At 24.9% G+C, this 734638-nt stretch carries 951 protein-coding genes, 21 tRNA genes, 2 other RNA genes, 52 pseudogenes, 3 riboswitches and 1 other annotated feature (1 of these 1030 cut by a window edge); of the genes and pseudogenes, 360 read left to right on the forward strand and 666 right to left on the reverse strand.

What is annotated here, in order from left to right; all coding sequences use genetic code 4:
* The 3 genes from parC to parE all read right to left on the reverse strand — a co-directional run.
* Positions 1–2416: the 5' portion of a DNA topoisomerase IV subunit A gene (gene parC / locus SCITRI_RS04800; RefSeq protein ID WP_071937450.1), read on the reverse strand. 1019 nt of this gene lie to the left of the window's left edge; 2416 of the gene's 3435 nt are visible here — the first part of the coding sequence; the start codon lies at positions 2414–2416; its stop codon lies beyond the left edge, outside the window.
* 2 nt (positions 2417–2418) lie between these two features.
* The gene (locus SCITRI_RS04805; RefSeq protein ID WP_237237832.1) at positions 2419–3090 is read right to left on the reverse strand and encodes a hypothetical protein; all 672 of its coding nucleotides are present in this window, start codon (positions 3088–3090) and stop codon (positions 2419–2421) included.
* Positions 3091–3215: 125 nt separating this feature from the next.
* Entirely contained in the window at positions 3216–5153 is a 1938-nt protein-coding gene (parE, locus tag SCITRI_RS04810; RefSeq protein WP_084566885.1) for a DNA topoisomerase IV subunit B, read from the reverse strand.
* A 124-nt stretch (positions 5154–5277) separates the two neighbouring features.
* On the opposite strand from parE, the gene plsY reads away from it, so the two are divergent.
* The 12 genes from plsY to SCITRI_RS04870 all read left to right on the forward strand — a co-directional run bounded on the left by plsY (position 5278) and on the right by SCITRI_RS04870 (position 13393).
* On the forward strand, positions 5278–6081 hold the full coding sequence (plsY, locus tag SCITRI_RS04815) for a glycerol-3-phosphate 1-O-acyltransferase PlsY (RefSeq protein WP_071937452.1): 804 nt from the start codon (positions 5278–5280) through the stop codon (positions 6079–6081).
* 749 nt (positions 6082–6830) lie between these two features.
* Positions 6831–6980, forward strand: coding sequence for a hypothetical protein (locus tag SCITRI_RS10035; protein WP_155522119.1), 150 nt, complete (start codon positions 6831–6833; stop codon positions 6978–6980).
* 104 nt (positions 6981–7084) lie between these two features.
* On the forward strand, positions 7085–7234 hold the full coding sequence (locus SCITRI_RS04825; RefSeq protein WP_071937130.1) for a hypothetical protein: 150 nt from the start codon (positions 7085–7087) through the stop codon (positions 7232–7234).
* On the forward strand, positions 7234–7485 hold the full coding sequence (locus tag SCITRI_RS04830) for a hypothetical protein (RefSeq protein WP_071937454.1): 252 nt from the start codon (positions 7234–7236) through the stop codon (positions 7483–7485). The genes SCITRI_RS04825 and SCITRI_RS04830 overlap by 1 nt, the downstream gene beginning before the upstream one ends.
* A 428-nt stretch (positions 7486–7913) precedes the next feature.
* Entirely contained in the window at positions 7914–8096 is a 183-nt protein-coding gene (locus SCITRI_RS04835) for a hypothetical protein (protein WP_233485479.1), read from the forward strand.
* 343 nt (positions 8097–8439) lie between these two features.
* Entirely contained in the window at positions 8440–8799 is a 360-nt protein-coding gene (locus SCITRI_RS04840) for a hypothetical protein (RefSeq protein WP_071890535.1), read from the forward strand.
* Positions 8783–9232, forward strand: coding sequence for a DUF3627 domain-containing protein (locus SCITRI_RS04845; protein ID WP_071937455.1), 450 nt, complete (start codon positions 8783–8785; stop codon positions 9230–9232). Before SCITRI_RS04840 ends, SCITRI_RS04845 begins: the two co-directional genes overlap by 17 nt.
* A 152-nt stretch (positions 9233–9384) precedes the next feature.
* On the forward strand, positions 9385–9588 hold the full coding sequence (locus SCITRI_RS04850; RefSeq protein ID WP_071890543.1) for a DUF2649 domain-containing protein: 204 nt from the start codon (positions 9385–9387) through the stop codon (positions 9586–9588).
* The gene (locus SCITRI_RS04855; protein WP_071937347.1) at positions 9588–10601 is read left to right on the forward strand and encodes a hypothetical protein; all 1014 of its coding nucleotides are present in this window, start codon (positions 9588–9590) and stop codon (positions 10599–10601) included. Before SCITRI_RS04850 ends, SCITRI_RS04855 begins: the two co-directional genes overlap by 1 nt.
* Positions 10594–10971 (forward strand): hypothetical protein, encoded by a 378-nt coding sequence (locus SCITRI_RS04860; protein ID WP_071937327.1) that lies wholly within the window; start codon positions 10594–10596, stop codon positions 10969–10971. Before SCITRI_RS04855 ends, SCITRI_RS04860 begins: the two co-directional genes overlap by 8 nt.
* Positions 10971–11207 carry a hypothetical protein gene (locus SCITRI_RS04865; protein ID WP_015967964.1) on the forward strand — a complete coding sequence of 79 codons (237 nt, stop codon included), beginning with the start codon at positions 10971–10973 and terminating at the stop codon, positions 11205–11207. The genes SCITRI_RS04860 and SCITRI_RS04865 overlap by 1 nt, the downstream gene beginning before the upstream one ends.
* Positions 11208–11218: 11 nt before the next feature.
* Positions 11219–13393, forward strand: coding sequence for a spiroplasma phage ORF1-like family protein (locus SCITRI_RS04870; RefSeq protein WP_071937456.1), 2175 nt, complete (start codon positions 11219–11221; stop codon positions 13391–13393).
* Between the two features lie 11 nt (positions 13394–13404).
* Here the strand turns inward: SCITRI_RS04870 and SCITRI_RS10725 are convergent, their stop codons facing one another.
* Complete coding sequence (locus tag SCITRI_RS10725) at positions 13405–13863, reverse strand: lipoprotein (RefSeq protein WP_071937457.1); 459 nt, start codon at positions 13861–13863, stop codon at positions 13405–13407.
* A gap of 120 nt (positions 13864–13983) precedes the next feature.
* Here SCITRI_RS10725 and SCITRI_RS04880 point away from each other — a divergent pair.
* Positions 13984–14941 (forward strand): annotated as a pseudogene (locus SCITRI_RS04880) (IS30 family transposase).
* Between the two features lie 333 nt (positions 14942–15274).
* On the opposite strand, the gene SCITRI_RS04885 reads toward SCITRI_RS04880, so the two are convergent.
* The 5 genes and pseudogenes from SCITRI_RS04885 to SCITRI_RS12590 all read right to left on the reverse strand — a co-directional run bounded on the left by SCITRI_RS04885 (position 15275) and on the right by SCITRI_RS12590 (position 19631).
* The gene (locus tag SCITRI_RS04885; protein ID WP_071937458.1) at positions 15275–16099 is read right to left on the reverse strand and encodes a Pr6Pr family membrane protein; all 825 of its coding nucleotides are present in this window, start codon (positions 16097–16099) and stop codon (positions 15275–15277) included.
* Positions 16100–16156: 57 nt separating this feature from the next.
* Entirely contained in the window at positions 16157–16837 is a 681-nt protein-coding gene (gene mtnN, locus SCITRI_RS04890; RefSeq protein WP_071937459.1) for a 5'-methylthioadenosine/S-adenosylhomocysteine nucleosidase, read from the reverse strand.
* A 4-nt stretch (positions 16838–16841) separates the two neighbouring features.
* Positions 16842–17939: a nicotinate-nucleotide adenylyltransferase gene (locus tag SCITRI_RS04895; protein ID WP_071937460.1), complete on the reverse strand. Its 1098-nt coding sequence runs from the start codon at positions 17937–17939 to the stop codon at positions 16842–16844.
* A gap of 51 nt (positions 17940–17990) precedes the next feature.
* Entirely contained in the window at positions 17991–18704 is a 714-nt protein-coding gene (locus SCITRI_RS04900) for a hypothetical protein (RefSeq protein WP_071937461.1), read from the reverse strand.
* Positions 18705–18786: 82 nt separating this feature from the next.
* A pseudogene (locus SCITRI_RS12590) lies at positions 18787–19631 on the reverse strand (hypothetical protein).
* A 142-nt stretch (positions 19632–19773) separates the two neighbouring features.
* Positions 19774–19872: riboswitch (TPP riboswitch) on the forward strand.
* Between the two features lie 79 nt (positions 19873–19951).
* Here SCITRI_RS12590 and SCITRI_RS04905 point away from each other — a divergent pair.
* Entirely contained in the window at positions 19952–20977 is a 1026-nt protein-coding gene (locus tag SCITRI_RS04905) for an energy-coupled thiamine transporter ThiT (RefSeq protein WP_071937462.1), read from the forward strand.
* An 815-nt stretch (positions 20978–21792) separates the two neighbouring features.
* Here the strand turns inward: SCITRI_RS04905 and SCITRI_RS10730 are convergent.
* The 4 genes from SCITRI_RS10730 to SCITRI_RS10050 form a co-directional block, all read right to left on the reverse strand.
* Entirely contained in the window at positions 21793–22023 is a 231-nt protein-coding gene (locus SCITRI_RS10730) for a spiroplasma phage ORF1-like family protein (protein ID WP_408641586.1), read from the reverse strand.
* Between the two features lie 144 nt (positions 22024–22167).
* Complete coding sequence (locus SCITRI_RS10735; protein ID WP_197735351.1) at positions 22168–22707, reverse strand: spiroplasma phage ORF1-like family protein; 540 nt, start codon at positions 22705–22707, stop codon at positions 22168–22170.
* The gene (locus SCITRI_RS10740; RefSeq protein ID WP_197735352.1) at positions 22673–22822 is read right to left on the reverse strand and encodes a spiroplasma phage ORF1-like family protein; all 150 of its coding nucleotides are present in this window, start codon (positions 22820–22822) and stop codon (positions 22673–22675) included. Before SCITRI_RS10740 ends, SCITRI_RS10735 begins: the two co-directional genes overlap by 35 nt.
* 156 nt (positions 22823–22978) lie before the next feature.
* Positions 22979–23116, reverse strand: a complete 138-nt coding sequence (locus SCITRI_RS10050) for a hypothetical protein (protein WP_155522121.1) — start codon at positions 23114–23116, stop codon at positions 22979–22981.
* Positions 23117–23149: 33 nt separating this feature from the next.
* On the opposite strand from SCITRI_RS10050, the gene SCITRI_RS04915 reads away from it, so the two are divergent.
* From SCITRI_RS04915 to SCITRI_RS04925, 3 genes are read left to right on the forward strand one after another with little or no spacing between them, the layout of a single operon-like run.
* Positions 23150–23395 (forward strand): hypothetical protein, encoded by a 246-nt coding sequence (locus SCITRI_RS04915; RefSeq protein WP_408641580.1) that lies wholly within the window; start codon positions 23150–23152, stop codon positions 23393–23395.
* On the forward strand, positions 23395–23631 hold the full coding sequence (locus tag SCITRI_RS04920; RefSeq protein WP_071937463.1) for a hypothetical protein: 237 nt from the start codon (positions 23395–23397) through the stop codon (positions 23629–23631). The genes SCITRI_RS04915 and SCITRI_RS04920 overlap by 1 nt, the downstream gene beginning before the upstream one ends.
* Before the next feature lie 11 nt (positions 23632–23642).
* On the forward strand, positions 23643–23840 hold the full coding sequence (locus SCITRI_RS04925; protein ID WP_071937464.1) for a hypothetical protein: 198 nt from the start codon (positions 23643–23645) through the stop codon (positions 23838–23840).
* Between the two features lie 77 nt (positions 23841–23917).
* Here SCITRI_RS04925 and SCITRI_RS04930 read toward each other — a convergent pair.
* Positions 23918–24295, reverse strand: a pseudogene (locus SCITRI_RS04930) (PTS transporter subunit IIC); the annotation flags it as partial.
* A 308-nt stretch (positions 24296–24603) separates the two neighbouring features.
* The gene (locus tag SCITRI_RS04935) at positions 24604–24819 is read right to left on the reverse strand and encodes a YneF family protein (protein ID WP_071937465.1); all 216 of its coding nucleotides are present in this window, start codon (positions 24817–24819) and stop codon (positions 24604–24606) included.
* A gap of 544 nt (positions 24820–25363) precedes the next feature.
* Here SCITRI_RS04935 and SCITRI_RS04940 point away from each other — a divergent pair.
* The 17 genes and pseudogenes from SCITRI_RS04940 to SCITRI_RS10755 form a co-directional block, all read left to right on the forward strand.
* On the forward strand, positions 25364–25513 hold the full coding sequence (locus SCITRI_RS04940) for a hypothetical protein (protein WP_071937466.1): 150 nt from the start codon (positions 25364–25366) through the stop codon (positions 25511–25513).
* Positions 25513–25764 carry a hypothetical protein gene (locus tag SCITRI_RS04945; RefSeq protein ID WP_071937359.1) on the forward strand — a complete coding sequence of 84 codons (252 nt, stop codon included), beginning with the start codon at positions 25513–25515 and terminating at the stop codon, positions 25762–25764. Before SCITRI_RS04940 ends, SCITRI_RS04945 begins: the two co-directional genes overlap by 1 nt.
* Before the next feature lie 228 nt (positions 25765–25992).
* Positions 25993–26175: a hypothetical protein gene (locus tag SCITRI_RS04950; RefSeq protein ID WP_233485479.1), complete on the forward strand. Its 183-nt coding sequence runs from the start codon at positions 25993–25995 to the stop codon at positions 26173–26175.
* Between the two features lie 671 nt (positions 26176–26846).
* A complete protein-coding gene (locus SCITRI_RS04960; protein ID WP_084566886.1) occupies positions 26847–27287 on the forward strand; it encodes a DUF3627 domain-containing protein in 441 nt (146 codons plus the stop codon).
* Positions 27288–27439: 152 nt separating this feature from the next.
* Positions 27440–27643, forward strand: coding sequence for a DUF2649 domain-containing protein (locus SCITRI_RS04965; RefSeq protein ID WP_071937469.1), 204 nt, complete (start codon positions 27440–27442; stop codon positions 27641–27643).
* Positions 27643–27831, forward strand: coding sequence for a hypothetical protein (locus SCITRI_RS11445; RefSeq protein ID WP_157092897.1), 189 nt, complete (start codon positions 27643–27645; stop codon positions 27829–27831). Before SCITRI_RS04965 ends, SCITRI_RS11445 begins: the two co-directional genes overlap by 1 nt.
* Positions 27807–28058 carry a hypothetical protein gene (locus tag SCITRI_RS11450; protein WP_237237834.1) on the forward strand — a complete coding sequence of 84 codons (252 nt, stop codon included), beginning with the start codon at positions 27807–27809 and terminating at the stop codon, positions 28056–28058. The genes SCITRI_RS11445 and SCITRI_RS11450 overlap by 25 nt, the downstream gene beginning before the upstream one ends.
* Before the next feature lie 53 nt (positions 28059–28111).
* The gene (locus SCITRI_RS11455; RefSeq protein ID WP_237237835.1) at positions 28112–28645 is read left to right on the forward strand and encodes a hypothetical protein; all 534 of its coding nucleotides are present in this window, start codon (positions 28112–28114) and stop codon (positions 28643–28645) included.
* Positions 28646–28650: 5 nt separating this feature from the next.
* Positions 28651–29055: a hypothetical protein gene (locus tag SCITRI_RS04975; RefSeq protein ID WP_015979226.1), complete on the forward strand. Its 405-nt coding sequence runs from the start codon at positions 28651–28653 to the stop codon at positions 29053–29055.
* On the forward strand, positions 29055–29291 hold the full coding sequence (locus tag SCITRI_RS04980) for a hypothetical protein (RefSeq protein ID WP_071937470.1): 237 nt from the start codon (positions 29055–29057) through the stop codon (positions 29289–29291). Before SCITRI_RS04975 ends, SCITRI_RS04980 begins: the two co-directional genes overlap by 1 nt.
* 294 nt (positions 29292–29585) lie before the next feature.
* Positions 29586–29858, forward strand: coding sequence for a hypothetical protein (locus SCITRI_RS11460; RefSeq protein WP_157092862.1), 273 nt, complete (start codon positions 29586–29588; stop codon positions 29856–29858).
* 91 nt (positions 29859–29949) lie between these two features.
* On the forward strand, positions 29950–30126 hold the full coding sequence (locus SCITRI_RS11465) for a hypothetical protein (protein WP_157092863.1): 177 nt from the start codon (positions 29950–29952) through the stop codon (positions 30124–30126).
* The gene (locus SCITRI_RS04995; protein WP_237237836.1) at positions 30119–30481 is read left to right on the forward strand and encodes a hypothetical protein; all 363 of its coding nucleotides are present in this window, start codon (positions 30119–30121) and stop codon (positions 30479–30481) included. The genes SCITRI_RS11465 and SCITRI_RS04995 overlap by 8 nt, the downstream gene beginning before the upstream one ends.
* Positions 30481–30720 carry a hypothetical protein gene (locus SCITRI_RS05000; RefSeq protein ID WP_071937472.1) on the forward strand — a complete coding sequence of 80 codons (240 nt, stop codon included), beginning with the start codon at positions 30481–30483 and terminating at the stop codon, positions 30718–30720. Before SCITRI_RS04995 ends, SCITRI_RS05000 begins: the two co-directional genes overlap by 1 nt.
* A gap of 12 nt (positions 30721–30732) precedes the next feature.
* Positions 30733–31506: a hypothetical protein gene (locus tag SCITRI_RS10745; protein WP_071937473.1), complete on the forward strand. Its 774-nt coding sequence runs from the start codon at positions 30733–30735 to the stop codon at positions 31504–31506.
* A gap of 29 nt (positions 31507–31535) precedes the next feature.
* Positions 31536–32132 (forward strand): spiroplasma phage ORF1-like family protein, encoded by a 597-nt coding sequence (locus tag SCITRI_RS10750; RefSeq protein WP_071937474.1) that lies wholly within the window; start codon positions 31536–31538, stop codon positions 32130–32132.
* Positions 32133–32247: 115 nt separating this feature from the next.
* Positions 32248–32415: pseudogene (locus SCITRI_RS10755) on the forward strand (IS30 family transposase); the annotation flags it as partial.
* Between the two features lie 180 nt (positions 32416–32595).
* Here SCITRI_RS10755 and aspS read toward each other — a convergent pair.
* The 4 genes and pseudogenes from aspS to SCITRI_RS10760 form a co-directional block, all read right to left on the reverse strand.
* Positions 32596–34329, reverse strand: a complete 1734-nt coding sequence (gene aspS / locus SCITRI_RS05015) for an aspartate--tRNA ligase (RefSeq protein ID WP_071937475.1) — start codon at positions 34327–34329, stop codon at positions 32596–32598.
* A complete protein-coding gene (hisS, locus tag SCITRI_RS05020; RefSeq protein WP_071937476.1) occupies positions 34329–35585 on the reverse strand; it encodes a histidine--tRNA ligase in 1257 nt (418 codons plus the stop codon). The genes aspS and hisS overlap by 1 nt, the downstream gene beginning before the upstream one ends.
* Before the next feature lie 318 nt (positions 35586–35903).
* Positions 35904–36650 carry a hypothetical protein gene (locus SCITRI_RS05025; protein ID WP_071937477.1) on the reverse strand — a complete coding sequence of 249 codons (747 nt, stop codon included), beginning with the start codon at positions 36648–36650 and terminating at the stop codon, positions 35904–35906.
* Positions 36651–37096: 446 nt separating this feature from the next.
* A pseudogene (locus tag SCITRI_RS10760) lies at positions 37097–37757 on the reverse strand (IS30 family transposase); the annotation flags it as partial.
* A 329-nt stretch (positions 37758–38086) separates the two neighbouring features.
* On the opposite strand from SCITRI_RS10760, the gene SCITRI_RS05035 reads away from it, so the two are divergent.
* The 4 genes from SCITRI_RS05035 (at position 38087) to SCITRI_RS05050 (ending at position 39920) form a co-directional block, all read left to right on the forward strand.
* Positions 38087–38425, forward strand: a complete 339-nt coding sequence (locus SCITRI_RS05035; RefSeq protein WP_071937478.1) for a hypothetical protein — start codon at positions 38087–38089, stop codon at positions 38423–38425.
* 30 nt (positions 38426–38455) lie between these two features.
* Positions 38456–38848 carry a PBSX family phage terminase large subunit gene (locus tag SCITRI_RS05040; RefSeq protein WP_071937479.1) on the forward strand — a complete coding sequence of 131 codons (393 nt, stop codon included), beginning with the start codon at positions 38456–38458 and terminating at the stop codon, positions 38846–38848.
* On the forward strand, positions 38800–39480 hold the full coding sequence (locus tag SCITRI_RS05045; protein WP_071937480.1) for a hypothetical protein: 681 nt from the start codon (positions 38800–38802) through the stop codon (positions 39478–39480). The genes SCITRI_RS05040 and SCITRI_RS05045 overlap by 49 nt, the downstream gene beginning before the upstream one ends.
* A gap of 164 nt (positions 39481–39644) precedes the next feature.
* Positions 39645–39920, forward strand: a complete 276-nt coding sequence (locus SCITRI_RS05050) for a hypothetical protein (protein WP_071937481.1) — start codon at positions 39645–39647, stop codon at positions 39918–39920.
* Between the two features lie 450 nt (positions 39921–40370).
* Here the strand turns inward: SCITRI_RS05050 and SCITRI_RS05055 are convergent, their stop codons facing one another.
* Positions 40371–41456 (reverse strand): DDE-type integrase/transposase/recombinase, encoded by a 1086-nt coding sequence (locus SCITRI_RS05055; protein WP_071937482.1) that lies wholly within the window; start codon positions 41454–41456, stop codon positions 40371–40373.
* Between the two features lie 116 nt (positions 41457–41572).
* Here SCITRI_RS05055 and SCITRI_RS10555 point away from each other — a divergent pair, with 116 nt between their 5' ends.
* A complete protein-coding gene (locus SCITRI_RS10555; protein WP_071937483.1) occupies positions 41573–42040 on the forward strand; it encodes a DUF3688 family protein in 468 nt (155 codons plus the stop codon).
* A gap of 15 nt (positions 42041–42055) precedes the next feature.
* On the opposite strand, the pseudogene SCITRI_RS05065 reads toward SCITRI_RS10555, so the two are convergent.
* The 36 genes and pseudogenes from SCITRI_RS05065 to SCITRI_RS05230 all read right to left on the reverse strand — a co-directional run bounded on the left by SCITRI_RS05065 (position 42056) and on the right by SCITRI_RS05230 (position 59671).
* Positions 42056–44194: pseudogene (locus tag SCITRI_RS05065) on the reverse strand (spiroplasma phage ORF1-like family protein).
* Positions 44195–44205: 11 nt separating this feature from the next.
* The gene (locus tag SCITRI_RS05070; protein WP_071937484.1) at positions 44206–44442 is read right to left on the reverse strand and encodes a hypothetical protein; all 237 of its coding nucleotides are present in this window, start codon (positions 44440–44442) and stop codon (positions 44206–44208) included.
* The gene (locus tag SCITRI_RS05075; protein WP_071937327.1) at positions 44442–44819 is read right to left on the reverse strand and encodes a hypothetical protein; all 378 of its coding nucleotides are present in this window, start codon (positions 44817–44819) and stop codon (positions 44442–44444) included. Before SCITRI_RS05075 ends, SCITRI_RS05070 begins: the two co-directional genes overlap by 1 nt.
* Positions 44812–45826, reverse strand: a pseudogene (locus SCITRI_RS12315) (hypothetical protein). Before SCITRI_RS12315 ends, SCITRI_RS05075 begins: the two are co-directional and overlap by 8 nt.
* Positions 45826–46029 carry a DUF2649 domain-containing protein gene (locus tag SCITRI_RS05085; RefSeq protein WP_071890543.1) on the reverse strand — a complete coding sequence of 68 codons (204 nt, stop codon included), beginning with the start codon at positions 46027–46029 and terminating at the stop codon, positions 45826–45828. Before SCITRI_RS05085 ends, SCITRI_RS12315 begins: the two are co-directional and overlap by 1 nt.
* 138 nt (positions 46030–46167) lie before the next feature.
* Positions 46168–46539 (reverse strand): hypothetical protein, encoded by a 372-nt coding sequence (locus tag SCITRI_RS05090; protein ID WP_071937485.1) that lies wholly within the window; start codon positions 46537–46539, stop codon positions 46168–46170.
* A 1-nt stretch (position 46540) separates the two neighbouring features.
* Positions 46541–46977, reverse strand: a pseudogene (locus SCITRI_RS05095) (DUF3627 domain-containing protein).
* Entirely contained in the window at positions 46970–47305 is a 336-nt protein-coding gene (locus tag SCITRI_RS05100; protein WP_071937487.1) for a hypothetical protein, read from the reverse strand. Before SCITRI_RS05100 ends, SCITRI_RS05095 begins: the two are co-directional and overlap by 8 nt.
* Positions 47298–47657: a hypothetical protein gene (locus SCITRI_RS05105; RefSeq protein WP_071937488.1), complete on the reverse strand. Its 360-nt coding sequence runs from the start codon at positions 47655–47657 to the stop codon at positions 47298–47300. Before SCITRI_RS05105 ends, SCITRI_RS05100 begins: the two co-directional genes overlap by 8 nt.
* Positions 47658–48020: 363 nt before the next feature.
* Positions 48021–48212 carry a hypothetical protein gene (locus SCITRI_RS05110; RefSeq protein ID WP_071938058.1) on the reverse strand — a complete coding sequence of 64 codons (192 nt, stop codon included), beginning with the start codon at positions 48210–48212 and terminating at the stop codon, positions 48021–48023.
* A 72-nt stretch (positions 48213–48284) separates the two neighbouring features.
* A complete protein-coding gene (locus SCITRI_RS05115) occupies positions 48285–48422 on the reverse strand; it encodes a hypothetical protein (RefSeq protein WP_071937489.1) in 138 nt (45 codons plus the stop codon).
* A gap of 324 nt (positions 48423–48746) precedes the next feature.
* Complete coding sequence (locus SCITRI_RS05125; RefSeq protein WP_071937491.1) at positions 48747–49040, reverse strand: recombinase RecT; 294 nt, start codon at positions 49038–49040, stop codon at positions 48747–48749.
* A gap of 119 nt (positions 49041–49159) precedes the next feature.
* The gene (locus SCITRI_RS05130) at positions 49160–49402 is read right to left on the reverse strand and encodes a hypothetical protein (RefSeq protein ID WP_071937492.1); all 243 of its coding nucleotides are present in this window, start codon (positions 49400–49402) and stop codon (positions 49160–49162) included.
* A gap of 121 nt (positions 49403–49523) precedes the next feature.
* Positions 49524–50123: a terminase large subunit domain-containing protein gene (locus SCITRI_RS05135; protein ID WP_071937493.1), complete on the reverse strand. Its 600-nt coding sequence runs from the start codon at positions 50121–50123 to the stop codon at positions 49524–49526.
* 2 nt (positions 50124–50125) lie between these two features.
* The gene (locus SCITRI_RS05140; RefSeq protein WP_071937494.1) at positions 50126–50608 is read right to left on the reverse strand and encodes a hypothetical protein; all 483 of its coding nucleotides are present in this window, start codon (positions 50606–50608) and stop codon (positions 50126–50128) included.
* Between the two features lie 270 nt (positions 50609–50878).
* Entirely contained in the window at positions 50879–51463 is a 585-nt protein-coding gene (locus tag SCITRI_RS05145; RefSeq protein ID WP_071937495.1) for a hypothetical protein, read from the reverse strand.
* Positions 51464–51634: 171 nt separating this feature from the next.
* The gene (locus SCITRI_RS10080) at positions 51635–51793 is read right to left on the reverse strand and encodes a hypothetical protein (protein ID WP_155522124.1); all 159 of its coding nucleotides are present in this window, start codon (positions 51791–51793) and stop codon (positions 51635–51637) included.
* A gap of 130 nt (positions 51794–51923) precedes the next feature.
* Positions 51924–52301, reverse strand: a complete 378-nt coding sequence (locus SCITRI_RS05150) for an HNH endonuclease (protein ID WP_164023995.1) — start codon at positions 52299–52301, stop codon at positions 51924–51926.
* Positions 52282–52875, reverse strand: a complete 594-nt coding sequence (locus SCITRI_RS05155) for a RecT family recombinase (RefSeq protein ID WP_071937497.1) — start codon at positions 52873–52875, stop codon at positions 52282–52284. The genes SCITRI_RS05150 and SCITRI_RS05155 overlap by 20 nt, the downstream gene beginning before the upstream one ends.
* A 32-nt stretch (positions 52876–52907) precedes the next feature.
* Positions 52908–53135, reverse strand: a complete 228-nt coding sequence (locus SCITRI_RS05160) for a hypothetical protein (protein WP_071937498.1) — start codon at positions 53133–53135, stop codon at positions 52908–52910.
* Between the two features lie 119 nt (positions 53136–53254).
* Positions 53255–53497 carry a hypothetical protein gene (locus tag SCITRI_RS05165; protein WP_071937499.1) on the reverse strand — a complete coding sequence of 81 codons (243 nt, stop codon included), beginning with the start codon at positions 53495–53497 and terminating at the stop codon, positions 53255–53257.
* 248 nt (positions 53498–53745) lie between these two features.
* Positions 53746–53922, reverse strand: a complete 177-nt coding sequence (locus SCITRI_RS05170) for a single-stranded DNA-binding protein (protein ID WP_084566889.1) — start codon at positions 53920–53922, stop codon at positions 53746–53748.
* 90 nt (positions 53923–54012) lie between these two features.
* Positions 54013–54732: a PD-(D/E)XK nuclease family protein gene (locus tag SCITRI_RS05175; RefSeq protein ID WP_071937500.1), complete on the reverse strand. Its 720-nt coding sequence runs from the start codon at positions 54730–54732 to the stop codon at positions 54013–54015.
* Between the two features lie 5 nt (positions 54733–54737).
* Complete coding sequence (locus SCITRI_RS05180; protein ID WP_071937501.1) at positions 54738–55415, reverse strand: hypothetical protein; 678 nt, start codon at positions 55413–55415, stop codon at positions 54738–54740.
* A complete protein-coding gene (locus tag SCITRI_RS05185; protein WP_071937502.1) occupies positions 55415–55726 on the reverse strand; it encodes a hypothetical protein in 312 nt (103 codons plus the stop codon). Before SCITRI_RS05185 ends, SCITRI_RS05180 begins: the two co-directional genes overlap by 1 nt.
* Positions 55726–55959 carry a pentapeptide repeat-containing protein gene (locus tag SCITRI_RS05190; RefSeq protein ID WP_071937503.1) on the reverse strand — a complete coding sequence of 78 codons (234 nt, stop codon included), beginning with the start codon at positions 55957–55959 and terminating at the stop codon, positions 55726–55728. Before SCITRI_RS05190 ends, SCITRI_RS05185 begins: the two co-directional genes overlap by 1 nt.
* A 1-nt stretch (position 55960) precedes the next feature.
* On the reverse strand, positions 55961–56134 hold the full coding sequence (locus SCITRI_RS10085) for a hypothetical protein (protein ID WP_155522126.1): 174 nt from the start codon (positions 56132–56134) through the stop codon (positions 55961–55963).
* A gap of 2 nt (positions 56135–56136) precedes the next feature.
* On the reverse strand, positions 56137–56520 hold the full coding sequence (locus SCITRI_RS05195; protein WP_071937504.1) for a hypothetical protein: 384 nt from the start codon (positions 56518–56520) through the stop codon (positions 56137–56139).
* A gap of 53 nt (positions 56521–56573) precedes the next feature.
* The gene (locus tag SCITRI_RS05200) at positions 56574–56768 is read right to left on the reverse strand and encodes a hypothetical protein (RefSeq protein WP_071937505.1); all 195 of its coding nucleotides are present in this window, start codon (positions 56766–56768) and stop codon (positions 56574–56576) included.
* A 1-nt stretch (position 56769) separates the two neighbouring features.
* Positions 56770–57105 (reverse strand): hypothetical protein, encoded by a 336-nt coding sequence (locus tag SCITRI_RS05205; RefSeq protein ID WP_071937506.1) that lies wholly within the window; start codon positions 57103–57105, stop codon positions 56770–56772.
* Between the two features lies 1 nt (position 57106).
* Positions 57107–57274 (reverse strand): hypothetical protein, encoded by a 168-nt coding sequence (locus tag SCITRI_RS10090; RefSeq protein WP_155522127.1) that lies wholly within the window; start codon positions 57272–57274, stop codon positions 57107–57109.
* 135 nt (positions 57275–57409) lie between these two features.
* Positions 57410–57868: a hypothetical protein gene (locus tag SCITRI_RS05210; RefSeq protein ID WP_147077342.1), complete on the reverse strand. Its 459-nt coding sequence runs from the start codon at positions 57866–57868 to the stop codon at positions 57410–57412.
* Positions 57869–57917: 49 nt separating this feature from the next.
* Positions 57918–58151, reverse strand: coding sequence for a hypothetical protein (locus SCITRI_RS05215; protein ID WP_071937508.1), 234 nt, complete (start codon positions 58149–58151; stop codon positions 57918–57920).
* An 18-nt stretch (positions 58152–58169) separates the two neighbouring features.
* On the reverse strand, positions 58170–58631 hold the full coding sequence (locus SCITRI_RS05220) for a DNA-methyltransferase (protein WP_071937509.1): 462 nt from the start codon (positions 58629–58631) through the stop codon (positions 58170–58172).
* Between the two features lie 106 nt (positions 58632–58737).
* Positions 58738–59179 (reverse strand): annotated as a pseudogene (locus SCITRI_RS05225) (DUF3627 domain-containing protein).
* A 246-nt stretch (positions 59180–59425) separates the two neighbouring features.
* Complete coding sequence (locus tag SCITRI_RS05230; RefSeq protein ID WP_071937510.1) at positions 59426–59671, reverse strand: hypothetical protein; 246 nt, start codon at positions 59669–59671, stop codon at positions 59426–59428.
* Between the two features lie 657 nt (positions 59672–60328).
* On the opposite strand from SCITRI_RS05230, the gene SCITRI_RS05235 reads away from it, so the two are divergent.
* Positions 60329–60646, forward strand: coding sequence for a hypothetical protein (locus SCITRI_RS05235; RefSeq protein WP_071937511.1), 318 nt, complete (start codon positions 60329–60331; stop codon positions 60644–60646).
* A 372-nt stretch (positions 60647–61018) separates the two neighbouring features.
* Here SCITRI_RS05235 and SCITRI_RS05240 read toward each other — a convergent pair whose 3' ends face one another.
* The 4 genes from SCITRI_RS05240 to SCITRI_RS10100 all read right to left on the reverse strand — a co-directional run bounded on the left by SCITRI_RS05240 (position 61019) and on the right by SCITRI_RS10100 (position 62928).
* Entirely contained in the window at positions 61019–61579 is a 561-nt protein-coding gene (locus SCITRI_RS05240; protein ID WP_071937512.1) for a UPF0236 family transposase-like protein, read from the reverse strand.
* 68 nt (positions 61580–61647) lie between these two features.
* A complete protein-coding gene (locus tag SCITRI_RS05245) occupies positions 61648–62037 on the reverse strand; it encodes a hypothetical protein (RefSeq protein ID WP_071937513.1) in 390 nt (129 codons plus the stop codon).
* A gap of 120 nt (positions 62038–62157) precedes the next feature.
* Positions 62158–62307, reverse strand: a complete 150-nt coding sequence (locus SCITRI_RS10095; protein ID WP_157092866.1) for a hypothetical protein — start codon at positions 62305–62307, stop codon at positions 62158–62160.
* Positions 62308–62538: 231 nt separating this feature from the next.
* The gene (locus SCITRI_RS10100; RefSeq protein WP_164028303.1) at positions 62539–62928 is read right to left on the reverse strand and encodes a hypothetical protein; all 390 of its coding nucleotides are present in this window, start codon (positions 62926–62928) and stop codon (positions 62539–62541) included.
* 127 nt (positions 62929–63055) lie between these two features.
* Between SCITRI_RS10100 and SCITRI_RS05255 the strand changes: the two genes are divergently transcribed.
* Positions 63056–63580: a lipoprotein gene (locus SCITRI_RS05255; RefSeq protein WP_071937515.1), complete on the forward strand. Its 525-nt coding sequence runs from the start codon at positions 63056–63058 to the stop codon at positions 63578–63580.
* 36 nt (positions 63581–63616) lie between these two features.
* Here the strand turns inward: SCITRI_RS05255 and SCITRI_RS05260 are convergent, their stop codons facing one another.
* From SCITRI_RS05260 to SCITRI_RS05275, 6 genes are all read right to left on the reverse strand, one after another.
* A complete protein-coding gene (locus tag SCITRI_RS05260; RefSeq protein WP_071937516.1) occupies positions 63617–63829 on the reverse strand; it encodes a hypothetical protein in 213 nt (70 codons plus the stop codon).
* 241 nt (positions 63830–64070) lie between these two features.
* Positions 64071–64211 (reverse strand): hypothetical protein, encoded by a 141-nt coding sequence (locus SCITRI_RS10105; protein WP_155522128.1) that lies wholly within the window; start codon positions 64209–64211, stop codon positions 64071–64073.
* 713 nt (positions 64212–64924) lie between these two features.
* Complete coding sequence (locus SCITRI_RS10765; RefSeq protein ID WP_204305178.1) at positions 64925–65083, reverse strand: hypothetical protein; 159 nt, start codon at positions 65081–65083, stop codon at positions 64925–64927.
* Between the two features lie 4 nt (positions 65084–65087).
* Positions 65088–65561 carry a hypothetical protein gene (locus SCITRI_RS05265; protein ID WP_071937517.1) on the reverse strand — a complete coding sequence of 158 codons (474 nt, stop codon included), beginning with the start codon at positions 65559–65561 and terminating at the stop codon, positions 65088–65090.
* Positions 65555–66121 (reverse strand): recombinase RecT, encoded by a 567-nt coding sequence (locus SCITRI_RS05270; RefSeq protein WP_071937518.1) that lies wholly within the window; start codon positions 66119–66121, stop codon positions 65555–65557. Before SCITRI_RS05270 ends, SCITRI_RS05265 begins: the two co-directional genes overlap by 7 nt.
* Before the next feature lie 74 nt (positions 66122–66195).
* Positions 66196–67500, reverse strand: a complete 1305-nt coding sequence (locus SCITRI_RS05275) for a phosphatase PAP2 family protein (RefSeq protein WP_164024000.1) — start codon at positions 67498–67500, stop codon at positions 66196–66198.
* 135 nt (positions 67501–67635) lie between these two features.
* On the opposite strand from SCITRI_RS05275, the pseudogene SCITRI_RS12595 reads away from it, so the two are divergent.
* A pseudogene (locus SCITRI_RS12595) lies at positions 67636–68228 on the forward strand (IS30 family transposase); the annotation flags it as partial.
* Here SCITRI_RS12595 and SCITRI_RS11485 read toward each other — a convergent pair.
* The 6 genes from SCITRI_RS11485 to SCITRI_RS05310 all read right to left on the reverse strand — a co-directional run bounded on the left by SCITRI_RS11485 (position 68221) and on the right by SCITRI_RS05310 (position 70663).
* On the reverse strand, positions 68221–68493 hold the full coding sequence (locus SCITRI_RS11485; protein WP_071937521.1) for a hypothetical protein: 273 nt from the start codon (positions 68491–68493) through the stop codon (positions 68221–68223). The pseudogene SCITRI_RS12595 and the gene SCITRI_RS11485 overlap by 8 nt on opposite strands.
* Before the next feature lie 188 nt (positions 68494–68681).
* Positions 68682–68849 carry a hypothetical protein gene (locus tag SCITRI_RS11490; RefSeq protein WP_202819416.1) on the reverse strand — a complete coding sequence of 56 codons (168 nt, stop codon included), beginning with the start codon at positions 68847–68849 and terminating at the stop codon, positions 68682–68684.
* Between the two features lie 273 nt (positions 68850–69122).
* Positions 69123–69395, reverse strand: a complete 273-nt coding sequence (locus SCITRI_RS11495) for a DNA methyltransferase (protein WP_071937523.1) — start codon at positions 69393–69395, stop codon at positions 69123–69125.
* A 55-nt stretch (positions 69396–69450) separates the two neighbouring features.
* A complete protein-coding gene (locus SCITRI_RS05300; RefSeq protein WP_071937524.1) occupies positions 69451–69759 on the reverse strand; it encodes a hypothetical protein in 309 nt (102 codons plus the stop codon).
* Between the two features lie 37 nt (positions 69760–69796).
* Positions 69797–70108: a hypothetical protein gene (locus SCITRI_RS05305; RefSeq protein WP_071937525.1), complete on the reverse strand. Its 312-nt coding sequence runs from the start codon at positions 70106–70108 to the stop codon at positions 69797–69799.
* 99 nt (positions 70109–70207) lie between these two features.
* On the reverse strand, positions 70208–70663 hold the full coding sequence (locus SCITRI_RS05310) for a hypothetical protein (protein WP_071937526.1): 456 nt from the start codon (positions 70661–70663) through the stop codon (positions 70208–70210).
* A gap of 38 nt (positions 70664–70701) precedes the next feature.
* Between SCITRI_RS05310 and SCITRI_RS10115 the strand changes: the two genes are divergently transcribed.
* The 3 genes from SCITRI_RS10115 (at position 70702) to SCITRI_RS05320 (ending at position 71361) form a co-directional block, all read left to right on the forward strand.
* Positions 70702–70851, forward strand: coding sequence for a hypothetical protein (locus tag SCITRI_RS10115; protein WP_155522075.1), 150 nt, complete (start codon positions 70702–70704; stop codon positions 70849–70851).
* A 109-nt stretch (positions 70852–70960) separates the two neighbouring features.
* Positions 70961–71110 carry a hypothetical protein gene (locus SCITRI_RS05315; RefSeq protein ID WP_015979229.1) on the forward strand — a complete coding sequence of 50 codons (150 nt, stop codon included), beginning with the start codon at positions 70961–70963 and terminating at the stop codon, positions 71108–71110.
* Positions 71110–71361 (forward strand): hypothetical protein, encoded by a 252-nt coding sequence (locus SCITRI_RS05320; protein ID WP_015979230.1) that lies wholly within the window; start codon positions 71110–71112, stop codon positions 71359–71361. The genes SCITRI_RS05315 and SCITRI_RS05320 overlap by 1 nt, the downstream gene beginning before the upstream one ends.
* A gap of 472 nt (positions 71362–71833) precedes the next feature.
* On the opposite strand, the gene SCITRI_RS05325 is transcribed toward SCITRI_RS05320, so the two are convergent.
* The 25 genes and pseudogenes from SCITRI_RS05325 to SCITRI_RS05425 form a co-directional block, all read right to left on the reverse strand.
* Entirely contained in the window at positions 71834–72085 is a 252-nt protein-coding gene (locus SCITRI_RS05325; protein WP_071937131.1) for a hypothetical protein, read from the reverse strand.
* Positions 72085–72234, reverse strand: coding sequence for a hypothetical protein (locus SCITRI_RS05330; protein WP_071937130.1), 150 nt, complete (start codon positions 72232–72234; stop codon positions 72085–72087). Before SCITRI_RS05330 ends, SCITRI_RS05325 begins: the two co-directional genes overlap by 1 nt.
* Before the next feature lie 104 nt (positions 72235–72338).
* Positions 72339–73268, reverse strand: a complete 930-nt coding sequence (locus tag SCITRI_RS05335) for an HAD-IIB family hydrolase (RefSeq protein ID WP_237237841.1) — start codon at positions 73266–73268, stop codon at positions 72339–72341.
* A 43-nt stretch (positions 73269–73311) separates the two neighbouring features.
* Positions 73312–74349, reverse strand: a complete 1038-nt coding sequence (locus SCITRI_RS05340) for a GTPase (protein ID WP_237237842.1) — start codon at positions 74347–74349, stop codon at positions 73312–73314.
* A gap of 25 nt (positions 74350–74374) precedes the next feature.
* Positions 74375–74971 carry a YqeG family HAD IIIA-type phosphatase gene (locus SCITRI_RS05345; RefSeq protein ID WP_071937528.1) on the reverse strand — a complete coding sequence of 199 codons (597 nt, stop codon included), beginning with the start codon at positions 74969–74971 and terminating at the stop codon, positions 74375–74377.
* A 90-nt stretch (positions 74972–75061) separates the two neighbouring features.
* Positions 75062–77035, reverse strand: coding sequence for an MOLPALP family lipoprotein (locus SCITRI_RS05350; protein WP_071937529.1), 1974 nt, complete (start codon positions 77033–77035; stop codon positions 75062–75064).
* 1 nt (position 77036) lies between these two features.
* On the reverse strand, positions 77037–78158 hold the full coding sequence (locus SCITRI_RS05355; RefSeq protein WP_071938059.1) for an SGNH/GDSL hydrolase family protein: 1122 nt from the start codon (positions 78156–78158) through the stop codon (positions 77037–77039).
* Between the two features lie 16 nt (positions 78159–78174).
* Positions 78175–79083, reverse strand: coding sequence for a hypothetical protein (locus SCITRI_RS05360; protein WP_071937530.1), 909 nt, complete (start codon positions 79081–79083; stop codon positions 78175–78177).
* A 117-nt stretch (positions 79084–79200) separates the two neighbouring features.
* The gene (locus tag SCITRI_RS05365; protein WP_237237843.1) at positions 79201–79563 is read right to left on the reverse strand and encodes a hypothetical protein; all 363 of its coding nucleotides are present in this window, start codon (positions 79561–79563) and stop codon (positions 79201–79203) included.
* A complete protein-coding gene (locus tag SCITRI_RS11500; protein ID WP_237237844.1) occupies positions 79509–79676 on the reverse strand; it encodes a hypothetical protein in 168 nt (55 codons plus the stop codon). Before SCITRI_RS11500 ends, SCITRI_RS05365 begins: the two co-directional genes overlap by 55 nt.
* A 46-nt stretch (positions 79677–79722) precedes the next feature.
* Complete coding sequence (locus SCITRI_RS09635) at positions 79723–79923, reverse strand: DEAD/DEAH box helicase family protein (protein WP_147077358.1); 201 nt, start codon at positions 79921–79923, stop codon at positions 79723–79725.
* Positions 79922–80076 (reverse strand): annotated as a pseudogene (locus SCITRI_RS12470) (aspartate carbamoyltransferase); the annotation flags it as partial. The pseudogene SCITRI_RS12470 and the gene SCITRI_RS09635, both read right to left, overlap by 2 nt.
* A 241-nt stretch (positions 80077–80317) precedes the next feature.
* Positions 80318–80425 (reverse strand): agmatine deiminase family protein, encoded by a 108-nt coding sequence (locus SCITRI_RS12475; protein WP_147077360.1) that lies wholly within the window; start codon positions 80423–80425, stop codon positions 80318–80320.
* A 61-nt stretch (positions 80426–80486) separates the two neighbouring features.
* Positions 80487–80939 (reverse strand): annotated as a pseudogene (locus tag SCITRI_RS12070) (agmatine deiminase family protein); the annotation flags it as partial.
* On the reverse strand, positions 80920–81507 hold the full coding sequence (locus SCITRI_RS12075; RefSeq protein WP_250638239.1) for an agmatine deiminase family protein: 588 nt from the start codon (positions 81505–81507) through the stop codon (positions 80920–80922). The pseudogene SCITRI_RS12070 and the gene SCITRI_RS12075, both read right to left, overlap by 20 nt.
* A 149-nt stretch (positions 81508–81656) precedes the next feature.
* The gene (locus tag SCITRI_RS05380) at positions 81657–82040 is read right to left on the reverse strand and encodes a hypothetical protein (RefSeq protein WP_071937531.1); all 384 of its coding nucleotides are present in this window, start codon (positions 82038–82040) and stop codon (positions 81657–81659) included.
* 403 nt (positions 82041–82443) lie between these two features.
* Complete coding sequence (thrS, locus tag SCITRI_RS05385) at positions 82444–84360, reverse strand: threonine--tRNA ligase (RefSeq protein WP_071937532.1); 1917 nt, start codon at positions 84358–84360, stop codon at positions 82444–82446.
* Positions 84361–84616: 256 nt separating this feature from the next.
* Positions 84617–86053, reverse strand: coding sequence for a pyruvate kinase (gene pyk, locus SCITRI_RS05390; protein ID WP_071937533.1), 1437 nt, complete (start codon positions 86051–86053; stop codon positions 84617–84619).
* A 53-nt stretch (positions 86054–86106) separates the two neighbouring features.
* Entirely contained in the window at positions 86107–87090 is a 984-nt protein-coding gene (gene pfkA / locus SCITRI_RS05395; protein ID WP_071937534.1) for a 6-phosphofructokinase, read from the reverse strand.
* Positions 87091–87240: 150 nt separating this feature from the next.
* Positions 87241–87966 (reverse strand): spiralin lipoprotein, encoded by a 726-nt coding sequence (locus SCITRI_RS05400; protein ID WP_071937535.1) that lies wholly within the window; start codon positions 87964–87966, stop codon positions 87241–87243.
* 243 nt (positions 87967–88209) lie between these two features.
* The gene (locus tag SCITRI_RS05405) at positions 88210–88845 is read right to left on the reverse strand and encodes a hypothetical protein (RefSeq protein WP_071937536.1); all 636 of its coding nucleotides are present in this window, start codon (positions 88843–88845) and stop codon (positions 88210–88212) included.
* 31 nt (positions 88846–88876) lie between these two features.
* Entirely contained in the window at positions 88877–89767 is an 891-nt protein-coding gene (gene tsf, locus SCITRI_RS05410) for a translation elongation factor Ts (RefSeq protein WP_071937537.1), read from the reverse strand.
* A 69-nt stretch (positions 89768–89836) separates the two neighbouring features.
* On the reverse strand, positions 89837–90916 hold the full coding sequence (rpsB, locus tag SCITRI_RS05415; RefSeq protein WP_071937538.1) for a 30S ribosomal protein S2: 1080 nt from the start codon (positions 90914–90916) through the stop codon (positions 89837–89839).
* 334 nt (positions 90917–91250) lie between these two features.
* Entirely contained in the window at positions 91251–92177 is a 927-nt protein-coding gene (locus SCITRI_RS05420; protein WP_071937539.1) for a hypothetical protein, read from the reverse strand.
* 90 nt (positions 92178–92267) lie between these two features.
* Positions 92268–92609 carry a holo-ACP synthase gene (locus tag SCITRI_RS05425; RefSeq protein ID WP_071937540.1) on the reverse strand — a complete coding sequence of 114 codons (342 nt, stop codon included), beginning with the start codon at positions 92607–92609 and terminating at the stop codon, positions 92268–92270.
* 97 nt (positions 92610–92706) lie between these two features.
* On the opposite strand from SCITRI_RS05425, the gene rnhC reads away from it, so the two are divergent.
* Positions 92707–93606: a ribonuclease HIII gene (gene rnhC / locus SCITRI_RS05430; protein ID WP_071937541.1), complete on the forward strand. Its 900-nt coding sequence runs from the start codon at positions 92707–92709 to the stop codon at positions 93604–93606.
* Between the two features lie 13 nt (positions 93607–93619).
* Here rnhC and SCITRI_RS05435 read toward each other — a convergent pair whose 3' ends face one another.
* The 15 genes from SCITRI_RS05435 to SCITRI_RS05505 all read right to left on the reverse strand — a co-directional run bounded on the left by SCITRI_RS05435 (position 93620) and on the right by SCITRI_RS05505 (position 107864).
* Complete coding sequence (locus tag SCITRI_RS05435; RefSeq protein ID WP_071937542.1) at positions 93620–94840, reverse strand: Pr6Pr family membrane protein; 1221 nt, start codon at positions 94838–94840, stop codon at positions 93620–93622.
* 97 nt (positions 94841–94937) lie between these two features.
* On the reverse strand, positions 94938–95438 hold the full coding sequence (locus tag SCITRI_RS05440; protein WP_071937543.1) for a deoxycytidylate deaminase: 501 nt from the start codon (positions 95436–95438) through the stop codon (positions 94938–94940).
* Positions 95426–96808, reverse strand: a complete 1383-nt coding sequence (locus SCITRI_RS05445; RefSeq protein ID WP_071937544.1) for a rhomboid family intramembrane serine protease — start codon at positions 96806–96808, stop codon at positions 95426–95428. The genes SCITRI_RS05440 and SCITRI_RS05445 overlap by 13 nt, the downstream gene beginning before the upstream one ends.
* Before the next feature lie 6 nt (positions 96809–96814).
* Positions 96815–97735: an RluA family pseudouridine synthase gene (locus SCITRI_RS05450; RefSeq protein WP_071937545.1), complete on the reverse strand. Its 921-nt coding sequence runs from the start codon at positions 97733–97735 to the stop codon at positions 96815–96817.
* On the reverse strand, positions 97728–98315 hold the full coding sequence (gene lspA / locus SCITRI_RS05455; RefSeq protein ID WP_071937546.1) for a signal peptidase II: 588 nt from the start codon (positions 98313–98315) through the stop codon (positions 97728–97730). The genes SCITRI_RS05450 and lspA overlap by 8 nt, the downstream gene beginning before the upstream one ends.
* A 30-nt stretch (positions 98316–98345) precedes the next feature.
* Positions 98346–101072 (reverse strand): isoleucine--tRNA ligase, encoded by a 2727-nt coding sequence (gene ileS, locus SCITRI_RS05460; protein WP_071937547.1) that lies wholly within the window; start codon positions 101070–101072, stop codon positions 98346–98348.
* A 234-nt stretch (positions 101073–101306) separates the two neighbouring features.
* Positions 101307–101711 (reverse strand): hypothetical protein, encoded by a 405-nt coding sequence (locus SCITRI_RS05465; protein WP_071937548.1) that lies wholly within the window; start codon positions 101709–101711, stop codon positions 101307–101309.
* A 173-nt stretch (positions 101712–101884) separates the two neighbouring features.
* Positions 101885–102478, reverse strand: a complete 594-nt coding sequence (locus tag SCITRI_RS05470; protein ID WP_237237846.1) for a hypothetical protein — start codon at positions 102476–102478, stop codon at positions 101885–101887.
* Positions 102471–102896 (reverse strand): cell division protein SepF, encoded by a 426-nt coding sequence (locus SCITRI_RS05475; protein WP_071937549.1) that lies wholly within the window; start codon positions 102894–102896, stop codon positions 102471–102473. Before SCITRI_RS05475 ends, SCITRI_RS05470 begins: the two co-directional genes overlap by 8 nt.
* Positions 102897–102898: 2 nt before the next feature.
* Positions 102899–104137 carry a cell division protein FtsZ gene (gene ftsZ / locus SCITRI_RS05480; RefSeq protein WP_071937550.1) on the reverse strand — a complete coding sequence of 413 codons (1239 nt, stop codon included), beginning with the start codon at positions 104135–104137 and terminating at the stop codon, positions 102899–102901.
* Between the two features lie 36 nt (positions 104138–104173).
* Positions 104174–105520, reverse strand: coding sequence for a cell division protein FtsA (locus tag SCITRI_RS05485; protein ID WP_071937551.1), 1347 nt, complete (start codon positions 105518–105520; stop codon positions 104174–104176).
* 34 nt (positions 105521–105554) lie between these two features.
* On the reverse strand, positions 105555–106496 hold the full coding sequence (rsmH, locus tag SCITRI_RS05490; RefSeq protein WP_071937552.1) for a 16S rRNA (cytosine(1402)-N(4))-methyltransferase RsmH: 942 nt from the start codon (positions 106494–106496) through the stop codon (positions 105555–105557).
* Between the two features lie 3 nt (positions 106497–106499).
* Positions 106500–106931: a division/cell wall cluster transcriptional repressor MraZ gene (gene mraZ, locus SCITRI_RS05495; RefSeq protein WP_071938060.1), complete on the reverse strand. Its 432-nt coding sequence runs from the start codon at positions 106929–106931 to the stop codon at positions 106500–106502.
* Between the two features lie 238 nt (positions 106932–107169).
* Entirely contained in the window at positions 107170–107346 is a 177-nt protein-coding gene (gene rpmF, locus SCITRI_RS05500; RefSeq protein ID WP_004027582.1) for a 50S ribosomal protein L32, read from the reverse strand.
* On the reverse strand, positions 107346–107864 hold the full coding sequence (locus SCITRI_RS05505; RefSeq protein ID WP_071937553.1) for a DUF177 domain-containing protein: 519 nt from the start codon (positions 107862–107864) through the stop codon (positions 107346–107348). Before SCITRI_RS05505 ends, rpmF begins: the two co-directional genes overlap by 1 nt.
* Positions 107865–108017: 153 nt before the next feature.
* Here SCITRI_RS05505 and SCITRI_RS05510 point away from each other — a divergent pair, with 153 nt between their 5' ends.
* Positions 108018–108860 carry a MurR/RpiR family transcriptional regulator gene (locus SCITRI_RS05510; protein WP_071937554.1) on the forward strand — a complete coding sequence of 281 codons (843 nt, stop codon included), beginning with the start codon at positions 108018–108020 and terminating at the stop codon, positions 108858–108860.
* 121 nt (positions 108861–108981) lie between these two features.
* Here the strand turns inward: SCITRI_RS05510 and pheT are convergent, their stop codons facing one another.
* The 6 genes from pheT to SCITRI_RS05540 all read right to left on the reverse strand — a co-directional run bounded on the left by pheT (position 108982) and on the right by SCITRI_RS05540 (position 118291).
* Positions 108982–111378, reverse strand: a complete 2397-nt coding sequence (gene pheT / locus SCITRI_RS05515) for a phenylalanine--tRNA ligase subunit beta (protein WP_071937555.1) — start codon at positions 111376–111378, stop codon at positions 108982–108984.
* Between the two features lie 10 nt (positions 111379–111388).
* Positions 111389–112426 carry a phenylalanine--tRNA ligase subunit alpha gene (pheS, locus tag SCITRI_RS05520; protein WP_071937556.1) on the reverse strand — a complete coding sequence of 346 codons (1038 nt, stop codon included), beginning with the start codon at positions 112424–112426 and terminating at the stop codon, positions 111389–111391.
* A 303-nt stretch (positions 112427–112729) separates the two neighbouring features.
* On the reverse strand, positions 112730–115930 hold the full coding sequence (locus SCITRI_RS05525) for an ABC transporter permease (RefSeq protein WP_071937557.1): 3201 nt from the start codon (positions 115928–115930) through the stop codon (positions 112730–112732).
* 68 nt (positions 115931–115998) lie between these two features.
* On the reverse strand, positions 115999–116223 hold the full coding sequence (locus SCITRI_RS05530; RefSeq protein ID WP_084566892.1) for an NAD(P)H-hydrate dehydratase: 225 nt from the start codon (positions 116221–116223) through the stop codon (positions 115999–116001).
* 165 nt (positions 116224–116388) lie between these two features.
* Complete coding sequence (locus SCITRI_RS05535) at positions 116389–117711, reverse strand: Mbov_0401 family ICE element transposase-like protein (protein ID WP_071937558.1); 1323 nt, start codon at positions 117709–117711, stop codon at positions 116389–116391.
* A 190-nt stretch (positions 117712–117901) separates the two neighbouring features.
* Entirely contained in the window at positions 117902–118291 is a 390-nt protein-coding gene (locus SCITRI_RS05540; protein WP_071937170.1) for a hypothetical protein, read from the reverse strand.
* Between the two features lie 138 nt (positions 118292–118429).
* On the opposite strand from SCITRI_RS05540, the gene SCITRI_RS05545 reads away from it, so the two are divergent.
* The gene (locus tag SCITRI_RS05545) at positions 118430–118954 is read left to right on the forward strand and encodes a lipoprotein (protein ID WP_071937559.1); all 525 of its coding nucleotides are present in this window, start codon (positions 118430–118432) and stop codon (positions 118952–118954) included.
* A gap of 36 nt (positions 118955–118990) precedes the next feature.
* Here the strand turns inward: SCITRI_RS05545 and SCITRI_RS05550 are convergent, their stop codons facing one another.
* The 20 genes from SCITRI_RS05550 to SCITRI_RS05640 form a co-directional block, all read right to left on the reverse strand.
* On the reverse strand, positions 118991–119203 hold the full coding sequence (locus SCITRI_RS05550; RefSeq protein WP_071937172.1) for a hypothetical protein: 213 nt from the start codon (positions 119201–119203) through the stop codon (positions 118991–118993).
* Entirely contained in the window at positions 119184–119465 is a 282-nt protein-coding gene (locus SCITRI_RS05555) for a hypothetical protein (protein ID WP_071937173.1), read from the reverse strand. Before SCITRI_RS05555 ends, SCITRI_RS05550 begins: the two co-directional genes overlap by 20 nt.
* Before the next feature lie 15 nt (positions 119466–119480).
* A complete protein-coding gene (locus SCITRI_RS05560; protein ID WP_071937560.1) occupies positions 119481–121112 on the reverse strand; it encodes a hypothetical protein in 1632 nt (543 codons plus the stop codon).
* A gap of 15 nt (positions 121113–121127) precedes the next feature.
* Positions 121128–121730, reverse strand: coding sequence for a hypothetical protein (locus tag SCITRI_RS05565; protein WP_071937561.1), 603 nt, complete (start codon positions 121728–121730; stop codon positions 121128–121130).
* 926 nt (positions 121731–122656) lie between these two features.
* Positions 122657–123079, reverse strand: coding sequence for a hypothetical protein (locus SCITRI_RS05570; protein ID WP_053391404.1), 423 nt, complete (start codon positions 123077–123079; stop codon positions 122657–122659).
* A complete protein-coding gene (locus SCITRI_RS05575; RefSeq protein WP_071937562.1) occupies positions 123069–123710 on the reverse strand; it encodes a type II toxin-antitoxin system antitoxin SocA domain-containing protein in 642 nt (213 codons plus the stop codon). Before SCITRI_RS05575 ends, SCITRI_RS05570 begins: the two co-directional genes overlap by 11 nt.
* Before the next feature lie 70 nt (positions 123711–123780).
* Positions 123781–123912 carry a hypothetical protein gene (locus SCITRI_RS12175; protein ID WP_257785668.1) on the reverse strand — a complete coding sequence of 44 codons (132 nt, stop codon included), beginning with the start codon at positions 123910–123912 and terminating at the stop codon, positions 123781–123783.
* 48 nt (positions 123913–123960) lie between these two features.
* Positions 123961–124335 (reverse strand): hypothetical protein, encoded by a 375-nt coding sequence (locus tag SCITRI_RS05580; protein ID WP_071937563.1) that lies wholly within the window; start codon positions 124333–124335, stop codon positions 123961–123963.
* 16 nt (positions 124336–124351) lie between these two features.
* Positions 124352–124867, reverse strand: a complete 516-nt coding sequence (locus tag SCITRI_RS05585) for a Panacea domain-containing protein (protein WP_071937564.1) — start codon at positions 124865–124867, stop codon at positions 124352–124354.
* A gap of 423 nt (positions 124868–125290) precedes the next feature.
* Positions 125291–126742, reverse strand: coding sequence for a hypothetical protein (locus SCITRI_RS05590; protein WP_071937565.1), 1452 nt, complete (start codon positions 126740–126742; stop codon positions 125291–125293).
* Positions 126743–126759: 17 nt separating this feature from the next.
* Positions 126760–127686 (reverse strand): phage distal tail protein domain-containing protein, encoded by a 927-nt coding sequence (locus tag SCITRI_RS05595; RefSeq protein WP_071937183.1) that lies wholly within the window; start codon positions 127684–127686, stop codon positions 126760–126762.
* A gap of 9 nt (positions 127687–127695) precedes the next feature.
* On the reverse strand, positions 127696–129243 hold the full coding sequence (locus SCITRI_RS05600; protein ID WP_071937184.1) for a phage tail tape measure protein: 1548 nt from the start codon (positions 129241–129243) through the stop codon (positions 127696–127698).
* Positions 129244–129430: 187 nt separating this feature from the next.
* The gene (locus SCITRI_RS05605; RefSeq protein WP_071937185.1) at positions 129431–129763 is read right to left on the reverse strand and encodes a hypothetical protein; all 333 of its coding nucleotides are present in this window, start codon (positions 129761–129763) and stop codon (positions 129431–129433) included.
* Positions 129756–130343, reverse strand: coding sequence for a major tail protein (locus SCITRI_RS05610; RefSeq protein WP_071937186.1), 588 nt, complete (start codon positions 130341–130343; stop codon positions 129756–129758). The genes SCITRI_RS05605 and SCITRI_RS05610 overlap by 8 nt, the downstream gene beginning before the upstream one ends.
* A 15-nt stretch (positions 130344–130358) precedes the next feature.
* Complete coding sequence (locus tag SCITRI_RS05615) at positions 130359–130736, reverse strand: hypothetical protein (protein ID WP_071937187.1); 378 nt, start codon at positions 130734–130736, stop codon at positions 130359–130361.
* Between the two features lie 5 nt (positions 130737–130741).
* Positions 130742–131140 (reverse strand): HK97 gp10 family phage protein, encoded by a 399-nt coding sequence (locus SCITRI_RS05620; protein WP_071937188.1) that lies wholly within the window; start codon positions 131138–131140, stop codon positions 130742–130744.
* Positions 131141–131150: 10 nt separating this feature from the next.
* Positions 131151–131477 carry a hypothetical protein gene (locus tag SCITRI_RS05625; protein ID WP_071937189.1) on the reverse strand — a complete coding sequence of 109 codons (327 nt, stop codon included), beginning with the start codon at positions 131475–131477 and terminating at the stop codon, positions 131151–131153.
* On the reverse strand, positions 131467–131835 hold the full coding sequence (locus tag SCITRI_RS05630; protein ID WP_071937190.1) for a phage head-tail connector protein: 369 nt from the start codon (positions 131833–131835) through the stop codon (positions 131467–131469). The genes SCITRI_RS05625 and SCITRI_RS05630 overlap by 11 nt, the downstream gene beginning before the upstream one ends.
* A 23-nt stretch (positions 131836–131858) precedes the next feature.
* Complete coding sequence (locus tag SCITRI_RS05635) at positions 131859–133646, reverse strand: phage major capsid protein (RefSeq protein ID WP_164028246.1); 1788 nt, start codon at positions 133644–133646, stop codon at positions 131859–131861.
* The gene (locus SCITRI_RS05640; RefSeq protein ID WP_071937192.1) at positions 133621–134823 is read right to left on the reverse strand and encodes a phage portal protein; all 1203 of its coding nucleotides are present in this window, start codon (positions 134821–134823) and stop codon (positions 133621–133623) included. Before SCITRI_RS05640 ends, SCITRI_RS05635 begins: the two co-directional genes overlap by 26 nt.
* A 171-nt stretch (positions 134824–134994) precedes the next feature.
* On the opposite strand from SCITRI_RS05640, the gene SCITRI_RS05645 reads away from it, so the two are divergent.
* Positions 134995–135486 (forward strand): Panacea domain-containing protein, encoded by a 492-nt coding sequence (locus SCITRI_RS05645; protein ID WP_071937193.1) that lies wholly within the window; start codon positions 134995–134997, stop codon positions 135484–135486.
* Entirely contained in the window at positions 135467–135859 is a 393-nt protein-coding gene (locus SCITRI_RS05650; RefSeq protein ID WP_071937567.1) for a hypothetical protein, read from the forward strand. Before SCITRI_RS05645 ends, SCITRI_RS05650 begins: the two co-directional genes overlap by 20 nt.
* 99 nt (positions 135860–135958) lie before the next feature.
* On the opposite strand, the gene SCITRI_RS05655 is transcribed toward SCITRI_RS05650, so the two are convergent.
* From SCITRI_RS05655 to SCITRI_RS11515, 26 genes are all read right to left on the reverse strand, one after another.
* Positions 135959–137662, reverse strand: a complete 1704-nt coding sequence (locus SCITRI_RS05655; protein ID WP_071937117.1) for a terminase large subunit — start codon at positions 137660–137662, stop codon at positions 135959–135961.
* Positions 137663–137664: 2 nt separating this feature from the next.
* Entirely contained in the window at positions 137665–138168 is a 504-nt protein-coding gene (locus tag SCITRI_RS05660; protein ID WP_071937568.1) for a hypothetical protein, read from the reverse strand.
* Positions 138169–138442: 274 nt separating this feature from the next.
* On the reverse strand, positions 138443–140254 hold the full coding sequence (locus tag SCITRI_RS05665) for an AAA family ATPase (RefSeq protein WP_071937569.1): 1812 nt from the start codon (positions 140252–140254) through the stop codon (positions 138443–138445).
* A 22-nt stretch (positions 140255–140276) separates the two neighbouring features.
* A complete protein-coding gene (locus SCITRI_RS05670; protein ID WP_071937570.1) occupies positions 140277–140456 on the reverse strand; it encodes a hypothetical protein in 180 nt (59 codons plus the stop codon).
* A gap of 144 nt (positions 140457–140600) precedes the next feature.
* Positions 140601–140978: an HNH endonuclease gene (locus tag SCITRI_RS05675; protein ID WP_164023979.1), complete on the reverse strand. Its 378-nt coding sequence runs from the start codon at positions 140976–140978 to the stop codon at positions 140601–140603.
* Positions 140959–141813 carry a recombinase RecT gene (locus SCITRI_RS05680; RefSeq protein WP_071937571.1) on the reverse strand — a complete coding sequence of 285 codons (855 nt, stop codon included), beginning with the start codon at positions 141811–141813 and terminating at the stop codon, positions 140959–140961. Before SCITRI_RS05680 ends, SCITRI_RS05675 begins: the two co-directional genes overlap by 20 nt.
* Positions 141814–141932: 119 nt before the next feature.
* Positions 141933–142175, reverse strand: coding sequence for a hypothetical protein (locus SCITRI_RS05685; RefSeq protein WP_071937200.1), 243 nt, complete (start codon positions 142173–142175; stop codon positions 141933–141935).
* Complete coding sequence (locus SCITRI_RS05690; protein ID WP_053391425.1) at positions 142166–142600, reverse strand: single-stranded DNA-binding protein; 435 nt, start codon at positions 142598–142600, stop codon at positions 142166–142168. Before SCITRI_RS05690 ends, SCITRI_RS05685 begins: the two co-directional genes overlap by 10 nt.
* 90 nt (positions 142601–142690) lie before the next feature.
* Positions 142691–143410: a PD-(D/E)XK nuclease family protein gene (locus SCITRI_RS05695; RefSeq protein WP_071937572.1), complete on the reverse strand. Its 720-nt coding sequence runs from the start codon at positions 143408–143410 to the stop codon at positions 142691–142693.
* 5 nt (positions 143411–143415) lie between these two features.
* Positions 143416–144093 carry a hypothetical protein gene (locus SCITRI_RS05700; protein WP_053391427.1) on the reverse strand — a complete coding sequence of 226 codons (678 nt, stop codon included), beginning with the start codon at positions 144091–144093 and terminating at the stop codon, positions 143416–143418.
* A complete protein-coding gene (locus tag SCITRI_RS05705) occupies positions 144093–144365 on the reverse strand; it encodes a hypothetical protein (RefSeq protein WP_071891739.1) in 273 nt (90 codons plus the stop codon). Before SCITRI_RS05705 ends, SCITRI_RS05700 begins: the two co-directional genes overlap by 1 nt.
* A complete protein-coding gene (locus SCITRI_RS05710) occupies positions 144365–144571 on the reverse strand; it encodes a hypothetical protein (RefSeq protein ID WP_071891735.1) in 207 nt (68 codons plus the stop codon). The genes SCITRI_RS05705 and SCITRI_RS05710 overlap by 1 nt, the downstream gene beginning before the upstream one ends.
* Entirely contained in the window at positions 144571–144879 is a 309-nt protein-coding gene (locus SCITRI_RS05715; protein WP_071937573.1) for a pentapeptide repeat-containing protein, read from the reverse strand. The genes SCITRI_RS05710 and SCITRI_RS05715 overlap by 1 nt, the downstream gene beginning before the upstream one ends.
* Position 144880: 1 nt before the next feature.
* Positions 144881–145054, reverse strand: coding sequence for a hypothetical protein (locus SCITRI_RS10125; protein WP_157092867.1), 174 nt, complete (start codon positions 145052–145054; stop codon positions 144881–144883).
* A 2-nt stretch (positions 145055–145056) separates the two neighbouring features.
* Positions 145057–145194, reverse strand: coding sequence for a hypothetical protein (locus tag SCITRI_RS10130; protein WP_155522097.1), 138 nt, complete (start codon positions 145192–145194; stop codon positions 145057–145059).
* A 1-nt stretch (position 145195) separates the two neighbouring features.
* Positions 145196–145453, reverse strand: a complete 258-nt coding sequence (locus SCITRI_RS05720; RefSeq protein ID WP_053391429.1) for a hypothetical protein — start codon at positions 145451–145453, stop codon at positions 145196–145198.
* A gap of 1 nt (position 145454) precedes the next feature.
* Entirely contained in the window at positions 145455–145619 is a 165-nt protein-coding gene (locus SCITRI_RS10135) for a hypothetical protein (protein WP_155522072.1), read from the reverse strand.
* A 13-nt stretch (positions 145620–145632) separates the two neighbouring features.
* Positions 145633–145812 carry a hypothetical protein gene (locus SCITRI_RS05725; protein WP_071891731.1) on the reverse strand — a complete coding sequence of 60 codons (180 nt, stop codon included), beginning with the start codon at positions 145810–145812 and terminating at the stop codon, positions 145633–145635.
* Between the two features lie 135 nt (positions 145813–145947).
* Positions 145948–146406 carry a hypothetical protein gene (locus SCITRI_RS05730; RefSeq protein ID WP_157092868.1) on the reverse strand — a complete coding sequence of 153 codons (459 nt, stop codon included), beginning with the start codon at positions 146404–146406 and terminating at the stop codon, positions 145948–145950.
* 49 nt (positions 146407–146455) lie between these two features.
* A complete protein-coding gene (locus SCITRI_RS05735; protein WP_053391431.1) occupies positions 146456–146689 on the reverse strand; it encodes a hypothetical protein in 234 nt (77 codons plus the stop codon).
* An 18-nt stretch (positions 146690–146707) separates the two neighbouring features.
* Positions 146708–147451 (reverse strand): DNA-methyltransferase, encoded by a 744-nt coding sequence (locus tag SCITRI_RS05740; protein WP_147077617.1) that lies wholly within the window; start codon positions 147449–147451, stop codon positions 146708–146710.
* A gap of 153 nt (positions 147452–147604) precedes the next feature.
* Positions 147605–148045 (reverse strand): DUF3627 domain-containing protein, encoded by a 441-nt coding sequence (locus tag SCITRI_RS05745; RefSeq protein WP_053391433.1) that lies wholly within the window; start codon positions 148043–148045, stop codon positions 147605–147607.
* Positions 148023–148187, reverse strand: a complete 165-nt coding sequence (locus SCITRI_RS10560; RefSeq protein ID WP_167693716.1) for a hypothetical protein — start codon at positions 148185–148187, stop codon at positions 148023–148025. Before SCITRI_RS10560 ends, SCITRI_RS05745 begins: the two co-directional genes overlap by 23 nt.
* Before the next feature lie 303 nt (positions 148188–148490).
* Positions 148491–148736 carry a hypothetical protein gene (locus SCITRI_RS05750; RefSeq protein WP_071937151.1) on the reverse strand — a complete coding sequence of 82 codons (246 nt, stop codon included), beginning with the start codon at positions 148734–148736 and terminating at the stop codon, positions 148491–148493.
* A gap of 445 nt (positions 148737–149181) precedes the next feature.
* Positions 149182–149673 (reverse strand): NAD(P)H-hydrate dehydratase, encoded by a 492-nt coding sequence (locus tag SCITRI_RS11510; RefSeq protein ID WP_237237847.1) that lies wholly within the window; start codon positions 149671–149673, stop codon positions 149182–149184.
* Positions 149649–150038: a hypothetical protein gene (locus tag SCITRI_RS11515; RefSeq protein WP_237237848.1), complete on the reverse strand. Its 390-nt coding sequence runs from the start codon at positions 150036–150038 to the stop codon at positions 149649–149651. Before SCITRI_RS11515 ends, SCITRI_RS11510 begins: the two co-directional genes overlap by 25 nt.
* 438 nt (positions 150039–150476) lie before the next feature.
* On the opposite strand from SCITRI_RS11515, the gene SCITRI_RS05760 reads away from it, so the two are divergent.
* From SCITRI_RS05760 to SCITRI_RS05865, 28 genes are all read left to right on the forward strand, one after another.
* A complete protein-coding gene (locus tag SCITRI_RS05760; protein ID WP_071937151.1) occupies positions 150477–150722 on the forward strand; it encodes a hypothetical protein in 246 nt (81 codons plus the stop codon).
* 430 nt (positions 150723–151152) lie between these two features.
* Positions 151153–151317 carry a hypothetical protein gene (locus SCITRI_RS10565; RefSeq protein WP_167693719.1) on the forward strand — a complete coding sequence of 55 codons (165 nt, stop codon included), beginning with the start codon at positions 151153–151155 and terminating at the stop codon, positions 151315–151317.
* A complete protein-coding gene (locus SCITRI_RS05765) occupies positions 151295–151735 on the forward strand; it encodes a DUF3627 domain-containing protein (protein ID WP_071937574.1) in 441 nt (146 codons plus the stop codon). Before SCITRI_RS10565 ends, SCITRI_RS05765 begins: the two co-directional genes overlap by 23 nt.
* 152 nt (positions 151736–151887) lie before the next feature.
* On the forward strand, positions 151888–152619 hold the full coding sequence (locus SCITRI_RS05770; protein ID WP_071937575.1) for a DNA-methyltransferase: 732 nt from the start codon (positions 151888–151890) through the stop codon (positions 152617–152619).
* 35 nt (positions 152620–152654) lie between these two features.
* Positions 152655–152870, forward strand: coding sequence for a hypothetical protein (locus SCITRI_RS05775; RefSeq protein ID WP_071937576.1), 216 nt, complete (start codon positions 152655–152657; stop codon positions 152868–152870).
* A 49-nt stretch (positions 152871–152919) separates the two neighbouring features.
* Entirely contained in the window at positions 152920–153372 is a 453-nt protein-coding gene (locus SCITRI_RS05780; RefSeq protein ID WP_147077387.1) for a hypothetical protein, read from the forward strand.
* 140 nt (positions 153373–153512) lie between these two features.
* Complete coding sequence (locus SCITRI_RS10140; protein ID WP_155522072.1) at positions 153513–153677, forward strand: hypothetical protein; 165 nt, start codon at positions 153513–153515, stop codon at positions 153675–153677.
* A gap of 17 nt (positions 153678–153694) precedes the next feature.
* Positions 153695–153937, forward strand: coding sequence for a hypothetical protein (locus SCITRI_RS05785; protein WP_071937578.1), 243 nt, complete (start codon positions 153695–153697; stop codon positions 153935–153937).
* A 1-nt stretch (position 153938) separates the two neighbouring features.
* Positions 153939–154076, forward strand: a complete 138-nt coding sequence (locus SCITRI_RS10145) for a hypothetical protein (RefSeq protein ID WP_155522097.1) — start codon at positions 153939–153941, stop codon at positions 154074–154076.
* 2 nt (positions 154077–154078) lie between these two features.
* Positions 154079–154252 (forward strand): hypothetical protein, encoded by a 174-nt coding sequence (locus SCITRI_RS10150; protein WP_155522126.1) that lies wholly within the window; start codon positions 154079–154081, stop codon positions 154250–154252.
* Position 154253: 1 nt separating this feature from the next.
* Positions 154254–154562 carry a pentapeptide repeat-containing protein gene (locus tag SCITRI_RS05790; protein ID WP_071937579.1) on the forward strand — a complete coding sequence of 103 codons (309 nt, stop codon included), beginning with the start codon at positions 154254–154256 and terminating at the stop codon, positions 154560–154562.
* A complete protein-coding gene (locus SCITRI_RS05795; protein ID WP_071937580.1) occupies positions 154562–154804 on the forward strand; it encodes a hypothetical protein in 243 nt (80 codons plus the stop codon). Before SCITRI_RS05790 ends, SCITRI_RS05795 begins: the two co-directional genes overlap by 1 nt.
* 1 nt (position 154805) lies before the next feature.
* Positions 154806–155039: a hypothetical protein gene (locus SCITRI_RS05800; protein ID WP_071937581.1), complete on the forward strand. Its 234-nt coding sequence runs from the start codon at positions 154806–154808 to the stop codon at positions 155037–155039.
* A 58-nt stretch (positions 155040–155097) separates the two neighbouring features.
* Complete coding sequence (locus SCITRI_RS05805) at positions 155098–155301, forward strand: hypothetical protein (protein WP_071937582.1); 204 nt, start codon at positions 155098–155100, stop codon at positions 155299–155301.
* A 2-nt stretch (positions 155302–155303) separates the two neighbouring features.
* On the forward strand, positions 155304–155570 hold the full coding sequence (locus SCITRI_RS05810) for a hypothetical protein (RefSeq protein WP_071937583.1): 267 nt from the start codon (positions 155304–155306) through the stop codon (positions 155568–155570).
* Positions 155570–155722, forward strand: coding sequence for a hypothetical protein (locus SCITRI_RS10155; RefSeq protein ID WP_155522130.1), 153 nt, complete (start codon positions 155570–155572; stop codon positions 155720–155722). The genes SCITRI_RS05810 and SCITRI_RS10155 overlap by 1 nt, the downstream gene beginning before the upstream one ends.
* Before the next feature lie 103 nt (positions 155723–155825).
* Positions 155826–156503, forward strand: a complete 678-nt coding sequence (locus tag SCITRI_RS05815; RefSeq protein WP_071937584.1) for a hypothetical protein — start codon at positions 155826–155828, stop codon at positions 156501–156503.
* A gap of 5 nt (positions 156504–156508) precedes the next feature.
* Positions 156509–157228: a PD-(D/E)XK nuclease family protein gene (locus SCITRI_RS05820; RefSeq protein WP_071937585.1), complete on the forward strand. Its 720-nt coding sequence runs from the start codon at positions 156509–156511 to the stop codon at positions 157226–157228.
* 90 nt (positions 157229–157318) lie between these two features.
* Positions 157319–157753 carry a single-stranded DNA-binding protein gene (locus SCITRI_RS05825; protein ID WP_071937586.1) on the forward strand — a complete coding sequence of 145 codons (435 nt, stop codon included), beginning with the start codon at positions 157319–157321 and terminating at the stop codon, positions 157751–157753.
* Positions 157744–157986, forward strand: coding sequence for a hypothetical protein (locus tag SCITRI_RS05830; RefSeq protein ID WP_071937587.1), 243 nt, complete (start codon positions 157744–157746; stop codon positions 157984–157986). The genes SCITRI_RS05825 and SCITRI_RS05830 overlap by 10 nt, the downstream gene beginning before the upstream one ends.
* 119 nt (positions 157987–158105) lie before the next feature.
* Entirely contained in the window at positions 158106–158960 is an 855-nt protein-coding gene (locus SCITRI_RS05835) for a recombinase RecT (protein WP_071937588.1), read from the forward strand.
* Complete coding sequence (locus SCITRI_RS05840; RefSeq protein WP_164024015.1) at positions 158941–159318, forward strand: HNH endonuclease; 378 nt, start codon at positions 158941–158943, stop codon at positions 159316–159318. The genes SCITRI_RS05835 and SCITRI_RS05840 overlap by 20 nt, the downstream gene beginning before the upstream one ends.
* A complete protein-coding gene (locus SCITRI_RS10160; RefSeq protein ID WP_155522132.1) occupies positions 159302–159445 on the forward strand; it encodes a hypothetical protein in 144 nt (47 codons plus the stop codon). Before SCITRI_RS05840 ends, SCITRI_RS10160 begins: the two co-directional genes overlap by 17 nt.
* Positions 159446–159463: 18 nt before the next feature.
* Positions 159464–159643 carry a hypothetical protein gene (locus tag SCITRI_RS05845; protein ID WP_071937570.1) on the forward strand — a complete coding sequence of 60 codons (180 nt, stop codon included), beginning with the start codon at positions 159464–159466 and terminating at the stop codon, positions 159641–159643.
* 368 nt (positions 159644–160011) lie between these two features.
* Positions 160012–162393, forward strand: a complete 2382-nt coding sequence (locus SCITRI_RS05850) for an N-6 DNA methylase (protein ID WP_071937590.1) — start codon at positions 160012–160014, stop codon at positions 162391–162393.
* A 479-nt stretch (positions 162394–162872) separates the two neighbouring features.
* Positions 162873–163376 (forward strand): hypothetical protein, encoded by a 504-nt coding sequence (locus tag SCITRI_RS05855; protein WP_071937568.1) that lies wholly within the window; start codon positions 162873–162875, stop codon positions 163374–163376.
* A gap of 2 nt (positions 163377–163378) precedes the next feature.
* Positions 163379–163771: a terminase large subunit domain-containing protein gene (locus SCITRI_RS05860; RefSeq protein WP_071937591.1), complete on the forward strand. Its 393-nt coding sequence runs from the start codon at positions 163379–163381 to the stop codon at positions 163769–163771.
* A gap of 29 nt (positions 163772–163800) precedes the next feature.
* A complete protein-coding gene (locus SCITRI_RS05865; protein ID WP_237238201.1) occupies positions 163801–165084 on the forward strand; it encodes a terminase TerL endonuclease subunit in 1284 nt (427 codons plus the stop codon).
* A 103-nt stretch (positions 165085–165187) separates the two neighbouring features.
* Here the strand turns inward: SCITRI_RS05865 and SCITRI_RS05870 are convergent, their stop codons facing one another.
* Together SCITRI_RS05870 and SCITRI_RS05875 are read right to left on the reverse strand one after the other, a co-directional pair.
* Positions 165188–165550 (reverse strand): DUF3800 domain-containing protein, encoded by a 363-nt coding sequence (locus SCITRI_RS05870; RefSeq protein ID WP_147077398.1) that lies wholly within the window; start codon positions 165548–165550, stop codon positions 165188–165190.
* Between the two features lie 95 nt (positions 165551–165645).
* Positions 165646–165930 (reverse strand): DUF3800 domain-containing protein, encoded by a 285-nt coding sequence (locus SCITRI_RS05875; RefSeq protein ID WP_071937594.1) that lies wholly within the window; start codon positions 165928–165930, stop codon positions 165646–165648.
* Positions 165931–166227: 297 nt separating this feature from the next.
* Between SCITRI_RS05875 and SCITRI_RS05880 the strand changes: the two genes are divergently transcribed.
* From SCITRI_RS05880 to SCITRI_RS05895, 4 genes are all read left to right on the forward strand, one after another.
* Positions 166228–166410 (forward strand): hypothetical protein, encoded by a 183-nt coding sequence (locus tag SCITRI_RS05880; protein WP_071937595.1) that lies wholly within the window; start codon positions 166228–166230, stop codon positions 166408–166410.
* Positions 166411–166843: 433 nt separating this feature from the next.
* On the forward strand, positions 166844–168487 hold the full coding sequence (locus SCITRI_RS05885; protein WP_071937596.1) for a hypothetical protein: 1644 nt from the start codon (positions 166844–166846) through the stop codon (positions 168485–168487).
* A 15-nt stretch (positions 168488–168502) separates the two neighbouring features.
* Positions 168503–168760, forward strand: coding sequence for a hypothetical protein (locus SCITRI_RS05890; protein WP_071937597.1), 258 nt, complete (start codon positions 168503–168505; stop codon positions 168758–168760).
* A 5-nt stretch (positions 168761–168765) separates the two neighbouring features.
* Entirely contained in the window at positions 168766–168978 is a 213-nt protein-coding gene (locus SCITRI_RS05895; protein WP_071937172.1) for a hypothetical protein, read from the forward strand.
* A 37-nt stretch (positions 168979–169015) separates the two neighbouring features.
* Here the strand turns inward: SCITRI_RS05895 and SCITRI_RS05900 are convergent, their stop codons facing one another.
* The gene (locus tag SCITRI_RS05900) at positions 169016–169549 is read right to left on the reverse strand and encodes a lipoprotein (RefSeq protein ID WP_071937598.1); all 534 of its coding nucleotides are present in this window, start codon (positions 169547–169549) and stop codon (positions 169016–169018) included.
* Between the two features lie 310 nt (positions 169550–169859).
* On the opposite strand from SCITRI_RS05900, the gene SCITRI_RS05905 reads away from it, so the two are divergent.
* The gene (locus SCITRI_RS05905) at positions 169860–171170 is read left to right on the forward strand and encodes an Mbov_0401 family ICE element transposase-like protein (RefSeq protein WP_071937599.1); all 1311 of its coding nucleotides are present in this window, start codon (positions 169860–169862) and stop codon (positions 171168–171170) included.
* A gap of 150 nt (positions 171171–171320) precedes the next feature.
* Here SCITRI_RS05905 and SCITRI_RS05910 read toward each other — a convergent pair whose 3' ends face one another.
* From SCITRI_RS05910 to lepA, 7 genes are all read right to left on the reverse strand, one after another.
* The gene (locus SCITRI_RS05910; RefSeq protein WP_071937600.1) at positions 171321–171626 is read right to left on the reverse strand and encodes a hypothetical protein; all 306 of its coding nucleotides are present in this window, start codon (positions 171624–171626) and stop codon (positions 171321–171323) included.
* Between the two features lie 48 nt (positions 171627–171674).
* Positions 171675–172364 (reverse strand): M48 family metallopeptidase, encoded by a 690-nt coding sequence (locus SCITRI_RS05915; RefSeq protein WP_071937601.1) that lies wholly within the window; start codon positions 172362–172364, stop codon positions 171675–171677.
* 33 nt (positions 172365–172397) lie between these two features.
* Positions 172398–173723 carry an MFS transporter gene (locus SCITRI_RS05920; protein ID WP_071937602.1) on the reverse strand — a complete coding sequence of 442 codons (1326 nt, stop codon included), beginning with the start codon at positions 173721–173723 and terminating at the stop codon, positions 172398–172400.
* Positions 173724–174451: 728 nt separating this feature from the next.
* Positions 174452–175405 carry a hypothetical protein gene (locus tag SCITRI_RS05925; protein ID WP_071937603.1) on the reverse strand — a complete coding sequence of 318 codons (954 nt, stop codon included), beginning with the start codon at positions 175403–175405 and terminating at the stop codon, positions 174452–174454.
* A gap of 1 nt (position 175406) precedes the next feature.
* Complete coding sequence (locus tag SCITRI_RS05930; RefSeq protein ID WP_071937604.1) at positions 175407–175673, reverse strand: Vmc-like lipoprotein signal peptide domain-containing protein; 267 nt, start codon at positions 175671–175673, stop codon at positions 175407–175409.
* A 63-nt stretch (positions 175674–175736) separates the two neighbouring features.
* Positions 175737–176450: a hypothetical protein gene (locus tag SCITRI_RS05935; RefSeq protein ID WP_071937605.1), complete on the reverse strand. Its 714-nt coding sequence runs from the start codon at positions 176448–176450 to the stop codon at positions 175737–175739.
* Positions 176451–176511: 61 nt separating this feature from the next.
* Positions 176512–178314 (reverse strand): translation elongation factor 4, encoded by a 1803-nt coding sequence (gene lepA, locus SCITRI_RS05940; RefSeq protein ID WP_071937606.1) that lies wholly within the window; start codon positions 178312–178314, stop codon positions 176512–176514.
* A 228-nt stretch (positions 178315–178542) separates the two neighbouring features.
* On the opposite strand from lepA, the gene SCITRI_RS05945 reads away from it, so the two are divergent.
* The gene (locus SCITRI_RS05945) at positions 178543–179004 is read left to right on the forward strand and encodes a hypothetical protein (protein WP_071937607.1); all 462 of its coding nucleotides are present in this window, start codon (positions 178543–178545) and stop codon (positions 179002–179004) included.
* A gap of 111 nt (positions 179005–179115) precedes the next feature.
* On the opposite strand, the pseudogene SCITRI_RS05950 reads toward SCITRI_RS05945, so the two are convergent.
* Positions 179116–179543 (reverse strand): annotated as a pseudogene (locus tag SCITRI_RS05950) (IS30 family transposase); the annotation flags it as partial.
* A gap of 116 nt (positions 179544–179659) precedes the next feature.
* Here SCITRI_RS05950 and SCITRI_RS10165 point away from each other — a divergent pair.
* Positions 179660–179806, forward strand: a complete 147-nt coding sequence (locus SCITRI_RS10165; protein ID WP_157092870.1) for a lipoprotein — start codon at positions 179660–179662, stop codon at positions 179804–179806.
* Between the two features lie 295 nt (positions 179807–180101).
* Here SCITRI_RS10165 and SCITRI_RS12480 read toward each other — a convergent pair.
* From SCITRI_RS12480 to SCITRI_RS05985, 7 genes and pseudogenes are all read right to left on the reverse strand, one after another.
* Positions 180102–182286: pseudogene (locus SCITRI_RS12480) on the reverse strand (spiroplasma phage ORF1-like family protein).
* 30 nt (positions 182287–182316) lie between these two features.
* Positions 182317–182535, reverse strand: coding sequence for a hypothetical protein (locus tag SCITRI_RS05960; protein ID WP_071937608.1), 219 nt, complete (start codon positions 182533–182535; stop codon positions 182317–182319).
* A gap of 11 nt (positions 182536–182546) precedes the next feature.
* On the reverse strand, positions 182547–182783 hold the full coding sequence (locus tag SCITRI_RS05965; protein WP_071937609.1) for a hypothetical protein: 237 nt from the start codon (positions 182781–182783) through the stop codon (positions 182547–182549).
* Positions 182783–183178: a hypothetical protein gene (locus tag SCITRI_RS05970; RefSeq protein WP_071937610.1), complete on the reverse strand. Its 396-nt coding sequence runs from the start codon at positions 183176–183178 to the stop codon at positions 182783–182785. The genes SCITRI_RS05965 and SCITRI_RS05970 overlap by 1 nt, the downstream gene beginning before the upstream one ends.
* A pseudogene (locus SCITRI_RS12335) lies at positions 183171–184183 on the reverse strand (hypothetical protein). Before SCITRI_RS12335 ends, SCITRI_RS05970 begins: the two are co-directional and overlap by 8 nt.
* A complete protein-coding gene (locus SCITRI_RS05980; protein ID WP_071937611.1) occupies positions 184183–184386 on the reverse strand; it encodes a DUF2649 family protein in 204 nt (67 codons plus the stop codon). Before SCITRI_RS05980 ends, SCITRI_RS12335 begins: the two are co-directional and overlap by 1 nt.
* 152 nt (positions 184387–184538) lie before the next feature.
* Entirely contained in the window at positions 184539–184994 is a 456-nt protein-coding gene (locus SCITRI_RS05985; RefSeq protein ID WP_071937612.1) for a DUF3627 domain-containing protein, read from the reverse strand.
* A gap of 450 nt (positions 184995–185444) precedes the next feature.
* Between SCITRI_RS05985 and SCITRI_RS10170 the strand changes: the two genes are divergently transcribed.
* The 12 genes from SCITRI_RS10170 to SCITRI_RS06040 all read left to right on the forward strand — a co-directional run bounded on the left by SCITRI_RS10170 (position 185445) and on the right by SCITRI_RS06040 (position 191886).
* Positions 185445–185594, forward strand: coding sequence for a hypothetical protein (locus SCITRI_RS10170; protein WP_155522119.1), 150 nt, complete (start codon positions 185445–185447; stop codon positions 185592–185594).
* Positions 185595–185698: 104 nt separating this feature from the next.
* Positions 185699–185848, forward strand: coding sequence for a hypothetical protein (locus SCITRI_RS05995; RefSeq protein WP_071937614.1), 150 nt, complete (start codon positions 185699–185701; stop codon positions 185846–185848).
* Complete coding sequence (locus tag SCITRI_RS06000; protein WP_071937131.1) at positions 185848–186099, forward strand: hypothetical protein; 252 nt, start codon at positions 185848–185850, stop codon at positions 186097–186099. Before SCITRI_RS05995 ends, SCITRI_RS06000 begins: the two co-directional genes overlap by 1 nt.
* A 424-nt stretch (positions 186100–186523) precedes the next feature.
* The gene (locus tag SCITRI_RS06005; RefSeq protein ID WP_237237851.1) at positions 186524–186682 is read left to right on the forward strand and encodes a hypothetical protein; all 159 of its coding nucleotides are present in this window, start codon (positions 186524–186526) and stop codon (positions 186680–186682) included.
* A gap of 356 nt (positions 186683–187038) precedes the next feature.
* Entirely contained in the window at positions 187039–187320 is a 282-nt protein-coding gene (locus SCITRI_RS06010) for a hypothetical protein (protein WP_071937615.1), read from the forward strand.
* A gap of 37 nt (positions 187321–187357) precedes the next feature.
* On the forward strand, positions 187358–187807 hold the full coding sequence (locus SCITRI_RS06015; protein ID WP_071937616.1) for a DUF3627 domain-containing protein: 450 nt from the start codon (positions 187358–187360) through the stop codon (positions 187805–187807).
* Positions 187808–187959: 152 nt separating this feature from the next.
* Entirely contained in the window at positions 187960–188163 is a 204-nt protein-coding gene (locus SCITRI_RS06020; protein WP_071937469.1) for a DUF2649 domain-containing protein, read from the forward strand.
* Entirely contained in the window at positions 188163–188798 is a 636-nt protein-coding gene (locus SCITRI_RS11530) for a hypothetical protein (RefSeq protein ID WP_237237852.1), read from the forward strand. The genes SCITRI_RS06020 and SCITRI_RS11530 overlap by 1 nt, the downstream gene beginning before the upstream one ends.
* Positions 188755–189165 carry a hypothetical protein gene (locus SCITRI_RS11535; RefSeq protein ID WP_237237853.1) on the forward strand — a complete coding sequence of 137 codons (411 nt, stop codon included), beginning with the start codon at positions 188755–188757 and terminating at the stop codon, positions 189163–189165. The genes SCITRI_RS11530 and SCITRI_RS11535 overlap by 44 nt, the downstream gene beginning before the upstream one ends.
* Before the next feature lie 5 nt (positions 189166–189170).
* Complete coding sequence (locus tag SCITRI_RS06030; protein ID WP_071937617.1) at positions 189171–189512, forward strand: hypothetical protein; 342 nt, start codon at positions 189171–189173, stop codon at positions 189510–189512.
* A complete protein-coding gene (locus SCITRI_RS06035) occupies positions 189512–189748 on the forward strand; it encodes a hypothetical protein (protein WP_015967964.1) in 237 nt (78 codons plus the stop codon). The genes SCITRI_RS06030 and SCITRI_RS06035 overlap by 1 nt, the downstream gene beginning before the upstream one ends.
* Positions 189749–189759: 11 nt before the next feature.
* Positions 189760–191886, forward strand: a complete 2127-nt coding sequence (locus SCITRI_RS06040; protein WP_071937618.1) for a spiroplasma phage ORF1-like family protein — start codon at positions 189760–189762, stop codon at positions 191884–191886.
* A 14-nt stretch (positions 191887–191900) separates the two neighbouring features.
* On the opposite strand, the gene SCITRI_RS06045 is transcribed toward SCITRI_RS06040, so the two are convergent.
* Complete coding sequence (locus SCITRI_RS06045) at positions 191901–192302, reverse strand: lipoprotein (RefSeq protein ID WP_071937619.1); 402 nt, start codon at positions 192300–192302, stop codon at positions 191901–191903.
* A gap of 114 nt (positions 192303–192416) precedes the next feature.
* Between SCITRI_RS06045 and SCITRI_RS06050 the strand changes: the two genes are divergently transcribed.
* Complete coding sequence (locus tag SCITRI_RS06050; RefSeq protein WP_015979228.1) at positions 192417–193385, forward strand: IS30 family transposase; 969 nt, start codon at positions 192417–192419, stop codon at positions 193383–193385.
* A gap of 683 nt (positions 193386–194068) precedes the next feature.
* Here SCITRI_RS06050 and SCITRI_RS06055 read toward each other — a convergent pair.
* The 10 genes from SCITRI_RS06055 to tsaE form a co-directional block, all read right to left on the reverse strand.
* Complete coding sequence (locus tag SCITRI_RS06055; protein WP_071937620.1) at positions 194069–194320, reverse strand: hypothetical protein; 252 nt, start codon at positions 194318–194320, stop codon at positions 194069–194071.
* Positions 194320–194469, reverse strand: coding sequence for a hypothetical protein (locus tag SCITRI_RS06060; protein ID WP_071890527.1), 150 nt, complete (start codon positions 194467–194469; stop codon positions 194320–194322). The genes SCITRI_RS06055 and SCITRI_RS06060 overlap by 1 nt, the downstream gene beginning before the upstream one ends.
* Before the next feature lie 287 nt (positions 194470–194756).
* Positions 194757–195299, reverse strand: a complete 543-nt coding sequence (locus SCITRI_RS06065; RefSeq protein WP_071938061.1) for an ECF transporter S component family protein — start codon at positions 195297–195299, stop codon at positions 194757–194759.
* Between the two features lies 1 nt (position 195300).
* Entirely contained in the window at positions 195301–196260 is a 960-nt protein-coding gene (gene fmt, locus SCITRI_RS06070) for a methionyl-tRNA formyltransferase (protein ID WP_071937621.1), read from the reverse strand.
* Positions 196247–198271, reverse strand: a complete 2025-nt coding sequence (locus tag SCITRI_RS06075; protein WP_071937622.1) for a DUF2779 domain-containing protein — start codon at positions 198269–198271, stop codon at positions 196247–196249. Before SCITRI_RS06075 ends, fmt begins: the two co-directional genes overlap by 14 nt.
* Positions 198272–198334: 63 nt before the next feature.
* Positions 198335–198949 (reverse strand): hypothetical protein, encoded by a 615-nt coding sequence (locus SCITRI_RS06080; protein ID WP_071937623.1) that lies wholly within the window; start codon positions 198947–198949, stop codon positions 198335–198337.
* Positions 198950–199054: 105 nt separating this feature from the next.
* Positions 199055–199771 carry a YebC/PmpR family DNA-binding transcriptional regulator gene (locus tag SCITRI_RS06085; RefSeq protein WP_071937624.1) on the reverse strand — a complete coding sequence of 239 codons (717 nt, stop codon included), beginning with the start codon at positions 199769–199771 and terminating at the stop codon, positions 199055–199057.
* Positions 199772–199808: 37 nt separating this feature from the next.
* On the reverse strand, positions 199809–200237 hold the full coding sequence (locus SCITRI_RS06090; protein WP_071937625.1) for a GNAT family N-acetyltransferase: 429 nt from the start codon (positions 200235–200237) through the stop codon (positions 199809–199811).
* Positions 200238–200810 carry a tRNA (adenosine(37)-N6)-threonylcarbamoyltransferase complex dimerization subunit type 1 TsaB gene (gene tsaB / locus SCITRI_RS06095; protein ID WP_071937626.1) on the reverse strand — a complete coding sequence of 191 codons (573 nt, stop codon included), beginning with the start codon at positions 200808–200810 and terminating at the stop codon, positions 200238–200240.
* A 1-nt stretch (position 200811) separates the two neighbouring features.
* On the reverse strand, positions 200812–201273 hold the full coding sequence (gene tsaE / locus SCITRI_RS06100) for a tRNA (adenosine(37)-N6)-threonylcarbamoyltransferase complex ATPase subunit type 1 TsaE (protein WP_071937627.1): 462 nt from the start codon (positions 201271–201273) through the stop codon (positions 200812–200814).
* Between the two features lie 113 nt (positions 201274–201386).
* Here tsaE and SCITRI_RS06105 point away from each other — a divergent pair, with 113 nt between their 5' ends.
* A complete protein-coding gene (locus tag SCITRI_RS06105; RefSeq protein WP_071937628.1) occupies positions 201387–202373 on the forward strand; it encodes an NAD(P)/FAD-dependent oxidoreductase in 987 nt (328 codons plus the stop codon).
* A gap of 20 nt (positions 202374–202393) precedes the next feature.
* Here SCITRI_RS06105 and SCITRI_RS06110 read toward each other — a convergent pair whose 3' ends face one another.
* The 23 genes and pseudogenes from SCITRI_RS06110 to SCITRI_RS06210 form a co-directional block, all read right to left on the reverse strand.
* Complete coding sequence (locus tag SCITRI_RS06110) at positions 202394–204259, reverse strand: transporter (protein WP_071937629.1); 1866 nt, start codon at positions 204257–204259, stop codon at positions 202394–202396.
* A gap of 25 nt (positions 204260–204284) precedes the next feature.
* A complete protein-coding gene (locus SCITRI_RS06115; protein WP_071937630.1) occupies positions 204285–205223 on the reverse strand; it encodes a pseudouridine synthase in 939 nt (312 codons plus the stop codon).
* A 66-nt stretch (positions 205224–205289) separates the two neighbouring features.
* Entirely contained in the window at positions 205290–206507 is a 1218-nt protein-coding gene (locus tag SCITRI_RS06120; RefSeq protein WP_237237854.1) for a hypothetical protein, read from the reverse strand.
* A 389-nt stretch (positions 206508–206896) separates the two neighbouring features.
* A pseudogene (locus SCITRI_RS06125) lies at positions 206897–207806 on the reverse strand (Mbov_0399 family ICE element protein); the annotation flags it as partial.
* A 74-nt stretch (positions 207807–207880) separates the two neighbouring features.
* Positions 207881–208063: a hypothetical protein gene (locus SCITRI_RS11540; RefSeq protein WP_233485479.1), complete on the reverse strand. Its 183-nt coding sequence runs from the start codon at positions 208061–208063 to the stop codon at positions 207881–207883.
* 295 nt (positions 208064–208358) lie between these two features.
* Positions 208359–208610, reverse strand: a complete 252-nt coding sequence (locus SCITRI_RS06135; protein ID WP_071937632.1) for a hypothetical protein — start codon at positions 208608–208610, stop codon at positions 208359–208361.
* Positions 208610–208759 carry a hypothetical protein gene (locus SCITRI_RS06140; RefSeq protein ID WP_071937633.1) on the reverse strand — a complete coding sequence of 50 codons (150 nt, stop codon included), beginning with the start codon at positions 208757–208759 and terminating at the stop codon, positions 208610–208612. Before SCITRI_RS06140 ends, SCITRI_RS06135 begins: the two co-directional genes overlap by 1 nt.
* A 324-nt stretch (positions 208760–209083) precedes the next feature.
* Positions 209084–209212, reverse strand: coding sequence for a DNA adenine methylase (locus SCITRI_RS10175; RefSeq protein ID WP_147077456.1), 129 nt, complete (start codon positions 209210–209212; stop codon positions 209084–209086).
* A 201-nt stretch (positions 209213–209413) separates the two neighbouring features.
* Complete coding sequence (locus SCITRI_RS06155; protein WP_071937635.1) at positions 209414–209680, reverse strand: DNA adenine methylase; 267 nt, start codon at positions 209678–209680, stop codon at positions 209414–209416.
* Between the two features lie 112 nt (positions 209681–209792).
* Positions 209793–211364: a PTS transporter subunit EIIC gene (locus SCITRI_RS06160; RefSeq protein ID WP_071937636.1), complete on the reverse strand. Its 1572-nt coding sequence runs from the start codon at positions 211362–211364 to the stop codon at positions 209793–209795.
* 36 nt (positions 211365–211400) lie between these two features.
* Positions 211401–211979: a hypothetical protein gene (locus SCITRI_RS06165; protein ID WP_071937637.1), complete on the reverse strand. Its 579-nt coding sequence runs from the start codon at positions 211977–211979 to the stop codon at positions 211401–211403.
* Positions 211980–212292: 313 nt separating this feature from the next.
* Positions 212293–213018: an IS3 family transposase gene (locus tag SCITRI_RS11545; protein ID WP_237237855.1), complete on the reverse strand. Its 726-nt coding sequence runs from the start codon at positions 213016–213018 to the stop codon at positions 212293–212295.
* 126 nt (positions 213019–213144) lie between these two features.
* Positions 213145–213309, reverse strand: a complete 165-nt coding sequence (locus SCITRI_RS11550) for a hypothetical protein (RefSeq protein ID WP_237237856.1) — start codon at positions 213307–213309, stop codon at positions 213145–213147.
* A 91-nt stretch (positions 213310–213400) separates the two neighbouring features.
* Positions 213401–214357, reverse strand: a complete 957-nt coding sequence (locus tag SCITRI_RS06175) for an L-lactate dehydrogenase (protein WP_071937638.1) — start codon at positions 214355–214357, stop codon at positions 213401–213403.
* Positions 214358–214494: 137 nt separating this feature from the next.
* The gene (locus SCITRI_RS06180) at positions 214495–215514 is read right to left on the reverse strand and encodes a hypothetical protein (RefSeq protein WP_164028316.1); all 1020 of its coding nucleotides are present in this window, start codon (positions 215512–215514) and stop codon (positions 214495–214497) included.
* A 76-nt stretch (positions 215515–215590) separates the two neighbouring features.
* Positions 215591–215671 carry a hypothetical protein gene (locus SCITRI_RS12600; RefSeq protein WP_445582687.1) on the reverse strand — a complete coding sequence of 27 codons (81 nt, stop codon included), beginning with the start codon at positions 215669–215671 and terminating at the stop codon, positions 215591–215593.
* Positions 215644–216183, reverse strand: coding sequence for a DNA adenine methylase (locus SCITRI_RS06185; RefSeq protein WP_071937640.1), 540 nt, complete (start codon positions 216181–216183; stop codon positions 215644–215646). Before SCITRI_RS06185 ends, SCITRI_RS12600 begins: the two co-directional genes overlap by 28 nt.
* Before the next feature lie 759 nt (positions 216184–216942).
* Positions 216943–217191 (reverse strand): hypothetical protein, encoded by a 249-nt coding sequence (locus SCITRI_RS06190; protein ID WP_071937641.1) that lies wholly within the window; start codon positions 217189–217191, stop codon positions 216943–216945.
* Complete coding sequence (locus SCITRI_RS06195; RefSeq protein WP_004027866.1) at positions 217191–217340, reverse strand: hypothetical protein; 150 nt, start codon at positions 217338–217340, stop codon at positions 217191–217193. Before SCITRI_RS06195 ends, SCITRI_RS06190 begins: the two co-directional genes overlap by 1 nt.
* A gap of 108 nt (positions 217341–217448) precedes the next feature.
* Entirely contained in the window at positions 217449–217604 is a 156-nt protein-coding gene (locus SCITRI_RS10180; RefSeq protein ID WP_157092871.1) for a hypothetical protein, read from the reverse strand.
* Positions 217605–217644: 40 nt separating this feature from the next.
* On the reverse strand, positions 217645–218055 hold the full coding sequence (locus SCITRI_RS06200; RefSeq protein WP_071937642.1) for a hypothetical protein: 411 nt from the start codon (positions 218053–218055) through the stop codon (positions 217645–217647).
* Positions 218056–218518: 463 nt separating this feature from the next.
* A complete protein-coding gene (locus SCITRI_RS06205; RefSeq protein ID WP_071937643.1) occupies positions 218519–219850 on the reverse strand; it encodes a DEAD/DEAH box helicase in 1332 nt (443 codons plus the stop codon).
* Between the two features lie 243 nt (positions 219851–220093).
* Positions 220094–220252, reverse strand: a complete 159-nt coding sequence (locus tag SCITRI_RS06210; protein ID WP_084566895.1) for an IS3 family transposase — start codon at positions 220250–220252, stop codon at positions 220094–220096.
* A gap of 345 nt (positions 220253–220597) precedes the next feature.
* Here SCITRI_RS06210 and SCITRI_RS06215 point away from each other — a divergent pair, with 345 nt between their 5' ends.
* The 4 genes from SCITRI_RS06215 (at position 220598) to SCITRI_RS12485 (ending at position 222437) form a co-directional block, all read left to right on the forward strand.
* Positions 220598–220747: a hypothetical protein gene (locus SCITRI_RS06215; protein ID WP_071937644.1), complete on the forward strand. Its 150-nt coding sequence runs from the start codon at positions 220598–220600 to the stop codon at positions 220745–220747.
* Positions 220747–220908: a hypothetical protein gene (locus tag SCITRI_RS11555; protein ID WP_237237857.1), complete on the forward strand. Its 162-nt coding sequence runs from the start codon at positions 220747–220749 to the stop codon at positions 220906–220908. The genes SCITRI_RS06215 and SCITRI_RS11555 overlap by 1 nt, the downstream gene beginning before the upstream one ends.
* Before the next feature lie 827 nt (positions 220909–221735).
* Positions 221736–222104, forward strand: a complete 369-nt coding sequence (locus SCITRI_RS10770) for a hypothetical protein (protein WP_197735358.1) — start codon at positions 221736–221738, stop codon at positions 222102–222104.
* Positions 222105–222212: 108 nt separating this feature from the next.
* Positions 222213–222437, forward strand: coding sequence for an integrase core domain-containing protein (locus tag SCITRI_RS12485; protein ID WP_374941399.1), 225 nt, complete (start codon positions 222213–222215; stop codon positions 222435–222437).
* Positions 222438–222754: 317 nt separating this feature from the next.
* Here SCITRI_RS12485 and SCITRI_RS06230 read toward each other — a convergent pair whose 3' ends face one another.
* The 18 genes and pseudogenes from SCITRI_RS06230 to SCITRI_RS06295 form a co-directional block, all read right to left on the reverse strand.
* Positions 222755–223126, reverse strand: a complete 372-nt coding sequence (locus SCITRI_RS06230; protein WP_071937645.1) for a hypothetical protein — start codon at positions 223124–223126, stop codon at positions 222755–222757.
* A gap of 103 nt (positions 223127–223229) precedes the next feature.
* Complete coding sequence (locus SCITRI_RS06235; protein ID WP_071937646.1) at positions 223230–224252, reverse strand: hypothetical protein; 1023 nt, start codon at positions 224250–224252, stop codon at positions 223230–223232.
* A 51-nt stretch (positions 224253–224303) separates the two neighbouring features.
* Positions 224304–224438: a hypothetical protein gene (locus tag SCITRI_RS12180; RefSeq protein ID WP_257785669.1), complete on the reverse strand. Its 135-nt coding sequence runs from the start codon at positions 224436–224438 to the stop codon at positions 224304–224306.
* 53 nt (positions 224439–224491) lie between these two features.
* The gene (locus tag SCITRI_RS11560; RefSeq protein ID WP_237237858.1) at positions 224492–224800 is read right to left on the reverse strand and encodes a hypothetical protein; all 309 of its coding nucleotides are present in this window, start codon (positions 224798–224800) and stop codon (positions 224492–224494) included.
* Between the two features lie 900 nt (positions 224801–225700).
* Complete coding sequence (locus SCITRI_RS11565; RefSeq protein WP_237237859.1) at positions 225701–226213, reverse strand: hypothetical protein; 513 nt, start codon at positions 226211–226213, stop codon at positions 225701–225703.
* Between the two features lie 119 nt (positions 226214–226332).
* Positions 226333–226536, reverse strand: a complete 204-nt coding sequence (locus tag SCITRI_RS11570; RefSeq protein ID WP_237237860.1) for a hypothetical protein — start codon at positions 226534–226536, stop codon at positions 226333–226335.
* A 27-nt stretch (positions 226537–226563) separates the two neighbouring features.
* A complete protein-coding gene (locus tag SCITRI_RS11575) occupies positions 226564–226860 on the reverse strand; it encodes a hypothetical protein (protein WP_237237861.1) in 297 nt (98 codons plus the stop codon).
* A gap of 1 nt (position 226861) precedes the next feature.
* Positions 226862–226984 carry a lipoprotein gene (locus SCITRI_RS11580; RefSeq protein WP_237237862.1) on the reverse strand — a complete coding sequence of 41 codons (123 nt, stop codon included), beginning with the start codon at positions 226982–226984 and terminating at the stop codon, positions 226862–226864.
* A gap of 189 nt (positions 226985–227173) precedes the next feature.
* The gene (locus SCITRI_RS06250; RefSeq protein ID WP_147077460.1) at positions 227174–227587 is read right to left on the reverse strand and encodes an SDR family NAD(P)-dependent oxidoreductase; all 414 of its coding nucleotides are present in this window, start codon (positions 227585–227587) and stop codon (positions 227174–227176) included.
* Positions 227588–227840: 253 nt separating this feature from the next.
* Positions 227841–228107: a 30S ribosomal protein S15 gene (gene rpsO, locus SCITRI_RS06255; RefSeq protein WP_071937647.1), complete on the reverse strand. Its 267-nt coding sequence runs from the start codon at positions 228105–228107 to the stop codon at positions 227841–227843.
* Between the two features lie 96 nt (positions 228108–228203).
* Entirely contained in the window at positions 228204–229091 is an 888-nt protein-coding gene (ribF, locus tag SCITRI_RS06260; protein WP_071937648.1) for a riboflavin biosynthesis protein RibF, read from the reverse strand.
* Positions 229091–230002: a tRNA pseudouridine(55) synthase TruB gene (gene truB, locus SCITRI_RS06265; RefSeq protein WP_071937649.1), complete on the reverse strand. Its 912-nt coding sequence runs from the start codon at positions 230000–230002 to the stop codon at positions 229091–229093. Before truB ends, ribF begins: the two co-directional genes overlap by 1 nt.
* Before the next feature lie 518 nt (positions 230003–230520).
* A pseudogene (locus SCITRI_RS06270) lies at positions 230521–231773 on the reverse strand (ISNCY family transposase).
* Positions 231774–232070: 297 nt separating this feature from the next.
* Complete coding sequence (locus SCITRI_RS06275) at positions 232071–232835, reverse strand: type III pantothenate kinase (RefSeq protein WP_071937651.1); 765 nt, start codon at positions 232833–232835, stop codon at positions 232071–232073.
* A complete protein-coding gene (coaBC, locus tag SCITRI_RS06280) occupies positions 232835–234001 on the reverse strand; it encodes a bifunctional phosphopantothenoylcysteine decarboxylase/phosphopantothenate--cysteine ligase CoaBC (protein ID WP_071937652.1) in 1167 nt (388 codons plus the stop codon). Before coaBC ends, SCITRI_RS06275 begins: the two co-directional genes overlap by 1 nt.
* Before the next feature lie 69 nt (positions 234002–234070).
* Complete coding sequence (locus SCITRI_RS06285) at positions 234071–234565, reverse strand: hypothetical protein (RefSeq protein ID WP_237237863.1); 495 nt, start codon at positions 234563–234565, stop codon at positions 234071–234073.
* A gap of 125 nt (positions 234566–234690) precedes the next feature.
* A complete protein-coding gene (locus tag SCITRI_RS06290) occupies positions 234691–236034 on the reverse strand; it encodes a hypothetical protein (protein WP_071937654.1) in 1344 nt (447 codons plus the stop codon).
* A 43-nt stretch (positions 236035–236077) separates the two neighbouring features.
* Positions 236078–237685, reverse strand: a complete 1608-nt coding sequence (locus SCITRI_RS06295) for a formate--tetrahydrofolate ligase (protein ID WP_071937655.1) — start codon at positions 237683–237685, stop codon at positions 236078–236080.
* Positions 237686–237853: 168 nt separating this feature from the next.
* Here SCITRI_RS06295 and SCITRI_RS06300 point away from each other — a divergent pair, with 168 nt between their 5' ends.
* From SCITRI_RS06300 to SCITRI_RS06335, 11 genes are all read left to right on the forward strand, one after another.
* Positions 237854–238714 (forward strand): bifunctional 5,10-methylenetetrahydrofolate dehydrogenase/5,10-methenyltetrahydrofolate cyclohydrolase, encoded by an 861-nt coding sequence (locus SCITRI_RS06300; RefSeq protein ID WP_071937656.1) that lies wholly within the window; start codon positions 237854–237856, stop codon positions 238712–238714.
* A gap of 770 nt (positions 238715–239484) precedes the next feature.
* On the forward strand, positions 239485–239607 hold the full coding sequence (locus SCITRI_RS12185) for a hypothetical protein (protein WP_257785670.1): 123 nt from the start codon (positions 239485–239487) through the stop codon (positions 239605–239607).
* Between the two features lie 9 nt (positions 239608–239616).
* Complete coding sequence (locus tag SCITRI_RS12490; protein WP_374941400.1) at positions 239617–239802, forward strand: pentapeptide repeat-containing protein; 186 nt, start codon at positions 239617–239619, stop codon at positions 239800–239802.
* Positions 239802–240032: a hypothetical protein gene (locus SCITRI_RS06310; protein ID WP_071937657.1), complete on the forward strand. Its 231-nt coding sequence runs from the start codon at positions 239802–239804 to the stop codon at positions 240030–240032. Before SCITRI_RS12490 ends, SCITRI_RS06310 begins: the two co-directional genes overlap by 1 nt.
* Positions 240023–240268, forward strand: coding sequence for a hypothetical protein (locus SCITRI_RS06315; protein WP_071937658.1), 246 nt, complete (start codon positions 240023–240025; stop codon positions 240266–240268). The genes SCITRI_RS06310 and SCITRI_RS06315 overlap by 10 nt, the downstream gene beginning before the upstream one ends.
* 7 nt (positions 240269–240275) lie before the next feature.
* The gene (locus tag SCITRI_RS10570) at positions 240276–240416 is read left to right on the forward strand and encodes a hypothetical protein (RefSeq protein WP_167693721.1); all 141 of its coding nucleotides are present in this window, start codon (positions 240276–240278) and stop codon (positions 240414–240416) included.
* Positions 240404–240619, forward strand: coding sequence for a hypothetical protein (locus SCITRI_RS06320; RefSeq protein ID WP_071937659.1), 216 nt, complete (start codon positions 240404–240406; stop codon positions 240617–240619). The genes SCITRI_RS10570 and SCITRI_RS06320 overlap by 13 nt, the downstream gene beginning before the upstream one ends.
* Positions 240612–241064 carry a hypothetical protein gene (locus tag SCITRI_RS06325; RefSeq protein WP_071937660.1) on the forward strand — a complete coding sequence of 151 codons (453 nt, stop codon included), beginning with the start codon at positions 240612–240614 and terminating at the stop codon, positions 241062–241064. The genes SCITRI_RS06320 and SCITRI_RS06325 overlap by 8 nt, the downstream gene beginning before the upstream one ends.
* Before the next feature lie 386 nt (positions 241065–241450).
* Positions 241451–241597, forward strand: a complete 147-nt coding sequence (locus tag SCITRI_RS10185) for a hypothetical protein (protein WP_155522135.1) — start codon at positions 241451–241453, stop codon at positions 241595–241597.
* 328 nt (positions 241598–241925) lie between these two features.
* A complete protein-coding gene (locus tag SCITRI_RS06330; protein ID WP_071937661.1) occupies positions 241926–243080 on the forward strand; it encodes a hypothetical protein in 1155 nt (384 codons plus the stop codon).
* Positions 243081–243388: 308 nt separating this feature from the next.
* Positions 243389–243601, forward strand: coding sequence for a hypothetical protein (locus SCITRI_RS06335; protein WP_071937662.1), 213 nt, complete (start codon positions 243389–243391; stop codon positions 243599–243601).
* 71 nt (positions 243602–243672) lie between these two features.
* Here the strand turns inward: SCITRI_RS06335 and SCITRI_RS12495 are convergent, their stop codons facing one another.
* The 4 genes and pseudogenes from SCITRI_RS12495 to rbfA form a co-directional block, all read right to left on the reverse strand.
* The gene (locus SCITRI_RS12495; RefSeq protein WP_204305195.1) at positions 243673–243912 is read right to left on the reverse strand and encodes an integrase core domain-containing protein; all 240 of its coding nucleotides are present in this window, start codon (positions 243910–243912) and stop codon (positions 243673–243675) included.
* Positions 243909–244763 carry a DDE-type integrase/transposase/recombinase gene (locus SCITRI_RS06340; RefSeq protein WP_204305179.1) on the reverse strand — a complete coding sequence of 285 codons (855 nt, stop codon included), beginning with the start codon at positions 244761–244763 and terminating at the stop codon, positions 243909–243911. The genes SCITRI_RS12495 and SCITRI_RS06340 overlap by 4 nt, the downstream gene beginning before the upstream one ends.
* A gap of 241 nt (positions 244764–245004) precedes the next feature.
* Positions 245005–246369, reverse strand: a pseudogene (locus tag SCITRI_RS06345) (spiroplasma phage ORF1-like family protein); the annotation flags it as partial.
* Between the two features lie 136 nt (positions 246370–246505).
* Positions 246506–246844, reverse strand: a complete 339-nt coding sequence (gene rbfA / locus SCITRI_RS06350) for a 30S ribosome-binding factor RbfA (protein ID WP_071937663.1) — start codon at positions 246842–246844, stop codon at positions 246506–246508.
* A gap of 165 nt (positions 246845–247009) precedes the next feature.
* Here rbfA and SCITRI_RS06355 point away from each other — a divergent pair, with 165 nt between their 5' ends.
* Positions 247010–247795, forward strand: a complete 786-nt coding sequence (locus SCITRI_RS06355; RefSeq protein ID WP_071937664.1) for a hypothetical protein — start codon at positions 247010–247012, stop codon at positions 247793–247795.
* Between the two features lie 27 nt (positions 247796–247822).
* On the opposite strand, the gene SCITRI_RS06360 is transcribed toward SCITRI_RS06355, so the two are convergent.
* From SCITRI_RS06360 to SCITRI_RS11600, 7 genes are all read right to left on the reverse strand, one after another.
* On the reverse strand, positions 247823–248893 hold the full coding sequence (locus SCITRI_RS06360) for an alpha/beta hydrolase (RefSeq protein WP_071937665.1): 1071 nt from the start codon (positions 248891–248893) through the stop codon (positions 247823–247825).
* Between the two features lies 1 nt (position 248894).
* Positions 248895–249080 carry a hypothetical protein gene (locus tag SCITRI_RS11585; RefSeq protein ID WP_237237864.1) on the reverse strand — a complete coding sequence of 62 codons (186 nt, stop codon included), beginning with the start codon at positions 249078–249080 and terminating at the stop codon, positions 248895–248897.
* Positions 249081–249100: 20 nt separating this feature from the next.
* Positions 249101–249292 carry a hypothetical protein gene (locus SCITRI_RS11590; protein WP_237237865.1) on the reverse strand — a complete coding sequence of 64 codons (192 nt, stop codon included), beginning with the start codon at positions 249290–249292 and terminating at the stop codon, positions 249101–249103.
* 18 nt (positions 249293–249310) lie between these two features.
* Positions 249311–249739, reverse strand: a complete 429-nt coding sequence (locus tag SCITRI_RS06370) for a diacylglycerol kinase family protein (protein WP_004028208.1) — start codon at positions 249737–249739, stop codon at positions 249311–249313.
* A gap of 26 nt (positions 249740–249765) precedes the next feature.
* Positions 249766–250242 (reverse strand): rRNA maturation RNase YbeY, encoded by a 477-nt coding sequence (ybeY, locus tag SCITRI_RS06375; protein ID WP_071937666.1) that lies wholly within the window; start codon positions 250240–250242, stop codon positions 249766–249768.
* Positions 250243–250671: 429 nt separating this feature from the next.
* Positions 250672–251364 (reverse strand): CBS domain-containing protein, encoded by a 693-nt coding sequence (locus SCITRI_RS11595; protein WP_237237866.1) that lies wholly within the window; start codon positions 251362–251364, stop codon positions 250672–250674.
* 44 nt (positions 251365–251408) lie between these two features.
* Positions 251409–251876 (reverse strand): DUF21 domain-containing protein, encoded by a 468-nt coding sequence (locus SCITRI_RS11600; protein WP_237237867.1) that lies wholly within the window; start codon positions 251874–251876, stop codon positions 251409–251411.
* 297 nt (positions 251877–252173) lie between these two features.
* Between SCITRI_RS11600 and SCITRI_RS06390 the strand changes: the two genes are divergently transcribed.
* Positions 252174–252824, forward strand: a complete 651-nt coding sequence (locus SCITRI_RS06390; RefSeq protein WP_071937667.1) for a hypothetical protein — start codon at positions 252174–252176, stop codon at positions 252822–252824.
* Positions 252825–252857: 33 nt separating this feature from the next.
* On the opposite strand, the gene SCITRI_RS11605 is transcribed toward SCITRI_RS06390, so the two are convergent.
* From SCITRI_RS11605 to uvrC, 4 genes are all read right to left on the reverse strand, one after another.
* Positions 252858–253031 (reverse strand): hypothetical protein, encoded by a 174-nt coding sequence (locus SCITRI_RS11605; protein ID WP_237237868.1) that lies wholly within the window; start codon positions 253029–253031, stop codon positions 252858–252860.
* Between the two features lie 131 nt (positions 253032–253162).
* Positions 253163–253318: a hypothetical protein gene (locus SCITRI_RS11610; protein WP_237237869.1), complete on the reverse strand. Its 156-nt coding sequence runs from the start codon at positions 253316–253318 to the stop codon at positions 253163–253165.
* A gap of 640 nt (positions 253319–253958) precedes the next feature.
* Positions 253959–254714: a DeoR/GlpR family DNA-binding transcription regulator gene (locus SCITRI_RS06400; RefSeq protein ID WP_374941402.1), complete on the reverse strand. Its 756-nt coding sequence runs from the start codon at positions 254712–254714 to the stop codon at positions 253959–253961.
* Between the two features lie 54 nt (positions 254715–254768).
* On the reverse strand, positions 254769–256550 hold the full coding sequence (gene uvrC / locus SCITRI_RS06405; protein ID WP_071937669.1) for an excinuclease ABC subunit UvrC: 1782 nt from the start codon (positions 256548–256550) through the stop codon (positions 254769–254771).
* 436 nt (positions 256551–256986) lie between these two features.
* Between uvrC and SCITRI_RS06410 the strand changes: the two genes are divergently transcribed.
* From SCITRI_RS06410 to SCITRI_RS06455, 10 genes and pseudogenes are all read left to right on the forward strand, one after another.
* Positions 256987–257136, forward strand: coding sequence for a hypothetical protein (locus SCITRI_RS06410; RefSeq protein ID WP_071890527.1), 150 nt, complete (start codon positions 256987–256989; stop codon positions 257134–257136).
* Positions 257136–257387, forward strand: a complete 252-nt coding sequence (locus tag SCITRI_RS06415) for a hypothetical protein (protein ID WP_071937670.1) — start codon at positions 257136–257138, stop codon at positions 257385–257387. Before SCITRI_RS06410 ends, SCITRI_RS06415 begins: the two co-directional genes overlap by 1 nt.
* Before the next feature lie 423 nt (positions 257388–257810).
* Positions 257811–258050 carry a hypothetical protein gene (locus SCITRI_RS06420; protein WP_015979231.1) on the forward strand — a complete coding sequence of 80 codons (240 nt, stop codon included), beginning with the start codon at positions 257811–257813 and terminating at the stop codon, positions 258048–258050.
* A 330-nt stretch (positions 258051–258380) separates the two neighbouring features.
* On the forward strand, positions 258381–258740 hold the full coding sequence (locus SCITRI_RS06425; protein ID WP_071937671.1) for a hypothetical protein: 360 nt from the start codon (positions 258381–258383) through the stop codon (positions 258738–258740).
* On the forward strand, positions 258733–259173 hold the full coding sequence (locus SCITRI_RS06430) for a DUF3627 domain-containing protein (protein ID WP_015979233.1): 441 nt from the start codon (positions 258733–258735) through the stop codon (positions 259171–259173). Before SCITRI_RS06425 ends, SCITRI_RS06430 begins: the two co-directional genes overlap by 8 nt.
* Before the next feature lie 152 nt (positions 259174–259325).
* Positions 259326–259529, forward strand: a complete 204-nt coding sequence (locus SCITRI_RS06435) for a DUF2649 domain-containing protein (protein WP_015979235.1) — start codon at positions 259326–259328, stop codon at positions 259527–259529.
* Positions 259529–260541, forward strand: a pseudogene (locus SCITRI_RS06440) (hypothetical protein). The gene SCITRI_RS06435 and the pseudogene SCITRI_RS06440 overlap by 1 nt, the downstream one beginning before the upstream one ends.
* Positions 260534–260875: a hypothetical protein gene (locus SCITRI_RS06445; protein WP_071937672.1), complete on the forward strand. Its 342-nt coding sequence runs from the start codon at positions 260534–260536 to the stop codon at positions 260873–260875. Before SCITRI_RS06440 ends, SCITRI_RS06445 begins: the two are co-directional and overlap by 8 nt.
* Complete coding sequence (locus SCITRI_RS06450) at positions 260875–261111, forward strand: hypothetical protein (protein WP_071937673.1); 237 nt, start codon at positions 260875–260877, stop codon at positions 261109–261111. The genes SCITRI_RS06445 and SCITRI_RS06450 overlap by 1 nt, the downstream gene beginning before the upstream one ends.
* Positions 261112–261122: 11 nt before the next feature.
* Positions 261123–263327, forward strand: coding sequence for a spiroplasma phage ORF1-like family protein (locus tag SCITRI_RS06455; RefSeq protein WP_071937674.1), 2205 nt, complete (start codon positions 261123–261125; stop codon positions 263325–263327).
* Between the two features lie 26 nt (positions 263328–263353).
* Here the strand turns inward: SCITRI_RS06455 and SCITRI_RS06460 are convergent, their stop codons facing one another.
* Positions 263354–263821, reverse strand: a complete 468-nt coding sequence (locus SCITRI_RS06460; RefSeq protein WP_071937675.1) for a lipoprotein — start codon at positions 263819–263821, stop codon at positions 263354–263356.
* A 116-nt stretch (positions 263822–263937) separates the two neighbouring features.
* Between SCITRI_RS06460 and SCITRI_RS10785 the strand changes: the two genes are divergently transcribed.
* Together SCITRI_RS10785 and SCITRI_RS10790 are read left to right on the forward strand one after the other, a co-directional pair.
* Complete coding sequence (locus SCITRI_RS10785; protein WP_204305201.1) at positions 263938–264516, forward strand: hypothetical protein; 579 nt, start codon at positions 263938–263940, stop codon at positions 264514–264516.
* 5 nt (positions 264517–264521) lie between these two features.
* A complete protein-coding gene (locus SCITRI_RS10790) occupies positions 264522–265031 on the forward strand; it encodes an integrase core domain-containing protein (RefSeq protein WP_204305182.1) in 510 nt (169 codons plus the stop codon).
* 302 nt (positions 265032–265333) lie between these two features.
* Here SCITRI_RS10790 and rplT read toward each other — a convergent pair whose 3' ends face one another.
* The 3 genes from rplT to infC are packed head-to-tail and all read right to left on the reverse strand — an operon-like array spanning position 265334 to position 266486.
* Positions 265334–265693, reverse strand: coding sequence for a 50S ribosomal protein L20 (rplT, locus tag SCITRI_RS06470; protein ID WP_071937676.1), 360 nt, complete (start codon positions 265691–265693; stop codon positions 265334–265336).
* A gap of 23 nt (positions 265694–265716) precedes the next feature.
* Positions 265717–265911 (reverse strand): 50S ribosomal protein L35, encoded by a 195-nt coding sequence (rpmI, locus tag SCITRI_RS06475; protein WP_071937677.1) that lies wholly within the window; start codon positions 265909–265911, stop codon positions 265717–265719.
* 44 nt (positions 265912–265955) lie between these two features.
* Positions 265956–266486, reverse strand: a complete 531-nt coding sequence (gene infC, locus SCITRI_RS06480) for a translation initiation factor IF-3 (protein ID WP_004028189.1) — start codon at positions 266484–266486, stop codon at positions 265956–265958.
* A 317-nt stretch (positions 266487–266803) separates the two neighbouring features.
* On the opposite strand from infC, the pseudogene SCITRI_RS06490 reads away from it, so the two are divergent.
* Positions 266804–268054, forward strand: a pseudogene (locus SCITRI_RS06490) (ISNCY family transposase).
* A 321-nt stretch (positions 268055–268375) separates the two neighbouring features.
* Here the strand turns inward: SCITRI_RS06490 and SCITRI_RS06495 are convergent.
* The 63 genes from SCITRI_RS06495 to SCITRI_RS06755 all read right to left on the reverse strand — a co-directional run bounded on the left by SCITRI_RS06495 (position 268376) and on the right by SCITRI_RS06755 (position 304720).
* Entirely contained in the window at positions 268376–269707 is a 1332-nt protein-coding gene (locus SCITRI_RS06495) for a xylulokinase (protein ID WP_071937680.1), read from the reverse strand.
* A 1-nt stretch (position 269708) separates the two neighbouring features.
* On the reverse strand, positions 269709–269846 hold the full coding sequence (locus SCITRI_RS10190; protein WP_162302569.1) for a phospho-sugar glycosidase domain-containing protein: 138 nt from the start codon (positions 269844–269846) through the stop codon (positions 269709–269711).
* Entirely contained in the window at positions 269824–270012 is a 189-nt protein-coding gene (locus tag SCITRI_RS06500) for a hypothetical protein (RefSeq protein ID WP_071937681.1), read from the reverse strand. The genes SCITRI_RS10190 and SCITRI_RS06500 overlap by 23 nt, the downstream gene beginning before the upstream one ends.
* Before the next feature lie 18 nt (positions 270013–270030).
* The gene (locus SCITRI_RS06505) at positions 270031–270513 is read right to left on the reverse strand and encodes a hypothetical protein (RefSeq protein ID WP_071937682.1); all 483 of its coding nucleotides are present in this window, start codon (positions 270511–270513) and stop codon (positions 270031–270033) included.
* Positions 270503–270808 carry a hypothetical protein gene (locus tag SCITRI_RS06510; RefSeq protein WP_071937683.1) on the reverse strand — a complete coding sequence of 102 codons (306 nt, stop codon included), beginning with the start codon at positions 270806–270808 and terminating at the stop codon, positions 270503–270505. Before SCITRI_RS06510 ends, SCITRI_RS06505 begins: the two co-directional genes overlap by 11 nt.
* A 90-nt stretch (positions 270809–270898) precedes the next feature.
* Positions 270899–271189 (reverse strand): PTS lactose/cellobiose transporter subunit IIA, encoded by a 291-nt coding sequence (locus SCITRI_RS06515; protein WP_071937684.1) that lies wholly within the window; start codon positions 271187–271189, stop codon positions 270899–270901.
* Positions 271190–271587: 398 nt separating this feature from the next.
* Positions 271588–271770, reverse strand: a complete 183-nt coding sequence (locus SCITRI_RS06520; RefSeq protein WP_071937685.1) for a hypothetical protein — start codon at positions 271768–271770, stop codon at positions 271588–271590.
* Positions 271771–272109: 339 nt separating this feature from the next.
* Positions 272110–272349: a hypothetical protein gene (locus SCITRI_RS06525; protein ID WP_071937686.1), complete on the reverse strand. Its 240-nt coding sequence runs from the start codon at positions 272347–272349 to the stop codon at positions 272110–272112.
* Positions 272349–272639 carry a hypothetical protein gene (locus SCITRI_RS06530; protein ID WP_071937687.1) on the reverse strand — a complete coding sequence of 97 codons (291 nt, stop codon included), beginning with the start codon at positions 272637–272639 and terminating at the stop codon, positions 272349–272351. The genes SCITRI_RS06525 and SCITRI_RS06530 overlap by 1 nt, the downstream gene beginning before the upstream one ends.
* A gap of 2 nt (positions 272640–272641) precedes the next feature.
* The gene (locus tag SCITRI_RS06535; protein ID WP_237237871.1) at positions 272642–273412 is read right to left on the reverse strand and encodes a hypothetical protein; all 771 of its coding nucleotides are present in this window, start codon (positions 273410–273412) and stop codon (positions 272642–272644) included.
* A gap of 238 nt (positions 273413–273650) precedes the next feature.
* The gene (locus SCITRI_RS06540; RefSeq protein WP_071937688.1) at positions 273651–273848 is read right to left on the reverse strand and encodes a hypothetical protein; all 198 of its coding nucleotides are present in this window, start codon (positions 273846–273848) and stop codon (positions 273651–273653) included.
* A complete protein-coding gene (locus SCITRI_RS10575) occupies positions 273848–274012 on the reverse strand; it encodes a hypothetical protein (protein ID WP_167693722.1) in 165 nt (54 codons plus the stop codon). Before SCITRI_RS10575 ends, SCITRI_RS06540 begins: the two co-directional genes overlap by 1 nt.
* A gap of 64 nt (positions 274013–274076) precedes the next feature.
* On the reverse strand, positions 274077–274307 hold the full coding sequence (locus tag SCITRI_RS06545) for a hypothetical protein (RefSeq protein WP_237237872.1): 231 nt from the start codon (positions 274305–274307) through the stop codon (positions 274077–274079).
* 47 nt (positions 274308–274354) lie between these two features.
* Positions 274355–274528: a hypothetical protein gene (locus tag SCITRI_RS10195; RefSeq protein ID WP_155522136.1), complete on the reverse strand. Its 174-nt coding sequence runs from the start codon at positions 274526–274528 to the stop codon at positions 274355–274357.
* A 184-nt stretch (positions 274529–274712) separates the two neighbouring features.
* Positions 274713–274982, reverse strand: coding sequence for a hypothetical protein (locus tag SCITRI_RS06550; protein ID WP_071937689.1), 270 nt, complete (start codon positions 274980–274982; stop codon positions 274713–274715).
* Positions 274972–275100, reverse strand: coding sequence for a hypothetical protein (locus SCITRI_RS12190; protein ID WP_257785671.1), 129 nt, complete (start codon positions 275098–275100; stop codon positions 274972–274974). The genes SCITRI_RS06550 and SCITRI_RS12190 overlap by 11 nt, the downstream gene beginning before the upstream one ends.
* Before the next feature lie 77 nt (positions 275101–275177).
* Positions 275178–275309, reverse strand: a complete 132-nt coding sequence (locus SCITRI_RS12195) for a hypothetical protein (protein WP_257785672.1) — start codon at positions 275307–275309, stop codon at positions 275178–275180.
* A 1-nt stretch (position 275310) separates the two neighbouring features.
* Complete coding sequence (locus SCITRI_RS06555) at positions 275311–275625, reverse strand: hypothetical protein (RefSeq protein WP_071937690.1); 315 nt, start codon at positions 275623–275625, stop codon at positions 275311–275313.
* 432 nt (positions 275626–276057) lie between these two features.
* The gene (locus SCITRI_RS06560) at positions 276058–276561 is read right to left on the reverse strand and encodes a hypothetical protein (RefSeq protein ID WP_071937691.1); all 504 of its coding nucleotides are present in this window, start codon (positions 276559–276561) and stop codon (positions 276058–276060) included.
* Between the two features lie 15 nt (positions 276562–276576).
* On the reverse strand, positions 276577–276999 hold the full coding sequence (locus SCITRI_RS06565; RefSeq protein ID WP_071937692.1) for a hypothetical protein: 423 nt from the start codon (positions 276997–276999) through the stop codon (positions 276577–276579).
* Positions 277000–277138: 139 nt separating this feature from the next.
* Positions 277139–277417 (reverse strand): hypothetical protein, encoded by a 279-nt coding sequence (locus SCITRI_RS06570; protein WP_071937693.1) that lies wholly within the window; start codon positions 277415–277417, stop codon positions 277139–277141.
* A 124-nt stretch (positions 277418–277541) separates the two neighbouring features.
* Complete coding sequence (locus SCITRI_RS06575) at positions 277542–278384, reverse strand: rolling circle replication-associated protein (protein ID WP_071937694.1); 843 nt, start codon at positions 278382–278384, stop codon at positions 277542–277544.
* A 139-nt stretch (positions 278385–278523) separates the two neighbouring features.
* A complete protein-coding gene (locus SCITRI_RS06580) occupies positions 278524–279063 on the reverse strand; it encodes an HK97 family phage prohead protease (RefSeq protein WP_071937695.1) in 540 nt (179 codons plus the stop codon).
* A 247-nt stretch (positions 279064–279310) separates the two neighbouring features.
* Positions 279311–280726: a spiroplasma phage ORF1-like family protein gene (locus SCITRI_RS10205; protein WP_157092873.1), complete on the reverse strand. Its 1416-nt coding sequence runs from the start codon at positions 280724–280726 to the stop codon at positions 279311–279313.
* 13 nt (positions 280727–280739) lie between these two features.
* On the reverse strand, positions 280740–280976 hold the full coding sequence (locus tag SCITRI_RS06590; RefSeq protein ID WP_071937697.1) for a hypothetical protein: 237 nt from the start codon (positions 280974–280976) through the stop codon (positions 280740–280742).
* Between the two features lie 3 nt (positions 280977–280979).
* The gene (locus SCITRI_RS06595) at positions 280980–281339 is read right to left on the reverse strand and encodes a hypothetical protein (RefSeq protein WP_237237873.1); all 360 of its coding nucleotides are present in this window, start codon (positions 281337–281339) and stop codon (positions 280980–280982) included.
* A complete protein-coding gene (locus SCITRI_RS06600; protein WP_071937698.1) occupies positions 281332–282342 on the reverse strand; it encodes a hypothetical protein in 1011 nt (336 codons plus the stop codon). The genes SCITRI_RS06595 and SCITRI_RS06600 overlap by 8 nt, the downstream gene beginning before the upstream one ends.
* A gap of 4 nt (positions 282343–282346) precedes the next feature.
* The gene (locus tag SCITRI_RS06605) at positions 282347–282556 is read right to left on the reverse strand and encodes a DUF2649 family protein (RefSeq protein ID WP_071937699.1); all 210 of its coding nucleotides are present in this window, start codon (positions 282554–282556) and stop codon (positions 282347–282349) included.
* Positions 282556–282714, reverse strand: coding sequence for a hypothetical protein (locus tag SCITRI_RS10580; RefSeq protein ID WP_167693723.1), 159 nt, complete (start codon positions 282712–282714; stop codon positions 282556–282558). The genes SCITRI_RS06605 and SCITRI_RS10580 overlap by 1 nt, the downstream gene beginning before the upstream one ends.
* A 62-nt stretch (positions 282715–282776) precedes the next feature.
* A complete protein-coding gene (locus SCITRI_RS06610; protein WP_071937700.1) occupies positions 282777–282980 on the reverse strand; it encodes a hypothetical protein in 204 nt (67 codons plus the stop codon).
* A 132-nt stretch (positions 282981–283112) separates the two neighbouring features.
* The gene (locus tag SCITRI_RS06615; RefSeq protein ID WP_071937701.1) at positions 283113–283304 is read right to left on the reverse strand and encodes a hypothetical protein; all 192 of its coding nucleotides are present in this window, start codon (positions 283302–283304) and stop codon (positions 283113–283115) included.
* A complete protein-coding gene (locus SCITRI_RS06620; protein ID WP_071937702.1) occupies positions 283304–283531 on the reverse strand; it encodes a hypothetical protein in 228 nt (75 codons plus the stop codon). The genes SCITRI_RS06615 and SCITRI_RS06620 overlap by 1 nt, the downstream gene beginning before the upstream one ends.
* A gap of 105 nt (positions 283532–283636) precedes the next feature.
* Positions 283637–283774: a hypothetical protein gene (locus tag SCITRI_RS10585; protein ID WP_167693724.1), complete on the reverse strand. Its 138-nt coding sequence runs from the start codon at positions 283772–283774 to the stop codon at positions 283637–283639.
* Between the two features lies 1 nt (position 283775).
* Positions 283776–284126 carry a hypothetical protein gene (locus tag SCITRI_RS06625; protein ID WP_071937703.1) on the reverse strand — a complete coding sequence of 117 codons (351 nt, stop codon included), beginning with the start codon at positions 284124–284126 and terminating at the stop codon, positions 283776–283778.
* A 388-nt stretch (positions 284127–284514) separates the two neighbouring features.
* Positions 284515–285525, reverse strand: coding sequence for a rolling circle replication-associated protein (locus SCITRI_RS06630; RefSeq protein ID WP_071937704.1), 1011 nt, complete (start codon positions 285523–285525; stop codon positions 284515–284517).
* Positions 285526–285691: 166 nt separating this feature from the next.
* Complete coding sequence (locus SCITRI_RS06635; RefSeq protein ID WP_071937705.1) at positions 285692–286213, reverse strand: hypothetical protein; 522 nt, start codon at positions 286211–286213, stop codon at positions 285692–285694.
* A 206-nt stretch (positions 286214–286419) separates the two neighbouring features.
* Entirely contained in the window at positions 286420–288075 is a 1656-nt protein-coding gene (locus tag SCITRI_RS10210) for a spiroplasma phage ORF1-like family protein (protein ID WP_237237874.1), read from the reverse strand.
* A complete protein-coding gene (locus SCITRI_RS06650; protein ID WP_237237875.1) occupies positions 288075–288437 on the reverse strand; it encodes a hypothetical protein in 363 nt (120 codons plus the stop codon). Before SCITRI_RS06650 ends, SCITRI_RS10210 begins: the two co-directional genes overlap by 1 nt.
* A 56-nt stretch (positions 288438–288493) precedes the next feature.
* Positions 288494–289240 carry a hypothetical protein gene (locus tag SCITRI_RS06655; RefSeq protein WP_237237876.1) on the reverse strand — a complete coding sequence of 249 codons (747 nt, stop codon included), beginning with the start codon at positions 289238–289240 and terminating at the stop codon, positions 288494–288496.
* Between the two features lie 204 nt (positions 289241–289444).
* Complete coding sequence (locus SCITRI_RS06660) at positions 289445–289654, reverse strand: DUF2649 family protein (protein ID WP_071937706.1); 210 nt, start codon at positions 289652–289654, stop codon at positions 289445–289447.
* Positions 289654–289812 (reverse strand): hypothetical protein, encoded by a 159-nt coding sequence (locus SCITRI_RS10590; protein WP_167693723.1) that lies wholly within the window; start codon positions 289810–289812, stop codon positions 289654–289656. The genes SCITRI_RS06660 and SCITRI_RS10590 overlap by 1 nt, the downstream gene beginning before the upstream one ends.
* Positions 289813–289874: 62 nt before the next feature.
* The gene (locus tag SCITRI_RS06665; RefSeq protein WP_071937700.1) at positions 289875–290078 is read right to left on the reverse strand and encodes a hypothetical protein; all 204 of its coding nucleotides are present in this window, start codon (positions 290076–290078) and stop codon (positions 289875–289877) included.
* Positions 290079–290338: 260 nt separating this feature from the next.
* Positions 290339–290476, reverse strand: coding sequence for a hypothetical protein (locus tag SCITRI_RS10595; RefSeq protein ID WP_167693724.1), 138 nt, complete (start codon positions 290474–290476; stop codon positions 290339–290341).
* A 1-nt stretch (position 290477) separates the two neighbouring features.
* Positions 290478–290828: a hypothetical protein gene (locus tag SCITRI_RS06670; RefSeq protein ID WP_071937707.1), complete on the reverse strand. Its 351-nt coding sequence runs from the start codon at positions 290826–290828 to the stop codon at positions 290478–290480.
* 387 nt (positions 290829–291215) lie between these two features.
* Positions 291216–292226, reverse strand: a complete 1011-nt coding sequence (locus tag SCITRI_RS06675; RefSeq protein WP_071937708.1) for a rolling circle replication-associated protein — start codon at positions 292224–292226, stop codon at positions 291216–291218.
* 239 nt (positions 292227–292465) lie between these two features.
* The gene (locus SCITRI_RS06680; protein WP_071937709.1) at positions 292466–292921 is read right to left on the reverse strand and encodes a hypothetical protein; all 456 of its coding nucleotides are present in this window, start codon (positions 292919–292921) and stop codon (positions 292466–292468) included.
* A 238-nt stretch (positions 292922–293159) separates the two neighbouring features.
* Positions 293160–293510 (reverse strand): spiroplasma phage ORF1-like family protein, encoded by a 351-nt coding sequence (locus tag SCITRI_RS12500; protein ID WP_408641587.1) that lies wholly within the window; start codon positions 293508–293510, stop codon positions 293160–293162.
* A 154-nt stretch (positions 293511–293664) separates the two neighbouring features.
* On the reverse strand, positions 293665–294522 hold the full coding sequence (locus tag SCITRI_RS06690; RefSeq protein WP_071937710.1) for a rolling circle replication-associated protein: 858 nt from the start codon (positions 294520–294522) through the stop codon (positions 293665–293667).
* A gap of 296 nt (positions 294523–294818) precedes the next feature.
* On the reverse strand, positions 294819–295034 hold the full coding sequence (locus tag SCITRI_RS06695) for a hypothetical protein (RefSeq protein ID WP_071937711.1): 216 nt from the start codon (positions 295032–295034) through the stop codon (positions 294819–294821).
* Between the two features lie 688 nt (positions 295035–295722).
* Positions 295723–296091, reverse strand: coding sequence for a hypothetical protein (locus tag SCITRI_RS06700; RefSeq protein ID WP_071937712.1), 369 nt, complete (start codon positions 296089–296091; stop codon positions 295723–295725).
* 526 nt (positions 296092–296617) lie between these two features.
* Positions 296618–297670 (reverse strand): rolling circle replication-associated protein, encoded by a 1053-nt coding sequence (locus tag SCITRI_RS06705; RefSeq protein WP_071937713.1) that lies wholly within the window; start codon positions 297668–297670, stop codon positions 296618–296620.
* Between the two features lie 234 nt (positions 297671–297904).
* Positions 297905–299308 carry a spiroplasma phage ORF1-like family protein gene (locus tag SCITRI_RS10215; protein ID WP_157092874.1) on the reverse strand — a complete coding sequence of 468 codons (1404 nt, stop codon included), beginning with the start codon at positions 299306–299308 and terminating at the stop codon, positions 297905–297907.
* 13 nt (positions 299309–299321) lie between these two features.
* A complete protein-coding gene (locus SCITRI_RS06715) occupies positions 299322–299558 on the reverse strand; it encodes a hypothetical protein (protein ID WP_071937697.1) in 237 nt (78 codons plus the stop codon).
* Positions 299558–299920, reverse strand: coding sequence for a hypothetical protein (locus tag SCITRI_RS06720; RefSeq protein ID WP_237237875.1), 363 nt, complete (start codon positions 299918–299920; stop codon positions 299558–299560). The genes SCITRI_RS06715 and SCITRI_RS06720 overlap by 1 nt, the downstream gene beginning before the upstream one ends.
* Positions 299913–300923, reverse strand: coding sequence for a hypothetical protein (locus SCITRI_RS06725; protein WP_071937715.1), 1011 nt, complete (start codon positions 300921–300923; stop codon positions 299913–299915). The genes SCITRI_RS06720 and SCITRI_RS06725 overlap by 8 nt, the downstream gene beginning before the upstream one ends.
* A 4-nt stretch (positions 300924–300927) precedes the next feature.
* A complete protein-coding gene (locus SCITRI_RS06730) occupies positions 300928–301137 on the reverse strand; it encodes a DUF2649 family protein (protein WP_071937716.1) in 210 nt (69 codons plus the stop codon).
* Positions 301137–301295, reverse strand: a complete 159-nt coding sequence (locus SCITRI_RS10600; RefSeq protein WP_167693725.1) for a hypothetical protein — start codon at positions 301293–301295, stop codon at positions 301137–301139. The genes SCITRI_RS06730 and SCITRI_RS10600 overlap by 1 nt, the downstream gene beginning before the upstream one ends.
* Before the next feature lie 414 nt (positions 301296–301709).
* Positions 301710–301892 carry a hypothetical protein gene (locus SCITRI_RS06735; protein ID WP_071937717.1) on the reverse strand — a complete coding sequence of 61 codons (183 nt, stop codon included), beginning with the start codon at positions 301890–301892 and terminating at the stop codon, positions 301710–301712.
* Positions 301892–302119: a hypothetical protein gene (locus SCITRI_RS06740; RefSeq protein ID WP_071937718.1), complete on the reverse strand. Its 228-nt coding sequence runs from the start codon at positions 302117–302119 to the stop codon at positions 301892–301894. The genes SCITRI_RS06735 and SCITRI_RS06740 overlap by 1 nt, the downstream gene beginning before the upstream one ends.
* A 65-nt stretch (positions 302120–302184) precedes the next feature.
* Positions 302185–302316 carry a hypothetical protein gene (locus SCITRI_RS12200; RefSeq protein WP_257785673.1) on the reverse strand — a complete coding sequence of 44 codons (132 nt, stop codon included), beginning with the start codon at positions 302314–302316 and terminating at the stop codon, positions 302185–302187.
* 1 nt (position 302317) lies between these two features.
* Positions 302318–302632 carry a hypothetical protein gene (locus SCITRI_RS06745; RefSeq protein WP_071937719.1) on the reverse strand — a complete coding sequence of 105 codons (315 nt, stop codon included), beginning with the start codon at positions 302630–302632 and terminating at the stop codon, positions 302318–302320.
* 377 nt (positions 302633–303009) lie between these two features.
* Complete coding sequence (locus SCITRI_RS06750) at positions 303010–304017, reverse strand: rolling circle replication-associated protein (protein WP_071937720.1); 1008 nt, start codon at positions 304015–304017, stop codon at positions 303010–303012.
* A gap of 193 nt (positions 304018–304210) precedes the next feature.
* Positions 304211–304720 carry a hypothetical protein gene (locus SCITRI_RS06755; protein ID WP_071937721.1) on the reverse strand — a complete coding sequence of 170 codons (510 nt, stop codon included), beginning with the start codon at positions 304718–304720 and terminating at the stop codon, positions 304211–304213.
* Between the two features lie 231 nt (positions 304721–304951).
* Here SCITRI_RS06755 and SCITRI_RS06760 point away from each other — a divergent pair, with 231 nt between their 5' ends.
* The 12 genes and pseudogenes from SCITRI_RS06760 (at position 304952) to SCITRI_RS06805 (ending at position 311273) form a co-directional block, all read left to right on the forward strand.
* Positions 304952–305578: a PTS transporter subunit EIIC gene (locus SCITRI_RS06760; protein ID WP_071937722.1), complete on the forward strand. Its 627-nt coding sequence runs from the start codon at positions 304952–304954 to the stop codon at positions 305576–305578.
* Between the two features lie 306 nt (positions 305579–305884).
* Positions 305885–306094, forward strand: coding sequence for a DUF2649 family protein (locus SCITRI_RS06765; protein WP_071937723.1), 210 nt, complete (start codon positions 305885–305887; stop codon positions 306092–306094).
* A gap of 4 nt (positions 306095–306098) precedes the next feature.
* Entirely contained in the window at positions 306099–306842 is a 744-nt protein-coding gene (locus tag SCITRI_RS06770) for a hypothetical protein (RefSeq protein ID WP_237237877.1), read from the forward strand.
* A 91-nt stretch (positions 306843–306933) separates the two neighbouring features.
* Positions 306934–307110, forward strand: coding sequence for a hypothetical protein (locus tag SCITRI_RS11615; protein WP_237237878.1), 177 nt, complete (start codon positions 306934–306936; stop codon positions 307108–307110).
* Positions 307103–307465, forward strand: coding sequence for a hypothetical protein (locus SCITRI_RS06775; RefSeq protein ID WP_237237875.1), 363 nt, complete (start codon positions 307103–307105; stop codon positions 307463–307465). Before SCITRI_RS11615 ends, SCITRI_RS06775 begins: the two co-directional genes overlap by 8 nt.
* Positions 307465–307701: a hypothetical protein gene (locus tag SCITRI_RS06780; protein ID WP_071937724.1), complete on the forward strand. Its 237-nt coding sequence runs from the start codon at positions 307465–307467 to the stop codon at positions 307699–307701. The genes SCITRI_RS06775 and SCITRI_RS06780 overlap by 1 nt, the downstream gene beginning before the upstream one ends.
* Before the next feature lie 12 nt (positions 307702–307713).
* Positions 307714–308490 (forward strand): hypothetical protein, encoded by a 777-nt coding sequence (locus SCITRI_RS10800; protein WP_071937725.1) that lies wholly within the window; start codon positions 307714–307716, stop codon positions 308488–308490.
* Positions 308491–308519: 29 nt separating this feature from the next.
* Positions 308520–309116, forward strand: coding sequence for a spiroplasma phage ORF1-like family protein (locus tag SCITRI_RS10805; RefSeq protein WP_071937726.1), 597 nt, complete (start codon positions 308520–308522; stop codon positions 309114–309116).
* Between the two features lie 228 nt (positions 309117–309344).
* Positions 309345–309782, forward strand: a complete 438-nt coding sequence (locus SCITRI_RS10230) for a hypothetical protein (protein WP_071937727.1) — start codon at positions 309345–309347, stop codon at positions 309780–309782.
* Between the two features lie 41 nt (positions 309783–309823).
* A pseudogene (locus tag SCITRI_RS12605) lies at positions 309824–309895 on the forward strand (hypothetical protein); the annotation flags it as partial.
* 246 nt (positions 309896–310141) lie between these two features.
* On the forward strand, positions 310142–310387 hold the full coding sequence (locus tag SCITRI_RS10235) for a hypothetical protein (RefSeq protein ID WP_071937728.1): 246 nt from the start codon (positions 310142–310144) through the stop codon (positions 310385–310387).
* 517 nt (positions 310388–310904) lie between these two features.
* The gene (locus tag SCITRI_RS06805) at positions 310905–311273 is read left to right on the forward strand and encodes a hypothetical protein (RefSeq protein ID WP_071937712.1); all 369 of its coding nucleotides are present in this window, start codon (positions 310905–310907) and stop codon (positions 311271–311273) included.
* Positions 311274–311926: 653 nt separating this feature from the next.
* Here the strand turns inward: SCITRI_RS06805 and SCITRI_RS10240 are convergent.
* Complete coding sequence (locus SCITRI_RS10240; protein WP_157092876.1) at positions 311927–312103, reverse strand: hypothetical protein; 177 nt, start codon at positions 312101–312103, stop codon at positions 311927–311929.
* A gap of 230 nt (positions 312104–312333) precedes the next feature.
* Here SCITRI_RS10240 and SCITRI_RS06815 point away from each other — a divergent pair, with 230 nt between their 5' ends.
* The 39 genes from SCITRI_RS06815 to SCITRI_RS06975 all read left to right on the forward strand — a co-directional run bounded on the left by SCITRI_RS06815 (position 312334) and on the right by SCITRI_RS06975 (position 330556).
* Positions 312334–313341 (forward strand): rolling circle replication-associated protein, encoded by a 1008-nt coding sequence (locus SCITRI_RS06815; protein ID WP_071937730.1) that lies wholly within the window; start codon positions 312334–312336, stop codon positions 313339–313341.
* Between the two features lie 395 nt (positions 313342–313736).
* The gene (locus tag SCITRI_RS06820) at positions 313737–314060 is read left to right on the forward strand and encodes a hypothetical protein (protein ID WP_071937731.1); all 324 of its coding nucleotides are present in this window, start codon (positions 313737–313739) and stop codon (positions 314058–314060) included.
* A 1-nt stretch (position 314061) separates the two neighbouring features.
* The gene (locus tag SCITRI_RS06825; protein ID WP_071937732.1) at positions 314062–314559 is read left to right on the forward strand and encodes a rolling circle replication-associated protein; all 498 of its coding nucleotides are present in this window, start codon (positions 314062–314064) and stop codon (positions 314557–314559) included.
* Positions 314552–314686 carry a hypothetical protein gene (locus tag SCITRI_RS12205; protein WP_257785674.1) on the forward strand — a complete coding sequence of 45 codons (135 nt, stop codon included), beginning with the start codon at positions 314552–314554 and terminating at the stop codon, positions 314684–314686. The genes SCITRI_RS06825 and SCITRI_RS12205 overlap by 8 nt, the downstream gene beginning before the upstream one ends.
* A 65-nt stretch (positions 314687–314751) precedes the next feature.
* Positions 314752–314979: a hypothetical protein gene (locus SCITRI_RS06830; RefSeq protein WP_071937733.1), complete on the forward strand. Its 228-nt coding sequence runs from the start codon at positions 314752–314754 to the stop codon at positions 314977–314979.
* Complete coding sequence (locus SCITRI_RS06835) at positions 314979–315170, forward strand: hypothetical protein (protein ID WP_071937701.1); 192 nt, start codon at positions 314979–314981, stop codon at positions 315168–315170. Before SCITRI_RS06830 ends, SCITRI_RS06835 begins: the two co-directional genes overlap by 1 nt.
* A 132-nt stretch (positions 315171–315302) precedes the next feature.
* Complete coding sequence (locus tag SCITRI_RS06840; RefSeq protein WP_071937734.1) at positions 315303–315506, forward strand: hypothetical protein; 204 nt, start codon at positions 315303–315305, stop codon at positions 315504–315506.
* 62 nt (positions 315507–315568) lie between these two features.
* The gene (locus tag SCITRI_RS10605; protein WP_167693723.1) at positions 315569–315727 is read left to right on the forward strand and encodes a hypothetical protein; all 159 of its coding nucleotides are present in this window, start codon (positions 315569–315571) and stop codon (positions 315725–315727) included.
* Positions 315727–315936, forward strand: coding sequence for a DUF2649 family protein (locus SCITRI_RS06845; RefSeq protein ID WP_071937735.1), 210 nt, complete (start codon positions 315727–315729; stop codon positions 315934–315936). The genes SCITRI_RS10605 and SCITRI_RS06845 overlap by 1 nt, the downstream gene beginning before the upstream one ends.
* Before the next feature lie 4 nt (positions 315937–315940).
* Entirely contained in the window at positions 315941–316951 is a 1011-nt protein-coding gene (locus SCITRI_RS06850) for a hypothetical protein (protein ID WP_071937736.1), read from the forward strand.
* Positions 316944–317306, forward strand: coding sequence for a hypothetical protein (locus tag SCITRI_RS06855; RefSeq protein WP_237237875.1), 363 nt, complete (start codon positions 316944–316946; stop codon positions 317304–317306). The genes SCITRI_RS06850 and SCITRI_RS06855 overlap by 8 nt, the downstream gene beginning before the upstream one ends.
* Positions 317306–317542, forward strand: a complete 237-nt coding sequence (locus SCITRI_RS06860; protein ID WP_071937737.1) for a hypothetical protein — start codon at positions 317306–317308, stop codon at positions 317540–317542. Before SCITRI_RS06855 ends, SCITRI_RS06860 begins: the two co-directional genes overlap by 1 nt.
* A gap of 12 nt (positions 317543–317554) precedes the next feature.
* Positions 317555–318958: a spiroplasma phage ORF1-like family protein gene (locus SCITRI_RS10245; RefSeq protein WP_071937738.1), complete on the forward strand. Its 1404-nt coding sequence runs from the start codon at positions 317555–317557 to the stop codon at positions 318956–318958.
* Positions 318959–319161: 203 nt separating this feature from the next.
* Complete coding sequence (locus SCITRI_RS06870; protein ID WP_071937739.1) at positions 319162–319890, forward strand: hypothetical protein; 729 nt, start codon at positions 319162–319164, stop codon at positions 319888–319890.
* 231 nt (positions 319891–320121) lie between these two features.
* Positions 320122–320751: a rolling circle replication-associated protein gene (locus SCITRI_RS06875; RefSeq protein ID WP_071937740.1), complete on the forward strand. Its 630-nt coding sequence runs from the start codon at positions 320122–320124 to the stop codon at positions 320749–320751.
* Positions 320735–321130, forward strand: a complete 396-nt coding sequence (locus SCITRI_RS10810; RefSeq protein WP_071937741.1) for a hypothetical protein — start codon at positions 320735–320737, stop codon at positions 321128–321130. The genes SCITRI_RS06875 and SCITRI_RS10810 overlap by 17 nt, the downstream gene beginning before the upstream one ends.
* 396 nt (positions 321131–321526) lie before the next feature.
* Entirely contained in the window at positions 321527–321841 is a 315-nt protein-coding gene (locus SCITRI_RS06885; protein WP_071937742.1) for a hypothetical protein, read from the forward strand.
* 1 nt (position 321842) lies between these two features.
* Entirely contained in the window at positions 321843–321983 is a 141-nt protein-coding gene (locus tag SCITRI_RS10610) for a hypothetical protein (protein WP_167693726.1), read from the forward strand.
* Complete coding sequence (locus SCITRI_RS06890; protein WP_071937743.1) at positions 321967–322191, forward strand: hypothetical protein; 225 nt, start codon at positions 321967–321969, stop codon at positions 322189–322191. The genes SCITRI_RS10610 and SCITRI_RS06890 overlap by 17 nt, the downstream gene beginning before the upstream one ends.
* 22 nt (positions 322192–322213) lie before the next feature.
* A complete protein-coding gene (locus SCITRI_RS06895; RefSeq protein WP_237237879.1) occupies positions 322214–322384 on the forward strand; it encodes a hypothetical protein in 171 nt (56 codons plus the stop codon).
* The gene (locus SCITRI_RS06900; RefSeq protein WP_071937745.1) at positions 322384–322566 is read left to right on the forward strand and encodes a hypothetical protein; all 183 of its coding nucleotides are present in this window, start codon (positions 322384–322386) and stop codon (positions 322564–322566) included. The genes SCITRI_RS06895 and SCITRI_RS06900 overlap by 1 nt, the downstream gene beginning before the upstream one ends.
* 131 nt (positions 322567–322697) lie before the next feature.
* A complete protein-coding gene (locus SCITRI_RS06905; protein WP_071937746.1) occupies positions 322698–322901 on the forward strand; it encodes a hypothetical protein in 204 nt (67 codons plus the stop codon).
* 62 nt (positions 322902–322963) lie between these two features.
* Positions 322964–323122, forward strand: a complete 159-nt coding sequence (locus SCITRI_RS10615; RefSeq protein WP_167693727.1) for a hypothetical protein — start codon at positions 322964–322966, stop codon at positions 323120–323122.
* Positions 323122–323331 (forward strand): DUF2649 family protein, encoded by a 210-nt coding sequence (locus tag SCITRI_RS06910; protein ID WP_071937747.1) that lies wholly within the window; start codon positions 323122–323124, stop codon positions 323329–323331. Before SCITRI_RS10615 ends, SCITRI_RS06910 begins: the two co-directional genes overlap by 1 nt.
* 4 nt (positions 323332–323335) lie before the next feature.
* Positions 323336–324346, forward strand: coding sequence for a hypothetical protein (locus SCITRI_RS06915; RefSeq protein WP_071937748.1), 1011 nt, complete (start codon positions 323336–323338; stop codon positions 324344–324346).
* Positions 324339–324758, forward strand: a complete 420-nt coding sequence (locus SCITRI_RS11620) for a hypothetical protein (RefSeq protein WP_071937749.1) — start codon at positions 324339–324341, stop codon at positions 324756–324758. Before SCITRI_RS06915 ends, SCITRI_RS11620 begins: the two co-directional genes overlap by 8 nt.
* Before the next feature lie 15 nt (positions 324759–324773).
* Positions 324774–325010 carry a hypothetical protein gene (locus tag SCITRI_RS06925; RefSeq protein WP_071937750.1) on the forward strand — a complete coding sequence of 79 codons (237 nt, stop codon included), beginning with the start codon at positions 324774–324776 and terminating at the stop codon, positions 325008–325010.
* A gap of 12 nt (positions 325011–325022) precedes the next feature.
* The gene (locus tag SCITRI_RS10250; RefSeq protein ID WP_071937751.1) at positions 325023–326426 is read left to right on the forward strand and encodes a spiroplasma phage ORF1-like family protein; all 1404 of its coding nucleotides are present in this window, start codon (positions 325023–325025) and stop codon (positions 326424–326426) included.
* A gap of 231 nt (positions 326427–326657) precedes the next feature.
* A complete protein-coding gene (locus SCITRI_RS06935) occupies positions 326658–327197 on the forward strand; it encodes a hypothetical protein (protein WP_071937752.1) in 540 nt (179 codons plus the stop codon).
* Positions 327198–327430: 233 nt separating this feature from the next.
* Positions 327431–327784, forward strand: a complete 354-nt coding sequence (locus SCITRI_RS06940) for a hypothetical protein (RefSeq protein WP_071937753.1) — start codon at positions 327431–327433, stop codon at positions 327782–327784.
* A 6-nt stretch (positions 327785–327790) separates the two neighbouring features.
* Positions 327791–328414: a rolling circle replication-associated protein gene (locus SCITRI_RS06945; protein ID WP_071937754.1), complete on the forward strand. Its 624-nt coding sequence runs from the start codon at positions 327791–327793 to the stop codon at positions 328412–328414.
* A gap of 390 nt (positions 328415–328804) precedes the next feature.
* Complete coding sequence (locus SCITRI_RS06950; RefSeq protein WP_071937755.1) at positions 328805–329023, forward strand: hypothetical protein; 219 nt, start codon at positions 328805–328807, stop codon at positions 329021–329023.
* Positions 328995–329183, forward strand: a complete 189-nt coding sequence (locus SCITRI_RS06955) for a hypothetical protein (protein ID WP_071937756.1) — start codon at positions 328995–328997, stop codon at positions 329181–329183. The genes SCITRI_RS06950 and SCITRI_RS06955 overlap by 29 nt, the downstream gene beginning before the upstream one ends.
* Before the next feature lies 1 nt (position 329184).
* The gene (locus SCITRI_RS12210) at positions 329185–329316 is read left to right on the forward strand and encodes a hypothetical protein (RefSeq protein WP_257785675.1); all 132 of its coding nucleotides are present in this window, start codon (positions 329185–329187) and stop codon (positions 329314–329316) included.
* A 65-nt stretch (positions 329317–329381) separates the two neighbouring features.
* Complete coding sequence (locus tag SCITRI_RS06960; protein ID WP_071937757.1) at positions 329382–329609, forward strand: hypothetical protein; 228 nt, start codon at positions 329382–329384, stop codon at positions 329607–329609.
* Positions 329609–329791 carry a hypothetical protein gene (locus SCITRI_RS06965; protein ID WP_071937758.1) on the forward strand — a complete coding sequence of 61 codons (183 nt, stop codon included), beginning with the start codon at positions 329609–329611 and terminating at the stop codon, positions 329789–329791. Before SCITRI_RS06960 ends, SCITRI_RS06965 begins: the two co-directional genes overlap by 1 nt.
* Positions 329792–329922: 131 nt before the next feature.
* A complete protein-coding gene (locus SCITRI_RS06970) occupies positions 329923–330126 on the forward strand; it encodes a hypothetical protein (protein ID WP_071937759.1) in 204 nt (67 codons plus the stop codon).
* A gap of 62 nt (positions 330127–330188) precedes the next feature.
* Positions 330189–330347, forward strand: a complete 159-nt coding sequence (locus SCITRI_RS10620; protein WP_167693728.1) for a hypothetical protein — start codon at positions 330189–330191, stop codon at positions 330345–330347.
* The gene (locus tag SCITRI_RS06975; RefSeq protein ID WP_071937760.1) at positions 330347–330556 is read left to right on the forward strand and encodes a DUF2649 family protein; all 210 of its coding nucleotides are present in this window, start codon (positions 330347–330349) and stop codon (positions 330554–330556) included. Before SCITRI_RS10620 ends, SCITRI_RS06975 begins: the two co-directional genes overlap by 1 nt.
* Before the next feature lie 352 nt (positions 330557–330908).
* Here the strand turns inward: SCITRI_RS06975 and SCITRI_RS06985 are convergent, their stop codons facing one another.
* From SCITRI_RS06985 to SCITRI_RS06995, 3 genes are read right to left on the reverse strand one after another with little or no spacing between them, the layout of a single operon-like run.
* Complete coding sequence (locus SCITRI_RS06985; protein WP_071937761.1) at positions 330909–331127, reverse strand: hypothetical protein; 219 nt, start codon at positions 331125–331127, stop codon at positions 330909–330911.
* Between the two features lie 4 nt (positions 331128–331131).
* Complete coding sequence (locus SCITRI_RS06990) at positions 331132–332649, reverse strand: hypothetical protein (RefSeq protein WP_071937762.1); 1518 nt, start codon at positions 332647–332649, stop codon at positions 331132–331134.
* Complete coding sequence (locus SCITRI_RS06995) at positions 332649–333008, reverse strand: hypothetical protein (protein ID WP_071937763.1); 360 nt, start codon at positions 333006–333008, stop codon at positions 332649–332651. Before SCITRI_RS06995 ends, SCITRI_RS06990 begins: the two co-directional genes overlap by 1 nt.
* 227 nt (positions 333009–333235) lie before the next feature.
* Here SCITRI_RS06995 and SCITRI_RS07000 point away from each other — a divergent pair.
* Positions 333236–334227, forward strand: a pseudogene (locus SCITRI_RS07000) (IS30 family transposase).
* Between the two features lie 928 nt (positions 334228–335155).
* On the opposite strand, the gene SCITRI_RS12215 reads toward SCITRI_RS07000, so the two are convergent.
* From SCITRI_RS12215 to SCITRI_RS07010, 3 genes are all read right to left on the reverse strand, one after another.
* Positions 335156–335278 carry a hypothetical protein gene (locus SCITRI_RS12215; RefSeq protein WP_257785676.1) on the reverse strand — a complete coding sequence of 41 codons (123 nt, stop codon included), beginning with the start codon at positions 335276–335278 and terminating at the stop codon, positions 335156–335158.
* A 95-nt stretch (positions 335279–335373) separates the two neighbouring features.
* Entirely contained in the window at positions 335374–335973 is a 600-nt protein-coding gene (locus SCITRI_RS11625) for a hypothetical protein (RefSeq protein WP_237237880.1), read from the reverse strand.
* Between the two features lie 133 nt (positions 335974–336106).
* Positions 336107–337087 carry a hypothetical protein gene (locus SCITRI_RS07010; protein WP_237237881.1) on the reverse strand — a complete coding sequence of 327 codons (981 nt, stop codon included), beginning with the start codon at positions 337085–337087 and terminating at the stop codon, positions 336107–336109.
* A 167-nt stretch (positions 337088–337254) separates the two neighbouring features.
* On the opposite strand from SCITRI_RS07010, the gene SCITRI_RS07015 reads away from it, so the two are divergent.
* A complete protein-coding gene (locus tag SCITRI_RS07015) occupies positions 337255–338085 on the forward strand; it encodes a GNAT family N-acetyltransferase (RefSeq protein ID WP_071937765.1) in 831 nt (276 codons plus the stop codon).
* A gap of 66 nt (positions 338086–338151) precedes the next feature.
* On the opposite strand, the gene SCITRI_RS07020 is transcribed toward SCITRI_RS07015, so the two are convergent.
* The 9 genes and pseudogenes from SCITRI_RS07020 to SCITRI_RS10260 form a co-directional block, all read right to left on the reverse strand.
* A complete protein-coding gene (locus SCITRI_RS07020) occupies positions 338152–338805 on the reverse strand; it encodes an MBL fold metallo-hydrolase (protein ID WP_071937766.1) in 654 nt (217 codons plus the stop codon).
* A gap of 26 nt (positions 338806–338831) precedes the next feature.
* Positions 338832–339527: a hypothetical protein gene (locus SCITRI_RS07025; protein WP_071937767.1), complete on the reverse strand. Its 696-nt coding sequence runs from the start codon at positions 339525–339527 to the stop codon at positions 338832–338834.
* 165 nt (positions 339528–339692) lie between these two features.
* On the reverse strand, positions 339693–339836 hold the full coding sequence (locus SCITRI_RS11630; protein ID WP_237237882.1) for a hypothetical protein: 144 nt from the start codon (positions 339834–339836) through the stop codon (positions 339693–339695).
* A 229-nt stretch (positions 339837–340065) separates the two neighbouring features.
* On the reverse strand, positions 340066–341505 hold the full coding sequence (locus tag SCITRI_RS07035; RefSeq protein WP_071937768.1) for an APC family permease: 1440 nt from the start codon (positions 341503–341505) through the stop codon (positions 340066–340068).
* A gap of 2 nt (positions 341506–341507) precedes the next feature.
* Positions 341508–342569: an alpha/beta hydrolase gene (locus SCITRI_RS07040; protein ID WP_071937769.1), complete on the reverse strand. Its 1062-nt coding sequence runs from the start codon at positions 342567–342569 to the stop codon at positions 341508–341510.
* A 94-nt stretch (positions 342570–342663) separates the two neighbouring features.
* A complete protein-coding gene (locus SCITRI_RS10815; protein WP_202819425.1) occupies positions 342664–342936 on the reverse strand; it encodes an HAD hydrolase family protein in 273 nt (90 codons plus the stop codon).
* 3 nt (positions 342937–342939) lie between these two features.
* Complete coding sequence (locus SCITRI_RS11635; protein WP_237237883.1) at positions 342940–343173, reverse strand: hypothetical protein; 234 nt, start codon at positions 343171–343173, stop codon at positions 342940–342942.
* 54 nt (positions 343174–343227) lie between these two features.
* Positions 343228–343503 carry an HAD family hydrolase gene (locus SCITRI_RS11640; RefSeq protein ID WP_237237884.1) on the reverse strand — a complete coding sequence of 92 codons (276 nt, stop codon included), beginning with the start codon at positions 343501–343503 and terminating at the stop codon, positions 343228–343230.
* A 242-nt stretch (positions 343504–343745) separates the two neighbouring features.
* Positions 343746–343961, reverse strand: a pseudogene (locus SCITRI_RS10260) (IS30 family transposase); the annotation flags it as partial.
* Here SCITRI_RS10260 and SCITRI_RS10265 point away from each other — a divergent pair.
* The 5 genes from SCITRI_RS10265 (at position 343951) to SCITRI_RS07075 (ending at position 346076) form a co-directional block, all read left to right on the forward strand.
* The gene (locus tag SCITRI_RS10265; protein WP_164023928.1) at positions 343951–344118 is read left to right on the forward strand and encodes a hypothetical protein; all 168 of its coding nucleotides are present in this window, start codon (positions 343951–343953) and stop codon (positions 344116–344118) included. The pseudogene SCITRI_RS10260 and the gene SCITRI_RS10265 overlap by 11 nt on opposite strands.
* A gap of 103 nt (positions 344119–344221) precedes the next feature.
* Entirely contained in the window at positions 344222–344371 is a 150-nt protein-coding gene (locus SCITRI_RS07055) for a hypothetical protein (protein WP_071890527.1), read from the forward strand.
* Positions 344371–344622: a hypothetical protein gene (locus SCITRI_RS07060; protein WP_071937770.1), complete on the forward strand. Its 252-nt coding sequence runs from the start codon at positions 344371–344373 to the stop codon at positions 344620–344622. Before SCITRI_RS07055 ends, SCITRI_RS07060 begins: the two co-directional genes overlap by 1 nt.
* Before the next feature lie 204 nt (positions 344623–344826).
* Positions 344827–345009 carry a hypothetical protein gene (locus tag SCITRI_RS07065; protein ID WP_237237885.1) on the forward strand — a complete coding sequence of 61 codons (183 nt, stop codon included), beginning with the start codon at positions 344827–344829 and terminating at the stop codon, positions 345007–345009.
* A 668-nt stretch (positions 345010–345677) separates the two neighbouring features.
* The gene (locus tag SCITRI_RS07075; protein WP_084566898.1) at positions 345678–346076 is read left to right on the forward strand and encodes a DUF3627 domain-containing protein; all 399 of its coding nucleotides are present in this window, start codon (positions 345678–345680) and stop codon (positions 346074–346076) included.
* Between the two features lie 132 nt (positions 346077–346208).
* Here SCITRI_RS07075 and SCITRI_RS10625 read toward each other — a convergent pair whose 3' ends face one another.
* The 10 genes from SCITRI_RS10625 to SCITRI_RS07115 all read right to left on the reverse strand — a co-directional run bounded on the left by SCITRI_RS10625 (position 346209) and on the right by SCITRI_RS07115 (position 356161).
* On the reverse strand, positions 346209–346349 hold the full coding sequence (locus tag SCITRI_RS10625) for a hypothetical protein (RefSeq protein ID WP_167693721.1): 141 nt from the start codon (positions 346347–346349) through the stop codon (positions 346209–346211).
* 7 nt (positions 346350–346356) lie between these two features.
* Positions 346357–346602: a hypothetical protein gene (locus tag SCITRI_RS07080; RefSeq protein WP_071937773.1), complete on the reverse strand. Its 246-nt coding sequence runs from the start codon at positions 346600–346602 to the stop codon at positions 346357–346359.
* Complete coding sequence (locus tag SCITRI_RS07085; RefSeq protein WP_071937657.1) at positions 346593–346823, reverse strand: hypothetical protein; 231 nt, start codon at positions 346821–346823, stop codon at positions 346593–346595. The genes SCITRI_RS07080 and SCITRI_RS07085 overlap by 10 nt, the downstream gene beginning before the upstream one ends.
* Positions 346823–347029 carry a pentapeptide repeat-containing protein gene (locus SCITRI_RS12505; protein WP_084566913.1) on the reverse strand — a complete coding sequence of 69 codons (207 nt, stop codon included), beginning with the start codon at positions 347027–347029 and terminating at the stop codon, positions 346823–346825. The genes SCITRI_RS07085 and SCITRI_RS12505 overlap by 1 nt, the downstream gene beginning before the upstream one ends.
* 894 nt (positions 347030–347923) lie before the next feature.
* Positions 347924–348175: a hypothetical protein gene (locus SCITRI_RS07095; RefSeq protein ID WP_071937770.1), complete on the reverse strand. Its 252-nt coding sequence runs from the start codon at positions 348173–348175 to the stop codon at positions 347924–347926.
* A complete protein-coding gene (locus SCITRI_RS07100) occupies positions 348175–348324 on the reverse strand; it encodes a hypothetical protein (RefSeq protein WP_071890527.1) in 150 nt (49 codons plus the stop codon). The genes SCITRI_RS07095 and SCITRI_RS07100 overlap by 1 nt, the downstream gene beginning before the upstream one ends.
* A 103-nt stretch (positions 348325–348427) precedes the next feature.
* Positions 348428–348577 (reverse strand): hypothetical protein, encoded by a 150-nt coding sequence (locus SCITRI_RS10275; RefSeq protein WP_155522075.1) that lies wholly within the window; start codon positions 348575–348577, stop codon positions 348428–348430.
* Positions 348578–348603: 26 nt separating this feature from the next.
* A complete protein-coding gene (locus SCITRI_RS07105; RefSeq protein WP_071937774.1) occupies positions 348604–352968 on the reverse strand; it encodes an ABC transporter permease in 4365 nt (1454 codons plus the stop codon).
* A gap of 22 nt (positions 352969–352990) precedes the next feature.
* Positions 352991–355183, reverse strand: coding sequence for a hypothetical protein (locus SCITRI_RS07110; RefSeq protein ID WP_071937775.1), 2193 nt, complete (start codon positions 355181–355183; stop codon positions 352991–352993).
* A 75-nt stretch (positions 355184–355258) separates the two neighbouring features.
* Positions 355259–356161 carry a hypothetical protein gene (locus SCITRI_RS07115; RefSeq protein WP_071937776.1) on the reverse strand — a complete coding sequence of 301 codons (903 nt, stop codon included), beginning with the start codon at positions 356159–356161 and terminating at the stop codon, positions 355259–355261.
* 353 nt (positions 356162–356514) lie between these two features.
* Between SCITRI_RS07115 and SCITRI_RS11645 the strand changes: the two genes are divergently transcribed.
* On the forward strand, positions 356515–356898 hold the full coding sequence (locus SCITRI_RS11645) for a hypothetical protein (RefSeq protein ID WP_237237886.1): 384 nt from the start codon (positions 356515–356517) through the stop codon (positions 356896–356898).
* Positions 356899–357188: 290 nt separating this feature from the next.
* Positions 357189–357269, forward strand: coding sequence for an IS3 family transposase (locus tag SCITRI_RS11650; RefSeq protein ID WP_237238227.1), 81 nt, complete (start codon positions 357189–357191; stop codon positions 357267–357269).
* A 48-nt stretch (positions 357270–357317) separates the two neighbouring features.
* Here the strand turns inward: SCITRI_RS11650 and SCITRI_RS07125 are convergent, their stop codons facing one another.
* The 4 genes from SCITRI_RS07125 to SCITRI_RS07140 all read right to left on the reverse strand — a co-directional run bounded on the left by SCITRI_RS07125 (position 357318) and on the right by SCITRI_RS07140 (position 361145).
* A complete protein-coding gene (locus SCITRI_RS07125; RefSeq protein ID WP_071937777.1) occupies positions 357318–359225 on the reverse strand; it encodes an ABC transporter ATP-binding protein in 1908 nt (635 codons plus the stop codon).
* 105 nt (positions 359226–359330) lie between these two features.
* Positions 359331–360257, reverse strand: a complete 927-nt coding sequence (locus tag SCITRI_RS07130; protein ID WP_071937778.1) for a hypothetical protein — start codon at positions 360255–360257, stop codon at positions 359331–359333.
* Between the two features lie 147 nt (positions 360258–360404).
* Positions 360405–360772, reverse strand: an RNA gene (gene rnpB / locus SCITRI_RS07135) — RNase P RNA component class B.
* 46 nt (positions 360773–360818) lie between these two features.
* The gene (locus SCITRI_RS07140) at positions 360819–361145 is read right to left on the reverse strand and encodes a DivIVA domain-containing protein (protein WP_004027654.1); all 327 of its coding nucleotides are present in this window, start codon (positions 361143–361145) and stop codon (positions 360819–360821) included.
* A 68-nt stretch (positions 361146–361213) separates the two neighbouring features.
* Between SCITRI_RS07140 and SCITRI_RS11655 the strand changes: the two genes are divergently transcribed.
* Complete coding sequence (locus SCITRI_RS11655; protein ID WP_237237887.1) at positions 361214–361318, forward strand: Holliday junction resolvase RecU; 105 nt, start codon at positions 361214–361216, stop codon at positions 361316–361318.
* Positions 361319–361350: 32 nt separating this feature from the next.
* Positions 361351–361725: a Holliday junction resolvase RecU gene (locus SCITRI_RS07145; protein ID WP_237238229.1), complete on the forward strand. Its 375-nt coding sequence runs from the start codon at positions 361351–361353 to the stop codon at positions 361723–361725.
* On the opposite strand, the gene SCITRI_RS07150 is transcribed toward SCITRI_RS07145, so the two are convergent.
* Entirely contained in the window at positions 361700–362212 is a 513-nt protein-coding gene (locus SCITRI_RS07150; protein WP_237237888.1) for a DnaD family protein, read from the reverse strand. The genes SCITRI_RS07145 and SCITRI_RS07150 overlap by 26 nt on opposite strands.
* A 71-nt stretch (positions 362213–362283) precedes the next feature.
* A complete protein-coding gene (locus tag SCITRI_RS07155) occupies positions 362284–362568 on the reverse strand; it encodes an HU family DNA-binding protein (protein WP_004027657.1) in 285 nt (94 codons plus the stop codon).
* 220 nt (positions 362569–362788) lie between these two features.
* On the opposite strand from SCITRI_RS07155, the gene SCITRI_RS07160 reads away from it, so the two are divergent.
* Positions 362789–363562, forward strand: coding sequence for a Pr6Pr family membrane protein (locus SCITRI_RS07160; RefSeq protein WP_237237889.1), 774 nt, complete (start codon positions 362789–362791; stop codon positions 363560–363562).
* 464 nt (positions 363563–364026) lie between these two features.
* Here the strand turns inward: SCITRI_RS07160 and SCITRI_RS11660 are convergent, their stop codons facing one another.
* Complete coding sequence (locus SCITRI_RS11660; protein ID WP_237237890.1) at positions 364027–364251, reverse strand: hypothetical protein; 225 nt, start codon at positions 364249–364251, stop codon at positions 364027–364029.
* 313 nt (positions 364252–364564) lie between these two features.
* On the opposite strand from SCITRI_RS11660, the gene SCITRI_RS10285 reads away from it, so the two are divergent.
* The 10 genes and pseudogenes from SCITRI_RS10285 to SCITRI_RS10825 all read left to right on the forward strand — a co-directional run.
* The gene (locus SCITRI_RS10285) at positions 364565–364714 is read left to right on the forward strand and encodes a hypothetical protein (RefSeq protein WP_155522142.1); all 150 of its coding nucleotides are present in this window, start codon (positions 364565–364567) and stop codon (positions 364712–364714) included.
* A gap of 103 nt (positions 364715–364817) precedes the next feature.
* Positions 364818–364967 carry a hypothetical protein gene (locus SCITRI_RS07170; protein ID WP_071937780.1) on the forward strand — a complete coding sequence of 50 codons (150 nt, stop codon included), beginning with the start codon at positions 364818–364820 and terminating at the stop codon, positions 364965–364967.
* A complete protein-coding gene (locus tag SCITRI_RS07175) occupies positions 364967–365218 on the forward strand; it encodes a hypothetical protein (protein WP_071937632.1) in 252 nt (83 codons plus the stop codon). Before SCITRI_RS07170 ends, SCITRI_RS07175 begins: the two co-directional genes overlap by 1 nt.
* A 560-nt stretch (positions 365219–365778) precedes the next feature.
* Positions 365779–366141 carry a hypothetical protein gene (locus tag SCITRI_RS07180; protein WP_071937781.1) on the forward strand — a complete coding sequence of 121 codons (363 nt, stop codon included), beginning with the start codon at positions 365779–365781 and terminating at the stop codon, positions 366139–366141.
* A gap of 36 nt (positions 366142–366177) precedes the next feature.
* Positions 366178–366584: pseudogene (locus tag SCITRI_RS07185) on the forward strand (DUF3627 domain-containing protein).
* 152 nt (positions 366585–366736) lie between these two features.
* A complete protein-coding gene (locus SCITRI_RS07190) occupies positions 366737–366940 on the forward strand; it encodes a DUF2649 family protein (RefSeq protein ID WP_071937782.1) in 204 nt (67 codons plus the stop codon).
* 194 nt (positions 366941–367134) lie between these two features.
* Positions 367135–368149, forward strand: a pseudogene (locus SCITRI_RS07195) (hypothetical protein).
* Entirely contained in the window at positions 368142–368546 is a 405-nt protein-coding gene (locus tag SCITRI_RS07200) for a hypothetical protein (protein ID WP_071937783.1), read from the forward strand. The pseudogene SCITRI_RS07195 and the gene SCITRI_RS07200 overlap by 8 nt, the downstream one beginning before the upstream one ends.
* A complete protein-coding gene (locus tag SCITRI_RS07205; protein ID WP_071937784.1) occupies positions 368546–368782 on the forward strand; it encodes a hypothetical protein in 237 nt (78 codons plus the stop codon). Before SCITRI_RS07200 ends, SCITRI_RS07205 begins: the two co-directional genes overlap by 1 nt.
* A gap of 11 nt (positions 368783–368793) precedes the next feature.
* A pseudogene (locus SCITRI_RS10825) lies at positions 368794–369475 on the forward strand (spiroplasma phage ORF1-like family protein); the annotation flags it as partial.
* Positions 369476–369490: 15 nt separating this feature from the next.
* Here SCITRI_RS10825 and SCITRI_RS11670 read toward each other — a convergent pair.
* From SCITRI_RS11670 to SCITRI_RS07265, 11 genes are all read right to left on the reverse strand, one after another.
* Positions 369491–369841, reverse strand: a complete 351-nt coding sequence (locus tag SCITRI_RS11670; protein ID WP_237237893.1) for a Gfo/Idh/MocA family protein — start codon at positions 369839–369841, stop codon at positions 369491–369493.
* 12 nt (positions 369842–369853) lie between these two features.
* Positions 369854–370189 carry a Gfo/Idh/MocA family oxidoreductase gene (locus tag SCITRI_RS11675; RefSeq protein WP_237237894.1) on the reverse strand — a complete coding sequence of 112 codons (336 nt, stop codon included), beginning with the start codon at positions 370187–370189 and terminating at the stop codon, positions 369854–369856.
* Positions 370190–370236: 47 nt separating this feature from the next.
* Positions 370237–370566: a hypothetical protein gene (locus tag SCITRI_RS07225; RefSeq protein WP_237237895.1), complete on the reverse strand. Its 330-nt coding sequence runs from the start codon at positions 370564–370566 to the stop codon at positions 370237–370239.
* 85 nt (positions 370567–370651) lie between these two features.
* Entirely contained in the window at positions 370652–371221 is a 570-nt protein-coding gene (locus SCITRI_RS07230; protein ID WP_071937787.1) for a hypothetical protein, read from the reverse strand.
* 12 nt (positions 371222–371233) lie between these two features.
* On the reverse strand, positions 371234–371953 hold the full coding sequence (locus SCITRI_RS07235; RefSeq protein ID WP_071937788.1) for an RsmE family RNA methyltransferase: 720 nt from the start codon (positions 371951–371953) through the stop codon (positions 371234–371236).
* Positions 371953–372528 carry a dephospho-CoA kinase gene (gene coaE / locus SCITRI_RS07240; protein ID WP_071937789.1) on the reverse strand — a complete coding sequence of 192 codons (576 nt, stop codon included), beginning with the start codon at positions 372526–372528 and terminating at the stop codon, positions 371953–371955. Before coaE ends, SCITRI_RS07235 begins: the two co-directional genes overlap by 1 nt.
* 40 nt (positions 372529–372568) lie before the next feature.
* Positions 372569–373255: a GDSL-type esterase/lipase family protein gene (locus SCITRI_RS07245; RefSeq protein ID WP_071937790.1), complete on the reverse strand. Its 687-nt coding sequence runs from the start codon at positions 373253–373255 to the stop codon at positions 372569–372571.
* A 49-nt stretch (positions 373256–373304) separates the two neighbouring features.
* A complete protein-coding gene (locus SCITRI_RS07250) occupies positions 373305–373658 on the reverse strand; it encodes a hypothetical protein (RefSeq protein WP_071938065.1) in 354 nt (117 codons plus the stop codon).
* Positions 373659–373738: 80 nt separating this feature from the next.
* Positions 373739–374395, reverse strand: coding sequence for an ECF transporter S component (locus SCITRI_RS07255; RefSeq protein ID WP_071937791.1), 657 nt, complete (start codon positions 374393–374395; stop codon positions 373739–373741).
* 39 nt (positions 374396–374434) lie between these two features.
* Complete coding sequence (hpt, locus tag SCITRI_RS07260; RefSeq protein WP_071937792.1) at positions 374435–375022, reverse strand: hypoxanthine phosphoribosyltransferase; 588 nt, start codon at positions 375020–375022, stop codon at positions 374435–374437.
* A 130-nt stretch (positions 375023–375152) separates the two neighbouring features.
* Positions 375153–375815 (reverse strand): hypothetical protein, encoded by a 663-nt coding sequence (locus SCITRI_RS07265; protein WP_071937793.1) that lies wholly within the window; start codon positions 375813–375815, stop codon positions 375153–375155.
* A gap of 176 nt (positions 375816–375991) precedes the next feature.
* On the opposite strand from SCITRI_RS07265, the gene SCITRI_RS07270 reads away from it, so the two are divergent.
* The 20 genes from SCITRI_RS07270 to SCITRI_RS07345 all read left to right on the forward strand — a co-directional run bounded on the left by SCITRI_RS07270 (position 375992) and on the right by SCITRI_RS07345 (position 387177).
* A complete protein-coding gene (locus SCITRI_RS07270; protein WP_071937794.1) occupies positions 375992–376639 on the forward strand; it encodes an HK97 family phage prohead protease in 648 nt (215 codons plus the stop codon).
* Complete coding sequence (locus SCITRI_RS07275) at positions 376600–376797, forward strand: hypothetical protein (RefSeq protein WP_071937795.1); 198 nt, start codon at positions 376600–376602, stop codon at positions 376795–376797. The genes SCITRI_RS07270 and SCITRI_RS07275 overlap by 40 nt, the downstream gene beginning before the upstream one ends.
* A gap of 16 nt (positions 376798–376813) precedes the next feature.
* Positions 376814–377440 (forward strand): phage major capsid protein, encoded by a 627-nt coding sequence (locus tag SCITRI_RS07280; protein WP_257785704.1) that lies wholly within the window; start codon positions 376814–376816, stop codon positions 377438–377440.
* Positions 377441–377553: 113 nt separating this feature from the next.
* Positions 377554–377880, forward strand: a complete 327-nt coding sequence (locus SCITRI_RS07285) for a hypothetical protein (RefSeq protein WP_071937797.1) — start codon at positions 377554–377556, stop codon at positions 377878–377880.
* 10 nt (positions 377881–377890) lie between these two features.
* Positions 377891–378433 carry an HK97 gp10 family phage protein gene (locus tag SCITRI_RS07290; RefSeq protein WP_071937798.1) on the forward strand — a complete coding sequence of 181 codons (543 nt, stop codon included), beginning with the start codon at positions 377891–377893 and terminating at the stop codon, positions 378431–378433.
* 338 nt (positions 378434–378771) lie between these two features.
* Positions 378772–379245, forward strand: a complete 474-nt coding sequence (locus SCITRI_RS07295) for a major tail protein (protein WP_071937799.1) — start codon at positions 378772–378774, stop codon at positions 379243–379245.
* Between the two features lie 21 nt (positions 379246–379266).
* A complete protein-coding gene (locus SCITRI_RS10290; protein ID WP_155522143.1) occupies positions 379267–379437 on the forward strand; it encodes a hypothetical protein in 171 nt (56 codons plus the stop codon).
* Between the two features lie 744 nt (positions 379438–380181).
* On the forward strand, positions 380182–380847 hold the full coding sequence (locus SCITRI_RS07300; protein ID WP_071937800.1) for a hypothetical protein: 666 nt from the start codon (positions 380182–380184) through the stop codon (positions 380845–380847).
* A gap of 9 nt (positions 380848–380856) precedes the next feature.
* Positions 380857–381018 (forward strand): hypothetical protein, encoded by a 162-nt coding sequence (locus SCITRI_RS10295; protein ID WP_155522144.1) that lies wholly within the window; start codon positions 380857–380859, stop codon positions 381016–381018.
* A gap of 163 nt (positions 381019–381181) precedes the next feature.
* Entirely contained in the window at positions 381182–381790 is a 609-nt protein-coding gene (locus SCITRI_RS07305; RefSeq protein WP_071937801.1) for a phage tail family protein, read from the forward strand.
* A gap of 17 nt (positions 381791–381807) precedes the next feature.
* The gene (locus SCITRI_RS10300; RefSeq protein ID WP_155522145.1) at positions 381808–381984 is read left to right on the forward strand and encodes a hypothetical protein; all 177 of its coding nucleotides are present in this window, start codon (positions 381808–381810) and stop codon (positions 381982–381984) included.
* A gap of 60 nt (positions 381985–382044) precedes the next feature.
* The gene (locus SCITRI_RS07310) at positions 382045–382563 is read left to right on the forward strand and encodes a hypothetical protein (protein WP_147077588.1); all 519 of its coding nucleotides are present in this window, start codon (positions 382045–382047) and stop codon (positions 382561–382563) included.
* Positions 382526–383191: a hypothetical protein gene (locus SCITRI_RS07315; protein ID WP_071937803.1), complete on the forward strand. Its 666-nt coding sequence runs from the start codon at positions 382526–382528 to the stop codon at positions 383189–383191. Before SCITRI_RS07310 ends, SCITRI_RS07315 begins: the two co-directional genes overlap by 38 nt.
* A gap of 718 nt (positions 383192–383909) precedes the next feature.
* Positions 383910–384332 carry a hypothetical protein gene (locus tag SCITRI_RS07320; RefSeq protein ID WP_071937804.1) on the forward strand — a complete coding sequence of 141 codons (423 nt, stop codon included), beginning with the start codon at positions 383910–383912 and terminating at the stop codon, positions 384330–384332.
* Positions 384322–384540 (forward strand): hypothetical protein, encoded by a 219-nt coding sequence (locus tag SCITRI_RS07325; protein ID WP_071937805.1) that lies wholly within the window; start codon positions 384322–384324, stop codon positions 384538–384540. Before SCITRI_RS07320 ends, SCITRI_RS07325 begins: the two co-directional genes overlap by 11 nt.
* A 559-nt stretch (positions 384541–385099) precedes the next feature.
* Positions 385100–385741, forward strand: a complete 642-nt coding sequence (locus tag SCITRI_RS07330) for a hypothetical protein (protein ID WP_147077592.1) — start codon at positions 385100–385102, stop codon at positions 385739–385741.
* The gene (locus SCITRI_RS10310; protein WP_147077594.1) at positions 385629–385961 is read left to right on the forward strand and encodes a hypothetical protein; all 333 of its coding nucleotides are present in this window, start codon (positions 385629–385631) and stop codon (positions 385959–385961) included. The genes SCITRI_RS07330 and SCITRI_RS10310 overlap by 113 nt, the downstream gene beginning before the upstream one ends.
* A 14-nt stretch (positions 385962–385975) precedes the next feature.
* Positions 385976–386686, forward strand: coding sequence for a hypothetical protein (locus tag SCITRI_RS07335; RefSeq protein WP_071937807.1), 711 nt, complete (start codon positions 385976–385978; stop codon positions 386684–386686).
* Positions 386687–386702: 16 nt separating this feature from the next.
* Positions 386703–386984, forward strand: a complete 282-nt coding sequence (locus SCITRI_RS07340) for a hypothetical protein (protein ID WP_157092881.1) — start codon at positions 386703–386705, stop codon at positions 386982–386984.
* Entirely contained in the window at positions 386965–387177 is a 213-nt protein-coding gene (locus SCITRI_RS07345; protein WP_071937809.1) for a hypothetical protein, read from the forward strand. Before SCITRI_RS07340 ends, SCITRI_RS07345 begins: the two co-directional genes overlap by 20 nt.
* A gap of 38 nt (positions 387178–387215) precedes the next feature.
* Here SCITRI_RS07345 and SCITRI_RS07350 read toward each other — a convergent pair whose 3' ends face one another.
* Entirely contained in the window at positions 387216–387728 is a 513-nt protein-coding gene (locus SCITRI_RS07350; protein ID WP_071937810.1) for a lipoprotein, read from the reverse strand.
* A gap of 22 nt (positions 387729–387750) precedes the next feature.
* Complete coding sequence (locus SCITRI_RS07355; RefSeq protein ID WP_071937811.1) at positions 387751–388248, reverse strand: lipoprotein; 498 nt, start codon at positions 388246–388248, stop codon at positions 387751–387753.
* Positions 388249–388401: 153 nt separating this feature from the next.
* Here SCITRI_RS07355 and SCITRI_RS10315 point away from each other — a divergent pair, with 153 nt between their 5' ends.
* From SCITRI_RS10315 to SCITRI_RS07370, 4 genes are all read left to right on the forward strand, one after another.
* Positions 388402–388566 (forward strand): hypothetical protein, encoded by a 165-nt coding sequence (locus SCITRI_RS10315; protein WP_155522147.1) that lies wholly within the window; start codon positions 388402–388404, stop codon positions 388564–388566.
* Positions 388496–388843, forward strand: coding sequence for a hypothetical protein (locus tag SCITRI_RS07360; protein ID WP_071937812.1), 348 nt, complete (start codon positions 388496–388498; stop codon positions 388841–388843). The genes SCITRI_RS10315 and SCITRI_RS07360 overlap by 71 nt, the downstream gene beginning before the upstream one ends.
* Positions 388844–389041: 198 nt before the next feature.
* On the forward strand, positions 389042–389755 hold the full coding sequence (locus tag SCITRI_RS07365; RefSeq protein ID WP_071937813.1) for a UPF0236 family transposase-like protein: 714 nt from the start codon (positions 389042–389044) through the stop codon (positions 389753–389755).
* A gap of 52 nt (positions 389756–389807) precedes the next feature.
* Complete coding sequence (locus tag SCITRI_RS07370; RefSeq protein ID WP_071937814.1) at positions 389808–390365, forward strand: hypothetical protein; 558 nt, start codon at positions 389808–389810, stop codon at positions 390363–390365.
* A gap of 141 nt (positions 390366–390506) precedes the next feature.
* On the opposite strand, the pseudogene SCITRI_RS12510 reads toward SCITRI_RS07370, so the two are convergent.
* A pseudogene (locus SCITRI_RS12510) lies at positions 390507–391987 on the reverse strand (hypothetical protein).
* Positions 391988–392110: 123 nt separating this feature from the next.
* On the reverse strand, positions 392111–393496 hold the full coding sequence (gene eno, locus SCITRI_RS07380) for a phosphopyruvate hydratase (RefSeq protein ID WP_071937815.1): 1386 nt from the start codon (positions 393494–393496) through the stop codon (positions 392111–392113).
* Between the two features lie 183 nt (positions 393497–393679).
* Between eno and trpS the strand changes: the two genes are divergently transcribed.
* Entirely contained in the window at positions 393680–394702 is a 1023-nt protein-coding gene (gene trpS, locus SCITRI_RS07385) for a tryptophan--tRNA ligase (RefSeq protein WP_071937816.1), read from the forward strand.
* Between the two features lie 72 nt (positions 394703–394774).
* Here trpS and SCITRI_RS10830 read toward each other — a convergent pair whose 3' ends face one another.
* From SCITRI_RS10830 to SCITRI_RS07410, 5 genes are all read right to left on the reverse strand, one after another.
* Positions 394775–395533 carry an aldo/keto reductase gene (locus SCITRI_RS10830; RefSeq protein WP_197735395.1) on the reverse strand — a complete coding sequence of 253 codons (759 nt, stop codon included), beginning with the start codon at positions 395531–395533 and terminating at the stop codon, positions 394775–394777.
* Positions 395487–395903 (reverse strand): aldo/keto reductase, encoded by a 417-nt coding sequence (locus SCITRI_RS12080; RefSeq protein WP_071937818.1) that lies wholly within the window; start codon positions 395901–395903, stop codon positions 395487–395489. The genes SCITRI_RS10830 and SCITRI_RS12080 overlap by 47 nt, the downstream gene beginning before the upstream one ends.
* Before the next feature lie 157 nt (positions 395904–396060).
* On the reverse strand, positions 396061–397224 hold the full coding sequence (rmuC, locus tag SCITRI_RS07400) for a DNA recombination protein RmuC (RefSeq protein ID WP_071937819.1): 1164 nt from the start codon (positions 397222–397224) through the stop codon (positions 396061–396063).
* Between the two features lie 107 nt (positions 397225–397331).
* Complete coding sequence (locus SCITRI_RS07405) at positions 397332–398474, reverse strand: Vmc-like lipoprotein signal peptide domain-containing protein (RefSeq protein ID WP_071937820.1); 1143 nt, start codon at positions 398472–398474, stop codon at positions 397332–397334.
* 69 nt (positions 398475–398543) lie between these two features.
* Positions 398544–399275 carry a hypothetical protein gene (locus tag SCITRI_RS07410; RefSeq protein ID WP_071937821.1) on the reverse strand — a complete coding sequence of 244 codons (732 nt, stop codon included), beginning with the start codon at positions 399273–399275 and terminating at the stop codon, positions 398544–398546.
* 270 nt (positions 399276–399545) lie between these two features.
* Here SCITRI_RS07410 and SCITRI_RS07415 point away from each other — a divergent pair, with 270 nt between their 5' ends.
* A complete protein-coding gene (locus tag SCITRI_RS07415) occupies positions 399546–400676 on the forward strand; it encodes a phosphatase PAP2 family protein (RefSeq protein ID WP_071937822.1) in 1131 nt (376 codons plus the stop codon).
* 92 nt (positions 400677–400768) lie between these two features.
* Here SCITRI_RS07415 and SCITRI_RS07420 read toward each other — a convergent pair whose 3' ends face one another.
* The 7 genes from SCITRI_RS07420 to SCITRI_RS07450 all read right to left on the reverse strand — a co-directional run bounded on the left by SCITRI_RS07420 (position 400769) and on the right by SCITRI_RS07450 (position 410105).
* Positions 400769–401959, reverse strand: a complete 1191-nt coding sequence (locus tag SCITRI_RS07420; protein ID WP_071937823.1) for an acetate kinase — start codon at positions 401957–401959, stop codon at positions 400769–400771.
* Between the two features lie 18 nt (positions 401960–401977).
* Positions 401978–402955, reverse strand: coding sequence for a phosphate acetyltransferase (gene pta / locus SCITRI_RS07425; protein WP_071937824.1), 978 nt, complete (start codon positions 402953–402955; stop codon positions 401978–401980).
* 218 nt (positions 402956–403173) lie between these two features.
* Entirely contained in the window at positions 403174–403725 is a 552-nt protein-coding gene (locus tag SCITRI_RS07430) for a copper homeostasis protein CutC (RefSeq protein WP_237237898.1), read from the reverse strand.
* On the reverse strand, positions 403726–406770 hold the full coding sequence (locus SCITRI_RS07435; RefSeq protein WP_071937825.1) for a DNA polymerase III subunit alpha: 3045 nt from the start codon (positions 406768–406770) through the stop codon (positions 403726–403728).
* A gap of 67 nt (positions 406771–406837) precedes the next feature.
* Positions 406838–407191: a hypothetical protein gene (locus tag SCITRI_RS07440; RefSeq protein ID WP_071937826.1), complete on the reverse strand. Its 354-nt coding sequence runs from the start codon at positions 407189–407191 to the stop codon at positions 406838–406840.
* Positions 407175–408374 carry a tRNA uracil 4-sulfurtransferase ThiI gene (gene thiI / locus SCITRI_RS07445; RefSeq protein ID WP_071938066.1) on the reverse strand — a complete coding sequence of 400 codons (1200 nt, stop codon included), beginning with the start codon at positions 408372–408374 and terminating at the stop codon, positions 407175–407177. Before thiI ends, SCITRI_RS07440 begins: the two co-directional genes overlap by 17 nt.
* Before the next feature lie 15 nt (positions 408375–408389).
* Positions 408390–410105 (reverse strand): septation ring formation regulator EzrA, encoded by a 1716-nt coding sequence (locus tag SCITRI_RS07450; protein ID WP_071937827.1) that lies wholly within the window; start codon positions 410103–410105, stop codon positions 408390–408392.
* A 290-nt stretch (positions 410106–410395) separates the two neighbouring features.
* Here SCITRI_RS07450 and rpsD point away from each other — a divergent pair, with 290 nt between their 5' ends.
* Positions 410396–411010, forward strand: coding sequence for a 30S ribosomal protein S4 (gene rpsD, locus SCITRI_RS07455; RefSeq protein ID WP_071937828.1), 615 nt, complete (start codon positions 410396–410398; stop codon positions 411008–411010).
* Positions 411011–411057: 47 nt separating this feature from the next.
* Here rpsD and SCITRI_RS07460 read toward each other — a convergent pair whose 3' ends face one another.
* The 7 genes from SCITRI_RS07460 to SCITRI_RS07490 form a co-directional block, all read right to left on the reverse strand.
* Positions 411058–411579 (reverse strand): hypothetical protein, encoded by a 522-nt coding sequence (locus SCITRI_RS07460; RefSeq protein WP_237237899.1) that lies wholly within the window; start codon positions 411577–411579, stop codon positions 411058–411060.
* A 630-nt stretch (positions 411580–412209) separates the two neighbouring features.
* The gene (locus SCITRI_RS07465) at positions 412210–412575 is read right to left on the reverse strand and encodes a UPF0236 family transposase-like protein (RefSeq protein WP_071937829.1); all 366 of its coding nucleotides are present in this window, start codon (positions 412573–412575) and stop codon (positions 412210–412212) included.
* A 164-nt stretch (positions 412576–412739) separates the two neighbouring features.
* On the reverse strand, positions 412740–413105 hold the full coding sequence (locus SCITRI_RS07470; RefSeq protein ID WP_071937830.1) for a hypothetical protein: 366 nt from the start codon (positions 413103–413105) through the stop codon (positions 412740–412742).
* Positions 413106–413256: 151 nt separating this feature from the next.
* A complete protein-coding gene (locus SCITRI_RS07475; RefSeq protein WP_164024046.1) occupies positions 413257–413451 on the reverse strand; it encodes a hypothetical protein in 195 nt (64 codons plus the stop codon).
* A 128-nt stretch (positions 413452–413579) separates the two neighbouring features.
* Complete coding sequence (locus SCITRI_RS10320; protein WP_157092882.1) at positions 413580–413723, reverse strand: hypothetical protein; 144 nt, start codon at positions 413721–413723, stop codon at positions 413580–413582.
* Between the two features lie 152 nt (positions 413724–413875).
* On the reverse strand, positions 413876–414310 hold the full coding sequence (locus SCITRI_RS07480; protein WP_084566914.1) for a DUF3627 domain-containing protein: 435 nt from the start codon (positions 414308–414310) through the stop codon (positions 413876–413878).
* A 500-nt stretch (positions 414311–414810) separates the two neighbouring features.
* A complete protein-coding gene (locus SCITRI_RS07490) occupies positions 414811–415053 on the reverse strand; it encodes a hypothetical protein (protein WP_071937834.1) in 243 nt (80 codons plus the stop codon).
* Between the two features lie 64 nt (positions 415054–415117).
* On the opposite strand from SCITRI_RS07490, the gene SCITRI_RS11690 reads away from it, so the two are divergent.
* From SCITRI_RS11690 to SCITRI_RS11705, 4 genes are all read left to right on the forward strand, one after another.
* Positions 415118–415369: a hypothetical protein gene (locus SCITRI_RS11690; protein WP_237237900.1), complete on the forward strand. Its 252-nt coding sequence runs from the start codon at positions 415118–415120 to the stop codon at positions 415367–415369.
* Between the two features lie 68 nt (positions 415370–415437).
* Positions 415438–415722 carry a hypothetical protein gene (locus SCITRI_RS11695; RefSeq protein ID WP_237237901.1) on the forward strand — a complete coding sequence of 95 codons (285 nt, stop codon included), beginning with the start codon at positions 415438–415440 and terminating at the stop codon, positions 415720–415722.
* Between the two features lie 35 nt (positions 415723–415757).
* Positions 415758–415976: an amidohydrolase family protein gene (locus SCITRI_RS11700; protein WP_237237902.1), complete on the forward strand. Its 219-nt coding sequence runs from the start codon at positions 415758–415760 to the stop codon at positions 415974–415976.
* Between the two features lie 43 nt (positions 415977–416019).
* Complete coding sequence (locus SCITRI_RS11705; RefSeq protein WP_237237903.1) at positions 416020–416181, forward strand: sugar phosphate isomerase family; 162 nt, start codon at positions 416020–416022, stop codon at positions 416179–416181.
* A 407-nt stretch (positions 416182–416588) separates the two neighbouring features.
* On the opposite strand, the gene SCITRI_RS10325 is transcribed toward SCITRI_RS11705, so the two are convergent.
* The 15 genes from SCITRI_RS10325 to SCITRI_RS11710 all read right to left on the reverse strand — a co-directional run bounded on the left by SCITRI_RS10325 (position 416589) and on the right by SCITRI_RS11710 (position 421383).
* Positions 416589–416855 carry a hypothetical protein gene (locus tag SCITRI_RS10325; protein ID WP_237237904.1) on the reverse strand — a complete coding sequence of 89 codons (267 nt, stop codon included), beginning with the start codon at positions 416853–416855 and terminating at the stop codon, positions 416589–416591.
* Between the two features lie 134 nt (positions 416856–416989).
* Complete coding sequence (locus SCITRI_RS07510) at positions 416990–417682, reverse strand: hypothetical protein (RefSeq protein ID WP_071937836.1); 693 nt, start codon at positions 417680–417682, stop codon at positions 416990–416992.
* A gap of 95 nt (positions 417683–417777) precedes the next feature.
* Positions 417778–417853 (reverse strand) — tRNA-Phe (locus tag SCITRI_RS07515).
* Between the two features lie 5 nt (positions 417854–417858).
* Positions 417859–417934: transfer RNA gene (locus SCITRI_RS07520), tRNA-Asp, on the reverse strand.
* A gap of 2 nt (positions 417935–417936) precedes the next feature.
* Positions 417937–418011 (reverse strand) — tRNA-Met (locus tag SCITRI_RS07525).
* Between the two features lie 52 nt (positions 418012–418063).
* Positions 418064–418156: transfer RNA gene (locus SCITRI_RS07530), tRNA-Ser, on the reverse strand.
* A 35-nt stretch (positions 418157–418191) separates the two neighbouring features.
* Positions 418192–418268 (reverse strand) — tRNA-Ile (locus SCITRI_RS07535).
* A gap of 1 nt (position 418269) precedes the next feature.
* Positions 418270–418346 (reverse strand) — tRNA-Met (locus SCITRI_RS07540).
* A gap of 32 nt (positions 418347–418378) precedes the next feature.
* Positions 418379–418454, reverse strand: a tRNA-Ala gene (locus tag SCITRI_RS07545).
* A 15-nt stretch (positions 418455–418469) separates the two neighbouring features.
* A tRNA-Pro gene (locus tag SCITRI_RS07550) sits at positions 418470–418546 on the reverse strand.
* Between the two features lie 23 nt (positions 418547–418569).
* Positions 418570–418646 (reverse strand) — tRNA-Arg (locus tag SCITRI_RS07555).
* A 41-nt stretch (positions 418647–418687) separates the two neighbouring features.
* Positions 418688–418763 (reverse strand) — tRNA-Cys (locus tag SCITRI_RS07560).
* 90 nt (positions 418764–418853) lie between these two features.
* The gene (locus SCITRI_RS07565; RefSeq protein WP_071937837.1) at positions 418854–420473 is read right to left on the reverse strand and encodes a DAK2 domain-containing protein; all 1620 of its coding nucleotides are present in this window, start codon (positions 420471–420473) and stop codon (positions 418854–418856) included.
* A gap of 112 nt (positions 420474–420585) precedes the next feature.
* The gene (locus SCITRI_RS07570) at positions 420586–420924 is read right to left on the reverse strand and encodes an Asp23/Gls24 family envelope stress response protein (protein ID WP_071937838.1); all 339 of its coding nucleotides are present in this window, start codon (positions 420922–420924) and stop codon (positions 420586–420588) included.
* 321 nt (positions 420925–421245) lie between these two features.
* Positions 421246–421383 (reverse strand): hypothetical protein, encoded by a 138-nt coding sequence (locus SCITRI_RS11710; RefSeq protein ID WP_237237905.1) that lies wholly within the window; start codon positions 421381–421383, stop codon positions 421246–421248.
* 237 nt (positions 421384–421620) lie between these two features.
* On the opposite strand from SCITRI_RS11710, the gene SCITRI_RS07580 reads away from it, so the two are divergent.
* From SCITRI_RS07580 to SCITRI_RS07590, 3 genes are all read left to right on the forward strand, one after another.
* The gene (locus SCITRI_RS07580; protein WP_071937839.1) at positions 421621–422244 is read left to right on the forward strand and encodes a hypothetical protein; all 624 of its coding nucleotides are present in this window, start codon (positions 421621–421623) and stop codon (positions 422242–422244) included.
* 157 nt (positions 422245–422401) lie between these two features.
* Positions 422402–422599, forward strand: a complete 198-nt coding sequence (gene rpmB, locus SCITRI_RS07585) for a 50S ribosomal protein L28 (protein ID WP_071937840.1) — start codon at positions 422402–422404, stop codon at positions 422597–422599.
* Between the two features lie 106 nt (positions 422600–422705).
* Positions 422706–422790, forward strand: a tRNA-Leu gene (locus SCITRI_RS07590).
* A 40-nt stretch (positions 422791–422830) separates the two neighbouring features.
* Here SCITRI_RS07590 and SCITRI_RS07595 read toward each other — a convergent pair.
* The 8 genes from SCITRI_RS07595 to SCITRI_RS07630 all read right to left on the reverse strand — a co-directional run bounded on the left by SCITRI_RS07595 (position 422831) and on the right by SCITRI_RS07630 (position 430391).
* Positions 422831–423439, reverse strand: coding sequence for a thiamine diphosphokinase (locus tag SCITRI_RS07595; RefSeq protein WP_071937841.1), 609 nt, complete (start codon positions 423437–423439; stop codon positions 422831–422833).
* Entirely contained in the window at positions 423426–424106 is a 681-nt protein-coding gene (rpe, locus tag SCITRI_RS07600; RefSeq protein ID WP_071937842.1) for a ribulose-phosphate 3-epimerase, read from the reverse strand. The genes SCITRI_RS07595 and rpe overlap by 14 nt, the downstream gene beginning before the upstream one ends.
* 12 nt (positions 424107–424118) lie before the next feature.
* Complete coding sequence (rsgA, locus tag SCITRI_RS07605) at positions 424119–424988, reverse strand: ribosome small subunit-dependent GTPase A (protein WP_071937843.1); 870 nt, start codon at positions 424986–424988, stop codon at positions 424119–424121.
* 6 nt (positions 424989–424994) lie between these two features.
* The gene (locus SCITRI_RS07610) at positions 424995–426008 is read right to left on the reverse strand and encodes a protein kinase domain-containing protein (RefSeq protein WP_071937844.1); all 1014 of its coding nucleotides are present in this window, start codon (positions 426006–426008) and stop codon (positions 424995–424997) included.
* A gap of 92 nt (positions 426009–426100) precedes the next feature.
* The gene (locus SCITRI_RS07615) at positions 426101–426862 is read right to left on the reverse strand and encodes a PP2C family protein-serine/threonine phosphatase (RefSeq protein ID WP_004027751.1); all 762 of its coding nucleotides are present in this window, start codon (positions 426860–426862) and stop codon (positions 426101–426103) included.
* 2 nt (positions 426863–426864) lie between these two features.
* Positions 426865–427902, reverse strand: a complete 1038-nt coding sequence (gene rlmN / locus SCITRI_RS07620) for a 23S rRNA (adenine(2503)-C(2))-methyltransferase RlmN (protein ID WP_071937845.1) — start codon at positions 427900–427902, stop codon at positions 426865–426867.
* 112 nt (positions 427903–428014) lie between these two features.
* The gene (locus SCITRI_RS07625; RefSeq protein ID WP_071937846.1) at positions 428015–430096 is read right to left on the reverse strand and encodes a PTS transporter subunit EIIC; all 2082 of its coding nucleotides are present in this window, start codon (positions 430094–430096) and stop codon (positions 428015–428017) included.
* Between the two features lie 121 nt (positions 430097–430217).
* The gene (locus SCITRI_RS07630) at positions 430218–430391 is read right to left on the reverse strand and encodes a hypothetical protein (protein ID WP_237237907.1); all 174 of its coding nucleotides are present in this window, start codon (positions 430389–430391) and stop codon (positions 430218–430220) included.
* A gap of 311 nt (positions 430392–430702) precedes the next feature.
* On the opposite strand from SCITRI_RS07630, the gene SCITRI_RS07635 reads away from it, so the two are divergent.
* From SCITRI_RS07635 to SCITRI_RS07685, 12 genes and pseudogenes are all read left to right on the forward strand, one after another.
* Entirely contained in the window at positions 430703–431554 is an 852-nt protein-coding gene (locus SCITRI_RS07635; RefSeq protein WP_071937848.1) for a MurR/RpiR family transcriptional regulator, read from the forward strand.
* A gap of 74 nt (positions 431555–431628) precedes the next feature.
* The gene (locus SCITRI_RS07640; RefSeq protein ID WP_071937849.1) at positions 431629–431877 is read left to right on the forward strand and encodes a hypothetical protein; all 249 of its coding nucleotides are present in this window, start codon (positions 431629–431631) and stop codon (positions 431875–431877) included.
* A gap of 480 nt (positions 431878–432357) precedes the next feature.
* Positions 432358–432594, forward strand: coding sequence for a hypothetical protein (locus tag SCITRI_RS07645; protein ID WP_071892014.1), 237 nt, complete (start codon positions 432358–432360; stop codon positions 432592–432594).
* Positions 432595–433105: 511 nt separating this feature from the next.
* Entirely contained in the window at positions 433106–433390 is a 285-nt protein-coding gene (locus tag SCITRI_RS07650) for a hypothetical protein (protein WP_157092883.1), read from the forward strand.
* A gap of 545 nt (positions 433391–433935) precedes the next feature.
* Positions 433936–434181, forward strand: a complete 246-nt coding sequence (locus SCITRI_RS07655) for a hypothetical protein (RefSeq protein ID WP_071937151.1) — start codon at positions 433936–433938, stop codon at positions 434179–434181.
* 268 nt (positions 434182–434449) lie between these two features.
* Positions 434450–434614 carry a hypothetical protein gene (locus SCITRI_RS10630; RefSeq protein WP_167693716.1) on the forward strand — a complete coding sequence of 55 codons (165 nt, stop codon included), beginning with the start codon at positions 434450–434452 and terminating at the stop codon, positions 434612–434614.
* Positions 434592–435032, forward strand: a complete 441-nt coding sequence (locus SCITRI_RS07660; protein ID WP_071937851.1) for a DUF3627 domain-containing protein — start codon at positions 434592–434594, stop codon at positions 435030–435032. Before SCITRI_RS10630 ends, SCITRI_RS07660 begins: the two co-directional genes overlap by 23 nt.
* Positions 435033–435184: 152 nt before the next feature.
* The gene (locus SCITRI_RS07665) at positions 435185–435388 is read left to right on the forward strand and encodes a DUF2649 domain-containing protein (RefSeq protein WP_071890543.1); all 204 of its coding nucleotides are present in this window, start codon (positions 435185–435187) and stop codon (positions 435386–435388) included.
* Positions 435388–436401 (forward strand): annotated as a pseudogene (locus SCITRI_RS07670) (hypothetical protein). Before SCITRI_RS07665 ends, SCITRI_RS07670 begins: the two are co-directional and overlap by 1 nt.
* Positions 436394–436771, forward strand: a complete 378-nt coding sequence (locus tag SCITRI_RS07675) for a hypothetical protein (RefSeq protein ID WP_071937327.1) — start codon at positions 436394–436396, stop codon at positions 436769–436771. Before SCITRI_RS07670 ends, SCITRI_RS07675 begins: the two are co-directional and overlap by 8 nt.
* Positions 436771–437007 (forward strand): hypothetical protein, encoded by a 237-nt coding sequence (locus tag SCITRI_RS07680; protein WP_015967964.1) that lies wholly within the window; start codon positions 436771–436773, stop codon positions 437005–437007. Before SCITRI_RS07675 ends, SCITRI_RS07680 begins: the two co-directional genes overlap by 1 nt.
* Positions 436970–437851 (forward strand): spiroplasma phage ORF1-like family protein, encoded by an 882-nt coding sequence (locus SCITRI_RS07685; protein ID WP_204305185.1) that lies wholly within the window; start codon positions 436970–436972, stop codon positions 437849–437851. Before SCITRI_RS07680 ends, SCITRI_RS07685 begins: the two co-directional genes overlap by 38 nt.
* A 15-nt stretch (positions 437852–437866) precedes the next feature.
* Here the strand turns inward: SCITRI_RS07685 and SCITRI_RS07690 are convergent.
* From SCITRI_RS07690 to SCITRI_RS07770, 17 genes and pseudogenes are all read right to left on the reverse strand, one after another.
* A pseudogene (locus tag SCITRI_RS07690) lies at positions 437867–440028 on the reverse strand (spiroplasma phage ORF1-like family protein).
* Between the two features lie 11 nt (positions 440029–440039).
* The gene (locus SCITRI_RS07695) at positions 440040–440276 is read right to left on the reverse strand and encodes a hypothetical protein (protein ID WP_015967964.1); all 237 of its coding nucleotides are present in this window, start codon (positions 440274–440276) and stop codon (positions 440040–440042) included.
* Positions 440276–440653, reverse strand: a complete 378-nt coding sequence (locus tag SCITRI_RS07700) for a hypothetical protein (RefSeq protein WP_071937327.1) — start codon at positions 440651–440653, stop codon at positions 440276–440278. The genes SCITRI_RS07695 and SCITRI_RS07700 overlap by 1 nt, the downstream gene beginning before the upstream one ends.
* Positions 440646–441659, reverse strand: coding sequence for a hypothetical protein (locus SCITRI_RS07705; protein ID WP_071937852.1), 1014 nt, complete (start codon positions 441657–441659; stop codon positions 440646–440648). The genes SCITRI_RS07700 and SCITRI_RS07705 overlap by 8 nt, the downstream gene beginning before the upstream one ends.
* Positions 441659–441862 (reverse strand): DUF2649 domain-containing protein, encoded by a 204-nt coding sequence (locus SCITRI_RS07710; RefSeq protein WP_071890543.1) that lies wholly within the window; start codon positions 441860–441862, stop codon positions 441659–441661. The genes SCITRI_RS07705 and SCITRI_RS07710 overlap by 1 nt, the downstream gene beginning before the upstream one ends.
* A gap of 152 nt (positions 441863–442014) precedes the next feature.
* Positions 442015–442458 (reverse strand): DUF3627 domain-containing protein, encoded by a 444-nt coding sequence (locus tag SCITRI_RS07715; protein ID WP_071937853.1) that lies wholly within the window; start codon positions 442456–442458, stop codon positions 442015–442017.
* Positions 442442–442801 (reverse strand): hypothetical protein, encoded by a 360-nt coding sequence (locus SCITRI_RS07720; RefSeq protein ID WP_071937854.1) that lies wholly within the window; start codon positions 442799–442801, stop codon positions 442442–442444. The genes SCITRI_RS07715 and SCITRI_RS07720 overlap by 17 nt, the downstream gene beginning before the upstream one ends.
* A gap of 657 nt (positions 442802–443458) precedes the next feature.
* Complete coding sequence (locus tag SCITRI_RS07725) at positions 443459–443710, reverse strand: hypothetical protein (RefSeq protein ID WP_071937855.1); 252 nt, start codon at positions 443708–443710, stop codon at positions 443459–443461.
* Entirely contained in the window at positions 443710–443859 is a 150-nt protein-coding gene (locus tag SCITRI_RS07730) for a hypothetical protein (RefSeq protein ID WP_071937856.1), read from the reverse strand. Before SCITRI_RS07730 ends, SCITRI_RS07725 begins: the two co-directional genes overlap by 1 nt.
* 278 nt (positions 443860–444137) lie before the next feature.
* Positions 444138–445070: a 1-phosphofructokinase gene (pfkB, locus tag SCITRI_RS07735; protein WP_071937857.1), complete on the reverse strand. Its 933-nt coding sequence runs from the start codon at positions 445068–445070 to the stop codon at positions 444138–444140.
* Between the two features lie 70 nt (positions 445071–445140).
* Positions 445141–447204 (reverse strand): fructose-specific PTS transporter subunit EIIC, encoded by a 2064-nt coding sequence (locus tag SCITRI_RS07740; protein WP_071937858.1) that lies wholly within the window; start codon positions 447202–447204, stop codon positions 445141–445143.
* 23 nt (positions 447205–447227) lie between these two features.
* The gene (locus SCITRI_RS07745; RefSeq protein ID WP_071937859.1) at positions 447228–447929 is read right to left on the reverse strand and encodes a DeoR/GlpR family DNA-binding transcription regulator; all 702 of its coding nucleotides are present in this window, start codon (positions 447927–447929) and stop codon (positions 447228–447230) included.
* 76 nt (positions 447930–448005) lie between these two features.
* Positions 448006–449859: a translation initiation factor IF-2 gene (gene infB, locus SCITRI_RS07750; protein WP_071937860.1), complete on the reverse strand. Its 1854-nt coding sequence runs from the start codon at positions 449857–449859 to the stop codon at positions 448006–448008.
* A gap of 23 nt (positions 449860–449882) precedes the next feature.
* On the reverse strand, positions 449883–450188 hold the full coding sequence (locus SCITRI_RS07755; protein ID WP_071937861.1) for a L7Ae/L30e/S12e/Gadd45 family ribosomal protein: 306 nt from the start codon (positions 450186–450188) through the stop codon (positions 449883–449885).
* Between the two features lie 2 nt (positions 450189–450190).
* Positions 450191–450466, reverse strand: coding sequence for an RNase P modulator RnpM (rnpM, locus tag SCITRI_RS07760; RefSeq protein ID WP_071937862.1), 276 nt, complete (start codon positions 450464–450466; stop codon positions 450191–450193).
* A gap of 19 nt (positions 450467–450485) precedes the next feature.
* A complete protein-coding gene (gene nusA, locus SCITRI_RS07765) occupies positions 450486–451901 on the reverse strand; it encodes a transcription termination factor NusA (RefSeq protein WP_071937863.1) in 1416 nt (471 codons plus the stop codon).
* Positions 451902–451920: 19 nt separating this feature from the next.
* Positions 451921–452403 (reverse strand): LSm family protein, encoded by a 483-nt coding sequence (locus SCITRI_RS07770; protein WP_071937864.1) that lies wholly within the window; start codon positions 452401–452403, stop codon positions 451921–451923.
* Positions 452404–453908: 1505 nt separating this feature from the next.
* Here SCITRI_RS07770 and SCITRI_RS10635 point away from each other — a divergent pair.
* From SCITRI_RS10635 to SCITRI_RS07965, 44 genes are all read left to right on the forward strand, one after another.
* Entirely contained in the window at positions 453909–454073 is a 165-nt protein-coding gene (locus SCITRI_RS10635; protein WP_167693716.1) for a hypothetical protein, read from the forward strand.
* On the forward strand, positions 454051–454491 hold the full coding sequence (locus SCITRI_RS07775; RefSeq protein ID WP_053391433.1) for a DUF3627 domain-containing protein: 441 nt from the start codon (positions 454051–454053) through the stop codon (positions 454489–454491). The genes SCITRI_RS10635 and SCITRI_RS07775 overlap by 23 nt, the downstream gene beginning before the upstream one ends.
* 153 nt (positions 454492–454644) lie before the next feature.
* Positions 454645–455388 carry a DNA-methyltransferase gene (locus tag SCITRI_RS07780; protein ID WP_147077617.1) on the forward strand — a complete coding sequence of 248 codons (744 nt, stop codon included), beginning with the start codon at positions 454645–454647 and terminating at the stop codon, positions 455386–455388.
* A gap of 18 nt (positions 455389–455406) precedes the next feature.
* Complete coding sequence (locus SCITRI_RS07785; protein WP_053391431.1) at positions 455407–455640, forward strand: hypothetical protein; 234 nt, start codon at positions 455407–455409, stop codon at positions 455638–455640.
* A gap of 49 nt (positions 455641–455689) precedes the next feature.
* Entirely contained in the window at positions 455690–456148 is a 459-nt protein-coding gene (locus SCITRI_RS07790; protein ID WP_157092868.1) for a hypothetical protein, read from the forward strand.
* Positions 456149–456283: 135 nt separating this feature from the next.
* Positions 456284–456463: a hypothetical protein gene (locus SCITRI_RS07795; protein ID WP_071891731.1), complete on the forward strand. Its 180-nt coding sequence runs from the start codon at positions 456284–456286 to the stop codon at positions 456461–456463.
* Positions 456464–456476: 13 nt separating this feature from the next.
* Positions 456477–456641, forward strand: a complete 165-nt coding sequence (locus SCITRI_RS10330) for a hypothetical protein (RefSeq protein ID WP_155522072.1) — start codon at positions 456477–456479, stop codon at positions 456639–456641.
* 1 nt (position 456642) lies between these two features.
* Positions 456643–456900 (forward strand): hypothetical protein, encoded by a 258-nt coding sequence (locus SCITRI_RS07800; RefSeq protein WP_053391429.1) that lies wholly within the window; start codon positions 456643–456645, stop codon positions 456898–456900.
* A gap of 1 nt (position 456901) precedes the next feature.
* Positions 456902–457039 carry a hypothetical protein gene (locus SCITRI_RS10335; protein ID WP_157092884.1) on the forward strand — a complete coding sequence of 46 codons (138 nt, stop codon included), beginning with the start codon at positions 456902–456904 and terminating at the stop codon, positions 457037–457039.
* Between the two features lie 2 nt (positions 457040–457041).
* Positions 457042–457215, forward strand: coding sequence for a hypothetical protein (locus tag SCITRI_RS10340; protein ID WP_155522126.1), 174 nt, complete (start codon positions 457042–457044; stop codon positions 457213–457215).
* Position 457216: 1 nt separating this feature from the next.
* Positions 457217–457525 (forward strand): pentapeptide repeat-containing protein, encoded by a 309-nt coding sequence (locus SCITRI_RS07805; protein ID WP_071937573.1) that lies wholly within the window; start codon positions 457217–457219, stop codon positions 457523–457525.
* Positions 457525–457731, forward strand: a complete 207-nt coding sequence (locus SCITRI_RS07810) for a hypothetical protein (RefSeq protein WP_071891735.1) — start codon at positions 457525–457527, stop codon at positions 457729–457731. The genes SCITRI_RS07805 and SCITRI_RS07810 overlap by 1 nt, the downstream gene beginning before the upstream one ends.
* Positions 457731–458003 carry a hypothetical protein gene (locus SCITRI_RS07815; protein WP_071891739.1) on the forward strand — a complete coding sequence of 91 codons (273 nt, stop codon included), beginning with the start codon at positions 457731–457733 and terminating at the stop codon, positions 458001–458003. Before SCITRI_RS07810 ends, SCITRI_RS07815 begins: the two co-directional genes overlap by 1 nt.
* The gene (locus SCITRI_RS07820) at positions 458003–458680 is read left to right on the forward strand and encodes a hypothetical protein (RefSeq protein ID WP_053391427.1); all 678 of its coding nucleotides are present in this window, start codon (positions 458003–458005) and stop codon (positions 458678–458680) included. The genes SCITRI_RS07815 and SCITRI_RS07820 overlap by 1 nt, the downstream gene beginning before the upstream one ends.
* Before the next feature lie 5 nt (positions 458681–458685).
* Entirely contained in the window at positions 458686–459405 is a 720-nt protein-coding gene (locus SCITRI_RS07825) for a PD-(D/E)XK nuclease family protein (protein WP_053391426.1), read from the forward strand.
* Between the two features lie 90 nt (positions 459406–459495).
* Complete coding sequence (locus SCITRI_RS07830; RefSeq protein WP_053391425.1) at positions 459496–459930, forward strand: single-stranded DNA-binding protein; 435 nt, start codon at positions 459496–459498, stop codon at positions 459928–459930.
* Positions 459921–460163, forward strand: a complete 243-nt coding sequence (locus SCITRI_RS07835; protein WP_071937865.1) for a hypothetical protein — start codon at positions 459921–459923, stop codon at positions 460161–460163. The genes SCITRI_RS07830 and SCITRI_RS07835 overlap by 10 nt, the downstream gene beginning before the upstream one ends.
* 119 nt (positions 460164–460282) lie before the next feature.
* Entirely contained in the window at positions 460283–461137 is an 855-nt protein-coding gene (locus SCITRI_RS07840; RefSeq protein ID WP_071937571.1) for a recombinase RecT, read from the forward strand.
* Positions 461118–461495, forward strand: a complete 378-nt coding sequence (locus SCITRI_RS07845) for an HNH endonuclease (protein WP_164023979.1) — start codon at positions 461118–461120, stop codon at positions 461493–461495. The genes SCITRI_RS07840 and SCITRI_RS07845 overlap by 20 nt, the downstream gene beginning before the upstream one ends.
* A gap of 144 nt (positions 461496–461639) precedes the next feature.
* On the forward strand, positions 461640–461819 hold the full coding sequence (locus tag SCITRI_RS07850) for a hypothetical protein (protein ID WP_071937570.1): 180 nt from the start codon (positions 461640–461642) through the stop codon (positions 461817–461819).
* 217 nt (positions 461820–462036) lie between these two features.
* Positions 462037–463302, forward strand: coding sequence for an AAA family ATPase (locus tag SCITRI_RS07855; RefSeq protein WP_071937866.1), 1266 nt, complete (start codon positions 462037–462039; stop codon positions 463300–463302).
* Positions 463303–463926: 624 nt separating this feature from the next.
* Entirely contained in the window at positions 463927–464430 is a 504-nt protein-coding gene (locus SCITRI_RS07860) for a hypothetical protein (protein WP_071937568.1), read from the forward strand.
* A gap of 2 nt (positions 464431–464432) precedes the next feature.
* Positions 464433–466136, forward strand: a complete 1704-nt coding sequence (locus tag SCITRI_RS07865; RefSeq protein WP_071937867.1) for a terminase large subunit — start codon at positions 464433–464435, stop codon at positions 466134–466136.
* Between the two features lie 521 nt (positions 466137–466657).
* The gene (locus tag SCITRI_RS07875) at positions 466658–467860 is read left to right on the forward strand and encodes a phage portal protein (RefSeq protein WP_071937869.1); all 1203 of its coding nucleotides are present in this window, start codon (positions 466658–466660) and stop codon (positions 467858–467860) included.
* A complete protein-coding gene (locus SCITRI_RS07880) occupies positions 467835–469622 on the forward strand; it encodes a phage major capsid protein (protein ID WP_164028371.1) in 1788 nt (595 codons plus the stop codon). The genes SCITRI_RS07875 and SCITRI_RS07880 overlap by 26 nt, the downstream gene beginning before the upstream one ends.
* A gap of 23 nt (positions 469623–469645) precedes the next feature.
* Complete coding sequence (locus SCITRI_RS07885; RefSeq protein ID WP_071937190.1) at positions 469646–470014, forward strand: phage head-tail connector protein; 369 nt, start codon at positions 469646–469648, stop codon at positions 470012–470014.
* A complete protein-coding gene (locus SCITRI_RS07890; RefSeq protein WP_071937189.1) occupies positions 470004–470330 on the forward strand; it encodes a hypothetical protein in 327 nt (108 codons plus the stop codon). The genes SCITRI_RS07885 and SCITRI_RS07890 overlap by 11 nt, the downstream gene beginning before the upstream one ends.
* Positions 470331–470340: 10 nt before the next feature.
* Entirely contained in the window at positions 470341–470739 is a 399-nt protein-coding gene (locus tag SCITRI_RS07895; RefSeq protein ID WP_071937188.1) for an HK97 gp10 family phage protein, read from the forward strand.
* A gap of 5 nt (positions 470740–470744) precedes the next feature.
* Positions 470745–471122 (forward strand): hypothetical protein, encoded by a 378-nt coding sequence (locus SCITRI_RS07900; RefSeq protein ID WP_071937187.1) that lies wholly within the window; start codon positions 470745–470747, stop codon positions 471120–471122.
* 15 nt (positions 471123–471137) lie between these two features.
* Positions 471138–471725 carry a major tail protein gene (locus tag SCITRI_RS07905; protein WP_071937186.1) on the forward strand — a complete coding sequence of 196 codons (588 nt, stop codon included), beginning with the start codon at positions 471138–471140 and terminating at the stop codon, positions 471723–471725.
* Positions 471718–472050 (forward strand): hypothetical protein, encoded by a 333-nt coding sequence (locus tag SCITRI_RS07910; RefSeq protein ID WP_071937185.1) that lies wholly within the window; start codon positions 471718–471720, stop codon positions 472048–472050. The genes SCITRI_RS07905 and SCITRI_RS07910 overlap by 8 nt, the downstream gene beginning before the upstream one ends.
* A gap of 187 nt (positions 472051–472237) precedes the next feature.
* On the forward strand, positions 472238–473785 hold the full coding sequence (locus tag SCITRI_RS07915) for a phage tail tape measure protein (RefSeq protein WP_071937184.1): 1548 nt from the start codon (positions 472238–472240) through the stop codon (positions 473783–473785).
* 9 nt (positions 473786–473794) lie between these two features.
* Positions 473795–474721 carry a phage distal tail protein domain-containing protein gene (locus tag SCITRI_RS07920; RefSeq protein ID WP_071937871.1) on the forward strand — a complete coding sequence of 309 codons (927 nt, stop codon included), beginning with the start codon at positions 473795–473797 and terminating at the stop codon, positions 474719–474721.
* A 17-nt stretch (positions 474722–474738) separates the two neighbouring features.
* A complete protein-coding gene (locus tag SCITRI_RS07925) occupies positions 474739–476190 on the forward strand; it encodes a coiled-coil domain-containing protein (RefSeq protein WP_071937872.1) in 1452 nt (483 codons plus the stop codon).
* 423 nt (positions 476191–476613) lie between these two features.
* Positions 476614–477129: a Panacea domain-containing protein gene (locus tag SCITRI_RS07930; RefSeq protein ID WP_071937180.1), complete on the forward strand. Its 516-nt coding sequence runs from the start codon at positions 476614–476616 to the stop codon at positions 477127–477129.
* Positions 477130–477145: 16 nt separating this feature from the next.
* Positions 477146–477520 (forward strand): hypothetical protein, encoded by a 375-nt coding sequence (locus SCITRI_RS07935; protein ID WP_071937179.1) that lies wholly within the window; start codon positions 477146–477148, stop codon positions 477518–477520.
* 58 nt (positions 477521–477578) lie between these two features.
* Complete coding sequence (locus SCITRI_RS12220; protein WP_257785677.1) at positions 477579–477701, forward strand: hypothetical protein; 123 nt, start codon at positions 477579–477581, stop codon at positions 477699–477701.
* Positions 477702–477771: 70 nt separating this feature from the next.
* Positions 477772–478182 (forward strand): hypothetical protein, encoded by a 411-nt coding sequence (locus SCITRI_RS07940; RefSeq protein ID WP_071937873.1) that lies wholly within the window; start codon positions 477772–477774, stop codon positions 478180–478182.
* A gap of 102 nt (positions 478183–478284) precedes the next feature.
* Positions 478285–478413 (forward strand): hypothetical protein, encoded by a 129-nt coding sequence (locus tag SCITRI_RS12225; protein ID WP_257785678.1) that lies wholly within the window; start codon positions 478285–478287, stop codon positions 478411–478413.
* Positions 478403–478858: a hypothetical protein gene (locus SCITRI_RS07945; protein WP_071937874.1), complete on the forward strand. Its 456-nt coding sequence runs from the start codon at positions 478403–478405 to the stop codon at positions 478856–478858. Before SCITRI_RS12225 ends, SCITRI_RS07945 begins: the two co-directional genes overlap by 11 nt.
* A 1210-nt stretch (positions 478859–480068) precedes the next feature.
* Positions 480069–480671, forward strand: coding sequence for a hypothetical protein (locus SCITRI_RS07950; protein ID WP_071937561.1), 603 nt, complete (start codon positions 480069–480071; stop codon positions 480669–480671).
* 15 nt (positions 480672–480686) lie between these two features.
* Positions 480687–482312, forward strand: coding sequence for a hypothetical protein (locus SCITRI_RS07955; protein ID WP_071937875.1), 1626 nt, complete (start codon positions 480687–480689; stop codon positions 482310–482312).
* 15 nt (positions 482313–482327) lie between these two features.
* A complete protein-coding gene (locus SCITRI_RS07960) occupies positions 482328–482609 on the forward strand; it encodes a hypothetical protein (protein WP_071937876.1) in 282 nt (93 codons plus the stop codon).
* Complete coding sequence (locus tag SCITRI_RS07965) at positions 482590–482802, forward strand: hypothetical protein (RefSeq protein ID WP_071937877.1); 213 nt, start codon at positions 482590–482592, stop codon at positions 482800–482802. Before SCITRI_RS07960 ends, SCITRI_RS07965 begins: the two co-directional genes overlap by 20 nt.
* Before the next feature lie 37 nt (positions 482803–482839).
* On the opposite strand, the gene SCITRI_RS07970 is transcribed toward SCITRI_RS07965, so the two are convergent.
* Positions 482840–483358 (reverse strand): lipoprotein, encoded by a 519-nt coding sequence (locus SCITRI_RS07970; RefSeq protein WP_071937878.1) that lies wholly within the window; start codon positions 483356–483358, stop codon positions 482840–482842.
* Positions 483359–483496: 138 nt separating this feature from the next.
* Between SCITRI_RS07970 and SCITRI_RS07975 the strand changes: the two genes are divergently transcribed.
* Both SCITRI_RS07975 and SCITRI_RS07980 read left to right on the forward strand, forming a co-directional pair.
* A complete protein-coding gene (locus tag SCITRI_RS07975) occupies positions 483497–483886 on the forward strand; it encodes a hypothetical protein (RefSeq protein WP_071937170.1) in 390 nt (129 codons plus the stop codon).
* A gap of 190 nt (positions 483887–484076) precedes the next feature.
* Positions 484077–485399 carry an Mbov_0401 family ICE element transposase-like protein gene (locus SCITRI_RS07980; protein WP_071937879.1) on the forward strand — a complete coding sequence of 441 codons (1323 nt, stop codon included), beginning with the start codon at positions 484077–484079 and terminating at the stop codon, positions 485397–485399.
* A 324-nt stretch (positions 485400–485723) separates the two neighbouring features.
* Here SCITRI_RS07980 and SCITRI_RS07990 read toward each other — a convergent pair whose 3' ends face one another.
* The 13 genes and pseudogenes from SCITRI_RS07990 to leuS form a co-directional block, all read right to left on the reverse strand.
* Positions 485724–485918 (reverse strand): hypothetical protein, encoded by a 195-nt coding sequence (locus SCITRI_RS07990; protein ID WP_071937880.1) that lies wholly within the window; start codon positions 485916–485918, stop codon positions 485724–485726.
* The gene (locus tag SCITRI_RS07995) at positions 485912–487459 is read right to left on the reverse strand and encodes a sodium-dependent transporter (protein ID WP_071937881.1); all 1548 of its coding nucleotides are present in this window, start codon (positions 487457–487459) and stop codon (positions 485912–485914) included. The genes SCITRI_RS07990 and SCITRI_RS07995 overlap by 7 nt, the downstream gene beginning before the upstream one ends.
* A gap of 56 nt (positions 487460–487515) precedes the next feature.
* Positions 487516–489168, reverse strand: a complete 1653-nt coding sequence (locus tag SCITRI_RS08000; protein ID WP_071937882.1) for a hypothetical protein — start codon at positions 489166–489168, stop codon at positions 487516–487518.
* Positions 489169–489311: 143 nt separating this feature from the next.
* Positions 489312–489560 (reverse strand): methylated-DNA--[protein]-cysteine S-methyltransferase, encoded by a 249-nt coding sequence (locus SCITRI_RS11720; RefSeq protein WP_237237909.1) that lies wholly within the window; start codon positions 489558–489560, stop codon positions 489312–489314.
* A gap of 18 nt (positions 489561–489578) precedes the next feature.
* Positions 489579–489833, reverse strand: coding sequence for a hypothetical protein (locus tag SCITRI_RS11725; RefSeq protein WP_237237910.1), 255 nt, complete (start codon positions 489831–489833; stop codon positions 489579–489581).
* Between the two features lie 537 nt (positions 489834–490370).
* Positions 490371–490982: a hypothetical protein gene (locus SCITRI_RS11730; RefSeq protein WP_237237911.1), complete on the reverse strand. Its 612-nt coding sequence runs from the start codon at positions 490980–490982 to the stop codon at positions 490371–490373.
* Complete coding sequence (locus SCITRI_RS11735; RefSeq protein WP_237237912.1) at positions 490976–491689, reverse strand: binary toxin-like calcium binding domain-containing protein; 714 nt, start codon at positions 491687–491689, stop codon at positions 490976–490978. The genes SCITRI_RS11730 and SCITRI_RS11735 overlap by 7 nt, the downstream gene beginning before the upstream one ends.
* 5 nt (positions 491690–491694) lie before the next feature.
* Positions 491695–492084: pseudogene (locus tag SCITRI_RS12085) on the reverse strand (ADP-ribosyltransferase).
* A gap of 7 nt (positions 492085–492091) precedes the next feature.
* Positions 492092–492421, reverse strand: coding sequence for an ADP-ribosyltransferase (locus SCITRI_RS12090; RefSeq protein WP_250638261.1), 330 nt, complete (start codon positions 492419–492421; stop codon positions 492092–492094).
* Between the two features lie 122 nt (positions 492422–492543).
* Positions 492544–492909 carry a PTS transporter subunit EIIB gene (locus SCITRI_RS08020; protein WP_071937883.1) on the reverse strand — a complete coding sequence of 122 codons (366 nt, stop codon included), beginning with the start codon at positions 492907–492909 and terminating at the stop codon, positions 492544–492546.
* Between the two features lie 2 nt (positions 492910–492911).
* Positions 492912–493718, reverse strand: coding sequence for an NAD(+)/NADH kinase (locus tag SCITRI_RS08025; protein WP_071937884.1), 807 nt, complete (start codon positions 493716–493718; stop codon positions 492912–492914).
* Between the two features lie 87 nt (positions 493719–493805).
* The gene (locus SCITRI_RS10840; RefSeq protein WP_071937885.1) at positions 493806–494882 is read right to left on the reverse strand and encodes a TMEM164 family acyltransferase; all 1077 of its coding nucleotides are present in this window, start codon (positions 494880–494882) and stop codon (positions 493806–493808) included.
* A gap of 40 nt (positions 494883–494922) precedes the next feature.
* A complete protein-coding gene (leuS, locus tag SCITRI_RS08035) occupies positions 494923–497340 on the reverse strand; it encodes a leucine--tRNA ligase (protein ID WP_071937886.1) in 2418 nt (805 codons plus the stop codon).
* A 136-nt stretch (positions 497341–497476) separates the two neighbouring features.
* Here leuS and SCITRI_RS08040 point away from each other — a divergent pair, with 136 nt between their 5' ends.
* On the forward strand, positions 497477–498118 hold the full coding sequence (locus SCITRI_RS08040; protein WP_237237913.1) for a nitroreductase family protein: 642 nt from the start codon (positions 497477–497479) through the stop codon (positions 498116–498118).
* Positions 498119–498152: 34 nt separating this feature from the next.
* Positions 498153–498569 (forward strand): hypothetical protein, encoded by a 417-nt coding sequence (locus tag SCITRI_RS08045; protein ID WP_071937887.1) that lies wholly within the window; start codon positions 498153–498155, stop codon positions 498567–498569.
* Between the two features lie 413 nt (positions 498570–498982).
* On the opposite strand, the gene trxA is transcribed toward SCITRI_RS08045, so the two are convergent.
* From trxA to SCITRI_RS08065, 4 genes and pseudogenes are all read right to left on the reverse strand, one after another.
* The gene (gene trxA / locus SCITRI_RS08050) at positions 498983–499294 is read right to left on the reverse strand and encodes a thioredoxin (protein ID WP_004027799.1); all 312 of its coding nucleotides are present in this window, start codon (positions 499292–499294) and stop codon (positions 498983–498985) included.
* Positions 499295–499348: 54 nt separating this feature from the next.
* A complete protein-coding gene (locus SCITRI_RS08055; RefSeq protein ID WP_071937888.1) occupies positions 499349–500158 on the reverse strand; it encodes a Cof-type HAD-IIB family hydrolase in 810 nt (269 codons plus the stop codon).
* A gap of 380 nt (positions 500159–500538) precedes the next feature.
* Positions 500539–501512: pseudogene (locus SCITRI_RS08060) on the reverse strand (IS30 family transposase).
* A gap of 132 nt (positions 501513–501644) precedes the next feature.
* Positions 501645–501992 carry a hypothetical protein gene (locus tag SCITRI_RS08065; protein WP_071937889.1) on the reverse strand — a complete coding sequence of 116 codons (348 nt, stop codon included), beginning with the start codon at positions 501990–501992 and terminating at the stop codon, positions 501645–501647.
* Between SCITRI_RS08065 and SCITRI_RS10345 the strand changes: the two genes are divergently transcribed.
* Complete coding sequence (locus tag SCITRI_RS10345; RefSeq protein ID WP_204305186.1) at positions 501982–502107, forward strand: DUF3688 family protein; 126 nt, start codon at positions 501982–501984, stop codon at positions 502105–502107. The genes SCITRI_RS08065 and SCITRI_RS10345 overlap by 11 nt on opposite strands.
* 11 nt (positions 502108–502118) lie before the next feature.
* Here SCITRI_RS10345 and SCITRI_RS08070 read toward each other — a convergent pair.
* The 16 genes and pseudogenes from SCITRI_RS08070 to SCITRI_RS08130 all read right to left on the reverse strand — a co-directional run.
* A pseudogene (locus tag SCITRI_RS08070) lies at positions 502119–502970 on the reverse strand (spiroplasma phage ORF1-like family protein); the annotation flags it as partial.
* Positions 502971–503192: 222 nt separating this feature from the next.
* Positions 503193–503396 carry a DUF2649 family protein gene (locus tag SCITRI_RS08075; RefSeq protein ID WP_071937782.1) on the reverse strand — a complete coding sequence of 68 codons (204 nt, stop codon included), beginning with the start codon at positions 503394–503396 and terminating at the stop codon, positions 503193–503195.
* Positions 503397–503548: 152 nt separating this feature from the next.
* Positions 503549–503943: pseudogene (locus SCITRI_RS08080) on the reverse strand (DUF3627 domain-containing protein).
* Positions 503944–504003: 60 nt separating this feature from the next.
* Positions 504004–504282 carry a hypothetical protein gene (locus tag SCITRI_RS08085; protein WP_071937890.1) on the reverse strand — a complete coding sequence of 93 codons (279 nt, stop codon included), beginning with the start codon at positions 504280–504282 and terminating at the stop codon, positions 504004–504006.
* Between the two features lie 528 nt (positions 504283–504810).
* A complete protein-coding gene (locus SCITRI_RS08090; protein ID WP_071937891.1) occupies positions 504811–505062 on the reverse strand; it encodes a hypothetical protein in 252 nt (83 codons plus the stop codon).
* Complete coding sequence (locus SCITRI_RS08095; RefSeq protein ID WP_015979229.1) at positions 505062–505211, reverse strand: hypothetical protein; 150 nt, start codon at positions 505209–505211, stop codon at positions 505062–505064. Before SCITRI_RS08095 ends, SCITRI_RS08090 begins: the two co-directional genes overlap by 1 nt.
* Before the next feature lie 149 nt (positions 505212–505360).
* Positions 505361–505540, reverse strand: a complete 180-nt coding sequence (locus tag SCITRI_RS10640; RefSeq protein WP_164023930.1) for a hypothetical protein — start codon at positions 505538–505540, stop codon at positions 505361–505363.
* 192 nt (positions 505541–505732) lie between these two features.
* Positions 505733–505939 carry a hypothetical protein gene (locus SCITRI_RS11740; RefSeq protein WP_237237914.1) on the reverse strand — a complete coding sequence of 69 codons (207 nt, stop codon included), beginning with the start codon at positions 505937–505939 and terminating at the stop codon, positions 505733–505735.
* Positions 505909–506073, reverse strand: coding sequence for a hypothetical protein (locus SCITRI_RS11745; protein ID WP_237237915.1), 165 nt, complete (start codon positions 506071–506073; stop codon positions 505909–505911). Before SCITRI_RS11745 ends, SCITRI_RS11740 begins: the two co-directional genes overlap by 31 nt.
* A 63-nt stretch (positions 506074–506136) precedes the next feature.
* Entirely contained in the window at positions 506137–506997 is an 861-nt protein-coding gene (locus SCITRI_RS11750) for a hypothetical protein (protein ID WP_237237916.1), read from the reverse strand.
* Between the two features lie 199 nt (positions 506998–507196).
* A tRNA-Leu gene (locus tag SCITRI_RS08105) sits at positions 507197–507281 on the reverse strand.
* Between the two features lie 17 nt (positions 507282–507298).
* A tRNA-Lys gene (locus tag SCITRI_RS08110) sits at positions 507299–507374 on the reverse strand.
* A gap of 8 nt (positions 507375–507382) precedes the next feature.
* Positions 507383–507458: transfer RNA gene (locus tag SCITRI_RS08115), tRNA-Thr, on the reverse strand.
* A 16-nt stretch (positions 507459–507474) separates the two neighbouring features.
* Positions 507475–507550: transfer RNA gene (locus SCITRI_RS08120), tRNA-Val, on the reverse strand.
* 4 nt (positions 507551–507554) lie between these two features.
* Positions 507555–507630 (reverse strand) — tRNA-Glu (locus tag SCITRI_RS08125).
* 34 nt (positions 507631–507664) lie between these two features.
* Positions 507665–507740, reverse strand: a tRNA-Asn gene (locus SCITRI_RS08130).
* A gap of 199 nt (positions 507741–507939) precedes the next feature.
* On the opposite strand from SCITRI_RS08130, the gene pnuC reads away from it, so the two are divergent.
* The 3 genes from pnuC to SCITRI_RS08145 all read left to right on the forward strand — a co-directional run bounded on the left by pnuC (position 507940) and on the right by SCITRI_RS08145 (position 509861).
* Positions 507940–508848: a nicotinamide riboside transporter PnuC gene (gene pnuC, locus SCITRI_RS08135; protein ID WP_071937892.1), complete on the forward strand. Its 909-nt coding sequence runs from the start codon at positions 507940–507942 to the stop codon at positions 508846–508848.
* A gap of 612 nt (positions 508849–509460) precedes the next feature.
* Complete coding sequence (locus SCITRI_RS08140) at positions 509461–509610, forward strand: hypothetical protein (RefSeq protein ID WP_071890527.1); 150 nt, start codon at positions 509461–509463, stop codon at positions 509608–509610.
* Entirely contained in the window at positions 509610–509861 is a 252-nt protein-coding gene (locus SCITRI_RS08145; protein WP_071937131.1) for a hypothetical protein, read from the forward strand. Before SCITRI_RS08140 ends, SCITRI_RS08145 begins: the two co-directional genes overlap by 1 nt.
* Before the next feature lie 472 nt (positions 509862–510333).
* Here the strand turns inward: SCITRI_RS08145 and SCITRI_RS08150 are convergent, their stop codons facing one another.
* Complete coding sequence (locus tag SCITRI_RS08150; protein ID WP_071937131.1) at positions 510334–510585, reverse strand: hypothetical protein; 252 nt, start codon at positions 510583–510585, stop codon at positions 510334–510336.
* Positions 510585–510734, reverse strand: a complete 150-nt coding sequence (locus SCITRI_RS08155; RefSeq protein ID WP_071890527.1) for a hypothetical protein — start codon at positions 510732–510734, stop codon at positions 510585–510587. Before SCITRI_RS08155 ends, SCITRI_RS08150 begins: the two co-directional genes overlap by 1 nt.
* Positions 510735–511045: 311 nt before the next feature.
* On the opposite strand from SCITRI_RS08155, the gene SCITRI_RS08160 reads away from it, so the two are divergent.
* Positions 511046–512197 carry a DUF3688 family protein gene (locus tag SCITRI_RS08160; protein ID WP_157092885.1) on the forward strand — a complete coding sequence of 384 codons (1152 nt, stop codon included), beginning with the start codon at positions 511046–511048 and terminating at the stop codon, positions 512195–512197.
* Between the two features lie 28 nt (positions 512198–512225).
* Here SCITRI_RS08160 and SCITRI_RS08165 read toward each other — a convergent pair whose 3' ends face one another.
* The 6 genes from SCITRI_RS08165 to SCITRI_RS08180 all read right to left on the reverse strand — a co-directional run bounded on the left by SCITRI_RS08165 (position 512226) and on the right by SCITRI_RS08180 (position 517753).
* Positions 512226–512744, reverse strand: coding sequence for a lipoprotein (locus SCITRI_RS08165; RefSeq protein WP_071937894.1), 519 nt, complete (start codon positions 512742–512744; stop codon positions 512226–512228).
* A gap of 344 nt (positions 512745–513088) precedes the next feature.
* Entirely contained in the window at positions 513089–513268 is a 180-nt protein-coding gene (locus SCITRI_RS10350; RefSeq protein ID WP_147077647.1) for a hypothetical protein, read from the reverse strand.
* Between the two features lie 78 nt (positions 513269–513346).
* Entirely contained in the window at positions 513347–515305 is a 1959-nt protein-coding gene (locus SCITRI_RS11755; RefSeq protein ID WP_237237917.1) for a hypothetical protein, read from the reverse strand.
* Complete coding sequence (locus SCITRI_RS08170; protein WP_237237918.1) at positions 515229–515555, reverse strand: solute carrier family 23 protein; 327 nt, start codon at positions 515553–515555, stop codon at positions 515229–515231. Before SCITRI_RS08170 ends, SCITRI_RS11755 begins: the two co-directional genes overlap by 77 nt.
* A gap of 235 nt (positions 515556–515790) precedes the next feature.
* Positions 515791–516471 carry a hypothetical protein gene (locus tag SCITRI_RS08175; RefSeq protein WP_071937895.1) on the reverse strand — a complete coding sequence of 227 codons (681 nt, stop codon included), beginning with the start codon at positions 516469–516471 and terminating at the stop codon, positions 515791–515793.
* A 316-nt stretch (positions 516472–516787) separates the two neighbouring features.
* Positions 516788–517753, reverse strand: a complete 966-nt coding sequence (locus SCITRI_RS08180; protein WP_071937896.1) for an IS30 family transposase — start codon at positions 517751–517753, stop codon at positions 516788–516790.
* Positions 517754–517869: 116 nt separating this feature from the next.
* Here SCITRI_RS08180 and SCITRI_RS11760 point away from each other — a divergent pair, with 116 nt between their 5' ends.
* A complete protein-coding gene (locus tag SCITRI_RS11760; protein WP_071937897.1) occupies positions 517870–518313 on the forward strand; it encodes a lipoprotein in 444 nt (147 codons plus the stop codon).
* 11 nt (positions 518314–518324) lie between these two features.
* On the opposite strand, the pseudogene SCITRI_RS08190 reads toward SCITRI_RS11760, so the two are convergent.
* The 7 genes and pseudogenes from SCITRI_RS08190 to SCITRI_RS08210 form a co-directional block, all read right to left on the reverse strand.
* Positions 518325–519302 (reverse strand): annotated as a pseudogene (locus SCITRI_RS08190) (spiroplasma phage ORF1-like family protein); the annotation flags it as partial.
* A gap of 41 nt (positions 519303–519343) precedes the next feature.
* Positions 519344–519493, reverse strand: a complete 150-nt coding sequence (locus SCITRI_RS10360) for a hypothetical protein (protein ID WP_155522119.1) — start codon at positions 519491–519493, stop codon at positions 519344–519346.
* Positions 519494–519925: 432 nt separating this feature from the next.
* A complete protein-coding gene (locus SCITRI_RS11765; protein WP_237237919.1) occupies positions 519926–520090 on the reverse strand; it encodes a hypothetical protein in 165 nt (54 codons plus the stop codon).
* Positions 520091–520194: 104 nt separating this feature from the next.
* Positions 520195–520455: a hypothetical protein gene (locus SCITRI_RS11770; protein WP_237237920.1), complete on the reverse strand. Its 261-nt coding sequence runs from the start codon at positions 520453–520455 to the stop codon at positions 520195–520197.
* A gap of 51 nt (positions 520456–520506) precedes the next feature.
* Positions 520507–521253, reverse strand: a complete 747-nt coding sequence (gene rnc, locus SCITRI_RS08200; protein WP_071937898.1) for a ribonuclease III — start codon at positions 521251–521253, stop codon at positions 520507–520509.
* A 7-nt stretch (positions 521254–521260) separates the two neighbouring features.
* The gene (gene plsX / locus SCITRI_RS08205) at positions 521261–522265 is read right to left on the reverse strand and encodes a phosphate acyltransferase PlsX (RefSeq protein ID WP_071937899.1); all 1005 of its coding nucleotides are present in this window, start codon (positions 522263–522265) and stop codon (positions 521261–521263) included.
* Between the two features lie 78 nt (positions 522266–522343).
* Positions 522344–524452: a polyribonucleotide nucleotidyltransferase gene (locus tag SCITRI_RS08210; RefSeq protein ID WP_071937900.1), complete on the reverse strand. Its 2109-nt coding sequence runs from the start codon at positions 524450–524452 to the stop codon at positions 522344–522346.
* A gap of 106 nt (positions 524453–524558) precedes the next feature.
* Between SCITRI_RS08210 and SCITRI_RS08215 the strand changes: the two genes are divergently transcribed.
* The gene (locus SCITRI_RS08215; RefSeq protein WP_071937901.1) at positions 524559–524885 is read left to right on the forward strand and encodes a rhodanese-like domain-containing protein; all 327 of its coding nucleotides are present in this window, start codon (positions 524559–524561) and stop codon (positions 524883–524885) included.
* A 49-nt stretch (positions 524886–524934) separates the two neighbouring features.
* On the opposite strand, the gene dnaJ is transcribed toward SCITRI_RS08215, so the two are convergent.
* From dnaJ to SCITRI_RS08240, 5 genes are all read right to left on the reverse strand, one after another.
* Positions 524935–526071: a molecular chaperone DnaJ gene (gene dnaJ / locus SCITRI_RS08220; RefSeq protein ID WP_071937902.1), complete on the reverse strand. Its 1137-nt coding sequence runs from the start codon at positions 526069–526071 to the stop codon at positions 524935–524937.
* Between the two features lie 66 nt (positions 526072–526137).
* Entirely contained in the window at positions 526138–527919 is a 1782-nt protein-coding gene (dnaK, locus tag SCITRI_RS08225; RefSeq protein WP_071937903.1) for a molecular chaperone DnaK, read from the reverse strand.
* Between the two features lie 28 nt (positions 527920–527947).
* A complete protein-coding gene (locus SCITRI_RS08230; protein WP_071937904.1) occupies positions 527948–528571 on the reverse strand; it encodes a nucleotide exchange factor GrpE in 624 nt (207 codons plus the stop codon).
* Positions 528564–529610 (reverse strand): heat-inducible transcriptional repressor HrcA, encoded by a 1047-nt coding sequence (gene hrcA, locus SCITRI_RS08235; protein WP_071937905.1) that lies wholly within the window; start codon positions 529608–529610, stop codon positions 528564–528566. The genes SCITRI_RS08230 and hrcA overlap by 8 nt, the downstream gene beginning before the upstream one ends.
* A gap of 102 nt (positions 529611–529712) precedes the next feature.
* A complete protein-coding gene (locus SCITRI_RS08240; protein WP_071937906.1) occupies positions 529713–531854 on the reverse strand; it encodes an ATP-dependent Clp protease ATP-binding subunit in 2142 nt (713 codons plus the stop codon).
* Between the two features lie 190 nt (positions 531855–532044).
* On the opposite strand from SCITRI_RS08240, the gene SCITRI_RS08245 reads away from it, so the two are divergent.
* Both SCITRI_RS08245 and SCITRI_RS08250 read left to right on the forward strand, forming a co-directional pair.
* Complete coding sequence (locus SCITRI_RS08245; RefSeq protein ID WP_004027821.1) at positions 532045–532908, forward strand: Cof-type HAD-IIB family hydrolase; 864 nt, start codon at positions 532045–532047, stop codon at positions 532906–532908.
* A 266-nt stretch (positions 532909–533174) separates the two neighbouring features.
* Positions 533175–534362 carry a hypothetical protein gene (locus SCITRI_RS08250; protein WP_071937907.1) on the forward strand — a complete coding sequence of 396 codons (1188 nt, stop codon included), beginning with the start codon at positions 533175–533177 and terminating at the stop codon, positions 534360–534362.
* A 96-nt stretch (positions 534363–534458) separates the two neighbouring features.
* On the opposite strand, the gene SCITRI_RS12515 is transcribed toward SCITRI_RS08250, so the two are convergent.
* From SCITRI_RS12515 to SCITRI_RS08260, 4 genes are all read right to left on the reverse strand, one after another.
* The gene (locus SCITRI_RS12515) at positions 534459–534563 is read right to left on the reverse strand and encodes an IS3 family transposase (protein ID WP_374941070.1); all 105 of its coding nucleotides are present in this window, start codon (positions 534561–534563) and stop codon (positions 534459–534461) included.
* A 727-nt stretch (positions 534564–535290) separates the two neighbouring features.
* Entirely contained in the window at positions 535291–536106 is an 816-nt protein-coding gene (locus SCITRI_RS08255) for a hypothetical protein (RefSeq protein WP_237237921.1), read from the reverse strand.
* 9 nt (positions 536107–536115) lie between these two features.
* Positions 536116–536244 carry a hypothetical protein gene (locus SCITRI_RS12230; protein ID WP_257785679.1) on the reverse strand — a complete coding sequence of 43 codons (129 nt, stop codon included), beginning with the start codon at positions 536242–536244 and terminating at the stop codon, positions 536116–536118.
* A 416-nt stretch (positions 536245–536660) separates the two neighbouring features.
* Positions 536661–536900 carry a hypothetical protein gene (locus SCITRI_RS08260; RefSeq protein WP_237237922.1) on the reverse strand — a complete coding sequence of 80 codons (240 nt, stop codon included), beginning with the start codon at positions 536898–536900 and terminating at the stop codon, positions 536661–536663.
* 256 nt (positions 536901–537156) lie between these two features.
* Here SCITRI_RS08260 and SCITRI_RS10365 point away from each other — a divergent pair, with 256 nt between their 5' ends.
* Complete coding sequence (locus SCITRI_RS10365; protein WP_157092886.1) at positions 537157–537303, forward strand: Vmc-like lipoprotein signal peptide domain-containing protein; 147 nt, start codon at positions 537157–537159, stop codon at positions 537301–537303.
* A 207-nt stretch (positions 537304–537510) separates the two neighbouring features.
* Here SCITRI_RS10365 and SCITRI_RS08265 read toward each other — a convergent pair whose 3' ends face one another.
* The 4 genes and pseudogenes from SCITRI_RS08265 to SCITRI_RS08275 form a co-directional block, all read right to left on the reverse strand.
* Entirely contained in the window at positions 537511–538302 is a 792-nt protein-coding gene (locus tag SCITRI_RS08265) for an aldo/keto reductase family protein (protein ID WP_071937908.1), read from the reverse strand.
* A 77-nt stretch (positions 538303–538379) separates the two neighbouring features.
* Positions 538380–538676: a fructose-bisphosphatase class II gene (locus SCITRI_RS11775; RefSeq protein WP_237237923.1), complete on the reverse strand. Its 297-nt coding sequence runs from the start codon at positions 538674–538676 to the stop codon at positions 538380–538382.
* A pseudogene (locus SCITRI_RS11785) lies at positions 538651–539267 on the reverse strand (fructose-bisphosphatase class II). Before SCITRI_RS11785 ends, SCITRI_RS11775 begins: the two are co-directional and overlap by 26 nt.
* 134 nt (positions 539268–539401) lie before the next feature.
* A complete protein-coding gene (locus SCITRI_RS08275) occupies positions 539402–540562 on the reverse strand; it encodes a hypothetical protein (protein WP_071937909.1) in 1161 nt (386 codons plus the stop codon).
* Between the two features lie 616 nt (positions 540563–541178).
* On the opposite strand from SCITRI_RS08275, the gene SCITRI_RS08280 reads away from it, so the two are divergent.
* Positions 541179–542054: a hypothetical protein gene (locus tag SCITRI_RS08280; protein WP_071937910.1), complete on the forward strand. Its 876-nt coding sequence runs from the start codon at positions 541179–541181 to the stop codon at positions 542052–542054.
* A gap of 517 nt (positions 542055–542571) precedes the next feature.
* Positions 542572–542748 (forward strand): hypothetical protein, encoded by a 177-nt coding sequence (locus SCITRI_RS11790; RefSeq protein WP_237237926.1) that lies wholly within the window; start codon positions 542572–542574, stop codon positions 542746–542748.
* A gap of 98 nt (positions 542749–542846) precedes the next feature.
* Here SCITRI_RS11790 and SCITRI_RS11795 read toward each other — a convergent pair whose 3' ends face one another.
* The 6 genes from SCITRI_RS11795 to pepF all read right to left on the reverse strand — a co-directional run bounded on the left by SCITRI_RS11795 (position 542847) and on the right by pepF (position 547560).
* Complete coding sequence (locus SCITRI_RS11795; protein ID WP_237237927.1) at positions 542847–543155, reverse strand: hypothetical protein; 309 nt, start codon at positions 543153–543155, stop codon at positions 542847–542849.
* Positions 543156–543243: 88 nt separating this feature from the next.
* On the reverse strand, positions 543244–543588 hold the full coding sequence (locus SCITRI_RS11800; RefSeq protein WP_237237928.1) for a hypothetical protein: 345 nt from the start codon (positions 543586–543588) through the stop codon (positions 543244–543246).
* A gap of 276 nt (positions 543589–543864) precedes the next feature.
* A complete protein-coding gene (locus SCITRI_RS11805; RefSeq protein WP_237237929.1) occupies positions 543865–544194 on the reverse strand; it encodes a hypothetical protein in 330 nt (109 codons plus the stop codon).
* Positions 544155–544730 carry a hypothetical protein gene (locus SCITRI_RS11810; protein ID WP_237237930.1) on the reverse strand — a complete coding sequence of 192 codons (576 nt, stop codon included), beginning with the start codon at positions 544728–544730 and terminating at the stop codon, positions 544155–544157. Before SCITRI_RS11810 ends, SCITRI_RS11805 begins: the two co-directional genes overlap by 40 nt.
* Before the next feature lie 189 nt (positions 544731–544919).
* Entirely contained in the window at positions 544920–545303 is a 384-nt protein-coding gene (locus tag SCITRI_RS08295) for a hypothetical protein (RefSeq protein WP_237237931.1), read from the reverse strand.
* 460 nt (positions 545304–545763) lie between these two features.
* Complete coding sequence (gene pepF / locus SCITRI_RS08300) at positions 545764–547560, reverse strand: oligoendopeptidase F (protein WP_071937911.1); 1797 nt, start codon at positions 547558–547560, stop codon at positions 545764–545766.
* 130 nt (positions 547561–547690) lie between these two features.
* On the opposite strand from pepF, the gene SCITRI_RS08305 reads away from it, so the two are divergent.
* On the forward strand, positions 547691–549043 hold the full coding sequence (locus tag SCITRI_RS08305; protein ID WP_071937912.1) for a M17 family metallopeptidase: 1353 nt from the start codon (positions 547691–547693) through the stop codon (positions 549041–549043).
* 69 nt (positions 549044–549112) lie between these two features.
* Here SCITRI_RS08305 and mgtA read toward each other — a convergent pair whose 3' ends face one another.
* Positions 549113–551845, reverse strand: coding sequence for a magnesium-translocating P-type ATPase (gene mgtA, locus SCITRI_RS08310; RefSeq protein ID WP_071937913.1), 2733 nt, complete (start codon positions 551843–551845; stop codon positions 549113–549115).
* A 494-nt stretch (positions 551846–552339) separates the two neighbouring features.
* A complete protein-coding gene (locus SCITRI_RS08315; protein WP_237237932.1) occupies positions 552340–553866 on the reverse strand; it encodes an APC family permease in 1527 nt (508 codons plus the stop codon).
* A 464-nt stretch (positions 553867–554330) separates the two neighbouring features.
* Between SCITRI_RS08315 and SCITRI_RS08320 the strand changes: the two are divergent.
* Positions 554331–554908: pseudogene (locus SCITRI_RS08320) on the forward strand (IS30 family transposase); the annotation flags it as partial.
* 65 nt (positions 554909–554973) lie between these two features.
* Here the strand turns inward: SCITRI_RS08320 and SCITRI_RS10370 are convergent.
* From SCITRI_RS10370 to SCITRI_RS08335, 4 genes are all read right to left on the reverse strand, one after another.
* The gene (locus SCITRI_RS10370) at positions 554974–555111 is read right to left on the reverse strand and encodes a hypothetical protein (RefSeq protein WP_155522150.1); all 138 of its coding nucleotides are present in this window, start codon (positions 555109–555111) and stop codon (positions 554974–554976) included.
* Positions 555112–555246: 135 nt separating this feature from the next.
* Positions 555247–555531 carry a PTS sugar transporter subunit IIB gene (locus tag SCITRI_RS08325; RefSeq protein ID WP_071937914.1) on the reverse strand — a complete coding sequence of 95 codons (285 nt, stop codon included), beginning with the start codon at positions 555529–555531 and terminating at the stop codon, positions 555247–555249.
* A gap of 175 nt (positions 555532–555706) precedes the next feature.
* On the reverse strand, positions 555707–557341 hold the full coding sequence (locus tag SCITRI_RS08330; protein ID WP_071937915.1) for a hypothetical protein: 1635 nt from the start codon (positions 557339–557341) through the stop codon (positions 555707–555709).
* A 73-nt stretch (positions 557342–557414) separates the two neighbouring features.
* Positions 557415–558224, reverse strand: a complete 810-nt coding sequence (locus SCITRI_RS08335; protein ID WP_071937916.1) for a hypothetical protein — start codon at positions 558222–558224, stop codon at positions 557415–557417.
* Positions 558225–558407: 183 nt separating this feature from the next.
* Here SCITRI_RS08335 and SCITRI_RS08340 point away from each other — a divergent pair, with 183 nt between their 5' ends.
* The gene (locus SCITRI_RS08340) at positions 558408–558758 is read left to right on the forward strand and encodes a hypothetical protein (protein WP_071937917.1); all 351 of its coding nucleotides are present in this window, start codon (positions 558408–558410) and stop codon (positions 558756–558758) included.
* Positions 558759–559059: 301 nt separating this feature from the next.
* Positions 559060–559895: pseudogene (locus tag SCITRI_RS08345) on the forward strand (IS30 family transposase); the annotation flags it as partial.
* Between the two features lie 227 nt (positions 559896–560122).
* On the opposite strand, the pseudogene SCITRI_RS08350 reads toward SCITRI_RS08345, so the two are convergent.
* Positions 560123–560566, reverse strand: a pseudogene (locus SCITRI_RS08350) (IS30 family transposase); the annotation flags it as partial.
* Positions 560567–560608: 42 nt separating this feature from the next.
* Between SCITRI_RS08350 and SCITRI_RS08355 the strand changes: the two are divergent.
* From SCITRI_RS08355 to SCITRI_RS08380, 5 genes are all read left to right on the forward strand, one after another.
* Entirely contained in the window at positions 560609–561241 is a 633-nt protein-coding gene (locus SCITRI_RS08355; RefSeq protein ID WP_071937918.1) for a hypothetical protein, read from the forward strand.
* Between the two features lie 293 nt (positions 561242–561534).
* Positions 561535–562215 (forward strand): hypothetical protein, encoded by a 681-nt coding sequence (locus SCITRI_RS08360; protein WP_071937919.1) that lies wholly within the window; start codon positions 561535–561537, stop codon positions 562213–562215.
* Positions 562216–562520: 305 nt separating this feature from the next.
* Positions 562521–562880: a hypothetical protein gene (locus SCITRI_RS08365; RefSeq protein WP_071937920.1), complete on the forward strand. Its 360-nt coding sequence runs from the start codon at positions 562521–562523 to the stop codon at positions 562878–562880.
* 2 nt (positions 562881–562882) lie between these two features.
* Positions 562883–563242, forward strand: a complete 360-nt coding sequence (locus SCITRI_RS08370) for a hypothetical protein (RefSeq protein ID WP_071937921.1) — start codon at positions 562883–562885, stop codon at positions 563240–563242.
* 378 nt (positions 563243–563620) lie between these two features.
* Complete coding sequence (locus SCITRI_RS08380; RefSeq protein ID WP_071937923.1) at positions 563621–563893, forward strand: hypothetical protein; 273 nt, start codon at positions 563621–563623, stop codon at positions 563891–563893.
* Positions 563894–563918: 25 nt separating this feature from the next.
* Here SCITRI_RS08380 and SCITRI_RS08385 read toward each other — a convergent pair whose 3' ends face one another.
* The 12 genes from SCITRI_RS08385 to SCITRI_RS08430 all read right to left on the reverse strand — a co-directional run bounded on the left by SCITRI_RS08385 (position 563919) and on the right by SCITRI_RS08430 (position 568408).
* Positions 563919–564119: a hypothetical protein gene (locus SCITRI_RS08385; protein ID WP_071937924.1), complete on the reverse strand. Its 201-nt coding sequence runs from the start codon at positions 564117–564119 to the stop codon at positions 563919–563921.
* Between the two features lie 4 nt (positions 564120–564123).
* Positions 564124–564624, reverse strand: coding sequence for a hypothetical protein (locus tag SCITRI_RS08390; RefSeq protein ID WP_071937925.1), 501 nt, complete (start codon positions 564622–564624; stop codon positions 564124–564126).
* A 130-nt stretch (positions 564625–564754) separates the two neighbouring features.
* Positions 564755–565270 carry an ERF family protein gene (locus SCITRI_RS08395; RefSeq protein WP_071937926.1) on the reverse strand — a complete coding sequence of 172 codons (516 nt, stop codon included), beginning with the start codon at positions 565268–565270 and terminating at the stop codon, positions 564755–564757.
* Positions 565254–565907 carry a hypothetical protein gene (locus tag SCITRI_RS08400; RefSeq protein ID WP_071937927.1) on the reverse strand — a complete coding sequence of 218 codons (654 nt, stop codon included), beginning with the start codon at positions 565905–565907 and terminating at the stop codon, positions 565254–565256. The genes SCITRI_RS08395 and SCITRI_RS08400 overlap by 17 nt, the downstream gene beginning before the upstream one ends.
* A gap of 73 nt (positions 565908–565980) precedes the next feature.
* On the reverse strand, positions 565981–566322 hold the full coding sequence (locus tag SCITRI_RS08405) for a single-stranded DNA-binding protein (protein WP_071937928.1): 342 nt from the start codon (positions 566320–566322) through the stop codon (positions 565981–565983).
* Positions 566322–566693 carry a hypothetical protein gene (locus SCITRI_RS08410; protein WP_071937929.1) on the reverse strand — a complete coding sequence of 124 codons (372 nt, stop codon included), beginning with the start codon at positions 566691–566693 and terminating at the stop codon, positions 566322–566324. Before SCITRI_RS08410 ends, SCITRI_RS08405 begins: the two co-directional genes overlap by 1 nt.
* 30 nt (positions 566694–566723) lie before the next feature.
* On the reverse strand, positions 566724–566954 hold the full coding sequence (locus tag SCITRI_RS08415) for a pentapeptide repeat-containing protein (protein ID WP_071937930.1): 231 nt from the start codon (positions 566952–566954) through the stop codon (positions 566724–566726).
* A gap of 1 nt (position 566955) precedes the next feature.
* Positions 566956–567129, reverse strand: coding sequence for a hypothetical protein (locus SCITRI_RS10375; protein WP_155522152.1), 174 nt, complete (start codon positions 567127–567129; stop codon positions 566956–566958).
* Positions 567130–567131: 2 nt separating this feature from the next.
* Positions 567132–567269: a hypothetical protein gene (locus SCITRI_RS10380; RefSeq protein WP_155522153.1), complete on the reverse strand. Its 138-nt coding sequence runs from the start codon at positions 567267–567269 to the stop codon at positions 567132–567134.
* A 1-nt stretch (position 567270) separates the two neighbouring features.
* On the reverse strand, positions 567271–567468 hold the full coding sequence (locus SCITRI_RS08420; protein WP_071937931.1) for a hypothetical protein: 198 nt from the start codon (positions 567466–567468) through the stop codon (positions 567271–567273).
* Position 567469: 1 nt separating this feature from the next.
* Positions 567470–567637 carry a hypothetical protein gene (locus SCITRI_RS10385; RefSeq protein ID WP_155522154.1) on the reverse strand — a complete coding sequence of 56 codons (168 nt, stop codon included), beginning with the start codon at positions 567635–567637 and terminating at the stop codon, positions 567470–567472.
* A 486-nt stretch (positions 567638–568123) separates the two neighbouring features.
* Positions 568124–568408 carry a hypothetical protein gene (locus SCITRI_RS08430; protein ID WP_147077667.1) on the reverse strand — a complete coding sequence of 95 codons (285 nt, stop codon included), beginning with the start codon at positions 568406–568408 and terminating at the stop codon, positions 568124–568126.
* A 508-nt stretch (positions 568409–568916) separates the two neighbouring features.
* On the opposite strand from SCITRI_RS08430, the gene SCITRI_RS08435 reads away from it, so the two are divergent.
* Positions 568917–569711 (forward strand): hypothetical protein, encoded by a 795-nt coding sequence (locus tag SCITRI_RS08435; protein ID WP_237237933.1) that lies wholly within the window; start codon positions 568917–568919, stop codon positions 569709–569711.
* A 498-nt stretch (positions 569712–570209) separates the two neighbouring features.
* A complete protein-coding gene (locus SCITRI_RS08440; protein ID WP_004027896.1) occupies positions 570210–570455 on the forward strand; it encodes a hypothetical protein in 246 nt (81 codons plus the stop codon).
* 68 nt (positions 570456–570523) lie between these two features.
* Here SCITRI_RS08440 and tyrS read toward each other — a convergent pair whose 3' ends face one another.
* The 10 genes from tyrS to SCITRI_RS08480 form a co-directional block, all read right to left on the reverse strand.
* Positions 570524–571786, reverse strand: coding sequence for a tyrosine--tRNA ligase (gene tyrS, locus SCITRI_RS08445; RefSeq protein ID WP_071937934.1), 1263 nt, complete (start codon positions 571784–571786; stop codon positions 570524–570526).
* Between the two features lie 43 nt (positions 571787–571829).
* A complete protein-coding gene (locus SCITRI_RS08450) occupies positions 571830–572336 on the reverse strand; it encodes a hypothetical protein (RefSeq protein ID WP_071937935.1) in 507 nt (168 codons plus the stop codon).
* A 2-nt stretch (positions 572337–572338) separates the two neighbouring features.
* Positions 572339–572692: a hypothetical protein gene (locus SCITRI_RS08455; protein ID WP_071937936.1), complete on the reverse strand. Its 354-nt coding sequence runs from the start codon at positions 572690–572692 to the stop codon at positions 572339–572341.
* Positions 572693–572824: 132 nt separating this feature from the next.
* On the reverse strand, positions 572825–573049 hold the full coding sequence (locus tag SCITRI_RS11815; protein ID WP_237237935.1) for a hypothetical protein: 225 nt from the start codon (positions 573047–573049) through the stop codon (positions 572825–572827).
* An 86-nt stretch (positions 573050–573135) separates the two neighbouring features.
* Positions 573136–573654, reverse strand: a complete 519-nt coding sequence (locus tag SCITRI_RS11820; protein ID WP_237237936.1) for a hypothetical protein — start codon at positions 573652–573654, stop codon at positions 573136–573138.
* 90 nt (positions 573655–573744) lie between these two features.
* Positions 573745–574053 (reverse strand): hypothetical protein, encoded by a 309-nt coding sequence (locus SCITRI_RS11825; protein ID WP_237237937.1) that lies wholly within the window; start codon positions 574051–574053, stop codon positions 573745–573747.
* A gap of 194 nt (positions 574054–574247) precedes the next feature.
* Entirely contained in the window at positions 574248–575423 is a 1176-nt protein-coding gene (locus SCITRI_RS08465; RefSeq protein ID WP_071937937.1) for a hypothetical protein, read from the reverse strand.
* Between the two features lie 41 nt (positions 575424–575464).
* Positions 575465–576487, reverse strand: coding sequence for a nicotinate phosphoribosyltransferase (locus tag SCITRI_RS08470; protein WP_071937938.1), 1023 nt, complete (start codon positions 576485–576487; stop codon positions 575465–575467).
* On the reverse strand, positions 576474–577103 hold the full coding sequence (gene ytpR / locus SCITRI_RS08475; protein WP_071937939.1) for a YtpR family tRNA-binding protein: 630 nt from the start codon (positions 577101–577103) through the stop codon (positions 576474–576476). The genes SCITRI_RS08470 and ytpR overlap by 14 nt, the downstream gene beginning before the upstream one ends.
* 2 nt (positions 577104–577105) lie before the next feature.
* Positions 577106–578197: a M42 family metallopeptidase gene (locus SCITRI_RS08480; RefSeq protein ID WP_071937940.1), complete on the reverse strand. Its 1092-nt coding sequence runs from the start codon at positions 578195–578197 to the stop codon at positions 577106–577108.
* Between the two features lie 128 nt (positions 578198–578325).
* Between SCITRI_RS08480 and SCITRI_RS08485 the strand changes: the two genes are divergently transcribed.
* On the forward strand, positions 578326–579168 hold the full coding sequence (locus SCITRI_RS08485; protein WP_071937941.1) for a DegV family protein: 843 nt from the start codon (positions 578326–578328) through the stop codon (positions 579166–579168).
* A gap of 15 nt (positions 579169–579183) precedes the next feature.
* Positions 579184–580041, forward strand: a complete 858-nt coding sequence (locus SCITRI_RS08490; protein ID WP_071937942.1) for a DegV family protein — start codon at positions 579184–579186, stop codon at positions 580039–580041.
* A gap of 55 nt (positions 580042–580096) precedes the next feature.
* Here SCITRI_RS08490 and SCITRI_RS08495 read toward each other — a convergent pair.
* From SCITRI_RS08495 to SCITRI_RS08525, 7 genes and pseudogenes are all read right to left on the reverse strand, one after another.
* Positions 580097–580189 (reverse strand) — tRNA-Ser (locus SCITRI_RS08495).
* An 11-nt stretch (positions 580190–580200) separates the two neighbouring features.
* A tRNA-Trp gene (locus SCITRI_RS08500) sits at positions 580201–580275 on the reverse strand.
* An 81-nt stretch (positions 580276–580356) separates the two neighbouring features.
* A tRNA-Trp gene (locus tag SCITRI_RS08505) sits at positions 580357–580432 on the reverse strand.
* A 71-nt stretch (positions 580433–580503) separates the two neighbouring features.
* Entirely contained in the window at positions 580504–580989 is a 486-nt protein-coding gene (locus SCITRI_RS08510; protein WP_071937943.1) for a Fur family transcriptional regulator, read from the reverse strand.
* Between the two features lie 14 nt (positions 580990–581003).
* Positions 581004–581228 (reverse strand): acyl carrier protein, encoded by a 225-nt coding sequence (locus SCITRI_RS08515; RefSeq protein WP_071937944.1) that lies wholly within the window; start codon positions 581226–581228, stop codon positions 581004–581006.
* Between the two features lie 174 nt (positions 581229–581402).
* The gene (locus SCITRI_RS11830; RefSeq protein WP_237237938.1) at positions 581403–581627 is read right to left on the reverse strand and encodes a hypothetical protein; all 225 of its coding nucleotides are present in this window, start codon (positions 581625–581627) and stop codon (positions 581403–581405) included.
* Positions 581628–581884: 257 nt separating this feature from the next.
* A pseudogene (locus tag SCITRI_RS08525) lies at positions 581885–582852 on the reverse strand (IS30 family transposase).
* 117 nt (positions 582853–582969) lie between these two features.
* On the opposite strand from SCITRI_RS08525, the gene SCITRI_RS08530 reads away from it, so the two are divergent.
* The gene (locus SCITRI_RS08530) at positions 582970–583422 is read left to right on the forward strand and encodes a lipoprotein (RefSeq protein WP_071937945.1); all 453 of its coding nucleotides are present in this window, start codon (positions 582970–582972) and stop codon (positions 583420–583422) included.
* 11 nt (positions 583423–583433) lie between these two features.
* Here SCITRI_RS08530 and SCITRI_RS12520 read toward each other — a convergent pair.
* The 16 genes and pseudogenes from SCITRI_RS12520 to SCITRI_RS08610 all read right to left on the reverse strand — a co-directional run bounded on the left by SCITRI_RS12520 (position 583434) and on the right by SCITRI_RS08610 (position 596296).
* Positions 583434–585577 (reverse strand): annotated as a pseudogene (locus tag SCITRI_RS12520) (spiroplasma phage ORF1-like family protein).
* Between the two features lie 11 nt (positions 585578–585588).
* Entirely contained in the window at positions 585589–585825 is a 237-nt protein-coding gene (locus SCITRI_RS08540) for a hypothetical protein (RefSeq protein WP_071937946.1), read from the reverse strand.
* On the reverse strand, positions 585825–586202 hold the full coding sequence (locus tag SCITRI_RS08545) for a hypothetical protein (RefSeq protein WP_071937947.1): 378 nt from the start codon (positions 586200–586202) through the stop codon (positions 585825–585827). The genes SCITRI_RS08540 and SCITRI_RS08545 overlap by 1 nt, the downstream gene beginning before the upstream one ends.
* A pseudogene (locus SCITRI_RS08550) lies at positions 586195–587206 on the reverse strand (hypothetical protein). Before SCITRI_RS08550 ends, SCITRI_RS08545 begins: the two are co-directional and overlap by 8 nt.
* Complete coding sequence (locus SCITRI_RS08555) at positions 587206–587409, reverse strand: DUF2649 domain-containing protein (RefSeq protein ID WP_071937948.1); 204 nt, start codon at positions 587407–587409, stop codon at positions 587206–587208. Before SCITRI_RS08555 ends, SCITRI_RS08550 begins: the two are co-directional and overlap by 1 nt.
* A 152-nt stretch (positions 587410–587561) precedes the next feature.
* Positions 587562–588002, reverse strand: coding sequence for a DUF3627 domain-containing protein (locus SCITRI_RS08560; protein WP_084566901.1), 441 nt, complete (start codon positions 588000–588002; stop codon positions 587562–587564).
* 346 nt (positions 588003–588348) lie between these two features.
* Complete coding sequence (locus SCITRI_RS08570; RefSeq protein WP_071937951.1) at positions 588349–588588, reverse strand: hypothetical protein; 240 nt, start codon at positions 588586–588588, stop codon at positions 588349–588351.
* A 317-nt stretch (positions 588589–588905) separates the two neighbouring features.
* Positions 588906–589067, reverse strand: a complete 162-nt coding sequence (locus tag SCITRI_RS11835) for a hypothetical protein (RefSeq protein ID WP_237237940.1) — start codon at positions 589065–589067, stop codon at positions 588906–588908.
* Entirely contained in the window at positions 589067–589216 is a 150-nt protein-coding gene (locus SCITRI_RS08580; protein WP_015967969.1) for a hypothetical protein, read from the reverse strand. Before SCITRI_RS08580 ends, SCITRI_RS11835 begins: the two co-directional genes overlap by 1 nt.
* A 103-nt stretch (positions 589217–589319) precedes the next feature.
* Positions 589320–589862, reverse strand: coding sequence for a hypothetical protein (locus tag SCITRI_RS11840; RefSeq protein ID WP_237238238.1), 543 nt, complete (start codon positions 589860–589862; stop codon positions 589320–589322).
* A gap of 522 nt (positions 589863–590384) precedes the next feature.
* Complete coding sequence (locus SCITRI_RS11845; protein ID WP_237237941.1) at positions 590385–590660, reverse strand: hypothetical protein; 276 nt, start codon at positions 590658–590660, stop codon at positions 590385–590387.
* Positions 590661–590716: 56 nt separating this feature from the next.
* Positions 590717–592141 (reverse strand): proline--tRNA ligase, encoded by a 1425-nt coding sequence (gene proS / locus SCITRI_RS08590; RefSeq protein ID WP_071937952.1) that lies wholly within the window; start codon positions 592139–592141, stop codon positions 590717–590719.
* A gap of 3 nt (positions 592142–592144) precedes the next feature.
* Positions 592145–592831 (reverse strand): acetyltransferase, encoded by a 687-nt coding sequence (locus SCITRI_RS08595; RefSeq protein WP_071937953.1) that lies wholly within the window; start codon positions 592829–592831, stop codon positions 592145–592147.
* 59 nt (positions 592832–592890) lie between these two features.
* A complete protein-coding gene (gene cls / locus SCITRI_RS08600; protein ID WP_071937954.1) occupies positions 592891–594429 on the reverse strand; it encodes a cardiolipin synthase in 1539 nt (512 codons plus the stop codon).
* A 113-nt stretch (positions 594430–594542) separates the two neighbouring features.
* Positions 594543–594633 (reverse strand) — tRNA-Ser (locus tag SCITRI_RS08605).
* 70 nt (positions 594634–594703) lie between these two features.
* Positions 594704–596296, reverse strand: coding sequence for a potassium transporter TrkG (locus SCITRI_RS08610; RefSeq protein WP_071937955.1), 1593 nt, complete (start codon positions 596294–596296; stop codon positions 594704–594706).
* A gap of 101 nt (positions 596297–596397) precedes the next feature.
* Between SCITRI_RS08610 and SCITRI_RS08615 the strand changes: the two genes are divergently transcribed.
* On the forward strand, positions 596398–597099 hold the full coding sequence (locus tag SCITRI_RS08615) for a potassium channel family protein (protein WP_071937956.1): 702 nt from the start codon (positions 596398–596400) through the stop codon (positions 597097–597099).
* Between the two features lie 10 nt (positions 597100–597109).
* On the opposite strand, the gene gatB is transcribed toward SCITRI_RS08615, so the two are convergent.
* The 11 genes and pseudogenes from gatB to SCITRI_RS08665 form a co-directional block, all read right to left on the reverse strand.
* Positions 597110–598552, reverse strand: a complete 1443-nt coding sequence (gene gatB, locus SCITRI_RS08620; RefSeq protein ID WP_071937957.1) for an Asp-tRNA(Asn)/Glu-tRNA(Gln) amidotransferase subunit GatB — start codon at positions 598550–598552, stop codon at positions 597110–597112.
* The gene (locus SCITRI_RS08625) at positions 598545–600020 is read right to left on the reverse strand and encodes an amidase family protein (RefSeq protein WP_071937958.1); all 1476 of its coding nucleotides are present in this window, start codon (positions 600018–600020) and stop codon (positions 598545–598547) included. The genes gatB and SCITRI_RS08625 overlap by 8 nt, the downstream gene beginning before the upstream one ends.
* Position 600021: 1 nt before the next feature.
* On the reverse strand, positions 600022–600315 hold the full coding sequence (gene gatC / locus SCITRI_RS08630; protein ID WP_071937959.1) for an Asp-tRNA(Asn)/Glu-tRNA(Gln) amidotransferase subunit GatC: 294 nt from the start codon (positions 600313–600315) through the stop codon (positions 600022–600024).
* Position 600316: 1 nt separating this feature from the next.
* Positions 600317–602320, reverse strand: a complete 2004-nt coding sequence (gene ligA / locus SCITRI_RS08635; protein ID WP_071938068.1) for an NAD-dependent DNA ligase LigA — start codon at positions 602318–602320, stop codon at positions 600317–600319.
* A gap of 11 nt (positions 602321–602331) precedes the next feature.
* A complete protein-coding gene (locus tag SCITRI_RS08640) occupies positions 602332–603957 on the reverse strand; it encodes a hypothetical protein (protein ID WP_071937960.1) in 1626 nt (541 codons plus the stop codon).
* A 115-nt stretch (positions 603958–604072) separates the two neighbouring features.
* Complete coding sequence (locus tag SCITRI_RS08645; RefSeq protein WP_071937961.1) at positions 604073–604555, reverse strand: PTS sugar transporter subunit IIA; 483 nt, start codon at positions 604553–604555, stop codon at positions 604073–604075.
* Between the two features lie 85 nt (positions 604556–604640).
* Complete coding sequence (locus SCITRI_RS08650) at positions 604641–604931, reverse strand: hypothetical protein (protein WP_071937962.1); 291 nt, start codon at positions 604929–604931, stop codon at positions 604641–604643.
* A 56-nt stretch (positions 604932–604987) separates the two neighbouring features.
* A complete protein-coding gene (gene ptsP, locus SCITRI_RS08655; protein WP_071937963.1) occupies positions 604988–606724 on the reverse strand; it encodes a phosphoenolpyruvate--protein phosphotransferase in 1737 nt (578 codons plus the stop codon).
* A 1205-nt stretch (positions 606725–607929) separates the two neighbouring features.
* Complete coding sequence (locus tag SCITRI_RS10390; protein ID WP_155522156.1) at positions 607930–608094, reverse strand: hypothetical protein; 165 nt, start codon at positions 608092–608094, stop codon at positions 607930–607932.
* Between the two features lie 196 nt (positions 608095–608290).
* A pseudogene (locus SCITRI_RS08660) lies at positions 608291–609144 on the reverse strand (NAD(P)-dependent oxidoreductase).
* Between the two features lie 33 nt (positions 609145–609177).
* Positions 609178–610218 (reverse strand): AEC family transporter, encoded by a 1041-nt coding sequence (locus SCITRI_RS08665; protein ID WP_237237944.1) that lies wholly within the window; start codon positions 610216–610218, stop codon positions 609178–609180.
* A 498-nt stretch (positions 610219–610716) separates the two neighbouring features.
* Here SCITRI_RS08665 and SCITRI_RS11850 point away from each other — a divergent pair, with 498 nt between their 5' ends.
* Together SCITRI_RS11850 and SCITRI_RS11855 are read left to right on the forward strand one after the other, a co-directional pair.
* Entirely contained in the window at positions 610717–611232 is a 516-nt protein-coding gene (locus SCITRI_RS11850) for a hypothetical protein (RefSeq protein WP_237237945.1), read from the forward strand.
* A gap of 47 nt (positions 611233–611279) precedes the next feature.
* The gene (locus SCITRI_RS11855; RefSeq protein ID WP_237237946.1) at positions 611280–611456 is read left to right on the forward strand and encodes a hypothetical protein; all 177 of its coding nucleotides are present in this window, start codon (positions 611280–611282) and stop codon (positions 611454–611456) included.
* A gap of 21 nt (positions 611457–611477) precedes the next feature.
* On the opposite strand, the gene rplA is transcribed toward SCITRI_RS11855, so the two are convergent.
* Together rplA and rplK are read right to left on the reverse strand one after the other, a co-directional pair.
* Positions 611478–612164, reverse strand: coding sequence for a 50S ribosomal protein L1 (gene rplA / locus SCITRI_RS08675; protein WP_071937964.1), 687 nt, complete (start codon positions 612162–612164; stop codon positions 611478–611480).
* 2 nt (positions 612165–612166) lie between these two features.
* The gene (gene rplK, locus SCITRI_RS08680; protein WP_374941389.1) at positions 612167–612658 is read right to left on the reverse strand and encodes a 50S ribosomal protein L11; all 492 of its coding nucleotides are present in this window, start codon (positions 612656–612658) and stop codon (positions 612167–612169) included.
* Positions 612659–612845: 187 nt separating this feature from the next.
* On the opposite strand from rplK, the pseudogene SCITRI_RS12610 reads away from it, so the two are divergent.
* From SCITRI_RS12610 to SCITRI_RS11870, 4 genes and pseudogenes are all read left to right on the forward strand, one after another.
* Positions 612846–614109, forward strand: a pseudogene (locus SCITRI_RS12610) (ISNCY family transposase).
* 350 nt (positions 614110–614459) lie between these two features.
* Positions 614460–614831 carry a hypothetical protein gene (locus tag SCITRI_RS11860; protein WP_171283779.1) on the forward strand — a complete coding sequence of 124 codons (372 nt, stop codon included), beginning with the start codon at positions 614460–614462 and terminating at the stop codon, positions 614829–614831.
* A gap of 267 nt (positions 614832–615098) precedes the next feature.
* On the forward strand, positions 615099–615353 hold the full coding sequence (locus tag SCITRI_RS11865; protein ID WP_171283780.1) for a hypothetical protein: 255 nt from the start codon (positions 615099–615101) through the stop codon (positions 615351–615353).
* Between the two features lie 382 nt (positions 615354–615735).
* Complete coding sequence (locus SCITRI_RS11870) at positions 615736–615960, forward strand: hypothetical protein (RefSeq protein WP_237237947.1); 225 nt, start codon at positions 615736–615738, stop codon at positions 615958–615960.
* Between the two features lie 246 nt (positions 615961–616206).
* Here the strand turns inward: SCITRI_RS11870 and SCITRI_RS08705 are convergent, their stop codons facing one another.
* From SCITRI_RS08705 to SCITRI_RS11880, 3 genes are all read right to left on the reverse strand, one after another.
* The gene (locus SCITRI_RS08705; RefSeq protein WP_237237948.1) at positions 616207–616527 is read right to left on the reverse strand and encodes a hypothetical protein; all 321 of its coding nucleotides are present in this window, start codon (positions 616525–616527) and stop codon (positions 616207–616209) included.
* A 294-nt stretch (positions 616528–616821) separates the two neighbouring features.
* A complete protein-coding gene (locus tag SCITRI_RS11875) occupies positions 616822–617121 on the reverse strand; it encodes a hypothetical protein (RefSeq protein ID WP_237237949.1) in 300 nt (99 codons plus the stop codon).
* 13 nt (positions 617122–617134) lie between these two features.
* Positions 617135–617443, reverse strand: coding sequence for a hypothetical protein (locus tag SCITRI_RS11880; RefSeq protein WP_237237950.1), 309 nt, complete (start codon positions 617441–617443; stop codon positions 617135–617137).
* 301 nt (positions 617444–617744) lie between these two features.
* A riboswitch (cobalamin riboswitch) is annotated at positions 617745–617934 on the reverse strand.
* 229 nt (positions 617935–618163) lie between these two features.
* Here SCITRI_RS11880 and SCITRI_RS08715 point away from each other — a divergent pair.
* From SCITRI_RS08715 to SCITRI_RS08725, 3 genes are all read left to right on the forward strand, one after another.
* Complete coding sequence (locus SCITRI_RS08715) at positions 618164–618589, forward strand: hypothetical protein (protein ID WP_157092888.1); 426 nt, start codon at positions 618164–618166, stop codon at positions 618587–618589.
* Positions 618590–618630: 41 nt separating this feature from the next.
* Entirely contained in the window at positions 618631–619020 is a 390-nt protein-coding gene (locus SCITRI_RS08720) for a hypothetical protein (RefSeq protein ID WP_071937969.1), read from the forward strand.
* 130 nt (positions 619021–619150) lie between these two features.
* Complete coding sequence (locus SCITRI_RS08725) at positions 619151–620134, forward strand: plasmid recombination protein (protein WP_071937970.1); 984 nt, start codon at positions 619151–619153, stop codon at positions 620132–620134.
* A 256-nt stretch (positions 620135–620390) separates the two neighbouring features.
* On the opposite strand, the gene SCITRI_RS08730 is transcribed toward SCITRI_RS08725, so the two are convergent.
* A complete protein-coding gene (locus SCITRI_RS08730) occupies positions 620391–621365 on the reverse strand; it encodes an IS30 family transposase (RefSeq protein WP_071937971.1) in 975 nt (324 codons plus the stop codon).
* A 116-nt stretch (positions 621366–621481) separates the two neighbouring features.
* Here SCITRI_RS08730 and SCITRI_RS08735 point away from each other — a divergent pair, with 116 nt between their 5' ends.
* Entirely contained in the window at positions 621482–621943 is a 462-nt protein-coding gene (locus SCITRI_RS08735; RefSeq protein ID WP_071937972.1) for a lipoprotein, read from the forward strand.
* Positions 621944–621953: 10 nt separating this feature from the next.
* Here SCITRI_RS08735 and SCITRI_RS08740 read toward each other — a convergent pair whose 3' ends face one another.
* From SCITRI_RS08740 to SCITRI_RS10400, 11 genes are all read right to left on the reverse strand, one after another.
* Complete coding sequence (locus SCITRI_RS08740) at positions 621954–624128, reverse strand: spiroplasma phage ORF1-like family protein (RefSeq protein WP_071937973.1); 2175 nt, start codon at positions 624126–624128, stop codon at positions 621954–621956.
* Positions 624129–624139: 11 nt separating this feature from the next.
* Positions 624140–624376 (reverse strand): hypothetical protein, encoded by a 237-nt coding sequence (locus SCITRI_RS08745; RefSeq protein ID WP_015967964.1) that lies wholly within the window; start codon positions 624374–624376, stop codon positions 624140–624142.
* On the reverse strand, positions 624376–624753 hold the full coding sequence (locus SCITRI_RS08750) for a hypothetical protein (protein ID WP_071937327.1): 378 nt from the start codon (positions 624751–624753) through the stop codon (positions 624376–624378). The genes SCITRI_RS08745 and SCITRI_RS08750 overlap by 1 nt, the downstream gene beginning before the upstream one ends.
* Positions 624746–625759, reverse strand: coding sequence for a hypothetical protein (locus SCITRI_RS08755; protein ID WP_071937974.1), 1014 nt, complete (start codon positions 625757–625759; stop codon positions 624746–624748). Before SCITRI_RS08755 ends, SCITRI_RS08750 begins: the two co-directional genes overlap by 8 nt.
* Positions 625759–625962, reverse strand: a complete 204-nt coding sequence (locus tag SCITRI_RS08760) for a DUF2649 domain-containing protein (protein ID WP_071890543.1) — start codon at positions 625960–625962, stop codon at positions 625759–625761. The genes SCITRI_RS08755 and SCITRI_RS08760 overlap by 1 nt, the downstream gene beginning before the upstream one ends.
* Positions 625963–626114: 152 nt before the next feature.
* Complete coding sequence (locus SCITRI_RS08765) at positions 626115–626564, reverse strand: DUF3627 domain-containing protein (RefSeq protein ID WP_071937346.1); 450 nt, start codon at positions 626562–626564, stop codon at positions 626115–626117.
* Positions 626548–626907: a hypothetical protein gene (locus SCITRI_RS08770; protein ID WP_071890535.1), complete on the reverse strand. Its 360-nt coding sequence runs from the start codon at positions 626905–626907 to the stop codon at positions 626548–626550. The genes SCITRI_RS08765 and SCITRI_RS08770 overlap by 17 nt, the downstream gene beginning before the upstream one ends.
* A gap of 265 nt (positions 626908–627172) precedes the next feature.
* Positions 627173–627412: a hypothetical protein gene (locus tag SCITRI_RS08775; protein ID WP_015979231.1), complete on the reverse strand. Its 240-nt coding sequence runs from the start codon at positions 627410–627412 to the stop codon at positions 627173–627175.
* A gap of 423 nt (positions 627413–627835) precedes the next feature.
* Positions 627836–628087, reverse strand: a complete 252-nt coding sequence (locus SCITRI_RS08780) for a hypothetical protein (protein ID WP_015979230.1) — start codon at positions 628085–628087, stop codon at positions 627836–627838.
* The gene (locus SCITRI_RS08785) at positions 628087–628236 is read right to left on the reverse strand and encodes a hypothetical protein (protein WP_015979229.1); all 150 of its coding nucleotides are present in this window, start codon (positions 628234–628236) and stop codon (positions 628087–628089) included. Before SCITRI_RS08785 ends, SCITRI_RS08780 begins: the two co-directional genes overlap by 1 nt.
* A gap of 109 nt (positions 628237–628345) precedes the next feature.
* The gene (locus tag SCITRI_RS10400) at positions 628346–628495 is read right to left on the reverse strand and encodes a hypothetical protein (protein WP_155522075.1); all 150 of its coding nucleotides are present in this window, start codon (positions 628493–628495) and stop codon (positions 628346–628348) included.
* On the opposite strand from SCITRI_RS10400, the gene SCITRI_RS10405 reads away from it, so the two are divergent.
* The 5 genes from SCITRI_RS10405 to SCITRI_RS08805 all read left to right on the forward strand — a co-directional run bounded on the left by SCITRI_RS10405 (position 628482) and on the right by SCITRI_RS08805 (position 632579).
* Entirely contained in the window at positions 628482–628751 is a 270-nt protein-coding gene (locus SCITRI_RS10405; protein ID WP_157092889.1) for a hypothetical protein, read from the forward strand. The genes SCITRI_RS10400 and SCITRI_RS10405 overlap by 14 nt on opposite strands.
* Positions 628752–628755: 4 nt before the next feature.
* Complete coding sequence (locus SCITRI_RS08790; RefSeq protein WP_071937975.1) at positions 628756–630399, forward strand: VirD4-like conjugal transfer protein, CD1115 family; 1644 nt, start codon at positions 628756–628758, stop codon at positions 630397–630399.
* 14 nt (positions 630400–630413) lie between these two features.
* Positions 630414–630833 (forward strand): hypothetical protein, encoded by a 420-nt coding sequence (locus SCITRI_RS08795; RefSeq protein ID WP_071937976.1) that lies wholly within the window; start codon positions 630414–630416, stop codon positions 630831–630833.
* 363 nt (positions 630834–631196) lie between these two features.
* Positions 631197–631736 carry a UPF0236 family transposase-like protein gene (locus tag SCITRI_RS08800; protein ID WP_071937977.1) on the forward strand — a complete coding sequence of 180 codons (540 nt, stop codon included), beginning with the start codon at positions 631197–631199 and terminating at the stop codon, positions 631734–631736.
* A gap of 18 nt (positions 631737–631754) precedes the next feature.
* Complete coding sequence (locus SCITRI_RS08805; protein WP_071937978.1) at positions 631755–632579, forward strand: Mbov_0401 family ICE element transposase-like protein; 825 nt, start codon at positions 631755–631757, stop codon at positions 632577–632579.
* Positions 632580–632769: 190 nt separating this feature from the next.
* On the opposite strand, the gene SCITRI_RS08810 is transcribed toward SCITRI_RS08805, so the two are convergent.
* The 7 genes from SCITRI_RS08810 to sufC form a co-directional block, all read right to left on the reverse strand.
* Positions 632770–633030 carry a hypothetical protein gene (locus SCITRI_RS08810; protein WP_237237951.1) on the reverse strand — a complete coding sequence of 87 codons (261 nt, stop codon included), beginning with the start codon at positions 633028–633030 and terminating at the stop codon, positions 632770–632772.
* Between the two features lie 133 nt (positions 633031–633163).
* Positions 633164–633715, reverse strand: a complete 552-nt coding sequence (locus SCITRI_RS08815) for a 5-formyltetrahydrofolate cyclo-ligase (RefSeq protein ID WP_071937979.1) — start codon at positions 633713–633715, stop codon at positions 633164–633166.
* Entirely contained in the window at positions 633715–635127 is a 1413-nt protein-coding gene (gene sufB / locus SCITRI_RS08820) for a Fe-S cluster assembly protein SufB (protein ID WP_071938070.1), read from the reverse strand. The genes SCITRI_RS08815 and sufB overlap by 1 nt, the downstream gene beginning before the upstream one ends.
* Positions 635128–635150: 23 nt before the next feature.
* A complete protein-coding gene (gene sufU, locus SCITRI_RS08825) occupies positions 635151–635603 on the reverse strand; it encodes a Fe-S cluster assembly sulfur transfer protein SufU (RefSeq protein ID WP_071937980.1) in 453 nt (150 codons plus the stop codon).
* Complete coding sequence (locus SCITRI_RS08830; protein WP_071937981.1) at positions 635604–636833, reverse strand: aminotransferase class V-fold PLP-dependent enzyme; 1230 nt, start codon at positions 636831–636833, stop codon at positions 635604–635606.
* A 2-nt stretch (positions 636834–636835) separates the two neighbouring features.
* A complete protein-coding gene (locus SCITRI_RS08835; protein ID WP_071937982.1) occupies positions 636836–637666 on the reverse strand; it encodes a SufB/SufD family protein in 831 nt (276 codons plus the stop codon).
* A 2-nt stretch (positions 637667–637668) separates the two neighbouring features.
* On the reverse strand, positions 637669–638484 hold the full coding sequence (gene sufC, locus SCITRI_RS08840; RefSeq protein ID WP_071937983.1) for a Fe-S cluster assembly ATPase SufC: 816 nt from the start codon (positions 638482–638484) through the stop codon (positions 637669–637671).
* Positions 638485–638670: 186 nt separating this feature from the next.
* Here sufC and SCITRI_RS08845 point away from each other — a divergent pair, with 186 nt between their 5' ends.
* The 3 genes from SCITRI_RS08845 (at position 638671) to SCITRI_RS08855 (ending at position 643127) form a co-directional block, all read left to right on the forward strand.
* Positions 638671–640920 (forward strand): hypothetical protein, encoded by a 2250-nt coding sequence (locus SCITRI_RS08845; protein WP_071937984.1) that lies wholly within the window; start codon positions 638671–638673, stop codon positions 640918–640920.
* On the forward strand, positions 640920–642620 hold the full coding sequence (locus tag SCITRI_RS08850; RefSeq protein ID WP_071937985.1) for a lipoprotein: 1701 nt from the start codon (positions 640920–640922) through the stop codon (positions 642618–642620). Before SCITRI_RS08845 ends, SCITRI_RS08850 begins: the two co-directional genes overlap by 1 nt.
* Before the next feature lie 90 nt (positions 642621–642710).
* Positions 642711–643127, forward strand: coding sequence for an HIT family protein (locus SCITRI_RS08855; RefSeq protein WP_071937986.1), 417 nt, complete (start codon positions 642711–642713; stop codon positions 643125–643127).
* Between the two features lie 29 nt (positions 643128–643156).
* Here the strand turns inward: SCITRI_RS08855 and tpx are convergent, their stop codons facing one another.
* From tpx to SCITRI_RS08905, 10 genes are all read right to left on the reverse strand, one after another.
* Positions 643157–644263: a thiol peroxidase gene (gene tpx, locus SCITRI_RS08860; RefSeq protein ID WP_071937987.1), complete on the reverse strand. Its 1107-nt coding sequence runs from the start codon at positions 644261–644263 to the stop codon at positions 643157–643159.
* A gap of 3 nt (positions 644264–644266) precedes the next feature.
* Positions 644267–646087 (reverse strand): AAA family ATPase, encoded by a 1821-nt coding sequence (locus SCITRI_RS08865; protein ID WP_071937988.1) that lies wholly within the window; start codon positions 646085–646087, stop codon positions 644267–644269.
* 81 nt (positions 646088–646168) lie between these two features.
* Entirely contained in the window at positions 646169–647266 is a 1098-nt protein-coding gene (locus SCITRI_RS08870; protein ID WP_071937989.1) for a hypothetical protein, read from the reverse strand.
* A complete protein-coding gene (locus SCITRI_RS08875) occupies positions 647266–649635 on the reverse strand; it encodes a hypothetical protein (protein ID WP_071937990.1) in 2370 nt (789 codons plus the stop codon). Before SCITRI_RS08875 ends, SCITRI_RS08870 begins: the two co-directional genes overlap by 1 nt.
* Positions 649636–649655: 20 nt before the next feature.
* Positions 649656–653528, reverse strand: coding sequence for an AAA domain-containing protein (locus SCITRI_RS08880; protein WP_071937991.1), 3873 nt, complete (start codon positions 653526–653528; stop codon positions 649656–649658).
* Positions 653529–653640: 112 nt separating this feature from the next.
* A complete protein-coding gene (gene rpsI, locus SCITRI_RS08885; RefSeq protein WP_004027966.1) occupies positions 653641–654042 on the reverse strand; it encodes a 30S ribosomal protein S9 in 402 nt (133 codons plus the stop codon).
* 11 nt (positions 654043–654053) lie between these two features.
* On the reverse strand, positions 654054–654494 hold the full coding sequence (rplM, locus tag SCITRI_RS08890; RefSeq protein ID WP_071937992.1) for a 50S ribosomal protein L13: 441 nt from the start codon (positions 654492–654494) through the stop codon (positions 654054–654056).
* Between the two features lie 111 nt (positions 654495–654605).
* Positions 654606–655847, reverse strand: a complete 1242-nt coding sequence (glyA, locus tag SCITRI_RS08895) for a serine hydroxymethyltransferase (RefSeq protein WP_071937993.1) — start codon at positions 655845–655847, stop codon at positions 654606–654608.
* Positions 655848–655934: 87 nt separating this feature from the next.
* On the reverse strand, positions 655935–656891 hold the full coding sequence (locus SCITRI_RS08900) for a hypothetical protein (protein WP_071937994.1): 957 nt from the start codon (positions 656889–656891) through the stop codon (positions 655935–655937).
* Positions 656892–656963: 72 nt separating this feature from the next.
* Positions 656964–657626: a uracil-DNA glycosylase gene (locus SCITRI_RS08905; RefSeq protein WP_071938071.1), complete on the reverse strand. Its 663-nt coding sequence runs from the start codon at positions 657624–657626 to the stop codon at positions 656964–656966.
* A gap of 126 nt (positions 657627–657752) precedes the next feature.
* Between SCITRI_RS08905 and SCITRI_RS08910 the strand changes: the two genes are divergently transcribed.
* Entirely contained in the window at positions 657753–658364 is a 612-nt protein-coding gene (locus SCITRI_RS08910) for an IMPACT family protein (protein ID WP_237237952.1), read from the forward strand.
* Here the strand turns inward: SCITRI_RS08910 and trmB are convergent.
* The 4 genes from trmB to SCITRI_RS08930 form a co-directional block, all read right to left on the reverse strand.
* Positions 658339–658980, reverse strand: a complete 642-nt coding sequence (gene trmB, locus SCITRI_RS08915; protein WP_071937996.1) for a tRNA (guanosine(46)-N7)-methyltransferase TrmB — start codon at positions 658978–658980, stop codon at positions 658339–658341. The genes SCITRI_RS08910 and trmB overlap by 26 nt on opposite strands.
* Complete coding sequence (locus SCITRI_RS08920) at positions 658964–661000, reverse strand: EAL domain-containing protein (protein ID WP_071937997.1); 2037 nt, start codon at positions 660998–661000, stop codon at positions 658964–658966. The genes trmB and SCITRI_RS08920 overlap by 17 nt, the downstream gene beginning before the upstream one ends.
* Positions 661001–661179: 179 nt before the next feature.
* Positions 661180–661603, reverse strand: a transfer-messenger RNA (tmRNA) gene (gene ssrA, locus SCITRI_RS08925).
* A 9-nt stretch (positions 661604–661612) separates the two neighbouring features.
* Complete coding sequence (locus SCITRI_RS08930) at positions 661613–661852, reverse strand: hypothetical protein (RefSeq protein WP_237237953.1); 240 nt, start codon at positions 661850–661852, stop codon at positions 661613–661615.
* Between the two features lie 12 nt (positions 661853–661864).
* On the opposite strand from SCITRI_RS08930, the gene SCITRI_RS12235 reads away from it, so the two are divergent.
* Both SCITRI_RS12235 and SCITRI_RS08935 read left to right on the forward strand, forming a co-directional pair.
* Entirely contained in the window at positions 661865–661999 is a 135-nt protein-coding gene (locus SCITRI_RS12235) for a hypothetical protein (protein ID WP_257785705.1), read from the forward strand.
* A 32-nt stretch (positions 662000–662031) separates the two neighbouring features.
* Positions 662032–662990: pseudogene (locus SCITRI_RS08935) on the forward strand (IS30 family transposase).
* Between the two features lie 168 nt (positions 662991–663158).
* Here the strand turns inward: SCITRI_RS08935 and SCITRI_RS08940 are convergent.
* From SCITRI_RS08940 to SCITRI_RS10855, 16 genes are all read right to left on the reverse strand, one after another.
* Positions 663159–663665, reverse strand: coding sequence for a hypothetical protein (locus SCITRI_RS08940; RefSeq protein WP_237237954.1), 507 nt, complete (start codon positions 663663–663665; stop codon positions 663159–663161).
* Between the two features lie 410 nt (positions 663666–664075).
* The gene (locus SCITRI_RS08945; RefSeq protein WP_071937998.1) at positions 664076–664348 is read right to left on the reverse strand and encodes a hypothetical protein; all 273 of its coding nucleotides are present in this window, start codon (positions 664346–664348) and stop codon (positions 664076–664078) included.
* A gap of 15 nt (positions 664349–664363) precedes the next feature.
* On the reverse strand, positions 664364–664816 hold the full coding sequence (locus tag SCITRI_RS08950; RefSeq protein ID WP_071937999.1) for a UPF0236 family transposase-like protein: 453 nt from the start codon (positions 664814–664816) through the stop codon (positions 664364–664366).
* Positions 664788–666737: a hypothetical protein gene (locus SCITRI_RS08955; protein ID WP_071938000.1), complete on the reverse strand. Its 1950-nt coding sequence runs from the start codon at positions 666735–666737 to the stop codon at positions 664788–664790. Before SCITRI_RS08955 ends, SCITRI_RS08950 begins: the two co-directional genes overlap by 29 nt.
* Positions 666738–666964: 227 nt before the next feature.
* Positions 666965–667168 (reverse strand): hypothetical protein, encoded by a 204-nt coding sequence (locus tag SCITRI_RS08960; RefSeq protein WP_071938001.1) that lies wholly within the window; start codon positions 667166–667168, stop codon positions 666965–666967.
* A 117-nt stretch (positions 667169–667285) separates the two neighbouring features.
* The gene (locus tag SCITRI_RS08965; RefSeq protein WP_071938002.1) at positions 667286–668044 is read right to left on the reverse strand and encodes a hypothetical protein; all 759 of its coding nucleotides are present in this window, start codon (positions 668042–668044) and stop codon (positions 667286–667288) included.
* Between the two features lie 528 nt (positions 668045–668572).
* Complete coding sequence (locus SCITRI_RS08970) at positions 668573–668800, reverse strand: hypothetical protein (protein ID WP_071938003.1); 228 nt, start codon at positions 668798–668800, stop codon at positions 668573–668575.
* Positions 668794–669219 carry a hypothetical protein gene (locus SCITRI_RS08975; RefSeq protein ID WP_071938004.1) on the reverse strand — a complete coding sequence of 142 codons (426 nt, stop codon included), beginning with the start codon at positions 669217–669219 and terminating at the stop codon, positions 668794–668796. Before SCITRI_RS08975 ends, SCITRI_RS08970 begins: the two co-directional genes overlap by 7 nt.
* 286 nt (positions 669220–669505) lie before the next feature.
* A complete protein-coding gene (locus tag SCITRI_RS08980; protein WP_071938005.1) occupies positions 669506–669775 on the reverse strand; it encodes a hypothetical protein in 270 nt (89 codons plus the stop codon).
* A 91-nt stretch (positions 669776–669866) separates the two neighbouring features.
* Positions 669867–670130, reverse strand: a complete 264-nt coding sequence (locus SCITRI_RS08985; RefSeq protein WP_071938006.1) for a hypothetical protein — start codon at positions 670128–670130, stop codon at positions 669867–669869.
* Positions 670103–670378 carry a nuclease-related domain-containing protein gene (locus SCITRI_RS12525; RefSeq protein WP_071938007.1) on the reverse strand — a complete coding sequence of 92 codons (276 nt, stop codon included), beginning with the start codon at positions 670376–670378 and terminating at the stop codon, positions 670103–670105. Before SCITRI_RS12525 ends, SCITRI_RS08985 begins: the two co-directional genes overlap by 28 nt.
* Before the next feature lie 273 nt (positions 670379–670651).
* Positions 670652–670786 carry a hypothetical protein gene (locus SCITRI_RS12240; RefSeq protein ID WP_257785680.1) on the reverse strand — a complete coding sequence of 45 codons (135 nt, stop codon included), beginning with the start codon at positions 670784–670786 and terminating at the stop codon, positions 670652–670654.
* A 51-nt stretch (positions 670787–670837) separates the two neighbouring features.
* Positions 670838–670990: a pentapeptide repeat-containing protein gene (locus tag SCITRI_RS10410; protein WP_157092890.1), complete on the reverse strand. Its 153-nt coding sequence runs from the start codon at positions 670988–670990 to the stop codon at positions 670838–670840.
* A gap of 17 nt (positions 670991–671007) precedes the next feature.
* Complete coding sequence (locus SCITRI_RS08995) at positions 671008–671310, reverse strand: hypothetical protein (protein ID WP_071938008.1); 303 nt, start codon at positions 671308–671310, stop codon at positions 671008–671010.
* A 279-nt stretch (positions 671311–671589) separates the two neighbouring features.
* Entirely contained in the window at positions 671590–671871 is a 282-nt protein-coding gene (locus SCITRI_RS12530) for an integrase core domain-containing protein (protein WP_197735397.1), read from the reverse strand.
* Positions 671858–672268: a DDE-type integrase/transposase/recombinase gene (locus SCITRI_RS10855; RefSeq protein WP_204305187.1), complete on the reverse strand. Its 411-nt coding sequence runs from the start codon at positions 672266–672268 to the stop codon at positions 671858–671860. Before SCITRI_RS10855 ends, SCITRI_RS12530 begins: the two co-directional genes overlap by 14 nt.
* Before the next feature lie 488 nt (positions 672269–672756).
* On the opposite strand from SCITRI_RS10855, the gene SCITRI_RS10860 reads away from it, so the two are divergent.
* A complete protein-coding gene (locus SCITRI_RS10860) occupies positions 672757–673215 on the forward strand; it encodes a lipoprotein (RefSeq protein ID WP_071938009.1) in 459 nt (152 codons plus the stop codon).
* Between the two features lie 11 nt (positions 673216–673226).
* Here SCITRI_RS10860 and SCITRI_RS12535 read toward each other — a convergent pair.
* From SCITRI_RS12535 to SCITRI_RS09080, 16 genes and pseudogenes are all read right to left on the reverse strand, one after another.
* Positions 673227–675377 (reverse strand): annotated as a pseudogene (locus tag SCITRI_RS12535) (spiroplasma phage ORF1-like family protein).
* A gap of 11 nt (positions 675378–675388) precedes the next feature.
* Complete coding sequence (locus tag SCITRI_RS09015; protein ID WP_071938010.1) at positions 675389–675625, reverse strand: hypothetical protein; 237 nt, start codon at positions 675623–675625, stop codon at positions 675389–675391.
* A complete protein-coding gene (locus tag SCITRI_RS09020) occupies positions 675625–676020 on the reverse strand; it encodes a hypothetical protein (protein ID WP_071938011.1) in 396 nt (131 codons plus the stop codon). Before SCITRI_RS09020 ends, SCITRI_RS09015 begins: the two co-directional genes overlap by 1 nt.
* 2 nt (positions 676021–676022) lie before the next feature.
* Entirely contained in the window at positions 676023–676358 is a 336-nt protein-coding gene (locus SCITRI_RS11885; protein ID WP_237237955.1) for a hypothetical protein, read from the reverse strand.
* 34 nt (positions 676359–676392) lie between these two features.
* Complete coding sequence (locus tag SCITRI_RS11890) at positions 676393–677028, reverse strand: hypothetical protein (RefSeq protein ID WP_237237956.1); 636 nt, start codon at positions 677026–677028, stop codon at positions 676393–676395.
* Positions 677028–677230 (reverse strand): annotated as a pseudogene (locus SCITRI_RS09030) (DUF2649 family protein). The gene SCITRI_RS11890 and the pseudogene SCITRI_RS09030 overlap by 1 nt, the downstream one beginning before the upstream one ends.
* Positions 677231–677382: 152 nt before the next feature.
* Positions 677383–677821: pseudogene (locus tag SCITRI_RS09035) on the reverse strand (DUF3627 domain-containing protein).
* The gene (locus SCITRI_RS10645; protein WP_164024073.1) at positions 677814–677993 is read right to left on the reverse strand and encodes a hypothetical protein; all 180 of its coding nucleotides are present in this window, start codon (positions 677991–677993) and stop codon (positions 677814–677816) included. Before SCITRI_RS10645 ends, SCITRI_RS09035 begins: the two are co-directional and overlap by 8 nt.
* Positions 677994–678410: 417 nt before the next feature.
* Positions 678411–678596, reverse strand: a complete 186-nt coding sequence (locus SCITRI_RS09045) for a hypothetical protein (RefSeq protein WP_071938013.1) — start codon at positions 678594–678596, stop codon at positions 678411–678413.
* A gap of 367 nt (positions 678597–678963) precedes the next feature.
* Positions 678964–679215, reverse strand: coding sequence for a hypothetical protein (locus SCITRI_RS09050; RefSeq protein ID WP_071938014.1), 252 nt, complete (start codon positions 679213–679215; stop codon positions 678964–678966).
* Positions 679184–679381, reverse strand: coding sequence for a hypothetical protein (locus SCITRI_RS12360; RefSeq protein WP_334199019.1), 198 nt, complete (start codon positions 679379–679381; stop codon positions 679184–679186). The genes SCITRI_RS09050 and SCITRI_RS12360 overlap by 32 nt, the downstream gene beginning before the upstream one ends.
* A gap of 542 nt (positions 679382–679923) precedes the next feature.
* Positions 679924–680310 (reverse strand): hypothetical protein, encoded by a 387-nt coding sequence (locus SCITRI_RS11900; protein ID WP_237237958.1) that lies wholly within the window; start codon positions 680308–680310, stop codon positions 679924–679926.
* A 30-nt stretch (positions 680311–680340) separates the two neighbouring features.
* Positions 680341–684585: an ABC transporter permease gene (locus SCITRI_RS09065; protein WP_071938015.1), complete on the reverse strand. Its 4245-nt coding sequence runs from the start codon at positions 684583–684585 to the stop codon at positions 680341–680343.
* 30 nt (positions 684586–684615) lie between these two features.
* Positions 684616–686940, reverse strand: a complete 2325-nt coding sequence (locus SCITRI_RS09070; protein WP_071938016.1) for a hypothetical protein — start codon at positions 686938–686940, stop codon at positions 684616–684618.
* A 174-nt stretch (positions 686941–687114) separates the two neighbouring features.
* Complete coding sequence (locus tag SCITRI_RS11905; protein WP_237237959.1) at positions 687115–687393, reverse strand: hypothetical protein; 279 nt, start codon at positions 687391–687393, stop codon at positions 687115–687117.
* 416 nt (positions 687394–687809) lie between these two features.
* Positions 687810–688784, reverse strand: coding sequence for an IS30 family transposase (locus SCITRI_RS09080; protein ID WP_071936912.1), 975 nt, complete (start codon positions 688782–688784; stop codon positions 687810–687812).
* A 116-nt stretch (positions 688785–688900) separates the two neighbouring features.
* Here SCITRI_RS09080 and SCITRI_RS10865 point away from each other — a divergent pair, with 116 nt between their 5' ends.
* The gene (locus tag SCITRI_RS10865; protein WP_071936911.1) at positions 688901–689374 is read left to right on the forward strand and encodes a lipoprotein; all 474 of its coding nucleotides are present in this window, start codon (positions 688901–688903) and stop codon (positions 689372–689374) included.
* Positions 689375–689385: 11 nt separating this feature from the next.
* Here SCITRI_RS10865 and SCITRI_RS09090 read toward each other — a convergent pair whose 3' ends face one another.
* The 13 genes from SCITRI_RS09090 to rplJ form a co-directional block, all read right to left on the reverse strand.
* Complete coding sequence (locus SCITRI_RS09090) at positions 689386–691575, reverse strand: spiroplasma phage ORF1-like family protein (RefSeq protein WP_071892025.1); 2190 nt, start codon at positions 691573–691575, stop codon at positions 689386–689388.
* Positions 691576–691586: 11 nt separating this feature from the next.
* On the reverse strand, positions 691587–691823 hold the full coding sequence (locus SCITRI_RS09095) for a hypothetical protein (protein WP_015967964.1): 237 nt from the start codon (positions 691821–691823) through the stop codon (positions 691587–691589).
* Complete coding sequence (locus tag SCITRI_RS09100) at positions 691823–692227, reverse strand: hypothetical protein (protein WP_015979226.1); 405 nt, start codon at positions 692225–692227, stop codon at positions 691823–691825. Before SCITRI_RS09100 ends, SCITRI_RS09095 begins: the two co-directional genes overlap by 1 nt.
* On the reverse strand, positions 692220–693233 hold the full coding sequence (locus SCITRI_RS09105) for a hypothetical protein (protein WP_071890544.1): 1014 nt from the start codon (positions 693231–693233) through the stop codon (positions 692220–692222). Before SCITRI_RS09105 ends, SCITRI_RS09100 begins: the two co-directional genes overlap by 8 nt.
* Entirely contained in the window at positions 693233–693436 is a 204-nt protein-coding gene (locus SCITRI_RS09110) for a DUF2649 domain-containing protein (RefSeq protein WP_071890543.1), read from the reverse strand. Before SCITRI_RS09110 ends, SCITRI_RS09105 begins: the two co-directional genes overlap by 1 nt.
* 152 nt (positions 693437–693588) lie before the next feature.
* Complete coding sequence (locus SCITRI_RS09115; protein WP_084566904.1) at positions 693589–694029, reverse strand: DUF3627 domain-containing protein; 441 nt, start codon at positions 694027–694029, stop codon at positions 693589–693591.
* Positions 694022–694363 (reverse strand): hypothetical protein, encoded by a 342-nt coding sequence (locus SCITRI_RS09120; RefSeq protein ID WP_015979232.1) that lies wholly within the window; start codon positions 694361–694363, stop codon positions 694022–694024. Before SCITRI_RS09120 ends, SCITRI_RS09115 begins: the two co-directional genes overlap by 8 nt.
* Positions 694364–694659: 296 nt before the next feature.
* Positions 694660–694899 carry a hypothetical protein gene (locus SCITRI_RS09125; RefSeq protein ID WP_015979231.1) on the reverse strand — a complete coding sequence of 80 codons (240 nt, stop codon included), beginning with the start codon at positions 694897–694899 and terminating at the stop codon, positions 694660–694662.
* Positions 694900–695334: 435 nt separating this feature from the next.
* A complete protein-coding gene (locus SCITRI_RS09130; RefSeq protein WP_015979230.1) occupies positions 695335–695586 on the reverse strand; it encodes a hypothetical protein in 252 nt (83 codons plus the stop codon).
* Positions 695586–695735 (reverse strand): hypothetical protein, encoded by a 150-nt coding sequence (locus tag SCITRI_RS09135; RefSeq protein ID WP_015979229.1) that lies wholly within the window; start codon positions 695733–695735, stop codon positions 695586–695588. Before SCITRI_RS09135 ends, SCITRI_RS09130 begins: the two co-directional genes overlap by 1 nt.
* A 109-nt stretch (positions 695736–695844) precedes the next feature.
* Positions 695845–695994, reverse strand: coding sequence for a hypothetical protein (locus SCITRI_RS10425; RefSeq protein ID WP_155522075.1), 150 nt, complete (start codon positions 695992–695994; stop codon positions 695845–695847).
* 302 nt (positions 695995–696296) lie between these two features.
* The gene (gene rplL, locus SCITRI_RS09140) at positions 696297–696662 is read right to left on the reverse strand and encodes a 50S ribosomal protein L7/L12 (protein WP_071938017.1); all 366 of its coding nucleotides are present in this window, start codon (positions 696660–696662) and stop codon (positions 696297–696299) included.
* 55 nt (positions 696663–696717) lie between these two features.
* Positions 696718–697209 carry a 50S ribosomal protein L10 gene (gene rplJ, locus SCITRI_RS09145; RefSeq protein WP_071938018.1) on the reverse strand — a complete coding sequence of 164 codons (492 nt, stop codon included), beginning with the start codon at positions 697207–697209 and terminating at the stop codon, positions 696718–696720.
* Positions 697210–697281: 72 nt separating this feature from the next.
* Positions 697282–697389: a sequence feature (ribosomal protein L10 leader region), on the reverse strand.
* Positions 697390–697796: 407 nt separating this feature from the next.
* Here rplJ and SCITRI_RS12245 point away from each other — a divergent pair.
* The 3 genes from SCITRI_RS12245 (at position 697797) to SCITRI_RS09155 (ending at position 698422) form a co-directional block, all read left to right on the forward strand.
* Positions 697797–697919 (forward strand): hypothetical protein, encoded by a 123-nt coding sequence (locus SCITRI_RS12245; RefSeq protein ID WP_257785681.1) that lies wholly within the window; start codon positions 697797–697799, stop codon positions 697917–697919.
* 103 nt (positions 697920–698022) lie between these two features.
* Positions 698023–698202 carry a hypothetical protein gene (locus SCITRI_RS09150; RefSeq protein WP_147077704.1) on the forward strand — a complete coding sequence of 60 codons (180 nt, stop codon included), beginning with the start codon at positions 698023–698025 and terminating at the stop codon, positions 698200–698202.
* Entirely contained in the window at positions 698171–698422 is a 252-nt protein-coding gene (locus SCITRI_RS09155) for a hypothetical protein (protein ID WP_071938019.1), read from the forward strand. The genes SCITRI_RS09150 and SCITRI_RS09155 overlap by 32 nt, the downstream gene beginning before the upstream one ends.
* Here SCITRI_RS09155 and SCITRI_RS09160 read toward each other — a convergent pair.
* A complete protein-coding gene (locus SCITRI_RS09160) occupies positions 698409–698765 on the reverse strand; it encodes a lipoprotein (RefSeq protein WP_071938020.1) in 357 nt (118 codons plus the stop codon). The genes SCITRI_RS09155 and SCITRI_RS09160 overlap by 14 nt on opposite strands.
* A 52-nt stretch (positions 698766–698817) precedes the next feature.
* On the opposite strand from SCITRI_RS09160, the pseudogene SCITRI_RS09165 reads away from it, so the two are divergent.
* A pseudogene (locus SCITRI_RS09165) lies at positions 698818–699790 on the forward strand (IS30 family transposase).
* 634 nt (positions 699791–700424) lie between these two features.
* Here SCITRI_RS09165 and SCITRI_RS11910 read toward each other — a convergent pair.
* From SCITRI_RS11910 to rnmV, 19 genes are all read right to left on the reverse strand, one after another.
* A complete protein-coding gene (locus tag SCITRI_RS11910) occupies positions 700425–700583 on the reverse strand; it encodes a hypothetical protein (protein ID WP_237237960.1) in 159 nt (52 codons plus the stop codon).
* Positions 700552–701091 carry a two-component regulator propeller domain-containing protein gene (locus SCITRI_RS11915; RefSeq protein ID WP_237237961.1) on the reverse strand — a complete coding sequence of 180 codons (540 nt, stop codon included), beginning with the start codon at positions 701089–701091 and terminating at the stop codon, positions 700552–700554. The genes SCITRI_RS11910 and SCITRI_RS11915 overlap by 32 nt, the downstream gene beginning before the upstream one ends.
* 143 nt (positions 701092–701234) lie before the next feature.
* A complete protein-coding gene (locus tag SCITRI_RS11920; protein ID WP_237237962.1) occupies positions 701235–702077 on the reverse strand; it encodes an FtsX-like permease family protein in 843 nt (280 codons plus the stop codon).
* The gene (locus SCITRI_RS11925; RefSeq protein ID WP_237237963.1) at positions 702049–702228 is read right to left on the reverse strand and encodes a hypothetical protein; all 180 of its coding nucleotides are present in this window, start codon (positions 702226–702228) and stop codon (positions 702049–702051) included. The genes SCITRI_RS11920 and SCITRI_RS11925 overlap by 29 nt, the downstream gene beginning before the upstream one ends.
* Before the next feature lie 44 nt (positions 702229–702272).
* Entirely contained in the window at positions 702273–702476 is a 204-nt protein-coding gene (locus tag SCITRI_RS11930) for a hypothetical protein (protein WP_237237964.1), read from the reverse strand.
* Positions 702445–702756 carry a hypothetical protein gene (locus tag SCITRI_RS11935; protein WP_237237965.1) on the reverse strand — a complete coding sequence of 104 codons (312 nt, stop codon included), beginning with the start codon at positions 702754–702756 and terminating at the stop codon, positions 702445–702447. The genes SCITRI_RS11930 and SCITRI_RS11935 overlap by 32 nt, the downstream gene beginning before the upstream one ends.
* 121 nt (positions 702757–702877) lie before the next feature.
* Positions 702878–703762 carry an FtsX-like permease family protein gene (locus tag SCITRI_RS11940; RefSeq protein ID WP_237237966.1) on the reverse strand — a complete coding sequence of 295 codons (885 nt, stop codon included), beginning with the start codon at positions 703760–703762 and terminating at the stop codon, positions 702878–702880.
* Between the two features lie 239 nt (positions 703763–704001).
* Entirely contained in the window at positions 704002–704259 is a 258-nt protein-coding gene (locus SCITRI_RS11945; RefSeq protein WP_237237967.1) for a hypothetical protein, read from the reverse strand.
* Positions 704260–704520: 261 nt separating this feature from the next.
* Positions 704521–706617, reverse strand: a complete 2097-nt coding sequence (locus SCITRI_RS09180) for a cation-translocating P-type ATPase (RefSeq protein ID WP_237237968.1) — start codon at positions 706615–706617, stop codon at positions 704521–704523.
* A 17-nt stretch (positions 706618–706634) separates the two neighbouring features.
* Positions 706635–706838: a P-type ATPase gene (locus tag SCITRI_RS11950; protein WP_237237969.1), complete on the reverse strand. Its 204-nt coding sequence runs from the start codon at positions 706836–706838 to the stop codon at positions 706635–706637.
* A complete protein-coding gene (locus tag SCITRI_RS11955; RefSeq protein WP_237237970.1) occupies positions 706823–707185 on the reverse strand; it encodes a cation-transporting P-type ATPase in 363 nt (120 codons plus the stop codon). Before SCITRI_RS11955 ends, SCITRI_RS11950 begins: the two co-directional genes overlap by 16 nt.
* A gap of 205 nt (positions 707186–707390) precedes the next feature.
* On the reverse strand, positions 707391–707984 hold the full coding sequence (budA, locus tag SCITRI_RS09185) for an acetolactate decarboxylase (protein ID WP_237237971.1): 594 nt from the start codon (positions 707982–707984) through the stop codon (positions 707391–707393).
* Positions 707920–708117, reverse strand: coding sequence for an acetolactate decarboxylase (locus tag SCITRI_RS12540; protein WP_374941390.1), 198 nt, complete (start codon positions 708115–708117; stop codon positions 707920–707922). The genes budA and SCITRI_RS12540 overlap by 65 nt, the downstream gene beginning before the upstream one ends.
* Before the next feature lie 105 nt (positions 708118–708222).
* Positions 708223–709113, reverse strand: coding sequence for a class II fructose-1,6-bisphosphate aldolase (gene fba / locus SCITRI_RS09190; RefSeq protein WP_071938021.1), 891 nt, complete (start codon positions 709111–709113; stop codon positions 708223–708225).
* A 327-nt stretch (positions 709114–709440) separates the two neighbouring features.
* Positions 709441–710274, reverse strand: a complete 834-nt coding sequence (gene mutM / locus SCITRI_RS09195; protein ID WP_071938022.1) for a DNA-formamidopyrimidine glycosylase — start codon at positions 710272–710274, stop codon at positions 709441–709443.
* Positions 710275–710379: 105 nt separating this feature from the next.
* On the reverse strand, positions 710380–712989 hold the full coding sequence (gene polA / locus SCITRI_RS09200) for a DNA polymerase I (protein WP_071938023.1): 2610 nt from the start codon (positions 712987–712989) through the stop codon (positions 710380–710382).
* Positions 712990–713057: 68 nt separating this feature from the next.
* On the reverse strand, positions 713058–713804 hold the full coding sequence (locus tag SCITRI_RS09205; protein ID WP_071938024.1) for a GHMP family kinase ATP-binding protein: 747 nt from the start codon (positions 713802–713804) through the stop codon (positions 713058–713060).
* Positions 713805–713806: 2 nt separating this feature from the next.
* The gene (gene rsmA / locus SCITRI_RS09210; RefSeq protein ID WP_071938025.1) at positions 713807–714655 is read right to left on the reverse strand and encodes a 16S rRNA (adenine(1518)-N(6)/adenine(1519)-N(6))-dimethyltransferase RsmA; all 849 of its coding nucleotides are present in this window, start codon (positions 714653–714655) and stop codon (positions 713807–713809) included.
* Positions 714616–715173: a ribonuclease M5 gene (rnmV, locus tag SCITRI_RS09215; protein ID WP_071938072.1), complete on the reverse strand. Its 558-nt coding sequence runs from the start codon at positions 715171–715173 to the stop codon at positions 714616–714618. Before rnmV ends, rsmA begins: the two co-directional genes overlap by 40 nt.
* Before the next feature lie 128 nt (positions 715174–715301).
* Between rnmV and mreB (SCITRI_RS09220) the strand changes: the two genes are divergently transcribed.
* The 5 genes from mreB (SCITRI_RS09220) (at position 715302) to mreB (SCITRI_RS09240) (ending at position 720806) form a co-directional block, all read left to right on the forward strand.
* Positions 715302–716351 (forward strand): rod shape-determining protein, encoded by a 1050-nt coding sequence (gene mreB / locus SCITRI_RS09220; RefSeq protein WP_071938026.1) that lies wholly within the window; start codon positions 715302–715304, stop codon positions 716349–716351.
* Positions 716352–716610: 259 nt separating this feature from the next.
* Positions 716611–717666, forward strand: coding sequence for a rod shape-determining protein (locus tag SCITRI_RS09225; protein WP_071938027.1), 1056 nt, complete (start codon positions 716611–716613; stop codon positions 717664–717666).
* A gap of 83 nt (positions 717667–717749) precedes the next feature.
* Positions 717750–718481, forward strand: coding sequence for a hypothetical protein (locus tag SCITRI_RS09230; RefSeq protein WP_071938028.1), 732 nt, complete (start codon positions 717750–717752; stop codon positions 718479–718481).
* Positions 718482–718650: 169 nt separating this feature from the next.
* Positions 718651–719694, forward strand: a complete 1044-nt coding sequence (gene mreB / locus SCITRI_RS09235; RefSeq protein WP_071938029.1) for a rod shape-determining protein — start codon at positions 718651–718653, stop codon at positions 719692–719694.
* Positions 719695–719747: 53 nt separating this feature from the next.
* Positions 719748–720806 carry a rod shape-determining protein gene (gene mreB / locus SCITRI_RS09240; protein WP_071938030.1) on the forward strand — a complete coding sequence of 353 codons (1059 nt, stop codon included), beginning with the start codon at positions 719748–719750 and terminating at the stop codon, positions 720804–720806.
* 70 nt (positions 720807–720876) lie between these two features.
* On the opposite strand, the gene SCITRI_RS09245 is transcribed toward mreB (SCITRI_RS09240), so the two are convergent.
* From SCITRI_RS09245 to SCITRI_RS09255, 3 genes and pseudogenes are all read right to left on the reverse strand, one after another.
* On the reverse strand, positions 720877–721647 hold the full coding sequence (locus tag SCITRI_RS09245; RefSeq protein ID WP_071938031.1) for a TatD family hydrolase: 771 nt from the start codon (positions 721645–721647) through the stop codon (positions 720877–720879).
* 9 nt (positions 721648–721656) lie between these two features.
* Positions 721657–723006: a tRNA uridine-5-carboxymethylaminomethyl(34) synthesis GTPase MnmE gene (gene mnmE, locus SCITRI_RS09250; RefSeq protein WP_071938032.1), complete on the reverse strand. Its 1350-nt coding sequence runs from the start codon at positions 723004–723006 to the stop codon at positions 721657–721659.
* 407 nt (positions 723007–723413) lie between these two features.
* Positions 723414–725014: pseudogene (locus SCITRI_RS09255) on the reverse strand (Mbov_0399 family ICE element protein); the annotation flags it as partial.
* Positions 725015–725065: 51 nt separating this feature from the next.
* Between SCITRI_RS09255 and SCITRI_RS12365 the strand changes: the two are divergent.
* The 4 genes and pseudogenes from SCITRI_RS12365 to SCITRI_RS09275 form a co-directional block, all read left to right on the forward strand.
* Positions 725066–725640: pseudogene (locus tag SCITRI_RS12365) on the forward strand (hypothetical protein); the annotation flags it as partial.
* Positions 725633–726028: a hypothetical protein gene (locus SCITRI_RS09265; RefSeq protein WP_071938033.1), complete on the forward strand. Its 396-nt coding sequence runs from the start codon at positions 725633–725635 to the stop codon at positions 726026–726028. The pseudogene SCITRI_RS12365 and the gene SCITRI_RS09265, both read left to right, overlap by 8 nt.
* Entirely contained in the window at positions 726028–726264 is a 237-nt protein-coding gene (locus SCITRI_RS09270) for a hypothetical protein (protein ID WP_071938034.1), read from the forward strand. Before SCITRI_RS09265 ends, SCITRI_RS09270 begins: the two co-directional genes overlap by 1 nt.
* A gap of 11 nt (positions 726265–726275) precedes the next feature.
* Positions 726276–728424: pseudogene (locus SCITRI_RS09275) on the forward strand (spiroplasma phage ORF1-like family protein).
* Between the two features lie 26 nt (positions 728425–728450).
* On the opposite strand, the gene SCITRI_RS09280 reads toward SCITRI_RS09275, so the two are convergent.
* Positions 728451–728684, reverse strand: coding sequence for a DUF3688 family protein (locus tag SCITRI_RS09280; RefSeq protein ID WP_071938035.1), 234 nt, complete (start codon positions 728682–728684; stop codon positions 728451–728453).
* Positions 728685–728948: 264 nt separating this feature from the next.
* Here SCITRI_RS09280 and SCITRI_RS09285 point away from each other — a divergent pair.
* Positions 728949–729920: pseudogene (locus SCITRI_RS09285) on the forward strand (IS30 family transposase).
* A gap of 227 nt (positions 729921–730147) precedes the next feature.
* Here SCITRI_RS09285 and SCITRI_RS09290 read toward each other — a convergent pair.
* The 5 genes from SCITRI_RS09290 to guaB form a co-directional block, all read right to left on the reverse strand.
* The gene (locus SCITRI_RS09290; protein ID WP_237237975.1) at positions 730148–730591 is read right to left on the reverse strand and encodes a R3H domain-containing nucleic acid-binding protein; all 444 of its coding nucleotides are present in this window, start codon (positions 730589–730591) and stop codon (positions 730148–730150) included.
* A gap of 124 nt (positions 730592–730715) precedes the next feature.
* Positions 730716–731990 (reverse strand): membrane protein insertase YidC, encoded by a 1275-nt coding sequence (gene yidC, locus SCITRI_RS09295; RefSeq protein WP_071938036.1) that lies wholly within the window; start codon positions 731988–731990, stop codon positions 730716–730718.
* 15 nt (positions 731991–732005) lie between these two features.
* Positions 732006–732323 (reverse strand): ribonuclease P protein component, encoded by a 318-nt coding sequence (gene rnpA / locus SCITRI_RS09300; protein ID WP_071938073.1) that lies wholly within the window; start codon positions 732321–732323, stop codon positions 732006–732008.
* A gap of 42 nt (positions 732324–732365) precedes the next feature.
* Complete coding sequence (rpmH, locus tag SCITRI_RS09305) at positions 732366–732500, reverse strand: 50S ribosomal protein L34 (RefSeq protein ID WP_004028019.1); 135 nt, start codon at positions 732498–732500, stop codon at positions 732366–732368.
* Between the two features lie 158 nt (positions 732501–732658).
* Positions 732659–734104 (reverse strand): IMP dehydrogenase, encoded by a 1446-nt coding sequence (gene guaB / locus SCITRI_RS09310; protein WP_071938037.1) that lies wholly within the window; start codon positions 734102–734104, stop codon positions 732659–732661.
* An 86-nt stretch (positions 734105–734190) separates the two neighbouring features.
* Positions 734191–734288: riboswitch (purine riboswitch) on the reverse strand.
* Positions 734289–734638: the final 350 nt, after the last annotated feature.

Consider the following 734638-nt stretch of genomic DNA (forward strand, 5'->3'; position numbering starts at 1 on the left):
TTTTTGATGGGATTACTTTTAAATCATAATAATGTGGAATAACAATATCAACAATATTTTCAAAACCTAAGGTATGATTGGCAGTAACTAATTTATGAACAGTCATTTTATCAGTATTAAATAACTCAATTTCATCATTTTGTTTTAACATATGCAAGATATCTTTCCCTTTTGTTAAAAACGTTCAGCGAACAAGTTCATTAATATCTTTATTTAATTTATATAATCGTGTTCCTTTTACTGGTCGCGTTGATGTAGGAATTTCTGTTAAAGAAATTTTTTTCCCAGTATGAAGATTAGTAATTAATACTAAATTATCATCTTCACAATAACCCGCGTTAATAACAACATCATCACGTAGATTAATTGATTTAACCCCTGCTGTTCGTAACCCTAATGTTGGAATTTGTTTTTTATGATATTTAACAATAAAACCATTTGCTGTTGTTATGACCACATATGGATGATGACCAACTAATTGACTAGCAACAACTTCATCATCATTTTTTAAATTAATAGCTTTAAGTGCTTTACTAATCCGTGTCGCTTCAAAATCTTTAACGGCTGTTTTTTTAATCATTCCATTTTTAGTTGCTAACATAATGTATTGTTCTTTTTTATTAAAATCATTTAATAAGAAAGCACTAATAATTTTTTCTTCTCCTGGTAACTCAGAAATAGTATTAATATGTTCACCAATATCACGTAGTCGAACTGTTTTAATTTGATAAACTGGAATAATAACATAATTCCCTTTTGAAGTAATTAACAAAATTTTATCGGAAGTATTAGCTTGAAAATCAGCAATTCATAAATCCCCTGGTTTTCGTTTAAATTCTTCGTTTACTAATCGCGCTAATTGATTATTTTCTAAGGCTTTTAAATATCCATCTCTTGAAATTCAAATGTTCAAATCTTTTTCAATAATTGTTTCTGTTTTTTGAATTTCAATTGCTTCAATTTCATTTTCAATCACACTACGACGACGAGAAGCAAATTTTTTCTTAATTAATTCTAATTGATGAATAATAACACTATTTAATTTATTAATATCACGTAAAATTGCTTTTAATTCAGCAATTGTTGCAATTAATTCTTTTTCTTCTGCTTTTAATTGCAAAATATCCGTTGAAGTTAATCGATATAATCGTAATTGTACAATTGCTTCTGCTTGAATTTGGGTAAAACCAAATTTTTTTACTAAATTATGAATTGCATCACTACGATCTTTTGAATAGCGAATGACAGCAATCACTTCATCTAAAATACTAATTGTTTTGATTAATCCAGCAACAATTTCTGAGCGTTTTTGTGCTCGTGCTAATTCAAAGCCAGAACGATTAGTAATAACTTCTTGTTGATGTTCAACATAATGGGTTAAAATTTCTTTTAGCCCTAATTGTCGTGGTTGTTTGTTTGCAATAGCAACCATATTAAAATTATATGAAATTTGTAAATTAGTATTTTTTAATAAAAATTTCCGTACTGTTTCAACATTAGCTTGTTTACCTAATTCAATAACAATTCGTAACCCTTCGCGGTCTGTTTCATCACGAACTTCTTTAATATTTAATCCTGGTTCATTATATTTAATATCATCAATCTTTTTAACTAAGTCTTGTTTAACAACTTCATATGGAATCTCAGTAATTACTAAAGCATTGTTTTCAAATTTAATTTTGCTACGAACAATAATTTTTCCTTTTCCTGTTTGATATGCCTCTAAGATTCCACTTTTTCCCTGAATAATGCCTCCGGTTGGAAAATCAGGTCCTTTAACATATTTTACTAAATCTTTAACCGTACTGTCTGGTTTTTCAATAAAATGAATTGTTGCATTAATAATTTCATGTAAATTATGCGGTGGAATATTTGTGGCATATCCAGCAGCAATCCCGGTTGAACCATTAACTAATAAATTTGGAAATAAGGCTGGTAATACAACTGGTTCTTGTTCTGAATCATCAAAATTAGGAGCAAACGCAACTGTTTTTTTATCAAGATCTTGTAATAAAAATGAGGAAATTTCACTTAAACGAGTTTCAGTATAACGCATAGCTGCCGCTGGGTCTCCATCAATTGAACCATTGTTTCCATGCATATCAATTAATGGATAACGAACTTTTCAATTTTGAGATAACCTTACCATTGCATCATAAACCGATGTATCACCATGGGGATGATATTTTCCAATTACTTCCCCAACAATCCGTGCTGATTTTTTATAACTCGTATTAAAAGTTAATCGTAATTCATTCATTGCAAATAAAATACGGCGTTGTACTGGTTTTAAACCATCACGAACATCAGGCAAGGCTCGATCTTGAATAATATATTTGGCATAACGTCCAAAGCGTTCTGACATAATATCATTTAAACTATAAACTAATTCATTTTCTTTTTCGTTATTACTCATTTCTAAATTCCTCTCTGTAAATCAACTTTCATCATTTCATTTTTGATTATAAACTTTTTATAATCAATTTGATAAAATAACTTGTGCCCTAATTTTGTTAATATTCAATAATCCTTATGCTTGTCATAAGTAAACAATTGGTGGTGATGGGTTAATAATAACAATGTTCGAAAATATGCTAAGATTTGGTCATTAGATAATCAGTCAATTTCACATTGATAAAATAAGGTTCCTTCAATTAATAATAATTTATAAATTGTTAAATTTAACATATTTAATTGCTGATTAATTTTTAGTGGTAAATTTTTAGGTGTAATTAATTTTTTTTTCATATTAATTCCCATATTAATTTTTTGCCAAGCAAATAAAATTATTAATATATTATAATTATAGTAGTTTAATTCAAAAGCAATAATTTTATCTTTAAAAAAGTGAATACCATGTTTTGTTAACAAATATAAGTTACTACTTGATTCTAACTGATAAAGTGGTTCTGCTTCTTGCATAATTTTTTTTCAAAAAATTTCTTTTTCAGTAGTCTGTTGTGTTGCTAATAATAAACTTTCATACCATCAACTTAATGCTGTTTCATCTACTATTCCAAGTTCAATAGTTGTTGTAATTGTATTTTCACTATATTCAATGCCACTATTTGTTCAAACTTCTAATGTCAATGTTGTTTTTGTTTCTTTTATTTTAATAAGTCACAACTGAAAATTTTGATATTAACTAAGAGTTAGATTGATTTGATTTAGTTTATTAATTATTTTTTTGATTGCTTGTAACATTGTTGGCCTATTTAATTAATGATTGCTTGAAAATCATCTTCTAAAGTAAACTTAACATTTTCATCAATTCAATATTTTCGTTTTTTAGCATCATCTCCCATTAAGGTTACAATCCGTCTTTCAGCCATAACGGCATCATCAATTGTTACTAAAATTAATTGACGAGTTTGAGGATTCATTGTTGTTTCTCATAATTGTTCTGCATTCATTTCTCCTAACCCTTTATAACGTTGTAATTCAAATTTACCATGAAATTGACTTAATTTATTTTTTAATTCTGTTTCATCTCATGCATATTCAATATGTTTATTTTTGGTGCTAGTAATCTTAAATAAAGGTGGCAAAGCAAGATAAACACGATGATTTTCAATTAATGGTCGCATATAACGATAAAAAAATGTTAATAGTAAAGTTTGAATATGTGCTCCATCAGTATCTGCATCGGTCATAATAATTACTTTACCATAGTTGGCATCATTAATGTCAAAACCATTCCCCACTCCTGCACCAATGGCATTAATCATTACATTAATTTCTTCATTATTCATTAAATCTTGAAGTTTTGCTTTTTCAGCATTAATTACTTTCCCTCGTAATGGTAAAATTGCCTGAAAACGACGATCACGTCCTAATTTGGCACTTCCCCCAGCAGAATCTCCTTCAACTAAAAAAATCTCATTATTAAATTTATTTCGATTTTGAGCAGGGGTTAATTTTCCTGTTAATAAACGATCACTATTACCCCGTTTTTTGCTATTGCGCGCTGCTTCACGTGCTTTCCGAGCTTCTTCACGAACATTACGAGCTAATAATGCTTTTTCAATAATAGTGTAAGCATTTGTTTTATTTTCTGTTAATCAAAATCCAAATTGTTTTGATACAATCGTTTCAACTGCAACCCGAGCTTCATAAGTTCCTAATTTTCCTTTGGTTTGTCCTTCATATTGAATTAAATTTTCAGGAATTTTTACTGAAACAATAGTCGTTAGTCCTTCACGTGTATCAACTGAATCAAGATTTTTATCTTTTTCTTTTAACAATCCTTCTTTCCGAGCATAATCATTAATTACTTTTGTTAATCCTGTTCGGAATCCAACAACATGGCTACCACCTTCACTTGTTTTAACATTATTTGCAAAACTAAGTAAATTTTCATTAAATTCAGTTGAATATTGTAATGCTATTTCAACTTCGATTTGTTTTTCTACTCCTTTTAACATAATAATTGGAGTAATACTTTTTTTATCTTCATTCATATAAGTAATGAACTCTTCTAAACCATTATTAAATAAATATGATACTTTTTTATCAGTTCGTTGGTCAGTCAATGTTAACTTAACCCCGCTATTTAAAAATGCTGATTCACGAATTCGTTCTGAAATTGTTGAAAAAGAAAAATCAATTACTTTAAAAATCTTATGATCAGGTAAAAAAGTAACTGTTGTTCCCGTTTTCGTTGTTGTTCCAATTTTTGTTAATGGTTCTTTAACTTGACCACCATTTGCGAATTTAATACTTCAAACTTTGTGATCACGATAAATTGTGACATCAAAAGTGGCCGATAAAGCGTTAACAACTGAAGAACCAACACCATGTAGTCCGCCTGCTGTTTTATAACCATCACCACCAAATTTTCCACCAGCATGTAAAACTGAAAAAATTACTTCTGGGGTTGATTTTCCAGATGAATGAACTCCAGTTGGAACACCACGCCCATTATCTGCCACCATAATAGCATTATTCTTATAAATAATAATATCAATTTCATTACAATAACCAGCTAATGCCTCATCAATTGAATTATCAATAATTTCTCAAACTAAATGATGTAATCCACGAACATCAGTTGACCCAATATACATTCCTGGACGTTTTCGAACTGCATCTAGTCCTTCTAAAATCTGAATTGATGATTCATCATACTTTAATGTTTTATCTTCAATACTCATATCCTCTATCATTCCTTTTAAATATAATTTTCACTATTATTATTTTATATTATAATGCTTTTATTTACAATTATTTACTAAATTATTTCTAATTGCTATATAATAATAAAAGAGAGGTGACCGAATGACATTATATGGATATTTAGGAAAAGCTATTACAGCAATAATTGGATACTTAATTGGTTCTTTTAGTTGGTCAATTTTTATTAGTAAAAAAATTTATAAAATTGATGTGCGTGATTATCATTCTAAAAATGCCGGAGCCACAAATACTAGTCGTGTTTTAGGTAAAAAATGAGGTTTTGCCATCATGTTTTTAGATATGCTAAAAGTTACTATTACAATGTTTATTGCCTTTGGTATTAGTTGTATTAATATTAATGGTGTTAATTTTGGTTCAACTAGTTATTATATTCCAGCTTTTTTTGTTTTAATTGGTCATTCTTATCCAATTTATTATAAATTTAAAGGTGGAAAAACAGTTTCGTCTTTTTTAGGTTTATTATGAATGACTAATCCATATTATTTTTTAATTGCTACAGTTGTTTGATGAAGTACAATTTTTATTTGAAAACGAGTTTCTGTTTCTTCAATTTTAGCAGCACTATTTACAGGAGCATTATGTTGAATCCCACAATTAAGTGGCATTGATATTATCAATTTTAATGGTGATTTACTTCAAAATTCTCACCTTGTTTGAGTGAATTACTTACATTATGTTAATTATGATAATTACTGCGATAGTTTAGCTTTAATTAATATTATTATTACTTTAAGTGCTATTTTCTTAATCTTAAAACATCATCAAAATATTACTCGTTTATTAAAAGGAGCCGAAAAGCCTTATGATTTTAAAGGGAAATCTGATTTAGAAAATGGTAATCTTTCAAAACACAATAAAATAAAAAACACTAATAATTACCCATAGTTTTAAGTACTTAATAAGTTAAATGAAAAATGCTTTCATTCTAAAGAAATGAAAGCATTTTTCATTTTTAAAATTTTTGTTTATTAACAAAACTTAAGCTACCTTAAATTCAATTATCTGTAAAAAGTTATAATTACCATCATTAATATTGGTTTCACCCTTGTTTGGATTAAACATAAAACTATAAAAAAAGTTGCTATACGATAAGTAAACATTGTTTGAAATGAGTGAGTATGTCTTAGTATCATTATTTCATGAATAAAATAATTGAAAAGTTATAGATTTTTCATTTTCAATTCAATTAATTTTATTGTTAAATTTACTTATATTGTACTTGTACTCATAAGAAAACTTTGTATTTCAGTCTAATGACTTCCAATAAAAGCTAAAAAAATATTTCAAAAATGTGTTAAAGTTGTCTAATATTTGGTTCTGTTTATACTTCGTTCTAATTTTTTTAACAATTTCATCAAAGTTAACTTGATTCATATTAAAAACAAGACGATTATTTTCATTATATGTTTCTAATTGATAATAATGCCAAAAACCCATTATTGTTTTTGCAAATATGATTAAGTCATTATCAAATTTATTTTTTTTCTCTCAATATTGTTATTGGTGCTTTTAATTCAATATTGAAACTTAAAATTTTAAGTGGGAGATTCTCAATAATAAAGTTATTCAAGAAATTGAAAGATTTTAATGTTGCTTGTATATAACACTCATTATGAAGGCATCATGTAATCGAAGTGCAACAAATCAATTCTGAAAGGAGTTGATTTTTTATTGAAAAGAAACATTATTTTATTTTGCGGTCCTTAGTAACTAAGTATGGAAAAGATATTGTTATTAATACTGTAAATAAGATAGTAATTAATAATTTAAAAGAAAATGAATAAATTATCCGCGTAATTTATTAGCGGTAATTTATTCAATATTGTTTATTTTGAGCGTAGCGAACACGCGGAGCGTGACGCGATATTTTTTAGAAAGGAGATGTATTATGCCAACTTGATTAACGACAATATTTAGTGTTGTTATTATATTAAGTATTTTTACTTATATTGGTTTATCAATTTACCAAAAAATTAAACAAATTCGAGGAAAGAAAAAAGATAAAAAAGAAATTGAAAGAAAGGAGAGTAATAAATAATGTTAGGTATGTATTTAACAACAGCGTTTAATTTTTTAACAGCACCTACACCTAAAACTATGACTAAGGGTATGACTGGTATTTGAACTGGTTTATCTAGTGCATTATGAAAAGTTAAAGAAGGTATAACAAATATTTTACCTGAGATAATGGTTTTCTTAGGTGAAGCGTGAATTATATTAATTCCATTTGCTATATTTTGTATTATTAAAATTTTAAACTTTTTCCGTGTTATGGTTAAAGGATTTTAATATTTATTATAATCGATTATATATCTTAGTTAAGGCACACTAGCTTTTATGTGAATTAAATAAATAATTTTGTTGTTTATTTTTGCACTATACACTGTTTACAAATTTATTTTTTAATAAACTTTATTACTATCGTTAATATTGGGATAATAAATAAATATCCCTATTATACATATAAATTTAACTATATTTTCTATAGTTGATAACTCTATATTGTTTATTATTCATAATATTGAGTCTGTTATGAAAAATATTTTTTTAGTAGGATTTAATAAAAATAAGAATATTTCTATTAAGGGTCATACTAGTAATAGATTTGGGAAATAAATTTTTATAATATTTTTTATAAATACACCTACTTTTTTTAAAAAACTTGTAAACAGTATATAGTGTAAAAATATCAACTTAATTATATTTAAGGTATTATTATGGTTTTCTCTCTGTATAAAAATATTTATAAATTTGTTAATTTATTAAAAATTCAAATAATAAATTTAAAAGTTATTATTAAAATTATTATTAGTGAAATAATTGTTTTAATTGGTGATACCATTCATGATAATCAAAAAATAGATGGTATCACATTTGTAAAAAATGAATTTATTAAATAGAAAAATGAATTTATTATTTCTTCGATATTTTATTTCTTCTTTCTATTTAAAATAATTTATACAGAGAGAAAACCATAATAATATCAACTTAATTATAAACTTATGATTTTATATTTTAATAACTATTGTTAAAAATTAAATAGTATTTTTCAGTGTGCCAATTTTTATTATTTTTATATTTAACATTGTTTATTAACATTGTTTATTAAACATTAAATAAACAATATATTAGCATTATGTATAACATTGTTAATAATCAGTGTTTATTACAATTAAAAAACATTATATAAACATTATTTATAACATTGTTTATTAAACAAATATTTAGTTAGGAGATTATCTTATGGATATAAAATTTAAAACAACTAAGGAATGTAAAAAATTAAAGAGAGATTTTATTATTAGGAATTTTGTTTTTGGTTTTGTTTATTTTCAATTTTTCATTGTTCTTATTGAAATTATTGTAGGTCTTGTTTTGTTTTCAAATAGAGAAATAATTGTTGGTATTTTACTTTTTTCTTTATTTTTATTTTTAATATTTATTCTTTTATTTTTTATAATTCAATGTCATATATGCGAAATTAAAGAATATAAAGTTATGTTGTTAAAGAAAAGAATGTTACCGTTAGAAAATATAATTGGAGGATTAGGAAAAGGCACAATGTTAAGACCAGTAAGACGAGGAGATGATAAAATTGAGTAATTTTGTTAAGAAAAATCATAATGTAGAAAATTATTTTATTAGTAAGGAATTTATCCCTTTTACAACAGAAAAAGCAAGTTTTATTAATTTACCTAATCATAATCGTCATATTGGTTTTTGATTGAGTAATAAGTTTATTTATCCGAGTGAAAAACATTTGGAACAAATAGCAATCGGTTTGATTTATGATAATTCTTACCCTATTGTAAAATATGATGAAAATTTAAAGCGAAATATTTGAAAATATTTAACTGAAACAGAATTAATCAATTTATATAATCAATATAAACAAAATTATTTTACTAAAATGAAAAAAGCGTTATTTTCAAGTGAACCTAAAAAAGTAAAAGCAAATAATAACAATAATAATTTAACAAATTGAAGTGTTGAAAAAGAACAAGAATTAATTAATGATTTGAAAGACTTAAATTAAATGAGTTTATATGATTATTGAGTTCAATTTGTTAGTTATATTATTGGTGCAAATGCCCCTGAGTTTTTATATGTTATATCTTTTGTGTTATTTGTTGTTTTATTTTTTGGAATGTTTTTTAAACTTATTCAAAAAATATGGAGTTTTTAAAAATGCAAAATGATTGAATTAAATTAAAAGAGTTTTTTATTCATATATTTTTGTTTATCGATAAAACGAATGTTGAAAGTATTACAATGTGGAATTTAACGCAAAATGAATATTTAACCTTGATGGTTGGTGTTTGAGTTGTGATTTTGTTTTTAACTTGGTTTTTCTTGTGAATGGTTTTTAAGATAGTTGGGTATTTTAAATAATGAAAAAATTTATATTTTTCTTTAAAAACTATTGTTATATTAGTGGTTCAATGCTTTTGTTTAGTTTAATTGATTTATTACTTTGGTTAATTTCTTTGTATTGTGTTGGTTTAGTATTTTGAATATTATTTGCTTTGCAATGTGTATATTTTGTGTGATGATTGTGAAAAAATATTTTTTATCAGTTAAATTCTTTTGGGTTAGTAAATTTTGTTTGAGATAATCCGTTATCGGTAATTATTGGTAAGTTAGGAACTGGTAAAACATTACTTTTAACTTATTTATCGCAAACTATGAAATTATTGACAGATGAAATTTATAGTAATTATCCCTTAGAAGATGATAAAGTTAAAGTTTTAACATTTAAAAATTTAGATTTTACTGATAGAACAAAACCCGTTCCCCTAGATGATAGTGTTATTTTATTTGATGAAAGTTATTTATATATTGACGGAACTAGTCCTCACGATGAGAAAAAAGTTCATAGTGGTAAAATACCGTGAATTGTTTTAGCGAGACATTTTGGACATCGTGCGTTGTTTACTGCTCAGCGTGAGGGTATGATTTGAAATAATATTCGCCAGTTAGCAAGTGGAATTATTATTCCAATTTCATTGAAAAAACCCGTTGCTAAAAAAGGATTTAATTTTTTTAATCGTTTCTTTATTATGCGAATTGGGATTTTCCAAGATATAACGGATTATGAAATTTGAAAAACAAAATCAGTAGAACGAACAGTAGAAGGTAAAAGAGCAAAACATAAGTCGGATGTTGGGTTAGGAATTCGGTTTTTTAAAATAATAATTCCCCTTGAATTTGCTAATAAGTATGATAGTGAATGGTTAAAGTTTGTACGTGATTTAAAGAATGACGAAATTGTTAATGAAAAATTTTATTATTGATCGGAAATCACAAAATTAAGCGTTAAAGAACGATTGGAGTTATTTGATATTGATATTTTGAAAAAGAATTTAAAACCTAAAAAAGAGAAAGGAAATAGTAAAGATGATTAATTTATTAGTTGAAAATAATAATAGTAATTGAGACAAGATTTTTAGTTTTGTTTTTGATATATTTTTGTTTATTTTTGATGTAATTTGAAATACAAAATTACCGATGACAAATACGTCAATTGCTTATTTTTTAATCTTTTTTATGGTTATTAAGTTATCGATTTATGCAATTCACGGGACATCAACACAATATAATAATTTAGGTTCGACAGTTAATAATGGTGTTTCGCAAGTATATTCGTCAACTGTACGAAAAGGTATTAATGTTGGTAAAAATGTTTATCAAAATAGTAATAAGCAGCAAGTTAAACGAGAAATTAAGCGTCAAAATGTTAGACAACAAGCAAAATTTAAAAGAGGTGTTAAGTAATGATTAAATTAGTTTTATTGGTGGCGGCGATTGCGATATTTGGAACTGGTTTTATTACTGTTATTATTAATCAATTTACATCAGCAAAAAATATTATTATGGATTTATATAATTCTGATACTTGGTTGATTTGATTATTTGGTAGAATGGCAGTTTTGTTTAGTCATCCGTTAATGTTAACAATATCGAGTTTATATATTGTTGGGTTTATTGTTTCAAAAACATTGTATAGTTAGGAGTTGAGTTTATGAAAAAATCGTTATCTTTATTTGCCATATTTATTTTAACTTTTTTGGGTTTGGTTATTCCATTTATTACTTTAACGGCGTTTAGACCCTTAAATGAGGAGCAATATACGCTTAAACAAGAAAGTAGTACTGGTAAAGGTATTAATGAAACTGATTTTATTAATACAATGTTTTTACGCAGTAGTTTTTTTGAAAATTGATCGGAGACAAATTATTTTATTAATCGAACTTTAAAAACATCAAAAAATTTATTGTTTAATGATAAATGGTATTTAGATTTTTTACAAGATAGTTATTCCACCGGAGTTGTTTATGATAAACCAGATGAAGTATTTTTGGGTTATTATCAACAATGACATAGTTTAAAAAATAGGTATATGGTTGAAAAATTTTATGATGTTAAAAGGGAGAATTTTTTGGATGATTTAACTGATTTTATTTATGCCTTTGCTGTAAAATATAAGATGTTTAATGTATCGAAAGAAATTGTGGAAAATGTTGACCGCTATAAAGAAAATCATTATCCAAGAGTTAAGTTAAAAGTAGATAATTGAAAATTAATTGATAGAGATAATTTTGTAAAAGAAAATAATGAAAAAAATAATAAATGATATATTTTAATTGCTAAACAAATGCAAAGTGATAATTTTTCTATTATAAAATTTAATTTTTCAAATGAACTAATTTGAAAAGTTGGAGAACATAGAGGACATAGAATTAATAATCGTTGATATGTTTATATTAATTCACTATATCGTTGAGATGGCGTTGGTGAACCACAATTACCAACTATTGACAAAAACACTGGTGAAATTACTGACTGAAATAGTTATCAACAAACTCGCGTAAAAGAATTTATTGATTTATCTTTATATTCTGTTTTGCAAGAAAATATTAGAGTTCAGCAAGGTGGTAGTGCGGATTATGAAAATCCGAATAAGGTTGGTACAAAGCGGATAATTTTTGATTTTGAGACGGTTGATGAATTGGATGTTAAAAATATTAAAAAAACAATTTATCGGATGATTTTGACTGTTGATGAAGCAAATTTAATTATTTCTGGTAGTTTAGAGTTAAATAATATTAATAATGATGATTTAAGTTTTAATTTTAGTTTTATGCGAACGGGAATGGGTGAAGTTTTTAATTTTAATGGTTCAATTTATTCATCATTAAATAGTAAAGATTTAAAATATTATCAACAGTTTAGCGGTCAGTTTGATTTATCTAAGTTTTTACAGTCGTTTTTTGCAAGTGCTTTGGTGCCAGTGTTTCAAAATCGTAGTTCGTTTATTGAAAATGGATATATTGATAATTTACAGTATGATACTGTTTTAGTTAACTTTTTTGCGTTGAAATTACAAAATTTTAATAATATTTTGTTGAGTGAAAATATTAACGATAAATTACAATTTGATAAATTATTAAATAGTATGTTTAAGATTTCACAGAAATTTTATACTAATTATTTACGTACGATTTTTGATTTAGAGAATAACACTTATGTTCAAGGTTATAATAAAAAATATGGTTTATTAGTAAATAATGGTTTTAAAATTTACCCACGATATTTTTATTTTTCTGATAAATATAAGCAATTAGATATTAAATTATATTCATCATTTAAAAATCGGTTTTATACGATTAATAATTATGGTAGTGTTTTTAATTATGATTTTTCGGTTGCTAATAATTATGATATTAAGTCAAATTCCGGTTATGTTTTTGGCGGTGATTTACAAAATAAATATGGTTTGCAATATAAAAAAATTGAAGAACAAAAAATCGGTTATAATGTTTTTGAATTGCAAGCACAAAAAGAGAATGATATGTACCGATATTATGATTTTAATTTTGGAATTTATAACTGACAAGAGATTAATAATGGTGGGTTGTTCCCCGATAAACAATGATGACAAGTGCAATATGTAACGCCAGAGGGTTGATGAGATTTTGGTGCTCATATTAAAAATGCTGTGATTTGAATTGTCAATACTATTCCCGGTGTTAAACAAGTTAATGAATTAGCTAGTGGTGTTGGTAAGGTTTTTGAAACAGTATATAGTTTTTTTAGTCAAATATTTGAGGTATGAAAATTTAATCCCGCATTGTATAGTACAATAACAAATATCTTTTTATTAATTATTTTTATGAAATTTGTGCGATTAATATAAAAAAGGAACTGTTATTCAGTTCCTTTTTGTTTTTTTCAGTCAGTAATTTCACCGGTTTTTTTGTCAATAGTTGGTAATTGTGGTTCACCAACGCCATCTCAACGATATAGTGAATTAATATAAACATATCAACGATTATTAATTCTATGTCCTCTATGTTCTCCAACTTTTCAAATTAGCTCATTTGAAAAATTAAATTTTATAATAGAAAAATTATCACTTTGCATTTGTTTAGCAATTAAAATATATCATTTATTATTTTTTTCATTATTTTCTTTTACAAAATTATCTCTATCAATTAATTTTCAATTACTACCTTCTGGTGGTTTTTGTGGATTATATGATGGTTTTGGTGTCGGTTTATTTTCTTCATTATTATTTGGTTTTTTAGATTTTTCACAACTGATTAGTGTTGTTGTGCTTGTTGCGGTTAATCCAATTGCTCCTATTATGCTAAGTCATTTTTTCATACATATATATTGCTCCTTTTTATTTTTTTATATATAATTGATTTTATCACATATCAATTATATATCAATTATTCGTATTAAATATTAATTTTATAAGTTAATGAAAGGTATATAAATGTTATGTATAGTCATTTAAGTTTTATGGATAAAGTTAAATTAGAACAATTATTATTATCAAAAATTTTTTTAAAAAAGAATGGTGAGCAGAATATTTCTGCAATTGCTAAATATTTGAATAGACATCGTAGTACTATTTTACGAGAAATTAAGCGTTTTAAAACTATTGATGAATATAGTGCTTATAAGTCAGATAAAATGTATTATGAGAAAAGAAAAAAGAATAATAAAAGATTTAAGTTTACAGAAGAACAATTAAATTTTATTCATCTGAGATTTAATGTTTATCATGATTCACCATCAGAACTTATTTATCGTTATTTTTTAAAATTTAAAGTTAAATTTCCCGTTTGTGTTAAAACATTGTATAAATGAATTCGTTTAGGTTTTTATGGTTTTTTAAAACAGAATTTACGACACCATGGTAAAAAATACAAAAGAAAAGGAAAATCTGATAATCGTGGTAAATTAACTGATTTTAAGTCAATTTGAGATATTGATAATAAAGTTTCTAATGTTGGATGACTTGAAATGGATACAGTGGTTGGTAAAGACCATAAATCTGCTATTTTAGTTTTAGTAGAACAATTAAGTAAAAAATATTTTGCAATAAAATTAGAAAATTATACTGCTAGGGAAGTTGAGAAAAAGTTTAAAGATATTATTAAGATATTATTATAAAGGAATAATAACAGATAGAGGGAAAGAATTTAGTAAATGAAGAGAAATGGAAATATTTGCTGAAACACAAGTATATTTTTGTGATGCTGGTTCACCACAACAAAAACCTTTAATTGAATATATGAATAGTGAATTAAGACATTGATTTCCTAAGGGAACTGATTTTAATAAAGTTAGTCAAAAACAAATAGATTGAGTAGTTAATGTTATAAATGATAAACTCCGACCGTGTTTAAATTGAATAAGTGCAAAAGAAGTATTTTTACAGAATATTAAATAAATTTATTAATTAAAATTTAATAAATTGTTTTTTAGTGTGTTTAAATGTGTGTAAAATAAAAGAAAAATTAAAGTATTTTTAATTTTTTTAAATTTATGGTTGATTTTTGTAATTTTTATTATATTATTTAATTAATAAAGATTTGTTGCATTTCATTTTACATAATTCATATTTATAAAATATTTTAATTTTTAAAAAAAAGAGTTGCATTTGTTAAAAATGATGTTATCATCAAATTAACAAGAGAAAAAATTTTCTGCTTGAATTTACATAATACAAAAAAAGAAAGCACCCCTGTGCTTTTAACAATTTAATTGTTTGTTAAAATATTTATTAAGAATTTTTTGATTGTTGATGATGTTTGGCAACTTTTAATATACTAAAATGATATAAACCACCAAAAGCAGTAATAATCCCTGAAATTAAGACAATAGCAATTATAAATCAAACAATGCCAGGTAAACCTTGTGCTTTTGGATTTGTAATTTGTAAGAAGAAATATTGATAGGCAATCTTTAAATGCATTCCACTATATTCACATAATATTCCTTTGATAACTCCATAAACACCATATAAAATTGGATAAATAAAATATCATCCTAATTTTTGTTGATAAAATTGTTTTGTTGAAACTAGCGGTGATTGTTTAGCAAAGATAACAATATAAATAATTGTTAATATTGGTACAATAACATGCAAAATAATTTGCTCCGTTCATTGTAGTGGACCTCACATTAAATCTTTATTTTTTAAGATTCCTGGTAATAATACAAAATTGTAAATTAAACAAGTAACTGTAATATACACAGCAACTGATAATGAAAAATATGTTTTTAATGGTTTAATGATTCCTTCTTGACGATGACAAATAATTGCAATTACAAATCAAATTAGGACTAAAAAATTTGATTGCGTAGTAAAAAATGAAATTCATCATATTGTATAGCCAGCATAATTTCAATGACTAATTGCTTCTGTTTGATCATAAACAGCTCATAAATATGTCACTTGGTTATTACTATCCGTAACAATCATTTTGTCTAAATGCAGTAAATTAGTTAAATAATTAGTTAGTAACCCAAATAAAGCAACCAATGCAATAATTATTTTGAATCAAAACCGTCAATCACGACAATAATATTTGATAAATTTATACATTAAATCCCTCTTTCTATTTAATAACATTGTTTAAATTATATCTTAATTTTAAATTTTTTATTCTTTATTATTAAATAATTTTGTCAAAATTAAATCAGAAATTAAAATTCCTGCTTGTGATAAATTTTGTTTAAATTGTGTTGTTGAACTTTTTTTAGTTGCTTGTAAATAATCTGTAATAATTTTAATACTAACAATTGGAATTTGATACTTTAAGGAAACTTGAAAAAAAGCACAACCTTCCATATCCACCACATCAATTTTATTCTTAAATTTAGTATTAATATGATTAAAATATTCTAGTTTATCAATAAAAATATCACTGCTCCCTAAAAATGCTGGTTGAATGTTAGGTATTTTTGATGTAATTGTAGTTACTAATTTTTTATCACTATAATAACTAGGCAATTCACCTGGAATTTGCCCCATTGTATAACCAAATTCTTGTGCATCAGCAAAAGTATAGTAAGCTTCAGTAATCACTAAAACTGATAATGGTTTAAAACTTGACTTTAAAGTCCCAACTGTGCCAATATTATAAACTGTTTTAATTGCATAATCTTTAAGTAAGATTGTTAAAGTCATTGCAGCATTTACTAAACCAATCTTGCTAATTGCAAATAATCAATTACCTTTTTGATATAATTCAATCTGTGAGTATTTACCAATTACTGTTGGTTTTAAAGCATTTAAAATTGTTATTAACTCTTCTTTCATTGCACTAATAATTAAATTCATTACGTTATTTATCCTCTTTTCATTGTTGATAAGTTAATTGTATGTTTTTACCTAAATGTTCAAGACCTTGCTTATCTACTGCTCGTTCAAATTGGATTATTAATAATTCTTGAAACGCTTTTATTAAATCTTTTTGTGCTAATGTTCGATAATAATCAACTTTCGGATAATTTCGTTCACTACTAATTTTATCCGCAACAAAAATTAGCATTTCAAACAATGTCATTTGTGGATGGCCAACAGTATGTAATTTAACTGCTGTTAAAATATCCTCATCAGTAAATAATAAATCATATTTTAAATGACAATAAGCTGTATAAGCATGCCAAGTAGGAATTGGCTCTGATAAAAAAGTTGGTAAGTATTTTGTTAGATATGCTTTTTGTTTTTGTTTTGACCATTGTTTCGTAATATCATGATATGTTCCAGCAATTAAAGCTTTTTGCGGGTTTAATTTATGAATCAATGCTAATTCTTGGGCTTTTTGCCCAACATTTAAACAATGTTGATATCGTTCCTTATCCATATTTTGTCCCAATCGTTCTGGTAAATATAATAAATTATTATTAATATACTTAGTAATACTTGGCAATTGCAATGAAATGTTTTTTCCTTCTCGTAACATTGTTGATGATAAATGTAAATTATTATGAAATGGAATTACTATTGCTTGATATTGTTTTAAAATTGCTTGTTCAATTGGTTCATTTCGTTGAAAAACAATAAAAGTTTGCATTCTTGTTAATTCAATAATATTGTTTCATTTATTTAACGATGCTAGTTGGTCAGAACCAATCATAAAATAAAATTGATAATGTGGAAATTGGCCTTGCAATTTTAAAACAGTATCATATGTTATACTAGGTTTTGTATTTTCTAATTCAATTAAATTAATCTTAACATACGATAAACCAGCAACTGCTAAAGTAATCATTGCAACACGATCAGTGGAAGAAGATAATTTTCGTGTTTTAAAAGGATTCTGATTTGTTGGAATAATTCAGATTTCATCAATATCTGTTTTTGTTTTAACAAGATTAATCATTGTTAAATGGTCAGTATGAAATGGGTCAAAACTACCACCAAATAATGCTATCTTCATTTATTTTTCCTCCCAATCTAAAAAATACAGCACATAAAAACAAAACAAAAATTATTCATCTTTATTTTTAATTCCTAATTCAACTAAAACACCCTCCACAGTATCACGCACAACTTGTTGAAATTGTTTTACAGATAATGTAATTGTAACATTCTCTTTTTCACTTAAATTATTAGAAGTCTTTTTTGGTAAGTTTTGTTTTAAAGTATTAATTTCACTTTTATCCCCAGCAATTGTAATTTTATTTTTTTTTACTCTTTTTGACGAATTTTCTGCTAATGGTTCACCATTAGGCTCACCATTATGCGCTAATTCTAATTTATCATCATCACGATGAGAAATCTTAATTCGATCCATAATATATGCCATTCGGTCATTAAAATTCCGTTCTTTAATTCGATTTAGCATTTGTTGAAACTCATTTGGTTGAACTTGAGAACTATCACGTAATTTTTTTAATTGCTCTAAGCGTTCTAATAAATTTTCATGTTCATTAACATTATGTTCTTCTTTATATTTATTAATTTGATGACGTGAATTTTGAACAAGACTATCAATACTATTAGTATCCTCTTGAGTTGTTTTAATCTCAGAATTTTCTAAATTATTTATTATAACCCTTTTTGATTGTGACAATTTAAAGTCAATTGTTTCATCACTAAAATTAGCTCCACTAAACCCTTCAATTTCATCATCAAAAGCACTCGCTGTTTCTAAATTTACTATTTTTTGTTCAGTTTTTTTTCGTCTTCATCATTTAAACATATCTTTGCCTCTAATTCCATATACATTATTATATAATAAATTATTAAAATTTCTGTCAATATCTAGCTAAAATTTCGTAAATTTATTTAATTGATAATTGTTTCATAGTATATCTTTCAGTTCATGGATGATTTGATTTGGGTTTATGAGCTTTAGATTTTGGTAATGTTTTTTCTGTATTTTTAACTGTTGAAATATATTCTAATAGATTATAAATTTTGTTTTCATACTTAAGATACAATGTTTTAGTAAAGGTGTCTTTTTCTTCGTTTTTACTATTATTTTTTTTGATAAGTAAAAATTGTTCGCTTATATGTATAAAATGTCATAGGAATACCATAGTTTTTTAAAATTTGATATAAAACATTAATAAAAATTTAAGGTTTCTTGATAATCAAAATATAATCCAACAACTGTATTTGTTGCATCATCAATAACACCATGTAAAAATATTTTAGGATGATTTATTCCTAGTCATAAATGTTCACTAGCATCAGGTTATAATAATTCCCCAAAATATTTGCGGCGTTCTCTTAAAGTATGTGATTTATCTTTTTTTCTTAATTTCTGTTTTCTAGGAGATTTTATTTAATTTAGAGACATTAAGTTGTACAAAAGTGAATAAGAAATTTTTATTTTTTCATTTTCAATTAATTTTTCTTTAAAATGTATAAAATTAAAATCAATATATTTAGTTTTGTAAAGATTAAGAATATTTTCACAAATTTCTGGTTTTGTTTTGTTATATGCTGTTATACCACGTGAATGATGGCAAAGGAGGTCATATTTTGTGTATCATAAATTTTCATTAATTGTTCAATTCTACGAATAGACAAATCTAAAATTTTAGCAGCACGTTTTTTTTGTTATTTCATTTTAATAACTTTTCTAATAGTTTTATATTTATGTTTTTCTGTCATTGTTAATTTTCTTTCCATAGTTATCAGCAAATTAATAATATAAATAATTGCGAAATTTTTGCTAGATAACTATTACGAAATTATTACAAGATAAGGACATAAATTATTAAAATTTCTTGCAGTTTTTTGCAACAATGTTAAAATAATATTGTAATTGACAGAGGTAACTTACAAAACATAAGTTTGAGAAATACTCTTAGAACCTGATCTAGTTAACACTAGCGTAGGGAGTTCAAATTCGTTATTTATTTAATTTAATAAATTTAATTTGATGCTCACTTTCACAGAAGTTAATTACAAAATTATTTGTGTAAGGAAATTTTTTATATGGCCACAACCGCAATTTTTAAGTTTAAGTTAAACCAACAAAAAATTATTTTATGATATAATAAAGTAACTATTTTTATCATCATTAGTTTATATCTTGGTATTATAATAAATCTTAGTATTTTACCATTATCAACATTAAGTAAATTATTCCATTTAAATAATGACCAAAATTTTAAAAATATATGATTTTTTTGTTTAGCGGTTTGTGGATTTGGTTTAATATTTAGTATCATATCCGCAATAAGTGTTTGATTAACAAATTATGAAGAATATATTAATTATAAGTTTCAGTTTATTATTTTAAATATTATTAGTTTAAATTTTCTTAATTTAATTAGTAATCTTATTATTTATAGTTATGAAACAAAAGTTAGTGATTTATTATTTACTAATGTTATAAAACGAAAACGATTTTTAATTAATTTAGGAATTTGAAAATGAAAAACATTTGATATTGTTATTATTGGAATGTTTGCAGCAGTAACCTTAGCATTAGCATATTTAGAAACCCTGCTGCCAATTTTACCCCATGGGGGTGGGATTGCTCTAAAATATATTCCTCTTACAATAATTGCTTTTTTTCATTCCGCTTTAGCTGGTTTTTTTGTTGGAAGCATTAGTGCCTTAATGTCCCTGTTATTTATTCCCTCTGGTTTTATTGTTTCACCTTGATCATATTTGTTGGATTATTTTATTCCAATGATTATTCCAATGATTGCTGGCTTTATGCGGTTTAAAGTTAACAATGATAAAAAAAATATTACATATGTTAATTATATTATTATTTGTTTTAGCATCATTGGTTTAATTGCTTTATCACAAATATTAGGTGGTGTTATCATTTGAACCACATTATTTCCTGCTTCTGTTTGACCAGGGTATTCTAATTGATTATATGCAATTGTTTATAATTTTATTCATAGTTTTCTTTTTACCTATCCAATCATGCAAATTGTAATACCCCTTGCCTTGCGCGGTTTAGCTCCAGTGTTTTGACAACGTTATTTAAAATATGATAATTAAGGTTGCATAAAAAAGTAGGGTATAAAAATATAAAGAAATTAAATAAGAATAATTAAACCATTTACAAAAATGGTTTTTTTTATTTGAAAAAACCTAAAATAACTAATTGATTCAAAACAAGGATAGTATCTTTATATATTTATAATTTTTAAAATAATAAAAAGTTGTTTCCTTTCTGAAAAAAAACAATATTAAATTAAGAAATTAATAAATAATTTATCTACTAACTTAGTAAAGGTGTTGTCCTTGTTTTGTTTCACTTAGTTATATTAATAAATCAATCGTTAAATGTTAGATTGGAAAAACTAAAAATGGAAAAAATTAATATTATGATTAAATGCAGTAAATGCGGAATACCAAAGCGAGTTCATAAAGTTAAAAATCGCGAAAAAACAGAATGATTTGAAGATATTTATTATAGTCAATATTAAATTTGATTTATAAAAATGAAAAATATTAAACAACAAAAAATATGTGATGTTATTAATTGTTATAAATTTAATTGTTATAAATTAATTGTTATAAATTATCATCATTTATCACCGAAGAATTTGAAACAAATAAAATTTTATAAACTTGTGAAAATCACAAAGATTTATTAAATCAAATTAAATATACAAACAAAGAAAAAATTTGATTTTATAATAATTTGGAAAATTCAAGGATAGTTGCTGATTGAAAAACTGGGTATTTAAAAATCTTTTTTAGTAAAATTAAATAATTCTAATATAACAAGATGAATAACTCATCTATGGCATACTAGTTATGTTATTTGATTTATTAATTTTAATTTTATATTTCTTTTATTAAACTTGTTAATTACTATTTAATGATGAATAAATTGAACCATTAAAATTAAAAACTTCACCGATTCCCGTTCGGATAAAACTAAAATTAAAACTTAAATCATCATTATTAATATTATTTAATTCCAAACTACCAAAAATAATTAAATTTGCCTCATCAACAGTTAAAATCATCCGATAAATTGATTTTTTAATATTTTTAACACCCAATTCATCAACCGTCTCAAAATCAAAAATTATCCGCTTTGTACCAACCTTATTCGAATTTTCATAATCCGCACTACCACCTTACTGAACTCTAATATTTTCCTGCAAAACAGAATATAAAGATAAATCAATAAATTCTTTTATGCGAGTTTGTTGATAACTATTTCAATCAGTAATTTAACCAGTACTTTCATTAAATTCTATTTTTTTAGGTTTATTTGTATTATCTCAACGATAAATTGATTTTATAGAAGAAAGTCAAGCGCCTGTCATTCTAGGAGCAGACTCATCATATTTAAAAAACATTGATTGTCATATTCAATGTGAACTATTTCCTCTTTTTCAAATAATAAAATATCATTTATCATTATATTTTTCAAATTCTTTTTGTATATTATTTAAAGAACTATCAATTAATTTTCAATTATCTTGGTTTAACTTAACTCTTGGATAATGATTTTCTTTATAACGATCAATATTCTCCACAATTTTTTTCGATACATCAAACATCTTATATTTTACAGCAAAGGCATAAATAAAATCAGTTAAATCATTCAAAAAATTCTCTTTTTTAACATCATAAAATTTTTCAACCATATACCGTTTTTTTAAACTATGTCATTGTTGATAATAACCCAAAAATACTTCATCTGGTTTATCATAAACAACTCAGGTGGAATAACTATCTTGTAAAAAAATCCAAATACCATTTATCATTAAACGATAATTTTTTTGATGTTTTTAAAGTTGGATTAATAAAATAATTTGTTTCCGACCAATTTTCAAAAAAAACTACTGCGTAAAAACATCGTATTAATAAAATCAGTTTCATTAATACCTTTATCAGTACTTATTCTCTTGTTTAAGCATATAATGCTCCTCATTTAAAGGTCTAAACGCCGTTAAAGTAATAAATGGAATAACCAAACCTAAAAAAATAAAATAAATATGGCAAATAAAGATAACGATTTTTTCATAAACTCAACCCCTAACTATACAATGTTTTTGAAACAATAAACCCAGCAATATATAAACTCGATATTGTTAACATTAACGGATGACTAAACAAAAATGCCATTCTGCCAAATAATCAAATCAACCAAGTATCAGAATTATATAAATCCATAAATACATCGATTGCTTATTTTTTAGTCTTTTTATGGTTATTAAGTTATCTATTTATGTAATTCATGGCACATCAACACAATATAATATTTTAGGTTCAACAGTTAATAATGGTGTTTCGCAAGTATATTCGTCAACTGTACGAAAAGGTATTAATGTTGGTAAAAATGTTTATCAAAATAGTAATAAGCAGCAAGTTAAAAAAGAACTTAAACGACAAAATATTAGATATCAAGCAAAAAATATTAGAAGTATTAAATTTAAAGAAGATAAAAAATAATGATTAAATTAGCTTTATTGGTTGCGGCAATCGCGATATTTGGAACTGGTTTTATTACTGTTCTTATTAATCAATTTACATCGGCAAAAAATATTATTATGCATTTATATAATTCTGATACTTGGTTGATTTGATTATTTGGCAGAATGGCAGTTTTGTTTAGTCATCCGTTAATGTTAACAATATCGAGTTTATATATTGTTGGGTTTATTGTTTCAAAAACATTGTATAGTTAGGAGTTGAGTTTATGAAAATTAAAATTTTAAAGTTTTTAAAAGAAAAATGATGAGAAATATTAGTATATATTTTAGTTGTTGGTTTTGGTTTTTCTTTATTTATTGGATCAATTTACGATAAATGAGTTTGGTATTTTATTCTGATATATGTTAGTTGCAAATTTGTATTTTTGATTTGAGTTAGTTTGATGTATTTTATTTATAATTAATTTTAAAAAGAAGAAAGGTGGTAAAGAATAATGCGTAAGCCATTATCTTTATTTTTAATATTTATTTTAACTTTTTAAATATATTTATAAGATGTAATGCATGCTAATACAATATTTAATAACATCGCACAAATCATAATTAATGCTCCAGCTAAGACAATTTTTGGTAAACTATTTAAAAATAATCCTGAAATAACATCATTACTAGCAATAATGCCATTAATTCCAAATAATAAATTAAAAGCATTTCCTAATTTACCAACAACACCAACTAAAATCCCAGCTCCCCCACTAATAATTAAAAACCCAATGGTTGTTTTAATCGTTGCGGAAATTGTTTCGGTAAATTTCTTGCGTTGTAATAAACAACCAACAAGGGCAAATAAACCAATCAAGATTGCTGGTGTGCCAATAAATTCTTTAAAAAAATTTAGAACATAATGCCCAGTTGTTAAAGATAAAAAAATCAACATTTTTATCCCTCCTTACTAATTATTATCTTTGTAGTATTAAGATAACGAAGGCTCTTCTAACACCTTAAATCAACATAACATATGTAACATATGTCTATTCTGATTTTATTTTTTTCTTTCTTCTTTGCAATTTGTTTTCTTTCTTTTGATAATAACGGGTGGAATTGTAAATTTTTTGCAAATTTATGCAAAAGTATTCGTAATGGTAATAATTTGATAAAACAAAAACACATGTTAGATTATTAATCTAACATGTGTTTCATTATTGGCAAAAGATATTAAATACAGCCTTATTTTGCACGTTTCATTGAATTCATAACCTTTTTAATATCTGCTTCTGATGGTTTACGTCCCATTTGCATATACATTGCCCGAATTTGTTTTTCAGTAATTGGGGGATTATCACGTAATTGTTTTTGCACATTTTTTTTGGTAATTAAAAATCCTAAAACCCCACCAATAACTAAACAACCAATCCCAATAATAAGTCCTGCTCATCAAGGCATTCTTGTTGTCCTCCTTTTTTCAATATGTAATAAGTAATTATTAGCATAATTCCTATAGTATTTTAACATATTTTTTAAAATAAGTCTTATTTTCGTGGTTTTTAAAAATCTGCTTTTCTTCTATTACATTTAGTATCGATAGCAATGATATTATCATTTAAATTTGTTCCATCTTGTGGGCATCGTGTACGATGAAGCGGCAAAAAAACAACTCTTGTTAAAGGGTTGTTTGTAGAAACCACACACATTTTGTATTTTTGGTTTTTACAGTTTTGAACTAAAAATTTTTATAATATTTTTAATTAAGGAGTTGAAATTATGCAAACAAAGCAATATTTTATTTTGCAGCCGCTAGTGAAAAAGTATGGTAAAGATAATGTTATTAATACTGTTAATAAGATTGCAAAAGATATTGAAATTAAAAAGTAAAAGAATAAATTATTCCGTGTAATTTATTAGCGGATAATTTATTCAATAGTGTTTTTAATGGAGCAAAGCGAGTTTGCAAATTTCAATTTTTTAGTTTTTAGAAAGGAGATGTAATATGCCAACTTGATTAACGAAAATATTTAGTGTTGTTATTATATTAGGGATTTTTGCTTGAATTGGTTTATCAATTTATCAAAAAATTAAACAAATTCGAGGAAAGAAAAAAGAAAAAAAAGAAATTGAAAGAAAGGAGAGTAATAAATAATGTTAGGTATGTATTTAACAACAGCGTTTAATTTTTTAACAGCACCTACACCTAAAACTATGACTGAGGGTATGACTGGTATTTGAACGGGTTTGACTAGTACATTATGAAAAGTTAAAGAAGGTATAACAAATATTTTACCTGAGATAATGGTTTTTTTAGGTGAAGCGTGAATTATATTAATTCCATTTGCTATATTTTGTATTATTAAAATCTTAAACTTTTTCCGTGTTATGGTTAAAGGATTTTAGTATTTATATTTATTATTTATCATGTATTTTAACTGTGGCACACTAGTTTTTATATGTGATTTGATTAAATAATTTTTTTGTTTATTTTTGCACTATACACTGTCTACAAATTTATTTTTAAATAAATTTAATTATTTTGGTTATTATTGATAATGTTAACAAGATGAAAAAACTTGTAGGCAGTATATAGTGTAAAAATATCAATTTAATTATATTTAAGGTATTATTATGGTTTTCTCTCTGTATAAAAATATTTATAAATTTGTTAATTTATTAAAAATTCAAATAATAAATTTAAAAGTTATTATTAAAATTATTATTAGTGAAATAATTGTTTTAATTGGTGATACCATTCATGATAATCAAAAAATAGATGGTATCACATTTGTAAAAAATGAATTTATTAAATAGAAAAATGAATTTATTATTTCTTCGATATTTTATTTCTCCTTTCTATTTAAAATAATTTATACAGAGAGAAAACCATAATAATATCAACTTAATTATAAATTTATGATTTTATATTTTAATAACTATTGTTAAAAATTAAATAGTATTTTTCAGTGTGCCAATTTTTATTATTTTATATATTTAACAATGTTTATTAACAGTGTTTATTAAACATTAAATAAACAATATATTAGCATTATTTATAACATTGTTAATAATCAGTGTTTATTGCAATAAATAAACATTATATAAACATTATTTATAACATTTTTTATTAAACAAATATTTAGTTAGGAGACTATATTATGGATATGAAATTTAAAACAACTAAGGAATATAAAAAAATAAAGAGAGATTTTATTAAAGATATTTTTTTATTAAGTTTAATTGTTTTTTTGGTATATTGTTAGTTTTTGTTTTTTTAAGTTCTTTTATTTATTTTTCAATATTGAGTTGAAATGATAAAGATTTTCCACACTTTGTATTTGCAATTATTATGTCTGTATATGCTTTTATAGGTATTATTTTTGTGATTATTATGTATATAAAATATATTTTTGAAATTAAGGTAGAATTTGATGTTGAAAAAGAAAAATTAAATCAATATTGACAAATTGAAGGAGTTGATAAAATTGAGTAATTTTGTTAAGAAAAATCAGAATGTAGAAAATTATTTTATTAGTAAGGAATTTATCCCTTTTACAACAGATAAAGCAAGTTTTATTAATTTACCCAATCATAATCGTCATATTGGTTTTTGATTGAGTAATAAGTTTATTTATCCGAGTGAAAAACATTCGGAACAAGTAGCAATCGGTTTGATTTATGATAATTCTTACCCTATTGTAAAATATGATGAAAATTTAAAACGCCATATTTGAAAGTATTTAACTGGAACAGAATTAATCAATTTATATAATCAATATAAACAAAATTATTTTACTAAAATGAAAAAAGCGTTATTTTTAAGTGAGCCTAAAAAAGTAAAAGCAAGTAATAACAATAATAATTTAACAAATTGAAGTGTTGAAAAAGAACAAGAATTAATTAATGATTTGAAAGACTTAAATTAAATGATTTTATATGATTATTGAGTTCAATTTGTTAGTTATATTATTGGTGCAAATGCCCCTGAGTTTTTATATTTTATATCGTTTGTGTTATTTATTGTTTTGTTTTTTGGAATGTTTTTTAAACTTATTCAAAAAATGTGGAGTTTTTAAAAATGCAAAATGATTGAATTAAATTAAAAGAGTTTTTCATTCATGTCTTTTTGTTTATAGATAAAACGAATGTTGAAAGTATTACAATGTGGAATTTAACGCAAAATGAATATTTAACTTTAATGGTTGGTGTTTGAATTGTGATTTTGTTTTTAACTTGGTTTTTCTTGTGAATGGTTTTTAAAATAGTTGGGTATTTTAAATAATGAAAAAATTTATATTTTTCTTTAAAAACTATTGTTATATTAGTGGTTCAATGCTTTTGTTTAGTTTAATTGATTTATTACTTTGGATAATTTCTTTGTATTGTGTTGGTTTAGTATTTTGAATATTATTTGCTTTGCAATGTGTATATTTTGTGTGATGATTGTGAAAAATATTTTTTATCAGTTAAACGCTTTTCGGTTAGTAAATTTTGTTTGAGATAATCCGTTATCAGTTATTATTGGGAAGTTAGGGGCCGGTAAAGCATTACTTTTAACTTATTTATCGCAAACTATGAAATTATTAACAGATGAAATTTATAGTAATTATCCGTTAGAAGATGATAAAGTTAAAGTTTTAACATTTAAAAATTTAGATTTTACCGATAGAACAAAACCGGTTCCCCCCAGATGATAGTGTTATTTTATTTGATGAAAGTTATTTATATATTGACGGAACTAGTCCTCACGATGAGAAAAAAAGTTCATAGTGGTAAAATACCGTGAATTGTTTTAGCGAGACATTTTGGTAATCGTGCGTTGTTTACTGCTCAGCGTGAGGGTATGATTTGAAATAATATTCGCCAGTTAGCAAGTGGGATTATTATTCCAATTTCATTGAAAAAACCCGTTGCTAAAAAAGGATTTAATTTTTTTAATCGTTTCTTTATTATGCGAATTGGGATTTTCCAAGATATAACGGATTATGAAATTTGAAAAACAAAATCAGTAGAACGAACAGCAGAAGGTAAAAGAGCAAAACATAAGTCAGATGTTGGGTTAGGAATTCGGTTTTTTAAAATAATAATTCCCCTTGAATTCGCTAATAAGTATGATAGTCAATGGTTAAAGTTTGTGCGTGATTTAAAGAATGACGAAATTGTTAATAAAAAAGAATATTATTGGTCAGAAATTACAAAGTTAAGTGTTAAAGAACGATTAAAATTGTTTGATATTGATATTTTGAAAAAGAATTTAAAACCTAAAAAAAGAGAAAGGAAATAGTAAAGATGATTAATTTATTAGTTGAAAATAATAATAGTAATTGAGACAAGATTTTTAGTTTTGTTTTTGATATATTTTTGTTTATTTTTGATGTAATTTGAAATACAAAGTTACCGATGACAAATACGTCAATTGCTTATTTTTTAATCTTTTTTATGGTTATTAAGTTATCGATTTATGCAATTCACGGGACATCAACACAATATAATAATTTAGGTTCAACAGTTAATAATGGTGTTTCACAAGTATATTCGTCAACTGTACGCGGTGTTTCTGATACTAAACAAGGTATGCAAAAACATATTAAAGAGCGTAAACAATTTAAAATTAATCGTAATAAAAAACAATTATCAAGTTTAGCAAAACAAGCAAAAACAAGAGAACAAGGATATAGGAGAGTGCATAAGTAATGATTAAATTAGTTTTATTGGTGGCGGCGATTGCGATATTTGGAACTGGTTTTATTACTGTTATTATTAATCAATTTACATCAGCAAAAAATATTATTATGGATTTATATAATTTTGATACTTGGTTGATTTGATTATTTGGCAGAATGGCAATTTTATTTAGTCATCCGTTAATGTTAACAATATCAAGTTTATATATTATTGGGTTTATTGTTTCAAAAACATTGTATAGTTAGGAGTTAAGTTTATGAAAAAATCGTTATCTTTATTTGCCATATTTATTTTAATTTTTTTAGGTTGGTTATTCCATTTATTACTTTAACGGCGTTTAGACCCTTAAATGAGGAGCATTATATGCTTAAACAAGAGTTTATTATTTATCGCAAATTGCTAAATTTGATAATGTTTATTCTAATTATTTTATTGATGATGAAAAAATTGGAGTTTTAGGTTTAAATCATTTAGATTTTAAAAATAAAAATTATAAGATACCACCAAACGATAGTTTAATTTTATTTGATGAAATATTTTTGTATATGAATGGTGCGAAACCCGAAGAAAACAATAAAAAGTTTAGTGGTTTAATTCCATATTTTTTGTTATGTCGTCAGTTTGATAATAATATTATTTTTGCCGGACAACGAATTAATCAGAATTGAGTGGAATATAGAGCAATTACTAATATGATTATTGTTCCTATGCAATGTATTCCACCTAGTATATTTTTTCCTTATTTTAAAATGAAGATAGGTTTTTTTTGATGATTTAGATGATTATTTAGTATGAAAAACTGAAACGGTTAAACGAACAGCAAACGGAAAAAGAGTTCGTAAAAAATCTAATAAAGATATTGGTATTAATTTTGTTAAGATAACAATTCCTTTATCTATTGCAATGCAATATGATAATAAATATTTAAAATTTGTGCGTGATTTAAAAAATGATAAAGTACCAAGTTATACTAAACAAAATTGACCTAGTATTGTTAAAAAAGATATTACGCTTAATGAATTACGAGAGATGGGGGTGGAACATTTATTAAAGAATTTGGGAGAGTTAGAAAATGATTAATTTACTTGCTAATGATGTATGAAATGGTGCCATTAATGTTGTAGTTGATATTTTTATGAAAATAATGGATTGAATGTGAGCATTAAAATTGCCGGGTACAAATATTCCTTTATTTGTAATTTGAGTAATTGGTGGTGTTATAAATGTTATCTTTTTGTTAGTTAATAGTTCTCGTGGTTTAAGTTCAGTTTCTCGTGCAAGTTTAGAAGCAAGTTCTAATATTGCCAAAGGTGTTAAGGGTACTGTTTCATTTTCATATAAATCTGGTAAAAAAGTTGGTAATTATGTTGGTACTCGTTCAGCAAATAAAAAGGCAAGAATGTCAGCAAAAATAAATAAGGAGAATGATAAATAATGTTAAAATTAATATTTTTCTTTGTTATTGGTTTAACCGTTGGTTTTGGTTTTATTGCTAATATTGTTGTGGCAACAGATTTAGGTTTTTCAACTGTTAAGCATTATTGGGAGTCTGCTAATGATTTTTATAAATTAGTAGCACAGTTATTTATTATTGCAACACACCCTATTTTCCAGTTATATATGGCGTTTGCAATTATTATTATGGGTATTAAAAAAATTATTTTTATTGTTTAGGGGGTTAAAACAATGCGAAAACGATTATTAGATATATTTATTATTTTTTATTTAATATTTGGTTGAATATTTCTTTTTTGTAGTGTTACAGCTGTAAATTATATTAGTAATGTTTGTAAATTAGAAACAAGAAATAATGATAATTTTAGTGATTTGACTTATGCAAAAGCAAATGAATATGATTTTCAGTCTACTTTAATGTTGCGACAAGACTATTTTATGCAAGGTTTAGACCCTAGTAATTATGCATTTAGTTTTGGTGTTGAAACTTCTTTTATTCCAAATGTAAGTGCTGATAAAAATGATAGTAATTATTGATTTAATATAATTAAAAATACTGCTTGAAGTTATTTATTAAGTTGAAACCCAAAAGATATTTCTAAGGGTTTTTTGGGTAAATTAATTATTAATTATGAAACCCCAAATAAATTGTTAGATATTTTTATTTATAAAAACAATATAAAATATGAATTTACTTTTAATTGAGAAATTATACAATATTTATTTATGCCAATTATTGCCAATCAAAGTTATAAACATTTTGATATGAATTATTTAGTTTTAAATTTTAATTATAAAGAATTGATTAATATGGATATTCTTAAAAAATCTAACAGTAATTATTTTGTTAATGATGTTAAACAAAATTTTTATTCGTTGGATAATTTATTTCAAGTTTTAGATTATTTTTATTCTAATGTTTTAAGAGTTATATTTGATATTTCGAATTTTAGAGAATGTATTTATTTTACATCTAATGGTAATTTAGGTTTTGTTTTTTTGTAAAAAATGGTTTTTTATTATATCCAAAATCAATGGTTTTTAATATTTTAAGATTTCCTGATACAAATATTTATTATTTAAAACCACAAGTGCAATTGTATAATGCTTATACGATAAATAGTACTAATGATTATTTTTCTTATTATTCAAATTGAGATTATAAGACTGATATTTTACCTTCTAATAATGATAAATATACTCAATCAATAAAATTATTAGATATGAAAGATAGGTCAAAATATCAAGGTTTTAATTTAATTAGATTTAATACAACCAGATTAACAGAAGATAAGTCTATTTCAATTAATGGTTTTAATTTTAGTCTTTATAATGCTACTGATTGAAGTGGTGAACTTAATGATGGAAAAATTTGACAATTACCTTATAAAAAAGGTGCTTGATACCGTTTAGATATTCATATTGAAAATGCGGCAATTTGGATTGTAAATAATTTGCCTGGTATGAAAGAAATTTATAAATTTGTTAATGGGATAGTACATGTGTTTAGTAATGTTTCTGAATTGTTTAATAATATTGGTAATTTGTTTGCTTTTGATATTACATTTAAAATTATGTTAAGTTCTATTTTAATTTTAGCAATGGTTAACGGACTTTTACGCTATTTTTAATAGTAAAAATAATGTTGTTGGTAAAAAAAGTAAGGTGGTGTGGTGGTTTATCCACGCACCACCTTACTTAAAGGGGTAAAAGTCGCGGAGCGACTTAGGGGCGAAGCCCCTTTCCTTGATTGAATATATGAATAGTGAATTAAGAAATTGATTTCCTAAAGGCACAGATTTTAATAAAGTTAGTCAAAAATAAATAGATTGAGTAGTTAATGTAATAAATGATAAACTCCGACCGTGTTTAAATTGAATAAGTGCAAAAGAAATGTTTTTACAGAATATTTAAAGAAATTTATTAATTAAAATTTAATAAATGCTTTTTTAGTATGATTAAATATGGTTAAATTAGATATTAATAAAATATTTTATTTTTTTTAAAAAAGAGTTGCATTTGTTAAAAATGATGTTATTATCAAATTAACAAGAGAAAAAGTTTGCTGCTTGAATTTACAGGATTCCTATTTTATTATTTTAACTTAATCCCTAATTCATCCAACTGTTTGCCGTCAACTGGACTTGGTGAAGCTGTCATTGGATCAATTCCTGTTGCATTCTTAGGAAATGCAATCACATCACGAATTGATTCACTATTCGTTAAAATCATCGCTAACCGATCAAGACCAAAAGCAATTCCGCCATGGGGTGGAACACCATAATTAAAAGCATTTAAAAATCAACCAAATTTATTCGCAATTTCTTGGTTTGATAATTGTAACGATTTAAACATTCGTGTTTGAACCTCGTTTTGATGAATACGAATGCTCCCGCCCCCAATTTCATAACCATTTAAAACTAAGTCATAAGCATCAGCCCGAGCAGTTGCCATGTTCTGTTCAAAATTATCAATAAATTCACTAGTTGGTGCAGTAAACGGATGATGAGCTGCTTCATAACGATTATTCTCATCTGATCATTCATATAATGGTCAATTAACAATTCATAAGAAGTGATATTCATTCAATGGGATTAAATCAAACATTTTAGCTAATGCTACACGTACTGCTCCTAAAGCTTGACAAGTAATTGCTTTTTGATCACTAACAAAAAAGAATGTTCCTGCCTGTTTATTACATACTTGTAATAATTTTGTTTTTTCATTATCACTAAGTGCTTTAGCAAGTGGTCCTTCTCAATTATTCTTTTCTTGTTTAACTCACGCCAACCCTTTGGCTTTGTTTTGTTGGGCAATCCGAGTTAATTCTTCAACTTGTTTTTTACTTACTAATTGTGGAATAAAAATCCCTTTTAAACTTAACTCTTTTTTTAACGCTGTTGCAAAGATACTAAATTCAGTTTTAGCAAAAATATCTTTTGCATCAAATAACTGTAAATCATAACGCGTATCAGGTTTATCGGTTCCATATTTTTCAATTGCTTCATCATAATCCATCCAAAGAAATGGCGTTTTAATTTTAACCTTCATCACATCTTGCATAATTGTGTGAAATAGTGTTTCAACAAAATCCATAATATCATCCCGAGTAACAAAACTCATTTCTAAATCTAATTGTGTAAATTCTGGTTGACGATCACTACGTAAGTCTTCATCACGAAAACACTTTGCAATTTGAAAATATTTATCAAATCCGGCTAACATTAATAACTGTTTAAATAATTGTGGGGATTGTGGTAAAGCATAAAAATGATGAGGATTTAAACGCGATGGAACTAAAAAATCACGGGCACCTTCTGGCGTTGATTTGTTTAAAATTGGTGTTTCAATATCAATAAATTGATGAACTTGACAAAATTGGCGAATTGTTTGTACTAATTGATTTCGTAACATAATTTTTTGTTGCATTATCGGACGACGTAAATCTAAATAACGATATTTCATCCGAACATCTTCTAAGGCATCCGTTATATCATTAATAATTAATGGTGGCGTTTGGGCTTTTGATAAAATTGTGATTTGTTCAGCGGCAATTTCAATTTCCCCGGTTGGTAATTCTAAATTCTTATTTTTTCGTTCAATTACAACACCTTCAACACTAATTACAAATTCATTCCGAATTGTATTAATCATCGCATATTGGGGATGATCTGGTTGCACGACAATTTGGATAATTCCTGTTCGATCTCGTAAATCTAAGAAAATAATCCCCCCTAATCGACGATTCTTTGCTACTCAACCACTTAAAACAACTTTTGACTTAACATTTTTTAATGTTAATTCCCCACAAGGATGTGTTCTCTTCATTATTTCTTCTCCTTACTTAAAAATGAAATAATCTTTTCAAACTTAACTTCTTGTTCTTTTCCCGTTTGTTGGTTTTTAATTTTCAAAACATTTTTTTTCAATTCTTTATCACCAATAATAATAGCATTTTTCGCTTTTAATCGTTCTAATGATTTAAATTGGGCTTTAACACTCCGTGTTAAATAATCACAATCAGCACGAAAACCACTTGCTCGTAGTAATAACAACAACGAAGCAGCAAAATGGCGAGCATGATCGGATAAACAAATTAAATAAGCATCAAGATAAGGCTCATCAGCTAGTACAATATCATTCGTAGCTAAAGTTAATAACAATCGTTCTAACCCTAAGGCAAATCCTACCGCTGGATAATCTAAACTTGGTTCAAACGTATGAACTAATTGATCATAACAGCCTCCCCCTAATAAGGTTAATTCTCGGTTTTGATCCTCAATCACAATTTCAAAAACAATGCCAGTGTAATAATCTAATCCACGTACTAATTGGGCATCTAAGCTAAAAGGAATTCCTAATTTAGTTAACAACTTTTGAATTGCCACAAATTCTTCATTTTCTGTTGGGATTAAATAATCATAAATTTTTGGAGCATTACCAAATTTATCATGATCAATTTTACAATCTAATACTCGTAATGGATTCTTTTGTAACCGAATTTTACAATCAGCACATAATGTTTGGTCTTGGAAGAAAGCTGTTAACACGCCAAGATACTTTGTGCGTGCTTCACCAACCATTAAATAATTTAGTTTTAATGTTAAGTTTGTTAATCCAAGAGTTTTTAATAAATTATACCCAAGTAAAATTACTTCAACATCTAATAAATAATTCTTAGCTCCGACCACTTCAACCCCAAACTGATTAAACTGACGTAAACGACCATGTTGAGGTCGTTCATAACGAAACATATTCCCAAGGTAAAACAACTTTAACGGTAATTCATATTTCCCATATAGTTTATCTTCAATAATGCTGCGAATAACAGGTGCTGTTCCTTCTGGGCGTAAAACAAATGCTCGTTCTTTTTTATCTAATAATTCAAACATTTCTTTGCTAACAATATCGGTTTCTGCTCCTACTGAACGGACAAATAAATCTTTTGCTTCAAAAATTGGCGTTCTAATTTCATGATAGTTATATTGCATAGCAAGACTACGCAACATTAATTCTAGGGCACTTAATTCACTTGCTTTTTCATAATAAAGATCTTCAGTTCCTCGTGGTTTTTGAATATTCATAACTAACTTCCCTTCTAAATAAAAAACTAAAAGATTGCTTAGGAACGAAAAATCGAGGTGCCATCCTATTTCATTATCTTTTAGTTAATGAGCTTACTTATCAAAATTTATTAAATTTTATCTTCATGTTGTCATCACGCTTTAAAATTACAATAGTTTCCACCATCCACTATTTCTCTGTTAAATTATTGTCAACAATAATCTCTTTCAATTAAAATTATACCTATTTTTCAAGAAAAGTAAAATAAATTACCAAATTAAATTAAATAATACAAAAAGGGTTAAGGAGGAACTTAATCCTTTTTACCATTTAAAGTATTAAACATCTTCTTTATAATATTTATTTCATGCTGCAATATCATCATTTTCATTCTTATTAACTGGTTCTAATGTTGGTCGTTTTTCTAATTCAATTTCATCTTCAACATTATTATTTTTTTTCCGCGAATCAATGATAAATTCTTTATCCGGTGGTGTTCGATTTTGTAACGCTTGAATTTGCATTCTAATTCGTGACATCGTTAATTTTTTATCTTTAAATTCAATCATTCATTGAATTGGTAATATTAATGGATCAAGTTTTTCCGCATTACGAATAATCATTAATAGCATATTAATAAATTTGCCAAATCCTTCTTCACCTTTTCAATGTTCCGTTTCTAATGGATCATACATTAATTGATTTTTAACTAAATCATAATTTGAAGCATGTGCTTCAGTAATTTTTTCTGATCATTCTGTTTCAGAAATTAAATAAAAATTAGTTGATAAACTACAATTAAATAAATGTTGTTGATTTTTAAATAATGAGAAATTAAACTTATCAACAATAATGGCACTAATACTAATTGTTAAGCCAGTTAAATCAGTTACTTCTTTCATTCACTGAAAGATTGCTTGAACATAACGAAGAATAAATTTTAATTTTCCTGACGAATAAAGAATTGTTTTTCAACTTTCATAATCAAACTGATATTCTGCATCATGTCGTACTTCACGAATATTTTCATCAGGTTCTAATGCTAAAAAGTCTTCAACTGATAAAATAATCATATCTTTTTTCATATGGTTTTTTTCTCCTAGATGGCCTATCTCATTGACACATTTTCTATTTAATTATATCACAAAACTAGGGAGAAAACTAGTTTATCACCAGCTCAGTTTTGCTCCGAAGGGATGAAATAATCCTTATGAAAATCAATTTAAAACTTCCCTTATCTCAGTTTTATATTGTTTTAAATAAATCTATTAAATATATATGTTAGTATTAAATATGTTAGTATTAAAGTATTAGAGTTTAACTAAATAGAAAGAGAAAAAAATGAAAAATAAAACATACAAATATATTAGATTAAATATTTTAGATGATATTAATGATTTTCTTAATCAAGTTCAACCCGAAAATTTTCGTATTGTAACAATTGATTCAACCCGAAAGGTTTGAGGTATTTTTCAAAAAGGATATGCTGTTTTTTATTGAAGTGAGCAAAACCCAATTCCAAGAATCTAACAAAAATATTTTTAATCGTTTTAACAACTTCTTCGGCTGTTTGTTCTCTTAATTTTTCAGCAATAGTAAATTTAGTTAATTCTTCTGTAAAAGTAAGAACAGCAGATTTATGGTCAGCTCCAACAATACAATCCATTTGAAATCAACCAAATTCATATCTATCATGTTTTGCTTCTTCAATAGTTCTGTAATTTGATAATTTACCTCGATTATCAGTACTATTTTTTGTTTTTCGCTTCTTTCACTTAAAATAAAGATATTTTTTATCCATATTAAATAATCCTAAATAAATATATTTATAAAGTGTTTTAAAACACATTGGAAATTTTTCGCCAAATTCAATCTCATACATTTTACAAATTGTTTCAGGTGTACTATGTAAAGTATTAAAATTTTTGTTTAATCACTTAATCTGTTTAACTGTTAAAGTAATATGTTTTTTAGAATTTTTTCTATTTTTAAGATATTGTTTTTGTAATTTTAAAGGATCATATTCTTTAAATTTTTTAAGTTCACGTCGAATTGTTTCCTTATCTCTTCCCATAAACCGTGCTATCTTTGAGTAATTAATTTTACCATTTTTGTTTATTATATAATTCTGATCTAGATAATTCCTTTAATATAATTTTTTCATTAATACTTAAATGTTTAAATTTTCTCATATCCAAAAGCTCTCTTTCCGAAAATAGTTTTAGCATAAAAAATAAAATTTTAGAAATTTATTGACATTTTTATATAAAGTGTTATATTTAAATTATATTTATAAAAGTTTAATGGATTTTCCAAAGCTCTAAAAACTTGTTTATAAATTACAAAATTAAGACTTGAAGAGGTCTTTTTTTTAATTGTAAAATAAACATAATAAAAATAATATTAAGTTCTTTAATACATTTTGCTACGTTTTTAGTTCTTGATAATTTTGTTTATTACTCTTTTATTTAACCATATTGTTTAAATAATAGCAATTTTAATATGCAAAAAGGAGTAAAAAATGGTAACTTTTAAGACTATTTCGGGTAAAACTAAGGAGTTTTTACGAAAAAAAGCGGACAAATTGAGTAATAAAAGAGCATATTTATACTATTTAAAACTACCATTTGATAATTGACAAGATGAAGTCGATACAAAAACCGCTTATTTTATTAAAGATACAATAAATCAATTAGAAATAGAATTGGAATTGGCTTTATTAAATGACAAATATGACGGGGGGGAGAAAATATATGTTGAGAAATATGTTAAAGATACAAATATAAATAATGCTAATATTGTTATTAATTTTGATAATGTTGATTTACCTAAAATAAATGAGGTGATTAAAGATGCTTAAACATTTTTTACATTTAGATGAAATTCCAAGATGATTTTTGATGAATATAATGAAATAGGAAGTCGTTATAGTGCTAAAACTTTTATGATAAAAGATAATGTAGTTGGCAAATGCTGTGCTATATCATTATTGGTGGGTAAGCCAATATTTATTATTGCTGTTATGAAAATGAATAAAGATATTAGAAATGGAGTATTTAAAAATATTCAAAATACTCTTAATGATATGAATATTAATTATAAAGTTAATTTATCTGAGAATTCTTTTACATTAGATAATGGTACTTATATTATTTGTAAAGGTTTACATTCACAAACAAAAAGAGAAAAATTAAAAGCTTTTGCTGATTTAAATAAATATGAATTTGCTATTGAATGAAGAGAAGAAGCAGACCAATTAACAAAAGATGATATGAGTGAATAAAATATGCTATTCGTGGTGCTAAAAGAAAATTTATTATTAATTCATCTAATCCTGAATCATTACACCGTTATATTATTAAATATTGTAATGAAATAATGTTATTTAATGAACAAATATTATTATCTAAATATCCTGATCAAATAGGTAAATTTAAAATTAATTATTATGAAAAGAATAAAAAACTTACTAAAACAGTAATAATACATTATTCTAGTTGAAGCCCTATTAAATCAGGACAAATTAATAAAAGAGTATATCAACCACGAGATTTATTATTTTCAGATGAATTAAGTGGTATGCCTGATACTTTATTAACTAATTCTAATCCTGCTAATGTTTTATATAATTTACAAGGATTAAAACCATCTAATCAAACTACTTATGGAGAATGAACTAATATTTTTAATGCATTAGCAGATCCATTAGCAAAGAAAAATGCTGAAGGTGTATTAGGAAGTGATTTAATTGCTACTAGAGCAACAAATCCTAATAAAACACCTTTTTGAGATAGTGGATTACAATTTAAACCTAAAGGTGCTTATGATACGAAACAAATTCGTAAATTTATTTATCAAGACCCAGAATATAAAAAGCCCCTTTTGGTGTTGCATCATTTGATTATTCACAATTAAAATTTTCATCATTTCATGATGTATTAAATGCTAATCGTTATACACATTCATCAATTTCATTATTACCTTGAGATGTTAATGAATTTACTAAATTTAGTCTTAATAATTTACCTATTGTTGGTAAAATAATTTCATTTTTTGATTTAGGTTTACCAGTTAAATTAATGAGTCAAAAAAATACGCAATTAATACCAAAAATAGCACAATTAAATGCTTTTATTGATTATTTAAGTTATGAAATTATTCAAAATAGTTTATGAAAAGAAAATAGTGCTGGAATTGGTAATATTCCTTATGATATGTTTCGTAATGAAACAGAAGATCAAGTTGGTGGTTTAATTGGAAGTAATTCATTAACATTTGGTTGTATGCTTAAATTAACAGATAAAATTAAAACACATTTAAAACACATTATTATTCTGCAACTGGTCAAGATTTAGGTACAAAAGTTTATTCTACTATTGATTTAGGGCAAAATAGAATTAATGTTAATGGTGGTAATGATGAAATTGTAATATTATCACAAGATTTTCAAGCATTAGATAAAGATACACCATTAACTAATTTAGATAATAAATTAGATTTTAATCCGACAGCAGATGGGACATTAGAAAGTTATGTTATTTTGTAGTATACCACACACATTTTAAAGATTACAAGAAAATAACAAAAATAATAAAAATATTTATTTATAATAAAAAAATATCATAAAATAAATAAATAAAAAATATAAAATTAAACACACTAAAAAATAATTTATTAAATTTTAATTAATAAATACATATTTTATTATTTTAATAACATATTTTATGAGTTAATTTACATATTATTAATTAATTAAAATATAATAAACTTATTTAGTTTAAACACAAAAACTTAATAATTTAAAATTATTTAATTAAACTTAAACTATTCAAAAAATTAAATGGTGTCTGAAAATTTAAAGACTTATGTACTCTTTCAAAATTATAAAAATAATAATCATTTAATTTATTCTGTAAACTAACTGCATTTAATATTTTTTCTTCAAATACAAATAATTTAGTATAATTTTGATGAAATCTTTCAATCTTACCGTTTGACTGTGGAGAGCGAACTGGTGTTGTTTGATGCAAAATATCTTTATCTGTTAAAAATTGAGTAAAATTAGTCTTTTTAACACTAATTTTTTGATTATTCCGATAATTATTAATAAATTCAGAACCGTTATCAGTTCTAATCCGTGTTATTATAATACCAAATATATTTTTAAAATCACTAATTGCTTTTTTAACAGCAGCAATAGCATTATCAGTACTTAATTTATCATAAACATATCCTAATGCTAATCTTGTTTTTTCATCAATAAAATCATAAACATAATACTTTTTATCAACTGGAAATTTACTTGGTACAAAATATTTAGCGTCCATCTGTAACAAACCCATTTCTTTAACTTCATATCTTGGATGTTGTTTTTTAATTTCTTTAATTTTATTTTTTATTTTTAATCATCTTTCATCTTTTTTAAGTCAACGAAAAAATGTTTTTAAATTTTTTGGTGCTTTATTTTTTAATTCTTCTCCATGAATTCCTTTTTTTAAATTATAAAACAAAGATAAAACACCACCAGCATGTTTATTACAATATTCAAAATATAAATCACAAATAATTTTGCGAATATCATCACTATATTGATAATTAATATTATTAGGAATTGTTGACTTTAATAATAATTCAGCAAAATCATTATTTTTATATGCAATTAAAATTTTATTCGCTCAATAATAAAAAGTTGAAAACTTATTTTTAAAATATTTTTTAATTAAATCTTTCAACAAAAAATTACCATTATAATAATCATTACACAAATTAATATATGAAAATATTTTTTGTTTTATTCTTTTATAATATTTATTTTTATAATTTTTACTTAAAAAATTCTTTAATTTTGCTTGTAAATCAAACAAATTAAAATTATTAATAATATATTTCATTAATTTACACCTACCATCAAAAATATATAAAATTAATATTTAATACGAATAATTGATATATAATTGATATGTGATAAAATCAATTATATATAAAAAAATAAAAAGGAGCAATCTATATGAAAAAATGACTTAGCATAATAATAGTAACAATCGGATTAACCGCAACAAGCACAACAACATTAATCAGTTGTAAAAAAGAAAATAATAATAAAAACGGTGGAGGAGATAATAAACCAGAACCATCATATAATCCACAACAACCTAATACACAACAACCGCCCAAAGATAGTAATTGAAAATTAATTACTGATTACAATTCTTTTGAAAATAATGTTGATAATAAATATTATTTTGTTGAGTGAAAAAATACAAGTAATGAATGAAAAATTGGTAAGTTTAAACACGATACATCTGGTGTAAAGAAAATAGGAGAGGTAATTTATGTTCATAGTATAAAATATTATGCTAAAAATAATAACCTTAAAGGTCTTTATCTTTGAGATGGTGTGGGTGAGCCGCAAATTCCAACTATTAATCCTAATACTGGTGAAATTACTGACTGAAAAGAACAAAAAAGGAACTAAATAACAGTTCCTTTTTTATATTAATCGCACAAATTTCATAAAAATAATTAATAAAAAGATATTTGTTATTGTACTATACAATGCGGGATTAAATTTTCATACTTCAAATATTTGACTAAAAAAACTATATACTGTTTCAAAAACCTTACCAACACCACTCGCTAACTCATTAACTTGTTTAACACCAGGAATAGTATTGACAATTCAAATCACCGCACTTCTAATATGAGCACCAAAATCTCATCAACCCTCTGGCGTTACATATTGCACTTGTCATCATTGTTTATCGGGAAACAACCCAACATTATTAATCTCTTGTCAGTTATAAATTCCAAAATTAAAATCATAATATCGGTACATATCATTCTCTTTTTGTTCTTGCAATTCAAAAACATTATAACCGATTTTTTGTTCTTCAATTTTTTTATATTGCAAACCATATTTATTTTGTAAATCACCGCCAAAAACATAACCCGAATTTGACTTAATATTATAATTATTAGCAACCGAAAAATCATAATTAAAAACACTACCATAATTATTAATCGTATAAAAACTGTTTATATTTATCTGAAAAATAAAAATATCGTGGGTAAATTTTAAAACCATTATTTACTAATAAACCATATTTTTTATTATAACCTTGAACATAAGTATTATTCTCTAAATCAAAAATCGTACGTAAATAATTAGTATAAAATTTCTGTGAAATCTTAAACATACTATTTAATAATTTATCAAATTGTAATTTATCGTTAATATTTTCACTCAACAAAATATTATTAAAATTTTGTAATTTCAAAGCAAAAAAGTTAACTAAAACAGTATCATACTGTAAATTATTAATATATCCATTTTCAATAAACGAACTACGATTTTGAAACACTGGCACCAAAGCACTTGCAAAAAACGACTGTAAAAACTTAGATAAATCAAACTGACCGCTAAACTGTTGATAATATTTTAAATCTTTACTATTTAATGATGCATAAATTGAACCATTAAAATTAAAAACCTCACCCATTCCCATTCGCATAAAACTAAAATTAAAACTTAAATCATCATTATTAATATTATTTAACTCTAAACTACCAGAAATAATTAAATTTGCTTCATCAACAGTTAAAATCATCCGATAAATTGCTTTTTTAATATTTTTAACATCCAATTCATCAACCGTCTCAAAATCAAAAATTATCCGCTTTGTTCCAACCTTATTCGGATTTTCATAATCAGCACTTCCGCCTTGCTGAACCCTAGTATTTTCTAGCAAAACAGAATATAAAGATAAACTAATAAATTCTTTTACGCGAGTTTGTTGATAACTATTTCAATCAGTAATTTCACCAGTGTTTTTATCAATAGTAGGTATTTGTGGCTCACCATTACCATCTCAACGATAAAGACCTTTAAGGTTATTATTTTTAGCATAATATTTTATACTATGAACATAAATTACCTCTCCTATTTTCTTTACACCAGATGTATCGTGTTTAAACTTACCAATTTTTCATTCATTACTTGTATTTTTTCACTCAACAAAATAATATTTATTATCAACATTATTTTCAAAAGAATTGTAATCAGTAATTAATTTTCAATTATCTTGGTTTAACTTAACTCTTGGATAATGATTTTCTTTATAACGGTCAACATTTTCCACAATTTCTTTCGATACATCAAACATCTTATATTTTACAGCAAAAGAATAAATAAAATCAGTTAAATCATCCAAAAAATTCTCCTTTTTAACATCATAAAATTTTTCAACCATATACTGATTTTTTAAACTATGTCATTGTTGATAATAATTTAAAAATGTTTCACTAGGTTTATCATAAACAACTCCCGTAGAATAACTATCTTGTAAAAAATCCAAATACCATTTATCATTAAATGATAATTTTTTTGATGTTTTTAAAGTTGGATTAATAAAATAATTTGTCTCCGACCAATTTTCAAAAAAACTACTGCGTAAAAACATTGTATTAATAAAATCAGTTTCATTAATACCTTTACCAGTAATAATTCTTCTTGTTTAAGCGTATAATGCTCCTCATTTAAGGGTCTAAACGCCGTTAAAGTAATAAATGGAATAACCAAACCCAAAAAACTTAAAATAAATATGGCAAATAAAGATAACGATTTTTTCATAAACTTAACTCCTAACTATACAATGTTTTTGAAACAATAAACCCAACAATATATAAACTTGATATCGTTAACATTAACGGATGACTAAACAAAACTGCCATTCTACCAAATAATCAAATCAACCAATTATCAGAATTATATAAATCCATAATAATATTTTTTGCCGATGTAAATTGATTAATAATAACAGTAATAAAACCAGTTCCAAATATCGCAATCGCCGCCACCAATAAAACTAATTTAATCATTACTTAACACCTCTTTTAAATTTTGCTTGTTGTCTAACATTTTGACGCTTAATTTCTCGTTTAACTTGCTGCTTATTACTATTTTGATAAACATTTTTACCAACATTAATACCTTTTCGTACAGTTGACGAATATACTTGCGAAACACCATTATTAACTGTCGAACCTAAATTATTATATTGTGTTGATGTCCCGTGAATTGCATAAATCGATAACTTAATAACCATAAAAAAGATTAAAAAATAAGCAATTGACGTATTTGTCATCGGTAATTTTGTATTTCAAATTACATCAAAAATAAACAAAAATATATCAAAAACAAAACTAAAAATCTTGTCTCAATTACTATTATTATTTTCAACTAATAAATTAATCATCTTTACTATTTCCTTTCTCTTTTTTAGGTTTTAAATTCTTTTTCAAAATATCAATATCAAATAACTCCAATCGTTCTTTAACGCTTAATTTTGTGATTTCCGATCAATAATAAAATTTTTCATTAACAATTTCATCATTCTTTAAATCACGTACAAACTTTAACCATTCACTATCATACTTATTAGCAAATTCAAGGGGAATTATTATTTTAAAAAACCGAATTCCTAACTCAACATCCGACTTATGTTTTGCTCTTTTACCTTCTACTGTTCGTTCTACTGATTTTGTTTTTCAAATTTCATAATCCGTTATATCTTGGAAAATCCCAATTCGCATAATAAAGAAACGATTAAAAAAAATTAAATCCTTTTTTAGCAACGGGTTTTTTCAATGAAATTGGAATAATAATTCCACTTGCTAACTGGCGAATATTATTTCAAATCATACCCTCACGCTGAGCAGTAAACAACGCACGATGTCCAAAATGTCTCGCTAAAACAATTCACGGTATTTTACCACTATGAACTTTTTTTTCATCGTGAGGACTAGTTCCGTCAATATATAAATAACTTTCATCAAATAAAATAACACTATCATCTAGGGGAACGGGTTTTGTTCTATCAGTAAAATCTAAATTTTTAAATGTTAAAACTTTAACCTTATCATCTTCTAACGGATAATTACTATAAATTTCATCTGTCAATAATTTCATAGTTTGCGACAAATAAGTTAAAAGTAATGTTTTACCAGTTCCTAACTTACCAATAATTACCGATAACGGATTATCTCAAACAAAATTTACTAACCCAAAAGAATTTAACTGATAAAAAATATTTTTTCACAATCATCACACAAAATAAACACACTGCAAAGCAAATAATATTCAAAATACTAAACCAACACAATACAAAGAAATTAACCAAAGTAATAAATCAATTAAACTAAACAAAAGCATTGAACCACTAATATAACAATAGTTTTTAAAGAAAAATATAAATTTTTTCATTATTTAAAATACCCAACTATCTTAAAAACCATTCACAAGAAAAACCAAGTTAAAAACAAAATCACAACTCAAACACCAACCATCAAGGTTAAATATTCATTTTGCGTTAAATTCCACATTGTAATACTTTCAACATTCGTTTTATCGATAAACAAAAATATATGAATAAAAAACTCTTTTAATTTAATTCAATCATTTTGCATTTTTAAAAACTCCATATTTTTTGAATAAGTTTAAAAAACATTCCAAAAAATAAAACAACAAATAACACAAAGGATATAACATATAAAAACTCAGGGGCATTTGCACCAATAATATAACTAACAAATTGAACTCAATAATTATATAAACTCATAATAAAAACCTCCATATTTATCATATTCATATGCATTTTTATAATCAAAACGAAACATACTAAGTTTAACGGGTTTTTTATAAAATTGTTCATCTAAAATTTCACAAAATTCGTAAGACAAGGATTTTTTAAATTTTTTATAACATTTCTTACACAAAAATTTAACTTTATATTCGCCACCAAACTTTCTAAAATAAACTTGTGCCTTTATAAATTGATTAGAACAACCAAATAATTTAAAATAATTTTCATTTGAATTATAAATAATATAACCATTATCACATAATTTATAACCTTTATTTTTTTCGTACTTTATTCTATTTTCTCTTTGTTCTTCTTTTGTTGATTTAACTTCCATTTTATAATTCCTCACAGTCTTTAATTAATTGTTCTTTTTTTCAACACTTAAATTTGTGAAATTATTATTGTTATTATTTGCTTTTACTTTTTTAGGTTCACTTGAAAATAACGCTTTTTTCATTTTAGTAAAATAATTTTGTTTATATTGATTATATAAATTGATTAATTCTGTTCCAGTTAAATATTTTCAAATATTTCGCTTTAAATTTTCATCATATTTTACAATAGGGTAAGAATTATCATAAATCAAACCGATTGCTACTTGTTCCAAATGTTTTTCACTCGGATAAATAAACTTATTACTCAATCAAAAACCAATATGACGATTATGATTAGGTAAATTAATAAAACTTGCTTTTTCTGTTGTAAAAGGGATAAATTCCTTACTAATAAAATAATTTTCTACATTATGATTTTTCTTAACAAAATTACTCAATTTTATCAACTTCTTTCTTTAATTGTTTTTTAAATCCTTTATTTAAATCTATATGTTCCAAAATAGTTGGTACAATTGCCAAAATTACAGAAACAAACCATAAAACTAATGCCAAAATAAAAATTTCTTTATTGTTATTATTTATATTTAAAATAAAAACATAAACTAACACAACTGAACTTATAAAAAGAAAAATATATAAAAATCAAGCAACAAAATTAACTAAAATATATCATTTTTTTAATTTTTTATATTCCTTAATTGTTTTAAATTCCTTACTAATAAAATAATTTTCTACATTCTGATTTTTCTTAACAAAATTACTCAATTTTATCAACTCCTCGTCTTACTGGTCTTAACATTGTGCCTTTTCCTAATCCTCCAATTATATTTTCTAACGGTAACATTCTTTTCTTTAACAACATAACTTTATATTCTTTAATTTCGCATATATGACATTGAATTATAAAAAATAAAAGAATAAATATTAAAAATAAAAATAAAGAAAAAAGTAAAATACCAACAATTATTTCTCTATTTGAAAACAAAACAAGACCTACAATAATTTCAATAAGAACAATGAAAAATTGAAAATAAACAAAACCAAAAACAAAATTCCTAATAATAAAATCTCTCTTTAATTTTTTACATTCCTTAGTTGTTTTAAATTTCATATCCATAAGATAATCTCCTAACTAAATATTTGTTTAATAAACAATGTTATAAATAATGTTTATATAATGTTTTTTAATTGTAATAAACACTGATTATTAACAATGTTATACATAATGCTAATATATTGTTTATTTAATGTTTAATAAAAACTGTTAATAAGCATTGTTAAATATAAAAATAATAAAAATTGGCACACTGAAAATAACTATTAAGAACTTTAATAGTAAATATAATAAGTTCATTTTTCTATTTAATAAATTCATTTTTTACAAATGTGATAGCATCTATTTTTTGATTATCATGAATGGTATCACCAATTAAAACAATTATTTCACTAAAAATTCCTAGTGTGCCTTAGATAATAAATATTAAAATCCTTTAACCATAACACGGAAAAAGTTTAAGATTTTAATAATACAAAATATAGCAAATGGAATTAATATAATTCACGCTTCACCTAAAAAAACCATTATCTCAAGTAAAATATTTGTTATACCTTCTTTAACTTTTCATAATGCACTAGTCAAACCCGTTCAAATACCAGTCATACCCTCAGACATAGTTTTAGGTGTAGGTGCTGTTAAAAAATTAAACGCTGTTGTTAAATACAATACCTAACATTATTTATTACTCTACTTTCTTTCAATTTCTTTTTTATCTTTTTTCTTTCCTCGAATTTGTTTAATTTTTTGGTAAATTAATAAACCAAAATAAAGAAAAATTGCTAATACAATAACAACACTAAATATTGTCGTTAATCAAGTTGGCATAATACATCTCCTTTCTAAAAACTAAAAAATTGAAATTTGCAAACTCGCTCCGCTCGTTGTCGCTTCGCTCCATTAAAAACACTACTGAATAAATTATCCGCTAATAAATTACGCGGAATAATTTATTCTTTTACTTTTTAATTTCAATATCTTTTGCAATCTTATTAACAGTATTAATAACATTATCTTTACCATACTTTTTCACTAGGGACCGCAAAATAAAATATTGCTTTGTTTGCATAATTTCAACTCCTCAATTAAAAATATTAAAAAAATTTACTTTCCAAAACTGTAAAAACCAAAAATACAAAATGTATGTGGTTTCTACAGAATATAACCCTTATAACCAATTTGCAACTGTCCTTTTCAATTATATGGAACAATATAGGCATATCCTAAGTTAGGATCTAACGGTAAATCTAATAACATTGCTTTTACACAAGCAGATAAAACACTCATTAAATTTATTTTTTCTTTATCAAATAAACTGGGATTATTATTATAAATTGTTAAGATATTTTTACGAAATAAATTAATTTCTTTCTGATTTGTTAATTTTTCATTAATTCAATTATTAACTTTTGAATTATTTAATATTAATTCAATTTTATTATTCATTTTATTTTTTCTCCTTTTTTATTTTTCACAAATAACACGAATAGCAATTATATTTATGTAATTTTGTAAAAAAGCATAATTTTATATTTTTACATTTTAAAAAATGATTACGATATTTATTACATTTTTTCATTATATTTTTTTCTTTCTAAAATTAGATCTAACTTATCATCTTTACAAATAACTAAATTATTTTCCCCATAATTTTTTTTAAAATATTCTCATTCCCAAGTTGAATTAATATTGACATCTTCAACATCAATACCAGTTATATATTCACCAAAATAAGTTTTACATGGTCGTTTACCTTTTTCAGAACGATAACATAAAATATATTTATTATTTTTCATATTTAATCTCATAAAATCGCATCATCATTATTTTCAAATGATTTATTTGCTTCTATTTCTTCTAAACGAATATTTCTTGTTGCTGATTGGGTCTGATTTATTTTTGTGGGTGTTATGGGAGGTGTACTATTTTTTAAATTATTATTAGTTTGTAAAAATTGACAACTAATAGTGGTTGAAAAAAAGAATTATTATGTATAAACTCTATTTTATCTCGCTTAACTTTTAAAATTTTATTTAAGTTAGGATTAATAAAAATCATTCGTCGCATTTCTTCATAAACTCTTTTTGCTTGATCTCGTTTGGTTGCAATAGAATAAAGTTCGGCATTTGCTTCATTATCTAAAATTAAACTTTTTAAAGCGATTGCAGAAGCAAGGGCGGTTTTTCCATTTCCTCTTCCAACAATTAAGAGTGCTTCTTTAAATCTTCTTAAATTTGTTTTTTTATCATAAAAACCATATAATGCTTCTAAAAATGCTTTTTGCCATAATTCTAATTTAAAATTTTGTTTATTATATTCTCCAGTTGTATGAAAGCAAGATTTTTCAATAAAGCTAATTGTTTTATTTGCTTCTTTGTGATTAAAATAATAATCTTTATTTGATTTTAATTCTTTTACTAATGTGGAAACAATTTTTTTAATTTTTATTCCAACTTTATTTTTATTTGAGTTTTTATTTATTCATTCATAATATAGTTCTAAATTTGTTTTTTCATTATTTGCTTGCATTCTTATTTTTCCTCTGAATTATCATATAAATTATTAAAATTAAAAGTATCGGAATTATCTTTTTGATTAGCTATTTTTATTCATTGTTCTATTATTTCATATCCAGCTTTATAATCTTTATATGCTTGTCCATAAGAAATTAAAGCGGGGTGTCTTACTTCTTTTGGTTTTCCGCGATTATTATCGGTTTCAGAAAATAATTTACCGTCATTAATTAAGGTTTGGATTTCATTATTAATGTTATTTAAAGTTAATTTAAGGGTACAAAATTCTTCTAAAAAATCAAGTTTAATAATATCTAAAATAACATTTTTTTCTTTTAAAAATCGTTTATATTTATTTATTAATTTTTCTTTATCTTTTTGTCAATTTAAAAGGTTTTTTTGTTGGTTTAAGTTATTGTTTTCTTTTGTTAAAATGCTTTCATTTTTTGTTAAATTTTGGTTATTTTTTGCTTGTTTTTTGCTATTTTTTAACTCATTCATTTATAAAAACTCCTTTATTTACGGGGTTTTTTATTATTTTTAGTATAAAAGTGTGGTTTTTTTTAAAATTAAAAAAAGTGTACACGGAACCCCACCATCACGGAACCCTATAAGTCCTTATTTTAAAGGACTTATAGGGGGGTATATAAGTAAAATAAAATTAATATTTATATAACTAATTACACCGTGATGATACCGTCATTAAAAATATTTGTCAAATAAAAAACAACAAAATTAATTGTTGTTTGATTAAATTAATTTTTTATAAAATTAAATATTTTTTACAAAATTTATTGTTTCTTCCGGATTTATAAATAATTTAATTTTATTATTATTATTTGTAAAACCTTCCATTCTAAATAGCATATTTAAATAAAAATTATTATTTTTTTTAACAAAACATAAATTATAAATAATTTCTACTTCATAATTTCGGTTTGGTTTATATTTATAAAATTTTAAATTAGAATTATTTTCGTTTTTATCTAAAAGAGAAATATAATTATAATATTCATTAGGTTTTAACGCCTTAACTATATATGTATCTTGGTTTAATTCTTTATCAAAAACAGATAAAGACATATTAAAATTTTTAAAATAAAAACCGTTAAAATTTTCTTTTAATTCTTTCAAAGAATTAATATTTAATTTTTCTGTAAGGTTTAATTCACAGTTAAATAATATTTCATCTTCTAAAATTTGTTGTTTAATAAAAAATTCTTTTTTATTAAAATTAATATTAATATTTTCACAAGTATAAATATTATTTGAGGAACTTGGCATCATTGCCATTAATGGTGTTACTCCAGCAGTTAATAATGTAAATGAACTTAATAATCCTATTTTTTTTTTCATATATATCATTCCTTTCTTTTATAAAAATAGAAATAATAGGCTTATTTTCCTTATTATTCCCATAAATTTAAAAAGAATTGATATGATATCAAAATTTGATACAATAATTTACAAAAAAACAAGGAATTTAAGCATTTTGTGTTTCTAAGATATAAAATTATATTTCTATTTTTATAAATTAATCTTATCATACTTATTTTTTATACATTTAAAATGTCCATTATAAAGTAATTGATTTTCATTTTCATTAATTTTTAATAATCCTGCTTGAGTAAAAATAATTGGTATTTCTTTATTATAATATCCTATTATTATTTTATAACTATTCATTTTTTTCACTTCCTTTGTTAATTTTTCTTTTCTGTTTTAAACATTTTTATAAAAATCTTTTTTAATACATCAATAACAATGCTATTGCCAGCTTGTTTATAAAGTTGTGTTTCTGAAACAATTTTATTTTTTATTCTTCTTTATCGATTATTTTTACTTTGCCAGTTTTTTCGTCAATTATGACATTATCGCGATATCCTTTTTCGGTTTTGTGTTCTTTATTGTGGCATTTCATGCATAATAGTTCTAAATTTTTTCATGCAAAAAGTTTATCAATGTTTCAATTAATAAAATCTTGATCGGTAATATATTCTTTGTGGTGAACAATAACACCATTAACTATATATCTCTTTTGATAACATCGTTCACATATTCCCATTTTGCTATTAAAATAATCGTTTCTTATTTTTACTCATTTTTTATTGCGATAAAATTTATGTCTAATTGGACGATTTTTATCATAATCTTTTCAATTATTTTTCATTTTCTTAATCAGAAAACATTTCATTAACAGCTTTAGCAATTTCTTCATCATCATTTATTTCATTACTGCTAAATTCTTGTTCTAAATTTAGATTTAGTTCATCTTTTTTGTTATTTAATTCAATAACATTCTTATCTTCTTTATTTTTTATGTTAGGATTATCACTAAACTCTTTGCTGTTATTAATAATTATTGCTTGATCATGTTGATAGGCTTCTTGCATTTCAACTGACATAATACCTCATTTTCTTAAAAGTTGGGTTAATACTGTTTTAAGTGCCATTCCCTCATAACTTCCAGCCGTAAATTTTCCGTAAGTTTGATAATTCTTAGAATATGTTTTAAAATTATTTTCGCATTTTTCTTTACTTCAATATAAAGTTTTTTTATAACCATTTAGTAGTTTAAAAAACGCAACATATCCGATTGTTTCTTTTTTTGTTCGTTCATTTTCGTTGGTTATTCATTTAAAATTGTATTCTTGTTCTAATTCGTCAAAATTTAATAATTCACCTTGTTTTACTTCTATTGCGTTTATTGTTAAATATTTTCCTGTTCGGATTGCTAACTGAATATAACCCTTATAACCAATTTGCAACTGTCCTTTTCCATTATATGGAACAATATAGGCTATCCTAAGTTAGGATCTAACGGTAAATCTAATAACATTGCTTTTACACAAGCAGATAAAACACTCATTAAATTTATTTTTTCTTTATCAAATAAACTGGGATTATTATTATAAATTGTTAAGATATTTTTACGAAATAAATTAATTTCTTTCTGATTTGTTAATTTTTCATTAATTCAATTATTAACTTTTGAATTATTTAATATTAATTCAATTTTATTATTCATTTTATTTTTTCTCCTTTTTTATTTTTCACAAATAACACGAATAGCAATTATATTTATGTAATTTTGTAAAAAAGCATAATTTTATATTTTTACATTTTAAAAAATGATTACGATATTTATTACATTTTTTCATTATATTTTTTTCTTTCTAAAATTAGATCTAACTTATCATCTTTACAAATAACTAAATTATTTTCCCCATAATTTTTTTTAAAATATTCTCATTCCCAAGTTGAATTAATATTGACATCTTCAACATCAATACCAGTTATATATTCACCAAAATAAATTTTACATGGTCGTTTACCTTTTTCAGAACGATAACATAAAATATATTTATTAGTTTCCATATTTAATCTCATAAAATCGCATCATCATTATTTTCAAATGATTTATTTGCTTCTATTTCTTCTAAACGAATATTTCTTGTTGCTGATTGGGTCTGATTTATTTTTGTGGGTGTTATGGGAGGTGTACTATTTTTTAAATTATTATTAGTTTGTAAAAATTGACAACTATAAACTCTTACCGTTCACTGTATTTTATTTTCTTTGTCTTTAAAAGACTGTAAAATACCTGTAATTGCAATTTGACTACCTTTTTGACAATATTACTGTAATACACTTGCTTGTTTATTTCAAACTTGAGAAGGAATAAAATCAGTTTCTTTTTGGGTTGAATGTGGTCTTGTTACTGTTAATTGAAACATGGCATATTCTTTACCATTTTGTGTTCTTTTAATTTCAATATCTTTTGTTGTTCTACCAATGGCAATAAATTGATTCATACTAATATTCCTTTCTAGTGTTTTGGTTTTTTATTTTCTTTGTTGCATTTAAAACAATAACCTCAATATTTTAATTTGGGACAATATTTTTTAATTTTCATAGTTTCTTTTCTCGTTATTAGAATTATTTTTTAAAAATGTATGCATTATTTCTTGTCATTCTAACTTTAATTGATTGGTAATATTGAAACGATTTATATTAACACCATTTTCGTTAATTATTCAAATTTCACCAATATTACTAGTAAAAATATTATTTTTTTCAAGTAAATAATTATATGCTGTAATTTGTATTTTTGCTTTATTAATTTTTTCAGCATTAAAGTATTTTCAAGTTTTAAAATCAACAACAATAGCTTTGTTATTTTCATAATAAATTAAATCGGGAGTGCCACACACTTTTCCGTCTGATAAGGGTATTTCAAACATAATAATTGATTTAATAAAATCGTTTTTTATTCTATTAAAAAAATTATAGAATAACTCAATTATTTTTAAACTTTCTTTTATTGTTGATATTTTTTTACTATTTTTAATAATTGTTTTATAATCTTTTCTATTTTCTGTTTGGAAAATTGCATCATATAAAATCCGTGAAATAAACTCATGAATAATTTTTCCTCTTTCTGTTGCATTTTTAAAAAGTTCATTATTTTTCATTAATTTATCATATTGAATTTCAGTATTATTAAAATAACTAATAATAGCGGTAATGCTGGGGAAAATAATATTATCTATAAAATAAGAGTGGTTATCTTTTTCAAAATTTACATTATATTTTAATTTAATATTATTACTAATAAATTGCATTATCTTTAAAAATGATGTTTCTTTTCATATAATATTTCTAAACCATTAATATTTGGAATTTCATTATTATTTTCTTTAATTGCTTTTTTAATCGCTTCTTCATCAATAGTTTTAATAATAAATTTTTCTGGCACTTTTTCAATATCAATAATATTTATTTTTAAATCTCATCTTGTTTTTAAACCTTTAACTTTTATGTCTTCTTTATTCAAAATTTCAGAAATTAAATTATTTTCTTTATTATTATTTAATTCTTTTAATTGATTTTCAGCCGCATTCATTCAATTAATTTGTTTAGTCAATATTTCAATTTGAATAACATCTGTTTCTAATTTTTCAAAAGATTTAGTAATGTATCTATACAAACTATCAATTATTTTAAGTTCTGATCAATTATTAACAATTGGAGTTATTATTTTTTTAATTGTAGATTTTAATAATATTTTTAATTCAGTACCATAATCTGCATCACTTTTGTTATTAACTTGAAAATTGTTAATATTTTTAATTAAATTATTCAAATTTTTTAAATCATTATCAATATTTTTTAAAAATAATAAATTATTTGCCACACATTTTTTTAATGTTGAGATAATAAATTCATCTTTATTTTTAAAATCATCTAAATCTTTATTTGTTTTAATAATTTGATTTATTTGATTTTCGCTTTTTATTACATCCATTATTTTTCCTCCTTACTAGGTAATTTGTAATATTTAGAATTATCTTTTAATTGTCAAGTTCAATAATCTTTATGTTCATTGTTATGGCAAATTTCATCTGCTTGTCAACTTGTTTCACAATCTTCATCATAATCAACATTTCCCCATCGACATTGAAAATAAAAATCTTCTTTAAATAATTGTTGTTGTTTTAATTCATCAAGTTCTTTACCTAAATTTTGATTAAAATAATGTGCCATTTCTAATTGTTCTTTAAGTGCTTCATTTTCTTCTTTAACTTTGTTAAATTTAATTGATTCTGTTATATTCATTATTCATCCGCCTCAATAACAGTTAATTGTTCTAATTGTTCTTTTGTGATTTTAATATCTTTTAAATCGGCCCAACGTAAATCAGCTTCTTTTAAAACAGCACCTCGTAAAACAGCACAACGTAAATTAACACATCGTAAATCTAATTTTTCACTTTCTAAATATTTACTGATTTTATTTTGTTCAACACTAACTCCTGTTAAATCTTTTATCATTTCGTGTAATGTTTTCATTTTATAATTCCTCCTTATTTTTAATATTTTTAATTCCTTGATAACTATTAAAGTAATATTTATGATTTCTAATTTTAAATTTATTAATTGTTTCTAATGGTTTATTTTCGATATCATAATCTGAGAAATCAAAATAACCAGCACAATAATTACAATGTGAAATAAACTTACTCATTATTAAATTTCCTCCCCACATGTATGACAATTCAAATAAGAAAAATTATTTTTGAGATATTTTACATAATCACATATCATTTCAAATTCACCCTCTATATTGATAAGTATTGACCATTGTTTTGATTTAGAATATTTACATTCTTGACAATGATCACAATCACATTCAATTCTTTGTTCTAAATCACAATAATCATTAATTCTAAATTTATCTTTATATTTTGTATTAAATTCTTCTTTTGTCATATTAAAAATTTCCTCCAAATTCTTTTCTGCAATTAAAGTATCAATATAGTCATAAGCACTTTCTTCTGAATGACATTCTTCTAATGCTTCATTAAATAAATCTTCTTCTGTGTAAACTTTGCCATCTTCATCTTTTCACATATTATTTATGCTCTTTACAAATTTCATTTATTCTTTTTCGTAATTCACATTTTTTACATTTTTGATAAATTCTTAAATAGTTGATTTCACAATGGATTATTTACAACTTCATCTATTGCTTTTTTAATATCTTCGTCACTTTTTTCTCAAATAGTATCAATGTCAGTTTGACTGGTTTTAAATTTTGCTTCTTCTAATTTTTTATCTAAATAATTATCAATATCTTTTTTTGCAACATATTTTTTCATATTATTTATTTTCCTTTAATATAAGTTCTAATAATTTAATAGTTTTTTTATTATTTTCAATAATTTCAGTATATGGTTTACACCTATTTAATTCTTTTTTAAGATATCCGTTAATATTTTCAGTGTTTTTTTCCACATTTTTTATTCGCTCCTTTATTGATACATAGTCGTCGCTACTTAATATTTGTAACAAGAAATTACCATCATTATCAATAATATTAATAACAGCATCTTTATCTTGTTCCTGGAATGAAATTTTATAGCAGTATTCATCATCTAATTTATTAATAATTTCTTTTTGAAATTCTGTTAATTGTAAATTTTTAATTTCTTTCATATTATTTATCTCCTTGTCATTTAATATTTTCATTTTCTAAATCAATAATGGTTGTTTGAGAACAACTTTTATTGTTAGCAGTATATTTTGCTTCTTCTAATGTATAAAATAATTCAGTATCTATTCCAGTAAATGAACTATTTGTTATTAATAAATATCTTTTTTCCATAATTTAATTACTCCTAATTTTTTTTAGTATTTAATGCTCAATGTTCATCAGTAATTTCATCTTTTGAAACTAGATAACTTCTAAGCATTAATTCATTTATTTTGTTGATAGTTTTTTTATTTAACTTTTTCATCTTTACCTCCTTAAATTTCCTTGGTTAATTTTTTTTATTATTTTGATACTTAATAAATAAAAAGTTGGTAAGCATATTGTGTTTACAATTAAAACTCCGATTATTATTTGTTCTATATTTAAAATTTCGAGATTTAATCAAAAAAGTATAAAATCAATTGGAAAATAAATTATTAAATTTATTAATAATAGTAGGATAATTTTTCAGAAATTATGACATTTTATTAAATAAATAATCCTTAATAAAATTGCTAATAAACCAGTTCCTAAATTTCAACATAATGATCCTAGCGTAAAACCCCATAATGATAAATCAACTAATAAATGACCAACAAAACCAATAAATAAACATCAATATCAATTTAAAATAAAAGTACTAATAAAAACTGGGATTAAAAATAATGGAATTGATGTTCTTAAAATAATTTGTATTCGCATTACTTGGGATAATACAACCATCATCGCAATTAAAACTGCTATATAATTTATGTTTTTAATTAATAAAAAATAATTATTGTTTTTGCATTTTTTTATATTTAGCATAACTTAGGCCTAATTTTTTAGCTTGTCTTTTATCTTTTTGTTTTTGTTTATATTCTTCATCAATTAAATTAATGTTGTTTAATAATTCTGTTTTTTGTACGTCAGACAAACCACAATTAGATAATGCAATTAAATAAAGTTTTTGTTTTTCTTGTTCTAATTCTATTTTTTCTAACTTAGCCAAAATTGAAGCAATATTCATTTTTTTATTTCCTTTCTCTTAAAATTCAAATTTAAACTGAATATTTTTTAATCTTTTTTTAATTATTTTGTAATATTCATTATTTATTTCACAACCCAATCACTTTCGATTTAACTGTTCACAAGCATAAGCTGTTGTACCACTTCCTAAAAAACAATCTAAAATTAAATCATTTTCTTTGCTATATTTACTAATTAATCGATTAAATATATATAATGGTTTTTCTGTTGGGTGTCTCGTTAATTTTTTTCCGATTGAATAATTAAAAATTGTTTTTTTACTTTCATAATCATTTTTATAATTCGGAATTCGATGTTTTTTAGAATAAATTATCATACAATATTCTTTATCTTGATAAATATGATTATTAGTTGGCATTGGATTTGTTTTGTTTCAAAGAATAAAATCATAAAGCATATCTTTTTTACGAACTCAATCTAAATAATCAATAATTTGTTGTCTATTCATTCAAATTAACATAAATTTAGTTTTTGAAATTCGATAAAACTCATCTAAATAAGTATTTATCTATTTAATATATAATCTTAAAACTTTGTATATTATTTAAAACTTTTTTGGGAATATTTTAATTTAAACTTTTTAAGTCTTTAATTAATTGTTCTTCTTTTTCAATACTTCAATTTGTTAAATTATTATTGTTATTATTTGCTTTTACTTTTTTAGGTTCACTTGAAAATAATGCTTCTTTCATATTAGTAAAGTAATTTTGTTTATATTGATTATATAAATTAATTAATTCCGTTCCAGTTAAATATTTTCAAATATTTCGCTTTAAATTTTCATCATATTTTACAATAGGGTAAGAATTATCATAAATCAAACCGATTGCTACTTGTTCCAAATGTTTTTCACTCGGATAAATAAACTTATTACTCAATCAAAAACCAATATGACGATTATGATTAGGTAAATTAATAAAACTTGCTTTTTCTGTTGCAAAAGGTATAAATTCCTTACTAAATAAAACAATTATCTATATTCTTATTTTTCTTAACAAAATTACTCAATTTTATCAAAATCTCATAACTAAATATTTGTTTAATAAACATTGTTATATTTAATGTTTATCTATTGTTTATTTAATGTTTAATAAACATTGTTATTAACATTATTAAAAATATAAAATAGTAAAAATTGGCACACTGAAAAATACTATTAACAAGTTTAATAAAAGAAATATAAAATTAAAATTAATAAATCTAATAGCATAACTAGTGTGCCATAGATGAGTTATTCATCTTGTTATATTAGAATTATTTAATTTTACTAAAAAAGATTTTTAAATACCCAGTTTTTCAATCAAACTCTATCCTTGAATTTTCCAAATTATTATAAAGTCAAATTTTTTCTTTGTTTATATACTTAATTTGATTTAATAAAACTTTGTGATTTTGACAAGTTCATAAAATTTTATTTGTTTCAAATTCTTCGGTGATAAATGATGATAATTTATAACAATTAATAACATCACATATTTTTTGTTGTTTAATAATTTTCATTTTTATAAATCAAATTTAATATTGACTATAATAAATATCTTCAAATCATTCTGTTTTTCCACGATGTTTAACTTTATGAACTCGCTTTGGTATTCCGCATTTACTGCATTTAATCATAATATTGATTTTTTCCATTTTTAGTTTCTCCAATCTAATATTTAACGATTGATTTATTAATATAACTAAGTGAAACAAAACAAGGACAACACCTTTACTAAGTTAGTATGTGTGTTATTTACTAATTTCTTAATTTAATACGGTTTTTTTCAGAAAGGAAACAACTTTTTATTATTTTAAAAATTATAAATATATAAAGATGCTGTCCTTGTTTTGAATCAATTAGTTATTTTGGGTTTTTTCAAATAAAAAAACAACCCTTTAATAAAAGTTGTTTTGGCGAATTTCATTTTACAATATACAATATAATAAATAATTAAGAAAAATAGTATGTAAGAAAAGGGAAAATTTAAATTTTCCCTTTTCTTACATTAAATTGTTAAAAATAAGCATATTTTTTATTATTAACTTAAAAATATTGCTAATTCAAAATAATTATGATAAAGTAAATATTGTAAATGATTTTAAAAATATCAATACTATTTTTAAAATAAATGACTTTAATTAATCTAATTAAATAATAGGAAAGAAAATTTTGATATGGGTTTTACATTAGAAATGAAAGAAAGTTTGAAAAAAACTTATAAATCAATTAAAAAAGGAATTAATTCATTTTTAAAAAAACTTGGTTTTAATAAAAAAGATGCAGCTGAATTTACAGATAAATTGCTTAAAGATGGCGGAAAAGAAATAGCAAAACGCCAAGCAATGACAAAAAAACAAGCCCAAATTCATAACCAAGTTAAAGCACAATCTCCAGAAGTTAATCAAGAAGTTTTCAGAAACTTTATGGATGTTATGAATGAATTACATGAAAAAACACAAGAAAAAACTGAAGAACAATCATACGATAGATAATTTAAAAAATTATCCATTGTTTACTATAAAGTTGCCTTAATAATCTAGATTATATCTAGATTTTTTTTAATTTGTATTGTAAAGATTCAAGTAGGTAATACCAACCTTGTTAATATGATATTATATCTTTTATTTTAAAATACAATATTTTTTCAAAAAAAATTATTTTTTTAAATATAAGTTAATGGCTGTATAAATTATTTAAGGGTATTTAATATATTTTAAGAAATTATGGAATAAATAATTTACATAATTAATTTAAAAATACCATGTTTAATTTTATTGTCAACAAATTTTTATATTTTTTTAAATTTAATCACAACAAAAAAATGCATTGCATTTTTATTAAAATTATTTAACTTAAAAATAAAATTAATAAAGATGTAAGTTTTGTTGTTCAGTTTTATTAAAATTATTATATAAAATACTATTATTTTCTGGTGGTTGCTCTGATTTTTTAAAATCCTTAATATTTTTTCTTAATTTTATCATACTAGTATTCAATTTATTTTTAACATTTTTTTCGCTATAAATTCCTTTTTTAGAAAATATACCCTTAGCACAATGTGAAATATCACTCTCCATATGACACCCAATATTATTTCATAATGTTTGATTTTTAATACCCTCTTCGTTATTTTTAATTAGGTTAATTGTTTTAATAAAATATTCTTTTTTTGAATCGGAAATAAATGGCTTGCTCTCTTTTAAACACTGTAATAATTCCTCATATTTTCCGTTATAAAAATAATAAATAGCATTATCAAATATTTCTTTAATTTCTGCGGTTTTGCTTTGAAAAGGAAATAAATTTTCAAACCTACTTTTAAGATGAAATTTATCTATTGTATAATGAACTTTGTTATTAGGAAAACGATTTGCAATAACTTTTTTAACCCCTTTAATTCAATTTGCTCCATCACCTAAAATCATAATTTCGGTATCATCTTGAATATTATAATTACTTATTATCAAAAGTATTAATTTAACAACAAAACGGGTTAATTTTGTTTTTTTAAAATATAAATTGGAATATTATCTATTTCGTAAACACCTAACTTATTTGCAATTACATGTCTTTTTTCGGTTGATTTTTCTTGATCATATCCAGTGTGAACGGTAGAAATTAAGGTATGTTTTTTAATCTTTTTTCCTTCATATCACACTTTCATTTTTAAGTATGTTCCATCCACTTGAATATATAAAGTATGCGGAACATTTATTTTGATATTGGTATTATTAATATAATATTTGTCGTTTGTTGTTGCGTTTTTTATAGTATTTGAAATTGTCATTAAACTAATTTTTGCTTGTTCTAAGGCATCTAAAATATCGCGGTATTTTTTATCATCACTTAAAAACAATAAAATTCTTTTTTTGACGTCATTCACCAGTCTTTGTCATTTTTTAATTCCTAAAACTTCATCTAAAATAAAAATATATTCTTCTTTCCCTGTTATTGGATTAATTTTATAATATCGTCGTCTGCAAAATGTTATTTTACCTTATTATTAATATCCATTTAAAGTAATTAATGTTTTTGTTCTTATTTCTTTTACTCGATAATGTTTAAATTTATCATATTTTTGAAAATTTTGAAAAATAAGATCATCTCACTTTTCTAACCTATATGAAATTTCTCCAACAACATATCTATTCAAATCTTCATATGTTTTATTAAAAAAGTTGTCACCATTAATAATTTTAAAGTTGTTTCCTTTCCTGATTTAAAAATAAATCATCACACACATTAAAATAAACACCTAAAAAAGCAAGTTATTTTTAACTTGTTTTTCCAATATTTAATTTTTTTAATATTATTTAATACAATTTTGATACTTTTTTGATAACAAAAATATTATATCTTAATTTAAAATAAAAAAACAAGATTTTTAATCTTGCTTATAATAATTTTCGTTAAAATAAATTTTTAAATAATATTTAAAATCAGAATCATCATCACTAAAATAAAAAAGACATTCTTTACAATTATAATAATTTTTATAACAAATGTAGCAACATGGGCTATTACATACAATACATTCATATCCTTTTTTTGCTTTTCTATAACACAACCCTCTTGCACCAGTAAATTGACATTTTTCATCGTTAACATGTTTATTATATTTTTCTCAAAATATTTCTTTAAAAAATTCATTTTCTTTTTTTATTTGTTCTTCACTTTTTGGTTTATATTCAAAAAAAGATTTTATTTCTGCTACAATTTTTTCAAATTCAGTTTCAAATTCAGTTTTAGATTCTTTTTCCACTTTTTCCTCCACTTGTTCTTTTTTTCTTTTAATAACATATTATCAAAAAAAATAAATTTTTATCATTATTCTTTGTATATATTTATATTCATTATATAATTTTTATATAAATAAAATATCAAGAAAGGACTGGTTTTTTATGAAAAAATGATTAAGTTTTTTAGGAGCAATTACATTACTAGGTACAAGCACAACAAGTTTAGTTGCTTGTAATAATATACCACAATATAACGAAGATGAATTACAACAACTAAAAAAAGAAAACCAAATATACACAAATTGCCAAGAAATAAAAGAAAACTTAGAATGAATTTGCCCTCAAGAAAAACCATTTAATCAAGTTGATAATAAATGATATTATGTAATATGGCGAGAAGATAATTCTGTTAATTGAAAAATTGATAAATTTAAAAATAATAGATTAGAATATATTAAAATTAATAAAATTAATGATTATGAAATAGGAGTTTCTAACAATAGAGAAGAAAACCGAGTATTATTCATTTTTAAAGAAAATAAAGAAATTGTAAGATGAAATTGATGAAATTATAATAATAAAACTTTCTTTAAATCAGTTTATCGTTGAAATTTATATTTCCCACCTTCATCAATCCCTAATTTAATTATCGATGATAATGGTAATGTAAAAGTTAATAGTGAATAAAAAAGCAATTTTTACTAAATTGCTTTTTTAATTTATTTAATTTTCTTTTTCATCATCTTTTTTAATTATTTTGTTGATATTATTTTCTTTATTTTCATCTAACAAAATACATTCATTATTAATTTTTTCTTTTAATTTTAGCATTAGTTTATTAATTTCAGTGAATAAAATTGGCAATCCCAATGTTAAACCGTGAACTATTCAATATGCTAATCGTAGAAAAAATAACTTAGTCTTTTTCTTTTTCATTTTTATTACCATCCTTATTTTTTTGTCTGATATTTATTTTGTTGTTATTAGCCAATTTATTATTTATAATTGTAATAACATCTAATTTCGTATTAATATTATTAATTTCAATTTTAAAGTCTTTTATTTTTCCTTTAAAAATAATTTTTTAACTTCAATTTTTAAATTATTACTATATATTTCAATTCAATCTTTTAATTTTTCTAACATTATTCATCCCCCTCAATAACAGTTAATTGGTCTAATTGTTCTTTTGTAATTTAGCACCTTGTAAATTAGCATCTATTAAATCTAATGCTTCATATTCTAAATAATCACTTATTTTATCTTGTTCAACAGTAACTCCTGTTAAATCTTTAATTAAATCTTGTAATGTTTTCATTTTATAATTTCCTTTCTGTAAAAAAACATAATATTCCTTTATTGGTTAATATTTTGATATTTAGTAGATAATTTATTTTATTATTTACTTACTTCGCCGCCCGCTTCACTTCGGGGGTGAGCGGGGGCGGATAGGATATTTTGATAGAGTTTACCGCCACCACCACGGAAATAAACAAAAAAAACAATTTACCCAGTTATTAATTACGCTTTATCCATCCCTACACAACTTTATATAAAGAAAATAACCTTTTGGAGCTCCTCCCTCTTGTTTTTTAGTGTCCGATATTGTTTTTTTCGGTTTAACAGCACTCTTTTTATGAAACAAGCAAAAACACACGCTCTGACATTTCGCAAGTGATTAATCTTGCCGAGAATTAAAGAAATAAATAGAATAGTAAATCCAATCACTTTCACACCTTCTTTAAGGCTTCGTGCCATAGATGAGTTATCCATCTTTAAGCATCAAAATATTAAGTTTTAGTATTGCATTATTCATCAGATAGTACCTTTTATTTAAAAATGATATTATTAGCTGTTAAACCGAAAAAATATAATAAATCATAGAAAGGAAATTATAAAAATTAACTAATTAATGGAGAAAATAGGTTAATTTTTAATTTTAAAGGTACTATCTGATGAATAATGCAATTAAAAAAATCGCTCTGATAAGCGATTACTTTAATTTGTATTTAATTACTTTATTTATATTTTTTATAAAACCTCAACTTTTTTCTTACTACCTAATTTTTTAACAATATCAGGGTAAAGGTAAGGTGGATCAGTTAATATTAAGTCAATACTTTTATCAGGTATTTTTTTTAATATTTCTAAACTATCACCTAAATATAATTCACCTAAATTAGTTTTCATAATATTACCTCTCATAATTAGCAATAATAATGGCATCGCGGAGATGATTACTTATTTTTTCATTATTATAAAATCAACCTTTACCATATTGATAAGTTAAATCAGGATCTTTATCATATTTTCATAAACAACTATTATTATATTTACTTAAATTTTCCATATTTTTAACAACTGATTTAGTATATTTTGGTGATACTCAATTAATAATTTCATAACGGTCTTTGTCAATTGCACCTAATAACTTTAATAAGTCATCTCTATCTTTTGAACCATTATTATTTGTATATAAACAATTTTCTATATAAAGAAAACAATCTTCTTCAATAAGATCAAAATCAATTATAAAATCAAGTATATAGTTTGCGTGATTTAATCAAAATTTATCTGTATAAAGAATTTGTTTTTTTAAAATATTATCTTCATACACAACAATACCAGTAGTACCAGTACCTGATGGGTCAATACCTATTTTTATCAAGTTGCTCATTCCTCATCATTATTAACTGCTGGTACTACATTTGAGATATCTTCTTCTTTAACGACATTATCGTTAGTGTTTGCTATTTCTGGATAAGATGGGGTATTTATATTATTTAATAATGGTTCATCGCTCATTTGCCCTTTATTTTTGGCGACATCAATATCTTTAAATGAAATATATTCAAAATTACCATCTTCTTTAATTTCTTTTTCATCTAAATCAATATCATATATATCAGTCCCAATTTCTAATGCTAATTTACGATATAATTTTGCTTCAACCATTTCTTTTGGTCATTTATTTCAAGGTGAATATTCACTATTACCACTAGGACTACTATTTCTTAAACGATCAATATCTGCTTTTCTTAATAAAATACCTTGATAATTTCCATTTTTATCTTTTGCAAAAGCATAAGCACCAATAATTTCATTATAATCACTAGTATTTGCATTAAAATTAATTTCATGTATTTTAGGACATGAATTTAAACTATCTCATTCAAATTTTTCACCTTGTAAAGTTGTTTTTCAAATAAAAAAGCAACCCTTTAACAAGAATTGCTTTTTTTCCTACTTCATCCTTTATTCTACAATTTTTAAACAATATCATAACAACATAGATAGCATTCTTATTTTTTGTAAATAATATTATCACGATGTCAATATTTATATTTTTTAGATTTATCAATTTTAGCAGTTCTAACTTTCGCTACAATTCATAAAACTCCATCAATATTAATAAGCAAAGTTGTTTTTTTACCATTATTTAATTCAAACATATGATATTTTTTGTTTTGTTTGTTTCAAATTATTGATAAAACTTTATAAATGACATGATCAGTTGCATAAGCGACTCCTTTAAAGAATGTTAATAAAACTATTAAAGTAAACATTAAATCTGTTAAATAATGTGTTCTTGAAAGAATTTGCATAAATCCCATCATTGCAATATTTGCGATAAAAAATCCAAATATTAATCATTTTCAATAAGTAATCTTTTGTTTACGTTTTTCATTCATGAAATATAACAAAAAACCATAGACAGGCATTGATGATGAATTCATATGACCAGATGGAAAAGCCTTATCACTTCAATGATGCGTTCCTTCGCCCGCTTTACCTAATAAGAAATCTCAATATTCAGCTTTAAAACCTTGAATTTGTCATCAATCTAAATATTCGGCATTAACAATATTAGTTGGTTTATTTGACCAATTATCTGGTAAATGGTCAATAACATATTGATAATCAACATGAACTCAATATGGTCGCCCAAAGAAAGTTTTTAAAAGCGGATCAAAAATAATCCCAAAAAACGCAAATACTACAAATATTTTTAACGCATCAATTCAATAATTATTAGTTAATAAATCATCTCTTTTTGAAAATTTAACTCTTAAAAACCAAGCAATCACACCCATTAAGATAACTTCAATACTAAGTTGAATTGTCATTGCGGCAATTGTACTTGTTCCATCAAGTCCAAATCAATAATCTCTTCCTTTACCACCAAAAGCGGGAAATGTTGATTGCTGATAAATCATTCTACTAATAATTAAGGTAAATAAAATTATAAATAAAGCATAAACGGTAATAATGATAATTTTTAAAAATTTAAATTTCGATTTATATTTAATATTTAAACTTTCTAATAAAATCCCAACTCCTGCAAACATAAATGGAACTGTCATCGTATAAGCTAGTTTATCTCAAAATAAACTTAACCAACTGACAATGCCATTATCATTTAAATCAGCAATCACTTTTGCGATTTGTTGATCTCAAATACTTCCTACGATAAAAAGTGTTATAACAACAGTTAAGGCAATAATTTTCAATATTTTAAAAACAAATTTATCCTTACTATTTTTATTAATAAATGCAGAACTGTCGACATAGAACTTTTGATTTGTATTTCTCTTAAAATTTAGCATATTCATAGAACCATTATATCATATAAAAAAAGCAGCACCTTATCTTTTCCAATTATTTGCCTAATTTTTAATCTTAAGTCGATAATTTACTAAATGGAATTCCACAAAAATGATTCATTTACAATTTACAGTTAAAATAAACGTAATTTATACTTTCATGGTCGAAAAAATAAAAGTAAGCAAACTATTGATAATCGAGGTAAATTAACTAATTTTCGAACTATTGCAGAATCTAAACATAATAAAAATGATTTGGTTGATTTGAAATGGATAGAATAGTAGGCAAAGATTTGAAATCTGTTTGTTTGGTTTTAACTGAGCAATTAACTAAATTTGAAATTGTAAGAAAATTAAATGACAAAACACCAAACGAAGTAATTAGAGTTATTAAGAATATTTTTCAAACTAGTATTTTAAAGAAAATAGTTAAAGGTATTATAATTGATCAAGGTAAAGAGTTTTCAAAATGAAAACAAATTGAAGCTTATATTGGTACTAAAGTTTATTTTTGTGATAAAGGTAAACCTACTCAAAAAACCTATTGTTGAAAGAATTAATCGTGATTTAAGACATTGATTTCCTAAGGGGATTAATTAGATATTTATTCACAACAACACTATGATGAAATAGTTAATATAATAAATGAAAGACCACGACCATGTTTAGGGTGATATTCATCTAAAAATTTATTTATAAAGATAATACAAAATAATAAATTAGTTATATAACGTTACTTTTTTTAAATACATAAATTTTGTCTACTCTTGTTACTTTACCAGATCTAACACCTAATGAGTTAGTAGCTTTTAATTTTTGCTTTATACTATCTTCATAAATTTTAATTAATTCTAAATCAGTTAAATAGCTAAATTCATTTCATATATTTTCAAATGAATATTCAATTTTATCTGTTTTTTTAACATCACCAATTACTAATACAATTGTAGATTCTTTATCACATATTTCTGATATGTTACTTAAATATTGCAACATAAAACTCTTATATTCATTAATACCATGACGATCATCTAATTTAATATTTTTATTTTCTTATTTAGTATTAAAACCAAGCATTCACATTTTTAATCAATTTTGCTGAGTATAATTAATTATATTTAAATATAGAGGAGATGTAAAAACTAATTTTATTTGAGTATTATTATAAAATTTAGATTTTTTCATTATGTATTTAGTCTATCACAAATTTTATCAAAAACATTATCTTCAGGTTTTATTAAATTATGTTTTAAAGCATAATTTTTTACATAATTTGCAGACATTGATGTATGATTACTCATACTTAAAGAAAGATAAATACTTTTCCCTGTTTTTCTCATTGGACCATGCATAATTCCTAATGAAATAGCTAAAATAAAATTATCTTCATCTGATAAGTTTACAAAATTTTCACCATATGTTTTTTTATAAATAACATTTGTTTTAAATTTATATCACTATAGTAAATCCTTAAATCCTGATTAATTTTATCTAAATTAATCTCTTTTTCTTTTGTTTGTAAATATTTTAATTCTCATTCATTAATTCTTTTAATTATTTGATTTTCATTAAAACTTTTTTGCCTTAGCACGGCTAAGCACATATGCAAAAGGATTTAATTCTACTTAATATGCTTGTTTATTCATAATTCTTGCTTGTAATAATGTAGTGCCTCTACCAGAAAATGTATCTAAAACTATATCATTATCATTAGGAGCATATTCATTAATAAAATATTCAGCTAGTGCTGAAAAAAACATAGCTACATAAAAACAAATACGGTGCATTCAGTCACCCCAAAGTCGGCTATGTTTTTTTCAAGTTTCATTATCTAATAAATTAATAATAGTATTATTTTTTATATTTTTTAATTTAACAGAATTATTTTTTTCCTTCATTTTGCATCACCAGAGTTTTTTATTATAGCTTTTATTTTTAATATTACAAAATTTTTTATTCTATAGATGTTTCATCTAAAAGTCATATCCTAATAATTTTTATTAACAAATCAAATTGAGTATTTAAAGATTCTCAAGCTAGTTCTGAATTTTTTTTATTATTTAAATAAAAATATGCATGGATTATAGTATTAGGAATATTATTGTTTTTTCCTTTTATCATATTATCTATATACCCTATTTGAGTTTTAAGTTTTTTATATTTTAATTCTGATTCATTTATTTTACAATCAAGATATAATGTATCTAAAATCTCTGTAGAAGATATTTTATGTTTTGAAATCATTTTTTTTAAAAATTTCATATATAATCTGTTTTAAAATTCTTAAAAATTTCTAACATTATTTCTTTTTCTTCTTTTCTAATAAGATTAAATTTATCATCTGGAAAAGGATATGGAACATTTCATTTTTTTCTGTATCTGATAATTTGTCCCAAATATTAATTAGTTTTAATCTAAAATTAGGAGATTTGACTATAGAATATACACTTAAAAGTTCTAAAGATGATCTTATAATAACAGAAGAAACTAAAAATGGATAATTTTCAGATTTTACTTTTAAAATATCAAATAAAGATGTTATATTATTTTTTCACATTTCTAATAATCCATTTTTAATACCATCTGTTTTATTTTGTTTTGTTGAAACCAATTTTTTATGCGTTTGTTTTAAATTTATTATATTTTTCTCGTATTTAATAAATTCATTTTGAATATCTGTTCTTTTTTCAATTGGTGTTTGTTTTGCTAATTATATTTCTTGTCTTATTGTATGAGTACTGTTATTACTTGAATCTAAATTTTCTAAAATAAATTCATATAAAATATATAAAGCTTTCTCTTCATTTCAACCACGAATTGAATAATTTCCATTTTTAAGATTTGTTATAAGAAATAAATATAATTTTTCTTTAGAAATTTTTTGAATTGTAACCATTCATTTTTCAACACTAACAGATATTCCAAATAATTTAGATAAAGTACGTAGCTCATCATCATATTCAACTTTTATTGTTGAACGTGCTAATTCTAAAGCTGAAATATTATCACTATTTTCGTTTATATTAATTTGACTATTTTTATCAAGCTGATTATATGTGTATACTACATCTGTAACTCATAATGAATTACTTAAATCAGTTTCTAAAGATTCCTTTGATTTATTAAACCTATAACTTAAATTTGTTTTAATTTCTGATATTTCCATTTTTTTATTATCTTTATAAATTGCATCCTGTAATCGAAGTGCAACAAATCAATTCTGAAAGGAGTTGATTTTTTATTGAAAAGAAACATTATTTTATTTTGCGGTCCTTAGTAATTAAGTATGGAAAAGATATTGTTATTAATACTGTAAATAAGATAGTAATTAATAATGTAAAAGAAAATGAATAAATTATCCGCGTAATTTATTAGCGGTAATTTATTCAATATAGTTTATTTTGAGCGTAGCGAACACGCGGAGCGTGACGCGATATTTAAAAATTTTGAAAGGAGATATATTATGCCAACTTGATTAACGACAATATTTAGTGTTGTTATTGTATTAGCAATTTTTCTTTATTTTGGTTTATTAATTTACCAAAAAATTCGTCAAATTCGAGGAAAGAAAAAAGATAAAAAAGAAATTGAAAGAAAGGAGAGTAATAAATAATGTTAGGTATGTATTTAACAACAGCGTTTAATTTTTTAACAGCATCTACACCTAAAACTATGTCTGAGGGTATGACTGGTATTTGAACTGGTTTATCTAGTGCATTATGAAAAGTTAAAGAAGGTATAACAAATATTTTACCTGAGATAATGGTTTTCTTAGGTGAAGCGTGAATTATATTAATTCCATTTGCTATATTTTGTATTATTAAAATCTTAAACTTTTTCCGTGTTATGGTTAAAGGATTTTAATATTTATTATAATCGATCATATATCTTAGTTAAGGCACACTAGCTTTTATGTGAATTAAATAAATAATTTTATTGTTTATTTTTACACTATACACTGTTTACAAATTTATTTTTTAATAAACTTTATTACTATCGTTAATATTGGGATAATAAAAATCTCTATTATACATATAAATTTAACTATATTTTCTATAGTTGATAAATCTATATTGTTTATTATTCATAATATTGAGTCTGTTATGAAAAATATTTTTTTAGTAGGATTTAATAAAAATAAGAATATTTCTATTAAGGGTCATACTAGTAATAGATTTGGGAAATAAATTTTTATAATATTTTTTATAAATATACCTACTTTTTTTTAAAATTTGTGAACAGTGTATAGTGTAAAAATAAACAATAAAATTATTTATTTAATTCACATAAAAGCTAGTGTGCCTTAACTAAGATATATAATCGATTATAATAAATATTAAAATCCTTTAACCATAACACGGAAAAAGTTTAAAATTTTAATAATACAAAATATAGCAAATGGAATTAATATAATTCACGCTTCACCTAAGAAAACCATTATCTCAGGTAAAATATTTGTTATACCTTCTTTAACTTTTCATAATGCACTAGATAAACCAGTTCAAATACCAGTCATACCCTCAGACATAGTTTTAGGTGTAGGTGCTGTTAAAAAATTAAACGCTGTTGTTAAATACATACCTAACATTATTTATTACTCTCCTTTCTTTCAATTTCTTTTTTATCTTTTTTCTTTCCTCGAATTTGTTTAATTTTTTGGTAAATTGATAAACCAATATAAGTAAAAATACTTAATATAATAACAACACTAAATATTGTCGTTAATCAAGTTGGCATAATACATCTCCTTTCTAAAAAATATCGCGTCACGCTCCGCGTGTTCGCTACGCTCAAAATAAACAATATTGAATAAATTACCGCTAATAAATTACGCGGATAATTTATTCATTTTCTTTTAAATTATTAATTACTATCTTATTTACAGTATTAATAACAATATCTTTTCCATACTTAGTTACTAAGGACCGCAAAATAAAATAATGTTTCTTTTCAATAAAAAATCAACTCCTTTCAGAATTGATTTGTTGCACTTCGATTACATGATGCCATTCTAAGACACTATTCCCCATCGCAACAGTATAACCAACAATTTTAGCAAGTTCCAGGTCATTATAATTATCACCATAAAAAATAAACTGTTGTGGATCATACTCTTTTAAAACACATAATTTTTTAAAAGCATTACCCTTATTAATATTTAATGCTTGGATATCAAATAAATCTTTTTGAGAGAAAACACCATCAACCTCATTTTTAAATGGCTGATAAATAGCTTGCACTTGTTCTAATTCAGCGGATGAATTAAAAGGAAACAAAATTTTTAAAACTTCAATTTCATTATTTTTTAATAATGATACATAATCAGTTTCAGTATCAATTGGAATGAGATAATTATCATTATCTAATTGCGCATTATATTTTAACATAAAAGCAATCCGACTTGATCCAGGATGACCATAAACCATGTTAGCAGTATAAACAATATGATCAACATTTCCTTCAATAGCATTTGTTAACACCGCAAGAGCTAATGCTTGTGGTAAAGGTTGCTGATATAATATTTCATTTGTTAAACTATCACGAATTAAAGCACCATTGCATGAAATGATTGGTGTTTTAATTTTTAACTTTGCAAAATATTCTTTTGCCATTAAGTCTAATCGCCCTGAAGCTAAAAACAAGTGATAATTACTAGCCAATTGATATGTTTGTAATGCTTCATATGTTTCTGGATTAATTAAATAACCTTTCCCCGCAATTGTGCCATCTAAATCAGTAATTATATAAGGATATTTTTTAACAAGATTCATAATAATCTATTTCCTTTCTACTTATCTACTGTTAATTATAAAACTAAATAAACTGTTTTCGTAGTGTAATTTTAATGTTTTGATGAGTTCCAACCATTATTTTTTGACCACTTTGGCCTTTAAAACTAATTCATCCTAACCCAGCAATAAATAACGAATAATTACCTGGTTCATTAATTTCAATCACTCGCTCAGTTCATTCTTGATAATTTTTTAATTTAACGGCAGCGGTTGATAAATGATGGGTAAAATAATAATCCTTATTGCTTAATTTAGTCCGGTGTAATTTCAAATTGTTATTTTTATAAAAATGAAAACTTGTTTTTAAACCTGTAAGATATGAAAAACTCGCTAATCCTTCATAAAAAATTGTTTGTTCTAAATTTAATTGAAATGTCATTGGTTTTAGTAATTGTTTAGTAATCATATTTTTATTATTTTCGGCAAGATACGAAAGCAAACTATGCTTATTCATAATTCCAGGCGTATCATAAACTTTATGTCTAGTTCCCAAATTAACAACAATTTTGCCTAATGTTGTTGCAAGATTATTTGAAACAGTAATTTTTTGTTGTTGGTTAGTTAACTTAATTAAACTATTTAATAATGTACTTTTCCCAGTATTCGAACTACCAACAAAAACAATATCATTAGTTTGTCGTTTAATATATCGCCATAATTCATCTAACCCATAATTCTTTAATCCACTAACTAAAATAATATCTTCTAGTTTCGAAAAAAGCACTGAGGTTCTAAAAAGTTCAGTAATATAAGTAATAATTTTATGAGGATTAATTAATTTATTTACTAAATCAATTTTATTAATAATCAAAGTTACTTTATTATTTTGTAATAGTTGTTCTAATGCCAACTCTCTTGTTCCATCCAAATCATAAACATCTAAAACATAAAAATAATGTCAATTCAAGTGATAATCTTGGCGTAACTTGGCAAGAAAATCAATTGCTGGGACATTATAAGTAACTAATTCATTATAATGTGTTAATCGAAAACAACGATAACAATAATCTTGCGTTAATGTTTCAACATACCCAAGGTCGTTTGGTGTTGTGTCTTGCAAAACAACCCCACAACCAGAACATTTTTTATAAGATATCATAGTCTAATCCATATTCTCCTTCATCAAAGAAACCCTTATGTAAAATATTTTTTTGAGCTAACCGTTTATAAAGTAAATTTTCTAATAAACGCATTAAACGATTTGATTCATTAACACCTGTTACTGGTACAACCAAAATGCTTTCCATATGTGCCCGATTAGCAAATAAAACATCGGTAATTAATTGATCACCAACCATAATCATTTCATGCGGATTAGCATTAAATTGCCGTGAAATAAAGCGAAAATATTTTAATAATGGTTTTTTAGCATTTCAATAATAATGTTCAATTCCTGCTTTTTGCGCAAACCGTTCAACTCGTTTTCGAGCATTATTTGATACTAACACAAAAATCATTCCTAATTCTTTTACCTTTTGAATTAAATTTAAATTATCCGCATTCGGAATACCACGATAAAATGGGGTTAAAGTATTATCTAAATCACAAATAAAAACTTTAATTCCATGTTTTTTTAATGATTCAAGATTAATTTTATTAACATTTTTAACATAAATTGATGGTTTAAAATAATTTAATAATAAATTACGATTCTTTTTTTTTCCAAAAATATTTTTTGCCATCCTTTAAAACCCTCATTTCTTGCTATTATTATATCAATTTTCAATAAAAAAGGTTATTCTTTTCTATAAATCATAACCTTTTTAACATCTTTAATTCATTATAATTTCACTAATAAAATATTTATTATTGTGGAATGCAACCGTAATTGTAATAATTTTATCATTAATTTGATATTCAAAAACATTATCGTTTGGTTGTGCTAGAACAGTAACATTTATTTTAGCAACAGTTTTTTGCATTTCTTGCAAAATGACATTTTGGCTTTTATCAAAATCAGCAAGATATTTAGTTAAAGTTGTAAAAACACCATTAATCCCTTTTATGTTTTCTAAAATATTATTTAAATAAAATAAGGGACTGTTTTCAATAATTGACTGATCTTTAAATCCTAATGTTTCCAAAAAAGTATCTGAATTTAATAAAGCATCACGTAAAAGTCATGAGTGATTAGCAGTTGACCTTAAAAAACGGTCAAACAAATGATAAACATCTTTTGCAGCAATAAATGCTGGTTGTGTTATGGCAGCTGTTACCTCTTTTAGAACTTCAACAATACTTTTATTTTTAATAAAATTAGTTAGTTCATTATTTGGTAATCAATTTTGTAATGGTTCTGTAAAAAGCATTTTTAAATTTTTAATTTTTGCAAGGGATGAATTTGGTAATAACATTGTAAAAATATCACCTAAAATATCACCCTGATATAATTCTAAAAATAAATCGTTAACAGCGTTCGGATTAGTAACAATTTTTGCGACAATTGGTTTTAAATTTGATGGTAAGTTCTTTTCAACTAATGAATTTGTTAAAAAACAAACCATATCATTTAATGATTCACCAGAAGCCATTGTATTAATCAAATCTCAGACTAAATTTCCGGTATAACCTTTTGTCACAATTAAATCAAGTGGTTGATAAATATTAATGATAACTTTACCAAAAGCTGATAACCCAGCTGGTGTTAAATCTTCTCTTGCTAAAAAGGCAATATTTTCTCAAAGCGTTGAACTAATTTGATGATGTTCAGAACTTTGCAATAAAATGGCAATTAAATTTTGTAAGCCATTTCCTGTTGGTTCTCCTAATCATTGTGATAAATTACGCATAATTTGTTGTAAATCTATTTTTGAATTAACCTGATAAGAAGCAGTACGAACTTTGACAATATCATTTCATGTTGCAATTTCACTTGCATTAAATTGTTGCAAATAATTTAAAACAATGCGACTAAATCGAATTATTTCACTAATTGCGGTTAAATTATTAATTAGATTAAATTTAAAATCAATTTTCTGATTCATTATTTTAACAATTGTTGTTCCAAATGTTTTTAAGGCAGTTGTATAGTTTACTGCTGTTGCTTCTAAATTTGCTTTATTTTTATAGTCAAACCGTTCTGGTTGCCCTGTTAATTCATTTACAGCATTAACAAGACCAATCATTCCCGATGTTAATGATTCTTGATAAGTCATCCCTTGATAAATTGAATCATCAAAAGCATCGCGAAAAGAACTTAACGTTTCTTGATCAAGAAGATCACTTGCAAATTTTAAAATCGTTGGTGATAAGAAATTATTTAATAAATGACCATTTGCAATTAATATTAATAAACCAGGCAGTCCTTCTTTTGCAAGGATAGTAAAAATTTGTGAACCTAATTGAGCCACATTTGAAATCATTTTGTTTGCTGCTGCTGGTTTAAAATTATTCGTTAAGTTTAAGTTTGTTTTTAAATCACTTTTTAAATAAGAATTACCATAATATCGATTAAATAATTCAGCATAACGATTATACTCTTGTAAGTCTTCCCGCTGATCTGGTTGGCTTGGTAAATCTTTTAAATACATTGGTTGAGCAAACTGGGACATTAAATAATTAAAATCATATTTATGGTCATTACTAATGTAAGCCATTTTTGCAACTTTACTATTTAATGCTGCTAAACTTGCTTGATAATGTTGTAATTTTGGAAGATTAGTTTCAGGATTAACACACCCAATAGTTGGTACAACTGAAGTTGTTACTAATGTTAGACTTCCTAAAAACGCTAATAATCTTTTCATTTTAAGTTCACTCCTTTATAGTTTGATAATAATGTTCCATTACTAACTGATGAACCTCTCTTGTTGGATGAACAATATCAAAAAAGAAATAATCATCAATGTTAGCATTTGCTGGCAGGGCCGGATTACGTTGTGCATTTAACATTTTTTCTTCAATAATTTTTATAAAATCTAAATTTAAATTATTAAAATTAACTGTTATATTTCCCTTTGGATGGCGTGCTTTAAATTCAGTCATTAGCACAGATAAATTATCATATAATCCTCAGTTACGAATAGCATTCTTGTAATATGTATTTGCTAATTCAATCATTTTTGCTACTCGCGCATGAAACTCTGTTGAAATATTATTTGCTCGTTTTTTTAAAGTATCATCTGTATTTTGGTTATTATAACGTGGGATTGCACTAACATTTGGTGCATCAGAAAATAATATTTTTCGAATCCCATTATTTAATAAGGTAAATAATGCGATTTTAATGCGTTCAACACTTTGGTGCATCAGTGCTAACTCTGTTTGTGGATCTGTTGTATCAATAATTTGAAACAAATCATTACCGCCAATTTCAAATAAAACTAAGTCTGTTGAACGTAATTTATGCTGACTAACTAATGCTTGGGCTTGTTTTTCAATTGTAACACGGTTTAATAACATCCCGGATGTTCCCACCACATCAACAGCGGTTGCCCCCCCAATTGCATAATTACGGCCAAAATCACCAGCATAATCATTTGGAATTCCTGGGCGAATTTTGTCAAAACCAAGCTTAGCATTTAATAATACAGCAGCTGTGTTTCCATTTGACAAACTGCCATTTTGATAATTTTCTAAATTGTTTGGATCATTAGTGCCAATTTTAATATCTAATTTAAAACTATTTTTGACTAGTTTTTCAATCCCATGCGAATCACTTAAACTATCCCCTAAAATATAATAATTTGTAAATTGTAAATTACTTTTTGCATCATCAATTGCTTTTGATGTATCAATATCTTTCCCAATTAATAATAACGAATCAACAGGGTTAAGATGTGCTCCTTGGGCAATGGTAAAACTCGCAACCATAACAGTACTCCCAGTTGCTACATTTAAAACAGCAAGTAAAGTAAAAAATCTTTTCATAATTTTTTCTCCTTTGTTAATTCTTTTTTCTAATAATGATAATAATAAGCGGTCCAATGCTAATTAATAAAAATGGTCACATTAAAATAAAAACAGTTCCTGCTCTTGTGGTGTTTAATGCACTAACAAAATTTGGGTGATATAAATCATCCACAGTAATTGGAGCAATAATATCTTGTAGTGTTAAAGCCGGATTAACAAAAATACTTTCGCCAGCCATCGCTGTCATTCCATAAGCAAGGTTTTTTAATTGCATATTTAAAAATCAAACTTTATTATTAACAAGATATGTTCCAATTGATTTGTTTACAACTAATCCATTGATGTCAGGTCCAACACTATCAATCATTTGATTATAATCTTCTTGATTATTAATTGTTTGCTGAATTAATGCATGTTCTTTTAAACCTGAACTAAACATTTGGTTAATTCCACCACTTCTAAACATTCATTCCATTCCAGTATGAACATAACCATACGAATGAAATTTAGTCGCAACACTTTTATCAAATTCGATTAAATCAAGCCCAATATCATATAAATCAATATTTTCTCGCTTTGCAATTGTTGCCCCCCAACGATTATAAAATCATGTCGCAGCAAACTGTAAATATTTCTGTTTTATTGCTTCGTTTTCTTCTGGTTTTTCGTAAAAATTTAAGGCTGATAAAATATCAGCTTCATACGATGATTTTAAAACAGTATTAGCAAGTGTTTCATAAATTTTAATCTTACCATTTATTACAAACTTTCCATGCGGAAATGCTCGTTGAATTTGGGTTTTTAAACTATTAATAAATTTTAAAGATTCTAAGCCCATCCCAGGAACAGTTAAGCCAATTCCTAGAATTAAAAAAATACTAAGAACTCCGCTTAAAATTCCTAGTCAAATAAACTTCATTTTCTTTGAAAGGTTGTTTAACATTATATTTTTTCCTTCTAATTGATAAATTATTTCAAAACTATTAAATCATTTCCATTGAACCTAGTTAATTATATTATAACGAAATAATTGTCAAAAAAGGAAAAAACTTTAAAATTTCTATTTTGTTAATTTAATTTCTTTATTAAAATAATTCATAGCAACACCAACTAAAGCACATGATACAGCATCAAAACAAACGGAAGTTATTGTTGCTCATCATGAGGTATACTCATTAAAGAAAGTTGGAAACAATGTTACAAAACTAATAATTCCAAAAATTAAACCAATAATCCCAAAGATAAAACTTAAAAAATCACAATAAAATGAATAACGTTCACATTTTAAAACCTCAGGTTTATCATTTCGTGTTTCATTTTTTGTTCTATTTTTTGTTCTATTTTTTGTTCTATTATATAATTTTAATCCTAAGCTGTTAAGGCAAAAGATTGGTCATCACGAATATTCGCATAAACACTTCAAAATGGTTCTAAGGCTAAAACACTTAGGATTCCAAAAGTAACTCCTAAGAAGCCAAAACTAAAACTTAAAATATCTGCTCATATAATTGAATTTTTTAGCCGATATAACATCATAATCCTCACATATTTTATGTCTAATTTGTTAACACTAAGATTGATTTTACGCTTTTTTAAAAAAAGCAACATTATTAAACATATGGGTCAAATAAATTATGTGGTAAGATAATTGTTCACCCGAACTTGTTTTATTACTACCACCTTGCCCTGAATCTGATAAGGAAAGTGAAGATGTAATAACAGTTTTATCTCCAATCATTTTGCTAATTGATTCTGCATCTTCATCGTACATTATACAATTCATTAAAATTTAATGTTTTACAACCTAATTTATGTGCTGCAACATCAAACAAATAATGTGTTCTTGTTGATGGTTCGAAAAAAAGATTTGCCACAATTTTTGTTTGTTGATAGTTTACTTTTTTTCATTATTTTTAAATTGTAATGGTGTCGTCAATATTCCATGAACATCATATTCACTTTAATTTTCTAAATTAAATAAACTTTTATTTTTCATTAAAAATAACCTCACTTTCCTGATTTCTAATAAACATAAAAAAACTTACTTAATTAATAAGATAATTTCCAATTAATTAAGTAAGTTTTAACATTTGCATTTATTATCACCTTAATAACGTATAGTACCATAATTATTATATTTGTAAAGATAAAAACAAACAAATATTAGAATTTTAAGATTAAAATTCTGATTGTGTCATTGAATTAATGCCCCCACCACCAATAATTATTTCGCATGCATAAATAGGAATTACTTTCCGCTTTGGAAAACATTTTCGTAATACCATACCCACCACCAATAATTATTTCGCATGCATAAATAGGAATTACTTTCCGCTTTGGAAAACATTTTCGTAATACCATAATTGCTTTTTGATCATACACTGGGTCACCAAAAATTGGAGAAATTAACGCTTTATTGACAAAATGAAAATTAAGATAACTAGCGGAAGGGCGGAAACCTGGCATTCGGTGTTTAAAACATAAACTAGATTCATGATCAATTGCTTCTCGTTGTGTTAAAAATAATGGAATTGGTCGATAAATTTTAGTAATTTTTAGTTTTCGTCCTTTGGCATCAGTTGTTGATTCTAACAATGACAAAGCTTCTACACTTCGTTCATACTGTAGATCATCTTTATTGTCTGTTCATGCTAATAATACATGTCCTGGCTCAACAATTTGAAGTAAATTGTTAATATGACCACACGCTTCATCATTATATAGTCCGCGCGGAATTCAAATAATTTTTTTAACATTTAAATATTGCTTTAAATATTGTTTAATTTCAAGTTTTGTTAAAGTCGGATATTGGGTTAGGGTTTAATAAACATTCTTCTGTTGTATATAATGTTCCTTCTCCATCAACATTAATACTCCCACTTTCTAACACCAATGGACAAACATAATAATCAAGACCACTAGTATTGGCCATTGTAATAGCCACTTTATTGTCCACATTATAGTCTCATTTAAAATTTTTTGCTTTTAACATTAAACTATTTTGCATTCCTCAGCCATTGAATTCAAAACTAACCGCACGGTGTTCTCCCTTTTCATTTAATAAATAAAGTGCTCCTATATCACGCGCCCAACTATCATAATAATGTGTTTTTATTAAGTTAATATTACTATTTGCTAGCATTTTTTTAACTCGTAAGTAATTCTGTTCATTAACAATCATTTGGACTGGTTCATAATTACTAATAATTTTAGCAACTAATGCAAAAATTTTTTGCGCAGGAAAAGCGTCTTTCTGTTGTTTGTCCTTCATATGCGGTCATATCATTCAAGTTTGGATATGATTGCTTGTTTCTCCTGGTAAATAAAACCCCTCTTCTTGCGGAGTTGTTGTTAATAATTTACTCATTTATAGTTCCTCCGTTCTAAATAGCACCAACTATTTTATTAATAAAGAAAAATATAATAAAAATATTATTTGTTATTTAAAACAAATAATATATAAATGATTATTATTAAAAATCATTTTTAAGCAGAAATTTTCAATATAGATATTTTTTAATACGTTTGATTTAAAATATTAATTGCAAAAGAAACTGGCGAAGATGGCACAATTTGGCTAATACTTGCAATACAACGGATAATCATTTTTCCCTGAGGTTTTAATTTACAAAGAACCTTAATTTTGTTTGTTAGAGCAAAATTTAATTTTAAACAAGTATTAAAAACTTCTGTTGCCACAGTTGGATTAACAATTTTAAGTTTAAATGAATCTCATTCTTTTTCTAAATGGCTTTGATGATAATTAAATCGTAATTTATCAACTTGGATTTCATTTTGATATAAAATAATATCTGTCATTTCTGATTGTTTAATATAATTTGAACCTAAATCAGAAAAACATAATTGTAAATAATCAATTTCAAAAAGATTAACTGCCATTTCTTTACCAATTTTTCTCGTATTATTCTAACCTTACCATAAATACAATAAACTAGAAAATATCTTGTGTTAAAAATAAAGTTAAAGCTGTGATGTCAAAGAGAGGGTAATTGTTTTTCTTAAAATTAATTAATACGACAAAATACTTGTTTTTGTTAATTGTAAATTTATAACAATTTTAGTTGTTGATGCAGACAACAACTAAAGTAACAATCCTTTTCAGTTAAACAATTTAACATTATAATTCTCGTTTTGCTTTATAATATTTATTATAAAAACTAAATATAAATATTAGCAAATATTTATCCATTAAAAAGTTTTTTCCACTCTTAGTTTATCATAATTTTGGGGTGCGAAAAAAATAAAAAAATGAAATAAAATTTTCCTGAAAAAAATATTTTTTTTAAATTTTATTAATAATCTGCTCATTAATTAAAATAATAAATTTATCAAAAGTAGTAGTAATTTGATCTTCTTGCCCGTAAATTCGATAAGTAATCATTTTTTTATCGCGTTCTTGATCACCAATAACGATTTGATATGGAATTTTAGCAACTTGTGCTTCTCGAATTTTATAACTTAAACGTTCATCACGATCATCAATTGTTGTACGTAATTTTAACTTTTTAAATTGTTGGTGTAATTCATTAACATATTCCAAATGATGCTCATTATTAACTGGAATTATGACAATTTGTTTTGGAGCTAATCAAAATGGTAAAACTCCTTTTGTTTGTTCTAATAAAATTGCTATAAAACGCTCATAAGTCCCAATTAAACCACGATGTAACATTACTGGCATTGCTTTTGCCCCTGTTTCATCAATATAACTTAAATTAAATTTTTTTGGTAATAAAAAATCAAATTGTAAGGTTGAAACAGTAATTTCATGGTTTAATGCTGCCTTAATTTGAATATCCAACTTTGGTCCATAAAATGCTGCTTCTCCAATCATTGGCACATATGGAATTTTTAAATCATCTAATGCTTCTTGCAACATTTGTTCAGCATGATTTCACATTTGATTATCATCATAATATTTTTCCTTATTTGCTGGATCACGTAATGACAATGAGTAATAATCAACAGTAATTTTTAAATCTGTTAAAACTTCATTAATTAATTTAAAACAACGTTTAAACTCTTCTTTCAACTGGTCATGACGTAAAAAGATGTGCGAATCAGTTAATTGCATCATTCGTACTCGTTCTAGACCTGTTAAACTTCCTGATGTCTCATATCGATGTAAAATAGCATGCTCAGCAATTCGTAATGGTAACTCACGATAACTACGTTGTTTATAATTATAAACAGCAATATGATGAGGGCAAGCCATTGGACGTAAAACACTAATTTCATTATTTTGTGCCATTGGGGCAAACATATTTTCTTGGTAATGATCCCAGTGACCAGAAATTTTATACATTTCACTAGTTCCAATAACTGGTGTATCAACCTCAGTAAAATCATATTCTCATTCTTTTTCTCGGATATATTCTTGGAGCACTTTTTTTAATGCCATACCATTTGGTAACCAAATCGGTAAACCGGGTCCAACTAATTTATCAAAAGTAAAAATTTCTAAATCCTTCCCAATTTTACGATGATCACGCTCTCTTCGTTCTTCATATGCGAATAATACTTGTTCAAATAATTCACGTGAAAAATGTGAACTTCCAGTTAATCGTTGCAACATTTTATTTTTAGCATCATCTTGTCAATATGCTCCTGCTAAGCTTCAAAGTTTGAGGACTTTAATATGTTTCAAACTTGTAACTGGATAAGTATTTGGCAAATACAATTCATTCCCAAGTAAATATCCACCTTGTTCTGCCCCTGTTTCTGCACAAAAAGTTAATAAATAGGGATTGTTATTATATCATTTTTTTGCATCGGCTAGTGCCCCTAAAACAGGCTTAATAACAAGATTATTATTAATTAACTTTGTTACTTCCTGGTCTAAAGCACTAAGATCAGTTTCTTTTAAATGTGGTTCCACATCAAAGTCAACTAAAAAGGTATCATCTTGTGCGGCAATTTTAGCAATTTTAGCAGTTGGATATAAATTAGTAATTGCCTTTGCTGTTATTAATGCTGTTGTATAATGCAAAATTGCTAAAGCTAGCGGTGATTTATCAGTAATAATTTCTAATGTTCCATCAGTTGTTACTAAATAGTCTAAACCACGAACTTGACCAGCAAAAACTCCACCAAAGGCAGCTTTTCCTAAACTTGATGCAATACTACTTGCTATAGCATGAATTGTTTGTGGTGTATTAAATTCACGAACTTGACCATCCGGTAATGTAATTTTAATCATTTGTCATCTTCCTTTCCAAAAAGTAAAACTCACTCCCAATATTACTTAAAGCAATAATACTAGGAGCGAGTTCTTCGCGGTACCATCCTAATTAAATTAGGATTTAACCTAATTTATCTTTCACACTTAATAACGAAAAGTGCTTAAACGTAAACTAATTGCTGTTACTAGTAATCTAATCATTCTTTTATTAAGCTTCCATCACCCTTAACTTGCTGAGAAAAGAGGAATATTAGACCATGGGTAACTAGTTTAATTATTTAATTGTAATTTCTTTAATTTCTTCATTGCGAGCAAATAGAATTGTTGAACCAATTTTTGCCCCTCATTTTTTTGCCACTTCACAAATTGCTTTTTCATCTGTTTTAAATGCTTCATAATTATCAACTTTATTCATAAAAATTGAATGTCATGATCCAAAGGCAGTATATAATTCTGGTAATGGACTAACTCCTAAAATTACCACATTTGGGCGGAATTTTGAAATTGTTTTTAATAATTCCCCTGTATTTGAGACAACAACGGCATACTCATATTTTCCATCTTTACATTTATTTGCTAATTTTTTAGCAATATCAGCGCGTGGGCCTGTTGTTGAATTCATAGCGTCTTCTAATTGCTTTTCATAGTACAATTTTGAATAAAATTCATGCTCTGCTCGTTTGTTAATCATTGCCATTGTATGAACAGCAATAAACGGATAATCACCATTTGCTGATTCACCTGATAACATCGTTGCATCAGAACCTAATTCTGTTGCAAAATAAACATCAGTTACTTCTGCTCGCGTTGGTGATGGATTTTCTGTCATTGTTTCTAACATTTGTGTTGCAACAATAACAATTTTCCCTGCTTCACGACATTTACGAATAATAATTTTTTCTCAATATGGAACATCATAATAAGGAATTTCTAAACCTAAATCTCCTCGTGCAACCATAATTCCATCAGCGGCGGCAATAATTTCATCAATATTATTAATTCCAATTTGTGATTCAATTTTGGCAATAATTTGAACATGTTCAGCTTTACACTCTTTTAATAATTTGCGAATTTCTTTGATATTACCAGCTGTGTTAACAAATGATGCTGCAATATAGTCAATCCCTTGTTCAACTCCAAATTTAATATCATTAATATCTTTTTCAGCTAAAAATGGTAATGTAAAGTCAACCCCTGGTAAATTAATTCGTTTGTTTGTTTTAACAATATGATGGTTGAAAGCTTTTGTTTCAATAATGCCTGGTTTAATACCAGTAACATTTAACTGTAATTTTCCATCATCAACTAGCACCACATCACCAACTTTTAAATCTTGTGACATATCATATGAAACAGTGATTTCTGTTCCAGTTCCTTCACGGTTTTGATATTCTGTTGGTAATGAATAAATCGTAACTGTTGCTCCAGCAACAATTTCTTGTTTCCCACCTTTCATTATTCCAGCACGAATTTCTGGTCCTTTCGTATCTAATAACACTGAAATTGGTTTTCCAATTTTAGCACTAACTTCTCGTGCTCATACAATTCGTGCTCCTTGTTCAGCATGATCTCCATGTGAAAAGTTTAAGCGAATTGTTGTCATTCCTGTTTTAAACAATTCTTCAATGGCACCCGGTGAATGTGTACTTGGCCCAATTGTTGTAATAATTTTCGTTCTTTTCATTTTCTCGTTAATATTAAATTTATCCATTCTTTTGACAAACTCCTTCTAAAAATATCTTACCACCTTATTTTATCGCAAAATTATGATTTTTGATAAATATTCTGATTTAATTGATCAAATTTAGCTCAAATTTCTTTCCGTGATGAACGCGGAATACTTAATGCTTCCATAATTGGACGAGCAATAATTTGATCACCTTGATTTCCAATTGCTAAACCACCTACGCCTGCAATAATTTGTTCAACAGCAAATTGTGCCATTTGAAAAGCACGATAACGGTCCATTGCCGTTGGATTACCACCCCGTTGAGTGTGCCCTAAAACTGTTGCACGAGTAATGTAACCACTTTTACTTTCAACTAATTTTGCTAATTTATGCACATCTGGATAAATCATTTCACTAACAACAACAATGACACTTCGCTTTTGTGCTTGATGTAACATTGCAACCCGATCAGCAATTTCTGTTTCAGATAAAGCAGCTTCATTAATTGAAATAATATCTGCTCCACCAGCAATCCCAGCGTATAAAGCAATATCACCGCAAGCATGACCCATTACTTCAACAATTGAACAACGATTATGTGATTGCATTGTATCACGCAAGCGGTCAATTGCTTCAACAACAATATTAATTGCAGTATCAAACCCAATCGTATAATCTGATGAAGTGATATCATTATCAATTGTTCCCGGTAAAGCAATACAATTAATTCCCAGCTCTGTTAACCGTTGAGCACCTTGATAACTACCATCACCACCAATAACTACTAATGCCGCAATTTCTTGCTTTTTTAAAATATCAACAGCTTTTTTTTGTACTTCTGGGTCTTTAAATTCCGGTAAGCGTGCACTTCCAATCACAGTTCCCCCTAAAAGCATAATACTATCCGCAAAATTATTATCAACAACTTCTATTCAATTATTAATTAATCCTAAATAACCATCACGAATAATATATGTTTCTAGTCCTTTTGCATGTGCTGTTTTAATAACTCCCGCAATTGCAGCATTCATCCCTTGTGAATCACCACCAGATGTTAAAATTCCAATTTTTTTAAGCATGCTTTTTCTCCTTCTCTTTTGCTTGTTTTATCTTGTTTATATTAATTTTAGTTGATATTCTAAGATTGTAAAGATTTTTTTAACTAAAAAACATAAAAAACACTTTAATAAGTGTTTTTTATTTTGTTCTAAATAAGAAAAAGTTAATTCTTATCCTGCTTTTGGTGGTGCTAATGTAGCTTTTACTTTTGCATTAACTTTAAATTCACCAGAAATGTTTGGTGATTCATCTTTTGCTTTAACTGTTACTTTAACATCTTTTTGAGCTGAATAGTCTCCCGCATCACAATTATTTGTAATTTCAAAATCACTTGCTCCTGCATTTGGTGCTTTATTTTTTATAGCCTCTAAAACAGCACTTGCAAGAGTTGCATAAGTATTAACTGCATTTAACTCATCTTTTGTAACTTGTTTTGGGTCTGCTGCTTTAATTTCTACAATTTGTTGATCTATTACTACACCTGAAATATCTACTTTTATTTTTGGTAAAGTTACTTTAATGTATCCTGTTTCACCAATAACAACAGTTTTATCTTTTGCTGGAGTAATTTGAACATAAACTTCAACGTTACCTTCTTCTAAATTAATTGTTGTTAATGATGTACCTTTGTTGTCTTGATAAACATCAAATTGAAAATCAGCTGCTGTTGCTGTTTTTACAACTCCTTGCACTGCTTTTAAAACATTAGCTTCTAACGCTGTTTTAATTTCAGCGTTTGTAACTTGTTTTGGGTTTGCTGTTGCTACAGTTGCAGGTACTGCAATTGTTTTAACTATTGATAAATTATTACTTTCAGTTTTATTACATGCAACCACTGATGTTGTTCCGACAGCTGATACACCAAAAACTGCTAAAATCGATAAAAGTTTTTTCATTTCTTATATTTCCTTTCTCTATTAAGTAGTGTTTTTATTAAAAGCAAATGTAATTAAAATTACATTGAATATATAAGAGAAAAATAACATTAATAATAATTATTAATTGCTTCTAACCCTACTTTATACAATTTATATCTTTCTTTTTTTCTTTCCCTTATAGTAGCAATTGTACAATAATTTTTTAAAAAAAACAATAAATATTTCTTAAAAAAACAAAAAAAGATTTTCCAAATAAATTGCTTAATCTTTTTTTGTTTTTTCGTCTTCTTTTGGTTCAGAAACTGGTGCTTCACTGTTTTCTTGTTCACTAACTTTTAATTCTGGCTCGGCTTGACCATCAACAAATGGCATAATTTCTTGATTTAATAAATTAACATTATTAAACATAAATTGTCCCGCTTGACTTGCTAAAGAAAAACGACATTTCTTTTTACTACGGCTTCCTTCAATATAATAAATTACTAATTGATTTGTTTTATCATTGCGTTCAACACGAGTAATTTTTCGAATTAAAATTCGTTCTCCTAAAAAAGCAATTTCTTTTTCATCAATTCCAACGGCAATTAGTTGTAAAAATAAGAAAATATAAATTCCTACCCCAACTGTTAAACCAAAAGCCAATACAATCATAATAATTAACGGTGCAGTTGATGATAAATTAATAACAAATTGGAATAAAAATCCAAGAATAACAATTGGTAAATTAATTCCTAACACTGTAAATAAAATAATTAAAATTTTTTTATTAATAAAACGTGGTTTAAATTCTCGTTTTGTAAAACTAATTAAATAACCAATAATTGATAAACTAACTACAACAAATAAGAATGCTGCCATTGAGATTGCAATTATTGTTCCTTTTTCAGTATTTTCCACTTTTAGGCTTTCCTTTCTATCACAATTATTCTTACTTGAGAACTTGTGCCATTACTTCTGAAGCAAAATCAAGTTCTTCTTTTTCAATTCCTTCGCCAACTTCATAACGAATCATATCAACGACATTAACATTATTTGCTTTTATAACATCACTAATTTTTTGATCAGGATTAACAACAAAAACCTGGTCTAAAAATGATATTTCTGCTAATTGTTTATTTAAACGCCCTTCAACCATTTTTTCTAAAATATTATCTGGTTTTCCAGCATTTTTTGGATCATTTTTTGCTTCAGCAGTTAAAATTGCTTTTTCACTATTTAAAAAATCTACTGAAATGTCATCTCGTGAAATAAATTGTGGTCGCATTGCAGAAACATGCATTGCTAGTTGTTTTCCAATTGTTTCGTCAATCTTACCACTAAAAATTAAAACAGTTGCAATACGATTATTAGAATGTAAATAAACTCCTAGTGATTGATCTGTTTTTAAATGCACTGTTTTAAAACGGCGTAAAGTAATCTTTTCACCAATTGTTGCAATAGCATGAACAATAACAGTTTCTAATGGTTCACCATTAACTGACACTTTTAATACATCTTCCACAGTTTTTGGGTCATTATTAATTAAGGTTTCTCCTACGGTTGCCATTAAATCTAAAAATTGTTTATTTTTTGCAACAAAATCAGTTTCTGAATTAACTTCAAAAATAACTGTTTTATCACCTTTAGTTACTAAACCTACTAATCCTTCTGCAGCAACTCTATCAGATTTTTTAGCCGCTTTGGTAATGCCTTTTTCACGTAACCATGTAATTGCTTCTTCAATATTCCCGCCAGTATCTTCTAATGCTTTTTTGCAATCTAGCATTCCGGCTCCTGTTCTATCTCTTAATTCTTTTACTAATTGTGCAGTAACTTCCATACTAATTCTCCTTTCAAATTTAAGGTGCTTGTATTGAAACTAACCATTTAATACAATCTAATTTTTATGTTATTTTTTTACTATTTTATTATCAACAATTGTTAAATGCTTGCTTAATTCACTAACCATTTCAGCTTTTTTTGCTTTTGGTAAAGCAAATCCTTCACTAAGAATTTCTAACTCATCAACTTTTAATTTTGATAATGTTTTCTCTAAATCATTATCAACTACATTAATTGTATTGAAATTAAAACTTGGTGCTGATGTTGTTGCAACAGGTTCTGTTCCAACAGGTGCCTCTTCTTTTCCTGAATTTGGTGCTTTATGTGAATAATGTGTGTCTCTTCCACGTTCATTTCTTCCGCTCATTCTTCGATTATCGTATTGTCCACCACGTGAATTACGATTCTCATCACCATCACGGCGAGTAAATTCACTTGGTTTAAATTGAGGTTCTGGCATTTTAATCCCCATTGCATCACCATATAAATCAGCAATATGATGAGTAATAATTGCAATTGAACGTGAAGTATCATCATTTGCTGGAATAATATAGTCAATTGGGTCTGGGTCAACATTTGTATCACAAATAGCAATGACTGGAATTCGTAATTTACGTGCTTCTCGAACAGCAATATGTTCTTCTTTTGGATCAACCACAAATAATGCTTGTGGTAATTCCTTCATCCCTTTAATTCCACCTAAGAATTTTTCTAATTTATCTTTTTCTTTTTTAATTAACATTTGCTCTTTTTTTGGTAACAATTTTAATTCACCATTTTTTTCTTGGCGTTCAATATTTCATAATCGTTTAACACGTAAATGAATTGTTTTTAAGTTTGTTAATGTTCCTCCTAATCAACGTTGATTAACATAAAAAGATTCGCAACGTTCTGCTGCATCCTTAACAATTCATTTTGCTTGTTTTTTTGTTCCAACAAATAAGATTTTTCCTTTGCGGGCAGCAATATTTGCCATTAATTTTTTAACATCTTCTAATCTTCATAATGTTTGTTGTAAATCAATAATGTGAATCTTATTCTTTTCACCATAAATATATGGTTTCATTTTTGGATTTCATCGTTTTGTTTGATGTCCAAACTGAGCACCAGCTTCTCATAACATTTCTCTTGTTAATTCTTTTGCCATATTTCTATTTAATTCTCCTTTTCGTTAAAACATCCATTTATTTCTAACATTTACCACTATCTTATTAAAACAAATAGCACTAGGCAAATTAATCCATAAATGTGTATTGTATATCATTAATTTTATTGAATACAAGCAATAAAATTATAACATATTTTGTTTTAAACAAACAAATAAAAATGTTATTTATCAAAGATAAATAACATTTTTGGCTGTTCATTTGGTTTCTGTTCATTTTTTTATTATTGTGTTTTAATTAAAAATTGTTTGTTTTTCAAGGTTTTATAATTTTTAAATAAATAAAAATAAGTAAATCAAAAAATAACAAATATTTTTAATTCAACATTTTTAATGTCCAATCATTAGGATTAATTTCTTCCTTTGAAAAATTAATTAATGGCAAATTCGGATTAAGCTGCTGCAATGTTAAAATTTTAATTGAATCTAAATTTTCAAGTTGATAAATCTCATCTTTTGAACGACTTAACAACTGCTGCAAATACAATACTAAAATAAATATGGCAAATAAATCCACAATTAATGTTGCAATAGAGTAAATTTGTTGGAACAATTGACGCAATTTAATATTTTCTTCTAACATCATTGGAATTGATAATTTTGAAGTATTATTAATAATATTAAAAAGAATTAAAATAATAACAAAACGAATAACATTGCTTTTTTCATCTTGGCGAGTTAAAAGACCACATAATTGTAAACTAGCAATAAAAATAGTTATTACTAAAATGGTTAATAAAATAAATAATTCTTTATCATAGCGAAGATTCACATCATTAAAATTATTAAGAATAACGGGGCCAATAATAACAAACGGTGAAGCATAAACAATATATAACAAAAGCGAAACTAAACGCCGACTATTGAAAATCATAGCCATGGTAATGGTTAATTGTACATATGAATATCCTGTTAATAATATTCGATAATAACTTGGATCAATTGAATAGTCTGGTACTAACACTAAATTTCAAATTAATTTACTAAAGAAAAAAGTACTAATTCCACCAATAATTGAAACAAAATTTAGTAAACTACGCGAAGCACTAATTTTTTTACTTTTATAATGTAAAAAAGTTCATGATGAAAGAATTGTAAATAAAAAAAAGGCAGAAAAAATAAACATTCATAAAAAGAACTTCAAGACACCATCACTGATATATCTATTTTCAAGAATTCATTGACGAATAAAAGGGTTACTACAAAAGTCTTTAAATAATATATCATCAAATGAATAATTCATTAATGTTTTCTCCCTCTTTTTGTAAATTTCTTCACTATCATTATACTCTACTTTTGTCAAAAAAAACAAAAAAACAATTATTAAAAATTGTTAAAAAGTTGAAAAAATTGCAAAGCCAACACTATAATCTCGCTCATGGCTAAGGGAAACATGAACAAGTTCATTTTGTTTTAACGAAAGACCTTCAACATGAAGATTATTATCATCTTTTAAACAAATTGTTACTTCGTTTAAAATTACTTTAGTTTCTAAGGTTTTAATTAAAGCTTCTTTTACTGCTCATCGGCCTGCTAAAAATTGTCGTTGAGCATTTTTATTAAAAAAAGCTGCATATTGTTTTATTTCAACTGGACTTAATACTTTTTGAATGAATGCTGTCGATAGTTTAATTCGTTTATTTTGAATAATATCAATACCAACATTTTTAATCATAATTTTTTCCTCCGTTTGATAACTTATTAATATTTTAACAAAAAAGGATGAAAAACGATATAATAATTTTATAAAAGAAAACAATGAGGGCCATCATATGAATAATATCAGTTTTAAAAAAGTTGATTCCACAATTATTAAAGCGATTAGTACTGCCTATCAAACTTATGTAATTAATAATACAGATCCCAATAAAGTTAGTGTTTTTAATAAAAATGGAATTATTATTACAATTTATAAAACAAAAAGTGTTTTGTTCCAAGGCTATCAAGCTGAAAAAGAAGCACAGCGTTTTTTTCCATCCTTAACCAGTTCTTTACCAAATAAAAATGTCTCTGCTCCAGTTACATATTTTCAAAAAGATGTTATTGGTAATGACGAAGTTGGTGTTGGCGATATTTTTGGTCCGCTAGTTGTTACAGCTTCTTATCTTCCTATTGCAACTTTTAATGAATTATCAAAGTTACCAATCAAAGATAGTAAAAAGATGGCAAAACAACAAATTTTAAGTTTAGCCCCAAAAATTAAAAAAATGGTCAAAAGTATCACTATTATTATTAATAATGAACTTTATAATAAATGATATACTAAATACCAAAACGCCCATATTATTAAAACCTTAGCCCATAATCAAGCTTTAGTCCAATTATTAGCAAAATATCAGTTAACTAATAAAACAATTTTTATTGACCAATTTGTTAATGAAACAAAATATTTTGAATATTTACAACAAACTAAAATGAGTTCAATTATAAAAGATAACCTTGTTTTTATCACTAAAGGAGAAGAAAAATCATTAGCCATTGCTTGTAGCGCTATTTTAAGTCGTGCAGTTTTTCTAATTAAAATTAATGAACTTGAAACAAAATATCATTTATCATTCCCCTTAGGAGCCAGTGAAGATGTTAAAGCACTAGCCCGTAAATATAAAAAAATAATGCCAACAACTACTTATACTCAATTTTTAAAAGAGCATTTTAATTTAACAAAAAAATAATCTTCTAGAAAGATTATTTTTCATCTTCATCAAAAGAAATTATTTCATTAGGAATTATTTTTGCTTTATATTTTAATGGTTGTTGGTGTGTTGCTAAATAAGCATCTAAATCTGCTTTTGAATATTTGTGATTATTTAAACATAATGTTGCAATTATAATATCAAAGACAGGACCAAGAATTCAAATTCAATTAAAACATACTAACGCAATTGAACAAAAACCAACAACAATTCGAGCTCAATAAAAATTTTTTAATCCTAAAATGGAAAAAAGTAATGTAATAATGCTAAAAATGCTAATAATAATACTGAAAGCTAAAACAAGTTCTTTTTGATAAGGATAATTTAAGATTTTTGACCACATATCACGATAAACATAATATAGAACCGAAAAAATAATGTTAAAAATAGCAACTAAAATCGCTAGGATCATGGCAATTTTACCTTTTTGATCTAATTGGCGATGTTGTTTAATATTTATCATAATTTTAATTTGGTCAACTTTTGTAATATTATTTTCTTTAATTTGCTTGCGAAAATAAAATAAGTTATTAATTCAAATATAAAAATATTGAAATGAAGTACATAGCGTAAAAATTAATACTGATCCAACAGCTAACAAAGCAAAGCCATTTGTTGCATAAAAATTTAAGAAAAAATAAGGAAATAAAGTATTGTCTGGTTGGTGATCACTGTGCCGAATATAACCACGAATTAAAATACAAATTAAATATAGGGTTGGATATAAACAAATTAATCAATAATTTGTTTTATGATGGATTTCAAATTTGTAAAATGTATCACCAGCTGTGACAATGTAACTTAAAATCATCGCAATTGGAATAATGGTATGCAAAATAAATGTTGAAATTCATTCATAAACACTCATATTTGTTACTATATCACCTTGAACTGCTAACCCTAATCAAAATACTAGCATTGTCATTGTAATATAAACTGTTACCATTAATCGAATAATAAAATCTGGTTTTGTATTTTTAAATTTTTTTTGAAATAAATAAAAAACAAAATAAACAAAAACTAAATAATTTGTTTGCGTCGTAAAATATGAATAATAATGGCTTAAGCGCTCCCCATAAGTTGGTAACTGCCCATAAATGCCACTGTTTGTTTTTAAAGCTAAAATAAAATCACAAACTAAAAAAACAAAAATTAACATAATACCAATAATCCGATAAATTAATAATTTCCGATCCGTAAAAAAATGCTTCATCTAAAAAACCTTTCTGCCTCTAATATTTGATAAATAAAATAAGTTACTAAAGTATTTTGTTAATATTTGATAATTGATAGTTTTATTTGTAAATTAATTATTTTTCCTTTTGTCGTTCTACTATAACATTAATAATTGGTAAACAACGATAACGAACTTGTGCTTGGTCAAACATCCGTTTTGCTGCTTGATTATCATCGCTACCTTCGTATTTGTCATCATCATAAATAACTTCTTTAATTCCAGCTTGAATAATAATTTTTGTACATTCTGCACAAGGAAATAAAGTTGTATAAATCCGACAGTTTTCTAAATTTGTTCGTGCACTTAAAATGGCATTCAATTCAGCATGCGCAACATAAGGATATTTTGTTTCTAAATATTTCCCTTCTCGCGATCATGGAAAAACATCATCATTTAAGCCACGGGGTAAACCATTATAACCTGTCGCAATTATTTGTCCAATTTGATTAACAACACAACTGCCAACTTGGGTATGGGGGTCTTTGCTTCGCATTGCACAAACATGCGCAACGCTTAAGAAGAAATCATCTCATGATAAATAATCATTACGTTTTTTCTCTGCTACTGTTGTCATAAATTAGAGATTCCTTCCTTCAAGTTAGAAAAAATATCATTAAGATTAGCTTGACTTTGTAACAAAAAGATTGGTCAATTTGCTTTTGGATAAAAATAATAATTATTTAACATATCTTCAATTGCGCTCTGTTCCAATAAGCCTGCGCGGTAATAACTCAATAATGCATTAATAACAGCGCTATTAAAAGGTGGAACATAACGGATTCATAATAATGCAATTGTACTAACCACTATCATTGTTACAATAATAAAAACCGGATATAATATTGTTCAATTAACACGATGTGAACGGTTAAATTCTAAGGCATAACCAAGAGCACTACCAACAAAAAAGCCAACAAAATTAATTAAATAAAATGAATAACCTAAAAAGATTGGCATTATTAATAACCAAAGCATAATAATTAAAGTTCGTTGGTTTGCAATTAGAGCCCCTAAATCTTCTTTACCATAATTATAGCTAAATAAACTTCCTCATAAAATTGCTAATAAAATTGTTGACCCACCAAAAATTCAATTTGGTAATAGGGCTGCTAAAAAGACTCCCGCTAACGGAATTCCAGCCACTAAAATGATTGATAAGCGTCAACGCCCTAAAAGAGCTTCCACATAACGAGCAACACTAAAAATCAGAAATAAATTTAAAACTACTAACAATGGATTGCTTGAAAATAAAACATATGTTCATAATCGTCATCATTGATTATTTCAAATTAATAAATCACGTGTAACCCCACCATAAACAAGTTGGGTCGCTCCTTCGCTTAAACCTTGGGTATTAAAAATTTGAGCACCAAAAAAGATTCCAACAATTGGAATAATTAATAACAAAGCAATTAAAACTCAAGTAACACCAAGGTTATTGACACTTAATTTATCACTTAGTTGTTTTAAATTTTTTGTTAATTTACTATTAGGATCTTTAATCCCATCTAAAATTTCCTCAGTTGTCATTCCAGCCATTGAAGTATCATTTTCGTTATTTTTTTGCAACATTGTAATTTTAGGATAATAAGTACTTAAACGATCAAGATAATTATTTTTATCAACAAATAATGTTACATCGCCATTATCATCTTTATAAATTTGCGAACGATTTTCAATTAAAACAATTGATAAAATAGTAAGTTTTGCGCGTTGAAATTTCTTATTTAAAAAAGTCTTTAACGTTTGCACAACTTCATCATTAATGATGAAGTCATTAAATTCACCACTAAAATCATCAATAATTTTAATAATTTGAAATTCTTTACTATCAACTTTATATAAATAAACATTATTATTGCGTGGTTTATTTTTATAAACATTGTATTTTTCTTGTTTTAAAAAATAATCAACTAGAGATAACTTATCTTTATCAAAACTCATTGTTTTCTATCCTTTCGCGCGTAATATTGCTAATCTTTGTTCAAACTCTTGTGGTAAGGCTGCTGTAATGGTCAGAGATTCTTTAGTAACTGGATGAATAAACCTTAATTGATATGCATGCAGATATTGTCCAAAACTTTCTTTTTTATCAGCGACTGTGCCATATAACGGATCACCAACAATAGGATGATTAATGTATTTTAGATGGGCTCGAATTTGATGAGTTCGTCCGCTTTCTAATTCACACTCTATATAAGTATAATCATTAAAGCGTTCAATTACAACAATATTAGTTAATGCTTTTTTAGAATTTTTTGCTGTGACTACCATTTTCTTACGGTTATTAGGGTCACGCCCAATCGGCGCGTCAATTTTTGCCCGATTTTCAATGATTTGACCATGAACAAGAGCTAAATAGCGGCGTTGTAACTGCTTTGTTTGAATTTGTTGCTGTAGTTGATGATGAACAACATCATTTTTAGCAATAATTAAAGTTCCCGTTGTTTGGCGATCAATCCGGTGCACAATTCCAGGCCGTTGTTCACCACTAGCAGTTGACCACTGCACCCCTCGTGCTAATAAAGCATTAACTAAAGTATCATTCTGGTGCCCTGGGGCTGGATGAACAACTAAATTATTTGGTTTATCAATAACCATTAAATAACTATCTTCATACAAAATTGTTAATGGGATTGCCAAGGGTGTTAATTCACTTGCTTTAGCACTTGGAAATTCAATGATAACATGGTCTCCAATTTGACTAACATAATTTGCCCGTACAACTTGCCCATTAACTTGAACTTTCTCTTGCTTAATTAATTCTTGTATTTTAGTTCGTGAAAAAGGAGTGGTATTTGTTTTAAAATAATCAGTTAAAATTTTATCAATTCGAGCTGATGATGAAACAATTAACGTAAACTTAGCCATTTGAATTCGAATGCTCTTCACGTTTGTTTCGTGCTCGTTCACGATAAAACTGAATAATTTCAATAATAATAGCAAGAATTAAGACAATAACACCAAATGTTACTCAAGTATCAGCTAAATTAAACACACTATAAGGTGGAAATAAAATTCATGCTAGAAAATCAACAACACCACCATGATTTCACATTCGGTCAATTAAATTCCCAAAGCCACCCGTCGTAATCATAATTAAACCAACGGCGGCAATTTTATTATTAATATATAAAAAAATACTAAATGCAAACAAAGTAATGAAAACTGCACCAACAATGACAAGTGGAAAATTATCAGCGTTTGTCCCAAAAACAATTCCTTTATTAACCATAAATTTAAAATTAATAAATCCATCAAGAAATTTAACTTCGGGAGCCGCTGGGTCATGTGACAATAAATGAAAAGCTAATTGCTTCGTAATAATATCTAAAATTAATAACGAAATAAAAATTGATAGGCAAACTTGGATTTTATATTTTCAAATATAATTCCGATTTTTAAAATGGTCTTTAAAATCATATCAAAATTGTTTTGTTCGTTCTTTCATTTGCTTTTGACTCCTTTTTCGTTTTATACATTATCGCACATTTTTTGCCGATAAAACATTAAAACAACGATTACAAATTTCATTATTTTGTCCATTTAACTGATTATAAATCATTCAACAACGTTGGCATTTTAGACCATCTTTTTCTTGAACTTTTAAATAACTAGTTTCATATTCCGTTAAGTTCCGATGGTCAGTAGTAAAAATAATTTCACTAACAATAAAAATTTGATATAAATCTTTAATTGTTGCTAAACTTGCATAGAGTGGTTTTAAAGCAATCGTTACTTGACACTCTAATGATTTTTTAATTTCTTTTTGTTCACGACGACGTTCTAATTCTTTGTTAACATCATCTCGTAACTTTAACACTTGGTCTCATTTTGCAACTAACTTATCATTAATTGACATTGTTAAAACAAAATTTTCTTCTAAATGAACCGAGCTTTGTTGGTGGGGATATGTAATAAAGCGGTGGCTTTCTTCAACGGTATGCGGAATAATTGGTTTTAAAACATCAACTAAAATCCGATATAAATAATATAATGTTGTTTGTACCGCACGACGACGTGGTGATTTCATTTCCTCAATATATAAAATATCTTTTGTAAAATCCAAATAAAATTTTGATAATGTTTTTGTAACAAAATTATTAATTAAAGTATAAACATTATTAAAAATAAATTCTTCATAATTTTTATTTACTTTTTGTTGAAATTCACGAGCTAAATGTAAGACATAATAATCAACTTCCGCTAATTTTGGTTGTAAATCTGTTAGTGGATTAAAATCATTTAAATTTGCTAACAAAAACCGCAATGTATTACGAATTTTTCGATAAGCTTCAGCAATTTGTTTTAAAATTTCTGAACCAATTTTAACATCATCACGATAATCAACCGAAGCTACTCACATTCGCAAAATATCAGCCCCACACTGGTCAGTAATCGATAATGGGGAGATAACATTGCCCAATGATTTACTCATTTTTCGCCCTTTTTCATCATTAGCAAACCCATGTGATAAAACAACTTGATAAGGAGCATGTCCTGTTGCAACAACCGAAGTAATTAGCGATGAATTGAATCACCCTCGAAATTGATCAATTCCTTCCAAATAAACATTAACGGAATGGGGCAAATTATATTCTTTGGTTACTGCTAAATTACTAACTCCACTATCAAATCAAACATCCATAATATCTTGTTCTTTTTGTCAATTGCGATTTTGATAAGCTGGTGGTAACAGTTGATCAGCACTTCATTCAAATCAAATGTCCGTTGTTTTTGCTTTTGCAAATAAATTAATAACATGTTCAATTAATTCTGTTGTAAATTGTGGTTGATTGTTTTCATCATAAAAGGCAATAATTGGCACACCCCATAATCTTTGTCGAGAAATACATCAATCCTGACGATTTTCAATCATTGTTTCCATTCTTTTTGCTGCTCATTGTGGATTCCATTGTACTTGTTTAATTTCACTTAATAATTCTGGTTTAATTTTTTCAATTGAAACAAATCATTGTGCTGTTGCTCGGTAAATAACTGGTTTTTTTGTTCGTCAATCAATTGGATAACGATGCTTTGTAAACTTTAATTTTAACAAAGCACCATTTTGTTCTAATCGTTGTCCAATCATTTTATTAGCATCTTCATAATAAACACCAACTAAACTATTATCTGCTACTTCAGCGGTATATTTTCCAGCATCATCTAACGGGGCAAAGATTGGAATATTATTAGCCCGCGCAATTAAATAATCATCTTCACCAAATCCGGATGCTGTATGAACAATTCCTGTTCCAGCTTCAACAGTAACATGGTGGCCAAGCACAACAAGGCTATCACGTTCATATAAAGGATGTTTTGTAATAATGCCAACTAATTTGGCACCAACCACTTCTTCCACAATTTTAACTTTTTTTCAATTTAATAATGTTTGCAGTTGGTCTAATAAAACCTTAGCAAATAAATATTTTTCATCCTCAACAAGTACTTCAACATAAACAATATCTTTGCCGACCGCTAATAATTGATTCATTGGAATTGTTCACGGTGTTGTTGTTCAAATCAAAAATTTTGTTCCTGGGTTAATTGTCTTATTTCCTGTTGTCACCGTAAAAGTTACATAAATTGATGGTGATGTTAAATCAGCATATTCAATTTCTGCCTCTGCTAAAGCTGACTCACTTGAAGGTGATCAATAAATTGGTTTTAATTGGCGATAAACTAATTTTTTTTGGACCATTGTTTGAAATAAACGTAATTGTTCTAATTCATATGCCAAATCTAATGTCACATATTTTTTCTGAAAATCACTAAATAATCCTAGCCGACTAAATTGCGTAATTTGTTTTTCAATTTGGTCTAAAGCATATTGGCGGCAAATTTGGCGAAATGCGACTGGTAGGGTTGTTTTCCGATCAACTCCACTTTTAACAACAGCAGTTTCAATTGGCAAACCATGCGTATCTCAGCCACAAATTCACGGACTATAAAATCCTTTTTGGTTATAATAACGAACAATAAAATCTTTTAAGATTTTATTTAAGGCGTGACCAACATGTAAATCTCCGTTTGCATACGGAGGCCCATCATGTAAAATAAAGGCTTGGTTGCTAACATTATGTTGGTAGCGTACTGAAACAACATTTGTTTTAAGTCATTCTAACTGAATTTGTGGTTCTTTTTCCGCCAAGTTAGCTTTCATTTCAAATAAAGTATTGGGAGTTAATAATGTATCTTTATAATTCATTCGTGTTTTTTCCTTTCTGTCATAAAAAAAGTAAGACTATAAGAGCGCCAATGCGCGGTACCATCTTACTTTATAAATATTGCAATAATATTTACCTTTTTTTCTTAATTTTAAATTGTAAAAACAAGAGATAATTATTTGTCTTTTATGATTAGCTCACATCATCCTAATCTTGCTATAATAAAACGATCAAATAACCGTGGTTTGTTTTCCTATAAGTAAATCTTACACTATTTATTTAATTTTGTTAATAATTTCTTTTTTAATCAATTCTGTAATTCGTTCACCATCGTTAATGGAAAAGGCATAAATTCGTTTATTTCTTTCTAAAAAATCATCAATTACTTTTAACACATTTTGGGGATTATGCCGATTATGATCAATGTCATCAAGTAATACCGAAATTTCTTCTTTAAAAGCATAAGAAAAATCAACTGCTTTCATAATAATGCGTCCTGCATTATGACTTGCAACTTCAAATGCTTCGCGTGACTTTTCGATATTATAACGTGAAATATGCTCTAAATGTTGCAATTCTTGTAAACGCAACATTAATTGTCGATTATCGTATGTTAATTTTTCAATAATTTCATTTTGTTCATAAATAACTGTCCGTAAATCTTTCTCTTGTCCTGCCATATTTTCCCCTACTTTTATGCAAATTTTGCAATTGTAATTCGATAATGTTGATTTTTTGATGGTAAAATTGCATTAATTTTAAAACGACGATACCGTTTTATTGATATTATAATATCACAAGAAACTTGAAAAGTCTTATTATTTACCACGGAAAAATTAACATAAACATAATTTTAATCAACATATTTTTGTGCTTGTTGTCGTGAAACATTACAAAATATTGCACTTACTACCGCATCTAGTCGTAAACTTTTTACTGTCTTTGTAAAAATAGTAAATTGGTATTCAATAACAACCGGAGCAGGATTAATCGTTCAAATTAATAAATTCTTTTGAACAATTAATGGGGCATCAACAAACACGGGAATAATTTTCTTTAAAAGACTTAAATATAAATCATTCGCTGTGATATATAAATTGCCAATGACTCGTAATTCTAATTGTAATTGGTTTAAAATAAAACCAAGCACCTGATGATGTTGAAAAAAATGCGATGTTGGTTGTTTCGCATGTAAAATAACTGCATGATCGTGGCTAGTATTAAAGCTAACTGTTGCACGAAAACCATTTGTTAATGGTTTATGAATAACATAATTAGAAATTTTTTCTTGTGCCAAGATTGCTTGTAAAATTGCAATTTGCCGTAAATCAAGAAAATCTGTGTGAATAACTTGACCGCGGCGTGCTTGTTCACATCATCCTTTAATCTTATTAATTAATTCATAATCTTGCTGATAATGTTGCAATAATTGGGTTTTATTAAGCATCTTTTTGAATTGTAAATTGGTAGGTTTTATAATCAATTTTTTGAACATCACCATCAAAAGCATACATAGCACCACTAATAAAGTCCAATAACCGTATTCGTTCTGCCTTTGGTAATTTTTCTAAATGAACAATTAATTGTCCTTTTGCCAATAATAAATCCGCCATTTTTGGAGCATCATTATAACTATCAGCAATGAAGCTAGTTGTAAAGACACTTGTATCACTACTAGTCTCCGAAGAATTTTGAATTTCGTTTTCACGCTCAAAATTCACCTTTTGAAAGGGTGTTTCTGGAGCAAGAACAGGTTTTGCTAATAGTTGATCACTATGGACGATTGGTTCGGTTGGGCTATCATTAAAATCAATTCGTGGTTGAGCGTCGTAAATACTTCGTTGTTTTTTCTTAAAAATGCTCATTATTATCAACTACGACGAACAAATGGTGGTAAATCATCATCATCATCGTCATGTTCAACTACTTGATTATTATTAACATGCTCTCGTCACGTATTAATTCGACGGTTTGCATTTGCTGTTTCACGTTCAGAATTTTCTGATAAATTAGTGAAATAACTTGGTCGTTTACGAGCAATATCTTGATCATTGTTATCATCATTAATCTTCTCAGCGTCACGAGTTGGGCGCGGTGCTGGTGCTTCATATTCTTCCATTGAAGCACGATAAGTATTATCCGGATTAGTAAAATTTTGTTCTTCATCAAACCCAGTCGCAATTACAGTTACAATCATTTCATCATCTAAATGCTCATTAACTGCTGTTCCAAAAATAATATTAACTTCGCCGCCAATTGCTTGTTTAACAATATCAACAGCGTCATTAGCATCATTTAAGGTTAAGGTATTTCCACCAGTAACATTAATAATAGCATCACGTGCACCACGGATTGACGCTTCTAATAATGGAGAAATAATTGCTTTATTAGCAGCTTCAATTGCTTTATCTTTACCTAAACCAATACCGATCCCAAATAAAGCATTCCCTTTATTTTTCATAACAGTCTTAATATCTGCAAAGTCTAAATTAATTAAGGATGGTACTGCAATTAAATCAGTAATGGTTTGAACTCCTTGGCGTAAAATATTATCGGCTTCTTTGAACGAATCTTTTAATGGGACACCCCCAATGACTTCTAATAAGCGATCATTTGAAATAATAATTAATGAATCAACATGCTTACGTAGTTCTTCCGTCCCTTGGATGGCATAACTATTGCGCGCACGACCTTCAAATGAAAATGGCGTTGTAATAATTCCAACGGTTAAAGCGCCTTGTTCTCTAGCAAGTTTGGCAATAATAGGAGCAGCCCCAGTTCCAGTTCCACCACCCATTCCAGCGGCAACAAAAACCATATCTGCCCCTTTTAAAACATCTTTAATTTCTTCTGCTGATTCAATTGCTGCTTGGCGACCAACATCAGGATTAGCACCTGCTCCTAGCCCCTTCGATGTTTCTTTACCCAATACAATTTTATTTTTTGACTTTGAAACACTAATAATCTGGGCATCAGTATTAGCAACAATAAATTCAACCCCTTGCACGCCTGCTTCAATCATACGATTAACCGCATTATTACCAGCACCACCAATACCGATCACTTTTATTGACGCGACTTGTTCATAATTATCAAAATTGTCCATAACCTTAATTCCTCCATTTTTTATATATTATACTATTTATTTAATATTTTGGTAGTATTTTTGTTGATATTGTTGTGAACCATTTAAATGCTGTTTACTTAGCGGCATAACCCCTTGTGCTGGATTAACATTACCGCCTGGTTGGTAATGCTCACCATTTTTGTCACTTCGTGGTCCTTTTTTATCACAATTATTATTTAAGTAACGAATATAACGATGATCAACCGATTGAATATTTGTTGCACTAACTTTATTTGCTAAATGTTGATAATAAATATTTCCCAATAAGCCAGTACATCATGTTTCTTTTGCTCCTAATGTTGAAGCAATATAAACAGTAACATTTTTATCTTTATTTAACGCCAACAGATTTTCTTTAAACCCACTAATTCGTAAAATTTCACCAACAACAACCATTGGATAGTTATAGCGCCCTAAGCTATTAGCTAACTTTTCACTTAATGTTTCCATTTCTTCTGTTAAAACATGATTAACAATTCGTTTTAAATCATAATGGGTAAAGTTTAATTGTGTTTGGTGTTGATGATCATATTTGCTGTAAATAATTAAATTATCTTTACTATTATTATTTAAATTAATAATTTTGTATAAATATTTTAGTGCTTGCTTATTATCACAACTTAAGACATTACGTAACCGCGTAATTATTTTTTTAATCCCACCCGGAATAATAATTTGATCGCATAAAGTTTCACGAACAAAGACATAAGCGGTAACATTATCATAATCTCAATTAATAATTGTAATACCATTTTGCAAATCAACTGGTGATGCAATATTTCACGCAAGACTAAACCCTTCTGGAAGGATACCCATAACTTCAATTTTGGCATATTTAAGGGTAGCAAAAATACTTTGAATAATTCGTTTTTTTGTTACATAAACAATTGCCTTAATACTTACTTTGTGCGCCGCCTGCCCTATTGGTGGCGCTGATAATGCTTTTTGTTCATTCAAAATGTAACGATATGGTCTAATAAAAAAAGTAGTTTCATCATCTAATAAAGGAACTTCTTTTGCTAATGTAATTAATGAATCAATATCATTTCTTGTAATTAGACGATCATGTGTTAAATTTAGCATTTTGGTTGAAGTTTTAATTGTCATATTATTAGCTGGAATACTAATTGCCACTCGTTCAATCACAATTCCTAATTGTCGATTTGCATTTTTAATTAAATTAACTAATTCTTTAGCCACATTTTTTTCATCAATAATGATACCATTATCACAAAAATGATATTCAAGATGTCTTTTATAAAGTACTTTAATTTGTGATTCAGTATAAACACCAACCATAAAACTAAAACTATAATTTTTAATTACTAACACAGCATATACTTCTTTTAACTTATATTCCACTTCGTTCACCTACTCCTTTTAAAATTTTAGAATATTATTTCACCCGTTCTAATATTCTTAATTTAGCACTTGTACTCCGATGATTTCTTGCTTGTTCAGTTCCCGAAGGTACGATTGCTTTTTTGATAATAATCTGATAATTACTTTCAAAATGTGATATTACTGGTAATTGTTGATTTATTTCATAATTAGGATCTTTTGTTAAACTCTGAAAATATTTTTTAACAATACGATCTTCTAATGAATGAAATGAAATAACAACTAAGCGACCATGCACTGCTAATAAAGTTGTTGCTTGTAGTAATGATTCTTGTAAAACAAATAACTCTTGATTTACTTCAATCCGTAATGCTTGAAAAACTCGTTTTGCCGGATGTTTCGCTTTTTTTAAAATTTTTTGTGGCAAGCTTTTTTTAATGATTTCAACAAGATGGAAAGTAGTAACAATTTCTTGTGTATTACGAGCAATAACAATGTTTTTTGCAATTACTTTTGCAAATGGTTCTTCACCATAATCCTGAAAAAGTTTTGCTAAAGCTTCTTGTGAATAAGTATTAACAATGATTTTTGCGGTTAATTCTTGCTTTTGATTCATCCGCATGTCTAATAGACTATCATAACGATAACTAAAACCACGGTTATCATCATCTAATTGTGGCGATGATACTCCGAGGTCATATAAAATCCCATTAACTGCTTTAACTTGTCGTACTTGTAATTCAGCAGCTAAATTAACAAAATTATTTTTAATAATTTCATAATTATGATATTTACTTTCCTGCAAAATTTGTTTAGAAGCAATAATTGCTGCTTCATCTTGTTCAAAACAATATAGCTTTCCATTTGGAAGATGTTTTAAAATTTCAAGACTATGTCCAGCTCGCCCTAAGGTACAATCAACATAAATCCCATTGTTTAGAATATTTAAACCGGCAATTGCTTCTTGTAATAAGACTGTTTGATGTTTAAATTCCATACATTAAATTTTTTCCTCAAAATTTTTTGCCGCTTCTTCGATTCTTGGCGCTTGTTCAATATATACTTCTCAAACTTTTGGATCTCATAATTCTAAGTGGTCATTGTTTCCAATAATAACAACATCTTTTACAATATTTGTTTTATTTTGTAAAATGGACGAGATTTTAATTCGTCCAGCATTATCGAAAGTAGTTTCATCCGACATTGACATAATTTTTCGTGTCAAAGCCCGTCCTTCGGCTCTGGCTTGTCCAGTTGAAGCAACTTTTTCTGTTCACTTTAACCATTCAGCTTCATTACGAACATCAATACAACCATCAAAACCAAGAGAAATAAAGACTTTATCATCTTTAAACTGTTCTCTCATTTTAGAAGGAATTGTTAATCGTCCTTTATCATCTAATGTATGATTGTAAGTTCCTAATAATGCCATTTTGCCCCATTCTCCCCCACTTTCATACATATTGTATTATACTATTTCCCATATTGCAACACTTTTCCTAAAAAATTTTTTACAAAAAAATAATCCTACTAATAAGTCAATAATTAAAGGATTTTTTAAAATGTAAATTGTAAAGAGAACAAAAATAATGGTCCACAACTAAGATATATAATCAAAAAAAAAAAAAAAAAGAATCTCCTGATCCCTTCCCATAATTAGTTATTATAACCTAATCAACTCTAATAACTTCTTTATCCTTATAATATCCACATTCACGACAAACTCTATGTGGCTTAATTAATGCTCCACAATTCTTACATGCTATCAAAGTTGCTCCAACTAATTTAAAATGTGTTCGGCGTTTTCTTTTTGCCTGCTTGGATGTTTTTCGAAATGGTACCGCCATTATTTCTCCTCCTTTGTTGTTTTAACTAATTTTTCGTGTAACTGTTCTCATCGTGAATCCGCTTGAGCTGCTTGATACGCTGCAAATTCTTCTTCCGAAAAAACTTGCCAAGTTGAATCACCACTAATTATTTTATCACTATTTTTAGATAAATTAATAGGAATATTCATAATTATTTCATCTCACGCATAATTCATTATATCAAAATTTTGCTCATTTAAGTAATTAATATCACTTTTTTTAAAAAATTTAAAACTATATTTATCATTTCATTCTAAATTAACTGGAACAGAAAAATGTTCTAATGTCTGAGCATCCTCAACAACAATTTCACCAATAATTGTTGCAATAATATTAATCGCATTAAGATCTGGGTGATAATTAATAATTCCCTTAATGGTAATATCTTTGATTCCTCTAATATTAACCGAATAATCTAGTAATTCTGGACTAATATTTAATGGTATATCAACGATAACTTGTGGTTGTTTAATAAAATCTGTTTCTGTATAAATCATTTTGTTCCCTCATTATTGACTTTTTCTGTCAAATTTCAATAATCTTGCCATAATAAAACTTTTGTTAAATTATTCATTAATATAATATAATATAATATAATTATACATTTATTTTTATAAAATATAAATGTGCTGTAAAAATGAGGAGCCAAAATGAAAATTATAACATATGACAAAGAAAACCAATTAACTGATTTACAGATTCAATTAATTGAAAAATTAAATAATGACATTCAAAGTGTTCTAGAATTAACTATTAACGAATTAGCAGATAACCTTTTCATCAATACTTCAACCTTAAGTCGGTTAATTAAAAAATTGGGGTTTGAAAATTATAGTAAATTTAAAGTATGAGTTGCTGGAAAGTATAATAATATCAAAAAATTCGATATTCAAGAAAATGAGACAACTCTCCATAATATTATTGATAATATTTATAAACTAAACACTTATGCCTTAGATGAAACTTACCGAAATTTAAAAGTTAATCAATTAGAAAAAATCATTGATACAATTCATGATAGTGAACGAATTGTTATTTGGGGAATTAGTCGCCACACTTTAATTTGCGAAAATTTAAATTTACACTTAAATGTTTTAAAATATAATTCAACTTATCTTGTTAATTATTATGCCACAATTCAATTAATTGAAACTCTTAGTGAAAATGATTTATTAATTTTAATTTCAAAAAGTTTACAAGATGCTGAATATCATTTTCTAATTGATATTGCAACAAAACGAAATGTTAAAATTATTTTATTAACTATTAACAAAGAATATAAAGGACCACCTAATTTGCAAAAACTAACCTTAGAAAATACTGAAATTTTAAATTTTTATGTTGATAATCCCCATTATGTTTCGCGGTTAATGCTAATTAATATTGTTTTTGGGATGTTAATTGCAAAATATCATCCTACTCATAATGAAGAATACAAAGATTATTATACAGCCATTGATGAATGACATGAATATGTTAAAAAACTAAAATAACTAGTGAACATCTGCTTCAAAAGATGTTCTTTTTTATATGATAAATAAAATGCTGCCTAATTAAAAGGATTAAGCTTGTTTACGATAAATTATTAACTTAATCCTCAATAAATGTTCTTTTCTAACGAATTTGTAATTGTAATTTCTTCAAATTCATTTTAATTTGTTCAAATTGTTGGTTAATATCTGCTTCAGTTAACTGTTTTGTCATATCATTAAACGTAAAACTAATTGTTAAAGCAACATAGTTAGGCATTTCTTTATGATCAAAATACTGGTCAATAACTTCTATCGCAACAACATTTTTTACACCAGTTAAAATCTTTTTCTTAATTTGCTCATAGGTTACTGTGGCGGGTACCCAAATTGAGATGTCACGATTACTTGCGCTAAATTTAGAAAGCGGTGTAAAAAATGTTTGTTTTTTCTGCGGATAATTAAAAATTACCTCAAAATTAATTTCGCCAAAATAAGTTGCACTTTTTAGATTAACTTCTTTCTGATATGCAGGATGAATCAGACCAATAATTGCTAATAATTGTTTTCCTAAAAAAACATGACTAGTTTGATAAGGGTGGTAAACCTTATTTTTTGGTGCTTGTTGATATGATAATTCATTAATATCAATTTGTTCACTTTGTACATAAGCTTCCAATAAGCTTTTAATATAATAATATGAATTAGAAAGATTATCTCCTGTTATTTTATTTTGAACAATTTCTACTTGGCTTACAAAGGCCCCATGATAATAACTTTTCTCATTTGCATAAATTTTTTCAACAGTAAATAATTTAACATTTTTTTGATTTCGAGCATTATTATATCCGACACTATTTAATAAACTATTTGTTAAACTTAAGCGCATTACCGCATGTTCTTCTGATAAGGGAGATAATAATTGATATGGTTTTTGATAATTAAAAAAATTAAAATTAGTAATTTCCTCTTGTTTAACTAATGCATATGTTTTTGCCTGATAAAAACCATTATTTAAAAAGAAAGTTTCAAAATTTTTAATTGTTTTTTCAGCGGGACGTTTAGCTTTAACTAGATTTGGTAAAACTGGCGGTTTAGCAATAATGTTATTATAACCAAATAGCCGCACAATTTCTTCAATTAAATCAACTTTTTGGAAAATATCAGTACGGGTTACTGGTGGTGTCACAAACAATTGTTCGCCTTCTTCTTTAAATTGGAAAGCTAATGGTTCTAATAAAGCTTTAATTTCTAATAAGGTAAAAGAATGACCAATAAATTGATTAATCTCAAGTAAGGTAATGCTAATTGGTTCAACTGTTTTCTTATATTCTTTAATAAAATTTAAAACTGATAACTCTGCCAAAAAACCATTAATTTTTAATAAGTACAAATAACGTGATAATCCTAACCCAACAGTAGCATAACTAAGCGGTTTAATATAACGATGCAAATTAATATTACTAATGCCAACTTTTCGTTGTTGTTGACGCATTACAATATGATTTAAATGGAGTGCTAACACTGTTATTTCCGTTGTTGTAGCACTAATAGCATAAGCCGGATTAACACGAATCCCAATTAATTCAACAAATTCATTCCCCTCAACAACAACTAAATCACCTTTTTTAATATTAAAAGTTTTATTTTCATAATCATCAGTAATTTTTAAAGGGTTTTTAATTTTATTAAAATCATAAAGCAATAATGGTTGGCCTGTCTCAAGCGTTGCTTTAATTGCTAAATCGCCAAATGGATCTGCTATATTTGATTGATATTCATTAATTTTTAACCAAATTCGATCTGATAATTTTAGCGGACTTTTTTCTGGTGTTAATTTAACAACATTAACGCTAATTGCTGATTCAACTGCTGATGTTGCAATTACTACTTTTAATGGATTTTGATATTCTTTTAAATTTTCTGTTGATTCTAACTCTAACGGAAATAATTCTCGTTTAAAATAGCGAGCTAATTCACGAGCTAACTCGTAAGCACTTAAACAATCACTTCGATTTAATGTTAAATCAATCTCAAATAAATAATCAGTTAAACCAATTTTAGTTAAAATATCTTCAGCACCAATCATATCATATGAAACTTCTTTTTCATTAAAAGTTAAAATAATTTCATCTTGTTCGGCTGCTGTTAAATATTTTTCATCAATTCCTAATTCACTTAATGAACACATCATTCCTTCCGAAGCATATTCTTTAATTTCACATTTTGCAATTTTTGTTCCATTTGCTAAGACTGCTCCTGGACGAGCAACAACAACATATCCGTTTTCAGCTGGGTTACTAGCTCCACAAACAATTGGATCAACTAATTCTTGGCCTGTATCAACGAGACAAAACTTTAAATGCGTATCAGGAATTTCATTAACCACTTGAATTCGGCCACAAACAATATTGCTATTACAATCAAAATTATGCGTACGTTCTACTTCAAAACCTAAACTATTTAAAGCAGCAGCAATATCAGCATTACTAATATCAGTAAAATCAATATATTTATTTAATCATCTTCTTGTAATAATCATTTTAAACCTCCTAATCAAATTTCTTAAATTGTTCTAAAAAGCGAATGTCATTCGTATAAAAACGACGAATATCATCAATCCCATATTTTAACATCGCAATTCGTTCAATTCCAATCCCAAAAGCAAAGCCAGTTAATGTTGGATCTTGACCACATGCTTCATAAACAAGCGGATTAATCATCCCAGACCCCATAATCTCAATTCATCCAGTTTGCTTGCAAATTGAACAACCTTTACCTTGACAATTAACACAAGTAACATCAACTTCAACTGACGGTTCTGTAAATGGAAAAAAACTTGGCCGTAAACGGATTTGCGTCGCTTCACCAAACATTCTTTGGCAAAAGTATTGAATTGTTCATTTTAAATTAGCAAAAGTAATATTTGGAGCAACTAAAAATCCATCAATTTGCATAAATTGGTGTGAATGCGTAGCATCATCATCATCCCGACGATAAGTATTTCCGGTTGAAATCATCGCAATAATTTCGTTTTTACTTTTCATCTGCGAAATTGCACGGGCTGTCATATTGGTACAATGTGTTCGTAATAATGTATTTTTAGACAAATAAAATGTATCTTGCATATCACGAGCGGGATGCCCTAATGGTAAATTTAAGCGTTGAAAATTATATTCATCATCATCAACTTCAGTTCCAAACACAATATCATATCCTAATTCTTGGAATAATTGAGAAATTTCATCAATAACTTGGTTTAAAGGATGCTTTGTTGCTAACACTAAATTATATCCTGGTAACGACAAATCAATTTTTTCTTGTTCAATTGTTGCTAATAATAAAGCATTTTCTAATTCTGTCTTTTTAGTTTGACATAATACGGTTAATTCCTCTTTAATTTGATTTGCTTTTTGTCCAATTGTTAAACGTTCTTGATGCGTTAAATCTTTCATTTTTTTCAATAAATCATTCAACATTGCTTTTTTTCCCAAATATTTTAATTGAAGCGTATTAACTTCCGCTACTGTTTTTGCTGCTTTAATTTTTTTTGTTGCTTGATTAAATAATAACTCTAATTCTTTTTCCATTGCTTGGTCCTTTCTTGTTGAAGTCTAATTAAGTTAGAAAAATCCTTGTCTATATTAAAAAATATAAACAAGGAGCAATTTCTTACGGTACCATCTTTTTTTACTAATAAATAGTCTTAATTACAGTTAACGAATCATTAATATCAATAATCCGGCTGGGATTAGCAGCTCTCATTAGGTGAATTCCTTAATATCTCACCAGTTATTTGCACCATCCATAACCTCTCTGACGATAAGCGTATTAATTACTATTCCTAAATCAACGATTTAATCTGAAATTTTATAATTTTATTATAACCTATTTTACTCAGTTAATTCATTTAGTTTCTGTTTTTTTACTAAATGCATAGATAATAGTCATGCTAAAACTAAAATAATCCCAATAATAGTTCCAACTTTTAATGGTGTTTGTCAATTTAATGGCAAATTAATAACAAATCTAAACTGTTCTAAAATAATATTAACAGCAAAATGCCAAATTAGTAAGGAAATAAAATATGCAAAAAACAAGGTAAATAAAACACCAAGAACATAATTACCAATCACAATAAAGTTTACTTGCCGTGGTTTATATCCTAAGGCTCGCATTGTTAAAATAACTTGGCTAGCTTCATCAATTACTGAAGAAGTAATAACTGATAAAATAATGAAAATAATAATTCCATTTAATATTTGTAAAATCAACAATGAATCATTTAAGATCCATAAGCCTGCTGATGCTAATAATTTTTGCAAGGTAATTAATTCAACATTATTTGGACCAGTAAAAATACTAATATCACTACCATCACTAGTTATTGTTGTCATAATTTTTCCTAAATTATCGGTAATATTATGATTAAAAATGTTAATTGTTAAGTTTTGCAACGAAATTTTATAATCCTGTTTCCCCATTAGTAAATCTTTTGGATTAATCTTATCATAAATTATTTTTTCCTTCGAAATTACACCATCATAAAAATCACCTGGTACTGGTTTTCCGTTAAAATCATAAAATAAAAATCGAATAGTATTAGCATTAATAAAAACATTACTTCGTGTTGTATCATTTTTATTAATTCCTTTAACAACAATTGATAAATTATAAGTAGATCTTACATTTTTAACTGTAAATTCAAACGTGTCATTAATTTTTAAATTATTTAATTTAGCTATTTTTTCTGAAATAATTGCAGGAATTTGTGTTCTTGTTAATGGTGCCACAAACAATTGAGTCATGACGGTCTCATTAACATCTTTCATTTGGTAAAACTCTGCTCAAGTATCTGGTTCAATCCCTTTTAAATTAAGATCACTAATGACTGCTGCTTCACGATTACTTGGAGTTACAGCTAAATTAAGAACTGGCAATTCTGTTTGAGGATTGTAATACAATGTATTAAAACTAACAACTGTCTTAACATGGGTTTGGTCAATTAGATTACTTAAATTAATAATGTTTTTCCCTCAATCTGGTAAATTTTTTCCTGTAATATTTTTTATATCTTTAACAACTTGAATTAAATCAGTCAAATAAACTGATTGATAAATTGGCTGATAAAGGAGGAGTTTTCTTCATAATTCTATATCCATCGGATTTTGATGAATAGCCGTTGCTAATTCATTAAATTTTGCTAATGAAACCGCTTGTGTTTGTTCAACATCACTTGTTGGTAACACTTGAAAATGATTATTATTTATTAATTTTAATTTTTCTTCTCCTGCTGGAGTTCTATAACTTGTTGCCATTGTTAATAAACTTGGAAATTGGAATCGATGGTCAACATCTTTTTGATAAACATTACTAAACGAATAAACAATTTGACTAAAAATATCAGATGCATTAAATTGAATGATAAAGAGTAATGAAGAAATAAAGAAAATAAACATTACAATTATTCATTTTCAAAATCCTTTTAAAGTAAATGCCAATTGAATTCGAAACAAGAAACTTGTTTTACTAAAAATTTTTTTAATGCCAATTATTAAACCATAAAAATGCATTTTTCCTGCACCATTAATTAATACTAAACTTGGTTTTTTTAAATAACTCATTGTAAATAAAAATGATAAAGTAGTAAAAAAGACTGGAATAACTAAAAACAAAATTAGCATAAATCATCAAGAAACATAAATTAGTTTAAATGGAATTAATAATCCTGTTGTATATAATGTATTAACATATAACTGAATAGGAATACTGATACAATATCCTAATATAATACCAAATAGCATCGTAACAAAAAACTTTGTTGAAAAAATTCATGATAATTCAGTTGTTTGATAACCAAAAGCTTTAAAAATTCCAATTTGCCGACGAGTTTTATTCATCTCTTTTTTCATTGTATAATTAATAAAAATAAAACCTAAAAATAAAAGCACAAAACCAATGGCACTATATAAAATAATTTGAATGTTAATATTTTGTGTTTGCATTGCAATATAATTATTTTCATATGGAATTAAAGTTGCTGTTGGATTAATATATCCTTGAGCTAAATTTTCTTTTAAAGTTAAAATTGCATTTGATGAATTTAACTTAATTAAAATTTTTTGACTTGGTTTTAAAGTAATAGTTCCTAATTCACCACGGACATTTGCATCTTGAAATTGAGTGTAAAATCGCTCAGTTGTAAATAAAACACCATATTTCCGAATATCATTACTATTATTAATTTTTAAATTTGTCTGCTTAATAAAATTATCTAAATTATTTCCAATCCCAACAATTTTTAAATTAAATTTTGGGTTATTTGGAATGACTGAAAAAATATCTCCAATCTTTAACTTATTTTGCTCCGCAAATAAACTACTAACAACTGCTTCATCATTTGTTATTGGTAACCGTCCTTGATATAACTTCAATTGGTTAAAATTAACTGGTGCTGTTTGTTCTAAATTTTGTACTACTGCAGGAGTAATCTTTAAAGTATAATTTGAACTAGTTTCTTGTTTAAATGAAATCGTTTCAAAAACACCAACAGAATATTCTGGCAAAGTTTTTTGTGCTAATAACCGTGTCACCATTTCTTTTGGTTGATTTCAATTATATTTTTGAAAATAAAGATAGGCAATTGGATTAACACCATCAATGTTTTGATACATTCCTCGGTATTGAGCAACTTCAAATAACTTAGCCATAATTTGACTTGTTGAGCAAAATTGTTGTAATGATGGTAGACTATCACAAACACTTTTTGTTGTTGTTCACCAACTACTGTTTTCATTTAAAATTGCTTGAGGAACTCCGGTAACACTAATCTCTTGCTTATTTTTATCAATAAACTTATTATGCAAATAATAATCTTCCATAAAATTAGGTTTATAATCTTCAACACTAAAAAAACCATAATCTCATTGCTCAGAGGTATAAATTAAATCATTATATTTTATTTTATATTGTAATGCCCCTGATAAAATTCCGGCAATTGTTGCAATAATAATGATAATAAAAAGAATTAAGCCTCCTGCTTCAATTCAATTTTTAAAATATGCTTTTAAATAACTTTTTAAAATTTGGCGCATTCTTATTCTCCTTCTTTCATTTTAAACAATTATATCAAATTCAAAAGTTATAAAAATAACTAAAATAACTACTTTTTAAAATTAATAGAATCTTCATTTCCAATAAGTTCTGCTAAAACAAAACCAATTTGGTCAATAATGTCTGTTGGCAAAACTGGTTTTTTGTATTGTGAAATTTCATCCCCAGCTAGCCCATGTAAATATGTTCCAACGATTGCTGCTTCAAATAATTCATAACCCCGACCAACTAAACTGGCAATTAAACCAGTTAAAGTATCGACTGTATAAATTATTTAAGGGTATTTAATATATTTTAAGAAATTATGGAATAAATAATCCATCTACTTAATTTAAAGATACCATATTTAATTTTATTGTCAACAAATTTTTATATTTTTTTAAATTTAATCACAACAAAAAATGCATTTTTATTAAAATTATTTAATTTAAAAATAAAATTAATAAAGATATAAATTTTGTTGTTGAGTTTTATTAAAATTATTATATAAAATACTAATATTTTCTGGTGGTTGTTCTAATTGATTAAAAATATCAATTTTATTTGTATATTCCTGCATAATAGCGTTCATTTTGTTTTTTAAGGTTTTTTCATTATAAGTTGCTTTTTTAACAAATCTCCCTTTAATATGTGATATATCGCCTTCAACATGACAACCAATATTATTTCACAATGTCTGATTTTTAATACCCTCTTCATTATTTTTAATTAGTTTTTTTGTTTTATTAAAATAATCTAATTTAGATTCAGGAATAAATGGTTTGCTATCTTTTAAACACTGTAATAATTCCTCATATTTTCCATTATAAAAATAATCAACAGCTTTATTAAAAATTTCTTTAATTTCTGCGTTTTTGCTTTGAAAAGGAAATAACTTTTCAAATCTGCTTTTAAGATGAAATTTATCTATTGTATAATGAACTTTGTTATTAGGAAAGCGATCTGCAATATCTTTTTTAACACCTTTAATTCAATTTGCTCCATCACCTAAAATCATAATTTCAGTATCATTTTGAATATTATAATTATTTATAATTAAAAGTATTAATTTAACAACAAAAGGTCTTAATTTTGTTTTTTTAGTAATATAATTTGGAATATTATCCATTTCATAAACGCCCAACTTATTTGCAATTACTGGTCTTTTTTCAGTTGATTTTATTTGATCATAGCCAGTATGAACGGTAGACAATAGGATGTGTTTTTTTATTTTTTCATTTTGGTTCCACATTTTTATATAAGTACCATCAATTTGAATATATAAAGTATGAGGGACATTTATTTTAATATTTGTTTTATTAATATAATATTTGTCGTTTGTTGTTGCATTTTTTATAGTATTTGAAATTGACATTAAACTGATTCCTGCTTTTTCTAATGTACCAGAAATGTCGCAATATTTTTTATCTTTACTCAAAAATGACAATATTCTTTCTTTGACATCATTTCCCATTCTTTGTCATTTTTTAATTCCTAAAATTATATCTAAAATAAAAACATACTCTGTTTTTCCCGTCTTTGGATTAGTTCAACAATATCTTCTTCTTTTAAATTTTATTTTCCCCTTTAAAGTAATTAATGTTTTTGTTCTAATTTCTTTTACTCTAAAATCTTTAAAATTATCATCTTCTTGATAATTTTGAAAAATAAAATCATCTCATTTTTCTAATCTATATGCAATTTCTCTAATAGCATATTTTTCTAAATCGTTATATATTTCATTAAAAAAGTTTTTTCCATTAATAATACTATTAATATCCATTTTAAAGTTGTTTCCTTTCCTGATTTAAAAATAAATCATCACACACATTAAAATAAACACCTAAAAAAAGCAAGTTATTTTTAACTTGTTTTTCCAATATTTAATTTTTTTAATATTATTTAATACAATTTTGATACTTTTTTGATAACAAAAATATTATATCTTAATTTAAAATAAAAAAACAAGATTTTTAATCTTGCTTATAATAATTTTCGTTAAAATAAATTTTTAAATAATATTTAAAATCAGAATCATCATCACTAAAACAAAAAAGACATTCTTTACAATTATAATAATTTTTATAACAAATGTAGCAACATGGGCTATTACATACAATACATTCATATCCTTTTTTTGCTTTTCTATAACACAACCCTCTTGCACCAGTAAATTGACATTTTTCATCGTTAACATGTTTATTATATTTTTCTCAAAATATTTCTTTAAAAAATTCATTTTCTTTTTTTATTTGTTCTTCACTTTTTGGATTATATTTTAAAAAATATTCAAAAGAAGATCTTATTTCTGCTGCAATTTTTTCAAATTCAGTTTCAAATTCAATTTTAGATTCTTTTTCCACTTTTTCCTCCACTTGTTCTTTTTTTCTTTTGATAACATATTATCAAAAAAATAAATTTTTATCATTATTCTTTGTATATATTTATATTCATTATATAATTTTTATATAAATAAAATATTAAGAAAGGACTGACTTTTTATGAAAAAAAGATTAAGTTTTTTAGGAGCAATTACATTATTAGGAACAAGCACAACAAGTTTAGTTGCTTGTAATAATATACCACAATATAACGAAGATGAATTACAACAACTAAAACAAGAAAACCAAATATGTACAAATTGCAAAGAAATAAAAGAAAACTTAGAATGAATAGCACCACAAGAAAAACCATTTAATCAAGTTGATAATAAATGATATTATGTAGTTTGTCGCGGCAATGAAAATGATGTTTGAGAAATTGTTAAATTTAATAATAATGAATTTCCAAAACAAAAAATACATTATAAAGGTAAAGAAAAAATAACAATTAATTATGGAAATTTTAGTGGCTTTCAAAGATTAAAAGATTTGTATTTTATTTCTAGAGATTCATTGACAATTAAATATTGGTCTGAAGACAGTGGAAAATATTTTAAAGCAGTTTATCGTTGAAATGGCGGAGAAGAAAATTTACCTGATTTAGTTGTTAATAATGATGGTAATGTAAAAGTTAATGGCGAATAAAAAAACAATTTAGTAAAAATTGCTTTTTTAATTTATTTAATTTTCTTTTTCATCATCTTTTTTAATTATGTCATTAATATTATCTTCTTTATTTTCACCTAGCAAAATACATTCATTATTAATTTTTTCTTTTAATTTTAGCATTAGTTTATTAATTTCAGTGAATAAAATTGGCAATCCCAATGTTAAACCGTGAACTATTCAATATGCTAATCGTAGAAAAAATAACTTAGTCTTTTTCTTTTTCATTTTTATTACCATCCTTGTTTTTTTGTCTGATATTTATTTTGTTGTTATTAGCAAGTTTGTTATTTATGATTGTAATAACATCTAATTTCGTATTAATATTATTAATTTCAATTTTAATATCGTTTATTTTTTCTTTTAATTCTTTATTTTCATCTCTAATTTTTTGTTGTTTTTTACTCAAAATAGTTGCTGTTATGCCAGTTGTCCCACCAGTAAAAAGTGATATAACCAAAACAATAATTTCTAAAATAGTTTCACTCATTTTTTATTCTCCTTATTATCAAATTAATGGTTCTCAACTTCCAAATGCTCTTAAACCAATAGCGGCCGTTGTCACAATACCACGCTGTGCTTTTTCTCATGTTTTAAAATCTTTTCATACCCAAAATTTAATCATCCCACCATCATATGTTAATATTGGTGATCATTCTTCGCCACCATTTCAACGATAAACTGCTTTAAAATATTTTCCACTGTCTTCAGACCAATATTTAATTGTCAATGAATCTCTAGAAATAAAATACAAATCTTTTAATCTTTGAAAGCCACTAAAATTTCCATAATTAATTGTTATTTTTTCTTTACCTTTATAATGTATTTTTTGTTTTGGAAATTCATTATTATTAAATTTAACAATTTCTCAAACATCATTTTCATTGCCGCGACAAACAACATAATATCACTTATTATCAACGGTATTAAATGGTTTATCATCTGGTGTCACTTCTTTTAATCTGCTTTTGATATATTTAAAACTACTTTCTATTTTGTATGGCATTTCTCTAATTCTTTTGTCTAGTTGTGCTGTTTTTTGATTCATTTTTTCCATTTCTTTATTTCATTTTTTATTGTGTTCTTCTATTTTTTCTCGGGCATATTCGCAAAAATTAATAAAATTGTTGGGGTTTTTGATTGATTGATAACGAATGGGAACGCGTGCGGTATATTCTCAATTAAAGGATTTTATTTTTTCTCCTTTTAGGGGTAAATTAAAACTAAGAATAGGGAATTCATAAATTCCGTCTTTATGTCTTGTGTTTAAGTTATCTTGGGTTAATCTTCCTTTGTCTGTTCATACAAAATATTCGCTGGCACATTTATTTTGATAAATTGCTTGGTATTTAAAATCATTTACTTGATTAATGTTATCGATTATGGCGGTTGCTATTGTTTTTGAATTATCGTTTCAAGTCATGGCACTTTTAATATTTTTTCATGGTTTGTTTTCTTCTTCCTTGGTTTTTTCAAAATAGAATTTATTGTCAATTCCGCTTGGTTCAACTTCGTCAATTTTAGTGTTAATGGGGCATTGTTCTAATAATTCTGTTAATTTTTCAATTTGTTCGCTTTTGTTTTCACCTAAACTTTCAATAAATTTTTTATTAATATATTGGTAGTTTTCATCTGGGTTGTCTATATCGGGGATTGGATATACTAATGGTGCTTTTGACATATCTATTTTAATTGTTAAAAATATTGTTGTTGTTGTTTCTGCTTGGTTTTTTGCATAGGGAATTAAGTCGTTGATATCGTTTGTGGTGTTGTTTTCTACTTTAATCATTCTTCCGCAAATGCTTAAATAAAAAAATGGTATTTCTTTGTTTCCTTTTTTTGTTTTTATTTTTACTTGAATTCCGTTGTCTTCATATTTGAATTCTGCTTCTAATTTTTCTTGTTCGCCAAATCCGTAAAATAAAAAACCAGTTGAATTGTTATCACATAGTTTTAACATTTCTTCGTTATAATTATCGCTATTGCCTAATAAGTTTATAGCGTTTTTATTGCTTAATTCTTTATTAGCATAGTAGGGGATTGTTTGGTTTCTTAACAAAAAATCATAGTATATTGCTTGGTCGCGGTCTGTTAAATAATCTTCTGTATTGTCAAATGTTATAAATCTAAATGCCATTTTTTTACCTCTCTTTTATAAATATTTTTTTTCTAATTTGTTAGATGTTTTATCTCATTCACTATGTAATGCGTTATTAGCAATCATGTTTTTATTCATTGTTTCTTCAAAGTTGTTAAAATTATTGTTTAGATCGTTGTTTAGTTTTGTGTGTGGTTTTAAGTCTTCTCAATATTTTTGATTTTCTTTTATATTGTAAATTGTGTTATTTTGTAATTGATAAGTAAATAATTCAATATCATAGCTTCATTCTTCATTTTTAATATCTTCTCATGATAAATTGCCTTCATTTAATAATTCGTTTGTTAGTATTTTAATTTCGTTCTTTTTTGTTCTCAAATTAATATTAAAAATAATTTTTTTAATTGAATTTCTATTGGTTGCTTGTAATTCATATTCTGTATCTTCTTCAATTTCAATAATTCGCCCATAAATTAATATATATGTATGATTAAAAACAACTTTATTTCCAAGGTGTCTTTTTATTAATTTTTTTTCTTCGTTTAAAAAAATAATATTTTTATCTTTAACAAAAAAACTAACAAAAAAATCTTGAATAATTCCATCATCACATGCTTCTACATTACAATTAGGAAATGTTTTTAAAACTATTGCCATAATTTAACTACCTTATTATTTTCATTATTATCTAACATAAAAAATCACCAGCCTTAACAATAATAATTAACCCCATCATTTATTGTCGTCGTGATGATACCGTCATTAAAAATATTTGTCAAATAAAAAAAGACAATTTATATTGTCTTTAAAATAGTTTATGTTATAATACATACAAATTTGTATTTATTCAGTCGTAGCAAATTCCTTAAATATTATGCGAATAATCTTCTTGTCTGCTTGTTTGTGGTAGTCAATTTGCACTCGGTTATGAGTTAAATTCATTCAAGTAGTTCAACATTATTTATTTACTATAATACGACTGAATAAATACAAATTTTTTAATTTTAATAATTATAATTACTATTGTTTAATTTTCAATAAGTAATAATCATTACTTATTATCGTGATGATACCGTCATTAAAAATATTTGTCAAATATATAATAAATGAAAATTTGTGTATATAATACCATATTTTTTTATTTTTCCTTTAATTTTATAAAAACATGCTACAATTAAATAGCAAGTGATGTTGCGAGTTATTCTAGGTTCTACTTGCAAGTTTAAATAAAGAAAAGAAACCTTGTCAGTCAATAGTCTGTGCGATACTATAAATAAAAAAAGAGATATTAAAATCTCTTTTTTTAGATGAGGAAGCGACTACGCTCTTACCAATAGCGGACAAGTCCATATGGCTCATCTATAATTTTGTATTGTTTAATAACTATTATATCTAGTTTTCATTCAATAGTTAATTCAAAGGTCAAAATAAGTAAAATTCCTTTTGGTTTACGATTAAAAGCAATAGAACACCATAGGCCATAAAGACCATAGACTTTTCTTACAACTAGAAACATAACTTATTTGTGGTGATGATACCGTCATTAAAATTATTTGTCAAATAAACAAATAAAAAAGAGATAATTAAATCTCTTTTTCGATTTTTTTTAATTCTTCTTTTAAAAAGATATGATATATTTCTTGTATATGCGGAGAATTAAAACATTTTTCTAAAATTTCTTTACGATAAATATAATTTATCTTTGAACAATTTATTATTGTATATTTTTCTAATCTTCATTTTTCCATTTTTCTTATTTCAGTATCTTTTCTGTCTAATCTTGCATAACACTCTTTTTTTAATTTAGTATCTGGTGTAGGTGGAATTTTGATATAATTTTTTTCATTCTTATTAGGAATTTTCGTTGTTAATCTTATAAGATGATAGTAATATCCGTCAAAAAACAATGGAATTAAAAGTGATTTTTTGGGTTTACCATTTTTAATATCTAAAACATTATCAAAATTATCTATAAAAACAGAAACTAAATTATCATTATAATTCATAATTATTTTTACATTCTATTTTGTATAATTTTAATATTTCTTCATAATCTTCATCTGTTTTTGGAATTCCTATTTCATAACTAAAATCAAAAAAAACGCTTTTTTTACTGTTTTCAACTGCTTTTTCTCATGCTTTTTCTCATGATTTCATTATTCTATGAGAATTATCGCTTAATAAATTTGTATTTTTAAACTTTAATATTCATTCTGATGCTTCTTTTAATATTTTTTTTTCATTTTCAGAAAAATATTCTCAATTAAAATAATCTTCAAAATAAGTGGGTGATAAATTTTTAAAACTAAATAATATTTTATTTAAATCATTGTCTTTTTCTTTTTTTAATACACTATAAGTAAAGAATTGAAAAGTTCCATTTTCATTAATAAATTTTGATATTTTGTAAGGAACTGGCCCCCATTTTAGGGCTACAAAATTTAAAATAAAAAAATGACCTGAAAATTCTTTTGCAGCTTTTCATTCTAAAAAAGATAAAAATTTAAAAACATGCATTTTATAAATTTTTTTTTTATTTTGAAATGCTGAATTTAGTAGAAACAATATTGCCATTTCTATTTTGTTTGCTTCTATTGGAGATATTTTTAAATATTTTGATAGCATAGTTTCCTTCATCTTAATCACCACTTTTTATTTACTAGTAAATTATACAATAAAAAAAGAGATAATTAAATCTCTTTTTTAATTATGTATTTGCTAATGCTTTTAAACTTTTAATTAATTCTTTATGATTATAAATATCTTGTTCTCATTCATTAAATTTAGATTCCAATAATTTATAATCTTTTTTTTCATAATTTTTGACATATTTAATCAACCCCTTATCGCCATCATCATACCATATTTATTATATTTTTAAATTAAATTAATTGTTATTTTGATAATATTTATCAGGATCAAAAATTATTGCAAAGAAAATATTATTAACTAAAACACCATAAATTCTTTCCTTATCTCCAACTCTTAAATAATCATATTTTTTAATATCTTGTTCAATATCTTTATTAAAATGTGATTTTACATAATTTATTAATTCTAAAGGAATTTTTGGGGGAAGGCGTGATTTATTTGTTTCAATATTTGAATAACCACAAGATTGTCTTGAACCTTGTATTAAATTTCGTAAAGAATAATTACAAATTTTTTTAATTTCATTTAGAAAATCATTATTTATTTTTTTAGTTTTATTTATATATGCAAAATTGAAAAATATTTTTTTATCTAACTTATCTAAATTCATATTATTTAATTTTATATTAAATTAATTGTTCAAGTTGGTTTAATTTTTCTTGAAAATAATATAAAATTTTATCATTATTAATTTCTTCATTATTTTTTGTTTCTTTTCATGGACCTTCTATATGTGATAAAGAAACTAATTCAAAAGCACTATATTTACTAAAATATATAAAAACTCTTTCAATAAATTCTAATTCTTCATTGGTAAATTTTTTTTCAATTTCGTGTATTTTTATTTCGTTAAAATTTTCAAGATTATCTTTTTCTATGTATGATTTTCCATTTTTTCTTAGTAAAAAATACAATTCTTCTAAAACTGGGCCATATGTTCATGCTTTATATTTTTCTTTTATTATTTTTTTATTAAATTTAGCCATAAATAAACCTTCTATAAAATACATTAATTTTTGTATTTGCAAATTTGTCATTCCAAAAATTTCTTCATTATTAATTTCTAATTTTTTTTGAATTTTATAGTTTTCATCTAATAGTAAATATAAAAAATCTTCAATTTTAATTCCTTTGCATTTCATAATTATCTCCCCTAACTTAATTAAATTATATAATAAAAAAGAGATAATTAAACCTCTTTTTTTGTCGGGCAGCTTGCCTGCTCTCTAAGAACACACCAGCAACTTTTTTTCTAGAAGTATTTACCGACTAAACTCTGGCCAATTATTTCTTTTTTAGGTGGGGAAACAAACAATGCTCTTACCGATAGCGGACAAGTCCATACGGCCCACCTATTTTGGATATCCATATAGAGGCCTATTATTTAAAATAGGAACTTATTCTACCTTTCGTTGCCTAAGATTACCTGCATTTAGAATACAGTTAGGTCATTCGGATACCCGAAAACCGTAATTAATTAGGACTTACATATTAATTATATAAAAATATAACTAAATGCAAATACCTTTATTACGCGTTTTAAGGGGCATATTGGTTAATAAATATTAAAACTTACTTCATAATCTTACTTGGCCAAATATTAGGGTAATTGTGTTTTTATTGCTTTCTAAAATTATTCCAGATAAAATGCTGTTATATTCTTTATTGTTAAATAATAAGGTAAATTTATCTCTTAGTTGCAAATTGTTTAAATTTAAAATATTGTTATCTTTTGTGATATCAAATTTTATGAGGTGTGAGTATTCACTTAACTTAAATTCTTGATTGCTAATAGTTTTAATATTTTCTATGGTAAAGTCTTTTTCTTCTAATTCATATATTTTATTTTTAATTAAATTAGCAAGTAAATTATTTTTATTAATATCATAAGAAATTGTATTATTTTTTAATAAATTTGCTTTTTTATATTTATTGGCATTGTTTTTTTGGTAAAAATCAATTCTGTTGATACTTTTTTGGTTTAATTCTTCAATTTCTATATTTGTAATACATTTAATATTATCTTTTACTTTATAATTATTTAATTTGATATCTTCTTGTCCATCTTTGCAAACATCACAATTTAAAATAAAATTTTTTAAATCAATATTAAATTTTAAAAATATATTTGTTATTTTAAATATTTTGTTAATAAATTGATAACAATTAAATTCTTTTTCTTCATTTTCTTCAAAAAATTTAGGATTATTATTATTTTCATCATTAATTTTTTTATTAAGTTTAATAAAGGGAAGATTGTTATAAATAATTTTTATTAAAGTAAGAAAAATATATCAACTTTTATTTTTATATATGTTGTAAATTTTAAAATCAAAAATAGATTCAATATTTTTAGTAGTAAAGGTATATAAATTTTCATCTTTGTTTTTTTCAATATGAGTAATAATTCCGATATATAATTGATTTTCGTTATTCAAAATACAAACAATGTCTTCAATTTCAACATTAAGATTATAATAATTATAAGCATTAAAAGTTGATAGTTGCGGGGTATAAATATCTAAAAATATCTTATAATTTTCAACAATACAATTATCTTTATAAAATAAAGATCCTTTTTCAAAATCAACTCCTAATATAATTAATTTAGTTCTATTACCTTGATAAATATTTTTATCTTTTTTAATTTCTAATTTTAATAATTCATCTCTTGCTTTTTGTCTTGCTTTTTCTTCTGCTTCTTGTTGTGCTTTATTAATTTCAAACACAATATTAGATAATTCATCAAGATAATCAATCATTAATTTATAATCAGGCACTTGTAATAATTGTTGGGCATGTTGAGGATATAATCTTACAGCTTCATCATAAATAAGTTTTTCGTCATTAATTTCTTTTGTTAATTCTGATATTTCTTTTATTAATTCTTGGATTTGTTTTACAATTTCTACATTTAAAGTATTGTTTTTTAATTTATTAATAATTTCTTTTTTATCTTCTCTAATTGCAATTATTTCGTCATTTCAGTGGCTTTTTGTTGAACTTCCTACACCCATTTAATTTCTCCTTTTTTCTAAATTAAAATATATTCTTCAAATTTTTTAATATTAATATTTCCAACTTGTTTGTCTTTTGAAAGGTTAGAAGAATATAAAATATGATAGTTTCCTGGTGGAATTTGAATAAAATTAGTATATTTAAAATCTTGATATTGATATATGTTGTATGATTTTTCGGTTTTTAAATCAACTTTTATAATGCTTTGAGTTTTTAATCTACTATCTATTATTATTTTTTCATTTTCATTTATTTCAGCATTAATTTTAAGTTCACTTATTACTTTACCATTAATATTTTCTAATTTTAAATATGGGTCTTTTGTGGGACCATTGATTGTTATTAGAGTATCTGATGCTAAATAACTATTATTACTAATTTTAATTTTTTCATTATATTGATTGGTATATTTAATGCGATTTAACTTAAAATAATATTTGTTATTATGTTCATTGTATCTTTTTCCGCTTGTTTTATTTGGTTTAATTTCAAATAATTTATCTTCTTCTTTTTTTCAGTTAGTTAATTGTTCTAAAATAAAATCAACCTCTAAATCATTATTATTATTTAATTCTGTTTTAATGATACTTTTAATAATTACTTCACAATAATATTCCAATTTTGTTTTTTCATTTATTCAAAAACTATAAAATAATAAAAAGGGGGAAGATTTATTATCTAAATTAATATTTAATTTATTAATAAAATCATTAAATTTACCATAGGGATTTGGGCCTATAAATAATAATTTAAAATTTATTTGATTTAAAGAATGCTTACAATTATTTAAAATAAAATTATTATCGATGTTTAAATAATTATTATCAAAATTAATATTTAATCCATTAAATGATAAAATAATGATATTATCTAAATCACATAAATTAATTAAATTATCTTTACTATTACTAATTTTAAAAGTTCTAAATGGTAAATTATACATATTTTCTCCCTATACTCTATTATTTCATTGCCCTATATATTCGAGTATTTTTTCAGCTCGTTCTTTATCATTTTCTCCTTCAATAATAATTGTTGGTTTAAATTCATTTTTATTTTCAATTTTATTATAGTTATTAGTTTGGTTTTCTTGGTTAATGTTTTGTGGTGGTTTATTAAATTTATTATATAATCATACCCCGCCAGCAGCTAAGGCAGACAAACTAACTAAAACACCATAAAGAATTGGGTGCTTTGCCATTCCTAATAAAAGTGTTTTTAATGAACTAATAACATTTATTATTTTTCCAATTGTGTAAACAACAGCTCCCAAACTTGCTGATATTCCTAAAATAATAAAAATAGTTTTTTTGGTTGTATCATTAAACATATTAAAAAAATTTGTTATTCCTTTAATAATTGGTATTAAACTGACTTCTAAAAAAGAAACCAAAGACTCAAACACGGGTAATAGGGCGGATGCTAAATTCATTTTTGTAATATTAACAACATGTTTAAATTCATTTCATTTTTTGTTTAATAGTGTTGTTTTCTCAACATTTTCATTTGAAACAATGCCTAAATCTTTAATGTTGCTTGTCATTTTTTTAATTTCTTCATCTGATAAGGCAAGCATTGGAATAAGGTTTTTTCCTAACTTAGAACCAAAAACATCCATTATTAAATTATTTTTTTCAGTTTCATCACTTATTTGTTCTAATGATTTTTTTAATTCTAAAAAAATAGTTCCCGTATCTTTTAAAGAACCCTCATTATTTTTAATATTAATTCCTAATTTATTAAAAGCTTCTGTTGTTTCATTTGATATTCCATAAGAAATAGCACTAATACCTTGTCGTAATTTTTTAAAACTCTTTTCTAATTCTTCGCTAGTAATTCCAGTTCTTTTTGCAATATAACGAAATATTTGTAAGTTTTCTGCTGTGATACCGATTTCTTTTGATGTTTTTTTAAGCTCACCAGCATATTTGGCGGTATCAACAGTTATTTTTGTTAAAATTCCTTTGATTGCTAAAATGGGTATTGTAATATGTGTGCTTAATTTTTTTCCGATTTCTTGACACTTTGTTCCAAATTCTTCAAATTTTTTAAAGGGAATATTTTTTATTTCTTGGGCGGTATTTTTTAATTTTTCATTAAAGTTGTTTAAACTGCGATTAGATGCATCAATATTTATTTTTGTATATTCATATTCTTTATTTAATTTATTTTGTTTTTGTATTAATTTTTCTCTTTCGGCAGTATCGTTTGTTTTTGATAATGCTTCTTGTGTTTCTAAAATGGTTTTATTTAATTGATTATATTTTTCAATTAAAAGTTCTTTTTTTTCTGAAATATTATCAATGATATTTTTATATTCATTAAATTTTTCATTTAAAATATCAATTTCATCACCGTTTTTAAATTTTAAATTATTATCAAAATTTTTTAATTTAGATCCTGATAGTTTTATGTTATCGGCTATTTTTTTAAAATTGTTATTTAATTCTAAAACATTACTATCAAGAGTTATGCTCATTCCTTTAATTTCTTTTGCCATAATTAACTATTCCTTTAAAAAAATTTATTAATATCTTGTTGTGTTGCTAATCTTTTGTTTTGATTATTATAAATTTCTATAATTTCTATTAATGTTTTTAATTTAATATATTTGCTGTCTATAATTGAAAACCCTAAATGACTAAGTCATAGTAATAAGTTAGGAGTAAATTTATTAAATTTATAATCTACTTTTTTGTTAATTCGCCGTATTCCTGTAAATTTTTGTCATTAACACTAGCACCTACAAATTCCATTATTAAGTTATTAATTTCATTAACATTTTCGGTAATTTCTTTAAATGTAATTTTTTGACAAAATTCCTTAAAATCTTTAAATTGATTTTCATCAGCTGCTTTTGTAAAAGAAAATAATAATTTTAAAATAAATGAAAATTCATATTTGTCTTTTTCTAATTTATTTAACAATTCTCCGTATGAACCAAATAAATCCTCATAAATAATTAATGCATAAGTGCTTATATTAACTTTTAATTTTAAACTTTCTAAATATCTATTCATTTTCGTTTTTTTCTTCTTTTTCTAATTTTGGAACTTGAGAAAAGTAGTTATTATAATTATTTTCATTAGCTTTTTTTGTTGTTTTAATTTTAATAACATTATCTTCAATTCGTGGTAAGGCGTTTAATTCAAAAGTATAAGTATCTGGGTTTACATTTTCGGTTTGAGTATTATGAGTTTGGTTGGGGCGTTTTAAATTAACTCTTAAAAGCCAAATTCTTTTTTCTTCTAAATCACCCTTGATTTCAAACCCCAAAGCAATTTCACTCTTTAAACTAGTTGATTTTTCAATATAATTTCCATTTTTATCTTTTTCAATTCCTAAAATTTCTTGTTCAAAATCATCAGATGGTTTTGCTATTGTTAAACTACCACTATAGCCTTGAAAAGAATGTGAAATATAGTATGGTTTATTATCAGCATAAAAGGTATTAGTGTTTTCACTAACATTTAAACTTAAATTTACTGCTCCTAATATTTTTTGTGGGATTGCATATTCTGTTTTGTTTGTTGTTTGATTGTATTTTAATTTTGCATAATGAACATTTTCTAGTCCAAATTCAATAATGTTGTTATTCATTTGTATTTTCTCCTTTTATCTTTTTAGCAACAAAAATATTTCATAAATTACAATATATAAATTTTGTTCGTATAAATAAAACTCTTGTGCTAATTGATAATTTATTTTTTTATTTATTAATTCATTTTCTAGTTTTTCAATTTCATTAAAATTAATTTCATTTTTAAAATTAAAGCAAATTTGGAATGTTTGTCTTATAAAATTATTAATATTATCTGATGAAAAAAAGGTATTATCATTAATTCTATAAAAAGTTATATTATTTTCAATGTTATTGAAATTATCTTCATTAAAATTAAAAAATGTATATTTAATCTTTTTAGTTGGATAAAGTTTTTTTAATAATTCAATAATTAAATTAATATTTTGCTCTCTTTTATTATTAATAATCATCTTAACTAATATTTTAAAATAGTTTCTATTTTTTTAATATATTCATCAATATACTTATTATAAGCATTTCGTAAAAATGGGCGAGGATTAATTTTTTCATTATTTCAATGATTAATATATCCATATTCTAATAAGTGGATTATTTGATATTGTTTAGTGGCATAAATTACACCAATTATTTTATCTTTGGTTAATTTTATTTTAAAAACAAAATAATCTTTTAAATGTCTTCTTTTTGTTAAATGTTTATTGCTAATAGGGCAAGTAATTTTAATTTCTGCCAATATTTTTTCACCTACATTTTTAATTTCTGCTTTTATTTGTTCTTGGATATCATAAGTATATTGTTGGATTGAGTCTGCAACAAAATCAAATATATCAACTACTGAATTACTTTTTTTCATTTTTAACACCTTATCTTAAACTTAAAAATAGTTCTAAAAATCCATCTTGTCTGTCATAAGTTCTAATAATTTCATATTCTTGTCAATTATTTTGATATTTATAATCAATTAAAATAAATTTTTCATTATCATACATATATTTATCTATAAGTAATTTTATTTCTAATTTTATGCCCGCCATTCTAGCGGTGTAAAAATCATTAGCATAAATTGATTTAATATCACAAAATACTTGTTTTTTATTTTTAGTTATTTTTTTATGACTTAATGGATTTTCGTCATCTTCTTTATCAATTAGAAAAGCATAATCATTTAATAAAATTAAATTATCTTTCAATTTTATTTTTTTCTAGTTTTTTAATATCTTTTAATTTCTTTTTTAATTCTGTGAGTTCTTTTTCTAATTGATATATCGTTGTTTGCGGATAATTAGCATATTTATACATTAATTGTTGAATATTATAGTTAAGAATAGTATAAAATTTTTCTCCAATTAATTCACGCCCTAAATTTTCCTTAACATAAATAGAAATAATATTTTTTATTTGTTCATCATTTGCTTCCTCAATAATTTTAAAAGGAAGACCTGAATTTATTAAAATATTTTTTGATGATTGAATTAAAGTTTTTATTTCTTCATCAAATAAATTATGCTGAATTCGTAAACTTAATTTAACAAAATTTAATAAGTCCATATTGATCCTCCTTTATTTTTAAATTACTCAGGTTGGAAATTTACAAAAGCATTTTTTTCAACAACTTTCCCATCTAAAATGGCTGCTCCCACATAAGTATGTAAAAGTTTTTTAATTCCGATATGTTCAGAATATCTTAGAGTTAAAGGCTCTTGGAAATTTACATAATAAGTGTTTAATTTTCCAAAAGAAATGCAATTATTTTTATTTGTTTTAGAAAATGTAGGATATGTGTCTGTTAAAACAACATCATAACCTAAGATTTTATTAGTAACTCCATCTGAACTTATATTGTGGTTTCAAATAGGGCGATCATTTTTATCTTTAATATTTTGAATAGTTCAGAATGTTTCGTTATTCATTACAAATTTAGCACCATTTGAATATCCTAATTTTAATGATTTAATCATTTCAATAATAGCATCGTAATTTAATTCTTTAATTTTTACACTTTTAATGCTTGTATCTGATAATATTCCAGTTGGTTGACCTTTTCCAGTTCCAGTAGCAAGTGATTGTTCAATGCCCTCTTTAATTCTGTTTGTAATTACTCTAATTACAAAAGCTTCAAAATCTTCAATTGTCATAAATCTTGTAGTTTCTGAAAATTCAAGCGAAGTGGCAATAATGTGACCATCAAATTTAATACTATCTGATCCTGTACTTCCTTTTATTTCTTCACCCTCTGTGACAAATTTAGCTGCTGTTGAATCTTTTTCATACGCAATATCTAATTTTCCTCGGTGTTCTAAAATAGTTACTTCATTAATTAAATTAGAAGTTAATTTAATTTCATTTAAGATGTTTTTTCATATTGTAGTAGGTACAAGCGGACTCGCATCTTCATTTCCAGTTGGATTTGTTCCAACTTGTAAAAATTTTGCTTCTTGTGGTGTTAATTGTTGTCTTTGCATATTTTTTAATCATGCATTTTTATATTCTCTTGTATCTAAAATATCTTTTTGATTATAGATAGTTTTAATTTCCATTTGTTCTGTTCCCCTTAATGTTTGTAAAATTGTGCTATTTCCGTTTTCAATATTTTTAATATTTTTTTCTAAATATTCATTTCTTATTTTTTGAGTTTCTGTAATTTCTTCATTTAATTTTTTAATTGCAGTTAATAACTCTTTTTGTTCTTGTAATTCTTTATTAGATAAATTATTTTTCTTTAATTCCATATTTTCTAATTGTTCTTTTTTTTCTTCTAATTCATTATTGGAATCAATAATTTTGTCATTTAATTCTTTTAAATTTACTTTTTCCATATTTTTTTCTCCTTTGATATTTTTAATTTCTTGTATTTCACTCTGTGGATTTGCTCCTAATGGAACCAAAGAAATTTCGTCAACTTCAATTTGTTTTAAATAACGAACAACTTGCCCGTTTATTTCTGTTGGTTCTGATTTTAAAATACGATATCCTATACTTAACTGCATTGGTCTATTATCTTTTTGCATTTGTTTAGCAATTTCGTAAGTTTCTTTTCCATAATTAGTATTAGTATATATTTTAATTTTTGCCCATAATCCGTCTTTGCGGTTTTCTAAATCTGCAACACCCAAAATTTTTTCGTGATTATGAGATAAAAACACCGGCACAGTTTTACCATTTTTTAAATCATTTTCAAAACTTTTGTAGTCAGTAATGTCATTGTGATAATCAACTACATCATATTTATTTGCTATTCCGATAATTTCGTTTGTATTAAATTTATCTTCTTTTATTTCTTTTATTTTTTTTATATTAAAATCAATTTTTTTAGTAATTTCATTATTAATAATTTTATTGTTGTCCATTGTTTTCTCCATTTTTTTCATCATCTACTTTTCCATAATTTCAATTTAAAAAGGTATCTCCTCCCTCATAAGGATCTAAACCAAATAATAATTTTCTTATTTCATTTGGGTTTATTGCACCAAGTTCAACACCTTTTAAACTATTTGATAAGTTTAATATTATTAATCTACTATCTAATACAAACTCGAAATATTGCCCTAATTCTAATTCTTTTTTAGTAAAAATTTTAAAGGTAAATTCTTTTTCTAATTGTCTTAAAACTGGATGAATTACAGTAGATAAGTAACTTAAAAATTGTTCTGAATTATAAGTTCCTTTAACAATCTCAGGTGCTATATTAAAAAATTTATAAATTAAATTTTCAGAATATTCATTTTGTTCTTTACTAAATTTTGATATATTACTATCAATTTTTTTAAAATCTTGTCCATAAGATAAATACGCAACTCTTTTATTACTAAAATTGGTATTTTTAAAATTAATATCTTCAACTGGTAAAACTGGCAACATTTGGGATCTCTCTTGGTTAAACTGTGTAGGAGCACCAGTTGGCCCCAGTGGCATATTTGTGGTAATTATCCCCATTAAAGAATTTGTTTCTTTAAAATTGTTAATAATAGAGTTTGTCATTTCTTCTAATATTCTTTTACTTGGTTCAAGCGAATTATTAGGATTATCCCCTAAGAAATTTTTATTATAAAATTTCCGTAGATGAATTATTTGAGAATACGGTAATATCTCAAATGCATTATTATTTTGATAAAATCTTATAAATAATTCATCATCCTTAGACAATAATTCAATAGTGCTGTATTCGATTGGAATTAAAGAAATGATTTTATCATTAATATCTTTTTCTATTTTAATAAAAACATTCCCTTGCAAAAATAAATTAGTAATTATCTTATAATAAAAATCATAACTACTCATTAAATTGTTTGGTCTCAAATTTAATAAATAATCAAAATTAGATTTTTTTATTTTTTCATTTTGGCGATATGTATTAACTGATACTTGTGCTATATCAGTAGCAATCCGATTAATTGTGCTTTTAATTACATCAATTTGATAATTATTCTGAAAATTAGTAAAAAAGTCTTTTCATTCAAACTTAACAATATCAACTTGAGAATTTTTAGGCGTTTTATTTACATTATTATTATCTTTATTTTTTTTATATCAAAACATAATCACCAGCCTTAACAATAATAATTAACCCCATCATTTATTGTCGTCGTGATGATACCGTCATTAAAAATATTTGTCAAATAAAAAAACAATTTATAAACAAGTAATAAAGGTGTTTACAAATAATTATATTTTTATATAATTTAACTAATAAGGGAAGGGCGGATTATTATGAATTTAGAAAATTTAAAAGGACTATGTAAAGAAATTATTAAATTTTATGAAGAAGAACAAAAAAATGAAAATATATTAGAAGAAGATATTGAAAAAATTAGTAATTTAAGAATTCAAAAACTATTGTTTTTTATATATGGTTTTTATTGAAAAGAAAAAAAAGAAGAAATTATTCCAATTGTATTTGAAGCATGACAACATGGCCCTGTTATAAAAGAATTATATAATTTTATAATTAATAATTTAGATAACTCAAATATGAAAAGAAATAATGAAATAGATTTTAAATGATTTAAAGATGCTAAAACTCCTAAATATGATAAAAATTTGCTTAATAAAATATTAAAATATCTTAGTCAATTTTCTACTATTAGATTAGTAAATGCTTCTCATAAAACTGAACCTTGATTGTTTACTGAAAATTCAAATGTTATTGATAATAAAGAAATTAAGAAATGGTTTGAAAAAGATGTACCAACAATTAAATAAAACAGACGAATTATCAAATTATGACAATAAGTATATTTTATTTAATTTTAGATTTACTTTAATTGAAACAAAATTAGATACTAGCGATTATAAAAAAATATTTAATAAAATTATTAGTTATTACTCTAAAATTACAGTTAGACAATTTGATAGTTCGGTTAATGTTGAATATAATGAAAAAATAATAAAAAGGCAAAAAGAAAAAAATAATAAATTTATAGACTATATAAAAAATAACTACAATTTAGATTTAAAGCGTACTTTTGATATTTATAGAGGTGGTTGCGGAAAACGAGCAGATGGTTTATTAATAAAAAATATTTTTTATTTATTAGAAATTACAAATCATAATCAAAGAGAGGGAAAAAAATAGTATATAATATAATCATAGGTGGGCCGTATGGACTTGTCCGCTATCGGTAAGAGCATTGTTTGTTTCCCCACCTAAAAAAGAGATTTAATAATCTCTTTTTTATTTTTGAGAATATATTTTATATAATTCAATATAAATTCGGTCTTTATTATCGCGAAAGATTTTATAAGCAAATAGAAGAGCAATAAATCCATCAATCCTTTTGTTTTTTGATCTTTTAATTGGCATCATATTTTCTTTTTCTTCATCAATAAGAACATCAACATTATTAAAGTGTAATTTTAATAATGGGTTTTGATTAAAAACAAATTTATTGTCATCAAATTCTAATTTAAGGGCTTTTATAATTGGACTAATTGTTCTTACTCCAAATCTAATTAAATTATTTATAAGATAAAATCCTGCATTATCTAAATGTTGTTTTAAAAGATATGAGTTAAAAGTATCATATCCTATACCATAACAAATTAAATTATATTTTTTCATTATATTTATAATATAATTAACAATTTCACTAATGTTAATTTCTTCTCCTTTGCATAATGTTAATATTCCTTGTTCTTGGTAAAGTTTATATGGTATTTTATCTTCTGTTGTTTTTTCAATTATTCTTGCTTCTGGCATAAAAAATTGTGATAATAATATAAATTCATTTGTGTCTAAATTTGGGATTAAAAATACAACTGCACTTAGATCGTTTGTTTTTGATAAATCAATTCCAATAGTACAAATTCTATTTTTTATTAAGTATTCATTGGTATTAATAATTTTATTATTTTTAGTTTCTAAATCTAATCGACTAAAAAGGGCACTATCTAAATTGCTCTTTAAATTACAATGTTTAATTAAAAAATTTGGTTGTTGAGTTGGTGTAATTAATGCTTCTTGTCATTCGGCTTTAAAATTATCAATATATTTAGAAATACCCAAATTTGGATTAGCTTTATAAAGATTGTTAAAATTTTTTCATTCATTTCTTTCATCAAGTTCATAAATTCAAGGTAAAAATTTATTATCTTTTATTGTGTTTTCTAAAACTTTCTCAGCATAAGAATATCTTTCATCGAAAATATTTTCTCTAATAGATCCATTGGTTGTTATTAATAACATTAAATAATCTTTTCTTTTTGCGGTTGCTGTTCGCATAACATCATAAATGTCACGCTTTTCCATCATTGCTACTTCATCTAAAACAACAAAATAGGGGTTTAAACCATCTAATGTTTTTGTTTCTGATGATAGTGGTTGAAAAAAAGAATTATTATGTATGAATTCTATTTTATCTCGCTTAACTTTTAAAATTTTATTTAAGTTAGGATTAATAAAAATCATTCTTCGCATTTCTTCATAAACTCTTTTTGCTTGATCTCGTTTGGTTGCAATAGAATAAAGTTCGGCATTTGCTTCATTATCTAAAATTAAACTTTTTAAAGCGATTGCAGAAGCAAGGGCGGTTTTTCCATTTCCTCTTCCGACAATTAAGAGTGCTTCTTTAAATCTTCTTAAATTTGTTTTTTTATCATAAAAACCATATAATGCTTCTAAAAATGCTTTTTGCCATAATTCTAATTTAAAATTTTGTTTATTATATTCTCCAGTTGTATGAAAGCAAGATTTTTCAATAAAGCTAATTGTTTTATTTGCTTCTTTGTGATTAAAATAATAATCTTTATTTGATTTTAATTCTTTTACTAATGTGGAAACAATTTTTTTAATTTTTATTCCAACTTTATTTTTATTGGAGTTTTTATTTATTCATTCATAATATAGTTCTAAATTTGTTTTTTCATTATTTGCTTGCATTCTTATTTTTCCTCTGAATTATCATATAAATTATTAAAATTAAAAGTATCGGAATTATCTTTTTGATTAGCTATTTTTATTCATTGTTCTATTATTTCATATCCAGCTTTATAATCTTTATATGCTTGTCCATAAGAAATTAAAGCGGGGTGTCTTACTTCTTTTGGTTTTCCGCGATTATTATCGGTTTCAGAAAATAATTTACCGTCATTAATTAAGGTTTGGATTTCATTATTAATGTTATTTAAAGTTAATTTAAGGGTACAAAATTCTTCTAAAAAATCAAGTTTAATAATATCTAAAATAACATTTTTTTCTTTTAAAAATCGTTTATATTTATTTATTAATTTTTCTTTATCTTTTTCTCAATTTAAAAGGTTTTTTTGTTGGTTTAAGTTATTGTTTTCTTTTGTTAAAATGCTTTCATTTTTTGTCAAAAAAGGGGCATTTTTTGTTAAATTTTGGCTATTTTTTGCTTGTTTTTTGCTATTTTTTAACTCATTCATTTATAAAAACTCCTTTATTTACGGGGTTTTTTATTATTTTTAGTATAAAAGTGCGGTTTTTTTCAAAATTAAAAAAAGTGTACACGGAACCCCACCACATCGGAACCCAAAAAGTCCTTATTTTAAAGGACTTATAGGGGGGGTATATAAGTAAAATAAAATTAATATTTATATAACTAATTACACCGTGATGATACCGTCATTAAAATTATTTGTCAAATAAAAAAAACAACAAAATTAATTTTTATATTTATAAATAGTTTTTTATATATTTTTAGTAAATTATTTCTAACAACTCATTTAAAAAAAGTGGTGATAATTTATAATGTTTAGTATTGCTATAATTTTCAATATTTCTAATAATATTAATAAATTCGTCTTGATTATTTATATCTACATCTGAGAATTTAATAATATAATTAATTTCTTCTTCTTCAAAATTTTTTAATGGATGTAAAACAATATCTTCATTATTAAGATTACCATTAATTTCTTTTATATAGTTTTTAATTTTTTCTATATTAATATCTTTATTATATTTTTTAATAAATTCGTCTTCATTATATCAAAATGCTAATTTACTTTTTTTAATTATTTTTTCTATTTTTTTATATCAGTTAGAAATTAAATAAAAGGAATTAATAGGAAAAATTGAATTATCAAAATCAATATTATCATCTTTTTTTACTTCATCATATTCTTTAATTTCTGTTTGACCATTTTCTAATAATTTAGTAATAATTATATTATTTTCTTCTTTTTCTTCAGAAAGTAAAAATCCCGAGTGTGTAGCAATAACTATTAAAATATTTTTATTTTCGTTAATATATTTTATTAAATATTTTGATAATTCTTTTTGAATAGAATAATGAATATTTTTATCGGGTTCATCAAATAAAACAACTGTTGGAATTGGAATTAATTCTTTTTTGTTTTCGTCAATTAATTTTATTCCTTCTAAAATAGCTATTAAATAAAAAATTTGTTTATATCCCTGACTCTGTTCTTTTGGTGATTGTCCACCAAATAATCTAGAATTATTTTGATCTTCCACACATAACTCTAAATAATCATTTTCTAATCTTATTTTTAGTAATAAAAATAATTTATTAATTGAAAATATATTTAAAAAAATATTTTTAATTTTTTCATTAGTATTATTCTCTATTACTTTTTTAAAATTATTACGAATTTGTTTATCGCGTTCTGTTATATTACTCAAATTAATAAATTTATTAATTTGTTCCGCAAATTCTTTTCCTCCAAAGAAATCACAAAATAATTTTAAATATTTATTATCTGGATTTTTATTTTCTAAATATATTTTTGTTATTTCATTTAAAGGAAAAGAAATATCTTCTGTTGCAGAAGAAATATCAAGATCATTATTTTTATAAATATCAAAATTAAGTTTATTAAATTTATCTAAAATATAAATAAAATCTATTGCTCGATGCATTTCATCGGCCAACTTTTGTTTTGCTTTTAGACTCATTTCTTTATTTAATTTATTTAATACTTTTGGTTTAGTATCTTGATGAGTAATATTTTCTTTGAAAGAAATTAATATTTTTTCATCATTTAAATCTTTATTTACAGTTAAAAAACTTTTTGGTCAATAATTTTCATATTTTTCATAAATTTCTCTTTTAATTTTATTTATAAAAGTAGGATTACCTTCATAATCAAATTCATTGTTTTCCCATAATGTACCCTCATTATATTTTCTGGTAAAAGTTATAAATTTTTCATTTTCACTAAATTTTAAATTATTAATTTGTTCTATTTTAAAAATAAAATTATCCAATTTATCATAATTTTTAATATAAGTTATTATTTTAGGTTTATATTTTTTTTCATTTTCAATATTTAATGGGTTATATTTATCCATACCTTTTTCTGTAAAATTTGTCTTGAATTTTTCTTTTGATCCTTCTTCTCCTAATCCCCATTTTATAGAATCTAATAGAACAGTTTTACCAGAACTATTTTCTCCAAAAATAATATTTAGCTTATTTGTATATAATGTTAATTCTTGTTCTTCTGCAATGCTTTTGAATCAACTAATTTTAAAATTATATTCCATAATATTTTCTCCTTTTTAATATTTATAAATTAATCTTATCATACTTATTTTTTATACATTTAAAATGTCCATTATAAAGTAATTGATTTTCATTTTCATTAATTTTTAATAATCCTGCTTGGGTAAAAATAATTGGAATTTCTTTATTACAAACAGAACAAATTTTATTATAATATCCTATTATTATTTTATAACTATTCATTTTTTTCACTTCCTTTGTTAATTTTTCTTTTCTGTTTTAAACATTTTTATAAAAATCTTTTTTAATACATCAATCACAATGCTATTACCAGCTTGTTTATAAAGTTGTGTTTCTGAAACAATTTTGCTTGCTTTATTGAAGTCTTTATTCTTCTTTATCTATTATTTTTACTTTGCCAGTTTTTTCGTCAATTATGACATTATCGCGATATCCTTTTTCGGTTTTGTGTTCTTTATTGTGGCATTTCATACATAATAGTTCTAAATTTTTTCATGCAAAAAGTTTATCAATGTTTCAATTAATAAAATCTTGATCGGTAATATATTCTTTGTGGTGAACAATAACGCCATTAACTATATATCCTTTTTGATAACATCGTTCACATATTCCCATTTTGCTATTAAAATAATCGTTTCTTATTTTTACTCATTTTTTATTGCGATAAAATTTATGTCTAATTGGACGATTTTTATCATAATCTTTTCAATTATTTTTCATTTTCTTAATCAGAAAACATTTCATCAACAGTTTTAGCAATTTCTTCATCATCATTTATTTCATTAATGCTAAATTCTTGTTCTAAATTTAGATTTAATTCATCTTTTTTGTTATTTAATTCAATAACATTCTTATCTTCTTTATTTTTTATGTTAGGATTATCACTAAACTCTTTGCTGTTATTAATAATTATTGCTTGATCATGTTGATAGGCTTCTTGCATTTCAACTGACATAATACCTCATTTTCTTAAAAGTTGGGTTAATACTGTTTTAAGTGCCATCCCCTCATAACTTCCAGCCGTAAATTTTCCGTAAGTTTGATAATTCTTAGAATATGTTTTAAAATGATTTTCGCATTTTTCTTTACTTCAATATAAAGTTTTTTTATAACCATTTAGTAGTTTAAAAAATGCAACATATCCGATTGTTTCTTTTTTTGTTCGTTCATTTTCGTTGGTTATTCATTTAAAATTGTATTCTTGTTCTAATTCATCAAAATTTAATAATTCACCTTGTTTTACTTCTATTGCGTTTATTGTTAAATATTTTCCTGTTCGGATTGCTAACTGAATATAACCCTTATAACCAATTTGCAACTGTCCTTTTCCATTATATGGAACAATATAGGCATATCCTAAGTTAGGGTCTAACGGTAAATCTAATAACATTGCTTTTACACAAGCAGATAAAACACTCATTAAATTTATTTTTTCTTTATCAAATAAATTGGGATTATTATTATAAATTGTTAAGATATTTTTACGAAATAAATTAATTTCTTTCTGATTTGTTAATTTTTCATTAATTCAATTATTAACTTTTGAATTATTTAATATTAATTCAATTTTATTATTCATTTTATTTTTTCTCCTTTTTTATTTTTCACAAATAACACGAATAGCAATTATATTTATGTAATTTTGTAAAAAAGAATAATTTTATATTTTTACATTTTAAAAAATGATTACGATATTTATTACATTTTTTCATTATATTTTTTTCTTTCTAAAATTAGATCTAACTTATCATCTTTACAAATAACTAAGTTATTTTCCCCATAATTTTTTTTAAAATATTCTCATTCCCAAGTTGAATTAATATTGACATCTTCAACATCAATACCAGTTATATATTCACCAAAATAAGTTTTACATGGTCGTTTACCTTTTTCAGAACGATAACATAAAATATATTTATTAGTTTCCATATTTAATCTCATAAAATAGCATCATCATTATTTTCAAATGATTTATTTGATTCTATTTCTTCTAAACGAATATTTCTTGTTGCTGATTGGGTCTGATTTATTTTTGTGGGTGTTATGGGAGGTGTACTATTTTTTAAATTATTATTAGTTTGTAAAAATTGACAACTATAAACTCTTACTGTTCACTGTATTTTATTTTCTTTGTCTTTAAAAGACTGTAAAATACCTGTAATTGCAATTTGACTACCTTTTTGACAATATTGTTGTAATACACTTGCTTGTTTATTTCAAACTTGACAAGGAATAAAATCAGTTTCTTTTTGAGTTGAATGTGGTCTTGTTACTGCTAATTGAAACATGGCATATTCTTTACCACTTTGTGTTCTTTTAATTTCAATATCTTTTGTTGTTCTACCAATGGCAATAAATTGATTCATACTAATATTCCTTTCTAGTGTTTTGGTTTTTTATTTTCTTTGTTGCATTTAAAACAATAACCTCAATATTTTAATTTGGGACAATATTTTTTAATTTTCATAGTTTCTTTTCTCCTTATTAGAATTATTTTTTAAAAATGTATGCATTATTTCTTGTCACTCTAACTTTAATTGATTGGTAATATTGAAACGATTTATATTAACACCATTTTCGTTAATTATTCAAATTTCACCAATATTACTAGTAAAAATATTATTTTTTTCAAGTAAATAATTATATGCTGTAATTTGTATTTTTGCTTTATTAATTTTTTCAGCATTAAAGTATTTTCAAGTTTTAAAATCAACAACAATAGCTTTGTTATTTTCATAATAAATTAAATCGGGAGTGCCACACACTTTTCCGTCTGATAAGGGTATTTCAAACATAATAATTGATTTAATAAAATCGTTTTTTATTCTATTAAAAAAATTATAGAATAACTCAATTATTTTTAAACTTTCTTTTATTGTTGATATTTTTTTACTATTTTTAATAATTGTTTTATAATCTTTTCTATTTTCTGTTTGGAAAATTGCATCATATAAAATCCGTGAAATAAACTCATGAATAATTTTTCCTCTTTCTGTTGCTTTTTTAAAAAGTTCATTATTTTTCATTAATTTATCATATTGAATTTCAGCATTATTAAAATAACTAATAATAGCGGTAATGCTGGGGAAAATAATATTATCTATAAAATAAGAATGGTTATCTTTTTCAAAATTTACATTATATTTTAATTTAATATTATTACTAATAAATTGCATTATCTTTAAAAATGATGTTTCTTTTCATATAATATTTCTAAACCATTAATATTTGGAATTTCATTATTATTTTCTTTAATTGCTTTTTTAATCGCTTCTTCATCAATAGTTTTAATAATAAATTTTTCTGGCACTTTTTCAATATCAATAATATTTATTTTTAAATCTCATCTTGTTTTTAAACCTTTAACTTTTATGTCTTCTTTATTCAAAATTTCAGAAATTAAATTATTTTCTTTATTATTATTTAATTCTTTTAATTGATTTTCAGCCGCATTCATTCAATTAATTTGTTTAGTCAATATTTCAATTTGAATAACATCTGTTTCTAATTTTTCAAAAGATTTAGTAATGTATCTATACAAACTATCAATTATTTTAAGTTCTGATCGATTATTAACAATTGGAGTTATTATTTTTTTAATTGTAGATTTTAATAATATTTTTAATTCAGTACCATAATCTGCATCACTTTTGTTATTAACTTGAAAATTGTTAATATTTTTAATTAAATTATTCAAATTTTTTAAATCATTATCAATATTTTTTAAAAATAGTAAATTATTTGCCACACATTTTTTTAATGTTGAGATAATAAATTCATCTTTATTTTTAAAATCATCTAAATCTTTATTTGTTTTAATAATTTGATTTATTTGATTTTCGCTTTTTATTACATCCATTATTTTTCCTCCTTACTAGGTAATTTGTCATATTTAGAATTATCTTTTAAAATTAGAATATACTTTGATAATTGTTCTTCTGTTGGTTCTTCTTCATCTTCAACTATACATTGGTCTCAATGTCCGTGATAACTACAATAATATTGAGCATCAAAATCTTCTTTATATAATATTTGTTGTTTTAATTCAGCAAGTTTATTTTTAAGTGCTTCATTTTCTGCTACAAGTGCTTCATTTTCTGCTACAAGTATATCTGTTGTAGTAATTCCCATTATTCATCCTCCTCAATTTCCTTAATTATTAATAAATTATTTAGTTCACTTGTATTTGAAAAATTAAAATATAATTCTGATAATGTTAATATGTCAATAGAATTATCTTTTCAATAACATTTATATTTTTTATTTTTACATTTATTTCAATTTACACCAATAAATGTTAATCAAGCATTTTTATAATTAATTTCATTTTCTAACATTATTCATTCTCCTCAATAACAGTTAATTGGTCTAATTGTTGTTGTGTTATTTTAATATTTTTTAAATCAGCACCTCGTAAATCAACTTCTTTTAAATCAGCACCTCGTAAAACAGCACCTTTTAAATCAGTCCAACGTAAATCGGCTTCTTTTAAATCAGCCCAACGTAAAACAGCGCCTTTTAAATCAGTCCAACGTAAATTAACACATCGTAAATCTAATTTTTCACTTTCTAAATATTTACTGATTTTATTTTGTTCAACAGTTATTCCTGTTAAATCTTTAATCATATCTTCTAATGTTTTCACTTTATAATTCCTCCTTATTTTTAATATTTTTAATTCCTTGATAACTATTAAAGTAATATTTATGATTTTTAATTTTAAATTTATTAATTGTTTCTAATGGTTTATTTTCGATATCATAATCTGAGAAATCAAAATAACCAGCACAATAATTACAATGTGAAATAAACTTACTCATTATTAAATTTCCTCCAAATTCTTTTCTGCAATTAAAGTATCAATATAGTCATAAGCACTTTCTTCTGAGTGACATTCTTCTAATGCTTCATTAAATAAATCTTCTTTTGTGTAAACTTTGCCATCTTCATCTTTTCACACATTATTTATTTTCCTTTAATATAAGTTCCAAGAATTCCAGTTCCTTTTTTCTATTTTTAATGTAATTATTTATTGATACAGTATTATCTCTTTCATCTATTGTGAATAAGTGTTCCATTTTTTTATTAAAAATCTTAATTGCATTATATCCACTATATATTCCAGTTCCACGGGAAATTTTATAGCAGTATTTATCATCTAATTTATTAATAATTTCTTTTTGAAATTCTGATAATTGTACATTTCTAATTTCTTTCATATTATTTATTTCCTTTTCATTCAATATCTTTTAAATCAATAATTGCCGTTGATAAGCCATAATTATTATTTTCAATTTTTTCTCGCACTTTTGCTTCTTCTAGTGTGTAATAAGCATAAGTAGTTAAATATTCATTTTTAATAATTAATAAGTATTTTTTAGTCATAATTTAATTCCTCCTAATTCTTTTTATTTACACTTAAATTTTCTAATTGATAAGTTTGTAATCAGTGTTCTTCACATAATATAATTTGTTTTTTATAACCTAAATTTCACTCTAATTTATCATTACTTTTTTCAATATAACTATTTCCACAATAAGCATTTTTATTATTACAATTAATTCTTTGACATTTCATATAGTAATTCCTCCTAATTCTTTCTAGTATTTAATGCTCAATGTTCATCAGTAATATCTTCAAATGACACTGGATAACTTCTAAGCATTAATTCATGTATTTTGTTAATAGTTTTTTTATTTAACTTTTTCATTTTTATCTCCTTAAATTTCCTTGGTTAATTTTTTTTATTATTTTGATACTTAATAAATAAAAAAATGGTAAGCATATTGTGTTTACAATTAACACTCCAATTATTATTTGTTCTATATTTAAAACACCAAGATTTAATCAAAAAAGTATAAAATCAATTGGAAAGTAAATTATTAAATTTATGAATAAAAGTAAGATAATTTTTGAAAAATTATGACATTTTATTAAATAAATAATTCTTAATAAAATTGCAAATAAACCTGTGCCAATATTTCAACATAATGATCCTAGCGTAAAACCTCATAATGATAAATCAACTAATAAATGACCAACAAAACCAATAAATAAACATCAATATCAATTTAAAATAAAAGTACTAATAAAAACTGGAATTAAAAATAATGGAATTGATGTTCTTAAAATAATTTGTATTCGCATCACTTGTGATAATACAACCATCATCGCAATTAAAACTGCTATATAATTTATGTTTTTAATTAATAAAAAATAATTATTGTTTTTGCATTTTTTTATATTTAGCATAACTAAGGCCTAATTTTTTAGCTTGTCGTTTATCTTTTTGTTTTTGTTTATATTCTTCATCAATTAAATTAATGTTGTTTAATAATTCTGTTTTTTGTAAGTCAGACAAACCACAATTAGATAATGCAATTAAATAAAGTTTTTGTTTTTCTTGTTCTAATTCTATTTTTTCTAATTTAGCCAAAATTGAAGCAATATTCATTTTTTTATTTCCTTTCTATTAAAATTCAAATTTAAACTGAATATTTTTTAATCTTTTTTTAATTATTTTGTAATATTCATTATTTATTTCGCAGCCCATTCACTTTCGTTTTAATTGTTCACAAGCATAAGCTGTTGTACCACTACCTAGAAAACAATCTAAAATTACATCATTTTCTTTACTATATTTACTAATTAATCGATTAAATATATATAATGGTTTTTCTGTTGGGTGCCCTGTTATTTTTTTTCCGATTGAATAATTAAAAATTGTTTTTTTACTTTCATAATCATTTTTATAATTCGGAATTCGATGTTTTTTAGAATAAATCATCATACAATATTCTTTATCTTGGAAAATATGATTATTAGTTGGCATTGGATTTGTTTTGTTCCAAAGGATAAAATCATAAAGCATATCTTTTTTACAAACTCAATCTAAATAATCTATAATTTGTTGTCTATTCATTCAAATTAACATAAATTTATTTTTTGAAACTCGATAAAACTCATCTAAATAAGAATTTATATCAAATGAATTATGCAAATTATTATCATAAATAGCATTAATATATTTGTTTATGCTTTTACCGATTCTGTCGGTAGTATTGCTTTTTTCATTTATATGTTCATTTTTTCTTTTTGGTAAATTATATAAATAGGGTGGATCAGTTAATATTAAATCAACACTATCATTTTCTAAACTTTTAATAAAAGTTAATGCATCACCATTTATTAATTTTCCTAAATTTGTTTTAAACATTTTTTTCACCCTTTGCCTTTCACGTCACTTTAAAGGTAATCGCAGGCACTATACTATTGTGTTTTAAAATATGCAGTGAGCTTTCTATGTTATGTCTATTTAATATATAATCTTAAAACTTTGTATATTATTTAAAACTTTTTTGGGAATATTTTAATTTAAACTTTTTAAGTCTTTAATTAATTGTTCTTTTTTTTCAACACTTAAATTTGTGAAATTATTTTTATTTGTTTTTACTTTTTTAGGTTCACTTGAAAATAATGCTTTTTTCATATTAGTAGAGTAATTTTGTTTATATTGATTATATAAATTAATTAATTCCGTTCCAGTTAAACTCTTTCAAATATTACGCTTTAAATTTTCATCATATTTTACAATAGAATAATAATTATCATAAATCAAACCGATTGCTACTTGATTACAATTTTTTTCACTCGGATAAATAAACTTATTACTCAATCAAAAACCAATATGACGATTATGATTAGGTAAATTTATAAATGAAGCTTTATCTGTTCTAAAAACTATAAATTCTCTTCGAATAAAGCAATTTTCTACGTTAATATTCTTCTTATAACTTGGTTTCTGATACATTACTCAAATCAACTCGCTTTCGGTTACACTGCATTGAACAAACATTTAACTTAAAATACAAACTACCAACAATTTTTTTATTCAAAATAGAATGACAAATTTGACATTTACGTTTTAAAAAAAATATTCAAATTCCTAACATAATTAATCACACTCCTTTTTTTAATAAACATTGTTTATTTAATGTTTATATATTGTTTATCTATAGTTTATTTATTGTTTAATAAACATTGTTATATTTAATGTTTATCTATTGTTTATTTAATGTTTAATAAACATTGTTAATAAACATTGTAAGCATTATTAAAAATATAAAATAGTAAAAATTGGCACACTGAAAAATACTATTAACAAGTTTAATAAAAGAAATATAAAATTAAAATTAATAAATCAAATAACATAACTAGTGTGCCATAGATGAGTTATTCATCTTGTTATATTAGAATTATTTAATTTTACTAAAAAAGATTTTTAAATACCCAGTTTTTCAATCAGAATCTATCCTTGAATTTTCCAAATTATTATAAAGTCAAATTTTTTCTTTGTTTATATACTTAATTTGATTTAATAAAACTTTGTGATTTTGACAAGTTCATAAAATTTTATTTGTTTCAAATTCTTCGGTGATAAATGATGATAATTTATAACAATTAATAACATCACATATTTTTTGTTGTTTAATAATTTTCATTTTTATAAATCAAATTTAATATTGACTATAATAAATATCTTCAAATCATTCTGTTTTTTCGCGATGTTTAACTTTATGAATTCGCTTTGGCATTCCGCACTTACTGCATCTAATCATAATATTGATTTTTTCCATTTTTAGTTTCTCCAATCTAATATTTAACGATTGATTTATTAATATAACTAAGTGAAACAAAACAAGGACAACACCTTTACTAAGTAGATATATGGATTATTTAATAATTTCTTAATTTAATATGGTTTTTTTCAGAAAGGAAACAACTTTTTTATTATTTTAAAATTATAAATATTTAAAGATGCTGTCCTTGTTTTGAATCAATTAGTTATTTTAGGTTTTTTCAAATAAAAAAACCATTTTAGTAAATGGTTTAATTATTCTTATTTAATTTCTTTATATTTTTATACCCTACTTTTTTTTATACGACCTAAAGTATCACCCATTCCAGCAACTGTAATATAGGAATTACCTGCCCCATTAATATACACTCGATTACCCCATCAGTAATAATAATTGATTGATATCCTTTTAAAACAACAATAATTTTATACTTGTTCGCAAATTCTTTTGCAATATTAATTCGACTATTTAAAATTTCTGGCACACTTTTATTAATCAAGCGTGATAATTCTAAGGCATGGGGTGTTAAAATTACCCGTCCACATAGTTTTCGTAATAAAGGGGCATCTAGGACATTAATTACATCAACAACAACAACAATTGATCCTTTATAATTATCTAAAATATAATTTAAAGTATTATATGTCCGTTCTGTTTTTCCTTTTCCCATTCCATAGGCTACCACATTAACTTTGTTTGTTAATAAATCTAAAATTCGGGCTCGGTCAGAAGCATCACAGAATGTGATTTCTGGAGCGGTATTATTTGTTTTTTCTAATAATTCTGGTGATAAAGCCAAATTACTAATCCAAATCCAGCATTTAATGCCATATTAGCAAATAAGGTTCCAGCATTTAAATATTCTAAACTTGAAGCAAAAATAAGTAAATTGCCATAGATGCTTTTGTGTGAAATTAGCGAATGAGAATGTAATTGGACACTATCCGTATAAAATAAGTTGTTATCAATTAATTTTGCACAAATACTATTAATCTCTTGCTGATGAAAACCCAATTGTCATACAACAACTTTTCCTAAGCAAAGAATAATATCATAATTAATAAAAGCTGATTTGTAAGTAAAAAAAGTGACAGTTTTATTTGCTTTAATTGCAATTGTTGGAATTGTTGCACTATCATTTTCAATTCCGCTTGGAGATTGCATAAAAAAGATTGGGGTATAAAAATATAAAGAAATTAAATAAGAATAATTAAACCATTTACTAAAATGGTTTTTTTATTTAAAAAAACCTAAAATAACTAATTGATTCAAAACAAGGACAGCATCTTTAAATATTTATAATTTTAAAATAATAAAAAAGTTATTTCCTTTCTGAAAAAAACCATATTAAATTAAGAAATTATTAAATAATCCATATATCTACTTAGTAAAGGTGTTGTCCTTGTTTTGTTTCACTTAGTTATATTAATAAATCAATCGTTAAATATTAGATTGGAGAAACTAAAAATGGAAAAAATCAATATTATGATTAGATGCAGTAAGTGCGGAATGCCAAAGCGAATTCATAAAGTTAAACATCGCGGAAAAACAGAATGATTTGAAGATATTTATTATAGTCAATATTAAATTTGATTTATAAAAATGAAAATTATTAAACAACAAAAAATATGTGATGTTATTAATTGTTATAAATTATCATCATTTATCACCGAAGAATTTGAAACAAATAAAATTTTATGAACTTGTCAAAATCACAAAGTTTTATTAAATCAAATTAAGTATATAAACAAAGAAAAAATTTGACTTTATAATAATTTGGAAAATTCAAGGATAGATTCTGATTGAAAAACTGGGTATTTAAAAATCTTTTTTAGTAAAATTAAATAATTCTAATATAACAAGATGAATAACTCATCTATGGCACACTAGTTATGTTATTTGATTTATTAATTTTAATTTTATATTTCTTTTATTAAACTTGTTAATAGTATTTTTCAGTGTGCCAATTTTTACTATTTTATATTTTTAATAATGTTAATAACAATGTTTATTAAACAATAAATAAACTATAGATAAACAATATATAAACATTAAATAAACAATAGATAAACATTAAATATAACAATGTTTATTAAACAATAAATAAACTATAGATAAACAATATATAAACATTAAATAAACAATAGATAAACATTAAATATAACAATGTTTATTAAACAATAAATAAACTATAGATAAACAATATATAAACATTAAATAAACAATAGATAAACATTAAATATAACAATGTTTATTAAACAAAGGAGTGTGATTAATTATGTTAGGAATTTGAATATTTTTTATTAAACGTAAATGTCAAATTTGTCATTCTATTTTGAATAAAAAAATTGTTGGTAGTTTGTATTTTAAGTTAAATGTTTGTTCAATGCAGTGCAACCGAAAGCGAGTTGATTTGAGTAATGTATCAGAAACCAAGTTATAAGAAGAATATTAACGTAGAAAATTGCTTTATTCGAAGAGAATTTATAGTTTTTAGAACAGATAAAGCTTCATTTATAAAATTACCTAATCATAATCGTCATATTGGTTTTTGATTGAGTAATAAGTTTATTTATCCGAGTGAAAAAAATTGTAATCAAGTAGCAATCGGTTTGATTTATGATAATTATTATCCTATTGTAAAATATGATGAAAATTTAAAGCGTAATATTTGAAAGAGTTTAACTGGAACCGAATTAATTAATTTATATAATCAATATAAACAAAATTACTCTACTAAAATGAAAAAAGCGTTATTTTCAAGTGAACCTAAAAAAGTAAAAACAAATAAAAATAATTTAACAAATTTAAGTGTTGAAAAAAAAGAACAATTAATTAAAGACTTAAAAAGTTTAAATTAAAATATTCCCAAAAAAGTTTTAAATAATATACAAAGTTTTAAGATTATATATTAAATAGACATAACATATAAAGCTCACTGCATATTTTAAAACACAATAGTATAGTGCCTGCGATCACCTTTAAATTGAAGCGAAAGGCAAAGGGTGAAAAAATGTTTAAAACAAATTTAGGAAAATTAATAAATGGAGATGCTTTGGAATTTATAAAGACATTAGAAAACGATAGTGTTGATTTAATACTAACTGATCCGCCCTATTTATATAATTTATCAAAAAGAGAAAACGAACAAATAAATGAAAAAAGCAATATAACCAAAAGCATAAATAAATATATTAATGCTATTTATGATAATAATTTGCATAATTCATTTGATATAAATACTTATTTAGATGAGTTTTATCGAATTTCAAAAAATAAATTTATGTTAATTTGAATGAATAGACAACAAATTATAGATTATTTAGATTGAGTTCGTAAAAAAGATATGCTTTATGATTTTATCCTTTGAAACAAAACAAATCCAATGCCAACTAATAATCATATTTATCAAGATAAAGAATATTGTATGATAATTTATTCTAAAAAACATCGAATTCCGAATTATAAAAATGATTATGAAAGTAAAAAAACAATTTTTAATTATTCAATCGGAAAAAAATTAACGAGACACCCAACAGAAAAACCATTATATATATTTAATCGATTAATTAGTAAATATAGCAAAGAAAATGATTTAATTTTAGATTGTTTTATGGGAAGTGGTACAACCGCGTATGCTTGTGAACAGTTAAAACGAAAGTGATTGGGTTGTGAAATAAATAATGAATATTACAAAATAATTAAAAAAAGATTAAAAGATATTCAGTTTAAATTTGAATTTTAAGAGAAAGGAAAGAAAAAAAGAATATTGCTTCAATTTTGGCTAAGTTAGAAAAAATAGAATTAGAACAAGAAAAACAAAAACTTTATTTAATTGCATTATCTAATTGTGGTTTGTCTGACTTACAAAAAACAGAATTATTAAACAACATTAATTTAATTGATGAAGAATATAAACAAAAACAAAAAGATAAACGACAAGCTAAAAAATTAGGGCTTAGTTATGCTAAATATAAAAAAATGCAAAAACAATAATTATTTTTTATTAATTAAAAACATAAATTATATAGCAGTTTTAATTGCAATGATGGTTGTATTATCCCAAGTAATGCGAATACAAATTATTTTAAGAACATCAATTCCATTATTTTTAATCCCAGTTTTTATTAGTACTTTTATTTTAAATTGATATTGATGTTTATTTATTGGTTTTGTTGGTCATTTATTAGTTGATTTATCATTATGGGGTTTTACGCTAGGATCATTATGTTGAAATTTAGGAACTGGTTTATTAGCAATTTTATTAAGGATTATTTATTTAATAAAATATCATAATTTCTGAAAAATTATCCTACTATTATTAATAAATTTATTAATTTATTTTCCAATTGATTTTATACTTTTTTGATTAAATCTTGGAATTTTAAATATAGAACAAATAATAATCGGAGTTTTAATTGTAAACACAATATGCTTACCAACTTTTTATTTATTAAGTATCAAAATAATAAAAAAAATTAACCAAGGAAATTTTTAAGGAGGTAAAGATGAAAAAGCTAAATAAAAAAACTATTAACAAAATAAATGAATTAATGCTTAGAAGTTATCTAGTTTCAAAAGATGAAATTACTGATGAACATTGAGCATTAGGTAAACAAAATTAAGAGGAATTAAATTATGACTAAAAAATACTTATTAATTATTAAAAATGAATATTTAACTACTTATGCTTATTACACACTAGAAGAAGCAAAAGTGCGAGAAAAAATTGAAAATAATAATTATGGCTTATCAACGGCAATTATTGATTTAAAAGATATTGAATGAAAAGGAAATAAATAATATGAAAGAAATTAGAAATGTACAATTATCAGAATTTCAAAAAGAAATTAATTAATAAATTAGATGATAAATACTGCTATAAAATTTCCCGTGGAACTGGAATATATAGTGGATATAATGCAATTAAGATTTTTAATAAAAAAATGGAACACTTATTCACAATAGATGAAAGAGATAATACTGTATCAATAAATAATTACATTAAAAATAGAAAAAAGGAACTGGAATTCTTGGAACTTATATTAAAGGAAAATAAATAATGTGTGAAAAGATGAAGATGGCAAAGTTTACACAAAAGAAGATTTATTTAATGAAGCATTAGAAGAATGTCACTCAGAAGAAAGTGCTTATGACTATATTGATACTTTAATTGCAGAAAAGAATTTGGAGGAAATTTAATAATGAGTAAGTTTATTTCACATTGTAATTATTGTGCTGGTTATTTTGATTTCTCAGATTATGATATCGAAAATAAACCATTAGAAACAATTAATAAATTTAAAATTAGAAATCATAAATATTACTTTAATAGTTATCAAGGAATTAAAAATATTAAAAATAAGGAGGAATTATAAAGTGAAAACATTAGAAGATATGATTAAAGATTTAACAGGAATAACTGTTGAACAAAATAAAATCAGTAAATATTTAGAAAGTGAAAAATTAGATTTACGATGTGTTAATTTACGTTGGGCTGATTTAAAAGAAGCCGATTTACGTTGGGCTGATTTAAAAGAAGCCGATTTACGTTGGACTGATTTAAAAGGTGCTGTTTTACGAGGTGCTGATTTAAAAGAAGTTGATTTACGAGGTGCTGATTTAAAAAATATTAAAATAACACAACAACAATTAGACCAATTAACTGTTATTGAGGAGAATGAATAATGTTAGAAAAATTAAAAGATTGAATTGAAATATATAATAATAATTTAAAAATTGAAGTTAAAAGTATACAATCAATTATTTTTAAAGGAAAAATAAAAGACTTTAAAGGTTATGAAATTTTTAAGGATTGTAAAATTATTCATAAATCATTAAATGCTAATTTTATTTATTATTACATAAATACATCAACTTTGACTAAGCAACAATTAGACAAATTAACTATTATTGATGAGGAAAAATAGAATGGCTAATACAAGTTGTGGAATTAATTTTAGTGGTCATTATGAATATTTAAGAAAACATTATAAGAAATGCAGTTGTAATTTTAAAGAATATACAAATACAGATCAAATTATTTGTAAATATAATGAAACATCAACAGGAGAATTTGTTAATCAAACTAATTGATGTCAAATATGCAAAGGATGAGTACACCATAATCGTTATTGAGCATTAAAGAAAAAATTTCAAAGATAAATTGCATTATGTATGTGCTAGTTGCCTTATTTCATATTGCTAGTGAGGAAGATTAATAATGTTAGAAAATGAAATTAATTATAAAAATGCTTGATTAACATTTATTGGTGTAAATTGAAATAAATGTAAAAATAAAAAATATAAATGTTATTGAAAAGATAATTCTATTGACATATTAACATTATCAGAATTATATTTTAATTTTTCAAATACAAGTGAACTAAATAATTTATTAATAATTAAGGAAATTGAGGAAGATTAATAATGAATATAGCAGAATCAATTAAATTTGACAAACTAAAAGAAGAACTTGCTGAAAAAGATAAAGAAATTAAAAAACTAAAATCAAAACATTTATTTAAAGAAGATTTTTATTTACTTTGTGAAGAAGATAAATTTACATATGATTGAGAAAGTTTACAAACTGATGAAATAACAATTGAAATGCACTTAAAATATTGTGAAAGTAATAATCATAGATATTGCCTAATTAAAGATATTAATAATTTACCTAGTAAGGAGGATGAATAATGAATATAACAGAAACAATTAAATTTAACAAACTTAAAGAAGAAAATGAAGCACTTAAAGAAGAACTTGATGAATTAAAACAACAAATATTAAAGAAGATTTTGATGCTCAATATTATTGTAGTTATCACGGACATTGAGACCAATGTATAGTTGAAGATGAAGAAGAACCAACAGAAGAACAATTATCAAAGTATATTCTAATTTTAAAAGATAATTCTAAATATTACAAATTACCTAGTAAGGAGGAAAAATAATGGATGTAATAAAAAGCGAAAATCAAATAAATCAAATTATTAAAACAAATAAAGATTTAGATGATTTTAAAAATAAAGATGAATTTATTATCTCAACATTAAAAAAATGTGTGGCAAATAATTTACTATTTTTAAAAAATATTGATAATGATTTAAAAAATTTGAATAATTTAATTAAAAATATTAACAATTTTCAAGTTAATAACAAAAGTGATGCAGATTATGGTACTGAATTAAAAATATTATTAAAATCTACAATTAAAAAAATAATAACTCCAATTGTTAATAATCGATCAGAACTTAAAATAATTGATAGTTTGTATAGATACATTACTAAATCTTTTGAAAAATTAGAAACAGATGTTATTCAAATTGAAATATTGACTAAACAAATTAATTGAATGAATGCGGCTGAAAATCAATTAAAAGAATTAAATAATAATAAAGAAAATAATTTAATTTCTGAAATTTTGAATAAAGAAGACATAAAAGTTAAAGGTTTAAAAACAAGATGAAATTTAAAAATAAATATTATTGATATTGAAAAAGTGCCAGAAAAATTTATTATTAAAACTATTGATGAAGAAGCGATTAAAAAAGCAATTAAAGAAAATAATAATGAAATTCCAAACATTAATGGTTTAGAAATATTATATGAAAAGAAACATCATTTTTAAAGATAATGCAATTTATTAGTAATAATATTAAATTAAAATATAATGTAAATTTTGAAAAAGATAACCATTCTTATTTTATAGATAATATTATTTTCCCTAGCATTACCGCTATTATTAGTTATTTTAATAATACTGAAATTCAATATGATAAATTAATGAAAAATAATGAACTTTTTAAAAAAGCAACAGAAAGAGGAAAAATTATTCATGAGTTTATTTCACGAATTTTATATGATGCAATTTTCCAAACAGAAAATAGAAAAGATTATAAAACAATTATTAAAAATAGTAAAAAAATATCAACAATAAAAGAAAGTTTAAAAATAATTGAGTTATTCTATAATTTTTTTAATAGAATAAAAAACGATTTTATTAAATCAATTATTATGTTTGAAACACCTTTATCCGACGGAAAAGTGTGTGGGGCTCCTGATTTAATTTATTATGAAAATAACAAAGCTATTGTTGTTGATTTTAAAACTTGAAAATACTTTAATGCTGAAAAAATTAATAAAGCAAAAATACAAATTACAGCATATAATTATTTACTTGAAAAAAATAATATTTTTACTAGTAATATTGGTGAAATTTGAATAATTAACGAAAATGGTGTTAATATAAATCGTTTCAATATTACCAATAAATTAAAGTTAGAATGACAAGAAATAATGCATACATTTTTAAAAAATAATTCTAATAAGGAGAAAAGAAACTATGAAAATTAAAAAATATTGTCCCAAATTAAAATATTGAGATTATTGCTTTAAATGCAACAAAGAAAATAAAAAACCAAAACACTAGAAAGGAATATTAATATGAATCAATTTATTGCCATTGGTAGAACAACAAAAGATATTGAAATTAAAAGAACACAAAATGGTAAAGAATATGCCATGTTTCAATTAGCAGTAACAAGACCACATTCAACCCAAAAAGAAACTGATTTTATTCCTTGTCAAGTTTGAAATAAACAAGCAAGTGTATTACAGCAATATTGTCAAAAAGGTAGTCAAATTGCAATTACAGGTATTTTACAGTCTTTTAAAGACAAAGAAAATAAAACACAATGAGCGGTAAGAGTTTATAGTTGTCAATTTTTACAAACTAATAATAATTTAAAAAATAGTACACCTCCCATAACACCCACAAAAATAAATCAGACCCAATCAGCAACAAGAAATATTCGTTTAGAAGAAATAGAAGCAAATAAATCATTTGAAAATAATGATGATGCGATTTTATGAGATTAAATATGAAAACTAATAAATATATTTTATGTTATCGTTCTGAAAAAGGTAAACGACCATGTAAAACTTATTTTGGTGAATATATAACTGGTATTGATGTTGAAGATGTCAATATTAATTCAACTTGGGAATGAGAATATTTTAAAAAAAATTATGGCGAAAATAACTTAGTTATTTGTAAAGATGATAAGTTAGATCTAATTTTAGAAAGAAAAAAATATAATGAAAAAATGTAATAAATATCGTAATCATTTTTTAAAATGTAAAAATATAAAATTATGCTTTTTTACAAAATTACATAAATATAATTGCTATTCGTGTTATTTGTGAAAAATAAAAAAGGAGAAAAAATAAAATGAATAATAAAATTGAATTAATATTAAATAATTCAAAAGTTAATAATTGAATTAATGAAAAATTAACAAATCAGAAAGAAATTAATTTATTTCGTAAAAATATCTTAACAATTTATAATAATAATCCCAGTTTATTTGATAAAGAAAAAATAAATTTAATGAGTGTTTTATCTGCTTGTGTAAAAGCAATGTTATTAGATTTACCGTTAGATCCCAACTTAGGATATGCCTATATTGTTCCATATAATGGAAAAGGACAGTTGCAAATTGGTTATAAGGGTTATATTCAGTTAGCAATCCGAACAGGAAAATATTTAACAATAAACGCAATAGAAGTAAAACAAGGTGAATTATTAAATTTTGATGAATTAGAACAAGAATACAATTTTAAATGAATAACCAACGAAAATGAACGAACAAAAAAAGAAACAATCGGATATGTTGCGTTTTTTAAACTACTAAATGATTATAAAAAAACTTTATATTGAAGTAAAGAAAAATGCGAAAATCATTTTAAAACATATTCTAAGAATTATCAAACTTACGGAAAATTTACGGCTGGAAGTTATGAGGGAATGGCACTTAAAACAGTATTAACCCAGCTTTTAAGAAAATGAGGTATTATGTCAGTTGAAGTGCAAGAAGCCTATCAACATGATCAAGCAATAATTATTAATAACAGCAAAGAGTTTAGTGATAATCCTAACATAAAAAATAAAGAAGATAACAATGTTATTGAATTAAATAACAAAAAAGATGAATTAAATCTAAATTTAGAACAAGAATTTAGCAGTAATGAAATAAATGATGATGAAGAAATTGCTAAAACTGTTGATGAAATGTTTTCTGATTAAGAAAATGAAAAATAATTGAAAAGATTATGATAAAAATCGTCCAATTAGACATAAATTTTATCGCAATAAAAAATGAGTAAAAATAAGAAACGATTATTTTAATAGCAAAATGGGAATGTGTGAACGATGTTATCAAAAAGGATATATAGTTAATGGCGTTATTGTTCACCACAAAGAATATATTACCGATCAAGATTTTATTAATTGAAACATTGATAAACTTTTTGCTTGAAAAAATTTAGAACTATTATGTATGAAATGCCACAATAAAGAACACAAAACCGAAAAAGGATACCGCGATAATGTCATAATTGACGAAGAAACTGGCAAAGTAAAAATAATTGATAAAGAAGAATAAAGACTTTGCTAAAGCAAGCAAAGTTGTTTCAGAAACACAACTTTATAAACAAGCTGGTAATAGCATTGTGATTGATGTATTAGAAAAGATTTTTATAAAAATGTTTAAAACAGAAAAGAAAAATTAACAAAGGAAGTGAAAAAAAATGAATAGTTATAAAATAATAATAGGATATTATAATAAAATTTGTTCTGTTTGTAATAAAGAAATTCCAATTATTTTTACCCAAGCAGGATTATTAAAAATTAATGAAAATGAAAATCAATTACTTTATAATGGACATTTTAAATGTATAAAAAATAAGTATGATAAGATTAATTTATAAATATTAAAATAAGGAGAAAAATTATGGCCAATGAAAGAAAAACAAATTAAAATAATATGGTCTTTATATCCAAATATTAAAGATAAATAAAGTGGTAAAACATATTATGAATATTTTTCTAGTGAAAATATTCAAAGTTCTAATCAACTAAAACAAGAGTTATTAGATAAAGAAAAAAAATATTAGAATTAAAACTTAAATTAGCAACTTAAATTAGCTGAAATAGAAAAAAATAGATAAATTTTATATATTTTTTAATGTAATTGTATTTAATGTAATTGTAATAATGAATTATTTATTATAATGTATGGCATAAGTATGATATTATAAATTAGTAAATTTATTTTGTTAAAATAAGGAGTCAAATTATGGCAAATGAAAGAATTACAGAAAATATAGTGCGCGATAAGTTACAAAGGTTAAATTATTATAGTAATAATGATATAGTTATTGATGAACAAATTTCGAGTAATGAAAAAATTAAAGATTTGCTTAAGTTTTCTAGTAAACAAGGTATAGGTAATGGTAAGCCTGAATTTATAATTTGACATAAAACTAAAGAATTAGTAATCATTATAGAATGTAAGTCATTGTCTAAATTTCATATAAGTGAAAATTTAGATTCTCCAAAAGAATATGCTGTTGATGGCGCATTACATTATGCACGTAATTTAAAAGATAATTATAATGTTATTGCTTTAGGAGTAAGCGGTCAATCCTTAGATGATATTAAAATTTCTGCATATTCTTGATTAAAGAATGATAAAAGGTATATTCCAAGAAAGTTTAATGATTTAGTAAGTTTTGATGAATATTTATCTATTTTTGAAATTTCAAAAAAACCAATTAGTGAAAATGAACTAATTAAATATTCCAGAGAATTACACAATGCAATGAGAGACGAAGCAAAATTAAAAGAAACAGAAAAGCCTTTATTAGTATCTGCACTTTTATTAGCTTTAGATAATGATGGATTTAGAGCACAATATAAATCTATTTTAGATGGTAATATTCTTGCTCGTACTATAATAATCTTTATTGAAGAAGCTTTAAAAAATTCAAATTTAGATAATACTAAAATATCAGTATTAAAAAGAGAATTTGAAGGAGTTGTTAATAAACAAGAACTATTGAATGGCAAAATTGTTTTAACAGATTCATCATATAATAATCTATTGTTTAAATTTTTAAGTGATTTAGAAGAAAAAGTATATCCATTTATGAAAGAAATTAGAAACATTGATTTGGTAGGTAAATTTTATTCTGAATTTGTTAGATATACTGGTGGAGATGGAAAAGGACTTGGTATAGTATTAACTCCAAAACATATAACTACACTATTTGCCAAATTGGCAGATGTTAATTATAAATCAACAGTTTTAGATATTTGTGTTGGAACTGGTGGGTTTTTAATCGCTGCCTTAGAAAAAATGTTTAATGATAAATCAAAGGATTTATCTGTTGAAGAAATTAATAGTATATATTCAAAAAAATTAATAGGGTATGAATCACAAGACGATATTTTTGCGCTAGCTTGTTCTAATATGATAATTAGAGGGGATGGCAAAACAAATTTATTTTGTAAAAATTCTTTGTTAGAAAATTCAAAAGATATTAATAAAAAATTCAATACTAATGTGGGTTTAATAAATCCTCCCTATTCTCAAAAAAAAGAGGATGAAAAAGAATTAAAATTTGTGTTACATATGTTAGATTCTTTATCTAAAGGAGGCATTGGTGTAGCAATTGTGCCGGTTTCTACTATATTATCAACGAATAAAAAGGCTACTAATACATTGCTAAAACAAAAAATTTTAGAGAATCATAAATTAGAAGCTGTAATATCTATGCCAGAAGAATTATTTTATCCAACTGCCACAGTAACATGCATATTAGTATTTAGAGCATGAGAAAAAAATGATAAAACTATTTTATATTCATTAAAAGATGATGGTTTTAAAAAAGTAAAATATATTGGTCGAATGGACATGGGCAATTGAGAAAAAATTGAAAAAACATGCTTAGATGCAATAAAAAATAAGGATGTATCTAATAATTTCACAACTAAGTTGCTTGAATTAAAATATTATGATGAGTGATTGCCAGAAGCTTATATTGATAGTAATTATACTAAATTATCTAAAAAACATTTTATAAGAACAATTAAAGAATATGCTACATTTTTATTTAATTCAGAACAAATTAAAGTTGCTTCTGCAGATTCATTAATCAATGAGAAATATGAAATTAATTTTGATGATTGAAGATTTTTTAATTTAGGTGATGAAAATATTTTTTTAATTAATCGAGCAAAAGGAGTTAAAGTCAATGATTATGAAGAAGGAAATAAAATACCATTTGTTACAACTACATCTTCAAACAATGGTATTATTAAATATGTGGATGAACAAGAAATTAATGATTTAAATTGTAAGAATGTTATAACTATTGCTAATAATGGTTCTGTTGGAGAAAGTTTTTATCAAAATTCAGATTTTTTAGCAACTAGTGATGTTACAATTTTAAAAACTATTAAGTATAAAATGAATCCTTTTTTAGCTATGTTTTTATGTACTATGATAAAATGAGAAAAATTTAGATTTAATTATGGGAGAAAATGAGGAATAGATAGAATGAAACAAAGTTATATTTTCTTACCAAGTATAAAAGTAGATGATCAATATGTACCTGATTTTGAATATATGGAATTATTTATTAAGTCTTTAATTTATTCTAAACATATTATTTAATTATATAAATAATAAAAAATATTGTTATACTTATATTGTAAAACTTTATAGTGAATATTGTTTTTAATGCTAGACATCTGATAATTTTATGTGAAAGATTAAATAATCTTTTGTATTTGCTTGTTGGGTATCTTTTTTGTTTAAGAATTACAAGATATATTGAATTACTTATTTTATTTAATTTTTGTTGTTTTTTATTTTTCATATATAGAATATATTATTAAATATTTATTTTTTAAAATTAATATTTATATATTTTTATTTGACAAATATTTTTAATGACGGTATCATCACGGTGTAATTAGTTATATAAATATTAATTTTATTTTACTTATATACCCCCTATAAGTCCTTTAAAATAAGGACTTTTTGGGTTCCGATGTGGTGGGGTTCCGTGTACACTTTTTTTAATTTTGAAAAAAACCGCACTTTTATACTAAAAATAATAAAAAACCCCGTAAATAAAGGAGTTTTTATAAATGAATGAGTTAAAAAATAGCAAAAAACAAGCAAAAAATAGCCAAAATTTAACAAAAAATGCCCCTTTTTTGACAAAAAATGAAAGCATTTTAACAAAAGAAAACAATAACTTAAACCAACAAAAAAACCTTTTAAATTGAGAAAAAGATAAAGAAAAATTAATAAATAAATATAAACGATTTTTAAAAGAAAAAAATGTTATTTTAGATATTATTAAACTTGATTTTTTAGAAGAATTTTGTACCCTTAAATTAACTTTAAATAACATTAATAATGAAATCCAAACCTTAATTAATGACGGTAAATTATTTTCTGAAACCGATAATAATCGTGGAAAACCAAAAGAAGTAAGACACCCCGCTTTAATTTCTTATGGACAAGCATATAAAGATTATAAAGCTGGATATGAAATAATAGAACAATGAATAAAAATAGCTAATCAAAAAGATAATTCCGATACTTTTAATTTTAATAATTTATATGATAATTCAGAGGAAAAATAAGAATGCAAGCAAATAATGAAAAAACAAATTTAGAACTATATTATGAATGAATAAATAAAAACTCCAATAAAAATAAAGTTGGAATAAAAATTAAAAAAATTGTTTCCACATTAGTAAAAGAATTAAAATCAAATAAAGATTATTATTTTAATCACAAAGAAGCAAATAAAACAATTAGCTTTATTGAAAAATCTTGCTTTCATACAACTGGAGAATATAATAAACAAAATTTTAAATTAGAATTATGGCAAAAAGCATTTTTAGAAGCATTATATGGTTTTTATGATAAAAAAACAAATTTAAGAAGATTTAAAGAAGCACTCTTAATTGTCGGAAGAGGAAATGAAAAAACCGCCCTTGCTTCTGCAATCGCTTTAAAAAGTTTAATTTTATAGATAATGAAGCAAATGCCGAACTTTATTCTATTGCAACCAAACGAGATCAAGCAAAAAGAGTTTATGAAGAAATGCGACGAATGATTTTTATTAATCCTAACTTAAATAAAATTTTAAAAGTTAAGCGAGATAAAATAGAGTTTATACATAATAATTCTTTTTTTCAACCACTATCATCAGAAACAAAAACATTAGATGGTTTAAACCCCTATTTTGTTGTTTTAGATGAAGTAGCAATGATGGAAAAGCGTGACATTTATGATGTTATGCGAACAGCAACCGCAAAAAGAAAAGATTATTTAATGTTATTAATAACAACCAATGGATCTATTAGAGAAAATATTTTCGATGAAAGATATTCTTATGCTGAGAAAGTTTTAGAAAACACAATAAAAGATAATAAATTTTTACCTTGAATTTATGAACTTGATGAAAGAAATGAATGAAAAAATTTTAACAATCTTTATAAAGCTAATCCAAATTTGGGTATTTCTAAATATATTGATAATTTTAAAGCCGAATGACAAGAAGCATTAATTACACCAACTCAACAACCAAATTTTTTAATTAAACATTGTAATTTAAAAAGCAATTTAGATAGTGCCCTTTTTAGTCGATTAGATTTAGAAACTAAAAATAATAAAATTATTAATACCGATGAATACTTAATAAAAAATAGAATTTGTACTATTGGAATTGATTTATCAAAAACAAACGATCTAAGTGCAGTTGTATTTTTAATCCCAAATTTAGACACAAATGAATTTATATTATTATCACAATTTTTTATGCCAGAAGCAAGAATAATTGAAAAAACAACAGAAGATAAAATACCATATAAACTTTACCAAGAACAAGGAATATTAGCATTATGCAAAGGAGAAGAAATCAACATTAGTGAAATTGTTAATTATATTATAAATATAATGAAAAAATATAATTTAATTTGTTATGGTATAGGATATGATACTTTTAACTCATATCTTTTAAAACAACATTTAGATAATGCAGGATTTTATCTTATAAATAATTTAATTAGATTTGGAGTAAGAACAATTAGCCCAATTATAAAAGCCCTTAAATTAGAATTTGATGACAATAAATTTGTTTTTAATCAAAACCCATTATTAAAATTACACTTTAATAATGTTGATGTTCTTATTGATGAAGAAAAAGAAAATATGATGCCAATTAAAAGATCAAAAAACAAAAGGATTGATGGATTTATTGCTCTTCTATTTGCTTATAAAATCTTTCGCGATAATAAAGACCGAATTTATATTGAATTATATAAAATATATTCTCAAAAATAAAAAAGAGATTATTAAATCTCTTTTTTAGGTGGGGAAACAAACAATGCTCTTACCGATAGCGGACAAGTCCATACGGCCCACCTATGATTATATTATATACTATTTATCATTCATTTCAAGGGTGTTTAACTTCAAAAATATTTTCATCATCATTTTCAATTAAAAAATAAGAAAAAAAATCATTATTATTTCTTTCAAAATTTCTTCAAACAGCATTTGCTCAAAAATCCGATCCTTGTAAAATGAAATTTTTTTTAGAATCAACTATTTGTAATTCATAATTAATTTTTTTAAATTTTAAATAAGGATGCATATTGTTAAAATAATTATTTCATTCATCAAAAGTAAAATTAAAATTATCAATATCTATAATAATTTTTACATTTGATTTATTTTTTATTTTTAGTTTTTTAATTATTTCAGAAACTAAACTTGATATTAAATAAGTTTTTTGTATTTCATACATTTTTTTTCTATCTTTTTTTATTAGTCTTTTAATTTTATCCTTATTTGAATCTTGAATATTTTCTAGCATATAATTATAATTATATTCAATTTCTTTTAATTTATAATATTTTTTTTATTGGCAACTATATATGCTTTTGAGTAAGAAAAATTAATTATTATATCATAAAATGAATTTCTAGCTCCTCGATTTATTTTTTCACTAGCTTTTTTTTCGGCTATTTTACCAAATTTACTTTGTAAATTATTTTTTCATTTTGTTTCAAATTCAACAACTTTATTAAAATCATTAAAAATTAATGCACCATATACAAAATAACTTTCCTTACTAGTTAAATAAATATTGCCACTATCATCTATAAAAATATAATAATTATTCATATATTTAAATCCTTTTAAAAATTTTTATTAATGTATTTTCTTTTTTAATTTATTATTATCCCTATATATTATAAATTTAATTAAAAAATATTTTTTTGTTAAAATTATTTAATTTTACACTAGTTGATTTTATCATTGTTATATTTTAAAGACAATATAAATTGTCTTTTTTTATTTGACAAATATTTTTAATGACGGTATCATCACGACGACAATAAATGATGGGGTTAATTATTATTGTTAAGGCTGGTGATTTTTTATGTTAGATAATAATGAAAATAATAAGGTGGTTAAATTATGGCAATAGTTTTAAAAACATTTCCTAATTGTAATGTAGAAGCGTGTGATGATGGAATTATTCAAGATTTTTTTGTTAGTTTTTTTGTTAAAGATAAAAATATTATTTTTTTAAACGAAGAAAAAGAGTTAATAAAAGACACCTTGGAAATAAAGTTGTTTTTAATCATACATATATATTAATTTATGGGCGAATTATTGAAATTGAAGAAGATACAGAATATGAATTACAAGCAACCAATAGAAATTCAATTAAAAAAATTATTTTTAATATTAATTTAAGAACAAAAAAGAACGAAATTAAAATACTAACAAACGAATTATTAAATGAAAGTAATTTATCATGAGAAGATATTAAAAATGAAGAATGAAGCTATGATATTGAATTATTTACTTATCAATTACAAAATAACACAATTTACAATATAAAAGAAAATCAAAAATATTGAGAAGACTTAAAACCACACACAAAACTAAACAACGATCTAAACAATAATTTTAACAACTTTGAAGAAACAATGAATAAAAACATGATTGCTAATAACGCATTACATAGTGAATGAGATAAAACATCTAACAAATTAGAAAAAAATATTTATAAAAGAGAGGTAAAAAAATGGCATTTAGATTTATAACATTTGACAATACAGAAGATTATTTAACAGACCGCGACCAAGCAATATACTATGATTTTTTGTTAAGAAACCAAACAATCCCCTACTATGCTAATAAAGAATTAAGCAATAAAAACGCTATAAACTTATTAGGGAATAGCGATAATTATAACGAAGAAATGTTAAAACTATGTGATAACAATTCAACTGGTTTTTTATTTTACGGATTTGGCGAACAAGAAAAATTAGAAGCAGAATTCAAATATGAAGACAACGGAATTCAAGTAAAAATAAAAACAAAAAAAGGAAACAAAGAAATACCATTTTTTTATTTAAGCATTTGCGGAAGAATGATTAAAGTAGAAAACAACACCACAAACGATATCAACGACTTAATTCCCTATGCAAAAAACCAAGCAGAAACAACAACAACAACAATATTTTTAACAATTAAAATAGATATGTCAAAAGCACCATTAGTATATCCAATCCCCGATATAGACAACCCCGATGAAAAATACCAATATATTAATAAAAAATTTATTGAAAGTTTAGGTGAAAACAAAAGCGAACAAATTGAAAAATTAACAGAATTATTAGAACAATGCCCCATTAACACTAAAATTGACGAAGTTGAACCAAGCGGAATTGACAATAAATTCTATTTTGAAAAAACCAACGAAGAAGAAAACAAACCATGAAAAAATATTAAAAGTGCCATGACTTGAAACGATAATTCAAAAACAATAGCAACCGCCATAATCGATAACATTAATCAAGTAAATAATTTTAAATACCAAGCAATTTATCAAAATAAATGTGCTAGCGAATATTTTGTATGAACAGACAAAGGAAGATTAATCCAAGATAACTTAAACACAAGACATAAAGACGGAATTTATGAATTCCCTATTCTTAGTTTTAATTTACCCCTAAAAGGCGAAAAAATAAAATCCTTTAATTGAGAATATACCGCACGAGTTCCCATTCGTTATCAATCAATCAAAGACCCCAACAATTTTATTAATTTTTGTGAATATACCCAAGAAAAAAAGGAAGAATTCAATAAAAAATGAAATAAAGAAATGGAAAAAATGAATCAAAAAACAGCACAACTAGACAAAAGAATTAGAGAAATGCCCTACAAAATAGAAAGCAGTGCCAAATATGTCAAAAGCAGATTAAAAGAAATGACACCAGACGAACAACCTTTTAATCAAGTTGATAATAAATATTATTTTGTTGTGTGGCGTGGCAATGAAAATGATGTTTGAGAAATTGTTAAGTTTAAAAATGATACAAAATTAGAAGATAAAAAAGATAAAAAAATAGATTTTAAAAGTGATTATGAATTATTTTTGTATAAAGCTCCATATTTTTCGGTAGATTTAATAATTAATAAAATTAATAACCCTGTCTCTATTGTTCAATGACGAGAATATATAAAAAATAAAAATTATTTTAAAGCAGTTTATCGTTGAAATGGTGGAGAAGAATGATCACCGATATTAAAATATGATGGTGGGATGATTAAATTTTGAGTATGAAAAGATTTTAAAACATGAGATAAAGCACAGCGTGGTATTGTGACAACGGCCGCTATTGGTTTAATAGCATTTGGAAGTTGAAAACCATTAATTTGATAATAAGGAGAATAAAAAATGAGTGAAACTATTTTAGAAATTATTGTTTTGGTTATATCACTTTTTACTGGTGGGACAACTGGCATAACAGCAACTATTTTGAGTAAAAAACAACAAAAAATTAGAGATGAAAATAAAGAATTAAAAGAAAAAATAAACGATATTAAAATTGAAATTAATAATATTAATACGAAATTAGATGTTATTACAATCATAAATAACAAACTTGCTAATAACAACAAAATAAATATCAGACAAAAAAAACAAGGATGGTAATAAAAATGAAAAAGAAAAAGACTAAGTTATTTTTTCTACGATTAGCATATTGAATAGTTCACGGTTTAACATTGGGATTGCCAATTTTATTCACTGAAATTAATAAACTAATGCTAAAATTAAAAGAAAAAATTAATAATGAATGTATTTTGCTAGGTGAAAATAAAGAAGATAATATTAATGACATAATTAAAAAAGATGATGAAAAAGAAAATTAAATAAATTAAAAAAGCAATTTAGTAAAAATTGCTTTTTTTATTCACTATTAACTTTTACATTGCCATTATTATCAACAATTAAATCAGGTAATTTTTGCTCATCACCATTTCAACGATAAACTGCTTTAAAATAATTTTTATTTTTTATATATTCTCGTCATTGAACAATAGAGACAGGGTTATTAATTTTATTAATTATTAAATCTACCGAAAAATATGGAGCTTTATACAAAAATAATTCATAATCACTTTTAAAATCTATTTTTTTATCTTTTTTATCTTCTAATTTTGTATCATTTTTAAACTTAACAATTTCTCAAACATCATTTTCATTGCCACGCCACACAACAAAATAATATTTATTATCAACTTGATTAAAAGGTTTTTCTTGTGGTGCTATTCATTCTAAGTTTTCTTTTATTTCTTGGAAATTTGTGTATATTTGGTTTTCTTTTTTTAGTTGTTGTAATTCATCTTCGTTATATTGTGGTATATTATTACAAGCAACTAAACTTGTTGTGCTTGTTCCTAGTAATGTAATTGCTCCTAAAAAACTTAATCTTTTTTTCATAAAAAGTCAGTCCTTTCTTAATATTTTATTTATATAAAAATTATATAATGAATATAAATATATACAAAGAATAATGATAAAAATTTATTTTAACGAAAATTATTATAAGCAAGGTTAAAAAATCTTGTTTTTTTTATTTTAAATTAAGATATAATATTTTTGTTATAAAAAAAGTATCAAAATTGTATTAAATAATATTAAAAAAATTAAATATTTGAAAAACAAGTTAAAAATAACTTGCTTTTTTTAGGTGTTTATTTTAATGTGTGTGATGATTTATTTTTAAATCACGAAAGGAAACAACTTTAAAATGGATATTAATAATATTATTAATGGTGAAAACTTTTTTAATAAAACATATGAAGATTTGAATAGATATGCTGTTGGAGAAATTGCATATAGGTTAGAAAATATAGATGATCTTATTTTTCAAAATTATCAAAAATATGATAAATTTAAACATTATCGAGTAAAAGATAATATTAAAAGAACATTAATTACTTTAAAAGGTAAAATAACGTTTAACAGACGAAGATATTATAAAATTAACACAATAACAGGAAAAGAAGAATATATTTTTATTTTAGATGAATTTTTACTAATTAAAAAATGACAAAAAGTAGGAAATGATGTTAAAGAAAGAATTTTATTGTTTTTAAGTGATGATAAAAAATACCGCGATATTTTACATGCCTTAGAACAAGCAAAAATTAGTTTAATGTCAATTTCAAATATTATAAAAAATGCAACAACAAAAGACAAATATTATATTAATAATACCAATATCAAAATAAATGTCCCACATACTTTATATATTCAAGTGGATGGAACTTTCCTTAAAATAGAATGCGATAGAAAAAAGGTTAAAAAACACACATTATTGTCCACTGTTCATACTGGTTATGATCAAGAAAAATCAACCGAAAAAAGACATGTAATTGCAAATAAGTTAGGTGTTTACGAAATAGATAATATTCCAATTTATATTTCTAAAAAAACAAAATTAACCCGTTTTGTTGTTAAATTAATACTTTTGATAATAAGTAATTATAATATTCAAGATGATACCGAAATTATGATTTTAGGTGATGGAGCAAATTGAATTAAAGGGGTTAAAAAAGATATTGCAAATTGTTTCCCTAATAACAAAGTTCATTATACAATAGACAAATTTCATTTAGTAAAAAGATTTAAGGATTTATTACCCCACCGAAGAATAATTAAAGAAAATGAAGAAACTTTTAAACAAGTTGTTGATTATTTTTATAATGGAAAATATTATGAATTATTACAATGTTTAAAAGAAAGTAAGTCATTTATTCCTAGTTCTAAAAAGTTTTTAAGAAAAACAATTAATTTAATTAAAAATAACGAAGAGGGCATTAAAAATCAAACATTATGAAATAATATCGGTTGTCATATGGAGGGTGATGTTTCCCATTATGGTAAGGGGATATTTTCTAAAAAAGGAATTTATAGCGAAAAAACTGTTAAAAATAAATTGAATACTAGTATGCTAAAATTAAGAAATAATATTAAGGATTTTAAACCACCAGAAAATAATAGTATTTTATATAATAATTTTAATAAAACTAAACAGCAAAATTTACATCTTTATTAATTTTATTTTTAAGTTAAATAATTTTAATAAAAATGCATTTTTTGTTGTGATTAAATTTAAAAAATATAAAAATTTGTTGACAATAAAATTAAACATGGTATCTTTAAGTTAAGTAGATGGATTATTTATTCCATAATTTCTTAAAATATATTAAATACCCCAAAATAATTTATACAGTCGGGTTTTAGCATTATCAAAGGTTTTTTTATCCGTGCAAATATGAATATGAATCTTTTTTGTTCCATCATAATCATTAATTAATTTCGCTAAACAAAAGCCATCCCAACCATTATTATCAACATTAGTTAAAATTAAAAAACTATGAACTGCTAAATTCAAATGATGAAATAAGCCTTCTGCTGCTTTTGCCATTAATTTAACTGGAGGAATATCAAATTGATTAAAAATAAAATTTTCAAGATTTTTTGTGTCTTGTTGATTACTAATATAAAGCATATTTCTTAACTCCTTACTTGATTATATTAAATTAAAAAGAAAACCATTTTAAATCCCTGGTTTTTTTAAAATTTCAACTTTTTCACGATAATTTGGCATATATTTTTCAACATAATATCAAAAAAACTTAGAATGATTATGATGAACTAAATGTGATAATTCATGAATAATTACATATTCCAATACTGTTGAATCAAAATGAATTAATTTTGTATTTAAAACAATTTTTTCCGTTTGAGGATAACAAACACCTCATTTGCGAACCATTGCTTTAATTGTTAAATTTTTATAAGATAAATTCATTATTGTTGCTCATTTATTTAATAATTGCTCAAATTTATAACTAAATTTTTGCTTTAAAAAATGATGTAACTTCTTAACATTTTCATCATAACTACCAGCATCTTTTAATAAAAAATATTGTCGATTAACAATTTTAGTATGAATATTCTCATTCGTTAGTTGCAATGGATATTTTTCATTAAAAACATAAACATAACCTGTTCCATTTGGATTAATAACAATCTTTCGATAATTATCGTGAAAATCAATTACAGTAATAATTTTCTTAATATTTTTATAAATTAGAGCTTCAATTTCTCAATCATGGGCATAACTAGGGGCTGATACTTTAATTTTACCATTATTAACATTTAACACAATATTCTTTTGTTCTTTAATAATTAAATCATATTTAATTAAATTACCCTGATATGGTAGCACTTTTTCGAATGCCATGCTGTTCCTCCCCCTATAATAAATATGGATTAATTAATGATTATCATCTATTTTATCATCATTTTCATTCTCAAAATTATGGTGTAACTCTGATGATTGCAAAGAATTATTAGTTGCTGGTTTTTTTGTAATATCTTCACGGTATTTTTTGCCAGCTGTTCAAATTTTATCAATATCACCTAAAAAAACTTTACCATCATAAGAACTATCAACGCGAGCATTGGGATTAATGCGTTGTTTACCACTTGGTTTTGGCACTGAACCAATTCGTTGAGCTAATACTGTTTTATCTAATGACATATGTTGTTTTGATTTTGGAATAATAATTGAATCATATGAATTTAATTTTCCTTTTGAAGGCGAACTTTCCGTACTAAAAATAGGTGCTGAATAATCACGATGTTTAATAATATCACCTTTTTGTACAAAGTCACCTTCTTGTTCAATAAGTAGTGCTACGGGTGATTCATCAACAATTCCTTCGTTCTCTTTAATTGTAGGTAAATATTGTCCTTCTGCACCAACACGAATTGTTGGCTTTGAATTAGTAGCATTATTATCTTCTTCTACTGGTAGAAGATGTGCTGCTTCACCTTGTTCATGTAAAAGAGCATTCCGAGCCATCTTCGCTTTCAATAAGGTCATCTTCGCTTTTAAATCATTTGTTGTTGAAACTGATTTGTTGTTAATAGGATTTTTTGTTTCTTCAAGAGGAGTAAGTTCACTTTGACTTACCATTTCTTTTTGGGGTGTTAAACCACGAGCACCAATTTTACCAGTTTCAAAATTAATCGCTGTTAAATTATTTTTTTGATCTTGCGTTAATGATTTTGTTTTTCGTGTTTTACTATAATAAGTTATTGCAAATCAACTACCAAAGAAAGTTAATCCTGGACCAATAAATAACAAAATAAATCCTGAATTAATCGGTAAATTTAATTTAAAAATATTTAAACCAGCATTAAGACTTCTTGGTTGACCAGCAAGCGCAACAGCCATTGTTAATAAAACGCAAGATATTAATCCAATAATAAAAGCTCAACTTATTCCAAAGACTTTATAACTATTATTTTTTGATAAATAATTTGGAATTAAATACATTAATACTAAAAAACTAGAAATTCCAATTAAAATAGCACCAACTAATTCTGGTTTTGTAATTATATTATTATATACTGTCATATTTGAGAACTGTAAAACCAAAAGGGCAATATCTTGTAATAGCATGTATGCAGCATTATAAAGGAACATTTGACTATTAATTTTATTTGCTACCATAATTAATATCCCAAACAGTAACGCACTAAAAATTCCGCCAATTGTTAAGAAAGTTAATGACACTCCACGTAATTTCTCCATTTTTTTCACCTATCTTTTAGCCATAACAAACCATACATATTATTAAGTATATATTGTAATTATACCCTATTTCTATAAAAACCAATAATAAAATGTAAAAATTGTTTGTTATTTACCATTTTAATTAAACCAAAATTTAAAATAAAAAAGATACTAGTTTTAAATTTAAAACTAGTATTACTTCACATAATCGTAACATAACTTTGACTCAGGGTAATGCTTATTATGTTGATAATTATATTTTTTCAGCAATAATTAAATAATTCAGGTTATATATATTATTTTTATTAATTATGTTTATTAAAAATCGATTTGCTACTTAGTTTAAAGAATTAAAAAGAATGGACATATTTGTATAACAAATCATTTTACAGACCAGGTTTTTGTAAAATAGACAAGGGAATTATTTTTAATTATTATTCTGAAACAACTAAAAGTTAATATGTTTTGCTAATTGATATTTGATATTTAATACATTAAAAAATATCTATATCTTTTCGCTTAACACCCCAACCACCCTACCAGATTCAAGAAGATTGATAAATTTAAAAATAAAATGAATTAGCCGCTAATTGCTAACTAACGATTAAATGAATGTTAAACTTTATAATTCTGAATCATAATAACGTATATCCAATTACACTATATAATATATTATTTTATTTTCAACAAGATAATGCACTTTAAAAATTAAAAAATAACTTTTTTGAACTTGTAAAAAACTATGTTTATTTAAACAATAAAAAAATAGTTTTAAATAAAACTAGTTTTAGTCTAACATTTTTTCAATCATAATTACTTCATTTTATTTTTTCTTGTAATGTTGCAATAATTTGATAAAATGGCTGTTTTGTTAAAATTGATGCCATTTTATCAGAAGATGCCAAAATTTTTGAACCTGGTTTTGCGCGAAAAACAATTTCTTTTTTATCTGTATTATATGGCTTGTCAACTAAAAGCTCATCATATCAAAGGTCTTTATACTGTTCTGCAAAAAATTGTCCCAACAGTTGTTTAACAACAGCATAGCGAATGTCATTTAAATTATTTCCAGTATATGTTTCATTTAGTGTAACTTTAATTTGTTCCATATTTTTTGGTTTTTCATTGTTATAATTTAAATATTTACGGTGATCTAAAATAACATGAAATTTAAAAGTAACATTAGAATCATTAAAAATATTGGGTACACTACCACTTAAGTAAAAAGTACCATTTAATTGATCATCAATATTAATATCTAAAATCCCACCTTGCATAAAGGCTTGCATAATAGCTTGACTATAAAAAGCAGAAAAACGATTAGGATCACCACTAAATTCCATTAGAGCTGCCGCTATAATTAATGTACTTCCTGTTGGGTCTTTCTTTCAATTATTATAAATATCACTAGCTAAATAAACATTCCCTAAATTAACAACTGGATACACTTGGTCAAACGTAACAGCTTCTGAGATAATTTCTAATTCACCAGTAAAATTACCTCCTTCTTTCGCAATAATTTTATAATTATTATCTTCCACAATAACTTCAACATCATCACTTGTAAAATTTGTGCCATTTAAAACATTCATCACTGCTAAAACACGAGCAGGATCTGCTGGTTTATCAACTGCTTCTTCTGAATATGGTAATGAAATCAAAGTAATAATTTTTGTTAAATCATTTGTTGTTCAATCCAAATTAATTTTTTTTTGCTAAAAATGGTTGATTCGAAACATATGGCATTGAGCGAATTGTTGCTGTTTTCATTCCTGGATCAAGATCAACAGCAAAGTTATCTGGATTATAATTTAACTTTTGAATAGCTGCTTTGATACTAGCAACATTTGGAATGACATGATAATTGGTTTTCTTTGCAATATCAGCAACATTAGTGCAACTAACAACTGAAGTAATAGAAGCCGAAGTAAATGTTAGTGATGCTAAAATCATCATTAATTTTTTCATACTTAAAAACTCCTTTAATCACAAAAATAAATTATTCATAAATATTATTTTTAAAAATATTTATTATAAACCAAATAAGGGTGGACAATTTTCCTTTTTAAACTGAATTAATAATTTTGTTTTTCGTAATTGTGCTTTTAAAAATGTTCGACAAATTAGTGATTTAATAATCACTACAATATTCATTTGTTGGAGAAATCGAATCATTGCGGCAAATAGATCAACTGTAAAATTATTTATAAATAATTCATTATAAATTTCCGTATTAGTTCAAATAACAAAACAAGTAATTTTTTTAAGATAAAACCCATAAATAACAACTAAAGCAATTGTTAATAGCAATGATAAACCAATAATAAGATAAAAAATGTAAAATAAATTTAATAAAATTAAATATGGAATTCGTGCTAAATGTTGATTTTGAACTAAAACAATATAGCGTTGAAAATTATAAGCTAATGTTATTGTTAATAAAATTAAATTTAATAGTCATGTTAAAAGAACAAATCAATTATTTTTAAGCAATAATTTATAATGGTCAAATGATTGTTGATAAAAACGAAAATTAATTAAAATTTGCGTTAAAATTCCTACCACAAAAATAGAAACAAAGGAAATTAACACTACATAAGCTAAATTAAAAAGAACATTATCAAAAACAAAATTATTTACTGGATAAATAATTCCAATTCCTCAAAATAAAAAAACATAAAATAATAATGCTAATAAAAAGAAACTAAGAAACTTATGATAAAAATTATTATATTTTAGATTCATTGTTATCACCTTTTATTAATTATATCACTTTTTATTAATAAAAAATTGCTAACAATAGCAATTAATCATCTAACTTTAAAACAGCCATAAAAGCTTCTTGAGGTACTTCAACAGAACCAATTGCTTTCATTCGTTTTTTTCCTTCTTTTTGTTTTTCTAACAATTTCTTTTTCCGGGTAATATCGCCACCATAACATTTTGCTAATACATTTTTACGCATAGCTTTAATATCTTCTCGCGCAATAACTTTATGATTAATGGCTGCTTGAATTGGAACTTCAAAATTTTGACGGAGAATAATTTCTTTTAACTTTGCACAGAGAGCTTTACCACGACCATAAGCAAAATCACGGTGAACAATAATTGATAAAGCATCAATAATTTCATTGTTTAGTAAAATATCCATTTTAACTAATTTATTAGGACGATAACCAATAAAATCATAATCTAACGAAGCATAACCTTTACTAATTGATTTTAACCGATCAAAAAAAACAAAAACAATTTCATTTAATGGCATCTCATAAGTCAAAATTCGTCGCGTATCATCAATATACTCTAAATTAACATATGTCCCACGTTTATTTTGACATAATTCCATTAATGAACCAATATATTGTTTGGGGGTCATAATTGTTGCTTTGACAAATGGTTCTTCAATGCGATCAATTTTTTGCACAGCGGGTAATTCACTTGGATTATCAATGCTAATCATTTCCTTATTTGTTAAATAAACATGATAAATTACCGATGGTGCAGTTGCAATTAACTCTAAATTATATTCTCGTTCTAATCGTTCTTGGATTACATCCATATGTAATAATCCTAAAAAGCCACAACGAAAACCAAAACCTAATGCTTGCGATGTCTCTGGCTCATAAACAAGGGAAGCATCCGATAACTGAATTTTTTCCAAGGCTTCTTTTAAATCTTTATATTTAGCAGAATCAATTGGGTATAGGCCACAAAACACCATTGGGTTCATTTTTTTATATCCTGGCAATGGCTGTTGCGCTGGATTAGCAACAGTTGTAATCGTATCACCAACCCGAACATCACGCACCATTTTAATACTTGCTGCTAATCACCCTACTTCACCGGCTCCTAATTGGTTTTTTTTAACTTCTTTTGGGGTTTTAACTCCTAATTCGGTAACTTCATAAACAGCACCGGTATTCATTAATTTAATTTTTTCACCAACGCGAACAATTCCTTGATTAACTCGAATTGAGACCATTACGCCTCGGTATTTATCATAATATGAATCAAAAATTAATGCTTGCAACGGATTATTATCATCGCCGTCTAATGGGGCAGGAATATCCTTGACAATTGCTTCTAATACCTGTTCAATATTTAATCCTGTTTTAGCACTAATTAATGGTGCATTTGTTGTTGGGATTCCAATTAAATTTTCAATTTCTTCTTTAACGCGGTCTGGGTCAGCTGATGGTAAATCAATTTTATTAATAACGGGAATAATTGCTAAATTATTATCAATTGCTAAATAAACATTAGCTAATGTTTGAGCTTCAATTCCTTGTGCTGCATCAACAACTAAAATTGCTCCTTCACAAGCTGCTAAACTACGTGATACTTCATAAGTAAAATCAACATGTCCTGGAGTATCAATTAAATGAAAAATATACTCTTGTTGATCTTGAGCCCGATACTTTAACTGAACAGAATTTAATTTAATTGTTATTCCTCGTTCACGTTCTAAATCCATTGAATCCAATAATTGTTCTTGCATTTCTCGTTTTTCAACTGTTCCTGTTAACTCTAAAATCCGGTCTGCTAAGGTTGACTTTCCATGGTCAATATGAGCAATAATTGAAAAATTACGAATTAATTTTTTCTCCATTTAAAATTGAAACCCTTTCTATCAGCAGTTATACTTCTTATATCATTATACATAATTTTAGTAAAATAACCTGAAATAGCTGGTTTTAATAATAAATAATTACAGCCAAATTGAATTTTTAAAATAAATACGATATAATATAAAGTACAATTTAAAAAATGAAACTATGGAACAATTATTTTAAAAATTTTATTAGCATTTTTTTATATCACGGAATGGGGAATACTTGTGAATACTAACTTTACAGAATATTATAATCAGTTAATGGCTGAAGTAGCTTTAATTACGAATGTTGAAAAAATTTCTGATACAAAAAAAGATTGGTTGTATACATTATTAAAAAATTTAAAAACTTTTAACACGAAACAAATTAACTTGCAACAACATGAAGGGTTAATTTATCAAATTATGCGTGTTATTAATCAAAGTACTGAATTTATTCATAACCGCATTAGTAATGCCCTTAACGAATATCGCAAATTATATCGACAACATTTTAAAGTTAATTTAAACATGTGGCAAGAAAATTTACGAATTTTTGATTATTGTGAAAAACAACTACAGTCTAATTATGACAAAAAACTTAAAATTTTACGAGAGTCAATCATTAACTATTATTACTTAAATTATTTAAAAGATAAAATTGAAGAAACATTAAAAATTATTAGTTTGTCAGCACGAACATTATAATAAAATGAATTATGTAAAATGAAGTGCAAAAAATCTTTATTAATTAAATAATATAATAAAAATTACAAAAATCAACCATAAATTTAAAAAAATTAAAAATATTTTAATTTTTCTTTTACCACGATGTCGCAAATTCTGTTTTAAAAAACCATAAAAACCTAAACGAATTCATTTATACAATGTTTTAACATAAACCGGAAATTTAACACCAAATTTTAAAAAATAACGATAAATAAATTCTCTCGGAGCATCAGGATATTTATTAAGTCTAATTTTCATAAAATTAATCTGTTCTTCCGTAAACTTACATCTTTTATTATTTTTTTTCTTTTCTCATAATACATTTCATCTGACTTATAAGCACTATATTCTTTAATAGTTTTAAATCTCTTAATTTCTCGTAAAATAGCACTACGATGTCTATTCAAAAATTTAGCAATTACAGAAATATTATGTTCACCATTCTTTTTTAAAAACATTTTTGATAATAATAATTGTTCTAATTTAACTTTATCTATAAAACTCAAATGACTATACATAACACTTATATACCTTTCATTAACTTATAAAATTAATATTTAATACGAATAATTGATATATAATTAATATAAAATAAAATCAGTTATATATAGAAAAATAAAAAGGAGCAATATATATGAAAAAATGACTTAGTATTTTAGGAACAATCGGATTAACAACAACAAGTACAACATCATTAATTAGTTGTCAAAAACCAAATAACAATGAAAACGGGGGGGTAATAATCCACAACAACCAACAAAAGATAGTAATTGAAAATTAATTGGTAATAAAGATGAAAAAGATATTAATAAAAATAATTATTGAGATATCAGTAATAAATGATATTTTACAGAAAGCGAATTAGGATATTTTAATAAATTTTATATAATAATTTGAAAAGATGGTTCAAATTATAAGATTTCAAATTCTCAAGGATTACATGGTACATATACCAATTTAAAAGCAGTTTATCGTTGAGATGGTGCTCGTGAACCACAATTACCAACTATCGACAAAAACACCGGTAAAATTATAAATTGAAAAGAACAAAAAGAAACTGAATAACAGTTCCTTTTTTATATTAATCGCACAAATTTCATAAAAATAATTAATAAAAAGATATTTGTTATTGTACTATACAACGCTGGATTAAATTTTCATACCTCAAATATTTGACTAAAAAACTATATACTGTTTCAAAAACCTTTCCAACACCACTCGCTAACTCATTAACTTGTTTAACACCGGGAATAGTGTTAACAATTCAAATCACCGCATTTTTAATGTGAGTTTCTAAATCTCATCAACCTTTAGGAGTTATATATTGCACTTGTCATCATTGTTTATCGGGTAGCAACCCACCATTATTAATCTCTTGTCAATTATAAATCACAAAATTAAAATCATAATATCGGTACATATCATTCTCTCTTTGTGCTTGTAATTCAAAAACATTATAACCGATTTTTTGTTCTTCAATTTTTTTATATTGCAAACCATATTTATTTTGTAAATTACCGCCAAAAACATAACCCGAATTTAACTTAATATCATAATTATTAGCAACCGAAAAATCATAATTAAAAACACTACCATAATTATTAATCGTATAAAACCGATTTTTAAATGCTGAATATAATTTAATATCTAACTGTTTATATTTATATGAAAAATAAAAATATCGTGGGTAAATTTTAAAACCATTATTTACTAACAAACCATATTTTTTATTATAACCTTGAACATAAGTATTATTTTCTAAATCAAAAATCGTACGTAAATAATTTAGTATAAAATTTCTGTGAAATCATAAACATACTATTTAATAATTTATCAAATTGCAATTTATCGTTAATATTTTCACTCAACAAAATATTATTAAAATTTTGTAATTTCAAAGCAAAAAAGTTAACTAAAACAGTATCATATTGTAAATTATCAATATACCCATTTTCAATAAATGAACTACGATTTTGAAATACCGGCACCAACGCAGTTGCAAAAAACGACTGTAAAAACTTAGATAAATCAAACTGACCGCTAAATTGTTGATAATATTTTAAATCTTTACTATTTAATGATGAATAAATTAAACCATTAAAATTAAAAACTTCACCCATTCCCATTCGCATAAAACTAAAATTAAAGCTTAAATCATCATTATTAACATTATTTAACTCTAAACTACCCGAAATAATTGTATTTGCTTCATCAACAGTCAAAATCATTCGATAAATTGCTTTTTTAATATTTTCAACATCCAATTCATCAACCGTTTCAAAATCAAAAATTATCCGCTTTGTTCCAACCTTATTCGGATTTTCATAATCCCCACTACCACCTTGCTGAGCTCTAATATTTTCCTGCAAAACAGAATATAAAGATAAATCAATAAATTCTTTTACGCGAGTTTGTTGATAACTATTTCAATCAGTAATTTCACCAGTGTTTTTATCAATGGTTGGTAATTGTGGTTCACGAGCACCATCTCAACGATAAACTGCTTTTAAATTGGTATATGTACCATGTAATCCTTGAGAATTTGAAATCTTATAATTTGAACCATCTTTTCAAATTATTATATAAAATTTATTAAAATATCCTAATTCGCTTTCTGTAAAATATCATTTATTACTGATATCTCAATAATTATTTTTATTAATATCTTTTCCATATTTATTACCAATTAATTTTCAATTATCTACATTTAAATTAACTCTTGGATAATGATTTTCTTTATAACGCTCAACATTTTCCACAATTTCTTTCGATACATCAAACAACTGATATTTTACGGCAAAAGCATAAATAAAATCAATTAAATCATTCAAAAAATTCTCTTTTTTAACATCATAAAATTTTTCAACCATATAACGATTTTTTAAACTATGTCATTGTCGATAATAATTCAAAAATATTTCATTAGGTTTATCATAAACAACTCCGGTTGAATAACTATCTTGTAAAAAATCTAAATACCATTTATCATTAAACAATAAATTTTTTGATGTTTTTAAAGTTGGATTAATAAAGTAATTTGTTTCCGACCAATTTTCAAAAAAACTGCTACGTAAAAACATCGTATTAATAAAATCAGTTTCATTAATACCTTCATGAGTACTATAATTTATAAAATTTCTCTTGTTTAAGCGTATAATGCTCCTCATTTAAGGGTCTAAACGCCGTTAAAGTAATAAATGGGATAACCAAACCCAAAAAAGTTAAAATAAATATGGCAAATAAATATGATAACTTACGCATTATTCTTTACCACCTTTCTTATTTTTAAAATTAATTATAAATAAAATACATCAAACTAATTCAAATCAAAAAAAATAAAAACAAATTTGCAAATAACATATCAAATAAAATGCCAAATTCATTAATTAATCTATCTCATTTATCGTAAATTGACCCAATAAATAAAGAAAAACCAAAACCAACAACTAAAATATATACTAATATTTCTCATCATTTTTCTTTTAAAAACTTTAAAATTTTAATTTTCATAAACTTAACTCCTAACTATACAATGTTTTTGAAACAATAAACCCAACAATATATAAACTTGATATCGTTAACATTAACAGATGACTAAACAAAACTGCCATTCTACCAAATAATCAAATCAATCAAGTATCAGAATTATATAAATCCATAATAATATTTTTTGCTGATGTAAATTGATTAATAATAACAGTAATAAAACCAGTTCCAAATATGGCAATCGCCGCAAACAATAAAACTAATTTAATCATTACTTTTTATCTCCTTTAAATTTAGTACTTCTAATATTTTTTGCTTGATATCTAATACTTTGTCGTTTAAGTTCTTTTTTAACTTGCTGCTTATTACTATTTTGATAAACATTTTTACCAACATTAATACCTTTTCGTACAGTTGGCGAATATACTTGCGAAACACCATTATTAACTGTCGAACCTAAATTATTATATTGTGTTGATGTGCCGTGAATTGCATAAATAGATAACTTAATAACCATAAAAAAGACTAAAAAATAAGCAATCGATGTATTTGTCATCGGTAACTTTGTATTTCAAATTACATCAAAAATAAACAAAAATATATCAAAAACAAAACTAAAAATCTTATCTCAATTACTATTATTATTTTCAACTAATAAATTAATCATCTTTACCATTTCCTTTCTCTTTTTTAGGTTTTAAATTCTTTTTCAAAATATCAATATCAAACAATTCTAATCGTTCTTTAACACTTAACTTTGTAATTTCTGACCAATAATATTCTTTTTTATCAACAACTTCGTCATTCTTTAAATCACGCACAAACTTTAACCATTGACTATCATACTTATTAGCGAATTCAAGGGAAATAATTATTTTAAAAAACCGAATTCCTAACCCAACATCTGACTTATGTTTTGCTCTTTTACCTTCTGCTGTTCGTTCTACTGATTTTGTTTTTCAAATTTCATAATCCGTTATATCTTGGAAAATCCCAATTCGCATAATAAAGAAACGATTAAAAAAATTAAATCCTTTTTTAGCAACGGGTTTTTTCAATGAAATTGGAATAATAATCCCACTTGCTAACTGGCGAATATTGTTTCAAATCATACCCTCACGCTGAGCAGTAAACAACGCACGATTACCAAAATGTCTCGCTAAAACAATTCACGGTATTTTACCACTATGAACTTTTTTCTCATCATGAGGACTAGTTCCATCAATATACAAATAACTTTCATAAAATAAAATAACACTATCATCTGGGGGGGCGGTTTTGTTCTATCGGTAAAATCTAAATTTTTAAATGTTAAAATTTTAACTTTATCATCTTCTAACGGATAATTACTATAAATTTCATCTGTCAATAATTTCATAGTTTGCGACAAATAAGTTAAAAGTAATGTTTTACCAGTTTCTAACTTACCAATAATTACCGATAACGGATTATCTCAAACAAAATTTACTAACCGAAAAGCGTTTAACTGATAAAAAATATTTTTTCACAATCATCACACAAAATAAATACACTGCAAAACAAATAATATTCAAAATACTAAACCAACACAATACAAAGAAATTATCCAAAGTAATAAATCAATTAAACTAAACAAAAGCATTGAACCACAAATATAACAATAGTTTTTAAAGAAAAATATAAATTTTTTCATTATTTAAAATACCCAACTATTTTAAAAACCATCCACAAGAAAAACCAAGTTAAAAACAAAATCACAATTCAAACACCAACCATCAAAGTTAAATATTTATTTTGCGTTAAATTCCACATTTTAATACTTTCAACATTCGTTTTATCTATAAACAAAAATATATAAATAAAAAACTCTTTTAATTTAATTCAATCATTTTGCATTTTTAAAAACTCCACATTTTTTGAATAAGTTTAAAAAACATTCCAAAAAATAAAACAACAAATAACACAAAGGATATAACATATAAAAACTCAGGGGCATTTGCACCAATAATATAACTAACAAATTGAACTCAATAATCATATAAACTCATTTAATTTAAACTTTCTAAATCATTAATTAATTCTTGTACTTTTTCAACACTTCAATTTGTTAAATTATTATTATTATTATTATTATTTGCTTTTACTTTTTTAGGTTCACTTGAAAATAACGCTTCTTTCATTTTAGTAAAGTAATTTTGTTTATATTGATTATATAAATTGATTAATTCTGTTCCAGTTAAATATTTCCAAATATGACGTTTTAAATTTTCATCATATTTTACAATAGGATAAGAATTATCATAAATTAAACCGATTGCTACTTGTTCCGAATGTTTTTCACTCGGATAAATAAACTTATTACTCAACCAAAAACCAATATGGCGATTATGATTAGGTAAATTAATAAAACTTGCTTTATCTGTTGTAAAAGGTATAAATCCCTTACTAATAAAATAATTTTCTACATTCTGATTTTTCTTAATAAAATTACTCAATTTTATCATCTCCTAACTAAATATTTGTTTAATAAACAATGTTATAAATAATGTTTATATAATGTTTATTTATTGCAATAAACCTGATTATTAACAATGTTATAAATAATGCTAATATATTGTTTATTTAATGCTTAATAAACACTGTTAATAAAAGTTAAATATATAAAATAATAAAAATTGGCACACTGAAAAATACTATTTAATTTTTAACAATAGTTATTAAAATATAAAATCATAAATTTATAATTAAGTTGATATTATTATGGTTTTCTCTCTGTATAAATTATTTTAAATAGAAAGGAAAAATAAAATATCGAAGAAATAATAAATTCATTTTTTACAAATGTGATATCATCTATTTTTTGATTATCATGAATGGTATCACCAATTAAAACAATTATTTCACTAATAATAATTTTAATAATAACTTTTAAATTTAGGAATCATGTAATCGAAGTGCAACAAATCAATTCTGAAAGGAGTTGATTTTTTATTGAAAAGAAACATTATTTTATTTTGCGGTCCTTAGTAACTAAGTATGGAAAAGATATTGTTATTAATACTGTAAATAAGATAGTAATTAATAATTTAAAAGAAAATGAATAAATTATCCGCGTAATTTATTAGCGGTAATTTATTCAATATTGTTTATTTTGAGCGTAGCGAACACGCGGAGCGTGACGCGATATTTTTTAGAAAGGAGATGTATTATGCCAACTTGATTAACGACAATATTTAGTGTTGTTATTGTATTAGCAATTTTTCTTTATTTTGGTTTATTAATTTACGAAAAAATTAAACAAATTCGAGGAAAGAAAAAAGATAAAAAAGAAATTGAAAGAAAGGAGAGTAATAAATAATGTTAGGTATGTATTTAACAACAGCGTTTAATTTTTTAACAGCACCTACACCTAAAACTATGTCTGAGGGTATGACTGGTATTTGAACTGGTTTATCTAGTGCATTATGAAAAGTTAAAGAAGGTATAACAAATATTTTACCTGAGATAATGGTTTTCTTAGGTGAAGCGTGAATTATATTAATTCCATTTGCTATATTTTGTATTATTAAAATCTTAAACTTTTTCCGTGTTATGGTTAAAGGATTTTAATATTTATTATAATCGATCATATATCTTAGTTAAGGCACACTAGCTTTTATGTGAATTAAATAAATAATTTTATTGTTTATTTTTACACTATACACTGTTTACAAATTTATTTTTTAATAAACTTTATTACTATCGTTAATATTGGGATAATAAAAACCCCCTATTATACATATAAATTTAACTATATTTTCTATAGTTGATAAATCTATATTGTTTATTATTCATAATATTGAGTCTGTTATGAAAAATATTTTTTTAGTAGGATTTAATAAAAATAAGAATATTTCTATTAAGGGTCATACTAGTAATAGATTTGGGAAATAAATTTTTATAATATTTTTTATAAATACACCTACTTTCTTTTAAAACTTGTAAACAGTATATAGTGTAAAAATATTAATTTAATTATATTTAAGGTATTATTATGGTTTTCTCTCTGTATAAAAATATTTACAAATTTGTTAATTTATTAAAAATTTGAATAATAAATTTAAAAGAAATAATTGTTTTAATTGGTGATACCATTTATGATAATCAAAAAATAGATGGTATCACATTTGTAAAAAATGAATTTATTAAATAGAAAAATGAATTTATTATTTCTTCGATATTTTATTTCTTCTTTCTATTTAAAATAATTTATACAGAGAGAAAACCATAATAATATCAACTTAATTATAAATTTATGATTTTATATTTTAATAACTATTGTTAAAAATTAAATAGTATTTTTCAGTGTGCCAATTTTTATTATTTTTATATTTAACAATGTTTATTAACAGTGTTTATTAACATTGTTTATTAAACATTAAATAAACAATATATTAGCATTATGTATAACATTGTTAATAATCAGTTTTTATTACAATTAAAAAACATTATATAAACATTATTTATAACATTGTTTATTAAACAAATATTTAGTTAGGAGACTATATTATGGATATGAAATTTAAAACAACTAAGGAATATAAAAAAATAAAGAAAAATTTTATTAAAGATATTTTTTTATTAAGTTTTTTAATTTTTTTAATTTTAATTGTTGGTTTCTTTTTTTTAAGTTCTTTTATTTATTTTTCAATATTAAGTTGAAGTGTTAAAGATTTTCTATATTTTGTGCTTGTAATTATTATGTCTGTATGTGCTTTTATATTTATTATTTTTGCGATTATTATGTATATAAAATATATTCTTGAATGTAAGGCAGAATTTGATGTTTAAAAAGAAAAATTAAATCAATATTTAAAAACTGAAGGAGATGATAAAATTGAGTAATTTTGTTAAGAAAAATCAGAATGTAGAAAATTATTTTATTAGTAAGGAATTTATCCCTTTTGCAACAGAAAAAGCAAGTTTTATAAATTTACCTAATCATAATCGTCATATTGGTTTTTGATTGAGTAATAAGTTTATTTATCCTAGTGAAAAACATTCGGAACAAGTAGCAATCGGTTTGATTTATGATAATTCTTACCCTATTGTAAAATATGATGAAAATTTAAAGCGAAATATTTGAAAATATTTAACTGGAACAGAATTAATCAATTTATATAATCAATATAAACAAAATTATTTTACTAAAATGAAAAAAGCGTTATTTTTAAGTGAACCTAAAAAAGTAAAAGCAAATAATAACAATAATAATTTAACAAATTGAAGTGTTGAAAAAGAACAAGAATTAATTAATGATTTGAAAGACTTAAATTAAATGAGTTTATATGATTATTGAGTTCAATTTGTTAGTTATATTATTGGTGCAAATGCCCCTGAGTTTTTATATGTTATATCGTTTGTGTTATTTATTGTTTTGTTTTTTGGAATGTTTTTTAAACTTATTCAAAAAATGTGGAGTTTTTAAAAATGCAAAATGATTGAATTAAATTAAAAGAGTTTTTCATTCATGTCTTTTTGTTTATAGATAAAACGAATGTTGAAAGTATTACAATGTGGAATTTAACGCAAAATGAATATTTAACTTTAATGGTTGGTGTTTGAATTGTGATTTTGTTTTTAACTTGGTTTTTCTTGTGAATGGTTTTTAAAATAGTTGGGTATTTTAAATAATGAAAAAATTTATATTTTTCTTTAAAAACTATTGTTATATTAGTGGTTCAATGCTTTTGTTTAGTTTAATTGATTTATTACTTTGGTTAATTTCTTTGTATTGTGTTGGTTTAGTATTTTGAATATTATTTGCTTTGCAATGTGTATATTTTGTGTGATGATTGTGAAAAAATATTTTTTATCAGTTAAATGCTTTTCGGTTAGTGAATTTTGTTTGAGATAATCCCTTATCGGTAATTATTGGTAAGTTAGGAACTGGTAAAACATTACTTTTAACTTATTTGTCGCAAACTATGAAATTATTGACAGATGAAATTTATAGTAATTATCCGTTAGAAGATGATAAAGTTAAAGTTTTAACATTTAAAAATTTAGATTTTACCGATAGAACAAAACCCGTTCCCCTAGATGATAGTGTTATTTTATTTGATGAAAGTTATTTATATATTGATGGAACTAGTCCTCACGATGAAAAAAAAGTTCATAGTGGTAAAATACCGTGAATTGTTTTAGCGAGACATTTTGGACATCGTGCGTTGTTTACTGCTCAGCGTGAGGGTATGATTTGAAATAATATTCGCCAGTTAGCAAGTGGAATTATTATTCCAATTTCATTGAAAAAAACCCGTTGCTAAAAAAGGATTTAATTTTTTTAATCGTTTCTTTATTATGCGAATTGGGATTTTCCAAGATATAACGGATTATGAAATTTGAAAAACAAAATCAGTAGAACGAACAGCAGAAGGTAAAAGAGCAAAACATAAGTCGGATGCTGGGTTAGGAATTCGGTTTTTTAAAATAATTATTCCCCTTGAATTCGCTAATAAGTATGATAGTCAATGGTTAAAGTTTGTGCGTGATTTAAAGAATGATGAAATTGTTAATAAAAAAGAATATTATTGGTCGGAAATCACAAAATTAAGCGTTAAAGAACGATTGGAGTTATTTGATATTGATATTTTGAAAAAGAATTTAAAACCTAAAAAAAGAGAAAGGAAATAGTAAAGATGATTAATTTATTAGTTGAAAATAATAATAGTAATTGAGACAAGATTTTTAGTTTTGTTTTTGATATATTTTTGTTTATTTTTGATGTAATTTGAAATACAAAATTACCGATGACAAATACCTCAATTGCTTATTTTTTAATCTTTTTTATGGTTATTAAGTTATCGATTTATGCAATTCACGGCACATCAACACAATATAATAATTTAGGTTTGACAGTTAATAATGGTGTTTCGCAAGTATATTCGTCAACTGTACGAGAAGATATTAATACTGTTAAAAGAGAAATTAAGCGTCAAAATGTTAGACAACAAGCAAAAGTTAAAAGAGGTGTTAAGTAATGATTAAATTAGTTTTATTGGTGGCGGCGATTGCGATATTTGGAACTGGTTTTATTACTGTTATTATTAATCAATTTACATCAGCAAAAAATATTATTATGGATTTATATAATTCTGATACTTGGTTGATTTGATTATTTGGTAGAATGGCAGTTTTGTTTAGTCATCCGTTAATGTTAACGATATCAAGTTTATATATTGTTGGGTTTATTGTTTCAAAAACATTGTATAGTTAGGAGTTAAGTTTATGAAAAAATCGTTATCTTTATTTGCCATATTTATTTTAAGTTTTTTGGGTTTAGTTATTCCATTTATTACTTTAACGGCGTTTAGGCCCTTAAATGAGGAGCAATATACGCTTAAACAAGAAAGTAGTACTGGTAAAGGTATTAATGAAACTGATTTTATTAATACAATGTTTTTACGCAGTAGTTTTTTTGAAAATTGGTCGGAAACAAATTACTTTATTAATCCAACTTTAAAAACATCAAAAAATTTATTGTTTAATGATAAATGGTATTTAGATTTTTTACAAGATAGTTATTCAACCGGAGTTGTTTATGATAAACCTTGTGAAATATTTTTGAATTATTATCGACAATGACATAGTTTAAAAAATCGTTATATGGTTGAAAAATTTTATGATGTTAAAAAGGAGAATTTTTTGGATGATTTAACTGATTTTATTTATGCTTTTGCTGTAAAATATAAGATGTTTGATGTATCGAAAGAAATTGTGGAAAATGTTGACCGCTATAAAGAAAATCATTATCCAAGAGTTAAGTTAAAACAAGATAATTGAAAATTAATTACTAATAGATATATTCCACGAGATACTGGATGATATATTATAATTTATGAAAGTTTTAATTTATGACGAATAGAAAAAATTAATAGTTCTAAAAACTTCGGAAGTAATACTGGTTATCCAATGGATATTATATATAAATGAGAATTAAATAATGAACCTACGAATTTACAATTACCAACCATTGATAAAAACACTGGTGAAATTACTGATTGAAATAGTTATCAACAAAGTCGTGTAAAACAGTTTATTGATTTATCTTTATATTCTGTTTTGCAAGAAAATATTAGAGTTCAGCAAGGTGGTAGTGCGGATTATGAAAATCCGAATAAGGTTGGAACAAAGCGGATAATTTTTGATTTTGAGACGGTTGACGAGTTGGATGTTAAAAATATTAAAAAAGCAATTTATCGGATGATTTTGACTGTTGATGAAGCAAATTTAATTATTTCTGGTAGTTTAGAGTTAAATAATATTAATAATGATGATTTAAGTTTTAATTTTAGTTTTATGCGAACTGGAATGGGTGAGGTTTTTAATTTTAATGGTTCAATTTATTCATCATTAAATAGTAAAGACTTAAAGTATTATCAACAATTTAGCGGTCAGTTTGATTTATCTAAGTTTTTACAGTCGTTTTTTGCAAGTGCATTGGTGCCCGTGTTTCAAAATCGTAGTTCGTTTATTGAAAATGGATATATTGATAATTTACAATATGATACTGTTTTAGTTAACTTTTTTGCGTTGAAATTACAAAATTTTAATAATATTTTGTTGATTGAAAATATTAACGATAAATTACAATTTGATAAATTATTAAATAGTATGTTTAAGATTTCACAGAAATTTTATACTAATTATTTACGTACGATTTTTGATTTAGAAAATAATACTTATGTTCAAGGTTATAATAAAAAATATGGTTTGTTAGTAAATAATGGTTTTAAAATTTACCCACGATATTTTTATTTTTCTGATAAATATAAGCAATTAGATATTAAATTATATTCAGCATTTAAAAATCGGTTTTATACGATTAATAATTATGGTAGTGTTTTTAATTATGATTTTTCGGTTGCTAATAATTATAATATTAAGTCAAATTCGGGTTATGTTTTTGGCGGTGATTTACAAAATAAATATGGTTTGCAATATAAAAAAATTGAAGAACAAAAAATCGGTTATAATGTTTTTGAATTGCAAGCACAAAAAGAGAATGATATGTACCGATATTATGATTTTAATTTTGGGATTTATAATTGACAAGAAATTAATAATGGTGGGTTGTTCCCCGATAAACAATGATGACAAGTGCAATATGTAACGCCAGAGGGTTGATGAGATTTTGGTGCTCATATTAAAAATGCGGTGATTTGAATTGTCAATACTATTCCCGGTGTTAAACAAGTTAATGAATTAGCGAGTGGTGTTGGTAAGGTTTTTGAAACAGTATATAGTTTTTTTAGTCAAATATTTGAAGTATGAAAATTTAATCCAGCATTGTATAGTACAATAACAAATATTTTTTTATTAATTATTTTTATGAAATTTGTGCGATTAATATAAAAAAGGAACTGTTATTAAGTTCCTTTTTGTTCTTTTCAGTCAGTAATTTTACCAGTATTTTTGTCAATAGTTGGTAATTGTAAATTCGTAGGTTCATTATTTAATTCTCATTTATATATAATATCCATTGGATAACCAGTATTACTTCCGAAGTTTTTAGAACTATTAATTTTTTCTATTCGTCATAAATTAAAACTTTCATAAATTATAATATATCATCCAGTATCTCGTGGAATATATCTATTAGTAATTAATTTTCAATTACTATTTTCTGGTGGTTGTTGTGCGTTATATGATGGTTTTGGTTTATTATCTTCTTCGTTTTTATTATTATTTTCTTTTTTACAACTGATTAATGTTGTTGTACTTGTTGCGGTTAATCCGATTGCTCCTATTATGCTAAGTCATTTTTTCATATATATTGCTCCTTTTTATTTTTTTATATAATTGATTTTATCACATATCAATTATATATCAATTATTCGTATTAAATATTAATTTTATAAGTTAATGAAAGGTATATAAATGTTATGTATAGTCATTTAAGTTTTATGGATAAAGTTAAATTAGAACAATTATTATTATCAAAAATTTTTTTAAAAAAGAATGGTGAGCAGAATATTTCTGCAATCGCTAAATATTTGAATAGACATCGTAGTACTATTTTACGAGAAATTAAGCGTTTTAAAACTATTGATGAATATAGTGCTTATAAGTCAGATAAAATGTATTATGAGAAAAGAAAAAAGAATAATAAAAGATTTAAGTTTACAGAAGAACAATTAAATTTTATTCATCTGAGATTTAATGTTTATCATGATTCACCATCAGAACTTATTTATCGTTATTTTTTAAAATTTAAAGTTAAATTTCCCGTTTGTGTTAAAACATTGTATAAATGAATTCGTTTAGGTTTTTATGGTTTTTTAAAACAGAATTTACGACACCATGGTAAAAAATACAAAAGAAAAGGAAAATCTGATAATCGTGGTAAATTAACTGATTTTAAGTCAATTTGAGATATTGATAATAAAGTTTCTAATGTTGGATGACTTGAAATGGATACAGTGGTTGGTAAAGACCATAAATCTGCTATTTTAGTTTTAGTAGAACAATTAAGTAAAAAATATTTTGCAATAAAATTAGAAAATCATACTGCTAGGGAAGTTGAGAAAAAGTTTAAAGATATTATTATAAAAAATAATTTAATTGGAAAAATAAAAGGAATAATAACAGATAGAAGGAAAGAATTTAGTAAATGAAGAGAAATGGAAATATTTGCTGAAACACAAGTATATTTTTGTGATGCTGGTTCACCACAACAAAAACCTTTAATTGAATATATGAATAGTGAATTAAGACATTGATTTCCTAAGGGAACTGATTTTAATAAAGTTAGTCAAAAACAAATAGATTGAGTAGTTAATGTTATAAATGATAAACTCCGACCGTGTTTAAATTGAATAAGTTCAAAAGAAATGTTTTTGCAGAATATATAAACAATAAATATTTAAAAATGTATATTAAATTATAAAATATGTCATTAAAATAATAAAATATGTATTTATTAATTAAAATTAATAAATTATTTTTTAGTTTGTTTAAATATTGATAAAATAATTAATTTTTTTAAATTTATGGTTGATTTTTGTAATTTTTATTATATTATTTAATTAATAAAGATTTGTTGCACTTCATTTTACATAATTCATTATTATTTGAATTTTTAATAAATTAACAAATTTATAAATATTTTTATACAGAGAGAAAACCATAATAATACCTTAAATATAATTAAATTGATATTTTTACAATATACACTGTTTACAAGTTTTAAAAAAAGTAGGTGTATTTATAAAAAATATTATAAAAATTTTTGGTTCAAAACTGTTATTATTATGACCTTTAATAGAAATATCTTATTTCTATTAAATCCTACTAAAAAATATTTTTCATAATAGACTCAATATTATGAATAATAAACAATATAGATTTATCAACCTTAAAATTATCCCAATATTAAAGATAATAATAAAGTTTATTAAAAAATAAATTTGTAAACAGTGTATAGTGTAAAAATAAACAATAAAATTATTTAATCAAATCACATATAAAAACTATTGTGCCACAGTTAAAATACATTATTCTTTAAGTGCTTCATTTTCTTCTTTAAATATAAATACTAAAATCCTTTAACCATAACACGGAAAAAGTTTAAAATTTTAATAATACAAAATACAGCAAATGGAATTAATATAATTCACGCTTCACCTAAGAAAACCATTATCTCAGGTAAAATATTTGTTATACCTTCTTTAACTTTTCATAATGCACTAGTCAAACCCGTTCAAATACCAGTCATACCTTCAATCATAGTTTTAGGTGTAGGTGCTGTTAAAAAATTAAACGCTGTTGTTAAATACATACCTAACATTATTTATTACTCTCCTTTCTTTCAATTTCTTTTTTATCTTTTTTCTTTCCTCGAATTTGTTTAATTTTTTGGTAAATTAATAAACCAAAATAAAGAAAAATTGCTAATACAATAACAACACTAAATATTGTAGTTAATCAAGTTGGCATATTACATCTCCTCTATAAAAATATTGCGGCACGCTTCGCGTGTTCGCTACGCTCAAAATAAACTATATTGAATAAATTACCGCTAATAAATTACGCGGATAATTTATTCATTTTCTTTTACATTATTAATTACTATCTTATTTACAGTATTAATAACAATATCTTTTCCATACTTAATTACTAAGGACCGCAAAATAAAATAATGTTTCTTTTCAATAAAAAATCAACTCCTTTCAAAGTTGATTTGTTACACTTCGATTACAAAATGCAAAAAGATTAATTATGGCCTAATTACTCTTTTTATAATGTCAAAATTGTTCATCATCTCAAATTTTATTTGTACTACGCTCATTAATTCGAACAAAAACAATTGATAAACTAATTCCAATTATTGTTGCAACAGCAATTTGAATTGCATCAATACTTAATTCAACAATTGCAACATCAGGTTCAAACATAATATAACTATATAAAACATATAATAATAACATTAAGCTACTAACAAAAATAGCACCATAACGACTTAAAATCCGAGCCCCATAATAAGTAATAAAAAACATTAAAATTCTAATCAAAATTGAAATTGGAATATAAATAAAACCCCCTGTAATAAGGTCAATAATTGTTACATACAAAATACCACTAATTAATAACATTGGTCCTTTGATTAAAGTTATTAAGGCTAAAAATAAACCATCTGCTAACTGAATAATCCCTTTACCAACGCCAAAATGAATCCAAATAAATTGTGAAATATAGGCAATAGCTACTAACAAGGCTGTAATTAACCCTGTTGTTGCTAAATATTTTAATGATTTTAAACGATACATTTTAAATAAAAATATTTCCAACTATGATTTCTGACGATGCATTATGATAATAATTTTTAGCATCAGTTGCTTTTTTACCTTCGCGTTGTAAACGCGTAATTAATAAATAACCATCTTCAACTTTAACTTTAATCCCTAATTTTGAAATATCAATAATTGTTCCATTTACAAAATCAGCGTCTTTTTCAGCTAATGGTTCTAAAGTAATCGCTGCTTGATGCAATTTATAATGAATATTATTAACAGTTGTGTAAGCAATTGGTCATGCATATAAACCACGAATTTGATCAACAATTTTTTGTTTTGGTAAAAATCAATTCACTTTTTCTTCATCGCGGGTAATGTTATAAGCAAATGTTGCTTGACTATCATCTTGTGGTGTTCCCTTAATTTTGCCAGTAATAATATCTAATAAGTGCTTTTCAATCATTGTTCCTGCTAAAACCATTAAACGGTCATGCAAAGATGAAGCTGTTTCCGTTGGACTAATTGGAATTGTTGTTTGAACATACATTTCGCCCGCATCCATTTTTTTAATCATTTGCATTAGCGTAATCCCAGTTTCTTGTTCACCATAAATAATAGCTTTATGAATGGGAGCGCCACCACGTAATTTTGGTAATAACGAAGCATGAACATTAATACAATTAATCAGGGCTAATTTTAAAATTCGCTCTGGAATAAACTGCCCATAAGCACATGTCACAATAATATCTGGTTGCAAAGTGACTAACTCTGCATAAAGATCATTAATTTTTTCTGGTTGAAAAACAGGAATTTGATTTGTTAAAGCAAATTCTTTTACTGGGGAAAATTGAACAAGTTGTTGCCGTCCAATTTTTCGATCAGGTTGGGTAACAATCCCAATTATTTCAATTGTTGGACTTAACTTTTGCAAAGCCTTTAAAACAGCTGTCGCAAAGATTGGTGTTCCCATAAAAATTACTCTATATTTTTGCATCTTTTTTCCCTCCCTTAATTGGTGTCAAAGGTGCCATTAAACGAACAATGTGTTGATAAATTACGACCATTGCTAATGTATCCCGATTACAATACTTTAACATTTCTGCTCGAAATGATTTTTGTCAAATGGTGATTGGAATATTATTTTCCACGCGACGACGAAAGATTTCACTCGCCATATCACCTTTTTGCACCTTTAATGTTTGATAAGTAAATTGATTATCAAATGCTGGTTGCGTTTTTTTAATTGAAGCTGAACCATAAAATTCTTTTTTATAAATCATAAAATCCTGAAAAAAATCCATTAAATCAATTGTTTTATTTCGAATAATACTTAATTTTTTTTGTCAATTTTGATAATTTGTAATACGTTCCTCATTCCGGTTTTGATTAATTAAGATTGTTAAATAACTAATTAATTCCGCTAAAACCTTACATTCAAAACTCTTATAATAAGCAACATAAACCCCTCCACCATGACTAAATAAATCAGTAACTAAATGTTCAATTAGTGCTAAGCGTGGATCACCATCACCATCTGCTAAAAAAGCATGATGTTCCATTGTTGTTTCATCTTGATAATCAAAGTGATTATCTTTAATAATATGGACTGAATATTGAAATGGAATTTGTTGATAAGAATATGAATAATCAAAACGAGGAACCGCTGCTTTCATTGTTTCAAAATCATACATATATAATGGATACTGATAATGCTCTAAAATTTGTTTAATGATAGCAACCTTTTTGGGGTCAACAACTGGGACATTATCTTGAACAGCAAGAATTTGACGTTGTTGTTTTTCTGAAAATAAAATTGGTTTTTTTTGTCGAGTTAATTGTTTAAAGGTAAATGGTAACACAATATCTTTTAATAAATCAATGTGTTCTTGATATTTTAATAATGTCTTTTTTTCCCTTCCCCGGGTTAATTCAAAGACACTATGATGCGGTGGTAAATAACTAGTAACATGCTGACAATAACCATAACGATCACCTTTTCCATTTAAACATTGTTCCTTACTAAATAACGGAAAAATTGTTTCAACTGATTGCATAAAGTAATGTTTAATTAAAGTTAAATCATCAGTAATAATACGATTTTTCGCAACGCGTTTGGAAAACTGTCCAGTCATCATTTGCTGACAAAATTTTAATAAACTAACAGCCGGTAAGGTTTTTGTTGGCAATTTATAAAGATCTTGAAACATAAACAACTGGTCATCATCAATATCACCAACACGCTGATACTCCGAATTTAATAACATCAAAGAAATTCGACTAATTGTTAACCCTGCCCCAGTTAAAACATAATACTGATAGGCAACGTCATAACCATATTCATCCTTGACATCCTTATTAACATACATTTGTGCCTCTTTGTCATATTTCCGACCAGTTGAGGCTTTAACCTCAATTAAATGATAAGTTCCATCTGGAAGTTTTTTTAAAATATCACACTTTGTAATACAATTGTTATAAACAAAAGATGGTTCAAAATAAACATCATAGTTTGAATTTGCTAATACTTCCGTTGTTTTTGCAAAAGCAATTTTCTTACTGTAATGTTCTAAATTAAAATAATTATGATCACGCATAAAATATTCCCGCGCACGTTGACCAACTTCATTTCCATCAGCAATTGTTTCACCAGGATAAAAATCAATTTTAACATCTGCCATTGTTGTTGGGGCATCATCTGGTAAAGTTCGTACATCATTATTATCGGCGCCTTCATCTGCTGGTCAATAAGTTTCTAGCGCTAAATCATATAAATGCGGTTGAAATAAACCTTTTCCCCCTTCATTTTCATCATCAAGAAAAATGGTTTCATCAATTTTGGCACTGTTAATATTATCGTGCAAATCAAAAAAGACCGAAATTTTTTGAGCTGTCACTCATTCTTGAACTGTTTTTAAATTACTTCGCGAGGCTAATGTTCAAGCAATTTTAAAACATTTTTTAAATCGTTTAAAATCTTCTTTTTTTAAAGTGATTCCTAAATCCATTGTTGCACTTCACTTTCGTTATTTGGAATTTGCTTTATAAATACAAAGAAAATAAGATAGCACTTATTTTCTAGGGACAAATTTCTCTGGTTTTGGTTTTGGGCGTTCATCAACAGGAAGTTGTCCAGCTTTGCGCAATTTCCGTTCTTCTTCACGCTTTTTAAGCATTTCAGCACGATGTGCCTCATATTCTTTTTTTGCAGCAATTTTCGCTGCTTTCTTTTCCTCTTTTGTTAACTTAACTTTTTTTTCACTAATTTCAATGCGGTGTTTTGTTTCTTCTAAATCAATTTCTTGGTTAACAATTCAAGTTGTTTCATATTGTTTTTTACTAATTTTTTTTGAAATACCTTCAATTTCAAACGCTTTTTGTTCTAAAAAAGTATTTGTCTTTGCTTCATAAATATCAACAATAACATCAAAAATATCGCGATACTTAAATTCTTTTCCTTTTCGAGCAATAACTTTTTCATATTCTAATCTTAAATTTTTCCGATTATCAGTATCTTTAATATATAGTTTAATTTTATCTTTAACTTGTTTTTTTCGTTTTTCCCGTTCAATGCGCTGTGCTTTTCGTCCCATAATTGAAGAAACAATTGCAAAAATAATAACTGCAACTACAATTACGACTAAAATCACATTCATTGTCATACTACCACCCAAAAAATTTGACATTGTTATCTAAACTCCTTTTTTACTTTACTATTATTATGCACTATTAACGATAATTTTTCAATTGTTTCTAGTTTTCCAAACTATTTTCCTACTTTTCATTCCTGTCTAAGCAAGTAAAACATTATGATAAACATCTTGCACATCATCAATGTAATCTAACATATTTAACATTTTTTCAAATTGTTCAGCGTCATCTCCTTGCAAAGTAATGCGGTCATGGGGTAACATTGTAATTTCTGCCATTTGAAATGTGGTAATCCCTGCTTGGTCTAATGCGGTTTTAACATTATTAAATGCTGTTACTGGGGCATAAACAACAATTTGTCCATCTTCAGCAACAACATCATTAATATCACAATCTGCTAGTAATAATAATTCTAATACTGCTTCAACAGTTTTATCGGTAAAAGCAAAAACTGCTAAATGATCAAATAAATGAACTACAGCTCCGTTAACTCCTAGTTTCCCTCCCGTTTTAGTAAAACAATTACGTACTTCTGCAACGGCACGGTTAACATTATCTGTTAATGTATCAACAATAATTGTACTACCGCCTGGTCCATAACCTTCATAACGAATTGCTTGATAATTTTTATTATCATTTCCGCTTGCTTTTTTAATTGCACGTTCAATAACATCTCGTGGAACTTGTTTTGCTTTTGCTTTATCAATTGCATTCCGTAATGCTAAGTTAGCATTGGGGTCAACACTTCCTTCACGCGCTGCTAAATAAATTTCCCGAGCAACACGATTATATAATACTGCTTTTTTAGCAGCCGTTGCTGCCATTAATTGCTTACGAACTTCAAATGCTCTTCCCATCTTTTCTCTCCTTTACCACCTAGTTTTTTCTTATATATTATACCGTAAAATTAAGTATTAAGTACCCATTTTCTACATCATAATATTGGGAAATTGTTCGAATAATCTTAAACCCATGCTTTAAATATAATTGTTGAGCAGCAAGATTATGTTCATTTACTTCTAAAAAAATTTGTTGATACGAAAAATGTGTTAAAATATATTTTAGCATTTGACGACCATATCCTTGATGATGATAACGTTTTTTAACTTTTAACCGAATTAATTCAAAATCATCACCACTATGCATTAAAATAAAATAACCATAGAGATTATTTTTGACAATTAATTTATAAACAAGATAATTTGTGTTATTAATCATTTGAATTAAATTACGATATTTATAACAATGGCGCGAATAATTTTCTTGTTCTAATAAAAATAATAATAAAGCATCACTATTATTTACTGGTTTTAAAACAACCATTTAACTTCAATCCTTTTTTAAATATTGTGGTTCTAAAGCGAAAATATCTGTAACTAATTTAAAATGATCTTTTAAAACAAGATAATTTTGAACAAAATCAATTTCTTGTAAATTATAACGAAACTCATAACCTGGAAATTGCTTTGTAATTTCAATACAAGTTTCATAATCAAGAACTTGTCCGGGAATCACTTCTGTGCCATTACTAATTACCGCAAAATATCGTTTTCCGACCCGCGCATCAAGCATTGAAACAACATTATCTAATCCAGCTTGGTAAAGCAATGTGTTAATTGTATAAACATTAATCGCCGAATTAATTATCTTAATTGTTTTCACAATCGTCATTGGAATGCGAACACCAGTATAACTACCTGGACCAGTTGTTAAATAAAAATTATTAATATCTTTTAATTTTAATTGATACGCACTTAGTAATTGTTTAATCACTGGCAATGTTGCTTCAGTATGACGACGAGTATGATTTTCGTGAACTTGCCCAATGATTTTTTGCTTTTGTTCTAAAATTAAAATTAAAAAATCAGTACTAGTATCAATAAATAGATTTAACATCTTATCCCTCTTTTCCTAATGCGCTTTGTAAATGCTTATTGGTAGTTTTAATAGTAAAAATTCGTTCGTGTTCATTAATTATTTTAATCGTAATTTTAATTACCTCATACTTTGAACTTAACTGGTTGCTAATCCCTGCTGGTCATTCAATAATATTAATACTATCCGGAAAATGTTCAAAATACATTTCTCACTCTTCTTCTTGTTCTAATCCTAACAATCGATAGCAGTCCATATGGTTAACAATAATTTGTTGATTTGTCGTATATTGTTGCATAATTAAAAAAGTTGGTGAAGTAACTGGAACAGTTACCCCTAAAGCTTTTAATAAATATTTTGTAAAAGTTGTTTTTCCAGCGGCTAATGGTCCTTCTAATAATAAAAATAAATTAGGATGTAAAAACGGAGCAATTTTTTCAGCTAAAAGTTTTGTTGCTATCTCATTTTTAACAATTATTTTCATCAATATCCCACTCTCTTTTATAATTATATCTAGGAATTAATTATTGTGCTAGACTTTTAGAAAAATATGTAATAATTAAAGTGCAGAAAAATTAGAAAGGTTGTTATAAATAAATGAAAGATATTTTAATTATTGGGGCTGGTCCGGTTGGTTTATATGCCTGAAGTTGTGCTGGTATGTTAGGGTTAAGCGGTTATATAATTGAAGGAAATGATACTCCTGGTGGACAACCATGAGAGTTATATCCAGAAAAACCATTATATGATATGCCCGGGTTTGAAGAAATTAAAACTAAAACATTTATTGAAAATTTAATTAAACAAGCTGAAAAAAATACAGGAAAAATAACATATATTGGGAAAACGAACATTAGTAATGTTCTTGAAACAACGGATGGATTTACTATTACTTTAATAACTAACGAAACACTTACGGTTAAAACAATTTTAATTACGAGTGGCAATGGTGTTTTTACTCCTATTCGTTTAGAACATCTTGATCCTCATCAAGAATATGAAAACTTATGATATGCTGTTAAAAATCCAACCCTTTTAACACACAAGAAAATTGTTATTCTTGGTGGTGGTGATAGTGCTGTTGATTGGGCAAATCATTTAATTGAAGATAACATTAGCAAAGATGTTACAATTATCCATCGTCGTAGTTTGTACCGAGCTAAAGAAAGTAATGTCCAAAAATTACAGCAAAATAAAGTCACGGAATTAAAACCTTATCATGTTAAAGCAGTTGATACGATTAATAATAAAATTACCGCTTTAACATTAGTGCACGAAACAACGCATGCAACATTAACCATTCCAGCTGATCATTTTATTGTTCAATATGGTGCAAAAGTTGCACCAACAATGTTACAACAATTAACTTTAACAGCAACCCCAATGCGAAAAATAATTATTGAGCCAACTGGTCAAACAAATCATCCCCATATCTTTGCCGCTGGAAATACTGCTTATTATGCAGGAAAATATTATAATATGGTAACTGGGTTTGGAGAAGCTATTAATGCGCTTTATAATATTACAAAAATTATTCATGGTCAAAAATACCACCCTGGTTATTTAAGTGACATTAAAAAATAAGTTATTGCTAACTTATTTTTTTAACCTGTTAGTTTATAAATTTCTTTATTTGGTTCATCTTTGTCTATTTTCTTCGTATTTTTACGTAAGGTTTCTTCTCGTTCTCACATTTTTTGATATGGCATTTCTGCTTCAGTTAAGGTAATAAAATCATCTTCATATTTTTTACGACGAAGAATTCGCATTTTATCTTGGCGTTTGGTTCAAATTTTGTACACAAGTGGTAAACGTAAGAAGAGTCCACGCACTGAACTAGGAGCTCAAAAGATTGAATTAGCAAAAATAACAAACAAGGAGGCGAAGATTAAACCAAAGAAGAAATTTAATAATTTTTGTCATCCTCAAACTGGCTGTAAATCAATATTATAAATTTGACTAGCATTGTATGTTTTTGATAAAAATAAATAATTAACTAAAATAGCAATAATCATTGGCACTAACAAAATCATTCAATTTCAGAAAACACCTTTAAAGTTACTATTATAAGTTAAAAATATTCAGTTATAACATCATAAGTATAAAAACCGCAAAAAACTCATCAAACAAGTAATAATTAAAATACTATATAATGCGGCTGCTAAATTGTTAAAACCAAAACGCCAAAGTAAAGCACTGAAAAAACAAAAGACAATATTAAGACAACCAATAATAAAAGTTGGGATTGCTGTTTGTTTATAATTTGCTTTGGCATATACCAAGACATTTGCTGGCTCAGCTAAAACAATAAAAACAGAACTTAAAGCAACTAACAAGGAAAAGGTTGGTTGATAAAAGATACTTTTAAAAATTTCACGTTCTTGTGATGTTCATGGATTTAATGTTGAATCACTAGTTCGAATTTGCTCAATAATTTGTGGCGCATACAATGTTGTCACAAAATATGGTGATAAAATAAACTGGTTAACAAACAAGAAACCAGCTATCATAAAAGCGTATGTTTCAAATTTCATATAACTTTTTCAATCAACACGACCATTTTTCGCTGTTCATGCTGCAAAAAATTCACGGAAGGAATTAATTAAAATCATCATAATGCTACGAACTCCAACCGTAATTGTCATATATAATGACAAGGTTGATGATATTCGTAAGCCTAATAATAACGCCGTAATAATAACATCACCATTAATTAATAATGTTTCACCAATATTTTTAAACACAACAATGTTACTTGATTTAACTAGTTGCATATTATCGCGTTGACGAACAATGCGCATTCAAGGATAATGTAACTTAATAAATAAATAAATTAAACTTCCTTTCATCATCGAATAAAGTAAGAAAATTAAAAAAACAAAAATAGGGTCAATTGCAATTGAAATTAAGTAGAAAACAATTGAATATGAGATTAAATCACAAATCATTAAAATTAAGCGCCGTAAATGATTATTTTGATCAGCTTGCATTAAATTCTCATACGCTGCTGTTCAAAATAACGCAATTAATTTTTTTGTTCCAATAGTAAATACAATTAAAATCATTTTTCATAACGGATAATTAATTGTTTTATTATTTTGTAAAATACTAAAATTATTTTCAAATAAATAAATATAGGCACTATAACCAACAGCAATGGCAATTAATAAAATAATACCAATGTAACCTGATATTTTATATTGATGTTTTGCCGTATTAACCATTTCATTTGCTTTAATTCAATCTTTTTGTAATAGTGGTTTTACTAAAAAAATAACAGTAATGGCCCCTAAACCACCTTCCACTGTTCCTAAAAAAGCAACAATCGCAACGCTGTTCTTGACAAACCCGTTAAATTGGGAACCATAACTACGAATTAATAAATACATTAACGTAAATTGAAAACATGTACCAATTAACGAAGTAAAAGCCCCGATTAAAATACTGAAAATTCCTCTTCTTGTTGACAATTACTTCACCTCGTTCCTAGTATTTTTATTTTATAATATTTTCTGGAATTTTAATAATCTTTTCATTTAAATAACTTAAATGGTCTGGCAATTGATGAAAAATTAAGGTTGTCGCATATAAAACAATCATATACTCCTTTGTTTCTTGTTTAGCTCCATATTTAATATCATTAACAATGGGATGATGTAAATAACTTAATGAGGCACGAATCTGATGCTTACGGCCAGTTATTAGTGTCACTTCCAATCATGTTGCATTTGTTAACTGGTGCTGAACTTTAAAATGTGTTTTAACTACTTTAGCATGTGGTTGCACTGTTTTAGTAAAAACCATTTTTTGTTTATCTTCATTTTTATATAAATAACCCGTAAGGGTAAAATCAGTTTCTTTAATAATTCCTTCACACTTTGCTAAATATTTTTTTTCGATAGATTCTTTTTGGTTAATTTTAGCTAATAATAAATCTAAGGTAATTTTATTTTTAGCATATAAAACTAATCCTCGCGTTAATTTATCTAATCGATGAACATGGGAAATAACAAATGACTGTTCATCCTCGGGATGATATTCATGCTTTTGAATTAAATAATGTTGCACCATCGCATCTAATGAAGTATGAAACTTTGAGTACATTTCTACCCCATGTGGTTTATCAACAACAAGAATATTGTCATCTTCATAAACAACTTGTAATGGTAATGTTTCAACATTATTATAAGTTACTGCCTGGTTTCGTTCTGTTACAACTAAATTTTTATCAAAAATAATAATTTGATCTCCTAATTGAAGTTTATAATTTCGTTCTTTCATTACTTTGTTATTTACTTTAATTTTTTTATTGCGAAATAATTTATAAATAACTGATAACGGAGTTGTTTGAAACATCTTTTTAATAAAATTAAAAATTGTTTGATTAACATCATTTGCTTTAACTGTTAAAGTAACAACTGTTTTTGGTTCCATACTTCCCCCGTTTTCCTAGTATTAATTATATAATGAAAGTTAACCATTATCCGAAGAAAAAACATTCTAAGCTATTATTTTAGAATGTTTATCATTTTTTGTTTTCTGTTTTTCCTCAACTTTTAAGATATTTGCTTTAATTTCTACAATTTCAGCCACATCTGTAATTTGATTAAATAAATGATATAACATATAATTTTTTTCTTTTTCTTTCAAAAGATGCTTATCAAAGAAAGCCACTGTCTCATCAATTGTTTTCATTAACTCATAAGCTTGCTCACGAGTAATACTATTATTTGATAATGGTTTTTTTACCAAGGTTGGTAATTGGGTTACAAAAGCATAATCTTCCAATGCTTTTTCTTTTTCGGTATAATAGAAAATTCGAAAAGCACTCACTTTTTCACTAATTTTCTTAATAGCATTACGAACAGCAGTAACTTTTGTTGATAACATATTTTTAATAAAGACAGCAATAATAACAGTAATTGTCCCAATTGGGATAATAATTGAAACGATTAAGTCTAAATCAACACCAAATTTTGTTGCAAACATTGCTTTAATTAATGTATAACCATTTTGAATTAGTAAAACAGTAATAAAGAAACTAAAGTTAGTTGCTTTTCATCATTTATGTGGAACTAAAATTTCTGTCTGACGATTTAACACATATCAGAATAAATATGACACTAATACTAATAAAATGCCATATACTAAAGTAATTAAGGTTGTTAAAAAGTTAAAAAAACTAAAAATTACTGTTAAATTTGTTAAAAAGTTTAAATACATACGAGGATTAAAAATAACATAATCATTTGGAAAAGTTGTTGATAATCCATAACGAACTTCAAAACGATGACGTTGTGCTATTTTAATAATAATTACAATATAATAGCATAATGAAATCAAGGCAATCATCCCCGTAATAAATAAATATGAATAAGCCATATTAATATTTGTTGCACGTTGATTTCATGCTTCACTTCAATCTGTTACATTATTTTTTTCTCCAAAAAAATTAAATGATAATAATGAAAAATCAATTAATGGATATGTAATACTCATTAAATTTTTATATGTTTCTTGCACTTGTTCGGCTGATTTTTTCCCAGCTGCAATTTCTGCTAAAGTCTTTGAAACATTGTTTTCACTATTAATCCGATCACGTTCATTAATAAATAAAATTAAAAATGTAATAATTACGGCAGTATAAATAATTCAAAAAAGCATTGAAACTAAATACTGCCAACCAACTAATGCTGTCAGTTTTTTGGGTTTTATCATTAGCATCACCTATTTTCTATTTATTTTTTAAATAAAACTATATTTTTTTAATGTTACATTTTAATATTATCTTGATAATAGATGTTAATTTGTTTGTACTATAAAAATTGTAGCAAAAAAAAGAAAAAATACAAATCAATTCTACTTTAAGTTCGAATATTATTTTAGGTACCAGTTTAACAATAATTTTAGACTATTTTTAAAAATAGTTAATCATTAAACTGCTTAATTTAAAAGTATCTTATTTACATATTTATTAAAACATAATTCTTGAAAAAAGGGAATACTAAAATGAGAATATTTTAAAAATATTCTTTTTTTGTAAAATTAAGGACTTTTTAACTAGTATCTTACTGCTGTTATTTCTTTTAATGCTTTACTAATCCCAGTAGTTCATACTGTGCTTTATAAACACCATCATTATGATATGCAATAATATCATATGTGTTGTTCTTTTCTCATGATACACGATTGTCTAGTAATACAGCACTAAATTTATTGTCTAAAACATCAACTTTAGTACCATTAATTTCTAACCATTCTGTATTGTCTAACAAACTGTCAAACTCAATACTCGCAGTTGTATGATATCTTAAGGTTCCACCATAGTTTTTACTTGGGCTTGGAGGATCTAATATATCTGATGTATCAATAATAATTCCTTTTGTGGAATCATTAGGGTTTACAATTTGTCCAGGTAATAAATGCATTCGTTCACTTAAACTCTTACCTCAATAATTCTGTGATAAAGTAATATTAATTGGGGTATTAAAAGTTCAAACTTGTTGTTGACTAGTAACTGGATCATTGAACTTTATAGTTGTTGTTGCTTTTCTAGTCTCATCACTAAAAGAAAACGGTTGAATATATTCTTTTCAATCATTATACTCACTACCCAATACTTTTGAGATTGCAGAATTTAACAATGTAGTTTCATCATTTCCTTTTCCTGTTGGATCAATTATATTTCGTTTATCAATTAAGCTTCCTGAATAATCACTCACTAAGTTAATTGTATTAGATAATACACTAGCTAAATTATTTTTTATTGTATTCAAATTCTGATTAGAATTTAAAGTTATTTTAGAAACTTGTAATCTACTAGTTGTATCAGTTCATGAAGAATTTCCACCCTGATACATTCAACAATTAACTTTAAAATTAAAATATAATTTATTATACAACCAAGAAATATCTACAACAACACTATTAGAAGCTTGATTTTGAATACCTTTTTTAATCAATTAAAAAAGTATAACTGCTATCAGTTGTTACCAAATTAATTGTAATAGGACCATTGGTTTTCTCTCTGTATAAATTATTTTAAATAGAAAGAAGAAATAAAATATCGAAGAAATAATAAATTCATTTTTCTATTTAATAAATTCATTTTTTACAAATGTGATACCATCTATTTTTTGATTATCATGAATGGTATCACCAATTAAAACAATTATTTCACTAATAATAATTTTAATAATAACTTTTAAATTTATTATTTGAATTTTTAATAAATTAACAAATTTATAAATATTTTTATACAGAGAGAAAACCATAATAATACCTTAAATATAATTAAGTTGATATTTTTACACTATATACTGCCTACAAGTTTTTAAAAGAAAGTAGGTATATTTATAAAAAATATTATAAAAATTTTTGGTTCAAAACTGTTATTAATATTCTTATTTCTATTAAATCCTACTAAAAATAACCAAATGAGTAGTTAAATTTATTTAAAAATAAATTTGTAGACAGTGTATAGTGCAAAAAAAACAACAAAATTATTTATTCAATTCACATAAAAACTAGTGTGCCTTAGCTAAGATATATAATCGATTATAATAAATATTAAAATCCTTTAACCATAACACGGAAAAAGTTTAAGATTTTAATAATACAAAATATAGCAAATGGAATTAATATAATTCACGCTTCACCTAAGAAAACCATTATCTCAGGTAAAATATTTGTTATACCTTCTTTAACTTTTCATAATGCACTAGTCAAACCCGTTCAAATACCAGTCATACCCTCAGTCATAGTTTTAGGTGTAGGTGCTGTCAAAAAATTAAACGCTGTTGTTAAATACATACCTAACATTATTTATTACTCTCCTTTCTTTCAATTTCTTTTTTATCTTTTTTCTTTCCTCGAATTTGTTTAATTTTTTGATAAATTGATAAACCAATTCAAACAAAAATCCCTAATATAATAACAACACTAAATATTGTAGTTAATCAAGTTGGCATATTACATCTCCTCTCTAAAAACTAAAAAATTGAAATTTGCAAACTCGATCCGCTCATTGTCGCTTCGCTCCATTAAAAACACTATTGAATAAATTATCCGCTAATAAATTACGCGGAATAATTTATTCTTTTACTTTTTAATTTCAATATCTTTTGAAATCTTATTAACAGTATTAATAACAATATCTTTACCCTACTTTTTCACTAGCGACTGCAAAATAAAATATTGCTTTGTTTGCATAATTTCAACTCCTTAATTAAAAATATTATAAAAATTTTTAGTTCAAAACTGTAAAAACCAAAAATACAAAATGTGTGTGGTTTCTACATTTTTAGTAAATCATACGGCGGATCAAAAAAGATAAAATCACCTTTTTGGGCATATTCGCAAACTGTTTCAAAATCATCATTTATAATTTCAACATTATTATTTAAAAGTTTACTCAAATTCATTATATTATCTTTATAACATAGTTTAACTGTTTTTTATTTCAAGGAACATTATAAAATATCCATCTTTATTCACACGATATACGCCCTTAAAACAAGCTTTATTTAAGTAAATTAATCTAGCGGCTTTAACAAAAATATCTTCTTGGCTTCAATTTTTATTTCTATCTTGTTCCCTAACAAAATAATCGTATTCTTTAGGATTTAACAAATGTTTTTTTCATGTTCATTTAATAATTTTATTAATTTTTCTGGATTTGTTTGAACTGCTTTATAAGAATTAATTAATTCAGATGAAATATCATTAATCACACTTTTAATATTTTTATTATTATGAATATTAATAAATAAAGAACCCCAACCAATAAATGGTTCAAAATATCGGTTAAATTCTTTGGGCATTCTCTTCTTTATTTCATTAATTAATTGAGTTTTTCCCCCAACTCATTTTAAAAATGGTTTAATTTGCATTTTAAATTCAACCCTTCCAAGCATTTATTTCTTTAATCAAATTATATATTATATTTGAAAATATAATATATAATTTGATTAAATATATCCATATAATTAATAATTTAATATACTAATGATTCCACATATCATGATAATTTTTGTGAGTAATTCGTGGTAAAATCGTTTCTCTTCGGCCGATAAAAGGATAATCAAAATAAATAATTGCTTTCCAAAAGATTGGGGTCATAATAACAAATCAGATCAGAGTAAAGATTGGTACTCAGAAGAAATTAGTTCCTTTGGCGACCGGAATAACTCCTTTGTAAATAAAATCAACTAAACCATCGGTAAAGGATACTCAAATATGAACATCAAGCATTGACATAAATAAACCATTTAATCCAGCAAGAGGAGTATAAACACAAAAGTATAATAATGGTGAAACAAAGAAGGCAAATAAATTAATAATTACATTGTTTCCCGTTAAAATGGTAACCGCCACAATCATTGTCATTAAAATTGCTGTTGGCACACGATTTTCTTTTTTACTAGTTAAAATAATAGCTGTACTAATTGCTAACGAACCACCAAAGGTAAAAGCATAGTTTGGTGGTAATTTTAGTTGTAATAAATGACCAAAATTACTAGATAAAAATCAATCATAAACTTGGGCTGAAAAACCATTTGCTTGTGGTAAACGGTTGATTGGAAGAGAATTAATTCATCCTAAAATACTGATCTGCTGATCTCGGAAAAATGGTTGTCTTATAAAATTCCAGGCAACTTGAATCGTACTATTATCTGAAGTATCATCAAAAATATTATGCTCTCAGCCATAATGAAGAGCAATATTTCTAAATAAAGCTTCAAACTCTGTTTGGCTTAGTGTCTCAACAGTTGTTGGAATAAATAAATTAGCAACAATATCCTTAAAACCAAGTGGAATTAATAAAATATTTAATAATTCATAGACAAAAGCTGGTCCTAAGAAATTATTTGCACTTTGTTGTCACATTCAATTATAAATATGGTTTAAAACAATTGCCAACACAATCCATAAAAGTAAGAAAATAATTGCTAAAAACATATTTACTAAAACAACAATTAAAGTAACAAACGGAAAACCATTTAATAATCCGAAGGATTTTGGTAAACGCAAATCAATAGATTTATTATAAATGTATGATGAAACAATTCCAACGATTACTCCCCCTAAAATTGAAGTATTTAAAGTAACAAGACCAAAAGTTGTTCCTAAAACCATTGATAAATTATTCCCATGGTAAAAGAAAAGAATGCTAGTAACATAAGTCGTTCCTTCAGGAGTGACTTTATACTGAATTAATGCATATTGCATCACAACAAAAACTAAAAAGCCAGTAACAGCAATTGCTACGGCTTTCACATTATTAGTAATACTAATAACTGTTACTAAACAAATGATAAGTGATAAATTATCAAAAACTGTTTTTCCGATTTTAGTACAAACATCCCCAATTGTTACTATTACAAGATTATTAGCATATTCTTTTAAAATCATTCCAATTCCATAAATTAAAACAATTAATAATAATGGAATAATTATTAAAGTAATAATTTTAATAAAACGTTCATAAATATTTCTAATCTTAATTTTATTACTACGATTATTACTATAGCTTTTTCCGTTTTTCCTGATTTGATATAACCTATCAATTTTCAAAATTATTTTCCTTTCTTCAAAAACAATTTAATTTCTTTAATCTGCAAAAAATTGAATTGTTTCAGCTTCTGAACTATAAAATGGATAGGGTGCACCATATTGTTGTGAAATATTTAAATCATATTGCACATAAAACTTAATTTGACCCAATGCTTCTTTTAGCAACCCAACGACTGTTAAGCGAACAAAATCAGTTTGATTTTTAGCTATAGTTCTCTTAATAATAAACTGACCATTTTTCATTTGCAATTTAAAATCAGCAGTTTTAAAAGGGATATTTGATAAATTAAATCCATCTTGATTACCCGCAATATAAGTTTTAATCATTAATTTAGTAAACTTAAACTTTGGATATTTATTCACAAAACTATCTCAAGTATTTGCATGTTCCGAATAGTTAAAATCAATTGGCTGGTGATTATTTACAACACCGTAATCAGTTGTTCGAACAGGAAATTCCTTCTTTCCACTCATACCGCTAATGTTATACTCTACAACATTATTATTTTTTGCTAGTTCAACAAGTCGTGCTGTTGAAATAGAAGTAAATGTTGTAGCAGGTATTAATGAAGTTACTGCCATACTAGCTGATGATACTAAAAATAAATTTTTCATTCTTAAAAACTCCTTTTAATATATTTAATTAATATTGTTGATAATTGATACACGATTAATACATGTTTGATATAAAAAATAGGCAAATCCTATGTGATAATGATATCACATTTTTCTTCCAAAAAATAAAAAATATTAGAAATTTAACCAAAAAAAAGACTTAAAAAGTGAATTATAAAAAATGACTAAAGGCTTAGGTTCCTGTATTCAACAGACTTAGACCTTTTGATTGTGGTCTAAAATTATTATAAAAATAAATATACTTAGGTAAATTACTTATAATTCATTTTGTAGTTCTCTTTTTTCTTGAAATTTAATTTAAAAATTCACTTTTCATTGTACCAAATCATGATTCAGTATGTGCATTATCATATGGATTACCTCGTTTATACATTAATATTTTAATTCCTAAATAATTGCAAAGTCTTTGATAATTTTGATTTGTGTAATGAAATCCTTGATCAGATTGTAAAATTCATGTTTTAGGTTTACCAGCTTTTATTCAAGCATTAATAATATTTTTTAAAACAAAATTAGTACCTAAATTATTACTAATTTGATAGTCCAAAATTTGGTTATTATGAAAATCTTTGACAATTGATAAATAATAAGTTTTTTTATTAGTTAGCAAATATGTAATATCGGTTCCTAGTTTTTGATTAAGTTCAGTAGCCCTAAAGTTTTGACTCAATAAATTTTCATATCGAAAAGGCCCAGATGAAAGTTTATATTTGAATTTTTTAATTCTTTGAACAGATTTTAGATTCAAATATTTCATATATCTATATAACATATGAGCTTTTAAAGATAAATTATAGATTTTATTAATTATTAAAGTTAGCATTTTATAACCATAAATTTTATTAAATTTCAAAAATGATGTTTTAATTAATTTAGCTAATTTTGAATCTCACTTATTAAATTTTTGCATACCATTGTTAAATCACTTATAATATCCTGATTTAGAAATATTTAAAATATGAGTTAAATATTTAATCGTGTATTTTTTCTTCAAGGACCAAACCGCTCAAAATTTCATTTTCTTCGATTTGGTTAAATACTTTTTTATATCTTGTATCATTTCTATATATTTAATTAGTTCCTCTTTACTCATACTATTAAAATCAATAGTTTTAGGTCGCCCTAGTCTGCGAATCCCCTTTGACTAAGGACCCTTTCCAGGAGTTAAATTATCTTCATTTGTGATTTTAATTCATCTGCTTAAAGTTTCCTTTGCAATAGTAAATTTTTTTATTGTATTCATATACCCATTTTTATGATAATATTTAATAATTTTTATTTTTTCTTCTTTTGTGTATCATTTTCCCATAATAAAAGAACATCTCCTAATAAAATATTACACTCTTTTTAAGAGTTGGGGCGTTTACTTTATAGATGTTCAAAGTCCTCTTAAATATTACTTATTTTAGCGCTGCAAGAGCAACATTTAAAGCTTCATGTAATTGTGTCGCTGATTTTTCAAATTGAACTTGCTCTTCTTTTGCTAATTTTCATTCAATAATTTCTTCAATTCCATTCGCCCCAATAACGGCTGGCACACCAATGTATGTTCCCTTAACATTATATTCGCCTTCACATTTTGCACCAACTAAGAACGTTGATCTTTCATCATTTAAAATTGCTTTTGCAATTGATGATAAACATACCCCAATTCCATAAAAAGTTGCTTTCTTTAAATCAATGATTGTATAAGCCATTTTCATCATTTGTTGGTGCATATCTTCTAAATCTTTTTCTGTTAATTTTCCTTCTGCAACAAAATCAGCAATTGATTTTTGCATAATTGAAGCTTTTGATCAAGCAGAAACTGATGAATCGCCATGTTCACCCAAAACATAGGCATTAACACTAGCTGGAGCAATATTTAATTTATTACCAACTAAGCGTCTTAAACGTGCTGAATCTAAAGTTGTTCCTGAAGAAATAACTTTATTTTTTGCATAACCAGTTACTTTTTGATAAACTGATGCCAAAACATCGACCGGATTTGAAGCAATTAGAGTAACACCTTTAAAACCTGACGCTTTAATTTTTAAAGCAATATCTTGCATAATTCTTGCATTATCAGCAACCATATCTAAACGTGTTTCACCATCTCGTTGTGGTCTCCCAGCTGTAATAACAATTAAATCAGCATCTTTACATTCACTATAATCACCAGCTTTAATTGTACTAAAACGATTTTCTAAAACAGCAACAGCATCTGATAAATCAATAGCGTTCCCTTCTGCTGCTTGTCGAAAGGCATCAATTAACACATAATGTTGTGCAATCCCTCTATTCATCGCTGAATATAAAAAGCTGTTTCCAACCATTCCACATCCAACTAAAACTACTTTTCTCGTTGAATTTTCCATATTTTTTCTCCTTTTAAAAATCTCTTATTTTATTATAGCAAAAAATAAAAAAATTTTTTTTAAAAGACTCAAAATATATGGGTTTTTTACAATTTTAATTGTAAAAAATGATAAGTTTATTATCAAAATTATATTTTTTAATAAAATAGTAACAAAGTTTTGCTACTACGTAATTTTACAAGGTACGATAACCTCAAATCAAGTCTTTTTTTTATTTTTTCATAATTTCTATTAAAAATAATTAGTCCTGCTAAAATATTTAATTCAGTTAAGCTTATATTACTTTGAATTTTATTTATTTTTATGATATTTTTACCTATAGTTAAATCATTGAAACTAAATTTATGGCAATTATTTTCAAAATAATATTTTATAAAAAGTGCTAAATTATATAAAAAATCTTCTTCGTTTTTTCCTTCTCAATAGATTAAATAATTATAAAGATCATCATAAATTTCAGAAAAATCTATTAATAATTTGTTATTAAAAAAGTATTTAATATCCTTAATATCTTCAATTTCAAGATAAGAAATTATTGAAATTAAAATTATTTTATTACTTATTTGCTTAATTTTTGACAATATTTTCTTAGACTCACAATAATTTAATCCTATTAAAGGTTCTTCAAAAATACATAATATATTTTTATCATCCATTTTTGAAAAATATTCTAAAAATATTAGATATATTTTTTTTATTTTAATTTCATCAACAATCTCAATTATTTCATTTTCAATATCAAAAATATTGAAAATAATTTGCTCTAATAAATAATTAAATAAATTATCTTGATAGTAATAATCAATATTAATATCTTCTGTTTTTAATTTAGATTTAATTAAATCTAAAACTTGAAATTCTTGTAAATCTAAGTTATTTAATAGACCCCCTACTGTTTGTAAAACTTCATTATTGAAAAATTCTTTTTCTAAAATAATTTTTAACAAATTTCGAAATATTCCTTTTGTTGATGTAAAGAAATCTTTTTTAAAATCAATAAAATTTGGAAAAAAAAGTATTTTTCAATTTGTTTTATCATAAAAAATATCTTTTTCTTGATAAGTTATCTTATAATAATCATTTTCGTTTTTACCACTTATTAATAATTCATAGCAATTTTTTAATATGTTTAAAATAATTAGAATTATCAAAAACAAAAATATTTGTATTATTATTTACAAACTTAAAATTAATCTTATTTTTTATTTCAATTTTCATTTAAATTTTATAATTCTAAAATTCTTTTTGTTGTAATAATATTTTATATAAACTTGATATCGTTAACATTAACGGATGACTAAACAAAACTGCCATTCTACCAAATAATCAAATCAACTATAGTCCAAATTATAAAACTCAATAGTATTTTTAGAATCAACTAATAAGTTTCTAACATTTTCAACTCTTAATAATTTATTGATATTAAAATTTTGTTGTAATCTTTTATCAGTTCAAATTCCTCATTCCTTACCATTAAATGTTAAAGCATTCTTAATTAAAAATTCTTCACCAAAATTTAAACAAAAATTATTGAACATTTTTTCTTTTAATTCATTAATAGTTTTTGAGTTGGGATAAGCAAATTCTTTCAAATAATCTAAATTAATTAAATGAATACCATATTGTCAAAATTCAATTAAACCAGCATGTAAATCATTAAAAACTACTTTATTACATAATTCTTGATCTAAAACATTTAAACCTAGCGAAGCACCGCCACAAAATAAATCTATAAATTTATCAATTTTACCCGGTAATAATGCTTTAATTTTATCAAAATGTTTAGCTTTTCCACCAGGTCAAGATAATGGACTAATAAATTTCATAAATTATTTAGTAATTTTACTTTCTAACTGTTCTGCAATATGTTGATAAAAACTCATTTCTTTTCGAATAATATTAACGGATTCATGATGAATTTCATATTCATTCAATTAAATTAAAGTAGCTTGCATAGTTTTAATTTTCATTTTAATTACATCTAATAATTCTTGTATAATTATTGTCTCCTTACTGTAATAAACATTGTTATAAGAAATGTAACTTAATATTGTTAAATAAACATTGGTAATAACAATGTTAAAATATATAAAATCAAAAATTAAGGCACACTGAAAATAACTAATTAGTTTTAACTAATAGCTATTAAAATATAAAATTATATGTTTATAGTTAAGTTGATATTTTTACACTATATACTGCCTACAAGTTTTTAAAAGAAAGTAGGTGTATTTATAAAAAATATTATAAAAATTTTTGGTTCAAAGCTGTTATTATTATGACCTTTAATAGAAATACTCTTATTTCTATTAAATCCTACTAAAAAATATTTTTCATAATAGACTCAATATTATGAACAATAAACAATATAAATGTATCCACTATTGGAGGTATAGTCATATTTATTTCCACAACAGGATTTTTCATCTTGTTAACATTATCAATAATAACCAAAATAATTAAATTTATTTAAAAATAAATTTGTAGACAGTGTATAGTGCAAAAATAAACAACAAAATTATTTATTCAATTCACATAAAAGCTAGTGTGCCATAGCTAAAATATATGATCAGTTATATTAAATATTAAAATCCTTTAACCATAACACGGAAAAAGTTTAATATTTTAATAATTACTCAAATTCCAAATGGAATTAAAATAATTCAAGCATCACCTAAAAATGTCATTAATTGTGGTAACACAGCATAAACAGCATCTTTAACTTTCATCATTGCTTGTCCTAAACCACTTCAAATAGAATCCATTCCACCTGAAATAGTAGAAGTATCTGCAGCTAGAAAATTAACAGCTGTTGTTAAATACATACCTAACATTATTCTTTATCCTCCTTATTTTTAATTTCTTTTTTATCTTTTTTCTTTCCTTGAATTTGACGGATTTTTTGATAAATCGACAAACCAATTCAAGCAAGAATTCCTAAAATAATAACAATACTAAATATTCATGTTAACCATACTGGCATAATTTAATTCCTCCTAGAAATTTAGCTTGCGCGACACGCTTCGCGTGTTCGCTACGCTCAAAATAAACAATATTAAATAAATTACCGCTAATAAATTACGCAGATAATTTATTCATTTTCTTTTACATTATTAATTACTATCTTATTAACAGTATTAATAACATTATCTTTTCCATACTTGGTTACTAAGGACCGCAAAATAAAATAATGTTTTCTTTCCATTAAAAAATCAACTCAGAAGGGAGTTGATTTGTTGCACTTCATATTACAGTTTACATTTTTTTATTAAAAAAACAAGATTAAATTATCTTTTTTCTCAAATTGGATGAACTTCGTGAACTTTCATCATTGCTGTCTTAATAATTTTATCACTTTTAATATTCATTGGTTTTTGAAACTCTTTTTTATTGTCTGTTTTGGTAACCCCTTGGATTACTGCTTTTCAATCATTTAATGTTCCTCGCCGAGCTTTTGCATTTTTTCAATGTATTGCTAAGCAATTATTAACTTCTAATTTACCACCTTTCTCTAGTGGTATTAATGGTTCAATAACTCATCCAAATTTTGTTTCTTGATTTAATTCTCCCATTTTAATAAAAGCTCCTGCAATATCACGACGATAAAGTAAATTATTACGACCACCACCACGAGCAGTATTATCTCAAATTGCACGAATTTCTGGCTCTGATAATTTTGAAAGATATTGTTTTTTCATAAGTAATCCCCTTTTTAAATTAGTATTTTTTAACTAACAGAAGTAGTTATACACTATTTTATGTGATTTTCAATCTCTTAAGCAGCCAGAACGTTATCCTTCTTGTTAAAATTTGATATTTTATTAGTTTCAATTTTATTAAACCCAAGTTTTTTAAAAAATTTATTAATGCTTTTTTTAATTGATTTATAAGTTTTTTTAATGCTCTTTTAATTTCTGCAGTAATTTCCATTTTGTTTTTCTTTCTTATTCAATTAAGGCAATTTATTTTAAAACATAATATTTATTTTTTAAAATTATATACAGCTTTTATTCTATAACATTTATTTTAAATTAGCAATAGAATTTAAATTTATCATATTAGTGAATAATTTAAGTTATTGTTTTATATAAAACAATAATAAAAAACAACTTATAGAGAAGTTGTTTTATTATTTTTACTTTTTGCAAAAATTAAGCAAGTTTAAATTCTATTAAAAGTAAAATTAGATTTATCAAATTTTTGCTTTTTTTGCTTTCATTTTTTATTACCTTGAGTATTAAATTTCTTTTTTGCATTTTGGTTCTTTTTATTATCTAAATATGAATCCTCATATTTAAAACTATTGTTTTTTTTGTTAAAAGCTGATTTTTTATGATTAGTGCTAAAATTTTTTCTTTCTTGAGGTTTTTGTTTTAAATCATATGTTGTAATATCTAATAACTCAATCTTTTTCTTTTGATATGCACCTAAATGCTGAATTTCTCTTAAATCATTACGATTTGAAACAATTGATATCGCTACACCAGTAGCACCAGCACGTGCTGTTCTACCAATTCGATGAATATAACTTTCTCGTTCTGTTGGAATATCATAATTAATAACATAATCAATATTATCAATATCAATTCCTCGTGCTGCAACATCAGTGGCAACCATAACTCGTACTTTACCATCACGAAATAAACGCATTGCCTGTCCTCGTTCATAACGACTTTTATCACCATTAATGATGCAACAAGGAATACCATTATTTGTTAACATTTCAGCAATTTTATTAGTAAAAACTTTTGTATTTGAAAATATAATGCTTCGTTTTGGTTGCAAATGTTTATATAATGCTATTAAAACATCTTCCTTATGATAAGATATTGCGTTAACATAATGCTGGCTAATATTATTTTGTTCAATAACATTTTTTGTAACAACAATTTCAACGGGATTAGTTTGATAGTTATTAGCAATTTCTAATACTTGTTTTGGCATTGTTGCGGAAAATAATAATGTTTGATATTTATTAGGAGCATTTTGAAATACTTTATCAAGGTCAGTTTTAAATCCCATTTTTAACATTTCATCAGCTTCATCTAAAACAATTGTTTTAATTTTATCTAATCGCAATGTTTTACGATTAATATGATCAGCAATTCGCCCCGGAGTTCCCACAATAATATTGCTTTTTCGTAAAGCATAAATTTGACGTTGAATATGTGAACCACCACAAATTAAGGTTGCATTTACTCCTTCTAAATAAGTTGCAAATTTTCGAACCTGTTCAATTATTTGACTTGCTAATTCATGGGTTGGACATAAAATAATCGCTTGTGGTTGTTTTAAGTGTGTATTTAAGTTTTGCAAAATTGGCACAATAAAAGCTACGGTTTTACCAGTACCCGTATGACTTTTACCAATAATATCTTGACTATTAAGAGCAACTGGGATAGCTTTTTCTTGGATTTCAGTTAGGTTAGTATAACCCATTTTAGCAATCATTCGCTGTAATGCTGGGTATAAATTTAATGTATTAAAATTCATTTAGTCTCCTTTAAAATTTAGTATAAATAGTTTAGTTGTTTTTTTAACATTACAGCTGTTGAATTTACATATTAATATTATTTTAGATAACAGAATAAATTAAAGTTTAACAACTTACTAAGTATACCTTAAAAAAATAAGAAAATAAAGGATTTTTCTTAGAAATTAGAATGAATTCTATTAAAAATAAATAAAAAAAGCAATAAAATGAATTAGTCAAGAAAAGTAGACTAATGAAAATGACTAAAGGTTTAGGTTCCTGTATTCAACAGGACTTAGACCTTTTAATTTTGATTGTGGTCTAAAATTATTATAAAAATAAATATACTTAGGTAAAATACTTATAATTCATTTTGTAGTTCTCTTTTTTCTTGAAATTTGATTTAAAAATTCACTTTTCATTGTACCAAATCATGATTGTAGAAACCACGCACATTTTGTATTTTTGGTTTTTACAGTTTTGGAAAGTAAATTTTTTTAATATTTTTAATTAAGGAGTTGAAATTATGCAAACAAAGCAATATTTTATTTTGCAGTCGCTAATGAAAAAGTATGGTAAAGATAATGTTATTAATACTGTTAATAAGATTGCAAAAGATATTGAAATTAAAAAGTAAAAGAATAAATTATTCCGCGTAATTTATTAGCGGATAATTTATTCAATAGTGTTTTTAATGGAGCGAAGCGACAACGAGCGGAGCGAGTTTGCAAATTTCAATTTTTTAGTTTTTAGAGAGGAGATGTAATATGTCAACTTGATTAACGACAATATTTAGTGTTGTTATTATATTAGGGATTTTTGCTTGAATTGTTTTATCAATTTATCAAAAAATTAAACAAATTCGAGGAAAGAAAAAAGAAAAAAAAGAAATTGAAAGAAAGGAGAGTAATAAATAATGCTAGGTATGTATTTAACAACAGCGTTTAATTTTTTAACAGCACCTACACCTAAAACTATGACTGAGGATATGACTGGTATTTGAACGGGTTTATCTAGTGCATTATGAAAAGTTAAAGAAGGTATAACAAATATTTTACCTGAGATAATGGTTTTTTAGGTGAAGCGTGAATTATATTAATTCCATTTGCTATATTTTGTATTATTAAAATCTTAAACTTTTTCCGTGTTATGGTTAAAGGATTTTAATATTTAATATAACTGATCATATATTTTAGCTATGGCACACTAGCTTTTATGTGAATTGAATAAATAATTTTGTTGTTTATTTTTACACTATACACTGTTTACAAATTTATTTTTTAATAAACTTTATTATTATCGTTATGTTATTGACAGCAAAAAGAAATTTTTATTAGAAACTATTGAATTAATTAAAAATAATAAAGATGGTATTGAAAATCAAGAATTAGAATATAATATTGGTTGTCATGTTGAAGGTGGTGTTTCACATTATATTAAGGCTGTTAAGGGGCGTGCTGCAAAAATATATTGTAAAGAAACATTTAATAATATGTTAATTGCTTCAATGTTAAGACTTAATAGCAGAATTAATGAAGTTAAAATTAATAAAAATAAAGAAAAAATTGAATTTAATATTTTTAAATTAAATCAATCTCAAAATCAATTTTTATCTTTATAAATAAAAAACTTTTTAAAATTAGTAATAACTTTAAAAAGTACTTTTTAGTGTGTCAAAATTCATAATTTTTAAAAAAGTTGAATTTTTTATAAATTTTGTTATCATTTATTCATAAGCGAGATATAATTTGTTTCTAATTACTTAATTTTATTAAAAACCTCAAAATAATATATACTACCACAATTCCTAATAATATTAATTATCAATATAGTAATGATGTTCGTCAAAATATTTGTGATTTATATTTTGAATATTGTAATAAGCGTGCTGGTGGTGTTTTATCTTTGTTTTATAATTTAAAAAAAGGAATTCACGGAGAAGAATTAAAAAATAAAGCACCAAAAAATTTGAAAACATTTTTTCGTTGACTTAAAAAAGATGAAAGATGATTAAAAATAAAAAATAAAATTAAAGAAATTAAAAAACAACACCCAAGATATGAAGTTAAAGAAATAGGTTTATTACAGATGGATGCTAAATATTTTGTACCAAGTAAATTTCCAGTTGATAAAAAGTATTATGTTTATGATTTTATTGATGAAAAAACAAAATTAGCATTAGGATATGTTTATGATAAATTAAGTATTAATAATGCTATTGCTGCTATTAAAAAAGCAATTAGTGATTTTAAAATATATTTGGTGTTAAAATAACACGAATTAGAACTGATAACGGTTCTGAATTTATTAATAATTATCGGAATAATCAAAAAAAATACTATTAAAGAAACTAATTTTACTCAATTTTTAAAAGATAAAAATATTTTTCATCAGACAACACCGGTTCGTTCTCCACAGTCAAATGGTAAGATTGAAAGATTTAATCAAAATTATACTAAATTATTTGTATTTGAAGAAAAAATATTAAATGTAGTTAGTTTACAGAATAAATTAAATAATTATTATTATTTTTATAATTTTGAAAGAGTACATAAGTCTTTAAATTTTCAGACACTATTTAATTTTTTGAATAGTTTAATTAAATAATTGGCATGATAATTATTAAATTTTTGTATTTAAACTAATTTTTAGTTTGTTTAATTTTATATTTTTTATTTATTTTATGATATTTTTTATTATAAATAAATATTTTTATTATTTTTGTTATTTTCTTGTAATCTTTAAAGTGTCTGTGGTATAATGCATTTTAAAGATAAATTATAGATTTTATTAATTATTAAAGTTAACATTTTATAACCATAAATTTTATTAAATTTCAAAAATGATATTTTAATTAATTTAGCTAATTTTGAATCTCACTTATTAAATTTTTGCATACCGTTGTTAAATCACTTATAATATCCTTATTTAGAAATATTTAAAATATGAGTTAAATATTTAATCGTGTATTTTTTCTTCAAGGACCAAAACGCTCAAAATTTCATTTTCTTCGATTTGGTTAAATACTTTTTTATATCTTGTATCATTTCTATATATTTAATTAGTTCCTCTTTACTCATACTATTAAAATCAATAGTTTTAGGTCGCCCTAGTCTGCGAATCCCCTTTGACTGAGGACCCTTTCCAGGAATTAAATTATCTTCATTTGTGATTTTAATTCATCTGCTTAAAGTTTCCTTTGCAATAGTAAATTTTTTTATTGTATTCATATACCCATTTTTATGATAATATTTAATAATTTTTATTTTTTCTTCTTTTGTGTATCATTTTCCCATAATAAAAGAACATCTCCTAATAAAATATTACACTCTTTTTAAGAGTTTACTTTATTATAGATGTTCAAAAATTGCTTTTTTTATTTATTTTTTGATAAAACTCTTAAAATGGTCACCAATTTGTTAAAAAATGAGTTGTTGATGATGCTACACCTTTTGTTGTATTAGCAACTGAATTAGCAAAATTTTTCACTTCATCAGAATGATTATAAGCATAATAGCCAATTGCTCCAACGGCTGCTGTTCCTAGTACTATTCATGCCGATCCTGGTACAATTCCAAATAAAGCACATACTAAACCATTAGTAAATTCACCTATCACTTTTCCTAATATTCGTGGTGTTTTTTTTAACCCTTTATAAGCTAAAACTGCTCCTTTTTTAATTCCTATCTTAAGATTTTTACTTTCTTCTTTGACAAGGGCTTTAACAGCTTTTCCTGCAGTTTTCATCCCTTGAAAAGTATTTTTACCTATTTTCTCAATATTTTTACCTTGGCCTTTCATAATTGTTCTTAAATGTTTACCTTCTTCTTTCAAAAATGTTTCAGCAGTATTACCAATATTTTTTATACTCTGGAATCCACGCTTAATCACTTTTTTTACTTTATTAGTTTTTCTTGTAAAAAAGTTTTTAATCCCATTGTTTGATTTTGCTATATCTTTAATACCAGTTTCTGATATTTTTTCAACTTTACTTAGGCCTGTTTCAATATCTTTAGGAGGGATAATTTTTTTACCAAGACTTTTTTCTATTGCAACATTTTTGTTTACAACAATTTTTCTACCAATTTTTCTACCGAAATCTTTAGCATCTTTTTTAACTTCTTTATATGCTTTTTTAGTGAAATTCTTAATTTTTTTAAATATTTTAAAACCAGAATTAGATTTAACCTTAACTGGTTTATTAGTTAATGTTAACGTTGGTTGAGCTTTTGAATTTAATAACGAGTAAACATTTGATGGTGCTAATTCCTTATTTGATATATCGCCAATAATATCTCTCATAATAAATTCTTGTTCTACAGTTCGATTTGAATAATTTAAATCAGGAGTTTTCATTAATGTTCCGCTTAAACTACTGCTACTAAGTCCTAATGCCCCAAAAATAACTATTATTTTTTTCATATTGATTTATCCTTTCTTATATAAAATTATCTTGTACTAAAAATTGTTATATTAAAAAAATAGTCAGTTTTTTAAATAATCTGTTGTTGTTGAAATATAATGTTTAACATCATTAACAGCTTTATTTGAAAAAGTTTTAACATCATCTCAATGTGTATAAGTATAATATCCACCATATATTGCCAAAGCAATGGCTACCGTTACTCCTATCGTTGTAGCTGCTGTCCCTAATGAACTAGTTAGAAGACCACTTTCAACTGTTTTTCTGTAATGCCACCCTCAACTGTTTCTACAATAGTATCTTCGCTATCATCTTCACCCATTATTGCATTAAAAATTTCTTGGAAATCATCCATTAAACCGCTTGATGATTCTTTAAGTTCTTCTAACAACTTGCTTGAATTAATCAGTGAACTATCCATATTATCAAGTTCATTTTTCATATTATCAACCGTAGTTGGATTTATATTTGTACTAAATGTATTAATTGCAGGTATTACACTGCCAATAGTTCCTAACGTTCCTAAAATAATTGTTGTGACTTTCATTTGCTTTATATCCTTTCTTAAAAAATTATTTTTAAAAGTTTGAAATATTATTTAAGCCCAATAACAAAGGAAGTGATACTTTTTTGTTAGTAAATTTAATTTTATTTCATTACTAATTTATAATTTTATTTTGTAATAACTTAGTAATAAAACTAAGATGGTTTTAATACCGCAATTGCTAAAAATTTACTTACCTACTGAATTAGCAACAAAAATGATTAAGAGATAATCTAATTACACAAATGTTAAAAACTTAAATGACTTTCTTTTAATTCATGTTAAAACTATTTGTTCTAACATTTAAATTAACTTTTAATAATTTTTAAAATATCATATGTTCTTAATTAACATTTTATTAGTGCTAACTAATTATTATATTATTTTGTTTACTTAAAAATTCTTTTTCATAGTTTTGGAAAAATAGATAATATAAAAGATATTACTAACTAGTAATAATTAATAGATTTAAAAAATATTTTTTTCATAGTTTTATCTTCTTTTTTAAATATTTAAAAATAATATTTTTTTAAATCAGAAAGTAAAATTATATGTTATATTCAGAATAAGAAAATTTGAAAATACCAAATAATAAACTTCTAACTATCGTTAAACTTTTAGTTAATTACCTGATTCTTTTAACTATATTATTTAATAAACAAAATTTATAATATTATTTTGATAATTGATATACCCATCTTTTTGATAAAATTTTGGTAAAATAAATTTTTATAACAATACAACTGCTTAGTCTATTTATAACTTTTTTTAAGAAAAAAAACAAGAACATTTTTAAAAAAAACATAATGTAATAAAAACTACAATTGCAATAATTCATATTTATTACAAATAAAAAAACAATAAAGTAAACTTTATTGTTCTTAACTTATCATAATTAATATCTTATGATGGTGGGTAAACATAGTCTTCTGGTTTAAACGAAATTCGATATTTATCAATTGGCCAAGGTGTATAATAAATATTGTTTGTTGTTTGGTTAACACCAAAACGGAATTTAAGTTCATCATATCACCCATAATGTCAAGTAAATGCACGGTCTTTACCAATGTCAACATTAAATTTGTTATGTGCTGTCACTCAGAACTTCCCAATATCAGGTAAAATTTTGATTTCAGGTTGTTCCTTAAATTCTCTTAAATAATTGATTCAAATTGTTTGAAGCGATAAAGCAGAATTTTTTGCAAATTGGTTATTTAATTTTTCTAATTTTTTAATTGGTAAGAAAATAACACCTCCGGTATGAACACGAATATCTCACATAATTTGAAAATATTTATAAAATGCAGCAATAATTCGTCCAAAGTTTTCAATCTTTTTAATCATCCCTGCTCGTGTTATTCCGACATTAATATAAATTGGTTTATTGTCATTTAATGCAATACCTGATAAAGGCATTCCCGCTACTAAAATTTTTGATAAATTAACTTTAAACTGTCCTAATTGTAATTTTTCACCCGTAGAAGCAGTTAAAATATTTAATTTTTCACCATAAAATTCTAAGAAATTTTCGGGTGTTAACTTGTCTGGCGCATAACCAGTATTAACTTAAGCACATATTTTTTATCATATGGTAAAACTGGCGTCACACCGTTTGTATCTGGATTGAATTTAATAAAATTAAGATTTTTTTCACTAGCATAAGTGATATTTTCACCAAGCTCTCCCAATGTCTTGTCATCTTTTAAACCTTTTTCTAATCGCTTTTTGAACAATGGCATCTAACATACTATGATCATACCCATAATTTAAATCAAAATTATCATAAATACTTTTGAAATTTTCATGTTTATCAACTTTTCATTAAAAAATTTAATAATTGAATTTGATATTTGTTCTACTACTGCTTTTAAAATTTTTTGCATTTTATCAATATCATTAGTAATAGTATATTGAATTAAAAATGGTACAACTGTTTCTAATTTTTTAAATTTAATGCTAACATCAAATTTAAAGTTTAAACGAACTGCTTTTAAACCTTCTGGATTAATATATGCCAGTTTACCTAATTTTTCAACATCAATAAAATTTAAAATAACTTTCACACTATCTGGTTCAATATTCAATGGAAAGTTGATTATTGTTTCAAGCATTTTTACAACTAATAACAGAACTAACACTAACAACACTAAAATTTGCAACCCCTAACATTGCTAATAGTTTTTTCATAGTTTTTTAAACCTTTCCTTTTTTTAAAATAGATATATTTCAAATATTTTATATATACTTTGAATATCCTACATATTCGAAATATCTTTTATGTTATTAAAAAAGGATAATAATTATTTTAAAGTATTTCTTTTTTAGTTCGAAAGAATTTCTAATTTATGGTGTGAATTAACACATATATAAGAAATTTTAATCTTTAGTTTGAATTAAATATTTATAATTTAATGAATATTTTTGTGGAATAATACGAAATAATCGTTTTAAGAAATGGACCGCTTGAATATTTAAATTAATAATTTTTAATTCATCTGCTAGAGGAATTGTTTCAAAAAGACCTTTTTTCCCAAAACCAGCATTATTAATAAATAAAACAATATGATACTGTTTTATTTCTTCAAAGAAAGCATAACAATTTTCAGAAATAGACAAATCATATGATAAAACAATAATTGTTTGTTCAGGAAATTGTTGTTGTAATTCTTTTGCTCATTCTGTATGGCGAGATACTCCAATAATATGATAACCTTGCTTTAATAATCACTGACAATAACCATATCCAATCCCTGATGATGCTCCTGTTACTACAGCAAATTCTTTTTCCATTATATATCATTCCTTTCATTTCCTTAATTTTAATATTAAATAAAATAATATTTTTTAAAATGTAAATTAAATGCAAAATGTAAATTAAATGCAAAATGTAAATTAAATGCACAGTAACAAATTTATTAACTCAATAATAACATAAAATAGTAATTGTTATAATTATTTTTAGAATTAACTATCAAAAATAAGTTGATTTATTTTATTCCACGTCATATTAAACTTTACAAAAAAAGGTTAAAAAATTTAAACCTTATTTTCTAATTCCCAATGTTTCAATGATTGCTTTATATTCATTAAAATTAGTCTTAATTAAATATGCAAGCAAGTGTTTTCTTTGCGCTACTTTTTGCAATAAACTTCTTCTTGAAACAATATCTTTTCGATGTATTTTCAAGTGTTCTGTCAAATTATTAATATTTTCTGTTAAAATTGCAATTTGAACTTTTGTTGAACCAGTATTTTTGGCATTTTGACCAAACTTTGTAACTAATTCTGCTTTTTTTTCTTTTGAAACCATTACTATCTTCTCCCTTCATTTAGTGGCTTATTATGTTAAAACAAAGAATTTAAGAAAGGGTTATCTTAAATCAACGAAATAACAACCTTATTAATATTATGCTTTTTTAGCAAAAAAAGCAAGGGTATTAACGAAATCTTGATTTAAAAGAGTGACCAATTCTGTTAAATTATTAATTTTAATATTTTCTCGAAGGTATTTTTTAAAATAAACAATGATTTCCTGCCCATATAAATCTAAATTAACATTTAGTAAATATATTTCAACAACTTCTTTCCCTTCAAATAACCGATAAGATGTCATTGAGGGATAAAATTTTCCTTGTGCTAATGTTTCTGTTATATAGACACCATGGGGCAAAATTACTTTTTGTGGCAAATAAATATTTGCCGTTGGAAAATTAATTGTTCATCCTAATTGTTTTCCTGGTTTTACTTCACCACGTAGATTATAATCTTCATATAATAATTTATTAGCGGATGATAAATCATATTGTAATAAAAAATTGCGAATTGTTGTTGAGGAAAACAAATTATCTTGGCGAGTAATTAAATAAACATTTTCTTGACCAAAAAAAGCAATAATATCATTAAAATCTCCTTCACGATTTTTTCCAAACCGAAAATCAGATCCAATGACAATTTTTGTAACATTAAATTGTTTTTTTAAAATTGTTAAAAATTGTTTTGGCGATAAATTTATAAATGCAGTAGTAATAGGCACTTCTAAATAATAATCAAATCCTAATTTTTCAACAATTTGTTGTTTTGAATGATTATCTACTAGTTTTGTATTTACTTGTTGTAAAAAATCACTAACACTTTGCGACATAGTAAAAAATAATGTTGCAAGGTTATGCTGTTTTTTAATTTCCATTAAACGTGTAATTAATTTTAAATGACCTTGATGAAACCCATCAAATAAACCTAAACAAGCAACTTTTGCTTCCTTATAACTTGGCTTATTTCATACTAAAGTTTTCATTAATAATGATCGCCCTTCTCTCTATCATCTTGTTTTTTAGGCTCAATATGTGATCATAATCCACGTTGACAAGCATATACGTGTTTTCCAATATGTTTATAAATTGCTAAAACATTTTTATTTTTATCAATAATAAAAATAATTGGGTCAGTATGTTTAATAATAACAATGGGTTTTCCTTGTCGAATTTCTTCATCATGATGATAAAGTAATAATTGTTGGTTATTAGTAAATAAAGCATCATACATCGATATTAACTCATTAAAATTTACTGTTTCAGGGCTAATTGCTTTAGATAACAAAAAATTCCCTGATTGCGTGCGGCATAAAGCTGTAACAGTAGCAATAGTATTTAATTTTGCCGCAATATCAGTCACTAAACTTCTAATATATGTGCCCTTAGTACATAACACGCTAAATTTAATTGTATGATTATGAGCATCGTATTTTTTTAATTTAATCGCCTTAATTGTAACAGTTCTTGGTTTAATTTTTACTTCTTTATCTTGGCGAGCATATTCGTAAAGTTTTTTACCATTAACTTTAATAGCAGAATATTTGGGCGGATATTGTTCATACATAAATCCATTAAATTCATTAAAAATTTTTTTTAATACCTTCTTCTGAATCTTAAATGGAGCCGTTTTATTAAGAACATTCCCAGTAATATCACCAGTATCTGTTTCAATAAATAAGCGCATTTCAACATCATAGGCTTTATCTGCTGTTAACAAATATTCACTCATTTTAGTAGCATTATTTATTAAAACAACTAACAATCCTGTTGCTAATGGGTCTAATGTTCCTGCGTGACCAATTTTATTAATCTCTAATTTTTGTTTAATTTCTTGAATAACTTGATTACTTGTTTTTCCTGTTGGTTTATTGATTAAAAAAATACCATCATGCATAATAACCACCCCGACTTTCTGAAATATTATATCATTTTTTACTATATTAACATTGATTAAAAAAGTACCTCTATTTTTGCCGTATTTTTTACAAAATTAATTGATTATTAAGAAAATATAGTTTACAATATTTGTGTATGAAAAATAAGTATTGTTACATTTATATCTTTCTTAAATTATTCTAGCCTTTCCTTTTGTGCTAAAATTTGTATTTTGTGGCAATATTTAAATCTAAAATAGTCTTAAAGTTTGTTTTTCATACGTTTTTAAAAATTAATTGAAGTTTCTTATAGGCTGTTCATTTTTCTTCAATTAATTTTTTTTATTTTGTAAATTATAAATACAAGTGTAATAAATCTATTAATTTATGAAACCATAAAATAAAATAATGTTTTCTTGCCATTAACAAATCAACTCAGAAAGGAGTTGATTTGTTGCACTTCATATTACAATTTACATTTCTTAAAACAAAAAAATAATTTTAAAATCTGTCAATATCTAGCTAAAATTTCGTAAATTTATTTAATTGATAATTGTTTCATAGTATATCTTTCAGTTCATGGATGATTTGATTTGGGTTTATGAGCTTTAGATTTTGGTAATGTTTTTTCTGTATTTTTAACTGTTGGAATATATTCTAATAGATTATAAATTTTGTTTTCATACTTAAGATACAATGTTTTATCAAATGCATTAATTATTGTAACATTTGTTTTTGAATTAAAAACTTTTAGTTTTTTATTATCATAAGCTAAGTACTTTTTATTTGCATAACTAATTGATGATCCATTATCTGTTCTTCTTGTTGAAGTTATTGATAAAAGTAAATTAATTTTGTCACTTTCTGGTGCATCAACGAAAAAAGAATTGTTATAATCAATGGGAAGAGCAAAGTGTTTATTGAATTTAGGCAGAAATTCTTTTAAGAACTTATTTGCTTCTTCAAGAGTAGTTACTTTTGCAAGACCTAATTCATTTTTTAGACGATCTTGTGAAGTGCCTCATAACCGTTCAATTCAACCTTTTGCTTGAGGAATTGAAGTAGTTATGATTTCGACACTTAATTCATTACAGCATATGCTGAATTGAGTAAAGGTGTCTTTTTCTTCGTTTTTACTATTATTTTTTTGATAAGTAAAAAATGTTCGCTTATCTGTATAAAATGTCATAGGAATACCATAGTTTTTTAAAATTTGATATAAAACATTATAATAACCATTTAAGGTTTCTTGATAATCAAAATATAATCCAACAACTGTATTTGTTGCATCATCAATAACACCATGTAAAAATATTTTAGGATGATTTATTCCTAGTCATAAATGTTCACTAGCATCAGCTTGTAATAATTCCCCAAAATATTTGCGGCGTTCTCTTAAAGGATGTGATTTATCTTTTTTTCTTAATTTCTGTTTTCTAGGAGATTTTATTTGATTTAGAGACATTAAGTTGTACAAAACTGAATAAGAAGTTTTTATTTTTTCATTTTCAAGTAATTTTTCTTTAAAATGTATAAAATTAAAATCAATATATTTAGTTTTGTAAAGATTAAGAATATTTTCACAAATTTCTGGTTTTGTTTTGTTATATGCTGTTCTACCACGTGAATGATGGGCAAAGGAAGTCATATTTTGTGTATCATAAATTTTCATTAATTGTTCAATTCTACGAATAGACAAATCTAAAATTTTAGCAGCACGTTTTTTTGTTATTTCATTATTTAATAACTTTTCCAATAGTTTTATATTTATGTTTTTCTGTCATTGTTAATTTTCTTTCCATAGTTATCACCAAATTAATAATATAAATAATTGCGAAATTTTTGCTAGATAACTATTACGAAATTATCACAAGATAAGGGCAAAAATACTTTTAAAATTTTGCAATTTCAAAAATGTCTTAAGTAGACAAATAAGTAAATCAAAATAAGAAAATTGGACATGTTATGTAATCTTTATTTTTAATAAAATAAAGCAACGAACAAAATAAATGCATTAAATACCTAAATGGCCTTTAAAATTAATAAAATATCTCAAAAAATTAAAAAATATGACTGAAGTCCTATTTTTTATATTAATTTATTATCTTGTAAAATGGTAACTAACCCTTTAAAAAGTAAATCTTTATCATAATGGTAATTAACTAATTTTTTAATGTAAGTAGCATTACCTCCCGTTAAAATTACTTGTGGGTTTATTACTTCAGTTGCGAGTTGATTAACAAAAGCAATAATTGCTAATAAATGACCATTAACTAATCCAATATTGATTGCTTGCTTAGTATTTTTTCCTAAAATAGCATTGTCATAAGAAAAATCAAATTTTTGTAATAATTGTGCTCGTTCAAATAAGGCTTCTGCTGCTGTTTCTAAACCTGGCATAATAATTGTTCCTAAGAGGGTGTCTTGTTTTAATAATGAAATTGTTGTTGCCGTCCCCATATTAACTAAAATAACATCTTGTTTAGGGAATAAAGCTAATGTTGCATATGAACCAACAATTAAATCAGCACCAAGATTACGAGGATTAGGAATCTCTGTTTTTATTCGATCAGTGGCCAAATTTTTTTTAACTTGATAAAAAGGAATTTTTAAATCGACAGCCAACTGATAAAATAAATCATCTCACATTGGTCGAACTGAAGATAAAACTAATAATGTAAGATCTGTTAGAACTAATTTTATTGTACTTAAACCAGTTATTATTTTTTGTCGAAAATTTTTTTCAGCAACTAATTCGCGACTAGCCATTGTTAAAAAAACAATAATCTTTTTTTGAGGATTAAAAATTGCAAATTTAATTGCTGTATTACCAATATCAACTAATAATTTCATTATTGTGTTTTCTCCTTTATTAATTCACTAATTGCTGCTAAAATTTCTTTTGCAATAATAATTTTGTTTTGACTAGGAATTTGTTGATGTCCTTTTTTTGTTAATAAAATGATTTCATTTTGGTCAGCACCCATAGCATTAATTTGATTAATAATAATTAAATCTAAATTTTTTTCAATTAATTTTTGTTGCGCATAATCTAAATCAAAATCATTTTGGGCACTAAAACCAACTAAAATTTGTTGCTGTTTTAACTTACCTAATTCAGATAAAACATCAATATTAGCAAGTAATGATACAGCAAGTTGTGGATTTTTTCGTTTACTAATTTTTCCTTTCATAGGAACCGCAACTTGATAATCATTTAAAGCAGCACATGCAATAATAATATCTTGTTCTTTATATGCTTTTAACATTGCTGCTAACATTTCTTCGTTTGTAGTTGCTTTAACATGCTCATAATAAATTGGAAAATCACAATCACCAACAATTGTTGTTAATGAGCAGTTTGTTCATCTTAATACAGTATGCAATGCATCTCCCATTTTGCCACTAGAATTATTTGTGACATAACGAATATCATCTAAATATGTTTTTGTTCGACCAAAATTAAGCATAACTTTTTTATCTTTTCACAAGTTTTTTCAATCTAAAAATTGCTTTATTTCCATTAAAACATCTTCTCATTCTCAAGCACGGCCAATACCAACCATATTGCAAGCAAGCATTCCCGAACGAGGCTCATAAACTTGATTCCCATCCGCTATTAATTGTGCTAAATTACGTAAATTAGCTGGTGATAAATACATCTTACTATTCATTGCAGGAAAAATCATTTTATAACTTTGAGTAACACTATATACTAAACTTGCTAAAATATTTGTAAAACCATGAGCAATTTGAGCAATAAAGTTTTGTGTTGCTGGATAAACAACAAATAAATCAGCTTGCTCAGCAATTGTAATATGTTCTGATAAGTCTTTTTTATCATAATATTGTTTCATAAAAATTTCAGTTTTTGCTGTTGCTGGTTGATCCTTTAAAAATTTTAAAGCATCTTGTGTTAACAGTAATTCAACATCATATTCTTTTTTCAATGCTTCATATAAATGAAGTCCCTTATATGCAGCAATGCTTCCTGTAATAACTAAAATAATTTTTGCCATCTTAACACCTCACTCATCTTTATAATTATATAATTAAAAATCGATATATTTATGTTAATATATCGATTTTTAATTATTACCCTGTTGTTTTCTTTGTAAAAAAACAGCTTGCATTCTTCGTTGCGATTCGGCAATAATTCCTTCCACTAATTCTTGTCAATGTTGTTGCTCTAAATAACGGCAATAAAAGCTACGAATAATATTTAATCGTTCACCATAACGTTCTTGGGCAAAATATTTTACCTTTTTTAAGATTGAGATATAGGCATATTGTAAATCTAATGGTTTTTGATAAATTTTTCGATAAACCTGTGCATATTCTTTAATTAACTCCGTTGCCTTATATTCTAAGGCTTTTGTTCATTCAGTAATCATTCGTTTCAAAATTTCATCTTTTTGTGTTGAATTATACTTTGAACTTTTCATAACATAATACAATTTTATTTCTAATGCTAAGACAGGATTATTATGTGATATAATTTTTTCATTATTCACAATCATTGATAATTCACGAATAACATTATCATAAAATTGGCTAGAATTGTTCCCTACTAAAGTTGACACTTTTTCACCCCACATAATAAATAGTTTTTATCAAGTACCTTTCTCATAGTAATATTATACAGTATATTTATCATTTTTAATTAAAAACTTAACTAGGAAACATTCTAATACATAGTTTTTATCTTTTAATTATCATTGCCAATAATATAATCATAATTTTTTAAGTTATCAACAGAAGCCATAATAGCTTGCAACCGCATATAATAATTTGATGATGAAATAATTGGATATTTTTTATCAAAATAAACTTTAATATATGTTAACTTTTTACGATAAGTTGTTAATCATTTATGCGCAATTAAATTTAGTTCTTCCATAATTTCTCGTTGATTAACACTTATTGCATCTTTCCGCTTTGCCGGATCTAGTTTTTTAAATAAACTTGTTGCTTTTTGTTTAAAATTAATTGCATAGTCAATAAATCCAACTACTCCTAAAATTTTAACTGGTGTAACATAAATTCCTAAATCATGGTTACGACAATAATTATACTGAATTCGCGAAAAGTTAGTATTTTTAAACTCTGATTGAACATAATTTAAATCATTAAATTCTTTAATATTATAAATTTTAAAATCAACATAATAATCATATGGTGTTAAAAAACAATTATTGGTATATCAACTGTATCGTGAGATTGATTCAAAAATTTCTTCTTCAATAAATTCAAATTCACGAAAATAATATGTTTCTGTTTTTCAAAAACGTTCTAAAATATAAAAAATTAACTCTTCACCATCAATATTATTTAAAAATCAATTTTTTTGAAAATTAATATTACGGTACTTCATTAAATCTTGTTTTTCAATTCGTTTGCCTGCATCAATTTTTTGCAAATAATTATCATATCTTTTTGTAAAATATTCATAAAATCATCGCAAGGTTAAAGTATATAGAATATAATAATATGGAAAATCAGTTTTAAGAACATACTTAATTAATTTTATTAATGTTCGTAATAAGTTATTAGAAATCTTATTAGCTTTATTAAAACCTTGGACAACTTGAATAACATTATCATTTTTTTCAATTCCATTGCGCCAAAAAATATATGTTAATTCTCCTTCCGAATTTTTTTTGTAACAAAAAGGAATAATTCGCACAATAAAATTAATTTCATCGTTCACTTGATATTCTAAATAACCATCATTTTGACTATCTTTAATAATTGTTCCTTTGCTAATATTTTTTCGCATTTCATTTAAAACTACTTGGAACATTTGTTCACGTAAGCCTGTTTTATTTTTAGGATGATATTTAATAACTGCTAATTCTAGTTCTAACTTATCATATTTTGTTAATGTTTTAAAACCATATTCACCAAGTGCAGTTGTTTGATAACCTAATTTTTGAAAACTATTTTTATAAATTTTAAAAATTTCCTGCATTTTTTTTCGAATATTAGTTGCTAAATTAAGTTGTTTACTAACAATACTATTTAATTCTAAAAACTTTGCTTTTTTCTGCATTAAGTTCTCCCCTATTTTCTACTTAAAAACATTATAACAAAAATTACTTAATATTTATAATCTCATCATTAGCCACTTCAATACTAGCAGCATTAGGAATTTTATTTAAACCAGGCATCGTAATAATATCTGCTAAATAAGCAATAAAATATTCCGCTCCTGAATTAATTTTTAAGTCACGAATAATAATTTGGTCATCATAAGGATTTTTATTGCCAAAAATTGTTTGATGATTTTTAGCCATGCAAACTGGTCAATGCTTATATTTTGGATTTTGTTGATAAAAATTAATTTTTGTTTGAGCCAATGGACTAAAAACAATTTTTGTTGTTTGATAAATTTTTGTACAAATTATTTTAATTTTTTCAGTAAGCGATGTTGTTGTTGGATTAAATAATAATTGATATTGTTGTGGTTTTTCAATTTCTTTAATAATAGTTTTAACTAAAGTTGGATCATCTTTAATTCCTAAATGATAAGTATTATTAATTCCAAACGGAATTTTCTGTTCTTTTAATCATTCAGTTACCATAGCAATTTCTTCAAGAGTATCAGTTGCAAATTGATTTAAACAAACAACAAAATTTAAGTGATAATTTTGAATAATTTTAATATGATGTTGCAAATGCGTCAATCCTTTTTTTAAAGTAACAAGGTCAGCTGTTGCTAATGTTGTTTCAACAGCACCACCATGTAATTTTAATGCTCTAATCGTTGCTACTAACACTGTACAATCTGGTGTATATTCCTCGTTTAAATTAATAATATCATTAAATTTTTCAAATCCTAAGTCACTTCCGAATCCAACTTCGCTAACAACAAAATCACTTAATTTTAATGCTAAATTTGTTGCAATTAAAGAATTTGTCCCATGAGAAATATTTGCAAATGGACCACAATGTACTAATAATGGTGTTCCATGTTTTGTTTGTGCTAAATTTGGTAATAAAGCATTTTTTAACAAAGCTAATAATGAACCAGTAATTTTTAATTCGTGGAGATAAACTGGTTCATTATTAAAATTATAAGCAACTATTGCTTGATCTAAACGACGACGTAAATCACTAAAATCTTTACTTAAACCTAAAATTGCCATAATTTCACTAGCAGCAGTAATTTGGAAATGTTCTAAACGATGTAATTTATCACTAATTTTTATTTCAATATTTCGTAAAGCACGATCATTGACATCCAAACAACGTTGTCAAACAATTTGCTTAGGATCAATTTGCAGCGGATTGCCTCAATAAAGCAGGTTATCAATCATAGAACTAACCATATTATTTGCTGTTGTAATGGCATGAAAATCACCAGTATAATGTAAATTAATTTCATTTTCTGGTTCCATAATACATTCTCCGCCGCCGGTTGCTGAACCTTTTAATCCAAACACTGGTCCTAACGATGGTTCTCGTAATGCTAAAGTTGTTTGATATCCTAAATGATTTAACATATCAGCAATGCCAATTGAACAAGTTGTTTTTCCCTCTCCTGCTTTTGTTGGATTAATTGCTGTTACTAAAATAAACTTTGCTTTTTTAGGTAAATTAATAAAATTAAAAGCTTTTACTTTTGCCATATAATCACCATATTTAATTAAATCATCATCTTTTAAATTAATTTTTGTTCCAATTGTTATAATTTTTTCCATTTTCTTCTACTCCTTTTAATTAATAATGTCCTATTTTTGGGGAGTGTCAATAATTTTTAAACACGATGCTATTTTAAAAAAGCTAAGATTTTGTATTTAATTATTTAACTCTTTCAGATACAATAATTTATATACAGGTATTTTAGCATAGAAAAGAGCAAAAATTTAATGGATAAAACAAAAATAATTGATGGAAAAATGGTTAGTGAATTAATTAAAGCAAAAATAACTGAACAAATTTTAAAAATTAAAGCAAAAAAGCAACGAGTACCGGCCTTAACAATTATTCAAATTGGTAATAATAAAGCAAGTACTACTTATATTAAAAATAAAAAAATTGCTTGTGAAAAAGTTGGTGTTACTTGCAAAGTTTTAAATTATCCAGATATTATTACTGAATCAGCTTTAATAAAAATTATTAATGACTTAAATAATAATTCTAAAATCGATGCAATTCTTGTTCAACTTCCGTTGCCAAGTCATATTAATAGTGAAAAAGTTATTAACACAATAATAACCAAAAAAGATGTTGATGGCTTTACTCCAAAAATATTAGGCAATTTAATGCTTGGGCATTATAACTTATTACCAAGTACTCCAAAAGGAATCATAGCACTTTTAAAACACTATCAAATTCAATTAGCTGGACAGCATGTTGTAATTATTGGTCGTAGTAACATTGTTGGTAAACCACTTGCTAATCTTTTAATAAATGCCTCAGCAACTGTTACAGTTTGCCATTCACAAACAAAAAATTTATCTGATTTTACAAACCAAGCTGATATTTTAATTTCTGCTGTGGGAAAAGCTAAATTTGTTACAGCAGAAATGATTAAAGAAAATGTTATTGTGATTGATGTTGGAATTAATCGTGATGAAGATAATAACTTATGTGGTGACATTGATTTTCATAATGTTTTCTCAAAAGTAAAAATGATTACCCCTGTTCCTGGCGGAGTTGGACCAATGACAATTGCCGCATTATTAGAAAATATCTTATATTTTTATCAATTGAATCAAAAAATATAAAAAATGTTTCTTTTAAATTTTATATCACTAAAAACCGTTAAAAAGATTTTAAAAAAATTCATAATATTTTTGGTAGTAAGAAAAAAGCATAGGTTTTATAAAAAAAATAAATAAAGTAATTAAATACAAATTAAAGTAATCGCTTATCAGAGCGATTTTTTTAATTGCATTATTCATCAGATAGTACCTTTAAAATTGTTGAATTATTTTTTCTAATTCAACAATTCTACTAGATAAATTTGTATTATCTATAATTAATTGATTTTTTATTTTATTAGTTATTTCAATTAAAAATTAACCTATTTTCTCCATCAATTAGTTAATTTTTATAATTTCCTTTCTGTGATTTATTATATTTTTTTGGTTTAACAACTAATAATATTTTTTTTAATAAAGGTACTATCTGATGAATAATGCAATACTAAAACTTAATATTTTGATGCTTAAAGATGGATAACTCATCTATGGCACGAAGCCTTAAAGAAAGTGTGAAAGCGATTGGATTTAACCATATTTATTTCTTTAATTCTCGGCGGGGTTAGTCGCCCGCGAAATGTCAGAGCGTGTTTTTTGGCTTGTTTCATAAAAAGAGTGCTGTTAAACCGAAAAAAACGATATAGGACACTAAAAAACAAGAGGGAGGAGCTCCAAAAGGTTATTTTCTTTATATAAAGTTGTGTAGGGATGGGTGAAGCGTAATTAATAACTGGGTAAATTATTTTTTGTTTATTTCCGTAGGGTGTAAACTCTATCAAAATATTAACTAATAAATGAATATTATTTTTTTTTTACAGAAAGGAAAAAATAAAATGAAAACATTACAAGATTTAATTAAAGATTTAACAGATATTACTGTTGAAGAACAAAAAATAAATGATTATTTACAATATTAAAAATTAGATTTAGAAGATGCTGATTTACGAGATGCTAAATTACAAGGTACTGATTTATCTTTTGTTGATTTACAAGGTACTTATTTACGTTGGGCTAATTTATCTTTTGCTAATTTATGAGATGCTAAATTACAAGATGTTGAAATAACACGACAACAATTAGACCAATTAACTGTTATTGAGGAGGAATTATAATGGGAAAAAGAAAGTATTGTGAAGATTGTCAAGAAGACGGATTAAATATTCCTTATGATTGTTATTATTGGTCTTTTTCAGATGAAAGATATACACAAAAAGAAATTGATTTTATTGTTAGCGAATGTTCTGCTAGAGAATTAAGACAAAATTTTAAAGCTAAATTGCATTATGTATGGCTAGTTGCTTTATTTCATATTGCTAGTGAGGAAGAAAAACAATGAATATAACAGAATTAATAAAATTTGACAAACTAAAAGAAGAAAATGAATTACTTAAAAATGAAATTACTGAATTAAAACAACAAATATTATATAAAGAAGATTTTTATTTTCAATTATTTTGTATAAATTGTGAAAAAGTTGACGAATGTATATTATCAAATTGTTCAAAAAATACTTTAAGAAAAAATTATGTTTTATCTGATAGTTCTAAATATGACAAATTACCTAGTAAGGAGGATTAATTAAATAATGAAAAAGTTAAATAAAAAAATTATCAACAAAATAAATGAATTAATGCTTAGAAGTTATCCAGTTTCAAAAGATGATACTACAGATGAACATTGAGCATTAGGCAAACAAAATTTGGAGGAAATAATATGCGTTTTGTAATGTGTTATAAAAATAAAGATATTTGAAGACCGGAAAAAGATGATAACAATGATTTTATAAATGAAGAAATATTAAGTAATAGTAAAACAGAATTAAAATTAGCGAGGTTAAAATGTAATTTAAAAATAATTGATAAATGATATTATTTTGTTGAAAAATATAAAACAAAACAAATAGAACCAATTTTAGATAAAAATGATTAAATATATTATTGCAATTGACCCTGCTGGAATTGGACAAACTGGTATTATTATTTATAATTTTTTGAAAAAGAAAATAATTAATAATATTACTTTTAATTCTAATTATGAAGAAGAAGCAATAAATAATATGTATTTAATATTAAATGATTTTAAAAATAAAATTTGTTCTTATTTAAGTAAAGTTATTATAATAATTGAAGATTACCAACTTCATGAAGGTTTAAAAATAAAAAATCCTTTATCTACTACTAAATTTATTGGTGGTTTAAAAGTTTTATGCAAATATTTATTTAATTTAAATTATGTTTTACAATCGCCAGTTGTTAAGAAAAATTATATTTATACTGGAAATATTAAAATGACAGAGCATGAATTAGATGCTTGGAAACATTTGCAATATTTTTTAGTAAAAGGAGTTAATAAAAATGGCACAATCAAAAAGTAATTTATCTAAAAAATCAATAACTAATAAAACTAAAATAAAAAAGTTAATAAGTTAGAATTAACTGTTAAATTACATGAAAATCCTATTAAAACTAAAATTAAAGCACTTGTTGCTGGTGGTGTTGAAATTGATGCATGCTCGGCTAAATGTCAATGAGACGGATTAAATTATTCAACATTATCAATATATAACCAATCTATTTTAAATGAGTTTTTAAAATTAAAAAATACGATGAGATAAAAATTAAAGGCTCAGTATTTAATCAGTTAAATATAAAAACTAAAAGCTATTTTTTATCTTTTAGAGTAGAAAGTTTTGAAATTATACAAAAAGCAATTAGAAAAAGAGCAAATGCAAATATTAAAAAATAGGAGGAAAAAAATAAAATGGCATTAAAAAATGTAAAATATGTTCTTATCAATGAAGAAAACGAACCAATTATTAATGAAGATGGTAGTTTAGATATTAAAACTGCTGAAATTATTTTAGAAAATAATGCTGAAGTTGAAGAATTTAATGCAAGTAATTTATAAAATAGTAATCAACAAATCAATGAATTACAAACAAAAAATAATGAATTAACTTCACAAGTTGAAGAACAAACACTGCAATTAAAACAAATTTAAGTAATTGACTTTATTAATTCTTTAACTGATAATGAAGAATTTAAAAATGTTTTATTAAAATCTTATGATATTAATGATGATATTGAAATCATCAAAACACAATTGCAAAGTGTTTATGATGAATTAATTAAGGTACAAACAGTTAAGCTGGTGGAGTATCAAAAACAGAAGAAAAACAAAACAATATTTTAGATACAGACAGTGTATTTAATAAATAGAAAGAAGGTATAAAATTATGGCACAAAATCCACAAAGAATTTTTGGAGATATTGTTAATCAAGCAACAGTTAATGATAAAGAAACATTTGAACAATGATATTTACAAACTTATCAACAAAAGTTAAGTTGAGAAGCATTATTTGCTTGAAAAGATGCAAACAAATTTGGCTATCAATATAAAATAAAGAAAAATATTAAATATAAACAAGGTTTAGGAAAAGATGGTCAAGCATTTAATACAGATGATAATTTATTAAAATATTCAACCGTAGAGTTTGAGGATGCAACCGTTGTATTAGATACAATTTTAACTTTTGCTCGTAAATTAGACCCCATAGAAAGTGATTTTAACCCTAATCTTTGGGCTGCTGATATTGAACAAGCAATGGATACTGAAGTTGCTTATAAACACAATAAAATTTTAGAAATTACTAATAATGGAGACGTTACAACTATTCAAGGAACAAAAGCCTATGATACAACAGCTTTACAAATTCACGATGAAATTATGGATAAAATTTATGAAAATGGATTTACCCCATCAGAAACAGTTGTTTTAGGTTTTGCTGATTTTATTCGTGGAATTCGTAATAAATTACAATTACAACTTGGAACAAATGACCAAATTAATAGTGTAATTGAAACAAGTGGAGCAATGAAAACTGTTGAAGGAACAACATACTATATGGTTCCTAAAAAATTACCAATTATTAATGAAGATGGTTCAGAAAGAACAATTACTTTATTACCAAATGGTATTAATGCAATTGCCTTTAAATTTAGCAAAAAATATGACCCATTAATTTGACGAAAAAAAGACCATATCCCATTAAGGGTTGATGCAGCAGCCTTAGGTACTGGAATGGGTAATACTTTAATAATGGAAAGAGTTTTATATTTAGGTGGAGCAGTAGTTGAAGCAAAAGGAATTATTAAACACTCTTATTTAATACCTTTATCAACAGTTATTACAGTACCTAATTTAGGTAAAATTACAATGTCTGGTGATACCCCACCAACAACAGCAGAATTAGAAACTGCTATTAAAGTAAAAAATACTAATTATCAAACTGGGGATGCAACATTTTCTAATATCACATCTACTGGCACATTAGCAACTGGAAATCAAAATAAATATAGTGGAACAGTTTCTTTAATTTATTCAAAGTAAGTAGCGCCATAGATATCCACGATAAAATTAAAAATGTTGATAATTTAACAGATGATAAAATAATTAAAGGAATTATCGTACCACAAAAAGTAGCAAGTGAAGATTTAAGACCACTTTTAAATGATAAAGTTTTAAAAGCAGTTAAAGCGGTTGATACAAGTTTAACAACAGATGATTATGATTGATGACCGTTATATTATCAAGGTTCACCCGAAACTTATGATATTACTACAACAGATATTTATGTTGATATTTATATTGCTGGTAAAAATAAAGCAACTGGAGTATCACAAATTCAATATTATAAAGTGCAAAAAGTAAATAAAATTAGTATTAATCAATTTAATAAAGATAATATTGGAACTTTAAAAACACCTTGATATAGTGATATTCCTAATAAAGCAATTCAAAAAATTAATCCAAATTTAAAAACATCTGTAGTATACCACACACATTTTAAAGATTACAAGAAAATAACAAAAATAATAAAAATATTTATTTATAATAAAAAAATATCATAAAATAAATAAATAAAAAATTAAACAAACTAAAAATTAGTTTAAATACAAAAATTTAATAATTATCATGCCAATTATTTAATTAAACTATTCAAAAAATTAAATGGTGTCTGAAAATTTAAAGACTTATGTACTCTTTCAAAATTATAAAAATAATAATAATCATTTAATTTATTCTGTAAACTAACTGCATTTAATATTTTTTCTTCAAATACAAATAATTTAGTATAATTTTGATGAAATCTTTCAATCTTACCGTTTGACTGCGGAGAACGAACCGGTGTTGTCTGATGAAAAATATTTTTATCTGTTAAAAATTGAGTAAAATTAGTTTCTTTAACAGTATTTTTTTTTGATTATTCCGATAATTATTAATAAATTCAGAACCGTTATCAGTTCTAATCCGTGTTATTTTAACACCAAATATATTTTTAAAATCACTAATTACTTTTTTAACAGCAGCAATAGCATTATCAATACTTAATTTATCATAAACATATCCTAATGCTAATCTTGTTTTTTCATCAATAAAATCATAAACATAATACTTTTTATCAACTGGAAATTTACTTGGTACAAAATATTTAGCGCCCATCTGTAATAAACCTATTTCTTTAACTCCATATCTTGGGTGTTGTTTTTTAATTTCTTTAATTTTGTTTTTTATTTTTAATCATCTTTCATCTTTTTTAAGTCAACGAAAAAATGTTTTCAAATTTTTTGGTGCTTTATTTTTTAATTCTTCTCCATGAATTCCTTTTTTTAAATTATAAAACAAAGATAAAACAGCAACAGCATGTTTATTACAATATTCAAAATATAAATCACAAATAATTTTGCGAATACTATCACTATATTGATAATTAATATTATGTGGTAAAGTTGATTTTAATAATAATTCATCAAAATCATTATTTTTATACGCAATTAAAATTTTATTCGCTCAATAATAAAAAGTTGAAAATTTATTTTTAAAATATTTTTTAATTAAATCTTTCAATAAACATTTACCACTATTAACATAATAATCATTACATAAATTAATATATGAAAATATTTTTTGTTTTATTCTTTTATAATATTTATTTTTATAATTTTTACTTAAAAAATTCTTTAATTTTGCTTGTAAATCAAACAAATTAAAATTATTAATAATATATTTCATTAATTTACACCTACCATCAAAAATATATAAAATTAATATTTAATACGAATAATTGATATAAGATAAAGTCAATTATATATAAAAAAATAAAAAGGAGCAATATATATCAAAAAATGACTTAGCATAATAGGAGCAATCAGATTAACCGCAACAAGCACAACAACATTAATCAGTTGTAAAAAATCTGAAAAAACAAATAATAATGAAAATGATAAAAACACACCAACAAAAAAATTACAACAACCACCAGAAGGTAGTAATTAAAAATTAATTGAAAATAATAATAGAGAAAATGAGTTTTCAGTACCAAATAATAAATGATATTTTTATATTCGGATTCTTGTTTAACACCAGGAATAGTATTGACAATTCAAATCACCGCATTTTTAATGTGAGTTTCTAAATCTCATCAACCTTTAGGAGTTATATATTGCACTTGAAATCATTGTTTATCGGGGAATAAACCACCATTATTAATTTCTTGTCAGTTATAAATCCCAAAATTAAAATCATAATATCGGTACATATCATTCTCTTTTTGTGCTTGCAATTCAAAAACATTATAACCGATTTTTTGTTCTTCAATTTTTTTATATTGCAAACCATATTTATTTTGTAAATCACCACCAAAAACATAACCCGAATTTGAGTTAATATTATAATTATTAGCAACCGAAAAATCATAATTAAAAACACTACCATAATTATTAATCGTATAAAACCGATTTTTAAATGCTGAATATAATTTAATATCTAATTGCTTATATTTATCAGAAAAATAAAAATATCGTGGGTAAATTTTAAAACCATTATTTACTAACAAACCATATTTTTTATTATAACCTTGAACATAAGTATTATTTTCTAAATCAAAAATCGTACGTAAATAATTAGTATAAAATTTCTGTGAAATCTTAAACATACTATTTAATAATTTATCAAATTGCAATTTATCGTTAATATTCTCACTCAACAAAATATTATTAAAATTTTGTAATTTCAACGCAAAAAAGTTAACTAAAACAGTATCATATTGTAAATTATCAATATATCCATTTTCAATAAACGAACTACGATTTTGAAACACTGGCATCAAAGCACTTGCAAAAAACGACTGTAAAAACTTAGATAAATCAAACTGACCGCTAAACTGTTGATAATACTTTAAATCTTTACTATTTAATGATGAATAAACTGAACCCTTAAAATTAAAAACTTCACCAGTTCCCGTTCGCATAAAATTAAAATTAAAACTTAAATCATCATTATTAATATTATTTAACTCTAAACTACCAGAAATAATTAAATTTGCTTCATCAACAGTTAAAATCATCCGATAAATTGCTTTTTTAATATTTTTAACATCCAATTCATCAACCGTCTCAAAATCAAAAATTATCCGCTTTGTACCAACCTTATTCGGATTTTCATAATCCCCACTACCACCTTGCTGAACCCTAGTATTTTCTAGCAAAACAGAATATAAAGATAAATCAATAAATTCTTTTACGCGAGTTTGTTAATAACCATTTCAATCAGTAATTTCACCGGTGTTTTTATCAATTTCTGGTAATTGTGGTTCACCATCACCAGCTCAACGATAAACAGGAAAATTAATTCCATATTTTAAATGTTGTCAGTATGTATTGTGATTTTTTATAAAATTACTATCAAAATAAACTTTTTTTACTAACTAATAAACATTATTTAATGTTTATCTATTTACACCTTAATAAGTTTTCTTATTTTAAATTTTGCAAGATTGCTTCAATATTATTAGCATTATCTAATGAACGGTCAAAAATAAATTCTAAGTCCGGGCAACGATAAATTTCTAGTTTATGTGCTAATTTGCTACGAATTTTATTTTTATAATTTTGAACAATATTATGAAGTTCTGCTTCTGGTTTATTTAATAATGATGAATAATAAACTTTTGCATGACTTAAATCATTTGATAATTTAACAGCATGAATTGATAAGGTATTTAAAATTTCATCACGAATCTCTCGTTGCATAATAATTGTTAAATCACGAGCAATCAAAGATTGCATTCTTTCAACTTTAATTTTATTTGCCATTATCTCACCTTTTTCTAACTTACTAATATTATAACAAAGCATTGGATAAAAACGAATAATTTTATTAATAAACAAAATTATTTTTAAAAAAGAAATGAAAAAAGGTTAGATGTAATTAAAAAAACAATTTTTATGATAGTATGTAAAATATACCAAGGAGGTACTATGAAACGCTGAAATTATCGGATTTGATACAAAGATTATCTCTGATATTATAAAGTAATAATTGCCAGTTTAGCTTTTGGCTTTTTAACTTATGGATTTTACATGGATATTTTTAAAGAATTTTGATATGTAAAAGGAACAAAATTTACTAGTTTGCAAAATTATGATATCTTATTGAGTTTTTATTCTGTTCAAGTTAATATTATAACTATTACTTGGTTAATATTAGCAATTTTTAATCATCATCGTGAACAAAAAAGTTGGTTTTTTTCAACTAATGCTAAATTAAGTATTTTAAACTGAAATTTATTAATGTTTTTTATTTTTTGAATTGGAATTATTATTGGTTATAAAAATGGACAAGTAACAATTGCTGAATATAGTAAAGCACAAATTAGTTGTACTGTTGTTACTCATTTTATTATGCCAATTCTCTTTTTTGGTTATACTTTCTTGTCATTTGGTAATCATCGCCTTAGCTGAAAAAAAGAATTTTTGCAAAAAGATTGATGAATTAGTTTAAGTTATCCATTTTTTTATCTAATCTATGTTATTGTGCGAGCTGCTGCTTGAAACCGAGATGGAAATATTACTTGAGCATATCCTTATCCATTTTTAGACATTGATCATCCAATTATTTCAGGCTTGTCAAGAGCACAAGCAACATGTTTTATTGCTTTTATCTTTATTGTTGTTTTTACTATTTTTCATATTAGTTTACATAGCCTCAATAATGGCATGTCCCGTGTTTTTAATAAAAATCAAACTAAAAACAAAAAGAAATAAAATAGTGATAAATAAAGTTATTTATCACTATTTTCGTTTTGCGGTTGTAATAAAATTTATTATTGCTGTTACATATTCAGTTGGATTATGATATATTCCACGAACATGATCACAATCAAAAACAATACGGCGACTAATTTTTTGTTTTTCATACTTACGTTTATTTTGATAAGCCACCCGCCCCATTATATATGGTGTTGCATGATCTTTTTTATTTAAAATATATAATACTGGTAATTTTGCTAATATTTCCAAGTTTTCACCAGGATTAATTTGTTCTGGATCATAACCACGTGTTTCAATTGCGTAACGACGAATTGCATAATAATGTTCATAATAATTAACTTTTGTTTTTAAAATATAATAACGATATAAAACATTTAAATTACTAATTGTTGAATCTAAGACAGCACTATTAATTAATTTATTTTTATTAAATGCAAATTTTAAATATTCCATAATGATAAAGGTTCCCATTGACCAACCATGGAAATTAAGTTCCTTTAATTTTGGGTCAATTTTAGTTTGTAAAAAATCAACTGCTGCTGCTAAATCATATTTTTCATAATAGCCCATTGTCGTCATTTTAGTAGTTGATTCACCATGATTTCGTTGGTCAAAAACAAGAATATTATAACCTAATCGAAGATAAATTAAACCAAAAAAGATTGCCCGAAATTTATGTGAATTTAACCCATGAACAACAACAACTCATTTTTTATTGTTGTCGTTTTTTACCCATGACCGAATTGAAACGCCCTTTAACATTACATCTTCATAACCAGGAATGTCGTGCTCTTGAATATCCCATTTTTGGGCTAATTCATCGGAAGTTAAGGCCATTGTATCAAGATGCAAACGTTTGGTTAAATCTAGAATATACTTTTTACAATATGCTTCTAAATCATTATCAGTTTTTTTTCACCAATTATAATGAGTTAATAAAAACCGTTTGTCATGAAAAGCATAAAAGATTTTAATATAAAGAGCATTATTATGCATATATTCTCGCAAATGTTCATCAGGAACAATCCGATAACTATGGTCAGTAACTAAATCTTGCTCAAAACTTTCCTCATCTTTATGTTTTTTGACCATATTATTGTAAATCCTCCTTCGTAAAACCATATGGTAGTAAATCTTTAATTGTTAAAACATATGATTCACCTTTTTGATTATAAATTTCAATTGGAATGCGATGATCAACTAATTCTCATAAAAATTGCCGACATATTCCACAAGGAGAACCTGCCTGTTTACTATCCGTGTATAAGTAAAATTTCACAATATCTGTTTTACGATAACCTATAATGCATAAACCTGGGCCAAAGCTGTCCGTTCTGTACAAATTGTAGCAGCATATGCTGCATTTTCAACATTAACACCGATAACTTCTACTCCATCTTTTAATAAACAAATTGCACTAACGCGAAAATTCGAATATAGTGCATAAGCTATTTTGCTTAATAATTTTAGCTTTTTAAAATAAGTTGGCATTTCAGTAACTCCCCTTTTTTAACTAATGTGTAAATATAATTTAATAACATCGACCAACGGTGGTAACATTATTAATAATCCAATTGCAATTGCCAAAATAGAATTAATTAATGTTGCTGCGGCACAGATATCTTTAATTTTTTTTGCTTTAATATTATATTCAAATGATAATAAATCAACAAAATTTTCAACCATTGTATTAATTAACTCAAAACCAATTACAATTCCAATGGTTAATAATAAAATTGCTCATTGAACATAACCAAACTGGTTAGGAACCATTTTTTGTAACCAAATTCCTAACCCAATAACAACCAACGACACAATAAAATGAATAATTAAACTTGATTCTTCTTTAATTGCTGTATAAATTCCACGAAAAGCATTTGAAAATTTATTCCGTAATTTAAAAAATATTTTTTTCTTGACTGGTGATTCTTTTGCCATTATGTATCCCTTTCTTCTTTCTGTTTTTATTTTATTGGAATTCGGTTAATTTGTAAATCATTTAATACTTTTCGTTGTAAATTAAACATTTTCTCTTCATCAGCTGGAGTTTGATGATCATAACCTAAAATATGTAACATCCCATGGGTAAATAAAAAAGCAAATTCACGCCGAGGAGAATGATTATATTCAGCAGCTTGAGCAAGTGCTTTTTCATAACAAATAAAAATATCACCTAGACTGCGTAAACCAGTTAGCTCAAATAAATCAATCTTATTTTCTTCTTCTAAAGCAAAGGTAATAACATCAGCTACATAATCTTTGTGACGATATTTTTGATTAAGTTCTAGTTGTTCTTGTGCATCAACAATAATTAATGATAATTCTAATGGTTCAGTTATTGCTAACAAAGTTTTAATTTTTTGAAAAATTGCATTAAAATCATCTTGATATGGTTTAATATAAAAATCTGTTTCATTGTAAATCACAAAATCGTCTTTCATTACCTCACCAGACCCTTCTCTTTTTTTATTATAACAAATTAAATTATTATCTTCAGTAAATAATCTAATGTTGTTTGAGAGCCAAATTCCATTTTAGCTGATAAATATCAAACACTAATAATAAATTCTGGCTGATTTAAAATAAGATAATAATCATTCTCTCTTTTAACTTGCGTTATAATTATTTACCATTTTTTCTCCACAAAATATTTTATTTTTACTTGTTGTCCTGGTTTAATAACTCCGGGTGTCTGATGAGAAACAAAAATATAGATTAACTCATCATCATTAGTTTTAAGAATCGTCAAATAACCATCATAATTTATATATGTATTATCTTTTTTTATCTTAACATAGAATAAATTAATGTTAAGTATTTAACAAAGATAAATAAAAAATGTATTTATTTTTAAATACACTCTTTTCCTTTTAACGTTCTAAATCATGAATTGGATTATTATTAGTTAAAAATTCAATTTCAAAAATAATATTTTTGGCAGTTAATTTGCTTTTTTTCTCATCGTTTACCCGAAAAGCATAGTTTTGATAAACAAATTCTTTAATTTTATTTTCTGGTTTTGTTAAATTATATCCTGTTTCCTTGACAAATCATTGGTATAACGTTTTGCCAGTGCTTTCTGGTGGTGCTGCTAAATGCAGATATTTTTGAAATACTTTTTTAATCGAAGTACTACCATGAATTCAAAGCATATGGTGACCAATTTCTTTTACTTGACCAGTTTCATCATCTTCAAAATAAATTTCACCAACTAATTCTTCTAAAATATCTTCCATTGTAACAATTCGAAGAAAATTATTACTGTCTTCATTGGTGCTAACAACTGCTATATGGACTTGCTCTTGTTGAAATAATTCTAAGGCATCATCTAATTTTAAATAGCGGGAGAAAAAAATTGCTTCAGAAACTAAACTTTTGATATCAACTTCTTGATGATCAATAACGGCAATAAAAAAATCTTTAATGTTTAAAATTCCAATTACTTTTTCAGTTTCCGGAGCTAAGACTGGAATGCGAGTAAAACGTTCTTGTTTATAAAACCGCTGTAATTCTCGCAATGATATATTGCTATAAATTGTTTTAACTTTTTCTTTTGCTGTCATAATTGAACAAATCGTTTTTTCATCAAAAGTGATTGCTGATTCAATTAGTTCTTTTTCATTTTTTCTAAAACATCTTCGGATTCAATTGTTGAAATTAATTCTAATAATTCATTTTCTGTGGTTAAAACACCATTTTTTTGTTTATGAAGGGTTAGTAATCAAGTAAAAGTATAAAACAAAATTTTTCAAATTCATAAGATATAGGCTGAAAAAAATGAAAACTTTTCCGGAAAAGCTTTAGCAATTGTTTTTGGTAATAATTCACCAAAAATTAAAACAGTTAAACCAATAACTCCTGTCGCTACTCATGTTGCTGTTTCGGCATTAACAATTAAAGATGCAAAAAATAAAGTTCCAATTGTTGCTAAGGCCGTATTAATTAAAGTATTCGCAATTAAAATAGTTGCTAAAGTACGGTCATAATCTTTTACCAATTTATAAACTTGTTTCGTACGACGAATTGTTTTATTTGTTGCTCTTTTTTTCCGTTTGCTAACATTCTTTTTTGCCATTTGTTTTAAACGAATAAAATTAATTGAGGTAATAGCTGTTTCTGAAGCTGAAAAAAACTTGAAAAAATTAATAAAATAATCATTATTGGAAGTAACACAGCCAACGCGGTGGTCATATCCATCATCATTTACTCTCCTTTAAAAATTGTATTATTTTCTATAATTATATACTTTTCTCCCTTAATTATCTACTAAATAATAACATAAAAATATTTAGATTTAACTTTAAAAATATAAAAAATAATGTATAGTTATAAATAGACAATTATATAAAATAATTCTTGGGGAGGAATAGAAATGAAAAAACTGCTAAGTACAATGGCAGCAATGATACTCACAGCAACAATAACAACAACCACGATAGCTTGTTCAGACAAAAATATGACTTATTATATCCAATTTATGAATGGTATAAACAATAAAGAAAGCTTTATTTTTATGGTTTCAGCAAAAAATTGCATTCATTGTCAGAACACAACGGATACAACAATTCCAGATTTATATAATAAAAATGGCTATGGTAATGATAAATATGATAAGTATTTAGCAGGTGGTTTTGGTGCACAATATGCTTTGAATACATATCCTATTAGTTCTGATGAACAAGAAAAAATTAAAAACACGCGTTTAATTGTTACTGACAACATTAAAGATTATAATGGTATTTGAAAAGAAAAATGAGCAAAAAATATTGCTGATTGAATTGTAACACAAGAACGAAATGCTCATAAAATTAATGGGGAGATTGATAAAACAATTACTGCTGATTCATTAGGTTTAACTGGAACACCAACTTATGTTTATATTAAAAATGCAAATTATGTTGGGTTTGAAACTGGTGAAGTTGGAAACTTAGAAACAGGGGCCAATTTTGACTTATGAATGAATCGTTTTATTAAACATATGGTTTTAGAAGATTGAGATACTGATCATAATAAATCAGAATAAAAAAAATAATCAGACAACTTGCTGGGTATTTTTTTAATTAATCATTGTTAAAATTGCATTAAAAATAATAAATAAATGATTGTAAATAATTCGGTGGGTATACATTTTGCGCCGATCATTAATAATAATTGGTGCTTTTGTTGTTAAATTAGTCTCTATAATGGGTGAATTCTCTTTTAAAATAAATTTAATATTATTTAATGGCAAAGTTTTATCAGTATGTTTTAAAACATTAAATAAATAAGTTTGATCTGTATTAATAATAATTCAAATTACAATATTTTCATCTGTTAATCGTTCTAAAAATTTCTTAGAAATAAATTCGTGTGTTGTTACACTTACATCAAAACCAAACCCAACAATTGATGATAAAAATTAGTTAATAAATCCAAATGTATATTTTCACCAATTAAATAATTTTTTTTTGTTGTTTTTAGCATTGTTTTTAATTCTAAAATTGATGATAAATTTTCATTTAATAATTTTGTCATCATTGCACTATGGTTTGATACTAAGTCAGTAACGGTATTTTTTGATGGATTAAGACGGATAAAACTGATTAAGTTTTTTTAAATTATCTAATTCATAACGAAAAAAATATAAAATTCTTTTCAGCCTGTAAAACCTAAACTTTTACAAAACTTTGTCACCGATGAAACACTTGTATGTGATGTTTCTGCAACATCATTAATGATAAAATTCTCATTTGATACTTTAGCAAAATTTAAAATAGTTTGTGCAATAATACCATTAACAGTATCATCATTACGATTAATAATTTATTCTAACTTCTCAAGAATATTAGTTTTTAATTGCATATTACCCACCTATTTATTCCATGGTTTAATCCCTCAGATTTCAATTAGATTTTAATAAAATTTGGATAACAATGGAATGAAAAAAATTTGAGAGTTCAATGAAAATATTTTCCTAATCTACCTCATTGGTACGGTCTTTTACTACTTCCTCAATTTTTGCTAGAACAGTAAATAATTCTTCAAATTCAAACTTTTCAATTTGGTTACATATATGTTGAACATTATTTAAATCTATTTTAACCTTCTTTCAAACAAAAATTAACATCTTAAGTTGACTTTTCCTTGCAAATATAAAACTTTGTTTAATAACAAAGTTTTATATTACTTTAACATTAAAATAATATTGTTTAATAACTTCCGGTCTGTCAGTTACTAAATATGAAGCATCTTTAACGTCATAAAATTTAAAAAATCCAATTTTATCAAATTTCATACTATCAGCTAACAAAATTTTAACTTGAACCCGGGCTAAGGCTGCTAATTCAACCCGTGCTTCTTCTTCATTACTTTTGAACACACTTCCAGTTTTATCAATTGTATTTGCTGAAAAAATAACTTTTGAAAATTGAATTAATGATAAACTTTCTTCACAAAACGAACCATAAAAAGCTTGTGATTTTTCTCGTAATTTGCCTCCAAATAAGACATTATATTGAACATTAGGATTATCTTTTGCCAATTGTAAAATTCGAAATGAATTAGTGACAATTTTTATGGGTTTATCAATTAAAGTAACAAAAATTTCACAAGTTGATCCTGCTCCGACAAAAATAACATCATTTTTTTCTAACAAATTTGTTAACTTTTTTCCGATAATCATTTTTTTATCAAAATTAATACCACTTGCTCGAACATTAATGTTACATGTTTTATTATGAACTCCCAAAAAATTAATACCGCCATAAGACATAGTAATAATCCCTTCATTTTCAAGTTCTTTTAAGTCACGGCGCGCAGTTGTTGCTGAAATATTATATTTTTGAACATATTCAAGAACATGATTCATTTCGTGAAAAAGTTTTTGACACAAATATGCTAATAATAAATCTTTTCGTTGGACTCGATGGATGATTCTCTACTCCTTTCATTGTTTAATTCTGTTCTTAATTATTATACCCAAAAAAAGTTATTTACCAAAATGTTCCAAAAATTTTCTTAAATTTTCAATAAGTTTTTTACTATGCAATACTTGATATAATTCAGCATCACTTGCTTTTTTAATCGCACCAATACTTTCAAAATGGTGATTTAATAATTTAATTCGTTGTTTACCAAATCCTGGGATTGTTTCTAAAATACTTGTTGTCAAAGCTTTTGTTTGCCGACGACGAAAACTAGTAATTGCAAAATGATGAACATCATCTTGTATTCTTGTTAAAAATAAAAATAAACGACTACTTTTATCCAAATATATTTTTTCTTTTTTCAAATTAAGCAAATGATCAGTTTTATGTTGATTATTTTTAACTAACCCAATCACGGGAATTGCTAAATCTAATTTTGCTAGTTCTTTTAAACAAGCATTTACTTGTTGAATCCCACCATCCATAATAATTAAATTAGGAAGGGCTTGTTCTTCTTGAATAACTTTTTGATAACGACGCGTAACAACAGCTGCAATACGATGCGTATCATCTTGATCCGGAATTTCTAAATTATATTTACGATAATCATTTCGTGATAGTCGACCATTTTTATAAACAATAACACCACCAGTCACAAATTCATCATTAATATTAGCAATATCAATCATCTCAATTAAATATGGCAATTCGGATAAATCTAAAAGCATTTGTAATTCTTTTAAAACTTCAGCATTATTTAATTCTCGTTGAGCAGTTGTCTGATATTGTACATAAGATTCATAACTATTTTCAGTCGCCAATTTCATAATTGTTTTTTCAATTGGTGTTTTAGGATGAAAAACACGATTATCAAATAACAAATTTAATTCTGGCAATGCAATTATCTCATTAACAATTATTTTTGTTGGCAAAATATTTTTTTGATAAATATTTTGTAAGTATAAGCGATATAGTTCTTGGCAATCTTCGGCAAAATCAAGATGGTAATATTCATAATCTTTATAACTTAATTTTCCAGCACGATAAAATAAAGTTGTTAAAACTAAATGTTCAGCAGTTTGATACAAACTAATAACGTCTAAATCATCATTTTGATTTAACATTTCAACTGTTTGTGATGACAAAGTTCAATCTAAATTTCGAATTAAAAGTTTTAATTTATGTGCTTCTTCAAATTGTAAATTATCTGCTGCTTGCAACATTCGTTTTTCTAACAGTTTTTTTGTTTCAGTAAAATTACCTTTAAAAAAACTATGAACTTTTTTAATCATTTTTATGTAATAGTCCGGAGATACTGTTTTAACACAAGCACCTGAGCATTGATTAATATGATAATAAAGACAAGGTTTTCCAAGATTCCCTTTACAACGACGTAAAGGATATAATCGTTCTAAAACTTTAATAATTTCCCGCGCATGACTTCCCTCAGGGAATGGTCCATAATAACGGGCATACTTTTGGTGAATATTACGAACATATAAGTATTGGGGATCTTTTTCTTTTGTAATTACAATATAAGGATAATGTTTATCATCATTTAACAAAATATTATACTTTGGTTTATACTGTTTAATTAAGTTATGTTCTAAAATTAATGCTTCTTTTTCAGTTTTTGTAATAATTGTTTCTAAACGAACAATTTCCTGAACTAAACGAGTTGTTTTATAATTATAAACTTTGTTAAAATAAGAACTAACCCGACTTCGTAAGTTTTTTGCTTTTCCAACATATAATACTTGATGATAATTATTGTAAAATAAATAACACCCTGGTTTGGCTGGTAAAATTTCAACTTGTTCTTTTAACGATAATTTTTCTGACATTTTTTATTTTTCCCCTTATGTTTGTTAATATTTTATGATTAATTAAAAAAATTAGCAACTTATCATAAAAAATACAAAGTAATAATCTATTTAAGAAAATAAAAAACTGTAGAAACCACATACATTTTGTATTTTTGGTTTTTACAGTTTTGGAAAGTAAATTTTTTTAATATTTTTAATTGAGGAGTTGAAATTATGCAAACAAAGCAATATTTTATTTTGCGGCCCCTAGTGAAAAAGTATGGTAAAGATAATGTTATTAATACTGTTAATAAGATTGCAAAAGATATTGAAATTAAAAAGTAAAAGAATAAATTATTCCGCGTAATTTATTAGCGGATAATTTATTCAGTAGTGTTTTTAATGGAGCGAAGCGACAACGAGCGAAGCGAGTTTGCAAATTTCAATTTTTTAGTTTTTAGAAAGGAGGTGTATTATGCCAACTTGATTAACGACAATATTTAGTGTTGTTATTGTATTAGCAATTTTTCTTTATTTTGGTTTATTAATTTACCAAAAAATTAAACAAATTCGAGGAAAGAAAAAAGATAAAAAAGAAATTGAAAGAAAGGAGAGTAATAAATAATGTTAGGTATGTATTTAACAACAGCGTTTAATTTTTTAACAGCACCTACACCTAAAACTATGTCTGAGGGTATGACTGGTATTTGAACTGGTTTATCTAGTGCATTATGAAAAGTTAAAGAAAGTATAACAAATATTTTACCTGAGATAATGGTTTTCTTAGGTGAAGCGTGAATTATATTAATTCCATTTGCTATATTTTGTATTATTAAAATCTTAAACTTTTTCCGTGTTATGGTTAAAGGATTTTAATATTTATTATAATCGATCATATATCTTAGTTAAGGCACACTAGCTTTTATGTGAATTAAATAAATAATTTTATTGTTTATTTTTACACTATACACTGTTTACAAATTTATTTTTTAATAAACTTTATTACTATCGTTAATATTGGGATAATAAAAACCCCTATTATACATATAAATTTAACTATATTTTCTATAGTTGATAAATCTATATTGTTTATTATTCATAATATTGAGTCTGTTATGAAAAATATTTTTTTAGTAGGATTTAATAAAAATAAGAATATTTCTATTAAGGGTCATACTAGTAATAGATTTGGGAAATAAATTTTTATAATATTTTTTATAAATATACCTACTTTCTTTTAAAACTTGTGAACAGTGTATAGTGTAAAAATATCAATTTAATTATATTTAAGGTATTATTATGGTTTTCTCTCTGTATAAAAATATTTATAAATTTGTTAATTTATTAAAAATTTGAATAATAAATTTAAAAGTTATTATTAAAATTATTATTAGTGAAATAATTGTTTTAATTGGTAATACCATTCATGATAATCAAAAAATAGATGGTATTACATTTGTAAAAAATGAATTTATTATTTCTTCGATATTTTATTTCTTCTTTCTATTTAAAATAATTTATACAGAGAGAAAACCATAATAATATCAACTTAATTATAAACTTATTATTTTATATTTTAATAACTATTGTTAAAAATTAAATAGTATTTTTCAGTGTGCCAATTTTTATTATTTTTATATTTAATAATGTTTATTAACATTGTTTATTAACATTGTTTATTAACATTGTTTATTAACATTGTTTATTAACATTGTTTATTAACATTGTTTATTAAACATTAAATAAACAATATATTAGCATTATATATAACATTGTTAATAATCAGTGTTTATTACAATTAAAAAACATTATATAAACATTATTTATAACATTGTTTATTAAACAAATATTTAGTTAGGAGACTATATTATGGATATAAAATTTAAAACAACTAAGGAATGTAAAAAATTAAAGAGAGATTTTATTATTAGGAATTTTGTTTTTGGTTTTGTTTATTTTCAATTTTTCATTGTTCTTATTGAAATTATTGTAGGTCTTGTTTTGTTTTCAAATAGAGAAATAATTGTTGGTATTTTACTTTTTTCTTTATTTTTATTTTTAATATTTATTCTTTTATTTTTTATAATTCAATGTCATATATGCGAAATTAAAGAATATAAAGTTATGTTGTTAAAGAAAAGAATGTTACCGTTAGAAAATATAATTGGAGGATTAGGAAAAGGCACAATGTTAAGACCAGTAAGACGAGGAGTTGATAAAATTGAGTAATTTTGTTAAGAAAAATCATAATGTAGAAAATTATTTTATTAGTAAGGAATTTATCCCTTTTACAACAGAAAAAGCAAGTTTTATTAATTTACCTAATCATAATCGCCATATTGGTTTTTGACTGAGTAATAAGTTTATTTATCCGAGTGAAAAACATTCAAAACAAGTAGCTATTGGTTTGATTTATGATAATTCTTATCCTATTGTAAAGTATGATGAAAATTTAAAACGCCATATTTGAAAGTATTTAACTGGAACAGAATTAATCAATTTATATAATCAATATAAACAAAATTATTTTACTAAAATGAAAAAAGCTTTATTTTCAAGTGAACCTAAAAAAGTAAAAGCAAATAATAACAATAATAATTTAACAAATTGAAGTGTTGAAAAAGAACAAGAATTAATTAATGATTTGAAAGACTTAAATTAAATGAGTTTATATGATTATTGAGTTCAATTTGTTAGTTATATTATTGGTGCAAATGCCCCTGAGTTTTTATATGTTATATCGTTTGTGTTATTTATTGTTTTGTTTTTTGGAATGTTTTTTAAACTTATTCAAAAAATGTGGAGTTTTTAAAAATGCAAAATGATTGAATTAAATTAAAAGAGTTTTTTATTTATATATTTTTGTTTATAGATAAAACGAATGTTGAAAGTATTACAATGTGGAATTTAACGCAAAATGAATATTTAACTTTGATGGTTGGTGTTTGAATTGTGATTTTGTTTTTAACTTGGTTTTTATTATGAATGGTTTTTAAAATAGTTGGGTATTTTAAATAATGAAAAAATTTATATTTTTCTTTAAAAACTATTGTTATATTAGTGGTTCAATGCTTTTGTTTAGTTTAATTGATTTATTACTTTGGATAATTTCTTTGTATTGTGTTGGTTTAGTATTTTGAATATTATTTGTTTTGCAGTGTATTTATTTTGTGTGATGATTGTGAAAAAATATTTTTTATCAGTTAAATTCTTTTGGGTTAGTAAATTTTGTTTGAGATAATCCGTTATCGGTAATTATTGGTAAGTTAGGGACCGGTAAAACATTACTTTTAACTTATTTGTCGCAAACTATGAAATTATTAACAGATGAAATTTATAGTAATTATCCGTTAGAAGACGATAAAGTTAAAGTTTTAACATTTAAAAATTTAGATTTTACTGATAGAACAAAACCGGTTCCCCCAGATGATAGTGTTATTTTATTTGATGAAAGTTATTTGTATATTGATGGAACTAGTCCTCACGATGAAAAAAAAGTTCATAGTGGTAAAATACCGTGAATTGTTTTAGCGAGACATTTTGGACATCGTGCGTTGTTTACTGCTCAGCGTGAGGGTATGATTTGAAATAATATTCGCCAGTTAGCAAGTGGAATTATTATTCCAATTTCATTGAAAAAACCAGTTATTAAGAAAGGGTTTAATTTTTTTAATCGTTTCTTTATTATGCGAATTGGTATTTTTCAAGATATAACGGATTATGAAATTTGAAAAACAAAATCAGTAGAACGAACAGCAGAAGGTAAAAGAGTAAAACATAAGTCGGATGCTGGGTTAGGAATTCGGTTTTTTAAAATAATTATTCCCCTTGAATTCGCTAATAAGTATGATAGTCAATGGTTAAAGTTTGTGCGTGATTTAAAGAATGATGAAATTGTTAATAAAAAAGAATATTATTGGTCGGAAATCACAAAATTAAGCGTTAAAAACGATTGGAGTTATTTGATATTGATATTTTGAAAAAGAATTTAAAACCTAAAAAAGAGAAAGGAAATAGTAAAGATGATTAATTTATTAGTTGAAAATAATAATAGTAATTGAGACAAGATTTTTAGTTTTGTTTTTGATATATTTTTGTTTATTTTTGATGTAATTTGAAATACAAAATTACCGATGACAAATACATCGATTGCTTATTTTTTAGTCTTTTTTATGGTTATTAAATTATCTATTTATGCAATTCACGGTACATCAACACAATATAATAATTTAGGTTCGACAGTTAATAATGGTGTTTCGCAAGTATATTCGTTAACTGTACGAGAAGATATTAATACTGTTAAAAGAGAAATTAAGCGTCAAAATGTTAGACAACAAGCAAAAGTTAAAAGAGGTGTTAAGTAATGATTAAATTAGTTTTATTGGTGGCGGCGATTGCGATATTTGGTACTGGTTTTATTACTGTTATTGTTAATCAATTTACATCAGCAAAAAATATTATTATGGATTTATATAATTCTGATACTTGGTTGTTTTGATTATTTGGCAGAATGGCAGTTTTGTTTAGTCATCCGTTAATGTTAACGATATCAAGTTTATATATTGTTGGGTTTATTGTTTCAAAAACATTGTATAGTTAGGAGTTGAGTTTATGAAAAAATCGTTATCTTTATTTGCCATATTTATTTTAAGTTTTTTGGGTTTGGTTATTCCATTTATTACTTTAACGGCGTTTAGACCCTTAAATGAGGAGCAATATACGCTTAAACAAGAAAGTAGTACTGGTAAAGGTATAAATGAAACTGATTTTATTAATACAATGTTTTTACGCAGTAGTTTTTTTGAAAATTGGTCGGAAACAAATTATTTTATTAATCCAACTTTAAAAACATCAAAAAATTTATTGTTTAATGATAAATGGTATTTAGATTTTTTACAAGATAGTTATTCAACCGGAGTTGTTTATGATAAACCTGGTGAAATATTTTTGAATTATTATCGACAATGACATAGTTTAAAAAATAAGTATATGGTTGAAAAATTTTATGATGTTAAAAAAGAGAATTTTTTGAATGATTTAACTGATTTTATTTATGCCTTTGCTGTAAAATATAAGATGTTTAATGTATCGAAAGAAATTGTGGAAAATGTTGACCGTTATAAAGAAAATCATTATCCAAGAGTTAATTTGAAAGTAGATAATTGAAAATTAATTGATATTAATTGACAAAAAGATAAATATAAATTTGAAAATGAATTTAAAAAGTTAAATAATAAATGATACTTTTTTATTGAATCTGATACATATGGATTTAATAAATATTTAGCAAAAAATAATGGTAATAATATAAAACAAGTAAACGAATGAAATTGAATTCTTCTTTTAAATAATAGAAATTATGCTTATTTTGATGCTTCAAAAATAAAATTAATTTATCGTTGAGATGGTGATGGTGAACCACAAACACCTACTATCGACAAAAACACTGGTGAAATTACTGATTGAAATAGTTATCAACAAACTCGCGTAAAAGAATTTATTAGTTTATCTTTATATTCTGTTTTGCAAGAAAATATTAGAGTTCAGCAAGGTGGTAGTGCGGATTATGAAAATCCGAATAAGGTTGGAACAAAGCGGATAATTTTTGATTTTGAGACGGTTGACGAGTTGGATGTTAAAAATATTAAAAAAGCAATTTATCGGATGATTTTGACTGTTGATGAAGCAAATTTAATTATTTCTGGTAGTTTAGAGTTAAATAATATTAATAATGATGATTTAAGTTTTAATTTTAGTTTTATGCGAACGGGATTGGGCGAAGTTTTTAATTTTAATGGTTCAATTTATTCATCATTAAATAGTAAAGATTTAAAATATTATCAACAATTTAGCGGTCAGTTTGATTTATCTAAGTTTTTACAGTCGTTTTTTGCAAGTGCATTGGTGCCAGTGTTTCAAAATCGTAGTTCGTTTATTGAAAATGGATATATTGATAATTTACAATATGATACTGTTTTAGTTAACTTTTTTGCGTTGAAATTACAAAATTTTAATAATATTTTGTTGAGTGAGAATATTAACGATAAATTGCAATTTGATAAATTATTAAATAGTATGTTTAAGATTTCACAGAAATTTTATACTAATTATTTACGTACGATTTTTGATTTAGAGAATAATACTTATGTTCAAGGTTATAATAAAAAATATGGTTTATTAGTAAATAATGGTTTTAAAATTTACCCACGATATTTTTATTTTTCAGATAAATATAAACAGTTAGATATTAAATTATATTCAGCATTTAAAAATCGGTTTTATACGATTAATAATTATGGTAGTGTTTTTAATTATGATTTTTCGGTTGCTAATAATTATAATATTAAGTTAAATTCGGGTTATGTTTTTGGTGGTGACTTACAAAATAAATATGGTTTGCAATATAAGAAAATTGAAGAACAAAAAATCGGTTATAATGTTTTTGAATTGCAAGCACAAAAAGAGAATGATATGTACCGATATTATGATTTTAATTTTGGGATTTATAATTGACAAGAAATTAATAATGGTGGGTTGTTCCCCGATAAACAATGATGACAAGTACAATATGTAACGCCAGAGGGTTGATGAGATTTTGGTGCTCATATTAAAAATGCGGTGATTTGAATTGTTAATACTATTCCGGGAGTTAAACAAGTTAACGAATTAGCGAGCGGTGTTGGTAAGGTTTTTGAAACAGTATATAGTTTTTTTATTCAAATATTTGAAGTATGAAAATTTAATCCAGCATTGTATAGTACAATAACAAATATCTTTTTATTAATTATTTTTATGAAATTTGTGCGATTAATATAAAAAAGGAACTGTTATTCAGTTTCTTTTTATTCTTTTCAATCAGTAATTTCACCAGTGTTTTTGTCGATAGTAGGTGTTTGTGGTTCACCATCACCATCTCAACGATAAATTAATTTTATTTTTGAAGCATCAAAATAAGCATAATTTCTATTATTTAAAAGAAGAATTCAATTTCATTCGTTTACTTGTTTTATATTATTACCATTATTTTTTGCTAAATATTTATTAAATCCATATGTATCAGATTCAATAAAAAAGTATCATTTATTATTTAACTTTTTAAATTCATTTTCAAATTTATATTTATCTTTTTGTCAATTAATATCAACTAATTTTCAATTACTATATTTTGGTGGTTGTTGTGGATTATATTGTGGTTCTGGTTTATTATTTTCCTCGTTTTCATTATTATTTTCTTTTTTACAACTTATTAGTGTTGTTGTGCTTGTTGCGGTTAATCCAATTGCTCCTATTATGCTAAGTCATTTTTTCATATAGATTGCTCCTTTTTATTGTTTTATATATAATTGATTTTATCAAATATCAATTATATATCAATTATTCGTATTAAATATTAATTTTATATATTTTTGATGGTAGGTGTAAAATAATGAAATATATTATTAATAATTTTAATTTGTTTGATTTACAAGCAAAATTAAAGAATTTTTTAAGTAAAAATTATAAAAATAAATATTATAAAAGAATAAAACAAAAAATATTTTCATATATTAATTTGTGTAATGATTATTATAATGGTAATTTTTTGTTGAAAGATTTAATTAAAAAATATTTTAAAAATAAGTTTTCAACTTTTTATTATTGAGCGAATAAAATTTTAATTGCATATAAAAATAATGATTTTGCTGAATTATTATTAAAGTCAACAATTCCTAATAATATTAATTATCAATATAGTGATGATATTCGCAAAATTATTTGTGATTTATATTTTGAATATTGCAATAAACATGCTGGTGGTGTTTTATCTTTGTTTTATAATTTAAAAAAAGGAATTCATGGAGAAGAATTAAAAAATAAAGCACCAAAAAATTTAAAAACATTTTTTCGTTGACTTAAAAAAGATGAAAGATGATTAAAAATAAAAAATAAAATTAAAGAAATTAAAAAACAACATCCAAGATATGAAGTTAAAGAAATAAATAGGTTTGTTACAGATGGACGCTAAATATTTTGTACCAAGTAAATTTCCAGTTGATAAAAAGTATTATGTTTATGATTTTATTGATGAAAAAAACAAGATTAGCATTAGGATATGTTTATGATAAATTAAGTACTGATAATGCTATTGATGCTGTTAAAAAAGCAATTAGTGATTTTAAAAATATATTTGGTATTATAATAACACGGATTAGAACTGATAACGGTTCTGAATTTATTAATAATTATCGTAATAATCAAAAAATTAGTGTTAAAAAGACTAATTTTACTCAATTTTTAACAGATAAAAATATTTTGCATCAAACAACACCAGTTCGCTCTCCACAGTCAAACGGTAAGATTGAAAGGTTTCATCAAAATTATACTAAATTATTTGTATTTGAAGAAAAAATATTAAATGCAGTTAGGTTACAGAATAAATTAAATGATTATTATTATTTTTATAATTTTGAAAGAGTACATAAGTCTTTAAATTTTCAGACACCATTTAATTTTTTGAATAGTTTAAGTTTAATTAAATAATTTTAAATTATTAAGTTTTTGTGTTTAAACTAAATAAGTTTATTATATTTTAATTAATTAATAATATGTAAATTAACTCATAAAATATGTTATTAAAATAATAAAATATGTATTTATTAATTAAAATTTAATAAATTATTTTTTAGTGTGTTTAATTTTATATTTTTTATTTATTTATTTTATGATATTTTTTTATTATAAATAAATATTTTTATTATTTTTGTTATTTTCTTGTAATCTTTAAAATGTCTGTGGTATAATACAAAGAAAATAAAAAACTACTTTTTTGAAAAGTAGTTTTGTTAATTTTTTAACGCTTGTTTTGATTTTTCTACTAATACTTTAAATTCATTTGGATTATGAATTGCTAATTCTGATAATATTTTGCGATTTACTTCAATGTTAGTTTTATTTAAACCATTCATAAATTGTGAATATGACATATCATGTTCACGTACTGCAGCATTAATTCTTTGAATTCATAATGAACGAAAATCTCTTTTACGTTGTTTACGATCACGAAAGGCATATGATCATGATTTCATTACTTGCTCTTTTGCTTTTTTGTAATGCGTTGATTTTGTTCCAAAATATCCTTTTGCTTCTTTAATAATTTTTTTACGACGTTTTCTTGTTGTTGATCCGCCTTTAACTCTTGCCATTTGTTAATACTCCCTTCTTTTCTTTATCCTTGTAATAATTGTTTTAATCGACTTTGATCAGTTTGATCCATTAAACCAGCTTTACGTAAATGACGCTTTTGTTTTGTTTTTTTATTTTGGGCTAAATGTGAAGTATATGCATGCGCAATCTTTCATTTTCCTGTTCCTGTTACTTTGACTCTTTTTGCTAAAGATTTTTTTGTTTTCATTTTTGGCATAAATTTTCCTCCTTGTCCTTTCTTTTAAAAGTTAATTTAATTAATTATTTTTTTGGTACAACATACATATCTAAAAACAAGCCATTTAATTGTGGTTCTTTTTCAATCTTTGCCAAATCTTCAATATAACTAAAAAACTTATCTAATGTTTCTTTTCCATATTCAGGTCTAGCAACTTCTCGACCACGAAACTTTAAAGAAATTTTAACACGATTCCCATCAGTTAGAAATTCACGCACTTTTTTTGCTTTAAATTCTAAATCATGTTCACCAATTCCTGTTCGTAAACGCATCTCTTTATTTTCAGTTATATGTTGATTTTTCTTATTTTCTTTTTCTTTTTTCTTTTGTTCGTATTTATATTTTCCATAATCAACCAATTTTGCTACCGGTGGATTTGAAGCAGCTGATACCAACAATAAATCTAAACCTTTTTCTTCAGCAAAACGAATTGCTTCATTTCTCCCTAAAGGACCAACTTTGTTACCATCATCTAAAATAATTAAAACTTCACGTGCTCTAATATCATAATTTACTTGCTCGATATTTTTATTGTTTTTAGTGGGTTGATTCATCCAATACCTCCATTTTAATTAATTAAAAAAACGCTTAAAAGTAGCGCTTTCATTAACAAGAATTATCTTCTTAAATGATTAAAATAATCATTAAAAACTTTAATTTTATCTTGTAAAACCTATTAACCACACTAAAGGGCATAGGTGAGCATTAGCTACTTTAACATTTTTCAATATTAATTATATTATGTTTTTCAAATTTAGTCAATAATATTAATAAGAATTTGTCCTTATCTTGTGATAATTTCGTAATAGTTATCTAGCAAAAATTTCGCAATTATTTATATTATTAATTTGGTGATAACTATGGAAAGAAAATTAACAATGACAGAAAAACATAAATATAAAACTATTGGAAAAGTTATTAATAATGAAATAACAAAAAACGTGCTGTTAAAATTTTAGATTTGTCTATTCGTAGAATTGAACAATTAATGAAAATTTATGACACACAAAATATGACTTCCTTTGCCCATCATTCACGTGGTAGAACAGCATATAACAAAACAAAACCAGAAATTTGTGAAAATATTCTTAATCTTTACAAAACTAAATATATTGATTTTAATTTTATACATTTTAAAGAAAAATTACTTGAAAATGAAAAAATAAAAATTTTTTATTCAGTTTTGTACAACTTAATGTCTCTAAATTAAATAAAATCTCCTAGAAAACAGAAATTAAGAAAAAAAGATAAATCACATCCTTTAAGAGAACGCCGCAAATGTTTTGGAGAATTATTACAAGCTGATGCTAGTGAACATTTATGACTAGGAATAAATCATCCTAAAATATTTTTACATGGTGTTATTGATGATGCAACAAATACAGTTGTTGGATTATATTTTGATTATCAAGAAACCTTAAGTGGTTATTATAATGTTTTATATCAAATTTTAAAAAACTATGGTATTCCTATGACATTTTATACAGATAAGAGAAAAATTTTTACTTATCAAAAAAATAATAGTAAAAACGAAGAAAAAGACACCTTTAATCAATTCAGCAGATGCTGTAATGAATTAGGTGTCGAAATCATAACTACTTCAATTCCTCAAGCAAAAGGTCGAATTGAACGGTTATGAGGTACTTTACAAGATCGTCTAAAAAATGAATTAAGTCTTGCAAAAGTAACTACTCTTGAAGAAGCAAATAAGTTCTTAAAAGAATTTCTGCCTAAATTCAATAAACACTTTGCTCTTCCCATTGATTATAACAATTCTGCTTTCGTTGATGCACCAGAAAGTGACAAAATTAATTTACTTTTATCAATAACTTCAACAAGAAGAACAGATAATGGATCATCAATTAGTTATGCAAATAAAAAGTACTTAGCTTATGATAATAAAAAACTAAAAGTTTTTAATTCAAAAACAAATGTTACAATAATTAATGCATTTGATAAAACATTGTATCTTAAGTATGAAAACAAAATTTATAATCTATTAGAATATATTCCAACAGTTAAAAATACAGAAAAAATATTACAAAAATCTAAAGCTCATAAACCCAAATCAAATCATCCATGAACTGAAAAATATAATATGAAGCAATTATCAATTAAATAAATTTACGAAATTTTAGCTAAATATTGACATAATATTAATAAGAATTTTAATGAAGATGGTAAGAAATAGTTGGAAGTTTTAACGATAAATTTTATTTGGAATAACAACAATTATTCCTCAAACAAAGAAACTTATTTACAAATTAGTTTTTACCCATAAAAATGGTGACATTAAATATCAATCAGGGAAAAATATTAAATTAATGTTATTAAACTTGAAAAATAGTACCTACTACTTTTGATAAAGTTTTTTGCGATAACTACTTCATTCTTGATATTTTATAAATAATGCTTTATCAATCAAATTTTTAATTTGCAAATCTTAATTTTGTCATTTCTCAACATCCCTATAACTTTTAAAACGTTTTGCTGCTAAAAAACCAATAAAAGCTGCTCATTGAGCTGATAATTCAGATGTTAATAATTTGACAACCGGAAAATTTACCATTTTACTAAATAGTTCTACTATTAAAAAGTTGCTAAAGAAACCACCAGCTAAACAAATTTTTGTTCATTTTTTTTGTGCTAAATTATCAATAATACTTTTACAATTAAAAAGAATTCCTTCAACAACAATTTGAATTAATTGTTTTGGTTCAATTGCTGCTGTTGTTAAATAAAATTTTTCATGGTCATATTCTTTTCAAATTCGTTCTTTCACTAAATATGGAAAGTAAAAATCATTTGTTAGAGACTGTTCTGCAATTTGCTTTGCAAATTCAGTAAGGGCAAAATTTAATGAATAATCTTGCTGCTGTAGAAATCAATTAAAATTATTAACTTCATTTGAAGAAGTAAACCCACGCATATAAATTTCTTCATCAAATAGCATAAAATATTCATTCGTCGGAATTTTTGAAGGTATTGTAAACCAAAAATATCGACAACCAGTTGATGTTCCTAAACTAATTGTTAATATGTCTTGATCATAATAACCCGTTGCTAAATTAGCACTAATACCATCAGCTATCCCAACAACAATATCTAATTGTTCAGGCAGATTTCATCTTTTATTAATAATTCTTAAAACAGTTTGTGGTGAAACAAGCTTACTTAGTCACTTTTCAGAAACTTTTAACATTGTCAAAATTTCTTGATCTCAGTTTCTTGTTTGTAAATTAAATAATCCTGTTCCACTTGCCATTGCATAATCAATTACAAATTGCTCTGTTAATAAATAAATTAAATACTCTTTAATTGAAACAACTTTAGCAATTTTTGTTCATCATTTTTGCAGCTCAAAATTAATATAGCCTAATTTAAATGCGGGTAGAAAACCCCCTCTAAAAATTCCTGTTTTTTGATGAAAAAGATCGACCGGAATTTCTAGTTCCCCAAATGAATGAGGATCTGTCCATAAAATAATATCAGAGATTGGCTGATGGTTATGATCTAACAGTAAAAATGAGTGCATAGCACAACTAAAAGTAATATTAAGAATTAAATACTGTTGCGAAAGTCTTTGAGTTAATTGCTCCAATAATAATTGAAAATTTGTTACTAATTCATTTAAATTTTGCATTACTAGTGGCGTTGTTAGTTGAATTTGATATTGATAAAATTCAGAATCAATAATTCTGCCATTTTGATCAAATGCAATTAGTTTTAAGGTTGTTGTTCCAATATCAACTGCAATAACAATTTCTGGTTTCATATTATTTAACCTCAATTATTTTAAATGTTCGTCATGGTTTAATAAAGTCAAGGAGAATGCAATCTGATGATGGTAGTTTACCAAAATAATTTCGTCTCCCATCATTTTTAATTTGTTTACGAACAATCAATTCAACCATAACTAACATATGTATCTGGTTCAAAGTTTATAATTTTACAAGTATTATTATTCCTTAAAAAATTACTAAGCTCATTTTTTGACAAAATAGCAGTAATTTTATCGCCAGTAATAACTATATTTAAAACATTATTATTAACATCTCGGACATGCTTTAATAAGTACATTGGGGTCTCCAACTATTCTTATTTTAATTGCTCAAAAATAATCGTTTTAATTTCATAACCTTTATCTTTTACTTTTTGCTTAAATAATTTCTTTTGACGATATTTTATTTTTAATGCCGTTGGTCAACGTCAAGATTCAGTATAAACAATTTCACTATTAACATTATTAACTTTAATTAAATCAAAATTAATTTTAAATAAATTCATGTCAATAAAAGTTGCTAATTCAATTTCCTTTGTATAATGATTTTTGGTTAAAACACAATGCAAAGTTTGATTATTGAACTTTCGAATAAATACTTGCCCAGTTGAACTATCTTTTGTAATTTTAGTTTTAGCATCTTGATTTAAAAATTTATATAAAATTTCAAAAATTTCAGTTGGCATTGCTGGAATTTCAAAATGAACAGCAACAGCCATAATTCGTTTTTGTTCTTGTTGAGTATTTTGATAGACTGCCTTTTCATAATTATATACTTGTTCTAAAAGATTATTCTCCATCGCTTTTGTCATTCGTTTCTAAAACTTTACGTTTATTTTTATGAAAATCATATTCAGTTAATGAACCATCAATACTTAATAAAATAAGTGCAGTGCCTCCAAAGAATAATCCTAAGACTCCATTAATTAATATAATACCAATTAATGTCAACATTATAACTACAATTCATCGTCATAAAGAATGTTTGTGATGATTAATCATAAAATTAAATCATCCAATTAAGATAAAAACTAATCCAATTATTAACATAATTTTATTATTTTTAGTTGTTTTAAAAAACTTCCTAAATTTCATTTATCCATTCAAATTATTGTAAAACTAATTAAAGTGCCAAGAAAAGCAATCATTGCAAAAAAATACAGATATTTTTTAGTCTTAACCACCCTAACTTTCCTTTCCTGTCCGTTCATACAAACAAATTAAATGTTCAGCAAGATCAAGAATAATAATTGCTGAATTAAAATGGTCTTGGGCATGAACAACTAATACTGTCATTGGATATTGCTCACCATTAGCTTCATGTTGAATTAATTCCGCATGAAATTTATGTACTTTTGTTAACTCTTGGTGCGCTTCATTAATTAACTCTCGTGCAACAATATCTAAAATAGCGGGATGATTAACTCCGAAAATAATTGTCATAAATTCATAATATAAATCTCATACACTTTGCATTTTTCTTATTCCTTTCCTAAATGTTAATTACTAAAATCAAGATTAGAGTTTATTATTAAATATTAAATTCCGTGAATTAATTTTCTGATTGTTTGAATTCCCAAAACCACAAACATTAAAACTAACGGAGTAATTAATAACATATGTGACCCTAAAAAAGCAATAAATCAGTTAGTAAAAGCAATCGCTCAATTAGCAAGAATAGCAGCAAAATCCGCTATTTGCTTAATAACATCAGCATCGCCCCGTTAATAAATTTAAATTCATTAATAACACCTCACTTAAAATACTTTCTATTAATAATAAAACCTTCGCATACTCTAACCTTGATTTTAGTAATTAACACTAAAAACTAAAATCAATTTTTATACTTGCGAAAGTATTTGATTGATATTAACTTATTCAACAGACTTATCTGCTTTTTTAATTTTTCGTTTTCCCCATTCTTTAAATTCTACTTTTTTAGAACAATGCGGACAAATTAAATACTTATTTTTAGATCTAAATATTGTATTAACTGTTAAAAATAACAATAACATAAACATTGTAATTACTAAAATAATTGTTGCAAAAAGAGTCATTAATTATCACCACCTTTTTTTAATTTTTGCTTTCTATATTTAACATATAATTTTTGACTTGCTCCACTTAATTTAAAATGTTGTTCTTCCATAACACCAATGCCAATCTTATACCAAAGGAAAAATCATAATTTTCAAGACTTAAATTATGCATAAAAAAATCTTGTCTTATCATTAAAGTACTTTGTAAATCATATTTATTTAATTCATTGATAGTTTTTTTGCTAAAATTGTCTTTTTTTCTGAAATAGTGCCATTAAAAAGAAATATTCCCCCAAAGGAATTAATAAAACAAGAAAAAAAAACTTAATATTTTTTACGCATAACATATTTTCCTTTCTATCTAACCACAAATATAACTCTTATAATCATAAGCATAATCCCAAAGGCGATAAACAATCTAAAAATAGGGTGGGTTGCAATAATAAATAAATTAGCAACTAATTTATAAAATTCATTTGAACTATTAAACCATTGTTTTATTGTTGCCATTGCTGTCTCTGATGCTAAAAAAATATTTGCAACAAACGCAGAACCAATAATGTCTATTACAAGAAAAAATCATAATAATTTAATCATTATTTTTCACCTTTATTAGCTTTAATATGTTTAATTTGTTTGCTCTCTTTCAAACGAATAGCACCTAAACCCGTAGACATGGCAGAAGCGGTATTTTGAGACATTGTACTTAATTGTGGTGCTGAACTAACCAAACGCATAACAATTCCTAAAATACCCCCTATAATTCAAAGAATATATAAAGGGATGTCTGTTGCTGGCAATTTTAAAGTTCACATTCAATCCATAATCTTCATAAATATATCAATAACAACATTAAAAATATCATCCCAACTCGTTAATAAATTCATAATTAATTACCTACTTTTTGTAAATTTTCAACTAATCTTGTTACTCCCATTTTTTCTAAATCTTCTAAACTATCAAAATTAACATAATTTCAATAAGTCATTGATTTATCTTTAACTCTGTCATTTTTAATATCTCTAACAAATTGTAAATATTTTGTATCATAATTCATAACATCTGATAAAGATACTGTAATTTTAAAATTACGCATACCAATAGCACTAGCATTTTTTAATTTTACTTTTTTGCCATTAGCAGAACGCTTAACACTTTCAGATTTTCAAATATCATAATTATCTTTATCTTTAAAAATACCAATATTAAATTTAAACTTAGGAAAAAATCAAATAAAATATTTTAATATTCCCTTAAATTGTAAAGGCGGTGTTTTACAATCTAAAGGCAACAATAATGCGTTTGCTAACTCCCAATATTCTACTCAATGATGTTTTTCTCTTTGCCCAATAAATACAACATTAATATCATATTGACACATAAGGACCAAACTGGGAATAACACCACTATATTTTTTCATAGCACCATCTTTAACCTCATTAGCGGGAATATATAAAGTCATTTCATCTAAAACAACTAAATTACTTTCACTATAAGGTATTGGATTTTTTAAATTATTATTATCAAACATATCAAATGTCCCTAATGCTATATCATTGTTAAAAATTGGATAATTAGAATATTTAGTTTCATATTTTGAATATATTAATAAATAAGTTGCTAACGCTGTTTTCCCAGAACCTAAATCACCAATCACCATTGTTATAGGACTTTGTTTAATAGTTTTAAAAAATGCAAGTTGACTTTTTAAGTCTTTAAAAAATAAAAATATTACATATATACTAAATATATAAACAAAAACTATAAAAATAATATTTAATCAACCACTAAATATATTTTTTTTAAATATAATTAAACAATTTAAAGCAATCATAATTAATGTAAAAAAATCAATTCATTAAATATCAATTTATAATTCATTTTCTAATATTTAACATTTAAGATGCCACCTTACATATTTTAAAAATCATATAAATAACAAACCATATAGTAAAGAAAATAAACAATCATATAACTACCATACGGACATAATATTCAACAGTTTTATCAATCAAACCTAATTTATTAGCAGGAATAAAAAAAGCAAACTGATATAAACCTTGATAAACTTTATCTAAAAACTGATTTCAAGTCATTAACAACCCCCCCTAAATATCAATCTAAATATTCAAAATATAACACCAATAATAAAATTTAAAAACAAAGCAAAACAAATATAAGCCAAAGCCGGTGGCATATCTACACCAAATATAATCTGCATAAATCCAATATAAATATCAAAGACACTTTTTTCTAACATTTTATTTATTCCTTTCTTTTCAGTAATATTCAATACTTTTTAACTTTTTAGGGGTTAAAAGCTACTAATATCCGTGTATTAATTTTCGCAAAGTTTCAATCCCTAAAACAACGAACATTAATACAATCGGAATAATTAAAATAGCGTTTGCACCCAAAAAAGCTAAAAATCAAGTTGTAAAACCTCCGGCTCATTTAGCAAGCGTTCCGGCTCAATCCTCAATCGCTTTAATAATTCCTGTTGTACCTGCATCCATAAAATATATTTTCTTTTCTAAATTAATAACTAGTATCAATATTTTTAACCCCTAAAAAGTTAAAAAGTAATATAAAATATTACTAATTAAATTTTATTAATAACTTTTTGTTGTCTTATTTGTTCTTTAAGAGATTTAATAATTCCACGATTATTTTTAATTTCTTTGCGATGTTTAAACGCTACAATGCTATCAGCAATATAAAATATTAAAACCAAAAATAATGTAATAAACACCATAATATATAAAAATGTAATCATATTATTTAACCTCCTTTTGTTTTCTTTTTTCCAATTCAACTTTTAATTTTCGATTTTTTTTACTTTGTCTTAAAATTATTGATGTTTCTTTTTCTTTAATAATTTTTATAATTCCAGCAATAAAATAAGCACAAATCGGCACCATAAAAAATATTAAAATACCTACTCTGATACATATTCCAAATTAATCAGCCTCCTTTTCATTTTTTCTATTATTAACTTTATTTTTAATTCATAAAATTAATTGAACAATATAAGAACCTATTAATGTTCAAAACATTAAATATCCAACATTCATTAAAATTGCTATTAAACCGAATTTTTTTAAAAATAATTCTAATTCTTTAACATCAACACAAGCAGGTATTAATAATGCCCCAAAAATAATTCATAAAATATGAATTAAAATTTTTCATCAATTATTTTTTAAAAAATTTAATACTTTAACTTTCATTCCAATTTTCCTTTACTACTTCTCATCGCTCGTTAGTAATTTTATCTGTTGAAACCAAATATGACCTTAACATTAATTCCTCTAATTTAACAATCATTTTTTCTTTATTCTTTGTCATTATTTAACCTTAACAATTTTTTATGTTTAGGACAAATAATATCTTGTCTATTACATAAATAACAATCTGATTTTTTCTTAGTCATTATCTAACCTAGAATAATATTGATTAATTAAAACAACATTTTCATTAACACAATTTCAACAATAACGAGACCCATTTTCTCAAACAGTATTATTAATACAAACCATACATAACTGTTGTTGCATATTAACTATTGCTTTCTGTTGTTGTTGAATTATTAGAATATTTATTAATAAAATTTTGTTCGGTTTCATAAGGTAATATTTTTGATATTTTACCGTTAAAACCAATTTCTACATAGTAAAAATTACCTTCAATCATTTCGGGCAAACTATTTTGAAAATCACTATCTTTGCGAACTCATTTATCTTGGTATTCTTTACCAACTATTTTTTTACTTTCAACTAGTAAAAATGTATATACATCATAATAAACATCTTTATTTGACTTATCTTTAATAACTTGATTATACTTAATTTCACTTAAATACACTTTAAACATAACTAAAAAATTTCTTTCATTTACATATATGTAAATAAAAGTTTCACAAGGCTTAAAACTTTAAATAAAATAAATGTTAAAAAATAAAAACTAATTTAATAAAAAATTAATAAAAAATGAATGTAAATATAAATGCAAAATAAAAACATTTACCTATATTTAAAGTTTCGTGGCTGAAAACCTTTATTGGTTTGAATACTTAAATATAACTAAATGTTATAAATAATATTCTAATTTAATTTTACATAACAAAATAAATATGTCAACTATTACATATTTCATAACAAAAAATAAATTTATTTATAAATTTATAGCCTTAACTTGTTTTTTGTTTTTGTTTTAATTAATTATGTGGTATAGGTCGTGGCTGAACTATGCTACACACTAGTGCTTTCCATTTGGAAGGTACTTTTTTAATATACCTTTGTTTACCTAAATTAAGGTATTTATCAATTTTTTTCGCGTTCGATATATGTCTAAATTAGATATTTTTTTGAAAAACCGAAATATTTTTTTATCATATGGGACATATTCTTCCATTTGTCAAAAATAATCTTTATTTCAATCACTATCAATGCTAACACCCATTAAATAACCATCTTTATTATTAAACATAAAATTATGTTTTGTACCTTTTAATGAAGCGATTAATTCCATTTCGCACATCTCAATAACACCAACTTTAACAATAGGGTCGGTACAATTAGTACTAAAACTATATGCCTTTGTATTTAAGACATAAACATTTTTACTTTTTTCTTCGCTTTGTGCTTTTACAATATATTTAGCAAAATATTTACTAACAAATTCATTTGTACCAGTTTTAACTGGTAAATTTTCATTATATCCATAAGGTCAACATTTTCTAACTACTTTATTAGAGATATATTCACTAATATTATATGAAAATGTATTCTTCCTTTTTTTGATATTCATAAGCAACTAAATATTTTAAGTCTTTATATTTATTTTTTTATATTTAGAAAAATAATAATTTAATCTTCGGATAAATAATCTAAAATGATGGTTTGCTTTTTTAATATCTTGGACATTTTCAGCATAAGTTAAAGTTAAAAAACCCATATTTTTACAACCACTAAAATTATGAATTGCTTTACGAATACAATTTGCTTGTCAACGAACACGACTATTTAATAATTTAGTCTCATTTTCACCAGTATTTTTAATTCTAGTTGGATTGCCTTTACCAAATTTATTAATACACTCTAACGGTAATACAATCGTTTTAATATAAGGACCATAATATACTTTTTTAACATAATATTTTTGATTAACAAAATTACTACTATAAATATAACGTCTGTATAGAACTTCTCCAGTCAAACGATTATAAGGATTTATATTTACATTCATTTTTTATTTCCTTTCTAAAACAAAAATAAAAAAACATTTACTTATATTTAAAGTTTCGTGGCTGAAAACCTTTATTGGTTTGAATACATTAAACATTTTAATAAATGTTTTTTATTCTAAGTTATTTACTAATTAATTTTTATTTATCCTCAGTATTATTAATACCTTGAATTTTTGCTTTTGTTTGTTCTATAAAATCATCGTATGAAATTGAAGCACTTTTTTCAACTGGATTTTTATTTTTTTTATCTAATTCTTTATATTTTTGTTCCCAATATTTTTTATGATTTTCTTTTAATTGTTGTTCAAGCGGTGCATATAAGGCATCCATTTCTTTTCTAAAATCATCTGTTTTTTTTCATCCAGTAATAGTTGCAAAAGCAACTCCAAATTCTAAAATAGTTTTTAAAATAATCATTTTTTTTCCTCCTTTTTATTTCTAATTTTTATTATATTTATTTTTGATTAATTGTCAATTTTTAAACTTTTAATATTCTTAAAAACCCTTTGGGACGGTTGTGTTACTTAATGGGACGGTTGTGTTACTTAATTCAAAAATAATCTTTATTTCAATCACTATCAATACTAACACCCATTAAATAACCATCTTTATTATTAAACATAAAATTATGTTTTGTTCCTTTTAATGAAGCAATTAATTCCATTTCACACATCTCAATAATACCAACTTTAACAACCGGGTCAGTGCAATTGGCACTAAAACGATATGCTTTGGTATTTAAGTCATAAATATTTTTTGATTTTTGTTGAGTGTATGCTTTTACAATGTATTTTGCAACATATTTACTAACAAATTCATTTGTACCAGTTTTAACTGGTAAATTTTTATTTAACCCATAAAGTCAATATTTTCTTATTATTTTATTAGGAATATATTCACTAAATATGATATGAAAATGGACTGCTCCGCGTTTTTGATATTCATAAGCAACTAAATATTTTAAATTTTCATATTTATTCTTTTTATATTTAGAAAAGTGATACTTTATTTTTTTAATAAATAAATTAAATTGATGATTAGCCTGTTTTACATCTTGCATATTTTCTGCATAAGTTAAAGTCGTAAAACCTAAATTTTGATAACCATTAAAATTATGGATTGCTTTTTGAATACAATTTCTTTGCGAACGAATACGACTATTTAATAATTTAGTTTCATTTTCCCCAGTATTTTTAATCCCAGTTGGATTGCCTTTACCAAATTTATTAATACACTCTAACGGTAAAACAACTGTTTTAATATATGGACCATAATATACTTTTTTAACATAGTATTTTTGATTAATAAAATTACTATTATCAATATAAGGTCTGTATAGAACTTCTCCAGTCAAACGATTATAAGGATTTATATTTACATTCATTTTTTATTTTCCTTTCTAAAACAAAAATAAAAAAACATTTACTTATATTTAAAGTTTCGTAGAGGGAAACCTTTATTGGTTTGAATACATTAAACATTTGAATAAATGTTTTTTTATTCTAATTAAATTAGAACTTTTTTTAAATATTTTTTATTTCTTTTATTTCACTTTGAGGATTTGCGCCAAAAATAACTAACGATACTTCACTAACAATAGCATTTTTTATATAAACTGCTTCTTTTTCGTGTATTTTTTTAATTTCTAAATCATCTTCATCAATTTTTGCACCAATACTAAGTTGCATTGGGCGATTTTCTTCTTGCATTTGTTTAATAACATAAATAATATTTTTACCTTTTATTGTATTCGTATATAATCTCATTTTAACTCATAAACCATCTTCACAATTTTCTAATTTAGCAATACCTAAAAAATTATCATAATCATATTTATGTTCTAAAAAAATAGGAACAATTATTTTATTTTGTTTAAATTGATTTTCAAAACTTTTTTTATCAAAAAAACTACCTTTACTATCAACAATATTATACTTATTAGCAATACCAATTAATTCAACGACTTTATTTTCCTTAAAATTAGAATTATAACAAGATATTAAATTAGATGCACTTGTTGTTAATAGAACTGAACTTAATAAAAATGCTAAAATTTTTTTCATATTTTTTTACCATCCTTAAAATAATTAATATATTTTTAAACATATTATATTTAATCATTTTTATTTTGTCAATTTTTAAAATTACACTTTTCTTTAAAATTGTTTTCTCCCGTTATGCTACTTAATCAAGGAAAGGGGCTTCGCCCCTAAGTCGCTCCGCGACTTTTACCCCTTTAAGTAAGGTGGTGCGTGGATAAACCACCACACCACCTTACTTTTTTTTACCAACAACATTATTTTACTACTACTAAAAATAGCGTAAAAGTCCATTAACCATTGCTAAAACTAAAATAGAACTTAACATAATCTTAAATGTAATATCAAAAGCAAACAAATTACCAATATTATTAAACAATTCAGAAACATTACTAAACACATGTACTATTCCATTAACAAATTTATAAATTTCTTTCATACCAGGCAAATTATTTACAATCCAAATTGCCGCATTTTGAATATGAATATCTAAACGATATCAAGCACCTTTTTTATAAGATAATTGTCAAATTTTTCCATCATTAAGTTCACCACTTCAATCAGTAGCATTATAAAGACTAAAATTAAAACCATGAATTGAAATAGACCTATCTTCTGTTAATGTAGTTGTATTAAATCTAATTACATTAAAACCTTGATATTTTGACCTATCTGTCATATCTAATAATTTTATTGATTGAGTATATTTATCATTATTAGAAGGTAAAATATCAGTCTTATAATCTCAATTTGAATAATAAGAAAAATAATCATTAGTACTATTTATCGTATAAGCATTATACAATTGCACTCGTGGTTTTAAATAATAAATATCTGTATCAGGAAATCTTAAAATATTAAAAACCATTGATTTTGGATATAATAAAAAACCATTTTTTACAAAAAACACAAAACCTAAATTACCATTATTAGATGTAAAATTAGATGTAAAATAAATAAATTCTCTAAAATTAGAAATATCAAATATAACTCTTAAAACATTAGAATAAAAATAATCTAAAATTAGAAATAAATTATCCAACGAATAAAAATTTTGTTTAACATTATCAACAAAATAATTACTGTTAGATTTTTTAAGAATATCCATATTAATTAATTCTTTATAATTAAAATTTAAAACTAAATAATTCATATCAAAATGTTTATAACTTTGATTGGCAATAATCGGCATAAATAAATATTCTATAATTTCTCAATTAAAAGTAAATTCATATTTTATATTGTTTTTATAAATAAAAATATCTAACAATTTATTTGGCGTTTTATAATCTATTATTAATCTACCCAAAGGAACCTTTGAAATATCTTGTGAATTTCAACTTAATAAATAACTTCAAACAGTATTTTTAATTTTATTAAATCAATAATTACTATCATTTTTATCAGCACTTACATTTGGAATAAAAGGAGTTGTAACACCAAAACTAAATGCATAATTACTAGGGTCTAAACCTTGCATAAAATAATCTTGTCGCAACATTAAAGTAGACTGAAAATCATACTCATTTGCTTTTGCATAAGTTAAATCACTAAAACTATCATTATTTCTTGTTTCTAATTTACAAACATTACTAATATAATTTACAGCTGTAACACCACAAAAAAGAAATATTCAACCAAATATTAAATAAAAAATAATAAATATATCTAATAATCGTTTTCGCATTGTTTTAACCCCCTTAAACAATAAAAATAATTCTAATACCCATAATAATAATTCCAAACGCCATATATAACTGGAAAATAGGGTGTGTTGCAATAATAAATAACTGTGCTACTAATTTATAAAAATCATTAGCAGACTCCAAATAATGCTTAACAGTTGAAAAACCTAAATCTGTTGCAACAACAATATTAGCAACAAAACCAAACCCAACAGTTAAACCAATAACAAAGAAAAATATTAACTTTAACATTATTTATTCATTTCCTTTATTTGTTTTCGCTGACATTCTTGCCTTTTTGTTTGCTGAACGAGTACCAACATAATTACCAAATTTTTTACCAGACTTATAAGAAAACGAAACAACACCTTTCGCACCCTTTGCTAAACTAGAACTTGCTTCTAAACTTGCACGAGAAACTGAACTTAAACCACGAGAACTATTAACTAATAATAAAATAACATTTATAACACCACCAATTACTCAAATTACAAATAAAGGAATATTTGTACCCGGCAATTTTAATGTTCACATTCAGTCCATTATTTTCATAAAAATATCAACTATGGTATTAATAGCACCATTCCATACATCATTAGCAAATAAATTAATCATTTTCTAACTCTCCTAAATTCTTTAATAAATGTTCCATCCCCATCTCTCGTAATTCATTAATCGTAATATCTTTTTTAACAATACTAGGTCAATTTTGTTTAATATAACTTGGTACTTTATCATTTTTTAAATCACGCACAAATTTTAAATATTTACTATCGTATTGCATTGCAATAGATAAAGGAATTGTTATCTTAACAAAATTAATACCAATATCTTTATTAGATTTTTTACGAACTCTTTTCCCGTTTGCTGTTCGTTTAACTGTTTCCGTTTTTCATACTAAATAATCATCTAAATCATCAAAGAAACCTATTTTCATTTTAAAATAAGGAAAAAATATACTAGGTGGAATACATTGCATAGGAACAATAATCATATTAGCAATTTCTCTATATTCGACTCAATTTTGATTAATTCGTTGTCCGGCAAAAATAATATTATTATTAAACTGACGACATAATAAAAAATATGCTTTTAAACCACTAAATTTTTTATCATTTTCCTTAGGGTTTGTACCATTTATATATAAAAATATTTCATCAAATAAAATTAAACTATCATCTGGCGGTATTTTATATTTTTTATTTTTAAAATCTAAATGGTTTAAACCTAAAACTCCAATTTTTTCATCATTAATAAAATAATTAGAATAAACATTATCAAATTTAGCAATTTGCGATAAATAAGTCATCAATAAAGTTTTACCAGTACCCAAAGCACCGTTAATAATTGATATTGGACTACTTTTAACAATTTTAATTAATTTCCGTGTTTGAAAAAGATTACTAAAAAAAGACCAAAAAAAGATAATATCAAAAATTACATCAAAAATAAAAAGAATAATATCTATAACTGATATAGAACAAAAATATATAAATTGTAAATTAAAACAAACAATAAAAAGATAAAACAAAATATTTGCCATAAATCAATTTACAAATCAATAAGAAAACTTAATATTTTTTTGTCTTTTAAATAAATTAAAATAATTTTTAAACATATATCTACACCACCAATCTAATTGTTTTATATAAAATAAATAATGATAATCAAATTAAGAAAAAAACAACTAATCAAACACCTATCATAATTACTGAATAAGTAATATTATCAATAGAACTACCGACAAAGTTATCAATTTCAGTTTTCGGAATAAAATAAAAAATTTGTAAAAGACCTTGATATACTCGTTGCAAAAAAATATTTCAGTCCATTATTTTATCCACCTAAAAATACAACTTAAAATTAAAAATAACATCCCAAAAACAAGTATTAAAAATACAACAAATATAACAATATCTAAAATAACGGGATGATTAACTCCAAAAATAATTGTCATAAATTCATAATATAAATCTCATACACTTTGCATTTTTCTTATTCCTTTCCTAAATGTTAATTACTAAAATCAAGGTTAGAGTTTATTATTAAATATTAATATCCGTGAATTAACTTTCTGATTGTTTCAATTCCTAAAACCACAAACATTAAAACTAACGGAATAATTAATAACATATGTGACCCTAAAAAAGTAATAAATCAGTTAGTAAAAGCAATCGCTCAATTAGCAAGAATAGCAGCAAAATCCGCTATTTGCTTAATAACATCAGCGTCGCCCGCTAATAAATTTACATTCATTAATAACACCTCACTTAAAACACTTTCTATTTAATAATAAAACCTTCGCATACTCTAACCTTGATTTTAGTAATTAACATTAAAAACTAAAATCAATTTTTATACTTGCGAAGGTATTTCATTGATATTAACTTATTCAACAGACTTATCTGCTTTTTTAATTTTTCGTTTTCCTCATTCTTTAAATTCTACTTTTTTAGAACAATGCGGACAAATTAAATACTTATTTTTAAACTTAAATATTGTATTAACTGTTAAAAAAACTAATAACATTAACATTGCAATTACTAAAATAATTGTTGCAAAAACAGTCGTTACGGTCATTAATTATCACCTTTACTTTCTATATTTAACATATAATTTTTGACTTGCTCCACTAATAATTTAAAATGTTGTTCTTCCATAACACCAATATCAATAAAATTATGATTAAGATACAATTTAATTACTTTTCTTAACATAAATAATGGTATTTTATTAGGTAAACATTGATGTATAACATTAACTAAATATTCTAATCGCTGTTTATATAACTTAGTTTGCTTTTTCATTAAAAAAATCCAACATAAACAAAAAACAATATAAATCAAATAACTAATAATAAACAAGAACTTATAAAAATAATTCAATCTCAATTAATATTTATTTTTTTATTTTTATTTTTTGTCATAATCTAACCTAGAATAATAATTATTAATTAAAGCAACATTTTCATTAACACAATTTCAACAATAACGAGACCCATTCTCTCAAACAGTGTCATTAACACAAACCATACATAACTGTTGTTGCATATTAATTATTGCTTTCTGTTATTGCTGAACTACTAGAATATTTATTAATAAAATCTTGTTGTCTATTGTATGGAACAACTTTAACAACACTTACTTTGTTATATTCTTTTCCCGTTTTTCTATCAGTGACAACTGGGAATTTAAGATTAATTAAATAGTAATTACCTTTTTTCATTTCTGGTAAATCATTAGATAAATTACTATCTTTTTTAATTCAAGAGATAATATACTCCTTAGGAATTGGCATATCATCCTCATCAAGCTGCATAAATGTAAATACATCAAAAAATAAATTTTCTTTGTCATCCATTTGTCTATTAAAATCAACTTGGGCTAATAATACTTTATACATATAAAGTACTCCTTTCTTCACTTAATTAAGTAAATAAAGGTTTCATAAGGTTTAAAACTTTAAATAATTATAAATGCTAAAAATAAATTAACAATAATTAAACTTATTAAAAAATATTCTATTAAAAAATGAATGTAAATATAAATGCAAAATAAAAACATTTATCTATATTTAAAGTTTCGTTCGAAGAAACCGTTTATTTTGGTTTGAATACTTAAATATAACTAAATGTTATAAATAATATTCTAATTTAATTTTACATAACAAAATAAATATGTCAACTACATATTTCAAAGCCAAAAATAAATTTATTTATAAATTTACATCCCCAACTTGTTTTTTTTTTTTTTTTTGTTTTAATTAATTTGTGGTATAGGTTGTTCGAAGACTATACTGCACAATTAGTACTTTCCATTTGGAAGGTACTTTTTTTTATGTACCTTTTTTTACCCAAATTAAGGTATTTATCGTATTTTTTTCGTATTTTATATTTATCTAAATCAGATATTTTGTTAAAAAACCGGAATATTTTTTTATCATATGGAACATATTCTTCCATTTGTCAAAAATAATCACTATGCCAATCACTATCAATACTAATACCCAACATATGTTTTTTTTGTTTATCAGCAAACATATAAAAATGTTTTATGCCGCATAATGCCATTTTTAACTCTTCTTTTGTCATTTCAATAACACCAACTTTAATAACGGGATTAGTACAATTTGCACTAAAACGATATGCTTTGGTATTTAAGTCATAAATATTTTTTGATTTTTCTTGACTATATGCTTTTACAATATATTTAGCAACATATTTACTAACAAATTCATTTGTACCAGTTTCAACTGGTAAATTTTTATTTAGTCCATAAGATCAATATTTTCTAATTATTTTATTAGGGATATACTCACTAAATATAATATGAAAATGAACTGCTCCGCGTTTTTGATATTCATAGGCAACTAAATATTTTAAATTCTGATATTTATTATTTTTATATTTAGAAAAATGATATTTTATTTTTTTAATAAATAAATTAAATTGATAATTTGCTTTTTTAATATCTTGCATATTTTCAGCATAAGTTAAAGTTGTAAAACCCATATTTTTATAACCACTAAAATTATGGATTGCTTTTTGAATACAATTTCTTTGAGAACGAACACGACTATTTAATAGTTTAGTTTCATTCTCACCAGTATTTTTAATCCCTGTTGGATTACCTTTACCAAAATTATTAATACACTCTAACGGTAAAACAACTGTTTTAATATAAGGACCATAATATACTTTTTTAACATAATATTTTTCATTAATATAACATTCAGGGTTTATATAAGGTTTATATAAATTTTCTCCTGTTAAACGATTGTATGCATTTATATTTACATTCATTTTTTATTTTCCTTTCTAAAACAAAAAAAAAAAAAAACATTTATCTATATTTAAAGTTTCGTTCGAAGAAACCGTTTATTTTGGTTTGAATACATTAAACATTTGGATAAATGTTTTTTTATTCTAAATTAATTATATTTTTTTATTGTTTATTGTCAATTTTTAATTATTTATTTGTTTTTTTATTTAAAACTGAATCATAATTATTTATTTTAATATAATTTTCTGTAATTTCTGCTTTTAATTTTTCACAATCAGAATTTTCACAATTAGATTTCACATTAATTCCTTGTTGCAATCAAGATATTTTTTGATTATTTTCAGAAATAATTTTATTAGGAAGTCAAGTAATTGGACCATTTTTGATACTTTCTTCAAACATTTTTATAGCATCTATGTTTTGTTTTTTTAAATCTTCATTTTTTTTATTAACTCATTCTAAACAAGTTTTACATTTAAATAATTTTTCTTTTAATTTTATATTATTAATTTCTAAAACTGACTTTTTTTCTGCTGCTTCAATTAAAATTTTATTTGAATCAAAAGTAATATTATTTTCCATATTATTTTTTTTCTTTATTCAGTGTCATCATCGTATTTTATTTTTTTTAAAATTTCCATTATCATAATTATCACTATTAAATTTTATTTTATTATCAGAAAGATTTTTTTTATTAAATCAACCCATATATTTAAATCAACTCCTTTTAATTTATTCTAATTAAATAATATCATTTTTTTATTTTTTTGTCTTTCTCCTGTTGTGTTACTTAATCAAGGAAAGGGGCTTCGCCCCTAAGTCGCTCCGCGACTTTTACCCCTTTAAGTAAGGTGGTGCGTGGATAAACCACCACACCACCTTACTTTTTTACCAACAACATTATTTTACTACTACTAAAAATAGCGTAAAAGTCCATTAACCATTGCTAAAACTAAAATAGAACTTAACATAATCTTAAATGTAATATCAAAAGCAAACAAATTACCAATATTATTAAACAATTCAGAAACATTACTAAACACATGTACTATTCCATTAACAAATTTATAAATTTCTTTCATACCAGGCAAATTATTTACAATCCAAATTGCCGCATTTTGAATATGACAAGCAATATTATATCAACTACAACTTTTATAAGGTATTTTTCAAATATCACCACTATTAATTTCATTATTTCAATCAGTAGCATTATAAAGACTAAAATTAAAACCATTAATTGAAATAGACCTATCCTCTGTTAATCTAGTTGTATTAAATCTAATTACATTAAAACCTTGATATTTTGTTCTATCTGTCATATCTAATAATTTTATTGATTGAGTTCATTTATCATTATTAGAAGGTAAAATATCAGTCTTATAATCTCAATTTGAATAATAAGAAAAATAATCATTAGTACTATTTATCGTATAGGCATTATACAATTGCACTTGTGGTTTTAAATAATAAATATCTACATCAGGAAATCTTAAAATATTAAAAACCATTGATTTTGGATATAATAAAAAACCATTTTTTACAAAAAACACAAAACCTAAATTACCATTATTAGATGTAAAATAAATAAATTCTCTAAAATTAGAAATATCAAATATAACTCTTAAAACATTAGAATAAAAATAATCTAAAATTAGAAATAAATTATCCAACGAATAAAAATTTTGTTTAACATCATCAACAAAATAATTACTATTAGATTTTTTAAGAATATCCATATTAATCAATTCTTTATAATTAAAATTTAAAACTAAATAATTCATATCAAAATATTTATAACTCTGATTGGCAATAATTGGCATAAATAAATATTGTATAATTTCTCAATTAAAAGTAAATTCATATTTTATATTGTTTTTATAAATAAAAATATCTAACAATTTATTTGGAGTTTTATAATCTATTATTAATCTACCCAAAGAACCCTTAGAAATATCTGCTAAATTTCAACTTAATAAATAATTTCAAACAGTATTTTTAATTTTATTAAATCAATAATTACTATCATTTTTATCAGCACTTAAATTTGGAATAAAAGGAGTTTCAACACCAAAACTAAATGCATAATTACTAGGGTCTAAACCTTGCATAAAATAATCTTGTCGCAAAATTAAAGTAGACTGAAAATCATACTCATTTGCTTTTGCATAAGTTAAATCACTAAAACTATCATTATTTCTTGTTTCTAATTTACAAACATTACTAATATAATTTACAGCTGTAACACCACAAAAAAGAAATATTCAACCAAATATTAAATAAAAAATAATAAATATATCTAATAATCGTTTTCGCATTGTTTTAACCCCCTTAAACAATAAAAATAATTCTAATATACCCATAATAATAATTCCAAACGCCATATATAACTGGAAAATAGGGTGTGTTGCAATAATAAATAACTGTGCTACTAATTTATAAAAATCATTAGCAGACTCCAAATAATGCTTAACAGTTGAAAAACCTAAATCTGTTGCCACAACAATATTAGCAACAAAACCAAACCCAACAGTCAAACCAATAACAAAGAAAAATATTAACTTTAACATTATTTATCATTCTCCTTATTTATTTTTGCTGACATTCTTGCCTTTTTATTTGCTGAACGAGTACCAACATAATTACCAACTTTTTTACCAGATTTATATGAAAATGAAACAGTACCCTTAACACCTTTGGCAATATTAGAACTTGCTTCTAAACTTGCACGAGAAACTGAACTTAAACCACGAGAACTATTAACTAACAAAAAGATAACATTTATAACACCACCAATTACTCAAATTACAAATAAAGGAATATTTGTACCTGGTAATTTTAATGCTCACATTCAATCCATTATTTTCATAAAAATATCAACTACAACATTAATGGCATCATTTCATACATCATTAGCAAGTAAATTAATCATTTTCTAACTCTCCTAAATTCTTTAATAAATGTTCCATTCCCATCTCTCGTAATTCATTAAGTGTAATATCTTTTTTTAACAATACTAGGTCAATTTTGCTTAGTATAACTTGGTACTTTATCATTTTTTAAATCACGTACAAACTTTAAATATTTACTATCATATTGCATTGCAATAGATAAAGGAATTTTTATCTTAACAAAATTAATACCAATATCTTTATTAGATTTTTTACGAACTCTTTTTCCGTTTGATGTTCGTTTAACCGTTTCCGTTTTTCATGTTAAATAATCATCTAAATCATCAAAAAAACCTATTTTCATTTTAAAATAAGGAAAAAATATACTAGGTGGAATACATTGCATAGGAACAATAATCATATTAGCAATTTCTCTATATTCGACTCAATTTTGATTAATTCGTTGTCCGGCAAAAATAATATTATTATTAAACTGACGACATAATAAAAAATATGCTTTTAAACCACTAAATTTTTTATCATTTTCCTTAGGGTTTGTACCATTTATATATAAAAATATTTCATCAAATAAAATTAAACTATCATCTGGCGGTATTTTATATTTTTTATTTTTAAAATCTAAATGGTTTAAACCTAAAACTCCAATTTTTTCATCATTAATAAAATAATTAGAATAAACATTATCAAATTTAGCAATTTGCGATAAATAAGTCATCAATAAAGTTTTACCAGTACCCAAAGCACCGTTAATAATTGATATTGGACTACTTTTAACAATTTTAACAAGTTTCCGTGTTTGAAAAAGATCACTAAAAAAGACCAAAAGAAAATAATATCAAAAATTACTAAAAAAATAAAAAAGATAATATCTATAACTGATGTAGAACTAAAATATATAAACTGTAAATTAAAACAAACAATAAAAAAATAAAACAAAATATTTGCCATAAATAAATTTACATATCAATAAGAAAACTTAATATTTTTTTGTCTTTTAAATAAATTAAAATAATTTTTAAACATATATCTACACCACCAATCTAATTATTTTATATAAAATAAATAATGATAATCAAATTAAGAAAAAAACAACTAATCAAACACCTATCATAATTACTGAATAAGTAATATTATCAATAGAACTACCGACAAAGTTATCAATTTCAGTTTTCGGAATAAAATAAAAAATTTGTAAAAGACCTTGATATACTCGTTGCAAAAAAATATTTCAGTCCATTATTTTATCCACCTAAAAATACAACTTAAAATTAAAAATAACATCCCAAAAACAAGTATTAAAAATACAACAAATATAACAATATCTAAAATAACGGGATGATTAACTCCAAAAATAATTGTCATAAATTCATAGTATAAATCTCATACACTTTGCATTTTTCTTATTCCTTTACTAAATGTTAATTACTAAAATCAAGGTTAGAGTTTATTATTAAATATTAATATCCGTGAATTAACTTTCTGATTGTTTCAATTCCTAAAACCACAAACATTAAAACTAACGGAATAATTAATAACATATGTGACCCTAAAAAAGTAATAAATCAGTTAGTAAAAGCAATCGCTCAATTAGCAAGAATAGCAGCAAAATCCGCTATTTGCTTAATAACATCAGCGTCGCCCGCTAATAAATTTACATTCATTAATAACACCTCACTTAAAACACTTTCTATTTAATAATAAAACCTTCGCATACTCTAACCTTGATTTTAGTAATTAACATTAAAAACTAAAATCAATTTTTATACTTGCGAAGGTATTTCATTGATATTAACTTATTCAACAGACTTATCTGCTTTTTTAATTTTTCGTTTTCCCCATTCTTTAAATTCTACTTTTTTAGAACAATGCGGACAAATTAAATACTTATTTTTAAATTTAATTAATATTTATTTTTTTATTTTTATTTTTTGTCATAATCTAACCTAGAATAATAATTATTAATTAAAGCAACATTTTCATTAACACAATTTCAACAATAACGAGACCCATTCTCTCAAACAGTATCATTAACACAAACCATACATAACTGTTGTTGCATATTAATTATTGCTTTCTGTTATTGCTGAACTACTAGAATATTTATTAATAAAATCTTGTTGTCTATTGTATGGAACAACTTTAGCAACACTTACTTTGTTATATTCTTTTCCCGTTTTTCTATCAGTGACAACTGGGAATTTAAGATTAATTAAATAGTAATTACCTTTTTTCATTTCTGGTAAATCATTAGATAAATTACTATCTTTTTTAATTCAAGAGATAATATACTCCTTAGGAATTGGCATATCATCCTCATCAAGCTGCATAAATGTAAATACATCAAAAAATAAATTTTCTTTGTCATCCATTTGTCTATTAAAATCAACTTGGGCTAATAATACTTTATACATATAAAGTACTCCTTTCTTCACTTAATTAAGTAAATAAAGGTTTCATAAGGTTTAAAACTTTAAATAATTATAAATGCTAAAAATAAATTAACAATAATTAAACTTATTAAAAAATATTCTATTAAAAAATGAATGTAAATATAAATGCAAAATAAAAACATTTACTTATATTTAAAGTTTCGTGTCAGAAAACCTTTATTGGTTTGAATACTTAAATATAACTAAATGTTATATATAATATTCTAATTTAATTTTACACAACAAAATCAATATGTCAACTACATATTTAAAAGCAAAAAATAAATTTATTTATAAATTTACATCCCCAACTTGTTTTTTTTTTTTTTTTTTGTTTTAATTAATTATGTGGTATAGGTCGTGTCAGAACTATGCTACACAAGGAGTATTTTCCATTTGGAAAGTACTTTTTTTAATGTACCTTTGTTTACCTAAATTAAGGTATTTATCTAATTTTTTTCGTGTTTTATATATGCCAATATCAGTTATTTTATTAAAAAATCGAAATATTTTTTTATCATATGGGACATATTCTTCCATTTGTCAAAAATAATCACTATGCCAATCACTATCAATACTAATACCCAACATATGTTTTTTTTGTTTATCAGCAAACATATAAAAATGTTTTATGCCGCATAATGCCATTTTTAACTCTTCTTTTGTCATTTCAATAACACCAACTTTAATAACGGGATTAGTACAATTTGCACTAAAACGATATGCTTTGGTATTTAAGTCATAAATATTTTTTGATTTTTCTTGGCTATATGCTTTTACAATATATTTAGCAACATATTTACTAACAAATTCATTTGTACCAGTTTCAACTGGTAAATTTTTATTTAGTCCATAAGATCAATATTTTCTAATTATTTTATTAGGGATATACTCACTAAATATAATATGAAAATGAACTGCTCCGCGTTTTTGATATTCATAGGCAACTAAATATTTTAAATTCTGATATTTATTATTTTTATATTTAGAAAAATGATATTTTATTTTTTTAATAAATAAATTAAATTGATAATTTGCTTTTTTAATATCTTGCATATTTTCAGCATAAGTTAAAGTTGTAAAACCCATATTTTTATAACCACTAAAATTATGGATTGCTTTTTGAATACAATTTCTTTGAGAACGAACACGACTATTTAATAGTTTAGTTTCATTCTCACCAGTATTTTTAATCCCTGTTGGATTACCTTTACCAAAATTATTAATACACTCTAACGGTAAAACAACTGTTTTAATATAAGGACCATAATATACTTTTTTAACATAATATTTTTGATTAATATAACAATCAGGGTTTATATAAGGTTTATATAAATTTTCTCCTGTTAAACGATTATATGCATTTATATTTACATTCATTTTTTAAATTTTTCCTTTCTAAAACAAAAATAAAAAAACATTTACCTATATTTAAAGTTTCGTGTCAGAAAACCTTTATTGGTTTGAATACATTAAACATTTTGATAAATGTTTTTTTATTCTAATTTATATTATATTTTTTTATTTTTAGTTGTCAATTTATTTTACATAGCAATGATATCGTAATTAAAAATATTTATAAAATAAAAAATAACAAATTAATTATTGTTTAATTTAAATTATCAATATTTATCTACTCATTCTCTATGATTTCATTTAATTTTATTCTGATATTTTTTATTATTAGTATAAAAATTAATAGTGTAAATAATATCTTCTGGTGTTTTTTGTATTACTAAATTTTGTTTTTTAATACAAATATTACTATTTTCTTTTAATTTAATTTTTGCATAACCATTAACACATTTATAAATAAAATTTTTATCTTCCAAAAAGATATCTATAATTTCTAAATTTTCAATAAATAGTTCTTGAGAAAGAAATATTTTTTTTTCTTTTAATTTATTAAATATTGTTTTTTCATCAACTTTATTTATATATCCAATATCTATTGTAGTAATAATTTTTTGTAAAGTTGGTGGTTTTTTTTGATTATTTGACATCATAGCCATTAAAGGTGCTCCTCCACTTGTTGTTATAGTAGTTGCTCCGATTAAACTTAATAATTTTTTCATATATATTATTCCTTTTTTATTATTTATATGTATTTGATATACATAATTTAACTATATTTAATTATTTTTCTTTTGTCAAATTTACTTATTTTCCCATTTTTCCTGTTGTGCTAGTTAATTCAAGGAAAGGGGCTTCGCCCCTAAGTCGCTCCGCGACTTTTACCCCTTTAAGTAAGGTGGTGCGTGGATAAACCACCACACCACCTTACTTTTTTTACCAACAACATTATTTTTACTATTAAAAATAGCGTAAAAGTCCGTTAACCATTGCTAAAACTAAAATAGAACTTAACATAATTTTAAATGTAATATCAAAAGCAAACAAATTACCAATATTATTAAACAATTCAGAAACATTACTAAACACATGTACTATCCCATTAACAAATTTATAAATTTCTTTCATACCAGGCAAATTATTTACAATCCAAATTGCCTCATTTTCAATATGAATATCTAAACGGTATCAAGCACCTTTTTTATAAGGTAATTGTCAAATTTTTCCATCATTAAGTTCACCACTTCAATCAGTAGCATTATAAAGACTAAAATTAAAACCATTACTAAATGTTATAAATAATATTCTAATTTAATTTTACATAACAAAATAAATATGTCAACTATTACATATTTTCATAACAAAAAATAAATTTGTTTATAAATTTACAGCTCCAACTTGTTTTTTTTTTTTTTTTGTTTTAATTAATTTGTAGTATAGGTTCGTCCAGAACTATGCTGCAAGATTAGTGCTTTCCGTTTGGAAAGTACTTTTTTATGTACTTTTGTTTACCTAAATTAAGGTAATTATTATATTTTTTTCGTATTTTATATCTATCTAAATCAGATATTTTATGAAAAAACCGAAATATTTTTTTATCATATGGGATATATTCTTCCATTTGTCAAAAATAGTCTCTATTTCAATCACTATCAATACTAATACCTAACATATGCTTTTTTTGTTTATCAGCAAACATATAAAAATGTTTTACACCACACAACGCCATTTTTAACTCTTCTTTTGTCATTTCAATAACACCAACTTTAACAATAGGATAGGTACAATTAGCACTAAAACGATATGCTTTAGTATTTAAGTCATAAATATTTTTACTTTTTTCTTCACTTTGTGCTTTTACAATATATTTAGCAACATATTTACTAATAAATTCATTTGTACCGGTTTCAACTGGTAAATTTTTATTATATCCATAAGGTCAACATTTTCTAACTACTTTATTAGGGATATATTCACTAAAAATAATATGAAAATGAACGGCACCACGATTTTGATATTCATATGCAACAAGATATTTTAAATCTTTATATTTATTTTTCTTATATTTAGAAAAATAATAATTTAACCTTCGAATAAATAATCTAAAATGATGGTTTGCTTTTTTAATATCTTGAATATTTTCTGCATAAGTTAATGTTAAAAAACCCATATTTTTACAACCACTAAAATTGTGAATTGCTTTACGAATACAATTTGCTTGTGAACGAACACGACTATTTAATAATTTAGTTTCATTTTCCCCAGTATTTTTAATACCAGTTGAATTGCCTTTACCAAATTTATTAATACATTCTAAAGGCAAAACAACTGTTTTAATATATGGACCATAATATACTTTTTTAACATAATATTTTTGATTAATATAACATTCTGGTTTTATATATGGCTTATATAAATTTTCCCCGTTAAACGATTATATGCATTTATATTTACATTCATTTTTTATTTTCCTTTCTAAAACAAAAATAAAAAAACATTTACTTATATTTAAAGTTTCCGTCCAGAAAACCTTTATTGGTTTGAATACATTAAACATTTTAATAAATGTTTTTTTATTCTAATTTTCATTATATTTATTAATTGTTGTTAATTTTTATATTATTTAATCTTATTTTTAGTTTCTTCTGGCCCAGTGTTAAAAGTTATTTTAAAATTTATATCTAATTTTGATTTTAAATCAAAATTAATTTGTTTTATATTATTATTTTCTTTATTAACTATATTAATTTTTTCTTTTTCAAAAAAATTATCATCTATATTTTGATTAAAAGATAAAATTTTTAATAAAAAACTAAATATTTTTAATATTTCCATATTTTTTTCTCCTTTTTATTCTAAATTAATTATATTTATTTCTAATTGATTGTCAATTTACTTTAATTTTTAAAATTTTTGTTTTTCTTAAAAACTCTTTGGGACGGTTGTGTTACTTAATTCAAGTAAAAGGGCTAAAGCCCTCTGTTTGCCCTGCGGGCAACCATTCACCCAGCAAACAACACACGGGGAGGACATAAAGTCCCTCCTCCGTGGTGTTTGCTTATCTGTTTTTTTCTTTTTCTGTGTATGTATTTGTATCTGCTTTTACTTTTAGGGTTTTTTATGACTGCTTACTTTTAGTGTCTAATTTACCTCTTAAAACGCTTTATACAAACAAAAAAAGACATAGATTACTAGTCCTAATCTATGTCTTAATATTGAGATTTTTTTGATGTTTATTCTCATGAAAATTATAACACTTTATAGGACTAGTACAAAGCATAATTTAGTTTTTATGATTTCATTATATATCATATTTTTATTTTTTTAACTATTAATTAAATTAATTTATACTTATTTAATCAATAATTAAAAAAATCACATTCCATAAGATTACACTCATTTATTTATCCTACATTTTGCTTTATTAAATACCATTTGACACGCCAATATTTAACAGTCGGCAGAGAAGCAACATTTTTATATTATTCTAACCATTATTATTTTGTTTAATTTTTATGTTAAATTATATATTGTAATTGTTTACTAATTGACACATTACACTAGATAAAGATTGTAAATTATAAGTGTCTTGTAAGTGAAGCAATTTATTATATTGAATAGGAGTTATTTTTATTGTTTTAGAAACTAATTTTTTATAAAATGACTTATCAATTTCTAAGATATCGTTAATATCTCAATTATCAATTAAATATCTTACTGCTTCGGAAAAAGACCAAGTTTTAATCTTATCTCTTATTTGAATTATTTTAGAATAATGTTTTAAAGACATTGGTAAGTAAAACGATATAATGTTTTTGTCTTTAAAGTTTTCATCAATTTTAAAAATTTCTTCATATTCAGTAATATTAATCTTTTTAGTACGGTCGTTCATATTATTTATTCACCACATTTCTATTTTTGAATAATATAATAATCAGACTTATAAATAGTGTTTATTATTTTTTACAATACAAATAATTTGCTAAGACACACACATTTATATTTAAATTATTTGTCTTTAATAAAATTAATAAAATATTATCTGTTCTACTGATAAACAAACTTAAATAACAAAAAATTATAATTTAATTTACAAAATAAAAGTAAACTAAAAAAAGAGAAAATTATTTAATTATTTTGGAATGTTTAAAGTTGTTTATCAACTTAAATATTAAACCATTATCTCTTTTAATGACTTAATAACTTACTTATATACCATAACTAAATTAAAGTCAAATATTTCTAAAATTACTATAAAATAAAAGTGTAGAGTCCACATTCCATAAGAACTCTACTTTTTTATTATATCAGTTTTGTTTATTTAAGCACGCTGAAAAATTAATATTTATTAAAATATTAATGACAAAAATTACTTTTAGATGTATAATTCTAAATGTAAATATTTAATTTTAAAATTTTTATTGTATTAGTAAATTGTTGTGTAAACTAATACTTTTTTTATGCCGTTTTTTATAATTTTCAAAGAATAATTTTTGTTCCTTTCAATGTTGATATTGTTTTCGATAAAATGGGACATATTCTTCTATTTGTCAAAAATAATCGTTTTCTAAATAACTATCAATGCTAACACCCATTATATAACCTTGTTTATCAACAAACATAAATTTATTTTTTATACCTTTTAATGAAGCAATTAATTCCATTTCACACATTTCAATAATACCAACCTTTACAAGTGGGTCGGTACAATTTGCACTAAAACGATATGATTTTTTATTTAAATTATAAATATTTCTTAATTTAACTTCTGATACTTTTTTAGGTTTTTTGTAAGGAATATCAAATTCTTTGCAAAGTTCCTTTTTTTGTCTTTCAGTATTAGATAATGACTTAACAAAATATTTAGTTAAATATTTAATAACAAAAACATTTGTATTTTTTTTAACTTTAAGATTTTTATTTATTCCATAAGGTCAATATTCTCTTATTAAATTTGAACTAATAAATCTATTAAATATTATATGAAAATGTATAATTGGAATTCCTTTTCGGTCTTGATATTCATAAACAACTAAATATTTAAGATTAATAAAAGTATTTTTCTTATATTTAGAAAAATGATATTTTAACTTTTTAATAAATAAATTAAAATGATAATTTGCTTTATCTAAATCTTGCATTTTTTCGGCATAAGTCAAAGTTAAAAAACCTAATTCTTTGCAATCACTAAAATTATGAATTGCTTTACGAATACAATTACCTTGGGAACGAACACGACTATTTAATAATTTAGTTTCATTTTTACCATTATTTTTAATACCAGTCGGATTACCATTGCCAAAACTATCAACACATTCTAAGGGTAGAACAATATTTTTAACATAATTACCATAGTATACTTTTTTAACATAGTATTTTTTATTAATAAAATTACTATTATCAATATATGGTCTATATAAATTTTCTTTTGTTAAACGATTATATGCATTTATATTTATATTATTTTCCATTTTTTACCTCCTTTCGTTAAAATTTGATGATTTTTTTATAAAAACTAAATTTTAAAACCTTGATTTTATTGGGTTATTTTCGTTTTCTCCAGTTGTGTTATTTAATCTACTTAATCAAGGAAAGGGGCTTCGCCCCTAAGTCGCTCCGCGACTTTTACCCCTTTAAGTAAGGTGGTGCGTGGATAAACCACCACACCACCTTACTTTTTTACCAACAACATTATTTTACTACTACTAAAAATAGCGTAAAAGTCCATTAACCATTGCTAAAACTAAAATAGAACTTAACATAATCTTAAATGTAATATCAAAAGCAAACAAATTACCAATATTATTAAACAATTCAGAAACATTACTAAACACATGTACTATTCCATTAACAAATTTATAAATTTCTTTCATACCAGGCAAATTATTTACAATCCAAATTGCCGCATTTTCAATATGAATATCTAAACGGTATCAAGCACCTTTTTTATAAGGTAATTGTCAAATTTTTCCATCATTAAGTTCACCACTTCAATCAGTAGCATTATAAAGACTAAAATTAAAACCATTAATTGAAATAGACCTATCTTCTGTTAATCTGGTTGTATTAAATCTAATTAAATTAAAACCTTGATATTTTGACCTATCTGTCATATCTAATAATTTTATTGATTGAGTATATTTATCATTATTAGAAGGTAAAATATCAGTCTTATAATCTCAATTTGAATAATAAGAAAAATAATCATTAGTACTATTTATCGTATAAGCATTATATAATTGCACTTGTGGTTTTAAATAATAAATATCTGTATCAGGAAATCTTAAAATATTAAAAACCATTGATTTTGGATATAATAAAAAACCATTTTTTACAAAAAACACAAAACCTAAATTACCATTATTAGATGTAAAATAAATAAATTCTCTAAAATTAGAAATATCAAATATAACTCTTAAAACATTAGAATAAAAATAATCTAAAATTATAAATAAATTATCCAACGAATAAAAATTTTGTTTAACATCATCAACAAAATAATTACTATTAGATTTTTTAAGAATATCCATATTAATCAATTCTTTATAATTAAAATTTAAAACTAAATAATTCATATCAAAATATTTATAACTCTGATTGGCAATAATTGGCATAAATAAATATTGTATAATTTCTCAATTAAAAGTAAATTCATATTTTATATTGTTTTTATAAATAAAAATATCTAACAATTTATTTGGAGTTTTATAATCTATTATTAATCTACCCAAAGAACCCTTAGAAATATCTGCTAAATTTCAACTTAATAAATAATTTCAAACAGTATTTTTAATTTTATTAAATCAATAATTACTATCATTTTTATCAGCACTTAAATTTGGAATAAAAGGAGTTTCAACACCAAAACTAAATGCATAATTACTAGGGTCTAAACCTTGCATAAAATAATCTTGTCGCAACATTAAAGTAGACTGAAAATCATACTCATTTGCTTTTGCATAAGTTAAATCACTAAAACTATCATTATTTCTTGTTTCTACTTTACAAACATTACTAATATAATTTATAGTTGTAACACTACAAAAAAGAAATATTCAACCAAATATTAAATAAAAAATAATAAATATATCTAATAATCGTTTTCGCATTGTTTTAACCCCCTTAAACAATAAAAATAATTCTAATACCCATAATAATAATTCCAAACGCCATATATAATTGGAAAATAGGGTGTGTTGCAATAATAAATAACTGTGCTACTAATTTATAAAAATCATTAGCAGACTCCAAATAATGCTTAACAGTTGAAAAACCTAAATCTGTTGCCACAACAATATTAGCAACAAAACCAAACCCAACAGTCAAACCAATAACAAAGAAAAATATTAACTTTAACATTATTTATCATTCTCCTTATTTATTTTTGCTGACATTCTTGCCTTTTTATTTGCTGAACGAGTACCAACATAATTACCAACTTTTTTACCAGATTTATATGAAAATGAAACAGTACCCTTAACACCTTTGGCAATATTAGAACTTGCTTCTAAACTTGCACGAGAAACTGAACTTAAACCACGAGAACTATTAACTAACAAAAAGATAACATTTATAACACCACCAATTACTCAAATTACAAATAAAGGAATATTTGTACCTGGTAATTTTAATGCTCACATTCAATCCATTATTTTCATAAAAATATCAACTACAACATTAATGGCATCATTTCATACATCATTAGCAAGTAAATTAATCATTTTCTAACTCTCCTAAATTCTTTAATAAATGTTCCATTCCCATCTCTCGTAATTCATTAAGCGTAATATCTTTTTTAACAATACTAGGTCAATTTTGCTTAGTATAACTTGGTACTTTATCATTTTTTAAATCACGTACAAACTTTAAATATTTACTATCATATTGCATTGCAATAGATAAAGGAATTTTTATCTTAACAAAATTAATACCAATATCTTTATTAGATTTTTTACGAACTCTTTTCCCGTTTGCTGTTCGTTTAACTGTTTCCGTTTTTCATACTAAATAATCATCTAAATCATCAAAGAAACCTATTTTCATTTTAAAATAAGGAAAAAATATACTTGGTTTAATACATTGCATAGGAACAATAATCATATTAGCAATTTCTCTATATTCGACTCAATTCTGATTAATTCGTTGTCCAGCAAAAACAATGTTATTATCAAACTGACGACATAATAAAAAATATGGAATTAAACCACTAAACTTTTTATTGTTTTCTTCGGGTTTAGCACCATTCATATACAAAAATATTTCATCAAATAAAATTAAACTATCATTTGACGGTATCTTATAATTTTTATTTTTAAAATCTAAGTGGTTTAAACCTAAAACTCCAATTTTCTCATCATTAATAAAATAATTAGAATAAACATTATCAAATTTAGCAATTTGTGATAAATAAGTCATCAATAAAGTTTTACCAGTACCCAAAGCACCGTTAATAATTGATATTGGACTACTTTTAACAATTTTAATTAATTTTCGTGTTTGAAAAAGATTACTAAAAAAAGACCAAAAGAAAATAATATCAAAAATTACTAAAAAAATAAAAAGGATAATATCTATAACTGATGTAGAACTAAAATATATAAACTGTAAATTAAAACAAACAATAAAAAAATAGAACAAAATATTTGCCATAAATCAATTTACATATCAATAAGAAACCTTAATATTTTTTTGTCTTCTAAATAAATTAAAATAATTTTTAAACATATATCTACACCACCAATCTAATTGTTTTATATAAAATAAATATTGATAATCAAATTAAGAAAAATACTACTAATCAAATACCTATCATAATCACTGAATAAGTAATATTATCAATAGAACTACCAACAAAGTTATCAATTTCAGTTTTCGGAATAAAATAAAAAATCTGCAAAAGCCCTTGATATACTCGTTGAAAAAAAGTATTTCAATCCATTATTTTATCCAACTAAAAATACAACTTAAAATTAAAAATAACATCCCAAAAACAAGTATTAAAAATACAACAAATATAACAATATCTAAAATAGTGGGATGATTAACTCCGAAAATAATTGTCATAAATTCATAATATAAATCTCATACACTTTGCATTTTTCTTATTCCTTTCCTAAATGTTAATTACTAAAATCAAGATTAGAGTTTATTATTAAATATTAATATCCGTGAATTAACTTTCTGATTGTTTCAATTCCCAAAACCACAAACATTAAAACTAACGGAATAATTAATAACATATGTGACCCTAAAAAAGTAATAAATCAGTTAGTAAATGCAATCGCTCAATTAGCAAGAATAGCTAGCAAGAATAGCAGCAAAATCCGCTATTTGCTTAATAACATCAGCGTCGCCCGTTAATAAATTTAAATTCATTAATAACACCTCACTTAAAATACTTTCTATTAATTAATAATAAAACCTTCGCATACTCTAACCTTGATTTTAGTAATTAACACTAAAAACTAAAATCAATTTTTATACTTGCGAAGGTATTTTATTGATATCAACTTATTCAACAGACTTATCTGCTTTTTTAATTTTTCGTTTTCCCCATTCTTTAAATTCTACTTTTTTAGAACAATGCGGACAAATTAAATACTTATTTTTAAATTTAAATATTGTATTAACTGTTAAAAAAACCAATAACATTAACATTGCAATTACTAAAATAATTGTTGCAAAAACGGTCATTAATTATCACCTTTACTTTCTATATTTAACATATAATTTTTAACTTGTTCTACTAATAACTTAAAATGTTGTTCTTCCATAACACCAATATCAATAACATTATGATTAAGATATAACTTAATTACTTTTCTTAACATAAATAAAGGTATTTTAGTAGGTAAACATTGATGTATAACATTAACTAAATAATCTAATCGCTGTTTATATAACTTAGTTTGTTTTTTCATTTTATTTTTTATGTTTAGGACAAATAATATCTTGTCTATTACATAAATAACAATCTGATTTTTTCTTAGTCATTTTCTAACCTAGAATAATATTTATTAATTAAAACAACATTTTCATTAACACAATTTCAACAATAACGAGACCCATTTTCTCAAACAGTATCATTAATACAAACCATACATAACTTTTGTTGCATATTAACTATTGCTTTCTGTTATTGTTGAATTATTAGAATATTTATTAATAAAATCTTGTTCGGTTTCATAAGGTAATATTTTTGATATTTTACCATTAAAACCAATTTCTACATTATAGAAACTACCTTCAATCATTTCGGGTAAACTATTTTGAAAATCACTATCTTTGCGAACTCATTTATCTTGGTATTCTTTACCAACTATTTTTTTACCTTCAACTCGTAAAAATGTATATACATCATAATAATTATCTTTATTTGACTTATCTTTAATAACTTGATTGTACTTAATTTCACTTAAATAAACTTTAAACATAACTAAAAAATTCCTTTCATTTACATATATGTAAATAAAGGTTTCACAAGGTTTAAAACTTTAAATAAGATAAATGCTAAAAATAAATTAAAAAATATAATTAAAAATGAATGTAAATATAAATTCAAAATAAAAAAATTTACCTATATTTAAAGTTTCGTGGTAGGAAACCTTTATTGGTTTGAATACTTAAATATAACTAAATATTATTAAATGTTATATATAATATTCTAATTTAATTTTACACAACAAAATAAATATGTCAACTATTACATATTTCATAACAAAAAATAAATTTATTTATAAATTTATATCCTCAACTTGTTTTTTTTTTTTTTTTTGCTTTAATTAATTATGTGGTATAGGTTGTGGTAGGTCTATACTGCACGATTAGTACTTTCCATTTGGAAGGTACTTTTTTTAATGTACCTTTGTTTACCTAAATTAAGGTATTTATCAAATTTTTTTCGCGTTCGGTATATGTCTAAATTAGATATTTTTTTGAAAAACCGAAATATTTTTTTATCATATGGAACATATTCTTCCATTTGTCAAAAATAGTCTTTATTTCAATCACTATCAATGCTAACACCCATTAAATAACCATCTTTATTATTAAACATAAAATTATGTTTTGTACCTTTTAATGAAGCGATTAATTCCATTTCACACATCTCAATAACACCAACTTTAACAATAGGGTCGGTACAATTAGCACTAAAACGATATGCTTTGGTATTTAAGTCATAAATATTTTTACTTTTTTCTTCGCTTTGTGCTTTTACAATATATTTAGCAACATATTTACTAACAAATTCATTTGTACCAGTTTTAACTGGTAAATTTTTATTATATCCATAAGGTCAGCATTTTCTAACTACTTTATTAGGGATATATTCACTAAATATGATATGAAAGTGAACTGCTCCCCGCTGTTGATATTCATAAGCAACTAAATATTTTAAATTTTCATATTTATTCTTTTTATATTTAGAAAAATGATACTTTATTTTTTTAATAAATAACTTAAATTGATGATTGGCTTTTTTAACATCTTGTAAATTTTCAGCATAAGTTAAAGTTGTAAAACCTAAATTTTGACAACCACTAAAATTATGAATTGCTTTACGAATACAATTTGCTTGTGAACGAACACGACTATTTAATAATTTAGTTTCATTTTCACCAGTATTTTTAATACCAGTTGAATTGCCTTTACCAAATTTATTAATACATTCTAACGGTAATACAATCGTTTTAATATAAGGACCATAATATACTTTTTTAACATAATATTTTTGATTAACAAAATTACTACTATCAATATAAGGTCTGTATAGAACTTCTCCAGTCAAACGATTATAAGGATTTATATTTACATTCATTTTTTATTTCCTTTCTAAAACAAAAATAAAAAAACATTTACTTATATTTAAAGTTTCGTGGTAGGAGACCTTTATTGGTTTGAATACATTAAACATTTGAATAAATGTTTTTTTATTCTAAGTTAATTAATTTTTTTAATTTTTTATACTGTTAATTTAATTAAATTTTTATTTTAAAAATAAATTTAAAATACTATTGTTTAAATAAATTAATGAAATTACCAAAATCATCTATAGTAAACATAACACCATTATCACTTTTTACTAAAGGATTAGCAAAAATTTGACAAACTGTAGTCAAAAAATTACTATAAAAACCTTCATTTCCTTCTATTTTTGATATAAAACTAAGCTCATTATCACCATTAATTTCTTTTAATCTTAATTTTAAAAAATTAATCATATTAATAATTTTTGTATTAAAATCTGGCACTCTTTTATTAATTAAAAATTTATTTAAATTTTCAATTGTTGTTGAAGATAAAAAGATAATTCATTCTGCAAAAAAATGTTCTTTTGTTTCTTTATTTTCATATATAATATCTTTTAATATTTTATCTTCTCCACCAGTAAAAGAACTACTACTTTCTCCTTTAAAAAAATTTAAATTTTTATTATTTGGCATCATTGCCATTAATGGTGCTACTCCGCTTGTTGTTATTACTGTTGCTCCGATTAAACTTAATATTTTTTTTATAGACATAATACTACTCCTTTCGTTTTATTTATATGTATTTAATATACATAATTTAACTATATTTAATTATTTTTATCTTGTCAAATGTTCTTTTTTTGCTTTTCTCCAGTTGTGTTACTTAATAAAAATGGTACCATACTTTTCTAAAATTGGAAGTTAACGAAATTTATTAGGAATTAGAAATGGAATTATTGCATCGTTACCTTTGCAATTTTTGGTTCAACAATTGCAGTTGAAATGTATCGCATATGTGTTAAATATCGAATTACAATTTGTTTGCCTAAACAGGTTCCTGAAGCAGTCGGAAACTCATTCCTAGCATTAGTTCCAATTATGTTTATTGCCATTATTATTGCTATCATTGTTGTCTTTTTAATTACTTTTTTATGATGATTTGGAATTCATGGGGGGAGCTTAGTTCAATCTGTTACTCGTCCATTTCGAATTATTGCGTTAGATGAAAATCAAAATGCATTGCAAAATGGGAATTTAATTCAAAATGATTTTGTTGAACCATTTTTTCAGTGGTTTGCTCAATATGGTGGGGCTGGTTCAACAATTGGATTAGTTATTATTGGTTCAATTATTGCGAAGTCTAAACTAGTAAAAACAACGACCCGAACATCTTTAATTCCGAGTATTTTTAATATTAATGAACCAATTTTATTTGGATTACCAATTTTAGTTAATCCTTATATGTGAGTGCCATTTGTTTTTTCACCAGTTGCTGGAGCAATTGTTGGTTTTGGGGCTCAAAAAGCAATGGGAATAAATTGAGTTTTGCATCCGTTCCATGGACACTTCCGGGCCCAATTGGTGCATACTTTGCCTCAGGGGGACAAAATGACAAGCGATTATTACTAGTTTAATTGTTTTAGGAGTATCGCTTGCAATATGGCTACCATTTGTGCTTTGGTTTGATCGGGTAACTACTAAACGAGAAACTGAAATAACAAATCAGAAAGAGGTGAAAATTAATGGATAAAATAGAACAATTAGTTAATTATTCTTTTAGTCTAATAACATATGGGGTAATGCCAAATCGTTAGCATTAAAAGCATTGGCAAAAGCACAAACAAATGAATATGGTGTTATATTTGTTGTATTTTTAATACTTGTTTTTGGGGTGTTATTTTTAATTTTAAGTTGTATTTTTAGGTGGATAAAATAATGGACTGAAATATTTTTTTGCAACGAGTATATCAAGGTCTTTTACAAATTTTTTATTTTATTCCGAAAACTGAAATTGATAACTTTGTCGGTAGTTCTATTGATAATATTACTTATTCAGTAATTATGATAGGTGTTTGATTAGTTGTTTTTTTTCTAATTTGGTTATCAATATTTATTTTATATAAAACAATTAGATTGGTGGTGTAGATATATGTTTAAAAATTATTTTAAATTATTTAAAAGACAAAAAAATATTAAGTTTTCTTATTGATATGTAAATTGATTTATGGCAAATATTTTGTTTTATTTTTTTATTGTTTGTTTTAATTTACAGTTTATATATTTTAGTTCTACATCAGTTATAGATATTATCTTTTTTATTTTTTTAGTAATTTTTGATATTATTTTCTTTTGGTCTTTTTTTAGTGATCTTTTTCAAACACGGAAACTTGTTAAAATTGTTAAAAGTAGTCCAATATCAATTATTAACGGTGCTTTGGGTACTGGTAAAACTTTATTGATGACTTATTTATCGCAAATTGCTAAATTTGATAATGTTTATTCTAATTATTTTATTAATGATGAAAAAATTGGAGTTTTAGGTTTAAACCATTTAGATTTTAAAAATAAAAAATATAAAATACCGCCAGATGATAGTTTAATTTTATTTGATGAAATATTTTTATATATAAATGGTACAAACCCTAAGGAAAATGATAAAAAATTTAGTGGTTTAAAAGCATATTTTTTATTATGTCGTCAGTTTAATAATAATATTATTTTTGCCGGACAACGAATTAATCAAAATTGAGTCGAATATAGAGAAATTGCTAATATGATTATTGTTCCTATGCAATGTATTCCACCTAGTATATTTTTTCCTTATTTTAAAATGAAAATAGGTTTTTTTTGATGATTTAGATGATTATTTAATATGAAAAACGGAAACGGTTAAACGAACAGCAAACGGTAAAAGAGTTCGTAAAAAATCTAATAAAAATATTGGTATTAATTTTGTTAAGATAAAAATTCCTTTATCTATTGCAATGCAATATGATAGTAAATATTTAAAGTTTGTACGTGATTTAAAAAATGATAAAGTACCAAGTTATACTAAGCAAAATTGACCTAGTATTGTTAAAAAAGATATTACGCTTAATGAATTACGAGAGATGGGAATGGAACATTTATTAAAGAATTTAGGAGAGTTAGAAAATGATTAATTTACTTGCTAATGATGTATGAAATGATGCCATTAATGTTGTAGTTGATATTTTTATGAAAATAATGGATTGAATGTGAGCATTAAAATTACCAGGTACAAATATTCCTTTATTTGTAATTTGAGTAATTGGTGGTGTTATAAATGTTATCTTTTTGTTAGTTAATAGTTCTCGTGGTTTAAGTTCAGTTTCTCGTGCAAGTTTAGAAGCAAGTTCTAATATTGCCAAAGGTGTTAAGGGTACTGTTTCATTTTCATATAAATCTGGTAAAAAAGTTGGTAATTATGTTGGTACTCGTTCAGCAAATAAAAAGGCAAGAATGTCAGCAAAAATAAATAAGGAGAATGATAAATAATGTTAAAGTTAATATTTTTCTTTGTTATTGGTTTAACCGTTGGGTTTGGCTTTATTGCTAATATTGTTGTGGCAACAGATTTAGGTTTTTCTACTGTTAAAAATTATTTGGAGTCTGCTAATGATTTTTATAAATTAGTAGCACAGTTATTTATTATTGCGACACATCCTATTTTCCAGTTATATATGGCGTTTGGAATTATTATTATGGGTATTAGAATTATTTTTATTGTTTAGGGGGTCAAAACAATGCGAAAACGATTATTAGATATATTTATTATTTTTTATTTAATATTTGGTTGAATATTTCTTTTTTGTAGTGTTACAGCTGTAAATTTTATTAGTAATGTTTGTAAAATAGAAACAAGAAATAATGATAATTTTAGTGATTTAACTTATGCAAAAGCAAATGAGTATGATTTTCAGTCTACTTTAATGTTGCGACAAGATTATTTTATGCAAGGTTTAGACCCTAGTAATTATGCATTTAGTTTTGGTGTTGAAATTCCTTTTATTCCAAAAGTGAGTGTTGATAAAAATGATAGTAATTATTGATTTAATAAAATTAAAAATGCTGCTTGAAATTATTTATTAAGTTGAAACCCGAAAGATATTTCTAAGGGTTTTTGGGGTAAATTAATTATTAATTATGAAACCCCAAATAAATTGTTAGATATTTTTATTTATAAAAACAATATAAAATATGAATTTACTTTTAATTGAGAAATTATACAATATTTATTTATGCCAATTATTGCCAATCAGAGTTATAAACATTTTGATATGAATTATTTAGTTTTAAATTTTAATTATAAAGAATTGATTAATATGGATATTCTTAAAAAATCTAACAGTAATTATTTTGTTAATGATGTTAAACAAAATTTTTATTCGTTGGATAATTTATTTCAAGTTTTAGATTATTTTTATTCTAATGTTTTAAGAGTTATATTTGATATTTCGAATTTTAGAGAATGTATTTATTTTACATCTAATAATGGTAATTTAGGTTTTGTTTTTTTGTAAAAAATGGTTTTTTATTATATCCAAAATCAATGGTTTTTAATATTTTAAGATTTCCTGATACAGATATTTATTATTTAAAACCACAAGTGCAATTGTATAATGCTTATACGATAAATAGTACTAATGATTATTTTTCTTATTATTCAAATTGAGATTATAAGACTGATATTTTACCTTCTAATAATGATAAATATACTCAATCAATAAAATTATTAGATATGACAGATAGGTCAAAATATCAAGGTTTTAATTTAATTAGATTTAATACAACCAGATTAACAGAAGATAGGTCTATTTCAATTAATGGTTTTAATTTTAGTCTTTATAATGCTACTGATTGAAATGGTGAACTTAATGATGGAAAAATTTGACAATTACCTTATAAAAAAGGTGCTTGATACCGTTTAGATATTCATATTGAAAATGCGGCAATTTGGATTGTAAATAATTTGCCTGGTATGAAAGAAATTTATAAATTTGTTAATGGAATAGTACATGTGTTTAGTAATGTTTCTGAATTGTTTAATAATATTGGTAATTTGTTTGCTTTTGATATTACATTTAAAATTATGTTAAGTTCTATTTTAGTTTTAGCAATGGTTAACGGACTTTTACGCTATTTTTAATAGTAAAAATAATGTTGTTGGTAAAAAAAGTAAGGTGGTGTGGTGGTTTATCCACGCACCACCTTACTTAAAGGGGTAAAAGTCGCGGAGCGACTTAGGGGCGAAGCCCCTTTCCTTGATTAACTAACACAACTGTCCCAAAGCAAAAATAACTCAATAAAATCAAGGTTTTAAAATTTAGTTTTTATAAAAAAATCATCAAAAAATTTAATGAAAGGAGGTAAAAAAATGGAAAATAATATAAATACAAATGCATACAATCGTTTAACGAAAGAAAATTTATATAGACCATATATTGATAATAGTAATTTTATTAATAAAAAATACTATGTTAAAAAAGTATACTATGGTAATTATGTTAAAAATATTGTTCTACCCTTAGAATGTGTTGATAGTTTTGGTAAAGGCAATTCAACTGGTATTAAGAATACTGGTGAAAATGAAACTAAATTAGTAAATAGTCGTGTTCGTTCCCAAGGTAATTGTATCCGTAAGGCAATTCATAATTTTAGTGATTGCAAAGAATTAGGTTTTTTAACATTAACTTATGCAGAAAATATCCAAGATATTAAAAAAGCGAATCATCATTTTAGATTATTTATAAGAAATTTAAAATATCATTTTTCTAAATATAAAAAAATACTTTTAATAATCTTAAATATTTAGTTGTTTATGAATATCAAGAAAAAGGGAGAATACATTTTCATATAATATTTAATAGATTTATTAGTTCAAATTTAATAAGAGAATATTGACCTTATGGAATTAATCATAATGAAAAAGTTAAAAAAAATACAAATAATTTTGTTATTAAATATTTAACTAAATATTTTGTTAAGTCATTATCTAATAATGAAAGACAAAAAAAGGAACTTTGCAAAGAATTTGATATTCCTTACAAAAAGCCTAAAAAAGTATCAGAAGTTAAATTAAAAAATATTTATGACTTAAATACTAAAGCATATCGTTTTAGTGCTAATTGTACCGACCCTATTGTTAAAGTTGGTGTTATTGAAATGTGCGAAATGGAGTTAATCGCTTCATTAAAAGGTTCAGAAAATAAATTTATGTTTGTTGATAAACAAGGTTATATAATGGGCGTTAGCATTGATAGTGTTTTAGAAAATGATTACTTTTGACAAATAGAAGAATATATCCCATTTTACCGAAAACAATATCAACATTGAAAGAAACAAAAATTATTCTTTGAAAATTATAAAAAACGGCATAAAAAAAGTATTAGTTCAAACAACAATTTACTAATACAATAAAAATTAAATATTGACATTTAGATTATATATCTAAAAGTAATTTTTGTCATTAATATTTTAATAAATATTAATTTTTCAGCGTGTTTAAATAAACAAAACTGATATAATAAAAAAGTAGAGTTCTTAATGAGTGTGAGCTCTACACTTTTATTTTATAGTAATTTTATAAATATTTGACTTTAATTTAATTATGGTATATAAGTAAATTATTAAGTCATTAAAAGAAATAATGGTTTAATATTTAAGTTGATAAACAACTTTATACACTCATAAATAATTAAATAATTTTCTCTTTTTTTAATTTACTTTTATTTTGTAAATTAAATTATAATTTTTTGTTATTTAAGTTTGTTTATCAGTAGAACAGATAATATTTTATTAATTTTATTAAAGACAAATAATTTAAATATAAATGTGTGTGTCTTAGCAAATTATTTGTATTGTAAAAAATAATAAACACTATTTATAAGTCTGATTATTATATTATTCAAAAATAGAAATGTGGTGAATAAATAATATGAACGACCGTACTAAAAAGATTAATATTACTGAATATGAAGAAATTTTTAAAATTGATGAAAACTTTAAAGACAAAAACATTATATCGTTTTACTTACCAATGTCTTTAAAACATTATTCTAAAATAATTCAAATAAGAGATAAGATTAAAACTTGGTCTTTTTCCGAAGCAGTAAGATATTTAATTGATAATTGAGATATTAACGATATCTTAGAAATTGATAAGTCATTTTATAAAAAATTAGTTTCTAAAACAATAAAAATAACTCCTATTCAATATAATAAATTGCTTCACTTACAAGACACTTATAATTTACAATCTTTATCTAGTGTAATGTGTCAATTAGTAAACAATTACAATATATAATTTAACATAAAAATTAAACAAAATAATAATGGTTAGAATAATATAAAAATGTTGCTTCTCTGCCGACTGTTAAATATTGGCGTGTCAAATGGTATTTAATAAAGCAAAATGTAGGATAAATAAATGTGTGTAAATCTTAATGAGTGTGATTTTTTTTAATTATTGATTAAATAAATGTAAATTAATTTAATGAATAGTTGGAAAAAAGAAAATATGATATATAATAAAATCATAAAAACTAAATTATGCTTTATGGTACCAGTATAAAGTGTTATAATCTTTATGAGAAAAAACATCAAAAATAATCTCAACATTAAAACATAGATTACTGGTACTAGTCTATGTTTTTTTTGTTTGTATAAAGCGTTTTAAGAGGTAAATTAGACACTAAAAGTAAGCAGTCATAAAAAAAACCTAAAAGTAAAAGCAGATACAAATACATACACAGACAAAGAAAAAAACAGATAAGCAAACACCACGGTGCAAAAAGTTTATCTTTGCCCGTGTGTTGTTTGCTGGGTGAATGGTTGCCCGCAGGGCAAGCAGAGGGCTTTAGCCCTTTTACTTGATTAAGTAGCACAACGGGAGAAAAGGAAAAATAATACAGAGTAAATTAAAAAACTCTGTATATTAAACAGAGTTTTTAAGAAAAATTAACTAATTTTTAAAATATATCCTTTATCAGTAGCAACAAAAACCACGGTCTTTTGTAAATTACCAATATTTTCGTTAGTTGTGGTAATAGAAACTATTTTTCCATATTTTTCTTCTTCTATTTTCCCTAAATTTTTTATACTTTTTATTCCACTTGGTCGATGAACTAATTGCATAACAATTCCTCCATTTCTATGATTAATTAATCTTAATAATTTTATCATTAATGAAAACGATAAAAAATTAAATAAATTGACAATATAAAAAATAAAAATATAATTTAACTTAGAATAAAAAAACATTTATCCGAATGTTTAATGTATTCAAACCAATAAAGGTTTTCCACTACGAAACTTTAAATATAAATAAATGTTTTTTTATTTTTGTTTTAGAAAGGAAATAAAAAATGAATGTAAATATGAATCCTTATAATCGTTTAACGGGAGAGGTTTTATATAGACCTTATATTGATAGTAGTAATTTTGTTAATCAAAAATATTATGTTAAAAAATTATATTATGGACCTTATATTAAAACAGTTGTTTTACCTTTAGAATGTATTAATAAATTTGGCAAAGGAAACCCCTTAGGTATTAAGAATATTGGTGAAAATGAAACTAAACTATTAAATAGTCGTGTTCGTTCCCAAGCAAATTGTATCCGCAAAGCAATTCATAATTTTATTGGTTGTAAAAATATGGGTTTTACCACTTTAACTTATGCTGAAAATATGCAAGATATTAAAAAAGCAAATTATCATTTTAAATTATTTATTAAAAAAATAAAATATCATTTTTCTAAATACAAAAAGAATAAATATGAAAACTTAAAATATTTAGTTGCTTATGAATATCAAAAACGCGGAGCAGTCCACTTTCATATTATATTTAGCGAGTATATTTCTAATAAAATAATTAGAAAATATTGACCTTATGGACTAAATAAAAATTTACCGGTTAGAAATGGCACAAATGAATTTGTTAGCAAGTATGTTGCAAAATACGTTGTAAAAGCATATAGTCAAGAAAAGTCAAAAAATATTTATGACTTAAATATCAAAGCATATCGTTTTAGTGCAAATTGTACTGACCCCATTGTTAAAGTTGGTCTTATTGAAATGTGTGAAATGGAATTAATTGCTTCATTAAAAGGTACAAAACATAATTTTATGTTTAATAATAAAGATGGTTATTTAATGGGGGTTAGCATTGATAGTGATTGAAATAAAGATTATTTTTGGCAAATGGAAGAATATGTCCCGTATGATAAAAAAATATTTCGGTTTTTTCATAAAATATCTGATTTAAATAGATACCGAATACGGAAAAAATACGATAAATACTTTAATTTAGGTAAACAAAGGTATATAAAAAAAAGTACCTTCCAAATGGAAAGTACCAATTGTGTAGCATAGTTCCACTACGACCTATACCACAGTTTTCATTATATATATATATATATATATATGCAAGAGATTAAGTTTAATAATTTAAAAAATTATGGAATTAATATATTTTATTTTAATTATATTAATTGACATATTGATTTTGTTGTGTAAAATTAAATTAGAATATTATTTATAACATTTAGTTATATTTAAGTATTCAAACCAAAATAAAGGTTTTCCACTACGAAACTTTAAATATAAATAAATGTTTTTATTTTGCATTTATATTTACATTCATTTTGTATTAATTTTTTATTAAATTAGTTTTTATTTTTTAACATTTATTTTATTAATTTTATTTAAAGTTTTAAACCTTGTGAAACCTTTATTTACATATATGTAAATGAAAGGAATTTTTAGTTATGTTTAAAGTTTATTTAAGTGATATTAAGTACAATCAAGTTATTAAAGATAAGTCAAATAAAGAAAATTATTATGATGTATATACATTTTTACGAGTTGAAGGTAAAAAAATAGTTGGTAAAGAATACCAAGATAAATGAGTTCGCAAAGATAGTGAATTTCAAAATAGTTTGCCCGAAATGATTGAAGGTAGTTTTTATTATGTAGAAATTGGTTTTAACGGTAAAATATCAAAAATATTGCCTTATGAAGAAAATTATAACGAGCAAGATTTTATTAACAAATATTCTAGTAATTCAGTAATAACAGAAAGCAATAATTAATATGTTAAACGATAAGAAATTAAAAAATAGTTGTTATCGTTCACAAAATAAATGTATTAGTAAGGCAATTTATAATTTTAGTGAATGTAATAATTTAACACTTATTACTCTTACTTTTAAAGAAAATATTACTGATTTTAAAATAGCAAATTATCAATTTAAGTTATTTATTCAAAAAATAAAATATCATTATCAAAGTGATTTAAAATATTTAAAAGTTTATGAATATCAAAAACGCGGAGCAATACATTTCCAGATTATTTTTGATAAATATATATCAAGTAAAATTATCCGAAAATGTTGAAATTATGGAATAATTAAGAGTTTATCAATAAATAATAAATATATTGATTTTATTAAATATTTTGTTTATAGGTATATTACAAAACCATTAATTAAAGAAGAAACGCAAAAAGTTTATGATTTAAACATTAAAGCATATCAATTTAGTCGTAATTGTAAAAACCCCAAAGTAAAAGTTGGTGTTAATTATGAATAAACAACAGTTATGTATGGTTTGTGTTAATGATACTGTTTGAGAAAATGGGTCTCGTTATTGTTGAAATTGTGTTAATAAAAATGTTGTTTTAATTAATCAATGTTATTCTAGGTTAGATAATGACTAAGAAAAAATCAGATTGTTATTTATGTAATAGGCAAGATATTATTTGTCCTAAACATAAAAAATAAAATGAAAAAGCAAACTAAGTTATATAAACAAAGATTACAATATTTGGTTAATGTTATTCATCAATGTTTACCTACTAAAATACCTTTATTTATGTTAAGAAAAGTAATTAAGTTATATCTTAATCATAATGTTATTGATATTGGTGTTATGGAAGAACAACATTTTAAATTATTAGTGGAGCAAGTCAAAAATTATATGTTAAATATAGAAAGTAAAGGTGATAATTAATGACCGTAACGACTGTTTTTGCAACAATTATTTTAGTAATTGCAATGTTAATGTTATTAGTTTTTTTAACAGTTAATACAATATTTAAGTTTAAAAATAAGTATTTAATTTGTCCGCATTGTTCTAAAAAAGTAGAATTTAAAGAATGAGGAAAACGAAAAATTAAAAAAGCAGATAAGTCTGTTGAATAAGTTAATATCAATGAAATACCTTCGCAAGTATAAAAATTGATTTTAGTTTTTAATGTTAATTACTAAAATCAAGGTTAGAGTATGCGAAGGTTTTATTATTAAATAGAAAGTGTTTTAAGTGAGGTGTTATTAATGAATTTAAATTTATTAACGGGCGATGCTGATGTTATTAAGCAAATAGCGGATTTTGCTGCTATTCTTGCTAATTGAGCGATTGCTTTTACTAACTGATTTATTACTTTTTTAGGGTCACATATGTTATTAATTATTCCGTTAGTTTTAATGTTTGTGGTTTTAGGAATTGAAACAATCAGAAAGTTAATTCACGGATATTAATATTTAATAATAAACTCTAATCTTGATTTTAGTAATTAACATTTAGGAAAGGAATAAGAAAAATGCAAAGTGTATGAGATTTATATTATGAATTTATGACAATTATTTTTGGAGTTAATCATCCCGTTATTTTAGATATTGTTATATTTGTTGTATTTTTAATACTTGTTTTTGGTATGTTATTTTTAATTTTAAGTTGTATTTTTAGGTGGATAAAATAATGGACTGAAATACTTTTTTGCAAAGAGTATATCAAGGACTTTTGCAGATTTTTTATTTTATTCCAAAAACTGAAATTGATAACTTTGTTGGTAGTTCTATTGATAATATTACTTATTCAGTAATTATGATAGGTATATGATTAGTAGTTTTTTTCTTAATTTGATTATCATTATTTATTTTATATAAAACAATTAGATTGGTGGTGTAGATATATGTTTAAAAATTATTTGAATTTATTTAGAAGACAAAAAAATATTAAGTTTTCTTATTGATATGTAAGTTGATTTATGGTAAATATTTTGTTTTATCTTTTTATTGTTTGTTTTAATTTACAGTTTATATATTTTAGTTCTACATCAGTTATAGATATTATCCTTTTTATTTTTTTAGTAATTTTTGATATTATCTTTTTTTGGTCTTTTTTTAGTGATATTTTTCAAACACGGAAATTAATTAAAATTGTTAAAAGTAGTCCAATATCAATTATTAACGGTCCTTTGGGTACTGGTAAAACTTTATTGATGACTTATTTATCGCAAATTGCTAAATTTGATAATGTTTATTCTAATTATTTTATTGATGATGAAAAAATTGGAGTTTTAGGTTTAAACCATTTAAATTTTAAAAATAAAAATTATAAAATACCGCCAAATGATAGTTTAATTTTATTTGATGAAATATTTTTATATATGAATGGTGCTAAACCGGAAGAAAATAATAAAAAGTTTAGTGGTTTAATTCCATATTTTTTATTATGTCGTCAGTTTGATAATAACATTGTTTTTGCTGGACAACGAATTAATCAGAATTGGGTTGAATATAGAGAAATTGCTAATATGATTATTGTTCCTATGCAATGTATTCCACCTAGTATATTTTTTCCTTATTTTAAAATGAAAATAGGTTTTTTTGATGATTTAGATGATTATTTAGTATGAAAAACTGAAACGGTTAAACGAACAGCAAACGGAAAAAGAGTTCGTAAAAAATCTAATAAAGATATTGGTATTAATTTTGTTAAGATAAAAATTCCTTTATCTATTGCAATGCAATATGATAGTAAATATTTAAAGTTTGTACGTGATTTAAAAAATGATAAAGTACCAAGTTATACTAAGCAAAATTGACCTAGTATTGTTAAAAAAGATATTACGCTTAATGAATTACGAGAGATGGGAATGGAACATTTATTAAAGAATTTAGGAGAGTTAGAAAATGATTAATTTACTTGCTAATGATGTATGAAATGATGCCATTAATGTTGTAGTTGATATTTTTATGAAAATAATGGATTGAATGTGAGCATTAAAATTACCAGGTACAAATATTCCTTTATTTGTAATTTGAGTAATTGGTGGTGTTATAAATGTTATCTTTTTGTTAGTTAATAGTTCTCGTGGTTTAAGTTCAGTTTCTCGTGCAAGTTTAGAAGCAAGTTCTAATATTGCCAAAGGTGTTAAGGGTACTGTTTCATTTTCATATAAATCTGGTAAAAAAGTTGGTAATTATGTTGGTACTCGTTCAGCAAATAAAAAGGCAAGAATGTCAGCAAAAATAAATAAGGAGAATGATAAATAATGTTAAAGTTAATATTTTTCTTTGTTATTGGTTTGACTGTTGGGTTTGGTTTTGTTGCTAATATTGTTGTGGCAACAGATTTAGGTTTTTCAACTGTTAAGCATTATTTGGAGTCTGCTAATGATTTTTATAAATTAGTGGCACAGTTATTTATTATTGCGACACATCCTATTTTCCAGTTATATATCGCGTTTGGAATTATTATTATGGGTATTAGAATTATTTTTATTGTTTAGGGGGTTAAAACAATGCGAAAACGATTATTAGATATATTTATTATTTTTTATTTAATATTTGGTTGAATATTTCTTTTTTGTAGTGTTACAACTATAAATTATATTAGTAATGTTTGTAAAGTAGAAACAAGAAATAATGATAGTTTTAGTGATTTAACTTATGCAAAAGCAAATGAGTATGATTTTCAGTCTACTTTAATGTTGCGACAAGATTATTTTATGCAAGGTTTAGACCCTAGTAATTATGCATTTAGTTTTGGTGTTGAAACTCCTTTTATTCCAAATGTAAGTGCTGATAAAAATGATAGTAATTATTGATTTAATAAAATTAAAAATACTGTTTGAAATTATTTATTAAGTTGAAATTTAGCAGATATTTCTAAGGGTTCTTTGGGTAGATTAATAATAGATTATAAAACTCCAAATAAATTGTTAGATATTTTTATTTATAAAAACAATATAAAATATGAATTTACTTTTAATTGAGAAATTATACAATATTTATTTATGCCAATTATTGCCAATCAGAGTTATAAATATTTTGATATGAATTATTTAGTTTTAAATTTTAATTATAAAGAATTGATTAATATGGATATTCTTAAAAAATCTAATAGTAATTATTTTGTTGATGATGTTAAACAAAATTTTTATTCGTTGGATAATTTATTTATAATTTTAGATTATTTTTATTCTAATGTTTTAAGAGTTATATTTGATATTTCTAATTTTAGAGAATTTATTTATTTTACATCTAATAATGGTAATTTAGGTTTTGTGTTTTTTGTAAAAAATGGTTTTTTATTATATCCAAAATCAATGGTTTTTAATATTTTAAGATTTCCTGATACAGATATTTATTATTTAAAACCACAAGTGCAATTATATAATGCTTATACGATAAATAGTACTAATGATTATTTTTCTTATTATTCAAATTGAGATTATAAGACTGATATTTTACCTTCTAATAATGATAAATATACTCAATCAATAAAATTATTAGATATGACAGATAGGTCAAAATATCAAGGTTTTAATTTAATTAGATTTAATACAACCAGATTAACAGAAGATAGGTCTATTTCAATTAATGGTTTTAATTTTAGTCTTTATAATGCTACTGATTGAAGTGGTGAACTTAATGATGGAAAAATTTGACAATTACCTTATAAAAAAGGTGCTTGATACCGTTTAGATATTCATATTGAAAATGCGGCAATTTGGATTGTAAATAATTTGCCTGGTATGAAAGAAATTTATAAATTTGTTAATGGAATAGTACATGTGTTTAGTAATGTTTCTGAATTGTTTAATAATATTGGTAATTTGTTTGCTTTTGATATTACATTTAAGATTATGTTAAGTTCTATTTTAGTTTTAGCAATGGTTAATGGACTTTTACGCTATTTTTAGTAGTAGTAAAATAATGTTGTTGGTAAAAAAGTAAGGTGGTGTGGTGGTTTATCCACGCACCACCTTACTTAAAGGGGTAAAAGTCGCGGAGCGACTTAGGGGCGAAGCCCCTTTCCTTGATTAAGTAACACAACGGAAGAAACGAAAATTGACAATATAAAAATGATAAATATAATAAAAATATTAATAAAAAGGTGAATTATATGAAAAATAAAATATTTTTAAAAAAGAAAAAATGAATAATTTTAATTTGATTATTAAGTTTTTATACTTTATCAGTAAAATTTTGAAAAGGTGACGATAATAATGGAAATTATTGAATTTATATGATTGAAATTTTAAGATGATTTAGTGTTTGAGCGACTGTTATTGCTTTTATTTGAAGTTCATTAAATTTATTTATTTTAAATAATAAAATATATATTAATTGAATTAATAGTTATAATTTTAAAATTTATTCCTCTGTTTATAATATAATGGCCGGTATTGTTTTTTGATGTGGAATATTTACTTATGGTTGAAATGATTATATATTTGAGAGGTTAAAATATCCATTATCTTTTTCTGTTACTTTATTAGGACACTTAGTTATTCCTATTTTGTTAGCATTTTATTCAATTATTTATTCCGATTACTATGTAATAAACAAAAAATATTATAAAAAAGATTTTTTTCTAGTATTAGTAGTCCCTAGTTTATATTATTTGTGAATGTTAGTTCGTTCATTTTATTTAATAAAATATATATATAATGGAATTAATCTAAGTAAGCATTTAAATTATATCTCACCTTATTGATTTCTTTCTTGATTTATTTATGGTTGAGGTTATTGGTTTGGCGCTATATTATTTTTTATGATTATTACTTTAATTTTAACTTTTATTCTTAATATAATTAATAATTATTATATTTTAAAAAAAAATATTTTATAGGATTTTTAAAATATTTATTAATTAAATTAACTAGTATAACTGTAATAAACATCAACAATAATAAAAATTTAAAAATTAACAATAAACAAGAAATAAATATAATTAATTTAGAATAAAAAAAACATTTATCCGAATGTTTAATGTATTCAAACCAAAATAAAGGTTTTCAACCACGAAACTTTAAATATAAATAAATGTTTTTTTATTTTTGTTTTAGAAAGGAAATAAAAAATGAATGTAAATATTAATCCTTATAATCGTTTAACTGGTGAGATTTTATATCGACCATATATTGATAGTAGTAATTTTGTTAATCAAAAATATTATGTTAAAAAAGTATATTATGGTCCTTATATCAAAACAATTGTATTACCCTTAGAATGTATTAATAAATTTGGCAAAGGAAACCCCACAGGTATTAAGAATACTGGTGAAAATGAAACTAAACTATTAAATAGTCGTGTTCGTTCCCAAGCAAATTGTATTCGCAAAGCAATTCATAATTTTAGTGGTTGTAAAAATTTAGGTTTTACAACTTTAACTTATGCTGAAAATATGCAAGATATTAAAAAAGCAAATTATCAATTTAATTTATTTATTAAAAAAATAAAGTATCACTTTTCTAAATATAAAAAGAATAAATATGAAAATTTAAAATATTTAGTTGCTTATGAATATCAAAATCGCGGAGCAGTTCACTTTCATATTATATTTAGTGAATATATCCCTAATAAATTAATAAGAAAGTATTGACCTTATGGATATAATAAAAATTTACCAGTTGAAACCGGTACAAATGAATTTGTTAGTAAATATGTTGCTAAATATATTGTAAAAGCACAAAGTGAAGAAAAAAAGTAAAAATATTTATGATTTAAATACCAAAGCATATCGTTTTAGTGCAAATTGTACTGACCCTATTGTTAAAGTTGGTGTTATTGAGATGTGTGAAATGGAATTAATTGCTTCATTAAAAGGAACAAAACATAATTTTATGTTTAATAATAAAGATGGTTATTTAATGGGTGTTAGCATTGATAGTGATTGAAATAAAGATTATTTTTGACAAATGGAAGAATATGTTCCGTATGATAAAAAAATATTTCGGTTTTTTCATAAAATATCTGATTTAGATAGATACCGAATACGTAAAAAATATGATAAATATCTTAATTTAGGTAAACAAAGGTACATTAAAAAAAGTACCTTCCAATTGGAAAGTACTCCTTGTGTAGCATAGTTCAACCACGACCTATACCACAGTTTCCATTATATATATATATATATATATATGCAAGAGATTAAGTTTAATAATTTAATAAATTTAAAAAATTATGGAATTAATATTTTTTATTTTAAGTTATATTAATTGACATATTTATTTTGTTATGTAAAATTAAATTAGAATATTATATATAACATTTAGTTATATTTAAGTATTCAAACCAAAATAAAGGTTTTCAACCACGAAACTTTAAATATAAGTAAATGTTTTTATTTTGCATTTATATTTACATTCATTTTGTATTAATTTTTTATTAAATTAGTTTTTATTTTTTAACATTTATCTTATTTAAAGTTTTAAACCTTGTGAAACCTTTATTTACATATATGTAAATGAAAGGAATTTTTAGTTATGTTTAAAGTTTATTTAAGTGATATTAAGTTTAATCAAGTTATTAAAGATAAGTCAAATAAAGATAATTATTATGATGTATATACATTTTTACGAGTTGAAGGTAAAAAAATAATTGGTAAAGAATACCAAGATAAATGAGTTCGTAAAGATAGTGAATTTCAAAATAGTTTGCCCGAAATGATTGAAGGTAGTTTTTACAATGTAGAAATTGGTTTTAATGGTAAGATATCAAAAATATTACCTTATGAAACCGAACAAGATTTTATTAATAAATATTCTAATAGTTCAGCAATAACAGAAAGCAATAATTAATATGCAACAACAGTTATGTATGGTTTGTGTTAGTGATACTGTTTGAGAAAATGGGTCTCGTTATTGTTGAAACTGTGTTAATGAAAATGTTGTTTTAATTAATCAATATTATTCTAGGTTAGATAATGAAAAAACAAACTAAGTTGTATAAACAACGATTGGAATTTTTGGTTAATGTTATACATCAATGTTTATCAATAAAAATACCATTATTTTTGTTAAGAAAAGTATTAAAACAATTATTAAAAAAAGAAAATATTGATTTACAAATTCTTACAGAAAAAGAGTTTTTAATTTTAAATGAAAAATTAAGGGATAAATTTTTAAATATAAAAAGTGAGAATGATTAATTTGAGCGATAATGTATTTTCAATGATTATTATATTTTTATTAGTTATTTTATTATATGCTTATGTTATTTTTTCTGTTTTTAATAAAAAAGAAATTAAAAAGTCAAAATTAGAATTAGAAAAATTAGAACTTGAAAATCAAAAATTAAAGTTAGAAATTTTAGAATTAAAAAATAAGGAGAGTGATAATTAATGACGGTTTTTGCAACAATTATTCTTGTAATTACAATGTTTATATTATTAATATTTTTAACAGTAAGTACAGTATTTAAAATTAAAAATAAATATTTAATTTGTCCGCATTGTTCTAAAAAAGTAGAATTTAAAGAATGAGGCAAAAGAAAAATTAAAAAAGCAGATAAGTCTGTTGAATAAGTTAATATCAATAAAATACCTTGGCAAGTATAAAAATTGATTTTAGTTTTTAGTGTTAATTACTAAAATCAAGGTTAGAGATTGCCGAGGTTTTATTATTAATAGAAAGTATTTAAAGTGAGGTGTTATTAATGAATGTAAATTTATTATCGGGCGACGCTGATGTTATTAAGCAAATAGCGGATTTTTCTGTTATTCTTGCTAAATGAGCGACTGCTTTTACTGACTGATTTATTACTTTTTTAGGATCACATATGATATTAATTATTCCTTTAGTTTTAATGTTTGTGGTTTTAGGAATTGAAACAATCAGAAAGTTAATTCATGGATATTAATATTTAATAATAAACTCTAACCTTGATTTTAGTAATTAACATTTAGGAAAGGAATAAGAAAAATGCAAAGTGTATGAAATTTATATTATGAATTTATGACAATTATTTTCGGAGTTAATCATCCTGTTATTTTAGATATTGTTATATTTATTGTATTTTTAATACTTGTTTTTGGGATGTTATTTTTAATTTTAAGTTGTATTTTTAGGTGGATAAAATAATGGACTGAAATATTTTTTTGCAACGAGTATATCAAGGACTTTTGCAGATTTTTTATTTTATTCCGAAAACTGAAATTGATAACTTTGTTGGTAGTTCTATTGATAGTATTACTTATGCAGTGATTATGATAGGTGTTTGATTAGTAGTATTTTTTTTAATTTGATTATCAATATTTATTTTATATAAAACAATTAGATTGGTGGTGTAGATATATGTTTAAAATTTATTTTAATTTATTTAGAAGACAAAAAAATATTAAATTTTCTTATTGATTTGTAAATTGATTTATGGCAAATATTTTATTTTATCTTTTTATTGTTTGTTTTAATTTACAATTTATATATTTTAGTTCTACATCAGTTGTTGATATTATCCTTTTTATTTTTTTAGTAATTTTTAATATTATTTTCTTTTGGTCTTTTTTTAGTAATCTTTTTCAAACGCGGAGATTTGTAAAAATTGTTAAAAGTAGTCCAATATCAATTATTAATGGAGCGTTGGGTACTGGGAAAACTTTATTAATGACTTATTTATCGCAAATTGTTAAGTTTGACAATGTTTATTCTAATTATTTTATTAATGATGAAAAAATTGGAGTTTTAGGTTTAAACCATTTAGATTTTAAAAATAAAAATTATAAGATACCACCAAACGATAGTTTAATTTTATTTGATGAAATATTTTTATATATGAATGGCGCTAAACCTAATGAAAATAATGAAAAGTTTAGTGGTTTAATTCCATATTTTTTGTTATGTCGTCAGTTTGATAATAACATTGTTTTTGCGGGACAACGAATTAATCAAAATTGAGTGGAATATAGAGAAATTGCTAATATGATTATTGTTCCTATGCAATGTATTCCACCTAGTATATTTTTTCCTTATTTTAAAATGAAAATAGGTTTTTTTGATGATTTAGATGATTATTTAGTATGAAAAACTGAAACGGTTAAACGAACAGCAAACGGAAAAAGAGTTCGTAAAAAATCTAATAAAGATATTGGTATTAATTTTGTTAAGATAACAATTCCTTTATCTATTGCAATGCAATATGATAGTAAATATTTAAAATTTGTGCGTGATTTAAAAAATGATAAAGTACCAAGTTATATTAAACAAAATTGACCTAGTATTGTTAAAAAAGATATTACGCTTAATGAATTACGAGAGATGGGCATGGAACATTTATTAAAGAATTTGGGGGAATTAGAAAATGATTAATTTACTTACTGATAATGTATGAAATAATGCGATTAATGTTATTGTTGATATTTTTATGAAAATAATGGACTGAATGTGAGCATTAAAATTGCCTGGTACAAATATCCCATTATTTGTAATTTGAGTAATTGGTGGTGTTATAAATGTCATTATGTTATTGGTTAATAGTTCTCGTGGTTTAAGTTCAGTTTCCCAAGCAAGTTTAGAAGCAAGTTCTAGTTTAGCAAGGGGCGTTAAAGGTAGTGTGTCATCTGTTTTTCAAACTGGGCGCGGTATGCAAAAACATTTTGAAGACCGTAAACGATTTAAAAATAATCGTAATAAACAACAATTATCAAGTTTAGCTAAACAAGCAAAAACAAGAGAACAAGGTTTTAAAAGAGTACATACAACTCAAAGAATAAAAAAATAAGTTGGGGGTCTATATATGATTAAGTTAATATTTTTCTTTGTTATTGGTTTGACTGTTGGGTTTGGTTTTATTGCTAATATTGTTGTTGCCACAGATTTAGGTTTTTCAACTGTTAAGCATTATTTGGAGTCTGCTAGTGATTTTTATAAATTAGTAGCACAGTTATTTATTATTGCAACACATCCTATTTTTCAGTTATATATGGCGTTTGGAATTATTATTATGGGTATTAGAATTATTTTTATTTATTAGGGGGTTAAAACAATGCGAAAACGATTATTATATATTTTTATTGTTTTTTATTTAATGTTTGGTTGAATATTTCTTTTTTGTAGTGTTACAACTATAAATTATATTAGTAATGTTTGTAAAGTAGAAACAAGAAATAATGATAATTTTAGTGATTTAACTTATGCAAAAGCAAATGAATATGATTTTCAGTCTACTTTAATGTTGCGACAAGATTATTTTATGCAAGGTTTAGAACCAAGTAATTATGCGTTTAGTTTTGGTGTTACAACTCCTTTTATTCCAAATGTAAGTGCTGATAAAAATGATAGTAATTATTGATTTAATAAAATTAAAAATACTGTTTGAAGTTATTTATTAAGTTGAAATTCACAAGATATTTCAAAGGTTCCTTTGGGTAAATTAATTATTAATTATGAAACTCCAAATAAATTGTTAGATATTTTTATTTATAAAAACAATATAAAATATGAATTTACTTTTAATTGAGAAATTATACAATATTTATTTATTCCAATTATTGCCAATCAAAGTTATAAACATTTTGATATGAATTATTTAGTTTTAAATTTTAATTATAAAGAATTGCTTAATATCGATATTCTTAAAAAATCTAATAGTAATTATTTTGTTAATGATGTTAAACAAAATTTTTATTCGTTGGATAATTTATTTCTAATTTTAGATTATTTTTATTCTAATGTTTTAAGAGTTATATTTGATATTTCTAATTTTAGAGAATGTATTTATTTTACATCTGATAATGGTAATTTAGGTTTTGTATTTTTTGTAAAAAATGGTTTTTTATTATATCCAAAATCAATGGTTTTTAATATTTTAAGATTTCCTGATACAGATATTTATTATTTAAAACCAGGAGTGCAGTTGTATAATGCCTATACGATAAATAGTACTAATGATTATTTTTCTTATTATTCAAATTGAGATTATAAGACTGATATTTTACCTTCTAATAATAATAAATGAACTCAATCAATAAAATTATTAGATATGACAGATAGAACAAAATATCAAGGTTTTAATGTAATTAGATTTAATACAACTAGATTAACAGAGGATAGGTCTATTTCAATTAATGGTTTTAATTTTAGTCTTTATAATGCCACTGATTGAAATAATGAAATTAATAGTGGTGATATTTGAAAAATACCTTATAAAAGTTGTAGTTGATATAATATTGCTTGTCATATTCAAAATGCAGCAATTTGGATTGTAAATAATTTGCCTGGTATGAAAGAAATTTATAAATTTGTTAATGGGATAGTACATGTGTTTAGTAATGTTTCTGAATTGTTTAATAATATTGGTAATTTGTTTGCTTTTGATATTACATTTAAGATTATGTTAAGTTCTATATTAGTTTTAGCAATGGTTAACGGACTTTTACGCTATTTTTAGTAGTAGTAAAAATAACTTTGTTGGTAAAAAAGTAAGGTGGTGTTGTGGTTTATCCACGCACCACCTTACTTAAAGGGGTAAAAGTCGCGAAGCGATTTAGGGGCGGAGCCCCTTTTCCTTGATTAAGTAACACAACGGAAGAAACGAAAATTGACAATATAAAAATGATAAATATAATTAAATTATTGTATTTATTAAATACATATAAATAAAATGAAAGGAATATTATATATGAAAAAAATACTAAGTTTAATCGGAGCAACTACTATAACAACGAGTGGAGGAGCACCTTTAATGGCAATGATGCCAAATAATTCTTCTAATTCTACAATTTCTTTTGAAAGCATAAATACAAGTGGAGTAAATAAAATTTTAAAAGATGAATTAATGACTACTATTATTACTGAATTCCCTACACAAAATACTAGAAGAACTATAACTAGTTACAATTTTGAACCGTGAGTTCTTTATTTATCAGATAATTCTATGCAACAAATAAATCAAATTTATTTACATGAAGAAAATTTAAATAACAATATTATATATATAATTAATTTTATAATTTCTAAATTAGTAGAAAATAATGAAGAAACTAATGAGTTTATTTCTTTATTAAGAAGAAATAACGAACAATTTTATATATTATTTTTTCAATCACTTAACAGTTTACTTTTAAATGAATATGAATCTTTATTTATAAATAATAGAAGTGGTTTATTTTTTTTAATAGAAAATAATGGTAATATAAAGAGCGTTCATTCTCAAACATAATAAAATTTTTTTAGTTAAAGCAATAAAATTTTTTTGTTTTTTATTTTATAAATATTTTTAATATATAAAGTAAATTGACAATATTAAAATTAAAAATATAATAAAAATTAGAATAAAAAAAACATTTATTAAAATGTTTAATGTATTCAAACCAAAATAAATGGTTTCACTTCACGAAACTTTAAATATAAGTAAATGTTTTTTTATTTTTGTTTTAGAAAGGAAAACAAAAAATGAATGTAAATATAAATGCATATAATCGTTTAACAGGGGAAAATTTATATAAGCCCTATATAAACCCAGAATGTTATATTAATGAAAAATATTATGTTAAAAAAGTATATTATGGTCCTTATATTAAAACAGTTGTTTTACCGTTAAAGTGTATTAATAGTTTTGGCAAAGGTAATTCAACAGGAGTTAAAAATACGGGTGAAAATGAAACTAAATTATTAAATAGTCGTATTCGTTCTCAAAGAAATTGTATTCAAAAAGCAATTCATAACTTTAATGGTTGTCAAAATTTAGGTTTTACAACTTTAACTTATGCAGAAAATATGCAAGATATTAAAAAAGCAAATTATTAATTTAAATTGTTTATTCAAAAAATAAAGTATCATTTTTCTAAATATAAAAAGAATAAATATGAAAATTTAAAATATTTAGTTGCTTATGAGTATCAAAAACTGGGAGCAGTCCATTTTCACATTATATTTAGTGAATATATCCCTAATAAAATAATAAGAAAGTATTGACTTTATGGGTTAAATAAAAATTTACCGGTTAAAAGTGGTACAAATGAATTTGTTAGTAAATATGTTGCAAAATACATTGTAAAAGCATACAGTCAACAAAAATCAAAAAATATTTATGACTTAAATATCAAAGCATATCGTTTTAGTGCAAATTGTACCGACCCAATTGTTAAGGTTGGAGTTATTGAAATGACAAAAGAAGAGTTAAAAATGGCATTATGTGGTGTAAAACATTTTTATATGTTTGCTGATAAACAAAAAAAGCATATGTTAGGTATTAGTATTGATAGTGATTGACATAGTGATTATTTTTGACAAATGGAAGAATATGTTCCATATGATAAAAAAATATTCCGATTTTTTAATAAAATAACCGATATTGGCATATATAAAGCCCGAAAAAAAATAGATAAATACCTTAATTTAGGTAAACAAAGGTACATTAAAAAAAGTACCTTCTAAATGGAAAGTACTAGTGTGTAATATAAGCACTTCACAACTTATATCACATAATTAATTAAAACAAAAAAACAAAAAAAAGCAAGTTGAGGATATAAATTTATTTTTTGCGTTTAAATATGTAATAGTTGACATATTTATTTTGTTATGTAAAATTAAATTAGAATATTACATATAGCATTTAGTTATATTTAAGTATTCAAACCAAAATAAATGGTTTCACTTCACGAAACTTTAAATATAGGTAAATGTTTTTATTTTGCATTTATATTTATATTCATTTTTAATTATTATTTAAATTAGTTTTTATTTTTTAGCATTTATGATTATTTAAAGTTTTAAACTATATGAAACCTTTATTTACTTAATTAAGTGAAGAAAGGAGTGCTTTATATGTATAAAGTATTATTAGCTCAAATTGCTTTTAACCATCAAATGGATAGTAAAGAAAAAGATGGTGAAAAAAATGATAATAAAGGTTTATTTTTTGATATCTTTACCTTTATGCAACTTGATGAAGATGATATGCCAATTCCAGACGAATATATAATTTCGTGGGTTTGAAAAGAAAGTAAATTGGCTAATGAATTACCAGAAATGAAAAAAAGGTAATTATTATTTAATTGATATTAAATTTCCGGTTGTCACTGATAGAAAAACGGGAAGAAAATATAACAAAGTAAGTGTTGTTAAAGTTGTTCCTTATGATAGACAACAAGATTTTATTAACAAATATTCTAATAATTCAGCAATAACAGAAAGCAATAGTTAATATGCAACAACAGTTATGTATCGTTTGTATTAATGATACTGTTTGAGAAAATGGGTCTCGTTATTGTTGAAATTGTGTTAATAAAAATGTTGTTTTAATTAATCAATATTATTCTAGGTTAGATAATGACTAAGAAAAAATCAGATTGTTATTTATGTAATAGACAAGATATTATTTGTCCTAAACATAAAAAATAAAATGAAAAAGCAAACTAAGTTATATAAACAAAGATTACAATATTTGGTTAATGTTATTCATCAATGTTTACCTACTAAAATACCTTTATTTATGTTAAGAAAAGTAATTAAGTTATATCTTAATCATAATGTTATTGATATTGATGTTATGGAAGAACAACATTTTAAGTTATTAGTAGAACAAGTAAAAAATTATATGTTAAATATAGAAAGTAAAGGTGATAATTAATGACCGTTTTTGCAACAATTATTTTAGTAATTACAATGTTAATGTTATTAGTTTTTTTAACAATTAATACGATATTTAAATTTAAAAATAAGTATTTAATTTGTCCGCATTGTTCTAAAAAAGTAGAATTTAAAGAATGGGGAAAACGAAAAATTAAAAAAGCAGATAAGTCTGTTGAATAAGTTGATATCAATAAAATACCTTCGCAAGTATAAAAATTGATTTTAGTTTTTAGTGTTAATTATTAAAATCAAGGTTAGAGTATGCGAAGGTTTTATTATTAATAGAAAGTATTTTAAGTGAGGTGTTATTAATGAATTTAAATTTATTAACGGGCGACGCTGATGTTATTAAGCAAATAGCGGATTTTGCTGCTATTCTTGCTAATTGAGCGATTGCTTTTACTAACTGATTTATTGCTTTTTTAGGGTCACATATGTTATTAATTACTCCATTAGTTTTAATGTTTGTGGTTTTGGGAATTCAAACAATCAGAAAATTAATTCACGGATATTAATATTTAATAATAAACTCTAATCTTGATTTTAGTAATTAACATTTAGGAAAGGAATAAGAAAAATGCAAAGTGTATGAGATTTATATTATGAATTTATGACAATTATTTTTGGAGTTAATCATCCCGCTATTTTAGATATTGTTATATTTGTTGTATTTTTAATACTTGTTTTTGGGATGTTATTTTTAATTTTAAGTTGTATTTTTAGGTGGATAAAATAATGGACTCAAATATTTTTTTGCAACGAGTATATCAAGGTCTTTTACAAATTTTTTATTTTATTCCGAAAACTGAAATTGATAACTTTGTTGGTAGTTCTATTGATAATATTACTTATTCAGTAATTATGATAGGTGTTTGATTAGTTGTTTTTTTTCTAATTTGGTTATCAATATTTATTTTATATAAAACAATTAGATTGGTGGTGTAGATATATGTTTAAAAATTATTTTAATTTATTTAGAAGACAAAAAAATATTAAGTTTTCTTATTGATATGTAAATTGATTTATGGCAAATATTTTGTTTTATTTTTTTATTGTTTGTTTTAATTTACAATTTATATATTTTAGTTCTACATCAGTTATAGATATTATTCTTTTTATTTTTTTAGTAATTTTTGATGTTATCTTTTTTTTGGTCTTTTTTTAGTAATCTTTTTCAAACACGAAAATTAATTAAAATTGTTAAAAGTAGTCCAATATCAATTATTAACGGTGCTTTGGGTACTGGTAAAACTTTATTAATGACTTATTTATCGCAAATTGCTAAATTTGATAATGTTTATTCTAAATATTCTTTTTGATTATTTACACCATAATCATAAGTTTCTTTCATTAATTCTTGAAATATTTTAGTATGTTCTTCACAAGCAGGAACACCAATACCATTTCAATTTTTACTTACTTTTTTAAAACACTCTTTTCCATCAATTATCATTCAACAAATATTTTTATCCATTCGCATTTTTTCAACATTTCTTTTAATTTGTTTTTTTGCCATAATTTTAACCTCGCTTTCCAAACTGTTTACTTATTAAAAATGGATTATCTAATGTTTTTATAAAATATTCCATTATATCCATAACAGCATAAGTCATAGCATCGAAACCATCATCAAATAATTTATTATCTTCTAATTTATAAGTAGATTTATTTGCTGGCGGTTTTCTTCATTCCATTTTTAACATATCTTTAAATAATTCTGGTGTTAATCTTTGACTAATTTGTAAATAATTCTTATTTAGCAGGATGATTATAGCATCAATTCTATCAGTTCTATATCATATTTCTTTATTAACTGGTTTAAATCTTAATCAATTAGCATCAGGGAAAAACTTTCGTCTAATATTATTTAATGTATCAACCTCTACTAAATGACCACCACCAGTATCAACATTTATTTCTAAACCATTATATAAATCATTTCATTGTGTAGCACATATTATATAAAAATGTACTATTTCATGTAAAACTTTCATTATATCTTTTTGTACCATTTCAGCATTACTATGTTTATATTCCATTAATGGTGCCATTTTTTTATAATCTTTATCTATTCCCATTAAAATTGCATGAGTAGCATGTCCTAATGGTGATTCAGCATAACCTAAATCTAAACCTGCTCTAAAATTAACTGGTTCAAAATCATATAATTTACTAAATAAATAATTAGCAAAAATACTACCATCTAATGCACCTGGCATCCTAATTCCTCAAACCTCATATTTTTTAGGTCATTCTGCTTTTAATTCATATAATTTCATTAATTCATCATAATTTAAATTATCTTTATTAATTAAATAATTAGTATAATGATTAATTACTTTTTTATCATATGCTTTTTGACCTGTTTTAGGATCTAAGACTGGCACTATTAATTTAGATATTTGCTCACCATTACTTTCTAATTCTTTACGATTAAATGGCATTAATTTATTTAAATAATCAATATGATCCTGATAAATACTATCAGGATTAGTACTTGTAATTAATATCATTTTTTTATAATCACGAACTGCTTGCATAATTGCTTCTTTTTCTGCTTTACTAAATTCATTTGCTTCCTCTAATCAAATAATACATAAATCAGCACCATTTGCTCGTGCTGTTCCTTTACCTAATACTTGCGATGAATTACTTTTTCTTGCTCCTTGTAATTTAATAAAACTACCATTAGGAAATAATCAAGTAGGTTTATTAAACCTAGCATTATATTGATAATGACCACCTTTTCATTTTTTAGTAGGATTAAGAATTAAACCTATTTTATCTAATGCATCTTGAATATCTTGTTGCATTTCAGCAGTATCAGCACTATTTAATCTAAAACCATATATTGCTATTTTTTTATCTTTATTTGCCAACACACCACAACTTAATAATGCTATTAATTCATCAATAGAATATATTTTACCCGCTTTCCGACTACCTGCTAAATTAATTTCATCTGCAATATATTCTGTATTTTTTAATAAACTAACTACTATCTTATTAAGATAGCTATATTCATATAACATTGCCATTATATATCTCTTCCTTTATCTATATTAATCACTGGTGGAGCATAATTTATTTCAGTTTCATTTTCACTACCATAATACTGGGCATATACAGATACACCCCCCTTAGTTTTGTTTAAGAGATGTAATTTTATATCATTTTCTAATATTCGTATTTTCATTTTAAGTTCATTAAATGCTAATAAATTAGTGTCTTTTAAGGTATTATATTCATCTTCTTCTAAATTACAAAAGATTAATAAGGTTTCTTTTGTGGCAAGTTTAATATTATTTTCTTTACAATATTCATCAAATTTTGTTAATTTTTGCTTTATTTTTGTTAAATTTGCCATTATTCATCACTTTTTATCTACTTTTGCCATCTTTTTTACCTCTTTTGTCATCACCATTCTACAAAAAAATATAAAAAAGTAAAATAAAAAAAGACTTTTTCAAGTCTTCATTTTTAGTAATTTTTAAACAAGAGATTTAAGGTTGGATAATCCTACTTGTATTAAATTACATCACCATCCTAACATCTTTTAATAAAATGTCAACAAAATTTTAAATTTTATGATAAAAATATTTTCAGAAAGGTTGGTTTAATCTTATGAACAAGAAAAAATATAAACATTTTAGTCTTGATGAAAGATATAAGTTAAAAGAATATTTAATATCAGAAACATTTAAAAAGAAAAATGGTACATCTAATTATTCTAAAATAGCAAAAGTAATGAATAAAAGTCCTAATACTATTAGATTATAGGATCAAAGACTTGGTGAAGAATATAATCCTGAAAAAGCAAATAATGATTATAAAAAGAAAAGAAAAAAATCTATTAAATGTACTACAATTTCAACAAAAGTTGTAAATTATGTAAGAGAAATTTTAAGTAAAAAAATTATTCACCAAGATTAATTATTTATGAATATGAAAAAAAATATAATGAAAAGTTTCCATTTTCACATGTGACACTTTATAAATATATTGATCATAAAGTTTTTGATGATGAAAATAATGAAATTAAGAAAAAATTACCATTTAAAGGTAAAAAATATAAAACAAAAAAGAGAAAAGATGATCGTGGTCAATTAACTAATATTAGATTTATTGATGAAGCAGAACATGAAAAGGGAACTTTTGGTTGACTTCAAATGGATTGTATTGTTGGAAAAGAACATCAATCTGCTTGTTTAACTATTACCGAAGAAAAAAGTTTATATACGATTTGTTTTAAATTAAATCAACATAATTCAGAAGAGGTTAATAAAGCTCTTAAAAGTATTATTAGAAATAAACTTTATAAGATAAATATAAAAGGAATTATTAAAGATCAAGGTAAAGAATTTAGTAAATGAAAAGAAATTGAAAAAATTACTAATGCTAATGTTTATTTTTGTGATGCTGGAACTCCGACACAAAAAGCAAAAGTTGAAAGAATAAATAGAGATATTAGAGAATATTTACCTAAAGGAACTGATTTTAATACTGTTACTCAAAAAGAAATTAATAAAGTTATGAAAATTATTAATGAAAAACCGCGACCGAGTTTAGGTTGATTATCCTCCAAAGAGGTATTTTTACAAAATATTAATATTTAATTTTTTTAAATATAAATTATATATTTGTAGCAAACTTTTCTTTTTGTCGTGCTTAAATATTAACTCATATTTAAAAAAGTTATTTTTTTTTGAAAAAATATTGCATTTTAAAATAAAAGGTATAATATCATATTAACAAGGTTGGAATTACCTACTTGCATCTTTACAATACAAAAAAACTAAAAATAATTATTATAATCCTTAATATCAAAATAAAACGCATATTCAAAATTATTAAAACTTATTAATAAAATGAAATAAAGATAATTCCTATATTATTCCTTTTAAAAATATTAAAAATATTGTTATTTTAAAAAATAAAGAAAAAATTAGAATAACAAATGCAGGAAATAATTCACAAATATTTTATTATAATATTGATAATTTTATTGAAAAAATAATTAATTTTGAAAGAAATAAAAATGCAAAAGCAATATCTAAAATGCAATTTGATACAATTTGCTTATTTCATAAAGAATTATTAAGAAATAAAAATATATATAAAGAAAATCATAAACTTAATTTAAAATATTAATTTTAATAAATAAAATATATAGTAGATTGACAATTAAAAAAGAAAAAATATAATATAAATTAAGAATAAAAAAGCATTTATTCAAATGTTGAATTAGTCAAGAAAAGTAGACTAATAAAAAATGACTAAAGGTTTAGGTTCCTGTATTCAACAAAACTTAGACCTTTTAATTTTGATTGTGGTCTAAAATTTATTATAAAAATAAATATACTTAGGTAAATTACTTATAATTCATTTTGTAGTTCTCTTTTTTCTTGAAATTTAATTTAAAAATTCACTTTTCATTGTACCAAATCATGATTCAGTATGGGCATTATCATATGGATTATCTCATTTAGACATTGATATTTTAATTCCTAAATAATTGCAAAGTCTTTGATAATTTTGATTTGTCTAATGAAATCCTTGATCAGATTGTAAAATTCATGTTTTAGGTTTACCAGCTTTTATTCAAGCATTAATAATATTTTTTAAAACAAAATTAGTACCTAAATTATTACTAATTTGATAGTCCAAAATTTGGTTATTATGAAAATCTTTGACAATTGATAAATAATAAGTTTTTTATTAGTTAGCAAATATGTAATATCGGTTCCTAGTTTTTAATTAAGTTAAGTAGCCCTAAAGTTTTGACTCAATAAATTTTCATATCGAAAAGGCCCAGATGAAAGTTTATATTTGAATTTTTTAATTCTTTGAACAAATTTTAGATTCAAATATTTCATATATCTATATACCATATGGGCTTTTAAAGATAAATTATAGATTTTATTAATTATTAAAGTTAGCATTTTATAACCATAAATTTTATTAAATTTCAAAAATGATATTTTAATTAATTTAGCTAATTTTGAATCTCACTTATTAAATTTTTGCATACCATTGTTAAATCACTTATAATATCCTGATTTAGAAATATTTAAAATGTGAGTTAAATATTTAATCGTGTATTTTTTCTTCAAGGACCAAACCGCTCAAAATTTCATTTTCTTCGATTTGGTTAAATACTTTTTTATATCTTGTATCATTTCTATATATTTAATTAGTTCCTCTTTACTCATACTATTAAAATCAATAGTTTTAGGTCGGGCTGGTCTACGATTTCCCTTTGACTGAGGACCCTTTCCAGGAATTAAATTATCTTCATTTGTGATTTTAATTCATCTGCTTAAAGTTTCCTTTGCAATAGTAAATTTTTTTATTGTATTCATATGCCTATTTTTATGATAGTATTTAATAATTTTTATTTTTTCTTCTTTTGTGTATCATTTTCCAATAATAAAAGAACATCTCCTAATAAAATATTACACTCTTTTTAAGAGTTTACTTTATTATAGATGTTCATTATTTAGTTCCTTTTTGTTCTTTTCAGTCAGTAATTTCACCGGTGTTTTTGTCAATGGTAGGTATTTGTGGTTCACCAACGCCTTCTCATCTATATAATTCTATATTAGAACTTTGTTCAGTAATACCAGTACTAACAATAAGCGCCATATTAAGAACAATAATATCAATGATAATATTCAAGACTAAAACAATGATTCCAATAGCAAACCCAGTGATTGTAACCTTATTAGTTTTCATTACATATTGGATTGGAACAATTTTAACATTTTTGTTACGATAATAACGGAAATACAATAAATTATTAATGAAAATATAAAAATATTGTAACGAAACTGCAACAACACAAATTACGACTAATGCTGTGGCAACCATAAATTCACCACCAGGTTCAAAATAATTTAAGAAAAAGTATGGAAAAAGTGTTCTAGGATCTTTACCATCTAAATGACGATAAGTCCCTCGCACTAAAATAACTGTTAAATATGCTACCATATATAACATAATTAATCATAAATATTTTTTATGATGATCTTCATAATGATAATAACGATCACCAGCTGTTAAAACATAACTTGTAATCATTATAACTGGCATCACTAAATGTAAAATAACTGTTGCTACCCAGTGATAAGGACGATATTGTGCCGATTGGTCTTTTTGACCAACAATACCAAGTCAAAAAACTAACATTGTAATTGTAATGTATGTTGTAACTGCTAATTGAATAATATAATGTGGCTTTGTATTTTTAAATTTTGATTCAAACAAATATAAGAAAAAATATAGAGCAACAATATAATTAGTTTGCGTTGTAAAAAAAGAATAATAGCTAGAAATTCTTTCACCATAACCTAAATGCGCAAACTTTGGTTGAGGATAATAAATTGCCATAATTAAATCAAGCAATAAAAATAAACTTAAAATAATTAAAGCCCCCAAACGTAAATAAAAATGGACGCGAGGATTTCATCTAAACATTGCATAACTCCTTTAACATCAAATCATATAATGCATATTCTAGTCATTTTTTAAATAAAGTACAAGTAGGTATTATTATTTTACTAAATTTAAAGCTATTTTTTAAATTTTTTTGCTTCTAACACCAAAAAGTGATAAAATTATAGTTAATAAAAGGAGGATTCAAAATGTTTAATTTTAATAGTGAAAAATTAAACCAGTTGGTTGTAAATTATATTAACTATAGTGTTGACCCAAAGCATGATAATGAGCAACAAAAAAATAAACTTGATAGTAGCAATTTCTTTTATCAAATTGATACTCGTCAATTAAAGAATAGTATTAACGGTATCATTAGTTCCCATCTAGCAACATCAGAGCAATTTGCAAAAGCTGGTGAAATTATTGATGAATATTATTCAGAAAAAACACCATTTATTTGATGTACAATCACAGTTGATAATAACCAAGCAGAACGATCATTTTTTGAAAAAAATGGTTTATCATATTTACAAACTGGAATTGGGATGATGATTGATTTAAAAAAATTTACCACAAAAAGTGAATTATTAAAAAACGAAAAATTTAATCCAATAACTGATCTAACAATGGTTTGCGAAGAAAAAAAACCAAAATTAGTAACTACAGCAAATCTTAAAATTATTAGTGATGCTGATTTACCATTAAAAGATTTACCAACTTCACAACCTAATCCTACATTAGAGCAAGTTAACAATCTTTGCTATGTTGTAACCTTAACTAAAGATGAAACGCCAATTACAACTGGGATTCTCTTTTTTGAAGCAACAATTGCTGTAATTAGAATTACTGACACTGACGATAATTCGGAAAATAAACAGAAAATGTTAATTCATTTATTAAACCAAGCAAAAAAAGCAAATTATCAAACTGTTGGTATTGTGGTACCAGATAACCAAGTTGCTTGGTATCAAAAACTAGGTTTTGAACCACAAGATTTATATTTTAACACTTATGTAATGCATTACTCACAAGAATAATTCCTTCTTAATAAATAAAGGGGGGAAAGAAAAAGTAGAATAATTCTACTTTTTCTTTCCCCCCTTTTATGTATCTTCTTCTAATGTAATTACTTTTTCAGCAAGAGCGTGTGCCATTCGAAATGTTTTATTATGCCCAGGTAACACATGTCATTTTGCATCTAAATTAGTAATGCGACGTAATTCAGTAATAAAATAATTATCATTACACATAGTCCCTGTATAACCAGGACTTGTTTTATCAGGCATTAAACTAGCACCAGTTGTTACTAAATTTAGAGCTTTAATTCGTAGCATTTGGGTTCCCGCTGTATGACCGGGAATATGAAAAATTTCAATATGATAACCTATTTCTTCAACAACAGTATCACCATTTAAAGCAACAATATTTGTTAATGGATAATTAATTCCTGGACCTAAAATTTCGCCTGTTTCATCATCAACTTTATGTTGTGACAATAATCGTAAATCAATTTTTTGAATATAAATTTTTAAATCTGGATATTCTTTTAAAACATTATCAAGACCATCGTAATGGTCAATATGTCCATGTGTAATAAATAATGCTTTTAAAGTTAATTTTTTTTGTTTAATATATTCAATTGCTCTTTTTGCTGCATTTGATGCATCAATCATAATGGCCTCATTTTGATTATTAATAATTAAATAAACATTTTGGTTATCATATGTTGCATCTACAAAGTTTTTCATTTTTGCCATAATTTTTTCTCCCTTGTGAAACAATTCTATTTATCTGCTTCGGTAAACTCTTCAATAAAATAAGAATTTTTTTCAATATAATTTAATAAATCTTCAATTAAAAATAAAATGTCATTAATATTATCATGGCCAAATCCCTTAATTTTATCAATATTCATCATATATAATTTTTGAATTAATTCATGTCCATCATCTTGATGAAGAATTCGATAACCAAATCAACGAGCAATTCCCAGTGCTGCCCCAACTAAAATATGACTTAAAAAAGGATTAATATTAGAATTAGCAATATGTTCATCATGGAAAGTTTTTCGAATATAATTGGTTTTAGTTATTTCTGAAATAATTGTTAATAATAAATTAGCATAATCAGTAATAGCAATAATATTTTCCCCATAAGTTTGGATTTCATCATCAATTTTAACAAAAACATTCATAATTCCTTTATATAAAGCTTTGAAAGAAACAACATCTTTTAACGCAATATTAGGAATTAAATCTTGATAACGTTCAAAAGCAATTTTTGTTCCTCATACAGCAGTGGAATAAAAACTTTCAAAAACTTCTTGCGATGGGCGATATCATTTAAAACGTAAAATAATTTTAGGATCAGCAACCCCAGTTTCATCTGCTAAAACCTTTTGGGTTAAAGCCATTGCTGCTTTATAATTTAAAGTTGCATCCTTTTTCGCTAATATTTTAATTAAATATGTTTTCTCCATAAATTTTATATCATCCTTTTGCTTTCAATTAATATTATTATAACATTTTTCCCTAAAAAAGTCTTATTAACTAAATAAATCACAACTTAAATTCCTTTAATATTAGACTTTTTATTAATAAAGGCAAAGAAAAAACCCTTTTTAAAGGGTTTTTATTGTTTTACTTTAAAATCACAAAGAATGAATTAAATTAAATTCAGCAATTAATTTTTGTGCTAAATCATTTCATACTACACATTGCACTTCTTCACAATTATCTAAAACTCAAAATTCACATAAATCTCTTATTTGTCGTTCTTTACTAGTCACTGTTTTTAATTGTGGTTGTTTTGACGCTAATAAAAACTTTTCATCGTTAATAAATTGTTCATTTTTTTATTAAATCTGTGTTGTGGTTTATTATTATACATTCCTACTGCCTTCCTTTCTTATTCAAATGAATATCTAAAATCATAATTTAAATTTTAAAAAGAAAAAAGGAAGATTTATTATATTGTCATATGAAAAACAATATTATATCATTAAATTTTTTTAAAGATTATTTTGTAAAAGATTCTCCATTTTCTTTGTTATTAATGCCAACATTATTTTTTTGTTTTCTAGTATTAAATGTTTGAACACATCATTTTTTTGCATAATAAAGTGGATAACCACTTAGCATTCCGCTTAATACAATTAAACAATTCCATAATTCTCACATATTACCGGTATTTTTTGCATAATAATACATTGCTAAGATTGAACCAATAAAAGTAATGAAACAAGAACTTAATGCTAAAATAACTAAGATAATAAAAAGTGGTTTTCGATATAATGGCTCATGCTTTGGGTCATTAATCCGTAAATAAATTAAACTAAGCATTGTAATAAATTTTAAAACACTAACTGCTAAAATAAAATAATTTGTAACATTAAATAATGATGTTCATAAAATATAAATAACTGTTAACAGAACTAAAAATAACATTGCTAAATATGGCATATTAGTTCGTTTTGTTGTTTTTTGAAAAAAAGCAAAAAAATCTTTTTCTTCACTCATTTTAAAAATTAATCGTGAATGATACACTAAAAATGAATTTAATGAACCCACAAAAATAAAGATTGCTAAAATAGAAAACAAATAATTTAAGCCTGGTGGAACTGCCGGATTATTCATAATAGCATAATATCAAACATTATTAAATCCATTTGGTCCTATTCATGCTTGTGGTTTATTAATTGTTAATAAACCAATTGCTAAAATGATATAAAGAATTACAATCATAATTGTCGCAATAATCATTGCCCGAGGAATATTTTTACGTGGATTAATAACTTCGCCACTAACATAGGTAATTGCTTCCATTCCAGAATAAGCAAACATTGTCATAGCTGTTGCTGGTAGCAATAAAAACGAAGACAAATAAATTTGACTTAAATTTTGGTTAATTGTATCATCAGTGAAACTACCTGTATTACCATACATCATTGCAATAATTAATACTAATACAATTGGTAAGCCTTTTAGTAAGGCAAAAATAATTTGTGAATAACCACTACTTTTTTTAATTAATACTTGCATTAAAACTAAAGCAAATAAAATCAAAATCCCAAACATTTTTCCATATCATTGATTTTCTAATTTTAGTAATGTCATAACAATATTACCAAAAGCTAAGCAAGCAGTAGCAACTGCTGTTGCACTAACAAACAAAACCATAATTCATCCAAATCAAAATGAACAGGCATTTCATTTTGCTCGTTTAATTCAATAATAACTTGTTCCATTTTCAGGATAAGACGTTGCACCTTCTGATAATAAGAACATTTCTGGCAAAACTAATAAACCACCTAAAATTCAAGCAATAATAATTAAAATTGGATTAAATTGTGCTTGAAAAGCAACTTGTCCAAACGAAACTAAAATTGAAGAACCTAATGTGGCTGAAATAGCCAAAGCTAGAATTTGTCAAAATCCATATTTTTTTTGTAATTTCATTATTATTTCCTTTCTTGTTGTGCTAAAAATGTTTTAATTGCCGCTAAATAACTTTTATGACCTTTTGAAATTGCTTCAACATGTCCTAAATTTAATAACGAGACTAACTGACTTTGCCCCAATGGTTCTGATGTAATTTTTTGAAGATAAAATTCTTTGCTCATAAAGTAAGGAACAAAATCATCATTAGTACCATGAAAAATTAACATTGGTAAATTTTTTAATCGTTTTGGATGTTTTAATAAATTATAATGGCGAAGATTAAAACCAAGTTCTTGCTTAAATTTCTTTCTTAAACCAAAACTAATTAATCATCAACACCGTTGATAACGATATTCCATCACATACCGAAATTGAACTAATAAGTTACTAAACCCACAATCACTAATCGCTCATTTAACTAAAGGATTTTGGTATCCTTGATCTAGTAAATATTTGGTTAAACAAGCCGCACCCATACTATTTCCAATTAGCCCAATTGCATTGAGTGTAAAATTATTTATTAATCATGCAATAACAGCACTTAAATTTTGCACGTTTAAATAACCAATACCACTATATTTTCCAGCGCTTAAACCATGTGCAATACTATCAAAAGTTAAAACATTATAACCTTGTTGATAAAAATAATAAACTTGTCGTAAAGCTAAATACTTGTTTTCTGTTCACCCGTGTAAACCAATTACTCACTTTTGAGAATGTGGATATTGCAAATAAAGGGCACTAATGGATTCTTGTTGCTGGTTTAAAATCGTTATTGTTTGCATTTGTGCTTCTTCTATTGTATTAAAACAAAAATTTAATTGCTTTAATTCTTTTGCAATAAGATCTTGATTATATGCCTCAAAACTATTAAAATCAAAATTTTTTGAATTCATTGTCATCATACCAGTTCGTTGATAAGTTTGAGTAAAATTAAAAAAATCCCGCACATATTTTTTTGATCAAAAAATAATAATTGGAAATAATAGAACGGTTAATAATGTTCGTCATCAATTAAAACAAAATTGCCGATAACCATCAATAATAATTTTTTTACTTGGTTTTTTTGTAACTACCTTCATTTTTTCCTTTCATTAATGAAACAAGATAATTTATTTAATATATGCTTTTTAATTAAAATTTGTTATTGTATTAATAATCTTAATATTTGAGACATTACGATAAGAACATTTGTTCAATTACATTAGCAATTCCATCATGGTCATTATCATAAGTCACTAAATCAGCAATTGTTTTAACATCAGCAGGAGCATTTCCCATTGCGACACCAACGCCTGCTCATTGTAACATTGCAACATCATTATGTTCGTTACCAAACGCTAACACATTTTTTGCTGTTAATTGATACTTTTCACAAATTTTGGCAATTCTTGTTGCATTATTAACATTGCAGCTAGTAATTTCTAATGATGAACGATCCCCTCGGATTTCTTAGGAAATTTCAATCTTTCCTTGTCATTTTGTTACAAACCGATTAACATCGGGGGTATAACTGCTAATATAAATCTTATTAACATTAATATTAAAATCAGTAGAATATAAACATGCCGTTACTTCATCTTTAACTGTGGAGAAACTTGCTAAATAACCTTTTGTTATTTTATCTTCAAATCCTTTACAATGTAAAAGCATTTTATTAAATGAAGAATGATCAGCATCAAACATAATTAATGTTTCTAAATCAAGTTCAATAACATCTAAATAAATATCTCGTAATAATTAGTGATTTAAAAAATCACAAAACAAAATTTCTTTCGTGACATTATTTGTTACAACAGACCCATTTAAACTAACAATAAAATCATTGCTATCAGTTAAACCTAACTTTGCGGCAATATCCTTACATTGATATAATGGGCCACCAGTTGCAATTACTAATTTAATATCTTTGCTAGCTAATCCTTTTAAAACTTGCAAAGTACGCGGGGACATTTCTCCGTTGGAATTTAAAGCTGTTCCATCTAAATCAACAGCAATTAACTTAATATCTGACATAATCTTTTCTCTCCTATATAACATAATTCTAATAAAATTTGAATTATGTAAAATGAAGTGCAACAAATCTTTATTAGTTAAATAATATAATAAAAATTACAAAAATCAACCATAAATTTAAAAAAATTAAAAATATTTTAATTTTTCTTTTATTTTATCCATATTTAAACACACTAAAAAATAATTTATTAATTTTAATGACATATTTTATAATTTAATATACATTTTTAAATATTTATTATTTATATATTATGCAAAAACATTTCTTTAGCACTTATTCATTTTAAACACGGTCGGAGTTTTTCATTTTTTCTATTATTAACTACTCAATCAATTCGTTTTTGACTAACATTATTAAAATCAGCTCCCTTAGGAAATCAATATCTTAATTCACTATTCATATATTCAATTAAAGGTTTTTGATGAGGTTTACCAGCATCACAAAAATTGCATTTTGTAATCGAAGTGCAACAAATCAACTTTGAAAGGAGTTGATTTTTTATTGAAAAGAAACATTATTTTATTTTGCGGTCCTTAGTAATTAAGTATGGGAAAGATATTGTTATTAATACTGTAAATAAGATAGTAATTAATAATGTAAAAGAAAATGAATAAATTATCCGCGTAATTTATTAGCGGTAATTTGTTCAATATAGTTTATTTTGAGCGTAGCGAACACGCGAAGCGTGTCGCAATATTTTTAGAGAGGAGATGTAATATGCCAACTTGATTAACGACAATATTTAGTGTTGTTATTGTATTAGCAATTTTTCTTTATTTTGGTTTATTAATTTATCAAAAAATTAAACAAATTCGAGGAAAGAAAAAAGATAAAAAAGAAATTGAAAGAAAGGAGAGTAATAAATAATGTTAGGTATGTATTTAACAACAGCGTTTAATTTTTTAACAGCACCTACACCTAAAACTATGACTAAGGGTATGACTGGTATTTGAACGGGTTTGACTAGTGCATTATGAAAAGTTAAAGAAGGTATAACAAATATTTTACCTGAGATAATGGTTTTCTTAGGTGAAGCGTGAATTATATTAATTCCATTTGCTATATTTTGTATTATTAAAATCTTAAATTTTTTCCGTGTTATGGTTAAAGGATTTTAGTATTTATATTTATTATTTATCATGTATTTTAACTGTGGCACACTATAATTTTGTTGTTTATTTTTGCACTATACACTGTCTACAAATTTATTTTTAAATAAATTTAATTATTTTGGTTATTATTGATAATGTTAACAAGATGAAAAAACTTGTAGGCAGTATATAGTGTAAAAATATCAACTTAATTATATTTAAGGTATTATTATGCTTTTCTCTCTGTATAAAAATATTTATAAATTTGTTAATTTATTAAAAATTCAAATAATAAATTTAAAAGTTATTATTAAAATTATTATTAGTGAAATAATTGTTTTAATTGGTGATACCATTCATGATAATCAAAAAATAGATGGTATCACATTTGTAAAAAATGAATTTATTAAATAGAAAAATGAATTTATTATTTCTTCAATATTTTATTTCTTCTTTCTATTTAAAATAATTTATACAGAGAGAAAAACATAATAATATCAACTTAATTATAAACTTATGATTTTATATTTTAATAACTATTGTTAAAAATTAAATAGTATTTTTCAGTGTGCCAATTTTTATTATTTTTATATTTAACAATGTTTATTAACATTGTTTATTAAACATTAAATAAACAATATATTAGCATTATGTATAACATTGTTAATAATCAGTGTTTATTACAATTAAAAAACATTATATAAACATTATTTATAACATTGTTTATTAAACAAATATTTAGTTAGGAGACTATATTATGGATATGAAATTTAAAACAACTAAGGAATATAAAAAAATAAAGAGAGATTTTATTAAAGATATTTTTTATTAAGTTTAATTGTTTTTTTGGTATATTGTTGGTTTTTGTTTTTTAAGTTCTTTTATTTATTTTTCAATATTGAGTTGAAATGATAAAGATTTTTCACACTTTGTATTTGCAATTATTATGTCTGTATATGCTTTTATAATTATTATTTTTGTGATTATTATGTATATAAAATATATTTTTGAAATTAAGGTAGAATTTGATGTTGAAAAAGAAAAATTAAATCAATATTGAAAAATTGAAGAAGTTGATAAAATTGAGTAATTTTGTTAAGAAAAATCAGAATGTAGAAAATTATTTTATTAGTAAGGAATTTATCCCTTTTACAACAGATAAAGCAAGTTTTATTAATTTACCCAATCATAATCGTCATATTGGGTTTTGATTGAGTAATAAGTTTATTTATCCGAGTGAAAAACATTCGGAACAAGTAGCAATCGGTTTGATTTATGTTAATTCTTATCCTATTATAAAATATGATGAAAATTTAAAGCGAAATATTTGAAAATATTTAACTGGAACAGAATTAATCAATTTATATAATCAATATAAACAAAATTATTTTACTAAAATGAAAAAAGCGTTATTTTTAAGTGAACCTAAAAAAGTAAAAGCAAATAATAACAATAATAATTTAACAAATTGAACTCAATAATCATATAAACTCATTTAATTTAAATCTTTCAAATCATTAATTAATTCTTGTTTTTTTCAGCACTTCAATTTGTTAAATTATTATTGTTATCATCTTTTTCCGGTCTTCAAATATCTTTATTTTTATAACACATTACAAAACGCATATTATTTCCTCCAAATTTTGTTTGCCTAATGCTCAATGTTCATCTGTAGTATCATCTTTTGAAACTGGATAACTTCTAAGCATTAATTCATTTATTTTGTTGATAATTTTTTTATTTAACTTTTTCATTATTTAATTAATCCTCCTTACTAGGTAATTTGTCATATTTAGAACTATCAGATAAAACATAATTTTTTCTTAAAGTATTTTTTGAACAATTTGATAATATACATTCGTCAACTTTTTCACAATTTATACAAAATAATTGAAAATAAAAATCTTCTTTATATAATATTTGTTGTTTTAATTCAGTAATTTCATTTTTAAGTAATTCATTTTCTTCTTGTAGTTTTTCAAATTTTATTAATTCTGTTATATTCATTGTTTTTCTTCCTCACTAGCAATATGAAATAAAGCAACTAGCCATACATAATGCAATTTAGCTTTAAAATTTTGTCTTAATTCTCTAGCAGAACATTCGCTAACAATAAAATCAATTTCTTTTTGTGTATATCTTTCATCTGAAAAAGACCAATAATAACAATCATAAGGAATATTTAATCCGTCTTCTTGACAATCTTCACAATACTTTCTTTTTCCCATTATAATTCCTCCTCAATAACAGTTAATTGGTCTAATTGTTGTCGTGTTATTTCAACATCTTGTAATTTAGCCTCTTGTAATTTAGCATCTCGTAAATTAGCAAAAGATAAATTAGCCCAACGTAAATAAGTACCTTGTAAATCAACAAAAGATAAATCAGTACCTTGTAATTTAGCATCTCGTAAATCAGCATCTTCTAAATCTAATTTTTAATATTGTAAATAATCATTTATTTTTTGTTCTTCAACAGTAACTCCTGTTAAATCTTTAATTAAATCTTGTAATTTTTTCATTTTATAATTTCTCCAAATCATTAATTAATTGTTCTTCTTTTTCAACACTTCAATTTGTTAAATTATAAATATTTTTATACAGAGAGAAAACCATAATAATACCTTAAATATAATTAAATTGATATTTTTACAGTATACACTGTTTACAAGTTTTAAAAAAAGTAAGTGTATTTATAAAAAATATTATAAAAATTTTTGGTTCAAAACTGTTATTATTATGACCTTTAATAGAAATATTCTTATTTCTATTAAATCCTACTAAAAAATATTTTTCATAATAGACTCAATATTATGAATAATAAACAATATAGATTTATCAACCTTAAAATTATCCCAATATTAAAGATAATAATAAAGTTTATTAAAAAATAAATTTGTAAACAGTGTATAGTGTAAAAATAAACAATAAAATTATTTAATCAAATCACATATAAAAACTATTGTGCCACAGTTAAAATACATTATTCTTTAAGTGCTTCATTTTCTTCTTGTAGTTTGTCAAATTTAATTGATTCTGTTATATTCATTATTTTTTTCCTCAATAACAGTTAATTTGTCTAATTGTTCTTTTGTGATTTTAATATCTGTTAAATTAGCCCAACGTAAATAAGCACAAGATAAATCAGCATCTTCTAAATCTAATGGTTCATTTTCTAAATAATCATTTATTTTTTGTTATTCAACAATAATATCTGTTAAATCTTTAATTAAATCTTGTAATGTTTTCATTTTATAATTCCTCCAAATTCTTTTTAAGTATTCGTATTTTGCTATTAAGTGCTTCATTTTCTTCTTTAAATATAAATATTAAAATCCTTTAACCATAACACGGAAAAAATTTAAGATTTTAATAATACAAAATATAGCAAATGGAATTAATATAATTCACGCTTCACCTAAGAAAACCATTATCTCAGGTAAAATATTTGTTATACCTTCTTTAACTTTTCATAATGCACTAGTCAAACCCGTTCAAATACCAGTCATACCCTTAGTCATAGTTTTAGGTGTAGGTGCTGTTAAAAAATTAAACGCTGTTGTTAAATACATACCTAACATTATTTATTACTCTCCTTTCTTTCAATTTCTTTTTTATCTTTTTTCTTTCCTCGAATTTGTTTAATTTTTTGATAAATTAATAAACCAAAATAAAGAAAAATTGCTAATACAATAACAACACTAAATATTGTCGTTAATCAAGTTGGCATATTACATCTCCTCTCTAAAAATATTGCGACACGCTTCGCGTGTTCGCTACGCTCAAAATAAACTATATTGAATAAATTACCGCTAATAAATTACGCGGATAATTTATTCATTTTCTTTTACATTATTAATTACTATCTTATTTACAGTATTAATAACAATATCTTTCCCATACTTAATTACTAAGGACCGCAAAATAAAATAATGTTTCTTTTCAATAAAAAATCAACTCCTTTCAGAATTGATTTGTTGCACTTCGATTACATGATGCCTAAATAATGTTAACTTTCCATCATAACAATTTCCTGAATATTTAATTGATTAATTTTTTTCATTGAAATAAAGTATGAGATAACATATAAAATAATAATTCCTCCCAAGATAATTGGTAATGTAATTAGTCCCGTTCCAATTGGAACATAGAAATTAAAGAACATTAAAATTCTTTGAGTAATTGTTCATGCCAAACCTCAAGTGATAAAATATCCAAGTAATCAACCAACAACGGCAAAGGCAATAAAAATTCCTAAAGTTAAATTATTAATTTCTCAGCGACTATAACCTTGTACTTTCATTGTTGCAATAATTTTAATAAATTTTTTAATAAAGAGGTCAATTGCAAAATATATTGTAATAACTGAAACCATAATGATAATAACAATAAAAATTAAAGCAACTGATAAAGCAACGATAATAACCCGACTCATAATTTTGGCTTTAATCCCAACATAATCAGCTGTTAAAACAGATGAACTATAAGAAGTCGTAAAATTATTTAATGATAAATCACCATTTGTTGATGATAACGCATAACGATTAATTTGATCAGATGGTTGGAATTCTGTTGTATATTTCCCATTGTATCATTGCATTATATTTAAGTTACCATCAATGTTATTTGTTGGAAATGAACTAATTTGATTAGCATTATTGATACTAATAAAAAGGCGTGGTGTATCATAAGTTGCAACACTTTTAGCAATTTTAACTTTAACTGGTTTTTGGGTTAAAGATGGCGCAGCTTTAATAAAGTTGTTATCAACAGCAGCTTGATATCACGTTGTTGGAATTCCATCAACAAAATCACCACTATATGCTCCACCAAAATTAAAATCATATGGTTTAATAACTCAGTATTCTTTATCATCAATTTGTTCTTTTCGAATAATTTTATTTTTTCCAACTGTTGATTCTTCTAATAAAGTCCGTTGTACACCATTACTCAATGTAATTGTTTTTTTACTTCAAATTGCTTCCATAGCCGAATTCCTTGGAATCCATAATTCAACATTATTTAAATTATGATATTCACTCTTTCGATCAGCAGTAACATAATATTTCGTTTGTGAACTTGTATTATAAGTAAAATAACTTTTATCTAATGAATACAAACTTTGATAATTATTTAGATCTCATCCAGCAGAATTACCATTTAAATTATATTTTCAGTTTTGATATTTTAAATGTGTATTATTGTTAGTAAATTCTGTTCATTCATTCTGACCAGTATTGTATTGTAATGTTGTTACTTTAGGGGTTAATTCAATTTCTTGCCCAACATTAAGATTTAATTGATGTAATGCGGTAACATTAGCAATTGCGTTAATTACTTTGCTATCATTATTTGCTAAAATAGCACGCTCAGTGGATGATAATTTTAGCATTTTTGTATTTGGATTAATTCCATAAACAGGAAATTGATTATCATTATACTTCCCATCAAAACTAGTAAAAACATCATCAGTTACTGGATTATAACTCATTGTTTCAAATCCCAATGCAAAATGATTTGCTCGAACAGGATTTTTATTTCAATCTTCTTTAACTGCAGCTGGGATAATACCATTTGTTGCTTTACTAAAACATGTTCTTCATAATGAAGGATAATCTTCCTGGTCAGTAAATGGTGGATATGGAATTGCTCCAATTCCCAATGCTTTTGGTAATACGGTACATAAAATTTCTGATACTAAAGCTCGAACACTATCACCAGTCGGAGAATTTTTTACTAAGTTATTTAAATAATTAAAAATTCCCAATGATAAATTAGTTCCTGATAAAGTAACAAAATTATAAGATAACATATCTTTTAAGATGCCAGCTACAGTTGCTTCTTGTTTTACCGCTTTTAATGGTTTAATTGTTGCTCCCCCATCAATACTATAGTAATTTGCTAATGGCGTCATACCACCAATTGGATATAAATCTTGTTCAATCGGATCAGCCGTCTTAGGTACATTATCAATTCCATTTCATGCATAAGTTTTATAATAAGAAAATGGATTATTACTTATGACATTACTATATTTAACTTCACTACCATATTTAATGTTTTTATAATAATTTGTATTAAAATTTTTTGCATAGACTGGCGCTAATAATGAGACAGTCAAAGTAAATGTAACTAAGGCAAAAATTCCTAAATAAGTAAATGCTTGTTTTAATGACGTTGATAAAACAACCATACGGAAACGTCCAACAAAGGTTTTAAAATGAAAACTACGGACAGTGTGGGCTAAACTATTATCAACTTTTAACTTACGCATTGGATGAATTAAGCTTAAAACTTCTGTTTTATTAATTGAAAAATAACAAGTAATAAAAGTAATAAATGATAAGAAAATAACGAAGAATCCAATTAAGGAAAACAAAATCATTCAGTTTCAAGTAAAACTTCAATTTATTATAAAAAACATATTAAATAATTTCACTACAAATAATTGGACGGTAATTCCAGCTAATCAACCGGTTGGTACAGCAATTAAAATACTAACCATTAAAATGCTTCAATATGAGAGAGCAATTTCACGTAGATAATAACCAGCAGCTTTTAACATTCCAATTTGTGGTGACTCACGTTTAATCATTTCTTTAATAATAATATATGAAACAGCAAATAGTGTTATGGCAAAAATAATAATGAAGAATAAACCAATATAAATATAAACATTAATTGTTTTCGCTAGTAAATTATAGCGCCGTGTTAATGAACTTGTTGCTTCTTTTGACTCAAAAACACCAATTGAAAGATCATTTCCATGGGCCTTTGAACTTTTGGTTAACATTTGAGTATAAAAATCTAATTGATTGGGATTATTTGCATAATATTTTTTAAAAATTGCTAAATTTGCGGCTGGGTTATTTGTTAAACTTTTTAAAAATACTCGTGAATTATCCTTTAAACTAATTAAACCTTTATTATTATCTTCTGCTAATAAAGACATTCCATAAGACGATAGATAAATAAGAACATCCGTTTTAAAATCAGGAATAAAATCAGTTTCATAAATAGTTGGATAAATATTTAAGGTATCACCACCAGTTGCTCCAATTGTAAATGTTCGTTCACCAATTTGGATGTTATCATGCAAATTTTTATGATGTGCTTTTAGATAATTAGGGCTAACAAAAGCATAATAATTACTAATTGTTGATTCATTCAATGATGGTCCTGCCCACTCATTAACCTTATCAAAAAGATTTAATTGTTTTTCTTTTAATAAATCATGCCATCCAATTACTTTATATTTTAAATTATTAGTAATATCCCAAGTTGTAACTTCTTGTCGCATTGCAACATCAAAATTGCTAACAACTCCTAACATTGTGTAATAAGTTTGAACAAAATTAAGAAAAGAACTTCGTTCACTATAATTACCAAAAAAAGGAACTTTATTGAATAAATTACCAATAACCATTCGTGCTTCATTAATTCCAGTTTGATTTTGTTTATCAATATATTGACATAGTGATTGTGCTAAATATTGAATTCGTGTTTCCTTGTTTCCACTTGCATCAGTTACATTAAAACGAGTAGCAACCCCAAAACTACCTCGAAGTCCTTCTTGAAATAAAGTATTTTGTGAAATATTTGTTACCACTGTTTTATTGTCTTGTTTCCCCAGTGTTAAACTAATATCCGGAATATTAAATTTAGTAAAATCATTATCAACTGTTTTTAAATTTCAATCTCAGCGTTCAATTGCTTGCTGGTTGGCATCTGCTTTACCATTAATAAAATTAGCAATTTTTGCTTTAATTTCTTCAATCGTTGCATTAGTCTGTTTTTTAAAAAAACTAGTATTAATATAGTCAGTAACAATTCCTAAAAAGTTTTTATATATTTGCGTTGTATAAAATAGTTTAAAATATTGGTCAGCTAAAGCATTATAGCCCATTGCTCGTAATTTTGCTATTAATGAGTTTTGATAATTTGGAGCAGTTGTTCGTAATGTTAAATTTAATGTTAAATTAGTAATTGTACCATTAGTTAATTCAAAATTAATATCAGATGGTGATAATGCAGTAAAAACATCTGTTGCTGCTGCACCAATTGTAATTTTTGGATATGTCAATTTATTATCATTGTTTTCTACTAAAACATATTCTGTATCAAAAGCAAAACTCGGAGTAATTGTTTGCATATTTGAATTTTCAAAATCCATCGCTGAATAATGAAATGAATAATCATAATCAAAGCTACCATAGCCCATTTGTCGATTTGCTGATTGTAAACTAGTGACTGTTGTAAATAGACAAGAAGTAATAATTGAACAAATGAAAATTAAAAGGAGCAATGAAATAAATTGCCCTTTTGCTCTAATTATTCCTAAAATTCCTTGCTTCATTAACAATGTTTTTTTCATGTTTAGCCCTTATATTCTCATTTTAATCATTTTCAATTGCATCATAATAACGTTTTCATTGCCCGCTAATATCTTTTGCAAATCATTGAATATTAGAAATTACTCAATATTGATGACTATCATCACCAGGATTAATGTTCATTCAAGTTACTTTATATTTATAGTGCACTTTTTGATAATTATTTCCTAGACCATCATATTTCATAAATCAATCCAAATCCCGATTACCTAATGCATTTAAATAAGCTGCATTTAAATCTTGATAAGTCTTAATTTCTGATTTTGGAATATATCAGTTTTGATGTAAATCTAAATTAGCAACAACATCAGCATCACCTGTACCTTTATATTCAATGTCATAAGATAATTTATTTTCTTCTAATTGACCATTGCTAATATTTCAATTTGCTCCTAATAATAAATTATTTGAATATTCATATAAAGCATTATTAATTGCTAATAAATCTTTCCGTGTTTCTGAATCTGGATCAAAATATAATTTGTTTAATAATGCTCTTACTGGTTGCGTACTATCATTAAATCATGTGAATGCTAAATCCATAAATGAATCTTTTGTTGGTGTAGATGGATCATCACTACCTGTTAATAATTGTGTAATTTTTGTTTGATTTTGTTCTTGGTCAGTTGCTTCTGATCATGGTAACTTACTAACTTCTGTTAATGCATTGGCACTTTGCAAAATTCCTTTTGATAAGGCAACAGCAAAACGATTAATATCATTAACACTTAAAGTTCCTAAACCACCTTCTGATTTTGATAACATCATTTTTGACATTGACTGTAATACTACTTTAAACCCAGGAGTAACTACATTAGCAGCAAGTTTTAAAAAACTACTAATTGAATTATTTGCTTCTTCTTGGCATTCGACATCTGCTTTAGTATATAAATCATCAAGATATTCACCAAAATCAGTAAATAATTCAGCTAACGATTTTGTTGAAGCATCTTTTTTAAACAATAAGTCAACTAATCGTAAGTTTGGTGTTTTACCATTTCACATTGCATCACGATTTTTATATTGACCTTCTGGTTTATTTAAGTCCAATCCCGGTTGCATTGGTCTTACTGCCAATAAATCACTAAAGACTTGTGATTGCGCATCAAAAAAAACATCAATTTTTTGCTTAATTGCTTGTCTTTCGGTACTATCTTTCCGTAAAAGTTGCAACGCCTTTGTCACTCCAAATTTTGCAAAAGTATAATTTGCATTTTCTTTCGTTGGATCATTTGGTAATTTAGGAGAAGCAAAAATCTGATAATAAATAGCTCCTAAAATACTTCCCATAAAAGTTCCATCACTATCTCCTGATAATGCTAAAAATTTATTCAACTGATTAATATATGTTTTTGATTGTGAACGGTCTGTAAACATATCAGCCATTGAAATTAACTGTAAAATTATCGATAATTTATCTTGTTCTTCTGATTTTTGTGCTGTTTTAAATGGTCCTCCCGCCGCAAATTTTTGATTATTAATAATAAAGTTTTGATTTGTGTCAGTATCAAATTTAATATCTTTTGTCGCCATTGGACTATAATCCATATTAAAATTATAAAAATATGTTGTTCGTGGCATCTCAAATATTGCTTTATTACATGCATCAACAATGTTTTGATTAATTCTTTTATCATCACACTTAGTTGGCAAAATTTCCTTTACAATTGAATAATTTGACAATGGTCCTCCATCATATCAATAGTTTAACATATTACTATTTTTTGTTAAATTAGGAATTGATGGTAAAGGGTCTTTATCAGAATAGTCAGAAATTTTTTTCTTAGTTTGTTTTTCCGTATTATATAATTCATTATCCAATAAATTCATATAATCATAATTTGATGATAAAGTTGTTAATGGCATCCCATTGTTTTTATTTAAATATTTGCCACGATAATAATCAATATCAACAATATTACCATCTTTATCTTTATATGAATCAGGTAGGCGCATTAACATTTGTAACATTGAAGGTGTATATGTATTTAAGTTTTCATGTCGATTTGCAATTGTTGCTTTTGTAAATAAAGTTGTTTGTAAAATTTTTGATTTTAATGGGCCATTAGGTAAATTTTCAACTGATGAATCTTTATATTTATCTTCCGCTGATTTTGCTTTAGTTTTACAACTAGCAGTAAGAGCTGGTGTTGCTGCTAAAGTTGCCGCTGCTAAAATATTAAGTAACTTTCTCATTATTATTCCTTCTTTTCTTTTTAATTAATAAATAATTTTAAATCATTGAGTTAGTGAAATAAATTAATTCTTATTTTATTCTTGAAGAATCCTTCTTCAACCATTAATTTCATTTTTTAAGAATTTATTTGGTAAATTTTCTAAAGCATTTTTTTCACTAATATTAAAAAAACGAATATTATTTAACAATAATAAAAGTGCAACAATATCAGTTGAATTATCATCATTAATTTGTCATAAATTTTTCATTGTTTTTTTAACAGTTTTTATTAAAAAAAATAAATCTAATAAACATAAAACTTTAATTATTTTTAAAATAATTTTAAAAAACAATGAACGATCTAAAATTTTTAAATCGGCAGACCCATTTTCAAAATTATTAATTAAAATTAAAAAAGTTAAAATTTGGAAAGCAAAATCATGTAAAAATGTTGTTTTTAAATCAAATAAATAAATAAATGTGATAATAAAAATAATTGAAATATTTTTTATTAACCATAATACTAAAATATGATTATTATTAACATAATAAATTCAGTTTCATAATTGTTTTGTTATTAAAAATGAAAACAACAATGAAAACAAAACTGACATAACTAATTTTAAAATATAGTTTAAAAATTGTTTGTTTATTAAAATAATAATTGTAATAAAAAATTGTAAAACTAAAACAATGCTAAGATAAATACTAGTATCTGTTTTACTTGCATAAATTTGTAAAAGAATAATTTGTAAAATTAAAAGCACAATAAACTCACTAGCAACAAAAGTCGCCATAAAGAAATATCTTGTTGCTAAAGATTTTGTTTCATTCTTTCTAGTGTGAATAGCAAAAAAATATTTTACAATCTTTAAAACAAGGTAGCATAAAACAAAATTAGTAAGAAAAATTATTGCAATACGTTCCAATAACGGATTAAAGAAAAATGAAGTTGAATTTACGATCTTAAAATTTGATCATTCGTGTAATAAATTCATTTTTCTCTCCTCACAAATTTCAATATAATCCGATACTGCTTATTAATTATATTAAAGCAAAAAGATAGAAAAAACAAGATACTAACTCTTGTTTTTTTTAAAAAAAGTTGCTGTTATTTAAACAAAAAGACTATTATTATAAAAATTTAAAATATCTTGATAAATCTCTTTTTTAATTGGTTCATTCAAAATCTCATGACGAGCATTTGGATATAATTTAACTTTAACTTTTTTCCTGCCTTTTTATATAAATCAACAGTTTTCATAACCATCTTCTCATATTTTCGTAAATCCTATAATAAAGTAAACTCTTAAAAAGAGTGTAATATTTTATTAGGAGATGTTCTTTTATTATGGGAAAATGATACACAAAAGAAGAAAAAATAAAAATTATTAAATATTATCATAAAAATGGGTATATGAATACAATAAAAAAATTTACTATTGCAAAGAAAACTTTACGCAGATGAATTAAAATCACAAATGAAAATAATTTAATTACTGGAAAGGGTCCTCAGTCAAAAGGAATTCACAGACTAGGACGACCTAAAACTATTGATTTTAATAGTATGAGTAAAGAGGAACTAATTAAATATATAGAAATGATACAAGATATAAAAAAGTATTTAACCAAATCGAAGAAAATGAAATTTTGAGCGGTTTGGTCCTTGAAGAAAAAATACACGATTAAATATTTAACTCATATTTTAAATATTTCTAAATCAGGATATTTATAAGTGATTTAACAATGGTATGCAAAAATTTAATAAGTGAGATTCAAAATTAGCTAAATTAATTAAAATATCATTTTTGAAATTTAATAAAATTTATGGTTATAAAATGTTAACTTTAATAATTAATAAAATCTATAATTTATCTTTAAAAGCTCATATAGTATATAGATAGTAATCCATATGATAATGTCCATACTGAATCATGATTTGGTACAATGAAAAGTGAATTTTTAAATTAAATTTCAAGAAAAAAAAGAACTACAAAATGAATTATAAGTAATTTACCTAAGTATATTTATTTTTATAATAATTTTAGACCACAATCAAAATTAAAAGGTCTAAGTCCTGTTGAACACAGGAACCTAAACCTTTAGTCATTTTTTATTAGTCTACTTTTCTTGACTAATTCAATAAACACTTTTTTATTTGCCCTGGTTACCAGCACGATGAAGGTCACGGAATGGACCATCAATCGCAATTAACTCATCGTACTTACCATTTTGAATAATTCCTTGCCCTTTTCCTAAGACAAAAATTTGATCAACATTTTTAATTGTACTTAATCTGTGCGCAATTGAAATAGTTGTTTTACCAACCATAATTTTTTCTAATTCAGCTTGAATTTCTTTTTCCACAATATTATCTAAAGCACTTGTTGCTTCATCTAAAATTAAAACTTGTGGATTTTTTAAAATCATTCGGGCAATAACTAGCCGTTGTTTTTGACCACCTGATAGCATAAACCCTCGTTCTCCTAAAATAGTATTATAACCATCTTTTCAACCCATTACTAAATCATGTAAGTTCGCTTTTTTACAAGCTTCAACTACTTCTTCATCTGTTGCATTAAACATTCCATATTTTACATTATAAATAACATCCCCAAATAAAATTTTTGGTTCTTGCTCAACATAACCAACATGTGTTAAATAACTTGCTAAGTTTAATTTTTTTAAATTAGTGTTATTAACAACAACTTCCCCACTAGTTGGATCATAGAAACGTAATAATAATTTTGAAATTGTTGATTTACCACTTCCAGTTTCTCCAACAAAGGCATAACTTTTTCCTTTTTCAAAAGTCACTGTTGTTTTAGGAAAAATAATAACACCTGGTTTTTCAGGATATTCAAAAACAATATCTTTTAAAATAATATCTCCTTTAACTTCTTTTACCTCTGGAACATTACGATTTGGTTCAATTGTTGTATCAACACGAATTAATTGAATAATTCGTTTTGTTGAAGCTGTTGCACGTGCTAATCCTGGAACTAATCCAGTTAATGTTCAAATTGGAAATGCCAAAGTATTAACACCTGTAATAAAGGCTGGTAAAATTTTCATAATACGATTAGTATGTTCTGCGCCTTTATTACCATATAAAATGATACTTGCTAAGACAACAATCACTGTTAAACTTAATGCACATAAAATAATAATTGTTGTCATTCATGCTTGAATACGATTTAAACGACGATTAACACGGTAATATTCTTTGTGAATTTGTTCAAAACGAACACGTTCATATTCTTCTGTTCCGGTTGCTTTAATTAGGGCGATTGATGCAATTCGATCGGTCACATCTCCATTAACATCTGTAATTTTTGCACGAACATTTTCTGTTTCTGATGCTTGTGAACGAAAAGTTACTGCAACAGCAACCATAAATAATGATGTTGAGCCTAAACAAATCAATGCTAATTTTCAATCAATATTTAATAATGAAACTGCACTACCAATAAATATAATTGGGATACTGATTAAGTTAGCTGGGGTTAGCTGTGATTCATCCCCAATAACTTGTGTATCATTAATTAATTTAGTCATTGTTTCTCCAATTTTTTTATCAGAATAATAACCTATGTTTAAATTAACTAAGTTATTTAATACCGCATTACGGACATCGATTTCAATATTCCGCCCTAGCATGCCACCTACTCGTTCACGAATATTTGTTGTAATTACGGCAATTAATAAGTCCACACCAATGATAATTAATCATATATATCATCGTAATCCTGTTGTTACTGAAGTTGGATCATCACCAAATTCATATAAAATTTCACTCATTAATTGGTTAATTAAAAAAGTCATTATGACAATTGAAGTCGAACTTAATACTAACGCTCATAAAATTGTAAACGAACGTAATAAATAACGACGATAATAAATTGCAACTAACTTAAAAAAACCAATTCGAGGTGTCTTGATTCTTTTCATCATTTCTAATGGCGTTTCTTGCTTACGAGCTTGATTTTTTTTATGTAATTCATTATAATCTAAATTCTTTTCAATTTTATTAATATCAATTAATTCTTTAATTTTCCCCATAACCTCACCTCATTTCTTAAAAAATGCGAGCCTAATTATTTGCTCTCTTATCAATGTATTATATCAAAAAAAAATAAAACTTTTTTAAAATTTTAAAAAAGTTTTTTATACATATATTCCATATCGATCAACTAATTGTCTTGTCCGTTGCTCTAGTAACAAAAATAAAGTCGCATTTACAATATACTTAGCCGTAAAAATTCCAAAGAAAATTCCGATAAAAATTAAAGTATGTTGTCATGACTCAAAAATAGATGCCATACCACTATTATCGTGGTCATGATCATGCCCAGCATGCGCAACAGTAATTTGGTTAGATCAATCAATTTGATTACTTGTTATATTCCCTGTCGGAACTAACACATTCAAACTATCGTTTAGAGCATGCGCATGGTCAACACCAGGATGCGTATGACCGATATTTACTAAAATTTTTGCAACAATTAAAAATGAAATTGCTTCAATTAAAGCACATATTGGTACTATAATAACAAATGCCAAGATTTTTTTTCCTCATTTAATATTAGCAATTTTATGATGATGATCATGTGCTTTTTTAACATGATGATATTCATGAATAGTATGGTCTTCGACATTTTCTGGAACCGTAATTTTATGACAAGCATTAAATAAAATATAATAAACAAATCAAGTTACAAACACAACTAAGATATTAGAAATCATAAAGAATGCCATTTCAAGTCAAGTATGATGCCCATCAATTAAATTATGAATTCAGGATAATGCAATTCCTTCTAATAAAGCAAATCCTAATCCAACAATTGCAATTGAATAAATAATTACTAAAGTATCAAAAAATCGTAAACCAAACGTTGCCCCTCAAGGGGTCGGAACACTAAAAACCTCTAGTAAACTTAATCCAACAGCCATAGCTAAAAAAATCGCAGAAGCAGCAATTTTAAACGTAATTGATCTTTGATTATATAATTCCTTATGAAAAACTGATTTTTTAATCCGAGTTCAAATCTTATCCTTTTGTACTGTTAAAAAATCGGTAGTATTTTTTTTCATTATCTTTTTCCTTTCTTATTTATAAAAATTATAATTTATTTTTATAAAAAGTCAAGTTTAAATTATGAGTTTTTATAAAAATAAATTATAACTATCTAAACAAAAATAAAAATAGATTAATATCTATTTTTATTAGTAAAGTTACAACATCATAACCCACGTTCTGTTTTTATTTCTTAAAATAAAATACTAGTTATTTATCTATCAATTATTAAATTGATCCCCTTGTTTTTTCTGCTTCAAAACAAGAAGTTCCCTTACCAAAATTTAGGTTTCTCGCTTGTGGGGTTTACCCGTTCCATTTTTTAAATTTCTTTAAAAACTCGTTTCTGTGGCACTTTTATAGAAAAAACTCCATATTATTTAATAATAACGTAGGATTTTTTTCAGCCGTCATAAGTAACCTTATGCCTAATTTTATGAATTAAATTAGCACAAACACTACAATCATCACAGATTGTGCGAGCGTGGAGTTTCCTCTATTAACAAGAAGTTAATAGCAACTAGTTCTGTTATAACTCATATCTATTATACTATATCTTAGAGATTAATTAAATAAATCTAATCGTTATTTATTTTTCCTTCTAAGTTATGAATCCGTTTTATTAAATCCGCTTTTGAAAATCCTTCTTCTTCTAAACGAGCTTTTTGGGCTTTTGTTTCATCAAGTTGAGCTCTTAAAACATCATTTTTATCTTGCAAATCATTTAATTGTTGACGCAAATACTTAATTTCTTTATTAAAGTCATTCGTAATTCCTTCAAAAACGCGATAATCTGTCGCAACCATATCTAAGAATGTATCAACTTCATTTGGATCATAACCTTGATAATCAACTTGGAATTCCTTATTAATAATATCCGTTGCTCGTAATTTAATTGTTTTCATTTTTTACACCTCTTTTACAAGGAACAAAGTTCATTTTTTGATAATTAATTATTAAAGGAGGAAACAAAATGTATCTACCCAATAATCGTGGCATGTTTCTAGAATCTTTACTTAATTATACTATTCAAAAATATTTTGATAATAATACTAGTCTTTTTTTAAACGGCCAGTAAATATTATTCCACTTGAAAAATACCAGCATTTAATCACAAAAAGTTATTTTAAAGCAAAAACTGGGTGTGATTATTATGGACTTTATCAAGGTCATTATATTGAATTTGAAGCAAATGAAACCAATAAACAAAAATTTAATTTAAACAATATTAAGACACATCAATTACAACAATTAGCATTAGTTCATAATCATCATGGCATTAGTTTTATTATTATTATTTACTTTTATTCCTATAATCGTTATTTTATTTTATCATATCAAAAATTAACAGAATGAATAAAATTAATGCCAACAAAACAAATACCACTTTCATATTTTATTGAAAATGGCCATGAGCTTTTTTTAGTTTTTCCTAATTTCCTTGATTTTGAACCAATTCTTAATCAATTAATCAATTATATTTAGTTAATGATTTTGGTTTATTTTTAAGATAATTATCAATAAACTTCAGCAATTCTTTAAAAGTTAGTTTTGCATTTTGATGATTATTAATAATTAAGGTTAATTGAAAATCAGAAATTTTATTTTCTAAATAAGTATTTAAAGTTGCTTTTTCGTCTTCATTTAAAGGTTGATGTAAAATTTGATTCACTTGTTCAAATAAAATCTTTTTTTCAACATTTAATTCTAAGTTTTCAATTGCAATAATAATCTTATTAAAAATTGGTGATAAATCCATTTCTAAAACATCTTTTTTCATTTTAATATCAATAAAGCCAGCTTGCTTCAAATGATCTAACATCTTTTTTGCTTGGGCTTCACTAAAGTTAGAATGATTTGCAATTTCTAATGGCGTGATAAACCTTTTATCAGAAGAAGAACAGTTCATAATCAACATAATTAATACTAACTGTTCTTCTGACAAATTTATTAATTTATAATGACTTAACAAAAAAGGCCACTTATTAATACTTCCTTTGTTAAATAAACTATTTAACATAACAATTAAATCTTTCGTAATTGTTAATTATTGTTTAAATCAGTTTTTAATTGTTTACCTGCTTTAAATTTAGCTGATTTAGAAGCTGGAATTTTAATTGTTTCTCCTGTTGACGGATTTCTTCCATCTCTTGCTGCTCTTTCGGTTACAGCAAATTTCCCAAATCCTGCAATTGAGACTTCTTTTCCAGCAACTAAAGCTTTTTTAATATGATCAAAAACAAAATTTGTAATTTCTTCTGCATGTGTTTTTGATAACACATCAGTAAATTTTTCGGCAATTTGCGCTGCTAGTTCTTTTTTTGACATAATTACACCTCTTCTAATAAACCTTGTATAAATTTAGGTTTATATTATCTTACCTAATTTTTATAAAAATGTATACCTTTTTTAAACAAAAACATTACTTTCATAAAGTTTTCTGCTTTGATAAATCACTTTTAAAATAATCAATGCTACAATATTTATAGTAGTAATGCAGGATATTAAATTACTACAAAAACTAAAAAACAAGAAGAAATAATTATCAATGATTTTAAAAATAAAATTAGCTTGAAAGCAAATTTATAAACTATTTTTTGGAATTGTTGGCCTTGTTATTTTAGGATGAGCATTTATTAATGGGATTTTAAATCAAAATGATATTATAAACCATTATAATGGCGATTACACCGTATACACATTAGATTTTTTTAAAACTTTTACATGCTTATCAAATCTAGGAATCTTATTCTGATTCTTAATTAGTGGGATTCGCCATCATCAAGAAAATAAAAATAAAATTCAATCATACCCAGTTGCATTAGCAGCAGCTTGTTATATTACAATTACTTTTATTATTTACAATTGTTTATTATTGCCAACACAACCTTTACCAGGCAGTCCAATAGGATGGATTACAGCAGTTATTGACCATATAACAAATCCGATTGCATTTGTTATTTACATCTTATTTTTTATGGAAAATAAACAAGAAATTAACTTAAAACAATTTTTTAGAAAAAACTTTTGAAAATATTTACTTGTCCTATTAGGATATTGCGCATATGCAATGATTAGAGGAGAATTACGTCGTCTTTCTGGTAATCATTTTACTTGACCAGGGAATGAACCAGGAATTATTGAAAATCGATGATATCCTTATTTCTTTTTAAATATCCATACTCCTTTTTTAGGGATTCCAGGATATGTTTGATTCTTCATTGCTTTTTTTGCCATTTTAGGAATCCTAATTAGTAGTATGTATTTATATAATTATTGTAATAAATTAAAACAAAATTTTACCAAACATTTCAAGAAATAACTATTAATAAAAACTATCATAATAAAAATTATTATGATGATGAACTATAAACATAGTTTATAGTTTTTTCTTTGTATTTTATTTTGTAACATTTTTTAAATCGTTAATTGTTTTTTATTTATAATTGATTTTCAGAAACTATAATCTTAAAATAAAATGTTGCTTGAGTTTTAACTCAGCAAAAAAGATCTGGATTTGTTAAAATAACTTTAGCTGTAAATTTTGCTTTAATAGTATTATTAGAATATGTTAAATTTAAAATTAACTTTAAATTTGCTACTTCAGATTCAGCTATAATGTAACCATACTCATAATAAGTTTCTGCTATTTTAGTTTCAAATTGAGTATTATTTATTAATAAAATATTGGTTTTGCCTTTTATTAAAGGTGAATTAATATGATAATATTTAGAACTATTGTGTCCTTCAACTCAGCTTTGACGACGGTTTTTAAACTCTATAATACTAAAATATAATACTAAAATATTTATAATTTGTTTCTATTGGTAATGTTTTTGTTCAAGTAAGTATATTTTCATCATAATTTCATCAATAAAAAGCTGTTACTTTAGTAATTGGTGTTTTTAATTCAAATTCTTCTGTAATATTATTTAATTTTGCAGCAATTGTTAATGGTGCACTAGCAACGATAAAATTAATAATTCCTAAAAATCCTAAAATTTTTTTCATCTTTGGCCTTTTTCCTTTCCTTAAGATTAATTAATATATGGATTTTTCATAGTTAATTCTTGGTTATAATATATCATATTTTAAAGTATAAATTAATAAATGGTTATCTTTCTGTTTAGAACTTACCTAAAACAGACAAAAAAATCATTTGTCAAATTTTTACGAGATAATATTTTTGGTGTTCACAGCATTATTATTTAAACTACTTGTGAAATAACTTTTTATGAAAAGCAAAAATCTGCTGTGTTTTTGTTTACCATATGTTACCATAAATACAAACCTTAAATTATTCAAAATGCATTTTGTAATCGAAGTGCAACAAATCAACTTTGAAAGGAGTTGATTTTTTATTGAAAAGAAACATTATTTTATTTTGCGGTCCTTAGTAGTTAAGTATGGGAAAGATATTGTTATTAATACTGTAAATAAGATAGTAATTAATAATGTAAAAGAAAATGAATAAATTATCCGCGTAATTTATTAGCGGTAATTTATTCAATATAGTTTATTTTGAGCGTAGCAAACACGCGAAGCGTGCCGCAATATTTTTAGAGAAGAGATGTAATATGCTAACTTGATTAACGACAATATTTAGTGTTGTTATTGTATTAGCAATTTTTCTTTATTTTGGTTTATTAATTTACCAAAAAATTCGTCAAATTCGAGGAAAGAAAAAAGATAAAAAAGAAATTGAAAGAAAGGAGAGTAATAAATAATGTTAGGTATGTATTTAACAACAGCGTTTAATTTTTTGACAGCACCTACACCTAAAACTATGACTGAGGGTATGACTGGTATTTGAACGGGTTTGACTAGTGCATTATGAAAAGTTAAAGAAGGTATAACAAATATTTTACCTGAGATAATGGTTTTCTTAGGTGAAGCGTGAATTATATTAATTCCATTTGCTATATTTTGTATTATTAAAATCTTAAACTTTTTCCGTGTTATGGTTAAAGGATTTTAGTATTTATTATCTAAGGCACACTAGTTTTTATGTGAATTGAATAAATAATTTTGTTGTTTATTTTTGCACTATACACTGTCTACAAATTTATTTTTAAATAAATTTAACTACTCATTTGGTTATTTTTAGTAGGATTTAATAGAAATAAGAATATTAATAACAGTTTTGAACCAAAAATTTTTATAATATTTTTTATAAATGAATTTATTAAGTAGAAAAATGAATTTATTATTTCTTCGATATTTTATTTCTCCTTTCTATTTAAAATAATTTATACAGAGAGAAAACCATAATAATATCAACTTAATTATAAATTTATGATTTTATATTTTAATAACTATTGTTAAAAATTAAATAGTATTTTTTCAGTGTGCCAATTTTTATTATTTTATATATTTAACAATGTTTATTAACATTGTTTATTAAACATTAAATAAACAATATATTAGCATTATGTATAACATTGTTAATAATCAGTGTTTATTACAATTAAAAAACATTATATAAACATTATTTATAACATTGTTTATTAAACAAATATTTAGTTAGGAGACTATATTATGGATATGAAATTTAAAACAACTAAGGAATATAAAAAAATAAAGAGAAATTTTATTTTTTTGAATTTGTGTTTTGGTTTTTGTTATTTTTTAATTTTCATTTGTTCTGGTTTTTGCATTGATTTTATAATTTTTTCTTTAAATGTAGGAGATATTATTTATATTTTAATTTCCTTTTTCTGTTTAATAGCTTCTGTTTCCTTTTTATCATTATTGATTATAGGTCATATAATACAAGTTAAGGAATTTAGAGTTACAGTATTAAAGAAACAATTATTACCGTTAGAAATTATTAATAATGGAGTATTAGGAAAAGGCACAATGTTAAGGCCAGTAAGACGAGGAGATGATAAAATTGAGTAATTTTGTTCAGAAAATCAGAATGTAGAAAATTATTTTATTAGTAAGGAATTTATCCCTTTTACAACAGATAAAGCAAGTTTTATTAATTTACCCAATCATAATCGTCATATTGGCTTTTGATTGAGTAATAAGTTTATTTATCCGAGTGAAAAACATTCGGAACAAGTAGCAATCGGTTTGATTTATGATAATTCTTATCCTATTCTTATCCTATTATAAAATATGATGAAAATTTAAAGCGAAATATTTGAAAATATTTAACTGGAACAGAATTAATCAATTTATATAATCAATATAAACAAAATTATTTTACTAAAATGAAAAAAGCGTTATTTTTAAGTGAACCTAAAAAAGTAAAAGCAAATAATAACAATAATAATTTAACAAATTGAAGTGTTGAAAAAGAACAAGAATTAATTAATGATTTGAAAGACTTAAATTAAATGAGTTTATATGATTATTGAGTTCAATTTGTTAGTTATATTATTGGTTCAAATGCCCCTGATTTTTTATATGTTATATCGTTTGTGTTATTTATTGTTTTATTTTTTGGAATTTTTTTTAAACTTATTCAAAAAATGTGGAGTTTTTAAAAATGCAAAATGATTGAATTAAATTAAAAGAGTTTTTTATTCATATATTTTTGTTTATCGATAAAACGAATGTTGAAAGTATTACAATGTGGAATTTAACGCAAAATGAATATTTAACTTTGATGGTTGGTGTTTGAGTTGTGATTTTGTTTTTAACTTGGTTTTTCTTGTGAATGGTTTTTAAAATAGTTAGTTATTTTAAATAATTAAATTTTGTTATTTTTATGGTTTTCTCTCCCCACAAAATTTTAAAATTTTTTTTTGAATATAATATATATTTTCATTACGAATGCAGTAATTATTAATATAAATAATGTTCTAAAAAATATTTCTTTTTGATTTGTGGGGAGAGAAAACCATAATAATACTAGTTTAATTATAAATAACTATTGGAGGTAAAATGAAAAAATTTATATTTTTCTTTAAAAACTATTGTTATATTAGTGGTTCAATGCTTTTGTTTAGTTTAATTGATTTATTACTTTGGATAATTTCTTTGTATTGTGTTGGTTTAGTATTTTGAATATTATTTGCTTTGCAGTGTATTTATTTTGTGTTATGATTGTGAAAAAATATTTTTTATCAGTTAAACGCTTTTCGGTTAGTAAATTTTGTTTGAGATAATCCGTTATCAGTTATTATTGGGAAGTTAGGGACCGGTAAAACATTACTTTTAACTTATTTGTCGCAAACTATGAAATTATTGACAGATGAAATTTATAGTAATTATCCGTTAGAAGATGATAAAGTTAAAGTTTTAACATTTAAAAATTTAGATTTTACCGATAGAACAAAACCGGTTCCCCCAGATGATAGTGTTATTTTATTTGATGAAAGTTATTTGTATATTGACGGAACTAGTCCTCACGATGAGAAAAAAGTTCATAGTGGTAAAATACCGTGAATTGTTTTAGCGAGACATTTTGGACATCGTGCGTTGTTTACTGCTCAGCGTGAGGGTATGATTTGAAATAATATTCGCCAGTTATCAAGTGGGATTATTATTCCAATTTCATTGAAAAAACCCGTTGCTAAAAAAGGTTTAATTTTTTTAATCGTTTCTTTATATTATGCGAATTGGGATTTTCCAAGATATAACGGATTATGAAATTTGAAAAACAAAATCAGTAGAACGAACAGCAGAAGGTAAAAGAGCAAAACATAAGTCGGGTATTGGGTTAGGAATTCGGTTTTTTAAAATAATTATTCCCCTTGAATTCGCTAATAAGCATGATAGTCAATGGTTAAAGTTTGTGCGTGATTTAAAGAATGATGAAATTGTTAATAAAAAAGAATATTATTGGTCAGAAATTACAAAGTTAAGTGTTAAAGAACGATTGGAGTTATTTGATATTGATATTTTGAAAAAGAATTTAAAACCTAAAAAAGAGAAAGGAAATAGTAAAGATGATTAATTTATTAGTTGAAAATAATAATAGTAATTGAGACAAGATTTTTAGTTTTGTTTTTGATATATTTTTGTTTATTTTTGATGTAATTTGAAATACAAAATTACCGATGACAAATACGTCAATTGCTTATTTTTTAATCTTTTTTATGGTTATTAAGTTATCGATTTATGCAATTCACGGCACATCAACACAATATAATAATTTATTTTCAACAGTTAATAATGGTGTTTCACAAGTATATTCGTCAACTGTACGCGGTGTTTCTGATACTAAACAAGGTATGCAAAAACATATTAAAGAGCGTAAACAATTTAAAATTAATCGTAATAAAAAACAATTATCAAGTTTAGTAAAACAAGCAAAAACAAGAGAACAATGATATAGGAGAGTGCATAAGTAATGATTAAATTAGTTTTATTGGTGGCGGCGATTGCGATATTTGGTACTGGTTTTATTACTGTTATTATTAATCAATTTACATCAGCAAAAAATATTATTATGGATTTATATAATTCTGATACTTGGTTGATTTGATTATTTGGTAGTATGGCAGTTTTGTTTAGTCATCCGTTAATGTTAACGATATCAAGTTTATATATTGTTGGGTTTATTGTTTCAAAAACATTGTATAGTTAGGAGTTAAGTTTATGAAAAAATCGTTATCTTTATTTGCCATATTTATTTTAACTTTTTTGGGTTTGGTTATTCCATTTATTACTTTAACGGCGTTTAGACCCTTAAATGAGGAGCATTATACGCTTAAACAAGACAATATTACTGGTAAAGGTATTAATGAAACTGATTTTATTAATACAATGTTTTTACGCAGTAATTTTTTTTGAAAATTGGTCGGAAACAAATTATTTTATTAATCCAACTTTAAAAACATCAAAAAATTTATTGTTTAATGATAAATGGTATTTAGATTTTTTACAAGATAGTTATTCAACCGGAGTTGTTTATGATAAACCTAATGAAATATTTTTGAATTATTATCGACAATGACATAGTTTAAAAAATCGGTATATGGTTGAAAAATTTTATGATGTTAAAAAAGAGAATTTTTTGAATGATTTAACTGATTTTATTTATTCTTTTGCTGTAAAATATAAGATGTTTAATGTATCGAAAGAAATTGTGGAAAATATTGACCGCTATAAAGAAAATCATTATCCAAGAGTTAAATTGAAAGTAGATAATTGAAAATTAATTCTTAATATATCAAATGAAAATTTACAAAAAGAAATTAACATTAAAAATGATAAATGATATATAGTAATAGGAAGAAACAAAAGATCTAATAGCAATATTTCTTTTTGTAAATTTAATTCAAAATTAGATGTTTTAACTATAATTGGTAATATAACAATTGATAATTATAATTATATTACTATGTTGTAAAAGAACAACATTATTAATATCAACGCCATTCTTTAACTTATGACTCATTGCCTTAACATCTTTGACTGGTCCAAATAAAGCAACTGCTAATTCAACGGGATAAATTAACATATCATATAAAGAACCTTTCCCTAAGGTTTCATCAAAAACAGAATTATATTGGTCTAATAAGACTTCTTTCATTCGGCTTGAATACTGATTACAATGAAAACAAGCTAAAAAAGGTTTAATTTTATTCACATTTGTTTGCAAAATTTGATAAGCTGGTAAATGTAAGGGCTTGAAAGCTTCCATTAAAAAAGATTATTAATTTCTGCTATTTGTTTTAATTCAATTAATTCATGTGCAAAAAAAAGTTGCCGGTTTTTCAACTAAAACATGCTTCTGTTGTTGCAAAAAATACTTTGCTTGTTGATAATGTAAACCATTTGGTGAAGCAATATAAATAATATCGATATAATCTAAAATATCTTCAAAATTATCTACAATATGGACTAATAAATTATTTTTTGAAGCAAAAAATTTAGCTTTTTCTAAACTACGTGAATAAAGGGAAGTAATTTTAACTCCTTGTACATCACGACAAGCATCAATAAATTCACTAACAATATTGCCTGTACCAATGGTTCTAATCTTTAACATAAAAGCACCTCACTATGTACCTTTAATTTTTGTTAATTGTTGGTAAATTAGTTATTCATATCAACATTAAAAATAATTTCACTTGCTTGAAAAAAGTTACTTTTACGGCTTATAACTGAAACTATATAACGTTTTTGTTGTGCATCATATGTTCCTTCTAAGCCAAGGCTATTCGAATTAATTTGTTTAAAAGCAGGACCACCTAAAACATTAGTAGCCGCAGCGCCTAATTCATTTTGATTTTTAACGGTTAATTTTGGGGATGTTGATGATAATCATTTTTTTAAAGTTGGTCGAAGATCAACATAAGATTTTGTTTCTAAATTACCACACATTACTGAATTTTTTACTGATTTTGCATTTGGTTTCGCTTCCATTTTCACATAAACTTGATTAAAAGTAAGTTTGTCATTTAAATATTTATCCTCAGTTATTATTAATTACTCTTTTTTTAATTATAAACTAATTACTATTTTTATCATCATCAAAGAAAGGATTTCGGCTCTTTTTTGTTTGTTGCTCATTTGTTAAAACAGCATTATTTTTTTCCTGTTCTTTTGCTCATTGTTCTGAATCTTGTCAATTTTTTTTAACAATAAAAATTCGTTCTTCAACGCGAACAATTGATTCTAATACTGAACAAGCAATTGTCCCAACAAAGACCATAGGAAACCATACATATCAAAAAATACAAATTTGGGCTGGATTTAAAACCTTAGTATTAGCTAAAATTAAAAAAAATAAACTAATTGCAAAAATTAAATATTGACCGATATAAAAAAACTGCATAAAAATAATATGTTTTCTCAATAATTGAAATGGTGTCTTTTTTAACTCATGAATACGAACTAAATGATAAATAATAAAAATAATAATAGCAAAGCCAATTAAAACATAACCAATTTTGTGCCCTGTTACTGCTGCAATGTCTCATTTTTGTAATCCTAAAATTAAAAAAATTAATACTAAAGATGTATATAATATTATATTTGCAACACTAACTAGTGCTTTAATCGATACTACTTTTGTCATCTTTGCATTCTCCTATAATTCCTTTTCATACATAATCATTGCTAAAAGTGCAACTGATGCGGTTTCGGCCCGTAAAATTCGTTGTCCTAATGAAACAGGATAATAATGATATGAAGATAAAACCGCAATTTCATTTGGAGTAAATCCACCTTCAGGGCCAATTACAATTGTAATTGTTTTAAAATCTTGTTGTAAAAACTGTTTTATTGATAATGTTTCTACAACTTTTTCATAACAAACAAGATTAACATCACTTTGATATTTTTGTAAAACTTTTAAATCACTTTCAACATCATTCACCAATGGCACTTGATTACGATAAGATTGTTCCGTTGCTTCCTTACAAATTTTTGTTCAACGTTCAATCTTTTTAAAATTATTTTCACCTTTTAATTGTACCACACAACGACTAAACTGAAAGGGAATGATTTCATTAACTCCTAATTCTGTTGATTTTTGTAATAAGTAGTCTCATTTTGTATTTCGAATTAGTCCTGCAATTAATCGTACTGTAATTGGACTTTCATGATTTTGTTCTAATTTTTTAATTAATTTAAATGCGTACTTTTGTGGTGATTGTACTTCTAATGTTGTTAAATAATGTTCACCATTATAAATACAAATAATTTGGGTTTGATTTCTTAACCGTAAAACTTGTTTAATTTGTTTAACATCATCTTCAGCTAAAATAAAGTAATTCTCTTCTAATTGGTTGGCAACAAAACGATGCATTATTCATCATCTCCTAATATTTCTTCCATTATTTTATCTAATTTTTGATATAGTTCTGGCAGTGATTTGTTAGTAATTATTTTATAATCAGGTTTTATCTGTTTAAAAAAAGTTTCTTGAATTTTTAAAAGCTGTTCTGTTTGGTCTGATGGTTGTTGATCACGAGCATTAATTCGTGCAATAATGTTTTCTTTACTAGCAGTAATAAATATTTTTGCAGTAAAAGAAAGCGCTAATGTGCTTAAACCAATTGCTTCAACTAAAAAATTTTGGTTTGGGTTATTATTAATAATTGTGATAATTTGTTGATTAACTTTTGGCCATAAATAATTATTCAACTTATTATTAGCAACAGGATTAGTAAAAATAATTGTTCGTAAACAATCACGGTTAAGAACACCATCAATAATTATCCCAGGAAAAGTTTGCTCTAAAAAACACAAAACAGTTGGATCTTGCATAATTTCTTTTGCAATTTTATCTGCGTTTAAATAAGTGAAATGATATTTATTTTGTAAGTATTCACAGGAACTTGTTTTTCCTGCTCCAATATAACCATAAACACCAATTATCATTTATGTTTGATTCCTTTCTAACAATTGCTTGTTACTAAAATTAATTTAAGTTTAATAAATTTTCTGCAATAATAACATCAAAAATAGCTTGTGCAACAGCCATTGTTTCCATTGATGTATAGTGAATACCATCATATTTACTTTGATCTTCAGGGTGTGGATTTGCTGCTAATTGTAAATTAACAACAGGAATATTTAACTTTGCAAAATATTTTTGATAAGCATCTGGTAATGATGTCAACAACTCACCATCATGTAAAGTTAATACTTTTGGTGGACACACCACTAAAACTTGATAATTAACTTTTTCCTTATTATCTTTATGCAACAATTCCATTTTATTAACCAATTCCCCTAATGAATCAACAATCTTTGTTTCAATTTGATAATCTGGAATTTCTTTTAATTTTGCATAAGCATCATAACCAAAATAATCATTTGTTCCTAAAAAAATCATAAACAAATCAATTGGATGTGCTTTTTGATATAAAACTGATAAATTATCCATTCCATTATCTTGGGGAAAACCAAAATCAATTAATGGTTTAATAATTGTTCGTCCTGGCTGAGCATCAGTTTGAATTTCAATTTCTCTTGTTTGGTAATATTTTGTTAATAAATTTTCTAATTTTACTGGTCAATTATCTGCATCTGCCATTTTGCCAGTTCCCATAGGTAAGTAACCAAAAGTTAGTGAATCTCCTAAAGTTGCAATGTTCTTTTTCATCCATCTCACCCTCTCTGTTATACCACTATTTTATCTTACTTCATTATAATTAAGATTTAATTTTTAAAACTTTCTGGAAAAATAAAATGATTCATGCTAACCCAAATAAACCACGTAATGCATTAGGCAATGTTTGATAAACACGTAAGTATTGTGCTAAAGAATAAAATAAAAATAAAAATGCAATAATAAATGAACAAAAAATTCATAACAAAATAATTACAATAATATTTAGTCATTCATTATCATTATTTTGCAATTGCGTGGTAAATTCAGTTGATGAACGAAAGCGAGTAAAAAAATAAGCTAATGGTCACAATAATAAATATCAAAAATATAAAATTGGAGATAATAACAAAAATAAAATAACTTTTATAAAAATAAGGTCCGTTGATTGTTTCACTGTTTTTTCGCTTCTTTCTTTTTTAATTTTATAATTTTCTATTAAATAATGCAATTCAAATTGAATGTGCAATCAATATATTAACTATTATTATAAAGTTTTTTTAATGCATATGCAACAGGGGGGAAAATAGCAACAGCTAGCAACATTTCTGGTAAATAATTAGTTGCTAAAATAATTCAAGTAAAAGTGTGAAAAAAACGTTGTTGATCTGGGTTAGTATAAATTAAAGGACCAATAAAATACATAAAAACTAAAACAAAAATAGTATTTAAAGTAGCTGCAGTAAAAGCAATGATAATATTATAAATTTTTAAATAATGTCGTTGGTATCAAGTCAATTCTATAATTTGATTAGTATAAATTTTTGCTTCAAGTTTAACAGAAGTTTTTGTTAAAAAATAAGCTAAAATACCAACACAAAGTCCCATTAAAACACGTGGCACAACAGAAAACAATGGATTAAGAAAAATAAAACTAGTTGGACCTGGTGAAATTAGTGTTTGAATTAATGAAGATAAACCAAAAATAAGACCATAAATTAAACCCACTCAAATTAAATTTAAATTAATTGTAATATATAAAGCATACATTCCAATTAAAAAAAAAATATGCATTAAGGTTAAACTAACTGGGCCAACAGTAATATATCCTAATGATGGAACTAACGCAAACAATAAAAAAATTGCAATAATAATACTATTAATTGTAATCATTCTTGTCGTTACTTTTTTCATTTATTCCTCCAATGATAACTAAAATCATTTAATTGTGTATTACTTCTTTATATCTCATTTTCATGTTGCTAATTTTTCCTGATCAGCAATCGCAATATATGGCAAATTGCGTAAACGTTCTTGATAATCTAAACCAAAGCCAATTAAAAAAGCAGGTGGAACATCAAACCCATATCAATCAGCAACTAAATTGATTTTACGACCAGCTTTTTTATCTAATAAAGTAACAACTTTCACACTACGTGCTCCTTTCAGATATAAATAGTCTTTAATCATTTTAATTGTTTTACCACTATCAATAATATCTTCGACTAATAAAATATCTCGATTTGTTATTGGCATTGGTAAATCAAGTAAAATTTGGGGAGTATCTTTACTCTTAACACCACCAAAATAAGATGAAACAACCATATATTCAGTTTCACATTCAACACCAACTAAATGAGCAATAAATTTTGCCATAAAAGGAATACACCCTTTTAATAATCCTAAGCATAAAATTGTATTATCTTTTGCTGGATATTCATTAAGATAATAATGACTAATTTGTTGTCCTAATTCAAAACATTTTTCATCAATTTCTTCGGTAGTAATTAAAATTTCTTTTACAAGGGGATGTATCTTCATTTTTCTGCCTCACTAAATATTAATAATTTATTTTAATAATATAATTATAGTATATTGTAATATAATTAATGTTTAATTAAAAGATACTTAATTTTAAAAAATAATGCGAAAATCTAAAATTAAATATAACTTATTTTATTAACTTTGGTAAATATAATGTTAAAAATTCATGTCATAATTCCCATGCTTTTATTTTCAGAGCATCACTTGCTAAAAACCAATATACAAACCCTTCTGCAACAAAATCACCAAGATTATTAAAAGAGTCGCTACTTAAATGAAATAAATTTAAAATTTGTTCTGGGGTTAAGTCTTGTCCATTTTCAATTTTAATTGTTAAAAAAACTTTAATTTCTTTAATAACATTAACTTGACGACTAAAATTAATATCAACGGTATACCCTAATTCATGAAAAATAACATTAAAAATTTCACCAGAACTTCATCAACCATTTCGTCAAGAGTTAACGTTTACTTTATGACTACAAAGCAAAATGTTTTGTTCAAGAGCAATAGCTTGTTTAAACCCTTCTCGATATGTAAAACCAACAACTGGACCACCATTATTATTAATTCTTAATATTCTAACAAATTCTTTAACAATATCTTTTGATCAAATATTACTAATAAAATTATAAAATTTTACTAATAGTGTTTTTAATTCTGCTTGATAATCTGGGCAAAAAGTACTAATAACTTGTTGTCATCCTTGTCTTGTTTCAGCATATCAAAAATTTATTGAAATTACGGAAAAGTAGATGATGAAAAAAATGGAGAAAACAATGGACAACAATAAAATTATTAATAATAAAATTACTAAAAAAATTGATTTTAATATAAAAAAATAAAAGAAGATAAATTTAGTACAAACGAAATTATCGGAATAGCAAATAAATATGATGTAGTTGATTATCACAATGACATTACTGACTACAAAAGTTTTGAAAATGATTTAAAAATGGTAAAACTGTGCCTGTGTTTTTATCTCATAATCACGAAAAAATTTTGGGTGTTGCAGATTTAGAAAACCGAAAAGACGGATTATGGGCAAAAATTAAAATATATACTAATACTAATTATGGAAAAGAAACTTACGAAATTGCTAAACAAATGCAAAAAGATAATAGACCAATGCAGTTAAGTATAGGATATCGTATTTTAAAATCAGAACCAACAGAAATAAACGGCCAAGTTGTTCGTTATTTAAAACAAATTGAAGTTGACAAAATTTCTTTGGTTCCATTAGGAACAAATCCACAGAGTAAAATACAAGAAATTAAAAATATCAAAGGAGAAAAAAATGGAAAAAGTAAATTTAAAAGAATTAAATGACAAAATTATTGATTCCAACAATGAATTAGAAGAAAAAAAGAACAATTAGAAAATATGGAATTAAAGAAAAATAATTTAGCTAATAAAGAATTACAAGAACAAAAAGAGTTATTAACTGCAATTAAAAAATTAAATGAAGAAATTACAGAAAATCAAAAAATAAGAAATGAATATTTAGAAAAAAATATTAAAAATATTGAAAACGGAAATAGCACAATTTTACAAACATTAAGGGGGCAGAACAAATGGAAATTAAAACTATTTATAATCAAAAAGATATTTTAGATACAAGAGAATATAAAAATGCATGATTAAAAAATATGCAAAGACAACAATTAACGCCACAAGAAACAAAATTTTTACAAGTTGGAACAAATCCAATTGGAAATGAAGATGCGAGTCCGCTTGTATCTACAACAATATGAAAAAATATCTTAAATTAAATTAACTTCTAATTTAATTAATGAAGTAACTATTTTAGAACACCGAGGAAAATTAGATATTGCGTATGAAAATAATTCAACAGCTGCTAAATTTGTCACAGAGGGTGAAGAAATAAAAGGAAAAACAGGATTAGAAAGTATTAAATTTGATGGTCACATTATTGCCACTTTGCTTGAATTTTCAGAAACTACAAAATTTATGACAATTGAAGATTTTGAAGCATTTGTAATTAGAGTGATTACAAACAAAATTAAAGAGGGAATCGAGCAATCAATTGCTACCGGAACTGGAACAGGTCAACCAACTGGAATATTATCAGATACAAAGATTAAAATTGTAAAAATTAAAGAATTAAACTACGATACTATTATTGAAATGATTAAATCATTAAAATTAGGATATTCAAATGGTGCTAAATTTGTAATGAATAACGAAACATTCTGAACTATTCAAAATATTAAAGATAAAAATGATCGCCCTATTTGAAACCACAATATAAGTTCAGATGGAGTCACTAATAAAATCTTAGGTTATGATGTTATTTTAACAGACACATATCCTACATTTTCTACAACAAATAAAACTAATTGCATTTCTTTTGGAAAATTAAATACTTATTATGTAAATTTCCAAGAACCTTAATTAATGTATAAATATTCTAATTATACACAAACAACTATATATCAATTGGAAAAAGAACTCACAGAATTAAAAAAAGAAATTAAAAGATATTAAAAAACTAGAAAAAAATAAAAATGAAAGATAATTTAATTTTATTAAATGATTATGCTTTTCTAATTGATAAAGAAGATGACGAAAATCCATTAAGTCATAAAAAAATAACTAAAAATAAAAAACAATTATTTTGTGATATTAAATCAATTTATGCTAATGATTTTTACACCGCTAGAATGGCGGGAATAAAATTAGAAATAAAATTACTTATAGATAAATATATGTATGATAATGAAAAATTTATTTTAATTGATTATAAATATCAAAATAATTGACAAGAATATGAAATTATTAGAACTTATGAAAGACAAGGTGGATTTTTAGAACTATTTTTAAGTTTAACATAAGGTGTTAAAAATGAAAAAAAGTAATTCAGTAGTTGATATATTTGATTTTGTTGCAGACTCAATCCAACAATATACTTATGATATCCAAGAACAAATAAAAGAAGAAATTAAAAATGTAGGTGAAAAAATATTGGCAGAAATTAAAATTACTTGCCCTATTAGCAATAAACATTTAACAAAAAGAAGACATTTAAAAGATTATTTTGTTTTTAAAATAAAATTAACCAAAGATAAAATAATTGGTGTAATTTATGCCACCAAACAATATCAAATAATTCACTTATTAGAATATGGATATATTAATCATTGAAATAATGAAAAAATTAATCCTCGCCCATTTTTACGAAATGCTTATAATAAGTATATTGATGAATATATTAAAAAAAATAGAAACTATTTTAAAATATTAGTTAATATGATTATTAATAATAAAAGAGAGCAGAATATTAATTTAATTATTGAATTATTAAAAAATTTTATCCAAATAAAAAAATTAAATATACATTTTTTAAATTTAATGAAGATAATTTCAAAAACATTGAAAATAATATAACTTTTTATAGAATTAATGATAATACCTTTTTTCATCAGATAATATTAATAATTTTATAAGACAAACATTCCAAATTTGCTTTAATTTTAAAAATGAAATTAATTTTAATGAAATTGAAAAACTAGAAAATGAATTAATAAATAAAAAAATAAATTATCAATTGGCACAAGAGTTTTATTTATACAAACAAAATTTATATATCGTAATTTATGAAATATTTTTGTTGCTAAAAAGATAAAAGGAGAAAATACAAATGAATAACAACATTATTGAATTTGGACTATAAAATGTTCATTATGCAAAATTAAAATACAATCAAACAACAAACAAAACAGAATATGCAATCCCCACAAAAAATATTAGGAGCAGTAAATTTAAGTTTAAATGTTAGCGAAAACACTAATACCTTTTATGCTGATAATAAACCATACTATATTTCACATTCTTTTCAAGGTTATAGTGGTAGTTTAACAATAGCAAAACCATCTGATGATTTTGAACAAGAAATTTTAGGAATTGAAAAAGATAAAAATGGAAATTATATTGAAAAATCAACTAGTTTAAAGAGTGAGATTGCTTTGGGGTTTGAAATCAAAGGTGATTTAGAAGAAAAAAGAATTTGACTTTTAAGAGTTAATTTAAAACGCCCCAATCAAACTCATAACACTCAAACCGAAAATGTAAACCCAGATACTTATACTTTTGAATTAAACGCCTTACCACGAATTGAAGATAATGTTATTAAAATTAAAACAACAAAAAAGCTAATGAAAATAATTATAATAACTACTTTTCCCAAGTTCCAAAATTAGAAAAAGAAGATAACAACGAAAATGAATAGATATTTAGAAAGTTTAAAATTAAAAGTTAATATAAGCACTTATGCATTAATTATTTATGAGGATTTATTTGGTTCATACGGAGAATTGTTAAATAAATTAGAAAAAGACAAATATGAATTTTCATTTATTTTAAAATTATTATTTTTTTGTGAAAGCAGCTAATGAAAATTAATTTAAAGATTTTAAGGAATTTTGTCAAAAAATTACATTTAAAGAAATTACCGAAAATGTTAATGAAATTAATAACTTAATAATGGAATTTGTAGGTGCTAGTGTTAATGACAAAAATTTACAGGAATACGGCGAATTAACAAAAAAGTAGATTATAAATTTAATAAATTTACTCCTAACTTATTACTATTACTTAGTCACTTAGGGTTTTCAATTATAGATAGCAAATATATTAAATTAAAAACATTAATAGAAATTATAGAAATTTATAACAATCAAAATAAAAGATTAGCAACACAACAAGATATTAATAAATTTTTTTAAAGGAATAGTTAATTATGGCAAAAGAAATAAAAGGACTGAGCATAATACAATACCCATTTTAGCAATCAAAGGAATTTTAACAAAAATAACTGTTGATACCGCCAAATATGCTGGTAAGCTTAAAAAAACATCAAAAGAAATTGGTATCACAGCAGAAAACTTACAAATATTTCGTTATATTGCAAAAAGAACTGGAATTACTAGCGAGGAATTAGAAAAGAGTTTTAAAAAATTACGACAAGGTATTAGTGCTATTTCTTATGGAATCAAATGAAACAACAGAAGCTTTTAATAAATTAGGAATTAATATTAAAAATAATGAGGGATCTTTAAAAGATACAGGAACTATTTTTTAGAATTAAAAAATCATTAGAACAAATAAGTGATGAAACTGAAAAAAATAATTTAATAATGGATATTTTTGGTTCTAAGTTAGGAAAAAACCTTATTCCAATGCTTGCCTTATCAGATGAAGAAATTAAAAAAATGACAAACAACATTAAAGATTTAGGTATTGTTTCAAATGAAAATGTTGACAAAACAACACTATTAAATAAAAAATGAAATGAATTTAAACATGTTATTAATATTACAAAAATGAATTTAGCATCTGCCCTATTACCCGTGTTTGAGTCTTTGGTTTCTTTTTTAGAAGTTAGTTTAATACCAATTATTAAAGGAATAACAAATTTTTTTAATATGTTTAATGATACAACCAAAAAAACTATTTTTATTATTTTAGGAATATCAGCAAGTTTGGGGGCTGTTGTTTACACAATTGGAAAAATAATAAATGTTATTAGTTCATTAAAAACACTTTTATTAGGAATGGCAAAGCACCCAATTCTTTATGGTGTTTTAGTTAGTTTGTCTGCCTTAGCTGGTGGTGGGGTATGATTATATAATAAATTTAATAAACCACCACAAAACATTAACCAAGAAAACCAAACTAATAACTATAATAAAATTGAAAATAAAAATGAATTTAAACCAACAATTATTATTGAGGGAGAAAATGATAAAGAACGAGCTGAAAAAATACTCGAATATATAGGGCAATGAAATAATAGAGTATAGGGAGAAAATATGTATAATTTACCATTTAGAACTTTTAAAATTAGTAATAGTAAAGATAGTTTAATTAATTTATGTGATTTAGATAATATCATTATTTTATCATTTAATGGATTAAATATTAATTTTGATAATAATTATTTAAACATCGATAATAAATTTTATTTTAAATAATAGTAAGCATTCTTTAAAACAAATAAATTTTAAATTATTATTTATAGGCCCAAATCCCTATGGTAAATTTAATGATTTTATTAATAAATTAAATATTAATTTAGATAATAAATCTTCCCTCTTTTTATTATTTTATAGTTTTTGAATAAATGAAAAAACAAAATTGGAATATTATTGTGAGGTAATTATTAAAAGTATCATTAAAACAGAATTGAATAATAATAATAATAATAATTTAGAGGTTGATTTTATTTTAGAACAATTAACTAACTGAAAAAAAGAAGAAGATAAATTATTTGAAATTAAACCAAATAAAACAAGCGGAAAAAGATACAATGAACATAATAACAAATATTATTTTAAGTTAAATCGCATTAAATATACCAATCAATATAATGAAAAAATTAAAATTAGTAATAATAGTTATTTAGCATCAGATACTCTAATAACAATCAATGGCCCCACAAAAGACCCATATTTAAAATTAGAAAATATTAATGGTAAAGTAATAAGTGAACTTAAAATTAATGCTGAAATAAATGAAAATGAAAAAATAATAATAGATAGTAGATTAAAAACCCAAAGCATTATAAAAGTTGATTTAAAAACCGAAAAATCATACAACATATATCAATATCAAGATTTTAAATATACTAATTTTATTCAAATTCCACCAGGAAACTATCATATTTTATATTCTTCTAACCTTTCAAAAGACAAACAAGTTGGAAATATTAATATTAAAAAATTTGAAGAATATATTTTAATTTAGAAAAAAGGAGAAATTAAATGGGTGTAGGAAGTTCAACAAAAAGCCACTGAAATGACGAAATAATTGCAATTAGAGAAGATAAAAAAGAAATTATTAATAAATTAAAAAACAATACTTTAAATGTAGAAATTGTAAAACAAATCCAAGAATTAAAAAAAGAAATATCAGAATTAACAAAAGAAATTAATGGCTAAAAAATTAATTTTGATGAAGTTGTAAAATCATATCCTCAACATGCCCAACAATTATTACAAATGCCTGATTATAAATTAATGACTGATTATCTTGATGAATTATCTAATATTGTGCTTGAAATTAATAAAGCACAACAAGAAGCAGAAGAAAAAGCAAGGCAAAAAGCAAGAGATGAATTATTAAAATTAGAAATTAAAAAAGATAAAAATATTTATCAAGGTAATAGAACTAAATTAATTATATTTGGGGTTGATTTTGAAAAAGGATCTTTATTTTATAAAGATAATTGTATTGTTGAAAATTATAAGATATTTTTAGATATTTATACCCCGCAACTATCAACTTTTAATGCTTATAATTATTATAATCTTAATGTTGAAATTGAAGACATTGTTTGTATTTTGAATAACGAAAATCAATTATATATTGGAATTATTACTCATATTGAAAAAACAAAGATGAAAATTTATATACCTTTACTACTAAAAATATTGAATCTATTTTTGATTTTAAAATTTACAACATATATAAAAATAAAAGTTGATATATTTTTTTACTTTAATAAAAATTATTTATAACAACATTCCCTTTATTAAACTTAATAAAAAAATTAATGATGAAAATAATAATAATCCTAAATTTTTTGAAGAAAATGAAGAAAAAGAATTTAATTGTTATCAATTTATTAACAAAATATTTAAAATAACAAATATATTTTTAAAATTTAATATTGATTTAAAAAATTTTATTTTAAATTGTGACATTTGCAAAGATGGACAAGAAGATATCAAATTAAATAATTATAAAGTAAAAGATAATATTAAATGTATTACAAATATAGAAATTGAAGAATTAATCCAAAAAAGTATCAACAGAATTGATTTTTACCAAAAAAATAACTCAAACAAATATAAAAGAGCAATTTTATTAAAAAATAATGAAATCTCTTTTGATGAAAAAAACAATAATTTACAAAATAATTTAATTAAAAATAAAATTTATGAATTAGAAGAAAAAGACTTTACCTTAGAAAATATTATAACTATTAGCAATCAAGAATTTAAGCTAAGTGAATACTCACACCTCATAAAATTTGATATCACAAAAGATAACAATATTTTAAATTTAAACAATTTACAACTAAGAGATAAATTTACCCTATTATATTTAACAATAAAGAATATAACAGTATTTTATCTGGGATAATTTTAGAAAGCAATAAAAACACAATTACCCTAATATTCGGCCAAGTAAGATTATGGAAGCAAGTTTTAACACTTATTAACTAATATGCCCCTTAAAACGCATAATAAAGGTATTTACAAGAAATTATATTTTTTATAATTAATGAGGAAAAATAGAAAAAATATAGGTAAATATTAAAATGATTTACTATAAATGAGGTTTTATAAATAAAAATGGTAAAAAAATGACTAAAAAAGATTATGAATTATTGGAATCTAAATTTGATGAATGAGAACAAGATATTTATAATCATAAAGAATTAATGGAAGCTTTAAAAGAATTAGCAAATAAATAATAAAAATAATAAAAAAAGAGATATTAAATCTCTTTTTTTATTTATAGTATCGCACAGACTATTGACTGGCAAGGTTTCTTTTCTTTATTTAAACTTGCAAGTAGAACCTAGAATAACTCACAACATCACTTGCTATTTAATTATAGAATGTTTTTAGGTTTTTATTATATAATTTAATTAATAAAGAAAGTGTGATTAATATGAAAGAAACTATGTTATCAAAATATTTAAATGTATCTCCAATAGAAGCAAATAAAATAGAAATGGCAATATTATATTTATTAATTAATTGCAGAAAAAAATTTATTTTTAAAACATATATATAAATTTATTGCAGTTTTAGAAATAGAAGCAACCAAAAAATATGCAAACCATTTTTTTGAAATGGATTTTGTAGCATGAGAAATGTGCCCTGTTCCTATTAGTTTTTTTAATTATGTAGAAAAATATAAAGGAAAATTTTTACATTTTAAATATTTAACAGAAGAAAAAACAAAAATTAAATTTTATTTAGAAGATAAAAAAAATAATAGTAAAGAATTTAGTTGAGATTATTTTTCAAAAGAAGAAACAAAAATATTAAAATATATAACTACTATTTTTATTGAATATTTAGGCTTTCAAAAAACAAATGATGTTATTGAATATACTCATTATTCAAAATCTTGGCTAGATGCTTGAAAAAAGCGGTCAAAGAAAAAAACATATGATTTAGATTTTTCGTTAGATATAAACACCGATGAATTAGATGAATCAGAAAAAGATGAAATAATTAAATTATACAAGGAATTTAAATATGGTAATTAATAATAAAAATTGTTCATATGTTATTGATAATTATGATACCACGGTATTTATTAGCGGAAATCCTAAAAAATCTTATTTGTTTCCTTTATTTATTACAGAAGAAAAACAAATATTTTTTATTATAATGACAAGTATATTTCCTAAAAGTGACGAAAAAAATTATATTGAAATTTTAAATTGAAATGAATTAGAAAAAATTAAAAAATAAAACAAAAAAAACACTGATTTAATTGTAATTTTAATTCTTATATATTTGACAAATAATTTTAATGACGGTATCATCACGATAATAAATAATGATTATTACTTATTAATTAATATAAATAATATAAGTTTAATATATGGAGTTAAATTTTTTTGGATTAATTAATTCTTATGTAGAGTATTCAGAGATACCAAGTAATAAGAATTAATGTATTTTTATTGAATAATTATTATAAATTTATAAAAACTAATTTTACTCCTTTTAAAGCAAACAAAAACACATCTCCAATAAGTAAAAATTATTATATTAATTTTAAAAGACAATTTATATTGTCTTTTTTTATTTGACAAATAATTTTAATGACGGTATCATCACAGCAACAATAAATGATGGGGTTAATTATTATTGTTAAGTATTGTTAAGGCTGGTTATTTTTTTATGTTAGATAATAATGGAAATAATAAGGTGGTTAAATTATGGCAATAGTTTTAAAAACATTCCCTAATTGTAATGTGGAAGCATGTGATGATGGAATTATCCAAGATTTTTTTTGCTAGTTTTTTTGTTAAAGATAAAAATATTATTTTTTAAACGAAGAAAAAAAGTTAATAAAAGACACCTTGGAAATAAAGTTGTTTTTAATCAAACATATATATTAATTTATGGGCGAATTATTGAAATTGAAGAAGATACAAAATATGAATTACAAGCAACCAGTGGAAATTTAATTAAAAAAATTATTTTTAATATTAATTTAAGAACAAAAAAGAATGAAATTAAAATACTAACAAACAAATTATTAAATGAAAGTAATTTATCATGAGAAGATATTAAAAATGAAGAATGAAGCTATGATATTGAATTATTTACTTATCAATTACAAAATAACACAATTTACAATATAAAAGAAAATCAAAAATATTGAGAAGACTTAAAACCACACACAAAACTAAACAACGATCTAAACAATAATTTTAACAACATTGAAGAAACAATGAATAAAATAATAATTACTAATAACGCATTACATAGTGAATGAGATAAAACATCTAACAAATTAGAAAAAAATATTTATAAAAGAGAAGTAAAAAATGGCATTTATATTTATAACATTTGACAATACAGAAGATTATTTAACAGACCGCGACCAAGCAATATACTATGATTTTTTATTAAGAAACCAAACAATTCCCTACTATGCTAATAAAGAATTAAGCAATAAAAACGCTATAAACTTATTAGGTAATAGCGATAATTATAACGAAGAAATATTAAAACTATGTGATAACAATTCAACTGGTTTTTTATTTTACGGATTTGGCCAACAAGAAAACTTAGAAGCAGAATTCAAATATGAAGACAAAGGAATTCAAGCAAAAATAAAAACAAAAAAAGAAACAAAGAAATACCATTTTTTTATTTAATCATTTGCGGAAAAATGATTAAAGTAGAAAACAACACCACAAATGATATCAACGACTTAATTCCCTATACAAAAAACCAAGCAGAAACAACAACAATATTTTTAACAATTAAAATAGATATGTCAAAAGCACCATTAGTATATCCAATCCCTGATATAGACAACCCAGATGAAAACTACAAATATATTAATAAAAAATTTATTGAAAGTTTAGGAGAAAACAAAAGCGAAAAAATTGAAAAATTAACAGATTTATTAGAACAATGCCACATTAACACTAAAATTGACGAAGTTGAACCAAGCGGAATTGACAATAAATTCTATTTTGAAAAAACCAAAGAAGAAGAAAACAAACCATGAAAAAATATTAAAAGTGCTATGACTTGAAACGATAATTCAAAAACAATAGTAACAGCCATAATCGATAACATTAATCAAGTAAATGATTTTAAATACCGAGCAATTTATCAAAATAAATGTGATAGCGAATATTTTGTATGAACAGACAAAGGAAGATTAATCCAAGATAACTTAAACACAAGACATAAAGACGGAATTTATGAATTCCCTATTCTTAGTTTTAATTTACCCCTAAAAGGCGAAAAAATAAAATCCTTTAATTGAGAATATACCACACGAGTTCCCATTCGTTATCAATCAATCAAAGACCCCAACAATTTTATTAATTTTTGCGAATATGCCCGAAAAAAAAGAAGAATTCAATAAAAAATGAACCAAAGAAATGGAAAAAACTATTTTAGAAATTATTGTTTTGGTTATATCACTTTTTACTGGTGGAACAACCGGCATAACAGCAGCTATTTTGAGTAAAAAACAACAAAAAATTAGAGATGAAAATAAAGAATTAAAAGAAAAAATAAACGATATTAAAATTGAAATTAATAATATTAATACGAAGTTAGATGTTATTACAATTATAAATAATAAATTGGCTAATAACAACAAAATAAATATCAGACAAAAAAACAAGGATGGTAATAAAAATGAAAAAGAAAAAGACTAAGTTATTTTTTCTACGATTAGCATATTGAATAGTTCACGGTTTAACATTGGGATTGCCAATTTTATTCACTGAAATTAATAAACTAATGCTAAAATTAAAAGAAAAAATTAATAATGAATGTATTTTGTTAGATGAAAATAAAGAAGACAATATCAACAAAATAATTAAAAAAGATGATGAAAAAGAAAATTAAATAAATTAAAAAAAGCAATTTTTACTAAATTGCTTTTTTTATTCACCATTAACTTTTACATTACCATCATTATTAACAACTAAAACAGGTAAATTTTCTTCTCCGCCATTTCAACGATAAACTGCTTTAAAATATTTATTATTAATATTTGATATTCATTTCTTTAAAATATTATATCCAACTTGTAAGTGTCTGCCATAATCCATATTATAAAGTATACTAAGTTCACCATTTTTTATTTTTTTAATAACTTTAAACTTATTATCTTTAAAATCATTTTTAAATTTAGCAATTTCTCAAACATCATTTTCATTGCCACGACAAACAACATAATATCATTTATTATCAACTTGATTAAAAGGTTTTTCTTGTGAGCAAATTCATTCTAAGTTTTCTTTTATTTCTTGGCAATTTGTTCATATTTGGTTTTCTTTTTTTAGTTGTTGTAATTCATTTTCGTTATATTGTGGTATATTATTACAAGCAACTAGATTTTTTGTGCTTGTTCCTAGTAATGTAATTGCTCCTAAAAAACTTAATCATTTTTTCATTTTTATTATCCTTCCTTCTTTCTTAAACTTTTGGAATTGCTGCTGGTAAAACAACATCAAATTCTTTTTCGCCATGTGCTCTATTTTTTCCACTAATTATTATTGTAATTTTTTTGGATATTGTTAAATCAATTTCTCGCGGCTGAAGGTGATTAAAATAATCTTTAAAAGCAATTATAAAATCATTTTCTGTTAATGACTCATCAATTGTTTTAATTGATTCTAAAACTTTAGATTTTAAGGACAAAAATAATTCATATTCTTTTACTGCGTTTGGTTTATTAGCATTAATTATAATGGGAGGATTAATAGAATTAATAAATAAAATATTTTTATCAATCTTTCATTTTAGTTTTTGATTTTCATCTTTTAGTTTTTGATTTTCATCTTTTAGTTTTTGATTTTCATCTTTTAAGTTTGGTTCTGTATTATTAACTACTGGTTTTCCACAAGATATTAAATTTGTTGTTCCAGTTGTTATTAAACCTACTAAACTTAAAATACTTAATAATCTTTTCATAAAAATCATTTCCTTTCTTAATATTTTTTATATAAAAATTATATAATGAATGATGCAAATTTAATGATTATTTATTAAAAATAATATTTATTTTGATAATATATTAGTAGTATAAAGCAATTTTAATTTTAAGAAAGGAAGTTAATTATATATATGGCACCACAAGCAATTTTTGAACCCGAATCAGAACATTTTATGGATGAATTTAATTATACAAAAGATGATGATAATGAAGAAGACGAAAAAAGTGGTTTTTTTAAAGATATTAATTGAAACCACAACCATATTAGAACTTTTTGAAGAAATCAAAAAAATTAAACAAGATATTTGAATACAAATTCTTACTGTTTATCTTGATAAAAATGATAATGTTTCAGGTATTGAATTTAAAATAACTCCTGTGGGAAGTTTTTATCATGACTATATATTTGTTAGTTTTGATGAAAAAGGAAAAATAACTAATGATTTAAAAGAAAATATAGAAACATATAATGAACAAGACAAAGAAGATGATTTTTATTTAGATTTTAAAGTCGTTAAAAACTTTTATCAAACATTAATGAATTTACAAAATAAACAAAAAAATAATAATTAAGCAAGATTAAAAATCTTGTTTTTTTATTTTAAATTAAGATATAATACTTTTTTATCAAAAAAGTATCAAAATTGTATTAAATAATATTAAAAAAATAAATATTTGAAAAACAAGTTAAAAATAACTTGCTTTTTTTAAGTGTTTATTTTAATGTGTGTGATGATTTATTTTTAAATCAGGAAAGGAAACAACTTTAAAATGGATATTAATAATATTATTAATGGGGAAAACTTTTTTAATAAAACATATGAAGATTTGAATAGATATGTTGTTGGAGAAATTGCATATAGGTTAGAAAAGTGAGATGATCTTATTTTTCAAAATTATCAAAAATATGATAAATTTAAACATTATCGAGTAAAAGAAATAAGAACAAAAACATTAATTACTTTAAAAGGTAAAATAACATTTCGCAGACTACGATATTATAAAATTAATCCAATAACAGGGAAAGAAGAATATATTTTTATTTTAGATGAAGTTTTAGGAATTAAAAAATGACAAAGACTGGGGAATGACGTCAAAGAAAGAATTTTATTGTTATTAAGTGATGATAAAAAATACCGCGATATTTTAGATGCCTTAGAACAAACAAAAATTAGTTTAATGACAATTTCAAATACAATAAAAAACGCAACAACAAACTACAAATATTATATTGATAATACCACTATTAAAATAAAAGTTCCGCATACTTTATATATTCAAATTGATGGAACTTTTCTTAAAATAGAATACGATAGAAAAAAGGTTAAAAAACACACCTTATTATCTACTGTTCATACTGGTTATGATCAAGAAAAATCAACCGAAAAAAGACATGTAATTGCAAATAAGTTAGGTGTTTACGAAATAGATAATATTCCAATTTATATTTCTAAAAAAAACAAAATTAACCCGTTTTGTTGTTAAATTAATACTTTTGATAATAAGTAATTATAATATTCAAGATTATAGTGAAATTATGATTTTAGGTGATGGAGCAAATTGAATTAAAGGGGTTAAAAAAGATATTGCAAATCGTTTTCCTAATAACAAAGTTCATTATACAATAGACAAATTTAATTTAGTAAAAAGATTTAAGGATTTATTACCCCACCGAAGAATAATTAAAGAAAATGAAGAAACTTCTAAACAAGTTGTTGATTATTTTTATAATGGAAAATATTATGAATTATTACAATGTTTAAAAGAAAGTAAGTCATTTATTCCTATTTCTAAAAAGTTTTTAAGAGAAACAATTAACTTAATTAAAAATAACGAAGAGGGCATTAAAAATCAAACATTATGAAATAATATCGGTTGTCATATGGAGGGCGATGTTTCCCATTATGGTAAGGGGATATTTTCTAAAAAAGGAATTTATAGCGAAAAAAATGTTAAAAATAAATTGAATACTAGTATGCTAAAATTAAGAAATAATATTAAGGATTTTAAACAATCAGAAAAACCGCCAGAAAATAATATTATTTTATATAATAATTTTAATAAAAATGAACAACAAAACTTACATCTTTATTAATTTTATTTTTAAGTTAAATAATTTTAATAAAAATTAATTTTTTGTTGTGATTAAATTTAAAAAAATATAAAAATTTGTTGACAATAAAATTAAACATGGTATCTTTAAATTAAGTAGGTAGATTATTTATTCCATGATTTCTTAAAATATATTAAATACCCTTAAATAATTTATACAATCTAATTTCAAAACATTGTTATATATGTTGTCATAATATTTTATTTCTATCATTAAAGATTTTTGATTTTTAATTCAATTAATGCTGTAGTTCGAGGAATTGGATGATATATAACTGTATCAAGGTGTTGGATTTTGTAATGACCTTTGATAACGATTAAAAATACAATTTTCGAACATTCAACTATAGTTCAAATATTTGTTTGATTTACCATAATAATTTGACAGTATTGAATTAAATATATCTTGGTCTATCTTAAAAGCAAGTTTACTATTATAATCAATTGTTACTTTCGCAAATTCTTCCAATTGTTGATCAAATTGTGTTTTTAATATCGTGAAATAACTTTTTTCTTTCAAGTCTATGTAAGAGAAATTATTTTTAAATAGTAAATTTTAAATCATAAAATTTTTTGGAATAAACCATTCTATTTTGTTTAAAACATAATAACCATCTTCAACTTTAATATTTTCAAAATCAATCATTTTCTCTTTATAAAATGAAAGAAAATTTTGTCACGTTAATTGCTGTGGGTCATAACCCTCACCGACCCACTCTAAAACAGAATTATACTTATAAAAATATGAATATTTGTGCAAGGCAGAAGCATTATCTCTTATCATTGGTAAAGTGAAACTAATATGATGCTGAAACAAAATATTCCTGCCCTTTAATTCTTTGCTAATTATTGATCAAACAATATCCTTGTTTATACTAGATTGCTCAGATATAATTCGATAGTTTTTGACTTTAAAAATAGTATCAAGAAAATTAACAAAATAATTTTCAACTTTATCCTGAATATTATTTAGAACTTCAGAATCATTTGTTGTAGTTATTGAAACTTGAATGTTATCCAGCACTGATAATCCTTTAAAGCGCACTTCATAAGGAGTATTAACCTGGACTGTAATTCCTAATACTGCATGGGGAGTATCTTCTAATAGTTTTGCTATCTTATCAAAATTAATATTATGTAAATCAAATGAAATGTCATTTTCTCCTAATAATAATGGCATAATAATGGCATTGTATCAACATAATAATTTGAATATCGATCTCGTAAATGTTGATTCAAATTATTAAACTCTGCTTTAAAACCAACAAGCAACTGATTTAAAAAACCATATTCACTAATTGCTGTGCTCGTTAAAGTTAAGAAGCCATCATTTTTTGTTTTTACCTCTGCGACTAGTTCTTCAAATGATGATATTTGCTCTGGATAATCCTTAATAATATCAATCATTGTCTTTGTTTGCCATCATGGTAATAAAGTTTCCTTTGTTTCCTTTTTTATTTGATTTAAAATTTCAAGATCTTGATTGCGATCTAACTCATCGTTATCATCAAGCTCATGTTTTGCTCGCACTGTACAACTAACAACACCTAAACTACTACCAAAACCTAAAACAAAAACACTAAAAAGTGTTAATAACCGTTTCATCTAATTGCTCACCTTCCTTTTGTGTGATACTCATAATTATACTTAAAAAAGTACCCTTGTATCTTTGAGCAAATCAAGTTGCACTTGCATTTACAGTTTACATTTATAATAAAAAAAATAACCTTAAGAGGTTATTTTTTTTAAATCCGAAACATGTTTTTTTAAATTATAAAATGTTTTAATTCCATCATATTCAGCTACTTTTCCCAGTTCATCTTCAATTGCTAATAAACGGTTATATTTTGCAATTCTATCACTTCGTGACATACTTCCTGTTTTAATTTGACCAGTATTTAAAGCGACTGCTAAATCAGCAATTGTTGAATCTTCGGTTTCTCCTGAACGATGTGAAACAACTGCCGTTCAACCTGCTTTTTGTGCTAATTGAATTGTATCAATTGTTTCAGTTACTGTTCCAATTTGGTTTAATTTAATTAAAACAGAATTTGCGGCATTACGAGCAATTCCTTCTGCTGTAATTTTTGGATTTGTAACAAATAAGTCATCACCAACAATTTGAATTTTATGCCCCATTGTTTTTACTTGCAATTCAAAACCAGCTCAATCACCTTCTGCTAAACCATCTTCAATTGAAATAATTGGGTATTTATCAACTAACTTGTCTAAATATTTAATTAATTCTTCTGTTGTCATTGCATATTCTTTACCTGTAACTTTTTCAATTTTCTTAAAGTGATATTTTTTATCATCAAAATATAATTCTGATGAAGCACAATCCATTGCAATCATAACACCATCTTTGCCTGGTTTATATCCTGCTACTTCAATTGCTTCAACAATTAAATCTAATGCAACTTCGGCTGGTGTTTTTGCTTGAAATGAAGTTAAAGTTTGATCTTTATATGCTCAATTAAAATGCGGAGCAAAACCACCTTCATCACCAACAGCTGTAATATCACCTTTATCGTGTAAGATTTTCTTTAAAGTATGGAAAATTTCTGATGACCATCTTAAAGATTCTTTAAAAGTTTCAGCTCCAACTGGCATAATCATAAATTCTTGGAAATCAATTGCACTATCAGCATGCTCTCCTCCATTAATAATATTTAACATTGGAACTGGCAGTTTTTTCCCATTAACACCACCCAAATATTTATATAATGGCATTTCTAATTCAGAAGCTGCTGCTTTGGCAGCAGCCATTGACACTCCTAACATTGCATTAGCACCTAAATTCTTTTTAAAATCAGTTCCGTCTAACGCAATCATGGCATGATCAATTTCAACTTGGTTTGTTACTTCCATTCCAACAAGTTGTTCTGCAATTTTTGTATTAACATTCCCAACTGCTTTTAAAACACCTTTCCCTTGGTAACGTCCTTTATCACCATCTCTTAATTCTAATGCTTCACGACTTCCAGTTGAAGCTCCTGATGGTACCATTGCTGAACCATATCCGCCAAATTCTGTTCAAACTTCAACTTGAACAGTTGGATTTCCTCGTGAATCAATTACTTCACGAGCATTAATTTTCTCAATTCTCGACATAATTTTGTACTCTCCTTCTAAGTATATAATGTTATTATATTATTTGTTCAAAAAATAGTAAACAAAATTGGTTGAAAATTCATGAAAAAATAATACTTTTATTGTTTTTCTTTTGGAAAAACTAAAATATTTGCTATGATATTACTAAATACATTATCAAATTTGAATAAGAAAGGAAAACATATGGAACAAAAAAAAACAACAATTGTTTCAGGCATTACTGCCACAGGGCAATTAACATTAGGGAATTATATTGGAGCGATAAAAAATTTTATTGAATTACAAGAAGATAATAATTTAATTATTTTTGTGGCAAACTTACATGCAATTACAATTCCAATTAGTAAAGAAGAATTACGAAATAACATTAAAAATATGATTGCATTATATTATGCAAGTGGTTTAGACCCACAAAAAGCAATTATTTTTGTTCAATCAGATGTCTTAGAAGTTACCTTATTGGCACATATTTTATTGTGTAACACAACTATTGGGGAATTATCACGAATGACACAATTTAAAGACAAATCAAGCAAAATGAAAGCAGAAAATGGAACCGAATTTATTCCAACTGGATTATTAACTTATCCGACTTTAATGGCCGCAGATATTTTATTATATGATGCTGATTTAGTTCCAGTTGGAAAGGACCAAAAACAACACATTGAATTAACACGAAATATTGCCGAACGAATGAATAATCGTTATCAACAAAATTTATTTAAAATTCCAACCGACTTCATTCCACCAATTGGTGGCAAAATTATGGATTTACAAAATCCAACCAAAAAAATGAGTAAGTCTTCAAACGACCCCAAGTCCTTTATTAGTTTATTAGATTCACCTGAATTAATTCAAAAAAAAATCCGTAGTGCAGTAACTGATTCAGAAGGAAAAATTGCTTATAATCCTGACCAAAAACCAGGGGTGAGTAATCTTTTAACAATCTATGCTGTTTTAAAAAAAATAACAATTGAAGCAGCTGTTAAGGAATTTGTTCAACAAGATTATGGGCAATTAAAAGAACAAGTTGCCAATGCAATTATTGAAACTTTAGAGCCAATTCAAAAAAAATACCACAAATTAATGCAAGACCAAACAATTGATGAATTAATTAATTTGGGAGCAACAAAAGCACGAGCAATTGCTAATAAAAAAATAACAAAAGTTAAAAATGTTGTTGGATTAAATTATCAAAAGAAGTAGAATTTAAATAAAAATAGACACATAAAGTATAAAACTTATGTGTCTATTTTTTTGTCATATTTAATTTTGAATTTAATATTTTAATTCATTTAATTCTCAAATATAATTACCATTTTGGTCAGTTACTTTAAAATTAAATTTTCCACTTTGATTAGCTTTACTAGTATCTAACTGATCAAAATGAAAAGCAATTTTATTTTTTAAATAAAAATATAACTTATCAATATTTTCAATTGTTTTAATATTGCTAATTTTAAAATTATTTGAATCACTATAAACATTTGTTAACCATAATTTAATAATTTCTTCTGTTGTCATATTTTGTTTAAAAGTAAAAGTTGGATGATTCTGAATATAATTAATTAAGTATTCTTGCAAGTCTTTGTTAAGTTCATAACTTCAAAAAACATTAGAATTTAAATTAAAAACAAATAATGCTGTCATATCTTCATCATCTAACATAAAATCACCTAGTTCAGTATTAGCAATAATACGTTCCTTATGTGTTGATTTTGGAATAACAACAATATTTTGTTGAATTGCTCATTTTAAACAGATTTGGGCAGGATTTTTCTGGTGTTTTTCTGCAATTTTAAGAACAGTTGAATTTGTCATACATTGTCCTTGCATTAAAGTTGCTCATGATTCAATAATAATGTTGTTTTCTTGACAAAACTTAATAACATCGGTGTTATTTAAACCCGGATGAAGTTCAACTTGATTAACCATTGGTTTTATTTCACTAATTGCCATTAACTCTTGTAAATGAGAAACTTCAAAGTTGCTAAACCCAATTGCTCGAATTTTTTTTGCTCCATAAGCTGTTTCTAACGCACGGAAACATTCATTTCGATCTGCAGTTGGTCAATGAAACTAAACATAAATCTAAATAATCAGTATCTAACCGTTTTAGTATGTTATCGATTTCTTGTAATGCCGCATCATACTTATGATTAGCATTTCAAATTTTACTTGTTAAAAAGATTTCTTTTCGTGGAACACCACTATCTTTGATTGCCTTGCCAATTAATTCTTCATTTCCATAGATTTGAGCGGTATCAATATGACGATAACCATTTTGTAATGCTGTAATAATAGCTTGATAAACTTCATGCTCATCAGTCATTTTATATGTTCCTAAACCAATTAATGGGATTTCAACACCATTGAAAAGTTTTAATTTTGTTGTCAGTGCTTTCATTTTTATACTTCCTTTCCTTTTGTTGGCCTTTGTATAATTATAACTTTAATTAAAATCAATAACAAGAAAAACAAACCTAAAGTGCTTTTAATGGTTAATTCAAAATTTATTAAAAATATCTTATTTTTAAGATATTTTTCTTTCATAGTTATTTGTTTTAATCTACTGGTTGTTCTAATTGTTGTTCATTTAAAATTTTTTGATATTGAATATGAATCTTATTATGTGTGGTATTTAATTGTTCAATACTAGTGTTAAATTTTACAAAATTTTTTGTAAACTCTTGTCAACGTTCAACCCAACGCTCAAATTCGCCTTTTATTTTTAATAAATTAGTTTTAATAGCCTCAATATTTTGGTTAAAAGCAACTTCCCGCATATGTTTTTCTAAAACAAATAAAATTGCTGATAATGTTGTTGGTGAAGTAACTCATACACGTTTTTTAAATGCAAAAGTAATAATATCGTCTGGAAATTGGCCATAAATAAATGCAAATAAATCTTCGGAAGGAACAAACATAATTGCACTTGAAATTTCATTTTCAAGATTAATATATTTAGCAACTTCATTAATTCGGTCTTTTAAATCTTGTTTAAAAAGATTTAAATATTTATTTTTAATTGTTGTATCACTTACTTCTAAGTATTTGTTATAGTTTGATAATGGAAATTTTGCATCAATAGCAATATTTTCTTTTGCTCCCCCAGTTTTAACTAATGCATCAACAACAGTTCCTGTTGGCAATTTATATTGGCGCTCTCATCCTTGATGTCTTTCTCCATACATATCACTTAAAACTTTTTCTAATAAATATTCACCTAAATTACCGCGTTTCTTATTATTTAAGAAGATATCATTTAAAGTCTTAACTTTTGTTTCAACTTCTTTTAATGTTGTCGTTGATTCTTTTAAAACTTTTAAATTTGATAAAACATCAGTAAAAGACTTTGAAATAATTTCACCTTGATGGTTTAAATTATTTTTTAAATCTGTATCTTGCTTTGACAAGTTATTTTTAAAATTATTTAATCCTTCGTTTAAAATCGCTAAGTTTCGATTAAATTCAGCATCATTTTTAACTGAATTTGTTTGAAATTCACTAATTAAAGTTAATAATTCCCTTTTTTGTTCAGAAAGTTGATTTTGCAATCCTAACCCTTGTTTCTCTAATAATTCTTTTGATGCTTGAATGTCTTTCTGTAATAATGCTGAATCATTATTTACAAGTGGTTTTTTATGTGTTTTTACTAAATAAATTATTAGAAAACTAACTAAAATAACTAAGATAATTCCTAGTAAAACATATGAAATTGTTGTCATTGTATTCCCCCTAAATATTTTAATGTTCTATTTTATTCCGCAATAATTTTAATTATAGCCTGTTCAAACAAAAAAATAAACTCATTAATCTTATGAGTTTATTTTTTTTATTCAAATGTAACATCTAATTTATAAGCTGGGATTTTTGTCATTATATAAGCTAACTTATCAGAAACAGCTAGAATTTTTGACCCAGGTTTAGCTTCAACAATTGCTCCTTTGCCATCTTCATTAAAAGTTACTCAAAGTTCATTATATCAAAGTTCATTATACTGATCAGCAAATTCTTTTCCTAACAACTTAGTAACAAGATCATAACGAAGTTTGTTTTCAGTTTCTTTTGTATAAGTTTCATTTAATTTAACCAGGATTAGATTTTGCGTTGGTTTAATATTATCTTGCGTTAAAAACTTCCGTGGTGGTGTTGTATTAACTTTAAAGTTGGCAGTTAGTGTTGAACGATTAATAACATGCTCAACCTCAGTTGTAATTTTTAAAGTACCTTCCCCATTTTCTTGATTAATTGATAAGTCAATGCCACCGTTTAATGCTCCCATCATCGCTTTTAAAATTGCATCTTTATATAAACTTGCAAACCGATTACGATCTCCAACAAACTCCATAATGGCTGCTGTCATATTCATAGTTGTACCTTCAGGATTTTTCTTATAATCTGCTCAGACTGAAGCATCAATATAAATATCACCAATATTTTCCAATGGAAATGCCTGCGAAAATGTAATTGGTTCATTAATAATTTCAACTGCTGAACCAGTAAAATTACCACCTGGTTTTGGTTCAATTACTCATTGACTAATTTCTTGATCAAAGTTTACTTCAACATCTGAAAAAGTAAAATTTGTTCCATTTAAACTATTAATAGCAGTTAATACTTCATCTACGGTTAATTTTTTCCCAGAACCATTATCATATGGCAATGAAGTAACAGTAATCATTTTATTAATATCATTTGTTGTTCATTTTAAATCAACTTTTTTTGTTAAAAATGGGGGATTTGGAGCACCTGGCATAAAACGAATAGTTGCTGTTTTCATTCCTGGTGCTAAATCAACGTCTAAGTTATCAACATCATAACCTGCTTTTTTTAAATTTGCCTTAATACTACCAACAGTTGGTACTCCTGTCGTATCAATTTCACCCCCAGTTTGAGGACTACGACATGCAACTGCCGTACCAATAATTGGGGTTGATACTGAAATTGATGCTAAAATCATCATTAATTTTTTCATTATTTTCTTCTCCTTTATTTTTTTCAATAATTTTTATTACATAGTTAATATTAATTAATTTTAAAAAGATTACTTTATTAAAATTTTAGCAATAATAAATTTTCTTTCTTGTGGCGGTGTTGTTTCCTTTCTGAAAAGTATTAACCGATATGTTTTAATAATATTTGCAATAATAAATGAAATAATAATTAGTTTTTTTAATAAAAAAATAACTAAAATATTAATTCGATACCGCATAAAAAGATACGGTTCTAAAATATTTAAAAATAACGTTAAATTAAGAAGCGGATTAAAATAAATTAAATCATTAATCTTATACCAATAAATTAAATAAATTCGCAATGTAACTAAAGCAACAAAAAAGGTAATAATAAATAATCCATAAAAGAAATAAAACGAAATTAAAATTACTTGATAAAGTTGAAAATAAAATTGTGAAAAACAACTAAGTAATCCTGTTATCGCAATATTTCAATAAATAGTATATGATAATCAAAAAATATTTGTTAATCATAATAAAATTACAGTAACATTAACTTTTAAAATACTATATCATTGCAAGATAATGTGTTTATAATGCTTAAAATCACTTAAAATTTTGATTAAAACAGCTAAGAAAAATAAAAAAACTCCCGTTATTAAAACAATATAAGTTAAATTTAATGAGATACTAACAAATGCCCAATTTGTATAATGTGAAACAAAATAAGGTAAAAATAACGAGATTCCGAAATATAAAATAAACAAAATAAAATATATATTAAAAAATACTTGAAAATACTTTTTGAAATCTGTTCTCATTTTAATCACCCACATATATTTGCTTTTTATTTTGATTGTATCTCTCGCTATATTTAATTAAAAACCCTATTGTGAAGCAATAATTAAAGCAATTATAATTATCATCTTAATTATTAATAACATGTTCTGAATAATTATACCGTGAAAAGTTTTAAAATTAAAATTTTATTTTTTAACATATATAACATATAATTAAAAAGAAAATAGTCTATATTTTTTACTAACCTCTTACTTAATTAACAACGATGAAAGAAAAAATGAGGAAACTATATGCACCAAAAAAATAACATCTTTTTTATTAAAAAAAAATGAAATATTTATTTTTTTGCAATTCCGTTATTCGTAATTTCTCTTATTAGTTTAGGAGTTCTAATTGCAACAGGATGATATCAAATTGATTACCAAATTGCTGCTGAACTTGCAAAACCTTTATCAAATGAATTTGTTAAATATTGAGTACGTTTTTATGATCAATTAGGAAATACTGAAATAGTCATTGTAATTATCATTTATTTAGCAATTTTGTTAGAAACATGGTTTTTACTTAAAATAAAACAAAAAAAGCAAAAATTTGTAAAAAATTATTGGCTTACTCTAGGTTATTATTTTCTAGCCATAGGAGCATGGCTTATTGGTAATATTGTTAATTTATCTTTAATTCCAAGTCTTGACGAGGGATTTGGTCCTGGAATTGACTATATTTTATTTGATAATTATAAGTATAAGTTAACAAGTGCTATTTTAGTTTTTCTTTATCAATCAATCTTATTAGGAATTGGCCTTTATTATGTTCGCTATCGGTTAGTTAAAACCAACCGTTTGTTAACAGAACAAACATGGTTAAAAGCAACTAAAGGATTAAGTTTTTTAATTAGTACATATATTATTATTGTGATTTTAAAAGGAGCAACACATCAAATTTATTATTATAATGCTATTTTTGGTGATTTAATTAATGCTCATCCTGAATTCTTAGATGCCTATCTTAAATCAGGTTTTCATTTTGGATATAACTTAAATAATGGTTATCTTAATAATATTCCCTGAGAATGGCAATATCCTTGGTGAAAACCACCAATTGGTTTATTTAGTAATGTTAATATGCCAACATTTAAAAACCCATGAGAGTATGCTTTTCCAAGTGGTCATATTAATGCTACATATTGTACTGGTTCAATTATTCTTTTATTTTTAAAAAACAAACAAAACACTAAAATTAATTGAAAAATAAAACTTTGTTTTATTATTTGATTAATTCATGTTTTAACAATGAATTTTGCTCTTGTAATTGAACGCTTTCACTGAATTTCTGACACTGCATTTACCTTTATTTTTTCAAGTGCCATGATTTTAGTTGTTCATTTTAGTGTTAATAAAATTTTTGCAAAACTCTTAATTTAAAGATATTTTAATATGAAAAGGTTTAGGTGTTATCAAACACCTAAACCTTTTTTATCGTGAATAATTAAATTTTAAGTAGTAATAAAATTATCTTATGAATTAATTAAATGATAAGTATCTTCACAAATCATTACTTCTTCATTTGTTCGCATCGCATAAATAAGAACATCTGATTTTGATGTTGAAATTAGATTTTCTGTGTCATATGAACTTTGATTTGCTGAAGGAGATAATTCTAAGTTCAATAAAGTAACTTCATTAACGACTAATTGGCGCATTTCATCAGAATTTTCACCAATCCCAGCGGTAAAAACAATTGCATCTGGTTTTGTTTTTAAATCATTAGCATAACTAACAATATATTTTGCAATTCTTTTTGCACTCATTAGCAACGCTAATTTACTACGTTGATTATCCTTGCTACTTTTAAAAACATCACGTAAATCAGATGATACTCCCGAAATTCCTAATAAACCAGATTCTTTATTTAAAGTATTAGTTATTTCATCTAATGTTGTTCCAATTTGATTTGCAATAAATTGGTGAATTGAGGGGTCAATATCACCACTTCGCGTTCCCATAATTAATCCTTCTAATGGCGTTAAGCCCATTGAAGTATTAAAACTTTTTCCATTTTTAACTGCACAAATTGAAGCACCATTACCTAAATGACAAATAATTGCATTAAGTTCAGTTGCTGATTTTTGTAAAACTTCAGCTAATCGTTTTGTAATATAACGATAAGAAATGCCATGAAAACCATAACGGCGAACTTGATAATTACTATATCATTCATAAGGAACTGAATATAAATAATTTTCCTCAGGAATTGTTGTATGGAATGAAGTATCAAATACTGCAACATTTGGTACATCAACAATCTTACGAAAAGCTTCAATTGCCGCAATTGAAGGCGGATTATGCAGCGGAGCTAATGTTACCATTCGTTTAATTTCGGCAAATACTTCATCGTTAATAAATATTGATTGTGTAAACTTTTCACCACCATGCACAATTCGATGGCCAATTCCTTGAATATCAGCAAAATCTTGAATAATATGATGTTCTTTTAATTTAGCGATTAAAACCTTTGCTGCTGATTTATGATCTGGAAAATCTTCTTTTGTTTGAAACTTCTGACCATTAAATTTAAGGGTAAAAATTCCATCAATGTTAATTCGTTCAGCGAGTCCTTTACAAATTACTTCATAATTTTTTGCTGAATTAACTTTATATAATTGAAATTTTATCGAGCTACTACCAGCATTTATTACTAAAATCATTTTTCTTTTTTTTCCTTTCTAATCATTTGATTTATGTATACATAAATACGCTGTTACTAAAACAGTATTGTAAATATCATTAATAGTGGCACCACGTGATAAATCATTAACTGGCCGGTCTAATCCAATCAAAATTGGACCAATTGCTTCAAATCCTCCCAATCGTTGTGCAATTTTATATCCGATGTTTCCCGCATCTAAATTTGGAAAAACAAAAATATCAACAGGAGCTTTTAAAGGTGATGATGGTGCTTTTTTATTACGAATAGTATCATCTCATGCGGCATCAAATTGAAATTCACCGTCAACATAACAATTTTTTAAATTCTTTGCTCGTACAAGGTCATAAGCAGTACGAACTTTATCAACAGAAGCCCCACGTCCTGAACCTTTTGTTGAAAATGATAATAAAGCCATGTTTGGATTTTGAAAGGCAAAAACTTGACTAGCCTCATATCCTAAATAAGCAATATCTGCTAATTCCTCAGCTGTTGGATCAATATTTAAAGCACAATCAGTAAAAATATAGCGCTCAGTATTACGAACCATTAAAAAAAATGATGAAACTAATTTTACGTTTGGTTTTGTTTTAATAATTCGTAACGCTGGACCAATGATATCTTTTGTATCATAAGTAATCCCACCAACCATTCCATCAGCTAATCCTTTTTTAACTCATAAAATTGCCAAATAATTGCATTCACGAACTAACTGTTTAGCTTCTGATAATGAAACTTTTCCTTTACGTAATTCAACTAAATATTCTGCTAATTCTATTTCATTTTGTTCTTCTGCAACAAGGACTTCACTTTGTAATTCGTCAATTGTTGAAGGAACTTCTGCTCGTGTTGCAAAAACAAGAATTGGCGTAATATTTGTGCCAATTAATTGTTTAGCTACTGTTTGAATCCGTTCATAATTTCCTTCTGGAAAAATAATTTTTATTTTTTGAGAAAAGGTATTAATTTTTTCAAGTATGTTTTCTAATATGTTCATTTTTTATTCCTTTCTGCTATTAATCATTACCAAATAATTATATTGCTTAATTATATTACTTTTTTTGAATTTTTTAGAAAAAGTAATAAATTAATTATAATTAATTAAAAATTTTCCTATTTTAATTGTTGAAGTTTTGTCACATCAAGTTCAGTGTTTCATGTTCCATCATAGTGAACAGCACTGCCAAGATGAATTGCATCACAATAATGACTAACTTACTGATAATTAGTCAAATTAATGCCACTACCACCTTGGATTTGAACGCCATAATTTCGAAGGTTTTGTAAAGTTACTAAATTTTCCATAATTGGAGTTATCCCACCTTGTGTTAAAATTGTGCTAACTCCTAGCTGTGCTAATTGTTGAATAACAGTAACTTTATCTTCAATTAAATCAAAAGTCCGGTGAAAAGTAACTGCTAGTGGATATGCTAAGGTAATTAATTCTTGCATCCGTAATAAATCAATTTGGTGATTAGGTGTTAAAATGCCAACAACAATTCCTTCTGCCTTTGTTGTTTTAATATAAGCAATATCTTTTTTAAGTTGGAAATATTCATCAGCAGGACAATAAAAATCAGTGTCACGATGACGAACCATTACCCGAATGGAAACTTTAATTTGTTCAATACATTCCCTAATAACTGCATAGGGTGGTGTAAACCCTCTCTGTGATAAGTTAGTACATAATTCAATTTGGTCAATATTCCCAGCTTGTTCAATACTTTGGCATTCTTGATAGTTTCTTGCAATAACTTCAATAAACATTTATTCTTGCTCCCCACTAATAAACTTAATACGGTTAATAATCCCATTAATTTTATTATTATATGTTCCTAACTTAATATTTAATAATAATACATTATTAACTTTTAATAAATTAGCATAATCCTTATAGATACCTGCAAAAGCAGTAATACTAATTTCGCCACTTTCATCATAACAATCTAAAAATGCCATTTTATTATTGTTTTTATCAGTAATTATTTTTAATCGCTTCACTAGAATTAAAACATTTGTTGATCCTAAACTTAAACGTAAATTACTAATTAATGTTGTTTTATCTTGATATCCTGCTTTTTCACGAATATATTTTAACGGATGATTTGATAAATAAAACCCTAAAAATTCATATTCTTTTTCTAAACAAATAACTTCATCGTTTGGTTCAATTACTAATTCTGGTTTTTCAGCTAATGAAAAATCAACAACTAAATTTTCATTCTCTTCTTGAGTTTTAATTAACTCAATGTAAGTAAGAATCCGTTGATAATTATTAAACAAAGTAATCCGGTTCATCTTAAAAACATCTAATGCTCCGGAAAAACATAATGCTTCATAAGTTTTTCGATTTAAACCTTTTTTATACAGGCGAATAAACAAATCGTATAAATCCGTAAGCATTCCATTAGTTTGATACTCTTGGGCAATTTTATTAAAAAAAGCGAAACCAATTTGTTTAATAATTAATAATGGAACACAAATTTGATTATCAATAGTATGATATTGTCGATATGGAGCATTAATATTTGGTGGGACAATTGTTAAATGATTCTTTTTTGCTAAAGCAATATAATCATTTGTTTTATGTTCATCACCAATAACATGTGTTAATAAACTAGCTAAAAACTGGGAAGAATAATTTGCTTTTAAATAGGCCATTTGATAACCCAATAATGAATATGCAACCGCATGGCTCCGATTAAACCCATAGGCAGCAAATTTATAAATTAATTCTCAAATTTCTTGTGCTATTTTCTCAACATAATGGTTTTTAACTGCTTCTTCAATAAATTCAGTTTTCATTTGGCTCATAATTGATGCATCTTTTTTCCCCATTGCACGACGAAGCACATCAGCTTTAGCTAATGAAAAATTAGCAACTTTTTGAGCAATTAACATAACTTGCTCTTGATAAACAATAATGCCATAAGTTGGTGCTAAAATTTCAGCTAACCGTTCATCAATATAAGTAACTTTTGCTAATTTTTTTTTCCGTTTAATAAACAAGGGAATGTTATCTTGGGGACCAGGGCGATATAACGAAGAAGTTGCAACAATATCCTCTAATTGGTCCGGAACCATATCAACTAAAACTTTCGTCATCCCTGGTGATTCTAATTGAAAAATCCCTTTTGTATCTCCTTGAGCTAATAATTGATAAGTTTTTCGATCATTTAATGGTAAAGTGTTAACATCTAATTTTACTTTTGTTTCTTGGTAAATATTATCAATCACATCATGTAAAATTGTTAAATTTCGTAATCCTAATAAATCCATTTTTAAAATTCCCAATTCTTCTAAATAATTCATTGAATATTGCGTTTGATAAATTCCATTATAGCCTTCTTTAACTGGGATAATTGTTTGTAACCGTTGTTGCGTTAAAACAACACCAGCCGCATGGGTTCCTGTTTGGCGTGGTAAACCAATAATTTTTTTTAAATGTAAAAATACTTGGGGGTATTTTTTTTGATAAATTTCAAAAAGAGGATTTGAATTAATTGCTTCTTCATAATGATAATTATATTCTAATGGAACTGCTTTGCTCATCTTGTCTGCTTCTTCAATTGCAATATCAAAAATTCGGCAAATATCTCGAATTGCCATTTTCATTCCAATCGTTTGAAAAGTGATAATATGTGCAACATGTTCACTCCCATATTTTTCAAATAAATATTCAACAACCATTTCTCGTTTATCATCTTCAAAATCAATATCAATATCTGGTAAACTTTTTCGCTCTGGATTTAAAAAGCGTTCAAACAGTAAATTATAGGTAATTGGATCAATTGTCGTAATATCTAATAAGTAACTAACTAAACTACCGGCAGCACTGCCTCGACCAGGCCCAACAAAAATATTTTGTTGTTTTGCATAACGAACATAATCTCATACAATTAAAAAATAATCATTAAAACCCATTTTATTAATCACTGTTAATTCATAATTTAACCGCTCAAGATATGTTGTTTTAGAACTACTAATTCTTTTTTGTTTTAAAGCTGTTTGACAAATTTCTTGTAAAAACTGTTGTGCTGTTTGACCTTCTGGGGTTGGATAACGTAATAAATTATCAAAAATAGTCCCTTTGTGTAAAGGAAAAACATTAATTCCAGTAATAAATGTTTTAATATTGTCAAAATATTGTTGATAATAGGAGGGTGGTGATACTCAACCATATAAATCTTTCATTTTACTTTCTTTAAATAAAGTTTGTGTTTTAATTGTATCAACAACTTTATAAGCAATAAAATCTTCACTTGTAAAATATTGTACTTTATTATTTCAAATAATTTGTTCACTTGCAAGTAATGTTTGCAGTGACTCTAACAATGATAGATTGCCATTATTAATACCTAGATATAAATCTGTTTCAACTTTTAAAAGGCTCTTTAGCGTTTGATATAATTCAGGCTGATAATCATCTGTTGTATAATTAATAATAATCTTAACATCTGTTGTTAAAAACTTGCTAATTTCATCTAATGTTACATTTTTTTTATTTTCAGTATTAATCATTACTAAAGATGAAATTTCAACTAAATTAAAATAACCCTTTTGATTACGGGCAAATAAATTCATATTATAAGGAATATCATTAAATCAAATAATAACATTTAAGCCAATAATTGGTTTAATTTTATTTTTTTGACAAAGTTGGTGAAATTCATAAACCCCAAACATATTATTATCACAAATTGCCAATGATAATAAACCCGTTGTCATAGCATAAGTAAAATATTTATCAAAAGTAATTAAAGATGATAATAAACTATAACTTGTTCGAACATTTAAATGGGGAATTGTCATTGTTACTACCTCACTCTCCTTTCATTTTAACGAAAAAGAAAATAAAAACCACACTTGTGACCTAATTTTATAATTTAATTGCAATAATAATAATAATAATAATAATAATTAAAAGTGCTAAGATCCCAAAAACTAAATAACGTCATAAACGGGCTTTTTTCTTTGGAACCATTTCTTTTAATAATTCTTTTTCTAAATCAATTGCATTTTCATTATAAAAAGAATTTTGTTCTTTGTTCATATTTATTACTTTAATATCTTCATCTTTAACATCACGAATAATTGAAAATTCTTCATCAATTAAAATTGTTTCTTCTAATAAATTTGTTCGTGATTGTTCTGCTTTTTGTAATTCAGATTCATTAACTAATTGTTTTGTTACTTCTTTCTTTTTTTGAAAAAAACTAGTTTTCTTCTTCATAAATCACGTCCTTACCAACGACATATGTTTTTATATTTTTTTTAATTATAACATCAATAATTTCTGCTCACATTAAATTTTTTTCTTGAAATTCTGCTTGTTTTATCCGCGGTTTTGTAACCGGATTCTTTGGAACAAATAAACTACAACAATCTTCAAATGGTAAAATTGATGTCTGATAAGTATCAATTTGTTTTGCAATATCAATGATTTCATTTTTATCAAAACATAATACTGGTCGCAAAATTGGCAATGTAGAAACAGCATTGATCGTATTAATACTTTCAATTGTTTGCGAAGCAACTTGCCCCAATGATTCTCCAGTAATAATTGCCTGACATTTTAATTCTTTGGCTAATAAATTAGCGATCCGATAAAACATTCGTCGCATAATAATAATTCGATAACTAGCATCAGGAATATGCATTAATTCATGTTGTAACATTGAAAAATTAACCACATACAAGCGCTGCTGATTTTGACCAGCATAATAATTTAATTTTTGAACTAAAGTTTTAACCTTTTGTAATGCTTCTTCAGTCGTATGTGGTGGTGGTGCAAAATGTAAATATTCAACATTCATTCCCCGTTTCATTGTTAAAAAAGACGCAACTGGTGAATCAATTCCCCCCGATAGCATTACTAATCCTTGACCAGATATTCCAACTGGTAAACCACCAATTGTTTTAATTTTATTAACAAAAAGATATGTAAATGTTCGTCGTACTTCAACATCAATTTGTAAAACTGGTTGATGAACATCAACCTTAACCTTTGTTTGTTGTAATACTTTTGGTGCTAATTGTTGTTTAATTTCTGTCGATGTAAGTGGAAAAGTCTTATCATTTCGGCGTACTTCTAATTTAAAAGTTGCTGGTTGATAATAATTTACAATATTAATTGCACAATTAGCAATTTCTGATAAATCACAACTAACCTTTTTGGCTAATGATAAAGATGATGAACCAAAAACATTTTTAACAATGTTAACAATTTCTATACTAACTGTTGCATCTAATAATTCAATAAATAAACGATCAAATTCTTTTTTAAGTTGATATTGATTTTCATAGGCTACTAATTTTGTTTTAATATTATTAACTAAAACTCTTGTAAAATTATTACGGTTTTTTCCTTTTGTTGTTAATTCCCCATAACGAATTAATATTACATCAAAATTCATTTTATACTCCATTTCCTATATTTTTCCTTGTTCTTCATTAATAATTTTTAACGCTAAAAATAATGAGCCATCATAATCGCCATCGCGATAAGCAATCTGAGCATTACGTAATTGGTCATCAACATCATCATTTGTTAAAATAAATTTTTGTGCATAAACTAATGTTTCTTGTGATAATAAATCTAATAAAATATTATTTTTAATTTTCTCAAACAATTTTAAAACTTCTGTTTTTAACCGATTTAGTTTACCTGTTACTTCATCAACTTCACTAGGATTATTAACATCAAATGATATTCGTTTAATTTTTTCTAATGATTGGCGATAATCACTAATTGCTTTTTCATATTTTGTTAATAATTTTTTATATTGTAATTGATTTAAGCGAACTTCAGCTTGTAATAAAACAACTTCTAATAAATGAATTGTTTTACGAATTTCAGTTTCTGCAAAATTACGTTTTTCAATAATCTTAACAACATTTTCTAATGCTTCTTGAGTAACAACAGCATTTTCTAATAAACGCACTAATTCTTGATTAAAATTAACATAGTCACGACCATTACGATTAATTTCTAATGCTAAGCGGTTAGTATCATGCGTTAAATCCTTTGTTTTTCCCATTGCTTCACGATAAATACCTTCTTCATGCGCCGTTAATGTTGATGAACTACGCAATGCTTCAATTTGTCGAGAAATCGCATTAAAACTTCGTTCAATTTTATTAATATAATCCATCACAACTTGATAATACTTTTTAAAACATGAAATAATTGCTTTTTGGTGCTCAATACTTTGATCAAAATCACTAATTTGATTAATAATCTCAATTGTTTTATTAGTTGCTTTTTTATATTGCAAGTTATCAATATATTTAGAAATTAAAATTTTAGTTTCATCAATATTTTGAGTTAATTCATCAAAACTATACTTTAATAAATCACGGCTACTTTCATCTTTATTAAAAAGAACATATTTATCTTTTAATAAAGAAAGCTTGTTTGGAACTACTTTCGTTAATAAAATTTTAATTTGTGGAATGTTATCTAAAATCTCAACAAAAATAGTTAACGAAGTAGTAATATTTGATAAAATTTGTTCTGTTTTAACAAAATCACCCGCTGTTAAATAATCCTCAAATTCATCAAACATACTTTCAATATTTCGTTCAAAATCACTAATCTTTTTAGAATCTAAGGATACATTCATTTGTAATTTTACGGCATCTTCTAATAATGAATTAAACATTTTCTTATGTGCTAAAATATAATCTCGTTGCAATAATTCAATTCGTAATTGACTGTTAATTTCATCTAATAATCGACGAGCTTCTTCTTCCAATAAAGTTAATTCTTTTAACAACGGAATAATTTTTTGTACTGATACTTTTGGCATTTTCTTTGATGCTGTTTTATTAATTTGATATAACTTACGAAATACTTCTAAACAACTTATTAATTTTTTTTCATAAATAATTTCATACTTTGTTCGTCATATAATCAAGTCTTTTGCATAGCAATTATTATAACGAGCAATTTCAGAAATCCGAAAAATTTTATGTTTTAATGGTAATCGTTTTAAAATATCAAATTTTTTTAAAACTTTAATTTCAATTGTTTTTAAATAACGCTTTTGTCCTCAGAACACTAGTGTTATTATTAGTAGTAATAGGCAAGTAAAAAATAAAATCAATAACGTTAATTTAACTGGATTATTAATAATATTCCCCATTTTGCCTAGCCTCCAATCATTACTATATATCAATTGAATTATAGCACTTGCAAAAGATATTACATTAAAAATTAGAAAAAAATATTGAATTATCCTTGATTTTATTATAAAATGTTTCTTAGACAACACAGAGAAGCAGCAGAATTGCATAGTAATGTTCTTAGTTTTTTATTAATTAGGATTTAATATTAAAGTAACCCTAGCTGTTAGGGCGAAGCAAAAAACTTCCTTTATTAGAGCAATTCAATGAATCTTTTTGTATGTCATAATGATATATAGGAGGTTTTTTAATGGCACGTTATCGTGGGAGTATATTTAAAAAAGCAAGAAGATATGGTTTTAGTATCTTAGAAAACGACAAAGAGTTTTCAAAAGGGAAAAAAAGAACAACACCACCTGGTCAACATGGACAACGTCGTTCAAAATTATCAAACTATGGATTACAATTACATGAAAAACAAAAAGTTTGTTATATGTATGGTTTAACAGAACGTCAATTCCGTAACACTTACAGTAAATCAAAAAAAATGAAAGGAATTGCCGGAACAAACTTCTTAATTATGTTAGAATCACGTTTAGATAACATTGTGCATCGTATGGGGCTATCACAAACAAGAGCAGGAGCTCGCCAATTGGTGAATCATGCTCATATTCTTGTTAATGGAAAAAAAGTTGATATTCCATCATACAATTGTAAACCTGGCGATGTAATTAGTGTAAAAGAAAGTTCACAAAAGAATGTTAAGATTTTAGAAAGTTTAGATAGTCAAGTTAGTACATTAGAATTTGTTAAATTTGATAAAACTAAAATGACAGGAACATATGTTCGTTTCCCTCTTCGTGAAGAACTAAATAGTAATATTAATGAAGCATTAATTGTTGAATGATACAACCGTTTAGTTTAAAAAAAATCTCAAAAGAGATGTTTTTTTATTTGTTAAAGTTTTACATATTATCTTGTTACTCCTAGTTTTTTCAATCTTTTATAAATTTGTTTATTTTTATCATTGCTTCACAAATCATATTTAGTATTAAAAGATTTTAGTAAAGCATAATCAAAATTAAGGTTTACTAGTTGTTTGATGCATTTAAAATAATCATTTTTAAGTGGCAAAATAATTTCTGTCACTTTTTGTTTTCAAGACTGTTTATAAACAATTCCACTATAAATATCATTTAATTCAGGAACAATATAATTATAGATTCCACCCACCCCACAGGTTTCACCAGAATTTTGGGCTGGATTTGGATATTCAACAATTTTAATATGTAAGACTAAATGTTCTAATAAATTACAATAGACTAAATGATCAGCTTTTTGATAATCAAATGGATTTTTCTTTGCATATGCTGGAGTTGACAACATAATTGCTTTATCTTCATCAATATGATGAATATATAAGCCTTCGTTTCCCCGCGTAATTCCACTTGTTTTTTTTGATACAATCATGATCAGAAAAGTAATCTTTTGCAACTGGACCATATTTTCTTAATAAATAATTAACGCATTCAGCATATTACTGTGATAATAATTGTTCAATTTCAGTCATTGAGCATACCCGCAATCTTAAAATTAAGAGCGTGTTTTAATTATTATTCAGTTAGTAAATAGTACTTAAATTATATCAAAAAAAGTTTTTATAAAAATCACTTTTAAAAATTATATAACCTAATATGGAGGATATTAATCACCCTAAAACAAATAACAAAATTTATAATTTTATAACATAATATTATCTTTTTTTATTTAATACACATACTTAAAATATCTGGCTGTATAAATTATTTAAGGGTATTTAATATATTTTAAGAAATTATGGAATAAATAATACACATAATTAACTTAAAGATAGCATGTTTAATTTTATTGTCAAAAAATAAAATTAATAAAGACGTAATTTTTGTTGTTCAGTTTTATTAAAATTATTATATAAAATAATATTATTTTCTGGTGGTTTTTCTGATTGTTTAAAATCCTTAATATTATTTCTTAATTTTATCGTATTATTAATATAATATTTGTCGTTTGTTGTTGCGTTTTTATAGTATTTGAAATTGTAATTAAACTAATTTTTGCTTGTTCTAAGGCATCTAAAATATCGCGTTATTTTTTATCATCACTTAAAAACAATAAAATTCTTTCTTTGACATCATTCCCCAGTCTTTGTCATTTTTTAATTCCTAAAAATTTATCTAAAATAAAAATATATTTTTCTTTCCCTGTTATTGGATTAATTTTATAATATCGTCGTCTGCGAAATGTTATTTTACTTTTTAAAGTAATTAATGTTTTTGTTCTTATTTCTTTTAATCGATAATGTTTAAATTTATCATATTTTTGATAATTTTGAAAAATAAGATCATCTCACTTTTCTAACCTATATGCAATTTCTCCAACAACATATCTATTCAAATCTTCATATGTTTTATTAAAAAAGTTTTCACCATTAATAATATTATTAATATCCATTTTAAAGTTGTTTCCTTTTCTGATTTAAAAATAAATCATCACACACATTAAAATAAACACCTAAAAAAAGCAAGTTATTTTTAACTTGTTTTTCCAATATTTAATTTTTTTAATATTATTTAATACAATTTTGATACTTTTTTGATAAAAAAAAATATTATATCTTAATTTAAAATAAAAAAACAATATTTTTTAATCTTGTTTGATTTTATATATATTTTTTTAATATTATCAAATACAATTTTGGTATTTAAACCTTTAAAATTAAAACTTATTTTATTTTCTTCTTTAATTTCTTTAATGGTGTTTGATGTAGCAAAAATATTTACAATAATATTGAAAAAATATTCTTTATTGTCTTTTAATTCTTTATAAATTTTATTAATTTTATTTTTACTTAAAAAATCAAAATTAATTTCTTTTTTTAATTTATCTTCTTCTCACAATGTGTTTATAAATTTAGCAGCTATATCAACAAATTCTTCATATTCTTTTTTTGATTCTTCTTTAAGAATTAATTTTTCTAGCATTTCTAAAAGAGCTAGCCCCTTAACTGATAATATATAACTTTGTTTATAAAGCTATATTTACTAATTAATCGATTAAATATATATAATGGTTTTTCTGTTGGGTGTCCCGTTAATTTTTTTCCGATTGAATAATTAAAAATTGTTTTTTACTTTAATAATCATTTTTATAATTCGGAATTCGATGTTTTTTAGAATAAATTATCATACAATATTCTTTATCTTGATAAATATGATTATTAGTTGGCATTGGATTTGTTTTGTTTCAAAGGATAAAATCATAAAGCATATCTTTTTTACGAACTCAATCTAAATAATCAATTTGTTGTCTATTCATTCAAATTAACATAAATTTAGTTTTTGAAATTCGATAAAACTCATCTAAATAAGTATTTATATCAAATGAATTATGCAAATTATTATCATAAATAGCATTAATATATTTATTTATGCTTTTGGTTATATTGCTTTTTTCATTTATTTGTTCGTTTTCTCTTTTTGATAAATTATATAAATAGAGCGGATATCAGTTAATATTAAATCAACACTATCGTTTTCTAATGTCTTTATAAATTCCAAAGCATCTCCATTCATTAATTTTCCTAAATTTGTTTTAAACATTTTTTAACCCTTTGCCTTTCACTTCACTTTAAAGGTGATCGCAGGCACTATACTATTGTGTTTTAAAATATACAGTGAGCTTTATATGTTATATCTATTTAATATATAATCTTAAAACTTTGTATATTATTTAAAACTTTTTTGGGAATATTTTAATTTAAACTTTTTAAGTCTTTAATTAATTGTTCTTCTTTTTCAACACTTAAATTTGCTAAATTATTTTTATTTGTTTTTAATTTTTTAGGTTCACTTGAAAATAAAGTTTCTTTCATATTAGTAGAGTAATTTTGTTTATATTGATTATATAAATTAATTAATTTCGTTCCAGTTAAACGCTTTCAAATATTACGCTTTAAATTTTCATCATATTTTACAATAAAATAAGAATTATCATAAATCAAGCGGATTGCTACTTGATTAGAATTTTTTTCACTCGGATAAATAAACTTATTACTCAATCAAAACCCAATATGACAATTATGATTAGGTAAATTTATAAAACTTGCTTTTTCTGTTACAAAAGGTATAAATTCCTTACTAATAAAACAATTTTCTATATTCTTATTTTTCTTAACAAAATTACTCAATTTTATCAAAATCTTTCCTTTTTTTTACTTTCTTCTATTGTTCTTTTAAATTTTTTAATTTGTGATATATGCTTTTTAACTTCATAAAATAAAATAATAAAAATAAATGTAAAAAAAGAAATAAAATATCGTATATTACTCTTTTATTTGAAATAAAACCGAAAATAATTAAAATAAAACTAATTAAAGATAAAAAATAGACAAAAGAATATAATAAATTATTAATAATAAACTGTTTTTTATTTTGTTTTTTCATTAGTTAAAATCTCCTAACTAAATATTTGTTTAATAAACATTGTTATATTTAATGTTTATCTATTGTTTATTTAATGTTTAATAAACATTGTTATTAACATTATTAAAAATATAAAATAGTAAAAATTGGCACACTTAAAAATACTATTAACAAGTTTAATAAAAGAAATATAAAATTAAAATTAATAAATCAAATAACATAACTAGTGTGCCATAGATGAGTTATTCATCTTGTTATATTAGAATTATTTAATTTTACTAAAAAAGATTTTTAAATACCCAGTTTTTCAATCAACCTCTATCCTTGAATTTTCCAAATTATTATAAAGTCAAATTTTTTCTTTGTTTATATACTTAATTTGATTTAATAAAACTTTCTGATTTTGACAAGTTCATAAAATTTTATTTGTTTCAAATTTTTCGGTGATAAATGATGATAATTTATAACAATTAATAACATCACATATTTTTTGTTGTTTAATTTTCATTTTTATAAATCAAATTTAATATTGACTATAATAAATATTCTGTTTTTCCGCGATGTTTAACTTTATGAACTCGCTTTGGCATTATCAAAATTATATGAAAAATTATAATAATGGTCCCCAAGCGCGACAAATTGGTGCTCATTTAGAAGGACCTTTCATTTCTCATAATTTTAAAGGTGCTCATGATGAAACATTATTGCAAGCACCAAATCTTCATCTTTTAGAAAAATGAATGAAAGTTTTAAATAATAACATTCGGATTGTTACATATGCACCCGAAGAAAAGAAAATGGTACTTTTACACAGTTTTTATTAGAACATCAAATTTTACCATCAATTGGCCAATCAAATGCGACATATGATTTAGTAGCAAAACGAGTAGCAATGGGAGTACACCATGTGACGCACTTGTATAATGCTATGAGTAAATATGATCATCATCAGCCAGGAGTTGTACCGGCAGCATTAAATTTTGATGAAATTTTATGTGAACTAATTAGTGATGGGATTCATATTGATCCAAATATTATTAATTTAACTTATAAAATTAAAGGAGCAAAAGGAATTTGTTTAGTTACTGATGCAATGCTTGCAAAAGGATTGCCTGATGGTGAATATCAGTTTGGACCATTGCCAGTTGTTAAAACCTGGACAGCAAGTTGTCATTAAAGGAACAACTACAATTGCGGGGTCAGTTGCAACATATGATTATTGTGTTCGTAATTTTCATCAGTTCATTACAAGATTTGGCATTAGTTGCTAGTACTAATATTGCCAAACAATTAGGAATTTATTCAACGACTGGCTCAATTGCGGTTGGTAAATTAGCAGATTTAGTTATGTTAGATGTTGATTTAAAAGTTTTAATGACTTTATGTGAAGGTGAGATTGCTTATTCACAGCATAATTTAACACAAAAATAAAGTTTTGTTTTAATAAATTATAAAACAATAGGAGGAATAAAAAATGAAATTAATTATTGTTGAAGATAAAAATGCAATTGGAAAAGTTGTTGGACAAATCTTTGTGAATTATGTGCAACAAAATCCAAAAGTTGTTTTTGGTTTAGCAGCTGGTTCATCACCAGAAACAACTTATCAATATATTATTGAAGATTATAAAAAATAAGACAGACTGAAGTAAAGTAACGACTTTTAACTTAGATGAATACATTGGTTTAGAACCAAACCACCCACAAAGTTATCGTTATTTCATGATGAAAAATTATTTAATCACTTAAATATTGGTTGCATAAAAAAAGTAGGGTATAAAAATATAAAGAAATTAAATAAGAATAATTAAACCATTTACTAAAATGGTTTTTTTATTTGAAAAAACCTAAAATAACTAATTGATTCAAAACAAGGACAGCATCTTTATATATTTATAATTTTTAAAATAATAAAAAGTTGTTTCCTTTCTGAAAAAAACCATATTAAATTAAGAAATTAGTAAATAACACACATACTAACTTAGTAAAGGTGTTGTCCTTGTTTTGTTTCACTTAGTTATATTAATAAATCAATCGTTAAATATTATATTGGAGAAATTAAAAATGGAAAAAAATCAATATTATGATTAAATGCAGTAAATGGATATACCGTTAAAATTTTCGTTAAAGTCTCATCACTACCAGTAATCATTGCTTGACAATATTTGGTAATTCCTTCTTGCGGCACTACTTGAGCAAATTTTTGAAAACTAGCAATTGTTCCTTTTTCAATATCTTTCCCATACCCACCATGAACATGACAGTCAATAAAACCAGGCATAATAATTGCTTGTTGCAAATCATAACCCACTTGGTCAGTTTGACCAGCTGTAATTTTAGCAATTTTATCATCTTTAATTTCAATTCAACCATTTGAAATTATTTGTTCTTCACAAACTATTTTTGCATTTTTTAAAATAATTTTGTTTCTCTCATCTTTCTATCTTAAAACTTAAAATTTATTGGTAGTTTTTTAAGATCAAAGGTAACTTTCTTATGCCCCAAGCAACGGTAAAGCAATGCTAAAATTAACATATGATTATTTTCCCGAACCAAGTAAGTTTGCTTTCCAACCGTAATTTTGACCCCAATATCAATAAATTCAACATTTGAAATATCTGTTAAATTAAACTGTACTACTTTCTTGTTATTATTCTTATCTAACCCATCAATAATAAACCGCTTATTAGTAATTAATAAAACACCCTTACAAAAAAAAATGATATCTTTATGTGTTGTAAAAAGATGAATATTAACAGCATTATTTTTAAAATGACACTTTTCCTTCGGCTGTAAATCAAATGCCACTGGCAAAACTTTTAAAGGTCGTCATAATGTAAAATTAACCTCTTCAACATTATAAATAAACTCTTGTTCACGACCAGTTAAAACTAAATTTAGTTTCCGTTGATATTTATAAAATCGGTGAATAAAATCTTGAGTATAAGCAAAATTTTTTAAAATTCAACGTTTAAAAATTCAATATTTAAAATTACGGAAATTCTCAGTTCCCATCTTTTTTTGATAACGGTCTAAAACAAAGCGCGGTTTATATTTAAAATTATATTCATTTAACGTAAACTTTCACTCTTCACGTTTTAAATAAAAGGTTATATCTTTTGTTAATCTTGAAAACATTACCATCACCTTTATTAATTATATAACAAAATTAAAAAACTCTAAATTAATCATAGATTAATTTAGAGTCTAGGGTTATTTTTAACTAAATTCAATGGTGGTTCAGGACAGAATTGAACTGCCGACACTTTGAGCTTCAATCAAATGCTCTACCAACTGAGCTACTGAACCACGATTGGCGGTCTTGACGGGACTTGAACCCGCGATCTCCTCTGTGACAGAGAGGCATGATAACCACTTCACTACAAGACCATTGGTTGCGGGGGCAGGACTTGAACCTGCGACCTTTGGGTTATGAGCCCAACGAGCTACCACTGCTCCACCCCACAATTTTAATACTATCACAACTTAACTTTTAATTGCAAGTTTTTTTCTGAAAAATGGCGGAAGATGAGGGATTCGAACCCCCGCGCGGCTTTCACCGCCTGTCGGTTTTCAAGACCGATCCCTTCAACCAGACTTGGGTAATCTTCCAAAAATGCTTGTAAAGCAACTAAATAAATAATAAATGGTGGACCCTACTGGACTTGAACCAGTGACCATCCGGTTATGAGCCGGATGCTCTAACCAACTGAGCTAAGGGTCCATGGTAGCGAGAAAGAGACTTGAACTCTTGACCTCCCGGGTATGAGCCGAGCGCTCTAACCAGCTGAGCTATCCCGCCATATCAAGTTTAATTGCTTTATTAATTATTAATGGTGGACCCGAACGGGATCGAACCGTCGACCCCCTGCGTGCAAGGCAGGTGCTCTCCCAGCTGAGCTACGGGCCCAAAATAGTATAAAAATGGTCGGAAAGACAGGATTCGAACCTGCGACCCCTCGGTCCCAAACCGAGTGCTCTACCAAGCTAAGCTACTTTCCGAAAAAAAATAACATTTAAATAAATGGCGCGCCCAGAAGGATTCGAACCCTCAACCTTTTGATCCGTAGTCAAACGATCTATCCAATTGATCTATGGGCGCATAAGAAATAAAACAATATTTAAATGTTGAGTAGATTTAAATGGAGGCACTAGTCGGATTCGAACCGACGATCGGGGAGTTGCAGTCCCATGCCTTAGCCACCTTGGCTATAGTGCCATAAAATCTAAACCCCTACTATATTATCATATTCATAATTCATTTCAAGATAAATAAATAAAAAACTTAAATTCATTTTATTATTTTTATTTACTCAACAGCAATTAAAAATGGGTATAATGTTTGATCACCATCAATAAATTCATATTCAACATCAAAACTTTCATCGAGATATTTTCGAATTGCATTAATATCTCGTGTTTCTGCTTCTTCACCAGTAAAAATTGTTACAATTTCTGTTGATTTTGTAATTGCTCGGTCAAACAAGTATTTCATTGTTCGTGATAAGGTTGGAAATGAACAAATAATTTTTTTATTCATAATCCCCATATACTCCCCTTTGTTAATTTTAACACCATCAATTGAAGTTGTTTTTGCTGAAACAGTAATTGATAAACTTGTCACATTTTTAATACTTGCTTTTAATGTTGAATAAATCTTTTTCGGTGCTTCTCCTGGTTCAAATGATAAAGCTGCTACCATTCCTTCTTGAATTGATGTTGTTGGCACAATATATACATTTGACTTACGTTCAACTTTGGCTGCTTGTTGTGCTGCTAAAATTGCATTACTATTGTTTGGCAAAATAAACACATCAACCGCATCAACTGCTTCAATTGCATTTAAATAATCATCAGTTGATGGATTCATTGATGCTCCACCATTAACAGTAAATTGAATATTTAAATCAGTTTTGAAAAAATTGGCAATTCCATTTGATGGTGTAACGGCAATAATAGCCGCAGAATTTTTTAATTGCCGGTCAACTTTAATTGTCTTAACATGTTTGGCTGCTTGTAAATTCATATTTTCAATTTTAATATTCTTAAACTCACCATGTTGTTGTAAAAAAGTTACAATATAACCCGGAAGTAAAGTATGAACATGAACTTTTAAAATATCATTATCAACAACTGCAACAATTGATTTTCCACCTTGATCTTCTAATGTTTGGCGAATTTGCATTATATTAATTTTATTAATATGCTTATTATCTAACATTACAATTGCCTCAGTACAATAACCAAATTCTTCGTTTTGCAAATCCATAACAACATTATCACCAGTATTTTCAACTTGTTTTTTTCGTTGTGGCACAATTTTTCCTGTTTTTCAATATTCTGTAATGCCTTCAAATATTTTTACTAAACCAAAACCACCTGAATCAACAACACCAACTTCTTTCAAAACTGGTAGTAACTCCGGAGTATGATTCAATGACTCAGTTGCAAAATCAACAATTTTTTGGAATAACTCTGGAACAGAGATTTCTTTTTCTAATGTTGAAACATGTTCCGCAGTTTCACGGATTACAGTTAAAATTGTTCCTTCAACCGGTTTCATCACCGCTTTATAAGCAACTTCATTAGCTTGTGAAATTCCTACTTTAACTGAATCAAAATTTAATTCATCAAATTCTTTTAAACCATTGGCAAAACCACGAAAGATCTGCGATAAAATAACACCTGAATTGCCACGTGCCCCCATAATTAAGCCACGCGCAAAAACATCAGCAACCTTACTAATTGATTCCGAATTGAGTTCATTAATTTCCTTAACAGCATTAGTCATCGTTAAATTCATATTTGTTCCTGTATCTCCATCAGGAACTGGAAAAACATTTAATTTATCAATTTCTGGATAAAAATTATATAAATTATTATAACCGCTGATCAGCGAATCTTTAAAAGATTTTGCATTAAATTCCATTTCTATCACCTTTACATTTTTCATCAATTAAGTTCGCTTTTTTAGTTGTCCTAAGTGATATAATTGTAAATCTTGCATCACTCAAATATCTCATTTTAATAAAATTTCCTACCTAAATTAATAAGTCTTGAATATTTACATTCACATAAATCATAATATCATTTGAATAAATATCCAGTTTTTCTAATTCATATTTAATCCTAATTTTTATTTCTTGGGCAATATCTTTAATATTTACTCCTTCTAGCAAAATAATAAAGATTTCTATGTAAAAATTACGGCCATCTTGTCTCAATTTAATTGACTGTGAGTAATCTTTAAGTAGCATTATCACATTGTCTTCATTATTTTCAGTATCATCAACCTTTGCGAATCCAGCGACCCCAGGGACTGTAATTACTGCTGCATGAACTAAATCTGCAATTTTAGCTACATTAATTTTCTCAATCATAAAAATCACCACTAAACTAAATTAACATTATTAATTATAACGAGAAAATACAATAAAGCAATAAATTTATTATATTTTCTTAATTAAATTGTTAACTCTTTGTTGTCTTTCCCCCTTATTATTTAAAAAAATCATCAATGTTCGTTAGCATATGACTAGGACTAACAAGTTTTTCTAATGTTTTCTCTTCCGCTAATATTAATTCTTGATACTTTAAAACAAAGTCTTTTGTATTAATTTCTTTTTTTTCTGAAACATTTTTAATTTTAATACATTCATTAATATCCTCTCAAGAAAATCCATGTTGTACTCTTAAAGAAGCTATTGCATGAGCAATACTATGGTTAACGATTCTTGATTACGTTTGCCACCAATTGTATTATTAAATGATAAAGTTTGAGTAAAAAAATAATGATTATTCCCTTGTTCACTTGTTTTTCGTACTGTCATTTCAATCACAATATTTTCCTCCTAGATGTAATTCTACTATAAATTAAGGATAATTACTACCTTTTAAAGTTTAATCATTAAGCAAATTATTTACTGAATACTAGGCAAATTAAATGAGCATTAATTATATAGTAACTGCAATGTTATAAATATATTATTTTTCAATAAAATAAGTTACTATATAATTAGTGTATGACTATTTTAATTAGTAAATAACATTACTTTTCAATAAAAAGGTGTAAAGATATGAATAAAATAGAATTTTTAATTAATTTAGATAAGGTGAACAGTGATTTTAAAAAATTATTAAAAGATTTTGATAAGTTAGAAAATAAATATCTTAAAATAATAAAAAAAGATAAAAATCTAAAAGAAACAATAAATTTAGAAGAATTATCAGATATTAAAAATGTTTCAAATGAATTATATACAGAAGTAATTTTCCCCTATTTTCAACATAAAAATGAAGAAATCATTCCAAATGGCCGAGAAATTATTGAAACAGTTACGGGTACTTACCAAAATTTAAAAACTAAAGTTAATAATTTTGTCTTAAACACAGACAAAGCAATAACTGATGCACAAAAAAATACCCAATGATATTTACCTAAGTCAAAGATAAATCCAATTGCAAAACCACCACGCGCAAAATTATCTGATCAAGAATTATTAAATTTAGAATCACAGCCAGGAACAAGTGGGGTTCAAGCACAAGCCAATAAAAAAAGCCCACAATCTGTTCCTTCCAAACCACATTTAACAGAGTTACAAAAAAAGAACATTATTGCAATTAACAAACAAGTAAAAAATATGACCCAACAAGAAAATCAACAGGAACAAACAACACAAGTTGAAGAAAATTCAAGATAATGTGAAGATGAATAACACTTTTAATAATGGTTTTATCCATTTTTTAACTTAAATTTAGCAAAAAACTGATGGTTTTCATAAAAATTAGATTTATACTTGCTTTTAATTTAAAAATTAGTTATTATTTTATAGTATGCAGATATAAAGGAGTGAAATTATGGCAAGAAAATGTGAAATTACTGGTAAAAGTGCTTTATCAGGAAACAAACGTTCACACGCGTTAAATGCAACCCATCGTAAATGAAATGTTAATTTACAAAAAGTAAGAATTGTTGTTGACGGTGAAGTTAAAACATTACGTGTTGCAACAAGAACTTTAAAAACATTAAAGCGTAAAGGACAAATTGCGCAATAAATAAAGTTTAAAAAAACATTGATAAAATAATAAAAAAGGAAGCATAAATTTTAAAATTTATGCTTCCTTTTTCTCTAAAATACGATAAAATTAAAAAGGTACAAATGCCCATGTGGCGGAATTGGCAGACGCAGTAGACTCAAAATCTACCGAAGAAATTCGTATCGGTTCGAGCCCGATCATGGGTACCAAATTTTAAAGTAAAAAATAATCGGTTTAAAAAACCGATTTTTATTTACTATAAATTGCGATAACTTGACCTGCTAAAACATCAATATTTCCTACTGACGCAAGAAATTCATTGCTAACTGCATTAGGCGATAATTCTACTAATTTTAATTGTTTAGCATTATATTTTAAATTACTAATCGTCACAGTTGCTGATTGTAAACTAAATAATGAAAAATAACGATAACCTGACTTTTGATAAACTTCATTCATTCCTGGTTTTAGTAAATAAGCATAAGTATTATCATTCATAAAAATGATATTGTAACAACAAATAAAATTAAAACAACTCAACTCCATATCAAATCGATTGCCTTGGGCAATAAAAATAATTTCTTGTGGGTTTAATTTTAAAGCTTCTTGTAATGCTAATTCACCATCAATATGATCTTTAATTTGGGAAACTATTAGTAACTCTTTTGCTTTATTAGCAATCAGTTTTGCTTCTGTTGTTGTCAAACTATCTTGGTCACAGCAAAAAAGATCAAAAGTAGCAAAATTTTTAATTAAATCTAAGGCACCCCGTTCAACACCAATTTTATAATAATCTTGATACTGCTGTAAATCTAAGTTTGTTTCTGAACAAACAATTAAAACTTTATTTGTTTTCATTCGCTAATAATCCTTTCAGCCGGGTTGCTAAATCTGTATGACCAAATAAATAACTACCCGCTACTAATACATCAACCCCATATTGTTTACAAAGAGTTGCAGTCTCAGCATTAATTCCTCCGTCAACTTCAATTAATGTTTTGCCATTATTTTGATCAAGATAGTCTCGTAAGGCTTTAATCTTTGTTGCTGCAGCTGAAATAAAAGTTTGACCGCCAAAACCAGGTTCTACTGTCATTACTAAGACTAAATCAAGATGTTTTAAATAAGGGAAAATAACTTTAACTGGGGTTAATGGTTTAATTGCTAACCCAATTTTTATGTTTAATTTTATTCGTAAATTTAAAAATTCAGTTAATTGTGGTGGGGTTAATGCTTCATAATGCAAAGTAATTGCTGATGCACCTGCTTTAATAAAAGGCAGCAAATAATTTTCAACACTACTATTTTTAATTTTAACCATTAAGTGACAATCAAGATACAAATCACTATAACTAGTAATATCAGCTAAAATCTTTGGACCAAAAGTTAAATTTGGTACAAAATCACCATCCATTACATCAAAATGAATTCATTGTGCGCCAGCTTCCTTAATTGTTGCTAATTCTTCTTGTAAGATTAAATAATTTGCACTTAAAACACTTGGTGCAACAAGATATTTTTTCATCATTACCTCTTTCTATTGCTCTTGCATAATGCGAACATAATCATTATAAAAAAATTGTGGAATAATATTCGCTTGAACTAATGCTTTTATTTTGCAATGCGGTTCGTGTAAATGTAAACAAGTTCGAAACTTACATTCATTAGCATATTGATTAAAAAAATGATAAGAGCGTGCTAATTCTCCTTTTTCATAATCTCTTAAATCAAATGTTGAAAAACCTGGCGTATCAGCAACCATTCCATTTAATAACTCATATAATGCGCTAGTTGTGGTTGTATGTTTTCCTCGCCCTAATGCTTTAGAAATTTCTTGCGTCTTAATTATTTCCGCTTGTAATAATGTATTTAAAGTTGACGACTTACCACTACCAGTTTGCCCAGTTAACACTGAGATTTTATTTTGAAAAAGTTGTTCAAATTGTTGTCATATTTTTTTATCATCTTTTTTATTACTAATAAAATAAACTTCATAACCTAACTTTGGATACCAGTTAAAATATTTTTGATAAAGTTCATCTGTTTTCAATAAGTCTTTTTTAGTAAAAACAATAACTGGTTTTAAGTTTTTATATTCAATAAATGCTAAATATTTATTTAATAAATATGAATTAAAAGTCGGTTCTGCCATTGCTGTAATAATAACAACTTGATCAACATTAGCAATTCGTGGACGGTATAATTTATTTTTACGAGGTTCAATTTGATAAATAATTCCTTGCTTGTCATTTTGAATTTCAAATTGAACATAATCACCAACAACTGGTTTAATTTCTTGATGACGAAATAATCCTTTTGCTTTGCAAGCATAAATTTGGTGATCAGTATCATTTTTAACATAACAAAACTCGCTAACAATGCGAATAATCATTCCTGTTTGGTGCATATTATTCTATCCTGGTAAAAACAAGCAAAGTCAAACTAAGGCACTAATAAAACTAACTAGTAAGAAACTAAATAACCAAGCAACCTTAGTTCTTAAAAATCATGGATAAGAATAATACCGATCATAAAGTTTGCGCTGTTTGCCTTTTACTTCAAACAAATTTGATAACTTTAAAGTTTTTTCAGATTGATGCTCTGGTGCTTCAATTGCTTGTAAACTATTATTAAAATCTGCTACTGTCTGAAACCGCTCACTTGGATCTTTTGAGATTGCCTTTAAAATAATATTTTCTAAACTTTGTGGTATCAACGGATTTACTAACCGTGGTCGTAATGGTAATTCTTTAACATGTTTAACCGCAACAAATGTTGGGTTTTTCCCAACAAAAGGAGCCATACCAACTGCTAACTCATACAACATAATGCCTAAAGCATAAATATCACTACGTTTTGTTGCTGGTTTTGATTGAACAATTTCTGGTGCCATGTATTTTGATGTTCCAATGATTTTACCACATTCTAAATCTTCACTATTTTCTAAAATTGCAACACCAAAATCAGCAACCTTAATTTTACCATCATATGAAATTAAAATATTTTCTGGTTTAATATCACGATGAATAATATCATTATGATGAGCTTCGGTAATAGCTAAATTAATTTCATCAAAAAAATATAATAATTCTTTAACAGTACAAGGACCTAATGTTAGTAAGCGGTCTTTTAAAGTATAACCTTTAACTAATTCCAAAACTAGACAATGACGATCATACGCTTGAAATGAGCCATAAACTTTAACCACATTATTATGGGAAAACTGCGCAATTGAATTATATTCTTTATTAAAACGTTCCACTGCTTCTTTATTTTTTGATAATGTCAATGTCATAATTTTAATTGCAACATGTCGTTTTAATAAAATATCATATCCTTCAAAAACTTCAGCCATACCACCATCGGCAATTTTAGCTAAAATCTGATAACGATTATGTAACATAGTTCCAATTGTGATTTGTTCCATCTTCTTCACCCTTTTACCTTATTATTTTAACTTGTAAACATCATAACACAAAAAACTAAGAAGAAAAAACAACAAATAAAAATAACAGCGCTTTAATCTGTTATTTCAAAAACAATTCCAGTTAAATTATCAGTTGATAGGTTTTCTAATGCCCGATCAATTAAAATTTTAACTTTATCATTTAATTTATTTGCCGATTTTAATGTTTCAATTAAATCAATTTCATCAATATAATCATGAATTCCATCGGTGGTTAATAAATACTGGCCTTTAATATCCTCAATAACATAAGTATCAATTTTTAAATTCTTTGTTGGTCCCAAAGCACTTGTTAATACTTTTCAAAAAGTATGCATATTATATTGTTTTTTATATTGACCTTGAAATTCTAATTCTTGTTTTTCTCGATACTCTGTTGAATTTTCCATATTTTGGTCAGTAGTAATTTGATAAATTTTATCATGATGTAATTTATATAACCGTGAATCACCAATATTAATAACATATACTTTTCCGTTAGCAATTAATGCAGCAACAACTGTTGTTCCCATATCACTTGTATCAGGATAAATTTGAGCATAAGTAACCATTTCTTGTTGAATTGTTAAAATTGTTTGACGAAACCATTTATTAATTTCTTCATCGGACAAATGGTTAAAATTTGTCCGTTTAAAATGTTCCACCAAACTATCAACAGCCATTTTACTGGCAACTTCGCCATGTTGATGACCACCCATCCCATCACAAACAATGGCAATATAATTGTTAAAACTATTATTGGCAAAATCAAAGTAATCTTGATTACTACTACGATAAGCACCAATATCAGTTTTGTATCCAAACCGTATTTGCATAATTATTTTCTAATAACCCCTTCATTTTTAGCTCGTAATTGACCGCAAGCAGCATCAATATCGTGACCAAATTCACGACGAACAATACAATTAATTTTTTGTTGTTGTAAAGTTTCAAAGAATTTATTAATTTTAGTACTACGTTGATGCCCATTTTCTGCAACTGTGTTATAAGGAATTAAATTAACATATGCATTTAATCCTCGAATTAATTTTGCTAATTCTAATGCTGTTTCACGACTATCATTAACATTCTCAATTAAAATATACTCAAAAGTAACACGTCGATTAGTTAACTCAATATAATAACGAACTGCATCCATTAATTTTTCTACTGGGTAAGCTTTATTAATTGGCATTAATTGATTCCGAATCGTATTGTTTGGAGCGTGTAATGAAATCGCTAAATTAACTTGCGTCTTTAACTCTGCAAATTGTTTAATTTTTGGGACTAACCCACAAGTAGAAATTGTAATATGGCGCGCACCAATTTGATAACCTTTTGGGTCATTAATAATGTTGACAAACTTAAGCGTATTATCAAAATTATCAAATGGTTCACCAATTCCCATTACTACAATATGACTCACACGTTCATTTGTTGTTGCTAGATAACGATTAACCATCATAACTTGTTGAACAATTTCTGCCGTTGATAAATTCCGTGTTTTTTTTAATAATCCTGAGGCACAAAAAGTACATGCCATATTACAACCAACTTGTGTTGTAACACAAACAGAATTACCATAACTTTGGGGCATTAAAACTGTTTCAATTTTATAGCCATCGGCTAATTGAAACAAAAACTTTACTGTTCAATCTTTCGACTGTTGTTGAACAACAATTTTTAATGGCTCAATCGTATAATATTCTTGTAATTTATTACGATCAGTTTTAGAAATATTTGTCATTTCATCAAAAGAATATATGTTTTTGACATATATTCAATCAAAAATTTGCTCTGCTAAATATTTCTTAAAACCATGCGCAACTAAATCTAACTGTAATTCTTCTTTTGGATATCCAAAAATTGATGTCATTATTTTCCACTCCATTTTTATATATTATAATTTTATCACAAAATAGCATTTGTTAAAATAGACAAAAAAAACATTAATTAAAAAATTAATGTTTTTTCATATTTATTTAATTTTAACCTTGTTTTGAGTTTAATTTTGGTGTTTCTTTATTATTACGCATTTCAGCTAATAATTCACGCATATATGGTTTAATTACTTCTTGTTCTCCACCATAAATAATTTGGACTGATTGACCACGAATAAGCATTCCGGCGCTGCCACCTAATGCTTGAATTCCATCTTGATTGACAAGTTTACTATCAACAACTGTAATTCGTAAACGTGACGCACATGAGTCAACTGCCGTAATATTATCAGCCCCACCTAAAAAATCAATAATTTTACGGGCTTTTTCCCGTTTTGTCGCATCACCTTTTGCTGGTCCTGATGAAGTTGTTTCATTAGTACCTTTTTTTGCTTTAAAATCAGCTTTAGTATATAGTTTTGTGGCGCCATCACGACCCGGAATTTGAACTTCTCCATATTTAATTGCGAAGTAGAAAGCTGAAAAATAAATTCCAATATATGGAATTCCAACTGCAAGAATTCAATAGAAGTTTGTTCCTTTTCCACCAACAAATGGAATAATACCAAATACAATAAAGTCAATAAATCCACCCGATACGGTCATTGATGTATGTACATGTAATAATCCCATTAACATAAATGAAATTGCACACAATGGCATATGAACACCATAAAATAACCATGGTGCTACAAATAAGAAAGTAAATTCAATTGGTTCAGTAATTCCTGTTAAGAAACAAGTAAAGGCTGCTGAAAAATAAATTCCCATTACTGGTTTTCGATTTTCTTTTGGAACACTAAAGTACATTCCTGCTGCTGCTGCTGGTAAACCAAACATCATAAATGGAAACTTACCAGTTTGGAATCGTCCTAAATTTAACCCCATATGTTGAACCATTGTGAAGGTAATTTTTGGATCAGCAATAACTTTATACATAATTGTTTGATCACCAACTGCTGCTATTGTTGAAGCATTTAGTTCTGATACTCATCTAGTAATTGCTGCCTGTGCTGTTCCAACTGTAATTGTATTTAAATCAATATTAGCATCAATATAATTTAGCTCTTGTAAATCCTTAAGAAAAGCCATATAACTTAAAGAATCTTTTGAAACATTAGCGATTAAATCTGCCATACTTCCTCCCGCTTGTGTTCATCATAATGGTGAATAAAAGACATGATGCAAGCCAAATGGCACTAATGATCGTTCAAAAATCTCAAAAATTAAAGAATCTAACCCTATTGGTAATTTTCCTGAGTTATTTCCGAATCATGCTAACCCAGTACCAATTAATGGTCAAATAAACATAAAAATAAAAGCTAATGGAATTACTGCCATAAACGTAATAATTGGAACTAATTTTGTTCCACTAAAAAAAATTAACGCTGAAGGTAATTGTGTTTTATGAAAACGATTATAAGCGAAAGCTGCAATTGCTCCAACAAAAATTCCTCCAAAAACACCAGTATTTAATGAATTAATTCCTAAATTAGAAGTCAATAGTTTATTTTGAACTGCTCATGTTTGGCCAGTATAAAATAACAAATTAAATTGATCAGTTACTCGTACTGAACTAACAATTGTGACAGTAACATTCCCTTTAACTAATTCTTTATAAATATCACTGGTTCTCATTCATGCTAATAATTCATCACCCGTTAGTAAAGTTGTGTTGGCTGATGTGACACCATCAACAGTTAATCCCATAATTGGTGAAGCACCCCCTTCAATATTAACAACATATTGAATATGAGCATATGCCTCATTTAATAATGACAACTGAATTGCATTAAAAACTAAAAACCCAACTACGGAAGTTAATGCTGCTACTCCAGCATCTTCCGTATAAGCCATTGCAACAGAAATACAAAATAATACTGGTAAATTACCAAAAGCAATATCTCCCATTTTATTTAAAAAATTTCCAAAGTATCAAGCTGCTGAAGCAGGATCAACTTTTGATGAAATAGTTGCACCAACTCCTAAAAAGATTCCAGCAATTGGTAACAACGCAATTGGTAATAGAAATGCTTTACTTAATTTACTTAAAGTCCCCATTGTCCTTTGATTTGATTGTTTCCATCAAGCCTTTGACATAAAAGGTTTAAGCTTGGCTTTCTCATTCATTTTTAATTTCTCCTTTTAAATTAATAGTTACTAGTATAATTATAGAATTTAACTAACTAAAAGTTAAGTTAATTACTACAAAGTAAAAAGTTTTTTTCATTTTTTTAAAATAATGACAATTTTATAAAACCAATAGAAAAAGAGCGGAAAGACTAATAACATAACAAAAAAAAGCACTATATAACGCAATATTACGTTTAATATAATTCCATAAATCTAAATTTTTATTATTTTTAGCATAATAATCTCCGCTATTAACTAATCGTTTCTTTTGGAAAATTCAAATAATTAACAATATTGTCCCCACAAGAATTCCAAAAAATAAAATTGATAAATAGGTAATATGTTGTGGCGATAAACTTAACATAATTGTATTTTTTACTCTTTCTATTAAAATAACTTGCTTATATTTGGATTTTTATATAAATTTTCATTATTTTATAATTATATTATAGAATAATTTTATTTAAAAATATGAAAATTATGCATATTTTAATAAATTAACAAATTATTTTCTACTTTATTATTCGCATAATATGTTGTAAAATAGAATTAGTTGATATTATGAAAATAATTTTCATGGTGAAGTTGATGAAAGGAGTTTCTATGTTGTCTCTGTTAACATATGATAAAAATACTTTGACTGATACTGAAATATCAGTTATTAAACAAATTTTTCAAAATCCTTTGCTATTTACTAGTAAAACAATAACTGAATTGGCAAAAACTTATTATGTCAGTGAATCAACTATTACACGAATGGCGAAACACTTAGGATTTAAAAACATTAAAGAATTACAAATGCATATTTATGAACGATTAAATTTTCTAAACAAAAATTACGAAACTAATGAAACGATGAATTTAAAAGATATCGCTAACAATATGCGTGTCTATTATTCTTATAGTATCCATGAAACAATTGACAATATTGATTTAGAAGTCTTAGACCGACTAATTAATGATATTGTTCTTAAAAAACGAATTTTCGCCTTTGGCATTGGTGCATCATTTCTTGCTTGCCGCGTGTTACATAGTAACCTAAATATGATTGGTTATAACTGTTATACAACAGAAAATATTCATTCATTAATGGTTACTCTCTCAAATGCCGAAGCCGATGATTTAATTATTATTTTTAGTAAATCAGGAAAGACAAATGAGGTCGTTAATATCATTAATTTAGCAAATAAACTCAACATTGATGTTGCTTTAGTTACTAATAATCCTAACATTGATGAATTATATAAAATTAAACATAAAATTTTATTTGAAGTTCATACAAAAGAAAATGAGCGTTTTCCAGCATTATCTTCTAAAATTGTTCAAATTTTAATATCTGATATTATTTTTCGAAGTTTATTAAAAATTCATCCAAATTTAGAAAATAAAATCAAAGCGGCTAATGCAATTACCGAAGATTACAATCAAAGTGGTAATAAAAATAAAGACTCTTAATTAGTGAACATCTATAATAAAGTAAACTCTTAAAAAGAGTTTAATATTTTATTAGGAGATGTTCTTTTATTATTATGGGAAAATGATACACAAAAGAAGAAAAAATAAAAATTATTAAATATTATCATAAAAATGGGTATATGAATACAATAAAAAAAATTACTATTGCAAAGGAAACTTTAAGCAGATGAATTAAAATCACAAATGAAGATAATTTAATTCCTGGAAAGGGTCCTCAGTCAAAGGGAGTTCGCAGACTAGGACGACCTAAAACTATTGATTTTAATAGTATGAGTAAAGAGGAACTAATTAAATATATATAGAAATGATACAAGATATAAAAAAGTATTTAACCAAATCGAAGAAAATGAAATTTTGAGCGGTTTGGTCCTTGAAAAAAAATACACGATTAAATATTTAACTCATATTTTAAATATTTCTAAATCAGTGTATATTATAAGTGATTTAACAATGGTATGCAAAAATTTAATAAGTGAGATTCAAAATTAGCTAAATTAATTAAAATATCATTTTTGAAATTTAATAAAATTTATGGTTATAAAATTCTAACTTTGATAATTAATAAAATTGAATTATGTAAAATGAAGTGCAACAAATCTTTATTAATTAAATAATATAATAAAAATTACAAAAATCAAACATAAATTTATAAAAATTAAAAATATTTTAATTTTTATTTTATTTTTATCCATACGTATAATGTACGATGAAGCTCCAAAAAAGCAACTCTTGTTAAAGGGTTGTTTTTTTATTTGAAATAAAACAACTCCTAAAAGGAGGTAATGATAATTAAACAACAAAAAATATGTGATGTTAATGATTGTTATAAATTATCATCATTCATCAACGAAGAATTTGTATCAAATAAAGTTTTATGAACTTGTGAAAAACATAGAAATTTATTGAATAAAGTAAAAGATAAAACACAAAAGCAATTTTATCAAAAACTAGAAAATTCAAAAATTATCTTTGATTATGAAACTGGTTCTTTAAAACTTTGATTTTATAAAACAACTTAATGCAGAGTGGGACGGTTATTTTAAATAACTAAGTGCTTCCATAAGAACATGAGTATTAACTCATTCCCACAGCCGTCCGAGGCAAGTACTGAAATAGTGTATGAGAAAAAATGTAAATCGGCGTTGGTTATTATTTTTAATAACTTGCGATAGTGGTGATGTGTCCAAGGCTAACATCGAACCACAATAAAAATAGAGATGGTGACACAAACAATTAAATTTGCGATTAGCATTCGGTCCTTCATATGGGTGCAAGTAAATTTAATTTCAAAAACTGAGCGTCAAATCCCAGAGCGAAAGCACAAATGGGCACGGAAGAAGGAAGACATATATGTCTGGCGTCTAATTTAAAAATATAGTTGCAGATTTTTAATAGATGCTAAAACAAAGATAATAATGCCTCCGCTCACCCCCAGTGAAGCGGAAGGCAAAGTAAATTAAATATAACTAATTCTCGCTTTGGAACTTTCACTTGGGAGTGAGTTCCAGCGAGTTAAAGATAGGAGAAACAATGATGGAATATAAAAGTAAATATATTAATAAAACTTGAGATGAAATAACAACATCATTTGATTGAGTTAATTGCCAACCTATTGATTGTCGTATTTCACATCATAAAAAACATTATGATTTGCAATGTTTAGAATGAGCAAAAATGTACTTAAATTTATTTAAAGACAAGTGAAATCTTATTGCGTCTTATATGGAACATTACAAAATTAAAGATATTTTAGATTTAGCATCAGATGGATGAAAAATATTACAATTTGAGAAAAAAATAAAAGGAATAATTTAGGAGGTAAAGATGAAAAAGAATAGTTGTCTTAAAAAAGATATTGAGGTTATTGCTTTAAATGTGATAAACAAAATAAATATATCCTTACACACAATGAAAGATTGCATAAAAAAGATTGGGGTATAAAAATATAAAGAAATTAAATAAGAATAATTAAACCATTTACTAAAATGGTTTTTTTATTTAAAAAAACCTAAAATAACTAATTGATTCAAAACAAGGACAGCATCTTTAAATATTTATAATTTTAAAATAATAAAAAAGTTGTTTCCTTTCTGAAAAAAACCATATTAAATTAAGAAATTATTAAATAATCCATATATCTACTTAGTAAAGGTGTTGTCCTTGTTTTGTTTCACTTAGTTATATTAATAAATCAATCGTTAAATATTAGATTGGAGAAACTAAAAATGGAAAAAATCAATATTATGATTAGATGCAGTAAGTGCGGAATGCCAAAGCGAATTCATAAAGTTAAACATCGCGGAAAAACAGAATGATTTGAAGATATTTATTATAGTCAATATTAAATTTGATTTATAAAAATGAAAATTATTAAACAACAAAAAATATGTGATGTTATTAATTGTTATAAATTATCATCATTTATCACCGAAGAATTTGAAACAAATAAAATTTTATGAACTTGTCAAAATCACAAAGTTTTATTAAATCAAATTAAGTATATAAACAAAGAAAAAATTTGACTTTATAATAATTTGGAAAATTCAAGGATAGATTCTGATTGAAAAACTGGGTATTTAAAAATCTTTTTTAGTAAAATTAAATAATTCTAATATAACAAGATGAATAACTCATCTATGGCACACTAGTTATGTTATTTGATTTATTAATTTTAATTTTATATTTCTTTTATTAAACTTGTTAATAGTATTTTTCAGTGTGCCAATTTTTACTATTTTATATTTTTAATAATGTTAATAACAATGTTTATTAAACAATAAATAAACTATAGATAAACAATATATAAACATTAAATAAACAATAGATAAACATTAAATATAACAATGTTTATTAAACAAAGGAGTGTGATTAATTATGTTAGGAATTTGAATATTTTTTTTAAAACGTAAATGTCAAATTTGTCATTCTATTTTGAATAAAAAAATTGTTGGTAGTTTGTATTTTAAGTTAAATGTTTGTTCAATGCAGTGTAACCGAAAGCGAGTTGATTTGAGTAATGTATCAGAAACCAAGTTATAAGAAAAATATTAACGTAGAAAATTGCTTTATTCGAAGAGAATTTATAGTTTTTAGAACAGATAAAGCTTCATTTATAAATTTACCTAATCATAATCGTCATATTGGTTTTTGATTGAGTAATAAGTTTATTTATCCGAGTGAAAAAAATTGTAATCAAGTAGCAATCGGTTTGATTTATGATAATTATTATCCTATTGTAAAATATGATGAAAATTTAAAGCGTAATATTTGAAAGAGTTTAACTGGAACCGAATTAATTAATTTATATAATCAATATAAACAAAATTACTCTACTAAAATGAAAAAAGCGTTATTTTCAAGTGAACCTAAAAAAGTAAAAACAAATAAAAATAATTTAACAAATTTAAGTGTTGAAAAAGAACAAGAATTAATTAATGATTTGAAAGACTTAAATTAAATGAGTTTATATGATTATTGAGTTCAATTTGTTAGTTATATTATTGGTGCAAATGCCCCTGAGTTTTTATATGTTATATCTTTTGTGTTATTTGTTGTTTTATTTTTTGGAATGTTTTTTAAACTTATTCAAAAAATATGGAGTTTTTAAAAATGCAAAATGATTGAATTAAATTAAAAGAGTTTTTTATTCATATATTTTTGTTTATCGATAAAACGAATGTTGAAAGTATTACAATGTGGAATTTAACGCAAAATGAATATTTAACCTTGATGGTTGGTGTTTGAGTTGTGATTTTGTTTTTAACTTGGTTTTTCTTGTGAATGGTTTTTAAGATAGTTGGGTATTTTAAATAATGAAAAAATTTATATTTTTCTTTAAAAACTATTGTTATATTAGTGGTTCAATGCTTTTGTTTAGTTTAATTGATTTATTACTTTGGTTAATTTCTTTGTATTGTGTTGGTTTAGTATTTTGAATATTATTTGCTTTGCAATGTGTATATTTTGTGTGATGATTGTAAAAAAATATTTTTTATCAGTTAAATTCTTTTGGGTTAGTAAATTTTGTTTGAGATAATCCGTTATCGGTAATTATTGGTAAGTTAGGAACTGGTAAAACATTACTTTTAACTTATTTGTCGCAAACTATGAAATTATTGACAGATGAAATTTATAGTAATTATCCCTTAGAAGATGATAAAGTTAAAGTTTTAACATTTAAAAATTTAGATTTTACTGATAGAACAAAACCCGTTCCCCTAGATGATAGTGTTATTTTATTTGATGAAAGTTATTTATATATTGACGGAACTAGTCCTCACGATGAAAAAAAAGTTCATAGTGGTAAAATACCGTGAATTGTTTTAGCGAGACATTTTGGACATCGTGCGTTGTTTACTGCTCAGCGTGAGGGTATGATTTGAAATAATATTCGCCAGTTAGCAAGTGGAATTATTATTCCAATTTCATTGAAAAAACCCGTTGCTAAAAAAGGATTTAATTTTTTTAATCGTTTCTTTATTATGCGAATTGGGATTTTCCAAGATATAACGGATTATGAAATTTGAAAAACAAAATCAGTAGAACGAACAGCAGAAGGTAAAAGAGCAAAACATAAGTCGGATGTTGGGTTAGGAATTCGGTTTTTTAAAATAATAATTCCCCTTGAATTTGCTAATAAGTATGATAGTGAATGGTTAAAGTTTGTACGTGATTTAAAGAATGATGAAATTGTTAATGAAAAATTTTATTATTGATCGGAAATCACAAAATTAAGCGTTAAAGAACGATTGGAGTTATTTGATATTGATATTTTGAAAAAGAATTTAAAACCTAAAAAAGAGAAAGGAAATAGTAAAGATGATTAATTTATTAGTTGAAAATAATAATAGTAATTGAGACAAGATTTTTAGTTTTGTTTTTGATATATTTTTGTTTATTTTTGATGTAATTTGAAATACAAAATTACCGATGACAAATACGTCAATTGCTTATTTTTTAATCTTTTTTATGGTTATTAAGTTATCGATTTATGCAATTCACGGGACATCAACACAATATAATAATTTAGGTTCGACAGTTAATAATGGTGTTTCGCAAGTATATTCGTCAACTGTACGAAAAGGTATTAATGTTGGTAAAAATGTTTATCAAAATAGTAATAAGCAGCAAGTTAAACGAGAAATTAAGCGTCAAAATGTTAGACAACAAGCAAAATTTAAAAGAGGTGTTAAGTAATGATTAAATTAGTTTTATTGGTGGCGGCGATTGCGATATTTGGAACTGGTTTTATTACTGTTATTATTAATCAATTTACATCAGCAAAAAATATTATTATGGATTTATATAATTCTGATACTTGGTTGATTTGATTATTTGGTAGAATGGCAGTTTTGTTTAGTCATCCGTTAATGTTAACAATATCGAGTTTATATATTGTTGGGTTTATTGTTTCAAAAACATTGTATAGTTAGGAGTTGAGTTTATGAAAAAATCGTTATCTTTATTTGCCATATTTATTTTAACTTTTTTGGGTTTGGTTATTCCCCATTTATTACTTTAACGGCGTTTAGACCCTTAAATGAGGAGCAATATACGCTTAAACAAGAAAGTAGTACTGGTAAAGGTATTAATGAAACTGATTTTATTAATACAATGTTTTTACGCAGTAGTTTTTTTGAAAATTGATCGGAGACAAATTATTTTATTAATCCAACTTTAAAAACATCAAAAAATTTATTGTTTAATGATAAATGGTATTTAGATTTTTTACAAGATAGTTATTCAACCGGAGTTGTTTATGATAAACCTGGTGAAATATTTTTGAATTATTATCGACAATGACATAGTTTAAAAAATAAGTATATGGTTGAAAAATTTTATGATGTTAAAAAGGAGAATTTTTTGGATGATTTAACTGATTTTATTTATGCTTTTGCTGTAAAATATAAGATGTTTGATGTATCGAAAGAAATTGTGGAAAATGTTGACCGTTATAAAGAAAATCATTATCCAAGAGTTAAGTTAAACCAAGATAATTGAAAATTAATTGATAGTTCTTTAAATAATATACAAAAAGAATTTGAAAAATATAATGATAAATGATATTTTATTATTTGAAAAAGAGGAAATAGTTCACATTGAATATGACAATCAATGTTTTTTAAATATGATGAGTCTGCTCCTAGAATGACAGGCGCTTGACTTTCTTCTATAAAATCAATTTATCGTTGAGATAATACAAATAAACCTAAAAAAATAGAATTTAATGAAAGTACTGGTGAAATTACTGACTGAAAAGAACAAAAAAGGAACTAAATAACAGTTCCTTTTTTATATTAATCGCACAAATTTCATAAAAATAATTAATAAAAAGATATTTGTTATTGTACTATACAATGCGGGATTAAATTTTCATACTTCAAATATTTGACTAAAAAAACTATATACTGTTTCAAAAACCTTACCAACACCACTCGCTAACTCATTAACTTGTTTAACACCAGGAATAGTATTGACAATTCAAATCACCGCATTTTTAATATGAGCACCAAAATCTCATCAACCCTCTGGCGTTACATATTGCACTTGTCATCATTGTTTATCGGGAAACAACCCACCATTATTAACCTCTTGTCAGTTATAAATTCCAAAATTAAAATCATAATATCGGTACATATCATTCCCTTTTTGTGCTTGCAATTCAAAAACATTATAACCGATTTTTTGTTCTTCAATTTTTTTATATTGCAAACCATATTTATTTTGTAAATCACCGCCAAAAACATAACCCGAATTTGACTTAATATTATAATTATTAGCAACCGAAAAATCATAATTAAAAACACTACCATAATTATTAATCGTATAAAACCGATTTTTAAATGCTGAATATAATTTAATATCTAACTGTTTATATTTATCTGAAAAATAAAAATATCGTGGGTAAATTTTAAAACCATTTTTTACTAATAAACCATATTTTTTATTATAACCTTGAACATAAGTATTATTCTCTAAATCAAAAATCGTACGTAAATAATTAGTATAAAATTTCTGTGAAATCTTAAACATACTATTTAATAATTTATCAAATTGTAATTTATCGTTAATATTTTCACTCAACAAAATATTATTAAAATTTTGTAATTTCAAAGCAAAAAAGTTAACTAAAACAGTATCATACTGTAAATTATTAATATATCCATTTTCAATAAACGAACTACGATTTTGAAACACTGGCACCAAAGCACTTGCAAAAAACGACTGTAAAAACTTAGATAAATCAAACTGACCGCTAAACTGTTGATAATATTTTAAATCTTTACTATTTAATGATGCATAAATTGAACCATTAAAATTAAAAACCTCACCCATTCCCATTCGCATAAAACTAAAATTAAAACTTAAATCATCATTATTAATATTATTTAACTCTAAACTACCAGAAATAATTAAATTTGCTTCATCAACAGTTAAAATCATCCGATAAATTGCTTTTTTAATATTTTTAACATCCAATTCATCAACCGTCTCAAAATCAAAAATTATCCGCTTTGTACCAACCTTATTCGGATTTTCATAATCCGCACTACCACCTTGCTGAACCCTAGTATTTTCTAGCAAAACAGAATATAAAGATAAACTAATAAATTCTTTTACGCGAGTTTGTTGATAACTATTTCAGTCAGTAATTTCACCAGTACTTTCATTAAATTCTATTTTTTTAGGTTTATTTGTATTATCTCAACGATAAATTGATTTTATAGAAGAAAGTCAAGCGCCTGTCATTCTAGGAGCAGACTCATCATATTTAAAAAACATTGATTGTCATATTCAATGTGAACTATTTCCTCTTTTTCAAATAATAAAATATCATTTATCATTATATTTTTCAAATTCTTTTTGTATATTATTTAAAGAACTATCAATTAATTTTCAATTATCTTGGTTTAACTTAACTCTTGGATAATGATTTTCTTTATAACGGTCAACATTTTCCACAATTTCTTTCGATACATCAAACATCTTATATTTTACAGCAAAAGCATAAATAAAATCAGTTAAATCATCCAAAAAATTCTCCTTTTTAACATCATAAAATTTTTCAACCATATACTTATTTTTTAAACTATGTCATTGTCGATAATAATTCAAAAATATTTCACCAGGTTTATCATAAACAACTCCGGTTGAATAACTATCTTGTAAAAAATCTAAATACCATTTATCATTAAACAATAAATTTTTTGATGTTTTTAAAGTTGGATTAATAAAATAATTTGTCTCCGATCAATTTTCAAAAAAACTACTGCGTAAAAACATTGTATTAATAAAATCAGTTTCATTAATACCTTTACCAGTACTACTTTCTTGTTTAAGCGTATATTGCTCCTCATTTAAGGGTCTAAACGCCGTTAAAGTAATAAATGGGGAATAACCAAACCCAAAAAAGTTAAAATAAATATGGCAAATAAAGATAACGATTTTTTCATAAACTCAACTCCTAACTATACAATGTTTTTGAAACAATAAACCCAACAATATATAAACTCGATATTGTTAACATTAACGGATGACTAAACAAAACTGCCATTCTACCAAATAATCAAATCAACCAAGTATCAGAATTATATAAATCCATAATAATATTTTTTGCTGATGTAAATTGATTAATAATAACAGTAATAAAACCAGTTCCAAATATCGCAATCGCCGCCACCAATAAAACTAATTTAATCATTACTTAACACCTCTTTTAAATTTTGCTTGTTGTCTAACATTTTGACGCTTAATTTCTCGTTTAACTTGCTGCTTATTACTATTTTGATAAACATTTTTACCAACATTAATACCTTTTCGTACAGTTGACGAATATACTTGCGAAACACCATTATTAACTGTCGAACCTAAATTATTATATTGTGTTGATGTCCCGTGAATTGCATAAATCGATAACTTAATAACCATAAAAAAGATTAAAAAATAAGCAATTGACGTATTTGTCATCGGTAATTTTGTATTTCAAATTACATCAAAAATAAACAAAAATATATCAAAAACAAAACTAAAAATCTTGTCTCAATTACTATTATTATTTTCAACTAATAAATTAATCATCTTTACTATTTCCTTTCTCTTTTTTAGGTTTTAAATTCTTTTTCAAAATATCAATATCAAATAACTCCAATCGTTCTTTAACGCTTAATTTTGTGATTTCCGATCAATAATAAAATTTTTCATTAACAATTTCATCATTCTTTAAATCACGTACAAACTTTAACCATTCACTATCATACTTATTAGCAAATTCAAGGGGAATTATTATTTTAAAAAACCGAATTCCTAACCCAACATCCGACTTATGTTTTGCTCTTTTACCTTCTGCTGTTCGTTCTACTGATTTTGTTTTTCAAATTTCATAATCCGTTATATCTTGGAAAATCCCAATTCGCATAATAAAGAAACGATTAAAAAAATTAAATCCTTTTTTAGCAACGGGTTTTTTCAATGAAATTGGAATAATAATTCCACTTGCTAACTGGCGAATATTATTTCAAATCATACCCTCACGCTGAGCAGTAAACAACGCACGATGTCCAAAATGTCTCGCTAAAACAATTCACGGTATTTTACCACTATGAACTTTTTTCTCATCGTGAGGACTAGTTCCGTCAATATATAAATAACTTTCATCAAATAAAATAACACTATCATCTAGGGGAACGGGTTTTGTTCTATCAGTAAAATCTAAATTTTTAAATGTTAAAACTTTAACTTTATCATCTTCTAAGGGATAATTACTATAAATTTCATCTGTCAATAATTTCATAGTTTGCGACAAATAAGTTAAAAGTAATGTTTTACCAGTTCCTAACTTACCAATAATTACCGATAACGGATTATCTCAAACAAAATTTACTAACCCAAAAGAATTTAACTGATAAAAAATATTTTTTCACAATCATCACACAAAATATACACATTGCAAAGCAAATAATATTCAAAATACTAAACCAACACAATACAAAGAAATTAACCAAAGTAATAAATCAATTAAACTAAACAAAAGCATTGAACCACTAATATAACAATAGTTTTTAAAGAAAAATATAAATTTTTTCATTATTTAAAATACCCAACTATCTTAAAAACCATTCACAAGAAAAACCAAGTTAAAAACAAAATCACAACTCAAACACCAACCATCAAGGTTAAATATTCATTTTGCGTTAAATTCCACATTGTAATACTTTCAACATTCGTTTTATCGATAAACAAAAATATATGAATAAAAAACTCTTTTAATTTAATTCAATCATTTTGCATTTTTAAAAACTCCATATTTTTTGAATAAGTTTAAAAAACATTCCAAAAAATAAAACAACAAATAACACAAAAGATATAACATATAAAAACTCAGGGGCATTTGCACCAATAATATAACTAACAAATTGAACTCAATAATCATATAAACTCATTTAATTTAAGTCTTTCAAATCATTAATTAATTCTTGTTCTTTTTCAACACTTAAATTTGTTAAATTATTTTTATTTGTTTTTACTTTTTTAGGTTCACTTGAAAATAACGCTTTTTTCATTTTAGTAGAGTAATTTTGTTTATATTGATTATATAAATTAATTAATTCCGTTCCAGTTAAACTCTTTCAAATATTACGCTTTAAATTTTCATCATATTTTACAATAGGATAATAATTATCATAAATCAAACAGATTGCTACTTGTTCCAAATGTTTTTCACTCGGATAAATAAACTTATTACTCAATCAAAAACCAATATGACGATTATGATTAGGTAAATTAATAAAACTTGCTTTTTCTGTTGTAAAAGGGATAAATTCCTTACTAATAAAATAATTTTCTACATTATGATTTTTCTTAACAAAATTACTCAATTTTATCATCTCCTCGTCTTACTGGTCTTAACATTGTGCCTTTTCCTAATCCTCCAATTATATTTTCTAACGGTAACATTCTTTTCTTTAACAACATAACTTTATATTCTTTAATTTCGCATATATGACATTGAATTATAAAAAATAAAAGAATAAATATTAAAAATAAAAATAAAGAAAAAAGTAAAATACCAACAATTATTTCTCTATTTGAAAACAAAACAAGACCTACAATAATTTCAATAAGAACAATGAAAAATGGAAAATAAACAAAACCAAAAACAAAATTCCTAATAATAAAATCTCTCTTTAATTTTTTACATTCCTTAGTTGTTTTAAATTTTATATCCATAAGATAATCTCCTAACTAAATATTTGTTTAATAAACAATGTTATAAATAATGTTTATATAATGTTTTTTAATTGTAATAAACACTGATTATTAACAATGTTATACATAATGCTAATATATTGTTTATTTAATGTTTAATAAACACTGTTAATAAACATTGTTAAATATAAAAATAATAAAAATTGGCACACTGAAAAATACTATTTAATTTTTAACAATAGTTATTAAAATATAAAATCATAAGTTTATAATTAAGTTGATATTTTTACACTATATACTGTTTACAAGTTTTTTAAAAAAAAGTAGGTGTATTTATAAAAAATATTATAAAAATTTATTTCCCAAATCTATTACTAGTATGACCCTTAATAGAAATATTCTTATTTTTATTAAATCCTACTAAAAAAATATTTTTCATAACAGACTCAATATTATGAATAATAAACAATATAGAGTTATCAACTATAGAAAATATAGTTAAATTTATATGTATAATAGGGATATTTATTATCCCAATATTAACGATAGTAATAAAGTTTATTAAAAAATAAATTTGTAAACAGTGTATAGTGCAAAAATAAACAACAAAATTATTTATTTAATTCACATAAAAGCTAGTGTGCCTTAACTAAGATATATAATCGATTATAATAAATATTAAAATCCTTTAACCATAACACGAAAAAAGTTTAAAATTTTAATAATACAAAATATAGCAAATGGAATTAATATAATTCACGCTTCACCTAAGAAAACCATTATCTCAGGTAAAATATTTGTTATACCTTCTTTAACTTTTCATAATGCACTAGTCAAACCCGTTCAAATACCAGTCATACCCTCAGACATAGTTTTAGGTGTAGGTGCTGTTAAAAAATTAAACGCTGTTGTTAAATACATACCTAACATTATTTATTACTCTCCTTTCTTTCAATTTCTTTTTTATATTTTTTCTTTCCTCGAATTTGTTTAATTTTTTGGTAAATTGATAAACCAATATAAGTAAAAATACTTAATATAATAACAACACTAAATATTGTCGTTAATCAAGTTGGCATAATACATCTCCTTTCTAAAAAATATCGCGTCACGCTCCGCGTGTTCGCTACGCTCAAAATAAACAATATTGAATAAATTACCGCTAATAAATTACGCGGATAATTTATTCATTTTCTTTTACATTATTAATTACTATCTTATTTACAGTATTAATAACAATATCTTTTCCATACTTTAGTTACTAAGGGCCGCAAAATAAAATAATGTTTGCTTTCCAATAAAAAATCAACTCTTTTCTGAGTTGATTTGTTGCACTTCAATTACACGATGCTTTTTTTTATTTAAAAGTCCTAATTTTGATTTGTTGTTTTAAACTTTCCACTAACAATTTATCAGCAATCCCTTGACTAAATGCTGTTGCTGATCCAGCACAAATGCTAGTTAACATTGCTTCTTGATAATCATTTGTTGCTAAATAAGTTCCAACAAATCCAGCAACCATTGAATCACCAGCTCCGACCGAATTAATTAATTGCCCTGTTGCAGTATTACCAACATAAACATTTGTTGGAGTAATTAAAATGCTGCCATCTTTACCACTACTAATTAAAACATTCTGTGCCCCTTTTTCCTGTAATTTTTTTCCTAAAGTAACAATTTCTGTTTTTTGATTAAATTGGTAATTTGTTTCAAATAGTTCATTTAATTCAGCTAAATTTGGTTTAATTAAAAATGGTTTAGCTGATAAAGTTGATAATAAAACATCCTTTGTTGCATCAACAACAAATAAGATTTCGTTTTCATCACAATAGGTACTAATTGTTTGATATAAATCAGATGGACAATCACGTGGTAATGAACCAGAAATAATTAAACAATCATTTTTAGTTAATTCTGTTTTAAGAATTGTTAACAGTGCCATAACATCATCATCACTAGGAGAAAAAGCGAGGCCATTTAATTCTGTTTCTTGTTTTATTTCTAAACTTTTAATTTTTATATTAGTTCGGTTCTTGCCATTAACTTCACGAAAACAAGCAGCAACCTTTTGATTTACTAAATAATGTTCAAACATTTCTTTATTATCACGCCCCAAAAAACCTAATGCTGTAGTTGGATATCCTAAATGTTGCAACATTACTGCAACATTAATTCCTTTTCCACCAATCACCTCATACTCACTAATAGCTTTATTAGTTTCTCCTAATTGGAAATTCGGAACTTCAATAACTTGGTCAATAGCAGGATTTAATGTTAATGAATAAATCATTTTTTCTTACTTCTTCCCTTCTTATTTTAATATTATAAAAACCCAATTAGTTGGGTTTTTACTTTTTAAACTAAATTGCTACAGTAATTTTATTTTTTTTAACATCATTCATTCTTCAAAATCCAAGAATTAAGGCGCTAACAAAACTTCCAATAATTAAAGCAATAAGTGAAATTAAGACTGCTACACCAATTGAAGCACCGTGATTAGCAATACTAAACCAATTTTTACCATTATCTTGAATTTGCAATAACGGAAAGACAAAGATACCACCATGAGGTGCTGCTAATGTTACACCAAAACCACTAACAATTGCGCCAGTAATAGCACTTCCCGCCATAATTGACGGAATTGTTCGTTTTGGATCAGCAGCAGCAAATGGAATTGCCCCTTCGGTAATAAAACATGCTGCTAAGAAATAATTCGTATTTCCTTGCTCAACATCTTTTTTTGTTCAATATTTTTTAAACATTCTTGTACATAATGCTAATGCTAATGGTGGTACCATTCCAGCTAACATTGCACAAGCCATAAAGACTGTCCCCCCATTAGTTGAACGAATTCCAGCATAAGCTGTTTGTGTAGCATCAATTGTTAAGGTTCCAAAGACATAGGCAGCTTTATTAATTGGACCACCCATATCAGCCGCCATCATTAAACCAATAATAATTCCAATTAAAGCATTTAAATTATAATCGGCAATTGCTTTTAAACCTTGGCTTAAACCATAGTTTAAATATCCTAATGGAATATTTAATCCAAACATTAAAACTCCTGCTGCTAAAGCTGTTAAAACAGGAATTAAAACAATATCACGAACTCCTCGTAGTGATGGATGGAACCGAACAAATCCTTTTTGACAACCATAGACAGCAAAGGCAACAAGATAACCACCAATTAAGGCTCCAAAAAACCCTGAGTTAAAGCTTGAGATTGAATCAGGGAATAATCGCCCCCATGTATTTGCTCAGCCTGTTTTATTTTCTGCATCATATAACATCCCAGGAGCATTAGCAATTAATCCTGCTGTCATTCCTGGTAATAATCCTTGTGGTCCAACAATAGAGTAACATACATAAGCACCTAAAATAGGAACCATCATACCAAAGATTACTTTTCCTAATCCTGAAAATCATGCCGCAACATCACTAGTTACCCCAAAATCTTTTCCTGTTTTACCTGAATCTAATAAGAAACCAATTCCTAAAATAATTCCTCCAGCAACAACAAATGGTAACATTCGAGAAACCCCTCCTAAGAGGTTTTTTGTTACATCTTTAAAGTTTTTTAAACTTAATTCACCAACTTCATCGTTGGCACCTTTACCACCTTTGCCAATTGTTAAACGTTTTCCATTCAAGGCATCTTCAATAACATTTGTGCCATGGTAAATTACATCTTTTGTACTTGTTTCTAAATATGAAACACCCTTAAAACGATCCATTCCCGTAATTTTTTTATCAATTCCAAGAATAATTCCTTTTGCATTAGCAATGTCAGTTGCTGTTAATACATTTTCATTACCGCTACGCCCTTGCGTTTCAACTTTAATTGTTAAGTCCATTGCTTTTGCTGCTTCTTCCATTTTTTCTTTTGCCATATAAGTATGGGCAATTCCAGTTGGACAAGCTGTAATACCAATAACATCATAATGACCATCTGTTTTCGTTTTATCATGGTCAGTAACTGGCTCAACAAATGCTTTAAGAATATCAGCAAAAGTTTTTGCCGCACGAATTTGTGATACAACTTCACTTTTTCCTAAAAAACCAGCTAATTTCGCTAGTGCTTGTAAGTGTTGTTCTCCTCCTTGAGATGGCGTAGTAATCATAAAAATGATATCAACTGGTTTATTATCTAAACTTTGTCAATCAACTGCCTTTTCTAATGTCATAATTGCAATTGATGGTTTCGTAACACTACCACTTGAACAGTGGGGAATTGCTAAACCATCACCAACCCCAGTTGGACCTTCTGTTTCACGTTTCTCCAAATCTTTAATTAAGTTTGCTGAATCAGTAACTGTTTCATTGTTAACTAATGCTGCTGCTAATGTTGCAAAGACTTCAGTTTTATCTGTCGCAGAAGTTTTTAAAAAGGTTGTTGTTTCATTAAAATAATCAATTATTTTCATAATGATTTATCCTTTTATCCTTTCTATGAACTTGTAATAATTTCAACTTCCGAACGAGAAGCGAATTTTACTAGTGATTTAATGTTAAATTTTGATAAATCAGCAAGAATATAACTTTTTGTTGCTCGCTTAATAACTTCCGCTTTAATCATTGCTTCGTCTGGGTCGGTCGTATATAAATCCTGACCATTAATTTCATTAACTCCTAAAAAAGCACAATCAATTTGATATTTTTGTAAAGTTGTAACTGCTTCTCAACCAATTAATGCTCCTGTTTGATGCTTATATTTTCCTCCCAAAACATAAACATTATTAAAACCTGCTAAAGCTAATAGCTCTACGTGGAAGATTGAATTAGTAATAATTACTAAATCATCTGCTGGTTGTAATAATTTAATTAGTGCTAAGGTTGACGAACCAGCATCCAAATAAAGACACATTTTTGGTTTAATTTTCTTAACGGCTTGACGAGCAATTAAATATTTCTCTTCAGCATGCTGTTGGATTTTCTCATTTAGTTGCTCTTCTATTCGAACTTCATAACTCTTTTGTAATTTAACACCACCATGCACTCGTTTTAATAAACCTTGTTGCTCCATTTCCGTTAAATCACGGCGTAATGTTGTTGGTGATAATTGCAATTGCGTAATTAAGTCGTTAACTAATACCAATTGTTGATCATCTAAACAAGCTAAAATTTTTTCTCATCGTAGTTCTTTTAACATTTTCTCACCAACTGTAATTATATCTTATTTTTAACCAAAAAAACCAAAAATAACATAAAATAAACAAAAAAAACCATTACTTTGTAACGGCTTTCTCAGTATATACTTCAATAACATCTTGCTCTTTTAAATCATTATAGTTTTTAATTGTTAGGCCACATTCAGCTCCTGTTTTAGCTTCTTTAATATCATCTTTAATATGTTTCAATGATGCTAATTCACCACTATAGACAATAACCCCATCGCGTAAAACGCGAACTCGTGATTTTCGTGGAATAATACCATCAGTAACATAACAACCAGCAATCGTTCCAATATCAGAATGGCGGAAAATTTGACGTACTTCCGCTTGCCCTAACACTTCTTCAACCATTTCTGGATCTAACATTCCTTCTGCTGCTGCAACTATTTCTTCCGTTAATTTATAAATAATGGTATGCAAACGAATTGCAACTCCTTCATCTTCGGCTTTTTTTCGAACATGCGCAGTTGGACGAACATTAAAACCAACAATAAATGCTTGACTAGCTAATCCTAATGTTACATCACTTTCGGAAATTCCCCCAACAGTTGCTCGTAAAACATTAATTTTTAAGCCTGCAATATTAATTTTTAATAAACTTGCTTTTACTGCTTCAACTGTTCCTTGAGTATCAGCTTTTAAAATAATATTAATTTGCTTTAACTGTCCATCTTTAATTTGCGCTGATAGACTTTCTAATGAAAAATTTTGATTTTTATAACGTTTATTCATTGTATCAATTGTTTTTCTTTTTAAGGCAATTTCACGTGCTAATTTTTCATCCCGGAAAACCATAAAACGATCACCAGCATTTGGTACTTCATTTAAACCATGAATCATAACTGGAGTTGATGGTCCTGCTGATTTAATTTTTTTACCACTTTCATCAGACAAATCACGAACATAACCAAAAGTATAACCAACAACTAAGGCATCTTTAATATTCAATGTTCCTGATTGCACCAATAATGTTGCAACTGGTCCTAAACCACGATTTAAGTGTGATTCAAGCACTGTACCTAACGCAAAACGATTTGGATTTGCTTTTAATTCCATCAAATCAGCCATTAATAAGATTGTATCTAATAATTCATCAATTCCTTGCTTTTGTTTAGCACTTCCTTTAACATAAGGGGTTGTGCCTCCTCATTCTTCTGGAGTTAATTCTTCTTGTGATAATTGCATTAAAATATTATCTAAATTTATCCCAACTTTATCCATTTTATTAACAAAAACAATAATTGGTACTCCAGCTGCTTTGGCATGATCAATTGCTTCTTTAGTTTGCAACATTACCCCATCGTCAGCTGCAACAACTAGGACAACAATATCTGTTACCGCACTCCCTCGTGCTCGCATTTGTGTAAAAGCTTCATGTCCAGGAGTATCAACAAATGTAATCTTTTCATTATTTTTAGTTTTAATTTGATAAGCTCCAATATGTTGTGTAATTCCCCCATGTTCTGTACTTACAACATTAGTATTTCGAATGGTATCTAATAATGTTGTTTTGCCATGATCAACATGGCCCATAATTGTAACAATTGGCGGGCGCTTTTCCAACGAAGCAGGGTCATCATTAACTTCAAAACTTTCAATTAAGTTTTCATGCGTTACTGATTTTTCTCGTTTAAAATCTAACCCAAATTCTAAACATAACTCTCCCAATTGATCTTCAGTTAAAAAAGTATTTTGATTTAACATTATTCCCTTACTAAAAAAATATTTAATAATTTCACTAACGGGTTTATTAATTTTTTGTGCAAATTCAGCAATGGTTAATGTCTCATCATAAATAAAAACTCCCTCCGTAACATGTGCTTCAATCGTTTTTAATTGCGATTGAATTCGATTTCGTTGTTTTTTAGCTAATGTTTTTTTATTTTGTTTGTTATTTTGACTACTCATCTGTCCCTCCTCCTTTTTGAATTTTAAGAATTATTTAATAATGTCAGCAACCGTTGGGCAAGATGTTGGTCACTAATACCAATCATTTTAACATTATTTGTTCCTAAAGCTTGTTGGGTTAAATTGAAATCAAGGCAACTAAAATAAGGGATATTATAATAAAAACATTTTTGTTGATATTTTTTTGCTTGCGCAGGACCAACATCATTACTAGTTAATACTAAATAAACTGTTTTTTGCTGAATGGCAGTTAATAAACAAGCCCCTGTGATTAGTTTACCCCCTCGTTTGGCTAGGCCAAGATAACTATATCCTTTTTGACCTAGCATGATTAATCTCAACCTTCGCTAATTTCACAATATAACATTTCGTAAAATTGATCGGTTAATTTTGTTTTTAAAGCACGTTCTAAAGCGTGATTTTTTTTTGCTTTTTCATAAATCTCTAATGTTGGTCGTAAATAAGCACCACGACCATTGGCCTTTCCGGTTGAATCAATAATAATTTCCCCGTTTGGTGTCTTAACAATTCGTACCAGTTCTTTTTTTGGTAACATTTGTTGTGAAACAACACATTTTCGTAAGGGAACTTTTTTATGATTTGTCATCGTTATCCCTCCTAATTAATTATTTATCTTGATCATAATAATCATCATAGTCATCATAATTAATTTCATAGTCATCATCATCTTGATTTTCAAATTGTTCATTCTCAAAATAAGAAATATTATCTTCAATTTCTTGAATTTCATTTTCTAACCCGCTAGGTGTTGTTTCTGTTAAATCATCAACATGATAATTTTCTTCATCCAAAATCATTGTTTCTTCAGCCATTTGTTCTTCAATAATTTCAAATTCTTCAACTGGTAAATCTACTGCTCCATCAACAGTATTTGTTTCAACAGTTGTTTTTGGTTTAATTTTATCTTTTAATTTAACTTGTAATGTGCTAAGTTCATCAGTTGTTAAATTTCCATTTCATAAAATTTCAACTTGTTTTGTTAACGCTTCACTATAACTCATAATGTTTAATTTTCATTTTGTTAACTTTGCAACTAATTTTGCGGCACTTCCGCCTTTTCCAATTGCTAATGATAATTGTTCATCAGGAACAATAACATCAGCTTCTTTTCCTTCATCATTAGTTGTAATTGAAATTACTTTTACTGGTGATAATGAGTTAATAATAAATTGTTGACTATTATCATTATAAATACAAATATCAATTTTTTCATCTTGTAATTCAGCTGTTACTTTATTAATTCGACTTCCCTTGCTACCAACACAAGCACCAATTGGATCAATATTTTCATTTGTACTATAAACAGCAATCTTACTACGACGCCCGGGATCACGAGCAATTGCTTTTACTTCAATTACTTGTTCAAAAATTTCTGGAATTTCACGCTCTAATAAACGATATAAAAAATCATTGCTTGTTCGTGAACCAGTAATTTGTCCTGCATTTTTTGATTTAATAACATCTTCTGCCAAAAACGTAATTGGTTGCCCAACTTCAAAATGATCAGAAAAGATTAAATTTTTTCGAGGAATATAAGCAAATGTTCGTTCTACTTCAACTAATAAGTATTTTTCTTCAGCAGCAATAACAACACCCGTCATTAAATGCCCTTTTTGTATAATATATTCATCAAAGATTGAATCCTTCTCTGCTTCTTTAATTTGTTGTTTAATAATTTGCCCAACTTGGAAAATTGCTAATCGTGAAAATTCTTCTGAATTAACTGGTTCATAAACTTTATCATCAATTGTAATTTGTTCACCATATTTTTCTTTTGCTTCATTTAAACCAATTTCTAATAAATCATCTTCTACTTTTTTAACAACAGTTAATTCTTTTTCAACTTTAATTTGTCCTGTTTTTTGATCAATATCAACAAAAACTGTTGCTTCTGGATCAAAATGCTTTTCATAAGCCTTTTTAATTCCTTCTTTAATTGAATCTAAAATTAAATCACGGCTAATTTGTTTTTCACTAACAATTTCATTAATTGTTGTCAATAATTTTGTACCATCAATCATGCTATATAACATTCCTTTCCTAAAATTTAACCGCACAACGCGCAAATTTAATATTTTGATAATTTGTTTGTAAGGTTTTGCGAGCACCTTTAACAAAATAAGTAATAGTAAGATTTTGTTGCTGATCAACCATTGATAATTCACCAGTAACTTCAACTAAATTATTGACCTTTTCGTTAAATTCTAAATAAACATACCCCTTAAGATGTTGTTGTAGTTCATTTCAATTTCGTAATGGTCGCTCAGCACCTGGTGTTGAAACTTCTAACAAGTATTCTTCTGAAAATAAATCAAGGTTATCAACAAGTTGATTAATTTCTTCACTAATAACTGTTAAACGTTCCAAATCAAACACAGTTGTTTTATCTTCAATTAACACTTGTACAACATTTGTGTCAAAATCTTGGAAATAATTAATTGCAAACAATGTTAAATTTTGTTTTGTTAAATAATTTTCCAAAGTTTCTTTTAATTGTGTCTCTTGTTGTATAAAATGTTCCATCCAACACCATCCTTTCTTAATCAAACATAACTAAAATTTATAGCATTAAAGAAAGAGCACAGCTGTGCTCTTTCTTGACCTTTTTTAATTACTTTATTATTATAATACCTTAATAATAAAAATGCAAGAAAATTAAGAAGATAAATTAGGAAAGTTGGAATAAAATAAAGTGAAGTGCTACATCATATTTCAACTCTTTTTTAAAATATCTTTTCCCCAAATAAACTATTTAAATTTATTATCATAAACTTAACAGAAAGTTAGGTAGTATAAAAAAAAGTAGGGTATAAAAATATAAAGAAATTAAATAAGAATAATTAAACCATTTACTAAAATGGTTTTTTTATTTGAAAAAACCTAAAATAACTAATTGATTCAAAACAAGGACAGCATCTTTAAATATTTATAATTTTTAAAATAATAAAAAAGTTGTTTCCTTTCTGAAAAAAACCATATTAAATTAAGAAATTATTAAATAATCCATATATCTACTTAGTAAAGGTGTTGTCCTTGTTTTGTTTCACTTAGTTATATTAATAAATCAATCGTTAAATATTAGATTGGAGAAACTAAAAATGGAAAAAATCAATATTATGATTAGATGCAGTAAGTGCGGAATGCCAAAGCGAATTCATAAAGTTAAACATCGCGAAAAAACAGAATGATTTGAAGATATTTATTATAGTCAATATTAAATTTGATTTATAAAAATGAAAATTATTAAACAACAAAAAATATGTGATGTTATTAATTGTTATAAATTATAATCATTTATCACCGAAGAATTTGAAACAAATAAAATTTTATGAACTTGTCAAAATCACAAAGTTTTATTAAATCAAATTAAGTATATAAACAAAGAAAAAATTTGACTTTATAATAATTTGGAAAATTCAAGGATAGATTCTGATTGAAAAACTGGGTATTTAAAAATCTTTTTTAGTAAAATTAAATAATTCTAATATAACAAGATGAATAACTCATCTATGGCACACTAGTTATGTTATTTGATTTATTAATTTTAATTTTATATTTCTTTTATTAAACTTGTTAATAGTATTTTTCAGTGTGCCAATTTTTACTATTTTATATTTTTAATAATGCTTACAATGTTTATTAACAATGTTTATTAAACATTAAATAAACAATAGATAAACATTAAATATAACAATGTTTATTAAAAAAAAAAAAAAAACTATAGATAAACAATATATAAACATTAAATAAACAATAGATAAACATTAAATATAACAATGTTTATTAAACAATAAATAAACTATAGATAAACAATATATAAACATTAAATAAACAATAGATAAACATTAAATATAACAATGTTTATTAAACAATAAATAAACTATAGATAAACAATATATAAACATTAAATAAACAATAGATAAACATTAAATATAACAATGTTTATTAAACAATAAATAAACTATAGATAAACAATAGATAAACATTAAATATAACAATGTTTATTAAAAAAAGGAGTGTGATTAATTATGTTAGGAATTTGAATATTTTTTTTAAAACGTAAATGTCAAATTTGTCATTCTATTTTGAATAAAAAAATTGTTGGTAGTTTGTATTTTAAGTTAAATGTTTGTTCAATGCAGTGTAACCGAAAGCGAGTTGATTTGAGTAATGTATCAGAAACCAAGTTATAAGAAGAATATTAACGTAGAAAATTGCTTTATTCGAAGAGAATTTATAGTTTTTAGAACAGATAAAGCTTCATTTATAAATTTACCTAATCATAATCGTCATATTGGTTTTTGATTGAGTAATAAGTTTATTTATCCGAGTGAAAAAAATTGTAATCAAGTAGCAATCGGTTTGATTTATGATAATTATTATTCTATTGTAAAATATGATGAAAATTTAAAGCGTAATATTTGAAAGAGTTTAACTGGAACGGAATTAATTAATTTATATAATCAATATAAACAAAATTACTCTACTAATATGAAAAAAGCATTATTTTCAAGTGAACCTAAAAAAGTAAAAACAAATAAAAATAATTTCACAAATTTAAGTGTTGAAAAAAAAGAACAATTAATTAAAGACTTAAAAAGTTTAAATTAAAATATTCCCAAAAAAGTTTTAAATAATATACAAAGTTTTAAGATTATATATTAAATAGACATAACATAGAAAGCTCACTGCATATTTTAAAACACAATAGTATAGTGCCTGCGATTACCTTTAAAGTGACGTGAAAGGCAAAGGGTGAAAAAAATGTTTAAAACAAATTTAGGAAAATTAATAAATGGTGATGCATTAACTTTTATTAAAAGTTTAGAAAATGATAGTGTTGATTTAATATTAACTGATCCACCCTATTTATATAATTTACCAAAAAGAAAAAATGAACATATAAATGAAAAAAGCAATACTACCGACAGAATCGGTAAAAGCATAAACAAATATATTAATGCTATTTATGATAATAATTTGCATAATTCATTTGATATAAATTCTTATTTAGATGAGTTTTATCGAGTTTCAAAAAATAAATTTATGTTAATTTGAATGAATAGACAACAAATTATAGATTATTTAGATTGAGTTTGTAAAAAAGATATGCTTTATGATTTTATCCTTTGGAACAAAACAAATCCAATGCCAACTAATAATCATATTTTCCAAGATAAAGAATATTGTATGATGATTTATTCTAAAAAACATCGAATTCCGAATTATAAAAATGATTATGAAAGTAAAAAAACAATTTTTAATTATTCAATCGGAAAAAAAATAACAGGGCACCCAACAGAAAAACCATTATATATATTTAATCGATTAATTAGTAAATATAGTAAAGAAAATGATGTAATTTTAGATTGTTTTCTAGGTAGTGGTACAACAGCTTATGCTTGTGAACAATTAAAACGAAAGTGAATGGGCTGCGAAATAAATAATGAATATTACAAAATAATTAAAAAAAGATTAAAAAATATTCAGTTTAAATTTGAATTTTAATAGAAAGGAAATAAAAAAATGAATATTGCTTCAATTTTGGCTAAATTAGAAAAAATAGAATTAGAACAAGAAAAACAAAAACTTTATTTAATTGCATTATCTAATTGTGGTTTGTCTGACTTACAAAAAACAGAATTATTAAACAACATTAATTTAATTGATGAAGAATATAAACAAAAACAAAAAGATAAACGACAAGCTAAAAAATTAGGCCTTAGTTATGCTAAATATAAAAAAATGCAAAAACAATAATTATTTTTTATTAATTAAAAACATAAATTATATAGCAGTTTTAATTGCGATGATGGTTGTATTATCACAAGTGATGCGAATACAAATTATTTTAAGAACATCAATTCCATTATTTTTAATTCCAGTTTTTATTAGTACTTTTATTTTAAATTGATATTGATGTTTATTTATTGGTTTTGTTGGTCATTTATTAGTTGATTTATCATTATGAGGTTTTACGCTAGGATCATTATGTTGAAATATTGGCACAGGTTTATTTGCAATTTTATTAAGAATTATTTATTTAATAAAATGTCATAATTTTTCAAAAATTATCTTACTTTTATTCATAAATTTAATAATTTACTTTCCAATTGATTTTATACTTTTTTGATTAAATCTTGGTGTTTTAAATATAGAACAAATAATAATTGGAGTGTTAATTGTAAACACAATATGCTTACCATTTTTTTATTTATTAAGTATCAAAATAATAAAAAAAATTAACCAAGGAAATTTAAGGAGATAAAAATGAAAAAGTTAAATAAAAAAACTATTAACAAAATACATGAATTAATGCTTAGAAGTTATCCAGTGTCATTTGAAGATATTACTGATGAACATTGAGCATTAAATACTAGAAAGAATTAGGAGGAATTACTATATGAAATGTCAAAGAATTAATTGTAATAATAAAAATGCTTATTGTGGAAATAGTTATATTGAAAAAAGTAATGATAAATTAGAGTGAAATTTAGGTTATAAAAAACAAATTATATTATGTGAAGAACACTGATTACAAACTTATCAATTAGAAAATTTAAGTGTAAATAAAAAGAATTAGGAGGAATTAAATTATGACTAAAAAATACTTATTAATTATTAAAAATGAATATTTAACTACTTATGCTTATTACACACTAGAAGAAGCAAAAGTGCGAGAAAAAATTGAAAATAATAATTATGGCTTATCAACGGCAATTATTGATTTAAAAGATATTGAATGAAAAGGAAATAAATAATATGAAAGAAATTAGAAATGTACAATTATCAGAATTTCAAAAAGAAATTATTAATAAATTAGATGATAAATACTGCTATAAAATTTCCCGTGGAACTGGAATATATAGTGGATATAATGCAATTAAGATTTTTAATAAAAAAATGGAACACTTATTCACAATAGATGAAAGAGATAATACTGTATCAATAAATAATTACATTAAAAATAGAAAAAAGGAACTGGAATTCTTGGAACTTATATTAAAGGAAAATAAATAATGTGTGAAAAGATGAAGATGGCAAAGTTTACACAAAAGAAGATTTATTTAATGAAGCATTAGAAGAATGTCACTCAGAAGAAAGTGCTTATGACTATATTGATACTTTAATTGTAGAAAAGAATTTGGAGGAAATTTAATAATGAGTAAGTTTATTTCACATTGTAATTATTGTGCTGGTTATTTTGATTTCTCAGATTATGATATCGAAAATAAACCATTAGAAACAATTAATAAATTTAAAATTAGAAATCATAAATATTACTTTAATAGTTATCAAGGAATTAAAAATATTAAAAATAAGGAGGAATTATAAAGTGAAAACATTAGAAGATATGATTAAAGATTTAACAGGAATAACTGTTGAACAAAATAAAATCAGTAAATATTTAGAAAGTGAAAAATTAGATTTACGATGTGTTAATTTACGTTGGACTGATTTAAAAGGCGCTGTTTTACGTTGGGCTGATTTAAAAGAAGCCGATTTACGTTGGACTGATTTAAAAGGTGCTGTTTTACGAGGTGCTGATTTAAAAGAAGTTGATTTACGAGGTGCTGATTTAAAAAATATTAAAATAACACAACAACAATTAGACCAATTAACTGTTATTGAGGAGAATGAATAATGTTAGAAAATGAAATTAATTATAAAAATGCTTGATTAACATTTATTGGTGTAAATTGAAATAAATGTAAAAATAAAAAATATAAATGTTATTGAAAAGATAATTCTATTGACATATTAACATTATCAGAATTATATTTTAATTTTTCAAATACAAGTGAACTAAATAATTTATTAATAATTAAGGAAATTGAGGAGGATGAATAATGGGAATTACTACAACAGATATACTTGTAGCAGAAAATGAAGCACTTGTAGCAGAAAATGAAGCACTTAAAAATAAACTTGCTGAATTAAAACAACAAATATTATATAAAGAAGATTTTGATGCTCAATATTATTGTAGTTATCACGGACATTGAGACCAATGTATAGTTGAAGATGAAGAAGAACCAACAGAAGAACAATTATCAAAGTATATTCTAATTTTAAAAGATAATTCTAAATATGACAAATTACCTAGTAAGGAGGAAAAATAATGGATGTAATAAAAAGCGAAAATCAAATAAATCAAATTATTAAAACAAATAAAGATTTAGATGATTTTAAAAATAAAGATGAATTTATTATCTCAACATTAAAAAAATGTGTGGCAAATAATTTACTATTTTTAAAAAATATTGATAATGATTTAAAAAATTTGAATAATTTAATTAAAAATATTAACAATTTTCAAGTTAATAACAAAAGTGATGCAGATTATGGTACTGAATTAAAAATATTATTAAAATCTACAATTAAAAAAATAATAACTCCAATTGTTAATAATCGATCAGAACTTAAAATAATTGATAGTTTGTATAGATACATTACTAAATCTTTTGAAAAATTAGAAACAGATGTTATTCAAATTGAAATATTGACTAAACAAATTAATTGAATGAATGCGGCTGAAAATCAATTAAAAGAATTAAATAATAATAAAGAAAATAATTTAATTTCTGAAATTTTGAATAAAGAAGACATAAAAGTTAAAGGTTTAAAAACAAGATGAGATTTAAAAATAAATATTATTGATATTGAAAAAGTGCCAGAAAAATTTATTATTAAAACTATTGATGAAGAAGCGATTAAAAAAGCAATTAAAGAAAATAATAATGAAATTCCAAATATTAATGGTTTAGAAATATTATATGAAAAGAAACATCATTTTTAAAGATAATGCAATTTATTAGTAATAATATTAAATTAAAATATAATGTAAATTTTGAAAAAGATAACCATTCTTATTTTATAGATAATATTATTTTCCCCAGCATTACCGCTATTATTAGTTATTTTAATAATACTGAAATTCAATATGATAAATTAATGAAAAATAATGAACTTTTTAAAAAAGCAACAGAAAGAGGAAAAATTATTCATGAGTTTATTTCACGGATTTTATATGATGCAATTTTCCAAACAGAAAATAGAAAAGATTATAAAACAATTATTAAAAATAGTAAAAAAATATCAACAATAAAAGAAAGTTTAAAAATAATTGAGTTATTCTATAATTTTTTTAATAGAATAAAAAACGATTTTATTAAATCAATTATTATGTTTGAAATACCCTTATCAGACGGAAAAGTGTGTGGCACTCCCGATTTAATTTATTATGAAAATAACAAAGCTATTGTTGTTGATTTTAAAACTTGAAAATACTTTAATGCTGAAAAAATTAATAAAGCAAAAATACAAATTACAGCATATAATTATTTACTTGAAAAAAATAATATTTTTACTAGTAATATTGGTGAAATTTGAATAATTAACGAAAATGGTGTTAATATAAATCGTTTCAATATTACCAATCAATTAAAGTTAGAGTGACAAGAAATAATGCATACATTTTTAAAAAATAATTCTAATAAGGAGAAAAGAAACTATGAAAATTAAAAAATATTGTCCCAAATTAAAATATTGAGGTTATTGTTTTAAATGCAACAAAGAAAATAAAAAACCAAAACACTAGAAAGGAATATTAGTATGAATCAATTTATTGCCATTGGTAGAACAACAAAAGATATTGAAATTAAAAGAACACAAAGTGGTAAAGAATATGCCATGTTTCAATTAGCAGTAACAAGACCACATTCAACTCAAAAAGAAACTGATTTTATTCCTTGTCAAGTTTGAAATAAACAAGCAAGTGTATTACAACAATATTGTCAAAAAGGTAGTCAAATTGCAATTACAGGTATTTTACAGTCTTTTAAAGACAAAGAAAATAAAATACAGTGAACAGTAAGAGTTTATAGTTGTCAATTTTTACAAACTAATAATAATTTAAAAAATAGTACACCTCCCATAACACCCACAAAAATAAATCAGACCCAATCAGCAACAAGAAATATTCGTTTAGAAGAAATAGAATCAAATAAATCATTTGAAAATAATGATGATGCTATTTTATGAGATTAAATATGGAAACTAATAAATATATTTTATGTTATCGTTCTGAAAAAGGTAAACGACCATGTAAAACTTATTTTGGTGAATATATAACTGGTATTGATGTTGAAGATGTCAATATTAATTCAACTTGGGAATGAGAATATTTTAAAAAAAATTATGGGGAAAATAACTTAGTTATTTGTAAAGATGATAAGTTAGATCTAATTTTAGAAAGAAAAAAATATAATGAAAAAATTTAATAAATATCGTAATCATTTTTTAAAATGTAAAAATATAAAATTATTCTTTTTTACAAAATTACATAAATATAATTGCTATTCGTGTTATTTGTGAAAAATAAAAAAGGAGAAAAAATAAAATGAATAATAAAATTGAATTAATATTAAATAATTCAAAAGTTAATAATTGAATTAATGAAAAATTAACAAATCAGAAAGAAATTAATTTATTTCGTAAAAATATCTTAACAATTTATAATAATAATCCCAATTTATTTGATAAAGAAAAAATAAATTTAATGAGTGTTTTATCTGCTTGTGTAAAAGCAATGTTATTAGATTTACCGTTAGACCCTAACTTAGGATATGCCTATATTGTTCCATATAATGGAAAAGGACAGTTGCAAATTGGTTATAAGGGTTATATTCAGTTAGCAATCCGAACAGGAAAATATTTAACAATAAACGCAATAGAAGTAAAACAAGGTGAATTATTAAATTTTGATGAATTAGAACAAGAATACAATTTTAAATGAATAACCAACGAAAATGAACGAACAAAAAAAGAAACAATCGGATATGTTGCATTTTTTAAACTACTAAATGGTTATAAAAAAACTTTATATTGAAGTAAAGAAAAATGCGAAAATCATTTTAAAACATATTCTAAGAATTATCAAACTTACGGAAAATTTACGGCTGGAAGTTATGAGGGGATGGCACTTAAAACAGTATTAACCCAACTTTTAAGAAAATGAGGTATTATGTCAGTTGAAATGCAAGAAGCCTATCAACATGATCAAGCAATAATTATTAATAACAGCAAAGAGTTTAGTGATAATCCTAACATAAAAAATAAAGAAGATAAGAATGTTATTGAATTAAATAACAAAAAAGATGAATTAAATCTAAATTTAGAACAAGAATTTAGCATTAATGAAATAAATGATGATGAAGAAATTGCTAAAACTGTTGATGAAATGTTTTCTGATTAAGAAAATGAAAAATAATTGAAAAGATTATGATAAAAATCGTCCAATTAGACATAAATTTTATCGCAATAAAAAATGAGTAAAAATAAGAAACGATTATTTTAATAGCAAAATGGGAATATGTGAACGATGTTATCAAAAAGGATATATAGTTAATGGCGTTATTGTTCACCACAAAGAATATATTACCGATCAAGATTTTATTAATTGAAACATTGATAAACTTTTTGCATGAAAAAATTTAGAACTATTATGTATGAAATGCCACAATAAAGAACACAAAACCGAAAAAGGATATCGCGATAATGTCATAATTGACGAAAAAACTGGCAAAGTAAAAATAATAGATAAAGAAGAATAAAGACTTCAATAAAGCAAGCAAAATTGTTTCAGAAACACAACTTTATAAACAAGCTGGTAATAGCATTGTGATTGATGTATTAAAAAAGATTTTTATAAAAATGTTTAAAACAGAAAAGAAAAATTAACAAAGGAAGTGAAAAAAATGAATAGTTATAAAATAATAATAGGATATTATAATAAAATTTGTTCTGTTTGTAATAAAGAAATTCCAATTATTTTTACCCAAGCAGGATTATTAAAAATTAATGAAAATGAAAATCAATTACTTTATAATGGACATTTTAAATGTATAAAAAATAAGTATGATAAGATTAATTTATAAATATTAAAAAGGAGAAAATATTATGGAATATAATTTTAAAATTAGTTGATTCAAAAGCATTGCAGAATAACAAGAATTAACATTATATACAAATAAGCTAAATATTATTTTTGGAGAAAATAGTTCTGGTAAAACTGTTCTATTAGATTCTATAAAATGGGGATTAGGAGAAGAAGGATCAAAAGAAAAATTCAAGACAAATTTTACAGAAAAAGGTATGGATAAATATAACCCATTAAATATTGAAAATGAAAAAAAATATAAACCTAAAATAATAACTTATATTAAAAATTATGATAAATTGGATAATTTTATTTTTAAAATAGAACAAATTAATAATTTAAAATTTAGTGAAAATGAAAAATTTATAACTTTTACCAGAAAATATAATGAGGGTACATTATGGGAAAACAATGAATTTGATTATGAAGGTAATCCTACTTTTATAAATAAAATTAAAAGAGAAATTTATGAAAAATATGAAAATTATTGACCAAAAAGTTTTTTAACTGTAAATAAAGATTTAAATGATGAAAAAATATTAATTTCTTTCAAAGAAAATATTACTCATCAAGATACTAAACCAAAAGTATTAAATAAATTAAATAAAGAAATGAGTCTAAAAGCAAAACAAAAGTTGGCCGATGAAATGCATCGAGCAATAGATTTTATTTATATTTTAGATAAATTTAATAAACTTAATTTTGATATTTATAAAAATAATGATCTTGATATTTCTTCTGCAACAGAAGATATTTCTTTTCCTTTAAATGAAATAACAAAAATATATTTAGAAAATAAAAATCCAGATAATAAATATTTAAAATTATTTTGTGATTTCTTTGGAGGAAAAGAATTTGCGGAACAAATTAATAAATTTATTAATTTGAGTAATATAACAGAACGCGATAAACAAATTCGTAATAATTTTAAAAAAGTAATAGAGAATAATACTAATGAAAAAATTAAAAATATTTTTTTAAATATATTTTCAATTAATAAATTATTTTTATTACTAAAAATAAGATTAGAAAATGATTATTTAGAGTTATGTGTGGAAGATCAAAATAATTCTAGATTATTTGGTGGACAATCACCAAAAGAACAGAGTCAGGGATATAAACAAATTTTTTATTTAATAGCTATTTTAGAAGGAATAAAATTAATTGACGAAAACAAAAAAGAATTAATTCCAATTCCAACAGTTGTTTTATTTGATGAACCCGATAAAAATATTCATTATTCTATTCAAAAAGAATTATCAAAATATTTAATAAAATATATTAACGAAAATAAAAATATTTTAATAGTTATTGCTACACACTCGGGATTTTTACTTTCTGAAGAAAAAGAAGAAAATAATATAATTATTACTAAATTATTAGAAAATGGTCAAACAGAAATTAAAGAATATGATGAAGTAAAAAAGATGATAATATTGATTTTGATAATTCAATTTTTCCTATTAATTCCTTTTATTTAATTTCTAACTGATATAAAAAAATAGAAAAAATAATTAAAAAAAGTAAATTAGCATTTTGATATAATGAAGACGAATTTATTAAAAAATATAATAAAGATATTAATATAGAAAAAATTAAAAACTATATAAAAGAAATTAATGGTAATCTTAATAATGAAGATATTGTTTTACATCCATTAAAAAATTTTGAAGAAGAAGAAATTAATTATATTATTAAATTCTCAGATGTAGATATAAATAATCAAGACGAATTTATTAATATTATTAGAAATATTGAAAATTATAGCAATACTAAACATTATAAATTATCACCACTTTTTTTAAATGAGTTGTTAGAAATAATTTACTAAAAATATATAAAAAACTATTTATAAATATAAAAATTAATTTTGTTGTTTTTTTTATTTGACAAATAATTTTAATGACGGTATCATCACGGTGTAATTAGTTATATAAATATTAATTTTATTTTACTTATATACCCCCCCTATAAGTCCTTTAAAATAAGGACTTTTTGGGTTCCGATGTGGTGGGGTTCCGTGTACACTTTTTTTAATTTTGAAAAAAACCGCACTTTTATACTAAAAATAATAAAAAACCCCGTAAATAAAGGAGTTTTTATAAATGAATGAGTTAAAAAATAGCAAAAAACAAGCAAAAAATAGCCAAAATTTAACAAAAAATGCCCCTTTTTTGACAAAAAATGAAAGCATTTTAACAAAAGAAAACAATAACTTAAACCAACAAAAAAACCTTTTAAATTGAGAAAAAGATAAAGAAAAATTAATAAATAAATATAAACGATTTTTAAAAGAAAAAAATGTTATTTTAGATATTATTAAACTTGATTTTTTAGAAGAATTTTGTACCCTTAAATTAACTTTAAATAACATTAATAATGAAATCCAAACCTTAATTAATGACGGTAAATTATTTTCTGAAACCGATAATAATCGCGGAAAACCAAAAGAAGTAAGACACCCCGCTTTAATTTCTTATGGACAAGCATATAAAGATTATAAAGCTGGATATGAAATAATAGAACAATGAATAAAAATAGCTAATCAAAAAGATAATTCCGATACTTTTAATTTTAATAATTTATATGATAATTCAGAGGAAAAATAAGAATGCAAGCAAATAATGAAAAAACAAATTTAGAACTATATTATGAATGAATAAATAAAAACTCCAATAAAAATAAAGTTGGAATAAAAATTAAAAAAATTGTTTCCACATTAGTAAAAGAATTAAAATCAAATAAAGATTATTATTTTAATCACAAAGAAGCAAATAAAACAATTAGCTTTATTGAAAAATCTTGCTTTCATACAACTGGAGAATATAATAAACAAAATTTTAAATTAGAATTATGGCAAAAAGCATTTTTAGAAGCATTATATGGTTTTTATGATAAAAAAACAAATTTAAGAAGATTTAAAGAAGCACTCTTAATTGTCGGAAGAGGAAATGGAAAAACCGCCCTTGCTTCTGCAATCGCTTTAAAAAGTTTAATTTTAGATAATGAAGCAAATGCCGAACTTTATTCTATTGCAACCAAACGAGATCAAGCAAAAAGAGTTTATGAAGAAATGCGAAGAATGATTTTTATTAATCCTAACTTAAATAAAATTTTAAAAGTTAAGCGAGATAAAATAGAATTCATACATAATAATTCTTTTTTTCAACCACTATCATCAGAAACAAAAACATTAGATGGTTTAAATCCCTATTTTGTTGTTTTAGATGAAGTAGCAATGATGGAGAAGCGTGATATTTATGATGTTATGCGAACAGCAACCGCAAAAAGAAAAGATTATTTAATGTTATTAATAACAACGAATGGATCTATCAGAGAAAATATTTTTGATGAAAGATATTCATATGCTGAAAAAGTTTTAGAAAATACAATAAAAGATAATAAATTTTTACCTTGAATTTATGAACTTGATGAAAGAAATGAATGAAAAAATTTTAACAATCTTTATAAAGCTAATCCAAATTTAGGTATTTCTAAATATATTGATAATTTTAAAGCTGAATGACAAGAAGCATTAATTACGCCAACTCAACAACCAAATTTTTTAATTAAACATTGTAATTTAAAGAGTAATTTAGATAGCGCTCTTTTTAGTCGATTGGATTTAGAAACGAAAAATAATAAAATTATTAATACTGATGAATACTTAATAAAAAATAGGATTTGCACCATTGGAATTGATTTATCAAAAACAAACGATCTAAGTGCAGTTGTATTTTTAATCCCAAATTTAGACACAAATGAATTTATATTAATATCGCAATTTTTTATGCCAGAAGCAAGAATAATTGAAAAAACAACAGAAGATAAAATCCCATATAAACTGTACCAAGAACAAGGAATATTAACATTATGCAAAGGAGAAGAAATCAATATTAGTGAAATTGTTAATTATATTATAAATATAATGAAAAAATATAATTTAATTTGTTATGGTATAGGATATGATACTTTTAACTCTTATCTTTTAAAACAACATTTAGATAATGTGGGGTTTTATCTCATAAATAATTTAATTAGATTTGGAGTAAGAACAATTAGTCCAATTATAAAAGCACTTAAATTAGAATTTGATGACAATAAATTTGTCTTTAATCAAAACCCATTATTAAAATTACATTTTAATAATGTTGATGTTCTTATTGATGAAGAAAAAGAAAATATGATGCCAATTAAAAGATCAAAAAACAAACGAATTGACGGTTTTATTGCCCTTTTATTTGCTTATAAAATCTTTCGTGATAACAAAGACCGAATTTATATTGAATTATATAAAATATATTCTCAAAAATAAAAAAAGAGATATTAAATCTCTTTTTTTATTTATAGTATCGCACAGACTATTGACTGGCAAGGTTTCTTTTCTTTATTTAAACTTGCAAGTAGAACCTAGAATAACTCGCAACATCACTTGCTACTTAATTATAGCATTTTTTTATAAAATTAAAAAAATTAAAGGAAAAATAAAAAAATATGTTATTATATATACAAATTTGTATTTATTCAGTCGTATTATTGTAAGTAAAAATGGTGAGGATCCGATCAAAGAAGAATTTAATTAGTAATTTATTGTACTTGATAAATATAAACAAACAGCTTTTGAAGAGGATTCAACAGAATTTTAAAAATTTCCTACGACTGAATAAATACAAATTTGTATGTATTATAACATAAATTATTTTATATTTATATATTAATTTTATTATTAAAGACAATTTATATTGTCTTTTTTTATTTGACAAATATTTTTAATGACGGTATCATCACGACGACAATAAATGATGGGGTTAATTATTATTGTTAAGGCTGGTGATTATGTTTTGATATAAAAAAAATAAAGATAATAATAATGTAAATAAAACGCCTAAAAATTCTCAAGTTGATATTGTTAAGTTTGAATGAAAAGACTTTTTTACTAATTTTCAGAATAATTATCAAATTGATGTAATTAAAAGCACAATTAATCGGATTGCTACTGATATAGCACAAGTATCAGTTAATACATATCGCCAAAATGAAAAAATAAAAAAATCTAATTTTGATTATTTATTAAATTTGAGACCAAACAATTTAATGAGTAGTTATGATTTTTATTATAAGATAATTACTAATTTATTTTTGCAAGGGAATGTTTTTATTAAAATAGAAAAAGATATTAATGATAAAATTATTTCTTTAATTCCAATCGAATACAGTACTATTGAATTATTGTCTAAGGATGATGAATTATTTATAAGATTTTATCAAAATAATAATGCATTTGAGATATTACCGTATTCTCAAATAATTCATCTACGGAAATTTTATAATAAAAATTTCTTAGGGGATAATCCTAATAATTCGCTTGAACCAAGTAAAAGAATATTAGAAGAAATGACAAACTCTATTATTAACAATTTTAAAGAAACAAATTCTTTAATGGGGATAATTACCACAAATATGCCACTGGGGCCAACTGGTGCTCCTACGCAGTTTAACCAAGAGAGATCCCAAATGTTGCCAGTTTTACCAGTTGAAGATATTAATTTTAAAAATACCAATTTTAGTAATAAAAGAGTTGCGTATTTATCTTATGGACAAGATTTTAAAAAAATTGATAGTAATATATCAAAATTTAGTAAAGAACAAAATGAATATTCTGAAAATTTAATTTATAAATTTTTTAATATAGCACCTGAGATTGTTAAAGGAACTTATAATTCAGAACAATTTTTAAGTTACTTATCTACTGTAATTCATCCAGTTTTAAGACAATTAGAAAAAGAATTTACCTTTAAAATTTTTACTAAAAAAGAATTAGAATTAGGGCAATATTTCGAGTTTGTATTAGATAGTAGATTAATAATATTAAACTTATCAAATAGTTTAAAAGGTGTTGAACTTGGTGCAATAAACCCAAATGAAATAAGAAAATTATTATTTGGTTTAGATCCTTATGAGGGAGGAGATACCTTTTTAAATTGAAATTATGGAAAAGTAGATAATGAAAAAAATGGAGAAAACAATGGACAACAATAAAATTATTAATAATGAAATTACCAAAAAAATTGATTTTAATATAAAAAAAATTAAAGAAATAAAAGAAGATAAATTTAGCACAAATGAAATTATCGGAATAGCAAATAAATATGATGTAGTTGATTATCACAATGACATTACTGACTATAAAAGTTTTGAAAATGATTTAAAAAATGGTAAAACTGTGCCAGTATTTTTATCTCATAATCACGAAAAAATTTTAGGAGTTGCAGATTTAGAAAACCGCAAAGACGGATTATGAGCAAAAATTAAAATATATACTAATACTAATTACGGAAAAGAAACTTACGAAATTGCTAAACAAATGCAAAAAGATAATAGACCAATGCAGTTAAGCATAGGTTATCGTATTTTAAAATCAGAACCAACAGAAATAAATGGCCAAGTTGTTCGTTATTTAAAACAAATTGAAGTTGACGAAATTTCTTTGGTTCCATTAGGGGCAAATCCACAGAGTAAAATACAAGAAATTAAAAATATCAAAGGAGAAAAAAATATGGAAAAAGTAAATTTAAAAGAATTAAATGACAAAATTATTGATTCCAATAATGAATTAGAAGAAAAAAAAGAACAATTAGAAAATATGGAATTAAAGAAAAATAATTTATCTAATAAAGAATTGCAAGAACAAAAAGAGTTATTAACTGCAATTAAAAAATTAAATGAAGAAATTACAGAAACTCAAAAAATAAGAAATGAATATTTAGAAAAAAATATTAAAAATATTGAAAACGGAAATAGCACAATTTTACAAACATTAAGGGGAACAGAACAAATGGAAATTAAAACTATCTATAATCAAAAAGATATTTTAGATACAAGAGAATATAAAAATGCATGATTAAAAAATATGCAAAGACAACAATTAACACCACAAGAAGCAAAATTTTTACAAGTTGGAACAAATCCAACTGGAAATGAAGATGCGAGTCCGCTTGTACCTACTACAATATGAAAAAACATCTTAAATGAAATTAAATTAACTTCTAATTTAATTAATGAAGTAACTATTTTAGAACACCGAGGAAAATTAGATATTGCGTATGAAAAAGATTCAACAGCAGCTAAATTTGTCACAGAGGGTGAAGAAATAAAAGGAAGTACAGGATCAGATAGTATTAAATTTGATGGTCACATTATTGCCACTTCGCTTGAATTTTCAGAAACTACAAGATTTATGACAATTGAAGATTTTGAAGCTTTTGTAATTAGAGTAATTACAAACAGAATTAAAGAGGGCATTGAACAATCACTTGCTACTGGAACTGGAAAAGGTCAACCAACTGGAATATTATCAGATACAAGCATTAAAAGTGTAAAAATTAAAGAATTAAATTACGATGCTATTATTGAAATGATTAAATCATTAAAATTAGGATATTCAAATGGTGCTAAATTTGTAATGAATAACGAAACATTCTGAACTATTCAAAATATTAAAGATAAAAATGATCGCCCTATTTGAAACCACAATATAAGTTCAGATGGAGTTACTAATAAAATCTTAGGTTATGATGTTGTTTTAACAGACACATATCCTACATTTTCTAAAACAAATAAAAATAATTGCATTTCTTTTGGAAAATTAAACACTTATTATGTAAATTTCCAAGAGCCTTTAACTCTAAGATATTCTGAACATATCGGAATTAAAAAACTTTTACATACTTATGTGGGAGCAGCCATTTTAGATGGGAAAGTTGTTGAAAAAAATGCTTTTGTAAATTTCCAACCTGAGTAATTTAAAAATAAAGGAGGATCAATATGGACTTATTAAATTTTGTTAAATTAAGTTTACGAATTCAGCATAATTTATTTGATGAAGAAATAAAAACTTTAATTCAATCATCAAAAAATATTTTAATAAATTCAGGTCTTCCTTTTAAAATTATTGAGGAAGCAAATGATGAACAAATAAAAAATATTATTTCTATTTATGTTAAGGAAAATTTAGGGCGTGAATTAATTGGAGAAAAATTTTATACTATTCTTAACTATAATATTCAACAATTAATGTATAAATATGCTAATTATCCGCAAACAACGATATATCAATTAGAAAAAGAACTCACAGAATTAAAAAAGAAATTAAAAGATATTAAAAAACTAGAAAAAAATAAAATTGAAAGATAATTTAATTTTATTAAATGATTATGCTTTTCTAATTGATAAAGAAGATGACGAAAATCCATTAAGTCATAAAAAAATAACTAAAAATAAAAAACAAGTATTTTGTGATATTAAATCAATTTATGCTAATGATTTTTACACCGCTAGAATGGCGGGCATAAAATTAGAAATAAAATTACTTATAGATAAATATATGTATGATAATGAAAAATTTATTTTAATTGATTATAAATATCAAAATAATTGACAAGAATATGAAATTATTAGAACTTATGACAGACAAGATGGATTTTTAGAACTATTTTTAAGTTTAAGATAAGGTGTTAAAAATGAAAAAAAGTAATTCAGTAGTTGATATATTTGATTTTGTTGCAGACTCAATCCAACAATATACTTATGATATCCAAGAACAAATAAAAGCAGAAATTAAAAATGTAGGTGAAAAAATATTGGCAGAAATTAAAATTACTTGCCCTATTAGCAATAAACATTTAACAAAAAGAAGACATTTAAAAGATTATTTTGTTTTTAAAATAAAATTAACCAAAGATAAAATAATTGGTGTAATTTATGCCACTAAACAATATCAAATAATCCACTTATTAGAATATGGATATATTAATCATTGAAATAATGAAAAAATTAATCCTCGCCCATTTTTACGAAATGCTTATAATAAGTATATTGATGAATATATTAAAAAAATAGAAACTATTTTAAAATATTAGTTAAGATGATTATTAATAATAAAAGAGAGCAAAATATTAATTTAATTATTGAATTATTAAAAAAACTTTATCCAACTAAAAAGATTAAATATACATTTTTTAATTTTAATGAAGATAATTTCAATAACATTGAAAATAATATAACTTTTTATAGAATTAATGATAATACCTTTTTTTCATCAGATAATATTAATAATTTTATAAGACAAACATTCCAAATTTGCTTTAATTTTAAAAATGAAATTAATTTTAATGAAATTGAAAAACTAGAAAATGAATTAATAAATAAAAAAATAAATTATCAATTAGCACAAGAGTTTTATTTATACGAACAAAATTTATATATTGTAATTTATGAAATATTTTTGTTGCTAAAAAGATAAAAGGAGAAAATACAAATGAATAACAACATTATTGAATTTGGACTAGAAAATGTTCATTATGCAAAATTAAAATACAATCAAACAACAAACAAAACAGAATATGCAATCCCACAAAAAATATTAGGAGCAGTAAATTTAAGTTTAAATGTTAGTGAAAACACTAATACCTTTTATGCTGATAATAAACCATACTATATTTCACATTCTTTTCAAGGCTATAGTGGTAGTTTAACAATAGCAAAACCATCTGATGATTTTGAACAAGAAATTTTAGGAATTGAAAAAGATAAAAATGGAAATTATATTGAAAAATCAACTAGTTTAAAGAGTGAAATTGCTTTGGGGTTTGAAATCAAGGGTGATTTAGAAGAAAAAAGAATTTGGCTTTTAAGAGTTAATTTAAAACGCCCCAACCAAACTCATAATACTCAAACCGAAAATGTAAACCCAGATACTTATACTTTTGAATTAAACGCCTTACCACGAATTGAAGATAATGTTATTAAAATTAAAACAACAAAAAAAGCTAATGAAAATAATTATAATAACTACTTTTCTCAAGTTCCAAAATTAGAAAAAGAAGAAAAAAACGAAAATGAATAGATATTTAGAAAGTTTAAAATTAAAAGTTAATATAAGCACTTATGCATTAATTATTTATGAGGATTTATTTGGTTCATACGGAGAATTGTTAAATAAATTAGAAAAAGACAAATATGAATTTTCATTTATTTTAAAATTATTATTTTCTTTTACAAAAGCAGCTGATGAAAATCAATTTAAAGATTTTAAGGAATTTTGTCAAAAAATTACATTTAAAGAAATTACCGAAAATGTTAATGAAATTAATAACTTAATAATGGAATTTGTAGGTGCTAGTGTTAATGACAAAAATTTACAGGAATACGGCGAATTAACAAAAAAGTAGATTATAAATTTAATAAATTTACTCCTAACTTATTACTATGACTTAGTCATTTAGGGTTTTCAATTATAGACAGCAAATATATTAAATTAAAAACATTAATAGAAATTATAGAAATTTATAACAATCAAAACAAAAGATTAGCAACACAACAAGATATTAATAAATTTTTTTAAAGGAATAGTTAATTATGGCAAAAGAAATTAAAGGAATGAGCATAACTCTTGATAGTAATGTTTTAGAATTAAATAACAATTTTAAAAAAATAGCCGATAACATAAAACTATCAGGATCTAAATTAAAAAATTTTGATAATAATTTAAAATTTAAAAACGGTGATGAAATTGATATTTTAAATGAAAAATTTAATGAATATAAAAATATCATTGATAATATTTCAGAAAAAAAAGAACTTTTAATTGAAAAATATAATCAATTAAATAAAACCATTTTAGAAACACAAGAAGCATTATCAAAAACAAACGATACTGCCGAAAGAGAAAAATTAATACAAAAACAAAATAAATTAAATAAAGAATATGAATATACAAAAATAAATATTGATGCATCTAATCGCAGTTTAAACAACTTTAATGAAAAATTAAAAAATACCGCCCAAGAAATAAAAAATATTCCCTTTAAAAAATTTGAAGAATTTGGAACAAAGTGTCAAGAAATCGGAAAAAAATTAAGCACACATATTACAATACCCATTTTAGCAATCAAAGGAATTTTAACAAAAATAACTGTTGATACCGCCAAATATGCTGGTGAGCTTAAAAAAACATCAAAAGAAATCGGTATCACAGCAGAAAACTTACAAATATTTCGTTATATTGCAAAAAGAACTGGAATTACTAGCGAAGAATTAGAAAAGAGTTTTAAAAAATTACGACAAGGTATTAGTGCTATTTCTTATGGAATATCAAATGAAACAACAGAAGCTTTTAATAAATTAGGAATTAATATTAAAAATAATGAGGGTTCTTTAAAAGATACGGGAACTATTTTTTTAGAATTAAAAAAATCATTAGAACAAATAAGTGATGAAACTGAAAAAAATAATTTAATAATGGATGTTTTTGGTTCTAAGTTAGGAAAAAACCTTATTCCAATGCTTGCCTTATCAGATGAAGAAATTAAAAAAATGACAAGCAACATTAAAGATTTAGGCATTGTTTCAAATGAAAATGTTGAGAAAACAACACTATTAAACAAAAAATGAAATGAATTTAAACATGTTGTTAATATTACAAAAATGAATTTAGCATCCGCCCTATTACCCGTGTTTGAGTCTTTGGTTTCTTTTTTAGAAGTCAGTTTAATACCAATTATTAAAGGAATAACAAATTTTTTTAATATGTTTAATGATACAACCAAAAAAACTATTTTTATTATTTTAGGAATATCAGCAAGTTTGGGAGCTGTTGTTTACACAATTGGAAAAATAATAAATGTTATTAGTTCATTAAAAACACTTTTATTAGGAATGGCAAAGCACCCAATTCTTTATGGTGTTTTAGTTAGTTTGTCTGCCTTAGCTGCTGGCGGGGTATGATTATATAATAAATTTAATAAACCACCACAAAACATTAACCAAGAAAACCAAACTAATAACTATAATAAAATTGAAAATAAAAATGAATTTAAACCAACAATTATTATTGAAGGAGAAAATGATAAAGAACGAGCTGAAAAAATACTCGAATATATAGGGCAATGAAATAATAGAGTATAGGGAGAAAATATGTATAATTTACCATTTAGAACTTTTAAAATTAGTAATAGTAAAGATAATTTAATTAATTTATGTGATTTAGATAATATCATTATTTTATCATTTAATGGATTAAATATTAATTTTGATAATAATTATTTAAACATCGATAATAATTTTATTTTAAATAATTGTAAGCATTTTTTAAATCAAATAAATTTTAAATTATTATTTATAGGCCCAAATCCCTATGGTAAATTTAATGATTTTATTAATAAATTAAATATTAATTTAGATAATAAATCTTCCCCCTTTTTATTATTTTATAGTTTTTGAATAAATGAAAAAACAAAATTGGAATATTATTGTGAAGTAATTATTAAAAGTATCATTAAAACAGAATTAAATAATAATAATGATTTAGAGGTTGATTTTATTTTAGAACAATTAACTAACTGAAAAAAAGAAGAAGATAAATTATTTGAAATTAAACCAAATAAAACAAGCGGAAAAAGATACAATGAACATAATAACAAATATTATTTTAAGTTAAATCGCATTAAATATACCAATCAATATAATGAAAAAATTAAAATTAGTAATAATAGTTATTTAGCATCAGATACTCTAATAACAATCAATGGTCCCACAAAAGACCCATATTTAAAATTAGAAAATATTAATAGTAAAGTAATAAGTGAACTTAAAATTAATGCTGAAATAAATGAAAATGAAAAAATAATAATAGATAGTAGATTAAAAACTCAAAGCATTATAAAAGTTGATTTAAAAACCGAAAAATCATACAACATATATCAATATCAAGATTTTAAATATACTAATTTTATTCAAATTCCACCAGGAAACTATCATATTTTATATTCTTCTAACCTTTCAAAAGACAAACAAGTTGGAAATATTAATATTAAAAAATTTGAAGAATATATTTTAATTTAGAAAAAAGGAGAAATTAAATGGGTGTAGGAAGTTCAACAAAAAGCCACTGAAATGACGAAATAATTGCAATTAGAGAAGATAAAAAAGAAATTATTAATAAATTAAAAAACAATACTTTAAATGTAGAAATTGTAAAACAAATCCAAGAATTAATAAAAGAAATATCAGAATTAACAAAAGAAATTAATGACGAAAAAATTATTTTTGATGAAGCTGTAAGATTATATCCTCAACATGCCCAACAATTATTACAAGTGCCTGATTATAAATTAATGATTGATTATCTTGATGAATTATCTAATATTGTGTTTGAAATTAATAAAGCACAACAAGAAGCAGAAGAAAAAGCAAGACAAAAAGCAAGAGATGAATTATTAAAATTAGAAATTAAAAAAGATAAAAATATTTATCAAGGTAATAGAACTAAATTAATTATATTAGGAGTTGATTTTGAAAAAGGATCTTTATTTTATAAAGATAATTGTATTGTTGAAAATTATAAGATATTTTTAGATATTTATACCCCGCAACTATCAACTTTTAATGCTTATAATTATTATAATCTTAATGTTGAAATTGAAGACATTGTTTGTATTTTGAATAACGAAAATCAATTATATATCGGAATTATTACTCATATTGAAAAAAACAAAGATGAAAATTTATATACCTTTACTACTAAAAATATTGAATCTATTTTTGATTTTAAAATTTACAACATATATAAAAATAAAAGTTGATATATTTTTCTTACTTTAATAAAAATTATTTATAACAATCTTCCCTTTATTAAACTTAATAAAAAAATTAATGATGAAAATAATAATAATCCTAAATTTTTTGAAGAAAATGAAGAAAAAGAATTTAATTGTTATCAATTTATTAACAAAATATTTAAAATAACAAATATATTTTTAAAATTTAATATTGATTTAAAAAATTTTATTTTAAATTGTGATGTTTGCAAAGATGGACAAGAAGATATCAAATTAAATAATTATAAAGTAAAAGATAATATTAAATGTATTACAAATATAGAAATTGAAGAATTAAACCAAAAAAGTATCAACAGAATTGATTTTTACCAAAAAAACAACTCAAACAGATACACAAGAGCAAACTTATTAAAAAATAATACAATCTCTTATGATGAAAAAAACAATAATTTACAAAATAATTTAATTAAAAATAAAATTTATGAATTAGAAGAAAAAGACTTTACCTTAGAAAATATTATAACTATTAGCAATCAAGAATTTAAGTTAAGTGAATACTCACACCTCATAAAATTTGATATCACAAAAGATAACAATATTTTAAATTTAAACAATTTACAACTAAGAGATAAATTTACCCTATTATTTAACAAAAAAGAATATAACAGCATTTTATCTGGGATAATTTTAGAAAGCAATAAAAACACAATTACCCTAATATTCGGCCAAGTAAGGTTATGAAGTAAGTTTTAATATTTATTAACCAATATGCCCCTTAAAACGCGTAATAAAGGTATTTGCATTTAGTTATATTTTTATATAATTAATATGTAAGTCCTAATTAATTACGGTTTTCGGGTATCCGAATGACCTAACTGTATTCTAAATGCAGGTAATCTTAGGCAACGAAAGGTAGAATAAGTTCCTATTTTAAATAATAGGCCTCTATATGGATATCCAAAATAGGTGGGCCGTATGGACTTGTCCGCTATTGGTAAGAGCATTGTTTGTTTCCCCACCTAAAAAAGAAATAATTGGCCAGAGTTTAGTCGGTAAATACTTCTAGAAAAAAAGTTGCTGGTGTGTTCTTAGAGAGCAGGCAAGCTGCCCGACAAAAAAAGAGGTTTAATTATCTCTTTTTTATTATATAATTTAATTAAGTTAGGGGAGATAATTATGAAATGCAAAGGAATTAAAATTGAAGATTTTTTATATTTACTATTAGATGAAAACTATAAAATTCAAAAAAAATTAGAAATTAATAATGAAGAAATTTTTGGAATGACAAATTTGCAAATACAAAAATTAATGTATTTTATAGAAGGTTTATTTATGGCTAAATTTAATAAAAAAATAATAAAAGAAAAATATAAAGCATGAACATATGGCCCAGTTTTAGAAGAATTGTATTTTTTACTAAGAAAAAATGGAAAATCATACATAGAAAAAGATAATCTTGAAAATTTTAACGAAATAAAAATACACGAAATTGAAAAAAAATTTACCAATGAAGAATTAGAATTTATTGAAAGAGTTTTTATATATTTTAGTAAATATAGTGCTTTTGAATTAGTTTCTTTATCACATATAGAAGGTCCATGAAAAGAAACAAAAAATAATGAAGAAATTAATAATGATAAAATGTTATATTATTTTCAAGAAAAATTAAACCAAATTGAACAATTAATTTAATATAAAATTAAATAATATGAATTTAGATAAGTTAGATAAAAAAATATTTTTCAATTTTGCATATATAAATAAAACTAAAAAAATAAATAATGATTTTCTAAATGAAATTAAAAAAATTTGTAATTATTCTTTACGAAATTTAATACAAGGTTCAAGACAATCTTGTGGTTATTCAAATATTGAAACAAATAAATCACGCCTTCCCCCAAAAATTCCTTTAGAATTAGTAAATTATGTAAAATCACATTTTAATAAAGATATTGAACAAGATATTAAAAAATATGATTATTTAAGAGTTGGAGATAAGGAAAGAATTTATGGTGTTTTAGTTAATAATATTTTCTTTGCAATAATTTTTGATCCTGATAAATATTATCAAAATAACAATTAATTTAATTTAAAAATATAATAAATATGGTATGATGATGGCGATAAGGGGTTGATTAAATATGTCAAAAATTATGAAAAAAAAAGATTATAAATTATTGGAATCTAAATTTAATGAATGAGAACAAGATATTTATAATCATAAAGAATTAATTAAAAGTTTAAAAGCATTAGCAAATACATAATTAAAAAAGAGATTTAATTATCTCTTTTTTTATTGTATAATTTACTAGTAAATAAAAAGTGGTGATTAAGATGAAGGAAACTATGCTATCAAAATATTTAAAAATATCTCCAATAGAAGCAAACAAAATAGAAATGGCAATATTGTTTCTACTAAATTCAGCATTTCAAAATAAAAAACAAATTTATAAAATGCATGTTTTTAAATTTTTATCTTTTTTAGAATGAAAAGCTGCAAAAGAATTTTCAGGTCATTTTTTTATTTTAAATTTTGTAGCCCTAAAATGGGGGCCAGTTCCTTACAAAATATCAAAATTTATTAATGAAAATGGAACTTTTCAATTCTTTACTTATAGTGTATTAAAAAAAGAAAAAGACAATGATTTAAATAAAATATTATTTAGTTTTAAAAATTTATCACCCACTTATTTTGAAGATTATTTTAATTGAGAATATTTTTCTGAAAATGAAAAAAAATATTAAAAGAAGCATCAGAATGAATATTAAAGTTTAAAAATACAAATTTATTAAGCGATAATTCTCATAGAATAATGAAATCATGAGAAAAAGCATGAGAAAAAGCAGTTGAAAACAGTAAAAAAAGCGTTTTTTTTTGATTTTAGTTATGAAATAGGAATTCCAAAAACAGATGAAGATTATGAAAAAATATTAAAATTATACAAAATAGAATGTAAAAATAATTATGAATTATAATGATAATTTAGTTTCTGTTTTTATAGATAATTTTGATAATGTTTTAGATATTAAAAATAGTAAACCCAAAAAATCACTTTTAATTCCATTGTTTTTTGACGGATATTACTATCATCTTATAAGATTAACAACGAAAATTCCTAATAAGAATGAAAAAAATTATATCAAAATTCCACCTACACCAGATACTAAATTAAAAAAAGAGTGTTATGCAAGATTAGACAGAAAAGATACTGAAATAAGAAAAATGGAAAAATGAAGATTAGAAAAATATACAATAATAAATTGTTCAAAGACAAATTATATTTATCGTAAAGAAATTTTAGAAAAATGTTTTAATTCTCCGCATATACAAGAAATATATCATATCTTTTTAAAAGAAGAATTAAAAAAATCGAAAAAGAGATTTAATTATCTCTTTTTTATTTGTTTATTTGACAAATAATTTTAATGACGGTATCATCACCACAAATAAGTTATGTTTCTAGTTGTAAGAAAAGTCTATGGTCTTTATGGCCTATGGTGTTCTATTGCTTTTAATCGTAAACCAAAAGGAATTTTACTTATTTTGACCTTTGAATTAACTATTGAATGAAAACTAGATATAATAGTTATTAAGCAATACAAAATTATAGATGAGCCATATGGACTTGTCCGCTATTGGTAAGAGCGTAGTCGCTTCCTCATCTAAAAAAAGAGATTTTAATATCTCTTTTTTTATTTATAGTATCGCACAGACTATTGACTGGCAAGGTTTCTTTTCTTTATTTAAACTTGCAAGTAGAACCTAGAATAACTCGCAACATCACTTGCTATTTAATTGTAGCATGTTTTTATAAAATTAAAGGAAAAATAAAAAAATATGGTATTATATACACAAATTTTCATTTATTATATATTTGACAAATATTTTTAATGACGGTATCATCACGATAATAAGTAATGATTATTACTTATTGAAAATTAAACAATAGTAATTATAATTATTAAAATTAAAAAATTTGTATTTATTCAGTCGTATTATAGTAAATAAATAATGTTGAACTACTTGAATGAATTTAACTCATAACCGAGTTCAAATTGACTACCACAAACAAGCAGACAAGAAGATTATTCGCATAATATTTAAGGAATTTGCTACGACTGAATAAATACAAATTTGTATGTATTATAACATAAACTATTTTAAAGACAATATAAATTGTCTTTTTTTTATTTGACAAATATTTTTAATGACGGTATCATCACGATAATAAGTAATGATTATTACTTATTGAAAATTAAACAATAGTAATTATAATTATTAAAATTAAAAAATTTGTATTTATTCAGTCGTATTATAGTAAATAAATAACCTTGAACTTGTCTATTTTGTTGATCTTTACTCATCAAGCACAAGAGAGGAGCAGACACACAACAGTAATAAGACTGTTCACATAATATTTAAGGAATTTGCTACGACTGAATAAATACAAATTTGTATGTATTATAACATAAACTATTTTAAAGACAATATAAATTGTCTTTTTTTATTTGACAAATATTTTTAATGACGGTATCATCACGACGACAATAAATGATGGGGTTAATTATTATTGTTAAGGCTGGTGATTTTTTATGTTAGATAATAATGAAAATAATAAGGTAGTTAAATTATGGCAATAGTTTTAAAAACATTTCCTAATTGTAATGTAGAAGCATGTGATGATGGAATTATTCAAGATTTTTTTGTTAGTTTTTTTGTTAAAGATAAAAATATTATTTTTTTAAACGAAGAAAAAAAATTAATAAAAAGACACCTTGGAAATAAAGTTGTTTTTAATCATACATATATATTAATTTATGGGCGAATTATTGAAATTGAAGAAGATACAGAATATGAATTACAAGCAACCAATAGAAATTCAATTAAAAAAATTATTTTTAATATTAATTTGAGAACAAAAAAGAACGAAATTAAAATACTAACAAACGAATTATTAAATGAAGGCAATTTATCATGAGAAGATATTAAAAATGAAGAATGAAGCTATGATATTGAATTATTTACTTATCAATTACAAAATAACACAATTTACAATATAAAAGAAAATCAAAAATATTGAGAAGACTTAAAACCACACACAAAACTAAACAACGATCTAAACAATAATTTTAACAACTTTGAAGAAACAATGAATAAAAACATGATTGCTAATAACGCATTACATAGTGAATGAGATAAAACATCTAACAAATTAGAAAAAAAATATTTATAAAAGAGAGGTAAAAAAATGGCATTTAGATTTATAACATTTGACAATACAGAAGATTATTTAACAGACCGCGACCAAGCAATATACTATGATTTTTTGTTAAGAAACCAAACAATCCCCTACTATGCTAATAAAGAATTAAGCAATAAAAACGCTATAAACTTATTAGGCAATAGCGATAATTATAACGAAGAAATGTTAAAACTATGTGATAACAATTCAACTGGTTTTTTATTTTACGGATTTGGCGAACAAGAAAAATTAGAAGCAGAATTCAAATATGAAGACAACGGAATTCAAGTAAAAATAAAAACAAAAAAAGGAAACAAAGAAATACCATTTTTTTATTTAAGCATTTGCGGAAGAATGATTAAAGTAGAAAACGACACCACAAACGATATCAACGACTTAATTCCCTATGCAAAAAACCAAGCAGAAACAACAACAACAATATTTTTAACAATTAAAATAGATATGTCAAAAGCACCATTAGTATATCCAATCCCCGATATAGACAACCCAGATGAAAACTACCAATATATTAATAAAAAATTTATTGAAAGTTTAGGTGAAAACAAAAGCGAACAAATTGAAAAATTAACAGAATTATTAGAACAATGCCCCATTAACACTAAAATTGACGAAGTTGAACCAAGCGGAATTGACAATAAATTCTATTTTGAAAAAACCAAGGAAGAAGAAAACAAACCATGAAAAAATATTAAAAGTGCCATGACTTGAAACGATAATTCAAAAACAATAGCAACCGCCATAATCGATAACATTAATCAAGTAAATGATTTTAAATACCAAGCAATTTATCAAAATAAATGTGCCAGCGAATATTTTGTATGAACAGACAAAGGAAGATTAACCCAAGATAACTTAAACACAAGACATAAAGACGGAATTTATGAATTCCCTATTCTTAGTTTTAATTTACCCCTAAAAGGAGAAAAAATAAAATCCTTTAATTGAGAATATACCGCACGCGTTCCCATTCGTTATCAATCAATCAAAGACCCTAACAATTTTATTAATTTTTGCGAATATGCCCAAGAAAAAAAGGAAGAATTCAATAAAAAATGAACCAAAGAAATGGAAAAAATGGATCAAAAAATAGCACAACTAGACAAAAGAATTAGAGAAATGCCATACAAAATAGAAAGTAGCGGCAAATATGTCAAAAGTAGATTAAAAGAAGTGACACCACAAGAAAAACCATTTAATACGGTTGATAATAAATATTATTATGTAGTATGGCGTGGTGATAAAAACGAAGAATGAAAAATTACAAAATTTCAAAATAACAATAAAAATAACATAAACTATGAAATTGATATACAAAATAGGGTAAATTTTGTATCTTCATTAATGAATGTGAAAGATCTTTTTATTACTGATTCACCTTCAAGAGTAAAGTCAACAAAATATTGGAATGATGATAATGGAACTTATTTTAAAGCAGTTTATCGTTGAAATGGTGGAGAAGAATGATCACCGATATTAAAATATGATGGTGGGATGATTAAATTTTGAGTATGAAAAGATTTTAAAACATGAGATAAAGCACAGCGTGGTATTGTGACAACAGCCGCTATTGGCTTGCTATCGTTTGGAAGTTGAGAACCATTAATTTGATAATAAGGAGAATAAAAAATGAGTGAAACTATTTTAGAAATTATTGTTTTGGTTATATCACTTTTTACTGGTGGGACAACTGGCATAACAGCAACTATTTTAAATAAAAAACAACAAAAAATAAGAGATGAAAACAAAGAATTAAAAGAAAAAATAAACGATATTAAAATTGAAATTAATAATATTAATACAAAATTAGATGTTATTACAATCATAAATAACAAACTTGCTAATAACAACAAAATAAATATCAGACAAAAAAACAAGGATGGTAATAAAAATGAAAAAGAAAAAGACTAAATTATTTTTTCTACGATCAGCATATTGAATAGTTCACGGTTTAACATTGGGATTGCCAATTTTATTCACCGAAATTAATAAACTAATGCTAAAATTAAAAGAAAAAATTAATAAAGAATGTATTTTGTTAGATGAAAATAAAGAAGATAATATTAATGAAATAATTAAAAAAGATCATAAAAAAGAAAATTAAATAAATTAAAAAAAGCAATTTAATAAAAATTGCTTTTTTATTCACCATTAACTTTTACATTACCATTATTATCAATTATTAAATCAGGTAGATTTTCTTCTCCACCATTTCAACGATAAACTGCTTTAAAATAAGTTCCATTATCATCATTCCAATATTTTGTTGACTTTACTCTTGAAGGTGAATCAGTAATAAAAAGATCTTTCACATTCATTAATGAAGATACAAAATTTACCCTATTTTGTATATCAATTTCATAGTTTATGTTATTTTTATTGTTATTTTGAAATTTTGTAATTTTTCATTCTTCGTTTTTATCACCACGCCATACTACATAATAATATTTATTATCAACTGTATTAAATGGCTTTTCTTGTGGTGCTATTCATTCTAATTTTTCTTTTATTTCTTTGCAATTTGTACATATTTGGTTTTCTTGTTTTAGTTGTTGTAATTCATCTTCGTTATATTGTGGTATATTATTACAAGCAACTAGACTTGTTGTGCTTGTACCTAGTAATGTAATTGCTCCTAAAAAACTTAATCTTTTTTTCATAAAAAGTCAGTCCTTTCTTAATATTTTATTTATATAAAAATTATATAATGAATATAAATATATACAAAGAATAATGATAAAAATTTATTTTTTTGATAATATGTTATCAAAAGAAAAAAAGAACAAGTGGAGGAAAAAGTGGAAAAAGAATCTAAAATTGAATTTGAAACTGAATTTGAAAAAATTGCAGCAGAAATAAGATCTTCTTTTGAATATTTTTTAAAATATAATCCAAAAAGTGAAGAACAAATAAAAAAAGAAAATGAATTTTTTAAAGAAATATTTTGAGAAAAATATAATAAACATGTTAACGATGAAAAATGTCAATTTACTGGTGCAAGAGGGTTGTGTTATAGAAAAGCAAAAAAAGGATATGAATGTATTGTATGTAATAGCCCATGTTGCTACATTTGTTATAAAAATTATTATAATTGTAAAGAATGTCTTTTTTGTTTTAGTGATGATGATTCTGATTTTAAATATTATTTAAAAATTTATTTTAACGAAAATTATTATAAGCAAGATTAAAAATCTTGTTTTTTTATTTTAAATTAAGATATAATATTTTTGTTATCAAAAAAGTATCAAAATTGTATTAAATAATATTAAAAAAATTAAATATTTGAAAAACAAGTTAAAAATAACTTGCTTTTTTTAGGTGCTTATTTTAATGTGTGTGATGATTTATTTTTAAAACAGGAAAGGAAACAACTTTAAAATGGATATTAATAGTATTATTAATGGAAAAAACTTTTTTAATGAAATATATAACGATTTAGAAAAATATGCTATTAGAGAAATTGCATATAGATTAGAAAAATGAGATGATTTTATTTTTCAAAATTATCAAGAAGATGATAATTTTAAAGATTTTAGAGTAAAAGAAATTAGAACAAAAACATTAATTACTTTAAAGGAAAAAATAAAATTTAAAAGAAGAAGATATTGTTGAACTAATCCAAAGACGGGAAAAACAGAGTATGTTTTTATTTTAGATATAATTTTAGGAATTAAAAAATGACAAAGAATGGGAAATGATGTCAAAGAAAGAATATTGTCATTTTTGAGTAAAGATAAAAAATATTGCGACATTTCTGGTACATTAGAAAAAGCAGGAATCAGTTTAATGTCAATTTCAAATACTATAAAAAATGCAACAACAAACGACAAATATTATATTAATAAAACAAATATTAAAATAAATGTCCCTCATACTTTATATATTCAAATTGATGGTACTTATATAAAAATGTGGAACCAAAATGAAAAAATAAAAAAACACATCCTATTGTCTACCGTTCATACTGGCTATGATCAAATAAAATCAACTGAAAAAAGACCAGTAATTGCAAATAAGTTGGGCGTTTATGAAATGGATAATATTCCAAATTATATTACTAAAAAAACAAAATTAAGACCTTTTGTTGTTAAATTAATACTTTTAATTATAAATAATTATAATATTCAAAATGATACTGAAATTATGATTTTAGGTGATGGAGCAAATTGAATTAAAGGTGTTAAAAAAGATATTGCAGATCGCTTTCCTAATAACAAAGTTCATTATACAATAGATAAATTTCATCTTAAAAGCAGATTTGAAAAGTTATTTCCTTTTCAAAGCAAAAACGCAGAAATTAAAGAAATTTTTAATAAAGCTGTTGATTATTTTTATAATGGAAAATATGAGGAATTATTACAGTGTTTAAAAGATAGCAAACCATTTATTCCTGAATCTAAATTAGATTATTTTAATAAAACAAAAAAACTAATTAAAAATAATGAAGAGGGTATTAAAAATCAGACATTGTGAAATAATATTGGTTGTCATGCTGAAGGCGATATATCACATATTAAAGGAAGATTTGTTAAAAAAGCAACTTATAATGAAAAAACCTTAAAAAACAAAATGAACGCTATTATGCAGGAATATACAAATAAAATTGATATTTTTAATCAATTAGAACAACCACCAGAAAATATTAGTATTTTATATAATAATTTTAATAAAACTCAACAACAAAATTTATATCTTTATTAATTTCATTTTTAAATTAAATAATTTTAATAAAAATGCATTTTTTGTTGTGATTAAATTTAAAAAAAATATAAAAATTTATTGACAATAAAATTAAACATGGTATCTTTAAGTTAAGTAGATGGATTATTTATTCCATAATTTCTTAAATATAGTAAATACCCTATAATAATTTATACGACCGATAATTTTTCACATATAGAATTACTTCAATCAATCGCTAAAATATTTACAAAAAAATAATTTTTAACTAGTATAAAAAATTGCTCATCAACAATGGAATTAATTGAAATTATCAAACAATATGATAATTAGAACATACTAATTTTACTTTCTTTCATTAGTTTTCTGTTCTAAACTTGGTTCTAAATCTTCTTCTAACTTATTTTCTAATGCTAATTTTTGTTCAACTTCTAATGTATGCTGACTGCGTTGTCAATCTTTGTAAATAAAAAAACCAAAAGCAACTGCTAATAACGCTGCTAAACCTAATAAAACAACAATAGCGATGGTAACTAACATGGTTTCTGCCCTCCTTTTTCTCGTTTTATGCCATAATAACTATTTAAACTTGCAACTAGTAGTGGCACAAAAATACCTAGTATGAAAGCTAATACTGAGATGTATCAAACATTTTTTGTACAACTAATAATAAAATCATAAACTGAAAAGCCAACAATAAAAACTAATATAATTGGAATTAAATAATACATCATAATTTTATATAACTTATTTAATTTAATTCATGATACTTGGTTATTATAATTAATTACAATATGTATTTTTTTTGCATATCAAACAAAGAAAATAACTTGTGCTAAAGATACTAAAATTAAATCTAATCCTGCTGCTAATAATTGAAATGAATTAATTACTTGATATGTGCTCTCAAAAACTAGTGATAAACCAACAAGAATAATTGTTAAACAAATCCCACAGATTACTTTTTGATTACTAATTTCATATTGTGTTTCAATAGCACCCACAATAACTTCAACATTACCTACCGTTGTACTTAATCCGGCAATAAATAAAGCTAAAAAGAATAAAACTCCTAAGAAATTTCCAACTCCTACAACAGTATTTTGATTAATAATATGGAAAGTTTCTGGTAAAACATTAAAAACAAAAACCATTGAATCATCACCAAACTTAGTGGTAATTTGTTGTTGAAATAATAAAATATTATTTTTATCAGGAACTAAATTATTAACAATTGCCCCTGATGCACCAAAAATAAAGATTAAATTAGTAATTGATAAAAATAAAATTCCAATTACTAATAAGTAAGCTTTCGAAGCATTATCTTGCTTGTGCGGCCCTACGCCAGCAAAGCGCATCATCATTCCCATTCCTAATGATGTTGTAAAAAAGGCTAAGGAAAAAACACTACATCATGTTTGGTTTTGTTTTAATTTTTCTAAATTATTTGTTAAAAATAATGTTGCTAACCCTTGATGACTCCCTGGAACTGTTAAAGTATAAATTGCTAAAATTAAAATAATTAAAAATAATAAGGGCATAAAAAACTTATTAACTTTTTCAATTCCCTTAATTCCAAATAATAATACAAGACCAACTAACAAAACAACAAATAAGAACGCCAAAAATACAATTCATTGAAAACCACCATTGTTAGTTACGCCAAAACCGCCATGTTGTAAAATATGATGATTAAAAATATTTCCATTAACATTACTAATCAAGTTAGGACTAAATTCAATTCCAATTGAAATAATAGTATAACCAACTAAAACAGCATAATAAATTGGAATAATAATCATTAAAGTTGATTGAAATCAACCCATAAAGCGACTAAAACGAACACTTTCTTTATCAAAAATGTTAATTACACTTTTACGTCGAAGATTTCCTAAGTTAAATTCAAAAATCAATAACGGTACTCCTACAATTAGTAACGCAAAAATATATATTAAGAAAAAATAAAATCCACCATATTTATTAATATAACCAGGCAATCCCCAAATTACCCCTAATCCGATTGCTGCACCTAATGATGAAACAATAAATCCAAATTTTGTCATTTGTTTTTTACTACTCATTTTTTTCCTCCTTTATTTTAAATAAAAAATGCAATATTGTTGCATTTTTATCATTCCTATTTTTTTTGAGTTCTAATCTTGCGACTAATACCCCAAGCAATGGAAATAATAATACTTGTACAAAAAGCACCAAACATAATAATTAAAACAATTTTAATAATGTTAACTTTTTGATTATAACTTGCAATATCATCATAACCAAAAATGTTACCCCTATATTTGTCCTTAATTACTAAACTATTTAGATAACTCTGAAAATATTTTGGCGCAACATTTCGTGCTTCTTTAAGCATTCCATAGTAAACATCAACAGCATGCCCCATCTCATGATTTAAAGAACAAAAAATATTTGGTGAACTTCACCACCCAATTAGATAGTTAGAAATAGTTTTATCCAACAAAGCATCAGCAAATTCCTTTGCAGAAATAATAATATAAGCCGATCTTGCTGAAGTAATGCGTTTTGTCCCCGGCAGTAATTCAAGAAAATAACTTGTATAAGCTGTTGTTTCTCCAGGTATTTTTAGCAATGGAGCATCCGGAGAAAATAGAAACCCGGTTAAAAAATATTTAAAATTATCACCAGTTATTGCATAAGTCATATTAAATAAATTTAAAATTTGATTTTTAAGAAATTCAATAATCTTATCATTTCAATGATAATATTTTTGCATTGCTTGCACACTATCTTTTAAGAAAATGGTACTTCCCTTTTCATAGTAATAATTATTTTCATACTCTGTTATCTTTTTTAAATCTTCATCTAACTTATCAAATGATGAATAATATTTTTGTTTACTAGTATTCATAAAATTTTCAAATTTTGTCCGCGATGATTGTGATGCTCTAGTATATGAATCATTCATCATATCTCCTAATCCCTCTGTTAAATCCTGACCATTATTAATAATAGTATCTCGTAGAATATTTCCATTAAAACTAAAATTTATAGTTTTAATATCTTTCATTCCACTTGATTGCCACATAATTAAACTTGTTTTAAGAGCATTAAAAGTATAACTAAATTTTCAGAAATTACTATCTTGGGGAATTAATTGTTGTAAACCAAACTCAAAAGATGGCAAATTATATTTTAAATCAACAGCATCAATCGGTTTTTTTGTTAAATTAGTATTATAACTAATATTTGATTTTGCAACATACTGGTCAATTTTATCAAGTTGATATTGTAAAGAAGTAATACGTGAACCAAGATTTTCTTTTTGAAGTGGAGTATAAATATCAATAAAAAAATTATTTAAAATCTCTCAACTTTTATTTTTCATTTCATCTGGCATTGTCATTCATTTTGAATATGCTTCGGCAAAAAATTCTTTTCAAGTTGTCATTCCATAAATACTAGTATTAATAATCGATGCCATTAATGACATTTCAAATAATTCTTTAGTATCCATTTTCACATTCCCAATATTAGTTACAACATTATAAATTTTATTTTTATTATTAACAATATTCTTTTCCATCATTTTTACCGTTTTATTTTTATTAATATTAGAAGACTTATAAATAAAATAGCGCAATAAATAACCTGAATAAATAAAATCATCTTCGTCAGGTGATGAAACTGTCGTTGATAATATTTCTATAATATGTTTTTTTTGGTTAATAAAACTAGAAGTAGCCATAAATGTCATATTAATAGTCCCAAACACTAATAAACTACTTGCTATTGTATGAAACTTTCCCATAATTTTTTCTCCTTTTAATAATATATTAAAAATTTATTGATGATAAACAATATGTTTGTTAAAAATAAAATTAATTGTAATAAAAATTACTTTTAACAAAGCATAAACTCAAAATAATAAAAATAATTATTAACAAAACCTAATTATCAAATATTTTCTAATTGTAATAATGATGCTTTCATTTCAAATCCACCACGATAGCCACATAAAGCATTATTTTTGCCTAAAACACGATGAAACGGAACAAGAATTGTTATGGCATTATTACCAATTGCTGTTCCCACAGCTCGCATTGCTTGCGGATGTCCAATTTTTTGTGCAATATCAGCATAACAAGTTGTTGTTCCATATGGAATTTTAGCAACTTCTGCTCAAACCTTTTTCTGAAACAAAGTACCAGTGAAATCAAACTATAAAGTAAAAAATGTTCGTTTTCCCATTAAATATTCCGTTAATTGCTCCATAAAAAGGCTTGTTTTTCCTTCTTGATCAGCAATTAATAAAACATTTGGTCCCTTTTTCTTCAACCAAGATTCTAATTCATTAAGCCCTTTGTTATTAGAACCAATAAAAGTTACGCCTTGCTCAGAAACAGCAACATATAAATTTCAATTGTTAACCTTTAAATTGTTATAATATCATTTAGTTAACTTTTGTTTGGTCATATTTTAACCTCCTAGTTATTGCTGTTTTTGATTAAAATAAATTTTTTTGTGCTTTAAGGTATTTAAATTATACTATTAATTTATGAAAAACTATTTATAATTAGCAAATTTTTTTCATTTTTTATTGGTAAATAAAAAAACTGGGATTCAGCTTACATTAAATTTCAATGAAAAGTTAATTATATTAAAATAATGCTCCAGTTTTAAATTAACCGAATAAATCAAGTTCATTTATTAATGGGAAAGTTTTACTATGTTTATCTCTATATTGTAAATCTACTTTAAAGTCAGAATTAACATACTGAATATTAATTTTTAATTCATCAAGAAAATGTTCAGGAATATCACTACTATTTTCTTTAATTATTTTTTTAATATAATTTGATACTCCAACTATTCTCTTATCTTTTCTTAGAAAATTTGTAAGTGAAAAAAAGCGAAATTTTTGTTCAATAATTTAACAAATTTCTGTAAAAAATCTATTAACCATAGTGTCTTTGTCATTATTTTCTTTAAAAATAATTTTTATTCCTTGAATTAATCTAATATTAAAAATATTTTTCAAATCATATTTTTTAATTTTTTTTTTTTTTTTAGTAAAGCTAAAGTTCTTTCATCTAAAATAATATAAATATTACCTTGTAATATAAACTTAGTATTGTTATAAGTTAAAACATCATCATTGACTTTGGCATTATTAAAAGCAATTTGAAATGCTTCACCTAATGTTAATTCTGGTTGCAATTGGTCATCGTAGTTATCTTCTTTCCGAACAGAAACCCGTCTTTCTTGAATATCACCATTTTCAAAAATTAAGGTTAAACAAGCAGTACGATTATAAATATCAACCATAATATGTTCTCATTTTTGATATTCATTCACCATTGGTAACATATCAGCAGTATATGTTTTATATAACCCTGATGTTTGAATTGTTTGAATCTGTAATGGAACACCAGTTTGCAATGCTTCAACTTGTTCATAATTCAATTTAATTGGTTGTGAATTAAAATCATCAATTGTATTTCAAGCAATTGAATTTTGAACTTTATCAGGAAAAATTGCCCCTGGCAAAATAACATTTGCTGTCGTATTACTTTTTGCAATAATTGTTGCAATTGTATTTGATAATTCACCAATTCCTAACACAAAATTAAGTGTTGGACAAACTTCATAAATTGGCGCGCTGTTCCCACATTTAAATACTTAACATTTCCATTTAAATATGCCACTTCAGAAGTATTAATTCCTAGTGAATGGGTTCATGTTTGGCCTTGTTCTTCAGATGATGTATTAGAACTAGAATGCTCAGAAGATACCGTACTAGATCATTCATGTGAAATATTAGCACTAACAGAAAGACTCGGAAAAAGGGAAATTTCTGCCGAAACCGATGCCCCAACAGTTGTTGCTTCAGTATTACTACTAGAAGTTGAAACACTAATAGTATTACTTTTTTGTTGTCCAACTGATCTTCCTTCCTCATTTGTAACATTAAAATTATTGGATAAAATCATTTTATTCATCATTACCCCAATTTTAGGATAAGCAGCAACAAGTGGATGATGTGCTTCTGGTAAAACCCCTTGATCAATTTTTCCTAATACTTTTTCAGCATCAGAATAAGGATCCCCTGTTGTATGACTATTGTATGGGTCTGATTTATATTTAATAAATTTTCCTGTTTTGTGTTTTTTATCATCTCAAGGAACAATTAATCCCTTTTCAACCGTATAACCATTGATTTCTCAACAATCAGGAATGCCATCATCATCACTATCTAACGCATGATCACAATCATTATCAAGACAAGAACTTTGTTGTTTAATATTTTTAATCTCTGTGTTTTTTTCCATAATATTTACTCCTCCTTTTCAAGAAAGTTATGATAGCGAAAGGTATAACCACGATTTAGTAATAATTCATTTTGACCAGGATACTTACTAATTTCATCAACATAAATTGCTTTTGTTCCTTTTGGTAAACTAATTCTTAATAAAATTGGATAACGACCCCCTGAATATTATTTATGCGGGTCTTTTGATAAAGATGTACTTAAAAAAGTATGTTGCGTAAATTTTTTGCCAGTATAGTCTTGCCGAATTTGAACAAATAAATCACGGTTAATTTTATTATTTGCATCACGTAAATTAAGATCATGGTCTGAAAATTGATAACCACTAGCGCGACGAAAAACAACTAATTTTTCATTTGTTTTTGCTTTTTGAAATGATTTATCTAATTTTAAAATTTTATCATTAACTTTTTTTTAAATCATTTTTTGTAAATTCAAGGTCTGTTGGAACAGCTTCAATATCATGATATATTTTTCCATTTGTTTTACGTAAATATTCATTAATTGCTCCGTAATGACTTCCAGTATATTGTTCTAAATACTCCTTGGATTCCTTTTTTTCATTTTTTGTTAATTTATTTTCTCAATCATTATATAGTTGCCTTCCTCCACCCCTTGCTTCTTCATGCCTATCTTTTTTATAGTGGCGTCAATTTTTATTAAATTTTTTATTGAAAGGTTGCTTTAATCGTCCTCACGCTGGTACATAAAAAATAAACTCTTCAAATATCATCACAATTCTTCCTCCACTTTATAATTAAATTATCTCTTAAAAATAACAAAAAAAGCACTTTAGTGCTTTTAACAAATTATTTGCAGAAAAAAATAAACGACAATAAAAAAATGTAATAATTTTTACGTTGTAATAATTTTATTCATTTCATCTTTTATGGCTAAACTCACATTCCCAAATGGCAAAATAACAGTTTGTAAGACAATACCAATATCTTTTAATTTAAATTTAGTTTTTAACAAAACAAAATCAACTTCATCTAAATCTTTTACTGTTACTCGCAAGCGGGTTAAGGTTGCTTTAACCATTGTGATATTTGTTTTTGTTCCTAAAATACTAATTAAGTCATTAATAGAAAAAGAAAGCATTTGTTTTGGAACAAGAATTTTTTGAAAATTAAAAATCTTTTTACGAAAAATTATCATTAACATAAATAGCACCATTAAAATCATTGCCACAACAATGATAATAATATATTCAACTCGCATTATTAATCATCTCCTCTGTTATCATTGCAATGTGCAAATAATAACTTCATCTTCGCAATTAGACTTAAATCATTTTCCTCATCATAGCATAAGTTTAATGTTTTTTGACTAATTTTTAATTCAATATCAGAACTTAAAATTTCTGATTCATAAGTATCAATTACTAAACTTTTTCCTTTTAAGTCACCAGTTAACCTTATTATTTGGTCTTGATCTAAAATAATTGAAGCGTTAATTGTGGAAAAAGTTGAATTTGCCACCGGGGCAATTTCTTTTAATTGCCATAAGGTTGAAATATTAGCTGCAATAATTGATCCATTAATTGCTCGCATATAACCAGTTGAGCCAGTTTTCGTTGCAAAAACAAGACCACTTCCCCGGAAATGCTCCAATAAATCATTATTAACATAAATTTCAGTGCGAATTGTTTTAACATGATCAACAACTTTTGCTTCATTTAATGCATAGCGAATAAGATTACCATTATATTTAATTTCTAATAATGGCATTTTTCGAATATGAATTTTATTATTAATAATTGCGTTAATTGCTTTGGCATAGGTATTTTCATCATAGTTAGCATAAAACCCTAATGAACCAGATTTAATTATAATAAAAGAAGCTTTATCAATGATATCTTGAAATTTATTAACTGCTCTTAATAAAGTTCCATCTCCACCAATTATAAAAACATACTGTGGGTTACCAAGAACTTCTTTTAATTGATTTTCTTGTAAAAGTTTACTAATTTTATTAACTAACTGTGTTGATTCTTGATAATCATTTGCAATAATTGCATATTTAAACATTGTTATCGCCACCTTTTCTTTCATTTACTTACATTATACCTTTATTTTAAATTGAAAACTTAATTAAATAAATAATAGTTAGCAAAGCTAACTATTATTATTGCGAATTGTTAATAATTCAATATCAGTAAACTGTAATAAATTAGTTTGATTTAGATGATAATGAATTTTATTATCTGGCCAAAAAATATATTTAAAAGTAAAACTAATATAAGTTAATCCTTGTTTAGTATGAAATTTATTACATACTCCGCGAGGAACAGATTCTAATTTTTTTGTTTTTTTATCATATAAAAAACTTTGTGGTATATAAAATAATAAAATATGTGTTAATGAAACAATTACAATTCCTAATAAAAATATTGGTAATCAAGCAAATGGTCACATATATTTTGCTCCAATAAAGTTTGTATTTCAACCGCCAACATTAAAACCACCATTGTTTCATGGTTCCCCATTATTTGGCCCCACAAATAATTGGTTTGTTTTAAAAATTCAGTCTCAAATTACTGCGATAATAGAAAATAACGTTAATCATAATAACTGTCATTTAAATAATAAACCACTATAAGGTTTTCCAACTAAACCATATTTATAAACATATAAATAAGCAAAAATAATTAATGTATGAAGAATAAAGTAATTATAATAAAAGAAATTGCCTAAACTTCAGTAACCATTAACTGGCGTTATAATTGCTAAAATTGGCAAAACAATCGCTGATGGAGCAACAACTTCAAAAAATTTTCGACTAGGAAAAATTAAAATACAGCCCGATAATAACTGGTGTAAACTGCATAAATGTAATGGCGTAACTTCACTTAAACCACGAATTTGAGAAGGCCCCACCGGTCCTCAAATTCATTCTGTTTTTAAAACAATTGCTAAATAAGTTACTCAAATTGCATATGTTAAAAAATAACTTACAATTTGATACAGCCCTATTGAAATCCGAAACCATTTTCAATTAACAGTTTTTGCATAATATTTTCTACAAACAAATAATGATCCAATAATTAAAACAAAAATACTAATGCCCACCAATTGAAAGACATAATTATGACCTTTAAAAAATCACTGATTAGTTCAATCAGCACACGGTATATACGAACCAGCTGGGTCAAAAAATCCTCATGGTCCATTACTAGAACAAACAAATTTCATTACTTTTCTCCTTTGATTAAATAATTAATATTTTCTCTATCTATTTTATAACAAAATTAACAATTTTATTTTTAATAATAACTTCTTTAATAATCTCATGCTTAACTAAAAAGGCTTGAACATTACTATTAGCTTTAGCTAAAACTGATAATTCTTCTTCTGATGTATCAAGTGGTACTTCCAATTTAGCACGTAATTTACCATTAACTTGAACTGCAATTATAACCTCATTTTTTTGTAAATATTTTTCATCATATGTCGGTCATGTTGATAATGCAACCGATGATTGTTGGTTTAATTTTTCTCAAATTTCTTCTGCTAAATGAGGGGCAAATAAACTTAACATTTTAGTAAACCCTTCAAAATACGGTTGGTAAATCGGTCCTTTTGTTTTATAACAAGCATTAATAAAAACCATTAATTGTGAAATTACTGTATTAAAACTTAATTTTTCTAACATTTCTGTTCCTTTTTTAACCATACTATGATAAACAAAATCTAACTCATGATTATTATCTTGCGAAAAATTATTATTTTTAATAAGACGATAAACGCGATCTAATCATTTTCGTGCTGAATCTAGCCCATTTGGATTCCATGGCAATGATGCTTCAATTGGTCCCATAAACATTTCATATAAACGTAATGTATCAGCTCCATGTGATTTAATAATGTCATCAGGATTAATCACATTTCCTTTTGATTTACTCATTTTTGAACCATCAGTGCCTAAAATCATACCTTGATTAACTAATTTATAAAATGGTTCAGAAGTTGGAACTAATTTTTGGTCATATAAAAATTTATGTCAAAAACGTGAATATAATAAATGCAAAACAGCATGTTCTTGCCCACCAACATATAAATCAACTGGTAATCATTTTTTTAACAAAGCTTGTGCTTTTGTACTACGTAAATCTAACATTTGCTTATCTTCCATTAAAATATAGGCTAAATAATATCAACAACTACCTGCTCATTGTGGCATCGTATTAGTTTCTCGGCGTCCTTTTTTCCCTGTCCTATCAACAACAGTTAATCATTCTGTTGCATTAGCTAATGGTGATTCTCCCGTTTGTGATGGTTTAATATTTGTCATTTTTGGTAATTCCAATGGCAATTCTGTTTCATCAACTAAACTAATTGAACCATCTTCTCAATGTATAATTGGGAAAGGCTCTCCTCAATATCGTTGACGAGAAAATAACCAATCACGAAGCTTATAAATAGTTTTAACTTTTGCATTCCCAGCTGCTGTTAAAACATCAATTGCTTTTTTTGTTGCTTCGTCTGTCATTAAACCATTCAAAAAATCAGAATTAATATGTTTTCCATCTTTATTATGTAATTTATTATGATGTTCTCCTTCAATAACATAACTAATTGGTAATTGATATTTTAAAGCAAATAAATAATCCCGATCATCATGACCAGGCACAGCCATTACAGCTCCAGTAGCATAAAATGGTAATACATAATCGGCAATTCAAATTGGAATAACTTTTTGATTGATTGGATTAATAGCATAACTACCAATAAACATTCCATTTTTTTCTTTACTAATATCTTGACGATCTAAATCACTTTTTTCTTTTGTTGCTGCCAAAAATTTTGTAACAGTTGCTGCATATTCAGGTGTTGTTAATTTTAACACTAACGGATGTTCAGGCGCTAAAACAAGATACTCAACACCAAAAATTGTATCAGCACGAGTTGTAAAAACATTAATGCTTTCTGTATTATTTTGTACCGCAAACTTAATTTCAACACCAACTGATTTTCCAATTCAATTTCGTTGTAACTCTTTAACGGATTCTAATCAATCAACCTCATCTAACCCTGCTAATAATTTTTCTGCATATGCAGTAATTTTTAACACTCATTGTCGCATTGGTTTTTTTAAAACTGGAAAATGTCCACGTTCAGAAACCATTTTCCCATTAATATTCAAAACTTCTTCATTAGCTAAGACTGTCCCTAATTCAGGACATCAATTAACATCAACATCACGCATCTCAGCTAATCCATTTTGATATAACAATTCAAAAATTAATTGTGTTGTTTTAAAAAACTCTGGTGAAGAAGTATTAACTTCTTTTTCATAGTCATAACTAAACCCAAGTGCTTTTAATTGGTTACGAAAATTAGCAATGTTTTGCAAAGTAAATTCCGCTGGATTATTCCCTGTTTGTAAAGCATATTGTTCAGCTGGTAAACCAAATGCATCCCAACCAATTGGATGCAAAACGTCATAACCTTGCAATTTTCGCATACGACTAATTACATCAGTTGCGACATATCCTTTTGGATGCCCAACATGTAAACCCGCTCCTGATGGATATGGAAACATATCTAAAATATAAGCTTTTTGCTCTGAATTATTTGTTGTTTTAAAAGTTTGATGTTCTTCTCAATATTGTTGTCATTTTTGTTCAATTGCTTTATGCGAAAATTCCATCTTTATTACCCTCTCTAAATTTTTATCCTTTTAATTATAACATTGTTCCGAAATTTGTTAGTAATTTAAGCACTATTAATTAAATTTTATTAGCGTATAATAAATTTATAAATAAATTACAGAATGGGGGAAAATCATGAGCGTTCAAGAAGCAGCAAAATTTCGAAAAGCAATTAAAATCTATGATAAATCAAAAGCAGTTAGTGAAAGTGATTTAAAAACAATTTTAGCAACTGGAGCTTTAGCACCAAGTTCTAATGGCTTAGAACCAGTAAAAGTTATTATTATCAAAGACCAAAAATTAAAAGAGCAAGCAGCATTAAGCTGTTTTATGCCTGGTAATCAACAAAAAGTAAAAGATGCTCCAATTTTAGCGTTACTACTAGGAACAAATGGTGATTATTTGACATCTGAAGAATTTTTAACAAATCGCTTAGGGCGAATTTTTAGTGGTGAAACATTAAAAACAAATGTACGAGGAATGAGTAATTACTTAAAAAGTTATCCAAGTCCAGATATGTTTTCTGATGAACAAACACATCTTGTTGCTAGTTTTATGGCTTTACAAGCTGCTGATTTAAAAATTGGATCAAGTATTATGGGGGGAATTACGCCGCTGCAAGCAGCCTCACTCTTTACAGAACATAATATTGTTGATCCAAAAAAATGACATTTATCGCTAGGAATGCTATTTGGATATTATATGTTAAAGGAAAAAGCTTCCCTCGCTTACGAATTGCTGAGGATGAATTTGTTAGCATTTTTTAAACTTAATTAATAAAAATTTTACTAAAAATAAATTTAATTATCTAATGAAAACATCTCTTAAAAATTTTTGAATTATTAGTTTAATTACTAATATTATTTTTTTATTAATCCAAGTTAGCATCATGATTCCACTAATATTATGTCAAAAACAATTACAATTAAGCAATAGTGACTTATCCCAAATTTTCTTTGGTATTTTAATTGCTATTATTTTAGTAATGTTCATTACTAACTGAATTCTAGTTAAAAATCCACTGCGAAAACTAAATGTAACAAAAGAATTAGCGCCCTGACAAGCAGACCTTGGTTTTCATATTATTACAAAATATTCACATTTAAAAACTGAATATAATGGTTATGTCTGATATTTAAAGAAAAAAGGTTTTATTCTGCTTGCTACACTTGGAATTAATTTTGGTTATTCTTTAATTTGTGCTGCTGTGTTTTCTATTTTAGGATAAAATAAAAGATATTTTTTGCTATTTTATAAACTACTTTTAAATAAAAAAACACTTAAATTATATTTAAAAAATTTAATATAATTTAAGTGTTTTATTTGAAATTTTTTTTATTGTAAAATGTCTTTTTTAATTTTATAAGAAGCACTATTTAGATATGTTAGATTATAGTTATTGATTTAATAAATCTTTTATTTAAAAAAGGTCATTAATATATCTTCATTAAATTAAACATTATACATTAAAGATTAAATATTCTATTTTGAAATTTTTGTTTCTTCTTTTTGTTTTTTTGTAGCTTCTTTACGAGCTAAGATTTTCGCCACTTTTTTTATGCCATTAAACAACGGCGTTTTTTCATTGACATTGCCATTTTGTATTCACTTTCTCCTTTTTAAATTATTAGTAAAACTTTGTTAACTTAATAAATCTTGTTCAATTTCGTTAGCAGTTACAAATCCTGTTTTACGTTTTAATTCTTTTCCGTTTTGAAAGGTAATTAATGTCGGAATTGATAAAATTCCATAATTTTGAGCAAGATCTTGTAAAACATCAACATTAACTTTAATAAAATTAACATCACTACGCGTTTTTGCTAATTCATTAATTATTGGAGCAATCATTTTACATGGTCCACATCAATCAGCATAAAAATCAACGCAAGTTAATTTTTCATCACCAATTGTTTTTTCAAATTCATCAATACTTTTTATTTCATTTACAGCCATTTTAATTCTCTCCTTTACTGAATTCTCTTGCTTTTTTATCATATCATAAAAGTACTACTTTTTTAAGAAAAGCTGTTGCAAATATTTTGCTGGTCCATTTTCACGATTTGATAATGTTACTTCATTTGCCATTGTTTTTAACTCATTAATCGCATTGCCAACCGCAATTCCAACACCAGCTTGGCGAATTAATTCAAGGTCATTATAAGAATCACCAAATGAATAAGTTTGACTAATATCAATTCCAATATGATGTGATAAAAATTGCAAGGCACTGCCTTTTGAAATCCCCTTACAAGCAATCTCAAAAACACGATTATTATATTGGGTAATATCTAATTGCGGTAATAATTGTCGTAACTTTGTCATTAATTCATTAGCAGCTTTATCATCTAAGGAGTGATGGGCAATAACACTAGCATGCGTAATGTCTTCTGTAATATCAGTCACCTTGGTAATAATTTTATATTTTGTTCGCATTATTTTTGATCAATAATAAGAATTATCACCATATTCGTAAACATAAGTACTATTATTACTAAAAAAATGAACTTTATATTTTCGATAAGTAAATTCAAAAATGGTTTTAATTTCTGCTGTTGTAAAAATCATCATCCATAAAAAACTATTAGTTTTAAAAGAGTAAGCGCTAGCCCCGTTGTTTGCCAAAACATAACCATCATATTTATGAACTTTTAGTTTTCGCGCTTGGCGAATTGCATCGTTTGCTAGGCGTCCTGTTGTAACAACAAAAGGGATTCCTTTTTTTTGAATTGAATTAACTGTTTTTTTTGTTAACCGACTAAACCGATGATTATCGTTTAATAAAGTTCCATCCAAATCAGAAAAAACTGCTTTTTTCATCTAATTATGCTCCTTTCTTTTTCCTCAAAACTTGTATGATTACATTATTTAAAAATATTGATCAAACATTAATTTTATAGTTTTAATTATAGTAGAAAATGTTTAAATTTAAAAATTTTTTATAAATTATAAGCTTTAATTTTATCTAATGAATTATGTAAAATGAAGTGCAACAAATCTTTATTAATTAAATAATATAATAAAAATTACAAAAATCAACCATAAATTTAAAAAAATTAAAAATATTTTAATTTTTCTTTTATTTTATCAATATTTAAACAAACTAAAAAATAATTTATTAATTTTAATTAATAAATATGTATTTTATTATTTTAATGACATATTTTATGAGTTAATGTACATTTTTAAATATTTATTGTTTATATATTCTGCAAAAACATTTCTTTAGCACTTATTCAATTTAAACACGGTCGGAGTTTTTCATTTATTACATTATTAACTACTCAATCAATTCGTTTTTGACTAACATTATTAAAATCAGTTCCAGGAGGAAATCATTTTCTAAACTCACCATTTATATTTTCAATTAGAGGTTTTTGACGAGGTTTACCAGCGTCACAAAAATATACTTGTGTTTCAACAAATATTTCCATTTCTCGTCATTCACTAAATTCTTTACCTCTATCTGTTATTATTCCTTTTATTTTTCCAATTAAATTATTATTTATAACAATATCTTTAAACTTTTTCTCAACTTCCCTAGTAGTATGATTTTCTAATTTTATTGCAAAATATTTTTTACTTGATTGTTCTACTAAAACTAAACAACTAGATTGATGGTTTTTCCAACAACAGTATCCATTTCAAATCACCCAACATTAGAAACTTTATTTTCAATATCTAAAATTGACTTAAAATCAGTTAATTTACCACGATTATCAGATTTTCCTTTTGTTTTATATTTTTTACCACGATGTCGCAAATTCTGTTTTAAAAAACCATAAAAACCTAAACGAATTCATTTATACAGTGTTTTAACACAAACGGGAAATTTAACACCAAATTTTAAAAAATAACGATAAATAAATTCTCTCGGAGAATCACAATATTTATTAAGTCTAATTTTCATAAAATTAATCTGTTCTTCAGTAAATTTACATCTTTTTTTCTCATAATACATTTTATCTGACTTATAAGCACTATATTCATCAGTAGTTTTAAAACGCTTAATTTCTCGTAAAATAGTACTACGATGTCTATTCAAAAATTTAGCGATTGCAGAAATATTCTGTTTACCATTCTTTTTTAAAAACATTCTTGATAATAATAATAATAATAATAATAATAATTGTTCTAATTTAACTTTATCCATAAAACTCAAATGACTATACATAACATTTATATACCTTTCATTAACTTATAAAATTTTTAATATTTAATACAAATAATTGATATATAATTGATATAAGATAAAATCAATTATATATAAAACAATAAAAAGGAGCAATCTATATGAAAAAATGACTTAGCATATAGGAGCAATTGGATTAACCGCAACAAGCACAACAACATTAATCGGTTGTGAAAAATCTGAAAAAGCAAATAACAATGAAAACGGAAAAAGTAATAAACCAGAACCACAATATAATCCACAACAAGCACAAAAAGATAGTAATTGAAAATTAATTGATAAAAATAATTTTGATAATGAATTTAGTACAAAAAATAATAAATCATATTTATTTCTTAATTTATTTGATGTAGGTAAATATGGTATATATTTAGCAAAAAATAATGGTAATATATCACAAAAAAGAAATAATATTTGATATTTAGAAACATATAATCCAAAAGATTTCGTAATGTTTAACACTGCAAATATAAAATCACTTTATAGTTGAGGTGGTAATGGTGAACCACAAATACCTACCATTGATAAAAATACCGGTAAAATTACTGATTGAAAAGAACAAAAAGAAACTGAATAACAGTTCCTTTTTTATATTAATCGCACAAATTTCATAAACATAATTAATAAGAATATATTTGTTATTGTACTATACAATGATGGATTAAATTTTCATACTTCAAATATTTGACTAAAAAACTATATACTGTTTCAAAAACCTTACCAACACCACTCGCTAATTAATTAACTTGTTTAACACCGGGAATAGTATTGACAATTCAAATCACCGCATTTTTAATATGAGCACCAAAATCTCATCAACCCTCTGGCGTTACATATTGCACTTGTCATCATTGTTTATCGGGGAACAACCCACCATTATTAATTTCTTGTCAGTTATAAATCCCAAAATTAAAATCATAATAACGATACATATCGTTTTCTTTTTGTGCTTGTAATTCAAAAACATTATAACCGATTTTTTGTTCTTCAATTTTTTTATATTGCAAACCATATTTATTTTGTAAATTACCGACAAAAACATAACCCGAATTTAACTTAATATCATAATTTATTAGCAACCGAAAAATCATAATTAAAAAAACTACCATAATTATTAATCGTATAAAACCGATTTTTAAATGCTGAATATAATTTAATATCTAATTGCTTATATTTATCAGAAAAATAAAAATATTGTGGGTAAATTTTAAAACCATTATTTACTAATAAACCATATTTTTTATTATAACCTTGAGCATAAGTATTATTTTCTAAATCAAAAATCGTACGTAAATAATTAGTATAAAATTTCTGTGAAATCTTAAACATACTATTTAATAATTTATCAAATTGTAATTTATCGTTAATATTTTCACTCAACAAAATATTATTAAAATTTTGTAATTTCAACGCAAAAAAGTTAACTAAAACAGTATCATATAGTTTTTAAAAAAATATAAATTTTTTCATTTTACCTCCAATAGTTATTTATAATTAAACTAGTATTATTATGGTTTTCTCCCCCCACAAATCAAAAAGAAATATTTTTTACAACATTATTTATATTAATAATTACTGCATTCGTAATGAAAATATATATTATATTCAAAAAAATTTTAAAATTTTGTGGGGAGAGAAAACCATAATAATAGCAAAATTTAATTATTTAAAATAACTAACTATTTTAAAAACCATTCACAAGAAAAACCAAGTTAAAAACAAAATCACAACTCAAACACCAACCATCAAAGTTAAATATTCATTTTGCGTTAAATTCCACATTGTAATACTTTCAACATTCGTTTTATCTATAAACAAAAATATATGAATAAAAAACTCTTTTAATTTAATTCAATCATTTTGCATTTTTAAAAACTCCACATTTTTTGAATAAATTTAAAAAACATTCCAAAAAACAAAACAATAAATAACACAAACGACATAACATATAAAAACTCAGGGGCATTTGCACCAATAATATAACTAACAAATTGAACTCAATAATTATATAAACTCATTTAATTTAAGTCTTTCAAATCATTAATTAATTCTTGTTCTTTTTCAACACTTCAAATAACGCTTTTTTCATTTTAGTAAAATAATTTTGTTCATATTGATTATATAAATTGATTAATTCTGTTCCAGTTAAATACTTTCAAATATGGCGTTTTAAATTTTCATCATATTTTACAATAGGGTAAGAATTATCATAAATCAAACCTATTGCTACTTGTTCCGAATGTTTTTCACTCGAATAAATAAACTTATTACTCAACCAAAAACCAATATGGCGATTATGATTAGGTAAATTAATAAAACTTGCTTTATCTGTTGTAAAAGGGATAAATCCCTTACTAATAAAATAATTTTCTACATTCTGATTTTTCTTAACAAAATTACTCAATTTTATCATCTCCTCGTCTTACTGGTCTTAACATTGTGCCTTTTTTCCTAATACTCCATTATTAATAATTTATAGCGGTAATAATTGTTTCTTTAATACTGTAACTCTAAATTCCTTAACTTCTGATATATGCTCCATAATTACAAATGGTAAAAGTACAACAAAAAGAATTAAACAGCCTGAAATACCTATAATATCTCCTACATTTAAAGACCAAATTATAAAAACAATACAAAGACCAGAAATAATTAATATAGCAAAATAAATAGAAACAAAAACAAAATTCATAATAATAAATTCTTTTTTTAATTTTTTATATTCCTCAGTTGTTTTAAATTTCATATCCATAATATAGTCTCCTAATTAAATATTTATTTAATAAACAATGTTATAAATAATGTTTATATAATGTTTTTTAATTGTAATAAACACTGATTATTAACAATGTTATACATAATGCTAATATATTGTTTATTTAATGTTTAATAAACACTGTTAATAAACATTGTTAAATATAAAAATAATAAAAATTAGCACACTGAAAAATACTATTTAATTTTTAACAATAGTTATTAAAATATAAAATCATAAGTTTATAATTAAGTTGATATTTTTACACTATATACTGCCTACAAGTTTTTAAAAGAAAGTAAATATATTTATAAAAAATATTATAAAAATTTTTGGTTCAAAACTGTTATTAATATTCTTATTTCTATTAAATCCTACTAAAAATAAACAAATGAGTAGTTAAATTTATTTAAAAATAAATTTGTAGACAGTGTATAGTGCAAAAATAAACAACAAAATTATTTATTCAATTCGCATAAAAGCTAGTGTGCCATAGCTAAGATATATAATCGATTATAATAAATATTAAAATCCTTTAACCATAACACGGAAAAAGTTTAAGATTTTAATAATACAAAATATAGCAAATGGAATTAATATAATTCACGCTTCACCTAAGAAAACCATTATCTCAGGTAAAATATTTGTTATACATTCTTTAACTTTTCATAATGCACTAGTCAAACCCGTTCAAATAACAGTCATACCCCCAGTCATAGTTTTAGGTGTAGGTGCTGTTAAAAAATTAAACGCTGTTGTTAAATACATACCTAACATTATTTATTACTCTCCTTTCTTTCAATTTCTTTTTTATCTTTTTTCTTTCCTCGAATTTGACGAATTTTTTGATAAATTAATAAACCAAAATAAAGAAAAATTGCTAATACAATAACAACACTAAATATTGTCGTTAATCAAGTTGGCATATTACATCTCCTCTCTAAAAATATTGCGGCACGCTTCGCGTGTTCGCTACGCTCAAAATAAAATATATTGAATAAATTACCGCTAATAAATTACGCGGATAATTTATTCATTTTCTTTTACATTATTAATTACTATCTTATTTACAGTATTAATAAAAATATCTTTCCCATACTTTAGTTACTAAGGACCGAAAAATAAAATAATGTTTCTTTTCAATAAAAAATCAACTCCTTTCAAAGTTGATTTGTTGCACTTCGATTACACAATGCAAATTTTTTCAAACATGATAAATAGCACAAAAAGAAGAAGTATATGAAACTAAATTCATTTTTAAATACTCGCTTTCAACTCATAAACTTTTAATATATAACAATGCTTTTTGTTCTACATAAACAAAAGGAACAAACAGATAATAGTCATACTTTAAAAGCGATATATGATTTTGATTAGAATCTCAATTTTCCTTGATATTTTCTGTATTAAATTTAATATTTGCTTTAGTATTAGATATTGTTGTACCTTAACCACCTGCAGAAGAATTAATCTTATTAATTTCAATATATTTGTATCTTTCTTTAAACTCTTGTCAACCATTAGCATAGTCTGACCATTTAATTAAATTTATTGTTTTTTCCCATACTTTTGTATCATCGGTTATTGGCCCAGTTATTTTTCAATTGAAATTTATATTGTTTACTATTTTTTGGGCACTTGTTGATGCCCTCAACCATATAAATCTAAATGATAAATTTTACCAGTATTATTTAAAACATAAGCACTTCCCTTATTATCTAATTCAATTGCAATTATAGGAAAATTCAAATCATCAAACTTATCAATTTGACCATAAACATGTTGCAAATAAATACCATTGTTTGTCCCAAGATATGTATTTACTGCATGTAAACGACCACCACGATTATTTTACGTTAAAACTTTTTTAGGATTTAAATTATTAATTTCATTATTTGAACATAATTTATTAAATTTATTAATACTATCATTATTATCAGCATTTGGATCTTGCTTATTTTTATCTTCTTTGATTGTTTTTACTTCTTTATTATTTAAAGTAAAATGAACTATAACTCTACCATAATATCTACTACTATTTGGATTACTACTAATTATTGCTAAAATATGTGTAATGTCATGAATAACAACTTCATCTAAATCAATATCAGTATTTAAAAGTATTACTCTTTCAAAAATTGTTGCTAGTAAAGAATCAGGTAACTCACCTAATTCTGTATTTGGTAAAAGATTATTTAACTTTCTAGGTGGCAGTGGTGGTGCAACAGTATTTTGTTTACTTCTTTGCCTTTTTGGTAAAACTGTTGCATATATTGATTCTTCAATTTGATTTTCATTATTTTCTTCATTTGAAGTGACTGATAAAGACTCACAACTCCCCAACCTTGAATTGTCATTATAAAATACTGAATTGCTTGAATTATAAATTGTAAAATAAACATCAATAAAATTTGTTGTACTATCAACATCTTTATATCAAATTATTCTAGCTATGTTTTCCCTAAAATTAATTATTCTTAAACTATTTTCTTTAATTTTTTTATTTAATTTATATATTCGTTTTAAAATTGTTTCTGGTAAATTATCAAGTAACTCACCTAATATTCAATTTTTAAGTTCTTTATTTAATGCTTTAAAATTTCCTTGCCGTTTATTTCGCTTTAATATTTGTGCTTGTAATTTATAACTACTATTGGCTTTAACCAATGGTACACTACTTCCTATTAAACTAATACCACTTAATAAATTCACTATTTTTTTTCATATTTAGATATTTCCTTTCACTAAAATTATTATTATTTAATAAAATAGTAATTGTTAAAAAAGGTTGTAATTCTTATATGTGTTTAAATTATCATAATGGTCTAGATTGTTTTTTTCAGTATTGCACTTACATTATAATTTTGCAAATAAAAAACACTCTTAAAGTGTTAATTTGTTTTTTTAATTATGGTCCGGGTGAAGGGACTTGAACCCCCACGAGTTACCCCGCCAGATCCTAAGTCTGGTGCGTCTGCCAGTTCCGCCACACCCGGATACTCGGTTTTAAAAATGGTCTCCTGTAAAGGACTTGAACCTTTGACCCACTGGTTAAAAGCCAGTTGCTCTACCGACTGAGCTAACAGGAGACAGGCAATGGTGCTGACTAGAAGAATTGAACTCCCAACCTACTGATTACAAGTCAGTTGCTCTACCTATTGAGCTAAGCCAGCTTATTAATATAAAAAATGGTCGGGTGTAACGGACTTGAACCGCTGACCACCTGCTTGTAAGGCAGGCGCTCTCCCAACTGAGCTAACACCCGAAAATGGTGACCTGTACGGGGTTTGAACCCGTGAATGCATGCGTGAAAGGCATGTGTGTTAACCGCTTCACCAACAGGCCGTTAAAAATTGATAAAAATTGTCAAAAAAAATAATGGCGCCTAGTGCAGGACTCGAACCTGCGACCGATCGGTTAACAGCCGAGTGCTCTACCAACTGAGCTAACTAGGCATGGCATTTTTTTAGCCTTATTCATTATATACTAAAAATAAAAAAACAAGCAACTATTTTTAGGATTTTTTTATTTTTTATAAATTATATCAAAAAGATATAATTTAAAAGAATAAAAAATATTATTTTTTGTTAAGATATAATTATAGGCTTAATAAATAAATGATGAAAGAAAGAATCAAGATACTCATACAAAAAAATGAAAAATGAACAACAAAAATGATTTATTATTACAAAACCAATTAACTTCTTAGGAATCAGAACAATTGGTAAAGATATTAAAGAATTACCAAAAACTTTTAAAATTCTTTTAATTTGCATTGGAATTATTGTTACTTTTTTATCTTTTTTTGATTTTAATCATTTTATTGATTCTAGCCATAATCCTTCTTTTTTTAGTATTGTTAATATTTTAAATACTCCCAAACCTTATTTAGGGAATATTCCTAAATGAATTGATGCCACACTTTATTCATTAAGCGGTTTAGTTAGTTTTACAAGTATTTTAAATGTTGTTTTAATTAGTTTTGGTAAAATGAGCAATTATTTTTGAGGTTTAATTAGTGTCACAACATTTGGTCTCTTTTCATTTGGTTTTGGTTATACTGGTTATGCTCAATTAAATTTATTTTTTTATTTACCATTTCAATTTATTGGTTGGTATATATGACAAAAAACTTTTATTTTTGAACAAAATTCCTCATTAAACATCCGAAACTCAAAATGATGAATAATTTTGCCAATTTCTTTAGGGATTTGTGTTGTTCTTGCAATTGCTTGATATTATGAAATTCCAGCTTTTCATTATGCATTAGTAAAAGCTGATTATGCTTGTTTAAACCAACCTATTGCCCATATTTTTGACAGTACAATTAATAGCATCGCAATTATTGCTTCAATTTTAATGTTTTTACGGCTAAAAGAACAATGAATTTTATGATTAATTTCAAATATTTTACAATTTGCAATGTTTGTGGGAGTTAATAGCATTGGAACTAATTACCCGATAACAATTAATATTAACATGTTAATTCAAACAAGTTTTTTTACTGCAAATACTATCATTGGTTTTTTAATTTGAAGTGATTATTTAAACAAAATAAAATAAGGATAAGGTTCCTGATTCATTACTATTTTTTTACTTATTAATCATGGAATCCTGTAAATGCAAGCATTAATTTTTTCCTCTTGTTAATTTGATGATAACATAATTTTTAACAAATGCAACTTTTTTTTAAAAAAAATAAAATATTTTATAAAAATAACTTAATTTAAGCATATTTAATCATACTAAAAAAGCATTTATTAAATTTTAATTAATAAATTTCTTTAAATATTCTGTAAAAACATTTCTTTTGCAGCAATATTAAATGCTGAAGCAATGTCAATGGTGTAGAAACCACATACATTTTGTATTTTTGGTTTTTACAGTTTTGGAAAGTAAATTTTTTTAATATTTTTAATTGAGGAGTTGAAATTATGCAAACAAAGCAATATTTTATTTTGCGGTCTCTAGTGAAAAAGTATGGTAAAGATAATGTTATTAATACTGTTAATAAGATTGCAAAAGATATTGAAATTAAAAAGTAAAAGAATAAATTATTCCGCGTAATTTATTAGCGGATAATTTATTCAGTAGTGTTTTTAATGGAGCGAAGCGACAACGAGCGGAGCGAGTTTGCAAATTTCATTTTTTTAGTTTTTAGAAAGGAGATGTATTATGCCAACTTGATTAACGACAATATTTAGTGTTGTTATTGTATTAGCAATTTTTCTTTATTTTGGTTTATTAATTTACCAAAAAATTAAACAAATTCGAGGAAAGAAAAAAGATAAAAAAGAAATTGAAAGAAAGGAGAGTAATAAATAATGTTAGGTATGTATTTAACAACAGCGTTTAATTTTTTAACAGCACCTACACCTAAAACTATGTCTGAGGGTATGACTGGTATTTGAACTGGTTTATCTAGTGCATTATGAAAAGTTAAAGAAGGTATAACAAATATTTTACCTGAGATAATGGTTTTCTTAGGTGAAGCGTGAATTATATTAATTCCATTTGCTATATTTTGTATTATTAAAATCTTAAACTTTTTCCGTGTTATGGTTAAAGGATTTTAATATTTATTATAATCGATCATATATCTTAGTTAAGGCACACTAGCTTTTATGTGAATTAAATAAATAATTTTATTGTTTATTTTTACACTATACACTGTTTACAAATTTATTTTTTAATAAACTTTATTACTATCGTTAATATTGGGATAATAAAAACCCCTATTATACATATAAATTTAACTATATTTTCTATAGTTGATAAATCTATATTGTTTATTATTCATAATATTGAGTCTGTTATGAAAAATATTTTTTTAGTAGGATTTAATAAAAATAAGAATATTTCTATTAAGGGTCATACTAGTAATAGATTTGGGAAATAAATTTTTATAATATTTTTTATAAATATACCTACTTTCTTTTAAAGCTTGTGAACAGTGTATAGTGTAAAAATAAACAATAAAATTATTTATTTAATTCACATAAAAGCTAGTGTGCCTTAACTAAGATATATGATCGATTATAATAAATATTAAAATCCTTTAACCATAACACGGAAAAAGTTTAAGATTTTAATAATACAAAATATAGCAAATGGAATTAATATAATTCACGCTTCACCTAAGAAAACCATTATCTCAGGTAAAATATTTGTTATACCTTCTTTAACTTTTCATAATGCACTAGATAAACCAGTTCAAATACCAGTCATACCCTCAGACATAGTTTTAGGTGTAGGTGCTGTTAAAAAATTAAACGCTGTTGTTAAATACATACCTAACATTATTTATTACTCTCCTTTCTTTCAATTTCTTTTTTATCTTTTTTCTTTCCTCGAATTTGTTTAATTTTTTGGTAAATTAATAAACCAAAATAAAGAAAAATTGCTAATACAATAACAACACTAAATATTGTCGTTAATCAAGTTGGCATAATACATCTCCTTTCTAAAAACTAAAAAAATGAAATTTGCAAACTCGCTCCGCTCGTTGTCGCTTCGCTCCATTAAAAACACTACTGAATAAATTATCCGCTAATAAATTACGCGGAATAATTTATTCTTTTACTTTTTAATTTCAATATCTTTTGCAATCTTATTAACAGTATTAATAACATTATCTTTACCATACTTTTTCACTAGGGACCGCAAAATAAAATATTGCTTTGTTTGCATAATTTCAACTCCTCAATTAAAAATATTAAAAAAATTTACTTTCCAAAACTGTAAAAACCAAAAATACAAAATGTATGTGGTTTCTACAACTCTTATTAATGATAGTATTGTCAAAAGATTTAAACAAATTATCTATATGTTATCAAATTATACATATAGCAAATATGTTTTTAATAAATGTTATAATGATGATGTTAAGTTAATTTCTCCATATTATTTTGAATTAATATCAGTACCTAATAAAATTGATGAAAGTTATTGAGAATTTAAAAAATGTGTAGTTGAATTAAATTCTTTATATTTTAATTTTAGTAGTGGTCCTATCCCGCCAACCCCAGTAAATTATTGAGAAGAAGTTTATGCAGATGATGGGCCGTTTGATACCTCTGATAATAAGTATTATTTTGTAGTATGGCGTAGTAAATTAAATTCTGATTGAAGAATAATTAAATTTAAAAATGACAAAGAAAAAAGCAAAGAAGAAACAGTAGATGTTGATGATAATTACTTTCTTATTTTGCATTGATGAGATGCTCCAAAAGTTCATTATTGAGCTTTAACAGTTAGCGGATTAAGACATCATGCAGAACATATTTGAAGAGAAAATTCAGGAATAAATTATTTTAAAGCAGTTTATCGTTGAAATGTTGTTGGTGAACCAAATACACCAATTATTGACCTCCAAACAGGGCAAATTACCGATTGAAATTTAAAACAACAAAGTATTATTAAAAACAACAAAAACAATAATGTAATTTTTAAAAACAAAGATATTTCAGAAAACCATATTTATCAATTAGAAGCAAATTATTTTAATTGATTATCAATAACAAATGAATTAGAAACAAATAATATTCCTTCTCTTATTGCAGCAGAAATTAAATTATCAGATGGAGAATACGGTAAATATTTAACTAATTTAATTGTTTCTAATGACAAAATAGAAGATTATTTAAACTATTTTTCGCAATGATATAGATTACTTTATTCAAAAGCAGATTGAATAAGTATGACTAAAACATTAGTTGTAGATAATATTAAAATAACTTTTTATAAACATGAAAAATTATTTAATTTAAATCAAATTGAAATATCAGGTATATGAGGTTATGGAAAATATGATATTACAATTTTTACAGAAAAAGAACAAATTAATATTAATAATTTAGAATTATTTAATAGAAACAATGAAAAACTATCATTAATTACATTAGAAATATAAAAAAGTCATTTTAATAAATGACTTTTTATTATTTAACTTTTATATTACCATCAGTATTAATACATAAATTAGGTTCTTGTATATCTAAATTTCAACGATAAACTGATTTAAAATAATTTATTCCTGAATTTTCTCCTCAAATATGTTCTGCATGATGTCTTAATCCGCTAACTGTTAAAGCTCAATAATGAACTTTTGGAGCATCTCATCAATGCAAAATAAGAAAGTAATTATCATCAACATCTACTGTTTCTTCTTTGCTTTTTTCTTTGTCATTTTTAAATTTAATTATTCTTCAATCAGAATTTAATTTACTACGCCATACTACAAAATAATACTTATTATCAGAGGTATCAAACGGTTCTTCTTGGGGTGATATTCATTCTAAATTATCTTTGATTTGTTTATTATCTGTATTTATTTTGTTTTCTTCTTTTAGTTTTGTTAATTTTTCTTCGCTATATTGAGGTGTATTACAAGCAGCTAAACTTGTCGCACTTGTTCCAATTACAGTGATTGTTCCTAAAATACTTAATATCTTTTTCATTATTATAATTCCTTTCGTTAAATCTTTTTATATAATTGTTTTAACATACTTGTATATATACAAAGCGTTATTTAAGTTTTTGAAAGGAAATTATTTAATTTATTATATGCAGAGGGTCAATCTGGCCTCGCGGAGACTTTCTAGAATTTTGTGAAAAATAACTTAAAATTTAAAAAACTTTTGCCGCGCTTTTCAAAGTACTTGGGAAAAATTCTAAGCGTTAAGCGAAGAATTTTATAAAGGTTCCCAAATTTGTTTGAAAGAACTTCAAAACTTTTTTAAATTTTAAGTCATTTTATCACAATAATTTAAGAAAGTAAACCGCTCGGCCAAAAATATATTACCTATATTCCCATTTTAAAGCGATATTGATAAGAACAATAAAGCAAAGCATCGTATGGGTCGTGGTACATTTTACTATCGGGTATATTTGTTTTGGTATCGCTAAATCTTAATTCACTAATACATTTATCTAAAAATGGGAAATTATCTAATATGCCATATATCTTGCCTTGAACAAACATTTTTCGTATTCATGTTACACGATTAATTATTCCCGCTTCTTTATTATTAATGGAGAATAAAAAAATAGGTATAAAAACCTATTTTTTCTTTAAAGTAATATTTGTTACTGCCATAGTATTAATTTCAAAATTTGCTTCAACAGTTTCACCTAAAATTTCATAATTACCACCTTTAACAAATAATTCATATAAAACTCGCATTTTTAATTTAATACCCTCATTGTAAAATACAATTTGTGTTTTAAAATGATAACCTGAATAATCTCGGTTGGGGTGCCATGGATAATTTTTTTCTTCTAAATTATTAAAAATAGTATATCCACTTTCATTAATATTTTTTATTTTAATAATATATCTTTCCGCTAATGATTTATTTACATAATTACCATTAGGGCGATTGCCACTTGGTCTTCCTCATATTCTTATAAATCCATCATTTCCAAACTCAAATTCATCATAATTATCTTTAACTTGTTGTCAATCAGTTGATCCAAATGTTCCAAAATCAAATAATAAAATATCTTGTGAATATGTTCTATTATCAGGTGTAGCGGATCATCCACCTCATGTGCTTTTAGCATTTAGTTTACTATCTGCTTTGTTTAATATTAATTGTACTGGATAGAAATTAATACTTGGTGGTGGATCTGGTAATTTAACAGGTCATTCATGTACGATATCATCATCAATATATTGGTCTAAATAACTAAGTGAATAAAGAGTTAATCAATCTCGGACTGAATTATTATATAAACTTGTAGTTTGTAAACTAACAAAATAACTCATAATTGAATATGGGTCATATATATTAATATCATCAGAAAACATATAAATACGACAGGCAGTTTTACCTAAATTATAAAAACCAACTGCATCAATTATATAACGACCACTACCAACAATATCAGTTAATAAATTTTCACTTTCCATTGTAGGTAATGATACACTTTCTTCATTAATTAAATAAATACTATCTTCTTCATAAAATGATTGTGGTATCATAACACTACTAATTTTATAATATTTTCCATATTCTTTTTTAGTTTTTTTAGATCAACATGATGCTATTATTTTATCTGTTAATGTAAATGTTCAACTTGTATCACTTGCACTAGCACCGATTATATAATTTACCTCATCTTGAGTATTATATCTAAATGCACCTAAGGGAATATTGCCTTGATTTTTTGCTTGTGACCTAGTACTATCTTCAACAATAGGTCAATAACTTTCATCATAAAATGTATAATTTGCTTTACCAATAAATAAAGGAATTCCTGTTTTAATATTTGGATATAAATTATTAGTATTATTATCAATAGTTTTTCAATAAATCGGAATACCTAAACTTATTGCATTTAAAAATTTACCAACAATCGGAATATCTCTTTGAGTTCATGCAATACTTTCTGTTACATCTATTGGTAAACTAATAATATGATTAACCATAACACTAAATAAATTTAACATATCTTTTAATTGCCCACGATTTTTACTTGGATTAATTGTGTTATATCCTATATCAACATTATATTTAAAATAACAATTTGCTCTAACATCAAAATCTTTAATAACTTTATTACCTTTATAATTTAAAGCAACATCTTTAATTGTTAAATTATTTGGGTTAGTTGCTTGGGTTAATTTTCTATCTGTATTTAAGTATCCCTCATAATTCTTTTTAATTTCTTGGTTAGATTGACCTTGTTTTCTTTTTAATCAATTATCATATTGACCATTAATAGCAGGAATTCCATTTGTTAGTAAATAAGTAGTTAATGGTTTAGAAGGTTTTGTTAATGAATCAGCAACTGGCATTTTTAAATTATCAATAAATAATCTTCTTTGAGGATATACTTTTTCATTTCATTTCCCTAAATTTTCAATAGGGCGACCAAAAATAATTGGTGCAGTAAAACCATTATTACCTAATAATGTTAATTGAATACTTTTAATTCCATTATCACCAGTTAATAATTGTTCGTAACTTAGTCATTGAAATAAGACAGAAAAATATTCCTGAAATCATAACAGCAATTAAAGCCCCTTGGTATCCCAAACCATTATTAGCAACATTAAAAGTAAAAATAGCATTTAGTCCCATCCCAGGTTCTAATCCAACTGGCATATTCGCTGATAAACCCATAATTAAAGTGGCAATAAAAGCACCAATTGCTGTTGCAATAAAAATCCCTCCAAAAGCCATATTTTGATTTGAATTAGTTAGATGATTAATATCTGGTGCAGAAGATAGCATATTAGGTCGCACTGACAAAATATATAACATTGCTAAAAATGTTGTTAGACCACCAATAATTTCTTTTTTAAATGTTGTTTTTAGATGACCAAATCTAAAAAAGTTTCAATTTTTTTAAACATATAATTTATTTCTCCGTTTAGCTCTATTGTAAAAATAAAAAACATTAACCTTGTTTAATTAACATAAGTTAATGCAAAAATAAAGCATTAACCTATAGAGTCTTTTTATAAATGGTAAGACGTAGAAACACTAGGCCATATTACTAGTAAAAACAGATGACATTTTCAGAAAAAGCGAAAAAAGCTTTAAAACTAGTATAAGTTTTAAAAGACTTTATAAATTCTGTTGGTAAATAGTCTGTGGCTAATGCTATTAAATCTTGACGATAATTTTCTACTAAATTTGCTCAACAAAATCATCCCAAAATCAAATAAATAATACCCATAATAGATATAATTTGAACTGTAATGTCTATTGCATTAATAGCAGCATTTTCTTTTAAAAACTGTATTAAAATAACTAAAATTGTCGCTATAATAAATAAAAATATTGTAAACATCAAAAATCATGACAAAAATTTTAATCAAAAAAAGCATTTTGATTGTTTTGTTTTTTGATTATAAACATAATAAAAATGAAAAATCATATCATAAATTTTAACAATACTTTGATCTTTATCATCAGCACGGCGAATAATGACAGCATTACTTATTTTTGAAAAATTTTGTGCTTTAACAATATGCCTTTGTTCTCCAATATTAACATCTTGTAAATCATTGTCATCTAACATTTTTCGCAATAACATACGCGGTTTTAATGTTGTTTTTTTCTTTTTAAAAATTAATAAAATAAGTCTAAATACTAATCATCCTACAAGAAGCAATGCAATTACAATAATAAAAATAAAATAAACTAATCCTGTTATTTGTGTTAAATTAAACATTTTTCAATCACGTTCCTCTCCGTTATATCAATCATACCGTATTTTAAAAAAATAAAAAAAACAAAATTTCAAAATATTGTTTTTTTATATCAGTTTATTAAATTTGAATTATGTAAAATGAAATGCAAGAAATCTTTATTAATTAAATAGTATAATAAAAATTACAAAAATCAACCATAAATTTAAAAAAATTAATTATTTTATCAATATTTAAACAAACTAAAAAATAATTTATTAATTTTAATTAATAAATACATATTTTATTATTTTAATGACATATTTTATAATTTAATATACATTTTTAAATATTTATTGTTTATATATTCTGCAAAAACATTTCTTTTGAACTTATTCAATTTAAACACGGTCGGAGTTTATCATTTATAACATTAACTACTCAATCTATTTGTTTTTGACTAACTTTATTAAAATCAGTTCCCTTAGGAAATCAATGTCTTAATTCACTATTCATATATTCAATTAAAGGTTTTTGTTGTGGTGAACCAGCATCACAAAAATATACTTGTGTTTCAGCAAATATTTCCATTTCTCTTCATTTACTAAATTCTTTCCCTCTATCTGTTATTATTCCTTTTATTTTTCCAATTAAATTATTTTTTATAATAATATCTTTAAACTTTTTCTCAACTTCCCTAGCAGTATGATTTTCTAATTTTATTGCAAAATATTTTTTACTTAATTGTTCTACTAAAACTAAAATAGCAGATTTATGGTCTTTACCAACCACTGTATCCATTTCAAGTCATCCAACATTAGAAACTTTATTATCAATATCTCAAATTGACTTAAAATCAGTTAATTTACCACGATTATCAGATTTTCCTTTTCTTTTGTATTTTTTACCATGGTGTCGTAAATTCTGTTTTAAAAAACCATAAAAACCTAAACGAATTCATTTATACAATGTTTTAACACAAACGGGAAATTTAACTTTAAATTTTAAAAAATAACGATAAATAAGTTCTGATGGTGAATCATGATAAACATTAAATCTCAGATGAATAAAATTTAATTGTTCTTCTGTAAACTTAAATCTTTTATTATTCTTTTTTCTTTTCTCATAATACATTTTATCTGACTTATAAGCACTATATTCATCAATAGTTTTAAAACGCTTAATTTCTCGTAAAATAGTACTACGATGTCTATTCAAATATTTAGCAATTGCAGAAATATTCTGCTCACCATTCTTTTTTAAAAAAATTTTTGATAATAATTGTTCTAATTTAACTTTATCAATAAAACTTAAATGACTATACATAACATTTATATACCTTTCATTAACTTATAAAATTAATATTTAATACGAATAATTGATATATAATTGATATGTGATAAAATCAATTATATATAAAAAAATAAAAAGGAGCAATATATATGAAAAAATGACTTAGCATAATAGGAACAATCGGATTAACCGCAACAAGCACAACAACACTAATCAGTTGTAAAAAAGAAAATAATAATGAAAACGGTGGAGAGGATAATAAACCAGAACCACAATATAATCCACAACAACCACCAGAAGGTAGTAATTGAAAATTAATTCCATTAGACAAATTGAATAATAATCCAGATAATAAATGATATATTGGAATTGTAAAAAAGAAACAAAATGATAATTTTTCTGTTATAAAATTTAATTTTTCAAATAAATCAATTTGAGATAATAGTGGAGTGCCTTATCATATTATTAATGGTGTATGATATCTTTTTAAATCATATTATTGCTGAAATGGTAATGATGAACCAGAAACACCAACCATTGATAAAAATACCGGTGAAATTACTGACTGAAAAGAACAAAAAGGAACTGAATAACAGTTCCTTTTTTATATTAATCGCACAAATTTCATAAAAATAATTAATAAAAAAATATTTGTTATTGTACTATACAATGCTGGATTAAATTTTCATACCTCAAATATTTGACTAAAAAAACTATATACTGTTTCAAAAACCTTACCAACACCACTCGCTAATTCATTAACTTGTTTAACACCGGGAATAGTATTGACAATTCAAATCACCGCATTTTTAATATGAGCACCAAAATCTCATCAACCCTCTGGCGTTACATATTGCACTTCTCATCATTGTTTATCGGGGAACAACCCACCATTATTAATCTCTTGTCAGTTATAAATCCCAAAATTAAAATCATAATATCAGTACATATCATTCTCTTTTTGTGCTTGCAATTCAAAAACATTATAACCGATTTTTTGTTCTTCAATTTTTTTATACTTTAAACCATATTTATCTTTTAAAGCACCTTCAAAAACATAGCCCGAATTTGAGTTAATATTATAATTATTAGCAACCGAAAAATCATAATTAAAAACACTACCATAATTATTAATCGTATAAAACCGATTTTTAAATGCTGAATATAATTTAATGTCTAATTGCTTATATTTATCCGAAAAATAAAAATATCGTGGATAAATTTTAAAACCATTATTTACTAACAAACCATATTTTTTATTATAACCTTGAACATAAGTGTTATTCTCTAAATCAAAAATCGTACGTAAATAATTAGTATAAAATTTCTGTGAAATCTTAAACATACTATTTAATAATTTATCAAATTGCAATTTATCGTTAATATTCTCACTCAACAAAATATTATTAAAATTTTGCAATTTCAACGCAAAAAAGTTAACTAAAACAGTATCATATTGTAAATTATCAATATATCCATTTTCAATAAACGAACTACGATTTTGAAACACTGGCACCAAAGCACTTGCAAAAAACGACTGTAAAAACTTAGATAAATCAAACTGACCGCTAAACTGTTGATAATACTTTAAATAAATTACCGCTAATAAATTACGCGGATAATTTATTCATTTTCTTTTAAATTATTAATTACTATCTTATTTACAGTATTAATAACAATATCTTTTCCATACTTAGTTACTAAGGACCGCAAAATAAAATAATGTTTCTTTTCAATAAAAAATCAACTCCTTTCAGAATTGATTTGTTGCACTTCGATTACATGATGCCATTAATAAGTTGTGGTGCATCATTAGTTATTTTTGTTAACAAATTTGTATATTTTTCACCACGAAGTCATAAATATAGGTTATAAATAAAAGATGACGCATTTGCCGCACTATTGACATAAGCATTTGTCGCAAAACCAATAACACGATATTGAAAACCATAAATACTAAAAAGGTCATAAAGCTTGATTTTATTATGTGAAGCATAAGAACTATTAATAATAATTGGCGGGTAATCATCGGCTAGCCTTATAATTTAAAAATTCTTGATAACTTCCTTTTACCATAATTGATGTTGTTCAATAATATGGTTGCACACTTTGAATATAAAAGTTTTCTGCTTTAAAAATTATCGTAAAGGCGCATTGTTTCGTTCATTAAAGCACGGTCAGCAACTGAACCAATAATAACGGAATTTAATCACGATAATCAGCATTACTAAAAAAGTATGCACTATCAGGAACAATACTACTACTAAAGTTTAATATTACTTCACCTTTTGCCTTTAATTGTTCTATAAAATATGAATTTGAACTGTTTGAAGCAAGCCATTTTCCTGGCTGGTTACTTTCTGAATCCAATATAATTTGATAAATATCTTCGCCATTGGGTTTTAACTGAAAATAAGAACTTTCTACCTTATTAGTATCTAGTTTCCCATCATCGTTAATATAATTAATATTATTTAAACCATATGATAAATTTTGATTAATAAATTTTGATTATTTAAAACAATTTTTAAATTATGATTAAATTGAAGTGAAATATTAGTATTATACAAGTTGTTTCCAATCAATGCTAATTGATCCGTACTTAAACTACTTGACATAATCATTCCGCCAAACAAGGTAATAATAATTCCTAACATTAAAAATAGCCCTAAAACTTGTAAACTATTTCTAGTAAAAATTAATCAAAAATTCTTAAATAAATGTCTTATCCGCATCACTTTTCATCTCCATATACTTAAATTAGTTTAATCATATTACATTTTTGTTTATTTTTCGAAATGATATTTTGATTTTGTTGCTAATTTTTGTAATGCATCACGAGCTGCTAATTGCTCAGCTTCTTTATGAGTATAACCGCATCCTTCACCATACCGAATCCCCCCAATTTCTGCAACCACAGTATATAAAACTCGATTTCCTTCTAACGGTTGTGATTCTTTAATCAATTTATATTCTAATGTTCGAGCATCACCAGCCTGTAAAAATTCTTGTAATTCAGTTTTATAATCTCGAATTTTGTCAAAAAAACCAGGATTAGAAACCATTCTAATAAGAGTATTATTAATAAAAGTACGAACGACATCTTCACCTAAATCAAGATATAATGCAGCAATCATTGATTCATAAATATCAGCTAAAATACGATTTTTTTCATATCCTTTTGTTTTAATTTCTCCTTTACCTAATAATAAGAAAGGTGCTCAATTCATTCGACGAACTAATTCTGCTAATGTTCCTTCACGAACAATTTTACTACGTAAATTAGTAATTTCACCTTCATTTTTATCAGGAAAACTTAAAAATAAGTACAAGGAAATTTCTTTTGCTAAAATTGCATCGCCCAAAAATTCCATTCGTTGATAAGTATAACTTAAATTATGCTCATTTGCATAAGAATTATGGGTTAATGCTTCTAAATAATATTGTCGTTCTTTAATAAAAACATGATATTGTTTAAAAAAAGCTTTTAATTCAATAAAAAGTTGTTCCGACTGTTTATTTATAAACTGCATCGTATAATTAATCCCCCTTTAACAATTTTACTGTCATTTTTTGAACAAAGTCATTGACAACTGCCGTACGAGTTAATTCTAAAGTACTAATTCATGATTTTGCATCACTACTGCCATGAGTTTTAACAGCAATTGCTTTTAACCCTAAGACTAATGCTGCTGCATTATTTCGATAATCAAAGGTTTCACGAACTCCCCGAAAAGCTTTTCGCAAAGAAAAAGCTTTTAATTTTCGATAAAAATTCTTTGTTAATTCTTGTTTAATAACACCCATTAAATTCTTTGCCATTCCTTCCAACGTTTTTAGCGCAATATTTCCAGTAAAACCATCTGTTACAACAATGTCAACAACATCACTAGTAATATCACGTGGTTCAATATTTCCTTTAAAAAAAATTTTTTTATTATTTGCTAATAATTTATAAGCTTCTTTATGATAATCTTTTCCTTTTGATGCTTCTTCACCAATATTTAAGATTGCTATGCTTGGTTTTGGATTATGCATAATTTCTTGCGCATAAACACTAGCCATAATTGCAAAATTAACAAGATCTTGGGCATCATTTTCTAAATTAGCACCAACATCCAACATTAAAACAGACTTCCCTTTGTTAACTGTTGGAATAAAAGGCATAAAAGCTGGCCGTGAAACTCCCGAAATTTCCCCCACAATAAAATGACACGCCGCTAAAAACGTCGCTGTTGAACCACCGGATACCAAGGCATCTACTTTTTGATCACGCAGTAATTCAGTTCCACGAACCATTGAACTATTTGGCTTACGACGAACTTCCATCATACCTTCCATCATTGCAATTACTTCTGTTGTAGCAAAAATTTCATATTTTGTATTATCTAATTTTGCTGCTGCTGTGGCAGACTTCAGTTCCTTCTCATCTCCGATTAAGACAAAAGTAACATCGTCATATTTCTTCATAAAAACTTTCAAAGAGTCAATAATTGGTTTAATGCCTAAATCAGTACCCATCATATCAATTGCAATTTTACTCATAATTAAATCTCCTAACTCCTTATTTAATTATAACAAATATTTTAGTTATTTATTTAAGAACCAATATTAAAAATTAAGTTACTTTTTAGGTAATATTTCAATTAATTGTAACTTAATTTTTCCTTTCCCATCAATTTCTATCACTTTAACTTTAACAATATCATTCAATTGAACAATATCTTCTGCTTTTTCAACATGTTGTTTAGCTAATTTAGAAATATGAATTAAACCATCAAGATTTTCTTTTAAATGAACAAAGACACCAAATTTTTCAATTTTAACAACTGGTCCAATTATTTTTTCTCCAACAACAACTGGCATTGCAATTGCTTTAATTAATTGATATGCTTTTTCAATCGCCGTTGTTTCTTTATGATAAATTGTCACTTGACCATCATCCTCAATATCAATTTTAACATCATCTGATTTTTCAATAATAGCCGTAATCATCTTCCCACCTGGACCAATAACTTCACGAATCTTATCAACAGGAATCATAAATGTTTTCATTTTTGGTGCTGTTGGTGCTAAATGTGTTCGTGGTGCAGAAATAGTTGCCAAAACATTATCTAAAATTGTTAGCCGTGCTTTTTTTGCTGCTTTTAAAGCTTCTTGGAGAATTGCTTTGTTAATTCCAACAATTTTAATATCCATTTGTAAAGCACAAATTCCCGTTGCCGTTCCGGCTACTTTAAAGTCCATATCACCGAGATGATCTTCCATACCTTGAATATCAGTTAAAATAGTATAGTTATTTTTTTCTTTAATTAAACCCATTGCAATCCCAACTACTGGAGCTGTAATTGGCACCCCAGCAGCCATTAGCGCTAATGTGGCAGCACAAATTGATGCTTGTGAAGTACTACCATTTGATTCTAAAACTTCAGAAACAATGCGAATTGTATATGGAAACACTTTTTCACTAGGAATAATTTGTAATAATACTTTTTCACCTAATGCCCCATGCCCAATTTCTCGCCGTGAAGGAGGACCCATCCGCCCAGTTTCACCAACTGAAAATGCTGGAAAGTTATAATGATGCATAAAACGTTTACTTTCTTCATCGGTAATTCCATCAATAATTTGGTTTTCACCTAACGCCCCTAATGTTACAACTGATAAAACTTGCGTTTCACCCCTAGTAAACAAAGCACTCCCATGAACAACTGGTAAAATATCAATTTCACTACTTAATGGTCGAATTTGATCTAATTTTCGTCCATCTAAACGCGTTTTATCAATTAAAATTTGACGGCGCACTTCTTGGCGAATAATATTATGTAAGGCTGTTTTTAATTCTACTGTCAATTGTTTCTGTTCTTTTTCTGAAAGTGAAACTGGCATAGGATAATTTTTAATTGCTTGTTCAATTAAATGTTCAATTGTTTCATAACGTTTTGTTTTTTCTTTAATTCGAGCAGCTGTAATTAAATCTTTCGCATAATTATTATTAACATAAGTAATAATTTCAGGTCGGACCTGAAACAACTCAACTTCCATTTTAGGAACTCCAACTTTAGCAATAATTTCATGCTGAAAAGCAATTAATTGCTGAATAACATCATGGCCTGCTAAAATTGCTTGTAACATTAAATTTTCTGAAACTTCTTTTGCCCCCGCTTCAACCATATTAATTGCTTCATCAGTTCCTGCAACAATTAATTCCATTTGACCATCATTAATTTGTTCTAATGTTGGATTAATAATAATATTATTTTTTTGATCAACAGTTACTAATGCACCCGCTACTGGACCAGCAAATGGAATTTTAGAAATGCTAAGTGCTAATGATGCAGCAAATAAACTAACCATTCGTACATCATTGTCATTATCAACAGCAAGAACATTAATAACAATTTGAACTTCATTCCGAAAATTTTCTGAAAATAATGGTCGTAAAGCACGATCAATTACTCGTGCTGATAAGATCCCATATTCAGATGGTTTCCCTTCTCGTTTTAAAAATCCCCCCGGGATTTTTCCCACTGAATATAATTTTTCTTGAAAAACAACAGTTAAAGGAAAAAAATCAACTTCACTAAGTTTGTTATTAACTGTTGCTGTTACTAAAACAACCGTGTCACCATAACGGACTAAAACTGAGCCACTTGCTTGTTTTGCTAATTGACCATGTTCAACAATTAGTTCCTGATTATTTATTATTTTTTTAAATACTTGTTTTGCCATCAAAACTCTTAATCCTCTCTGTTATACTTAATCTTCTTAATTTTATCACACATTATTTTGATATTTACGATATAATATAAATATACAAAAAAATAAGGAGTGTAAGATGAATCAAAAAGCAGTCTATATGAATAATGAAATCTTTGAAACACAAAAAGATCATGCTTTATTATTAGATGTACGCACTAATGTTGAATTTAAAGCGTTACGACAAATTCCAAATTCAATCAATGTTTATATTTTTGATTTGCTCCAAGATCCACCTCGTTATTTATCAGACAAAAACCAATTAATTATTACATTATGCAATGGTGGTAATCGTAGTAGTGAAACAGCCTTAGAGCTACGACAATTAGGATATCATAATGCTTATGTTTTAACAACCGGAATTTATGGTTTTTATCGTTGAAAAGAACAAAAAACAAAAAAATAAAAAAAGTTTTAATTATGCTTAATATCATAATTAAAACTTTTTTTAATAATTATAAATCTTCATAAAAATCATCAGTAATTTTAAACGAACTATTATTTCTTAACTTTTGTAAAATTGTTTTTTCTTCTGGCGATAATTTTGTTGGAATTGTTACAATCACATTAACAATTAAGTCTCCCCGTTTGGTTGATGTTGGTGACTTGAAAAACCCATGATTTGGAATATTAAAAATACTATTTGTTTTTGTATTTGGTGGTAATTTCAAATAAACATCCTCATCAAAAGTTGGAACTTTAACTTCAGCTCCTAGTAAAGCATCTAAATAAGATACTGGTAAATTTAAATGAAGGTTATCATTAACTCGTTTAAAATATTTATTTGGTTTTACTGAAATTTCTAAATAAATATCCCCTCGTCGGCCATTATTTAAACCGTAGTTTCCTTTTTCTTGAATTCGTAATTGTTGATTTTCATAAATTGATTTTGGTAAATCAATTTCTACTGTTTCTTTACCTCGATAATTTCCTTGCCCTTTACATTTTGAACATTTATTGGTAATTACTTTTCCTCGCCCTTTACAGTCAGGACATGGTTGTTGTGATTGAATCACACCAAAAAGACTACGTTGTTCTAGGTTAACATAACCATACCCATCACAAGTTGTACAAGTATGAATATCTTTTTTAGGGTCTTTTGCCCCGGTTCCATCACACATTTCACATTTTTTATCAATATTTAAATCTAAGTTTATTTTTTTCCCAAACATTTGTTCTTTTAACGTTAATGTGACACGGGCAGCAATATTTTCCCCTTTAATTGGCTGATTACTAAAACCACGGCGTTTTTTACCACCACCAAAAAAATTTTCAAAAATATCACCAAAGCCACCAAAGCCACCAGAGAAAATATCTTCAAAATCTCCAGTACTACTAAAACCATGACTAAAGCCACCAAAGCCGTTAGGGTCAGTTCCAGCATGACCAAACTGATCATAATTACGGCGTTTATTTGGAACAGATAAAACTTCATAAGCTTCATTAATTTCCTTAAACTTTGCTTCGGCATCTTTTTCTTTTGAAACATCAGGGTGATATTTTTTTGCTAATTGTCGAAAAGCACGTTTAATTTCATCATCAGTGGCATTACGATTAACGCCCAATACTTCATAATAGTCTCGTTTTCCCATTACCATCTTCCTACTTTCTCTTTTAAAGAAAAGATAACTAAAAGAATTTTAGTCATCATTATTGTCTTATTTATCTTTTTTGTCATCATCATTCGTAACTTCTGGCTCAGATTGTTCACCTTGTTGATCATTCATGAATTTTGAAGCTTCAGCCATTGCTTGTTCTAATACTACCATTTTTGCTTCTAAACCAGCATAGTCTTCTTTTTCTAACAATTCTTTGATTTCTTTGGCCATTTCTTCAGAAGTTTTTAACTGTTCAGGATTCATTTTATCCTTATGCCCTTCTAAAGCTTGTGTAATTGTTGAAAGATATGACTCTGCCTTATTACGCAATTCAATGTTTTTTAATTTTTGTTCATCTTTATCTTTATTTTGTTCTGCTTCATCAATCATTCGTTGAATTTCTTCCTCTGTTAATCCTCCACCATTAGTAATGGTAACTGATTGTTCTTTTCTTGTTTTTAAATCTTTTGCTGTAACTGATACAATTCCGTTTGCATCAATTGAAAATTTAACTTCAATTTGGGGAACTCCTTTTGGTGCTGGATCAATGCCAGATAATTGGAAACGTCCTAATGACTTATTATCCGCTGCCATTTTGCGTTCCCCTTGTAAAACATGAATATCAACGGCTGGTTGATTATCAGCAGCGGTTGAAAACACTTGTGATTTTGATGTTGGAATTGTTGTATTACGAGGAATTAAAACAGTTGAAACTCCTCCTAATGTTTCAATTCCTAATGATAATGGTGTAACATCTAATAATAAGACGTCTTTTACATCACCAGCTAAAACTCCTCCTTGAATTGCTGCACCGATTGCAACAACTTCATCGGGGTTAATTGTGCGGTTTGGTTCTTTTCCCAATTCACGTTTAATAACTTCTTGTACCGCTGGAATTCTAGTACTTCCACCAACTAGTAAAATTTGATCTAAATCACTAGGTTTTAATTTCGCGTCAGCTAATGCTTTCCGAACTGGTTCAATTGTTTGTTGAACAAGGCTTTTTGTCATTTCATCAAATTTTGCTCTTGTTAATGTTAAGTTTAAATGTAATGGATTTCCATCACGAGCAGTAATAAATGGTGCTGCAATTTCAGTTTGTAACTGTGAAGAAAGATTTTTTTTCGCTTTTTCTGCCTCTTCTTTCAATCGTTGTATTGCCATTTTATCTGTTTTTAAATTAATACCATTATCCTTTTTAAATTCATCAACCATTCATTGAATAATAACTTCATCAAAGTCATCTCCCCCTAAATGATTATCCCCAGCAGTTGCTAAAACCTCAAATGTTCCATCTGCTAAATCTAAGATTGAAACATCAAAAGTTCCTCCTCCTAAGTCAAATACTAAAACTTTTTGTTCTTTATCAACTTTATCAATTCCATAAGCTAATGCTGCCGCAGTTGGTTCATTAATAATTCTTTCAACTTCTAATCCAGCAATTTTCCCAGCATCTTTTGTTGATTGTCGCTGTGCATCATTAAAATAGGCCGGAACAGTAATAACTGCTTTTGAAATTTTTTGTCCTAATTTTTTTTCAGCATAGTTTTTTAAATAACGTAAAATTTCAGCAGAAATTTGTTCCGGAGTATAATCTTTATTGTTAACAGTAACTTTTTCTGATGTTCCCATTTTACGTTTAATTGAACTAATTGTATTTGGGTTTGTTACTGCTTGTCGTTTTGCTGCATCTCCCACAATAATTTCTTCATTTTTAAATGAAACAACTGATGGTGTTGTTCGTTGACCTTCGGGATTTTCTAAAACTTTAAAATCTTTTCCTTCCATCACAGCAACACATGAATTTGTTGTTCCTAAATCAATACCAATAATTTTTGCCATATTATCATACCTTCCTCTCTTAAATTAGTTATTTTGCCACTTGAACTGATGCATGACGTAAAACACGATCATGAATCATATATCCTTTTTGTAAAATTTTAACAATACATCCTGATGAAACATCAGTTTTTTCAATACTTTCAATTGCCAAATGGAAATTAGAATTGAAGTGTTCTCCTACTTTTGTTTCCATTGCGGTAATACCTTCTTCTTCAAAAACCGTTTTAAACATACGATAAATCATTTCAAAACCTGTTAAAAAGTTTTTCACTTCTGGTATTACATTAGTAACTTGCAAAGCACGTTCAAAGTTATCTAATGTTGGCAATAATTTTTCTGCCATTCCTGCTGCCCGATAACGTTTAATATCAGCAACTTCTTCATGAATTCTTTTCTTTAAATTTTCACCATCAGCTAAAGCTAATAATTTTTCTTCTCGCAATCGTAAATTGTCTTTTAACAATAAATCAATTTCATGTTCTAAATCTTCAATAATCGCCAAATTATTTGCTTCAGCTGTCGGCGCTGTTGCTGTTTTTGATGATTCTGACAGTGAATCAACAGGTTGATTATTTGCTAATTCTTTCCGTAATTGTTGAATTTTTTCTTTTAATTGGTTTGGCGAAGATTTATCATTTTTTTCATTACTCATTAATCTCACCCTCTCTATCTTCTTTTTGATATGCTTCTCTAATCCGATAGGCTAATCATTCTAGAACTTCATAAAGCTTATCATATTCTAACCGCTTTGGTCCTACCAAAGCAATTCCTCCTTCTTGCATATCATCAACCTTATAAGTTGTTGTCAATAAAGCCATATCATCATTGTTAAAACCTGTTTCATTCCCAATTTGAATTGAAACAAGATTTTCGTTTGGGTTATTCTGTTGTTTTTTAAAATAATCAAACGGTGAAATTGTTTCAATTAAGCGAATAACTTGTTTAATTCGTTCTGGGTTATTATACTCCGGATTTTGGAGCATATATTGAATCCCATGTGTTGAATAACTTGGTTTAACAATACTTGTTAAGGCGTTAACAAATTGTTTTAAAATATATTCATAATGTTTTACTTGTTGTTCTAAAATTGGACGAATTACCTCAAATTTTGTTGGAATATCAGTTATTTTAGTATTTTCTAACCGTGTGTTAAATAATTCAACAGAAATTTTTAAATCATTCATTGAACTATTTTTATCAATTGTAAACATTTTATTCTCAACATGCCCATTTGTTAAAACAAAGACAACAACTGCTTGTGTTTCAGAAATTGGCAATAACTCAATTTTTTTTAATAATTTTTCTTGAAAGTTTGTACCAACAACAACTGTTGTTAAATTTGTCATTTCACTTAAAATTTGGCCTGTTTGATCAAGAATATCATTAATTGACATATTACGATTAACAAATAAGGCTTCAATCCGGTTTTTAATATCATCAATATTTTTCTCAACCATCAAATTATCAACATAATAACGATAGCCTTTTGTTGATGGAATTCTTCCTGATGAAGCATGTTCTTTTTCTAAAAAACCTTCTTTTTCTAAAATTGCACATTCATTACGAATTGTTGCAGAAGAAGAATCTATTAAGGGCGAAGCCATAATAGCTTTACTTCCAACAGGTTGTGCTGTTTTTGTGTATTCTTCTACGATTACTTTTAAAATGTTTTCTTGTCGTTGGGTTAACACTGCCAGCACCTCCATTCTACAATTTTTATAAATATTTGGCAATTAACACTAAATAGTGCTAACACTTAATATTATAAATTTATCATTTAAAGAATGCAAGTGCTAATTTAATTTTGTGCTATTCTTAATAACCATTTCGTTTTTAACAACATCAATTGTATAAGATTTACCCTCTTGAACTTCTTCTGAAATAATGGCATGAGCAATTAAAGATTCAAGATTTTGTTGAATATATCGTTTAATTGGCCGTGCTCCAAATTCACGATCATATCCTTCGTTTAAAATTTTTTCTAATACTTTTTCAGAATAACTAATACGAATGTTTTTACTATTTTCAATTCGTTGTGTTAATTCAGATAATTCTTTTTCAATAATTTCTTTAATAACATCTTTTGACAAAGCATTAAAGGTTACAACATTATCAATGCGATTTAAAAACTCTGGTTTAAATTTTCTAGCTAATTCTTTTTGAATTAATAAACCAACTCCTTCATTATTTTCATTTAATAAATATTCTGATCCAATATTAGAAGTCATAATAATAATTGTATTTTTAAAATCAACGGTTTTACCTAATGAATCAGTTAAACGACCATCTTCTAAAATTTGTAATAAAATATTCAAAATATCAGGATGTGCTTTTTCAATTTCGTCAAATAAAACAATTGAATATGGGCTTCGGCGAACAGCCTCTGTTAATTGTCCCCCCTGTTCATGACCAACATAGCCTGGCGGCGCCCCAATTAATTTACTTACTGAATGTTTTTCCATATATTCAGACATATCTAATCGTACCATTTGTTTTTCTGAATTGAAAAGAACATATGCTAAACTACGGGCAACTTCTGTTTTTCCAACTCCAGTTGGCCCTAAAAATAAGAAACTACCAATTGGTTTATTTGGATCTTTAATTCCACTTCGACTACGAATAATTGCATCGGCAACTACTTGAATTGCCTCATTTTGCCCTCGAACACGGCGACGTAAAATCTTACTTAAATTCAATAATTTTGCTTTTTCTGTTTCTACTAAACGTTCAACTGGAATACCAGTTCATTTTCCAACAATTGCTGCAATCTCATGTTCAGTTACATCTTCTTTCAAAAGGTGTGAACCTGAAGCTTGTTTTTCTTGTTCATTTAATTGTTTTTCTAGTTTTGGTAATAAAGCATATTGAATTTCACCAGCACGATTAAAATCACCACTTAATTGAGCTTGATCTAATTCTTTTTTTAACTGTTCAACTTGTGACTTTAGGTTTTTTAATTTAGTAATACTTTCTTTTTCCGAATTTCATTGAATATCTAATTTTTGTTGTTTTGTTTTTAATGGTTTTAATTCATTTTCAATATCAACTAACCGTTCATTAGATGCCTTATCAGTTTCTTTTTGTAAAGCTGCTTTTTCAATTTCTAACTGAACAATCCGACGATTCAAATTATCTAATTCTGTTGGAACTGACGCAATTTCTGTTTTAATTGTTGCTGAAGCTTCGTCAATTAAGTCAATTGCTTTATCTGGTAAAAATCGATCAGTAATATATCGTGATGATAAATTAACTGATGCAACTAAAGCATTATCATGAATTTTAACACCATGAAAGGTTTCAAATCGTTCTTTTAAACCGCGTAAAATTGAAATACTTTCATCAATGGTTGATTCACTAACAACTACTTTTTGGAAGCGACGCTCTAAGGCAGCATCTTTTTCAATATATAAACGATGTTCATCTAAAGTTGTTGCACCGATACAATGCAACTCACCACGTGCTAACATTGGTTTTAACAAGTTACTAGCATCCATACTGCCTTGTGTCTTCCCAGCTCCCACAATTAAATGTAATTCATCAATAAATAAAATAATATCACCATTTGATTCTTTAGCCTTATTTAAGACAGCTTTTAAACGTTCTTCAAATTCACCTTGAAATTTAGCACCAGCAATTAAGGCTCCCATATCTAATTCATAAATTGTTTTATTTTTCAAATTACTAGGAATATCACCTTTAACAATTCGCTGTGCTAGCCCTTCAACAATCGCTGTTTTCCCAACCCCGGGTTCACCAATTAAGACAGGATTATTTTTTGTTCTTCGTGACAAAATTCGAATTACTCGATTAATTTCATCTTCACGTCCAATAATTGGATCTAATTTTCCAGCAAGAGCTTCTTTATTAAGATTTTTGGCAAATTTTTCAAGAACTTTTGGATCTTTACCTGGTTCATATTGTTGTGTTAAATCCATACTTTTGCCTCCTTTAATTTTTAGCACTCTCTGTTATTGTTTGCTAATTTTACAATTATATATTATCATACTAATTAGCAAAGTCAATTAAATACTGCTAAATTTTTAAAAATAATATAAATATAAAAATATTAGATATAATAAGAGATACAGGGATTAGAAACATAATTATTTTTTAGAAAGGAGTCCCATGAAATTACAACACCTAAATAAAAAACGTTTAATTCTAATTGATTTAGATGGTACAACATTAATGAATGATGGAAAAACAATCCATCCAAAAACACAAGATGTTATCAAAGAAACTGTTAAAGCTGGGCATAAAGTATGTATTACAACTGGTCGTCCTCATCGAGCAAGTATTCGCTTTTATCGTGAATTAGGGCTAGACACCTTGTTAACAAACTTTGATGGTGGCCATATTCATGACCCATTGAAACGAGAGTTTAAGCGTTTAGTTTTTTCAATTTCTTATGATGTTATTATGAGTATTATCAACCATCCTGATGTTAAAAATATTGTTGCAAATGTCTTAATTGAACATTATGATAAAGCAATTTGTTGAAAAAAAGATGAAGCAATTGAAAATTACTTTCATCTTGATGATGTTGCTGATGATGAATATTTTATTGCCAATCCTTACACTGCTTGAAAAGGTCCAGCTAGTAATATGGCCTTATATTTAAACAATGCTAATGAAAAAGACCAAATTTTACGAATTTTTGAAAACTTTAAAAACTCTGTCCAAGTTAACATCGGTCATTATAGCAGCGGTCAAACTCAAACAATGATTAATATCACAAATAAACTTGTTTCAAAAGGATTTGCAGCTAATATCTTAGCACAATATTATAATGTTGATATTCGTGATGTTATCGCCTTTGGTGATGAAATGAACGATTTAGAGCTATTACAAAATGTTGGTTATGGAATCGCAATGAAAAATGGCAATGATAATTTAAAAACTAACGCTCGGGGAATTACGCACTTGACTAATGATGAAGGCGGCGTTGGTGATTATTTACAAAAATTATTAAATGGAGAAAATGTTTAAAAACATTTCTTTTTTTTTATTTTTAAAACAATTAAAAAATATTTTCGTTTTTTTAATGCTAAAATACAATTACTAAATCAAAAGCTGTTATATTAATTAAATTAAAATTGGAAGTATTGAATACTATAAAAATAATAAATATTTCCATAATAAAATTTTATAATAACACCTATATCATTTTTGTTTCTATGGAAATAATTGATTATCTTTACTTTTTTAAAAATAATTTTAATTAATATAACAAAAGAAGGGAGCAGAAAAATTATATGAAAAAATTATTAAGTGTCTTAACAATGTCAACAGCTATTTTTAATGGAATAGGTGCAATTACTGCCGTTAGGTTTAATAATGAAGTTTCGACAAACTTTATTAATAATGAAAATAAATATGCTAAATTAATAAAAATTAATAAAGAAACAGTCCAATTTATTGGTTTTTATGATAAAGGTAATAGTTTTATGGGTACTAAAAATGAACTTTATCATTTAAAATATAAGAAAACAAAAAAACAAAAAATTAATGGAATTAATGAATTAACTAAAACAATTACTTTTTATAAAAATATTACTTACATTGGAACTAAAAAAGGTGCTTATATCTTAAACAATGGTGAAACAACCGCCACTAAAATAAGTGGTCTTGATCTTGTAAGCGTTCATTTATTAGAAATTGCTGAAAATCATAATGTATATTTTGCCACAAATTATGGTCTCTATGTTTTAAAACATGGTGAAACAACCGCCACTAAAATAAATAACGTTAATGAAAATGTTTGAACAATAAAAATCATTAACAATTATGTTTATTTTGGAACTGATTTTGGTGCTTATGTATTAAAAGATGGCGCAACAAATCCAAAGCACATAAATGAAGTACGAGGAAAAATCTCATTAATAGCAACTGCAAATAATGAACTTTATCTTGCCGGCGAAAATGATATGATTTATCATTTAAAAAATAAAGAAATAAATACTATAGAATTAAATACAATTACAAAAAAGGGTATCAGAAAAATTTATTTTGATAAAATGAATGATAATATTTATATTCAACAATATTTTAATGATATTTATTTATTAATAGATAAAAACAAAATAATGAAAGATGAAATTTTTGAAAAATGATATAAATTTTTAGCACCCGATATTTTAAAAGTTAAATTAAGTTTTTATCAAGTTGAAGAAATAGTAAATAAATTTGAAAAGAAACAGAAACCAGACTTTATGGCATGATTAAATACAACTATTAAAAATATCCCCGAAGCAGATCATTCTGGTGCAGGAGGCTCAATTACAAACGATAATATTAAAATTATTCCTAATTTAATATATGAACACTATTCTGATTTTCATACAAAATATCAACAAATGAGAGAAAATGATGAATTAGTTTTATCAACAACAACTAACGGTTATTGAGGCGAAAGTGACCTATATATTATTATAAACCTTTAGTCATGAACTAAATTATTTTGTAACCTTTGTAAATAAAAATCAACTTTTGCTAAACATCTAAAATAACATCAACATAAAAAAATAGTTAGGATTGAGTTATTCTATATTCAATAATTCAATAGGACTCAATCCTTTTAATTTCCTTTGTAGTTTAATTTCATTATAAAATTTAATATATTTAGAATTATTTGATATACATATTCTTTGTTTCTAAAAAGACATTTTAATGTTTCAAAAATTTAACTTTAAAAATTCCAAATCAAAACTTTGTATAATCATTATCGGGTGAAAAAATTCTTTGTGACATTGAAATTGTTATTCCTATTTTTCCACAAGTTTATTCAATGAAATCCTTAGTCAATTTGTAGAATTTATGTTTTACGTTTTCTAGAACCTTTAAATACTTTGTACAATAATACAATTGTATAAATATTAAATAACTCATAAATTTTTTATACTTATTCTTTATGTTTAGGGATAAGATCCCATTTATTTATGAATTAAAACATATAATTAAAAAGTAAAGAAAGTTAGAATAAGGTCACGAAACACAAGACAAAAATGTAAATAGGAGGAAGCGTTTTGTTACCAATAAACTATTAGAGTTAAGAAAAAAAGAATTATATAAATATGCAAAACAATTTAAAAAATTGTTAAAGTTCTTGTCAAACATTATATTCTCTTAAAAGTAATTTTACTAGTTTTCCACTTTTGTATAAATTAATAAAATTTAGCTTAAATTCTTTGTTGCTTTGTTTTTCTATATAAAAAGAACATCTTTTTAATAAAGTTTTAACATAATTTTTTATTTTTTATGTTGACGTTATTTTAGATGTTCAACAAAAGTTGATTTTTAATTTAAACAATAATAATTTTTAAAATAAGTAATATAAAATTCATTTAAAATCTCTCAATTAAGTCCTTTTTGTTAATCTGATGTTAACATTCACTGAGCAAATCCTTCAGCAAATAATTCATCATTATCACTAGTTCGTCCATAACCAGATTGAATAAATGCTCAAGCTGCTAATTGTTGCTGAAACGGAGCATTATTGCTAATTCCAACTTGGTGCCCCAAATATTGAACTAATAAATCACCCGGATTAGTAATAAATGCACGAATGTTTAATCTATCAATACTAGATTCACAGATACATTGTCCAGTATCAGCATTAATATTATGATTAAAATAAATTCGATCAGTGGGTCAAACTAATGCATAATTTGCGATGGCATGTCCTATTTCATGAATAATTGTTGAAATATTATCTGATGTTGAATGAAAACCAATTTCATATTGTTTTTTATTTACATGTTTTTGTAATGTTCGACCACTAATAATCATACATTGGGCTAAATAATGACCATTCTTTTTCAGTTTTGTTACTGCTAAAGGCTTATTATCATTACTTTCATTACTTTTAATAATATCATTATTAAATTTAATACTATATCATAATTTTTGAAAAATTGAAAAACTATAAATATTAACCAATAAATTAGCAAAAGTAATTAAACTATTAATAAATAATTTTTGTTTATCAGCAGCAACAGCAGCAGCCATCTCTGCAAATTGATAAGAATAAAACTTATTATTTGTTACTCCATGCACAATATCAGCAATTGTTTGAAAATAGTTAAATTTTCTCTTTTTATTAAAATTATTAATTGCCATTTGGCTTGCTCGATAAGTCATATTATTTTCACAAGGATGAATAAATGCAAAATCTTCATCAGTTAACAATATCTTTTTTTAAAATTTATGATTAAAAGATTGGAATGTTCCTTCTATTAATTGGTTATTATTTGAATTAGATAAATTTATTTTTTCTTTACTATGATTACGATATAATAAGCAATCACTATGTTTTAGCATAGTCAATGTGATTATCGCCTTTTAAAACACATCAGAATAAACCTACAATAGAACATATGATTATTAAAATAGTTACTAAAATAATAATTATTGTAATATTTTGATTTTTTTCATAACCTTTCTCATTAAATAAAATTAATTTTGATAGGTATAAAAATATTTTTTCATAATTTAAAGTTAATAAAATATTACATCGCACTAGAGCATTATAACAAAATATTATTTAAATTAAAAATTAAATTCATTTAATTCTAAAGAGAAAAACATCCGCGGGGTACGGATGTTAAAATATTAATACTAACAAGATGATTATGGCTATTAGGATCTCTCTAATAACCAACTTGATAATAGCATTCCTTATTAGAAAATATTTTTTAGTTGAATAAAATTTTATTAATTATTATCATCTTCAGTTAAATCTTTTATTTTCTTTTTATCAATTTTAATTCAATTAGACGCTTGTTTTCCTGATTTAATTGTAGTCAAATTTTATAATTTGGATCTTTCGGGTTATTAGCCGCTTGTCGTAATTTTAGCTTTTGCTCAAGGGTTAAATGTCTAAAATCAAAAGTTTTTTCTTTACTTAAAGATTGGGGAGAATCAATTGATGCCTTAGCTTTTTTAGCTGTAGCTAGAATCTCAGCCATTGTTTTTTCTGCCATTTTTTACCTCCATTTTGGAACTATTTATCTATGTTTATATTATTATAACATTTTTTAAGTCTTGATTACCATTGTGAATTTTAGCATATATTTTTAAAAATATATCAAATTATTTTTATAATTATAAATTTAATTTACAAATAATTTGAAAAAACAAAAGTTACTTTTGATTTTATTATTTTTTTATAAGATATTACTAATAGTTTAATTTTTAATTAAACTATTATTTTTAGAAAGGAGGGTCCATTTTAAATCTATGAAAAGATTATTTAGTATTTTAGGTGCAATTGGAATATTTAGCACATCAGCAGGAAGTTTAACGGCTTGTAAAAAACCAGAGCAAACTCAAAATACTGTAAAAGATCAAAAAGAAGATAAAACAAATACAAATGACAAAAATTAAATCCTTCACTAAGGAAAAATGTTACAATCCTTTAAAATAACAAACTTTTTAATAAAAAACAAAAAAACACTAATAATTACAAATAATAATTTATTTAAAAATTCTTTCAATTTTTTACACGAAGAAAGAATATAATAAATTTACAACAAAAAACAATAATATAAATTATTGTTTTTTGTTAGTTTATAAAAACAATACTATTTTGTATTAAAACCTATCAAATGTTTCAGGATAAATATTATCATACATATTAAGACTCTGCAAGATTTGAATTGTTTTTTTAGTTAATCTAATCTTTTCACTCTGCTTGTTTTCTTGAATATGACGCAATAGTTCTGCTTTAACAATTGGTTGAATACTAAAGTATTGGATTCAAGCTAAAATTAATTGAGCAACAGTACAATTATATTTTTTAGCTTCTGTAGCCAAAGTTTGATTTTCCAATGTATTAGCAATCGGAGAATATGATTGCACCAAAATGTTTTTATTTTGACAATATTGCACACGATCTCATCGTTGATTAAAAGGATTAAATTCAATTTGGTTTAAATTTGGATAGGCACCCGTTTCTTCAAACAATATTTCAATCATATCCTTATCAAAATTACTTACACCAACAACATTAATTAACCCTTTTGCCTTGCATTGCAATAATTCAACATAGGCTTTAATGGTTTTATAAAAATTTAAATTTGGACGATGAATTAAAACAATATCTAAATAAGTAACATTTAATCGTTTTAAAGATTCTAGAACAGCATTAGTAGTATTCCCTGCTTCAACATCATCACATCAAATTTTTGTTTCAATAATAATATCTTCTCGTCTTTGATTATTAGAATTTAAATATTTTTTAATTGCTCGCCCAACAATTTCTTCGTTTTGATAAACCTTAGCAGTATCAATAATTTTATAACCATTTTGTAAAGCATTAATAATCGCTTCTTCTTTTTTTAAAAATAAAGTTCCAAATGCAATTTTCTCTAAGCGAAATGGCATTGCTCTAACCTCCTCTAAATTATTTACTATATTGTTTTAATAACTCTTCAACATTTTATTGGATATTTTGATATAACTTAATGATAAATATTATTATAGCCAATAAAAGAATGGACCACATATTCTTTGTCAACGATTTGTAATGGTTTTAAAACTGTTCCACCTGTTAAACTAGCGGCAAAAAACATTGCTTGTTTATCAGCAACTAAATCTTGTTCAGAAAAAATTGTGTTATAACTAATTTTTTTCTGTTCTAAACCTTGCTGTTCAATTTTCATTCGTAATGCTGTTTCTTTTTCATTTGGCCAAATTTGCTCATAACGAATTAAACGCGCAAACATTTTATAATTAGTTGCAATTGCAATTAGTTGCAATTGCTAATGCACTCATTAGAACTCCTTCTGGGGCACCCCCAATTCCATACAAAAAATCAGCCTTTTTTAAAACAACATCAATTGCTCCTAATACATCTCCTTCATTAATTAATTCAACTTTAATGCCTAATTGCCGCATTGTTTTTTTATTTTCTGATGACGGGGTTTATTTAAAATAATACATGACAAATTTTTTTTAATCTTTAATAAAGCTAATAAAATTGCTTCAATTGGTTGATTAAAATCAACTGTTACAGCTAAGTTTTGTGATAAAAACAATTTTTCCATATACATTTCTGGAATTTGTAACATTGTATTATTTTTAGCAATAGATGAAATTGAACCCGGTTCATTTTTACTAGCCGGTATTGTCCCTTCAATTGGGTCAACTGCAATATCAATTGTAATTGCTTGTTGATGTGAAAAAGTTTGCCCTTGATATAACATTGGTGCTGCATCAAGTTCACCTTCACCAATTGCAATTTTTGCCTTAACATCATTACTTGTTAATATTTTATTAATAATATCAAATGCTTTTTGGTCTAACATATTTTTATCATTTTTACTAACCAATTCATATGAAGCAATCACAGCTAACTGGACCGCACGTAAAATAAAAGACTATTTGTTTCCATTGTTCATTCCTTTGCTTGCTAATAATATTTAATCATATAATTTCCAAAATAAAAATGTAAAATAACTTACATTTTTATTTTTTATTAACCTTATTTTGTACTTTGTTTCGGAATCTTGACAAATAATTCATGAAAGGCCCGCTTTCATCCAACTTTACTAGCATGAACTAAAAACTCATTGCTAGAAATAATAAAAGTACAAAAGACAATTGGAATAACATAAACCCAATAATATCATGTTGGTTCTGAAACCTTATTTGGAACATGTGCGGCAATAAAAATATATTGGAAAATTGGTGTTCAAAAAAACATTAATAATTGGGTTGAAGTTGTATAGGTTGGCCCAGACATTACTAAACATGCATAATATAACATTCGAGAACTACCCATAATAATTCCTCCAGCAAGTATAATTAATGCATAATCATAATATTGAAAATTAGCAAAAATTTTATAACCATCTCAAAAACTTTGATGGAAAAAAACTGCAGCAACTGGTGTTCCTAATAATAACATTAATATCGCTGAAGAACTTGTTTTAATTGAAACTGTTTCATGATTTGTAAATTTAATTTTTGAAGAACTCATTAAATGTGACATTCCTAATGCTTCCATTGCGTAAAAACCAGCTGTCACTAGCGCTAAACACATTCCTCCAATAGATGACCAAGCTAATCCTTCTTCAATTGCAAAATGAATTGACATTCCTAAAATTAAACATGTAGAAATTGCTAAAGCAGTCCATGTGTATTTACTTTGACGAGCACGAAAGAAAATAGTACTTCCAACTGCCGCAAAAATAACATTTAAATTTAACAATAATCCTGGAACAGTTCCATCTGTCCCACCTTGGTGATTAATTGTTAATAAAACTGATAATTGAAAAAATACCATTGCAACTGGGCCACCTAAATAACCATATAAAACAATTAATCAAGTTTCTTTGTGACGAAGTAATTTTAAAAAATTAATAAAATTTTTTGGTTTATAAAAAATAAACATCAGAAAAGTTGCCATTATTTCTTGAACTGTCACATAAAAAGTGGCATTAATTGGCGCCGCTAAATTACCATATGGTACTTTTTCTGGAATAATATATAGCATTAATGGAACAATAGAGTACCCAACTGCAGAAATTAATCCATACATAATTCCCAAAATAATGCGGCGTTTTGTACGAATAGTATCTAATTCATTTTTTACATTTTTTTCCTTTTGTAGTAGTTGATCTGTGTTAACCTGATCTGCCATATTTATATTTCCCTAATCTATTCTTTTTTGCTATAATTTATTTTTTTTAAAAACTATTAACTATATCTTACACTAAACATAAAAAAAGTTAAACTTTTTTAACCTTTTTTATATAACTTTTTAAATTGTAAATGCAGGTGCAACAAATCTATTAATTTATAAGACCACAAAATAAAATTTATTTAGGATTGAGTCTTGTTGAATACAGAATAACTCAATTCTTTTAATATGCGTTATGGTTTAATTTCTCTACACAGATTCTTTATTTTTAAAAATACGCTTTCTCCTTACTATTTTTTTACTTGCATCAAGATTTATTTTTGCATTTTTTAAGATATCGTTCATTGTTAATGGTTCATGTCTAAAGTTGCATCTGAAATTAGTGCTATTTTATCATTGCTGTCAGTTAAATGGAACAAACTGATTCTTATTATTTGAATTTAACTCATTCCATTTCTTTTATTGGTTGAAATTCAGAATAATTCATTTATTGTATTATAAAATTAGTCTTAGTTCCAATTATTCCTTCTCATTCAACCGTGATTTGTTCAAAGGTACTAGGGGACTTTTTTTAAGTATAATTATTAGTATCACACAAAAGGAGAGTGACAATTAGATGAAATGGTTATTAACACTTTTTAGTGTTTTTGTTTTAGGTTTTGGTAGTAGTTTAGGTGTTGTTAGTTGTACAGTACGAGCAAAACATGAGCCTGATGACAACGATGAGTTAGATCACAATCAAGATCTTGAAATTTTAAATCAAATAAAAAAAGAAGCAAAGCAAACTTTATCAACATGATGGCAAACAAAAACAATGATTGACATTATTAAGGATTATCCAGAGCAAATATCATCATTTAAAGAACTAGTCACACAAGTAAAAACAAAAAATGATGGCTCATTAACTTTAACGAGCATAGCAATTAGTAAATATTGTTTTTTAAATCAGTTGCTTATTGGTTTTAAAGCAGAGTTTAATAATTTGAATAAACATTTACAAAATCGATATTCAAATTATTATGTTGATACAATGCCATTATTCTTAGGAGAAAATGACATTTCATTTAATTTATATAATATCAATTTTGATAAGATAGCAAAACTATTAGCAGATACTGCCCAAGCAGTATTAGGAATTACAGTCCAAGTTAATATTGCTTATGAAGTGCGCTTTAAAGGATTACCAACGGAGGATAACATTCAAGTTTCAATAACTACAACAAATGATTCCGAAGTTCTAAATAATATTCAAGATAAAGTTGAAAACTATTTTGTTAATTTTCTTGATACTATTTTTAAAGCTAAAAACTATCGAATTATATCGAAGCAATTTAATATTAAGACGGATATTGTTTGACCAATAATTAGCAAAGAATTAAACGACAGGAATATTTCGTTTCAACATATAATATTCAATTTCCTTTACTACGGGCAACAAATTTATCTGATATTTATTCCTTTAAATATTTGGACCTTAACTCGTCTGTTTTAGCGTGGGCCGGTGAGGGTTATGACCCACAGCAATTAACATGACAAAATTTTCTTTCATTTTATAAAAAAATTTTATTAATTTTGAAAATCTTCAAGTTGAAGATGGTGATTATATTTTAAAAAAACTAACATGGTTTATTCCACAAAATTTTATGATTGAAAATTTATTATTTAATAATAATTTATCTAAGATAAATTTAAAAGAAAAAAGTTATTTCACAATATTAAAAACGCAATTTGACTAACAATTAGAAGAATTTGCGAAAGTAACAATGGATTTTTGACATTATTATCAATTAGAAACATATAATAATGGTAATCTTGTTTTTAAGCTAAACCAAGACCTATTTAATCACCTATTGTCATATTTTAAAAATAACATTATTGATTTCATGTATATATTTGAGTTTCTTTTTAATAATTATTAAAGGTCATTACAAAAATCAACATTTTGAGACGTTTATAAAAGTTATTCTTCCATATTTTACAATGCTAATTGGATTAAAAATCAAAAATCTTTGATATTAGAAATAAAAAATATTAAAAAGATAAGTACGAATATTTGGAACTTTGGTTATCATGGTTTAGGATATGCTTTTTGAATTATTAGACCCCAATCTAATAAAGAGAATAGTGGTTATGACAATAATGGCAGATGATTTTTATCACGAAAAATAGAATTTAAACTTATTTAAGTTTTTAGGAAAAATTTAATTAAATATGTAAATTGTAAATAACACTAATCTAAGCAAATTATTATAATCAATTTTTTATCATTATTTTAAATTATTTTTTAAAGCAAATTTAAATCTTTTAATGTTCTAGTACCTAATATATCACTAATTATAACTAATATTATAAATTTTAAAATAAAATTATCTCTTACTGGTAATAATGGAGTTATGTCATCTTCAATTTCAATATCTTCATGTTGACGAAAATATTCTTGACTACAACTCATTGGTTCATATTCTTGACTTACTCTTGAAATTAGCTCTTTTATAGTTTTAAATGGTTTTTTCATATTTTTATACATTTTTTTCCAAACACTTTTATTTGCTATTTCTTTACTACTAAAATATTGATTAATTGTATCTCGCAATGAAGTTGAAACACTTTGTCTATTATGAAAGTAGTTATTAATTTCATTTTTTAATAATGCCCATTCACCCTCGGGACTCTCAAGATATTTATCAATCTCACTTATTATTAAAGGAAGGATAGACTCTTCAAATTCATTTGATTTTTTTTTCTTGTTGTGCTCCTTTCTCATCTAAATAATTATCAATTTTATTTAAAACTGAAGAAGTTCCACTTGTTGAAGGTTTTGATTCTGTAGCTAATGCCTTATTTACTGCTATTGTTAACAATTTTGGTAATTCTTCATTTAAATTGGATTGTGTCATACCACTCGTTGAAGGAGTAGTCATATCAGGATTTTCTGTTGTTTGTCTTTTTTTCCGAAATTCATCATGTATTTTTGCTATTATTTTAACTTGACTATTTTGTATCTTTCTTCCATTAATTTTTTTCATTCAACAATATCATTATTACTATCCACGATTTCATTGTAAGATTCAAAATAATCACGTCGTCAATAACAATCTTCATATCCAATATACGAAGTTACTCGAATTGATTCATTATTTTTTAATCTTAACGAACTATTATAATAATAACTAAAATTTTCTCAAATTAAATAAGCAAAAGAATTTAACTCTTTTAAATTAAGTTTATATTTAACATCATTATATGAAGGAGGAAAGACTGAAAATATGGTTGTTAATTTATTAATAAAATCATATTTATCATTAATAAAAAAGTGTATTTATTCTTTCTCAAATAATCTTGTTAATTTTAATTTTTGTTCTTGTTGACCATTCAACAACATTGTCTTTTCCAATACATTGATCATTATCATATCTATATTTTTCTTGGAGACCTGTATTCAATTCTTGCTGTAAGGTAAAGTTATCTTCATTATTTTTTAGCTCTGTTGCTTCACCAAGAATCTGATTATATTTTCAAGGGTTTTGTTGATCTCAATAATAATATGTATATCCAGAATACGAATTAATTTTTACAGATTGATGATTAAACTCTAAATTAAGAAATAAGTTATAAAAGGAAAATTTTCTCAAATTAAATAAGCAAAAGAATTTATGTCATTATCTGTAATTGAGCTTCATCATTCACTATAATCTTCTTTATGAAAACTAGCAATTCCATTTTTTAATTTAATTATAAAACCTTCTTTTAAATTTAGCATAAATAAAAGAACTATTTCCATTCAAGTATTAGTTGTTATTGTTAACTTTAATAAATCTGGTGCTAAAAATTTATAATATTTTTCAAGAACATTTTTTTGAAAAGAAGGCTGGTCTACAGTTAATAATTTAGGCATTACTTTTTGTACTAACACCGCCAATTCTTTATCTAATTCTAACTGCATAATAGCGCGTGCTGAAGAAGGCACTATTTCAAATTTTTCTATTGTTTTTTCTGGTTTTGTTAATTTTTGATCATCATATTCATTTAAACCAATAATTTGATTTATTTTTGTTTTTTCTAATTGTTTGTTATTAGTTATATGTTCATATGAGTTGTTAGCAACTGCAAGAGACATCCCATTCATTGCAATTGTTGTTGTACTTATTAAACATAATATTTTTTTCATTTATGTTTTCCTTTCATTTTTTTATTATAGATTTAATATTTTCATAGTTAATTCCTTGGTTATAATATCATAGACCAAGAAAAAACTAAACTTTAAAATACTTTTATAAAGTATCTCAAATGTTTAGTCCTTATTTTGTTTTATTAACACATTGTAATTTAATTGATAAGTTGCTTTTAAATAATATAATTAAGAAATTATAATTTTAAAGTAAAATTTTGTTTGTGTCTTAGTTCACCCCAAAAAGGTTGAATTAGCAGCAGTGGCTTTAGCTGTTAGTTTAACATTAATAGTATTATTAACATATTCAAAATCTAAAAATAATTCACCATATGCTATAGCATATGTCTCTTTATCAGCAGTTGTATATCAAATATTACCAATATTTTTTCTTTTTAACTTTGCCTTGTTTACTAAAGGTATTCCTGATACTATTTTACCCGAAGAATCAAATGAAAATAAATTTATTCAACCATTACTATTTTGTGAGTCAAAACTAGTTCCTTCTGCTCATCCTTCATAACTATTTGATAATCTTTTTATTTGAAATAATGAGTATTTATTTTTAGGCAATAATTTTTTGGTTCAAAATAATACATTTTCATTAGAATTTATTCTTGCAAAACCTTCAGCTTTAGTTACAGGTGTTTTTAATTCAATTTTTTCATAAATAATATATTCTTTACTTATATTATTTTTTCATTTTTTAATATTATTTTTCCTTTCTAAAATTTAATAATCAATTTAATACTTAAAGTATTGATAATATTTTATAAAAAAATATTAAAAACAAAATAAAATTAATTTTTATCAAATTATTTGTAGGTTAAACAAATAATTTTAAAAATAATTTGACAAAATATTTTTTATTTTTAAGTATTTAAATTGTAAATCCAAGTGCAATAAATCTATTAATTTATACGGCCACAAAATAAAATAATGTTTGCTTTCCAATAAAAAAACTCCTTTCTGAGTTGATTTGTTGCACTTCATATTACAATTTATAATATAAAAAATTTTCTTTTAATTAATGTTAATTTAATAATTGAGTAAGATTATCAATCATTTCTGTTAATTTTGTAATTAAGCCATTATAAACATTAGCATCAGTATAATCAATTCCAATATCTTTTAAAATTTCTAATGGTTCTTTACGACCACCTTGTTTTAAAAAGTTTAATAAATATTCTGGGTGGCCATTAATGACATCATTATAAAGTTTGAAAGATGCTACAATACATGTTGCATATTTATAAACATAATATGGTGAATGAAAGAAATGTAAAATTCGCGGTCAACTATATGATTTTTGTTGTAACTCATGTTTATCAAAAACAGTATAACCAAATTCATTAGATTTTTGTTCAAAAAGATTTGCTAACTTATCAGCATCTAAGGGCTCATTATTTTCAACCATTTTATGTGCAGCTCATTCAAAATCAGCAAAATGAATTTGACGAAAGAAAGTTGCCATAATTTCATCAATTCGATTTTGTAATAAATAAATTTTTTTTTCTTTACTCTCAGCATGTTTATATAAATAATCAAATAATAAGTGCTCATTAACTGTTGAAGCAACCTCTGCTAAAATAATTGGATAACTATTTAATGGATATTTATTGTTTAAATCTGCTAATAATGTGTGAACAGAATGACCAGCTTCATGCGCTAATGTGTTAACTGAACCAATTGTATCATCTCAATTCATTAAAATAATTGGTTCAACTCCTGAACCACCAGATGAATAAGCACCACTACGTTTATTAGTATCTTCAAAGTAATCAATACGGTGATCACTTCAAGCCAATTCTAATTGTGTTAAATATTCATTCCCTAATGGTTGTAAAGATTCACGTATCATTTTTTTTGCATCTTCAACAGTATATTTCTTATCTAATGATGCAATGTTTGTAACTAATTTCAAACTGCGATCAGTTGAATAAAACTTTTTAAATTTAAAATGTTTTTTTAATAACTCATTATATTGAACAAATAAATGACTATTTTCACGACCATATTTAATTAAACTTGCATAAATTTCTTCAGATACATCGTCATTATTTAATGATGCTTGTAAAGTATTTTTATAACCACGTAAACTAACAGACTCAACACTATGTTGAATAATTCCCTCATAAATTCGTGCAAAAGAATGTTTTTTATCAACTAAATGTTCAGAAAACAATTGTGCTGTTTTAATTCGAAATTCTTGTTCCCCCAATGGATCAGATTTTTCCATAATTTCACTATATACACTATTTGTTAATTCTGTTTTTGTTCCTTGATAATCAATAAAAGTTGGCTTTTTATCAGCATATGCTAATAAATCGTATAATTCATAAGCTACGCCTCGTGACCGTGTTACTAAAGCTAAAATTTCTTCATCACGTTCTGATAAAACATACTTTGCATTTTTAAAAAACTTACGATAACTATATTCATATGCACTTAAGGCAGAATCTTCTTTAATTCATGTCATAATTGTTTTTTCACCAATTGCTTTTAATTCTGGAGCAACAAAAGCTAATTGACTTGAAATTTGACTTAAAGTGTTTGAATAAATTCCCTCTAATTCTTGATATGATAAATCAGTTGTGTCAATATCACCCATATGCAGATATTGTCCCATTTTATTTGCAATTAAATCAATTTCTTCATCTAAAAAAATATATTTTTTAAAAAAAGTTATTTGATTTAATTTTCCTTTAAAAGTAATAATTTCTTCTAATTTTTTTACAATTTTTGCTAAATCTTTTTTTCATGCCACATGATTAGGATATAAATGACTAAAATCTCATTTATATTGTGCTGGTGCTTCATTTCGTTTCATTATTTTCTCCTCTTTCTTCTAAATTTATCTTTTTATATTATAACGGAAAACAAAATATTTTTATTGTTATTCTAGATAATGTTATAATATTGTGTATATAATTATCTATATAGAAAGAAGGAATTTTATAATGGTATTATTAAATGATAAAAAACAAGATTTAACACTAAAAGCAGTTTTTAAAGGCGACGAAATTAATCCATTAGTTGTCCAAGAAAACGGTGCAACAACTTTAATTTCAGAGCAAAAAACAATCTATGCTTATTTTGAAAAAGCATTAACTTTTAAAAATGCTGAAGATTTTATAAAAAATTTTATGCAAACAATTAAATATAGTTTAAACATTGATGTTAACACTTTCAAAAAAGGTGCTGAAGCAAATAGTCATATTTTTAAAGCTCTAGTTGAAGGAACATTATATGCTTTAAATGATAATTATAATTTAAAAACAGATAAAAAAGAAAAACCAGTTTATACAATTAATTTAATTCATGAGTGTGAAAAAGCACCTGCTGTTTTTAAAGAAATTCAAATTAAAATGGAATTTGTTAATTTTGCTCGTATGTTACAAGATACACCACCAAATTTAATGTATCCAGAAATTTTTGCTGAAAAAATTACAGCAATGGCAAAAGGAATCCCAAATTTAAAAGTAACAGTTTTAGATAAAAAAGAAATTGAAAAAGAAAAAATGGGCTTACTTTTAGCTGTTAATGCTGGAAGCTATTTAGAACCACGAGTTGTTGTCTTAGAATATTTAGGCGATAGTAATAAAAAAGAAAAAGTTGGTTTAATAGGAAAAGGAATTACCTTCGATAGTGGTGGGTATAATTTGAAGCCATCAAACGCATTAACTGGAATGAAATTCGATATGTCAGGAGCAGCTATTGTTTGTTCAACAGTATTAGCTTTAGCAAAAGCTCAAGTTAAAACAAATATTGCTGCCGTGGCTTGTTTAACAGAAAATCGAATTGGAGGAAAAGCAACTTTAACTGAGTCAGTTATTACTTCAATGAACGGAAAAACTGTTCAAATTGATAATACTGATGCTGAAGGAAGATTAGTTCTAGCTGATGGTATTACTTATGCTATTCGTAAATTAAATGTGGATAAATTAATTGAAGCTTCAACATTAACTGGTGCCATTCTAGTAGCATTAGGAAAATGATTAACTGGTATTTTTACTAATAATGATGCTTGATATGATCAATTTGTACAAGCAGCTACTAATGCCCATGAAGGAATTTGAAGAATGCCAATTTTAGAAGAACATACTGCTGTAATGCGTAAAACACCAATTGCTGATCTAACAAATGCTGAAAGTTCACGCTTTGCTGGTAGTTCAACTGCTGCTGCATTTTTATGTGAATTTGTAGAAGAAAAACCATATATTCATTTAGATATCGCTGGAACAGCCGATACTAAAGATGGGCGTGGAACTGGAGTAATGATTAAAACATTATTTGAATTGTTTAAAAAATAATTTTAAACATCTTGCAAAAGCAAGATGTTTTTTTATTTTGTATTAAAAATAGATTTACTAAAAGTAAATCTATAGTCATCGCTTAAAAATTTTAATATATAAATCTTTGACTCCTTGACTCATTAAACAATATCCAATCACTAATGCCGTAAAAAAAGCAAAGTACATTGCAGGTAATGGTGCTAAACTTAGTTTTGGTCCTAATAATGTAAATGGCAAGGTAATTCCAATCAAAATAACGACAATGCTGGATACCAATAATTGTCATGATGGCATTGATTGAAAGAACGGAATTTTTCTTGTTCGATACATTTGTACAATTAAAGTTTGTGTCACTAATCCTTCAACAAATCAACATGTTTGAAATAAAGTAATTTGTTCAGCAGTAATATGCTGCGGATTGGCAAGAACCCCAAAATAATACCCAGTAACAACAAAAGTTAAAACATCAAAAATTGAGGAGACAGGTCCATTAACAAAAACAAACGGTAAAATATCCTTTGTTGTTCAAGTTTGTGGTTTTGATAAAAAGTCCACATCAACCTTATCAAATGCTACTGCCAATTGGGATACATCATATAATAAATTTTGAAATAAAATTTGAATTGGCATCATTGGATGAAATGGTAATCATGCTGAAGCAATTAAAATACTCAAAACATTTCCAAAGTTCGAAGCAATTGTAATCTTAATATATTTTAAAATATTTCCAAAAATTTGTCGTCCTTGAATAATTCCCTTTTCCATAACTAGTAAGGACTTTTCTAATAAAATAATATCTGATGCTTCTTTTGCAATATCAGTTGCATTATCAACAGATATTGCAACATCACTTTGGCGCAGAACAGGTGCATCATTAATTCCATCACCCATAAAACCAACAACATGTTGGTTTTGTTTTAAAGCTGTAATAATTTTTGCTTTTTGTAACGGGTTTAATTTAACAAAAATATTATTTTGCTCAACAACATCACGGAGTTCAAATTCACTTAATTTTTCAATATAATCGCCAGTTATAACACCACGAATTTTTAAATGAACTCGATCACAAATTGCTCTTGTTACTTGCTCATTATCCCCCGTTAAAATTTTTAACTGTACTCCGTTTTTTCGCAATAATTGAATCATTTTTGCTGCAGAAGGTTTTGGTTTATCAAGAAAAGAAAAGAAACCATAAAAAATTAAATTTTTCTCATCTTTTGTTGAATAATAAGTATCGGCATCATGGCCATGGTTATATGCTAATCCAATAACTCTTAGCCCTTCACTGTTCATTCGCTCTGCTGTTGCAAAAATCATTCGTAAATGTTCTTCTGTTATCTTTTCAACTTTTCCTTTATATTCAATTCTTGTACAATTTTTAATAATTTCTTCAATTGCCCCTTTGCAAATTAAAGTATGATGCTTGTCTTTCCCTGAAACAACAACTGTTAATTTCCGTCGATTAAAATCAAACGGAATTTCATCAATTTTTTGATAATCATCCTTAAAACTAGATAAATGATGATTATCAATATAATGAATGATTGCTTTATCTAAAGGATTTTTTAATCCTGTTTGAAAATAACTATTTAAATATAAATATGTTAATAAACGATCATCTTTTTTATTATCTAACAACTGATAATCAACCAATTCGATCTTATCATTTGTTAATGTTCCTGTTTTATCCGTACATAAAACATCAATTGCTCCTAAATTTTGAATTGCTTCTAATTTTTTAACAACAACTTTGGCTTTACTCATTCGACTTGCACCACGTGCAAGATTAGAAGTCACAATCATTGGCAGCATTTCAGGCGTTAAACCAACTGCAACTGAAATAGCAAATAATAAGGCAGATAGCCAGTCATTTTTTGTAATTCCATTAATAACAAAAACAATTGGTACCATTACAAACATAAACGACAATAGTAGTCAGGTTGTTCTTTTAATTCCACGATTAAAACTATTTTCTGGTGGTTTAGCTTGTAATGTTTTTGAAATTGTCGCATAATATGTTTCTGGTCCTACACCAATAACAACTGCAATTGCACTCCCTGAAACAACACTTGTCCCCGTATAACAAATATTTTCTAATTCTAATAAACTTGCTTTATGGCGATTATAACTAGCATGTTTTTCAACAGGTAATGATTCACCAGTTAAACTTGATTGATTAATAAAAAGTTCATTACTTCATAATATACGAACATCAGCAGGAACCATATCTCCACTTGATAAATAAATTAAATCACCGGGCACTAATTCATGAATTTCTAATTCTTTTGCTTCTCGAATTAAACTAGTATTATTTTTAACTGACACTTCAGAAACTTTTTCATCATCTTCTAATCGAATTACTGTAATTGTGTTACTAACTAAATCTGTTAGTTTTTTCGTCACGAAAAAACTACGTATATCTTGAACATATGCAATTGTAGCACTAATAATAATCATAATAGCAATAATAATAACTCCAATAACTTCAAAACTATCACCACCTAAAGCAAAATAACTAATTATATTATAGGTCGCAATTAAAGCCAAAACAATGTTAAAAGGATTTAACAATACTTTTAAAAAATGTTTAAATCAATGAAATTTCATTTTTTCTTGCGAATTATCGCCATATTTTTTACCCATTTCTTCTGCTTCATCATAAGTTAAACCAAAATTCTTAAGTTCAAAATGTTCCAAAATTTCGCTTTGAGAAAACTGGGAAATTTGTTTAATCTCATCAGTTTTTAAAAAACCAATTTCTTTTTTTCGTCCCTTAAACTCTTTATTATTTCCCTTAAATTTAGTTATTATTTTTGCCATCCCGAGACTCCTTTCTTAAAAAATATTTTTACCTAAATTATAAATTTAGGACTTTTAACACATATATTAGCATTTTATAAATCAAATAAGACTTAAAGTAATAAAATTCCTAAATCAATAATATTTTTTATCCTTTTTAAATAATTTCACCTAAGCCTCTCATAATTTTATCCTTATGTTAATTATAGCGAAAATAATTTAAATAAAACATAATTAATAATAAATAAAAATACATTAAAATTTTTAGTACTCTTATTTTTAATAAACTAATTATAAAAATTTGCATTAAACTTGCTAAATTATCACCAGAACTTACATGACATATTATTTTTCCTTAAAAAGTTAGTTTTTTTATTAAATAAATATTCTTTCTTTTTTAATATAACTTTAAATTAATACTACTTTATATAATAGTAAAATCTAAAATTAATAAACTATCCTCATCATTTAATAAAATTATGTTTTATCCTTCTATTTTGTTTCTGAACTTTCTACTAAATTTTTTTTAAATCTTTCTTAGAGTCTTGCTCATTAAATTGCATTGGCATAGTTAATTTTTTATTAATTGTATCATTATCTTTCATTCATATTCCAAATCATGGCAAAACTAAAATTAACAGTAATAATACAATTGCTAAAATAGGGCCAGTTTTTTCTGGCATTACAATAGCATTTAAAAAATATGAATAAATGTTATAACCAATAATAGCAATAATACAAATAACACTAATAATTGCAGCTGGAAGAAAATATCAATTTTTAATTGTTGTAATCCGTTGATGATAGCGATTTCATATTCGCAAGGCAATAATTGTCCCATACATCAGAAATGCCATCACAACACCAGCATTGCTAATAAAATCATAAAAATTATAAGTTTCTTTTGCAAAAATAGTTGGAATTCCCATAATTAATCCTCACACTAGTGTAATCATAACTGATGCTAAAAAAATTGCAAAATTAATACTATATTTTTTCATAATTTTATTTCATAACTTTGCACCAATAATAAAATTATCTTCAATTGAGGAATGGCTTAGTTTAACTAAAGAAAAACTATATCCATTTAAAGTTCCAAAAGCACTAATTAAAATAAAGAAGAAAATAATTCGTTCAAAAATTTTATTAAGAACAGGATTATTAAAAATTTTTCCAGCCGCAGCAGCAACACTTCCTCGAGCATCTAAATTTAAAGTTCCAATTGAAACAAGTAAATAAAGAATTGTTACTGATGCTAATCCTAATACTAAAGCTAATGGAATATTTCGTTCTGGTTTTTTAACATCCTTTTGAATATATGTTGTTGATAAAAAACCATCAAATGAAAACAAAATCCCTGGTAAAGCCATTAAAATCATTTCAAATCCAGTTTTATTAAGAACTAATTTATATTTATCAGGATCACCTAAACCACTTTTGCTTAATGCATTAGGGTCATTGTTAAAAAAGAACATTCCAATTAACCCAACTAAAATTAATGGAATTAATTTTAAAACAACGGTTACCATTTGAATATATTTCCCTGTTTTTTCTAAATAAGTACAAATATAAATTAACAGGACAGTATAAATAACTGAAAAACTAGTTAAAATTAATTGATAATTCGCATAACCACCAACTTTTTCACTAAATGCAATTTCTGCCATTAAACCACCACCAAAGGCTCAGATTGAAGCTTTTGTTGTATAATACGCAACAGTGAAAGTTGTTAACGGAATATAAATATGGTTCATAGCGTTCCTCACTACGCGGCCAAACCATTTTCCCCCGAACATTTTTGCATACAAAGCAATACCTGAATTTGAATCTTGTTTTGCTGAAGAAATTTCCATAAATGATAACCCAAACGAAAGAGCCATTAGACCACCAATTATCCAAGCAATTAAACCTAGAATTCCATTCCCATTAGTTAAACCATACACCCCTTCGTTTTTAAAAAAGATTCCTGTTCCAATAACTGTCCCAACAACCATACAAAAGCACATAAAAAATCCATATTTTTGTGCTGTTTTTTTCTGCATAACTTCACCTCATCATTCTTATTAATTTTTATTGTTTTTTAAAACTATGAAAATTTAAATAATACTTAGTATATTATTTTATAATCAAGATTTTAACATAAATCTAATTATTATTTTAACATTAAAATAATAATTATTAAAATTAAAAGGAATGTTTATTTTTCACAACCATTCCTTTTACCTCTTTTTAAAATTATTTTATAAGCAACTTTTTGTTACTTTAATATAAGCAACTTTTGATATGCATTTTGTAATCGAAGTGCAACAAATCAACTCCTTTCAGAATTGATTTGTTGCACTTCGATTACATGATGCCTTTTTTATATATAATTGGTCTTATCACATATCAATTATATATCAATTATTCGTATTAAATATTAAAAATTTTATAAGTTAATGAAAGGTATATAAATGTTATGTATAGTCATTTAAGTTTTATGGATAAAGTTAAATTAGAACAATAATTATTATCAAAAATTTTTTTAAAAAAAAGAATGGTGAACAGAATATTTCTGTAATTGCTAAATGTTTGAATAGACATCGTAGTACTATTTTACGAGAAATTAAGCGTTTTAAAACTACTGATGAATATAGTGCTTATAAGTCAGATAAAATGTATTATGAGAAAAGAAAAAAAAATAATAAAAGATGTAAATTTACGGAAGAGCAGATTAATTTTATGAAAATTAGACTTAATAAATATTGTGATTCTCCGAGAGAATTTATTTATCGTTATTTTTTAAAATTTGGTATTAAATTTCCGGTTTGTGTTAAAACATTGTATAAATGAATTCGTTTAGGTTTTTATGGTTTTTTTAAACAGAATTTGCGACATCGTGGTAAAAAATATAAAAGAAAAGGAAAATCTGATAATCTTGGTAAATTAACTGATTTTAGGTCAATTTGAGATATTGAAAATAAAGTTTCTAATGTTGGATGATTTGAAATGGATACTATTGTTGGAAAAAACCATCAATCTAGTTGTTTAGTTTTAGTAGAACAATCAAGTAAAAAATATTTTGCAATAAAATTAGAAAATCATATCTCTTACTTTGTTTCATGACACAACAAAATAAGATAAATTAACACAACTAAAAATATTAGCAATTATAAATAACTGCGGTGATTATCTTCTTGATGGTCAGAAACAATATTAAATAATGTATTACTTTTGTAAAAATTAATACCCTTAATAATCCGGCTTAATTGTAAAATGAGTCCAGACTGTTCCTGTTGTACAAGCATAGAAATCACCACTCTTTCTTTTATAAAAATAAAACCGATATATTGTAGCATAAAAAATAAGGCAAATACACCTTATTTGAAAAAAATTATTTTAAAATTAAATAAAGTAAAAAATTTTTATTAAAAAATTTAAACTTATAATGTATTAGCAAAATCAATAATCCCTTTTGAATCATTATTAATATATAATTCTGACGGTAACACAGCAACTTTACTATTGATTGCAATAGCAGCTACTTTTGCTGATAAATACTCAACTTGGGGAGCTAATAAAATAATATTATAATTATTCTCTAATTGCTCTGGTGTTATTACAAAAAATTGCATATCATAATTATTTTTAACAATAACATCATTAATTTTATCTAAAATTCGATTAGCACTAATTCCTGCCGAACAAATTAAAGCAATTTTTATCATTTAGACCTCCATTTACTACTTAATAATCTTTTTAAATTATACTGATTATAATTTAAAATGCAATCATAACAATAAAATGTTCCTATAGTAAATTAAGTTAATAATTTTTTAAAATAAAAAATTCTTTAATTATTTAATAAAAGCATTCTTTTTTTATCTTAATTTTTAAAAATAACTATTTTCCTAAAATTTTAGAATTAATATCTAGAATAGAAATTAGATGTAAATCCGGATTAGTTGTTTCAAGCAAAATCATTGTGTCATTATTCGATTTAACTTTAAACTTAATATTATTAATATTAATTCGCATTTCTAGCGCTGATTTTAAATCAGTTATTTCAGCAGCTGTTTTTCATACTCCATCTTTTTCATCTTGATATTCAATTTGAACTACGCCACTAACTAGTTCTATGGAAGTATTATCAATTGCTTCACTACTATGTCCACTAATTTTCAATATTGAAGGTATAAGTTTTTTAATTTCTCCACTAAGCGACGGAATTGGAAAATTAAAATCTCACCTAACAAGTTTTACTTTTATTGATAAATCAGTTGTTAAATCATAATTAAATATTTGATTAATAAATGCTTTAATTTTATCAATAGAAAGAATATCAATAAGTCCTTCTGTCCCTGATGTTATTTGAAAAAAACCTGGTGGAATTTTTTCATATTTAATATTAACAGTTGTATTTGAAAATAATCAATCAACTTTTACTACAATTGAAATTGGAGTTCTGCTATCTGACCATTCACCGCTTTTGCTTTTTCATCCTTCTAATAAATTATGTAAAATATGTTCTAAATTAGTACTAAATTGAAGGGTTCTTTTTTTATTTTTAGTACTTGGAATATTTTGATTAACATCTAAAAACCCATCATTATTAATTTCTCGTGGTTCCTCAAATAAATATTGTAATAGTAATAAAATTAAATTTTGTGATTTTTGTTGCTCACGTTTTTCGAGAACAAAATTACGAAAATGAATAATATCTGGTGCTAAACTATTTAAAATATTAAGGTATTTTGCTATAATTTTTATTTCTAGAGTAGTGCCCAGCACAAGATCTTTTTTTATCGTTTCATTAATTTCACCATTTTTAAGCATTTCATCAGCAACTGGTAAATTCATTAATTCATTAACAAATCCCTGTCATTGTTTTCAATTTTGATCATCCGCATTAAATGACGTTGGAATAACTTTTGGAAAACTATCAAAAAGATGAAATGATGTAATTAACGATAAAATATTCCCAATTGCTAAGTTAGCACCTTGAAATGAAAGATTTATTTTAGACAAAATCATTGTTATACTTTCATTTAATTTTTGAACTGTATCATTTGCTCATTTTAAATTATTAGTAGCAACATGAATTAAAAAATTTGAATCATTTGTTTTTGGATTAGTTAATTCTTTATCTTTATAATCAGCAACGACAGTTAATTGGCCATAATGGGTAGTCCCATCTTCTGCAATTTCAATAGGCGTAAAATTTGTTTGTGTTAGCATTAAATCATCACTAAATTCTTTAAATTTACTTTTTAAAATGCTAAAAGCATCATCACTATTAACAGTTTGGTATTCATTACTATCAACAACAAGAGGTAATAATTCACTAAAACTAGTTAATCGTTTAATAATTCGATTTTTTTCATAATCACCACTAGTTCCCCCATTATTATCATCGTTTCCCCCACTCGTTGTATCAATATCAGGATGTCTAGCAGGGGTAGGCGCACATAGAGCAAATGCAAAAACAGGTGAACTTATTAAAATAACACTACTTAAAATAACTAAAATTTTTTTCATTATTTGTATCTCCTTTTTCATTTTTTAACTTTTAAAATTTTATTTATTTAAAAATAACATTTAGAAAACTATTCTAATTCAAGCACTCTCGTTGATAACCATTTACAATAATTTTTAATTCTTTTTCACTACGTTTATTTACTAACATATGCATTTGTAAAGACTTAATAGCATTATCTAATTCACATACATTAATGAAACTAAAATTTTCCTGAATATTTTGTTTTTTTAAAATTAATGAAAGTTTTTTAAACATAACTGTACTATTGACAGAAAAAGCAAGGGAAATTAAAACAAAAACATTTTGTGAAAATAATACAAGAGAAATATTATTTTCATTTAAAGCATAATGAAATGGTTTAAATGTATTGATATAAGCTAAAATTTTGTTAATTAAGACAATTTTTAAATATTTTGTTCAATATTGTTTAAAAAAATATATTGTTGCAATAAATGAAACAAGACCTAGAACAATAACAATAATCATATTGTCTGAGTCTTTGATCGTAGTTTTATGAATTGCAAATATTGTTATTAAACTAACTTTAAATACAATGGAAAAAAGACAAATAATTGAATCATTATAATAATTAGGAAACAATTGTTTACCAATTAAAATTCATAAACTAATTAAGCAAACTGTTAAAGTAAGGAGATTACGAAGAACCAATAAATTCGTTGTATCCATTAGTAAAAAATAAAAACTAATTTGAATTCCAACTAAGAAAATAATTGTTAAAATTTGTTTTATTTTTTTCTTCAAAACAGTAAGATTTGTAAGATATGAAGCAAAATAAACAACAGCAAAAAAGACTAATATTTTAGCAATAAATAATATTAATGGTCAATCAATATAATTAATTTCAAAAAATAGCCTATTCACTTTTTACACCTTACCTTTTAAGAAATATTTTACCTTATTTGGAAATATTATATAGATTTATTGTTAAAAATGCAAAAATGTTTTTTAAAAATAAATGTTATAATTAAAGTGAGTTTGATAATATTAATAATTAAAAATTATTAATATTATCAAAAAATAGTATAGTAGGAGGTAAAAACAGCGATGTTGCCAGAAAAAATTGATCTTTTTATCGATGAACATGTTGATAAACCCTTATCAGAATATATTAAAGAAAATCCAAGATTTATTTTAGAATTTGTTAATAACTTATCATGAGAAGAAAAATTTGAATTAATTAATGATTTTGTTACAGAAAATGATGAAATTAACCAAGCAGTTAATACTTTAAATAAATATCTTTCTTTATTTATTGAAGAAGAAATTAAAGAACGCCTTATTCAAAATATTTCAGAAGAAGAATATTTACGTCATAAAGCAATTGTTGAAATTTATGAAAAAGCTAAAAATGGAGGAGAATTAAATAAAAAAGATTCTTCTAATGGCATTGTGTAATCGAAGTGTAACAAATCAACTCAGAAAGGAGTTGATTTGTTAATGGAAAGAAAACATTATTTTATTTTGCAGTCGCTAGTAAAAAAGTATGGAAAAAATATTGTTATTAATACTGTAAATAAAATAGTAATTAATAATGTAAAAGAAAATGAATAAATTATCCGCGTAATTTATTAACGGTAATTTATTCAATATTGTTTATTTTGAGCGTAGCGAACACGCAGAACGTGACGCGATATTTAAAAATTTTGAAAGGAGATATATTAAGCCAACTTGATTAACGACAATATTTAGTGTTGTTATTTTACGAGAAATTAAGAGATTTAAAACTATTAAAGAATATAGTGCTTATAAGTCAGGTGAAATGTATTATGAGAAAAGAAAAAAGGATAATAAAAGATGTAAATTTACTGAAGAACAGATTAATTTTATGAAAATTAGACTTAATAAATATTGTGATGCTCCGAGAGAATTTATTTATCGTTATTTTTTAAAATTTGGTGTTAAATTTCCTGCTTGTCTTAAAACTTTTTATAAATGAATTCGTTTAGGTTTTTATGGTTTTTTAAACAGAATTTGCGACATCGTGGTAAAAAATATAAAACAAAAGGAAAATCTGATAATCGTGGTAAATTAACTGATTTTAAGTCAATTTGAGATATTGAAAATAAAGTTTCTAATGTTGGTTGATTAGAAATGGGTACTGTTGTTGGAAAAAACCATCAATCTAGTTGTTTAGTTTTAGTAGAACAATCAAGTAAAAAATACTTTGCAATAAAATTAGAAAATCATACTGCTAGGGAAGTTGAGAAAAAGTTTAAAGATATTGTTATAAATAATAATTTAATTGGAAAAATTAAAGGAATAATAACAGATAGAGGTAAAGAATTTAGTGAATGACGAGAAATGGAAATATTTGCTGAAACACAAGTATATTTTTGTGATGCTGGTTCACCACAACAAAAACCTTTAATTGAATATATGAATAGTGAATTAAGATATTGATTTCCTAAGGGAACTGATTTTAATAATATTAGTCAGAAAAGAATAGATTTAGTAGTTAATGTTATAAATGATAAACTCCGACCGTGTTTAAATTGAATAAGTGCTAAAAAAATGTTTTTGCAGAATATATAAACAATAAATATTTAAAAATGTATATTAAATTATAAAATATGTTATTAAAATGGAATCCTGTAAATGCAAGTAGCAAAATCTGTCTCTTGTTAATTTGATGATAACATCATTTTTAACAAATGCAGCTCTTTTTTTAAAAAATTAAAATATTTTATAAATATAACTTAATTTAACCATATTTAATCATACTAAAAAAGCATTTATTAAATTTTAATTAATAAATTTCTTTAAATATTCTGTAAAAACATTTTTTTAGCACTTATTCAATTTAAACACGGTCGGAGTTTATCATTTATAACATTAACTACTAAATCTATTCTTTTCTGACTAATATTATTAAAATCAGTTCCCTTAGGAAATTAATATCTTAATTCACTATTCATATATTCAATTAAAGGTTTTTGTTGTGGTGAACCAGCATCACAAAAATATACTTGTGTTTCAGCAAATATTTCCATTTCTCGTCATTCACTAAATTCTTTACCTCTATCTGTTATTATTCCTTTAATTTTTCCAATTAAATTATTATTTATAACAATATCTTTAAACTTTTTCTCAACTTCCCTAGCAGTATGATTTTCTAATTTTATTGCAAAGTATTTTTTACTTGATTGTTCTACTAAAACTAAAATAGCAGATTTATGGCCTTTACCAACAACAGTATCCATTTCAAATCATTTTAACTGTTCCTGCTGCTACTAAAAAACCTAATTATGAATTTATTAATTTTAAGAATATTAACTTTATTAGTTTCTAATTTAGAAAATAAACCATTAATAAGTAAATTTGTTAATTTAATTAATAGAGTTAATCAAATTAAACAAACAGTATTAAAACCAATTGAATATACTACTGGTAAATATAAAAAAATCACTAATAATGTTGAAGGTATTTATCAGTGGTTAGATCCATTTACTTACTTAAATTTAATTAAAAAAGGTTATAAAAAAGAAATTCAACAAATATTAAATCAATTAGAAAAAGAAAATAATATTCAAAATAGAGAACAATTTAAAAATGAAAATTATTTAAATACTAATTGACAACCTTTAAATAGTAGTTGACTTGATAGTGGTATGTTTAATATTACAAATAAATTAACTTTAACGGGTAATTTAACTATTTTAATATATACAAAAACAGCAAAAAACCCTAAGTTTTATGGTCCATATGTTTATCCTAGTGTTCCAGTGGAAATTTGAAAATTATTAAGTAATGCTGTATCTAATGCAGGGACTTTATTTTGGCGTTATTGATTAAGAAAATGATTACCTAGTCATTTAAGAAATTATATTAGAAAAAGATTACCAAGAGAATTAAAAAAAATACCCAAAAGGAAATATTAAATTAACATTACCAACAGTTCAAAAATTACAGCAAATTAAAAAGTTTATTAAAAATTTAAAGATTGGGCATTTTAATTTTAATTTTGCTGGTGAAATTAATAATAAAAAATGATATCGTGAACGCCGAAATGATATTAAAAATATTAAGAATTTATATAAAACACCAGTTAATAGTAAATTTTATCAAGTTAATAAATCTATTAAAACAATTAATAAAAATAAAAGAAAAGTTAATAGTTATAAACCATCTAATTTAAAAAATAAATATCGTAATCAATTAAGGGGTGTTTTATATGGAAAATAATTTAAATAATTTGTTATTTATAACAGTTGAAGATGTTAAAGAAAGTAAACTTTGACAACCAATTAATGATAGAAAACAATCTGCTTATAATGATAATTTAATTTATAATGCTATTTTAAAAACTAGTTTATGAATGGATAGATTATCAGGTGGAACAATTTCCGATAAGATTAATAAAAAAGATTTATTTCCATGAGTAAAAAAAGATAATACAGGTGTAATTGAATATGATAAATGATTAAGTTATATTCAATCTGCTTGTTTATTAGCAGTTATTAATTGATATTTACCAAAAGGTGTAAATGATCTAACTGGGAGTGCTTCATTTTCACAAGGGGGAGTAGCATATTCACAAACTAATGACCCTGAGGCAAATGAAAATATTACTCGTGATGTTAAAAATGCTTTAAAATTAGCAGGTGAAATAATTGATATTATATCTAGTAAAACAAATATAAGACCATATAATTATAATTTAGGAAATTATGCTCATCCATGAGAAGAAGAATATAAATATATTACTAAAAAAACATTTTATGAAACATTATTATTTTGATTAAAAGAACGATTTCAAACAGATAATTCAATTAATATAACTTATCCTACTATTAATGATTTTAGTAAGATAATGATTTTAGTAAGATTGATTATAATGAGTATATTAAATTAATAGTGCCTTTTGATAATGATACGATTTATTATGAAAATAATGTATGAAAAGCAAAATAAGGCAGTGTTATACCATCTGATGTTATTAAAGATAGTGATTTAAATAAAGATTATATTGATAAAGAAGATGGAAAATATATTGTTAAAAAAGCACAAAGTGGTAGTTCAATAACAGTTAATGCCCCATTACATCAAAAAGATGATAGTAGTTTAGAATTATTATTATCAAATGAATTTGATATTGAAAATAATAAATTATCTTTAAATAAAAGTTTAAAAGATACTATTGACCAACTGTTAAAATGAGTGTTTGAAATAAATAAAAAAATTAAATGAGAAGAAGTATCGATATCATACACACCGGATAGTTCAACTTATATTGATATTTCTGAATTTTCAGAAAAATATTGTTATGATGTTAGAATATCACCAACTAATTTTAACAAAGCTGAGGGGTTTCTATTACTTCGACCACCTTATTTTACCGAAACAAAAGAAAATAAGACTTTAACAAAACAACAATCAAATTGTTTTGCTGGTGATGTGGGGAAAACCCCTTATGACCTTTCTTTATATAGTGCTAGTGATCGGGTTTATTTAACTGATGTTTCTACTGGTAATAATACAAGAATTAATAGTGTTCGCATTTTCCGACAAGAGGTATAAATATGATAGATAAAGAAAATATTATTATTAAAAATGAAAATGGTACTTATTGACAAAGATTAGGTTTTGAACAAAGAAATCCAAGTCAAAGTTTTAAAGCATGAAAAAATCGTAAGTTTTTAAAATATGATAAATATCCATTTCATATTAAAAAAGCATATATTATGCTATATAATGCTTTATCAATTTTATATCATACACCATTTTTAAGTTTATATGGTTTATTTTTTACTAGTTTACATTTTAATTGAATACCAACATTAGAACCAGTTAAAGAGTTTATGTTTGGTCAACATGATATAAATGATGGTGGTTTTTTTTGGATATGCTGGTATTATTATTTCTTATCCAATATTACATAGTACTGCTTGATTAACGACAAAAATACCTAAAATACCAGCAATTAAATTACCAATTGGTAAATGTTTAGAACAAATTTATAAAATACCAAGTTATATCTTATATTTAATATTATTTGGTTGATTAATATTTCGTAAATATCTTAAAAAACATAATGTTAATATTTGTCATAATTGTAAACAAACAATAGAACAAGTTAAAAGTTGAAATCAATATTGTCTTAAAAAAAATGAAATAAATAGACTATATAGGGGGGTAGATATTTTTGGGTGGTTATATAGTCTATTTTATAAATTATTTTGTTCTGAAAGAATAGATGGCCACTGTTTTAGAAAGGATAGAAAGGAAATAAAAAAATTAATATTTCAACAGATACATTAATGATTGTTTTACTTGTATTAGCGGGTTCAGTTGGAACTGGTAGTCTTGGCGTTCTTGGTTTATCTGCTAAAAAAATTAAAAAATATAAAGCAGAAATTAGAGAATTACGAACTGCTGTAATTGCACATGAAAAGCATTTACGCGGTGCTGAAAGTGCAACAGAATTAGCAATTAAAAATGGACAAATTAAAAATGTCAAAAAACAAGTTAAAATTAATGATAAAGAATATGCTAAAAAAGAAGCGATTGAAAAACTTACAAATAGAATTTAAAAAAATAACCTTAATTGATTATTTTTTATTTGTTATTTATAATATAATAATTAATAAAATATTCTACTTTTTCAGAAAAAGTATAGTTTTGTGGTAAATTATTTCAGATTTTTTCTTGCTCTTGATTTAAGTAAAGATTAACTGTTTTTCGAATAAAGCTAGAATAATATATTTTCCGTTTTTGATTATATTTATCTTTTCGTTTTTTATTATATGTTTTCTTCATAATATTACCTCTCATAATTAGCAATTATAATTGCATCGCGGAGATGATTACTTATTTTTTCATTATTATAAAATCAACTTTTACCATATTGATAAGTTAAATTAGTATCTTTATCATATTTTCATAAACAACTATCATTATATTTACTTAAATTTTCCATATTTTTAACAACTGATTTAGTATGTCGTGGTGATACTCAGTTAGATACTCAATTAATAATAGTATAATGTTTCTTTTTAATTTCAATAGCTTCAATAGCACCTAGTAATCGCAATAAATCATCACAGTCTTTTGAACCATTAGCATTTGTTGGTAAACAATTTTCAATGTTTATAATACTAAGAAAATTACAATATTTGCATTTGCATAATATATCTTTTATAAAAGATATGTGTTTTAATCACAACATACTAGTAAATTCGAATTTTTCCTTTAATTTATTATCTTCATAAATAACAATACCCGTAGTACCAGTACCTGATGGGTCAATACCTATTTTTATCATTATTTTAAAAACCTTTCTTTAAATTGATAATAAAAATCTTCACTTTGTTTTTTAATAATAACTGGTTCTAATTTTGTTGCACTTGTAGTTTCTTTAATAAATTTTTTTGCTTCTTCTTTAATATTTATATCTATTTTTGTATTTGTAATAAAATTTTAATATTATTAAAATGTTCTAAACTCATTGAATTTGGATTATTATTTTCTTTACTTATTTCAGTACTATCAGGATCTAATTCATCTGTTGCTATACCAAAATTTTTACATAATCAATAACGAGCTCCATAAGTTAAAGCACTACCAATTGCTTTTGCAATATCTGAATTTTGTGCTGATAAAATAATTCCTAATTCTAATTTTTCACTACCTTTATAAAGTGTTAATAATCCTTTTGAATAATAATTTATTAATTTTCCACCTTTACTACTTTGTGGTTCTGTAAAACTTGGTTCTCCAACTGCTTGAATAGTATAAGTTATACCTTGTTTACGTAATTGTGGTTTTAAGGTTTGATAGAGGTCACTTTCTGTAAAATAATTATAATTATTATGTTCATTTCTGGCATTTTTACCAACAAAAAGATTTATATCAGATTGAATTTCTCCAATACTTTCAATTAAGGTTTTTGTTTTAGTTTCTTGTGGCATTTTCTCACTCCTCTCTTTCTTGTCATATTAAAATGGCTTCTTTAATTTGTTCTAAATCTTGTTTAGTAATATTAACTTTTTCTTTAATTACTATTTTTAATTTTGGATTTATAATTATCATTAATATTTTTTTATTATCTATACAAAATTTTTTTTCTAATAAATAATAAAGTTTTAATTGTCAAATATAGAGTTCAATATCCGCTTTTTCATTAGAACTTGTAATTTTTCAATCACACATTATATATTCATTATCTGTTGTTATACCAATAAAATCAGTTGTACCACACATTAAAGGACTATAAAGTGTTTTTTCAGTTTCATAATGTCTAAATTTAATATCTTTAAAATTTTCTTGATATAGTTTTATAAAATTTTTAAATAATTCACGATGTGATTTTATTTCACAATCAATAAATTCAATTAATTCATCATCAAAATTATTTTTTATTCAAACATCAATCATATTATGTATACATATTCCACGATTTTGTGCTAATTTTAAAATATTATCATCAATTTGCGAATAGTCTTTTGGTAATAAAATATTAACAATTTGACTAACACTAGGGATTAAAATGCTATACTTATGTAATTCATCATTATAAATATATAAAGGTTTTAAATTTAATCTCATAAAATTGCTTCATCATTACCAATATTTTGATTATCATTATTAAATAATTCTTTTGTATCAGATGAATTAAATTCTATTTTTTCTTGTGGTTTTTTAGATAAGTATCTTTTTTTAAATTATTATTAGTTTGTAAAAATTCACAACTATAAACTCTTACCATTCATTGTATTTTATTATCTTTATCTTTATAAGATTGTAAAATACCTGTAAGTCCAATTTGACTACCTTTATGACAATATTGTTGTAATAAATTTGCTTGTTTATTTCAAACTTGACAAGGAATAAAATCAGTATCTTTTTGAATTGAATGTGGTCTTGTTACTGCTAATTGAAACATGGCATATTCTTTATTATTTTGTGTTCTTTTAATTTCAATATCTTTTGTTGTTCTACCAATGGCAATAAATTGATTCATTATTCACCCTCCTTACTAGGTAATGTGTCATATTTAGAATTATCTTTTAAAACATATCTTAAAGGTCTTGGAAAACACCCAATATCAATAAATCTTTTTTCAAAATCTCCTTTAAACAATTGTGATTGTTGTAATTGTTTATTTTTTCCATTAATAATGTTATTTAGACAATCAATTAGTTTTTCTAAGTTCTCAATGTGATTTTTAATAATTACATCAATATTTTCAGATTTTGGCTCAAATTCTTCACCATAGTTATTACAAATCATTAATATTTTATTAATTTCTTTATCTTTTTCAGCAAGTTCTTTTTTAAGTTTTTCATTTTCTTCTTTAAGTTTGTTAAATTTAATTGATTCTGTTATATTCATTTTTTTCTTCCTCAATAATAATTAATTGTTCTAATTGTTTTTTGTAATTCTAGCACCGCATAAATCAGCAACTATTAAATTAGCACTTCGTAAATTAGCATATTCTAAATTAGCACCTTGTAAATTAGCGCATTGTAAATCAGCACGATATAAATAAGCACCTTGTAAATCTAATGCTTCATATTCTAAATATTTACTGATTTTATTTTGTTCAACAGTTATTCCTGTTAAATCTTTTATCATTTCGTGTAATGTTTTCATTTTATAATTCCTCCTTATTTTTAATATTTTTAATTCCTTGATAACTATTAAAGTAATATTTATGATTTCTAATTTTAAATTTATTAATTGTTTCTAATGGTTTATTTTCGATATCATAATCTGAGAAAACAAAATAACCAGCACAATAATTACAATGTGAAATAAACTTACTCATTATTAAATTTCCTCCAAATTCTTTTCTGCAATTAAAGTATCAATATAGTCGTAAGCACTTTCTTCTAAACGACACTCTTCTAATGCTTCATTTAATAAATCTTCTTCTGTGTAAACTTTGCCATCTTCATCTTTTCACATATTATTTATTCTCCTTTATCAAAAATAATTCATTGTATGTTTTAGGGGCCATAATTTTTAATTTTTGGCATCCTTTAACCAATTTTTCACTACTTTTAATAAGATTTGCTTTCATAAATTCTTTTAATATATCTAATAAAGTATCTATTTGATATTCTTCTAATGTAATTTCATAATTTCTAATCTTAATTTTTTCCATATTATTTATCTCCTTGTCATTTAATATTTTTATTTTCTAAATCAATAATGGTTGTTTGAGAACAAATTTTATTTTTAGCAGTATATTTTGCTTCTTCTAATGTATAAAATAATTCAGTATCTATTCCAGTAAATGAACTATTTGTTATTAATAAATATCTTTTTTCCATAATTTAATTCCTCCCTGCTTTTAATCTTTTTAATTATTTTTTCAATTTTAATGACTTCGATTATTCCATATATTGTAAAAGGCAATGACACTAAGCATGAAATAATATTTATTAATAATAATAATAATAATATTAATGTTCATATACTCATATTTAACTCCTCCTAATTCTTTTTATTTTCTGAACATATCGCATATCATGATCATAAAAGATGATCTTGTCTTATTTGTTTCTTTTTTCCACATTTCATACATATTGCACAACATTTAAAATAACAATTTACTATTCCATGTTTTGAATGTTTTGAATGTTTATAAAATCATTTTTCATTAATATATTTGCCCATTTCTGTTTATCCTAATTCTTTTTAGTATTTAATGCTCAATGTTCATCAGTAATTTCATCTTTTGAAACTAGATAACTCCTAAGCATTAATTTATTTATTTTGTTGATAATTTTTTTATTTAACTTTTTCATCTTTACCTCCTAAATTATTCCTTTTATTTTTTTCTCAAATTGTAATATTTTTCATCCATCTGATGCTAAATCTAAAATATCGTTAATTTTGTAATGTTCAATATAAGAAGCAATAAGATTTCACTTGTCTTTAAATAAATTTAAGTACATTTTTGCTCATTCTAAACATTGCAAATCATAATGTTTTTTATGATGTGAAATACGACAATCAATAGGTTGACAATTAACTCAATCAAATGATGTTGTTATTTCATCTCAAGTTTTATTAATATATTTACTTTTATATTCCATCATTTTTTCTCCTATCTTTAACTCGCTGGAACTCACTCCCAAGTGAAAGTTCCAAAGCGAGAATTAGTTATATTTAATTTACTTTGCCTTCCGCTTCACTGGGGGTAAGCGGAGGCAGTATTATCTTTGTTTTAGCATCTATTAAAATCTGCAACTATATTTTTAAATTAGACGCCAGACATATATGTCTTCCTTCTTCCGTGCCCATTTGTGCTTTCGCTCTGGGATTTGACGCTCAGTTTTTGAAATTAAATTTACTTGCACCCATATGAAGGGCCGAATGCTAATCGCAAATTTAATTGTTTGTGTCACCATCTCTATTTTTATTGTGGTTTGATGTTAGCCTTGGACACATCACCACTATCGCAAGTTATTGCGTCTATTATTTCCAGACTGATTACTGTTGGGTTAGACCACCAAAATATTTATTAAATTGTTAGATTGTTTTTCAAATAAAAAAACAACCCTTTAACAAGAGTTGCTTTTTTGCCGCTTCATCGTACACGATGCCATGTTATATCATGCTTATTTAAGCCAAAAAACAATTTTACTAAATTCAATTATTAGTAATCCAAATTTACAAACAATTAAAACTAATGGGTACCATCTTCCGACAGAAACTCAAATTAAAGCTGCCTTAAAACAAAAGTTTCCAGAATTAAATATTAATAAAATTCAAATTAAAAATAACATTACGGCTACTACTGCTACAATTATTTCTAATGATTTTAATGTTTACCGAGGTTCAGTTACTCTTAATTATTTTCTCGATAAATCAGTGTTAAATCAAATTAATTTAAATCAACAATATGTTCCAAATCAAACTTGAATGCAACAACGTAGTTATAATGGTTTATGAATTAGTAAACATCCAACAACAGACCTTGAAAAAAATTTAACAAATGTTTTTTTAAGTCATGCTAAATATCCTGACTTGCCATTTTATGAAAAACCAGAATTTAATTCATATGAAGAATTATCAAATTTTTTGAATCCAAAAACTAGAACATCCCTAACGAACTTCATTGATAACTATTGTCCAACATATATTAATACATTAAAACAATTAATGGTAAGATTTTATAATTACGTAGCTAGTAGTTGAGGAAAAAATAATGTTAATAATGTAATAAAATGAATTGATATTGCTCAAGTTCTTGATACAGACGGATATGGTTATTTCGACCATCATATTCAAATCCATGCGCAAACATTACAATGTTATTATAATTCTAAGGGAAATCAAGAATTTCATAGTGGTTATTCTTCTGTTCTTGATCCATTTAGAGTTTTTTTCATGAGTTAGGACATATGTTAGACCATTTTTTAAAAAGCAATATGCATATAAATATAAGTAATAAACTAAAAGATTTTTTAATAAGTAAAATTATTAATTTTAAGAATTGGCAAAGTTTAGATAAAGAAAAAAAATTAAATTATTCCATCTTAGTTCATATTCTTTTTCTAGTTTATATGAAGTTATTGGCGAAGGATTTGTACACTAGTTTTTAATACCAAATGAATTAAAAAGCAGAGCGTGAGAATTTTGACATGAATTTTTGACATTATATTTACCAAAATTAAATGAATTTTAAAATGTTTATTTTTATATTGTATCTAACTATTTAATTAGGTAGAACTACTTTATTATAGTTTTATTAAAAGTATAAGATTATTTTCTCCTTACATTTACAATCTATAATTTTAAAAAAAAAAAAAAAATCTAATATTTTTAGGCTAAAATAATGTTGAGTGTAATTTTACACATATTGAATATGAAAAAATTCAAAGAAAGGTCACAAGTATGAAAAAAGGTCAAAAAAGAAAACTAAAATTATGACATAAAATTACAATTTGGGGAATTTTAAATGCTTATGCGTTATCATTATTAATTGCTGTGTTTGCTTTACCACAAACACCTTGACATTGTCGTTTATTCGCGTTTATTAATATTTTTGTTATATTATTAGCACAAGTAATTTATTATACTCGTCTTTATTTTAAAAATAAAAAGAAAGCAACTAAAAATAAACCTATTAAATTACAATAATTTAAAAAAATAAAAAGAACACATTATTCCTAATAATAGCATTATTTAAATGGAAAAGTGTTCTTTTTTTATTTTTTGTTAGTTGTAAGATAAATTAAATGATATTTTCGTTTTCCACGACGAATAATTAAATATTTATTAAATAAAAACTTATCTTTTGCTAAAGTTCAAGTTTCTTCTTTAATAATTTGACCATTAATAGTAATTGCACCTTGTTCTAAAAACTCACGACCTTCACGTTTAGAAGTAACAATTTCTGCTTGTATTAATAAATCAAGAAGTGGTAAATTAAAGTTTGTTAAATGAAAATTAGGTAAACTGTTATGAAGTTGCTCTAACTGTTGTTCTGATAATTCATGTAAACTGCCTTTAAATAAGGCTTCACTAACAATTTGTGCTGTTTTTAGTCCTGCTGCTTGATGAACAAATAAAGTTACTTCTTCTGCTAATTTTTTTTGTACAATGCGTTGTGTTGGTTCATTTTGGTGCGCTGTTTCAAGGGCTATAATTTTTTTTTCAGATAACATTGTTAAATAACGCAACAATTTTGCTGTTTCTTGGTCATCTTGATTATAAAAGAATTGATAAAATTCATAGGGTGATGTTTTTTTGGAATCTAATCAAACTGCCCCTGATTCTGTTTTTCCAAATTTTGAACCATCAGCTTTTGTTAATAAATTCATTGTCAAACCACAAGCTAAATTATCTTCTCCAATTTGTTTATAAATATAATCTGTTCCGGAAGTAATATTGCCTCATTGGTCACTACCACCAGTTTGAACAGCACAATCATAATTAATATATAATTGATAAAAGTCATAGGCCTGTAATAAAGTGTAAGCAAATTCAGTATATGATAAACCAACTTCAATTCTAGTTGCAATATTTTCTTTTGCTAATAAATAACTAATATTAAAATCTTTGCCAACATTTCGCAAAAAATCAATCAAGGTCATTTTTTGTAATCATTCAGCATTATTAACCATTTTAATTTTTGCACCAATTAATTGGTGCATTTGTTGACTAATAGTTTCAACATTATGTTTAATTGTTTTATCATCTAACAATACTCGTTCTGCTTTTTTCCCACTAGGATCACCAATCATTCCTGTTCCACCACCAATAATAGTAATTGGTTGAAATCCAAACATTTCAAAACGTTTTAATAACATAATTTGAATTAAATGACCAACATGTAACGAATCACCGGTTGGATCAAAACCACAATAAACTCCTTTTTTTAATTCTTGCGCTTTTAATAATTTTGTTTCATTAGTTACTTGCTTTAATAGTCCTCTTCATCTTAATTCTTCTAAAATATTTTTTACCATCATTTATCTCCTTTGCTATTTAAAAAAATCTAAATTATTAGAGTTATTTCTTATCCACTTTTGAATCTTTTTTAATTGGGGCTGGCTTTCCTTCTTCAATAATTTTTTCAGAAATTGATGCTGATGTTTTTTTTAAATCTTCAGTTACCTTAATTCCAACATCAATTGCCGAAACTGTTATTTTCGCTAAATCTTTTGCTACTGCAAGCAAATTTGGTGATTTTGCTGCTGCTTTAATTAATTTAACTGCACCACTATCAATTTTCTTTAATGTCTTATAAGCCATTTCTTTTGTTGAAGCAGAATCTAAAATTTCCACTGCACCTTTGACATTTTTAATGTGTAATTCAATATCAGCTGCAACTTCATCTGATTCTATTCCTTGCGATTTTTCTCATACAATCTCAATTTTATTAACCATTTTTTTAAGTTGTGGATTATATTTTTTAACTAAATTAATGAAATCTTGTCTTAATTCTGAGCCTTTTTTCGGAGCAATTAACATTCCTACTACCATCACTGCCAATGTTTTAACAAATTTAAATGCCATAATTACTCCTTCTCATCAGAATTAGCAAAATCTTTTAATTTATCAACAATTCGATAGGCAATATCTTTATTACGAGCAATAATTTTCACTCATGCTTTAACATTTCGTTTTGCAAACGCTTCAAAAACATCAATATAATTTGAAACTTTAACAACGGTATCAACAGTAGAATTTAACATTTCTGATTTATAAGTTAAGTCTTCAACAAAATAATCAAATTTCTTAGCAGCAATTGCAACTTTTCGTGCAGCAATAATACCATAACAGCAAAAAACAATTGTTAAACATAATAAAACAATGATTAAAATTGTCTGTGAAATTAATAAATTATCATTTGTTGCTAACATATATATCATTCTTTTCCACCCTTTTTCTAATCGTATTAAATATTACTTTTATATTATAACTTATTTTATAATTTATTTTAAATAATATTAGAATAATTACTTAACTTAATAAAAAAGATTTAACAAGTTAATACTAAATCTCTAATTTGCACAAAAATTTTTAATTCGCTGAATTGGGGGTGTTTTAAAGGCACCAACCACATTACAAATAAGATCATTTTTTCAATCTCGTTCTGACAATGACATTTCAAATAAAATTTCACGAAAAGAATGATCTTTTTTAGGGGCAAGGCCAAGGCCATTTGTACTAAAATTAGCACTCCCTGATCAAAAAGCTAATATTTCATTATGCGCATTGTATCACACATATAATTTAGTATGCGTTTTAGGTTTAGTGTACTTAATAAAATCAGAATCAGAAACATTAGGTTTCGGATGTTCACGAATAATATTTAGTCGATTAATATTTTTTCATCTTTTAATAAAATTCTTTCATCGTTTGGATTATATCCAGCACTAGTATTACCAATAAAAAGATCTAAACTAATATTATCCTCTGCAGTTTCATCTAAATATCGTTTAATAACACTAGTATCACCATCGCCAGTCAACACTAATAATCCTGTTGCTGTTTTCATTTTTGCATTTGCTCTATGTGCTTTTACAATCTCATTAAATTGGTTTTTTTCTTTCAGCACATTCACTTCTGACTGATACGTTGCTTTATAATTAACATCAAAACCAGTACAATTTTGTTGATACAAGTCATTAATTCGTCTGGTATTAATTTGTTCTGTTGCAGAAATCCCTCCACAAAAGATATCACGCCCAAGTCCTTTATAATTTGCAATATTATATAGAACTTCTTTATAAGATGGAGCTTTTAATAAGGCAGATTCTGAAAAATTACCACTACACGTAAAATAACGAATAATTTCTTTTTTATCATTAAACCAAAAATACGATTTCATATGTGATAACCTATTAGGTTTATCAATAACATTAGCTTGTTTATTTAAATTATTGTGTGAAAATTCTTGGTTATATTTTGCGACACGTTCTTATTCATTTTTTGTACGACCTGCAGCCATATAACTACGAATAATATCAACTGAAAATTTACCTTGAACACTTTCAAATAGATACTTTTCAACAAGAGATGTTCCAACAAATCCATTAATAAAAACAACATGTGCAGTATCATTTGGTATTTCTTTAATCATTTCTCATATTTGACTTTTTTCTGTTTCAAAATCACCATTCATATTTTTAATACCAAAAATAATACCTGCAATAACTCCTGTTGTTGCTAAAACACCAAAAATTGTTCCTCCAATTATCATTGTTTGTTTTTTTACTTTTGTATTCATTCAATTAATTTCTATCTTTTTGTTAAATTATTTAAGCAAATGTTGCTTCATAATTTGATTCATATTGATATTTTTTAATATTTATTATCCTTTTTTATAATAAAAGTTTTAACAAAAAAATAGCAACAGTGAAATTGTCTGATTCCCCTATTCATTCTTTTAACTGCCCTATTACTTTTTGACAGTATCTTTACCTATTCATTATTATTTTTATTATCAGTTTGAATATCATTAATCTGTGTTTTAATTCGTTCACGACGTTTTGCCTCTGCTTCTTTTGCTGTTTGTTCTTCAATTTCTAACATTCGTGATAAATAAGGATTACGATTAGTATGATATTCTTTAACGTGCTCCATCTCTGGTTCAAAATCACTATTTCGTAAATCATGCAATTTCTTATGATATCCTGATGTATTTTGTGATAATGGTTTTGGACGGCGAAGAAACTGATTATTTAAATTATTTTCTTGTAAATTAAGTAACGTTTTAAATCTGACCGCTCCCGCTTTTGTTAAATTATGTTGAATTAATCGACGGCGTTGTTCTAATGGCATATCTTCAGAAAAATTATCATCAATATGATAAGCTTCAGCAACTGCTTTTCGAATTTGTTCATTAATTTCTCTTTGCTCTTCAATTCCTTCAAACATTGCATTTTGCTCATAAGCATCGGAATTTTGTTCTGGCATTGGATTAATAATTTTTTCTTTAATTTGTTCTAATTCTACTTTTAACTCAGCTGTTCTGTCGCCAAAGATATTTGTTCCACTTTTTCGTGGCTTTAATAAAAATGATACCGTTTGTGCTGTTGGTTCAGATAATTTATTTTTCGTTTTTAAAGTTGACGGAATAATTTCTTTGTTTGTAACGGGGTCATATTTTCGAAAATATGGTTCAATTTTAGTTTTATCTAAAGATGGAATTTTTTCTTCAGTAATATGAATTTTTGCTAACTCTGCCTTCTTCTCACTCACCCGCTGATCAATAACACCCTTAATCGACGTTGACTCTAAATGCACAGGATGTTCTTCAACAACATACATCTTTGCTAACTCTGCCTTCTTCTCACTCACCCGCTGATCAATAACACCCTTAATCGACGTTATGGGTTTATTTTCTTTTTGTTGTTTAGATGAATGCGACATATTAGTTTTAAATTCATCAGCTCCATCTAATTTTTTTCCATATAAAGGTGAAATAACTTCACACAATGACGTTAAAGGAGATTTATTCTTATTATTTTTATTATTATTCTCAAATATAATTTTTTCGTTTTCTTTTTGATGTTGTTTTCGTCCATGTTTTAAATGAGGATAAGCATCATCATGATTATAATAAGACTCTATTTTATGGTTTTTATTTTCACTCATCATGAAAACCCCCTTTATTTACATATATTATAAAACATTTCTTATTTTTTAACTAGTCGCTTTGAAGTAATATTACTCCGTCCAACTTTCGCTTGATCAACACCATTTAATTGAACAGCATCACCAGTAAAACCAATATTAATTTTTGCCAACGATTCACCAACTCCATAAATATCAACAGGAACACCTTCTTTTTCAAAATCTTGGATTTTTTGCGCATTAAATCCTGATGAAACAATAATTTTAATATGTCGATATCCTGCTTTATTTAAGGCTTGACGCAAAGCACGAATTAAGTGTTTATTAACACCATTAATTTCACTAATTGGATACTTATCTTCTTTTCCAAGAAAATATTTATCAATTAATGATTGAGAAGTATCAACACGAACTGCATATAAATTTGAAAATGCATCTGCTACTTGCAAGGTATCAGTAATAACATCATTATTATAATCAACTAAGGCCACTAATTTATCAGTTGGATAAAACTTTTGATAAGCTTTCAAAGCTGCAATTAAATCACCATTAAAAGCTTGGATTAAAGCATGTGGAACAGTTCCAATAGGTTCATAATTACCAACTAATTTTGTTACTTGTGCCGTTGTAACAAAATTAGTTATTCCACCGATTTTAGCAGCATAACCATCATTTTCTTGATTATAATAATAATCATTGCGATCATTCATATATATCACTGACTTATTATTAGCTGCTTGTAATACTCGATAACAATTTGTTGCAATACTTGTTTGTCGGGCCAAAATTCCATCAATAATACCCTCTAAATGACCAAACTGATAATAATGACCAGTTACTTTTAAAACTGGTTCATTAGCTTGAATTAAATCGCCATCTGTTAATGCAGTAATTTCTAAACTTTCTGCATTAAAAGCTTCCGTTTTTAATAATTCAACACACTCGTTAACGCCTGCTAAAATAACATTTTCTTCGCGTTGAAAAAACTGCATTGTTATTAAATCATTTGGTTTCTCATTTTTTAAAATATTCGCTGTTTTTAAAAAATAAATTGCACTATAATACCCTGCCTTAATTTTGCCCATTATAATATTCCTTTCAAAAACTATTTCCAAGGTGATATTGCTGATTTGATAATAACATAATTTTTTTACCAATAATAGTGACTGGCAATCCTAATTCTCGTTCAGAACAAAGCATTCCATTTGAAATAACTCCTCGTAATTCACTAGGAACAATTTTTAAACCTGATGGCATAATCGCCCCAACACGTGCAACAACAACTAATTGGTCAATATCACAATTATCAGCCCCACAAATAATTTGTTCAGTTGACAAACCAATATCTACTTGGCAAATATTTAATTTATCAGAATTAGGATGTTTTTTACGTTCAAGAATTTTACCAACGATAAATTGTGGTTGTTGATTAATATTATTAAAAAAATAATCTTCTTGTTTAAAAATAGTTCCTAACTCTGTTAATAAATCATAATTATCATTATTAATACCTAACTTTAAAGGTAATGTTAAATGCTTACTAGCATTTAGCAAATTAAACCCGCAACATTGGTGAGCTTGATTATAAAATAAAACATAATCATTATTAATAAAATACTCAACCTTATCAGGTGTTGATTCATATCCAATCAAAACATCAAAGCCTTGATTATAAAATAAACCAATTGTTTTTGTTCCCATTTTTACTCCTTACTACTTCAATTAAATTCTTTAATTTTTGCTGCATCTAAATCTTCAATAATTATTGTTACTAACTTAATTGTTTCATTAAAGTCATCTAAATCTAGAATACCACTAATTGTATGCAAATTACGAGCAATTAAACACGCTTGAATAGTTGGAATACCAACTGTTGTCAAATGAACCGCTCCAGCATCAGTTCCTCCTAGCGAAATATAAAATTGATATTTTATTTCATGTTCTTTCATCATTTTAAGTTGATATTGAATTAAATCATAACGCGTAATATAGCCATTATCCATCCCACGTAACATGACACCTTGCCCCAATTGACCAAAAGTTGTTGTTGATTCATAATCTTGTCCTGGTGAAACATCAGTTACAATTGCAAAATCAGGATTAATTAATGTTGTTGCTGTTTTAGCACCTCGGATTCCGACTTCTTCTTGTACACTAAAACCAACGTATAAATCATAATCTAATTGTTTATTTTTAACTTGTTCTAAAACTTCTAATCCTAAAATAACACCCATTCGGTTATCAATTGCTTTAGATAATAATCGTTTATCATTTAAGAAAACCGTTGGTCCTTCACAAATGACAAAATTTCCTTCTCGAATTCCGGCACTATAGGCTTCTGCTTGTGAAGAAAAACCAAAATCAACTAACATATTAGCAATTGGGGTTGGTTTTAGCCGAGCTTCTGGTGACAGTAAATGCGGCGCAATTGCTGAAATTGCACCAGTCAAAAATGTCCCATCATCTTTTAGCAACTTTACCCGCTTGGCTAATAATGTTTGCTCCCAAATGCCTCCTAATGGATTAATCCGGACGAGACCTTTACTATTAATTTGACTAACCATAAAACCAACTTCATCACCATGTGCCATTAACATTACCTTTTTCGGATTTGTGATTCCTTTTTGATTTCGAATTACAGCAAAGCAACTTCCTAAATTATCTTGAATTATTTCTGAAGTATATTTTTGATAATATTGTTTTAATAGTTTAACAACTTGATGCTCACATCCAGATGGCCCAAATGCTTGTAAAATAGCCTCATACATTTTTTTCTGTTCAGTAGTAATTTTCATTGTTATCTTCCTTTCATGCTTGAAATTATTATATCAAAGTTTATAATTAATATATTGTTAAGACTTTAATAATACCTTAACTTAGATTCAATGATACTTAAAAGAGAGAAAATAAATGGAGGAAAAATATGCGCAAAGTTGCATTAATAATCGACTCATCGTCTGGAATTAAGAAAGACGATTTAAAAAAATACGAAGATACTTATTTATTACCATTATTACTAAATTTCCCAGATGGTAGTGAAGTGGAAGATGACGAAGATGTCATTTCATTTAATGAATTTTATGATATTTTAGAACATCAAGTTATTAAAACTAGCCAAATTCCAATGGGGAAAATGTTAAGTACTTGAAACGAATTGTTAAAAAAATATGATGGCATTGTTTTTATGGGCTTATCAAAGGGGTTATCTGGTCAACATGAAAATATTTCAATGTTAGCTCAAGGCGATGAATATAAAAACAAAGTCTTTGTTATTGATACTGACGGGGTAAGTCAACTGCTAGTATATATGATTGATCTAGTATATCAATGAATTGGAGAAGGAATTGAATTAGCAGAAATTCAACCAAAACTTAATTTAATTAAAACAAAAGTTAGTGCCTTTATTATCCCAAAAAGTTTGGAAACTTTAAAACGTGGGGGGCGAATTACAGCTGCAGCTGCAGCTGCAGCATCACTTTTAAAAATAACGCCTATTTTGAGATATGATGGTCGCATTGATAAATTTGATAAAACTAGAACATTTAAAAAAGCTGTTGAAACAGCTTTAGGACAAATAAAAAAAGAACGGCAAAATTGAAAAAACATTATTTTATTGCATTCAAGAACAGATGATGAAACATTAAAAGAAGTTTTCAATATTATTGAAGACGCGGATGCTAAAGTTACTTCAACATACATTTTGGCAAATGTTATTGCAGCTCATACAGGAGCAAATACGGTTGTGCTAGTATGTTGAGACCAATAAAAGGAGGTACAACCAATGAGTAAAAAAATTGCAATTTTAACTGATTCATCAGCAGGTTTCAAAACAGCAGAAATTAAACAATTGGGTATTCATGTTATACCCTTACACATTATTTTAAATAATGAAATTGATATCTTAGATACAGAAGAAGAGACAACAAAACATAATTTTTATGAAGTTGTTAAAACAGGAACAACAAAAACAAGTCAAGCATCAACCGGTGAATTAATGGTTAAATATGACGAAATTTTAAAAACATACGACGAAATTATTCATTATCCAATTGCTGAAAAACTTTCAAGTCAATATGCAACTGCTTATGTCTTAAGTCAAGATGAAAAATACCGTGGAAAAGTTCATGTTGTTCGTAATCATACAGCAGCTTTTGCCTTAAAAACATTAATAATTTATGCTAATGAATTAACAAAGCAAAATCTTAGTGTCAAAGAAATTATTACTAAAACAAATGAACTTGAACAAAAAACATATATGGCAATGATACCTGGTAGTTTAGATCGTTTGTCAAAAGGTGGACGTGTTGGAAAAGTTTTATTATCATTAATTAACTTATTTAAAATTAAAATTTTAATTCAATGAGGAGAATATCCTAAAAAAATTGGCTCATCACGAACTTTAAATAATTTAATTGAAACATTAGTTGAAACATGAGAAAAATTTAAAAAAACATTTAAAATAAACTTTCAATTATTTGTTTTAAAAACAAGTGAATGTGCTAGCAAAGTTTGAGATAATGTTACTCAAAAATTAAATGAGTTAAAAGTTAATTATCATACTGAAAATTTAGCTAATATCTTTGTTGCACATGCAGGTTTAAACACAATTGCTTTCATTGCTGTTCCACAAATCACATAGTAATAAAAAATCATTTCTAATATTAGAAATGATTTTTTATTTTTTATTCATTAAATGGCGGAAGTAAAGAGATTCGAACTCTTGCATGGATTACTCCATCTAACGGTTTTCGAGACCGCCCCCTTCAACCAGACTTGGGTATACTTCCACTGTTTAAACTGGCAGGGGTGACAGGACTTGAACCCACAACGTACGGTGTTGGAGACCGCTGTTCTACCATTAAACTACACCCCTAAATCCTTTTTAAATCATAACACAATAACATAAAGATGGCAAAATAAAAAAGTATTTCCATACTTTCATCTTTTTATGTTATGGCAGGGGTAGCAGGACTTGAACCCACAACACCCGGATTTGAAGTCCGGTGTTCTACCGATTGAACTATACCCCTAACAAGATAAATTAAGCACCAAAATTGTCACTTAACTATTTTAACAAAATAATAGAAAATAGCAAATAATTTTATTTATTTTCTTCATTGGAATGCTCTTCAAATTGAATTGGTTCATATTTTTTATTATGGCACTGGTAACATATTCCATGCCCTTCAATTTTAAAGTGCACTGGTTCTCAATTAATATTTGTCATTACTTCTTTCAAGTTATCTAACTTAATTTCTTGTAAAATATTCGTATCTTTGATATGAACAACATTTTTGCAAATGTCACAAACCATATGAAAGGATGGGTTTTCTGCTAAATCATATCAAATTTGTTTACCATCAAAAGAATTTGTAAAAACAATATGCTCACTAATTAATAAATCAATTGTGTTGTAAACTGACATTAAATTAACATTTTTAAATTCTTTCTCTAATAATGTTACAATTTCAGTTAATGTTAAATGTTGTTTTTCTGATAAAATTTTAATAATTGCTAACCTAATTTCAGTAATTCGATAATTTTTACTTTTTAATAACTGTACAATCCTGTCATATGATAATGCCATTGTCACCAGCTCCTTTATTTTTTAATTTCTTTAATAACTTCAACTAAATCTGAAACTGTTTTAATATCCATTAATTTATCATCTGGAATTTGAATTTCACATTTTTTTTCAGCTTCAATAACTAAATCCATTAAATCTAATGAATCTAATCCTAATGATTTAAACTCCGTATTTAAATCAATTGATTTAGAAATTCCACATTCTTTTAAAACTTTTTTAACTTCATCTAGCACATTCATTTAAAATCCCTCACATTCTCTTAATAATTAATATAATTATAACAAGTTTAACAATAAAATAATAGCGTTCACTAGTGTAACCTTCCTAAGGTAAGTTTCCAAACTTGATATAATTGTTGTTCATTATGGTAATGATAAACGAATATTGCTTTTGAATAACTAATTTTTTCATTACTATAAATAGAAGCTAAAGTAGAAGCTAAGATAACTTATTGGATTATGAAAAAACATCATTTGCGGAATTCAACATTTTAAAAAATAATAATGAAAACGAATATTATCAAAATAATATTGACCATATACATAATTAATTTTTGTTCGTAATTTTCTATGATCTAAAACAAATTTTTGTTCTGGTTTTAATTCAATATTTTCATCGTCTTTATTAAAAACACGCAAATTAACTTCAGGTTTATTATTACTAATTAAAATATTTTATAAACATGAATTATGTAAAATGAAGTGCAACAAATCTTTATTAATTAAATAATATAATAAAAATTACAAAAATCAACCATAAATTTAAAAAAATTAATTATTTTATCAATATTTAAACAAACTAAAAAATAATTTATTAATTTTAATTAATAAATACATATTTTATTATTTTAATGACATATTTTATAATTTAATATACATTTTTAAATATTTATTGTTTATATATTCTGCAAAAACATTTCTTTTGAACTTATTCAATTTAAACACGGTCGGAGTTTATCATTTATAACATTAACTACTCAATCTATTTGTTTTTGACTAACTTTATTAAAATCAGTTTCAAGAGGAAATCATTTTCTAAACTCACCATTCATATTTTCAATTAAAGGTTTTTGACGAGGTTTGCTAACATCACAAAAATATACTTGTGTTTCAGCAAATATTTCCATTTCTCGTCATTCACTAAATTCTTTACCTCCATCTGTTATTATTCCTTTTATTTTTCCAATTAAATTATTGTTTATAACAATATCTTTAAACTTTTTCTCAACTTCCCTAGCAGTATGATTTTCTAATTTTATTGCAAAGTATTTTTTACTTGATTGTTCTACTAAAACTAAACAACTAGATTGATGGTTTTTTCCAACAACAGTATCCATTTCAAATCATCCAACATTAGAAACTTTATTTTCAATATCTCAAATTGACTTAAAATCAGTTAATTTACCACGATTATCAGATTTTCCTTTTGTTTTATATTTTTTACCACGATGTCGCAAATTCTGTTTTAAAAAACCACAAAAACCTAAACGAATTCATTTATACAGTGTTTTAACACAAACGGGAAATTTAACACCAAATTTTAAAAAATAACGATAAATAAATTCTCTCGGAGAATCACAATATTTATTAAGTCTAATTTTCATAAAATTAATCTGTTCTTCCGTAAGCTTACATCTTTTATTATTTTTTTTCTTTTCTCATAATACATTTCATCTGACTTATAAGCACCATATTCATCAATAGTTTTAAATCTCTTAATTTCTCGTAAAATAGTACTACGATGTCTATTCAAAAATTTAGCGATTGCAGAAATATTCTGTTCACCATTCTTTTTTAAAAATATTTTTGATAATAATAATTGTTCTAATTTAACTTTATCCATAAAACTCAAATGACTATACATAACACTTATATACCTTTCATTAACTTATAAAATTAATATTTAATACAAAATAATTGATATATAATTGATATGTGATAAGACCAATTATATATAAAAAAATAAAAAGGAACAATCTATATGAAAAAATGACTTAACATAATAGGAACAATCGGATTAACCGCAACAAGCACAACAACACTAATGAGTTGCAAAAAAGAAAATAATAAAGATACTAAACCTATTGCACCAACAACAAAAGCACAACAACCACCAGAAGGTAGTAATTGAAAATTAATTGATAAAAATAATATTAATAATCAATTTAGTATATATGATGAAAAGTGATATATAATAATTGCAAAAAATACAACTAATCAATCAATTGAAATTATTAAATTTAAAAATAATCAAAATGAAAAATCAATTTCTCCTATTATTAACAATACATTTTATATTTTTCCTATATATAATAATTGATATTCTATTATTAATTTATATTGTTGAGATGGTGATGGTGAACCACAAACACCTACAATTGACAAAAATACTGGTGAAATTACTAATTGAAAAGAACAAAAAGGAACTGAATAACAGTTCCTTTTTTATATTAATCGCACAAATTTCATAAAAATAATTAATAAAAAAATATTTGTTATTGTACTATACAATGCTGGATTAAATTTTCATACTTCAAATATTTGACTAAAAAACTATATACTGTTTCAAAAACCTTACCAACACCACTGGCTAATTCATTAACTTGTTTAACACCAGGAATAGTGTTGACAATTCAAATCACCGCATTTTTAATATGAGCACCAAAATCTCATCAACCCTCTGGTGTTACATATTGTACTTGTCATCATTGTTTATCAGGGGACAACCCACCATTATTAATTTCTTGTCAATTATAAATCCCAAAATTAAAATCATAATAAGGATACATATCGTTTTCTTTTTGTGCTTGTAATTTAAAAACATTATAACCGATTTTTTGTTCTTCAATTTTTTTATACTTTAAACCATATTTATTTTGTAAATCACCGCCAAAAACATAACCCGAATTTGACTTAATATCATAATTATTAGCAACCGAAAAATCATAATTAAAAACACTACCATAATTATTAATCGTATAAAACCGATTTTTAAATGCTGAATATAATTTAATATCTAATTGCTTATATTTATCAGAAAAATAAAAATATCGTGGGTAAATTTTAAAACCATTATTTACTAACAAACCATATTTTTTATTATAACCTTGAACATAAGTATTATTTTCTAAATCAAAAATCGTACGTAAATAATTAGTATAAAATTTCTGCGAAATCTTAAACATACTATTTAATAATTTATCAAATTGTAATTTATCGTTAATATTTTCACTCAACAAAATATTATTAAAATTTTGTAATTTCAACGCAAAAAAGTTAACTAAAACAGTATCATATTGTAAATTATCAATATATCCATTTTCAATAAAAGAACTACGATTTTGAAACACTGGCACCAATGCACTTGCAAAAAAAGACTGTAAAAACTTAGATAAATCAAACTAACCGCTAAACTGTTGATAATACTTTAAATCTTTACTATTTAATGATGAATAAATTGAACCATTAAAATTAAAAACTTCACCCATTCCCGTTCGCATAAAACTAAAATTAAAACTTAAATCATCATTATTAATATTATTTAACTCTAAACTACCAGAAATAATTAAATTTGCTTCATCAACAGTCAAAATCATCCGATAAATTGCTTTTTTAATATTTTTAACATCCAATTCATCAACCGTCTCAAAATCAAAAATTATCCGCTTTGTACCAACCTTATTCGGATTTTCATAATCCGCACTACCACCTTGCTGAACTCTAATATTTTCTTGCAAAACAGAATATAAAGATAAATCAATAAATTCTTTTACGCGAGTTTGTTGATAACTATTTCAGTCAGTAATTTCACCGGTGTTTTTATCGATAATTGGTAGCTCTGGTTCTCCAACCCCATCTCAACCATAAACATTATCATATTTTGTAAAAAGTCGATTAATATAATTATTTTTTTCAGAATTATTTTTTATTTTATAAATTTTGTAAATTTCATTATATGGAATAATACCAATATATCATTTATCATTTGGTTTTTTAATTTCATTTTCAAAATAACTTCTATCAATTAATTTTCAATTATCTACTTTCAATTTAACTCTTGGATAATGATTTTCTTTATAACGGTCAATATTTTCCACAATTTCTTTCGATACATTAAACATCTTATATTTAACGGCAAAAGCATAAATAAAATCAGTTAAATCATTCAAAAAATTCTCTTTTTTAACATCATAAAATTTTTCAACCATAAACCGATTTTTTAAACTATGTCATTGTCGATAATAATTTAAAAATATTTCATTAGTTTTATCATAAACAACTCCGGTTGAATAACTATCTTGTAAAAAATCCAAATACCATTTATCATTAAATAATAATTTTTTTGATGTTTTTAAAGTTGGATTAATAAAATAATTTGTTTCCGACCAATTTTCAAAAAAACTACTACGTAAAAACATTGTATTAATAAAATCAGTTTCATTAATACCTTTATCAGTACTAATATTCTCTTGTTTGAGCATATATTGCTCCTCATTTAAGGGTCTAAACGCCGTTAAAGTAATAAATGGAATAACCAAACCCAAAAAAGTTAAAATAAATATGGCAAATAAAGATAACGATTTTTTCATAAACTCAACTCCTAACTATACAATGTTTTTGAAACAATAAACCCAGCAATATATAAACTCGATATTGTTAACATTAACGGATGACTAAACAAAACTGCCATTCTACCAAATAATCAAATCAACCAAGTATCAGAATTATATAAATCCATAATAATATTTTTTGCTGATGTAAATTGATTAATAATAACAGTAATAAAACCAGTTCCAAATATCGCAATCGCCGCCACCAATAAAACTAATTTAATCATTACTTAACACCTCTTTTAACTTTTGCTTGTTGTCTAACATTTTGACGTTTAATTTCTCGTTTAACTTGTTGCTTATTACTATTCTGATAAACATTTTTACCAACATTAATACCTTTTCGTACAGTTGACGAATATACTTGCGAAACACCATTATTAACTGTTGAAAATAAATTATTATATTGTGTTGATGTGCCGTGAATTGCATAAATCGATAACTTAATAACCATAAAAAAGATTAAAAAATAAGCAATTGACGTATTTGTCATCGGTAATTTTGTATTTCAAATTACATCAAAAATAAACAAAAATATATCAAAAACAAAACTAAAAATCTTGTCTCAATTACTATTATTATTTTCAACTAATAAATTAATCATCTTTACTATTTCCTTTCTCTTTTTTAGGTTTTAAATTCTTTTTCAAAATATCAATATCAAATAACTCCAATCGTTCTTTAACACTTAATTTTGTGATTTCTGACCAATAATATTTTTTTATTAACAATTTCATCATTCTTTAAATCACGCACAAACTTTAACCATTGACTATCATACTTATTAGCGAATTCAAGGGGAATAATTATTTTAAAAAACCGAATTCCTAACCCAATATCCGACTTATGTTTTGCTCTTTTACCTTCTGCTGTTCGTTCTACTGATTTTGTTTTTCAAATTTCATAATCCGTTATATCTTGGAAAATCCCAATTCGCATAATAAAGAAACGATTAAAAAAATTAAATCCTTTTTTAGCAACGGGTTTTTTCAATGAAATTGGAATAATAATTCCACTTGCTAACTGGCGAATATTATTTCAAATCATACCCTCACGCTGAGCAGTAAACAACGCACGATGTCCAAAATGTCTCGCTAAAACAATTCACGGTATTTTACCACTATGAACTTTTTTCTCATCGTGAGGACTAGTTCCGTCAATATATAAATAACTTTCATCAAATAAAATAACACTATCATCTGGGGGAACGGGTTTTGTTCTATCGGTAAAATCTAAATTTTTAAATGTTAAAACTTTAACTTTATCATCTTCTAACGGATAATTACTATAAATTTCATCTGTTAATAATTTCATAGTTTGCGACAAATAAGTTAAAAGTAATGTTTTACCAGTTCCTAACTTCCCAATAATAACTGATAACGGATTATCTCAAACAAAATTTACTAACCGAAAAGCGTTTAACTGATAAAAAATATTTTTTCACAATCATCACACAAAATAAACACACTGCAAAGCAAACAACAATCAAAATACTAAACCAACACAATACAAAGAAATTAACCAAAGTAATAAATCAATTAAACTAAACAAAAGCATTGAACCACTAATATAACAATAGTTTTTAAAGAAAAATATAAATTTTTTCATTATTTAAAATACCCAACTATTTTAAAAACCATTCATAATAAAAACCAGGTTAAAAACAAAATCACAATTCAAACACCAACCATCAAAGTTAAATATTCATTTTGCGTTAAATTCCACATTGTAATACTTTCAACATTCGTTTTATCTATAAACAAAAATATATGAATAAAAAACTCTTTTAATTTAATTCAATCATTTTGCATTTTTAAAAACTCCACATTTTTGAATAAGTTTAAAAAACATTCCAAAAAACAAAACAATAAATAACACAAACGATATAACATATAAAAACTCAGGAGCATTTGCACCAATAAATATAACTAACAAATTGAACTCAATAATCATATAAACTCATTTAATTTAAACTTTCTAAATCATTAATTAATTCTTGTTCTTTTTCAACACTTCAATTTGTTAAATTATTATTGTTATTATTTGCTTTTACTTTTTTAGGCTCACTTAAAAATAACGCTTTTTTCATTTTAGTAAAATAATTTTGTTTATATTGATTATATAAATTGATTAATTCTGTTCCAGTTAAATATTTTCAAATATTTCGCTTTAAATTTTCATCATATTTTATAATAGGATAAGAATTATCATAAATCAAACAGATTGCTACTTGTTCGGAATGTTTTTCACTCGGATAAATAAACTTATTACTCAACCAAAAACCAATATGGCGATTATGATTGGGTAAATTAATAAAACTTGCTTTTTCTGTTGTAAAAGATATAAATTCCTTACTAATAAAATAATTTTCTACATTCTGATTTTTCTTAACAAAATTACTCAATTTTATCAACTCCTTCAATTTGTCAATATTGATTTAATTTTTCTTTTTCAACATCAAATTCTACCTTAATTTCAAAAATATATTTTATATACATAATAATCACAAAAATAATACCTATAAAAGTATATAGAGACATAATAATTGCAAATACAAAGTGTGAAAAATCTTTATCATTTCAACTCAATATTGAAAAATAAATAAAAGAACTTAAAAAAACAAAAACCAACAATATACCAAAAAAACAATTAAACTTAATAAAAAAATTGGCACACTGAAAAATACTATTTAATTTTTAACAATAGTTATTAAAATATAAAATCATAAATTTATAATTAAGTTGATATTATTATGGTTTTCTCTCTGTATAAGTTATTTTAAATAGAAAGGAGAAATAAAATATCGAAGAAATAATAAATTCATTTTTTACAAATGTGATACGATCTATTTTTTGATTATCATGAATGGTATCACCAATTAAAACAATTATTTCACTAATAATAATTTTAATAATAACTTTTAAATTTATTATTTGAATTTTTAATAAATTAACAAATTTATAAATATTTTTATACAGAGAGAAAACCATAATAATACCTTAAATATAATTAAATTGATATTTTTACACTATATACTGCCTACAAGTTTTTTCATCTTGTTAACATTATCAATAATAACCAAAATAATTAAATTTATTTAAAAATAAATTTGTAGACAGTGTATAGTGCAAAAATAAACAACAAAATTATTTAATCAAATCACATATAAAAACTAGTGTGCCACAGTTAAAATACATGATAAATAATAAATATAAATACTAAAATCCTTTAACCATAACACGGAAAAAGTTTAAGATTTTAATAATACAAAATATAGCAAATGCAATTAATATAATTGACGCTTCACCTAAAAAACCATTATCTCAGGTAGAATATTTGTTATACCTTCTTTAACTTTTCATAATGCACTAGATAAACCAGTTCAAATACCAGTCATACCCTCAGTCATAGTTTTAGGTGTAGGTGCTGTTAAAAAATTAAACGCTGTTGTTAAATACATACCTAACATTATTTATTACTCTCCTTTCTTTCAATTTCTTTTTTATCTTTTTTCTTTCCTCGAATTTGTTTAATTTTTTGATAAATTGATAAACCAATTCAAGCAAAAATCCCTAATATAATAACAACACTAAATATTGTCGTTAATCAAGTTGGCATATTACATTTCCTCTCTAAAAATATTGCGGCACGCTTCGCGTGTTCGCTACGCTCAAAATAAACAATATTGAGTAAATTACCACTAATAAATTACGCGGATAATTTATTCATTTTCTTTTACATTATTAATTACTATCTTATTTACAGTATTAATAACAATATCTTTTCCATATTTAGTTACTAGGGACCGCAAAATAAAATAATGTTTTTTTCAATAAAAAATCAACTCCTTTCAAAGTTTATTTTTTGCACTTCAATTACAAAATGCCTTTTCATCTATAACTAATTTTTGTTGAACAAAAAAATCAAATTCAAATTGTGCTAATAAATTTTGGTTAAATTCTTTATTATAATAATTCGGTAATTGTTGCGTAATGATTCGGTAAGTAGTTGTTAAATATTTAAACCAATTTGAGTTAACAAAAAAATTATTATTAATATTTACCTTAGGAACAATTGGTTTAAAAATAAAATTTTGAACAAGATTAAAATTAAATTGTTCTATTGTTGTAATGAAGTTTATTTCACTTTGTGCAAGAAAGGGATTAACAAGAAAATTATTTACTGCTAAATTATTATTTGCTTCAATTTCAATTTGATCTTTATTTTGATTATAAACTGTATTCTCAGCAAAAAAAATGTTCATAATTTTGCGACTTTAGTATTCAAATCAATTGGAAAATCAGTTATATCTAAAGAATTAAAAACACTTAAACTACGCAAAGCAAATAAACTAGGTAATTTTGTTTCAACTATTTTTGGGGGAATTAATTGAAAATAATTAGCAAAAATATCATAAAAAGTCTTAAATTTTTTTTGTTTTTCATCGTAATTTTTATATTGAACAATTCCGAACAATTTTTTGTTTGTTCAAGAAAGTCCTTTTTATAATTAAAATTTAAATAAAATTCTTGATAAGAATTTTTTGTTACTAAATCATTGTCTCTAAGATTAGGTGCATTAATAACTAAACTAATTTTATTTGGTTTATTCGTATCAAAACACTGGGCTGGAATAATAACTTTCCCTCACTTTGAATATTCTCTTGTGTTTGTGATATTTTTAAAATTATTGAACTAGATGATGCTTGCAATTCAGTTGTAATTTGACAGTGTTTTTTATTGTTAATATTTCAATATACTTTTAACATTGAAAAATTAAAATTAAATTAAGAAAAACGTTTTTTAAAAACATCAAGTAATTTTGTGTTTGGTTCATGGTCAATTTTATATGCTGTTGTTAATTCACCAGTCGGAGTAAACCATGGTTTTAAATTACCAATATTAGGACGAATATAAAAAGCATATGCTTTATTATTATCGCCATTATCAAAAGTAAATAGCGGAATTGTTAAATCTAATGCTAAATTAATTTTATTATTATAAGCAAACTGAAAAGAATTATAAACTGCTAATGGTTCTTCAACAAAATTTTGATTAAACAAATAAAAACCTCCTTTACAATTGAAATTTATCAAAAATAAAAGAGATTTCCTTGTTATTAGTAAGCACGAGCAAAATAAACTAAATTAATTGATGGTTTCCCACAATGAAAACAAGTTGTTTTTTTGGTTGGAACATCAAATGGAATACAACGTGATGTTGTTTGTGTTTCAGCTTTAATTGTATCTTCGCACTCAATGCGACCACAAAATGGCACTAAAAACAAGCCATTCATCTTTGCTAAAGTTTTTTTATACTCTGAATAATTATCAATTTCTTTTGTTCGTTGATGACGATTATTCAAAGCTTTTTGATATAAATTTGTAGCAATTTGAGCTAATAAATCAGAAACTACTTTTTCAACTTCTGCTCATGAAACAGTAATTTTTTCAAAAGTATCACGACGAGCAATTGTAACTTGTTGTTGTGCTAAATCACGAGGTCCAATTTCAATTCGCAATGGAATTCCCTTAATTTCTGCGTTAGTTGCACGGAATCCAAAACCTTTATCTGATTGATCAATTTCGCAACGATATTTCTGTAATTTTTTTTGGAGTTGCTGTGCTGCAGATAATTGCTCGTTACTATCATTATTAATTGGTAAAATCATAATTTGAATAGGCGCAATTTGCGGTGGCAACACTAGGCCATTATCATCACTATGTGTCATAATAATCCCCCCTATCAAACGTGTTGAAACCCCTCACGATGTTGAATAAGCATATTCTAAAGTATTTTTTTGATTTGCAAATTTAATGTCAAATGCTTTAGAAAAATTTTGGCCAAAATAATGACTAGTACCACATTGTAAAGCTTGACCATCATACATTAATGATTCAATCGTATACGTTTCCTCTCCACCAGCAAATTTTTCACGTTCTGTTTTTTGGCCCTTAATAACTGGCAATAATAAAGTTTTTTCTGCAAAAGTAGCATAAATATCTAAAATTTTTAAAGTAAATTGCTGTGCTTCTTGTTTTGAACTATGAATTGTATGTCCTTCTTGTCATAAAAATTCACTTGTTCGTAAAAAAGGGCGAGTTGTTTTTTCTCAACGTAAAACATTAACTCATTGATTATATAATAATGGTAAATCACGATAACCCTGGATTTCTTTACTAAAAAAGGTTCCAAAAAGAACTTCTGATGTTGGTCGAATGTATAATTCTTCATCTAAAACTTTATCTCCAACCTTTGTTACCGTTGCAATTTCTGGTGAAAATCCTTCAATATGTTCTTTTTCTTTATTAAAAAGAGTTTTTGGAATTAATAAAGGAAAGTAAACATTTTTGACACCATTTTTTTTAAATTCAGCATCTAAAATTTTTTGAATTTTTTCTCAAATTTCATATCCATAAGGTTTAAAAATAGTTGTTCCCTTGATCGGCCCATAGGCAATTAAATCAGCATTTAAAACAATATCAGTATATCATTGCGCAAAATCAACTTCACGCAGAGTAATTTTCTCTAACTTTCTTTTCATTATTTACTTCTTTCTACCTTCTGTTAAAACATTAGAAATATTTCCTTTTTCACCTTGAAAAATTTTAAGTTTTAAATTATTACTTTTAACATACATTTGAATTCGATTTAAATATTGATTATTTTTCATTAATACTCATCGAATTGCATCTGGTTTCACATCTTCAAAAACTTTTACGCGTCGGGTTAGATCATCATATTCTCAATCTTTTTTTGTTAAATGAAATAAATTTTGAATATCAATTGCAATCACAGCAATTTGACTTGGATCAACTTTTTGCTCTGCAATTCAACTCCAAAAATAATGTCGCGTTGAACTATCTAGCTCAAACTCTAAATGATCAGGTTTTTCTAAATATGTTCAAACAATATATTCACTTTCTTTTGCTAGATGAATATTTTTAACTGGTTGTAGTCCAAATTCCAATTGTCGCAAAACATTACTAATATCAGTGTAAAATAATAATGATTTAATTCGTTGGCGATTTAATTCTTTAATAATTTTGTGTGTTTTACGCCGTTTAAAACTAAAACCAGTTTTAATTTTATTATTATCATCGTCATCTTCAAACAAACTACTTTCTAAATTTTCTGATGATGACAATGATTTTTCTTGTAATAAGTTATGCTTTTTTTCCTTCTGATGGTCCTTTTTTTTGTCATCTTGATTTTTTAATTTATTAAATAGCATGATTCCGCCTCCTTCACATATTAATTATACAAAAAATTATTCTTGATATTAGCATTAACTTATAAAATTGGTGCTACTAATTTTAAACATGTTAACAACAACCGATAGCTTAAAGGTTTATATTTAATTGGTCATTCATGTCATAAAATTGAATGTTCATAATCTCATTCCCAACGTGGAATAAAGCTTGCCACTACTTCTGGATCATAAATAACTGCTGTTGTTTGATGATCAGAAAAGAAACTACGATAATCCAAATTGCAAGTCCCAATCACAGCAATATCATCATCAAAAATAGCAATTTTATTATGACTAAAAGTATTATTCATTTCATAAATTTTAACACCACTGGCAAGTAAAGGTTTACAATAACTTTTTGTTATATCTAAAACAAAAATTTTATCCGTCAAACCTGGAATTGTTAAACGAACATCAGCTCCAGCGCGTGCTGCAAGAACCAAAGCTTGAATAAGATCATCTGGTGGAATAAAATAAGGCGTTGATAATCAAACTCGTTTTCGAGCTTTGTTAATTAATGAAATATATAAATCTTTCGTAATTGAATGATCAATACTAGGGCTATGATTAACAATTTGTAAATGTGACTTACCCTTAACATTATATTGTTTTGGTGCTAAAATAGCTGGCTCTAAATCTGTGATTATTTCATGTCGTTTAGTTGCAAAAAATCAGTCATCAGCAAAAATCACTTCTAAAGCTCGAACCGCTTCACCTTCAATTCGCACTTGTGTATCATGAAAAATTCCAAATTTTCATGATTTATCAGCATATAAATCGGCTAGATTAATTCCACCAGTATAACCAATCAAACCATCAATAATAACATCTTTACGATGATTACGATAATTAGCATTCCCACTAATAAAAGGTGTGATAATTGGCAAATATTTATGAACCCGAATACCAGCTTTAACTAATTTTTTAATACTCTTTTTACTAATTTTAAAATAACTACCAACATGGTCATAAATCATATAAACTCGGACACCAGCAGCAATTCGCTCTTTTAAAACTGCTAAAAAAGATTCAAATAGTTCACCATCAGCAATAATAAAATAAGTTAATAAAATATATTCTTGTGCTTGTTGTAAATCTGTTAATAATGATTTAAAAACACGTGTCCCATTTGTGATTATTTTAATTTTATTATTTTGATATAATGGTTTATTTGCATGTCGCATTAATAATTCAACAACATTCCCAAATTTTTGATTAGGAGCAGTATATTTTATTAAACATGTTTTATTTTTTTTATAATAAGTATCATATTCTAACTTATTTAAATGATTGTACAATAATGATTTTTTATTTGAATAGTGATATTTTCGTCCAAAAAAAACATATGAACATAAACCAATAAATGGCACAAAATTAATAAAAATAATTCAAGAAAATTTAACTTCATAACGTCGTTTGGAAAAAAAGAAAAAGAATGAGAAAATTAAATCAATAATAAGAATTCCTAAAAAAATATATAAGAATTTAACATTGAAAATAACAACGACAACAAGTAATCCCATAATCGCCATACCAAATAAAAAAATCATTGATAAAATAATTTTTAATCAATTTTTCATTATGTTTCCCCTTTATTGTACAATACTAATACTTTTATTATACCAATAATTTAAAAAGAGTTATAAAAATTATTATAACTCTTTGTTACTTTTTCTCGTTAAATGTAATTTAATGGCGGAACAGGAGAGACTCGAACTCTCGCGCCGGTTACCCGACCTAACACCTTAGCAGGGTGCCCTCTTCACCAACTTGAGTACTGTTCCGTAGCGATACCTTATATATTATACAAAATATATCATTTTAAACAAGAGAAAAAGATTATTTTTTTTCAACCTATCCAATTAAAATATTTTCTTCAACATAGCTATACTCTTTTTCACCACTTCCACGAATTGAAACTAATAATGTTGAAGAAACTCCCAATTGCCCAATAAACATTAATAAAATCAATATTAAAGTACTTAAAATACCAATGTTATATAGTTCGGTAAAATTTAAAGTACTTAATCCTGTTGTCCCAAATGCACTACAAATTGTAAAGAAAGTATTTAAAACATCAAGATGAGGATTTTCAGCACTAATACAAATAATAGCAATTGCAATTAAAGCTCCTGAAATAACAGTAACTGCCAAAGCCCGCTTTACTGTTTCATTTGGAATTTTCCGTTTAAAAGCATTAACACTATTATTATTTCGAATAATAGACCAAATTGTAATGATAATAACAGCTAAGGTTGTTGTCCGAATCCCCCCCGCGGTAGAAGATGGTGCTGATCCAATAAACAACATAATTGACATTACAATTCGTGAGCCTGGTAAAAAGTTACTCATTTCAACTGTTGAATAACCTGCATTTCTGGTTGACATTGTATTAAAGAAAATATTCATAAATCCATTTCAATTTGATTTTGAATTTCGTAAAATACTTTCCACATACTGTCCAGTTTCAAGCATAATTGTATTAATATTAGTAAATTCAATTAATCAAACACTAAAAACACCAACAATTGATAAACCAATATAAGTAATTAAATTAATTTTGGTAAATAAGGTAAATTTAACATGTTCTTTTCGTCGTAATGCGACAAATTTTCGTTTTAAATCGTAAAAAGTTGGAAAACCTAAACCACCAATAATAAATTGAAATAAAAACACAAATTGAATAAAATAATTAGTATTATAAGGCATTAATGATGAATTACCAATAATATCAAAGCCAGCATTATTGATTGATGAAATTGAGTGGAAAACACCACTTCATAAACTTCGTCAAAAATTATGATAAGTAACATTATCAATCATGAATTTTCCTTCTACTGATAATTCCGAAAAATAAAAATTACAAAATAATAAAATTGCCCCAAAACATTCCAAAATAATTAAAAAAATAAAACTATTTTTAATTAAATCCATTGTATGCCCAAAGTTACTACTTCCTCGTTCACCTTGAACTAGCATTTTATCTTTAATTGAAATTCGGCGCCCTAATCATACAAAAATCATAATTTTAAAAGTAACAATTCCAAAACCACCTGTTTGGATTAAAATTAAAATTACTAATTGACCCCAAAAAGTATAATCCGCTGCTGGATTACTAATGGTAATCCCAGTATCAGAAAAAGCACTAGAAGCAGTAAATAAACCAATTAAATAATTTCACGCAAAAGTAACTGAATGGTCTAAAATTTTACCTTTTCCATCAAGAACCATTCGTTCTCCACTATGAACAAAACCGGGAATTGATAATAATATTCCTCCTAAAAGAACAATTAAAATATAAACTAAAAATAATCTTCCCGATATTTTTGAGAAGGGTAACCAATGACGACGACGTGTTAATGGTGCAGTTGGATCATTATTACGTTGTCGTTTATTATCATTTTTTCTTTTAAAAATATTTTTGAAATATAATTGAAAAAAAACCATTTGTGTCCCTCTTTCATTAATATTATTATATACTACAAGTTAGGAATTATTGCTAATAATAAAAAAAATAGTATAATTAAAGATGCAATAAGGGGGGCGGAATGGCACGAAGAAAAAGTTTTGCAATTATTGGACTAAATAATTTTGGACGTTCAATAATTGAAACACTAATTGCGCGAAAACAACATATTATGGTCTTTGATATTGACCAAACTAAGGTTAATAATATGATTGCTAGTTATGATCAAGTTGATGGAGTAGCATTAGATGCAACAGTTAAAACAAATCTAATTGAACAAGGACTAGACGAATATGATACTGTCATTATCACAATCGCAAGTAATATTGAAGCTAGTATTTTAACAATTATTGGGTTGCAAGACCTTGGAATTACTAATATTATTGCGAAAGTAAAAGATATTCGTCATGCGCGAATTCTAAAAGCATTAGGAATTAACAATATTATCCAACCCGATACAATGGCCGGAAGCATTACTGCAACTAAAGCAATGTTTGATATTGACATTGAAATGCAAACTGTTGATGAAAATTATGCATCATTAATTATTCAAGTGACTGATCCAAGTATTGAAGGACAAACATTATCAGAATTACGTTTTATTAATAATAAAGATTATAATATTGTTTATGTTAAACGTAAAGGCCGCGTTATTTTACCCGGAGATGTTGAAACAATTAAATTAGATGATGAATTATTATTTATTGCTAAAATTAGTGCAATTAATGATTTAACAATTAAATTACAAAAAATTGACCAAGAATATGAAAAAGATGGTAAATAACCATCTTTTTTTATTTTCCTTCTTTTGCCATAATTAATTCAATAACTACTTGTTGACCAATTTCTGGTGCAACCTGTCCTTTTGTTAATTTCATTAATTCACCCATAAAAAACTTAATTACTCGTTCTGGTCGTTGTTCATATTGTTCTAACATTGCTATACTAGCATTAAAAACTGGCTCAATAATTGTTTTAATCTCAACTGGATCACTAATTTGTTTTAATCCTAATTCAGTAACAACTTTAGTTGGGGGGCAATCTTCATTTAAAATTCGTTGGAGCACTGTTTTAGCCTGCTTATTTGAAATTACATTTTGATTAATTAACATAATCATTTCAACTAAATTTTGTGGTGTTAATGCTGTTTCAGTTATTGTTAATCCCTTTTGGTTTAAATAAGCACTAATATCACCAATTAAATAATGCGCAATCATTTCATAATGTGGTGATAACTTAATTGCTGCTTCAAAAAAATTCATTAAAGTATAATCTTGTAAAATAATTTCAATATCGTCTGGCTTTAACTTTAATTTTGATAAATAACGTTCCCGCTTGACAGCTGGTAATTCTGGCATATTTTTAAGAACTTTTGCCATTCAATTTGGATCTAATTTAATTGGAAAAATATTTGGCTCAGAAAAATACTTATAATCAATTGCATCAGTTTTATGACGCATTAAAACTGTTGTTTTTGTTTTTTCATCAAATCGTCGTGTTTCTTGTTCAATTCTTTTTCCTATTAACAAAAGTTCACTTTGTCTTTTAATTTCATATTCAATTGCCTTTTCAACATTTGCAATTGAATTAAGGTTTTTTAATTCAACCTTATCACCAAATGTTTTCGTGCCAACTGGCCGTAACGAAATATTAACATCACATCGTAATGAACCCTCATTCATTTTAGCATCACTAACTTTGATATAAACTAAAATCTCACGTAAAGTTTCTAAATATTGACGAACTTGAAATGCTGACCGTAAAACGGGGCGGGTTACGATTTCAATTAAACCAATTCCAGCGCGATTATAATCTAATAATGTTCAATCTTCCTCATGTAACTGTTTGGCAGTATCTTCTTCGATATGTAATCGTTCAATTTCTACTTTAAAAGGTTTACCATTTTCATCAATAATGGTTAAATATCCATTTTTACCAATTGGATAATATTGCTGCGTAATTTGAAAACCCTTGGCTAAATCAGGATAATAATAATTTTTACGATCAAATTGAACAATTGGGTCAATTGTTAAATTAAGTGATTGGCAAGCAATTAATGCTAACTCAACCCCTTTTTTATTAACTGTTGGCATTACTCCCGGATATCCAGCATCCATCGGATTAACCATACTATTGGGTTGAGCTCCATAACTAACTGCTCCAGAAGAAAACATTTTTGTCTTTGTTTTTAATTCAACATGATTTTCAATCCCAATTACTACTTCAAAATTAACCATGATTGTTTTCTCCTTTTGGTGCCACTTTATTTTTAATTCCAGCAATCTCCTCAATTAATAAACTAGCATTAAAGACTTTCTGATCAGCAAAAGGTGCAGCATTAACATTTATTCCAATTGGCATTTTATCAACAAAAGCAAGTGGAACAGTTAATGATGGATTACCCATTAAATTACCCAATACTAATAAATCATCAACATAATTTTCTAATTCTGCCTCTGTTAAAATTTGACCCTTAATAGTTGTAATTTTTGGAGCAACTGTTGATGCGGCTGGTAATAATAAAATGTCATATTTTATAAAAACATTATTTAAAGCATTGACAATTAAACGTCTTACTCGTTTTGCTTTTAAAAATAATAATGTTTGGTTATTTTTTGTTAAAGTATAAGAGCCAATAACATAACGACGTTTAACAACATGGCCAAAACCATTAGTTCGTGAGTTCATCATTACTTCTCGATAAGTATCCCCATTAACTCTTGTCCCAAAATTAATTCCATCCAACATTGAATGACTACTTACTGCTTCAGCAAAAGAAATCACCATATAAACTGGCATTAATGCTTTTAATAAATCTTCTGGAAAATCAATTGCTGTAACACTAATGCCGCGTGCTGTTAATTGTTCATATAAATGATCAAAATGATTTCTAATCTCTTCTGGAAGAATTGAATGCGCATTTTTTAAATAAGCAAATTTTTGTTTTTTGACTTTTTCTAATGATAAATTTTTAAAATAATCTTGCTCTTTGCTTTTTAATGAGGTTGCATCCTTACGATCTTCTTGTGCTAAATAATCAAAAACAATTGCACTGTCTTCAACAGTTCGGGTAAAATATCCAACAGTATCTAATGATGGTGCATAAGGGAAAACACCATACCGTGAAATTAAACCATAAGTTGGTTTAAAACCAACACAACCACAGTAACCAGCTGGTTTTCGGACTGAATCACCTGTATCTGTTCCTAACGCAAATGGAGCAACTCCGGCTGCAACCAAAGCTACTGAGCCAGATGATGAACCACCAGTAATCCGGGTTAAATCCCAAGGATTTAAAACATCTCCTGTTAAGGCATATAAACCATGCCCTCCCATTCCTAATTCATCTAAAGCTGTTTTTCCTAATAAAATACTATTGTTTTCTTTTAAAATATTAGTTACCGTTGATTCATAATTTGGAATAAAGTTTTCTAAAATTTTTGAACTCGCCGTTGTTTTAATTCCCTTTGTTGCAAAATTATCTTTTGCAAAATATGGTAGTGCAAATAAATAATTATTTTTAGGAACAACAAGGTGGTCTAACTTTGCTGCCAAAGCTGTGGCTTCTACTTCTAATTCTGTTACAGTTGCATTTAAAACCTGATATTTAGCTAAATTAGTAAAAGCATCTTTGACTATTTGCGATGGATTAATTTTTTTACTAACTAAAAGATGATGCAATTCTTTGATTGAATAATATGTCATTTTATTTAACCACCTTATTAATTACAATATAATCATCTATTTTTTTTGGTGCTGCCGCTAAAATTTCAGTTTGTGGAGCAACATCAATTTCATCATCCTCACGCAAATAGTCAACTGTTAAGTCAAATGGAAAATGAATTGAATGAACATTAGTTGTATTAATTTTTTGTACTAAATCCATTTGCTTTAAAATAACATCAAATTCTTGACTTAAATTAGTTAGTTCCTCATCTTGTAAATCTAGCATAATATCATGTGCTAACATCTGTAACACTTCTTTTGTAATTCGTGCCATCTTAGTCCTCCTTACTTAATAATTGTTGAAATTCTTCTTCATTAATAATTTTAACATTTAATTTTTGTGCTTTTACTAATTTATTACCAGCATCAGTTCCCGCCAGTAAATAAGTGGTTTTTGCACTAACACTTTCAGAAACTTGTCCACCATAACTTTCAATTAATTCTTTAAAGTATTCTCGTGATTTTGATAAGACTCCAGTAATCACAAACCGATAATTTTCAAACTTCTGTGCTAAATGCTGATTAGTAGCAAAATACTCCATTTTAACCCCATTTTGGCGTAATAAAGCCAGTTCTTGTTGGTTAGCTGGAATTGCAAAATAATCCACAACACTAGCTGCTACAATTGGACCAATATCATTAATAATTGATAATTGTTCAATATTCATCGCAGCTAAATTATCAATTGTTTTAAATTGTCGTGCTAATAATTTTGCTGTTTTTTGACCAACATGACGAATTCCTAACGCAAATAATAATCGTTCTAAGGAATTATTTTTTGAATTATTAATTGAAGTAATCATATTTTCAAACGATTTTTCACCAAAATTTTCTAATTCAATAATTTCAGCGCGGTATTGTTCTAATTGATATAAATCACTAAAACTTTTTAAATATTCTAATTTAAATAATCGTTCAATTATTTTTTCACTAATTCCTTCAATATTCATCGCATTTCGTGAACAATAATGTTCTAATCCACGTGTAATTTTTTTCGGACAAACAGAATTAATGCAATACTGGTCAACCTCCCCTTCAACACGTTCTAATAAAGAATTACATTCTGGGCAATGCGTTGCTTCTTGTCACTTCTGAGCATTTTTTTGGCGACGAGCTGCAACATAATTAATTACTTCTGGAATAATATCCCCCGCTTTTTTAACTTGGACATTATCACCAATCCGAATATCACGTTCAGTAATAAAATCAGCATTATGTAGTGTTGCAGCTCGTACGATTGTTCCTACAATACGAATTGGTTCAAGAACAGCATTATAAGTAATGCGCCCCGTTCTCCCAACGGAAGGAAAAATATTAAGCAATTTAGTAACCACAACTTCCGCTGGAAATTTATAAGCGATTGCTCATTTTGGATTTTTAGCAGTATAACCAATACGATTATATAAATTTAAGTTATTAACTTTAATCACAATTCCATCAATTTCATAACCTAACTGATTACGTTTTGGCTCATATTCTTGAATATATGCTCACACTGCTGCAATATTTGAACAATAACGATATTCATGATTTATTTTAAATTTCAATTGTTCTAATCTTTGTAATGCTTCGTATTGTGATTGAATCCCATCCTGTAAAGCATTAACATAATAATATAAAAATGCATTTAACTTTCGTTTTGCAACAATTTTTGAATCTAATTGACGTAAAGTGCCTGCTGCTGCATTTCGAGGATTAGCAAATTTAAATTCACCATTTTTAACACGTTCTTCATTAATCTTATTAAACTCTTCAACTGATAAATAAACTTCTCCCCGAACAATTAAAGTTGGTTGGTCAATTCGAAGGGGAATCGATTTAATTTGTTTAATATTAATAGTAACATCTTCACCGGTAAGACCATCTCCCCGAGTTGCCCCCATCACTAAAACATGATTATCATAAACTAATGAAATTGATAATCCATCAATTTTTAATTCACAAGTATATTCAATTTCTGGCAAAGCAGTAAATTCTTTAATTTGCTCATCAAAATGAATTAAATCATCATAATTAAACGCGTTTCCTAAACTTAGCATTGGACTTGTATGAACATATTTATTAAACTTTTCACTAATTTGGCCAGAAACACGTTGCGTTGGTGAATCAATTGTAATTAATTCACTATATTGCTGTTCAATTGCAATTAATTCTTGCAATGCTCGATCATATTCTTGGTCACTAACACTAGGGTTATCATTAACATAATATTCATAATTTCATTTTTCTAATTGTTCTTTTAACACTAAACTACGTTTTTTTGCTTGCTCAAAAGTCATAATATCTTCCTTTATTTTATTATTTTTAGATTCTTGTTGTAATGTGGGGGGGGTGTTGGTTTTTTGAAATGCCATTTTTTAAATGGCTTAATTTTCAATGCATAAACACTAATATTTAAGGCAACTAATAAAGCAACAATAAAAACCGTAGCATTGTTTAATAAAGCCTGTTCATTAAAAATTAAAATTAAAAAACGCCCAACTAACGGATTAAAGAAAGTCACTGTTAAAATTGATAGCATATTAATTGGGGTTTTTGCAACAAAATTAGGAATTCGTTCAAAAAACAATAATCAAATTAAAGCTAACCCTAAAAAGACAAAGGAAATAATTAAAAAGACAATATTTGTTCATGGTTCTCAACGTCCCAATTCTAACTGTACAGATAAGGCTGATGCAATTGTTTCTAATGTTCAGAAATTTAAATTATTTTCCCTCGTTGCTAAAACAATGACCAATGAAATTAGGGTAAAAATAATTGGTACAACAAATAATAATTTTTTTTGCCCAAGATACATCATTATTTCAATATCATGTACTCGTGAATAATTACGATATAACAAAAATGATAAAATTATCATTAACAAAAATAATCCTAAAAAAATAAAAATTAATAAAATATTTTTTATTTGCGCATTGTAGAAAATAAAACATAACGTTGAAAATAAGGTAAACTTCACCATATCTTTTAAGAAATTAGTTTTATATTTTAACATACTAATTCATGTTGAAACATAAATAATAAATAACATAATATATGATGCATCTCATTCAAAGGTAATATAACTTGCAAAAATAATACCAATAATTCATGGCATATTACGGCTACGATATTCTTCATTTGTGTAAATTGTCATTAAAATAAAAGTGACAAAAAATAGACCAGTTAGCATATTTTGCTGATGCCATGAATCATATCCAAAATAGTAAATTAACAATTTTGAAGCAGATAAAACAAGGAGCGATAAAGAACCAATTAAAAAACTATTACTTTTTTTATTAGCAAAATTACTCAATAATGTTACAAAAATTGAAGCAAATAACATTGCATCTAAAATATTTAGTAAATTTCAAATAATATCATTTGGATCAATCCCAGTCATCACAAACCAAACTGAAACATTCGTAAATCAAGATAATGTTGCTAAAGCTTGAGCTTTAGCAACGGTAACATTTGGATTTAATTTAAAAATAATATTATTATCAGCTGAATCAAAAAAGTAAAAACTTAAAATATAACTATTAGTAATGTTTGAACCTGAAGGAGCAATAAAATAATTTTTAGCATAGTATAATGTCATAAAAACACCAAACGCAACAAAAAAAATGGCGTGATTTCAATCCCATAAATTAATATTAAATCAATAACGAATAAATAATAACAAAAATAATGAATATAAAATATTAATTGACAATAATGAATAAACTAAAATAATATAACGTAAATTAGGAATAAATTCTAATGGAATTAGCAAAAAAGAAATAACAGCAAAATAAAAGAAAAAACCCATAATCATTCCAAAATAAATATTTTTAGTTCGAATTTTTAAAAATTCGGCTAAAATTGCTCCTGTTGAAGAAAAGACTCAGTAATAATATAAGAAAAAAACAATCGCAATTAAAACTATTTTTACCATTTGACCTTTTTCCTTTCTTAACAATTATAGCAAAAACACTCCAGAATATACCTTATAAAGCAAAAATAAAAGTGATTTCTACTTTATAAATCACTTATTAGTTTAAAATTATTTCCTATTTAATAACAGCAATAATTTCTCCTTGTTTAACATTTCCTGTTTTAACAATATTAATTGTTTTACCGCTAATTGTTTCTGGTGTAAAAACAATTGGCGTATCTAAACTTGGTACATTTTCAGCTTTTAAAACAGTTAAATCAACATTACATAATAAATCTCCTTGTTTAATATTATCATCTTGTTTTACTTGAATATCAAATCCTTTTCCATTTAATGAAACTGTATCCATTCCAATATGTAATAACATTTCAACACCATTATTACTTTTAATTCCATAAGCATGACCTGTCGGAAAAACGGTAATTAATTTTCCAGCAATTGGAGCAATAAAATTACCAGCACTTGGTTTAATTGCTAAACCCTCACCTAACATTTTTTGTGAAAATACTTCATCTTCAACTTTATCTAAAGCAATAACTTCACCATCTACAGGGGCAATTATTTCAAGTTCTTTTGGTTTTTTACTAAATAATCCCATCTTTTCTTCTCCTTTTTTTATTAAGCAGACAACTTTGTCATCTATATTTAGTATACTATAAAATTATTAAATTTATGTGCTATTTTTAAAACAATGGGAAACCAACTACTTGTTTAATTAAGACCAGAACAGAACCAATTAAGCAAAAGAAACATAATAAAAATAAAATTAAATACTTATTTTTTTGAAAAGCAGCTCGAATTGTTAACTTCTGTTTAACTGTAAAATTATCATTTTTAGAATTATGCCGTGTTTTAAGCCATTGTCTTCAATATCAAACCCCACTAATAATTGATAATACTGCAAAAGCAACAACTAAAGTAATTAAAACTGGTAACGGAAGATCAATTATTGCATGACTATTTAGATTTATCATTTAAACCACCTATTTTAATAAAAAAAAACACTATATAGTGTTATTTTATCAAAAATTTAGGCCTTTAAAGCATTTTTTGTACTTTTTTCAACTAAAGCTAAAACTTCATCAGCTGTTTGGCATTCTAATGCTTCTGTTACTAATTTTTCCATTGCCGAAACTTCTAATTTACTAATAATTCGACGAGCATTTAAAATACTTGTTGCAGACATTGAAAAGTAATCTAATTTCATTCCCATTAAAAGCGGAATTGCTTGCTCTTCTCCAGCCATTTCGCCACACATTCCAACCCATTTTCCTTCTTTATGGGCACCGTTAATAATTGTTTTAATTAAGCGTAAAACAGATGGATTATATGGTTGATATAAATACGCCACAAATTGGCTCATTCGATCAGCTGCCATTGTATATTGAATTAAATCATTGGTTCCAATTGAAAAGAAATCAGCGTGTTTTGCAAACTGATCAGCTAACATTGCTGCTGCTGGAATTTCCATCATCATTCCAATTTCAATATTATCTGCAACTTTATGTCCTTCTTTAATTAAAGTTGCTTTTTCTTCTAAGGTAATTTTTTTTGCAGAATTAAATTCATCAATTGTTGCAATCATTGGAAACATAATTCCGATTTTGCCATGAACACTTGCACGTAATAAAGCACGTAATTGTGTTCGAAAAACATCTGTTTTATCTAAACAAAGACGAATTGCACGATATCCTAAAAATGGGTTCATTTCTTCTGGAAATTTAAAATACGATAATTTTTTATCGCCACCAATATCTAATGTTCGAATAATAACTGGGCGTCCTTGCATTCCTTCTAAGACACCTTTATAAGCTTCATACTGCTCATCTTCAGTTGGGAAATGGTCATTATTCATATATAAGAACTCGCTTCTAAATAAACCAATTCCTTGACCACCATTATCCAAAACACCTTGAACATCTTTTGGCGCTCCAATATTTCCTTCTAAAACAAATTTTTGATATCCATCTTTTGAAACCGTTGGCTTATATTTAAATCCCAATAATTCTTGTTGTAATTGTAAAAATTTTTCTTTTTCTGCTGTCCAAGTTTTAACCTCTGTTGACATTGGATTTAAGATAACTTCTCCTGTTGTCCCATTAATCATAACTAATTCATGATGATTTGCTTGTTTCGTAATATCTTTTAATCCTAATACGGCTGGAATTTCTAAACTACGGGCCATAATTGCAGCATGGCTAGTACGCCCTCCCATATCACAGCTAAATCCTTTAACAAATTTAGGATTTAGCTGTGCTGTTTGTGAAGGTGTTAAATCTTCAGCAACAATAATAACTTCTTCATGAATAGTTGCTAAATCTAATACCGGAACATTTAAAATATACTTAATTAAACGATCAGTTACATCTTTAACATCTGCTGCACGTTCTTTAAAATATGGATCATCCATACTTGCAAACATTGTAATAAACTTTTGAGCAACAGTATGAATTGCATATGCTGCATTATTGTTATTACTCTTAATAATAATATTTTTTGCTTCATCAATCATTGCTGGGTCACGCAAAATTTCCTTATGTGCTTCAAAAATTGCTGCTTTTTCTGCCCCTAATTTTTCTAAGGCAATCTTTTGTAGTTTTTCAATATCTGTGTTTGCATTTTGCATTGCTGCTTCTAGTATTTTAATTTCTTTTGCTGAATCAGAAACCGTATTATTCGAAATTTCATATTTTGGTTCTTCTAACTTAAAAACTTTGGCAATCGCAATTCCATTACTAGCACCTATCCCATGCAGTTTTTTTGACATAATAAAAAATCCTCACTTCTCTTTCTACTAAAACTATTTTTATTATATACCGAAAACTGAAAAATTGTTGCATTTTAACTAGACTTTTTGTTATAAAACATTATTTTCTATAAATAAGCAACAAACTTAAGTAATTATTTTATCTTTGTTCATTTTAGAAAATTGTAAACTGTAAATGCAAGTGCAGCAAATCAATTCAGAAATGAACACCTAAAATAAAGTAGAGATAAAAAATTATGTTAAAATTCTACTAAGAAATTTTCTTTTTATTTTAGTTATTTCAAATTTCATAATTGTTTGCAGAACGAATATTATTTGAGCCATAATAAATTGAATTTAAACGGAGACTAATTTTTCATGATTGACTGCCATCTTGATTGTAACTAACAAAAGTCACTATTATTTGTTTTATATCTACGCTCGGGTTGCGTTCCCTTAATCTAGCCAGAATTGTTTCGCAGTCATTATTGGGTAGTTTTCCTAAGTCATGGTTTGTAATTACAGTTAATATGGATTTTTTTGAAAAATAGAAAAATTAACAATTTCTCAGCCAAAGTATTGAGAATTTGGTTTTGCAGAAATATGAAAATAAAAATAAGTATGATCATAATAACTATGAGATAATTTTATATCTTCTATGTTTACATTCGGGTTGCACTCCCTTAATCTAGCCAGAATTGTTTTGGAATTATTCATTGGATAATTCTCCTAAGTCAGGGTTTGTAATTACAGTTGATAGCGAAATTCGCGATGGGCTAGGCTGTGGGTTTTATTTCTAATATTTTGTGATTGATAGAAACTTTCAGCAATTACAAATGGCATGAACATTACACTAATTGTTATTGTACTTAACAAATTTAGTAATTTATTCATATCTATATTCATTCCTTTCATTTATGTTCATAGTTAACTCTCTAAAATTTTATATCATTTTTAAAGTATCTGTTATTACTAAATCAATAGATTTATTACACTTGCATTTACAGTTTACAAATTAAAAAACATCTCATATTATACTCGTGGAAAATTATATCAACGAGTTTGCATAATTCCGTTAATAAAAATCCGATATCAATAAAATTCAATTAATAAAGTACCTTGTTTGAAATTTAAATTTCTTATTGTATTGGTTCTCATTCGTTGAATTTTTTTAATACTATAAAGAGCAAACCAAGTTGAATTACAAACAAAAGCATAGTCTGGAATTATAATTCACTCAAATCAACATTTTTACTTAATGTTTGATGCTTTTTTTGTACACGAAAAATAAATAACTTATTGTTATTATTATTTAATTTTCATTGTCTATAAAAAGATTTAAATTTAAACTGACATTCATCACAAATTATTTGCTGTCCATTTTCTTGCATGACAAAATATACCTCGCATTTCTTTTTTTGTCACCCCACAATTTTTATTAGTTAATATAAAATAAAAAAATAAATAGAAATCATAGTTTTTTACTAAATAAATTATACAATAATTTTATTTATTTTGTTATTTTTTTATTAAAAGTTATTTTAAATAATAAAAAGTAGAGTTTACTCTACTTTTTAAAAATTTATTTTATATTTTATTTTTTGATTCACCATTTGCTAAAATTTCTTTTAAATTTTCATATATTGTTTCAATCATATTTTTGACAGCTTCATCAGTATAAGATCCTATATGCGGTGTAATAATTACTCGTGGATATAAGGTAAGTAATTTATTTGTAATATTATCTGGTGTTATATTTTCATTAAAATCTTGAAAAAAACATCACCTTCATTTTCTAATACATCTAATCCAACACCTTTTAAGTTATTTGACTTAACAACTTCATAAACTGCCTCACTATCCATTAGTTGTCCACGCGCTGCATTAATTAACACTGACCCTGGTTTCATTTGTGCTATAAATTCTTTATTAACAAAATAATGATTTTGTTCTTTAATATATGGGCAATGTAATGAAACTAAGTCTGATTCTTTCAGCAAAGTATTTAAATCAGTATATGTTAAAACTGTTCGAACACTATCGTTTTCATAAATATCGTATCCTAATACTTTATCTCCCATTCCGTGTCAAGCTTTTGCTGCTTCAAAACCAATTCGACTAGTTCCAATAATTCCAATTGTAGAATTACGAATTTCTTTTGCAAACATAAAATCATCAACTTTAAAATTTGTTTTACGTTCATTATTATCCATATAAAATAAATTACGTAAAAAATCATTTCCCATTGCTACCGCTAATTCGCTAACTGCATTAGGCGAATATCCTGGAACATAAGCCATTTTAAACCCTAATTCATGTGCTTTTGTTAAATATTCTTCAATTAAAGGTAAATCATAACCATATTTTTCATTTAGTTTTTCAAAAAATGGTCGTTCGGTTTTCCGAACGTCATAAAAAACCATTTTAATTTTTATATTCATTCTTATTTTCTCCTAAGCATGTAATAATAAAGTTTATGTAAATAATGAAGTTGCTCCAATTGCTGTAGTAATAATTACTCAAAATGGTAACGAAATAATTGAAAATAAAGTTGAAACTAATGTTAAATTACTTGCTAACATTGGTTGTTTTTTATATCCTATTGAATATGCCACAATAACAGATGCTGGCGGTGCAGCCAACATAATGACAATAACAGTTAAACCAACTGAATTTAATTTTCATACTCCTGTTTCTTTTCCAGTTACAGCAAAAATAATTGCTAAAACTAATCCAATAATTGGTGTTAGAATAACTTTCATAATCATTCCATATCAGACTTTTTTATCTTGCATTGCTTCACGCAATTTTCCTTTTGCTAAAGTCATCCCAATTGCTAATCATGCTAATGGGGTACATAATCCTTCTAATGTTTTTGTTATTTTAAATAATGGTGGGAAAGTATTATCTAATCGTAATGGTGAGAATAACCGACCACTACCAATTTTATTTTGATCAGGAACAATTTCAATTCCTGGAATTAATTGTGTTACTCAAAAGATAAATCCAATAATTGTTTCAATTAAGATTGGATTAACAAAAATTTGTTTTAAATTTGCCTTAACGGTTGCCATTTTTTTAGCTCGTATTTCAGTTTTTACTTGAGCATACCCAGTTGGATCTATTTTTGCATCAACAATTGTTTCTGTTTTTGTTTCGGCTATAGTTGCTAATTGTCCTTGCGTTGGTTTGCTCATAACAATAAATCCTAGTGAATATAAAAATACTCGATAAGGAATATTAAAGATATTAGCTGGTAATGTTGCTTGTCCGGCTTCAAATAAAGCGGTAACAACTGGAATTCCAAAGAAAGTGGTTGATGCAAAAACCGTACACATTGCTAACGCATCACGAACATCCTGCTCATATTTAATATAAAAATATTTTGCTACAATTCCTAAAATAATATAGAATAAAAATCCGACTAATAAAATCGCTGCTTGTGTTTTAACTTGTTCAACTGTTGTATCAGCCATAAAACCATCAAATGCTAAACATGGTAATCCAACAACCATTACAATTTTAATTAGAGCAGTTTCTCAATCTTTTTTAAAGGTTGCACGTTTTGTTAAAAACTAACCTAAAAAAATACAAACATTGTTGCAATAATTGCACTTCAAAAACCCCGTACTTTTAAAGTATCAACGACTGCTGCACCAACATTGGCTTGTAAATATAAATGCATTGTATTTTTTCATTTCATAGTTTTTTAAATAATGCCTAGTGTACTTTTTCTACTATTAATATTATAATCAATTTCTAAAAATAATAACATAAAAAATGAAAAATTTTGGTAAATTCAAGAATTAAACCTTTAAGAAGAAACTATTTTAAAATTAGAAATATAAAATATTTAATTTTTGTTTTACATAGTAGTTTAATCTGTAATTATGATATAATGTTACAATAAGTTATATAAAATCTAATATATAAAGAAGCGCAAATGTATAAATTATCAAAGTATAGTAAAAATTTAAAAATAAATTATAACTTTAATAGCTCTCTTAATTATTGTGCCTATCTCTGGTGTTATCATAGATTTATGTGATAGAATGCTTAATTATGATTATTTTAAACCAAATAAAAATGGACATAGTGAAAACACAATTGATCAATTAATTGCATGATTATTTGTTGCTTTTACAAATTGGTATACCTTATATTGCGTAATTTATGCCATAGTTTTTCTTGCAAGGTTAGGATATAAAAATGAACCTTCAGAGTTTAAAAAATTTATTTTTAATTGTATTTTTTTAGCAACATATTCAATTGTTATTGTTATTGTCTTTTGTCCAGATGTTATTAAACAATTATTTCTTGGAAAAGGATTTATTTTTACAAATTCACTTTTAAAAAACATTATTACAATTAACATTCACTTTATAACACCAATTATTACATTTATTTTATTTGGTATTTTTTCATATTATGAGCAACAAGATTTTAAATATTTTATTAAAAGAATTAATTACTTTAGTTTAATATTACCAATTTTATATATTGTATTTTCATGAACTAGACTAGACTAGTGATATATATTGAATACCATGGTTATGTTCCAACAGATGGAAGAATAATGTGATGAAATAGTTATAAAATTTTAAACCCCTATCTTCATCCAGTTTTAGCACCGTTATTAGTAATCTTTTCAGGCATTTGGATTTATGGTATTTCAACTTTAGTTAGTTATTTAGCATTATTTTCATTAAGAACTAAAAAGAAACAAAAAAAGGAAAAGATTAACAGTTGTTAATCTTTTCCTTTTTTATATTAATTATAATTCAATTAAAACTTTAATTCCTGGTCCCATTGTTGTTGTTATAGCAATATTTTTAATATATGTTCCTTTAACAGCTGCTGGTTTTGCCTTACGAATTGTTTCATAAATTACATCATAATTAGCTTTTAAAGCTTCAACTTTGTATGATGCTTTACCGATAATTGAATGAATGTTTCCATTTTTATCAACACGGTATTCAACTTTTCCTTTTTTAACATCACCAATTGCTTTAGCAACATCTGGAGTAACTGTTCCTGTTTTAGGGTTTGGCATTAATCCTTTTGGTCCTAATAATTTCCCAATTTTCCCTAATTCTGCCATAATATCTGGTGTTGCAATGATAACATCATAATCAAATCAATTTTCTTTTTGAATTTTTTCAATTAAATCTTTACCACCAACAAAATCAGCACCCGCTGCTTTAGCATCAGCTTCCTTGCTATTTGTTAAAACTAAGATTCGTTGTGTTTTTCCTGTTCCTTTTGGTAACACAACAGCTCCACGAATTTGTTGGTCAGCATGACGTGGATCAACATTTAGATTAAAGGCAACTTCAACGGTTGAGTCAAACTTTGTTGTTGCAGTTTGTTTTGCTAATTCAATTGCTTCTACAATTGGGTATACCTTATTTTTGTCAACTAATTCAGCAGCTTTGTTATATTTTTTACCAAATTTTGCCATCCTTAGTTTTTTTCCTTCTTACTTGGCATACCTTGAACAACTATCCCCATATTACGAGCAGTTCCCTCAATAATATTTATTGCTGCTTCAACATCATTTGCGTTTAAATCAATAAGTTTATATTCCGCAATTTTACGAACTTCATCAACTGAAATCGTTGCTACTTTCTCATCTTTTGCCTTTGCTGACCCCTTTTGGATTTTTGCTGCTTTTTTTAATAAAATTGCGGCTGGTGTTGTTTTTAATTCAAATTTAAATGTCTTATCATCAAAAGCAGTAATAACAACTGGAACGACATCACCCATTCGTTCTTTTGTTGCATCATTGAACTGTGTACAAAATTGAGGCATATTAATTCCTAATGAAGCTAATTCTGGCCCTGGTTTTGCTTGTCCTGCTTGAAATTCTAATTTTGCAATTCTTGTAATTTTTGCCACGAGCAATTTCCTCCTTTTAATTAAATTCTCGCTGTGGTCCAAACGTAATGTTAACATTACTACCACATTTAAGCATACTCTATATAATAGAATAAATGCCTAATTAATTATAACAATAAAAAAATAAAAAAACAACTTTATTTTAAAACAAATGTCCTTATCTTGTGATAATTTAGTAATAGTTATCTAGCAAAAATTTCGCAATTATTTATATTATTAATTTGGTGATAGCTACGGAAAGAAAATTAACAATGACAGAAAAACATAAATATAAAACTACTGGAAAAGTTATTAATAATGAAATAACAAAAAAACGTGCTGCTAAAATTTTAGATTTGTCTATTCGTAGAATTGAAAAATTAATGAAAATTTATGATACACAAAATATGACTTCCTTTGCCCATCATTCACATGGTATAACAGCATATAACAAAACAAAACCAGAAATTTGTGAAAATATTCTTAATTTTTACAAAACTAAATATATTGATTTTAATTTTATACATTTTAAAGAAAAATTACTTGAAAATGAAAAAATAAAAATTTCTTATTCAGTTTTGTACAACTTAATGTCTCTAAATCAAATAAAATCTCCTAGAAAACAGAAATTAAGAAAAAAAAGATAAATCACATCCTTTAAGAGAACGCCGCAAATATTTTGGGGAATTATTACAAGCTGATGCTAGTAAACATTTATGACTAGGAATAAATCATCCTAAAATATTTTTACATGGTGCTATTGATGATACAACAAATACAGTTGTTGGATTATATTTTGATTATCAAGAAACCTTAAATGGTTATTATAATGTTTTATATCAAATTTTAAAAAACTATGGTATTCCTATGACATTTTATACAGATAAGCGAACAATTTTTACTTATCAAAAAAATAATAGTAAAAACGAAGAAAAAGACACATTTACTCAATTCAGCAGATGCTGTAATGAATTAGGTGTCGAAATCATAACTACTTCAATTCCTCAAACAAAAGGTCGAATTGAACAGTTATGAGGTACTTTACAAGATCGTCTAAAAAATGAATTAGGTCTTGCAAAAGTAACTACTCTTGAAGAAGCAAATAAGTTCTTAAAAGAATTTCTACCTAAATTCAATAAACACTTTGCTCTTCCCATTGATTATAACAATTCTGCTTTCGTTGATGCACCAGAAAGTGACAAAATTAATTTACTTTTATCAATAACTTCAACAATAAGAACAGATAATGGATCATCAATTAGTTATGCAAATAAAAAGTGCTTAACTTATGATAATAAAAAACTAAAAGTTTTTAATTCAAAAACAAATGTTACAATAATGTTACAATAATTAATGCATTTGATAAAACATTGTATCTTAAGTATGAAAACAAAATTTATAATCTATTAGAATATATTCCAACAGTTAAAAATACAGAAAAAACATTACCAAAATCTAAAGCTCATAAACCCAAATCAAATCATCCATGAACTGAAAGATATACTATGAAACAATTATCAATTAAATAAATTTACGAAATTTTAGCTAGATATTGACACTTTATTTTAAAACAAAAAATAACAAATAAAAAATTAAATAAAAGCAATTATTAATTAAAAAATATTGTTAATTTTAAATAAACATTATAAGGTAAGTATTGTAAATGATTTTAAAAATATTATATTTTTAAAATAAATGGCTTAATTAATTAATTAATTAAAATAATAAGGAAATTTTAATATGGAATTTACATCAGAAATGAAAAATCAGCTGAAAAAAATATATAAATCAATTAAAAAGGTCTTAATTCTTTGAACATCTATAATAAAGTAAACTCTTAAAAAGAGTGTAATATTTTATTAGGAGATGTTCTTTTATTATGGGAAAATGATACACAAAAGAAGAAAAAATAAAAATTATTAAATACTATCATAAAAATGTGTATATGAATACAATAAAAAAATTTACTATTGCAAAGGAAACTTTAAGCAGATGAATTAAAATCACAAATGAAGATAATTTAATTCCTGGAAAGGATCCTCAGTCAAAGGAAATTCGCAGACCAGGCCGACCTAAAACTATTGATTTTAATAGTATGAGTAAAGAGGAACTAATTAAATATATAGAAATGATACAAGATATAAAAAAGTATTTAACCAAATCGAATAAAATGAAATTTTGAGCGGTTTGGTCCTTGAAGAAAAAATACACGATTAAATATTTAACTCATATTTTAAATATTTCTAAATAAGGATATTATAAGTGATTTAACAACGGTATGCAAAAATTTAATAAGTGAGATTCAAAATTAGCTAAATTAATTAAAATATCATTTTTTAAATTTAATAAAATTTATGGTTATAAAATGTTAACTTTAATAATTAATAAAATCTATAATTTATCTTTAAAAGCTCATATGGTATATAGATATATGAAATATTTAAATCTAAAATCTGTTCAAAGAATTAAAAAATTCAAATATAAACTTTAATCTGGGCCTTTTCGATATGAAAATTTATTGAGTCAAAACTTTAGGACTACTGAACTTAATCAAAAACTAGGAACCAATATTACATATTTGCTAACTAATAAAAAAACTTATTATTTATCAATTGTCAAAGATTTTCATAATAACCAAATTTTGGACTATCAAATTAGTAATAATTTAGGTACTAATTTTGTTTTAAAAAATATTATTAATGCTTGAATAAAAGCTGGTAAACCTAAAACATGAATTTTACAATCTGATCAAGGATTTCATTACACAAATTAAAATTATCAAAGACTTTGCAATTATTTAGGAATTAAAATATCAATGTCTAAACGAGGTAATCCATATGATAATGTCCATACTAAATCATGATTTGGTACAATGAAAAGTGAATTTTTAAATCAAATTTCAAGAAAAAAGAGAACTACAAAATGAATTATAAGTAATTTACCTAAGTAAATTTATTTTTATAATAATTTTAGACCACAATAAAAATTAAAAGGTCTAAGTCCTGTTGAATACAGGAACCTAAACCTTTAGTCATTTTTTATTAGTCTACTTTTCTTGACTAATTCACTTTTTTACAACACTTGGTTTTAATAAAAAAGAATCTGAAAAAATAGCAACTTCTACTTGTAAAAATATAACAAAAAATTGAAAACAAATGGGAATTAATGAAAATGTAGTAAATGAGTGAAGTTCAATTGCTACAGACGCTTCAAGAGAAGGAAAAAAACACCAAATTTCTTCACCACAAACAGGACAAGCAGAATTACAAAAAATGATTGATAAAATGGTATACTTGTTCCAATCCAACCACGCATGTCAACAAACAGCATTAATAATCCTGCAGCATAAACTAATCCAATTGCAAAACAACAAAGAATAAAAGATATTCAAAAAATTTATAAAGAATTTAATCAAACAGAACAAAATCAAGAACTTGAACAAGAAAAATAAAAAGACGATTTTGTTCTTTTTAATTTATTACTACAAATTATTACTACAAAATCGACTATTTAATAAATTAATTATTGAGACTAAAGTATTATTTGATTTGCTTCCACAATTTACATATTAAATAAAAAATGATATTAAAATAATTTTAATATCATTTCTTAATAGCATTAAATTTTTACTCGTGAACAAAAATCCACCCTAATGCTCCAACTCCAATAAAAAGATTAGGAACGGCCCCTAAATAGGTTCAGGGTGATTGATAATCTGCTTTTACAAAAAATCCAACTATGAAAATTACTGCTAAACTAGCAATGGCAAGTGCTCATAATAATGATCAAAAGCCTGGTTTAACTGATAGCGGAACCAAAATATACAAAATTCCTAAAATCAAAAGAACTGGTCAACTTGTGTCTCATCCGTAAATTGAAGTTTTTGTTGGAACGCCAGCAGCAAATAAAATGCCAATAATAATAATTCAAGCTGCGCCAATAAACATTAAAATTTTTGGTCATGTTAATGTCTTAATAATTTCATCTCCTTCCAAGATAATTACAATAATAATTATACAATAAAATTATGAAATTATTTTGGCATTTTTATAACCTTTATCATTAAAAGAATTTTAATTTCGCGATGTTAAATATGTCAAAACATCAGTCACACGAAAAGTATTATTAATTGCAGGAATTAGTTGTGGTGAAATATATTGGGCCTTATTTTCACCAATGATTTTAAAATAAAAACCTCAGTTGGGTAATCGGTATTTTATTTTATTAAAACTATTATTTATTTAATCTTCTTGATAATTTAGATCTATTCGAAATACATTTTGAGCCTTAGTTTTTGACACTCTAATTGAAACTTTACTAACAAGGCTTAATGGAATATTCATCCCCACTTGAATTTTATTTTCAGTGCTACTTCAAACTCCATATATTGCCTTTTGGATTTCCGTCTGCAATAAAACATCCCAACGGTTAGAATTTCATCAAACAAATTGTTTTCCATCCACTTCTTGAACTGGATGAGAATCACGAATTGTTCCTCATTGTTTAAATTCTTTTTGAAATCGGTCATTTAGTTGCTTCATATTCTTACTATTTTTAAGGTCTTATCACTTTATCTTGTGACATTATTGTATAACCATTAACAGGGGTATTTTGCGTCAAAAAGGAATTAGAAATATAAACATTACCATCATCAGTTTTTGTAAATGTTATTGGCTCATACAGATGAGTTACATCTTGCATATGAGCAGTATCACCAAACTGTAATTTTTGTATTACTTTATCAAGACTTACAACATTTTTAAAATAAAAATAAATATGTGCTTCTTGATTAAGATCTAATCAATCTTTTTGTTGGAAGGTACTTGATGCAGTTGACAAATAATAATTATTATAGCCAACCACAAATTCTTCATTTTCCTCCGTTTTTATTTGATAGATTCAATCTGGATCACAATAGGAAAGCGATTCATCAACATTTTTACAAGAAATTGTTGTTAATGTTGGTGAAAAAATAAATGTAGAACTTAGGAATAGTAATAATTTTTTTTCATTTTCTTATTTTTTTCTAGCAAATTAACAATGGACAATTTAATTCTAGTTCCAGTAAATTAAAAAGCATTCCCCAGCATGCTTTTTATATAACAATCACTAAATTATTTATTTACAAAATAATTACATGACTCACACCCAAGAATTATATAATAAGACTAATTAAATTTAGAAAGGTCTACTGGCTTAATTTCATCCTACTAACCGCCTTCCCAAAAGTTTTCCTTTCAGTGGCTAATGTGGCTTTCGTCAATATCACAGTTGCTGGGACAGCTTAAGATTTACACTTAATTCCCTAACTCTAAATAACTATTTACTAAATTGTCTAAAATTCATGCTGGAACATTTCAAAAACAAGCGCTTTCTATAATTGACGATGGATAACTTAAGGGTAACAAATAACTAATAATATTTAAACAATTAAATCGAAAATGACTAGGTTGTGAAATAAATAATAATTACTTTGCAATGGTACAAAAGCGATTAAAGAAAATACAACTTAAATTAAATTTTTAAAAAATGAATAACTTTCAATTAATCAAAAAGATAAATTATATTGCTGTTTTAATTGCAATGATGGTTGTATTATCGCAAACTATGCGAATCCAAATTATTCCAAGAACATCAATTCCATTATTTTTAATTCCTATTTTTATAAGTGGAATTATTTTAAATTGATATTGGTGTTTATTAATTGGAATTATGGGACATTTTTTATCAGATTTAACATTATGAGGTTTTACTGTGGGATCATTATGCTGAAATATTGGGACAGGTTTATTAGCAGTTTTAATTAAACTAATTAATTGAATAAAAATAAATCATAGTATTAAAATTATTCTTATTTTATTAGCAAACATAATTATTTATCTTCCAATTGATTTTATGCTTTTTTTGATTAAATCTTGGTGTTTTAAATATAGAACAAATAATTATCGGAATATTAATTACGAACACAATATGTTTACCAATTTTCTATTTTATAACATTAAAAATTAAAAAAGATTAAAAATAATTTTTTAGAGAAAGGAACTATCAAAATGAAAGAAACAGAAAAATATATAAGTTATCAAGTTATGACAAATAATTTAATTTTAACAAAACCTTATTATGATATTAAAGGTAATAAATGAATTGATTTAAGGATAAAAAATTTATTGTATCATTATGCAAGCATTAATATAAATAGCAAATATTTTAAATTACAATATAACAAAGATTATTGTTTTATTACAATTTTTAAAAATCAAAACTTTTATATTAAAAATAAAGATGGAAAAATTGAGGGTGAGGTTAATTGAGAAAAACTGCACCCTTTTTTATTAGAAATGAATAAGCAAGTTTTAATTAAAAAAGCAGAAAAAAAACAAATATACCAAGAAAATTTAAAATATTTTAATAGTAATAAATTTCCAAAAAAAGATGATTAATTAGACAAAATAAAAATGAAATTTTTCAAATATTTTGGCAAAGCCAAAATGTATGATGAGCAAGCATTTTGGCTTTATAAATTTAATAAATTTTAAAAGGTAAAAATTTCCAAAAAAGGAGGATAAAAAGATGGAAAAAGAAGATAAATTTAGGTCATCACCACCAATTGCAACTTTTAAAAAATATAGTAGTAAAAGTGTTAATAAATTAATAAGACATAATTTTAGAATTGGAATACCTGAAAATGTTAATCCTGAATTTACAAAATATAATTTTTATTATGTTAGTGATAAAAAAGAAAAAATTATAAATGATAAAGGTTTTAAGTTAGCAAATAATAAAAGATTTGAATTATTAAAAAATATAGAAGAAGATTGAAATAAACAACAACAGAAATATAGTGAAGCACAAAAATCAACTTTTAAAGATTTTTGTAATAAACACAATACTTACATAGAAGTTGTTTTGCCAGCAACAAGACAAGAATGATTTGAAAAAATGGGAATATGTCAATTTACAGATATTCAAGTATGGGACAAAAAAACAGATACGCGTAAAATGGGACAATTAATTCCTGAAAGTATAAATTATTATAAATTAAATGAATGAGTTAATATTGAAATAAATTTTATGAAACAATGAATGAAAAATAATCTTAAAACAGATATTGGGTATTTATATTCAACAGTTCATATGGACGAAACAACACCCCATATTCATTTTGGTTTTATTCCAATTAGTAAAGTTTTTTCAAAAAAGCTCAATGAAGAAAGATACATAATTAGTAATAATAGGGTTTTTGGTGGCAAAAAACAACTACAAAAGTTTAATAATTACCATGCTAATTATTTAACAAAAGCAGGTTATGAAATAGAACCTGGTGAAATTGGTGGTAAAGGTAGTTATAACACTATGAATTTTCGACAAGTTAAAGAATTTGAACGAAATAAATTAGAAAACGAAATTAATAATCTATTTGATGAGTACATATCTACGAAAGGCAATGTTAAAGAATTTAACAAAATTAAAAGCATCAGTGATGATTATGATAGTTTAATTTATGAAATTAAACAATTGAAACGTGTAAAATGAAGTGCAACAAATCTTTATTAACTAAATAATATAATAAAAATTAAAAAAATCAACCATAAATTAAAAAAAATAAAAATAATTTTAATTTTTCTTTTAATTTATTCACATTTAAACACACTAAAAAAGAATTTATTAAATTTTAATTAATAAATACATATTTTATTATTTTAATGACATATTTTGTTATTTTAATGACATATTTTATAATTTAATATACATTTTTGACATATTTTATGAATTAATTTACATATTATTAATTAATTAAAATATAATAAACTTATCTAAAATTATCTATAAATACATCTTTTGCTGTTCTTCAATTCAGAACAGGCCTTAATTTTTCATTTATTACATCATTAACTACTCAATCTAATCGTTTCTGACTAACCTTATTAAAATCAGTTCCAGGAGGAAATCAATGTCTTAATTCACCATTTATTTTTTCAATTAAAGGTTTTTGACGAGGTTTACCAGCATCACAAAAATAAACTTGTGTTTCAGCAAATATTTCCATTTCTCGTCATTTACTAAATTCTTTACCTCTATCTGTTATTATTCCTTTCATTTTACCCATTAAATTATTATTTATAACCATCTCTTTAAATTTTACTAGAACTTCCATAGCAGTATGATTTTCAAATTTTATTGCAAAATATTTTCTACTTGATTGTTCTACTAAAACTAAACAACTAGATAAATGTTCTTTTCCAACAACAGTATCCATTTCAAATCACCCAACATTAGAAACTTTATTTTCAATATCTCAAATTGACTTAAAATCAGTTAATTTACCACGATTATCAGATTTTCCTTTTGTTTTATATTTTTTTCCACGATGTCGCAAATTCTGTTTTAAAAAACCATAAAAACCTAAACGAATTCATTTATACAATGTTTTAACACAAACCGGAAATTTAATACCAAATTTTAAAAAATAACGATAAATAAGTTCTGACGGTGAATCGTGATATTTATTAAATCTAATTTGAATAAAATTAATCTGTTCTTCCGTAAATTTACATCTTTTATTATTCTTTTTTCTTTTCTTATAATACATTTTATCTGACTTATAAGCACTATATTCATCAGTAGTTTTAAAACGCTTAATTTCTCGTAAAATAGTACTACGATGTCTATTCAAACATTTAGCGATTGCAGAAATATTCTGTTCACCATTATTTTTTAAAAACATTTTTGATAATAATAATTGTTCTAATTTAACTTTATCCATAAAACTTAAATGACTATACATAACATTTATATACCTTTCATTAACTTATAAAATTAATATTTAATACGAATAATTGATATATAATTGATATGTGATAAAATCAATTATATATAAAAAAACAAAAAGGAGCAATATATATGAAAAAATGACTTAGTATCATAGGAGCAATAGGATTAACCATAACAAGCACAACAACACTAATCAGTTGTGAAAAATCTGAAAAACCAAATAATAATAATAATGAAGAAAATAAACCAACAATACCAGCATCACAACCACAACAACCACCAAAAAATAGTAATTGGAAAACTATAAATGGGACATTTAATAATGAATTTAAAACACGTAATAATAAATTTTATATAATATCAGCAAAAGAACAAAGAGAAGATAAGACTTGAAAAATTATTAAATTTAAAAACGATGATATTAATAATCTATTTGGTAATGTATGAAATAATGGAGTTAAAATTAAAGACATTTGATATATAGTAAATAGTTTATATCGTTGAGATGGTGATGGTGAACCTGAAACACCAACCATTGACAAAAATACTGGTGAAATTACTGACTGAAAAGAACAAAAAGGAACTAAATAACAGTTCCTTTTTATATTAATCGAACAAATTTCATAAAGATAATTAATAAAAAGATATTTGTTATTGTACTATACAATGCGGGATTAAATTTTCATACTTCGAATATTTGACTAAAAAAACTATATACTGTCTCAAAAACCTTACCAACACCACTCGCTAACTCGTTAACTTGTTTAACACCAGGAATAGTGTTGACAATTCAAATCACCGCATTTTTAATATGTGCACCAAAATCTCATCAACCTTCGGGCGTTACATATTGCACTTGTCATCATTGTTTATCAGGGAATAAACCACCACTATTTATCTCTTGTCAATTATAAATCCCAAAATTAAAATCATAATAACGGTACATATCATTTTCTCTTTGTGCTTGTAATTCAAAAACATTATAACCGATTCTTTGTTCTTCAATTTTCTTGTATCGCAAACCATATTTACTTTGTAAATAACCAGCAAAAACATAACCAGAATTCAAATTAATATCATAATTATTAGCAACCGAAAAATCATAATTAAAAACACTACCATAATTATTAATCGTATAAAACCGATTTTTAAACGCTGAATATAATTTAATATCTAATTGCTTATATTTATCCGAAAAATAAAAATATCGTGGGTAAATTTTAAAACCATTATTTACTAACAAGCCATATTTTTTATTATAACCTTGGACATAAGTATTATTTTCTAAATCAAAAATCGTACGTAAATAATTAGTATAAAATTTCTGTGAAATCTTAAACATACTATTTAATAATTTATCAAATTGTAATTTATCATTAATATTTTCACTCAATAAAATATTATTAAAATTTTGTAATTTCAACGCAAAAAAGTTAACTAAAACAGTATCATATTGCAAATTATCAATATATCCATTTTCTATAAATGAACTACGATTTTGAAATACTGGCACCAAAGCACTTGCAAAAAACGACTGTAAAAACTTAGATAAATCAAACTGACCGCTAAACTGCTGATAATACTTTAAATCTTTACTATTTAATGATGAATAAATTGAACCATTAAAACTAAAAACTTGACCAGTTCCCGTTCGCATAAAACTAAAATTAAAACTTAAATCATCGTTATTAACATTATTCAACTCTAAACTACCAGAAATAATAGTATTTACTTCATCAACAGTTAAAATCATCCGATAAATTGCTTTTTTAATATCTTGAACATCCAATTCATCAACCGTCTCAAAATCAAAAATTATCCGCTTTGTACCAACCTTATTCGGATTTTCATAATCCGCACTACCACCTTGTTGAACCCTAATATTTTCTCGCAAAACAGCAGTTAAAGATAAATTAATAAATTGTATTACACAACTTTGTTGATAACTATTTCAGTCAGTAATTTCACCAGTATTTTTGTCAATGGTTGGTGTTTCAGGTTCACCATCACCATCTCAACGATATAAACTATTTACTATATATCAAATGTCTTTAATTTTAACTCCATTATTTCATACATTACCAAATAGATTATTAATATCATCGTTTTTAAATTTAATAATTTTTCAAGTCTTATCTTCTCTTTGTTCTTTTGCTGATATTATATAAAATTTATTATTACGTGTTTTAAATTCATTATTAAATGTCCCATTTATAGTTTTCCAATTATCTTGTTTTAACTTAACTCTTGGAGAAAAATTTTCTTTATAACGCTCAACATTTTTAACAATTTGTAAAGATACATCATACATATTGTATTTATAAGCAAAAGCATAAATAAAATCAGTTAAATCATTCAAAAAATTCTCTTTTTTAACATCATAAAACTTATCAATTTTATACGTAAATTTAAAAGTATCTCACATTTGAAAAAATTCTAAAAATTTATCGTGTGGTTTATCATAAACAAGTCCAGTTGAATAACTATCTTGTAAAAAATCCAAATACCATTTATCATTAAACGATAATTTTTTTGACGTTTTTAAAGTTGGATTAATAAAATAATTGGTATCACTTCAATTTTCAAAAAAACTACTACGTAAAAACATTGTATTAATAAAATCAGTTTCATTAATACCTTTACCAGTACTACTTTCTTGTTTAAGCGTATATTGCTCCTCATTTAAGGGTCTAAACGCCGTTAAAGTAATAAATGGAATAACCAAACCCAAAAAAGTTAAAATAAATATGGCAAATAAAGATAACGATTTTTTCATAAACTCAACTCCTAACTATACAATGTTTTTGAAACAATAAACCCAACAATATATAAACTCGATATTGTTAACATTAACGGATGACTAAACAAAACTGCCATTCTACCAAATAATCAAATCAACCAAGTATCAGAATTATATAAATCCATAATAATATTTTTTGCTGATGTAAATTGATTAATAATAACAGTAATAAAACCAGTTCCAAATATCGCAATCGCCGCCACCAATAAAACTAATTTAATCATTACTTAACACCTCTTTTAAATTTTGCTTGTTGTCTAACATTTTGACGCTTAATTTCTCGTTTAACTTGCTGCTTATTACTATTTTGATAAACATTTTTACCAACATTAATACCTTTTCGTACAGTTGACGAATATACTTGCGAAACACCATTATTAACTGTCGAACCTAAATTATTATATTGTGTTGATGTCCCGTGAATTGCATAAATCGATAACTTAATAACCATAAAAAAGATTAAAAAATAAGCAATTGACGTATTTGTCATCGGTAATTTTGTATTTCAAATTACATCAAAAATAAACAAAAATATATCAAAAACAAAACTAAAAATCTTGTCTCAATTACTATTATTATTTTCAACTAATAAATTAATCATCTTTACTATTTCCTTTCTCTTTTTTAGGTTTTAAATTCTTTTTCAAAATATCAATATCAAATAACTCCAATCGTTCTTTAACGCTTAATTTTGTGATTTCCGATCAATAATAAAATTTTTCATTAACAATTTCGTCATTCTTTAAATCACGTACAAACTTTAACCATTCACTATCATACTTATTAGCAAATTCAAGGGGAATTATTATTTTAAAAAACCGAATTCCTAACCCAACATCCGACTTATGTTTTGCTCTTTTACCTTCTACTGTTCGTTCTACTGATTTTGTTTTTCAAATTTCATAATCCGTTATATCTTGGAAAATCCCAATTCGCATAATAAAGAAACGATTAAAAAAATTAAATCCTTTTTTAGCAACGGGTTTTTTCAATGAAATTGGAATAATAATTCCACTTGCTAACTGGCGAATATTATTTCAAATCATACCCTCACGCTGAGCAGTAAACAACGCACGATGTCCAAAATGTCTCGCTAAAACAATTCACGGTATTTTACCACTATGAACTTTTTTCTCATCGTGAGGACTAGTTCCGTCAATATATAAATAACTTTCATCAAATAAAATAACACTATCATCTAGGGGAACGGGTTTTGTTCTATCAGTAAAATCTAAATTTTTAAATGTTAAAACTTTAACTTTATCATCTTCTAAGGGATAATTACTATAAATTTCATCTGTCAATAATTTCATAGTTTGCGATAAATAAGTTAAAAGTAATGTTTTACCAGTTCCTAACTTACCAATAATTACCGATAACGGATTATCTCAAACAAAATTTACTAACCCAAAAGAATTTAACTGATAAAAAATATTTTTTCACAATCATCACACAAAATATACACATTGCAAAGCAAATAATATTCAAAATACTAAACCAACACAATACAAAGAAAATAACCAAAGTAATAAATCAATTAAACTAAACAAAAGCATTGAACCACTAATATAACAATAGTTTTTAAAGAAAAATATAAATTTTTTCATTATTTAAAATACCCAACTATCTTAAAAACCATTCACAAGAAAAACCAAGTTAAAAACAAAATCACAACTCAAACACCAACCATCAAGGTTAAATATTCATTTTGCGTTAAATTCCACATTGTAATACTTTCAACATTCGTTTTATCGATAAACAAAAATATATGAATAAAAAACTCTTTTAATTTAATTCAATCATTTTGCATTTTTAAAAACTCCATATTTTTTGAATAAGTTTAAAAAACATTCCAAAAAATAAAACAACAAATAACACAAAAGATATAACATATAAAAACTCAGGGGCATTTGCACCAATAATATAACTAACAAATTGAACTCAATAATCATATAAACTCATTTAATTTAAGTCTTTCAAATCATTAATTAATTCTTGTTCTTTTTCAACACTTCAATTTGTTAAATTATTATTGTTATTATTTGCTTTTACTTTTTTAGGTTCACTTGAAAATAACGCTTTTTTCATTTTAGTAAAATAATTTTGTTTATATTGATTATATAAATTGATTAATTCTGTTCCAGTTAAATATTTTCAAATATTTCGCTTTAAATTTTCATCATATTTTACAATAGGGTAAGAATTATCATAAATCAAACCGATTGCTATTTGTTCCAAATGTTTTTCACTCGGATAAATAAACTTATTACTCAATCAAAAACCAATATGACGATTATGATTAGGTAAATTAATAAAACTTGCTTTTTCTGTTGTAAAAGGGATAAATTCCTTACTAATAAAATAATTTTCTACATTATGATTTTTCTTAACAAAATTACTCAATTTTATCATCTCCTCGTCTTACTGGTCTTAACATTGTGCCTTTTCCTAATCCTCCAATTATATTTTCTAATGGTAACATTCTTTTCTTTAACAACATAACTTTATATTCTTTAATTTCGCATATATGACATTGAATTATAAAAAATAAAAGAATAAATATTAAAAATAAAAATAAAGAAAAAAGTAAAATACCAACAATTATTTCTCTATTTGAAAACAAAACAAGACCTACAATAATTTCAATAAGAACAATGAAAAATTGAAAATAAACAAAACCAAAAACAAAATTCCTAATAATAAAATCTCTCTTTAATTTTTTACATTCCTTAGTTGTTTTAAATTTTATATCCATAAGATAATCTCCTAACTAAATATTTGTTTAATAAACAATGTTATAAATAATGTTTATATAATGTTTTTTAATTGTAATAAACACTGATTATTAACAATGTTATACATAATGCTAATATATTGTTTATTTAATGTTTAATAAACAATGTTAATAAACAATGTTAAATATAAAAATAATAAAAATTGGCACACTGAAAAATACTATTTAATTTTTAACAATAGTTATTAAAATATAAAATCATAAGTTTATAATTAAGTTGATATTATTATGGTTTTCTCTCTGTATAAATTATTTTAAATAAAAAGAAGAAATAAAATATCGAAGAAATAATAAATTCATTTTTTACAAATGTAATACCATCTATTTTTTGATTATCATGAATGGTATTACCAATTAAAACAATTATTTCACTAATAATAATTTTAATAATAACTTTTAAATTTATTATTCAAATTTTTAATAAATTAACAAATTTATAAATATTTTTATACAGAGAGAAAACCATAATAATACCTTAAATATAATTAAATTGATATTTTTACACTATACACTGTTCACAAATTTTAAAAAAAAGTAGGTATATTTATAAAAAATATTATAAAAATTTATTTCCCAAATCTATTACTAGTATGACCCTTAATAGAAATATTCTTATTTTTATTAAATCCTACTAAAAAAATATTTTTCATAACAGACTCAATATTATGAATAATAAACAATATAGATTTATCAACTATAGAAAATATAGTTAAATTTATATGTATAATAGAGATTTTTATTATCCCAATATTAACGATAGTAATAAAGTTTATTAAAAAATAAATTTGTAAACAGTGTATAGTGTAAAAATAAACAATAAAATTATTTATTTAATTCACATAAAAGCTAGTGTGCCTTAACTAAGATATATGATCGATTATAATAAATATTAAAATCCTTTAACCATAACACGGAAAAAGTTTAAGATTTTAATAATACAAAATATAGCAAATGGAATTAATATAATTCACGCTTCACCTAAGAAAACCATTATCTCAGGTAAAATATTTGTTATACCTTCTTTAACTTTTCATAATGCACTAGATAAACCAGTTCAAATACCAGTCATACCCTCAGACATAGTTTTAGGTGTAGATGCTGTTAAAAAATTAAACGCTGTTGTTAAATACATACCTAACATTATTTATTACTCTCCTTTCTTTCAATTTCTTTTTTATCTTTTTTCTTTCCTCGAATTTGACGAATTTTTTGGTAAATTAATAAACCAAAATAAAGAAAAATTGCTAATACAATAACAACACTAAATATTGTCGTTAATCAAGTTGGCATAATATATCTCCTTTCAAAATTTTTAAATATCGCGTCACGCTCCGCGTGTTCGCTACGCTCAAAATAAACTATATTGAATAAATTACCGCTAATAAATTACGCGGATAATTTATTCATTTTCTTTTACATTATTAATTACTATCTTATTTACAGTATTAATAACAATATCTTTTCCATACTTAATTACTAAGGACCGCAAAATAAAATAATGTTTCTTTTCAATAAAAAATCAACTCCTTTCAGAATTGATTTGTTGCACTTCGATTACAGGATGCAAATATTTAAAATATGAAAATAATTTTACAGATTATGAAATAAACCAATTAACTAAATATTTAGATTTAGCAGAAAAAATAAAATACTACAAAATTATCACCACAATTCCTAGTGCAAAAGAATCAGATTTTAAAAATAAGAGTTTAATTGAACAAGAATTTAATGAAATGGTTTTTAAAATTAATCCTATTATGCAAAAAGGTTATGATTTAGTGAGTAGTATAGAAAGAGAGTTATAAAAATATGTGAAATAAAATTAAAAAGAAAAAAATAAGTTTATTAATTGGTGCATGTTTTGTTCCAATCATTTTTATTTTTTGTTTAACATTATTTGGGATAGGTTATTCAATTTTTATTAATTGAAAAGAAATGACAATATTTATAAATGAAATTAAGCAATTTAAAATATTATCCTGATGAAATTATATAATTAAAAATAAATACGGATTATTAATAACACTTGGGTTAAGCTTAGGTTTTTATTGCTGGTTTTTTTATTTTGTTTTATTTAGTAAAGTGAAAAGTAAAGAAACTGCAATTAAAACAACTGATAAAATAGATTTTGGGGATAGTAAATGATTAAGTATAAAAGAAATTGATGATATTAGTGATAAAGTTAATATCAAAGATAATTATAAAAATACTGGTTTTGTTTTTAACTGTAATAAAAACAAAAAAGATTTATTGTTTAACTTAAAAAATAATATTCATAGTGTTATTGTTGGTTCAACAGGAAGCGGAAAAACACAAGGAATAGTATTGCCAACAATTTATTTAAACGGAAAATCAACCACTAAACCAAATATGATTATAACCGACCCAAAGGGAGAATTATACAATTTAACCAGTGGATTTTTAGCAGAAAATGGTTATAAAATAAAAGTTATTGATTTTCGTAATTTAGAGAAAGGAAATACTTGAAATCCACTAAAACTAATTTACGACGACTTTATTAAAATGTTAATGATCAATAACAAAAAAGAAAAAATAAAGTGAAAAATAAAATATCAAGATAAAATTAGATCACTTAGTCGTATGTTAATTGACAAAAATATTGAAGATGAATTTTGAAATAATTCAGCAAGCATGATTATTCAAGGAATTATTTTGGCAATATTAGAAGATTATGAAGATAAAATAAACAAAAATAATTTAACAACAGAAATAGAAGAAATGTTAAAAAAAGAATTATTTTTCAACAAATTTAATATGGCGTCTGTTGCTGCCATTGCTAGTTTTAAAAAAGATCTAGTTGAATGACTTAATAATCGAAAAAATACCAGCATTGCCAAAATCACCGCAAGTCAAGTTTTGATTGATAGTAAAGAAAATTGGACACTAGATGCTATTTTAATGACTGTGGCAAAAAGTTTAGAAATATTTAACAATGATTTTATTCGTAATTTAACATCGCAAAATGATATTAATTACAATGATTTTATCGAATATCCAACAGTTTTATACATTATATTTAGTGACGAAAATGATAATTACTATAAATTAATAGCAATATTAATTAGTCAAATTTATCAATTTTTAACAAATAAAGCAAGTGAAACAATCGAACAAAAACTAGAAAAACCAGTATATTTTATTTTAGATGAATTTGCTAATTTAACAAAAATAAATAACATTGAAAAATGAGTTAGTATTTCGCGCAGCAGAAACATATTTTTTCAATTTATTTTACAAGATATTAACCAATTAAAATTAAATTATGGTGATACAATAGCAAAAATTATTTTAAATAACTGTGGGATGCATATTTTCTTACATACCAACGATTTAGAAACAATAAAATATTGTAGTGAATTATTTGGAAAAAAACAATCGAACAAATTAGTATTAATGAAAATAAAAGCAATATTAGTGTTTCAAAAAATTTAAAAAGTCACCCCCTAATGTTAACTAGTGAATTAGCAAATTTAAAACAAGGGCAAGGAATTGTTAAAATAGCACGCTATAATCCAATGAAAATAACTTTAAAACTATGAAAAGATTTAAAGTTAGTAGAAAAAACAAACACATTTAAATTAAAAGAAATTGAATATATCAATTTCAATCAAGAATATTTTTATGATATTAAAAATAACAAAAAAGAAATAAAAGAAAATTATATTAATGAATTTGCTAATTTAACAACAGAAGAAATTATAATAAATATTAATAATTTAAAAATGCAATTAAGAGAGTATGAAAATACAAATTACAAATCTTTTCAAAATAAAACAATGATAAATTTACTTTTACAAAAAATTAAAAACCTTGAAATAGAATTAATTAAAAGACAAGAAACCAATAATTATTTTGAAAAGGAATAATTATTTTTATAAATAGTAAGATTTCACAAAGTGGTCAAGCTGGAACACTTAAAAATTAAACGAAGTGGGAGGATATCTGTAAGGTTAATCAACTAATTAAATTAGTACTACATGGGGCAGAAGCGTAGTCGCAAGTGATTAATTAAACCACACCTAAGGGAAATTCTGACTAAATGAGAAAAAGTTAATAAAGTTATCTAACAAATAACTAGTGAAATTAAAAGAAAAAAAGAAAAAGGTTAAGAAGGTTAATTAATTTCTCTCTTTCTATAGATAAAAATAATGTAATAAAACTGCTGACAAATTATTTTAAGCAGTATAAAATTTTACTATCATTTAATGATTTAAAAGGAATACAGGTATATGTTAAATATTTTTAGTAGTATTAATTTTAGAGAAAAAGTAAATATTGATATTAATGAAACAGGAAAAAGATTAATATTAAAAGAATGATCAAAAATTGATCAAGAATTACGAAAACAAAATTGTAATGGTCAAAATGGCTATATTATGTGAGGTAAAAGACCTTTTACAGAAAAAACAGAGTATGGTGATATTACCTTTTTTAGAACATTATTTCGTTTTTTTAATAAAGATACTAATAAATATCAATTTGTTTTCTTATTTGATAAGAAAGTCGGAAGAAAAAAACGAAGTAGAATTAGTATTTTTATTAAAATAGCAATTTGAAAATTAATGGATAGTGCTAAAAGACAAAGAGATATTATGGATATGTTTCCTAATTTAAATATATCAAAGATGACAATTACAAACATTAATAAAGAGGTTGATTTTGCTAAATTATTTAAAGAACAATTAAAAACAAAAACTGAAAAAATAATTGTCCAAACACCATATTTGTATGCTGGCGTTGATGATTCTTTTAGTAATTTAACAAAATAGAAAAAAATAGAAAAAAATATGTTTAGAACAGCATATTTTCATACTGGGTATGATGAAATAAAAAGCACTAAAAGTAAAAATATTCTAAAAGATAAAAAAATTTTTATTGTTATGAAATCAGTAAAAAATAAATACTATCTTATTAAAAAATATAAAAAAGAATTTTTACATTTTTTAAATCAAAATTTTAATATTGAAAATTGTAAGTTAACGCTAGCCGGTGATGGAGCAAAATGAATCAAAAAATTTGCTAATGAAATTGGTGCAATTTTTATTTTAGATCAATTTCATTTAATGAAAGAATTAAAAACAATATTTCCTTATCGAAGAAAGAAATTTACTAAAAATTTAACTGATAATGAAAAAATAAGAAAACAAATTTATTGAGATATGAATAAATTATTTAAAAATGGTGATCCTGATGAAGCAATAAAATATTTAAAAAAATTAATTACAAGAAAAAATATCAAAGAATACCCATTCTTAAAAGATAAAAAAGATAAAATCAAAGATTTCATTAAATATATCAAAAATAATTCTGATGGTATTAAAGTTTATAAAGAAGATTGATATATGGGGTCTTGTACTGAACCACAAATTTCACATAATGTAAAATGATTAAAAGGATATGGTGCTAAATCATATAGTGAAAAAGTTTTTAAAAATATGATTGCAATGAAAATGGCAAAAGAAAACGGGGTTAATTTAATTGATTTTTTTCTTAATAAATTAAACAAAAAAAATGAAAAAAAATATAATTATTTTTTTAAAAATAATGCTAAGAATAAGCAACAATTTTTAATAAATAAAAATATTAGTCAACATGTACAAGGTTTTGTCTAAAATTTAAAGTAAAAATTATAATTTAAAATAAATTTATTAAATAATTTGTTAATTATTATTTTTTGTATTGTAAATTATTACTTTTATGTTATGATTAAGTTAATTAAAAAAGATAAATTTATCTTTTTCTTAGGAATTTTATTTTAATAGATAAATATTTATTAGAATAAGATATCACCAAACGTTTACTTTACTCCATCACTCCTTCACCATAACTAAAAAAAGCAATTAAAAATAATCAAATTGAACCAATTAAATTAGTAATTAAACTAATTATAATTAAAACGAAAATTAATTGATAAATTGAAGCTTTTAACAAATACAATTGCCGTGCAAAAGTAGTTTTTCGAAATTCATAAAAAGCAATTGCTAAGTCAAGAATACCGTTAAGAACCCCAGCTAATAAAATTGATCCTGGCAATGATAAATAACTAGAATTACTATTAAACATATTAGTAACACGAATGCTAATAAAATATAAAATAATTGGTAAAAATAATGTTACTAAATAAATATGTTATGATGTAAATCAATATTTGCTAACAACACGTAATAATAGTAAGTTCATCCTTGCTCCTTAATTTTTAAGCACTAATAATAATTTCTATTTTAACATCGTGTTCTTCAACCGGTAATGGGGTCGGCACTAATTGTTCAATAAATGCTAACCCAATAACAAGATGATGATAATTTTTTAAAAACCGATCATAATAACCTTTCCCATATCCTAACCGAAAATTATTTTGATCAAAAGCAACAATTGGAACAACAAGAACATCAATTTTTTCTGCATTAATTATTGGCAATGAATTTAATGGTTCATAAAGGTTAAAGCGTAAATTAAATTCTAAATCAGTTGTTAAATTGGTAATATGATAAAATTTTAAATTATTTCCATCCATTCGTGGCAATAAAATATTAACTTTTAGCGCGAATAATCGCTTAATAATAAGAAGAGTATTAACTTCATTTTTAATTGAATAATAAAGAGCAATCGTTTTACTATTTTGCACACCTGGATGTTGAAAAAAAGTATCAAAAATCTTAGTTTCTTTTTGCTGTCGTAACTCAGATGAAATCTTACTTCTTGCAAGTAATTTTTCTTGTCGAATTTCTTGTTTACCACGAGTTATCACTAACCAACACTACCTTCCATATCCATTTTAATTAACTGATTTAATTCAACGGCATATTCCATTGGTAATTCTCTTGTAAATGGTTCTAAAAATCCCATAATAATCATTTCCAAAGCTTCTTGTTCTGATAAGCCACGACTTTGTAAATAAAACAATTGTTCTTCAGAAACTTTACTTACTGTTGCTTCATGTTCAATTTGTGATTCATTATTATAAACTTTATTCTGGGGAATTGTATCAGAATGTGATTTTCCATCTAAAATTAGAGTATCACATTCAACCCTGGCTTTTGAATACTGTGCCTTTGGTCCAATATGAACTAATCCACGATAGTTTGCTGTCCCTCCGTTAAAAGTCATTGATTTAGAAATAATTTTAGAAGAAGTATTTTTTCCCAAATGAATCATTTTTGAACCAGCATCTTGAATAACATTTTCTTTTGCTACCGCAATTGAAATACATTGCCCTTTACTATTATTTCCTTTTAAAATAACACTTGGATACTTCATATTAATTTTTGAGCCAATATTGCCATCAATTCATTCCATTTGACCGTTTTCATCAACAATGCTACGCTTTGTTACTAAATTTAAAACATTATCACTCCAGTTTTGAACAGTTGTATAGCGCATTTTTGAATTTTTTCCCACAAAAATTTCAACAATAGCAGCATGCAAAGAATCACGAGCATAAATTGGTGCTGTACATCCTTCAATATAATGTAATTCTGCATCATCATCAACAATAATTAATGTACGTTCAAACTGGCCACTATTCTGATAATTAATCCGGAAATAAGCTTGCAATGGTTTTTCTAATTTAACTCCTTTTGGAATATAAATAAATGACCCGCCTGATCAAACAGCACCATTTAAAGCAGCATATTTATTATCTGTATTTGGTACTAATGTACCAAAATATTTTTTAAATAGCTCAGGATGCTCACGTAATGCCGTATCACAATCTAAAAAAATAATTCCTTTTTCTTCAACTTCTTTTAGCATACTACCATAAACTGGTTCACTATCATATTGAGCCTTAATTCCAGCTAAATATTCACGTTCTCCTTCTGGCAAACCTAACCGGTCAAAAGTTTTTTTAATTTTTTCAGGAACCTCATCTCATTTTGTTGCAATATGTTCTGTTGGTTTAATATAATAAATATATTCATCAAAATCCATAAACTCTAGATTTGGTCCTCAACTTGGGTTTTTTATTTTTAAAAAATTAAAATATGACTGTAGACGATATTCTCGCATTCAATCTGGTTCATTTTTATGATCTGAAATTTCATTAATAATTGTTTCATTAAGGCCTTTCCCAGTATTATAGTAGGAAATATCTCCATCATTAAAACCATATTTATAACTAGAAATTTCTTTAATTTCTTTTTCTTGCTTTAATTTTGGCATTAAAGAATCCCCCTCCTTTGGCATTAATTATCATTTGCTTTTAATAAATCTAATAATAATGTTTGAAAACCAGTAACACCAATTGTCGCACATTTAATTCGATTAGGTTGTTTTGCAATATTAATAAAAGCAATTAAATTATTTAACTTGTTTTCATCATATGGCTGGTCAAAAACCATCGCTAAATAATTTTCAATAATTGCTAAACCATCCTTAATTGCTTTTCCTTCCAGTTCTTGTGCCATAATATCACTTGATGCTGTTGAAATTGCACAACCAACGCCATCAAACCGAGCACTTATAATTTTATTTCTTTCAATCATTAATTCTAAATAAATATCATCAATACATGATTCAGAAGCTTGATGGATTGAATAAACTGTTGGTTTTTTTGTTAATCCTTTGTATTGTGGTTCTGAATAATGGTCCATAATAATTTGTCGTAAAAACATTGGATCATTTTTATTAAATTCCATTTAAACCAACCTTCCTAAAAAATCTTTTTCATTTGCAAGTGCCGACACCAACAAATCAATATCTTCATAACTATTGTAAATTGAAAAACTAACTCTAATTGTATTTTTCTCTGGAATAACAGTACCAATTAACCGGGCACAATGATCACCACTACGAACAGTAATATTATTCCGACTTCCTAAATGCATTGTAACATCCTGACAGAAAACATTTTTAATGTTAAAAACTAATGTTGGTCCTTTGCTATAAGCATTATAAATTATTGCTTTATCTTTTAATTTTTTATGAAACTGTTGAATTGCATATTGTTTTAACTGATGATTATATTTAATAATTTCTGTTAAAGTAAGACTATTAACAAAATCAATTGCTGCTCCAAAGCCAAAAATATCAGCAATATTAGCTGAACCTGCTTCCAGCCGGTCTGGTAATTTTTTTAAACTATAATCTAAACTATTACTATCAATTTGAGCATTCATACCGCCACCAACAATTAAAGGTTGTAATTGTAATAATAATTCTTCTTTTCCTCATAAAATCCCAATTCCAGTTGGGCCAAAAATTTTATGTGCTGAAAAAGTAATAAAATCAGCATTTCACTTTTGAACATCAGTTGGCATATGAATAACACCTTGTGCACAATCAATTACAACAATTATTGCTGGATTAATTTTTTTAATCATTGCAACAATTGACGTTGGATCATTTTCATATCCTAAAATATTTGGCACATTAGCAAAAGAAACAATCTTTGTTTTAGCAGTAATGACTGTCGCTAATTGTTTTAAATCAATTTGAAAATTTATTTCTGGTAAAAACTTAACAATTGCTTTTTTTTCTTGTGCCAATCGATATCACGGTAAAATATTTGCGCCATGTTCTTGTTTTGTAATTAGTATTTCATCACCTCTCGTAATCTTTGAACTTAAACCATATGCAATTTGGTTTAATCCATATGTTGCTCCGGGAACAAAAATAATCTCCAATTTTTTTTTGGCATTAATAAAATGCTGAAGTTTCTGGCGAACAAGTTCATATTGAACATTTGTTTTATATCCTAAATCACTATCAGTATTATGCGGATTAGTTCCATAGTTCGTATAGTAATCATTAATAGCATTAATAACAACTTGTGGTTTCAAAGTAGTAGCCGCACTATCAAAATAAATTTGCTCAGAATTATTTTTAAAAAAAGGAAATTGTTTTTTAATTTTTCTATAATCAATCATCGTTATTCTCCAATTTCTTTATCGATTTCATCAATAATATTTTTTTGTAATTCTTCATCCTCAATTGCATCAATTACATTTTTAAAATAACCCATACAAATTAATTTTCGAGCCTGAGTTATTGTCAAGCCTCTTGTTCGTAAATAAAAGATTTGCGCTGGGTCAAGCATCCCAACCGCATTAGCATGACTTGCTTTAATATCATTTTCATCAATTAACAAAATCGGATCAGAAATTGCTTTTGAAGTTTTATCAAAAACTAGTAATCGTAATTCTTGATGTGCTTCTGATTTACTCATTGTTTTTTCAATATGACTAGTACACTTAACAGTTTGTAATGAATTATCTTTTGCAATTGAGTAAGTTTTAATTTCGCTTTCCGTTGTTGGGGCTAAATGATGAGCATAAATAATTGCATTTTTATGATAATCATGCGTTGATAAACTTGCCAAATAATATTTAATAGCACTACGTTTACCCTGCAAATTGAAGGTAACATTTTCGCTAATACTACTATTAACAATATTTAAGTGATAAGTATTAACTTGCGCTTTTTCTAATAAGTTATAAAAAAGATTAGCTATTTGTTCACATTCACGATTTTTGTAAATATTAATAATATTAATTTGACTATTAGCCGGAATATTATAGTTAATTGTTACTTCTGAAGTTAAATTTAAAAAAAACAAAAAAGTTTTATTAACAAGATTAGTAGTAAAATTAATATTAATAACTTCACCAACTTTATTATTCGTAAAGGTTAATTCAGGTGTTGTTGCATCAATAGTAAAATTATTACCAATAAGTTCTCGTTCTTTCATTCAAACTTGCATTTTTACTTCCCTTTTTGTGCAGCGCACCCAATTCCCGCTAAAGGTTTGATACCACTTTGTTTATTTTCTACTGTTAAATCTAATTCTTGTAATAATCATTCGTATCCTTCTTCATTAATTTTTTTAACTAAATTATAATCTCCACTTTTAACAATTTTACCCTTAACAATAACATGAGCATGCGTTGGTTGCACTAAATTAAAAAAGCGATCATAATGTGACACAATAATTGCAGCAAAATTTTTATTTCGCATTTTATTTAATTCAGTACTAACAACATTTAAAGCATCAACATCTAAGCCTGAATCAATTTCATCAATTAAAGCTAAAGATGGTTTTAATAAATTTAATTGTAAAATCTCATTTTTTTTCTTTTCGCCCCCAGAAAAACCAGTATTTAAATAACGACGAATCATACTATCATCAATTTTTAAGTTCTTAATATTGCGATTAATATCCTGATATAATTCTGGTAATTTGATTGGCGAATCACGGTGAGCGTTAATAATTGCTTTTAAAAAATCTAAATTTAAAACCCCAGAAATTTCAACTGGTGATTGCATTGCAAAAAAAATTCCCATTTTACTTCGTTCATCAACTGTTTTGTCTAAAATGCTTTGACCATCAATTAAAATATCCCCACTTTCAACGGTATAGCTAGGATGTCCCATAATTGTTGATAATAAAGTTGATTTTCCATTTCCATTAGGTCCCATTAAAGCATGAATTTCATTAATATTAACAGTTAAATTTAAACCATTTAAAATAATGTCATTATCGGCAGAAACAAATAGATCTTTAATTTCAATTTTTTTCACTTTGACCCCTCCTTTGAAATATGTATTATACTAATTCAGAAGTAAAATTATCTTTATTTTTTAATAATAAAGTCTACTTTTATTGTACAATAAAAGTAGACTTTATTATATTTTTTTAATAGAATGTAGTTAGTATTTTTTATCAAAAAGTACAAAAATAAAAGTCAAAAGGAAGGATGAACTAAAATGAAAAAACTTTTATCATCACTGAGCAGTATGATATTAGTGGGTGCAACCGCATTTGGAACGGCGGCTTGTAGTACTAAAGAAAAAAATAATCAACATAAAGATGAAAATGGTGACAGCATCTGAGCATGAATTCCAGGAATTTTTGGTGGAAAAAAAATCACTTCTCCTGACATTTGAAGTGTCTTAGAAAATCCATTTGTAAATGCCGGAAATGGAAAATGAACAAATGATCCAACCCAATGAGATGGCGCAACAAGAATTAAGATGTCAGTTCAATTAATGCAAATTTTAAGCGTTGCAATTTTAGCGAACCCTGATAAATTTTTTGTAACAGATAAAACTACAATTGGTGATATTGCCGATTATAAAAATTTAAAAGACATTTTAAAAAAACAATGACAATTATTAGTCACAAACACAGATAATACTGTTGAGAAAAAGAAACAAAGTTTTAAAGATAGTGATAAAAAAAATTGAGAAAAAAAATATCATGATTTTTTAGATACAAACTATAAAGATATCAATGGTGCAAGTGGCAGCAAAAAATATGAAATTGAAGAACAAAATTATAAAGCTGCTATTATGACAACTGGTGCTGATGGTGGAATTAGTGCATCACAAATGTTAACTAATGTTTTATTAAATAATAATATGCGTGTGTATAGACAAAATAATACTGAAAGTGTAGTTAAGATTTTAGAAAATTTTGCTAGTTTCCTTAAAAACGGAAATAAAGCAGGAGATTGAAATATTAACAATCAAAATTTACGTACTCAATTAGCACTAGCTTTTAGTTGAGATCAAAACAATAAACAATTTATTGATAATTTATCAAGCTTAACAATTGAGGAAATTAATACTCGTATTACGACAATCGCAACAGATTTAAAAACTTTTAATTATGACATTAATAAATATATGAGTAATAATCACCCACCAGTTGCAACACCTATTTTTGAAAATCCATCTAAGACATCAGTTGGTACACCTCAATTAAGTGAAACATATGATGTTGGGCAACTATCATTATTTCAAAAATATATGATTGAAAAATGATTCCAAAATGAAAAACCTTTAGCAATTTCAACAATAACTTATGCCTTTAAATCAGGAGCAACACCAACTGATACTGGTTTCACAGCAGATACTTTTGATGAAACAACAAAGACACAAATTAAAAAAGATTTAGGAACTTTAGCCTCAGCTAAAAATTGAGAAGAATTTACTACTAACAGTGAAGGCACAGTTACTCCATCAACAGATTTATTAACTTTAAATACACAAGCTGATTCTGTTAAATCAAATATTTTAAAATCAAGTGTTTATAATAGCATTAATGCACCTGGTGAAGCTGCACCTACTGATATAAATGATGTCGTAAATAAAATTAGTCGTAAAAATCCAACCGATCCAATTAGTGCTAACTGAAAAATTGGTACTACTAATGATATTGTTATTAGTTTCTTTGATGCAAATGGTTTAAATTTAGTCCATATTGATGGCCACGAATATTTACAGGATGCTGACCCATCATCATACAATAGTTATGATACTAATTGACAATTTAAAAGTTTAAATTATTCAAGTAATTTTTATAGTTCATTGGAAGATAAATCAGAGATCATGACAGTTGACAAATCAAAACAAAACGTGAATACACAATTTAGTAATGCTCAATACTTATGATATTTAGTAAATCGTAGTTTAGTAAATAGTAGTAATAACAGTAAACTAAAATTTAATGTTTTAAATGAAGTTAAAAAATATGCTACATTAAGTTCAAGTTCTGGCTCAGCTGATGATAAAACATGATGATTCTGAATTTATGACTTTTTCAGTAATTTTAATAATAAAATCTTAACAAATGGTGCCGGACCTCAAGAATGATTAAAAAACTTTCTTACTTTTAAAGATTTAGAAGGACACGACACAAATCATGATTGATTTATTTCAATTATTAATGCAATGTCAACTAATTTAGCAGGAGGCGCTGTCCAACGTTTATACAGTAGTTTTGAAACAGAAAATAAAACAATTGAAAAGTATAAAATGGGAGGACCAGCGGCTAAAATTGACCCAAAAACTATTGTTGAAAAAATTAGTACCGCAAAAATATGGCATGAAGAAATTGGTCTAAATTACGCAAGATCAATTATTTCAATAAAAACTCCATTCTGAGTACATCAATTTCCTCCTGTAACAACAAATCCAACAAAATATTATTATAAATCAGGAGGTAAGTGATAATGAAAAAAATACTAAGTATTTTAGGGGCAATGTCTATTCTTTCTTCGACTGGCACAAGTATTTATGCCTGTACAAAAAAAGATTTTGAAAGATTTACTGATCCTGCTATTGTTGATGAAGTTAAACGTTGAATTATTGCTCAAATTAATTCAGAAAATGAATCAAATGTTGTCAAATATTCATTTAATGACATTTTCACTAAAGCAGCACTAAAAGAAATGACTACAAGATTATTGGATACTAATATTTCAAAGTTTTTCTATGCATCAGAAGAAGCAACAAGAGCACGATATACTGGAGTAACAATTGATGTTAACCAACCTGATTCATTATTAATAAAACAATTTATTAATTTTGTTGAGCAAGTTGCACTTGATAATTTAAGTACAAAATATTCTACTGGAATTTCTAATTCAACACCATTAGAAACAACAATTGCAGGACAAGGATATGCACCTGATTATCAATCAGAAGGTTGGTATGTTGGTGGTAGTCAATCATATTTCTGAAAAGGAACAGGTAAACCAAATTATATGCAATCAAGAAAAGAGCAAGGAGAAGCTAATTTCGAAATTAAAAGTAAAAGTGCTGGAGCTAATTATACGGACTTTAATGCAATGTCAGAAGATGATAAAAAAGCTGCATTAAAAACTCGCTTTAAAGATTATTATACGCATGTTGAAATACCAGCAGTGATTGATAAAATTATTACTGCAACATACTTACATCAAAATGAGATTAAGCGCTATGGTAGTGGCAATAATAGTTCAATTTATTTAAATCGAAATAGTGCACTATTTAATGCCCTTCAATCATGAGATACAATTAGTGGAGCACGATGAAAATCATATATTAAAATGGTTTGAGAATTAAAACTAGATAAGGAAGAATTAGACAAATTATTTGCGGATAAAGGACCATTAGCAAATGTTGAAAAATTAAATTCTGATTTAACTAATAATCAAGACATTTTAATGAAAATACTTAAAGAGATGTTTAATGCGAAAAAAGATAATATCTTTAATAATATGATTAAAGACGGAATTGACCCAATCTTTGGAATTAGTGGTTTTAAAGGATTTGTTGGAATTGATAAAAATAAAAACCCAAATGATATTTTTACAACTTTAAACAATGCTGATTCATATAAACAAAAAGTTATTGACACAGCAACACCAGGTATTATAAAATCAGGTGAAGGAACAGACCCTTCAAGTTATCAATTCTTAGACACCAATAAAAGATATGGGTCATTTGTCTTAACATTACCAATTTATGCCGTTGATTTAATGAAAAATATGAACATTAATTATAAAAATGATAATAAAAATAATAAAGAATTATCATTAACTTGATATGGGTCAGGAGGAACACCAACTGATTTAGATCAAGCCTGATTAGCACAACAAGGCGGAATTAAGCGTTCATTATCATGATTATATAATAAAAAAGGTTATTTAGGAACATACGATGAAAATGGTCAACCTCTTTATAATGACAATGGAACACCAGTTGATATTACAAAAAACATTAAAGGTCAAATCCTAAAATGAATTGAATATACTTTTGCAAAACAACAAAATTTACAAACAGCAGCAAAAACAAGATTATATTCTTTAGTCTTTGCTAATAATCCAGAAAATGTTTATTCACAAACTTTATATGATGCAATTGGATCATATATTATTAAAGAAGATTAAAAATCTTCTTTTTTTATCTTAAAAATGGTTTACTAATTAAACCATAGTAGTTATTTGTTATAATTAATTATATAAGGAGCTGAAATTAATATGAACGAAAACAATTGCATTTTTTGTAAAATTATTGCACAGAATATACCAAGTAAAAAAATTTATGAAAATAAATTAGTTTATGCTTTTTTAGATGCCTTCCCTAACAGTGATGGTCATACCTTGGTTATTCCAAAAAAACATTTTGAATATTATAGTGTTACTGATGATGAATATTTAGCAGAAGTTGCTAAAGTTGGAAAAATAATTGCACAAAAAATGTATCCAACATTAAGCCCTGTCGGAATTAATTATGTTAGCAATGAAAAAAGTGAAGCTTTTCAAAAAGTTTTTCATTATCATCTTCATATTATTCCAAAATATCAAAAAGATGAAGGCTATAACTTTAAGATTAATGTTGATAAAGAAAAATTACGTGATTTAGCAGAAATTCAACAAATATTAACCTTAAAATAAAAAAAGTATTTATAAACAAAATACTTTTTTTATTTTCTACTATCTAAAAAGTCATAAATCGCTTGATAATTTGGTTCATTTCCAACTGGATTAACAATCTCAAGATATTCTACAATATTATCTTGGTTTAAAATAAGAACTGCACGTGGCAAAATTTGCAAAGCAGTAAAAACTAATCCTGTCTTTGTACCAAAATCACGATCATTATAATCTGACACTAAAAAATGTGCTTCATCTCTAAAAGATTCACAACATCTTTCTTGTGCAAATGGTAAATCACGTGAAACTGTAATTAATCGTGCATTAGGATAATCTTTCATATTTTTGTTAAATTTAACAGTTTGCGTATAACAAACACTTGTATCAATGCTTGGAATTACTGATATAACTTTATATTGTGTTTTAATATCACTAAGATGAAAATCAGTCATATCAGCATTAGTTCCTTTAAAATCTAATTTATCGCCAACTTTAATAATATCTTGGGGCAAGTGCGCAAATACATCCCCATTTAATTTAAATGCTCCCATTTTTATGGCCTCCTCTTTGTTCATTTGTTCTTCATTATCAATGAGATGAGCTCCATCTCCGTTAATAATCATACTATTATTTTTAGTTACAGTAAATTCTGCTTCAATAATATTTTGTTCAAAATAATCATTATTTTGATAAACATCGCTTAGTTTAATCACACGTTGGTTTGTAGAACCAATTAATCGTCGTTTTTTATCTAATTTTTCAATAATAAATGGTCCATCAATTAAAATATCAATTTTAGATAAAATTGCTGGATGCTTTTCTTGCAATAGTTCATATAAAAAACCAGAAAAAACAATTACTGTTAAATTATTTGCTTGACATAAAGTGACTAATTTTAATAGTGCTCGTGGCTGAATAAATGGTTCTCCCCCTAAAATAGTAATCCCCTCAATTTGAAACCGCTCTTTGGCATCTCTAATTGCCTGAAAAAGGGAATTCACTTCCATTACATTCCGATTAATGAGGGGGATCATTTCCTGATTACTACATCCTTTGCAATTAATAATACATCCTTGCATTCATAATGCGAATCGTTTGCCAGGTCCTTCAATCGTTGTAAAAGAAACAAACCGATTAAAATTAATTAAATTACTCATTTTTTATTTAAAACAATATTCAATTTGATGACCATTTACTTGCGCCAATATTGTTTCTCCAGCTTTAAATTTAGTTTGATTTGCAAAAATAAAAGAACTCAATCCATCAACAACATGCTTTTCAATACTATTTAATAAATCACGACCCCCTTTTTTATCATCAGCGTCCTGAATAATAATTGGTAAAATTTGTGGTAAATCAATAAATTCTAATTTAATCTTATATTTTTCTCAAACAGCTGTTTGAATTGGCTGTAATTTTTGCATAATTAATTTTGCTTTGAAATTAATATCCTTAATAAAATTAAATGGAATAATATTGTTTCCAATTCGCCCTAATAATTCTGGTCGTTTTAATTCAGTTCGAAAATGATCCGATACTTTTTGAATAAATTGCTTTTCAACTTCTAAAAATGATAAATTATCATCAACTTCACTTGCACCAATATTTGAAGTAAAAATAATAAACGAATCAGAAAAAGCAACAGTTTGACCTTTGTTGTCAGTTAAACGACCATCTTCTAAAATTTGTAAAAATTTATCTAAAATTCGTGGGTGAGCTTTTTCAATTTCATCAAATAAGAGAACACTAAACGGTTTTTCTTTAATTGCATTTGTTAATTGTCCACCTTCTTCATATCCAACATAGCCTGGCGGTGCACCAATTAATTTTTGATCGCTTGCTTCTTGGTTATATTCTGACATATCAAACCGAATACAATTTTTTTCATCACCAAATAAAAATTTGGCCAATGCTTTTGCTAATTCGGTTTTTCCTACTCCAGTTGGCCCAACAAAAAACAACGTACCTTTTGGCTTTGTTCGCTTTGATGAATATTGCACACCTGATAATCCAGTAAAAGCTTTATAAACAACATTTTTTACTTTTTCAATGGCATGATCTTGACCAATAACTCGTTTTTTTAATTCTTTTTCAATAGTTGCTAATTTTTCATAATTCATTTCTTCTCATGGTGAAACTTTATCCCCATATTGATAAGAATTTAGTAGCTTTTCAAATGGTAACCGTTCTAAAATATTATTTGAGAATTTAATTAATTGATAAACTTCTTTCAAAGTTCATCCTTCCATCGTATCATAAATATCTTGTAATTTTAAAATATCAGTATTTAAATCTTCGGTAATTTTAAAAAAATTCTTATTAGTTAAAATAAACTTTTCTCGTTCTTCACGATTTGGTTTTGTTAAAGTAATTGTTATTACATCTGGATTATGCAAATAAAATGATGTTGGCAATTTTCCAACACTATTAGTAATAAAAATAATAGCTGTATCAAAATCAATTATTTCTGATTGATCAAATTTTTTATCTCGAAAAGCTTTACTTAATGAAATTAAATTAACACGTTCTTCTTCGCTCAAAGTTTGTTCATTAGAAAATAAATAATCAGAAAAATCAGCAATAAAAGCAACTTTTTTAGAACTTGCAACTAACATATTACGACGAACAATAGCAAAAAATTCTGCTAAGGTTGGAAACTGCCCCGTTGGGCCACTTTTTTGTTCATTTGCATTTTTAATTACTTCTTGGCCAAAATCATATGCTTCCCCTTCTTTACTTTTCTGTTGTGTTTCTGCTGTTAATGTTAAATTTTTCAGATTTCCTCCGCTTAAACCATCAATCCGGTCTCACATAAAAATATCATTAAAACCCTTTTCTCTTAACAACCCAAATAATCGGTCTTTTAAACCAACATAGCCATTATTTGCTTGATAAATATCATTAACATTGCCTTCAAGAATAACACATCGTTTAATTCCAATTTGGTTTTTTAACTTATCTAAATTACTTTTTACGCTCATTTATAGTCACCTCTAACTATTTCTTTAATTATAATGTTTTTTAACCCAAAATTATAATGTTTTTTAACCCAAAAATGTTAATTATTTCTTTTTTGATTTACTATCAATTTGAGACTTTGTCTGATTCATAATTTTATCAGGATTTAAATAAGATTTTTTCATTTCTTTTGATAAAGAAACATCATACATTGATAAATTATTAATAAACGGTTGTTCATCAGTATCATGCGCATGACCTTCATAACCTTCAAATTTATATGTAAATCGCCCATCTAAATATACTTTAAAAATTGCTTCTTCTCCTGTTACTTTCTTTGCATAAACAATAACTAAACTATCTTCATTTTCTTTCGTAATACGAATATCATTACTATCAACAATAAAACCACGTTTTTGAATCGCTTGTAAAATTGACGTAATAGCATGTTTCCGCGCTGATTCATCTAATTGTTTATTAATAATTTTATTTTGTAATGCTAAAGCTTTTTCATTTAAAACAGTGATATCAGTCGTCGAAATTTGACCAAATTCTTCTAATGCTGGAGTTAATTCTGTATTAACAAATTTATCATCACTAATTTGTTTTTTAAAACTACTAAGATATTGTTTTTTCAAAAAATCAGGTGAAGTATGATAATTTTTAACTTCTGTTTGAACAAGTTCAGAAATAGTCTCTGGTTTTAAATTACTGAAGTGATTCTTATTTGTTTTAAAAAAATTCATAATAAAAGCTTTTGATTCATTATCATCAAACATTGCTATTAATTCATGTTCTAATTGTTGATAATTTAAATTAATCCGGTTTTTTAAATTAACTAACCGTTGTTTTGTTTCATCTTCAATTACTTTTATTTTCAAGACTGCAATTTTTTGTTGAATTTCTGCTAAACGAAGGCTTTTTTGTTCTAAGAAAAAATTAACCCTCTTTGCTAATTCTAATTCAACATGTTCAACTTTAGTAAATTCTTTCACCAACGGATTATTTTCTAAATTAACTAAAATTTGATCTAAATCAACTAAATATTGTTCAATTTGTTGACAATTTAATCCACTAGCATCAATTCCTTGTAATTGTTGTAGTAATAATTTTAAATTATTTTTAACAAAATTAATATTTAAATTTAATCGCTCAATCTTTTTTTGGTAATTATACATTACTTGTTCAACACTCATACTCATTATATTAACACCTCTTCTAATTCAAGTTTTAATTTTTTTAAAGCATCGCGATTTTTATTATCATTGTGTTCATTTCGTGCTTTTTCACAATATAAATATAATGTTAATTCTTGATAAAGTTGCATAATTTGTTTATATTTATTTTTATCAAAAACATCTTTTAAAACAAATAATTTTTCGTTAATATGTTGTATAAATTGATGTTTTGTTTTTAAAAGCGGAGTAATTTTTTCTTCCATTAAATTTATTAAATATAATGCTGCCTTATCAAAAGAACATAAATTAAGATATTCTTGAAATTTGCTTTCGGAATTAAACATATTTTTAAATTTAATTGCCTTATATTTTATTTCTAATTGTGATAAAGAATAAAGTAATTGGATTATTAATTCATTACTATTGTTAATATTTTTGAAACGTTCTATAATAACCTCAACTTTATCTCATATTTCTTGCCAATGTCGTTGTAAACCACCTGTTTCTCGCTTTTTCATTTCTTTACAATATTTAATATATTCTTCAGCATAACTATACAAACTAATTAATAAAGTGTTACTTTTTCCCAATATTGCTGTTGTTACTGCTTCAAATAATTCACGATGTAAATCATTATTATTAATTGCAAAAAGAAATTTATCTAAAATTGCAAACAGATTTTGATTTCAAATTTTTTCAATAATTGATGAATTTGCAATATTAGTCAATGTTAATAATTGGTTTAAAGAAACATCATTTTTGTCATCAAGTTCTTGTAACATATTTAAAACTTCTTTATTTGATAATAAATTATTATTAGTTAATACTTGATAAGCTTTGATAATATTTTTTTGCAATTTTGATTGTTGTTTCATTAACATAATTAAAGTTTTATGCATTTTATTAAAATAATTTGGTTTTAAGTTTAAATTACTTAAAATTTGTTCAGATTGATATAAAACATTAACTTTATTATGAAAATCACTTATGGAAATACTTTTTAATATATTATCAAAAGCTTCTTCACTATTATTTAAAATATCAATTAAATAGCAATAAATAAAAAGATTTTCAATTTGATTATTATGAATTATTTCATAAATATTTGCTTGTTCATTATTTATTAAACTTTTTAATCCATCTAAAATTTTTTTAAATAACATATGACTATATTTCGGAAGAAATTTTTGTGCTGTTATAATATTACGATTTAGCATAATAAGTTCTGTTGGTTGTAATACATAAAGCTCCGTGTCATTTTTATCATTAATGAATAAAGCTAAAAAATTATCATTAATTGATAAAACCTCACTAGTTAAATAAAAAATTGGCATTGGACCATTTAAATTAGGAATTGTAGTTGCCTGCTCAGCATTAACAAAAATAATACAACTAATATTATTATCATAATAATATTTATTAGCTAAGACTGCCTTTGGTTTAACACTTGCTGCATTAATAATTACAATTTTTGGATTTACTAGCGTAGAAGTAATATAACGCGGATCTTGCTGATAATCACTTTCTAATATATTTGTTGCTACTTTTTGAAGATTTAAATTAAAATTATCTGTTAAAGTTTTGGTCATCTCAGTTAAAAAATAATCAACAATTTTTGTTTTTAAATTAACATTATCCTCAATAATTTGTTGCAATTGTTGGTCATTACCAATTTTAATTTTAATATCTTTAAAAGTAGTTAAGGATAGTATAACTTCTTTTTCTTCATAAACATCAATTAATAAATTGTTAATTTGATTACTATAGTAGATTTCTTGTTTTTTAGTGCGAATTGAAGTAAATGTTGTATCATCATTAAAAATATTATTTTTATTAATATTTAGCTTATACTTTTCTAACAAATGAAATAAATCTTTACCAGTAATAATTGGCTCTTGTTCTGGGATAATAATTAAATCGTTGTTATTTTTTTCTAATAAAGATAATTGTTCGTTATTTATGTATTTTTCACCCGAAAAAATATTAAAATCAAAATTAATAACTGCTTCACGATTAATATTTTTGCTTAATAAGTAACCCTGTTCTAATGCCATTAAGACTTCTTTTGAAATGTAAAAAATGCCAATTGGCCGATCAATTCAATCTTGTTCAGCAGAACTATTTGCTAAATAATTTAATGATGTTTGCTTATTAATTTCAATAATATTTTCTTTTTCAATTAAGTCCTTTAAACATTCTGCATAAATTTTAAAATTAAAAATTTGTAATTCATTATGTAAAATATCAGCTAATGATTTTTCTTTATTAGGGTAATTAGTAACAGCATTTAAAATTACATATTGAAAAAAAGCTAGTTTTTTTGGCGTTTGATAACTAACTATTGCTTTTAATTTTTTCCAGTTTTTATAAACTTTTACCATTCCTAATTTCATGTTTTTACCTCTAATTCTTATTATAATAAATCTTTTGCCCTCCAAACAAGACCATAACTGTCAATAATTCGTAAAATTTCATAATATGCTTTGATTGTTTTTGTAATATTTGGGTTAGCAATTGTTGGAATTTCAACATCAATATTAGTAAAAAAACTAACTGCGCCAATAATAATTAACATATTTTTTGCTCTTGAAAATGCAACATTTAATCGTTCATATTTTTTAATAAATTCTTTATTAGCACTTAATTGCTTATGCGGATTTCGGACTGTATTAACAATAACAATTTCTGTTTCTCGCCCTTGATAATCATCAACTGTTGAAACTTCTACTTTAATATTTTTAAATTTTAAACTATTAATCGCTTTTCGTAATTTTTTGACATGGAGACTATAAAAACTAATAACTGCAACTTTAGGCTGTTTTTTTAATTTAACAGTTAAATTATTATATCCTGCTTCAATTAATTCCAATGCTTTTATTGTTAAGTCAATTTCTAATCAATTAAAAAGACTCGTACTGCCACTTTCACCTTGTTCATAAACAAAATTCATATTAGTTTTATCTTTTGATGAATCAATTCAATAAATTGCTTTATTACTATCAAAAATTTTTAATCCCTCTTTATTTTCAACAGTAATATAATGTTGTTTTTCATTATTTTGATTAGTTTTATCACCTAGTTGTAGTTGATTTTCATAAAAAAAATTTACAATTCGCATAATATCTTCATGACTACGATAATGATTAACTAAAATTTCTTTTACTGAATCATCACATTTTGAGATAATTTTTTTAAATAATGAATTAGTTACTAATTCTAAAAAATTATGGTAACTATAATTTTCCTCATAAATTTCATTAATTAATGCAACATCTTCTTCTTGATATGGCATAATTGGTGGCAATTGCCGATAATCACCAACTAAAATAACAGTTTTACCATATACTAATGGCATAAAAATTTCCATTGGTGTCAACTTACTTACCTCATCAATAATGACAACATCAAAAGCAAATTTTTTAATATCAATATCAGAAATATTATAATCTCGTAAAATTTTATTTTTACTTTGTGCATATGATTGATTTGAAGTTGCAGTCATTGCAACAACATTAACACTATCTTGTAAAAATTGATTAGCATAACTAATTGTATCTCGTTCCATAGCCGACGTGAAATGATTAGTTTCAATATTCTCTTGTGTTAAAAAATCTGATATTTTATAATTTTTATTTAAAAAGGTAATCATATTATTTACAAAATTAAACTTTGTTGCTTTTTCTTGAAACATAAAATTAAGGTCGTGTTCAATTTTATTAATTTCTTTATCAATTTCATTAATTGTTCCACTAATATCTTTTACTACTAAATTTAAATTAAAAATTGTATTAATACTATTAACAATATTTTCAACTTCAACTTTTAAAGCATTAATTTTATAATTTAATGTTCCCGTTTCAATTTCTAAATAAGAAATTTCTTGTTCATATTTATTTTCATTAATTTCACTAATTTTGTTTTGAATAATAGCACTTTGTTCTTCATATTGCTGTAATAATTGCTCAAGATCATTTTTAAATGCTTCTTGTTCTTTTTGAAAAACAATGTTTTCTTGCTTCAATGTAAATTGATTCTTTAATTCTAAAATTTCACTTTGAACAACAGTTAACCTTTCCATTCAATCATCATCGCGTAATTCTTGACTAACTTGTTTTAACTCTGCTAATTCTATCTCTTTATCCTTTAGTGCCTTATTATCAGTAGTAATTGTTAATAGCTTTTTGTATGTTTCTATTAATGAATATGACTCATCAATTTGAAATCCAAATTTAGGTTGCAATAATTTTCCAAAATGTTTGTTAAATAGTTGTACAAGATCAGGTGTTGAAGTGACAATTCCATCTCAATTAATATTACCTAAGAAATCTAATAGATTGCGAATATTATTAATATTAATTGTTAATTTTCGATCATCAGTTTGATATTGTAATTTTTGATTAATGATTATTTCTCGCTCAGCAACTAATGTATTTAGCTTTTGAGTATAATGATTGTAATCATTAATTTCTTTTTCTAACATTTTCGCATTTGCTTTTAATTTTTGTAATTCATATTTTTGATTTTCATAATCATTTCCAATTCCAGTTCATTTTGTTAAATATTGCCGTAATAAATGAGCATAAATAAAACGATAATTATTAAAAATTAATTTATCCGGATTAAAATCATTAAAACGATTTTTTTTACGAACTGCTTCTCCTGTTAAGCGTAAAGGAACCAACAAAGGTGTTTTAACTAGTCTTGTTAAAACATTGTCAATTGCAACATGATTTTGTGAAGAAATTAAAACTTTTTTTCCTAATTTAGCATATTGATAAACTAATTCCGCAATAAATTCGGTTTTCCCTGTTCCTGGTGGTCCTTGCAATAGAAAAATATCTTGTGAGTTTAAAGCTTTTGCTATTGCTTTTTGTTGATTTCCATTTAAATTATTTGAAGCAAAAGTTAATTGTTTTTCCGTAATTAAGTTAGATTGTGTCTTTAACTTAATATCTTCAATATTAAAGATATAATTAATTAAGTAGGGATTTGCAACATCATTTTTACTAATCTTATCTAAAATAACATTACTACGTCGAAGTAAAGTTGAGTCTCCTTTGCCAATATAAGTTAAATAACCATAAGGAGGTATTATTTTATTTAATTCATTAAATGATATTTCATCCTCATTTTTTATTTCATAAAAACAATTAACAATTTGATACTGCTCTAATTGATTAATAGTTACTTTAATCGTTTCATGGTCAATGTCACTTTCTTGCTTAATATCATTTTCAATCATATATATTTTGATTAGCTCTTTTTTAAAATCATAGTTATCTTTCTGTTGCATTTTTGTTTCAGGAATATTAACCGCTAAATCATAAATATCTGCTCCATCTTGAACATAACTTTCACTAAAATTAAAAGAAAATAGCGTTAATGGCACATCTTTTTGATATGTACGATTAATTTGTAAATTAGCGAGACTTAAATTATTTAATTTTTTTAAGATTGAATATTTATTTAAATTATCTAATAATAGTTCTAATTCTACAATAATTATTTCTTCAAATAAATTACCAATTGTTAAATTCTTATTAGTAAAATTTTTCTTATCAACATATCAAAAATTATGAGCTAAAAATCTTGTGTCATGCATCTTTTCCCCGATTGGAACTGTTTTTGGAATTTTAATATATTCTGTTAATTTTCGTTTTAAATATAAACAAGAATTATTACGCTTGTATTCTAAGTTTTGTTCTTGAAAGCGTAAGTATTGTAACCACCGTTCTTTTTCTTCAGCAAAAGATGAAGTTAAAAATTTCATATTTGCCATAACATTTGAATCAAAAATAGTTCGTAATTTTGCTTCATCAAGACGAAAATTATCAGCAACTTCAAGCACTACTCCTGTCGCTAATGTTTCAAATTCTTGCTTTTCCTTTTCCATTGCTGTTAAAAAAATATTTTTAACATTAACAATGCCAATTTCTGGGTCAATATCGCCTAGTATTGTTAGTGATAAGTTTGAATCTAACATTTGATCCAGTAAAGTAATTGATTTAAAACGAATTAAAATATCATAAAGTTTTTTCTCTGACCCTTTTTTATCTTTCTTAATTTTTGCCTGATCATTAATTAAAGAAACAAAAAAATCAGCAATACAAATATTATGCTTTAAAAAAGTGTCTAATCCTTGAACTGTTGTAATATCTTTTAACCGAAGATTTTTAACATCATCATCAGTAAATTTACTTTTTGGATTTGTTAAAAAATACAAATTTAATAATAAATTCTTATTATTAAATTTATTGCCCTGAATTGTAAATTCCATCAATGTCATTTGTTCACCCTCTTATCTACATAATAATTATACTAAACTTATATTAGATAACAAATTAAACCTACCAAATTAAAAAAGTACATTGCAAAGCAAAATGTACTTTTTTTGAAATCTATCTTTTTGAATATTGCGGTGCTCTTCTAGCCCCATGTAACCCATATTTTTTACGTTCTTTAATACGAGCATCACGAGTTAGCATGCCAGCGTGTCTCAATAAAGTTTTATAATCTTGTGACGCTTCGACTAGGGCTCTTGCAATTCCTAATCTTGTTGCGCCAGCTTGTCCGGTAAAACCACCACCAGAAACTTTAACACGAATATCAAATTCTGATTTTGAACCAGTAATCTCTAAAGGTTGTTCCAAATCTTGCACTAATGTTGCGTATGGGAAAAACTCTAATGCTGGTTTCCCATTAACAACAACATTTCCTTTACCGGGAGTCAATACAACTTGGGCAATAGAAGATTTTCTTCTTCCTGTACCACGATATATAACTTCTTGTTTTTTTGCCATATTTTCTCCTTTTATTTATTAGTTAATTCTAATTTAATTGGTTGTTGTGCTTCATGTGGGTGTTCATTACCAGCATAAACAAATAAATTACGGAATAATTTACTTCCTAATTTATTTTTTGGTAACATTCCTTTAATTGCGTGTTCAACTGGATAAATTGGTTTTTTTACTAACATATTCTTTGCTGTTGTTCTTTTTAATCCCCCTGGATGTTGTGAATGATGATAATACATTTTACCCTTTAATTTATTTCCTGACAAATTAATTTTATCTGCATTAAGAATAATAACACTATCACCACAATCAACATGTGGAGTATAAGATGGTTTATTTTTTCCTCTTAAGATCATTGCAACTTTACTTGCTAAACGTCCTAAAACTAGACCTTGAGCATCAATCACATATCATTTTTTTTCAACTTTAGTTGAATTTAAGATAGTTGTTTGTCTCATGTCAATGCCTCCTCACATCATTCCGTACCAGGGTCTAATGTATAAAGCAATAATATTATAACTAAAAATAATAGGATAATCAATATTTTAATTTAATATTTCCAAATTTAATTACTCTTGTAATTTTCAAGTTGAGTAAATTGGGAAATCATTTAATAAGGTTTTTACTTCTTTTTGATATTTAACAATATTATTTTCAGTTGGTTCTTTTAAAACATTATAAATTATTTCTCCGATGTGTTTAAATTCTTTGTTTCCAAAACCACGTGTTGTCATAGCTGCTGTTCCTAATCGAATTCCGCTAGTAACCATTGATGATTCTTTATCAAATGGAATCATATTCTTGTTACAAATAATACCAATTTTTTGTAAAATCTCTTCCGCCATTTGCCCCGAAATCCCTAAACTACTTTTAACATCAACCATTAATAAATGGTTATCTGTGCCATCAGCTACTAAACGCAGATTATTTGCTTTTAATGTTGCTGCTAATGCTTTCGCATTATTAATAATTTCTGCTTCATATGCTTTAAAATCTGGTTGCAAAGCCTCTAAAAAACATTGTGCCTTTGCAGCAATAACATGCTCTAATGGTCCCCCTTGATTGCCTGGAAAAACAGCACTATTAATTTTTTTTGCTCATTTTTGCTTTGATAAAATTAAGCCCCCACGAGGTCCACGCAATGTTTTATGTGTTGTTGAAGTAACAACATCTGCATAGGGGATTGGAGACTGATGTAAACCAGCCGCAATTAATCCTGCAATATGGGCCATATCTACCATTAATAAAGCTCCAACTTTATCAGCAATTGCGCGGAACTTTTTAAAATCAATCTCACGTGAATAAGCACTAGCCCCAGCAACAATTAATTTTGGTTTTGCTTCAATTGCAATTTTTTCAATTGCATCATAATCTAACATTTCGGTTGTAGGATCAACTTGATAACTATGAAAATCATATAATCGACCAGAAAAATTAACATTATAGCCATGAGTTAAGTGACCACCTGCTGCTAAATCCATTGCTAAAATGGTATCACGTGGTTGTAGCAAAGCATAATAAGCAGCAGCATTTGCTTGGCTACCCGAATGTGATTGAACATTAGCATGTTCAGCTTGGAATAACTCCTTTACCTTATCAATTGCTAATTGTTCAACTTGATCAACATATTCACATCCTCCATAATATCGGTGAAACGGATACCCTTCAGCATATTTATTAGTCAAAATTGAGCCTGTAATAGCTAAAATTGCCTCACTAACATAATTTTCTGACGCAATTAACTCAACATGATCTTGCTGTCGTTTTAATTCCAAATCAATTAATTTTTTAATTTGTGAATTTACTTTCATTATTTTCATCTCCATTCTATAATTTCTAATATCATTATATAGAGATAAATAAAAAATAACTTGAATAAAAGTTATTTTTTCAGGATTTTAATATTGTAAATTTGCATTAGTATCTTTATGAATTAATGGGGAAACAGCTCGATATGTAATATAAATAATTGCTGAATTAAATAAGACTTTAATTGGTGCCATTGCTAACCGCGTAATCATAGTTACTCCATAACCATCTGTTCCAACATTTTTATTTTGTGAAACCGTTAAAAAGGCAATATCACCCCAGGCGGATATCAAGGTGGTGACTCAATATTCATTAACAACGGCAAGCATAATAATAGCAACTAAATCTCAATAACGTTTTTTTGTTTTATCAAAATGGCAATAAACAAACATAATAATTCATATAATAATAATGGTTCCGCCAGCACCAAAACCAATAATGTAAATTAAAACAATTTTGCTAACTTCCAATCCAGCAAATAATGTAATGGTTTCTAATGGTGAATATCATGTCATTACTCCGGCAAAAGTTCCAAAAATTAAAATAAAAATATTTGTTAGCATAAATAAAACTCATTTATGCTTACCAACGGCACGATTAATTGAAGATGCACAACCCGATAAAAATCCATATGAAGCAATCACAATAATATATGCAACATGAAGATAAGAAGGAACAAATAACATTACAATTAAATCAGTAACAACACCTGATAAAAGTCCTACAATGGGTCCAAAAATAAAGCCACTAATTTTAACCATTAAACCTTCAAAAGCAATCTTAACAGGAGGAAAGACTGTAATTGGTACTGTTATTGAAATAATAATAGTAACTGTTGCAGAAACTGCTGACAACATTGTAATATAAGCAATATTTTTTGTTGTAAAACGAATACCATGATAACGTTTAGGATTAATTAAATAATATAAACCATTATAAATACAATAAATAATAAAAAGAGCGCCAATAACACCACTAGCAATATATGCCATTTTATTACTATATAAGATTTTTGATATATCACTAAATGATGTTAGTAGACCCATAATATCCCCACAATCTATATTAATAAAATAAATCCTTTGTCCTGTCAATATTTTACATATATCAATTATACATTACATTTTTCAATCAATTATGTTTTTTTTATTTTTTAAAAGTAAATTATTAATTTTTAAAAAAAATTGTTGATCTTTAAATAAATTGTAACTAAAAGGTGATGGATGTGCTCCCTTAATAATATTACTTTTATTCAAAATATATTCACTATACTGCTTTGCATAATTACCTCATAAAACATAGACAATATCATCCCGAATTTCATTTAAATAAATAATTAAATTTTGACTAAAATTAGTTCAACCAATATCCTTATGACTTAAAGGGGTTTTAGCAACAACACTTCCAATTGTATTATATAAAAAAACACCCTCTTTAGCTCAATGGTCTAAATTACCACTAGCATGATGATCAATTCCTAAGTCCTTTTTTAGTTCATGAAAAATATTAACTAAACTTGGTGGGTTTTTAATACCATCATTAACACTAAAAGCTAAACCATTTGCTTGGCCAGATCCATGATATGGATCTTGCCCAATAATAACAACTTTAATATCATTTGGCTCAATTAATGTAAACAAACGAAAAATATCTGTTTTTGTGGGATAGCAAAGTTTATTTTGATACTCATTATCAATATTTTTTAACAATTGTTTAAAATACGGCTTTTTAATTTCATTATCAAAGAATTCTCCTCAACCAACTGCGTACTTTATTCACATTGCCATTTCTCCTGTTACTTTCTTTATTATAGTAAATTTATTAATTTCCGTTTTTTGTAAAATAATTATATCAAAAAAAGAAAAAAAAGATAATATAATGAAAATAAAATAAAGATGAAAAGGAAGGTGAAAGAGTTGCAACAGTTAAAAGAAAATAAATTAATTACAAATGAAATAAATATTAAAAAATCACGCTTTCTTTGTCTCTTACAAAAAGTTACTTTCGAGCATGAAGCACTTGAATTTATTAAAACAAATCAACAAGTAAATGCTACACACAACTGTTACGCTTATATTATTGGAAAAAATCAAAATATTATTCGAAAAAGTGATGATGGTGAGCCAACTAATACTGCTGGAAAGCCAATTTTAGACATTTTCCTTCATCATAATTTAACTAATGTTGTATGCTTAGTTATTCGTTATTTTGGAGGAATTAAATTAGGTGCTGGCGGATTAATTCGTGCTTATGCTAATAGTGTTAAAACAAATTTAAAAAAAGCCGAATTAATTCCTTTTTTTGAAACAAAAGATATTATTATTAAATTTCCAATTAATAAAATTAAATTAGTTGACGAATATTTAACATATCATTATCAAAATTTAGCAATTAATAAAAATTTTACCGAACCTATTAGTTATCAATTTTCGCTGCCTAGTGAACAAATTTATCTTTTTACTTTATGAGCCAACAATAATAAAATTAATGTAATTATTTCCGAACATATAAATAATTAATATTTTTCCCAAGTTTAACAAAACGTTGTTCATATTCAGTTGGAATATTATTTTTCAAATACTGACTTTGATATAGATTTGTTGTATAATCAACAATTTTTCAATTATTTTCTTTAAATGATTCTAATGAATAGTTAAATAATTGATCATTATCTGTTTTAAAATGAATTTCACCATTATCCTGTAAAATAATTTGATAAAAATTTAAATATATTTTATTTGTTAACCGACGTTTTTCATGACGGACTTTAGGCCAAGGATCAGAGAAATTTAAATATATTTTATTAATTTCTTTAGGTGCAAAAATTTCTGGCAAAAAAATAGCATCAAAAACAATTATTTTTAAATTAGGTAAATTTTCGGCAATAATTTTTTTTAAAGCTAAAACTAAAACTGAAGGATACCGTTCAATTGCTAAAAAATTTTGATTCGGATATTTCTTTGCTAATGCTACAATAAAACCCCCTTTCCCCGAACCAATTTCAATATTTAAGGGATTATTATTTTTGAAGATCTTTTCCCCCCATTGCCCCCTATAATATTCTGGATTTTGAATTGCAAAGGTAGAATTTTCCATAATATATTTTGTTGCTCAAGGTTTATTTCTTAGTCTCATCTTTAAATCCTTTCCGACTGTTTTTTAATAAAGCTAATTTTATCTCATTACCAATTTCATTTTGTGGTTCATCATAAGTTCCAAATAATGAACCAAACATATAATTGATTTTTAGTTCTTTTAATTTACTATATCCTAAATAACTATTAACTTGTGGTGCAATTAAAATAATATCAAGTTTTTCTGCCAAAATAATATATTCTTTAATTAAATTTTGATAATGAGAATGAATAAACATTTCTCGAATACTCGTCGATGAAAAAACAGCATAATTAGGTTCATAATAATACAAACTATTTAATTCTGTGTCAATTGCCCCAAAATTTTTAACAGCAACTTCAATACCAATATTTTTAATTGTATTTAAATTTTTTTTAAATTTTTCAGGATCAAATCCAGTTTCCATTAAATCAAAGGTTAAAATTAAATTACCCGGTTTTACTTTTAATTCAATTAATTTTGTTGCAAATTTTTTTAAATTAAACTTCTCACTAGCAATAAAACTAGCTGGATAAGTAATAAATAATTTTTGTTCTAAATAATTATCTAATTTACGAAAATTTTTAATATTTAGTGCAGCGTTAAAACGAGCTAGCATTGTTTCATGCGCAATTCCACCAAAAACATTACTATCTTTTGCAAATATTAAATCACTATCAACGCCATCAACTAAATTACTACTATAATGATACGCTAATTTAAGACCATTATTCACATTTATAATTGGAGAATATAAACTAACAATTTTTTCTAGCTGAATATGCTCATTTAAAGCTAAAATACTACGTTTTTGGTTTGATAATTCTTTAATGTTTTCAGGGTCAATAAAAATAATTTGATTTGAATATTCAAGATTTAACCGATTATCTGCTGTTGCAATATTATATTCCTTTAACTTATTTAAATTATTTGATTGTAAACCATATAATGAAGCATATCCTTGCAATTTAACAATTATTTTATAATTTTTTAAAATAAAAGTAGTATTAGCTTGTCGCAATAAAATTTCAAATTGTTTTAATAAATCAGTTTCTGGCCGTAACTTACTTTTATTATGCACTAAGATACTACTAATATCAGGTTCCTCATTTTGATCAAGTGGAAGAAAAATGCCAAAATGATTTAAACTTGCTTTAAAAAATAAAACATTTTGTTCTTTTCATAATGTAAAAACTTGATGAGAAATAAGATCAATAATTTTATTTTTAACATTACTATTTAGAAATTTATCTAGTTTTTCAATATTATTAATCATAAAAGTAAAATAAATTCCACGACGGATTTTATTTTTATGAATTAAATTATAAATAGCTTCATGTGCTAAAGCTTCACGAACATAACTATTACGATCGTATTCAATAATATTTTGTAATTTTATCGCATGAACATAAATTAATTCAACAATCCCACAAATACTATAAGCAAAATAAGTCATTGCAATTCAAACTAAAACATATAGTTCACTTACAAAGTTTTCTGACATAGCCATTCTTTTTGATTGTGCTAAAACAATAATTGAGGCCGTAATAAACCCTGTTAATGTCAATAAAGACCATCTACATTTTGTTCATTTAAAATGCCAACTCACAAAAACAATTAGAAGGGTTAAAGCATAAAGCACTGAAATCATAATAATATTAGAGGTGCCCGTTAAAGGCAAAAAATAGTTATTATTTAAAAATGGTAAAATTCCAAAAAGAAAAGTAAAAATAATAATCGTATATAGAATTGTGGCAAAACAAGAAATAAAAACACCTATCATTCAACAAACTATTATTGGTAAAAAAATATTAATAGCAATCATTGTATTGGTTTCCCCAGTTTTTGGCGGTACAAAAAATGGGATTAATCCTTGTGCAATAATAACCAAAATTGCAAAAACACCACCAATAACAACTTGATAATAAATTGAAAAACGAGCAAAATAATTACGAACTAGACCTCATGTAAAAATATAAATGACAGAAAAAATAATTATAAATAATAGATATACAAAAATAATATTTAAAATATTACTCACTTATTTTCACCTCATTTAACAAACCTTATACTTTTTTTATTATATCATTCCTTTTAAAAATATTTTTTAATTAAAAAAAGAAACTAAAATTCTCATAAATAATTTCTTAAACCGAGTAATTTATTTATGACAAGACAAGTTTCTTTTAATTTCTGACTTATTTTTATAAAAATAAAAAATGGTGGAGATGGCGGGAATTGAACCCGCGTCCACAAATAATGTTCTAATACCTTCTACAGTTTAGTCTAATCATCTTTCTTTCATTATTTAATAATAGGACTAGACAACTAATTAAATAACTAGATAATAAGATTTTCAAAATTCTAACATTATCAATTAGAATTTTTATTAGATTAAGACTTGAGATACGATAATAGTTAATAATCTATAATTAACTATTATTACGGCTAGCAATCCTCTAACAACGAGGAATTAAGCTGCTAACATTGAACCTGGTAGTTGATTGTTCATCAACGAAACTGGAATTTTAATTTTGTCTTCTTTTTGTTTTTTGTTTGCGTTTCTTCAAACCTAGTAGCATTATAGTCTGCCAAACTACTGCCAATATTAGTAAATCATTCCTGTCGAAACCGGAACATCCCCATACGTTCATTATACTCTTAAATTATTAAATAGTAAATAAGGGCTATTTCTTACATTTTTTTGAAATAACTGCTTAAAATGATATTCATAACTAATTTCTTTTCCAATTTTTAAACCTAAAGTAATTCGAATTAAAGCATAATAATCCATCATTAAACTAAAATTACTAAAAAATAAGGTAAATAGTAAGAAAAGCCCCATACCTAGAATATAATCCTTTTGTAGTCAAAATAATAATCGTTCATGCATTTTGTAATCGAAATGCAACAAATCAACTTTGAAAGGAGTTGATTTTTTATTGAAAAGAAACATTATTTTATTTTGCGGTCCCTAGTAACTAAATATGGAAAAGATATTGTTATTAATACTGTAAATAAGATAGTAATTAAATATTAATTTTATAAGTTAATGAAAGGTATATAAATGTTATGTATAGTCATTTAAGTTTTATGGATAAAGTTAAATTAGAACAATTATTATTATCAAAAATATTTTTAAAAAAGAATGGTGAACAAAATATTTCTGTAATTGCTAAATTTTTGAATAGACATCGTAGTACTATTTTACGAAAAATTAAGAGATTTAAAACTATTAAAGAATATAGTGCTTATAAGTCAGATGAAATGTATTATGAGGAAAGAAAAAAGAATAATAAAAGATGTAAATTTACTGAAGAACAGATTAATTTTATGAAAATTAGACTTAATAAATATCGTGATGCTCCGAGAGAATTTATTTATCGTTATTTTTTAAAATTTGGTGTTAAATTTCCGGTTTGTGTAAAAACATTGTATAAATGAATTCGTTTAGGTTTTTATGGTTTTTTAAAACAGAATTTGCGACATCGTGGTAAAAAATATAAAACAAAAGGAAAATCTGATAATCGTGGTAAATTAACTGATTTTAAGTCAATTTGAGATATTGAAAATAAAGTTTCTAATGTTGGTTGATTAAAAATGGATACTGTTGTTGAAAAAACCATCAATCTAGTTGTTTAGTTTTAGTAGAACAATCAAGTAAAAAATACTTTGCAATAAAATTAGAAAATCATACTGCTAGGGAAGTTGATAAAAAGTTTAAAAATATTGTTATAAACAATAATTTAATTGGAAAAATAAAAGGAATAATAACAGATAGAGGTAAAGAATTTAGTGAATGACGAGAAATGGAAATATTTGCTGAAACACAAGTATATTTTTGTGATGCTGGCAAACCTCGTCAAAAACCTTTAATTGAAAATATGAATGGTGAGTTTAGAAAATGATTTCCTCCTGGAACTGATTTTAATAATGTTAGCCAAAAACAAATTGATTGAGTAGTTAATAATGTAATAAATGAAAAGCTCCGACCGTGTTTAAATTGAATAAGTGATAAAGAAATGTTTTAGCAAAATATATAAACAATAAATATTTAAAAATGTATATTAAATTATAAAATATGTCATTAAAATAATAAATTATTTTTTAGTGTGTTTAAATATGGATAAAATAAAAGAAAAATTAAAATATTTTTAATTTTTTTAAATTTATGGTTGATTTTTGTAATTTTTATTATATTATTTAATTAATAAAGATTTGTTGCGCTTCATTTTACATAATTCACATAACTCTAATAATACCCAATGTTTTTTCTTTCCACCTGAAGAAAAAGTATATAATTTATCTAATGTTGTTTCCTCCCCAAGTAAATTAGGATCAGAATATCCATTCTTACGAAATTGTAATTCAAAAACACTCATCGCCAAATTATAATGGTATATTGTATCAATTGCCTTAATAACAAATAATTTTATATCATCATATAAACTAGCTAAGGTACTATTTAAAGTGACATTTTTATCTAAAATTGCATAATCAAAATTATGACTTTTAAAATCCTTACTTGTAATTTTAATAGTTGCTGCCGTATTCATTGTAAAATTTTCCTCAGGAAGTTTAAATAATGATGCTTGCAATCGTTCTGGAATATATTTAAATAAATCATCGGTAAACATATTATCTTTCTCAGGAATAAATTTATTACTTAATTTTATAAAAAAACTAATATACTTATTTAAGGCCATTTGTCCTGGTTGCGTATTATACCACACACATTTTAAAGATTACAAGAAAATAATAAAAATATTTATTTATAATAAAAAAATATCATAAAATAAATAAAAAAATATAAAATTAAACAAACTAAAAATTAGTTTAAATACAAAAATTTAATAATTATCATTCCAATTATTTAATTAAACTATTCAAAAAATTAAATGGTGTTTAAAAATTGAGGGAATGAATTATTCGGTTGGTGATACCTTATTCTAATAAATATTTTACCTATTAAAATAAAATTCCTAAGAAAAAGATAAATTTATCTTTTTTAATTAATTTAACTATAACATAAAAGTAATAATTTACAATACAAAAAATAATAATTCGCAAATTATTTAATAAATTTATTTTAAATTATTGATTTTTACTTTAAATTTTAGACAAAACATTGTGCTTGATGAGTAACATTTTTATTTATTAAAAATTGCTGAATATGCTTATCTTCATTTTTAAAATAATAATTATATTCTTTTTCATTTTTTTTTTTTTTTAATTTATTAAGATAAAACTCAATTAAATTAACACCATTTTCTTTTGCCATTTTCAATGCAATCATATTTTTAAAAACTTTTTCACTGTATGATTTAGCACCATATCTTTTTAATCATTTGACATTATGAGAAATTTGTGGTTCAGTACAAGACCCCATATATCAATCTTCTTTTTAAACTTTAATACCCTCAGAATTATTTTTGATATATTTAATGAAATCTTTAATTTTATCTTTTTTATCTTTTAAGAATGGATATTCTTTAATATTTTTTCTTGTAATTAATTTTTTTAAATATTTTATTGCTTCATCAGGATTGCCATTTTTAAATAATTTATTCATATCTCAATAAATTTGTTTTCTTATTTTTTCATTATCGGTTAAATTTTTATTAAGTTTTCTTCTTCGATAAGAAAATATTGTTTTTAATTCTTTCATTAAATGAAATTGATCTAAAATAAAAATTGCACCAATTTCATTAACAAATTTTTGGATTCATTTTGCCCCATCACCTTCTAGCGTTAACTTACAATTTTCAATATTAAAATTTTGATTTAAAAAATGTAAAAATTCTTTTTTATATTTATTAACTGGTTTTTTAAAAAACTTTTTTTCATCCTGTTTCATTATTTCCATTAGGATTATTGGGATCGGGTAGTTTGTTTGGTTTTTCTGGTTTATTTGGATTATTATTCTCTTCATTCCCATTATTTTCGTTATTTCCATTTGGTTTATTAGGAGTGTTCGGTATTATTCCCTCTGTTGGTGGAATTTCATTTGGTTTGTTGGGGGCATTTTCTGTTATTGGGTTGTTTATTAATTTATATAAAACATTCCCAACTGCTTTTAAACTATTATCCAAAGCATAAATAGTAATTTTTAGCTCACTATATTTATTTTCTTGAATTTTTTTCATAAATTCCTGTAATTCATTATCATTAATATTAATCTTTTGCCCATTTAATCCTTGTAATGATATTTGATAATCAATATCTTGTTTCAAGATTTCATCTAATTTATTAATTTTAAAACCTTGCTTAATATATTTCATAATATAATTATTAAAAATATCATCTTTTGTTTTATCTTTAAAATTATATTCTTGATTTTGATATTTAATTTTACTTAAATCAATTACTTTATTTTCATCATAATTTAAGTTATTAATAACTTTAAATTGGTTTGTTTCACCAAATAACAACATTGATGTATTTAGTGCTTTGATTTTTAGCATTATTTCTTTTTTTTGTTCTTGTTGATTAGTTATTAATTGGTTTAAATCATCATCAGTTAATTTTTGTCATTCGCTATTTTTATATATTTGAATAATATAATCTTTGTTTATTATTGCTAATAAACTAAGTTTATTTATTTCTTTTCAAACAAAGTTTTCAATTTTATTTATAATAGTTTTCATATCTTTGGCATTCATTTTCAAAGCACTAATATTTAAATCATTTAATGACTTAAAATTATTGATGCTTTCATTAACAACTAAATGATTACGAATATCTGAAACATAATCTCGTCAATATGATAAAACTGCTTCATAAGTTAATTTTGATAAATCATTATCTGAATTTCACTTTTTATAGTTAATCATATAATTTTTTAAATGTTTTCCTTGTGTTGTATTTCAAAAATCACTAGCATTTTGGTTATTAACTGAATTTAAAAAATATCCATAATTTGAACTTTTATTTTTATCAACATAAATAAATTTGTGTTGATAAAATGGTGTTTGTGTATTTCCGCTTAAATCATTAAAGCATTTTTGTTGAATAATAAAATGAAATCACCCAGCACTAGTATTAACATCTCCCGTTTTGTTTTTTTCTAATTCATAGCCATTTTCAAATTTAGTCTCTAAATTTTCATTTGATAAATAACGAATAACTTTTTCAATGTTGTCATTATTGTAAAAGTTTTCAAATCCTGCTCCAACTGCACTGGCTTCTGCTAAATAACCAATATCATAATCATTAATACTACTACTTTTTATTAAATTTCCATCTCTATCAAGTTGATCTAACGGAAATGGGGTGTTATATTGATGGCAAGCCCATATTAATTGTTTTTTTGTTCCTGTTTCTTTATTTATTTCTTGATCATAATTGGGGTTTTTAATTGTTTTATTTTCATTATTTGGGTCTTTGATAAATTCACTTGTTAATTTTTCATAATAAATATTTTTTGACCCTCACCCCATTAATTTTAATTGTAATGATGGGGTAATTGTTTCAATTAAAATTGTTAACTTAAAATTACCACCAACATCTCCCTCAATTTTAGGGTTTGGTCGGTGGATAATTTCAATTTCATATTTATTAACTTTTTCTTTATCATCAAAAGTATATGTGTATAAACCATTAACAGCGTTTAAATTAACCCCATTTATTTTAACAATATCATAATCAGGATCATTGTTATTTTTCTTTGGTTCGATGTATTGAAAAAATTTTGTTGTATGATATTTTATTATTCCTTTATTGTATTTATTTTCTTTTCCTTCACCGTTATTAATAACTTCTTCAATATCATTAATCATTGCAACACCATTTTCATCACTAATTTTTCCTGGTGTTATTAAAATTCGTTCTTGTAATTTACTTTTTCAATATTTTGCATTTAATGAAAAATTGAGTTTTGTTTTAAAAACTCAATTTTCTCATTGTTCTGTTAAATAATTAAAAATATTAAAACTTGTTTTAAGATAATAATTATTATTTTCTGTTATTAAGGCATAATTAGGATTGATAAGTTTTTTTCATTCCGTTATATTTCCTTTTTTCCTAAAACACTAAATATTTTATTATCTAAGATAGTTTTAATTGCATTTCAATTACTTTCATCTAAAATATTGGTTGATGTATCACTTTGATAAATAATTGTTTGTTTTAATTCATTTTCTATTGTATTTTTAGTATTAACAATATTATAATCACTATCAAAATTTAGTGGTGTTTTAAATTCTCACATTTCATAATTACTACTTTGATTATTGTGAATGTTAATTAATGTTTTTATAAAATAAACATTAATTCTTTTTTCTAACTAATAATTTGGGTTTAAAATTCAATTCATCCTTGAATATCATTAATATCATTTAGTGTTTTTTTTGATTTTATTATCCATTTGTGTCTTAATTTGGTTTCAATTATAAGAACTTTGTGAATTATTATCAATATTAGAATAATAATTAATTTCTTTATTTAATTCTCTTGTTAAATTACTTTTCATGTCATTAAAACTAAAACTTGTATTAAAAATTAGTTTATTAACTTTTAATCATGTTTTAGCTCATGTATTACTTGAATTTCATCCGTTTTTCGCTCGTGCATAAACCAAAAAATCAATTTTAATGCAATCATTATTTTCTAATTGATATCTTACATTTGCTCATCCTCTTTCTTCATTTTGGGTATAACCTTGATAGTGATTAAAAATTTCTTCTGTTTTTGCTATGCCACTTATTTCATTTAGATTGATATAGTGATAAGCATTATAATTTGCCGTAGCCGCCTGATTGTGAGCAACATAACCCTCAAAATCAATTTTAATCTGTTTGTATTTATTTTTAAAATCATTTCAACTACTAGCATAATCTAGTATATTAACATAATAATATAATGATTCTACTTTTTCTGTATAATCACCACCCCAAGTTCCGCCAGTTTTAGCATAAATATCATCATTTCAATTAATATTTTTTGTAAAACTTGGTGCTGTTGGGTTAAAACTTTTCTTTGCATTTTTAATAATAACTTCTTCTTGTTTTGTGATTGAAAAACTATTATTGAGGATGATTTGACAATAAGTGGTTGACTTACACCAATCAACGATGTTAATAAACATGACAATATAATATTTTTCACAGGATATAGCCTCCTTTCTGTAATTACAATTATTATTTTTGGTCTAAATAATTGATTAAGAAATAAAACATAAAATAATTTTTATAACATTCATAATTAAAATATCAAAAATAAAAAATAGTAAAGGGGCAAGATCAATAAAATCAATAATTTTTTACCCTCAATTTCTTTTTTAACAACAATAAATCCAGTTATTATTTATTATACAATAGCTCTCATAAATAATATAAATATTGTTATAAGTTAAATTTTTCAGTTCATTAAATCATTCCTTTCTTTTTTAAATAATAATTATATATAGCATTTGATTTTATATAGTATTCAATCTATAAAATAAAAAAATATAAAATGAATTGGCATAATAACAAATCAAATTAATCATTTCCTCGTATTGTAATTTTTAATTAAATATATTAAATATATTGAATTTGTTGCGAAAAAGTACATTCCAGTTAAATAATTGCCAATTCGAAAAACAAATATTAAAAACTTGAATATTATTTTCATTTTATTTCAAAGTTGGGTATATTAATCCAAACCATAATCCAATTACCAACAAAAATAACGCAAAACAACTTATACTAACATATAATATTATTTGACAAGTTTTTTTATATTTTGTTAATTCAATTTGTTTTTTCATTTTTTGTAATTTAATACCAAGAAACTTCCATAAACAACCAAACAAGCCGATTATGGCAATTGTTCCCATCATACCAATTATTGTATTTAACATCACTTACACTTCCTTTCTTTTTTATTTCTTATTTGTGGTAAATAACTTGTAAAGTATTCGTTTCAAAATGCTCATATTTTTGTTTGAATACTTTGTTTTGTTAATAACCAATATGCAAATCCCTCTGCCAATAACTCGTCATCATCACTCAATCCATAATTACTGTTAGCAAATATCCTTAACACTTTTTCTTTGTCTAGTTCTGCAAACTTATTTAAGTTATTAATTTTCTGTTCTAAAAATTGTTTTAAATAAAAAATATGATTAATTTTAAATGTTTCTCAATCATAAAAATAAAAGATATGCCCTAATTCATGGATTAAAATATGTAGAAAGTTATTGGTTGTAAATTGTCCTTTGTGTCATTCAATATTTATTGTTTTTTCAAACGCACAAGATAAAACCTTTTTGTTTAGCAAAATAGTTTGGTGATTATTTGTTTGTCCTAAGATATTATTATCACCATCAATGATATTTTTAATTTCTATTTTCTTTAAAATTTCATTAATATTTTTTTTTAAATATTAGCAACAAAATTATAAAATAATAAAATAAGTTGTTTTAAATTATCTTGATATTTTTGACAAATATTATCAAGTAAATTTTGTCAGTAATTTTGTTGTTCTATTTTTAAATAATTTTGTAATTGTTGATAAGTACTAAATTCTGTTTTAAATTTAATTGCTAAATTATTATCTGCTTTGCCTAAAAAGCATTTGTTAAATTTTTAATAGTATCTGTCTTATGGCGGTTAAATAAAGTTCCTTTATATCCTCGCCGTTGGATTAAAACAGGGTGGTCTAAGTATCTTTTTTCTAAATCAATATTTGTTTTTGAATCAATTTTTAACTTATTATCGGAATTAGGTGGTTGTAAATGTTCTTTATTATTTGCAATATTACCACAACTAATCAAATTCCCCATGTTTGTACATAAAAACAAAAATATTGCTAAAAAACTAAGTAATTTTTTCATACATTTTTATTTTTCCTTTCTATTTTAACAAAATAAAAAACAGCAAATTTATTTGCTGTTTTTTAATATATTTCTAATTTTTATTTATAATTTAATTTTTTTTGTGTTTTTCAATGTTTTCTATTTTATTTTTATTTAAAATAGACATAACAATAATATTTATATTTTTGTTATCTTCAAAAAAAGAAGATTTTTTACTGTACTTAAAAATTTCATTTTCTAATTCTGTTAAATTTATTACCACATTATTATCACTTAATTTATTATTTTCATTTTTTAATATTGTTAAATTATTTTGTACAATTATATTAATAATAAAAATATTATCTAAATTAATTTTATCTTTTTCAAGCATTTTTTTAAAGTATAAATATGACTTTTATTTTGTTCTATTGGTGATTGTAATTTTATTTTTTTGTCACCATGATATTGATATCATATATTTTTATTAATATCAAAATATGATGGTATATTTCAATTTTTAGTTTCAATAACAAAAATAAAATTATTTTTTACTAATAAGTGATTAATTTGAAATATTTTTCATTTTGTTTCTTCATTAAAATAAGAATAAGATAGATGAACATTATCAAAATGAAGCATATTATATTTTATAGCAATTTTTTTAAAATACTAATTACTTAATTTTATTAAAAACCTAAGAATAATGAATACTACCATTTTTTTGCTAAAACACAATAATCATTACTGCATCATAAATATTTATCATCACCATCTATTTTTGATCTACATTTAGGCCAACTTTTCCTCATTATTTAATTTTTCCTCCTTACTAGGTAATTTGTCATAATATAATTGTTGTTCTTTTAACTCAGCAAGTTCTGCTTTAAGTGCTTCATTTATTTTTATTAGGTCTTACATCATTTTATTAAGTACTTCTTCAGTTTTTAAATTTCAATTTAAATCTTTAATTAATTCTGTAATTTCATTTTTAAGTAATTCATTTTCTTCTTTTAGTTTGTCAAATTTAATTGATTCTGTTATATTCATTATTCATTCTCCTCAATAACAGTTAATTGGTCTAATTGTTGTTTTGTGATTTTAAATATCTGTTAAATCAGCATCTTGTAAATTAGTACCTTGTAATTTAGCATCTCGTAAATCTAAAAATTCTCTGCTTAAATATTCATTTATTTTATTTTGTTCAACAGTAATATCTGTTAAATCTTTAATTAAATCTTGTAATGTTTTCATTTTATAATTCCTCCTTTCTAATTTTTAATATTAATAATTCATCATTTATTTTTCTTAAAAATTAATTTTTTAATAATTTGATGGTTATTTTTGCATTTTAAAGTCAAAATTCAAATACTATAACTTATTTTTTGTTTATTAATAAATTCTAATTTTGTTAAGCAATGCCGAGCATACTTTTTACAATATCGGCCGCCTTTTCTGTTTTTAGTTAATTTTGTAAAGTACTCATTGATATAACACTGACATTTATTAATTAATACTGTCTTATTTGCTAATTTAATTTTTAACTCTTTTCAACAGAGTTCTTTTAAAGACACTTTCAAAGCCCCCTTATAAATAGTAAGATTTCTAAATTTTTTTATTGTGGAACACTTACCCTTTAGCCATTGCAGGTTAAAGATTTATCCAGAAACCGCGATAACTCTTTTATATTGCCTAAAAGAATTGGCTCCATTATGTTGTAGCGGTACGGCCACCACTGTATTGTTTATCCTCGCTTGCTTGATTTAACGACATTCCAAGTAGGAGAATTTTATTTAGTTGGTTTTGCTGTTATTTTCTTAAACTAAGTAAGGTTAACAACAATTTTAACCTAATTAAAAAAGATAGAATTTTATATCTATCTTTTTCTTAGTTTTTGGTAAATTTATACCAACCGAATATTTTACGCGGTCCTGAAAATTTAAAGACTTATGTACTCTTTCAAAATTATAAAAATAATAATCATTTAATTTATTCTGTAAACTAACTGCATTTAATATTTTTTCTTCAAATACAAATAATTTAGTATAATTTTGATGAAATCTTTCAATCTTACCGTTTGACTGCGGAGAACGAACCGGTGTTGTCTGATGAAAAATATTTTTATCTTTTAAAATTGAGTAAAATTAGTTTCTTTAACAGTATTTTTTTTTGATTATTCCGATAATTATTAATAAATTCAGAACCGTTATCAGTTCTAATTCATGTTATTTTAACACCAAATATATTTTTAAAATCACTAATTGCTTTTTTAACAGCAGCAATAGCATTATCAATACTTAATTTATCATAAACATATCCTAATGCTAATCTTGTTTTTTCATCAATAAAATCATAAACATAATACTTTTTATCAACTGGAAATTTACTCGGTACAAAATATTTAGCGTCCATCTGTAATAAACCTATTTCTTTAACTTCATATCTTGGATGTTGTTTTTTAATTTCTTTAATTTTATTTTTTATTTTTAATCATCTTTCATCTTTTTTAAGTCAACGAAAAAATGTTTTCAAATTTTTTGGTACTTTATTTTTTAATTCTTCTCCATGAATTCCTTTTTTAAATTATAAAACAAAGATAAAACACCACCAACATGTTTATTACAATATTCAAAATATAAATCACAAATAATTTTGCGAATACTATCACTATATTGATAATTAATATTATGTGGTAACGTTGATTTTAATAATAATTCATCAAAATCATTATTTTTATATGCAATTAAAATTTTATTCGCTCAATAATAAAAAGTTGAAAATTTATTTTTAAGATATTTTTTGCTTTATTCTTTTATAATATTTATTTTTATAATTTTTACTTAAAAAATTCTTTAATTTTGCTTGTAAATCAAACAAATTAAAATTATTAATAATATATTTCATTAATTCACACCTACCATCAAAAATATATAAAATTAATGTTTAATACGAATAATTGATATATAATTGATATGTGATAAGATCAATTATATATAAAAAAATAAAAAGGAACAATCTATATGAAAAAATGACTTAACATAATAGGAACAATCGGATTAACCGCAACAAGCACAACAACACTAATGAGTTGCAAAAAAGAAAATAAAAAAGATACTAAACCTATTGCACCAACAACAAAAGCACAACAACCACCAGAAGGTAGTAATTGAAAATTAATTACTGATTATAATTATTTTGATAATAATATTGATGATAAATGGTATTTTTTTATTTTAAAAACTGAAAAAGAAAATAAATTAAAAGAAATAAAATTTATTAATAATAGTAATAATGCTTATGGAATTATTGAATCAAATGGTTTTATTTTTAGTAAATATCTTATAAAGAATTCGTATTTACAAAAAGGATTAATTAAAGGTCTTTATTGCTGAAATGGTAATGATGAACCACAAATACCTACTATTGACAAAAACACTGGTGAAATTATTGATTGAAAAGAACAAAAAGGAACTGAATAACAGTTCCTTTTTTATATTAATCGCACAAATTTCATAAAAATAATTAATAAAAAAAATATTTGTTATTGTACTATACAATGCTGGATTAAATTTTCATACCTCAAATATTTGACTAAAAAAACTATATACTGCTTCAAAAACCTTACCAACACCACTCTCTAACTCGTTAACTTGTTTAATTCCAGGAATAGTGTTGACAATTCAAATCACCGCATTTTTAATGTGAGTTTCTAAATCTCATCAACCTTTAGGAGTTATATATTCCACTTGAAATCATTGTTTATCGGGGAACAAACCACAATTATTAATTTCTTGTCAGTTATAAATCCCAAAATTAAAATCATAATATCGGTACATATCATTTTCTTTTTGTGCTTGCAATTAAAAAACATTATAACCGATTTTTTGTTCTTCAATTTTTTTATACTTTAAACCATATTTATCTTTTAAAGCATCTTCAAAAACATAAGCCGAATTTGAGTTAATATTATAATTATTAGCAACCGAAAAATCATAATTAAAAACACTACCATAATTATTAATCGTATAAAACCGATTTTTAAATGCTGAATATAATTTAATATCTAATTGCTTATATTTATCAGAAAAATAAAAATATCGTGGGTAAATTTTAAAACCATTATTTACTAACAAACCATATTTTTTATTATAACCTTGAACATAAGTATTATTTTCTAAATCAAGAATCGTACGTAAATAATTAGTATAAAATTTCTGTGAAATCTTAAACATACTATTTAATAATTTATCAAATTGTAATTTATCGTTAATATTTTCACTCAACAAAATATTATTAAAATTTTGTAATTTCAACGCAAAAAAGTTAACTAAAACAGTATCATATTGTAAATTATCAATATATCCATTTTCAATAAAAGAACTACGATTTTGAAACACTGGCACCAGAGCACTTGCAAAAAAAGACTGTAAAAACTTAGATAAATCAAACTGACCGCTAAACTGTTGAAAATACTTTAAATCTTTACTATTTAATGATGAATAAATTGAACCATTAAAATTAAAAACTTCACCAGCTCTTGTTCGCATAAAATTAAAATTAAAACTTAAATCATCATTATTAACATTATTTAACTCTAAACTACCAGAAATAATTAAATTTACCTCATCAACAGTCAAAATCATCCGATAAATTGATTTTTTAATATTTTTAACATCCAGTTCATCAACCGTCTCAAAATCAAAAATTATCCGCTTTGCACCAACCTTATTCGGATTTTCATAATCCGCACTACCACCTTGCTGAACTCTAATATTTTCTTGCAAAACAGAATATAAAGATAAATCAATAAATTCTTTTACGCGATTTTGTTGATAACTATTTCAATCAGTAATTTCACCAGTGTTTTTGTTAATGGTTGGCAATTCTGGTTCATTATTTCCTTGTCATTGATAAAACAAATTAACAATATATCATACTCCATTAATTTTATGATAAGGTGCCCCAACAATTCAAACTGATTTATCTGAAAAATTAAATTTTATAATAGAAAAATCATCAGTTCGTTGCTTTTTAACAATTGCAATATATCATTTATTATCTGGCAAAATAGAACGAGCACTTAATTTTCAATTATCTACTTTCAACTTAACTATTGGATAATAATTTTCTTTATAACGGTCAATATTTTCCACAATTTTTTAGATACATTAAACATCTTATATTTTACAGCAAAGGCATAAATAAAATCAGTTAAATTATTCAAAAAATTATCTTTTTTAACATTATAAAATTTTTCAACCATAAACTGATTTTTTAAACTATGTCATTGTCGATAATAATTTAAAAATATTTCATTAGGTTTATCATAAACAACTCCGGTTGAATAACTATCTTGTAAAAAATCCAAATACCATTTATCATTAAATGATAATTTTTTTGATGTTTTTAAAGTTGGATTAATAAAATAATTTGTTTCCGATCAATTTTCAAAAAAACTACTGAGTAAAAAAATTGTATTAATAAAATCAGTTTCATTAATACCTTTATTAGTATTATTCTCTTGTTTAAGCGTATAATGCTCCTCATTTAAGGGTCTAAACGCCGTTAAAGTAATAAATGGAATAACCAAACCCAAAAAAGTTAAAATAAATATGGCAAATAAAGATAACGATTTTTTCATAAACTCAACTCCTAACTATACAATGTTTTTGAAACAATAAACCCAACAATATATAAACTTGATATTGTTAACATTAACGGATGACTAAATAAAATTGCCATTCTACCAAATAATCAAATCAACCAAGTATCAGAATTATATAAATCCATAATAATATTTTTTGCCGATGTAAATTGATTAATAATAACAGTAATAAAACCAGTTCCAAATATCGCAATCGCCGCCGCCAATAAAACTAATTTAATCATTACTTTTTATCTCCTTTAAATTTAGTACTTCTAATATTTTTTGCTTGATATCTAATACTTTGTCGTTTAAGTTCTTTTTTAACGTGCTGCTTATTACTATTTTGATAAACATTTTTACCAACATTAATACCTTTTCGTACAGTTGACGAATATACTTGCGAAACACCATTATTAACTGTTGAACCTAAAATATTATATTGTGTTGATGTGCCATGAATTACATAAATAGATAACTTAATAACCATAAAAAAGACTAAAAAATAAGCAATCAATGTATTTGTCATCGGTAATTTTGTATTTCAAATTACATCAAAAATAAACAAAAATATATCAAAAACAAAACTAAAAATCTTGTCTCAATTACTATTATTATTTTCAACTAATAAATTAATCATCTTTACCATTCCCTTTCTCTTTTTTTAGGTTTTAAATTCTTTTTCAAAATATCAATATCAAATAATTCTAATCGTTCTTTAACACTTAATTTTGTAATTTCCGACCAATAATAAAATTTTTTATCAACAATTTCATCATTTTTTAAATCACGCACAAACTTTAATCATTGACTATCATACTTATTAGCGAATTCAAGGGGAATAATTATTTTAAAAAACCGAATTCCTAACCCAACATCTGACTTATGTTTTGCTCGTTTACCTTCTGCTGTTAGTTCTACTGATTTTGTTTTTCAAATTTCATAATCCGTTATATCTTGGAAAATCCCAATTCGCATAATAAAGAAACGATTAAAAAAATTAAACCCTTTCTTAATAACTGGTTTTTTTCAATGAAATTGGAATAATAATCCAACTTGCTAACTGGCGAATATTATTTCAAATCATACCCTCACGCTGAGCAGTAAATAACGCACGATTACCAAAATGTCTCGCTAAAACAATTCACGGTATTTTACCACTATGAACTTTTTTCTCATCGTGAAGACTAGTTCCATCAATATACAAATAACTTTCATCAAATAAAATAACACTATCATCGGGTGGGGCTGGTTTTGTTCGATCAGTAAAATCTAAATTTTTAAATGTTAAAACTTTAACTTTATCATCTTCTAACGGATAATTACTATAAATTTCATCTGTCAATAATTTCATAGTTTGCGATAAATAAGTTAAAAGTAATGTTTTACGGGTCCCTAACTTTCCAATAATAACTGATAGCGGATTATCTCAAATAAACTGAACTAAGCGAAAAGTACTTAACTGATAAAAAATATTTTTTCACAATCATCACACAAAATAAACACACTGCAAAGCAAACAACAATCAAAATACTAAACCAACACAATACAAAGAAATTATCCAAAGTAATAAATCAATTAAACTAAACAAAAACATTGAACCACTAATATAACAATAGTTTTTAAAGAAAAATATAAACTTTTTCATTATTTAAAATACCCAACTATTTTAAAAACCATTCACAAGAAAAACCAAGTTAAAAAAAATCACAATTCAAATCACCAACCATTAAAGTTAAATATTCATTTTGCGTTAAATTCCACATTGTAATACTTTCAACATTCGTTTTATCTATAAACAAAAATATATGAATAAAAAACTCTTTTAATCTAATTCAATCATTTTGCATTTTTAAAAACTCCACATTTTTTGAATAAGTTTAAAAAACATTCCAAAAAACAAAACAATAAATAACACAAACGATATAACATATAAAAACTCAGGGGCATTTGCACCAATAATATAACTAACAAATTGAACTCAATAATCATATAAACTCATTTAATTTAAACTTTCTAAATCATTAATTAATTCTTGTTCTTTTTCAAAACTTCAATTTGTTAAATTATTATTGTTATTATTTGCTTTTACTTTTTTAGGTTCACTTAAAAATAACGCTTTTTCATTTTAGTAAAATAATTTTGTTTATATTGATTATATAAATTGATTAATTCTGTTCCAGTTAAATACTTTCAAATATGGCGTTTTAAATTTTCATCATATTTTACAATAGGGTAAGAATTATCATATATCAAACCGATTGCTACTTGTTCCGAATGTTTTTCATTCGGATAAATAAACTTATTACTCAATCAAAAACCAATATGACGATTATGATTAGGTAAATTAATAAAACTTGCTTTATCTGTTGTAAAAGGGTAAATTCCTTACTAATAAAATAATTTTCTACATTCTGATTTTTCTTAACAAAATTACTCAATTTTATCAACTTCTTTATTTAATTGTTTTTTAAATCCTTTATTTAAATCTATATGTTCCAAAATAGTTGGAACAATTGCCAAAATTACAGAAACAAACCATAAAACTAATGCCAAAATAAAAATTTCTTTATTGTTATTATTTATATTTAAAATAAAAACATAAACTAACACAACTGAGCTTATAAAAAGAAAAATAATAAAAATCAAGCAACAAAATTAACTAAAATATATCATTTTTTTAATTTTTTATATTCCTTAGTTGTTTTAAATTTCATATCCATAATATAGTCTCCTAACTAAATATTTGTTTAATAAACATTGTTATAAATAATGTTTATATAATGTTTTTTAATTGTAATAAACACTGATTATTAACAATGTTATACATAATGCTAATATATTGTTTATTTAATGTTTAATAAACATTGTTAAATATATAAAATAATAAAAATTGGCACACTGAAAAATACTATTTAATTTTTAACAATAGTTATTAAAATATAAAATCATAAGTTTATAATTAAGTTGATATTATTATGGTTTTCTCTCTGTATAAATTATCTTAAATAGAAAGAAGAAATAAAATATCTAAGAAATAATAAATTCATTTTTTACAAATGTGATACCATCTATTTTTTGATTATCATGAATGTTATCACCAATTAAAACAATTATTTCACTAATAATAATTTTAATAATAACTTTTAAATTTATTATTTGAATTTTTAATAAATTAACAAATTTATAAATATTTTTATACAGAGAGAAAACCATAATAATACCTTAAATATAATTAAATTGATATTTTTACACTATACACTGTTTACAAGTTTTAAAAAAAGTAGGTGTATTTATAAAAAATATTATAAAAATTTTTGGTTCAAAACTGTTATTATTATGATCTTTAATAGAAATATTCTTATTTCTATTAAATCCTACTAAAAAATATTTTTCATAATAGACTCAATATTATGAATAATAAACAATATAGATTTATCAACCTTAAAATTATCCCAATATTAACGATAATAATAAAGTTTATTAAAAAATAAATTTGTAAACAGTTTTTAATCAAATCACATATAAAAACTATTGTTCCACAGTTAAAATAAATTATTCTTTAAGTGCTTCATTTTCTTATTTAAATTCCTTTAACCATAACACGGAAAAAGTTTAAAATTTTAATAATACAAAATATAGCAAATGGAATTAATATAATTCACGCTTCACCTAAGAAAACCATTATCTCAGGTAAAATATTTGTTATACCTTCTTTAACTTTTCATAATGCACTAGTCAAACCCGTTCAAATACCATTCATATCCTCCGCCATAGTTTTAGGTGTAGGTGCTGTTAAAAAATTAAACGCTGTTGTTAAATACATACCTAACATTATTTATTACTCTCCTTTCTTTCAATTTCTTTTTTTCTTTTTTCTTTCCTCGAATTTGTTTAATTTTTTGATAAATTGATAAACCAATTCAAGCAAAAATACCTAATATAATAACAACACTAAATATTGTCGTTAATCAAGTTGGTATATTACATCTCCTCTCTAAAAACTAAAAAATTGAAATTTGCAAACTCGCTCCGCTCGTTGTCGCTTCGCTCCATTAAAAACACTATTGAATAAATTATCCGCTAATAAATTACGCGGAATAATTTATTCTTTTACTTTTTAATTTCAATATCTTTTGCAATCTTATTAACAGTATTAATAACATTATCTTTACCATAATTTTTCATTAGCGACTGCAAAATAAAATATTGCTTTGTTTGCATAATTTCAGCTCCTTAATTAAAAATATTATAAAAATTTTTAGTTCAAAACTGTAAAAACCAAAAATACAAAATGTGTGTGGTTTCTACACATTTGTCATGGTTGTAATTCCATCCCCGAGGTAATATCTAATCACATTTTTTGAAATTGATTATTAAAATTATTAAGAATTATTTGATTACTTAATAATTTATTTCAACTATCCACAAGTTTATCTTCACTATTAATTTGTCCCTTTGAATTATCAAATTTAATAAATTGATTATTAATAAAATTTCAAGTTAGGCGATAATAAAATTGTAAAAAACTATGTCCATAAAATTAACTTTTTTCTGTTGTAAAAATTCCAACAGTAAACCAAAAAATATAATTAGTATTAGTAAAATCAGCAAAATTAATTGCTTTGGTATTATAAAAGTTACTATCATAAACATGACCATAATAAATATCAACTCTTAAATTTTTGACAATATTTAATCCTAAGTTATTTTGTAAACCCAGCATAACATTACTACGAATGGATGGCATTAATCCATCATCGTAACCTCGAAGGCTATTTAAACCTCATTTGTTATTAGTCATAATTGATTGTGGTTTTAATAAAAGACTTAAATTTTTTGTTTCTTTTCATCATAGATTAGTTGAAATTAAACTAAAACTTGTAGCAATAGGAAAAATAAATATCATTAAATAAAATAATTTTCGCAATTTTATTTTCTCCATTTTATTTTTTTAGTTTTATACTTCGTTTGCAGTAACTTGTTCTTGAATACTCATATGATTAATTTTATAAGTTGAAATTCAATATGTTATTAAATAGATTCCTGCCATTAAAATAAAAGTAATTGGAATTGTAATTCATGGGAATCCAAATGGAATAATTACTTTAGCAATTGCAATAAACCCATAAACACCTAGTCATAATATTAATCACATTATGCCAACACCTAAAATTCATGCTAGAAAAGCAAACGGAGTAAATATCCCTAATGTTAAACTATTAATTTCACGATTTGAATATCCTAAAGCTTTCATTACAGCCATAAATTTTAGAAAAGAATTAACAAAGGATTCTGTCATAATATATACAATAATAATAGCGGTTATAATCGTAATAATAACAAAGATAATCGATAAGATACTTGAAATTCAAGCAAGTTTTTCAATAACTTGCGATTTAATAATTAAATAATCTGTTCCCCCAACTCCACTAGTTAATTGGCCGTTCATAAAATCATTCATTGAATACGAACCATCTGGGGAAGAAAGATTAAATCGTGTTGTTTGATCAACTTGATCATTATATTTACTAAACTTACCATTAAATCATAACATCGGATTATCATCTTTGTAATCATATAGTTCACTAGAACTTGTATTAAAACCAAGAATTTTATTAGCAATAACTTGATTTACATATGCCCTCGGAACATAATATGAATTTTGAATTCCAACAACTTTATATTTAATATTTTTAGTAATTTTGCCAATTTTTAATAATCCTTGCCGTAATGCTTCTCGATATCAATTAGTTGGAAAGCCCGTTAAATCACCAATACCATTAATTTCTTTGTCAAATTTATTATCAAAAGGATGAATAACATAATAATCACCTTCTTCAGTTACTTCTTTAGTGACTACTCTCTGATCAGGGGGGCTATTAAGGTCTAGCAACCCTGGTAAGCGGCGTCCTGTTGTTGCAGAAATTGTTGAATTTTGAAATTCACCTGGTTTAAAAGCAGAAGCTGGTAATTTTAAAACAAAATTTTTAATATTATAATAATCTTGAACTTTACCATTTTTATTTTCAAAACCAACACGTGTTTTGTTTCCAATTGTTAATTTCGTTAAATCAAGGGTAAAAGGATTAAGATTATCATCAGTAAAACCACTTGGTAACTCATATGACCATGCGGTTTGGTCTACAGCACAATGCAGTGCATCATCACAATACTGTAATTGTTGAACATTAGTAGTAGTTTCAACTATTTTATTTAACAATAAATTATATTTATTTTCTGCGGCTTTATTTACAACCATTGGAATTTCATCTGCTCCAATATTTAAATTTTTACTATCATCTAAGATTTTTTTAACCGTATGATTTGGAAAAATAATTGTTTTATTATTTGCATTAATTCCATATGTTGGAAGAATAAAACTTGAATTTGATATATTTGTTGTATATCCCGTATAAACATCTTCATTTTTTGAATTATAAGTTGAAGTTCCAAAAGTAAAATTAAATTGTAATTTCGCCAAATCATCTTTTAACCACATTGCTCGAATTTTACCTGGCATAATATCACTTGTTGCATATTGTGCACAATAAGTCCAACGATCAATAATATTTGGGTCTGTTGGGTGAACTGGTGGTTTTCCAAATGCACGTGGAATTGTTGAGCATAATAAAGTATCAATTTGATTTCGAATATCAACATTTTCACCATAATGTTTATACATATCATAAAAAGTACCAATTGATAAACTTGCTCCTTTTCCAACCATAAAATTAAAAATAATCATATTATTTAATTGTTGCGCGTATAAATGAGCATTTTTAGCACTAATATCATTTTTTGTTGATAACCATTTTCCATTATATAAATAATCACTTACTAAAGAATTTTTAGTTAATGGATATGCTGCCTCAGTCGAAAAAATAGGACCATTTCAGTCATACATTTCATAGCGACTAAATGGAATATTACCAATAACATTCGTATATTCGTATTCATTATCATAATTTAAATTGGCATAATAATCTTTACTAAACTTATTGATTGCTGTTGGAATTAAAGTTGCTAACGTTAAAGATAAACTAGCAACAAAAAATGTTAAGAAAAATCAACCAATTTTTTTCATTGAAACGGCCATCATCACAAAACGAAATTTTGTTGTAAACTTTTTAAAACAAAAAACATTGCTAATAGAATATACTAATTTTGAGGTTTTAATATTTTTATTCGGATTTAATAAATCTAACGGACTAATTATTAATTGTCGAATTGCTGTTACTAAAATTGACAAACTACTAACAAGACCAATAATCCCAAAACAAATCGCAAATGGAATCAATGAAAATGAAAAGTTAACTGGAATAACAAAGTAACTATTAAAAACACTCATAATAGGGAGTTGCAAAAAGACACCAATAATTCATCCAAGTGGAACTCCAATTCCAGTTACTACAATTGCATGCGCTAAATAAGAACTAGCAATTGTTAATCCACTATAGCCGTTTGCTTTTAAAATTCCATTTTCAATTTTTTGTTGATTAATAATTTTTTTAATTAAAATTATTAATGTGAAAATTAAAATTATTAAGAAAATAATGCATAAAACAATTGTAATCGTGCGATAAAATATAATTGTAGTTCCCAATAAAGAATAACGTAAGTAAACCAACTTTGTTTCATCGCGACTTTGTAGTGGAGCATTTTTATAACTTGGATTATTTAAACTTCAAAAATCAGCTGCTAAATATTTTTTAAAATTTTCAAAGTCTGTTCCTTTATTTTCAGATAAACCAACATGATTAATATATAATGTGGAATTTTCTTCAATATCAGTGTTGGCAGCAATAGACTCACTACGATAAACTTTTTCAGAAACATAAATAATACCATCTGTTTTTGGATCTGGAAAAACATCAGTATCATAAATTGTTGGATAAATATTAGCCGGATCTCCACCAATAGCACCAACAAAGAAATTTGAATTTTCACCAATTGTAAGTTGATCTCCTACTTTTAATTTTTGACTCCGTGCAAATTGTGGTGTAATAACAACATATACATCATTAATTGGATTAGTCGGATCAAAAGAATCATATTTTTTAATAAGTTTTAATTTATTATCTTGTAATAATTGTTGTCAATTAATAATTTTATATTTTAAATTTGATGTTAAGTCTCAATATGCATATTGTTCACGTAACTGAACTGAAAAATTTGAAGCTTTAGCAACTAAAGTATAATAGGATTTTGTCAACCCATAAGGTCCATAAGGTTGATTCCTAAAACTACTATTCTTATTATTTTGATTATAAAAATCATTAACACTAAAAACGGCATTTTCAATATTATTATTATAACCAACATCAAGATTATTATTAACAGTTGGTGAATAATAAAGACTAATTTTTGTTAAAGGCTGTGATGTATCTTTTACTAAAAAACTTAAATCACCATTTAATTTTTCCTCAAATAATCTATTTTCAATGCTAGCTTTAGTAGGAATTTCATCTATGCTCCCTCGTAAATCAACATCTTTTTTTCATTTTGTTATACCATTATTAACAAAATCAATAACTGCATCCTTTAATTTTTTTCTATCTGTTATCCCAGGATATTTTTTATTTAGATATGCAATAATTAAATTTACTGTATTCTGCGAAATATCAATATGCGTAAAATTATTCATAAATTCTTCAATTAAAGGTAAATTATCTTGATTAAAAAGATAACCTTTCTGATCATATAATTGTCCAATTACAGAAGTTTGAAAAGGTTTGCTATTAAAGTTAAAACGATATAAACCATTATTTAAAAAAATTGGAGCAGTTTTATCAAGATCAGTAAAAATAATATTACTTACTTTATTTGTTCTAGAATCAAAAGTAAATTCTATTTCAACATTATTATCCAATGCTTTTAATGCTCCATCTTCACCTAAATGAGCATAAGGTAATGTTCCCTGTTCACCATTAACATCAGTAATTAAATGATAATCATTGCTAAAAGCATATCAGGGGGTAATTGTTTCTACATTTTGTCCTGTTTTCTTTTTACTATCGAATCTTAATAAATAATCATAAGCAAAAGTTCCTTCCCCCATAAATGAATATGCATTAGTTAAACGCGTATTAACAATTCATGAAGAAGTTGTTAATAATGTTAAAAGCGCAGCTAATATTATAAAAATAATTAACTGTGCTTTTTGCTTAAACATACTTTTTAATGTTTGTAAAAACAGCAACATTTTTAGATCTCCTCTTTTTTCAATTAACTATTAATAATAACGAGTATTGTTATAGTATCAAACAAAGTCACTTAATAAATATGAATTTTTTGTTAAATCATCTTTAATCCTTGGATTATATAAAAAACGAGCTTGGTTATTAAATTCAACAACATAACTATATTTAATTTTATCACTATTTGTTAAATATTCATTGCCCTGTCCATCATAATCAACTCAGTCTTTACTATTTCATGTTTCGCCCTCTGGTGCAATATTATGACGTTGTTTTGGGTCTTTTTCTTGTTCAACATATGAAGGAGAATTTCCTGAAGCAGGATCAGTATATCCTAATGGTTTTTTATGACGTTCTAATTTAGTTGAAGCATCTTTGGGGCCATAATAATCTAATTGGTAACGAACACCAGTTACAGAACCATCAGTTACAATTGCACCTAATTTTGAACCATCTACGCCAGTTCCTGAGGCTGTAATATATCATTTTCGATCTAAAAAGATATTATCAAATCAATCCTCGGCCATTACTTTATTAACTTGATTTGTTAATTCACCAATATAACCATTTTCTGAATCTAATATTTGTGTAATAAATTTATGCATTGATTCATAATCAGGATACGTATTATTACCTCCATGCGCTCAAGTATTAATGACATCAAATAATGATCCTTGTTTATATTGACCTGTTTCATCAACAAAACCATAACTATTTAAAATAAACTTAGCATATTCGCTATTAGGATCAACTGACATTAAGTCCTCTTTAAAACCGCTTTTTTTCGGTCCTTCATTATAAACATTATCAATTGTTTTAACATTATTATTATTTAATTTATAATGTCCTTCACTATCACTAGTGTAAAATCAATTTGCTAACCCCGCAATTCCTTTTAATAAATTAAACAAATCAAAATTTGGTCCGTTCAACATTTGCAATAATGTTCGAATTAAAGCAACAACACTATCTTCAGAAAAATTCCCAATTAAGCCTTGGAATTTTAAAAGACCTTCATAAACTGTCTTTGACATTATACGGTTAAATTTTTGGACACCAAAGTTTGAACCTTCTTTTGCTAAAGCTTCTGTAAATCAGTTTCCTAAAACAGAATACCATTTTAAAAAGGCATTTTTATGTTCTTTATTATCACTTGTTAAATCTAAATATTGCTTCTCCTCTTGCAAAATTATGCTCAGAGATTTTGCCACAACTGGACTGCTAAAAATATCATAAAGTTTCATATTTTTAATTGTTTTATCAGGTTCAGCCACTTCACCATCACTTTGATGTTCAACTTTAAGAACCGTATTTTCAATCGTATAACGACTAAATATTTCTAATAATGGACTGTCCAATTTAACATTACCTGAACTGTCAAAAAACTGATTTTTTATTTGCATTAAAATAAAAAATGGTGCTGCTAAGAAAATTCCTGCAGTTTTTTCGCCAGAACGATTATTTTGAATAAATGGTAATAACTGTGCTAATGAATATAAAACTGGTAATTCTAATCCCGGCCCAAATTGACCTAACATGGTAATTGCTTCATCAAAATATTTTAAACCAAATAAATCATATAATGAACTTGATTGGTTCGCCACACTCTTTCCAAATTTAATTTCTTCACCACCATCGTTATAAGACAATGTTGACTTTGTTGGCGGTGTTAAAAGTGAATTATGATATAAAATATTTGATACATAAGGACCTCATGATGAATCATAATAATTACTTCAACCGGCAGTTCTCTTAATATAATTAAGAACTGATTCTGATTTTTGTGATAATGTATTTGCTAAAGCTCCAGTATCATATTGAGCTCATGCTAAATTTGGATTTGCAACAAAATCTTTATAACGCCCTGATGCATCTGTTTTATTGCTAGGATGTCCTTGGTTAGCTTCTGTATTTCATTTTGAAAAATCACTCATTGCAACAATTGATGACATTAAATTATAAATATTTCGTTCTGGTTGATAAGTACTATCCGTTGCTCTTCAAGGATTATAATAAAGATTATTTAATTTTTTATATTCTTCAACATAATCTTTAATTTTAATTTCTTTTACACTTTTAGTAGTAAAAACTCCTTTTAAGTTTCTTCCAACATTATTTAAGAAATATTGTAATGTCGGAAACCCATAAGTATTCATATTTTCATGACGACTAGCAATTAAAATTTTAGCAATTGTACTAGTATATTTAACTAAATTTCGAATTGTCGGGTCGATCTTATTAAGTTCACTATCAAAATAATCATCATTTTGACTATTTTTTCCTTTTGCACAAGAAACTACTCCCAGCATACTTGCTGACATTAAAGTTGTAGATCCTAGTATAGAAAGTAATTTTTTCATTTCCTTCACTCCTTTTATATTTATTAAATTTTTATAAAAATCATTAATTTAAAAGTCAGCAGATAACATTAAATTTTAATTACCCGCTTATAAACATTTTAATAAAAATTGTTGTATATTTAATTGGTTTATCCATGATCAAACAATTATTTTTAATTACTAAAACAAAAAAATTTAAATCCTCATTGTTCTTTTTTTATTCTGTGTTTTAGTATTGTTTTTATTTATCAAAACAACATTTCAAACATAAATTCAAAGTAAAATAATCATAAAAATATTTTTAAAAATTATTGATAATTTAATATCATTTTTATTTTCAATAAAATATAAATTTAAAATTAAACACAATAATAACAAAATAAAACCAAAAGATAATCTCCGAAAAATTTGCTTTACTTCCATTGCATTATTGTTAATTACAATAGTACTAATTAAACTTCCATAACCAATCACTCATAAACTTAAATGAAATGAGTTGTTTTCTGTTTTTAAAAATGCATCAAAAATAATTAAAAAGAAAATAACAATTAATTTATTAAATAAGACAATAAAATTAAAATATTTTGTTTTTGTTGTGAAACGTGTAAAATGAAGTGCAACAAATCTTTATTAATTAAATAATATAATAAAAATTAAAAAAATCAACCATAAATTAAAAAAAATAAAAATAATTTTAATTTTTCTTTTAATTTATTCACATTTAAACACACTAAAAAAGAATTTATTAAATTTTAATTAATAAATACATATTTTATTATTTTAATGACATATTTTGTTATTTTAATGACATATTTTATAATTTAATATACATTTTTGACATATTTTATGAATTAATTTACATATTATTAATTAATTAAAATATAATAAACTTATCTAAAATTATCTATAAATACATCTTTTGCTGTTCTTCAATTCAGAACAGGCCTTAATTTTTCATTTATTACATCATTAACTACTCAATCTAATCGTTTCTGACTAACCTTATTAAAATCAGTTCCAGGAGGAAATCAATGTCTTAATTCACCATTTATTTTTTCAATTAAAGGTTTTTGACGAGGTTTACCAGCATCACAAAAATAAACTTGTGTTTCAGCAAATATTTCCATTTCTCGTCATTTACTAAATTCTTTACCTCTATCTGTTATTATTCCTTTCATTTTACCCATTAAATTATTATTTATAACCATCTCTTTAAATTTTACTAGAACTTCCATAGCAGTATGATTTTCAAATTTTATTGCAAAATATTTTCTACTTGATTGTTCTACTAAAACTAAACAACTAGATAAATGTTCTTTTCCAACAACAGTATCCATTTCAAATCATCCAACATTAGAAACTTTATTTTCAATATCTCAAATTGACTTAAAATCAGTTAATTTACCACGATTATCAGATTTTCCTTTTGTTTTATATTTTTTTCCACGATGTCGCAAATTCTGTTTTAAAAAACCATAAAAACCTAAACGAATTCATTTATACAATGTTTTAACACAAACCGGAAATTTAACACCAAATTTTAAAAAATAACGATAAATAAGTTCTGACGGTGAATCGTGATATTTATTAAATCTAATTTGAATAAAATTAATCTGTTCTTCCGTAAATTTACATCTTTTATTATTCTTTTTTCTTTTCTTATAATACATTTTATCTGACTTATAAGCACTATATTCATCAGTAGTTTTAAAACGCTTAATTTCTCGTAAAATAGTACTACGATGTCTATTCAAACATTTAGCGATTGCAGAAATATTCTGTTCACCATTATTTTTTAAAAACATTTTTGATAATAATAATTGTTCTAATTTAACTTTATCCATAAAACTTAAATGACTATACATAACATTTATATACCTTTCATTAACTTATAAAATTAATATTTAATACGAATAATTGATATATAATTGATATGTGATAAAAACAATTATATATAAAACAATAAAAAGGAGCAATATATATGAAAAAATGACTTAGCATAATAGGAACAATCGGATTAACCGCAACAAGCACAACAACACTAATCAGTTGTGAAAAATCTAAAAAACCAAATAATAATGAAGAAAATAAACCGACACCAGAACCACAATATAATCCACAACAAGCACAAAAAGATAGTAATTGAAAATTAATTGATAAAAATAATTTTGATAATGAATTTAGTACAAAAAATAATAAATCATATTTATTTCTTAATTTATTTGATGTAGGTAAATATGGTATATATTTAGCAAAAAATAATGGTAATATATCACAAAAAAGAAATAATATTTGATATTTAGAAACATATAATCCAAAAGATTTCGTAATGTTTAACACTGCAAATATAAAATCACTTTATCGTTGAGATGGGGATAGTGAACCACAATTACCAACTATCGACAAAAACACCGGTGAAATTACTGACTGAAAAGAACAAAAAGGAACTGAATAACAGTTCCTTTTTTATATTAATCGCACAAATTTCATAAAAATAATTAATAAAAAGATATTTGTTATTGTACTATACAATGCTGGATTAAATTTTCATACCTCAAATATTTGACTAAAAAAAATATATACTGCTTCAAAAACCTTACCAACACCACTCGCTAATTCGTTAACTTGTTTAACTCCCGGAATAGTATTAACAATTCAAATCACCGCATTTTTAATATGAGTTTCTAAATCTCATCAACCTTTAGGAGTTATATATTGCACTTGAAATCATTGCTTATCGGGGAACAACCCACCATTATTAATTTCTTGTCAATTATAAATCCCAAAATTAAAATCATAATATCGGTACATATCATTTTCTTTTTGTGCTTGTAATTCAAAAACATTATAACCGATTTTTTGTTCTTCAATTTTTTTATATTGCAAACCATATTTATTTTGTAAATTACCTCCAAAAACATAACCGGAATTTAACTTAATATTATAATTATTAGCAACCGAAAAATCATAATTAAAAACACTACCATAATTATTAATGGTATAAAACCGATTTTTAAATGCTGAATATAATTTAATATCTAATTGCTTATATTTATCAGAAAAATAAAAATATCGTGGGTAAATTTTAAAACCATTATTTACTAACAAACCATATTTTTTATTATAACCTTGAACATAAGTATTATTTTCTAAATCAAAAATCGTACGTAAATAATTAGTATAAAATTTCTGTGAAATCTTAAACATACTATTTAATAATTTATCAAATTGTAATTTATCGTTAATATTTTCACTCAACAAAATATTATTAAAATTTTGTAATTTCAACGCAAAAAAGTTAACTAAAACAGTATCATATTGTAAATTATCAATATATCCATTTTCAATAAAAGAACTACGATTTTGAAACACTGGCACCAATGCACTTGCAAAAAACGACTGTAAAAACTTAGATAAATCAAACTGACCGCTAAACTGTTGATAATACTTTAAATCTTTACTATTTAATGATGAATAAATTGAACCATTAAAATTAAAAACCTCACCCATTCCCGTTCGCATAAAACTAAAATTAAAACTTAAATCATCATTATTAATATTATTTAACTCTAAACTACCAGAAATAATTAAATTTGCTTCATCAACAGTCAAAATCATCCGATAAATTGCTTTTTTAATATTTTTAACATCCAACTCATCAACCGTCTCAAAATCAAAAATTATCCGCTTTGTACCAACCTTATTCGGATTTTCATAATCAGCACTTCCGCCTTGCTGAACCCTAATATTTTCTTGCAAAACAGAATATAAAGACAAACCAATAAATTCTTTTACGCGAGTTTGTTGATAACTATTTCAGTCAGTAATTTCACCGGTGTTTTTGTCGATAGTTGGTAATTGTGGTTCACTATCCCCATCTCAACGATAAAGTGATTTTATATTTGCAGTGTTAAACATTACGAAATCTTTTGGATTATATGTTTCTAAATATCAAATATTATTTCTTTTTTGTGATATATTACCATTATTTTTTGCTAAATATATACCATATCTACCTACATCAAATAAATTAAGAAATAAATATGATTTATTATTTTTTGTACTAAATTCATTATCAAAATTATTTTTATCAATTAATTTTCAATTATCTTGGTTTAACTTAACTCTTGGATAATGATTTTCTTTATAACGGTCAACATTTTCCACAATTTCTTTCGATACATCAAACATCTTATATTTTACAGCAAAAGCATAAATAAAATCAGTTAAATCATTCAAAAAATTCTCTTTTTTAACATCATAAAATTTTTCAACCATATACTTATTTTTTAAACTATGTCATTGTCGATAATAATTCAAAAATATTTCACCAGGTTTATCATAAACAACTCCGGTTGAATAACTATCTTGTAAAAAATCTAAATACCATTTATCATTAAACAATAAATTTTTTGATGTTTTTAAAGTTGGATTAATAAAATAATTTGTTTCCGACCAATTTTCAAAAAAACTACTGCGTAAAAACATTGTATTAATAAAATCAGTTTCATTAATACCTTTACCAGTACTACTTTCTTGTTTAAGCGTATATTGCTCCTCATTTAAGGGTCTAAACGCCGTTAAAGTAATAAATGGAATAACCAAACCCAAAAAAGTTAAAATAAATATGGCAAATAAAGATAACGATTTTTTCATAAACTCAACTCCTAACTATACAATGTTTTTGAAACAATAAACCCAACAATATATAAACTCGATATTGTTAACATTAACGGATGACTAAACAAAACTGCCATTCTACCAAATAATCAAATCAACCAAGTATCAGAATTATATAAATCCATAATAATATTTTTTGCTGATGTAAATTGATTAATAATAACAGTAATAAAACCAGTTCCAAATATCGCAATCGCCGCCACCAATAAAACTAATTTAATCATTACTTATGCACTCTCCTATATCCTTGTTCTCTTGTTTTTGCTTGTTTTGCTAAACTTGATAATTGTTTTTTATTACGATTAATTTTAAATTGTTTACGCTCTTTAATATGTTTTTGCATACCTTGTTTAGTATCAGAAACACCGCGAACTGTTGAAGAATATACTTGTGAAACACCATTATTAACTGTTGAACCTAAATTATTATATTGTGTTGATGTCCCGTGAATTGCATAAATCGATAACTTAATAACCATAAAAAAGATTAAAAAATAAGCAATTGACGTATTTGTCATCGGTAATTTTGTATTTCAAATTACATCAAAAATAAACAAAAATATATCAAAAACAAAACTAAAAATCTTGTCTCAATTACTATTATTATTTTCAACTAATAAATTAATCATCTTTACCATTTCCTTTCTCTTTTTTAGGTTTTAAATTCTTTTTCAAAATATCAATATCAAATAACTCCAATCGTTCTTTAACACTTAATTTTGTGATTTCCGACCAATAATATTCTTTTTTATTAACAATTTCATCATTCTTTAAATCACGCACAAACTTTAACCATTGACTATCATACTTATTAGCGAATTCAAGGGGAATAATTATTTTAAAAAACCGAATTCCTAACCCAACATCCGACTTATGTTTTACTCTTTTACCTTCTGCTGTTCGTTCTACTGATTTTGTTTTTCAAATTTCATAATCCGTTATATCTTGAAAAATACCAATTCGCATAATAAAGAAACGATTAAAAAAATTAAACCCTTTCTTAATAACTGGTTTTTTCAATGAAATTGGAATAATAATTCCACTTGCTAACTGGCGAATATTATTTCAAATCATACCCTCACGCTGAGCAGTAAACAACGCACGATGTCCAAAATGTCTCGCTAAAACAATTCACGGTATTTTACCACTATGAACTTTTTTTTCATCGTGAGGACTAGTTCCGTCAATATATAAATAACTTTCATCAAATAAAATAACACTATCATCTAGGGGAACGGGTTTTGTTCTATCAGTAAAATCTAAATTTTTAAATGTTAAAACTTTAACTTTATCATCTTCTAAGGGATAATTACTATAAATTTCATCTGTCAATAATTTCATAGTTTGCGATAAATAAGTTAAAAGTAATGTTTTACCAGTTCCTAACTTACCAATAATTACCGATAACGGATTATCTCAAACAAAATTTACTAACCCAAAAGAATTTAACTGATAAAAAATATTTTTTCACAATCATCACACAAAATATACACATTGCAAAGCAAATAATATTCAAAATACTAAACCAACACAATACAAAGAAATTAACCAAAGTAATAAATCAATTAAACTAAACAAAAGCATTGAACCACTAATATAACAATAGTTTTTAAAGAAAAATATAAATTTTTTCATTATTTAAAATACCCAACTATCTTAAAAACCATTCACAAGAAAAACCAAGTTAAAAACAAAATCACAACTCAAACACCAACCATCAAGGTTAAATATTCATTTTGCGTTAAATTCCACATTGTAATACTTTCAACATTCGTTTTATCGATAAACAAAAATATATGAATAAAAAACTCTTTTAATTTAATTCAATCATTTTGCATTTTTAAAAACTCCATATTTTTTGAATAAGTTTAAAAAACATTCCAAAAAACAAAACAATAAATAACACAAACGATATAACATATAAAAACTCAGGGGCATTTGCACCAATAATATAACTAACAAATTGAACTCAATAATCATATAAACTCATTTAATTTAAGTCTTTCAAATCATTAATTAATTCTTGTTCTTTTTCAACACTTCAATTTGTTAAATTATTATTGTTATTATTTGCTTTTACTTTTTTAGGTTCACTTGAAAATAACGCTTTTTTCATTTTAGTAAAATAATTTTGTTTATATTGATTATATAAATTGATTAATTCTGTTCCAGTTAAATATTTTCAAATATTACGCTTTAAATTTTCATCATATTTTACAATAGAATAATAATTATCATAAATCAAACCGATTGCTACTTGTTCCAAATGTTTTTCACTCGGATAAATAAACTTATTACTCAATCAAAAACCAATATGACGATTATGATTAGGTAAATTAATAAAACTTGCTTTTTCTGTTGTAAAAGGGATAAATTCCTTACTAATAAAATAATTTTCTACATTATGATTTTTCTTAACAAAATTACTCAATTTTATCAACTCCTACTCTTAATCCTCTTAGCATTTTACCTTCTAACTCTTCTATTTGTTTCTTTAATACTGTAACTTTAAATCGCTTAATTTCTGATATATGCTCCATAATTAAATCAAATAAATTCCAAACTGATAAAATTAAAAGTAAAAAAGGAAATAAAATAACCAAAATTATTTCTACTTCAAAATTTATGGAAATAATAAAACAAACAATACACATAATAAAAGAAATTAAAAATAAAAAATAACAAAAACCAAAAGCAAAATTCCTAATAATAAAATCTCTCTTTATTTTTTTATATTCCTTAGTTGTTCAAAATTTCATATCCATAATATATAATCTCCTAACTAAATATTTAATAATATAAATATTTGTTTAATAAACAATGTTATAAATAATGTTTATATAATGTTTTTTAATTGTAATAAACACTGATTATTAACAATGTTATATATAATGCTAATATATTGTTTATTTAATGTTTAATAAACAATGTTAATAAACAATGTTAATAAACATTATTAAATATAAAAATAATAAAAATTGGCACACTGAAAAATACTATTTAATTTTTAACAATAGTTATTAAAATATAAAATAATAAGTTTATAATTAAGTTGATATTATTATGGTTTTCTCTCTGTATAAATTATTTTAAATAAAAAGAAGAAATAAAATATCGAAGAAATAATAAATTCATTTTTTACAAATGTAATACCATCTATTTTTTGATTATCATGAATGGTATTACCAATTAAAACAATTATTTCACTAATAATAATTTTAATAATAACTTTTAAATTTATTATTCAAATTTTTAATAAATTAACAAATTTATAAATATTTTTATACAGAGAGAAAACCATAATAATACCTTAAATATAATTAAATTGATATTTTTACACTATACACTGTTCACAAATTTTAAAAAAAAGTAGGTATATTTATAAAAAATATTATAAAAATTTATTTCCCAAATCTATTACTAGTATGACCCTTAATAGAAATATTCTTATTTTTATTAAATCCTACTAAAAAAATATTTTTCATAACAGACTCAATATTATGAATAATAAACAATATAGATTTATCAACTATAGAAAATATAGTTAAATTTATAGTTAAATTTATATGTATAATAGAGATTTTTATTATCCCAATATTAACGATAGTAATAAAGTTTATTAAAAAATAAATTTGTAAACAGTATATAGTGTAAAAATAAACAATAAAATTATTTATTTAATTCACATAAAAGCTAGTGTGCCTTAACTAAGATATATGATCGATTATAATAAATATTAAAATCCTTTAACCATAACACGGAAAAAGTTTAAGATTTTAATAATACAAAATATAGCAAATGGAATTAATATAATTCACGCTTCACCTAAGAAAACCATTATCTCAGGTAAAATATTTGTTATACCTTCTTTAACTTTTCATAATGCACTAGATAAACCAGTTCAAATACCAGTCATACCCTCAGACATAGTTTTAGGTGTAGATGCTGTTAAAAAATTAAACGCTGTTGTTAAATACATACCTAACATTATTTATTACTCTCCTTTCTTTCAATTTCTTTTTTATCTTTTTTCTTTCCTCGAATTTGACGAATTTTTTGGTAAATTAATAAACCAAAATAAAGAAAAATTGCTAATACAATAACAACACTAAATATTGTCGTTAATCAAGTTGGCATAATATATCTCCTTTCAAAATTTTTAAATATCGCGTCACGCTCCGCGTGTTCGCTACGCTCAAAATAAACTATATTGAATAAATTACCGCTAATAAATTACGCGGATAATTTATTCATTTTCTTTTACATTATTAATTACTATCTTATTTACAGTATTAATAACAATATCTTTTCCATACTTAATTACTAAGGACCGCAAAATAAAATAATGTTTCTTTTCAATAAAAAATCAACTCCTTTCAGAATTGATTTGTTGCACTTCGATTACAGGATGCAAGTAAAAATAAAGCTGATAATTGCAAGTTTAGTAAAATTGTTACTAAATATTTTTAATAGATTTTGTTTTTAAAAAACTAATGCGGATTAAAATACTAATAATGAAAAAATAAAAATTCAAATAAAAATTGATGAAAAGATATTATTTATAAAGTTAATAAATCTATTAAAAGTGATATTAGATAAAGAATTTATTAACATTTTTCCCTGCTCCTATATTTTTACACAGTAATATTTTACAAAAAAAAGCAAAGGTCTATTTTTGCTTTTTTTAAGAAAATTAAATTATTTAAGATCAACTGAAGCTCCAGATGATACTAATTGTCCTTTAATTTCTTCTGCTTCTTCTACTTTTACTTTTTCTTTAATTACTGCTGGTAATTTATCAACAATCGCTTTTGCTGCCATTAATTCTTTTCCAGTAATTTCTTTAACTAATTTAATAATTGCAACTTTACTTGGTCCTGTATCTGTTAACACAATATTAACCTCTGAAGGCCCCGCTGCTGCTGATCCTTCTACTGGAGCTGCAGCAACTGCTGCGGCAGCTACAACACCAAAATGATCTTCAATTGCTTTTACTAATTCATTTAAATCTGATAATTTCATTTCTTCTAATGCTTTAATAATATCATCTTTTGATAATGCCATAATATTTTCCTCCTCATTAAGATTTTTTTATAAAATGTTTGAATAAACTAACTAATTATCCACTTCTTGTTTTAGCAATTTCTTTAACTGCTATTGCAAACATACGTAATGGGTATAATAAACTTGCTCCAAACATTGATAGTAACTCGCCTTTTGTTGGTAACGCTGCAATTTCAACAATCGCTTTTGTGTCTAAGACTTTACCCTCATAAATTCCAGCTTTTAATTTTATTGCTGGATGTATTTTTGCAAATTTCGCTAAAGTTTTTGCGGCAGCCATCTGTTCACCTGTACCAAACGCAAAAGCATTAGGACCTGTTAAAAATTGGTCTAATTCAGCAAATCCTGCTTCTTTAGCAGCCAAACTTACTAAGTTATTTTTATATACTTTAATGTTTACATCTTGTTTTGTAAGCATTCTTCTTAGTTCTGTAAATTCAGCAACCGTTAATTTTTGATATTCGACAATAACCGCTGAATTAGCAGTTTTAAAGTTATTAACAATTTCATTAACAACTGCTTTTTTAATTTTCATTGCTGGCTTCATTTTTCGCCTCCCTATAATAATTTTAAAAGCAAAGGCAATTAATCCATTTGGCTAATTGCCTAAAACATTATTTAAATAATATAAAAACATGTCATTGTTCTATATCTCAATAATGCCTCGGCAACATAATTAAGATTTAATAAAATCCGTTGCTGTCTATGGTATTTTGATGACTATGGTACAATACCAATTAACATAGTATTATAATTTTTGTTAAAAGTCAAATAAAAAATTTATTTGCTCGAATATTATTTTAGGTACCAGTTTAACAATAATTTTAGACTATTTTTAAAAATAGTTAATCATTAAACCGCTTAATTTAAAAGTATCTTATTTACATATTTATTAAAACATACTTCTTGAAAAAAGGGAATACTAAAATGAGAATATTTTTAAAATATTCTTTTTTTTGTAAAATTAAGGACTTTTAAACTAGTATCTTACTGCTGTTATTTCTTTTAATTCTTTACTAATCCCAGTAGTATGATAATCCATTACAGGCATACTTCCTTTTTTAGGTTCATATAAAGAATTATTAGCGTTATGCATTTTGTAATTGAAGTGCAAAAAATAAACTTTGAAAGGAGTTGACTTTTTATTGAAAAAAACATTATTTTATTTTGTGGTCCCTAATAACTAAATATGGAAAAGATATTGTTATTAATACTGTAAATAAGATAGTAATTAATAATGTAAAAGAAAATGAATAAATTATCCGCGTAATTTATTAGCGGTAATTTATTCAATATAGTTTATTTTGAACGTAGCGAACACGCGAAGCGTGCCGCAATATTTTTAGAAAGGAGATGTAATATGCCAACTTGATTAACGACAATATTTAGTGTTGTTATTATATTAGGTATTTTTGCTTGAATTGGTTTATCAATTTATCAAAAAATTAAACAAATTCGAGGAAAGAAAAAAGAAAAAAAGAAATTGAAAGAAAGGAGAGTAATAAATAATGTTATGTATGTATTTAACAACAGCGTTTAATTTTTTAACAGCACCTACACCTAAAACTATGACTGGGGGTATGACTGTTATTTGAACGGGTTTGACTAGTGCATTATGAAAAGTTAAAGAAGGTATAACAAATATTTTACCTGAGGTAATGGTTTTCTTAGGTGAAGCGTGAATTATATTAATTCCATTTGCTATATTTTGTATTATTAAAATCTTAAACTTTTTCCGTGTTATGGTTAAAGGATTTTAATAAAAGAAATATTACTATTAGATCTTTTGTTTCTTCCTATTACTATATATCATTTATCATTTTTAATGTTAATTTCTTTTTGTAAATTTTCATTTGATATATTAAAAATTAATTTTCAATTACTACCTTCTGGTGGTTTTTGTGGATTATATGATGGTTTTGGTGTCGGTTTATTTTCTTCATTATTATTTGGTTTTTCAGATTTTTCACAACTGATTAGTGTTGTTGTGCTTGTTGCGGTTAATCCGATTGTTCCTATTATGCTAAGTCATTTTTCATATATATTGCTCCTTTTTATTGTTTTATATATAATTGATTTTATCTTATATCAATTATATATCAATTATTCGTATTAAATATTAATTTTATAAGTTAATGAAAGGTATATAAATGTTATGTATAGTCATTTAAGTTTTATGGATAAGGTTAAATTAAAACAATTATTATTATCAAAAATGTTTTTAAAAAAGAATGGTGAACAGAATATTTCTGCAATTGCTAAATGTTTGAATAGACATCGTAGTACTATTTTACGAGAAATTAAGCGTTTTAAAACTACTGATGAATATAGTGCTTATAAGTCAGATAAAATGTATTATGAGAAAAGAAAAAAGAATAATAAAAGATGTAAGTTTACGGAAGAACAGATTAATTTTATGAAAATTAGACTTAATAAATACTATGATTCACCATCAGAACTTATTTATCGTTATTTTTTAAAATTTGGTGTTAAATTTCCTGCTTGTCTTAAAACTTTTTATAAATCAATTCCTTTAGATGAATTTGGATTAAAAAAAAGAAAATTTACGATATAGTGGTAAAAAATTTAAAACAAAAGGAAAATCTGATAATAGTGGTAAATTAACTGATTTTAAGTCAATTTGAGATATTGAAAATAAAGTTTCTAATGTTGGTTGATTAGGAATGGATACTGTTGTTGGAAAAAACCATCAATCTAGTTGTTTAGTTTTAGTAGAACAATCAAGTAAAAAATACTTTGCAATAAAATTAGAAAATCATACTGCTAGGGAATTTGATAAAAAGTTTAAAGATATTGTTATAAACAATAATTTAATTGGAAAAATTAAAGGAATAATAACAGATAGAGGTAAAGAATTTAGTAAATGACGAGAAATGGAAATATTTGCTGAAACACAAGTATATTTTTGTGATGCTGGAAAACCTCGTCAAAAACCTTTAATTGAAAATATGAATGGTGAGTTTAGAAAATGATTTCCTCTTGGAACTGATTTTAATAATGTTAGTCAAAAACAAATTGATTGAGTAGTTAATAATGTAATAAATGAAAAACTTCGACCGTGTTTAAATTGAATAAGTGCTAAAGAAATGTTTTTGCAGAATATATAAACAATAAATATTTAAAAATGTATATTAAATTATAAAATATGTCATTAAAATAATAATATGTATTTATTAATTAAAATTAATAAATTATTTTTTAGTGTGTTTAAATATGGATAAAATAAAAGAAAAATTAAAATATTTTTAATTTTTTTTAAATTTATGGTTGATTTTTGTAATTTTTATTATATTATTTAATTAATAAAGATTTGTTGCGCTTCATTTTACATAATTCAACCAGAAGAACTTAAAAAAACATATCCTAAAACTTCAATAGCTAAAGTATCTTTTTGTTTTCCTACAGGAGGAACAACAGGTGCTTCGTAAACTTGAAAAATAAAAGGACCTTTATTATTATTAATAAAAATATTATCATTTTGATCAAAAGTAATGGCATGGACAGAAGTTCCAAAAACATTAGTTTTTTCAAGCTATTTTGTTCTATTTTTTAAAAATACATTCCCACAAGTACTGTTGAATAATAAATATTATTATTTGTATCAATAGCAATAGACAACTTTGTTTTATCTAATAAACCAACGTGGTTTCTTAATTCTTTTTTAATACTTGAATACACATGGTTACCAAAATAAATATTATTCTCTTGATCAACAGCAAAGGCATAAATTAATTCATTTAGTTAATGTTCATCAACTAAAATAGGCATTTTTAAATTTTGAATTGAAAAAAATTTAGCTTCATTAGTAGTAAAATATAAATTATCGTTATGGTCAATAACTAAAGCAAAAACTTTTCCATCAAGTTTATTAATTATTAGTACCTTCTTCATCATTAACATTAAATTTTTCAACTCTAGTTGCGCCTGATAATAAATAATAAATTCCAGCAAAAGTTCCTAAATACAAAGTATCATTGCTATCTAAGGCCAGAGCAGTAATATGATTATCATCTAATTCATCATTTAAGCCCTCAATTTTAACAATTGAGCCATTATTATAATAAATATATGCTTGATAATCTTCGGTTGCATAATAAATATTATTTTCTTTGTCAACTGTTAAAGCAATAACATTATCATCAATCCCATTAATTTTTTTTACTTTTGTTGCATCATTAGGTAAAAAATAAATTCCTTGTGAAGTTCCAAAATAAACTATATTATTATTAGAAATTTTAATTGCATTACGAGAAATATTACCACGCCCTTCAATTCTTGTTTGAATATATTGCTTTTCATTAAAACTGAATGGAATATTACGACTATAATAATTAGTAACTTGACTAAAGGCTAGATTTTGAGCAAAAATAGAACTTGCAATAATACAGAAAGTATATATCTTTTTCATTGTTATCTTTTCCCACTTCCCTAGCAATTAATTTTACTTATCATAAATTAGGCTAACATAATAACTATATATTTAGTTTAACAAAAAAGTTAGTAAGAAATTAATAAATTTTTAAAAAATGTTGTTTAACTAAACAACATTTTTTATTCCATAGTAATATTTATTAATTTATTCTTTTTAATTTTTCAAATCCCTACTCCAATTACTGAAATCAAAATAAAGCCAATTGCTAATGTTGCTATTGAAACAACATACGATGAGAAGGAAAGAATTAATAACATTCTGGTACTTTTAAAGACAATATTAGCAATAACATTCCATAACAATTGGGCAATAACATAACTTAAGACATAACCTAGGATAATTGCAAATAAATAAAAGCCTAAGACAATTGTAATAATTTTTCATGTTGGATAGCCAAGCACTTTTAAAATTAAGATTGTACGGCGATTTTCATCAAGCACCATAGCAATTAAGACTGATAAAATTAAAGCAACAATAGCAATTGTTAAACCCTCTAAAACATTAAGAACATCACGAACAGTTCGCATTCCTTGTGAATAATTTTCTCGTAAAGTATCAAATGGCCATATCTTATTAAGGCCATTTAACAATTTTAAATTTGTTCTTAAATCTAAAGCATTTTTAAGATCTAGCTTTTTGTTATTATCAAACATTGTAAAATCATAATTATCAGTTAAAGAAAACGATGAGATAATACGATAAGGTTGTAATGTTACTCCTAATGGGCTAGCTCGAGATGCAACAACATTATAATAAGAATTTGGTAAAAATTGTTTTCCTTTTTTAGTTAAATTAACCCATTGGTTCATAACTGTAACTAATGAATCTTGATTCATATAAATATTTCCCGAACTAATATCAGCATCATTTGAACCAATCACTTTAAAAGCAACTGGAACATACCCAATAGCATTTGTAATTCGAACATTTAATTTAAAAATATCACCTGAAACTAAATTCATAGATTGATAAACCCGTTTTGCTAAGAGAGCTTGGTATTGGTTCATTAATTGGAGCATTTGGAGCATTACCAGTAGGCTCTTCACTAATTTTATAACCAAAGACTTCTTTTTGTTCAATATCACTTGGTGTTGTTTTCAAACGATAATTCAATAATTGATTTCGCTCTGTTTCATCACTTGTTAATCCAACAACATTTAATTGTGAAACCGGATTTTTGAATTTTTAGTATCATCTGGACTTCAACCCGCTGCTAAAAAATAATATGGAAAATCATAATTTTTATCATAGACCATATATGGTCTTAAATAAATATCTGGATATTGGCCATTAATTGTCGTACTTAAACTATTAACCAAATTAATTTCACTAATAATTAATTGTTTGAATATCAGCTTCACTTATCCCTTTTTCAATTAAAAATGGTTTCATAAGATTAATAATTTTTACTAAATTATTTCATCTATTAATTCATTCTCCAGACTCATTATCCTCAACTTTATAATTAACAATTGCCTTAACTGTTGTTGAACTTATATATGGGTATCTGTTTGTTTTGTCATCATAATTAATCTTACTTCGAGCAAGAGTTGGGCCGCTTGGATCCCCAATAATATTTAATAAATCACCACAATTTTTTTCATATTTCTTGAGTCTGAACCAGATAAACTTCAAAGACATTTTAACGGATTTGAAAAGTTAAATGTTTTATTATCATCAAGAATTTTTACCTCATGGTAATAGTCCTTGCGCTTATCAGCAATAATCCACAGATAAAATTTACCATTGCAGCAATATCTTGTTAATCATAACTAGCAATTAAATATGATTTAATATCATTCTTAAAATAGCGGAAAGAGTCTTCAACAATTCCTTGTGCCATTACCCCTGCATCCAACTGGAAAATTAATAAAAAGAATGAAAAAGCTAAAACAACTAATACCATAATTCATTTTCCTAAAGATTTTAGAGCAAAGGTAAATGATAAATGAACATTAAATGTTAATCCAAAATGAGCATATTTACGACCTTTTTTTATTTTTTTAGGACGAAAACTTAAATTAGAACCTTTTAAATCATAAATCAAATCTAGCTCTGTCCGACTCAAAAGAACAAAGGAGATTAAGAAAGGCGTCCCAATGAAAATAAGTGGAATAAAAATTGTTGCTGAAACAAAAATTAGTGGATTAAAATAAAATGATGATAACGGTAATCCTATCGAATATAAATTTGAGCCAGTGAAATACATTTGGAGAGGAATACTTAAAACTCACCCTAATAAACAGCCAATTAAAGTTGTAAAAATAATGCTAAAAGTAAAAATAAATGATAATTCAAAACGATGATATCCTAATGATTTTAAAACTCCAATTTGTTGTTTTGAATTAGTGATATCTTTTTTAATGAAAAAAGCAATAATAAATAAAATAATAATTGAAAAAACAACAGCAATTGAAGTATTAATAATAAAACCAATATTTGTTAACATCACTACTTGTCCCGGCAATGATGCTTCAAAAGCAACAATTGCATTATCCGGCGCTACAAAATAATTGCTTAAAACTTTTCGTAACAAGGTTATTTTTTGTGGCTCAGTTAAATTGCCAGTAACATTAATAAAACCAGTAATTTTTTCAGTTTCATTTGAAAAATTTTGTTTGATAGCATTAAAATTAATATCATTCATAAACAATACTGAACCATTTTTTAAATCAATAATTTTATGACCCGTAACAAGAGTTGATAAACTTACTAAATCTGGATAAATATTACTATACTTAGCCCCATAACCAATAATATTAAATTGTAAATTTTGGCTGTTTCCTAAATTAAAGTGTCCACCAAGTTTTAAATGATTATAATCAGCATATTGTTTATTTAAAATAATATTATTTTCTGTTAAATCACTAATATGTTTTCATTTCTTTACTTCAAAAAGACAATTAAACGGAGTATAAAAATATTATTACCTCGCCAACTATAGCCGTTATATAATAAATTTTTGTTTTTGTTAATAGCAGTAGCATTAAAATATTGAGTATCTTTTGCTAAATTATTTGCAGTAAATTGATAATCAACATTAAAACTAAGTTCTAATTTCTTAATATCATTTAAGCCATTTTTAACTTGAAAAACAGTTGAAAAAAGAGCTATAAAGGTTAAAACTGCTCCAACAATAAACAAAATTAACCCAATAAATTGAGTTATTTTTTTGTAAACCCTCGCGTAGCCTCTTTTGCAAGATTTCACATAGTATTTTTTCTCACTTCAAGAATTATTAAGTTAATTATATAAGAAAAATAATGAATTTTAAAAAAATATTCAAAAACTTTAATTGCTTAATAAACAAATTAAAAGTTTTTGAATTTACTTAATCCTTGGATTCATTACCTTTTATTCTTTTCTTGAACAAACTTAATAAAATAATTTTCAATTTTTATTTTTTTACCGTCTAATTAATTTACGAAATGCATCATATCCTAATAACATTAATAATGGAAGCACCATCATTCCTAATGATACTACCGTCATTTGCCAAGATAACAGTGGTGATGTATCAAATTTATACTCTTTCGTTGTTGTTAAAAAAATTAAGTTTAAGCCCGGCGTATATACCATCAAGAAATTTAATATTAAGGCAATTAATGAAGCACCTAATAAATAATAATTAGTTGGAGCCACATTATACTGTGTTTTAATTCGATAATTTGGTAATTGAATTGCAAAAGCAAAAATTACTGGTGAACAAGCCATCACTAAAATTGTCGCAATTTTAGCATCTTCAATATTATGGAAAATATTTTTACCAATGAAAAATGTACCAATGACACTAGCAGCTGTCACAAAAGCTAAATATAGAATTGTAACTAAACTATTGGTAAAAAAAGTTTCTTTCTTACTTCGTGGTTTTTCCAACATTAATCCATTATCATTATTTCCTAACCCGATTGAAATTGACATTAATGTTTCAATAACTAAGTTAAATCATAAAATGTTAACAGAATCAAATGGTTTAATTTTAGTTATAACCGAAATAATAATAAAGGCTAACACATTTGCTAATTGTGCAATACAAACAAAAGCAATCACACGTTTAATTTTATGATACACATTTCGTCCCTCTTCAACACCGCGAATAATTGTTGAAAAATTATCATCTTGTAAAATAATATTTGCAGCTTCTTTTGAAACATCTGTTCCTGTTATTCCCATTGCAACACCAATGTCAGCTTTACTTAAACTTGGAGCGTCATTAACCCCATCACCTGCCATTGAAACAACATAGTTCATTGATTGCAAACACTCAACAATTCTTGTTTTGTGATCAGGATTAACTCGTGCAAAAACTGATACATCACGCAGTTTTTCTTGTAATTTATGATTATCCATTTTGTCAGTTTGATGACCAGATAAAACATTTGCTTCTGAAACTGCTAATCGCAATTCTTTAGCAATAGCTAAAACAGTTGCTTTATGATCTCCAGTAATCATAATCATAATTACTCTATTCCCTACTTCATGCGCCTTTCTAACCGCTTCAACAGCCTCTGGGCGGGGTGGGTCAATCATGCCAACCGCACCTAAGAAAATTAAATTAGTCTCAATTTCTTGCTGATCTTTTTTCTTAAAAGCAAAGGCTAAAACGCGTAATGCTTGACTTGATAAATCTAATGCTTCTTCTTGAATTTCTTCCTTCATTGCTTCAGTTAATGGTACAATTTCATTATTTAAATAAATTCAATTACACTGCATTAATAATTGGTTAAGAGCAACTTTTGTATAAACAAATTCTTGCTTATCAACATGATTAACAGTTGACATTAATTTTCGGTCAGAATCAAAGGGAACTTCTAAAACACGAAGATATTTTTCACGATATTCTATTTCACTAATTGTAAATCTTCTTGTAAAATCAATTAAAGAAATTTCGGTTGGATCACCAATTCGTTCATTTTTTTGATTAATAGCATCATTACATAAAGTTAGACAATTAATAAAATGAAAAGCTGCCTTATTATTTTGTTGATAATTAAAATCATTTTCTTTAAAAATTTCATTATTGAAAATAATCTCTTTAACGGTCATTTTATTTTGCGTCAAAGTTCCTGTTTTATCTGAACAAATAACATTAACTGAGCCTAATGTTTCAACGGCATCTAACTTTTTAACAATAACATTAACTTTTGTCATTCGCTTTACTGATAATGATAAAATAACTGACACAATGACAATTAAGAACTCCGGGATAACAGCAATTGCAATTGTAACCGATGTCATCAAATTAATTGGTCAACTATTTTCATCAGTTAATAAAAAGAAAACAAAAACAAAAATTGCTAATAAAATTGCAAAAATACTGACAACTTTTGTTAATTTTGTTAAGCGTAACTGCAGTGGTGTTTTTTCTTGTTTTGTTTTAACAATAGCAGCAGCAATTTTGCCAATTTCACTATCAACAGCATTTGCAACAATAATTCCAACTGCTCGACCATTTGTAATAAAATTTGACATAAAAGCCATATTAGTCTGTTCTGCTAACACTAATTTTTCTTTTAAAATTATTTCACTATTTTTTCAACAGGAACTGATTCACCAGTTAAGGCAGCTTCATCAATTAATAAATTATTTGCTTCTAAAACGCGAATATCCGCTGGAATATATTTTCCTGCTTCTAAAATAACAATATCCCCAGTGACTAATTCATCGACTGGGATTTCAAAAATTGCACCATTTCGTTTAACAATCGTTACTGGAATTGTCATTTTTTTAAAGAATCAAGGGATTTCCTTGCTTTAATTTGTTCAAGTGTTTGAATGAAGGCATTTAATAAAACAATACATAGGATCACAATGAAATCTATCACATAAATTCGATTATTAACAACTTTTTCAATAATAACCGAAGTAACTCGTGCAATAATTAAAATAAGAGATAATGGATCTAATAATGAAACTAAAAAAATTAAAATTCAATGTTTGTTTTTAGGTTTTGGTAATTCATTTTTTCCATTTTTAATTAGTCTTTCTTTAGCCTGCTTTGAAGATAATCCAACATTTAAATTGCTTCTAAATTCTTGTTCTAATTCTTTATCTGATTTATTAAATCACATCTTTTTATAATGCCCTCACTTTCTAAATTTATTATTTATTATTTAAAAATTTAATTTCATAGTTTTTAATTTACTTTACATATTAATTTTATAATATAAATGCTTAAATTACTAAATTTATTTTAAAAATATAAATTATTAAAATATAATTTTAAATAAAAAATCTTAAAGTTCTTAATTAAGAACTTTAAGATTTAAGATAATTCTATTTTTTGGCATTTTCTGCTAATTCAATTTCCTTTTGTACTTCAAAAGCCCGTAAATTTTTTTCCAAATATTCTTTATTTATGGGTAATTCTAAGTTAATTTTTGAAAAATAGCATATCTCAACAATACGTCAATCTAATTGGAAATCAAAAACATGACTCCCAGTATTTTTTTCAATATTAATAAAATGACAATGGAAACCATTAACTCCCAATGTATTGGCAAAAGATGGGGTTCAAAAACCAACAATATCACCATTAGTATTTTTAACATTAAGAATTCCTTGCTGTTCTGATGCTTTTACTAAGGTTGGATATGGTTTTTCTTGTCACGAAACAGTTCTTGTTTTTATTTCTGAAAATAAACCATTAATTTTAATCCCATAAAATAAATTTAAACTTGGTAAATTTTCAACAATAATTTTTTGAATTTCTTCATAACTAGTTGGTTGTAAGATATTAATTTTTTGATGTTCTTCAAAAAATGCCATAACAGCAAATGGACTCGTCATATTCGCCGTAACTTTATTAACTGTTCCATCTGATTTTAATTGATACCCCTCACCATCTAGAACAATTAATTCACCATCCAAATGGTCAAAAGGTTCCTAATCCAAAATTACCTTGCTTTAATAACGCTTCAAACTTAATCATACCGTCAAAATTTCCAGCGACTAAACTTGTTATTGTTGAAAATTGATAAACATTACTAAATTTTTCAACCATAACTAATAAAACTCCTTCTTCTAATAAACTTTATATTTAAATTGTTTATTAGCATTATTTAAACATAAAGTTAAAGAAAAAAACATTTCATTCTTGAAATGTTTTTTATGCCTTACCTTTGCATCCAAATCATGATGTTAATTCATCAAATGTTGTTTTAATTGCTTCATATCCAGGTCTTAATAATTTTCGTGGGTCAAACCCTTTTCCATTTTCTGGTTTGTCTTTTCCCTCTTCAATATATTTTCTTGTGGCAACAGCAAAAGCAATTTGTAATTCAGTATTAACATTTATTTTACTAATTCCTAATGAAATCGCCTTTTTAACTTGTTCTTGTGGAATTCCACTACCACCGTGTAAAACCATTCCAATTTTTGCAGCAGCTTGAATATCTTCTAAAGCTTGAAAATTTAAACCTGGTCATCCTGTTGGATAAGGACCATGAATATTTCCAATTCCTGCAGCAAGGAAATTAATTCCTGTTGCTACCATTTCTGCAGCTTCTTTTGGATCACCAATTTCACCAGCACCAACTACACCATCTTCTTCTCCACCAATTGTGCCAATTTCAGCTTCAACTGATACAGCATTTATTTTTGCATATGCTACTACTTCTTTTGTATTTTTTAAATTTTCAGCAAATGGATGGTGACTACCATCATACATTACTGAGGAAAAACCAGCATCAATTGCCATTTTACAACTTTCTACTGATTGACCATGATCTAAATGTAATGCTGCTGGAACCGTAATGTCTAATGAGTCTAATAACGCATTAACCATTGCAACAACTAAATTATAACCTCCCATATATTTAATTGCTCCTTCTGAAGCTCCTAAAATAATTGGTGTTTTTGTTGCTTGTGCAGCTTCTAATAAAGCTTTTGTTCATTCTAGGTTATTAATATTAAAATGACCAACAGCATATTTATTTTGATGTGCTTTTTTAATTAGTTCACTAGCATTAACTAATCTAGCATGATATTTTTGTCCCATAATTCTTTTTCCCTTCTAATATAAAATATTACGTTAATATTATAAACTTTTTATTTTAAAAAATAGTATAAAACAAAGGAATTTATTAATATTTGTCTAATTTACCAAAATTTACCAAAAAGAAAGAAAAAAAAGAATTTTTAGAATTCTTGTTCCCTTTTTTAAAAATATCGTGTTATAAATAAAGTACTATATGGCAACATATAGTAAACAAACAGAGCTTATCATTACCTGATGGATGGGCCTTCTAAAAGGTAATACCCAAAGATAGGTATCCGTCAGTAAATAGTTTTTTCTAAAGGGCATTTCTACTCAAGAGATGCCTTTTTATTTTAATTTTTGGCAATAATTACAAAAATAAGTTCCACGTCCATTAATAAAAATTTTATCAATTAATTGATGGCAATTAAGGCATTCCATTTTATTTCGCCCATGTACTTTTAATTGTTGTAAAAATTTACCATCCATCCCTGGTTCAGGATGGTAAGTTGCAATTGTTGTCCCTCCTTCATCAATAGCTTTTTGCAAAACTAGTTTTGTATTCTCAATAATATTTTGATAATCTTGATCAACTAAATTTTTTGTTATTTCACCAGGATGAATTTTAGAGGCAAATAAAATTTCATTGGCATAAATATTCCCAATTCCAACAATAACATTTTGTTCCAATAATGTTGTTTTAATTGGCTGCGATTTATTTTGTCAAGAATTTTTCAAATATGAAACTGTAATCTTTTCATCAAATGGTTCATATCCTAACTTATTCAATGGTGCTTGTTGTAAATAATCATTTTTACTATATAAATGCATTGTTCCAAATTTCCTTGTATCATGATAGCGCAATTGAAATTGATGATCAAGTTCAAATAAAACCATAATATGTTGTCATTCGCCAGGTTCATCTTTTGATGTAAAATAATATTTGCCTTCCATTCGTAAGTGACTAATTAAAACATAATCATCCAATATAAATAATAAATGTTTTCCCATTCGATCAATTCGATTAATTTTTTGTTTAACAATCTCTTTTATAAATTCCTTTGAATCAAGAGGATATTTTATTATTTTATTTCAAAAAATTTGACAATCAGTAATTGTTTTTCCAACAACATGTTTTGTTAAAATACGACGAACCGTTTCAACTTCTGGTAATTCTGGCATATTGTTCCTTCTTTCTTAATTAATAATTTAATTTTATTTTTATATCTAATAAAAATCAAGATGCTAATAAGTAATCAAAATTATAAAAAATAATATAATTTAATCTTATTTTAAATCATATCAGCTTAAACCAGTTTTCATATCAACTATTAACTTTACATCTAATTTAGTAGAATCTTCCATTAATATTTTAACAATTTTTTGCACTTGAATTAATTCAACTTGCGGAATTTCAAAAATTAATTCATCATGAATTTGTGCAATAATTTTTGCTTTTAAATTTAATTTTAAAAACTCTTGGTCAATATTTTTTAAAGCAATTTTAATAATATCTGCCGCACTACCTTGAATTGGCATATTCATTGCAATTCGCTTTCCAAATTCACGTTGCATATAATTCCGATCATTAATTTCTGAAACATAACGTTTTCGATTAAAAATTGTTGTAACATAGCCATTTTGTTTACAAAACTCAACTTGTTTATCAATAAAAGCCTTAATTGTTGGAAATTGCTGATAATAATTATTGATTATTGCTTTTGCTTTTGCAACAGAAATATTTAAATCAGTTGCTAAACCAAAGTCACTAATTCCATAAATAATACCAAAATTAACAGCTTTTGCGCTACGACGAATATTTGGAGTAATTTCATCTTTTGATAAATTAAAAATTTTCATTGCAGTATTAGTATGAATATCTTCATTGTTATTAAAAGCAGCAATTAAATCTTGGTCTTTTGACATATGTGCCAAAATTCGTAATTCAATTTGTGAATAATCACAAGATAATAAAATATTATCTGGTGATGAAACAACAAAAATTTTTCGTACCTCTTTTTGGATATGATCACGAATACTAATATTTTGCATATTAGGCTCCACAGATGAAAGTCTGCCAGTATTTGTTAAGGTTTGTTTATAAATTGTATGAACTTTCCCATCAGCAAAAATATATTTTTCCATCCCTTTTAAATAAGTTGAATATAATTTTTGATATTTTCGATAATCTAAGATCTTTGGAATAATTACATGGTTATTTTTTATTTCTTCTAAAGTTTCTTGTGCTGTTGATCCTTTTTTCCGATCAGGTAAAGAAAAATTTTGAAATAATAATTCTGAAATTTGTTTTGGGGAATTAGGATTAATTTCTTTTTGTGCAATATCATTAATTTCATTATTTAATTCTTGAACAATTTTTTCAATTCGTAAGGTTTGTGTTGTTAATTCATATTGGTCAACTTTAACGCCATTAATTTCCATTCGTGCTAATGCAAAAGCAATTGGTAACTCAATATTATGATACAAATCATATTGTTGATTAGTTTTTAATAACTCAATAATTTTTGGTCTTAATTTATGAATATATGATGCTTTTTCGCCAATAAAGTGACCTAATTTAATTACATCAGCAGGAATTTGTTTTTTAACCCCTTTTCCATAAAAAAATTCATCAGTTAAAATTTGTTTTTTCTCAAATAAATTAATATAAGTATCTAAACTATTTTTTGCATTTGAATTATAAACATAACCAGCCAGCATCATATCATACTCAATATTTTGAACAAAAATATTATCACGAGCTAAAGCAACAATTAAACTTTTTGCATGATAAGTTAACTTTTGATATTTATTATCATTTAAAAATTGATGTCATAGTTTATCATGCTTTGCATGAATATAATCAAAATAAAAAACGCCTTTGGAATTAACAATTCCAAATCCAATAATTTCCGAAGTGTGATAATTTTCATCTAATAGTTCTAAATACACAGTAGTATTGTTTTCATTAAATTCAGAACGTCATTCTTCAATAATTTTTACTTTTATATTTGAGTTTTGGATATCATTATCTTGATTATTAAATAGTTTTGTTACAAATGAATTCATATTATATTTTAAATAAAATTGCATTAATGTTTCGTGATTTGGTGAAAATGAAGTGAAAGTAAAATGCTCTAAATTAATATCACAAAAAATAGTAGCTATTTTTTTGCACAATAATGCACTTTCTTTATGATTCAATAAATTTTGTTGTAAAGCACCCTTAATATGTTCAATATTATCATATAAATTTTCAATTGAATGATATTCCTTAATTAATTTTATTGCTGTTTTTTCGCCAACTTTTGGAACACCCTTTAAATTATCGGAAGGGTCACCCATTAGCCCTTTTAAATCAGGAACTTGTAATGGTTTAATTCCCCATTTTGCTATTAAAGCAGCTTCATCAATAACATCAGCACTATCGCCTTGACGTGGCACTAAAATATTTGTTTTATTAGTAATTAGTTGGTATAAATCCTTATCACTGGAAAAAATATCAACATAAAAATCTTCTTTTTCAGCCAACATTGCTAAACATCCTAATAGATCATCAGCCTCATATCCTTCTTGCTCTAAATATGGAATTTGATAACTATCTAAAAATTCCTTTACAATTGGAAATTGTACAATTAATTCATTTGGTGTTTTGCTCCGACCATCTTTGTAATCAACTAATAAATCATGACGAAAATTCTTTTTTCCTTTATCAAAAGCAACAACAACACTATAGTAGTTATTTGCTTTTAATATTTTATTTAGCATATTGGTAAATGCATAAACAGCATTTGTTGGTGTTCCATCCAAACTTTTTAACATCTCGCCATTATAAGCTGTGGCATAAAATGCTCTAAAAAGCAAAGAATTTCCATCAATTAACAATACTTTTTTCATTTTACAATCTCCTCATTTATGTCCAATTATAGCCTAATTTAATTTTAAAATATACTTTAAAACTTAAATTATCAAACCAAAAAAGCACCACCACTACCAGAAAGCATTACATTTGAATACTCTTTCTTTAATGTAAGATAAAATTGCTTTAATTTTGGATTAATTTTGAAAGCGGGCTGTTGTAACATATTAAAATAAAGATTATTAATTATTTTTTTTGTTTTATAGTATTGATAATTATGGTCAAATTCTTGATAAACATCTTTTGTAATTGATGAAATTTTTGAATCAATAATTTTAAGATTTGAAATTTGATAGTTATTAATTTGATGGATTGTTAAATACTTAATTTTATGGCCATAACCTGAGACTATTGCTGGCTTTTCTAAATAAAAAAATAAGGCATCAGAACTAAGATTTTGAATTAACTTTTTAATTTTTCAAGAATAATAATTAATATTAAAAAATTGACAAATAAGTTTAATAATTGCAACAGCATTACTAGCAGAATAACCAAGACCTGAACCAATAGTTGTATTTTTAATTAAATTAATATGAACTGGGATTGATTTAAACTTAGGGAACATAGCAATAAATTTATGATAAGCTTCCAAAATAGTATTATTATTTGAATCTAGTTCTTTTTTATTGCAAGTAAAAATTGTTTGTTGACCTTGATAAGGCAATAACTCAACAAAATCATATTCTTCCTTATAAGGAAAAATAATACTTTTAATACGGTGCATTTTTTTAAATTTATGTTTATGAAAAACTTCTAAGGTTAAATTAAACTTACCATATGATCTAATTTTCATTCTTATAGTTCTCCCTTAATTTGTTTAATTTCATTATATAAAAGATAAAAATCATTTAAACTTAAATTTTCTGAACGTAAATTTAATGCATAATTTAATTTTAATAAGATATCTTCTGCTAAAGTTTTATTATTAACAATAATTGCTAAGTTATTTAAAATTGTTTTTCGCTTTGTTGCAAACATCATTCGAATAAACTTAATAAATTCTTTATCATTTATTAGCGCAGGATATTTTTTATTTAATTTAAATTTTAAAACAATACTATCAACTTTTGGTGCTGGAACAAAATTATTACGGCCAACTAAAGAAACTTTTTCAATATCACTATAAAATTGACAAACAACAGAAAGACTATTATAATTTTTTGAATTTGGCTGCGCCATAATTCGTTCACCAACCTCTTTTTGCATCATTAAAATAATTTCTTTTACTTTTGGGTTCTTTATTTTTAATAATTTAAAGATAATCGGTGAAGTAATATAATAAGGAATATTGGAAATAATACTAATTGGATTATTATCTAAAAATTCTGTTAAAAATAATTTTTCTAAATCAAGGGTTAAAATATCTGCTTGAATAATAGTTAAATTCTGATCTTTAAATTTTAATGTTAAGTATTCCACTAAAGTTGAATCAATTTCAACACAAACAAGTTTATTTGCTTTTAATAAAATAGAACTTGTCAAAGCCCCCATTCCTGGGCCAATTTCTAAAATATTTGTGTTTGGTAAATCAAATGCGCTATCAACAATTAAATTAATAAAATGAGTATTTGTTAAAAAGTTTTGTCCTTTGCTTTTTTTAACAACTATCCCTTCGGCACGCATTTCTTGGTTTTGTTTCTTCATTGTTTCTCCTTTAAAATATCAATTAAATCTTGCTTTTTAACATTCATATAATTTAGTCATTTAAATGTTGTTTTATTATTAGTTGGCATTAAGTTATAATACTTAATAATTTTTTCACGCTTTAATTTTGAGTCAACTAAATTAATATAATCACTTCATAATAAATTATCAACTGGCTGATTTGAAAAACTAATTAAATTATTAATACTGTTTTTAATCGCAATTTCAGATGCTTCAGCCACGCCAACTTTTTTACCCTTAATTGCATCATTCTTACTTATAAAAGCATGAAGGCAGTTATTTTCCAAATAATCACTAATAATTTGGCGTAATTTTTGCCCAGGATAATCAGGATCAGTAAAAATAATTATTTTATTGTTTAAACTAATTTTTTTAATCAATGCTAACTTTTCTTTTGTAATTCCACTACCACTGGTTTCAATTGTTTTAATGTCAGGAAAAATACTTTTTAACTTTGTTGAATCGGTCTTACCTTCAACAATAATAAATACTCCCATTTTATCCTTCACTCCCCGATAAACACCTTTTTCATTTACTTATCATGATTTTATAGTATAATTATACTAGACTATTACATTAAAATAATCATAAATTTTAAATATAGGAGTAGGAGGCAAAAAGAAATATGGCTAATTATAAATTTGGAAAAGACTACTCGTTTTTAACATTAGACTTAGGTACAGCTAATACGGTAGCCTATGTATCAGGTCAGGGAATTGTTTACAATGAACCTTCGATGATGGCATATGACACTTTAAACAACTCATTAATTACCTTAGGAAATGAAGCATACAAAATGGTTGGAAAAACGCATGATCATATCAGAATGGTAACACCTCTTGTTGATGGAGTTATCTCAGATATGGAAGCAGCCCAAGATTTACTAAAGCACATTTTTAGTAGATTAAAATTATCAGGAATTTGAAAAAATTCACTAGTAATATTAGCATGCCCAAGCGGAGTTACCGAATTAGAACGTGGTGCTTTAAAAGCTATTGCAAAAGATATGGGAGCAAGTCACGTTTTAGTAGAAGAAGAAGTTAAACTAGCAGCATTAGGAGCTGGCATTAACATTGGTCTAGCTCAAGGAAATTTAGTAATTGATATTGGTGGAGGAACAACAGATATTGCAATTATTTCAGCTGGTGATATCGTAATTTCAAAATCAGTTAAAGTTGCTGGAAAACAGTTAGATCAAGAAATTCAAAAATATATTCGTGTTGAATACAATGTGCTAGTTGGAATTAGAACTGCTGAACAAATTAAAAAAGAAATTGGTGCATTAGTTAAAATAATTAATGAAAAACCAGTTCGTGCCTTTGGTCGTGATATTATTACGGGGTTACCACGAGAAATATTAATTAAACCTGAAGAAATTAAAAACGTTTTATTAGCCTCTTTTTCAAGAATTACAGACTTATTGGTAGAAGTGTTAGAACAAACACCACCAGAATTAGCTGGTGATGTTATTAGAAATGGAATTACCATCTGTGGTGGAGGCGCTTTAATTCGTGGAATTGTAAAATATTTTGAGTCAATTTTCCAATTAAAAGTAAAAGCTGCAAATGATCCATTAATGTGTGTAATTGAAGGTGCTAAAACTTACGAAAAAAATTTAGGTGCTGTAATTGAAAGAATTCAGTTACTTGATGCAAATGAATACAAAATTTCATAAAAAAGTATATTTTTAAAATATACTTTTTTATTTTTTAAGACATTAATACCATAAAAAATAATTAAAATTTTAAAAAAAGAAAAAATAGACTTGAAATAATCATTTTTAATTGCAAATTATACCAGATTTTATATAATAAAATTAATTGGTATTGAATGTTTTATAACAAATAAAGGGTTTAATATTTAAGAAAATTATTATGTTATTATTATTGCTATGTTTTTTAACGAAGCAATAAACGGAAGGAGACATTTTAAAGATGGCAATATCAGACGTATTGAAAAATACATTTAACATTTCGCCAAAAGCACCCCGGAAATTCATTGCTATCGATTTAGGAACTACTAATTCGATTGCTTATGTTGCTGGGAGAGGCATTATTTTTAATGAAGCATCAGTAATGGCATATGAAATCGGAACTAAAAAACTAATAGCATTAGGTAATGATGCTAAAAAGTTAATTGGAAAAACACACGATAAAATTGAAATTTACTCACCATTACGTAATGGAGCAGTTACAAATTTAACTATTGCAGAAGAATTTATTCAACAAATAGGAAAAAAAGCAAAGGTAGCTGATTTATGAAAAAATGCTATTGTTTTAATTGCATGTCCCAAAAATGTTACAGACTTAGAAAAACAAGCAATAATCAAAATGTGTAAAAATATCGGTGCTGACTTTGTAAAAATTGAGGAAGATTCATTAATGGCTGCCTTGGGAGCCGGTGAAAATATTTTTGCACCAAAAGGAACTTTTATTTTAGACATTGGTGGTGGAAAATCAAGTTGTGCTATTATCTCAGCTGGTGGAATTGTTGAAAGTAAATCAATTAAAACTGCTGGAAATTATATTGATGAAGAAATCTTAAAATATATTCGGGCAAAACATACCATTTCAATTGGCGTTGTTACTGCTGAACAAATTAAAAAACAAATTGGTTCATTATACAAAACAAAAGAAAATAAAAAAATGATTATTTTCGGCCGTGATGTTGTAACAGGAATGCCAAAAGAAGCAGAGGTTTTAGATTCAGAGATTAGAAAATTATTAATAAGTATTTTTTCATCAATTACACAATTGATAACCGAAGTTTTAGAAAAAACTCCGGCTGAATTAGCTGGTGATGCTGTTGCTAATGGAATTTTAGTTACTGGAGGATGTGGCAAAATTGCAGGAATTAAAGAATTTTTATCAAATTATTTCCAAATTCCCGTTCGTGTAGTTAAAAACGCTGAAACATCTGTTATTGATGGATGTATTGCTTACGAGAAAAAAAATAGAACCGACTTAATTGAAGAAAACAAAAAAAAATAGATAAGTTTAAAACTACTTATCTATTTTTTTATTATTAATTTTTAGAAAAATGATAAAATTATATTATATAAGGTGAGGCAATAATGAAAAAAGTATTATCATTTTTAACAGCACTAACTTTTATAATGCAAGTAGTTAATTCAGTTGTAAGTTGTTCAACAATTGATGTACGAATTCGCCAAGCTTTGGCAAATTGAACTTATACATCAAAAACTGATCAACCAATTTTTGGGACAGTTTTTAGTTCTGACAAAACAATTAATGAGCCATATTTTTCATATTGATTTATTCAGCAAATTTTAACTTCGTCTGGTTACATTAATATTGATAAACCATGAAATCAATTACTAAACAATAGCGGTATTGCCTGGCCTTATCCCAGTTCAACAAATATTGAAGAAATTTATAGTGATTGATTTAATTCTACCATTACCAGTATTGAAGAAGGTAAAATTAATATTTCTGATTTAAAAACTTTCTTTGTTTATATGACAATTTATAATCCAATTATAATTTTATCTTATACACAAATTTTTAAATATGAATATAAGGATGACCAATCAGCAATTGAAATTAAATACCAATATAAAACTCCAGCTGATATTAGTACTTATATCACAAAGTTAGTTAAAAAATATCTAACTTTTTTGAAAGAAACAGTTGAAGTTAAATATTTAAAATTAACTAAATATTTTTTAACAATTGATGAAGCAAAACAACGAATCGAAAATTTAGTCAATAGTTTAATTAGGATTTTAACAATTATGTCACCCACTTTTGTAATTCCTTTAAGTATTAATACAAACCAGTACTAAACTTAATTATGGAATAATTTTTAGGAAAGATTAGGATTTATGTTATAATTATTTTGTATTGTATTCTCTATTTGAAAATAAATATAGAGACTTGCAATTCATTTTATTGATTAATCAAATATATTAATCTAACTAATTAATTTAACAAGAAACAGGAGGACAAAATTACATGGCTTTATTTAATAGTGCAAAAAAACCGGCTTTCGTTTCTATGGATTTAGGAACTGCTAATACATTAGTATATGTTTCAGGTTCAGGAATCGTTTATAATGAGCCTTCAATTGTTGCTTACAGAATTAAAGAAAACAGAATTATTGCTGTAGGAGCCGAAGCTTACAAAATGATTGGAAAAGGAAATAAGTCAATTCGTATTGTTAGACCAATGGTTGACGGAGTTATTACAGATATTCGTGCAACAGAAGCACAATTAAGATATATCTTTACAAAATTACGTATTACAAAACAATTAAAACATTCAATTATGTTATTGGCTTGTCCATCAGTAATTACTGAATTAGAAAAAGCTGCTTTGAAAAAAATTGCTATGAACTTAGGAGCATCGAAAGTTTTTGTAGAAGAAGAAGTTAAAATGGCTGCATTAGGTGGCGGGGTTGATATTTACAAACCTGCTGGAAACCTAGTCATTGATATGGGGGGAGGAACAACAGATATTGCTGTTATGGCCTCAGGAGATATCGTATTATCAAAATCAGTTAAAGTTGCTGGAAACTACTTAAATGATGAAGCACAAAAATTCATTCGTTCACAATACGGTCTAGAAATTGGATCAAAAACTGCTGAACAAATTAAAATCGAAATTGGGTCATTATCAAAATACCCTGATGAAAGAAGAATGAAAGTTTATGGACGTGATGTTGTTTCAGGGTTACCAAGAGAAATTGAACTAACACCTGAAGAAATCAGAGAAGTATTAAAAGTGCCAGTGTCAAGAATTATTGACCTAACAGTTCAAGTGTTAGAAGAAACACCACCAGAATTAGCTGGTGATATCTTCAGAAATGGAATTACCATCTGTGGGGGAGGAGCTTTAATCAAAGGAATTGATCGTTACTTTACAGATACATTACAATTACCATCAAAAATTGGAGAACAACCATTATTAGCTGTTATTAATGGAACTAAAAAATTCGAATCAGACATCTTTGATATCTTAAGATTAGAATCAATGCATGTAAAAGAATTAAATTACTAGAATAATCATTAATTGATTATAATAGTTATTAAATTGTTAAGGAGGACAAAAACGTGAGACCAGAAACTAGACCATTTATTTCTCTTGACTTAGGAACTGCTAATGTTTTAGCATATGTTTCAGGACAAGGTGTAGTCTACAATGAACCATCATTAATGGCTTATAACAATAAAACTAATAGTTTAATTGCTTTAGGGAAAGCTGCCTATGATATGGTAGGAAAAACACACGGAGATATTAGAATGGTAACACCATTAGTAGATGGAGTTATCGCAGACATGGAAGCTGCACAAGATTTATTAAAACATATCTTTTCAAGAATGAAAATGATGAACATTTGAAAGAATGCTATTGTATTATTAGCATGTCCAAGTGGAGTTACTGAACTTGAAAGAGAAGCATTAAAAAATGTTGCTAAAGAAATGGGTGCTGAATTAGTTATCATTGAAGAAGAGGCTAAAATGGCCGCTTTAGGAGCAGGTATTAATATTGAATTACCTCAAGGTCATTTAATCATTGATATCGGTGGAGGAACAACTGATTTAGCTATTATTTCATCAGGTGATATCGTTGTTTCAAGATCAATTAAAGTTGCCGGAAATCACTTTGATGATGATATTCGTAAATACATTCGTTCAGAATATAACATTGCAATTGGGCAAAAAACAGCCGAAGATGTTAAAAAATTCATTGGTTCATTAGTTAAATACCATAACGAAAGATCAATGCAAATCTACGGACGTGATATTGTTTCAGGATTACCAAAAGAAGCAAAAATCTCTTCAGAAGAAATTAGAAATGTTTTACTAAATGCCTTTTCTAAAATTACAGATTTAGTAATTGAATTATTAGAAAATACACCACCAGAATTAGCTGGTGATATTATGAGAAATGGAATTACAGTTTGTGGGGGAGGAGCTTTAATTAGAAATATTGATAAATATTTCTTTGATATTTTCCAATTACCAACTAAAATAGCTTCAGATTCATTAAATTGTGTTATCGAAGGAACAAAAATCTTTGAAAAAACAATTAAGAAAAACATTGAAAATGGTTTATATAATTTTCAAGAAAAAGGATTATTATCAACATTAGGTAAAAAAAGAAAATAAATTGAAGCAAAAAAAATATTAGGTTAGCCTAATATTTTTTTATTGTAATTTTCAAACTTGAAATTAAAAATTAATCAAGATTAAATAATTTGCGTGCATTTTTATTAGTAATACGAATCATTTCTTCAACTGGCATATTCTTTAATTCTGCTAATTTTTTAACTGTATACATAATAAATTTAGGATAATTCTTTTTTCCACGGTATGGATCAGGAGTTAAATATGGTGCATCAGTTTCCACTAAAATCTTATTTAATGGTATCATTTTAGCAACTTCACGTAATTGTTCGGCACTTTTAAAAGTAATATTACCAGCAAATGAAAGATAAAATCCTAAATCTAAAAATTTTTGAGCCATTTCAATTGTACCATTATAACAATGCATTAAACCTTGTGTTACTTTTTGTTGTTTTAATATTTCATAACAATCTTCATAAGCATCACGGCAATGAATCGCAAGTGGAAGATTATGTTGTTTTGCTAATTCAATTTGTTTAATAAATCAATGCTTTTGTAAATCTGGAGAAACATTTTTATGAAAATAATCTAATCCAATTTCACCAACAGCAATTACTTTATCACTATTTAATAATTGATCTAATTTCTCTAAATCTGAAAAACCATATTTAGCAACATCAGTTGGATGAAAACCAATTGTTGCAAAAACATTATCATACTGCATTGCATGACGAACTGCTGCTTGGCTAGAAGCTAAATCATAACCAACATTATTAAACCAAGACACGCCACTAATTTTGGCATCAGCAATAATGGCTGATGTTTCTTCATTTTCATATTCATGTGACATTAAATGACAATGTGTGTCAAAAATTCCTTTCATATTTTCCTCCTATTTTCCTAGGCAATACTTACTAAAAATTGTTGTTAATAAGTCTTCTTCATAGTTTTCACCTAGAATATCACCCAATATTTCTCAAGCCTCATGTAAGTCGACATTAATAATATCAACCGGAAACCCACTCGTACTATTATTATATGCATTTTTTATTGAATTTGCTACCTTCTCTAATAAAGAAATTTGTTTTATATTTGATAAAACTAGTTGATCATCTTTTGTAATTTGTGCAGTTTTATATAAATTTAAAATTTTATCAATAAGAGACTTTATATCTCGCTTTAATGCTGAAATCAAAAGAATATTTTGCTGTAAATTTTTCTTTTGTGTTTGCATATTAAGTAAATCGGTTTTATTTAACACTAACAAATATTCTTTATTTTTAATTAGTTCTTTAAGCTCCAGATTTAAATTAATTAAATCAGCATAATTATCAGCGACAATTAAAATTAAATCAGCATTAATAACTTGTTGACGTGCTTTTTCAATTCCAATTTGCTCAATTTTATCAACTGTCTCACGTAAACCAGCTGTATCAATAATATTTAGGGTTAATGGTCCTAAATTAATCTTCCCTTCAACAATATCTCTTGTTGTTCCTGGCAATTCAGAAACAATAGCTTTATTTTCGTTCATTAATGCATTTAATAATGATGACTTTCCAACATTTGGTTTTCCTAAAATTAAGACATTAATACCATCATCGATCATTTTCCCAACTTTACTAATTTTAACTAAATCATTAATTTTTTGTTCTAAAATTAATAAACGCTGATTTAATTCTTGCGTAGTTAAATCACCAACACCATCATATTCAGGGTAATCAATATTTACTTCAATATTTGCAATAATATCTAACAGTTCATCACGATAAGTACTAATTAAATAAGTATTTTTATTTTGTAAATTATTTAAAGCTATTTTTGCACTAGTGTCATTTGTTGCATTAACTAAGTTATTAATAGCATCTGTTTGAATTAAATTAAGTTTTCCATTTAAAAATGCTCGTTGCGAAAATTCACCTTTATTTGCTAAACGTGCACCATTTTTTAGTAATAACTTAATAATATTATTTGTAACTAATACACCACCATGACAATTAATTTCAATAATATCTTCTCCAGTAAAAGAATTAGGTTTTTGAAAACAAAATAAAATAACTTGGTCAATAATCTCTTTACCATCTCGTAAATAACCATAGTAAATTTGTTTCCCCTCTTGAATAACTTTTTTTGAAAAAACTTTATTAATAATTTTATAACTATCTACCCCAGACATGCGAATAATTGCAATTGCTTGTTTTACCATTGCAGTTGCTGGGGCAATTATTGTATCTTCAATCATTTTATAAAACTCCTCTTTTATTAATTCATTATATTATATCAAACTATAAATTATAAATTCAAGTGTTACAATTAATTTATTTATAAAAAGCCAATTTTTAATAGCTTAACTTATATTTAAATCATTAATAATATCATAGATAATTATCTTGATTTTAGTGCTAATTTAACATAAAAAATACCCTAATATAAAAATGTGAATATTTAATCAAATTTAAATAATAATGAATGACTATCTATTTTATTTCCAATACTTTAATATTATTCTCTTTTAAATCTAATTTAGTTACTATTGTATTTAACAAAATTTATAATTTTAATTTTTTTATTTCCACAATGTTTATTGATTTTTGAAAAATTAAAAGGGAATTATTTTGTAATTCCCCTAACTTTAAGTAAATTATTACACTACCGAATTCTTTTCTTAAAGCGAAAATAGAATCAAATTATTTCAATTATTATTCCAATAATTGGAATAATAATAACTGGTAACAATCATCTTAAATATTTTTTATCTCCCCATGTTGGTATTTCTGGATTTGTCGGATTAGTTGGATTAGGGTTTGGTTCAATCGAATCAACAGGGTTGGTCGAATTCGTTGGGTCAGGATCAGGTTTGTCCCCATTAATATAATTTTCAAGAACAAATTCGGTTTTTCCTTCCGATAAATCGCTTGCATCATTAGCATATACTACTATGGTTATTTTTTTAGACCTTTCTAAATTATTTAAGAAATCTGAAAATATTTCATCATTAAAATAACCCAGAACATTATTATGATTTTCATCAGTTGGCGGAATATCGTTAATTGAAATTCCATAGTCTTTATTAAAAACTAAATCTGTATAACCAGATTTTTTTAATCCAAGATTAATATATTTTATAATTCAATTTTTCATTTCCTCAATTGAAAAAACAGCAAAGTTAAATTTTTGATTATTAAATTTAATTTTTGACAAATCTTTTACTTTTTCTGGATCATAATTTCGTGAATTCTTAATACTTCCATTAGATTCACCAATTAGTATAGAGGAAAATTGCTTTGTTTTAATTATAATATCAAGATATTTTGGTTCTGTTAGATTATCTAACAATGGTTTTAAAGCATCAACATTACTACTAATATCAATCCCCTCTTTTGTTACCACATAATAATCAATACCTAATTTTGCCTCGCTTGCTTTTTGATTAATATAATTTTGAGCATAAGCTAAAACTAAAGAACGGATTTTATTTACATCAATTTCGTTCATTTTAATTGCGGGAAAATTACCAGAAATATCAACGAAATCAGCTGGATTTGGATCTGGCGGAATACGCTGAGCAATTATATAAGAAGTATATTCTTTTCAATAACTAGCAACTTGTTCAAAATTTAATTTACTAATCTTAGTTAAATCAAGTTTTTTATAATCAATTAAATAATTTTTTAAATGAATACCATGAATAGTTGTTCAAAAATCAACCGCAATGTTATTATTACCTAAAATATCTAAAAAACGAGGATATTTATCTTGGTATTTTGCACCAATTAATACATATTTTTCATATGCTAAATTATCATTCGTTTTTGTAATATAATGTCAAAAACCTTCTCAAGATCAATACTTATTAACTGAATCAGGTTTTATTTTAGTTAATTGCTCACGTTCTGTTTGATTAGAAGGACTAATTAAATTACTGTCAACCCCTTCTCGTCAAACCTCACTAACTTCTGCTGGGTTAAATAGCTGCTGAACTCCCATTCCAACAACTGAACCTTCTGCTAAAAATCCTAAGTCATAATCTCCAGGATTTCTTTTAGGGTCAATAACTTCTCCATATTTATTTAAAGGATCTAACAGAAAAGGATATTTATATTTTTTCTTTACTCATAATATTTGAGTTTTTTACCAGTCTCTGGATTAACTTCTGGATCATATTTTGGATTAGGTTTACCATCAATTGAAGGTACAATTAAATCATTTTGATTAGGATTTTTAGCTGGATCTCAGGCATATCATTTAGGTTGCATTTTGTAATCGAAGTGCAACAAATCAACTTTGAAAGAAGTTGATTTTTTTTGTATATTGATGGAACTAGTCCACATGATGAAAAAAAGTTCATAGTGGTAAAATACCATGAATTGTTTTAGCGAGACATTTTGGTAATCGTGCGTTGTTTACTGCTCAGCGTGAAGGTATGATTTAAAACAATATTCGCCAGTTAGCAAGTGGGATTATTATTCCAATTTCACTGAAAAAACCCGTTGCTAAAAAAGGATTTAATTTTTTTAATCGTTTCTTTATTATGCGAATTGGGATTTTCCAAGATATAACGGATTATGAAATTTGAAAAACAAAATCAGTAGAACGAACAGCAGAAGGTAAACGAGCAAAACATAAGTCAGATGTTGGGTTAGGAATTCGGTTTTTTAAAATAATTATTCCCCTTGAATTGGCTAATAAGTATGATAGTCAATGATTAAAGTTTGTGCGTGATTTAAAAAATGATGAAATTGTTGATAAAAAATTTTATTATTGGTCGGAAATTACAAAATTAAGTGTTAAAGAACGATTAGAATTATTTGATATTGATATTTTGAAAAAGAATTTAAAACCTAAAAAAGAGAAAGGGAATGGTAAAGATGATTAATTTATTAGTTGAAAATAATAATAGTAATTGAGACAAGATTTTTAGTTTTGTTTTTGATATATTTTTGTTTATTTTTGATGTAATTTGAAATACAAAATTACCGATGACAAATACATTGATTGCTTATTTTTTAGTCTTTTTTATGGTTATTAAGTTATCTATTTATGTAATTCATGGCACATCAACACAATATAATATTTTAGGTTTAACAGTTAATAATGGTGTTTCACAAGTATATTCGTCAACTGTACGAAAAGGTATTAATGTTGGTAAAAATGTTTATCAAAATAGTAATAAGCAGCACGTTAAAAAAGAACTTAAACGACAAAGTATTAGATATCAAGCAAAAAATATTAGAAGTACTAAATTTAAAGGAGATAAAAAGTAATGATTAAATTAGTTTTATTGGCGGCGGCGATTGCGATATTTGGAACTGGTTTTATTACTGTTATTATTAATCAATTTACATCGGCAAAAAATATTATTATGGATTTATATAATTCTGATACTTGGTTGATTTGATTATTTGGTAGAATGGCAATTTTATTTAGTCATCCGTTAATGTTAACAATATCAAGTTTATATATTATTGGGTTTATTGTTTCAAAAACATTGTATAGTTAGGAGTTGATTTTATGAAAAAATCGTTATCTTTATTTGCCATATTTATTTTAAGTTTTTTGGGTTTGGTTATTCCATTTATTACTTTAACGTAGGCACTTAAATGAGGAACATTATACGCTTAAACAAGAGAATAAGTACTGATAAAGGTATTAATGAAACTGATTTTATTAATACAATGTTTTTACGCAGTAGTTTTTTTTGAAAATTGATCGGAAACAAATTATTTTATTAATCCAACTTTAAAAACATCAAAAAAATTATCATTTAATGATAAATGGTATTTGGATTTTTTACAAGATAGTTATTCAACCGGAGTTGTTTATGATAAACCTAATGAAATATTTTTAAATTATTATCGACAATCACATAGTTTAAAAAATCAGTTTATGGTTGAAAAATTTTATGATGTTAAAAAAGATAATTTTTTGAATGATTTAACTGATTTTATTTATGCTTTTGCATTAAAATATCAGTTGTTTGATGTATCTAAAAAAATTGTGGAAAATATTGACCGTTATAAAGAAAATTATTATCCAAGAGTTAAGTTGAAAGTAGATAATTGAAAATTAAGTGCTCGTTCTATTTTGCCAGATAATAAATGATATATTGCAATTGTTAAAAAGCAACGAACTGATGATTTTTCTATTATAAAATTTAATTTTTCAGATAAATCAGTTTGAAGTGTTCGGGCACCTTATCATACAATTAATGGAGTATGATATATTGTTAATTTGTTTTATCAATGACAAGGAAATAATGAACCAGAATTACCAACTATTAACAAAAACACTGGTGAAATTACTGATTGAAATAGTTATCAACAAAATCGCGTAAAAGAATTTATTGATTTATCTTTATATTCTGTTTTGCTAGAAAATACTAGGGTTCAGCAAGGCGGTAGTGCGGATTATAAAAATCCGAATAAGGTTGGTACAAAGCGGATAATTTTTGATTTTGAAACGGTTGACGAATTGGATGTTAAAAATGTTAAAAAATCAATTTATCGGATGATTTTGACTGTTGATGAGGTAAATTTAATTATTTCTGGTAGTTTAGAGTTAAATAATGTTAATAATGATGATTTAAGTTTTAATTTTAATTTTATGCGAACAAGAGCTGGTGAAGTTTTTAATTTTAATGGTTCAATTTATTCATCATTAAATAGTAAAGATTTAAAGTATTTTCAACAGTTTAGCGGTCAGTTTGATTTATCTAAGTTTTTACAGTCTTTTTTTGAAAGTGCTCTGGTGCCAGTGTTTCAAAATCGTAGTTCCTTTATTGAAAATGGATATATTGATAATTTAAAATATGATATTGTTTTAGTTAACTTTTTTGCTTTGAAATTACAAAATTTTAATAATATTTTGTTGAGTGAAAATATTAACGATAAATTACAATTTAATAAATTATTAAATAGTATGTTTAAGATTTCACAGAAATTTTATACTAATTATTTACGTAAGATTTTTGATTTAGAAAATAATACTTATGTTCAAGGTTATAATAAAAAATATGGTTTATTAGTAAATAATGGTTTTAAAATTTATCCACGATATTTTTATTTTTCTGATAAATATAAGCAATTAGATATTAAATTATATTCAGCATTTAAAAATCGGTTTTATACGATTAATAATTATGGTAGTGTTTTTAATTATAATTTTTCGGTTGCTAATAATTATGATATTAATTCAAATTCGGGTTATTTTTTTGAATATTCTTTAAAAGATAAATATGGTTTAAAGTATAAAAAAAATTGAAAAACAAAAAATTGGTTATAATGTTTTTGAATTGCAAGCACAAAAAGAGAATAATATGTACCGATATTATGATTTTAATTTTGGGATTTATAACTGACAAGAAATTAATAATGGTGGTTTGTTCCCCGATAAACAATGATTTCAAGTGTAATATATAACTCCTAAAGGTTGATGAGATTTAGAAACTCACATTAAAAATGCGGTGATTTGAATTGTCAACACTATTCCTGGAATTAAACAAGTTAACGAGTTAGAGAGTGGTGTTGGTAAGGTTTTTGAAGCAGTATATAGTTTTTTTAGTCAAATATTTGAGGTATGAAAATTTAATCCAGCATTGTATAGTACAATAACAAATATCTTTTTATTAATTATTTTTATGAAATTTGTGCGATTAATATAAAAAAGGAACTGTTATTTAGTTCCTTTTTATTCTTTTCAATCAGTAATTTCACCAGTGTTTTTGTTAATGGTTGGTAATTCTGGTTCATTATTTCCTTGTCATTGATAAAACAAATTAACAATATATCATACTCCATTAATTGTATGATAAGGTGCCCCAACACTTCAAACTGATTTATCTGAAAAATTAAATTTTATAATAGAAAAATCATCAGTTCGTTGCTTTTTAACAATTGCAATATATCATTTATTATCTGGCAAAATAGAACGAGCACTTAATTTTCAATTACTATTTTCTGGTGGTTGTTGTGGATTATATGATAGTTTTGGTTTATTATCTCCTTCCCCGTTTTCATTATTATTTGGTTTTTGACAACTAATTAATGATGTTGTACTTGTTGCGGTTAATCCGATTGCTCCTTTTTATTGTTTTATATATAATTGATTTTATCATATATCAATTATATATCAATTATTTTGTATTAAATATTAATTTTATAAGTTAATGAAAGGTATATAAATGTTATGTATAGTCATTTAAGTTTTATGGATAAAGTTAAATTAGAACAATTATTATTATTATTATTATTATTATCAAAAATATTTTTTAAAAAGAATGGTGAACAGAATATTTCTGTAATTGCTAAATTTTTGAATAGACATCGTAGTACTATTTTAAGAGAAATTAAGAGATTTAAAACTATTAAAGAATATAGTGCTTATAAGTCAGATGAAATGTATTATGAGAAAAGAAAAAAGAATAATAAAAGATGTAAATTTACTGAAGAACAAATTAATTTTATGAAAATTAGACTTAATAAATATCATGATGCTCCGAGAGAATTTATTTATCGTTATTTTTTAAAATTTGGTGTTAAATTTCGGGTTTGTGTTAAAACATTGTATAAATAAATTCGTTTAGGTTTTTATGGTTTTTTAAAACAGAATTTGCGACATCGTGGTAAAAAATATAAAACAAAAGGAAAATCTGATAATAGTGGTAAATTAACTGATTTTAAGTCAATTTGAGATATTGAAAATAAAGTTTCTAATGTTGGTTGATTAGGAATGGATACTGTTATTGGAAAAAACCATCAATCTAGTTGTTTAGTTTTAGTAGAACAATCAAGTAAAAAATACTTTGCAATAAAATTAGAAAATCATACTGCTAGGGAAGTTGAGAAAAAGTTTAAAGATATTGTTATAAACAATAATTTAATTGGAAAAATAAAAGGAATAATAACAGATGGAGGTAAAGAATTTAGTGAATGACGAGAAATGGAAATATTTGCTGAAACACAAGTATATTTTTGTGATGTTAGCAAACCTCGTCAAAAACCTTTAATTGAAAATATGAATGGTGAGTTTAGAAAATGATTTCCTCTTGGAACTGATTTTAATAATGTTAGTCAAAAACAAATTGATTGAGTAGTTAATAATGTAATAAATGAAAAACTCCGACTAAGTGCTAAAGAAATTTTTTTGCAGAATATATAAAAAATAAATATTTAAAAATGTATATTAAATTATAAAATATGTCATTAAAATTATAAAATTATTTTTTTAGTGTGTTTAAATATGGATAAAATAAAAGAAAAATTAAAATATTTTTAATTTTTTTAAATTTATGGTTGATTTTTGTAATTTTTATTATATTATTTAATTAATAAAGATTTGTTACGCTTCATTTTACATAATTCATATTATTAAACCATAAAAAATAATTATTTTTTATAATTATACTTAAGTATAATTTGGCGAGTATTTTCCGAGCCAATTGACTTTGAAATTACTTCTGGAAATTTTAAAACATTACTATGAACTAATTTTCGTTGTTCTTTATTCATAACAGGTAACAATTGCTCTTTTTTTGATGATAAAACTCTATTAACAACACTTTGCACAGCTTCCATTAACATTAATTTATCATAATTAAAAATAATAATAAATTTAAAATCATTTTGAAATTTACGACTAACATATGTATGCAATAATGTTTCTAGAATAAAAACAAAATCAAAAATATTAATATTTAATGTAATTAAAAATTGTTTATTATAATATGAAAAAGACATCTCATAATCTTTCGTTAATAAGATATCGTTGATAATACTGTCTAAATGTTCTTTACAAAAAGAAATAATATCATTAATTTCAAAAAAGGTCACTTCTATTCGCTGGAAAAATCATTTTGTTGATAATTCAGTTTTATAAAAAAAGTTTTTACTTGAATTATTTAAAAATTCTCTAATTTTTTTGCGACTTAAATTTTTTTATGAAAATCATTAATCTTTATTTTTTTTTCTTATTATGTAAAGAAAATTTAGATTTTTTAGGTTTTGATTTAACCGGATTATAAGAAATTTTATCGGCATTATTTGTTTTTATTTGTTTTGTTTTTGTAATCTCAATATTTTCAACATTATTATTAGTTGTTTTTAAATGTGGCTTTCGAACAAATAAATGCTTAATTTTTTGTCCAAATGGTTCTCTGTTTTTATTTTTTTTACTTCGTTTCTTAACTCGTAAAAAATGAAATCCTAATGTTTGTAAAATTTGAATAAAGGCTGAGAAAATCCAATAAATAGCAACCCCAGACGCGATTGAAATTGTAACTACGAAGAAGACAACAATCATTACTCCTTGCATAATAAATTGCCGTTTACGTGCTTTTTTCTGTTCCTTTGTAATAACTCTTGTTTTACGAAGGTTTAAAATAGTTGGTAAAATCATTGAAAGAATTTGAATTGGCAAATATACAAATAATAAAGCTAAATAAACATAATTTCCACTAGTAATCATATCTCATGGCTTTTCAATTAAAGAAATTTGCCCAATTGTGGCCATTTTTAATTCTCGTGTTGCTCTAACAACAGTATACATCGCAATTAAAAACGGAATTGATAAAAAGGAAGAACCAATTGTTGATAATGGTGAAACTCCTTCTTTTCGATACAACTGCATCATTTCCATTTGTTGTTTTTGTTTTGCCGCCGGATCTTTTGAATCTTTATACTTGGCCTGAATTTCTGCTTGTTTAATTTGCATTAATTGCATTTTGTCTTGATTTCGTTGTGCTTTTCAACTAAACATTAAAGTAATTAAACGCACAATTAATGAAGTTAAGAACAGTGCACCAATAATTCCTGCACCATTGTCTAATCCACCAAAACCATAAATTAAATTAACTAAAATTCAAGCAACAGGGAATACAAAACAACCATAAAACGGTGAAGATGTTTTAACAAAAGCATCAGATCATGTTCTAATTGCTAAATATGGATATTCATATAATTGTCCATTTTCAAAATGAAAAAAGTGTTCTTTCCCAACATTAGCGTATCCTAAAATAATTTCAAAGAAAACTCCTGGTTTATATACTTTTTGACCAGAAACATCTAAAATTTGGGCAGTTCCATATTTTGGAACCATCATTTGCCCACAACCTCATAACATTGATATAATTAAAAAAAGATACAAGACTAATTTTGTTCATTTCCAGGCAATTGAATATCAAGGTTTTCGTGTTTTTTTCCCATCTGAGAAAATATAATCACGATAGTTCACTATTTCGCCTCCTTTTTACATTTTGATTTGCTTTAATAAAATTTCTTTATTAATTAAATAACTATTGCTAAAATATGATTTTCGAACAATGATGATTTGATCGTAACTTTCTGTTGCTGAAAAATCAAAATTTAACATACTTCGAATCTGTCTTTTTACTTTATTTCTAACAACGGCATTTCCTAATTTTTTACCGACAGATATTCCAAAACGATGATAATTAAGATCATTTCTTTTAAAATAAATAAAATAAGGGTTAGTTTTAATAAAAAAACGGTTATTTATTATTTTTTGAAATTCATAATTTTTTTTAACAATAAATTTTTTTTTCACATTTCGACACAAATAGAAAAATAAAGTATTTTATCAACCTTCTTAAGCTGATAATACTTTTCTTCCTTTCGCTCTTCTTTTACTTAAAACTTTACGGCCTGAAGCTGATTCCATTCTTGCTCGAAAGCCATGTGTTCTTTTATGTTTAATTTTACTTGGTTGTCACGTTCTTTTCATTACTAGCACCTCCTTATAATATAAATTATTAAGACATCATATGAATAATATATTAATTAATAAAAAATATCAATTAAAAAAATATTTTTTTAAAAATAAAAAAAATAGAGATGCTACTATGTTTCTTATCCCTATTTATCTTTCTACTTAAAATAATATTATTTTGTGTAATTTGGTGGTTCTTTGGTAATTGCAATATCATGGGGGTGTGATTCTTTTAAACCATTATTTGAAATTTCCACAAACTGAGCTGTTTTTTGTAACATTAAAATATTTTTTGCACCACAATAACCAAAACCGCTTCGTACACCACCAATAAATTGAAATAAAATATCACTTAATTTACCTTTTAATAAAACTCGTCCTTCAACTCCTTCTGGAACTAATTTACGATTCTTATCTTGAAAATAACGATCAGCACTACCTTTTTTCATAGCAGCTAATGAACCCATTCCCATATATGTTTTATATTTTTTACCTTCAACAATCATTTCTTCACCGGGTGCTTCAAATGTTGAAGCAAAAACTGAACCCATCATTACAGCGTTAGCACCAGCTGCAAGTGCTTTAACAACATCACCAGAATATTTAATTCCACCATCAGCAATGACTGGAATTTCTTTTCCTTTGCAAGCCTCATAGACATCATTAATAGCTGTCATTTGAGGAACTCCAACTCCAGCAACAACTCTTGTTGTACAAATACTTCCTGGCCCGACACCAACTTTAATTGCATTAGCACCAGCTGCAATTAAATCTACCGCTCCTTGAGCAGTAACAACATTCCCAACGATTAAATCAATGGTTGGAAAAGCTTTTCTAATTTTTTGAACCATATTAATAATACCTTGACTATGACCGTGTGCTGAATCAACAACAATTACATCAACTCCAACTGCAACAAGTTTTTCAACACGTAATAATGTACTTTCATCAATTCCAACTGCTACACCAACTCGTAATCGCCCTTGTTCATCTTTACAAGCATTAGGATATTCATCACGATTATTAATATCTTTAATGGTAATTAACCCAGTTAAAATATTTTTTTCATTAACAATTGGCAGTTTTTCAATACGATTATTTAGCAAAATATCTTTTGCTTTCTCTAAATCAATATTTTCATGAGTTGTAATCAAGTTTTTTACAGTCATAAATTTATCAACCGAAGCAGTTAAATCATGACATGCTCTAATATCACGATTTGTAATTATTCCTAATAATTTGTTTTCTTCATCAACAATTGGCAGACCCGAAATACGATACTGAGCCATAATATTTTCAGCATCCTGAACAGTCATTGTTGGTTTTAATGTTATTGGATTAATAATAAAACCGGATTCATTACGTTTAACTTTTTCAACTTCTGCCACTTGTTTATCAATTGATAAATTTTTATGAATAATTCCAATACCACCTTCGCGAGCAATTGCAATTGCCAATTTTGATTCAGTAACAGTATCCATTGCTGAAGATATAAAAGGAATATTCAACTCAATATTTTTTGTTAATTTAGTTCTTAAATCAATCTGATATGGCAAAATATCTGATTTTTGTGGAACTAATACTAGATCATCAAAGGTATAAGATTTTTTAATTTGCATGTTTTTTCCTCCAAAATATTTAATACAAAAAATTTAATAAAAGAAACATGACCATTAAAACCAATTAATAAAAGGTCTTAACAAATTAAAAATAAATTAAGACCTATAGTATTTAATTTAAGGTTAATTGTATAGACACTAGACCATATTTCTAGTATATATAGGATTATTGTAAGTATTAAATTATACTAATTATAACAAAAAAATAAAATAAACCAATAAAATTCCCATTTAAATTAGATTCTATTATTGTTTGTACTTACTCATATAACTTCACTTTTCTAAAATTTTTAAAGTTTAACTTATTGCTCATAAATTTCAAACATTTATTAAAAACATTCGATATTTTACAAAAATTTGCTTATTATGAAATTTTATTACTTTCCACAATAAAAAATGATTTACACCATAAAATGTTAATAATGTGGAAAACAATAAAAATATTCAATAAAAACAATGCTTTTAAAGAAAATATAAAAAATATTTAATGTGGAAAAATATTAATTTTTATTAATTTTACTCATTTTTTAGTAC

Source organism: Spiroplasma citri, from assembly GCF_001886855.1.
Lineage (GTDB): Bacteria > Bacillota_I > Bacilli_A > Mycoplasmatales > Mycoplasmataceae > Spiroplasma > Spiroplasma citri.